At 58.8% G+C, this 922,746-nt stretch carries 781 protein-coding genes, 18 tRNA genes, 3 rRNA genes, 28 pseudogenes and 1 riboswitch (1 of these 831 running past the window's edge); of the genes and pseudogenes, 474 read left to right on the top strand and 356 right to left on the bottom strand.

Annotated elements, in window-relative coordinates:
* From rlmN to ACYZTR_RS06195, 10 genes are all read left to right on the top strand, one after another.
* Positions 1–215: the 3' portion of a dual-specificity RNA methyltransferase RlmN gene (gene rlmN / locus ACYZTR_RS06150; RefSeq protein WP_449644201.1), read on the top strand. Its footprint begins 934 nt before the window's first position; the window shows 215 of its 1,149 coding nt (coding positions 935–1,149); its start codon lies off the left edge, out of view; the stop codon is at positions 213–215.
* Positions 216–227: 12 nt separating this feature from the next.
* Positions 228–986 carry a type IV pilus biogenesis/stability protein PilW gene (gene pilW / locus ACYZTR_RS06155; RefSeq protein WP_461977278.1) on the top strand — a complete coding sequence of 253 codons (759 nt, stop codon included), beginning with the start codon at positions 228–230 and terminating at the stop codon, positions 984–986.
* Complete coding sequence (locus ACYZTR_RS06160) at positions 986–2,017, top strand: RodZ domain-containing protein (RefSeq protein WP_461977280.1); 1,032 nt, start codon at positions 986–988, stop codon at positions 2,015–2,017. Before pilW ends, ACYZTR_RS06160 begins: the two co-directional genes overlap by 1 nt.
* A gap of 3 nt (positions 2,018–2,020) precedes the next feature.
* Positions 2,021–3,130: a flavodoxin-dependent (E)-4-hydroxy-3-methylbut-2-enyl-diphosphate synthase gene (gene ispG / locus ACYZTR_RS06165; protein ID WP_461977282.1), complete on the top strand. Its 1,110-nt coding sequence runs from the start codon at positions 2,021–2,023 to the stop codon at positions 3,128–3,130.
* A 37-nt stretch (positions 3,131–3,167) separates the two neighbouring features.
* Complete coding sequence (gene hisS / locus ACYZTR_RS06170) at positions 3,168–4,457, top strand: histidine--tRNA ligase (RefSeq protein WP_461977284.1); 1,290 nt, start codon at positions 3,168–3,170, stop codon at positions 4,455–4,457.
* Positions 4,458–4,499: 42 nt separating this feature from the next.
* A complete protein-coding gene (locus ACYZTR_RS06175) occupies positions 4,500–5,141 on the top strand; it encodes a tetratricopeptide repeat protein (protein ID WP_282375263.1) in 642 nt (213 codons plus the stop codon).
* Positions 5,134–6,285 carry an outer membrane protein assembly factor BamB gene (gene bamB / locus ACYZTR_RS06180; RefSeq protein ID WP_449644205.1) on the top strand — a complete coding sequence of 384 codons (1,152 nt, stop codon included), beginning with the start codon at positions 5,134–5,136 and terminating at the stop codon, positions 6,283–6,285. Before ACYZTR_RS06175 ends, bamB begins: the two co-directional genes overlap by 8 nt.
* 140 nt (positions 6,286–6,425) lie before the next feature.
* A complete protein-coding gene (gene der / locus ACYZTR_RS06185) occupies positions 6,426–7,895 on the top strand; it encodes a ribosome biogenesis GTPase Der (RefSeq protein ID WP_461977287.1) in 1,470 nt (489 codons plus the stop codon).
* Positions 7,896–8,066: 171 nt separating this feature from the next.
* Positions 8,067–9,215, top strand: a complete 1,149-nt coding sequence (locus ACYZTR_RS06190; protein ID WP_461977289.1) for a pyridoxal phosphate-dependent aminotransferase — start codon at positions 8,067–8,069, stop codon at positions 9,213–9,215.
* Entirely contained in the window at positions 9,203–9,994 is a 792-nt protein-coding gene (locus tag ACYZTR_RS06195; RefSeq protein WP_461977291.1) for an amidohydrolase, read from the top strand. Before ACYZTR_RS06190 ends, ACYZTR_RS06195 begins: the two co-directional genes overlap by 13 nt.
* A gap of 81 nt (positions 9,995–10,075) precedes the next feature.
* Here the strand turns inward: ACYZTR_RS06195 and leuA are convergent, their stop codons facing one another.
* On the bottom strand, positions 10,076–11,755 hold the full coding sequence (gene leuA / locus ACYZTR_RS06200; RefSeq protein WP_461977292.1) for a 2-isopropylmalate synthase: 1,680 nt from the start codon (positions 11,753–11,755) through the stop codon (positions 10,076–10,078).
* 396 nt (positions 11,756–12,151) lie between these two features.
* Here leuA and ACYZTR_RS06205 point away from each other — a divergent pair, with 396 nt between their 5' ends.
* Positions 12,152–12,508 carry a hypothetical protein gene (locus tag ACYZTR_RS06205; RefSeq protein ID WP_461977294.1) on the top strand — a complete coding sequence of 119 codons (357 nt, stop codon included), beginning with the start codon at positions 12,152–12,154 and terminating at the stop codon, positions 12,506–12,508.
* Between the two features lie 136 nt (positions 12,509–12,644).
* Here ACYZTR_RS06205 and ACYZTR_RS06210 read toward each other — a convergent pair whose 3' ends face one another.
* Entirely contained in the window at positions 12,645–13,466 is an 822-nt protein-coding gene (locus ACYZTR_RS06210) for a peptidoglycan DD-metalloendopeptidase family protein (protein WP_461977296.1), read from the bottom strand.
* Between the two features lie 3 nt (positions 13,467–13,469).
* Entirely contained in the window at positions 13,470–14,849 is a 1,380-nt protein-coding gene (xseA, locus tag ACYZTR_RS06215; protein WP_461977298.1) for an exodeoxyribonuclease VII large subunit, read from the bottom strand.
* Between the two features lie 94 nt (positions 14,850–14,943).
* Here xseA and ACYZTR_RS06220 point away from each other — a divergent pair, with 94 nt between their 5' ends.
* From ACYZTR_RS06220 to guaA, 4 genes are all read left to right on the top strand, one after another.
* Positions 14,944–15,711, top strand: a complete 768-nt coding sequence (locus tag ACYZTR_RS06220) for a sulfite exporter TauE/SafE family protein (protein ID WP_461979598.1) — start codon at positions 14,944–14,946, stop codon at positions 15,709–15,711.
* 61 nt (positions 15,712–15,772) lie between these two features.
* The gene (locus ACYZTR_RS06225) at positions 15,773–16,321 is read left to right on the top strand and encodes a sugar ABC transporter ATPase (protein WP_282375273.1); all 549 of its coding nucleotides are present in this window, start codon (positions 15,773–15,775) and stop codon (positions 16,319–16,321) included.
* Between the two features lie 117 nt (positions 16,322–16,438).
* Positions 16,439–17,908 carry an IMP dehydrogenase gene (gene guaB, locus ACYZTR_RS06230; protein ID WP_053123503.1) on the top strand — a complete coding sequence of 490 codons (1,470 nt, stop codon included), beginning with the start codon at positions 16,439–16,441 and terminating at the stop codon, positions 17,906–17,908.
* 99 nt (positions 17,909–18,007) lie between these two features.
* Positions 18,008–19,585: a glutamine-hydrolyzing GMP synthase gene (gene guaA, locus ACYZTR_RS06235; RefSeq protein ID WP_461977300.1), complete on the top strand. Its 1,578-nt coding sequence runs from the start codon at positions 18,008–18,010 to the stop codon at positions 19,583–19,585.
* Between the two features lie 73 nt (positions 19,586–19,658).
* On the opposite strand, the gene ACYZTR_RS06240 is transcribed toward guaA, so the two are convergent.
* Positions 19,659–24,221, bottom strand: a complete 4,563-nt coding sequence (locus ACYZTR_RS06240) for a membrane-targeted effector domain-containing toxin (protein WP_461977301.1) — start codon at positions 24,219–24,221, stop codon at positions 19,659–19,661.
* Positions 24,222–24,320: 99 nt separating this feature from the next.
* A complete protein-coding gene (gene treR, locus ACYZTR_RS06245) occupies positions 24,321–25,025 on the bottom strand; it encodes a trehalose operon repressor (RefSeq protein WP_461977303.1) in 705 nt (234 codons plus the stop codon).
* Positions 25,026–25,261: 236 nt separating this feature from the next.
* Here treR and treP point away from each other — a divergent pair, with 236 nt between their 5' ends.
* The 7 genes from treP (at position 25,262) to tadA (ending at position 34,695) form a co-directional block, all read left to right on the top strand.
* The gene (gene treP / locus ACYZTR_RS06250) at positions 25,262–26,704 is read left to right on the top strand and encodes a PTS system trehalose-specific EIIBC component (protein WP_461977305.1); all 1,443 of its coding nucleotides are present in this window, start codon (positions 25,262–25,264) and stop codon (positions 26,702–26,704) included.
* Positions 26,705–26,738: 34 nt separating this feature from the next.
* On the top strand, positions 26,739–28,385 hold the full coding sequence (treC, locus tag ACYZTR_RS06255) for an alpha,alpha-phosphotrehalase (protein WP_461977307.1): 1,647 nt from the start codon (positions 26,739–26,741) through the stop codon (positions 28,383–28,385).
* Between the two features lie 105 nt (positions 28,386–28,490).
* Positions 28,491–29,714 carry a carbohydrate porin gene (locus tag ACYZTR_RS06260; RefSeq protein ID WP_461977309.1) on the top strand — a complete coding sequence of 408 codons (1,224 nt, stop codon included), beginning with the start codon at positions 28,491–28,493 and terminating at the stop codon, positions 29,712–29,714.
* Between the two features lie 62 nt (positions 29,715–29,776).
* Positions 29,777–32,305, top strand: a complete 2,529-nt coding sequence (ptsP, locus tag ACYZTR_RS06265) for a phosphoenolpyruvate--protein phosphotransferase (RefSeq protein WP_461977311.1) — start codon at positions 29,777–29,779, stop codon at positions 32,303–32,305.
* A 2-nt stretch (positions 32,306–32,307) separates the two neighbouring features.
* Complete coding sequence (locus ACYZTR_RS06270; RefSeq protein WP_461977313.1) at positions 32,308–32,598, top strand: PTS transporter subunit EIIB; 291 nt, start codon at positions 32,308–32,310, stop codon at positions 32,596–32,598.
* Between the two features lie 223 nt (positions 32,599–32,821).
* Entirely contained in the window at positions 32,822–34,198 is a 1,377-nt protein-coding gene (locus tag ACYZTR_RS06275) for a multicopper oxidase family protein (protein ID WP_461977315.1), read from the top strand.
* Positions 34,198–34,695 carry a tRNA adenosine(34) deaminase TadA gene (tadA, locus tag ACYZTR_RS06280; RefSeq protein WP_461977317.1) on the top strand — a complete coding sequence of 166 codons (498 nt, stop codon included), beginning with the start codon at positions 34,198–34,200 and terminating at the stop codon, positions 34,693–34,695. Before ACYZTR_RS06275 ends, tadA begins: the two co-directional genes overlap by 1 nt.
* A gap of 112 nt (positions 34,696–34,807) precedes the next feature.
* Here the strand turns inward: tadA and cmoB are convergent, their stop codons facing one another.
* The 8 genes from cmoB to ACYZTR_RS06320 all read right to left on the bottom strand — a co-directional run bounded on the left by cmoB (position 34,808) and on the right by ACYZTR_RS06320 (position 45,465).
* The gene (cmoB, locus tag ACYZTR_RS06285; protein ID WP_046049261.1) at positions 34,808–35,764 is read right to left on the bottom strand and encodes a tRNA 5-methoxyuridine(34)/uridine 5-oxyacetic acid(34) synthase CmoB; all 957 of its coding nucleotides are present in this window, start codon (positions 35,762–35,764) and stop codon (positions 34,808–34,810) included.
* Complete coding sequence (gene cmoA / locus ACYZTR_RS06290) at positions 35,761–36,540, bottom strand: carboxy-S-adenosyl-L-methionine synthase CmoA (RefSeq protein WP_461977319.1); 780 nt, start codon at positions 36,538–36,540, stop codon at positions 35,761–35,763. The genes cmoB and cmoA overlap by 4 nt, the downstream gene beginning before the upstream one ends.
* A gap of 162 nt (positions 36,541–36,702) precedes the next feature.
* Entirely contained in the window at positions 36,703–37,215 is a 513-nt protein-coding gene (locus ACYZTR_RS06295) for a hypothetical protein (RefSeq protein ID WP_461977321.1), read from the bottom strand.
* A gap of 153 nt (positions 37,216–37,368) precedes the next feature.
* A complete protein-coding gene (locus ACYZTR_RS06300; RefSeq protein ID WP_461977323.1) occupies positions 37,369–38,010 on the bottom strand; it encodes a lysoplasmalogenase in 642 nt (213 codons plus the stop codon).
* A gap of 2 nt (positions 38,011–38,012) precedes the next feature.
* Positions 38,013–38,405, bottom strand: a complete 393-nt coding sequence (locus ACYZTR_RS06305; RefSeq protein ID WP_461977325.1) for a protease inhibitor I42 family protein — start codon at positions 38,403–38,405, stop codon at positions 38,013–38,015.
* Between the two features lie 205 nt (positions 38,406–38,610).
* Complete coding sequence (lon, locus tag ACYZTR_RS06310; protein ID WP_461977327.1) at positions 38,611–41,028, bottom strand: endopeptidase La; 2,418 nt, start codon at positions 41,026–41,028, stop codon at positions 38,611–38,613.
* 552 nt (positions 41,029–41,580) lie between these two features.
* Complete coding sequence (locus tag ACYZTR_RS06315; RefSeq protein ID WP_461977329.1) at positions 41,581–43,992, bottom strand: glucose/quinate/shikimate family membrane-bound PQQ-dependent dehydrogenase; 2,412 nt, start codon at positions 43,990–43,992, stop codon at positions 41,581–41,583.
* A 90-nt stretch (positions 43,993–44,082) separates the two neighbouring features.
* Positions 44,083–45,465, bottom strand: coding sequence for a carbohydrate porin (locus ACYZTR_RS06320; RefSeq protein WP_461977331.1), 1,383 nt, complete (start codon positions 45,463–45,465; stop codon positions 44,083–44,085).
* 284 nt (positions 45,466–45,749) lie between these two features.
* Between ACYZTR_RS06320 and ACYZTR_RS06325 the strand changes: the two genes are divergently transcribed.
* The gene (locus tag ACYZTR_RS06325; protein WP_282375289.1) at positions 45,750–45,980 is read left to right on the top strand and encodes a VF530 family protein; all 231 of its coding nucleotides are present in this window, start codon (positions 45,750–45,752) and stop codon (positions 45,978–45,980) included.
* Positions 45,981–45,982: 2 nt separating this feature from the next.
* Positions 45,983–46,639, top strand: coding sequence for a Pr6Pr family membrane protein (locus ACYZTR_RS06330; protein ID WP_461977333.1), 657 nt, complete (start codon positions 45,983–45,985; stop codon positions 46,637–46,639).
* 15 nt (positions 46,640–46,654) lie between these two features.
* Here the strand turns inward: ACYZTR_RS06330 and ACYZTR_RS06335 are convergent, their stop codons facing one another.
* Both ACYZTR_RS06335 and ACYZTR_RS06340 read right to left on the bottom strand, forming a co-directional pair.
* On the bottom strand, positions 46,655–47,440 hold the full coding sequence (locus ACYZTR_RS06335; protein WP_461977335.1) for a siderophore-interacting protein: 786 nt from the start codon (positions 47,438–47,440) through the stop codon (positions 46,655–46,657).
* The gene (locus tag ACYZTR_RS06340; RefSeq protein ID WP_461977337.1) at positions 47,437–48,012 is read right to left on the bottom strand and encodes a PadR family transcriptional regulator; all 576 of its coding nucleotides are present in this window, start codon (positions 48,010–48,012) and stop codon (positions 47,437–47,439) included. The genes ACYZTR_RS06335 and ACYZTR_RS06340 overlap by 4 nt, the downstream gene beginning before the upstream one ends.
* A 505-nt stretch (positions 48,013–48,517) precedes the next feature.
* Here ACYZTR_RS06340 and ACYZTR_RS06345 point away from each other — a divergent pair.
* From ACYZTR_RS06345 to ACYZTR_RS06365, 5 genes are all read left to right on the top strand, one after another.
* Positions 48,518–48,997, top strand: a complete 480-nt coding sequence (locus ACYZTR_RS06345) for a CS1 type fimbrial major subunit (RefSeq protein WP_461977339.1) — start codon at positions 48,518–48,520, stop codon at positions 48,995–48,997.
* Positions 48,998–49,107: 110 nt separating this feature from the next.
* Complete coding sequence (locus tag ACYZTR_RS06350) at positions 49,108–51,630, top strand: CS1-pili formation C-terminal domain-containing protein (RefSeq protein WP_461977341.1); 2,523 nt, start codon at positions 49,108–49,110, stop codon at positions 51,628–51,630.
* Between the two features lie 2 nt (positions 51,631–51,632).
* Positions 51,633–52,844 carry a hypothetical protein gene (locus ACYZTR_RS06355; RefSeq protein WP_461977343.1) on the top strand — a complete coding sequence of 404 codons (1,212 nt, stop codon included), beginning with the start codon at positions 51,633–51,635 and terminating at the stop codon, positions 52,842–52,844.
* Positions 52,845–52,887: 43 nt separating this feature from the next.
* Positions 52,888–53,631 carry a molecular chaperone gene (locus ACYZTR_RS06360; protein ID WP_461977345.1) on the top strand — a complete coding sequence of 248 codons (744 nt, stop codon included), beginning with the start codon at positions 52,888–52,890 and terminating at the stop codon, positions 53,629–53,631.
* A 195-nt stretch (positions 53,632–53,826) separates the two neighbouring features.
* Positions 53,827–54,327 (top strand): CS1 type fimbrial major subunit, encoded by a 501-nt coding sequence (locus ACYZTR_RS06365; RefSeq protein WP_461977347.1) that lies wholly within the window; start codon positions 53,827–53,829, stop codon positions 54,325–54,327.
* Positions 54,328–54,386: 59 nt separating this feature from the next.
* Here the strand turns inward: ACYZTR_RS06365 and ACYZTR_RS06370 are convergent, their stop codons facing one another.
* The 3 genes from ACYZTR_RS06370 to ACYZTR_RS06380 all read right to left on the bottom strand — a co-directional run bounded on the left by ACYZTR_RS06370 (position 54,387) and on the right by ACYZTR_RS06380 (position 63,447).
* Positions 54,387–59,456: an NEL-type E3 ubiquitin ligase domain-containing protein gene (locus tag ACYZTR_RS06370; protein ID WP_461977349.1), complete on the bottom strand. Its 5,070-nt coding sequence runs from the start codon at positions 59,454–59,456 to the stop codon at positions 54,387–54,389.
* Positions 59,457–59,607: 151 nt separating this feature from the next.
* Positions 59,608–62,727 carry a transglycosylase domain-containing protein gene (locus ACYZTR_RS06375; protein WP_461977351.1) on the bottom strand — a complete coding sequence of 1,040 codons (3,120 nt, stop codon included), beginning with the start codon at positions 62,725–62,727 and terminating at the stop codon, positions 59,608–59,610.
* A 261-nt stretch (positions 62,728–62,988) separates the two neighbouring features.
* The gene (locus ACYZTR_RS06380) at positions 62,989–63,447 is read right to left on the bottom strand and encodes an REP-associated tyrosine transposase (protein ID WP_461977353.1); all 459 of its coding nucleotides are present in this window, start codon (positions 63,445–63,447) and stop codon (positions 62,989–62,991) included.
* 681 nt (positions 63,448–64,128) lie between these two features.
* Between ACYZTR_RS06380 and ACYZTR_RS06385 the strand changes: the two genes are divergently transcribed.
* Complete coding sequence (locus ACYZTR_RS06385; protein ID WP_461977355.1) at positions 64,129–65,550, top strand: amino acid permease; 1,422 nt, start codon at positions 64,129–64,131, stop codon at positions 65,548–65,550.
* A 389-nt stretch (positions 65,551–65,939) separates the two neighbouring features.
* Positions 65,940–67,120 (top strand): IS3 family transposase gene (locus ACYZTR_RS06390; RefSeq protein ID WP_461974588.1). Its coding sequence is split into 2 segments (ribosomal slippage): positions 65,940–66,204 and positions 66,204–67,120, totalling 1,182 coding nucleotides; the frame shifts between segments, so codons are not numbered across the junction.
* A gap of 432 nt (positions 67,121–67,552) precedes the next feature.
* Here the strand turns inward: ACYZTR_RS06390 and ACYZTR_RS06395 are convergent.
* Positions 67,553–68,677 (bottom strand): OpgC family protein, encoded by a 1,125-nt coding sequence (locus ACYZTR_RS06395; protein ID WP_461977357.1) that lies wholly within the window; start codon positions 68,675–68,677, stop codon positions 67,553–67,555.
* Between the two features lie 273 nt (positions 68,678–68,950).
* Here ACYZTR_RS06395 and ACYZTR_RS06400 point away from each other — a divergent pair, with 273 nt between their 5' ends.
* From ACYZTR_RS06400 to ACYZTR_RS06410, 3 genes are read left to right on the top strand one after another with little or no spacing between them, the layout of a single operon-like run.
* Positions 68,951–69,325 (top strand): GtrA family protein, encoded by a 375-nt coding sequence (locus ACYZTR_RS06400; RefSeq protein WP_282375304.1) that lies wholly within the window; start codon positions 68,951–68,953, stop codon positions 69,323–69,325.
* Positions 69,322–70,263, top strand: a complete 942-nt coding sequence (locus tag ACYZTR_RS06405) for a glycosyltransferase family 2 protein (protein ID WP_461977359.1) — start codon at positions 69,322–69,324, stop codon at positions 70,261–70,263. The genes ACYZTR_RS06400 and ACYZTR_RS06405 overlap by 4 nt, the downstream gene beginning before the upstream one ends.
* 1 nt (position 70,264) lies before the next feature.
* Positions 70,265–71,773 carry a glucosyltransferase domain-containing protein gene (locus ACYZTR_RS06410; RefSeq protein ID WP_461977361.1) on the top strand — a complete coding sequence of 503 codons (1,509 nt, stop codon included), beginning with the start codon at positions 70,265–70,267 and terminating at the stop codon, positions 71,771–71,773.
* Positions 71,774–71,780: 7 nt separating this feature from the next.
* On the opposite strand, the pseudogene ACYZTR_RS06415 reads toward ACYZTR_RS06410, so the two are convergent.
* From ACYZTR_RS06415 to ACYZTR_RS06425, 3 genes and pseudogenes are all read right to left on the bottom strand, one after another.
* Positions 71,781–71,957: pseudogene (locus tag ACYZTR_RS06415) on the bottom strand (FMN-binding glutamate synthase family protein); the annotation flags it as partial.
* 149 nt (positions 71,958–72,106) lie between these two features.
* Entirely contained in the window at positions 72,107–73,375 is a 1,269-nt protein-coding gene (locus ACYZTR_RS06420; protein ID WP_461977363.1) for an IS110 family RNA-guided transposase, read from the bottom strand.
* 301 nt (positions 73,376–73,676) lie between these two features.
* Positions 73,677–74,477, bottom strand: coding sequence for a helix-turn-helix transcriptional regulator (locus ACYZTR_RS06425; protein ID WP_461977365.1), 801 nt, complete (start codon positions 74,475–74,477; stop codon positions 73,677–73,679).
* Here ACYZTR_RS06425 and ACYZTR_RS06430 point away from each other — a divergent pair.
* The 3 genes from ACYZTR_RS06430 (at position 74,476) to ACYZTR_RS06440 (ending at position 76,932) form a co-directional block, all read left to right on the top strand.
* Positions 74,476–74,604: a hypothetical protein gene (locus ACYZTR_RS06430; RefSeq protein ID WP_461977367.1), complete on the top strand. Its 129-nt coding sequence runs from the start codon at positions 74,476–74,478 to the stop codon at positions 74,602–74,604. The two genes, ACYZTR_RS06425 and ACYZTR_RS06430, sit on opposite strands and share 2 nt — an antisense overlap.
* Positions 74,601–75,422: a carbon-nitrogen hydrolase family protein gene (locus ACYZTR_RS06435; protein ID WP_461977369.1), complete on the top strand. Its 822-nt coding sequence runs from the start codon at positions 74,601–74,603 to the stop codon at positions 75,420–75,422. The genes ACYZTR_RS06430 and ACYZTR_RS06435 overlap by 4 nt, the downstream gene beginning before the upstream one ends.
* A gap of 184 nt (positions 75,423–75,606) precedes the next feature.
* Complete coding sequence (locus ACYZTR_RS06440; protein ID WP_461977371.1) at positions 75,607–76,932, top strand: APC family permease; 1,326 nt, start codon at positions 75,607–75,609, stop codon at positions 76,930–76,932.
* Here the strand turns inward: ACYZTR_RS06440 and ACYZTR_RS06445 are convergent.
* Genes ACYZTR_RS06445 through ACYZTR_RS06465 form a run of 5 tightly spaced genes read right to left on the bottom strand, consistent with a single transcriptional unit; the run spans position 76,925 to position 85,338 of the window.
* Positions 76,925–78,337: an ATP-binding protein gene (locus tag ACYZTR_RS06445; protein ID WP_461977373.1), complete on the bottom strand. Its 1,413-nt coding sequence runs from the start codon at positions 78,335–78,337 to the stop codon at positions 76,925–76,927. The two genes, ACYZTR_RS06440 and ACYZTR_RS06445, sit on opposite strands and share 8 nt — an antisense overlap.
* Positions 78,334–80,145 carry a DAHL domain-containing protein gene (locus ACYZTR_RS06450; RefSeq protein WP_461977375.1) on the bottom strand — a complete coding sequence of 604 codons (1,812 nt, stop codon included), beginning with the start codon at positions 80,143–80,145 and terminating at the stop codon, positions 78,334–78,336. Before ACYZTR_RS06450 ends, ACYZTR_RS06445 begins: the two co-directional genes overlap by 4 nt.
* The gene (locus ACYZTR_RS06455; protein WP_461977377.1) at positions 80,142–81,101 is read right to left on the bottom strand and encodes a cytochrome-c peroxidase; all 960 of its coding nucleotides are present in this window, start codon (positions 81,099–81,101) and stop codon (positions 80,142–80,144) included. The genes ACYZTR_RS06450 and ACYZTR_RS06455 overlap by 4 nt, the downstream gene beginning before the upstream one ends.
* 44 nt (positions 81,102–81,145) lie before the next feature.
* Complete coding sequence (locus ACYZTR_RS06460) at positions 81,146–83,035, bottom strand: putative bifunctional diguanylate cyclase/phosphodiesterase (RefSeq protein ID WP_461977379.1); 1,890 nt, start codon at positions 83,033–83,035, stop codon at positions 81,146–81,148.
* Positions 83,032–85,338, bottom strand: coding sequence for an EAL domain-containing protein (locus ACYZTR_RS06465; protein WP_461977381.1), 2,307 nt, complete (start codon positions 85,336–85,338; stop codon positions 83,032–83,034). The genes ACYZTR_RS06460 and ACYZTR_RS06465 overlap by 4 nt, the downstream gene beginning before the upstream one ends.
* 260 nt (positions 85,339–85,598) lie before the next feature.
* On the opposite strand from ACYZTR_RS06465, the gene ACYZTR_RS06470 reads away from it, so the two are divergent.
* The 3 genes from ACYZTR_RS06470 to ACYZTR_RS06480 all read left to right on the top strand — a co-directional run bounded on the left by ACYZTR_RS06470 (position 85,599) and on the right by ACYZTR_RS06480 (position 88,126).
* Positions 85,599–86,954, top strand: coding sequence for an HD domain-containing phosphohydrolase (locus tag ACYZTR_RS06470; protein ID WP_461977383.1), 1,356 nt, complete (start codon positions 85,599–85,601; stop codon positions 86,952–86,954).
* A gap of 126 nt (positions 86,955–87,080) precedes the next feature.
* Positions 87,081–87,512: an NUDIX hydrolase gene (locus ACYZTR_RS06475; RefSeq protein WP_461977385.1), complete on the top strand. Its 432-nt coding sequence runs from the start codon at positions 87,081–87,083 to the stop codon at positions 87,510–87,512.
* Positions 87,513–87,619: 107 nt separating this feature from the next.
* Positions 87,620–88,126 carry a GNAT family N-acetyltransferase gene (locus ACYZTR_RS06480; RefSeq protein ID WP_461979600.1) on the top strand — a complete coding sequence of 169 codons (507 nt, stop codon included), beginning with the start codon at positions 87,620–87,622 and terminating at the stop codon, positions 88,124–88,126.
* Positions 88,127–88,159: 33 nt separating this feature from the next.
* Here ACYZTR_RS06480 and metR read toward each other — a convergent pair whose 3' ends face one another.
* Entirely contained in the window at positions 88,160–89,077 is a 918-nt protein-coding gene (metR, locus tag ACYZTR_RS06485; RefSeq protein ID WP_290023492.1) for a transcriptional regulator MetR, read from the bottom strand.
* Positions 89,078–89,184: 107 nt separating this feature from the next.
* On the opposite strand from metR, the gene metE reads away from it, so the two are divergent.
* The 3 genes from metE to ACYZTR_RS06500 all read left to right on the top strand — a co-directional run bounded on the left by metE (position 89,185) and on the right by ACYZTR_RS06500 (position 93,488).
* Positions 89,185–91,497, top strand: coding sequence for a 5-methyltetrahydropteroyltriglutamate--homocysteine S-methyltransferase (gene metE / locus ACYZTR_RS06490; RefSeq protein ID WP_461977387.1), 2,313 nt, complete (start codon positions 89,185–89,187; stop codon positions 91,495–91,497).
* A gap of 216 nt (positions 91,498–91,713) precedes the next feature.
* Positions 91,714–92,733, top strand: a complete 1,020-nt coding sequence (locus tag ACYZTR_RS06495) for an alpha/beta fold hydrolase (protein WP_461977389.1) — start codon at positions 91,714–91,716, stop codon at positions 92,731–92,733.
* 89 nt (positions 92,734–92,822) lie between these two features.
* Positions 92,823–93,488 carry a DsbA family oxidoreductase gene (locus tag ACYZTR_RS06500; RefSeq protein ID WP_461977391.1) on the top strand — a complete coding sequence of 222 codons (666 nt, stop codon included), beginning with the start codon at positions 92,823–92,825 and terminating at the stop codon, positions 93,486–93,488.
* Positions 93,489–93,534: 46 nt separating this feature from the next.
* On the opposite strand, the gene aauR is transcribed toward ACYZTR_RS06500, so the two are convergent.
* From aauR to ACYZTR_RS06570, 14 genes are all read right to left on the bottom strand, one after another.
* Entirely contained in the window at positions 93,535–94,863 is a 1,329-nt protein-coding gene (gene aauR / locus ACYZTR_RS06505) for a two-component response regulator AauR (RefSeq protein WP_461977393.1), read from the bottom strand.
* Positions 94,860–96,761, bottom strand: a complete 1,902-nt coding sequence (gene aauS, locus ACYZTR_RS06510) for a two-component sensor histidine kinase AauS (protein ID WP_461977395.1) — start codon at positions 96,759–96,761, stop codon at positions 94,860–94,862. Before aauS ends, aauR begins: the two co-directional genes overlap by 4 nt.
* Before the next feature lie 164 nt (positions 96,762–96,925).
* Complete coding sequence (locus ACYZTR_RS06515; RefSeq protein ID WP_461977397.1) at positions 96,926–97,660, bottom strand: amino acid ABC transporter ATP-binding protein; 735 nt, start codon at positions 97,658–97,660, stop codon at positions 96,926–96,928.
* Positions 97,657–98,328, bottom strand: a complete 672-nt coding sequence (locus ACYZTR_RS06520; RefSeq protein ID WP_461979602.1) for an amino acid ABC transporter permease — start codon at positions 98,326–98,328, stop codon at positions 97,657–97,659. The genes ACYZTR_RS06515 and ACYZTR_RS06520 overlap by 4 nt, the downstream gene beginning before the upstream one ends.
* A complete protein-coding gene (locus ACYZTR_RS06525) occupies positions 98,328–99,074 on the bottom strand; it encodes an amino acid ABC transporter permease (RefSeq protein ID WP_461977399.1) in 747 nt (248 codons plus the stop codon). The genes ACYZTR_RS06520 and ACYZTR_RS06525 overlap by 1 nt, the downstream gene beginning before the upstream one ends.
* A 191-nt stretch (positions 99,075–99,265) precedes the next feature.
* On the bottom strand, positions 99,266–100,180 hold the full coding sequence (locus ACYZTR_RS06530; RefSeq protein ID WP_461977401.1) for a glutamate/aspartate ABC transporter substrate-binding protein: 915 nt from the start codon (positions 100,178–100,180) through the stop codon (positions 99,266–99,268).
* 266 nt (positions 100,181–100,446) lie between these two features.
* Positions 100,447–101,715: a tryptophan permease gene (gene mtr, locus ACYZTR_RS06535; RefSeq protein WP_461977403.1), complete on the bottom strand. Its 1,269-nt coding sequence runs from the start codon at positions 101,713–101,715 to the stop codon at positions 100,447–100,449.
* Positions 101,716–101,828: 113 nt separating this feature from the next.
* Complete coding sequence (locus tag ACYZTR_RS06540; protein WP_461977405.1) at positions 101,829–103,166, bottom strand: amidase family protein; 1,338 nt, start codon at positions 103,164–103,166, stop codon at positions 101,829–101,831.
* A gap of 44 nt (positions 103,167–103,210) precedes the next feature.
* Positions 103,211–104,920 carry an NAD(P)/FAD-dependent oxidoreductase gene (locus ACYZTR_RS06545; protein WP_461977407.1) on the bottom strand — a complete coding sequence of 570 codons (1,710 nt, stop codon included), beginning with the start codon at positions 104,918–104,920 and terminating at the stop codon, positions 103,211–103,213.
* 17 nt (positions 104,921–104,937) lie between these two features.
* On the bottom strand, positions 104,938–105,423 hold the full coding sequence (locus ACYZTR_RS06550; RefSeq protein ID WP_461977409.1) for an aromatic-ring-hydroxylating dioxygenase subunit beta: 486 nt from the start codon (positions 105,421–105,423) through the stop codon (positions 104,938–104,940).
* A complete protein-coding gene (locus ACYZTR_RS06555) occupies positions 105,401–106,705 on the bottom strand; it encodes a Rieske 2Fe-2S domain-containing protein (protein WP_461977411.1) in 1,305 nt (434 codons plus the stop codon). Before ACYZTR_RS06555 ends, ACYZTR_RS06550 begins: the two co-directional genes overlap by 23 nt.
* A gap of 13 nt (positions 106,706–106,718) precedes the next feature.
* The gene (locus ACYZTR_RS06560; protein ID WP_461977413.1) at positions 106,719–107,666 is read right to left on the bottom strand and encodes a flavin reductase family protein; all 948 of its coding nucleotides are present in this window, start codon (positions 107,664–107,666) and stop codon (positions 106,719–106,721) included.
* Positions 107,667–107,673: 7 nt separating this feature from the next.
* On the bottom strand, positions 107,674–108,084 hold the full coding sequence (locus tag ACYZTR_RS06565) for a DUF4440 domain-containing protein (RefSeq protein ID WP_461977415.1): 411 nt from the start codon (positions 108,082–108,084) through the stop codon (positions 107,674–107,676).
* Positions 108,065–109,432, bottom strand: a complete 1,368-nt coding sequence (locus ACYZTR_RS06570) for an MFS transporter (RefSeq protein ID WP_461977417.1) — start codon at positions 109,430–109,432, stop codon at positions 108,065–108,067. Before ACYZTR_RS06570 ends, ACYZTR_RS06565 begins: the two co-directional genes overlap by 20 nt.
* A gap of 105 nt (positions 109,433–109,537) precedes the next feature.
* On the opposite strand from ACYZTR_RS06570, the gene ACYZTR_RS06575 reads away from it, so the two are divergent.
* Positions 109,538–110,425: a LysR family transcriptional regulator gene (locus ACYZTR_RS06575; RefSeq protein ID WP_461979604.1), complete on the top strand. Its 888-nt coding sequence runs from the start codon at positions 109,538–109,540 to the stop codon at positions 110,423–110,425.
* Between the two features lie 59 nt (positions 110,426–110,484).
* Here the strand turns inward: ACYZTR_RS06575 and glpD are convergent, their stop codons facing one another.
* The 4 genes from glpD to ACYZTR_RS06595 all read right to left on the bottom strand — a co-directional run bounded on the left by glpD (position 110,485) and on the right by ACYZTR_RS06595 (position 115,641).
* Complete coding sequence (gene glpD, locus ACYZTR_RS06580) at positions 110,485–112,023, bottom strand: glycerol-3-phosphate dehydrogenase (RefSeq protein ID WP_461977419.1); 1,539 nt, start codon at positions 112,021–112,023, stop codon at positions 110,485–110,487.
* Positions 112,024–112,356: 333 nt separating this feature from the next.
* Entirely contained in the window at positions 112,357–113,112 is a 756-nt protein-coding gene (locus ACYZTR_RS06585) for a DeoR/GlpR family transcriptional regulator (RefSeq protein ID WP_007916700.1), read from the bottom strand.
* Between the two features lie 95 nt (positions 113,113–113,207).
* Complete coding sequence (glpK, locus tag ACYZTR_RS06590) at positions 113,208–114,713, bottom strand: glycerol kinase GlpK (protein WP_461977421.1); 1,506 nt, start codon at positions 114,711–114,713, stop codon at positions 113,208–113,210.
* A gap of 76 nt (positions 114,714–114,789) precedes the next feature.
* On the bottom strand, positions 114,790–115,641 hold the full coding sequence (locus ACYZTR_RS06595) for an MIP/aquaporin family protein (RefSeq protein WP_461979606.1): 852 nt from the start codon (positions 115,639–115,641) through the stop codon (positions 114,790–114,792).
* Between the two features lie 369 nt (positions 115,642–116,010).
* On the opposite strand from ACYZTR_RS06595, the gene ybaK reads away from it, so the two are divergent.
* Complete coding sequence (gene ybaK / locus ACYZTR_RS06600; RefSeq protein ID WP_461977423.1) at positions 116,011–116,481, top strand: Cys-tRNA(Pro) deacylase; 471 nt, start codon at positions 116,011–116,013, stop codon at positions 116,479–116,481.
* Between the two features lie 15 nt (positions 116,482–116,496).
* Entirely contained in the window at positions 116,497–117,279 is a 783-nt protein-coding gene (locus ACYZTR_RS06605; RefSeq protein ID WP_461977425.1) for a PhzF family phenazine biosynthesis protein, read from the top strand.
* A 129-nt stretch (positions 117,280–117,408) separates the two neighbouring features.
* Here ACYZTR_RS06605 and ACYZTR_RS06610 read toward each other — a convergent pair whose 3' ends face one another.
* Positions 117,409–118,518 (bottom strand): ABC transporter ATP-binding protein, encoded by a 1,110-nt coding sequence (locus ACYZTR_RS06610; RefSeq protein WP_461977427.1) that lies wholly within the window; start codon positions 118,516–118,518, stop codon positions 117,409–117,411.
* Positions 118,515–119,435, bottom strand: coding sequence for an ornithine carbamoyltransferase (argF, locus tag ACYZTR_RS06615; protein ID WP_461979608.1), 921 nt, complete (start codon positions 119,433–119,435; stop codon positions 118,515–118,517). The genes ACYZTR_RS06610 and argF overlap by 4 nt, the downstream gene beginning before the upstream one ends.
* Before the next feature lie 415 nt (positions 119,436–119,850).
* On the opposite strand from argF, the gene ACYZTR_RS06620 reads away from it, so the two are divergent.
* The 3 genes from ACYZTR_RS06620 to grxD all read left to right on the top strand — a co-directional run bounded on the left by ACYZTR_RS06620 (position 119,851) and on the right by grxD (position 122,820).
* Complete coding sequence (locus tag ACYZTR_RS06620) at positions 119,851–120,141, top strand: hypothetical protein (RefSeq protein WP_461977429.1); 291 nt, start codon at positions 119,851–119,853, stop codon at positions 120,139–120,141.
* 134 nt (positions 120,142–120,275) lie between these two features.
* Positions 120,276–122,381, top strand: coding sequence for a molybdopterin oxidoreductase family protein (locus ACYZTR_RS06625; RefSeq protein ID WP_461977430.1), 2,106 nt, complete (start codon positions 120,276–120,278; stop codon positions 122,379–122,381).
* 97 nt (positions 122,382–122,478) lie between these two features.
* Positions 122,479–122,820, top strand: coding sequence for a Grx4 family monothiol glutaredoxin (gene grxD, locus ACYZTR_RS06630; RefSeq protein ID WP_449644277.1), 342 nt, complete (start codon positions 122,479–122,481; stop codon positions 122,818–122,820).
* A gap of 78 nt (positions 122,821–122,898) precedes the next feature.
* On the opposite strand, the gene ACYZTR_RS06635 is transcribed toward grxD, so the two are convergent.
* The 3 genes from ACYZTR_RS06635 to ACYZTR_RS06645 all read right to left on the bottom strand — a co-directional run bounded on the left by ACYZTR_RS06635 (position 122,899) and on the right by ACYZTR_RS06645 (position 125,419).
* Positions 122,899–124,167: an IS110 family RNA-guided transposase gene (locus ACYZTR_RS06635; protein ID WP_461976268.1), complete on the bottom strand. Its 1,269-nt coding sequence runs from the start codon at positions 124,165–124,167 to the stop codon at positions 122,899–122,901.
* A gap of 360 nt (positions 124,168–124,527) precedes the next feature.
* Entirely contained in the window at positions 124,528–125,001 is a 474-nt protein-coding gene (bfr, locus tag ACYZTR_RS06640) for a bacterioferritin (protein WP_461977433.1), read from the bottom strand.
* Positions 125,002–125,200: 199 nt separating this feature from the next.
* A complete protein-coding gene (locus ACYZTR_RS06645; RefSeq protein WP_461977434.1) occupies positions 125,201–125,419 on the bottom strand; it encodes a bacterioferritin-associated ferredoxin in 219 nt (72 codons plus the stop codon).
* Between the two features lie 301 nt (positions 125,420–125,720).
* Between ACYZTR_RS06645 and ACYZTR_RS06650 the strand changes: the two genes are divergently transcribed.
* Entirely contained in the window at positions 125,721–126,323 is a 603-nt protein-coding gene (locus ACYZTR_RS06650; RefSeq protein WP_064679479.1) for a peroxiredoxin, read from the top strand.
* Positions 126,324–126,395: 72 nt separating this feature from the next.
* Here ACYZTR_RS06650 and rnt read toward each other — a convergent pair whose 3' ends face one another.
* On the bottom strand, positions 126,396–127,073 hold the full coding sequence (gene rnt, locus ACYZTR_RS06655; RefSeq protein ID WP_461977436.1) for a ribonuclease T: 678 nt from the start codon (positions 127,071–127,073) through the stop codon (positions 126,396–126,398).
* Positions 127,070–128,116 (bottom strand): dihydroorotase, encoded by a 1,047-nt coding sequence (gene pyrC / locus ACYZTR_RS06660; RefSeq protein ID WP_461977438.1) that lies wholly within the window; start codon positions 128,114–128,116, stop codon positions 127,070–127,072. The genes rnt and pyrC overlap by 4 nt, the downstream gene beginning before the upstream one ends.
* A gap of 159 nt (positions 128,117–128,275) precedes the next feature.
* Here pyrC and ACYZTR_RS06665 point away from each other — a divergent pair, with 159 nt between their 5' ends.
* Both ACYZTR_RS06665 and ACYZTR_RS06670 read left to right on the top strand, forming a co-directional pair.
* Positions 128,276–129,184 carry a flagellar protein MotY gene (locus ACYZTR_RS06665; protein WP_461977440.1) on the top strand — a complete coding sequence of 303 codons (909 nt, stop codon included), beginning with the start codon at positions 128,276–128,278 and terminating at the stop codon, positions 129,182–129,184.
* Positions 129,185–129,313: 129 nt separating this feature from the next.
* A complete protein-coding gene (locus ACYZTR_RS06670; protein WP_461977442.1) occupies positions 129,314–130,531 on the top strand; it encodes an argininosuccinate synthase in 1,218 nt (405 codons plus the stop codon).
* A gap of 182 nt (positions 130,532–130,713) precedes the next feature.
* Here the strand turns inward: ACYZTR_RS06670 and ACYZTR_RS06675 are convergent, their stop codons facing one another.
* Entirely contained in the window at positions 130,714–131,346 is a 633-nt protein-coding gene (locus ACYZTR_RS06675; protein WP_461977444.1) for a hypothetical protein, read from the bottom strand.
* Positions 131,347–131,917: 571 nt separating this feature from the next.
* On the opposite strand from ACYZTR_RS06675, the gene ACYZTR_RS06680 reads away from it, so the two are divergent.
* Positions 131,918–132,544 carry a response regulator gene (locus tag ACYZTR_RS06680; protein ID WP_461977446.1) on the top strand — a complete coding sequence of 209 codons (627 nt, stop codon included), beginning with the start codon at positions 131,918–131,920 and terminating at the stop codon, positions 132,542–132,544.
* Between the two features lie 89 nt (positions 132,545–132,633).
* On the opposite strand, the gene ACYZTR_RS06685 is transcribed toward ACYZTR_RS06680, so the two are convergent.
* From ACYZTR_RS06685 to metG, 8 genes are all read right to left on the bottom strand, one after another.
* Positions 132,634–132,813: a PA3496 family putative envelope integrity protein gene (locus tag ACYZTR_RS06685; RefSeq protein WP_449646064.1), complete on the bottom strand. Its 180-nt coding sequence runs from the start codon at positions 132,811–132,813 to the stop codon at positions 132,634–132,636.
* 106 nt (positions 132,814–132,919) lie between these two features.
* Positions 132,920–133,558, bottom strand: a complete 639-nt coding sequence (gene nth / locus ACYZTR_RS06690) for an endonuclease III (RefSeq protein ID WP_461977448.1) — start codon at positions 133,556–133,558, stop codon at positions 132,920–132,922.
* A 25-nt stretch (positions 133,559–133,583) separates the two neighbouring features.
* Positions 133,584–134,171 (bottom strand): Rnf-Nqr domain containing protein, encoded by a 588-nt coding sequence (locus tag ACYZTR_RS06695; RefSeq protein ID WP_461977450.1) that lies wholly within the window; start codon positions 134,169–134,171, stop codon positions 133,584–133,586.
* Positions 134,164–134,775: an RnfABCDGE type electron transport complex subunit G gene (locus ACYZTR_RS06700; RefSeq protein ID WP_461977452.1), complete on the bottom strand. Its 612-nt coding sequence runs from the start codon at positions 134,773–134,775 to the stop codon at positions 134,164–134,166. The genes ACYZTR_RS06695 and ACYZTR_RS06700 overlap by 8 nt, the downstream gene beginning before the upstream one ends.
* On the bottom strand, positions 134,772–135,764 hold the full coding sequence (locus tag ACYZTR_RS06705) for an RnfABCDGE type electron transport complex subunit D (RefSeq protein WP_461977454.1): 993 nt from the start codon (positions 135,762–135,764) through the stop codon (positions 134,772–134,774). Before ACYZTR_RS06705 ends, ACYZTR_RS06700 begins: the two co-directional genes overlap by 4 nt.
* Positions 135,751–136,761, bottom strand: coding sequence for an electron transport complex subunit RsxB (rsxB, locus tag ACYZTR_RS06710; RefSeq protein ID WP_461977456.1), 1,011 nt, complete (start codon positions 136,759–136,761; stop codon positions 135,751–135,753). Before rsxB ends, ACYZTR_RS06705 begins: the two co-directional genes overlap by 14 nt.
* Complete coding sequence (locus ACYZTR_RS06715) at positions 136,758–137,327, bottom strand: electron transport complex protein RnfA (RefSeq protein ID WP_461977458.1); 570 nt, start codon at positions 137,325–137,327, stop codon at positions 136,758–136,760. The genes rsxB and ACYZTR_RS06715 overlap by 4 nt, the downstream gene beginning before the upstream one ends.
* A 143-nt stretch (positions 137,328–137,470) precedes the next feature.
* Positions 137,471–139,522 (bottom strand): methionine--tRNA ligase, encoded by a 2,052-nt coding sequence (metG, locus tag ACYZTR_RS06720; RefSeq protein ID WP_461977460.1) that lies wholly within the window; start codon positions 139,520–139,522, stop codon positions 137,471–137,473.
* A gap of 365 nt (positions 139,523–139,887) precedes the next feature.
* On the opposite strand from metG, the gene apbC reads away from it, so the two are divergent.
* A complete protein-coding gene (gene apbC / locus ACYZTR_RS06725) occupies positions 139,888–140,982 on the top strand; it encodes an iron-sulfur cluster carrier protein ApbC (protein ID WP_461977462.1) in 1,095 nt (364 codons plus the stop codon).
* Between the two features lie 90 nt (positions 140,983–141,072).
* Here the strand turns inward: apbC and ACYZTR_RS06730 are convergent, their stop codons facing one another.
* Entirely contained in the window at positions 141,073–141,831 is a 759-nt protein-coding gene (locus ACYZTR_RS06730; RefSeq protein WP_461977463.1) for an SDR family oxidoreductase, read from the bottom strand.
* 162 nt (positions 141,832–141,993) lie between these two features.
* Here ACYZTR_RS06730 and ACYZTR_RS06735 point away from each other — a divergent pair, with 162 nt between their 5' ends.
* The 4 genes from ACYZTR_RS06735 to groL all read left to right on the top strand — a co-directional run bounded on the left by ACYZTR_RS06735 (position 141,994) and on the right by groL (position 145,503).
* A complete protein-coding gene (locus tag ACYZTR_RS06735; RefSeq protein WP_461977464.1) occupies positions 141,994–142,725 on the top strand; it encodes a HugZ family pyridoxamine 5'-phosphate oxidase in 732 nt (243 codons plus the stop codon).
* Positions 142,726–142,791: 66 nt separating this feature from the next.
* Positions 142,792–143,268, top strand: a complete 477-nt coding sequence (locus ACYZTR_RS06740) for an FxsA family protein (protein WP_282375384.1) — start codon at positions 142,792–142,794, stop codon at positions 143,266–143,268.
* A 248-nt stretch (positions 143,269–143,516) separates the two neighbouring features.
* The gene (locus ACYZTR_RS06745; protein ID WP_007948593.1) at positions 143,517–143,810 is read left to right on the top strand and encodes a co-chaperone GroES; all 294 of its coding nucleotides are present in this window, start codon (positions 143,517–143,519) and stop codon (positions 143,808–143,810) included.
* Positions 143,811–143,859: 49 nt separating this feature from the next.
* On the top strand, positions 143,860–145,503 hold the full coding sequence (gene groL, locus ACYZTR_RS06750) for a chaperonin GroEL (RefSeq protein ID WP_461977466.1): 1,644 nt from the start codon (positions 143,860–143,862) through the stop codon (positions 145,501–145,503).
* Positions 145,504–145,719: 216 nt separating this feature from the next.
* Here groL and ACYZTR_RS06755 read toward each other — a convergent pair whose 3' ends face one another.
* Entirely contained in the window at positions 145,720–146,463 is a 744-nt protein-coding gene (locus ACYZTR_RS06755; RefSeq protein ID WP_461977468.1) for a phosphatase PAP2 family protein, read from the bottom strand.
* 219 nt (positions 146,464–146,682) lie between these two features.
* Here ACYZTR_RS06755 and colR point away from each other — a divergent pair, with 219 nt between their 5' ends.
* The 5 genes from colR to ACYZTR_RS06780 all read left to right on the top strand — a co-directional run bounded on the left by colR (position 146,683) and on the right by ACYZTR_RS06780 (position 150,418).
* Positions 146,683–147,366 (top strand): two-component system response regulator ColR, encoded by a 684-nt coding sequence (gene colR, locus ACYZTR_RS06760; protein ID WP_461977470.1) that lies wholly within the window; start codon positions 146,683–146,685, stop codon positions 147,364–147,366.
* Positions 147,356–148,639 carry a sensor histidine kinase gene (locus tag ACYZTR_RS06765; RefSeq protein WP_461977472.1) on the top strand — a complete coding sequence of 428 codons (1,284 nt, stop codon included), beginning with the start codon at positions 147,356–147,358 and terminating at the stop codon, positions 148,637–148,639. The genes colR and ACYZTR_RS06765 overlap by 11 nt, the downstream gene beginning before the upstream one ends.
* A 162-nt stretch (positions 148,640–148,801) precedes the next feature.
* Positions 148,802–149,470 (top strand): class I SAM-dependent methyltransferase, encoded by a 669-nt coding sequence (locus tag ACYZTR_RS06770; protein WP_461977474.1) that lies wholly within the window; start codon positions 148,802–148,804, stop codon positions 149,468–149,470.
* Between the two features lie 4 nt (positions 149,471–149,474).
* Positions 149,475–150,188 carry a lipopolysaccharide kinase InaA family protein gene (locus tag ACYZTR_RS06775; RefSeq protein ID WP_461977476.1) on the top strand — a complete coding sequence of 238 codons (714 nt, stop codon included), beginning with the start codon at positions 149,475–149,477 and terminating at the stop codon, positions 150,186–150,188.
* A gap of 2 nt (positions 150,189–150,190) precedes the next feature.
* Positions 150,191–150,418, top strand: coding sequence for a hypothetical protein (locus ACYZTR_RS06780; protein WP_461977478.1), 228 nt, complete (start codon positions 150,191–150,193; stop codon positions 150,416–150,418).
* A gap of 169 nt (positions 150,419–150,587) precedes the next feature.
* On the opposite strand, the gene ACYZTR_RS06785 is transcribed toward ACYZTR_RS06780, so the two are convergent.
* Both ACYZTR_RS06785 and ACYZTR_RS06790 read right to left on the bottom strand, forming a co-directional pair.
* The gene (locus tag ACYZTR_RS06785; RefSeq protein ID WP_461977480.1) at positions 150,588–153,614 is read right to left on the bottom strand and encodes a multidrug efflux RND transporter permease subunit; all 3,027 of its coding nucleotides are present in this window, start codon (positions 153,612–153,614) and stop codon (positions 150,588–150,590) included.
* A gap of 13 nt (positions 153,615–153,627) precedes the next feature.
* Positions 153,628–154,776 (bottom strand): efflux RND transporter periplasmic adaptor subunit, encoded by a 1,149-nt coding sequence (locus ACYZTR_RS06790; RefSeq protein WP_461977482.1) that lies wholly within the window; start codon positions 154,774–154,776, stop codon positions 153,628–153,630.
* 382 nt (positions 154,777–155,158) lie between these two features.
* Here ACYZTR_RS06790 and ACYZTR_RS06795 point away from each other — a divergent pair, with 382 nt between their 5' ends.
* Complete coding sequence (locus tag ACYZTR_RS06795; protein WP_461977484.1) at positions 155,159–156,427, top strand: IS110 family RNA-guided transposase; 1,269 nt, start codon at positions 155,159–155,161, stop codon at positions 156,425–156,427.
* Between the two features lie 101 nt (positions 156,428–156,528).
* Here ACYZTR_RS06795 and ACYZTR_RS06800 read toward each other — a convergent pair whose 3' ends face one another.
* The 5 genes from ACYZTR_RS06800 to ACYZTR_RS06820 form a co-directional block, all read right to left on the bottom strand.
* On the bottom strand, positions 156,529–157,626 hold the full coding sequence (locus ACYZTR_RS06800) for a DUF1513 domain-containing protein (RefSeq protein WP_461977486.1): 1,098 nt from the start codon (positions 157,624–157,626) through the stop codon (positions 156,529–156,531).
* A 14-nt stretch (positions 157,627–157,640) separates the two neighbouring features.
* On the bottom strand, positions 157,641–158,705 hold the full coding sequence (locus tag ACYZTR_RS06805; protein ID WP_461977488.1) for an imelysin family protein: 1,065 nt from the start codon (positions 158,703–158,705) through the stop codon (positions 157,641–157,643).
* A gap of 26 nt (positions 158,706–158,731) precedes the next feature.
* Entirely contained in the window at positions 158,732–160,159 is a 1,428-nt protein-coding gene (locus ACYZTR_RS06810) for a di-heme oxidoreductase family protein (protein WP_461977490.1), read from the bottom strand.
* Positions 160,160–160,411: 252 nt separating this feature from the next.
* Entirely contained in the window at positions 160,412–161,758 is a 1,347-nt protein-coding gene (locus ACYZTR_RS06815; RefSeq protein ID WP_461977492.1) for an imelysin family protein, read from the bottom strand.
* A gap of 162 nt (positions 161,759–161,920) precedes the next feature.
* Positions 161,921–163,972: a putative bifunctional diguanylate cyclase/phosphodiesterase gene (locus ACYZTR_RS06820; protein WP_461977493.1), complete on the bottom strand. Its 2,052-nt coding sequence runs from the start codon at positions 163,970–163,972 to the stop codon at positions 161,921–161,923.
* Positions 163,973–165,067: 1,095 nt separating this feature from the next.
* Between ACYZTR_RS06820 and ACYZTR_RS06825 the strand changes: the two genes are divergently transcribed.
* Positions 165,068–165,334 carry a DUF6124 family protein gene (locus ACYZTR_RS06825; protein ID WP_461969060.1) on the top strand — a complete coding sequence of 89 codons (267 nt, stop codon included), beginning with the start codon at positions 165,068–165,070 and terminating at the stop codon, positions 165,332–165,334.
* Between the two features lie 90 nt (positions 165,335–165,424).
* Here the strand turns inward: ACYZTR_RS06825 and ACYZTR_RS06830 are convergent, their stop codons facing one another.
* The 3 genes from ACYZTR_RS06830 to ACYZTR_RS06840 all read right to left on the bottom strand — a co-directional run bounded on the left by ACYZTR_RS06830 (position 165,425) and on the right by ACYZTR_RS06840 (position 167,205).
* Positions 165,425–166,021 carry a superoxide dismutase gene (locus ACYZTR_RS06830; RefSeq protein WP_149419098.1) on the bottom strand — a complete coding sequence of 199 codons (597 nt, stop codon included), beginning with the start codon at positions 166,019–166,021 and terminating at the stop codon, positions 165,425–165,427.
* A gap of 175 nt (positions 166,022–166,196) precedes the next feature.
* The gene (locus ACYZTR_RS06835) at positions 166,197–166,796 is read right to left on the bottom strand and encodes a LysE/ArgO family amino acid transporter (protein WP_461977495.1); all 600 of its coding nucleotides are present in this window, start codon (positions 166,794–166,796) and stop codon (positions 166,197–166,199) included.
* Between the two features lie 7 nt (positions 166,797–166,803).
* Entirely contained in the window at positions 166,804–167,205 is a 402-nt protein-coding gene (locus tag ACYZTR_RS06840) for an ACT domain-containing protein (protein WP_461977497.1), read from the bottom strand.
* Between the two features lie 96 nt (positions 167,206–167,301).
* Here ACYZTR_RS06840 and ACYZTR_RS06845 point away from each other — a divergent pair, with 96 nt between their 5' ends.
* The 3 genes from ACYZTR_RS06845 (at position 167,302) to ACYZTR_RS06855 (ending at position 170,251) form a co-directional block, all read left to right on the top strand.
* Positions 167,302–168,195 (top strand): LysR family transcriptional regulator ArgP, encoded by an 894-nt coding sequence (locus ACYZTR_RS06845; protein WP_461977499.1) that lies wholly within the window; start codon positions 167,302–167,304, stop codon positions 168,193–168,195.
* Between the two features lie 68 nt (positions 168,196–168,263).
* Entirely contained in the window at positions 168,264–169,256 is a 993-nt protein-coding gene (locus tag ACYZTR_RS06850; protein WP_461977501.1) for an NAD-dependent epimerase/dehydratase family protein, read from the top strand.
* A gap of 119 nt (positions 169,257–169,375) precedes the next feature.
* On the top strand, positions 169,376–170,251 hold the full coding sequence (locus tag ACYZTR_RS06855; RefSeq protein ID WP_461977503.1) for an ATPase: 876 nt from the start codon (positions 169,376–169,378) through the stop codon (positions 170,249–170,251).
* A gap of 150 nt (positions 170,252–170,401) precedes the next feature.
* On the opposite strand, the gene ACYZTR_RS06860 is transcribed toward ACYZTR_RS06855, so the two are convergent.
* A complete protein-coding gene (locus tag ACYZTR_RS06860; RefSeq protein ID WP_461977505.1) occupies positions 170,402–171,808 on the bottom strand; it encodes an MDR family MFS transporter in 1,407 nt (468 codons plus the stop codon).
* 178 nt (positions 171,809–171,986) lie between these two features.
* Here ACYZTR_RS06860 and ACYZTR_RS06865 point away from each other — a divergent pair, with 178 nt between their 5' ends.
* The gene (locus ACYZTR_RS06865; RefSeq protein ID WP_461977507.1) at positions 171,987–172,883 is read left to right on the top strand and encodes a helix-turn-helix domain-containing protein; all 897 of its coding nucleotides are present in this window, start codon (positions 171,987–171,989) and stop codon (positions 172,881–172,883) included.
* Positions 172,884–172,892: 9 nt separating this feature from the next.
* Here ACYZTR_RS06865 and ACYZTR_RS06870 read toward each other — a convergent pair whose 3' ends face one another.
* Both ACYZTR_RS06870 and ACYZTR_RS06875 read right to left on the bottom strand, forming a co-directional pair.
* Positions 172,893–173,069: a hypothetical protein gene (locus ACYZTR_RS06870; RefSeq protein WP_461977509.1), complete on the bottom strand. Its 177-nt coding sequence runs from the start codon at positions 173,067–173,069 to the stop codon at positions 172,893–172,895.
* 218 nt (positions 173,070–173,287) lie between these two features.
* The gene (locus ACYZTR_RS06875) at positions 173,288–174,193 is read right to left on the bottom strand and encodes a LysR family transcriptional regulator (protein ID WP_461977510.1); all 906 of its coding nucleotides are present in this window, start codon (positions 174,191–174,193) and stop codon (positions 173,288–173,290) included.
* A gap of 114 nt (positions 174,194–174,307) precedes the next feature.
* Between ACYZTR_RS06875 and ACYZTR_RS06880 the strand changes: the two genes are divergently transcribed.
* Complete coding sequence (locus ACYZTR_RS06880) at positions 174,308–175,189, top strand: MBL fold metallo-hydrolase (RefSeq protein ID WP_461977512.1); 882 nt, start codon at positions 174,308–174,310, stop codon at positions 175,187–175,189.
* 154 nt (positions 175,190–175,343) lie between these two features.
* Entirely contained in the window at positions 175,344–175,958 is a 615-nt protein-coding gene (locus tag ACYZTR_RS06885) for an NAD(P)-dependent oxidoreductase (RefSeq protein WP_461977514.1), read from the top strand.
* Positions 175,959–176,074: 116 nt separating this feature from the next.
* Here ACYZTR_RS06885 and ACYZTR_RS06890 read toward each other — a convergent pair whose 3' ends face one another.
* Positions 176,075–176,956, bottom strand: a complete 882-nt coding sequence (locus ACYZTR_RS06890) for a LysR substrate-binding domain-containing protein (RefSeq protein ID WP_461977516.1) — start codon at positions 176,954–176,956, stop codon at positions 176,075–176,077.
* A gap of 159 nt (positions 176,957–177,115) precedes the next feature.
* Here ACYZTR_RS06890 and ACYZTR_RS06895 point away from each other — a divergent pair, with 159 nt between their 5' ends.
* The 6 genes from ACYZTR_RS06895 (at position 177,116) to ACYZTR_RS06920 (ending at position 184,547) form a co-directional block, all read left to right on the top strand.
* Entirely contained in the window at positions 177,116–178,753 is a 1,638-nt protein-coding gene (locus ACYZTR_RS06895) for a 5-guanidino-2-oxopentanoate decarboxylase (RefSeq protein ID WP_461977518.1), read from the top strand.
* A gap of 8 nt (positions 178,754–178,761) precedes the next feature.
* On the top strand, positions 178,762–180,210 hold the full coding sequence (locus tag ACYZTR_RS06900; protein WP_461977520.1) for an aldehyde dehydrogenase family protein: 1,449 nt from the start codon (positions 178,762–178,764) through the stop codon (positions 180,208–180,210).
* Between the two features lie 217 nt (positions 180,211–180,427).
* Positions 180,428–181,531 (top strand): extracellular solute-binding protein, encoded by a 1,104-nt coding sequence (locus ACYZTR_RS06905; protein ID WP_282375418.1) that lies wholly within the window; start codon positions 180,428–180,430, stop codon positions 181,529–181,531.
* Positions 181,532–181,724: 193 nt separating this feature from the next.
* Positions 181,725–182,633, top strand: coding sequence for an ABC transporter permease (locus ACYZTR_RS06910; RefSeq protein WP_461977522.1), 909 nt, complete (start codon positions 181,725–181,727; stop codon positions 182,631–182,633).
* Positions 182,630–183,478, top strand: coding sequence for an ABC transporter permease (locus ACYZTR_RS06915; protein ID WP_461977524.1), 849 nt, complete (start codon positions 182,630–182,632; stop codon positions 183,476–183,478). Before ACYZTR_RS06910 ends, ACYZTR_RS06915 begins: the two co-directional genes overlap by 4 nt.
* A 13-nt stretch (positions 183,479–183,491) precedes the next feature.
* Positions 183,492–184,547 (top strand): ABC transporter ATP-binding protein, encoded by a 1,056-nt coding sequence (locus tag ACYZTR_RS06920; RefSeq protein ID WP_461977526.1) that lies wholly within the window; start codon positions 183,492–183,494, stop codon positions 184,545–184,547.
* A 77-nt stretch (positions 184,548–184,624) separates the two neighbouring features.
* On the opposite strand, the gene ACYZTR_RS06925 is transcribed toward ACYZTR_RS06920, so the two are convergent.
* The gene (locus ACYZTR_RS06925; RefSeq protein ID WP_461977528.1) at positions 184,625–185,554 is read right to left on the bottom strand and encodes an AraC family transcriptional regulator; all 930 of its coding nucleotides are present in this window, start codon (positions 185,552–185,554) and stop codon (positions 184,625–184,627) included.
* A gap of 334 nt (positions 185,555–185,888) precedes the next feature.
* Here ACYZTR_RS06925 and ACYZTR_RS06930 point away from each other — a divergent pair, with 334 nt between their 5' ends.
* Together ACYZTR_RS06930 and ACYZTR_RS06935 are read left to right on the top strand one after the other, a co-directional pair.
* The gene (locus ACYZTR_RS06930; RefSeq protein WP_461977530.1) at positions 185,889–186,242 is read left to right on the top strand and encodes a putative quinol monooxygenase; all 354 of its coding nucleotides are present in this window, start codon (positions 185,889–185,891) and stop codon (positions 186,240–186,242) included.
* 41 nt (positions 186,243–186,283) lie between these two features.
* Positions 186,284–186,514, top strand: a complete 231-nt coding sequence (locus tag ACYZTR_RS06935) for a hypothetical protein (protein WP_461977532.1) — start codon at positions 186,284–186,286, stop codon at positions 186,512–186,514.
* On the opposite strand, the gene ACYZTR_RS06940 is transcribed toward ACYZTR_RS06935, so the two are convergent.
* From ACYZTR_RS06940 to ACYZTR_RS06975, 8 genes are all read right to left on the bottom strand, one after another.
* Entirely contained in the window at positions 186,515–187,144 is a 630-nt protein-coding gene (locus ACYZTR_RS06940) for a flavin reductase family protein (protein ID WP_461977534.1), read from the bottom strand.
* Positions 187,145–187,315: 171 nt separating this feature from the next.
* Positions 187,316–188,635 carry an MFS transporter gene (locus ACYZTR_RS06945; protein ID WP_461977536.1) on the bottom strand — a complete coding sequence of 440 codons (1,320 nt, stop codon included), beginning with the start codon at positions 188,633–188,635 and terminating at the stop codon, positions 187,316–187,318.
* A 278-nt stretch (positions 188,636–188,913) separates the two neighbouring features.
* A complete protein-coding gene (locus ACYZTR_RS06950) occupies positions 188,914–190,245 on the bottom strand; it encodes a sigma-54-dependent transcriptional regulator (RefSeq protein ID WP_461977538.1) in 1,332 nt (443 codons plus the stop codon).
* Positions 190,239–192,005, bottom strand: coding sequence for a sensor histidine kinase (locus ACYZTR_RS06955; RefSeq protein WP_461977540.1), 1,767 nt, complete (start codon positions 192,003–192,005; stop codon positions 190,239–190,241). The genes ACYZTR_RS06950 and ACYZTR_RS06955 overlap by 7 nt, the downstream gene beginning before the upstream one ends.
* 76 nt (positions 192,006–192,081) lie before the next feature.
* Positions 192,082–194,886 (bottom strand): RHS repeat-associated core domain-containing protein, encoded by a 2,805-nt coding sequence (locus ACYZTR_RS06960; protein WP_461977542.1) that lies wholly within the window; start codon positions 194,884–194,886, stop codon positions 192,082–192,084.
* Between the two features lie 32 nt (positions 194,887–194,918).
* Positions 194,919–197,684 carry an RHS repeat-associated core domain-containing protein gene (locus ACYZTR_RS06965; RefSeq protein WP_461977544.1) on the bottom strand — a complete coding sequence of 922 codons (2,766 nt, stop codon included), beginning with the start codon at positions 197,682–197,684 and terminating at the stop codon, positions 194,919–194,921.
* A complete protein-coding gene (locus tag ACYZTR_RS06970) occupies positions 197,681–202,225 on the bottom strand; it encodes a SpvB/TcaC N-terminal domain-containing protein (RefSeq protein ID WP_461977546.1) in 4,545 nt (1,514 codons plus the stop codon). The genes ACYZTR_RS06965 and ACYZTR_RS06970 overlap by 4 nt, the downstream gene beginning before the upstream one ends.
* A 231-nt stretch (positions 202,226–202,456) precedes the next feature.
* Positions 202,457–203,980 (bottom strand): fumarate hydratase, encoded by a 1,524-nt coding sequence (locus tag ACYZTR_RS06975; RefSeq protein WP_057960547.1) that lies wholly within the window; start codon positions 203,978–203,980, stop codon positions 202,457–202,459.
* A 450-nt stretch (positions 203,981–204,430) separates the two neighbouring features.
* Between ACYZTR_RS06975 and ACYZTR_RS06980 the strand changes: the two genes are divergently transcribed.
* The 3 genes from ACYZTR_RS06980 to ACYZTR_RS06990 are packed head-to-tail and all read left to right on the top strand — an operon-like array spanning position 204,431 to position 207,242.
* Entirely contained in the window at positions 204,431–205,537 is a 1,107-nt protein-coding gene (locus ACYZTR_RS06980; RefSeq protein WP_461977548.1) for a GGDEF domain-containing protein, read from the top strand.
* Positions 205,530–206,465: an iron-sulfur-binding ferredoxin reductase gene (locus ACYZTR_RS06985; protein ID WP_461977550.1), complete on the top strand. Its 936-nt coding sequence runs from the start codon at positions 205,530–205,532 to the stop codon at positions 206,463–206,465. Before ACYZTR_RS06980 ends, ACYZTR_RS06985 begins: the two co-directional genes overlap by 8 nt.
* A gap of 27 nt (positions 206,466–206,492) precedes the next feature.
* Complete coding sequence (locus tag ACYZTR_RS06990; protein ID WP_461977552.1) at positions 206,493–207,242, top strand: enoyl-CoA hydratase-related protein; 750 nt, start codon at positions 206,493–206,495, stop codon at positions 207,240–207,242.
* Positions 207,243–207,407: 165 nt separating this feature from the next.
* Here the strand turns inward: ACYZTR_RS06990 and pyk are convergent, their stop codons facing one another.
* Positions 207,408–208,859 carry a pyruvate kinase gene (gene pyk / locus ACYZTR_RS06995; RefSeq protein WP_461969113.1) on the bottom strand — a complete coding sequence of 484 codons (1,452 nt, stop codon included), beginning with the start codon at positions 208,857–208,859 and terminating at the stop codon, positions 207,408–207,410.
* 172 nt (positions 208,860–209,031) lie between these two features.
* On the opposite strand from pyk, the gene ACYZTR_RS07000 reads away from it, so the two are divergent.
* Together ACYZTR_RS07000 and ACYZTR_RS07005 are read left to right on the top strand one after the other, a co-directional pair.
* On the top strand, positions 209,032–209,406 hold the full coding sequence (locus ACYZTR_RS07000) for a tetratricopeptide repeat protein (RefSeq protein ID WP_461977554.1): 375 nt from the start codon (positions 209,032–209,034) through the stop codon (positions 209,404–209,406).
* A gap of 264 nt (positions 209,407–209,670) precedes the next feature.
* Positions 209,671–210,030, top strand: coding sequence for a PilZ domain-containing protein (locus tag ACYZTR_RS07005; protein WP_461977556.1), 360 nt, complete (start codon positions 209,671–209,673; stop codon positions 210,028–210,030).
* Between the two features lie 150 nt (positions 210,031–210,180).
* On the opposite strand, the gene ACYZTR_RS07010 is transcribed toward ACYZTR_RS07005, so the two are convergent.
* Entirely contained in the window at positions 210,181–210,555 is a 375-nt protein-coding gene (locus tag ACYZTR_RS07010; RefSeq protein ID WP_461977558.1) for a DUF6124 family protein, read from the bottom strand.
* Between the two features lie 456 nt (positions 210,556–211,011).
* Here ACYZTR_RS07010 and ACYZTR_RS07015 point away from each other — a divergent pair, with 456 nt between their 5' ends.
* The 4 genes from ACYZTR_RS07015 to ACYZTR_RS07030 all read left to right on the top strand — a co-directional run bounded on the left by ACYZTR_RS07015 (position 211,012) and on the right by ACYZTR_RS07030 (position 228,077).
* Complete coding sequence (locus ACYZTR_RS07015; protein ID WP_461977560.1) at positions 211,012–215,016, top strand: Ig-like domain-containing protein; 4,005 nt, start codon at positions 211,012–211,014, stop codon at positions 215,014–215,016.
* Between the two features lie 285 nt (positions 215,017–215,301).
* Positions 215,302–219,918 (top strand): Tc toxin subunit A, encoded by a 4,617-nt coding sequence (locus ACYZTR_RS07020; protein ID WP_461977562.1) that lies wholly within the window; start codon positions 215,302–215,304, stop codon positions 219,916–219,918.
* Positions 219,919–219,967: 49 nt separating this feature from the next.
* The gene (locus ACYZTR_RS07025) at positions 219,968–224,488 is read left to right on the top strand and encodes a Tc toxin subunit A-related protein (protein ID WP_461977564.1); all 4,521 of its coding nucleotides are present in this window, start codon (positions 219,968–219,970) and stop codon (positions 224,486–224,488) included.
* A gap of 13 nt (positions 224,489–224,501) precedes the next feature.
* Positions 224,502–228,077, top strand: coding sequence for a hypothetical protein (locus ACYZTR_RS07030; protein WP_461977565.1), 3,576 nt, complete (start codon positions 224,502–224,504; stop codon positions 228,075–228,077).
* Here the strand turns inward: ACYZTR_RS07030 and ACYZTR_RS07035 are convergent.
* Genes ACYZTR_RS07035 through ACYZTR_RS07060 form a run of 6 tightly spaced genes read right to left on the bottom strand, consistent with a single transcriptional unit; the run spans position 228,074 to position 234,790 of the window.
* A complete protein-coding gene (locus tag ACYZTR_RS07035) occupies positions 228,074–229,405 on the bottom strand; it encodes a DUF58 domain-containing protein (RefSeq protein ID WP_461977567.1) in 1,332 nt (443 codons plus the stop codon). The genes ACYZTR_RS07030 and ACYZTR_RS07035 overlap by 4 nt on opposite strands.
* Positions 229,402–230,403: an AAA family ATPase gene (locus tag ACYZTR_RS07040; protein WP_461977569.1), complete on the bottom strand. Its 1,002-nt coding sequence runs from the start codon at positions 230,401–230,403 to the stop codon at positions 229,402–229,404. Before ACYZTR_RS07040 ends, ACYZTR_RS07035 begins: the two co-directional genes overlap by 4 nt.
* A complete protein-coding gene (locus ACYZTR_RS07045; RefSeq protein ID WP_461977571.1) occupies positions 230,400–231,563 on the bottom strand; it encodes a DUF4350 domain-containing protein in 1,164 nt (387 codons plus the stop codon). Before ACYZTR_RS07045 ends, ACYZTR_RS07040 begins: the two co-directional genes overlap by 4 nt.
* A complete protein-coding gene (locus ACYZTR_RS07050; protein WP_461977572.1) occupies positions 231,560–233,104 on the bottom strand; it encodes a DUF4129 domain-containing protein in 1,545 nt (514 codons plus the stop codon). The genes ACYZTR_RS07045 and ACYZTR_RS07050 overlap by 4 nt, the downstream gene beginning before the upstream one ends.
* Positions 233,091–234,068, bottom strand: a complete 978-nt coding sequence (locus ACYZTR_RS07055) for a stage II sporulation protein M (RefSeq protein ID WP_461977574.1) — start codon at positions 234,066–234,068, stop codon at positions 233,091–233,093. Before ACYZTR_RS07055 ends, ACYZTR_RS07050 begins: the two co-directional genes overlap by 14 nt.
* On the bottom strand, positions 234,065–234,790 hold the full coding sequence (locus tag ACYZTR_RS07060; protein ID WP_461977576.1) for an RDD family protein: 726 nt from the start codon (positions 234,788–234,790) through the stop codon (positions 234,065–234,067). Before ACYZTR_RS07060 ends, ACYZTR_RS07055 begins: the two co-directional genes overlap by 4 nt.
* 183 nt (positions 234,791–234,973) lie before the next feature.
* On the opposite strand from ACYZTR_RS07060, the gene sbcB reads away from it, so the two are divergent.
* The gene (gene sbcB, locus ACYZTR_RS07065) at positions 234,974–236,404 is read left to right on the top strand and encodes an exodeoxyribonuclease I (protein WP_461977578.1); all 1,431 of its coding nucleotides are present in this window, start codon (positions 234,974–234,976) and stop codon (positions 236,402–236,404) included.
* 100 nt (positions 236,405–236,504) lie between these two features.
* On the opposite strand, the gene mvaT is transcribed toward sbcB, so the two are convergent.
* On the bottom strand, positions 236,505–236,882 hold the full coding sequence (mvaT, locus tag ACYZTR_RS07070) for a histone-like nucleoid-structuring protein MvaT (protein ID WP_007933316.1): 378 nt from the start codon (positions 236,880–236,882) through the stop codon (positions 236,505–236,507).
* 336 nt (positions 236,883–237,218) lie between these two features.
* Between mvaT and purU the strand changes: the two genes are divergently transcribed.
* Positions 237,219–238,067, top strand: coding sequence for a formyltetrahydrofolate deformylase (gene purU / locus ACYZTR_RS07075; RefSeq protein WP_461969143.1), 849 nt, complete (start codon positions 237,219–237,221; stop codon positions 238,065–238,067).
* Positions 238,068–238,130: 63 nt separating this feature from the next.
* Positions 238,131–238,307, top strand: a complete 177-nt coding sequence (locus tag ACYZTR_RS07080; RefSeq protein WP_461969145.1) for a hypothetical protein — start codon at positions 238,131–238,133, stop codon at positions 238,305–238,307.
* Here the strand turns inward: ACYZTR_RS07080 and ACYZTR_RS07085 are convergent.
* From ACYZTR_RS07085 to ACYZTR_RS07105, 5 genes and pseudogenes are all read right to left on the bottom strand, one after another.
* Positions 238,294–239,289 (bottom strand): lysylphosphatidylglycerol synthase transmembrane domain-containing protein, encoded by a 996-nt coding sequence (locus tag ACYZTR_RS07085; RefSeq protein ID WP_461977580.1) that lies wholly within the window; start codon positions 239,287–239,289, stop codon positions 238,294–238,296. The two genes, ACYZTR_RS07080 and ACYZTR_RS07085, sit on opposite strands and share 14 nt — an antisense overlap.
* Complete coding sequence (locus tag ACYZTR_RS07090) at positions 239,286–240,062, bottom strand: DUF2334 domain-containing protein (RefSeq protein ID WP_461977582.1); 777 nt, start codon at positions 240,060–240,062, stop codon at positions 239,286–239,288. The genes ACYZTR_RS07085 and ACYZTR_RS07090 overlap by 4 nt, the downstream gene beginning before the upstream one ends.
* Positions 240,055–241,176 (bottom strand): glycosyltransferase family 4 protein, encoded by a 1,122-nt coding sequence (locus tag ACYZTR_RS07095; protein WP_461977584.1) that lies wholly within the window; start codon positions 241,174–241,176, stop codon positions 240,055–240,057. Before ACYZTR_RS07095 ends, ACYZTR_RS07090 begins: the two co-directional genes overlap by 8 nt.
* Positions 241,177–241,313: 137 nt before the next feature.
* Positions 241,314–242,078: a methyl-accepting chemotaxis protein gene (locus ACYZTR_RS07100; protein ID WP_461979610.1), complete on the bottom strand. Its 765-nt coding sequence runs from the start codon at positions 242,076–242,078 to the stop codon at positions 241,314–241,316.
* Positions 242,079–242,171: 93 nt separating this feature from the next.
* Positions 242,172–243,203 (bottom strand): annotated as a pseudogene (locus ACYZTR_RS07105) (HAMP domain-containing protein); the annotation flags it as partial.
* A 188-nt stretch (positions 243,204–243,391) separates the two neighbouring features.
* Here ACYZTR_RS07105 and ACYZTR_RS07110 point away from each other — a divergent pair.
* Complete coding sequence (locus tag ACYZTR_RS07110; RefSeq protein WP_461977586.1) at positions 243,392–244,879, top strand: helicase HerA-like domain-containing protein; 1,488 nt, start codon at positions 243,392–243,394, stop codon at positions 244,877–244,879.
* A 124-nt stretch (positions 244,880–245,003) separates the two neighbouring features.
* Here the strand turns inward: ACYZTR_RS07110 and ACYZTR_RS07115 are convergent, their stop codons facing one another.
* Positions 245,004–245,459 (bottom strand): DUF721 domain-containing protein, encoded by a 456-nt coding sequence (locus ACYZTR_RS07115; protein WP_111451433.1) that lies wholly within the window; start codon positions 245,457–245,459, stop codon positions 245,004–245,006.
* Between the two features lie 307 nt (positions 245,460–245,766).
* Between ACYZTR_RS07115 and secA the strand changes: the two genes are divergently transcribed.
* From secA to ACYZTR_RS07135, 4 genes are all read left to right on the top strand, one after another.
* Positions 245,767–248,502, top strand: a complete 2,736-nt coding sequence (gene secA / locus ACYZTR_RS07120; RefSeq protein ID WP_461977589.1) for a preprotein translocase subunit SecA — start codon at positions 245,767–245,769, stop codon at positions 248,500–248,502.
* 122 nt (positions 248,503–248,624) lie between these two features.
* A complete protein-coding gene (argJ, locus tag ACYZTR_RS07125) occupies positions 248,625–249,842 on the top strand; it encodes a bifunctional glutamate N-acetyltransferase/amino-acid acetyltransferase ArgJ (protein ID WP_461969158.1) in 1,218 nt (405 codons plus the stop codon).
* A gap of 136 nt (positions 249,843–249,978) precedes the next feature.
* The gene (locus tag ACYZTR_RS07130) at positions 249,979–250,611 is read left to right on the top strand and encodes a glutathione S-transferase family protein (protein ID WP_461977591.1); all 633 of its coding nucleotides are present in this window, start codon (positions 249,979–249,981) and stop codon (positions 250,609–250,611) included.
* Positions 250,608–251,552 (top strand): Nudix family hydrolase, encoded by a 945-nt coding sequence (locus tag ACYZTR_RS07135; protein WP_461977593.1) that lies wholly within the window; start codon positions 250,608–250,610, stop codon positions 251,550–251,552. Before ACYZTR_RS07130 ends, ACYZTR_RS07135 begins: the two co-directional genes overlap by 4 nt.
* 133 nt (positions 251,553–251,685) lie before the next feature.
* On the opposite strand, the gene ACYZTR_RS07140 is transcribed toward ACYZTR_RS07135, so the two are convergent.
* Genes ACYZTR_RS07140 through ACYZTR_RS07150 form a run of 3 tightly spaced genes read right to left on the bottom strand, consistent with a single transcriptional unit; the run spans position 251,686 to position 255,266 of the window.
* A complete protein-coding gene (locus ACYZTR_RS07140; protein WP_461977595.1) occupies positions 251,686–252,267 on the bottom strand; it encodes a cob(I)yrinic acid a,c-diamide adenosyltransferase in 582 nt (193 codons plus the stop codon).
* A gap of 2 nt (positions 252,268–252,269) precedes the next feature.
* Entirely contained in the window at positions 252,270–254,303 is a 2,034-nt protein-coding gene (locus tag ACYZTR_RS07145; RefSeq protein WP_461977597.1) for a sensor histidine kinase, read from the bottom strand.
* Between the two features lie 45 nt (positions 254,304–254,348).
* Positions 254,349–255,266 carry a putative 2-dehydropantoate 2-reductase gene (locus ACYZTR_RS07150; RefSeq protein WP_461977599.1) on the bottom strand — a complete coding sequence of 306 codons (918 nt, stop codon included), beginning with the start codon at positions 255,264–255,266 and terminating at the stop codon, positions 254,349–254,351.
* A gap of 141 nt (positions 255,267–255,407) precedes the next feature.
* On the opposite strand from ACYZTR_RS07150, the gene ACYZTR_RS07155 reads away from it, so the two are divergent.
* Positions 255,408–255,893, top strand: a complete 486-nt coding sequence (locus tag ACYZTR_RS07155) for a YajQ family cyclic di-GMP-binding protein (protein WP_461977601.1) — start codon at positions 255,408–255,410, stop codon at positions 255,891–255,893.
* A gap of 138 nt (positions 255,894–256,031) precedes the next feature.
* Entirely contained in the window at positions 256,032–256,874 is an 843-nt protein-coding gene (locus ACYZTR_RS07160; RefSeq protein ID WP_461977603.1) for a mechanosensitive ion channel family protein, read from the top strand.
* 161 nt (positions 256,875–257,035) lie between these two features.
* Here the strand turns inward: ACYZTR_RS07160 and ACYZTR_RS07165 are convergent, their stop codons facing one another.
* Positions 257,036–258,307: an OprD family porin gene (locus tag ACYZTR_RS07165; RefSeq protein WP_461977605.1), complete on the bottom strand. Its 1,272-nt coding sequence runs from the start codon at positions 258,305–258,307 to the stop codon at positions 257,036–257,038.
* Between the two features lie 917 nt (positions 258,308–259,224).
* Between ACYZTR_RS07165 and ACYZTR_RS07170 the strand changes: the two genes are divergently transcribed.
* Together ACYZTR_RS07170 and ACYZTR_RS07175 are read left to right on the top strand one after the other, a co-directional pair.
* Positions 259,225–259,650, top strand: coding sequence for an HIT domain-containing protein (locus ACYZTR_RS07170; protein ID WP_461977607.1), 426 nt, complete (start codon positions 259,225–259,227; stop codon positions 259,648–259,650).
* 3 nt (positions 259,651–259,653) lie between these two features.
* Positions 259,654–259,860 carry a SlyX family protein gene (locus ACYZTR_RS07175; protein WP_461976200.1) on the top strand — a complete coding sequence of 69 codons (207 nt, stop codon included), beginning with the start codon at positions 259,654–259,656 and terminating at the stop codon, positions 259,858–259,860.
* A gap of 60 nt (positions 259,861–259,920) precedes the next feature.
* Here ACYZTR_RS07175 and ACYZTR_RS07180 read toward each other — a convergent pair whose 3' ends face one another.
* Positions 259,921–260,523: a cold-shock protein gene (locus tag ACYZTR_RS07180; protein WP_282375479.1), complete on the bottom strand. Its 603-nt coding sequence runs from the start codon at positions 260,521–260,523 to the stop codon at positions 259,921–259,923.
* Between the two features lie 308 nt (positions 260,524–260,831).
* On the opposite strand from ACYZTR_RS07180, the gene ACYZTR_RS07185 reads away from it, so the two are divergent.
* The 19 genes from ACYZTR_RS07185 (at position 260,832) to nadA (ending at position 275,934) form a co-directional block, all read left to right on the top strand.
* Positions 260,832–261,302 carry a Dps family protein gene (locus tag ACYZTR_RS07185; RefSeq protein ID WP_461977609.1) on the top strand — a complete coding sequence of 157 codons (471 nt, stop codon included), beginning with the start codon at positions 260,832–260,834 and terminating at the stop codon, positions 261,300–261,302.
* 270 nt (positions 261,303–261,572) lie between these two features.
* Complete coding sequence (locus ACYZTR_RS07190; protein WP_461977611.1) at positions 261,573–261,911, top strand: ribbon-helix-helix domain-containing protein; 339 nt, start codon at positions 261,573–261,575, stop codon at positions 261,909–261,911.
* A 136-nt stretch (positions 261,912–262,047) separates the two neighbouring features.
* Positions 262,048–262,269 (top strand): FmdB family zinc ribbon protein, encoded by a 222-nt coding sequence (locus ACYZTR_RS07195; protein WP_010208103.1) that lies wholly within the window; start codon positions 262,048–262,050, stop codon positions 262,267–262,269.
* 121 nt (positions 262,270–262,390) lie between these two features.
* Positions 262,391–264,166 carry an aspartate--tRNA ligase gene (aspS, locus tag ACYZTR_RS07200; RefSeq protein ID WP_461977613.1) on the top strand — a complete coding sequence of 592 codons (1,776 nt, stop codon included), beginning with the start codon at positions 262,391–262,393 and terminating at the stop codon, positions 264,164–264,166.
* A gap of 119 nt (positions 264,167–264,285) precedes the next feature.
* Positions 264,286–265,032 carry a YebC/PmpR family DNA-binding transcriptional regulator gene (locus ACYZTR_RS07205; RefSeq protein ID WP_461977615.1) on the top strand — a complete coding sequence of 249 codons (747 nt, stop codon included), beginning with the start codon at positions 264,286–264,288 and terminating at the stop codon, positions 265,030–265,032.
* Between the two features lie 66 nt (positions 265,033–265,098).
* Positions 265,099–265,623: a crossover junction endodeoxyribonuclease RuvC gene (ruvC, locus tag ACYZTR_RS07210; RefSeq protein WP_008147379.1), complete on the top strand. Its 525-nt coding sequence runs from the start codon at positions 265,099–265,101 to the stop codon at positions 265,621–265,623.
* Between the two features lie 116 nt (positions 265,624–265,739).
* Positions 265,740–266,357, top strand: a complete 618-nt coding sequence (gene ruvA, locus ACYZTR_RS07215; RefSeq protein WP_461977617.1) for a Holliday junction branch migration protein RuvA — start codon at positions 265,740–265,742, stop codon at positions 266,355–266,357.
* Positions 266,358–267,419, top strand: a complete 1,062-nt coding sequence (ruvB, locus tag ACYZTR_RS07220; RefSeq protein ID WP_461977619.1) for a Holliday junction branch migration DNA helicase RuvB — start codon at positions 266,358–266,360, stop codon at positions 267,417–267,419.
* A 127-nt stretch (positions 267,420–267,546) separates the two neighbouring features.
* Entirely contained in the window at positions 267,547–268,014 is a 468-nt protein-coding gene (ybgC, locus tag ACYZTR_RS07225; RefSeq protein WP_131059803.1) for a tol-pal system-associated acyl-CoA thioesterase, read from the top strand.
* The gene (gene tolQ / locus ACYZTR_RS07230; protein WP_017340467.1) at positions 268,004–268,699 is read left to right on the top strand and encodes a protein TolQ; all 696 of its coding nucleotides are present in this window, start codon (positions 268,004–268,006) and stop codon (positions 268,697–268,699) included. The genes ybgC and tolQ overlap by 11 nt, the downstream gene beginning before the upstream one ends.
* Before the next feature lie 23 nt (positions 268,700–268,722).
* Complete coding sequence (gene tolR, locus ACYZTR_RS07235; RefSeq protein WP_161807482.1) at positions 268,723–269,175, top strand: protein TolR; 453 nt, start codon at positions 268,723–268,725, stop codon at positions 269,173–269,175.
* The gene (gene tolA / locus ACYZTR_RS07240) at positions 269,175–270,254 is read left to right on the top strand and encodes a cell envelope integrity protein TolA (protein WP_461977621.1); all 1,080 of its coding nucleotides are present in this window, start codon (positions 269,175–269,177) and stop codon (positions 270,252–270,254) included. The genes tolR and tolA overlap by 1 nt, the downstream gene beginning before the upstream one ends.
* A complete protein-coding gene (gene tolB, locus ACYZTR_RS07245; RefSeq protein ID WP_449644827.1) occupies positions 270,251–271,552 on the top strand; it encodes a Tol-Pal system beta propeller repeat protein TolB in 1,302 nt (433 codons plus the stop codon). The genes tolA and tolB overlap by 4 nt, the downstream gene beginning before the upstream one ends.
* A gap of 52 nt (positions 271,553–271,604) precedes the next feature.
* Positions 271,605–272,102: a peptidoglycan-associated lipoprotein Pal gene (pal, locus tag ACYZTR_RS07250; protein WP_461977623.1), complete on the top strand. Its 498-nt coding sequence runs from the start codon at positions 271,605–271,607 to the stop codon at positions 272,100–272,102.
* Between the two features lie 6 nt (positions 272,103–272,108).
* Positions 272,109–272,954, top strand: coding sequence for a tol-pal system protein YbgF (ybgF, locus tag ACYZTR_RS07255; RefSeq protein WP_461977625.1), 846 nt, complete (start codon positions 272,109–272,111; stop codon positions 272,952–272,954).
* Positions 272,955–273,121: 167 nt separating this feature from the next.
* Positions 273,122–273,769 carry a 7-carboxy-7-deazaguanine synthase QueE gene (gene queE / locus ACYZTR_RS07260; protein WP_282375498.1) on the top strand — a complete coding sequence of 216 codons (648 nt, stop codon included), beginning with the start codon at positions 273,122–273,124 and terminating at the stop codon, positions 273,767–273,769.
* Between the two features lies 1 nt (position 273,770).
* Entirely contained in the window at positions 273,771–274,463 is a 693-nt protein-coding gene (gene queC, locus ACYZTR_RS07265) for a 7-cyano-7-deazaguanine synthase QueC (RefSeq protein ID WP_461969187.1), read from the top strand.
* 63 nt (positions 274,464–274,526) lie between these two features.
* Positions 274,527–274,602, top strand: a tRNA-Lys gene (locus ACYZTR_RS07270).
* A gap of 273 nt (positions 274,603–274,875) precedes the next feature.
* Positions 274,876–275,934: a quinolinate synthase NadA gene (nadA, locus tag ACYZTR_RS07275; RefSeq protein WP_461977627.1), complete on the top strand. Its 1,059-nt coding sequence runs from the start codon at positions 274,876–274,878 to the stop codon at positions 275,932–275,934.
* Between the two features lie 62 nt (positions 275,935–275,996).
* On the opposite strand, the gene ACYZTR_RS07280 is transcribed toward nadA, so the two are convergent.
* The 12 genes from ACYZTR_RS07280 to arcD form a co-directional block, all read right to left on the bottom strand.
* Positions 275,997–276,485, bottom strand: a complete 489-nt coding sequence (locus tag ACYZTR_RS07280; RefSeq protein ID WP_461977629.1) for an RDD family protein — start codon at positions 276,483–276,485, stop codon at positions 275,997–275,999.
* Between the two features lie 96 nt (positions 276,486–276,581).
* Positions 276,582–276,794: a cold-shock protein gene (locus tag ACYZTR_RS07285; RefSeq protein ID WP_461977631.1), complete on the bottom strand. Its 213-nt coding sequence runs from the start codon at positions 276,792–276,794 to the stop codon at positions 276,582–276,584.
* A 390-nt stretch (positions 276,795–277,184) separates the two neighbouring features.
* Positions 277,185–278,309: a glycine cleavage system aminomethyltransferase GcvT gene (gene gcvT / locus ACYZTR_RS07290; RefSeq protein WP_461977633.1), complete on the bottom strand. Its 1,125-nt coding sequence runs from the start codon at positions 278,307–278,309 to the stop codon at positions 277,185–277,187.
* Positions 278,310–278,351: 42 nt separating this feature from the next.
* Positions 278,352–279,728 carry an L-serine ammonia-lyase gene (locus ACYZTR_RS07295; protein ID WP_461977635.1) on the bottom strand — a complete coding sequence of 459 codons (1,377 nt, stop codon included), beginning with the start codon at positions 279,726–279,728 and terminating at the stop codon, positions 278,352–278,354.
* 161 nt (positions 279,729–279,889) lie between these two features.
* Positions 279,890–282,742: an aminomethyl-transferring glycine dehydrogenase gene (gene gcvP / locus ACYZTR_RS07300; RefSeq protein WP_461977637.1), complete on the bottom strand. Its 2,853-nt coding sequence runs from the start codon at positions 282,740–282,742 to the stop codon at positions 279,890–279,892.
* Between the two features lie 11 nt (positions 282,743–282,753).
* Positions 282,754–283,137: a glycine cleavage system protein GcvH gene (gcvH, locus tag ACYZTR_RS07305; protein WP_461977639.1), complete on the bottom strand. Its 384-nt coding sequence runs from the start codon at positions 283,135–283,137 to the stop codon at positions 282,754–282,756.
* Positions 283,138–283,473: 336 nt separating this feature from the next.
* On the bottom strand, positions 283,474–284,982 hold the full coding sequence (locus tag ACYZTR_RS07310) for a sigma-54-dependent transcriptional regulator (protein WP_461977641.1): 1,509 nt from the start codon (positions 284,980–284,982) through the stop codon (positions 283,474–283,476).
* Positions 284,983–285,109: 127 nt separating this feature from the next.
* On the bottom strand, positions 285,110–285,472 hold the full coding sequence (locus ACYZTR_RS07315; protein ID WP_461977643.1) for a DUF5064 family protein: 363 nt from the start codon (positions 285,470–285,472) through the stop codon (positions 285,110–285,112).
* Between the two features lie 12 nt (positions 285,473–285,484).
* Positions 285,485–286,414 (bottom strand): carbamate kinase, encoded by a 930-nt coding sequence (gene arcC / locus ACYZTR_RS07320; RefSeq protein ID WP_461977645.1) that lies wholly within the window; start codon positions 286,412–286,414, stop codon positions 285,485–285,487.
* A 67-nt stretch (positions 286,415–286,481) separates the two neighbouring features.
* Complete coding sequence (locus ACYZTR_RS07325) at positions 286,482–287,492, bottom strand: ornithine carbamoyltransferase (protein WP_461977647.1); 1,011 nt, start codon at positions 287,490–287,492, stop codon at positions 286,482–286,484.
* A gap of 71 nt (positions 287,493–287,563) precedes the next feature.
* The gene (gene arcA / locus ACYZTR_RS07330) at positions 287,564–288,820 is read right to left on the bottom strand and encodes an arginine deiminase (RefSeq protein WP_461977649.1); all 1,257 of its coding nucleotides are present in this window, start codon (positions 288,818–288,820) and stop codon (positions 287,564–287,566) included.
* A 35-nt stretch (positions 288,821–288,855) separates the two neighbouring features.
* The gene (gene arcD, locus ACYZTR_RS07335) at positions 288,856–290,283 is read right to left on the bottom strand and encodes an arginine-ornithine antiporter (RefSeq protein WP_461977651.1); all 1,428 of its coding nucleotides are present in this window, start codon (positions 290,281–290,283) and stop codon (positions 288,856–288,858) included.
* A gap of 437 nt (positions 290,284–290,720) precedes the next feature.
* Between arcD and ACYZTR_RS07340 the strand changes: the two are divergent.
* Together ACYZTR_RS07340 and ACYZTR_RS07345 are read left to right on the top strand one after the other, a co-directional pair.
* Positions 290,721–290,831: pseudogene (locus ACYZTR_RS07340) on the top strand (hypothetical protein); the annotation flags it as partial.
* Positions 290,832–290,920: 89 nt separating this feature from the next.
* Positions 290,921–291,784 carry a DNA-3-methyladenine glycosylase family protein gene (locus ACYZTR_RS07345; RefSeq protein WP_461977653.1) on the top strand — a complete coding sequence of 288 codons (864 nt, stop codon included), beginning with the start codon at positions 290,921–290,923 and terminating at the stop codon, positions 291,782–291,784.
* A gap of 68 nt (positions 291,785–291,852) precedes the next feature.
* On the opposite strand, the gene ACYZTR_RS07350 is transcribed toward ACYZTR_RS07345, so the two are convergent.
* From ACYZTR_RS07350 to gap, 5 genes and pseudogenes are all read right to left on the bottom strand, one after another.
* Positions 291,853–293,184 (bottom strand): CoA transferase, encoded by a 1,332-nt coding sequence (locus tag ACYZTR_RS07350; protein ID WP_461977655.1) that lies wholly within the window; start codon positions 293,182–293,184, stop codon positions 291,853–291,855.
* A 147-nt stretch (positions 293,185–293,331) separates the two neighbouring features.
* Positions 293,332–293,856 (bottom strand): annotated as a pseudogene (locus ACYZTR_RS07355) (methyl-accepting chemotaxis protein); the annotation flags it as partial.
* Positions 293,857–294,189: 333 nt separating this feature from the next.
* Positions 294,190–295,470: pseudogene (locus ACYZTR_RS07360) on the bottom strand (methyl-accepting chemotaxis protein); the annotation flags it as partial.
* Between the two features lie 338 nt (positions 295,471–295,808).
* On the bottom strand, positions 295,809–296,273 hold the full coding sequence (locus ACYZTR_RS07365; protein ID WP_461977657.1) for a methylglyoxal synthase: 465 nt from the start codon (positions 296,271–296,273) through the stop codon (positions 295,809–295,811).
* A gap of 30 nt (positions 296,274–296,303) precedes the next feature.
* The gene (gap, locus tag ACYZTR_RS07370) at positions 296,304–297,305 is read right to left on the bottom strand and encodes a type I glyceraldehyde-3-phosphate dehydrogenase (protein WP_461977659.1); all 1,002 of its coding nucleotides are present in this window, start codon (positions 297,303–297,305) and stop codon (positions 296,304–296,306) included.
* A gap of 220 nt (positions 297,306–297,525) precedes the next feature.
* On the opposite strand from gap, the gene edd reads away from it, so the two are divergent.
* The 11 genes from edd (at position 297,526) to ACYZTR_RS07425 (ending at position 311,075) form a co-directional block, all read left to right on the top strand.
* Complete coding sequence (edd, locus tag ACYZTR_RS07375) at positions 297,526–299,352, top strand: phosphogluconate dehydratase (protein ID WP_282377286.1); 1,827 nt, start codon at positions 297,526–297,528, stop codon at positions 299,350–299,352.
* Entirely contained in the window at positions 299,349–300,302 is a 954-nt protein-coding gene (locus tag ACYZTR_RS07380; RefSeq protein ID WP_461977661.1) for a glucokinase, read from the top strand. The genes edd and ACYZTR_RS07380 overlap by 4 nt, the downstream gene beginning before the upstream one ends.
* Positions 300,303–300,383: 81 nt before the next feature.
* Positions 300,384–301,115, top strand: coding sequence for a response regulator (locus ACYZTR_RS07385; protein ID WP_461977663.1), 732 nt, complete (start codon positions 300,384–300,386; stop codon positions 301,113–301,115).
* A complete protein-coding gene (locus ACYZTR_RS07390; RefSeq protein WP_461977665.1) occupies positions 301,105–302,574 on the top strand; it encodes an ATP-binding protein in 1,470 nt (489 codons plus the stop codon). Before ACYZTR_RS07385 ends, ACYZTR_RS07390 begins: the two co-directional genes overlap by 11 nt.
* A 211-nt stretch (positions 302,575–302,785) precedes the next feature.
* On the top strand, positions 302,786–304,045 hold the full coding sequence (locus ACYZTR_RS07395) for a D-mannose isomerase (protein WP_461977667.1): 1,260 nt from the start codon (positions 302,786–302,788) through the stop codon (positions 304,043–304,045).
* A 117-nt stretch (positions 304,046–304,162) separates the two neighbouring features.
* Entirely contained in the window at positions 304,163–305,470 is a 1,308-nt protein-coding gene (locus tag ACYZTR_RS07400; protein ID WP_461977669.1) for an ABC transporter substrate-binding protein, read from the top strand.
* A 158-nt stretch (positions 305,471–305,628) separates the two neighbouring features.
* Positions 305,629–306,537: a carbohydrate ABC transporter permease gene (locus ACYZTR_RS07405; RefSeq protein ID WP_461977671.1), complete on the top strand. Its 909-nt coding sequence runs from the start codon at positions 305,629–305,631 to the stop codon at positions 306,535–306,537.
* Positions 306,530–307,375, top strand: coding sequence for a carbohydrate ABC transporter permease (locus ACYZTR_RS07410; protein WP_461977673.1), 846 nt, complete (start codon positions 306,530–306,532; stop codon positions 307,373–307,375). The genes ACYZTR_RS07405 and ACYZTR_RS07410 overlap by 8 nt, the downstream gene beginning before the upstream one ends.
* A 3-nt stretch (positions 307,376–307,378) precedes the next feature.
* Entirely contained in the window at positions 307,379–308,539 is a 1,161-nt protein-coding gene (locus tag ACYZTR_RS07415; RefSeq protein WP_461977675.1) for an ABC transporter ATP-binding protein, read from the top strand.
* 226 nt (positions 308,540–308,765) lie between these two features.
* The gene (locus ACYZTR_RS07420) at positions 308,766–310,112 is read left to right on the top strand and encodes a carbohydrate porin (RefSeq protein ID WP_461977677.1); all 1,347 of its coding nucleotides are present in this window, start codon (positions 308,766–308,768) and stop codon (positions 310,110–310,112) included.
* 108 nt (positions 310,113–310,220) lie between these two features.
* Complete coding sequence (locus ACYZTR_RS07425) at positions 310,221–311,075, top strand: D-hexose-6-phosphate mutarotase (RefSeq protein WP_461977679.1); 855 nt, start codon at positions 310,221–310,223, stop codon at positions 311,073–311,075.
* A 112-nt stretch (positions 311,076–311,187) separates the two neighbouring features.
* On the opposite strand, the gene ACYZTR_RS07430 is transcribed toward ACYZTR_RS07425, so the two are convergent.
* Complete coding sequence (locus ACYZTR_RS07430) at positions 311,188–312,048, bottom strand: MurR/RpiR family transcriptional regulator (RefSeq protein WP_177318169.1); 861 nt, start codon at positions 312,046–312,048, stop codon at positions 311,188–311,190.
* A gap of 245 nt (positions 312,049–312,293) precedes the next feature.
* On the opposite strand from ACYZTR_RS07430, the gene zwf reads away from it, so the two are divergent.
* From zwf to ACYZTR_RS07450, 4 genes are all read left to right on the top strand, one after another.
* Positions 312,294–313,763 carry a glucose-6-phosphate dehydrogenase gene (gene zwf / locus ACYZTR_RS07435; protein ID WP_461977681.1) on the top strand — a complete coding sequence of 490 codons (1,470 nt, stop codon included), beginning with the start codon at positions 312,294–312,296 and terminating at the stop codon, positions 313,761–313,763.
* Positions 313,750–314,463 carry a 6-phosphogluconolactonase gene (gene pgl / locus ACYZTR_RS07440; RefSeq protein ID WP_461977683.1) on the top strand — a complete coding sequence of 238 codons (714 nt, stop codon included), beginning with the start codon at positions 313,750–313,752 and terminating at the stop codon, positions 314,461–314,463. Before zwf ends, pgl begins: the two co-directional genes overlap by 14 nt.
* A gap of 17 nt (positions 314,464–314,480) precedes the next feature.
* Positions 314,481–315,146, top strand: coding sequence for a bifunctional 4-hydroxy-2-oxoglutarate aldolase/2-dehydro-3-deoxy-phosphogluconate aldolase (locus tag ACYZTR_RS07445; protein ID WP_461977685.1), 666 nt, complete (start codon positions 314,481–314,483; stop codon positions 315,144–315,146).
* 181 nt (positions 315,147–315,327) lie between these two features.
* On the top strand, positions 315,328–316,053 hold the full coding sequence (locus ACYZTR_RS07450) for an intradiol ring-cleavage dioxygenase (protein ID WP_461977687.1): 726 nt from the start codon (positions 315,328–315,330) through the stop codon (positions 316,051–316,053).
* A 2-nt stretch (positions 316,054–316,055) separates the two neighbouring features.
* Here the strand turns inward: ACYZTR_RS07450 and ACYZTR_RS07455 are convergent, their stop codons facing one another.
* Positions 316,056–317,237: an aminotransferase class V-fold PLP-dependent enzyme gene (locus tag ACYZTR_RS07455; RefSeq protein ID WP_461977689.1), complete on the bottom strand. Its 1,182-nt coding sequence runs from the start codon at positions 317,235–317,237 to the stop codon at positions 316,056–316,058.
* Positions 317,238–317,259: 22 nt separating this feature from the next.
* On the bottom strand, positions 317,260–317,496 hold the full coding sequence (locus tag ACYZTR_RS07460; RefSeq protein ID WP_128870220.1) for a DUF3820 family protein: 237 nt from the start codon (positions 317,494–317,496) through the stop codon (positions 317,260–317,262).
* Positions 317,497–317,699: 203 nt separating this feature from the next.
* On the opposite strand from ACYZTR_RS07460, the gene ACYZTR_RS07465 reads away from it, so the two are divergent.
* The 4 genes from ACYZTR_RS07465 (at position 317,700) to ACYZTR_RS07480 (ending at position 321,380) form a co-directional block, all read left to right on the top strand.
* Positions 317,700–318,167 carry a ferritin-like domain-containing protein gene (locus ACYZTR_RS07465; RefSeq protein ID WP_461977691.1) on the top strand — a complete coding sequence of 156 codons (468 nt, stop codon included), beginning with the start codon at positions 317,700–317,702 and terminating at the stop codon, positions 318,165–318,167.
* A gap of 157 nt (positions 318,168–318,324) precedes the next feature.
* The gene (locus ACYZTR_RS07470; RefSeq protein ID WP_461977693.1) at positions 318,325–320,313 is read left to right on the top strand and encodes an FUSC family protein; all 1,989 of its coding nucleotides are present in this window, start codon (positions 318,325–318,327) and stop codon (positions 320,311–320,313) included.
* Positions 320,300–320,506, top strand: a complete 207-nt coding sequence (locus ACYZTR_RS07475) for a DUF1656 domain-containing protein (RefSeq protein ID WP_094471041.1) — start codon at positions 320,300–320,302, stop codon at positions 320,504–320,506. The genes ACYZTR_RS07470 and ACYZTR_RS07475 overlap by 14 nt, the downstream gene beginning before the upstream one ends.
* 10 nt (positions 320,507–320,516) lie before the next feature.
* Entirely contained in the window at positions 320,517–321,380 is an 864-nt protein-coding gene (locus tag ACYZTR_RS07480; protein ID WP_461977695.1) for an efflux RND transporter periplasmic adaptor subunit, read from the top strand.
* A 124-nt stretch (positions 321,381–321,504) separates the two neighbouring features.
* On the opposite strand, the gene ACYZTR_RS07485 is transcribed toward ACYZTR_RS07480, so the two are convergent.
* The gene (locus ACYZTR_RS07485) at positions 321,505–321,975 is read right to left on the bottom strand and encodes a MaoC family dehydratase (RefSeq protein ID WP_461977697.1); all 471 of its coding nucleotides are present in this window, start codon (positions 321,973–321,975) and stop codon (positions 321,505–321,507) included.
* Positions 321,976–322,016: 41 nt separating this feature from the next.
* Complete coding sequence (locus tag ACYZTR_RS07490; protein ID WP_461977699.1) at positions 322,017–322,961, bottom strand: lysophospholipase; 945 nt, start codon at positions 322,959–322,961, stop codon at positions 322,017–322,019.
* 246 nt (positions 322,962–323,207) lie between these two features.
* Here ACYZTR_RS07490 and fadD2 point away from each other — a divergent pair, with 246 nt between their 5' ends.
* Entirely contained in the window at positions 323,208–324,896 is a 1,689-nt protein-coding gene (gene fadD2, locus ACYZTR_RS07495) for a long-chain-fatty-acid--CoA ligase FadD2 (RefSeq protein WP_461977701.1), read from the top strand.
* Positions 324,897–325,292: 396 nt separating this feature from the next.
* Complete coding sequence (fadD1, locus tag ACYZTR_RS07500) at positions 325,293–326,993, top strand: long-chain-fatty-acid--CoA ligase FadD1 (protein WP_461977703.1); 1,701 nt, start codon at positions 325,293–325,295, stop codon at positions 326,991–326,993.
* Between the two features lie 144 nt (positions 326,994–327,137).
* On the opposite strand, the gene ACYZTR_RS07505 is transcribed toward fadD1, so the two are convergent.
* Positions 327,138–327,515 carry a hypothetical protein gene (locus ACYZTR_RS07505; RefSeq protein WP_282377262.1) on the bottom strand — a complete coding sequence of 126 codons (378 nt, stop codon included), beginning with the start codon at positions 327,513–327,515 and terminating at the stop codon, positions 327,138–327,140.
* A gap of 200 nt (positions 327,516–327,715) precedes the next feature.
* On the opposite strand from ACYZTR_RS07505, the gene ACYZTR_RS07510 reads away from it, so the two are divergent.
* From ACYZTR_RS07510 to def, 3 genes are all read left to right on the top strand, one after another.
* Complete coding sequence (locus ACYZTR_RS07510) at positions 327,716–327,907, top strand: CsbD family protein (RefSeq protein ID WP_461977705.1); 192 nt, start codon at positions 327,716–327,718, stop codon at positions 327,905–327,907.
* 163 nt (positions 327,908–328,070) lie between these two features.
* Positions 328,071–329,027, top strand: coding sequence for a YihY/virulence factor BrkB family protein (locus ACYZTR_RS07515; protein ID WP_461977706.1), 957 nt, complete (start codon positions 328,071–328,073; stop codon positions 329,025–329,027).
* Positions 329,024–329,563 (top strand): peptide deformylase, encoded by a 540-nt coding sequence (gene def, locus ACYZTR_RS07520; protein WP_449643463.1) that lies wholly within the window; start codon positions 329,024–329,026, stop codon positions 329,561–329,563. The genes ACYZTR_RS07515 and def overlap by 4 nt, the downstream gene beginning before the upstream one ends.
* A gap of 12 nt (positions 329,564–329,575) precedes the next feature.
* Here the strand turns inward: def and ACYZTR_RS07525 are convergent, their stop codons facing one another.
* A complete protein-coding gene (locus tag ACYZTR_RS07525; RefSeq protein WP_461977708.1) occupies positions 329,576–329,992 on the bottom strand; it encodes a GNAT family N-acetyltransferase in 417 nt (138 codons plus the stop codon).
* Positions 329,993–330,354: 362 nt separating this feature from the next.
* A pseudogene (locus tag ACYZTR_RS07530) lies at positions 330,355–330,465 on the bottom strand (glutathione transferase GstA); the annotation flags it as partial.
* An 18-nt stretch (positions 330,466–330,483) separates the two neighbouring features.
* Between ACYZTR_RS07530 and ACYZTR_RS07535 the strand changes: the two are divergent.
* From ACYZTR_RS07535 to ACYZTR_RS07545, 3 pseudogenes are all read left to right on the top strand, one after another.
* Positions 330,484–330,819, top strand: a pseudogene (locus tag ACYZTR_RS07535) (LysR family transcriptional regulator substrate-binding protein); the annotation flags it as partial.
* 416 nt (positions 330,820–331,235) lie between these two features.
* Positions 331,236–332,012 (top strand): annotated as a pseudogene (locus ACYZTR_RS07540) (PAS domain-containing protein); the annotation flags it as partial.
* Positions 332,013–332,123: 111 nt separating this feature from the next.
* Positions 332,124–332,555: pseudogene (locus tag ACYZTR_RS07545) on the top strand (methyl-accepting chemotaxis protein); the annotation flags it as partial.
* A 125-nt stretch (positions 332,556–332,680) separates the two neighbouring features.
* On the opposite strand, the gene ACYZTR_RS07550 reads toward ACYZTR_RS07545, so the two are convergent.
* Together ACYZTR_RS07550 and gntR are read right to left on the bottom strand one after the other, a co-directional pair.
* On the bottom strand, positions 332,681–333,313 hold the full coding sequence (locus tag ACYZTR_RS07550) for a glutathione S-transferase family protein (protein ID WP_461977710.1): 633 nt from the start codon (positions 333,311–333,313) through the stop codon (positions 332,681–332,683).
* Between the two features lie 88 nt (positions 333,314–333,401).
* Positions 333,402–334,433 (bottom strand): HTH-type transcriptional regulator GntR, encoded by a 1,032-nt coding sequence (gntR, locus tag ACYZTR_RS07555; RefSeq protein ID WP_461977712.1) that lies wholly within the window; start codon positions 334,431–334,433, stop codon positions 333,402–333,404.
* A gap of 213 nt (positions 334,434–334,646) precedes the next feature.
* On the opposite strand from gntR, the gene ACYZTR_RS07560 reads away from it, so the two are divergent.
* Positions 334,647–335,180 carry a gluconokinase gene (locus ACYZTR_RS07560; RefSeq protein WP_461977714.1) on the top strand — a complete coding sequence of 178 codons (534 nt, stop codon included), beginning with the start codon at positions 334,647–334,649 and terminating at the stop codon, positions 335,178–335,180.
* A gap of 82 nt (positions 335,181–335,262) precedes the next feature.
* On the top strand, positions 335,263–336,615 hold the full coding sequence (locus ACYZTR_RS07565) for a GntP family permease (protein WP_282377250.1): 1,353 nt from the start codon (positions 335,263–335,265) through the stop codon (positions 336,613–336,615).
* 62 nt (positions 336,616–336,677) lie between these two features.
* Here ACYZTR_RS07565 and alaC read toward each other — a convergent pair whose 3' ends face one another.
* Complete coding sequence (alaC, locus tag ACYZTR_RS07570; RefSeq protein ID WP_461977716.1) at positions 336,678–337,895, bottom strand: alanine transaminase; 1,218 nt, start codon at positions 337,893–337,895, stop codon at positions 336,678–336,680.
* Positions 337,896–338,034: 139 nt separating this feature from the next.
* On the opposite strand from alaC, the gene ACYZTR_RS07575 reads away from it, so the two are divergent.
* From ACYZTR_RS07575 to ACYZTR_RS07590, 4 genes are all read left to right on the top strand, one after another.
* Positions 338,035–338,697: a LysE family translocator gene (locus tag ACYZTR_RS07575; RefSeq protein ID WP_461977718.1), complete on the top strand. Its 663-nt coding sequence runs from the start codon at positions 338,035–338,037 to the stop codon at positions 338,695–338,697.
* A gap of 67 nt (positions 338,698–338,764) precedes the next feature.
* Entirely contained in the window at positions 338,765–339,250 is a 486-nt protein-coding gene (locus tag ACYZTR_RS07580) for a GyrI-like domain-containing protein (RefSeq protein WP_461977720.1), read from the top strand.
* Between the two features lie 97 nt (positions 339,251–339,347).
* Positions 339,348–339,857, top strand: coding sequence for a GNAT family N-acetyltransferase (locus tag ACYZTR_RS07585; RefSeq protein WP_461977722.1), 510 nt, complete (start codon positions 339,348–339,350; stop codon positions 339,855–339,857).
* A 77-nt stretch (positions 339,858–339,934) separates the two neighbouring features.
* A complete protein-coding gene (locus tag ACYZTR_RS07590; RefSeq protein ID WP_461979612.1) occupies positions 339,935–340,201 on the top strand; it encodes a type II toxin-antitoxin system Phd/YefM family antitoxin in 267 nt (88 codons plus the stop codon).
* A gap of 489 nt (positions 340,202–340,690) precedes the next feature.
* On the opposite strand, the pseudogene ACYZTR_RS07595 reads toward ACYZTR_RS07590, so the two are convergent.
* Both ACYZTR_RS07595 and ACYZTR_RS07600 read right to left on the bottom strand, forming a co-directional pair.
* Positions 340,691–340,792 (bottom strand): annotated as a pseudogene (locus ACYZTR_RS07595) (pyridoxamine 5'-phosphate oxidase family protein); the annotation flags it as partial.
* Between the two features lie 7 nt (positions 340,793–340,799).
* A complete protein-coding gene (locus ACYZTR_RS07600; RefSeq protein WP_461977724.1) occupies positions 340,800–341,285 on the bottom strand; it encodes a GNAT family N-acetyltransferase in 486 nt (161 codons plus the stop codon).
* A gap of 141 nt (positions 341,286–341,426) precedes the next feature.
* Between ACYZTR_RS07600 and ACYZTR_RS07605 the strand changes: the two genes are divergently transcribed.
* The 3 genes from ACYZTR_RS07605 to ACYZTR_RS07615 all read left to right on the top strand — a co-directional run bounded on the left by ACYZTR_RS07605 (position 341,427) and on the right by ACYZTR_RS07615 (position 343,537).
* Entirely contained in the window at positions 341,427–341,852 is a 426-nt protein-coding gene (locus ACYZTR_RS07605) for a YybH family protein (protein ID WP_449643444.1), read from the top strand.
* Between the two features lie 93 nt (positions 341,853–341,945).
* Entirely contained in the window at positions 341,946–342,302 is a 357-nt protein-coding gene (locus ACYZTR_RS07610) for a YciI family protein (protein WP_449643443.1), read from the top strand.
* Positions 342,302–343,537: an RNA polymerase sigma factor gene (locus tag ACYZTR_RS07615; RefSeq protein WP_461977726.1), complete on the top strand. Its 1,236-nt coding sequence runs from the start codon at positions 342,302–342,304 to the stop codon at positions 343,535–343,537. Before ACYZTR_RS07610 ends, ACYZTR_RS07615 begins: the two co-directional genes overlap by 1 nt.
* A gap of 140 nt (positions 343,538–343,677) precedes the next feature.
* Here ACYZTR_RS07615 and ACYZTR_RS07620 read toward each other — a convergent pair whose 3' ends face one another.
* Positions 343,678–344,532 (bottom strand): LysR family transcriptional regulator, encoded by an 855-nt coding sequence (locus ACYZTR_RS07620; RefSeq protein ID WP_461977728.1) that lies wholly within the window; start codon positions 344,530–344,532, stop codon positions 343,678–343,680.
* A 90-nt stretch (positions 344,533–344,622) separates the two neighbouring features.
* On the opposite strand from ACYZTR_RS07620, the gene ACYZTR_RS07625 reads away from it, so the two are divergent.
* Positions 344,623–345,057 (top strand): multidrug/biocide efflux PACE transporter, encoded by a 435-nt coding sequence (locus tag ACYZTR_RS07625; protein ID WP_461977730.1) that lies wholly within the window; start codon positions 344,623–344,625, stop codon positions 345,055–345,057.
* Between the two features lie 49 nt (positions 345,058–345,106).
* On the opposite strand, the gene ACYZTR_RS07630 is transcribed toward ACYZTR_RS07625, so the two are convergent.
* Positions 345,107–345,865, bottom strand: coding sequence for an SDR family NAD(P)-dependent oxidoreductase (locus ACYZTR_RS07630; RefSeq protein ID WP_461977731.1), 759 nt, complete (start codon positions 345,863–345,865; stop codon positions 345,107–345,109).
* A 121-nt stretch (positions 345,866–345,986) separates the two neighbouring features.
* Between ACYZTR_RS07630 and ACYZTR_RS07635 the strand changes: the two genes are divergently transcribed.
* Complete coding sequence (locus ACYZTR_RS07635) at positions 345,987–346,883, top strand: LysR family transcriptional regulator (protein WP_461977733.1); 897 nt, start codon at positions 345,987–345,989, stop codon at positions 346,881–346,883.
* 2 nt (positions 346,884–346,885) lie between these two features.
* Here the strand turns inward: ACYZTR_RS07635 and ACYZTR_RS07640 are convergent, their stop codons facing one another.
* Together ACYZTR_RS07640 and ACYZTR_RS07645 are read right to left on the bottom strand one after the other, a co-directional pair.
* Positions 346,886–347,080: a hypothetical protein gene (locus tag ACYZTR_RS07640; RefSeq protein ID WP_461979929.1), complete on the bottom strand. Its 195-nt coding sequence runs from the start codon at positions 347,078–347,080 to the stop codon at positions 346,886–346,888.
* A 153-nt stretch (positions 347,081–347,233) separates the two neighbouring features.
* Positions 347,234–348,256, bottom strand: a complete 1,023-nt coding sequence (locus tag ACYZTR_RS07645) for a transporter (protein ID WP_461977735.1) — start codon at positions 348,254–348,256, stop codon at positions 347,234–347,236.
* A 269-nt stretch (positions 348,257–348,525) separates the two neighbouring features.
* On the opposite strand from ACYZTR_RS07645, the gene ACYZTR_RS07650 reads away from it, so the two are divergent.
* Entirely contained in the window at positions 348,526–350,151 is a 1,626-nt protein-coding gene (locus ACYZTR_RS07650) for a methyl-accepting chemotaxis protein (RefSeq protein WP_461977736.1), read from the top strand.
* A 124-nt stretch (positions 350,152–350,275) separates the two neighbouring features.
* Here ACYZTR_RS07650 and ACYZTR_RS07655 read toward each other — a convergent pair whose 3' ends face one another.
* The gene (locus ACYZTR_RS07655) at positions 350,276–350,581 is read right to left on the bottom strand and encodes a PepSY domain-containing protein (protein ID WP_010457288.1); all 306 of its coding nucleotides are present in this window, start codon (positions 350,579–350,581) and stop codon (positions 350,276–350,278) included.
* A 94-nt stretch (positions 350,582–350,675) separates the two neighbouring features.
* A complete protein-coding gene (locus ACYZTR_RS07660; protein WP_461977738.1) occupies positions 350,676–351,803 on the bottom strand; it encodes a glycerophosphodiester phosphodiesterase in 1,128 nt (375 codons plus the stop codon).
* A gap of 233 nt (positions 351,804–352,036) precedes the next feature.
* Between ACYZTR_RS07660 and ACYZTR_RS07665 the strand changes: the two genes are divergently transcribed.
* Positions 352,037–352,363, top strand: coding sequence for a DUF2025 family protein (locus ACYZTR_RS07665; RefSeq protein ID WP_461977740.1), 327 nt, complete (start codon positions 352,037–352,039; stop codon positions 352,361–352,363).
* Positions 352,364–352,491: 128 nt separating this feature from the next.
* On the opposite strand, the gene ACYZTR_RS07670 is transcribed toward ACYZTR_RS07665, so the two are convergent.
* On the bottom strand, positions 352,492–352,815 hold the full coding sequence (locus ACYZTR_RS07670) for an antibiotic biosynthesis monooxygenase family protein (RefSeq protein WP_461977742.1): 324 nt from the start codon (positions 352,813–352,815) through the stop codon (positions 352,492–352,494).
* Positions 352,812–353,519: a CTP synthase C-terminal region-related (seleno)protein gene (locus tag ACYZTR_RS07675; protein WP_461977744.1), complete on the bottom strand. Its 708-nt coding sequence runs from the start codon at positions 353,517–353,519 to the stop codon at positions 352,812–352,814. The genes ACYZTR_RS07670 and ACYZTR_RS07675 overlap by 4 nt, the downstream gene beginning before the upstream one ends.
* A 15-nt stretch (positions 353,520–353,534) precedes the next feature.
* Here ACYZTR_RS07675 and ACYZTR_RS07680 point away from each other — a divergent pair, with 15 nt between their 5' ends.
* On the top strand, positions 353,535–354,476 hold the full coding sequence (locus tag ACYZTR_RS07680; protein WP_461979614.1) for a LysR family transcriptional regulator: 942 nt from the start codon (positions 353,535–353,537) through the stop codon (positions 354,474–354,476).
* A 239-nt stretch (positions 354,477–354,715) separates the two neighbouring features.
* Here the strand turns inward: ACYZTR_RS07680 and ACYZTR_RS07685 are convergent, their stop codons facing one another.
* Positions 354,716–355,324 carry a TetR/AcrR family transcriptional regulator gene (locus ACYZTR_RS07685; RefSeq protein WP_461977746.1) on the bottom strand — a complete coding sequence of 203 codons (609 nt, stop codon included), beginning with the start codon at positions 355,322–355,324 and terminating at the stop codon, positions 354,716–354,718.
* A 213-nt stretch (positions 355,325–355,537) separates the two neighbouring features.
* On the opposite strand from ACYZTR_RS07685, the gene ACYZTR_RS07690 reads away from it, so the two are divergent.
* On the top strand, positions 355,538–356,596 hold the full coding sequence (locus tag ACYZTR_RS07690; protein WP_461977748.1) for an MBL fold metallo-hydrolase: 1,059 nt from the start codon (positions 355,538–355,540) through the stop codon (positions 356,594–356,596).
* Between the two features lie 51 nt (positions 356,597–356,647).
* Here the strand turns inward: ACYZTR_RS07690 and ACYZTR_RS07695 are convergent, their stop codons facing one another.
* Both ACYZTR_RS07695 and ACYZTR_RS07700 read right to left on the bottom strand, forming a co-directional pair.
* The gene (locus ACYZTR_RS07695) at positions 356,648–356,908 is read right to left on the bottom strand and encodes an XRE family transcriptional regulator (RefSeq protein ID WP_461977750.1); all 261 of its coding nucleotides are present in this window, start codon (positions 356,906–356,908) and stop codon (positions 356,648–356,650) included.
* 11 nt (positions 356,909–356,919) lie between these two features.
* The gene (locus ACYZTR_RS07700) at positions 356,920–357,237 is read right to left on the bottom strand and encodes a helix-turn-helix domain-containing protein (RefSeq protein WP_461977752.1); all 318 of its coding nucleotides are present in this window, start codon (positions 357,235–357,237) and stop codon (positions 356,920–356,922) included.
* A 277-nt stretch (positions 357,238–357,514) separates the two neighbouring features.
* On the opposite strand from ACYZTR_RS07700, the gene bglX reads away from it, so the two are divergent.
* Positions 357,515–359,779, top strand: coding sequence for a beta-glucosidase BglX (gene bglX / locus ACYZTR_RS07705; protein ID WP_461977754.1), 2,265 nt, complete (start codon positions 357,515–357,517; stop codon positions 359,777–359,779).
* 199 nt (positions 359,780–359,978) lie between these two features.
* On the opposite strand, the gene ACYZTR_RS07710 is transcribed toward bglX, so the two are convergent.
* A complete protein-coding gene (locus ACYZTR_RS07710; RefSeq protein ID WP_461977756.1) occupies positions 359,979–360,746 on the bottom strand; it encodes an AraC family transcriptional regulator in 768 nt (255 codons plus the stop codon).
* A 111-nt stretch (positions 360,747–360,857) separates the two neighbouring features.
* Between ACYZTR_RS07710 and ACYZTR_RS07715 the strand changes: the two genes are divergently transcribed.
* From ACYZTR_RS07715 to ACYZTR_RS07725, 3 genes are all read left to right on the top strand, one after another.
* Complete coding sequence (locus ACYZTR_RS07715; RefSeq protein WP_461977758.1) at positions 360,858–361,673, top strand: sulfite exporter TauE/SafE family protein; 816 nt, start codon at positions 360,858–360,860, stop codon at positions 361,671–361,673.
* Positions 361,674–361,744: 71 nt separating this feature from the next.
* Positions 361,745–362,113, top strand: coding sequence for a hypothetical protein (locus tag ACYZTR_RS07720; RefSeq protein ID WP_461977760.1), 369 nt, complete (start codon positions 361,745–361,747; stop codon positions 362,111–362,113).
* 37 nt (positions 362,114–362,150) lie between these two features.
* Positions 362,151–362,855, top strand: coding sequence for a DUF6933 domain-containing protein (locus tag ACYZTR_RS07725; RefSeq protein WP_449643426.1), 705 nt, complete (start codon positions 362,151–362,153; stop codon positions 362,853–362,855).
* A 14-nt stretch (positions 362,856–362,869) separates the two neighbouring features.
* On the opposite strand, the gene ACYZTR_RS07730 is transcribed toward ACYZTR_RS07725, so the two are convergent.
* Positions 362,870–363,853: a hypothetical protein gene (locus ACYZTR_RS07730; protein ID WP_461977762.1), complete on the bottom strand. Its 984-nt coding sequence runs from the start codon at positions 363,851–363,853 to the stop codon at positions 362,870–362,872.
* Positions 363,854–364,115: 262 nt separating this feature from the next.
* Here ACYZTR_RS07730 and ACYZTR_RS07735 point away from each other — a divergent pair, with 262 nt between their 5' ends.
* From ACYZTR_RS07735 to istB, 3 genes are all read left to right on the top strand, one after another.
* Complete coding sequence (locus ACYZTR_RS07735) at positions 364,116–364,937, top strand: HNH endonuclease (protein WP_461977764.1); 822 nt, start codon at positions 364,116–364,118, stop codon at positions 364,935–364,937.
* Between the two features lie 208 nt (positions 364,938–365,145).
* Positions 365,146–366,660: an IS21 family transposase gene (gene istA, locus ACYZTR_RS07740; RefSeq protein WP_461977766.1), complete on the top strand. Its 1,515-nt coding sequence runs from the start codon at positions 365,146–365,148 to the stop codon at positions 366,658–366,660.
* 19 nt (positions 366,661–366,679) lie between these two features.
* Positions 366,680–367,435 carry an IS21-like element ISPsy14 family helper ATPase IstB gene (istB, locus tag ACYZTR_RS07745; protein ID WP_461977767.1) on the top strand — a complete coding sequence of 252 codons (756 nt, stop codon included), beginning with the start codon at positions 366,680–366,682 and terminating at the stop codon, positions 367,433–367,435.
* Positions 367,436–367,701: 266 nt separating this feature from the next.
* Here the strand turns inward: istB and ACYZTR_RS07750 are convergent, their stop codons facing one another.
* The 4 genes and pseudogenes from ACYZTR_RS07750 to ACYZTR_RS07765 form a co-directional block, all read right to left on the bottom strand.
* Entirely contained in the window at positions 367,702–368,235 is a 534-nt protein-coding gene (locus ACYZTR_RS07750; protein WP_461977769.1) for a BRO-N domain-containing protein, read from the bottom strand.
* A 412-nt stretch (positions 368,236–368,647) separates the two neighbouring features.
* On the bottom strand, positions 368,648–369,898 hold the full coding sequence (locus ACYZTR_RS07755; protein WP_150657174.1) for a ribonucleotide-diphosphate reductase subunit beta: 1,251 nt from the start codon (positions 369,896–369,898) through the stop codon (positions 368,648–368,650).
* A gap of 530 nt (positions 369,899–370,428) precedes the next feature.
* Positions 370,429–370,623 (bottom strand): annotated as a pseudogene (locus ACYZTR_RS07760) (hypothetical protein); the annotation flags it as partial.
* A gap of 190 nt (positions 370,624–370,813) precedes the next feature.
* Complete coding sequence (locus tag ACYZTR_RS07765; RefSeq protein WP_461977771.1) at positions 370,814–371,077, bottom strand: DUF2790 domain-containing protein; 264 nt, start codon at positions 371,075–371,077, stop codon at positions 370,814–370,816.
* Positions 371,078–371,579: 502 nt separating this feature from the next.
* Between ACYZTR_RS07765 and acs the strand changes: the two genes are divergently transcribed.
* The 7 genes from acs to ACYZTR_RS07800 all read left to right on the top strand — a co-directional run bounded on the left by acs (position 371,580) and on the right by ACYZTR_RS07800 (position 379,511).
* The gene (gene acs, locus ACYZTR_RS07770) at positions 371,580–373,535 is read left to right on the top strand and encodes an acetate--CoA ligase (protein ID WP_461977773.1); all 1,956 of its coding nucleotides are present in this window, start codon (positions 371,580–371,582) and stop codon (positions 373,533–373,535) included.
* Between the two features lie 670 nt (positions 373,536–374,205).
* Positions 374,206–374,979, top strand: coding sequence for an ABC transporter substrate-binding protein (locus tag ACYZTR_RS07775; RefSeq protein ID WP_008154331.1), 774 nt, complete (start codon positions 374,206–374,208; stop codon positions 374,977–374,979).
* 90 nt (positions 374,980–375,069) lie between these two features.
* Positions 375,070–375,759, top strand: a complete 690-nt coding sequence (locus ACYZTR_RS07780) for an ABC transporter permease (protein WP_007943881.1) — start codon at positions 375,070–375,072, stop codon at positions 375,757–375,759.
* Entirely contained in the window at positions 375,756–376,454 is a 699-nt protein-coding gene (locus ACYZTR_RS07785) for an ABC transporter permease (RefSeq protein ID WP_461977776.1), read from the top strand. Before ACYZTR_RS07780 ends, ACYZTR_RS07785 begins: the two co-directional genes overlap by 4 nt.
* 1 nt (position 376,455) lies before the next feature.
* Complete coding sequence (locus ACYZTR_RS07790; protein ID WP_461977778.1) at positions 376,456–377,580, top strand: M14 family metallopeptidase; 1,125 nt, start codon at positions 376,456–376,458, stop codon at positions 377,578–377,580.
* Between the two features lie 27 nt (positions 377,581–377,607).
* On the top strand, positions 377,608–378,372 hold the full coding sequence (locus ACYZTR_RS07795) for an ABC transporter ATP-binding protein (protein WP_008154324.1): 765 nt from the start codon (positions 377,608–377,610) through the stop codon (positions 378,370–378,372).
* A 158-nt stretch (positions 378,373–378,530) separates the two neighbouring features.
* On the top strand, positions 378,531–379,511 hold the full coding sequence (locus tag ACYZTR_RS07800; protein WP_461977780.1) for a GlxA family transcriptional regulator: 981 nt from the start codon (positions 378,531–378,533) through the stop codon (positions 379,509–379,511).
* 17 nt (positions 379,512–379,528) lie between these two features.
* Here the strand turns inward: ACYZTR_RS07800 and ACYZTR_RS07805 are convergent, their stop codons facing one another.
* Positions 379,529–384,244, bottom strand: coding sequence for a dermonecrotic toxin domain-containing protein (locus ACYZTR_RS07805; RefSeq protein ID WP_461977782.1), 4,716 nt, complete (start codon positions 384,242–384,244; stop codon positions 379,529–379,531).
* A gap of 285 nt (positions 384,245–384,529) precedes the next feature.
* Here ACYZTR_RS07805 and ACYZTR_RS07810 point away from each other — a divergent pair, with 285 nt between their 5' ends.
* The 7 genes from ACYZTR_RS07810 (at position 384,530) to astE (ending at position 392,365) form a co-directional block, all read left to right on the top strand.
* Entirely contained in the window at positions 384,530–385,750 is a 1,221-nt protein-coding gene (locus tag ACYZTR_RS07810) for an aspartate aminotransferase family protein (protein ID WP_461977784.1), read from the top strand.
* 198 nt (positions 385,751–385,948) lie between these two features.
* Positions 385,949–386,968 (top strand): arginine/ornithine succinyltransferase subunit alpha, encoded by a 1,020-nt coding sequence (gene aruF / locus ACYZTR_RS07815; RefSeq protein ID WP_461977786.1) that lies wholly within the window; start codon positions 385,949–385,951, stop codon positions 386,966–386,968.
* A gap of 84 nt (positions 386,969–387,052) precedes the next feature.
* Positions 387,053–388,078, top strand: coding sequence for an arginine N-succinyltransferase (gene astA, locus ACYZTR_RS07820; protein WP_461969345.1), 1,026 nt, complete (start codon positions 387,053–387,055; stop codon positions 388,076–388,078).
* Positions 388,075–389,544, top strand: a complete 1,470-nt coding sequence (astD, locus tag ACYZTR_RS07825) for a succinylglutamate-semialdehyde dehydrogenase (RefSeq protein WP_461979616.1) — start codon at positions 388,075–388,077, stop codon at positions 389,542–389,544. The genes astA and astD overlap by 4 nt, the downstream gene beginning before the upstream one ends.
* A gap of 144 nt (positions 389,545–389,688) precedes the next feature.
* Positions 389,689–391,035, top strand: coding sequence for an N-succinylarginine dihydrolase (astB, locus tag ACYZTR_RS07830; RefSeq protein ID WP_461977788.1), 1,347 nt, complete (start codon positions 389,689–389,691; stop codon positions 391,033–391,035).
* A gap of 19 nt (positions 391,036–391,054) precedes the next feature.
* The gene (locus ACYZTR_RS07835) at positions 391,055–391,342 is read left to right on the top strand and encodes a hypothetical protein (protein ID WP_033056735.1); all 288 of its coding nucleotides are present in this window, start codon (positions 391,055–391,057) and stop codon (positions 391,340–391,342) included.
* 12 nt (positions 391,343–391,354) lie between these two features.
* Positions 391,355–392,365: a succinylglutamate desuccinylase gene (gene astE / locus ACYZTR_RS07840; protein ID WP_461977790.1), complete on the top strand. Its 1,011-nt coding sequence runs from the start codon at positions 391,355–391,357 to the stop codon at positions 392,363–392,365.
* Positions 392,366–392,495: 130 nt separating this feature from the next.
* Here the strand turns inward: astE and ACYZTR_RS07845 are convergent, their stop codons facing one another.
* Positions 392,496–393,005, bottom strand: a complete 510-nt coding sequence (locus ACYZTR_RS07845; RefSeq protein ID WP_461977792.1) for a 6,7-dimethyl-8-ribityllumazine synthase — start codon at positions 393,003–393,005, stop codon at positions 392,496–392,498.
* Positions 393,006–393,107: 102 nt separating this feature from the next.
* A riboswitch (FMN riboswitch) is annotated at positions 393,108–393,278 on the bottom strand.
* Between the two features lie 194 nt (positions 393,279–393,472).
* On the opposite strand from ACYZTR_RS07845, the gene ltaE reads away from it, so the two are divergent.
* The 7 genes from ltaE (at position 393,473) to ACYZTR_RS07880 (ending at position 399,432) form a co-directional block, all read left to right on the top strand.
* Positions 393,473–394,477, top strand: coding sequence for a low-specificity L-threonine aldolase (gene ltaE, locus ACYZTR_RS07850; protein ID WP_461977794.1), 1,005 nt, complete (start codon positions 393,473–393,475; stop codon positions 394,475–394,477).
* A gap of 146 nt (positions 394,478–394,623) precedes the next feature.
* On the top strand, positions 394,624–397,242 hold the full coding sequence (alaS, locus tag ACYZTR_RS07855) for an alanine--tRNA ligase (protein WP_461977796.1): 2,619 nt from the start codon (positions 394,624–394,626) through the stop codon (positions 397,240–397,242).
* 91 nt (positions 397,243–397,333) lie between these two features.
* Entirely contained in the window at positions 397,334–398,575 is a 1,242-nt protein-coding gene (locus ACYZTR_RS07860) for an aspartate kinase (RefSeq protein ID WP_461977798.1), read from the top strand.
* A 183-nt stretch (positions 398,576–398,758) separates the two neighbouring features.
* Positions 398,759–398,947: a carbon storage regulator CsrA gene (csrA, locus tag ACYZTR_RS07865; protein ID WP_002554426.1), complete on the top strand. Its 189-nt coding sequence runs from the start codon at positions 398,759–398,761 to the stop codon at positions 398,945–398,947.
* A 62-nt stretch (positions 398,948–399,009) separates the two neighbouring features.
* Positions 399,010–399,100: transfer RNA gene (locus ACYZTR_RS07870), tRNA-Ser, on the top strand.
* Between the two features lie 107 nt (positions 399,101–399,207).
* A tRNA-Arg gene (locus ACYZTR_RS07875) sits at positions 399,208–399,284 on the top strand.
* 71 nt (positions 399,285–399,355) lie between these two features.
* A tRNA-Arg gene (locus ACYZTR_RS07880) sits at positions 399,356–399,432 on the top strand.
* A gap of 19 nt (positions 399,433–399,451) precedes the next feature.
* Here ACYZTR_RS07880 and ACYZTR_RS07885 read toward each other — a convergent pair.
* Positions 399,452–399,970: a cell envelope protein SmpA gene (locus tag ACYZTR_RS07885; RefSeq protein WP_461977800.1), complete on the bottom strand. Its 519-nt coding sequence runs from the start codon at positions 399,968–399,970 to the stop codon at positions 399,452–399,454.
* 319 nt (positions 399,971–400,289) lie between these two features.
* Here ACYZTR_RS07885 and mgtE point away from each other — a divergent pair, with 319 nt between their 5' ends.
* Entirely contained in the window at positions 400,290–401,732 is a 1,443-nt protein-coding gene (mgtE, locus tag ACYZTR_RS07890) for a magnesium transporter (protein WP_461977802.1), read from the top strand.
* A gap of 865 nt (positions 401,733–402,597) precedes the next feature.
* Here mgtE and ACYZTR_RS07895 read toward each other — a convergent pair.
* A complete protein-coding gene (locus tag ACYZTR_RS07895; RefSeq protein ID WP_003178899.1) occupies positions 402,598–402,924 on the bottom strand; it encodes an Arc family DNA-binding protein in 327 nt (108 codons plus the stop codon).
* A 110-nt stretch (positions 402,925–403,034) separates the two neighbouring features.
* Here ACYZTR_RS07895 and ACYZTR_RS07900 point away from each other — a divergent pair, with 110 nt between their 5' ends.
* Positions 403,035–403,190, top strand: a complete 156-nt coding sequence (locus tag ACYZTR_RS07900; RefSeq protein WP_461977806.1) for a hypothetical protein — start codon at positions 403,035–403,037, stop codon at positions 403,188–403,190.
* Positions 403,191–403,310: 120 nt separating this feature from the next.
* Complete coding sequence (phnN, locus tag ACYZTR_RS07905) at positions 403,311–403,883, top strand: phosphonate metabolism protein/1,5-bisphosphokinase (PRPP-forming) PhnN (RefSeq protein WP_461977808.1); 573 nt, start codon at positions 403,311–403,313, stop codon at positions 403,881–403,883.
* Here phnN and ACYZTR_RS07910 read toward each other — a convergent pair.
* Both ACYZTR_RS07910 and ACYZTR_RS07915 read right to left on the bottom strand, forming a co-directional pair.
* A complete protein-coding gene (locus ACYZTR_RS07910; protein WP_074879199.1) occupies positions 403,858–404,037 on the bottom strand; it encodes a PA3371 family protein in 180 nt (59 codons plus the stop codon). The two genes, phnN and ACYZTR_RS07910, sit on opposite strands and share 26 nt — an antisense overlap.
* A 22-nt stretch (positions 404,038–404,059) precedes the next feature.
* Positions 404,060–404,293 carry a hypothetical protein gene (locus tag ACYZTR_RS07915; protein WP_461977810.1) on the bottom strand — a complete coding sequence of 78 codons (234 nt, stop codon included), beginning with the start codon at positions 404,291–404,293 and terminating at the stop codon, positions 404,060–404,062.
* A gap of 292 nt (positions 404,294–404,585) precedes the next feature.
* Here ACYZTR_RS07915 and ACYZTR_RS07920 point away from each other — a divergent pair.
* From ACYZTR_RS07920 to ACYZTR_RS07940, 5 genes are all read left to right on the top strand, one after another.
* Positions 404,586–404,662: transfer RNA gene (locus tag ACYZTR_RS07920), tRNA-Arg, on the top strand.
* A gap of 215 nt (positions 404,663–404,877) precedes the next feature.
* Positions 404,878–406,482 carry a response regulator gene (locus ACYZTR_RS07925; protein ID WP_461977812.1) on the top strand — a complete coding sequence of 535 codons (1,605 nt, stop codon included), beginning with the start codon at positions 404,878–404,880 and terminating at the stop codon, positions 406,480–406,482.
* On the top strand, positions 406,479–407,171 hold the full coding sequence (locus ACYZTR_RS07930) for a sensor histidine kinase (protein WP_461977814.1): 693 nt from the start codon (positions 406,479–406,481) through the stop codon (positions 407,169–407,171). The genes ACYZTR_RS07925 and ACYZTR_RS07930 overlap by 4 nt, the downstream gene beginning before the upstream one ends.
* Before the next feature lie 201 nt (positions 407,172–407,372).
* Positions 407,373–408,614, top strand: a complete 1,242-nt coding sequence (locus tag ACYZTR_RS07935; protein WP_461979618.1) for a glutamine synthetase family protein — start codon at positions 407,373–407,375, stop codon at positions 408,612–408,614.
* Between the two features lie 69 nt (positions 408,615–408,683).
* Positions 408,684–410,084 carry an MFS transporter gene (locus ACYZTR_RS07940; protein WP_461977816.1) on the top strand — a complete coding sequence of 467 codons (1,401 nt, stop codon included), beginning with the start codon at positions 408,684–408,686 and terminating at the stop codon, positions 410,082–410,084.
* Between the two features lie 60 nt (positions 410,085–410,144).
* Here ACYZTR_RS07940 and ACYZTR_RS07945 read toward each other — a convergent pair whose 3' ends face one another.
* The 4 genes from ACYZTR_RS07945 to flgA form a co-directional block, all read right to left on the bottom strand.
* Positions 410,145–410,891 (bottom strand): flagellar brake protein, encoded by a 747-nt coding sequence (locus tag ACYZTR_RS07945; RefSeq protein ID WP_461977818.1) that lies wholly within the window; start codon positions 410,889–410,891, stop codon positions 410,145–410,147.
* 91 nt (positions 410,892–410,982) lie between these two features.
* Entirely contained in the window at positions 410,983–411,450 is a 468-nt protein-coding gene (locus tag ACYZTR_RS07950) for a flagella synthesis protein FlgN (protein WP_461977820.1), read from the bottom strand.
* 48 nt (positions 411,451–411,498) lie between these two features.
* A complete protein-coding gene (gene flgM / locus ACYZTR_RS07955; RefSeq protein WP_461977822.1) occupies positions 411,499–411,825 on the bottom strand; it encodes a flagellar biosynthesis anti-sigma factor FlgM in 327 nt (108 codons plus the stop codon).
* A 180-nt stretch (positions 411,826–412,005) separates the two neighbouring features.
* Positions 412,006–412,767, bottom strand: coding sequence for a flagellar basal body P-ring formation chaperone FlgA (gene flgA, locus ACYZTR_RS07960; RefSeq protein ID WP_461977824.1), 762 nt, complete (start codon positions 412,765–412,767; stop codon positions 412,006–412,008).
* A gap of 80 nt (positions 412,768–412,847) precedes the next feature.
* Between flgA and ACYZTR_RS07965 the strand changes: the two genes are divergently transcribed.
* The 6 genes from ACYZTR_RS07965 to flgE all read left to right on the top strand — a co-directional run bounded on the left by ACYZTR_RS07965 (position 412,848) and on the right by flgE (position 417,833).
* Complete coding sequence (locus ACYZTR_RS07965) at positions 412,848–413,780, top strand: chemotaxis protein CheV (RefSeq protein WP_282375618.1); 933 nt, start codon at positions 412,848–412,850, stop codon at positions 413,778–413,780.
* A gap of 46 nt (positions 413,781–413,826) precedes the next feature.
* Positions 413,827–414,654 carry a protein-glutamate O-methyltransferase CheR gene (gene cheR, locus ACYZTR_RS07970; RefSeq protein WP_461977826.1) on the top strand — a complete coding sequence of 276 codons (828 nt, stop codon included), beginning with the start codon at positions 413,827–413,829 and terminating at the stop codon, positions 414,652–414,654.
* 232 nt (positions 414,655–414,886) lie between these two features.
* On the top strand, positions 414,887–415,294 hold the full coding sequence (flgB, locus tag ACYZTR_RS07975) for a flagellar basal body rod protein FlgB (protein WP_461977828.1): 408 nt from the start codon (positions 414,887–414,889) through the stop codon (positions 415,292–415,294).
* A 3-nt stretch (positions 415,295–415,297) separates the two neighbouring features.
* A complete protein-coding gene (gene flgC / locus ACYZTR_RS07980; protein WP_282375622.1) occupies positions 415,298–415,741 on the top strand; it encodes a flagellar basal body rod protein FlgC in 444 nt (147 codons plus the stop codon).
* Positions 415,742–415,756: 15 nt separating this feature from the next.
* Positions 415,757–416,479: a flagellar hook assembly protein FlgD gene (gene flgD, locus ACYZTR_RS07985; protein ID WP_461977830.1), complete on the top strand. Its 723-nt coding sequence runs from the start codon at positions 415,757–415,759 to the stop codon at positions 416,477–416,479.
* 31 nt (positions 416,480–416,510) lie between these two features.
* Positions 416,511–417,833: a flagellar hook protein FlgE gene (gene flgE, locus ACYZTR_RS07990; protein WP_461977832.1), complete on the top strand. Its 1,323-nt coding sequence runs from the start codon at positions 416,511–416,513 to the stop codon at positions 417,831–417,833.
* Between the two features lie 151 nt (positions 417,834–417,984).
* On the opposite strand, the gene ACYZTR_RS07995 is transcribed toward flgE, so the two are convergent.
* Entirely contained in the window at positions 417,985–420,879 is a 2,895-nt protein-coding gene (locus tag ACYZTR_RS07995) for a ribonucleoside-diphosphate reductase subunit alpha (RefSeq protein ID WP_461977834.1), read from the bottom strand.
* Between the two features lie 163 nt (positions 420,880–421,042).
* On the opposite strand from ACYZTR_RS07995, the gene ACYZTR_RS08000 reads away from it, so the two are divergent.
* The 3 genes from ACYZTR_RS08000 (at position 421,043) to ACYZTR_RS08010 (ending at position 423,934) form a co-directional block, all read left to right on the top strand.
* Positions 421,043–421,282 (top strand): hypothetical protein, encoded by a 240-nt coding sequence (locus ACYZTR_RS08000; RefSeq protein ID WP_461977836.1) that lies wholly within the window; start codon positions 421,043–421,045, stop codon positions 421,280–421,282.
* Between the two features lie 331 nt (positions 421,283–421,613).
* Entirely contained in the window at positions 421,614–422,327 is a 714-nt protein-coding gene (locus ACYZTR_RS08005) for a response regulator (protein ID WP_461977838.1), read from the top strand.
* On the top strand, positions 422,324–423,934 hold the full coding sequence (locus ACYZTR_RS08010) for an ATP-binding protein (RefSeq protein ID WP_461977840.1): 1,611 nt from the start codon (positions 422,324–422,326) through the stop codon (positions 423,932–423,934). Before ACYZTR_RS08005 ends, ACYZTR_RS08010 begins: the two co-directional genes overlap by 4 nt.
* A 125-nt stretch (positions 423,935–424,059) precedes the next feature.
* On the opposite strand, the gene ACYZTR_RS08015 is transcribed toward ACYZTR_RS08010, so the two are convergent.
* Positions 424,060–424,785, bottom strand: a complete 726-nt coding sequence (locus ACYZTR_RS08015) for a 4'-phosphopantetheinyl transferase family protein (protein WP_461977842.1) — start codon at positions 424,783–424,785, stop codon at positions 424,060–424,062.
* Positions 424,786–425,168: 383 nt separating this feature from the next.
* Between ACYZTR_RS08015 and ACYZTR_RS08020 the strand changes: the two genes are divergently transcribed.
* The gene (locus ACYZTR_RS08020) at positions 425,169–425,846 is read left to right on the top strand and encodes a response regulator (protein WP_461977844.1); all 678 of its coding nucleotides are present in this window, start codon (positions 425,169–425,171) and stop codon (positions 425,844–425,846) included.
* Positions 425,843–427,189: an ATP-binding protein gene (locus tag ACYZTR_RS08025; protein ID WP_461977846.1), complete on the top strand. Its 1,347-nt coding sequence runs from the start codon at positions 425,843–425,845 to the stop codon at positions 427,187–427,189. Before ACYZTR_RS08020 ends, ACYZTR_RS08025 begins: the two co-directional genes overlap by 4 nt.
* A gap of 135 nt (positions 427,190–427,324) precedes the next feature.
* Here ACYZTR_RS08025 and ACYZTR_RS08030 read toward each other — a convergent pair whose 3' ends face one another.
* Positions 427,325–428,323 carry an AraC family transcriptional regulator gene (locus tag ACYZTR_RS08030; protein ID WP_461977847.1) on the bottom strand — a complete coding sequence of 333 codons (999 nt, stop codon included), beginning with the start codon at positions 428,321–428,323 and terminating at the stop codon, positions 427,325–427,327.
* Between the two features lie 338 nt (positions 428,324–428,661).
* Between ACYZTR_RS08030 and ACYZTR_RS08035 the strand changes: the two genes are divergently transcribed.
* A complete protein-coding gene (locus ACYZTR_RS08035) occupies positions 428,662–429,996 on the top strand; it encodes a dicarboxylate/amino acid:cation symporter (RefSeq protein ID WP_461977849.1) in 1,335 nt (444 codons plus the stop codon).
* 144 nt (positions 429,997–430,140) lie between these two features.
* Positions 430,141–431,322 carry a CaiB/BaiF CoA transferase family protein gene (locus tag ACYZTR_RS08040; RefSeq protein WP_461977851.1) on the top strand — a complete coding sequence of 394 codons (1,182 nt, stop codon included), beginning with the start codon at positions 430,141–430,143 and terminating at the stop codon, positions 431,320–431,322.
* Between the two features lie 37 nt (positions 431,323–431,359).
* Here ACYZTR_RS08040 and ACYZTR_RS08045 read toward each other — a convergent pair whose 3' ends face one another.
* Together ACYZTR_RS08045 and ACYZTR_RS08050 are read right to left on the bottom strand one after the other, a co-directional pair.
* Positions 431,360–431,854, bottom strand: a complete 495-nt coding sequence (locus ACYZTR_RS08045) for a SprT family zinc-dependent metalloprotease (protein WP_461979620.1) — start codon at positions 431,852–431,854, stop codon at positions 431,360–431,362.
* Positions 431,855–431,996: 142 nt separating this feature from the next.
* The gene (locus ACYZTR_RS08050; RefSeq protein WP_449646217.1) at positions 431,997–432,599 is read right to left on the bottom strand and encodes a Yip1 family protein; all 603 of its coding nucleotides are present in this window, start codon (positions 432,597–432,599) and stop codon (positions 431,997–431,999) included.
* A 278-nt stretch (positions 432,600–432,877) separates the two neighbouring features.
* Here ACYZTR_RS08050 and ttcA point away from each other — a divergent pair, with 278 nt between their 5' ends.
* Both ttcA and ACYZTR_RS08060 read left to right on the top strand, forming a co-directional pair.
* Complete coding sequence (gene ttcA, locus ACYZTR_RS08055) at positions 432,878–433,702, top strand: tRNA 2-thiocytidine(32) synthetase TtcA (RefSeq protein ID WP_461977854.1); 825 nt, start codon at positions 432,878–432,880, stop codon at positions 433,700–433,702.
* A gap of 35 nt (positions 433,703–433,737) precedes the next feature.
* A complete protein-coding gene (locus tag ACYZTR_RS08060) occupies positions 433,738–434,412 on the top strand; it encodes a DNA-3-methyladenine glycosylase I (protein WP_461977856.1) in 675 nt (224 codons plus the stop codon).
* A 105-nt stretch (positions 434,413–434,517) separates the two neighbouring features.
* Here ACYZTR_RS08060 and ACYZTR_RS08065 read toward each other — a convergent pair whose 3' ends face one another.
* The 3 genes from ACYZTR_RS08065 to arsC are packed head-to-tail and all read right to left on the bottom strand — an operon-like array spanning position 434,518 to position 435,891.
* Positions 434,518–434,943, bottom strand: a complete 426-nt coding sequence (locus tag ACYZTR_RS08065) for a DUF2069 domain-containing protein (protein WP_461977858.1) — start codon at positions 434,941–434,943, stop codon at positions 434,518–434,520.
* 1 nt (position 434,944) lies between these two features.
* Positions 434,945–435,541 (bottom strand): NAD(P)H:quinone oxidoreductase, encoded by a 597-nt coding sequence (gene wrbA / locus ACYZTR_RS08070; protein WP_461977859.1) that lies wholly within the window; start codon positions 435,539–435,541, stop codon positions 434,945–434,947.
* Positions 435,538–435,891, bottom strand: a complete 354-nt coding sequence (gene arsC, locus ACYZTR_RS08075) for an arsenate reductase (glutaredoxin) (RefSeq protein ID WP_123369215.1) — start codon at positions 435,889–435,891, stop codon at positions 435,538–435,540. Before arsC ends, wrbA begins: the two co-directional genes overlap by 4 nt.
* Before the next feature lie 115 nt (positions 435,892–436,006).
* Between arsC and ACYZTR_RS08080 the strand changes: the two genes are divergently transcribed.
* Positions 436,007–436,474 (top strand): TlpA disulfide reductase family protein, encoded by a 468-nt coding sequence (locus tag ACYZTR_RS08080; RefSeq protein WP_461977862.1) that lies wholly within the window; start codon positions 436,007–436,009, stop codon positions 436,472–436,474.
* 134 nt (positions 436,475–436,608) lie between these two features.
* Here ACYZTR_RS08080 and ACYZTR_RS08085 read toward each other — a convergent pair whose 3' ends face one another.
* The 4 genes from ACYZTR_RS08085 to ACYZTR_RS08100 form a co-directional block, all read right to left on the bottom strand.
* Positions 436,609–437,013, bottom strand: a complete 405-nt coding sequence (locus ACYZTR_RS08085; protein WP_461977864.1) for an META domain-containing protein — start codon at positions 437,011–437,013, stop codon at positions 436,609–436,611.
* Positions 437,013–437,447, bottom strand: a complete 435-nt coding sequence (locus ACYZTR_RS08090) for a hypothetical protein (protein ID WP_461977866.1) — start codon at positions 437,445–437,447, stop codon at positions 437,013–437,015. The genes ACYZTR_RS08085 and ACYZTR_RS08090 overlap by 1 nt, the downstream gene beginning before the upstream one ends.
* 77 nt (positions 437,448–437,524) lie before the next feature.
* On the bottom strand, positions 437,525–438,517 hold the full coding sequence (locus ACYZTR_RS08095; protein WP_461977868.1) for a 2-hydroxyacid dehydrogenase: 993 nt from the start codon (positions 438,515–438,517) through the stop codon (positions 437,525–437,527).
* A gap of 21 nt (positions 438,518–438,538) precedes the next feature.
* Positions 438,539–441,292 (bottom strand): response regulator, encoded by a 2,754-nt coding sequence (locus ACYZTR_RS08100; protein ID WP_461977870.1) that lies wholly within the window; start codon positions 441,290–441,292, stop codon positions 438,539–438,541.
* Positions 441,293–441,506: 214 nt separating this feature from the next.
* Here ACYZTR_RS08100 and ACYZTR_RS08105 point away from each other — a divergent pair, with 214 nt between their 5' ends.
* The 8 genes from ACYZTR_RS08105 to ACYZTR_RS08140 all read left to right on the top strand — a co-directional run bounded on the left by ACYZTR_RS08105 (position 441,507) and on the right by ACYZTR_RS08140 (position 450,938).
* Complete coding sequence (locus tag ACYZTR_RS08105; protein ID WP_461977872.1) at positions 441,507–442,229, top strand: response regulator transcription factor; 723 nt, start codon at positions 441,507–441,509, stop codon at positions 442,227–442,229.
* A complete protein-coding gene (locus ACYZTR_RS08110; RefSeq protein WP_461977874.1) occupies positions 442,216–443,658 on the top strand; it encodes a histidine kinase sensor domain-containing protein in 1,443 nt (480 codons plus the stop codon). The genes ACYZTR_RS08105 and ACYZTR_RS08110 overlap by 14 nt, the downstream gene beginning before the upstream one ends.
* 116 nt (positions 443,659–443,774) lie before the next feature.
* The gene (locus ACYZTR_RS08115; RefSeq protein ID WP_461977876.1) at positions 443,775–444,797 is read left to right on the top strand and encodes a PDDEXK nuclease domain-containing protein; all 1,023 of its coding nucleotides are present in this window, start codon (positions 443,775–443,777) and stop codon (positions 444,795–444,797) included.
* Between the two features lie 108 nt (positions 444,798–444,905).
* Positions 444,906–445,808, top strand: a complete 903-nt coding sequence (cysM, locus tag ACYZTR_RS08120) for a cysteine synthase CysM (protein ID WP_461977878.1) — start codon at positions 444,906–444,908, stop codon at positions 445,806–445,808.
* A complete protein-coding gene (gene rlmD / locus ACYZTR_RS08125) occupies positions 445,808–447,160 on the top strand; it encodes a 23S rRNA (uracil(1939)-C(5))-methyltransferase RlmD (RefSeq protein WP_461977880.1) in 1,353 nt (450 codons plus the stop codon). The genes cysM and rlmD overlap by 1 nt, the downstream gene beginning before the upstream one ends.
* Positions 447,161–447,284: 124 nt before the next feature.
* On the top strand, positions 447,285–449,528 hold the full coding sequence (gene relA / locus ACYZTR_RS08130) for a GTP diphosphokinase (protein ID WP_461977882.1): 2,244 nt from the start codon (positions 447,285–447,287) through the stop codon (positions 449,526–449,528).
* 5 nt (positions 449,529–449,533) lie between these two features.
* Positions 449,534–450,367, top strand: a complete 834-nt coding sequence (mazG, locus tag ACYZTR_RS08135; protein WP_461979622.1) for a nucleoside triphosphate pyrophosphohydrolase — start codon at positions 449,534–449,536, stop codon at positions 450,365–450,367.
* A 28-nt stretch (positions 450,368–450,395) separates the two neighbouring features.
* Positions 450,396–450,938 (top strand): DUF2058 domain-containing protein, encoded by a 543-nt coding sequence (locus ACYZTR_RS08140; protein WP_461977884.1) that lies wholly within the window; start codon positions 450,396–450,398, stop codon positions 450,936–450,938.
* A gap of 763 nt (positions 450,939–451,701) precedes the next feature.
* Here ACYZTR_RS08140 and ACYZTR_RS08145 read toward each other — a convergent pair.
* The 6 genes from ACYZTR_RS08145 to ACYZTR_RS08170 all read right to left on the bottom strand — a co-directional run bounded on the left by ACYZTR_RS08145 (position 451,702) and on the right by ACYZTR_RS08170 (position 459,121).
* Positions 451,702–451,875 carry a hypothetical protein gene (locus ACYZTR_RS08145; RefSeq protein WP_461977886.1) on the bottom strand — a complete coding sequence of 58 codons (174 nt, stop codon included), beginning with the start codon at positions 451,873–451,875 and terminating at the stop codon, positions 451,702–451,704.
* Positions 451,876–452,170: 295 nt separating this feature from the next.
* Positions 452,171–453,391, bottom strand: coding sequence for a beta-ketoacyl-ACP synthase I (gene fabB / locus ACYZTR_RS08150; protein ID WP_461977888.1), 1,221 nt, complete (start codon positions 453,389–453,391; stop codon positions 452,171–452,173).
* A gap of 11 nt (positions 453,392–453,402) precedes the next feature.
* Positions 453,403–453,918 carry a 3-hydroxyacyl-[acyl-carrier-protein] dehydratase FabA gene (gene fabA, locus ACYZTR_RS08155; RefSeq protein WP_042560484.1) on the bottom strand — a complete coding sequence of 172 codons (516 nt, stop codon included), beginning with the start codon at positions 453,916–453,918 and terminating at the stop codon, positions 453,403–453,405.
* A gap of 247 nt (positions 453,919–454,165) precedes the next feature.
* Positions 454,166–456,067, bottom strand: coding sequence for an ATP-binding protein (locus ACYZTR_RS08160; protein WP_461977890.1), 1,902 nt, complete (start codon positions 456,065–456,067; stop codon positions 454,166–454,168).
* Positions 456,064–456,996, bottom strand: coding sequence for an ABC transporter substrate-binding protein (locus tag ACYZTR_RS08165; protein WP_461977892.1), 933 nt, complete (start codon positions 456,994–456,996; stop codon positions 456,064–456,066). The genes ACYZTR_RS08160 and ACYZTR_RS08165 overlap by 4 nt, the downstream gene beginning before the upstream one ends.
* 1 nt (position 456,997) lies before the next feature.
* Positions 456,998–459,121 (bottom strand): TonB-dependent receptor plug domain-containing protein, encoded by a 2,124-nt coding sequence (locus ACYZTR_RS08170; RefSeq protein WP_461977894.1) that lies wholly within the window; start codon positions 459,119–459,121, stop codon positions 456,998–457,000.
* A gap of 196 nt (positions 459,122–459,317) precedes the next feature.
* On the opposite strand from ACYZTR_RS08170, the gene ACYZTR_RS08175 reads away from it, so the two are divergent.
* The 10 genes from ACYZTR_RS08175 to ACYZTR_RS08220 all read left to right on the top strand — a co-directional run bounded on the left by ACYZTR_RS08175 (position 459,318) and on the right by ACYZTR_RS08220 (position 467,972).
* On the top strand, positions 459,318–460,343 hold the full coding sequence (locus tag ACYZTR_RS08175; protein WP_461977896.1) for an NAD(P)H-dependent glycerol-3-phosphate dehydrogenase: 1,026 nt from the start codon (positions 459,318–459,320) through the stop codon (positions 460,341–460,343).
* Between the two features lie 31 nt (positions 460,344–460,374).
* Entirely contained in the window at positions 460,375–460,722 is a 348-nt protein-coding gene (locus tag ACYZTR_RS08180; RefSeq protein WP_461977898.1) for a DUF4389 domain-containing protein, read from the top strand.
* Positions 460,719–461,171 carry a phosphohistidine phosphatase SixA gene (gene sixA / locus ACYZTR_RS08185; RefSeq protein ID WP_461977900.1) on the top strand — a complete coding sequence of 151 codons (453 nt, stop codon included), beginning with the start codon at positions 460,719–460,721 and terminating at the stop codon, positions 461,169–461,171. Before ACYZTR_RS08180 ends, sixA begins: the two co-directional genes overlap by 4 nt.
* A 210-nt stretch (positions 461,172–461,381) precedes the next feature.
* Positions 461,382–463,049 carry an AMP-binding protein gene (locus ACYZTR_RS08190; RefSeq protein ID WP_461977902.1) on the top strand — a complete coding sequence of 556 codons (1,668 nt, stop codon included), beginning with the start codon at positions 461,382–461,384 and terminating at the stop codon, positions 463,047–463,049.
* A 32-nt stretch (positions 463,050–463,081) separates the two neighbouring features.
* Positions 463,082–463,525 (top strand): hotdog fold thioesterase, encoded by a 444-nt coding sequence (locus ACYZTR_RS08195; RefSeq protein WP_109633914.1) that lies wholly within the window; start codon positions 463,082–463,084, stop codon positions 463,523–463,525.
* Positions 463,526–463,666: 141 nt separating this feature from the next.
* Positions 463,667–464,470: an alpha/beta fold hydrolase gene (locus ACYZTR_RS08200; RefSeq protein ID WP_461977904.1), complete on the top strand. Its 804-nt coding sequence runs from the start codon at positions 463,667–463,669 to the stop codon at positions 464,468–464,470.
* Positions 464,467–465,321: an alpha/beta hydrolase gene (locus ACYZTR_RS08205; RefSeq protein ID WP_461977906.1), complete on the top strand. Its 855-nt coding sequence runs from the start codon at positions 464,467–464,469 to the stop codon at positions 465,319–465,321. The genes ACYZTR_RS08200 and ACYZTR_RS08205 overlap by 4 nt, the downstream gene beginning before the upstream one ends.
* A 50-nt stretch (positions 465,322–465,371) precedes the next feature.
* Positions 465,372–466,031 carry a glutathione S-transferase family protein gene (locus ACYZTR_RS08210; RefSeq protein ID WP_461977908.1) on the top strand — a complete coding sequence of 220 codons (660 nt, stop codon included), beginning with the start codon at positions 465,372–465,374 and terminating at the stop codon, positions 466,029–466,031.
* 8 nt (positions 466,032–466,039) lie between these two features.
* Positions 466,040–466,846, top strand: a complete 807-nt coding sequence (locus ACYZTR_RS08215) for a DUF4892 domain-containing protein (protein WP_461977910.1) — start codon at positions 466,040–466,042, stop codon at positions 466,844–466,846.
* Between the two features lie 70 nt (positions 466,847–466,916).
* Positions 466,917–467,972, top strand: a complete 1,056-nt coding sequence (locus ACYZTR_RS08220) for an AI-2E family transporter (protein WP_461977912.1) — start codon at positions 466,917–466,919, stop codon at positions 467,970–467,972.
* A 130-nt stretch (positions 467,973–468,102) separates the two neighbouring features.
* Here the strand turns inward: ACYZTR_RS08220 and xopAW are convergent, their stop codons facing one another.
* The 3 genes from xopAW to ACYZTR_RS08235 all read right to left on the bottom strand — a co-directional run bounded on the left by xopAW (position 468,103) and on the right by ACYZTR_RS08235 (position 470,628).
* Entirely contained in the window at positions 468,103–468,711 is a 609-nt protein-coding gene (gene xopAW / locus ACYZTR_RS08225) for a XopAW family type III secretion system calcium-binding effector (RefSeq protein ID WP_461977914.1), read from the bottom strand.
* 112 nt (positions 468,712–468,823) lie between these two features.
* Positions 468,824–469,870 carry a sensor histidine kinase gene (locus ACYZTR_RS08230; RefSeq protein ID WP_461977916.1) on the bottom strand — a complete coding sequence of 349 codons (1,047 nt, stop codon included), beginning with the start codon at positions 469,868–469,870 and terminating at the stop codon, positions 468,824–468,826.
* Positions 469,870–470,628: a response regulator gene (locus ACYZTR_RS08235; protein ID WP_461977918.1), complete on the bottom strand. Its 759-nt coding sequence runs from the start codon at positions 470,626–470,628 to the stop codon at positions 469,870–469,872. The genes ACYZTR_RS08230 and ACYZTR_RS08235 overlap by 1 nt, the downstream gene beginning before the upstream one ends.
* 292 nt (positions 470,629–470,920) lie before the next feature.
* Between ACYZTR_RS08235 and pyrF the strand changes: the two genes are divergently transcribed.
* Positions 470,921–471,619 carry an orotidine-5'-phosphate decarboxylase gene (gene pyrF, locus ACYZTR_RS08240; protein WP_008148060.1) on the top strand — a complete coding sequence of 233 codons (699 nt, stop codon included), beginning with the start codon at positions 470,921–470,923 and terminating at the stop codon, positions 471,617–471,619.
* 113 nt (positions 471,620–471,732) lie between these two features.
* On the opposite strand, the gene ACYZTR_RS08245 is transcribed toward pyrF, so the two are convergent.
* Positions 471,733–472,737: an NADP-dependent oxidoreductase gene (locus ACYZTR_RS08245; RefSeq protein ID WP_461977921.1), complete on the bottom strand. Its 1,005-nt coding sequence runs from the start codon at positions 472,735–472,737 to the stop codon at positions 471,733–471,735.
* 236 nt (positions 472,738–472,973) lie between these two features.
* On the opposite strand from ACYZTR_RS08245, the gene ACYZTR_RS08250 reads away from it, so the two are divergent.
* From ACYZTR_RS08250 to ACYZTR_RS08265, 4 genes and pseudogenes are all read left to right on the top strand, one after another.
* The gene (locus tag ACYZTR_RS08250) at positions 472,974–473,735 is read left to right on the top strand and encodes an SDR family oxidoreductase (RefSeq protein WP_461977923.1); all 762 of its coding nucleotides are present in this window, start codon (positions 472,974–472,976) and stop codon (positions 473,733–473,735) included.
* A 184-nt stretch (positions 473,736–473,919) separates the two neighbouring features.
* Entirely contained in the window at positions 473,920–475,311 is a 1,392-nt protein-coding gene (locus tag ACYZTR_RS08255; protein ID WP_461977925.1) for an aminotransferase-like domain-containing protein, read from the top strand.
* 987 nt (positions 475,312–476,298) lie between these two features.
* Positions 476,299–476,523: pseudogene (locus ACYZTR_RS08260) on the top strand (HAMP domain-containing protein); the annotation flags it as partial.
* Positions 476,521–477,384, top strand: coding sequence for a methyl-accepting chemotaxis protein (locus ACYZTR_RS08265; RefSeq protein ID WP_461979624.1), 864 nt, complete (start codon positions 476,521–476,523; stop codon positions 477,382–477,384). The pseudogene ACYZTR_RS08260 and the gene ACYZTR_RS08265, both read left to right, overlap by 3 nt.
* A 487-nt stretch (positions 477,385–477,871) precedes the next feature.
* Here ACYZTR_RS08265 and ACYZTR_RS08270 read toward each other — a convergent pair whose 3' ends face one another.
* On the bottom strand, positions 477,872–478,630 hold the full coding sequence (locus ACYZTR_RS08270) for a hypothetical protein (RefSeq protein WP_461977927.1): 759 nt from the start codon (positions 478,628–478,630) through the stop codon (positions 477,872–477,874).
* 392 nt (positions 478,631–479,022) lie between these two features.
* On the opposite strand from ACYZTR_RS08270, the gene ACYZTR_RS08275 reads away from it, so the two are divergent.
* The 4 genes from ACYZTR_RS08275 to ACYZTR_RS08290 all read left to right on the top strand — a co-directional run bounded on the left by ACYZTR_RS08275 (position 479,023) and on the right by ACYZTR_RS08290 (position 479,436).
* Positions 479,023–479,098, top strand: a tRNA-Glu gene (locus ACYZTR_RS08275).
* A 2-nt stretch (positions 479,099–479,100) separates the two neighbouring features.
* Positions 479,101–479,176 (top strand) — tRNA-Gly (locus tag ACYZTR_RS08280).
* 105 nt (positions 479,177–479,281) lie between these two features.
* Positions 479,282–479,357 (top strand) — tRNA-Glu (locus tag ACYZTR_RS08285).
* 3 nt (positions 479,358–479,360) lie between these two features.
* A tRNA-Gly gene (locus tag ACYZTR_RS08290) sits at positions 479,361–479,436 on the top strand.
* Between the two features lie 150 nt (positions 479,437–479,586).
* On the opposite strand, the gene ACYZTR_RS08295 is transcribed toward ACYZTR_RS08290, so the two are convergent.
* From ACYZTR_RS08295 to ACYZTR_RS08310, 4 genes are all read right to left on the bottom strand, one after another.
* Positions 479,587–481,326, bottom strand: coding sequence for a dipeptidase (locus ACYZTR_RS08295; RefSeq protein ID WP_461977929.1), 1,740 nt, complete (start codon positions 481,324–481,326; stop codon positions 479,587–479,589).
* Between the two features lie 199 nt (positions 481,327–481,525).
* Positions 481,526–482,164, bottom strand: coding sequence for a LysE family translocator (locus tag ACYZTR_RS08300; protein ID WP_461977931.1), 639 nt, complete (start codon positions 482,162–482,164; stop codon positions 481,526–481,528).
* Between the two features lies 1 nt (position 482,165).
* A complete protein-coding gene (locus ACYZTR_RS08305) occupies positions 482,166–482,936 on the bottom strand; it encodes a 2OG-Fe(II) oxygenase (RefSeq protein ID WP_461977932.1) in 771 nt (256 codons plus the stop codon).
* Positions 482,937–483,027: 91 nt separating this feature from the next.
* Complete coding sequence (locus tag ACYZTR_RS08310) at positions 483,028–483,654, bottom strand: alanyl-tRNA editing protein (protein WP_461977934.1); 627 nt, start codon at positions 483,652–483,654, stop codon at positions 483,028–483,030.
* A gap of 90 nt (positions 483,655–483,744) precedes the next feature.
* On the opposite strand from ACYZTR_RS08310, the gene ACYZTR_RS08315 reads away from it, so the two are divergent.
* Positions 483,745–484,743 (top strand): LysR family transcriptional regulator, encoded by a 999-nt coding sequence (locus ACYZTR_RS08315; protein WP_461977936.1) that lies wholly within the window; start codon positions 483,745–483,747, stop codon positions 484,741–484,743.
* Between the two features lie 64 nt (positions 484,744–484,807).
* Here ACYZTR_RS08315 and ACYZTR_RS08320 read toward each other — a convergent pair whose 3' ends face one another.
* Positions 484,808–485,215: a PA2817 family protein gene (locus ACYZTR_RS08320; protein ID WP_007905217.1), complete on the bottom strand. Its 408-nt coding sequence runs from the start codon at positions 485,213–485,215 to the stop codon at positions 484,808–484,810.
* 83 nt (positions 485,216–485,298) lie between these two features.
* Complete coding sequence (locus ACYZTR_RS08325) at positions 485,299–487,746, bottom strand: acyl-CoA dehydrogenase (RefSeq protein WP_461977938.1); 2,448 nt, start codon at positions 487,744–487,746, stop codon at positions 485,299–485,301.
* Positions 487,747–487,994: 248 nt separating this feature from the next.
* Between ACYZTR_RS08325 and ACYZTR_RS08330 the strand changes: the two genes are divergently transcribed.
* The 4 genes from ACYZTR_RS08330 (at position 487,995) to ACYZTR_RS08345 (ending at position 491,163) form a co-directional block, all read left to right on the top strand.
* A complete protein-coding gene (locus ACYZTR_RS08330; protein WP_461977940.1) occupies positions 487,995–488,654 on the top strand; it encodes a transglutaminase-like domain-containing protein in 660 nt (219 codons plus the stop codon).
* A gap of 43 nt (positions 488,655–488,697) precedes the next feature.
* A complete protein-coding gene (locus tag ACYZTR_RS08335; protein WP_461977942.1) occupies positions 488,698–489,321 on the top strand; it encodes a glutathione S-transferase family protein in 624 nt (207 codons plus the stop codon).
* 133 nt (positions 489,322–489,454) lie between these two features.
* Positions 489,455–490,387, top strand: a complete 933-nt coding sequence (locus ACYZTR_RS08340; RefSeq protein WP_461977944.1) for an ABC transporter ATP-binding protein — start codon at positions 489,455–489,457, stop codon at positions 490,385–490,387.
* Positions 490,384–491,163 carry an ABC transporter permease gene (locus tag ACYZTR_RS08345; protein ID WP_449645220.1) on the top strand — a complete coding sequence of 260 codons (780 nt, stop codon included), beginning with the start codon at positions 490,384–490,386 and terminating at the stop codon, positions 491,161–491,163. Before ACYZTR_RS08340 ends, ACYZTR_RS08345 begins: the two co-directional genes overlap by 4 nt.
* 152 nt (positions 491,164–491,315) lie before the next feature.
* Here the strand turns inward: ACYZTR_RS08345 and ACYZTR_RS08350 are convergent, their stop codons facing one another.
* Positions 491,316–491,834 (bottom strand): DUF2062 domain-containing protein, encoded by a 519-nt coding sequence (locus ACYZTR_RS08350; protein WP_461977945.1) that lies wholly within the window; start codon positions 491,832–491,834, stop codon positions 491,316–491,318.
* 135 nt (positions 491,835–491,969) lie between these two features.
* Here ACYZTR_RS08350 and ACYZTR_RS08355 point away from each other — a divergent pair, with 135 nt between their 5' ends.
* The 12 genes from ACYZTR_RS08355 to ACYZTR_RS08410 all read left to right on the top strand — a co-directional run bounded on the left by ACYZTR_RS08355 (position 491,970) and on the right by ACYZTR_RS08410 (position 503,413).
* Positions 491,970–494,192 (top strand): DNA internalization-related competence protein ComEC/Rec2, encoded by a 2,223-nt coding sequence (locus ACYZTR_RS08355; RefSeq protein WP_461977947.1) that lies wholly within the window; start codon positions 491,970–491,972, stop codon positions 494,190–494,192.
* Positions 494,193–494,290: 98 nt separating this feature from the next.
* Positions 494,291–494,926: a MotA/TolQ/ExbB proton channel family protein gene (locus tag ACYZTR_RS08360; protein ID WP_461977949.1), complete on the top strand. Its 636-nt coding sequence runs from the start codon at positions 494,291–494,293 to the stop codon at positions 494,924–494,926.
* Positions 494,923–495,351 carry an ExbD/TolR family protein gene (locus ACYZTR_RS08365; protein WP_461977951.1) on the top strand — a complete coding sequence of 143 codons (429 nt, stop codon included), beginning with the start codon at positions 494,923–494,925 and terminating at the stop codon, positions 495,349–495,351. Before ACYZTR_RS08360 ends, ACYZTR_RS08365 begins: the two co-directional genes overlap by 4 nt.
* The gene (gene lpxK, locus ACYZTR_RS08370; RefSeq protein ID WP_461977953.1) at positions 495,351–496,361 is read left to right on the top strand and encodes a tetraacyldisaccharide 4'-kinase; all 1,011 of its coding nucleotides are present in this window, start codon (positions 495,351–495,353) and stop codon (positions 496,359–496,361) included. Before ACYZTR_RS08365 ends, lpxK begins: the two co-directional genes overlap by 1 nt.
* A gap of 25 nt (positions 496,362–496,386) precedes the next feature.
* A complete protein-coding gene (locus tag ACYZTR_RS08375; protein WP_007945752.1) occupies positions 496,387–496,572 on the top strand; it encodes a Trm112 family protein in 186 nt (61 codons plus the stop codon).
* Positions 496,569–497,333 (top strand): 3-deoxy-manno-octulosonate cytidylyltransferase, encoded by a 765-nt coding sequence (kdsB, locus tag ACYZTR_RS08380; protein WP_461977955.1) that lies wholly within the window; start codon positions 496,569–496,571, stop codon positions 497,331–497,333. Before ACYZTR_RS08375 ends, kdsB begins: the two co-directional genes overlap by 4 nt.
* The gene (locus tag ACYZTR_RS08385) at positions 497,333–497,797 is read left to right on the top strand and encodes a low molecular weight protein-tyrosine-phosphatase (RefSeq protein WP_461977957.1); all 465 of its coding nucleotides are present in this window, start codon (positions 497,333–497,335) and stop codon (positions 497,795–497,797) included. The genes kdsB and ACYZTR_RS08385 overlap by 1 nt, the downstream gene beginning before the upstream one ends.
* Entirely contained in the window at positions 497,794–498,813 is a 1,020-nt protein-coding gene (gene murB, locus ACYZTR_RS08390; RefSeq protein WP_461977959.1) for a UDP-N-acetylmuramate dehydrogenase, read from the top strand. The genes ACYZTR_RS08385 and murB overlap by 4 nt, the downstream gene beginning before the upstream one ends.
* A 244-nt stretch (positions 498,814–499,057) precedes the next feature.
* Positions 499,058–499,528: a (2Fe-2S)-binding protein gene (locus ACYZTR_RS08395; RefSeq protein WP_461977961.1), complete on the top strand. Its 471-nt coding sequence runs from the start codon at positions 499,058–499,060 to the stop codon at positions 499,526–499,528.
* The gene (locus ACYZTR_RS08400) at positions 499,525–501,843 is read left to right on the top strand and encodes a xanthine dehydrogenase family protein molybdopterin-binding subunit (protein ID WP_461977963.1); all 2,319 of its coding nucleotides are present in this window, start codon (positions 499,525–499,527) and stop codon (positions 501,841–501,843) included. Before ACYZTR_RS08395 ends, ACYZTR_RS08400 begins: the two co-directional genes overlap by 4 nt.
* Positions 501,843–502,826, top strand: a complete 984-nt coding sequence (locus ACYZTR_RS08405; RefSeq protein WP_461977965.1) for an XdhC family protein — start codon at positions 501,843–501,845, stop codon at positions 502,824–502,826. Before ACYZTR_RS08400 ends, ACYZTR_RS08405 begins: the two co-directional genes overlap by 1 nt.
* Entirely contained in the window at positions 502,823–503,413 is a 591-nt protein-coding gene (locus ACYZTR_RS08410; RefSeq protein ID WP_461977967.1) for a nucleotidyltransferase family protein, read from the top strand. The genes ACYZTR_RS08405 and ACYZTR_RS08410 overlap by 4 nt, the downstream gene beginning before the upstream one ends.
* Positions 503,414–503,526: 113 nt before the next feature.
* Here the strand turns inward: ACYZTR_RS08410 and rne are convergent, their stop codons facing one another.
* Positions 503,527–506,709 (bottom strand): ribonuclease E, encoded by a 3,183-nt coding sequence (rne, locus tag ACYZTR_RS08415; RefSeq protein ID WP_461977969.1) that lies wholly within the window; start codon positions 506,707–506,709, stop codon positions 503,527–503,529.
* A 700-nt stretch (positions 506,710–507,409) separates the two neighbouring features.
* On the opposite strand from rne, the gene rluC reads away from it, so the two are divergent.
* The 3 genes from rluC to sppA are packed head-to-tail and all read left to right on the top strand — an operon-like array spanning position 507,410 to position 510,035.
* Positions 507,410–508,372 (top strand): 23S rRNA pseudouridine(955/2504/2580) synthase RluC, encoded by a 963-nt coding sequence (gene rluC, locus ACYZTR_RS08420; protein ID WP_461977971.1) that lies wholly within the window; start codon positions 507,410–507,412, stop codon positions 508,370–508,372.
* On the top strand, positions 508,359–509,021 hold the full coding sequence (locus tag ACYZTR_RS08425; protein WP_461977973.1) for an HAD-IA family hydrolase: 663 nt from the start codon (positions 508,359–508,361) through the stop codon (positions 509,019–509,021). The genes rluC and ACYZTR_RS08425 overlap by 14 nt, the downstream gene beginning before the upstream one ends.
* 24 nt (positions 509,022–509,045) lie before the next feature.
* On the top strand, positions 509,046–510,035 hold the full coding sequence (gene sppA, locus ACYZTR_RS08430) for a signal peptide peptidase SppA (protein WP_449645207.1): 990 nt from the start codon (positions 509,046–509,048) through the stop codon (positions 510,033–510,035).
* 48 nt (positions 510,036–510,083) lie between these two features.
* On the opposite strand, the gene ACYZTR_RS08435 is transcribed toward sppA, so the two are convergent.
* Positions 510,084–510,662: a Maf family protein gene (locus ACYZTR_RS08435; RefSeq protein ID WP_461977975.1), complete on the bottom strand. Its 579-nt coding sequence runs from the start codon at positions 510,660–510,662 to the stop codon at positions 510,084–510,086.
* Positions 510,663–510,768: 106 nt separating this feature from the next.
* Between ACYZTR_RS08435 and ACYZTR_RS08440 the strand changes: the two genes are divergently transcribed.
* The 17 genes from ACYZTR_RS08440 (at position 510,769) to ACYZTR_RS08520 (ending at position 524,404) form a co-directional block, all read left to right on the top strand.
* Positions 510,769–511,296 (top strand): YceD family protein, encoded by a 528-nt coding sequence (locus ACYZTR_RS08440; protein ID WP_004371317.1) that lies wholly within the window; start codon positions 510,769–510,771, stop codon positions 511,294–511,296.
* Positions 511,297–511,309: 13 nt separating this feature from the next.
* Positions 511,310–511,492, top strand: coding sequence for a 50S ribosomal protein L32 (gene rpmF, locus ACYZTR_RS08445; RefSeq protein WP_008152339.1), 183 nt, complete (start codon positions 511,310–511,312; stop codon positions 511,490–511,492).
* 4 nt (positions 511,493–511,496) lie between these two features.
* A complete protein-coding gene (plsX, locus tag ACYZTR_RS08450) occupies positions 511,497–512,507 on the top strand; it encodes a phosphate acyltransferase PlsX (protein WP_461977977.1) in 1,011 nt (336 codons plus the stop codon).
* 126 nt (positions 512,508–512,633) lie between these two features.
* On the top strand, positions 512,634–513,572 hold the full coding sequence (gene fabD / locus ACYZTR_RS08455) for an ACP S-malonyltransferase (protein ID WP_461977979.1): 939 nt from the start codon (positions 512,634–512,636) through the stop codon (positions 513,570–513,572).
* Positions 513,573–513,588: 16 nt separating this feature from the next.
* Positions 513,589–514,332, top strand: a complete 744-nt coding sequence (gene fabG / locus ACYZTR_RS08460; RefSeq protein WP_282375706.1) for a 3-oxoacyl-ACP reductase FabG — start codon at positions 513,589–513,591, stop codon at positions 514,330–514,332.
* A gap of 191 nt (positions 514,333–514,523) precedes the next feature.
* Positions 514,524–514,760, top strand: a complete 237-nt coding sequence (acpP, locus tag ACYZTR_RS08465) for an acyl carrier protein (RefSeq protein ID WP_003442511.1) — start codon at positions 514,524–514,526, stop codon at positions 514,758–514,760.
* A gap of 107 nt (positions 514,761–514,867) precedes the next feature.
* Positions 514,868–516,112, top strand: a complete 1,245-nt coding sequence (gene fabF, locus ACYZTR_RS08470) for a beta-ketoacyl-ACP synthase II (RefSeq protein ID WP_282375707.1) — start codon at positions 514,868–514,870, stop codon at positions 516,110–516,112.
* A complete protein-coding gene (gene pabC, locus ACYZTR_RS08475; RefSeq protein ID WP_461977982.1) occupies positions 516,112–516,927 on the top strand; it encodes an aminodeoxychorismate lyase in 816 nt (271 codons plus the stop codon). The genes fabF and pabC overlap by 1 nt, the downstream gene beginning before the upstream one ends.
* Positions 516,928–516,930: 3 nt before the next feature.
* Entirely contained in the window at positions 516,931–518,196 is a 1,266-nt protein-coding gene (gene mltG, locus ACYZTR_RS08480) for an endolytic transglycosylase MltG (protein WP_461977984.1), read from the top strand.
* 19 nt (positions 518,197–518,215) lie between these two features.
* Entirely contained in the window at positions 518,216–518,848 is a 633-nt protein-coding gene (gene tmk, locus ACYZTR_RS08485; RefSeq protein ID WP_461977986.1) for a dTMP kinase, read from the top strand.
* The gene (locus ACYZTR_RS08490) at positions 518,841–519,827 is read left to right on the top strand and encodes a DNA polymerase III subunit delta' (protein ID WP_461977988.1); all 987 of its coding nucleotides are present in this window, start codon (positions 518,841–518,843) and stop codon (positions 519,825–519,827) included. The genes tmk and ACYZTR_RS08490 overlap by 8 nt, the downstream gene beginning before the upstream one ends.
* Before the next feature lie 42 nt (positions 519,828–519,869).
* Positions 519,870–520,226 carry a PilZ domain-containing protein gene (locus tag ACYZTR_RS08495; RefSeq protein WP_461977990.1) on the top strand — a complete coding sequence of 119 codons (357 nt, stop codon included), beginning with the start codon at positions 519,870–519,872 and terminating at the stop codon, positions 520,224–520,226.
* Between the two features lie 14 nt (positions 520,227–520,240).
* Positions 520,241–521,026, top strand: coding sequence for a TatD family hydrolase (locus ACYZTR_RS08500; RefSeq protein WP_461977992.1), 786 nt, complete (start codon positions 520,241–520,243; stop codon positions 521,024–521,026).
* Between the two features lie 342 nt (positions 521,027–521,368).
* Positions 521,369–522,007: a TetR/AcrR family transcriptional regulator gene (locus ACYZTR_RS08505; RefSeq protein ID WP_008152317.1), complete on the top strand. Its 639-nt coding sequence runs from the start codon at positions 521,369–521,371 to the stop codon at positions 522,005–522,007.
* A gap of 142 nt (positions 522,008–522,149) precedes the next feature.
* A complete protein-coding gene (locus ACYZTR_RS08510; RefSeq protein ID WP_461977994.1) occupies positions 522,150–523,118 on the top strand; it encodes a GTP 3',8-cyclase MoaA in 969 nt (322 codons plus the stop codon).
* Between the two features lie 99 nt (positions 523,119–523,217).
* Positions 523,218–523,826, top strand: a complete 609-nt coding sequence (locus ACYZTR_RS08515) for a DUF4823 domain-containing protein (protein ID WP_461977996.1) — start codon at positions 523,218–523,220, stop codon at positions 523,824–523,826.
* Positions 523,827–523,843: 17 nt separating this feature from the next.
* Entirely contained in the window at positions 523,844–524,404 is a 561-nt protein-coding gene (locus ACYZTR_RS08520) for a DUF1285 domain-containing protein (protein WP_461977998.1), read from the top strand.
* Positions 524,405–524,465: 61 nt separating this feature from the next.
* On the opposite strand, the gene ACYZTR_RS08525 is transcribed toward ACYZTR_RS08520, so the two are convergent.
* Complete coding sequence (locus ACYZTR_RS08525) at positions 524,466–525,338, bottom strand: esterase/lipase family protein (protein WP_461978000.1); 873 nt, start codon at positions 525,336–525,338, stop codon at positions 524,466–524,468.
* Positions 525,339–525,549: 211 nt separating this feature from the next.
* Between ACYZTR_RS08525 and ACYZTR_RS08530 the strand changes: the two genes are divergently transcribed.
* The 10 genes from ACYZTR_RS08530 (at position 525,550) to ACYZTR_RS08575 (ending at position 536,444) form a co-directional block, all read left to right on the top strand.
* Positions 525,550–526,266, top strand: a complete 717-nt coding sequence (locus ACYZTR_RS08530; RefSeq protein WP_461978002.1) for a FadR/GntR family transcriptional regulator — start codon at positions 525,550–525,552, stop codon at positions 526,264–526,266.
* Between the two features lie 26 nt (positions 526,267–526,292).
* Entirely contained in the window at positions 526,293–527,168 is an 876-nt protein-coding gene (locus ACYZTR_RS08535; RefSeq protein ID WP_461978004.1) for an SMP-30/gluconolactonase/LRE family protein, read from the top strand.
* Between the two features lie 198 nt (positions 527,169–527,366).
* A complete protein-coding gene (locus ACYZTR_RS08540) occupies positions 527,367–528,185 on the top strand; it encodes an SDR family oxidoreductase (protein ID WP_461978006.1) in 819 nt (272 codons plus the stop codon).
* A 114-nt stretch (positions 528,186–528,299) separates the two neighbouring features.
* The gene (locus ACYZTR_RS08545; RefSeq protein ID WP_461978008.1) at positions 528,300–529,304 is read left to right on the top strand and encodes a substrate-binding domain-containing protein; all 1,005 of its coding nucleotides are present in this window, start codon (positions 528,300–528,302) and stop codon (positions 529,302–529,304) included.
* Between the two features lie 65 nt (positions 529,305–529,369).
* A complete protein-coding gene (araG, locus tag ACYZTR_RS08550) occupies positions 529,370–530,926 on the top strand; it encodes an L-arabinose ABC transporter ATP-binding protein AraG (RefSeq protein WP_461978010.1) in 1,557 nt (518 codons plus the stop codon).
* Between the two features lie 9 nt (positions 530,927–530,935).
* Entirely contained in the window at positions 530,936–531,904 is a 969-nt protein-coding gene (gene araH, locus ACYZTR_RS08555) for an L-arabinose ABC transporter permease AraH (protein ID WP_461978012.1), read from the top strand.
* A gap of 197 nt (positions 531,905–532,101) precedes the next feature.
* Entirely contained in the window at positions 532,102–532,815 is a 714-nt protein-coding gene (locus ACYZTR_RS08560; protein WP_461978014.1) for a GntR family transcriptional regulator, read from the top strand.
* The gene (locus tag ACYZTR_RS08565; RefSeq protein WP_461978016.1) at positions 532,812–533,810 is read left to right on the top strand and encodes an ADP-ribosylglycohydrolase family protein; all 999 of its coding nucleotides are present in this window, start codon (positions 532,812–532,814) and stop codon (positions 533,808–533,810) included. The genes ACYZTR_RS08560 and ACYZTR_RS08565 overlap by 4 nt, the downstream gene beginning before the upstream one ends.
* A 245-nt stretch (positions 533,811–534,055) precedes the next feature.
* Entirely contained in the window at positions 534,056–535,522 is a 1,467-nt protein-coding gene (locus tag ACYZTR_RS08570) for a purine-cytosine permease family protein (protein ID WP_461978019.1), read from the top strand.
* Positions 535,515–536,444 (top strand): PfkB family carbohydrate kinase, encoded by a 930-nt coding sequence (locus ACYZTR_RS08575; protein WP_461978021.1) that lies wholly within the window; start codon positions 535,515–535,517, stop codon positions 536,442–536,444. Before ACYZTR_RS08570 ends, ACYZTR_RS08575 begins: the two co-directional genes overlap by 8 nt.
* Before the next feature lie 73 nt (positions 536,445–536,517).
* Here the strand turns inward: ACYZTR_RS08575 and ACYZTR_RS08580 are convergent, their stop codons facing one another.
* The 4 genes from ACYZTR_RS08580 to ACYZTR_RS08595 form a co-directional block, all read right to left on the bottom strand.
* Positions 536,518–536,772, bottom strand: coding sequence for a hypothetical protein (locus ACYZTR_RS08580; protein WP_282375731.1), 255 nt, complete (start codon positions 536,770–536,772; stop codon positions 536,518–536,520).
* 44 nt (positions 536,773–536,816) lie between these two features.
* A complete protein-coding gene (locus tag ACYZTR_RS08585) occupies positions 536,817–537,155 on the bottom strand; it encodes a hypothetical protein (protein ID WP_461978023.1) in 339 nt (112 codons plus the stop codon).
* Between the two features lie 83 nt (positions 537,156–537,238).
* Positions 537,239–538,444, bottom strand: a complete 1,206-nt coding sequence (locus ACYZTR_RS08590; protein ID WP_461978025.1) for an MFS transporter — start codon at positions 538,442–538,444, stop codon at positions 537,239–537,241.
* A gap of 112 nt (positions 538,445–538,556) precedes the next feature.
* Complete coding sequence (locus ACYZTR_RS08595; protein WP_461978027.1) at positions 538,557–539,210, bottom strand: HD domain-containing protein; 654 nt, start codon at positions 539,208–539,210, stop codon at positions 538,557–538,559.
* A gap of 160 nt (positions 539,211–539,370) precedes the next feature.
* Here ACYZTR_RS08595 and ACYZTR_RS08600 point away from each other — a divergent pair, with 160 nt between their 5' ends.
* From ACYZTR_RS08600 to ACYZTR_RS08615, 4 genes are all read left to right on the top strand, one after another.
* Positions 539,371–539,853: a GNAT family N-acetyltransferase gene (locus tag ACYZTR_RS08600; protein WP_129437409.1), complete on the top strand. Its 483-nt coding sequence runs from the start codon at positions 539,371–539,373 to the stop codon at positions 539,851–539,853.
* A gap of 233 nt (positions 539,854–540,086) precedes the next feature.
* Positions 540,087–540,581 carry a PAAR domain-containing protein gene (locus ACYZTR_RS08605; protein WP_449645185.1) on the top strand — a complete coding sequence of 165 codons (495 nt, stop codon included), beginning with the start codon at positions 540,087–540,089 and terminating at the stop codon, positions 540,579–540,581.
* Between the two features lie 5 nt (positions 540,582–540,586).
* On the top strand, positions 540,587–541,318 hold the full coding sequence (locus ACYZTR_RS08610) for an alpha/beta hydrolase (protein WP_461978030.1): 732 nt from the start codon (positions 540,587–540,589) through the stop codon (positions 541,316–541,318).
* A gap of 6 nt (positions 541,319–541,324) precedes the next feature.
* The gene (locus ACYZTR_RS08615; protein WP_461978032.1) at positions 541,325–541,822 is read left to right on the top strand and encodes a hypothetical protein; all 498 of its coding nucleotides are present in this window, start codon (positions 541,325–541,327) and stop codon (positions 541,820–541,822) included.
* Between the two features lie 136 nt (positions 541,823–541,958).
* On the opposite strand, the gene ACYZTR_RS08620 is transcribed toward ACYZTR_RS08615, so the two are convergent.
* A complete protein-coding gene (locus ACYZTR_RS08620; protein WP_461978034.1) occupies positions 541,959–542,219 on the bottom strand; it encodes a hypothetical protein in 261 nt (86 codons plus the stop codon).
* Between the two features lie 179 nt (positions 542,220–542,398).
* Here ACYZTR_RS08620 and ACYZTR_RS08625 point away from each other — a divergent pair, with 179 nt between their 5' ends.
* The 5 genes from ACYZTR_RS08625 to ACYZTR_RS08645 all read left to right on the top strand — a co-directional run bounded on the left by ACYZTR_RS08625 (position 542,399) and on the right by ACYZTR_RS08645 (position 547,569).
* On the top strand, positions 542,399–543,391 hold the full coding sequence (locus ACYZTR_RS08625) for a 2-dehydro-3-deoxygalactonokinase (RefSeq protein WP_461978036.1): 993 nt from the start codon (positions 542,399–542,401) through the stop codon (positions 543,389–543,391).
* Between the two features lie 19 nt (positions 543,392–543,410).
* Positions 543,411–544,031 carry a 2-dehydro-3-deoxy-6-phosphogalactonate aldolase gene (locus ACYZTR_RS08630; protein ID WP_461978038.1) on the top strand — a complete coding sequence of 207 codons (621 nt, stop codon included), beginning with the start codon at positions 543,411–543,413 and terminating at the stop codon, positions 544,029–544,031.
* 46 nt (positions 544,032–544,077) lie between these two features.
* Positions 544,078–545,226, top strand: a complete 1,149-nt coding sequence (gene dgoD, locus ACYZTR_RS08635; RefSeq protein ID WP_008152275.1) for a galactonate dehydratase — start codon at positions 544,078–544,080, stop codon at positions 545,224–545,226.
* A 168-nt stretch (positions 545,227–545,394) separates the two neighbouring features.
* Positions 545,395–546,705: an MFS transporter gene (locus ACYZTR_RS08640; RefSeq protein ID WP_056745425.1), complete on the top strand. Its 1,311-nt coding sequence runs from the start codon at positions 545,395–545,397 to the stop codon at positions 546,703–546,705.
* 60 nt (positions 546,706–546,765) lie between these two features.
* Complete coding sequence (locus ACYZTR_RS08645; protein WP_008152270.1) at positions 546,766–547,569, top strand: IclR family transcriptional regulator; 804 nt, start codon at positions 546,766–546,768, stop codon at positions 547,567–547,569.
* Here ACYZTR_RS08645 and ACYZTR_RS08650 read toward each other — a convergent pair whose 3' ends face one another.
* Complete coding sequence (locus ACYZTR_RS08650) at positions 547,570–548,622, bottom strand: NAD(P)-dependent alcohol dehydrogenase (RefSeq protein ID WP_461978040.1); 1,053 nt, start codon at positions 548,620–548,622, stop codon at positions 547,570–547,572.
* 190 nt (positions 548,623–548,812) lie between these two features.
* On the opposite strand from ACYZTR_RS08650, the gene ACYZTR_RS08655 reads away from it, so the two are divergent.
* Positions 548,813–549,703, top strand: a complete 891-nt coding sequence (locus tag ACYZTR_RS08655) for an AraC family transcriptional regulator (protein WP_461978042.1) — start codon at positions 548,813–548,815, stop codon at positions 549,701–549,703.
* A 158-nt stretch (positions 549,704–549,861) separates the two neighbouring features.
* Here ACYZTR_RS08655 and ltrA read toward each other — a convergent pair whose 3' ends face one another.
* Together ltrA and ACYZTR_RS08665 are read right to left on the bottom strand one after the other, a co-directional pair.
* Positions 549,862–551,154, bottom strand: a complete 1,293-nt coding sequence (gene ltrA, locus ACYZTR_RS08660; RefSeq protein ID WP_461972436.1) for a group II intron reverse transcriptase/maturase — start codon at positions 551,152–551,154, stop codon at positions 549,862–549,864.
* 498 nt (positions 551,155–551,652) lie between these two features.
* Entirely contained in the window at positions 551,653–553,317 is a 1,665-nt protein-coding gene (locus ACYZTR_RS08665; RefSeq protein ID WP_461978044.1) for an electron transfer flavoprotein-ubiquinone oxidoreductase, read from the bottom strand.
* 547 nt (positions 553,318–553,864) lie between these two features.
* On the opposite strand from ACYZTR_RS08665, the gene ACYZTR_RS08670 reads away from it, so the two are divergent.
* From ACYZTR_RS08670 to ACYZTR_RS08715, 10 genes are all read left to right on the top strand, one after another.
* The gene (locus ACYZTR_RS08670; protein ID WP_461978046.1) at positions 553,865–554,614 is read left to right on the top strand and encodes an electron transfer flavoprotein subunit beta/FixA family protein; all 750 of its coding nucleotides are present in this window, start codon (positions 553,865–553,867) and stop codon (positions 554,612–554,614) included.
* 16 nt (positions 554,615–554,630) lie between these two features.
* Complete coding sequence (locus ACYZTR_RS08675; protein ID WP_461978048.1) at positions 554,631–555,560, top strand: electron transfer flavoprotein subunit alpha/FixB family protein; 930 nt, start codon at positions 554,631–554,633, stop codon at positions 555,558–555,560.
* A 78-nt stretch (positions 555,561–555,638) separates the two neighbouring features.
* Entirely contained in the window at positions 555,639–556,475 is an 837-nt protein-coding gene (locus ACYZTR_RS08680; protein WP_461978050.1) for a substrate-binding periplasmic protein, read from the top strand.
* 9 nt (positions 556,476–556,484) lie between these two features.
* Positions 556,485–556,841 (top strand): DUF4398 domain-containing protein, encoded by a 357-nt coding sequence (locus ACYZTR_RS08685; RefSeq protein WP_461978052.1) that lies wholly within the window; start codon positions 556,485–556,487, stop codon positions 556,839–556,841.
* Positions 556,838–557,650, top strand: a complete 813-nt coding sequence (locus ACYZTR_RS08690) for an OmpA family protein (RefSeq protein ID WP_461978054.1) — start codon at positions 556,838–556,840, stop codon at positions 557,648–557,650. The genes ACYZTR_RS08685 and ACYZTR_RS08690 overlap by 4 nt, the downstream gene beginning before the upstream one ends.
* 202 nt (positions 557,651–557,852) lie before the next feature.
* Entirely contained in the window at positions 557,853–559,292 is a 1,440-nt protein-coding gene (locus ACYZTR_RS08695) for an aminotransferase-like domain-containing protein (protein WP_461969579.1), read from the top strand.
* Between the two features lie 74 nt (positions 559,293–559,366).
* Positions 559,367–559,840 carry a translation initiation factor 2 gene (locus ACYZTR_RS08700; protein WP_461978056.1) on the top strand — a complete coding sequence of 158 codons (474 nt, stop codon included), beginning with the start codon at positions 559,367–559,369 and terminating at the stop codon, positions 559,838–559,840.
* A gap of 165 nt (positions 559,841–560,005) precedes the next feature.
* Positions 560,006–560,260 carry a YkgJ family cysteine cluster protein gene (locus tag ACYZTR_RS08705; protein WP_461978057.1) on the top strand — a complete coding sequence of 85 codons (255 nt, stop codon included), beginning with the start codon at positions 560,006–560,008 and terminating at the stop codon, positions 560,258–560,260.
* 41 nt (positions 560,261–560,301) lie between these two features.
* The gene (locus ACYZTR_RS08710) at positions 560,302–560,907 is read left to right on the top strand and encodes an START domain-containing protein (protein WP_461978059.1); all 606 of its coding nucleotides are present in this window, start codon (positions 560,302–560,304) and stop codon (positions 560,905–560,907) included.
* A 968-nt stretch (positions 560,908–561,875) separates the two neighbouring features.
* Positions 561,876–563,969 (top strand): LTA synthase family protein, encoded by a 2,094-nt coding sequence (locus ACYZTR_RS08715; RefSeq protein WP_461978061.1) that lies wholly within the window; start codon positions 561,876–561,878, stop codon positions 563,967–563,969.
* A gap of 62 nt (positions 563,970–564,031) precedes the next feature.
* Here the strand turns inward: ACYZTR_RS08715 and ACYZTR_RS08720 are convergent, their stop codons facing one another.
* Complete coding sequence (locus ACYZTR_RS08720; RefSeq protein WP_172901242.1) at positions 564,032–564,190, bottom strand: DUF3309 family protein; 159 nt, start codon at positions 564,188–564,190, stop codon at positions 564,032–564,034.
* Here ACYZTR_RS08720 and ACYZTR_RS08725 point away from each other — a divergent pair.
* From ACYZTR_RS08725 to csrA (ACYZTR_RS08740), 4 genes are all read left to right on the top strand, one after another.
* Entirely contained in the window at positions 564,183–564,398 is a 216-nt protein-coding gene (locus ACYZTR_RS08725; RefSeq protein ID WP_461978063.1) for a hypothetical protein, read from the top strand. The genes ACYZTR_RS08720 and ACYZTR_RS08725 overlap by 8 nt on opposite strands.
* A gap of 71 nt (positions 564,399–564,469) precedes the next feature.
* Entirely contained in the window at positions 564,470–565,285 is an 816-nt protein-coding gene (locus tag ACYZTR_RS08730) for an SDR family oxidoreductase (RefSeq protein ID WP_461978065.1), read from the top strand.
* Positions 565,286–565,349: 64 nt separating this feature from the next.
* Positions 565,350–565,682, top strand: a complete 333-nt coding sequence (locus ACYZTR_RS08735) for a YnfA family protein (RefSeq protein WP_461978067.1) — start codon at positions 565,350–565,352, stop codon at positions 565,680–565,682.
* Positions 565,683–565,835: 153 nt separating this feature from the next.
* The gene (gene csrA, locus ACYZTR_RS08740) at positions 565,836–566,021 is read left to right on the top strand and encodes a carbon storage regulator CsrA (protein WP_282481278.1); all 186 of its coding nucleotides are present in this window, start codon (positions 565,836–565,838) and stop codon (positions 566,019–566,021) included.
* A 5-nt stretch (positions 566,022–566,026) separates the two neighbouring features.
* On the opposite strand, the gene ACYZTR_RS08745 is transcribed toward csrA (ACYZTR_RS08740), so the two are convergent.
* The 5 genes from ACYZTR_RS08745 to mnmC form a co-directional block, all read right to left on the bottom strand.
* Positions 566,027–566,254: a YheU family protein gene (locus ACYZTR_RS08745; RefSeq protein ID WP_461978069.1), complete on the bottom strand. Its 228-nt coding sequence runs from the start codon at positions 566,252–566,254 to the stop codon at positions 566,027–566,029.
* A gap of 183 nt (positions 566,255–566,437) precedes the next feature.
* The gene (locus ACYZTR_RS08750) at positions 566,438–567,628 is read right to left on the bottom strand and encodes an osmoprotectant NAGGN system M42 family peptidase (protein WP_461978071.1); all 1,191 of its coding nucleotides are present in this window, start codon (positions 567,626–567,628) and stop codon (positions 566,438–566,440) included.
* 144 nt (positions 567,629–567,772) lie between these two features.
* On the bottom strand, positions 567,773–569,518 hold the full coding sequence (gene ngg / locus ACYZTR_RS08755) for an N-acetylglutaminylglutamine synthetase (RefSeq protein ID WP_461978073.1): 1,746 nt from the start codon (positions 569,516–569,518) through the stop codon (positions 567,773–567,775).
* Positions 569,519–569,521: 3 nt separating this feature from the next.
* Positions 569,522–571,294, bottom strand: coding sequence for an N-acetylglutaminylglutamine amidotransferase (locus tag ACYZTR_RS08760; protein ID WP_461978075.1), 1,773 nt, complete (start codon positions 571,292–571,294; stop codon positions 569,522–569,524).
* Between the two features lie 124 nt (positions 571,295–571,418).
* The gene (mnmC, locus tag ACYZTR_RS08765) at positions 571,419–573,401 is read right to left on the bottom strand and encodes a bifunctional tRNA (5-methylaminomethyl-2-thiouridine)(34)-methyltransferase MnmC2/FAD-dependent 5-carboxymethylaminomethyl-2-thiouridine(34) oxidoreductase MnmC1 (RefSeq protein ID WP_461978077.1); all 1,983 of its coding nucleotides are present in this window, start codon (positions 573,399–573,401) and stop codon (positions 571,419–571,421) included.
* A gap of 184 nt (positions 573,402–573,585) precedes the next feature.
* On the opposite strand from mnmC, the gene pap reads away from it, so the two are divergent.
* Entirely contained in the window at positions 573,586–575,106 is a 1,521-nt protein-coding gene (gene pap, locus ACYZTR_RS08770) for a polyphosphate:AMP phosphotransferase (RefSeq protein WP_461978079.1), read from the top strand.
* Positions 575,107–575,211: 105 nt separating this feature from the next.
* Positions 575,212–576,396, top strand: a complete 1,185-nt coding sequence (locus ACYZTR_RS08775) for a thiolase family protein (RefSeq protein WP_461978081.1) — start codon at positions 575,212–575,214, stop codon at positions 576,394–576,396.
* Positions 576,397–576,519: 123 nt separating this feature from the next.
* On the opposite strand, the gene ACYZTR_RS08780 is transcribed toward ACYZTR_RS08775, so the two are convergent.
* Positions 576,520–576,714 carry a DUF6316 family protein gene (locus ACYZTR_RS08780; protein ID WP_461978084.1) on the bottom strand — a complete coding sequence of 65 codons (195 nt, stop codon included), beginning with the start codon at positions 576,712–576,714 and terminating at the stop codon, positions 576,520–576,522.
* A 211-nt stretch (positions 576,715–576,925) separates the two neighbouring features.
* Between ACYZTR_RS08780 and ACYZTR_RS08785 the strand changes: the two genes are divergently transcribed.
* Positions 576,926–577,879, top strand: coding sequence for a DMT family transporter (locus ACYZTR_RS08785; protein ID WP_461978086.1), 954 nt, complete (start codon positions 576,926–576,928; stop codon positions 577,877–577,879).
* A gap of 42 nt (positions 577,880–577,921) precedes the next feature.
* On the opposite strand, the gene ACYZTR_RS08790 is transcribed toward ACYZTR_RS08785, so the two are convergent.
* The gene (locus ACYZTR_RS08790) at positions 577,922–579,316 is read right to left on the bottom strand and encodes a class II fumarate hydratase (protein ID WP_461979626.1); all 1,395 of its coding nucleotides are present in this window, start codon (positions 579,314–579,316) and stop codon (positions 577,922–577,924) included.
* Positions 579,317–579,508: 192 nt separating this feature from the next.
* On the opposite strand from ACYZTR_RS08790, the gene ACYZTR_RS08795 reads away from it, so the two are divergent.
* The 5 genes from ACYZTR_RS08795 (at position 579,509) to ACYZTR_RS08815 (ending at position 583,861) form a co-directional block, all read left to right on the top strand.
* The gene (locus ACYZTR_RS08795) at positions 579,509–580,033 is read left to right on the top strand and encodes a DUF2059 domain-containing protein (protein WP_109633752.1); all 525 of its coding nucleotides are present in this window, start codon (positions 579,509–579,511) and stop codon (positions 580,031–580,033) included.
* Between the two features lie 12 nt (positions 580,034–580,045).
* Positions 580,046–580,345 (top strand): BolA family protein, encoded by a 300-nt coding sequence (locus tag ACYZTR_RS08800; RefSeq protein WP_008151216.1) that lies wholly within the window; start codon positions 580,046–580,048, stop codon positions 580,343–580,345.
* Between the two features lie 101 nt (positions 580,346–580,446).
* Complete coding sequence (gene trhO, locus ACYZTR_RS08805) at positions 580,447–581,388, top strand: oxygen-dependent tRNA uridine(34) hydroxylase TrhO (RefSeq protein ID WP_461978089.1); 942 nt, start codon at positions 580,447–580,449, stop codon at positions 581,386–581,388.
* Positions 581,389–581,391: 3 nt separating this feature from the next.
* A complete protein-coding gene (locus tag ACYZTR_RS08810; protein ID WP_461978090.1) occupies positions 581,392–582,030 on the top strand; it encodes a DsbA family protein in 639 nt (212 codons plus the stop codon).
* A complete protein-coding gene (locus ACYZTR_RS08815; protein WP_461978092.1) occupies positions 582,023–583,861 on the top strand; it encodes an ABC transporter ATP-binding protein in 1,839 nt (612 codons plus the stop codon). Before ACYZTR_RS08810 ends, ACYZTR_RS08815 begins: the two co-directional genes overlap by 8 nt.
* Here the strand turns inward: ACYZTR_RS08815 and ACYZTR_RS08820 are convergent.
* Complete coding sequence (locus ACYZTR_RS08820; protein WP_461978094.1) at positions 583,842–588,056, bottom strand: hypothetical protein; 4,215 nt, start codon at positions 588,054–588,056, stop codon at positions 583,842–583,844. The two genes, ACYZTR_RS08815 and ACYZTR_RS08820, sit on opposite strands and share 20 nt — an antisense overlap.
* Positions 588,057–588,314: 258 nt before the next feature.
* Here ACYZTR_RS08820 and ACYZTR_RS08825 point away from each other — a divergent pair, with 258 nt between their 5' ends.
* Together ACYZTR_RS08825 and ACYZTR_RS08830 are read left to right on the top strand one after the other, a co-directional pair.
* Positions 588,315–590,774, top strand: coding sequence for an EAL domain-containing protein (locus ACYZTR_RS08825; protein ID WP_461978096.1), 2,460 nt, complete (start codon positions 588,315–588,317; stop codon positions 590,772–590,774).
* A 78-nt stretch (positions 590,775–590,852) separates the two neighbouring features.
* Positions 590,853–591,614: a TenA family transcriptional regulator gene (locus ACYZTR_RS08830; protein WP_461978098.1), complete on the top strand. Its 762-nt coding sequence runs from the start codon at positions 590,853–590,855 to the stop codon at positions 591,612–591,614.
* 82 nt (positions 591,615–591,696) lie between these two features.
* On the opposite strand, the gene sugE is transcribed toward ACYZTR_RS08830, so the two are convergent.
* Together sugE and rdgC are read right to left on the bottom strand one after the other, a co-directional pair.
* A complete protein-coding gene (sugE, locus tag ACYZTR_RS08835; RefSeq protein WP_027922462.1) occupies positions 591,697–592,011 on the bottom strand; it encodes a quaternary ammonium compound efflux SMR transporter SugE in 315 nt (104 codons plus the stop codon).
* Positions 592,012–592,347: 336 nt separating this feature from the next.
* A complete protein-coding gene (gene rdgC / locus ACYZTR_RS08840) occupies positions 592,348–593,268 on the bottom strand; it encodes a recombination-associated protein RdgC (protein WP_461978100.1) in 921 nt (306 codons plus the stop codon).
* Between the two features lie 160 nt (positions 593,269–593,428).
* Between rdgC and ACYZTR_RS08845 the strand changes: the two genes are divergently transcribed.
* From ACYZTR_RS08845 to ACYZTR_RS08860, 4 genes are all read left to right on the top strand, one after another.
* Positions 593,429–593,504: transfer RNA gene (locus tag ACYZTR_RS08845), tRNA-Val, on the top strand.
* 19 nt (positions 593,505–593,523) lie between these two features.
* Positions 593,524–593,600 (top strand) — tRNA-Asp (locus ACYZTR_RS08850).
* Between the two features lie 186 nt (positions 593,601–593,786).
* Positions 593,787–593,862: transfer RNA gene (locus ACYZTR_RS08855), tRNA-Val, on the top strand.
* Positions 593,863–593,880: 18 nt separating this feature from the next.
* Positions 593,881–593,957: transfer RNA gene (locus ACYZTR_RS08860), tRNA-Asp, on the top strand.
* Between the two features lie 141 nt (positions 593,958–594,098).
* Here ACYZTR_RS08860 and ACYZTR_RS08865 read toward each other — a convergent pair.
* The gene (locus ACYZTR_RS08865; protein WP_461978102.1) at positions 594,099–595,232 is read right to left on the bottom strand and encodes a catalase family protein; all 1,134 of its coding nucleotides are present in this window, start codon (positions 595,230–595,232) and stop codon (positions 594,099–594,101) included.
* Positions 595,229–597,037, bottom strand: a complete 1,809-nt coding sequence (locus tag ACYZTR_RS08870) for a di-heme-cytochrome C peroxidase (RefSeq protein ID WP_461978104.1) — start codon at positions 597,035–597,037, stop codon at positions 595,229–595,231. The genes ACYZTR_RS08865 and ACYZTR_RS08870 overlap by 4 nt, the downstream gene beginning before the upstream one ends.
* Before the next feature lie 270 nt (positions 597,038–597,307).
* Between ACYZTR_RS08870 and ACYZTR_RS08875 the strand changes: the two genes are divergently transcribed.
* From ACYZTR_RS08875 to ACYZTR_RS08910, 8 genes are all read left to right on the top strand, one after another.
* On the top strand, positions 597,308–598,024 hold the full coding sequence (locus ACYZTR_RS08875) for an FKBP-type peptidyl-prolyl cis-trans isomerase (protein WP_461978106.1): 717 nt from the start codon (positions 597,308–597,310) through the stop codon (positions 598,022–598,024).
* Between the two features lie 292 nt (positions 598,025–598,316).
* Positions 598,317–598,772 carry a YkvA family protein gene (locus ACYZTR_RS08880; protein WP_461978108.1) on the top strand — a complete coding sequence of 152 codons (456 nt, stop codon included), beginning with the start codon at positions 598,317–598,319 and terminating at the stop codon, positions 598,770–598,772.
* 114 nt (positions 598,773–598,886) lie between these two features.
* Positions 598,887–599,228: a helix-turn-helix domain-containing protein gene (locus ACYZTR_RS08885; protein ID WP_461978110.1), complete on the top strand. Its 342-nt coding sequence runs from the start codon at positions 598,887–598,889 to the stop codon at positions 599,226–599,228.
* Positions 599,225–599,596 (top strand): hypothetical protein, encoded by a 372-nt coding sequence (locus ACYZTR_RS08890; RefSeq protein ID WP_461978112.1) that lies wholly within the window; start codon positions 599,225–599,227, stop codon positions 599,594–599,596. Before ACYZTR_RS08885 ends, ACYZTR_RS08890 begins: the two co-directional genes overlap by 4 nt.
* Positions 599,597–600,004 (top strand): SEL1-like repeat protein, encoded by a 408-nt coding sequence (locus ACYZTR_RS08895; RefSeq protein WP_461978114.1) that lies wholly within the window; start codon positions 599,597–599,599, stop codon positions 600,002–600,004.
* Between the two features lie 240 nt (positions 600,005–600,244).
* Positions 600,245–604,897, top strand: a complete 4,653-nt coding sequence (locus tag ACYZTR_RS08900; protein ID WP_461978116.1) for an RHS repeat-associated core domain-containing protein — start codon at positions 600,245–600,247, stop codon at positions 604,895–604,897.
* Positions 604,894–605,211 (top strand): hypothetical protein, encoded by a 318-nt coding sequence (locus tag ACYZTR_RS08905; protein WP_461978117.1) that lies wholly within the window; start codon positions 604,894–604,896, stop codon positions 605,209–605,211. Before ACYZTR_RS08900 ends, ACYZTR_RS08905 begins: the two co-directional genes overlap by 4 nt.
* A gap of 371 nt (positions 605,212–605,582) precedes the next feature.
* Positions 605,583–605,906 (top strand): hypothetical protein, encoded by a 324-nt coding sequence (locus ACYZTR_RS08910; protein WP_461978119.1) that lies wholly within the window; start codon positions 605,583–605,585, stop codon positions 605,904–605,906.
* Positions 605,907–606,055: 149 nt separating this feature from the next.
* Here the strand turns inward: ACYZTR_RS08910 and ACYZTR_RS08915 are convergent, their stop codons facing one another.
* Together ACYZTR_RS08915 and ACYZTR_RS08920 are read right to left on the bottom strand one after the other, a co-directional pair.
* Positions 606,056–607,846 (bottom strand): bifunctional diguanylate cyclase/phosphodiesterase, encoded by a 1,791-nt coding sequence (locus ACYZTR_RS08915; RefSeq protein ID WP_461978121.1) that lies wholly within the window; start codon positions 607,844–607,846, stop codon positions 606,056–606,058.
* A 149-nt stretch (positions 607,847–607,995) separates the two neighbouring features.
* On the bottom strand, positions 607,996–610,077 hold the full coding sequence (locus ACYZTR_RS08920; RefSeq protein ID WP_461978123.1) for a carboxy terminal-processing peptidase: 2,082 nt from the start codon (positions 610,075–610,077) through the stop codon (positions 607,996–607,998).
* Positions 610,078–610,217: 140 nt separating this feature from the next.
* Between ACYZTR_RS08920 and ACYZTR_RS08925 the strand changes: the two genes are divergently transcribed.
* Positions 610,218–611,180, top strand: a complete 963-nt coding sequence (locus ACYZTR_RS08925) for a zinc-binding dehydrogenase (RefSeq protein WP_461978125.1) — start codon at positions 610,218–610,220, stop codon at positions 611,178–611,180.
* 60 nt (positions 611,181–611,240) lie between these two features.
* Here the strand turns inward: ACYZTR_RS08925 and ACYZTR_RS08930 are convergent, their stop codons facing one another.
* The 6 genes from ACYZTR_RS08930 to ACYZTR_RS08955 form a co-directional block, all read right to left on the bottom strand.
* A complete protein-coding gene (locus tag ACYZTR_RS08930; RefSeq protein WP_461978127.1) occupies positions 611,241–611,894 on the bottom strand; it encodes an HAD family hydrolase in 654 nt (217 codons plus the stop codon).
* A 34-nt stretch (positions 611,895–611,928) separates the two neighbouring features.
* Positions 611,929–612,918, bottom strand: coding sequence for an ABC transporter ATP-binding protein (locus tag ACYZTR_RS08935; protein ID WP_461978129.1), 990 nt, complete (start codon positions 612,916–612,918; stop codon positions 611,929–611,931).
* A complete protein-coding gene (locus ACYZTR_RS08940) occupies positions 612,915–613,715 on the bottom strand; it encodes an ABC transporter permease (protein WP_461978131.1) in 801 nt (266 codons plus the stop codon). Before ACYZTR_RS08940 ends, ACYZTR_RS08935 begins: the two co-directional genes overlap by 4 nt.
* Positions 613,702–614,538, bottom strand: coding sequence for an ABC transporter permease (locus tag ACYZTR_RS08945; protein WP_461979628.1), 837 nt, complete (start codon positions 614,536–614,538; stop codon positions 613,702–613,704). The genes ACYZTR_RS08940 and ACYZTR_RS08945 overlap by 14 nt, the downstream gene beginning before the upstream one ends.
* Positions 614,539–614,543: 5 nt before the next feature.
* Positions 614,544–615,350, bottom strand: coding sequence for an alkaline phosphatase family protein (locus tag ACYZTR_RS08950; protein WP_461978133.1), 807 nt, complete (start codon positions 615,348–615,350; stop codon positions 614,544–614,546).
* A gap of 182 nt (positions 615,351–615,532) precedes the next feature.
* Positions 615,533–616,600, bottom strand: coding sequence for an ABC transporter substrate-binding protein (locus ACYZTR_RS08955; protein WP_461978135.1), 1,068 nt, complete (start codon positions 616,598–616,600; stop codon positions 615,533–615,535).
* Between the two features lie 349 nt (positions 616,601–616,949).
* Here ACYZTR_RS08955 and ACYZTR_RS08960 point away from each other — a divergent pair, with 349 nt between their 5' ends.
* Entirely contained in the window at positions 616,950–617,663 is a 714-nt protein-coding gene (locus tag ACYZTR_RS08960) for a UTRA domain-containing protein (RefSeq protein WP_008145862.1), read from the top strand.
* Positions 617,664–617,700: 37 nt separating this feature from the next.
* On the opposite strand, the gene ACYZTR_RS08965 is transcribed toward ACYZTR_RS08960, so the two are convergent.
* A complete protein-coding gene (locus ACYZTR_RS08965; protein ID WP_461978137.1) occupies positions 617,701–618,468 on the bottom strand; it encodes a DODA-type extradiol aromatic ring-opening family dioxygenase in 768 nt (255 codons plus the stop codon).
* A 103-nt stretch (positions 618,469–618,571) separates the two neighbouring features.
* On the opposite strand from ACYZTR_RS08965, the gene ACYZTR_RS08970 reads away from it, so the two are divergent.
* On the top strand, positions 618,572–619,225 hold the full coding sequence (locus tag ACYZTR_RS08970; protein WP_461978139.1) for a thiopurine S-methyltransferase: 654 nt from the start codon (positions 618,572–618,574) through the stop codon (positions 619,223–619,225).
* A gap of 66 nt (positions 619,226–619,291) precedes the next feature.
* On the opposite strand, the gene htpX is transcribed toward ACYZTR_RS08970, so the two are convergent.
* Positions 619,292–620,179, bottom strand: a complete 888-nt coding sequence (htpX, locus tag ACYZTR_RS08975; protein WP_282380135.1) for a protease HtpX — start codon at positions 620,177–620,179, stop codon at positions 619,292–619,294.
* 316 nt (positions 620,180–620,495) lie between these two features.
* A complete protein-coding gene (locus tag ACYZTR_RS08980; protein ID WP_219095308.1) occupies positions 620,496–621,707 on the bottom strand; it encodes a pyridoxal phosphate-dependent aminotransferase in 1,212 nt (403 codons plus the stop codon).
* A 226-nt stretch (positions 621,708–621,933) separates the two neighbouring features.
* Here ACYZTR_RS08980 and msrB point away from each other — a divergent pair, with 226 nt between their 5' ends.
* The 3 genes from msrB (at position 621,934) to ACYZTR_RS08995 (ending at position 623,377) form a co-directional block, all read left to right on the top strand.
* Positions 621,934–622,329 carry a peptide-methionine (R)-S-oxide reductase MsrB gene (gene msrB, locus ACYZTR_RS08985; RefSeq protein WP_461978141.1) on the top strand — a complete coding sequence of 132 codons (396 nt, stop codon included), beginning with the start codon at positions 621,934–621,936 and terminating at the stop codon, positions 622,327–622,329.
* 104 nt (positions 622,330–622,433) lie between these two features.
* Positions 622,434–622,919, top strand: coding sequence for a glutathione peroxidase (locus ACYZTR_RS08990; RefSeq protein ID WP_461978143.1), 486 nt, complete (start codon positions 622,434–622,436; stop codon positions 622,917–622,919).
* Positions 622,916–623,377: a MarR family winged helix-turn-helix transcriptional regulator gene (locus ACYZTR_RS08995; RefSeq protein WP_461978145.1), complete on the top strand. Its 462-nt coding sequence runs from the start codon at positions 622,916–622,918 to the stop codon at positions 623,375–623,377. Before ACYZTR_RS08990 ends, ACYZTR_RS08995 begins: the two co-directional genes overlap by 4 nt.
* Here ACYZTR_RS08995 and ACYZTR_RS09000 read toward each other — a convergent pair.
* Positions 623,361–625,682 carry a hybrid sensor histidine kinase/response regulator gene (locus ACYZTR_RS09000; protein WP_461978147.1) on the bottom strand — a complete coding sequence of 774 codons (2,322 nt, stop codon included), beginning with the start codon at positions 625,680–625,682 and terminating at the stop codon, positions 623,361–623,363. The two genes, ACYZTR_RS08995 and ACYZTR_RS09000, sit on opposite strands and share 17 nt — an antisense overlap.
* Positions 625,683–625,848: 166 nt before the next feature.
* On the opposite strand from ACYZTR_RS09000, the gene ACYZTR_RS09005 reads away from it, so the two are divergent.
* Positions 625,849–626,739 (top strand): ATP-binding protein, encoded by an 891-nt coding sequence (locus tag ACYZTR_RS09005; protein ID WP_461978149.1) that lies wholly within the window; start codon positions 625,849–625,851, stop codon positions 626,737–626,739.
* Complete coding sequence (locus tag ACYZTR_RS09010) at positions 626,736–627,218, top strand: GAF domain-containing protein (protein WP_461978151.1); 483 nt, start codon at positions 626,736–626,738, stop codon at positions 627,216–627,218. Before ACYZTR_RS09005 ends, ACYZTR_RS09010 begins: the two co-directional genes overlap by 4 nt.
* Here the strand turns inward: ACYZTR_RS09010 and ACYZTR_RS09015 are convergent, their stop codons facing one another.
* The 9 genes from ACYZTR_RS09015 to ACYZTR_RS09055 form a co-directional block, all read right to left on the bottom strand.
* Complete coding sequence (locus ACYZTR_RS09015) at positions 627,219–630,167, bottom strand: HD domain-containing phosphohydrolase (protein ID WP_461978153.1); 2,949 nt, start codon at positions 630,165–630,167, stop codon at positions 627,219–627,221.
* Positions 630,168–630,216: 49 nt separating this feature from the next.
* On the bottom strand, positions 630,217–633,861 hold the full coding sequence (locus tag ACYZTR_RS09020; protein WP_461978155.1) for a transporter substrate-binding domain-containing protein: 3,645 nt from the start codon (positions 633,859–633,861) through the stop codon (positions 630,217–630,219).
* 8 nt (positions 633,862–633,869) lie between these two features.
* Positions 633,870–634,496 (bottom strand): response regulator, encoded by a 627-nt coding sequence (locus tag ACYZTR_RS09025; protein WP_449644135.1) that lies wholly within the window; start codon positions 634,494–634,496, stop codon positions 633,870–633,872.
* Between the two features lie 252 nt (positions 634,497–634,748).
* Positions 634,749–635,141 carry a response regulator gene (locus ACYZTR_RS09030; protein ID WP_461979630.1) on the bottom strand — a complete coding sequence of 131 codons (393 nt, stop codon included), beginning with the start codon at positions 635,139–635,141 and terminating at the stop codon, positions 634,749–634,751.
* 183 nt (positions 635,142–635,324) lie between these two features.
* Positions 635,325–636,653, bottom strand: coding sequence for a deoxyguanosinetriphosphate triphosphohydrolase (locus tag ACYZTR_RS09035; RefSeq protein ID WP_461978157.1), 1,329 nt, complete (start codon positions 636,651–636,653; stop codon positions 635,325–635,327).
* A gap of 68 nt (positions 636,654–636,721) precedes the next feature.
* A complete protein-coding gene (locus ACYZTR_RS09040; RefSeq protein ID WP_461978159.1) occupies positions 636,722–637,885 on the bottom strand; it encodes an EAL domain-containing protein in 1,164 nt (387 codons plus the stop codon).
* Positions 637,886–638,013: 128 nt separating this feature from the next.
* On the bottom strand, positions 638,014–638,355 hold the full coding sequence (locus ACYZTR_RS09045; protein ID WP_461978161.1) for a hypothetical protein: 342 nt from the start codon (positions 638,353–638,355) through the stop codon (positions 638,014–638,016).
* Positions 638,352–638,741, bottom strand: coding sequence for a phage holin family protein (locus ACYZTR_RS09050; RefSeq protein ID WP_461978163.1), 390 nt, complete (start codon positions 638,739–638,741; stop codon positions 638,352–638,354). The genes ACYZTR_RS09045 and ACYZTR_RS09050 overlap by 4 nt, the downstream gene beginning before the upstream one ends.
* A gap of 1 nt (position 638,742) precedes the next feature.
* Complete coding sequence (locus ACYZTR_RS09055) at positions 638,743–639,057, bottom strand: ElaB/YgaM/YqjD family protein (protein WP_282380109.1); 315 nt, start codon at positions 639,055–639,057, stop codon at positions 638,743–638,745.
* A gap of 326 nt (positions 639,058–639,383) precedes the next feature.
* On the opposite strand from ACYZTR_RS09055, the gene ACYZTR_RS09060 reads away from it, so the two are divergent.
* Positions 639,384–640,592, top strand: a complete 1,209-nt coding sequence (locus tag ACYZTR_RS09060) for an ammonium transporter (protein WP_461978166.1) — start codon at positions 639,384–639,386, stop codon at positions 640,590–640,592.
* Here ACYZTR_RS09060 and ACYZTR_RS09065 read toward each other — a convergent pair.
* Positions 640,589–642,301 (bottom strand): cation:proton antiporter, encoded by a 1,713-nt coding sequence (locus tag ACYZTR_RS09065; RefSeq protein ID WP_461978168.1) that lies wholly within the window; start codon positions 642,299–642,301, stop codon positions 640,589–640,591. The genes ACYZTR_RS09060 and ACYZTR_RS09065 overlap by 4 nt on opposite strands.
* Before the next feature lie 212 nt (positions 642,302–642,513).
* Here ACYZTR_RS09065 and ACYZTR_RS09070 point away from each other — a divergent pair, with 212 nt between their 5' ends.
* The 4 genes and pseudogenes from ACYZTR_RS09070 to ACYZTR_RS09085 form a co-directional block, all read left to right on the top strand.
* Positions 642,514–642,750 (top strand): glutaredoxin family protein, encoded by a 237-nt coding sequence (locus ACYZTR_RS09070; RefSeq protein ID WP_461978170.1) that lies wholly within the window; start codon positions 642,514–642,516, stop codon positions 642,748–642,750.
* A 147-nt stretch (positions 642,751–642,897) separates the two neighbouring features.
* Positions 642,898–643,215 (top strand): hypothetical protein, encoded by a 318-nt coding sequence (locus ACYZTR_RS09075; RefSeq protein WP_008145883.1) that lies wholly within the window; start codon positions 642,898–642,900, stop codon positions 643,213–643,215.
* 71 nt (positions 643,216–643,286) lie between these two features.
* Positions 643,287–644,177, top strand: coding sequence for a pseudouridine synthase (locus tag ACYZTR_RS09080; RefSeq protein ID WP_461978172.1), 891 nt, complete (start codon positions 643,287–643,289; stop codon positions 644,175–644,177).
* 203 nt (positions 644,178–644,380) lie between these two features.
* A pseudogene (locus ACYZTR_RS09085) lies at positions 644,381–645,297 on the top strand (IS4 family transposase); the annotation flags it as partial.
* A 52-nt stretch (positions 645,298–645,349) separates the two neighbouring features.
* Here ACYZTR_RS09085 and ACYZTR_RS09090 read toward each other — a convergent pair.
* Entirely contained in the window at positions 645,350–645,571 is a 222-nt protein-coding gene (locus ACYZTR_RS09090) for a YgdI/YgdR family lipoprotein (protein ID WP_461978174.1), read from the bottom strand.
* A gap of 76 nt (positions 645,572–645,647) precedes the next feature.
* The gene (gene mobA / locus ACYZTR_RS09095; protein WP_461978176.1) at positions 645,648–646,250 is read right to left on the bottom strand and encodes a molybdenum cofactor guanylyltransferase MobA; all 603 of its coding nucleotides are present in this window, start codon (positions 646,248–646,250) and stop codon (positions 645,648–645,650) included.
* Between the two features lie 81 nt (positions 646,251–646,331).
* On the opposite strand from mobA, the gene moaB reads away from it, so the two are divergent.
* Complete coding sequence (moaB, locus tag ACYZTR_RS09100) at positions 646,332–646,871, top strand: molybdenum cofactor biosynthesis protein B (protein WP_461978178.1); 540 nt, start codon at positions 646,332–646,334, stop codon at positions 646,869–646,871.
* Positions 646,855–648,081, top strand: coding sequence for a molybdopterin molybdotransferase MoeA (locus tag ACYZTR_RS09105; RefSeq protein WP_461978180.1), 1,227 nt, complete (start codon positions 646,855–646,857; stop codon positions 648,079–648,081). Before moaB ends, ACYZTR_RS09105 begins: the two co-directional genes overlap by 17 nt.
* 64 nt (positions 648,082–648,145) lie before the next feature.
* On the opposite strand, the gene ACYZTR_RS09110 is transcribed toward ACYZTR_RS09105, so the two are convergent.
* Entirely contained in the window at positions 648,146–648,454 is a 309-nt protein-coding gene (locus ACYZTR_RS09110) for a hypothetical protein (protein WP_461969692.1), read from the bottom strand.
* Between the two features lie 228 nt (positions 648,455–648,682).
* Between ACYZTR_RS09110 and yegS the strand changes: the two genes are divergently transcribed.
* Positions 648,683–649,600: a lipid kinase YegS gene (gene yegS, locus ACYZTR_RS09115; RefSeq protein WP_461978182.1), complete on the top strand. Its 918-nt coding sequence runs from the start codon at positions 648,683–648,685 to the stop codon at positions 649,598–649,600.
* Here the strand turns inward: yegS and ACYZTR_RS09120 are convergent.
* The 3 genes from ACYZTR_RS09120 to ACYZTR_RS09130 form a co-directional block, all read right to left on the bottom strand.
* Complete coding sequence (locus ACYZTR_RS09120; protein ID WP_461978184.1) at positions 649,584–650,243, bottom strand: response regulator transcription factor; 660 nt, start codon at positions 650,241–650,243, stop codon at positions 649,584–649,586. The two genes, yegS and ACYZTR_RS09120, sit on opposite strands and share 17 nt — an antisense overlap.
* Entirely contained in the window at positions 650,240–651,133 is an 894-nt protein-coding gene (locus ACYZTR_RS09125) for a sensor histidine kinase (protein WP_461979632.1), read from the bottom strand. The genes ACYZTR_RS09120 and ACYZTR_RS09125 overlap by 4 nt, the downstream gene beginning before the upstream one ends.
* Positions 651,134–651,475: 342 nt before the next feature.
* Positions 651,476–651,946: a hypothetical protein gene (locus tag ACYZTR_RS09130; RefSeq protein ID WP_461978186.1), complete on the bottom strand. Its 471-nt coding sequence runs from the start codon at positions 651,944–651,946 to the stop codon at positions 651,476–651,478.
* A gap of 462 nt (positions 651,947–652,408) precedes the next feature.
* Here ACYZTR_RS09130 and ACYZTR_RS09135 point away from each other — a divergent pair, with 462 nt between their 5' ends.
* Both ACYZTR_RS09135 and ACYZTR_RS09140 read left to right on the top strand, forming a co-directional pair.
* Positions 652,409–653,344, top strand: coding sequence for a chemotaxis protein CheV (locus ACYZTR_RS09135; RefSeq protein ID WP_461978188.1), 936 nt, complete (start codon positions 652,409–652,411; stop codon positions 653,342–653,344).
* A gap of 92 nt (positions 653,345–653,436) precedes the next feature.
* Positions 653,437–654,243, top strand: a complete 807-nt coding sequence (locus ACYZTR_RS09140; RefSeq protein ID WP_461978190.1) for an MOSC domain-containing protein — start codon at positions 653,437–653,439, stop codon at positions 654,241–654,243.
* Positions 654,244–654,317: 74 nt separating this feature from the next.
* On the opposite strand, the gene ppnP is transcribed toward ACYZTR_RS09140, so the two are convergent.
* The 8 genes from ppnP to ACYZTR_RS09180 form a co-directional block, all read right to left on the bottom strand.
* Positions 654,318–654,602, bottom strand: a complete 285-nt coding sequence (gene ppnP / locus ACYZTR_RS09145) for a pyrimidine/purine nucleoside phosphorylase (RefSeq protein WP_307332261.1) — start codon at positions 654,600–654,602, stop codon at positions 654,318–654,320.
* A 69-nt stretch (positions 654,603–654,671) separates the two neighbouring features.
* Positions 654,672–655,214 carry a 3'-5' exonuclease gene (locus ACYZTR_RS09150; RefSeq protein WP_461978192.1) on the bottom strand — a complete coding sequence of 181 codons (543 nt, stop codon included), beginning with the start codon at positions 655,212–655,214 and terminating at the stop codon, positions 654,672–654,674.
* 71 nt (positions 655,215–655,285) lie between these two features.
* Positions 655,286–657,247, bottom strand: a complete 1,962-nt coding sequence (locus ACYZTR_RS09155) for an acetyl/propionyl/methylcrotonyl-CoA carboxylase subunit alpha (RefSeq protein WP_461978194.1) — start codon at positions 657,245–657,247, stop codon at positions 655,286–655,288.
* A 123-nt stretch (positions 657,248–657,370) separates the two neighbouring features.
* Positions 657,371–658,168 carry an enoyl-CoA hydratase/isomerase family protein gene (locus tag ACYZTR_RS09160; RefSeq protein ID WP_461978196.1) on the bottom strand — a complete coding sequence of 266 codons (798 nt, stop codon included), beginning with the start codon at positions 658,166–658,168 and terminating at the stop codon, positions 657,371–657,373.
* Entirely contained in the window at positions 658,165–659,322 is a 1,158-nt protein-coding gene (gene atuD / locus ACYZTR_RS09165) for a citronellyl-CoA dehydrogenase (RefSeq protein ID WP_461978198.1), read from the bottom strand. Before atuD ends, ACYZTR_RS09160 begins: the two co-directional genes overlap by 4 nt.
* Positions 659,323–659,391: 69 nt before the next feature.
* Positions 659,392–661,008, bottom strand: a complete 1,617-nt coding sequence (gene atuC / locus ACYZTR_RS09170) for a geranyl-CoA carboxylase subunit beta (RefSeq protein ID WP_461978200.1) — start codon at positions 661,006–661,008, stop codon at positions 659,392–659,394.
* 3 nt (positions 661,009–661,011) lie between these two features.
* The gene (locus ACYZTR_RS09175) at positions 661,012–661,896 is read right to left on the bottom strand and encodes an SDR family oxidoreductase (protein ID WP_461978201.1); all 885 of its coding nucleotides are present in this window, start codon (positions 661,894–661,896) and stop codon (positions 661,012–661,014) included.
* Positions 661,897–661,908: 12 nt separating this feature from the next.
* Positions 661,909–663,711, bottom strand: a complete 1,803-nt coding sequence (locus ACYZTR_RS09180) for an acyclic terpene utilization AtuA family protein (protein WP_461978203.1) — start codon at positions 663,709–663,711, stop codon at positions 661,909–661,911.
* Positions 663,712–663,889: 178 nt separating this feature from the next.
* Here ACYZTR_RS09180 and ACYZTR_RS09185 point away from each other — a divergent pair, with 178 nt between their 5' ends.
* The 3 genes from ACYZTR_RS09185 to ACYZTR_RS09195 all read left to right on the top strand — a co-directional run bounded on the left by ACYZTR_RS09185 (position 663,890) and on the right by ACYZTR_RS09195 (position 666,516).
* Complete coding sequence (locus ACYZTR_RS09185; protein WP_461978205.1) at positions 663,890–664,516, top strand: TetR/AcrR family transcriptional regulator; 627 nt, start codon at positions 663,890–663,892, stop codon at positions 664,514–664,516.
* A 91-nt stretch (positions 664,517–664,607) separates the two neighbouring features.
* Positions 664,608–665,402, top strand: coding sequence for a substrate-binding periplasmic protein (locus ACYZTR_RS09190; protein ID WP_461978207.1), 795 nt, complete (start codon positions 664,608–664,610; stop codon positions 665,400–665,402).
* A 100-nt stretch (positions 665,403–665,502) separates the two neighbouring features.
* The gene (locus tag ACYZTR_RS09195; RefSeq protein ID WP_461978209.1) at positions 665,503–666,516 is read left to right on the top strand and encodes a GNAT family N-acetyltransferase; all 1,014 of its coding nucleotides are present in this window, start codon (positions 665,503–665,505) and stop codon (positions 666,514–666,516) included.
* Positions 666,517–666,669: 153 nt separating this feature from the next.
* On the opposite strand, the gene ACYZTR_RS09200 is transcribed toward ACYZTR_RS09195, so the two are convergent.
* Positions 666,670–667,218, bottom strand: a complete 549-nt coding sequence (locus tag ACYZTR_RS09200; RefSeq protein ID WP_461978211.1) for an RNA polymerase factor sigma-70 — start codon at positions 667,216–667,218, stop codon at positions 666,670–666,672.
* Positions 667,219–667,588: 370 nt separating this feature from the next.
* On the opposite strand from ACYZTR_RS09200, the gene ACYZTR_RS09205 reads away from it, so the two are divergent.
* Positions 667,589–680,587 (top strand): non-ribosomal peptide synthetase, encoded by a 12,999-nt coding sequence (locus ACYZTR_RS09205; RefSeq protein ID WP_461978213.1) that lies wholly within the window; start codon positions 667,589–667,591, stop codon positions 680,585–680,587.
* A 114-nt stretch (positions 680,588–680,701) separates the two neighbouring features.
* On the opposite strand, the gene dsbG is transcribed toward ACYZTR_RS09205, so the two are convergent.
* The 4 genes from dsbG to ACYZTR_RS09225 all read right to left on the bottom strand — a co-directional run bounded on the left by dsbG (position 680,702) and on the right by ACYZTR_RS09225 (position 685,189).
* Positions 680,702–681,469: a thiol:disulfide interchange protein DsbG gene (dsbG, locus tag ACYZTR_RS09210; RefSeq protein WP_461978215.1), complete on the bottom strand. Its 768-nt coding sequence runs from the start codon at positions 681,467–681,469 to the stop codon at positions 680,702–680,704.
* Positions 681,445–682,311, bottom strand: coding sequence for a prolipoprotein diacylglyceryl transferase family protein (locus ACYZTR_RS09215; protein WP_461978217.1), 867 nt, complete (start codon positions 682,309–682,311; stop codon positions 681,445–681,447). Before ACYZTR_RS09215 ends, dsbG begins: the two co-directional genes overlap by 25 nt.
* Positions 682,311–684,047, bottom strand: a complete 1,737-nt coding sequence (gene dsbD / locus ACYZTR_RS09220; RefSeq protein WP_461978219.1) for a protein-disulfide reductase DsbD — start codon at positions 684,045–684,047, stop codon at positions 682,311–682,313. The genes ACYZTR_RS09215 and dsbD overlap by 1 nt, the downstream gene beginning before the upstream one ends.
* Positions 684,048–684,475: 428 nt before the next feature.
* The gene (locus tag ACYZTR_RS09225; protein ID WP_461978221.1) at positions 684,476–685,189 is read right to left on the bottom strand and encodes a hypothetical protein; all 714 of its coding nucleotides are present in this window, start codon (positions 685,187–685,189) and stop codon (positions 684,476–684,478) included.
* Between the two features lie 275 nt (positions 685,190–685,464).
* On the opposite strand from ACYZTR_RS09225, the gene ACYZTR_RS09230 reads away from it, so the two are divergent.
* From ACYZTR_RS09230 to ACYZTR_RS09250, 5 genes are all read left to right on the top strand, one after another.
* Entirely contained in the window at positions 685,465–686,148 is a 684-nt protein-coding gene (locus ACYZTR_RS09230; protein ID WP_461978223.1) for a response regulator, read from the top strand.
* Positions 686,145–687,470 carry an ATP-binding protein gene (locus ACYZTR_RS09235; RefSeq protein ID WP_461978225.1) on the top strand — a complete coding sequence of 442 codons (1,326 nt, stop codon included), beginning with the start codon at positions 686,145–686,147 and terminating at the stop codon, positions 687,468–687,470. The genes ACYZTR_RS09230 and ACYZTR_RS09235 overlap by 4 nt, the downstream gene beginning before the upstream one ends.
* A gap of 149 nt (positions 687,471–687,619) precedes the next feature.
* Entirely contained in the window at positions 687,620–688,105 is a 486-nt protein-coding gene (locus ACYZTR_RS09240; protein ID WP_461978227.1) for a GNAT family N-acetyltransferase, read from the top strand.
* Between the two features lie 77 nt (positions 688,106–688,182).
* Positions 688,183–689,595, top strand: coding sequence for a diaminobutyrate--2-oxoglutarate transaminase (locus ACYZTR_RS09245; protein ID WP_461978229.1), 1,413 nt, complete (start codon positions 688,183–688,185; stop codon positions 689,593–689,595).
* Between the two features lie 80 nt (positions 689,596–689,675).
* Complete coding sequence (locus tag ACYZTR_RS09250) at positions 689,676–689,903, top strand: MbtH family protein (RefSeq protein WP_461978231.1); 228 nt, start codon at positions 689,676–689,678, stop codon at positions 689,901–689,903.
* 172 nt (positions 689,904–690,075) lie between these two features.
* Here ACYZTR_RS09250 and ACYZTR_RS09255 read toward each other — a convergent pair whose 3' ends face one another.
* From ACYZTR_RS09255 to ACYZTR_RS09290, 8 genes are read right to left on the bottom strand one after another with little or no spacing between them, the layout of a single operon-like run.
* Positions 690,076–690,999, bottom strand: a complete 924-nt coding sequence (locus ACYZTR_RS09255; RefSeq protein ID WP_461978233.1) for a metal ABC transporter substrate-binding protein — start codon at positions 690,997–690,999, stop codon at positions 690,076–690,078.
* Positions 691,000–691,899 carry a metal ABC transporter permease gene (locus ACYZTR_RS09260; RefSeq protein ID WP_461978235.1) on the bottom strand — a complete coding sequence of 300 codons (900 nt, stop codon included), beginning with the start codon at positions 691,897–691,899 and terminating at the stop codon, positions 691,000–691,002. It lies immediately after the preceding gene.
* Positions 691,899–692,777, bottom strand: coding sequence for a metal ABC transporter ATP-binding protein (locus ACYZTR_RS09265; protein WP_461978237.1), 879 nt, complete (start codon positions 692,775–692,777; stop codon positions 691,899–691,901). The genes ACYZTR_RS09260 and ACYZTR_RS09265 overlap by 1 nt, the downstream gene beginning before the upstream one ends.
* Positions 692,774–693,703 (bottom strand): metal ABC transporter substrate-binding protein, encoded by a 930-nt coding sequence (locus ACYZTR_RS09270; RefSeq protein ID WP_461978239.1) that lies wholly within the window; start codon positions 693,701–693,703, stop codon positions 692,774–692,776. Before ACYZTR_RS09270 ends, ACYZTR_RS09265 begins: the two co-directional genes overlap by 4 nt.
* A gap of 35 nt (positions 693,704–693,738) precedes the next feature.
* Entirely contained in the window at positions 693,739–694,311 is a 573-nt protein-coding gene (locus ACYZTR_RS09275) for a DUF6162 family protein (RefSeq protein WP_461978241.1), read from the bottom strand.
* The gene (locus tag ACYZTR_RS09280; RefSeq protein WP_461969743.1) at positions 694,308–694,637 is read right to left on the bottom strand and encodes a hypothetical protein; all 330 of its coding nucleotides are present in this window, start codon (positions 694,635–694,637) and stop codon (positions 694,308–694,310) included. Before ACYZTR_RS09280 ends, ACYZTR_RS09275 begins: the two co-directional genes overlap by 4 nt.
* Complete coding sequence (locus ACYZTR_RS09285; protein WP_461978243.1) at positions 694,634–695,176, bottom strand: thiamine pyrophosphate-binding protein; 543 nt, start codon at positions 695,174–695,176, stop codon at positions 694,634–694,636. The genes ACYZTR_RS09280 and ACYZTR_RS09285 overlap by 4 nt, the downstream gene beginning before the upstream one ends.
* The gene (locus tag ACYZTR_RS09290; protein WP_461978245.1) at positions 695,173–696,372 is read right to left on the bottom strand and encodes a PepSY-associated TM helix domain-containing protein; all 1,200 of its coding nucleotides are present in this window, start codon (positions 696,370–696,372) and stop codon (positions 695,173–695,175) included. The genes ACYZTR_RS09285 and ACYZTR_RS09290 overlap by 4 nt, the downstream gene beginning before the upstream one ends.
* Positions 696,373–696,839: 467 nt before the next feature.
* Between ACYZTR_RS09290 and ACYZTR_RS09295 the strand changes: the two genes are divergently transcribed.
* Positions 696,840–698,108, top strand: a complete 1,269-nt coding sequence (locus ACYZTR_RS09295; RefSeq protein ID WP_461978246.1) for an IS110 family RNA-guided transposase — start codon at positions 696,840–696,842, stop codon at positions 698,106–698,108.
* A 147-nt stretch (positions 698,109–698,255) separates the two neighbouring features.
* On the opposite strand, the gene ACYZTR_RS09300 is transcribed toward ACYZTR_RS09295, so the two are convergent.
* Complete coding sequence (locus ACYZTR_RS09300) at positions 698,256–698,714, bottom strand: VOC family protein (protein ID WP_461978248.1); 459 nt, start codon at positions 698,712–698,714, stop codon at positions 698,256–698,258.
* 128 nt (positions 698,715–698,842) lie between these two features.
* Positions 698,843–699,289, bottom strand: coding sequence for a redox-sensitive transcriptional activator SoxR (gene soxR / locus ACYZTR_RS09305; RefSeq protein ID WP_461978250.1), 447 nt, complete (start codon positions 699,287–699,289; stop codon positions 698,843–698,845).
* A gap of 91 nt (positions 699,290–699,380) precedes the next feature.
* Between soxR and ACYZTR_RS09310 the strand changes: the two genes are divergently transcribed.
* The 5 genes from ACYZTR_RS09310 to ACYZTR_RS09330 all read left to right on the top strand — a co-directional run bounded on the left by ACYZTR_RS09310 (position 699,381) and on the right by ACYZTR_RS09330 (position 704,181).
* Positions 699,381–699,746, top strand: coding sequence for an antibiotic biosynthesis monooxygenase (locus ACYZTR_RS09310; protein ID WP_461969753.1), 366 nt, complete (start codon positions 699,381–699,383; stop codon positions 699,744–699,746).
* Positions 699,747–699,967: 221 nt separating this feature from the next.
* Positions 699,968–700,237 carry a hypothetical protein gene (locus ACYZTR_RS09315; RefSeq protein WP_461978252.1) on the top strand — a complete coding sequence of 90 codons (270 nt, stop codon included), beginning with the start codon at positions 699,968–699,970 and terminating at the stop codon, positions 700,235–700,237.
* Positions 700,238–700,331: 94 nt separating this feature from the next.
* Positions 700,332–700,946 carry a LysE family translocator gene (locus ACYZTR_RS09320; protein ID WP_461978254.1) on the top strand — a complete coding sequence of 205 codons (615 nt, stop codon included), beginning with the start codon at positions 700,332–700,334 and terminating at the stop codon, positions 700,944–700,946.
* A 203-nt stretch (positions 700,947–701,149) separates the two neighbouring features.
* Positions 701,150–702,307 (top strand): cysteine desulfurase family protein, encoded by a 1,158-nt coding sequence (locus tag ACYZTR_RS09325; RefSeq protein WP_461978256.1) that lies wholly within the window; start codon positions 701,150–701,152, stop codon positions 702,305–702,307.
* 65 nt (positions 702,308–702,372) lie between these two features.
* Positions 702,373–704,181, top strand: a complete 1,809-nt coding sequence (locus tag ACYZTR_RS09330; protein ID WP_461978258.1) for an aminopeptidase P family protein — start codon at positions 702,373–702,375, stop codon at positions 704,179–704,181.
* Between the two features lie 54 nt (positions 704,182–704,235).
* On the opposite strand, the gene ACYZTR_RS09335 is transcribed toward ACYZTR_RS09330, so the two are convergent.
* Positions 704,236–704,826, bottom strand: a complete 591-nt coding sequence (locus tag ACYZTR_RS09335; protein ID WP_461978260.1) for a 2-hydroxychromene-2-carboxylate isomerase — start codon at positions 704,824–704,826, stop codon at positions 704,236–704,238.
* A 36-nt stretch (positions 704,827–704,862) separates the two neighbouring features.
* On the bottom strand, positions 704,863–705,591 hold the full coding sequence (locus tag ACYZTR_RS09340) for an SDR family oxidoreductase (protein WP_461978262.1): 729 nt from the start codon (positions 705,589–705,591) through the stop codon (positions 704,863–704,865).
* A gap of 92 nt (positions 705,592–705,683) precedes the next feature.
* Here ACYZTR_RS09340 and ACYZTR_RS09345 point away from each other — a divergent pair, with 92 nt between their 5' ends.
* Positions 705,684–706,244, top strand: a complete 561-nt coding sequence (locus tag ACYZTR_RS09345; protein WP_461978264.1) for a TetR/AcrR family transcriptional regulator — start codon at positions 705,684–705,686, stop codon at positions 706,242–706,244.
* A 15-nt stretch (positions 706,245–706,259) separates the two neighbouring features.
* On the opposite strand, the gene ACYZTR_RS09350 is transcribed toward ACYZTR_RS09345, so the two are convergent.
* Together ACYZTR_RS09350 and rhtA are read right to left on the bottom strand one after the other, a co-directional pair.
* Positions 706,260–706,541: a hypothetical protein gene (locus tag ACYZTR_RS09350; RefSeq protein WP_041069802.1), complete on the bottom strand. Its 282-nt coding sequence runs from the start codon at positions 706,539–706,541 to the stop codon at positions 706,260–706,262.
* A 167-nt stretch (positions 706,542–706,708) separates the two neighbouring features.
* The gene (gene rhtA / locus ACYZTR_RS09355; protein ID WP_461978266.1) at positions 706,709–707,596 is read right to left on the bottom strand and encodes a threonine/homoserine exporter RhtA; all 888 of its coding nucleotides are present in this window, start codon (positions 707,594–707,596) and stop codon (positions 706,709–706,711) included.
* A gap of 660 nt (positions 707,597–708,256) precedes the next feature.
* Here rhtA and ACYZTR_RS09360 point away from each other — a divergent pair.
* From ACYZTR_RS09360 to mrdA, 6 genes are all read left to right on the top strand, one after another.
* Positions 708,257–709,795: ribosomal RNA gene (locus tag ACYZTR_RS09360) — 16S ribosomal RNA — on the top strand.
* Between the two features lie 161 nt (positions 709,796–709,956).
* Positions 709,957–710,033, top strand: a tRNA-Ile gene (locus ACYZTR_RS09365).
* 30 nt (positions 710,034–710,063) lie between these two features.
* A tRNA-Ala gene (locus ACYZTR_RS09370) sits at positions 710,064–710,139 on the top strand.
* A gap of 250 nt (positions 710,140–710,389) precedes the next feature.
* Positions 710,390–713,281 (top strand): 23S ribosomal RNA (locus tag ACYZTR_RS09375).
* 168 nt (positions 713,282–713,449) lie between these two features.
* Positions 713,450–713,565, top strand: a 5S ribosomal RNA gene (rrf, locus tag ACYZTR_RS09380).
* The 16S, 23S and 5S rRNA genes sit together here with 2 tRNA genes alongside, the layout of an rRNA operon.
* Positions 713,566–713,846: 281 nt before the next feature.
* Positions 713,847–715,739: a penicillin-binding protein 2 gene (gene mrdA, locus ACYZTR_RS09385; RefSeq protein ID WP_461978268.1), complete on the top strand. Its 1,893-nt coding sequence runs from the start codon at positions 713,847–713,849 to the stop codon at positions 715,737–715,739.
* A gap of 12 nt (positions 715,740–715,751) precedes the next feature.
* Here mrdA and ACYZTR_RS09390 read toward each other — a convergent pair.
* Positions 715,752–715,957, bottom strand: a pseudogene (locus tag ACYZTR_RS09390) (LysR substrate-binding domain-containing protein); the annotation flags it as partial.
* 412 nt (positions 715,958–716,369) lie between these two features.
* Between ACYZTR_RS09390 and ACYZTR_RS09395 the strand changes: the two are divergent.
* Positions 716,370–716,646 (top strand): annotated as a pseudogene (locus ACYZTR_RS09395) (hypothetical protein); the annotation flags it as partial.
* A 28-nt stretch (positions 716,647–716,674) separates the two neighbouring features.
* Here ACYZTR_RS09395 and ACYZTR_RS09400 read toward each other — a convergent pair.
* On the bottom strand, positions 716,675–717,076 hold the full coding sequence (locus ACYZTR_RS09400) for a lysozyme inhibitor LprI family protein (protein WP_461978270.1): 402 nt from the start codon (positions 717,074–717,076) through the stop codon (positions 716,675–716,677).
* A gap of 60 nt (positions 717,077–717,136) precedes the next feature.
* Positions 717,137–717,400: a GFA family protein gene (locus tag ACYZTR_RS09405; RefSeq protein WP_461978272.1), complete on the bottom strand. Its 264-nt coding sequence runs from the start codon at positions 717,398–717,400 to the stop codon at positions 717,137–717,139.
* Between the two features lie 202 nt (positions 717,401–717,602).
* Between ACYZTR_RS09405 and ACYZTR_RS09410 the strand changes: the two genes are divergently transcribed.
* Complete coding sequence (locus ACYZTR_RS09410; RefSeq protein WP_461978274.1) at positions 717,603–718,091, top strand: SRPBCC family protein; 489 nt, start codon at positions 717,603–717,605, stop codon at positions 718,089–718,091.
* 593 nt (positions 718,092–718,684) lie between these two features.
* Here the strand turns inward: ACYZTR_RS09410 and inhA are convergent.
* Positions 718,685–719,380, bottom strand: a complete 696-nt coding sequence (gene inhA, locus ACYZTR_RS09415; RefSeq protein ID WP_461978276.1) for an isonitrile hydratase — start codon at positions 719,378–719,380, stop codon at positions 718,685–718,687.
* 92 nt (positions 719,381–719,472) lie between these two features.
* Between inhA and ACYZTR_RS09420 the strand changes: the two genes are divergently transcribed.
* Positions 719,473–720,456 (top strand): GlxA family transcriptional regulator, encoded by a 984-nt coding sequence (locus ACYZTR_RS09420; RefSeq protein ID WP_461978278.1) that lies wholly within the window; start codon positions 719,473–719,475, stop codon positions 720,454–720,456.
* Here ACYZTR_RS09420 and ACYZTR_RS09425 read toward each other — a convergent pair.
* The 4 genes from ACYZTR_RS09425 to ACYZTR_RS09440 form a co-directional block, all read right to left on the bottom strand.
* The gene (locus ACYZTR_RS09425; RefSeq protein WP_461978280.1) at positions 720,425–721,327 is read right to left on the bottom strand and encodes an alpha/beta fold hydrolase; all 903 of its coding nucleotides are present in this window, start codon (positions 721,325–721,327) and stop codon (positions 720,425–720,427) included. The genes ACYZTR_RS09420 and ACYZTR_RS09425 overlap by 32 nt on opposite strands.
* A 34-nt stretch (positions 721,328–721,361) precedes the next feature.
* On the bottom strand, positions 721,362–721,751 hold the full coding sequence (locus ACYZTR_RS09430; protein ID WP_461978282.1) for a hypothetical protein: 390 nt from the start codon (positions 721,749–721,751) through the stop codon (positions 721,362–721,364).
* 241 nt (positions 721,752–721,992) lie between these two features.
* Positions 721,993–723,819 carry a glycoside hydrolase family 15 protein gene (locus ACYZTR_RS09435; protein WP_461978284.1) on the bottom strand — a complete coding sequence of 609 codons (1,827 nt, stop codon included), beginning with the start codon at positions 723,817–723,819 and terminating at the stop codon, positions 721,993–721,995.
* Positions 723,812–724,612 carry a glucose 1-dehydrogenase gene (locus tag ACYZTR_RS09440; RefSeq protein WP_461979634.1) on the bottom strand — a complete coding sequence of 267 codons (801 nt, stop codon included), beginning with the start codon at positions 724,610–724,612 and terminating at the stop codon, positions 723,812–723,814. Before ACYZTR_RS09440 ends, ACYZTR_RS09435 begins: the two co-directional genes overlap by 8 nt.
* A gap of 164 nt (positions 724,613–724,776) precedes the next feature.
* Here ACYZTR_RS09440 and ACYZTR_RS09445 point away from each other — a divergent pair, with 164 nt between their 5' ends.
* The 6 genes and pseudogenes from ACYZTR_RS09445 to ACYZTR_RS09470 form a co-directional block, all read left to right on the top strand.
* Positions 724,777–725,949 carry an MFS transporter gene (locus tag ACYZTR_RS09445; protein WP_461978286.1) on the top strand — a complete coding sequence of 391 codons (1,173 nt, stop codon included), beginning with the start codon at positions 724,777–724,779 and terminating at the stop codon, positions 725,947–725,949.
* A gap of 85 nt (positions 725,950–726,034) precedes the next feature.
* On the top strand, positions 726,035–726,769 hold the full coding sequence (locus tag ACYZTR_RS09450) for a thioesterase II family protein (protein WP_461978288.1): 735 nt from the start codon (positions 726,035–726,037) through the stop codon (positions 726,767–726,769).
* A 243-nt stretch (positions 726,770–727,012) separates the two neighbouring features.
* A complete protein-coding gene (locus tag ACYZTR_RS09455) occupies positions 727,013–738,019 on the top strand; it encodes an amino acid adenylation domain-containing protein (protein ID WP_461978290.1) in 11,007 nt (3,668 codons plus the stop codon).
* Positions 738,019–749,781 carry a non-ribosomal peptide synthase/polyketide synthase gene (locus ACYZTR_RS09460; RefSeq protein WP_461978292.1) on the top strand — a complete coding sequence of 3,921 codons (11,763 nt, stop codon included), beginning with the start codon at positions 738,019–738,021 and terminating at the stop codon, positions 749,779–749,781. The genes ACYZTR_RS09455 and ACYZTR_RS09460 overlap by 1 nt, the downstream gene beginning before the upstream one ends.
* A gap of 168 nt (positions 749,782–749,949) precedes the next feature.
* Complete coding sequence (locus ACYZTR_RS09465; RefSeq protein ID WP_461978294.1) at positions 749,950–750,906, top strand: alpha/beta hydrolase; 957 nt, start codon at positions 749,950–749,952, stop codon at positions 750,904–750,906.
* Between the two features lie 168 nt (positions 750,907–751,074).
* Positions 751,075–751,239, top strand: a pseudogene (locus ACYZTR_RS09470) (DUF6124 family protein); the annotation flags it as partial.
* Between the two features lie 186 nt (positions 751,240–751,425).
* Here ACYZTR_RS09470 and ACYZTR_RS09475 read toward each other — a convergent pair.
* From ACYZTR_RS09475 to pvdM, 5 genes are all read right to left on the bottom strand, one after another.
* Complete coding sequence (locus ACYZTR_RS09475; protein ID WP_461978296.1) at positions 751,426–753,903, bottom strand: TonB-dependent siderophore receptor; 2,478 nt, start codon at positions 753,901–753,903, stop codon at positions 751,426–751,428.
* A gap of 133 nt (positions 753,904–754,036) precedes the next feature.
* On the bottom strand, positions 754,037–755,686 hold the full coding sequence (locus ACYZTR_RS09480; RefSeq protein WP_461978298.1) for a cyclic peptide export ABC transporter: 1,650 nt from the start codon (positions 755,684–755,686) through the stop codon (positions 754,037–754,039).
* Positions 755,687–755,913: 227 nt separating this feature from the next.
* Positions 755,914–756,777 carry a dihydropyoverdine dehydrogenase gene (gene pvdO / locus ACYZTR_RS09485; protein WP_461978300.1) on the bottom strand — a complete coding sequence of 288 codons (864 nt, stop codon included), beginning with the start codon at positions 756,775–756,777 and terminating at the stop codon, positions 755,914–755,916.
* 22 nt (positions 756,778–756,799) lie between these two features.
* Positions 756,800–758,080, bottom strand: coding sequence for a pyoverdine-tailoring periplasmic protein PvdN (pvdN, locus tag ACYZTR_RS09490; protein ID WP_461978301.1), 1,281 nt, complete (start codon positions 758,078–758,080; stop codon positions 756,800–756,802).
* 30 nt (positions 758,081–758,110) lie between these two features.
* Complete coding sequence (pvdM, locus tag ACYZTR_RS09495) at positions 758,111–759,460, bottom strand: pyoverdine-tailoring dipeptidase-like protein PvdM (RefSeq protein ID WP_461978303.1); 1,350 nt, start codon at positions 759,458–759,460, stop codon at positions 758,111–758,113.
* A gap of 290 nt (positions 759,461–759,750) precedes the next feature.
* On the opposite strand from pvdM, the gene pvdP reads away from it, so the two are divergent.
* Entirely contained in the window at positions 759,751–761,370 is a 1,620-nt protein-coding gene (pvdP, locus tag ACYZTR_RS09500) for a pyoverdine maturation tyrosinase PvdP (RefSeq protein WP_461978305.1), read from the top strand.
* A 133-nt stretch (positions 761,371–761,503) separates the two neighbouring features.
* On the opposite strand, the gene ACYZTR_RS09505 is transcribed toward pvdP, so the two are convergent.
* The 3 genes from ACYZTR_RS09505 to ACYZTR_RS09515 are packed head-to-tail and all read right to left on the bottom strand — an operon-like array spanning position 761,504 to position 766,052.
* Positions 761,504–762,898: an efflux transporter outer membrane subunit gene (locus ACYZTR_RS09505; protein WP_461978307.1), complete on the bottom strand. Its 1,395-nt coding sequence runs from the start codon at positions 762,896–762,898 to the stop codon at positions 761,504–761,506.
* Positions 762,899–762,905: 7 nt separating this feature from the next.
* Positions 762,906–764,879 (bottom strand): MacB family efflux pump subunit, encoded by a 1,974-nt coding sequence (locus ACYZTR_RS09510; protein ID WP_461978309.1) that lies wholly within the window; start codon positions 764,877–764,879, stop codon positions 762,906–762,908.
* Positions 764,880–766,052, bottom strand: coding sequence for an efflux RND transporter periplasmic adaptor subunit (locus tag ACYZTR_RS09515; protein WP_461978311.1), 1,173 nt, complete (start codon positions 766,050–766,052; stop codon positions 764,880–764,882).
* A 274-nt stretch (positions 766,053–766,326) separates the two neighbouring features.
* Between ACYZTR_RS09515 and ACYZTR_RS09520 the strand changes: the two genes are divergently transcribed.
* The 6 genes and pseudogenes from ACYZTR_RS09520 to ACYZTR_RS09545 all read left to right on the top strand — a co-directional run bounded on the left by ACYZTR_RS09520 (position 766,327) and on the right by ACYZTR_RS09545 (position 774,015).
* Entirely contained in the window at positions 766,327–766,809 is a 483-nt protein-coding gene (locus ACYZTR_RS09520) for a sigma-70 family RNA polymerase sigma factor (RefSeq protein WP_461978313.1), read from the top strand.
* Positions 766,810–766,955: 146 nt separating this feature from the next.
* Positions 766,956–768,293, top strand: a complete 1,338-nt coding sequence (locus tag ACYZTR_RS09525; protein ID WP_461978315.1) for a lysine N(6)-hydroxylase/L-ornithine N(5)-oxygenase family protein — start codon at positions 766,956–766,958, stop codon at positions 768,291–768,293.
* A 386-nt stretch (positions 768,294–768,679) separates the two neighbouring features.
* Positions 768,680–769,530: pseudogene (locus tag ACYZTR_RS09530) on the top strand (hypothetical protein); the annotation flags it as partial.
* A 94-nt stretch (positions 769,531–769,624) separates the two neighbouring features.
* Complete coding sequence (locus ACYZTR_RS09535) at positions 769,625–770,038, top strand: response regulator (RefSeq protein ID WP_461978317.1); 414 nt, start codon at positions 769,625–769,627, stop codon at positions 770,036–770,038.
* A gap of 110 nt (positions 770,039–770,148) precedes the next feature.
* Positions 770,149–770,784 (top strand): response regulator, encoded by a 636-nt coding sequence (locus tag ACYZTR_RS09540; protein WP_461978319.1) that lies wholly within the window; start codon positions 770,149–770,151, stop codon positions 770,782–770,784.
* Positions 770,785–770,796: 12 nt separating this feature from the next.
* Positions 770,797–774,015, top strand: a complete 3,219-nt coding sequence (locus tag ACYZTR_RS09545) for a transporter substrate-binding domain-containing protein (protein WP_461978321.1) — start codon at positions 770,797–770,799, stop codon at positions 774,013–774,015.
* A gap of 103 nt (positions 774,016–774,118) precedes the next feature.
* On the opposite strand, the gene ACYZTR_RS09550 is transcribed toward ACYZTR_RS09545, so the two are convergent.
* Positions 774,119–774,544, bottom strand: a complete 426-nt coding sequence (locus ACYZTR_RS09550) for a hypothetical protein (RefSeq protein WP_461978323.1) — start codon at positions 774,542–774,544, stop codon at positions 774,119–774,121.
* A gap of 384 nt (positions 774,545–774,928) precedes the next feature.
* Positions 774,929–775,693: an AraC family transcriptional regulator gene (locus tag ACYZTR_RS09555; protein ID WP_461978325.1), complete on the bottom strand. Its 765-nt coding sequence runs from the start codon at positions 775,691–775,693 to the stop codon at positions 774,929–774,931.
* A 101-nt stretch (positions 775,694–775,794) separates the two neighbouring features.
* On the opposite strand from ACYZTR_RS09555, the gene ACYZTR_RS09560 reads away from it, so the two are divergent.
* Positions 775,795–776,937, top strand: coding sequence for an MFS transporter (locus ACYZTR_RS09560; protein ID WP_461978327.1), 1,143 nt, complete (start codon positions 775,795–775,797; stop codon positions 776,935–776,937).
* Positions 776,938–777,076: 139 nt separating this feature from the next.
* Here ACYZTR_RS09560 and ACYZTR_RS09565 read toward each other — a convergent pair.
* Positions 777,077–778,149: pseudogene (locus ACYZTR_RS09565) on the bottom strand (aldehyde dehydrogenase family protein).
* A gap of 204 nt (positions 778,150–778,353) precedes the next feature.
* Between ACYZTR_RS09565 and ACYZTR_RS09570 the strand changes: the two are divergent.
* Positions 778,354–778,500 carry a hypothetical protein gene (locus ACYZTR_RS09570; RefSeq protein WP_461978329.1) on the top strand — a complete coding sequence of 49 codons (147 nt, stop codon included), beginning with the start codon at positions 778,354–778,356 and terminating at the stop codon, positions 778,498–778,500.
* Positions 778,497–779,096: a class II aldolase/adducin family protein gene (locus ACYZTR_RS09575; protein WP_461978331.1), complete on the top strand. Its 600-nt coding sequence runs from the start codon at positions 778,497–778,499 to the stop codon at positions 779,094–779,096. Before ACYZTR_RS09570 ends, ACYZTR_RS09575 begins: the two co-directional genes overlap by 4 nt.
* A gap of 2 nt (positions 779,097–779,098) precedes the next feature.
* On the opposite strand, the pseudogene ACYZTR_RS09580 reads toward ACYZTR_RS09575, so the two are convergent.
* A pseudogene (locus tag ACYZTR_RS09580) lies at positions 779,099–779,308 on the bottom strand (helix-turn-helix domain-containing protein); the annotation flags it as partial.
* A gap of 141 nt (positions 779,309–779,449) precedes the next feature.
* Between ACYZTR_RS09580 and ACYZTR_RS09585 the strand changes: the two are divergent.
* Positions 779,450–779,569 (top strand): annotated as a pseudogene (locus tag ACYZTR_RS09585) (LuxR C-terminal-related transcriptional regulator); the annotation flags it as partial.
* A 165-nt stretch (positions 779,570–779,734) separates the two neighbouring features.
* Here ACYZTR_RS09585 and ACYZTR_RS09590 read toward each other — a convergent pair.
* A complete protein-coding gene (locus ACYZTR_RS09590) occupies positions 779,735–780,658 on the bottom strand; it encodes a hypothetical protein (protein WP_461978333.1) in 924 nt (307 codons plus the stop codon).
* 612 nt (positions 780,659–781,270) lie between these two features.
* Here ACYZTR_RS09590 and ACYZTR_RS09595 point away from each other — a divergent pair.
* From ACYZTR_RS09595 to queC (ACYZTR_RS09605), 3 genes are all read left to right on the top strand, one after another.
* Positions 781,271–782,656, top strand: a complete 1,386-nt coding sequence (locus ACYZTR_RS09595) for an IS4 family transposase (RefSeq protein WP_461975037.1) — start codon at positions 781,271–781,273, stop codon at positions 782,654–782,656.
* On the top strand, positions 782,657–783,793 hold the full coding sequence (srmL, locus tag ACYZTR_RS09600; protein ID WP_461978335.1) for a PheS-related mystery ligase SrmL: 1,137 nt from the start codon (positions 782,657–782,659) through the stop codon (positions 783,791–783,793). It abuts the gene before it with no gap.
* A gap of 519 nt (positions 783,794–784,312) precedes the next feature.
* Complete coding sequence (gene queC / locus ACYZTR_RS09605) at positions 784,313–785,002, top strand: 7-cyano-7-deazaguanine synthase QueC (protein ID WP_461978337.1); 690 nt, start codon at positions 784,313–784,315, stop codon at positions 785,000–785,002.
* A 57-nt stretch (positions 785,003–785,059) separates the two neighbouring features.
* Here the strand turns inward: queC (ACYZTR_RS09605) and ACYZTR_RS09610 are convergent, their stop codons facing one another.
* Together ACYZTR_RS09610 and ACYZTR_RS09615 are read right to left on the bottom strand one after the other, a co-directional pair.
* The gene (locus ACYZTR_RS09610) at positions 785,060–785,932 is read right to left on the bottom strand and encodes a queuosine precursor transporter (protein ID WP_461979636.1); all 873 of its coding nucleotides are present in this window, start codon (positions 785,930–785,932) and stop codon (positions 785,060–785,062) included.
* Positions 785,928–786,524, bottom strand: coding sequence for a helix-turn-helix transcriptional regulator (locus ACYZTR_RS09615; protein ID WP_461978339.1), 597 nt, complete (start codon positions 786,522–786,524; stop codon positions 785,928–785,930). Before ACYZTR_RS09615 ends, ACYZTR_RS09610 begins: the two co-directional genes overlap by 5 nt.
* Before the next feature lie 395 nt (positions 786,525–786,919).
* Between ACYZTR_RS09615 and ACYZTR_RS09620 the strand changes: the two genes are divergently transcribed.
* From ACYZTR_RS09620 to ACYZTR_RS09640, 5 genes are all read left to right on the top strand, one after another.
* Positions 786,920–787,306 (top strand): DUF6124 family protein, encoded by a 387-nt coding sequence (locus ACYZTR_RS09620; protein WP_461978341.1) that lies wholly within the window; start codon positions 786,920–786,922, stop codon positions 787,304–787,306.
* A 33-nt stretch (positions 787,307–787,339) separates the two neighbouring features.
* A complete protein-coding gene (locus ACYZTR_RS09625) occupies positions 787,340–787,594 on the top strand; it encodes a hypothetical protein (protein ID WP_461978343.1) in 255 nt (84 codons plus the stop codon).
* Positions 787,595–787,772: 178 nt separating this feature from the next.
* Positions 787,773–788,273 carry a sigma-70 family RNA polymerase sigma factor gene (locus ACYZTR_RS09630; protein WP_461978345.1) on the top strand — a complete coding sequence of 167 codons (501 nt, stop codon included), beginning with the start codon at positions 787,773–787,775 and terminating at the stop codon, positions 788,271–788,273.
* A 40-nt stretch (positions 788,274–788,313) separates the two neighbouring features.
* Complete coding sequence (locus ACYZTR_RS09635; protein ID WP_461978347.1) at positions 788,314–789,297, top strand: FecR family protein; 984 nt, start codon at positions 788,314–788,316, stop codon at positions 789,295–789,297.
* A gap of 97 nt (positions 789,298–789,394) precedes the next feature.
* Complete coding sequence (locus tag ACYZTR_RS09640; protein ID WP_461978349.1) at positions 789,395–791,818, top strand: TonB-dependent siderophore receptor; 2,424 nt, start codon at positions 789,395–789,397, stop codon at positions 791,816–791,818.
* 38 nt (positions 791,819–791,856) lie between these two features.
* On the opposite strand, the gene ACYZTR_RS09645 is transcribed toward ACYZTR_RS09640, so the two are convergent.
* Positions 791,857–793,008, bottom strand: a complete 1,152-nt coding sequence (locus tag ACYZTR_RS09645) for an MFS transporter (RefSeq protein WP_461978351.1) — start codon at positions 793,006–793,008, stop codon at positions 791,857–791,859.
* 105 nt (positions 793,009–793,113) lie between these two features.
* Complete coding sequence (locus ACYZTR_RS09650; RefSeq protein WP_461978353.1) at positions 793,114–794,700, bottom strand: glucan 1,4-alpha-maltotetraohydrolase domain-containing protein; 1,587 nt, start codon at positions 794,698–794,700, stop codon at positions 793,114–793,116.
* 192 nt (positions 794,701–794,892) lie between these two features.
* Between ACYZTR_RS09650 and ACYZTR_RS09655 the strand changes: the two genes are divergently transcribed.
* Positions 794,893–795,885, top strand: a complete 993-nt coding sequence (locus ACYZTR_RS09655) for a diaminopimelate epimerase (protein ID WP_461978355.1) — start codon at positions 794,893–794,895, stop codon at positions 795,883–795,885.
* A 110-nt stretch (positions 795,886–795,995) separates the two neighbouring features.
* Here ACYZTR_RS09655 and codA read toward each other — a convergent pair whose 3' ends face one another.
* The 5 genes and pseudogenes from codA to ACYZTR_RS09680 all read right to left on the bottom strand — a co-directional run bounded on the left by codA (position 795,996) and on the right by ACYZTR_RS09680 (position 800,268).
* Positions 795,996–797,243: a cytosine deaminase gene (codA, locus tag ACYZTR_RS09660; protein WP_046049895.1), complete on the bottom strand. Its 1,248-nt coding sequence runs from the start codon at positions 797,241–797,243 to the stop codon at positions 795,996–795,998.
* 13 nt (positions 797,244–797,256) lie between these two features.
* A pseudogene (locus ACYZTR_RS09665) lies at positions 797,257–797,742 on the bottom strand (SLC5/6 family protein); the annotation flags it as partial.
* Positions 797,743–797,773: 31 nt separating this feature from the next.
* A complete protein-coding gene (locus ACYZTR_RS09670) occupies positions 797,774–798,598 on the bottom strand; it encodes an alpha/beta fold hydrolase (protein ID WP_461978357.1) in 825 nt (274 codons plus the stop codon).
* 140 nt (positions 798,599–798,738) lie between these two features.
* On the bottom strand, positions 798,739–799,095 hold the full coding sequence (gene queD, locus ACYZTR_RS09675) for a 6-carboxytetrahydropterin synthase QueD (RefSeq protein ID WP_008152165.1): 357 nt from the start codon (positions 799,093–799,095) through the stop codon (positions 798,739–798,741).
* Positions 799,096–799,188: 93 nt separating this feature from the next.
* Entirely contained in the window at positions 799,189–800,268 is a 1,080-nt protein-coding gene (locus ACYZTR_RS09680) for a patatin-like phospholipase family protein (protein ID WP_461978359.1), read from the bottom strand.
* Positions 800,269–800,524: 256 nt separating this feature from the next.
* Between ACYZTR_RS09680 and ACYZTR_RS09685 the strand changes: the two genes are divergently transcribed.
* The 4 genes from ACYZTR_RS09685 to ACYZTR_RS09700 are packed head-to-tail and all read left to right on the top strand — an operon-like array spanning position 800,525 to position 803,138.
* Positions 800,525–800,833 (top strand): PepSY domain-containing protein, encoded by a 309-nt coding sequence (locus ACYZTR_RS09685; RefSeq protein ID WP_461978361.1) that lies wholly within the window; start codon positions 800,525–800,527, stop codon positions 800,831–800,833.
* Entirely contained in the window at positions 800,833–801,156 is a 324-nt protein-coding gene (locus ACYZTR_RS09690) for a PepSY domain-containing protein (protein WP_461978363.1), read from the top strand. The genes ACYZTR_RS09685 and ACYZTR_RS09690 overlap by 1 nt, the downstream gene beginning before the upstream one ends.
* A 3-nt stretch (positions 801,157–801,159) precedes the next feature.
* Positions 801,160–801,828 carry a response regulator transcription factor gene (locus ACYZTR_RS09695; RefSeq protein ID WP_461978365.1) on the top strand — a complete coding sequence of 223 codons (669 nt, stop codon included), beginning with the start codon at positions 801,160–801,162 and terminating at the stop codon, positions 801,826–801,828.
* On the top strand, positions 801,825–803,138 hold the full coding sequence (locus ACYZTR_RS09700; protein ID WP_461978367.1) for a sensor histidine kinase: 1,314 nt from the start codon (positions 801,825–801,827) through the stop codon (positions 803,136–803,138). Before ACYZTR_RS09695 ends, ACYZTR_RS09700 begins: the two co-directional genes overlap by 4 nt.
* A 105-nt stretch (positions 803,139–803,243) precedes the next feature.
* Here the strand turns inward: ACYZTR_RS09700 and ACYZTR_RS09705 are convergent, their stop codons facing one another.
* The 3 genes and pseudogenes from ACYZTR_RS09705 to ACYZTR_RS09715 all read right to left on the bottom strand — a co-directional run.
* On the bottom strand, positions 803,244–804,503 hold the full coding sequence (locus tag ACYZTR_RS09705; RefSeq protein WP_461972851.1) for an IS256 family transposase: 1,260 nt from the start codon (positions 804,501–804,503) through the stop codon (positions 803,244–803,246).
* Between the two features lie 139 nt (positions 804,504–804,642).
* Complete coding sequence (locus tag ACYZTR_RS09710; RefSeq protein WP_461979638.1) at positions 804,643–805,398, bottom strand: methyl-accepting chemotaxis protein; 756 nt, start codon at positions 805,396–805,398, stop codon at positions 804,643–804,645.
* A 102-nt stretch (positions 805,399–805,500) separates the two neighbouring features.
* Positions 805,501–806,790 (bottom strand): annotated as a pseudogene (locus ACYZTR_RS09715) (methyl-accepting chemotaxis protein); the annotation flags it as partial.
* A 193-nt stretch (positions 806,791–806,983) separates the two neighbouring features.
* On the opposite strand from ACYZTR_RS09715, the gene ACYZTR_RS09720 reads away from it, so the two are divergent.
* Both ACYZTR_RS09720 and ACYZTR_RS09725 read left to right on the top strand, forming a co-directional pair.
* Positions 806,984–808,300, top strand: coding sequence for a Na+/H+ antiporter family protein (locus tag ACYZTR_RS09720; RefSeq protein ID WP_461979640.1), 1,317 nt, complete (start codon positions 806,984–806,986; stop codon positions 808,298–808,300).
* A gap of 185 nt (positions 808,301–808,485) precedes the next feature.
* Positions 808,486–809,826, top strand: coding sequence for a methyl-accepting chemotaxis protein (locus tag ACYZTR_RS09725; RefSeq protein ID WP_461978370.1), 1,341 nt, complete (start codon positions 808,486–808,488; stop codon positions 809,824–809,826).
* 37 nt (positions 809,827–809,863) lie between these two features.
* Here ACYZTR_RS09725 and ACYZTR_RS09730 read toward each other — a convergent pair whose 3' ends face one another.
* Complete coding sequence (locus tag ACYZTR_RS09730; protein WP_461978372.1) at positions 809,864–810,799, bottom strand: LysR family transcriptional regulator; 936 nt, start codon at positions 810,797–810,799, stop codon at positions 809,864–809,866.
* A 113-nt stretch (positions 810,800–810,912) separates the two neighbouring features.
* On the opposite strand from ACYZTR_RS09730, the gene ACYZTR_RS09735 reads away from it, so the two are divergent.
* The 3 genes from ACYZTR_RS09735 (at position 810,913) to ACYZTR_RS09745 (ending at position 812,099) form a co-directional block, all read left to right on the top strand.
* A complete protein-coding gene (locus tag ACYZTR_RS09735; RefSeq protein WP_461978374.1) occupies positions 810,913–811,407 on the top strand; it encodes a DMT family transporter in 495 nt (164 codons plus the stop codon).
* Positions 811,407–811,862 (top strand): DMT family transporter, encoded by a 456-nt coding sequence (locus ACYZTR_RS09740; RefSeq protein WP_461978376.1) that lies wholly within the window; start codon positions 811,407–811,409, stop codon positions 811,860–811,862. The genes ACYZTR_RS09735 and ACYZTR_RS09740 overlap by 1 nt, the downstream gene beginning before the upstream one ends.
* Before the next feature lie 72 nt (positions 811,863–811,934).
* Entirely contained in the window at positions 811,935–812,099 is a 165-nt protein-coding gene (locus tag ACYZTR_RS09745) for a metallothionein (protein ID WP_140680239.1), read from the top strand.
* A gap of 26 nt (positions 812,100–812,125) precedes the next feature.
* Here ACYZTR_RS09745 and ACYZTR_RS09750 read toward each other — a convergent pair whose 3' ends face one another.
* The 3 genes and pseudogenes from ACYZTR_RS09750 to ACYZTR_RS09760 all read right to left on the bottom strand — a co-directional run.
* Positions 812,126–812,404: a hypothetical protein gene (locus tag ACYZTR_RS09750; protein ID WP_461978379.1), complete on the bottom strand. Its 279-nt coding sequence runs from the start codon at positions 812,402–812,404 to the stop codon at positions 812,126–812,128.
* Positions 812,405–812,442: 38 nt separating this feature from the next.
* Positions 812,443–812,670 carry a DUF6555 family protein gene (locus ACYZTR_RS09755; RefSeq protein ID WP_461978381.1) on the bottom strand — a complete coding sequence of 76 codons (228 nt, stop codon included), beginning with the start codon at positions 812,668–812,670 and terminating at the stop codon, positions 812,443–812,445.
* Between the two features lie 238 nt (positions 812,671–812,908).
* A pseudogene (locus ACYZTR_RS09760) lies at positions 812,909–812,998 on the bottom strand (nucleoside-specific channel-forming protein Tsx); the annotation flags it as partial.
* Positions 812,999–813,083: 85 nt separating this feature from the next.
* Here ACYZTR_RS09760 and selD point away from each other — a divergent pair.
* Together selD and mnmH are read left to right on the top strand one after the other, a co-directional pair.
* Entirely contained in the window at positions 813,084–814,118 is a 1,035-nt protein-coding gene (gene selD / locus ACYZTR_RS09765) for a selenide, water dikinase SelD (protein WP_461978383.1), read from the top strand.
* Positions 814,118–815,215, top strand: coding sequence for a tRNA 2-selenouridine(34) synthase MnmH (gene mnmH, locus ACYZTR_RS09770; RefSeq protein WP_461978385.1), 1,098 nt, complete (start codon positions 814,118–814,120; stop codon positions 815,213–815,215). Before selD ends, mnmH begins: the two co-directional genes overlap by 1 nt.
* Before the next feature lie 50 nt (positions 815,216–815,265).
* On the opposite strand, the gene ACYZTR_RS09775 is transcribed toward mnmH, so the two are convergent.
* Positions 815,266–815,940, bottom strand: a complete 675-nt coding sequence (locus ACYZTR_RS09775; protein WP_461978387.1) for a histidine phosphatase family protein — start codon at positions 815,938–815,940, stop codon at positions 815,266–815,268.
* A 355-nt stretch (positions 815,941–816,295) separates the two neighbouring features.
* On the opposite strand from ACYZTR_RS09775, the gene ACYZTR_RS09780 reads away from it, so the two are divergent.
* Positions 816,296–816,994 (top strand): glutathione binding-like protein, encoded by a 699-nt coding sequence (locus ACYZTR_RS09780; RefSeq protein WP_461978389.1) that lies wholly within the window; start codon positions 816,296–816,298, stop codon positions 816,992–816,994.
* A gap of 33 nt (positions 816,995–817,027) precedes the next feature.
* On the top strand, positions 817,028–817,870 hold the full coding sequence (locus ACYZTR_RS09785) for a PhzF family phenazine biosynthesis protein (RefSeq protein ID WP_461978391.1): 843 nt from the start codon (positions 817,028–817,030) through the stop codon (positions 817,868–817,870).
* 126 nt (positions 817,871–817,996) lie between these two features.
* Here the strand turns inward: ACYZTR_RS09785 and ACYZTR_RS09790 are convergent, their stop codons facing one another.
* Entirely contained in the window at positions 817,997–819,532 is a 1,536-nt protein-coding gene (locus ACYZTR_RS09790; protein ID WP_461978393.1) for an FAD-dependent oxidoreductase, read from the bottom strand.
* Between the two features lie 158 nt (positions 819,533–819,690).
* Here ACYZTR_RS09790 and ACYZTR_RS09795 point away from each other — a divergent pair, with 158 nt between their 5' ends.
* A complete protein-coding gene (locus ACYZTR_RS09795) occupies positions 819,691–820,785 on the top strand; it encodes a DUF1615 domain-containing protein (protein ID WP_461978395.1) in 1,095 nt (364 codons plus the stop codon).
* Positions 820,786–820,958: 173 nt separating this feature from the next.
* Here the strand turns inward: ACYZTR_RS09795 and ACYZTR_RS09800 are convergent, their stop codons facing one another.
* The 3 genes from ACYZTR_RS09800 to ACYZTR_RS09810 form a co-directional block, all read right to left on the bottom strand.
* Positions 820,959–821,678, bottom strand: a complete 720-nt coding sequence (locus tag ACYZTR_RS09800) for an anti-sigma factor (RefSeq protein WP_461978397.1) — start codon at positions 821,676–821,678, stop codon at positions 820,959–820,961.
* Positions 821,675–822,196, bottom strand: coding sequence for a sigma-70 family RNA polymerase sigma factor (locus ACYZTR_RS09805; RefSeq protein WP_461978399.1), 522 nt, complete (start codon positions 822,194–822,196; stop codon positions 821,675–821,677). Before ACYZTR_RS09805 ends, ACYZTR_RS09800 begins: the two co-directional genes overlap by 4 nt.
* 97 nt (positions 822,197–822,293) lie before the next feature.
* Complete coding sequence (locus tag ACYZTR_RS09810; protein ID WP_461978401.1) at positions 822,294–822,815, bottom strand: DUF3455 domain-containing protein; 522 nt, start codon at positions 822,813–822,815, stop codon at positions 822,294–822,296.
* 154 nt (positions 822,816–822,969) lie between these two features.
* On the opposite strand from ACYZTR_RS09810, the gene ACYZTR_RS09815 reads away from it, so the two are divergent.
* Positions 822,970–823,593, top strand: a complete 624-nt coding sequence (locus tag ACYZTR_RS09815; protein WP_461978403.1) for a glutathione S-transferase N-terminal domain-containing protein — start codon at positions 822,970–822,972, stop codon at positions 823,591–823,593.
* 12 nt (positions 823,594–823,605) lie between these two features.
* Here ACYZTR_RS09815 and ACYZTR_RS09820 read toward each other — a convergent pair whose 3' ends face one another.
* Positions 823,606–824,046 carry a CBS domain-containing protein gene (locus tag ACYZTR_RS09820; RefSeq protein ID WP_461978405.1) on the bottom strand — a complete coding sequence of 147 codons (441 nt, stop codon included), beginning with the start codon at positions 824,044–824,046 and terminating at the stop codon, positions 823,606–823,608.
* Between the two features lie 283 nt (positions 824,047–824,329).
* Here ACYZTR_RS09820 and ACYZTR_RS09825 point away from each other — a divergent pair, with 283 nt between their 5' ends.
* Positions 824,330–826,690 carry a DNA polymerase II gene (locus ACYZTR_RS09825; protein ID WP_461978407.1) on the top strand — a complete coding sequence of 787 codons (2,361 nt, stop codon included), beginning with the start codon at positions 824,330–824,332 and terminating at the stop codon, positions 826,688–826,690.
* Here ACYZTR_RS09825 and ACYZTR_RS09830 read toward each other — a convergent pair.
* The 3 genes from ACYZTR_RS09830 to ACYZTR_RS09840 form a co-directional block, all read right to left on the bottom strand.
* Entirely contained in the window at positions 826,655–827,125 is a 471-nt protein-coding gene (locus ACYZTR_RS09830) for a DUF1810 domain-containing protein (protein WP_461978409.1), read from the bottom strand. The genes ACYZTR_RS09825 and ACYZTR_RS09830 overlap by 36 nt on opposite strands.
* A 29-nt stretch (positions 827,126–827,154) precedes the next feature.
* Positions 827,155–827,976, bottom strand: coding sequence for an aldo/keto reductase (locus ACYZTR_RS09835; protein WP_461978411.1), 822 nt, complete (start codon positions 827,974–827,976; stop codon positions 827,155–827,157).
* Positions 827,977–828,087: 111 nt separating this feature from the next.
* Entirely contained in the window at positions 828,088–829,236 is a 1,149-nt protein-coding gene (locus ACYZTR_RS09840; RefSeq protein ID WP_461978413.1) for an aldose epimerase family protein, read from the bottom strand.
* Between the two features lie 239 nt (positions 829,237–829,475).
* Between ACYZTR_RS09840 and ACYZTR_RS09845 the strand changes: the two genes are divergently transcribed.
* From ACYZTR_RS09845 to ACYZTR_RS09865, 5 genes and pseudogenes are all read left to right on the top strand, one after another.
* A complete protein-coding gene (locus ACYZTR_RS09845) occupies positions 829,476–830,225 on the top strand; it encodes a hypothetical protein (protein ID WP_461978415.1) in 750 nt (249 codons plus the stop codon).
* Positions 830,226–830,326: 101 nt separating this feature from the next.
* On the top strand, positions 830,327–831,112 hold the full coding sequence (locus ACYZTR_RS09850) for a sulfite exporter TauE/SafE family protein (protein WP_461978417.1): 786 nt from the start codon (positions 830,327–830,329) through the stop codon (positions 831,110–831,112).
* 184 nt (positions 831,113–831,296) lie between these two features.
* Positions 831,297–831,896, top strand: coding sequence for a biliverdin-producing heme oxygenase (locus ACYZTR_RS09855; protein WP_461978419.1), 600 nt, complete (start codon positions 831,297–831,299; stop codon positions 831,894–831,896).
* A pseudogene (locus ACYZTR_RS09860) lies at positions 831,893–832,237 on the top strand (ATP-binding protein); the annotation flags it as partial. The gene ACYZTR_RS09855 and the pseudogene ACYZTR_RS09860, both read left to right, overlap by 4 nt.
* A 66-nt stretch (positions 832,238–832,303) precedes the next feature.
* Positions 832,304–834,103 (top strand): annotated as a pseudogene (locus tag ACYZTR_RS09865) (ATP-binding protein); the annotation flags it as partial.
* Between the two features lie 20 nt (positions 834,104–834,123).
* Here ACYZTR_RS09865 and ACYZTR_RS09870 read toward each other — a convergent pair.
* Positions 834,124–834,492: a VOC family protein gene (locus ACYZTR_RS09870; protein WP_461978421.1), complete on the bottom strand. Its 369-nt coding sequence runs from the start codon at positions 834,490–834,492 to the stop codon at positions 834,124–834,126.
* A gap of 180 nt (positions 834,493–834,672) precedes the next feature.
* Here ACYZTR_RS09870 and ACYZTR_RS09875 point away from each other — a divergent pair, with 180 nt between their 5' ends.
* On the top strand, positions 834,673–835,245 hold the full coding sequence (locus ACYZTR_RS09875) for a DUF4174 domain-containing protein (protein WP_461978423.1): 573 nt from the start codon (positions 834,673–834,675) through the stop codon (positions 835,243–835,245).
* Between the two features lie 56 nt (positions 835,246–835,301).
* The gene (locus tag ACYZTR_RS09880) at positions 835,302–835,928 is read left to right on the top strand and encodes a DUF6124 family protein (RefSeq protein WP_461978425.1); all 627 of its coding nucleotides are present in this window, start codon (positions 835,302–835,304) and stop codon (positions 835,926–835,928) included.
* 102 nt (positions 835,929–836,030) lie between these two features.
* On the opposite strand, the gene ampC is transcribed toward ACYZTR_RS09880, so the two are convergent.
* The 3 genes from ampC to ACYZTR_RS09895 form a co-directional block, all read right to left on the bottom strand.
* Positions 836,031–837,188 carry a class C beta-lactamase gene (gene ampC, locus ACYZTR_RS09885; RefSeq protein ID WP_461978427.1) on the bottom strand — a complete coding sequence of 386 codons (1,158 nt, stop codon included), beginning with the start codon at positions 837,186–837,188 and terminating at the stop codon, positions 836,031–836,033.
* Positions 837,189–837,303: 115 nt separating this feature from the next.
* Positions 837,304–838,647, bottom strand: a complete 1,344-nt coding sequence (gene gudD, locus ACYZTR_RS09890; RefSeq protein ID WP_461978429.1) for a glucarate dehydratase — start codon at positions 838,645–838,647, stop codon at positions 837,304–837,306.
* 37 nt (positions 838,648–838,684) lie between these two features.
* Positions 838,685–840,031 (bottom strand): MFS transporter, encoded by a 1,347-nt coding sequence (locus ACYZTR_RS09895; protein WP_461978431.1) that lies wholly within the window; start codon positions 840,029–840,031, stop codon positions 838,685–838,687.
* 271 nt (positions 840,032–840,302) lie between these two features.
* Between ACYZTR_RS09895 and ACYZTR_RS09900 the strand changes: the two genes are divergently transcribed.
* Positions 840,303–841,016 carry a FadR/GntR family transcriptional regulator gene (locus tag ACYZTR_RS09900; RefSeq protein ID WP_461978433.1) on the top strand — a complete coding sequence of 238 codons (714 nt, stop codon included), beginning with the start codon at positions 840,303–840,305 and terminating at the stop codon, positions 841,014–841,016.
* A gap of 92 nt (positions 841,017–841,108) precedes the next feature.
* Positions 841,109–841,339: a hypothetical protein gene (locus ACYZTR_RS09905; RefSeq protein WP_461978435.1), complete on the top strand. Its 231-nt coding sequence runs from the start codon at positions 841,109–841,111 to the stop codon at positions 841,337–841,339.
* A gap of 175 nt (positions 841,340–841,514) precedes the next feature.
* Here ACYZTR_RS09905 and trhP read toward each other — a convergent pair whose 3' ends face one another.
* On the bottom strand, positions 841,515–842,840 hold the full coding sequence (gene trhP, locus ACYZTR_RS09910; RefSeq protein ID WP_461978437.1) for a prephenate-dependent tRNA uridine(34) hydroxylase TrhP: 1,326 nt from the start codon (positions 842,838–842,840) through the stop codon (positions 841,515–841,517).
* A gap of 176 nt (positions 842,841–843,016) precedes the next feature.
* Here trhP and ACYZTR_RS09915 point away from each other — a divergent pair, with 176 nt between their 5' ends.
* Positions 843,017–844,078, top strand: coding sequence for an AI-2E family transporter (locus ACYZTR_RS09915; protein ID WP_461978439.1), 1,062 nt, complete (start codon positions 843,017–843,019; stop codon positions 844,076–844,078).
* Here the strand turns inward: ACYZTR_RS09915 and ACYZTR_RS09920 are convergent.
* From ACYZTR_RS09920 to ACYZTR_RS09930, 3 genes are all read right to left on the bottom strand, one after another.
* Positions 844,075–844,257, bottom strand: a complete 183-nt coding sequence (locus ACYZTR_RS09920) for a hypothetical protein (RefSeq protein WP_095128871.1) — start codon at positions 844,255–844,257, stop codon at positions 844,075–844,077. The genes ACYZTR_RS09915 and ACYZTR_RS09920 overlap by 4 nt on opposite strands.
* A gap of 100 nt (positions 844,258–844,357) precedes the next feature.
* On the bottom strand, positions 844,358–844,552 hold the full coding sequence (locus tag ACYZTR_RS09925; RefSeq protein WP_449644003.1) for a hypothetical protein: 195 nt from the start codon (positions 844,550–844,552) through the stop codon (positions 844,358–844,360).
* 234 nt (positions 844,553–844,786) lie between these two features.
* The gene (locus ACYZTR_RS09930) at positions 844,787–845,152 is read right to left on the bottom strand and encodes a hypothetical protein (protein WP_461978443.1); all 366 of its coding nucleotides are present in this window, start codon (positions 845,150–845,152) and stop codon (positions 844,787–844,789) included.
* A 244-nt stretch (positions 845,153–845,396) separates the two neighbouring features.
* Between ACYZTR_RS09930 and ACYZTR_RS09935 the strand changes: the two genes are divergently transcribed.
* Together ACYZTR_RS09935 and ACYZTR_RS09940 are read left to right on the top strand one after the other, a co-directional pair.
* Complete coding sequence (locus ACYZTR_RS09935; protein WP_461978445.1) at positions 845,397–846,251, top strand: shikimate 5-dehydrogenase; 855 nt, start codon at positions 845,397–845,399, stop codon at positions 846,249–846,251.
* A 12-nt stretch (positions 846,252–846,263) separates the two neighbouring features.
* Positions 846,264–846,782: a cupin domain-containing protein gene (locus tag ACYZTR_RS09940; protein ID WP_461978447.1), complete on the top strand. Its 519-nt coding sequence runs from the start codon at positions 846,264–846,266 to the stop codon at positions 846,780–846,782.
* A 6-nt stretch (positions 846,783–846,788) separates the two neighbouring features.
* Here ACYZTR_RS09940 and ACYZTR_RS09945 read toward each other — a convergent pair whose 3' ends face one another.
* Positions 846,789–847,433 (bottom strand): YceH family protein, encoded by a 645-nt coding sequence (locus ACYZTR_RS09945; RefSeq protein ID WP_461978448.1) that lies wholly within the window; start codon positions 847,431–847,433, stop codon positions 846,789–846,791.
* 139 nt (positions 847,434–847,572) lie between these two features.
* Between ACYZTR_RS09945 and ACYZTR_RS09950 the strand changes: the two genes are divergently transcribed.
* A complete protein-coding gene (locus ACYZTR_RS09950; protein ID WP_008148402.1) occupies positions 847,573–848,082 on the top strand; it encodes a DUF1993 domain-containing protein in 510 nt (169 codons plus the stop codon).
* 64 nt (positions 848,083–848,146) lie between these two features.
* Here ACYZTR_RS09950 and sstT read toward each other — a convergent pair whose 3' ends face one another.
* Positions 848,147–849,379: a serine/threonine transporter SstT gene (sstT, locus tag ACYZTR_RS09955; RefSeq protein WP_461978451.1), complete on the bottom strand. Its 1,233-nt coding sequence runs from the start codon at positions 849,377–849,379 to the stop codon at positions 848,147–848,149.
* 280 nt (positions 849,380–849,659) lie between these two features.
* Here sstT and ACYZTR_RS09960 point away from each other — a divergent pair, with 280 nt between their 5' ends.
* Positions 849,660–850,814: an MFS transporter gene (locus ACYZTR_RS09960; RefSeq protein WP_461978453.1), complete on the top strand. Its 1,155-nt coding sequence runs from the start codon at positions 849,660–849,662 to the stop codon at positions 850,812–850,814.
* A 3-nt stretch (positions 850,815–850,817) separates the two neighbouring features.
* On the opposite strand, the gene nhaR is transcribed toward ACYZTR_RS09960, so the two are convergent.
* A complete protein-coding gene (gene nhaR / locus ACYZTR_RS09965; RefSeq protein WP_461978455.1) occupies positions 850,818–851,717 on the bottom strand; it encodes a transcriptional activator NhaR in 900 nt (299 codons plus the stop codon).
* Between the two features lie 135 nt (positions 851,718–851,852).
* Here nhaR and ACYZTR_RS09970 point away from each other — a divergent pair, with 135 nt between their 5' ends.
* Both ACYZTR_RS09970 and ACYZTR_RS09975 read left to right on the top strand, forming a co-directional pair.
* Entirely contained in the window at positions 851,853–852,095 is a 243-nt protein-coding gene (locus ACYZTR_RS09970; RefSeq protein WP_283188639.1) for a hypothetical protein, read from the top strand.
* A gap of 28 nt (positions 852,096–852,123) precedes the next feature.
* The gene (locus tag ACYZTR_RS09975) at positions 852,124–852,873 is read left to right on the top strand and encodes a TerC family protein (protein WP_461978457.1); all 750 of its coding nucleotides are present in this window, start codon (positions 852,124–852,126) and stop codon (positions 852,871–852,873) included.
* A gap of 77 nt (positions 852,874–852,950) precedes the next feature.
* Here ACYZTR_RS09975 and ACYZTR_RS09980 read toward each other — a convergent pair whose 3' ends face one another.
* Positions 852,951–853,121, bottom strand: a complete 171-nt coding sequence (locus ACYZTR_RS09980) for a hypothetical protein (RefSeq protein ID WP_461978459.1) — start codon at positions 853,119–853,121, stop codon at positions 852,951–852,953.
* A gap of 167 nt (positions 853,122–853,288) precedes the next feature.
* Between ACYZTR_RS09980 and ACYZTR_RS09985 the strand changes: the two are divergent.
* The 3 genes and pseudogenes from ACYZTR_RS09985 (at position 853,289) to ACYZTR_RS09995 (ending at position 854,548) form a co-directional block, all read left to right on the top strand.
* Positions 853,289–854,018: pseudogene (locus tag ACYZTR_RS09985) on the top strand (peptidase C39 family protein).
* 91 nt (positions 854,019–854,109) lie between these two features.
* Positions 854,110–854,322 carry a DUF6021 family protein gene (locus ACYZTR_RS09990; RefSeq protein ID WP_461978461.1) on the top strand — a complete coding sequence of 71 codons (213 nt, stop codon included), beginning with the start codon at positions 854,110–854,112 and terminating at the stop codon, positions 854,320–854,322.
* Between the two features lie 10 nt (positions 854,323–854,332).
* Positions 854,333–854,548, top strand: coding sequence for a hypothetical protein (locus ACYZTR_RS09995; protein ID WP_461978463.1), 216 nt, complete (start codon positions 854,333–854,335; stop codon positions 854,546–854,548).
* Positions 854,549–854,602: 54 nt separating this feature from the next.
* Here the strand turns inward: ACYZTR_RS09995 and pbpG are convergent, their stop codons facing one another.
* Both pbpG and folD read right to left on the bottom strand, forming a co-directional pair.
* Positions 854,603–855,541: a D-alanyl-D-alanine endopeptidase gene (gene pbpG, locus ACYZTR_RS10000; RefSeq protein WP_461978465.1), complete on the bottom strand. Its 939-nt coding sequence runs from the start codon at positions 855,539–855,541 to the stop codon at positions 854,603–854,605.
* Positions 855,542–855,776: 235 nt separating this feature from the next.
* Entirely contained in the window at positions 855,777–856,631 is an 855-nt protein-coding gene (gene folD, locus ACYZTR_RS10005) for a bifunctional methylenetetrahydrofolate dehydrogenase/methenyltetrahydrofolate cyclohydrolase FolD (protein WP_461978467.1), read from the bottom strand.
* Positions 856,632–856,910: 279 nt separating this feature from the next.
* Here folD and ACYZTR_RS10010 point away from each other — a divergent pair.
* The 10 genes from ACYZTR_RS10010 to ACYZTR_RS10055 all read left to right on the top strand — a co-directional run bounded on the left by ACYZTR_RS10010 (position 856,911) and on the right by ACYZTR_RS10055 (position 867,229).
* Positions 856,911–856,987, top strand: a tRNA-Arg gene (locus ACYZTR_RS10010).
* Positions 856,988–857,027: 40 nt separating this feature from the next.
* A tRNA-His gene (locus ACYZTR_RS10015) sits at positions 857,028–857,103 on the top strand.
* 54 nt (positions 857,104–857,157) lie between these two features.
* A tRNA-Leu gene (locus ACYZTR_RS10020) sits at positions 857,158–857,242 on the top strand.
* Positions 857,243–857,660: 418 nt separating this feature from the next.
* Positions 857,661–858,971 (top strand): trigger factor, encoded by a 1,311-nt coding sequence (gene tig / locus ACYZTR_RS10025; RefSeq protein WP_461978469.1) that lies wholly within the window; start codon positions 857,661–857,663, stop codon positions 858,969–858,971.
* Positions 858,972–859,064: 93 nt separating this feature from the next.
* Complete coding sequence (gene clpP, locus ACYZTR_RS10030) at positions 859,065–859,700, top strand: ATP-dependent Clp endopeptidase proteolytic subunit ClpP (protein ID WP_461969943.1); 636 nt, start codon at positions 859,065–859,067, stop codon at positions 859,698–859,700.
* Positions 859,701–859,812: 112 nt separating this feature from the next.
* Entirely contained in the window at positions 859,813–861,096 is a 1,284-nt protein-coding gene (clpX, locus tag ACYZTR_RS10035; RefSeq protein ID WP_449646361.1) for an ATP-dependent Clp protease ATP-binding subunit ClpX, read from the top strand.
* 162 nt (positions 861,097–861,258) lie between these two features.
* Positions 861,259–863,655, top strand: a complete 2,397-nt coding sequence (gene lon / locus ACYZTR_RS10040; RefSeq protein ID WP_461978471.1) for an endopeptidase La — start codon at positions 861,259–861,261, stop codon at positions 863,653–863,655.
* A 148-nt stretch (positions 863,656–863,803) separates the two neighbouring features.
* On the top strand, positions 863,804–864,076 hold the full coding sequence (locus ACYZTR_RS10045; protein WP_002552737.1) for an HU family DNA-binding protein: 273 nt from the start codon (positions 863,804–863,806) through the stop codon (positions 864,074–864,076).
* 233 nt (positions 864,077–864,309) lie between these two features.
* The gene (locus tag ACYZTR_RS10050) at positions 864,310–866,181 is read left to right on the top strand and encodes a SurA N-terminal domain-containing protein (RefSeq protein ID WP_461978473.1); all 1,872 of its coding nucleotides are present in this window, start codon (positions 864,310–864,312) and stop codon (positions 866,179–866,181) included.
* A 229-nt stretch (positions 866,182–866,410) separates the two neighbouring features.
* Positions 866,411–867,229, top strand: a complete 819-nt coding sequence (locus ACYZTR_RS10055; RefSeq protein ID WP_461978475.1) for a DUF2242 domain-containing protein — start codon at positions 866,411–866,413, stop codon at positions 867,227–867,229.
* Between the two features lie 348 nt (positions 867,230–867,577).
* Here ACYZTR_RS10055 and ACYZTR_RS10060 read toward each other — a convergent pair whose 3' ends face one another.
* Positions 867,578–868,618, bottom strand: coding sequence for an AraC family transcriptional regulator (locus ACYZTR_RS10060; RefSeq protein WP_461978477.1), 1,041 nt, complete (start codon positions 868,616–868,618; stop codon positions 867,578–867,580).
* 3 nt (positions 868,619–868,621) lie between these two features.
* Positions 868,622–869,752: a nitrilase-related carbon-nitrogen hydrolase gene (locus ACYZTR_RS10065; RefSeq protein ID WP_461978479.1), complete on the bottom strand. Its 1,131-nt coding sequence runs from the start codon at positions 869,750–869,752 to the stop codon at positions 868,622–868,624.
* Positions 869,753–869,960: 208 nt separating this feature from the next.
* Here ACYZTR_RS10065 and ACYZTR_RS10070 point away from each other — a divergent pair, with 208 nt between their 5' ends.
* Both ACYZTR_RS10070 and ACYZTR_RS10075 read left to right on the top strand, forming a co-directional pair.
* Positions 869,961–872,000, top strand: coding sequence for an oxidoreductase (locus tag ACYZTR_RS10070; protein ID WP_461978481.1), 2,040 nt, complete (start codon positions 869,961–869,963; stop codon positions 871,998–872,000).
* Between the two features lie 165 nt (positions 872,001–872,165).
* The gene (locus ACYZTR_RS10075) at positions 872,166–873,083 is read left to right on the top strand and encodes a 1-aminocyclopropane-1-carboxylate deaminase/D-cysteine desulfhydrase (protein ID WP_461978483.1); all 918 of its coding nucleotides are present in this window, start codon (positions 872,166–872,168) and stop codon (positions 873,081–873,083) included.
* Positions 873,084–873,093: 10 nt separating this feature from the next.
* Here ACYZTR_RS10075 and ACYZTR_RS10080 read toward each other — a convergent pair whose 3' ends face one another.
* The 3 genes from ACYZTR_RS10080 to ACYZTR_RS10090 form a co-directional block, all read right to left on the bottom strand.
* The gene (locus tag ACYZTR_RS10080) at positions 873,094–873,642 is read right to left on the bottom strand and encodes a cytochrome b (RefSeq protein WP_461978485.1); all 549 of its coding nucleotides are present in this window, start codon (positions 873,640–873,642) and stop codon (positions 873,094–873,096) included.
* Between the two features lie 185 nt (positions 873,643–873,827).
* The gene (gene phnX / locus ACYZTR_RS10085) at positions 873,828–874,655 is read right to left on the bottom strand and encodes a phosphonoacetaldehyde hydrolase (RefSeq protein WP_461978487.1); all 828 of its coding nucleotides are present in this window, start codon (positions 874,653–874,655) and stop codon (positions 873,828–873,830) included.
* Between the two features lie 45 nt (positions 874,656–874,700).
* Positions 874,701–875,810, bottom strand: coding sequence for a 2-aminoethylphosphonate--pyruvate transaminase (locus ACYZTR_RS10090; RefSeq protein WP_461978489.1), 1,110 nt, complete (start codon positions 875,808–875,810; stop codon positions 874,701–874,703).
* A 109-nt stretch (positions 875,811–875,919) separates the two neighbouring features.
* Here ACYZTR_RS10090 and ACYZTR_RS10095 point away from each other — a divergent pair, with 109 nt between their 5' ends.
* Positions 875,920–876,777 (top strand): LysR substrate-binding domain-containing protein, encoded by an 858-nt coding sequence (locus ACYZTR_RS10095; protein WP_461978491.1) that lies wholly within the window; start codon positions 875,920–875,922, stop codon positions 876,775–876,777.
* Between the two features lie 120 nt (positions 876,778–876,897).
* On the opposite strand, the gene ACYZTR_RS10100 is transcribed toward ACYZTR_RS10095, so the two are convergent.
* Complete coding sequence (locus ACYZTR_RS10100; protein ID WP_461972851.1) at positions 876,898–878,157, bottom strand: IS256 family transposase; 1,260 nt, start codon at positions 878,155–878,157, stop codon at positions 876,898–876,900.
* A gap of 109 nt (positions 878,158–878,266) precedes the next feature.
* A complete protein-coding gene (locus ACYZTR_RS10105; protein WP_461978493.1) occupies positions 878,267–879,142 on the bottom strand; it encodes a LysR family transcriptional regulator in 876 nt (291 codons plus the stop codon).
* Positions 879,143–879,409: 267 nt separating this feature from the next.
* On the opposite strand from ACYZTR_RS10105, the gene ACYZTR_RS10110 reads away from it, so the two are divergent.
* Together ACYZTR_RS10110 and ACYZTR_RS10115 are read left to right on the top strand one after the other, a co-directional pair.
* A complete protein-coding gene (locus ACYZTR_RS10110) occupies positions 879,410–880,735 on the top strand; it encodes an MFS transporter (RefSeq protein WP_461978495.1) in 1,326 nt (441 codons plus the stop codon).
* Between the two features lie 4 nt (positions 880,736–880,739).
* Complete coding sequence (locus ACYZTR_RS10115; RefSeq protein WP_461979642.1) at positions 880,740–882,137, top strand: FAD-dependent oxidoreductase; 1,398 nt, start codon at positions 880,740–880,742, stop codon at positions 882,135–882,137.
* A gap of 3 nt (positions 882,138–882,140) precedes the next feature.
* On the opposite strand, the gene ACYZTR_RS10120 is transcribed toward ACYZTR_RS10115, so the two are convergent.
* Positions 882,141–883,562 carry a type VI secretion system Vgr family protein gene (locus ACYZTR_RS10120; protein WP_461978497.1) on the bottom strand — a complete coding sequence of 474 codons (1,422 nt, stop codon included), beginning with the start codon at positions 883,560–883,562 and terminating at the stop codon, positions 882,141–882,143.
* Positions 883,563–883,793: 231 nt separating this feature from the next.
* On the opposite strand from ACYZTR_RS10120, the gene ACYZTR_RS10125 reads away from it, so the two are divergent.
* Complete coding sequence (locus ACYZTR_RS10125; protein ID WP_461969965.1) at positions 883,794–884,501, top strand: YebC/PmpR family DNA-binding transcriptional regulator; 708 nt, start codon at positions 883,794–883,796, stop codon at positions 884,499–884,501.
* Here ACYZTR_RS10125 and ACYZTR_RS10130 read toward each other — a convergent pair.
* From ACYZTR_RS10130 to ACYZTR_RS10145, 4 genes and pseudogenes are all read right to left on the bottom strand, one after another.
* Positions 884,498–885,886, bottom strand: coding sequence for a leucine-rich repeat-containing protein kinase family protein (locus ACYZTR_RS10130; RefSeq protein ID WP_461978499.1), 1,389 nt, complete (start codon positions 885,884–885,886; stop codon positions 884,498–884,500). The genes ACYZTR_RS10125 and ACYZTR_RS10130 overlap by 4 nt on opposite strands.
* Positions 885,887–885,967: 81 nt before the next feature.
* A pseudogene (locus tag ACYZTR_RS10135) lies at positions 885,968–886,084 on the bottom strand (cell division protein ZapE); the annotation flags it as partial.
* Positions 886,085–886,162: 78 nt separating this feature from the next.
* Positions 886,163–886,915 carry an anti-sigma factor family protein gene (locus ACYZTR_RS10140; protein WP_461978501.1) on the bottom strand — a complete coding sequence of 251 codons (753 nt, stop codon included), beginning with the start codon at positions 886,913–886,915 and terminating at the stop codon, positions 886,163–886,165.
* Positions 886,912–887,418, bottom strand: coding sequence for an RNA polymerase sigma factor (locus tag ACYZTR_RS10145; RefSeq protein WP_461978503.1), 507 nt, complete (start codon positions 887,416–887,418; stop codon positions 886,912–886,914). Before ACYZTR_RS10145 ends, ACYZTR_RS10140 begins: the two co-directional genes overlap by 4 nt.
* A gap of 160 nt (positions 887,419–887,578) precedes the next feature.
* Between ACYZTR_RS10145 and ACYZTR_RS10150 the strand changes: the two genes are divergently transcribed.
* Together ACYZTR_RS10150 and ACYZTR_RS10155 are read left to right on the top strand one after the other, a co-directional pair.
* Positions 887,579–888,667, top strand: a complete 1,089-nt coding sequence (locus tag ACYZTR_RS10150) for a catalase family peroxidase (protein WP_461978505.1) — start codon at positions 887,579–887,581, stop codon at positions 888,665–888,667.
* A complete protein-coding gene (locus ACYZTR_RS10155; RefSeq protein ID WP_461978507.1) occupies positions 888,664–889,209 on the top strand; it encodes a cytochrome b in 546 nt (181 codons plus the stop codon). The genes ACYZTR_RS10150 and ACYZTR_RS10155 overlap by 4 nt, the downstream gene beginning before the upstream one ends.
* Before the next feature lie 57 nt (positions 889,210–889,266).
* On the opposite strand, the gene ACYZTR_RS10160 is transcribed toward ACYZTR_RS10155, so the two are convergent.
* Complete coding sequence (locus ACYZTR_RS10160) at positions 889,267–890,418, bottom strand: M14 family metallopeptidase (RefSeq protein WP_461978509.1); 1,152 nt, start codon at positions 890,416–890,418, stop codon at positions 889,267–889,269.
* Between the two features lie 483 nt (positions 890,419–890,901).
* Positions 890,902–891,243, bottom strand: a complete 342-nt coding sequence (locus ACYZTR_RS10165) for a DUF6124 family protein (RefSeq protein WP_461978511.1) — start codon at positions 891,241–891,243, stop codon at positions 890,902–890,904.
* Between the two features lie 129 nt (positions 891,244–891,372).
* On the opposite strand from ACYZTR_RS10165, the gene ACYZTR_RS10170 reads away from it, so the two are divergent.
* Positions 891,373–892,020, top strand: a complete 648-nt coding sequence (locus tag ACYZTR_RS10170; protein WP_461978513.1) for a LexA family protein — start codon at positions 891,373–891,375, stop codon at positions 892,018–892,020.
* Positions 892,021–892,059: 39 nt separating this feature from the next.
* On the opposite strand, the gene ACYZTR_RS10175 is transcribed toward ACYZTR_RS10170, so the two are convergent.
* The 4 genes from ACYZTR_RS10175 to ACYZTR_RS10190 all read right to left on the bottom strand — a co-directional run bounded on the left by ACYZTR_RS10175 (position 892,060) and on the right by ACYZTR_RS10190 (position 897,724).
* A complete protein-coding gene (locus ACYZTR_RS10175; protein ID WP_461978515.1) occupies positions 892,060–894,009 on the bottom strand; it encodes an acetyl/propionyl/methylcrotonyl-CoA carboxylase subunit alpha in 1,950 nt (649 codons plus the stop codon).
* The gene (locus tag ACYZTR_RS10180; protein WP_461978517.1) at positions 894,009–894,824 is read right to left on the bottom strand and encodes a gamma-carboxygeranoyl-CoA hydratase; all 816 of its coding nucleotides are present in this window, start codon (positions 894,822–894,824) and stop codon (positions 894,009–894,011) included. The genes ACYZTR_RS10175 and ACYZTR_RS10180 overlap by 1 nt, the downstream gene beginning before the upstream one ends.
* 116 nt (positions 894,825–894,940) lie before the next feature.
* Positions 894,941–896,548, bottom strand: coding sequence for a carboxyl transferase domain-containing protein (locus ACYZTR_RS10185; protein ID WP_461978519.1), 1,608 nt, complete (start codon positions 896,546–896,548; stop codon positions 894,941–894,943).
* 12 nt (positions 896,549–896,560) lie between these two features.
* Positions 896,561–897,724 carry an isovaleryl-CoA dehydrogenase gene (locus tag ACYZTR_RS10190; RefSeq protein WP_129436997.1) on the bottom strand — a complete coding sequence of 388 codons (1,164 nt, stop codon included), beginning with the start codon at positions 897,722–897,724 and terminating at the stop codon, positions 896,561–896,563.
* Positions 897,725–897,928: 204 nt separating this feature from the next.
* Here ACYZTR_RS10190 and ACYZTR_RS10195 point away from each other — a divergent pair, with 204 nt between their 5' ends.
* Complete coding sequence (locus tag ACYZTR_RS10195) at positions 897,929–899,626, top strand: AMP-binding protein (protein ID WP_461978521.1); 1,698 nt, start codon at positions 897,929–897,931, stop codon at positions 899,624–899,626.
* A gap of 609 nt (positions 899,627–900,235) precedes the next feature.
* On the opposite strand, the gene ACYZTR_RS10200 is transcribed toward ACYZTR_RS10195, so the two are convergent.
* From ACYZTR_RS10200 to ACYZTR_RS10210, 3 genes are all read right to left on the bottom strand, one after another.
* Positions 900,236–901,135 (bottom strand): hydroxymethylglutaryl-CoA lyase, encoded by a 900-nt coding sequence (locus ACYZTR_RS10200; RefSeq protein WP_461978523.1) that lies wholly within the window; start codon positions 901,133–901,135, stop codon positions 900,236–900,238.
* Positions 901,136–901,199: 64 nt separating this feature from the next.
* Positions 901,200–901,601 carry a MerR family transcriptional regulator gene (locus tag ACYZTR_RS10205; protein WP_282376513.1) on the bottom strand — a complete coding sequence of 134 codons (402 nt, stop codon included), beginning with the start codon at positions 901,599–901,601 and terminating at the stop codon, positions 901,200–901,202.
* A gap of 94 nt (positions 901,602–901,695) precedes the next feature.
* Positions 901,696–902,625, bottom strand: a complete 930-nt coding sequence (locus ACYZTR_RS10210; protein ID WP_008148497.1) for a LysR family transcriptional regulator — start codon at positions 902,623–902,625, stop codon at positions 901,696–901,698.
* Between the two features lie 165 nt (positions 902,626–902,790).
* Here ACYZTR_RS10210 and ACYZTR_RS10215 point away from each other — a divergent pair, with 165 nt between their 5' ends.
* Complete coding sequence (locus tag ACYZTR_RS10215; RefSeq protein WP_461978525.1) at positions 902,791–904,020, top strand: acyl-CoA dehydrogenase; 1,230 nt, start codon at positions 902,791–902,793, stop codon at positions 904,018–904,020.
* Positions 904,021–904,062: 42 nt separating this feature from the next.
* On the opposite strand, the gene ACYZTR_RS10220 is transcribed toward ACYZTR_RS10215, so the two are convergent.
* A complete protein-coding gene (locus tag ACYZTR_RS10220) occupies positions 904,063–904,869 on the bottom strand; it encodes a TatD family hydrolase (protein ID WP_461978527.1) in 807 nt (268 codons plus the stop codon).
* Between the two features lie 235 nt (positions 904,870–905,104).
* On the opposite strand from ACYZTR_RS10220, the gene ACYZTR_RS10225 reads away from it, so the two are divergent.
* From ACYZTR_RS10225 to ACYZTR_RS10235, 3 genes are all read left to right on the top strand, one after another.
* Complete coding sequence (locus tag ACYZTR_RS10225) at positions 905,105–906,526, top strand: MltF family protein (RefSeq protein WP_461978529.1); 1,422 nt, start codon at positions 905,105–905,107, stop codon at positions 906,524–906,526.
* Between the two features lie 105 nt (positions 906,527–906,631).
* Positions 906,632–907,066 (top strand): DoxX family protein, encoded by a 435-nt coding sequence (locus ACYZTR_RS10230; RefSeq protein WP_008057184.1) that lies wholly within the window; start codon positions 906,632–906,634, stop codon positions 907,064–907,066.
* A 246-nt stretch (positions 907,067–907,312) separates the two neighbouring features.
* Positions 907,313–907,621, top strand: a complete 309-nt coding sequence (locus ACYZTR_RS10235; protein WP_461978531.1) for a class I SAM-dependent methyltransferase — start codon at positions 907,313–907,315, stop codon at positions 907,619–907,621.
* Between the two features lie 18 nt (positions 907,622–907,639).
* Here ACYZTR_RS10235 and greB read toward each other — a convergent pair.
* Positions 907,640–907,972: pseudogene (gene greB / locus ACYZTR_RS10240) on the bottom strand (transcription elongation factor GreB); the annotation flags it as partial.
* A gap of 549 nt (positions 907,973–908,521) precedes the next feature.
* Between greB and ACYZTR_RS10245 the strand changes: the two are divergent.
* The 11 genes from ACYZTR_RS10245 to ACYZTR_RS10295 all read left to right on the top strand — a co-directional run bounded on the left by ACYZTR_RS10245 (position 908,522) and on the right by ACYZTR_RS10295 (position 922,727).
* On the top strand, positions 908,522–909,439 hold the full coding sequence (locus tag ACYZTR_RS10245; RefSeq protein ID WP_461978533.1) for an amidohydrolase family protein: 918 nt from the start codon (positions 908,522–908,524) through the stop codon (positions 909,437–909,439).
* Positions 909,440–909,450: 11 nt separating this feature from the next.
* On the top strand, positions 909,451–910,425 hold the full coding sequence (locus tag ACYZTR_RS10250) for an alpha/beta hydrolase family protein (RefSeq protein ID WP_461978535.1): 975 nt from the start codon (positions 909,451–909,453) through the stop codon (positions 910,423–910,425).
* Between the two features lie 266 nt (positions 910,426–910,691).
* Positions 910,692–911,687: a GlxA family transcriptional regulator gene (locus tag ACYZTR_RS10255; RefSeq protein WP_461978537.1), complete on the top strand. Its 996-nt coding sequence runs from the start codon at positions 910,692–910,694 to the stop codon at positions 911,685–911,687.
* A 1,042-nt stretch (positions 911,688–912,729) separates the two neighbouring features.
* Positions 912,730–913,680 carry a GlxA family transcriptional regulator gene (locus ACYZTR_RS10260; protein WP_461978539.1) on the top strand — a complete coding sequence of 317 codons (951 nt, stop codon included), beginning with the start codon at positions 912,730–912,732 and terminating at the stop codon, positions 913,678–913,680.
* A 618-nt stretch (positions 913,681–914,298) separates the two neighbouring features.
* A complete protein-coding gene (locus ACYZTR_RS10265; RefSeq protein WP_461978541.1) occupies positions 914,299–915,897 on the top strand; it encodes a putative bifunctional diguanylate cyclase/phosphodiesterase in 1,599 nt (532 codons plus the stop codon).
* Between the two features lie 81 nt (positions 915,898–915,978).
* Complete coding sequence (locus ACYZTR_RS10270; protein ID WP_461978543.1) at positions 915,979–916,773, top strand: CheR family methyltransferase; 795 nt, start codon at positions 915,979–915,981, stop codon at positions 916,771–916,773.
* Positions 916,774–916,970: 197 nt separating this feature from the next.
* A complete protein-coding gene (locus ACYZTR_RS10275) occupies positions 916,971–917,990 on the top strand; it encodes a chemotaxis protein CheW (protein WP_461978545.1) in 1,020 nt (339 codons plus the stop codon).
* A 1,169-nt stretch (positions 917,991–919,159) separates the two neighbouring features.
* Entirely contained in the window at positions 919,160–919,819 is a 660-nt protein-coding gene (locus ACYZTR_RS10280) for an ABC transporter permease (RefSeq protein ID WP_461979644.1), read from the top strand.
* Positions 919,820–919,878: 59 nt separating this feature from the next.
* Positions 919,879–921,075: an ABC transporter ATP-binding protein gene (locus ACYZTR_RS10285; RefSeq protein WP_461978547.1), complete on the top strand. Its 1,197-nt coding sequence runs from the start codon at positions 919,879–919,881 to the stop codon at positions 921,073–921,075.
* Positions 921,076–921,088: 13 nt separating this feature from the next.
* Complete coding sequence (locus tag ACYZTR_RS10290) at positions 921,089–921,802, top strand: ABC transporter permease (protein ID WP_461979646.1); 714 nt, start codon at positions 921,089–921,091, stop codon at positions 921,800–921,802.
* Between the two features lie 37 nt (positions 921,803–921,839).
* Positions 921,840–922,727, top strand: coding sequence for a glycine betaine ABC transporter substrate-binding protein (locus ACYZTR_RS10295; protein WP_461978549.1), 888 nt, complete (start codon positions 921,840–921,842; stop codon positions 922,725–922,727).
* Positions 922,728–922,746: the final 19 nt, after the last annotated feature.

Raw genomic sequence — 922,746 nt, forward strand, 5'->3', positions numbered from 1 at the left:
CTAGCAACAACGCGATTCGCCGTTTCCAGGATCAGCTTCACCATGCCGGCTTCAATGTCACCGTACGCACCACCCGCGGTGAAGACATCGATGCCGCGTGTGGCCAATTGGTAGGGCAGGTGCTGGATCGCACCCGTCGCAGCGAACGTTATATCGCCGTGCGCGAGTTAAGCGCCGAAAACGATATCGCGCAGAACGCTGCGAACAATAATTAAGAGAGGATCTCTATGTCCCTGCGCTTCGCGCTGCTATTGCTGTTGGCCAGCCTGTGTGCTGGTTGTGTCCTGTCGGGCGATTTCAACCCGATGAAGACCAGCAAGGGCCGCGATGAAGCGCGTGCCGCCTATGTACAGCTGGGCTTGGGCTACTTGCAACAAGGCATGACCGAACGGGCGAAAGTACCGTTGAAGAAAGCGTTGGATCTGAACGACTCGGATCCAGACGCCAATGCTGCGCTGGGTCTGGTGTTTCAAGCCGAGATGGAGCCGGAGCTGGCGGACGAGCATTTTCGCAAGGCGCTGGCTTCGCGCCCCAACGATGCGCGAATCCTGAACAACTACGGAAGTTTCCTTTTCGAAGAGAAACGGTACAAAGAGGCGTATGAGCGCTTTGAACAGGCTGCCGCCGATACCCTGTATCCCGAGCGTTCGCGGGTGTTCGAGAACCTCGGCATGACCGCTTCGAAGCTGGGCCAGCGCGATCTGGCGCAGCAGCAGCTGGAAAAAGCCCTGCGTTTGAATCGCCAGCAGCCACGTGCATTGCTGGAAATGGCTGAGTTGTCCTTCGAAGACAGGCATTATGTGCCCGCGCGTGACTATTACGATCGTTTTAGCCTGCTCACGGAGCAAAATGCACGTAGTCTATTGCTCGGCGTTCGGCTGGCAAAAGTGTTTGAAGATCGCGACAAGGCCGCCAGTTTTGGCCTGCAACTAAAACGACTCTATCCCGGTACGCCGGAATATCAGCAATACCTGTCGGAGCAATGATGAAAGCGGCGCATCCCGAAGTTGTAGCAGCGAATCGCGTTAACCCCGGTGAAACCTTGCGCCAGGCCCGCGAAAGCAATGGCTGGTCGCTGGCTGAAGTGGCCCTCAAGCTCAACCTCACCGTCAATTCCCTGAGCAATCTGGAAGCCGGCGCTTTCGACAAGCTGCCTGGGCATACCTTTGCCCGTGGTTATATTCGCGCGTACGCCAAATTGCTTGGGATGGACCAGACCGTTCTGGTCCAGCAGTTCGACCAATCCACCGGCACCGACTCCCAGGGCAGCAACGTCCATAGCCTGGGGCGTATCGAAGAGCCGGTTCGGGTATCCCACACCATTTTGCGAATTGTCAGCCTGCTGTTGCTGATCGCGGTCATTGGCGGTGGTTTTTTCTGGTGGCAGGATCAAACCTCGCTGCGCACCAAAGACCTGATCAGCCTGAGCCCGGAACACGTTGAAGTCGAAGGCGCTGACGGCACCACCCAGATCCATCCGCTGGACGAGCCGGAAGACCAGGCCGTCGCGCAAGGTCAGGTTGAAGGCGAAACCGCGCTTGCGTTGCCGCAAGCCGAAACTTCGACTGATGCGTCGACCGAAGCTGAAGCAACTGTGCCGACCGCCGCACCGACTGCACCCGCGCCAACACCGGCTGCACCGGCGCACAGCACCGCACCAGTTGTCGCCACTCCGGCAACGCCAGTCCCAGCTATTGCAGCTGTACCGACACAGACTGCAACCGCTTCGGTGACTCCGACCATTCCTGCGCCAGCGGCGGCTGCCCCGATTGCTGGCCAGGGCCAGGTTCAACTGCAATTCACTGCTGATTGCTGGACGCAAGTGAGCGATGGCACCGGCAAGGTATTGTTGAGCGGTCTCAAGCGTAAAGGCGAAAACGTTTCCGTCAGCGGCAAACCACCCTTTTCCGTGCGTCTGGGCTTCGCCCGTGGCGCGCAAGTCAGCTACAACGGGCAGGTGGTTGATATCGCTCCGTTCACCAGTGGCGAGACTGCTCGCCTGAAGTTGGGTCAATAAGTCATGCACGGCGAATCTCCAATCAAACGTCGCGAATCGCGCAAGATCTGGGTCGGTAACGTGCCCGTTGGCGGCGATGCGCCTATCGCTGTGCAGAGCATGACCAACAGCGACACCAATGACGTAGCCGCCACTGTGGCCCAGATCAATCGTCTGGAAGCCGCTGGCGTCGATATCGTGCGCATTTCCGTGCCGGACATGGATGCCGCCGAAGCCTTCGGCAAGATCAAGCAACTGGTCAAGGTGCCACTGGTTGCCGACATTCACTTTGACTACAAGATCGCGCTGCGCGTAGCCGAACTGGGCGTTGACTGCCTGCGGATCAACCCGGGCAATATCGGTCGCGAAGACCGCGTGCGTGCAGTAGTCGATGCCGCCCGTGATCGCGGGATTCCGATTCGCATTGGTGTGAACGCCGGCTCCCTCGAAAAAGACCTGCAAAAGAAATACGGCGAGCCGACCCCGGCTGCACTGGTTGAATCCGCCCTGCGTCACGTCGAGCACCTTGAGCGCCTGAATTTCCAAGACTTCAAGGTCAGCGTCAAAGCCTCCGATGTGTTCATGGCCGTCGCCGCTTACCGTTTGCTGGCCAAGGAAATCGTCCAGCCGCTGCACCTGGGCATCACCGAAGCCGGTGGTTTGCGTTCAGGCACGGTGAAATCCGCCGTGGGCCTCGGTATGCTGCTCGCCGAAGGAATTGGCGATACTATTCGCATCTCGTTGGCGGCCGACCCGGTCGAGGAAGTGAAAGTCGGCTACGACATTCTCAAATCCCTGCACCTGCGTTCCCGTGGCATCAACTTCATCGCCTGCCCAAGCTGCTCGCGGCAGAACTTCGATGTGGTCAAAACCATGAACGAGCTGGAAGGGCGCCTTGAAGACCTGCTGGTGCCGCTGGATGTCGCGGTCATCGGTTGCGTGGTCAACGGGCCGGGCGAAGCCAAGGAAGCCCATATCGGCTTGACCGGCGGCACGCCAAACCTGATTTATATCGACGGCAAGCCGTCGCAGAAACTGTCGAATGACAATCTGGTGGATGAGCTCGAACGCTTGATCCGTCAGAAAGCGGCCGAAAAGGTCGAAGCCGACGCGGCAGTAATCGCCCGCGGCTGAGCCCGACTAAAGAGCCGAACGAATTTAAGGATTTAAAGTGAGTAAGTCTTTGCAAGCCATTCGTGGCATGAACGACATCCTGCCCGAACAGACTCCCCTGTGGCGTCATTTCGAGGGCACTGTCTCGCGTCTGCTGGATAACTACGGTTACAAGCAGATCCGCATGCCCATCGTCGAATTCACCGAGCTGTTCAAACGCTCCATCGGTGAAGTGACCGATATCGTCGAAAAAGAGATGTACACCTTCGACGACCGCAACGGCGATTCCCTGACCCTGCGCCCTGAAGGCACGGCGGCCTGCGTGCGTGCGGTGCTTGAGCACGGCATCACCGGCGGTGGCCAGGTGCAGAAACTCTGGTACATCGGCCCGATGTTCCGTCACGAACGTCCGCAGAAAGGCCGTTATCGCCAGTTCCACCAGATCGGTTGCGAAGTCTTCAACCTGGATGGTCCGGACATCGACGCCGAGCTGATAGTGCTGACCTGGCGCCTGTGGGGCGAGCTGGGCATCCGTGATGCGGTCAAGCTCGAGCTCAATAGCCTGGGCACCGCCGAGTCCCGTGGTCGTTATCGTGAAGCGCTGGTCGAGTTCCTCTCGGCCCGCCTGGACAAGCTGGACGAAGACAGCCAGCGTCGTCTGAAGACCAACCCATTGCGGGTTCTGGATACCAAGAACGCTGACACTCAAGCCGTGCTGGTCGATGCACCGAAAATGGCCGATTACCTCGACGAAGAGTCTCGTGTGCACTTCGAGGGTCTCAAGACTCGCCTGGACACCGCCGGCATTCCTTACGTGATCAACCCGAAGCTGGTACGCGGGCTGGATTACTACAGCAAGACCGTTTTCGAATGGGTCACCGACCAGTTGGGCGCGCAGGGCACCGTGTGTGCCGGCGGTCGTTACGACGGTCTGGTGGAGCAGATGGGCGGCAAGCCGACCCCCGGCGTTGGTTTCGCCATGGGGATCGAGCGCCTGGTGTTGCTGCTTGAAACCCTGGAGCAGATCCCGGAAGAAATTTCCCGTCAGGTCGACGTCTATCTCTGCGCCTTCGGCGAAGCCGCCGAGCTGGCCGGTCTGGCGCTGAGCGAACGTGTTCGTGATCAATTGCCCAACCTGCGCCTGCAAGTCAATGCAGGCGCCGGCAGCTTCAAAAGCCAGTTCAAGAAGGCCGACAAGAGCGGTGCGCTGTACGCGCTGATCCTCGGTGACGACGAAATGGCCCAGCAAGTGGTAGGTTTCAAACCCCTGCGTGGCCAGGGCGAACAACAAAGCATTGCCTGGGATGCGCTTGCTGCACACCTGGCCACCTGCGTCGTGCAGGGTTGAAGCTGTCATAAACAGCCGATTTAGCGATTAAGGAGTATTGGGGTGTCGAGTACCGAAGACGAAAACCTGGCGGATTTGAAGGACTGGTGGACACGCAACGGCAAGCCCCTGGTCACTGGCGGCCTGTTGGCGCTGGTCATCGTGTTCGGCTGGCAGGCTTTTCAAAAGTATCAGAGCAATCAGTCGCAAGGCGCCTCGATGCTCTATCAGCAATTGCTGGAAACCACGCTGACGCCTGACGGCAAGCCTGATGCCGCCCGAGTTTCGGACTTGGCCGGCAAGCTCAACAGCGAGTTCGGCGGCACCGCTTACGCGCAATACGGCAGCCTGTTCGTGGCGAAAGTCGCGGTCGACAGCGGCAAGCTGGATGACGCAGCCATCGAGCTGAAGGCCGTTACCGCCAAACCGGCCAACCCGGCATTGGGCGAAATCGCCCGTCAGCGCCTGGCGCAGGTGCTGGCCGCGCAGAACAAGGCCGATGAAGCCCTGAAACTGCTCGAAGGCGATGCCGACAAAGCATTCCTGGCCACTCGCGAAGAGCTCAAAGGCGATCTGTTGGTGCAATTGGGTCGTACCGACGAAGCGAACACGGCGTATCAAAAAGCCAAGGCGGCACTGTCGGATGAAGCGGCGGTCGGTGGCCTACAAATCAAGCTGGACGACCTGGCCAAAGGGGATGCGTGACGTGATCCGTTGGAAACATGCAGCATTGCTGGCTCTGGCCATTTTGGCCGCGGGTTGCAGCAGCAACAGCAAAAAAGAACTGCCACCGGCCGAGTTGACCGACTTCAAAGAAGAAGTGGTTTTGCAAAAGCAGTGGAGTCGTTCGATCGGTGACGGTCAGGGCAAAACGTACAACATGCTGGTTCCGGCGATCGATGGCGATACCATCTATGCCGCCGACGTCACCGGTGTGGTGATGGCGATGGATCGCAGCAATGGCGACGTCAAATGGAAGAAAGATCTCGAGCTGCCTGTTTCCGGCGCCGTTGGCGTGAGTTACGGTCTGCTCATGATCGGTACGATCAAGGGCGAAATCGTTGCCCTGGACGCCAGCAGCGGTGAAGAGAAATGGCGCGCTCGCGTGTCCAGTGAAGTCCTCGCGCCGCCGGTCAGCAACGGTGACGTGGTGGTGGTTCAGACTCAGGATGACCGTCTGATCGGTCTGGATGCCGCTACCGGCAACCAGCGCTGGTTGTATGACAGCACTCCAGCCGTATTGACCCTGCGCGGTACCAGTGCGCCGATCGTCACCAACCGCCTCGCGGTGGCTGGCCTGTCGACCGGTAAAGTGGTCGCTCTCGATATCTCCAACGGCGTGCCGGTATGGGAACAACGTGTAGCGATTCCACAAGGTCGTTCGGAACTGGAGCGCGTTGTCGATATCGACGGTGGCTTGCTGCTGTCCGGCGGTACGCTGTATGTCGCCAGCTATCAGGGTCGCGTTGCGGCACTGGATCTGGAAAGTGGTCGTCAGCTCTGGCAGCGGGATGCTTCCAGCTATGCCGGTGTCGCCCAGGGTTTTGGCAGCGTTTACGTGAGCCTGTCTTCGGGCACCGTTGAAGGCGTCGACGAACGTTCCACCACAGCTTTGTGGAGCAACGATTCGCTGGCCCGTCGTCAACTGTCGGCTCCGGAAGTGTTCTCCAGCTATGTTGCAGTCGGTGATATGGAAGGCTACCTGCATCTGCTGAGCCAGGTTGACGGTCGTTTCGTCGGCCGCGAGCGCATTGACAGCGACGGCCTGCGTGCCCGTCCGCTGGTAGTGGGTGACACGATTTATCTGTATGGCAACAGCGGCAAACTGGAAGCCCTGACCATTAAGTAAAGCTTTGACTATGCTTGGGGTTAGTTCCCCAAGCGGCCCCGTTCTGCGGGGCTCGCAGCGCTCACAGGCGCTGCCCCGAGCACCAGCCGCTGCCTCGCAGCGGCTTTTGTATTTTCTGAAATAACGAAGTGGAGAGCCGCATGGTTCCCGTAATCGCCCTGGTGGGCCGACCGAACGTCGGCAAGTCCACCTTGTTCAACCGCCTGACCAGGACTCGCGACGCCATCGTCGGCGACTTGTCCGGTCTGACCCGTGATCGCCAATACGGTGAGGCCAAGTGGCAAGGGCGTTCCTACATTCTGGTCGACACCGGCGGTATCTCCGGTGACGAGCACGGTATGGACGAAAAAATGGCCGAGCAGTCGCTGCTGGCCATTGAAGAAGCGGATGTCGTTCTGTTCCTGGTAGATGCCAAGGCTGGTTTTACCGCCGCCGACCAGATGATCGCCGAGCATTTGCGCAAACGTAACAAGCGTTCTTACGTGGTTGCCAACAAGGTCGACAACATCGACCCTGAAATGGCCCGCGCCGAGTTCGCCCCGTTGGGCATGGGCCACGCGATTCCGATCGCCGGTGCCCACGGTCGTGGCATCACCCAGATGCTGGAAATCGCCCTGAGCAACTTCCCGAAAGACGATGACGAGCTAGAAGAAGGCGAGGAAGAGATCGTTGCCGAAGGCGAGGAAGCCAAGCGCATTCCTGGTCCGAGCGAAAAAGACGGGATCAAGATCGCCATCATCGGCCGCCCGAACGTCGGCAAGTCGACGCTGGTCAATCGCATGCTCGGTGAAGACCGGGTAATCGTTTATGACGAGCCCGGCACCACCCGCGACAGTATCTACATCCCGTTCGAGCGTAACGACGAGAAGTACACGCTGATCGACACCGCTGGTGTGCGCAAGCGCGGCAAGATCCACGAAGAAGTCGAAAAATTCTCCGTGGTCAAAACCTTGCAAGCGATCAAAGACGCCAACGTGGTGATCTTTGTGATGGACGCCCGCGAAGGCGTGGTCGACCACGACCTCAACCTGCTGGGCTTCGCCATTGAGTCGGGTCGTGCGCTGGTGATCGCGATCAACAAGTGGGACGGCATGACGCCGAGCGAGCGCGACTTCGTGAAGGTCGAGCTGCAGCGTCGACTGTTCTTCGTTGACTACGCCGACATTCACTTCATCTCGGCCCTGCACGGCACGGGCGTGGGCAACCTCTACGCCTCCGTACAGAACTCGTTCAAGTCTGCGGTCACCCGCTGGCCAACCAACCGCCTGACCACGATTCTGGAAGATGCGGTCGGTGAGCACGCGCCGCCGATGGTCAACAACCGCCGGATCAAGCTGCGTTATGCCCACTTGGGTGGCGCGAACCCGCCGATCATCGTGATTCACGGTAACCAGATCGAGAAGGTGCCGAAGTCTTACGTGCGTTATCTGGAAAACACTTACCGTCGTGTCTTGAAGCTGGTCGGTACGCCGATCCGCATCGAGTTCAAGGGCGGCGAGAACCCGTACGAAGGCAACAAGAACTCGCTCACTGACCGTCAGGTCAACAAGAAGCGTCGCATGATGTCGCACCACAAGAAAGCCGACAAGAAGCGTAGAGACAAGCGCTGATTCAGTGATCGTTCCCACGCTCTGCGTGGGAATGCAGCCTCGGACGCTCTGCGTCCAAGTCGGTGAAGTAGAGAGGGTGCCAGTGGCGCCCTTTTTCATGCCTGTGGTTTGGGCTATTCTCGGACTCTCCCGCGCCGTCGTTAGCGCCGGGTGTAGAGCAGGGAATCACCGATGATCACCAGTAAGCTGCCGAATGTCGGCATCACTATCTTCACTCAGATGTCTCAGCTCGCGGCGCAAACCGGGGCGCTGAATCTGTCCCAGGGTTTTCCCGATTTCGATGCCCCGCAGGCCCTGTGCGATGCGGTCGGGCGGCATATCGCCAATGGCCACAATCAGTATTCGCCGATGACCGGCTTGCCGGCATTGCGTCAGCAAATTGCGGCGAAGATCACCCGCAGCTACGGCGTCAATGTGGATGCCGACCATGAAGTGACGGTCACTCCCGGCGCCACTCAAGCGATCTTCTGTGCGATTCAGGCAATTATCCATAGCGGCGACGAAGTGATCGTGTTCGATCCGTGCTACGACAGCTACGAGCCGTCGGTGGAACTGGCGGGTGGTCGTTGCGTCCATGTGCAACTCGGTTTGAATGACTTTGCCATCGACTTTCAGAAGCTTGCCGAAGCGATTACGCCGCGCACCCGGATGATCGTTCTCAACTCTCCGCACAACCCAAGCGGCGCGCTGATCAGTCGTGCCGAACTGGATCAGATGGCGGCGTTGATTCGCGATCGCGACATCTACATCGTCAGCGACGAAGTCTACGAACATCTGGTCTTCGACGGCGTGCCTCACGTCAGCGTGCTGAATCACGAAGAGCTGTATCAACGCGCCTTCGTCGTCAGTTCTTTCGGCAAGACCTACCACGTCACTGGCTGGAAAACCGGCTACGTGGTCGCGCCGCCGGCCCTCACCGCCGAGCTGCGCAAGGTTCACCAATACGTCAGTTTCTGCGGCGTGACGCCGCTGCAATATGCCTTGGCTGACTACATGGCCGAGCACCCGGAACACGTCGAGGAACTGCCGGCGTTCTATCAGGCCAAGCGCGATCTGTTCTGCGATCTGCTGACGCCGTCGCGCTTCAGCTTCACCCGAGTGGCCGGTACGTATTTCCAATTGGTCGATTACTCGCAGATCCGTCCGGACCTCGACGATGTCGAGATGGCGTTGTGGATGACCCGTGAGCATGGCGTGGCGAGCATCCCGATCTCGGTGTTCTACCAGACACCACCCGAAGGCCAGCGCCTGGTGCGCCTGTGCTTCGCCAAACGTGAGGAGACCCTGCGTGAAGCAGCGGGAAAACTATGCGTGATCTGAGCGCGCTACCCAATCTGAACATTGCACTGATCCAGACCACCCTGGCCTGGCATGATCGTCAGGCCAATCTGGAGCATTTCGAGCAATTGCTGGAACAGGCTCGCGGCGCTGACCTGATCATTCTGCCGGAGATGTTCACCACCGGTTTTTCCATGGAGTCGGAAACGCTCGCCGAGTCGGAAAATGGTCCGACCAGCAAATGGCTGCGGGTTCAGGCAGCGAAACTGAATGCGGTGATCACCGGCAGCGTGATCGTCCAGGCGGCTGACGGCAGCCATCGCAATCGTCTGTTGTGGGCGCGGCCGGACGGGGAGGTGTGGCACTACGACAAGCGCCATCTGTTTCGCATGGCCGGTGAGCACAATCACTACACGCCCGGCGAGCGCCAGGTGCAGTTCGAGCTCAAGGGCTGGCGAGTGCGGCCACTGATTTGCTACGACCTGCGCTTCCCGGTCTGGAGCCGCGACGCTCAGGACACCGACCTGTTGCTGTACACCGCCAATTGGCCGGGTGCACGGCGTCAGCACTGGAACCGTTTGCTGCCAGCGCGGGCGATCGAAAACCTCTGCTACGTGGCGGCGGTGAATCGGATCGGCACTGACGGTAAAGGCTTCGCGTATACCGGTGACAGTCAGGTGTTGGATTTTCAGGGTGAAACATTGCTCAGCGCTGGTGAAGCGGATGGGGTGTTTCAGGTGGTGCTGGATGCTGCAGAGTTGGCGGCTTACCGCACGCGTTTTCCGGCGAATCTGGATGCGGATACCTTTGAGTTCACGTAGCCGATCGTTCCCACGCTCCGCGTGGGAACGATCAAGGCCCCGAGGTTCTCACCCCGGGGCCTTTTGCATTTCAGCGAAGGCTTACGCCGCTTTCGCTTCCGGCTGGCTCAGCGAGCGGTTCAGTGCGCTGAACAGGGCCTTGAAGCTGGCGGTGGTGATGTTTTCATCGATACCGACGCCATGCACTGCACGTTCACCGTTCACGCGCAGTTCAATGTAGGCCGCCGCCTTGGCATTGGTGCCCGCGCCGATCGCGTGTTCGTTGTAGTCCATGATTTCCACCGGAATCGGCAGGCCGGCCACCAGCGCTTCCAGGGCACCGTTGCCCTTGCCACGCCAGTGCAGGTTGGTTTCACCCTGACCTTTGCTGGAGACTTCCACTTCTACGGCGCTATGACCGTTTTCTTCCTGCAGGCGATGGCTGACCAGCGCGTAAGGCGTGTTGGCCTGCAAGTACTCGCTGTGCAGCAACGCGTGGATCTGCTTGGCGGTCATCTCCAGGCCAAGGCGATCGGTTTCACGCTGCACCACCTGGCTGAACTCGATCTGCATGCGACGCGGCAAGCTGATGCCGTATTCCTGTTCCAGCAGGTAGGCGATACCGCCCTTGCCCGACTGGCTGTTGACGCGGATCACCGCCTCGTAGCTGCGGCCGATGTCGGCCGGGTCGATCGGCAAGTACGGCACTTCCCACAGAGCGTCCGGTTTCTGCTGGGCGAAGCCCTTGCGGATGGCGTCCTGGTGGGAGCCGGAGAACGCAGTGTGAACCAGGTCGCCGACGTACGGGTGACGTGGGTGCACTTGGATCTGGTTGCATTCTTCGACGACTTTACGCACGCCGTCGATGTCGGAGAAGTCCAGCTCAGGGTGAATGCCCTGGGTGTAGAGGTTCAATGCCACGGTCACGAGATCGACGTTACCGGTGCGCTCGCCGTTGCCGAACAGGCAGCCTTCGACACGGTCCGCGCCGGCCATCAGGCCCAGTTCGGTGGCGGCAACACCCGTGCCACGGTCGTTGTGGGTGTGCAGGCTGATGATCACGCTGTCACGACGGTTGATGTGACGGCCGAACCATTCGATCTGGTCGGCATAGATGTTCGGGGTCGCGCATTCGACGGTGGCCGGCAGGTTGAGGATCACCTTGTGCTCAGGCGTCGGGTTCCAGACTTCGATCACCGCGTCGCAGACTTCCTTGGCGAATTCCAGTTCGGTGGCGCTGAAGGTTTCTGGCGAGTATTCGAAGGTCCACTCAGTGTTTGGCTGCTGGGCGGCGTATTTGACGAACAGCTTGGCCGCGTTCACGGCGATGGCCTTGACCCCTTCCTTGTCCTGGTTGAAGACAATGCGGCGGAAGGACGGGGAGGTGGCGTTGTACAGGTGAACGATGGCTTTCTTCGCTCCGCGCAGGGATTCGAAGGTGCGCTCGATCAAATCTTCACGGCCCTGGGTCAGCACCTGAATGGTGGTGTCGTCCGGGATGTGGTTGCCTTCAATCAAGGTACGCACGAAGTCGAAGTCGGTTTGCGAAGCCGCCGGGAACGACGCTTCGATTTCTTTTACGCCGACCTGAACCAGGGTTTTCCAGAAACGCAGCTTCTTGACCGCGTCCATTGGCTCGATCAGCGACTGGTTACCGTCACGAAGGTCGGAGCTGCACCAGATCGGCGCGGCGGTAATGGTCTTCGACGGCCAGGTGCGGTCCGGGATGTCGATAGTCGCAAACGCGCGGTATTTCGAAGACGGGTCTTTGAGCATGCTCATCGGGAAATCCTTATTGTGTGGGCCGAAAAAAGGCGGCCTGCCGGTGGATCAAATGTTCTTGGGAAAAGCGTAGGGCGAGGCACCGCAAATTCAGCCCGGCAGTCGTGCACTGACAAGGCACAGGCTGCGGTGCTGGCGAAGCTGGATGAGGGTGTGAGAGGTTTTCATGTCTTCAACCCTAACCGCGAGGGTGAAGGATGGCAAGCGGTCGAAAAAAATTGAGAGGAATACCTGAAAAAGCCAGATTGTCGCGATTTTATTGTTCTGAAAGAGGGCGATTGTTTGGATGTTTGCGCGAGGGTTGAACGATGCGCAATTGAAAGTTGGCGGCCGCAGTTCGGTCGGGGCGGCTATTCTTAAACATTCAACAGGACTACTGACAGGCAGGAGTCGGTGATGAATGAGTCAGATTGGAAGCTTTATAGCGCGTTGCGTCCGTTGGCCCATGAGCGCCTGTGTATCCGCATCATGGAGGAGGTCGAGCGTACGGTGCTGGATAAAAGTCTGGTGCCTTATGAGCGGATAGAAGCCAGCGAAGAAATGCTGAAAGCCGGGCAAAAAGAGCTGTATTGGGCGTTTGGTGTTTTCAGGTTCTCACGACATGAGGCCTGCTCTCACTTGCTCGGGCTGTGTGCCCGAGAGTTGATTACGCCTGAGGAATTGACCGGCTTCTCAGAGGACACCCAAGTCTGGATCAAACACTGTCTGGCGGACCGGGAGGTCCATGGGATTGAAGACCTGGAGGCTGAATAAGCGGCGCCAATGATGCCCTCATCGCGAGCAAGCTCGCTCCCACAGTTGATCGGTGTGAACACAGATCCAGTGTGCGCCGACAATCTAATGTGGGAGTGAGCTTGCTCGCGATGAGGCCAGTAGCCTTGCTCAACGACTAAGGCTGAAATGCACCTATAAAGATGGCTGGATCAACCCGCGCATCATTCAGGCTGACGTTCCAGTGCATGTGCGGCCCGGTCGCGCGCCCGGTGGAACCGACTTTCCCGACCACTCCACCACGGGCCAATGGCTGGCCAACCGTCACGTCGATTTTCGACAGGTGGCAGAACATGCTGATAAAGCCCTGGCCGTGATCGACAAACACCGTGTTGCCGTTGAAGAAGTAGTTCCCGATCAGGATCACTTTGCCAGCGGCTGGCGTCTTGATCGGCGTGCCGGCAGGCACGGCGAAGTCGAGTCCTGCATGCGGATTGCGCTCCTCACCATTAAAGAAGCGGCGCACGCCGAACTTGCTCGACAGCGGCCCGTTGACCGGTTTGTCCAGCAGCAGGTTGCTCGGGGTGTTCGGGCTAAAGGTGCGGTAGGCCTGAATCTGCTCGGCCAGTTCGCCTTCGATGCGCTTGAGATTCTCCGGGTTCGGATTGACCTGCTGCGTATTCTTCAGGGTGATGTGCTGTTCCGGGTATTTCTTGCTGCCGACCGTGAAACTCAGATTACGACCGCCGCTACTGACCTGCTGCGTGCCCGGTTTAACCGTCAGCGGCACGCCAACAATCGCCAGCCAATTGTTCTGTTCCTTGACCACCAACACCGGTTTGCCTTGGTAACTGGCTTTCGGCGCCTGCGCAGCGGCGCCCAGGTCCACTACGGCCACGCCGCCCGGCACCGGTTTGTTCAACAGGCGGGTGATGTAACTGTCGGCGTGGGCGTTGAAGGTCAGGCAGAGCAACAGCAGCGGAGCAAAAAAACGCGGCATGGATCAATCCAGTAAAGAAAGGGTGACAGGTGTCAGGTGATTGTCTTCGACCCGCACTTGCAGTTCGCCGTTGCCGAGTTTGGCTTTCAGGCGCTGACCCGTGTGGGTTTGCTCGGCGCTGCGAATCGCGTTGCCGCGTTCATCCAATAGAATGCTGTAGCCACGGGCAAGGGTTGCAAGAGGGCTGACCACATGCAGCGTCTGCATCTGGCTTTGCAGTTGCAGGCGACGGGATTTCAGAGCTTCGCGCATGGCACGGGGCAGGCGTTCGGCAACGTTGTCGAGGCGCTGACGAAGCATCGCCAGTTGCCGACCGGGATGTTGCCCGGCGAGGCGAGTTTCCAGGCGGATCAGCCGTTCGCGGCGGGTATTGAGGCTGCGTTCGAACGCGCGGCGCATGTGCATGTCCAGGTCATCAAGGCGTTGCGCTTGCTGGCGCAGACGTTCGCCGGGATGACGAAGGCGACGAGACATGCCTTCCAGGCGCAGTCGATCACGCATCAAACGGTCGCGCATGCGCATCACTAGGCGACGATGCAGGCTGTCGACCCGACGGACCAGGTCGCTGGAATCCGGCGCGAGCAGTTCGGCGGCGGCGGAAGGCGTCGGGGCGCGAACGTCGGCCACGAAGTCGCTGATCGACACGTCGGTTTCATGGCCGACGGCGCTGACAATTGGCGTCACGCAAGCATCCACGGCGCGGGCCACGGCTTCTTCGTTGAAGCACCAGAGGTCTTCCAGCGAACCGCCGCCACGGGCCAGGATCAGCGCGTCGAAACCGCGGGCGTCCGCCAGTTTCAGCGCGCGGACAATCTGCGCGGTGGCTTCGCGACCCTGCACGGCAGTGGGGATCAGCGTCAGCTGCACTTGCGGCGCGCGGCGGCGGAATACGCTGATGATGTCGCGGATCACCGCGCCGGTGGGCGAGCTGATGATGCCGATGCGTTGCGGATGCGCCGGCAGCGGTACTTTGCGCTCGGCACTGAACAGGCCTTCGGCGCTGAGTTTTTCCTTCAACGCATCGAAGGCCAAACGCAGCGCACCGTCACCGGCCGGCTCCACGGTATCGAGGATCAACTGATAGTCGCCGCGGCCCTCGAACAGCGAAACCTTGCCGCGGACCTTGACCGCCAGACCATCCTTCAACGCCTGACGCACCCGCGCCGCGTTCTGCCGGAACAGTGCGCAACGCACCTGGGCACCGCTGTCCTTGAGGGTGAAATACACATGACCGGACGCCGGACGGGCGAGGTTGGAGATTTCGCCTTCGACCCAGATGTTGCTGAACACGTCTTCGAGCAACACCCGCGCGCGGCCGTTGAGCTGGCTGACAGTCAGGACTTCACGGTCCAGGCCGAGTCTTGCAAAGGGATCTTTAATCATGGGGCGCAGTTTAAAGGCATTCGACGATCAATCTCCATGAGTCAAAAGAAATCCCCTAGGATTCAGCGCTAGGGATTTGGGAGTGACTGAGGAGATGAGCGTGCTTGAGTTGTTGAACCAATGGCCATTCGGCGCTACGGATTGGCTGATGATCGGGTTGGGCATCGCCCTGGCCTACATCGTGTTCGGTATTGCCGGTTTCGGCACCGCGTTGGTGGCGGGGCCGATTCTGATCCTGTTCATGCCGCTGTCGAAGATCGTGCCGCTGCTGGTGCTGCTGGATTTCGTCGCAGCGTTCGGCAATCTGCTGCCTTCGCGACGGGATGTGGCGAAGCCTGAGTTGTTGCGGCTGCTGCCGTGCATGGCTGTGGGCTGCACGCTAGGGGTTATTTTTCTACTGAATCTGAAATCCGATGTGTTGTTGCTGTTGATGGGGCTGTTTATCAGCACTTACGCGATTTACAGCTTGTGGGTCAAAACCCGGCCGACGCTATTGTCCGCCGGCTGGGCCGTGCCGATGGGCACGGTAGGCGGGATGTTCGGGGCGTTGTTTGGCAGTGGCGGCTTTTTATATGCGATCTATTTGAACAGTCGGTTACCCAAAGAGGCGGCGCGGGCGACCCAGAGTGCGCTGATCAGTTGCAGCACCGTGGTGCGCTTGAGCCTGTTTGCTGTCGCGGGTGTGTATGCCGAGCTACCCTTGTTGGTATTGGCGCTGTGTTTGTTGCCGGCCATGGCGCTGGGGTTGTGGATTGGCCGGCGGTTGACCATGAGATTGTCCCGCGAGGCGTTCGTGCGGCTGGTGACCTGGTTGGTGCTGGCCAGTGGAATTGCCTTGATCGGGCGTTATTTGAGTGCTTGACCTCTGAAGCCGGGTGCTTAAGCTGCCGGACTTCTTTAAAGCGTTCGCAGCAGGCCGCACCATGAATTCGCAAAGCATCATCGTCCCGAAAATCTCCACACTGCCGGTGCACGAACCCCGGGCCCGGGCGGTCGTGCGTTGGCTGGTGCGCAAGAACATCATCAAGGAAGAGCTGACTACCTGCGGCCGCACCGGCAACCGCATGGCTCATGCCATCGGCGACGGTGCCCGCGCTGTAGTACTGCACCCGGAAGCGCTGCCGTTCGGCGAACCGATCAATGGCCTGGAAATCATCACCAAGCGCTGCATCTATACGCCGGCCAAGGGTTTTCTTGAAGAGGCGGGCTGCGCCGAGTGCCGCAAGGAAGTCGGCGAAGCGCTGTTCGACAGCCTGGAAGAGTGGATGCCGGGGCGCACCGATAACTTCACCTGTCCGGAATGCGGGCATGAAGATGACATCAACGGCTTTCTTTTTCTGCAGGAATGCGGGTTTTCCAACCTGGGTTTTATCTTCAACAATTGGGCAGAGGCCGGGTTCAAGCAGAGCTTTATCGACGAGTTTGCCGATTGGCTTGATCAGCCTGTCAGTTGGGTGAAAGTCGAGCTGTAGGAAGCGACAATCCCCGTATATCAGTAATGCTAATAATAGACAGAGTTTTACGTTGAACCCGAGGGGGTGTCTGACTATAATGGCGCGCTTCCATTTTCCCGCTCGGGAGCCCCCGCGATGCTGCGTATCAGCCAAGAAGCTCTGACATTCGACGACATTCTCCTAGTGCCCGGTTATTCCGAGGTGCTTCCTAACGAAGTCAGTCTCAAGACCCGCCTAACCCGTGGCATCGAGCTGAATATTCCTCTGGTTTCTGCCGCCATGGACACCGTCACTGAAGCCCGTCTGGCAATCGCCATGGCTCAGGAAGGTGGCATCGGCATCATCCACAAAAACATGACCATCGAGCAGCAAGCTGCCGAAGTGCGCAAGGTCAAGCGTTACGAAGCCGGCGTGGTCAAGGACCCGATCACCATCGAGGCTGACGCCACGGTTCGTGAACTGTTCGAACTGACCCGCCTGCACAACATTTCCGGCGTTCCCGTGCTGCACGATGGCGACCTGGTCGGTATCGTCACTTCCCGTGACGTGCGCTTCGAAAACCGTCTTGAAGCCACTGTCCGTGAAGTGATGACGCCTAAAGAGCGTCTGGTCACGGTCAAGGAAGGCGCCGACAAGAACGACGTCCGCGAGCTGTTGCACAAAAACCGCATTGAACGCGTGCTGATCGTCGACGACAAATTTGCCCTCAAAGGCATGATGACCGTCAACGACATCGAAAAAGCCAAGGCTTACCCGCTGGCCAGCAAGGACGATCAAGGTCGTCTGCGTGTTGGCGCTGCAGTCGGTACCGGTAAAGACACCGGTGATCGCGTCGCTGCCCTGGTCAATGCCGGCGTTGACGTGGTGGTGGTCGACACCGCTCACGGTCATTCCAAAGGTGTGATCGACCGCGTTCGCTGGGTCAAGCAGAACTTCCCTGAAGTGCAGGTCATCGGCGGCAACATCGCCACCGGCGCTGCCGCCAAGGCTTTGGCCGAAGCAGGCGCCGATGCGGTCAAGGTCGGTATCGGCCCTGGCTCGATCTGCACCACCCGTATCGTTGCCGGTGTCGGTGTCCCGCAAATCAGTGCTATCGCCAACGTTGCCGCTGCCCTTGAAGGCACAGGCGTTCCGTTGATCGCCGACGGCGGCATCCGTTTCTCCGGTGACCTGTCCAAGGCCATCGTTGCCGGTGCTTCCTGCGTGATGATGGGCTCGATGTTCGCCGGTACTGAAGAAGCGCCAGGCGAGATCGAATTGTTCCAGGGTCGTTCGTACAAGGCTTACCGCGGCATGGGTTCGCTGGGCGCCATGTCCCAGGCTCAAGGCTCTTCCGACCGTTACTTCCAGGACTCCTCGGCAGGCGCCGAGAAACTGGTTCCAGAAGGTATTGAAGGGCGTGTTCCTTACAAGGGCACCTTGAGCGCCATCATCCATCAACTGATGGGCGGCCTGCGTTCCTCGATGGGTTACACCGGCAGCGCCGACATCGAAGAAATGCGCACCAAGCCAGAGTTCGTGCGGATCACCGGTGCCGGCATGGCCGAGTCCCACGTTCACGACGTACAAATCACCAAAGAAGCGCCAAACTACCGCGTAGGTTGAGGCTTCAAGCTAAAAGTTAAGTAACCGGGGCTGTTTTATTCAGCCCCGAGTTGTTTCTGAATCACGACTGTTTCTGAATTACTTAGACGAGACTGAATCATGGCCCTCGACATTCACGCTCACCGCATCCTGATCCTCGACTTCGGTTCCCAGTACACCCAGCTGATTGCCCGCCGCGTGCGTGAAATCGGCGTGTACTGCGAACTGCATCCGTTCGACATGGACGACGAAGCGATCCGCGAATTCGCGCCGAAAGGGATCATCCTCGCCGGCGGCCCCGAGTCCGTACACGTCGCCGACAGCCCGCGCGCACCGCAAGCCGTGTTCGACCTGGGTGTGCCGGTCTTCGGTATCTGCTACGGCATGCAGACGATGGCTGAACAGCTGGGTGGCAAGGTTGAAGGTTCCGAGCTGCGTGAGTTCGGTTACGCCCGTGTCGACGTGGTCGGCAAGAGCCGCCTGCTCGACGGCATCGAAGACCACATCGACGCCGACGGCCTGTTCGGCCTTGACGTGTGGATGAGCCACGGTGACAAAGTCACCAAGATGCCGCAGGAATTCCACATCCTGGCCAGCACCCCGAGCTGCCCGATTGCCGGTATGTTCGACGACGCTCGCGGCTACTACGGCGTGCAGTTCCACCCGGAAGTGACTCACACCAAGCAAGGCGGTCGCATCCTGTCGCGCTTCATCCTCGACATCTGCGGCTGCGAAGCCCTGTGGACGCCTTCGAAAATCGCTGAAGACGCCATCGCCAACATTCGCGCCCAGGTCGGTACCGACAACGTATTGCTCGGCCTGTCCGGCGGCGTTGATTCCTCGGTAGTTGCCGCGCTCCTGCACAAAGCCATTGGCGACCAACTGACCTGCGTCTTCGTCGACAACGGCTTGCTGCGTCTGCACGAAGGCGAGCAAGTGATGGCCATGTTCGCCGAGAACATGGGCGTCAAAGTGATCCGCGCCAATGCTGCCGACCAGTTCCTCGATAACCTGGCAGGCGAGTCGGACCCCGAGAAGAAGCGTAAAATCATCGGCCGTACCTTCATCGACGTATTCGATGCCCAGTCCAACAAACTGGACAACATCAAGTACCTCGCGCAAGGCACCATCTACCCGGACGTGATCGAGTCGGCTGGCGCCAAGAGCGGCAAGGCTCACGTGATCAAGTCGCACCACAACGTGGGTGGCCTGCCGGAAGAAATGAACCTCAAGCTGGTTGAACCCCTGCGCGAGCTGTTCAAGGACGAAGTCCGTCGTCTGGGCCTCGAACTCGGCCTGCCGTACGACATGGTTTACCGTCACCCGTTCCCGGGCCCGGGCCTGGGCGTGCGGATCCTCGGTGAAGTGAAGAAGGAATACGCCGACCTGCTGCGTCGCGCCGACCACATCTTCATCGAAGAACTGCGCAAGGCCGACTGGTATCACAAAGTCAGCCAAGCCTTCGTGGTGTTCCAGCCGGTGAAATCGGTTGGCGTCGTTGGCGATGGCCGTCGCTACGCCTGGGTCGTTGCTCTGCGTGCCGTGGAAACCATCGACTTCATGACTGCGCGTTGGGCTCACCTGCCTTACGAACTGCTGGAAACCGTCAGCGGCCGCATCATCAATGAAATCGAAGGCATCTCCCGCGTCACGTACGACGTGTCGAGCAAGCCGCCAGCGACCATTGAGTGGGAATGATCCCACGCAGGCTGTGATGGCTTGAGCTAAAAAAACCGTGTGAATTCGATTTCACACGGTTTTTTTTTGCCGATTACAGCGGCTTCGACCAGCCCGCCAGCCTCATGCCCGTAGTGTCGAGTGCCCGTAACAGTTCTTTGATGCTGCCATAGCGCTTGCCACTCACTGAAACCCACTGCGCACGTTCGAGATAGAACTGGTCTCCATCAGTATTGATGCGGGTGAATACCAGTTCATTGGTGCGACTGCGGTGCACTACATAGGTCGAGAGCGGATCCCGCTTCAGGGTGTACATTCCCGCACGTGACAGCAGTTGCTCGATTTCGGGCATCGTTTGTGACATCCAGGGGACTGCCACTCGCAGCCGCAAGTCGCCCTTTACCGTGGCACTTGCACTGCCCGGAGTGTTTTCGATAAGCATGCTTGCCCCCGGATCGATATCGATACCGGTTACGCTGCCTTCGACAACATCCTCAGTGCGCAGCCCGATGGCTTCCTCCAGTTCGCTGATACCGGCAATCCCCTTGTAGCTGTTGGAGTGGGTGTTGCCCACCAGCGCCACCCACTTGTGAGCACCTCGCACCGCCTGATCGGAACGGATGATGGTTCTAGCGAAGTAGTTCATCATTTTCTGGCGCACCCCGTCGGCAATGGTCTGACCTTGCGTGTCGCGCACCACCAGGCCGTCGATCCGGTAACTCGCCATGGAGTCGAGTGCCTGAACCCGGATGCCGTACTTGCCCGCCTGTTTGACCAGTGCGAGAAACGTGTAGCGGCGAAGGGGATCGCTCATGTGGCCGATGTCGAGATTTTTCAGGTATTTCTCAAGCTCTGCGGATAACACTTGGGTTTCGGCGAAGGTATCCAGATCCGCTTGGTGAAAGTCGGTCAGCAAATGTTCCATGTAAAGCGTTTTCACCTTGTTTCGGGCCAGCAGTTCCATGTTGTTGATCAGGAATTGCTTGCTGCCGATATCGCTATGGCTTTCGCCAATGACCAGTCCCCGCGCATGTTCCAGCGTGGCCTCGATGATTTCTTGCGCCGAGGCATCGGGGGCGAGTTGCGGAATGGGCGGGCGCGGGGGCAGTTCGGGATTGTCGTAAAACCGCACAGCATCCCGATAAAGGCGTTTTCTGCTGGCTTTGAAATCCCGGAAGGGGTCATTTTCCTTGAGGCTGTCGTACTCATCTCGCAGCGCATAGGTTTCATGCCCGTCGGCGCCCGCCTTCAGGGCCGCTCGCTGTGCCGGTGGAACCTCGTAGGGCGAGGCGGGCAGACGTGCCACGGGCGGTATTGTCGGCTCAGGCGTCTTTCCGCCGCCCTTGAGGCCGCTGCGTGGCATGGTTTCCCATTCACCCTGCGCGTTCAGGCGTACGGGGATCGTTCCAGGGAACCGGTTGGGAAACTCGGGATTGATAATGATCCAGTGTCCGTCGCCCCCGACATCACCCTCGAAGCGCACGTAGTACGCGGCGTCGTTCATCATGATGGCAGTGGAAGGTTCTGAGTCGAGTCGGTAAATGCCCTGGTAGTTTCCGGTCTCGCTGACGGGCGTGAGTCCTTCGAGCAGTTCGTTGGCTTGCCAATTGTCCGGCACCGTGGGGCCTTGTGGAGTCTGCGGCAGGGTGGGGGCGAGTTCGTCAGCCAATTCAGACCAGCCCATTGGCCTCATGCCCCTGGCGATCAATCGCTGTTTGAGTGCATTGAGGTTATCCACAGTTATGGACTCGTAGGCAGGCGCCAAAGGGGTATCAAGATTGAGCCTGCCACCGGGTGTCGAGCGGATGACGCTGTCGGCCATTTGATGATTGGCATTGCGATAAACCACCAAAACGCTGCTTCTGTAACGCTGAAAGGTAAACATCCCCGGTTCCGGTAATAGCGATCTCAACTCCTGCGAGGATCTGTAGGCCCACGGGGTTTGCATCTGCACGCGCCAGTCGCCTTTGATCAGCGCCTGGACGCTGTCGGGATCGGTCAATCCTGCCACCTCATCGACGGGCGAGCCCGGATAATCCGCATACTCCACCGCGAGTCCCGGGTCGACGCTGATGGGTTGTGCCTGACCCGGCGTCACGTCGTCGATACGAATGCTCAGCGCGTCAGTCTGTTCGCTGATGCCCCGATAGCCTCTGAAGGTCGTCATGTTTTCCTGATTGACCAAGGCTACCCATTTCGCCGGCCCCTTGAAACTTTCATTGGCGTGGATGACTTCACTGGCGAAAAAACTACGCGCCATCTGGTCATCAGGCGGCCGGGAAAAAGGGTCTCTACCGATGTTGTAGGTCATCGACATATCGATGGCTTGAACCCGGATACGCTGGGCATTGGCGGCTTTTACCAGCGCCAGCAGATTGAATGTGCCATCGGGATCATTGCCCGCTTTGATGTCGAGTTTCTTCAGGTAATTTTCCAGCTCTTCAGGCATTTCGCCGGTTCGTGCGAAGACGTCTAGATCAAGCTGATTAAGGTTTGCCAGTAATTCCTGCAAATACAGTGTCTTCACTCCGCGTTGCGCGAGGGCGGGCATGTTTTCGATCAGGAACTGTTTGCTGCCGATACTCCCGTAGCGTTCGCCGATGATCAGCCCCGGCGTATTCGCGAATGCCGAATCAAGCAGCTCGGCTGGTGTTTCGATCAACTGGGCGGCCGATACCGGCATTCGGGGAGCCGGTGGATGAAGTTCATACCAAGCCCTGGCGTCGCGAACCAGGATTGTGCGAGGTTCTCGGTGAGCCCATTCGAACTCGCGCAACGCGTCTGTTTCGCCACCGCGCAAGTCTGCCCCTCCGAGTGCCAGTTCCCTCATTTCAGAGGCTTCCAGCCCGGGGACATGAACGCCGGGCAATCGCGCCCATTCCTCGACAACAGTTTCAGTTGTCGCACCACCGGCAGCAACAGGCGGTACTTCCATGCCACCCCTCAGACCCAACCTGGGAACGATCTCCCATTTTCCTTCGCTCAACCGTACGGGAATTGACCCTGTGAAGGCATCAGGGTTGGCCGGATCGATGATTGCCCAATGACCACGCCCGTTGGGATCGTTTTCAAAGCGCACGTTATAGGCTGTGTCGTTGAGTTTGATTGCCCTTGAAGAATTGGACGCGAGCCGGTAGGTGCCTTGAAATTTACCCGGATCATGCTCCAGAGCATCTTCGCTGAGTGGCTCATCGATTACCCAGGTCTTGGGCACCTTCGTGCTTGACGGCGTAGTGCGTGGTTGCGCAACCTCGAGGTCGGTCGCCGGGCCAGTCCCTTTGGCCGATTGCGTCGACTCAATCAGGTCGGACATTTCCGCCGCTTCGGCGGCGTCGACCTCGGGGCCGACTTCTGCCAGCGTACCGGGGCCTTTCAGGACGAGCAGGTTGAACAGCAAATCAATGCCACTGAGTACAGCGCCCAAGATGCCGGCCTTGCGCTCTTCGGCAGTTTTTGCATTGACCGCCTGGTCGATGTTCAAGCCCATGTTGGCAACGCTGGCGCCGACCACGGGCAGTGCGATTGGCCAGCCGACGACAGCCATCGGACCGAACACTTTGATGCCGGCGCTGAGGTAACCGATCCAGAGTTTTTTGCGCAGATCGCCATTGGAGGTCAGCGACAGCTCGGCCTCGGCGAACATTGCCTCTTTGGTGGCGTCGCGCATCCAACTGAATGCATCACCCTGAACGACCTGGTTTTTCTGGTTGATCATGTGATGGTCGTACTTGCCCCACGTTCTGACCAACCGATTCATGATATCGGTGAGGTTTTCGGCGATCTTCTGCCGATCGGCCAGGGGGAAGTGGGTCAGGAAAGTCTGACGTGCATCCTCTGTGTTCATCCTTTGAAACATCCAGAAGTGCATGTCTGTGATGGTTTCCAGCACCTGAAAGGCATTGGTTTCGCCGGGCAGGTAAACGATCTGTCGACCTTTGGGGACGACGATCCGCAGAATATTGGTAGCGACGTAGCCATCGATGTCCAGGGCGCGGACGCGCAATTGCGTATCGGGGTGTTCCGATTGCAACTGTTGCAGGCTGATCGGCCAGGTGATCGGCCCCATGACGGCATTTACCGCTAGGTTGAAATCTTCGTCGCTCAGCTGGCGTTTGTCCCGTGCCTGCACGGCGTTAATCAGGAAGTTGCATTTGGCCAACGTGCGGAAGTCGTTGGAACTGTTATTCCAGAATTCGCTCAGTCGCTGGCGATAGAGCGAACTGAAATCGATGCTCCAGAAGTCTTTCAGTACCTCGTTGCCATGCAGGCGCACTTCGTTGGTTTCATCGAAGGTTCCGGCATTCGGGCCGACGCTATAGAAGCCCCCGTACAGGTCGAGCAAATCAGCGTTGTCCTGGTCGGTGGCGCGGAAACGGTGGATCACCAACTGTGTCAGGGTCACGGAGGAGGTCGGCGTGTCATCGACATGCTCCCAACCGGTGAAGGCTTTCGAGCTGCTTTGGGCCGCCGTGAAGCGATGGAAGTACACCCGATCCGGATCGAGGCCGACGATGCCGTATTTTTTCAACAGGTCACTGGCAACTTCGTGGGCCGTGTCTTGCAGACTGGGGCACGTCTGGATAACGGTGGTGGCAATCGCCTTGAGTGCGGCCTTGTCGGCGGCATTGGGCAGTGGACGGGGTTGGGTCGGGCTCATGCTCTCTATCCTTGAGAAATGGGCGTCGAGGATGAGCCGTTCACTCAAGGAATGTGCACTACATAGTTATGCCTATTTGCGATTCAGTACCGTGTAGTGTCACCGCCGGGCCACGTCTGAAAAGTAGAACTTGTCCAGGGTATGCCGCGATTCGGTGAATTCGAACTGGCGGCCATCCTGCAGGAAAGTCTGATTGCTGACTACGATCACATGGCTCTGGCCGTCGAGGTCCAGGTGTTGCTGGTCATCCTTGCTCCGCGGCATCGCTTCGATAGTGCGCTGGGCATAGGCGATTTGCAGTTGCAGGGTCTGCTCGATGAAGGCGTAGATCGAGTGCTCGGCGATGTCTCGGGACAGGCCGGGAATCACGTCGCTGACGAAATGGTTGATGTCCAGGATCACCCGTTTGCCGTCGATCCGCCGCACGCGCTTGATCCGCGTGATCAGGCTGCCTTCTTCAGCCTTGATGTGTTCGAGCAGTGGGACTTCGAGGGGTATCTGGGTGAATTCGACCACCTCGGTGCTGACGTCGTTGCCCAGCCGCGGGTAGGTCTCCTGGAAGCTGACGATGCCGCCCAGCTGGAATTCGATCGGGTTGGTCGACAGTACGAAGGTGCCTTTGCCGTGGACTTTCTGGGCGAAACCGCGCTCCTGCAGTTGCTCGATGGCCTTGCGCACAGTGCCGCGACTGGCCTGATAGCTGTCCATCAGTTCGGTTTCGGAGGGCAATCGTGCACCGCGTTCCAGACGTTCGGTCGTGATGCTGGCAAGCAGATCGCTGTAGATCTGGTTGTATTTACTCATGGGATGGCTCTGTGCCGCGATGTGCTCAAGGGTTGGAACCTTAAGGGCAGGGTAGGGGTTTGTCCATGCGGCTTTGGGTTTCGTCGACTTCAAAGGTAGGAAATGTCGCCGCCGGTCGAGCTCAGGACAAACAAAATCAAACTCGTCTGTACGAGTTGTTGCTTTAACTCGTACAGACGAGTACTTTTCGCTTCGGCGTGCTGCCAATAACAAAAAACTACAGCGGAAGAACAAGCATGAGCCACGACTATCCGAATATCGCCTCCGAGCTGCTGCACAGCCTCGGTGGCAGCGACAACCTCGAGCAGGCCGCGCACTGCGTCACACGGCTGCGCCTGGCCCTCAAGGACCCGAGTCTGGTCAACATCGCCACACTGAAACAGATCGATCTGGTCAAAGGTTCGTTCTTCACCGGCGGCCTGTTCCAGGTCGTTATCGGCCCTGGTGAAGTCGAAAAGGTCTACGCAGAACTGCGCCGTCAAACCGGTCTCGCGGCTTCAACCATCGCCGACGTCAAACAAAAAAGCGCCGACAAGATCAACGCCATGCAGCGTCTGGTGCGGGTGTTTTCTGACGTGTTCATGCCGATCCTGCCGGCGTTGATCATTGCCGGGCTGTTGATGGGCATCAACAACCTGATCGGCGCGAAGGGCATGTTCATAGAGGGCCAGACCCTGCTGGACGCCTACCCGAAACTTGACGGGCTCTGGAGCCTGATCAACCTCATGGCCAACACCTCGTTTGTATTCCTCCCGGCGCTGGTGGGCTGGTCGGCGGCCAAGCGGTTTGGCGGCAGCGAAATCCTCGGCATCGTGCTCGGCTTGATGCTCGTTCACCCCGATCTGCTCAACGCCTGGAACTACGGCAAGGCAGTCGCGGGTCTCGACGGCCAGAGCTTGCCGTACTTCGACATCCTCGGTTTGTTCCAGATCGAAAAGGTCGGTTATCAGGGCCAGATCCTGCCGATCCTGATGGCGGCCTACGTGATGAGCGTCATCGAAAAATGGCTGCGGGCACGGGTGCCGAACGCGGTGCAATTGCTGGTGGTGCCGATCACCACCATCGTCGTCACCGGCGTGTTGGCGCTGGCGGTGATCGGCCCGGTGACCCGGCATCTGGGGATTCTCATCACCGAAGGCGTGGTCATGCTGTTCGACCTCGCGCCGATGGTCGGCGGGGCGATCTTCGGTTTGCTCTATGCACCGTTGGTGATCACCGGCATGCACCACATGTTCCTCGCGGTCGATTTGCAGCTGATCTCCACCCAGGGCGGCACCTTCATCTGGCCGATGATCGTCATGTCCAACCTCGCCCAGGGCAGCGCGGCACTGGCGGTGTTCTACATGACCCGTAATGTGCGGGATAAAAGCATGGCCTCGACCTCGGCGATTTCGGCCTACTTCGGCATCACCGAGCCGGCCATGTTCGGGGTCAACCTGCGCTACAAATTCCCGTTCTACGCGGCCCTGATCGGCTCGGCCCTGGGCTGCATCTTCCTTTCGCTGAACAAGGTCCAGGCCTCGGCCATCGGCGTCGGCGGCTTGCCCGGTTTTATTTCGATCATTCCGCAGTTCATTCCGATGTTCGTGATCGGGATGGTCATTGCCATGGTCGTGCCGTTTGTTCTGACCTGCGGGTTGAGCATGAAGATTGTTCGGCCTGGGTATCGGGTTGCCTGAGGGGCGCCACATCAATTTGTTGAAGGAGTCCGCCATGCAAGACTGGCAACGTTCGGTGATCTACCAGATCTACCCGAAGAGTTTTCACAGCCACGCCGGCAACCCCACGGGTGATTTGCTTGGCGTTGTGGCCAAGCTCGATTACCTGCATTGGTTGGGTGTCGATTGTCTGTGGATCACGCCGTTCCTGCGTTCGCCCCAGCGCGACAACGGTTACGACATCAGCGATTACTACGCCATCGACCCGAGCTACGGGACCATGGCCGATTGCGAGTTGCTGATCGCCGAGGCCGGCAAGCGCGGGATCAAGCTGATGCTCGATATCGTGGTCAACCACACGTCCATTGAGCACACCTGGTTCCAGCAGGCCCGCAGCAGCCTCGACAACCCTTACCGCGATTTCTACATCTGGCGCGATCAGCCGAACAACTGGGAATCCAAGTTCGGCGGTTCGGCCTGGGAGTATGAAGCGCAGACCGGTCAGTATTACCTGCACTTGTTCGACCACACACAGGCCGACCTGAACTGGGACAACCCCAAGGTGCGCGCCGAGGTGTTCAAGATGATGCGCTTCTGGCGCGACAAGGGCGTAGGCGGGTTCCGTCTGGACGTGATCAACCTGATCTCCAAACCGGCGGACTTCCCCGAGGACAACACCGACGGACGACGTTTCTACACCGACGGCCCGAACGTCCACGATTACTTGCAGCAAATGCATCGCGAAGTCTTCGAAGGTCATGACCTGATCAACGTCGGCGAAATGTCTTCCACCCGTCTTGAGCATTGCATCCGTTACTCGCGGCCGGAATCGAAAGAGCTCTCGATGACCTTCAACTTCCATCATCTAAAGGTCGATTACCCGAACCTGCAGAAGTGGATTCGTGCCGATTTCGACTTCCTTGAACTCAAGCGCATCCTTTCCGATTGGCAAACCGGCATGCAGGCCGGTGGTGGCTGGAACGCGCTGTTCTGGTGTAACCACGACCAGCCACGGGTGGTCTCGCGGTTTGGTCATGACGGCGAGCATCGAGTGGTGTCGGCGAAGATGCTCGGTACGGTGCTGCATTTTCTGCAGGGCACGCCGTTCATCTATCAGGGTGAAGAACTGGGCATGACCAATCCGGGGTTCGATCAGATTGATCAGTACCGCGATGTCGAAACCCTGAACATCTTTCGGCTCAAGCGCGAGGCCGGTGTGAGTGACGTCGATAACATGGCGGCGATCATGCAGAAGTCCCGGGACAACGGTCGCACGCCCATGCACTGGAACGCCGAGCCGAATGCCGGCTTCAGTGCGGTCGAGCCATGGATCGGGGTGCCGGCCAACGCGGCGCAAATTAACGTCGCCCATCAACTCGACGACCCAGACTCCGTGTTGCATCACTACCGTCAGTTGATCGCCCTGCGTCGCACTGAGGCGCTGATGTCCGATGGTGTCTATCGGCAGTTGTTGCCGGAGCACACACAAATCTGGGCGTACGTACGTGAGGGCAGTGGCGAACGGTTGCTGGTGTTGAACAACTTCTACGGCACGCCATGCGAATTCATGTTGCCGGATGAAGTGATCAGCGAAGCGATGGCCCAACGTTTGGTCATCAGCAATTACCCGGACTGTCCGGCGCGAAATCGGCAGGTTCTCTTACGGCCCTATGAATCTTTCGTACTGCATATGACCGACTGACCGACTACCAAAAAACACCGACTTAAAAAACACGCAGAACGCTGCGCGGGGGAGTTTTGCGCGCCGATTTTGCCGCTGCACACAATAAAAATAATGGGGTAGCTCTTGAAAACAACAATAAATCGCAGCCTTGCGGCCGCAAGCGTATGCCTGGCGTTGCCACTGTCGGCACAAGCCCTGGAATTCGGAGGGTACTTGCGTAGCGGCGTTGGCACCTCGGTCAACAGCGGTAAACAGCAGTGTTTCCAGTTGCCTGGCGCACAGACGAAATATCGGTTGGGCAACGAATGCGAGCAATACGGGGAGCTGGAGCTGCGACAGGATCTTTACACCCTGGACGACGGTTCGGTACTGAGCGTCGACGGCATGGCCTCGCTGTATAACCAATACGACCGCAGCCTGACGTTCAAGGGTGACAACGGCTCGGTGCGCCTGCCGCAACTGTACGCGCAATGGTCGAACATGCCCGGCCTCAACGGCGGTTCGCTGTGGGCCGGTCGGCGTTACTACAAACGGAACGATATCCATATTTCCGACTTCTATTACTGGAACCAGAGCGCCACGGGTGGTGGTGTCGAGGACGTGCTGATCGGCGATCTGAAATACAGCTACGCCTTCTCGCGCAAGGACAACCTGTACCAGAAGGACTACATCAATCGGCATGACTTCAACGTTGCCGGCTTCAACACCAACCCCGACGGTGCGCTGGAGTTCGGGCTGAGCTACATCGACAAACCCGACAGTCGTGATGCTCACCGCGGCTGGGCGATCACCGCCCAGCATGTGCAGAAAGGTTTTCTGGGCGGCAAGAACAAACTGGCCTTCCAATACGGCGAAGGTCCCGGCACCGGGTTGGGCTATACCGGTAACGTGAAGCTGGACGACAGCAACAAAAGTTACCGGGTAGTGGAGTTCTTCGACTGGCAAGTGACGCCGCGATTTGGCGGGCAAGTCGAGGCGGTTTACCAGAAAGACAGCCGCCTGGACGGCACCGATCAGAACTGGATTTCCCTGGGCGTTCGCCCGGCTTATGCGATCACCGAGCAGTTCAAACTGGTGACCGAACTGGGCCACGATCAGGTTGAGGCCCCAGGTGGGACGCGCAAGCTGAGCAAATTCACTTTCGCCCCGACCTGGTCGCCCAAGGGCCCTGAGTTCTGGGAACGCCCCGAGGTGCGTCTGTATTACACCTATGCGAGCTGGAACGAGGCGGCCAAACGGGCCGCCAATGAACTGGCGGCGGGCTCGGCGTTGTCCGACACCGGCGCCTTCGGCACGGCGCGACACGGTGCGAACGTCGGATTGCAGGTCGAGTACTGGTGGAAATAAGCGATGCTGCCGGAGCCTCGCGCTCCATCGGCACTTCAAAGAACCAAACAGCAGGTGACGTCATGGCCACATCTCAACAATTGCAACTGCTGGCTCCTTTGTCCGGCGTCCTGGTGCCGCTGGATCAGGTGCCGGACCCGGTGTTCTCCAGTCGCGTGATCGGCGACGGTCTGTGCATCGATCCGACCACGCAAACCCTGTGCGCACCGCTGGCCGGGGTTGTCAGCAATGTGCAGGCCAGTGGGCATGCCGTCAGCATCACCGACGACCACGGCGTTCAGGTGTTGATGCACATCGGCCTCGACACCGTGAACCTGGCCGGCCAGGGCTTCACCCGGTTGGTGGAGGAAGGCCAGCGGGTTGAGGCGGGGCAGGCCCTGATCGAGTTCGATGCCGATTTTGTCGCATTGAATGCCCGCAGCCTGCTGACGTTGATGCTGGTGGTCAGCGGTGAGCCGTTCACTTGGCTGACGCCGGAGACGGGTTTGGTAGAAAGTGCTCAGCCGCTACTGAGTTTGAATCCCCTCGAGCAGACAAAGGATGAGCCGGTGCCGGAAGAGGGCGAAGCACTGTTTTCCGAACCGGTGACACTGGCCAACCCGAACGGCTTGCACGCCCGTCCGGCAGCGGTGTTCGCCCAGGCGGCGAAAGGTTTTTCGGCGAGCATTTACCTGCATAAACAGCAGGCGAGTGCTAACGCGAAATCCTTGGTGGCAATCATGGCGTTACAGACGGCTCACGGTGACGTTGTGCAAGTCAGCGCGGCCGGCCCGGACGCTGAAGCGGCGATCAAGGCACTGGCCCAATTGCTGACCGTCGGGTGTGGCGAGACGGGCACCGTGATGGAAAAGGTTGAGATGATTGAAGCGTCATCGCTGAGCGTTTTGCGCGGAGTCTGTGCCTCGGCGGGTTCGGCGTTTGGCCAGGTTATGCAGATTGCCGAGCAGACGCTGGAAGTGAGCGAGTTCGGCGTCGGCTCGCAAGTTGAGCGAAAACATCTGTCTCGGGCCTTGGCCGAAGCGGTGCTGGCCTTGCAGCAGCTGCGCGACAACGCCACCGGGGATGCCCAGGCAGAAATTTTCAAGGCCCACCAGGAACTGCTTGAAGACCCGAGTCTGTTGGATCAAACCGAGGCGCTGATCATCGAAGGCAAAAGTGCCGGGTTCGCCTGGCGCGCAGCAACTGAGTCGACGGCAACCTTGTTCAGAAGCTTGGGCAATGCCTTGCTGGCGGAGCGGGCGGCGGATCTGGCCGATGTCGGCCAGCGGGTGCTCAAGCTGATCCTCGGCGTACAGGATCAGGCGATGGAGCTGCCTGAAGGGGCGATCCTGATCGCCGAACAACTGACGCCGTCACAGACCGCCGGGCTCGATACGCGCAAGGTGCTGGGTTTCGCCACGGTCGGTGGCGGCGCGACCAGCCACGTCGCGATCCTCGCGCGTGCGTTCGGTTTGCCGGCGATCTGCGGGCTGCCCGTTCAGGTGCTGGCGCTGGCCAACGGCACCCAGGTGCTGCTCGACGCCGACAAGGGCGAGCTGCACCTGGACCCGGATGTGGCGGCAATCGAGCAGCTGCAAGCCAACAGTCAGCGTCAGCAGAAGCGCCATCAACATGAGCTGGCGCACGCTGCGCTGGCGGCGTGTACCCGCGATGGACACCACGTTGAAGTGACGGCCAACATCGCCTCGCTGGCTGAAGCGGAGCAGGCCATGGCACTGGGAGGTGCGGGCGTCGGATTATTGCGTTCGGAGTTTCTTTATCTGGATCGCAATTATGCGCCGAGCCATGACGAGCAAACCTCAACCTACAGCGCCATCGCCAGGGCGCTCGGGCCGGCGCGTAATCTGGTGGTGCGCACACTGGATGTCGGCGGCGACAAACCCCTGGCCTACGTGCCGATGGACAGCGAAACCAATCCATTCCTGGGCATGCGCGGGATTCGTTTGTGTCTGGAGCGCCCGCAGTTGTTGCGCGATCAGTTCAAGGCGATCCTGAGCAGCGCCGGTCTGGCCCGTCTGCACATCATGCTGCCCATGGTCACGCAGCTGTCGGAGTTGCGACTGGCCCGGCAGCTGCTTGAGGAAGAGGCGCTGGCATTGGGCCTCACTGAGCTGCCGAAACTGGGGATCATGATCGAAGTGCCGGCGGCGGCATTGATGGCCGACCTGTTTGCGCCCGAAGTGGATTTCTTCTCGATCGGCACCAACGACCTGACCCAATACACGCTGGCCATGGACCGCGATCATCCGCGCCTGGCCAGTCAGGCCGACAGCTTTCATCCGTCGGTGCTGCGATTGATTGCCAGCACTGTGAAGGCTGCCCACGCCCATGGCAAATGGGTCGGTGTGTGCGGCGCCATGGCGTCCGAGACGTTGGCGGTACCGTTGCTGCTGGGGCTTGGCGTGGATGAACTGTCGGTGAGTGTGCCGCTGATTCCGGCGATCAAAGCGGCGGTTCGCGAAGTGGATCTGCTGGATTGCCAGGCCATCGCCCAGCAAGTGCTGGGCCTGGAAAGCGCCCAGCAAGTGCGCGAGGCGTTGCGGCTGTATCACGAGGCGACGGTCGATACTTCACGGGTACTGGAGAACTGAGCATGTTCGAGAAAATGCAGCGGGCGTTCTGGAAAGCGTTGACCCCGGATCTGGTAGCGGATGAGCCGAAGGTGGTTGTTCAGCCTGTTTCTGGCCTGGCCCCGGATGTTGTATCCGCGCTGGGCGGTGTGGATAACCTTAAGTCGCAGCAGCCCGTGGCGCTGACACGGGTGCGGGTGGAATTGCGGGATGTGGGGCGGATGGATCGGCAGGCTTTGAATGTGGCCGGTGTGCCGGGTGTGATGCCGCTGGAGGGTGGCGTGGTCCACTTGATTACCGGCCTGCAGCACTGATCGTTCCCACGCTCTGCGTGGGAATGCATCCTGTGACGCTCTGCGTCACGCCAGCGAAGGGACGCGGAGCGTCCCGGGCGGCATTCCCACGCGGAGCGTGGGAACGATCACCTCTGCTGCGGCCATCCGCCGCGCTGCCCTTACTGTTTCTCAACCGCAGGTGTATCGTATTCGCCTTTTACAGGCCCCGCGCCTGTCGCTGATACGTGAGGTAGTTGAGTTCATGTCCTTTACCCGTCGCCAAATCCTCGGTGGCCTGGCCGGTCTTGTTGTCGTTGGTGTCGGAGCGGGGGGCGCGTCGCGGTACTGGCTGGGCAAGATGGCCGACGCCGATGCGGGCCACGACTATGAGCTGATCGCCGCACCACTGGACGTTGAATTGGTGGCCGGGCACAAGACCGAGGCCTGGGCGTTCGGCCCCTCGGCGCCGGGCACTGAGTTGCGCGTGCGCCAGGGTGAATGGCTGCGGGTGCGTTTTATTAATCACCTGCCGGTCGCCACCACCATTCACTGGCACGGCATCCGCTTGCCGCTGGAAATGGACGGCGTGCCTTACGTGTCGCAGCTTCCGGTATTGCCGGGCGAATATTTCGACTACAAGTTTCGCGTGCCCGACGCTGGAAGCTATTGGTATCACCCGCACGTCAACAGCAGCGAAGAACTCGGTCGCGGTCTGGTCGGTCCGCTGATTGTCGAAGAGCGCGAGCCCACCGGGTTTAACTATGAGAAAACCTTGAGCCTCAAGAGCTGGCACGTCGATGAAGAAGGCGCGTTCGTCGCGTTCAGCATTGCGCGTGAAGCGGCCCGTGGCGGCACGGCGGGGCGCCTGTCGACGATCAACGGGGTTTCGCAAGCGGTGATCGATTTGCCCGCCGGGCAGATCACCCGCGTACGTTTGCTCAACCTAGACAATACGCTGACTTACCGCCTGAACATCCCCGGCGTCGAAGCGCAAATCTACGCGCTGGATGGCAATCCCATTGAGCCACGACCGCTCGGCAAGCAGTACTGGCTCGGCCCGGGCATGCGCATTTGTCTGGCGATCAAGGCTCCGCCGGCCGGAGAAGAGCTGTCCCTGCGCAACGGCCCGGTTCGGTTGGGCACATTGCGCTCGGTGGCGAACACCGATGCACCGACCCAGTGGCCGCCCGCGCTGCCCGCCAATCCGGTGGCAGAGCCGGACCTGGCCAATGCCGAGAAACTCAACTTCAATTTCGAATGGGTAGGCTCGGTGTCGGTGAACGTCGACAACGGCAAGCCACCGAGCCTGTGGCAGATCAACGGCAAGGCCTGGGACATCACGGACAAGACCTGCGCCGACCGCCCGATTGCCAAGCTCGAGAAGGGCAAGAGCTACATTTTCGAGTTGAAGAACATGACTCAATACCAGCACCCGATTCACCTGCACGGCATGAGTTTCAAAGTCATCGCCTCGAACCGGCACAAGGTCATTCCGTACTTCACCGACACTTACCTGTTGGGCAAGAACGAACGCGCGCAAGTGGCGCTGGTGGCGGATAACCCGGGGATCTGGATGTTTCACTGCCATGTGATCGACCACATGGAAACCGGCCTGATGGCCGCCATTGAGGTGGCGTGATGCGTCAGATACGTCCCGCCGCAATCATCGACCGCAGCCGCGATCGCGACTTCATGCGCGAAGCGTTGGCGCTCGCCGCTCAAGGCGCGGCGCTGGGTGAAGTGCCGGTGGGTGCGGTGCTGGTGCAGGACGGTGAAATCATCGGCCGGGGTTTTAATTGCCCGATCAGCGGCAATGACCCGAGTGCTCACGCCGAGATGGTTGCCATCCGAGCTGCCGCGTTGGCGGCCAGCAACTATCGTCTGCCCGGCAGCACGCTCTACGTGACGCTTGAACCGTGCAGCATGTGCGCCGGGCTGATCGTACATTCGCGGATTGCGCGGGTGGTGTATGGGGCGCTGGAGCCAAAGGCCGGGATTGTGCAGAGTCAGGGGCAGTTTTTTACCCAGAGCTTTTTGAATCACCGGGTGCTCTATGAAGGTGGGGTGTTGGCGGAAGAATGTGGGGCGGTGTTGAGCGAGTTCTTCAAGGCCCGTAGAGCCAAACCAGCAGAATAAATACCGACCCCTGTGGGAGCGAGCTTGCTCGCGATGGCGTCCTTTCAGTCAGCGATGATGTTGAATGCTAGTCCGCTATCGCGAGCAAGCTCGCTCCCACAGGGTTTTGAATTTACTTACGGGCGACGATGACGGCGCGCATCGGCGCCGGCAGTCCTTCAACCGTCTTGCTGTGATCTTCTGGATCAAGGAAATCGCTCAGCGACTGATACTTCATCCATTCCGTCCCGCGCTGTTCCTCGACCGTGGTCACGCTCACGTCCACACAGCGAACATCCGTGAACCCGGCGCGGCGCAGCCACAGTTCCAGCGCCGGCACCGACGGCAGGAACCACACGTTACGCATCTGCGCATAACGGTCTTCCGGCACCAGCACTTGCTGCTGATCGCCTTCAATCACCAGCGTCTCCAGCACCAATTCACCGCCCTTGACCAGGCAATCCTTCAGCGCCAGCAAATGCTCGATCGGCGAGCGGCGGTGATAGAACACACCCATGGAAAACACCGTGTCGAAGCCTTCCATGTTCGGCGGCAGGTCTTCGAACGGGAACGGCAGGTGCCAGGCATTGGGTTCGGACAGATAACGCTGTACCGCCTGGAACTGACAGAAGAACAGCCAGTTCGGGTCAACGCCAATCACGCTGTCGGCCCCGGCACCGAGCATGCGCCACATGTAGTAGCCATTGCCGCAGCCGACATCGAGGATGCGTTTGCCCTTCAGATCAAGATGCGGTGCGACCCGCGACCACTTCCAGTCCGAACGCCATTCGGTGTCGACATGCACGCCAAACAAATCGAACGGCCCTTTGCGCCACGGCGACAGGCCCATCAACGCGGTACGCATTTGCGCGCGGGTTTCATCATCGCAATCGGTGTCCAGCGTCAGGCCGTTAAGCAAATCGACTTCGCTGGGCTGAATCTTCGGCAAGGCGTCCAGCGCACTCTGCCAGCGCTCAAGGTCGCCATGACCCTTTTCCATTTTCTTGTCGAGTTGCGCTTGCAGGGTGTTGGCCCAATCGGCCAGCGGCGTGCCGGCCAGACGGCGGGCGAGGGGGGACAGATCAATCATGGCAAGGCAATCAACGAGGCAAAGTTAAGACACTGGAACCACGGCACGACTTTCGAGAACCCGGCGGCCAGCAGGCGCTCGCGGTGTTCTTCGAGGCTGTCGGGCTTCATGACGTTTTCGATGGCGCTGCGCTTCTGGGCGATTTCCAGTTCGCTGTAGCCGTTGGCGCGCTTGAACGCGACGTGCAGGTCGGTGAGCAGCGCGTGTTCTTCGAGGTCGTTGAAGCGCAGCTTCTCCGACAGGATCAGCGCGCCACCGGGCAACAGCGACTGGCGGATACGCGAGAGCAACGCGGTGCGCTGCTCCGGGGCGATGAATTGCAGGGTGAAGTTCAGCGCGACCACCGAGGCTGGCTGGAATTGCAGGGCGAGGATGTCGCCTTCGATCACTTCCACCGGCAGCAACTCCTGGAACATCGAGTCCTGACCGTTGAGGTATTCGCGGCAACGCTCGACCATCGCCGCCGAGTTATCCACAGCGATCACCCGGCAGCCGTCGGTGCGCACGTGTCGGCGCAAGGCTTGAGTCACGGCGCCGAGCGACGAGCCCAGGTCGTAGAGCACGCTGTTGGGCTGGGCGAATTGCGCGGCGAGCACGCCAAGATTTTCAACGATGGTCGGATAACCCGGCACCGAGCGCTTGATCATGTCCGGGAACACCCGCACCACATCCTCGTTAAAGGCGAAGTCAGGCACCTGGGCCAGAGGCTGGGCGAAAAGGCGATCGGGATCTTTGCTCACGGCGGTTCCAGCGGCTTCGGTTGAAAAGGTCGGCATTTTAGCCAAAGTGGCGCGGGGATGCGCGGGTTGTCTGATAAAGCGTGAGGGAGGCAACGCGAGTGCTTCTCTCCAGAGGAAGTCAGGGACAGCGTGTAGTGAGGAAACGTAATAGTGACTGAATGGCTAAACCCTAAAATCGGGGCTTGGCCATTCATTGATTTAAAGTGTTGTTAATGATCGCATCAACACGATAAATGTAGCTTTACCCTCGATCTTTAGCTCTTCGCTATCGGTCGCACCTTTAAAATTAAAGCTGATTTCATAGTGCAGCTTGCTTTCGCTGCTTTCGATTGTCTCTACGCTGAAGGACCCGCTCTTGGCTTTATAAGAGAAAGATGTGGTAAAGCCTGGGATGGTTCCCGTTTCAAAGTACTCTGCTGTGGTAAAGGGGAAGTTTGAATCTGTAACTGGATACGTGCCGGATTTAATATTTTTATCGAATACTAGGTGAAAGCCTTTTTTAGATGTTTTTGAGAGGTCTTCGGCGTTAGCGCGAATGATAAGGGCGATCAACGTGCTGTCAGGGTCGGCTTCGAACTGAGTGTTTTGGCTATGAAAAGACACACGACCAGAAACAGTAGCATTAACTTCAGCGCTGGCGGTGATGAACGGCTCAAGGCCATCGTTTACTTCAAGCAGACCCGAAGCAGAACGTTTATTAAAAATGTTCATAAATTTCTTTCCTTGCGTGAGATAGATGGTTGCGTAGAACCATTCAAATAATAAGTTCGCAGGAATAGGCGTGGCTACTGTCAGACCTGACAGGTTTTTATACTGTTTAGCTATTGTTTATATGTTTTTATGTTTGTGACAAATGATCAGATTTTAATCGGTTGGCATCTTTTTCGAGAACGCCGAAGCCGCAATCCCCCATTGCCCCAGCCAATAGCTGAGGATGATCACGTAAGGGGCGGCATGAAACGGCGCCACAAACCGATTAATGCCAATCACGCTGTCGGAAAACACAAACGCCACCGCGCCCGCCGCTGCCAACAGCGCCGAACGTTTAGGTACATCGGTGCCCAAGCGAGCCAGCGCCCGCCAAAGCATGGCGCTGATGGCCAGGCCGTAGACGATGACCGGGATCAGCAACTGACCCAACCCATTGGAAATCAAGATCCCCAGCAATGCCGCGCCGACGCCCAAAGCGATGATCAGCGGCAACAACGCCAGCCGCCGGCAATCGCTCAAGTAGGCTTTCAGATACGCCAAGTGGGCGACCAAAAACGCCCCAAGGCCAAATACAAACAAATCCCCCGGCCACGCCAGCAACACATCGCCGAGCAGGGAGAAAATCAGTCCTAGGCTGATCCAGCGTCGATACTCGCTGGGCGGTGCGTCGTGCAACCAACCGAGCAGCGCCAATATAGGCAGCGGTTTGACCAGCAGGCAGAGCAGCGTGGCGTGCACGCTCACGCCGTAGAGAAAGGTCACCGCGCCCATCAGCGCCAGAATCAGCCAGCCCACGATCAGTTAACTGAGATGGCGCAGTCGAAGGTTTCCACCGCCGGTTCTTCCGGTGCCCATGGCTGTGAATAGGTCAGGCGCAAACGGCCCGTGCCAGCGGTGAAGGACTGAAAGCGCCAGGTCGAGATGCCGGCGCTGCCGACGATCCCCGCATCTTCTGGGTTGCTGTAAACCTCGGGGCTGAGCGCGCGCAATACGCCACCGGCCGAATCCTGGATTGCCCAGCGGTAACCCGTGGTCGGGTTGCTTGGCAGGGTCAGGATCAGGTTTTGCCCGCTGTGCAGTTTCACCGGGCATTCGCTTTGTTTTTCCACGGTCACGTTCTGTTTCGGTTGCGTGGCGCAAGCGGCCAGCAAGGAGAGGGCGAGGGGGACAAACAGGCGGGTGGGGGACATAAGGTCAGTGGCTCCGGCATTCACGACGAACGGCGAGCATAACTGAAGATGAGACAAATTGTGACAGCAGCGGGGAGTCGTTGTTGTTAGTGCTGACGCCATCGTCGGATCGCCGCCCGGAGCAAGCTCGCTCCCACAGGTTTATCGCAATCCTTGTGGGAGCGAGCTTGCTCGCGATATAGGTGGTGCGGGCGCTACATCACTCTCAGAACAGAATCTTCGCAACATCCGCAAAGCGCTTGGCGAAGTGCACGGTAATCCCTTCTTTCAGATAATCTGGCAACTCTTCAAAGCTTCCACGGTTTGGCTCCGGCAAGATCAATTCGAAAATCTTCTGCCGCCGCGCTGCTATCACCTTTTCACGCACGCCACCAATCGGCAGTACATGCCCGGTCAGCGTCAGTTCACCGGTCATGGCCACGCCTTTTTTCGGCGCCTGGTTGCGTGCGAGCGACAGCAGAGCGCTGGCCATGGTCACGCCAGCGCTCGGGCCGTCTTTCGGGGTGGCGCCTTCCGGTACGTGCAAGTGAACGAAGGCTTCGTCGAAGAACTTCGGATCACCGCCAAATGACTTCAGATTGGAACTGACGTAGCTGTAGGCAATTTCCGCCGACTCTTTCATCACGTCGCCTAATTGCCCGGTGAGTTTAAAGCCTCGGTTGAGTGTGTGAATCCGCGTCGCTTCGATCGGCAGGGTCGCGCCGCCCATGCTGGTCCAGGCCAGCCCCGTGATGACGCCGGTGCCGGACAGTACTTGCTCGTTGCGGAATACCGGATGGCCGAGTGAGGCTTCGAGGTCTTTCGGGCCGATTTTGATCACCGCTTTCGGCTCGTCGATCAATTTCACGACGGCCTTGCGCACCAGTTTGCCCAGCTGTTTTTCAAGCTGCCGCACCCCGGCTTCACGGGCGTAACCATCGATCAAGGCTTTCAACGCGGTGTCGCTGATGGCCAGGCTACCTTTCGATACGCCGGCCTTCTCCAGTTGCTTGGGCCACAGGTGACGCTTGGCGATGGCGATTTTTTCTTCGGTGATGTAACCCGACAGGCGAATCACTTCCATCCGATCCAGCAAAGGGCCGGGAATCGAATCCAAGGTGTTGGCGGTGCAGATGAACAGCACTTTTGACAAGTCCAGACGCAAGTCCAGGTAGTGGTCGAGGAATTCGACGTTCTGTTCCGGGTCGAGGGTTTCCAGCAGCGCCGAGGCCGGGTCGCCCTGGTAGCTCTGGCCCATTTTGTCGATCTCATCGAGCATGATCACCGGGTTCATCACTTCGACGTCTTTCAACGCTTGCACGAGTTTGCCCGGCTGCGCGCCGATGTAGGTGCGGCGGTGGCCCTTGATCTCGGCTTCGTCGCGCATGCCACCGAGGCTGAAGCGGTAGAACGGCCGGCCGAGGGATTCGGCGATGGATTTGCCGACACTGGTTTTACCCACGCCCGGTGGACCGACCAACAGCACAATGGAGCCGCTGATCTCGCCTTTGTAGGCACCGACCGCGAGGAACTCGAGGATGCGGTCCTTGATGTCGTCGAGGCCGGCATGGTGTTTGTCCAACACTTTGCGTGCGTGCTTAAGGTCGAGTTTGTCCTCGCCGAACACGCCCCACGGCACCGATGTCGCCCAGTCGAGGTAGTTGCGGGTGACCGCGTACTCCGGCGAACCGGTCTCGAGGATCGACAGCTTGTTCATTTCCTCTTCGATGCGTTTTTGCGCCTGAGCTGGCAGGACCTTGTCTTCCAGGCGCTGCTCGAATTGCTCGACGTCGGCGCTGCGGTCGTCCTTGGTCAGGCCCAGCTCTTGCTGAATGACTTTGAGTTGTTCCTTGAGGAAGAACTCGCGTTGATGCTCGCCGATCTTACGGTTAACTTCGGCGGAAATTTCTTTTTGCAGGCGCGCGACTTCGACTTCCTTGCGCAGCATCGGCAGCACTTTTTCCATACGCTTGAGCATCGGCACGCAGTCGAGCACTTCTTGCAGATCGTTGCCGGTGGCCGAGGTCAGGGCCGCAGCAAAGTCGGTCAGCGGCGACGGGTCGTTGGGGCTGAATCGGTTGAGGTAATTCTTCAGCTCTTCGCTGTACAGGGGATTGAGCGGCAGCAATTCTTTGATCGCGTTGATCAGCGCCATGCCGTAGGCCTTGACCTCGTCGGTCGGCTCGGTGGGCTGATGCGGGTATTCGACTTCGACCAGGTACGGCGGGCGATGGTGTTTGAGCCAGGTTTTGATTCGTACGCGGGTCAGGCCTTGAGCGACGAATTGCAGTTTGCCGTTTTCGCGACTGGCGTGATGCACCTTGACCAGAGTGCCGTAGAGCGGCAGGACCGAGGTGTCGAAATGACGCGGATCTTCCTGGGGCGTGTCCATGTAGAACAGGGCCAGGGAGTGGTGATCGGATTTGCTCACCAGGTCGAGGGTTTCAGCCCACGGTTCTTCATTGACGATGACCGGCAACACTTGGGCCGGGAAGAACGGGCGGTTGTGGATCGGGATGATGTAGACCTTGTCCGGCAGGTTCTGGCCTGGCAGGGCGAGGTCTTTGCCGGTGGAGTGGTGTTCGGCGTTCTCTGGGTCGGCGTATTCGCTCGGGTCTTCGGGGAATTCTTGCTGGTCGCTCATGGGGCACCTGCGCAATGGGGTATGGGTCTTAGATGGGGCAGGTGGGGGGTGGTTTCAATGGCCTGGGATATTTCTGGGTGTGTGTTCAGGGTTTTGACAGGTGTCTTTGACTTGGCGGCCTTTGGGCCGACCAGGTTCATTTGTTCGGTGTACATATCCATTTCTGCGGTAACGGCGACTGGCGGTTTCGTCCTTACGACGAGGCACTTTTTTCAAACGCCAAAAAAGTACCCAAAAAGGCTCGCCCCGAGCGTCCGGCCCCTCGCTTAGGCTCGGCGTTCCTTCGTTCCGGCATTCATCTGGGGGCATCGCCTCCGGTCGGCTTCGCTTCGACCTCCTCTCGATGTGTTCGACTTCGTCGAACGGCGCTACGCGCCCACCCCCAGATGAACACCTCCACTCAGCCTTCCGAAGGGGCGGGTGGATCAAGATCAAGAGCTGCAGGCGAGCTAACGCTCGGCCTGATGAGTGGTGAGAAGCGGGAAATCAAGCGACCAAAAAAAAGGGCGACTCCCTCACAGGAGTCGCCCTTTCGTTAACCGCCGCTAAACCTTACTCGGACAGTTTGTACGCAATCACATAGTCACCTTGCTTGGTGCCCAGCGAACCGTGACCGCCTGCAACGACGAGCACGTATTGCTTGCCGTCCTTGCCGGTATAGGTCATTGGCGTCGTTTGCGCGCCGGCTGGCAGGCGGCCTTCCCACAGTTGCTTGCCGTTTTTCACGTCGTAGGCGCGCAGGTACTGGTCGAGGGTGCCGCTCAGGAAGCCAACGCCACCGGCGGTGGTAAAGGTGCCGCCCAGGCTTGGCACGCCCATGCTCAGCGGGATCGGAACCGGAGAGCTGTCACGCACGGTGCCGTTTTTGTGCATCCAGATGGTTTTGTGGGTGGTCAGGTCGATCGCGGCCACGTAGCCCCATGCTGGCGCCTGGCAGGGCAGGCCCATGGGCGAAAGCAGTGCTTCGAGGACAACGCCGTACGGCGCGCCTTTGTTTGGCTGCACGCCTTCGGTTTCGCTTTTGCGTGGGCCTTGGGCGGCGATTTCAGCGGCCGGGATCATTTTCGATTTGAACGCCATGTAGCTCGGGTTTACGAAAGCAATCTGACGCACCGGGTCAACCGAGATACCACCCCAGTCGAACACGCCGAAGTTGCCTGGATAAACGATCGAACCTTGCAGCGATGGCGGCGTGAACGGGCCGTCGTAGCGCAGGGATTTGAAGTCGATCCGGCAGATCAGCTGATCAAATGGGGTGACGCCCCACATGTCGCGCTCTTGCAGCGGCGGCGGCATCAGGTTCAGGTCGGATTTCGGTTGGGTCAGCGAGGTGCGATCCCCTTCGACCGCACCTTGCGGTACTGGCACTTCGTTGATCGGCACGATCGCCTGGCCGGTGCTGCGGTCCAGCACGTAGATGCTGCCTTGCTTGGTCGACACGAGTACCGCTGGCTTCACGCCGTCTGCGGTTTTCAGGTCCATCAGGGTTGGCTGGCCGCCGACGTCCATGTCCCACAGGTCGTGGTGGGTGAGCTGGAAGTGCCAGCGCACCTTGCCGGTGCCGATGTCCAGCGCGGTCAGGCCGGCGGCGTGCAGCTCCGATTCAGGCGTGCGAGCGCCACCGAACTGGTCCGGGGTCTGGTTGCCCATCGGCAGGTAGAGCATGCCGAGTTTTTCGTCGACGGCGAACATGGACCACATGTTCGGCGAGTTGCGGGTGTAGACCTTGCCTTCGGCAATCGGCGTGGTGTCGTCCGGGTTGCCGCTGTCCCAGTTCCACACCAGTTTGCCGGTGTGCACGTCGAACGCGCGAATCACGCCGCTTGGCTCGTCGGTGGAAACGTTATCGGTGACGTGGCCGCCAATCACCACCAGGTCCTTGGTGACCGCTGGAGGCGAAGTGGAGTAGTAACCGCCGGCGGTGAAACCACCGATGTTGGCGCGCAGGTCGACCTGGCCTTTATCGCCGAAGTCTTCGCACATCTTGCCGGTGTCGGCGTCGAGGGCGATCAGGCGAGTGTCGGCCGTTGGCAGGAAGATGCGACGGGGGCAAACGCTGCTGACCGGCGCAGGGCTGGCAGTGCCTGTCGGGCTCTGCTCGGACGCGTAAGCGGCGTCATCGTGATACGTCACGCCACGGCAGGTCATGTGCGCCCAACCCTTGAAGTTCGCCGCGTTTTGCGTGGAGAGCTTCGGATCGAAACGCCAGATTTCCTTGCCGGTGTCCGGGTCCAGCGCGATCACCTGGCTGTGCGGCGTGCAGACGTAAAGCATGCCGTTGACTTTCAGCGGGGTGTTTTCCGCAGTGGTTTCACCCGGATCGTTCGGCCCGGGCAGATCGCCAGTGCGATAGGTCCAGGCCGGTACCAGTTTGTTCACGTTCTGCGGCGTGATCTGCGCCAGTGGCGAGTAACGATCGCCATGAGCGCTGCGGCCGTAGGAGTTCCAGTCACCGTCGGGCATCGCCGGGGCGGTGTTGGTCATGCCAGGCACGCTGTCGCGGTCCAGTTGGCCTTTGATTTCACCGGGATTGGTGAATTGGCTGGCCAGCGCAGCAACGGCGGCCAGCACCACGGCCACGCTCAGTGCGCCGGTGCCCATCGGCGCAGGGCCGGTAATCAGCAGCGGACGGCGAAACCACGGCAGCAGCATGACGAGGCCCAGCGCGAACAACATCGCCAGGCGCGGCACCAGTTGCCACCAATCGAGGCCGACTTCCCACAAGGCCCAAACGGTGCTGGCGAACAGCACCAGCGCGTAAAGGCCCAGCGCAGCGCGGCGTGCGAAGATCATCAACACGCCGGTCAGCGCCAGGCCGATACCGGCCAGCAGGTAATACAGCGAGCCGCCGAGCATGCTCAGCTTGATCCCCCCGGCCAGCATGGCCAGGCCCATTAGCAGAAGCAGAATGCCGAGCAAGGTCGGCAGTAGACGGCTTCGACTCAAAGCACCATCAGTGCTCATAGTGTGGTTCTCCGTGACGGTTCAAGTAGTCCCGCGCAAGTTCACTGTAGATGACGATCCTGTGCGGGCAGGGTTCATTAAGAAGCTGGGTTAGAAGGACGATTGCACTTTGATCCCGCCAATCAGCGCGTCATCGACCTTGTCCACGCCACCGGGGTGGCGGATGTATTGCAGGTTCGGGCGCACGGTCAGCCAGTTCGTGACGTGCACGCCGTAATAGAGTTCGGCGCTGTATTCGGTGTCCTGCGGTGGCAGGAAGGACGGGTCGTCGTAGTCGAAGAACGTGCGGGTCTGGTTGGTCGCCTCGGCGTTCTTGCGATAGGCCGGGTTGACGTGGACCCGGGCAAGGGCAAACCCAATGTCGTCTTTGGCGCGGGCATCGAACAAGCCTTTGTAGACGACGCCCGCCTGGACGTAGTTGTCGATGGCGTTGGTCTTTTTGTCGTGCATCGTGCCATTGGCGAACACGCTCAAGCCGCGAGAGTTGTCGCTGGCGCGGCGGGTGATTTGCTGCTGCACACCCAGCCACACACCGTGTTTGCTCGACGCGCTGCGGTACGCCTCGCCGCTCAGGGCTGCCGGCTGGCCGTTGCTGTCCTTGTAGGCATCAGTGGCCTTCGCGTTGCTGTAGTAATAACCGGCACGGTATTCACCCGGCAGGCCATTGAGCTTCGGCGACCAGACTAATTCCACTGGCAGGATCGCGCCCTGAGTGCCGCTGCCGCTGAGCTTGAAGCCATTGTCACGATCGAGGTTCGACGGGTTCTGCTCATAGGCGCCAACCTGCGCGTACAGTTCCGGTGTCAGGTGATATTTGACCCGCATGGCCCACTGGCTGACCGGCCAGTTGTACCAGATGCCACCGACCCAGTTGCCGACCTGCGAACCGCAAAACGCCAGGTTCTGGAAGTCGCACGGGAAGCTGTTGAAGTCTTCGCCCTCGCCGAAACGACCGACCTTGATGTCGAGTTTCTGATCGAAGAATTTCTGCTGATACCACATCTGCGTCAGGCGCCAGGTCTGACCACGGCCCCAGACTTCCTGAGCCGAGGTGAAACCGCCGACCCGCGGGTCGTTGATCCGGTCGTTGCTGATGTTATTGCCGTTGCGCTCGGTGATGGTCAGCTGAAACTCGGCGTCGTCCCAGCCCAGAATCTTCTGCAAGTCCAGATGGGTGCCGAGGCCGAACTGGTCGCTGTAGCGAGCGGTGCGGTCATGGTCGTAACCACCGTGCAGATTGCTGCCCATTTCGCCGGTGTAATCGACTTTGAAGTCGTAGCCTTTTTCCGAAAGTTCGGTGCGCGTGCCGTTCCAGTCGCCGAGCATCCACGGCGACTCGCTATCGAAAGCCGGAGCGGCCTGGGTGCAAGTGGCGAGGCCCAGCGCGGTGAATCCGCCGATCAGGTTCAGGGTTTTTCGACGAGCAATAGCGCTGCAGACAGCGCTGTCTCGTGGAGTTTGAAAATAAGGCATAGGGGAAGTAATTCTGGGTCTTTTTCTGGGAAGTGAACTGAAGCGGCAGTATGTCGCGGGCAGCGGAAGCGTTTCAGCTTGACGGGCGCAAGGATAATGTCCTGTTACAAATAGAGAAAGCGCTTTTAACGAGATGAATTCTTTCGTATTCGGTAACAGTGACGGGAGGCGATCTTTGAGGGTTCACCTACATTTAACGGACAGCACACAGATCGCTTTCCACCAACGAAGCCCTCGGCTAAGGTGCGCGGCTTCTTTACCCTTTCTACGCTTAAAGGCCAGGCATGACCGAACAGAACAACAACCCACTGCACGGCGTGACGCTGGAGCAAATCCTCAACGCGCTGGTTGAACACTACGAATGGTCGGGGCTGGCCGAGCGCATCGACATCCGCTGCTTCAAGAGTGACCCGAGCATCAAGTCGAGCCTGACATTCCTGCGCAAAACCCCGTGGGCACGGGAGAAGGTCGAGCACTTGTACGTGAAGTTGATGCGCACCAAGCGCCCGGTCTGACTATGGTCAACCCACCGACGCCAGGTTCTGCCGCGAGGCGTCGTGTTGTTGCCGTGGCAGCGGTGCTGGGCTGGGCCGGTCTGGCCATTCAGCTGTACCTGATTTTCTACTCACGCTGGACGCTGGCGGCCAGTCTGCTCGGTGGGTTGGTCAGCTTCTTCAGCTATTTCACGGTGCTGACCAATACGCTGGTGGCGACCGTGCTGACCTGTGAACTGACGTCCCGCGATTCGGCAGCGCGACGCTGGTTCTTGCAGTCGTGGGTGAGTAGTGGGATTGCCGTGAGCATCGCCGTGGTCGGCCTGGCATACAACGTGTTGTTGCGCCATTTATGGCATCCGCAAGGCTGGCAATGGCTGGCCGATGAACTGATGCATGACGTCATGCCACTGCTGTTCCTGGCGTATTGGTGGTTCTGTGTGCCGAAAGGCACGTTGCGACTGCGGCATATCGCTGCGTGGGTGATCTATCCACTGGTGTACTTCGCGTATGCGTTATGGCGCGGGCATCTGCTGGCGGTTTATCCCTATCCTTTCATTGATGTCGACAAGCTGGGTTATCCACAGGTGTTCGTGAATGCCGGGGGGGTATTGGTGGGGTTTGTGGTGATTGCCTTGCTATTGATGGGTATTGACCGCCAGCTTGGGCGGCGCCGATAGCGCCGCCAGCACGAATCAATCCTCGTCGCTGTCATCCAGCCGCCAATAACCGACGGCTTTGACGAACTGCTCGTTAAGCCCATGCTCATCCAGCAACACCCGGCGTATCTGCCGCGACACTTTGGATTCGGTCGCCACCCAGGCATACAGATTGCCGCTCGGCACTCGCAACTGTTTTACGGTGGTCAGCAGGTTGTCCTTGCCACCCTCGCGCAGTACCCAGATCACATTGACCTGCGCGGCGCTTTCCAGACGTTGCTGCTCGGTGCCGTTTTCCACTTCGACAATCACCAGTGCCCGACGATTCGCGGCAAGGCCTTCCAGCCGTCGAGCGATGGCGGGCAGGGCGGTTTCGTCGCCGATCAGCAAGTAGCTGTCGAACATGTCCGGCACGATCATCGAGCCGCGTGGCCCGCCGATGTGCAGGAACTGGCCGGGTTTGGCCTGCTCTGCCCACGTCGAGGCAGGTCCGTCGCCGTGCAGTACGAAGTCGATGTCCAGTTCCAGCGTGTTCAGGTCGTAACGGCGCGGGGTGTAGTCACGCATCGCCGGCATCGGCCCGTTGTCTTTGCCGGCACCGAGTACCAGGGTTTCCAAGGCTGCTTGTTCCGCCGCGTTTTGTGGGAAAAGCAGTTTGACGTGGTCGTCCGTTCCGAGGCTGATGAAGCCGGCCAGTTCAGGACCGCCCAGCGTGATGCGGCGCATGCGCGGCGTCAGGTCGACCACCCGCAACACTTGCAGACGACGGCGTTTGATTTCATGCATGACACGGTGAATGGATTGCACGATCACTTCAGTCATTCGGCTTGCTCCGGAACGGGTTGAACGGCAGGGCCATCGACGATGGCTTTGGCGGTGTTGTTGAGCAGGTCGCGCACCCGCCGGATTTCTTCGGGGCTCCAGCGGCCGTGATGCATTTGCAAGGCGTGACGCAAGTTGTGCACAGCCTCGTGGATCTCGGCTGGACGATCATGGCCGCGCAATGAGCGCTTGCTGACCTCGATGCGCATTCGCACGCCGTCCAGCGCAATGGCCTGATCGGTCAACGACAGACGTCCGACGTCGGTGATGCTGTAGCGTTTTTTGCCGCCCTCGGCGTCACCCAGGATCATTTCGCTTTCCTCAAGAAAGGTCAGGGTCGGGTAGATCACGCCGGGGCTGGGGCTGTAGGCGCCGTCGAACATACCTTCGATCTGGCGAATCAGGTCGTAGCCGTGGCAGGGCTGCTCGGCGATCAGCGCCAGCAGCAGCAATTTCAGATCGCCAGGGGCGAAGACACGGGGGCCGCGACCGCCGCGTTCCCGGCCGGGGCGTTTCTCGAAGCCGTCGCGACCGTCGCCGTGCTCGCGGTGGGGGGCATGGGGGTCTCTCATTTTTCTGATCTCTGTCGTGTTTAGATACAACTTAAGATATATCTTAAGGCGTAGACAAGGCTTTTTTTTGGGACTCGTCTTTCAGTCGACGAGTGGCGGGTACCTTCGAACGATGGAGATTTACGGGTATGCCAGGCAAATGCATTTCAAAGGGGGATGGCTCGATAAATTAAAGTCATTGCTCTATTTTTAATTGAGTTTATATTCTAAAAAACTTAAAAGCCCCACGGTTGCTAGTTGGAAATGCTGTATGGTTTTTTAGTCAAAACTGTATGTAGGGCATAACTTACAGTTCCTGTTTTATATTCTAATTTTTTGTTCTTTTTTCTTTCCGGTCATGGAGCGCTTTAACTACGTGTTCATAGGAAGTTGCCTGCTTACATTCCAGAACGAACAGTCGATCATGCCCCGGCGTTGAAAGTCACCACCCATACAACCCTTCACCGGGACGTGTTGTTTGAACTTTCAATGAACCGATCCTCTTCTAGAAAACAGGTACTGAACGATGTTCAAGAAATTCGCTATTGCTGCTCCATTGGCTGTTCTGGCACTGGGCTCCTCCATGGCTTTCGGCGCGGGCGAAGCTCGTCACTCCATCAGCCTCATCGCCCACGTACCCACCAACGGCTTCTACGTTGTGCCGACCGACCCTGACCTGGTCAACAAGGACCAGGACATGAGCTATCTGCCAACCACCGGCAAGATGGGCGAAGTCAACGGCTTCTTCGACGTGCGCAACAACAACGGTTCGGTTTCCGCCAGCCTGGAGAGTCTGCCGAAGCTGATCGCCGGTTCCACCGCGATCGATCTGCAAGTCTCGTTCAACAACAGGGTCCTGACGACGACACCGCAAATGGTCGTGGGTGAGGCCGAATCCGACGTGAATTTCCGCGCACCACTCAATATCAAGGCGTTGGGTACTACCTTCCAGCCGGGCGATTACACCGGTGCCGTGGCAATGATCTTCGACGCTGTCACCCCTTGATCGAACGATCAGGCACTAAGCGCTAACTTTTATAAGTAGCGTTACCCGGCGGACAACCTGAACGGCTTGTCCGCCGGACTCCAACGTGTTCGTAATCAGAGTAAGAGTTCATGTTCCCGATGACACCCATCGCGGCTGCGCTTGCGCTGTTGTTTTGTGCCAGCGCAGTGGCGGCTCCTGTTTCCGCCGGTACGACACCGCGAAGTCTGTTGGCGCAGGCCAAGGGGTTACCAGCAGATTTCGAGGAACATTTTTTTGATGTGCCTCTGGCTGTACGGGTCGAACTCGATCAACAGCCCCTGGGGGAAGCCATGGTGGTGTTGTCCCGTGATGATCGAATCACCCTGCTTGAATTCACCGACACCAGCGAAAACCGCTACGGCCCGGCCGAGCGGGAGAAGTGGGCCAGTTATCTCAAGCCCGGCGTGCCGTTGGGTGCGTGCACCGGTTCCTGCCCGGATCAGGTGCTGGCCGTGCACTACAACCTGGAAAACTCGCTGGTTTCGATCCTCACCGAAAACGCTGAGCGCGACCTGGAGGCCAAGCGTTATTTCGAGCAACCCTTGGGCGGCAGCAGCGGCCTGATGGTGCGCAATCAACTCAATCTCAATGGCGGTCAGCAACAGGATCTGGGCGGACGCTTCGGCCTTGAGGCCAGTGGCAGCCTGGGCAACTGGAGCCAGGCGTTCAACATGCAAATGGCCCGCCTCGGAGGCCCGGACGACAAGCTTTACCACGCGGTGCACGAGCTTTACACCCAGCGCGAGTTGCAAGGCAGTTTCCTGCGCCTGGGCTATTTCACCCCCAATTCCGAAGGGCTGACCCGCCAACCGCGCACGTTTGGCACCAGCCCCGACACGGCAGTCGGCGTCATGTACGGCAGCTCCGACAGCCTGGCGATCAACCATCCCATGCCGAGTGTCTATCCGATCTATGTCACCGCCAATCGCCAAGGCTCGGTGGAGATCTATCGCGATGGCCTGCTGATCAACACTCAGTCAGTGCCCGCCGGTTTGCAGACGCTCGACACCCGGCCGCTGGCAGGCGGGATCTATGAAGTGGAAGTGCGCTTGATCGAGGACGGACAGATCACCACGACCACCCGCGAGTTGGTGTACAAGCCCAACAACTGGCGCAACCTCGACGAGCGCTGGCGCTACAACCTGTTTGCCGGTGAAGAAAGCAAACTGCTCAGCAACTGGGATCAACAGGCGAGCGGCAGTGCGACGGCGGGGGCTTCGGTCAATTACCTGATGCATCCGCGGGTGATTGTCGGCGCGTCGGCGCGGCAGATCCGCGAAAAAATGCAGTTCGGCACGTCCATCGACTGGACGCTGGCCAACCAGATCAGTCTGTACGCCAACGTGTTCCAGACGCAGGATCATGGCACCGGCCTTGATCTGCAAAGCCTCTACAACTATGGCGCCGGCAGCCTGGTCGTCAGCCACAACCGCAGCTGGCTCGACACCACCAATATTTACGACACCCTGCCGGATGGCACCCGAGTCCGGCAACGCAACGTCTTCGTCGGCGCGACCAGCAACTCATCGCTGGCGCTCAATCATCGGATCACCAGCAAAGCCTCAATCAATGCCCGGGTTTCCCACAGCGAGGGCAACACCGAGGGCGTCGGCCTGGACCTGGGCTGGAACCAGCGCACCGTGCTGTTCGGCAGCGATGCCAACTGGCGCTTGTCGTTGTTCGATCGGCCGGGCAGTTTCAGCAGCGGCGATGCGCGCAATCGCGGCGTCGATCTGAGCATCAACCTCGCGCTGGGCACGCCGGGTGAGCAGATTACCGGCAGCATCGGCTCGCGCACCGACCGCGACGGCGGCCGCGACAACAACGCCTCTATCGGCTGGCGCAAGGATTTGAAGGATCACGTGCTGCAGAACGTCTCGGTGACAGCGCTCACCGACACCTATGGCTTGGGCATGACCAGCCTGGCCAACTTGCGCACCGACGCCATCAACGCCGACGGCTTTATCCAGCGTTCGTCTTACAACGGCAACTTCACCGGTGGCCTGAACGTGGACAGCACTCTGGTCATGGGTGGCGAGAAAATGGTGTTGACCAGCCAGCATGAAATGCGCGGCGCCGGGCTGATTGTCGACGTGGAATCGGACATCGATGACATCGCCCTGCGCGCCGACGATTACAGCGGCGGCAGCGCGGCATTGCGGCCGGGGCGCAATTTCATCCCGATCACCGCTTACCAGAACAGCTCGGTGAGTTTCGACTTTGAAGGCAACCACGTGCCGGCCGCTACGATCGAACCGGCGCGCACCCGTTACCACTTGAACAAGGGCGGCGTGGAGTACCGCAAGATCCGCGTGATGAAAACCCTGACCGTGCTCGGTCGACTGGTCGACTCGCAAGGGCAGCCGCTCAAGGGCCACCACGTGATCAACCACGCCAGTCGCGGGGTGACGGAAGTCGATGGCTTCTTCTCGATGGAAATGAACGCCGGCTCGCCGACTCTGGAAGTGCGCCAGGGCAACCAGTTGCTCTGCCAGTTCCGCCTCGATGCGAGCCGTCACCGCAGTGAAAACAACGTGTTGATGATCGGGGATCTACGCTGCACGCCGGACACCCTGGCCGATGTCACGACCACCGAACAGAAGGCGGGTTGAGCATGAAGAAGTCCATAGGCTGGCTGGGATTGTTAGCTGTGCTGAGCATGCCGTCGGCACAGGCGGCAAATCAGGAAATCCGGGCGTTGTTTCAACCGGATCCTGCGCAGCCGAGCAAAAATGTGTTCATCAACAAAACGCCGAATTCCGGGTATTGCGCGAGCTATCCATCGCAGTGCACCGAGAATGGCATGTTCAGCATCCAGATCCCGGTTCGGTTCAATTCCCAGCGCGCCATGAACCGGGGAGAAATTCTCCAGTTGAGGGCGCCGGCCAACTGGCGAAGCCTGACCGTCACCAACGCGGAAACCCAGAAAACGGAAACCGTCGAGGTGCGCATCATTGGTATGGGCTCCGAGTACGTGCTCAGTGACGCTGCCACCGTTTTGACCGGTGTATCAGACAACCTTTTAGCGCATCAGGCTCTTTGGAAGGAAAACAGCTGGGTTAATGCACCGGCGCCCTGTCAATACAGCGGTGTAGGGCTCCTCGTTCCTCACGCGTACCGGTTTTTCTGGAAAACGCCGCAAGAATCACTGTGCACGAAGACCACGCAGTTTCACATTCCGGCAATTTCCTTCAACACCGTCGACATCGCCTATGAACTACGCACACCCTATCCGCTGGGCATGTCGTCCGGGCTGTATACCGGATCGTTGACCTACTCCCTCGGCCCTCAAGCGGATTTTATGTTCGGGTCCTTGATGTACCCGGATGACGCTGCCCTGACGCTGGACTTCGTACTGGACGTCCAGCACACCCTGAAAGTCGACCTGCCGCCAGGCGGCGACAAGGTCTCGCTGGAGCCTGCGGGCGGCTGGCAGCAGTGGATCGACGGTGGTCGCAAGCCCACCAGCATCTTCCGCGACCAGATGTTCTACATCTCCGCCTCGTCGCGTTTCAAGGTGATGATGCAGTGCGCCAGTTCGCCGGGTGGCGACCGCTGCCGGATGTTTGGAGGGGGAAATGTCACTGACGTGAGAACCCTGCTCACACTGCCCGCCGGGATTACCTTCAGCGGCTATCCGGTGGGGGGCTTCGCGCTGCGACACAATGTCTGGAGTGGGCCATTTCAGCCGAGTCAGTATGTAAATCGCCAGGGTGGGTTGCTGCGTTTCGAAATCCCCAGCGATGCGATCCAACGGCTGCTGCAGCCCGGCACGAGTGCCTCGCTTTCCACCGACATCACCATCATCTGGGATTCGGAAGTTTAAGTTTCCAGCGCTGGTCAATTTATTTTTTACAGGATTGAAGACGATGAATCGTGTGTTCTTACTGGGGGCGCTCAGCCTTTTTTGCAGCATTGTGCAGGCCGGGCCGCAGATCAATGTCGGCACTGTGTATGACTATCTGGATGCGGACAAAAGTACTTACCTGAAACGGGTGTTCAACAGCGGTGACAGCACGGCGTTCGTCAAGGTCAATGTGCTGGAAATTGTCTATGACGCCGACGGCACAACCCGGGAAATTCCGGTCGAAACCGCCGCCGATGGCGCCTCGCGCAACGGCGTGATGGCCAGCCCGGCACGGCTGATCGTGCCGGCCCAGGGCATGCAGGGCACTCGGTTGTTGTACATGGGCGAGCGGGATCGCGAACGTTACTTCCGGGTGCGCTTTGTGCCGGTGGTACCTGAGAAGGAAGATGACTTTGTGGTGACCCAGGAAGAGCGCGACGACTACAAAAAGAGCCTGTCGGCCGGGGTTAACCTGATGACCGGGTTCGGCACGATTTTTTTCGTGCGGCCCAAGGACGCCCGCTTCGAGACCGCCGTGAACGAAACCGACAGTCGCTATGACCTGCGCAACAACGGCAACACAGTGGTGATCGTCGATGAATTCAAAAGCTGCTCATTGACTGAGGAAACCGACTGCGGTGCAACCACCAAGCACCATGTGCTGGCCGGCAAGACGTTCGGTTTCGACAAGGAAAAAGACCGCGAATACCGTTTTTTCCTGATTGAAGGCGACAGCAAAAAAACTCTGAAAATCGCCAGCCGCTGAGGATCTGAACACCGCAGTCCCTGTGGGAGCGAGCTTGGTCCGGGCGGCGATCCGACGATAGCGTACCGACATCCAACATTGATGTTGAATGTAATGGCCTCATCGCGAGCAAGCTCGCTCCCACAGAGTTTCGCACCCTTACTGACAGGGACTGACCAACAAGCTGCTTTCCATTCACGCAACAGGTAACGAAACATGATCAAGCAATGTGCTGTCGTCGCGTTGGTGGCGGTCAGCGGGCTAACCAGTTCACTGGCCGAAGCGGCTCGGGAACAGCACACCTTTCAGCTGTTTCTGGAAGTCCCTACCCGTGCGTTTTACATCGTGCCAACCGAGCCCGGCTGGATACATCAGCCCCTGCGACTCGAATGGAACCCAGTCACCTCGGACCTGAGCACCGTGCGCAAGTATTTTGATGTGCGGCATGCATCCAGCGCCATCCAGGCGCGCCTGGAAGACTGGGCCGATCTGTCCAACGGCAGGCCAGGCGAAGAGCTTAATTTACGGGTCCGCTTCAACGGCGTGGATTTGCGGCCCGACGTTGCTCCGCAGGATGTCGTGTCGCAGGCGGACGCCGCAACCGGCGTTCGTGTTTTACTCGAGATCATTCCGCTAAAACCGTGGATGGGTTATCGGCCGGGTGACTACAGTGGCAACGTTCTGTTGATATTCAACGCCAAGACCCCGGGGACATGAATGTCTGCATCATCGGGTACCCCTGACGCACAGGCATCAGGGGTGTTTGCAGTTGAACCTTATGACGAGGTTTTTTGCAGTGCCTCGCGCGTCAGCCGCCTGCTCAGCTGCTTTTCCTGATAGCCAATGTCGTTCAGCAATTGGCCATAAACCTCATCGCTCATCGCTTGATCGACGAACACGCTACTGTCGGCGATATCCAGTTGCCTGGCCAAGTCTTGAAGATGCCGTTTGAGGTTTTGTCTGTGCACCGTCGGCCCTCCCTTGGCGCTGACCCAGGCCTGTTGGCTTTCGCGCAGTTGATCCAGCAGTTCTGTCTTCTGTTCGTACAGCCGGGTGTTGCGCGTAAACTCGTTCGGATACGTATCACGCAGGTATTTTTCCCAGAACGGCAGCTCGATCATGTCGTTGATCAAGCCATCGCCGGCTTCCATCGACATCACCGTATCGAAGGCCGTATTGAGGGTTTTGCCGCTGACGCCGGCTATCGGGCGGAACAACATCGACTCCGACTGCCAGGGTAAACCGAGGCGTTGGGCGAGGCCGGTTTCATAGGCGAGAAATACCTCCACTTCATCAGGATTGCCTTCGCGACTGGAGAAATCAGCGCGCGCGATGTCTTCCACCCGTGCGAGGCGAGCTGCGCCTTTTGCCAGGGTGGCCAAGCTCTTTTCAAGGTCCTCGGTCGACGTCGAAAAGGCATAGGCTTCGGACACCAGCACCTTGATGCCCATGTGGTTGAACACCTGCGCACCGGCATCGGCGCAGGTGGTGGGCGCCGTCGCCATTTCAAACAGGTCCTTGCGCAACCCGGTGTCCAGGTCAATGGCTTCGATCATCCGCCAGACCCGACTGCTGAGCTGGGCACGCCGTTCACCGCCGGCGCGGTAATCGGCGCCGAGTGTCTGTTTCTGGATCAGCTCGAAAAAGCCCTCGGAGCCAGGCTCGCTCATCAGGTCGTGCCAGGCTTCTTCCCTGAAAGTGCCGAGCCCGGATACTTCTTTGCTCCACCATTCGGAGTCGTCCTTCATGGGCCATTGGGCGATCGCGTCCAGGGCCCCCTGGGCATAGGCTTGCTCGGGCGCAAGGCCGACTGAGCGCCGATATTCCTGGAACATAACCTTATTGGTGTCAGAGAGATCCCATTGATGCACGCGGGTACGCGCCACGATCAAGGCATCGTGGGAGCCTGGCACCACGTTCGGGATTTCACTGATCGGGTTTTGCTGCAGATCCAGAAAAAAGCCCCGGGGCCGATGCTTGTTGAATGGCCCGAGCCCGAGGACGCCCTGGGGCCATGTGGTGGCGCCCGTGTTGCTCAAGCACAGCACTTTCAGCCTGGGCATGCGTTCAACGTTCGGCAGCAGGCCCAACGGCGGATTGTCATCGAGCCTGATGGTTTCCATGCGGGTCAGATTTTTCAGGCGCTCGACATCCGCTGCTGTCAACGTGATCTGGTTGTCGATCAGGCGCAGAGTTCGAAGGAAGTGCATCTGGCCGATGCCTTCGGGCAGTTGTTTCAACTCACAGGCCCTGGCACTCAGCTGCCGTAGATGCGGGAAGTCCTTGAGCAGGCCGGAGGCCTTTGCGGAAAAGCGTGTGCGGTCCAGATTCAGGGTGTCGATCTGATCGAGGTACGGTTTGAGATTCGGCAGCTTTTTCCACCACCGCTCAAGGCTGACGGGAAGCAGCTCCACCGACAGGTCCAGCGCATACCCGCCCTCGGCAGTGATACTGCGCTCGCCGAAGACCGTCGCCTGTCGCTGGAAACACTCGATCAGTCGATCGCAAATGTGCAGTCCGCCCTTGTCGCGAAAGGACTGGCTGCCCGGCCCCCAGCCTTCAGGTTGCTGGAATCGCCACTGATTGAGCAGCACCTTGAGATCATCCAGCTCGCGTTCCAGTCGTGTCAGTGTCTGATGCCCTTGTTCTTCCGATCCAAGGGAGCGGACAAAGGTGCGGGTCTCGCGCTGGTTGAAATGCGGATACAAATCCTCGACCCGTTCTGTGAGCGTGGTCGCCGATCTGGACAAGGTCGGGCCACGCAGTAACAGCATGTCTTCGAATACAGGGTGCGTGCGGATCGGCGGCTCGGCCAGCGCGGTACGGCGTTCGACGGGGGTATCGGTCTTGCCCATAACCCATTGCTTCAAAAAATTGCCCTGGCCTGGCCGGTAGCCCAAGTGCGCCTGTTTGTCCGCGGGCAAAGCCTGGAGGACCGCTTCGTAAAAGTCCTGCGCTTCACTGAGTGGGTAGTTGTCGCCGTCCCTGATTTCATACCGGCCCCTTTCATCCCTGATCAGCATGCGCACCGTCGACGCTTGCTGCGAGCCGACACTGCACCGCGGCGGCCCGATGTCTGAGGCATCACGCACCTCGATCCGCAGATCATGGAAGGTGTCGGTATGAATTCTCAGCGCGTTCAACATCAGGTTTTCGGTTTCCGGAACCCACTGCAATGCGTCCTCGAACCCGGCGTAGGCATGGTTCGTTCGTGCCTCGAATGCGGCTTCGCGGGCGCGGCTTTTGATGCTCAACGGCAGTCGATGCTCTTGTGCCATGCGCTCCAGGTCAGCACCTTCGGCATTGCTCAACAGGGTTGTGACCGCACGGGTAGGCAACTCGGGAAAGGCTTCGCGAATCAGCTGAACCCGAGGATCTGCGGTGGCCTGTGCGCCTTGATACAAGTAATTGAAGACTTCTGCATGACGGCGTTGTGCTTCATCAGCCAGGCGATTGCGCAGGGCTTGCACCTGTTCGGTTTTGGCGAATGTCCCTCCGAGCAAAGCCTCGAGCTGCGGGGCATCGAGAAAGTCGACCAGGGTTTGCGCAAACTGCTTGCTCATGATGTGGGACAGGCTGGTGGACAGTGTCTGCTCGCTGGTCGCGGTGGCATTGCCATACTGGCGAAAATGCCCGGTCAGATCGGCATTTTGATAAATCTTCAGTGCTTTGTCCGAAGGCCAGCCGCCAAGGTAAGTCACCAACGGCTCGAACCAGTAAGAGGAGGGATCGAGCGCCTGACCGGTTCGAATCCGTTGAAGGGTTTGGTGAGTAAGCCGCTGGATTTCCAGGCGTTTGAGGCTGTCTTCCAGAAGCGGTGGCGGGGGCATGTGGTCGACGTACATCTTGCGCAACGCGCCGTCTTCAGTGCCGCTGACGAGGCGCGCGTTTTCCAGTTGAGTGTCGTTGAAAGCATCGACACTGTGGCCCAGACGCCGCATCAGTGTCGGCCTTTCCCAGGTCCGCGGGCTCTCCGCTTCGTGGGTCCAGGCGCCGAGACCGTTGTGTTGCAACTCGGGCCTATAGGCATTCGGACGTTGCGGATGGGTGACGCGGTAACCGCCGGTTTGTGCGTCTTTGTGCACGGCGAAATGTTTGTCATCCAGCGGCAGTATTGTTTGCCCTTCGTGGGCATGCAGGCCGAGTTTGTCGGGCCTGGAATCGGTCGCCAAGGTCAGACCTGATAGTTCGTAAGCTTTAAGGTCGGGATGCCACAGCCGTCGTTCACCATTGGGCCGTTTCACCGGTTTCATGCCTTCGACTAGCGGCGACAGTTTCAGGCGAGCGAGGTCGCCGATCTTCGCGCCTGCGGCAAACAGGGCCAGTTGAACGATGTCCGTGACCACGCCGACGACATGCTCGGCGGCTTCAATCTGCAGTCCTTCGGCCAGGTCGACAATACCTTCGATAACGTCGCTGGTGATCTGATACGCGGTGTACACCATCATCAATTCCCCCACGCCGGGGACGAACGGTGTGACGACCAGCAACGCCACATTGAAGATGTCCGAGACTATTTTCTTGAAGTTGTCCCACCAGGCCCAACGTGCATTGCGGTCGGTATCGGCAGTTGACACGGCAATGTGCTGGGCGTCGTTGAGGATTTTGTTCAGTTTTGCCTGGTACAGGTGCTCCCAGAGGTCGCCTCTGATCGGCGTTGCGCTGAACTGCAGATGGACAGCGGTTTTCGGGGTTTCGCGCCAGTTCGGAAGCGGGTCCAGCGGCGTTCTGTAATGCCATTTCACATTGAACAGGCGTTGTTGCAGTTCGCCGAAAAAATGCCCCCGTTGCGTCTGGTCGACGAACCGGCTGAAGTACTGGCGATAGCTCATGCCGGAGGAAGAGATGACGGCATCGTCGCGCAGTTGCCGGGTCAGTTCATTCATGAAAGCGCTGGTCGAGGGGTATTCCTTGAGCGGATGCTCCGGGTCTTGCGGCACGTAAGCAATGACGGGCACGACACCACGATGCTGCTCCAGATCCGGGGCGATCAGCACGATGCCTGTCAGCCGGCTGTCCAGAATGTACAGTTCAGCGAATTGCATCGCCCTGCCGTTGCGCAGCAGATTGCGCTGGCCGTCGAGCATGTTGAGGATCAGGACGCGGGCGCCGAAGTCGATATCTCCGGTCATGACCGCCTGTTGAGCCGCCGCCTTGAAGGCCGCTTTCTCGCTATCTGTGATCCAGCGCTGCAACACATACTGCGCAACGCCATCCCTGGGCCGCAGCTGTTCTTCCAGGTATTGGCTGTAGTGCGCGCCGATGTCCAGTTCGCGGCACAAATTCTGAAACCCGGGGATAGACATCTTGCGTTTGATCGGCAATACGGCGAAGTGCCCACGGGAATCGGGCTGGCTGATGAACTCCGAGTCCGGTTCGCTGGTTTCGCTGGCGGCGAAGTTGTGCAGCGCGGCATCGAGCAGCGATACGGTTCGCGTGACGACCCCGTCGTTCGAATCGATGATGTACCAAGGGTTTTTTTTGGGTAAATAAAGATACAAGTAAGTAGTTCTTACATCGACCTCAACACCGAATTGTTTCTTCAGCGCGTCGGTAAGTAACGGCTCGGCGAACTGGTAAATGTTTTGCAACTTGTCGAGGAAACGGTCGATCTTGTTGCGAGAGGACCAGAGTTCGAGGTTGGCATTTTGCAAGTGCGCGTGATCGCGGTCCGTGGCTGTCTTGATCCATGGCGCAGGCGTCGTTTTTGTTAGGGCCAGCTCTCTGACGCTTCGCAACGGAGTGTTCTTGAATGTGGGGTGAATCCGGCTCTCGATGAACGCGTAATGACGACCTTTATTGTCGGCTTGCGACCGTTCAGACGTACTTCCTTGTAAGTCAGGCATGCTGTTGATAAACCTTGGGCATTAATGGGAGTCATCAGCCTAACGCCCTCGGCTCAAACTAAAAGCCTGAATTACCGCTGTTTTTATAAGCGTTCGTCCCCACAACGCATTGGAATTATCAATGCCGAAAATAATTAATTACCGCCCTTTTTTATCCGCGGCGAGCTACCTCGACCGGCAGGCATTGCGTATGAGTACCCGGTTGCAGATACGGCGTCAGAATCGGCGCCATGCCCTTGAGTACCTGGACCGGCAACGCCGAAGTGAACTTGAAGGCTTCAGCCGTGCGCCCGGGCACGAAAGCGGTCAAGGTGCCGAAATGGGTATCGCCGATGTAGAACACGAAAGTCGCCGTCCGGTTGATGGATTTCGAGCTCAGAATCCGTCCGCCCGAACCGATGGCTTCAATGCGGTTATCCCCGGTCCCGGTTTTGCCGCCCATGGCCAACGGTTTGCCATCCGGCGTGATGAAACTGCCGGAAACACGTTTGGCCGTACCGGCATCCACCACTTGCGACAAGGCTTCGCGCATGGCCGTGGCGACCTCGGAAGGCATCACCCGTTTACCGACATCCGGGTCATTGATCAGTTTGGTTTCGTACGGCGTGTTCGCCGCGAAGTGCAGGCTGTCGATACGCAGGGTCGGCATCCGCACACCGTCATTGAGAATGGTGCCGATCAGCTCCGCCAATGCCGCAGGACGGTCGCCGGAGCTGCCAATGGCGGTGGCCAGCGACGGCACCAAGTGGTCGAACGGATAGCCGACTTTTTGCCAGCGCTGGTGAATGTCGAGGAACGCTTCGATCTCCAGCATGGTGCGAATGCGGCTGTCGCGTGCACCTTTGTGACGGCTTTTGAACAACCAACTGTAGACTTCCTGACGTTCGAAGTGGCTGGCTTTGACGATCTGGCTCCACTTGGCATCCGGGTTGCTCAGCAGGTAGCCCATCAGCCACAGATCCAGTGGGTGAACCTTGGCGATGAAGCCCTGATCCGGCAAGTCGTAGGCGCCGGGGCTGTAATTTTCGTAGAGCCGTTGGAGGCGCTCCTCCGTCAGTTTTTCGGTGAGCTTGGCGCCTTTGAGGTGTGAACGCACGAAGGTGTTGAAGCTTTCCTGACTGGCCTGTGGCAGCAGATAACGATGCACGGCGGCCATGCGAATCGGCGTCGGGCGCATGCTGTCGAGGAAGGTTTCGAGCCGCGCCTGGGTGTCCTTGTTTTTGTACTTCTTCCAGAACTTCAGCAGGAACGACGTGCCTTCGCGGTCGGCAAAAGAGGCCAGGTATTCCTGACGCCGAGGGTCGCGATCGTCCTTGAGTAACTCGGCACTGCTGTTGGGGCCGGAGTAGGTGGTGTAGCGCACCAGGTCACGCATCAGCCGAATGAATGGCAGGTTGATCGATTCGCGCAGGGCATCGCGCAGCGTTGGCAGGCGGCCGTTGTCTTCTTTGCGAAAGTTCACGAATGTGTGTAATCCACCGCCGGTAAAAAAGGCTTCGCCGGGGCTGGCGGAGTATTTGCGGTCCAGCGCGGCACCCAGCATTGCCGGCAGGTTGCGGTCTGTATTCTGGATCAGGTAATCGACGGCCCAGCGGCTCAGGCGATCCTGGTCCGGGACGTCGACTTTCTTCAATTCCGGTACGGTCATCTCAGCGTACTTTTCGTGCAGCTCGGCGATGATTTGCAGATAGGTCGTCAGCACGCGCATTTTCGCGGTGGAGCCCAGTTCCAGCTTGCTGCCTTCATTGATATCAAACGGCTGATCGGTGCTGTCGGTCTGTACTCGCACCCGCGAGCCGTCCGGAGTCAGTTCGAACAGGGTGAAGCTGTAGCGCACTTGCGTGGTGCTGGTGGGGGTGAGCAGGCGTTCGCCCATCAGGCCGATTTGCGTCGCAAAAACCGGGTCGGCCAAATGCTTGAGGTATTCGGTGGCCTGGGTTTGCAGATCGCCTTGCAGCGTACTGGTGGCCGAGAGATCGAGACGATCGAGGTCGTACAGCGGCCGATTGAGCAACCCGCCCAGGCGGCTGCGCGCCACGCTGATGCCCTTGTTGGTTTCGATCGGCTGGAGGGTGGGCTGGGTTTGCCAGTCGCGATAGATCACTTTGCTGGCCAATGCCGCTGCGGCGAGAGGCGCATCGAGCACGCCGTTCTGTGCCAGCAGGCGAATGTGGCTGTCGGTGAGGCCGGCCAGCTCCACGTGACCTTTGGTCAGGTAATGGGAAGGGCGGCGCTGGGCAATCATCAACGAGAGCATTTCACGAAGCGCCAGGCCTTTTTCCGACATGCTTTTCGGATCTGTCGCGTTGCTGGCCAGCCGTTCGTTGGCCTTGTTGAAATCGGCGCCGTACCAGACGCGCAAACCTTCGGCCATGCCATGCACTTCACCGTGGCCCGGTACGGCCGACAGGGGCACGCTGTTGAGGTAATCGCGAACTACGTTCTGCCGGGCTTCGAGGGTCTGCGGTCCGGCCTGATAGGCGCGCACGCTGGCGGAAATCATCTGGCGGATTTTTTCCGCGCCCGACACGGTCAAGCCATCGGGCGAATGCCGGTACTTCTCAAGTTGCGTGGCCAGGGTACTGCCGCCCGCCGACTGGCCTGGCAGGTGCAACAACTTGGCGACCTGGGACCAAGCCGCCATGCCGAACCGTGGCCAATCCACCGCAGGGTTGGCCTGGGGCTGACGCGGGTCGAGCAGAAAGCGGTTTTCGATGAACAGTAAACTGTTGACCACCACGGGAGGGATCGCCGCAAAGCTTGAATAGAGTTGTTGTGGGTATTTGTACTGGTAGAGCGGTGCCGCTCGGCAATCCGTGATCGACAGTCCAGCCTGAATTTTCTCCGCGTAGGGCACGAAAAGGCCCTTGTCGGTGTAGTCCATCAGCTTTTGGGAAAACCGGGTTTGTGACGCAACAACATAATCGCGCTTGATCAGACGCGGCAGGAATTCATTCAGGGAGCTGTAGCCCAGACGCTGATCGAATGGCCCGGCGCCGGGATAACGAATGGCCTCGCTGGGGCCGCGTTGCATGTCATAGGTCAGGGAGGCGGCAAATTGGCTGACTTCCCGGGATTGAAATTTCGAGGTGCGCATTTCCTTGGCGGCAGCCAGACTCAGGACAATCAGAATAATCAGCAACAGCAACCAGAATGCCCCCCAACCGTGCGTCGTACGACTGCGAGGGGGTTTTTCAGGTAAAGGCGCTTCATCCACACGTTCAGTCGGAACCACATTTTTACTCGAATCGGTTTGCCATAAAGCGCCCATAGTCGACTGATCCATTCACGCAGATTGATCGGGCTTGTCTGAAGCTTAGACGGTGGTTGGCGATGATGAAAAAATTGTGAACACACAAATATCGTGGATCCACTTTGACTTGCGGCGAGGGGATTTAGCGGAACGCCGCACCGCCCCGTCCGGCTGCGCAGCAGTCGTCATCCTTCAAGCGAAAGGGCGAGGGTGACTGGTTTGGGGCGGCTGCACCACCCAACGGGGCTGTGCGGCGTTCCGCTAAATCCCCTCGCCACGTTATAACCAACTGGCATCCCAGAGCGGGTAATCACCGATTTTTTCCACCAGTCCTGCACGCAATGGATTGGCAACTATGTATCGAGCGAACGGCAGGAGTTCTTCTCCATCGCGGATTGCTCGGTCGTGGTAGCCGGTTTGCCATAGTGGGCCATGTCGGCCGGTCATTTTGTTCACTGCCTGGGTGCATCGTGCTTTGGTGGCACCGATGACATTCCCTAAATTGCCGTCTTGCAATTGCATCAGCCAATGAAAGTGATCGGGCATGACAACCCAGGCAATCGAATTCACTCGCCCTGAATCGTGCATTCGACGAAGTTCCGCTACAAGTAACCGCCCTAGACGCCAATCAGAAAAGATGGGCTGGCGCTTGTGGATAACTGCGGTGATGAGATAGGCACGACCGTTTTCGGAGTGCCGGCCGAAGCGCAGACGATGTGAATTCGGATGAGTAGGCAATCCATTGCTTCCTTGTTTGATCGTCGGATGACGCTATTAGGCTAAGCGCCGGCGGCCATGATCGGCTCCACAATTGTTGAGTGAATATTCTGATTTCTGTGAAGGATTTAGTGAGGGTGCCTTTGCGGCGAGGGGATTTATTGTGATGAGGGGATTTATTGTGGCGAGGGGATTTATCCCCGTCCGGCTGCGCAGCAGTCGTAAATGCTTCAAATGCGGTCTTTCTGAAAGGGAAGGGGGGCTGGTTTTGGGCGGCTGCGCCACCCAACGGGGATAAATCCCCTCGCCACAACGCCTCCCTCGTCACAGAAATTGGGGAGGCCTGAAAGGGTTGAAGTAGAGCCATCTCCGTGTAAATACTGGTTGGATAGGAACATGACGACGCACCATTACCGTGCAATACTTCGCGCCGTTTCAGTGACGAAAAATCCTACATAAGCCAGGTAATGCCCCTCCGTAAACCGCGCTTTTCCCGAGAGTTCTCGCTGAATGTTGTGGTTTATAGAGTGAAAAGCCCTGTAGGAAGCTTTTTATACTGCACGCCCCGCTGATCTTGCAGGTTTTGTCCTACAAGACGGGTTTGCCCACGAAGCAGGCCCGGTTTCAGGCAAGCAATGGCTTATCGGTCAGTGCTTCGACACTCGGTGGTCATATCCAATAACAAGACGAGGTTGTACCCCTATGCCAGTCGGCAATCACCTGCCCCACGGCGAGACCGCTCAAGGCGGCCCGCTCAAACGCGAACTCGGCGAACGGCATATTCGCCTGATGGCGCTCGGTGCCTGTATCGGCGTCGGCCTGTTCCTCGGTTCGGCCAAGGCCATCGAGATGGCCGGCCCGGCCATCATGCTTTCTTACATCATTGGGGGTCTGGCGATCCTGGTGATCATGCGCGCCCTTGGCGAGATGGCGGTACACAACCCCGTCGCAGGCTCCTTCAGCCGTTATGCTCAAGACTATCTCGGCCCATTGGCGGGCTTCCTGACCGGATGGAACTACTGGTTCCTGTGGCTGGTGACCTGCGTCGCGGAAATCACCGCGGTGGCAGTGTATATGGGCGTCTGGTTCCCCGATGTGCCGCGCTGGATCTGGGCGCTGGCGGCATTGGTCAGCATGGGCTCGATCAACCTGATCGCGGTAAAAGCCTTCGGTGAGTTCGAATTCTGGTTCGCCCTGATCAAGATCGTCACCATCATTGCGATGGTGGTCGGCGGCATCGGCGTGATCGCGTTCGGTTTCGGCAACGACGGCGTGGCGCTGGGGATTTCCAATCTCTGGGCTCACGGGGGCTTCATGCCCAACGGCGTGCAAGGCGTGCTGATGTCCCTGCAAATGGTGATGTTCGCCTACCTCGGTGTCGAAATGATCGGCTTGACCGCCGGTGAAGCGAAGAATCCGCAGAAGACCATTCCCAATGCGATCGGCTCGGTGTTCTGGCGGATTCTGCTGTTTTACGTTGGCGCGCTGTTCGTGATTCTGTCGATCTACCCGTGGAACGAAATCGGCACTCAGGGCAGCCCGTTCGTGATGACCTTCGAGCGCCTGGGCATCAAGACCGCCGCTGGCATCATCAACTTCGTGGTGATCACCGCCGCACTGTCGTCCTGCAACGGCGGCATTTTCAGCACCGGGCGCATGCTTTATAGCCTGGCGCAGAATGGCCAGGCCCCGGCCGGCTTTGCCAAGACCTCGAACAACGGCGTGCCGAGTCGCGCCTTGCTGCTGTCTATCGGCGTGTTGTTGTTGGGCGTATTGCTCAACTACCTGGTGCCTGAGAAAGTCTTCGTCTGGGTGACGGCGATTGCCACCTTCGGCGCGATCTGGACCTGGGTGATGATTCTGCTGGCCCAGCTCAAGTTCCGCAAAGGCCTGAGCGCCAGCGAACGTGCCGGCCTGAAATACAAGATGTGGCTGTACCCGGTCAGCTCGTATCTGGCGCTGGCGTTTTTGGTGCTGGTGGTCGGCCTGATGGCGTACTTCCCGGAAACCCGCGTAGCGCTGTATGTCGGCCCGGCGTTCCTGGTATTGCTGACGGTGTTGTTCTACGTGTTCAAGCTGCAACCGACCAATGTGTCGCAAGGTGCGGTGCGTTCGACTTCGTAAGGCGTAACGCCTGTACATATCCGTTCCTGCGGTCATGGAGGCCCTAGGGTTCCGCCCTTACGGCGGGTCACTTGGAAAAGCCCCAAGTAACCAAGGGCTTTTGCCCCTTTCGTTCGGTGCCTCGCCTAGGCTCGGCATGCCCTCGCTCCGGTCCTGCTCCGTGGGCCCGCCGCCATCGGCCATCCATGGCCGGGGGCGGCTAACCCGGCATCCATGCCGGGTTGCCCACTGCGCAGAACCTCCACTCGGCCTCTCGAGGGGGCGTGCATCGCAAAAACCAAAGCGAGGCGGCCTACCGGCCGGCCTGGCATCAAGTGAATGCATTGCAGTGGTCTAATTCCCCCAGACACCCCGATAGGTGGAAAATACATCTACCGAGGAGTTTTTTAATGACTGACAAACGTAGAATTTTCGACGATAGCTTTAAGCTTGAAGTCGTGAGGATGATCAAGGACAAAGGCCTGACCGTTCCGCAGGTCTGCCTGGACCTCAATCTTGGTGAGACGGCTGTGCGCCGATGGGTGCGTCAGTACGATGCGGAGATACTGGGAGAGACCGGCATCGGTAAGCCATTGACCGCCGAGCAACAACGTATTCGGCAGCTGGAGCAGGAAAACCGCCAGCTCAAGATGGACAATGACATCTTAAAAAAGGCTACAGCCTTCTTTGCCCGCGAGCTGAAGTGACTTATCGGCTGGTCAGACAGTTGCAACAGAAGGCTTACTCGGTAGCGCATGTCTGTCGTGTACTCAACGTCAGTCGATCCGGTTTCTATGAGGCCGGCAAGCGTGCTGCTGCGCCGGCATCTATTTGTCCGGTTACGGTTCAGCTCAGGGCTTCGTTTGAGGAAAGTGGAGGCTGCTTCGGCAGCCGCCCGTTACGCAATGCGTTGCGTGGCAAGGGCATGGCGGTGGGTCTTTATAAAATCCGCCGATTGATGCGTGCCAACGGTCTTCGCTCGGCCTGGAAGCGCAAGTTTGTCCATACCACCGACAGCAACCATGACCTGCCCATTGCCGAAAATGTGCTGAATCGTCAGTTTGACCCCGTGGCGCCGAACAAGGCTTGGGTGGCTGACATTACCTACATCCGGACCCGCAGCGGCTGGTTATACCTGGCGGTGGTGTTGGACTTGTACTCCCGTAAAATCGTCGGTTGGTCCATGGCGCCGAACATGCCGGCGGAGCTGGTGTGCAGCGCGATGCAACTGGCCATCGCTCAGCGTCAACCGCCACCGGGCCTGATCGCTCACTCAGACCGTGGCAGCCAATACGCCAGCGCGAGCTATCGAGCGTTGCTGGCGCGACATAACATGCAGCAAAGCATGAGCCGCAAAGGTAACTGTTGGGATAATGCGGTAATGGAACGCTTCTTCCTCAGCTTGAAAATGGAGCGAGTGTGGCGACGTGACTACGCAAACCACGGCGAAGCAATCCGCGACATTACTGAGTACATCGTTGGGTTTTACAACAACAAACGGCTGCACTCGAAACTAGGCTATTTGCCACCGACCGTTTACGAACGGGTGATGGCATCAAAACCACCTATCGAGGTGTCCGGAATTAGTTGACCACTGCACATTTCCCTGTAGGAGCTGTCGAGCGAAGCGAGGCTGCGATCTTTTGATCTTGCCGTTGCTTCTGCCGTTGCCGTTGCTGGTGCTGTTGCTTTAGCTGTAGATCTGCCGCCCCTTTCCCAGAGGCCGAACGCAGGCGTTGCGCAGGGGGCACCGCGGCAAGGATGCCGCGGTAGCCGCCCCCGGCCATGGATGGCCGATGGCGGCGGGCCCCCGGAGCAATGCCGGAGTGAGGGCATGCCGAGCCTAGGCGAGGCACCGAATGGCGGGGCAGGAGCCCTTGGTTACTTGGGGTTGGGCGGCATTCCGTATTTCCAAGTGACTCGCTGTAAAAGCGAAACCGCTAGCCGCCGTTACCGCACAAACGGATATGTACCCCAACCTTAAGTGAACAGCATTACGGCATTGGCCGGGGCTTGTTGCATTTCAGGCTGCCGCGGTTTGCACTGATCGATTCAACCGTTTGTTGAAGTCCAGCCACGCCCCCAGCAATGCCATTACCCCGGCACCCACCAACGCTGTAAAAACCTGCATGGCAAACGCATCGTCGGTCAGGGCGTTGAGCATGTCCGCCAAGGGCGCCAACAGCACGCCGAGGCAGAAAACTTCCAGTGAGTAGCGCCCCATGCGGCAGCATTGCTGCGCCAGCCAGTTTTGCGTCCAGCCGTTGCCGGGCAAGAGCCTGGCGGTGACATAAGCCAGCGCCAGGAAGTGCAGCAGACGGACCGGCGACAGATCGGTCTTGCTGATCGGGTACAGCAGGGTGTTCAGGCTGGCTGGCATCACGGCATCGTGTATTTCCGGCCAGCGCCAGGAGACCGTAATTACGCCGGTAACCACCACGTACACCGCCGCGCTGACAAACAAGGGCTGGCGCAACAGCGGGCGAGTGTCGGGCAACCGTGGCCGCTGCCCGTGAATCGCCGCAAAGCCGCCGAGGACAAATAACAGTTGCCAGGTGACGGGGTTGAAGTACCACACACCGTCCTTGATTGCCGCAAGGTTCCAGCCAAACTGCGGTGCCAGCAGGTACACCGCCAATGACACCGCTACGACCGCCCACGGCTTGCGCACCAGCAACGGCAGAATCAGTGGCAATCCTGCCAGCAGCACGATGTACAGCGGCAGCGGGTCCATCAGGTTTGGCTTGAAGCGCAGCAGTAACTCATCCGTCAACGCTTGCTGGGGGTTGGTGACGAAGTGATGCAGGCCCATTTCCTCCACCAGATCGCGGGTTTCCACATGGCTGTTGGCGAAGAACACGATGCCCATCAGCATTGCCAGCAGGAAAATGTGGACCACGTAGAGCACCCAGGCGCGGCGCAGAATTTTCACGCAGGCGATCAGGTAACCATCGCGCGCAAGAATTTTGCCATAGGCCAGAACGGCCGCGTAGCCGGCGAGAAACACGAATATTTCTGCGGCGTCGCTGAAACCGACGTTGCGCAGGGTGATTTGGCCAAGGGGGTTGTGAGGCACGTGATCCCAAAAGATGAAGATCAGTGCCAGGCCGCGAAAAAAGTCGATTCGGTGATCGCGCTCAAACGTCATGACGGCGGGCTCGTGAACGGGTGTTGAGATAAGGAGTCGCCGAAAACGCGCAAAGGTTGCGCGCCGCACATCGGCGGCGCGCAGGGTAGGCGTGATTCGCAGGTAATTGCAAAACCGGGGTATTACGGGATGTCTCCTGGCTTGGCGGGTGCCCTAACCGCTGGTCGCACAGAGCCGCTGGTCTGAAAGGTACGCAGACCTGTGATTTCTGACAGTAGACAGGTTCAAAGTTTTATCACAGATTTGTCCAGTGTTCTAAACGGGAGAGTCACCATGAGGCTCTTGTGGAAAGGATTTTCCAGCTACACGGTGGTCGGGGTCGCCAACACGCTGATCCACTGGCAAATCTTTTTCCTGCTCAGTGTGGGGGCTGACCTGAGTCAGGCTGTCAGCAACCTGGCAGCCTTCTGCGTTGCCGCCTCGTTTTCCTTCTACATGAACGCGCTTTATACCTTCGATGCCAAAGCGTCGGTTGGCGGCTATCTTTTGTTTCTGGGGGCCATGGGAGGTTTGAGCCTGGGCGTCGGCCATGCAGGAGACGTGTGGAAACTTCACGGTCTGCTGACGGTGGCCATGTTTTCGGCATTGAGCCTGGTGCTTGGCTTTCTGTTTTCAAAGTACGTGGTCTTTCGCGAGCGTAACGCATGAAAGTCTCGTTGATCGTTCCGGTATTCAATGAAGAACAGGCGATCAGCCTGTTTTATCAGGCAGTGCGTCGCGAGTTGAGGCTTGACCAGGCAGAGGTCGAGATCGTGTTCATCAACGACGGCAGTTCCGACCGCACGGCCGAGGAGGTCAAGGCCCTGGCGCAGGCCGATGATCAGGTATTGCTGATCAACTTCTCGCGCAACTTCGGCAAGGAACCGGCGTTGTTCGCCGGCCTGGAATATGCCACCGGCGATGCGGTGATTCCCATGGACGTGGATTTGCAGGACCCGATCAGCGTCATCCCGCGGTTGATCGACCAATGGCAAAAAGGCGCGGATGTGGTGCTCGCCAAGCGCCGGGATCGCACCGCCGATAGCTACCTGAAACGTCACAGCGCGACGCTGTTCTACCGTGTGCTCAACCGTATCGCTTACACCCGGATCGAAGAAAACGTCGGGGATTTCCGGCTGATGGATCGCAAGGTGGTCGACGTTATACGTGCGCTCCCCGAGCACCAATTGTTCATGAAAGGTGTGCTGTCGTGGGCCGGGTTCACCACCGTGGTCGTGGAATACGAGCGAGCCGGGCGAGTGGCTGGCACCAGCAAGTTCAATGGCTGGAAGCTCTGGAACCTGGCACTGGAAGGCGTGACCTCATTCAGTACGGTGCCGTTGCGCTTATGGACTTACGTCGGTGGCGGTATTTCGATCTTCGCAGTGCTCTACGCGGTGTACATGGTGCTGGACAAGGTTTTCTTCGGCAACAGCGTCCCCGGTTACCCATCGTTGATGACCGCCATTCTGTTTCTCGGCGGCGTACAGCTGATCGGCATCGGCATCCTCGGTGAATACGTCGGCCGAATCTACATCGAAGCCAAGCATCGGCCGCGCTACATCGTCAAAGACGTCGTCGGCGGCAAAGACCGGCTCGGGTTTTAGCATGGGCAGGTTCAGCGACTTTTTCAGCAAGGAACTCGGGCGTCGCCAGGTCTGGCTGTTTTTTCTGTTGGCGACCTTTGTGTATGTCGTTCCGCTCATCCTTGCGGACTATCCGTACATCGATGACAACTGGCGAGCGTTGTCGGCCGGTACGGCTTGGGCGGAGCAGGGACGGTTATTCACCGAGCTGTTCTACAACGCGTTGACCTTCAGCGATGCCGCACCGAACATTTTCCCGTTGCCGCTATTGATCGCCACGCTGGCCATGGCCGCGGCGTTGACGAGCTTGACGTTTCATTACTACCCGCAGCCAACGATGTCCCGCTGCCTGGTGCTGTTGCCGCTCTGGTACAACCCCTTCTTTCTGCAAAACCTGTCTTATCAATACGACGGCCCTGCCATGGCGTTGAGCCTGGTGGCGGTCATCTACGCGATCACCTTTCGTCACCCTTCGCGCATTCTGCAGTGGCTGGTGCCGTCATTCCTGATTGCCTTGGCGATAGGGCTGTATCAGGTGAGCTTCAATGTGTTTCTCGGGTTGTGTTGCCTGGAGGTGCTCAGGGGCGCCAATGACAAACTGGCCTGGCCGCAGTGGTGCGGGTTGATCGGCTGGAAAATCGCTCAGGCCGTCCTGGGCTGCCTGATTTACGCCGTCAGTGCTTATCCGCTCACTCAACACAATCGTACCCTGCTGCTGAACTGGACAGCGGACCCGTTGCTGCAACTGCAGGTCAACATCGCCAGGGTGCTGGAAAAAGTCGTGCTGCTGTTTCACGGCGGATTTGCCTGGGTCTTCGCCGGATTGTTGCTGTGTGCCATTGCCGGCGCGGTTCGCCTGGGGCTTAACGTCGTGGCGCGTCAGGACAGCACAGCGAACAAAATTCTGATCGGCCTGATCTGTGTGCTGGCATTACCGGTAGTGACCTTGCTGGTATCGGGTATGGCGCTGTTTTTCCGGGACTTCAATGAAGGGGCCAGGACGCTGATGGGCTTCGCGGTCCTGTTGGTGCTGTTGTTCTACTTGAGCCATCCGGCGCTGGCACGAATCCACGAACGGCTGCCGCTGTTGCTGGCGGTTCCGCTGTTGGCAATGCTTTCGCTGTCGTATGCCTATGGGCGGGTCCTGACGGTGCAGAAAGCCTTCGCGTCCAGCGCACTTTTTAGTCTTGAACGCGACATCGCGTCGAATCGACAACTGCGCGAAGCCAAGCGCATTTACCTGTCGGTGACCTATTCCGACCACTGGCTGCTGGGGGCGGCGGGCTCGTTCAAGCAGATGCCGGTGTTGCACTATCTGCTGAACATCGACTTTTTCATGCTGGCCGAGAACCTGCCGACAGTGGGCATCACCAACGTGGTGGCGGAGAGAGAGCGACGTAACGCGACCCGGGTGGGTTATCAGGGTTATCCACCGGTGGTGGAGAACCCGTACTACCGGATTTATCTGCTGGGTGATTACGGTTTTATCGTCATGAAAGAGCCGGCCCCGATCAAGGCGCTTCGCTGGTGAAACGCGAATTACGGCGTACGGCGTGAGGGCTTTGCAGCAGATCGAACAGGCCCACGAGGCTCAAGACGCCAGTCACCGCGGTGATCGGCCAGAGCCAGTCGTGTTCCAGGAAGGGCAGGCTGGCGAGGGTAAACATCACACAGACGGCAAAGAAGGCGTAGCGGCTCAGGAGTGACAGGCTCATACGGTTTCCTTGGGTTCGGACTCGGTAGTGTTCAGTGCCATGGAGCGCCTGGCACAAATCACTGTGGGAGCGAGCCTGCTCGCGAAGGCGATTTCACATTCAACATGGATGTTGGCTGACACACCGCTTTCACGCCCTGAGCCTTTCCGTCAACACGGTTTTGCTGTGTCCGGCTCGCTGGTCAACCGTGAGCCGTGCCGGAGCAAGGCTTGTAAATAAACCTTTTCGTCGTACACGGTGCTGGTCTTCCAGCACCGATAAACGATCCGGATCCACTTGAACGCCAGAGCCCTGAGGGCCGCTTGGTAAGAGCTGCCTTTGGCCCTTTGCTGGCGGTAATACGCCTCTGCCCACACCGATTGATTGATGCTGTGTGCAGCCCATTCAACAAAGGTCTGGCGCAAAAAAGTTGCGCATTGATAGCGCCAGTGGACGACTTTTTTCTTGCCACTGCGTTCGGTGACCGGGGCAATCCCGGCATATCGCTGCACAGCACTGGCATCCTTGAAGCGATCACGCTGCTCACCAAAGGCGACCATCAACCGTGGGGCAAGCTGCTGTCCCGCGCCGGGCAAGGCCTTGAAGAGTCGATAGTCGGCCAGGGTGTTGGCAGTTTTTTCGATCTCCCGATCAAAATCTTTGATCGCCGTGATGACCCCTTTCAGTTGCGAGACCAGGGCCAGCACATACAGCGCTGAAGGACTGACCACGCCTGGATCTTCAGTCAACGGCATGGCTTTGGCGATCAATGCCAAACGCTGCTGATTGAGCTCAGCATGGCGAACATTATGCGCGTGAAGGAACTTCAAAACGCTGGCTGGCCGAGCGTGCTTAAGCACTTCAAATGTCGACCAGCGCGCCAAAAACTCACAGAAAACCAGCGTGTCATGGTCATGAAACAGCTCAAGAGCCAACGGGTAATACTGTTTGAGCATGCAGACCAGACGATTGCTGATCTTGACCCGGTCATCGACCAACCCGCGGCGATGTTCGGTCAGGCTGGCGAGCGAACGCATGGCGGAGCTTTGCTGGACCAGTTGAGGAAACCGTTCGGGATGATTCAGCAACAGCTCAAGCGCCCATTGAGCATCCGTTGGATCATCCTTGGCGCCACTGGGGACGAAGGTTTTACGGTGCCGGGCCAAGGTGCTCGGATTGATCGGAAAGATACAAAAAAACTCATATTTTTGCAGAGCCGCTATCAGTGGGCCTTTGTTCAACTCCACGGCGATCGCGATCGGGCCACCGTAACGTTGATGCAGCGACCTGGCCCAGCGATCAATCGACTCGGGCTTGTGGTCGATGACCTCGAAACTCCGCTGAGCCTCTCCAGCTATCTGCAAACAGATGTCGTGCTTGGCGTCTGCCCAATCAATTCCGATATAAGCAGTGAAACTCTGAGACAGGAGCGTTTGCATGGAACACCTCCACAGACGCTAAAGTACATGCAGGGACATGCATGCTTGCGTCCAGCGAAGGCGATATAGAGAGCCGTGTCGGGCTTTCCCTGAGAATTCGTTAGAGGGCGCAAGCGCACCTGTGGACTCGAAGGTGAAAGCGTAATCATCGAGTGCTGCGCGAGCATATTCGTAGCCCGCAGGTGCATGTTCCTTCCTCGCCGACAGCCAACTTCCAGCGAAGTCAGTATGGAAGAGAAAGGAACGGAGTACCTATATCGCGAGCAAGCTCGCTCCCACAGAAAAGCATTCCACTGCACAGTCAGGCATTCTGCGCCTGGAGAAATATCGAAAACAGCTCGGACTGGGACTTGATCCCGAGTTTGCTGTACATGTGTTTCTTATGGACTTTCACGGTTTCGACAGAGATTTCCAGTTTGCGAGCGATTTCTTTACTGGAGCAACCGCTGAGCATCAAGCGCCCGACATCCAGTTCCCGCGCGGTCAATTGCGCGCCTTTGAGTTGTTTCACCGACGCTTCCAGCTGCACTCGCCAGTCGGCTTGCGGCGGTGCTGGCGCGAGGGCCACGACTTCGTTTATTTCGTAGGGCAGACGCTGGCGCAACAGGCCGAGCACCCAGGGCTGGATCAGCGACAGCAAAGCAATCTGCTGGCCGCTGAAACGCTGCTTGCTGCCCAGTGACAGGCACAACGTGCGGTCGCCATCGAGCTGGCAATTGAACTGGATTTCATCGGCCACCACATTCAGACGAAAGTAGCGCTGGTAGTACTCGGTCAGCTCGAAATGCTCCGGCGCCACTTCCGACAGGCGATAGAGCCCGGTGCGCGACTGCTCGCGACAGGCGATGTAGAACGGATCGAGCAGATACAAGCCGCGCAGATAGTCCTGGAACAATTGATCGGGACTGCCGTCCGCGCCCGGGCATTCGGCGAACACTTGCGGGTGCTGATCGGCGCTGAAAAGCAACGCCACCCAGCTGTCGAAGGTCACGTACTGATTCAGCAACCGTACAAGCTGCGTCCAGAAATTGGGCTTGTCCAGGGCGTCGATCAGTTGCCCTACCGAACGGTGCCACGCGATGTCGTCTAACGAGAGTGTCATGCCTCTACCCCTATCGGGTTACCCCAGCGGCGTGATTCCCCGGCCGGTGGCTTGCTGCGCATACTGGCGCACAGACACCGACCGGGCAATCTTTCTGCCAGGCATCAAGAACAAGGAATACCCATGAAAGTCGAACTCGCCCAGCTGGCGGGCCGTGACAACGACACGGCATACAACCTCGAACGCGCTCTGAAGGCGATCGCTGCCTGTGCTGCCGATACGCAGCTGATTGTGTTTCCCGAAACCCACCTGATGGGCTTTCCGTCCCTTGAAGCGTTGGTCGAAACTGCCGAAACGCTGAACGGTCCGACCGTCAGCGCGGTGCTGGCTGCGGCGCGTGAACGCAACATCGCCGTGGTGATCGGCATGGCCGAGACCGACAACGGCCGCTTCTACAACACCACGTTGCTGATTACCCCCGAAGGTATCGCGCTGAAATACCGCAAGACGCACCTGTGGGCGTCGGATCGCGGTGTGTTCGAGGCCGGAGACCGTTACGCCACTTGCGAGTGGAACGGTGTGCGGGTCGGCCTGTTGATTTGCTACGACATCGAATTCCCGGAAACCGCCCGTGCCCTGGCGCAGTTGGGTGCCGAACTGCTGATCGTCACCAACGGCAACATGGACCCGTACGGCCCGACTCACCGCACCGCGATCATGGCCCGCGCCCAGGAAAACCAGGCGTTTGCGCTGATGGTCAACCGGGTAGAAGAGGGCGATGGCGGGTTGGTGTTTGCGGGCGGCAGTGCGTTGGTGGATCCGCTGGGGACTTTGTTGTTCGAGGCTGGACGGGAGGAAGGACAGTTTGCGGTTGAGCTGGACCTGAATCAGCTGACGGCGGCGCGGCAGGATTATCGGTATCTGGATGATCAGCGGCTGCGGTTGCCGGGAGAGATTGTTGAGCATGCTTGTGGATTGCGGGAGTTGCTGATCCCTGCACGTTAACCGTTAACCCGATCGTTCCCACGCTCTGCGTGGGAATGCAGCCCGGGACGCTCCGCGTCCCAAGAGCGGACGCAGAGCGTCCATTGAGGCATTCCCACGCAGAGCGTGGGAACGATCACGCAACACCCGTAATTTTTGCCGAACTCGGCTCTGCATAAATCTAATAAATTCGGAGTAGTCGCTCATGGCTCATTTGCAACGCACCCTGTCATTGGGTTCGGTGGTGCTGTTCGGCATCGCCTACATGACGCCGATCATTGTGCTCGGCACCTTTGGCATCCTCGCTCAATCCACCGCCGGCATGGTCCCGGCCGCTTACCTGGCGGCGCTGGTGGCGATGTTTTTCACCGCCATGAGTTACGGCCGAATGGCCTCTGCGTTTCCTGTCGCCGGTTCGGCCTATAGCTATGTACGCAAAGCGATCAGCCCGAAACTCGGTTTCATCGCTGGTTGGGCTGTGCTGCTCGATTACCTGTTCCTGCCCATGGCGATCTGGCTGATCGGCGCGGCCTACCTTAACTCCGCGTTCCCGGCCGTGCCGCAGTGGATCTGGGTGCTGACGTTCATTGGCATCACCAGTGCGATCAACATCGTCGGCCTGAGGCTGGCCAACGGCATCAACGCGTTACTGATGCTGGTGCAGTTCCTGGTGCTGATCGCCTTCGTTGCGTTGTGCGTCCATTACGTCGGTGGCGATGCGAGCACGCCATTATGGTCGGTCAAACCGTTCTTCAACGGTGACATGCAGATGCCGCTGATCATGAGCGGTGCAGCCATCGCCTGTTATTCATTCCTGGGGTTCGACGCGGTCAGCACCTTGACCGAAGAAACCCGCGACCCGCGCCGCACCATCCCGCGAGCGATCATGTTGATTACCCTGATCGGCGGGTTGATCTTCGTCGGTGTGTCGTACTTCGTGCAGATCGCGCATCCATCGTTCCAGTTCGACAGCGTCGACTCAGCGGCCTATGAAATTGCCCGCAACATCGGTGGTGACCTGTTCGTGTCGATCTTCCTGATCGGTCTGATCGTCGGCCAGTTCGCGTCGGGCCTGTCGGCTCAAGCCAGCGGCTCGCGACTGTTGTTCGCCATGGGCCGTGACGGCGTGCTGCCTAAATCCTTCTTCGGCACCTTGCACGAACGCTTTGGCACACCGGTCAACAGCATCCTGTTGTGCGCCGTGATCGCTTTGCTGGCGCTGAAACTGGATGTCACCACCTCAACCTCGTTCATCAACTTCGGCGCGTTCCTGGCGTTCAGCCTGGTGAACCTGTCAGTGATCTTTCATTACTGGATCGGCGGTGAGAACAAAGGGCTGCGTGAATTCGTGTTGTTCTTGTTATTCCCGTTTATCGGTCTGGTGGCGGATTTGTGGCTCATGATTAGCCTCGATCACCTGGCGATCTATCTGGGCTTGAGCTGGTTGGCGATTGGCGTGGTGTACCTGGCGGTGCTGACCGGCGGCTTCCGTCGCCAGCCACCGGAGATGGATTTCCAGGAGGCTACCTAGGCGGGAACGGTTTGGATTGGTGAATCGGCAACTGGACCCGAAACGTGGTCCCCATGCCCACTTCACTGCGCACCGTAATATCCCCCCGGTGTTTTTTCACGATGCCATAGGACAGGGACAACCCGAGTCCCGTCCCTTGGCCCACCGGTTTGGTGGTGAAGAACGGGTCGAAGATTTTCTGCAGGCAGTCCGGCGCAATGCCGGAGCCGGTGTCTGCAACCTCGATCCACACCGTTTCAGCTTCAAGTCCGGTGCGCAGGGTGAGGGTGCCGCGTTTCGGGCCGATAGCCTGAGAGGCATTGACGATCAGGTTCATGATCACCTGGTTGATTTGTGACGGCAGGCATTCGATGTCGGGCAGCGTCTGGTACTCCTTCACGACATCGGCCTTGTACTTGAGTTCGTTGGCGACAATGTTCAAGGTCGATTCGATGCCCTGTTGCAGATTGGCCCACTGCCACTCCTGATTGGAGTCGACCCGAGAGAAGTCCTTCAGGTCCTTGACGATCTGCCCGACGCGGTTGATGCCGTCTTTGGACTCCTTGATCAGCAGCGGAATGTCGTCACGCAGGAACTCCAGTTCGACACGTTCGCGAAGTTGTTTCAAACGTTCGATCAGCTCACTGGAACAGATCGCCTCTTCCGCATCCCGATAGGCGTCGAGCATTTCCTGCAATTGTTTGAAATAGCCATCCAGGGTGCCAAGGTTGGAGGAAATGAAGCCGATGGGGTTGTTGATTTCATGGGCGACGCCGGCCGCAAGTTGCCCCAATGAGGCAAGTTTTTCCGATTGCACCAGCTGGCTTTCAAGCTGTTTGCGCTCATCGATTTCGCGCTGCAATTCAACGCTGGCCTCTGCGAACTGCCGGGTTCGGCGTTCGACCATTTGCCCTAAATGGTCCATTTGCACACTGGCGCGTTCGGTCATGTCCCATTTGGTCAGCAGGGTGTTGGCCATCTGCTGGACTTCAATATTGTCGAACGGTTTTTTCAGGATCAGCAGCCGGTCATGCGCCTGCAAGCGGTCCAGCAATTCATCCCAGGAATAGTCGGAATAGGCGGTGCACACCACCACCTGCAGGCGCGGATCTGCTTGCCACAAATGTTCGATGGTTTGCGCGCCGTCCCAGCCTTCAGGCATGCGCATGTCGACAAAGGCCAGGGCGTAGGGGCGGTTTTCCTGCAAGGCCCACTTGAGTTTGCCCAGCCCCTCCTGCCCGCCGTAGGCCGAATCCAGTTCGAACAGGGCGCTGGCGGACTTCACTTCGCTGCCGAACAGCGTGGCCTCCATCTCGTCCAGTTCGACGGTCTGCTCCGGCGTGGGCGTGAGAATTTTGCGGAAGTCCACGTGAATGGACGGCGTGTCATCGATCAGCAGAATGCGTCGGTTCGAACGCTCGCTCATGCTTCCACCGGTATGGCTTTCAGCGGGATCTGCAACGTGAACAGCGCGCCCTTGCCCGGTCCGTCGCTTTGGGCGGTGAGGTGGCCGTTCATTTCGATGGCGGCCAGTGCACAGCTGTGCAGGCCGAAGCCGTGACCTTCCTTGCGGGTAGTAAACCCGTGAGCAAAGATCCGCGTCATGTTTTCCTCGGCGATACCTTCGCCGTCATCCTTGACGCTGACTTGCAGGGTTGTGTCATCGACGATTTTGACCCCCAGGGTCATTTGTCGCGGGCGGTTGCTGAGGTCGGACATGGCGTATTTGGCGTTGCTGATCAGGTTGATCAGGATCAGCAGCAACCGGTGTTTGTCGCCCATGACCTGCGGTACATCGCCGTACTCCTTGACCACCATGACGTGGTGCCGGGTCAGCGCACCGGAGTTCATGCGCAGGGCGTCCTCCAGCAATTCGCTGATGTGCAGCGGTTCCATCAGGTTGTTGGCACCCGCGTAGGACTGCTGGGTGGCGACGATGTCTTTGATGTGGTCCACGCTTTTGGTCAGCTGGGCCAGTTCGTCGGTCATGCCTTGTTGTTCAAGGGCAATGGCCTCTACCAGTTGATTCAAGTAGCCGGGCAGCAATTTGCCTTTCGCGTCTTCGGTCAGAAAGGTGCCGAGATCGCCTTGATGCTCGTTGATCAGCTGCATGGCCTTGCCCAGGCCCTGCGCCTTGCTGCCGCGCAGTTTTCGGGTCACCAGGTCGGCCGAAATGTTCACGCTGTTGAGCACGTTGCCGACGTTGTGCAGCACATTGGTGGCGATCTCGGCCATGCCGGCCTGGCGCGCGGTGTCGAGCAGTTCACTCTGGGTATCCCTGAGCTCGCGGGTGCGCTCTTCAACCCGCAGTTCCAGGTCGTCATTGGCGGTTTGCAGGGCTTTGTTGACGCGATTGATCACGGTGAAACTGCGCATCAGGTGAATCGCCAGGTACACCAGCAGCAACACCAGCAGCACCGAAAACAACAGCATGTAGAAGTGATAGCGCTGGTCGACCGCATCGGTCCGCTGCTGATCGGTGTTGAGCAGGTTGGTAATATCGTCCAGGCGTTCGGCCACGGGAACGGCTTCGATGTTTTCCAGCAACCGATTGACCACGGGTTGTTCGCGCAGGATCAGCGCAATGTGGTTGCTCAGAATATCGATCGGGCTGTGGAACGGCTCCGGCAGTCGCAGCTTGTTCACCCCCAGTTTGCTCAGCCCGAGCAGGATGTCGGCGGCCTTGTCGTCGGAGGTGACCTGAGCGAACTCCAGGCTGCTGAGCAGCAAGTCATAGGTGTCGGTGGCGATGTTCTGAAGTTGCAGTTGGTCCTCATCCACCAACCGGGCCAGTTGTTGCTGAATGTCGTCCTCGGCGGTGGGCAGGAACGCCAGCGAGTTGCGCAGCACGGCGTTGTGAGACTTGAACTGCTCCACCAACCGGGTCTTTTCCTGGATGGCGGTCAGGTACGCATCATGGCTGGGGCGCCAGATGGGCGACTCGTTGCGGCCGTGGTTCGACGCCATCGTGTCGAACTGCTCCCACAAGTTCGTCATCTCGGTCAGCGGTGCGACCAACGGATCGTAGTTGTGACTGATGGCGATCCTGGCCTTTAGGATCTCGGTTTCCCATTGCGCGTTCAGTTGTTTGATCCGGCCGATCAAGTCGCGGGATTCGGCGTAGGTCGTCGTCTGATTCGAGCTGGATTTCAGGTACAGGAACAGCAGCACCGAAGCCAGCATCACGGCCACGACGCTAAGCAACGCCAGGTTGCGGCGGTTAGACGTCTTCATAAGGGCTTGCCTCCCCATTCACCGGTCAGGGTCTTGAGGAATTTGATGATCAGGGTCTTGTCGTCGACAGAGGGAATACGACCGAGCTGGAACGTGAACATCACGTCCACCGCCTCTTCGAGGTTTTTAGCCGAACCATCGTGAAAGTACGGCGCGGTCACGGCGACGTTGCGCAAGCTCGGGACCTTGAACACGTTGCGGTCCTCTTCGTCCTTGGTGACCAGATAGCGACCCAGGTCGGCTTCGGTGGGGTTGCCCCGAATCTTGAAGTAGTCACCCATGACCCCGAACTTCTGGAACATGTTGCCGCCGATGTTCACCCCTTGATGGCAAGCGATGCAGCCGTAATCCTTGAAGCGTTGATAACCGTATTTTTCCTCCCGGCTGAGAATGTCGGTATCACCCAGCAGGTATTGGTCGAAGCGCGAGTTGGCGCTGATCAGCGTGCGTTCGTAGGTGGCCAGGGCGTTTTGCACATTGTTCGTGGTCACGCCTTCGGGGTAGGCCTTGCTGAACGAAGTCTGATAGGTCGGGTCAGCGGATAGCACCTCCACCACATGCTCCCAGTTACTGCCCATTTCACTGGGGCTCTGCACCACTCCGTGGATCTGGGTTTCCAGGGTGTCGGCGCGGCCGTTCCAGAATTGCCGGAAATTCAGACTGGAGTTGAATACGCTGGGGGTGTTGATCGTCACTGGAACGCCGTTGAACCCGATGGAAAACGCCTTGTTGTCGGCGCCGCCGTTTTCCAGTCGATGGCAACTGGCGCAGGACAGTGAGTTGTTGACCGACAAGCGTGTCTCGTTGAACAACTGGCGACCGAGCTCAACCCGCAGCGGATTCTGCTGTGGCACCGCCGGCAGTGGTTTGAGTGGTTCATCCAGCGGCGCGGCGCCGGCACTCAGGCATAACCCGAACAGGGGCACCAGCAGCAGACGGTGAAAGGAGGGCGACATCTTATGATTCCTTGGCTTGAGGCCTGTGTGTCGTTGCGCATCGTTCACGTGGCTGCGGATGAAGAGGGCTGCACCGATCCCAGATACCGGACGAACGCTTCCGGCTCCACGGCCTTGCTGAAGTAGTAACCCTGGCCTTCCTCGCATTGATGGGCCTTGAGGAAATCAAGTTGTTCGAGGGTTTCCACCCCTTCGGCAATGATGGTCAGCTTGAGGCTTCGGCCCAGGCTGATGATGGCGCTGACGAGGGCAGCGTCGTTGCTGTCGCTGCTTAAGCCGCGAATGAATGACTGGTCGATTTTCAGCACGTCGATGGGAAAACGCTGCAAGTAACTCAGGCTGGAATAACCGGTACCGAAGTCATCGATGGCCAGGCGCACGCCCATGGCCTTGAGCCGGGTCAGCGCGGTCACTGTGGTATCGACGTTCTGCATCAACACGCCTTCGGTGATTTCCAGCTCCAGCAAGGCTGGGGCCAGACCTGTTTTTTTGAGTGTCATTTCGATGCCGTCGACAAAGTCCCGCTGACGGAAATCAATCGCCGACATATTCACCGACATACAGATTTTCGGCAGCCCTGCGTCTTGCCAGGCGCAGGCTTGTCGACACGCCTCGGCGAGCACCCATTTGCTCAGCGGCACGATCAAACCGCTGTCTTCGGCCACACCGATGAAATCCGATGGGTAGACCAGACCGTGCCCCGGTTTTTGCCAGCGGATCAGCGCCTCGGCACCGACCACCTGGCCGCTGCCCAGGTCCAGTTTGGGTTGGTAATGCAGGACAAATTCGTTGCGCTCCAGCGCCAGGCGAATGCCGGACTCGATGCTTTGCTGATCCCGGGCGCGCTGGTTCATGGCGTCGATAAAAAAACTGTAATCGTTCGGGCCGCTTTCCTTGACGTTGCGCATCGCCGTTTCGGCTTTCTTGATCAGCGAGATGGCATCGAAGCCATCGTCGGGATAAATGCTGATACCCAGGCTGGCGGTCACGCACAGGTCGTGGCCGGCAATGTGCTGAGGCGCGCGGATGGCATTCAAGAGTTTTTCGGCGATGCCCTTGGTCTGCTGAGGGTGGCGGACATCGGCGAGGATCACCACGAACTCATCAGAGCCGTAGCGAAATACCGAATCGGACTCGCGAATAGTCGCCACCAGATTGCGCCCGACCTGTTTGAGCATCTCGTCACCGGCCGGATGGCCCAGGGCGTTGTTGATGCGCTTGAAGCGATCGAGTCCCAGAAACATCACGGCCAGTTGCTTGTCGTGACGCCGGGACAGGGCCAGGGACTGGTTCAGCCGGTCACCGAGCAACGTGCTGTTGGGCAGTTCGGTCAGCACGTCGTACTGCAACAGGTGCGAGACCTTGAGCAATTCGTGGACCCGCGCCTCGATGGTTTTCTCCAGGCTCAGGACCTTCATTGCCGCGTCCTGCGCCATCTGCCATTTCCAGGTCAGGGCACTGGCCATCTGGCGGATTTCCAGGCTGTCGAAGGGTTTTTTCAGCACCAGCAACTGATCACCGAACTCCAGCCGTTCGGCCATGTCTTCCCAGGTGTAATCGGAATAGGCCGTGCACAATGCGATTTGCAGGTGAGGGTCGGCCTTCCACAGTTGTTCGATGGTTTCCAGGCCGTCCCAGCCCGGTGGCATACGCATGTCGGTAAACGCCATGGCATAGGGACGACCTTCGGCCAGTGCAAGTTTGACCCGTTCGAGGGCTTCCTGGCCCTGATACGCCGAGTCGAGCTGGAACGTCAGCCGATCAATCTGCAGCGTACCGAACAGGGCTTCTTCAGCGCTGGCGAGGGTCCGTTCACCTGCGGGCTCTTCATCTTCGATCTCAGGGCCGAGAATCTTGCGAAAATCCTCATGAATCGAGGGCGTGTCGTCGATGATCAGGATGCGCCGGTTGGTCCGCACGAAAGGCGTTTTCATCCTTTGTCCTCCGCTGAGCGTGGCGGGTTGTCCAGAATCTGCCCGATGTCGTGGTTCGGGGGCACGATGCTGCCGGCCTTCAGCAACTCGGCGGCCTGCTGGCTGCTGACCGCTTTGCTGAAGAAGTAACCCTGAGCGTTAATCGGTGAACCGGTGGCCATCAGCGAGCTGCGCTGCTCCTGGGTTTCAACGCCCTCGGCAATGATGCCGATCCCGACTTCACGGGCAAAGTTGATGATGGCGCGCAGGGTGTTCGCGCTGGCCGGATCGCGGGCGGCGGTGTCGATGAAGGCCTGAGCGAGTTTCAGGTGATTGACCTGGTAGGTCTTGAGGTAGTCGAACGAGGAATACTCGGTGCCGAAGTCGTCGATGGCAATCTTCACCCCCAGCTCACGCAGGCGCGGCAGCACATCGTTGTGGGTCCATTTGGTCTGGGCCAGCGTCGCTTCGGTGACGTCAAAGCGCAGGTCCCAGGGGCAGAGTTCCCAGCGCGCGGTGGTGCGCAGCACGTCATAGATCAGCTCGGGACCACTTTTGAGTTGGGCCAGGGACAGCTTGATCGCGATCACCGGCGGTGCCATGCCTTCATCGCGCCATTGGCGCATTTGCTGGCAGGCGTGATCCAGCACCCAGTGACCGAGCGCGACGATGGTGCCGGTCTTCTCCGCGGCGGGCAGGAACGCCGGGCCTTCCAGTAAACCGCGCTCGGGGTGGTTCCAGCTGACCTGAGCTTCCATGCCGAGGATTTTGCCGCTGCTCAAGTCCACTTCCGGCCAGTAATGCAGTTCGAGTTCATCGTGTTCGATAGCCGCTCTCAAGTCGCTGGCGATGGTCATGCGTTCGACCACCTCCTGATTGATCTCCTCGGAGTGGAAGTGGTACTGGTTGCGGCCCTTTTCCTTGGAGCGATACAACGCCATGTCGGCCTGGGTCAGCAGGCAGTCGGCGCTGGTGCTGGCCGGGCCGTAACTGCTGATGCCGATACTGACCGAGACCCGTACGTCATTGCCGGCCAGGGAGTAGGGCAATACCAGCGTATCGCGGACCTTGGCGGCCAGGGCCGCGGATTCGGTCGGGTCGCCGACGTCCTGCTGCAAGATCGCGAACTCGTCACCGCCGAGACGGGCGACCACATCGTTTTCGCGCACACAGGCCTTGATCCGGCGGGCAACCTCTTGCAGCAACAAGTCGCCCACCGGGTGGCCGAGGGTATCGTTGATGCGCTTGAAGTGATCCAGGTCCAGGTAAAACATGGCGAACGGTGCCGCCCCCCGACGAGCAGCGGCGAATGCCTGGTGCAACCGTTCGATCAGCGTCGCACGGTTGGCCAGCCCGGTCAGCCCGTCGGTGCGGGCCAGCAGGGCGATTTTTTCCTCGGCCAGTTTGCGCTCAGTGATGTCGATGATGATGCCTTCGACTTCCAGCAAACGGCCTTCATCGTCGCGCACCGGGATGTAGCGGTTTTCGACCCAGCGCCAGTCACCGTTGCCGGTGCGCATCCGAAACTCGATGGACGCGCCCGCCGCATGACGGTCCAGCACCCGGGCCATGGCGGTGTCGACCTTCCTTTGATCATCGGGATGGATCAGTTCCTGGGCCCAGTTGGCCGAGGCCACCAGGTTCGCGGCGACGTGACCGTACTTGGTGATGTTGTGCGAGATGTACATCAGCGGAAACGATGGCTCGCCCCGCAGCCGATACAGAATGGTCGGGCTGTTCTGCACAATGATGTTGGCATCGGACAGCTCCCGTGTGCGCTCCTCGACCGCCTGTTCCAGCAGCGACATTTTCAGCGCCGCGTCTTCGGTCATTTGCCACTTGGCAGTCAGTGCACTGGCCATCTGGCGGATTTCGATGGCGTCGAAGGGTTTTTTCAGAATCAGCAGGCGATCGCCCAGTTCCAGGCGTTCGTCGATGTCTTCCCAGGAATAGTCGGAGTAGGCGGTGCAAAGCGCCACTTGCAGCTTGGGATCGACCTGCCACAGCCGTTCGATGGTTTCCAGCCCGTCCCAGCCCGGCGGCATGCGCATGTCGATGAAGGCCATTGCGTAGGGCATGTCGTTGGCCAACGCCGTCTCGACCTTGTCCAGGGCTTCGAAGCCCTGAAACGCCGAGTCGAGTACGAAGCTTTGCAGCGATAGCGCCGCAGGGGTGCCGAACAGGGCATTTTCGGCGCTGATCAGGCTGTCGTCTTCAATCGATGGTGGACTGAGGATCTTGGTGAAGTCCGCATGAATCGAGGCGGTGTCGTCGACGATAAGAATCCGTCGGTTGGTCCGTGCCAGCAGCGTATTTAGCGACATACGCCGGTACCGGCAGCAGTGTGGTGCGGTTTATTCATAGGGGGCATCCTTTCCCTGATCACCTGGCCGAACGTACAGATTATGGATCCGAGTCACCTGAGCATAGTCGTCTGTCCAGCACTTCGCGCAACTCAATGAGCTGAATCATTTCCGTTGGAGGGCTGAAAATCATCTAGCCTGTAGGTCAGGCTTCGGCAAATAGAGGATGTTTGCCTCGGGGCCTGCTACAACGATGTGCCCGTTTTACTTGAGGTAACGCCATGGAAGAGCAACTCCCCACGACTTTGTACGATAAACCCAAGGTGCTGCTGGTTGATGACGAGGAATCTATCCTCAATAGCCTGCGTCGCCTGTTACGCGGCCAGCCCTACGAGGTGCTGCTGGCCACCAGCGGTGCCCAGGCGCTGGAGATCATGGAACAACAATCCATCGACCTGGTGATGACCGACGCACGCATGCCCAACATGGACGGCGCCACGCTGCTGGCTCATATCCATCGGCTGTACCCGACGACGACCCGGATTCTGCTCACCGGCTACGCGGACATGCCCACGATCATCAAAGCCATTAACGAAGGGAAGATTCACCGCTACATCAGCAAACCCTGGAATGACGAGGAAATGCTCCTGACCTTGCGCCAGTCCCTGGCGCATCAACATTCCGAGCGCGAACGCCAGCGCCTGGAGCAGTTGACCCGGCGGCAGAACGCCCAGTTGAAGTCGCTCAACATCACCCTGGAAAAACACGTCGCCGCCCGTACCGCCGAACTCCAGCAGACTGCCGACATGCTCGACCTGGCCTACGAAGAGCTCAAGCGCAGCTATGTCACCGGCACCGAGGTGTTCTCGCTGCTGGCCAACTTGCGCCTGCCCCCCGCCAAACAGACCAACCGCCAGATCATCGAACTGGTGCGTGTGTATTGCAGACTCCACGAACTGGACGAGGGCACGAGCCGCGACCTGGCCATGGCCGCGGCGCTCTACAACATCGGCAAGCTGAGCTGGACCGACAGCATGATCACCGCGCCCGCGGACCTGCTGCACCACAATGATCGGGAGCGTTATCGCGGTTATCCCAAGCAGAGCGAATCGCTGTTGATGACCCTCGACCCGATGAAGGACGCCGCTCGTCTGATTCTTCATCATCAGGAGCGCTGGGATGGCAGCGGTTTCCCCGACCGGCTCAAGGGCGAGGCGATTCCGTTCGGTTCGCGCCTTCTGAAACTGGCGGTGGATTTCATCGAGTTGCAGCGCGGACTGATCCTCGAGCGGCTGATGAACAGCGATGAAGCGCTGGTCTACATCCGCAGCTATGCCGGGCGGCTCTACGATCCCGAACTGGTGGAGGATTTCATCCAGGTCTGTGCCGCGTACCTGAGCGATGTCTCGTTGGCCGATCCGATGGTCAAGGTGCTGACCACACGGGAAGTGGCGCCGGGCATGATCCTGGCGCGCAACCTCAATGCCGACAACGGCATGCTGCTGCTCAATGCCGGCAAGGTGTTGAATGGGCCGCTGGTGGAGAAGTTGATCGCCTTCGAAGCCATGGAAGGTGCGAAATACAGCATTTTTGTGAAGGTGCCGGAAGACGAGGGCGCGATTCTCGAGGCGGGATAGTTTTTCCGGACTCTACGCCGCCGCTCCCACAGGAGATCGGCGGATGCTCAACAGATTTTTTCGGCGTGACGACGCACCAACACTCATGTGATCCTTGCGCTTTTTCCTCAAGGCCAAACCCGATCCATGACGCTTTCATCCGCTGCCTCGCCCCGCCTCATCCGCATCGCCGCCGCCCTGTTGATCGGCCCGGACGGTCGCACGCTGTTGGTCCGCAAGCGCGGCACCGAGGCGTTCATGCAGCCGGGGGGCAAGATCGACGCCCATGAGCAACCGGTTCACGCCCTGGCCCGTGAACTGGAAGAAGAATTGGGATTGATCATCGATCCGGCACACGCCACCTATCTTGGGCAATTCTCGGCACCGGCCGCCAACGAGCCGGGTTTTGTCGTCCAGGCCGAACTCTTTCAGCTGACCATCGATTCAGACGTATCGCCTGCGGCGGAGATCGAAGAGGTGCGCTGGATCGACCCGGCCACCGACGGCAATGTCACGCTGGCGCCATTGACACGGGACCTGATCCTGCCGTTTTATCGAGCTTCGTTGACGACCGCCTGAACATTTGCGCAACGCTAATTTTATAAGTGCCAGGACTGCCTATGATTCCGCTTAAAGCCTGTCAGCGCTGGGAGTTGGATGCTTGAACAACGACGGACGGCTTGAACATGTGGATTGAGCGGCTTGATGCCAGTCACGCCCTGGATTATCGGGCGCTGATGCTCGAAGCCTACGACCTGCACCCCCAGGCGTTTACCTCCAGCGTGCGCGAACGCGCGGTGATGCCGCTGAGTTGGTGGGAATCACGCCTGGCCAGCAAGCTGGACGTGGTGTTCGGCGCATTCGAAGACGGTGAGTTGGCAGGCATCGTCGGCCTGGCCTTTGAACCTCGGGAAAAGGCCCGGCACAAGGCGACATTGTTTGGCATGTATGTGTCCGGCAAGGTCCGGCAACGCGGGTTCGGTTTTCACCTGGTGCAGGCCGCCCTGACTGAAGCGCAGTCCCGCCAGAGCCTGCGGTTGATCCAGCTGACCGTCACCGCCGGCAATGAAGCCGCGTTCAACCTGTACCAGCGTTGCGGCTTCATCCAGTTTGGCCTCGAACCTTTGGCGGTGCGGGTGGACGAGGATTACTTCGACAAGATCCATATGTGGCGGGAGATCACTCGACCCTGATCGTTCCCACGCGGAGCGTGAGAACGATCGGTGTTAGCGAACCGCGCTGACACCATCCAATGTCGAGAACGACGTGTCCTTGGCCGTCAGCAAAAAATCGCGCATATACGGCGCATCCAGCATGTCGGCCCGAATCCCGGCGTACAGCGTCGCAAACAAACCCTTCTCGCCCAACCGCTTGGCCTTCACGTAACCCCGTGAGCTGTATTCATGCAGCGCCCAATGGGGCATGCCGCACACACCGCGGCCGCTGGCCACCAATTGCATCATCATCACCGTCAGTTCCGACGTGCGGACCTGAGCCGGTTCGACATCGGCCGGTTCGAGGAAGCGGGTGAAGATGTCCAGCCGATCACGTTCCACTGGGTAGGTGATCAGCGTTTCGGTGAGCAAATCTTCCGGGACGATGTAGGCCTTGCTCGCCAAACGGTGCTGGTTGGCCACCGCAAGCATCGCTTCGTAGGTGAACAACGGCACATAGGTGATCCCGGCCAGTTCCAGTGGATCGGAGGTCACCACCAAATCCAGGTCGCCACGGGCCAGCGCAGGCAGCGGGGCGAAGGAGAACCCCGAGGCCAGGTCCAGTTCGACTTCCGGCCAGGCATCGCGGAACTGGTCGATGGTCGGCATTAGCCACTGAAAGCAGCTGTGACACTCGATCGCCATGTGCAAACGCCCGGCAGTGCCACCGGCCAGCCGCGCGATATCGCGCTCGGCACCCCGCAACAACGGCAGAGTGGCGTCGGCCAGTTGCAGCAGACGCAAACCGGCGCTGGTGAAGCGCACTGGTTTGGTCTTGCGCACGAACAGGGGCATCCCCAGCCGTTCCTCAAGTTCCTTGAACTGATGGGACAGGGCGGACTGAGTCAGGTGCAGGCGGTCGGCCGCATCCACCAGGCTATCGGCTTCGCGCAAGGCGTGCAGGGTCTTCAGGTGACGGATTTCAAGCACTGGTGGCTCCATGAGGAAAACTCGTGATCAACACGAAAAAGTTGAGTTTGTCTCATGTTGGGTTGGCTGTCGACAATAGGGCCATCTTTTACAGGGAGAAATTCATCATGGCTCTGGCCCACACACTTGGTTTCCCGCGCATCGGCGCTGACCGCGAACTGAAAAAAGCCCTCGAATCCTACTGGAAGGGCGATCTGGATCAGGACGCGCTGAAAAGCGTCGGCCGCCAACTGCGCGCCACCCACTGGAAATTGCAGAAAGACGCCGGCATCGACCTGCTGCCCGTGGGCGACTTCGCCTGGTACGACCAGGTCCTGACCCATTCCTTGACCTTCGGTGTGATTCCCGAGCGTTTCGACAGCGCCAAAGATGAACGCGGTCTGCCGACCCTCGACACCCTGTTCGCCATGGCCCGTGGCGCCACGGCTACCTGCTGCGGCGGCGAACACAGCAAAGCGCAATACGCCCAGGAACTGACCAAGTGGTTCGACACCAACTACCACTACCTGGTCCCGGAGTTCACCGCTGACCAGCCGTTCAAACTGAGCTGGGAACAACTGTTCGACGAAGTCGACGAAGCCAAGGCCCTGGGGCACAACGTCAAACCTGTGATCATCGGCCCGCTGACTTACTTGTGGCTGGGCAAGGCCAAAGGCAACGACTTCGACAAGCTCGATCTACTCGAACGCCTGCTGCCGATCTATGGCGAAATCCTCGGTCGCCTCGCCGCCCAAGGTGTGGAGTGGGTGCAGATCGACGAGCCGATCCTGACCCTTGACCTGCCACAGGCCTGGAAAAACGCTTTCGAACGCGCCTATCACATCCTTCAATACTCGCCGCTGAAAAAACTGGTGGCGACCTACTTCAGTGGTCTGGAAGACAACCTCGGCCTGGCGGTCAGCCTGCCGGTGCAAGGCTTGCACATCGATGCGGTGCGGGCGCCGGATCAGCTCGGCCAGGTGCTGGATCGTCTGCCGATTTACAAGATTCTCTCGGTGGGTCTGGTCAACGGCCGCAACGTCTGGCGCTGCGAGCTGGAGCAAGTCCTCGCTCAACTGCAACCAGCCCAGGAACGTTTTGGTGACAACCTGTGGGTCAGCAGTTCCTGCTCGCTGCTGCACAGCCCGGTGGATCTGGAGCGCGAAGACAAACTCGACCCGGAGCTGAAAAGCTGGCTGGCGTTTGCCGTGCAGAAATGCGGTGAAATCGCCGTGCTGCGCGATGCCCTGAACGACCCGCAATCACCCAAAGTGCAAGCCGCCCTCGCCGAAAGCCGTGGGATCCAGGCCAGCCGCGCCCAGTCGCCGCGTATTCACAAAGCTGAGGTGCAGGCGCGCATCAACGCCATCGGCGCGGCGGACAGCCAACGCCATTCGCCGTTTGCCGAACGCATCGAGCAACAACGTGCGCGGTTGAAACTGCCGGCATTCCCGACCACGACCATCGGCTCGTTCCCGCAGACCGGTTCAATTCGTCTGGCGCGGCAAGCGTTCAAGCAAGGCAAACTGTCGGCCAACGACTACACCGACGCCATGCACAGCGAAATCCGCCATGCCGTGCAAGTCCAGGAACGCCTGGGTCTGGACGTGTTGGTGCACGGTGAAGCCGAGCGCAACGACATGGTCGAGTACTTCGCCGAGCAACTGGACGGCTACGTGTTTACCCGTTTCGGCTGGGTTCAGAGCTACGGTTCGCGTTGCGTCAAACCGGCGATCATCTATGGCGACCTGAGCCGCCCGAAGCCGATGACGGTCGACTGGATCACCTACGCGCAGAGCCTGACCGACAAGGTCATGAAGGGCATGCTCACCGGTCCCGTGACCATGCTGATGTGGTCGTTCCCGCGCGAAGACGTCTCGCGCAAAATCCAGGCGCAGCAATTGGCATTGGCCCTGCGTGAAGAAGTGGTCGACCTGGAAGCTGCCGGTATCAAAATCGTGCAGATCGACGAAGCTGCATTCCGCGAAGGCTTGCCGCTGCGCCGGGCGCAATGGCAGGAATACCTCGACTGGGCGGTGGAAGCCTTCCGCTTGAGCGCCTCCGGTGTGCGGGACGAAACCCAGATCCACACCCACATGTGCTACAGCGAGTTCAACGATGTGATCCAGTCCATCGCGGCCATGGACGCCGACGTGATCACCCTCGAGACCTCGCGTTCAAACATGGAGTTGCTGGAGGCTTTCGAAGCGTTCGACTACCCGAACGACATCGGCCCGGGCGTCTACGATATCCACTCGCCACGGGTGCCGGACACGGCCGAGATGGTCAAATTGATGAGCAAAGCGGTGAAGCGGATTCCGGCCGAGCGGTTGTGGGTCAATCCGGATTGCGGGTTGAAGACTCGGGCGTGGCCTGAGACCGAAGCGGCGTTGGTGAACATGGTGGCGGCGGCGCGGCAGTTGCGGGGTCAGTTGGCTTAGCAAATGTAGCGTCTGTTTGATCGTTCCCACGCGCGTGGATGCCTCAATGGACGCGCAGCAATCGCTTCGGCAGGGACGCGGAGCGTGGGGACGATCTTCTGTCCGAATACGACCGTTCAGCACTCTTCATCAAACTGTCACGTAACTGTGGCAGCGCGCTTGAACAAACTTCATCAGACTCGCGCTCTACTGGGGTTCTGTGTTTCGGTGTTTTTCATGCGTGCATTCATTTTTCTGGCCTTGCTGTTATTTGGCCTGCCGTCTTTCGCGGCGTCTCGTTGCGATGTCAATGTTCCAACCGAACATGCCGATCTGGCGCAGGTGAGCCTGGCGTACCAGAGCATTGGCCGTGCGTCCGACCCAGCGTTGTTGCTGGTGATGGGCCTGGGCGGGCAGTTGATTCACTGGCCGGATGAGGTGGTGATCGCGCTGTGTCAGCAGGGGTTTCGGGTGATTCGCTATGACAATCGCGATGTCGGGCTCTCGACCTGGCGGCAAGCGCCGGTCGACGCCAACCTGACGTTCGAAGTGCTGCGCTACAAACTCGGTTTGCCGGTGTCGGCGCCGTACACCCTGACCGATATGGCCGATGATGCCTTTGGCTTGATGGATGCGTTGCACGTCGAGCAATTTCACGTATTGGGCGCGAGCATGGGCGGGATGATCGCCCAGCATATGGCGGCGATGGCGCCGCAGCGTGTGGAAAGTCTCACGTTGATCATGACCAGCTCCGGGGCTGAAGGCTTGCCGGCGCCAAGTGCGGCGTTGGTGCAGTTGTTGTCGCGACGCGGCGCGCCGAATCGCGAAGTGGCGCTGGAACAACAAGCCGATTTGCTGGCGGCGCTGGGCAGCCCGACGGTGAGCGATGATCGGCAGGGGCTGCTGCATCAGGCGGCGCTCTCTTATGACCGTGCGTTCAACCCCGAAGGCGTGAAGCGCCAGATCATGGCGATTCTCGCCGAGCGCAGTCGTGTCGCGCTGCTCAATCAACTGCGGGTACCGACGCTGGTGGTCCACGGCACCGCCGATCCGCTGTTGCCGGTGATGCACGGCGTACATTTGGCGGCCCATATCCGCGGCAGTCAGTTGAAGCTGATTCCGGGGCTGGCGCATCGTTTTCAGGAGGCGTTCAAGGCGCCGCTGCTGGCGGCGGTGTTGCCGTACTTGCAGGCCCACCGCGAAGACACCTCGCATTGGGCGCAGATTGATCCGGTGACGGCACCGAATCTTCTCTAACCCACCGGGAGTGGAACGGCTGCCACCTCGGGCCTCGTCGGGTGTATCGTTCAAACTTTCCGGCGCAATCCAAGCCTGCGAGGTGTGTGATGAGTACCCCCCTGAAAATCGATTTCGTCAGCGACGTGTCCTGCCCCTGGTGCGTTGTCGGCCTCTACGGCCTGACCCGAGCGCTGGATTTGCTGGGCGACGAGGTGCAGGCCGAGATCCGTTTCCAGCCGTTCGAACTGAACCCGAAGATGGGGCCGGATGGACAGAACATCACCGAACACATCACCGAGAAGTACGGCTCGACACCTGAGCAATCGCAGAAGAATCGCGAGATGATCCGCGCGCGTGGCGCCGAGGTCGGATTTGCCTTTCGCACGGACGGCAACAGCCGCATCTACAACACTTTCGATGCTCATCGCTTGCTGTTCTGGGCGGGGCTGGAAGGGCTGCAGTTCAATCTGAAAGAGGCGCTGTTCAAGGCGTACTTCACTGAGGGCGGCAATCCGTCCGATCACGCGCAACTGGCGCAGATCGCTGAAAGCGTGGGGTTGGATTGCTCACGTGCCAAAGCGATTCTGGCGTCGGACGAGTTCGCCAAAGAGGTTCGCGAGGAAGAGCAGTTGTGGCTGTCGCGAGGCGTCAGTTCGGTACCGACAGTGGTGTTCAACGGACAATACGCCGTCACTGGCGGGCAGCCGGTGGACACCTTTGTCGGGGCGATTCGGCAAATCATGAGCGAAACAAAGGGCGGCACCGTGAGCTGACCTGGCCTGAGATCGTTCCCACGCTCCCGCGTGGGAATCAGGTCCATCAGTGGCTCAGCCCGTACTTCTTCACTTTGTCGAACAGCGTGGTCTTGGCCATGCCCAGTTCCAGACTCGCCTGGGTCAGGTTGCCGCCGCTGCGTTGCAAGGCGTCGCTGAGCAGGTTGCGTTCGAAAGCTTCTACCGCTTCGGCGAAGGCCAGGCCCTGATTACTACCGCTGGCGCCGGACTTCTTGAAGGCCGGCAGGCCGAGGGCAAAACGCTCGGCGACATTGCGCAGTTCGCGCACGTTACCCGGCCAGTCGTGGCTCATGAGGTTTGACAGGGTCTGGTTGTCCAGGTCCGGCACCGCGCGGTCGAAGCGCAGGGACGACTGCTGCAGAAAGTGTTCGAATAATTGCAGAATGTCTTCGCGTCGTTCGCGCAGTGGTGGCAGTTCGAGGGTCACCACGTTCAAGCGGTAATACAGGTCGCTGCGAAACTCACCAGCCTTGCTCGATTCATCCAGATCGGACTTGGTCGCCGCGATCACCCGGCAATCCACCGCCACGCTCTGGTTCGAGCCAAGGCGTTCGAGGGTGCGCTCCTGCAACACCCGCAGCAGTTTGATCTGCAAGGAAAGCGGCATACTTTCCACTTCATCGAGGAACAGCGTACCGCCGTCGGCGTGCTCGATCTTGCCGATCCGCCGTTTGCCAGCGCCGGTAAAGGCGTTGGCTTCATGACCGAAGATTTCGCTTTCGAACAGGTTTTCCGGCAGGCCACCGCAGTTCAGCGCGACGAACTGCTGGGTGTGCCGTCGACTGAAGTCATGCAGGCAACGCGCGACCAACTCCTTACCGGTGCCGGTCTCGCCTTCGATCAGCACGTTGGCCGAGGTGTCTGCGACGTTGGCGATCAGTTCCCGCAGGTTCTGCATGGCCGGTGAGCGTCCGATGATCCGGCCTTCGAGGGAATCCCGTTCCGCCAATTGCCGACGCAACGACGAGACTTCGCGCGCGAGGCTGCGTTGCTCCAGCGCACGGCGCGCCACGTCGACCAGGCGTTCGGGGGAGAAGGGTTTCTCCATAAAGTCGTAGGCGCCTTTCTGCATCGCGCCCACGGCCATGGAGATGTCGCCGTGGCCGGTGATCAGTACCACCGGCAGGCTGCGGTCGCGGGCCTTGAGTCGGGTCAGCAATTCCAGGCCGTCGATGCCCGGCAAGCGGATGTCGCTGATGACGATGCCTGCAAAGTTATCGCCGACCCGCTCCAGCGCTTCTTCGGCGCTGCCGACGCCCACGCAGGGAATGTCTTCAAGGGTCAGCGCCTGTTGGCAGCCGAGCAGCACATGGGGGTCGTCTTCGACGATCAGCACACTAAGGTCGTTGTTCATATTGGCTCGGCGTGAGTGGGGCTTACCAACGGTAAACTGAGAACGAAGGTGGTACCACCGCTGGCCGGGTGTTCGACACCCAGATGCCCGCCGGTGGCAGCGGCCAGGCTGGCGGAAAGGGTCAGGCCGAGGCCCAGGCCCTGTTCGCCGGGTTTGGTGGTGAAGAACGGTTCGAACAGATGTTTGCGTGCTTCGGCGTCGATGCCGTGGCCGTTGTCGCGTACACGGAGGCGATATTTGCCGTCGAAGATTTCGCCTTCCAGCCACAACTCCGGCAGCGGCTGTGCCTGCATGGCGTCGAGGGCGTTGCCAATCAGGTTGACCAGAATCTGCTCGAGGCGGGTTTGGTCGATCTGCACCTGAAGATCGGCGAAGTCTCGGTGCAGTTGCAGATGAGCGCTTTCCACGCGACCGCCCAGCAGCTGCAAGGCGGCATCCACTGCTTTGCCAAGACTGGCCTGACCTTTGTCGTCACCGCGACGGGCGAAGGAACGCAGGCTGGCGGTGATCCGGCCCATGCGGTCGATCAGTTCGTTGATGGTCTTGAGGTTGGTGCTGGCAACGTCCAACTGGCCACGCTCAAGGAAACGCACGGTGTTGCCGGACAATGTGCGCAGCGCTGCCAGTGGCTGGTTCAATTCGTGGGCGATGCTGGTGGACATCTGGCCGATGGCCGCGAGTTTTCCGGCCTGCACCAGTTCATCCTGGGCGCGGCGTAGCGTCTCTTCGGCCAGACGCCGTTCGCGGATCTGACCCTTGAGCCGTTCGTTGCTGGCGCGCAGATCGGTGGTGCGTTCGGTAATCCGACGCTCCAGTTGATTGTTGGCTTCCTGCAAGGCTTCCCGGGCGGCGAGGCGCGTGGCGATCACCTTGCGCCGCTCGTTCCAGGCGATCAGCAGGAACGCCACCAGGGCAAACGCCACCGCCACCAGAATCCCTTGATTGATCGCTTCACGCCGCAAATCCTGCAGCGGTGTGAGCAAAGTGAAATTCCACGGGGTATCGCTCAATGGGCGGGTTTGCGAGAGGTAGCTGATGTTCTCTTCGTCGGACACGAGTTCGCTGTTGGCCGGGAACGTCAGTTTTTCCTCGCCTTCTGCCAGTTGTTCCCGGGCGAGCGGTTGCAGTTCGTTCAGCGGGAACCAGTAATACTGAAGACTGCGGGCCAGTTTTTCCTTGGTCTCGTCGCTCAGCGGCACCACTGATTTGAGCCGTCGTGCCGGATCGCTGGAGAGAATAATGATGCCGTTCTCATCGCTGACGAAGGCCTCCAGGCGGGCGCGCTGCCAGCGTTCTTCCATGGCTTCGAGGCGGACTTTGACCACCGCGACGCCGATGATCTTGCCGTGTTCTTCCAGGCCATGAGCCAGGTAGTAACCGGGCTCACCGCTGGTACTGCCGATGCCGTAGAAGCGCCCCGGCTGACCGCGCACGGCGTTTTGGAAGTAGGCGCGAAAGGACAGGTCTTCGCCCAGGTAACTGTCGACATCGCGCCAGTTACTGGTGGCCATGACGCGACCGGTGGTGTCCATCACATAGATAGCCCGACTGCGGCTGCGTCGGTTCAGGCCTTCGAGGTATTCATTGACCGTCTGCCGGTGTTCCTGTGACGGGTCGGCCAACAGCTTCGAAACACTGGATTCAAGTTCCAGCAGGCTGGGCAGGTAGGTGTACTTGCTGATCTCGCTCTCGACGGCGCGGGCGTGCAGTTCGAGCTGACGCTGGCCGTTCTCGCTGAGGCTGCGGATCCCGTAGTGTTCACTGACCCAGAAGCCGATGTAACCCAACCCGATCATCAGGGCGATGACCAGCGGCGGGAGGAGCAGGTGGCGAATCAGACGGGGTTTCACGGCGAGTGATGGCGGCGCGGCGCGATAGAGAGTGGGGTCGCATTTCATCACAGATGCCTTGGGGTCAACCACAACACAAATCTCCAGATCACCGCCGGCCCTTGTGGGAGCTGGCTTGCCTGCGATGGCGGCCGGTCAGTCATTGATGATGTCGACTGACATTCCGCTATCGCAGGCAAGCCAGCTCCCACAGGGGCAGCGGCGCCCGATGCTTAGTGCTGCAGAATCTTGTTAAGGAAGTGCTGTGTACGCTCGGCGCGGTGGCTGATGTCGCCGAAGAAATCCTCTTTCTTGCAGTCTTCGATGATCTTGCCCTGGTCCATGAAGATCACCCGGTCCGCCACTTTACGGGCGAAGCCCATTTCGTGGGTCACGCACATCATGGTCATGCCTTCGTGGGCCAGTTGCACCATCACGTCGAGTACTTCATTGACCATTTCAGGGTCCAGCGCCGAGGTCGGTTCGTCGAACAGCATGACGATCGGGTCCATCGCCAGCGCACGGGCAATCGCCACACGCTGTTGCTGTCCACCGGAGAGCTGGCCCGGGTGCTTGTGGGCGTGGGCGGAGAGGCCGACGCGCTCAAGCAATTGCAAGCCTTTCTTGTTGGCTTCTTCCTTGCTGCGCCCCAACACCTTGATCTGCGCGATGGTCAGGTTTTCGGTGATGGTCAGGTGCGGGAACAGTTCGAAATGCTGGAACACCATGCCGACGCGCGAACGCAGTTTCGGCAGGTCGGTCTTCGGGTCGGCGATGGACGTGCCATCGACCACCACGTCGCCTTTCTGGAACGGTTCCAGGGCATTGACGCATTTGATCAGCGTGGATTTGCCGGAACCGGACGGCCCGCACACCACGATCACTTCGCCTTTTTTGACCTCGGTGCTGCAGTCAGTCAGTACCTGGAAGTCCCCATACCACTTGTTGACGTTCTTGATAGAGATCATACGGCGAACCTTTTTTGCAGACGCTTGACCAGCAGCGAGGCGGCAAAGCTGATTGTGAAGTACGTGAGCCCTGCGAAGATCAGGAACTCATTCGAGCGGCCGATGATGTCGCCACTGGCACGCGAGGCATTGAGGAAGTCCACCAGGCCGACCGCATAGACCAGCGAGGTGTCCTGAAACAGGATGATGCTCTGTTGCAGCAGCAGCGGGGTCATCTTGCGGAACGCTTGCGGCAGGATGATCAAACGCATCATCTGGCCATACGTCATGCCCAGGGCCTGGGCAGCACCCATCTGGCCCTTGGGAATCGACTGCACGCCAGCCCGGACGATTTCGCAGAAGTACGCCGCTTCGAACATCATGAACGCCACGATGCAGGAAGCGAACGCGCCGATCGGGGTGTCTTCGCCGGTGATCCAGCGCAGCACGAACGGCACCGCCAGGTAGAACCAGGTGATGACCAGCAGCAGCGGGATCGAACGGAAGTAGTTAACGTAGGCGCCGGCAATGTTCGACAGCCATTTGCTGTGGGACAGGCGCATCAGTGCCAGGATCGTTCCGAGGATGATCCCGCCGACCACGCCCAGCGCCATCAGTTGCAGGGTCATGACCATGCCGTTCCACAGGCCCGGCAGGGACGGGATGATGCCCGAGAAGTCGAATTCCATCATTTACCCCCTACGGAGATCAGGCCCGGTACGGCCACTTTTTTCTCGACCATGCGCATCAGCAACATCAGGCCCATGTTCAGCGTGAAGTAGATCAGGGTCGCCAGGGTGAAGGCTTCGAACAGGTTGGCGGAGAACTCGGCGGTCTGTTTGGTCTGCGCAAGCAACTCCATCAGACCGATCAGCGAGGCCACGGACGAGTTCTTGAACACGTTCAGGAATTCCGAGGTGAGCGGCGGAATGATGATCCGGTAAGCCTGGGGCAGCAGCACGTTCCAGTAAACTTGCGGCAGCTTGAAACCCATGGCGCGAGCGGCGGCTTCCTGGCCGCGAGGCAACGCCTGGATGCCGGTACGCACTTGTTCGCAAACCCGCGCGGCAGTGAACAGACCCAGGCACACGACGACACTGAGGAAGGCCGAAGTGGTCGGGTTAAGGTCCTGTTTGTACCAGTCCTGCAGGTTTTGAGGCAGTAGATCGGGCACCAGGAAGTACCAGATGAACAGCTGAACCAGCAGCGGCACGTTACGAAAAAGTTCGACGTAGCAGGTCGCAATGCCCGATACGATGCGGTTCGGCACGGTGCGCATGACACCCAGAATCGAGCCCAGCAACAGGGCAATAATCCAGGCCACGACGGCGATGGCGATGGTCCAGCCCAAACCGGAGAGGTACCAGTCGAAATAAATTTCGCTGCCTACGCCGGTGGACTTGAAGAACACGCTCCAGTCCCAGTTGTAATTCATTAGGGTCTCCCCTCAGATCGATCGATGTACAAATGCCCGCCTGGGGGAGCTCCGTTCCCGCCCGACCTTGACGGTCAGGCACACACGAGCGGCTCGACAGCCACCGGTTCGAGTGTTTCCAAAAATGCCAGCAGGGAGTGACAACCCCTGAAAGGGCAGTGGCCCTCTCAGGAGATAAGGTTAGTCAGAAATCAGGACTTCTTGTCGTCAGCCGCTTTATCGGTCGGATTGGCGATCAATTCCTTGATCTTCTCGCTCATCGGGAAGTTCAGGTTCAGGCCTTTAGGCGGGATTGGCTGCATGAACCATTTTTCGTAGATCTTGTTGATCTCGCCCGACTTGTAGGTCGCGACGATTGCGTCGTCCACAGCCTTCTTGAACGGCTCGTCGCCCTTGCGAACCATGCAGCCGTAGATTTCATAGGACTGGGCAGTACCGGTTACCGACCAATCAGCAGGCTTCTTGGCCTTGGCCATTTCACCGGCCAGCAAGGCGTCGTCCATCATGAAAGCAACGGCACGGCCCGATTCCAGCATGTTGAAGGACTCGCCGTGGTCCTTGGCGGAGATCACGTTCATGCCCATCTGCTTGTCGGCGTTCATCGACTTGAGGATACGCTCGGACGTGGTGCCGGCGGTGGTCACGACGTTCTTGCCTTTCAGGTTGTCGAAGTCCTTGTACTCCGAAGCGGTTTTCGACAGCAGGCGAGTACCCACTTCGAAGATGCCAACGGAGAAGTCAACTTGCTGCTGACGTTCGACGTTGTTGGTGGTGGAGCCGCACTCGACGTCCACGGTGCCGTTCTGCACCAGCGGGATACGGGTTTGCGAGGTGACCAGGTTGTATTTGACCTGGAGGTTCGGCAAGTCGAGGTCTTTCTTGATGGCTTCGACGATTTTCATCTGGATATCGTGGGAGTAGCCAACCGGTTTGCCGGAAGCGTCCGCGATATAGGAAAACGGAATGGAAGCGTCACGATGCCCGAGGGTGATAACGCCGGACTCTTTGATCTTCTTCAGGGTGCCGGTGAGTTCGGCGGCGAAAACTGGAGTGCTGATCAGAGCGGCAGCAATGGCTGCGCCCAGGATATGGGGAACGATGCGCATCAAATTTTCCTCGACATTGTTTTTTTTATGGAGCCAGTTCATCGGCCCTTTGTGCTTCGAATGCTTGCCGGCTCCCGAAGGGTTGGCACAGCGGACATTCGTCCAAGAGTGTAGAGCATGACTCGTGCCAGGCCAGGCCTGACAGATCAAATCATTGATTTATAAGGGTATTAAATATTTATGGCGCAGATTTTGACGTTGGCGAATCCGGTTAACCGAATCGACCGACAGGTCTCGTTCGGAAAACCGAATGGTGTTTGGGGCCGCTAACGCCACACCGGCAACAAACCCAGTGAAAACAGGACATGTGAAACTGCACTGATCGCGCCGAAAAACAACACCAGGGCAATCATGGGCTGGCCTCCCCAGACGCGATACCGCGGGCTGCCGAAGCGTTTGCGTGAAGCGCTGGCCAGCAATGCCGGGGTAATGACGGCCCAGAGGGTCGCCGCCAGACCGGCGAAACCGATGGCATGGATAAACCCTTCGGGCCACAACAACCCGCAGAGCATGGGCGGTAGGAAGGTGGTGGCTGCGGTTTTCAGGCGACCTCGCGGGCTGTCGTCAAAACCCAGCACATCGGCCAGATAATCGAACAGCCCCAGAGTCACGCCGAGAAAGGAGCAGGCAACGGCGAAGTTGGAAAAAAGGGTGAGGAATACGTCGATTTTTGCGCTGTTGAGCATTGCCCCCAACGCGCTGATCAGTACGTCGATATTACCGCCACGCTGAGCGATGTCCTTGAACCCATCCCGGGGAATGTTCCCCATGCTGCAAACCATCCAGACGACGTAGAGCCCAAGCGCGATGAGGGTACCGCTGATCAGGCAGGCACGGATACGCTGCGGGTCTTTGCCGAAGTGTTTCATCAGGCTGGGAACATTGCCGTGAAAGCCGAAGGACGTCAGGCAGAAGGGCAGGGTCATTAGCAGGTAAGGGAGGTAGTGGCTATCCGTGGCGTTTCGATTGAGCAGTGTCGCCGGTTGCACATGATCGAGCAGCCCGCCGAAGGTCAGGAAAAACGCGATGATCTTTGCGCCGAATATCACCGTGGTCACCCGGCTCACTGCCGCCGTGCTCAGCCATACGATGAGCGCGACTGTCAGGGTGAAATACAAGCCCCCGGCACGTGCCGACAGATTCAATCCCAATGACTGGGCGCTGTGATGAATGACCGAACTGCTGGCCGAGATGTAGGCGTAGGTCAGCGTGTACAGGACAAAGACGATGCTCAAGCCGTTCAACACATTCCAGTGACGACCCAACAGGTCTTTGGTGATCGTTGAAAAACTGGCGCCCGGACGATAGTTGAGGTTGGCCTCAAGAATCATCAATCCGGAATGCAAGGTACAGAACCAGGCAAACAACAGGACCGCGACGGAGCCATAAAACCACAGGCCGGACATGACGACCGGCAGCGAAAACATGCCGGCGCCGACAATGGTGCCACCGGTCATCATGGCGCCGCCGACCACCGAGGGCGACCGTTCGAGTGCGACGGGGGTAGCGGAAGAGGACGAAGAAGTGCTGCGCATGGCAAGGCCTGCATCTGAATTATTAGAGGGCTGTTCTTTCAGCGGACGGAAAGGTCGGCGTACGAAAGGATCAGCGCCATTCAGCGTTGCTGATGAATGGCGCCGACAGCGCATTAGTGCATGGCCAGCAAGCGTGACAACTGACGGGCTCTCTCCAGCAGCAGGCTGTCCTGCCCGGGTAACGCGTCGAACGAGAGTCCGACCGGCAGCGAGTGTTTTTCCGCTACCGGAACGGTGACACTGGGGGCGGCCAGGTTGCTCGCCGGGTCGGTGTTGCGCACGAACGTTTCGAAGTTGCTTTCTGCTTCGCAATCCGTGAGCAACGGTGCCGTGCAACTGACGGTGGGGTACGCAATTACATCCAGTTGATGGGCATTGAACAGACGGCTGTATTCACGACCCAGCTGCAGTTTGCTCATCAATGCCTGTACATAGTCCGTGTAGGAAATAGCCGGGCTCTCAAGTTGCGCCGTCAGTATTTTCTTGATGCCTGGGTCCTGGATCTGCGCCAGGATGCTCAGGAAACGGTCGCCCCAGCCTTCTTTCATCAAGAAGCGCGGGAAGTCGATAAAGAACTCATAAATCGGCAATGGGAACTGAATGCTCTCGTTGATTTCCCCGATCAACAGGTCATCGACCGGAACCAGCTCCACGCCCCGATCTGCCAGTACCTCGATAGCCGCGAAGCAGTCCCGTCGGACTTTTTCGTCGAGGTCGGCCCAGAGGAATTTTTCCGGTATGCCCACCCGTAGCGGTCTGTTGTTGTCTAGGGCCGCGGGGCGGGTCCCGGTCAGAAGACGGTGGATGAACTGGCAGTCTTGCAGTGTGCGGGTCAGTAGCCCCGGCGTGTCCTTAGTCTGGGAAACGGGCACGATGCCGTCGACCGGGTAACAACCCGTGGTGGGGCGGAACCCGACGATCCCGCAGAACGCTGCGGGTATGCGCACCGAGCCGCCGGTGTCGGTGCCCACGGCGCACGGCACAAGACCGGCGGCGACGGCTGCCGCACAACCACCGCTGCTGCCGCCTGCGCTGTAGCGTTCGTCGGCCGGGTTGACCACGGCGCCGTGGGTTCGGTTGGCCGACGTCACCCCGAACGAAAGTTCATGCATGTTGTTTTTACCAACGACCCTTGCCCCCAGCGCCTTGAAGCGCTCGACAATCCCGGCATCGGACAACGGGTAGTAAGCGGCCAGTCCCGGCGTTCCGGCGGTGGTCGGCATGCCGCTGACATTGATGTTGTCCTTGAAGGAAACGGGAATGCCATACAGGCCTGCCTCTCGGTCGACGCCTGGGGCGCTCTCGAACGCGGCCGGATCGAACGTGATAAAGCTGTTCAGGTGTTGATGATTAAACTGTTTCTCGCGCAGGGATTGGTGCCAGGTGTCCAGACAATGGCGGCCACCGCGAAATCCGCTGACGAGTTCTTCAATTGAAAGCTGGCTATACATAAAACGGGTCTCGGCTATAGAGATGGAGGCTTGCGATGAAGGCATCAGCAATAGCGGTATTGAGCGTGCAGCCCATCCAGCGGATTGTCGACAATCAAGTCGCCACCCAGACTGCTGATCACCGCACAGGCACTATTTAGCGCTGTTTGAATGGCGCCTTCCGCCCAGCCACCGGTGAAAGAGCAGCCGCACCCGGCGAGGTACAACCCCGTGTCCTGTTGTGGATCGAGGGCCGTTTTGAATTGGTAGAACAAGCGCTCCGAGTAGATATCGTCACCCGGAAAATTGAGTTTGAAGGCACCCAGCGAATGCTTGTCGGTCAGCCAGTCATACTCCAGGACGTAGCGCTGGTAGTTACCATTGAGCGGTAGAAGGTGGCTGGCAAACTTTGGTGCGCTCATGGCCAGTTCATCGACAAGACGCAAGCAGCGTTGAACTTTGTCGGTCATTGAAACCATCTTGTGGGAGTCGTCTTCCCAGGTGTAGCTAATCAATACCACACCCCAGGAGTCAGGGTCCTGCGGCGCGTAATCGAGGCAATACACGCCCTTCACCAGGGTGTCCGTCTGGATGTTCTGTGGCAGACCATGTTTCAACCAGAACTTGTCTTTGGTCAGGATGAACAGCTTGGACGAGCCGACCATGTGGGTTTCGTTGATCGCCCGGGCCACATCACGATTCACGAATGCCTGGTTCTGCGTGAGCTTGAGGTTCACTTGCAGCGCCCGGGTGGTGGTCGTGGTAATCACCCGGTCGCAGGCATAGGTTTCGCCATTGCTGCCAGCCAGCAGGATTTCACCGTTATGGCCCTTGTTGATGGATTCGATGCGGGTGCGGCAGATTCGGTCGCGCAGTGGTATGCCGTTGAATGACGTATCGGCAATCAACTCCGACAGCGACGAGATGCCCATAGGCACCAGCCGTTGATTGACTTCGAGGCCATTGACCACCAGCCGCAGAATCTCGGTAAAGGAGGCGCGGTACACCGATTGAAAACCGCCTGAGCCAATCCCCAGCGAACCGAATAGATGGAAGTCTTCGGGTTTACGCCACTGTTGTCCGCCGGGCGGGTTGCTGCCGGTAAAAATCCGCACCATGGCCGAATAGAACGAGCTGTCGCCGAAGCAATCCAGATAGCGCTGCCATTCCGGCTGCACTTGCGCGTAATTGTGTTGCTTCAGTAACTCGGTCAGTAACAACGGTGGCGCCAGGCAGGTGCCGTCATCGAAGATCACGCCTTCTTTCAAAAACGCATTCCAGCCACGATGGACCGTGCTGAAAATGGCCGGCGGCGGCTGCATGGCCGCCCAGTGATGAGTCTCACCGCGGTAGTGGATTTCAGTGTCCACGACGCCAGGGTCAGGAAACGCTTCAGTAGTTTCGATGCCGAACCGGTTCAGGTAGTGAAACAACCCGACCTCGCTGGGAGGAAAGCGCATTGCGCCCATTTCGGCGATGAATTGCGGGTGGTCATCGTCAAAGCGTTGGGTTAGCAAGCGACCGCCCAAGTGCTCCTCGGCGGCCTCGAACAGCGTGACCCGACGGGCGCCGGCACGGAGTAGTTCGTAGGCAGCGACCAGTCCGCTTAACCCGGCGCCGACAATGCCAATGTGTTTGTTGGTCGCTTCAGGTGGCAGGTAACCGATCGCATCACTGGCATTGCGCAAAAACTGGCCGTAGTCATACAACAAATCGACATACGGAAAAGAACAGGGGAATGTGGCTTCGTCGAAGCCGGTACTTATAACGTTCACGTGTGATTCTCGATAAATCAAATAATTAACTGCAGGCTTTCAATCGCTCGGGAGGGATTGAGCAGAAGTACTTTTTTGCCTTTGATTTTCCAGGTGCCTTCGGCGTTAATCAGTTGATGCTCAACGGTGACCGGGTAATGCCATTCGCTGTCCCCGCGGGCTTCGCAATAGAGCATGTTGGTACTGCTCAATGCGCTCAGCTCGTCATCTTCCATTCGGATCAGCGGAGACTGGGCGATATGCAAACTGCGACTTTTTGGCTGTTGCGAGTAGTTGCGCGCGTTGGCCAATCGGTTGATTCGCAACGTGGTCAGAAACCGGTCTTCATACAGCAACGAGGACTCATGAAGGGGGCTGGTCTGTTCTCGTCTCAACGGTATCCAGTAGGTGTATTCGGGGGTCAGCAGTTGTTGCCAGGCACTGAAATCCTGTTGGTCCAACAGCTGGATTTCGCTGGCGATCAACTGTTCGATGGCGTGTTTATTGTTCTGATCGAGTTGCATGGTTATCCCGCATCAAGTGCTGCCAGCTGTTGTAAAAGTTGCGCATCGCCATTTCGCTGGTGCCCGAAACCACGTGGGTCCGCTCATACGATTCGTTCAATTCAAAGAGGCGCGCCACGTTGACCCACTCGTTGGCGTCACTGCGCAATCCCTCCGTCGCCCGCTCGTACATTTCCACATCGTCGTGTGCAACCATCGAGCAGGGGGAATTGATCAGGTTGTTGTATTGGACGGTTCTTTCCAGCAACTGGATGGGGGCCCCCAACAACTCGAAGATCCAAGACTCGACCACCGTCTCCTGGGCGCTGATCGGCTTGATCACCCGCAACGTCTGGATCGGTCCCTTGACCATCAGGTTCGGGAAATAGACGGTGTTGTGTCGGGTGTCTTCGAGAATCTCGCTGGCCTGGCGTTCGCCATAACTCTGGACCATCAGCTCCCAGTAACCCGGAATATCGGCATAGGCTTTATGGATTGAGTTGCTGACGCCGGTATGCCCATGGCCGTTGGGCCAGATGCGAATGCCCATGTTGGCGAAAAACTCGTAGGACGCCATGAACGGTGAAAACAGCTCGACCGCCATGGGCGAAGGGCTGGTCTGGTCGCTGGTTTCCTTCCACAAGCGAATCGCCTCGCCCGCCGAGGACTCGTGGGCAATCATCGGGTGACAGGTGTCGGTCTGGTTATCGACGACCATTTTCCAGTTGCAGCGGTGGCGGTGCAGGAGCGGTTGGCCAACGACGCGCAACTGACCCAGGGGCGAGCGCAACACCATGTTGTCCAGCGTTGATAATGACTCGCCGAAAAACTCGTTGAAGTCGATGCCTTCGGCCTGGAGCCGGACAAACACAAAACCGCGATAATTCTCCACCGCCGCGACGGCTTGCATGCCTTTGTGGGCAGAGCACGCGCTGAGGTCGCACTCGTCGTATTCCTTCTTCACCGGAATACTCAACAGTTCGCCATCGGTCTTGAATGTCCACGCATGGTAAGGGCAGCGGATGAACCGGCCGACATGACCGCGAGGCTCGGCCAGCACTTTCACACCTTTGTGCGGGCAGCGGTTATGCAGAACAACAATCTCGCCATTTTTTTGCCGGACCATCGCCAAGGGTTGCTGTGCAATGTCGGTGGTGAAAAAGTCGCCGGGCTGCGGGATCAGGCTGTCGTGCCCCACATAGCACCAACTGGCGGCGAAGACGTTGTGTTGTTCTTGTTCGAAGAGCTGTTGATCAAGGAAGAGCGATTTGTGCACTTCTCTGCCGTTGAAGTAATTGTCCAAACGGTGTTCCTCGTTAGATCGCCAGCTTCAGGCGTTGGCTTTTAGCCCGCGAGACGCAGGGATAAATCCTTGCGCTACAGGCAGCTTCTTTTTCGCTCATGATGAAATCGCGATGATCGACTTCACCCTCAAGGACCTCTAGCGCGCAGACACCACACTCACCGCGTCGACAGTCGTAGAGCGGGTCAAGACCGGCCGCCTCCAGTGCCTCCAGCAAGGTTTGATCCTGATTGACGTTGACGCTGATACCCGACTCGACGGCGTCAATCACAAAGGCCGACGCATCGACTTCCCGAACCACGTTGAAGATTTCAAAATGGATGCGCTCGCGCGCCAGGCCATTGGCCTCGGCATGGTAAAACACGTCGTTGAGCATCGATTGCGGGCCGCAGACGTAGAGCCGGTCCTGTGGTGCCAGATCCGCCAGCACCTGGCCGATAGAGCGGCGGCCATCGGGCTGACTGGAGAAGTGCAAGTGCAGGCGCTCCTGCAGCAGTGCCTGCATTGGCAAGGCATAGGCCGCGTCGTCGTCGCTCCTGGCGAAATAGTGCAGGTGCGTGCTTCGATTCAATGACGTCAGGTGATGAAGGATCCCGGTCAGTGGCGTAATGCCGATGCCGCCGGCAATCGCAATGTCCCTGCCGACGCCTTCAGTGAGCGGGTAAGTGAACGTATTGAACGGGCCATCGAGCTGCACCGTGTCGTTGACTGTTAGCGAGCGAATACAGCGACTGCTGACTGAGTCGGCCGTGAGCCGGATGGCAAAGACGACGCTGTCTTGCGGCGTCATGCAGTCTGCCAGCTGTACCGCCGAGTAGTGCCGCCATTCATTCAGTTCGGGGATGAACCATTTGAAATGCGCGCCCGCTTCCGGCGCCGCACACCCCGGTGTTTGCGGGCTGACGGTGATTTCTTTGATAGAGGCCGAGAGCATTCGGCAATCAGTGATTGTGTAGTTCATACGAGAATCAGCTTTCCTGGCTTAGCGGCGTTTCATGCAGGTAGATCCATTGGGCGTTGTGGTGATGGATGCCAATGATCGCCACCGAAACCCGTGAGCTTTCGCGCTGGTCGAGGCGATGGGTTTCCTTGTAGCGGATCGCCACGCTGTCGCCTTCTTGCCAGACCGTCTGCAGGTCGCTGATGACGATCTCCAGGCCTGGCTTGGCGCCGACCGCCCCCTTGAACATCTGTTCGACCATCGCCCGGCTGACGATGGCGGCCGAAGTGGTGACCATGGTGAAGTGCTCGGCGAATGCCGACATCAGCGGCTCGAGCGCGGCCTGCCCCTTACCGTTTACATCGGTGAACAGGGTGTGGATCAGCTCGTGCACGTGATGAATGCTGTGGTGCGCCTGTTCAACTATTTTGTTGTGCATGACAGTCCTTTTGAGTGTTCAACTGACTCAGTTGAAAGAGTGGGAGCAGGCCCACCAGCGCGGCGATGGCGAAGGTCACGTGGTAGGCCTGGGTGGTATCGAAATGCTTCAAGAGCAGGTTGAAAACCATCAGGAAGAGGGCGGCGCCGATGCTGAATGACATCTGTCGGTTGATGTTCCAGATGACACTGGCCTTGTGGGTGTCATTGCCCTCAAAGTCCATCAACGACGTGGTTTGTGCTGTGTTGGCACCGATGCCGCCGCCAATTCCCATCAGGCTGTAGGCGATGACAATCACCAGAAGGTCTGAGGGATCGTTCACCAGTAACAGGGTGGCAATGCCGACGCTGTGCAACAACATACCGAGGGCAAACAGCCGCTTTGCGCCCATTCGGTTATAGACCCGGCCACAAATCAGCATCGCGATGAACGCGCCGATGGCGTAGAGAATCATGAACATCCCTGTCAGTCGGGCGCTGAAGTGCAGGGTGTTTTGCAGGAAAAAGATGCTCATCAAATTGACCCCCGTGAACACACCGGGAATCGCGTAGTAAATAAAGATGGAGGTGCTGAGTTTTTTGCTTTTGAGAAGGCTCAGTTCAATGATCGGGTTTTTGCATGTGCGGTAGTGCAGCCCGTACAGCACGACGAAAGCAACGCCGGCCATGACGAAGAGGGCGGCCAACCCTGCCGTAGCGTCGCCGCCATACAACGACATGCCCATCAGCAGGCTGCCGAGTGCCGCGCTGACCAACAACAAGCCCTTGATGTCGGGCCTGGGCAAACTCGTCGGCCGCGCTTCGTTGATCCAGAACCAGGACAACAATGCCGCGATCAGCGAGAACGGGATGTTGCTGTAGAACACCCAGCGCCAGGAACTGCTGTCGACGATGATGCCGCCGATGGTTGGTGAAATGGCGGGCGCTATCAGGGCAACGGCCATGACCAATGTGGATATTTTCGCCCGCTGCGCACCCTTGAACAGGTTGAACGTCAGCGCCTGGCCGACTGGAATCAACAGGCCGCCGCCAATCCCCTGGATAAAGCGCCAGATCACCAGTTCGTTGAAACTGTTGGCCAGCCCGCACATCCACACGGAGCCGGTGAACACGATCATTGAGGCGGTGAGGATTTCCCGGCTGCCAAAACGACCGGCCAGCCAGGTGCTGACCGGGATGATCAGTGTCAGCCCCAGAATGTAAGCGTTAGCCACCCAGGCAACGTCTGAAGTACTAACGTGCAACGCCGCCGATATACTCGGTAATGCGACCGCCGACATAAAGATGTTAATGCAGTCTATAAAAAAGCCGATCAGAAATATCAGTGCAACTTTGTAGCGATAGGTCATGTTGTTTCCCCTTTGCCGCAAAGCATAGGGGCGGTGGACTTGAACTGTCGATACGACTATCCTTGAAACAATGTTTGACAGGATTTAACAGTGAACCATATTGCTATGCACACTCATCTTAATCGGGTCCAGACATTTCTGGCCGTGGTCGATTTTGGTTCTTACACCAAGGCCGCCAATTACCTGAGCATCAGCAAAGCCATGGCTAGTCTGCATGTCAAGGCACTGGAAGACGTGCTGTCAGCGACGTTGTTGATTCGTAATACCCGAAATATATCCCTCACCGAAATCGGTCAGGACTTTTATGAAGAGTTCAAAGGTATTGTCGCGGATATTGATAATGCCTTTGATAATGTATTAAAAGGGCATAATCGGGTTTCCGGTAAACTGCGCTTCAGTTCCACCAGTGAATACGGTGAGGCGTATATTCTGCCGTTGATTCCGCAATTTATAGAGCGCTATCCGGAGATAAAACTCTGTTATAACTTTAACTCGTCACTCAATGATCTGGTGGCGGAAAAGTTAGACCTGGTTATCCGTTTAGGCAACTTGTCGGACTCGGCATTCAAGAGCCGTAAGCTGGCGGATTATGAAATTGTTTTGGTGGCTGCCGAGGCGTTTCTTGCGCGTCACCCGGTGCAAAATCCCCAGGACCTGAATTCGGTGCCGTGGATTGCCAATAGCAACCTGCAGGCACCGACTCAGTGGACGTTGCGTCATCCGCAACTGGGGATTGTAGAGATCAGCGGGATCAATCAGTTTGAATCCAATTCCTCCACGGCCATTCGCTCCATGACGTTGTCGTCCCTTGGGGTCTCGGTGCTGCCCGCGTGGGTGGTCAAGGACGACATTGCCAGCGAGCGGCTGATCCGCCTGTTGCCCGACTATTCGCTGCCCTCGCAGTCCGTCAACGTCGTGTTTCCCAATAACCCGCATTTGCCTCACAAATCGAGGGCGTTCATTGATTTCCTGTTGCTGCATCTGGCGCAATGAGCACCTACAAAAAAGCCCCTGAATCGTGAGATTCAGGGGCTTTTTAATCGGATTTCCGATCAGGCCGCTTCGATCTTGCTGCGGTTCTGTTCGACCTTGTTCAGGTAATCCGCAAGCTTTTCCTGTTCCGCCGGGGTGGTGAACAGCCCCAGCTTGCTGCGGCGCCACAGAATGTCGTGCGCCGTGGTCGCCCACTCTTCGCTGCACAGGTAATCGACTTCGCGGGTGTAGAGACCGCCACCGAGGTGTTCGCCCAGGTCGCTGAGGTTTTGCACGCCCTCAAGCATGCGCCAGGTGCGGCTGCCGTAGGTGGTGGCCCAGCGGCGGGAAATTTCGCTCGGGACCCAGTCGAACTTGTCGCGGATCAGCGAGCTCAGCGCCTGCGGGGTGGTCATGTCTTCGCCGCCCGGCAGGGTTGCGCTGGCGGTCCAGCTTGGCTTGATGTCTTTGAAGTACGGAGTCAGTTGCGCCAGCGCCGACTCGGCCAGTTTGCGGTAGGTGGTCAGCTTGCCGCCGAACACCGACAGCAGCGGCGCTTCTTCACCACTGCCTGACAGCGCCAGGGTGTAGTCGCGGGTGACGGCCGACGGGTTGTCGGATTCGTCGTTGCACAGCGGACGAACACCGGAATAGCTGTGCAGGATATCGTCGCGGCTGATGCGCTTCTTGAAATGGGAGTTGACCACTTTCAGCAGGTAATCAGTTTCACCTTCGGTGATTGCGACTTTCGCCGGGTCGCCGGTGTATTCGCGGTCGGTGGTGCCAATCAGGGTGAAGTGGTTCAGGTACGGAATGGTGAACACAATGCGCTGATCTTCGTTTTGCAGAATGTGTGCGTGCTCACCTTCGTACAGTTTCGGCACGATCAGGTGGCTGCCCTGGATCAGGCGAATGCCGTAAGGCGATTCCATCTTCAGGTCATCCCGAATGAACTTGGCGACCCATGGGCCGGCCGCATTCACCAGCGCCTTGGCGCGGATCGAAAACAGGCTGCCATCGGCTCGCTCCAAGTGCAGGTGCCACAGACCCTTGGTGCGACGGGCGCTGACGCAACGAGTCTGGGTGTGAACGTGGGCGCCTTTTTCGCGGGCGGCCATGGCGTTCAGTACCACAAGACGAGCATCGTCGACCCAGCAATCGGAGTATTCGAAGCCTTTAGTGATTTCGCTTTTCAGCGGACTGTCCGGGCCGAACTTCACGCTTTTCGAACCTTCGAGCTTTTCCCGCTTGCCGAGGTGGTCATAAAGGAACAGGCCGGCGCGGATCATCCAGGCCGGACGCAGGTGTGGGCGGTGCGGCAGCACGAAGCGCATTTGCTTGACGATGTGCGGGGCCTTGGCCAGCAGCACTTCGCGTTCGGCCAAGGCTTCGCGCACCAGACGGAATTCGTAATGTTCGAGGTAGCGCAGGCCACCGTGGATCAGCTTGCTGCTGGCCGACGAGGTGTGGCTGGCCAGGTCATCCTTTTCGCAAAGAAACACCGAAAGACCGCGACCGGCGGCATCCGCTGCGATCCCCACGCCATTGATCCCGCCACCGATGACGGCGATGTCGTAGACCTCAGCGAGAGGGGGCGTAGGCAAGGTAGAAGTGGGCATCGGCTGGCCTCGGGCTTTTATGATTTTCGGTATTGGAATTCGAACATTAATGTTCATTTGCGAAAATGGTAGCCCATAAAGTCGCCCACAGCCAGCTAACTTCGATTGAAAATACTGATCGAAGGGCCGTTAAAGGAAAATTTCCGAACATTTAGAGAGTGCTGGGAGTGCCTCTGTGGCGAGGGAGCTTGCTCCCGCTGGGCTGCGAAGCAGCCCCAAAACCGGCGATCGCGGTATTTCAGGAAAGAACATGTCGTCTGATCTGCGTCTGCTGCGCAGCCGAACGGGAGCAAGCTCCCTCGCCACAAGGGGGCGCGCTATTTTCGAAAGGGTTTAAACCACTTCGAGCCGAATCTTGTGCTGACTCAACAACTGCGCCAACGCAGGCACAGGCTGCTGATCGGTGACCAGGCAATCGATCAGGCTGATCGGCCCCAAACGAATCATGGCGTTGCGCCCGAATTTGCTGGAGTCAGCCGCCAGGATTACCTGTCGGGCATTGGCGATGATTGCCTGGGATACCCGAACTTCCTGATAGTCGAAGTCAAGCAGGCTGCCGTCTTCATCTATACCGCTGATGCCGACCAGGGCGAAATCAACCTTGAACTGGTTAATGAAGTCGACACTGGCCTGACCAACCACACCACCGTCACGCCGCACATTGCCACCGGTCAGCAGAACGTCGAAGTCGTCCTTGGCGCTGAGCATCGAGGCCACGTGGAGGTTGTTGGTGATGATTTTCAGGTGATTGTGATTGAGCAACGCCCGGGCAATCGATTCGGTGGTGGTACCGATATTGATGAACAGCGAGGCGTGATCGGGGATCTGCGCGGCAATGGCTTCGCCGATACGCTGTTTTTCATCGCGCATCTGGTCGGCACGCATGGCGTAGGCGGTGTTTTCGACGCTGGAATCGTAAGCGGCGCCACCATGGTAGCGACGCAACAAATTAGCTTCCGCGAGCTGATTGATATCGCGGCGAATGGTTTGCGGTGTAACGACGAACAGCGTAGCCATTTCCTCGATGCTGACATAGCCGCGTTCGCGGACCAGTTCGAGGATTTGCTGCTGACGGGGAGGCAGATTCATGGGGCTTCCTTTGGGCTGCCGTGCAAAATTTGCCCATGATGCCGCAGGAATCTGCTCCCGACCAGTTACAACCCTATTCGTGTCCCGGGCTTGGCTTATTCAGCGCCCTCGTGCGGTTCCCAATCGCGGGTGCGGCTGACGGCTTTTTTCCAGCCGGCATAGAGTTTTTCCTTCGCGGTTTCGTCCAGGGTCGGCTCGAATTCGCGCTCGATAACAGCCTTGCCGCGCAAGTCATCCAGGCTGCTCCAAAAGCCACATGCCAGACCGGCCAGGTAAGCCGCGCCCAGTGCGGTGGTTTCGCGCATTTGCGGACGCTCGACCCGAGTGCCGAGGATGTCGGCCTGGAACTGCATCAGGAAGTTGTTCGCCACTGCACCGCCATCCACGCGCAGGGACTTGAGGCGTTCGCCGGAGTCCTGTTGCATGGCGTCGAGAACGTCGCGGGTCTGGTAGGCAATCGACTCCAGGGCCGCACGAATAATGTGATCCACACGGACGCCGCGAGTCAGACCGAACAATGCGCCACGGGCATACGGGTCCCAATACGGAGCGCCCAGACCGGTAAAGGCTGGCACGAGGTACACGCCGTTGCTGTCCTTGACCTTGTTGGCAAAGTATTCGGTGTCGTGGGCGTCGTTGATGATCTTCAGTTCGTCACGCAGCCACTGAACGGTAGAACCACCGTTGAATACTGCACCTTCCAGTGCGTAAGCCACTTCACCGCGCGGGCCGCAAGCGATGGTGGTCAACATGCCGTGTTTGGACTTCACAGCTTTGTCGCCGGTGTTCATCAGCAGGAAGCAGCCGGTGCCGTAGGTGTTTTTCGCCTGGCCTGGCTCGACGCACATTTGGCCGAACAGGGCCGCTTGCTGGTCACCGGCGATACCGCCAATGGCAATGCCGCTTTTGGTGTGGCCGTAAATTTCGGACGAGGATTTAACGAGCGGCAGCATCTCGCGCGGAATATCCAGCACCTCCAGCATCTTCGCGTCCCATTCAAGCGTGTGGATGTTGAAGAGCATGGTGCGCGAGGCGTTGGTGTAGTCGGTGACATGCACCTTGCCGCCGGTAAATTTCCAGATCAGCCAGCTGTCGACAGTGCCGAACAGCAGTTCGCCGTTGCGCGCGCGCTCGCGGCTGCCTTCGACGTTGTCGAGGATCCATTTGAGCTTGGTGCCGGAGAAGTAGGGGTCTGTGACCAGGCCCGTGGTGTCGCTGATGTATTGCTCGTGGCCATCGCGCTTGAGTTGCTGGCAGATCTCGGTGCTGCGCCGGCACTGCCAGACGATTGCGTTGTAGATCGGGCGGCCGGTGGTCTTGTCCCAGACCACCGTCGTTTCGCGCTGGTTGGTGATGCCGATGGCGGCGACCTGGTCGTGATGCAGGCCGGCTTGAGCCAGGGCCTCGACCATCACGGCGCTTTGGGTGGCGAAGATCTCCATCGGGTCATGTTCAACCCAACCGGCTTGCGGGTAATGCTGTACGAATTCGCGCTGGGCGGTGCAGACCACGTTCGCGTCACGGTCGAAAATGATCGCGCGGGAGCTGGTCGTACCCTGATCGAGGGCAATGATGTAGTTCTTATTCTGAGTGTCGGTCATGTCGATTGCCTTGGACGAAAAAAGGGAGTGAGGTCCGGCGCGCGCTCTTAATGGGCAGGATCACGCGCCAACGGTATCAAGAAGTTCTTGGTTTGCCGTCAATGGCTGGTGCTGCATCCGTTGTAGCAGGTATGGCGCTGGGCAGATGACGGGCAATCAGCCCGCGATAAGCTGCAGCGCCGAGGCAGGCACCGACAATCGGTGCAAAAATTGGAATCAGGAAATACGGAATATCCCGCCCACCGGTGAAGGAAATTTCACCCCAGCCAGCGAAGAACGTCATCAGTTTAGGACCGAAGTCACGCGCCGGGTTCATCGCAAAACCGGTCAGCGGCCCCATCGAACTGCCAATCACGGCAATCAGCAGGCCGATCAGTAGCGGAGCGAGTGGACCCTTTGGCAAGCCATTGTTGTCGTCGGTCAGGGACATGATTACGCCCATCAGGATGGCGGTGATGATCACTTCAACCAGGAAGGCCTGTGTCGTGGACAAGACCGGGTTGGGGAAGGTGGAGAATACCGATGCCAATTCGAGGCTGGCCTGAGTACCACGAACCATATGGTGGGTTTGTTCGTAATCGAAGAATAAATTGCTGTACAGCGTGTAAACCAACAACGCTCCACAGAAGGCACCCGCTACCTGGGCGAGAATATAGAACGGCAGTTTGCGCTTTTCGAAGTCAGCGAAAATGCTCAGGGCAATACTGACAGCGGGATTGAGGTGAGCCCCGGAAACGCCGGCGGTCAGGTAGATCGCCATGCTCACGCCGATGCCCCAGATGATACTGATTTCCCAAAGGCCGAAGCTGGCGCCCGCGACCTTGAGCGCGGCAACACAACCCGTACCAAAAAAGATCAGCAGCGCAGTGCCCAGAAATTCGGCCATGCATTGGCTCGAGAGCGACGGTTGTTGTAAAGCAGTTGTCATTGAAAACCTCGTTTTTGTTTTTGTTTGGCGCTTTTTCATTAGGGTCAAAGCGCGATTTTCACCGAGGCAGGATCCCCATCCTGTTCTCGGCCTGCTGCTGGGTGCTGTGGTGAGACATTCGTACAGTATTCAGATTCGAAAAAATATAGACAAGAAACGCTGCTGTCAAAGGTCGAAAGTGAACCGTCAGTCACAATCGAACTATTAGTCACGTGAATGACCACATCGTTCACGCCGCAGGCTGAACATGGACGAACGGCGCAAGGCGCCGCCAAGCCTTTGAAATAGAGCCGTAATAGAGCCTTTTATTGATCAATGACCTAAAATTCAGCACAGTATTTTTCTTCTGTCGCCCAGCCTGGAGCTGCCATGACCCCCGCATTGGATTTGTTGAAAAAAGTTCGTGCCGAACATCGTGTGCACAGTTACGAACATGATCCGAAGGCAGCGTCCTACGGGCTGGAGGCCGCGGAGAAACTGGGATTGGCCCCGGCTCAGGTATTCAAGACCTTGCTGGCAGCCAGTGAGAAAGGTGAATTGCTGGTCGCCGTGGTGCCGGTCGTCGGAAGTCTGGACTTGAAGGGCCTGGCTCATGCTGCGGGCGTGAAAAAAGTCGAGATGGCCGATCCTGCCGCTGCGCAACGATCCACCGGTTACCTCTTGGGCGGGATCAGTCCGCTGGGACAGAAAAAGCGCTTGCGCACCTTTATTGATAAATCAGCTCAGCCCTTCACCAGCATTTTTGTCAGCGCGGGGCGACGTGGGCTGGAAGTCGAATTGGCACCCGCGGTGCTGGCCGAACATACCCAGGCGACGTTCGCTGATATCGGCCGCGCCTGACTCAGGGAGAAGGTTATGCAGCTTGAATTTCACCAGGTTGATGCGTTCAGTGATCGGCCCTTCAGTGGCAACCCGGCGATGGTCTATCGCCTCGATGCCTGGCTTGCCGATGAATTGATGCAGAAGATCGCCGCCGAGCACAACCTCGCCGAAACCGCCTTCGTGGTGCGCGAAGGGCAGGGCTGGCGCATCCGCTGGTTTACCCCGACCACCGAAGTGCCGTTGTGCGGTCATGCCACTTTGGCCAGCGCTTACGTTCTGTTTGAAATCTATAAAGAGCCGGTCGAGCGACTGGACTTCGTCTGCAAGTCCGGCCCGCTCAGTGTCAGCCGTGAGGGTGAGCGCTTGTGGCTGGACTTCCCGGCCATCGTGCCGTCGGAAGTGGGCGTGACCCTGGATGTCGAGCGCGCGCTGGGTGTGGAAGCGGTTGATGTGCTGGGGTCGAACGAGTTGTTCGTGGTGCTGGAGTCCGAGCAGGCGGTGCTTGAATGTCAGCCGAACATGGCGGCGCTGGCGAAACTGCCGTGGCCGGGGGCAATTGTCACGGCCAGGGGCAGCAAGCATGACTTTGTGTCTCGCTACTTCGCCCCGGCGACCGGCATCAATGAAGACCCGGTGACCGGCTCGACCCATTGCAGCCTGATTCCGTACTGGTCGAAACGTTTGGGCAAGTCGAGCCTGACGGCTTATCAGTGTTCGGCGCGGGGCGGAGAGTTGTTCTGTCGACTGGAAGCGGATCGGGTGAAAATCGGCGGGACTGCGACGCTCGTTGCGAGCGGTACGTTGATGCTCGGTTAACCGAAACCTACTGTGGGAGCGGGCTTGCTCGCGAAGGCGTAGTTTCAGTCGACATCATCATTGACTGAAACACCGCTTTCGCGAGCAAGTCGGATCGCCGCACCGCCGCTCCCACAGGAGTTGTGTTTATCAGTCAGCAGAGCTGTAGCGGCGCACGCCGGAGTCTATGACCGGAATTTGCGCCGCCGTACTGCCCGACGCCTGAAACAGCACCAAGTGTTCAGCCGCGACACGAATGCCAACCTCCGAACCCACCTGATGATCAGCATGGCTCGGGAAAATCGACTCCAGCTGCGCACCGGTCGGCATCTGCAAGCGATACAAGGTCGAGGCACCCTGGAAAGACTTGCCGACGATCCGCGCTTTCAAACCGTTGTCCGGTGCATAAACGATATCGTCCGGACGCAGCAACACATCCACCGCGCCGCCAACTGGCCAGGTGTAGGCACGATTACCGCGTAACTCACCCAATTCGGTTTGCACCGACTCGGGGCTGCTCAGCTGACCGCGAATGAAATAACCCTGGCCGATGAAACTGGCGACAAACGGCGTCAGCGGTTCGTGATACAGGTTGTAGGGCGTGTCCCACTGCTCCAGACGACCTTCCTTGAAAACCCCCACATGATCGCTCACCGCGAAGGCTTCTTCCTGGTCGTGGGTCACCAGAATCGCGCTGGTGCCACGGGCCTTGAGGATGTCGCGCACCTCATGGCTGAGCTTGCGTCGCAACTCGCCATCAAGGTTGGAGAAAGGTTCGTCGAGCAGCAGCAGTTGCGGTTCCGGTGCCAGGGCGCGCGCCAGTGCGACGCGCTGCTGTTGACCACCGGATAGCTCGTGCGGGAAGCGTTTGCCGAGGTTTTTCAGATTGACCAGCTCCAGCAACTCTTCGGTGACGCGATCCTTCTGCGGATGTTTACGGATCCCGAAGGCGATGTTCTCGGCCACGCTCAAATGCGGAAACAGTGCGTAGTCCTGGAACACCATGCCGATCCGGCGTTTCTCCGGCGCGAGGGTAAACCCGGCGCGGGAAATCGTCTCGCCCGCCAACTGGATTTCACCTTCGTGTACCGGTTCGAAACCGGCAATGGCCCGCAGGGTAGTGGTTTTGCCGCAACCCGAAGAGCCTAGCAGGCAGCCGATGTCGCCGGCATTCAAATGCAGGTTGAGGTTCTGCACGACCCGCTGGCCTTGGTAGCCGCAGGCGAGGTTGCGCAGGTTAAGCAGTAATGGATGGCTCATGCGTGGTGGTACGAAGGCGGGACGAGAAACTCGAGCAGGGCCTTTTGTGCGTGAAGACGGTTTTCGGCTTGATCCCAAGCAACGGAGCGTTTGTCATCGAGCAAGTCGACGCTGATTTCCTCGCCACGGTGGGCCGGCAGGCAGTGCATGAACAGCACGTCTTCAGCGGCCAGGTCGAGCAGGGCGCGGTTGACCTGGAACGGTGCAAACAGCTTCAGGCGTTTGGCGGTTTCCTCTTCCTGGCCCATGGAGGTCCAGACGTCGGTGCTGACCAGGTGGGCGCCGCGTACGGCATCCTTCGGATCGCGGACGATGGTGACCCGATCACCCGCCTTGGCCACGAACTCAGGGTTGGGTTCAAAGCCTTCCGGACAAGCGATGCGCAACTGGAAGTCGAACTGCATCGCCGCTTCTATATAGCTGTTGCACATGTTGTTGCCGTCGCCGATCCAGGCCACGGTTTTACCCTGGATCGAGCCGCGATGTTCAAGGAACGTCTGCATGTCGGCCAGCAATTGGCACGGGTGCAGGTCATCGGACAGGCCGTTGATGACAGGCACGCGGGAGTTGGCGGCGAATTCGGTCAGGGTGCTGTGGGCAAAGGTACGGATCATCACGGCGTCGAGCATGCTCGACATCACGATCGCGCAGTCGCCGATCGGCTCGCCACGGCCCAGTTGCGTGTCACGCGGCGACAGGAAAATCGCCTGGCCACCGAGCTGGATCATGCCGGCTTCGAACGAAATACGGGTGCGGGTCGACGATTTCTCGAAAATCATCCCGAGCACGCGGTTTTTCAAAGGCTCGAACAGTACGCCGCGGTTACGCAGGTCTTTGAGCTCAGTGCCTCGACGGATCACGCTGACCAGCTCTTCGGGCGTGCAATCCATCAGGGAGAGAAAGTGCCTTGCGCTCATCATTGACTACCTTTTTGCAACAGACCGCAGATACTCAAAGCCTTGTTTAACTGAAAAACGGGCGAGACCTGCGGCGTAAGCCGCACGGGGCGACGAAATAGGGGGAGGCGCGATATTGACATTAAATGTCGCGTTTTTCCAATAGGCTACGGTGTTTGGGGATTTCAGAGGGGCTACGGGATAACCGCAGTAGCGCTTTTGAAGCCTGTTTCCTGACAGCAGCCCGTCATTTGTACACTGGGGTCAGGGGGCTTTGCAATCAAACGGGACAGGGATGGCCTGGCAGCGGTCGGTTTCTGATCGGTCTTTCGACGCCTTTGTGCTCAGGATCGATCGATGTGTCTGGTATGAAACATTTGCTTATGCAAGGTGGCAGGTTATAACTAACCCACGAACGACGCAGGAAGCCTTCGGAATGGAATCGAAAGAACAACAGTTAATGGAGTTACTTGGCCTTACGGCTCGCTCACTGACCCATCTCACCGCTTCCATGACCTCGATGTCCTTCGAGTTGATGCGCAGTGAAGACGAAGTGACCAAGGCCGCCGGCCGGCGGATGATTGACCGCATGGCAACCATCAGCGCCGGGCTCGACGAGCACTGGCGATTGATCGGCGAACTCACGGGTGTCCATATCGCTCATGAGCAGATCGAAACCATTCAGGAGATCCAGTTGCAGGCGCCGCCGAGGCTGCCGCCGAACTGATCCCCGGCGGTCATCGGCTGGCCTGATGGTCGCCGATTCACAAGACGAACGTCGCTGGCGCAGTCGTGGGTCAGGCTCCATAGTTTTGTTCCCGCGGCCGATATTGCCCGCCCAGAACAAGACAGAGACTGGCCATGACCAAGACTCTCCATCACCGTGCGTGCCACTTGTGTGAAGCCATCTGCGGCCTGACCATCGAAACCACCGAGGTCGAAGGCGCTGTGCAGATCACTTCGATCAAGGGTGACCCTCAGGATACATTCAGCCGCGGACACATCTGTCCCAAGGCTGTCGCCCTGCAAGATATTCAGAACGATCCGGATCGTTTGCGTCAGCCGATGCGGCGGGTCGGCAGCGAATGGCAACCCATCGAGTGGGAAGATGCCTTCAGCCTTGTCGCCGAACGGCTGGCAGCGATTCAGGAGCGTCACGGGCAGAACGCGGTGGCGGTCTATCAAGGCAACCCCAGCGTGCACAACTATGGGCTGATGACCCACAGCAATTACTTTCTCGGCCTGTTGAAAACCCGCAACCGGTTTTCTGCGACCTCGGTTGACCAATTGCCCCATCACCTGACCAGCCATTTGATGTACGGCCATGGCTTGCTGTTGCCGATCCCGGACATCGATCACACCGATTTCATGCTGATCCTCGGCGGCAATCCGCTGGCTTCCAATGGCAGCATCATGACCGTGCCGGATGTGGAGAAGCGCTTGAAGGCCATTCAAGCGCGCGGCGGCAAAGTGGTGGTGGTTGATCCGCGTCGCAGCGAAACGGCGGCGATTGCCGATCAACATCTGTTTGTGCGCCCGGGTGGCGATGCGGCGTTATTGTTCGGGCTGCTCAACACCTTGTTTGCTGAAGGCCTGACCCGCGACAGTCATTTGCCGGTGGAGGGCCTGGATGAGGTGCGGGAGGCGGTCGCAAGTTTCACCGCCGAGGCCATGAGCCCACTGTGTGCAGTGCCCGCCGAACAGATCCGTCAACTGGCTCGGGACTTTGCGGCAGCGCCGACAGCGGTCTGCTACGGCCGCATGGGGGTCTCGACCCAGGCGTTCGGCACCTTGTGTCATTGGGTTGTGCAGCTGATTAACCTGGTCACCAGTAATCTCGATCGTGTGGGTGGTGCGTTGTGCACCGAACCTGCGGTGGACTTGGTGGCATCCACTTCAGGCGGGCATTTCAATCTGTGGCAGAGCCGGGTGTCCGGGCGTCCCGAATACGCGGGTGAACTGCCGGTGTCGGCACTGGCCGAAGAGATGCTCACCGAAGGGGAAGGGCAGGTCCGTGCGCTGATTACCGTGGCGGGTAACCCGGTACTGTCGACGCCCAATGGCCGCCAGCTCGAACAGGCACTGGACGGTTTGGAGTTCATGGTCAGCATCGACCTGTACATCAATGAAACCACGCGTTATGCCGACCTGATTCTGCCGTCCACATCGGCTCTGGAAAACGATCATTACGACACGACTTTCAATATGTTTGCGGTGCGTAACGTCAGTCGGTTCAACCGCGCGATCCTGGCCAAGCCCGACGGTGCGTTGCATGACTGGGAGATCTTCGTGGGGCTGGCCAGGGCCTTTGCTGCGAAGACTGGCAAAGCATTGAAACCAACCGTCGCTCCGGCGCAGATGATCGATCATGGCTTGCGGATGGGGCTGTATGGCGACGCTTCGACGCAAAAGCTATCGCTGGCGACGTTGTTTGATCATCCTCATGGTGTCGATCTTGGGGCATTGAAATCCAATCTGGCTCCGCGTTTGAAAACGCCTAATCAGCGAGTCCAGGCCGCGCCTGCCGTGATCCTGGCTGACCTCGCCCGCTTTGCGGCGTTGCAAGCACCGGCCGCCGATAAGTTGCTGATGATTGGCCGCCGTCATGTGCGCAGCAACAACTCGTGGATGCACAACTATCACCGCTTGGTGAAGGGCAAGCCGCGCCATCAATTGCTGATGCACCCGGATGACCTGGCCAGTCGTGGGCTCAACGACGGGCAGCGAGTGCGGGTCAGTTCGCGAGTCGGGGCGATCGAAGTTGAAGTGCTCGGCAGTCTCGATATGATGAAAGGCGTGGTCAGCCTTCCTCACGGCTGGGGGCATGCACGGCCGGGTGTGCAGATGACAATTGCCAGTGGCCAGCCGGGCTCCAGCGCCAATGACTTGACCGACGAGTGCCAACTCGATGAGTTGTCGGGCAATGCGGCGTTGAACGGTGTGCCAGTGACCGTGGTGGCGGCTTGATCAAGTCTGTCGGGGAGACCAAGCAGGGGGCTCGGGTTTCCGTTACAATGCGCCACCGTGCCGACCACTGAGTCGGAAAGTTCAGCCGAGGTGCTCCATGGATATCATCGAAACGATTAAAGAGCAGATTGCTAACAACACCATTCTGCTTTACATGAAAGGCTCGCCGAATGCCCCGCAGTGTGGCTTCTCCGCGAAAGCCGCGCAGGCCGTGATGGCGTGTGGCGAAAAGTTTGCTTACGTGGACATCCTGCAAAACCCGGAAATCCGCGCCAACCTGCCAAAGTACGCCAACTGGCCAACCTTCCCGCAACTGTGGGTCGGTGGTGAGCTGGTCGGCGGTAGCGACATCATGACTGAAATGTCGGCTGATGGTTCGCTGCAGAGCACCATCAAGGCTGCTGTCGAAGCTGCTGCTGCCAACAAGACCGAAGCCTGATCCGCTTTTTGTAGGAGCGAGGCTTGCCCGCGAAGGCGTCTTACCTGAAAGACCGCTTTCACGCCCTGAGCCTTTCCGTCAACGCGGTTTTGCTGTGTCCAGCTCGCTGGTCAACGGTGAGCCGTGCCGAAGCAAGGTCTGTAAATAAACGTTTTCGTCGTACACGGTGCTGGTCTTCCAGCACCGATAAACGATCCGGATCCACTTGAACGCCAGAGCCCTGAGGGCTGCTTGGTAAGAGCTGCCTTTGGCCCTTTGCTGGCGGTAATACGCCTCTGCCCACACCGATTGATTGATGCTGTGTGCAGCCCATTCAACAAAGGTCTGGCGCAAAAAAGTTGCGCATTGATAGCGCCAGTGGACGACTTTTTTCTTGCCACTGCGTTCGGTGACCGGGGCAATCCCGGCATATCGCTGCACAGCACTGGCATCCTTGAAGCGATCACGCTGCTCACCAAAGGCGACCATCAACCGTGGGGCAAGCTGCTGCCCCGCGCCGGGCAAGGCCTTGAAGAGTCGGTAGTCGGCCAGGGTGTTGGCAGTTTTTTCGATCTCCCGATCAAAGTCTTTGATCGCCGTGATAACCCCTTTCAGTTGCGAGACCAGGGCCAGCACATACAGCGCTGAAGGACTGACCACGCCTGGATCTTCAGTCAACGGCATGGCTTTGGCGATCAATGCCAAACGCTGCTGATTGAGCTCAGCATGGCGAACATTATGCGCGTGAAGGAACTTCAAAACGCTGGCTGGCCGAGCGTGCTTAAGCACTTCAAATGTCGACCAGCGCGCCAAAAACTCACAGAAAACCAGCGTGTCATGGTCATGAAACAGCTCAAGAGCCAACGGGTAATACTGTTTGAGCATGCAGACCAGACGATTGCTGATCTTGACCCGGTCATCGACCAACCCGCGGCGATGTTCGGTCAGGCTGGCGAGCGAACGCATGGCGGAGCTTTGCTGGACCAGTTGAGGAAACCGTTCGGGATGATTCAGCAACAGCTCAAGCGCCCATTGAGCATCCGTTGGATCATCCTTGGCGCCACTGGGGACGAAGGTTTTACGGTGCCGGGCCAAGGTGCTCGGATTGATCGGAAAGATACAAAAAAACTCATATTTTTGCAGAGCCGCTATCAGTGGGCCTTTGTTCAACTCCACGGCGATCGCGATCGGGCCACCGTAACGTTGATGCAGCGACCTGGCCCAGCGATCAATCGACTCGGGCTTGTGGTCGATGACCTCGAAACTCCGCTGAGCCTCTCCAGCTATCTGCAAACAGATGTCGTGCTTGGCGTCTGCCCAATCAATTCCGATATAAGCAGTGAAACTCTGAGACAGGAGCGTTTGCATGGAACACCTCCACAGACGCTAAAGTACATGCAGGGACATGCATGCTTGCGTCCAGCGAAGGCGATATAGAGAGCCGTGTCGGGCTTTCCCTGAGAATTCGTTAGAGGGCGCAAGCGCACCTGTGGACTCGAAGGTGAAAGCGTAATCATCGAGTGCTGCGCGAGCATATTCGTAGCCCGCAGGTGCATGTTCCTTCCTCGCCGACAGCCAACTTCCAGCGAAGTCAGTATGGAAGAGAAAGGAACGGAGTACCTATATCGCGAGCAAGCTTCGCTCCTGCAAGAGCGAAGGCATAAAAAAGCCCCGCCTCTTTAAAAGAGCGCGGGGCTTTTTATTGTCTCGAGTTTAGCGAGCGCTAACTTACTCTTCGCCCATCTGCGATTGCAGATAGTTCTCAAGACCGACTTTATCGATCAGGCCCAGTTGGGTTTCCAGCCAGTCGATATGTTCTTCTTCGGACTCAAGAATATCTTCAAGCAGTTCACGGCTGCCGAAGTCGCCAACGGTTTCGCATTGAGCGATGGCTACTTTGAGATCCGCGTGACCGGTGCGTTCGATACGCAGGTCGCACTCAAGCATTTCCTGGGTGTGTTCGCCGATCTGCAGCTTGCCCAGGTCCTGGACATTCGGCAGGCCTTCAAGGAACAGGATGCGCTTGATCAGCTTGTCCGCGTGCTTCATCTCGTCGATGGATTCGTGGTACTCATGCTTGCCGAGCTTGTTCAAACCCCAATCTTCATACATGCGTGCATGCAGGAAGTATTGATTGATCGCGACCAGCTCATTGGCAAGGATCTTGTTGAGATGCTGGATGACTGTAATGTCGCCTTTCATGATGGGGTCCTGCCCTGTAGTAGCTGTCTATAAGGCAGAGTTTGAGCCGCGTAATTAAGAGTGTCAAACCTAAGTTATTGAAACTTAAATGAAAATTAATCGGAATAAGAATGTTTGTGTTCCGCGTCTAGAGCGTAAGCAATTGATTTTCAGACATAAAAAAACCGGACAACAAGTCCGGTTCTTTGAAATAGGATATTTACGCGGCAGTAAATTCTACGGGATAGGGAATCGCGGACTGAGCCGATTGCAATTTGGTCAGGGTTTCGCGGACCACTTCCTTGGCAAGGCAAGCACATTTGCCGCATTGGCTAGCTACGCCGGTGGCCTGACGGACTTCTTTGTAGCTGCAGCAACCTTCATAGATTGCATCGCGGATTTGACCGTCGGTGACGCCAGTGCAGAGGCAGACATACATAAGTGAAAACCGTCGCTGGTTGTGACTCAATTGCGAGGGATCTTAATGTTAACGAGAATGATTGTCAAAGTGGTTTCAGAAAGCTTTGGTTGAGGCTGACGAACGGTTTCGCCTCAGCGTCGATCACCAGGAAAATCTGTCGACGGCATTTCCCCTGACAAAAAAGCGTTAAGGACAGGCCAAAAACGCAGTGTATGATGGCCGGTCCTTATGAAGCGGGTTCGTGTCACAGGGCTGTCGTCTGAAGGTGGCAGGCTGATACGAACCCAGTTCTTCACGTTTTTACACCAGGAGATATCCAATGAGCGTACTCGTAGGCAAACAAGCCCCTGACTTCACCGTACCGGCCGTACTCGGTAATGGCGAAATCGTAGACAGCTTCACCCTGTCGTCGGCCATCAAAGGCAAATACGGCCTGGTGTTCTTCTACCCACTGGACTTCACCTTCGTTTGCCCGTCCGAGCTGATCGCTCTGGACAACCGCATGTCTGACTTCAAGGCACGCAACGTTGAAGTGATCGCCGTTTCGATCGACTCGCACTTCACCCATAACGCCTGGCGCAACACCCCGGTCAACAATGGTGGTATCGGCGAAGTTCGCTACACCATGGCTGCCGACCTTAAGCACGAAATCGCCAAGGCCTACGACGTTGAGTCCGAAGGCGGCGTGGCTTTCCGTGGCGCATTCCTGATCGACGACAAAGGCGTTGTCCGCTCGCAGATCATCAACGACCTGCCGCTGGGCCGTAACATTGAAGAGTTGATCCGACTGGTCGACGCTCTGCAATTCCACGAAGAGCACGGCGAAGTTTGCCCTGCCAACTGGAAAAAAGGCGATAAAGGCATGACCGCTTCGACCGAAGGTGTCGCGGCTTACCTGACCGAGAACGCTGCGGCGCTGTAAGGCACGTTTGAGGCATAAAAAACCGGCCGTTGAGGCCGGTTTTTTTATGGGCGGGATAAACCCAACGACGGATCAGTCGTTGTAGTCTTCCCAACCGCCCATTTGTTTCCAGCGATTGACGATCCCGCAGAACAGCTCAGCCGTCTTCTCGGTGTCGTAGCGAGCCGAGTGCGCCTCGCGACCGTCGAAGTCGATATCAGCTGCCTGACAGGCCTTGGCCAGTACCGTTTGGCCGTAAGCCAGACCGGCCAGGGTTGCAGTATCGAAGCTCGAGAACGGATGAAACGGGTTACGTTTCATGTCCAGGCGCGCGACAGCGGCGTTGAGAAAGCCCAGATCGAAGCTGCTGTTGTGCCCGACCAGAATCGCCCGTTTGCAACCGTTGGCTTTAAGCGCCTTGCGGATGCCGCGGAAGATGTCGGTCAGGGCTGCTTCTTCACTCACCGCCATGCGCAGAGGGTGATCGAGTTTGATCCCGGTGAATTCCAGGGCGGCCGCTTCGATGTTCGCGCCTTCAAAAGGCTCTACGCGAAAGAAGTAGGTGTGGTCGGGGTACACAAACCCTTTTTCGTCCATGCCGATGGTGGTGGCGGCAATTTCCAGCAAGGCGTCAGTGGCAGAGTTGAAACCACCGGTTTCAACGTCGACAACGACTGGCAGGTATCCACGGAAGCGGGCAGCCATCGGGTGGCGCGAACCACCTCCGCCGCCTTGACCTTCCTGTTCGTCGTCGAAATGGTCTTCACTCACGCGTGTTCCTCCAGCAGGCGCCAGCGCAGTTTTTCACCGGCGCGCAGCGGGATTACGGTCAGCTCGCCAAATGGCAGGCTGGTTGGGGCGGTCCACTCATCGCGGACCAGGGTGATGCGATCGGTGTTCACCGGCAGGCCGTAGAAACGCGGGCCGTTCAGGCTGGCAAAGGCTTCGAGCTTGTCCAGCGCGTTGCGTTGTTCGAAGGCTTCGGCATACATCTCGATCGCTGCATAAGCGGTGTAGCAACCGGCACAGCCGCATGCTGCTTCCTTGGCGTGCTGGGCATGGGGCGCCGAGTCGGTGCCGAGGAAGAACTTGTCGCTGCCGCTGGTGGCGGCGTCGAGCAGGGCTTCCTGATGGGTGTTGCGCTTGAGGATCGGCAGGCAATAGAAGTGCGGCCGAATCCCGCCCACCAGCATGTGGTTGCGGTTGTACAGCAGGTGATGCGCGGTGATGGTCGCGCCAACATTGGCCGACGCCGCGTTGACGAACTGCACGGCGTCAGCGGTAGTGATGTGTTCGAACACCACTTTGAGCGTCGGGAAACGCTCGACCACACGGCGCAAGTGCTCATCGATGAAGATTTTTTCGCGATCGAAAACGTCGACATCGCCACGGGTGACTTCACCGTGAACCAGCAAGGGCATCCCGACTTCGGCCATGGCCTCGAGTGCAGGGAAAATCTTGTCGATGCTGGTGACACCGGAGTCCGAGTTGGTGGTCGCGCCGGCCGGGTACAGCTTGGCGGCGTGAATGAAACCGCTGGCCTTGGCCTCGCGAATTTCTTCGGGCTGTGTGCGGTCGGTCAGGTACAGCACCATCAACGGTTCGAAGCGACTGCCGGCCGGGCGTGCAGCGAGAATCCGCTGGCGATAGCCGTCGGCTTCAGCGGCGTTACGCACCGGAGGTACCAGGTTGGGCATGATGATGGCGCGACCAAAGGTGCGCGCGACATCCGCAACGGTATTGGTCAACACGGCACCATCGCGAAGATGAATATGCCAGTCGTCGGGACGCAGCAGGGTCAGGCGGTCGGACATGAGGGGATTCCAGGCGGGTCAAACTGAGGGGAATGCTACCGGAAAAGACTCTTCCAGGCACTCGCTATCAAGTTTTGCAGCAAGCTTCCGATATCCAACAGGTATGCCGTAAACATGTGTGTGTCGGTCTTTTTGTTGTAGAAGCCAGTGGAGCCACCCGTGCGCCAGCGTTATTTAGCCTTGCTTAGCGTATTTGCCAGCCTTCCCGCGATGGCGCTCACTTTCCAGACCCGTCTGGAGAGTATCGAGTGGACGGTCGAAGGAGACCCGTTCGAGTGCCGCCTGACTCAGCCGATCACCGATTTTGGTTCCGGTGAATTCGTGCGCCGCGCCGGCGAGCAAGCGACGTTTCGTCTGAAGGCCTACAACGCGATAATCGGCGGCGGTTCGGCCACCTTGCTGGCGGCGGCTGCTCCCTGGCAGCCGGGGCGTGGCGACATAAATCTCGGTTCTGTGCGAATCGGCAGCGGCAATGTGCTGTTTAACAGTTCGCAACAACAGGCCGGGCGTTTAATCAGCGGCTTGATGGATGGCCGCAGTCCGGTTGTTCGACATTACTCTGGCGATGGCCGGGTGTCGGAAGTGCGTCTGTTGCCGGTCAAGTTCAGCAAGGCCTTTAACGACTATCAAGGCTGCGTGGCAAAACTGCTGCCGAAGAATTTCGAGCAGGTCAAACAATCGCAGATCGGCTTCCCCGGCGAAGGCATCGATCTCGACGCGCAGGCCAAGACTCAATTGCAAGTGATGCTGGAATTCATGAAGGCCGACCCGACGGTCAACCATATCGAACTCGATGGCCACTCCGACAACAGCGGCAACCGCCTGACCAACCGTGATCTGTCGCGGCGTCGGGCCCTGGCGGTGATGGAGTTCTTCAAGGCCAATGGCATTCAGGAATCGCAGATCACCGTGCGCTTTCACGGCGAGCGTTATCCCTTGGCACCCAATAGCAATTCCTCCAACCGGGCGAAGAACCGTCGGGTCAATGTGCACCTCGCGCGGGTTGCGCCCACCGAAAAGCCGGCCCCTCAGACCACTGCATCAGCGAGCCCCGCGTCGACCTCCTGAACCCGCTGTTATCGTCGCCCACTCGACATAATCTGTCGCTTCGTCGTCATAAGCTGTCGCGCCTCTGTAAATTATTCTGCATGACCGGTAGACTTGACGGCTTTCCGTAGAACCCCGTGGAGTGATGGCATGGCGGACGTAAACAAGGTCGTTCTGGCGTATTCCGGCGGCCTGGACACTTCGGTGATCCTCAAGTGGCTGCAGGATACTTATAACTGTGAAGTCGTGACCTTCACCGCTGACCTGGGTCAGGGCGAAGAGGTCGAACCTGCACGCGCCAAGGCACAAGCCATGGGCGTGAAAGAGATCTACATCGACGACTTGCGCGAAGAATTCGTGCGCGATTTCGTTTTCCCGATGTTCCGCGCCAACACCGTTTACGAAGGCGAGTACCTACTGGGTACTTCCATCGCTCGTCCGTTGATCGCCAAGCGCCTGATCGAAATCGCCAACGAAACCGGCGCAGACGCCATTTCCCACGGCGCCACCGGCAAGGGCAACGACCAGGTTCGTTTCGAACTGGGCGCCTACGCCTTGAAGCCCGGCGTGAAAGTGATCGCTCCGTGGCGCGAATGGGACCTGCTCTCGCGTGAAAAGCTGATGGATTATGCTGAAAAGCACAACATCCCGATCGAGCGTCACGGCAAGAAGAAATCCCCGTACTCGATGGATGCCAACTTGCTGCACATCTCCTATGAAGGCGGCGTGTTGGAAGACACCTGGACCGAGCACGAAGAAGACATGTGGAAATGGACTGTCTCCCCGGAGAACGCTCCTGACAAGGCGCAGTACCTGGAACTGACCTACCGCAATGGCGACATCGTCGAACTGGACGGCGTCGAAATGACCCCGGCCACCGTGCTGGCGACCCTGAACCGTATCGGTGGCGAACACGGTATTGGCCGTCTCGACATCGTCGAGAACCGCTACGTTGGCATGAAGTCCCGTGGCTGCTACGAAACCCCTGGCGGCACCATCATGCTGCGCGCTCACCGTGCGATCGAATCGATCACTCTGGACCGCGAAGTGGCTCACCTTAAAGACGAGCTGATGCCTAAATACGCCAGCTTGATCTACACCGGTTACTGGTGGAGCCCTGAGCGTCTGATGCTGCAACAGATGATCGACGCGTCCCAGGCCCACGTGAACGGTGTTGTGCGCCTGAAGCTGTACAAGGGCAACGTGATCGTCACCGGTCGCAAGTCCGACGAATCGTTGTTCGACGCCAACATCGCGACCTTCGAAGAAGATGGCGGCGCCTACAACCAGGCCGACGCGGCGGGCTTCATCAAGCTCAACGCTTTGCGCATGCGTATTGCGGCGAACAAAGGCCGGAAGCTTTTCTGAGATGCTGGAAGCCGTAGTGGAACGACGGTGGTGAAACGACAGTAATAGAGTTGTGGCCTTGTCGATGACAAGGCCACACATCTGAATAGGGGGGATTTCCTACTGGACTTCGTTTTAACAGCGTTCTTTTTGTTTCTGTAACACCTTCCTGTTGTTTCCTCTCTCTGAAAGCTCTTCAAGCGTTACCTGCTGCGTGTCAGGTAAAAAGAGTGATCAAGCATCGTCAAGCCACGTGAATTTAAATTGTAAGCAATGCAGAGCGTTGGGCTGTTGCGGTTCTTTGTCTGTTTTAAATGCTTGATGGCGCTTTCCTTCAGTAATGCCTCCGAATCGATACAGGTGAGAAACACGATCACTTGCGCAGGGCTTCCCTGTGGGTGCAAATTTTTCTCAATCCAGGCGCCAAACTCCATTTTTTTGTTCAACCACCGCGCATCCACGATGTGCAGATTTTTTAGCGGCTCGGTCAGGCACACGTGCTGTAGCGCCGCGAGACTTGTCTGAATACCGATCCGGGCGGGTGGGTCCTTCAGGTTATCGGGCCGCTGACCGCGATCAGCGTTGGCCATCACTTCTATAAAGTGCTTTCCTTTACCAAAATCGGAGGGCGCGTACAGCGACCGGTAGTTGAAGTTGAGTGTGGCGAAGAAAAGAAAAATCAAATAAAAGGGAAAACTGATCAGGAACCAGACATAGAGCTCCCGCTCCGTATTGTCGAGAAAGGGCAGTGAGACGGCGGCCGATGTTTCAGAAATGGCGGCAAATATGGCAATAACTGTCATAGGGTTGATGATTTTTTTCTTTGGTTTGTTCATGTTTTCTACTCATGGAAGTATTGTCTTTTCTCGAATGGTTAATATTTTTGGTTTTGGAGTTTAATAACTAGGTTATTGTTTTTTTGTGGGTGGGTGCTCCTTTTAAAAGTTGGATTTCAATGGGTGATAGTAACGGCATTGAGTGAGGGCGGGTATATCTGTTTGTGATGTTTTGTTTGCGATGGAATCAATGTATTTTTGAAGTGTTGCAGGGTGTGATCGTTTTAATCCTTGATGTGCAGTGTTTGTGGTATCGGTTTTTAGATGGAAAACATCAGATACTTTTAAGCGTAGCTCAATAGTGGGTGCTCGTTGGATCGCTTGCGACGGAGGCGGTAATTTGGTTTTTTGGTAGTAAATCGAAACAAAAAAACTGCGGAAAGTATAAATTATTTCAGGTTGATAAAATTTCAGGTTCCGGTATTTGGGGATATTTTGTAAGACGAATCCCTAATGTCTGTAGGGAATGTCTCTCGGTGTAGGTGGCCGCGGGGGGCGGCATGCCATGGGTGAAACGACTAGGCTATTGTGCGGGCTCTAAAAATTCGAACAGCGAAAATTGGACTTGCCCATGAATAAAGTGCTGATCGTGGATGATCACCCCGTCATTCGTCTTGCGGTACGAATGCTAATGGAGCGTCATGGCTACGAAGTCATTGCAGAGACAGATAACGGCGTGGATGCGTTGCAACTTGCCCGTGAGCATATGCCGGATATTGTCATCCTGGATATTGGAATACCGAAACTTGATGGGCTGGAAGTCATCGCGCGTTTAACATCGACAGCAATGCCCATTAAAGTACTGATACTGACGTCCCAGGCACCTGGGCATTTTTCCATGCGTTGCATGCAATCGGGTGCCGCCGGGTATGTCTGCAAACAACAGGATCTCACCGAATTACTCAGTGCAATAAAGGCAGTCTTGTCAGGCTACAGTTACTTTCCGAATCAAGCCTTGCATACCGTACGTTCCAGTTTGGGGAACGCCAGTGAGGCCGATATGGTGGATCGTCTGTCGGGACGGGAAATGATGGTCTTGCAACAGTTGGCCCGAGGCAAGACCAACAAGGAGATTGCCGATGGAATGTTCCTCAGTAATAAGACTGTCAGTACTTACAAGACCCGCCTGTTGTTGAAACTCAATGCTCGCTCCCTGGTCGACCTGATCGAATTGGCTCAACGCAATGGTTTGGTGTGATTGCCTCAACGTTTGACGAGGCGCGATGAGCGGGGGCATCAGGGGTTGGCACTTAGTAAAAAGCCTCCGTTTCGGGAGGCTTTTAGGTGTCATGGATCAAAATCGTAATCGGCCAATTGCTTTTGCAGTCGGCGCTCCTCCAACAGATTGTCGATGGTACGGCGTTTGCTCAGGTTGGTCTTCGCCACTTCAACCACCGGCTCAGCGTCATCAGCCTCAACGGGGGTGAAGTCGTCTTCTACGTCCAATTGCTCTTTGCCAGTGCTCATAGTGTTACTCCAGGCTAAGACTGCCTTTGGCGCTCCTTATATCGATAATCTCTCGGCGGGTAAAAAAGATTTTTTCAATCGATAAATCAAAAAACCTAATAGCGCCTCAATCGTCCGAAGTCTTTTGCTTGTATTCGCACAAGTCTTCGATCCGGCAACTGCCACAGCGAGGCTTGCGGGCCAGGCAAACGTAGCGTCCGTGGAGGATCAGCCAGTGATGGGAATCGAGCAGATATTCCTTTGGCACGAACTTCATCAGTTTTTTCTCAACCTCGACCACATTTTTACCTGGAGCAATGCCGGTACGATTGCTGACCCGGAAAATATGCGTGTCAACCGCCATGGTCAGCTGACGGAATGCGGTATTGAGCACCACGTTGGCGGTCTTGCGGCCGACGCCAGGTAACGCTTCCAGCTCCTCACGGGTTTGCGGCACTTCGCCTCCATGACGTTCCACCAGCAAGCGACAGGTCTCGATCACGTTTTTCGCTTTGCTGTTGAACAGGCCGATAGTCTTGATGTATTCCGACAGTCCCTCGACACCCATGGCATAAATCGCCGCCGGCGTATTGGCCACCGGATAGAGTTTGGCAGTGGCTTTGTTCACGCCGACATCGGTCGACTGAGCCGAGAGAATCACAGAGATCAGCAATTCGAACGGCGAGGAATAAGCCAGTTCGGTCTTTGGTTCCGGGTTGTCTTCGTGTAATCGGCGGAAAATTTCCAGACGTTTTGCGGCATTCATGGGCAGTGCGTTTCCTCGAAGGCGGTCAGTGTGAGGGCGTCGAGCGGGTCCAGGCCTGACGTGCGGCGATCAGCAGTCCCAGCAGAATGAATCCGCCTGGGGCCAGGGTGGCCAGGCGCATGCCACCGTCGGCGGTCAGTACCCAACCTTGCCAGTCCACTTGCGCAGTGCCAGCCAGCCATGGCAGATGGATGCCGAGTGTGCCGTTGCCGATGAGTTCGCGCAGCAAGCCAAGGCCTGCCATCAACGCGCCGAACAGGCCACACAGACGCAGGCGATCACGCCAGGTGCGCTGGAAAAAACCGGTGTTTTCCAGCACGACGCATTGCAAGGCGATCAACCCTGCATAAAACCCCACATGGTGGTGCCATTGCAGCGACCAGAGTTGCGCGACGACTTCCGCGCAGCTGGTCAGCGTGGCTGCCAGCAGGACGGCGGCTAACCGGTGCGTCGCCGGGAGAAGTCGGGATCGCAAGGCGCCTATGCACACACCAAAGGCATTGATCACTACGATAAACATCAGCCACAAGCCCAAAGCGGACACCAGTGAATCCGTGGCGCCGATCAGCGGCGCGAGCATCAGCGAGTTCTGCAGAGACGATGACTTATTCATGGGGGCTGCTCCCGATCAGCTGTTGCCGGCGTTCATCGAAGTAGCGCAACGCGTCATGGATGGCGTTGATGACCGCTCTCGAAGTAATGGTCGCCCCCGCCAATTGATCGAATTGCCCCTGATCCTTTTTCAAGGCCCAGCCAGCATCGGCGGGTTCGGATCGAGATTTACCGACAAACACCTGAAACCAGGCATTAGGCCAGTCGGCAATCTTGCCACCCAGCCCCGGGGTTTCTGATTGCTTGAGCGTTTTGACGCCCAGCAACTTGCCGTTTGCGTCGATGGCGATCAGCAATTCGATGGCGCCCTCATAGCCTATGGTCTGGCTGCGCAGCAAGACGGCGCTGGGTTGGCCAGTCTTGGTCGCCAGATAGCCACCCAGCAGTGTGCTGCTGGCCAATCCAGTGTTTTCGAGGGCGAGCGGCTGTTCCAGCGGCTGATTGTCGTAGCGCTCGGCGGAAAGCAGATCCAACAGGTTACGGCTGTCGATCAAGTGCTGTTCGGCCGCAATGCGCGGCGCGCTGATGTGCTGGACCAGATACGTCACGCCAATCCCCAGGCTTGCCAGTAACAGCAGGACCACAGCGCTCGATACTCGGCTCATGGCGCACCCCGCTCCTGTCTGAAGGCGACAAACCGCTCCAGCGCAGGCACACAGAGGTTCATCAACAGCACGGCAAAGGCTACGCCGTCCGGATAACCACCCCAGGTGCGAATCAGGTACGTCAGCAGCCCGACGCCCACGCCGAAAAGCAGTCGCGCGCCGGGGCTTTTTGCGCCAGACACCGGTTCCGTGACGATGAAGAATGCGCCCAGCATGCTCGCGCCAGTGAGCAGATGAAACAGCGGCGAGCCATGGGAGTCGGAGCCTGAGCCGTTCCAGCACAGCAGGCTGATGACGAACAGACTGGCGAGCATGCCGACCGGCGCATGCCAGCTGAACACCCGTCGTTGCAGCAGAAACGCGCCGCCCGCCAAAAAGGCCAGGTTGACCCATTCCATGCCTCGGCCGCCGAAGTGACCGAACGCCGGGTTAGCGACAAACAGTTCGTCCATGGTCAGGCTTTTGTTGATCCGCAGGCTGTCCAGCGCCGTCGCTTGGACCCAGGCATCCGGCGTCTGGCTGAGGCTGAGCCCAAACACCTGCTGCAAGCCGCCGAGCAGGTCCAGCCCATGGGATGACGGCCATTGGGTCATCTGTTGGGGAAAGCTCACCATCACGAGGGCGAAACCGAGCATTGCCGGGTTGAATGGGTTATTTCCTACGCCGCCATACAGGTGTTTGCCGAACACCATCGCGAACGCCGCGGCACAGACCGCCAGCCACCACGGGCAATAAGGCGGCAAGGCCAGTGCCAACAGCGTTGCGCTGACCAGTGCGCTGCCGTCGGTCAAGGTCGACTTGAGCGGTCGCTTGCGCAGTTGCAGCACGGCCGCTTCAACGGCCAATGCGGTTATGCCCGACAGAATCAGGTTGATCAACACCCCCCAGCCATACAGCCAGAACAACATCAGCATCCCTGGCAGGGTGGCCAGCAATACCAGCTTCATGGCCTGCTGAAGGCGCTCGTCGACCGATTCAAGGGGCGACATAGGCATCCACCTGACGCTCGGCTTCATTGACCGCGAGTTCCAGTGTTTCGATTTGCTCGGCGGGGGCTTCGCTGGCGTGGGCTTTCTTGAGTTCGGCGCGGCGCATGGCTAACTGGATCTTTGCCCGATTAAGCGGCGCATTTTTCGCCGGAGCAACGGGCGCCGGGGCTGGCGGTGCAGTGCTTTCCAGTGTCGCCAACGCCTGTTCGGCAGCCTCGAACTGCTGTTGCAGGAGGATCAGTTGCGACTGCTGCTCGAAGGTTGGCGGATGCCCGAACGCCTTGAGTGATTTGTTCAGTTGCGCCCGACTCATCGCCAGTTCGATCTTGGCCTTTTTCAACGCCGCATCCGCATTGGCTGCCTTCTGTGCGCGGACTCGCTCTAGAGCGGCCTGAACCGGGTCGAGTGTCGCCACCTCACTGTGCTGGACGGTGCGCTGGGCTCGGGCCTGACGTTCGGCGATTTTCAGTTCTTCTTCACGACGCAGGCGAGCGTTGCGTTGTTCGAATCGACGCCGTGCGTGATCGCGCTTGGCCGTCCGGGCGCGTTGTTCCTCAAGGCTGAATGCCAGGCCGCCGACAATCGGTAGCACCGTGGCCAGCGGCAACGGCCGCATCTCGATGCAATCCACCGGGCAGGGCACCACGCACAGATCGCAACCGGTGCATTCATCGACGATCACCGTGTGCATTAATTTCGCCGCACCGACAATGGCATCCACCGGGCAGGCCTGGATGCACTTGGTGCAGCCGATACACTCCGCTTCACGAATGTAGGCGATCTGCGCCGGTGCCGAGCCGCGACTGACGTCCAGTTCCAGTATCGGCACTTTCAACAGCTCGGCCAGGGCCGCGATGGTTTCGCTGCCGCCTGGCGGGCACTTGTTGATCAGCTCGCCGCTGGCAATGCCTTCGGCGTACGGTTTGCATCCGGGGTGGCCGCACTTGCCGCATTGGGTTTGCGGCAAGAGGGCGTCGATGCGTTGAATCAGACTCATGTTTTGATCAGTCCACTGAATCCGAGAAAAGCCACTGCGATCAGCCCGGCGCCGATCAACTCGATCGGCAGGCCACGAAAGGGCAGGGGGATATCATTATCGAGTGTGCGTTGGCGCAAGTCGCTGAACAGGCTCAGTACCAGCCAGAAACCCAGCCCGGCACCCAGGCTCAGGGCCATGGCGTGGAAGAGTCCTTTGTCGTCTTGAGCGTTGAGCAGCGTCAGGCCGAGTACGCCGGCGTTGCCCAGCAGCAGGGGCCAGAGTCCATCGAACGCAAGCTTTGGAAGTGACCGAGAAAGCACTTTCAGCAGCGGGCCTATCAGCAAAACGCTTAAAGGCAGGAATACGAAAAGGCGCAGCGACGTCAGCTCCAGCGGGATCAGCAGCCAACGGTAGGCCAAGTAGCCCAGCGTGCCGACGATCAGCATCAAGCAAGACGTCGCGAGCCCCAACGCGTGGACCTGCCGATGCTCGTTGCCCAACAGCGGATCGGCGCCCAGCGGCCAGTGCAACACGAGGTTGTTGATCAGGGCTGCACTGATAAGCGTAAGAACAATTTCGGTCATGATCGTGCCGGCAAGAACGGGGCTTTTTAACAGAGCGATCTAAAAAGCTTAGGCATTATCCGGCAAGGACGGAGGGTGGGCCAGACATGAAAAATCCCACAGTCGCGCCAGGCACGACTGTGGGATCGATTTACTGCACAACCTTACTTGATGCGCTGACCTGGCTTGGCGCCGCTGTCAGGGCTGAGCAGGTAGATTTCTTCACCCCCAGGACCGGCAGCCATCACCATGCCTTCGGAGATGCCGAACTTCATTTTCCGTGGCTTGAGGTTGGCGATCATCATGGTCAGACGACCATTGAGCTTGGACGGATCCGGGTAGGCACTCTTGATCCCGGAGAACACGTTGCGTTGCTCGTCACCGATGTCCAGGGTCAGGCGCAGCAGTTTGTCAGCACCTTCCACGTGTTCGGCCTTGAGGATCAGGGCGACGCGCAGGTCGACAGCGGCAAAGGCATCGAACTCGATCTCTGGCGACAGCGGATCCTTGGCCAGTTCGCCATTGCCGACAGGCGCAGTTTCACCGGTGTCGGTCTGGCTCGCGGTCAGGTCCTCTTTCGAAGCGTCGCTCATGGCTTGCACTTTCACCGGGTCGATACGGGTCATCAACGGTTTGAACTCGTTCAGCTGATGGTTACTGAGCAAGGTGGCGTGGTCGTCCCAGGTCAGCGGCGCGACGTTCAGGAACGCCTCGGCGTCGGCGGCCAGCAACGGCAACACCGGCTTGAGGAAGATCACCAGTTGGCGGAACAGGTTCACGCCCAAGGCGCAGATGGCCTGGACTTCGTCCTGCTTGCCTTCTTGTTTATTCAGCGACCACGGCGCCTTGTCGGCGATCCAGGCGTTGGCACGGTCGGCCAGACCCATGATCTCGCGCATGGCACGGGCGAAGTCGCGAGCCTCGTAGGCGTCGCAGATGCTCGGCGCTGCGGCCAGGAACGCTTCAGTCAGTTCCGGCGCGGCATTACCCGCCACCAGCACACCGGCGTTGCCTTTATGGATGAAACCGGCGCAACGGCTGGCGATGTTGACGACTTTACCGACCAGGTCGGAGTTGACCTTCTGCACGAAGTCTTCGAGGTTCAGGTCGAGGTCGTCGACGCCACGGCTCAGCTTGGCCGCGTAGTAGTAGCGCAGGTATTCCGGCGACAGATGGTCCAGATAGGTTCGGGCCTTGATGAAGGTGCCGCGGGATTTGGACATTTTCTGACCGTTGACGGTCAGGTAGCCGTGGACGTTGATGCCGGTCGGTTTACGGAAACCGGCGCCTTCGAGCATGGCTGGCCAGAACAGCGCGTGGAAGTTGACGATGTCCTTGCCGATGAAGTGGTACAGCTCGGCGGTGGAATCCTTGCCCCAGAACGCGTCGAAGTCCAGGTCCGGACGACGGGCGCAGAGGTTCTTGAAGCTGGCCATGTAGCCGATTGGCGCGTCCAGCCAGACGTAGAAGTATTTGCCTGGCTCGTCGGGGATTTCGAAACCGAAGTACGGCGCATCGCGGGAGATGTCCCACTGTTGCAGGCCGGCATCCAGCCATTCGGCGATCTTGTTCGCCACGGCCTCTTGCAGGGTGCCGCTGCGGGTCCAGGCTTGCAGCATTTCCTGAAAGTCCGGCAGCTTGAAGAAGAAGTGCTGGGAATCCTTGAGCACCGGGGTGGCGCCGGAGATCGCCGACTTCGGATCCTTCAGATCAGTCGGCGCGTAGGTCGCACCGCATTTTTCGCAGTTGTCGCCGTACTGGTCTTCGGTACCGCATTTCGGGCAGGTGCCCTTGATGAAGCGGTCGGCCAGGAACATTTTCTTTTCCGGGTCGAAGTACTGAGTGATCGAGCGCTGGGCAATGTGCCCGGCGTCGCGCAGCTTCAGGTAGATCTGGCTCGACAGCTCACGGTTTTCTTCGGCGTGAGTGGAGTGGAAGTTATCGAAGTCCACCAAGAACTCGGCAAAGTCGGCGCTGTGTTCAGCCTGGACGTTGGCGATCAGTTGTTCCGGGGTGATGCCCTCCTTTTCCGCGCGCAGCATGATGGCCGAACCGTGGGCGTCGTCGGCGCAGACATAAATGCATTGATTGCCGCGGTGCTTCTGGAAGCGCACCCACATATCGGTCTGGATGTATTCCAGCATGTGGCCAAGATGGATCGAACCATTGGCATAGGGCAGGGCGCTGGTGACGAGGATCTTGCGTGGCTCGGACATGGGGCTCGGCTACTTGATGAAACGGAGGTCGGCCACTATAAAGCGCCGGCGCATATTTTTCACCCCGTGACCTGAAGGCTTATTGTTGCAAAAGAGCTTTTTGTGGCGAAGGGATCTTGTGGTGAGGAAATTCTGTGGCGAGGGGATTTATCCCCGTTCGGCTGCGCAGCAGTCGTAAACCATCGCACACAATGTGCCTGGTACTACTATGTAGTCGGATTTCGGGGCGGCTTCGCCACCCAACGGGGATAAATCCCCTCGCCACAGGTATGCGTGCGCTGCAAATAATCGTCAGACATGCCGCCTTGCACATAGAACGGTTAGGATACCCGCCTGATTTTCCAGTCTTGCTATCGGAGTTGCCCATGAGCGTCGTCAATCGCGCAGCGGTGGAAGCCGTCCTTCGCCAATACACCGACCCTTACCTGAACCAGGACCCGGTCAGCGCCGGGTGCGTGCGCGGCATCGACATTCAGGGTGATCGCGTCAGCGTCCAGCTGGAGCTGGGTTACGCCGCCGGTCTGTTCAAGAGTGGCTGGGCGCAATTGCTGCAAATGGCCATTGAAGGGCTGGACGGCGTGACCATCGCCCGCGTCGAGATCACCAGTGTCATTGCCGCGCACAAGGCTCAAGCGCAGATCCCGGGGCTGGCCAACGTCAAGAACGTGGTGGCCGTGGCGTCCGGCAAGGGCGGTGTGGGCAAATCAACCACCGCCGCCAACCTGGCCTTGGCCTTGGCCCGTGAAGGCGCCAAGGTCGGGATTCTCGACGCAGACATTTACGGACCGAGCCAAGGCATCATGTTCGGCATCCCCGAAGGCACTCGACCCAAGGTCAAGGATCAGAAGTGGTTTATTCCGATCAAGTCCCACGGCGTCGAAGTCATGTCCATGGCGTTCCTGACCGACGACAACACGCCGATGGTCTGGCGCGGGCCGATGGTTTCCGGTGCCTTATTGCAACTCGTCACTCAAACCGCCTGGGGCGACCTCGATTACCTGGTCATCGACATGCCACCAGGCACCGGCGACATTCAGCTGACCCTGGCACAGAAAGTCCCGGTGGCCGGCGCGGTGATCGTTACCACGCCGCAAGACCTGGCATTGCTGGACGCGCGCAAAGGCGTGGAGATGTTCCGCAAGGTCAACATCCCGGTGCTGGGCGTGGTGGAAAACATGGCCGTGCACATCTGCTCCAATTGCGGACATGCCGAGCATCTTTTTGGTGAGGGCGGTGGTGTGAAACTGGCCAACCAGTACGGCGTCGAGCTGCTGGCTTCCTTGCCGCTGTCGATGATCATCCGCGAGCAGGCCGATGGCGGCAAGCCAACGGTAATCGCCGAGCCTGACAGCCAGATTGCGATGGTTTACCAGGAACTGGCCCGCCATGTCGGCGCACGGATCGTGTTGCAGGAAGCGGCGACACCGGCCATGCCGACTATCACGATCAGCGACGATTAAACCGCTTTTGTAGCCAGGCTTGCCGGCGAAGGCGTCTTCAAGGTCGCTTTCGCCGGCAAGCCTGGCTCCTGCAAGGGCCGTGGTGTGGCTTTAGATCCGCAACCCGCCATCCATCTCCAGAATCCGACCGGTGTAGTAGTCGTTCTCGAAAATGTAGGCCGCCGAATGGGCGATCTCTTCAGTCTTGCCCATGCGCTTGAGCGGAATCGCGGACGTTATCTTCTCCAGCGCCTCAGGCCTCATGCCCAGCGTCATCTCGGTTTCGATAAAACCCGGTGCAATGCCCGCCACACGAATACCGTAGCGTGCCAGTTCCTTGGCCCAGGTCACGGTCGCCGCAGCGACACCCGCCTTGGCGGCGGAGTAGTTGGTCTGACCGACGTTGCCAGCGCGGGAGATCGACGAGATATTGATGATCGTGCCGCTGTTTTTCAGCTCGACCATTTTGGCCGCGACTTCACGGGTGCACAGGAATACGCCGGTCAGATTGACGTCGATGACCGCCTGCCACTGGGCCAGGCTCATCTTGGTCATCTCGCCGTCCTTGACCTTGATCAGCAGGCCATCGCGCAGAATCCCGGCGTTGTTGATCAGGCCATGGATCGCGCCGAAGTCTTCGGCCACCTGGGCGACCATGTGGGTCACTTGCTCTTCATTGGCGACATTGCACAGATAAGCGCGAGCATCGATGCCTTTTGCCTTGCAAGCGGCGACAGTGTCGTCGAGTTTTTCCTGGTTCAGGTCCACCAGCGCCAGCTTCGCTCCTTTAGCGGCGAAATACTCAGCCATGGAACGGCCTAAACCCTGGCAACCGCCAGTGATAATGATTACTTTGTCAGTGAGTTGCATTCGCATGCCCCAATAGCAGGTCAGAGGAGTGGTTTCCTTCTAGAGGGCCTCTCGATCTGCACCTGGCCTGGTTGCACATGAGAACTGCCCCGATGGCGTACTGGAACTTATCCCCAGGCGCCTGTCCGTTTTTTTGACGGTTTCTATTTAAGGAGTCATAAATTGAGCGTTGAAGCGGCCAAGAATGCCCGAGAATTGCTTCTCAAGGAATACCGTGGAGTGCTCTCGACACACTCCAAGGCGATGCCTGGTTTCCCGTTTGGCTCCGTGGTTCCGTACTGCCTGGACGAGCAGGGCTGGCCGCTGATCCTTATAAGTCGTATCGCCCAGCACACGCATAACCTGCAGAAAGACCCGAAATGCTCTCTGTTTGTGGGCGAGCGCGGAGCCGAAGACGTGCAAGCCGTTGGTCGCCTGACGTACCTGGCCGAAGCGGAAAAGCTCGAGGACGAGGCCGCCATCGATGCAGCAGCCGAGCGCTACTACCGCTATTTCCCTGATTCGCAGAGCTACCACAAGGCCCATGATTTCGATTTCTTGGTGCTCAAACCGGTACGTCACCGTTACATCGGCGGCTTCGGCGCGATTCACTGGGTCGATCAGTTGACCCTGGCCAACCCGTTCGCCGCAAAGGCCGAAGCGAGCATGGTCGAACACATGAATGCCGATCACGCCAAAGCCATCGCCCACTACGTCGAGCTGGCAGGCCTGCCGAAAACCGAGCCGGCGCAATTGGCGGGTATCGACACCGAAGGCATGCACCTGCGCATCGGTCAGGGCGTCTACTGGCTGCCGTTTCAAGCGCCGTGTAATACGCCGACACAAGTGCGCGAAGCCTTGGTTTTCCTGGCTCACGCCGAACATTGGCCGAAAAATGAAGTGGCCGACGCTTGAATTCACGAAACGGCGACGTCATCTAGGGAAGACTGGCAAGGCATTCTTGCGTTGAGGAACCATTTGATGCGCCCTTTTTTATTGCTCTTTGTACTGTTTCCGGTGTTGGAGCTGTTCGTATTCGTCAAGGTGAGCGGGGCGATCGGGTTTTTCCCGGCCCTGCTGCTGGTGATTCTCGGCTCGATGCTCGGCGTGTTCGTGCTGCGTATCGCCGGTCTGGCCACTGCACTGCGTGCCCGTGAAAGCCTGAACCGCGGCGAGCTGCCGGCCCAGACCATGCTTGAAGGTTTGATGCTGGCGCTGGCGGGTGGTCTGTTGATCCTGCCGGGCTTCGTCACCGACGTGCTGGGTCTGATCATGTTGCTGCCGATCTCTCGTCGGCTGTTGGCCAACAAAATGCGCCAGCGTGCCGAAGAGCAAGCGATCCGTCAGCGTGCATTCGCCGATGACCTTCAGCCACGTGGCGGTCCTGTCCCGCGCGAGCCGTTGGGCCGTGAGCCCAACGTGATTGAAGGCGAGTTCGAGCACCGCGATAACAAGTAATCCGCTACACCGGCACGGCACCTTCGGGTGCCGTGTTCGTTTGTGGGGCAGCAACATGAAAAAATTTGCTTACTCGCCCTTGTAATAAGCTGATGCGCCCTTATGTAACGGTCACCGCAAGGTTTCTGGCAATTACGCCAGACAGACTTCCGCGGTTCGCTCGTCGAATCGCACCCGGCACCGCCGGATTTGTTAAACCCGCCGGGATTACACCGGCCGATGAAAACCACAATTAGGAGAGATCGACAATGAAGCTTCGTCCTCTGCATGACCGCGTCGTCGTCCGTCGCAGCGAAGAAGAAAAGAAAACCGCTGGCGGTATCGTCCTGCCAGGTTCGGCTGCTGAAAAGCCAAACCAGGGTGAAGTCCTCGCTGTAGGCCCAGGCAAAGTACTGGACAACGGTGAAGTGCGTGCGCTGTCCGTGAAAGTGGGTGACAAGGTTGTGTTCGGCCCGTACTCCGGCAGCAACACTGTGAAAGTCGACGGCGAAGACCTGCTGGTAATTGGCGAAAGCGAAATCCTCGCTGTTGTCGAAGGCTGATTCCCCGCTCATTTTCCCGTTACTACAAAGTATTTAAGGAATATCGATCATGGCTGCTAAAGAAGTTAAATTCGGCGATTCCGCCCGCAAGAAAATGCTCGCCGGTGTCAACGTCCTGGCTGACGCAGTAAAAGCGACCCTGGGCCCTAAAGGCCGTAACGTGATCATCGAGAAGAGCTTCGGCGCTCCGACCATCACCAAGGACGGCGTGTCCGTTGCCAAAGAAATCGAGCTGAAAGATCGCTTCGAAAACATGGGCGCGCAGCTGGTCAAAGACGTTGCCTCCCGTGCCAACGATGACGCAGGCGACGGCACCACCACCGCTACCGTTCTGGCTCAATCGATCGTCAACGAAGGCCTGAAAGCCGTCGCTGCCGGCATGAACCCGATGGACCTGAAGCGCGGTATCGACAAAGCGACCATCGCCATCGTCAAAGAGCTGAAAGCCCTGTCCAAGCCTTGCGCTGACACCAAGGCCATCGCTCAGGTCGGCACCATCTCGGCCAACTCCGACAACTCCATCGGCGACATCATTGCCGAAGCCATGGAAAAAGTCGGTAAAGAAGGCGTGATCACCGTTGAAGAAGGCTCGGGCCTGGAAAACGAACTGTCGGTTGTTGAAGGCATGCAGTTCGACCGTGGTTACCTGTCCCCGTACTTCGTCAACAAGCCAGAGACCATGACTGCCGAGCTCGACGGTCCGCTGATCCTGCTGGTCGACAAGAAAATCTCGAACATCCGTGAGCTGCTGCCAGTACTGGAAGCTGTTGCCAAAGCCGGTCGTCCACTGTTGATCGTGAGCGAAGACGTTGAAGGCGAAGCCTTGGCGACTCTGGTTGTGAACAACATGCGCGGTATCGTCAAAGTGGTTGCCGTCAAGGCTCCAGGCTTTGGTGACCGTCGCAAGGCCATGCTGCAGGACATCGCTGTCCTGACCGGCGGTACCGTTATCTCCGAAGAGATCGGTCTGAGCCTGGAAAGCGCTACCCTGGAACACCTGGGTAATGCCAAGCGTGTAGCCGTAACCAAGGAAAACACCACCGTCATCGACGGCGCAGGCGTTGAAGCTGATATCCAGGCTCGCGTTCTGCAGATTCGCCAGCAAGTGGCTGACACTTCGTCCGACTACGACCGTGAAAAACTGCAAGAGCGTCTGGCCAAGCTGTCCGGCGGCGTTGCAGTGATCAAGGTTGGCGCGGGTTCCGAAGTTGAAATGAAAGAGAAGAAAGCCCGCGTTGAAGACGCCCTGCACGCAACCCGTGCAGCCGTTGAAGAAGGCGTGGTACCTGGCGGTGGCGTAGCGCTGATTCGCGCTCTGCAAGCCATCAGCGAACTGAAAGGCGACAACGCTGATCAGAACGTTGGTATTGCTGTACTGCGTCGCGCTATCGAATCGCCACTGCGTCAGATCGTTGCCAACTCCGGCGACGAGCCAAGCGTAGTCGTCGACAAGGTCAAGCAAGGTTCGGGTAACTTCGGTTACAACGCTGCTACCGGCGAATACGGCGACATGATCGAAATGGGCATCCTCGACCCTACCAAAGTGACTCGCTCTGCTCTGCAGGCTGCGGCGTCCATTGGTGGCTTGATGCTGACCACCGAAGCCATGATCGCTGATGCTCCGGACGACAAACAAGCTGGCGGCGGCATGCCAGACATGGGCGGTATGGGCGGCATGGGCGGCATGATGTAAGCCAGCCTTACCCAGTACGAGCTTACCCCTATAAAAAAGCCCCGCCTGCGATAAGCAGGCGGGGTTTTTTATTGCCTTCGATTGACCTGGATATTGAAATTGCACCGGACCACTGTGGGAGCGAGCTTGCTCGCGATAGCGGTATAACCGTCACCATCAATAGTGAATGTTATGGCCTCATCGCGAGCAAGCTCGCTCCCACATTAGTTTTGTATTTCAGGTGTTGACTGGTGATGCTTTAGCCACTCGCTCAGCCTTGGAAACCGGGCGATAAAGGATGTAGTAATACGACCCCAGACAAATCAGCCAGCAGAAAATCGCCGTCCACACATTGTGCGAAAAGAAGTGCGCGCCTTGCATCATCCGGCTGATGGAAAACACCGTGCCCAACGCGAAAGCGAACACAAACGCCTTGCGTGCCAGACGCGGACGACGGTCACGCAGGACAAAGAACAGCGCAAACAGTGTGAAACCGGTCGCCGCATGACCGCCGGGCCAGCAACGGCCAGGTTTATCGGTGTGCGGGCGAGGGCTGAGCAGTTCGCTATAGGTTTCGTGACCGCCGAACTGCTCAAGGCTCCATGGGCATTGAACGGCCGTCACCGCTTTGACTGGCGTGACAAAGGAGGTTGCCAGAGCGAGAGACAACACCAGGCAGCCCAGTTCCCGTTTGACCGGTTTGAGCCTGTCCATGAAAAAGGAGGCGATGAAACCGAAGATGGCCAACACCGAGAAGGCGATGACCACTTGCTTGGCACGGTCATGCAGGATGTTTTCGAGGAAGTCACTGTGCCTCCCGATGAAGTCACCCGCGACCGGGTCATACAACAGCTTGGCAAGGCCCATGTCCAGGGAGGTCAGTTCGAGCAGCACCAGAATGATCGCCGCGATGGCGGGAACACCCAGGCACACCCAGAAATTAAGGGGGCGGGAGGCGGGGCGGACAGCAGTCGAAACCATGGCAGTTCCTTGGGAAGTGAAATGTTCTGAAAAGCGCAGCCGCGCGGAGTTTGAGCCTGATTCTGTCGCCAGCGTGTGAATCGATAGTGAAAAAGTCGTTAAAGTCACCCCGGTTTTATGGGGTGGATTTACAACTTCACGCAGCCCTGGCCCTCAGCCACACTTGGCCTTAAGCTGCGCGGGCCAAGACGGCCGTTACTGTGTACGGAGGAGGTACCCATGCGAATTCTATTGGTTGAAGACAACCGCGATATCCTGGCTAATCTGGCCGATTACCTGGGGCTCAAAGGCTATACCGTGGATTGCGCGCAGGACGGTTTGTCAGGCTTGCACCTGGCGGCCACCGAGCATTACGACCTGATCGTGCTCGACATCATGTTACCGGGCATCGACGGCTACACCCTGTGCAAACGCCTGCGCGAAGACGCGCGCCTAGACACACCGGTGATCATGCTCACCGCTCGCGATCAACTGGACGACCGGCTGCAAGGCTTCAAGTCCGGCGCCGATGACTACCTGATCAAACCCTTTGCCCTGTCTGAGTTGGCGGCGCGCATCGAGGCGGTCATGCGTCGCGCCCAAGGTGGCGGCCGCCGCACTTTGCAGGTCGGTGATCTGAACTATGACCTCGATACCCTGGAAGTGACGCGAGAAGGACGTCTACTGAAACTCAACCCGGTGGGCCTGAAGTTGCTGGCCGTATTGATGCAGAAAAGTCCTCACGTACTGCGCCGCGAAATTCTCGAAGAGGCGCTGTGGGGTGATGACTGCCCGGACAGCGACAGCCTGCGCAGCCACGTCCATCAATTGCGCCAGGTGATCGACAAGCCGTTCGCCAAACCGTTGCTGCAAACCGTGCACGGTGTGGGTTATCGCTTGGCCGAGGGCCGTGATGGAGTTTAAACAGAGCCTTGCTCAACGGATCATCATCGCCTTTGCACTGATGAGCGCACTGGTCGCGGGAGCCTTTGCCATGGGCATTGTGGCGACCGTGCACCTGGTGGAAGAAAAATTGATTTCGGCGGGGCTGGGTGGCGATTTACAACGTCTGTTGCTGATGGACAGCGTGTCGGACTGGAGTCACCGTCCCGAGCCGGACCAAATGTTCTATTTCAGCGGCGGCCCGGGCGACTTCGAACTCCCCAAGGACCTGCGGCACCTGGACCCGGGCTTTCACGAAGTGTTTCGCGAGCAGCTGTCGTATCACGCGATGGTCGAAGTCGTCGACGGCCGGCACTACGTGCTGTTGCAGGATCAGAGCGATTTCGAAGAGCGTGAACGGGTGCTGTTTGCCGTGGTGCTGGTGGGCTTCGTCCTGAGTCTGGCGTTGGCGGTGTTTCTTGGCTGGGTACTGGCGCGCAAAGTGATGGCGCCCGTGGTGCGACTGGCCCGCCAGGTCCGTCACCGTGATCAATTATTGGGACTGGCGCCACCGCTGGCGCCGGATTACGCCGCCGATGAAGTGGGCGAGTTGGCCGTGGCCTTCGATGCCACCCTCGGGCGCTTGCGCCAGGCGTTGACCCGCGAACGGTTGTTCACCAGCGACGTCAGTCACGAACTGCGCACGCCATTGATGGTGCTGGCCAGCTCCTGCGAGCTGCTGCTGGAAAACCCCGGCCTCGATCAGCGTGGACGTGCTCAGGTCGAGCGAATCGCCCGCGCCTGTGAAGAGATGCGCGAACTGGTGCAAACCTTCCTGATGTTGGCCCGCGCACAGCGTGAAGACGCCGGCATGTCGCCCCAGCAGACCCTGAGCCAGGTAGCCGATGGACTGCTCCATCTGTGGCGCGAGCCGATCGAGGCCAAGGGGCTGGCGCTGATCTTTGAGCCGGGCAATCCGGCAAACACCTGCTACAACGCAACCCTGCTGCACGCGGTCATGGGCAACCTGCTGCGTAACGCGCTGCATTACACCGAGCACGGGTTCATCCGCCTGACCCTGACGGCCACGGGATTCATCGTCGAGGACAGCGGCGTGGGCATTCCAGAGGAAAAACGCGAGGCGATGTTCGAGCCCTTCGTGCGGGGCAATGAGAAACGCGGCGAGGGTCTGGGGCTAGGGCTATCGCTGGTGCAGCGGATCTGTGAAAACCAGGGTTGGAACGTCAGCCTGACGAACATGGAACCCAATGGGTGTCGTTTTCAGGTGGAGTTGCATTTGTCGGATGTGAAATGATCGACCTATTGCACCGCAGTAGCCCGAAGCAATCATTATCGTCCTGTAAAGCCTCGAAATAATTCGAGGTTTTACATAACATTTTTTTCACAAAGGCATCACCTGACGCTGACACGGCGCTACCTATAGTAGATGCCATCAACGGCTCAGGAGACCTTGTTGATGGACGGTCCGATCAAACTTGATTTTTCCGAAAAATACGACGATCAACACGCTCAACGATACTTGCGCAAGCATAAGGATGGCCTTGCCCGCCGTCTGTCCCACTGGCGTGACGAGCAACTAGCGCGCAAAGCGCTGGCACGGGTCGGTGAGCCGGGTCTGGTCCTCGATTTGCCCTGTGGTGCTGGACGTTTCTGGCCATTGCTGGCGGAAAAAACCAATCGTGCCATCATCGGGGCTGACAACTCCGAGTCCATGCTGAAGATTGCCATGCAGGCGCAACCTGCCGATGTGGTGAAACGGGTACAACCCTTGCACACTTCTGCATTCGACATTGCCTTACCTGACAACGCCGTCGACAGCATTTTCTGCATGCGTTTGCTCCATCACATCGGTGAAGCCGAGCATCGACTGACTATTTTGCGTGAGTTCGAGCGCGTCACCCGCGACAGCGTGATCCTTTCTTTGTGGGTGGACGGCAATTTCAAAGCGTGGAAACGCAAGCGCGCCGAGAAAACCCGTGGGCAGCAAGGTTACCAAAATCGATTTGTGTTACCGGCGGCTACGGTTGAAAAGGAATTCGAGCAGGTGGGTTTCCGTATCGAGGAACAACTGGACTTTTTACCGCTCTATGCCATGTGGCGGGTCTACGTATTACGCAAGAGGTAACAGAATGGCAGTGCAATGTGCAGCAGAAACGGACGTCACTCCTCAGGACCGCTTCGACTATTTCTGGAATCAGCGCGGTGAATGGGTAGAAGAACCCAACGTCCGTCGCGGAGGAGAAAGCGGCGTGCAGCGCGTCGTGAGCAGCAATGGACAGCTGCTTTACGTTAAACGTCAGACCGGGCATATCTATCGCAGCTGGCTGCACCCGTTCGGTCGGCCGACGGTGTTGCGCGAGCGCGATGCGCTCACTCGCATGCAGCTGCTCGACGTTGGTGTTCCGGAGATCGTTTTCTGCGGTGCTCAGCGCGATCCTGTACACAAATGGCGCGCATTGCTGGTGACCAAGTCGCTGGACGGATTTGAGGAAATCGAGCATTGGTACGCTGGCGGCGGTCGCGAGCGTCACGGTGAGGCTGTGCAGGATCGAGTGTTGAAGGATCTGGCCGAGAATCTGGCCCGGATGCACAAGGGTCGCTGGCAGCATAGCTGCCTCTACGACAAGCACGTATTCGTGCGCGTCACCGGCGAAGGCGAGGCTGCCAAAGTCGAAGTGGCGTTGATCGATCTGGAGAAATGCCGGCAGCGTTTGACCGCCCGTCGCGCAGCGGTCCATGACATGAAGCAACTGCGTCGCCACTCGTCATTCAGCACGACGGACTGGCAGAAACTCGTCTATTTTTATGAGACGGCGTTTGGCAGCGCTATCAAAGGTTTATAGCAATGAAACTCGAAATTGCACGAGGTGGGTTTTTGATAGGAGCCTTGGCAGTTGCTTCACTGGCGGTGGCGGCATGGGAGCAGCCCCGCACGCAAGTCCTCAGTTCAGTGAATGGCGACGCGCACTGTCCGTTGCCACGCGTTGCCAAGGCATCCGTGGCATCCCAACCCGATCATGATTTATTGCTGTTCATGTTCGGACTTTCTCAAGGATTGAGGCCGCAAAGTTGAACAGATTGAAGCCAAAATAAAAGGCCTCGCCCAACGCGAGGCCTTTTTTATGTCCTTGAAGACTTGCACATCTCAATGTGGGAGCGAGCTTGCTCGCGATAGCGGTGTGTCAGTCACCTCCATGATGACTGTGCAGCCGTCATCGCGAGCAAGCTCGCTCCCACAGGTTCTAGGGTTTGTCGGGTTTGGCCAGCACCGTGTAAACACATGGCAACACGAACAACGTAAACAACGTCCCGATCGACATCCCCGTGGCGATCACCGTGCCGATGTCGAACCGGCTGACGGCACCCGCCCCCGTGGCGATGATCAACGGCACCATACCGAACACCATCGCCGCAGTGGTCATCAACACCGGACGCAGACGAATCGCCGCCGCTTCCTCCACGGCTTCTCGCGGCGTCAGGCCTTTGTCCTTGCGTAACTGATTGGCGAATTCGACGATCAGGATGCCGTGCTTGCTGATCAGCCCGATCAACGTCACCAGGCCGACCTGGGTGTAGATGTTCATGCTCGACCAGCCCAGGAACAGCGGGATCAACGCGCCACAAATCGATAGCGGCACGGTCACCAGAATCACCAGCGGATCGCGAAAGCTTTCGAATTGGGCGGCCAGGACCAGGAAAATGATCGCCAGTGCCAGGGCGAAGGTGACCCACAGCGCACTGCCCTCCTGGACGTATTGCCGTGATGCGCCGGCATAGTCGAAGGCATAACCCACCGGTGCCTCTTCCCGAGCGATCTGGCGCACGGTGTCGATGGCTTCACCCATGCTGACCAGCGGCACACCGGACAGGATGCCCGAATTGAGTTGCTGGAACTGGTTCAACTGCCGTGGACGCGCCCGGTCGGTCACCGTGATCAGGGTCGACAGGGCCAGCAATTCACCTTGGGTGTTCTTGACATAATAATTGTTCAGCCAGTCGGGGTTATCCCGGAAAGGCCGTTCGACCTGAGCGATGACTTTGTAGCTGCGACCTTCAATGGTGAAACGGTTGATCTCCGCCTCACCCAGCAACGTCGCAAGTGTCCCGCCAAGATCCTGCATGGAAACACCCATCTGTGCGGCCTTGGCGCGATCGATATCCACCACCACTTCGGGCTTGTCGAACGCCAGGTCGAGGTCGACGAAGGCGAACTTGCCGGATTCCATTGCCCGCTTTTTCACCCGGTCGGCCACTTGCAGCAGTGACTCGTAATCGTTGGCGGAACTGATGACGAACTGAAACGGCAGCCCCTCGCCGGTGCCGGGCAGGGAGGGCAGGTTGAAGCCGAAAATCTGCAGCCCGGAAATGCTCTCCAGTTTGCGCTGGACCTCGGGCAGGATTTCCATCTGAGTGCGGCTGCGTTCGTTCCACGGTTTGAGCAGGAAGCCGCCGATGCCCGATTGCACGCCGTTGAAACCGTTGATCTGGAACGACGAGTAGTACTCGTGAAACGTCTTGAAGATCGTGACGAACTCGTCGGTGTAGGTGCTCAGATAGTCGAGGTTGGCCGGTTGCGGGGCGTTGGCAATCATGAAAATAATACCCTGGTCCTCGTCGGGCGCCAGTTCCGACTTGGTGAATTTGAGCAGCACCGGAATCAGGCACAGCACGATCACCGCGAACACCAGCACCACCGGCCGGGTGTTCAGGGTTGCGTGCAGCATGCTTTGGTAACGGCGCTTGAGGCCTTCGAATATCAGGTCCAGTCGATGGGCCAGGCCGCTGGGATTTTCGTCATGACGCAGCAAGAAGGCGCACATCATCGGCGACAGAGTCAGGGCGACGATGCCGGAGATCACCACCGCCCCGGCCAGGGTCAGGGCGAACTCCTTGAACAGTGCTCCCGTCAGCCCCGTCAGGAAGCCGATCGGCGCATAGACCGCCGCCAGGGTGATGGTCATCGAGACCACCGGCATGGCGATTTCCCGGGCGCCTTCGATGGCCGCATCCAGCGGCGTCTTGCCTTCTTCGATGTGCCGGTGGATGTTTTCCACCACGACGATGGCGTCGTCCACCACCAGGCCGATGGCCAATACCATCGCCAGCAACGTCAGCAGGTTGATCGAGTAGCCCATCATCTGCATGAAGAACATCACGCCGATCATCGACAGCGGGATGGTGACCACCGGGATCACCACCGAACGCAGCGCGCCGAGGAACAGGAATACCACCACGATGACGATCAGCACCGCTTCGAACAATGTTTTGATCACCTCGTTGATCGATGCCTGGATGAACAGCGTGGCGTCGTAGGCGATTTCACCTTTGAGGTTCGGCGGCAGTTGGGCTTCCAGGTCCGGCATGATCTTGCGCACTTCCTTGATCACGTCCAGCGGGTTGGCGCCAGGCGTGGCCTTGATGCCGATGTACACCGAAGGTGTACCGCCGAAAGAACTGATCGAGTCGTAGTTTTCCGCGCCCATTTCCACTCGCGCAACATCGCTGAGCAGCACGCGACTGTCGCCCTCGACCTTGAGCGGGATCGCGGCGAAGGCTTCAGCGGATTTGAGCTCGGTGTTGGCGTTGATGCTGGTGACGACGTACTCGCCTTTCACTTCGCCGGCGGCGGAGAGGAAGTTGTACTTGCGCACCGCATCGGTCACGTCGATGGCACTCAGGCCGAAACCGGCCAGTTTTACCGGGTCCAGCCACAGGCGCATGGCGAACACCTGGTTGCCGAGAATCTCGGCTTCGGCCATGCCCGGCAGGGTCGCCAGTTTCGGCTGGATGACTCGCGACAGGTAGTCGGTAATCTGCGGGTTGCTCAGCTCCTTGCTGAAGAAGCTGATGTACATCAGTGCCGAGGCGTCGGCGGCTTCCTTGCTCAGTACCGGGTCTTCGGCGTCCTGGGGCAGCTGGTTTTTCACCTCGTTGGCCTTGGCCAGCAATTCGGTGAACAAGCGGTCGCTGTTGGCGCCAATGCGCGCGTAGATCGAGATCACCGAGAAGTTCTGGCGACTGACCGACGTCATGTAGTCGATACCCTCGGCGCTGGCCAGACTCTGCTGCATCGGTTGGGTGATGTAGCCCTGGATGGTCTCGGCGTTGGCCCCGGGGTAAGCGGTGGTGACCGTGATCAGGGCGTTTTCCATTTGCGGATATTGGCGCAGCGGCAACTTGCTCCAGGCCTGGAAGCCCAGCAGCACAATCAACAGGCTGACCACGGTGGCGAGCACCGGGCGGCGGATGAACGGGTCGGTAAAAGCCATGGGGATTCCTTGATCAGTCAACGCGAGGCTGACTGCTCTTCTCGGCTAGTGTCTTGTCGTCGCTGATCGCGATATGTGCGCCATTGTCCAGTTTGATCTGGCCGGCCGTGACCACTTTCTCACCGTTCTGCACCCCTTTGGTAATCATCACCAGGCCATCGCGGCGCTCGCCGGTTTCAATGAAACGCCGTTCGGCGATCAGAATGGGCTCGCCCTTATCGTCCTTTGCGACGCTGCCGTCTTCGGCTTTTTTCTGCGCAACGACATACAGCGAATTGCCGTACAGCGTGTAGGTGATCGCGCTTTCCGGCACGACAATGCGCGGCTGCGGGTCGGGCAACAACACTTGCAGGCTGGCGAACATTCCCGGCAACAGTTTGCCGTCGGGGTTGGCCAGGGTTGCGCGGACCTGAACGTTGCGTGTGCTGTTTTCGACTTTCGGGTTGATTGCACTGAGGGTCCCGGGGAAGTTCTGCGCCGGGTAGGCCGAGACAATGATCTGCACCGGTTGGCCGATGGCGATCTTCGGCACCGACTGCTCGGGCACGAAGAAGTCGACGTAGAGACTGCTGAGGTCTTGCAGGGTGGCGATCATGGTGCCGCTGGCCACGTAGTCACCGACGTCCACCTGACGAATGCCGATGGTTCCGCTGAACGGCGCGACGATGCGTTTTTTCTCGAGCGCAGCCTTGAGCTGATTGACCGTGGCCTTGTTCTTTTTGAAGACCGCCGAGAGTCGGTCGAATTCGCCTTTGGAGATCGCCTGGCTGCCCACGAGCTGGCTGCCACGGTTGTAATCCACCTGGGCCAGCCCGAGGTCGGCCTGAGCGGTTTCCAGCAGGGCGGTTTCCACGGCGCTGTCGAGCTGGACGATCGGCTGACCGGTCTTGACCTTCTGCCCCGACTGGAATTGCACATCGGTGACGGTGCCGGCGATCTCCAGGCTCAAGTCGACGCCTTGCAGCGCCTTGAGGGTGCCGACGGTCGGCAGGCGGGCTTGCCACGGCCGTTCGGTGGCGGTGGCCACAGCGACACTGATCGGCGGTTTCGGCGCAGCGAAGCCCTGAATCATCGTGTAAATGGAGAAGGCTTTGTAACCGGCCAGGACCAGTACGATCAGCAGAACAACACCCAACATGATCAGCATGCGGCGACGCAGCATATTTCCACTTCCTTGGAGAAAATCAGGTGAGACAGTCGGGCACATTACTCCGAGTGGGAGGGGGATTCCAACTGGCAGTTATTACAGACTGACGCAAACCCTGTAGGAGCGAAGCTTGCTCGCGATATAGGTACTCCGTTCCTTTCTCTTCCATACTGACTTCGCTGGAAGTTGGCTGTCGGCGAGGAAGGAACATGCACCTGCGGGCTACGAATATGCTCGCGCAGCACTCGATGATTACGCTTTCACCTTCGAGTCCACAGGTGCGCTTGCGCCCTCTAACGAATTCTCAGGGAAAGCCCGACACGGCTCTCTATATCGCCTTCGCTGGACGCAAGCATGCATGTCCCTGCATGTACTTTAGCGCCTGTTGAGGTGTTCCATGCAAACGCTCCTGTCTCAGAGTTTCACTGCTTATATCGGAATTGATTGGGCAGACGCCAAGCACGACATCTGTTTGCAGATAGCTGGAGAGGCTCAGCGCAGTTTCGAGGTCATCGACCACGAGCCCGAGTCGATTGATCGCTGGGCCAGGTCGCTGCATCAACGTTACGGTGGCCCGATCGCGATCGCCGTGGAGTTGAACAAAGGCCCACTGATAGCGGCTCTGCAAAAATATGAGTTTTTTTGTATCTTTCCGATCAATCCGAGCACCTTGGCCCGGCACCGTAAAACCTTCGTCCCCAGTGGCGCCAAGGATGATCCAACGGATGCTCAATGGGCGCTTGAGCTGTTGCTGAATCATCCCGAACGGTTTCCTCAACTGGTCCAGCAAAGCTCCGCCATGCGTTCGCTCGCCAGCCTGACCGAACATCGCCGCGGGTTGGTCGATGACCGGGTCAAGATCAGCAATCGTCTGGTCTGCATGCTCAAACAGTATTACCCGTTGGCTCTTGAGCTGTTTCATGACCATGACACGCTGGTTTTCTGTGAGTTTTTGGCGCGCTGGTCGACATTTGAAGTGCTTAAGCACGCTCGGCCAGCCAGCGTTTTGAAGTTCCTTCACGCGCATAATGTTCGCCATGCTGAGCTCAATCAGCAGCGTTTGGCATTGATCGCCAAAGCCATGCCGTTGACTGAAGATCCAGGCGTGGTCAGTCCTTCAGCGCTGTATGTGCTGGCCCTGGTCTCGCAACTGAAAGGGGTCATCACGGCGATCAAAGATTTTGATCGGGAGATCGAAAAAACTGCCAACACCCTGGCCGACTATCGACTCTTCAAGGCCTTGCCCGGCGCGGGACAGCAGCTTGCCCCACGGTTGATGGTCGCCTTTGGTGAGCAGCGTGATCGCTTCAAGGATGCCAGTGCTGTGCAGCGATATGCCGGGATTGCCCCGGTCACCGAACGCAGTGGCAAGAAAAAAGTCGTCCACTGGCGCTATCAATGCGCAACTTTTTTGCGCCAGACCTTTGTTGAATGGGCTGCACACAGCATCAATCAATCGGTGTGGGCAGAGGCGTATTACCGCCAGCAAAGGGCCAAAGGCAGCTCTTACCAAGCGGCCCTCAGGGCTCTGGCGTTCAAGTGGATCCGGATCGTTTATCGGTGCTGGAAGACCAGCACCGTGTACGACGAAAAGGTTTATTTACAAGCCTTGCTCCGGCACGGCTCACGGTTGACCAGCGAGCCGGACACAGCAAAACCGTGTTGACGGAAAGGCTCAGGGCGTGAAAGCGGTGTGTCAGCCAACTAATGTACTGACTGATACTCCGCTTTCGCGAGCAAGCTCTGCTCCTACAAGGGAGGATGAAGTCAGATCAGATGAAGGTGGTTGTCCCAGAGCCCTGCGGGAAGCTCCAGTGGTTTTGCAACCAAATCTGTCTGGCGGCAATCGTAGTACCGGCATCGGCCCTGTCCCGAGGTCACGACAAAGCCATCAGCCACCGCACCGACCCCGGCGCAATCGGGAAGCGGCGCGTCCAGGCGCACTTCACCGCTGTCCAGGTCCCAGATGAAAAAGCGGTTGCCCCTTGGCGCGGTCAACGCGACCAGGCGCAGTTCGCTGTGCACAGCGACGCTGGCGGTGTAATGCCCCATGGCCTGCAACTGATGCTCAGGCACCGCAAAGGCCACGAATGGCTGGCCGGGCCGCTTGATCGCCAGCAGCTCCGAAGACTCGTGAGACGGCCCCATGAACTGCTGGCCGGCGACGATGGTGCCGTCGCTGGCAACCCCCAAATGACGCACGCTGTTCATCTGCTGGGCGAGGGTTTCCTTGCTCAGCAGGGTGCCGTCGCGTTGCATCAGGACCAGGCTCGGTTCCATGGCGTTGAGGTTCATTTCGACGCGGCTTTCGGCCTCGGTGCGAATGCCGCCGTTGGCGACCACCAGGGTTTCACCATCGGGCATCCACGACACCTGATGCGGGCCGACGCCGTGGGTGGGGATCTCGCCGCTGTGGATAAGTCGCTCGCCTTCGAACTTATACACACCCAGCAAGCCACGACCCGGATCAGAGGTGTCGTTTTCGGTGGCGTACAGCCAGTCGCCGCTCTTGTGAATCACCGCGTGACCGTAGAAGTGCCGGTTCGGCCGTGAGACCACGGTTTGCAGCAGCGTGCCGTCGCGCAGGTCGATCAGGTAACTCTCGGTACCAGGACGACGGGCGACGAACAGCGCAATCGGCAGCGTCGGGTGGTTGATGATGTCGTGACAACGCTGGCCGACCTGGGTGGCAAACACCCGGGTGCCGTCCAGCCGGTATCCGACAGCGTAATGTTTGCCGTCGGTATCGTCCCGCGCCGAGAGCAGCAGCGGGCTTTTGTCTTTCTGCTTGAATAGCGTCCAGCCGCCGAGTGTCACCGCACCCAGCAGCAAACTACCTAACGTCAGAGCCTGGCGTCGCAGCATGGAACTTGCCCTCATCAGTCACCGTCGTTGGCGTTGAAGCCCAGTTGGATGCCCAGCGCCTTGGCCAGTTCGCCTTCGTGCAGGCGGTGGACGACGTTGAGGCTGTCGTAGATATCGTTGAGTTGCTGGCGACCGGCGTCATTGCCGAGCATTTCGGTCAGCGAACGCTGGTTGCTGGCGAACAGTTTCAGGGACGCGGCGTAAGCGGCGTCGATCTTGTCGGCCAAGGGTTTTTGCTCGCTCGGCAACAGACCGCGCAGGCCTTTGTTGTCGACACCAACCCAGACGGTTTGCGCTGCAGTCAGGCTGGCTTCCAGACCTTGCAGCGAAGACTTGCTGCGCCAGGCATCGGCCTGGAACGGCTGAGGAATGCCCTTGCTCTGACGGCCCATCGGCGTGCCGAGCTTTTTCTTCAGCGAGTCCAGCGCGGTGACTTGCACGCGCAGCAGGTCTGCGATCGCTTCGTGGGAGTCGGCGTAGCGCTGGTTGGGGAATTTGCTCATCTGCGCGAGCATGCCGTCGTTGGTGTTCCAGCGCGACAGGATCTCTTCGGCCAGTTGTTTCTGACGTTCACCGATGGCGCTCAGCAGCGGGCAGTACTTGGCTTTCTGGGTGGCATCGGCCATGTCGATCTTGCTGTCGAACAGGATGTATTCGTAGGCCGACAGGCCCTGAACCACAACGCTGGACTTGGTCAGGGCGGCGGCATCGATCTGCGGCTGCGCGGTGACCAGTTGCTCGACCTGACGGCCCACGAGGTTTTTCTTGTCCGGCCAGAACTGCACCTGCCACGAACGGTTGCCCTCGGCCAGCGGGCCGATCAGCAGCGGTTGCAGCTCGGCCCAGGCTTTCTGCGCATGCAGGAAGTCGGCACGGGCGGTGTCGAGGTTTTCCTTGCCTTCGCAGAAGGCCAAGGCGCTGACCGCCAGTTGACGGTCGGCTTCTACCCAGCGGCTGTAGGTCGGCAGGATCACTTGCTTGGCGATGGCTGCCGAGGTAACGGCCTGTGGATCCTGAGGTGAACAGGCGCCCAAGGCTAGCGCGGCAAGGCTGGTGAACAACAATTTGGGACGGAACATGTCGGGCTCCCGCAATGGAATACGTATTAAAGGGAATTCAAAAACGCCAGCAACGCAGCGCGCTGCTCGGCATTGAAAGACAAAACCTGTTGCTGCGCCGCTTTGGCTTCACCGCCATGCCAGAGCACGGCTTCGAGCAGATTGCGGGCGCGGCCATCGTGCAAAAACTGGGTGTGGCCACTGACCGCCTGCGTCAAGCCGATGCCCCACAACGGCGGGGTGCGCCAGTCGCGGCCGCTGGCCTGGAATTCGGTACGGTTGTCGGCCAGACCGTCGCCCATGTCGTGCAGCAACAGATCGCTGTAGGGGCGAATCACTTGATCGGCCAGTTCAGGTTCGGCGGCGTTGGCGGCAGTGGTGTATTTCGGGGTATGACAGGACTGGCACCCGGCCTGGAAAAACAGATTCTTGCCGGCCAGCACACCGGGCGCGCCAACATCGCGGCGGGCCGGTACGGCGAGATTACGGCTGTAGAACAACACCAGACGCAGGATGTTATCGCTGACTTCCGGCTCGCCATCCGGGCCATTGCCATTGCGCGCCTGCTTGCAAGCGGCTTGCGTGTCGGTGCAATCATCAACGGGTCTGAGGCTTGTGGTGAGGCCCATGTCACCGGAAAACGCGTGAACGTTCTGTTGATTGAGGTTCGGTTGTCCGGCCTTCCAGCCAAATCGCCCGAGGACGGTTTTCTGCTGCGTGTCATCCCAGACCCGGTTCGGGCGTCCGGCGATGCCGTTTTTGTCTTTTGCCTGAGCTTGTGCATTGGCCAGGATCGCCTCGTCGGGGATCGCTTCCAGCAGACCCAGGCCAATCATCGGCGGTGCGACACGCGCCGAGAAACGGGTATCAGGGTGCATCGGACCGTAGCCGAGTTGGGTGATCTGTAACGTCGGCTTGCGCAACTCGACTTCGGTGCCGTCCTTGAAACGAATCGGAACGGGCGTGTAGTTGACACGCACTTTGCCTTCCGGGACGACACCGGGCACGGCCATGTCCTGGAATTGTCCGCCGTAGACCGGCTCCGGGACGACACCGAGTTGCTCAATGACGTTGGCATACGCCGGCGCATCGGGAATCGACAGGCGCACCAGCATCGACACGGCGTTCTGCGCATCAGGCGTGGGCGGATGACCGCGGCCGTCCTTGATGTGGCAGTTCTGGCAGGCGTTGGTGTTGAACAATGGGCCGAGGCCATCCCTGGCGGTGGTGGTCGACGGGGCGATCACCCAGGGACTGCGGAAAAAGCTGTTGCCGACGCTGAAGTCCACGCGCCGTGACGGCGGCAGGTTGGCGGACGGCAGGGAGAATGAGTTCTGATCGGTCTTGCGCACGGTCGCGCTGCCACCGGACCGGGCTTCACCGGGTTCGGCTTGGGTAAAGCGCGGGGCATCATCGCAGGCACTCAGGCCCAGGGCCAGCAGCAGTGCGGACAAGCGAAGAGGCAGCGAGGGCATCAGACATCCTGCAAGACGAGCAAAACAAGGGCGCAAAGTCTAACAGGGCAGAGGAGTTTGAATAAGAGGAATTATCGTTTGGTTGATGTGGGGCAACTGATCGTTCCCACGCTCTGCGTGGGAATGCAGTCCGTGACGCTCTTTCGTCACATCAAAAGCCGAACGCGGAGCGTCCGTTGAGGCATTCCCACGCAGAGCGTGGGAACGATCGGCGACCCGAAGGTCGCCTCTTAGTCACTCAGACAGCGTTGATCAGAACTCGTGATCAGCGTTGTCCGGGTTCAGGTCGCTGATGCCCAGTTTGCCAGCGGCGGCTTCGATCGAACCGGTCTGCTTGACCAGGGAAGCGATAGCGTCGCGCACGATCTGGTTGCCAGCAGTGTTGCCGGCAGCGATCAGTTGGTCGTAGTGCTCACCCTTGTTGGCGTGATCGACGATAACCTGCATCTTCGCTTCGGTCGCAGCCAGGTCGGCTTTCAGCGCGGTGTCGGCAGCCGAGTCAGCCTTGGCTACCAGGGACGACAGGCTGGCGCCGGTCATTTTGGTGCCGTCGACGCGGGTGTACTCGCCCAGGTACACATTACGAATGCCTTTGGCATCGTAGAACTGCGAGTTGTGGGTGTTGTCGCTGAAGCAGTCGTGTTCGTCTTCCGGGGAGTTGGCCTCCAGGGAAACTTTCATGCGCTCGCCCGCCAGTTCGCCCAGGGACAGGCTGCCCATGCCGAACAGCATTTTGCGCAGGCCGCTTTCGGCAGGCTCGGCTTCCAGGGTGGCGCGGTAGTTGTCGGCCACGTTCGGCTTCCAGTTACCGACCATTTCTTCCAGGTCGCTGACCAACAGTTGGGTCACGGACTTCAGGTAGGCGCGACGACGATCGTTATGACCGCCGGTTGCGCCTTTACCTTCCAGGTAGTCGGAAGCTGGGCGGTTGCCGGCGCCAGGGCCGGTGCCGTTCAGGTCCTGGCCCCAAAGCAGGAATTCGATGGCGTGGTAGCCGGTGGCAACGTTGGCCTCGGAACCACCCAGCTCGTTCAGACTGGCGAGTTTTGCCGGGGTGATGTCTTTCACGTCGACCTTGTCTTCGCCGACCTGAACCTGGGTGTTGGCGATGATATTGGCCGTGGCGCCCGGGTTACCCAGTGCGTGCTCGTAGGATTTGTCGACGTAGTCGATCAGGCCTTCGTCCAGTGGCCAGGCGTTCAACTGACCTTCCCAGTCGTCGATGATGGTGTTGCCGAAGCGGAACACTTCGCTCTGCAGGTAAGGCACGCGGGCAGCGACCCAGGCAGCCTTGGCAGCTTTCAGGGTGTCGGCATTCGGCTTGGCGAGGAAGGCGTCGATGGCGGTTTGCAGGGTCTTCGCGGTGGATTCGGCATCGCTGTAAACGGCGAAGACGATGTCGGCGTAATGCGCGACAACGGCTTTGGCGGCTGCTTCGTCGACTTTACCGGCAGCGGCAGGTGCGGCGGCCGGGGCTGAGGTGCTGGCCGCCGGAGTCGGCGCCTGCGCAGCGACAGCTTTGTCTTTGCCTTCGCCACAACCGGCGAGGGAAATAGCGATGGCCAACAGACTGGCGGTAGCCAGAGGCATACGAATCATGGCGAACATCCTGCTTCGAGAGGGGGTGGAATGGCGCAGCAAGCGCGCAAAGCTGCGACATAATGCAAATCTTTCGCATTATGTGTAAAGGGTTGTGCTTGGAAATATTTCTTATTCACGAAACGGTTGCGCTGGATCAACAGCCCACACGCAACCGATCTTTCAGAGGATGGCCGCGTTACTGCGCTGAGCCTGTTTCAGATATGCGCTCAATTCCCGCGCCGGCAGCGGCTTGCTGTAGAAATAGCCCTGACCTTCGTGACAGCCTTCGGAGATGATGTAGGCCTCTTGCTCGGCGGTTTCCACGCCTTCGGCAATCACCTGCATGCCCAGGCTCTTGCCCAATTGGATGATGGCCCGAACGATGGTCGCATCGTCGTCGTCATCGAGCAGGTCCTGAACGAAGCTCTTGTCGATCTTGATCTTGTCCAGCGGCAGGCTTTTCAGATAGCTCAATGATGAGTAACCGGTGCCGAAGTCGTCGATCGCGATCAGCGCACCGGAGCGGCGCAGGCTCAGCAGGTGCTGGGCAGCCGTGCTGATGTCTTCCATCAGCCCGGTTTCGGTGACTTCAAGTTCCAGGCTGCGGGGCGGCAGGCGGTACATCTGCAGCAGGTTGTTGACCACCCGTGGCAACTCGGCGTGGTGCAGCTGCACCGTGGACAGGTTCACCGCCATGCGCAGGTCGACGAAACCCTGGTCATGCCAGTCGCGCAATTGCTTGCACGCCTGATCCAGCACCCATTCACCGATGGCGATGATGGTGCCGTTCTGCTCGGCCAGAGGGATGAACAAGTCTGGCGGAACCAGCCCGTGCTCGGGATGTTGCCAGCGAATCAGCGCCTCGACACCCACCACCCGGTGATCGCGATAGCTGATCTGCGGCTGGTAGACGAGGTAGAACTGGCCACGGGCCAAGGCGTCGCGCAGGTCTTTTTCCAGCTCGCGACGGCGACGCATCTCGGTGTCGACGCTGGCGATATAGAACTGATAACGGTTGCGTGAGCGAGTCTTGGCCAGGGTCATGGTCTGCTCGGCTTTTTGCAGCAGTTTTTCGGTGCTGTCACCGTCCTCGGGGAACAGGGTGATGCCGATGGTGGCGCGCAGGCGAATCTCTTGATGATCGAGGGCGAACGCCGCTTCCAGGTCATCGAGAATGCTTTGGGCCAGTTCGGCCGCTTCGTAGGGTTGTTCGATATCGGCCTGAACCAGGGCGAACTGGTCGCCGCCAAGGCGGGCGAGGGCGCCGAGGCGTCCGCTGTGAGCTCGCAGGCGATCAGCGAGGGCCAGCAGCAGTTGGTCACCGGTCTGGTAGCTGAATTGTTCGTTGATGCCCTTGAAGTCGTCCAGGCCGACCACCAATACCGCGACCCGACGTTGCAACTTGCCGGCGTCTACCAGGATTTTGTCCAGTTGCTGCTGCAATTGCTGGCGGTTCGGCAGACCGGTGAGGAAGTCGTACTGGGCCATGCGAAGCAGGCTGTTTTCCGCTTCGTGGCGCAAATGGGTGTTGCGCTCGATGGACGCGAGCAACTGGTTGGCGGTGTTGATCCAGATCCCCAGTTCGTTCTTTTCATGCCCCTTGAGCAGCGGGATTTTGTGTTCGCTGGGGCGATCCGGATTGATTTCCGTGAGGTGCTCGATGATTCGCGACAGCGGTTTGGTCAGCAGCCAGTGATAGACCAGGTACAACACCAGCCCCATGGCCAGGGCGCGCAACACGCCGGAGATGAAGATGATCACCGAATTGACGATGAAACCCTGGCCGTAGGTGGCGGTGTCGAGCGTAATACTCAGGTCTCCGTAATACTCGCTGTAAGGGCCGCGACCCACCAGTTGGGTGGTGAAGGTGCGTTCCTTGCCGAGGATCAGGTCGGTCAGCCAGCGACTGCCGGAATGCTGCAACTCGCGAGACTTTTGCGCGAGCATGGTTTCGTTGGGATGGCCAATGGAAGCCTTGCGGACAGCGTCGTCTTGAAACAGGCCTTCGATAACCTGCATACCCATTTCGCGGTCCAGGCTGTAGACGGCCTGTGTCGAGGGGTCGCGGAACATGTCGAGGATGCGTTGGGCATCGCTGGCCACGGCCTGGTGTGTTTTATAGGCATCGAAAACGATCTGCGCGCAGCTCAAGACCACGCCGACGATCAATGCCGACAGGAGCACGACCCGGAGCAACTTCACCGACAAGCTGTTCTTGAGTTCCAGCTTCAAAGAGTCATTCCTTGTTCCGTGCGGGTAGCGTCAAGTTGCCATGAGTATTGGCAATCCGGTGATGCCAGTCAAAGGGACAATCAATCACATAGGGTTTTGCCTGTAGCTTGGCCGAAATGCTGTCGTTTGAAGTATTTGCGCTAGTTGTACTGTGTCGGTTGTTGAGTCCTTCAACTTGAGGGGGATGTGGACATATTTTCCGTTTGGTTGATGTTAGACGGCTGTGGCGTTGGGGCAAGGGGCTTAACGCTGGTTTCATCGTGGGAAATTGCCCTGGTTTCTGCGGATGCACCTTGAGCGGTTGTAGGAGCTGAGCTTGCTCGCTATGGCGGCCTGATAGCCGACCTGTATTTTGTTGACTGCGTACATATCCATTCCTGCGGTAACGGCCACTAATGGTTTCGCCCTTACGGCAACTCCCTTTGGCAAACGCCCCAAAGGAAGCAAAGGTCTCGCCCCGAGCGTCCGGCCCCTCGCTAGGGCTCGGCGTTCCCTCGCTCCGGTATTCATCCGGGGACACTGCCCTCCGGTCTGCTTCGCGACGACCTACATGCAGCGTGTTCGACGGCGTCGAACGGCGCTGCGCGCCAATCCCCGGATGAACACCTCCACTCAGCCTCCCGAAGGGGCGGGTGGATCAAGATCAAGAGCGGCAGGCGAGCTAACGCTGGGCCTGTCGAGTGGTGAGAAGCGAAAGGTTTACCCGATTGATCGTTCCCACGCTCCCGCGTGGGAATGCCGCCAGGGACGCTCCGCGTTCCGCTTTTACATGTTTAAACACATGCGAAAACACCAGACCTTTCCCACACAGTTTTCAGGTTGCCTGTCGGACGCGGGGTCAATAACCTTTTGGCTGTCGCTGAAAATCAGCGATCGGGAGTGAGATCCCCGACTAAGCAATTGGAAACCAGCGCTAGGCCCTCCATAATTGCCGCCAGCTCCAGGCTGTCAGCAATTGTTTTATGGCGGCTGTGTGCGGGCGGACTTCGGTCCGGCCGGGTTCCTTTTGCCGGTGATCTCACCCTGCACATAGCTGCCACCTCTTCTTCGAGTGAGATCGGGAATCGATGGCTCCAAACTCAAAAGGAAATGTAAGTGGATAAGTTAATCCCCGATCCCCCCTTCAACACCACCAAACCCTACAGTCCCAACACTATGTTCATGATCGTCCCGGACATGGATACCGAATCCCTCCTGGCCCACGCCTGTGAGTCATTGGCTTCAGCCAACGTCATGGCCAGTGATCTCGCCACCTACCTGACCGGCTCCCAGCGCAGTACGGCGCTGGCCATCGCGCAGATCGTCATGTTGGCGGACTTGGCCGTTAATCGGGCGTTGGATATCGTCGACCCGCAGCAATAGGCGTTCCGATGAAGACGGCCTGACAGGCAACACATTTCCAGCGCCCAAAAAAAACCCGGCAAAAGCCGGGTTTTTTGACTGGCGTCGATCTTAAGCGGTGAAGGTTTTACCTTCGAACTGCTCAGCCACGAATTTCCAGTTGACCAGGTTCCAGAACGCTTCGACGTATTTTGGACGAAGGTTGCGGTAGTCGATGTAGTAAGCGTGTTCCCAGACGTCGCAGGTCAGCAGCGGGGTGTCGCCGCTGGTCAGCGGGTTGCCGGCGCCGATGGTGCTGGCCAGGGCCAGGGAGCCGTCAGCCTTTTTCACCAGCCAGCCCCAACCGGAACCGAAGGTGCCGATGGAGGTTTTGCTGAATTCTTCTTTGAACTTGTCGAACGAACCGAAGGAAGCATTGATGGCTTCAGCCAGCGCGCCGGTTGGTTGACCACCGGCGTTTGGCGCCAGGCAGTTCCAGTAGAAAGTGTGGTTCCAGACCTGAGCGGCGTTATTGAAGATGCCACCCGAGGAAGATTTGACGATTTCTTCCAGAGTCTTGCCTTCGAACTCGGTGCCTGGCACCAGGTTGTTCAGGTTCACGACGTAGGTGTTGTGGTGCTTGTCGTGGTGGTATTCCAGAGTTTCCTTGGAAATGTGCGGCTGCAGGGCATCGTGTGCGTAAGGCAGCGGCGGCAATTCGAAAGCCATGATGATTCTCCTAATCAGGTCGGTTGCGGTGAGCGCAAGGCCGATCACGGGCGGCCAGACAAGCGCCGGGGAGTTTGTACTCTTTGCGGCGCCGGGTTCGGATCATAGCACCGGGGGTGCGGCATAACCACGCAACAACTGTGTGGAATAGAGGTTCCAGAGCCTTTTGGAATAATCAGCCAGCGATTAATTGAAAGGCCACTGCAAACATCATTACCGCTACCAACAGATCGAGAATCCGCCAGGTGCTTGGCCGGGCCAGCCATGGTGCCAACCATGCGGCGCCTAGTGCCAAGGTGAAAAACCACAACAACGACGCACTCGCGGCTCCCACCACATAAGCGCCGGGCTCTGTTTGTTGTGCGCCGAGGGAGCCGATCAGCAGCACCGTATCCAAATAAACGTGCGGGTTGAGCAAGGTCACGGCCAGAGCGCTGAGCATCACCGCGCGCAGCGAACGCACGGTCTGGTTTTCACCTTGTTGCAGGCTCTGTTTCGAGCAGGCCCGACGCAACGCCAGGCTGCCATACCAAATCAGAAACGCCGCGCCACCCCAACGGGCGACTGCCAGCAACGTCGGGTTCTGCGCCAGCACCGTCGCCAGGCCGAATACCCCGGCGGCCACCAGCAAGGCATCGCAGATCACACAGAGTGCCGCCACGGGCAGGTGATGTTCGCGCCTAAGGCTCTGAGCCAACACAAACGCATTCTGAGTACCGATCGCCATGATCAGCCCCGCGGCCACCAACAGGCCGTTCACATAACTTTGCCACATAAGATGTTTACTCCGCGTTGGCCGCCAGGTCCCGCAACACGTGCAGGGCGCGTTCGGCATCGGCCTGGCCGACGAATAAATGGTCGTGGTAATAGCCGGCAATCACATTGCAACTGATGCCGGCCTGGCCCAATGCCGTGGCGAACGCGGCGGTCAGCCCGACGGCTTCGAGGGCCGAGTGCACGTTCAAGGTGATCCAGGCCGCGACGTAGTCGAAGCTGAAGCCGGCCTGTTCGGCGTGGGAACGTTCCAGAATCACGGTCAGACCTTCCTGCTCGCGAAAGCTGCCGACAATTTCAAGGCCTGCTGGCAACTTGCCGTCGCGCAGGGTGCAGAACACGTATTCGCCGACGTTAAGTTGCGGGCTCATGCTGCGCAGCAGGGTTGCCAATGACGTTTCGCCAGCCATGTCGATGATCCTTGTTGAAGAGTTCTTGCTGGCCATTCTCCGGTGCAACGCTGTATAAGAAAAACCAATCATGCTGATCGCTCATTAGGAAAACTGATGTTCGACTATAAATTGCTGTCTGCCTTGGCTGCGGTGGTTGAGCAGGCCGGTTTCGAACGTGCTGCGCAGGTGTTGGGGTTGTCCCAGTCGGCGATCTCTCAACGCATCAAATTGCTCGAGGCGCGGGTCGGTCAACCGGTGCTGGTGCGGGTTACACCGCCGGCGCCCACCGAAATCGGCCGACGACTGCTCAACCATGTGCAGCAGGTGCGTTTGCTTGAACGGGACTTGCAAACCCTGGTGCCGGCACTCGACGAAGAAGGCTTGCCCGAACGCCTGCGCATCGCTTTGAATGCCGACAGCCTCGCCACCTGGTGGGCCGTGGCGGTTGCGGATTTTTGCGCGCAGCAGCATCTGCTGCTTGATCTGGTGGTCGAAGACCAGACCGTCGGCCTCAAACGCATGCGCGCCGGTGAAGTTGCGGCGTGCGTCTGCGCCAGTGAGCGACCGGTGGCTGGCGCGCGAAGCGTTTTGCTGGGGGCCATGCGCTACCGTGCGTTGGCCAGTCCGGCGTTCATTGCCCGGCATTTTCCTGAAGGCGTGCGCGCTGATCAGTTGTCGAAAACACCGGCCCTAGTATTTGGCCCGGACGATTTCCTACAGCATCGCTACCTCGCGTCCCTCGGCGTAGATGGCGGATTCGAACACCATCTATGCCCCTCGTCCGAAGGCTTCATCCGTCTCATCGAAGCGGGACTCGGTTGGGGCCTGGTGCCTGAACTGCAGGTGCGCGAGCAACTGGAGCGCGGCGTATTGGTGGAGCTTTTGCCAGATAAGCCGATCGATGTGCCGCTGTACTGGCATCATTGGCGCAATGGCGGTCAGTTGCTGGGGTTACTGACTGATCAGTTGGTGCGCTCAACAAAGCAATGGCTGGTGCCGTTGGACTGATGGGCAGCGTCAAGTCCTCACGCCCTACGCAATATGCAAAACGCAAAACGAAATATTCGGAGCAATTCATGAAGATTCTGGTCACCGGCGCAAGCGGCTTCATCGGCGGGCGCTTTGCGCGTTTCGCCCTGGAGCAAGGCCTGGACGTGCGGGTCAACGGTCGCCGGGCCGAAAGTGTGGAGCATCTGGTGCGCCGTGGCGCCGAGTTCATTCAGGGAGATTTGAGCGACCCGGAACTGGCGCGCGACCTGTGTTCAGACGTCGAAGCCGTGGTGCATTGCGCCGGCGCGGTCGGCTTGTGGGGGCGTTATCAGGACTTTCATCAAGGCAACGTGCAGGTCACGGAAAACGTGGTCGAGGCCTGTCTGAAACAGCGGGTTCGGCGACTGGTGCACGTGTCGTCGCCGTCGATTTACTTTGATGGTCGCGATCACCTGGGCCTGACCGAAGAACAGGTGCCCAAGCGCTTCAAGCATCCCTACGCCGCCACCAAATACCTGGCCGAGCAAAAGGTCTTCGGCGCCCAGGAGTTCGGCCTCGAAACCCTGGCCCTGCGCCCGCGTTTTGTGACGGGAGCCGGCGACATGAGCATCTTCCCGAGATTGCTGAAAATGCAGCGCAAGGGACGGCTTGCCATTATCGGCAACGGCCTGAACAAGGTCGATTTCACCAGCGTGCAGAACCTCAATGAAGCGTTGCTCAGCAGTTTGCTGGCCAGCGGTTCGGCCTTGGGCAAGGCCTACAACATCAGCAACGGCACGCCGGTTCCGCTGTGGGACGTGGTCAATTACGTGATGCGCAAGATGGAAGTCCCACAGGTCACCCGCTACCGTTCCTACGGTTTGGCCTACACCGTGGCGGCGCTTAACGAGGGGGTGTGCAAGGTGTGGCCGGGTCGTCCCGAACCGACTCTGTCGCGCCTGGGCATGCAGGTCATGAACAAAAATTTCACCCTGGACATCAGCCGCGCCCAGCATTATCTGGACTACGATCCCAAAGTCAGTCTCTGGACCGCCCTTGATGAATTCTGCGGCTGGTGGAAGGCTCAGGACATTCGCTGACACTCAAGCACCCACCGCAACACTGAACCGAGTTCGCAGATGACGGTCAATCGAAGCGGCAGTGGGGGGTTATACTGCGCCGCATCAAGCCATCACCGCGTTCCACAAAGGTTGACTCAATGTCCATGCGTAACGATGCCAACGACGACTTCGACGATGTACCGAGCCTGCGTGCCAAAAGCCGCGACGACGATGATTTTCCGACCAGCGCTCGCACCTCCGTACATTCGCGGACCGCGCCAGTAGTCAAAGTCAAAAGCGCGAGTACCGGTCCGCTGTGGGCATTGGTGGGTGCCTTGTTCTTTGCTTTTGCAGGTCTTGCCTGGTGGAGCTTTCAGCAGCTCTCGCTGATGGAACAGCAATTGGTGGCGACCCAGGAAAGTTTCGCGCGTATCAGTGAGGATGCGGCGGGGCGCTTGCAGGACATTTCCGGCAAGGTTGTAGCCAGCCAGACCAACGTCAGCAGCGACAGCGAAGCCTTGAAGCTGCAAATCAAGCAGCTGGAAAGCAAACTCCAGGATCAGAGCAAACAACAGCAAGGCGTTGCCGGCCAGACTTCGGAGCTGGACAAGCGCCTGGCGCAGATGACCGCTCAGACCACCGAGCTGGACAAACGCTTGGCGCAGATGACTGCTCAGACCACTGAGCAACAGACCGCCACCATTCAATTGCAGGCTCAGGTCAAAGTCTTGAACAGCGATGTAGCCGTGCTGAAAAGCGCCCCGGCGGACACAGACAAATTCGACGCACAGCTGAAAAGCCTCGGCGCCGACATCGTCGCGCTGAAGAAGCAAGGCAACCCGAGCGCTGCCATCGAGCGTCTGGAGCAGGAAGTCATTGTGCTCAAAAGCGAACAGGACAATCGCCCGGCGCCTGCCCAAGGGGCGACCAACACCGCCGAATTCGACGCCTTCCGTGGCCAGGTCACCCGCAACATCAACACCCTTCAAGCGCAGATCCAGAATCTGCAGCAGCAGCTCCGCGCAAGGCAGTGAGCCTTCAACCGGCGTGTGTAGCAGCTGTTGATCGTTCCCACGCTCTGCGTGGGAATGCCTCAATGGACGCTCTGCGTCCGCTTCGGCAGGGACGCGGAGCGTCCCGGGCTGCATTCCCACGCAGAGCGTGGGAACGATCGGTATCAGCGATCAGCGAACCTTATCTTCGCGTCCACGCAACACCCTGTTAGGCATCGTAATCGCTGCCGCCAGCCCCAGCAGCGACACCGCCGCGCTGACCATCAGCAAATGCCGGAAGGTCAGCAGCAGTTCGGCGCGCAAGGCGTTCTGCGCATCCCCCGGCGCAGCGTTCAAGCCGTCGAGCAGCACATTCCCCGAACTGCCCTCGGCAAGCATCGAAGAGCCTGCCAGACGGGCGAAACTTGAGTATTGCAACAACGCCAGCAGCAGTGCTGACATCAACGCCACACCCACCGCGCCGCCCAGGGAACGGAACAGGTTGGTGGTGCTGGTGGCGACGCCGATATCCCGCTGTTCCACCGAGTTCTGCGTTCCGACCAGGGAAGTCGGGAATTGCATGCCGCTGGCGATCCCGCTGAGCAACATAAACAGACTACTGAGCACAACCGCTTGGGGAGGACTGAACGCCATACCGAGAATCGCGATCGGCATGAGCAGGGCGCCGGTCAGGATCATTGGTTTGTAGCGCCCGGTCACTGAGGTACGGCGGCCGGCGAAATAGGCGCCGATCGGCAAACCTATCGCCAGCGGCAACAGGTGTAACGCAGCGCTATCGGCCCCGGCGCCGGTAACGCTCTGAAAGCGCAGCGGCATCAGCACAATCAGCGAGATCGCCTGGAAACTGGTGAAAAAAATCGTGCACCAGCACAGAATCGCATCGCGGTTGGCGAACAAATGCATCGGCAACAACGGCTCCCGCGCCCGGCGTTCATGCCACACAAACAGCCCCAGCACCCACACCGCGCAACCGAGCAGGCCCAACACGTGTGCGCTGTGCCACGAATGGCCCTGACCGACCTGGGTGATGCCCAGCAACAAGGCGGTCAAACCGATGATCATCAGCAATATGCCTAGGTAATCGATGATCGGTTTGCGTTGTGGCACTGGCAAACCCACCAACGTTCGGTTGGCCACCAGCCAGGCACCGAGGCCCAATGGAAGATTGATCAAAAACACCCAGCGCCATGACAGGTATTCGGTCATGTAACCGCCGAGCACCGGGCCGGCCACGCTGGCCACGGCGTACATGCTGCTGAAATAGCCTTGATAGCGGCCACGTTCCCGGGGTGGAACGATGTCGCCGATGATCGCCTGGCTGACCGAAATCATCCCGCCAGCGCCGATGCCTTGAACGATCCGCGCCAGCACCAGTTGCTCCATGCTCTGGGCCATGCCGCAGAAAAATGAAGCAATCGTGAACAACCCCATGCCGAACAGCATCAACGTGCGACGACCGTACAGATCGCCCAGTTTGCCGTAGATCGGCACGGCCACCGTCATCGCCACCATGTAGCCGGAAATCACCCAGGAGGGGCCAGCGCCGATGATGGCGATTTGAGTTTTCAGCGTTTTCATTGTTTTAAGGACTCGCAAGCGCCACGCGACCAAGGCCGGTGAATTATTTTTATGGATCGAGTGCTTGCATTTTTCCCCCGCGAGTCTGTCAATTGGAGGGGAAAACTGAGCCGATACCTGTACATTCTGCCAATCGGTGCGATTATCGCCCGCCTACCCCGAGGCCTGGATTGAAGTGATGAACAAGCCTGACCTACCTTCGATTCCAGTGTTCAAGCTCTACGGTGAAAGCCTGGATTGGCCGACCCCGGACTTGCTGCACTGTGAAACTATCTCCAAACGCAGCCGCGAACATCAATGGGAAATCAAACCCCACCGCCACGCCGATTTGTGGCAGTTGCTCTTCGTATTCAAAGGTCAGGCAGAGCTTGAAATCGAAGGCAAACGTACGCAACTGACCGAGCCGGCGATCCTGGTTTTGCCGCCGTTATCGGTGCATGGCTATCGGTTTTCCGAGGACGTCGAAGGGTTTGTGGTGACCCTGGCTGCGCCGCTGGTCGCCCATCTTCAGGCGCAACTGGGCAATGCTGTGAACGCCCTGGCGCAGGCCGAAAGTTATCCGGCGGGCAAGGAAGGCGAATACCTCAACAGCCTGTTTTCAGCGCTGCAAGGCGAATACACCGGCCACCAACCGGCTCGCGAAATGCTCATGCATTCGCTGGTCAGCGTGATCATGGTGTGGGTCAGCCGCCAGGTGATTTCCCGCCGCAACGCCAGCCAGCGTCCGCAGCGTGCCCGGGAATACCTCAACGGTTTTATCCAACTGGTGGAAGAGACCTATCGCCAACACGTCAAGGTCGAGGACCTGGCCCACCGGCTGGGGATTTCCGTGTCCCACCTCAACGGCACCTGCCGTGAGCTGGCGGGACAACCGGCGTTGCAGATCATGCACGAGCGTCAGTTGCTGGAGGCCAAGCGCTTGCTGACCTACACCAGCATGACCATTTATGAGATGTCCGACGTGTTGGGGTTCTCTGATCCGACCAACTTCACGCGCCTGTTCCGACGTCGAGTGGGGATCTCGCCCAAGGCATTTCGCGACCGTTTAAAGGCCGATCAGGACAACGAAGCCTGATCCCCTTCGTCACTTGAGGGCGTTGAGGGTCGCGTTGTGGGGAATGCAGCGCTCTAAGTTGCAGCTCGCGTATTCACGGGGCATTTGCCGCAACTGCTCGACGCGCCAGGCTGCGGTGCCATACAGCGCGAGTGTGGCCGCGCAGGTGATGAAAATGGCGAGGTATCTTCTTGTTTTGATGTTCATGGCGTTGACCTCTGAACGAATACCCTTCGGTACTACTTTCAGCATAGGTCAGCGACAGTGGGTTGCCAGCGATGCTGGCTTTTGCATGTAACGCGTTATTCGGGACGATGATGCCCCCTTGTGGGAGCGAGCTTGCTCGCGATAGCGGTTGATCATTCAATAATGATGTTGACTGACCCACCGCTATCGCGAGCAAGCTCGCTCCCACATGGGTCTCCTTAAAGTCCGATATCCCACGCCGGCTCTTCCGGAAATCTGAGCACCAGAAAATCCAGCATGCTGCGCAGTGTCGCCGGCATGTGTTTGCGTGAGGCATACACCGCGTAAACATTCATTTGCCGAGGTTCGGCGTGGGGCAGCAGGCGAATCAGTTCGCCGCTGTGGATATGCACGCCGGCCTGATAACTGGGCAGCATCGCCACCCCGGCGCCGGCCATCGCCGCGCGCAACAGCGTGCTGGCTTCGTTGGCGCTGATGTTGCCCTGTACCGGCACTGACACCTGCTCACCGTCCTCCTCGAAATGCCAGAGGCTTTTGCCGAAGTAGGAGTGGGTCAGGCAATTGTGCTGGCTTAGGTCCTCGACCCGCCGTGGCGTCGGGTGCTCGAGCAGATAAGCGGGGGAGGCGCAGATCACTGAGCGGCAGACCGTCAGCCGCCGCGCAATCAGGTTCGGGTCCAGGTCGTTGCTGGTGCGAATCGCCAAATCAATGCGCTCATCCACCAGGTTCACTGTGCGATCGAGCATCTGCAGGTCGATGCTGACGCCGGGGTAATATTTGACGTAAGCGGTCATGGCATCCGCCAGTTGTGCCTGACCGAACGACGTGCTGACGCTGATCCGCAGCAGGCCGCGCGGCGCATCGTCCGGCTCGCTGACGGCGGCTTGCATGTCCGTGGACAGGTCGAGCATCTGCCGACAACGGGGCAGGATTTCACTGCCGGCGGCTGTCAGGCTCAATTTGCGCGTAGTGCGGTGCATCAGGCGAGCGCCGACCCAATCCTCCAGCTCCGCCAGATAGCGCGAAACCACTGGCCGTGACAGGTCCAGATGATCGGCGGCGGCCGACTGGCTGCCGAGATCGACCACCGTGACAAACACCCGCATTGCTTGTAGACGATCCATGATTTGACCACTTTTAGAAACAAACTATGTTCCAGCATCGCATTTTTTGTACTGAGTAACGCAACTAAGCTCTGTCCCATCGCCAAGCATGGCATTCGGACAACGGAGCAACAGATGATCGGCTTCACTTCGCTTAAACGTATTTTGCTGGCCACCGCCACCCTCGGTTTCGCCGCCCACGCAGCGGCAGCATCGACCCTGACCCTGGATGTCTACAATCCGGGCGACAAGGCGATCTTCCCGGTGACCTCGGTGTTGGTCAGCGGCGAGAAAGACGCGATTTTGGTGGACGCACAATTTGGCAAATCCCAGGCCGAACACGTGGTCGAAAAAATCCGCGCCAGCGGCAAGCAACTGACCACCATCTACATCAGCCACGGCGACCCGGATTACTACTTCGGCCTCGACACCCTGACCGCCGCATTCCCCAAAGCCAAAGTGCTCGCCTCGCAGCCGACCGTGGATCACATCAAAAAAACCGTCGACGGCAAACTGGCGTTCTGGGGCCCGAAAATGGGCACCGACGTACCGGCCAAAACCATCGTGCCGGATGTACTCAAGGGCGACAGCCTGATGCTCGAAGGGCAGAAACTGCAGGTGGTGGGTCTTGACGGCAAGCAACCGGATCGCACCTTTGTCTGGATTCCTTCGCTCAAGGCCGTGGTCGGTGGCGTCGTCGTCGCAGAAAACATTCACGTGTGGATGGCCGACACCCAGACGCCGCAGTCCCATGCCGATTGGCTGACGACGCTGCACGCCATCGAAAACTTGAAGCCGACAACCCTCGTGCCGGGTCATTACCTGGGTGAGAGCGCCCGTTCGGTGGCCGCTGTGCAGTTCACCGCCGATTACATCAAGGCTTTCGACGAAGAAACCGCCAAGGCCAAAAACGCTGCCGCGCTGATCGCCGCGATGAAAAAACGCTACCCGACACTGGGTGAAGAAAGCTCCCTGGAACTGAGCGCCAAAGTCGCCAAGGGCGAGATGAAGTGGTAACCCGATTCACCCACTCTGATCGTTCCCACGCTCTGCGTGGGAATGCCTCAACGGACGCTCCGCGTTCGGCTCTTGATGGAACGCGGAGCGTCCCGGGCTGCATCCCTACGCAGAGCGTGGGAACGATCAATACCCAAGCCAACTGGAGAACGTCATGAGCAAGATCGCAATCATTGGTGCCACCGGTCGTGCCGGCAGCCAACTGCTGGAAGAAGCCCTGCGTCGTGGTCACAGCGTTACGGCCATCGCCCGCGACACCTCGAAGATCGGCCAGCGTGCCGGTGTGGTCAGCAAAAATGTCGATGCGCTCGACGCCGAAGCCTTGCAAGCGGCAGTCGCTGGCCATGACGTGGTGATCAGCGCCGCGCACTTCACGACGCTTCCTGCCAGCGCCGTTGTCGGTCCGGTGAAAAAGGCCGGCGTGAAACGTCTGCTGGTGGTGGGCGGTGCCGGTTCGCTGTTGCTGCCGGACGGAACCCGCGTCATCGATAGCGACGGATTTGCGCAGGCGTACAAGGCAGAGGCGGGTGCAGGCGCTTTGTTTCTTGAAAACCTGCGTCAGGAAAAGGAGCTGGACTGGACCTTCCTGTCGCCGTCGGCGGAGTTTGTCGAGGGGGAGCGTACGGGGACGTTTCGGGTTGGTAAGGATGATTTGTTGGTGAGCAGTGCAGGGCGGAGCTGGATTACATTCGCCGATTATGCGATTGCGATGCTGGAAGAAGTGGAAGGGCCGAAGCATTCTCGGCAGCGGTTTGCAGTCGGGTATTGAGTTCACTGATCGTTCCCACGCTCTGCGTGGGAATGCCTCAACGGACGCTCCGCGTTCGGTTGTTGATGGGGCGCGGAGCGTCCCGGGATGCTTTCCCACGCGGAGCGTGGGAACGATCAGCGGAAACTAGCCTGCTCCACCAGCCACCTCATAAGTTCCTTCAGTTTCGGCGAAGGCCCGGGTTTCTCGGGGAAAACCAGGTAATACGCCAGCCCCGTCTTCACCTTCAAGTCAAACGGCATGACCAGCCGCCCGGCACTCAAATCATCACCAATCAACGACCAGTCCCCGATCGCCACGCCGGTCCCTTGGGACGCCATCGACATCGCCAGATCCAGTGTTTCGAAATGCTGACCCTTGCCGACATTGCTCAGGCGAATATCAGCCGTTGCCAGCCAGGCTTTCCAGTCTCGTTCATCCCGGGTCGGGTGCAGCAGCATGTGCTGCTCCAGATCCTCCGGCGTCAGCAGCGGCACCGGACCGTCGAGCAACGGCTTGGAACAGACCGGCGTCAGCTGTTCATCAAACAGGTGTTGGGACACCAATGAACTGTCCGGCGGTGCGCCGTACATCACCGCGGCATCGAACTGCTCGCGATGAAAATCCACGCCGTGTTTGACCGTGGTGGTCAGTTCCACCGGCACGTCCGGGCGCTCCCTTTGCCACTGCACCAGCCGCGGCAACAACCAGCGCATGACACACGTCGGGGCTTTGAGTTGCAGAGTTTCGCGCTTCTCGCCGATCTGCTCCACTGCCTCGTCGATCAAGCCGAAAATCTGCTGCACCCGTGGCAGCCATTCCCGTCCTTCGGCAGTCAGGTCAAGGCCCCGGGCCTGGCGGATGAACAGTTCATAACCCAGATGTTCTTCCAGCCCGGCGATCTGCCGACTCACCGCACCTTGGGTGATGTACAGCTGTTCGGCAGCCCGGGTGAAGTTGCAGCACTGCGCGGTGATCAGAAAAGTGTGCAGCGCCGGCAGGGGGGGCAGTCGTTTCATTGGGATCCAAGGTATGACGTGAGGACATGGCTAGTATGACTTTTTATCCATTGTTGCGGCTACGTGTCGCCCGTTCCAATGAGGCCATCCCTGGACCTGCCCACGCATCATAAACACTGCGCAGGCCCGGCGTCTCAAACGAACAAGAAGGGCAAAGACATGGCGACGTGCGGCGAAGTATTGGTCAAGCTACTCGAAGATTACGGGGTCGAGCAGGTGTTCGGCATTCCCGGGGTTCACACCGTGGAGCTGTACCGCGGGCTGGCCCGTTCGAGCATCAACCACGTCACCCCGCGTCACGAACAGGGCGCCGGCTTCATGGCCGACGGTTACGCTCGCACCAGCGGCAAGCCGGGTGTGTGCTTCATCATCACCGGCCCTGGCATGACCAACATCACCACTGCCATGGGCCAGGCCTACGCCGACTCAATCCCGATGCTGGTGATCTCCAGCGTGCAGTCGCGTAGCCAGTTGGGCGGCGGTCGCGGCAAGCTCCACGAGCTGCCGAACCAGAGCGCATTGGTCGGCGGTGTGGCGGCGTTCTCTCACACCTTGATGTCGGCGGCTGAATTGCCAGGCGTATTGGCCCGTGCTTTTGCCCTGTTCCAGGCCGGTCGTCCGCGCCCGGTGCACATTGAAATTCCGTTGGACGTACTGGTCGAAGAAGCCGATGACCTGCTCAGCAGTCTTCCGGTGAACATCGACCGCGCCGGTGCATCGCCGAGCGCCATCAGCCGCATGACCGCGCTGCTGGCCGGTGCCAAGCGCCCTCTGATTCTCGCCGGTGGCGGCGCCATCGATGCCGCCGCCGAGTTGACTGAGCTGGCCGAACTGCTGGACGCACCGGTGGCGCTGACCATCAACGCCAAAGGCATGCTCGAATCCAACCATCCGTTGCTGATCGGCTCGACCCAGAGCCTGGTCGCCACTCGCGCTCTGGTGGCCGAGGCCGACGTGGTATTGGCGATCGGCACCGAGCTGGCCGAGACCGATTACGACGTCACCTTCGCCGGCGGTTTTGAGATTCCTGGCGTGCTGCTGCGTGTGGACATCGACCCAGACCAGACCGTGCGCAATTACCCGCCGAAGGTCGCGTTGGTGGCCGACTCGCGCAACGCCGCCCAGGCCTTGCTGAGTGCGCTGGCGCACAAGTCGCTCGCCGAGCGCCGTAACGATTGGGGCCAAGTGCGTGCCGCACGCTTGCGCGACGAACTGGCCGCCACCTGGGATGCTCCGACCCTGGCCCAGACCCGCTTCCTGGAAACCGTTCTGCACGAATTGCCGGACGCGGTATTCGTCGGCGATTCGACCCAACCGGTGTACACCGGCAACCTGACGTTCAACCCGGAACGTCCGCGTCGCTGGTTCAACTCGTCCACCGGTTACGGCACCCTCGGTTATGCCTTGCCGGCAGCGATCGGCGCCTGGCTCGGCGGCAGCGTGGAAGCTGGCGTGCGTCCTCCGGTTGTTTGTTTGATCGGCGATGGCGGCCTGCAATTTACCCTGCCGGAACTGGCCAGCGCCGTTGAAGCACGCACCCCGGTGATCGTCCTGCTGTGGAATAACCAGGGCTACGAAGAGATCAAGAAATACATGGTCAACCGCGCCATCGAGCCGGTTGGCGTGGACATCTACACCCCGGACTTCATCGGTGTCGCCAAGGCGCTGGGCTGTGCAGCTGAAGCCATCAACGGTGTCGAACAACTGCGCAACGCACTGCGCGCCGCCGCCGATCGCCAGGGTCCGACCCTGATTGAAATCGATCAGACCCAGTGGATGAAGGCGGTGTCGAAATGACTCTCCGCATGACTTTTCCAACGGCACTGGACGGCCTGTTCATCGATGGCCAGTGGTCGGCCGGCACCGAACATTTACGCGTGATCAACCCGGCGACCGAAGCCCTGTTGACCACCGTTAAAGGTGGCGATGAGCGGGCCGTCGATCAAGCCGTCACTGCCGCGACCAACGCTTTCAAGGCATGGGCGAAAACCACCGGCGCCGAGCGCGGCGCGATCCTGCGCCGAATCGCTGCGGGCGTGCAGGCCGGTCGCGAACAGTTGATGCACTTGCAGTCGAGCAACAACGGCAAACCACTGTTCGAAGCGGCCATCGACGTCGATGACGTGATCGCCACGTTCGACTATTACGCAGGTTTAGCCGAAGGTCTCGATGCCAGGCAGGACAGCAATGTCGAGCTGCCAACCGACGATTTCAGCGCTCGTGTGCGCCGCGAACCTTGCGGCGTGGTGGGCCTGATCGTGCCGTGGAACTTCCCGATGGTCACCACCGCCTGGAAACTCGCCCCGGCCCTGGCCGCGGGTTGCTGCGTGGTGCTCAAGCCTTCCGAAGTGACGCCGCTGCCAGAACTGGAACTGGCAGCGATCATCGCCGAGGCCGGCCTGCCCAAGGGCGTGTTCAACCTGGTCTGCGGCACTGGCCTGGCCGTCGGCGCGCCGTTGTCGGCCGACCCGCGTATCGCCAAGATTTCCTTCACTGGCAGCAACGCCGTCGGCGTGCAGGTCATGCAACGCGCGGCGGAAACCGTCAAAGGCGTGAGCCTGGAACTGGGCGGTAAATCCTCGCTGTTGGTGCTCAAAGAGGCCGACATCGAACTGGCCGTGGAAGTGGCCTGTGGCGGTGGTTTCTTCAATGCCGGGCAGATGTGTTCCGCCACCAGCCGTGTGCTGGTCGCTGATGAACTGGCCGATGAATTCCTCATCCGGTTGAAGGCCCGCGCCGAAGCCATTCGCGTGGCCGACCCGTTCGACCCGAACGTGGAAATGGGCGCACTGGTCAATCAGGCGCAGTACCAGCGTGTGCTCGGGCACATCGATCGCGGTTTGAGTGCTGGCGCCAAGCTGATGTGCGGCGGCAATCGTCCGGCAGACCTGCCGCGCGGGTATTTTTTGCAGCCGACGATTTTCATCGACGTGCCCCTCGACAGTGCGCTGTGGTGTGAAGAGATCTTCGGGCCAGTGATCTGCGTGCGCAGCTTTGCCTCCGAAGCCGAGGCGATTGCCCTGGCCAACGACACCCAGTTCGGTCTGGTGGCCAGCGTCGTCACTCGCGACGCTGAAGCTGCAGATCGGGTCGCCAACGCTTTGCAGGCGGGGCTTGTGTGGATCAACGCGCCGCAGGTGATCTTCCCGCAGACCGCCTGGGGTGGCTACAAACAGAGCAGCATTGGCCGCGAGTTGGGGCCGTGGGGCTTGCAGGCTTTTCAGGAAATAAAACACGTGATTCGGGCAGTCTAACGGCTCGAAATCGGTCAGTGCATGCCTTTTGATGAGGCATGCACTGACGTCATGGCTTCAATGAATTTTTATCGATAGTCAGGTGTTTTGCACGACCTCAGGATGAACCCGTCGGTGCCGCTCTTGCCCTTTGAAACCGGGGCTTTAAGCAGATCCGACCGCGCGGATGCAACGGTTGTGACCAACCTCATACTTACAAAAACAAAGGGAGTCCTTCATGGGCGAGCATGATCTGAACAGACGTCAATTCATTAAAACCGTAGGCGTGGCGTCGGTAGCTGCGGCGGCCATGAGCATGCCCTTCATCCGGGCCAACGCCAGTGACACGCGCTTCCAGGGCAAGACCCTGCGTTTGCTGACCTGGTCCGATGACACGGGCCTTGCGGCACTGCGCAATATCGCGGCAACCTTCGAGGACAAGTACGGCTGCAAGGTCATCGCTGACCGCACTGGCAGCACCTCGGAAATGGTCGCCAAACTCAAGGCCGCGGGTGATCGTCCGCAGTACGACATCATCACCCTGGCCGGCGTCGGCGCCGAAGGTCTGGCCGCGGCCAACCTGCTGGAAAAACCCGACCTCAACCGCATCCCCAACCTGGTCGATGTACCGGAGAAATATCGCACCGGCGCCAATGGCCACGGCATCGGTTACCTGCTCTGGTGCAACAGTCTGGTCTACAGCACCCGCACCGTTAAAGAAGCGCCGGACAGCTACGCCGCCCTGTGGGACGCCGACCTGTCGCCGAACATCTTCCTGCCGCCGCCGAACTGGACCGAGGCCATGGACCTGATCATCATCGCCGCCAAACTGGCCGGTGGTGACGAACACAACATCGAACCGGGCTTCAAGAAACTCGCCGAGCTCAAGGACCGTGTAGTGACCTTGGGTGAAAACCCGAACCAGATCGCCGAACTGTTCCGCACCGGTTCCCTGGACATGGGTGGCTTGTACGCACCGGCGTTTTTCCCGAAACAGATCCGCGATCCAGCCTACGGTCTGGGCGCCACCTTCGGCATGAAGGAAGGTTTCTACACCGACTTGATGCTCTCGGTCATGCCGAAGAATCGTCCGGGCGACACCGACCTGGTCTACGCCTTCATCAACCACTCTCTGGACCCACTGGTGCAGGGCAAGATGGCTGAGGACATCTACAACGGTCCGGTCAACGCCAAGGCGATCATCTCCGCCGAAGCGCGCAAGAGCCCGTACATCCTCACGCCGGAGCAGATTGCCGAGAAGGCGATCATGCACGACAACGCCTTCCTGGCCTCCGTGCATGACCAATGGATTCGTCGTTACACGGAAATCTTTTCTTCCTGATCGAGTGACGAACACAGGATCTTCAACCACTGAAGATCCCCTGTGGGAGCGAGCTTGCTCGCGATTGCTGACTGTCATTCAACATTGATATTGACTGATACACCGCTATCGCGAGCAAGCTCGCTCCCACAGGGGCCGAAGTGATTTCAAGTCTTGTGTTTGCCAGCTGCTTTCCATTGACGAGACCTTTGCTATGGAACACCAACCTCTGACCCATCCGGTAAGCGTGGCTCCATCGCGCGCCAATCGGGGTGTTTCGCCGACGACGCGTGCCTGGTTTTTCCTCTCGCCGTCGATGTTGTTTCTGGGCGTATTGATCGCCGCCAGCCTCCTGGTCCTGCGCATGAGCGTCGGCACCAAGGGCGCGGAATGGACCGGGTTCAGCCTGGCCAGTTACGCCCAATTGCTGGAACCCTATTACCTCAAGTCCTTGCTGCTGACCCTGCGCCTGGCGCTGATCAGCGCGGTGATCGCGGTGGTGCTGGCGATTCCGGTGGCCTACACCATGTCGCGCCTGACTTCACCCTTCGTGCGACGGATCTTTCTCGCGGCGGTGCTGCTGCCCTTGCTGGTCAACCTGCTGCTGCAAAGCTACGGCTGGCTGGTAATTCTGGGACCGGGCGGGATGCTCAACCAGGCGCTGATGGGCCTGGGCCTGATCAAGCGACCGATCATGTTTCTGTACAACCAGAACGGCGTACTGATGGGCCTGGTACAAACCGCGTTCCCGTTGGCCGTGCTGCCGATTGCCAGCGCCATGCGCGGCGTCGCCCGTACCTACGAAGAAGCCGCCGCCACGTTGGGCGCCAGCCGTTTGCAGGTGTTCCGCCAAGTGGTGCTGCCGATGAGTATGCCGGGGATCATCACTGGCGCGACGTTGGTGTTCGCTTACAACGCCAGCAGCTTCGTGGTGCCTTTGCTGCTCGGTGGCCGTCGCGTGCCGATGTTGGCCGTGATGGTCCATGACCAGATCGCCCCGCTGATGAACTGGCCCGCCGCGTCTGCTGCCGGTGTGGTGTTGATTGTCACCACGCTCGCGATCATGACCTTGTCCGAATACATCACTGGCCGTCGTCGGCGCATGCTGGAGGCTTCGCAATGAGCTCTGTGATCAAGAAACGTTATGGGCTGCTGCCGGGCGAGACCGGCAAGTTTGCCGGCATCCTGTCGGGCTTCATCCTGCTGCTGGCGGTGTTGCCGATCCTGACCATGATCGTGATGTCGTTCAGCGGGGCGTCGAACCTCGACTTCCCGCCGAGCAGCTACAGCCTGCAATGGTACAAGGCTGCCTGGAACACCTTCGTGTCGCCGGATTCCAGCGACGTGCTGAGCCTCGGCAAGGCCATGACCACCAGCCTGATGGTCGCGTGCCTGACCATGGTGTTTGCGACAATTGTCGCGGTGCCGGCGGCTTATGCCCTGACCCGTTGTGAGTTCCGCGGCAAAGCCGTGGCGCTGCAACTGATGTCGTTGCCGTTGGTGTTTCCAATGGTGGTGTTGGGGCTGGCGTTGCTGCTGGTGTTCGACAGCCTGCCCTTCCAGATGACCACCTCGCGGCTGGTGATTGCTCACGTGATCCTGGCGTTACCGTTCGTGGTGAAAAACTGCACGGCGGCGATGCTGTCCATCGGCAGTGAAGTCGAAGAGGCCGCGCGGATGCTTGGCGCTTCACCGACCCGGGCGATTGTCGATGTGGTGGTGCCGCTGATGAAGTCGGGGATTCTGGCGGGCATGCTGCTGGCGTTCATCGTTTCGTTCAACGAATTCACCGTGACCTATTTCCTCTACACCATCGACGTCATGACCGTGCCGATCTGGATGTACAGCCGCACCGTGTCTTCACTCGACCCCACCGTTTTCTCGTTTGCCGTGCTGATCGTGCTGATCGACTTCGTCCTGATCTGGGCGTTGGAGAAGCTGGTCGGTGAGGGCGGCGTTTCCTTTTGATTTGAGGTGCAACATGACTGGTCTGATTCTGGAAAACGTCGAGAAACACTACGGCTCGGCCTGCGCGGTAAAAGAGGTAAACCTGCATTTGCCCGAGGGCAAACTGGTGTGTTTTCTCGGCCCTTCGGGCTGCGGCAAGACCACTCTGCTGCGAATGATTGCAGGGCTCGAAACCCTGAGTGGCGGCGAGATTCGCCTGGACGGTGAAGACATCGGCCACACCCCGGCGCATCAACGTAATTTCGGCATGGTGTTTCAATCGCTGGCGCTGTTTCCGCACATGACGGTGGGGGAGAACATCGCCTATCCGCTGAAACTGCGTGGCGTCAGCAAGGCCGATCAGCAGGCGCGAGTGGTGGAGTTGCTGCAACTGATTCAGTTGCAGGAAATGATCGACCGTCCGGTGTCGAAACTCTCCGGCGGTCAACGCCAGCGCGTGGCGATTGCCCGGGCAATTGCCAATCACCCGAAAATTCTGCTGCTCGACGAGCCGCTGTCGGCGCTGGACGCCAAGCTGCGCGAGTCGATGCAGGTGGAAATCCGTCAGCTGCAACAACGCTTGAACATCACCACCATCCTGGTGACCCACGACCAGCGTGAAGCCATGACCATGGCCGATATCGTCGTGGTGCTGGGTGAGCATCGGGTGCAGCAAGTGGGCACGCCGATTGAAATCTATCGGCACCCGGCCAATGAATTCGTCGCGGACTTTATCGGCTCAGGGAACATCTTCCCGGCCACGGCGCTGGGCAATGGGAAGATTGGGTTGCCGGGTGGCGATGCGCTGGAAGTGCCGATCTGTACCAGCATTGTGGTGGGGGAGAAAGTCAAAATGCTGATTCGCCCTGAGGATCTGCAACTGTCGCATCCGCAGGCGACGGCGGGGAATCGGTTGCTCGGTAAGGTGACGTTCGTGCGTGATATTGGCGCGACGATTGAAACCACCGTTGAGTGTTCCGGGGTGTCGTTTACGGCGTTGAGCACGCCGTGTCAGGGGTTTGGGTTGAGCATTGGCAATCCGGTGTCGGTGACGTTGCCGGCTGAGGCTTGTCGAGTGCTCAGCGCCTGATGTAAGAGGTGGGTTGATTTCACTGGCCTCTTCGCGAGCAAGTCGAAGAGGCCATTAGCCTCACCGCAAAAATCAGATCAAACCGTCAACCGCAACCGCGCCAAATCCCGGAGCGGCGGCGCGCCAAACAACCGGCTGTACTCCCGGCTGAATTGCGAAGGGCTTTCATACCCCACCCGATACCCCGCCGCCGAAGCCTCCAACCCTTCCGCCAGCATCAACCGCCGCGCTTCTTGCAGGCGCAGTTGTTTCTGATACTGCAACGGACTCATCGCCGTCATCGCCTTGAACCGGTGATGCAGCGTCGACACGCTCAAGTTCACTTCCTTCGCCAGATCATCGATGCGCAGCGGCTGTTCATAGTTGCCGTTGAGCCACTTGATCGCCTGGCTGATGCGGTGGCTCTGGCTGTTGGCGATGGCGATTTCATACAGCCGATGCCCCTGTTTGCTGCGCAACAACCGATAGAGGATCTCCCGACGAATCAGCGGCGCGAGCATGGCGATGTCTTTCGGGGTCTCCAGCAACCGGGCCAGACGCAGCACGGCGTCGAGCATGGCGGTGTCGATTTGTTCGACATACAGGCCGCGGCCGGTGGGGCGGGTCGGGACGCCCAAGGGACCGGCGTCGGCAATCAGCGCGGTGATTTCCGTTGGGTCGATGTCCAGCCGCACGGCGAGGATCGGTTCCTCGGGCGAGACGTTCAGCACACGCCCGCTCAGGGGCATCGAGACCGACACCACCAGGTAATTCAGCGGGTCGTAATTGAAGTATTCATCCGCCAGCCTGACCTCTTTGCGCCCCTGAGCCATGATGCACAAGGCCGGTTGGGCAAGTACGGGGGCGAAGTGATGAGATTGGCTATGGCGCGACATGAACAGCGAGCCGACCGCAGTGGCATAAGCGCCATCTTCCTGGGTGTTGCGGCGGATGATGGCGGCCAGTTCCGTGCGCTGTTTCTCCATGTCGGCGTCCAGCGGGGCTTGAAAATGATCGAGCGACGACATGCTGGGCATCCTCGGTGAAGCGTTGGTAATGAGCTGAGCTTAAGTTTGTGCAAGGAACGGCGGTAGACACATCCTGCCAAAAGTTTGCCTGATTCTGCACGGGGTTGAAGCATGGCGCTGCCATGGCCGCTCATGGTCGGGGAAACTTGCTTGAAAGTCGTGTTTCAGTCCTGTGACAGTATTTACACGTTGTTACAGGTGCGGGATGCCGCCTCGCAGGATTGTGCAACAAGCCGGCAGGAATCGACTAACGATGCGGCGCTCTGGCGCTTAACCTTGGATCCTGTCGCGGCCCGTCCCACGGCTGCCACTCGAGTACCTGGGAGGGTTAAACATGTCTACGCATATCCCCGTCAGTCATATGGCCTTTGTCCGTGCCCGCGCCGGGCGTTCAGCGGAGCTCGGTGCGCGCCTCAGCGCTTTGATCGAGCCGTCTCGCAGCGCACCGGGTTGCTTGAGCTTTGCCCTGCAGCATTCGCATTGCGATCCCGAGTTGTGGCTGGTGTCCGGTTTCTGGGTCAATCAACAGGCCATGACCGCTTACTTCAGCACCCCGGCCATGGATATTTTTGCCGAGCTGGTCCAAGAGTTGGTGGTCAACAGCCTGGATTTCCATACCTTCAAGGACGTGTCGGCCGACCAGGCGCTGGGTCAGTCCCAGTCGTGGGTACACAAAATGGCGGGTTGAGGGTTTAATGGCTCAACTCTCAATTAGCCAGGATCCGCGCCATGGCACGCAAAGCCTTTGAAACCTTCGAAGCCGTATCTGCCGTAGTACCTCGTGAAGGCGGTTATTACGCCGCAATCGCCACCAAAGCCATCGGTGGGTCGGGTGCGCCGCGCTTTCATAAGCTGCTCGAAGAGCAAACCTTCAAAACTGCCCGCGATGCCGATGAAGCCGCCGCGCTGGAGCTGACACGCCTCAAAGGCGTCGGCGAAGACGGCGACCTGATCTGGTAATTACCTTTTCGCCCCCGGCCGATACATCTTGAACAACGCCTCTGGCCCCAGCTGGAAATAATCCGCTGGCCCGCCGCCGCGCAGAATCGGTTCTGCCGCGGCGGTGTCGTACACGCCATCTTTCAATAGCCACTTGGCGATATGCACGGCGACCACTTCGCCGAGAATCAGCCAGCTCGGCACCACATCGCCGTCCGCCCGCTGCAACTGAATGATCTGCGTGACCTTGCACTCGAAGGACACCGGGCTTTCAGCAACCCGTGGCACCTGAATGATTTTCGACGCTGCCGGCGTCAGCCCGGACAGTTCGAACTCATTGACCTCAGGCGCGACCATGGCACAGCTCTGGTTCATTTGCTCGGCCAGCGGACGGGTCGCCAGGTTCCAGGCAAACTCGCCGGTCTGTTCGATGTTGTTCAGGCTGTCTTTGCGCCCGACACTGGAAAAGCCAATGATCGGTGGAATGTAGTTGAACGCGTTGAAGAAGCTGTAAGGCGCCAGGTTCAAGCGGCCATTGGCATCCTGAGAGGAAATCCAGCCAATGGGACGCGGGCCGACGATGGCGTTGAACGGGTCATGCGGCAAGCCGTGGCCGTTGGCGGGTTCGTAGAAGTGGATGTCGTCGGGCATGGCGTAAATTCCTGGGATTTTCGGGAGACGGACATGGTGCAAGGACGAGCGGATAATTTCCAGCGATGCGGTTCAAACGTGGGAGCGAGCAGGCTCGCTCCCACAGGTGTCGGGGCAATGAAAAGGGGCAGACCCGTTAAGGTCTGCCCCTTTTTTATTGCGCGGATTGACTCAGTCCGTCTCGATCCGCGAATGCTTGCGGGTGTCTTTCATGGTCACGTAGACCACCAACGACACGGCGATGCACGCAGTGACATACCAGTAGTACCCAGTTTCCATGCCGATGCTCTTGAACCACAGCGCGATGTATTCGGCGGTGCCGCCGAAGATCGACACGGTCAGCGCATACGGCAAACCAACGCCCAGTGCACGAATCTCGGTCGGGAACAGTTCGGCTTTGACCACCGCGTTGATCGAGGTGTAGCCGCTGACGATGATCAGCGCCGCCATGATCAGGAAGAACGCGCCCCACCACGTCTGGATGGTGTGCAGGGTGGTCAGGATCGGCACGGTGAACAGCGTTCCGAGAACACCGAAGGCAATCAGGATTGGCCGGCGACCGACTTTATCCGAGAGCCCGCCAATGATCGGTTGCAGGCACATGAACAGGAACAGCGTCGCCGCCGAAATAGTGGTGGAGTCGGAGATGCTCATGCCGACGGTGTTCACCAGGTATTTCTGCATGTACGTGGTGTAGGTGTAGAACGCCAGCGTACCGCCCATGGTCAGGCCAACCACGGTCATCAGTTCCTTCGGATGACGCATCAAGGTGCGCATCGCGCTTTCCTTGGCCTTCTCTTTCCTGGTGAACGACTCGGTTTCTTCCATGCCGCGACGCAGGTAGAGCGCGACCACGGCACACAGCGCGCCGATGGCGAACGGGATACGCCAGCCCCAGGCGTACAGCTCTTCGGTGGTCAGGGTTTGTTGCAGCACGATCAACACTGCCAGGGCGATGAGCTGACCGGAAATCAGGGTCACGTACTGGAAGCTGGAGTAGAAGCCGCGACGTTCCTTGGTCGCCATCTCGCTGAGGTACGTCGCCGAGGTGCCGTACTCGCCACCGACCGACAGGCCTTGCAGCAAACGGGCGAATATCAGCAGGATCGGTGCGCCGATGCCAATGGTTTCATAACCCGGGCTCAGGGCGATCAGCAGCGAGCCGAAACACATCAGGTACACCGAAGCCATCAGCGCTTTCTTGCGACCGGCGCGGTCCGCGTAGAGGCCCATCAGCCAGCCACCGATCGGGCGCATCAGGAAGCCCACGGCGAAGATCGCAGCAGTGTTCAGCAGTTGCGCGGTGGTGTCGCCTTTGGGGAAAAAGGCTTTGGCGAAGTACAGGGAGAACGCGGCGTAGACGTACCAGTCGTACCACTCGACCATGTTGCCGACAGAGCCGCTGAAGATCGATTTGATGCGACTGGCAGTGGTTCTTTCTTTGGCAGACGAAGCTGTCGACCCAAGAGGCAGGGTTTGTGAGTTATCCATGACGGATCCTTCATTTAATTGTTTTTGTGGAGCGCGTTGAAACGCAGCCTGCTTGGGCTATAGCAGGAGCTGTGCCATATCGAAGAGGGCCGGTTTAGAGGGGGGGTGAAGCTCAAGTGAGCGGAAATCCGCTTATGGTGCGTAGGGTGACAAGCGGATTTTCGCCGAACCTGATCGTTCCCACGCTCTGCGTGGGAATGCAGCCCGGGACGCTCTGCGTCCCAAAAGCCGAACGCGGAGCGTCCGTTAAGGCATTCCTTTGCTGCGCGTGGGAACGATCATTCGCCGAGGAACATCTCGCGATTAAGCCCATGCCGCTGCATCTTTTCGTTAAAGGTCCGGCGCGGCAGTTGCAGCTCCTCCAACACCGCTTTCACATCGCCTTTATGCCGAGTCAACGCCGCGCGTAAACAATGCGATTCAAACGCTTCCTGCTGCGCCGCCAGCGACTGCCCGGGATCAATTCCCATCGGTTCCGGCTCGCCCAGTCCCAACACCTGACGTTCGGCAACGTTCGCCAGTTCGCGCACATTCCCCGGCCAGTCGTGGCTCAGCAGATGGCTCAACTGCGGACCACTCAGCGGTGGAAAGCTGCGCCCCAAACGCTCGGCTGCGTTCTGCGCAAACGACTCGAACAACAACGGAATGTCTTCCCGCCGCTCGCGCAACGGCGGCAGCCGCAACTCGGCCACGTTCAACCGGTAGGCCAGATCCTCGCGAAAGCGTCCGGCCCGGGCTTCGTCCAGCAAGTCGGGTTTGGTCGCGGCGATGATTCGCAAATCCACGCGGATGCTTTGATTCGAGCCCAACCGCTCCAGTTTCTGCTCCTGCAACACCCGCAACAATTTCACCTGCTGGGCCAGCGGCATGCTTTCGATCTCATCGAGAAACAGCGTGCCGCCATCGGCGTATTCGAGCTTGCCGATGCGTTTGCCCGACGCGCCGGTGAACGCGCCGCTCTCATGGCCAAACAACTCGGCCTCGAACAGCTGCTCAGGAATTGCCGCGCAATTGAGTGCCACAAACGGTTTGTCGGCGCGTGGCCCGAAATCATGCAGGCAACGGGCAACCAGCTCCTTGCCGCTGCCGGTTTCACCGCGAATCAACACATTGACCGGCAGCGTCGCCAGGTCCAGCACTTGCCGGCGCAGCGTCTGCAAACCACGGGACACGCCCAGCAGCGTCGCATCGAGTTTGGCGCGGTTGTCCGCCTGCTCGTGCAAGGCGCGGTTTTCCAGCACCAGCCGACGCTTGTCCAGCGCGCGGCGCAGACTGCCGAGCAGGGTTTCGGGGCTGAAGGGTTTTTCGAGGAAGTCATAGGCGCCATCGCGCATGGCGTCGACCGCCATCGGCACATCGCCGTGACCGGTCAGTAGAATCACCGGCAAGTCGGCATCGCGGCGCTGAACCTCGGCCAGCAGTTCCAGGCCGGTCATGCCGGGCATGCGCACGTCGCTGAGGATCACGCCGGGGAAATGCTTGGGCAGTTGCGCCAGGCATTCATCGGCGCGGCTGAACAACTGCACCTCGAACCCCGACAGGCTCAGCCATTGTTCGACGGCGCTGCGAATACTGCTTTCGTCGTCGACCACCATCACTGAATTCAGCATGAACCAGGCGCCTCCAGGTCGATGGGTAACGTCACGGTGAACACCGCGCCGTTTGCATGATTGTCGGCGCTCAGGCGTCCACCCGATTCATGAACGATGGCAAAGGATACGGCCAGCCCGAGGCCCAGGCCATCACCCACCGGTTTGGTGGTGAAGAACGGATCAAACACGTTCGCCAAGTGCTCTTCGGCAATGCCGCCACCGTTGTCGGCGACGGTCAGGCGCCAGAGTTGATCGTCGGCTTCTAGACGGATTTCCAGGCGTTTGCAGAGTTTGTCCTGCATGGCGTCCAGGGCATTGCGCAGCAAATTGATCAGCACCTGTTCCAGACGAATCGCGTCGCCACGCACCCACGCCGGGCGCGTCAGGTGCAGCACCGTGCTGACCTGTTCATCGCGCAACCGTGTGTCGAGCAGTTGCAACGATTGGTCGACCACTGCCGCCAAGTCCAGGCGTTCGCGTAAACCGCTGGGGCTTTTGCGGGCGAAGGTTTTCAGGTGACCGGTGAGGGCGGCCATGCGCGTCAGCATGTCATCCACCGGCCTGAGCGCCTTGTAGGCGTCGTCGACCCGGCCGTGATCGAGCAACAGCCTCAGAGTAGCAAGCTGCATACGCTGGGCGGTCAACGGTTGGTTGATTTCATGGGCCAGCGCGGCAGACATCTGGCCGAGTGCGGCGAGTTTGGCCGATTGCACCAGACCGTCTTGAGCGGTGCGCAGGTCGCGAGTGCGTTCTTCCACCAGTTGTTCGAGCTCTTCGCGACTGCGCTGGCGCAGCTTGGCCAAACGCCAGCGCTGATTGAGAAACAGCAACAGAAACACCACCGCCAGCCACAGCCCGGCAGCGGCGAGCCCGGCGTTGCGACTGTCTTCGAACGCGACTTGCGGGCGGCGCAGCAGATGCAACGTCCAGCCTTCAGTGCTCAGCGGCAGTGATTCCCACAGGTAATTCGCGGTCCCGTCAGGACCCACGACCCGCGTCAGATCACTGTTGTAGTCGAAGCGCCGAACCGATTGATACTCGAGCGGTGTCAGCGGTTGTTTGTCGTATTGGCGGGTAGCCTTGAGTTCGGCGTGATCGCTGTCACCCAGCGGCTTCAACAAGCGATAGCGCCAGCCCGGCTGGTTGGCGATGAAGATAATCCCGCGCGCATCACTGACCAGCAGGGTGTCGCTGCCCTGACGCCACTCGCGCTCCAGTTCCGGAAACTCGAGTTTCACCACCATCGCGCCGAGGAACTGCCCGTTGTCATCGGTGACCGCGCTGGACAGGAAGTATCCGGGAATCCCGCTCGTCACGCCCACCGCGTAAAAGCGCCCGGTGCCCTGGGTGCGGGTCTGGCTGAAGTAGGGGCGAAAGCCGTAATTGTGGCCGACATAACTGCTGGGCAAACGCCAGTTGCTCGCCGCCACGGCAAGGCCGGTGTGATCGAGCAGTTCCAGGGTCGAGGATTTGGCTGCACCGTTGATTTTTTCCAGTTTCAGATTAAGCGCCGCTTGCTGTTCGGCGTCGACAGGGCCGGCCAGCGCCGAACGCAACTGCGGATCGAGCGCCAGCACGGCGGGCAGGGCGCGGTAGCGGTCGATCAGGGTGTGCAGGGACGTTGCGTACAGCGCCAATTGTTGATTGGCACGGGCAGCGTCTTCCACCAGGGCCTGACGCTCGGCGTGACGGATGGCCAGGGTTGCGGCGAGGGCCGTACCGGCAGTGATCAGCAGGCTAAAGAGCACCAGCCGTAAGGAGCGTGAGGTCGCGAACATGCTATGGCAAATATAGGTAATCGGGCGGGCACGATAGCATGGGTCAGAACGGGTTTGAGAGCTTGTGCAGTAAGGGTTACACCGCAGTGAATTTTTTGGACTTTGAATAAAGCACGGTTCTCAGATCGTTCAGTATATTCACCCGTTTTTTACTTTTCTCTCCGATCCGTTCCATGTTGTAGCCGAGCACTTCCTGGCGATTATATTCCTTGGCCATATTCAGTAACCGGGTTGTTCCCCGTTCTACTGTTTCAATCAGGCTGATGATGTTGCTATCGAGCGCGTTGAACTGGTCTTCGCTCAGATCTTTTCCCCCGTCGTTTACTTCTTGGAATATGTCTTTGACTTTGAAAACGGTCCCCAAGGCAGTGCCTGCGTAAGGCACTTTTTTCAATCCAAAGGTCGCAGCTTCTTTAGCCAGGTTTTCTCTTCCTTCTTTGTTGGTAGGCAGCCACTTGGACGCCTTGTCGGCGAGATAACGATCCGAACTTTCCGAATTGATTTTGGCTAAAACCTTCGTTGGGTTCAGGAGGTTTGATTGCAGACTGACCGACGAGCTCATTCCGGATTTTTTGCCAACGTATTCCGTCGCCAGGCTAACTACCTTGCCGGTGGCCAAGCCTACTGCTGCTCCAATCACCATGCCAGGAGGGCCTGCAGGTGTGCCTAGCAGCGCGCCGACACCCATGCTGGCAGCGATGGATACACCTTGTCCCGCCAGGAAAAACCCCGTTCGATGGGCCGCGGATTTGCCATGCTCTGCGGCTGATCGATGATTGAGGACTTGCTGCTCGGTGTCACGTACACCTAGCGAGATCGCATCGAGTAGTTCCAGGTGTCTCCATATCTTCAGATCAAATGTGCCGCGTGGATCACCATTGGCGAACGAAGCCTTGATTTGTTCGGGGATCGCGAACGGCACCCTGATGCCACCCTGATGATCAACATAGCTCAGCGGATTGTTCCCCACAAACACATACAGATTCAGCCCGTCCACATCTCCAGCGGGATCGGCGCTGATCCAGCGTTGCAACCACGGTGCGTAATACCGCGCGCCGTAGAAGTACAACCCGCTGACATCCATCTCCTTGCCCGAGTAACGGATGAACGTGTAAGCCACTTCGATCTGCGAACGCACCGCCATCCACGCCGTAGCGCCGAACGGGTAATAACCTTCGTGGCTGATCATCTGCGCCTGTTGATCGAGCTCCATCACGCAGGAACCCAAGTGGTCGTCCAGTGTGTAGCGCAATTGATCGTTGTCGATACCGGCCGGTTTACCCGTCACCCAATGCAGACAACGGGCGCTGCCGAAGCCGCCGGCGAGGGTGATGACGTGAAGTTCTTCGCCGTTGTCACGAGTGCGGATTTCCAGCCCCGGCAGATAGCGCACTTCGTGGAAATGGCTGGTCGCCGACGTGTGGGTTTCTTGGCGTTTGAAGACCCGTGCACCCTGGCTGTAGCGGTAATGCTCTGCGTCATCAGGGTCGCTGCCGCCGCGATCGATCAATGTCACCGATGCCAGTTGATCGCGAGCGTTCCACTGCATGCCTTGCCCCGGCTGCAACGCCTGAAGGTTGCCGTGGGGGTCGAACAATCTGTCGAATTGCGGGTCGGGATCGCCTTCGGTCCAGCGCACGCCGCGATTGCTGACCGGATCGATGACCATTTGGCGAGTATGGTTGGCGCCTTCGCGCGCATGGCGAAGCTCGATCAGGTTGCCGCCGTGATCGTATCTGTAGGTTTGCGTATAGTTGCGCCGGTCGTTGGGGTCGGTCGGCTGTGGCAGGCCCGGAACGTCCGAGGGTGGGGCATCGTCGTAGCCGCTGGCGGTGTGCAGCCGGTACAGCGAGTCATAAGTAAATTCGCGGTGGCCATCGACCCGCTGGTTGGCGAAAAACGTCGGTGTGAAGACGTGGTCGAGAATGCGGGTGATGTTGCCTACCCGGTCGTAGAAATATTCGAAGTTTTGCAGCGCCGGCTCGGCGGTTTTTTGCGCTCGCTGCGTGGACAGGCGCCCATCGGCCGGATCGTAGGTCCAGGTGCTGAACACGTCATTGCCGGCGCGTTGCTCGGTGATCTGACCAGTGGCGTTGTACTGCGCGTGTTTCAGAACTGGCTGCCAGTTCAAGCTTCCTTTTATCCGCAGCTGAACCTGCTTGAGCTGCCCGGCAATGTCGTAACGCAATTGCTGCAGGTGATCACCGACATCGGTCTGGCTCAACACCGTGCCGAGCGGGCTGTAAATTCGGCTGCTGCGGTAGGGCTCGCCCTCAAGGGTTCGGGTTTCGCGCAGTGGTTGCCCCAGCAGGCTGTAGCTGTCGAGCCACAAGGTGCCGGAGCGGTCGAGCTGTTCGGTCAGCTGGCCGCGCAGGTTGTGGGCGGGATCGGCCGAGGCGTCCGCATAGATAAAGGTTTCGACGTTTGGCTGGCCGTTTTCCTCGATGGCAATCGGGCGTAACTGAGGGTCGTAGGTGGTGCGCCAATGACTGCCGCGTTGGTCCCAACGCTGAAGCGCTTCCCCGGCCGGCCCCGGCAGGCTCAGGCGCCAGCCGGCATCGACGCTGTCGACTTTCAAGGGTACGCCGCCCAACCCGTAAACGGTGGCGAGGTTGGGTTTGGGCGCGCTGGCGAACAGGCGCGGATCCCATTGCTCGGCCAATCGACCGGCAGCGTCATGCAACTGGCGATTGACGAGGCCCTCCACAGCACCGCCATCGACCTCGCGCAAATAATCCACTTGCCGGACGGGCAAACCGCGACTGTCGTTGACGAACAGTGTCGGCGTATGGTGGTGCAGGGACGCAACACCGCGCAGTAGCCTGCCGTTATTGTCATTGGCGCTGACATCAAAAGAGCGCACCTGCCTGGAGCCAGTCATAGCAATTCCCTTCAACCCTGTTTCGCTCGAAGTCAGGCCGCTCTTTTGGTGGTTTTTTCTGCCACATGTCGACCGTATCGTTTTAGCGTCAATTGTGTACGCTTAATGTCATTTATCGCGCGCTCTTTGAAAGGTGAAAGGTTCGCCTGGCGGACCGTGCTTGCCTTGTCGGTGCCCACGCGTCTTAGTACAAGATCCCCCAGATAAAATTGGTCTTGGTCATAAAACTCTTTGATGCCCAGTTCGGCAAAATCCGCATTGATCTGTGCCGCTACGCCCACAGTCGCTTCGCGCAACTCCTCAAGCGTCGACTCGATTTCATGCAGCTCTATCGGGAACAGCCCTTCCTCAGCCCGGCTCGCGTCTTCGGCCACTTTCGCCATGGCAAAGGCTTCCCCGACTCCTGGGATGTAGGCCCCGACCGTTCTGGATACCAGTGCAATCGAGTTAGCCATTAATTCATCACCCGTCGCAGGGCGAAACAGATTCCCCTCGGAGTTTCCCGCCAGGCCTAATCCTGTCCGTTCTTTAAGCGTGTCGGCGCTGAACGCGGAAGGATCCGGCACGATGGGCGTGTCGAGTTTCAAGTGGCTCATCAGTTGGGCATACAAGCCGGTACTTTTATCGGCGACTCTGTTGCCTAGAATCATGCCGAACACGCCGCCCGATAAATGTGGATTGGCGTCGGTGAATTCGGGAATGGCCCCGCCAGCGGCGCCTGCGCCATGGAATGACGTGTACCAGCCGGTAGCGCCGTTGCCAATTTGATAGACAAGGTTTTTTAGAATGTTCAACCGGAATGCAGTCGGACGGGAAAGATCAGCGAGCTGTTTGCCCAGGGTGTTCATCTCATGATGGACGCTGGATAGAAACTGGAAACCGCTGACAATTCTATTCTTCAATTCGCTGGGTGTTCTTTGTTTGCCTTGATCATCGAAATAGCTCAGCGGATTGTTCCCGACAAACATATAGAGATTCAGCCCGTCCACCGGGCCTGCCGGGTCCGCACTGATCCAGCGTTGCAACCACGGCGCGTAGTACCGGGCGCCGTAGTAATACAAGCCGCTGACATCCATCTCCTTGCCCGAATAGCGCACAGTCTTGTAACTGACCTCCAACGCCGAACGCGCCGCCATCCAAGCGGTGGCGCCGAACGGGTAATAACCTTCGTGGCTGATCATCTGCGCCTGTTGATCGAGCTCCATCACGCAGGAACCCAAGTGGTCGTCCAGGGTGTAGCGCAATTGATCGTTGTCGATACCGGCCGGTTTACCCGTCACCCAATGCAGACAACGGGCGCTGCCGAAGCCGCCGGCGAGGGTGATGACGTGCAGTTCTTCGCCGTTGTCGCAGGTGCGGATTTCCAGTCCTGGCAGATAGCGCACTTCGTGGAAATGGCTGGTCGTCGACGTGTGAGTTTCTTGGCGTTTGAAGACCCGTGCACCCTGGCTGTAGCGGTAATGCTCTGCGTCATCAGGGTCGCTACCGCCGCGATCGACCCATGTCACCGATGCCAGTTGATCGCGAGCGTTCCACTGCATGCCTTGCCCCGGCTGCAAGGCCTGGAGGTTGCCGTGGGGGTCGAACAATCTGTCGAATTGCGGGTCGGGATCGCCTTCGGTCCAGCGCACGCCACGGTTGCTGACCGGGTCGATGAACATCTGGCGGGTATGGTTGGCGCCTTCGCGCACATGGCTGAGTTTGATCAGATTACCGCCGTGATCGTACTGGTAAGTCTGGGTGTAGTTGCGCCGGTCGTTGGGGTCAGTCGGCTGTGGCAGGCCCGGAACGTCCGAGGGTGGGGCATCGTCGTAGCCGCTGGCGGTGTGCAGTCGGTACAGCGAGTCATAAGTAAATTCGCGGTGGCCATCGACCCGCTGGTTGGCGAAAAACGTCGGTGTGAAGACGTGGTCGAGAATGCGGGTGATGTTGCCTACCCGGTCGTAGAAATATTCGAAGTTTTGCAGCGCCGGCTCGGCGGTGTTTTGCGCTCGCTGCGTGGACAGGCGCCCATCGGCCGGATCGTAGGTCCAGGTGCTGAACACGTCATTGCCGGCGCGTTGCTCGGTGATCTGACCAGTGGCGTTGTACTGCGCGTGTTTCAGAACTGGCTGCCAGTTCAAGCTTCCTTTTATCCGCAGCTGAACCTGCTTGAGCTGCCCGGCAATGTCGTAACGCAATTGCTGCAGGTGATCACCGACATCGGTCTGGCTCAACACCGTGCCGAGCGGGCTGTAAATTCGGCTGCTGCGGTAGGGCTCGCCCTCAAGGGTTCGGGTTTCGCGCAGTGGTTGCCCCAGCAGGCTGTAGCTGTCGAGCCACAAGGTGCCGGAGCGGTCGAGCTGTTCGGTCAGCTGGCCGCGCAGGTTGTGGGCGGGATCGGCCGAGGCGTCCGCATAGATAAAGGTTTCGACGTTTGGCTGGCCGTTTTCCTCGATGGCAATCGGGCGTAACTGAAGGTCATAGGTAGTGCGCCAATGACTGCCGCGTTGGTCCCAACGCTGAAGCGCTTCCCCGGCCACGCCAGGCAGGGTCAAACGCCAACCGGTATCGACGGAGTCGACTTTGAACGGCTCACCGCAAAGGCGGTAGACCGTGGTCAGGTTGGGGATGAACCCGAACAATCGCGGGTCCGATTGCTCGAGCAGGCGCCCGGCGGCGTCGTAGTGCTGGCGAGTGATCAGGGTTTCCAGCGGCCCGCCGATGACCTTGCGCAAGTACTCGGCCTGGCGGATCGGTAAGCCGCGACTATCAATGGCCGTCACATTCGGGGTGCGCCAATGAACCGTCGTTGTCATTGTTTGCCTGCCTTTAGCTCACCTTCAGGCGGAGCAACGTAGGTGTCATTAAAGTCCAGGCTAGTGGTGTACCAGGGATGAATGATTTCAAGCGCGACATCCCCTCGGGCGTTGATGACTTTGTTCGGGCGACCGAGCACGTCGTAAAAGTTCTGATCGTGATGGCCGAACTCACGGAAGGAATGGTCATTGATATAGCGGTGCCCATTGGCGAAGTACGGGCGAAACACTCGCACGGGCAACCCCTTGTTGTTGTATTCCACACGTTCGCTGACGCGCCAGCGCGGATCGGCATGCGCAACCTTTGGTTCGCCGTTTTCAATCACCAGCTCTCCGTTTTCCACGACAAAAGCAGGGCCGGGTTCGACTAATTGTTTGATCTGCAATGGCCGGCCAAAACCATCCACGAAGGCTTTAACGATCTGGATTTGCTGCAGATCATCGTCGTGGTACCGGTCGGCGGTAAGGACAACACTGTGCACTGGTTCGCGGGGAACGGTGTCGATCAGATCGAGCAGCGCCTGTTCAGGTCCGCTCAGGGATTTAAGCCGGGACAGGCGATGACGGGCGCTGGCGCGAACGTGCAGGCTAGGTAGCACGTCACCTTGTGCGATCCACGTGTTGAGCCAGTCAGGTGTCTGCCTGACGGAAACGGGAAGTTCACCCATCCAGCTGAACAGGTCTTTGCGCAATACACTGGCCGCATGTTGCAGGGCGCCTTTCGGATCGTCGATCGCCGGGTCAGGACGATGGTCCTCAGGGCGTACGTGTTCGTCGAGGGGGCGAAAACCGGCCTGTTTGCCGTCTTCGGTTCCATAAAAACTGATGGCCAGTGGTTGTCCGGACGGCTCGTAAAGGGCTTCCTCGACATTGTCATTGGCGTCGATGCTGCGCATGAGTTGCAGCGAGTGATAGTCATATTCGAAACGGGCTTCACACCCATCCGGCTGCTTGATGCTTTTCGGCAGCAGGCAATAGGCATCGTAACGGGCGGTCGTGATGCCGTAACTGGGCGTTTCGTTGTACTCAATCACTTTGAAAAAATTATCGAGTTCGCCGTACTTGGCATAACCATACCGGGACGACCATAGATTTCTCTCCTCGTCCTCCTCCTTGTCTGCCACCTCGTCTACCCCCAGCACCAAGGGCATGGGCAAGTAGCCGATTCTTTCCAGCTCGTCCCGAATAATAAGCGACGGCACTGTGTCGTAGGCTTCCAGTGCGGTCTTGTCCAGTTGTGCAATCTCCAGCGGTGCCCGCAGTGCCTCGAAATCGGCCTTGCCATCGGCAAGCAATGTTCGATCGTCAGTCTTGAGGTAGCGATTGACCGACTGCGTGGTCAGTAGCCTCTGAGCGACCCATTCGGGCGAGGCGTATAGATCGATAAACCGTTCATAGGAGATATCTGCAGGAGTAAGTCCTGCGGGTGCCGCCCCCTTGGGCAAGACCATTGCATTGCCACGTTGCTGATAGGGAAGGCCCAGTTGCCAGCCTTGCAGGTCTTCCTTCAAGTGAATGAACGTGGTTCGTGACTCGCTCAGGTAGTAGGACTGTTGGGCCGGGTCGTGAGCATCCGTCCACCATTTCTTTTCATCAACCTCATCGAACGGCGGTTCGTCATCATCCGGGTTTCTGCGTCGTGCGTAGCTGACCGTAATGGCATGCACAGGCAAACCGAACTCGTCATGACCCAACGTGATTTCATGCCGGCACAGAGGGTCATTCTGGAAGCGTTCGTACTGATAGCTGATCTTTTCCAGCGGCAAGGGCAGCATGATCGGGTAAGTGTCATGGTCGCCCTTTTTGCGCAGCTCGCGGACCTTGTAACGACTTTCCTCCACAGCGAAAGGCACCGCCGTGGCCAGGTCATCGTCGGCGGCGTAGGTCTCCACGCGCAGCACAGAACCGGCGAGGGCGCGGGCGATTTCGTGGGCGGTGGCTTCGTCGGCGGGCGCAACGGGATCATCAAAATGGTCGTTGCGGTGATACTGGCAAAACAACGTGGGCTTCAATGCAAGGGCATCGGGATCACGATTGAAGTAGCCATCGCCTGGCAGATCGATCAGCCGCCCGGTATGGAACCAGGTGCAGACCAGCGCCGGGGCGGTAAAACCGATGTCGTCTGCAGCACGTGCGCCGGTTTCGCTGTCGGTCTGGCGCAGCAGCCCAAAGCCGCGAAACTCGCGGTTCCGGCCATCGTAATAACCCTGAAAATACTGGAAACACTGACTCAGGCGGTTACCGGTGATTTCATCGAGCTGGTTTTGTTGTTTGACCACAGGCACGGGGAACGGCAGGTAGCACACTGGGTTGGTCGCTGGTTTTTCATCCAGCCATTCCTGCGCGGAACTGCGATACATCACCTGCGTACTGCAACCCATGTTGTTGTTGCTGGCCACCAGCATGTAAGGCTTGGCGCTGACGAAATCGTAGCGCCAGTGCCGCGGCGCCATGTGCGGCACGGTCAAGATCAGGCTCGCGCAACCCAGGCCTTGCAGGTCGGCAAGGGTGACCTGGCACAGGTTGTCGTAACGGATGTCGTCAGGCCAAGGGACTGTAACCGGGGTTTGCTCCAGACCATTGCCGCCGTGATTGAAATAGATCTCGAAACCGTCGGACTTCAGATAAATCAGTGCCGGTGCGCCGGAGCCGTCCAGGTCGGCGATGCGCACGCGTGCCACGTCGAATGTTGCGTAGTCGAAGGGCAGGGCACTCATGACAAAACCCTTGCCGAACCGGCCTTGACCGAGGTTCGGCCAGCATTTGATTTCGTCGTGCCGGAGGCGGCACAGCTCGGTCATGTCGCTGCCCAGCAAGTTGCTCAGCATCACCAGTTCGCTGCGTGAGTTGCTGAACAGCGGCAGGCGGTCGGTGTCCGGTTTGTGCTCCACGTCCTGAGCCTGGGCGAAACCGTCCTCCCGCCGATTGGCGTACAGGCGCACGCTTCGCGGGCCGATCAGCGCCATCGAACTGAGCCCATCGCCCATCAAGTCGCCAGACTGTGAAAGCGTGTGGAAGAACTCCACCGGGAACGCCGAAAAGGGAATGAACCCTGACCAGCTGCGATCGGGATTGAGGGTGTGGAAACCGCTCACGCCGGGTGAGGCGAGGATCCAGTCGAGCCGGCCGTCGCCGGTCAGATCGGTCAGCGCCTGATAGGTCGGTTGATAGCGATCGGCCACGGGGATGCGGGTCAGTTCTGTCCATGGGCCATAGTGGATGTCATCGGCCTCCGTCAGCGAGCGCAAGGGTTCGCGGTAATACCAGCTCCGGTCGTAACGACAGATAAATCCGGGCACGCCGTCACCAAACAGATCGACGCATTGGTGGTGCACGCCGTCCTCGATGCCGGGCATGTTTTCGAAGGGGAAGAACGGGCTCGACTGCTGATTGAGTTCGAAGCCTGAGTAGTCGAACTCCACCGGCGGCATGTTTTCCACGGCGCCGCTGGCGTCGTACGCCTGATAGTGCGCCGCCACCAGTTGGGTGTATTCCAGGGGGGTCGTTTGGTATTGCAGCAGCAATCGCCGAACGAGGACCGGTTTTGGGCCCAGCTTCTCTGGGAAATGATGAAACATCAGCACTTGATGGCACAGGCGTCGGGTCCCCAGTTCAAAACCATAGCTGTAGCTGTGGAAGGGGTCGCTGCGCAGTTGCCACTCACCATAACCCTCGCTGGGTTCATCGAACGGCGCCCCGTACAGTGGTTTCTCTTCCAGATCGAGCGTGCGTTCGCCGTAGTCGAACACCAGGTGGAAATGCCAGTCCAGGCTCGCCGGGTTTTCCACGGTCCAGGCATACAAGTCTGTGCTGGCCCGGGCATTGCCGTAACACACCCGGTGCAGGTGACGCTGGGCACGATAGTCGTGCGAGTCATCCGGGTTGTGAGCTTGATCTTCGGGCTTGTAGTCGAAACAGATATGTTCGCCATGGGGGTTCATGCTTTCGAGCAGCAACCACACACCAATACGCGGCGGCGCGTCAGGGTCGTCCGGGTCGACCGGTTCGGCACGGCGCGAAGCATCAGACTTGCCATAGACGTGAAGACTGCCATTGGCCCCGTGCACCAGCCAAAAGGACGGGCTTTCTTTCGGTTGCCAACGCTCGATCAGATCGAACGAACTCTCGACCCGTGGCCAGTAGCGCACCACGCGGTGCTCGCCAATATCGAGCTCGCGGTATTGGGTCTCGATTCTGGAGGTTGGCTTGCCCTCGTCATCCAGTTCGGGCATCAACTCCTCGCCGGCGGGGCCAACCATGATGTCGACGTCGAGGTAATTGGGCACCCCCTTGCTGGTCTGGCGCGTGATGGCACTGGCGCCCAAACGCCAGCCAATACCGAACGGACCGTTACCGGCCTGGCTGTCATAGCTCAGCGCCAGTGCGGGATCGAAACCGCGCCCTCCTGAAAGCGGTAGCGGCAACTCGAACGAGGCACTGCCCGTCACGCCGACCGATCCCCAGCTTTTGCCAATCGTGGCAATGGCAGCACTCTTGGCGATGGAGGGCTCAGTGATGCTCAGGGAGGCTTGATCTTCCATGGGTCTGATCCTGTTTCAGCTTTGCGTCCGCCTGTTGCAACGGTATCGCGTGATGGAGCAAAGCTAACAAGATCAGCAGGCCACGTGACCTGTCAGATATGACAGGTAAGGTCCGTATTTTTAGAACGAATGACGTGGGAAAGTCTGCCTTATATAGCGAATAGTAAAAGGGACACAAAAAAACGGCCGGGCATCTGAGAGATGACCCGGCCGTGGTGGCAGGTTGAGCGCTTACTGCACTTCCACCGCCAGGCTTTCACTGATCTTTTTCTGCCAGATGGCAGGACCGGTGATGTGGACCGACTCGCCCTTGCTATCAACCGCAACGGTCACCGGCATGTCTTTCACGTCGAACTCGTAGATCGCTTCCATACCCAATTCGGCGAACGCCACCACGCGGGATTTCTTGATGGCTTGCGCCACCAGATAAGCCGCGCCGCCGACCGCCATCAGGTAAACGGCTTTGTGGTCCTTGATCGCTTCGATCGCAGTAGGGCCGCGTTCGGATTTGCCGATCATGCCCAGCAGGCCGGTTTGCTCGAGGATCTGACGGGTGAACTTGTCCATCCGCGTGGCCGTCGTCGGACCGGCAGGGCCGACCACTTCTTCGCGCACCGGATCAACCGGGCCGACGTAGTAGATGAAGCGACCTTTCAGGTCCACCGGCAGGGTTTCACCCTTGTTCAGCATCTCGACCATGCGCTTGTGTGCAGCATCGCGACCGGTGAGCATCTTGCCGTTGAGCAGGACGGTTTCGCCCGGCTTCCAGCTCTGCACGTCTTCAGGCGTCAGGGTGTCGAGGTTGACGCGACGGGCCGACGGACCGGCTTCCCAAACGATTTCCGGGTAGGCGTCCAGCGGTGGCGCTTCAAGGGATGCCGGGCCGGAACCGTCGAGCACGAAGTGCGCGTGACGGGTGGCGGCGCAGTTCGGGATCATGCACACCGGCAACGAAGCGGCGTGAGTCGGGTAATCCATGATCTTCACGTCGAGCACGGTGGTCAGACCGCCCAGGCCCTGGGCGCCAATGCCCAGTTGGTTGACCTTCTCGAACAGCTCCAGACGCATCTCTTCGATACGGTTGGACGGGCCGCGCTTTTTCAGCTCGTGGATGTCGATGGATTCCATCAACACTTCCTTGGCCATCACCGCGGCTTTTTCGGCGGTGCCGCCGATGCCGATGCCGAGCATGCCCGGTGGGCACCAGCCGGCGCCCATGGTCGGAACGGTCTTGAGCACCCAGTCGACGATCGAGTCGGACGGGTTGAGCATGGCCATTTTCGACTTGTTCTCGGAACCGCCGCCCTTGGCCGCCACGTCCACTTCCACGGTGTTACCCGGGACGATGGAGTAGTGGATCACGGCCGGGGTGTTGTCCTTGGTGTTTTTACGAGCGCCCGCCGGATCGGCGAGGATCGAGGCACGCAGAACGTTTTCCGGCAGGTTGTAAGCCCGGCGCACGCCTTCGTTGATCATGTCGTCCAGGCCCATGGTGGCGCCATCCCAACGTACGTCCATGCCCACGCGTACGAACACGGTGACGATGCCGGTGTCCTGGCAGATCGGACGGTGGCCGGTGGCGCACATGCGCGAGTTGATCAGGATCTGCGCCATCGAATCGCGAGCGGCCGGCGATTCTTCACGCAGGTAGGCCTCGTGCATCGCCTGGATGAAATCCACGGGGTGGTAATAGGAAATGAACTGCAGGGCGTCGGCAACGCTCTGAATCAGGTCGTCTTGCTTGATCACGGTCATGAGTCGCGCTCCTCTAAAAGACGGGAACATTCAATAAGGTGCTTGCAGCTTGGGTGCATCGGTCGGTTGCAAGCACCTTTCAAGGCACGCCGGGGCTGCTGGCGCGACGCTAAAAAGGCGCGGCAGTATACCGCGCCTCGGTGGCGGGCACACCCGCCGGTAGTCAATCTCGTGGCGAGGGGATTTATCTGTGGCGAGGGGATTTATCCCCGTTCGACTGCGAAGCAGTCGCCCACCCGACACCCGCGGTATACCTGACGCACCGAGGTGCAGCTTCGGGGCGGCTTCGCCACCCTACGGGGATAAATCCCCTCGCCACAGGTCATGGTTTTGACGCCAGTTTTCCGCTCTGAAAATTGAATGGTCATTTATCAGGCACGCCACTACAGTGGCATTCGGTCTGTAGAGTAGGACACTCAAGCAGCCTTCTTTCGCACGGTGAGTCAACGATTGACCCATAACGCCATCCAGCGCTTGTTACTCAAACGCTTTGCCCTCGCAGCCGGCACCTACACCCTGGCTTTATTGCTGCTGTGGCTGGCGTTTTTCACGGGCCATTACGATCAACCCTTGGCCAACGTGGCCATCGGCAGTGCGCTGGTGGTCATTAGCCAGGCAGCGTTGTTCGCGCTGTTTTACAGCGGTTGCAACCTGCGTTTTTCCGACCCCAGCCTGACCGAAGTGCAGGTGTTGCTGGGGCTGGGTTGGCAAACCTGGCTGATCGCCCATCTGGATGAAGCACGCGGCGCGTTCCTGGTGTTCTACGTGCTGATTCTGCTGTTCGGGTTGTTTCATCTTTCGCGCCTGGCCTTTCTCCGGTGCGCGCTGTTGGTGTTCGCAAGTTTCAGCGCCATCACGCTGTGGGAGGGCTACCAGTTCCAGTTACCCGACCCGGCGTTGGCCGCGTTGCAGGTGTGCGTGCTGCTCATCGTGTTGGTCTGGCTGGAGCTTTATGCCCGTTACGTCCAGGCCTCCCGTCAACGCATGCGTCAACGCCGATTTGCCTTACAGGCGCATCAGGACACCCTGCGCGGGATGATGCGCCAGCTCGAAGACCTGGTGGCCACCGACGAACTGACCGGGCTATTCAATCGCCGGCATTTCCTGCGCCTGGCCTCCCGTGAACTGAAAGCCATGGACGCCGATGTCGTGCATGGCCTGGCGCTGATCGACCTCGACCATTTCAAACGGATCAACGATGTCCACGGTCATGCCGCTGGTGATCAGGTGCTGCAAGCCTTTGCCGCCGTGGCCACCGCTTGCTTGCGTGAGGGTGATGTTCTAGCGCGTTACGGCGGTGAAGAATTCGTCTTACTGCTGCCTGATTGCAACGCCGAACGCCTGACCTCTTGTTGCGAGCGGCTACGCATCGCGTTCACGGATGTCGAACTGGTCGGCCTCAACGTCAGCCATATCAGTTTGTCGGCGGGCATGACGTTGCTGGAACTGGGCGACGATCTCGACAATGCCTTGCAGCGCGCCGATCAGGCGCTCTATCGCGCCAAGCGTGACGGTCGTAATCGTTGTGCGGCGGCGTGGGAGAACGTCGATGCCTGAGTTACGGGTCGGCGAACGCCAATGGTCGGTGGCGGCGGGCAGCAATTTGCTCGACGCCTTGAATCAGAACGGCGTGTCTGTGCCCTACAGCTGTCGCGCCGGCAGTTGCCATGCCTGTCTGGTGCAATGTGTACAAGGGCTGCCGAGTGACAGCCGACCCGATGCCCTGAGCGCAGACCAACGTCAGCAAGGCTGGCGCCTGGCGTGCCAGTGTCAGGTGGTCGAGGACTTGCAGGTGCACACCTTCGATCCGCAACAGGACGGTCGCCCGGCCGAGGTGGCGGCTGTCGATTGGTTGAGCACCAGCGTGTTGCGTTTGCGCCTGACCCCCGAGCGTCCTTTACGCTACAGCGCCGGGCAGCATTTGGTGTTGTGGGCGGGCAACGTGGCGCGCCCGTACTCGTTGGCCAGCCTGCCGGAAGAAGACCGGTTTCTGGAGTTCCATCTCGAGTGTCGCCAGTCGGGGGAATTCAGTGATGCTGCCCGTCAATTCAAGATCGGCGACTCGATCCGTCTAGGCGAGTTGCGCGGCGGGGCATTGCATTACGACCTGGACTGGAACGCCCGACCGCTTTGGCTGATGGCCGCCGGTACCGGCTTGGGCCCGTTGTTCGGCGTCTTGCGTGAAGCGTTGCGTCAGGATCACCAAGGCGCCATTCGTGTCATCCACCTGGCCCATGATGCCGAGGAACATTACCTCGCCAAACCCCTGCAAGCCATGGCTGCCAGCCGCCCGAACCTGAGTATCGAGCTGTGGACCCCGGCCGAGTTGCCAGAGGCTTTGGCGCAACTGCGGCTTGTTTCCCGGCAAACCCTGGCCTTACTCTGCGGGGCCCCTGACAGCGTCGACGCCTTTGCCCGGCGCCTGTACCTGGCGGGACTGCCGCGCAACCAACTGCTGGCGGACGTCTTTGTTCTCCGTGGTTGAACGCTGATTTTCGATGCGAGACCCTCCATGACCGATGCCATCCAATTTGAACGCGAACGCGGCCTGCTGACCCTGCGGCTCAACCGCCCCGACAAGAAAAACGCCCTGACCCGCGCCATGTACAGCCACTTGGCCGAAGCGCTGAAACAGGCCGATACCGACCCTGAAATCAATGCAGTGCTGATCACTGGCAGCAGCGAATGCTTCACCGCCGGCAACGATATTGCCGACTTCCTGCAACAACCACCGAGCAACCTCGACAGCCCGGTGTTTCAGTTCATGCTCACCCTGCTCGAATGCCGCAAACCGGTGATCGCCGCTGTGGCCGGTGCCGCGGTGGGAATAGGCACGACGATGTTGCTGCATTGTGATCTGGTGTATGTCAGTCGCGATGCGCGCCTTCGCATGCCTTTCGTCAATCTTGGATTGTGCCCTGAGTTCGGTTCCAGCTTGATCCTGCCGCGTTTGCTCGGGCATGCCAAAGCCGCCGAGTTGTTGCTGCTCGGTGAAGGTTTTAGTGGTGAGCAGGCTGCGCAGTGGGGGATTGCGACTGAAGCGTTGGGCAGTGGCGAAGCGGCGCTGGCCAAGGCGCGGGAGATGGCACTGCGTTTCGAATCGCTGTCGCCGGAAGCGGTGCGCATCAGCAAGCAATTGATGAAAGCCCCGGACCGCGAGCAGCTGCGCAAGGCAATAGAAGAAGAGGGCGCATTGTTCACTCAACGGCTGCGCTCGCCGGAAGCGATTGCGGCGTTGTCGGGGTTTATCAACAAACACTAGCCGATCGTTCCCACGCTCCGCGTGGGAATGCCTCAACGGACGCTCCGCGTCCGCTTTTGGGACGCGGAGCGTCCCGGGCTGCATTCCCACGCAGAGCGTGGGAACGATCACCAAAAAGCCCCGCCATTCACATGGCGGGGCTTTCGTTTTTCAGCGGTCGATCACTCAGACCATCGGGTCGCCAACGTGCAGGATTTTCATCCCGTTGGTGCCGCCGATGGTGTGGTAGCTGTCGCCTTTGGTCAGGATGACCCAGTCGCCTTTCTCCACAACGCCCAATTTAAGCAACTCGTCGATCGCGGCCTGGCTGACTTGTTCAGGTGGCAGCGAAGCCGGGTCGAACGGTACGGTGTAGACGCCACGGAACATGGCCGCGCGGGCCTGGGTTTCGCGGTGCGGGGAGAACGCGTAGATCGGGATGGAAGAGCGGATGCGCGACATGATCAACGGCGTGTAGCCACTCTCAGTCAGCGCGATGATCGCCTTCACGCCCGGGAAGTGGTTGGCGGTGTACATGGCCGCCAGCGCGATGCTCTGGTCGCAGCTTTCGAAGACCTTGCCGATGCGGTGGCTGGAGGTCTTGCTGGTCGGGTGCTTTTCAGCGCCGATGCAGATGCGCGCCATGGCTTGCACCGCTTCCAGCGGGTACAAACCAGCGGCACTTTCCGCCGAGAGCATCACGGCGTCGGTGTAGTCGAGCACGGCGTTGGCCACGTCGGACACTTCGGCGCGGGTCGGCATCGGGTTCTGGATCATCGACTCCATCATCTGGGTCGCGACGATCACAGCCTTGTTGTGGCGGCGTGCGTGCAGAATGATTTTCTTCTGAATGCCCACCAGTTCGGCGTCGCCGATTTCCACACCCAGGTCACCACGAGCCACCATGACGGCGTCGGATGCATTGATCAGCGCGTCGAGGGTTTCGTCGTCGGCCACGGCTTCGGCGCGTTCGATCTTCGCCACCAGCCAGGCAGTACCGCCGGCCTCGTCGCGCAGTTGACGGGCGTATTCCATGTCGGCGGCGTCACGCGGGAAGGACACCGCGAGGTAATCGACTTCCATCTCGGCAGCGAGCTTGATGTCGGCCTTGTCTTTTTCAGTCAGGGCCGGTGCGGTCAGGCCGCCCCCGCGACGGTTGATGCCTTTATGGTCGGACAGCGGGCCGCCGATCAGTACAGTGCAATTCAGCTCGGTGGCATTGGCGGTATCAACGCGCATGACCACGCGGCCGTCGTCGAGCAGCAGCTCGTCGCCTACGCCGCAGTCCTTGACCAGGTCCGGGTAGTCGATACCGACGACGGTCTGGGTGCCTTCGGTCAGAGGATGGCTGGTGGAGAAGGTGAATTGATCACCGATCTTCAGCTCGATCTTCTTGTTGGCGAATTTGGCGATACGGATTTTCGGACCTTGCAGGTCACCCAGCAGGGCGACGAAGCGGCCGTGCTTGGCAGCGAGTTCACGCACCAGCTTCGCGCGAGCCTTGTGCTCGTCGGGGGTGCCGTGGGAGAAGTTCAGGCGGGCGACGTCCAGGCCAGCCAGAATCAGCTGTTCGAGAACTTCCGGCGAGTTACTGGCCGGGCCAAGGGTAGCGACGATTTTGGTGCGACGGACGGACATGCATAGACTCCTGAGTTCAAGCGCTGAGTGAGGCTACTATGGTCCGAAGTTGTAGTCATTGTTCGTTTGCACTACTTATTCGTTTGTTTATTGAACCGAATACTTTTGGTTACCGGCAGCCTGAAGATTTTCGCCAACGGGTCGATACAAAGCTCAAGACAGGAGAACCCCCATGCGATTCGTGCTCATAGCCGTCCTTTTCCTCAGCGTCACGGGCTGCACCCGTTGGTCGATGAACCATCATTTGAATAACGCCTACAGCGCCTATGACCGCGGCAACTGTGAGCAAGTGACGCTCGAATTGTCAAAAGTCGAACGCGCCAGCCGCGCGCGGCCTTATGTGTGGCCGGAAGTGTCGATGCTGCGCGGGTTGTGTCTGGAGCGTCAGAAGCTGTTTGTCGATGCGGCTCAAACCTACCAGTTCATCATGGCGTCTTACCCGCAAAGCGAGTACGCCTACCGCGCCCGCGCCCGCCTGGAAACCTTGCAGTCACTGGGCCACTATCCGCTGCGCAGTGCGGCGGTCGTGCGCCCGACCCGGTTCTGATTAACGGGGCATTCAATGGCTGGCTCACCAGCGCTGGTGAGCTATAGTCGAATAGGTCGGTTTAGAGCCTTGTCTCTACATCGACGTAACACCTGTGATCGGCAGGAGTAAGCGGCAGCGGTTTTTGTGGACTGTCGCACCGGGATCGGGGAGAGCGCGCCTTTGTCTATGCCTTTCTGTAAGAAATAGAAGCAGAAATAGAAGCAGGCCCGTTCCGAAGCATTAGTGCGGCCCTGCTTAAGGGCCTTGCTGGGCCAATTGCGCATGTTCACTGACCGCCGGATCGAGCGGCATCAATTGCCGTATTTTCTAAGAGTGTTCAACAGCGTCACCGACAAACCCATCGGTTTTCTGGGCAACGTGTCCGAAGACGGGCTGATGCTGATCAGTCAGTTGCCGATGATGATCGGCGCCGATTTCGATTTGCGCCTGAAAATCCCCGCCAGCGATGGCTGCATGCAGGTCATTGATCTTCAGGCGTGTTGCCTGTGGTGCCATGAAGACACGACCCCTCACCACTATGACGCCGGGTTCAGCCTGCAACGGGCACCGACGGAGTATGGGCAATTGGTGAGTGCGCTGAAGCAGTACTTCAGTTTTCAGCCGTTGCCTGCTTCGGCCTGAAATTCTGCGGCGCCGTTGCAATCGCCATCGCGAGCAAGCTCGCTCCCACAGTGGTTAGCGTTGTTCACAAAAAAAGTGTGTTCACCGCAGAAACCTGTGGGAGCGAGCTTGCTCGCGATGGCGTCAGTCCAGACGACCGAGATCTAAAGTCTAAGCCGTAGCAATCGCCTGCTCGTTCTCCAGCGACTTCTCCACCAGCAACAGCCCCAACTCACTCAACTGATAAATCGCCATCGCCAGGTGACGCGGTTTGTCGTCCAGGCTTTCGGCCAAATCCAACAGCAGAATGCTGACCGACGAAAAGGTTTCGTAGGTCTGGATGGCAATGGCTTCGGGGTTGGCATCGGGGGCGACGGTGAACATGTTCATGGCACGGTCCTGGGATGAGCGCAGCGGTTTGATGTCGGGTTTGAGGTAATGGTCCAGCGCCTTGTTGGCGGCGGCGTGGAGTTTTTTTGAATCGAGGGTGGCGTAGGGGGAAACCGCGTCGGTTTCGGGGGGTGGATTTGGTGTTGGTTTGATCATTGCCTAACTTCCTTCAAGTTGGGCCATCACCGTTCGCGACTAAACGAAAGGCGGCAGCTGTAAGCAGGTTAGTCGACCGGGGAAGTAAGGCTTTTTCCGGCGCGCCCGGAGGCGCCCTGCTCACAGCCACCATCGAGTGCGGGGATAGGGAATACCCGACTGGATGATGCGTTTGCAAACCTTACCCTGCCCCGGGCGACTAAACCCGATCGCTGATTGGCAGCGACGCGGATCAAGTTACGGGGCAACGCCAAGGCGCACAAGCCGGCGGATTCTGGCGGATGTGTAGTCCGTTGCGCAAGGCGTTCTAGTCACTCGATCGCGCCATGGAATCGACGGATACCGTTCGTCCGGACTGTCACATCTGACAGGTGCTGGATTCGGCGAACTGGCATTCAATGATTTCAAAGAATGTTTACAACTAATTGTCTGATCGTGAAAGTCACGGAGCTAATCATGGCCAAAAAATATGACACCGAAGATAAACTGAGCGGCGACTCCGCCGAAGAAAGGGAAGGTGCCGGCATCGTTGAAAACACGCCTGAAAGAGTTGAACAGCCAGACGTGACTAATGTGGATTCAACGCTGAACTTGCATCCCAAGGCTCTCATTGTCCCAAAACCTGATCACATAATTACTTGCAAGCGTGGGGCCGTGATCGTAGGCGAAATGTTCTCGGCGAGTGATGTCGAACTGCACTTTTATGACAAAAATAGTAATAAATATAAAGAGCTGTTTGTGAAAAATGGGAATGGGCAGTTCAGTTACACCACGGATTTCGACATGCCAGAAGGCCGAAACGCAATCCATTACAGGGGTTGGTCTATAGGTAATCCAGCACTTTGGTTCGACTCTGGGTGGTTTGTAGCCATAGATCCGGTAACTATTAATCCACCCGGAGGAAATTTCTATTCCCCTTACCCGACCATCACAGGCCGGGCGAAAGCAGGCGCTACGGTGAACGTCTGGATTCACAAGGGAGCGGCGATTAGTGGCACGACTACCGTGTCCAGTACTGGGAATTGGTCGTTAAATATGACGACTGCGTTATCGGATGGACAGCATCAAATTACGGCTAAACAATCTTATAGTGGTTCGCTCGGCGAGATGTGGTCCTCAGTTATTAGTATTTCGGTTGTACAAGGTTCCCCTCTTATTTATTCACCCGTAAACAATACTGTAATAAACGTTTCAAAACCTTCCGTTTCCGGGAGGGGCACGCCCGGTAAATCAATTAAGCTTCATGAAGCTGCATCCAGTGCCCCTGATTATGGTTCAGTGCAAGTCCCGACCAACGGGCAGTGGACTCTGACGCTGACCAGAGACTTGCCGGAAGGTAGGTTCACCATGGTAGCCAAGCAGGTTTCTAGTAATGGCGCCGTAGAGTCGAGCCCCACAGTTACCGTCACCGTAAAAACAAAACCTTTGACCCCTGTGATTACCGCCCCCCCAGCAAACTCAGTACAAAACTCGCCATTTACGCTCTCCGGGACAGGTGGAGAGGCGGGGGCTATTATCAAGGTTTTTCGGGATTTGACAGAGGTAGAGGTCGGTCGAAGTACACCGTTGGCGGGTTCTACTTGGTCTGCGCCCATTACATTGCAGCCTGGGCTGATGTCTATTGCTGCTTCACAGACCCTCGGCGGGAAGGAATCACTGCGCAGTCCTCCTCGCACGTTCAAAATTCCACCACCTGCATTAACAGCCTTTAGTGCCGCTGATACCGCAACCGCGGTGACTTTTTCCGGCGCCGGTTACGGCGGTGCCACGGTCGAGATCAGCAAAGTCAGCGGGCCCGGGACGACGGTGCCGCTTCCCGCACCGGTGACCGCCGGCAAGTGGCAAACAACGGCGACATTGCTCCCGGGCATCTACATTTTTAATGCCAGACAGAGTATCTCCGACGGCGGCAGTGGGCGTATTGACTCGATTTGGTCTCCTAATCAAACCGTCAATGTCCCCACCCCGCCGCCCACCGGTATGTCAGCCGTGGTCAATGGTCAGAAGGGAACCTTCTCCGGGAGAGGACGGCAGTGGGGGACGGCTATAGTCGCGATCGAAATTCGCCACAAAGCGGCCCTTCTGCCAGGTGTGCCACACGTGGACGTGCAGGCCAATCTCAACTGGACAGTCACCGCCACGGCGGATCATGCGCCCGGTACTTACGTCCTCACCGCGCGGCAATGGGTGAACAATCAGTGGTCAGCCGACAGTGCCACGTTTTCCATGATCGTGGCTTCCCCGGCTCCCGTATTTACCAAGCCCACGAACGGAGCAATCACCGGGCAACTTCCGCAAATCTCGGGGTCCGCCTGGGCAAATTCCGCAATCGCTTTGAAAATCTCCGGCAAACCCGATGTGCAGCTGACGGCTACCGGAGGCACGTTTATCCTGAACGCCGCCGAAAACTGGGCACCGCGCACGTATACGCTCCAGGCAACGGCGGTGTTCGGCGGCCAGACCTCTTCCGTCGGGAGTCGAACCTTTACCGTCAAACCCCCAAAACCGATAGTTTCCACGCTACCTGGCGCCGAGGTCGGGCTAGTAGCGATCATCGAGGGCCAGGGTTGGGAAGGTTGCTGGGTCTTTATTTATTCGGCTACCCATTTGGAGTTGGCAGTCACACAGGTGGGTGCAGACAAGCAGTGGACGGCGGAGCTGGCGGAGCGCCAACCTGGCGACCTGACCTTTTACGCCAAGCAGAAGGAGACGGGCAGCAGCCTCAACGTGTCGGACAACACGGCGAACATCACCGTCAAGGTTCGCCTGGCACCGCCGGTGATCCTGGTGCCTGCAGAAAACGGCAGGCCGGCGCGTGAATCGGTGTTCAGTGGCAGCGCTGACCCATTGTCTGCCGTTGAGCTGTATCACGAAGGTGAGACGCTACCCTTTTTGAAAGATATCCGTGTGAATGAGGACGGCAAGTGGGAGGCGAATGTAACGTTGCCGGCCGGAGGGCCGATCACCGTGATCGCCAAGGTTCGCAAGGGACTTGTACTGAGTGCACCGTTCCCGCGGATTGTCACGGTGGTGCCGGCACCGCCGGTGATTGATACGCCTTCGGGTGGTGAGCTGGTTGGCCGCAGGTTGAGGATTTCCGGGTTCGGTTATCCAGGGGATAAGGTACGGATCGACAGGCGAGGAAATTACAGCAACATCGGCAATGTAGACGTGACAGAAAACGGCACCTGGTATGCAGACATTGCTCACGGTAGTACGGAGACCGTCGGTATCAGCGTTCTTGCACAATTAGGTTCTCTTGATTCGCTCTATTCACCAACAATCACCATGGCCGTCCTCGTAGGGCCCCCCGAAATCACCGATCCCCAGGCCGAAGATTGGGTCGGTCTGCGGCCGCTGTACAGTGGCCGTGCCGCACCGGGCGCCAGTATTACCGTTGCATCGTCGTTCAATGCTGACGATGTGCTGGCCCCTTCGACAGAGGCCGATGCCCTCGGACTATGGGCGGTGACGGGTAACAAGGATCTTCCCGTCGGCGAGGCAAGGGTGCAGGTGTGCCAGACCCTTGAGGGCAGAAGATCGGAGTGGGTGCTGAGCGGGCGGTTCATGGTTGAGCGCATGGCTGCCGGGGTCGAAATTCCTCCCATTGACTTCCCAATGGTGGGGCAAGAGGTTGGGCGGTATCCGATGTTTTCGGGTACGGGAGTGCCTGGGGCTGAAGTGACCATCATCACCGCTTTCAATGCAGGGGATGTGTTGGGCACTGCATTGATCGATCGCCACGGTAAGTGGGCATTGCGGTCAGAAAAAGAGCTGCCGGTGGCGCAAACTCTTTACAGCTATTCGGTGCGACAGTGTCGCGACAATGTCTGCTCGGTGTGGTCGCCGCCGGGTCTCACGATCAAGGTGATCCAGGTGCCAGCCGGGTTTACCCCTCCCAATATTGAGCTGCCGGACGATGATGAGGCGCAAGTGCTCGAACGGCGACCGATGTTCGCCGGCACGGGTATGCCTGGTGCAGAGGTCAAGGTCCATAAAGCTCAGGCCGCTACTGTTTATGCCACTGCAAGAGTGGATGCAGAAGGCAAATGGTCGGCTCGCTGCGAAGTGGAACTGCCCGTTTTGGATGTCCCTCATGTGCTCCAGGCCCAGCAGACCATGGATGGGCAGGACTCGACTTTTATGGGGACTGTGAGGCGGTTCAAGGTCGCCGGAAAAATAGCACCCCCGGTTTTTGTCAGCCCTTCCGAAGGGGCTCATGTGCCCATTAACGCGGTAATCCGAGGCACAGCAATGCCGGGGGCGGAAATACGGCTTTACCAGTCAGGAAATCCCAACAAGATAGTGGGCGCAGGAATCACCGATGAACAGGGGCACTGGGTGCTGGTGACAGGGCCACTTCCGGTGGGGGCATACCAAGTGACGGGTAAAGGGTTTAAAGGTGAGTTAGTGTCCGGCTGGATGGCGGCGCGTAAGTTCACAGTGTTCGAAGCAGGCTGACATCAGTCCGAATCTCCGGCCCTCCTACGAGGGCCATTTTTTTATCCCGCTTATCCAATCCAACGTACCTGAAATTCCGACCAGCGGTCGCAAAACCTGTCAGATATGACAGTAGATCCACCCGGCTCTTCGAGCGTTAAATCAACCAAACGATTGCAGCGCCACCCCGCTAACGGAATCTGGCACCTTTTTCTTGCCTGAAGGGAACACACAGCAATGAATGCATCTGATAGGCGTCCGGTTCACCAGTTAATCAGGGTTGTGTTGGGCGAGGAGCGGATCGGTGTGAACTCGCCTCTGCTTGCCTTCATCGAGGAAAATCCCAGCGTATTCGAGTTGATCAAACTGCGGCCTGCCCAATTGCAGGGGTTGGGCTTGAGCCGCGAGGAAGCCCGCGTACTTCTGGCCCGTGGCAACGCACTCGCTGTGCACATCGCGCGATTTTTCCGTGAGCGTATTGCGCGCGGGGCCATGACGCGACCTGACGAAAAAGCGTTGGCGTCGTTGCCCTCCTACCTGGATCTGTTCAACCCGGATGTCTATGCCAGCGCCCCGGCAGGCAGCATCGAAAACACCGCTTCGACCACCGCCTACCTGGTCGCGTTGCGCGAATGGGTGCGCGACGCGATCGTGGATCAAGCTGACCCAACCACCGCGTTGCCACTGGATCTGCGTCGGCCGGATGTGGACATGCTGGTGATCAATGAAATGGCTGTCAGCCGGCAAGAATCCCGTCTGGAAATTCTCAACTCGGTACTCGAAGCGCAGATCAGCAAGAAACTCGGTATCAGCGACGTCAAGGCCTACTTGCGCACCTGTCGCTTCCATAACGGTCTGCCCTACGACCATGACTGGGAAAGCATCACGCATGTGGCGGGCAAGGCCGTCAAGGATGGTGTGCTGGGTGACGTGGTACGCCGGGTCGACCTGGACTATCCCTATTTCAAGAACCCGGGTGCCCGAGGGCAACGCGCCGATGCAGCCCAGCAACTGAGCAGTGGAATCGGGCCTCTGCAGTTGTCGTTGTTGCTGGAAAGTCCGTATTTTCCGCTCAATGCTCAGCAGGCCAAAGCGCCGCTCTCAAGAGTGAACCCACGGACCCGGCTGATCGACCCGACCCCTCAGGTGTCCGTCGAAAATTTCTACCGGCAAAATTTCGGCCAGGAGGCGGTGGAGTTGGCCAGCCTTCGCTGGCTGCGGATTTTCAGTCAGGCGACCCGGCTTGACCCGCGTGGGGTCGATGCCTTGCTGGGACATGGGCCTTTCACACCCGCGCTGTCTGCCAATGCGCCTACATTCGGGCACCCTGACGATCCGAAAACAGGTGTTGATTCGGGCGCCATCTATATCCATGGCGGCGAGGCGCCTGCGATTGATTTGATCCGGGACGCCATAGGGAAGCAGTTTCAGTTGTACCACGTGGGCGAGAGCGGTTCGGGGCTTCTGGCCCATCGTATGGACCGCATCAATCGCAAGTGCCGCCTCGATCGCATGCTGAAGCTGCCAAGCCATCAGGTTGATCAGTTGCTCATCGCCGCAATGCGTGCCGAGGGTCGCGCCACAGGGGAGAAATTGACCTGGATTACCACCAACACCCTGCGCTGCCTGGGGGTGTTCAAAGAGCTCAATACCCGCTATGGCTGCGAAGCCGAAGAATTCGCGGCACTCGTCGATGTGTTGTCGGTGTACGGCCAGGACGGGCAGCCGTCGCAATTCGATCGTGTCTACAACGTGCAGGCGCTCTACGACGAGCCTTTGCGTATCGATGACGTCGAGTTTGCGATTACGCCGCGTGACAAGGCCGAGCAGCAGACGGTGCATCAGATTTGCAATGCGCTGGATATCAACTTCGAGACGTATCGGTTCCTGGCCATCGTCATCGCGAGGGCGTTTGGCTTTACCACGCACCTGTCTCGCAGCCTGAAGGTCTTTACCAGTTTCTGGCGGCTGGTACGCCTGGCTCGAATGTTCAAATTGTCGCCCATCGAGGCAACGGCATTACTGCAAACCCTGAGTGATGGCGAAGGCCTCGTTTCCCGGTTGGCCGGCGAGCCGATCGTATTGAGTAATGGCCTGGAAGATGGTGCCGATGCACTCAGCACCATTCGGGGCTTGATGGAGTGCGCGATCTGGTCCAAGGACTATGATTTGCCGGCGTTCTGGTTGGTGCAAAACGTCAATCCTGTTTATGTTCCAACTGTCTGGACCCAGGGGCAGGAACAGTTCCTGAGGCAGTTGCGCAATCAGGTGTTGCCGGTTCTCCTGGACCAGGCCACGTTACTGGAAGAAGGCGCCCCGCTGCGGGACAAAAATCAGGCGCTGATTGACTGGTTGCAGCGTCTGGAAAACCTGGTGGATGAAAACGGGTTGGTGGTCGGACGGTATGACGAAACCGAGCAACAGTATCTGGACCGTGCCGACGCTGCGATCAGGGCGGTCGTCGACGACGTCACCGAGAATGATGAAGCGCTGCGTGAGCGTGTGCGCGGCATCATCAGGTCGATCCTGTTGCGTTGCCGGGACGAACAGCGGACGGTCGTCGAGGAAGGCATCGCAGTTTATCTGAAACTCGATTCGTTGCTGGCAGCGCAGGTCATGCGTTGGTCAAAGGGCCACACCTACGACTTTTTGCACAAGGCCATGTCACTGATCGGCGTCAAGTCACCTCTGGCCGCGTTGCAGACTGACGCCGATCCATTCCTGACAATGCTCGCAGAGCTTGAGCGGCGCGGGCGGATTGCCGACAAGCTGGGTCTGAGCCCGCAGATGCTCGGCACACTTCTGACGGGCGAGCAGTACCTGTGGTTCAGCCTCAGGGATCGTTTTGAGATTTCCATACAGACGGTGTACTACTTGACGTTTTACAGCCGAATGATCAGTCGCACAGGGCAGCCTGAGGAGAAGGTGCTGGACTACCTGCGTCAGGTCAATCAACTGCCCGACGACATGAGTGAGGACGGACTGCGGCTGGCCCGCGATGCGGCCGCCGACAAGTTGGCGACGTATTTTGGTTGCGGGATCAAGCATGTGCTCGAATGCGTCGAACACATCAGCCTGCAAACCGCAGACGACCCCTCGCCGACCTGGCCGATCCTGAGCAATCTGAACCATTTTGATTTGCTGCTGCACACCTTGGAGCTCGCCAGCAACGGGATGGATGCCACCGCTGCGTTTTCCATGGGGACCCTTTATCCGCTCGACAGCGAAAGCAACTATGCCAGCGCCGCGCGCAACGCACTGGAAAGTCTTGCCAGATTCGTTTCGCTGACCACCGTGCCGGATTCGGCAGAGGTCGGCCAGAGCGTGTCCACGCGTTGCGTCGTGGACAACCCGAGACTGATTGCGAACCTGACGCAAGAGGTCGCGGAGTTCGAATGCACCCTGCTTGATTTCTATGAACAACCGCTCAAAGGCGTTTATATCAACTGGGTCACCGATATCGGCGCGATCCTCACACCTTCGACCCGCACCGATGAGCACGGGCGGGCTTGGGCTCTGTTGCAGGCGGGTGGGCGAGTGGGTACCGCGCATGTTTCATTCAGTCTGCCGTTGTATGAACCCGTCTATGCACCCTCGGTGGTGATCGACTGCGATGAGGCGACGTTGTATTTCGGTATTCCGTTCATGTCGCCGCTGCCTGAGCATCCAATTTTGGCTGGGTATCAGGCAGAGCAAGAGGTGTCTGCCCGGATGCTTGACCGGTACGGCAATCCGGGTGCTCTGCGAAAAGTGGAGTGGTTTACGACAAACGGTGAAATCCGGCCAAGCGAAACGTTTACCGATAAAGACGGTTACACCCGAGTGTGGGTTTCCAGCCTGTCACCAGGTAAGGCCGAAATTGCGGTGGCCGATGAACGCGGGGCCCAGGTCTGGTTCAACGGCGCTATCGAGTTTGCCGATAAACCACGAATTATTGATCAGCCATTCGCCGTCAGTGTGGCGGTGACCGGCCAACCCCTGACGGTACGCTGCCGGGTCGTTGGGCTTGACGGTGCGCCCGTCGCAGACCAGACGGTTACATGGTGGACCAGTGCTGATTCTGCAAAAATCCCCAAACCCAGCGATGAAAACGGACATTCCGACTTCTCGGTGGCCGCTCCTGCGCTCGGCGACCTGACGTTCTTCGCGCAACTGGACACTGATCCGGTTGTTGAATTGACGGTATGGGTCGCTAAGGACGCCGTCATCCAGAACGCGTCCACAGACAAGCACTTCCCAATCGTGGGTGGCCGGCCGACGCTGTTGTGGGTCGACGTGAAAGAGTTAAATGATCCGCAGGCGAAACCGCTGGCCAATTACCCGGTGCAGTGGGAGCTCACGTCGCAGTCATCCAGCGGTACGGTTCAGCAGACGCCCATTTCAACGGATGCGCAAGGGCGCTCGGTCTTTGCGTTCGAGCCGCTGACAGAGGGAAGTTACCTGTTGACCGCGGCATTGACGCACCACGCGGGCCAGACCAGAACTTTCACGCTGACGGTACTTGAAGCCTTTGAATGGCAGGTCACCCTGGTGACCAATCCCGGTGAGGCCGATGAGGCCAGAGATCCGATCAACCCCCGCAAGGACAAGCTCAATCTGCTCAGAAACGGTAAATACCGGCTTGAATTCCTGCCGGCCAAACCAGAGCCGCTAGCGGGTAGTGCCGGTGCGTTGGGATGGAGTTCCGAATACACCACCACCGCACTGCAAATGCTGTTCAGCCCGCCCTTGGCCACGCGCACCGACTTCGAGTCTGGCCAGCCATGGACGGTGAATATCGGCATCGGCGACGTCAGGAACGGCAATTTCCAATTGCATCTGCACTGTGACCTGCTGAGTGAAGTGCTGGTGCTCGAAGGCAGCTTGAACAAGCGGCCGCCCGTACTGCGTGAGCCCGGAAAACCTCGTCATCGAATTATCTGAGCCGCACCGCAGGCCGGTCGGAACATCGCACAGCATAGGGGTCAATCACATGGAACGGCTGCAGATCAACGAGCTTACAGAACGATACACCGCGGCGATGGTGGATGCCGTCTTGGGTCAGAGGCTTTGGCAGGGGCCCACCTCTCTGTTCAACCCGGACGAGCTGAGTGAATACCTGATGCTCGACACCCAGGACAGTGCGCAACTTGAAGCGACGTGGGTTTCTTCAACCGTTCGCTGCCTGCAGCAGCATATCCAGTCGGTCTATAGCGGCATGGAACCGGGGTACGAAAGCAGTTATTTCGAGTCGCAGGATGTTGATTACTGGTACCAGATACTCAGTCATTACAGCACCTGGTCGGCCAACGTGATGCTCAAGGACCAGGCGGAAAATTACATCGTCCCGTCGCTTCGCCTGAAAAAAACGGCACTGTTCCGATCGCTGGAAAGCAGCTTGAATCAGATGCGGCTGAGTACCGATTCGGTGCAGAGAGCCTTGATGGAGTACGTCCAGGCCTTCCAGCGCATCTGTGATCTGGATGTGATCAGTGGCTACATCGACGGCGCTGACAAGCAAAACGCGCGTTATTGTCTGATCGGCCAAGAGCGCACGCCACCGTTCGCTTACCACTGGCGTGACGTCAAGGTTGCGGTTGACAACAAAAGCGAAAGAATCAATCCGACGGCGTGGAGTGAATGGCAAAAAATCGATATAGGCACCGCTGACAAGGTGGTGGATATTCGTCCTGTGTATTGGGGCGGGCGCCTGATGCTCATCTGGTGTGAGTGGCGTGAGCGCCAGGTTGACAGTAACGGCGTGGTGCAGATGGCCTGGTCGCTGGAGATCAAGGCCTCCACCAGCTCTTTGAACCAGCAATGGTCCCCCCCGGTTTCGCTGCATCAACGATATTGCGATTACGACGTTTCCAACGGACGCTTGACGGCAGTATCACTTGGCGGCGGTGATCCACGCGATGACTTGCTGGCGGTCTGTTACACCAACCGCCAATCCCTGGACGCACAGCCTGCGATTCAGGAAATAGAAATTCTTGAAACCCGCGATGCGCTGTTCCGCAAGGTTCCTGATCCCGCGGCGACCGTGCTGGAAATGGCTTTTGCCCGGTTCAGGAATGCCAGCAGCCTACAGCAGAAAGTGGGGCCGGAGGACTACTCGCCCGTCACCATGACATCCGCCCCGGTTGTAATAGGGTCGATCAATGCACATCTGCTGTTTGATGCCATCTATATCTACGAAATCGTCAACGGCAATACTTTTGAAGTTCTCAGAGTGCGAGGGCGTTGCACCGCGGTGCGCGAGACCGGTCGTTCGATCAGACGGGTTTCGATCGGGTGGAGGACGGTGAGCCCCGCGAACACCTTCGACATCAAAATTGTCGATGCCGGCGAGAAACGGCTACGGTTCAGCATGACCACGCAAAAAAAGCCGACTCAGAACCATGTGGTGCAATTGCGCGAAAAGCTGGGCGGTGGCGACAAGGATCAAAAAATTGACCTTTACACATTTAAACCGGATGACTTCGAGCAAGAAATTTTAGCCGATGGCGTCTGGGTAGCGGAGGCGGTCGCCACGCTGTCTGACACCTCATCAGGCTGGCTGTTGGGCAGAACACTGGACGAGGTTCGGGCGGGTGCCGGCTTCACAATGACCGGTGATGTGGGGGACGCCGCCCTGAATGAGGAGAATCAAGTCGTTCCCTTTATTCAATATGCCTCGGTGCCTTTTCAGCTCAAATTGGGCGGCCGAACCGACCTAGATCCACTCGACTGGTTGTCGACCGGCCCGCTGGACGGACAGTACGCAACGCCTTGGTTGGTGTATCGCCGAGAGGCTCCGTCCGTTGGTGTAACTGCTTTTCCCATCAATGAAGAGATTAAATTCGAATTCGGTTCGCAGGGCGCCGACGGGCGAAATTTGTTTGCGGTAACGCTCACTCGCAGACCGCGGCAGTACACGACGCCGTCCATTGACAAAACCAGCACGCAGGGCGCGCAATTTTTGAGTTTCAACAATCCAGCGCAGGCACTCAAGCATGTGAGGGTGAATTCGACCTTCGGCCCGGTATTGATCAGCCGCGCCGCTGTTTCGGTCGATGCCTTGCTGGCCTGGGAGACTCAGCACATTGACGAGCCACAGCGACCGGACGGCACCATTGAGAAAAACGGGCCATTCGATGGTTGCAACGGGTTGTATTTCTGGGAGATGTTTTTTCATACACCAGACTTGGTGGGGTCTCGCCTGACGTCGGAAGGCCGCTACCGCGAAGCCCAAAGCTGGTATGGCTACGTATTCGATCCGCTGGCACGGGTAACTCCTAAACCAGGGCCGGAAGTTGCCGCCGATCCTGAACTCATTCCAGCCCCGGCCTACTGGCGCTGCCGCCCTTTGGGCAATGAGCTTGACCCCGCCTACGAAATTGAAGCACCGACAGATCCGGACGCGATCGGTTATTCCGCACCGGTTCACCTGAAAATTGCCCTGTTTCTGCGTTACGTGGATAACCTGGTTGCCTGGGGTGACAGTCAGTATCGGCGTCTGGACTACGACAGCATGGTCGCCGCCAGGCTTAATTACAGCAGAGCGTTGACGCTGATGGGCCGGGAGTTCACTGCCCGGACTGCCACGACCTGGCAACCCCAAAACCTCAAAGATCTTTTAACAGGCATCCGTGGGCGCGACGAGCTCAAGGCGTTTGAAAACCGTTTTGAGTTGCGGCTTGCCGACATACCTGCTGGCATGGTGGCAAAACCACGTTTCGATCTGCTCGGCTCCGGCGTGTTCTTGCCGGGCATCAATGAACGCCCCGAAGCCTTGCGTGCGTTACTCAAGTCGCGGCTTGAGAACTTGCGCCAGAATCGCTCGATTGACGGCCAGCCCCTGTCGATCCCGATATTCAGCCAGCCCCTTGATCCACTGAACCTGCTGCGAGCTCAGGGCAATGCCAATCCAGGCGAGGCACGTAACCCGGGTGGTCAGGTGCAAGTGGTCCCCTACAAATGGCAAACCGTCAACAGCCTTGCGTTCCAGGGCGTGGAGTTTTTGATCCAGCAAGAAGACCAACTGCGGTCCTGGCTGGAGCAGCGTGACCGAGGCGCGCTTGAGGAGTTGCAACAGGGGCACATGATCGAGCTGGTTGACTACGCCAGATCTGTGCATGCGGCGGAAATTGCCCAGTTGGAGGCAACGGCGACATCGTTGAGACACAGCGAAAGCATGCTCAGGGCCCGGGTCGAACATTATCAGGGACTGATTGACGAAGGCGTGTCGCAGGTCGAATACGACGTTTTGGAAAAGTCCAAACTGGCCCGGCAAATCAGCTTGATAGTCGGCCCGTCTCGGCTTGTAGGTGCTGCACTTGACGCCACGCTCCTGAATATTGCCGGGGTCGCCGCGGGCGGCTATCACTGGGGTGCACTAGCCTACGCTGTCGCCGACAATGTCCAAATGCTGTCCGACTGCCTGATGCGCGAAGCCGACGAGGCTAGCATCAACGAGCAGTATCGGCGGCGAGAACAAGAGTGGGCTTTTGTTCTTGACCAGTCGAAAGCCGAGTCACGGGTATTGAGCGCGCAGATCCTCGCCCAGCAACACGCTATCAGTTCCGCCCAGGCCAGCCTGCTTCAGGTGGAAGCAGCCAACACCCAAGCGTTAGCCGTGTATGCGTTCTACAAGAACCGCACCACCGGTCAGGACCTGAGTAACTGGGTGATCGGGCAGGTGAAGACCCTGATCTACCAGGCTTATGATCTGGTCGCCGGCCTGTGCCTGTGCGCCGAGACTTGTTGGCAGTATGAAATGGGTGATTTCCAGTCACGGTTTGTTCGCCCGGATGTCTGGATGGATACCTATCACGGACTGACGACCGGTTACTCCTTGAAACTGGATCTGATGAAGATGGCTGCCGCACGCCTGAAGCGTGACGAGCGCCGACTTGAGCTGGTGAAGACGATTTCCCTGCGCGCGCTGTGCGGCGACAAATGGCAAGCGTCCATCGAGAAAGGGCAACTGGATTTCTCGTTGAACGAACGGCTCTTCAACGAAGACTACCCGGGTCATTACTGCCGACAGGTCAAGCGAGTGGCGCTGTCTTTTCCCGGGCTGTTGGGCCCCTATGAAAATGTGCGTGCGGTACTGGTTCAAACCAGCAGCGCCACAACTCTTCAACCGAATATAGCTGCCGTCAAATACCTGCATGCTGACTCCACCGGTACGGTGCCTGATTCAGGGGTGCTGGTGCAGAACCTGCGGCCTTACCAGCAAGTGGCATTGTCCCTGGGGCTGGATGACAGCGGTACCACCGGTCCGCTGGAGGATGACCGTTATCAAAGCTTTGAAGGTACCGGGGCTCATGCGAAATACGTTCTGACATTTCCCCGTCCTGGGCAGGCAGCGCAAAGACGCCTTTTGGATTCATTGACGGACATCATCCTGACGCTGACGTACAAAGCCAGGGACGCAGGTCCCGAATTTGCCGCTGATATAGAAGCACTGCTTACAGGCGGCCGCGAAATGGCTACCACACCCGACATCACGAACCATGCGACTCGTTAGGGATGACACAGCCATGAACAGAAAGATGCTTCGCCGTAACGATAACTTCATCTTCAACGGTGACTTCCTGGAGAGCCTGACGCCCAGCTGGACGATCAGTGACAGAACTAAAGTCGTACGAAGCACTGGGCTTTGGCACGATGAGAAAGTCTGGTTTATGGAGGCCGTTAATGAGGGGGAGGGCTCGCAGGAGATAATCCTGGCCGTGCTTCCTCGTCCCACGCCAGAGCGTGCTGTTTACAGACTTTCGTTCATGTATGAAGTGTACGGCGGCAAAAATGCCAAAGTGAGGATCAAGCCATCGCTGAGCGATACGGTGGAAATACCGCTCGTATCCTCCAGAGCCGAACGTGGGCAGCCACCTGCACCTGACGTACTCCTTGATCTTCATCTTGTGCTTTTCTCGGAGGAGATCGCACTCGACCCGAAAGAAGACAAGGTCACAGTGACCTTCGTCAGTGCAAGCAAATTTCCGGAGGATTGGGGTGGGACGCGCATTGCGTTTGTTGCTGTGCAGTTGGAGCTGGAACCTCTGGAACTGCACACCATCACAATTGACGGCGAGCCGATGCCGGCCAGCGAGCCATTGCGCCTGTGCGCTGGAGCGAATGGCGTCAATGCCCATGCCATCACGTTCAACGCGGCCGCGAACAGCGTCTGGCGAGAAACCAGGGCGTCCTTGCAGGTGAGTAACGGCAATGATGACCCGACGGATATGCTCCGTGCCCTACCGCCTTGGGATTCGGAGCAGCTTATCGAATCGAACTGGAAAATCAGCTGTGCGCCGCTGGAAATGGATACGGATATCCCGCACAACCTGAGCCTGCTCAGTCAATACACCGCTGAGCGTTATGAGATCCCCGCTGTCTCGGGCCATTTCCGGCTCGATGTCATCGCTGTTGAGGAAGTCGCTTTTTACCCGGTGATCGACCTCGCGCAAAGCGTGACACTGTGTGTTCGCGTGGAGTCGCACTACATGAAGCTGCCACTCGCCAATCGCGAGGTGATCTGGACGCTGAAAGACGGTTTAGTCGACGTCGAAGTGGGCCGGTCGTTCTCGGACGCCGAGGGTGAGACTTGCCTGGAATGGACTCCCACCATGGCGGGTAACTGGGAACTCACCGCCTCGGTCGACAGCTACTACAGCAAACAGGACGCCCGTTTTGTGTTTCCAGTGCGGGCACTGCAAAGCGATCCGTGGCTGGGCGCGACATTCAAGTTGGATGATTGGGCGGATGATCCGGTGTGGGGGGAGGAAACCGGCTACCCATGTCGCGGCGCTACTCATAAAGTGACGGTGACATTTCCGGCCGGCCACCCACTGGACGGTACCGACCTGGCCTTGCACTGGAGCGGCGACGATACGCCCGAGGGGCTGGGCGTGGGGATCGCCCCGGCGCTGGAAAGCTTGAACCCGCTCGAGGGATCAGGCCTGACGTGGTACATGGCGTGTGAAAACCGCAGAGACAGCCAATTCAACCTCAGCGTCAGATGTTCAAAACTGCTTGAAACCTCGCCACTGCAGGTGATGGCGCTGGCGCACAATTGGCTGGCCATCGTCGATAGCAGGCAATCCACGAAGTTTCCTGTCGTGAAGGGCTTTCCCGTCAGGTTAGCGATTCAGATCCGATCTGAGGTGCCCGATGTGGGAACACTGCCGGACATCGAGGTCAAGTGGCACGTCGAGTTGGAGGAAGTAACGTTAAGTACCGGGGAGGACGGCTGGTCTGAGTTCCAGTTCAGTCCGGATCAGGAAGGGGACTTCAGCACCGAAGCCAAGGTAAGCAGTCCTTATGATCGTAACGAATTGGTGAAACGCTTCACGCTCAAGGTCCTGGGTGAGAATCCATGGCAGCAATTGGCAATCGTCACGCTGGCGGACAGACCCCCCTTGCCGATCGGACTTGTCTGCTTTCGTGATAATGAAGAAGCAGAGCTGCGGGTCGTTTCCATTGATGATGCTTTGGTGGACGAGGGCATCTGGCTATCGATAGAAGGCGACGAGGGCGCAGACCTGGCCCTGGTGTCCGACCCTCCCCTGGAGGAAGCACGCACAATGCCTGTCGACGGCTTGACGTGGAGGCTCAAATCGAACGCTTTGGCCAGCGCGCGCTTCACGTTGTCTATCCACCATAAAGAGCTGTCTACGCTTGAGCTGGCGGGGCTTTTGCTTTCCAGAGCGCTAGAGGGAGAAGGTACGTTGCAGTTGGACGGACAGGAGCTGGCCATATCGAGCAGCATCTACCCCTGCCTGGGCGCTGAGCACACACTAAAGTTCATTCCAAAATCCTTCAGCCCGTTGACCGGGCTGCACCTTTCAGCCAAAAACACAGGCGAAGCCCTAGGTATGAAACTCACGCCGGAAGCCGCGCGTGACCTGATCTCGGCGGGCTTGCAATGGGATCTTGATTGCCGCACCAGTCCTGCACCAGGGGCAACGGCGCTCGCACTGGATTTGGGTCAACTCCCGCTGGAGTACCCTTTGCGGCCTCTGTTGTTGGGGCACAACCGCATTGAGATCGTCGATGTCCGTGAGGCCACTTTTGATCCGCAGGTAGGTGAATCCGTCCTGCTGGAACTAAAAGTTCAGTCGTTTTACACCAAACGTCCCGTGAAGGATGTCCGTGTAAGTTTCCAGTACGGGGACATTGCCGAAGAGCAGCCGACAGAGGAAACAGGCTGGGCGCGCTTTCGCTTTTTTCCGACTGAATCGGGCGATGCGCAGGTGATCGCCAAGGTCCCAAGTATCTACGATGGACCCGATGCGTTTCCGACTCACACATTCAACGTCAAGGTACTGCCCGTCAGACCGGGTTCAACTCAGATAGCTCAGGAGGGAGCACCCATGCTTGATCATCAGGATTCGACCCGTGATCAATTCGTGATTACCAAGGTTCGCGAGGCCAGTTTCGATCCGCAAGTAGGCGAAACTGTCTGGTTGGGTCTGGAGGCTCGCACGTCCGGTGTTCGCGTCGCTGCGTCCGGGATAACAGTGCATTTTCGTGTAGGGGAGCAGCAGGTAAGCGTGTTGACCAACAGCGAGGGCTGGGCGGATTTCGCCTATAAGGCTGAACACGCGAGCGATGTCAAAGTCACTGCCACGCTGGAACTGGAAGGTGCTGGCGGTCAGATGGGCCCATCGCATACCTTTGATGTCACCACACTTGCGGCCGGTGTCTGGGATGCCGCGCAAATCGGGCTGAACAGTTCACTTCCAGAGCAATGGGGTGTTCAGGTTTTGTTTCCCCGAACCTCCCGGACCGAGACTGTCAAGTTGAGTGTCGATGCAAGCAGTCCGTTGCTGGGTCGCGATATTTCACTCGGGCTCAACGGCTATTCCAAACCCAGTGAGCTTGGGGTCACACTGACGCCTGCTTTGGGTGTTGCCCGCCCCCTGACGGCGGCAGGGTTGAGTTGGACATTAAAAGGCACGCCCGGCGGTGCATGCACTCTTTTCCTGAATGCGTCGCGCATACTCAAGCGATCGCCATACAATCCGGTGTCTTTGGGGGCGACTGCTATTCCCGCATTAGGGAACGGAGGGGAAAGGCCTGTCGAGCCGTCGGATGGGGGCCCGACTGCGGTTTAGAGCGCGCCGGCCTTTTTCCAGTTCAAATACCGCATCACCAGCGTGCTGCCGAGCTGCTGAGGTTGGGCTTCAAGTAACGCAACACCTTGGGCTCTCACCTGCTCATGGTGTTGCGCGCTTGCATTCAAATAATTCACCGCCGCGCAGTAAGACAGTGCTTCGTCAAAAGTTTGCACCCGACGCTGGCGTATCTCGTCGAGTTTGTTTTCCCGAAGGCTGGCCACCAACACCCGATGCTGCTGACTCAGCCGTTTGACCGCGGCTAGTAATTCTTCATCATACTCATCCCGCAAATTGGTCACCAGCACCACCAACGCCCGGCGTTTTTGCCGAACCAGCAATTGGCTGACGGCGGCCTGATAATCGGCAGGGTGCCGGGTGCTATCGAGGTCGTAAACCGTATTGAGCAGCACGTTGAGCTGGCCGGTACCTTTGACCGGCGCCAGGTAGCGCGGTTGATCGCTGGCGAACGTACTCAGCCCCACGGCATCGCCCTGACGTAAAGCGACGTAACTGAGCAACAAACAAGCGTTCAGCGCGTGATCGAAATGCGACAGCTCATCATCCTGACTGCGCATGCGTCGGCCGCAATCGAGCATGAAGATGATCTGCTGGTCACGTTCGTCTTCGTATTCCCGGGCGATGGGGGTGCGATGGCGAGCCGTGGCTTTCCAGTCGATCTGGCGCAGGCTGTCGCCCTCGCGAAACTCGCGCAGCTGATGGAATTCCTGACCCTGGCCCCGTCGTTGGCGCTGGCGTACGCCGAGCTGGCTCAGCCAGTTGTCCACCGCCAACAGCTGGCCGCCGTAGAGCCGGGCGAAGTCGGGGTAGACGCGGGTGTTGTCGGTGACGTTGAGCAGGCGTTTGTCCGACCACAATCCCATCGGACTCGGCAGGCTGATTTCGCAATGTTCGAAGATGAAGTGCCCACGTTTGAGCGGGCGCAGGCGATAGCCGATCCGGCTGTGTTGGCCGGGTTGCAGTTCGACTGACAACGGCAGGTTTTCAAAGCTCAGCCCCTGCGGTACGTGATCGAAGATCTGAATGTGCAACGGCTGGTGGAAATCATGCTCGACCTCCAGTTGTACTTCGCCCCAACGACCGAGCGCCAGGCTGCCGGGCATCTGCCGTTTTACGCGAGGCGAGGGCAGGCGCTTGAGGCGCACGGCATCCAGTGTCGCCAAAACCAGCAGCGCCAGCAGCAATCCCCAGTTGATCGACGACAGACTGGTGGGGACTTCAACGTCCAATGCCCGCAAAGTGCCCAGCACAATGCCGATGGCCAGCAGGATCGCCGGCCAGATCAATAGCAGGCGCGAAGGTTTCACAGACGCGGCGCCGGGACTTGATCGAGTAGTTGCTTGAGCACCTGATCGACGTCCAGCTCTTCGATGTCCAGCTCCGGCGCAATGCGCACACGATGGCGCAGCACGGCCAATGCGCAGCCTTTGATGTCATCCGGAATCACGAACTCGCCACCGCGCAACAAGGCCCGGGCTCGGGCACAACGCACCAGTGCGATTGAAGCGCGTGGCCCGGCGCCGAGGGTCAATCCCGGCCAGGTCCGAGTGGTGCGGGCCAGGCGTACGGCGTAATCGAGTACCTGATCGTCCATCGGCAGATCGCTGGCAATGCGTTGCAAGGCCAGCACGTCTTTGGCTTGCAACACGGTGCGCAGCGGTTGCACGTCGAGCATGTCGGCGCGGGTCGAGCGGCTGACCTGGCGGACCATGTTCAATTCTTGCTCGGCGTCGGGGTAATCCATGCGCACCTTGAGCATGAAGCGATCGAGCTCGGCTTCGGGCAGTGGATAAGTGCCTTCCTGCTCGATGGGGTTTTGCGTGGCGAGCACCATGAACGGTTGCACGATGGGCAGGGCGCGCCCTTCGAGGGTGACTTGGCGTTCCTGCATGGCTTCGAGCAGCGCCGCCTGGGTTTTCGCCGGGGCGCGGTTGATCTCGTCGGCCAGCAGCAGGTTGGTGAACAGCGGACCTTTGCGCAGTTTGAATTGCTCGGTTTGCAAGTCGTAGACCGCGTGCCCGGTGACGTCGCTGGGCATCAGGTCGGGGGTGAACTGGATGCGTGCGAACTCGCCACCGAAGCAGCGGGCGAGGGCACGCACCAACAAAGTTTTACCCAACCCCGGCACGCCTTCGAGCAGCACATGGCCGCCAGCGATCAGGGCGGTGAGGACGTCGTCGATCACCGTGTTTTGGCCGATCACGGCTTTCTGCAACTCGGTTCGCACCGCCTGGGCCAGTTGGCTGGCGCGCTGACGTTGTTGCGCGGCGTGGCTCGGTGCGCTGGGCTCGATCTGTTGACTCATAAGGCGTTCCTCAAGGTTTGCAGGTGGGCGACCTGGCGGCTGAATTCAGCGCTGGACAGCTGCGGTTTCGGTCGCGGGCTCATGGCCTGGCTGATAGCGCGTGTGGGTTGGCCGGTCAGGCGTGCGAGCACCAGCCATTGCTCGGCAACGTTCAATTGTTCGTATCCGGGATGACGGCGCCGCACACGACGCAGGATGTCGTGTTGCAAGGCGTGCAGCAGGTGCTGCTGCCCGTTGCGGCGCAACATGAAATCGGCGCTGGCGCGCAGGTGTTCCTGAAGTTGCCGGCGACCTTTCGGAGCAGGATCCAGCAGCGGACCATTGCGCACCCCGACATGCCAGAGCGCAAGACCGATCAGGGCGATGAGGGCGACCAACGCCTGAGGGAAATTTCGTACCAGCAAGGTCAGCAGACTGTCGTGATCAGTGTTGAACAGCAAGGTCACGCTTGTGTCGGCGGTCAGGTACCAGAGCAGCCAGGCGTTGTCGTATTGGTCGATGGCCGGGGTTTTCCACAGGTCGGCGTCAGTGACCACGGTGATCGAACCGAGCCCGTGGTTCAGCTGCATCATGTGCGTGGCCTTGCCACTGTTGGCCCAGGCTTGCACGAGATTTTTCGGGTCTTCGAGATGGAACGCGGTATCGAAGCTGGCGTAGGCCGGTGCGTCTTCGTCTTCCAGATACAGCTTGGTCAGTTTGGGGTAAGGGTCGTCGCTATTATTGGGCGGCGGGTCCTTGAGGTCTTTGCTCAGCGACTGGTGCAACTGCACTCGGTCGAGCAGCAGGTCATTGCTCTGGCCGGTCTTTTCATCCCAAAGCGACTGGGCGACAAACAACAGACGCCCACCGGCCCGGGTCCAGTTCATCACTTGATCAATCTGGCGCGGCGTCATGGTGTAGCGGTCTGCGAGCAATAACAGACTGTGTTGATGCGGATCGAGGGTAGGCAGAATGTCGAGGCTGTTGGCGTGGCTGATGGTCAGGCCCTGTTTGCGCAGGAAATGCGCTGCGGCCAAATAGGGATTGGCTTGGGCTTCGGGGGACGGGCCGTGATCGATTTCTGCCGGATAGGGCGTGGCCTTCAGGTACAGATAGACACTCAACGCGCCCACCAGCACGCTGATGAACACGCCGGCCGAATACCACAACCGCCGGTTCAACGAGGCGCTCCCGGGCCGAACAATGTTCGCCAGGCGTCACAGAGTTCCTGTTGCAAATGCGCAGGTGGCAGGCGATGCCCGTAGGCCATGTTCTGCCAATGCCCGGTCAGGGTTCTGCTGAAGGCCAGCAAGGCCGGTTGATGCAGTTGCTCGACGCGTTGCAGCACCTCGCCTTCAGTATCGGCGGGTTTCAGCGCCATGTTGTGGTCGTGCAACAAGTGACTGAGCAGGGCGCGATAGAGCAACCCGAGGGCAGCGCGTGGGTTGGTTTGCCAGAGACTTTCGGCGCTGGCAGCGATGTCCGCGGGCAGGGTTTCGCGATTCAGGTCCAGACCGAAAGCTTGCTGCGGCAATGGGCGTGCGACTCTACGGTTTAACGCCGGCCGACGGCTGACGAACGCCTGCAACCAGTCGCGGTAACGCCAGATCAGCAAGCCGATGGCACCCATCACGGCGCCCCACAGCAGCACTTCAATCAAAGTGGCGAGAAAGCCGAAACGCTGGCTGTCGAGCAGACTGGCCAGAGCCTTCAGCCATTCAGGTATTTTCCCGTCATCCGGTGTTTGGGTGTCGGGTGTGTCTTCGCCAAACCGGTAGCGGGTCACCGTTTCCTTGTTCTTGAACGGGGGCTGGTCGAGAATTTTCTTGATGCTGTCTTTGGACGCCTGGCTGGTCAGCGGCTGATCCAGCAGGCGTGGGCTTTCCGGCGTGATCACCGGCTCGTCGGCCCAGACGTTGGGTGCGGCCGGCACCAGCAGTATCGCGGCCAGCAGCAGAGTGACCGCCGTGGTGTTGAGGCGTTGGCGCAATCGGCGGAACACCAGTTCGATGTCCCAGGCTTCCAGGATCGTGCGCCGATTCAGATAAAGGCTGAAGCCGCAGGCCACATAGATCGGTTCCCAGACAATCAGCACCAGCACGTAAAAGGCATTGGTCAGGTGTTCCAGCCATCGCCAGTCCTGTGTGGCGGCGGTGATCAAGGTCTGCCAGCTCCAGTCGAGTTCGACCTGTTGTGGCAAGAACATATAGAACAACACCATCAGGCCAATCCACAGCGCACTTTCCAGATGCACGCCGATGATGGTCAGCCACTGCGCCGCGCCAGCGTTGCGCTGTAGCAACACCCGCAAACGCTGTTGTCGTGCCTGACCACTCAGGCCTTCAAGTTGCACCACCGGCATCACAAAACTGCGGCTCAGGCTCAGCCGTCGCCAGGTCAGGCTGGCCAGCAGTTGTGGCATGAGCAGGCGCGGCCATTGGCGCAGCGCTTGTTTCAATGTGGGCGTTTCACCGAACATTACTTTGGAAAGGATGTACAGCGGCAGTCGCTCGAACGCCGGTTTCAGCCACCAGAAGATGAACACCGCGAGGGAGGGCGAATCCCACAGAAACAAGGTGAGCAGCGCGAAGATCGGCAAGGTGATGATGGCCCAACTGGTCATCAGCAATCGTCGATGGCGCTGGCTGAGCAGCACGCCCAGGTCCATGGCTTCCCAGGTGGTCCGCGGGCGGATCACGACCGTGGCGTCAGTCAGGCGCATGGCGGGTTCGTCCGGCAAACAGCAGATAAGTCGCCACCAACAACCAAAGCGCCGCGCCGACCAGATATTTGGTCATTGGCGCCGGTGCGGTCATCGACGACCAGTAGGCTTCGATAAACGCGGCAATCAGCAGAAACAGCATGACGCCGCAGATCAGCAACACGCTCTTGCGCGCCGCCAATCGCAACGCTTCGGCGCGGGGCAGGCGCCCCGGCGCGATCAATGCCCAGCCCAGTTGCAGGCCGGCGGCACCGGCCAGCGCAATGGCGCTCAGTTCGAAGGCGCCGTGACCGATCACGAACGACCAGAAGGTTTGCCCGTAGCCGATGTGCGTCAGGTGCCCGGCCACGGCGCCAATCATCAAGCCGTTGAAGAACAGGAAAAACGCGCTGCCCAGTCCAAACAGCAAACCACTGGCGAAGGTCTGAAAGGCGATGCCAATGTTGTGCATGATGTAGTAACCGAACATCACCCAGTCTTCACTGGCCGCCCGTTCCGCCGAACGCCCCAGGTGACCGGCGTCGGGGTCGTACATACCTTGCATCTCGCTGACCTGCTCAGCCGGGATCAGGTTGTAGACCAGGTCAGGGAACAGATACACCAGCAGCGCGAAGCCGATCAGGCTGCCAAAAAACATCAGGCTGGCGGCGAGTACAAAGCGCCATTGTTCGCGCACCAGGCGCGGGAAGTCGGCAAGGATAAAGCTCAGTATGTTGGCGCCCAGTCGGCTGCGATGCCGATAAAGCTGTTGATGCCCTCGCAGCACGTGTTGCTGCAAGGAGTCGATCAGGAAACTGCTGTAGCCGCGTTCCTGAGCCAGTGCCAACTGGTGGCAGAGCCGTCGATAGTCTTTCGGGAAACTGGCGATCCGTTGGGTTTCCTTGCCTCGCTCCAGCTGTTCGAGCATCAGGGAAAACTGCTCCCATTCGGCCTTGTGGCGATTTTCGAAAAGACTTTGCTTCATGCGGGCCCCAACAAGCCGTGGGCGATGCCATTGAGTTCCGCCACGGCGTGTGGCGCGGAGACCTGCAACGGTTGGGCAAGGATCGACGCGAGTTCGTTCGTCCGCGCTTCGGAGAGTTCGCCCTGGCGTTCGGCAAACCCGAGAATGGCGCGTTGTTCGAGCAGCGTCAGGGCAAAGGCCGGGCGCCGAGGCTGGACGTCGGGCAATTGCGGTCGGGTCAACGGCTGTTCGCGGTAGATCACCAGCGTGCCAGCGGCCAGGTCGCCGAGGCGTTTGAAGGTGGGGTGTTGCAGGCAACTGATGGCGCCTAGGAAGTAGCCGAAGGGCAACAGGTCGACGAATCGCAACAGGTTGCGCAACAGCGAAGCGGACCATCCGATCGGCGTGCCGTCGTCCTGCACCACCCGCAGGCCCATCCATTGCTTGCCTGGCGAACGCCCTTGATTGAGCACTTCGAACAGCACCATGTACCACCAGCTCACCACGAACAGCAGAATCGAGCCGAGCCCTGCACCGAGTTTTCCGAGGAACGCCAGGACAATGAACAGCAGGCCGACGATCAACCCGCGCAGCCCAAGGTCGATGGCGAATGCCAGCGCACGAACCATCAACCCGGCCGGGCGCAGTGGCAAGTCGATACCTTCCGGCGTTTCGACTTGATACCGCGTATCCAGTGGCGCGGACAGCGTCGCTTTCCTTGGCAGTGCGGTGGTCTCGAGCATGGGCAACCTTAATGTGGCCTGTTCGGGATTCGATGTCCGGCCGATGCTAGCAGCCTCTCGGGGGAAAACGACATATCTATGTATTGCACGGTGCGTGGTCAGAGGTGATTGAATGACGAGATTACTGGCCGGGGCGGGATGTGAACGCCTAGACTTCGCCGATCTTCAGTTCAGGAATAGCCCGTGACCTCTATCTTCTGGTACGACTATGAAACCACTGGCATCAACCCCCGTTGCGACCGCCCGCTACAAATGGCGGGGATTCGCACTGACTTCGATCTCAATGAAATAGACGAGCCGGTCAACCTTTACTGCCAGCCCAGTGAAGACATCCTGCCCCATCCTGCGGCCTGCGCGATCACGGGGATTACGCCCGGTCGACTGGCCGAACAGGGTCTGAGCGAAGCCGATTTCATGACCCGGGTGCATGCCCAACTCGCTGCGCCCGGCACGTGTGGGGCGGGGTACAACACGTTGCGTTTCGACGACGAGATGACCCGTTACAGCCTGTACCGAAACTTTTTTGACCCTTACGCGCGCGAGTGGCAGGGCGGTAATAGCCGCTGGGACCTGATTGATGTGGTGCGTGCAGCGTATGCCTTGCGCCCCGATGGCATCGTTTGGCCAAAGGACGACGAGGGGCGGGTGACGCTCAAACTCGAACGCCTGACCGCCGCCAATGGCATTGATCACGGCAATGCTCACGAAGCGCTGTCGGACGTTCGCGCCACCATCGCCTTGGCGCGTCTGATCCGGGAAAAACAGCCGAAGTTGTATGACTGGTTGTTTCAGTTGCGCGGTAAACAAAAGGTGATGGATCAGATTCGGCTGTTGCAGCCAATGGTGCACATCTCCGGGCGATTCTCGGCGGCGCGCAGTTATGTCGGTGTGGTGCTGCCCTTGGCCTGGCATCCGCGCAACAAGAACGCTTTGATTGTCTGTGACCTGCACCTGGACCCTCAGGGTTTGCTCGATCTTGATGCCGACACCTTGCGTCAACGGCTGTATACCCGCCGCGATGACTTGGCCGAGGGCGAGTTGCCGGTGCCGCTCAAACTTATCCACATCAACAAATGCCCGGTGGTGGCGCCGTTGTCGGTACTTCGTTCTGAAGACCAGCAACGTTTGGGGCTGGATATGTCGCTCTACCAAGAGCGTGCGCTGCGGCTAAATGACGCACAAAAAGTTTGGCGAGATAAAGTTCAGGCGATTTATGCCAGCGAAGACTTCACCTCGAGCCAAGACCCCGAGCAACAGTTATACGATGGTTTTATCGGTGATCGGGATCGGCGTCTATGTGAGCAAGTCAGGTCTGCCGACCCCGCTCAATTAGCGCAACAACAATGGCCTTTCGATGATGAACGCTTGCCTGAATTATTGTTTCGATATCGCGCCCGCAACTTCCCCGATACGTTGAGTTTCGAAGAGCAAGAGCGTTGGCGAATATTCTGTCAGCAACGTTTGTCAGCACCCGAATGGGGGGCGCCAAATACGCTGGACACTTTTGTAGAGGCCGCAGCCCAATGGAACACTAGTGCTACATCGATTCAGCGGGAGGTGCTGAATGAATGGCAGAATTATGTTCAGGGATTGCGCAAACGATTGAATCTTTGAAAACGAATATGTCCGGGGCTGAATGCCGGGCATAAAAAAAACGCCAGCATCAGCTGGCGTTCTTTTTTGTCGCGGATGAGTCTGCGACAAACTCTGCCGCTTAGCCCAGCAGGGTAGCCCAGCCTTCAACCACGTCACCGCCCCACTTGGCTTTCCACTCTTTCAGCGTTTTGTGGTTGCCACCTTTGGTTTCGATGACTTCGCCGTTGTGCGGGTTTTTGTATTGCTTAACTTTGCGAGCACGCTTGGTGCCAGTAGTTTTTACTGCGCCGCCGCGTGGCGCCTTGGTTTTGGACTCTGGATCCAACAACGCGATGATGTCACGCAGAGACTTGGAGTATTCGCCCATCAGGGTGCGCAGTTTGCCTTCGAATTCCAGCTCGGTTTGCAGTTTGTCGTCTTGGGACAGGTTCTTCAAACGGGCTTGCAGCTCTTTGATAGCTTCTTCGGTGGCGCGATATTCGTTGATCAAGGACATGAGGACTACCTTATGTTGGGGCGCTGGATGGCAGGTGACAGTGCGGCAATAATAGTCAGGGTGTTTCACCAAGTAAACATTAACCGTAGTTTTATTTAAATGAGTTACGGTAAATAGGGCATAAATTGCAGGTGTAGTTAAATAGTGTGATGCCGTCATCACAGATATTCACAATTGTGCACTTGAAGATGGGCAACAGGAACACCATCGCGCGGGTAGGGTGCTGCCAGAACCTCTGTGCCCACCGTCGTGCCGGGCAAGACGTCATCAATACTGCAGTTTTGCTGCGTAATCGCTAGAATGGCCGCCTTTGCGAAGTTCTGGAGTTTGACCCTCATGCGCACTTTTCGGCTGGTGATTGCTTGCCCGGACCGCGTCGGCATCGTTGCTAAAGTCAGTAACTTTCTGGCGTCACATAACGGCTGGATCACTGAAGCGAGCCATCACTCGGACAATCTCAGTGGCTGGTTCTTCATGCGTCACGAAATTCGTGCCGATTCGCTGCCCTTCGGTATCGATGCCTTTCGCGAAGCGTTTGCACCGATTGCCGAAGAGTTCTCGATGAACTGGCGCATCACTGATACCGAGCAGAAAAAGCGCGTGGTACTGATGGCCAGTCGCGAGTCTCACTGCCTCGCCGACTTGTTGCACCGCTGGCACAGTGATGAGCTGGATTGCGAAATTTCCTGCGTAATTTCCAACCATGACGATTTGCGCAGCATGGTCGAGTGGCACGGGATTCCCTATTACCACGTACCGGTCAATCCGCAGGATAAAGAGCCAGCCTTCGCCGAAGTATCGCGCCTGGTCAAACAGCACGATGCCGAAGTGATCGTACTTGCCCGTTACATGCAAATCCTGCCGCCCGAGTTGTGCAGCGAATACGCTCACAAGGTCATCAACATTCATCACAGCTTCCTGCCGTCGTTCGTGGGTGCCAAGCCGTATCACCAGGCATCGATGCGGGGCGTGAAGTTGATCGGCGCTACTTGCCACTACGTCACCGAAGAGCTGGATGCCGGTCCGATCATCGAACAGGACGTCGTTCGCGTCAGCCACAGCGACAGCATCGACGACATGGTGCGTTTCGGTCGGGACGTCGAGAAGATGGTGCTGGCCCGTGGTCTGCGTTATCACCTGGAAGATCGGGTGCTGGTGCACGGCAACAAAACCGTCGTGTTCTGACAGCCTGCTGCAGATCGTTCCTACGCAGAATGGGAACGATCTGGGTAAATAGAGGACATGGCCATGGCCGATCCACTGGATAAAGCCACTTCCAGGGCACCCGCCACGTTGGGTGAGGGCTGTCTGAGTCGCTACGACCCGGATGACATGAACCCCGAAGACGGCACGGAGTTTCCCGGTGCTGCCGAGTTGTGGGAACAGTTGCAGCAAGAACCCGACGACAAGCCTACGCCTGCTTGAATTTCATCAACTTCTTCAGCAGCGGCCGCCCGAGCATCAGCAAAAACACCGGGCCACCCACCACCAGATAGAAGTAATAGGTCACCGCCCGCCAGATCAGAATCGCCGCCGCCGCGGTGGATTTTCCCACCATCGGCGCCAGCAGTGCCGCCGAAGTCAACTCTGCCGCTCCGGCACCGCCCGGTAACAGGCTGAACTGTCCCGCACTCAGCGAAAGCATCTGGATCAGAAAACTCCAGGCCCACTGCAAATCCGCCCCTAGTCCGCGCAACGCCAGATACAGCACGCTATAACGCAGGAGCCAATGCAAGCAGGTCAGGGCAAACACCGTGATCAACGTCTGAAAGGGCAATTTCAGCGTGTCAGCAAAGGCCGCGAGGAAGTGTAGGAGTTTTCGCGCCCAGCGCAGGCGCGTGGTGGCTTTGACATTGAGGCGAGCGAGCAACCGACCGCTCAGGCGAATCAGCATTCGATGGTAGCGGGCAACCACCACACAACTGAACAACCCGCCGAACATTGAAATGGCGCTGACGGTCAGCAGCCATTCCATGCGTTGGCTGAGGTGCTGGAATAACGCATAGATCAGGATCCCGCTCAGCGCGCAGAGAAAAAACAGTAAATCGCTCAGCTGATCCATGGCAAACACGGCGCTGCCTCTGGCCGGACGCACGCCGTTGCGCGCCAGCAGCGCCATGATGGTCAGCGGACCACCGCTGCCACCGGGTGTGGCGCAATAGGCGAATTCGGCGGCCATCACCACCCCGAGACTTTTGAACGGGCCCACTTTGTTGCGCTGATCCCCTAGCAACAGACGCAAGCGCATCGTGTTCAGCACCCAGCACAGCAGGATCATGCCGAACATGATCAGCAGCCATCTCAGCGGAAAGCTTTGCAGTCGATACCAGGTTTCGTTACCGCCCAGCAGCGACGGAATCAGCACCGCAGCAAGCAGCGCGACGAGCAGCAGAATCCCGCGACTCATGCGGCGCGACCCATACGATCGCTTTGCAGCGCCAGCCAGCGTGACTTGGTCATCGGCACACGACCCTCATCGAGCAAGCGCTTGAGGGTTTGCAGCCAGTAAGTGCGCGAGAACTCATGGCGCATATCGACCGGGTGCAGGCCGAGACGAATCATCGGTGCGTGCCGCCAGCGTTGTTCGCGTTGATGGCTGACGAGTTTCGACACCCCCCGGCGCCAGGCACTGCGCGCACTCCAGACCAGGCCTGGAGCATCAACGGCGGTGAAGTCCGGCAGACGATACAGGTGCTGCGGATCGCTGGTGTAACTGAGGGGTAACTGGCGCAAGGCCTGGCGCGTCCCTTCGCTCATCAGCCAGGCCGGGGCGACGAAACCCTCCAGCGGCCAGTTATAACGGTGGAACACTTCGATGCCGGCGCGCAGGCGGGCAAGAGCGGCTTCTTGAGACAGGCTGTAAAACTCGCCTTCGTGGGTGTAAATCCGGCGCATGAACCAGTCTCGTGGCGTAGTGGGAGTGGGCTCTTCATCGCAATGAAAGTACCCGTGCAATGCCAGTTCGTCACCTCGGGCGATACGACGGGTGAGCAAACGTCGAAACCCCGGATGCTCCACCAGATCGTTGTGCTTGTGCAAATTCGGCACGACCAGCCAGGTCATCGGCACCTCGCCCAGGGCGTCGACAGCTTCGACAAAGGGTTGGTAATCGGCCCAGGTTTGCGGTGCGACGTCGTGCAGGACGAGTATCAGGCTGGGCGGGTTCATGGGCTCAACCATTGGCGGTCAGCGGCAAGTGGCTGCCAAGTACGGCGCGATAATGCCCCAGCAGGCTGTTGACCACCGTGTCCCAAGAGTAATGCCGCTCGACATGGCTGCGGGCTTGTTTGCCCAACACGACGCTGCCCGAGCTGAACAGTTCGCGAACGGCGTCGGCCATCGCCAATGGATTATTCGGCGGGCAGAGCAGGCCGCATTGCTCGGTGATGATTTCCTGAAAGGCCCCGGCCGCCACGGCCACCACCGGAATGCCACTGGCCATGGCTTCAAGAATCACCAGGCCGAAGGTTTCCTGATCGCCGGCATGCAGCAGCGCATCGGCGCTGGCCATCAATTGCGCCACCTGTGCTGCCGGACAGAACCCATCTACCACGGTGACGTTGTCGGGCACTGCGGCCGGCATCGACGAACCGACCAGCAGCAGGTGATAGCGTCGGCCCAGGCATTTCATGCAGTCGAGCAGCACCGGCAGGTTTTTTTCCTTGGCGCCGCGCCCGGCGAAGATCAGCAAATGAGTGTTTTCATCGATGCCCAATTCGGCCCGCAGACCCGGGTCCCGGGCATTGGGATGGAAGGTGTGCAAGTCGACGCCCAGCGGTTGAACGAAAACGTTTTTCACCCCCAGCGCAATCAGTTTGTCAGCCATGACCTGGCTTGGCGCCAGAACCCGATCGAAGTTGCCATAAAGCTTGCTGACATAGGCTTCGACGTTGGTTGTGACCCAGTTGCCCATGCGATTACTGACCAGCAGCGGCAGGTCCGAGTGATAAAAACCGATCACAGGAACATCGAGTTGCCGCCGAGCGTCGAGGGCCGCCCATGCGGTGAGATAGGGATCGCCGACCTCGATCAGGTCGGGCTGTAAATCCTGCAGAACATTGCGCCAGGGTGCGAGACGGAGGGGGAAGCGATAACCCTTGCCGAAGGGCAGGGCGGGGGCCGGAACCGTGTAAATACCATCCTGTTTGCTTAAATAAGCCCCAGGGATCAGCAGACTGTGGCGAATGCCCGGCTTGATGCCCAGGCGACGGTGTTTTGCATCCAGATAAGTGCGCACGCCACCGCTGGCAGGGGCGTAGAACATGGTTATGTCAGCGATATGCACGATGAACATCCCTCCGGTCCGTTGTTCTCCCTTGGTTGACCTTTATGAAGGATAGATGTTCGGTTGGGGTTTTGTGGCGAAGCCAAGGGCTTTGGACAGTCGTGTGGCGAGGGAGCAAGCTCCCTCGCCACAGTGTCCGTGAAACGTCAGATACGGAAACTGCCCACCAACTGCTTCAACCGCGCCGCTTGCTGCTCAAGATCCGAACACGCCCGCAACGTCGACTGCAGGTTTTCCACCCCTTCCTGATTCAGTGTATTGATCTCGGTAATGTCGACGTTGATCGATTCAACCACGGCAGTCTGTTCCTCGGTCGCTGTCGCCACCGACTGATTCATCCCGTCAATCTCGCCAATACGCAACGTCACGCTGTTCAAACGCTCACCGGCCAGGTTGGCGATTTCGACGCTGTCCTGACTGTGGCGTTGGCTCTCGCTCATGGTGCTGACGGATTCGCGGGCGCCGATTTGCAACTCCTCAATCATGGTCTGCACCTGCTGCGCCGATTCCTGAGTGCGGTGCGCCAGGTTACGAACCTCGTCTGCAACCACCGCAAAACCGCGACCGGCTTCACCGGCACGCGCCGCTTCGATGGCTGCGTTGAGCGCCAGCAGGTTGGTTTGCTGGGAGATGCTGGTGATCACTTCGAGAATCTGCCCGATGTTCACGGTTTTGCTGTTCAGCGATTCAATGTTGGTGCTCGAGGCGCTGAGCATGCTCGACAGCTGATTCATCGCGGCAATGCTGCGGTCCACCACTTGCTGGCCGTCTTCGGCGAGGCTGCGGGCATCGCTGGCTTGACTCGATGCTTGCGCTGCGTTACGGGCGATTTCCTGAGCGGCGGCGCCGAGCTGGTTGATCGCCGCGGCCACGCTGCTGGTGCGCGAAGCCTGTTGGTCGGAGTTGAACATCGACGAGTTCGAAGCCGCCACTACACGCAACGCCACCTCGTTGACTTGCCCGGTGGCCGACGATACTTCGCGGATCGACCCGTGAATGCGCTCCACGAAACGATTGAACGCGGTGCCGAGGACACCGAATTCGTCGTTGTTCTGGATGGTCAGGCGTTTGGTCAGGTCGCCTTCGCCGTCGGCGATGTCTGCCATGGCACGAGTCATCACATGCAGCGGCTGGATCAGGATGCGGATCAGCATGCCCAGCAGGGCGATGATGATGGCCACGGCAATGACCGTCGCAACGACCGCCGAGGCGCGGAATTCGCTGAGCATCGAGAAGGCTTTGTCTTTATCCACCGACAGACCGATGTACCAGTTGACCGATGGCAGGCCTTTGATGGGGGTGAAGGTGACAATGCGGGGCTTGCCATCGACGTCCACTTCACTGAAGTCGCTGCTGATGCGCGGGGTATTTTTCGGGTACGCCTCGCTCAGAGACTTCATCACCATGGCTTTGTCCGGGTGGACCAGAATCTTGCCGTCGGCGCTCACCAGAAAGGCGTAACCCATGCCGTCGAAGTCGCGGGCGCTGAGGGTGTCGATCAAAGTTTGCAGGCTCAGGTCGCCGCCCACCACACCCACGCTTTGTCCGGCCTTTTTCGAGGCGGTGGCGATCGAGATGATGGTCTGACCGGTGGCCGCGTCGATGTAGGGTTCGGTCAGGGTTGCGGTGCTGCTGCTTTCGGCGCCTTTGTACCAAGGGCGAACCCGTGGGTCGAAGCCATCGGGCATCTTCGCATCCGGGCGGATGGTGAAGTGGCCAGTGGCGTCGCCCAGGTAGGACGCCATGAAGGTCGACGTCAGGGCTTTCTGCTCAAGCAGGCTGGAAACGGTGGCCTGCTCGGGGTTGATGGCGATGTTCTGGGCGAGGTTATCGATCAGCAGGATACGACCGGCCAGCCAGGTCTGGATGTTGTTGGCGGTGACGTCTCCCATCTCGTTGAGGTAGTTATCCAGATCTGCGCGAATGGCGTTGCGCTGCAAATAGTCGATGTACAGCGTGAACGAGGCGAAGGCGGCAATGACGATGAGGGCGGCGGCAAGCAGGATTTTATGGCTGAAGCGCAGATTTTTGTTCATGGATAGGGGTGTCCGCTAAGGTCTTATTGTTCGGGGCGTGCTGCTGTTAATGCGCGCAAAATGGGCGCGCAATGGAGCGATTCGATAACTCCTGCTCTCCATGAGGAATGTCGGACCTTGCTTTCAGTTGGGTCTCTCGCTTATTTCTATCGGCCGTAAAGGATTAAAGATTAACCATGGGTGACCAAATGCCTGACTCATTGCAACTCGTTATCGGTGCCGATCTCGCCGGGCAACCCATTGCCCAGGCCATGCGTCTGGCGAACCGTCATGGTTTGGTCGCGGGCGCCACCGGGACGGGCAAAACCGTCACCTTGCAACGTATGGCCGAAGCCTTCAGCGATGCCGGCGTGGCGGTGTTTGCCGCCGATATCAAGGGTGACCTGTGCGGTCTGGGCGCCGCCGGCAATCCTCAAGGCAAAATCGCCGAGCGGATTGCCGGAATGCCCTGGCTGAACCACACACCTCAAGCGTATCCGGTGACCCTGTGGGACATTCACGGTCAGTCCGGCCATCCACTGCGTACAACCTTGAGCGAAATGGGGCCATTGTTGTTGGGCAGCCTGCTGGAGCTGACCGACAGTCAACAGTCGACGCTGTATGCCGCGTTCAAGGTGGCGGATCGTGAAGGGCTGTTGCTGCTGGACCTCAAGGATCTGAAGGCACTGCTCAATCACCTGCGTGACAACCCCGAATTGCTCGGTGACGACGCCGCGTTGATGACCACCGGTTCCAGCCAGGCGCTGTTGCGGCGTCTGGCGACCCTGGAACAGCAGGGCGCAGAAGCGCTGTTCGGCGAGCCGGCGCTGCAACTCGAAGACATTCTGCAGCCGACCGCCGATGGCCGCGGGCGCATTCACTTGCTCGATGCCAGCCGTCTGGTGCACGAAGCGCCGAAGGTCTACGCGACGTTCCTGTTGTGGCTACTGGCCGAACTGTTCGAGCAATTGCCAGAGCGCGGCGATTCGGACAAACCCCTGCTGGCGCTGTTTTTTGATGAAGCACATTTATTGTTCGCGGGTACGCCAAAGGCGTTGCAGGATCGCCTTGAGCAGGTGGTGCGACTGATTCGCTCGAAAGGCGTTGGCGTGTATTTCGTCACCCAATCGCCGGGCGACTTGCCGGATGACGTGCTGGCTCAGCTCGGTCTGCGCATTCAGCATGGCTTGCGCGCGTTCACCGCCAAGGAGCAGAAATCCCTGCGAGCGGTGGCCGAGGGCTTCCGGCCGAACCCGGCGTTCGATGCCTTGTCGGTGCTGACCGAGCTTGGGATTGGCGAGGCGCTGGTGGGCACTTTGCAGGACAAGGGCACGCCGGAGAGGGTTCAGCGGGTGTTGGTTGCGCCGCCGCAATCGCGGATCGGGCCACTGAGCGAGGCGGAACGCACGGTGCTGATTGCAAGTTCGCCGTTCAAGGGGCGGTATGACAAACCGATCGATCGTGAATCGGCCTATGAAGTGCTGATGGGACGCAAAGGGTTGGCGCCAGAGCCTGAGGCTGTTCCGGAAAAACCGGCAGTCGAAGAGCCAAGCTTCACCGACAAGGCTGGGGAGTTCCTCGGTACGGCGGCGGGGCAGGCACTGAAATCAGCGATGCGACAGGCGGCCAATCAATTGGGCCGACAGTTGGTACGCGGGTTGATGGGCTCGTTGCTCGGTGGCAGCAAACGCCGCTGAATAAATCTTAAGCGGGCACAGTCAATGTGGGAGCGAGCTTGCTCGCGATAGCGGCGGACCAGTCAACATCTCTGCTGATCGTAAACCGCTATAGCGAGCAAGCTCGCTCCCACATGGGTCTAGGTCATGCCTTGGGTTTGGCGTGCGCCGCCAATCGTTCCAGAGCCGCCCGCAAATTCGGATCGCTGATCCCATCGGCCGTGGCCTGAATGGTCGCGCCTGCGTCGGTGGACAAGCTGATGGTATGGCCAGCCGCCCCTTGCTGAACAGTCGGTGGCTGAACCTTGAACAGAATCCGCGTCAAACTGGCAAATTCATCGAACATCTGCAATTGCCGTTGCAGACGCTTTTGTTGATAACGCAGGCGGGTTGCCCAATGACCGTCGGTCACTATCAGCAACAAACTGCCTTCGCGCCACGACGCCACATGGCAATGCTCGCGGGCGGCGGGCTGTAATTGGCTTTCCAGCAGACGTTGTAAATGACCCAGGCGTTGAGCGTGGCCGAAGATGGCTTTCAACGGTTTGGCTTCGCGAAGCAGAACGGCGGGTGCTCTGGCCGTAAGAGGGCGAAATGCCATGATCAGACACCTGAAGTAACAGAGCCGCCATGGTAGCAGAAAGCACCCCCTGCACCCGATCCATTGCTTTGCGAGCGCTTTACCCATTAAATCAACAAGTAACTTGTGCCGTGAATGGCTTGAAGTTCAGCAAAAAGCCCTTATTTTAAGTGAGCCCCGTCACAGCGCTGTGCCAGCATCGTGGAATAACGCCACTTTCCTCACCATCGTTTCCGGGTAGAATGCTCGTTCGCATGCGGCCATGAGGGCTGCACGGGCGACTCACGGGGCCGCCCTCCATCCCTTTAGTGTGGAAGATCCTGCCGATATGTTTGCGCCTTTGTTAAAGAAACTTTTTGGAAGCAAGAACGAGCGTGAAGTCAAACGCATGCTCAAGACGGTGCAACTCGTCAATGCCTTCGAAGAGCAAATGGTGGCCCTTTCGGACGATCAATTGCGTGCCAAGACAGATGAGTTCAAGGCCCGCATCGCCAAAGGGGAAACCCTCGACAAGCTGCTGCCAGAAGCCTTTGCGGTCGCCCGCGAAGCCGGTAAGCGCGTCATGGGTATGCGCCACTTCGATGTCCAGCTGATCGGCGGCATGACCTTGCATGAAGGCATGATCGCGGAAATGCGCACCGGTGAAGGCAAGACCTTGGTGGCAACACTGGGCGTTTACCTCAACGCGCTGTCCGGCAAGGGCGTGCACGTTGTGACGGTGAACGACTACCTGGCCCGTCGTGACGCCAACTGGATGCGTCCGCTCTACGAATTCCTCGGGATGACGGTCGGCGTGGTGACGCCGTTCCAGCCGCCGGAAGAGAAGCGTGCGGCCTATGCTGCCGACATCACCTACGGCACCAACAACGAATATGGTTTCGACTACCTGCGCGACAACATGGCGTTCAGCATGGAAGAAAAATTCCAGCGCGAACTCAATTTTGCCGTGATCGACGAAGTCGACTCCATCCTCATCGACGAAGCCCGTACCCCGCTGATCATTTCCGGTCAGGCCGAGGACAGCTCCAAGCTGTACATCGAGATCAACAAACTGATCCCGCAGCTGGAATTGCACATCGAAGAAGTGGAAGGCGAAGTCACCAAGGCCGGCCACTACACCGTCGACGAGAAGACCCGTCAGGTCGAGCTCAACGAAGCCGGTCACCAGTTCATCGAAGACATGCTGACCCGCGTTGGCCTGCTGGCTGAAGGCGAGAGCCTGTACTCTTCGCATAACCTGGGCCTGCTGACCCACGTTTATGCCGGTCTGCGTGCGCACAAGCTGTTCAATCGCAACGTCGAATACATCGTGCAGGACGGCCAGGTCGTTCTGGTAGACGAACACACCGGTCGTACCATGCCGGGTCGCCGTCTGTCCGAAGGCCTGCACCAGGCTATCGAAGCCAAGGAAAACCTGAACATTCAGGCCGAAAGCCAGACGCTGGCCTCGACCACGTTCCAGAACTACTTCCGTCTGTACAACAAGCTGTCCGGCATGACCGGTACCGCTGACACCGAAGCGTTCGAATTCCACCAGATCTACGGTCTGTCGGTGATGGTGATCCCGCCGAACAAACCGCTGGCGCGTAAGGACTACAACGACCTGGTGTTCCTGACCGCCGAAGAGAAATACGCGGCGATCATCACCGACATCAAGGAATGCATGACCCAGGGCCGTCCGGTGCTGGTGGGTACTGCAACCATCGAAACTTCCGAGCACATGTCCAGTCTGCTCGAGAAGGAAGGCATCGAACACAAGGTCCTCAACGCCAAGTTCCACGAAAAAGAAGCCGAGATCATTGCCCAGGCCGGTCGCCCCGGCGCACTGACCATCGCCACCAACATGGCCGGTCGTGGTACCGACATTCTGTTGGGCGGTAACTGGGAAGTGGAAGTGGCAACCCTGGAAGACCCGACCCCTGAGCAGATTGCCCAGATCAAGGCCGACTGGCAGAAACGTCACCAGCAAGTGCTCGAGTCGGGCGGTTTGCAGGTGATTGCTTCCGAGCGTCACGAATCGCGCCGTATCGACAACCAGCTGCGTGGTCGTGCCGGTCGTCAGGGTGATGCCGGTTCCAGCCGTTTCTACCTGTCGCTGGAAGACAGCCTGATGCGCATCTTCGCCTCTGATCGGGTGAAGAACTTCATGAAGGCCCTGGGCATGCAGCCAGGTGAAGCGATCGAGCACCGCATGGTGACCAACGCCATCGAGAAAGCTCAGCGCAAAGTTGAAGGCCGCAACTTCGACATTCGTAAGCAACTGCTCGAGTTCGACGACGTCAACAACGAACAACGTAAAGTGATCTATCACATGCGTAACAGTTTGTTGGCCGCCGACAACATCGGCGAAACCATCGCCGACTTCCGTCAGGACGTGCTCAACGCCACCGTCAGCGCACACATTCCACCGCAATCGCTGCCTGAGCAGTGGGACGTGGCCGGTCTGGAAGCGGCGTTGCAGAGCGACTTCGGTGTGGCGTTGCCGATCCAGAAATGGCTCGACGAAGACGATCACCTGTACGAAGAAACCCTGCGCGAGAAGCTCATGACCGAGCTGCTGGCCGCGTACAACGAAAAAGAAGAGCAGGCGAGCGCCGAAGCGCTGCGCACCTTCGAGAAGCAAATCGTTCTGCGTGTGCTCGACGACCTGTGGAAAGATCACCTGTCGACCATGGATCACCTGCGTCACGGCATCCACTTGCGTGGTTATGCACAGAAGAACCCGAAGCAAGAATACAAGCGCGAGTCCTTCACGCTGTTCTCCGAGCTGCTGGATTCGATCAAGCGCGACTCGATCCGTGTGCTGTCCCACGTCCAGGTTCGCCGCGAAGATCCGATCGAAGAAGAGCAACGCCTGCGTCAGGAAGCCGAAGCACTGGCGGCGCGCATGCAGTTCCAGCACGACGAAGCACCGGGTCTTGAGCAACCGGAACTGCTGGGTGAAGAGGTCGATGTCGCCCTTGCCACCGCTCCGGTACGCAACGAACAGAAGCTGGGCCGTAACGAGCTTTGCTATTGCGGTTCGGGCAAGAAGTTCAAGCATTGCCACGGGCAGATCCAGTAAAACCCGTTTCATACGCTGAAATACCCGCGCCGCGACCGGCTAATGCCGTCGCGGCGTTTTGCCATTTAAACCACCGTTCTTCCTGAAAGCGGTGCTGACATCATTTATTAAGGAGCGCATTCATGGCTGTTGGTCTTGGTCCTTTGCCAACGTTGCACCCGGTTGCCGGTTTTGAACTCGGTATCGCCTCGGCTGGCATCAAGCGCCCAGGGCGCAAGGATGTCGTGGTCATGCGCTGTGCCGAAGGTTCCACGGTCGCTGGCGTGTTTACCCTGAACGCCTTTTGCGCCGCTCCCGTGATCCTGGCCAAGCAGCGTGTTCAAGGTCCGGTGCGTTACTTGCTGACCAATACCGGCAATGCCAACGCCGGCACTGGCGAACCGGGCCTTGCCGCTGCCGAGCGCACGTGCGCCAAACTGGCTGAGCTGACCGGCGTCGACGCCAGCCTGGTGCTGCCGTACTCCACCGGTGTCATCGGCGAGCCGCTGCCGGTCGAGAAAATCGAAGGCGCGTTGCAAGCGGCTATCGACGACCTGTCGGTCAACAACTGGGAAGCTGCCGCCACCGGCATCATGACCACCGATACCCTGCCCAAAGGTGCCAGCCGCCAGTTCCAGCATGACGGCGTGACCATCACCGTCACCGGTATCAGCAAAGGGGCGGGCATGATCCGCCCGAACATGGCGACCATGCTCGGCTACATCGCCACCGACGCCAAAGTCGCCCGCGACGTGCTGCAAAACCTGCTGCTGGACGGTGCCAACAAGTCGTTCAACCGCATCACCATCGACGGCGACACCTCGACCAACGACTGCTGCATGCTGATCGCCACCGGTCAGGCGGCACTGCCGGAAATCACTGCAGCCAGCGGAGATTTGTTCGCCAAGCTGAAACAGGCCGTGTTCGAAGTCTGCATGGACGTGGCCCAGGCCATCGTTCGTGACGGCGAAGGCGCGACCAAGTTTGTGACCGTTGAAGTCAACGGCGGCGGCAATCACCAGGAATGCCTGGACGTCGGTTACACCGTGGCTCACTCGCCGCTGATCAAAACCGCACTGTTCGCCTCCGACCCGAACTGGGGCCGCATTCTGGCTGCCGTGGGCCGTGCCGGCGTGCCGAATCTGGACGTAAGCAAAATTGACGTGTTCCTCGGTGAAGTGTGCATCGCCAGCCGTGGCGCTCGCGCATCGACCTATACCGAAGCCCAGGGCGCGGCCGTGATGCAGCAGGAAGAAATCACGATCCGTATCGAACTGGGACGCGGCGATTGCAGCGAAACCATCTGGACCACCGACCTGTCCCACGAATACGTGAAGATCAACGCCGAATACCGTACTTAAGACCGAGTCGCTCCAATCGCGAGCAAGCTCGCTCCCACAGGACCTGCGCTAACCCTGTGGGAGCGAGCTTGCTCGCGAGACGGTCTGTCAGTTACTGCATAGACTGGCTTATTCCCTCCATCAAAAGGTCCCGAACATGAGCCTCCACCTGATCATCGGCGACAAACTGCTTTCCTCCTGGTCCCTGCGCGGCGCGTTGGCCCTCGACCTGGCCGGCGCCCCTTACACCGAAGAACTGATCAAGTTGAACCAGCCGGATACGCGTGAGCGCCTGCTCAAGCACTCGCCAACCGCGAAAGTCCCGTTGCTGAAAACCGAACACGGCACCATCGCCGACTCCCTGGCGATTGCCGAGTATCTGGCAGAGCAGTTTCCCGACGCCGATCTCTGGCCCAAAGACATCGCCGCCCGTGCCCAGGCGCGTTCGGCCTGCGCGCAGATGCACAGCGGTTTCTTCGCCATGCGCGGCAACATGCCGTTCGACCTGAGCCACGACGCTGCACTGTCACCGACGCCGACTGACGTCCAGGCCGACATTGAGCGCATGTTGGCGTTGTGGGCCGAGTGCCGCGCCGCCGCCACCGAAACCGGTCCGTTCCTGTTTGGTGGCGCGACCCTGGCCGATGCCTTCTTCGCACCGATCGCCGTGCGCCTGCGCACCTATCAGGTGAGGCTGCCCGCAGCGGACGCGGCCTACGTTGAAACCATCTACCAATGGCCAGCCTTCAAGGCTTGGCAGAAGACGGGTCTGGAGGAAGTCGAGCGGTGAAACGAGTCCACGTAGCGGCCGCTGTTATCCGTGATAGCAGTGGCAAGATCCTCATCGCCCGCCGCGCCGACACCCAGCACCAGGGCGGCCTGTGGGAATTTCCAGGTGGCAAGGTCGAGGCAGACGAATCCGTCGAAACCGCCTTGGCTCGCGAGCTTCATGAAGAGTTGGGCATCGTGGTCAACGCAGCTCGCCCGCTGATCAAGGTCCGGCACGACTACCCGGACAAGCAAGTGTTGCTGGACGTTTGGGAAGTCTCGTCCTTTACCGGCGATCCGCACGGCGCCGAAGGTCAGCCGTTGGAATGGGTCGCGCCCCGCGATCTGCTGAACTACGAGTTCCCGGCGGCCAACCAGCCGATTGTCGCGGCTGCGCGGTTACCCGCGCAGTATTTGATAACCCCGGAAGACCTGGAAACCCCGGCCTTGCTGCGCGGTATTCAAAAAGCCATCGCTGGCGGCATCAAGCTGATCCAGCTGCGGGCACCCAACGGCTACGATCCTAAGTACCGCGATCTGGCGGTGGACGCGGCGGGGCTGTGTGCCGGCAAGGCGCAGTTGATGATCAAGGGGCCGTTCGAGTGGCTGGGAGATTTCCCGTCCGCCGGTTGGCACATCACCTCCGCGCAACTGCGCAAGTACGCGGCGGCTGGCCGCCCGTTACCGGCGTCGCGCTGGTTGGCGGCGTCCTGCCATAACGCGCAAGAGCTGGCGTTGGCCGAGCAGATGGGGGTGGACTTTGTGACCCTGTCGCCGGTGCAGCCGACCCTGACTCATCCGGGGGCTCAGCCGTTGGGCTGGGAACAGGCCTCGGCATTGATCGAAGGTTTCAGCAAACCGGTGTTCTTGCTCGGTGGTGTTGGTCCGGCGCAGCTTCAGAAATCCTGGGAAGCCGGGGCGCAGGGTGTAGCGGGGATTCGCGCGTTTTGGCCTGAGGCCTGATTCTGCGTGAGGCTAACGGCCCCTTCGCGGGCAAGCCTCGCTCCTACAGGTTTTGTGTCGTTCACAAATTTTGCGAACACTTTAAACCTGTAGGAGCGAGGCTTGCCCGCGAAGGCGTCTTTGGAGACGTCGATTAAACCTCTGGTTTCGTCGCCGGCTGCCACAAAATCTCGGCAATCCCCTGGCGCTTGGCAATCAACCGCGCCACCACGAACAACAGATCCGACAGCCGATTGATGTACGCCAACCCAACCCCGGCCAACGGTTCCACCGCATTCAAATGCTGACACCGCCGCTCCGCACTGCGCGCCAGGCTTCGGCATACATGGGCCTGGGCAATCAATGCCGAACCACCCGGCAAGATGAAATTCTCCAGCGGCCCCAACTCTTCATTCCACACATCGATCGCGGTTTCCAGACGTTCGATTTCTGCCGCGTTCAGCGCCTGATACACCGGCATCGCCAACTCGCCACCCAGATCAAACAACCGATGCTGGCAGGGCGCCAATACGTCGATCACTTCGTTCAAACCCGGATACTCGCCACTTTCCGCCGCCAACCCGGCCAGTAGCACACCCACCTGGCTGTTCAGCGAATCGACCTCGCCTATGGCTTCGATGCGCGGATGGTCCTTGGGTACGCGGCGGCCGTCGCCCAGCCCGGTTTCGCCTTTGTCGCCGGTGCGGGTGTAAATCTTCGACAAGCGAAAGCCCATGGTTACCTCGATAGTTGATTGAGTTCTTGAGAGACGAGCGGTGTGCCAGCCAAGGGCAGGCGCAACGTGAAACACGTGCCTTGGCCCGGGGTCGATTGCACTTCCATCTGACCCTTGTGGTTGTTGGTAATGATGAAATACGAGACCGACAGGCCAAGGCCGGTGCCCTGACCGATTTCCTTGGTGGTGAAGAACGGCTCGAAGGTGCGTTTGCGCACGCTTTCACTCATGCCGATACCGTTGTCCTCAACCTGGATTTCCGCCCAGGGCGGATTCAGTTTGGTACGCAGAATGATGCGTCCCGGCTCGCGGTCGTCCTCACGTTGGTGAATCGCCTGAGCGGCGTTTTTCAGCAGATTGAGCAGCACTTGCTCCAGTTCGTTCGCGGTTCCGGGAACCGGCCCTAATGCTGGATCGAACTGGCGAATGATCGCCTGCCCTTTGAAGTCGAAACCGATCGCCAGGTCGAAGTCGTTGCCGGCGATTTCCACCGCCTGATCGATCAGTGCCGGCAGGTCACACGGGGCCATTTGCCGGGTACTGCGACGGCTGAAGCTGAGCATATGGGTGACGATCTTCGCCGCTCGGGCGCCCGCCTGTTGGATGCCATCGAGCAACTGCGGCACTTCGCGCGCTTGCAGGTACTGGTTGACTGTCGAAAGTGCGATGCCGACTTGCTCGGCCTGTTCGAGGTTCTTCGGGAGATCGGGGGACAGACGTCGGCGGATGTTTTGCACGTTGTGCAGGATCGCGCCCAATGGATTGTTGATCTCGTGGGCCATGCCCGCGGCGAGGCCACCGACCGAGAGCATTTTTTCCGACTGCACCATCATTTCTTCCAAGGACAGGCGCTGAGTGATGTCGTCAATCCGGATCACCACACCGCGCCCGGCACCCCCCATCAGCGGATAGAAGGTCAGCGCGTAGTGCTTGGGCTCTTCGTCCTTGAGCCAAGTGACACGCTCGATCTTGGCCACCGTGTGTTGCTCGACGGTTTGCTTGAGCTGTGGCAGAAACGGCTTGAGCGGTTCGAAGGCGAGGAAGATCGGCTGGTTCAGCGCTTCGTCGAGGCGTGTGCCAGACAGGGCGCTGGCCTCCTGATTCCATTGGGTGACATAGAGCTGTTCGTCGAGGGCGATCAGCGCCGACGGCATGGAGTCGATGATGCTGTTGAGGTAGTTCTGGAAACCGGTGAGTTTCTTCTCGATCTTGCTGCGCACCTGGACTTCGAGTTCCAGTTTGCGATTGGTATGGCGGGTTTCTTCGGCCAGGCCCTGGGCCTGGTCATAAGCGGCCTGGGAATCGTCCCGGGCCCGTTTGAGTTGCTGCTCACGGGCTTCGATCCGCGAGAGCATGGTGTTGAACGCCTCGGCGAGGCTGCCGATTTCGTCGTGATTGCCACGAGAAGCGCGCAGGGCGTAGTTCTCTTCGCGGGTCACTTGCCGGGACAACTCTTCGAGCTGGTGGATCGGCCGGGTAATCAGGCGTTTGATCTGCCGGGCAATCACCAGCCACAGCAACACACTGAAGATCAGAATCCCGAGACTGGCGGTGAGGGTGCCGGTATAGAACGCCATCGGCAGTTCGCTGCTGGCGACCAGTAACAGGTGGCCAGGCGCAGTGCCGGGGCGGGGCAGGGTGATCAGTTGATTGCTGCGAAATTCGGTGGCTTGCCAGGATTCGATGTGCCGGTAACGCTCTGGCAGTTTCAGCTGGTCGCCATGCAACTGCGCCAGACGTTCCCCTTTGCCGTCATAAAGGGCCGCCGAGCGCAGCGGGGAATAGCTGTTGAGTTCATTGAGCAGGCGTTGGGCGCTTTGCGGTGACTGCAACGCTTCCGACACCAGGCTGGGGTTGGACACCAGTCGGCCAATAGTCTGCAAGGCCTGAGGTGCCATGCTTTCCTGGGAGATGTAGTACGCGGCGCTGATAAAGGTCAGGTTGGCGACCAGCAAGACGGTGGTCAACAGCACCAGCAGGGCAGCCAGCAATTTCTGGCCGACCGGAAGGTTTTCAAGGCGCTGGCGCAATGGCATCGGGTTCGTCGCTGAAAAGGAACAAGTGGCCAGCGTAGCCGCTGCTCAGTCGCTGGGCAATCCAAGGCTGTGCAGATGGGTGATCAACCTTGACTCAAGCTGATTGAGGTGCGGCAGGTTCAACTGATGCCTCGCGGCGACTTTGCAGGCATGACCCAATAGATAGCTGATCTCGGTCCGGCGCTGGTTCGCGACGTCCTGGTACATCGAAGAGTAATTGGCGGCGGTCGCGTGAATCACCCGTTCGACTTCCTGTTGAAGGTCCTCGGCCGCTGCTGGCTGACCACACCGCTCAAGTAACTCGGTCAGTTCGACGCAGAGGGTAGCAACTTCGCATTGGTGCTCCTGTAATCCGCCATTGCGGCAATCGTGCAGCACGGTCAGCGGATTGATTGCACAGTTGAGCGCCAGTTTTCGCCACAGCCTGGTCAGAATGTCGGTGCTCCACTCGTGGGGAATCCCGGCGGCGCTCACGTCATCCAGCCAGATCGGCGCCACGGGATGCCCGGCATCCCCTAGCCAGGTGTAACCGTGGCCGGCAAACACCACGCGCCAGTCGCCATCGCGGAAGGCGCCTTCGGTGCTCGACGCGCTAATGCAGCGTGCCTGCGGCACCTGCGCAGCGACGGCGTCCTGGCTGCCAAGACCGTTCTGCAACAGAATCAACTCGGCGCCGGGGGCGAGGCGAGGCGCCAGTTGGGCCACGGCCTTCTCGGCGTCGTAGGCTTTGCAGGCCACCAGCAGGCGGTTGATCGGTTCACGGCTGTCAGGTGTCTCGGCGGGCACCGGATAACACCGCACTTCATCGTGTTCGACCAGCGTCAGCCCGCCCGCCGCCTCATACGCTTGCAAGCGCGCAGCGTCCCGCACGATTAGCCTGACCGGCACATTTGCCCGCGCCAGACGCGTGGCCCATAAGGTGCCGAGGCTGCCGGCGCCCAGAACATGCCAGGTGGTGGACATCAGCTTTTTGCTCTGTTTATCGCGCGCATGGGAGGCTCGCAGTGAATGATGGGAAAGACCCGTTATAATCAGCGCGGATTTTAACCGCAAGCCAGGTGTGCTCCATCGTGATCGAGCATGCCCTTTTATTGGAGAGATTACATGCCGTCGTTCGACGTGGTATCCGAACTGGACAAACACGAAGTCACCAACGCGGTCGAGAACGCCGTCAAGGAACTCGATCGTCGTTATGACCTGAAAGGCAAAGGCAGCTTCGAGTTCAAGGAAAAGGACCTGACCGTCAGCCTGACCGCAGAAGCCGATTTCCAGCTCGAAGCGATGATTGAGATCCTCAAGCTGGCCCTGGTCAAGCGCAAAATCGACGTGCAGTGCCTTGAAGTCAAGGATGCCTATGCGTCGGGCAAACTGATGAAGCAGGAAGCGGTCCTCAAGGAAGGCATCGACAAAGAGATGGCGAAGAAAATCGTCGCTCATGTCAAAGACGCCAAGCTCAAGGTTCAGGCTGCCATTCAGGGTGAGCAAGTGCGCATTACCGGCAAGAAGCGTGACGACTTGCAGGAAGCTATTGCGGCCTTGCGGGCCAAGGAATTCGGGATGCCGCTGCAGTTCAACAACTTCCGCGACTGACCTTTGAAGCGGGAACCTCTCGGCGTTTTCGGCGTCCGAGGCCCAAGCAACGGCAGAAACGATCGAGCCTATAAGGTTCGATCTTTCTGCCGCTTATATTTTCGCGTGCCGGGTAGCCGGAAATCAGGAGAAAGTAGAATGGATTTGAATACTGAAGTAGACAACCTGGTCAAGGCGTCTCAAGCCTGGCTTCCGATGATCATGGAATACGGCAGCCGCGTGCTGCTGGCAATCCTCACCCTGGCCATCGGCTGGTGGCTGATCAGCAAAGTAGCGCAAAAGCTTGGCGGGTTGCTGGCGCTGCGTAACGCCGACCTCGCGCTGCAAGGGTTCATTAGCAGTCTGGCGAACATTATTCTCAAGGTGCTACTGATTGTCAGCGTAGCGTCGATGATTGGTGTTGAAACCACCTCGTTCGTCGCGGCCATCGGTGCGGCGGGTCTGGCCATCGGTCTGGCCTTGCAGGGCAGCCTGGCGAACTTCGCTGGCGGCGTGCTGATTCTGTTGTTCCGCCCGTTCCGCATTGGTGACTGGATCGAAGCCCAAGGTGTTGCCGGCACTGTCGACAGCATCCAGATCTTCCACACCGTGCTGCGTACCGGCGATAACAAAACCATCATCGTGCCGAACGGCAACCTGTCGAACGGCATCATCACCAACACTAACCGTCAACCGACGCGCAAAGTTGTGTTTGATGTGGGAGTTAGTTACGAAGCGGACCTGCAGAAGGCCCGTGAAGTATTGCTGGAACTGGCCAAGGACCCGCGTGTATTGGCAGATCCGGCACCAGAAGCGGTAATTTCCACGCTGGGTGATAGTTCGATCACTGTTTCCCTGCGGGTGTGGGTGAAGACGGCTGACTATTGGAATGTGATGTTCATGTTTAACGAACAATCGCGTGATCGCTTGAAGAATGCCGGTATTGATATTCCGTTTCCGCAGCGAGTTATCCGTATGCTCCACGAAGGAGCTGCGCAATAATGCTTCTTGGCGGTTTGGTCATCTTTTTATTGTTAGGTTGCTATGCAACTAAATGGCGAATAAGCCTTTAGGGAGCCGGATACAAAAAAACCGCTCACCTGGATCAGGTGAGCGGTTTTTTGTTATTGCAGATTTGAAGCTATCGAACTACCGCTGAGAAATTACAAGATGCTCAGTGGGTATTCGACGATGAAGCGGAAGTCGTTGTTGTCGTTGCCGTTGATGGCGTTGTAAGAGGAGTTCGTACGGTAGATCGCGCTACGCAGGCGGAAAGACAGGTCTTTGGCTGGACCGCTTTGCATAACGTACTTGGTTTCGAAGTCGAACTCGTGTTCTTTACCTTCTTCGGCGCCAGTGGTGATGTTGTCACCCCGGACGTAACGAGTCATGAAGCTCAGGCCAGGAACGCCATAGCTTTTCATGTTCAGGTCGTAGCGAGCCTGCCAGGAACGTTCATCTTGGCCGTTGAAGTCTGAGTATTGGATGGAGTTGGCGAGGAAGATAGTGCCGCCGCCGTCAACGCCGTAAACATAACCTGTGTCACCGGTAGAGCGCTGGTGAGCCACGGTGAACTTGTGAGCGCCGATGCTATAGGCAGCTGCGAGGGACCAGATGCGGTTGTCAACATCGCCGCTCAGCTCTTGACCCTGGCTCTTGGAGCGATAGCCGTTGAAGTCGAAGTTCAGGGACTGATCTTCGTTGATCGGCAGGGTGTAGTTGGCGTTGACGTATTGCTTTTTGAAGTAGTCATCTACATCGGAAGCAGCCACGCCAGCTACAAAATTATCAGTGAACTGGTAGGTAGCGCCGGCAATGTTGGCACTGGTCAGGCCTGGGTTGTGCGGTCCGTTGATGCTGTCTCGGCCCGTGCCAGTCTGGGAACTCAGAGCGGTGAAACGACCGGCGCTCAACTCCAGCCCTTTGATTTCTTTACTGGTTATGATGGTGCCGGTAGCAACTTCTGGCATTAGGCGGCTGTCGTCTGTGGAGAAGACAGGGCTGGCAACGTATTGGTTACCATATTTCAGGACAGTGTCGGACAGACGGAACTTAACTGCACCGCCAGCCTTGGATTGGGTGTCTTCTGGCCGGCCTTCACTATCACGACCGAACATGCCATTACCGGTGCGGCCGCGGCCACTGTCCAGTTTGACTATGCTATTGACCAAGGCATCCACGCCGAAGCCTACGGTGCCCTGAGTGAAGCCCGACTCGTACTTGGTACGTACGCCGAGGCCAGTCTCTTCGCGATAACTTTGCGAAGTGCTAGGGTTGTTTTTGAAATCACGGTTCATGTACAGCATACGGCTATGAACATTCAGGCTCTGATCTTCAAAAAAGCCCTTGGATTCCTCTTGAGAGGACGCCATTGCGAACTGCGAAGTACTGGCCGAAACAGCCAGTGCGATCATGCTCCACTTCATCACGCGCATCGTGATTTGCTCCTTTGGTTTTTAGAAGAGTACTGCCGTCCCACCTGATTTATTATCTGGGCGGCTCTTTCTTTATTGTGTCGGCGCAAACTTATATCACGCCGACCATGTTGGCGATACTTGCGCATCTAACCTTTCAGCTTCTTTACGACCCTGTCGCAAACGGCTTGGTAGATGTCGCAAATTTACAGCCCCCGACGCAAGCGGACTGACAACTTTTAGCGTTGTTTTCCAGGGCTTGAGCATCGGTAAAAAGAGTCCCTGGTGAAACGCTTGAATCTCCATAGGGCAACCCTGCCACTGTTTTTATTTGCCTTAAGGCTTCCACTTCCAGCGGACGCTTTAGAGGCGATGTGGGTGTGAATGCAACAAACGTGCACAAATCAGAATCCTGCTGTTTTTTTTTCTGAAAGCCTGTTCGTCGCTGTAAAAACCTCATAAAACCGGGGTGTTCAAGCACGTTTGTTCGGGCTTGACGCCATGGTTTGCATCGTGTTGCACCCTTGTGGCCGACTGCGTGACAACCCAAAATGTTACCGGTTCACCCCACCAGTGAGTAAATGGCGGATACCTGACCGATTCAGCGTAGACGCAATGTGCGGTTTTGGGGCAAAAAATTTTACTCGCTGTACTGAATTCATACAGTGCGCCCGCTTGCCAAACTCGAACGCCTTATTGTTTATCAGTCATTTGGGCGTTTTTTGTGTGGCTGCTGGTTCTGTAATGGTGCGTCCTGAGCGAAAACGACTCGTGTCGGGGCGCGCGCCCGGTCGTTTGTAGGTCCTGAGGTGGCTTCGACAAGGGTTCGTCGTGAAGCGTGTGGCGTTCGCAGGTATGCTGCCGTCCTGTCGCTTGGTGCGCCGTCTCTCGGGATGGGCGCTAAGCTGAAAAATGATGACCAGGCGGGAGTGCGCGCAGTGTTCGCTTTAGATCCACGACTTCAACAAGACACGTTACCGATCGGGGATTTCCCACTCTGCCGGTTGCTGCTGTCCAATGATTCGAGCTACCCCTGGTTCATTCTGGTGCCACGTCGCGAGGATATCAGTGAGATATTTCAGTTGGGTGTCGCAGATCAACAGCAGCTGTGGCAGGAAACGACCGCACTGGCGCACATGCTCAAGGACTCGTTCGACGCGGACAAGTTGAATGTCGCGGCCTTGGGTAACGTCGTCAGTCAGTTGCACATGCATGTGATTGTGCGCAAGCGTGAGGACGCCGCCTGGCCGGCTCCGGTCTGGGGTAAACACCCAGCCAAGCCTTATAGCGCAGAGCAGATCGCGGCGATTCGCGAACGGTTGCGTCTGGTTTTAACCGATGATTTCACGTTTCTGGAGGGTTGAATCATGAGCCTGGAAGATCGCGTTACCGATCTGGAGAGTCAGTTGGCGTTTCAGGATGACACTATCCAGGCATTGAGTGATGTGCTGGCGACGCAGCAGCGTGCAGTTGAGCGTCTGCAATTGCAAATGGCGGCATTGCTCAAGCGGCAAGAAGAAATGGCTGGCCAGTTCGAGACGTTTGAAGAAGACGCGCCACCGCCGCATTACTAAATGACATGTAATAAAAAACCGCGAACAGCCAGGCTGTTCGCGGTTTTTTTTAGCCTTGAATCAGCGGCGCGGCAGTGCGGCGATCACATCTTCGGCTTGCAGGCCTTTGTCACGATTCATGACGGAGAACTCCACGCGCTGGCCTTCGACCAGGACACGATGACCTTCGCCACGAATGGCCCGGAAATGCACGAAAATATCGTCGCCGGAATCACGGGAAATAAAGCCGAAGCCTTTGGAGGTGTTGAACCACTTGACGGTGCCGGTATCACGGTTGGTCATGTCATAGCTTGGCGAGGCGGCGGCCGGTGAAGATTTGTAGAAGCTGATGGCCAAGTGCAGAAGAACGGCAATCAGTGCAGCAACCAGGCTGAACAGAACGGCAGGTTGACCGGCAATGACAGGCATCGGCGCGATCAGCGTCAGGGTTTGCAGGACGACGGTCAGAACCAGCAGGGCGCTGACAAGGTTTTGCAGTTGATGACGCGGGCCTTTGTTCCAGTAGGGGATAACCGGAGCGAGGGTGAGGTTGAGCAGGCCGAAAAAGGCCAGGTACAGCGCATCGGGTTGTTGCAGGTAAGGTACGGCTTCGGATCGCAGGCTAGGGATGAAGGACAACAGCAAGGCTGCTGCGCCCATTAGCAGGTGGACAATTTTCAACATTTTGAGTAACTCACGTTAAGACGGATCACAAGGAAGAGCTGATTGAGCACGGTTCGCTTCAGAACAATAAGAGGCGTTGGACACGTACCCGGTACCAGCCTATGCGCGGCCCCCGGAAAATAGGCGGTAGCGACACACTGCCTATTTAACAGCAAAGCCTGCGGCTACTCAAATCAGGCAGTCCAGCGGTGCACTGATGGTCGATTTGTCGCAGGCAACCGGATAATCCGGGGCTGCGAGCTGCCGGCAGGCTTGCTAGAGTGGTCCTGCACCTGTTGGATGAATTTCATCACCTTTAGGGGAAACGCATGGCAATCGATATTGGAATCAGTGAAGAGGATCGCAAGTCCATCGTCGACGGACTTTCGCGTCTGCTGTCGGACACTTATGTACTTTATTTGAAAACCCATAACTTCCATTGGAATGTCACCGGGCCGATGTTTCGGACCCTGCACTTGATGTTCGAGGAGCAATATAACGAGTTGGCCCTGGCCGTCGATTTGATCGCCGAGCGAATTCGCGCTCTCGGATTTCCTGCCCCGGGTGCCTACTCTATTTATGCGCGCCTTTCTTCTATCAAGGAGGAGGTGGGTGTGCCCAGTGCCGAAGACATGATCCAGCAACTGGTCGAAGGTCAGGAGGCGGTCACGCGTACTGCACGCGGGATATTCCCACTGCTCGACAAAGTCAGTGACGAGCCAACGGCTGACCTGCTGACCCAGCGCATGCAAGTCCACGAAAAAACCGCGTGGATGCTGCGCGCCCTGCTGGACCAGTAACACTGTCGGTGCGCGGATGGCGCCCATGAGGTGTTGTTCGCGCCCTGTCGTCTCGTCACTTTAAATGCCTTTCTGTTGAATGATATTGCGCCCAAGCGTGTGGGAATTTGTCTGGAGTAGGACGGTCTCCATGATCGCCCTTCAGCTGTTGGCTTATCCTACGTTGATGGTCAAAAAGTCATCTGGATATAACTTTGTGCCTGCGCTTTTATAGAGAAACAGCTTGTTGCTCTTATAAAAAAGCAAGGATGACAAAGGAGTGTCAACGATATGGTTTACGAAGGCAGGCGAAGCGAGGGGATGGGCGGCCCAGTCAAAGGTGTAAGGATTGATCCATTTGTCAGCGAATTTGATATGGGCCTGGCCCAGCCTTTATCCCGGTCAGTGCGGCTGAATGGCTTTGCAACCTGTTTGCGGCTTGAACAGGTCTACTGGGATATTTTGGGTGACATGGCCAAGGTCAACTGCTGTACGGTCAGTGCGCTGTTGTCCCATGTGGACCGCGAGGTGCATTTGCGTCACGGCGGGGTCAAGAACTTCACCGGGCTGGTGCGGGTTGTGTGCGTTGTGCATAGCCTGAAGGAAGGCGGCTGCGTCGCCATGCCTTAGCCACCGCGGTGGAATGGGCAGAGTGTCGGTCTGAGCAGTCTTACGGCTGCACAGGCTGCATTTAATGGATATAATCCCGCTCTTTGCCGCAAAACCCAGTGTATGCGGTAGCAATCTGATCGCCGAGACAACCCCCATGCCGATGTACGACTATCAATGTGCTTCCTGTGGTCATCAGTTGGAAGCCATTCAAAAGATCAGCGCAGCACCGCTGGTCGACTGCCCTGCGTGCCAGGCGCCAGAGCTTAAGAAGATGCTGTCCATGCCGGGCTTCCGCCTCAGCGGCAGCGGCTGGTACGAAACCGATTTCAAGACCGGTTCCAAGAAGAATCTGGCCGGCGGCGACAAAGCTGACTAGGGTCTTGAACCTGAGTTGAACGACACGTGCGAGCTCTTGCATCATCTGGCGCCTTTCTCAAGGGCGGGCTGCTGCAGGATCTCCAACCGAATTTCGAATTACGAGAAGTGAAACCACTACCATGATGCGCAGCCATTATTGCGGCCAACTGAACGAAAGCCTGGAAGGCCAGGAAATTACCCTTTGCGGATGGGTCCACCGTCGTCGTGACCACGGTGGGGTGATTTTCCTCGATATCCGTGATCGTGATGGTCTGGCCCAAGTGGTATTCGACCCGGACCGCGCTGAAACCTTCGCCGCCGCCGATCGCGTGCGCAGCGAGTATGTGGTCAAGGTGACCGGCAAGGTACGCCTGCGTCCGGCCGGTGCCGGCAACGCCAACATGGCGTCGGGCATGATCGAAGTGCTGGGCTACGAGCTGGAAGTATTGAACGAAGCGGAAACCCCGCCGTTCCCGCTCAATGAGTTCTCCGACGTCGGCGAAGAAACCCGCCTGCGTTATCGCTTCATCGACCTGCGTCGTCCGGAAATGCTCGAGAAGCTGCGTCTGCGTTCGCGCATGACCACCAGCATCCGTCGTTACCTGGACGAGAACGGTTTCCTCGACGTCGAGACGCCGATTCTGACCCGCGCCACCCCGGAAGGTGCTCGCGATTACCTGGTGCCGAGCCGTACCCACGCCGGTTCCTTCTTCGCCTTGCCGCAATCGCCGCAGCTGTTCAAGCAACTGCTGATGGTGGCCGGCTTCGATCGCTACTACCAGATCGCCAAGTGCTTTCGCGACGAAGACCTGCGTGCCGACCGTCAACCTGAATTCACTCAGATCGACATCGAAACCAGCTTCCTCGATGAAAAAGACATCATTGGCATCACCGAAGGCATGATCCGCAACCTGTTCAAGGAAGTGCTGGATCTGGAATTCGGTGAATTCCCGCACATGACCTTCGAAGAAGCCATGCGCCGTTACGGTTCCGACAAGCCGGACCTGCGTAACCCGCTGGAACTGGTGGACGTTGCCGACCAGCTGAAAGAAGTCGACTTCAAGGTGTTCAGCGGCCCGGCCAACGACCCGAAATGCCGCATTGCCGCCTTGCGCGTTCCTGGCGGGGCGAGCATGCCGCGCAAGCAGATCGACGACTACACCAAGTTCGTCGGCATCTACGGTGCAAAGGGCCTGGCGTACATCAAAGTCAATGAGCGCGCGAAGGGCGTCGAGGGGCTGCAATCGCCTATTGTCAAAAATATCCCTGAAGCCGCGCTGAACACGATCCTTGATCGCGTCGGTGCAGTCGATGGCGACATCGTGTTCTTCGGTGCCGACAAAGCCAAGATCGTCAGCGAAGCCCTGGGCGCGCTGCGGATCAAGGTCGGAAACGATCTGAACCTGCTGACCTGCGAGTGGGCGCCGATGTGGGTTGTCGACTTCCCGATGTTCGAAGAGAACGACGACGGCAGCTTCACCGCCTTGCACCACCCGTTCACCGCGCCGAAATGCACCCCGCAAGAACTGGAAGCCAACCCGGCGACCGCTTTGTCCCGTGCCTACGACATGGTGCTGAACGGCACCGAGCTGGGTGGCGGTTCGATCCGTATCCACCGCAAGGAAATGCAACAGTCGGTGTTCCGTCTGCTGGGTATCAGCGAAGCGGAACAGGAAGAGAAGTTCGGCTTCCTGCTCGATGCCCTGAAATACGGCGCGCCGCCGCACGGTGGCCTGGCCTTCGGTCTGGACCGTCTGGTGATGCTGATGACCGGCGCCCAGTCGATCCGTGAAGTGATCGCCTTCCCGAAAACCCAGAGCGCCGCTTGCGTCATGACTCAGGCACCGGGTGTTGTAGATGCCAAGGCATTGCGCGAACTGCACATTCGTCTGCGCGAAACGCCTAAGGCGGAGTAAGGCTGACCGTAAAGGCGCATCCTTGCGGGATGCGCCTTTTCTTTAGGTCGAGATTTTTTGTTGCTGGCCGGCGCTCAGCGTTTGGCGGGCAATGTTTCAAAGAGAATTCGGAGCGAGTTATGGCGGGTCATTCCAAGTGGGCGAACATCAAGCACCGCAAAGAACGTCAGGATGCCAAGAAGGGCAAGATTTTCACCAAGTGGATTCGTGAGCTGACCGTTGCTGCCCGTCAGGGCGGTAGTGATCCGGGTTCTAACCCGCGTTTGCGTCTGGCGCTGGACAAGGCCCTTGGCGCGAACATGAGTCGCGACATCATTGATCGCGCGGTTGCCCGCGGTGCCGGCGCTGCCGACACCGACGACATGGTCGAACTGACCTACGAAGGTTACGGCCCGGGTGGTGTCGCGGTGATGGTCGAGTGCATGACCGACAACCGCAATCGCACCGCAGCCGCTGTTCGCCATGCGTTCAGCAAGTGCGGCGGCAACCTCGGCACCGACGGTTCGGTGGCTTATCTGTTCGAGCGCAAGGGGCACATTTCCTTCGCGCCAGGTGCTGATGAAGACGCGCTGATGGAAGCGGCGATGGAAGCCGATGCCGATGACGTGGTGACCCACGAAGACGGTTCCATCGACGTGTTCACCTCGTTCGCTGGTTTCTACTCGGTGCGAAACGCCTTGGAGGCAGCCGGTTTCAAGGGCGATGACGCGGAAATCGTGATGCTGCCGACCACCAGTGCCGAGCTCGATCTGGAAGGCGCCGAGAAGGTTCTCAAGCTGATCGACATGCTTGAAGACCTGGATGACGTGCAGAACGTTTACGCCAACGCGGACATTCCTGAGTCGGTGGCTGCGCAGCTCGGTTAAGGGCGACTAAGATTCAATGTTATTCACTGTATTGAAAATAGTGCTTTTACTTAACCCGCAGGCGTTATGACTTTAATCCTTGGTATCGACCCCGGTTCGCGCATTACCGGTTATGGCGTGGTACGCGATACCGGGCGTGGCTGCGTGTATGTGGCGTCGGGCTGCATTCGCACAGGTTCCGGCGAGCTGCATGAACGCCTGCAAATCGTCTATCGCGGCGTACGCGAAGTTATCCAGACCTACGGCCCGGTGACCATGGGCATCGAAAAGGTCTTCATGGCGCGCAACGCCGACTCTGCGCTGAAGCTTGGCCAGGCCCGCGGCGCCGCTATCGTTGCCGGCGCGGAAGAAAGCCTGGAAATCGCTGAGTACACCGCGACCCAGGTCAAGCAGGCGGTGACCGGAACCGGCGCGGCGAATAAAGAACAGGTGCAGATGATGGTCATGCACATGCTGAAGTTGACCAGCAAGCCGCAAATCGATGCCTCGGACGCCTTGGCCATTGCCATTTGCCATGCTCACACCCGTTCCAGCCTGTTGCCCCATGGTCTGGGCACGGCACGCAGTCGTGGCGGGCGCCTGCGTCTCTGATAGCATCAGCAATCATTTTTTATGGAATGAAGGTTTTGCGCCTGTGTCGTCGGCGCAAAACCCTTGCTCTGTCAGTCGCCAGCTGCTGAGCTGGCCAACGCTCAAGGATCTGAAACGTGATTGGACGCTTGCGCGGCACACTGGCTGAGAAACAGCCGCCGCACCTGATTCTGGATGTAAACGGTCTGGGTTATGAGCTGGAAGTACCCATGACCACGTTGTATCGCTTGCCGTCGGTCGGTGAACCGCTGACCTTGCACACCCATTTGGTCGTACGCGAAGACGCGCAGTTACTCTACGGCTTCTTCGGCAAGCGCGAGCGAGACTTTTTCCGCGAGTTGATCCGTCTCAATGGTGTGGGACCGAAATTGGCCCTGGCCCTGATGTCGAGCCTGGAAGTCGATGAACTGGTCCGCTGCGTGCAGTCCCAGGACACCTCGGCACTGACCAAGGTGCCGGGCGTGGGCAAGAAGACTGCCGAGCGTTTGCTGGTGGAACTCAAGGATCGCTTCAAGGCGTGGGAAACTGTGCCGGCGATGTTTACCCTGGTGCCCAATCAGCCGGGTGGGCCAGATGCGCCGGCTCCAGTCGCCACCGCCGAAAATGACGCCGTCAGCGCGCTGATCTCCCTGGGCTACAAGCCGCAGGAGGCCAGCAAGGCGATTTCTGCGATCAAGGAGAAAGGTTTGAGCAGTGAAGACATGATTCGTCGTGCCCTGAAGGGAATGATCTAAGTGATTGAAGCTGATCGTCTGATTACCGCCACGCCTGGCCCTCGTGACCGCGAGGAAGTCCAGGACCGGGCGATTCGTCCTGTCAGCCTGGCCGAGTACATTGGCCAGCCGACCGTTCGCGAGCAAATGGAGTTGTTCATCCAGGCGGCCCGCGGGCGCAATGAATCCCTGGACCATACGCTGATTTTCGGCCCGCCGGGCCTGGGCAAAACCACCCTGGCCAACATCATCGCCCAGGAAATGGGCGTGTCGATCAAGAGCACCTCGGGCCCTGTGCTTGAACGCCCGGGTGATCTGGCGGCGCTGTTGACCAATCTTGAGCCACACGACGTGCTATTCATCGACGAAATTCATCGGCTCTCGCCGATCGTCGAAGAAGTGCTGTACCCGGCCATGGAAGATTTCCAGCTCGACATCATGATCGGCGAAGGGCCGGCCGCGCGCTCGATCAAGCTTGATCTGCCGCCGTTCACCTTGGTCGGCGCGACGACGCGGGCCGGGATGTTGACCAATCCGCTGCGCGACCGTTTCGGGATCGTCCAGCGCCTGGAGTTCTACAACACCGCTGACCTGGCAACGATTGTCAGTCGTTCGGCGAATATCCTCGGCTTGCCGCTGGACCCGGAAGGCGCCTTCGAAATCGCCCGCCGTGCCCGTGGTACGCCGCGAATTGCCAACCGTTTGCTGCGCCGGGTTCGGGATTTTGCCGAAGTTCGCGCCAAGGGCCACATCACCAAGCCAATCGCCGACCTGGCCTTGAACCTACTGGATGTCGACGAACGTGGCTTCGATCATCAGGATCGACGCTTGTTGTTGACCATGATCGAGAAGTTCGATGGCGGGCCGGTCGGGGTCGACAGCCTCGCCGCCGCCATCAGTGAAGAACGCCACACCATTGAAGACGTGCTGGAGCCGTACCTGATCCAGCAGGGCTACATCATGCGTACGCCGCGGGGGCGGGTGGTGACCCGGCATGCGTACCTGCACTTCGGTTTAAACATTCCGACACGTATGGGCGAGATGCCCGTGGTAGACGAGTTCCTCGATGCCGGGGACGATTAATAACCTTTGCGCGCTGATTTATTCGGAGTTTGTGCGGTCCTAGGACCGCAGTTTCGCCAGAAAGCCGTGAATCAATGAAAAACAGTTGCCTGGCCGGATTGGCAACCTGAGGAGTAAGCACTAGAGTATGCGCGCGCAAAACGGGCTTGAGCCTTTCGCACTTCGTTGTCGCGTTTATTACGAGGACACCGATGCGGGCGGCATCGTGTATTACGTTAATTACCTCAAGTTTATGGAACGGGCTCGAACCGAGCGGCTCCGGGAGCTGGGCTTTGCCCAATCGGCGCTTGCAGGGGAGGACCTGTTGTTCGTCGTGCATTCCAGCGAAGCGCGTTACCACGCGCCGGCGCGACTGGACGACGAGCTGCTGGTAAGCGCTGAAGTAATCGAATTGAACCGTGTCAGCCTGCGCTTCAAACAGCAGGTCAGGCGAGCCACGGATAATGTGCTGCTCTGCGAAGGGCAGTTTTTGGTGGCCTGTGTGCGCACTAACAGTTTGAAACCCCGGGCCATTCCCGAAGCTCTACGTGCGGCCTTTGCCGACGTGAGCGGCGCGGGTACACACTCAAAGCAGGAGATAAAGCGTGGAAGCTAACGTCGTCGACCATTCCTCCATGTGGAGCCTGGTCAGCAATGCCAGTATCGTGGTGCAACTGGTAATGCTGATCCTGGTAGCCGCATCGGTGACCTCATGGATCATGATCTTTCAGCGCAGCAACCTGCTGCGCGCTGGTCGACGTGCCCTGGAGAGCTTTGAAGAGCGCTTCTGGTCGGGTATCGACCTGTCCAAACTCTACCGTCAGGCCGGCAGCAACCCTGATCCGGATTCGGGCGTCGAGCAGATCTTCCGTGCCGGTTTCAAGGAATTCTCCCGTCTGCGCCAGCAGCCAGGTGTTGACCCGGAAGCGGTCATGGAAGGCGTAGCTCGTGCCATGCGCGTCGCCATTTCCCGCGAAGAAGAAAAGCTCGAGCAGAGCCTGCCATTCCTCGCCACCGTCGGTTCCGTCAGCCCGTACATCGGTCTGTTCGGTACGGTCTGGGGCATCATGAACTCCTTCCGTGGTCTGGCCACTGCCCAGCAAGCGACCTTGGCCACCGTGGCGCCAGGTATTGCCGAGGCACTGATTGCTACCGCAATCGGCTTGTTTGCCGCTATCCCGGCCGTTATCGCTTACAACCGTTTCGCCGCTCGCAGCGAAACGCTGATCAGCCGCTACTACACCTTCGCCGATGAATTCCAGGCGATCCTGCACCGCAAAGTGCACACCAGCGAAGAATAAGCAGGTAATTTCCAATGGCTTTAATCGCTCGAGCTCGCAAAAAGCGCAAGCCGGTTGCCGAGATGAACGTGGTGCCTTACATCGACGTGATGCTGGTACTGCTGGTCATCTTCATGGTGACCGCACCGATGCTCAATCAGGGCGTGAAAGTTGATCTGCCCAAGGTTTCCAGCGAAGCCTTGCCGCAGGACAACAACACTCAGGTCCTGACCATTTCGATCAAGGCTGACAAGACCTATTACTGGAACCTTGGCAGCGAAGTCGACACTGAAAAGCAGCAGGACAAGGCAATGACCTTGCCGCAGATGACTGACGCCGTGACCAAGATCATTCGCGCCGGTACTGAAGGCGGCAAGCGTACCCAAGTGTTCATCCGCGGCGACAAGACCGTTGATTACGGTTCCGTCATGGGCGCCATGGGCGGGTTGCAGAAAGCCGGGGTCGGTAACGTTGGCTTGATTACCGAGGCACCCTGATGCAGCAAATGCGAGAGCCGTCCGCCTCGGAAAGCTACTTCTGGCCTAGTGTCCTGGCGATTGTCTTGCACGTGCTGGTGTTCGGCATGCTGTTCGTCAGTTTTGCCTTCACACCAGAACTCCCGCCGGCCAAGCCGATTGTCCAGGCGACCCTGTATCAACTGAAATCGAAAAGCCAGGCGACCACCCAGACCAATCAGAAGATTGCGGGTGAGGCGAAGAAATCTGCCGCGCGTCAGACCGAAGTCGAACAGATGGAACAGAAAAAGATCGAACAGGAAGCGATCAAAGCCGCGGAACAAAAGAAGGAAGATGCGGCTCAAAAAGCCGAAGAATCCAAGAAGGCCGACGAGACGAAGAAAGCGGACGAGGCAAAAAAGGCTGATGAAGCCAAGAAAGCCGATGAAGCGAAGAAGACCGCCGAAGCCAAAAAGGTCGAAGAGAAACAATTGGCTGATATAGCCAAGAAGAAGTCTGAAGAAGAAGCCAAGAAAGCGGCTGAGGAAGAGGCCAAGAAAGCGGCCGCTGAAGAAGCGAAGAAAAAGATCGTCGAAGACGCGAAGAAGAAAGCCGCGGAAGACGCCAAGAAAAAATCTGAAGCTGAAGACGCGAAGAAGAAAGTCGCCGAAGACGCGAAGAAGAAAGCTGCTGCCGATGCTGCGAAGAAAAAATCGCAGGAAGCGGCACGTAAATCCGCCGAAGACAAAAAGGCTCAGGCCTTGGCAGATTTGCTTTCCGACACGCCGGAGCGTCAGCAGGCCTTGGCGGATGAGCAGGGTGACGAAGTCGCCGGCAGTTTCGATGATCTGATCCGTGCTCGTGCAGCGGAAGGTTGGGCTCGTCCACCTTCGGCCCGCAAAGGCATGACAGTCGTGTTGCAAATCGGCATGTTGCCGGACGGTACGTTGACTTCGGTCAGCGTCGGCAAGTCCAGTGGCGATGGTCCATTTGACGCTTCTGCTGTAGCAGCGGTGAAGAATATTGGACGTTTGACAGAAATGCAGGGAATGAAGCCGAGCGATTTCGCTCCGTATCGTTCATTCAAGATGACATTCACACCTGAGGATCTAGCCTTGTGAGAAACCTTCTTCGAGGAATGCTTGTCGTTATCTGCTGCCTGGCAGGGATAGCGGCAGCAGATGAAAAAAACATTCTGGTCACCAGCGGCAGTGATCGGGCCACCCCGATTGCAGTCGTTCCGTTCGGCAACCAGGGCGGCAGCGTGCTGCCGGACGATATGGCCGAAATCATCGGTAACGACCTGCGTAACTCGGGTTACTACTCGCCGATTCCAAAGCAGAACATGATCAGCCAGCCAAGCCAGGCCAGCGAAATCATCTTCCGTGACTTCAAGGCGCTGGGTGCCCAGTACGTCATGGTTGGCAGCATTGCTCCTGCGGGCGGTCGCTTGCAGGTCCAATACGCACTGTTCAACGTCGCCACCGAGCAGCAAGTGCTGACCGGCAGCGTGTCGGGCAGCGTCGATCAACTGCGCGACATGTCGCACTACATCGCGGACCAGTCGTTCGAAAAACTGACCGGTATCAAAGGTGCGTTCTCGACTCGTCTGTTGTACGTGACAGCCGAGCGTTTTTCCGAGAAGAACACTCGCTACACGCTGCAACGTTCGGACTATGACGGTGCCCGCGCTGTGACCCTGCTGCAATCGCGCGAGCCGATCCTGTCGCCGCGTTTCGCACCGGACGGCAAGCGCATCGCTTATGTCTCGTTCGAGCAGAAGCGTCCGCGTATTTTCATGCAGAACATCGACACCGGTCGCCGTGAGCAGATCACCAACTTCGAAGGCCTGAATGGTGCGCCAGCATGGTCGCCGGATGGTCAGCGTCTGGCGTTCGTGCTGTCGAAAGACGGTAACCCTGACATCTATGTGATGAGCCTGGGTTCGCGTCAGATCACGCGTGTTACCAACGGTCCTGGCATCAACACTGAACCGTTCTGGGGTAAGGATGGTTCGACCATCTACTTCACCTCGGACCGTGGCGGCAAGCCTCAGATCTATAAAACCAGCGTCGGTGGTGGCGGTGCGGAGCGTGTGACCTTTATCGGTAACTACAACGCCAACCCCAAGCTTTCGGCTGACGAAAAGACCCTGGTAATGATTCACCGCCAGGAAGGTTTCACTAATTTCAAGGTGGCGGCCCAGGATTTGCAGCGCGGAAGCGTAAAAATCCTCACTGATAGCACTCTGGACGAGTCGCCTACTGTTGCGCCCAACGGCACCATGGTAATCTACGCCACCCGCCAGCAGGGCCGGGGAGTCTTGATGCTCGTGTCCATTAATGGACGCGTAAGGCTCCCGCTTCCTACCGCACAAGGCGAAGTCAGAGAACCTTCCTGGTCCCCTTACCTGAACTGACGCGGCGCTACACGTTGTACTTAACACACTGGGGTTCATTAGGAGTTTCACGATGGAAATGCTGAAGTTTGGTAAATTTGCTGCGCTGGCTCTGGCCATGGCTGTAGCTGTAGGTTGCTCGTCCAAAGGCGGCGACAACGCCGGTGAAGGCGCTGTAGATCCAAACGCTGGTTACGGCGCTAACACTGGTGCAGTTGACGGCTCCCTGAGCGAAGAAGCTGCTCTGCGCGCAATCACCACCTTCTACTTCGAATACGACAGCTCGGACCTGAAGCCAGAAGCCATGCGCTCCCTGGACATTCACGCCAAAGACCTGAAAGCAAACGGCGCTCGCGTTGTTCTGGAAGGCAACACCGACGAACGTGGTACTCGTGAGTACAACATGGCACTGGGCGAGCGTCGTGCGAAAGCCGTTCAGCGTTACCTGGTACTGCAAGGTGTTTCCCCAGCTCAGCTGGAACTGGTTTCCTACGGCGAAGAGCGTGCAGTTGCTACCGGCAACGACGAGCAGTCCTGGTCTCAAAACCGTCGCGTCGAACTGCGTAAGTAATTCGTCATGCGAACGTGCCGTCGTGCTGTAACTGTTTTGGCTCTCAGCCTCGCACCGCTTGCGGTGTGGGCTGCGGTTCCTGTAGTCGATAATGACTCCGGCTATAACAATAGCGGGACTAGTTATCCGCCTGCGGGTTACGGTACGAACGGCGCCTATGCCGGGGGAGGGGTTGCGGCCCCTGTCTCGGCACAGGGCGAGCTGTTCAACCAACTGCAATCGATGCAGGAGCAGATCTCGCGCCAACAAGGCATCATCGAAGTTCTGCAAAATGATGTAGCGCGCATGAAGCAAGAGAGTCTGGAGCGATATCAGGATCTTGATCGGCGCATAGGAACCGGCGTTGCACCAGCCGCGACTCCTGAAAATTCTTCCACCGGTGGTAGTTTGAACGCCCCCGGTGCAGCAGCAGGCGCGGGAGCGGCAGCAGGAACGGCAGCCGCTCAAGCACCTGCCGCGGGTAGCGAGCCGGCTGATCCAGCGAAGGAAAAACTGTATTACGATGCAGCCTTCGACCTGATCAAAGCCAAGGATTTCGACAAGGCCAGCCAAGCGTTTGCCGCATTCCTGCGCAAGTACCCGAACAGCCAGTACGCGGGTAATGCTCAGTACTGGTTGGGCGAAGTGAATTTGGCCAAAGGCGATCTGCAAGGTGCAGGTCAGGCATTTGCCAAGGTTTCGCAGCTGTACCCCAAGCATCCAAAAGTGCCTGATTCGCTGTACAAGCTGGCTGATGTAGAGCGCCGCCTCGGTCACGCCGACAAGGTCAAAGGCATTCTGCAACAGGTCGTGTCGCAATACCCGGGCACTTCCGCCGCTCAGCTGGCCCAGCGTGATCTGCAAAAAATGTAAGGGCTGCTTGACCCGTTTTGAAGAAACCCGCGCTTGTCGCGGGTTTTTTCGTTAGAATTCACGCCCTTTTTATGAAACACGCTTTTTGGGATCTGCGCGGTGGCGGGGTTCCTTGAAGTGCCTGACGGAGGCGGACAGCCTGTTTAGCTGTTATGCCCGTGGCGACTATGCAAGACACATTGAGAATCACCGAAGTTTTCTACTCGTTGCAGGGTGAAACGCGGACTGCGGGGCTGCCCACTGTTTTTGTGCGCCTGACCGGTTGCCCGTTGCGTTGCCAATACTGCGACAGCGCCTACGCATTCACGGGCGGCACCCTTCGCCCGCTCGATGACATCCTCGAGCAAGTGGCCGGTTTTCGTCCGCGCTACGTCTGTGTCACGGGCGGCGAGCCCCTGGCGCAACCCAACGCCATCCCATTGCTCAAGCAGTTGTGTGACGCCGGTTACGAGGTCTCGCTGGAAACCAGCGGTGCCCTGGATATCTCGGCGGTCGATCCACGGGTCAGTCGCGTCGTCGATCTGAAAACCCCGGGTTCGAAAGAAGCGCATCGCAACCGCTACGAGAACATCGAACTGCTCACGCGCAACGATCAGGTGAAGTTTGTCATCTGCTCGCGGGAAGACTACGACTGGGCTGTGTCCAAGCTGATTCAGTACGGTCTGGATCAGCGTGCCGGCGAAGTCCTGTTCTCGCCAAGTCACCATGACCTGAACGCGCGGGACCTGGCTGACTGGGTGGTGGCGGACAACCTGCCAGTGCGACTGCAATTGCAGTTGCATAAATATCTTTGGAATGACGAGCCGGGGCGCTGAAATGACTGAACAACTGAACACTGTGGAAAAACGTGCGGTCATCCTGTTGTCCGGCGGCCTGGACTCGGCGACCGTCGTGGCGATGGCCCGTGCTGAAGGCTACAGCTGCTACACCATGAGCTTCGATTACGGTCAGCGCCATCGCGCTGAACTGCATGCCGCCGAGCGCGTTGCTCGTGACTTGGGTGTGGTCGAGCACAAGGTGATCGGCTTGAACCTGAACGGCATCGGCGGTTCGGCGTTGACCGACAGTTCCATCGACGTACCTGAGGCGCCGAGCGAAGGCATTCCGGTGACTTACGTTCCTGCTCGCAATACGGTGTTTCTGTCCCTCGCGTTGGGCTGGGCTGAAGTGCTCGGCGCGCGTGACATCTTTATTGGTGTGAACGCGGTGGATTACTCCGGTTACCCGGATTGCCGTCCCGAGTTCGTCGAAGCGTTCGAGCGCATGGCCAATCTGGCGACGAAGGCCGGTGTAGAAGGCAATGGCTTCCGTATCCAGGCGCCACTGCAGAACCTGAGCAAGGCGCAGATCGTCCAGGCAGGCGTGAAGCTGGGCGTCGATTACGGGCTGACTGTTTCCTGCTATCAGGCCGACGATAACGGCCATGCGTGCGGTAAATGCGACAGTTGCCGACTGCGTGCAGAAGGCTTTGCGGCGGCCGGAATCAGCGACCCAACACCTTATTTTTGATTTATTTCAAATTAGGTGTTGAATAGTCCTTAAAAATCAGTATTATACGCGCCACCACACAGCGGGTCGTTAGCTCAGTTGGTAGAGCAGTTGGCTTTTAACCAATTGGTCGTAGGTTCGAATCCCACACGACCCACCATTTTTTGTAGCAGTTTTAAAAGTCTGGAAGGCCCACGCAAGTGAGGATTTCCGGATTTTTTTTTGCCCGCGATTTGAGCTCGCATCGAAGCGGGGCTGCACCGCGTGACGCAGGTCAGAATCATCTTTTGCATCCACGGGATTTTCTGTAGCCTTGCGCAGCTTCAACGTTGTCCGTGCCTGATGATACTCACTTTCCCGGCGGTACCCTGAAGGGTCCGGAGCCGGGTGTATACTCGACTTTCGCGCGAAAGCGCCTGCAGGTCTTGCGAACATGACGCAGATTTCCGAACGCCTTCTGGTTCAAGCCCACCTCGACGCCAAGCAGCCCAAGCCGCTGACTGTCGAGGAGGAAGCTCATTACCGTGCCGCCATCGCTGCCGAGCTCAAGGCTCAGGACGCGGTGCTGGTTGCTCACTTCTATTGCGATCCGGTGATTCAGGCCCTGGCCGAAGAAACCGGTGGTTGCGTTTCCGACTCACTGGAGATGGCCCGCTTCGGTAGCGCTCACCCGGCCAAGACTGTGGTAGTCGCCGGTGTGAAGTTCATGGGCGAGACCGCCAAAATCCTCAACCCTGAAAAACGCATCCTGATGCCGACCCTGGAAGCGACCTGCTCGCTGGACCTGGGTTGCCCGGTGGACGAGTTCTCGGCGTTCTGTGATCAGCACCCGGAGCGCACCGTGGTGGTGTATGCCAACACGTCGGCGGCGGTCAAAGCCCGGGCGGATTGGGTGGTGACTTCAAGCTGCGCGCTGGAGATCGTAGAAAGCCTGATGGATAACGGCGAAACCATTATTTGGGGCCCGGACAAACACCTGGGCACCTACATCCAGCGCCAGACCGGCGCGGACATGCTGCTGTGGGACGGTGCCTGCATCGTTCACGAAGAGTTCAAGTCCAAACAGCTCGAAGACATGAAGGCGCTGTACCCGGACGCAGCGATTCTGGTGCATCCCGAGTCGCCGACTTCGGTGATCGAACTGGCGGATGCCGTCGGTTCCACCAGTCAGTTGATTGCTGCGGCGCAGAGCCTGCCGAACAAGACGCTCATCGTCGCCACCGACCGCGGCATCTTCTACAAGATGCAGCAGCTGTGCCCGGACAAGGTCTTCATCGAAGCACCAACGGCCGGTAACGGCGCAGCGTGCCGCAGCTGCGCACATTGCCCGTGGATGGCGATGAACACCCTTGAGCGCCTGCTGAAGAGCTTGAAGGAGGGGGCGAATGAGATCCTTGTCGATCCGGCGTTGATCCCGCAGGCGATTCGGCCGCTCAAGCGCATGCTCGACTTTACCCAGGCTGCACGGATGAAGTTGGTCGGCAACGCATAAGAATTCGCAAAAAACTGTGGGAGCGGCCTGCTCGCTCCCACAATGATTTTTGTTTGCCGAAACTATTTAGTTTTCTTCGGAATCCGTACCAGCTGGGTATCGGAGTAGATGTCATGCCAGCTGCGTTTGTGCTTATCAAACAGCGGCCAGAGAAACCCTAGGCCCACACACAGCCAAGACGCGATCGACACCACAAAGCGCAGCAACGCCTGCCACAGGCTGATGGATGAACCGTCGGCATTTTGCACGCGTATGCACCAGACCTGCATGCCCAGGGTCTGGCCGGACCAGGTCCAGAACTTGGCGAAGAAGCCGAACAGCACAAACAGCAGCACCGTCGACAGCAATGGATCTCCATCCAGCACACCGGCTTCGGTCAACGCGCGCATTTTGTCTTCGCCGATGATCGCCATCTGGATCATCTTGTAGAGCCCGCTGGTGACGATCAACAAAGCAATGCACAGCAGAAAGTCATAGAACATCGCTGCCAGACGACGACCCAAGCCAGCGGCAGGAAATTCGCCCTGGGGTTTCAGCAGGTGTTTCGACATGGCAGGGCTCTCGGCGGAAAAAGAAGCCATTTTACGGATTTACGCGCACAAAAAAGCCCCTGATGTCAGCATCAGGGGCTTTTTCGTTACAGAAGATTAGGCTTCTGCTTGTACTTCGTCAGCCTGCATGCCTTTCTGGCCTTGCACCGCGACGAACGTCACTTTTTGGCCTTCTTTCAGGGTCTTGAAGCCGTTGCCCTGAATAGCGCGGAAATGCACGAACAGATCCGGACCGCTTTCTGGAGTGATAAAACCAAACCCTTTCTCGTCGTTAAACCACTTGACGGTACCGCTCTGACGTGTGGACATTTCTTATTCCTTTAACGCAAAAATTAATGACAGCCTCCTTCTTGTGAAAGAGTACTGGGGCTGGTTGCAGGAGAGTAAGAAGACGTCGAACGGGATGTAGCTAACTTGTAGGCTACTGCCCAGGTCACGATCCCAAGCGACCCATGCAAACACAGTGAACAAACTCTACGCCAACTTCGGGAGAAAAAACAAGCCCTGTGGAGGGCCCGTATTTGCTCGCGTTGGTGGCGTTCATCAGCCAACTAGTGTTGGCTTATGCGATAGCGGTGTTCAATTGTCTTCGTTCGTTATAAGGCAAGTTCGTAATCGAAGATATGCACTGTTTTATGGCGGTTGCGTTACACATTAGTGCACTGTTAACGCAACCCCGTTACTTATAGAAACAGTCAATCAACCTCGGTAGTAGCGTTGTGGAACAAATGGCATTTTGCTTATAAGCAAAGGCACCTTTTTCCCACGAACAATCGCCCAAACGGGTGTGTCGGTAGCAATGTAAGCGCTGTCGAGGTAACCCATGGCCAGAGGGCCGCCTAGGGTCGGGCCGAAGCCGCCACTGCACACTGCACCAATGATGTCGCCTGCTTCATTGACGACTTCTGCACCTTCGCGCACCGGCGTGCGTTCCTGAGGCAGAAGGCCAACACGCTTGCGGCTGACACCGGCTTGTTGCTGTCCGAACACGGTTTCAGCACCAGGGAAACCGCCAGCCCGGGCGCCATCAGCGCGCCGCGGCTTGGAAATGGCCCACAGCAGGCTAGCTTCGATCGGCGTGGTGTCGGTGTTCATGTCGTGGCCGTAGAGGCACAGGCCGGCTTCCAGGCGCAGGGAGTCGCGAGCGCCAAGGCCGATGGCCGCCACTTCCGGCTCGGCCAGCAGAGCGCGAGCCAGGGCTTCAGCGTTGGCGGCGGGTACGGAGATTTCAAAACCGTCTTCACCGGTGTAGCCCGAACGGCTGACAAAGCAGTCCACGCCCAGCAGCTTCACGCGGGCGAACTGCATGAAGGTCATCTTCGCCACTTCAGGTGCCAGGCGCGCGAGCACGGTGACGGCGGCCGGACCTTGCAGCGCCAGCAACGCACGTTCTTCGAACAACGGCTCGATGGTGCACTGGTCGCCAATATGCTTGCGCAGATGCGCGAGGTCCTGATCTTTGCAGGCGGCGTTGACCACCAGGAACAGCTCGTCGTTACCCAGATTGGCGACCATCAGATCGTCAAGGATGCCGCCGGTCTCGTTGGTGAACATCGCATAGCGCTGCATGCCCGTCGGCAGGTCGATGATGTCGACCGGCACCAGGGTTTCCAGGGCCTTGGCGGCATTGGCGCCGGTCAGGCGGATCTGGCCCATGTGCGAGACATCGAACAGCCCGGCCTGATCACGGGTGTGCTGGTGTTCTTTCATCACGCCCAGCGGGTATTGCACCGGCATGTCATAGCCGGCAAACGGCACCATGCGGGCGCCGAGTTCGATGTGCAGTGCGTGCAATGGGGTTTTCAACAGTTGTTCGGTGGACATATTCAGCTCCTGAAAAAGTGTGCAGATGCAGATGAGCGCGCATCAGCACTCGATAATGTTGACCGCCAAACCACCACGGGCGGTTTCCTTGTATTTGCTTTTCATATCGGCGCCGGTCTGGCGCATGGTGCGGATGACCTTGTCGAGGGAGACGAAGTGCTGGCCGTCGCCGCGCAAGGCCATGCGCACCGCATTGATGGCTTTTACCGAGCCCATGGCGTTACGCTCGATGCAAGGCACTTGCACCAGCCCGCCGATCGGGTCGCAGGTCAGGCCGAGGTTGTGTTCCATGCCAATTTCAGCGGCGTTTTCCACCTGCTGCACGGTGCCACCGAGGACTTCGCACAGGGCGCCGGCGGCCATGGAGCACGCCACGCCAACTTCACCCTGACAGCCGACTTCAGCACCGGAGATCGAGGCGTTTTCTTTATAGAGAATGCCGATCGCGGCCGCGGTCAGCAGAAAGCGTACGACACCGTCTTCGTTGGCGCCGGGGATGAAGCGCATGTAGTAATGCAAAACAGCGGGGACGATCCCTGCCGCACCGTTTGTAGGCGCAGTCACCACGCGCCCGCCGTTGGCGTTTTCTTCGTTGACCGCCAGTGCATAGAGGTTGACCCAGTCCAGCACCGACAGCGGATCGCGCAGGGACGATTCCGGGTTCTTGCACAGTTGCGCATGCAGCGCGGCTGCCCGCCGTTTGACCTTCAAACCACCGGGCAAAATGCCTTCGTTACGACAACCGGCGGCGACGCAGTCCTGCATCACTTGCCAGATATTCAACAGACCGGCGCGGGTTTCCGCTTCCGGGCGCCAGGCACTTTCGTTGGTCAGCATCACCTGGCTGATGGACAAGCCATAGGTAGCGCAATGACCGAGCAGGTCCTTGGCGCTTTTGAACGGGAAGGTCAGTGGCGTGGCGTCTTCGACAATTCGGTCGGCGCCGGCGGCGTCTTCATCGACCACGAATCCGCCGCCGACCGAATAGTACTCGCGGCTGCGGACCTGCAGGCCGGCGGCATCGAACGCGCGAAAGATCATGCCGTTGGGGTGATAGGCCAACGGTTTGCGGATCATCGCCAGGTGCAGTTTTTCATTGAATTCGATGGCGTGCTCACCGAGCAGGTTCAGACGACCGCTGCTGCGGATCTCTTGCAGGCGGGCGGCGACGGTTTCGGTGTTTACGGTGTCAGGGTGTTCGCCTTCCAGGCCCAGCAACACAGCCTTGTCGCTGCCATGGCCTTTACCGGTGGCGCCGAGTGATCCGTAGAGCTCGACTTTGACGCAGGTGGTCGCCGCCAGCAGCTCTTCACGGCGCAAGCCTTCGGCGAAACGCGCAGCAGCACGCATCGGGCCGACGGTGTGCGAGCTGGAGGGGCCGATGCCAATCTTGAACAGGTCGAACACGCTTAACGACATGGTTGTTCTCCGGTTTCTTGTTATGAGGAGCACCGCGACCCCGTAGGAGCGAGGCTTGCCCGCGAAGCTTTTAGCAACCTTGATGGCCTCTTCGCGGGCAAGCCTCGCTCCTACAGGTTTTGTGGTGTCCTTGTGGGGGCAGGCGAACCCCCCCCTATGGTTTAAGCGTAGCTTTCGATCGACGGGCAGGCGCAGACCAGGTTGCGATCGCCAAACACGTTGTCGACCCGACCGACCGGTGGCCAGTACTTGCCTTCGATCAGCGATGCAACCGGATACACCGCTTGCTCACGGCTGTACGGATGCGTCCACTCGCCGACCAGTTCCGCCGCGGTGTGCGGGGCGTTTTTCAGCGGGTTGTCGTCCTTGTCCAGCGTGCCGTTTTCCACCGCCCGGATTTCTTCGCGGATGCGGATCATGGCGTCGCAGAAGCGGTCCAGTTCTTCCTTGGATTCGCTTTCGGTCGGCTCGATCATCAGCGTGCCGGCCACCGGGAACGACATGGTCGGGGCGTGGAAACCGAAGTCGATCAGGCGCTTGGCGACGTCATCGACGCTGATGCCGCTGCTGTCCTTGAGCGGACGCAGGTCGAGGATGCATTCGTGCGCCACCAGGCTGTTGCTGCCGGTGTACAGCACGGGATAGTGCTCTTCGAGACGCCGGGAAATGTAGTTGGCATTGAGGATCGCCAGTTGCGACGCGCGTTTCAGACCGGCGCCGCCCATCATCCGAATGTACATCCAGGTGATTGGCAAAATGCTCGCGCTGCCGAACGGTGCGGCGCACACCGCGCCTTCCTTGCGCTCCATCTGCGCGTGACCCGGCAGGAACGGGGTCAGGTGTGACTTGACGCCAATCGGGCCGACACCCGGGCCGCCGCCACCGTGGGGGATGCAGAAGGTTTTGTGCAGGTTCAGGTGCGAGACGTCGCCGCCGAACTTGCCCGGCGCGCACAGACCGACCATTGCATTCATGTTGGCGCCGTCGATGTACACCTGGCCGCCGTTGTCATGAATGATGCCGCAGATGTCGCGGATGCCTTCTTCGAACACGCCGTGGGTCGACGGGTAGGTGATCATCAATGCCGCGAGATGCTCGCGGTGCTCGATGGCCTTGGCGCGCAGGTCTTCGATGTCGACGTTGCCGCGCGCATCGCAAGCGGTCACGACCACGCGCATGCCGGCCATGTTGGCGGTGGCCGGGTTGGTGCCGTGGGCGGACGAGGGGATCAGGCAGATGTCGCGACGGTCTTCGCCACGGCTCTGGTGATAGGCGCGAATGGCCAAGAGGCCGGCGTACTCGCCTTGCGAACCGGCGTTCGGTTGCAGCGAGATCGCGTCGTAACCGGTGGCGGCGCAGAGCATCGCTTCCAGTTCATCGGTCAGTTGCTGGTAACCGGCGCTTTGCTCGGCCGGGGCGAACGGGTGCAGGGCGCCGAATTCAGCCCAGGTCACCGGGATCATTTCGCTGGCGGCATTGAGTTTCATGGTGCAGGAACCCAGCGGGATCATGGTGCGATCCAGCGCCAGGTCCTTGTCGGCGAGCTTGCGCAGGTAGCGCATCAGCTCGGTTTCCGAGTGATAGCGGTTGAACACCGGGTGGCTGAGGATCGGCGATTGGCGCAGCAGGGCGGCCGGGATCATGCTTTCAACATTCGCAGCCAATGCAGCGAAATCCGGCAAAGTTTTGCCGTCGGCCAGCAGGGCCCACAGGGTTTCGACGTCGGCCTGGTGGGTGGTTTCGTCGAGGGACAGGCCCAGACGTTCAGTATCGACGACGCGCAGGTTGATCTGCTGAGCACGCGCCTGGTCGTGCAACTTGGCGGTGTTAGCGCCGGTCTTGATCGTCAGCGTGTCGAAGAAGCTTGTTTGCTCGACGCTCAGACCCAAAGCGCTCAAGCCTTGGGCCAGAATCGCGGTCAGGTGATGCACGCGGTTGGCGATCTGCGCCAGGCCTTTCGGGCCGTGGTACACGGCGTACATGCTGGCGATGTTGGCCAACAAAACCTGGGCAGTGCAGATATTGCTGGTGGCTTTCTCGCGGCGGATATGTTGCTCGCGGGTCTGCATCGCCAGGCGCAGCGCCGGCTTGCCGAAACGGTCCACGGAGACGCCGACCAGACGGCCCGGCATGTCGCGTTTGAACGCATCCTTGGTGGAGAAATACGCGGCATGCGGGCCACCGAAGCCCAGCGGCACGCCGAAGCGTTGCGCACTGCCGATGGCCACGTCGGCACCGAACTCGCCCGGCGGGGTCAGCACGGTCAGGGCCAGCAAGTCAGCGGCGACCGCAACCAGTGCGTTGGCAGCGTGGAAGCGTTCGGTCAGTTCGCGGTAATCGAAGACGTCACCGTTGCTCGCCGGGTATTGCAGCAGGGCGCCGAAAAACGGCGTCACGTCGCTCAGTTCGCGCTCGTCGCCGACCACCACGTCGATGCCCAGCGGTTCGGCACGGGTGCGCAGCACGTCGAGGGTTTGTGGGTGGCAATGCACCGAAGCGAAGAACGCGTGGCTGCCCTTGTTCTTGCTCAGGCGTTTGCAGAAGGTCATCGCTTCGGCAGCGGCGGTGGCTTCGTCCAGCAGGGAAGCGTTGGCGATCGGCAGGCCACTGAGGTCGCTGATCAGGGTCTGGAAGTTCAGCAGTGCTTCGAGACGGCCCTGGGAAATTTCCGGTTGGTACGGGGTGTAAGCGGTGTACCACGCCGGGTTTTCCAGCAGGTTGCGCAGGATCGGCGACGGCGTGTGAGTGCCGTAGTAACCCTGGCCGATGTAGGTCTTGAACAGCTGATTTTTGCTGGCGATGGATTTGATCAACGCCAGCGCATCGGCTTCGCTCAGACCGTCTTCCAGGCCGAGCACGCTGGTGCCTTTGATGCTGTCCGGAATGACGCTGGCGCTCAGGGCTTCCAGGGAGTCAAAACCGAGGCTGTTGAGCATGGCTTGTTCGTCGCCGGCACGCGGGCCGATGTGGCGCGCGATGAATTCGTTGGCTGTCGTTAGGTTTACTTGAGTCATGTCAGCGCTCCTCAGGCTTCGGCGTTGGCTTTGATCAGACGGTCGTAAGCGTCTTGATCCAGCAGTTGGGCGACAGCCGAGGCATCGCTTGGTTGAAAGCGGAAGAACCAGCCTTCGCCCAGCGGATCTTCGTTGACCCGTTCAGGGCTGCTGTCCAGCGCCGGGTTCACTTCCAGCACTTCACCGTCCAACGGCATGTACACGCCGCTGGCGGCTTTTACCGATTCCACGGTGGCGGCTTCAGCGCCTTTGTCGTAGGACTGCAGCTCAGGCAGTTGTACGAAAACCACGTCGCCCAAGGCGTTCTGTGCGAAAGCGGTGATGCCGACTGTGACGGTGCCGTCAGCTTCGGTACGCAGCCATTCGTGATCTTCAGTAAAACGCAACTCGCTCATGGAAACTCCTAAGGGGGCCAGACTCGTCTGGTGGACGCGATTGAATGCTGGGCAAAACCCTGCTTTATGAGTGGATACTAAGCAAAATTGCGGCCAATGTTTTTTTATCGTTATAAATCAATTGATTATGTGTTTTTTCACAACGACCGACCATTATGACTGTAGCGAAATCGCTACACTCATAAGCAAAGAAAAAAGCTCAAGTGGATCAAAGCCTTGCACAGTGGTGATCGGGAGAAGGTGTAGCGATTTCGTTCCGCTGTAGCGCTTTCAGTACAGATGGAGGTCGCTTTTAAACAGGTTCGAAACGCTTCAAACATCAGACCGAATATGGCTTTACGGCTTGTTGGGAATCCCGTATTTGCGCAACCGATGGGCAATCGCCGTGTGTGAGGTTTGTAGGCGGCTGGCCAGTTGGCGGGTCGAGGGGTAGCTGACGTAGAGTTTTTCCAGCAGGGTTTTTTCGAACGCTTCCATCGCCTGTTCGAGGCTGTCGACGTCGCTGTCGCTCTGGCGTGCCACGGAAGTGCCAGCGATGTCCAGGTCGCCGATGTCCACCAGGCTGCTTTCGCAAATCGCCGCCGCGCGGAAAATCACGTTCTGCAGTTGCCGCACGTTGCCCGGCCAGCGATTGCCCAGCAGCGCCGGGTAGGTGCCCGGTGCCAGACGACACACCGGCCGCTGAATCTGCGCACAGGCCTGCTGCATGAAATAGCGGGCCAGCAGCAGGATGTCCTGGCCGCGTTCGCGCAGCGGCGGGACTTCGACGTTGAGGACGTTGAGGCGATAGAACAGGTCTTCGCGGAACGTGCCTTCGCTGACCATTTTTTCCAGATCGCGGTGCGTGGCGCTGAGGATCCGCACATTGACCTTGACCTCACGATCCCCGCCCACTCGCCGGAAGCTGCCGTCATTCAGAAAGCGCAGCAATTTCGCTTGCAAGTACGGCGACATTTCGCCGATCTCATCGAGAAACACCGTGCCCTGGTTCGCCAGTTCCATCAGCCCCGGCTTGCCGCCCCGTTGCGCGCCGGTAAAAGCGCCAGGGGCGTAGCCGAACAGCTCGCTTTCGGCGAGGTTTTCCGGCAACGCTGCGCAGTTCAGCGCCAGGAATGGCGAGCTGTGCCGCGCGCTGATGGCGTGGCAGGCGCGGGCCACGAGTTCTTTGCCAGTACCGGTTTCGCCCTGAATCAATAAGGGTGCATCAAGCGCCGCCACGCGCTGGGCGCGGGCCTTGAGGGTGCGAATCGCCGGAGACTCGCCGAGCAGTGCATCAAACCCTTCGGCATGGTCGTGGTGCAGCGCCGAGAGTCGTTCGCCAATGCGGTTCGGTTGATACAGGGTCAGCAGGGCACCGGCATCAGTGATCGGCGTGGCGTCCAGCAACAAGGTCTGACCGTTGACGGTGATCTCGCGCAGTGGCAAACGGAAGCCGTGTTCCATCAGGGCGTCGAGCAGCGCCGGGTCGGCAAACAGCTCTGCCACGCTTTCACCGGCCGGTTCGCGACCGTACAACGCAATCAATGCCGGGTTCGCCAGCAATACCTTGCCGTCGCTGTCCAGCGCCAGTACCGGGTCGGTCATGGCCGCGAGCAACGCGTCGAGCTGCAAATGCCGGCGCTGACCGGGAAGGATGTCGACCACGGTCATTGCCTGTACGCCGCGCACGCTGAGCAGCGCTCCGCGCAGCTCTTCAAGCACTTCCGGACTCAGGGTCGGGGCGTCGATGTAGACGTTGGGCGGGACCATTTCCACCGCATCCAGATTGAGATTGCGCCCACCGAGCAAGGCCAGGACTTCCTGGGTAATGCCGACGCGGTCGATGAAGCTGACGTGGATACGCATGGGGCGGTTTTCAATCTGACGTGCGGAGGGTGGCAAGTATGCCTTGGAGCAGGGTGGTTGGTGAAATCGAGTGATGGAAGCACCACCTGCAGGAGCCAGCAATCCGGCTCCTACAGAGGGGAGTGAGTTATTCCAGGTGTTCGGGTTTGACCGGATCGCCGGATTTAATGTCCAGTTGCACCCGCACGTCTTCGAACATCGCATCGTAGTATTTGTGCATGGAACCGATGTTGCTGTGCACCTTGGGAAGGCCGTACTTCTCGGCGATTTTCGTCACGTTGCTGGCGAAGTTATAGGCCTGATCCTTGGGCAGGAAGAAAGACTCCTTCAAATCACTACCCTCGATGCTGCCGTGCATCGTGAACAGCATCCCTTTGCCTTCTTTGGGATCCTGAGTCACTTCATAGTCGATACACAGGTCGTAGCTGACATCATCCTTGTTCAGCGCGTGGCGCTCGATGTGCAAGTGACCGGGCTCGAACGTTGCCATTGACGTCTCTCCTTATAAATAAGTTATGCCAGGTGTCGCCGTGCTGATCCGCGTGCCGGCCTTGCCCTGGACGATCGCTTCGATGTCCGAGAGTGAACCGATCACCGCGACTTTTCCAGTGTGGCGCGCGAACTCGCAGGCGGCTTGAACCTTCGGCCCCATGGAGCCGGCGGCGAAGCCGAGTTTTTCCATATCGTCCGGGTGAGCCTGGGCGATGGCTTTCTGGGTCGGTTTGCCGAAGTCGATGAAGGCCGCGCTGACGTCGGTGGCGATCACCAGCAGATCGCTCTCAAGCTGTTCGGCCAGCAGCGCCGAGCACAGGTCTTTGTCGATCACCGCTTCCACGCCTTGCAGCTTGCCGTGGGCGCCATACACCGTCGGGATGCCGCCACCGCCGGCGCAAATCACGATGCTGCCTTTTTCCAGCAGCCACTTGATCGGGCGGATTTCGAAGATGCGTTTCGGTCTCGGGCTGGCCACTACGCGGCGGAATTTGTCGCCGTCCGGGGCGATTGCCCAGCCTTTCTCGGCGGCGAGTTTTTCCGCTTCGGCTTTGGCGTAGACCGGGCCGATGGGTTTGGTCGGATTCTGGAACGCCGGGTCATTGGCGTCGACTTCGACCTGGGTCAGGAGTGTGGCGAAGGGCACTTCGAAGTCCAGCAGATTGCCCAGTTCCTGTTCGATGATGTAGCCGATCATGCCTTCAGTTTCGGCACCGAGCACGTCCAGCGGGTAAGGCGAAACTGAAGTGTAGGCCGCGGCTTGCAGCGACAGCAGGCCAACCTGAGGGCCATTACCGTGGGCGATCACCAGTTCATTGCCGGCATAAATTTTGGCGATTTGTTCTGTGGCGATCCGGATGTTGGCCCGCTGGTTGCCCGCGGTCATCGGTTCACCACGGCGGAGCAGGGCGTTACCGCCCAGAGCAACGACGATACGCATAATGCAGTCCTTCTAAACAGAGAATTGCGGATGACCCGGCTCCTACAGGAGGACGCCGGGTGAGCCTTTAGATATCCGCCAACGCCGACACCAGGATCGCCTTGATGGTGTGCATGCGGTTTTCCGCTTGCTCGAAGGCGATGTTGGCCGGCGATTCGAAGACTTCTTCAGTCACTTCGACGCCATTGGCCAGGTGCGGATACCGCGCGGCGATGTCCTTGCCGACCTTGGTTTCGCTGTTGTGGAACGCCGGCAGACAGTGCATGAACTTCACTCGCGGATTACCCGAGGCTTTCATCATTTTCGCGTTGACCTGGTACGGCAGCAGTTGCTCGATGCGCTCGTCCCACGCTTCCACCGGTTCGCCCATCGACACCCAGATATCGGTGTGGATGAAGTCCACGCCCTTGACCGCTTCTTTCGGGTCTTCGGTGATGGTGATGCGTGCGCCGCTGTCTTCGGCGAAGACTTTGCACTGATCGATAAAATCCTGATGCGGCCACAGCGCTTTCGGTGCGGCGATGCGCACGTCCATGCCGAGTTTGGCGCCAATCATCAGCAGCGAATTGCCCATGTTGTAGCGGGCGTCACCGAGGTAGGCGTAGCTGATGTCATGCAGCGGTTTGTCACTGTGTTCGCGCATGGTCAGGACGTCGGCGATCATTTGCGTCGGGTGGAATTCAGCGGTCAGGCCGTTGAACACCGGCACGCCGGCGAACTTGGCCAGCTCTTCGACGATTTCCTGTTCGAAGCCACGGTACTCGATGGCATCGAACATCCGCCCGAGCACGCGGGCGGTGTCTTTCATGCTTTCTTTGTGGCCAATCTGCGACGACACCGGGTCGATGTAGGTGACGTGGGCACCCTGGTCATGGGCCGCCACTTCGAAGGCGCAACGGGTGCGGGTCGAGGTTTTTTCGAAGATCAGCGCGATGTTCTTGCCTTGCAGGTGTGGACGCTCGGTGCCGGTGTACTTGGCGCGTTTGAGGTCGCGGGACAGGTCCAGCAGGTAATGCAACTCGCGGGTGGTGTGGTGCATCAGCGAGAGCAGGCTGCGGTTGCGCATATTGAAAGCCATGATGTGGATCTCCTTGGGTTTCGGTTATCCGTCTGCTTCACGCTTCATAGGCGCGAAGCAGGGCACCAGAATTAATAGTCGATAGGGTCGCGAATGATCGGGCAGGTCATGCAGTGGCCGCCGCCACGCCCGCGCCCGAGTTCGCCGGCGCTGATGGTGATGACTTCCACGCCGGCCTTGCGTAGCAGGGTGTTGGTGTAGGTGTTGCGGTCATAACCGATCACCACGCCGGGCTCCACGGCGACCACGTTGTTGCCGTCATCCCACTGCTCGCGTTCGGCGGCGAAGCTGTTGCCGCCAGTTTCGACGACACGCAGGGCCTTGAGGTTGAGCGCTGCGGCCACGGTTTCAAGGAAGTTGGTTTTCTCCCGTTGGATATCGATGCCGTGCGGCTTGCTTTCGTCAGGGCGCAGGGTGAAGGGGACGATCTGGTTGACCACTTCCGGGAAGATGGTGACCAGGTCGCGGTCGCAGAAGCTGAACACGGTGTCCAGGTGCATCGCCGCGCGGGATTTCGGCAGACCGGCAACGATTACCCGCTCCACAGCTTTGTTTTTGAACAGGTTGCGTGCCAGCTGACCGATGGCCTGGTGGGACGAGCGCTCCCCCATGCCGATCAACACGACGCCATTGCCAATCGGCATTACGTCGCCGCCTTCCAGTGTGGCGGCACCGTGTTCTTGGTCGGGGTCGCCGTACCAGATCTGGAAATCCGCGTTGGTGAACTCGGGGTGGAATTTATAGATGGCGCTGGCCAGCAAGGTTTCCTGGCGTCGCGCCGGCCAGTACATCGGGTTGAGCGTCACGCCGCCGTAGATCCAGCAGGTGGTGTCGCGGGTGAACTGGGTGTTGGGCAGCGGCGGCAGGATGAAGCTGGCGTGGCCGAGGAAGTCGCGGAACATCTCGATGGTCTTGCCTCCGAAGCTGCTCGGCAGGTCATCGGCCGACACGCCACCAATCAGGGATTCAGCGATCTTGCGCGGTTCCAGGCTGCGCAGCCACGAACCGACTTCATGGATCAGACCAAGGCCGACCGAATTGGCCGTGACCTTGCGTTCCAGAATCCAGTCCAGTGCTTCAGGGATCGCGACAATGTCGGTCAGCAAGTTGTGCATTTCCAGCACGTCGATATTGCGTTCGCGCATTTTGGTGACGAAATCGAAATGGTCCCGCTTGGCTTGGGCGACCCACAGCACATCATCGAAAAGCAGTTCGTCGCAGTTGTTCGGGGTCAGCCGCTGGTGGGCCAGGCCGGGGGAGCAAACCATGACTTTGCGCAGTTTGCCGGCTTCGGAATGTACGCCGTACTTAACTTTTTCCGTGGTCATTACAGAGATCCTCCAGATGACAAATAAGTCGGGTGTTACAGAGTCAGGAAGCCGTCATACAGCCCGTAAGCCGCCACCAGGGCGCCCGCGACGACTGCGGCGAAAATCAGCTTCTCGACGTTGGTGAAAACCGGTTTGTTGACTTCAAGCTTGGCCTTGGCGAACAGGATCGCGCCGGGGGCATAGAGCAGGGCCGAAAGCAGCAGGTATTTGACCCCGCCGGCATAGATCAGCCAGACCGCGTAGATCAACGCGACGGCGCCGATGAACAGGTCCTTGCTGCGCTCGGCGGCAGCGTTTTCATAGCTCTCGCCGCGTACCGCCAGCAGCAGTGCATACGCCGCCGACCACAGGTAGGGCACCAGAATCATCGAGGTGGCGAGGTAGATCAGCGACAGGTAAGTGCTGGCCGAAAACAGCGTGATGATCAGGAACAGCTGCACCATCGCGTTGGTCAGCCACAGGGCGTTGACCGGTACATGGTTGGCGTTTTCCTTGCGCAGGAAGGCCGGCATGGTGTGGTCCTTGGCGGCGGCGAACATGATCTCCGCACACAGCAACACCCACGACAGCAACGCACCGAGCAGGGAAATGATCAGGCCAACGCTGATCAGCACTGCGCCCCAATGACCGACTACGTGTTCGAGCACCGCGGCCATCGACGGGTTCTGCAGTCTGGCCAATTCCGGTTGAGTCATGATGCCCAACGACAGCACGTTCACCAGCACCAGGAACAGCAGCACGGTGATGAAGCCGATCACGGTGGCTTTACCGACGTCGCTGCGTTTTTCCGCCCGGGCCGAAAAAATGCTCGCACCTTCGATGCCGATGAACACCCAGACGGTGACCAGCATCATGTTGCGCACCTGGTTCATCACGCTGCCCAGGTCCGGGGTCTTCACGCCCCAGATGTCGGCGGTAAAGATGTCCAGTTTGAACGCGAAAACAGCGATAAGAACGAACAACAGCAGCGGCACGATTTTGGCGACGGTGGTCACCAAGTTGATGAACGCCGCTTCCTTGATCCCGCGCAGCACCAGAAAGTGCACGGCCCAGAGCAACACCGAGGCGCCGATCACGGCGGCAACGGTATTGCCCTCGCCAAAAATCGGGAAGAAATAACCGAGGGTGCTGAACAGCAGAACGAAGTACCCCACGTTGCCCAACCAGGCACTGATCCAGTAACCCCAGGCGGACGAGAAACCCATGTAGTCACCGAAACCGGCTTTGGCATAGGCGTAAACACCACCGTCCAGATCAGGCTTTCGATTGGCCAGGGTCTGGAAGACGAAGGCCAGTGTCAGCATGCCGACGGCGGTGATGGCCCAACCGATCAGCACGGCGCCGACGTCGGCACTCGCGGCCATGTTCTGGGGCAAAGAAAAGATCCCGCCACCAATCATTGAGCCGACAACCAAGGCAACCAGTGCGCCGAGTTTCAGTTTTTCGGGGGATTCAGACATTGCATGACTCCAATGCAGGAGAAGAGAGACAACAGAATAATTCTGTTAGTTATTCACTCAGCTGACATAGATCAATGCATGGGTACATTCCGTTGTTAATGAAAGACTTATGAACGTTTACTGCGCATAACGGTATTGCTGGAAAAGCCCTATCCAGAGGCCTCGTTCAGATCGAACAGATATAACGGATATCGCTTGGAGTTTTTGAAGCTAGTTCGTTTCTGCAGTTTTGCAAATTTTCTCATTTGCGCGTAGTTGAGCGTTGAATTGTTAGGTGTAACACATAAAACTGCTATTGATAACGTGAGTGATAGAAGCACTGGCTATAAATAGAATGACGCCAATGGTCATTAATCAATTAACGTTATTACCGTTTGACTATTTAGTTAAAGTTATCCCTCGCCACAGGTTCAGTGCAGGAAAAAAGGAGACGCGGGATGTCGCAACCGACGCAAAAACTTCGACTGAGCGCGCTGATCGCTCTGGTAGTGGGGTTGATGATTGGTGGCGGGATCTTTTCTTTGCCGCAGAACATGGCCGCCCGAGCGTTGCTGTATGCACCGGGGGTGGTTCTGTTCACCAAGGCCAAACACGAAGGTCTGACGGCCTACGGCGTGTACAGCGGATTGCTGTCGCTGTGAGGTTGTTGCTGGAGTACCAGCCGCCCTTTGACTGGCCGGCGATGCTGGGGTTTTTGTCGGCGCGGTCGGTGGCCGGGATGGAGACAGTGGTCGATGGCGTGTATTCGCGCAGCATCGGGTTGAACGGCGTCCAGGGTGCGTTTTCGATCAGGCCCGGGGCGGGTCATGCGTTGGACGTGATGCTGGATTTTCCTGATCCGGCGGCGGTGCTGGAGATTGTTTCGCGGCTGCGGCGGATGTTTAATCTGGATGCGGATTTGTTGACGATCCATCGGCAGCTGACCACTGATCCGTTGATGGCGCGATTGATTGCCGAGCGGCCGGGGTTGCGCGTTCCGGGGGCGTGGGACGGTCTGGAACTGGCGATTCGTGCGGTGCTGGGTCAGCAGATTAGGGTGAGCGCGGCGATCAAATTGGCGGGGAAAATGGTGGCGCACTATGGGCTGCCTTTAGCGCTTGATGTGCCCGGAGTCACTCATGTGTTCCCCGAGGCATTTGTTTTGGCTAAAGCGGATTTGGCGACGCTGGGCCTGCCGAAAAGCCGTGGCCGGACATTGTCGGGGGTCGCTCAGGCATTGCTCGATGATCCTTTGCTGTTTGAGCCGGGCCGGGAAGGCAATGTGTCGCGGTTGCTGGCGCTGCACGGGATCGGTGACTGGACGGCGCAGTACATTGCGTTAAGGCAGTTGCGGGAAATGGATGCGTTTCCCAGTGGGGATGTGGGGTTGATCAATGCGCTGGCGGTGGTCGAAGGTGAGCGGGTGACGGCTCGGGAGTTGTTGGTGCGGGCTGAGGCATGGCGGCCTTATCGAGGGTATGCGGCGCAGCTGCTTTGGACTTCATTGAGTCGGCCAGACTGAGCTGATCCGATATTTTTGCTGACTATTCGGGCCTCTACGCGGGCAAGCCCGCGAAGGCGTCCGAAAAGTCACCACCACTGTGCGCGATAGGAACCCAATTCCCCAGCAGGAAGTGCCCACTGCAACGGAGTCCCGGTGATTTTCAGTGGCACATGAAGCCGATGCGCCGGTCCCCAGGGCGTCTGCTCGACCAGCATCCCTTGATCATTTACATCTTCCGCCCGCAACGGTTCTTCCGTTCCGGCACCCCGTTCAATCAACAACTTCGCAGTCCGCGCCAGCGACAACCGGGCCGATCCCCCACGCCCCAGCAACGTGATCGCCGCAGCCGCCATCAAATACCCGGTCGCATGATCAAGCGCCTGCACCGGCAACGGCGTCGGCGTGTCCGCGTTCTTCCATCGCCTGCCGGCTTCGGCAATCCCGCTGCTCATCTGCACCAGGCTGTCGAAGCCGCGACGGCTCTGCCATGGACCGCTCCAGCCGTAGGCGTTCAGGCAGACGTCGATCAGGCCAGGCGCGAGTTTCTGGCGTTCGACAACGCCGTAACCCAAGCGCTCCAGCGCATCGGCGCGGTAGCCGTGGAGCAGAATGTCGGCGTCCTTGAGCAGGCTTTCGAACACCGCGCGATCAGCCTTGTCGTGCAGATCCAAGCGCGCGCAACGTTTGCCCAGGGTGACTTCCGGCACCACGCCCGGTTCATTCCAGGTCGGTGGGTCGATACGCAAAACGGCGGCGCCAAGGCCTGCCAGAAAGCGGCTGGCAATCGGGCCGGCGAGCACTCGGGTTAAATCCAGTACCTTGATCCCGGCCAGCGGTTGCGCCACCGAGCCTTGCCATGGTTTCGCGTTCTGGCGGCTGTTGTCAGCAAACTGAATCAGCGGCTCGGCGTTCACGGCCTGGCCTTGGGGATGCGCCTGCCATTGCGCCCAGCTACGCATCTCGGCGGCGCAGCCACCGGCATCGACCACGGCCTGCTCCAGATCACTTTTGGCCCATTGAGCAACCTTGCTCGCCATCGCTGCACGGTCGGCACAGGCGCCGAGCACTTTTTCGGCAGCGGCGTGGTGGTGGGGCGCGTTGGTGTGCAGGCGGATCCAGCCATCCTTTGTGGCGTAGTCACCGGCGACCGGGTCCCAGAGCGGCGGGATGCTCCAGCCTACCGGGCGGATCGAAGTGGCGAACCAGAAGGAGGCCAGGCGGCGGTCGACCTCAAGGGTGGGTAAGCGACCGGTGTGTTGCTGGAGCCATTCGCTGACAGCCTGGCCGGCAGCGGCAATGCTGGCGCACGCCAGGTCGGTGACGGCAAACGCCGAGGGCAGGGCGCCGCTCGAGGTGAGCTTGAACTGGGTATGAGGCAAGCTGAGTGCGGCTTGAATGGACGTGAGTAAATCAGTCATCGAAGGCCCTCCGGAACGAGAGCTCGATCATAGTTGATAGATCGTTCCCACGCCCCGCGTGGTAATGCCTCACCCAACGCTCCGCGTCCGCTTTGGGGACGCAGAGCGTCCCTGGCTGCATTCCCACGCAGAGCGCGGGAACGATCATTACACCCGGAACTGATCCATCAACTTCATTTGGTGATTGGTCAACGCGTTAAGCTGGCTGCTGATCTGTGCTGACTCGGTAGCCTGCCCGGTCAGGGTTTCGGTGACGGTGCGGATCGCCGAGACGTTGCGATTGACCTCTTCGGCCACGGCGCTTTGCTGTTCGGCGGCGCTGGCGATTTGCAGGTTCATGTCGCTGATGACCGTCACTGCGTCGCTGATTTTGCTCAAGGCCTGCACCGCTTGCTGGATCTGCCCGGCGTTGCTGTGGGCCTGGTTCTGGCTCGAATGCATGGTGGCAACCACGCCGCGGGTGCCGGTCTGGATGCGTTCGATGACGATGCGAATTTCTTCCACTGAATCCTGGGTGCGTTTGGCCAGGTTGCGCACTTCATCGGCCACCACCGCAAAGCCGCGACCGCTTTCGCCGGCACGGGCTGCTTCAATCGCCGCGTTGAGGGCCAGCAGGTTGGTTTGTTCGGCGATGCTGCGGATCACTTCGAGCACCGAGCCGATCTGCTCGCTGTTGACCGCCAGCGCTTCGACTTCGGTCACTGCTTTGCTGACTTCGTCGGCCAGCAGGTTGATGTCGCGGGTGCTGCGCTCGATGATCGACATGCCATCGCGAGCCGATTGATCCGCGCCTTTAGCCGCGTTGGCCGCGTTCGACGCACTGTTGGCGACGTCGTGGGCGGTGGCGCTCATCTCGTTGGACGCGGTGGCCACCTGGTCGATTTCGCGGAACTGCACCTGCATGCCTTCGCTGGTCTGGCGGGCGATTTCCGAAGACTGGTCGGCGGTGCCACGCGCATCAGTGATGCTTAGTTTGATCTGCGCGATAGTCGGTTGCAGCTTGTCGAGGAAACGGTTGAACCAGCTGACCAGTTCGCCCAGTTCGTCTTTCTTGCTGTAGTGCAGGCGTTGAGTCAGGTCACCGTCGCCGCTGGCAATCGCCTTGAGCATCTCGGCCACGCTGTTGATCGGCCGGGTCACGCCGGAAGCCGTGAGCCAGATCAGCAACAGTCCGACCAGGCCGGCAATCACCGCCACCAACACCGCTTTGAGGATGCCGCTTTGCTGGGCGTCATCGAGTACGGCTTGCAACTTTACCGAGTCGGCCAGCAGCACTTGTTTCGGCAGGTCGATCACCACGCCCCAGGCTTTGGACTCGGCAATCGGACTGACCGGGTACACCGCGCGAATCAGGTCGCCCTGTTCGAGGATCTTCGGCGTGCCACCGCTGAGCAGTTGCAGGACGTCCTTGCCGTCTGCGCCCAGGGTGTCACCGATGCTTTTGCCGACCTTGCTCGCGTCGACACTGTAACCGGCGAGCACGCCGCTGCCGGAGACGATCAGCATGTGCCCCGCGCTGTTGAACAGATCACGCTGGGAGTCGACAGTCGCCGCTTGCAGCGCGTCGAGGGCAATGTCCACACCGACCACGCCGATGGATTTGCCATCCACCAACAGCGGTACGGAAATGCTGGTCATCAGCATTTCCTTGCCGCCGACGGTATCGGCATAGGGGTCGAGCAGGCAGGTACGCTTGCTGTCGCGAGGGCAGGTGTACCAGCTGTTGTAGGGCGTACCGCTGACGCTCAAGGTGGTTTTGGTCATGTCGTCTTCGACCATGATCGTGTTGATCCCGGCACCGCCGGCACGGCTCCAGTAGCTGGCGAAACGACCGGTTTCGTTGGACTGGCGAGCCGCATCGTTGGCGAACTCGCTGTCCTTGCCGTCCAACCCGTTGGGTTCGAACGCCAGCCAGATCCCCAGCACTTTGCTGTTGCGCTCGAAGGCGGTTTTCAGGCTCTGGTTCAACTCTTCACGCAGGGCGCCAGCTTCAAGGGAGCGCTTGCTCGCCATGTTGCGCAAGTCCGTGATCTGATCGGCCAGGGCGGTCACCACCAGCAGGCTTTCGCCAAAGGTTTTCTGCACCTGCACCGCTTGCTCGGCGGCCTTGGCCTGGAGCAGGTTCTGCACACTGGCGGTGAGCATCTTGCTGCTGGAGGCGCTGACCAGTTCATCGTTCTGATCGGTCTGGTAGATGTTCATGCCGACGATCAAGACGACCACGCCAAGCAGGCACAGACCGGACAGCAGGACGATTTTCAGGCGGATGGAGACAGAGTCGAACATAGGACGAACTCGCGAATGAATGAGGTGTTGGCTGTGAGTCGGGATCGACCCGGTTCGCCAAGTCCATTCAGCGCCATGCCATGCTCATCGGCGGAGGCGGAGGTTGCATGAGCGCAAATCAGACGAACGGTAATAGGTGACCGTTTGCGCAGGAAAATGCCCTGAAAGGGACAGAAATTCAGGAGATTGTCGGCAGCGATTCCGGCCGCGCGGCGGGGTGAGGCATGAGGCTCGATCGGCGAGTCATCCTGCAGGAGCAAGCGCCCACAGAAGGGCGCATTTAGCCAGTCCAGTTCCGGGATGCTGGCGTAAGCCTGTTCCAGCACCACGGTGAAGCTTTAGGCGCGACCCAGCAGATAGGTCGCGTAATCGGGGATCCGATGTTCGTGCGCCTGCTCCATCAACGGGCTGCTGAGCAGGTAGTCGGCGCTGCATTCGTTGCACGCAACCGGAATGTTCCAGACCGCCGCGACTCGCAATAAGGCCTTGATGTCCGGGTCGTGCGGCTGTGGTTCGAACGGGTCCCAGAAGAACACCAGCATGTCGACCCGCTGCTCGGCGATTCGCGCACCGAGTTGCTGGTCGCCGCCCAATGGGCCGCTGATCATGCTCTCCACAGGCAAATCCAGGCGTTGTTGCAACAACAACCCGGTGGTGCCGGTGGCGACCAGTTCATGCTGTGCGAGCCTGTCTTTCTGCTGCTCGGCCCAGTCCAGCAAAAACACCTTGCAGTGGTCATGGGCGACCAAGGCAATACGCTTGCGCGCTGCCATGGTCTTTTGCGTAAAGCTGATACCGATCATCGGTTGCTGCTCCTGCTTTTTCACGGCGGGTTATTCAGCGTTGCACAGCGCCAGGCAGTTATCGAGCATGCGGTTGGAGAAGCCCCATTCGTTGTCGTACCAGGCCAGCACCTTGAGTAGCTTGCCGCTGGACTTGGTGTGGTTGGCGTCGAAGATCGACGACAGCGGGTTGTGGTTGAAGTCGCTGGAGACCAGCGGCAGGGTGTTGTAACCGAGAATCTTCGAGTGCTGGCTGGCTTCTCTCAGCAGCGCATTCACTTCATCGGCCGACGCTTCGCGCTTAAGCTGCACGGTCAGGTCCACCAGCGACACATTGATCACTGGAACACGCACCGCCATGCCGGTCAGTTTGCCCGCCAGCTCCGGCAACACCAAACCGACCGCTTCAGCGGCGCCGGTCTTGCTCGGGATCATGTTCTGGGTGGCCGAACGGGCGCGGTACGGGTCGGTGTGGTAGACGTCGGTCAGGTTCTGGTCGTTGGTGTAGGCGTGGATAGTGGTCATCAAACCGCTTTCGATGCCCAGCTCGCGGTGCAGCACCTGGGCCACCGGCGCCAGGCAGTTGGTGGTGCACGATGCGTTGGAAATAATCTGATGCGATTGGCGCAGAATGTCGTGGTTAACGCCATACACCACGGTGGCGTCGGCACCTTTGGCCGGGGCCGAGATGATCACTTTGCGTGCGCCGGCCGTAATATGCGCGGCGGCTTTGGCTCGGTCGGTGAACAAACCGGTGCATTCGAACACGACATCAATTTTTTCCGCGGCCCAGGGCAGTTCGGCCGGGTTACGAATGGCGCTGACAGAAATACGGTCGCCGTTGACGGTCAGGCTTTCCAGATCATGCTGAATATCGGCGTCGAATGTGCCGTGAACAGTGTCGTACTTGAGCAGATGAGCGTTGATCGAGCTGTCGCCCAAGTCATTGATGGCAACGATCTGCAGATCCTGACGATAACCTTGGGTATACAGTGCGCGTAGGACGTTACGGCCAATTCGGCCAAAACCATTGATTGCGATTCGAAGAGTCATTTAACAGGGCCGCCGTCGATTTGTTGTTGGAATTACAAGATTATTCGCATAAAAATAGAAAACAAGCCTTTTTAATGGCAATATTTTGTTCAATCTACAACGAGTGACCTGAATCAACTGGTCCGACCGAACAAGAAAACCGTCTGTCATCCCATCAACAACGGCTCTTGCTCAACATAGACAATCAGGTCGCCACATCCGTTAGCCTGGAGTTCTACACATGCATCCCCGCGTCCTTGAGGTCACCGAACGGCTTATCGCCCGCAGCCGCGCCACGCGTGAGGCTTACCTTGCACTGATTCGTGGTGCTGCCAGCGACGGTCCTATGCGTGGCAAGCTGCAGTGCGCCAACTTCGCCCACGGCGTAGCCGGGTGCGGCACCGACGACAAGAACAGTCTGCGAATGATGAACTCCGCGAACATCGCGATTGTTTCGTCCTATAACGACATGCTCTCGGCGCATCAGCCGTACGAAGTCTTTCCTGAACAGATCAAAAAAGCCCTGCGTGAAATCGGCTCTGTCGGCCAGTTCGCCGGTGGTACCCCGGCCATGTGCGATGGCGTGACCCAAGGCGAGCCGGGCATGGAACTGAGCCTGCCGAGCCGCGAAGTCATTGCGCTGTCCACCGCCGTGGCGCTGTCCCACAACATGTTCGACGGTGCGCTGATGCTCGGCATCTGCGACAAGATCGTGCCGGGCCTGATGATGGGCGCGCTGCGCTTCGGTCACTTGCCGACGATCTTCGTGCCGGGCGGGCCGATGGTCTCGGGCATTTCCAACAAGCAGAAAGCCGACGTTCGCCAGCGCTACGCCGAGGGCAAGGCCAGCCGCGAAGAGCTGCTGGAATCGGAGATGAAGTCCTACCACAGCCCGGGTACCTGCACTTTTTACGGCACCGCCAACACCAACCAGTTGCTGATGGAAGTCATGGGGCTGCACTTGCCGGGCGCCTCTTTCGTCAACCCGAACACGCCGTTGCGCGATGCCCTGACCCGCGAAGCGGCGCATCAGGTCACCCGTCTGACCAAGCAGAGCGGCGACTTCATGCCGATCGGCGAAATCGTCGACGAACGTTCGCTGGTCAACTCCATCGTGGCCCTGCACGCCACTGGCGGCTCGACCAACCACACGCTGCACATGCCGGCCATCGCCATGGCGGCGGGCATTCAATTGACCTGGCAGGACATGGCCGACCTCTCCGAGGTGGTGCCGACCCTGAGCCACGTCTACCCGAACGGCAAAGCCGACATCAACCACTTCCAGGCCGCGGGCGGTATGTCGTTCCTGATCCGCGAACTGCTGGAAGCCGGCTTGCTCCACGAAAACGTCAACACGGTTCTGGGCCATGGCCTGAGCCGCTACACCATGGAACCGTTCCTCGAAAATGGCGAACTGGTCTGGCGCGAAGGCCCGATCGACAGCCTCGACGAAACCATCTTGCGTCCGGTCGCTCGCGCCTTCTCGCCAGAGGGCGGTTTGCGGGTCATGGAAGGCAACCTCGGTCGCGGTGTGATGAAAGTTTCCGCCGTGGCGCTGGAAAACCAGATCGTCGAAGCACCGGCCATGGTGTTCCAGGATCAGCAGGATCTTGCCGATGCGTTCAAGGCCGGTTTGTTGGAAAAGGATTTTGTCGCCGTGATGCGCTTCCAGGGCCCGCGCTCCAACGGCATGCCGGAGCTGCACAAGATGACGCCGTTCCTCGGCGTGCTGCAGGATCGCGGCTTCAAAGTGGCGCTGGTGACGGACGGGCGCATGTCCGGCGCGTCGGGGAAAATCCCGGCGGCGATTCACGTCAGCCCCGAAGCGTATGTGGGCGGCGCTTTGGCGCGAGTCCAAGAGGGCGATATCATCCGCGTCGATGGCGTCAAAGGCACTCTGGAGCTTAAGGTGGACGCCGAAGAATTCGCGGCGCGCGAACCTGCCAAGGGCCTGTTGGGCAATAACATCGGCAGCGGTCGCGAGCTGTTTGGTTTCATGCGCATGGCCTTCAGCTCGGCGGAGCAAGGCGCCAGCGCCTTTACTTCTGCCCTGGAGACGCTTAATTGAAACTGGCGTTGGTCGGTGACATCGGTGGGACCAACGCACGTTTCGCGTTGTGGAAAAACCAGCAGCTGGAATCGATCCAGGTGCTGGCGACGGCCGCTCACGCCAGCCCGGAAGAGGCCATTGCCCTCTACCTGAGCGGGCTTGGCCTGGCGCCGGGTTCGATCGGTTCGGTGTGCCTGTCGGTGGCCGGACCGGTGAGTGGCGATGAGTTCAAGTTCACCAACAATCACTGGCGACTCAGCCGCAAGGGTTTCTGCAGGACCTTGCAAGTGGATCAATTGTTGCTGGTCAACGACTTCTCGGCCATGGCGCTGGGCATGACCCGTTTGCAGCCGGACGAGTTTCGGGTGGTCTGCGAAGGGACGCCGGAGCCGTTGCGGCCGGCGGTGGTGATCGGTCCCGGCACGGGCCTGGGCGTTGGCACGTTGCTGGATCTGGGCGAAGGTCGTTTCGCCGCATTGCCGGGGGAGGGTGGTCATGTCGATTTGCCGTTGAGCAGCCCACGTGAAACTCAGTTGTGGCAGCACATCTTCAATGAGATCGGCCATGTCAGTGCTGAAACGGCGTTGAGCGGCAGCGGTTTGCCTCGGGTTTACCGGGCGATTTGTGCGGTGGACGGTCATGAACCCGTGCTGGATTCCCCCGAGTCGATTACCGCTGCCGGTCTGGCCGGCGATCCGATTGCCCTGGAAGTGCTTGAGCAGTTCTGCTGCTGGCTGGGTCGTGTGGCCGGCAACAACGTGCTGACCACGGGCGGACGCGGTGGCGTGTACATCGTGGGTGGGGTGATTCCGCGGTTTGCCGATTTCTTCATCGAAAGCGGCTTTGCCCGGTGCTTTGCCGACAAGGGCTGCATGAGCGATTACTTCAAAGGCATCCCGGTGTGGCTGGTGACAGCGCCGTATTCCGGCCTTGTTGGCGCGGGTGTGGCACTCGATCAGTCACTGTAACGATCGTCCCCACGCAGAGCGTGGGAACGATCAGTTCATCAGGCATAATCCGCCCAATTCAAACAACAAGGACGCCTTCCTGTGAGCTCAGTCAACAAGTCGATTTTGTTGGTCGATGACGATCAAGAGATACGCGAGTTGCTGGACACCTACCTGACCCGCGCCGGTTTCCAGGTTCGCACCACGCCCGACGGTGCAGGCTTTCGTCAGGCGATGAACGAGGCACCGAGCGATCTGGTGATTCTCGATGTGATGCTCCCGGATGAAGACGGCTTCAGCCTCTGCCGCTGGATTCGCCAGCACCCGCGTCAGGCGCAGGTACCGATCATCATGCTCACGGCCAGTTCCGACGAGGCCGACCGCGTCATCGGTCTGGAATTGGGGGCGGACGACTACCTCGGCAAACCGTTTAGCCCGCGCGAATTGCAGGCGCGCATCAAAGCCTTGTTGCGCCGCGCACAGTTCGGTCAGGAGCGTTCAGGCGGTGAAGTATTGGCCTTCGATGACTGGCGCCTGGACATGGTCAGTCATCGACTGTTCCACATCGACGGCGAAGAAGTGATTCTCTCCGGCGCCGATTTCGCGCTGCTGAAACTGTTTCTTGATCACCCCCAGGAAATTCTCGACCGCGACACCATCGGCAACGCCACCCGTGGCCGCGATTTGATGCCGCTGGATCGCATCGTCGACATGGCGGTCAGCCGTCTGCGCCAGCGCCTGCGCGACACCGAAAAACCGCCGCGACTGATCCGTACCGTGCGCGGCAGCGGCTACCAACTGGCCGCCAATGTGGTTGCCAGCGATGGCCACTGAGTTTTTCCGCAAAATCGCCGCACGAATTCCCATGCCGCGCTCGCTGCTTGGGCGGATGCTGTTGCTGACGCTGTTGGCGGTGTTGTTCGCCCAGACGTTGTCGAGCGTGATCTGGGTTTCGCAACTGCGCGCCACCCAGCTTGAAGGCCTGGTCACCAGCGCCCGTAGCCTCGCTCATTCGATGACGGCCAGCGTCAGTTACTTCCGTTCTTTGCCGGTAGCGTTTCGGCCATTGGTGCTCGACCAGTTGCGCAGCATGGGCGGCACCCGTTTCGTGGTGACGCTCAACGACAAACCCTTGGGCATGGAAGTGCTGCCGATCACCCCGCGCAAGGAAGCGGTGCTCAAAGCGGTGGACGAAGTGCTGCGTCAGTCACTGGGCCATGACACGGATATCTCGGTGACGTTCGTCAGCCCCGATGACCTGCGGATCTTCAACGGCGGCCTGAAACTCGATGAATTGCCGCGCTCCTGGGCGCATTACGCGCTGACCCTGGAACCGGTGAACCCACCGGTATTGGTCACGCAAATCCAGATGGCACCGGGCGAGTGGCTGTACATCGCCTCGCTGTTGCCCGAGCCCTACACCAGTCTTGAAGAACAAGGCCTGCCGGCGCAGCAAGTCTGGTTCATCGTGCTCACCAGCGGCTTCTTGCTGTTGTTCATCGGTCTGCTGGTGCACTGGCAGAGCCGGCCGCTCAAGCGTTTGGCGCGGGCGGCACGGGACATGTCCCTCGGCGCGGAAGTCGAGCCAGTGGCCGAGGGAGGCGGCAGTGAAGTGGTCGAGGTTGGCCGCGCCTTCAACGCCATGCGCGAACGCATCAGCCGCTACCTGACCGAGCGCAGCCAGTTGTTCAGTGCGATTTCCCATGACTTGCGCACGCCGATTACCCGGTTGCGGCTGCGGGTTGAATTGCTCGAAGACGAAAAACTGCAAGCCAAGTTCGGTCGCGATCTGGATGAGCTGGAGCTGCTGGTCAAAGGCGCGCTGCAATGCGTGAAAGACACTGACATCCACGAAAACATTGAGCCGGTGGACCTCAACCATGTGCTCGACTGTCTGGTTGAGCCGTACCTGGCGCCCAACGGCAATGGTCGCGTCACTCAGCAGGGGCGTGCGCTGGCGGCGTATCCCGGTAAGCCTTTGGCGCTCAAACGTTGCATCGGCAACCTGATCGACAATGCCTTGAAGTATGGGCAGAAAGCGCATTTGCACATTGATGACGACCAGAGTGCGTTCATCCTGCATGTGGACGATGAGGGGCCAGGCGTGCCGGAACAGCGGATGGAACAGGTGTTCGAACCGCACTTTCGCCTGGCCGGGCAGCAGCAGGGTTATGGGTTGGGGTTGGGGATTGCGCGAAATATTGCGCATAGCCATGGGGGTGAGGTCAGCCTGCAGAATTTGCGTGAGGGCGGGTTGCGGGTGACGTTGCAGTTGCCTCGGTCGGTGGATTGACACCGACCCTGTGGCGAGGGAGCTTGCTCCCGATGGGGCGCGAAGCGGCCCCAAAAGAAGGACCGCTGCGCAGTCCAGCGGGAGCAAGCTCCTCGCCACAGAATCTGGGCAAATGTCACAACCCGGTGACATAACTCGCCCCCTTCGTTACAAGCCCGCCTCCCCCCGTTGTTTAGACTGCCTACAGTCATAACAACAAAAAAGGTACCCCATGGACACCTTCCAACCTGCTTTCAGCAGTTGGCTGAACGCACCTGCCCATCAACAATGGCTCGCCGCTGAAGGCCTGCGCCTGCTGGCGTTTGCCAAGGCTTCAATGCTTCCCGAAGGCTTCGGCAATCTCGATGAAAAGGGCCACCTCCCGGACAACGCTCAAGCCGAAACCATGAACACTGCGCGCATGACCCACAGCTTTGCCATGGCCCAAATACAGGGCTTGCCGGGTTTTGCCGAGTGGGTGGATCACGGTGTCAAAGCCCTTAGCGGCCCGTTGCGCGATGCCGATCACGGGGGCTGGTTCGCCGCCGCGCATCATCGCGACGGCGACACCGGCAAAGCTGCTTACCTGCATGCCTTCGTAGCCTTGGCCGCCAGTTCCGCTGTGGTCGCCCGGCGTCCCGGCGCACAAGCTTTGCTCGATGACGCGATCAACGTCATCGACACGCATTTCTGGAGCGAGGAGGAAGGCGCGATGCGCGAATCCTTCAACCGCGATTTCAGCTGCGAGGAGGCCTATCGCGGCGCCAACAGCAACATGCACGCCACCGAAGCCTTCCTTGCGCTGGCGGATGTTACCGACGACAACCGCTGGCTGGCTCGCGCCCAGCGCATCGTTGAGCGGGTGATCCACGGCCACGCCGCCGCCAACGACTACTTGGTGGTCGAGCATTTCGACCGCGACTGGCAGCCGCTTCGCGACTACAACCACGACAACCCGGCCGACGGTTTTCGCCCTTACGGCACCACGCCGGGTCACGGTTTCGAATGGGCGCGGCTGTTGCTGCACCTCGAAGCGGCGCGGGTTAAGGCCGGGATGCTCACGCCGGGCTGGCTGGCCACTGACGCGCAAAAACTCTTCGATCACAACTGCCGTCACGGCTGGGATGTCGACGGGGCGCCTGGGATTGTCTACACCCTCGACTGGGACAATCGCGCCGTGGTCCGCCATCGTTTGCACTGGACTCATTGCGAAGCCAGTGCCGCCGCCAGCGCTCTGCTAAAACGCACTGGCGACGAACAGTACGAACACTGGTACCGACTGTTCTGGGAATTTTGTGACAGTCATTTCATCGACCGATGTGATGGCAGCTGGCACCACGAACTCGATCCGCAGAATCGCCCGAGCGCCGATATCTGGGCCGGTAAGCCTGATCTCTATCACGCCTGGCAAGCCGTATTGATCCCGCGACTGCCTCTGGCACCCAGTATGGCGACTGCCCTGGCACAGTTATCCCAGAGCGCTCCTGTGTAACCATGCGGTGACATTCGAACGTCCCTTCGTTACCTGCGAAGGGACAACTCCTGTTTAAAATCCTATGTAGCGCAAGCACCAGACTTGCATGCATAACAACAAGAAAGGTACTACTAGATGAACGCGATTTCTCGCCTCGCTACTGTCATTTCTCTCGCCTCACTGCTTCCCCTGTCTGCATTCCCGCTGAGTGCGCTTGCCGCCGATTCCAAAGGTTCGGTGGAAGTCGTTCACTGGTGGACCTCTGGTGGTGAAAAAGCAGCAGTCGATGTGCTCAAGGCTCAAGTCGAAAAAGACGGCTTCACCTGGAAGGACGGCGCAGTCGCCGGCGGTGGCGGTTCCACGGCCATGACCGTACTCAAAAGCCGCGCCGTCGCCGGTAACCCGCCGGGCGTTGCACAGATCAAAGGTCCAGACATCCAGGAGTGGGGCAGCACTGGTCTGCTCAGCACCGATACCCTGAAAGATGTTGCCAAGTCCGAAGGCTGGGATGGCCTGCTGTCGAAGAAAGTCTCCGACACCGTCAAGTACGAAGGTGACTATGTCGCCGTGCCGGTGAACATTCACCGCGTCAACTGGCTGTGGATCAACCCGGAAGTCTTCAAGAAAGCCGGGATCGAAAAAGCCCCTACCACCCTCGAAGAATTCTATGCCGCCGGCGACAAGCTCAAGGCCGCCGGCTTCATCGCGCTCGCCCACGGTGGCCAGCCGTGGCAGGACAGCACCGTGTTTGAAGACGTGGTGCTCTCGGTCATGGGCGCCGACGGTTACAAAAAAGCTCTGGTAGACCTGGATCAGAAAACCCTCTCGGGCCCTGAGATGACCAAGTCGTTCACCGAGCTGAAAAAAATCACTGGCTACATGGACCCGAACCGCGCCGGTCGTGACTGGAACATCGCGGCCGCCGACGTCATCAACGGCAAGGCCGGTATGCAGATGATGGGCGACTGGGCGAAAAGTGAATGGACCGCGGCCAAGAAGGTAGCGGGCCAGGACTACCAATGCGTGCCGTTCCCGGGCACCGAAAAGGCCTTCACCTACAACATCGATTCGCTGGCCGTGTTTAAGCTCAAGGCTGATCGAAAGGGTGACATCGCCGCTCAGCAAGACCTGGCCAAGGTCGCCCTGGGTAAAGACTTCCAGAAAGTCTTCAGCATCAACAAAGGCTCGATTCCGGTGCGTACCGACATGCTTAGCGACATGAGCGGTCTGGGCTTCGATTCTTGCGCTCAAACGGCGGCCAAGGACTTCCTGGCTGATGAGAAGACGGGCGGCCTGCAACCGAGCATGGCGCACAACATGGCCACTTCCCTGGCCGTGCAGGGCGCGATCTTCGACGTGGTCACCAACTTCATGAACGACAAGGATGCTGACCCGGCCAAGGCCAGCGCCCAACTGGCATCGGCCGTCAAAGCCGCCCAGTAATCCCTGACACTGTGTGACCCCATGTGGGCGCGAGCCTGCTCGCGAAGGCGGTCTGACATTCAACAAAGATGTCGACTGATACATCGCCTTCACGAGCAGGCTCGCTCCCACAAGGGATCAGCGTGCGGATTTTATTTCTCTTCACCTGGATTATCCCGATGAGCTCTGTGGCGGTTTTCAGCAAAGCCTCACCGTTCGATGCGCTGCAACGCTGGTTACCCAAGTTGGTACTCGCGCCGAGCATGCTGATCGTGTTGGTTGGTTTCTACGGTTACATCCTCTGGACATTCGTACTGTCCTTCACCAATTCCAGCTTCATGCCGAGCTACAAATGGGTCGGCCTGCAGCAATACATCCGCCTGATGGACAACGACCGCTGGTGGGTCGCGAGCAAAAACCTCGCGGTCTTTGGCGGCATGTTCATCGGCATCAGCCTTGTATTAGGTGTGTTCCTCGCGGTACTGCTGGACCAGCGCATTCGCAAGGAAGGCTTCATCCGCACCGTTTACCTGTACCCGATGGCGCTGTCGATGATCGTCACCGGTACCGCGTGGAAATGGCTGCTCAACCCGGGCCTGGGCCTGGACAAAATGCTGCGTGACTGGGGTTGGGAAGGCTTCCGCCTCGACTGGCTGGTGGATCAGGATCGCGTGGTGTATTGCCTGGTGATCGCCGCTGTGTGGCAAGCCTCCGGGTTTGTGATGGCGATGTTCCTGGCGGGCCTGCGTGGTGTCGATCAATCGATCATCCGTGCCGCGCAAGTCGACGGCGCGAGCCTGCCGACCATCTATATGAAGATCGTTCTGCCGAGCTTGCGCCCGGTGTTTTTCAGCGCCTTTATGATCCTTGCGCACATCGCGATCAAGAGCTTCGACCTGGTGGCGGCGATGACGGCGGGCGGTCCCGGTTATTCGTCCGACCTGCCGGCGATGTTCATGTACTCCTTCACTTTCAGCCGTGGCCAGATGGGCATTGGTTCGGCCAGCGCCATGATGATGCTCGGCGCGATCCTGGCGATTCTGGTGCCGTACCTGTACTCCGAATTGCGAGGCAAGCGCCATGAGTAATCAACGTGGCAAACCGGCCTTGAGCTTCAGCCGCATCGCCATCTACGCCACCTTGCTGCTGGCCGCCGCGATCTACCTGATCCCGTTGGTGGTGATGCTGCTGACCAGCTTCAAATCACCGGAAGACATCCGCACCGGCAACCTGCTGAGCTGGCCGCAAGTGATTGACGGCATCGGCTGGATCAAGGCCTGGGACAGCGTGGGCAGCTACTTCTGGAACTCGGTGAAAATCACCGTGCCGGCGGTTTTGATCTCCACCTTCATCGGTGCAATGAATGGCTACGTGCTGTCGATGTGGCGTTTCCGCGGTTCGCAACTGTTCTTCGGCCTGCTGCTGTTCGGCTGCTTCCTGCCGTTCCAGACCGTGCTGCTGCCAGCCTCGTTTACCCTCGGCAAGATCGGCCTGGCGAACACCACCACGGGCCTGGTGCTGGTGCACGTGGTCTACGGCCTGGCGTTCACCACGCTGTTCTTCCGCAACTACTACGTGAGCATTCCGGATGCGCTGGTCAAGGCTGCACGCCTTGATGGCGCAGGCTTCTTCACGATTTTCTGGAAGATCCTGCTACCGATGTCGATCCCGATCGTGATGGTCTGCCTGATCTGGCAGTTCACCCAAATCTGGAATGACTTCCTGTTCGGCGTGGTCTTCGCCAGTGGCGATGCCCAGCCGATTACCGTGGCCCTGAACAACCTGGTCAACACCAGCACCGGGGCCAAGGAATACAACGTAGATATGGCCGCCGCGATGATCGCCGGGCTGCCGACACTGCTGGTCTACATATTCGCTGGCAAGTATTTCCTGCGTGGGCTGACGTCCGGCGCGGTCAAGGGGTAGAACATGGCAACTCTCGAATTACGCAACGTCAACAAGACCTACGGCGCCGGTTTGCCGGACACCCTGAAAAACATCGAACTGAAGATCAATGATGGTGAGTTCCTGATCCTCGTCGGCCCGTCGGGCTGCGGCAAATCCACGTTGATGAACTGCATCGCCGGTCTGGAAAACATCAGCGGCGGCGCAATCCTGGTGGACGACGCTGACATCAGCGGCATGAGTCCGAAAGATCGCGACATTGCCATGGTGTTCCAGTCCTATGCGCTGTACCCGACCATGAGCGTGCGGGACAACATCGCGTTCGGCCTGAAGATTCGCAAAATGCCGGCCGCCGAAATCGACGAAGAAGTCGCTCGCGTGGCCAAGCTGTTGCAGATCGAACATCTGCTCAGCCGCAAACCCGGCCAGCTCTCCGGTGGTCAGCAACAGCGCGTGGCCATGGGGCGTGCCCTGGCGCGGCGGCCGAAGATTTACCTGTTCGACGAACCGCTGTCCAACCTCGACGCCAAGCTGCGCGTCGAGATGCGCACCGAAATGAAACTGATGCACCAGCGCCTGAAAACCACCACGGTTTACGTGACCCACGACCAGATCGAAGCCATGACCCTGGGCGACAAGGTTGCGGTGATGAAGGACGGGATCATTCAGCAGTTCGGTACGCCAAAAGACATCTACAACAACCCGGCCAACCTGTTCGTGGCGAGTTTCATCGGTTCGCCGCCGATGAACTTCATCCCGCTGCGTTTGCAGCGCAAGGACGGTCGTCTGGTGGCGCTGCTCGACAGCGGACAGGCGCGATGCGAATTGCCTTTGGGCATGCAAGACGCCGGTCTTGAAGACCGCGAAGTGATCCTCGGCATGCGCCCGGAGCAGATCGTGCTGGCGGGCAACGAGCAGAACGGTTTGCCGACCATTCGCGCCGAAGTCCAGGTCACCGAACCGACCGGTCCCGACACCCTGGTGTTCGTCAATATCAACGACACGAAAGTCTGCTGCCGTCTGGCGCCGGACGTCGCGCCGGGTGTGGGCGAGACCCTGACCCTGCAATTTGACCCATCGAAAGTGCTGCTGTTCGATGCCAAGACCGGTGAACGCCTGGGGGTGGCCGGTCAGTCTGAAACCAAGGCCCACAGTGCCAATGTCGCCCAATTCAAAGGCCGCTGAAGATCAAATGTGGAAGCGAGCTTTGTGGCGAGGGGATTTATCCCCGTTGGACTGCGCAGCGGTCCCATTTTTTTAGGGCCGCTTCGCAGTCCAACGGGGATAAATCCCCTCGCCACAAAGCTCGCTCCCACTGGGGGAATCCGTGATGCGCGGCCTGTCGTGCGTCGCAATCGATGTAACCGCGTTAGATAAAAACAATTAATAACAATAAAACGAGGATGTAGGGATGAAGAAGAAGAACAACGCTCAGCTTATCTGCCAGTTGTCAGCCATTGCGGCAATGATGCTGGCCGGTAGTGTGCACGCGGCTGACGCGTTCAGCGCCGATTCGGAATGGATGACCGGTGATTGGGGTGGCGAGCGGACCCAGCTGATCGAGCAGGGTATCGACATCAAGATGGACTATGTCGGTGAAGTGGGCGGCAACCTCCACGGCGGCTACAACAACGACAAGACGGCGCGTTACGCCGACCAGTTTGGTCTGGGCGTGGCGCTGGACCTGCAAAAGCTGTGGGGCTGGGATAACACCCAGGCCAAGATCCAGCTCACCAACCGTAACGGTGAAAACATCTCCAATGACCGTGTCGGCGATCCGCGTGCCGGCACCTTGAGTTCCTCCCAGGAAGTCTACGGCCGTGGCCATATGGTCCGTCTGACGCAACTGTGGGTCAAACACCAGTTCCTCGACGGCAAACTGGACGTCAAAGCCGGTTACTTCGGCGAAGGCGAAGACTTCAACACCTTCCCTTGCGAGTTCCAGAACCTGGCATTCTGCGGTTCCCAAGTGGGTAACTGGGCGACCAATATCTGGTACAACTGGCCGGTCAGCCAGGCCGCGATCCGCGTGAAGTACAACATCTCGCCTGAGTTCTATGCGCAGATCGGCGCGTACAATCAGAACCCGTCGCAACTGGAGCACGGTAACGGCTTCAAACTCAGCGGCAGTGGTACCAAAGGCACCGTTTTGCCGGTCGAACTGGTCTGGTTGCCTAACCCTAACAACCTGCCGGGTGAATACCGTGTCGGTTACTACAAAAGCACGGCCAATGCTGATGACGTCCGTAAGGATGCCGACGGCAATGATGCAGCAACCAGCGGTAACGCCTATCGCAGCCACGATAGCAAGCACGGTTACTGGTTCGTGGCGCAGCAACAACTCACCAGCCATAACGGTGACGCGTCCCGCGGTCTGAACATTGCCGCCAACGCGACTTTCCACGACAAGGACACCAACTTCGTCGACAACTACCAGTCGCTGATGTTTGTGTACAAGGGCCCGTTCGATGCACGTCCAAAAGATGACGTCGGTATTGGTTTTGCCCGTATTCATGTCAACGATGACGTGAAGAAAAACGCCGAGCTGGTTAACGCCTCCAATGGTGTCACCGAATACGAGGACCCACTGTTCTCGCCGCTGCGTACCACCGAGTACAACTACGAGATCAACTACGGCTTCCACGTTACCAACTGGCTAACCGTGCGTCCCAACCTGCAATACATTACTCATCCAGGCGGTGTTGATGAAGTCGACGACGCGCTGGTCGCCGGCCTGAAAATTCAGTCGGTGTTCTAACGCTGTTGCGATAAGCTCCTCTCTATGTGCGCATTTTTGCGGACAGCCCAGGCTGTCCGCTTTTTTTTTGGGGCTGCGCCCCCCGAGTGAATTTCAGGACCGTGGCACATGCATGAGCATCCGCTACAACGCTTCTTCAAATCCTTGCGCGAACGTCCGGTGTTTGCGTGGGAGCGCTATCAGAAGCGCGACGTGCTGGTGATCGACCATCCGCTGTGTCAGGCGGTGTTCAGTCGGCAAGGTGCGCAGTTGCTGCACTTTCAGCCCACGGGGCAGAAGCCCTGGTTGTGGTGCGCGGCGAAGTGGCCGCAAGTCGGTGCGATTCGTGGCGGCGTGCCGGTGTGCTGGCCGTGGTATGGCCGTCATCCAAGCGAAAACGCTTGGCCTTCTCATGGTTGGGCACGGCTGATCGACTGGAAGCTTCTGGACAGCAGCACGGATGACGATGGCGTTCGCCTGCACTGGCAACTTCAGTTGTGCGACTGGCAAGTGGACCTGCACGCGCACTTGGGTGAGCGCATGGATTTACGCCTGAGTACCGAGCATCAGGACAGCCTGCCGTGCCAATTAAGTCAGGCGTTGCACGCCTATTGGCGTATTGGCGACGTCGGCGAGGTAGCGCTGTCTGGACTCGATGGAGCGCAGGGTTACGACCAGTTGAACCGTCAGGTTTGCCAGCAGGAAGGTGAGTTGCGACTAGAGGGGGGCTGTCAGCGCGTGTTTCAGCATGACGGCGAATTGCAGCTCAAGGACCATGCCTGGCAGCGAGAATTGTGCATCGATACCGGTGATGATGCGGACACGGTGGTCTGGCATCCGGGCTCGCGGCCGTTGCTGGGGGTGAGCTGGAATGAGATGTCGGAGTTTGTGTGTGTGGAGGCGGCGAGCGGTGGGACGGACAGCCTGAGTTTGGCACCGGGGGAGAGGGCGCATTTGAGTTTGCAGGCGCGAGTGGGTACCTAGTGATCGTTCCCACGCTCCGCGTGGGAATGCAGCCCGTGACGCTCCGCGTCACTGGACGCGGAGCGTCCCTAGAGGCATTCCCACGCGGAGCGTGGGAACGATCGGCGTGGGGTCAGTTGAACTCATCCCCAATCGGATACCGACTGGCATTCAAGCTTTCCTTGATCTTGCGCAAATGCGGCTGGAAATCCACGCCCCGACGCAAGGTCATGCCGGTCGCCAGCACATCTAGCACGGTCAGCTGAATGATCCGCGACGTCATCGGCATATAGATGTCGGTGTCTTCCGGCAGTGGAATGTTCAGGCTCAACGTACTGGCCTTGGCCAGTGGCGACCCCTCGGCCGTCAGACCCAGCACCGAAGCACCGTTCTCCCGGGCAATACGCGCCACTTCCACCAGTTCGCGGGTGCGGCCGGTGTAGGAAATGATCACGAATAACTCGCCGGTATGCGCCACCGACGCAATCATGCGCTGCATCAGCACGTCGGCATGGGCGGTGACGGCCAAATTGAAGCGGAAGAACTTGTGCTGCGCATCCAGCGCCACTGGGGCCGAGGCGCCGAGGCCGAAGAAGTGGATCTGTCGGGCCTGGATCAACAAGTCGACGGCGCGGCTGATCAGGTTCGGGTCAAGCGCCTGCAACGCACTGTCCAACGAGGCGATGGCGCTGCCGAAAATCTTCTTGGTATACGCTTCCGGATTGTCGTCGGCCTCAACCGCCCGGCTGACATACGCCGCGCCGCTGGCCAGGCTCTGGGCCAACTGAAGCTTGAGTTCCGGGTAGCCGCTGACACCGAACGAACGGCAGAATCGGTTGACCGTCGGCTCGCTGACCTTTGAGGCCTGGGCGAGGGCGGCGATGCTGAATCGGGTGGCCTGCTGTGGGTTGAGCAGGATCACCTCGGCGACTTTGCGTTCTGCCTTGTTCAGGTCTTCAAGGCGATTCTGGATCTGTTCCAGTAAATTTCGCACGCGGTCCATATGGGGTTCCTTGGTTCACCTACGAAAAGGAGCTTTGCTATGCAAATAAGCGTTCGGCTATGCAAATTGGGACTTTGATCGGGCCCCAAACGGTGGCCTATCCTACTGATGGCTCCGACCGACCACCACTCGGAATCAGTATTTTGCGAAAATGTTGTGGTTATTACTACATTTTCCCTTGAGTGATGCCTTGAAAAAAGGTATTTGTAGCTTAACTTGATAAAAGAACCAACATCATGCCTTCGATTACGGTTGAACCGTGCACCTTTGCCTTGTTCGGCGCCCTCGGCGATCTGGCCCTGCGCAAGCTGTTTCCTGCCCTTTATCAACTCGATGGCGCAGGCCTCTTGCACGAGGACACGCGAATTATCGCGCTGGCCCGTGAACCTGGCAGCGAGCAGCAGCATTTGGCGTTCATCGCTTGCGAGCTGCGCCGATACGTCAGTGACAAAGAGCTGGACGAAGCCGTGGTCGAACGCTTTCTGGCCCGCCTGAGTTACCTGCATGTCGACTTCCTCAAGGCTGACGATTACGTCGCCCTGGCCGAAATGGCTGGCAGTGCTCAACGGGTGATTGCCTACTTCGCGACACCGGCAGCCGTTTACGGCGCGATCTGCGAGAACCTGTCGAAGGTCGGTTTGACCGAGAACACCCGCGTGGTGCTGGAAAAACCCATTGGTTCGGACCTGGAATCCTCGCGCAAGGTCAACGATGCCGTGGCGCAGTTCTTCCCGGAGAACCGCACCTACCGCATCGACCACTACCTGGGCAAAGAAACCGTCCAGAACCTGATCGCCCTGCGTTTCGCCAACAGCCTGTTCGAAACCCAGTGGAACCAGAATTACATCTCCCACGTGGAAATCACCGTGGCCGAGAAGGTCGGGATCGAAGGTCGCTGGGGTTACTTCGACAAGGCCGGTCAGCTGCGGGACATGATTCAGAATCACCTCCTGCAACTGCTCTGCCTGATCGCCATGGACCCGCCGGCCGACCTGTCCGCCGACAGCATCCGTGATGAGAAAGTCAAAGTGCTCAAGGCGCTGGCGCCGATCAGCCCGGAAGGCCTGACCACTCAGGTCGTGCGCGGTCAGTACATCGCCGGTTACAGCGAAGGCAAATCGGTTCCCGGTTACCTGGAAGAGCCTAACTCCAACACCCAAAGCGACACCGAAACCTTCGTTGCGCTGCGTGCCGATATCCGCAACTGGCGTTGGGCCGGCGTGCCGTTTTACCTGCGTACCGGCAAGCGCATGCCGCAGAAGCTGTCGCAGATCGTCATCCACTTCAAGGAACCGTCCCACTACATCTTCGCTCCCGAGCAGCGCCTGCAAATCAGCAACAAGCTGATTATCCGCCTGCAACCGGACGAAGGCATTTCCTTGCGCGTGATGACCAAAGAACAAGGCCTGGACAAGGGCATGCAGCTGCGCAGCGGTCCGTTGCAGCTGAATTTTTCCGACACTTATCGCAGCGCACGGATTCCCGATGCCTACGAGCGGTTGTTGCTGGAAGTGATGCGCGGCAATCAGAACCTGTTTGTCCGTAAAGATGAAATCGAAGCCGCGTGGAAGTGGTGTGACCAGTTGATCGCCGGGTGGAAAAAATCTGGTGATGCGCCCAAGCCGTACGCGGCTGGGTCCTGGGGACCGATGAGCTCCATTGCTCTGATCACGCGGGATGGGAGGTCGTGGTATGGCGATATCTAATTTGCAACTGCCTCAGGGCGTCAGCGCCCATGAGTTCAAGAGCCCGGTGCTGCTGGCCGATGGTTTGGCGCTGAATGTGGCCAAGCAACTGAGTGACGGCATTGACGCTCGCGGCACCGCGACGCTGGTGGTGTCCGGTGGACGCAGCCCGGTGGCGTTTTTCCAGAACCTGGCCAAGCAGAAACTGGACTGGTCCAAGGTGGTTGTGACCCTGGCCGACGAGCGCTGGGTGCCGGTCGAGCACGGTGACAGCAATGCCGGTCTGCTCAAGCGCTATCTGCTGCAAGGTCCTGCGGCCAAGGCTCAGTTTCTGAGCCTGTACAGCGCCACCGCGAACCTTGAGCTGGCAGCCGAGCAGGCCGACCGTTTGCTCGCCGAGTTGCCGCCGATCGACGTGCTGATACTCGGCATGGGCGATGACGGTCACACGGCCTCGTTGTTTCCCAACAGTCCAAACCTGATCGATGCCTTGAAAGCCGACGGCACACGTCATTGCTACCCGATGCTGGCGCCGACCGTGCCGCATCAGCGCCTGACCATGAGTCGCGCGCTTCTGGCCTCGGCCAAGTACACCGTTCTATCGATTTCCGGTCAGTCCAAGCTGACCACCTTGAGTGCCGCATTGGCCGGTGACGATGTCGCCGCCATGCCGATTCGCGCGTTTCTGCAACCTACGTTAGAGATTTACTGGTGCCCATGAGCCAAGGATCAGCCGCTATGACAAACCCATCCCCGACCGTTTCCATGGAGGACAAAGTTGCCCTGATCGACAGCCTCTGCGCCAAAGCGCGGATTCTGCCGGTGATCACCATTGCTCGCGAGCAGGACATCCTGCCGCTGGCCGACGCCCTCGCGGCCGGTGGCCTGACCGCCCTGGAAGTGACCCTGCGTTCACAGTTCGGCCTCAAGGCTATCCAGATGCTGCGCGAGCAACGCCCGGAGCTGGTGACCGGCGCCGGTACTGTGCTCGATCGCAACATGCTGGCGGCTGCCGAAGCGGCCGGTTCGCAGTTCATCGTCACGCCAGGCATCACCCGTGACCTGCTGGAAGCCAGCGTCGGCAGCCCGATTCCGCTGTTGCCGGGCATCAGCAACGCCTCCGGCATCATGGAAGGTTATGGCCTGGGGTATCGCCGCTTCAAACTGTTCCCGGCGGAAGTCAGCGGCGGTGTCGCGGCTATCAAAGCCCTGGGCGGCCCGTTCGGCGAAGTAAAATTCTGCCCGACTGGCGGCGTCAGCCCAGCCAACATCAAGAGCTACATGGCGTTGAAAAACGTGATGTGCGTGGGCGGTAGCTGGATGCTTGATCCTGAGTGGATCAAGAACGGCGACTGGGCCCGCATTCAGGAATGCACCGCCGAGGCATTGGCGTTGCTGGACTGATCAGCTTTACCAAACACTTCGTTGTGTGTTCTACGTCTTTACGGTGCGCTTGGTCGGCGCACCGTTTTTTTTTGCCTGATGAAAACCTCGCGCCTACAAAAAGATCATGCGATACATAGTTACCGCACATCGAGCCTGGCCCCGTCATAACCTGCGTTCATCTTATGGAAGAGAGAACGTTATGGACGACAACACCTCGGTTACACCCTCGACACCGGTTTACCCACTGACACCTGAACAGATAGCCGGCCCGTATTTTCGAAATCCGAAATTGATCAGGCGAAACATCAGCGAAGGCATGGATGGCATCCCTTTGGTGCTGCGACTGACGATTGTCGATGCGATGACCGGTCAGCCGGTCACGGGCGCGGTGGTCGATCTCTGGCATTGCAATGCGCGAGGCGCATATTCGGGCTGGAGCAAGATTGATCCAGACAAGAAGGTCGATGTCGGAGCCATTGGCGCGATCTCGCGCACCGACGACGATACCTATCTGCGCGGCGGGCAATTCACGGACAAGAAGGGCATCGTGCGGTTTACCACGATCTATCCTGGATTCTATGCCGGCCGGGCCCTGCACATTCATGTCGCGGTGCGCATCACGGCCGGTAACAACTATCTGGAAGAGCGCCATGTCGCCTGGGTTGGTCAGCTTTACTTCCCGGAGGTCGCGTCGAGGTCGGTACTCAACGCCAGGGAGTACAGTGGCCGGACAGTTTCGGCGCTGACCAACGATGAAGACTTTCACTATAAAAACCGTGGAGGCGAGGCCTCAACCTTAAACATCCATACCCTCGGTCGAGACTCGAATGAAGACGGCTTTTTCGGGCACATGACCATCGCCGTCGACACGTTTACGGTTTCATCGCAGATCAAAGCGGAGGACTTCGACAGGTACACCGTGTGACGTCAGCGCAGCTCGTTCAGCGCCTTGCTCAGCGCGTCGATATCCGTGGCGGTGGTGGTGAGCCCCGGCGTGATGCGAATGCACGGACCACTCGCGGCACCCCTGCGCGCCACGGTAAACAGGTTGTAGTCCTTGAGCAGGCGCTCGACCATCGCCTGTTGATCGTCATGTCGGGTAAAGCGCATCGAAGTGATGCCGCAATACAGTCGCGGGTCGTCTGGGGTCATGACTTCGATCCCCGGCAGTTCGCGCACCGCGCTCACCCACCGGTTGCGCAGGTAGTTGAGCCGTGCGCCCTTGGCGGCGGAACCGCCCATGGCCCGATGTTCCTCGAACACCAGCGGCAGGGTCAGCAGCGCCGGGATGTTGGGTGTGCTGTACGGGGTGCGGGCGCGAATGTCGGTGATCGGGAAATGCATCTCGCCCATGTCCGGGTCGATATCGGCCAGGCGCTCGGGGGCGATGTAAATGAAGCCCAGGGTCAGCGGCGCACCGATCCATTTGTGCAGGGTGTAGCCAGCAAAGGCGATGCCCAGTTCATCGAGATTGAATTCGAACTGGCCGAGTGCATGGGCACCGTCGAGGATCACGTCGATGCCATGCTCTTTGGCGGCCGCAGCGATCGCCCGCACTGGCATGACCAACCCGGTGCGATGGGTAACGTGGGTCAGGGCCATCAGTTTGAGCTTTGGATAACTCGCAAAGGCTTCGCGGTAAGTGGCCAGCAAACTGTCGAAACTGGCGGGGTGCGGGTGCTCGATCTCGATCACCTCGACGCCGCGATTACGCGCCAGCCAGCGCATGGCCCCTTTGACCGTGTCGTATTCCAGATCACACATCAGCACTTGATCGCCCGGTGTCAGACGGTTGTAGTTGCGGATCAGCGATTGCAGACCGTCCGAAGCGTTGCGGGTGAGGGCGACGGCTTCCTCGGGTACGGCCACCAGCTCGGCGAGCTGTTTGCGAATCTCCAGGCTTTCGCCCTGCTCGAAGCGTTGACGCACGTGCACCGAGTTGCTGCGATTGATGAGTTCGATGTTGCGCTGATACTCCTCGACCACCGTGCGCGACATACGCCCGAAGTAACCGTTTTCCAGGTTGATGGGCCCCGGTTCAACCGCGTAGCGGTCGGCAAAGGTCTTCCAGAATTGTTCATCACGGGCGCGGCGGGTGTTATCGGGCATGGACTACTCGGTCTGGGGAGAATCAGTGGCGCGGGGCAGGTTTGCCATGTTTGGCGCGTAGCGGCTCGAGCAACTCCGACAAGCCGTTGTGATCGATTTCCTGCATCAAGGCCAGCAAGCCGCCGAGTTCGCCATGGGGGAAACCTTCACGAGCGAACCAGTTCAGGTATTGGCCGGGGAGGTCGGCAATGATCCGGCCCTTGTATTTGCCGAAGGGCATTTCACGGGTGACCAGCAGTTCGAGCTTTTCAGGGTTCATCAATCAGTCGTCTTGATTCAAACAGTCTGGAAAATACAGGCATTCTGCATGGAGGCCAAATGACAGATCATGCAAATAAAGCGGATACAGATTTTGTGTTAAACAATAACTAGTTGAAATATAAGGGATAAGTTGTCAATTCAAAGCTGGCATGCAGGGTGCAATACCTATTGCATCTTCCATCAACCCGTGAGGAATTGAAAATGACCGACATGAATAAAGAAGCCATCTCTGTACTCAACGACCTGATTGAAACCAGTAAAGACGGTCAGGAAGGGTTCAAGACGTGCGCTGAAGACATCAAACACCCGGAACTCAAAGCCATTTTCGTACAGCGCTCGGCTGACTGCGCCAAGGCTGCTTCTGAATTACAGGCCGCTGTACGTTCCATGGGTGGCGATGCGGAAACCTCCACCAGTGTCAGCGGTGACCTGCACCGTCGCTGGGTCGACGTGAAAGCGATGTTCACCGGCAAGGATGAAGAAGCCGTGCTGAACGAAGCTGAACGGGGTGAGGACCATGCACTGAAGGCTTACAAAGAAGCCATCGAAAAAATCAACAAACACAACCTGGTGGGCATTCGTGACCTGGTTGAGCGTCAGTACCACGGCGTGCAACGCAACCACGATCAGGTAAAAGCCCTGCGTAACCAGGCGCGCGCTCGCTCGTAAGCGTTCGTTGTCTGTCAAAAACGCCAGCCAGTCTGGCGTTTTTTTGTGTCCTGGAATTAGCACTGGACGGATGATAGTTAGCTAGCTAATAATTTGTTTTTCAAGTGACTGAACCGAACCCGACTATCGTTAAATCGTCTTTTCAAGAGTGTTTTACGTGCCTATCACTTTGCAGGCTTTGTTTGCGCCTGACCGCCGCGCTTTACAGTTCGCGATCAAAACCTTGATCGGCGGCGGCCTGGCGCTGTGGCTGGCATTGCGCTGGGGCCTGGAGCAACCGGCCTGGGCCTTGATGACGGCGTTCATCGTCGCCCAGCCGTTGTCCGGAATGGTGGTACAGAAGGGCCTGGCGCGATTGCTGGGTACGTTGGTCGGGACGATCATGTCAGTGGTGTTCATGGGGTTGTTCGCCCAGACGCCTTGGCTGTTTTTGTTGGCATTGGCGTTATGGCTGGGGCTGTGTACGGCGAGTTCGACCCTGCTGCGCAGTGCCTGGTCCTATTCATTCGTGCTGGCGGGTTATACGGTGGCGATCATCGCGTTGCCGGCCATCACCCACCCTCTGACCGTGTTCGATCAGGCCGTGGCTCGCTGCACGGAAATCTGCCTGGGCATACTTTGCGCCACCGCCGCCAGTGCGCTGCTGTGGCCGATGCGGGTCGAACGGCAACTGGCGGATCAGGCGCGGGCGGCGTGGCAAAGCGGTATGAACGCCGCGCGAGCGACCCTGGCCGGTGATGGTCAGGCGCGTAAAGGCTTGCTGGAAATCCTTGGGAAAATCGTCGCCGTCGATGCCCAGCGCGAGCATGCCTGGTTTGAAGGAGGCCTGGGGCGGCAACGAGCACGCGCGATCAGCGGCTTGAGCCAAAAGCTGTTGATGCTGCTGCGCATCGCCCGTTCGGCGCGCCGTCAATGGAAGCTATTGGAGCCCCAGGAAGCCGAGCAACTGTTGCCTTGGATGACCGAGGCCCAAGAGGCGCTCAACAACCCGGATACCGCGACGCTGCAAGCGCTGCGTCCGAGGTTGCTCGACGCTTCCCACGCCCCGCACATCAGCTGCGCACAGAGCTACTGCCTGGCCCGTTTCACCTTGTTGCTCGATACCGCCATGGCGGCCGGCGCCGCGTTGAACGCCGTTGAGGAGGGCAAGGAAACGGTCGACCCGCCACGAACCCTGACACCGCACCGCGACCTGTCATTGGCGCTGGTGTTTGGTGCCCGCAGTGCGTTGGCGTTTCTGGTGGTCTCGTGCTTCTGGTTGGCGACCGCCTGGCCCGCTGCCTCCGGCGCGCTGCTGTTGACGTGCGTGGTGTGTAGTCTGTTCGCCAGCCGTGAGAACGGCGCTCAGATCGGCATGAGTTTTATGCGCGGGATCTTCCTGGCGATCCCGGCCGCGTTTATCGTCGGGCAGATTCTGCTGCCGCAATGGAGTGGTTTTGCATTGCTTTGCATGGGCATGGGCGTGCCGTTGTTCCTCGGCGCGCTGGGCATGGCCAAACCGCAGATCGGTGCGACGGCGACCTCATTTTGTCTGCACTTCATCGTGCTGGTCTCGCCGCTCAATGCGATGAAATTCGATGTCGCGACGTTCTTCAACAGCGCGCAATCCATCGTGGTCGGTGTTGGCGCCGCCGTGCTGGCGTTTCATTTGTTGATCCTGCGCAACCCGGCGTGGCACGGTCGACGCCTGCTGGCGGCGACCCTCCACGATCTGGTGCGTCTGACCCGGCGTAATCTGCGCGGTGCCGAAAGCTGGTTTGGCGGGCGCATGGCCGACCGCTTGCTGCAACTGGCGCGGCACTATCCCGAGTTGCCGGAACCGGCGCGCAGCCGCTGGGACGATGGCTTGCTCGGCCTGGATATCGGCGACGAATTGCTGCATTTGCGTTTGAGCCTGGCGGTGGCGCAGCTGCCGGTCAGGGCGCCTCAGCGGCGTTATCTCGAACAGCTGGAAAAAGTCCTCGAGCAAGGCCCGGCTGGCAAGCGCGCCGAGGCGTTGGCTCCACCGAGTGAAGAATTCTTGAAGACTTTGTATGCGTTGCCCCCCAGCGATGCGGTGAAACTCGCCCAAGGCGCGGTGCTGCAATTGCAAAGCAGCTGGCGTGCCTGGTGCCATCAACAGGAGCAAAGCCATGGGCTTGCGTGAGTGGTCGGTGGGCGGCGTGTTGCTCAGTCCGTTTCTGATTTATGTGCTGCTGGCGCTGCTCGTGACCGCAGCCTTGCGCATGCTCTTGCGCTTGACGCCGGTAGGCCGTTGGATCTGGCACGAAGCATTGTTTGATTGCGCCCTGTACGTCTGTGTATTGACCCTGATCACCGTCGTCCTCGGACCTTTATAAGGAGTTGAAAATGCGTACACCCGTACGTGTCGCCGTAACCTTGTGCCTGGTGGTGGTGGCGATTTTTGCCGGCATCCATTTGTGGCAGTACTACATGCTCACCCCATGGACCCGGGACGCACGGATTCGCGCCGACGTGGTGGTGATCGCCCCGGACGTCTCGGGTTGGGTGCGTGAGCTCAAGGCTTTTGATAACCAGCCGGTCAAGGCCGGCGATTTGTTGCTGAGCATCGACCGCGATCGTTTCGAAGCCGCGCTGGAGAAATCTCAAGCGGTGGTACAGACACGCCAGCAGCAGCTCAATCTGCGTGAACGCGAAGCCAGTCGCCGTGCCAGTCTTGGGCCGCAAGCGATCAGTGCCGAACTGCGCGAGAACGCGCAAATCAACGCCGGCATCGCCCGTGGTGAACTGCGTGAAGCTCAGGCCGAAGCCAAGGTCGCCGAACTCAACCTCGCCCGCAGTCAGGTTCACGCGCCCCGCAGTGGCCACATCACCAACCTGCGCCTCGCTGAAGGCAACTACGTGAATGCCGGGCAACCGGTGATGGCGTTGATCGACGATTCGACTTTTTATGTGCAGGCGTATTTCGAGGAGACCAAACTGCCGCGGATTCGCGTCGGCGATCCGGTGAAGGTCTGGTTGATGAGCGCGGGCGACGCGTTGCAAGGGCATGTCGACAGCATCAGTCGCGGGATTACTGATCGCAACACCACGCCGGATGGGCAGTTGTTGGCGGAGGTGGAACCGACGTTTAACTGGGTCAGGTTGGCACAGCGAATTCCGGTCAGAATCAAGATTGATAAGTTGCCGGAGGGGATTAATTTGAGTTCGGGGATGACGGCGAGTGTGCAGGTGCAGGAGGGTAACCGCTGATCGTTCCCACGCTCTGCGTGGGAATGCATCCCGGGACGCTCCGCGTCCCATCAACAGCCGAACGCGGAGCGTCCGTTGAGGCATTCCTTTGCTGCGCGTGGGAACGATCAGGTCCCCCAATCAATCAGCCGATGCTGATCGCAGGCAGGGTCGGCAACGACACAGTCTGCTGCTTACGCGGCGCCAGAATCTCCGCCTCACCATCCACCACCAACTCATCACGCTGGTTAAACACACGTGTGGCAATCCGCACCCGAAACTTCGGCAGCTTCTCGAGAATCTCCAGACGCACGGTCAGTGTGTCGCCAATTTTCACCGGCTTCTGAAAGCTCATCTGCTGACCGATATAAATAGTCCCCGGCCCAGGCAATTCGCAGGCTACGGCAGCGCTGATCAGCGCACCGCTGAACATTCCGTGAGCGATGCGCTCCTTGAACATGGTGCCGGCGGCAAATTCAGCGTCCAGGTGCACCGGGTTGTGATCGCCGGACATCGCGGCGAACAATTGAATGTCGCGCTCTTCGACCGTCTTGCTGTAGCTGGCGGTCTGGCCGACTTCAAGGGCTTCGTAAGGGGTGTTGGTAACCTGGGTCATCTGTCTCAATTCCTGTGACGAATAAAAAATCCACAAAAAAACTATTCCGATCTGGGTGGCCGGCGATGGCTCAGCGCTTGGGCGATCCAGTTCAACACGTCATTGATCACTTCATCGCGGTTGCTCTCGTTGAACAGTTCATGCCGTGCCTGCGGGTAAATTGTCAGTTGCAGGCTCTGGCTGCCAGCCCTGCGTAGCGCATGGGCCAGATCTTTCAGACGTTTGCCTTCGCTCACCGGATCACATTCACCGCCAATGACCAGCAACGGCAGGCCCGGATCAATCTGAGCGAGATTGGACGCTTTGCTGATTTGCTGCAACCCACCGAGCAAATCGATCCATAGCTGATTGGTGCAGCGAAAACCACAGAGCGGGTCGCTGGCGTACAGATCGACCTCCGCCGGGTCGCGACTGAGCCAGTCGAACCGCGTGCGCACCGGTTTGAATTTTTTGTTGAACGAGCCGAACGACAGCCATTCGATCAGCACGCTGCGCCCCTTCGGGCCTTGGCGCAATCGTTCTACCCGCGCAATCTGCCGCGCCGCGCGATAGAGCGCCACCGGTTGGAAGTTCGAACCGCTGAGAACGGCCCCGTGCAGGCTGGCGCTGTGATGCAGCAGATAGGCCTGGGCGATGTAGCTGCCCATGCTGTGGCCGAGCAGTACGATCGGCACGCCGGGATGTTGTTGGCCGATGTGCTGATTGAGGCAAGCCAAGTCACCCACCACTTTGCCCCAGCCATCGTTGTCGGCGAAATGGCCGAGTGTCCCGTTTTCGGCAGTTTTGCCATGTCCACGCTGATCCGGTGCATAGACGCCGTAACCCTGAGCACAGAGTTTTTCTGCCAGACGGGCGTAGCGACCACTGTGTTCCGCCATGCCGTGGGCCAACAGGATCACTGCCTTGAGTGGCGCTGTTGGCAGCCACTGGTTAACGAAGAGGCGGCTGCGGTCACTCGCGGTCAGCCAAAAAGTGTCGTGGATCATGGCGATTCCTTTGCATAGGGCTGCATGTGGCATGGACGTCGTTGCATTGTATAGCGCATCCATAGCGTGCCGTCTGATCAGGCCACGCCGCTGCAGCAAGATTCACGCGGTCAATGACGCCCGTTGGCATATTTGCCAGATTCGCCAGAGCTGCTAGTGTCCGTGAAGCCCCGCTTTTTCGCTCTTTGTTTGGAAGAAGGACAGAAAAGCGGCCCCGGATAGGTTCAGGTAAAGAGGACAAGAACAATGCAACCTGATTTCTGGAATGACAAACGCCCCGCCGGCGTGCCCCTGGACATCGACCAAGGGGCCTATAAGTCGGTGATCGAGGTGTTCGAGCGCTCCTGCAAGAAATTTGCAGACCGCCCGGCATTCAGCAACATGGGCGTCACCCTGACCTACGCCGAACTGGAACGCTACAGCGCAGCGTTCGCCGGTTACCTGCAAGCCCACACCGACCTGGTGCCGGGGGATCGCATCGCGGTGCAGATGCCCAACGTCCTGCATTACCCGATTGCCGTGTTCGGTGCCTTGCGCGCCGGGCTGATCGTGGTCAACACCAACCCGCTGTACACCGCGCGGGAGATGCGTCATCAGTTCAAGGACTCCGGCGCCCGGGCGCTGGTCTACCTGAACATGTTCGGGCAGAAAGTCCAGGAGGTGCTGCAGGGCACCGACATCCAGTACCTGATCGAAGCGAAGATGGGTGACCTGATGCCCGCCGCCAAGGGTTGGCTGGTCAATACCCTGGTGAGCAAGGTCAAGAAGATGGTCCCGGCGTATTCCTTGCCGCAGGCGATTTCCTTCAAGAGCGCGCTGAGTCTGGGTCGAGGCCTGGGGATCAAGCCGCTGAATGCCGGCCTCGGCGACATCGCCGTGCTGCAATACACCGGCGGCACCACCGGGCTGGCCAAGGGCGCGATGCTGACTCACGGCAACCTGGTGGCGAACATGCAGCAGGTGCGGGCGTGCCTGGAGCAGTCGGGCCGTGACGGGCAGCCGCTGTTGCGCGAAGGGCAGGAGGTGATGGTCGCGCCGCTGCCGCTGTACCACATCTATGCGTTCACCGCGAATTGCATGTGCATGATGGTTTCTGGCAACCACAACGTGCTGATCACCAATCCGCGGGACATCAAGGGTTTCATCAAGGAACTGAAAAACTGGCGGTTCTCGGCATTGCTTGGGCTCAACACGCTGTTCGTCGCGTTGATGGACCATCCGGACTTCAAGACTCTGGATTTCTCCAGCCTCAAACTCACCAACTCCGGCGGCACCGCATTGGTCAAGGCCACCGCCGAGCGCTGGGAACAGCTCACCGGTTGCCGCATCACCGAAGGGTACGGCCTGACCGAAACCTCGCCGGTGGCCTGCACCAACCCATACGGCGACAAGTCGCGCCTCGGAACAGTCGGCCTGCCGGTGCCGGGCACCACGCTGAAGGTCATCAACGATGAAGGCGTCGAGCAACCCTTGGGCGAGCGCGGCGAACTGTGCATCAAGGGCCCACAGATCATGAAGGGTTACTGGCAGAAGCCCGAAGCCACCGCGGAAGTGCTGGATGCCGAGGGCTGGTTCAAATCCGGTGACATCGCGGTGATCGACCCGGACGGTTTTGTGCGCATCGTCGATCGCAAGAAAGACATGATCATCGTCTCGGGTTTCAACGTGTACCCGAACGAGATCGAAGACGTGGTGATGGCTCACCCGAAAGTCGCCAACTGCGCGGTGATCGGTGTGCCGGATGAGCGTTCGGGGGAAGCGGTGAAGCTGTTTGTGGTGGCCCGTGAATCGGGTGTCAGCCTTGAAGAGCTGAAGGCGTACTGCAAGGAGAACTTCACGGCGTACAAAGTACCCAAGCACATCGTCTTGCGTGAGTCGTTGCCGATGACGCCGGTGGGCAAGATCTTGCGGCGGGAGTTGCGGGATATCGCTTGAGGTGAATGGCCGCGCTTCGCACGTTCGCGGGCAAGCCACGCTCCCACAAGTTTTGGTGTCGTTCACAAATCTGGTGAACGCCCCGGACCCTGTAGGAGCGAGCGGTGCGGCGATCCGACTTGCCCGCGAAGCTTTTAAGGGGTGGAGGGCCCAAAATACGGGGCTTTCAAGCCTGTATAGAATTTTTGCTCTAAAATGACCGCTTGCTGTTCTCGAGTCACAAAAGTGACTATAGAGGCCGCTTTTGGCTCTAGTCGGCCCTTGGCAAAGCTGCTACTCTCGGCGCGCTTTGTGACTTCTAGGCCTGTTAAAAAGCCAGACTCACCAACAAACACACACCAATAATAATCGCATCAAATGCGGTGATGAATTCGCGTTGCTGAGGAGTGGGCTTCCATGATCGAAGACTTTTGGAAGGATAAGTACCCTGCCGGGATTGCTGCCGACATCAATCCGGACGAGTATCCGAATATTCAGGCGGTGTTGAAGCAGTCCTGCCAACGCTTCGCCGACAAACCGGCATTCAGTAACCTGGGCAAGACAATCACCTACGGTGAACTGTACGAATTGTCCGGTGCCTTTGCCGCTTACCTGCAACAGCATACCGACTTGCAGCCAGGCGATCGAATCGCCGTGCAGCTGCCCAACGTGTTGCAGTACCCGGTCGCCGTCTTCGGTGCCATCCGCGCCGGGCTGATCGTGGTCAACACCAACCCGCTGTACACCGCGCGGGAAATGGAACACCAATTCAACGACTCCGGTGCCAAAGCCCTGGTCTGCCTGGCCAACATGGCGCACCTGGCGCAGACCGTCGTGCCGAAAACCGGCGTCAAGCACGTGATCGTCACCGAAGTGGCCGACCTGCTGCCGCCGCTCAAGCGTCTGCTGGTCAACAGCGTCATCAAGTATGTGAAGAAGATGGTTCCGGCGTATCACTTGCCCAAGGCCATCAAGTTCAACGACGTGCTGAGCAAGGGCCATGGCCAGCCAGTGGCTGAAGCCAACCCGGCCAGCAGCGACGTTGCCGTGCTGCAATACACCGGCGGCACCACCGGCGTGGCCAAGGGCGCGATGCTGACCCACCGCAACCTGGTGGCGAACATGCTGCAGTGCAAGGCGCTGATGGGTTCCAACCTTCATGAAGGCTGCGAGATTCTGATCACGCCGCTGCCGCTGTACCACATCTATGCCTTCACCTTTCATTGCATGGCGATGATGCTGATCGGTAACCACAACGTACTGATCAGCAACCCGCGCGATTTGACGGCGATGGTCAAGGAACTGTCGAAGTGGAAGTTCAGCGGTTTTGTCGGGCTCAATACGTTGTTCGTGGCCCTGTGCAATAACGAAGGCTTCCGCAAGCTGGACTTCTCGGCGCTGAAAGTCACCCTGTCCGGTGGCATGGCCCTGCAACTGGCCGCCGCCGAACGCTGGAAAGCGGTCACCGGGTGCGCCATCTGCGAAGGTTACGGCATGACCGAAACCAGCCCGGTGGCCACCGTCAATCCGATCCAGAACATCCAGATCGGCACCATCGGTATTCCGGTTCCGTCGACCCTGTGCAAAATCATCGACGATGCCGGCGTTGAACAGCCGTTGGGCGCAATCGGCGAGCTGTGTGTGAAAGGTCCGCAAGTCATGAAGGGCTACTGGCAGCGTCAGGACGCCACCGACGAAATGCTCGACAGCGAAGGCTGGTTGAAGACCGGTGACATCGCTCTGATCCAGCCGGATGGCTACCTGCGCATTGTCGATCGCAAGAAAGACATGATCCTGGTGTCCGGTTTCAACGTGTACCCCAATGAACTGGAAGACGTGCTGGCGACCCTGCCGGGCGTGCTGCAATGCGCAGCCATCGGCGTGCCGGACGAGAAGTCGGGCGAGGCGATCAAGCTCTTCATCGTTGCCAAACCGGGCGTGACTCTGACCAAGGAACAGGTGATGGAGCACATGCGCGCCAACGTCACCGGTTACAAGGTTCCGCGCTCCGTGGAGTTCCGCGATGCGCTGCCGACCACCAACGTCGGCAAGATCCTGCGCCGCGAGTTGCGCGACGAAGAATTGAAGAAGCTCGGCGTCAAGAAGGTAGGCGCGTAATACACAAGAAGCCCCGCAGATGCGGGGCTTCTTGTTTATAGCTGATCGTTCCCACGCTCTGCGTGGGAATGCCGCCCGGGACGCTCCGCGTCCACGCAGAGCGTCCCGGGATGCGTAACCACGCAGCGCGTGGGAACGATCTCTTTACAGGCGGAACTGCGCGAAGTTTACGTTGGTACCCGCCGGGCGCATGTCCTGGAGGTACGAGTCCTTGTCGGCGCTCAGTTCCAGGCTCAAAGCGGCTTTACGCTTGCCTTCGTTGCGCACCACCAGTCCTTCGAGCTTCTCGCGCAGGAACACCGTCGGCACTTTCAGGTGCAGCAATTCGTCGGTGTCCGGCGTGTGCATCAGCAGGTGAACCCATTCGTACTGACCAACGGCCAGTCGCGCAACCGGAATATCGAACCACCAGATGTTGCGGTTTCGGTTCAATTCGGTGAAATGGCAGTTATTGACGCCAAGCACAGCACCGCCAAGTTCCTGATTTCTGCGGGCAATGGCCTGCTTTTTATCGAGTTTCATAACATTCCTACGGGATTGGATCTTCAGCGCCATGGCCTGAATACGTTGCGCATTCTCGTGGGTTGGTCGGCAAACATAAAGCCCAACCTGCACTGAACGATGAAATGTTGCGGTGAAAATAAATGAAACTCCGCGCAAAAGCCTCCGGTCAATCTTTGTGTAACAACTTTCCCCGTTGAATTGTTCACAGGAGAAACACCATGAGCAGCACTGGCGATAAAGTAAAAGGCATGGCCAACGAAGCCGCCGGCAACGTCAAGCAAGGCGTCGGCAAGGCCACCGGTAGCGACAAAATGCGCACCGAAGGTGTCGTGCAGGAAAAGAAAGGCGAAGCCCAGCAAGCGGTCGGCAAAGCTAAGGATGCAGTCAAGAAAGGCATCGACAAGGCGTGATCCGGCCTGTAACGAGCGTAAGAAACGGCCATCCGCGGATGGCCGTTTTTGTATCAGTCTGAACTTGAACAAGATCAAAATCGCCAAGTAGGCTACTTTGATGTAGAAAACGGCCCCTGAGTCGCCACGACTTCAACCAAATTTGCGGCGAAAGGAGACGCTAATGTTTTTTCCTCACATGAAAGGTTTGCGCCTGCACCGTGTCATGGTGCGCACGGTCACCGAGTTCGTCGACGACGAGATGTCGACTTATGCCTCGGCGCTGGCCTATCAGATGCTGTTCTCACTATTCCCCTTCATTCTGTTCCTCATTGCCCTGATCGGTTTCCTGCACCTGCCGGACTTCTTCTCCTGGCTGCGCCTGCAGTCAGAACTGGTGTTGCCACCCCAGGCGTTGGAACAGGTCAACCCGGTCATCGACCAGCTCCAGCAATCCAAAGGTGGCTTGCTGTCGGTCGGTATCGTGATTGCCCTGTGGACCGCGTCCGCCGGTGTGCGGCTGATGATGAGCGCGATGAACGCCGCCTACGACGTGGTCGAAGGTCGCCCGGCGTGGAAACGTTTCCCACTGTCGATTTTCTACACCATCGGCATCGCCGGCATGCTGCTGATCGCCGCTGCGCTGATGGTGCTCGGGCCGCAGGTGATGGGCTGGATCGCTTCGCAAGTCGGCCTCGAAGACTTCATCGTGACGCTCTGGACCATCGTGCGCTGGCCGGTGGTCGTGATTCTGTTGATGATGGCGGTGGCGCTGATTTATTACGTCATGCCCGATGTCAAACAAGAGTTTCGCTTCATCACGCCGGGTTCGGTGCTGGCGGTGGTGGTGTGGATCATCGCGTCACTGGGCTTCGGTCTGTACGTCAAGGAATTCGCTAATTACAACGCTATGTATGGCAGTATCGGTGCGATCATCGTGCTGTTGCTGTACTTCTACATTTCCGCCGCGGTGCTGTTGCTGGGCGCCGAGATGAATGCCGTGATCGAACACATGTCGACCGAGGGCAAGAATGATGGCGAAAAAGTCCCCGGCGAGCACGACCACGAACCCAAACAACACGTGTCGGGACTGGGTCGGGATCACTCGATCAAGCCGACCCCTGACGAAGTCATCAAATGATCCGTGAAATTCTGAAAATGGGCGACGAGCGCCTGTTGCGCATTGCCCCGCCGGTGCCTGCCGAAATGTTCGACAGCCCCGAGCTGTGGCAACTGATCGACGACATGTTCCAGACCATGGAAAGCGTCGGTGGCGTGGGTCTGGCTGCACCGCAGATCGGCGTCGATCTGCAACTGGTGATCTTCGGTTTCGAGCACAGCGAGCGCTATCCGGATGCCGAGGCCGTGCCGCAGACGATTCTGATCAATCCGTTGATTACGCCGTTGAGCCCGACGCTGGAAGAGGGTTTCGAAGGCTGCCTGTCGGTGCCCGGCTTGCGCGGCGCGGTGGATCGCTATCAGCACATTCGTTACGAAGGTTTTGATCCCAAGGGGCAGTCGATCATGCGCATCGCCTCAGGGTTTCATGCGCGGGTAGTGCAGCATGAATGCGATCACCTGATCGGCCGGTTATACCCGTCGCGCATCGGTGACTTCAGCAAGTTCGGGTTTACCGACGTGATGTTTCCGGACCTCGATCCTGCAGCAGACGACTGACACACCCGTGAATCATCCAGACGGTTCCATACCCATGGCGATCATCGGCTTGCTGCGTGCGTAACGGCTCAAGCGTTCGGCCATGGAGTAGGGCAGTGGCGGGTCGAAGGTAAAACCACGACGTTCATAAAACCCGCGCAGGTTCGGATGACAAAACAGCCACACGGGGCCTTCAAGATCCTTGAGCGCCTCGGCGATCAACGCCGCAGCGATGCCCTGTTCACGGCAGGCTGGATCGACAAACAAACCCGTTAGCCAATGCCCGTCCGCCACCGGTCGCAAGCACAGTGCACCAATGATCTCGTCGCGCCTGGCCACCCAGAGTTGAGCGTCGCGAACCGCTTTCATCGACGATTGGTGAGCGCGGTAAAACTTGTTCATCAAGGGCCATAAAGGCTCGGCGAGCAAGGTGTATTGGGTGTTGGGCATGGTCTTCGACTGTCGGTGCGCAAAGCGCACGATTATAAAAGAACGCGCACGCAACGATAGGTGTATACCTGATCTCACATCCCGTATGACTGGAGTACGTATCATGGCCAAAGGCATGGATTCAAAAAAAGCAGCAAAAAAGAAACCGGCAAAAACCGCCGATGAAAAACGCGCCGACAAGAAGGCCAAGAAGGTGGATGTGTTCGGTCATTGATCCCGTGACAAGGGAGCCCAGCCCTCGGGCTCCCGCTGCTTCTAACGAATAACCCAATAATCTGCAAGAAAACCTGCGCCATTACCTCGATGCCGCGCACCGTTCAGAGATCGAAACATGCAGGTGTGGAAGGGCCTTCACGCAGGCCTTACTCCAACTCAGCGGCCAACGCTGTTTTCACCGCAGACCGCTGATCAACCCGCGCCTGAAACCGCGCCAACGCCGACCACTGATTCAAATCAATGGCAAACAGCTGAGCCATTGCGGTTCTCCGAATGAAGAAGGGGTCTCCCTGGCAGAGTTGGCGGAGCAACCTTTTATACTGGCCACGGGCGGTTGTTCGACCAACGCTCGCAGCCTGGCCACCGACGCCGGGTTGCAACTGCTGGATGTGCGCGCCGAGGTGCGTGAATGGAGCAGTGCGTTCACCCTCGTGCGGGAAAACATCGGCGTGACGCTGGTGCCGGAGATGACGCTGCCGAGCCATCGCCAAGGGCTGCGCGTGGTGCCGGTCAAACCGCGTATCGATCGCGAATTTGCTTTGGTGGTCCCTGCGAACAAGCCACCCTCGGCGGCGGTGCAGGCGCTGATGAGTCTGCTTGTCGGGAAATGACTCAAACCGACGCTGAATCGATTTTGTTCTCGATACTGGCCGACTAGTGGCCTTGCTTACCTGCCTCGCCTGTCTATGCTGACTCGTGACTAACTATGTCGACCACGATGTGAAGGCTGTCAAACACGTTAAAGGCGTGCGCAACCCAAGGCACCGACACCGAACAACATGGAGCTGTCCGGTCAATGGAGCGATTTATCAGAACGTTAGGGCTGGCTCGATCCCAGGCTATCAAGAGAAGGATGTCTTGATAAGAGCGTCGCTGCATGGACTCTCCAATTAAACATCATTGATCACCTGACCAAGTCCTTCCGGTGGAGGGATGCGTGTGCCTGTTCCTTGGAACTTAGTGGTGGAGCCGTTGAAAGACCAAAGAACTTCATCAAACAAAAGACCGCGCTGAAGGTGATACGACCATGTTTAATCGACGTCACAAGACTGACCTGCTGGAAATCGAACGATTCAGTTGCGCGCTGACCGAGGCTAACGCGAAGTTGGCCGCGATCAGCCGCTCGATGGCGATGATTGAGTTCACCCCCGAAGGCGTCATACTCGATGCCAACGACAACTTTTGCAGCGCCATGGGTTACAGCGCCGAAGAAGTGCGCGGAAAGCATCACCGGATATTCTGCGAAGAAGCGTTTTATCGAAGCGATGCCTATGCCAAGTTGTGGCGTGACCTTGCCCGTGGCGAACCGGTGAGCGGGACCTTCTTGCGCTTGAACAAGAGCGGCAAGGAGATCTGGCTCGAAGCCAGCTATATGCCAGTGTTCGGCCCTGATCGTCAGGTCCGGAGTGTGATCAAAGTCGCCACTGATATCTCAGCCAGGGTGGACAAGGAACACGAAAGCGAGAGCATGCTCGCGGCGATCGGTCTTTCCATGGCCGTGATCGAATTCACCCCGGATGGCAACGTCATCTCGGCCAACGAAAACTTCTTGAAAACGATGCAATACTCGCTCAACGAAGTGGTTGGCCAGCACCACAGTCTGTTTTGCCATCGTGCTGAAGCCGAATCGCAAGCCTACAAAGCATTCTGGGCTTCACTCAATCGCGGCGAATATCACTCGCACCGTTTCGAGCGCAAAAATAAGCAGGGTCATACGGTTTTCCTGGAAGCCTCCTACAACCCGCTGTTTGACACCAAGGGTCGATTGTACAAAGTGGTCAAGTTCGCCAGCGACATTACCGATCAGGTGACCACCCTGCAAACCGCCGCGGACTCGGCCCACAGTACCTCGGTTCAAAACGACGCCTGTGCGCAGAAAGGTTCTCAGGTGGTACAGCAAACGGTGCAGATCATCCAGGACATTTCCAAAGACTTGAACGAAGCGGCGCTGAGCATTGATGCCGTCAGCAAACAGTCCGACATCATCGGCACCATCGTTCAGACCATTCGCGGAATTGCCGATCAGACCAACCTGCTGGCGCTCAACGCAGCGATCGAAGCAGCCCGCGCCGGGGAGCACGGGCGCGGGTTCGCGGTAGTCGCCGATGAAGTTCGCAGCCTTGCGGCACGAACGAGCCAGGCAACGCTGGAGATCGTTGAAGTGGTGCGCAAGAACCATGATTTGTCATTGAGTGCGGTGTCGAGCATGCAGTCGAGTTTGAGTCGAACCGGTCTAGGGGTGGAACTGGCGAACGAGGCGGGAGCAGTGATTCTGGAGATTCAACAAGGATCGCGGCATGTGGTGGATGCGATCAGTCAGTTCAACTCGACCTTGCAGATAAGTTGATCGCGGCAAATTGAAAAGGGTTCCTCGAAGGGACCCTTTTTTATTGATCCCCGCACTTTTAGAGCGAAGCGAGGAACTGGCCGACCACACCCGCATGGATGTGGGTCGGGTAGCGCGGGAGCCGCTCAAGGCAGGCCATTGCAGCCGTGTTTGAGGAATCCCGGGCGTTGTGCCAGTCGTTGAAAATACTCGTCGATGGCGGGGTAGTCGGGACGCTCCAGCGGTGTCATCAACCAGCGGTTGACCGACAGCCCGATGACGATGTCCGCCAGCGTGAAGTGTGGCCCGGCGACATACGCTTTGGTGGTGGCGAGCTGATGTTCGAGGATGCCCATTTTCTGGTTCCAGCCGCGTACGCCGGTGGCAATGTGATGCAGGTCCTGAAATTCCGGATCTTTGCGCACCAAGGCTGTGAATGCGTAAGACCAGGAGGTATTGAGTTCGGTGGCTTGCCAATCCATCCACTGCTCCACCCGAGCGCGTGCCGCCGGTTCGTGCGGTAACAGTTCGGTGTTGTGGTGTTTGCCGGCCAGATAGCGGCAGATGGTATTGGACTCCCACAGCACGCCCGCGTCGTCGATGATCACCGGCACCTGAGCATTGGGATTGAGCCTGAGAAACTCCGGCGTGTGGGTCGACGCATAACCGCCGCCCCAGTCCTCCCGTTCGTAGGCAACACCCAGTTCCTCACAGGTCCACAAGACTTTTCTGACGTTGATTGACGAGGCTTTACCCAGGATCTTCAGTGAATGTTCCATTGAGCTACTCCTTCAGCGGGTTGCTACGGATATTCAATAGTGTGCCCCGCAAGGACTGACGGCAAGAATGGGAACGATCAGTGTTGCATCAGGTACTCTCGCGCACCTTCAACTCAAACCCCATGTCCTGCACCGGTTTCGCCACCGTGTTGCCGGCCATCAAGGTCAGCATCTGCTCCGCTGCGCGCCGGCCAATCGCCTCGCGCGGAGTGCTGATGCTGCTCAGGCGCGGGACCATGTGGGCCGAGGCTGGCAGGTCGTTGAAGCCGAGGATCGCCACTTGTTCGGGGATTTTGATCCCGCAACGCATGGCTTCGAGCAGTGCGCCCTGGGCCAGGTCGTCGTTGCCGAAGAAGATGGCATCGACATCGGGATGACTGGCGAGCAGTTGCAGGAACAGTTCGCCACCGAGGCCGACGGAGGAGGCACGAGGCGTCAGTACTTCCAGAGCCGGGTCGTACAACACGGCCTTTTGCAGGGCTTTGCGGAAACCTTCGCCGCGCAGCAACGTGCGTTGATCCAGTTGCGCACCGATGTAGGCCAGGCGTTTACGACCGCGTGACAGCAAATGCTCGGCCGCTGTCTCGCCGGCAGCGAGTTGCGAAAACCCCACGCAATTGAGCCCGGCTGCACTGTCCAGTTCCATCATGTACACGCAGGGAATGTTGCTGGCCTCGATCATCCGGCGCGAACTTTCGGTGCGGTCGAAACCGGTCAGCAGCAAACCGCGCGGCTGATACGCCATGTAATTGCGCAGCAGGTTTTCTTCTTCGTCTCGGGAGTAGTGGAAGTTGCCGATCAGCACTTCGAAGCCTTTGGGGCGCAAAACCTGATGAATGGCTTCCAACGTGTCGATGAACAATAAATTGGACAGCGACGGCACCAACACCACCACCGAATGGCTCTGGGCCGAGGCTAGCGCGCGAGCGGCAGGGTTGACCACGTAGTTGAGTTCAAGCGCCGCTTTCTGGACTTTTTCCACCAGTTCGGTGGCCACGGTACTGACCCCGCGCAGGGCGCGAGAGGCGGTGATCGGGCTGACACCGGCCAGGCGTGCGACTTCATTCAAAGTGGGGCGGCCAGTTGTGCGCGTATTTTTATCGTTTTTAGGGGAGATCATCAGACGGCTTGCCAAACAAAATTCGAGGCACTAAGGTAGCGCTGTCTCGACGCAGCTGCAAATGCGTGAACGGGGTTTGCCTGATCCCCGTTTTTTGGCGTTGGAAACGAACAGGCTGCAACTCACAAAAATGACAAGAAGGCGTCGGCAACTTCTGCTTTTTCTAGTGTCCTAACTGGCAAAGGTAGCGCTGTCTGCGCGCTGAGGTGTTACATGAATCATCCCATCACCGCCCTGGTCATCATGGGCGTTGCCGGTTGCGGCAAGACTTGCGTCAGCGAGGCCTTGTGCCAACTCAGCGGCGCGACCGCCATTGAAGGCGACACTTTCCACCCTGCCGCCAATATCGAAAAGATGAGCGCGGGTATCCCCTTGAACGACGACGACCGTGCTGGCTGGCTCGACAGCCTGTGCGAGGAACTGCGCCTCATTGACGCAAAGGGCCAACGCCCGGTGTTGACTTGCTCGGCCCTCAAACACAGTTACCGCGAAGTGTTGCGCAGTGCCTTGCCTGGCCTGGGCTTCGTATTTCTTGAATTGACGCCTGAAGTCGCCGCCGAGCGTGTGACTCATCGGCCCGGCCACTTCATGCCATCGACCCTGATCGACAGTCAGTTCGCCACACTTGAATCGCCCGTTGGTGAGCCCCTGACCCTGGCTCTGGACGCTTCGAACTACAGCGTCGAGCAACTGGCGAAGCAAGCTCATGTCTGGTGGCAGGCTCATGGCCTGAAACACGCCGTATGAGTTTTGCCCGAAGAGATAGCGCTGTCCTGATGGCTCGCGAATTACCCGCTTTAATAACAACAACAACCAGGAGACACCCCTAATGTTTGGCATGTCCCACGAGACGTTTCTGCTGCTAGACGCAGTGGTCACGGTGATCGGGCTTATCGTCCTGATCACCAAGTTCAAGTTTCACCCCTTTATTGCCTTGATCATCGCCGCAGCCTTTCTCGGACTGACTTCCGGCATGCCAATCGGCACCATCATCAAGGCGTTCCAGGACGGCTTCGGTGGGGTGCTCGGTTTCGTCGGGATCATCCTGGCGCTGGGCACCATGCTCGGCAAAATGATGGCCGAGTCGGGTGGGGCGGATCAGATTGCCCAGACCCTGATTCGTGCATTCGGCAAGGACAAGGTGCAGTGGGCGATGATGTTCGCCGCGTTCCTGGTTGGCATTCCGCTGTTCTTCGAAATCGGCTTCGTGCTGCTGATCCCGCTGGTGTTCATCGTTGCCCGGCGTACCGGCGTGTCGATCATCAAGATCGGTATCCCGTTGCTGGCCGGTCTTTCGGCCGTGCATGGCCTGGTTCCGCCGCACCCGGGTCCGTTGCTGGCCATCGGCGTGTTCGGTGCCGACATCGGTAAAACCATTCTTTACGGCCTGATCGTTGCGCTGCCGACGGCCATTATTGCCGGCCCGATCTACGGCACCTTCATTGCCAAATACATCCCCGGCCATCCGAATCAGGAACTGGTGGATCAACTGGCGCGTGATAACGATTCTGCCGATCTCCCGAGCTTCGCCATCACCTTGATCACCGTGCTGTCGCCGGTTTTCCTGATGTTGCTCAAGACCTTTGCCGATGTGGTGCTGCCGGACGGCAACTTTTTCCGCACCTTCATGGACCTGATCGGTCACCCGATTTCGGCACTCCTGCTGGCGTTGCTGTTGTCGCTGTACACCTTCGGCTACAAGCAGGGCGTAGGTTCCAGCCAGATTCTCAAATGGCTGGACGCGAGCCTCGCGCCAACCGCCGCAATCATCCTGATCATCGGTGCCGGTGGTGGCTTCAAGCAGATGCTGGTGACCAGCGGTGTGGGTAATGTCATCGGCAACATGGCGGTGGAAGCGCAGATCTCGCCAATCCTTCTGGCGTGGCTGGTGGCGGCGGTGATCCGTATCGCGACCGGTTCAGCCACCGTGGCGACCATTACCGGCGCCGGCATTGTGGTGCCGGTGGTGGGGATGATTCCGGGTGTGAACCGTGAGCTGCTGGTACTGGCGACCGGTGCCGGTTCGCTGATCCTGTCTCACGTCAACGACGCAGGTTTCTGGCTGGTGAAGCAGTACTTCAACATGACCGTGGCGGAAACCTTCAAGACCTGGACCGCGATGGAAACCATCCTCTCCATCGTTGCGCTGGGCTTTATCCTGCTGTTGTCGCTGTTCGTTTAAAGCACATTCGGCAGACACGAAAAAACCGCAGCGATGCGGTTTTTTTGTGGGTGATCAATGTGTCAGGCGTTAGATTTGCTGACTAGCCCATCCGCCCGAAACATCCCGCGAATCCCGCGTACGGCCTGACGAATCCGGTCCTGGTTTTCGATCAGCGCGAAGCGCACGTGATCATCCCCATACTCCCCAAACCCTACCCCCGGCGAGACGCAAACCTTGGCTTCAGCCAGCAGTTTCTTGGCGAAATCCAGGGAGCCCAAGTGCGCATAAGCCTCGGGAATCTTCGCCCAGACATACATCGACGCTTTCGGATTCTCGACCATCCAGCCCAGTTCATGCAGGCCTTTGACCAGCACGTTGCGACGCTGCCGATACTGCTCGGCGATGTCTTTGACGCACTGCTGATCGCCTTCCAGCGCCGCAATGGCCGCGACTTGCAGCGGGGTGAACGTGCCGTAGTCGTGATAACTCTTGATCCGCGCCAGGGCGTTGACCAGTTCGGCATTACCGACCATGAAACCGATGCGCCAGCCCGCCATGTTGTAGCTTTTGGACAGGGTGAAAAACTCCACTGCGATGTCCTTGGCGCCCGGCACTTGCATGATCGACGGTGCTTTCCAGCCGTCGTAGACGATGTCGGCGTAAGCCAGGTCGTGAACCACCAACACGTCGTACTGTTTGGCGAGGGCGATCACTCGCTCGAAGAAATCCAGCTCCACGCATTGAGCAGTGGGATTCGACGGGAAGCCGAGGATCATCATTTTCGGTTTTGGAATCGAGCCGCGAATGGCGCTTTCCAGTTCCGCGAAAAAGTCCACGCCCGGAATCAACGGCACCGAACGCACCTGGGCGCCGGCAATCACTGCGCCGTAGATGTGAATCGGGTAGCTGGGGTTCGGCACCAGCACGGTGTCGCCCTGGTCGAGGGTGGCCAGCATCAAATGCGCCAGGCCTTCCTTGGAACCGATGGTCACGATGGCTTCGCTTTCCGGGTCGATGTCGACCTCGTAGCGATCCTTGTACCAATTGGCAATCGCCCGGCGCAGACGCGGAATGCCCTTGGACGTCGAGTAGCCGTGGGTGTCTTCGCGCTGGGCGACGGTGACGAGTTTTTCGACAATGTGCGGCGGTGTCGGGCCGTCAGGGTTGCCCATGCTGAAGTCGATGATGTCTTCGCCGCGACGACGGGCGGCCATCTTCAGCTCGGCAGTGATGTTGAATACGTAAGGGGGAAGTCGATCTATGCGCGCAAAGCGGCGCGGCGAACCTGGGTTGGCCATTGTTGCCTCGGATAACGTGAGCGCCCGGAACCGTCCGAGCGACGCTGGTCACTGCGGTGACCTGTGGCGGAATGTAAGGGCTGATGTGGCAAACTGTCCAGCGACTATGTAAACAAATTTGTCCAAAGGGAATCGGTTGATGGAATTTACCAGTGGCTTCTTGCTGAGCCTTTCGCTGTGCCTGGACATCGGCGTGGCCAATATCGCGATGATCACGTTGGCGATGCAGCGCGGCTATTTTCAAGGCTTTGCGCTGGGTTTGGGGACGTGTGTCGGCGACCTGATCTACGCCGTGCTGGCCTTGGCCGGGATGACCGTTTTGCTGCAATACGAAACCGTGCGTTGGGTGCTGTGGATTGGCGGTTCAGCGTTGCTGGTGTATTTCGCGGCGAAGATGATCTACTCGGCAATTCACCATGAGGCGGTGCTGGCGCAGTCCGCGGAGGTGGGGCAGAACTCCCATCGTCGGGAGTTTTTCCGCGGGATATTCCTGGCCATGTCGTCACCCAGCGCCATCCTCTGGTTCGCGGCGGTGGGCGGCACGCTGATCGCTCGTTCCGGCGGCGGTGATGCCCTCAGCTCGGCGCTGTTTCTCGGTGGATTTCTCTGCGCCGGGGTGCTCTGGTGCGTCACTTTGTGCTTCGCCGCGAGCCATGGCGGCAAGTTGCTGGGTGACAAACTGTTGCGTTACTCCTATATGGCATCGGCGGCGATCTTCTGTTACTTCGCGGTCTACGTGATCCTATCGGGTTATAACGAGTTCGTCGGCGCGGGTCCCGTCGAACAATTGCACGCCCTGTAATTGGGCGAATCGGGTTTGGCTTCTATACTCCCAGCCGAACCCACTTTTTTGTTCCAGGAGTTGAGTCATGGATGAGCAAGCAGACATCAAACTGGCCGAGCCACGCTTTGAGAGCGGGCATTTTCTGCTCATTGCCGGGCTTGGCGGACGATTTACCGCAGACACCACTAAAGGCATTCCCGATCTCTGGGAGAAATTCATTCCTGAGATTGGCAAAATTCCCGGTCAAAAAAGCGAAGTGACCTACGGCATCTGCTGCAATCCGGATGGCAAGGGCGGCTTCGAATACATTGCCGGCGTCGAGATCGACAAACTTGACGACCTGCCGGAGAAGTACCGTTGGGTCGAGGTCCAGCCTCAGCGCTACGCGGTGTTCGAGCACAATGGGTCGTTGGAAAACTTGCCGCAGACCTTTCAATACATCTGGGAAACCTGGCTGCCGCAGTCTGGTAAAGAAGCGGCGGACGCCCCGGAGTTCGAGCGCTACAGCGAAGACTTCAACCCGACGCTCAACACCGGCGTGCTGGAGATATGGCTGCCGCTCAAGGCGTAATGACTGCATCGGGAGGTGGATCGGCGATTCGCCTCTCGATGTCGTGGTGGCGCTGATTTATGATCCCCAGCCTTCCCCTCGCTGGTTCCGAGTCGCCATGAACACCGTCATCCGCCACGTCACTCCCGCTGACCTGGATCGCTGCTACGCCATCGAAACCGTTGCCTACGAAGGCGACGAAGCCGCCACCCGCGAAAAAATCGCCACCCGCATCGCCACCTGGCCCGAGGGTTTCATCGTCGCCGAAGTCGACGGCGTTGTAGCCGGTTTCATCAATTCCGGTGCGGCTTATCAGGTGGAAATGTCGGACGAGGCGTTCAAGGAACTGATTGGCCACGACCCTGCCGGCCCTCACGTGGTGATCATGTCGGTGGTGGTGCACCCGGATTATCAGGGGCAGGGGCTGGCGAGACGGTTGATGGGCGAATTCATCGAGCGGATGCGCGCGTTGGGCAAAACCAGCATCAACCTGATGTGCAAGGAGCGGCACATTCCGCTCTATGCCGGGTTTGGGTTTGCCTATATCAAGCCTTCCGCTTCCGATCATGGCGGAATGGCTTGGCATGAGATGGTATTAGAGCTGGGACAAGAGCAAATGAGTTCTTGAGATAAGTTTTTAATGGCCTAAATTCAGACCTTGTTGCGTTGGCCATCCTGTTCGGGTGGTGAGCAGAGGAATGAATGATGCGAGTTGAAACTATCAGTTTTGTTAAAAAGAATGCGGCAGCGCTGGATCTTTCCGAGCCGATGCTCGTCACCCAGAATGGTGTTCCGGCTTATGTGATCGAATCCTACGAGGCGCGTAAGCGGCGAGATGAAGCAATCGCGCTGATCAAGCTTCTTTCGTTCTCCTCTCGCGACAAGGAGCAGGGAAAGCTGATTTCTGGCGACACATTGCTGGCCAGGCTGGCGCAGCGGCGCCAATTGCAGCAAGACGATAACGATGCCTGAGGCCTTCAGGGTAGAGTTTGCGACCGCTGCGGAGCATGGGGTTATTTCGCTCGAGCACTATCTGACGCAGCAATGCGGCCTCAAAAAAGCGGCGGAGATGGTCGATCAACTGGTGATGCAGATCGTTACGGCGCTGAGCAGTCAGGCCATGTTTATGGTGTTTGTCAGGAAGCGGCGTCTCTTGGGGTCACCCAATTTCGTGAGTACTTGCCCATCGGGCAGTGGGTTTTGTATGAGGTGTCCCGAGTGAAAACCTCGTAGTGGTCGCTTTGGTAATCGGCCAGCGTCACAGTATCGAGAAGCAATTGCTCGACTACTGTCTTCTCCTCTGACAGCTAGTCAAATCACAACAGGGTTGCCTAAAGGCAACCCTTTTTCGTGTTTGATCAGTAGAGACTGCCATGCACCCTGGCCGGCGCTTCCCGGTCATACGTCTCGGCATCGAACTGCCCATCATTCAGGCGCTTATGAAACGCGCCGGTTGTCGGCCATCGCCTGATAGTCCTCGTTCAGAAAGGGAATCTGCTTGCGCACGGCGCGGTCGTGGGGTTGGCCGTAGATCGATTCCAGTGCTTCGATGCTGTCGAGCATAACTACCTCAGAAAATCAGACTCATGCGCCGTTCATAACCGATCCGGCCCCTGTACGCCTCGCCGCTGTCGACCCAGCCGAATTTCGCATAGAGCGCGATGGCTGCCTCGTTGTCCGCGTCCACCGAGAGCTCCAGCGCTTTGATCTCAGGAAACGCCTGCCGAGCCACGTCGGGCAGGGCTTGCAGGCAGGCTTTTCCATACCCTTTGCCCTGAGCGCGGTGATCGACTTGCAAGGCATGCAAGGTCGCGCTGTGTTCGTCGGCCCACGCCGGCAATACAGGCGGGCGCTTGAGCAGCAGAAAGGCCACGGGGATTTCCTCGGCCAGCAGGGCAAATCCTTTTACGCCGGGGCCGGGTTTGGACAGCAAGGTGTGCAATGCACCGTGGATGTCGCCGGAGAACTTGATTTGTTCTTTGTGAACTTCAATGGCCTCGACCTGCTGGCGCTGGCGCGCGTTCAGACTTTCGTAAGGCACGAGTCGGGCTGTCACTGGAGTGTCCTTTTTCCAACATAAATGAGTTCCGAATTCTAACGAGTTTGCGTTCCTGGATTATTTTTATTTCGGCTGTCGATTTGGCTTTTCGCCAGACGACTAAGGGTGTCTTCACCACAAAAACCACGGAAAACCACCATGAACGCTACACACGAGATCCAGACCCTGATCGACACCTATCGTCAGGCGGTCATTGCCAAGGATGTCGAGAAACTCATGCCCCTGTATGCCGACGACATCGTCTCCTACGACGCGGTCAAGGCCCTGCAATTTCGGGGCAAAGCGGCCTACCGCGCGCATTGGCAGGAGTGCATGGAAATGTGCCAGGGCGCGCATAAGTTTGACTTCGACCAAATGAACATCGTGGCGGATGAGCACATCGCCTTCGCCCATTGGCTGGCCCATTGCGGCGGCACTAACGAGAAGGGCGAAACCCAGGCCTGCTGGATGCGCGTGACCGCCTGCTATCGGCGCGACGATGGGCAATGGCGCATTGTCCACGAACACTGGTCGGCCCCGTTCGACATGATGAGCGGCACCGCGCTGTTCAACCTGGAACCGTGAGCGTCGGACTGATTTGTCGGGCTGATCGTCGGGAAACAGCGCTAAACCCTCAATCAGCAGCCATAGTTGATCAGTTCGATTAGGGAGTGCCACATGAAATATCTATGCTTGGTCTACAGCAATGAGCTCGAGTTGCACTCGCTGCCCGACAGCCCGAAAGACGCGGAGTGCATGGCCTATGCCGAGTCGATCCAGGGCAGCGGCCGAATGGTCGCCGCCGAGGCGCTGGAGTCGGTGCAGACCGCGACCACCGTGCGCATGCGCAACGGGAAAATGTCGATCACCGACGGCCCGTTCGCCGAAACCAAGGAGCAGTTGGCCGGCTTCTACCTGATCGATGCCAAGGACCTCAATGAAGCCATCCAGGTCGCCGGCAACATCCCGGCGGCCCGGGTTGGCTGTGTCGAGGTGCGTCCCGTTCGCCAGTTGACCGAAGGCATGCCCGACTGATGCCTGGCGAGTCGGTACGCGCGCAGGTCGAGCAGGTTTACCGCAAAGACTCGCGGCGGATTCTGGCGACCCTGATTCGGTTGCTCGGCGATTTCGACCTTGCCGAAGAGGCCTTGCACGAAGCGTTTTTCATCGCGGTCGAGCGCTGGCAGCGTGACGGGGTGCCGGACAATCCACGTACCTGGCTTGTGTCCACGGGGCGCTTCAAGGCCATTGATGTGTTGCGTCGGCGCGCACGCTTCATCGCGTCGCAACCGATGTTGATCGCTCAACTGGAGGCGCTGGAGCAGGCCGACTGGAGTGACGAAGACGTGGAAGACGATCGCCTGCGCCTGATCTTCACCTGTTGCCACCCGGCACTTGCGGCGGACGCGCAGGTGCCGTTGACGCTGAGGGAAGTCTGCGACCTGACCACGGAGGAAATCGCCCGGGCCTTTCTGTCTGCGCCAGCGACCATCGCCCAGCGCATCGTGCGCGCCAAGGCCAAAATCCGTGACGCGAAAATTCCTTATCAGGTGCCGACCCTGGCGGAATTGCCCGAGCGCCTGGACAGCGTGCTGCGGGTGATTTACCTGGTGTTCAACGAAGGCTATTCCGCGTCAGTCGGCGCCGTACTGACCCGTGAGGATTTGACCCGCGAAGCGATTCGGCTCGGTCGTTTGTTGATGGAACTGCTGCCCGAATCCGAGGTGATGGGGCTGCTGGCGCTGATGTTGCTGCATGAGTCCCGACGTCCGGCACGGACATCATCGAGCGGGGAGTTGATCGTGCTGGATGAGCAGGATCGTACATTGTGGGACGCCGGGATGATTGCTGAAGGTTGCGCACTGGTGGAGCGGGCGCTGACGACCCGGCGTTTCGGGCCTTATTGCCTGCAAGCGGCGATTGCGGCGGTGCATGCCGAAGCGCCCACGGCAGCGCAAACGGACTGGCTGGAGATTGTGGGGCTGTATGACGTGCTGTTGCGGGCGGTGCCTTCGCCGGTGATTGAATTGAACCGTGCGGCGGCGATTTCCAAACGGGATGGGCCGTTGGCGGGGCTGACGTTGGTTGATGGGATTCTGGCGCGGGGTGATTTGCAGGATTATCACTTGGCGCACTCGGCGCGGGCGGAGTTTTGTCGGCAGTTGGGGCGTGTCGAAGAGGCGAGGGCTGCTTATGTGCGGGCGCTTGAACTGACACAGCAGGTGCCGGAGCGGCGGTTTATCGAGGCCCGGTTGCGGGAGTTGAAGTGATGATCGTTCCCACGCTCCGCGTGGGAATGCATCCTGTGACGCTCTGCGCCACGCTCGCGAAGGGACGCGGAGCGTCCCGGGCGGCATTCCCACGCAGAGCGTGGGAACGATCATAGGCGGCGATAAGGGCCGAAGGACCTTCACTCCAACATCTTGCCAAGCAACCAACTGCCCGCCGGCCCCGGCGGATGCAGCCGCGACCACAGTGCATCGACGAACACCGGTTTCGGCCAGCCGCGCACGTCCAGTTCCTCCAGCGTCCCTGCACCAAACCGCTCCACCAGCCACCGGGGCAACGGCGCCCAGCCGAATCCGCCCTGGGCCATTTCCAGCAGCATCAGATAACTCGGCGCCGACCAGACGCGTCCCTTCGCACGGCTTTCATACGGATTGACGATCGTCGCCAGACGCAGTTCCCGGTGTTGTTGCAACACGTCTTGATCGATGTGGCTCAGCGCCGCCAACGGATGCTCCCGAGACACGAACAGGGCAATTTCCGTCCGTTCCTCCACGGTCGAACTGACCAGGTCCGGCGGGTAACTGTCTTGTTTTTCGGCGAAGGCGACATGCGCTCGACCGCGTTGCACCAGCGCCACCAGGTCATCGCATTCGGCGATCAGGCATTCGAGTTCCAAGTCCGGATAACGCTGCTCGAAAGCGCTGAGCGCCGCTTCGAATCGGTCGGACTGATACGTGTCGGAAATCGCTACGGTCAGCTTCGGCTCGACCCCTTGAGACAGTTGGCTGGCGGTCATTTCCAGTCGGCTGATGGCGGCCAGAATTTCCTCGGCCCGTCGCAGCATTACGTGCCCGGCCGGGGTCAGGCTTGGCTTGCGGCTGCTGCGGTCGAAGAGGGTCAGGTTCAGATCGATTTCAAGGCTCGCCACCGCAGCGCTGATGGTCGACTGACTGCGGCCCAGTTTCCGTGCTGCGGCAGAAAACGAACCTTGAGTCGCCGCTTGCACAAACGCCTGCAACACTTCTTGAGACGCCATGAGCTATCGCCTTCATCGATGGTTATTGGTTATGAAGTATCGACGTGAGGCTGGATCATGGCAACCACAGTCACTCAGGAGACTCTAGTCATGAACGTCAACAAATCCATCACTGAACGTATTTTCCAGGCCATCGGTTTCGAAGTACTGGCTATCTTGATCTGTACGCCACTGCTGGCATGGATCATGGACAAACCGGTGCTTGAGATGGGCGTCGTCACTCTGGTCATCGCCGCCCTGGCCCTGGCGTGGAACGTGGTCTTCAACGGCCTGTTCGACCGAGTGCTCAAACGCTTTGCCATCGTGCACAACGCCTGGGTGCGTGTGGCCCATGCGCTGCTGTTTGAAGGCGGTCTGGTTGCGGTCGGTGTGCCACTGATCGCCTGGTGGCTGAACATCAGCCTGTGGCAAGCGTTCCTGCTGGACATCGGTGTGTTGCTGTTTTTTCTGCCGTACACCTACGTCTACCACTGGACGTATGACGTGGTGCGGGAGCGGGTTCTGATGCCTCGCGCCGTTCGTTGAGCGCGGTTATTTTTGTGGCGAGGGGACTGCCCTCGCCTCAGGTTTCAGGTTACAAAAACATTCCGCCCGACGCTTCAATGCGCTGGCCGTTGATCCACTGACTACCCGGTGCCAGCAGCAGCGCAATGGCGGCGCCGATGTCGTCCGGCTGACCGACGCGACCCAGCGCGGTATTGCCGGCCACGTAGCTGTTCACGTCGCTGTTATCGCGCACCGTGCCGCCGCCGAAATCGGTTTCGATCGCGCCAGGCGCCAGGGTGTTCACGGAAATACCGCGCGCACCGAGTTCCTTGGCCTGATAACGCGTCAGCACTTCCATCGCGCCTTTCATCGCCGCGTAAGCGCCGTAGCCCGGCAAGCTGAAGCGGGTCAGACCGCTGGAAACGTTGAGGATGCGGCCACCGTCAGCCATCAATGGCAGCAGGTTCTGGGTGAGGAAAAACGGCCCTTTCAGATGAATGTTCATCAGCAAATCGAACTGGGCGACGGTGGTGTCAACGAAGTTCGCGGTCAGGCCAATGCCGGCGTTGTTGATCAAAAAGTCAAAGTGCTCGCGTTCAAAACGGCTGCGCAACACGTCGGCAACTTGGATTGCGAAGTCTGCGAAGCCTTCACTCTGGCCAACGTCGAGTTGCAGCATGGCGGCGCGACCGCCGAGGCTTTCGATCTGCGCGACCAGTGCGTGTGCCTCATCGGCCTTACTGTTGTAGGTGCCGATGACGTCGATACCTTGGGCTGCCAACTGCAGGGCTGCGTTTTTGCCAAGGCCGCGGCTGGCGCCAGTGATCAATGCGATTTTACGGTTCATGGGACTTGCTCCAGAGCAGTGAGTGATGATGTGGAGGAAGTTTATTTATCCGCCCTACAATGATAAACAGACTGAAATCGGAATCACTGGTCGGTTAATCCGAACAATAGAAGGTCGGCCCATGAACAAACTGGAACTGCTGCGCACCTTCGTTCGTGTCAGCGAGATGTCGAGTTTTACCCTCGCCGGTGAAAGCCTGGGGCTGCCGAGGTCCACCGTCTCCGAGCACGTCCGGGCCCTCGAACTGCTGGTAGGCACGCGTTTGCTGCAACGCACCACGCGCAAGGTTCAGGCGACTCAGGACGGCCTGGTGTTGTACGAGCGCAGCAAGGACTTGCTGTCGCACATGGACGAAATCGAAGGGCTGTTTCGCCAGGACGAGGCATCGCTCGTTGGGCGGATTCGCATCGACATGCCGAACATTCTGGCTCGTCAGGTGGTGATGCCGCGCCTGCCCGAGTTCATGGCTCAGCACCCCAATCTCGAGCTGGAAATCAGCAGCACCGACCGCCGAGTCGATTTGCTCAGCGAAGGGTTTGATTGCGTGGTGCGAGTCGGTGCGCAGCCGGATCAATCGGTGGTCGCTCGCCACGTGTGCGATTTTGCAATGGTCAACTGCGCCAGCCCCGCGTATCTGCAGCGTTATGGCGTGCCTGAACGTCTCGAAGACTTGGCGCAGCATCGGCTGGTCCATTACGTCGGCGTACTGGGTTCACGGTCAGAGGGTTTTGTGTACGAGCAAGAGGGCACGTTGCAACGAGTGCCGATGGCGGGCAGCGTCACGGTCAACAGCACCGATTGTTACGAGTCGGCGTGTCTGGGCGGCTTTGGTTTGATTCAGGCGCCGCTGATGGGCATGCAGCCCCACCTGCTCAGTGGCGAGTTGGTGGCGGTGCTGGCGCCATTCAATGCGCCCTCCATGGAGGTCTCGCTGCTCTATGCCCGGCAACGGCATTTGCCGTTGCGGGTCAGGGCCTTCATGGATTGGTTAGGGCAGGTGATCCAGTCAACCACCTGACCTTAGGACAGCTGGGTGAACAACCAATACAAACTGCCCGACAACAGAATTGCTGCCGGGCTGTAAGACGTGAACAACAGTCCACTGCCCAGCACCGCGAAGAAAATCACGGTGGTCAACAGGCTGGGTTTCTTGTCGAGATGCGGTTTGGCACTACTGGCAGGCGCTTGGGCGGCGGGGAAGGAAGGAGTCGCCATGACGGACAATCCTGAGGAGGGAGGAATGTCGCCCATGATCGTTCCCACGCTCTGCGTGGGAATGCATCCATTGACGCTCTGCGTCAACGCTGGACGTAGAGCGTCCGGGGCAGCATTCCCACGCGGAGCGTGGGAATGATCAATGGGGGCGGCTCAATAATCCTGGCGCTTACGAAACGCCCAACGCCCGGCGATCACGGTAAACGTCGCGACCAATGCCACCAGAATCCAGAACCCCTCCGGATCACCGGAAAGCGGCACGCCACCGACGTTCATGCCAAAGAACCCGGCGATGATGTTGATCGGCAGCGCCAGCACCGTCACCACGGTCAGGGTGAACAGTGTGCGGTTGCTCTGTTCGTTGAGGTTGGCGGCGATTTCTTCCTGCAACAGTTTGATCCGTTCGCCCAGCGCTGTGAGGTCGTTGATGATCAGCGCGAACTCCTCGGTGGACTTGCGCAGCTCCTTGACGTCTTCCTTCTGCAACCACTGCGGTGGGCGATTGAGCAGGCGCAGCAACGAGCCCGGTTCCAGCGCCAACAAGCGTTGCAGGCGCACCAGCACCCGACGGTTGGCACCCAGCTCAGCCCGGTTGGTCGACAACCTTGAGGACAGCAACTCATCTTCGATCTGATCGACGCTGAGGCTGGTCTTGCGCACGATCTGGGTCAGCACTTCGCCCTGATCGCGCAGCAAGTGCACCAGCAATTCCAGCGGCGAGCGAAAGCACTCACCGGCCTTCACCGACGAGCGCAACTTGTCTACCGAGTGCAGCGGTTGCAGGCGTGCGCTGATGATCAGCCGACTGCGGGCGCAGACCCACAGCGTCGAGACATCCGAGGAAACCATGCTGCTGAGGTTGAACACCACGTCGTTGACCACCGCCAGCAACGCCGAATCCACATGCTCGATGCGCGTCGAACGTGAGCCCTCATGCAGCGCTTCGAAAAACTCGTCCGGCAATTCCAGATGGCTCTTCATCCAGCGCTCGCAGGCGGCGTGGGCGAGGTTCAGGTGCAACCAGAGAAATTCGTCGCTGTCGCCGGGCTGTTGCAGGCATTGCAACGCCTTGGCCGAATCGATCTCCCGGCCGCGCGCACCGGGGCGAAAACTGAAACCGTACAGCAGACCGAACAGGTCCGGGTCGCGATGGCTTTGGTCGATGCTGTGGTTCATGAGGGCTCGCAAGGGGAGGCGCCTGACGCGGGTTTCACAGGTTCACTTGAACCGCATCATTGCAAGGGTTTTTGACCGTTTTGTGACAGTCTCTTGGCGCTGAAAATTCACTCTACCGGCGGTCGGAAGCGTTAAAGAAAGGCTCTGGCACGCCGATGATGTTGATGTTGAAATTCGCGGTGCGGTCTTGGGCCAGCGTCGCTGACAGGGATGTCCGGACACCTTGCACGCCTGCCGGGCGTGCCTTATCCCTGTCATGAGATCACTCGATGTTTTTGCAAAAATCCCTGAGAGCACAAATCCTTGCCTTGTTGAGCGGCAGCCTGTTGGCCATGTTGCTGATCGCCCTGGCCTGCTTTCACTTTCTGTCCAGCGGTGTTCAGAACTACGCGAATCTGATCGAAGGCCCGCTGCACACTTCGCAATTGATCGATGAAGCCAACCTGCAATTCAAGGTTCAGGTTCAGGAGTGGAAAAACGTTCTGCTGCGCGGCAAGCAGCCTGCGGACCTGGACAAATACTGGAAGCAATTCGAGGAGCGTCAGCGCGATGTGCAGGGCATCCTCGGTGAATTGGCCGGGCAAAAGGGCATTGACCCGCAACTCAAAACTCGCATCGAACGCCTGCGGGACGAACATCGCCTGTTGGGTACGGCTTATCAAAAAGGTCGTGACGCCTATGTGGCGGCAGGTGCCGACCCAACGGCTGGCGACACGGCGGTCAAAGGTGTGGACCGTGCCACCAGCGATCAGATGAGCGAGTTGGTCAGCGAAATGCGCAAGCAGGGTGTCGAGCAATCGAAGCTGATCAGCGCCGACGCCGATCGCACCGTGTTGCTGGGGACCATTGTGATGCTCGCCTCGGGTCTGCTGATCGGCCTGTTGAGCCTGTGGCTGGTCAACCGCAACCTGGTGGAACCGATTCGCAAATTGATCGAGTACGTGGCGCAACTCAGCCAGGGCAAGTTTGCCGAACGCGTGGCCAGCAGCCGACAGGATGAGTTGGGCAAGTTGGCGGTAGCGGCCAACACCCTGCGCGATTTCCTCGCCGAAACCTTCAGCCGTTTGCAGCGCAGTGCCTCGGATCTGGACAGCGCCAGCGGTGAACTGAATTCCATCGCCACCCTGATGGCCAGCGGCACCAACGAGCAGTTCAACCGTACTGATCAGGTGGCCACGGCGATGAACGAAATGTCCGCCACCGCGCAAGAAGTCGCGCGTCACGCCGCCGATGCCGCACGTGCAGCCGACGATGCCGACCAGTCCGCTCAGCAGGGCGAAAAAGTCATGCAGGGCACCATTCACACCATCACCCAAATGCGTGGCGAAATCGCCAACACCGCCATGGTCATCCGTCGTCTGGAAACCGACAGCGGGCGCATCGGCAAGGTATTGGAAGTGATTCGCGGCATCGCCGAGCAGACCAATCTGCTGGCGCTCAACGCAGCCATCGAAGCGGCCCGTGCCGGCGAAGCAGGGCGCGGTTTCGCCGTGGTGGCCGATGAAGTGCGCAGCCTGGCCCAGCGCACGGCGGCGTCGATCATCGAAATCAACCAGATCATCCAAACCGTGCAAACCGGTGCGGTGGATGCGGCCCAGGCCATTGAAAGCGGTCAGTCGCGCAGTGAAGAAAGCGTCGAGCAAGTGACCCAGGCCGGCGCCATGCTGGAGCGCATCACCCATGCGGTGGAAGCCATCCGCGACATGAACCGCCAGATCGCTACCGCCGCCGAAGAGCAGACCTCGGTGGCCGAAGACATCTCGCGCAACCTGACCGAAATCACCAGCATCGCCAGTACCAACCTGGACAACGTGCAGCGCACCGAAGCGGCCAGCCACAACCTGCATGGGTTGTCGGGGCAGTTGAATGAAGTGACGGCGCGTTTAAGCGCGTAACGGGAAAGGCTGTGTATTTACCGAGTCGGTCACAGTCGAGCACGGCGATGAACGACTTGATTGTCTGAATCGACATGCAAAAAAGCCGCACGATCCGAAGAGCATACGGCTTGGTGTTTATGCATCAGGTGTCTTGTTTGTCGCTCAGTACTTTGCCGGTGGTTGCATCGAAGTCCACGTCAAATTCTTTGCCGTCAGCGGTTTTCAGTTCCACTTCGTACTCATAGTTATTGAAGTGGTTGTCCAAGTCCGTGTCGGTGATGGTCGCACCCGGGTGCAATTTCAATGCGGCCTGGTTCATCTCTTCCAAAGGCTTGATCTTGCCGCTCTTGACCAGCTCAGGGATCTGGTCGACGCGAACATCAGCCTGGGCCAGGCCAGCGGTGAGGGTCAGGGCAGCAGCGGTGAACAGGGCAGTCAGGGTTTTCATGAGGTTCTATCCTTGGGTGTTCTGTTTAAGTGGGATCAGGTTAGCTTGCGCAACTTAATTCACCCTTAATTCCTTCGGGAGCTTCTCGGCTTGTTCAATAACCGTTGTTCTGCAACAACTGCGCAACACTGCCAGCCGCCGGGCGTTTGTAGAACTTGAGCAGTTCGCTGGCGCGGTTGGTGAAGATGCCGTCGACGCCGGCGTCCATGACTTTCTGGTAATCCACGGCATCGTCGATGGAGTAGACGTGCACCAGCAAACCTTGGTCGTGGGTGTACTGGTTCATCCACGGTTGCACCAGGTCCGAGTAGCTCTGATCGCCACCCTTGGTCAGCGCCGCAGAAGGGCCGGTGCCGATCGCGCCCTGGGCTTTTGCGTACTCGACCCATTGCTGGAATTCGGCTTTGTCTTTCGGTTGTTGTTTGGCGTAATAGATGGCTTTGTCTTTGTCGCCGGATTCAGCAAACGTCACCTTGGATTTCGGCTCGATGCTGCCTTCGCCGACCCACAGCAGGAGGATTTTCGGCACTTTCGGCATTTCCTTCTCGAGCAGTTCGAGGCTGCTCTTCTCGAAAGTTTGCAGCACAACTTTGCCTTTGCCTTGGCCAACCGCCAGATTGCTCTTCGCCAGTTTCGAACCGGCCGGGCTCAGCCAGCCGCGATCGTGGAGTTTCTCCTTGAGGTCGCGCTCAATGCCGGGAAATTGCTTCGGCTCTTTGGTTTCGATGTACAGGCCCGGCTTGTGCAGCGGGTTGCCTTGGGCGATATCGATGATTTCATCGAGGGTCAGGATTTTCAGGCCGGCGTACGAAGGACGGGCGCGATCCGGGTAGGCGGTGTTGAACCAGCTGCCGGCATCGAGGGTTTTCAGCTCGGCGAGGGTGAACTCGTTGGCCGGGCGGTCCTTGCGCTCAGGGAATTTGCTGGCGACGTCGGTGGTGCGTTGCAGGTTGTCGTCGTGCAGGGCGAAGAGCACGCCATCCTTGCTGCGTTGCACGTCCATTTCCAGGTAGTCGGCACCCAGATCACGGGCCAGTTTGTAGGCGGCGGCGGTGGATTCCGGTGCATCGAAAGACGCGCCACGGTGGGCGATCACTGCCGGATGCGGGATGCCCGTGCGGGTTGCCAGTGCAGTGGGGCTTGGCTCGCTGGCGGCCTGTGCCTGGCCGAGGCCCAGCATCAGACTCAGCAACAGGGCGCTCTTGGTGAAGGTAGCAGGCATGGTCGAGGTCCTTTCGCAGATTTACAAAGACGTCTCTTTTAACAACTGAGCGCCGCTTGCGCTATCGCCAGGCCGACATAAACGTGTTTAAAGCTGATTTTTTCCGCGCTTTTGTGCGGTTCTTTGCAGTACTCTTGGCCCCGGCAATTTCCCCGGCAGAGGGAAATCCATTCGCTTGCCCTGCGTGTAAACCATCGATCACCGGTCCATTACGACCTTTTGTGAGGTTTATCATGCGCATCACTTCCGAGCTCATCTGCCAGGCCGCCGACCAACTCAAAGGCTTCGTCGGCCTCAATCGCAAGACTGGCCACTACATCGTTCGTTTCAGCGAAGACTCGTTCGGTATGGACGTGGCGGATGACGGCATTATTCCTACCAGTGAATTCGTCTGGGCCTCGGGTTTCGGGCAGGCCATGACGCTCAAGCGTGAGTTGATTCAGTTGTTGCTGGATCAGAATATCGATGACCGGATCAACATCACCGAACCGTTGCGGGTGTATATGAATCGGCGGGAAGTGCCGGAGATTTCGGCGGTTCGCAGTCTGGTGCAGAGCTGAGTTTTGTGGTGGCTGTGCGGGCCTCTTCGCGAGCAAGCCCGCTCCCACATTATTTGATCTCTGTTCGACGCAGATTCAGTGTGGGAGCGGGCTTGCTCGCGAAGACGGCCTGAAGAACGCCGCAGCATTTACTGCTTGAACGCATACGCCCGCTCAACCTTGCACACCCGCGTATGACACGCCGAATACCACGTCGACCGTCCACGCTCGCGAATTTCACTGTGCTCGGGATGATGTTTCCACGCCAGAATCGCCGCTTCGCTGGCCCAGTAGGACACTGTAATCCCGAGTCCATCTTCACCCCGAGCCGATTCCACACCCAGGAAACCGGGTTGCTCACGGGCCAGTTCGACCATGCGCCTGGCGGCCTGCTCGTAACCGTGATCACCCTCGGAGCGCAGGGAGGTAAAAATCACTGCGTAGTAAGGCGCTGGCGGCGTCTTGGCGATCATGATTTCTGCCTTTTGCAGGCCGCGATCAATGCAAGGACCAGCGGCGGCAGCTTGCCCTTGAGCGCTGCGCGTTCAGGTTGGAACAGCGTTGCGACGAAGAACGGATGCCCGCGCAACTCCACCGCCCGCAAGTCGCCCGAAGAATCGTGTCCAACGGCGCACAGCTGTTGGGTCAACAACTCATGTTCAAACGCTGGATTAACGCCGTAGCGGCAGCGATATCCTTCGACAACCTCAGCGCTTTCGTACGCTTCGGCGATCAACGAGCCTTCAACCAGATGAATGCTGTCGACCGCTTCCACCAGCGAACAGGTCAGTGGCGTGAGCAGCGCTCGCGCCGCATCGGGCGATGTCTCGCCATGTTCGGCATCGTCCCAGCCCAGAACATGTCGGGCGTATTCGAGTACGGCGTGTTGAAACCCGCCACAGGTGCCCAGAAATGGTCGCTGCTGTTCACGGGCAAAACGAATCGCCCGCAACGCACCGTCCCCATCGCGGTAAGGGCTGGCGGGCACGCACCAGAAACCGTCGAAGTCAGCCAACGGCGTATCGGCGCTGATGTGGTCGGTGGCCAACCACTGGAATTGCACGTCTCTGTGTGCGTGTTCGGCGGCCATACCGAGGGCGACGGGAATGGCTTGGTGAGCGGTGACGTGCGGGTCGTAATCGCCGATCAGGGCGATGCGAATTGGGCGGGTTTCCATGTGTGCGCTCCACGCTTGTTGATTCCTGGCTCCCACTATAGATTGGCGTTCACGCACTCAATATTGGCGTTATCGCAATTGATCAATGCACCGATGCACTATCGACTGGATTACCCCGACCTGTCCCTGATCCTCGCGCTGGTACGCGGCGGCTCTCTGGCGCGGGCGTCGATGCTGTTGAAAGTCGACGTCTCGACGGTGTTTCGCGCCGTGCGCCGACTGGAAGCCGCGCTGGGCCAGCAATTGTTCGAAAAGAGCCGCGCCGGCTACTTGCCCACCACCTTGGCGCAGACCCTGGCCGAGCAGGCTGAGCGGGCCGAACAAGCGCTGGAGGCGGCGCGCATTGGCGTGGAGCAGGGCGGTGAAGTCATCAGCGGCACCGTGCGCCTGACCTGCACCGATTCAGTCCTGCAAGGTTTGCTGTTGCCGGCGTTGGCGCGGTTCATGCCGTCCTACCCGGCGCTGACCATCGAATTGAGTACCTCCAACGACTTCGCCAACCTCAGCCGCCGGGATGCGGATATCGCCTTGCGCCTGACCTGCACACCGCCCGAGCACTTGGTTGGCCGGCGATTGGCCCAGGTGTCGTATCGAGTCTGTGCCAGCGCGGCGTACCTGAAATCGGTCAATTGCGAAGACCTGGCCTCGCTGACCTGGATCGCCACGGACGACTTCCTGCCCGATCACCCCACCGTCGCGTGGCGCCGTCAGCAGTTGCCCGGCGTCAGGCCGGGTTATCGCTGCAACAGCATGTTGTCGGTGACTGAGCTGGTGCGGGCCGGGCTCGGTGTCGCGGCATTGCCGGACTTCCTCATCGGTGACGGGCTGCAACCGTTGAGCGAGCCGCTACACGGTTACGACACAGCGCTCTGGTTGCTGACCCGCCCGGACTGCCGCGCCTTGCGTTCGGTGGTGACGTTGTTCGATGAGTTGGGGCGGGCGTTGAAATTGTCTTGATGGGCATCAGGCCTTGGGCTGATCCTTGCCGACGAAGTGCTGATGCATTTCCGAGGTCAGGCTTTCGATGCGTTAGGTGAGGGCCTTGGTGGTGGTCATGATGCTCTCTGCATGGCGCTGGGACTGAGGCTCACTTATAGCCCCAGCGCCAGTTTCATTCTGAAACACATTGCGGTGTTTTATTCAGAGCGACCTGGGAACGGTAAATCGGCAGACCTTGTCATTTATTGCAACTCGATTCAGTGCTGATAACAGGCCAGGAACATGTCCAGCGCCGACTCGACAACAGTGCTCTGCATTTCGGCTGACAGGCCGGGCAAACCCATGGAAATCTGCGGCCAGAAAGCAAAAGATTTGAGCATTCCCTGAATCTGTTTCGCGGCGAATTCGGGGGCGACCGGTTTCAAACGCCCATCGGCCTGGGCGGAGCGGATCCACACGGTCAGGCCTTCTTCAAGTTCGCCCATTCGGGCAACCATGTTCTGCGCGCGCTCGGGGGAATGGATCGTTGCGGCGATGGCCACTCGCGCCAGGTCGAGAAAACTGTCATCGCCCAGCGTCTGCATTTTCGCCATTAGCATCAGGCGCATCTGCTCGCGCAGCGGCAGGTCAGGGCGGTAGGGCGTTTTCTGTTCTTCCCTCACCCGCGCCCACAATTGATTGAGGATTTCGGCGAACAACTCTTCCTTGCTGGGGAAATGGTTGTACACCGTGCGCTTCGACACGCCGGCGGTAGCCGCGATCTTGTCCATGCTGGTGATGTCGAAACCGTTGGCACGGAATTCGGCAATCGCGGCTTGAATGATGGCGTCGCGTTTTCGGTCGGTGAGGCGCTGTGGAGCTGTCATAAGTACGCTTCGGCAGGAATAAGTGAGAATTACACTTGGCAGTTTACTTGTGATCGGCTTTGATACAACCTTGAAACTACACTGTGCAGTGTAATGTTTTGTTAATCATGCGCAGTGAATATTAGAATCTGCGGCTGATGCGTGCGTGCCTTGGCCATTTATCGTCCCAAACGGAAATCGCGAATTGTGCGGTTTTTATGGAGTCATTCAGTCATGGCCACATCAACTTCCCCATCGGATAACGCCTCTACGCCTGAAGCTTCCCGTCAGGTAGAAGGGCTCTATCGAAACCATGCGCAGGTTAAGCGCGAAGGCTTTCGCAAAACCCTGCGCATCATGTGGAGCATGATCTTCCACAAACCGCGTAACACCCGCCCGACCGCACCCGTCCCGGTGCAAACCCTGACTCAGGTAGCGTTGATCGCCGCACCTAACCACAGCGTTTACCGACTCGGTCATTCCACCGTACTGCTGAAACTGCGGGATAAATTCTGGATCACCGACCCGGTCTTCGCCGAACGCGCCTCGCCGGTGCAATGGGCCGGCCCCAAGCGCTTCCACCAGCCGCCGATCTGCCTCGAAGCGTTGCCGCCTATCGAAGCCGTGATCCTGTCCCACGATCACTACGACCACCTCGATTATCAAGCCGTGCTCAAACTGGCGGACAAGGCCAAGTACTTTCTGACGCCGCTGGGCGTGGGCGACACCTTGATCAAGTGGGGCGTCGACGCCAGCAAAGTGCGCCAACTGGACTGGTGGCAGGGCACAGAAGTTGACGGCATCCAGTTCATCGCCACGCCATCGCAACACTTTTCCGGTCGCGGTCTGTTCGATGGCAACAGCACATTGTGGGCCTCGTGGGTGATGATCGACGGCGACACGCGGGTCTTCTTCAGCGGCGACAGCGGCTACTTCGACGGCTTCAAACGCATCGGCGAACAGTATGGCCCATTCGACCTGACGCTCATGGAAACCGGTGCCTACAACGTCGAGTGGCCGCATGTTCACATGCAGCCGGAGCAAACCCTGCAAGCGCACATCGACCTCAAAGGTCGCTGGTTATTGCCGATTCACAACGGCACCTTCGATTTGTCGATGCACGCCTGGTACGAGCCCTTCGACCGCATTCTGGCGTTGGCCTGGGAGCGCAATGTGTCGATCACCACACCGCAAATGGGCGAGGCGTTCAACGTCATGTATCCGCAGCGTGGTAGTGCTTGGTGGGCGGGGTTGGAAAATGAAGGCGATCAGGTCGCGGCTCAGAACGCTTGATGATGTGTTGCCGGGCCGACTCACGTGAGCGGCCCGAGTTTCACCACTCAACTACCTGCGTTCATCCTCTAGCAGGTTTAGATATTCCGAGATCTTTGCCACGGTCAAATCGCGAAATTCTCCACGGAGCATTTCATTCAACTCCTCCTGAGACAGCCCGAGCTTTTGCGCCGCCTCCGTCTTACTCAGCCGACCGGTTTCGAGGAGTATGCCAATCTTCATAACGTACTCAGATTTTGCCCGCCTCTGACCCGCATCGGGATAGCTCGGCGCCTCATAAACACAGCTGTCGCTTCCATCGACTTCACTCATTCGCTGACACCTCACTCAACCATCGCATAATCCCCACGCCCCACCGGATTCGGCGTAGACCCTTTCACATTCATCCCTCTCCCCGGCGCGAACCCCGGGAAGAACACCAACCCCTCTGATTCAAACCGGTAAGCCAACGCAAGCCGGGTCACATCCCGCACATCACGCTCCGCCTCGAAACGCTGAATAGCGTCAACCGAAACCCCGGATTCCCGAGACAGCTCCTCCACACTCCAACCCAGCATCGCTCGGGCCTGAGCGCAATGCGCGGCGGTAAATTGGAAAAGGGCGATACGTTCCAAGGTGATTTTCATCGCAAGAGAGGCCATGGTGTTCTCCGGGCTCGAAAGTGTTGATCCAAAATATACTGTGTTTTTGTACAGTTGTTTTGAGCCCGGATCAAACGCATTTTTTGATCGGTTCTATTCTTTCTCTCAGGCAGGAGCGTCGGAGCGACTACGCTATTTCTATGCGGGATCCTGAAAGCCCAGCGGCTTTCAGCCCCCGTCAGCAGCAATGTTTGAACGTCAGCTTTCTGATTTTCAACACAAGGAAAGGTGGCGTTTCAAAGGCAAGCAGGTGATATGCGTCACAGGGAAGGCAATCATGAAAAGATTACGTCTGCTGTGTGCCCTGATCGGTTTTACGAGTCTGCCGGCCCTGGCCGATATGGAATCGTCAAACAAAGATGTCTTTGTCACCCACCTGATAAATCAGATGACGCAGGAGGAAAAGATCGGCCAACTGCGGCTGATCGCTATTGATGAAAAGATGACTCCCGAAAGGATGCGCCAAGAGATCACCGCCGGGCGAATCGGGGGTACGTACGGCTCTGTGAGCCGTTACGTAAACCGACCCATGCAGGACGCGGCTCAACAAAGCCGCCTGAAAATACCGATGTTTTTTGGCTGGGACGTGATACACGGCCATCGGACCATTTTTCCCATTGGCCTGGCGCTGGCCTCCAGCTGGGATATGGACGCCATTGAGTTGAGCGGTCGAACGGCGGCGAAAGAAGCCAGTGCGGACGGTATCGATTTGACCTTTGCTCCGATGATAGATATCGCCCGTGATCCTCGCTGGGGGCGCACGTCCGAAGGCTTCGGCGAAGACACCTATCTGGTTTCGCGCATCGCTAAAGTGATGGTTCAGGCCTACCAGGGCAAAAGCCTGAGTGCACCCGACAGCATCATGGCCAGCGCCAAACACTTCGCGTTGTATGGTGCTGTCGAAGGTGGACGCGACTACAACAGCGTCGACATGGGCCTGGCCAGAATGCACCAGGACTACCTGCCACCTTATCGTTCGGCGATTGAGGGTGGCGCGGGAGCAATGATGGTGGCGCTTAACTCGATAAATGGCGTGCCAGCCGCTTCCAATGCATGGTTGATGCAAGACCTGCTTCGCAAAGCATGGGGCTTCAAGGGGCTGGTCATCAGCGACCACAATGGGATAAACGATCTGGTTCAACATGGTGTTGCGAAGAATCACCGCGAAGCGGCCAGGCTCGCGATCAGGGCCGGTGTTGATATGAGCATGAACGACTTCTCCTATGGTCCGGAGCTACCCGGGCTGCTTGAGTCTGGCGCTGTTTCCCAGAGCAATATCGATAACGCAGTGCGGGAAGTCCTGGGGGCCAAGTATGACATGGGGCTGTTCGAAGACCCTTACCGGCGCATCGGCGTTGCCAGTGAAGACCCCGCTGATAACAATGCCGAAAACCGTCTGCACAGAGCGCCGGCCCGTGAAGTGGCACGCAAGACATTGGTGCTGCTGAAGAATGAAAACGGGCTCTTGCCGCTAAAAAAAGAGGGTGTGATCGCGCTCATAGGCCCGTTGGCAAAAAGTACCGTCGACATCATGGGCAGTTGGTCCGCAAGCGGCGTGCCCTCGCAATCGGTGACGATCTACGACGGGCTGAAAAGCGCTATGGACAAGGGCTCGCTGATCTATGCCCGAGGCGTCAATCTCACGGAGGATCAAGAGGTTATCAAATACCTGGGAGCGTCCGAAATCGAGAACGACGCTCGTCCGGCAGCAGAAATGATTGACGAAGCGGTCAAGGCTGCACAACAAGCCGATGTTGTGATTGCAGTAGTGGGTGAGCCCCGCAGTATGTCTCATGAAGCGGCCAGTCGAACCAGCCTCGATCTGCCAGGACGCCAGAGTGAATTGATTACCGCCCTGAAAGCCACCGGCAAGCCGCTGGTACTGGTATTGATGAACGGTCGGCCACTTTCCATCGGCAAGGAGCAGAAGCAGGCCGATGCAATTCTGGAAACCTGGTACAGCGGCTCTGAGGGAGGCAACGCCGTTGCCGATGTCTTGTTCGGTGACTACAACCCCTCCGGCAAATTACCCATCACCTTTCCACGCTCCGTGGGGCAGATCCCCAATTACTACAGCCATTTGAACACCGGCCGCCCCTACCTGCCGGGTGGGCCTCGCAACTACACGTCTCAATATTTCGATCAATCCCATGGTCCGCTTTATCCCTTCGGCTATGGGCTGAGTTATACCGATTTCAGCCTGACCGACATGGCCCTGTCTTCGACCACACTGAACAAGACCGACAAGCTCGTCGCCAGCGTCATGGTGAAGAATATCGGCCAGCGCGACGGCGAAACAGTGGTTCAGCTGTATATCCGCGATGTCGTTGGCTCCCTCAGCCGTCCGGTCAAAGAACTGAAGAACTTTAAAAAAATCATGCTCAAGGCCGGAGAAGAGACAGCGGTCCACTTCAGCATTGATGAGAACGACTTGAAGTTCTTCAACGCTCAGTTGGAATACGCCGCCGAGCCGGGCGAGTTCCAGGTGCAGATCGGTCTGGATTCTCAGGATGTGAAGGCGCAGAGTTTTGAGTTGCTGTAAGAATATGGCAGTGGCTAAGACCGATCAGTAAAGAAAATGAAGTGCCAAGCGCAGTACCAGTACCTGTGGGAGCGTGGCTTGCCCGCGAAGAACGATGACGCGTAATACCTGAAAAACCGCGGTGCATTCTTCGCGGGCAAGCCACGCTCCCACAGGTTCTGCACTAGGCGCGTGATTGGCTTTAGTGGTCGCGAGGTCGCTATTTCGCCCCCTCCAACCAGACGGACGGTGCCTGCCCCAGCACACGACGAAACATCGTCGAGAACGCCGCCGGGCTGTCATAGCCAAAATCCAGGGCAATGCGCGTTACCGGTTCGCCCACCACCAGCCGCGCCAGAGCCAGCACCACGCAGGCCCGCTGCCGCCATTGGCTGAAACTCAGGCCAGTTTGTTGGCGGAACAAGCGATTGAAAGTACGCAGGCTTATATGCAACTGATCGGCCCATTGCTGGGGCGACTGATGAGCGTCGGGTTGCTGCACAAAGCCCTGGCACAACGCGAGCAGCCGCGCATCGACGGGCAGCGGAATGTGCAACGGCAGGTGAGTGCTGCGCCCAAGTTCATGCAGCAGCAAGCCGATCAACGTACCGTCGCGCCCGCGCTCGTCATACTCCAGCGGGATTTCCACCGCCTCCATCAGCAAATGCCGCATCAACGGCGAAACGCTGATCACCTGGCAGCGATCCCCCAGATCCACCACCGCCGGTTCGATATACACACTGCGCGTGCTCACCCCCAGCATCAGCACTTCATGCGCCACCCCCGGCGGAATCCACACCGCCCGCTGCGGCGGCACCACCCAGTTGCCGTCATGCGTGCTGACCTGCATTACCCCGGTGGCGCCGTACAGCAATTGCGCCCGCCGATGCGTATGACGAGGCAACGAATGGCCGTGGGAATAATCCGTACCGATGGCCACCACCGGCCGTGGCGTGTGGTCCAGCAGATCAATCGAAACATTGCGCATCGAACAGCCCCAGCGGTTGGCGTAAGCGCAAACATTATTGGCTGACTTGCTGAAGCAGGCCAAGGCGCATCGTTCTATCGTCGACCGATCTCAACCAAAGGACGACACGCAATGCTCTATCTCCTGCTGGCACTCTTCGGCTGCATGACCGGCATCACCGCGGTGCTGTTCGGTTTCGGTGGCGGCTTCGTCGTCGTGCCATTGCTGTACCGCATGCTCATGGCCAGTCACGGCACAGACAACCCCGTCGGCCAATCGGCAATGCACATTGCTGTGGCTACCTCGACCTGCGTCATGATCGTCAACGCAACGATCGCCACCGGAAGACACCGCCGCGCCGGTAACCTCATTCGCCATTACCTGTGGCCGTGGGGCGGGTTTATAAGCGTGGGCGCGGTAGTCGGCGCCGTAGCGGCGATGTGGGCAAGTGGCGAGGTGATTCGCTATGCGTTCATCGCTTACCTGGGCGTGACCATTGCGGATTGCCTGTTACGACGCGGCTTTCTTACAGCGTCCGACACCGCAATCCCACGACGATTGGGAAAGGCAGAAGTGTCTGGCGGTGGTGTAGGAATCGGCGCTATCGCTACCTTTCTCGGCGTAGGCGGCAGCGTCATGACCGTGCCGATGTTGCGGCGTTGTGGGTTGAGCATGTCCCAGGCGACGTCCATGGCCAATCCGCTAAGTTTGCCCGTGGCGCTGGCCGGGACGCTGACTTACATGGCCATGGCCGGTTTCACCGAGTTTGATCTGGGGCCGTGGTTTATCGGTTATGTGGATGTGCTGGCGTTTGCGGTTTTGACGGTGGGATCGCTGGTGGGGATTCGGCTGGCCACGCCTTGGATTGGGCGGATACCGGATCGAATCCATGCGCGGGTGTATATTGGTTTGCTAGTTCTGGTGATGCTGAGCATGTGCGCCACGTAGGGTTGGAATCGTTAGCTTTAGTCGCAAGAATACGTCTTCGCATTGTTCAAGATTTCACTCGGGAGAATGTCATGTCGATCCTCGAAAGCGACTGGAAGAAATTCAAGGAACTGCGCAAGATTGCGCTCGATCGATTTTGCCAAGGCGTTCTTGCCGATGCAAAAGCCATTACCCTGCACGGGGCGCTGTCTGCTCACGCTCGATATGGAATGCTCTATGGCTTGATCCATGATCGGAACAAGGACATGGCCCGAGCCTTTGACCATCACAGCCAATCCCGCTCCAGTGCTCTCACCGCTTTAAGGTTGTTTGTCATGCATGACTTGCTGACCGACGCAGAGTTATCAGTGCTCAGTGAAGATGCGCTGGGCTACATCTCGGATGTCATTCGCCAGCCCTACGAGCTTGAATGGGTTGAAGAGATCGTGCGGCAGGACTGAAAACGGTTATCACCAGCCCTTTATAAGAGAACGATGGATGTGGATCTTCAATTGCACCGAAGCGGCAAGTCACTTCTTCAGCCGCGTGCACAAGGGTAAAAAAATCAGCCCGGTGGCCAAACCGCCATCGTCCGTCATTGAAGATGATGTGCCTGATGAGTCAGCCGAACAGTGGCTGGTTCACGCCGTCACTGTTCAACGCAAGCATGTGTTGTACGTCATTCACGTAAAAACTCGTTATTGCATGATTTTTGCGGACGCGAAAAAAGCGGACATCGAAGGTTTCCTTCAACGTTTTTCCGAGCGCTGGATAAACGGCGTGATTCAGCATGCGGGGCAACACGACATACTTCGTTGGTTCAACGACGAACTGATAGCGGAGCGATTCCAAGAGAGTTGTCGCGAGTACGTGTTTTACAAACGCGGACATCGCGGTGCGCAGAAACACATCAATGACATCGCCTGGGTGTTTGAGGGATGTGCTGCCGAACGAGGTTCTTTACCCCCTGACGAGTTCTCGGCAGGCCGCTTCGATACCGACATGAACAACTACCCGAGAGGCGGTAAAGCACACAAGGATTACTTCTACCCGGATGAGGAAATGATCGTTCACTGGTTAAGCCGTTACAGCGGCCTTGATGAGCTTGGCATTCAAGCAGCCCGTAAGCGGCACAAGGAAGCGAAACGGGAGATTCGGGAGGTCGTAAGGCAGCTTCAGCAAGCGCATGAGCCGTTGCAGTAAAGCTGTGGAACAGACTACTTACTCTCTAACCCTGGTGCATCCCGAACAATAAAGTGATCCAGGTTCTCGATATTCGCACTGAACACCCCGAACGTCTTCTCGGGGTTTTTCTTGCTCGGTACCTGCTTCAGTTCCGGCGTCACGCCGTAGAAAAAGCAATACAACTCTTTCCCGCTCTCACTGGCGTGTTTGATCTCTTCCAGAAACGCCTTGCGCTTGCGGTAGTTGTCGATCAGCTTTTTGCTCAGGTAAACGTTGACCGAGTAAGGCTTCTTCTTCGCCTCGTCCGGTTGCTTGAACCAGACCTTTTGTTCGAAGTCGATGCGAAAGCTCTGCGTGTAATCCTTGATCTCCTTGATCTTGCCCCAGTAAATCAGCCCCTTGTTGTCCTGCAGATATTCGATCTTCTTGAAGAACGACCCGTACGGCGCCGTGTGCTCGCCAATCTTCAGCGGCATGCGCTTGAGCAGATCCTTGTCCTCGAAGTTCGACACAAAACACTCCACCGGGTGGGCGAAGACACTGGTCTTGTCTGGCGCCGACTCGCTACTCGGGTGTTCGACATTACTGGCCGCTGAAGAGGGTTTCGGAACGTCCCGCATGACATCCTCCGCCACTGCTGGGCTCAACGGCTTGCGCACATACTCACGCCGAGTCAGCAACAACTCCGACGGGAAATGCTCCTCGCGACTGTCATCCGTTTCCGCGTCGTCCACACCCGAAGCCTGCGCCTTGAGACTGACATAAGGGCAATCCGCAACATGGCGGGTGCTGGGCGTGTTCTTGAAGTGCGGTGTACGAACGTAATTCACATTCTTGGCGTTGAACGTCGTCAACACATTCGCCGCATCGAACGCGAAACGGCAGGCATCGTTGGGGCACTGGAAGTGTTCCTTGGCGGAATCGAACTCCATCGTCTCGTCGAAATTCAAATCGCGCACGTCATAGATCGACAGCTTGTCGTCGAGGCTGAGGCAGTAGGCGAGGTCGAATTTCATGGTGGGCTCGGGACCGTGAGAGAAGAGTGGCGTATTAATAGCGGGAGGTGCGTGATGGTGCACCTGTTAATTCTCATCATGGTCGCGCCAACATCTTCATTTTCGGACAACGTCATAGCCTTGTGAGGAATGCAGGCACGACACATTTATCAACGCTGATCTCGAAGTTTTGTTTCGAATTAGCTGTGAGGGCGTTCCGTCAATCGTGTAGGAGTTTTCGTTAAATTTGGTAGTCTTCATCCTCTGATAAGAGGATGAGTGGATGCCAGCTGTCATTGCCGAAAATGATGAATCGAAGTGGGCCGATGAAACAGGAGTCTGTTACCACTTCCCGAAGCAGTACCGATCGATTCTTACCGAAGGAACGGCGGTGCTGTATTACAAAGGGAAGATGACAAACAAGGCTTTTTCGAATCAGCGTCTGAGTACCAACCCCCATTATTTTGGTGTTGCTCGAATAGGAAAGGTACATGCGGATGAGAACAGCACGCAGGGTGATTTGTTCGCTGTTATTGAGGGCTACAGGCCTTTTGAGTCTGCAGTTCCAATCAAGCTTGACGGTGAATACCTCGAGCAGATTCCTGTAAAACTGAAGAGTAATTATTGGCGTAATGGGGTCCGGATAATTGACCAGACGGTGTTTGACGGCATCTGCTCTCATGCGGTGCTGAAGTCGGAGCAGATCGACGACTTCAGTCCAATCGATATTGCACATGAGTTTGAGACGAGAGTTATTGGGACTGAAGGGAAAAAAATCACCTATTACGGTGTGAGGTATGAGCGCTGTCCAAAGCTTAGGCGTCAGGCAATCGCTATTCATGGGCTTCGATGCAAAGCCTGTGATTTCGACTTTGAGACAGCGTATGGCGCGCATGCAAAAGGTTTTATCCATGTACACCACGTGAAGCCCATTTCCGAATTTGACGAGGTCCAGGTTGTCGATCCCGCGACTGACTTGATCCCACTCTGTGCAAATTGCCACGCTGTTGTTCATAGGAAGCCCGAACAGTTACTGAGCGTTGAGCAACTGAAAGGCCTTCTCAATGGTCGTTGGGTTTTCGACGATTTAATCAAAGTTAGCTAGGTGGTGTAAAAGGAGGCTTGCAGCGAAATTTATGGGGATTCACTTGTGATTGCGGATTCCACGAGCATCCGGCCACCCATTCCATGAACATCTGGCCACCGATTCCACGATGATCCGGCCACCCAAAAGGCAGGCAGCAACGCAGGATTAATTCACTACCATCGACCTCTTTTATCGAAGCAGAGAGGTCGTCGTGGAGCGGTTATCCATGCGTAAAATTAAGGAAGTGCTACGTCTCAAGTTCGAGGTTGGCCTGTCTGCTCGCCAGATCGCGGTCAGCTTGCAAGTGGGGCGCGCAACCATCGGTGATTACCTCAATCGCTTTGCTGCCAGCGGGCTGACTTGGCCGTTCGCAGCGAGCGATGCGCAGTTGCAGCAGTGTCTTTACCCACCACCACCCGACCTCCCCAGCGATCAACGGCCGATGCCTGATTGGGCTCATGTCCACGCTGAATTACGCCACCCCGGCGTAACCCTGGCTTTGCTCTGGCAAGAGTATCGACTCAGCCACCCGCAAGGCTTCCAGTACAGCTGGTTCTGCGAGCACTACCGCCTCTGGGCCGCCAAGGTCGACGTGGTCATGCGCCAGGAACACCGTGCCGGCGAAAAGCTGTTTGTCGATTATGCCGGCCAGACCGTGCCGGTCATTGATCGGCGAACCGGCGAGATCCGCCAGACCCAGATCTTCGTCGCCGTCCTCGGCGCGTCCAGCTACAGCTTCGCCGAGGCCACCTGGTCGCAGAAACAGCCCGACTGGCTGGGCTCGCACGTGCGCTGCTTCGCCTTTCTCGGAGGTACATCGCAGATCCTGGTACCGGATAATCTGCGCAGCGGCGTTACCAAAGCGCATCGTTACGAGCCCGACATCAACCCCAGTTATCGCGACCTCGCCGAGCATTACGGCGTGGCCGTGTTGCCTGCCAGATCTCGCAAGCCTCGGGACAAAGCCAAGGTCGAAGTCGGCGTGCAAGTGGTCGAGCGCTGGATCCTGGCGGTGCTGCGCAACCGCCAGTTCTTCTCGCTGGGCGAACTCAACACAGCAATCGGACTGCTGCTGGATCGCCTCAACCAGAAGCCCTTCAAGAAGCTGCCCGGCTCACGCCGGTCAGCCTTCGAGACCATCGACCAGCCCGCGCTGCAACCGCTGCCGGAACATCCGTATGTCTACGCCGAATGGAAAAAGGTGCGGGTACACATCGACTACCACGTCGAGGTCGATGGCCACTACTACTCGGTGCCGTACCAGCTGGTGAAGCACCAACTCGAAGTACGCCTGACCGCGCAGACCGTCGAGTGCTTCCACGCCAACCAGCGTGTGGCCAGCCACCTGCGCTCGCCACACAAAGGCCGCCACACCACCCAAACCGAACACATGCCCAAGAGCCACCGCGAACACGCTGAGTGGACGCCCCAGCGACTGATCCGCTGGGCAGAGCAGACGGGCCCGAATACGGCCGGCGTCATCGCCTACATCCTCGAACGCCGAATTCATCCGCAGCACGGCTTCCGCGCCTGCCTGGGCATCCTGCGCCTGAGCAAACAGCACGGCGAAGAGCGGCTGGAAGCCGCTTGCCAGCGTGCGCTGGCACTGGGCGCGTGCAGTTACAAAAGCCTCGAGTCGATCCTGCGTCGAGGGCTGGAACGGCTGCCGCTGGCCCAGCAAAACCTGCCGTTACTGCCCGAGGAACACATCAATCTGCGCGGCCCCGGTTACTACCACTGACTGAAAAAGGAGCACGAGCATGCTGCCCAACCCAACGCTCGACAAGCTGCAAACCCTGCGACTGCACGGCATGATCAAGGCGCTCGACGAGCAACACGCAACGCCCGACATCAACGATCTCAGCTTCAACGAACGCCTCGGCCTGATGGTCGACCGCGAGCTAACAGAGCGTGAGAACGCACGCCTGACGACTCGCCTCAAAACCGCACGACTACGCCATAACGCCTGCCTGGAAGACATCGACTACCGCAGCCCGCGCGGCCTGGACAAGGCCCTGATCCTGCAACTGGGCAGCGGTCAGTGGCTGCGCGACGGCCTGAACCTGATCATCGGCGGCCCGACTGGCGTAGGCAAAACATGGCTCGCCTGCGCTCTGGCCCACAAGGCCTGTCGGGATGGCTACAGCGTGCGCTACCTGCGCCTGCCGCGCTTGATGGAAGAGCTGGGCCTGGCCCACGGCGACGGCCGCTTCGCGAAATTGATGGCGGGTTATGCCAAGACCGACTTGCTGATCCTGGACGACTGGGGCCTGGCGCCGTTTACCGCTGCGCAACGGCGCGACATGCTGGAGCTGCTGGACGACCGCTACGGCAGCCGCTCGACGCTGGTCACCAGCCAGATGCCGGTGGACAAATGGCATGCGCTGATCGGCGATCCGACCTTGGGCGATGCGATCCTCGACCGGCTGGTGCACAACGCTTATCGAATCGAACTGAAGGGCGAATCGATGCGCAGACGCGCAACGAAATTGACGGCGGCAGGGACTTCAGACTAACAATGCAAACCTGCGTCGCTGCGCTCCGACTGCCCGGCCGGATGACCGTGGAATAGGTGGCCGGATGTTGGTGGGCTGAGTGGCCGGATGGCGTGGAATGCGCATGTGATACGACCGAAGCCTCCAGTTCCAGATCACTCCAAATTTGGATATCCATACAATTGCCGAGGGTTGAAACCCTCGGACGATACTGAGTGGTCATGAAGGCTGTCTACGAATAGCTCCGGATTTCGCAAGCGATCCTATGAACCCAGCACCTAAAGCACCTAACCCATAGAATGCTTCGACGACTGAAACACCTGCACGAACCTCCGCCACCAAGGCTTAACCGTCGTCACTCTTCGTTGCGGCTGATCGTGCAACAGATACGGCATGTCCCGCAGCCTAATCCAACCTTCATCCTGCCAATGCAGCAGACTCATCGACATCTCCGGCCAATCCAACAAGCTCAACATTGGCCGATCCGAGTTTTCCGACTGCTCCGCATCGCGCAAGGCCGGCACCACCTGATGGGTTAACCACTCACGCAACAACCGATTCCCCGGAACGTAGTGATACACCAACAACGCATACACACCAGACTCACTGAGCAACAACTGTTTTTCCGGTTGCCGGAAATACTCAATCCACAAAACTCGGCGCTGATCCTTATCTAACTTGTTGACCATGCGATCACTCAGATGGACCCCCATCAAACGACCGATATCTCGGGCGCAGAACCATGGCTGATTTTCGAGTAGAAGGGCATGCAGAGCGAGGTTGTGGCGAGGGAAGACTGTCATAGAAAAAGTATCAAGCATGACCGACCTCCGAAATTAGGAGAGTGCGGAGCAGGTTGTATTCAGGCATATCCATGACCTCTACGTTTAGATTTTGGAGGGCCTGACCCCAACGTAGAGTGGATGTAAGAAATCCCAACGAGCAAAGTCATCTCATTCAAACCACAAGTCACCAATGGGGGACTCGCGGATTATGATAGGCCAAGCTTTCTACGTTGGGCGTTTCTTAGGCACCTGCAAAATAGCTTAGAGGTGCTTGTGGAAGGCTTCAATGCAGAAGCGGCTGTAAGTGTTGTAGGAGATTTAGTGCTGTGACGTAGGGGCGTAAAAGGACTACTCATCGCCCATAAAAAAGCCCCGATCAGATCGGGGCTTTTGCTTTTTCGATTTGTCGATTCAGATTGCAATCGTCAAATCGCGGCGAGCTCGGGAATCAATCCCAGCTCAACGCCCCACCCGTCTGATACTCAATAACTCTCGTCTCAAAGAAATTCTTCTCTTTCTTCAAGTCCATAATCTCGCTCATCCAAGGGAACGGGTTAGTCGTCCCCGGATACTCTTCTTTCAACCCAATCTGCGACAAACGACGGTTAGCGATGAACTTGAGGTAGTCCTCCATCATCGCCGCGTTCATGCCAAGCACGCCACGAGGCATAGTATCCCGAGCGTATTCAATCTCCAGCTGAGTCCCCTGCAGAATCATCTGGCTCGCTTCTTCCTTCATCTCAGCATCCCACAAATGCGGGTTTTCGATTTTGATCTGGTTGATCACGTCGATGCCGAAGTTCAGGTGCATGGATTCGTCGCGCAGGATGTATTGGAACTGCTCGGCGACGCCGGTCATTTTGTTGCGGCGGCCCATGGAGAGGATCTGGGTGAAGCCGCAGTAGAAGAAGATGCCTTCCAGAACGCAGTAATAGGCGATCAGGTTGCGCAGCAACTCTTTGTCGGTGTCGACGGTGCCGGTTTCGAACTTCGGGTCGGAGATCGAACGGGTGTATTTCAGGCCCCAGGTGGCTTTTTTCGCGACCGATGGGATCTCGTGGTACATGTTGAAGATCTCGCCTTCATCCATGGCCAACGATTCGATGCAGTACTGGTAGGCGTGGGTGTGGATCGCCTCTTCGAACGCCTGGCGCAGGATGTACTGGCGGCATTCCGGGTTGGTGATCAGGCGGTACACGGCCAGCACCAGGTTGTTGGCAACCAGGGAATCGGCGGTGGAGAAGAAGCCGAGGTTGCGCATGACAATGCGGCGCTCGTCGTCGGTCAGGCCTTCCGGGTCTTTCCAGAGGGCGATGTCGGCGGTCATGTTGACTTCTTGCGGCATCCAGTGGTTTGCGCAACCGTCCAGGTACTTCTGCCAGGCCCAGTCGTACTTGAACGGGACGAGCTGGTTGAGGTCGGCGCGGCAGTTGATCATGCGCTTTTCGTCTACCGCAACACGGGCGGAGGCGCCTTCGAGTTCGGCGAGGCCTTCGGCGATGTCGAGGTTGTCCAGGGCAGCTTTGGCACGGGCGATGGCGGCGGAGTCGGACGCGGTTACAGCGCGGGCTTCTTGAGCAGCGACACCGCCAGCGGTGTCGAGGCGGTCCATGTTGGCTTCAGTGGCGTGGCCGGCGTTGGCGCCTTTTACCACGGTTTCGCCGCTGTCTTCTTTGTCGAATTCGTCCCAGCTCAGCATGACGTGTCGTCTCCTGCGTGAGGGCCAGATGCCCGTGTGAAAACTGATAGGTGGTTTTTCACACGACCGTACTGGCCGCGTTGGATCTAAAGGAAATCGTTTTTTGCAGCAGTACAACGCAGGCAATAAACAGAATTTTGTACGGGTGTTCTGAGGCCACTGACGGGCGCGGAAAATGTGAACAGCTTCTGCGTGGGCTTCAGACTGGCTTGTTTCCCCTGTAAGGGAATATTGCAGGCCCGATTTACGCCGCATTATAGGGAAATTTTCGGTCGCGTGGTGCGACGAAGTGGCACTGAGAAGGGGAGGTAGGGGGCGTTTTTAGGCCGGAGTGAGGGTTTACAGGGCTTTGGCTGGATGTCGCGAGTGAAGATTTTTTTTCATAAATTTTGGCTAGTCATTTTTTTGTTCAAAAAACAGCCAAAAAGTCGCGTTTTTCACTATATGTTGTGTTTTAAGTCGTTTTTCGACGGCTCCAGACACAACTAAGCCCGACCGAAGTCGGGCTGTGAAGTCACGCTTGATGATCAGCTGAGGCGAGCGGCACCCACGTGATCTGCGCCATCGGAGGCGAGAGACGCAGAGCCGGTACGGTCGTAACCGTCAGAAGCGACAGCCGTTTGCGTGGTGTATGCACCCGAGCCAGTGCGGTCGTAGCCGTCAGCGGCGAAGGTGTTAGCGGCCAGGACAGAGAGGGTCAGGGCGACGATCAATTTGGTTTTCATGGTAGTGGCTCCAGGTTCGTTGGCGTTTTGTGCCTTAGGTGTGGAATTCATACTACGCCAGATAATTTGATTAAAAAATCGCAAATAAGCGCTTAAAACAATCGTATAAATCGATATGTAAGGTTCGGCGCTTCATCTGCCTTAAACAGCGGGCGGGTGGGTCGAACCTTGGGGGTGTGGGAGCGGGTGATTAGCCTTTAGAGCAGCCGTTACCCATGAGGCTGTAGCGCAGAATGTGGCGTTGACCTTTGGAATCTTCGTATTCCATTTTCGCCGGAACAACTTCGCAGACGTTCGGGATTTCGCTCATGGATATAATTTTGGCGATGTCCAGATGAGTGGAGTAAGTGTATTCCTCGATGGCGGGTTGTTGCTGCGCGACATCAGTCGGGACCTCGTCTGCCATGGCGGTTGCGCACAGGCTGCTGAGGGCCAGAACTAATAAAGCTTTCATTTCAAATTTACCTTTTAGAGGTCGAGTGGGGTCACGCAACCTTTTTGGGGTTGCGTGTGGAACTTAAGTACTGGTTTTGGATTAACTGCCTTCGTGGGGGCTGCAACTGGGTTAATCACGTTGCCTTGTTGGCGAGGCTGATTTTAGGCGGGGGCGGTACATTCATATAGGCGTGCTTTTGATAAACACTATTGGCATATCCTGTAACAATCCCCGAAAAGCGACCTTTGTCTCGCTGATGAAGCCAATGATCGTTCCCACGCTCCAGCGTGGGAATGCCTCAAGGGACGCTCCGCGTCCAGTGACGCGGAGCGTCACGGGCTGCATTCCCACGCAGAGCGTGGGAACGATCAAGCCCCTGAAATCACCGCCCTTGAGCGCCTTGACGAGGTATAGCCACATTTTGTAGGGGCTTGTTACTACCATCGTCGAATGGTTCTATAGGCCCAGCCCGGCTACAACTGGGTCATACAAAAACAACTATTCCACCGAGGTAAGAAAGATGAGTGCGGCTTCTCTGTATCCCGTTCGTCCCGAGGTTGCGGCCAACACGTTGACTGATGAAGCGACCTACAAGGCCATGTACCAGCAGTCCGTCGTCAACCCGGACGGCTTCTGGCGCGACCAAGCCAAACGCCTCGACTGGATCAAGCCTTTCACCACGGTGAAACAGACTTCCTTCGACGATCACCATGTCGACATCAAATGGTTCGCCGACGGCACCCTGAACGTTTCCTACAATTGCCTCGACCGTCATCTGGCCGAGCGCGGTGATCAAATCGCGATTATTTGGGAAGGGGATGACCCTGCCGAAAGCCGCAACATCACCTACCGCGAGCTGCATGAAGAAGTCTGCAAGTTCGCCAACGCCCTGCGCGGCCAGGATGTGCATCGCGGCGACGTGGTGACTATCTATATGCCGATGATCCCCGAAGCCGTGGTCGCCATGCTGGCGTGTACCCGGATCGGCGCGATTCATTCGGTAGTGTTCGGTGGTTTCTCGCCGGAAGCCCTGGCCGGCCGGATTATCGACTGCAAATCCAAAGTAGTGATCACTGCCGACGAAGGTATTCGTGCCGGCAAGAAGATCCCGCTCAAGTCCAACGTCGACGACGCGCTGACCAACCCGGAAACCAGCAGCATTCAGAAAGTCATTGTGTGCAAGCGCACCGGTGGCGACATCAAGTGGAACCAGCATCGCGACATCTGGTACGAAGACCTGATGAAAGTGGCGGGCACTGTGTGCGCGCCGAAAGAAATGGGTGCTGAAGAAGCGCTGTTCATCCTTTATACCTCCGGTTCGACCGGTAAGCCGAAGGGCGTGCAGCACACCACCGGCGGTTACTTGTTGTACGCGGCGATGACCCACGAGCGCGTTTTCGACTACCGTCCGGGCGAAGTCTATTGGTGCACCGCCGACGTCGGTTGGGTCACTGGCCACACCTATATCGTCTATGGCCCCCTGGCCAACGGCGCGACCACCTTGCTGTTCGAAGGCGTGCCGAACTACCCGGACATCACCCGGGTGGCGAAAATCGTCGACAAGCATAAGGTCAACATTCTCTACACCGCCCCTACCGCAATCCGCGCGATGATGGCGTCGGGCAAGGCAGCCGTTGAAGGCGCCGATGGCAGCAGCTTGCGTTTGTTGGGTTCGGTCGGTGAGCCGATCAACCCTGAAGCGTGGGACTGGTACTACAAGAACGTCGGTCAGTCCCGTTGCCCGATCGTCGACACGTGGTGGCAGACCGAAACTGGCGCGACCCTGATGAGCCCGCTGCCGGGTGCGCACGCGCTCAAGCCGGGTTCTGCGGCACGTCCGTTCTTCGGCGTGGTGCCAGCGTTGGTGGATAACCTGGGTAACATCATCGAAGGCGTTGCCGAGGGCAACCTGGTGATTCTCGATTCTTGGCCAGGCCAGGCGCGCACGCTGTATGGCGACCATGACCGCTTCGTCGATACCTACTTCAAGACCTTCCGTGGCATGTATTTCACCGGTGACGGTGCGCGTCGTGACGAAGACGGTTACTACTGGATCACCGGCCGCGTGGATGACGTGCTCAACGTGTCCGGTCACCGCATGGGCACCGCCGAAATCGAAAGCGCGATGGTCGCCCACCCGAAAGTCGCCGAAGCGGCGGTGGTCGGTGTGCCGCACGACATCAAAGGGCAGGGCATCTATGTCTATGTCACGTTGATCGGCGGCGAAGAACCAAGCGAGCAACTGCGCCTGGAACTGAAAAACTGGGTACGTAAAGAGATCGGTCCGATTGCCTCGCCGGATGTCATCCAGTGGGCACCGGGTTTGCCGAAAACGCGTTCGGGCAAAATCATGCGCCGGATTCTGCGCAAGATTGCTACGGCTGAATACGATGGGTTGGGGGATATCTCCACCTTGGCGGATCCGGGCGTGGTGCAGCATTTGATTGATGAACACAAGATCATGAACGTCGCTTAACCCGCCGTTCCTGAGTCATCGAAGCCCCGCCCGGCATTGCGCCTGGTGGGGTTTTTTTCGTTCTGATCGTTCCCATGCTCTGCGTGGGAATGCCGCCATGGACGCTCCGCGTCCGCCGTGAACGCTGTGACGCAGAGCGTCACGGGATGCATTCCCACGCGGAGCGTGGGAACGATCAACAGTGAGCCAATAATTATCGGCTTCACCTGTAGGCGATTTCCCACTGTTACCCGCCACTCTTCAAGTAACTGAATGTGTAACCGTTCGCTCCCATACGGGGCATTGGGAAACGCAAAGCCCCATCATCAGGCCTCTCCAACCGCCATAAAAAATAAGACCCAACGCTACGCTTGCCGGATTAGAAGGGTTTGCCAATAATAGGCCCGTAATTTGCAACATAGATCGGTTTACTGTCTTTTGCTCTCGCATGAATTTGCAGGGCTGTCAACGCGCCCAAACGGCTTTCTCGGTGCTTCTGTAATTAGTTGTCGCATTGAAGAAATATCGGCTTCGGGCCTGTCGTTAGAATGCCGATCACTCGCTCGTTGTTGCTCGCGTTGAAAAAAGCACGCGATTCCTACGACGCAGCATCGCTTTGCGGTTTTACTCACTCGCATATTGGGCTGTCGCTCACTCTGCCGTTTTAGCCCTTTACCGATGGAGTCCCAAGATGAAGAAACTCGTGCTACTTGGCGCCCTGGCACTGTCCGTGCTGTCCCTGCCGACTTTCGCCGATGAAAAGCCTCTGAAAATTGGTATCGAAGCGGCTTACCCTCCGTTCGCTTCCAAAGCGCCGGACGGCAGCATCGTTGGTTTCGACTACGACATCGGCAACGCTCTGTGCGAAGAGATGAAGGTCAAGTGCGTTTGGGTCGAGCAAGAGTTCGACGGTCTGATCCCGGCACTCAAAGTGCGCAAGATCGACGCGATCCTGTCGTCCATGTCGATCACTGAAGACCGCAAGAAGTCCGTGGACTTCACCAACAAGTACTACAACACCCCGGCTCGCCTGGTCATGAAGGCCGGCACTCCAGTCAGCGACAGCCTGGCTGAGCTCAAGGGCAAAAACATCGGTGTGCAACGTGGTTCGATCCACGAGCGTTTCGCCCGTGAAGTCCTGGCCCCACTGGGTGCCGAGATCAAGCCTTACGGCTCGCAGAACGAAATTTATCTCGACGTCGCTGCCGGCCGCCTCGACGGCACCGTGGCAGACGCTACGCTGCTGGATGACGGTTTCCTGAAAACCGACGCCGGCAAAGGTTTCGCCTTCGTTGGCCCGGCCTTCACCGACGTCAAATACTTCGGTGACGGCGTGGGTATCGCGGTTCGCAAGGGTGACGCGCTGAAAGACAAGATCAACACCGCGATCACTGCCATTCGCGAGAACGGCAAGTACAAGCAAATCCAGGACAAGTACTTCGCCTTCGATATCTACGGCAAGTAACAGTCCCGGCGACAAGTCCGAAATGGCGCAAGCAACAGGAACTCTGAGGTTTGCGCCATTTTTTCATCTCAACTTTCGAGGACCTGAATCATGTTGAAAGGCTACGGGGCTGTCATCCTCGATGGCGCATGGCTGACGCTTCAACTCGCCTTGTCGTCCATGGTCTTGGCCATTGTTTTGGGTCTGATCGGCGTTGCGCTGCGTCTGTCCCCAATTCGCTGGCTGGCCTGGCTGGGCGACCTGTATTCCACGGTGATCCGCGGGATTCCCGATCTGGTGCTGATCCTGCTGATTTTCTACGGCGGTCAGGACCTGCTCAATCGTGTCGCGCCGCTGCTCGGTTTTGACGACTACATCGACCTGAACCCGTTGGCCGCTGGTATCGGCACCCTGGGCTTCATCTTCGGTGCGTACCTGTCGGAAACCTTCCGTGGCGCCTTCATGGCCATCCCGAAAGGTCAGGCAGAAGCCGGCATGGCGTACGGCATGAGCAGTTTTCAGGTGTTCTTCCGGGTGTTGGTGCCGCAGATGATTCGCCTGGCGATTCCGGGTTTCACCAACAATTGGCTGGTACTGACCAAGGCCACCGCGCTGATTTCGGTGGTGGGTCTGCAAGACATGATGTTCAAGGCCAAGCAGGCGGCGGATGCTACCCGCGAGCCTTTCACCTTCTTCCTCGCAGTGGCGGCGATGTACCTGGTGATCACCAGTGTCTCGTTGCTGGCATTGCGTCACCTTGAGAAGCGCTACTCGGTAGGCGTAAGGGCAGCTGATCTATGATCTTCGACTACAACGTCATTTGGGAGGCCTTGCCGCTGTACTTCGGCGGTTTGCTGACCACCCTGAAATTGCTCGGGCTGTCGCTGTTTTTTGGCCTGCTGTGCGCCTTGCCGCTGGGTTTGATGCGCGTCTCCAAGAATACAGTCGTCAACATGACGGCCTGGCTCTTCACCTACGTGATCCGCGGCACGCCGATGCTGGTGCAGCTGTTTTTGATCTACTACGGTCTGGCGCAGTTCGAAGCAGTGCGTGAAAGTGTCTTTTGGCCGTGGCTGTCCAGCGCGACGTTCTGTGCGTGCCTGGCCTTTGCGATCAACACCAGCGCCTACACCGCGGAAATCATCGCCGGCAGCCTGCGGGCTACACCGAACGGCGAGATCGAAGCCGCCAAGGCGATGGGCATGTCGCGCTACAAAATGTACCAGCGCATCCTGCTGCCGTCGGCCCTGCGCCGGGCGCTGCCGCAGTACAGCAACGAAGTGATCATGATGCTGCAGACCACCAGTCTGGCGTCCATCGTGACCCTGATCGACATCACCGGTGCCGCGCGCACCGTCAATGCTCAGTTCTACTTGCCGTTCGAGGCGTACATCACCGCTGGTGTGTTCTACCTGTGCCTGACCTTCATTCTGGTGAAGCTGTTCAAACTGGCCGAGCGCCGCTGGCTGGGCTATCTGGCCCCGCGGAAGCACTGATATGGAACGCATCGATCATGCATTGCCGTGGAACCACCTGGGCAGCGAACGCCAGATTTCGGTGTTCTGTTTCGGTAATAGGGAGCGCAGTGGCGGGCGCAAGGCTTACATCCAGGCCAGCCTCCACGCCGATGAATTGCCGGGCATGCGCACGGCCTGGGAGCTGAAAAAGCGCCTGACCGAACTTGAAGCTCAAGGCTTGCTCAACGGCGTGATTGAACTGGTGCCAGTGGCCAATCCACTGGGCCTCGGTCAACTGCTTCAGGGTAATCATCAAGGGCGTTTCGAAGCGGGCAGCGGCAAGAATTTCAACCGGGATTTCGTCGAGCTGAGCGAGCCAGTGGCCGCTGCGCTGGAAGGGAGTCTGGGCGATGATCCGCACGCCAACATTCGCTTGATCCGTCAGGCTATGAGCGACGCATTGGCGGCATTGCCGCCGGCTGCGAGTCAGTTGCAAGGCATGCAGCGCATCTTGCTCAGCCATGCCTGCACCGCTGATGTCGTGCTGGATCTGCACTGCGATTGCGAAGCGGCGCTGCACATGTACGCCTTGCCGCAGCACTGGCCGCAGTGGCGTTCGCTCGCCGCGCACCTGAATGTGAAAGTAGGTCTGCTGGCGGAAGATTCCGGCGGCAGCTCCTTTGATGAAGCCTGTTCGCTGCCGTGGTTGCGTCTGTCGCGTCAGTTTCCTGATGCGCAGATTCCCCTGGCCTGCCTGGCGACGACCATAGAGCTGGGTGGTCAGGCCGATACCGGTCGCGCCGAAGCCTGTGCTTACGCCGAAGGCATTCTCGCATTCCTCGCCGAACAGGGTTTGATCAGAGGTGAATGGCCAAAACCTGCGCAAGACGCTTGCGAAGGCCTGCCATTCGAAGGCACCGAATTGCTGTTCGCGCCGCACCCTGGCGTGATCAGTTATTTGCGTAAACCCGGTGAATGGATCGAAGCCGGCGACGAGATTTTCGAAGTGATCGATCCGTTATCGGATCGGGTCAGCACAGTGTGTGCTGGTACGTCCGGGGTGCTGTTTGCCATTGAACGGCTGCGTTATGCCCAACCCGGTATCTGGCTGGCCAAGGTGGCGGGGCGCGAAGCGCTGCGTCACGGGCGCTTGCTCAACGACTGACTGACTGTTTTTGTGAGAACCGACCGCATGTACAAACTTGAAGTCCAAGACCTGCATAAACGCTATGGCAGTCACGAAGTGCTCAAGGGCGTGTCCCTGAAAGCGGCGGCTGGCGATGTGATCAGCATCATCGGCTCCAGTGGCTCCGGCAAAAGTACTTTCCTGCGCTGCATCAATCTGCTGGAGCAGCCACACGCGGGCAAGATTCTGCTCAACAACGAAGAGTTGAAGCTGGTCGCCAACAAGGACGGCGCGCTGAAGGCGGCCGACCCGAAACAGCTGCAACGCATGCGTTCGCGCCTGTCGATGGTGTTCCAGCATTTCAACCTGTGGTCGCACATGACCGCGCTGGAAAACATCATGGAAGCGCCGGTCCACGTACTCGGCATGTCGAAGGCCGAAGCCCGCGAAAAGGCCGAGCACTACCTGAACAAGGTCGGCGTGGCTCATCGTAAAGATGCTTACCCGGGCCACATGTCCGGCGGCGAACAACAGCGTGTCGCGATTGCCCGTGCGCTGGCGATGGAGCCTGAGGTGATGCTGTTTGACGAACCGACTTCGGCGCTCGACCCGGAACTGGTCGGCGACGTGCTGAAAGTCATGCAGGCCCTGGCGCTGGAAGGCCGGACCATGGTGGTGGTCACGCACGAAATGGGCTTCGCCCGTGAAGTGTCGAACCAGCTGGTGTTCCTGCACAAAGGCGTCGTCGAAGAAAGCGGCAACCCGCGTGAGGTGCTGGTCAATCCACAGTCTGAACGCTTGCAACAATTCCTCTCGGGCAGCCTGAAATAATCAGGACTGCCGTTGTGCACAGGGATAGTGCATGCTTCCCAATTTAGAGGCTGGCCCCGATCCCCTGTGGGAGCTGTGTTGGTTTTGAGATTTACGTTCATTTACGGGCTAGCATTGGCCCATGCCTTCATTACTGTTTTCGTTTCGGATTGCCCGCCATGACTGCCCATCGAATTGGTTTCCTGATTTGGCCCAGCACTAAAGCACTGACGCTTGCGCTGGCTGAGGAGGCCTTGCGTGTTGCCCAGCGTGTGCATCCGGACGTTGTCTACGAACTGTCGTTTTTGCAGGTCGAACCGCCGACCGAAGGTGCCTGGCAATTGCCGGGTGAACCGTGGGCCGGCAAGCTCGAAAACTTCCAGAAACTGTTCCTGCTCGCCGACGAGCCACCGACCTCACTCGCGCCGGCGCTCAGCAGTTCGCTGAAACAACTGGTGCGTGCTGGCTGTGTGATCGGTGGTTTGTCTGCCGGTGTTTACCCGTTGGCTCAACTGGGTTTGCTCGACGGTTATCGCGCTGCCGTGCATTGGCGCTGGCAGGACGATTTCACCGAACGTTTCCCGAAAGTCATCGCCACCAGTCATCTGTTCGACTGGGATCGCGACCGTCTGACTGCGTGCGGCGGCCTTTCGGTACTCGACCTGTTGTTGGCGGTGCTGGCCCGTGATCACGGCGCCGAACTGGCGGGTGCGGTATCCGAAGAACTGGTGGTCGAGCGCATCCGCGAAGGCGGCGAGCGCCAGCGTATTCCGTTACAGAACCGCTTGGGCTCCAGTCATCCGAAGCTCACGCAAGCCGTGTTGCTGATGGAAGCCAACATCGAAGAGCCGCTGACCACCGACGAAATCGCCCAACATGTGTGTGTGTCCCGTCGGCAGCTGGAGCGGATTTTCAAGCAATACCTCAACCGCGTGCCGAGCCAGTATTACCTGGAATTGCGCCTGAACAAGGCCCGGCAGATGTTGATGCAAACCAGCAAGTCGATCATCCAGATCGGCCTGTCGTGTGGCTTCTCCTCGGGGCCGCACTTCTCCAGCGCCTACCGCAACTTCTTCGGCGCCACGCCGCGGGAAGATCGCAACCAGCGGCGCAGCAGCAGCCCGTTCGAGTTGTCGTCGGTGCCGTCCGAGCGCGGGTGATTCCTCACAAGCGCGCCTTACTCGTCGACTTCGGACCCCTGCGAAGACGATATCTGCATTTCGCCGCGATTGATCACGTCTTCCACGCCGAAATCCACCCCCGTATTCTGGTAGTAGTCGATCAGTCGTAGCAGGGCTTGCTCGGTAAACGGATTGCCTCGAAGGCTAATGTTTTCCGCCACGTCCACCGGTAATTCCATGATGTCACTCGGCACGTCGGTGATTGCGTTGGCGCTCAGGTCTGCCCAATCCAGCTCGGTGAACTTCAGCAAGCCGTTGGGTATGTCGCTGATTCCGGTGTCATGCAACAGGACTGTAGCGAGGTCCGGCATCTGGCTCAGATCAGGTGTCTGACCCAGCGGGTTGGAGCTCAAGTTGAGGTAGTCGAGGTGCTCCATTCCTGCCAACGCGTTTGCCGACTCCGCAGACAAACTGATGCGGCAATCGTGCAGCATCAGCGAACGCAAGCGGCCCATCGTGAACACGGCGTCAGGGATGCCGCCCAGGTCACACTCGCGCAGCCGCAGACTTTTCAGATTGGGGAACGACTTCAGGAATTGTCCAATGCGCGTCACGCCGTCGGAACTTTCCAGTTCCAGCGCCGACACATGCTTGAAGTCAGCATTGAGGGTGGGAAGTTCCCCATTGATCCGCGGGCTGATGATCAGTTCGAAGGTTGGCTCAAGTGCATCACCGAAATCATCCTGGTCCGTCTCAATACGCCAGCATCGCTCCAGTAACTGTTTGAATTCGTCACGGTTGGCGTGCTCGATAAGCCGTTGCTGTTCACTGAACGGTTCACCGGTTTGTGGGTGCAGAGGCGGCAAGTCGGCTGTCCATGCAGCCAGATCGATGCTCAGCTGGGCGAGCTCCGCTTCCAGCCTTGTCAGCTCTACTCGGCCGTCTGCCAATGTGCCCGGCAGCTCGTACACATAGCCGCTCGCCTCTTCGTCTTCCAGGCTTGGAAAAAGCGCCCTGGCTCGCGCTATATCTGCATCGGGTGCGTAAACGCCCAGATCGTAGGAGGTCTCGAAGTACTGCTGCTTGATCTGTTCCCGTGCCTGGTCGCTGAGCGGATTCTGCGAAAGGTGCACGCCGCGTTGCTCATACACCGGGCTGTCGAACAATCCGGGAGGCAACTCACTGATGTTGTTGTTCATCAACATGAGGGTGTTGAGCCTGGCGTGTTGCAAGGTACTGGTGGGTATTTCCGTCAGCCCGGTATCGCTCAGATCCAGATGAACGAGGTCAGGCATTGATTCAACACTGGGTACGCCTTCCACCGGATTTCGGTAGAGATCCAGCATGACCATTTTTTTCATTGAGGACAGTTTTGACCAAGCGACGGCATCGAAATTGATTCCGCAATCGCTGAGGATCAATGTTTCCAGATTCACCATTTGCCCGATGGCGTCGGGAAGCGTACCCAGGGTAAAACGGCGTAATTCCAATCGGCGAAGACCGGTGAAGTGCTGCAAAAAGCCGGGTACCCCATGCACGGCATGACTGCCGTCGAGGACAAGCGACGACACGTGGCTGAAATCGGCCGTCAGGTTCGGCAGGTCGCCCGGGATCGCCTCACCGAATCGCAGCGCATATCGCTCGGTGCCGTCCGGTGCATTGATCTCCCGCTCGGACTGCCGTCGCCAGCTGCGCTGGATTTCCTGGGCCAGCAACCGCCGATTGTGTTGCACAGCCTGTTGCTCCAGATCGCTCAGCGGGAGCCCGGTTTCACGGTGGACGGTGGGGGCGTCACTTGTCCAGCGCTGAAGATCCCCATGCAGTACGTGGAGTTCACTGGCCAGGCGTGACAGCTCCATGCGAGGGCCGTCGGGGTGACGTTGTAGCTGGGAGACGACGGAGCGCAGCTGTTCCTGAGTCAGGCTGGGATAAACTTCGCGAACCCTGTCATCAAGCGTTGGTGTAGATCGGTTGCTGCGACTGTAACCCTGTGTGCCACCGGGCAGGCGCATGGTCGTCGGGTCATAGAAGGGTTTTCGACGCGGGTTTTTTGCGAACAGCGTGCGCAACTGCGGTCTATTCACCGCGTGTTCGGCAATGCGTTGCTTGAGCACTTGGCTGCCTTCGGTGCCAAGACCCAGCGCAGCACGCTCGGCCTCCGGCAACGCCTGCAGGAGGGCGTGATAAAAATCGCCGGGTTGCTCATGGTCTTCATGGGTCTGATAAGTGCCGTCGTCTGCCCGAACCAATGTTCTGACGATCGGCGCATCGGGCTGGCCAATGCTGTCGCGCAGTGAGCCGTCATAAGAAAAATCCCTGACTTCGATGCGCAGACCCGCAGGCCAGCCGGGCAACGATTCAAGGCTATGCAACGCCAATCGATGAGTGTCCGTCGTTTCCATGTCCTCCAGATAAAACCCTTCATAGGCTCTGGCCACACGGACGGCCTCCATGGCTTTGACTGCCACATCCTTGAGGCGTTGAGGGATTCGACCGTTGTGCAATTGCATGAGCTCGGTGCCGGATGCGTTGCTCGCCAGTTCTTGTGCAATATCAGTCGGTAGTCCCTGAATTTCGCCAAGCAGTAGCTGGACCTGACGATCATCGGTTTTTTCAAGTTCACGGTAGCGAGATTCGAACAGCGACAGGCGATGGTTCAGTGCCTGATAGCGTTCGGGATGGTCACTATCGGCCTGATCGATCAACGCCTGAATATCACGATCGATTTTGAAGCGCTTGATCGTGTCGGTCAGCAGTGAAGGCGCGCGATGGTTCTCGACGTGAATCTCGCGCACTACATTGTCGTGGAAGCCACTGATGCGCAGGACTTGTTCGCGCTCGGCAGTGCTGAACGACTCGACGCTGTGGCCGAGGCGGCGCATCACGGTTTCCCGGTCCCACGTCAAGGGCTGGTCCAGCGCGGTCTGCCAGGCGCCATGATCGTTGTGACGCAAGGGTGGCTGATACGCATCGGTCCGGTGCGGATGCTGGATTTGAAACCGGCCAGTCTCGCTATCCGGTAGTACGCCATAGAGCTTGTCTTCGAGGCGCAGCAGCGCTTTGCTCTCATGCTGATACAGGCCTAGCTGATTGGGTTTGGCTTCGGTTGGCAACGTGACTGATTGCTCGTAAGGCGCGAGATCCGGCTTCCAGTACCGGGTTCGGCCCCCGGCAGTTTTGACGGGCTGGAGCGGCGAAATCAGCGCTAATGCTTCGCGAGACAACAAGCGGTTGAACACACCGGCAGCCATGGCGCCGCCCACCGCAAATGTTCCAAGCTGAGTCACCGTCTCAACGATGCTCATCAACTGCCCGAAAGCTTCGGTTTTCAGACGCTCTGCCCAGTCGACAATGCCTTCGAAAGTGTCGTCCAGTACCTGGTAGGCCATGTAGGTCAGCATCAACTCACCCATCAAAGGAACAAATGGCAGGGCAATGAACGATGCCACTTCAAGAATCGCGGTGGCGATTTTGCTGAAGGCGTCCCATAACACCCATCGCGCGGTTCGATCAGCGCTGGCGGTGGAGACGGCAAGGATTCGCGCATCATTGAGGATCTTGTTCATTTGCTGTTGATACAGGTGAGTCCACAGGCCGGTTTTGATCGGGCTCACCGAAAACTGCAATTTGGGCTCGTTGACTGGTGTGTCTCGCCAGCTGGGCAGGGAATCGCCGTGCTTGCGCTCATGCCAGGTAACGGTGCTGAGACGCCGGTTGAGATCGGCGAAAAAGTAAGGTCTTTCTTGATGACCGACGAATCGGCTGAAGAACGCCTGGTAAGCGGGGGAGCGCAGCTTGCGGGTCAGCTCTGTCAAGAATGCCTGTGCGTCAGGGTACTGTTTGAGCGGGTGCTGCGGGTCGTCGGGAATATAAACGATGATCCGCCTTGCTTGCCGTGAGCGTTCAAGTCTGGGCGCAAAAATGACGATGCCAGTCAACAATGAAGACATCATCGTCAGGTAATGACACTCCATTGGCTGGCCATCCAGCCGCATACCCGTGCGGCCTTGCGCGATACCGAGAATCGAACGGTAAGCGTCGATCGGCAAGTCTTCACGAATGTGAGCCAGTTGCAAGGCTGTTTGCAGGGCAGCTTTGTGCGTCTTGATGACCTTCGATTTCACCATCGCGCCGGCCACGGGATTGGTCACCCCCAGATTATCGTTGAGGTATGCCTCGTACTGACCACCGATATCCAGTTCTCGGCATAACCGGGTAAAGCTCTGTATAGAAAGTTGGCGTTTAATCGCTGGCAACGTCTTGAAGTGACCGGTGGGTGAGGGCTCGGTGATAAACGTCGAAGCGGGCTCGTAAGCGTCCGGCTCGGTTTCTGAAGCCTGAAAATTGTGCAGGGCTGCATCGAGCAGCGATACCGTCCAGGTGCGCGCGGCGCCGGATTTGATCGGGAACCACGGGATGTTCTGAGGAGTGTACAGACGCAGGAAAGTGGTCTTGACGTCCAGGTCGAGGCCGAAGCGGGTTCTCAATGCGTCGCTCAGAAGCGGTTCGGCGAAGTCCCGGGGGTTTTTCAGTTTATTCAGCATCGCCTCCAGGCGATTGCGCAGGGTCAAGTGTTCCCCGCTGGCCAATTTCAGCGATTGATGTTGCTGACGGGTTGCAGTGGTATGCCAGTCAGGGAGTTCCAGCGAGGCGCTCTTTAGCGCGCTGAGCGTCACAGGCGATGCTTTCAATACCCAATCGGGCAGATTTCTGAACGCATGGTGATAGTGCGCGTCCGGATGAGCGGCAAGCTCAAATTCGTGGTGATTCATCGCTAGTCCTTTAGCGTTTGCATGGAGCCCAAGGAAAACAGACGAAGAAGGGCTGCGTGCGGTACATATTTACCGCACCGGTTTACAAGCCTGCCTATAACCTGTGCCGGCAGTTTAAACTGCGCCTTTGCGACGCTATATGTCGCATTGCCGTAAACCCGGCTGAAACCGGGGTTTGCGCTATAAGAAGTTGTCGCTTGGCGGCAAGGCCGGGCTGAAGACTGTCCTTACAATCCTCACCAAGCTCGCCAGTTTCAGGCGAGTGTTCCTCATCAGGAGACTCCGATGTCCGTTGAGCACGCTGCGGTACAACGCGCCGATTTCGACCAGGTAATGGTTCCCAACTACGCGCCTGCCGCTTTCATCCCTGTGCGTGGTGCCGGTTCCCGCGTCTGGGACCAGTCTGGCCGCGAGCTGATCGACTTCGCCGGCGGGATTGCCGTTAACGTATTGGGCCATGCGCACCCGGCGCTGGTCAGTGCCTTGACCGAGCAGGCGAACAAGCTGTGGCACGTCTCGAACGTCTTCACCAATGAGCCGGCCTTGCGCCTGGCGCATAAGCTGATCGACGCTACATTTGCCGAGCGCGCGTTCTTCTGCAACTCCGGCGCCGAAGCCAACGAGGCCGCCTTCAAGCTGGCCCGTCGTGTCGGTTTTGATCGTTTCGGCAGCGAGAAGTACGAAATCATCGCCGCGCTCAACAGCTTCCACGGCCGTACGCTGTTCACCGTGAACGTCGGTGGTCAGTCGAAGTATTCCGATGGCTTCGGTCCGAAGATCACCGGTATCACCCACGTGCCATACAACGATCTGGCCGCGCTGAAAGCCGCCATCTCCGACAAGACTTGCGCTGTGGTCCTGGAACCCATCCAGGGCGAGAGCGGCGTCATCCCGGCTGAGCTCGAGTACCTGCAAGGTGCCCGCGAACTCTGCACCGAGCACAACGCGCTGCTGATTTTCGACGAAGTGCAAACCGGTATGGGCCGCAGCGGCAAGCTGTTCGCCTATCAGCAGTACGGCGTGACGCCGGACATCCTGACCAGCGCGAAGAGCCTGGGCGGTGGTTTCCCGATCGCGGCGATGCTGACCACCGAAGACCTGGCCAAACACCTGGTCGTCGGCACCCACGGCACCACGTATGGCGGCAACCCGCTGGCGTGCGCTGTCGCTGAAGCCGTGATCGACGTCGTTAATACCCCTGAAGTGCTGGCCGGCGTCAACGCCAAGCACGACAAGTTCAAGGCTCGCCTGGAACAGATCGGTGAGAAGTACGGCCTGTTCACTCAGGTCCGTGGCATGGGCCTGTTGATTGGTTGCGTGCTGAATGATGCCTGGAAAGGCAAGGCCAAGGACATCTTCAACGCCGCTGAAAAAGAAGGCCTGATGATTCTGCAAGCCGGCCCCGACGTGGTTCGTTTCGCGCCTAGCCTGGTGGTTGAAGACGCTGATATCGATGCCGGTCTGGACCGTTTCGAACGCGCTGCGGCCAAACTGACTCAAGCCTGATAGACCGTCGACGCCTGACATTTCAGGCGTCGAACCCATTTTTATGCCGGACCCGCTCTCTGTAGGAGCGAAGCTTGCTCGCGAAGGGGTCGTGTCAGCCACCGTCATCAACGGCTGACACCGCCTTCGCGAGCAAGCTTCGCTCCTACAAGGGTTCGGCTTATTTCCCCCAAAAGAGTTTTGAAAAGGAGTGACACCATGCTGGTGATGCGCCCCGCGCAAATGGCTGATCTGGGCGAGGTACAGCGTCTGGCTGCGGACAGCCCGATTGGTGTCACTTCCTTGCCGGATGACGTTGAACGCCTGAGCGACAAGATCGCAGCAAGCGAAGCCTCGTTCGCCGCCGAAGTCAGCTTCAACGGTGAAGAGAGCTATTTCTTCGTCCTCGAAGACACCGCCACCGGCAAACTGGTGGGCTGTTCGGCCATCGTTGCGTCGGCCGGTTATTCCGAGCCGTTCTACAGTTTTCGTAATGAAACCTTTGTGCACGCCTCTCGCGAGCTGAAGATTCATAACAAGATTCACGTGCTCTCCCAGTGCCACGACCTGACCGGCAACAGCTTGCTGACCAGTTTTTACGTGCTGCCGGAACTGGTGGGTTCTGCCTGGTCGGAGCTCAATTCCCGTGGTCGCTTGCTGTTTGTGGCCAGCCATCCTGAGCGTTTTGCCGATTCCGTGGTGACCGAGATCGTCGGCTACAGCGACGAAAATGGCGATTCGCCGTTCTGGGATGCCATTGGCCGTAATTTCTTCGACCTCAACTACGCCGCTGCAGAGCGTCTGTGCGGTCTGAAGAGCCGGACGTTCCTGGCGGAATTAATGCCGCATTATCCGATCTACGTGCCGCTGCTGCCGGATACCGCTCAAGAAGCGATGGGCCAGGTGCACCCACGAGCGCAGATCACCTTCGACATCCTGATGCGCGAAGGCTTCGAGACCGATCACTACATCGACATTTTCGACGGCGGTCCGACCCTGCACGCCCGTGTCTCGGGGATCCGTTCGATCGCCCAGAGCCGTGTGGTCCCGGTGAAAATCGGTGAGCCGGTCAAAGGCGCCGGTCGTCAATACCTGGTGGCCAACGCGCAGTTGCAGGATTACCGCGCGGTATTGCTCGAGCTCGATTACGCGCCGGGCAAACCCGTGACCCTGGATCTTGAAGCGGCCGAAGCCCTGGGCGTCGGTGAAGGTGCCAGCGTGCGCCTGGTGGCGGTTTGACGACTGCTGCCACGCCTGGAAAAGAATGCTTAGAAAGCAGCGAAGTTTCACGGGTGGCGCAAGCGGCCCGTTTGAGGAGATAGCATGATCGTTCGTCCCGTACGCAGCAGCGATTTACCCGCTCTGATCGACCTGGCCCGCAGCACCGGCACCGGCCTGACCACGTTGCCGGCCAACGAAGAACGTCTGGCCCATCGGGTCGGCTGGGCCGAGAAGACCTTTCGCGGCGAAGCCGGGCGCGGTGATGCGGACTACCTGTTCGTACTCGAAGACGATGACGGTCGCGTGGTGGGCATTTCTGCCATCGCTGGCGCCGTTGGCCTGCGTGAGCCTTGGTACAACTTCCGGGTTGGCCTGACCGTCAGCGCTTCCCAGGAACTGAACATCTACCGCGAAATCCCGACGCTGTTCCTGGCCAACGACCTGACCGGTAACTCCGAGCTGTGCTCGCTGTTCCTGCACGCCGACTACCGCACCGGCCTCAACGGTCGCATGCTGGCCAAGGCGCGGATGCTGTTCATCGCCGAGTTCCCGCAGCTGTTCGGTAACAAAATCATTGCCGAGATGCGCGGCATGTCTGACGAAGCCGGGCGTTCGCCGTTCTGGGAAAGCCTGGGCCGACACTTCTTCAAGATGGAATTCAGCCAGGCCGATTACCTGACCGGTGTAGGCAACAAGGCGTTTATCGCCGAATTGATGCCGAAATTTCCGTTGTACACCTGCTTCCTGTCGCCGGATGCGCGCAACGTGATCGGCCAGGTTCATCCGGACACCGAGCCGGCCCTGGCCATGCTCAAGAGCGAAGGCTTCAGCTATCAGGGCTACGTCGACATCTTCGACGCCGGTCCTGCGGTGGAGTGCGAAACCGGCAAGATCCGCGCAATTCGCGACAGCCAGGCGCTGGTGCTGGCCATCGGCACGCCGGGTGACGACGCCACACCGTTCCTCATTCATAACCGCAAACGCGATGACTGCCGGATCACTGCTGCGCCTGCACGTTTCGCCGCCGGCACGCTGGTGGTCGATCCGCTGACTGCCAAACGTCTTCAACTCAACGCCGGCGATCAAGTGCGCGCCGTTCCGTTGTCCGCTGCCAGGGAGTCGAAATAATGAATTCGCTATACATCGCAGGTGAATGGCTGGCCGGCCAGGGTGAAGCCTTCCAGTCGCTGAATCCGGTGAGTCAGCAAGTACTGTGGACTGGCGAGGGCGCTACTGCCGCTCAGGTTGAATCGGCCGTGCAAGCTGCGCGCCAGGCATTCCCGGGCTGGGCCCGGCGTACCCTGGAAGAACGCATTACAGTGCTGGAGGCGTTTGCCGCCGCGTTGAAAAATCACGCTGATGAACTGGCCCGCACCATTGGTGAGGAAACCGGCAAACCCCTGTGGGAAGCGGCGACCGAAGTCACCAGCATGGTCAACAAAATAGCGATCTCTGTGCAGAGCTACCGCGAACGTACCGGCGAGAAGAGCGGCCCATTGGGCGACGCCACCGCCGTGCTGCGCCACAAGCCACACGGTGTGGTTGCGGTGTTCGGGCCTTACAACTTCCCTGGCCATTTGCCGAACGGTCACATCGTGCCGGCGCTGCTGGCCGGTAACAGTGTGCTGTTCAAACCAAGCGAACTGACGCCGAAAGTCGCCGAGCTGACCGTCAAGTGCTGGATCGAAGCCGGTCTGCCGGCAGGCGTGTTGAACCTGCTGCAAGGCGCTCGCGAGACCGGTATCGCCCTGGCGGCGAACCCGGGCATCGACGGTTTGTTCTTCACCGGTTCCAGCCGCACCGGCAATCACCTGCACCAGCAGTTTGCCGGTCGTCCGGACAAGATCCTCGCGCTGGAAATGGGCGGTAACAACCCGCTGGTCGTTGATCAGGTCGCAGACCTCGATGCTGCCGTTTACACCATCATCCAGTCGGCGTTCATTTCTGCCGGTCAGCGTTGCACCTGTGCCCGCCGCTTGCTGGTGCCGCAGGGCGCCTGGGGCGACACACTGCTGGCGCGTCTGGTGGCGGTCAGCTCGACGATTGAAGTCGGCGCGTTTGATCAGCAACCGGCACCGTTCATGGGCTCGGTGATTTCCCTTGGTGCTGCGAAAGCCCTGATGGATGCGCAGGAGCATCTGCTGGGCAACGGCGCCGTGGCGCTGCTGGAAATGACTCAACCACACGCTCAAGCCGCCTTGCTGACCCCAGGCATTCTGGACGTGACGGCCGTGGCTGATCGTCCTGATGAAGAGCTGTTCGGCCCGCTGCTGCAAGTGATCCGCTACGCTGATTTTGAAGCGGCGATCGCTGAAGCCAACGACACCGACTATGGCTTGGCGGCCGGTCTGCTGTCGGATTCCGAAGCACGTTATCAGCAGTTCTGGCTGGAAAGCCGTGCTGGCATCGTCAACTGGAACAAGCAGCTGACCGGTGCGGCAAGCAGCGCGCCATTCGGTGGTGTCGGCGCCTCGGGCAACCACCGCGCCAGCGCCTACTACGCGGCAGATTACTGCGCGTACCCGGTGGCTTCGCTGGAAACGCCGAACCTGACCTTGCCAACCGCACTAACCCCTGGCGTGCGCATGTCGTAAGACCGCTTTCGCGGGCAAGCCTCGCTCCTACGGGATTGTGCAAAACCTGTAGGAGCGAGGCTTGCCCGCGATGGCCGCAACCCGGTCGCACTGAACAGTTAGTTACTGAAGCCTATAACAACAGATTCTCGTGGAGCCTCGCTGATGAAATCCTATGAAGTCAATTTTGACGGTCTAGTGGGGCCGACCCATAACTACGGCGGCCTGTCCTACGGTAATGTCGCGTCCCAAAGCAACAGCCAGCAGTCTTCGAACCCGAAGGAAGCCGCGCTGCAAGGCCTGGCGAAAATGAAATCGCTGATGGAAATGGGCTTTCAGCAGGGCGTGCTGGCACCACAGGAACGCCCGGACATGGCAGCCCTGCGTCGCTTGGGTTTCAGCGGCACCGACGCTCAGGTGATCGAGCAAGCTGCCAAAGAAGCCATGCCGCTGCTGGTTGCCAGTTGCTCGGCATCGAGCATGTGGGTGGCCAACGCCGCCACTGTCAGCCCGAGTGCCGACACTGCCGACGGTCGCGTGCATTTCACCGCCGCCAACCTCAATTGCAAATACCACCGCAGCATCGAACACCCGACCACCAGTCGCGTGCTGGGGGCTATGTTCGCTGACCAGAAGCACTTCGCACACCACGCCGCATTGCCAGCCGTGGCGCAGTTCGGGGACGAAGGTGCAGCCAACCACACCCGTTTCTGCCGTGAGTACGGCGAAGCAGGCGTCGAGTTCTTCGTGTTCGGTCGCAGCGCGTTCGACACCCGTTACCCGGCACCGCAGAAATACCCGGCCCGCCAGACCCTCGAAGCCTCCCAGGCGGTTGCCCGCCTGCACGGCTTGAGCGATGACGGCGTGGTCTACGCCCAGCAGAACCCTTCGGTGATCGATCAGGGCGTGTTCCACAACGATGTGATCGCGGTGGGTAATGGCGAGGTGCTGTTCTATCACGAGGATGCGTTCCTCGACACCGAGCAGATGCTCGCTGAATTGCAAAGCAAACTCGCCAAAGTCGGTGGGAAATTTCAGTCGATCTGCGTACCTCGTTCCGCGGTAACCGTGGAAGACGCCGTTCGTTCCTACCTGTTCAATAGCCAACTGCTGTCGCGTCCTGACGGCTCGATGCTGTTGATCGTGCCGGAAGAATGCCGTGGCAACGCGCGTGTCTGGCAGTACCTGCAAGGTTTGACCAGCTCCGGCGGGCTGATTCGCGAAGTGAAAGTGTTCGATTTGAAGCAGAGCATGCAGAACGGCGGTGGCCCGGCTTGCCTGCGACTGCGCGTCGCGCTCAACGAAACCGAACTGGCGGCCGTCAACCCAGGGGTTATCATGACGGCACCGTTGTACGGCACGCTGACCGAATGGGTCGACAAGCACTACCGCGACCGCATGACCGAAAACGATCTCGCGGACCCGCAATTGCTGCTTGAGTGCCGGACGGCACTGGATGAACTGACGCAAATCCTTAAACTGGGCGCGGTTTATCCCTTCCAGATCAATTGAACGTCGAGAGCGAAAAAAAATGAGCGATACCCTGCAGCTGATCCTTGAAGACACCGACGGCACGCAACTGGAAACTTCCTGCACCCGCGTCGCGGTCATGTGGCAAGGCAAAGAGCTGTGGATTCAGCAAGACGGCCGCGGCCAACTGCTGATCGGCGTGGACGTCGAAGAAGGTGACGCTGAATACGCAAACCTGCTGCTGCGCCCATTGGCGACTAATCTGGTAAGTCTGCAACTGGAAATGGAACCGGCTGAGGTCGGTGACGAAGACCACGTGCACGGCCCGGATTGCGCACACGACCACTAAGGAAACCGCTCTATGCTCGCCCTCGGCAAACTGCTTGAACTGACCCTCGCCGGCCGCGAACCGGCGGAGAAGACTCAACTGACTGTCGAAGGCGTACGCATGCGCTGGTTGAGCGAAGGTGCGCTGGAAGTCCGGCCACCGCAAGCGAGCGACCAAGGTCTGGACCTGCTGCTATCGGCCGGCATCCACGGCAACGAAACAGCGCCGATCGAATTGCTCGATCGCCTGTTGCATGACATCGCCCGCGGCGACTTGAAACCGCGCGCACGTATTCTGTTCCTGTTCGGCAACCCGGAAGCGATTCGCAAAGGCGAGCGTTTCATCGAGCAGGACGTCAACCGGCTGTTCAACGGCCGTCACGAACAAACCAGCGGCTCCGAAGCCCTGCGCGCTTGTGAACTGGAGCGACTGGCGGCGAGCTTCTTCAGCTTGCCGGACCGTAATCGTCTGCACTACGACCTGCACACGGCCATTCGCGGTTCGAAAATCGAGCAGTTCGCACTGTATCCCTGGAAAGAAGGCCGTCAGCATTCACGCCTGGAACTGGCGCGGCTGCGCGCTGCCGGCATGGAAGCGGTGCTGCTGCAGAACAAGCCGTCCATCGTCTTCAGCTCCTATACCTACGACAAGCTCGGTGCCGAGTCCTTTACCCTCGAGCTGGGTAAGGCGCGGCCCTTCGGGCAGAACGACGGGGTCAACGTCGATCTGCTGGAAACCCGCCTCAAACAGATTATCGAAGGCAGCGAGCCGGCCCAGACCGAAGAGGCGCTGGACGGTTTGCAGCTGTTTAGTGTGGCGCGAGAAATCATCAAGCACAGCGATAGCTTCCGCCTGAACCTGCCAGTGGACATCGAGAACTTTTCGGAGCTGGAAGTGGGTTATCTGCTGGCCGAAGACATCGCCCAAACCCGGTGGATCATTGAGGAAGAGGGTGCCCGGATCATCTTCCCGAACCCCAAGGTCAAGAACGGCCTGCGCGCCGGCATCCTGATTGTGCCGACCACCGACGAAAACCTCGCCTGACAAACACCGCAGCCTCAACATCAAACCCATGTGGGAGCGAGCTTGCTCGCGATAGCGGTGTATCAGTCAACACAGTCGTCGACTGACAGTCCGTCATCGCGAGCAAGCTCGCTCCCACAGGTTTTGCTGTTTAGACGGCTACCGCACGAGGCTCATTACGACGCAATGCACGCATCTTGTGCAGTGTATCCGCACACGTCTTCGCCGCTTCCTGGCCTTTATGCACGAAATGCTCGAAGAAGAATTTCTGATGTTCTTCGCCGGCATGGAAGTGGTGCGGGGTCAGGACTACCGAGAACACCGGCACTTCGGTTTCCAGTTGAACTTGCATCAGGCCGCTGATTACCGACTGGGCGACGAATTCGTGGCGGTAGATCCCGCCGTCGACCACCAGGCCTGCCGCGACGATGCCGGCATAACGACCGGACTTGGCCAGCAGCTTGGCGTGCAGCGGAATTTCAAAGGCGCCGCCGACTTCGAAGAAGTCGATCTCCGACTCCTGATAACCCTGAGCAATCATTTCGGCCACAAAGCCCTTACGGCTCTGATCGACGATTTCTTTGTGCCAGCAGGCCTGGATGAACGCAACGCGCTCGCCCTGATGGTTTTTGCTTTTGCTATCGATTGCGGTGGGTTGCATGTTCTGACTCCTGTTTATGTAAAAAACAGGGCATATGAATCGAAAGGGATTTAAGGGTACGCACGCTCGCACGAATTCCTGCGGACGGCCCTTTGGCGCCAATCCCGTTCTCTCTTCATCCGGACTATGACCGTCGGCCCCGGGATCACACCGGGTCTGCTGACCTTGCCGCCATCACAGCCATTGCCGTGCCTGTCGCCAAGCGCTCGCGGGCTATGCGCATTGCGCGCAATTACCGCCGGTGGGGAGTTGCACCCCGCCCTGAGAACGTTTTGCCGCCAGATTGTTAGGCGGCGAAGCTTTTTTAACACATATTTCTCACCTATGCATTGCTGCTATCTGATGATTGCTATCGACTTTTTCGTCAGTTCAAAAACCTTTTCCTACTCAAGGGTTGATTATTCGTCGGCGTGACCGCAGTAATTCCTTACTGAAAGGGATTTCCCCTGCTTACCGAGGCCAGATTCATGAGCGTTATCGATCTTCGCAGCGACACCGTCACCCAACCGACCGCAGGGATGCTCGACGCGATGGCCGCAGCAGCCACCGGTGATGACGTTTACGGTGAAGATCCGACGGTCAATCGTCTCGAAGCCGAGCTTGCAGATCAGTTGGGTTTTGCGGCGGCGCTGTTCGTTCCGACGGGCACCATGAGCAATCTGCTGGGCTTGATGGCCCATTGCGAACGCGGTGACGAGTACATCGTCGGCCAGCAGGCTCACACTTATAAGTATGAAGGCGGCGGTGCAGCGGTGCTCGGTTCGATCCAGCCGCAGCCACTGGAGGTGCAGGCGGATGGTTCGCTGGACCTGGCGCACGTCGCGGCCGCGATCAAACCGGATGACTTTCACTTCGCCCGCACCCGTCTGCTGGCACTGGAAAACACCATGCAGGGCAAAGTCCTGCCGTTGGAATATCTGGCCCGGGCCCGCAGTTTCACCCGTGAGCACGGGCTGGCGTTGCACCTTGACGGCGCGCGGCTGTACAACGCGGCGGTCAAGCTGGGTATCGATGCCCGAGAGATCACTCAGTATTTCGATTCCGTCTCGGTCTGCCTGTCCAAGGGCCTGGGCGCGCCGATCGGTTCGGTGCTGTGTGGTTCGGCCGAGTTGATCGGCAAGGCGCGGCGTCTGCGCAAGATGGTCGGCGGCGGTATGCGCCAGGCCGGAATTCTGGCGGCGGCAGGTTTATACGCGCTGGATAATAATGTTCAGCGTCTGGCCGACGACCACGCCAATGCCCAATTGATGGCCGAAGGCCTGCGAGCCGCGGGTTACGAGGTCGAGCCGGTGCAGACCAACATGGTTTACGTGGCGATGGGCGACAAGGCCGAAGCCATCAAGACCTTTGCCGCCGAGCGGGGCATCAAACTCAGCGCTGCCGGCCGCCTGCGCATGGTCACGCACATGGACGTCAACCGCGCTCAAATCGAGCAGGTCGTCGCGACATTCGTCGACTTTTCTCGCAACTGACCGAGTTAGCGGACCAATTGACTGTTTGTAACGTACAAACACACTGTACCTGGTCACTAACGCCGATATAATGCGGCCCTTTGCCGTCGCTTCGTCTGTTGACGTTTCGCACAGGCCTTTGGCCGCAGCCTCCGTGGAAGAACCTAATGAAAAGCGCAGAAATCCGTGAAGCCTTCCTTCGCTTCTTCGAAGAGCAAGGGCACACCCGTGTAGCCTCCAGCTCTTTGATTCCGGGCAACGACCCAACCCTGCTGTTCACTAACGCGGGGATGAACCAGTTCAAGGACTGCTTCCTGGGCCAGGAAAAGCGCGCGTACACCCGTGCGACAAGCAGCCAGAAATGCGTGCGTGCCGGTGGCAAGAACAGTGACTTGGAAAACGTCGGTTATACCGCTCGTCACCACACGTTTTTTGAAATGCTGGGTAACTTCAGCTTCGGCGATTATTTCAAGCACGACGCGATCACCTACGCCTGGACCTTCCTGACCGGTGTCCTGAAACTGCCCAAGGAAAAACTGTGGGTAACGGTCTATGCCTCGGATGACGAGGCCTATGACATCTGGACCCAAGAAATCGGTGTGCCAGCCGAGCGCATGATTCGCATCGGCGACAACAAGGGCGCGCCGTACGCGTCTGACAACTTCTGGACCATGGGCGATACCGGCCCGTGCGGCCCTTGCACCGAGATTTTCTACGATCACGGCGACCACATCTGGGGCGGCCCACCGGGTTCGCCAGAAGAAGATGGCGACCGTTACATCGAGATCTGGAACAACGTGTTCATGCAGTTCAACCGTACCGCCGACGGCGTGTTGCACCCGCTGCCAGCGCCGTCGGTAGACACCGGCATGGGCCTGGAGCGGATCAGTGCGGTGATGCAGCATGTTCACTCCAACTATGAAATCGATCTGTTCAAGAACCTGCTGAGCGCTTCGGCCAAGGCGATTGGCTGCAGCAACGATGACCAGTCTTCGCTCAAGGTTGTCTCCGACCACATCCGTTCGTGCGGTTTCCTGATTGCCGACGGCGTATTGCCATCCAACGAAGGCCGCGGCTATGTACTGCGCCGGATCATTCGTCGCGCTTGCCGTCACGGTAACAAGCTGGGCGCGACCGGTAGCTTCTTCTACAAGATCGTCGCGGCGCTGGTTGCCGAGATGGGCGAAGCCTTCCCGGAACTCAAGCAGCAACAGGCCAATATCGAGCGCGTGCTCAAGGCCGAAGAAGAGCAGTTCTCCAAGACCCTGGAGCACGGCCTGAAGATTCTCGAGCAGGATCTGCTGGAACTTAAAGGCACCGTGGTGCCGGGCGACGTGGTGTTCAAGCTGTATGACACCTACGGTTTTCCGATGGACTTGACCGCTGACATCGCTCGCGAACGCAACCTGACGGTCGACGAAGCCGGCTTCGAGCGCGAAATGGAAGCCCAGCGTGTGCGGGCGCGTTCGGCCAGCTCGTTCGGCCTGGACTACAACACGCTGGTCAAAGTTGACGTGGCGACCGAGTTCACCGGCTACAAGGCCACCATTGGTTCGGCCAAAATTGTCGCTATCTATAAAGAAGGCCGGTCGGTCGACGTATTAAGTGAAGGCGAAGAGGGCGTGATTGTTCTCAATCAGACGCCTTTCTATGCTGAGTCTGGCGGCCAGATCGGCGATTGCGGCTATCTGCAAGTCGGCAGCAGCCGTTTCGACGTGCGCGATACCACCAAAACGGGTGGCGCCTTCTTGCATCACGGCGTGCTGGCGTCGGGCAGCCTGACCATCGGTGCGCCGGTAGAGACGCATGTTGATGCTGAAGTGCGTCACGCGACTTCGTTGAACCACTCGGCGACTCACTTGCTGCACGCGGCATTGCGTCAGGTGCTGGGCGAGCACGTTCAGCAGAAAGGCTCGTTGGTCGACAGTCAGCGCCTGCGCTTTGACTTCAGCCACTTCGAAGCCATCAAACCTGAGCAGTTGAAGGCGCTGGAAGACATCGTCAACGCCGAGATTCGCAGGAACTCCGAAGTTGAAACCGAAGAAACCGATATCGAAACCGCCAAGCAGAAGGGCGCCATGGCGCTGTTCGGCGAGAAGTACGGCGACAATGTGCGCGTGCTGAGCATGGGCGGCGATTTCTCCGTCGAGCTGTGCGGTGGTATCCACGCCAGCCGTACCGGCGACATCGGTCTGCTGAAAATCATCAGCGAAGGCGGTGTGGCTTCCGGCGTGCGTCGTATCGAAGCGGTCACCGGCGCCGCGGCGCTGGCATACTTGAACGCTGCTGAAGAACAACTCAAGGAAGCGGCCAACCTGGTCAAGGGTAGCCGCGACAACCTGATCGACAAGCTGTCGGCTGTGCTGGAGCGCAACCGTCTGCTGGAGAAGCAACTCGAGCAGTTGCAGGCCAAGGCTGCCAGCGCGGCGGGCGACGATCTGTCGGCTTGCGCCCTGGACGTCAAAGGCGTGAAAGTGCTGGCCGTGCGTCTGGACGGTCAGGACGGCAAGGCGCTGCTGGCGCTGGTCGATCAACTGAAAAACAAACTCGGCCGCGCAGTGATCCTGCTCGGCAGTGTCCATGAGGAAAAGGTCGTTCTGGTTGCAGGCGTAACCAAAGACCTGACTGGCCAACTCAAAGCCGGTGATTTGATGAAGCAAGCCGCTGCGGCAGTGGGCGGGAAGGGCGGTGGTCGTCCAGACATGGCGCAGGGCGGTGGTGTAGACGCTGGCGCACTGGATGCGGCATTGGCCCTGACTGTTCCATTTGTAGAGCAGGGTTTATAAGGCAGTGTGTCCGGCCCGCAGTCTAGTGGCGGGCCTTATCGCTGTTTGAGTGATTATTTGGGCGCCCTTCATGGGCAGAGGCGGCTTTGAAATGGCTTTGATCGTACAGAAATTTGGAGGCACCTCGGTCGGCACTGTCGAGAGAATCGAGCAGGTCGCCGACAAGGTTAAGAAATTCCGCGAGGCCGGCGATGACCTGGTGGTTGTGCTGTCTGCAATGAGCGGTGAAACCAACCGTCTGATCGATCTGGCCAAGCAAATCAGTGGCGACGGCCAACCGGTTCCTCGTGAGCTGGATGTGATCGTCTCCACCGGTGAGCAGGTGACGATTGCGCTGTTGGCCATGGCGCTGATCAAGCGCGGCGTGCCAGCGGTGTCTTACACAGGCAGTCAGGTGCGGATTCTGACGGACAGCGCTCACAACAAAGCGCGTATCTTGCAGATTGATGAACAGAAGATTCGCGGTGACCTGAAGGCCGGTCGTGTGGTCGTTGTTGCCGGTTTCCAGGGCGTCGACGAACACGGCAACATCACCACCCTCGGTCGTGGCGGTTCCGACACCACCGGTGTGGCACTGGCGGCAGCCTTGAAGGCTGACGAATGCCAGATCTACACCGATGTCGACGGCGTCTACACCACCGACCCGCGTGTGGTGTCCGTGGCTCAGCGCCTGGACAAGATTACCTTCGAAGAGATGCTGGAAATGGCCAGCCTCGGTTCCAAGGTGTTGCAGATCCGTGCGGTGGAATTCGCCGGTAAGTACAACGTTCCGCTGCGCGTACTGCACAGCTTCAAGGAGGGTCCGGGCACCCTCATTACTATTGATGAAGAGGAAACCATGGAACAGCCGATCATTTCCGGCATCGCTTTCAACCGCGATGAAGCCAAGCTGACCATCCGTGGCGTGCCAGACACCCCGGGCGTTGCATTCAAGATTCTCGGCCCGATCAGCGGCGCGAACATCGAAGTCGACATGATCGTGCAGAACGTTGCGCACGATAACACCACCGACTTCACCTTCACCGTGCACCGCAATGACTTCCAGGCAGCGCAAACCGTGCTGGAAAACACCGCTCGCGAGATCGGTGCCCGTGAAGTCGTTGGTGATATCAAGATAGCCAAGGTGTCGATCGTCGGTGTCGGCATGCGTTCCCACGCAGGCGTGGCCAGCCGCATGTTCGAATCCCTGGCCAAGGAAAGCATCAACATCCAGATGATCTCGACCTCGGAGATCAAAGTCTCCGTAGTGATCGAAGAGAAGTATCTGGAACTGGCTGTGCGCGCTCTGCACACGGCTTTCGAACTGGACGCGCCGGCCCGTCAGGGCGAGTGATGCGTTTGCAAGGGCGCGGCCTGACCGCGCCCTTTGTTTTTTTGAATGGTGCGACCCGAAGCTGTTCTTTTGCTCGCGCTAGTCAATACTCAGGCATGTAGGGCTGCGATCGCTCCGGTTGTAGGTCGAGTGCCTTTTTTTGCAGACTGTTGTCCCTGAAATGAAATGCGTGAGGAGAAAGGTATGCTGATTCTGACTCGTCGGTGCGCAGAAAGCCTGATTATTGGTGATGGCGAAATCACCGTGACCGTGCTCGGCGTCAAAGGAAATCAAGTGCGCATCGGTGTCAACGCCCCGAAAGAGGTTGCTGTCCACCGTGAGGAAATTTACCTGCGTATAAAGAAAGAGAAGGACGAAGAACCAAGCCATTAATTTTTATCGTTTTTTATGTTTGCAAACGGGGAAGAAGCTGGTTAACATACGCCCCGTGTTGCGGAGAGCTGGCCGAGTGGCCGAAGGCGCTCCCCTGCTAAGGGAGTACACCTCAAAAGGGTGTCGGGGGTTCGAATCCCCCGTTCTCCGCCATTATTTGCGTAGTACGTTGTAATCTGGTTTCTTCGGTAAGTTGTTGAAATTACTAGAAAAAGCGCTTTACAAAAAGATTCAACGGCCTATAATGCGCGGCAACAAATGCACTCGTAGCTCAGCTGGATAGAGTACTCGGCTACGAACCGAGCGGTCACAGGTTCGAATCCTGTCGAGTGCACCATTTAAGAGTTGTTTGCAGCAATGTGAATGACTTGGCTTCAACCAGTTGTGATCTGGTATAAAAACACAAATGCACTCGTAGCTCAGCTGGATAGAGTACTCGGCTACGAACCGAGCGGTCACAGGTTCGAATCCTGTCGAGTGCACCAAACACCAAAAAGCCTGCGTTTAACGCGGGCTTTTTGCCGTCTGGGATTTGGCTTTTCCTTTGGTGCATCCTTTCTCATCGAACTCGACGTGTGCGCTACGACCTCGCTTGGTGTCGTAACGGTAGCTCGTCGCTGAATTACGAATACTGATCTTGTCTGGCTTGCCAAGGGCGCTCTCGACGTCCTGTTGACTCATGCCGGCGACAACCCGCTGATTGATGATGGCTTCGCGGCGTTCCCTGGCGCTGATCAGGTTTCCACATTTGTCCTCGGTCCGGCCGACGACAGTCGGATCTCTCCTTTTTATTTTCATGCCTGATGTTTCACGAATCTCGGCTTCCGGCATAAGAGCAGTCGTGCTGCCTGGCGTGAAGGTGCGCACATCCTGAAGCGAAAGGCTGTCTCCGGCCGCACAGCTCAACGTAGTGAAGGTAATGCGCCCGTTGGCCGCTTCGCAGCGGTGAACGGTCGTGGCCAGCGCCCAGGGCGAGGGGCAGAGCAGGGCGATCAATAAAAAATAATGTGCATTCGATGGCATTAAACGTCCTCCATGACGGTCCATCTCAAGGGTAGTCGCTACATTTTTTGGCTGTGGTGTGTTTTTTTTCAGGATGAGTCGTCGCAATTTGACGACTCAGGACAGCGCTCAAGTTTGTCTTGCAAGCGCTTGTTTCAGCCACGATTTTTTAACGATTAAAACCGTCGGGCGGTGTATCATTGCGCCCGTCAGCCCCGCCGGGGCTTGTGGAATACCTCCATGGACTTACCCAGTAGTGACTCAGTATCCCGTTTTTCCAATCATGAATTGACTGATTGATCCTTCCGGCGTGCCCCGCTGCTGGGAGTGGAGTTCGCCTATGTCTGAAGTTGAAGTAAAGAAAACGCAGGAAAGCTTGCAGGACCGCCTCGCTCAAGTTGTTGAGCTGCTGCAGCGTCAGCGGGTGGTCGAAGACCTGACTCATCGCCAGGAAGGTCCGCATCACGACCGGGTCGAAAACCTGGTTCACCGGCAAAACCTCGTCGAGTTGCAACGCAAGCTCGATGATTTGCACTCCGCCGACGTCGCCTACATCCTTGAAGCCTTGCCGCTGGACGATCGTCTGATGCTCTGGCAATTGGTCAAGGCCGATCGCGACGGCGACATTCTGCTCGAAGTATCCGATTCGGTTCGTGAAACGCTGATCGCCGACATGGACGATCACGAGCTCCTGGCTGCGGCCAAGGACATGGACGCCGATGAACTTGCTGACCTGGCCTCCGAGCTGCCGCGAGACGTCGTTCACGAGCTGATGGAAACCCTCGATGGTCAACAGCGTGAGCGCGTACGCTCTGCGTTGTCCTACGATGAGGAACAGGTCGGTGCGCTGATGGACTTCGAGATGGTGACGATCCGTGAGGACGTCAGTCTCGAAGTGGTTTTGCGTTACCTGCGCCGCCTCAAGGAGCTGCCGGGCCACACGGACAAATTGTTCGTGGTCGATTACGACGGTGTCCTCAAGGGCGTGTTGCCAATCAAGCGTTTGCTGGTAAACGACCCGGAAAAACAGGTTTCTGAAGTCATGGCCAGCGACCCGGTGAGTTTTCACCCGGACGAAGACGCCTATGACGCTGCTCAGGCGTTCGAACGTTACGACTTGATCTCGGCGCCTGTGGTCGACAAGAACGGCAAGTTGATCGGCCGTCTGACCATTGATGAAATGGTCGACCTGATTCGTGAAGAGAGCGAAAACGAAGTTCTCAACATGGCGGGTCTGCGCGAAGAAGAAGATATTTTTGCATCAGTCTGGAAATCCCTGCGTAACCGTTGGGCCTGGTTGGCCGTGAACCTGATCACCGCGTTTATCGCATCCAGGGTGATCGGTCTTTTCGAAGGCTCCATCGAGAAACTGGTGGCGCTGGCGGCATTGATGCCGATCGTGGCCGGTATCGGTGGCAACTCGGGTAACCAGACGATCACCATGATTGTTCGGGCCATGGCGCTGGATCAGGTCAGCACCGGCAATACTTCGCGCCTGATGCGCAAGGAATTGGCGGTAGGTCTGATCAATGGCCTGGTCTGGGGCGGTGTGATCGGCGTGGTCGCCTACCTGCTGTATGGCAGTTGGTCTCTGGGTGTGGTGATGACGGCCGCCATGACGCTTAACCTGTTGCTGGCGGCACTGGCGGGCGTGTTGATTCCCATGACCCTGGCGCGGCTGGGGCGCGATCCGGCGATGGGCGCCAGTGTGATGATCACCGCCATGACGGACAGTGGCGGATTCTTCATCTTTCTCGGGCTGGCGACAATCTTCCTGCTCTGACGTGCTGACGTTAAAAACCCGCCAATCGGCTTAATGCTGTTCACTTAGGCTCGGGGCTTCAGGCGGACCTACACATTGGTGGTGGGGGCTGATTGGGGGCTTTGATTTGGGGTATATCCGTCATTTAGGTGATGGCTGAGGGCGGTTTCGCTTTTACAGCGAGTCACTTGGAGAAGCCCCAAGTAACCAAGGGCTCCTGCCCCTGACGTTCGGTGCCTCGCTCAGGCTCGGCATGCCCTCGCTCCGGTCCTGCTCCGTGGGCCCGCCGCCATCGGCCATCCATGGCCGGGGGCGGCTAACCCGGCATCCATGCCGGGTTGCCCACTGCGCAGAACCTCCACTCGGCCTCTCGAGGGGGCGGGTACCGCAAAAACCAAAGCGAGGCGGCCTACCGGCCGGCCTGGCTTCAAGTGAACGCATTTCCCTATAGGAGCCGTGAGCGAAGCGAGGCTGTGATCTTTTGATCTTGCCGTTGCTGTTGCTTTACTTTGGCTTCAGATCTGCCGCCCCTTTTCCCAGAGGCCGAACGCAGGCGTTGCGCAGGGGGCACCGCGGCAAGGATGCCGCGGTAGCCGCCCCCGGCCATGGATGGCCGATGGCGGCGGGCCCCCGGAGCAATGCCGGAGTGAGGGCATGCCGAGCCTAAGCGAGGCACCGAATGGCGGGGCAAAGCGCTTTGGTTACTTTCGCGCTTTTCGAAAGTGACTCGCTGTAAAAGCGAAACCGCCAGCAGCCGTGACCGCAGAAACGGATATGTACCCCAACCTTAAATGAACAGCATTACGCCAATCAGCGAGTTTTTTTATGCCCGAATTTCAGGCAAAAAAAAGCCAGCGATTAAGCTGGCTTGAGTGTTCGGAATGAATCAGGAAGCGTCTGCGGCCATTTCGGCATCATGCGCAATCAGCGAAACAAGAGCGTTCTGCTGACGGTGGGAGAGTTGGCGGAAGCGTTGCAGCAGTTCACGTTCGTGCAATGACAGCTCCGGGCTGTCCAGGCGCATGCTCAATTCTTCGCCCAGCGCGCCTTCCTGAATAAGGCTCTGCTCAAGGCGCGCGATGATTTCGGAGTTCATGCTGCGATGATGATTGCGAGCCACCTCGGCAATGCGTTCACGCATTCCGTCTGGCAGACGTACGACGAACTTGTCAGCCGTACGGCTGGAATAAATTGCCTGTTTCAATGGGCGCATATATTTAACCGGTTAGTTCAGGGGAGCGGTTCTCGGGATTGGCCGCAGGATGTCTGTTAGGACAAGCGCTCTGGCCAAATGTTCAACCTGAATTGATAGGGGCTCGCATCATGCCTCAAAGCAGCCAGTTCATTGGCGTCAATTCTGTGACAAATATTGAACTGGATAAAGGCTTTATGCCAGCACCGATTATCAGAAATGCGGACTGGTTTGAAAAGATTGCTCTGGTCCGTTTGACTGATCGCATCCTCTTGGCCGACAGGTGATGTCCGAAGACGCCTGAAGGTGCATGCTGTGCGGATTCGATCAGTGTTCCCTATTTGTACAGGATAGTGGCAAATGGCCGATTTACTAGGGGCAGGCGTGCAGTGGGAGGCTATTTCAGGATGGATGGCAGGCTGATCTACTTGATGGGGCCTTCTGGGTCCGGCAAAGACAGTCTCATCGAAGCCGCTCGAGAACCTTTGCAGATGCTCAATTGTGATGTGGTGCGTCGGTTCATCACGCGGTCGGCCGAATCAGTGGGTGAGGATGCGATCGGGGTTTCCCGGGAAGCGTTCGAGCGACACAGATTCGAGGGCGATTTCGCGCTGTGCTGGAACGCCAATGGCTTGGATTACGGTATTCCGATCGAAATAGATCAATGGCTCAATGACGGTCGACATGTCCTCGTCAACGGCTCCCGCGGCCATCTGGCTGAGGCGCTGCACCGATATCCAACCCTGTTGCCGGTTCTGTTGACGGTCAAGAATAAAGTCCTGCGAGAACGATTGCTGCGCCGTGGTCGCGAGAGTCTTGCGGAGATTGAAGCGAGGCTCCATCGCAATGGGTTATTCACGGCAGCGGGTTCAGTTGGTGGCACTCAGCTCCATCGACTCGACAATTCAGGCGAACTGGCCACCACAGTTGCCAATCTGCTGAACCTGTTGAGGGTTAACGCAGTACCGGATCGAACTTGATCTTGCGCCCGGCAATCAGTGCCAGCACAAATAGCGCACCGAATACGCCGCAGGCGATCAGGGGCAAGGTAACGACCGTGTCCTGGACCACTGATAGATGAAGAATGCCGCTCAGTAAGGCGAGGATGAAAAATCCAGCGGCTGATTTGGACATGCGGTGCTCCTGATGGGGTCATTCAAAATACCAAACGTTCGGAAGACTGAGCTGGCAGCAGGATGCCTTCCAGGCTCACCTCTTGGCTGACAAAGCTGCGCGCATCGCTCATAACCGCCAATTGAGGCGTCTTTTGCATTTGAAGGTAATGAGGCACGCGTTGGGCAACTGGCTCAGCACCGCTCTCGGGGACAAATGGAAAGCCCAACAGAATCGCCAGGGCGATCGCGTTCGAGAGTAAAAGGGCGCTGTTCATGAGGCTGGCCTCCGTTGTTCTGTGAGCACAGCTCAAGCAGCCCGCATGCCAAGAGTCTAGCGGCAATTAAACGCTTTAAAAGCAATGTATTAAGTTATTTGTGCGAGGTGTTTGCATTGCATTTTGCAATGATCACTTTTTACGCTGATGCAATTTGCACGGTAAACAAAGCTACGCCTCGGCAAGGCGTGTGCCTACACTTAAAAAGCCAACGGACGACATGACAAACGCAGGCCTGCCCGTTAACATGCACGCCGTCCATCGCAACGCGTTTTCTTCGTGGTCGACCAGTGTCTCAGTAGCTCAATTGGATAGAGCATCCCCCTCCTAAGGGGAAGGCTGGCAGTTCGAACCTGCCCTGGGACACCATATATTTGAAGCCCCACTCAGAGTGATCTGGTGGGGCTTTTTTGTGCACAAATAAATGCAGCGCCCTTTCTTCAAGAGAACTGTTGATCCGGCCGATAACCCAAATGGTCACTTCAGACTCGCACGAAATCGTTTGATAACGGTGGCCTCCGGCTATCATCAGCGCGCCCGAAAATGCCCTCGGTTCATCCTCTTCAATTGCCTGGAAATCTTCGATGCTGTCGTACCACCAAAAGCGTTTTTTGATCGTCGATGATTTCTCGGATTTCCGCAGTTCCGTCAGGTCCATGCTGCGCGAGCTGGGCGTCAAGGATGTCGACACCGCCGACACCGGTGAACAGGCGCTGCGTATGTGTTCGCAGAAGGCCTACGATTTCATCCTGCAGGACTTTCACTTGGGGGATGGCAAGAAGAACGGTCAGCAGGTGCTTGAAGACCTGATGATCGAGAAGCTGATCAGTCATGAAGCCGTGTTCGTCATGGTCACCGCCGAGACCAGTCAGGCAATGGTGCTCAGTGCGTTGGAACACGAACCCGATGCGTACCTGACGAAACCGTTCAACCGTTCCGGCCTGGCTCAACGTCTGGAGCGGCTGGAGCAACGCAAGACGTTGCTCAAGCCGATCCTGCAAGCCCTTGACCGGGGCAAGCCGGTTGAAGTGCTCAATGCCTGCATCGCCTTGTGCAAGCAAGACATCCGCTACTCGCCGTTGTGCCTGCGCTATCGCGCCGATGCCCTGCGCGACCTGAATCAGAACGAGGCGCTGGAGCGTCTCTACGACAGCATCATTGCTGATCGGCCTTTGCCGTGGGCGTTTGCTGGTCTGGGCAAATTGCTGTTCAAGCGCGGCCAGGTCGTTCAGGCCAAGGGCGTCTACGAAAAAGCCCTGAAAGTGTTCCCGATGATGCCGGCGCTCTATGACGGCATGGCCGATGTGTTGGTCGCTGAAGGAGACTCCAAGGCTGCCCAGAACGTATTGGAGGAGGCGATTCGACTGTCGCCGCTGGCGGTGCGTCGGCAAGCGCTGCTGGGCAAGTTGGCGATGGCCAATGAAGATTTTGACACCGCCTCCAAAGCCTATCGTCAGGCCGTTGCGCAGGGCGCGCAGTCACGTTTCAAGGATGCGGAGAGCAACCTGGGCCTGGCCCACGCCTTGATCAGCAAAGGTAGCGAAAAAGGCCTGGATACCCGGACCCGCCTGGAAATCAATACGACGCTGAGTGCGGTGGCCAAGGAAAACCCTACCGATCCAGGTCTGCAGATTCGTGCGCGGCTGATGAAAGCCACCAGCCTGCTGCTTAACGATGCCGAAACCGCCGAGAAGCTCACCGAGCAGGCAATGATGCGCCTCGATGGCATGGAGCAGTTCATGAGTGCCGAAGCGGCGCTGCTGGTGGCCAAGCAACTGCAGATGCTTGGGCAGGCCAGCGCCGGTGCCTCGATGCTGAAAAACTGCGCGGAAATCTACGGCGACGACCCGGCGGTGATGAAGGGGATCGCCAAGCTGACCGACGATCCGAGCATTCTCAATTCCGGCAACGCCGCTGCCGACCTCAACCGTCAGGGCGTGCGGGTATACAAGACCGGCAACCTGGTGGACGCGCGGCAGGTGTTCCGCAAAGCCCTGGCGATGCAGCCGAAAAACATCAGTATCGCGCTGAACATGGCGCAGTCGCTGCTGCACGGCACCGACACCAGTGTGCCTTCGGCGGAGCTGGAGGAATGTCGGGCCTGCCTGAAAATGGTCGGCCTGATGCCTGACACCGATGCGCGTTATTCCCGTTATCAGAAGCTGCGAAGCAAGGCGTTTGGCGAATGAACGACAGCGAACAGGCACTCGATTTTTCCACGGTGATTGCCTCCACCGTGCACGACATGAAGAACTCCCTGGCCATGCTGATGCAGGCCCACAGCCAATGGTTGGCGCGCTTGCCGGATCCGCAGCAGCACACCCCGGAGCAGGGCGTGATCGAATTCGAGTTCGCGCATCTCAATGGCATGCTGGTGCAGTTGCTGGGGCTGTATAAACTCGGCGTCAACCAGATGCCGTTGCAACCGGCCTACCATGAGCTGGATGATTTCATCGAAGCGCAACTGGCGGCGCATCAAGACGTGTTCGCCAGTCGCGGCATTATGGCGACCTATGAAGTGGACCCGTTGAGCCCGCTGGGCTTCTTCGACCGGGAGCTGATTGCGTCGGTGCTGGCCAATAGCATCAACAACGCCATTCGTTACGCCCGCCACGCGGTGTTGATCAGCGTCAGCGATGAAGCCGGGCAATGGGTGCTGACCGTCAACGACGATGGTGAGGGTTATCCACCCGAGATGATCGAGCGTCAGGCCGATTACGTGCAGGGCATCAACCACAGCAGCGGAAGCACTGGCCTGGGCCTGTACTTTGCAGGGCGGATTGCCGCACTTCATCAGCGCAATGGCGTGGGCGGACGCACCGACATCAGTAATGGCGGCCCGTTGGGTGGCGCAGTGTTCAACCTCTATCTGCCCTGACCGGTTCTTTTTGTTGGCCGCTGCTTGATATTCCGAACAGGTGGAGCCTATTTTGTACGCGTCGCCGTTCGCGGCTTGCATAACAAAAAGGATTGCGTCATGACAACCGATGGCCATTGTTCACTCGCGGAGCGATTGACGGGCATTGATGAGATTGAATGTGTCACGCCGGACTTGAATGGCGTACCCCGTGGCAAGGTAATGACCGCCGAAGGCTTTCTCGAAGGGCGGCGTTTGCAGATGGCGCGGGGGGTGCTGCTGCAATGCATCATGGGCGGATATCCGCCAGCGCGCTTTTACGGCAGCGATGATGGTGACCTGGCGCTGGTGCCCGATCCCGCACAGATCCATCGCTTGCCCTGGAGCACACAGCCGCGAGCCTTGGCCATTTGCGATGCGGATGAGCTGACCGGCGAAAGCTCGTCTCTGTCCACCCGTGGTCAACTCAAGGCCGTAATCGCGCGTTATGCGGCCCTCGGCCTGGCGCCGGTAGTGGCGACCGAGCTGGAATTCTTTGTCTTTGCGCCTAACACCGACCCTACTCAACCGTTCCAGCCGCCACTGGGTCTGGACGGTCGTCGCGAAGACGGTCTTTCGGCGTTCAGTGTCAGTTCCAATAACGGCTTGCGGCCGTTCTTCAGTGAAGTCTACGCATGCATGGCGGCCCTGGGTTTGCCGCGCGATACCTTCATGCATGAAATGGGCGTCAGCCAGTTTGAGATCAACCTGCTGCACGGCGACCCGCTGCTGTTGGCCGACCAGACTTTCCTGTTCAAGCATCTGCTTAAAGAAGTCGCGCTCAAGCATGGCCTGACCGTGGTCTGCATGGCCAAGCCGCTGGCGCACACGCCGGGCAGTTCGATGCATATTCACCAGAGCATTGTCGAGATCGGCAGCGGGCGTAACGTGTTCAGTGACAAGGCCGGTGAGCCGACCGCGACCTTCCGTCATTTCATCGCGGGTCAGCAGGCCGGCATGGCGGATTTCACGGCGCTGTTCGCGCCGAACGTGAACTCTTATCAGCGCTTGTGTCATCCCTTCGCATCGCCGAATAATGCCTGCTGGTCCCACGACAACCGTGCGGCCGGATTGCGTATTCCGGCCAGTTCACCCGCCGCTCGTCGGGTCGAGAACCGCTTGCCGGGGGCCGATGCAAATCCGTACCTGGCGATCGCCGCCAGTCTCGCCGCAGGGTTGTATGGCATTGAACACACACTGGAGCCGAGCGAGGCGATCCAGGGCGAATTTGAAGTGCCGGATAATCTATCGTTGCCGTGTACCTTGCATGCCGCTATTGAGCGTCTGAAACGTAGTCAATTGGCGAAGGAACTGTTTGGCAAGGAGTTCATCGAAGGCTACGTCGCTTCGAAGACTATGGAGTTGACCAGCTTCTTTGATGAAATTACTCCCTGGGAGCGCCGTGTCCTGGCTGCTCAGGCCTGACGTTCCATCGTCTTCGGGCTACTTTTCGGGTAGCCCGATTCTCACTGCAAGGAGCCGCTCGGAACGCCGATGCGCCAAATCTGGAAACCCTTTCGAGCGCTTTATTTTGCCTCGCTGATGATGTTGATCGGCTCTGGCTTGTTGAGTACTTACCTGGCCTTGCGCCTGGCCGCCGACCGCGTCGACAGCCTGTGGGTCGGTGCGTTGATGGCGGCCAACTATTTCGGCCTGGTGCTGGGTGGCAAGATCGGCCATCGGCTGATTGCCCGAGTCGGGCATATTCGAGCCTATTCAGCCTGCGCCGGGATTGTCGGCGCGGCGGTGCTGGGCCATGGCCTGGTGGACTGGTTGCCTGCCTGGATCTTCCTGCGGGTCATCGTCGGCCTCGGGATGATGTGCCAGTACATGGTCATCGAAAGCTGGCTCAATGAGCAGGCCGAAGCCAAGCAACGTGGCATCGTTTTCAGCGGCTACATGATCGCCTCGTACCTGGGGCTGGTGTTGGGTCAACTGATCCTGGTCATGCACCCGTCGCTGGGCTTGGAACTGTTGATGTTGGTCGCTCTATGCTTTGCCCTGTGTCTGGTGCCGGTGGCCCTGACCCAGCGGATTCACCCGGCGGCGTTGCACCCCGCGCCGATGGAGCCGCGATTTTTTATCAAGCGCGTGCCGCAATCGTTGAGCACGGTGCTTGGGGCAGGGCTGATCGTCGGTTCGTTCTACGGCCTTGCGCCGCTGTACGCCTCGCAGCAAGGCTTGTCCACGGAGCAGGTCGGTCTGTTCATGGGTAGCTGCATTTTCGCCGGTCTGGTGGTGCAGTGGCCGCTGGGTTGGCTGTCCGATCGTTATGACCGGGCACTGTTGATCCGTTGTTTTGCATTTAGCCTGGCGCTGGCTGCATTGCCACTGGCGATCATCAAGCAAGTGCCGCTGGAGGTGCTGTTTATAGCCGGGTTTTTCTGTTCGTTGGTGCAGTTCTGCCTGTATCCACTGGCAGTGGCGTTTTCCAACGACCACGTCGAGGGTGACCGGCGGGTGTCCCTGACGGCGATGTTGCTGGTGACCTACGGTGTGGGCGCGAGCATCGGGCCGTTGGTGGCCGGGGTACTGATGAAAATGTTCGGCAGCCACATGCTCTATGCTTTCTTCAGTTTTTTCGCGCTGGTGCTGGTGTGGCGGATTCGCCCGAAAGCGGTAACCAACCTGCATCAGGTGGACGATGCACCGCTGCATCACGTCGCCATGCCGGACAGCATGTCGAGTTCGCCACTGGTGGCTTGCCTTGACCCGCGTGTCGATGAGCAGGTGGTGCAGGAGCAGATGCACAACCCGATCAACCCGGAGCCGGAGCCGGAACCCGAGCCCGAGCCGGAACCGGAACCGGAACCCGAGCCGGACACCGAAACGGAACCACCTCCAGAAGACCCTGACGCAGAGCGCGAGCAAAGTTTCACCGAGGCCAGGCCTTAAAATGCATAAAAAAACGGGCAGTCACCGCAGTGACTGCCCGTTTGCTATTGATGCGTCGTCTTACATGTCGTCTTTGTCGAAGCGCCGTGCTTCGCGCTGAAGCTGATAGACGAACCGCTCGACTTGCCGCTGCACCAGCCCGCTCATGTTGTGAAAGCGTACGCCGGCGAAGGTGATGGAGATCCTTTCTTCGAAGTGCAGGTAACGCAACTCGACCGGTGCCGTCATGTTGCCAAAGGGCAGGGCGGCGATGAAGCGGTCGTAGACCTGACCCAGTTGCAGGCTGCCCGTGATGTCGCCTTCGAAGCGCAACTTGCAGCCGGTGGCCGAGATGTCCAGGAGCTTGCCACTGATTGGCGACTTGAGTTTTTCACCACCCAGATCGACGTTGACCAGTTGCGCCAGCTTCAATGCGGCGCGGAATGCATTACGGCGCTGATGGTAAACCACCTCGCAGGGCAGTGCGCCACGGTAGCAGCGACCGCCACCGGATTCGTCGATGGTCAACGGGCCGTTGCTTTCCCAGGCAATACGCACGCCGTCGTGAAAGCCTTCGACCTTGAACGGTTCGCCGGCCAGCAGGAAACGTTCACCGTCGCGGGGAATCATTTCGTCCAGGGCCATCATGTTGCTGTCACGGTCAACGTCCACCAGATAACTCTGGAAGCGCTGGCTGCGCTCATGGAACGTGATGATCAGCGGATCATGGCTGTCTTGCAGCTGACGCAGGTTGCCGGAGATCTCCAGGGGCGTGGTGAGCACCTTGGGTGGCTGCGGAGCATCTTCCGCGCTTAAGGCATTGAACACGGTTCATCAATCTCCAGACAAAATATGACTACGGCTGGCCAGCATTTTGCCAGCATGTTTCGCGTCTTGATAGTGCTGCTTTTCGGCTGGCTCAAGCCTGACTGAGCGCGCGCGGCTTCGCAAGCATGGAGGTTGATCCGCGTGCATCATAGAGCGCTGGCGGCTCGCCGCCGTTGAGGATTTTCAGCTGATTGGCCGTCGCGGCCTGTTGCACTAGAATCGACTGGCCATTCTTGATGTTGGCCGCCTGGCACTGCGCCAGAAGATCGGTCAGCACATCGCTCTGCTCCAGTAACTGATCGCCAATGCTCGAATGGCTGGCGAGTTGCTCCAGGCCGTTGCGGTTGGTCGGCAGATTGAGGCTGGCGAGGATTTCACTGCGCTTGCGGCCATGCTGATCGAGCAAAATGATCAATGCCTGCTTCTGCGCCAGAATCTCTTCGAGCAGTGGCATGTCACGACCGTGCAAGGCGAGGGACTCGGTTTGCAGTAACTCCAGCAAGTGCTGTGCTGGGGCGAAATCGTCGGTGATCAGTTGCAGTAAATTAGTGTCGTGCATGGCTGGCCTTGGGTTTTAAGCGTCCAAAAGCCTGGCGCAGGCCTTGGCCTAGCGCTGGGCTTCGAAGTTGAGCAGTTTGCTGGCTACACGGTTGCTGTCGACTTTGTAGCTGCCATCGGCAATCGCTGCTTTCAACTCGGCCACGCGGGCGTTGTCGACGGCAGGCTGATCGCGCAGCTTGTCAGTGACCTTCTGCAACTGTTGAGCCTCATTGCTGAGATGTACCGATTCCCCGCTTTTGACGGTACTGGCCTGTTCGGCCGGGGTATTCAGCGTCGCGGATTTGCCGGTTTCGGCGGTTTCCTTCGCGGTGCTGGTACGTGTACTGCCGGTAAGTGACGAGGAACTGTTCAATCGGCTGAAATCGATGACCATGATAAAAAAACCTCTGGGTATTTGGACGCTTGCCATGTTTTCGGCCATACCCGGAAAAACTTTAGGCCCAGTTATCAATGAGCTTGCGCGCGTCAGCGCTTGCCCTGCATGGGGCACAGTTTAGGGAACAGTCGAGCAGCGCGCCACATCTTCACCCGCAGAGAGCTCGTGAAAAAATTTCTACATGGACACTTCCACCTGGCCGGGCGCGATAACTTGCGCCTTGATCACCCGCTGGGAATTGAGGTTTTTCACCCGAATCTGTTCGCGCAAGCCGCCGTTGGACAGCGCTTCACCCGGCATGCGCACGCTGAGCGTACCGCTGCGGGCGGTAATCACCACTTGATCGCCCTTGCTGATGACTTCTGCCTGTTCCATGTGCACCAGGGTCATGACCTGATCGGCGACCATTGGTCGGGTAAGTTTCTGCCCGATCGCCTGGTCGACAGAAGTCAGGTAACCCTGGTTGATCAGGCTGATGTCGCGCTCGCGCAAGGTCACATCGTCGGGCTCGACGATTCCGGCGCGTCGCAGCGGGCGGGTGGTGGTCACAATGTCGCGAAAAAGGCGCACTTGAGCAGGTACGAACACCGTCCAGGGCGACGCGCCCTCGCAGCGAACCTTGACGGTAACGCGGCCCAGCGGCTTGGCCGGACTCTCCAGAGTGGCTGTCAATTCCTTGTCGCACATAGGCATGCGCAGGCGTGGATCGAGCTGGTTGACCTGGATTTCGTAGCGGCCTTGCGTTTGACTGGTCGCCAGATAGTCTTCTACGGTGAATTCAAGAAAGCCTTGGGTGACGCCGATAAGCATGTCAGGCAAGGTAACCGCGTCAGCAAGGGCAGGGCTGCCAGCGTTGAACAGGCAAACGGCCGACATCGCGCACATTAATGTGCGGGCATTTGATGTCAGGCGTCGGAAAAATGTCGGTTCTGTGTTCATAAGAGTTAAAAAGCAAGCGCCGTGCCGTTTAGTGATGAATGCGCGTCGCAACACTTAAGCGTTGGTGTAGGAGTCTGTGCATGGCTGGTGTAATGGATGCGGTAAACCAGCGCACGCAACTGGTAGGGCAGAATCGCCTTGAGCTGTTGTTGTTCCGTCTTGACGGCCAGCAGCTGTATGGGATCAACGTGTTCAAGGTTCGGGAGGTGCTGCAATGCCCCAAACTGACGCTGATGCCAAAATCCAGTCCTGTCGTGTGCGGTGTGGCAAGTATTCGGGGGGCGACCATTCCGATTCTTGATCTGGCGATGGCGACCGGTTCCGGTGCGCTGAAAGATCAAAGCAATCCCTTCGTGATTATCACGGAGTACAACACCAAGACTCAGGGTTTCCTGGTGCGATCGGTAGAACGCATCGTCAACATGAATTGGGAGGAGATTCATCCGCCACCCAAGGGCACGGGACGCGACCATTACCTGACGGCTGTGACTCGGGTCGACAATCAGTTAGTCGAAATCATCGACGTCGAGAAAGTGCTGGCAGAAGTGGCGCCGACGCCGGAAGCGATTTCCGTCGGCGTGGTGGATGTCGAAACCCAGCACAAGGCGCTTTCCTTGCGAGTACTGACGGTCGATGACTCATCGGTGGCGCGCAAGCAGGTGACCCGTTGCCTGCAGACGGTCGGTGTCGAAGTGGTGGCGTTGAACGACGGTCGGCAAGCGCTGGATTACCTGCGCAAGCTGGTCGACGAGGGCAAGAAGCCGGAAGAAGAGTTCCTGATGATGATTTCCGACATCGAGATGCCGGAGATGGACGGGTACACCCTTACGGCCGAGATCCGCAGCGACCCTCGCATGCAAAAGCTTCACATCATCCTGCATACTTCGTTGTCGGGTGTATTCAATCAGGCGATGGTCAAGAAGGTCGGTGCCGATGACTTCCTTGCCAAATTCCGTCCTGATGACCTGGCATCCCGGGTAGTCAACCGGATCAAAGCAGCAGACATCAGCTAGGGGCCTTTTGCCCCTGGCAGTTAACACGATTTAAGAGGCGGTATCTTTGTCTACGGGTAATTTGGATTTCGAACAGTTCCGGGTCTTCCTGGAAAAAGCCTGTGGCATTTTGCTCGGTGAAAACAAGCAATACCTGGTCTCGAGCCGTCTCAACAAACTGATGGAACTGCAAGGCATCAAGTCCCTGGGTGAGCTGGTCCAGCGCATCCAGACCCAGCCGCGCAGCGGTTTGCGCGAGATGGTGGTGGATGCCATGACTACCAACGAAACCCTGTGGTTTCGTGACACCTATCCGTTTGAAGTCTTGAAGAACAAGGTGCTGCCCGCCGCGATCAAGGCCGCCCCTGGCCAGCGTCTGCGGATCTGGTCGGCGGCGTGTTCGTCGGGTCAGGAACCGTATTCGCTGTCGATGTCGATCGATGAGTTCGAGCGCGTAAACATGGGCCAGTTGAAGATGGGCGTGCAAATCGTTGCCACCGACCTGTCCGGCACCATGCTGACCAACTGCAAGACCGGCGAGTACGACAGCCTGGCCATCGGCCGTGGTCTGTCGCCCGAGCGTCTTCAGCGTTACTTCGACCCGAAAGGGCCGGGGCGCTGGGCGATCAAGGCGCCGATCAAGAGCCGGGTGGAGTTTCGCTCGTTCAACCTGCTGGACAGCTACGCGAGCCTCGGCAAGTTCGATATCGTGTTCTGCCGCAACGTGCTGATCTACTTCTCCGCCGAGGTGAAGAAGGACATCCTGTTGCGCATCCACAGCACGTTGAAGCCTGGCGGTTATCTGTTTCTCGGTGCTTCCGAGGCGCTGAACGGTTTGCCGGACCATTACCAGATGGTCCAGTGCAGCCCGGGGATCATTTACCAGGCAAAGTGATTCGTTGACGGTATAAAAAAACGGGAGTCCTCAGGGGCTCCCGTTTTTTTTGCCTGCGTATTTTGGAGGCGAGCGGCAGAAAAGCGGCAGGCGGCGGAAATCGGTTGCCGCTTTTCTGGCATTGCCACGTTGCCATTGCCCGCAAAGCCCCGGTTTACAGCCTTTTTTTTATTGGCACGACGCTTGCTATGTCCATAGTACGAACAATCAGGTCACCCGAAGGTTTCCCGACATGAGCATCAGCTTCGATAAAGCGCTCGGTATCCACGAACAAGCCCTGGGCTACCGCGCTCAGCGTGCCGAAGTCCTGGCCAACAACATCGCCAACGCCGACACCCCGAACTACAAGGCTCGGGATCTGGACTTCTCGAAAGTGCTCGCCGAGCAGAACGAGAAAACCAAAAGCGGTTCTTTCGCCTTGAACATGACCAATAACCGTCATATCGAAGCCGAAGGCCTGGGCAATGGCGGCGAGTCGCTGCTGTATCGCACGCCGATGCAACCGTCGATCGACCAGAACACCGTGGACGCCCAGCTTGAGCAGTCGAACTACGCGGAAAACGCCGTCGGCTTCCAGGCCAGCTTCACCCTGCTCAACAGCAAATTCAAAGGGCTGGTATCAGCCCTGCGCGGAGAGTAAGCCATGTCTCTATCCAGTGTTTTCAACATTGCCGGTAGCGGCATGAGTGCCCAGACCACTCGCTTGAACACCGTCGCCAGTAACATCGCCAACGCCGAGACCGTCTCCTCGAGCATCGACCAGACCTACCGTGCACGGCACCCGGTATTTGCCACCATGTTCCAGGGCGGTCAGAGCGGCGGCAGCGATTCGCTGTTCCAGAGCCAGGACGCGGCCGGTCAAGGCGTGCAAGTGCTTGGCGTGGTCGAAGACCAGAGCAACCTTGAGGCGCGCTACGAGCCGAACCATCCGGCGGCCGACGGCAAGGGCTACGTCTACTACCCAAATGTCAACGTGGTGGAAGAAATGGCCGACATGATTTCCGCGAGCCGCTCGTTCCAGACCAACGCCGAAATGATGAACACCGCCAAAACCATGATGCAGAAGGTCCTGACCCTCGGTCAGTAATAAGGGGCGACTCAGATGAGTGTTACCGATACCACCAGTAGTTTGAGCCTCAACGACATCCTGGCCAATTCCTCGATCAAGACCAACACCAGCGCCGATGGCCTGGCGTCCGCGACTAACAGCGCCACCGGCAAGAAGGCCCTGGGCAAGGACGCTTTTCTGCAGTTGCTGGTAACCCAGCTGAAAAACCAGAACCCGCTCGAACCGCAGGACAACGGTGAGTTCGTGGCTCAGTTGGCGCAGTTCAGTAGCCTGGAAGGGATCACTACGCTCAACACCACCGTGAGCAACATTGCCGCCAGCAACAGCTCGTCGCAGGCGTTGCAAGCCTCGTCGCTGGTGGGGCGCTCGGTCATCGCACCGGGAAGCAAAGCCGTGGTCGATACCTCGAAGTCGTTTAGCGGTGAGGTTGTGCTCCCGGCGTCGGTGGCGGGAGTTACGGTGAAGATCACGGACGCGGAGGGAAAGCTTATTCGCACCATCGATCAAGGGGCTCAGGCAGCCGGCAATTCCAGCTTCATCTGGGACGGCAAGGACTCTGCGGGTAACACCCTGACGTCGGGCACTTACTCCTTCGCGGCATCGACGACCATCGATAGCCAGGCGGTATCGCTGATCACCAACCTGCCAGCAACGGTCAACAGCGTGACCATCAGCCAGACCGGCGGTGAGTTGATGCTCAATCTGGCCGGGCTGGGCAGCATCGCCCTGTCCAAAGTTAAAACCATTGGTATGTAGAGCCGACTAACACGGCATAAAGGAGTGGAATATGTCTTTCAATATCGGCCTTAGCGGTCTCTATGCAGCCAACAAACAACTGGACGTGACCGGTAACAACATCGCCAACGTCGCGACCACCGGTTTCAAATCGTCCCGTGCAGAATTCGAAGACGTCTACTCGGCGTCCAAGCTGGGTTCCGGCAGCAAGACCACCGGTAACGGTGTGCGTCTGGCCAACGTTTCCCAGCAGTTCACCCAGGGCGATATCAGCAACACCGGTAACGTGCTGGACATGGGCATCAACGGCTCCGGCTTCTTCGTACTGAACAACAGCGGTTCGCTGTCCTACACCCGTGCCGGCACGTTCAAGGTCGACAAGGACGGTTACGTCACCAACACCGACGGCACTTCGCGTCTACAAGGCTACGGTGTGGATGCCAATGGCAAGATCCAGAACGGTGTGTTGACCGACCTGCGCATCGACACCTCCAACCTGGCGCCAAAATCCACCAGCACTGTGTCGTCGACCATCAACCTGAATTCCTCGGCTCCGGTGATCGACCAGCTTGTTGCCACCAACAAGTTCGACCCGACCAAGTCGGAAACCTTCACCAAGCAGTTCAGCACCCCGATTTTCGACAGTCAGGGTAACCAGCACACCATGGATCAATACATGGTCAAGACTGGGGCCAACACGTGGGATACCTACACCCTGATCGATGGTCGCAACCCGGATGGCAGCAACCCTGCTGTTGCCGCTACCGCTCCGGTTCCTTCGACCATGACGTTCGACACGTCAGGCAAGCTGGTGTCGGTAACTACTCCGGCCACGCCGATACCGATCGTCAGCCCTGACCTGAAGATCACCGGCTGGATTCCGGGCACTGTGACCGCCGGCGTCTGGACAGCCAACGGCGCTGCCGCCAACCCGGCGGGCGTGACCATCGCGATGACCAACACCACGCAGTTCAACGCTGATACCGCGCGTTCGATTCCTGCGCAGAACGGTTACGCCACTGGCCAGATCACCAACCTGACCATCGACGGTAGCGGTGTGTTGCTGGCTAACTTCAGCAACAACCAGACCAAGCCTATCGGCCAGATCTCCCTCGCCAGCTTCACCAACGAGCAAGGCCTGCAGCCTGTCGGCGGTACCAGCTGGAAAGAAACCTACGCGTCAGGGATCCCGGGCTACGATGCGCCGGAAACCGGCACCCTGGGTTCGGTCGCCTCCAACTCCCTGGAAGAGTCCAACGTCAACCTGACCAATGAACTGGTCGACCTGATCAAGGCGCAAAGCAACTACCAGGCGAACGCCAAAACCATCTCTACCCAAAGCACCATCATGCAGACCATCATTCAGATGACCTGATGCGGGTGGGTTGATAGCGCGGCACAAAGAGCCCCTCGAAAGAGGGGCTTTTTGTGGGCGAGATCAAAGGTGAGGCAAAAGAAAACCCCCGACAAACCAGAGGCCTGTCGGGGGTTTCGAGTAAGCGCCTCGCGGCGCCTACCGGCTCAGCTTATTGGCAAGCTTCGCAATCCGGCTCGTCGATGGCGCAAGCCTTCGGTACTGGAGCAGGACCGGCAGGCGCTGCCAGGACCGAATCTTCACCGTGGTTGCCACCGCTGGAAACAGCGTTCAGCTTGCCGGTGTTGATGGTCGACTTCTCGGTGCTGGTCGCGGCCAGGGCACGGAGGTAGTAAGTGGTTTTCAGGCCACGGTACCAAGCCATGCGGTAAGTCACGTCCAGCTTCTTGCCCGAAGCGCCGGCGATGTACAGGTTCAGGGACTGAGCCTGGTCGATCCACTTCTGACGGCGGCTGGCCGCGTCAACGATCCACTTGGTGTCCACTTCGAAGGCAGTCGCGTAGAGCTCTTTGAGTTCTTGCGGGATGCGCTCGATTTGCTGAACCGAACCGTCGTAGTACTTCAGGTCGTTGATCATGACCGAGTCCCACAGACCGCGAGCCTTCAGGTCGCGAACCAGGTACGGGTTGATCACGGTGAATTCGCCCGACAGGTTCGATTTCACGTAGAGGTTCTGGTAGGTCGGTTCGATCGACTGCGAGACGCCAGTGATGTTGGCGATGGTCGCGGTCGGTGCGATGGCCATGATGTTGGAGTTACGAATGCCTTTCTGAACACGGGCGCGAACCGGTGCCCAGTCCAGGGATTCGTTCAGGTCAACGTCGATGTACTTCTGGCCACGTTGCTCGATCAGGATCTGTTGCGAATCCAGCGGCAGGATGCCTTTGGACCACAGCGAACCCTGGAACGTCTCGTAAGCGCCGCGCTCGTCGGCCAGGTCGCAGGAAGCCTGGATCGCGTAGTAGCTGACCGCTTCCATCGACTTGTCGGCGAACTCGACGGCAGCGTCGGAACCGTAAGGAATGTGCTGCAGGTACAAAGCATCCTGGAAGCCCATGATGCCCAGACCGACCGGACGGTGCTTGAAGTTGGAGTTCTTCGCTTGTGGCACCGAGTAGTAGTTGATGTCGATAACGTTATCGAGCATGCGAACGGCGGTGTTCACGGTGCGTTCCAGCTTGGCGGTGTCGAGCTTGCCGTTGGTGATGTGGTTCGGCAGGTTGATTGAGCCCAGGTTGCAAACGGCGATCTCGTCCTTGTTGGTGTTCAAGGTGATCTCGGTGCACAGGTTCGAGCTGTGAACCACGCCGACGTGCTGCTGCGGGCTGCGCAGGTTGCACGGGTCTTTGAAGGTCAGCCATGGGTGGCCGGTTTCAAACAGCATGGACAGCATTTTGCGCCACAGGTCTTTGGCCTGGATGGTCTTGAACAGCTTGATCTTGCCTGGGTACTGGGACAGGGCTTCGTAGTACTCGTAACGCTCTTCGAAGGCCTTGCCGGTCAGGTCGTGCAGATCCGGAACTTCGGACGGCGAGAACAGGGTCCACGGGCCGTCATCGAAGACGCGCTTCATGAACAGGTCAGGGATCCAGTTGGCGGTGTTCATATCGTGGGTACGACGACGATCATCACCGGTGTTCTTGCGCAGCTCGATGAACTCTTCGATGTCCATGTGCCAGGTTTCCAGGTAGGCACAGACAGCGCCTTTGCGCTTGCCACCCTGGTTAACGGCTACCGCGGTGTCGTTCACCACTTTCAGGAACGGAACAACGCCCTGGGATTTGCCGTTGGTGCCCTTGATGTACGAACCGAGCGCACGAACCGGCGTCCAGTCGTTGCCCAGGCCGCCTGCGAATTTGGACAACATGGCGTTGTCGTGGATCGCGTGGTAGATGCCCGAAAGGTCATCCGGCACGGTGGTCAGGTAGCAGCTCGACAGCTGTGGACGCAGGGTGCCGGCGTTGAACAGGGTCGGCGTCGACGACATGTAGTCGAAGGACGACAACAGGTTGTAGAACTCGATCGCACGGTCTTCTTTGTTCTTCTCTTCGATCGCCAGGCCCATGGCCACACGCATGAAGAAGATTTGCGGCAGTTCGAAGCGGATACCGTCCTTGTGGATGAAGTAACGGTCGTACAGGGTTTGCAGGCCCAGGTACGTGAACTGCTGATCGCGCTCGTGGTTGATCGCCTTGCCGAGTTTTTCCAGGTCAAAGGTAGCGAGGACCGGGTTCAGCAATTCGAATTGGATACCCTTGGCGATGTACGAAGGCAGGGCCTTGGCGTACAGATCGACCATTTCGTGGTGAGTGGCGCTTTCAGCGACTTCCAGGAAGCTCAGGCCTTCGGCGCGCAGGGTGTCCATCAGCAGGCGAGCGGTCACGAACGAGTAGTTCGGCTCACGCTCAACCAGCGTACGGGCGGTCATCACCAACGCGGTGTTGACGTCGGTCAGGGCCACGCCGTCGTACAGGTTTTTCAGGGTTTCGCGCTGGATCAGGTCGCCATCGACTTCTGCAAGGCCTTCGCACGCTTCGGTGACGATGGTGTTCAGGCGGCCCATGTCCAGAGGCGCAAAGGTGCCGTCGGCGCGGGTGATGCGGATCGACGGGTGAGCGTTGACCGCGTCCTCGGCCGGCGCGTGGGCGGCGCGTTCTTTCGAACGACCGTCACGGTAGATCACGTAGTCGCGCGCCACTTTCTGCTCGCCGGCACGCATCAGGGCCAGTTCGACCTGGTCCTGGATTTCTTCGATGTGGATCGTGCCGCCTGATGGCATGCGACGCTTGAAGGTTGCGGTGACTTGTTCGGTCAGACGGGCAACGGTGTCGTGGATTCGCGACGAAGCGGCAGCGGTGCCGCCCTCAACTGCGAGAAACGCTTTGGTGATGGCGACGGTAATCTTGTCATCGGTGTAAGGAACGACAGTGCCGTTACGCTTGATCACGCGCAGCTGGCCAGGCGCGGTGGCGGACAGATCCGAAGTCGAATCAGCGGCCTGCGGCAAGGTGCCCTGCGGGTTCTCGCGAGTTGTGTCGGTTTGCATGGGTGTCTCCACATTCTCTATGTTTGTTTGGGCACCATCACGGTGCCCACCGTTCCGTCCTGAAGCACTACAACCGGCGAGTGCCGGGCATACCAACTTCGGGACAGATCAGGAAGGGGCAATTGGGGCGCCGCTTCCATGCCGAAGTCTTTGGTCCCAGGCCTTGAACCTGAAACCGGGATCCTTTTGGGTGACAGTAATTGACTGCAACACCCGTACCGTTAACGCCGATTTCGGCTCAAAAACAGTAGCCATCCGCACGCGCGGTTTGGTCTTTCAAAAATTCGTTGGGTTCAACCGGAAAGAGGCAATGAAAGCGCTTGAAATTGGTGTCGGGTTTGTGTTTGGTTTTTTACGCAAAACCCTACATGTAGGGTTTTTTTCGCGCCGGGCTACAAGATAATGCGTTTTGGGGGGGGATTGCAACGTACTACCTGTGGATAAACCTGTGCGTAAATTGTGTGTGAAAGGTGGAACGAGCGTGTAGGCCGCGACGTAGCTGGAGCGGACTGTTTTTCACTGATTTTCACTGATTGAAAACGGCCCGTTGGATTTTTAAGGGCGCGAACCCTATCACAAAAAACCGGGTTGTCCGAACGCATTTACCGGCTTGTGTTCTCGGCGAGCGACGTTTATACAATCGGCCAGTGCGTACGCATTCTTATCCTCCCCAATCATTACAAAAAGACGGGCGGATCCTTCCTTATTAGTGTTGTTGGCAAGCAGAGGTCACCGTGGAACAAGAAGCCTGGCAGGTATTGATTGTCGAGGACGACCAGCGTCTGGCTGAACTGACCCGCGATTACCTGGAAGCCAATGGCCTGCGCGTATCGATCGAGGGCAATGGCGCCTTGGCCGCGGCACGGATCATCAAGGAAAAACCGGACCTGGTGATCCTCGACCTGATGTTGCCGGGCGAGGATGGCCTGAGCATCTGCCGCAAGGTCCGCGACAAGTTTGACGGCCCGATCCTGATGCTTACCGCCCGCACCGACGACACCGACCAGATTCTTGGCCTCGACCTGGGCGCCGACGACTACGTGTGCAAACCGGTTCGCCCACGACTGCTGCTGGCGCGTATCCAGGCCTTGTTGCGACGCAGTGAAGCCCCTGAAGTGGCGCCGGAAAAACAACGGCGGCTGCAGTTTGGCCCTTTGGTGGTGGACAACGCGTTGCGCGAGGCCTGGCTGAACGACAACGGCATCGAACTGACCAGCGCCGAGTTCGATCTGCTCTGGCTGCTGGTGGCCAACGCCGGGCGCATCCTGTCCCGGGAAGAGATTTTCACCGCGCTGCGCGGCATTGGCTATGACGGCCAGGACCGTTCCATCGACGTGCGCATCTCGCGCATCCGCCCCAAGATCGGCGATGACCCGGAGCATCCGCGGCTGATCAAGACCATCCGCAGTAAAGGTTATCTGTTCGTTCCGGAAGCCTGCACGCTGTGAACTCGATCTTCCTGCGTATTTACGGTGGCATGTGCGCGGCGCTGATTCTGGTGGCGGTACTTGGCGTGCTGGCCTTGCACTTGCTCAACCAGGTGCGCGGCGAGCAGTACCGCGAACGCCTGGCCCACGGCACGTTCTCGCTGATGGCCGACAACCTGAACCCGATGAACGAGACCGAGCGCCACCGTGCCTTGCGGGTGTGGGAGCGTTTGCTCGGGATTCCGTTGGCACTGAAGACCTTTGCCCAGACCGACCTCGACCTCACCCAGCGCACCCGCGTGCTGCGCGGTCAGGCGCTGGTGGAACAGACCGGCCCGCATGCGGCGAAGGTTTACCGGTTGGTCAGCGACAAGCAACAGTTGGTGCTGACGGGGGAGGTCCAGCAGATCAGCGAGCAACTGGCCCGGGCGACTATTTACCTGCTGGCCGATGAACTGGTGCGTTACCCGGTGGCCGAGCAACCCGAGCGCCTGGCGCAGTTGAAGCGTGATAAAGGGTTTGGTTTCGACTTGCGGCTGGTGACGGTCGAGCAGGCGGACATGGACGAGGACCAGAGTCGCCGGGTGTCCGAGGGCGACACGGTGATGGCGCTGGGCAAGGGCGGCGACTCGATCCGGGTGTTTGCCGGCATGGTCGGTACACCGTGGGTGCTGGAAATCGGTCCGTTGTATCAGATGAATCCTTATCCGCCGGAGTGGCTGGTGTTGATCGCCGCCCTTGGGTTGAGCCTGATCGGTTTGATCGTCTATCTGCTGGTGCGGCAACTTGAGCGCCGTTTGCGTGGCCTGGAAGCGGCCGCTACGCGCATTGCCAAAGGCAGCCTGGAAACCCGCGTTCCGGCGCGCGGCGCGGACTCGGTGGGACGGCTGGCCTCGGCGTTCAACGGGATGGCCGAGCACTTGCAGCAGTTGCTGGCGATCCAGCGTGAGTTGGTGCGCGCCGTGTCTCACGAGTTGCGCACTCCCGTGGCGCGACTGCGTTTTGGTCTGGAAATGATCGGCACGGCCACCACGCCGCAGGCGTTGGAAAAATACTGTGAAGGCATGGACCACGACATCGAGGACCTCGATAAGCTGGTGGACGAGATGCTCACTTACGCGCGGCTGGAGCAGGGCTCACCGGCGCTGAATTTTCAGCGGATCGATCTGGATGCGTTGGTCAATCAGGTGATCGAAGAACTGGCGCCGTTACGCGCCGACGTCACGGTGCAGCGCGGCTTGTGCCTGTCCGCCGCTGACAACGACGACGCGTGGGTCGAGGCCGAGCCGCGTTACCTGCACCGGGCGTTGCAGAACCTGGTGAGCAATGCCATGCGCCACGCTCAATCACGGGTGACCGTCAGCTATCAGGTGGGGCAGCAGCGCTGTCGGGTCGATGTCGAGGATGACGGGCCGGGCGTGCCGGAAATGGCCTGGGAGAAGATTTTCACGCCGTTCCTGCGTCTCGATGACAGCCGCACCCGCGCCTCGGGCGGGCATGGGTTGGGGTTGTCGATCGTGCGGCGAATCATCCATTGGCATGATGGCCGGGCGTTGATCAGCAAGAGCAAAAGCCTGGGCGGGGCGTGTTTCAGCTTGAGCTGGCCGAGGAATCAGGAGAAGCGTTGAGACTTTTGTTGTCTGTGAGGGCCTCATCGCGAGCAAGCTCGCTCCCACAGGGATTTGTGGAGTTGCATAGATCCCTGTGGGAGCGAGCTTGCTCGCGATGAGACCCTCCCAAACACTGAGGATCCTCAGGCCTTGATACTGACCAGACTCAACAACTGCCCATCCATGATCCCGAACTGCGCATCCAGCTCAGTGCCGTTGCGCCACTCGCTGGACAGATCCGTCAGCAACCGCAGCCGAACTTCACCGCTCTCGGTCCACTCCAGCACTTCGGCGTGCTCGAAATAGAAGCGCTGCTGAACAATCGGATAAAGCGCCTTGAACAGGCTTTCCTTCACCGAAAACGTCAGGGTCACCAGCATCGCCAGCTGATCGCGACGGCCGGCCGTCATGCGTTGCAACTCAGGTGGGGTGAGGATTTCCCCGGACAGGCGTTCGGCCCGTTCAGGGTTGAGCAGGTTTTCCAGGTCCATCCCCAAGCCGCGCCAGTGGGCTTTCTTCGCGACAATCGCCGCGGCCCGGCCGGTGCTGTGGGTGATCGAGCCCGTGATGTGCGTCGGCCACACCGGCGCCCGGTCTTCACCAATGGCCGGGACAAAACTCAAGCCTTCCAATTGTTGCAACGCCGCCCGAGCGCACACCCGCCCGGCGAGGAACTCAGCCTGACGCTTGGCGACCGAACGCTGGATGGTGGCCGGCGGCTCGATGGCGCTGCGCTGGAAATCATCGCTGGCCAGTTGCGAGGTATCGAAGCGAGTGCTCAACAGCACCGTATCAGCCAGCGCAAACGGCAGCGGCCAATGGGCATCGAGTGAGGTGCAGCAGACGGGTAGGGCGGGGGCGCGATTCATGTTGGCATTTTGCCGGGTTGCCTTTGTGCTGGGTAGCCCCACACTGATCGTACAACAGCTTGGTCGATTTGATTCAGCTCAGATTCAGAGTGCGTTCAGGGTGAGTTCAGGGCTGGTTGAGTAACCTTGCCCGTACCTAAAAAGCATGCAACGCATGAGGAAATTCCCTAATGACTGGCTTTAAGAACCTGCTTCTGGCGTTTACCGTCCTGAGCGCGAGTACACACAATGGCATTAAACTCCGTCAGGAAGACCTCATGGGCCGCTACGATCGGTCCTGCCACAACCAGTCGCCGTGTTAGCCATCGTGAAGTGCGTGCCTCTGGGTGATGCCTTTGAGTAAGTTGTGCCTCTGGAGATGTTGATTTGCCCGGGAGAGCGTTATGAAACTGCTGGTCGTCGAAGATGAAGCGCTGTTGCGCCATCACCTGCAAACCCGCCTGACGGATAGCGGTCACGTGGTCGAGTCCGTGGCCAATGCCGAGGAGGCGCTGTACCAGACCGAGCACTTCAACCATGACCTGGCGGTGATCGACCTCGGCTTGCCGGGCATGGGCGGGCTCGACCTGATCCGTCAGCTGCGCTCGTGCGGCAAGACCTTCCCGATCCTGATCCTCACCGCGCGCGGCAACTGGCAGGACAAGGTCAAAGGCCTCGCCGCCGGCGCCGACGATTACGTGGTCAAGCCGTTCCAGTTCGAAGAACTCGACGCGCGCCTGAATGCCTTGCTGCGCCGCTCCAGCGGTTTCACTCAGTCGACCATCGTCGCCGGGCCATTGCTGCTAGACCTCAACCGCAAACAGGCGTCCCTCGATGAACAACCGCTGGCGCTGACCGCGTATGAGTATCGAATCCTCGAGTACCTGATGCGTCATCACCAGCAAGTGGTGGCCAAGGACCGTTTGATGGAACAGCTCTACCCTGACGATGACGAGCGCGATCCGAACGTGATCGAAGTGCTGGTCGGTCGTCTGCGCCGCAAACTTGAAGGCCCGGCCGGCTTCAAACCGATCGATACCGTGCGTGGCCTCGGCTACCTGTTCAATGAGCGCTGCACTTGATTCGTTCCCTTCGTGTCCGCTTGATGCTCGCCGCCACCCTCCTGGCGGTGCTGTTTATGCTGGCGTTGCTGCCAGCCATGCAGGGCGCGTTCAGCCTGGCGTTGCAGGATTCGATCGAGCAGCGCCTGGCGTCGGACGTCACCACGCTGATCTCCGCCGCCCGGGTGGAAAACAACCGTTTGCAGATGCCGGCGCAGTTGCCCGATGAGCGCTTTAACCTCACTGACAGCCGTTTGCTCGGCTACATCTATGACCGCGAAGGGCACCAGGTCTGGCGTTCGAAGGGCACCCAGCAAGAAAACATCAATTACAAACCGCGTTACGACGGACGCGGTAGTGAGTTTGCGAGGATCAGCGAAGCCAACGGCCAGGAGTTCTTCGCCTATGACGTCGAGGTCAAACTGCTGGGCGGCAAGAGCGCGGCGTTCAGCATTGTCGCGCTGCAACCGGTGCGCGAATACGAAGACACCCTCGAAGGTCTGCGGGAAAACCTGTATCTGGGCTTCGGCGCGGCCTTGCTGGTGTTGCTCGCGTTGCTGTGGATTGGTCTGACCTGGGGTTTGCAGGCATTGCGCCGGCTCAGTCAGGAACTGGACGAAATCGAGAGCGGCACCCGCGAAAGCCTCAGCGAACAACACCCGCGCGAACTGCTGCGCCTGACCGGCTCCCTCAACCGCTTGCTGCACAGCGAGCGCGAACAACGCAGCCGATATCGCGATTCCCTCGACGACCTGGCCCACAGCTTGAAAACCCCGCTGGCCGTGTTGCAAGGCGTCAGCGAAGACATGGCCCAGCGCCCGGCAAATCGCAGTCAAGCCTGGGTGCTGCAAACCCAGATTGAACGCATGAGCCAGCAGATCAGCTATCAGTTGCAACGGGCCAGCCTGCGCAAAAGCGGTCTGGTGCGCCACCAGGTGCGCCTGCGCCCCGTGCTGCAAAGCCTCTGCGACACCCTGGACAAGGTCTACCGCGACAAGCGCGTGCGAGTCGCTTTCGATTTGCCGGAACAGTGTTATGTGCCGATCGAGCAGGGCGCGTTGCTGGAAATGATGGGCAACCTGCTGGAAAACGCCTATCGCCTGTGCCTGGGTGAAGTGCGCATCAGCGTGCGTGAAAGCCTTGGCGGGGTTGAGTTATGCGTCGAGGATGATGGACCGGGCGTGCCACCGGATCAGCGGGCGCGGATTCTGCAAAGGGGCGAACGGCTGGACCGGCAGTATCCGGGGCAGGGGATTGGGTTGGCGGTGGTCAAGGACATCATCGAGAGCTACAGCGCGAAGCTGACGCTGGGGGATTCGCCGATGGGCGGGGCGGCGTTTCGGATTCATTTTCCGCTGGCTTAGTGGCTGGCTTGATCACCGATCGTTCCCACGCTCCGCGTGGGAATGCAGCCCGGGACGCTCCGCGTCCCCTCTACAGCCGAACGCGGAGCGTCCGTTGAGGCATTCCTTTGCTGCGCGTGGGAACGATCAGTGGCTCTAGTTTTCTTGGGCGCGGTAAGCCCCCGGCGTCAACCCGGTCCACTTCTTGAACGCCCGATGAAACGCCGAAGGCTCGGAAAACCCTAGCTGCTCGGCAATCTGTTGCAACGACAAATCCGCCCGCCCCAAGTGATAAATCGCAATGTCCCTTCGCAGCTGATCCTTCAATTCCTGAAAACTCGACCCTTCTTCCCGCAAATGCCGACGCAAGGTCTGCGGGCTGATGTGCAGGTGCGCGGCCACCGCTTCCAGGTCCGGCCAGCGTGAACTGTCGCGGCTGAGCAACCGGCGCAACTGACTGCTCAAATTGTCGCCATCGTCCGGGCGTGACAACAGGTCGGCGGGGGAGCGTTCGAGGAAATGTTTGAGTGTCCGTTCGTCCTGCAACAGCGGCATGTTCAGGTAACGACTGTGGAACAGCAGGCTGCTCTGCGCGGCGGAAAACTCCAATGGGCAGGAAAACAGCAAATCGTATTCGGCGCCGTGGGCGGGCCTTGGGTAGCTGAACGTCGCCTGCTCCAGCCGAATGCGCTGGCCGATCAGCCAGCTGCCGAGGCGATGCCACACCATCAACTGGCTCTCGGTGAGGAAATGGTCCGGGTCCTGGAATTTTGAATCATCCAGGCTGAGGCGGATCATTTCGTCTTCGCGGGTCAGGGTCAGACGTGGCCCCTCGGGGAACAGGTTATAAAACAATAAGCCGCGATGGAGTGCTTTTTCCAGGTTACGGCAGTGAATCACCGCATGGCACATCATCGCGAAGCTGCCGGTTTTACTCGGTGCTGGCCCGAAGCCCAGGTATTCGTCGTCCAGTGCCAGCCACAACCCCTGAATCAACCGGGTGAACTGCTCAGGCGCGATGCGCGCACGGGGTTCATCGAGCAATTCGGGGCTGATCCCGAGTTGCTGCAAGAGGTTCGAATAGTCGTAACCCAGCCTTCGCGCACCACCGAGGGCGGCACGGGCGAAATGACTGGCGATGGTGCGCTCGCGCATAGAAGGCAGATCCGTCCATTGAACGGCGGATGGTAGCCGTGGGGCCGACGATGAACAAGGCGGATATCCGCCAAATTGTAGGACGTGATTTCGCCGAAGGGCGGAAATCCGCCATACCGATGTAACCGAGCAGTGACCCAGAAAAACCTGTAACCCTTGATGTCAAAAGGCTTGCAGACTTTTTGACGAAGGTGGCACGGGCCTTGCGATACAACCAGCAGATGCCTGCCGTTGCGCAGCTCGACAAAACAAATCCCTCCAGTGCAGGAGGGTTCGCAAATGAGGTGTCGTTGATAACAGATGGATGTTGTCGCGGGACGCTCTTGAGGAACTTTGCAATGACGACTCGTCAGCCACTGTACAAATCCCTGTATTTCCAGGTGATCGTTGCTATTGCCATCGGCATCCTGCTCGGTCACTTCTACCCGCAGACCGGTGTGGCCCTCAAGCCGCTGGGTGACGGGTTCATCAAACTGATCAAAATGATCATCGCACCGATCATCTTTTGCACCGTCGTCAGCGGTATCGCGGGCATGCAGAACATGAAATCGGTCGGCAAGACCGGCGGTTACGCGCTGCTGTACTTCGAAATCGTTTCGACCATCGCATTGCTGGTCGGTCTGGTGGTGGTCAACATTGTCCAGCCGGGTGCTGGCATGCACATCGACGTCACCACGCTGGATGCCTCCAAGGTCGCTCAGTATGTAGCCGCCGGTGCGGATCAAAGCGTCGTTGGCTTCCTGCTGAACGTGATCCCGTCCACCATCGTCGGCGCGTTCGCCACGGGCGACATCCTGCAAGTGCTGATGTTCTCGGTGATCTTCGGTTTCGCCCTGCATCGCCTGGGTGCCTACGGCAAGCCGATCCTGGACTTCATCGATCGCTTCGCCCACGTGATGTTCAACATCATCAACATGATCATGAAACTCGCGCCAATCGGTGCCTTCGGTGCCATGGCGTTCACCATCGGTGCCTACGGTGTTGGCTCGCTGGTGCAACTGGGTCAATTGATGGCGTGCTTCTACATCACTTGCCTGTTGTTCGTTCTGGTGGTGCTGGGCGGTATCGCTCGCGCTCACGGCTTCAGCGTGCTGAAAGTGATTCGATACATCCGTGAAGAGCTGTTGATCGTGCTGGGTACGTCTTCTTCGGAATCAGTACTGCCACGCATGCTGATCAAAATGGAGCGTCTGGGCGCACAGAAATCCGTTGTGGGTCTGGTGATCCCGACCGGTTACTCGTTCAACCTCGACGGTACGGCGATCTACCTGACCATGGCGGCGGTGTTCATTGCTCAGGCAACCGACACCCAAATGGATATCACTCACCAGATCACTCTGCTGGTGGTGTTGTTGCTGTCCTCCAAAGGTGCTGCCGGTGTGACCGGTAGTGGCTTCATCGTGTTGGCTGCCACCCTGTCCGCGGTGGGTCACCTGCCGGTTGCCGGCCTGGCGCTGATCCTCGGTATCGACCGCTTCATGTCCGAAGCCCGTGCCCTGACCAACCTGGTCGGGAACGCTGTTGCCACTCTGGTGGTGGCCAAGTGGGTCAAGGAGCTGGACACCGACGTGATGCACGCCGAGCTGGCTTCCGGCGGTCGCGGTATCTCCGACGAGCGTGAAGAAGACGACCTGGGTGTGGCTGAAGGGCCAACCCCAATCAACGTCAAATAAGACGGCTGCACTGAAAAAACCCGCTTCGGCGGGTTTTTTCATGCCTGCGATTTGAGCACAACGGTCACTGCGCCTGACGCATAAGGTGATTGCTGCAATGCCAACGGCTGCCTAGTCTGAGGGCATCGTTTACGGAGATCACCCATGCTCGGTCCACTGGCATCCCTCAAGGTTCTGGATTTTTCGACACTGTTGCCGGGGCCGTTCGCCTCACTGTTGTTGGCGGACATGGGCGCCGAGGTGCTGCGCATCGAATCACCAACGCGCATGGACCTGCTGCGGGTTCTGCCGCCCCATGATCAGGGTGTTTCCGCCAGTCACGCCTACCTCAATCGCAACAAACGCAGCCTGGCGCTGGACCTCAAGGAACCTGAGGCGCTGGAGGTGATCAAGCAGTTGCTGCAAAACTTCGACATCGTGCTGGAGCAGTTCCGCCCCGGTGTGATGGAGCGTTTGGGCCTGGGTTATGACGCCTTGAAAGCGATCAATCCGAAACTGATCTACGTGTCGATCACCGGTTACGGCCAGACCGGTCCCTACAAGGACCGCGCCGGCCACGACATCAACTACCTGGCGCTGGCCGGGCTGACGAGCTACACCGGCCGTGCCGACAGCGGACCGCTGCCGTTGGGTATGCAAGTGGCGGATATCGCCGGTGGCTCGTTGCACGGGGTGATCGGGCTGCTGGCGGCGGTCATCGCCCGGCAGCAAACCGGGTTGGGGCAACATCTGGATGTGAGCATGACCGACTGCGCGTTCAGCTTGAACGCCATGGCCGGCGCCGGGTATCTGGCCTGTGGTGAGGAGCCGGGGAGGGAGGGTCAGATGCTCAATGGCGGCAGTTTCTACGACTATTACCGTTCGCGCGATGGGCGTTGGTTGTCGGTGGGTAGTCTGGAGCCGGCGTTCATGCAGCAACTGTGTACGGCGCTGGGACGGCCGGAACTGGCAGCCCAGGGCCTGTCACCCAAACCCGCCGAGCAACAGGCGCTGAAGAATGCGTTGAAGGTTGAATTCGAGAAACATGACTTTGCCGAGTTGTGCGCGCTGTTTGCCGGCGTCGATGCGTGTGTGGAGCCGGTGTTGAGTGTGGGCGAAGCGGTGCGGCATCCGCAGTTTAAGGCGCGGGAACTGGTGACTGAAGTGCCGCGCGGGGATGGGACGAGTCAGGCGCAGATGGCCTGTCCGTTAAAGTTTTCAGACGGGTTGCCTGAGCCGCGGCACATCGGTGCAGCGCTGGGGCAGCATACGGATCAGGTGTTGGGGGAGTTGGGGTATAGCGCTGAGCGCATCGATGAATTGCGCCGTGCCAAGGTCGTGACATAGATCGTTCCCACGCAGGAGCGTGGGAACGATCATGCGGTCACTCGACACGCATCTCCCCGCTGAACACCAACGTGCTCCGACACCGCCGACACAAGTACCGCCGCCCCTGGCTTACCAAGCCATGGCGCTGAGCTGAAAACGGGAAATCGCTGTCCGCGCACGGGCATTTGTAGATGTAGCGAGTCATCCTGCGACGTTTGACGTCGTAGGTGTGGCAGCGATTGGGCGGCAGTTCGTACACGCCGCGCATGATCAGTTGCCACTCTTCACCGTGGGGCGCAATGCGGTCGCCGAACAGTTGATGGGCGATCAGGTGCGCGACCTCGTGGGCCACGGTTTGCTTGAGGAAGTCCTCGGTGTTTTCCCGGTACAGCTGCGGATTGAAGCGCAGCAGGTTCTCGTGCAAATGCGCGACACCGGCTTTTTGCCCGCGCAGCTTGAGGCTTACCACGGGGCGTTTGAAAGGTCGTTTGAAAAAGGATTCAGCGAGTTGGTAACAGTCTTCGACGCGGGTATTGAGTTGCTCGGGCATGCTTGATGGATCTCCAGAGACGTCGAGTATGCCGCAACCCTCGGGACTTGCGAATCGCTCAGGCGCCGAATGGTCGTCGCTCATTAGAAGGCCGCCTTGCGGCGGCCTGTGTTGGCAGATCTAGTTTTTGGGTGATGTGTAGCTAATTTGTATAGACCGGCCCCACGCCGAGTCCCCAGACAATCACCGTGAACGCCATGATGGCCACCAGCACCACCAGGCCTACGGCGAGCACCGAACTTGAAAACAGGAATCCCTCGTCTGATGGGATGTTCATGAAAGTAGGTAGCCCCACATACAGCAGGTACACCGTGTAGCAGATGGCCGCGGTGCCGACGACCATCCCAAGCCACATGTGTGGGTACAGCGCCGCCAGACCGCCAATAAACAGCGGTGTCGCGGTGTAGGTCGCAAAGGCAACGCAGCGTGCCAGGCTCGGGTTGGCGTCATAGGTGCGAGCCATCCAGTGGATGAATGCGCCCATTACTGCCACACCGCCGAGCATCGCCAGGTACGACATGACCGTCATCCATAACGCGCTCTCCACCGTCAGCATCACCGGCGCTCGACTGCCGATGACCCAGCCGACCTGAGTGGTGCCGATAAACGCCGACACTGCGGGGATCGCCGCCAGAATCAGGGTGTGGGTGAGATACATGTGGCTGATGCTTTCCTCCTGGTCGCCACGGATCTCTTTCCATTCTTGGTCAGGGTGGGTGAAGAGCCCCACTACGTGATGGATCATGCCAGTCACTCCTCTTGTTTTACCGTCGCCCCCCAGTGGAGCGCCTACGGGCCAAAGTGGCCGAGTAAGGAAAGGTCCGGAAATGCGTGTGACCTTATGTCGCAGTATAGAAAGGTCTTAACGGCGCAGGTTGCAGCGTGTTAGAGCAAATTGCACTGTAAATACGCCTGTTAATCGCCGCAGGGTCTGTCACCACCATCCCCTAGGGGGGCACTTCGCCCTTGATGAGTTTTTGCGTAAAATGCCGACCTTTCGTCACACCTCACGGATTTCGCGTCATGGGCACTCTTACGGTCAACCAGAACAAACTGCAAAAGCGCCTTCGCCGCCAGACTGGTGAGGCTGTTGCCGATTTCAACATGATTGAAGACGGCGACAAGGTCATGGTCTGCCTGTCCGGTGGCAAGGACAGCTACACCCTGCTCGACGTGCTGATGCACTTGCAGAAGGTCGCTCCGATCAAGTTCGACATCGTGGCCGTGAACATGGACCAGAAGCAGCCGGGCTTCCCTGAGTACGTGCTGCCGGCCTACCTTAATGCGCTGGGCATCGAGTACCACATCGTCGAAAAAGACACTTATTCGGTGGTCAAGGAGCTGATCCCGGAAGGCAAGACCACCTGTTCGCTGTGCTCGCGCCTGCGTCGCGGCACGCTCTACACCTTTGCCGACGAAATCGGCGCGACCAAAATGGCCCTCGGTCATCACCGCGACGACATCGTCGAGACTTTTTTCCTGAACATGTTCTTCAATGGTTCGCTCAAAGCCATGCCGCCGAAGCTGCGCGCCGATGATGGCCGCAACGTGGTGATCCGCCCGCTGGCCTACTGCAACGAAAAAGACATCCAGGCCTACTCGGACTTCAAGCAATTCCCGATCATCCCGTGCAACCTTTGTGGTTCTCAGGAAAACCTGCAACGGCAGGTGGTCAAGGACATGCTTCAGGAGTGGGAGCGCAAAACGCCAGGCCGCACCGAAAGCATTTTCCGCAGCTTGCAGAACGTGATCCCGTCACAACTGGCGGACCGCAACCTGTTCGACTTCACCAGCCTCAAGATCGACGAAACTGCTGCTTCGCGGTTCGTCAACGTGATCAATCTTTAACCACCCACAGGTCATTTCATTCCTCAGGAGAGGGCATGCGCGATTACAAGTGGCTGCACGAATACTGTCTGAACCGCTTCGGTTCAGCGGCTGAACTGGAAGCCCATCTGCCCGTTCCGAAAACCCCGGCGCAATTGCGCAAGATCAGCGACGACCGCTACCTCTCGACCATGGCGCTGCGCGTATTCCGCGCCGGGCTCAAGCACAGTTTGGTGGACGCCAAATGGCCGACGTTCGAAGAGGTGTTCTTCAGGTTTGACCCGGAAAAAGTCGTGTTGATGAGTGCCGAACACCTGGAGCGACTGATGCAGGACGCGCGGATCATTCGCCATCTGGGCAAGCTCAAGAGCGTGCCGCGCAATGCGCAGTTCATCCTGGATGTGGCGCATGAGAAGGGCAGCTTCGGCGCGTTGATCGCCGATTGGCCGGTCACGGATATCGTTGGGTTGTGGACCTACCTGAAAAAGCGCGGTCATCAATTGGGCGGGTTGTCGGCACCGCGATTCCTGCGGATGGTCGGTAAGGATACGTTTGTGCCGAGCTACGACGTGGTCGCGGCGTTGAATGCGCAGAAGATTGTCGACAAGGTACCGACCAGTCTGCGGGATCTGGCCACGGTGCAGGGCGTGTTCAATCAGTGGCATGAACAGAGTGGCGGGCGGCCGATGAGCCAGATTTCGATGATGCTCGCGTACACAGTGAATCATTGACGAAGATGATCGTTCCCACGCTCTGCGTGGGAATGCCGCCCGGGACGCTCCGCGTCACTTGATGCATTCCCACGCAGAGCGTGGGAACGATCACTGTGGGGGCCGTCAGGCGGCGGAGGTTTCGCCTTCACCCGCCAACTTGCGGTTCAACTGAAACCGCCACCGCACATACAGCAGCGCCGAGCAGAACACCGCCAGGCTCGCGCCCATCTCCAGCAAACCAAACAACTGCCGGTTCGGGTCATACGCCGCCAGTGCGCCCTTGATGAAATACAGGTTCACCACAAAACACATCCATGAATGCCCGCGCGCGCTGCCGACAATCATCCCCGGTGCCAGCAACAGCAGCGGCACCAGTTCGATCAGCAGAATCACCCACGGCCTTGCGCCGTGCAGGTCGGCGACCACCAGGTAGTAGGCGCAGAGCAGCCCCACCAGACTGAAAAAGCACAGCAGGCTGATGACGCGCATCGCTCGGACCCTGGGTTCGAGCCATTCGATGGAGGGCAAAATCTTCGGCTTCTTGGCCACGTTAGCGCTCCAGTTTCTGTGCGGTCTTGGCCAAGCGCAGGCCTAGGGCCCGGCATAGCGCGACTTCATGCTCATTCAAACCGAGTTTGCCATCGGCCCCGGCGTGATGGCTGGCGCCGTAAGGCGTGCCGCCGCCACGGGTTTCCAGCAAGGCCGATTCGCTGTACGGCAGGCCGGTGATCAGCATGCCGTGGTGCAGCAATGGCAGCATCATCGACAGCAGCGTGGTTTCCTGGCCACCGTGCAGGCTCGCGGTGGAGGTGAAAACCCCGGCCGGTTTGCCCACCAAAGCGCCGGTCAGCCACAGGTTGCTGGTGCCGTCGAGGAAATATTTGAGCGGCGCGGCCATGTTGCCGAACCGGGTCGGACTGCCCATGGCCAGGCCTGCGCAGTTCTTCAGGTCGTCGAGGCTGGCGTACAGCGCGCCTTCGTCCGGAATGTCCGGCGACACCGCTTCGCACTCGGTGGAAATCGGCGGCACCGTGCGCAGGCGCGCTTCCATCCCGGATTGCTCGACGCCCCGGGCAATCTGCCGGGCCATTTCATTGGTCGAGCCGCTGCGGCTGTAATACAGAACCAGAATGTACGGCGCACTCACGGCAGCAACTCCAGCACATTCTCCGGCGGCCGGCCGATGATGGCTTTGTCGCCGACTTCCAGAATCGGGCGCTCCATGAGTTTCGGGTTAGCGGCGATGGCGGCAATCAATTGCGCCTCGCTGAGGCTGCTGTCGGCCAGGTTGAGGGTTTTGTACTCGTCCTCACCGGTACGCAGCAGTTGCCGGGCGCTGATGCCCAGCTTGGTCAGCAGGCTCTGGATTTGCGCGGCATCCAGCGGAGTGTCCAGGTAGCGGACCACCGTCGGGGTCAGGCCACGGGCTTCGAGCAGTTCGAGCGCACCGCGGGATTTCGAGCAGCGCGGATTGTGATAAAGCGTCAGATCGGTCATGTGCGGTTCGCATCTTGCGTAAGGTGACGGCTATTCTAACTGTGCAGCGCGTAATCCAGAACCTTGGGAGGCGATGGGTCGCAGGCGCATTCAATTTTTGAACAAGGATCACGACATGACTAGGCGACTGGCAGCGGCATTGGCGATCATCGGCACGTTGATGCTGGGGGGCTGCGGTAACGACTATGGCATCGACCAGAACGGCCAGAAAGTCGCCGCCGAACGTTTGGACAAACAATGGCTGGTGCTCAATTACTGGGCTGAATGGTGCGGGCCGTGCCGAACCGAGATCCCGGAATTGAACACCTTGGCCGATCAACTCAAGGACAAGAAAATTGGGGTTTTCGGGGTCAACTTCGACAACGTGCAGGGCGAAGAGCTGAAAAGCGCCAGCGAGAAACTGGGGATCAAGTTCACCGTGCTGGCTGCGGATCCGGCGGAGCTTTTTGAATTGCCGCGCAGTGAGGCGTTGCCGGTGACTTACATCATCGATAACAAAGGCAAGGTAAGGGAACAGCTGATGGGTGAGCAGACGGCGGCGGGGGTGATGGCTAAGCTGGAGGCGTTGCAGGCGACGAACTGACCGTGATGATCGTACGCTGATCGTTCCCACGCTCCGCGTGGGAATGCATCAAGTGACGCTCTGCGTCACAAAGGACGCGGAGCGTCCCGGGCGGCATTCCCACGCGGAGCGTGGGAACGATCGGTGCGGGAGGATCAACCCTCTTCAAGCCACCAACGCAACGGCTTCCCTTGCGCCGGCCAAAAGCGCATCTGCGCGATCGGCGAGACGTCCCAGCGCTGAACGTTTTCCAGCGCCTGGAGGAAACGCTTTTCCTGCTCCATCAGCGCCGGCGCACACAGTTTGCGGGTGCTGCCGACTTTGCCGAAGCTGAGCGTGTCGCCTTCCAGGGTGTACGGCGCGAACCAGTGGTTGCAGCCGCCGTTGCCATAGGCGCGACCGTCTTCACCGAGGGTGACGGTCAGGTGGCTGTAGTCCATCAACGGACGTTCGCCGATCCACTCCAGAATGTAGCTGCGGTTCTGTTGCAATTGAACCGGCTCGGCGGCGCAGCCCAGCAGGCTGGCGCCAACCATCGCGGTCAGAGCAAGGCGTTTCATCACGCGGGCTCCTGGCATTTCGGGCACCGGTGCTTCTCGGCGACGGTGGTCCAGCCCAACTCGGCGATCCGTGCAGTGGCCGCCGGCTTTTCAGCCTTGTTGCCCAGCTTGGCGTCGACCGCGAACTCAAAGCTCAGCTCTTTGGCGCAGCTGTCGCAGTTGACTTTCCAGGTGTGGATCGCCAGTTCGCCGAACACCGGACCACTGGCCACCGCGACCCATTGGCCAGGCGGGTTGATCAGGTGGCGAACCGTTTCGACGGTCAGGCGCATGGACAAGTCCTTGGCACCCTTGAGGGTCACTACCAACACGTCGTTATTACGAATCGAGCCGCCGTTGCCGGTGACTTGATAACGCCCCGGCACAAGGGCGCGGCATTCGGTGAGGGTGTGTTGCGGGTTCATCAGGCTGTAGCGGAAATCGTGTTCGACCATGGGTCCTCCAAATATGCGCGGCATGCTAGCACGGACATCAGCGCAGCATGGCGCGGGCATGTGACCTTCGATCTGGTTCAGTCACCCTTTACCAGATTCACTGGCGCGCCCGCCGTCCAGGCGGCGATGTTCTGCAGGGTGGTCGCAGCAATCGCGCCCAGCGCTTCGCGAGTCAGGAAGGCCTGGTGAGCGGTGACGATCACGTTCGGAAAGGTCAGCAGCCGCGCCAGCACATCGTCCTGCAGCGGCAGGTCGGAACGGTCCTCGAAGAACAGCTGCGCCTCCTCTTCATACACATCCAGCCCCAAATAACCCAGTTGACCGTCCTTCAACGCGTCGATCAGTGCCGGTGTGTCCACCAGACCGCCGCGTCCGGTGTTGATCAGCATCGCGCCGGGCTGCATGTGCGCCAGCGACTCGCGGTTGATCAAGTGTTTGCTCTGCTCGTTGAGCGGGCAGTGCAGGCTGATGATCTGCGACGCTGCCAGCAGTTGCGGCAGGCTCAGGTAACGGGCTCCGAGGGCTTCGACTTGCGGGTTGGGGAAGGGGTCGTAGGCCAGCAATTGGCAGCCAAAGCCGTTCATGATTTTCGCGAAGGTCGCGCCGATCTGTCCGGTGCCGACTACGCCGACGGTCTTGCCCACCAGGTCGAAGCCAGTCAGCCCGTGCAGGCTGAAATCCCCTTCGCGCGTGCGGTTGTAGGCGCGGTGCAGGCGTCGGTTGAGCGCCAGGATCAGCGCCACTGCATGTTCCGCCACCGCGTGGGGCGAGTAGGCCGGGACGCGCACAATCGACAATCCCAGAAGCTTCGCCACCGCCAGGTCGACATGGTTGTAACCGGCCGAGCGCAGGGCGATCAGGCGTGTGCCGCCCGCGGCCAGGCGTTCAAGCACCGGTGCGCTGAGGTCATCGTTAATGAAGGCGCAGACCACCTCGTGATACTCCGCCAACGCCACCGTATCGAGGCTCAGTCGCGCTGATTGAAAGTGCAACTCGATATCGGCGGGTAGCTCGGCACTGAGAAAACTGTCGCGGTCGTAGGTCTGGCTGCTGAAAAGAATCGTGCGCATGCGGCCCTCCTGGAATGTGCATCAGGCATTTATACGGGCATGGGCGGCCAGGCGATTGATGGCCCGGTCGAGCTCGTCCAGCGCGCTGGGGGCTTTCGGGTCCTGTTGCTTGAGCAGCGTTTCGCTGCGCTGGCAGGCGGCGCGCAGTTGCGGGACTCCGCAATAACGCGTTGCGCCATGCAGGCGATGGACTCGCTCGATCAGGGCGTTCTGGTCGTTGTTTTCCCGGGCAAAGCGAATCGCTTCGCGGTCGGCTTCCAGCGACGCCAGCAGCATCGCCAGCATGTCCGCTGCCAGATCAGCCTTGCCGGCGGCCAGGCGCAAACCTTCCTCGTGATCGAGCACCTGCAACTCATGACCGCCGCCGTGGCTGTCGCTGGCGCGCTCCGGCCCATGATTGCGCAGCGCCAGGCCGGTCCACTTCAGCACCACTTGGGCCAGTTGCCGTTCGCTGATCGGTTTGGTCAGGTAGTCGTCCATACCGCTTTGCAGCAGCGCGCGTTTTTCGTTGGCCATGGCGTGGGCGGTGAGGGCAACGATCGGCAGCGGCGTGCAATGCCGTTCATTTTCCCACTGGCGAATCGCTTCGGTGCTTTGACGCCCGTCCATGCCGGGCATCTGAACGTCCATCAGCACCAGATCGAAGGTTTCGGTCTGCACCGCTTTGACTGCTGCGTAACCACTTTCCACCGCGAGTACTTTGGCGCCCATGTCTTCGAGCAGGGTTTGCACCAGTAACAGGTTGGCCGGGTTGTCGTCGACGCAAAGCACCTTTGGCGCACGGCTGGACACCGGTCCGCCGGGTTCGCTGCGCTGTTGACGCGGGTTGACCAGGTCGGACAAGGCCCGCCGCAGCTTGCGGGTGCAGGCCGGCTTGGCCTGGAGCTGGCTGTGCGGGTTGGGCACCGAGAGGTGGAACAGCGTCTGTTCGGTGGTCGGGCACAATACCAGCACTTTGCAGCCCAAGTGTTCGAGGTCCCAGATGTGCTGGTTGAGGCGCTCCGGTGGCATGTCATTGCTGGTAATGCCGAGCACCGCCAGGTCGATCGCCTGATCGGTCTGATGTGCGCTGGTCACGCCATTGGCCAGGCTTTCCAGGGTCTTGAACGGGGTGACTTCGAGGCCGCAGTCTTCCAGTTGATGTTGCAACGCCTGACGGGCCAGTTCGTGGTTTTCCAGTACCGCCACCCGGCGGCCGAGCAACGGCGGACCGGGCAGGTCTTCGGCGTCGTCGCGGGTTTTGGGCAGGCTCAGGCTGATCCAGAATTCCGAGCCTTCGCCAGGCGTACTGTCGACACCGATTTCGCCACCCATTTGTTCGATCAGCCGTTTGGAAATCACCAACCCCAGACCGGTGCCGCCCGGTTGCCGGGACAGCGAATTGTCGGCCTGGCTGAAGGCCTGGAACAAGGCGCGCACGTCCTGGTTCGACAGCCCGATGCCGGTGTCCTGAATGCTGATGCGCAGTTGCACGCTGTCTTCATGCTCTTCTTCGAGCATGGCCCGGGCGACGATGGTGCCTTCGCGGGTGAACTTGATCGCGTTGCTGACAAGGTTGGTGAGGATCTGCTTGAGCCGCAGCGGATCACCCACCAGCGACAACGGCGTATCGCGATAAACCAGGCTCACCAGTTCCAGCTGCTTGGCGTGTGCGGCCGGGGCGAGGATGGTCAGCGTGTCCTGGAGCAGGTCGCGCAAGTTAAACGGAATATTGTCGAGCACCAGTTTGCCGGCCTCGATTTTCGAGAAGTCGAGAATTTCGTTGATGATCCCCAACAGGCTGTCGGCGGATTTTTCGATGGTGCCCAGATAGTCGAGCTGGCGCGGGGTCAGCTCGCTTTTTTGCAGCAGGTGCGTGAAGCCGAGAATGCCGTTGAGCGGCGTGCGGATTTCATGGCTCATGTTGGCCAGGAACTCGGATTTGATCCGGCTCGCTTCAAGGGCTTCCTTGCGCGCCAGGTCCAGTTCGATGTTCTGGATCTCGATGGTTTCCAGGTTCTGGCGCACGTCTTCGGTGGCCTGGTCGATGCTGTGCTGCAATTCTTCCTGCGCATTCTGCAGGGTGCCGGCCATGCGGTTGATGCCGGACGCCAGTGCATCCAGCTCCTGGCTGCCGAGGGGCGGCAGACGGGTTTCCAGATGACCGTCCTTGAGTTGCGCCACCGCTTGCTTGATCTGGCTCAGCGGCTGATTGATGGTCCGGCCCATGCGCAACGCCAGCAGCGCCGCACCGGCCAGGCCCGCGCCGATCAACAGCAGGCTGGCAAACAGGCTGCGGTAACCGCGCAGCAGCATCCCGTTGTGGGACAGTTCGAGCTCGACCCAGCCCAGCAGGCGGTCGGCTTCATCGGGAATCACGTCACCGGCCAGATTGCGGTGCTTGCCGAACACTGGCAGCAAGTAACGTGTAGCGTCATTGCCGCTGCGGCGCAGCATCTGCGAACTGTTGCCGACCGGTGCCTGATTGAGCATGGTCGGCCCGGCGTGGGCCAACAGGGTACGGTCGGGCGCGAGGAACGAAACGGTGCGCACGTCTGTTTGTTCGAGGGATTGGGTGGCAATGCGTTCCAGCAGGTCGGTGTTCTTTTGGCCCATGGCCGGGGCCACCAGGGGCGCCAGTTGTTCGGCGATCATCTCGCCACGCTGCATGAGCTGGGTTTGCAGGTCCGATTGCTGCATCCAGGTGAAATAGCCGCCCAGAACCAACGCCATCAGGCTGGTCGGCAACAGGGTCAGCAATAGCACGCGGCCTTTAATTCCCAGTTTCTTGAGCACGCATCTCTCCTGCATCCAGCTATTTAATGACCTGCACGTGCGTCCGGCACGCGCCACTTGCGCAGTGTAGCGATTTGCAGGCGGGCAATCCTCGTAAAATTGATGTCGGCATTCGTCGGCCGGATCGCCACTTTTACGTCATGGGCAAAGCTTGGGTTGCCCACAGCGAGGCAATCTTGAATAATCGCCAACTGAGAATTATTTGCAGATACACATGACTCCCATCTCTGTTGGCCAGCCCCGAATTCTTTCCATCGAAGACGACCTCGTGCTCGGTGCTTATGTTCACGAGCACCTGGGACGTTGCGGTTTTCAGGTGACCTGGTGCCAGAACGGTCAGGAAGGTTTGGCCATCGCCCGCCAGCAAGCCTTCGATGTGGTGCTGATGGATATTCTGCTACCGGGCCTGGACGGGCTGAACGTACTGACACAGTTGCGCCAGAGCCATGCCACCCCGGTGGTGCTGATGTCGGCGCTCGGTGCCGAGGCAGATCGCATCAGTGGCTTTCGCCTGGGCGCCGATGATTACCTGCCCAAACCCTTCAGCATGGTTGAGTTGCGGGTGCGCATCGAAGCGATCCTGCGGCGGGTCGCGCTCGACCGCCGGCCAGCGCCGGCACCGATTGCTGCTTCGGCGGGCAGCCTGCGTTTCGACGATGAACGCTGTGATGTCTTTTATGGTGAATACGTTGCCGGCCTGACCCGCAGCGAGTACCGGTTGCTGGAAACGCTGAACCGCAGCGGCGATGAAGTCCTGAGCAAAGCCTTCCTTTATCAGCATGTCTTGCAGCGAGGTTATGCGTCCCATGACCGCAGCCTCGACATGCACATCAGCCAGATCCGTCGCAAGCTCAAGGCCATCGGTTACACCGAGCGAGAAGTGCGCACGGTCTGGGGCAAGGGTTACGTATTGAGTGCTGTCGATGAAATGGTCTGACTTGCCAGGCAGGCATTCGCTGTTCTGGAAACTGGCCTGTTTGTTGGTGGCGTTCTGTCTGCTGATGATCTGGCTCAGTTGGTCCTGGGGCCGCTACATGGAACAGAAAAACCTGTTCCTGTCCGACGAGGCCCGGGGCACGCTGACCCGCTACGCCGCCGAGGCCGAGCAGGCGTGGAGTAGGCACCAGAGTGCAGACGTCGATGCCTGGTTGCAAAGTGTCGGCCATCGCGAGTCGACGTGGTTCGGTGTGATTGGCGGCGATTTGCAGTCATTGAGCAGTTACCCGCTGACGGAAAAAGAAATCCAGCGCCTGACTTTTTTACGCGGCCTGGATTGGCCGATGAGTCGCCATACCAAAGGCCTGCCGTGGCTGCGCGTGCCTTTTCCCAACGATCCGTCCGCCGGCAGTCTGGTGATCGAGCTGCCCCAGCGTTTTATGCCCGGTCGCTACCGGGTGTTCTGGCGGGTGATCACCAACGGCGTGATTCCCGGGCTGTTCACCTTACTGGTGTGCGTCGGTCTGTATCGGTTGCTGGTCGTGCCGTTGAACAGTCTGCGCGAACAGGCCAATGCCTGGCGTGCCGACCAGCTGAGCGTGCGCCTGTCGAGCCAAACCACCAACCGCTCGGATGAGTTGGGTGAACTGGGGCGGGCCTTCGATCACATGTCCGAGCGCCTGCAAAGCACGGTGGCCCTGCAACAACAACTGCTGCGCGACCTGTCCCACGAATTGCGCACGCCACTGAGTCGCCTGCGGGTGGCCAGCGAAAGCGAGCAGGGGTTGACGCATTTGCGCGAACGCATTGGCCGAGAGGTCGATGGCATGCAACGGCTGGTGGAGGACACTCTGCAACTGGCCTGGCTGGACACCGAACGCGCCCCATTGCCCGACGAAGCCATCCAGATCCAGGCGTTGTGGGAGATGCTCACGGAAAATGCCTGCTATGAAAGTGGCTGGCCGGCGAGCCAGTTGCAGTGTGCGGTGGATGCGTCCTGCTGGGTGCGCGGCAATCTCAATACATTGGCCCAGGCGCTGGAAAACATCCTGCGCAATGCCATTCGTCATTCACCGCCGGGCGGCGTTGTGCGTCTGGGAGGGCAGCGCGATGGCGCATTCTGGCATGTGTGGCTGGAGGATCAGGGCGGTGGAGTGGCTGAGGCGGATCTTGAGCGGATCTTCTGTCCGTTTATTCGGCTCGATGGCTCGCGGCCGGGGGATGGTGGGTTCGGGTTGGGGTTGAGCATTGCGAGGAATGCGGTGAACCGTCAGGGTGGGGAGCTTTGGGCTGAGAACACCGGGGCGGGGTTGCGATTGAATATGCGGTTGGTGGCTGGGATTGGTGGCGCCAGTGCTGACGCCATCGCGAGCAAGCTCGCTCCGGGCGGCGTTCCGACGATGACTCCCTCTCAGTCACCCTCGCGCTGAATCTGCCGGAGCGTTCCTGTGTTTTTGTACGACATTTCCTAAAGGGTTTTGCAGGCACCTTGAAGCTATTTTGACGGTTTAGACTCTCGTTTTTACTCGTCCTCAAGGAGTCGGGCATGAATGCACCCAGCGTTCCCTGCAGCACAACCGAAGACCGTTTCAATGAAGTGCTCGCGCTGATTCATGGTGCCAAGCAGCAGGCCATTCAGGTGGTGAATACTCAACTGATCGAGCTGTATTGGCAGGTTGATGGTTACATCAGCCGCAAGCTGGAAAAAGCTGAATGGGGCGATTCCGTGGTCAGCCAATTGGCTGAGCATCTGGCTCTTACTCAGCCTGGGTTGCGCGGGTTTACTCGTCCCAATCTGTTCCGCATGCGTCAGTTCTACGAGACATACCGGGGCGACGAGAAAGTCTCACCGCTGGTGAGACAAATACCCTGGACTCATAATCTGGTCATCTTCAGCCAAGGCAAACTCCCGGAAGAGCGGGAGTTTTACCTGCGTATGGCGATTCAGGAGAAGTGGTCGAAGCGTGAATTGGAACGTCAGCTCAAGGCTGCATTGTTCGAGCGTAGCGTGACCCAACCGGCAAAAGTCTCAGCAGTGCTGAAACAAACTCACCCGGCAGCGCTTGAGATATTCCGCGACGCCTACATGGTCGAGTTTTTAGATCTGCCCGGCGGCCATGCCGAAACCGATCTGCATAAAGGGCTGCTGGCGCGGCTCAAGGAATTTCTGATCGAGCTGGGCCGCGACTTCTGCTTTGTCGGCTCCGAATACCCGCTGCAAGTCGGCGGGCGTGATTACGCCCTGGATCTGTTGTTCTTCCACCGTGGGCTCAACTGCCTGGTGGCCATTGAGCTCAAGGTCGGTCGTTTTGAGCCAGAGTATTTGGGCAAGCTGGGCTTCTATCTGGAAGCGCTGGATCGCGATGAACGTAACCCCCACGAAAACCAGGCCATTGGTGTATTACTCTGTGCCAGCAAGGATGACGAAGTGGTCGAGTACGCCCTTAACCGCAGCCTGTCGCCAGCGTTGATCGCTGAATACCACGTCCAGCTACCGGACAAACAGCTGTTGCAAGCCAAATTGCATGAGTTCTATGCATTGAATATCGCACAAGGGGAGGAGTGCTGATCCAGTCCTTTATTCCCATAAACCATAAGCACCGCACTTTGCGTGATATGGCCTGCCGACGTTTGCCGGTATGATAGGCGCCCCCGCAGTCTGGATTGCGAATACGCCATGACCTTGCAGTACCCAACCATCGCCGATTGCGTCGGCAACACCCCGCTGGTCCGTTTGCAGCGCCTGCCTGGCGCCACCAGCAATACCCTTTTGCTCAAGCTCGAAGGGAATAACCCGGCGGGTTCGGTCAAGGACCGACCGGCGTTGTCGATGATCACTCACGCCGAGTTGCGTGGGCAGATCCACGTCGGCGATACGTTGATCGAAGCGACCTCGGGTAACACCGGGATCGCCCTGGCGATGGCCGCCGCGATCAAGGGTTACAAGATGATCCTGATCATGCCGGACAACTCCAGCGCCGAACGTAAAGCCGCCATGACGGCTTATGGCGCCGAGCTGATTCTGGTCACTCAGGAAGAGGGCATGGAAGGCGCCCGCGACCTCGCCCAGCGAATGGAAGCTGAAGGCCGCGGCAAGGTGCTGGATCAGTTCGCCAACGGCGACAACCCCGAAGCGCACTACACCACCACAGGCCCGGAAATCTGGCATCAGACCGAAGGGACTATCACGCACTTCGTCAGTTCGATGGGCACCACTGGCACCATCATGGGTGTCTCGCGCTACTTGAAAGAGCAGAACGAAAGCGTGCAGATCATCGGTCTGCAACCGATGGAAGGCTCGGCGATCCCGGGCATCCGTCGCTGGCCGCAGGAATACCTGCCGAAGATCTACCAGGCCGAGCGCGTGGACCGGATCGTCGACATGGCGCAAAGCGAAGCCGAAGACGTGACCCGTCGCCTGGCCCGCGAAGAAGGCATCTTCTGCGGCGTGTCCTCGGGCGGTGCCGTGGCAGCCATGCTGCGCCTGTCCCAAGAAGTTGAAAACGCGGTGATCGTCGCGATCATCTGCGACCGTGGCGACCGTTACTTGTCGACCGGCATTTTCGACGCGCCCAACTGATGGCCAAGCAAGAGAGAGGCCTGCGCTTCCAGCCCACGGGCGGCAGCAAGGCCCCGCAAATCCCGACGGGTAAAAAGCAGCGCTTGAGCATCGAGCGCCTGGCCAATGACGGTCGCGGTATCGCTTTTTTTGAAGGTCGCACCTGGTTCGTCATCGGCGCTTTGGCCGGTGAAGAAGTCGAAGCGCGCGTATTGGGCGCCCACGGCAAAGTGGTCGAGGCGCGTACCGAACGCGTCTTCCAGGCCAGCGAACTGCGCCGCCCGGCACCGTGTCCGCATGCCGGTCGCTGTGGAGGCTGCAGCGTGCAGCATCTGCCGCACCACGAACAACTCGCCCTGAAACAGCGCATGCTCGCCGAGCAATTATCGAAGGTCGCCGGTGTCGAACCTCAAGAGTGGGCAGCGCCGTTGAGCGGTCCGGAATTCGGTTACCGTCGTCGCGCCCGAGTGGCGGTGCGCTGGGACATGAAAGCGAAAAAACTCGAAGTCGGTTTCCGCGCGGCTGGCAGTCAGGACATCGTTGCGATCAACGAATGCACAGTGCTGGTACAGCCCTTGCAACCGATCATGACCCGCTTGCCGGAAATGTTGCGGCGCTTGAGCAAACCTCAGGCGCTGGGGCATGTGGAATTGTTTGCTGGATCAACGTTGGCCGTTTTGCTGCGGCACATGGCGCCGCTGTCCGACGCCGACATGACGATCCTCAAGGATTTCTGCGCCTTCCATGAAGCCCAGCTGTGGCTGCACGGTGACGGCGAACCGCAACCAGTCGAGGCTGGCCAGGCGTTGGGTTATCGACTTGAACAGTGGGACTTGAGCCTGGCCTGGCGGCCGGGGGATTTCATTCAGGTCAACGCCGGGGTCAACGAAGCGATGGTCGCCCAGGCGCTGGACTGGCTCAAGCCTGCGTCGGATGAGCGGGTTCTGGATCTGTTTTGTGGTTTGGGTAACTTTGCACTGCCGCTGGCCAAGGCCGTTCGTGAAGTGGTGGCGGTGGAAGGTGTGCAAGCGATGGTCGAGCGGGCAGCTGCAAACGCCGCTAGCAATAATCTGAATAACGTAAAGTTTTTTCAGGCCGATTTATCCCAGCCTTTGACCGATGCCGAATGGGCGCGCGAAGGCTTTTGTGCGGTACTCTTGGACCCACCGCGTGACGGTGCTTTGGAGGTTGTGCGCAAGCTATCCTCCTTGGGCGCCAAACGGTTGGTGTATGTATCGTGCAACCCGGCAACGCTGGCGCGCGATACGGTCGAATTGATCAAGCAGGGCTACCGGTTAAAACGTGCCGGGATTCTCGATATGTTTCCTCAGACGGCACATGTCGAGGCCATGGCGTTATTTGAAGCGAGCTAGGACGGCTCGTCTGGTCCGACTGGCCCGCCCGTGCCGCGCTCGCATTTGCCCCGCGAGCGTTCACGGGTAACGAAAGGTCAGCGATTTGACGCATTGAATCTGCGTCGTAGGGAAGGTAAGCAAGATGGTACAGGTGAGAGCACACCAGCCGATCAACACCGACGGCAGTATCAATCTCGAGGCTTGGCTCGATCACGCGGTCAGTGTCGATCCGGCACTGGATCGCGAAGCCTTGAAGGAAGCGTGCGAGTTCGCTCGTGCGTCTGAACAACAGGCCAATGCGGCGAAAAATCTATGGTCCGAAGGGACCTCGAGTTTCCGCACGGGCCTTGAGATCGCCGAAATTCTCGCCGACCTCAAGCTCGATCAGGATTCGTTGGTTGCCGCGATCCTGTATCGCGGCGTGCGCGAAGGCCAGATTGAGTTGCCGGCGATCAGCCAGCGGTTCGGTCCGGTGGTCGCCAAACTCATCGACGGCGTGTTGCGCATGGCGGCGATCAGTGCCAGCCTCAGCCCCCGTCAATCCCTGGTGCTGGGCACTCAGGGCCAGGTCGAAAACCTGCGCAAGATGCTGGTCGCCATGGTCGACGACGTTCGCGTTGCGCTGATCAAACTGGCCGAACGCACCTGCGCGATCCGGGCGGTGAAAACCGCCGATGACGAGAAACGTAACCGCGTCGCCCGCGAAGTCTTCGATATCTACGCGCCTTTGGCTCACCGTCTCGGTATCGGTCACATCAAGTGGGAACTGGAGGACTTGTCCTTCCGTTACCTTGAGCCCGATCAGTACAAGCAGATCGCCAAGTTGCTCCACGAGCGGCGTCTGGATCGCGAGCGCTTCATCGCCGACGTGATGAGCCAGTTGAAGAATGAGCTGACCGCCACCGGCGTTGATGCCGACATCAGCGGCCGCGCCAAACACATCTATTCGATCTGGCGCAAAATGCAGCGCAAGGGTCTGGAATTCAGCCAGATCTACGACGTGCGTGCCGTTCGCGTGCTGGTGCCGGAAATGCGCGACTGCTACACCGCGCTCGGTATCGTCCACACCCTGTGGCGGCACATCCCGAAAGAATTCGACGACTACATCGCCAACCCCAAAGAGAACGGCTACCGCTCGTTGCACACTGCGGTGATCGGCCCCGAGGGCAAGGTGCTGGAAGTGCAAATCCGCACCCACGCCATGCACGAAGAAGCCGAGCTGGGCGTTTGCGCGCACTGGCGCTACAAAGGCACTGACGTCAAATCCGGTTCCAACCACTACGAAGAGAAAATTTCCTGGCTGCGTCAGGTCCTCGAGTGGCATGAAGAGCTAGGTGACATCGGCGGCCTGGCAGAACAGCTGCGGGTCGATATCGAGCCGGACCGGGTCTACATCTTTACCCCGGACGGTCACGCCATCGACTTGCCGAAGGGCTCGACGCCGCTGGACTTCGCCTACCGCGTGCACACCGAAATCGGTCACAACTGCCGCGGCGCCAAGATCAACGGGCGCATCGTGCCGCTCAACTACAGCCTGCAAACGGGTGAGCAGGTCGAAATCATCACCAGCAAGCACGGCACTCCGAGCCGCGACTGGCTGAACTCGAACCTGGGTTACATCACCACCTCGCGGGCACGGGCGAAGATCGTTCACTGGTTCAAATTGCAGGCGCGCGATCAGAACGTCGCGGCTGGTAAAACCTTGCTCGAGCGCGAACTCAATCGCCTCGGTCTGCCAGCGGTGGATTTCGACAAGCTGGCCGAAAAGGCCAACATGAAAATCGCCGAGGACATGTTCGCGGCCCTCGGTGCCGGCGATTTGCGCCTGGCGCAACTGGTCAATCTGGCGCAGCAACTGGTCGAGCCGGAGCGCGGCAACGAGCAACTGGAACTGATCCCGCGCAAGGCCACCGGCTACAAACCGGGCAAGCGCGGCGATATCCAGATCCAGGGCGTCGGCAACCTGATGACCCAGATGGCCGGCTGCTGCCAGCCGCTGCCGGGGGATGCGATCGTCGGTTACATCACCCAGGGCCGTGGCGTGAGCATTCACCGTCAGGACTGCGCCTCGGTGCTGCAACTGGGCGGGCGCGAGCCTGAGCGGATCATTCAGGTCAGCTGGGGCCCGGTGCCGGTGCTCACCTATCCGGTGGACATCATCATCCGTGCCTACGACCGGTCCGGTTTGCTGCGTGACGTCTCGCAAGTGCTGCTCAACGAACGGATCAACGTGCTGGCGGTGAACACCCGCTCGAACAAAGAGGACAACACCGCGTTGATGTCCCTGACCATCGAGATTCCGGGGCTGGATGCACTGGGACGGTTGCTGGGGCGGATTTCCCAGTTGCCGAACATCATCGAAACCCGCCGTAACCGGACGCCATGAAACCGATGTACAGCCTTGAAGACTTGCTGCACCTGATGAGCCGTCTGCGCGACCCGCAGTTTGGCTGCCCGTGGGACATCAAGCAAACGTACGAAACCATCGTCCCGCACACCCTCGAAGAAGCTTACGAAGTCGCCGACGCCATCGAGCGCGGTGACTTTGATCATTTGCAGGGTGAGTTGGGGGATTTGCTGTTCCAAGTGGTTTATTACAGCCAACTGGCGCGGGAAGAAGGGCGCTTCGAATTTGCAGGCGTCATCGACAGCATCACCCGCAAGTTGATCCGCCGTCATCCTCACGTCTTCCCCACCGGTGATTTGTACGCGCCGCTGGATGTCCCGCGGTTGACTGAAGCGCAGGTCAAGCAACGCTGGGAAGAGATCAAGGCTGAAGAACGCGCCGAGAAATCATCTGCGCCTGAACAACTGTCCTTGCTCGACGACGTACCCGCCGCATTGCCGGCGCTGTCACGTTCCGCGAAGTTACAGAAGCGTGCAGGGCAGGTCGGTTTCGACTGGCCGGACGCCTTGCCGGTACTGGATAAAGTCCGCGAAGAGCTTGATGAAGTGCTCGAAGCCATGGCCGACAATGACTCGGCAGCGATTGCCGATGAAGTCGGTGATCTGTTGTTTTCCGTGGTCAATCTGGCGCGTCATCTCAAGGTCGATCCGGAAACTGCACTGCGTGGTGCCAACAGCAAGTTCGAAAGACGCTTCCGTTTTATCGAACAGGCATTGCGCGATACCCGCCGTCCCATAGAAGATTGCACCCTCGAAGAGTTGGACGCCTTGTGGGGCGAAGCCAAACGTCAGGAAAAGAATTTGCCCAGCTGCGGTTGAGCAGTTGCCTAAGTGAGTAATAAGCACCATGAGCATTTCCCTTCGCGACCAGTTGCTCAAAGCAGGGCTGGTCAACCAGAAGCAGGCCAAACAGGTCGGCAAAGAGAAGCAGAAGCAGCAGCGTCTGGCCCATAAAGGTCAGATCGAACTCGATGACTCCCAGCAGCGTGCCGCCCAGGAAGCCATGGCCGAGAAGGTCAAGCGCGACCAGGAGCTGAACCGTCAGCAGCAGGAGAAGGCAGAAGCCAAGGCCCGCGCCGCCCAGGTCAAGCAATTGATCGAAGTCTCGCGTCTGCCGAAGCTGACGACCGAGGATTACTACAACTTCGTCGACGATAAGAAGGTCAAGCGGATCTCCGTTAACACGCTGATGCGCAACCAGCTCAGTAATGGTTTCCTGGCGATCGTGCACCACGCCGGCGGTTACGAAGTGATCCCCCGTGAGGCGGCCCTGAAGATCCAGGAGCGCGATCCGCAGCGGATCGCGCAGCTGAATGTCAAGACCGAAGAAGTTGCTGCCGAAGACGATCCGTACGCGGCCTATCAGATCCCTGACGATTTGATGTGGTAAATCGTTAAAGGCTGCAACAACGACGTGCTGTTCACTTAGTCTCGGGGCTTCAGGCGGACTACACATTGGTGGTGGGTGCTGATCGGGGGCTTTGATTGGGTGTATATCCGTCATTTAGGTGATGGCTGAGGGCGGTTTCGCTTTTACAGCGAGTCACTTGGAAATACGGAATGCCGCCCAACCCCAAGTAACCAAGGGCTCTTGCCCCTTTCGCTCGGTGCCTCGCCCAGGCTCGGCATGCCCTCGCTCCGGTCCTGCTCCGTGGGCCCGCCGCCATCGGCCATCCATGGCCGGGGGCGGCTAACCCGGCATCCATGCCGGGTTGCCCACTGCGCAGAACCTGCGCTCGGCCTCTCGAGGGGGCGTGCACCGCAAACGCCAACGCGAGGCGGCCTACCGGCCGGCCTGGCTTCAAGTGAACGCATTTCCCTGTAGGAGCTGTCGAGCGAAGCGAGGCTGCGATCTTTTGATCTTTTGATCTTTTGATCTTTTGATCTTTTGATCTTGCCGTTGCTGTTGCTTTGCTTTGGCTTCAGATCTGCTGCCCCTTTCCCAGAGGCCGAACGCAGGCGTTGCGCAGGGGGCACCGCGGCAAGGATGCCGCGGTAGCCGCCCCCGGCCATGGATGGCCGATGGCGGCGGGCCCCCGGAGCAATGCCGGAGTGAGGGCATGCCGAGCCTGGGCGAGGCACCGAATGGCGGGGCAAAGCGCTTTGGTTACTTTCGCGCTTTTCGAAAGTGACTCGCTGTAAAAGCGAAACCGCTAGCCGCCGTTACCGCAGAAACGGATATGTACCCCAACCTTAAGTGAACAAGTCTCGGAGTGGAACATCCCCACCAGCATGTCCTGTTGGTGCACGTCCCAGATCCGGATACCGGCGGCTACGCCTTCATGGGACATATGTGAATCGTCGCGTTCAGTTACTTTTACAGTCATCTGCTAGCTCCAATCTCTGTTATCTGCAGCAAGGCGTGTGCAGGACTCTGTTATATGTTTGGTTAGCTGGCTAAGTAAACGACTGAGTTTGGTAACGGATTTTTGCAAAAACGGAGAAAGTCCTGCAGTCCGCCAAAAACGCGACATTCGGTCGCAGGGCCAGGCTTGCCGGCGAAGGCGTCCTTGGGTGCGCCTTCGCCGGCAAGCCTGGCTCCTACAAAAGCAAAAGCAAAGGCATAAAAAAAACGCCCCGAACCAGTCGGGGCGTTTTTATGTGCAGTGAAGCGGCGGGGTATTACTTACCCTGCCAGCGCTTCAGTACCAGCGTGGCGTTGGTGCCACCGAAACCGAAGCTGTTGCTCATCACAGTGTTGATGGTGGCGTCTTCGCGAGTCTTGGTCAGAATCGGCATGTCAGCCACTTCCGGGTCCAGTTCGTCGATGTTGGCGGAACCCGCCATGAAGTTGCCTTCCATCATCAGCATGCAGTAGATCGCTTCGTGAACGCCGGCGGCGCCCAGGGAGTGACCCGACAAGCTCTTGGTGGAGCTGATGGCCGGAGCCTTGTCGCCGAACACTTCACGCACACCTTTCATCTCCGCGACGTCGCCGACCGGAGTCGAAGTGCCGTGGGTGTTCAGGTAGTCGATCGGAGCGTCAACGGTGGACATGGCCATCTGCATGCAGCGGATGGCGCCTTCGCCGCTTGGGGCAACCATGTCGTAGCCGTCGGAGGTCGCGCCGTAGCCAACGATTTCCGCGTAGATCTTCGCGCCGCGGGCCAGAGCGTGTTCCAGCTCTTCGACCACGACCATGCCGCCACCGCCGGCGATGACGAAACCGTCACGCTTGGCGTCGTAGGCACGGGAAGCTTTTTCCGGGGTTTCGTTGTACTGGCTGGACAGTGCACCCATGGCGTCGAACAGGAACGATTGGCTCCAGTGTTCTTCTTCACCGCCGCCGGCGAACACGATGTCCTGCTTGCCCATCTGGATCTGTTCCATGGCGGAACCGATGCAGTGAGCACTGGTCGCACAGGCAGAAGCAATGGAGTAATTCAGGCCTTTGATCTTGAACGGGGTGGCCAGGCAAGCGGAAACGGTGCTGCTCATGGTCCGCGTCACGCGGTACGGGCCAACGCGTTTCACGCCTTTCTCGCGCAGGATGTCCAGCGCTTCCATCTGGTTCAGCGTGGAGGCGCCACCGGAACCGGCGATCAGGCCGGTACGCGGGTTGGAGACTTGCTCATCGGTCAGACCGGAGTCGGCGATGGCGTCTTTCATGGCCAGGTAGGCGTAAGCCGCCGCGTGGCCGACGAAGCGAAAGATCTTGCGATCGATCAGCTCTTCGAGGGGAAGGTCAATGGAGCCGGAAACCTGGCTGCGCAGTCCCATTTCCTTGTATTCCGGGTTGAACCGGATGCCAGGGCGGCTTGCACGCAGGTTAGCGGAGACGGTCTCTTTGTCATTGCCCAGGCACGATACGATGCCCAGACCAGTGATAACGACGCGGCGCATGCGGATAACCCTTAGAAGTTTTCAGTGGAGGTGAAAACGCCGACCCGAAGGCCTTCGGCGGTGTAGATTTCGCGGCCGTCGACGCTGACCGAACCATCGGCGATGGCCAGGTTCAGCTTGCCCTTCAACACGCGTTTGATCTGAATGTTATAGGTCACTTTCTTGGCAGTCGGCAGGACTTGACCGAAGAATTTTACTTCGCCCGAACCCAGCGCACGGCCACGGCCCGGCAAACCTTGCCAGCCGAGGAAGAAACCGACCAGTTGCCACATGGCGTCGAGGCCCAGGCAGCCTGGCATCACCGGATCACCTTCGAAGTGGCAGGCGAAGAACCACAGGTCCGGAGTGATATCCAGCTCGGCGACCAATTCACCTTTGCCGTACTTGCCACCCTCTTCGCTGATATGGGTGATGCGATCCACCATCAGCATGTTGGGGGCGGGCAGTTGCGCGTTACCTGGACCGAACAGCTCACCGCGACTGCAGCGCAGCAGGTCTTCCCGAGTAAAGGCGTTTTGTTTGGTCATGCGAGCTCCTCAATAATCCCATGCGGCAGGTGGGGCAAATCTTCCCGGCCGATCGAAGCGTTCATGCCTCGAGTCAGCAGCCTACTCATAGACTATTGCGTTGTGGTGAAAGTCACAGCACCAAGGACATGAATGTACACTTGTGCACTGAAATTTTTATTCAAGCCCCTTTTCGGGCCTGTTCGGGTGCCTAAGACTGCCGCACTTTCGCCTTTCACGCCAGTCGCAGATAGCCGAAAGGCCTGCACTACTGCACCCAGCGCTGCAGAATTTGCTGCAGATCAGTGCGTTTGAAGGGCTTGGCCAGGTAATCGTTCATTCCCGCCGATAAACAGGCTTCACGGTCGCCCTGCAAGGCGTTGGCGGTCAGGGCAATGATCGGCAAGTCAGCGCAGCCGGGCAACTGGCGAATCTGTCGGGTGGCTTCATAGCCATCAATGATGGGTAGTCGGCAGTCCATCAGAATGGCTTCGAAAATCAGACTCTCGGCACTGCGCACCGCCTGCGCGCCATCGGTGGCGACGCTGACAGTAAAGCCCAGACTGCGCAACATTGCTTCGATGACCGTCTGGTTGACCGGATTGTCTTCCACCAGCAACACGTTGCGCCCTTCGCCATCACCGTTGCCAGTCAGTGTGCGCGGCGCCAATACCGGCAGCGTCTGTTTATAGAGTGCCAGCGGAATTTCCAGGGTGAACACCGAGCCGCGACCTTCCTCACTCTGGGCGCGCAACGTGCCGCCCATGCGTTCCGCCAGGGTGCGAGCAATCGGCAGGCCCAGCCCGGTGCCACCGTAACGCCTCGAGATAGAACTGTCGGCCTGCTGGAAGGCGTTGAACATCAATTCCAGGCTTTCGGCCGAAATACCAATCCCGCTGTCGCGCACGGTGCAGGTGAACCACAGCAGTTCGTGATCCAGCGACTGCCATTGCGGTTCGATGCTGACACGGCCTCGTTCGGTGAATTTCAGCGCATTGCCGACCAGGTTGACCAGGATCTGCCGGATGCGCGTCGGGTCGCCCTGCACCTGCAACGCGCGCATGTCCTCGGGGATCTGTAGCGTCAGGGTTAACCCGCGTTGCAGGGCGCTGTGCGTGAACGACTGGGCGCAACTGCCGATCAGGTCCGCGAGGTTGAACGCAATGTGCTCAAGCTCCAGTTCCGACCGCTCGATGCGCGAGAAATCGAGAATGTCGTTGATGACTTTGAGCAGGTGTTCGGTGGACTCCGAGGCGAGCGCCGCGTATTCGACCTGCTCCTCGGTCATCGCGGTGGTTTCCAGCAGTTGCAGCATGCCCAGCACGCCATTCATCGGCGTGCGCAGTTCGTGGCTCATCATCGCGAGGAAATCGGACTTGGCGTTGTTGGCCTTTTCCGCTTCCTCGCGCGTCTGGATCAACTGCGCCATCGCTTGATGCTGTTCGCGGCTGGCTTGTTCGAGGCCGTCGGCAAGGTTGTTGATGTGTTGCGACAACGCGCCCAGTTCGGTGTCGTCGACAATCGGCAGCGGCGTCTTGTAGTCGCCGTCCTGAATCGCCTTGACCGCGTTGCCGATGTCGCGGATCGGTTGCGAGAGGCTGCCGGCCAGTCGTCGGGCGACCAAAAAAGTAAATAGCAGGGCGACCAGCGCCAGAATCCCGGCCTTGAACAGGATTTCCTGTTGACGCTGGCTGAAGGCGTCATTGGACAGGCCGACGATCACTCGCCCCAGGTAATCCTCGGCGGGGGCCGTGTTGGCGACTTTGCTGCCCTGGAGGAAATCATTGTGCAGCGGGATTCGTTGCAGCCGCACCGGGGCTTGAAACACTTCAACCTGGTGCGAGCGGTTGTGGGTTTCCGACGGTTGCTCGACATACACCAGAATCCGGTTGGCGCTGTCCTGGACCTCCAGAAAGCGCACATTGGGCATGGCCAGGGTGGCCTTGAGCAAACTGTCGAGCACCTCGTTGTTGCCCGAGATCACCCCGTATTCGGTGGCCGGAGCCAGTTGGTTGGCAATCAGCTGCCCGGTGTGGTTGAGCTCCTGACGCAGGTCCTGAATCCGCACGAAGGTGAAGAAGCTGATCAACAGCAACGTCAGCAACAGGGCAGGGCCAAGACTGATGATTTGTGTGCGGGTGTTGATGTCCCAACGGCGACGGAAGGTCATGGGCGGTGTTCTCCTTCGGCCAACTGTGTTGCGACAGAGGCTTCATTCATCTGTTCAATTCCTAATGAACGAGCCACTTGTGGGTTACTTAAGACTTTGAAACGTTGCGGGTAGTGAGTGCGTGGCCATGTGGCCGGTGGCCGGTCGAGCAATTCGTCGAGTATCGCCAGCCAATCGCCCTGATCGCTGTAGGTGCTGGCCAGGCTTCCCGCCCTGACAAACCCGGCGTTAGGACCGATCAGCGCCAGTTGCCGTGCATAGCTGCTGAGCAACAGGTTCTTCGCGGTTTTCGGATTGTACAAATCGGGATCATCAAGGCCCAGTAACACGTCGCTGTTTTTCAGCAAGGTTTGCAGCGGCCGGTTGTCGCTGGTGTTATCCCAACGCTCGGTGACCACCTCAAGGCCCAGGTCGTGGGCGGCCTGATGCAACTCTTTCAAGAGGAATTCGCTGTGGCTGTCGAAGAGCACACCGACCCGTTTGGCCTGAGGCAAAAGCAGTTGGGTCAGGCGCAATTGTCGGTCCAGGGGCGGATCGCTCCAGAGCAGGCTGAGGCGCGGGGGCAGGGTGGCGCCCAGATGCTGACGGGCTTGCAGGCGGCTGATGCGCAGCACCAGCGTCGCCGGACCTTTGGCGTCTTGCAGGCGCCAGTCGAGGCTTGGCAGGTCGAGCAGAATCAAAAGGGTGCTGGCAGGCAGTTTGCCCGGCGCCGGCAGACTGGCCAGTGGCTGAAAGCGCACGTTATCGGCCGGCCGCACTTCACTCAGGGCCTGGGTGAAGGATTGCATGCCCGGGCTGTCCTCGACGCCGGTCAGCAAAATATCCGCGGCGGTGGCCTCCAAGGGGCTCAGCAGGCCGGCAAACACCAGGCACAACCCGGCCAGCAGGCGGCCAAGGATTGGCGTCTTCGGTGACGGGCGATGCAGCATCTTAGAACGCCAGCTCCGCGCTGATGTAAAGCACGCGGCGCTCGTCGTAGTTATTGTCGACGAAGGTCGTGGGGTGGCTGTCGAGGCGTTGCTGGAGCACACCCGCCAATTCCAGGCTGGCCTTGCCCAGGCCGATGCGTTTGGCGATGCGTGTGTCGACCCGTTCAAAGCGATAGCCGTTCAGGGCATCGTCACCATAGTAGAAGAGCGCGCTGTTCCAGCCATGGCCCCAGTTGCGCAGCCAACCGGCGGAACCGCTGTTTCGGGCCGTCTGTTGCGCATCCTGCGGATTGCTCGTCTCGGCGTCGACGTAGGCATACGTCAGGCGCAGGCGGTCGGCGCTGCTGATTCGCCAGTCGAGCTGAGTTTCGGTCCCGGAGAAGCGCGAGCTGTTTGAGTTGCTGGCAATGTACTGATTGTTGCGCAGCGGTTCGCTGATCATCCCGGTGATTTCGTCGTAGAACAGCTTCACATCGACTGCCAGTCCCCACTCGGCAAAATAGCCGTTGTAGCCCAGTTCCCGAGAGCGCATGTGCTCCTGTTCGAGGTCGCCGGGGCCGCGGGTCTTGACAAAATAACGGGCACTGGACTGGCCATAGGCACTGGGCCGCAGGTTTGTTACCCGATAACTCCAGTTGACGTTGTTCTCGAACATGTCCGGCGAGCGGATGGCTTCCGAGTACACCGCCCGCAGGCCATGGCGCGGATTGATCAGGTAATTGACCGCCATCCGCGGGGTGAGCGAACTGCCGATCAAGTGCGTGTCTTCGAACATCGCCCCGCCCTGCAGCAACCAATGCTCGGTGGCGCGCCACTCGAGTTGGCCGAACGCGCGCCAGGTGGTGTCGTCGAGGGTGCCATTGAAGTAAGTTTCGGAATCTGCCCGGTCGTAACGATAATTTATGCCGCTGACCCACCGCAGACTATCGGACAGACTGAGGGTGTCCTGCACTTCGAGGTCGTAGCGCGACTCCCGGGCGCTTTGGTCGATGTCACCGCAGAGGGTTTGTCGGGCGCCGTTTCGCCATTGGTCCAGCACTTGATTGGCCAGTGCACGTTGGGCCGGGTCACCGGCTGGCGCGCCGGGGCCGGTGTAGCGCTCCATGTTGCGCGCCAGGCGTTCGGTGTAATTGGGGTTGAGCTGCCAGAGCTCGGTCAACTGCGGGCTGAACGAAACCTCGGCATCGCAGGCACGCCAGGTTTGCTGACGATCCCAGTGTTGCGCCGAGCCCTGGATGTAAAGGCTGTGATCGGGATCGATGTCGAGGTTCCAGCGCAGCGAGCCAGCGTAGTCCTTGGCGATGACGTCGGAATTGTTCCCGGCAGCGGTAATCCCCGAGAAGACCGGGCGGTAGGTATACGGCCGCTGGTTGGTCCCGTCCTTGGCATTCAATTGCCAGTCGATGCTCTGGTTTTCATTGAGCGTCTGGCTGACCGCGAGGTTGAAGCGATTCAAGTGGCGGCTGTCGCGGTAATCGGCGCCGTTACGGTTCGAGTCGAAGCCGTCGTCTTGTTGACCGGACAGTGACAGGCGCAGGTCGCCGCCGTCCCAGCCCACACCCTGGCTGGCGTAAAAGTCGTCGATGCCGCGCTGTCCACGGGTGACTTTCAGCCGCGTGCCGTGGCTGTCGGCAGGATTGCGCGTGATGATGTTGACGACCGCCATCAGCGCATTGGCGCCATAGCTGACCGTGTTCGGGCCGCGGAAAACTTCGATGCGTTCGATGTCTTCCATGGCCACCGGAATGTCACTCCAGTCCACTGTGGCCAGGCCTGCGCGGTACACCGAGCGGCCATCGATCAACACTTGCAGGCGTCGCGCTTCGGTCGCGTTGGTGCCGTGATAATTCACCGTCGCCTGGTTACCACTGATGTTGCCGACCATCATCCCCGGCACCAGTCGCAGCAACTCGCTGATGTCACGGGCACCACTGGCGTTGATCAGTTCGCTGTCGATCACCGTCATGCTTCCCGGCACTGCGGCCGGCGATTGCTTAAGCCGCGTCGCGGTCAGCACTTGCGGCAGCGGCTCGCTGTCCAGAAACAAGTCGTCGGCGAGCAATGGCGAGCTGAAGATCAGCGCCAGTACCAGCGGCGAGCGAGGTGATGGGGAACCAGATGACACAACACATCCTTGATAGCGAACAATTGGCGCGCATGTTAACCGAGCGCAATGACTTTTCCAGTCACGTTGTGGGCATTTTCGTCGGTTTTCTTGGTCTTCTTCCTACAAGTGCCGGTAATTGATACGGGGACTGGCCGCCACTGGGCCGCTCCGTATAATGCCGTCATCGCCACTGCTATGGATTAACGGATTGCATATGACTGAACAGCGCCCAATTGCGGTCCTGGGAGGCGGAAGTTTTGGTACCGCCGTGGCTAATCTGCTGGCCGAGAACGGGCATCAGGTGCGGCAGTGGATGCGAGACCCTGAACAGGCCGAGGCCATTCGAGTCAATCGCGAGAACCCGCGTTACCTCAAAGGCATCAAGATTCTTCCGGCCGTCGAACCTGTCACGGACCTGCTGGCCACTCTGGAAGCTTGCGACCTGTGCTTTGTCGCGTTGCCGTCCAGCGCACTGCGCTCGGTGCTGGCTCCTCACGCCGCACGTTTGAGCGGCAAGTTGCTGGTGAGCCTGACCAAAGGCATCGAAGCCCACACTTTCAAACTGATGAGCGAAATCCTCGAAGAGATCGCCCCGCAAGCGCGCATCGGTGTGCTGTCCGGGCCGAACCTGGCGCGTGAAATCGCCGAACACGCGCTGACCGCCACAGTGGTCGCCAGCGAAGACGAAGAGCTTTGCCAGCGAGTTCAGGAAGCGCTGCATGGCCGGACCTTTCGTGTGTACGCCAGCGCCGACCGCTTCGGCGTAGAGTTGGGCGGCGCGTTGAAAAACGTCTACGCGATCATTGCCGGCATGGCCGTGGCGCTGGGCATGGGCGAAAACACCAAAAGCATGCTGATCACCCGGGCGTTGGCGGAAATGACCCGCTTTGCGGTGAATCAGGGCGCCAACCCGATGACCTTCCTCGGTCTGGCGGGCGTCGGCGATCTGATCGTCACCTGCTCGTCGCCGAAAAGCCGTAACTACCAGGTCGGGTTCGCCCTCGGCCAGGGTTTGAGTCTGGAAGATGCAGTAACGCGCCTGGGCGAAGTGGCCGAAGGGGTGAACACCCTCAAGGTGCTCAAGGCCAAGTCCCAGGAGGTGGGCGTGTATATGCCGCTGGTCGCCGGGCTCCATGCCATCCTGTTCGAAGGGCGCACGCTGGAGCAGGTGATCGGTCTATTGATGCGTGCAGAACCGAAAACCGACGTCGATTTCATTTCCACCAGTGGTTTCAACTGAGCACTCAATTGACAAGGGCAGGGAGCGAGACATGAACGATCCGAAAGAAGAAGCCAAGTACGAATCCATCCTGCTGCGTGTGGTGTGGATGATTGTCTACGTGCTGGTCTGGCAAGTGGCGCAATTCATCCTTGGCGCCGTGGTGCTGGTGCAGTTGATCTATCGTTTGATCTATGGCGCCCCAAGCGCCAGCCTGATGAATTTCGGCGACAGCCTGAGCCAGTTTCTGGCGCAGATCGGTCGTTTCGGCAGTTTCCACAGCGACCAGAAACCCTGGCCGTTCGCCGACTGGCCGACGCCGCGTACACCGGAAGGTGAAGCGCCGCACGCTGTGGCGCCAGCCCCGCATCCGGTACGAGATGAGGAACCGAAACTATGAAACTCTGGGTATTGCGTCATGGTGAAGCTGAACCACACGGCAAACGTCCCGATTCCGAGCGGGCACTGACGGCCCACGGTCGTGAAGAAGTGCTGCGCACTGCCGCCGAGTTGATCGGCCAGCCGCTTTCCGCGATCTATGCCAGTCCTTTCCTGCGAGCGCAGGAAACCGCGATGCTGGTACGTGAAGCGCTGGGTTTCCAACCGGAGATTCGCACCGTCGAGTGGCTGACCCCCGACAACCGCCCGCAAGCGGTGGCGGAGCAGTTGGTGTCTGTCGATCACGCGTTGCTGGTCAGTCATAACCCGCTGGTGGGCAACCTGTTGGGTTACCTTCAGCACGGTCATGTGCAGGACCCGGAAGCGGTCCCCACCGCCGGCCTTGCCGAGCTTGAAGGCGAAGGGCCGTTGGCCGGAGCGATGAAGCTCAACGGCATAAAACACCCCTGATCCCGCTTTTGTGGGAGCGTGGCTTGCCCGCGATGGCATCGACTTGGCCTGCCTGATGCACCGCAACGCCTGCATCGCGGGCAAGTCGAATCGTCGCACCGCCGCTCCCACAGGGTCTGCGGTGCTGCCGATTTCTGTATGAAATAGTCAACCGAGCAACTGCTTGGTTGACTACGCTTGCTCCAGACCAAAAATAAAGGAGCGAGTCGCATGTCTGCTGCTTTTCGTTTGCCGCTGGACGTTTTCTACGAGCGTGAAGCGCGCCATCCCCGCCAGCGCTTTTTGGTCCAGCCCACGGGCGGCGGGCAAGTCGAGACGCTGACCTGGGAAGACGTCGGGCATCAGGCCCGTTGCGCCGCACACTGGCTGCGCGCGCGCGAACTGCCACAAGGCAGCCACATCGCCCTGATCTCGAAAAACTGCGCGCACTGGATCATCGCCGACCTGGCGATCTGGATGGCCGGCCATGTGTCGGTGCCGCTCTACCCAAACCTCACCGCCGAGACCGTGGCTCAGGTTCTTGAGCATTCGGAAGCGGCGCTGGTGTTCATCGGTAAACTCGATGACTGGCCAGGCATGTCTCGCGGCGTCAGCGCTGATCTGCCGACGATCAGCCTGCCGTTGCATCCGCCCGGCACGTTCGATTTCAGCTGGGCCGACCTGCAAAAGAGCTCACCGATCCAGGACGATCCCAAGCCGTCCGCCGACCAGTTGGCGACCATCATTTACACCTCCGGCACCACCGGCATGCCCAAAGGCGTGATGCATAGCTTCGCCAATCTGGGGTTTGCCACCACGCGCGGCACGCAGTTGTTCGGCCTGAATGAGTCGGATCGGCTGCTGTCCTACCTGCCGCTGTGCCATGTCGCCGAGCGGATGTTCGTTGAGCTGGCGTCGATCTACACCGGGCAAACGGTATTTTTTGCCGAGAGCCTGGACACCTTCCTCGCCGATTTGCGCCGTGCACGACCGACCGCGCTGTTTGGCGTGCCGAGGATCTGGACCAAATTCCAGATGGGCGTGTACAGCAAGATCCCGGCAAAGCGTCTCGACTTCCTGCTCGGTCTGCCGATCATCGGCCAGCGGATAGGGCACAAAGTCCTCGTCGGGCTCGGGCTGGATGCCTTGCGCATCGCCTTGTCCGGCGCCGCGCCAGTGCCGCAGACCTTGCTGTTGTGGTACCGCAAACTGGGCCTGGATGTGCTGGAGGTCTACGGCATGACCGAAAGCTGCGGCTATTCCCACGTTTGCCTGCCGGGCCAGAACAAACCCGGCTGGATCGGCAAGCCATGCCCAGAAGTTGAGGTGCGGATCGCCGAGTCGGGCGAGGTTATGGTGCGCAGTGGTGCGACCATGCTCGGGTATTTCAAAGAGCCTGAGAAAACCGCGGAAACCATCACCGAGGACGGCTTCCTGCGCACCGGTGACAAGGGCGAGGAAGACGCCGAAGGTAACCTGCGCCTGACCGGGCGCCTGAAAGAGATTTTCAAGACCAGCAAAGGCAAATACGTCGCCCCGGCGCCGATCGAAAATCGGCTGGCGGTGCATTCGCGCATCGAGCAGGTGTGCGTGGTGGGCGATGGCTTGAGTGCGCCGCTGGGATTGTGCGTGCTCTCGGCGGTCGGTCAGCAGGACGCCAGCGGACCGGCGAGGGCGGGCCTGCATTCAAGCCTGGAAAAACTCTTGGAGGAGGTCAACGGAGTCCTCGACAAACATGAGCGCTTGCATCGATTGGTGGTGGTCAAGGACAGTTGGGCGGTGGAAAACGGCTTCCTGACGCCGACCCTGAAGATCAAACGCAACGTGATCGAAGCCGCGTACGGTGCCCGGTTCGAAGAATGGAGCGAGCGCAGTGAAGCGGTGCTGTGGCAGGATTGAGCCACGAATAAAACCAACAAAGGAAAGCAACGATGAGTCTGTGGCGCACCACTCCCAACGTCGAGCAGTTGAACGCAATCCAGAAAAACACCATTGGCGAAGTGCTGGATATTCGCTTTGAAGCCTTCGACGAAGAGTCCCTGACCGCGAGCATGGTCATCGACCACCGCACTCACCAGCCTTACGGTTTGCTGCACGGAGGCGCCTCGGTGGTGCTGGCCGAAACCGTCGGCTCGATGGCCAGTTACCTGTGCATCGATGCCAGCAAGTTTTACTGCGTAGGCCTGGAAATCAACGCTAACCATTTGCGCGGGCTGCGCAGTGGGCGGGTCACGGCGGTGGCCAAGCCGATTCACATTGGCCGCACGACGCATGTCTGGGATATCCGTTTGACCAGCGATGAGGGCAAGGCGAGTTGTGTGTCGCGGTTGACCATGGCGGTGGTGCCGTTGGGTGAGAATCCGCCCGCCCGCTGAAACGCAATAGAACTTCATCAGAATTGAGTTTTGCGACATGTCCCTGACCGGACTGTCATCATTCCTGGCACTTACAGTCATTGCTGTAGGCCCCAGTCTTACGGACAATCAACCCCTGTTCTAACTCACGGATCGACCGGTATGTCGCAGCAGATATTTTTCGCCCACGCCAACGGTTTCCCCTCGGGCACCTACGGCAAGTTGTTCGCGGCGCTGGCGCCCGAGTATCAGGTGACGCATCTGGAACAGCACGCCCACGACCCGCGTTTTCCGGCGGACGACAACTGGTACAACCTGGTGGACGAGCTGATTCATCACCTCAAGCAGCAACCGGAACCGGTATGGGGCGTCGGCCACTCCTTCGGTGGCGTGCTGCACCTGCACGCGGCGTTGCGCTGCCCCGAGCTCTATCGCGGCGTGGTGATGCTCGATTCGCCGGTGCTGACCCGTGCCGATCAATGGGTGATCCGTGCGGCCAAACGCTTTGGTTTCATCGACCGCCTGACTCCGGCCGGCCGTACGTTGGGGCGGCGCGAAGAGTTCGCCGATCTGGAAGCGGCTCGGCTGTATTTCGCTGGCAAAACCCTGTTCCGTGGCTTCGATCCGGAATGCTTCGACGCCTACCTGCAACACGGCTTGCACAAAGTGGGCGACACGCTGCGTTTGCGCTTCGACCCGGCCACGGAAATCAGCATCTACCGCGGCGTGCCGCACACCAGCCCCGGCCGCGCACGTCAGCTGAAAGTGCCGCTGGCCGTCGTTCGAGGGCACAAGAGCCGCGTGGTGATGCGTCATCACGCCAGTTCCGTCGGACGCATGCCGTTGGGCGAATCCTTGACCCTGCCCGGCGGTCACATGTTTCCCCTTGAGCGTCCCCAGGACACGGCCACGCTGCTGAAAAATCTGTTCAGCCGCTGGGAAGGGCGCCGCCAGGATTGCGCATGAGCAACGTCGTTGAGGAAGTCCGCCTTAGCCTGCCGCACATAGAGCTGGCAGCGCACCTGTTCGGCCCCGAAGACGGCATGCCGGTGATTGCTTTGCATGGCTGGCTGGACAATGCCAACAGCTTTGCCCGACTGGCGCCGAAGCTCAAAGGCTTGCGCATCGTTGCGCTGGACATGGCCGGTCACGGTCATTCCGGGCATCGTCCGACCGGTGCCGGGTACGCGCTGTGGGACTACGCCCATGACGTGCTGCAAGTCGCCGAACAACTGGGCTGGAAACGCTTCGCGCTGCTGGGGCATTCCATGGGCGCGATTGTTTCGCTAGTGCTGGCCGGTTCGTTGCCGGAGCGAGTGACCCATCTGGCGTTGATCGACGGCATCATTCCTCCTACAGACAAAGGCGAAAACGCTGCCGAGCGGCTGGGCATGGCCCTGCAAGCGCAGCTGAATTTGCGGGAGAAGCGCAAACCGGTCTACAACACGCTCGACCGGGCCATCGAGGCGCGCATGAAAGGCTTGGTTGCGGTCAGTCGCGAAGCCGCGGAGCTACTGGCTCAACGTGGATTGATGCCGGTGCCGGGTGGTTATACCTGGCGCACCGATAACCGCCTCACGTTACCGTCGCCGCTGCGTCTGACCACCGAACAGGCGATGGCCTTCGTCCAGCGGGTCAGTTGTCCTGCAAAACTGGTGGTGGCTGCCGACGGCATGCTCGCCAAACATCCCGAGTTGCTGGAGCGTCTACCCTTTAGCCGTGAACAGCTGCCTGGCGGCCATCATTTGCACCTGAATGACGAACCCGGCGCCGACCTTGTCGCAGACTGTTTCAATCGGTTTTTCGCCGCTCCTTGACTTGCGCCGGGCAACTGTCGAGGCTGGGCGGGTTGAAATGGGAGACAACCATGATAGATCTCTACACCGCTGCGACCCCGAATGGCCACAAGGTCTCTATCGTGCTCGAGGAACTCGGCCTGCCCTACACGGTGCACGCGCTGAGTTTCGACAAAAAGGAACAGAAGTCCGCGGACTTCCTCAAGATCAATCCCAATGGCCGGATTCCGGCGATTGTCGACCGCGCCAACGGCGATTTTGCCGTGTTCGAATCCGGCGCCATTCTGATATACCTCGCTGAGCTGAGCGGCAAACTGCTGTCCAAAGACCCTAAGGGGCGCTCGGTCGTGTTGCAATGGTTGATGTTCCAGATGGGTGGGATCGGCCCGATGCAAGGCCAGGCCAACGTGTTTTTCCGTTATTTCCCGGAGAGACTCCAAGGCGCCATCGACCGCTATCAACATGAAACCCGTCGCCTCTATGAAGTGCTCGACACGCGTCTGCAAGCCGTAGAGTTCCTTGCGGGCGCGTACAGCATTGCCGACATCGCTACTTTTCCGTGGGTTCGTGGCCACGAGTGGTCCGGTGTCGCGGTGGACGGCTTGCCAGCCTTGCAGCGCTGGATGGCGACCATGGAGGCGCGTCCGGCGGTGCAACGTGGTTTGCTGGTTCCCGAGCGCATCGATGATGCCAGTGTCGTCAAAGGTGCCCAGGCCATGCTGATCCGATGAGTCTATCCATGCGTTCACTCAGTCTGCTGGCGCTGTGTTGTTTCAGTCCCGTATTGTTTGCCGCCGATGTTCCGGGCAGTCAGGACCTGCTGATCGTGCCGCGTATGGCCGATGCCCAGATCGTCGACTATCGTCCGGTCGTCGAACTTGAGCGGATCTATCCACTGGGTTCAATCCGCAAAATCAGCGGCCAGTTACGTTTCGACGGTCAGGTCAGCGCTCGGGGGCAAACCACTTCGGTGACCTACGAGTTGCCACCGGAGCACTCTTCTACCGACGCCTTCACCGCCGCTCGTGAAGCCCTGCAGAAACAGGGCGCCGAGCTGCTGTTCTGGTGCCAGGCGCGTGATTGCGGCGAAAGCAGCCTGTGGGCCAATGAAGTCTTCAGCAACGCCAAGCTCTATGGCGCTGATGATCAGCAGGCGTATCTGCTGTTGCGTCTGGCGGCGCCACAAGACAACACGCTGGTAGCGCTTTACAGCATCACGCGCGGCAATCGCAAAGCCTATCTGCATGTCGAACAGTTCGACGCCGCTGCGCCGCTGGGCGATTTGCTGCCGACGTCTGCAACCTTGCTTCGGGAGCTCAAAAGCACCGGTGAGCTCGATTTTCCCAAACTGACCGGCGAGCCTGACGATACCTGGCTGCGCCTGATCTCCCGTGGATTGAATCTGGACACCACGTTGCGGGTCAGTGTTTCCGGGCCAAAGGCCGAAGCCTGGCGGCAGGCACTGACCGGGCAGGGTGTGCGTACCGCCAGGATGGAAGCCGGCAGCGTCGAGGGCGCAGGCTTGCACATCGAACTGTTGCGATAAGCTTTATCGGGTGAACGTGCAAGCCGCGTTCGCTTAATCTTTTGCTGACTGTTTTTTTTTTGAGATTTAGATGATCAATAACGATCGGCTGTTGGTGCAGATCCTGCTCCTGGTGCTGTTTGGCGCGAGCTTCTGGGTGATGGCGCCATTCTGGTCGGCGCTGTTCTGGGGTGCGGTGCTGGCGTTTGCCAGTTGGCCGCTGATGCGTTTGCTGACGCGTTGGCTCAATGGTCGCGAGTCGCTGGCGGCGGCATTGCTGACGCTGGGCTGGATGTTGCTGGTGGCGGTGCCGTTGGTGTGGCTGGGGTTCAACCTCGCGGACCATGTGCGCGATGCCACGGCGTTCGTCAAGGATGTGCAAGTCGATGGGCTGCCGCAAGCGCCGACCTGGCTGGGCAGTGTGCCCTTGGTGGGTGAGCGGCTGGTGGGGATCTGGAACAGCATCGATCAGCAGGGCGCGGCGATGATGCTGGCGGTCAAACCTTATCTGGGCCAGGTCGGCAATTGGTTGCTGGCGCGCAGTGCGCAAATTGGTGGCGGGATTCTCGAGCTGACGTTGAGTATCGTTTTCGTGTTCTTTTTCTACCGTGACGGGCCGCGTCTGGCGTCGTTTGTCCATGGCTTGCTGGAACGGCTGATTGGTGACCGTGCCGGGTATTACATTGAATTGGTGGCGGGCACGGTTCAGCGGGTGGTGAACGGTGTGATCGGTACGGCAGCAGCCCAGGCGGTTCTGGCGTTGATCGGGTTCTTGATTGCCGGGGTTCCCGGGGCGCTGGTGTTGGGGATTGTTACATTTTTGCTGAGCCTGATTCCGATGGGACCGCCACTGGTGTGGATTCCGGCCACGGCGTGGTTGGCCTGGAAGGGTGAGTACGGGATGGCGGTGTTTCTCGGGATTTGGGGGGCGTTCATCATCAGTGGCGTCGACAACGTGCTCAAACCGTACCTGATCAGCCGGGGCGGCAATTTGCCGTTGGTGATTGTCCTGCTCGGGGTGTTTGGCGGGTTGATTGCCTTTGGGTTTATTGGCTTGTTCATCGGCCCGACATTGTTGGCAGTGGCCTACAGCTTGCTGACCGACTGGAGCAAGAGTCAGGCTCGGGTTGAGGATCGGCGCCCTTGATCGTTCCCACGCACTGCGTGGGAATGCCGCATGGGACGCTCCGCGTCCGCTTCGGGATGTGACGCAGAGCGTCACGGGATGCATTCCCACGCAGAGCGTGGGAACGATCAGGGCCTCTTCGCGGCAGGACTTAAGTGGCCACGTTCAGGTATTTGCCCACGGTCGCCACGTTGTCGAGCGAGTACTGCTTGCTCAGGTTAGCGATCATTTTGTTCAGGGCTTCGGTCACGTTCGACTGATCGGTGGAGCTGTCCGTGTTTCTCTCGCGGCCGGCTTGCAACGCCACTTTCAACTCATCGCTGCTGTCGTCGCTATCCAGCATTTTGAGCAACGCGGCGCTGGTGTCGGTGCTGGTCGATGACGTGCTGCTGGTCTGCAACGCGCTGCTCAGTTCGGTGGCGCTGACACTGCCGTCGCTGTCTGCATCGAGCTGGCTGAACAGTTCTTCGCTGGAGACTTGTTGAGGAGGCGGCGGAGGGGCCATCGCGGCCATTTCTTCACTGCTCAGGCTGGCGCTGTCGTCGCTGTCCAGGTCGGCGAAATTCTTGCTCAGACTGACCAGCAGACCGTCGTCGGTTTCCTGCGACAGGGCGCTCTTGAGTTCGTCCTGATCCACTGCGCCGTCGCTGTTGCTGTCGAGTTTGGCGAGCAGTTCTTTCTGAAATTGTTGACTGCGGGCGGTGTTGGTCGTGCTGTTGGTGCCGGTATAGCTCGTATAACTGCTGACGCTGGCGATCATTGCGCTCACTCCTCGGAATGGATAACCGGTGGGTGTACCGGCTTATGCAGCCTCAAGGGGCAAGTTGTCGTGGGTATGTGGGGTTTGTACCGAACGGTACACAGAGCGGCAATCAGGCTCGGGGCAGGCGAATCACTGCGGTCAAACCACCACCGGGCGTTTCTTCCAGGCTCAACTGACCGCCCAGCCGTTCAGCCGCCTCGCGGGCAATCGTCATGCCCAGCCCGACGCCACCGGAGTTGCGGTTGCGCGAACCTTCCAGACGAAAGAACGGCTCAAACACCGCTTCATGTTTATCCGCCGCGATACCCGGCCCATGGTCGATGACCCGGATCACCAAAGTTTCGCGAGTGTCTTGGAGCGTAATCACTGCCTGCCCGGCATAACGCAGGGCATTGTCCAGCAAGTTGTTGATGCACGAGCGCAAAGCCATCGGCTGCACTTGCAACGGTGCGCAGTGGCCGCTGGTGAGAACATCGGCGCCCTGGTCCTGGGCGTTTTCACTCAGGGATTCGACCAGCGCCTGCACATCCATCCATTGCGCCGATTCGCTGGTGCGCTGTTCGTGCAGGTAAGTGAGGGTGGCGTCGAGCATGCTGATCATGTCGTCCAGATCCTGACGCATCTGGCCTTGCAGTTTGTGGTCTTCGATCTGCTCCAGCCGCAACTTGAGCCGCGACAGCGGCGTGCGCAGGTCGTGGGAGACGGCGCCAAGCATCCGCGAGCGCTGCTGCACTTGTTCACGAATGCGTTGCTGCATCTTGTTGAACGTGTGCGCCGCTTGCCGTGCTTCCCGTGGGCCGGATTCATCCAGAGGCGGGCTGTCGAGGTTTTCGCTCAGCCGTTCGGCAGCATCGCTCAGTCGCTGGATCGGCCGGCTCAACAGTTTGGCGCCGTACCACGCGGCGATGATCAGCGAGACCAGTTGAAAGGTCAGTGGCACCAAAGGGCCGCCGAACCACGGTCGCGGTGGCCGATTTTCGAAGCGCGGGTCCCTCGGCGGGCGCTGTGCGTCGACGTTTTCGGAAAACCCCGGCGGTGGGGGCGGCGGCGGGCCGTAATAGTGAAACCAGAAAAACGCCAACAGGTGCGCCAGGATGATCGCCACCAGCAGCATGCCAAACAGGCGGCCGAATAGCGTATCGAAGCGTGCACGCATCAGCCGATATCTCTGGCGTCGAACAGATAACCCTCACCGCGAACGGTTTTGATCAGCTGCGGCGCTTTCGGATCATCACCGAGTTTCTGGCGCAGGCGCGAGACCAGCAGATCGATACTGCGATCAAAGGCTTCGATCGAGCGACCGCGAGCGGCGTCCAGCAGTTGTTCGCGGCTGAGTACCCGACGCGGACGCTCGATGAACACCCAAAGCAAACGGAACTCGGCGTTGGACAGCGGCACCACCAGGCCATCAGCGGCGATCAACTGACGCAGCACGCTGTTCAGGCGCCAGTTGTCGAAACGGATGTTGGCGCGCTGTTCAGTGCGATCGTCACGCACTCGGCGCAGGATGGTCTGGATGCGCGCCACCAATTCTCGCGGTTCGAACGGCTTGGCCATGTAGTCGTCGGCGCCCAGTTCCAGGCCGATGATCCGGTCGGTCGGTTCGCAGCGGGCAGTGAGCATCAGGATCGGGATGTCCGATTCGGCGCGTAGCCAACGGCACAGCGACAAACCGTCTTCGCCGGGCAGCATCAGGTCGAGCACCACCACGTCGAAATGTTCCACTTGCAGCGCCAGGCGCATCGCGGTGCCATCGGTGACGCCGCTGGCGTGAATGTTGAACCGGGCCAGGTAGTCGATCATCAGTTCGCGGATCGGGACGTCATCGTCGACGATCAGGGCGCGAATGCTCCAGCGTTTGTCGCCGCCGAGCGCTTTTTGATCATCGTTCACAGGTGCGTGGAGGTAGTGCATGCGTGCGTTCTTCTGCCAAGTAGGCTGCCAACCACAAAGATGGGCTGCGAGTAGTGGTTTCAGCATAGGCGTCCGACCCGGAGGCGGGAAGTGCTGTAAGGACGTGTTGCGGCTGCCGAAGGTAACGTTGAAGGGTGTTGCAGGCGTGTCATGTGTGTATCTGACTCGACACAATTGACGCAAGGGCTAGTCTTGCTTGAGCCGCCTCGACGAATTACCGATCATCGGGTCCCGCAGAGGCGCTGGTTCCGCTACAATGCGCGCCGATTTCGACCTGCCTGAGAGCCCACTCATGTCCGCCTGCCAGACTCCTATCATCGTCGCCCTGGATTTCCCCACCCGTGACGCCGCACTGAAGCTGGCCGATCAGTTGGACCCGAAACTGTGCCGGGTCAAAGTCGGTAAAGAACTGTTCACCAGCTGCGCTTCGGAAATCGTTGGCACCCTGCGTGACAAGGGTTTCGAAGTGTTCCTGGACCTCAAGTTCCATGACATCCCGAACACCACCGCCATGGCCGTCAAGGCGGCTGCGGAAATGGGCGTGTGGATGGTCAATGTGCACTGCTCCGGTGGTTTGCGCATGATGGCCGCGTGCCGCGAAGTGCTCGACCAGCGCACCGGTCCGAAACCGCTGCTGATCGGCGTGACCGTGCTGACCAGCATGGAGCGTGAGGATCTGGCGGGTATCGGTCTGGATATCGAGCCGCAGGAGCAAGTGTTGCGTCTGGCAGCGTTGGCGGAAAAAGCCGGGATGGATGGTCTGGTTTGCTCGGCTCTGGAAGCCCAGGCCCTGAAATCGGCACACCCGTCGCTGCAACTGGTGACCCCGGGGATTCGTCCGGCGGGCAGCGCCCAGGACGATCAGCGCCGCATTCTGACGCCGCGTCAGGCGCTGGATGCCGGTTCCGATTATCTGGTGATCGGCCGTCCGATCAGCCAGGCAGCGGATCCGGCCAAGGCGTTGGCCGCCGTAGTTGCCGAACTGGCTTAAGCAGCGCCTCCAAAACCATTCGCGGGCAAGCCTCGCTCCTACAAGTCATGGGTCGTGCACGGATTATGCGACCGACCCATGACTTGTAGGAGCGAGGCTTGCCCGCGAAGCTTTTAAACCTTCAACACCAACTTCCCGAAATTCTCGCCGCTGAACAACTTCATCAGCGTCTCCGGGAACGTCTCCAGTCCTTCAACAATATCTTCCTTGCTCTTGAGCTGCCCCTTGGCCATCCAGCCGGCCATTTCTTGCCCAGCGGCGGCGAACTGTGCGGCGTAGTCCATTACCACAAAGCCTTCCATCCGCGCGCGGTTGACCAGCAGCGCCAGGTAGTTGGCCGGGCCTTTGACCGCTTCCTTGTTGTTGTACTGGCTGATGGCGCCACAGATCACCACCCGCGCCTTCATGTTCAGACGGCTCAACACCGCATCGAGGATATCGCCGCCGACGTTATCGAAATACACGTCCACGCCTTTCGGGCATTCACGCTTGAGGCCGGCGTGGACGTCTTCGTTTTTGTAATCGATGGCACCGTCAAAACCCAGTTCGTCGATCAGGAACTGGCATTTGTCCGCACCCCCGGCAATACCGACTACGCGGCAACCTTTGATCTTGGCGATCTGCCCGGCAATGCTGCCCACGGCCCCCGCAGCACCTGACAACACTACGGTGTCACCTGCCTTTGGCGCGCCGACATCGAGCAGGGCGAAATAAGCGGTCATCCCGGTCATGCCCAGCGCCGACAAATAACGCGGCAGAGGCGCCAGTTTCGGATCGACCTTGTAGAAACCTCGTGGCTCGCCGAGGAAATAATCCTGCACACCCAGGGCACCGTTGACGTAGTCCCCGACCGCAAAGCCGGGATTATTCGAGGCAACGACTTTGCCTACACCCAATGCGCGCATCACTTCGCCGATACCGACGGGTGGAATGTAGGACTTGCCCTCGTTCATCCAGCCACGCATGGCCGGGTCCAGGGACAGGTATTCGTTTTTGACCAGTATCTGACCCGCTGCCGGTTCGCCGACCGGTACTTCTTGATAGGTGAAGGTCTCACGGGTCGCCGCGCCCACCGGACGTTTGGCAAGCAGGAACTGGCGATTGGTCTGGGTAGTCATGACAGGCACTCAAGATGAATGAAGACTTGTTGATAGACCTTCATGATCGATGCCGCAAGTTTGGCTGATGCGGCGAATGCACATCGATCCAGTGCAGTGATAGTCGGGCGGGCGGTTTTATCACTGTTACTCATGGGCGCCCAACCGGCCTTCTGATAGTGCTGCCGTGCCGCAGGCCCTTGTGGCTAGATTGAGAACACGCGATCCCCCCGCATCTTCTCTTCGAGGACATAACAATGAGCATGACGTTTTCTGGCCAGGTTGCCGTTGTGACGGGCGCCGCCAATGGTATTGGCCGCGCGACCGCCCAGGCGTTCGCCGCTGAAGGCTTGAAAGTGGTGGTGGCCGACCTGGACGCGGCAGGTGGTGAGGGCACGGTGGCGCTGATTCGTACCGCTGGCGGTGAAGCCACCTTCGTGCGCTGCAACGTCACGCTGGAAAGCGATGTAAAAAATCTAATGGACGAGGTGATCAGTACCTACGGCCGTCTCGACTATGCCTTCAACAACGCCGGCATCGAGATCGAGAAAGGCAAGCTGGCCGAAGGCACGGTCGATGAGTTCGACGCGATCATGGGCGTCAACGTCAAAGGCGTCTGGTTGTGCATGAAGTACCAGTTGCCATTGCTGCTGGCCCAAGGCGGCGGTGCAATCGTCAACACCGCTTCGGTAGCCGGCCTTGGGGCTGCGCCGAAGATGAGCATTTACGCGGCGTCGAAACACGCGGTGATTGGCCTGACCAAGTCGGCGGCCATCGAATACGCCAAGAAAAAGATTCGGGTGAACGCGGTGTGTCCGGCCGTGATCGACACCGACATGTTCCGCCGTGCCTATGAAGCCGACCCGAAGAAAGGTGAGTTCGCCAATGCCATGCACCCGGTCGGGCGCATCGGCAAGGTCGAGGAAATTGCCAGTGCGGTGCTGTACCTGTGCAGCGATGGCGCAGCGTTCACCACGGGGCATTCACTGGCGGTGGACGGTGGCGTGACAGCGTTCTGAAACCAGGCACTGCAACGTAGGAAAAAACCCGCATTTGTGCGGGTTTTTTTTCGGTTCCTTAAAGGGGGCGGACAATGTGTTTCAAATGGTTAGAAACGAGGGTTTTGGCGGCGTTGTCGCACAGCTCATCGACCGCTCCTGTGATTAACTGTTTCCCGCAAAACGGACAGGAGTTTGCTTGCTCATGGAGTTGAGAATCGATCGACGGGCATTGGTGCCGGTCGTACAGCAAATCGTCGACGCGCTAGCCTGCTGGCTTCGCCGTGGCGAGGTGCCGCCGGGGACGCGTTTGCCTTCCGTTCGGCAAATCGCCCGGATCAATTTGCTTAGTCAGTCCTGCGTCTTTGAAGCCTGTGAGCGTCTGGTGGCTCAAGGGGTGCTGGCGTCGCGTCATGGCGCCGGTTTCATTGTCGCCATTCCAGCACTGGCCACTCAGGTGCAACAGGATTGCCCCTGGTTCGAGGGGGCAGAAGTGAAGCAGGGCGACACCTCGGGCGAGCTCAAATTGGGTTGTGGTGGACTGCCCGAGAGCTGGCGCGAAACTGACGACCTTAGCTACGCGATCTGTCAGGTCAGCCGCACCGACATGGCTGGCTTGTTCAACTACAGCACGCCGCTGGGACTGCCAGCCTTGCGCCAGCAGATCCACAAACGCCTGAAGCAGCTGGATATTGTGGTTGAGGAAAGCCGGATCCTGACAACGGCGGGTGCCAGTCAGGGGCTTGACCTGATTGTGCGGACCTTGTTCAAGCCAGGTGATTGCGTGGTGGTAGAGAATCCCGGTTATTCCTTGCTGTTCGATCTGCTCAGGCTGCACGGTGTGAGCATGATCGAGGTGCCGCGAACCCCGCGCGGGCCGGACATTGAAGCGCTTGAGGCGCTGCTGGTGAAGGACCGACCTCGCGGGATATTCATCAATAGCTTCTATCACAATCCGACGGGCAGCAGCTTGGCGCCGGCGGTGGCGCAGCGGGTTCTGCAACTGGCCAAAACCTATGGCCTTCTGGTGATCGAAGACGACGTCTATGCGGATTTGCACAGCGGCCTCGGTACGCGGCTCGCTGCGCTCGATATTGATGACAACGTGATCTACGTCGGCAGCTATTCCAAAACCGTCAGCAGTTCGTTGCGGGTCGGTTTTGTCGTGGCCGGCGCCGGGGTTATTTCGCGTCTGGCCGAGGTCAAGATGATCAGCAGCATGGGTGCTTCACGGTTTTGCGAGTCGGTGCTGGCAAGCCTGTTGGCCAATGGTGCCTACCGCAAATTGGTACAGCGCCAGCGCCAGCGTTTGAGCAATGACAGGGAGGCGGCGTTGCAAGTGCTTGAAGACGCCGAGTGGGAGGTCTTTGGCAAGCCGGTCGGAGGCCTGTTCATTTGGGCGCGATCGCGTATGTCCGACTACGCTCAGGTGCGGACTCAGGCACAGCGCTTCGGTGTTCTGTTGTCTTCTGCGACGGCATTCAGTCCCACCGGAGAGGCCAATGACTGGCAGCGCATCAATGTGGCCTATGCCTGTGATCCGCGAGCCCGGGCATTTTTTCGAGCCACCGCTCTGGATCGACCTCAAGCGTTCTGAAAACGACGTGAGCGTAGCTTTTTGCCATTATTCAGACGCCAGAGACTTGTGTTGATACAGGCCCGTTGCGAATCTGCGTCAACAGACTATGTCAGGGGACTAAGTGCAATGATTTCGGCCGTGCAAGGACGTTTTGCCAACCTCGGTATGGCGAAAAAACTGGGTGTCGGGTTTGTACTGGTGCTGCTGTTGACAGCCTTGGTGGCGGCCATCGGCGTATGGTCCCTGCAAACCATCAGCCAGCGCTTCGACGGGCTCAAACAAATGTCGTCGCTCAACAGCGGTTTGCTCAAGGTGAGACTGCTCGAGCAGGAATACGCCTTGCACGGTAACCCCAAAACCGCCGATGCCTTGCGCGAGGGCGTTGACGGCCTGATCGCCCTGGCGACCCAACTGAAAGAGGCCTCTGCGGCCAACGTCCCGGTGATGAATGACGTCGAGCAGTCCTTGGGGGCTTATCGCAAGGCCTTTGACGAGTTCGTCTCGCTCAGCCAGGCCAAGGACCTGGCGCTGGAGATGGCCAGTTGGTCGGTGTCCAGCGTGGCCAATAACCTCGACGTGCTGCAGGCCGGGTTGGCCGATGACGGCGCTTATACGTTGAAGGAATCCGAAGGTAAGGACGGTGGACAGTTCATCGAACAAGCCAATCAGGTCAGCCAGGTGTCGCGGTTGATGTTGCAAGCGATGAACGAAGCACGTGTGCGCCTGGACCTGAGCCGCAAGGGCGACGACAGCGCGGGGCAGGGCAAGATTGAACAGGCTGACCAGGCACTGACCCAGGCCGAGCAACTGAAAACCACGGTCAAGGATGAGGGATACCAAACTGTCCTCAATGAAGTGGTCGGGCACATTGGTGGATTCAGCGAAAAGCTCGCCGAGTACACCGGCCTGCTGGCGCAAGAAAAGATCGTCTATCAACAGTTGCACCAGCGCGCTGCGCAGGTGGTGGAACGAGTGGATCAAGCCTATGTCGCCGAAGACCAGTCGATGCAGACGGAGCTGAAAAAGAACTCGCTATTAATCATCGGTTCCTCTGCGCTGGCGCTGTTGGTCGGGCTGATTGCGGCCTGGGTGATTACCCGGTTGATCGTGGCACCACTGCGCAGTGTGATCCGTGTTGCTCAACAGATTGCCTCTGGCGATTTGAGTGCGACGGTTGAGGTGACCCGTCGTGACGAGATCGGGCAGTTGATGCAGGCCATGCAACAGATGGGTGCCGGGCTGAGCAGTATTGTCAGCGGTTTGCAGACGGGCATCGAGCAGTTGGCCAGTTCAGCGCAGTCGCTGTCGGCGGTGACTGAGCAGACCAATCTTGAAGTCAGCAGCCAGAAGGAAGAAACCGAACAGGTCGCTACCGCGATGAATCAAATGACCGCCACCGTGCATGACGTTGCGCGGAACGCGGAGGAGGCGGCTCAGGCGGCTCAGACGGCGGATGGCAAGGTTGAAAGTGGCCAGCAGGTGGTGCGCCGGAGTATGGCGCGGATCGAGCAGTTGGCGGATTCAGCGACCTCGGCCAGTTCGAGTATCGAAAGCTTGAGTGCGGAAATTCAGAACATCGGTACGGTGCTGAGCGTCATCAAGAGTGTGGCCGAGCAGACCAATCTGTTGGCCCTCAACGCCGCCATTGAAGCGGCTCGAGCCGGCGAGCAGGGCCGGGGCTTTGCGGTGGTGGCCGATGAAGTGCGGGCACTGGCCAAGCGCACTCAGCAATCGACCGAGGAGATCGAGCGACTGGTGAGTGCCTTGCGCTCGGCGGCTCAATCTTCTGTTCAGCAGATTCAGAACAGTGGCGAGTTGGTGAAGCTGGCGGTGAGTGATGCGTTGCAGACTGAGAGCGCGCTGGGGAGTATTGCGGCGGCAGTGTCTTTGATTCAGCAGATGAATCAGCAGATTGCCGCGGCTGCCGAGGAGCAGAGTTCAGTGGCTGAGGAGATTAATCGCAGTGTCACGAGTATTCGGGCCAGCGCGGATCAGTCTTCGTTGGCGATGCAGGGGAATGCGGCTTCCAGTATTGAGTTGGCGCAGTTGGGGGTTGAGTTGAAGGGGATGGTGGGGCACTTTCGGCTCTGATTTTTGATGAGTACATATCCGTTGCTGCGGTAACGGCCGCTGGCGGTTTCGCCCTTACGGCAACTCACTTTTTTTTCAAACGCCAAAAAAAAGTAAGCAAAAAAAGGCTCGCCCCGAGCGTCCGGCCCCTCGCTAAGGCTCGGCGTTCCTTCGCTCCGGTATTCATCTGGGGGCATCGCCTCCGGTTGGCTTCGCTTCAACCTCCTCTCGATGTGTTCGACTGCGTCGAACGGCGCTACGCGCCTGCCCCCCAGATGAACACCTCCACTCAGCCTCCCGATGGGGCGGGTGGATCAAGATCAAGAGCTGCAGGCGAGCTAACGCTCGGCCTGTTGAGTGGTGGAGGGCGGCGGATTTACGCCGCTCCATGGTGGGAGCCGGGCTTGCCCGCGATGACGGCCTGATGGCTGACCTAACTTCCTGGGTGTACGCCAAACTCAACGCAAAAAAAAGCCACCTGTTTAGGTGGCTTTTCTGCTTTCTCTGATCAGTCGTAGATTGCTTTTTTCTTCCAGTCCGCATCGGCCTCGACGTCTTTGAGGCCTTCGGTCAGTTGGTTCATATCGCCTTCTACCGGGGCGATGTTGTCCATGACTTGGGCGTTGGCGCGAGCCAGGAGTTTTTCCAGGTATTCCAGCTGTTCGGCGTAGACCTGGGGTTCTTGTTGTTTGCGCAGGTATTGCACGCCGCGTTCGAACGCCAGGCGGGCCTGGCCGGGCTGGTTCTGTTGCAGGGCGTGCTGGCCGAGGTTGTTGAAGAATTCGATGTGCAGCAGGACGAGGATGTGGCGAACTTCGCGGATCCAGCGTTTGGCTTCGTTGGTGGGCAGGAAGCCGTCCTGTGCAGCACGGGTGATTTGGCCGTGCAAGGCTTCGAGCAGGAAGCGTACGTCCTTGGCTTTGGCTTCGGTCTGGATCGGTGCCGGCGGGTTGTTGACCGGGATCGATTCGCCCTGGCCAACCAAGGCGCTCAATTCGTCAATGCGAGCCTTGAGGTTGGAGCTGGTTTTTTCCAGATGGAGCAGGCGTTGGCAGACGTTCAGTTCCAGACGGGTCAACAGCAGCTTGAGTGCCGGTGTCATCAACTGGCCGGGAAAGGTCTCGGTGATTTCGCCGCAACGACGCAGACGATCGTTGAGCTCAACCTTGGTGCGGGCCTTTTCCAGCTTATTGTTTTCCACCACATGGTTCATGTAGCCAATGGCGATCAATAGTGCGATCCCGGCTACGACTAGCAGGGTGATCATGAGTGGTGTCACCGGTAAGACCTCTTTTTGGGGTTCGCGTGCGAGTGTAGTGGCTTGGCATTGGCACGCATAGCGCCGCTCAGCGAGTTGAATCGGCTACTGCACTGCCTGTATCGGCCGCGTTCCTGCTTATATAAGAAACAGCGTGCGAGGTGCACATTGCCATCATCTTGGCGTGGGTGGACTATAACGTCTTGGTGGATGTCAGAATATAGGCGTCAAACGCCGGGCGACGGAAAAGCCGGATTAGTGTCTCAAAGCAGGGCGAAGTCATTGATTTAAATAAATTTATATCTGGGGGTTGACGACCCCTCAATCCATCCATAGAATGCGCGCCACTTACAGCGTAAAGCACACAGCGAAACGCGGTAGGCAGTGAATGTTGTACGCGTGTCCCCTTCGTCTAGTGGCCTAGGACACCGCCCTTTCACGGCGGTAACAGGGGTTCGAGTCCCCTAGGGGACGCCAATGCGGGAATAGCTCAGTTGGTAGAGCACGACCTTGCCAAGGTCGGGGTCGCGAGTTCGAGTCTCGTTTCCCGCTCCAATTTTAAACAGTGTTGCTTTCGAGCAGGGCTGAGTGAAACCAGAACCGACATCTTCGGGTGCGGATTTGGGCACTGAAATACACACCATGTGTTTCAGTTAGCGTGTCCCCTTCGTCTAGTGGCCTAGGACACCGCCCTTTCACGGCGGTAACAGGGGTTCGAGTCCCCTAGGGGACGCCATTTGCGGGAATAGCTCAGTTGGTAGAGCACGACCTTGCCAAGGTCGGGGTCGCGAGTTCGAGTCTCGTTTCCCGCTCCATATTTAACGAAAACGCCGCTCAGCAATGAGCGGCGTTTTTGTTTGTGCGTCATCCATAAAAAAGGACCTTAAGGTCCTTTTTTTGTTGTTATTGGGATCAAGACGATCAAAACGTCGGACCCGCGCCTGAACAGCGGGTCCGAAAGAGAATCAGAGTGTCGGCACCTGTCCGATGCGCCCCATCATCTCGGTCACGATCTGCAGGTCCAACAGGAACTGGTCGACGGTCTTGAACTCGTTGTCGGTGTGGCCGGTGTACTTGACCTCGGGCCTGGCCAGACCGAATTGCACGCCATTGGGCAGCTCATGGACCGAGGTGGCGCCGGCAGAAGTGCCGTATTTGTGTTCCATGCCAAGGTTTTCGCTGGTCACGGCCAGCAGGGCCTTGACCCATTCACCTTCAGGGTTGCGGTACATCGGCTCGGCGATCGAGTAGTCGAAGGCCGGCGCAACGTGGGTCTTCTTGCTCCAGGCGCCAAGCTTATCGGCGATTTCGGACTTGAGCGCTTCGGGAGACTTGCCCTTCGGCACCCGCAGGTTGACCGCGAGCTTGAAGGCTTTCTCATTCATCCCGACATAGGTCAGGGACGCGGTCAGCGGTCCCATGAAGGCATCCGAAAAACCGACCCCTAGTTTGCCACCCAGGTAATCCAGCCCCCAGTTGTCGGCGGCGTAACGGGCGGCGTCGGTAATGTGGTTGTGCTTGAGTGCGACTTTACCGTCGAGGCTGTTGATGAAGACCAGCATCCTGGCCACCGGGTTGATGCCGGACTCGGGTTCGGAGGAGTGGGCGGAAACGCCGGTGACCGTCAGCTTGACGTCCTTGCCATCGACCTTGGCGGTTACGTCGAAGTTACCGCCATTGCGCTTGGCATAATCGCTACCTGCCTTCTGCAGGCTGGCGGCCAATTCGGCAGGCTTGTCGCTCAACAGGGTGGCGACTGAAGTCGATGGAATCTGGTTGGTGGCCATGCCGCCGGACATTGAGATGATCTCGGCGCCCTTGCCGTCTGCCTTACGCTTGGTAAAGCTCGCCATGACGGTGCCGTAGCCTTTTTCGGCAATCACCACCGGGTAGCCGCCATCCAGCGCCAGGTTGTAGTTAGGTGTCGGGTTGTGTTCGAAGTAGTAAGGAATGGCGTCGCCAGTGGTTTCTTCGGTGGTATCCACCAGCAGCTTGAAATTGCGCGCCAGCGGCAGCTTCTCTTCCTTGATCACCTTCATGGCGTACAGCGCCACGACGATGCCGTTTTTGTCATCTTCGGTGCCCCGGCCATACATGCGGTCGCCGATCAGGGTGACCTTGAAAGGATCGAGGTGGGTGCCGTCTTTTAACACCCAGTTCTCCGGCGTCACCGGCACCACATCCGCGTGAGCATGGATGCCCACGACTTCATCGCCGCTGCCTTCGAGGGATATTTCATAGACGCGGTTGTCGATGTTGCGGAAGTTCAGGTTGAACGACTTCGCCAGGTCTTTGATCTTGTCGGCGATCTTCAGGAATTCCGGATTGTCGTGCTGAGCGACACCTTCCTTGCGAAAGGTTGGGATCTCTACCAGTTCGCGCAGCGATTCGAGGGCCTGCTTGCCGTACTTAACGCGCGTGTAGAGGCCCAGCAGGCGATGGATTTCGTTCTGCTGTTCAGCGGAAAGCGGCTTGTTGTCGAGGAAGGCGCTGACGGCGGGGCCAAGGTTGTCGGTTTTGGCGATCTCGCTCTTGGCCAGGCTTCCCAGAAACTGGTTGAAATCGGTGACGGATGCATCATTGAAGGTTTTGAGGATGATCGCGCTCTGCTGCGGTGTGATGTTGGCTTGCGCTGGCAGGGTGACGGACGAAAAGCTGGCCAGAATCAGGGTCGACGCGGCCAGGTGCTTGAGTGAAAAATCCATTGCGAGGGGCATTCCTTTGCAGGCAGTGAGTAGGAAATGTCTGATCGATCAGTCAGACAGCTTCGCAAACTAACACCACGAGCGAACGAAAGGGGAGCCCCTGAAGTGGGATGCCTCGCACAGAAATGCAAAAGCGGCGCACAAACGCAAAAGACCGGATGAGTCGTCGACTGATCCGGCCTTTTGTCTGGGCGTGTTTTTACATCGACAGTACCAAGCGTCCTGCGAACAGGATCAGAATCACGCCCATGCTGCGCTCAAACCAGTGCCCCAAGCGCATGAACAGCAGGCGGACCTTGCTGCTCGAGAAAAACAGCGCGACGACCACAAACCACAACGCATTCACGCCGCACATCCACAACCCGTACAGGGCCTGAATTTCCAGCGGTGTACTGGCGCTGATGATCGTGGTGAAAATCGCCAGAAAAAACAGCGTGGCCTTGGGGTTGGTGGCGTTGGTCAGAAAGCCGGTGGAGAACGCTCTGAGCAACGATTGCTCGCCCGGCGGCTCGTCGGTTGCCTTGTCACCTTCCAGCGTCGATTTGGGTTTGCTGCGGACCAGGCTGATGCCTAGGTAGAAAATGTAGGCACCGCCCACCACCTTGGCCACCGTCAATAGCCAGGGCGTTGTGTGCATCAACGCGCCGACCCCGAGCAGGGTGTAAAGCACATGCACCGAAATCCCCGCACCGATGCCCAGCGCCGTGCAAATCCCGACCAATCGACCGAAGCGCACGCTCTGACGGATGGTCACTGCGAAGTCCGGTCCGGGTGCGACCACGGCCAGAAAGTGGATAGTTGCCAGCGCCAGAAACTCGCCCAGGTAATTCGAAAGCATCTCAACTCCAGAAAGTAAGGGGTGAAGCATTGCCGCGATAGCCGACAAAGAACGAAAGGCTCAAGCGCGGATCGGCCACACCCGGTGTCACTGAGTGCATGCAGCGCGAATTGAACATGATGAAATCACCGGGTTCGGGAAGGATCTCCAGTGCCGGAGTGCCGAGCAGAGCCGGATCGATGCCGTAACTGTCGCCACGCATTTCGTCGAACTGATCCGCAGAAATGTCGTGGTCCCACATCTGCAGTGCCCCCCCCTCGGTGGGCATGTTCAGGTAAACATTGCAGGCGAACTGCGCTTCCAGGCTTCTGGCCTGGTAACTGTCTGGAGCGTCCTTGGCGAAAATATCGTGGTGGGCCAGAAAGCAGATCCCGGGTTTCACCACCCGGGACAACCCGACATACATCTTGCGGCCGTAGAGATTTTCCAGGTGCGCCCCCGCCGGCCAGGACTCATCGAGCATGCAGCGCAGGGTGTCGACGGGGGACGAATAGGGCGCACACCGGTTGCGCAATTCCGCAATGTTGCGGGTGGCGCGTTCGAAATAATCTTCAATCAGCAGCGGCTGGTTTTCCGCTTCATAAAACGCCATGCCGATACGGCCGATGCTCGGCGCATTGATATAGCCTTCGAAGCCAGGGGCGAGGATCTTGTCGCCAATCTGAATCGCCAGCGGCTTGGGCAACAAGCCTTTGACGCGGATGGCGAGGACTTCTTCATTGGCCAGTTTATTTATACACGTCTCATCGAGACGCTCGACGTCAAGCATCATGTCTTAGGTCCATCTATCAGATAGTCAACAGAACCCGCGACCGCAGGTTCCCCCGTCTCAGGCGATGACGAGAGCGGCATCGCCCATGTGCTCAATCCACGCTGTAGTGGACTGACAGCGTTCCTTTCTTCTGCGAAAGGGACGCGATCGTGACCGTGCCCAAATCCTTCAGGCTACGGACATGGGTGCCGCCGCAACCGTAGGCGGGCAGTTCACCGAAACCGATTTCCCGGGCGCCATCGCGAAGGGACGTCAGACGCGGCAGGTCATGGGCGATCCACTGCTCAATGCCGTGCTGAATGGTTTGGGCATCAACGTCCTGTGCTGAATCCGCCGGTTTGAACTGCACACGTCCTTCGCCCGGCCAGTGATGAGCCTTGATCGGCATCCAGCCCATGGCCTGGACGAAGTGGCCGATCAGATGGCCGGCAGAATGCATGCGGGTATTTAACTGGCGGCGTTGTTCGTCGACCCGAATCTGAGTCATGCCGAGTTTTATCGGGTGGTCGACGAAATGGATGATCCGGTCCGGATCCTGAACCACGCGCAGCACCCGACTTTCACCGATCCAGCCGGTGTCAAAGGGCTGTCCGCCGCCTTGGGGGTGAAACAATGTGGCGCGCAGCACCACGGCAAATTCGTTCTCGTGGGGCGTGCAATCCAGGACTTCCACATTAGCCTTGAGGTCATCACTATGGAAAAAGAGGCGAAGCGTCATATTCCATGCCCTATTAACAATTCTATTTTTTATTATATGAAGCGTGGAATTGCGTGATAATCCGTTCAAACATCAAAGGACTGTTGCGTTGTGAGCATAAATCTTCCACTGCCGCTGCTCGGTGAAATGGCGATTTTCGTCAAGGTTGTCGAGACCGGCAGCTTCTCCGAGGCAGCTCGCCAGTTGGGTGCTTCACCCTCGGCGGTCAGTCGCAGCATTTCGCGTCTGGAGAAGGCGCTCGCCACTCGTTTGCTGCAACGAACCACGCGCAAGTTGCGCTTGAGCGACGGTGGCGAAGAGGTGTTCAAGCGTTGCCAGGAGATGGTCAGCGCGGCCAAGTCGGTGATGGAAATCAGCGGTCAGTTCACCCAGGAGGCTGAAGGGGTGGTGCGAGTCAGCGTTCCCAAAGCCGTGGGGCGATTCGTGATTCACCCGCATATGCCGGAATTTCTGCGCCGTTATCCCAAAGTGGATGTGGAGTTGTTGCTTGAAGACCGCCAGGTAGATTTGATCGACGACAATGTTGATCTGGCGATTCGTATTACTGATCGACCACCCGCTGGGCTGGTAGGGCGGCAATTGCTGACCATCGATCATTTGCTCTGTGCAACGCCGCAATACCTGGCTGAACACGGCACACCAACTCATCCTCACGACTTGCTCAACCACAGCTGCATCTACCTGGGCGAAACCCCGAGCGATGCGCGCTGGAAATTCAAGAAAGGCACCAAGGCTGTAACCGTTGGTGTACGCGGACGTTATGCGGCCAATCACACCGGCGTACGGTTGGGTGCGGTGTTGCAGCACATCGGGATTGGCAGCCTGCCGTATTTCACCGCGCGTTATGCGCTGGAGCAGGGGCTTATAGTGCAAGTGCTACCCGACTGGACCTTTCTGGCGTCCTACCACGGCGGTGCCTGGCTGCTGCATTCGCCAACCCGTTATCTGCCCCCGAAGTTACGGGTGCTGATTGACTATCTGGTGGAGTGCCTGGAAAAGGAACCCACCCTGAGCAAGCCAGGCAAATTGAGTGATCCGGGCAAGGTCGCGGCGGAGTATGAGTTGCCGGAGAGTGATGGGTTGCTCTGAAGCGAAGATCAAAAAAAGGCCCGCCTGGTCAACCATGCGGGCCTTTTGCATTTCTGACCGTGGATCAGTGCTTGCTGTCCTGGTTCGACATCGCCAGCAGCTGTTTTTCCTGGTTCCAGTCAAACGGTTCGTCGTTTTGTTCGGCTTCGAAACGACGTTCTTCCAGCGCCTGGTACAAGTCGATTTCATCGTCGGGCATGTAATGCAGGCAGTCACCGGCGAAGTACCACAGCAGATCGCGCGGGACCAGGTGGGCGATTTGCGGATAGCGGGTGATCACCTGGCACAGAATGTCCTGGCCCAGGTATTGGCTTTCGATCGGGTCGACCGGCAGCAACGCACGCAGTTCGTCGAAGCGCTCCAGGAACAAGGCATGGCTTTCTTCGGGAACTTGTTCGGCCTCACCTACGGCGACCAGGATGCTACGCAAGTGGTCAAGCAAGACGAGATGGTCGGCAACGACATTGGACACGAGATAAGTCCTCAAGAGCAAAACGGGCGCAGGAGTATAAAGCCCCTGCGCCCGTTTTTACATGGTGGAGAGTACAACATGGATCAGCGGACCTTTCCGTCTGCCAGCGCCAGCTCATCTTTGTCGAAATCATCGACATCGATCACCTTGCGCCGCGCCGCTTCGGCGTCACGCAGGGTCTGTGCTTCCACCGGCTGCAACACACCTGCCTCCAGTGCCGCATCGATAGCGTGCTCCCCGGCGACCGGTTTGACCTGACCGCTTTTGAGCGCCACATGCAGCTTTTTCTGCAACGGCTGCGCTGCGTTCAACAGGTTGCAGGCGTGTTGAAGAGCACCGACGGCGTCTTCGGCCGATTGCGGACGGTAGCAACCGCCCAGCAACTCTTCGAGGGTCGGATCGCCCTTGGCCCGGCCGATCACCGCAGCCACTTCGGCACCGAGTTTATCCGACGGCCCTTTGTGACGACGACCAAACGGGAACACGATCACTCGCAGCAGGCAACCCAGCACCTTGTTCGGGAAGTTGCTCAGCAGTTCATCCAGTGCGCGTTCCGACTGACCCAGGCTTTCTTCCATGGCCCAAGTAAACAGCGGCGCCATGTGCTCCGGTGAATCGAGGTCGTGGTAACGCTTTAGCGCGGCGGAGGCGAGGTACATGTTGCTGAGTACATCCCCTAGACGCGCCGACAGGCGTTCACGACGTTTCAGTTCGCCGCCCAGCAACATCATGCTCAGGTCAGCCAGCATGGCGAACGCGGCAGCCTGACGGTTGAGCGCACGGAAATAACCCTGGCTGAGCTTGTCTCCCGGAGCGTGTTCGAAGTGACCGAAGCCGAGGTTCAGCACCAGCGTGCTGGCAGCATTGCTCACGGCAAAACCGATGTGCTTGAGTAGCAAACCGTCGAATTCTATGAGTGCCTGATCCTTGTCTTCACGGCCGGCGAGGGCCATTTCTTTCAGTACGAAGGGATGGCAGCGAATAGCTCCCTGGCCGAAGATCATCAGGTTGCGCGAGAGAATGTTCGCGCCTTCCACGGTGATGAAAATCGGTGCGCCATTCCAGCTGCGACCGAGGTAGTTGTTCGGCCCCATGATGATTGCCTTGCCACCATGAACATCCATGGCGTGACTGATGCACTCGCGGCCGCGTTCAGTGAGGTGGTACTTGAGAATCGCCGACAGCACCGACGGTTTCTCGCCGAGGTCCACCGCGTTGGCGGTCAGCATCCGCGCGGCATCCATCATCCAGGCGTTGCCGCCGATGCGCGCCAACGCTTCCTGGATCCCTTCAAATGCCGACAGAGGAACATTGAATTGCTCACGGATCTGAGCGTACTGGCCGGTTACCAGACTGGTGAACTTGGCGGCGCCGGTGCCGACCGCAGGCAGGGAAATCGAACGCCCCACCGACAGGCAGTTCATCAGCATCATCCAGCCTTTGCCGAGCATTTCCTGGCCGCCGATGAGGAAATCGAGTGGTACGAATACATCTTTGCCGGAGTTCGGGCCGTTCATGAATGCAGCGCCCAACGGCAGATGGCGGCGACCGATTTCAACCCCGGCGGTATCAGTTGGGATCAACGCCAGACTGATGCCCAAGTCCTCCTCCTCACCCAGCAGGTGATCCGGGTCGTAGGCCTTGAAGGCCAGGCCGAGGAGGGTGGCGACCGGGCCCAGCGTGATGTAACGCTTTTCCCAGTTCAGGCGCAGGCCCAAGGTTTCCTTGCCTTCCCATTGACCTTTGCAGATCACCCCGGTGTCGGGCATGGCGCCGGCATCAGAGCCGGCCAGTGGACCGGTCAATGCGAAACACGGGATGTCATCGCCGCGCGCCAGTCGTGGCAGGTAATGGTTGCGTTGTTCGTCGGTGCCGTAATGCAGCAGCAGTTCGGCCGGGCCGAGGGAATTGGGGACCATCACGGTGGACGCGAGGTCGCCGCTGCGGGTCGCCAGTTTCATCGCCACCTGGGAGTGGGCATAGGCGGAGAAACCCTTGCCGCCAAACTCCTTGGGAATGATCAGGGCGAAGAAGCCGTTTTCCTTGATGTGGGTCCAGGCTTCGGCCGGCAGGTCCATGGTTTGACCGATCTGCCAGTCGCTGACCATGGCGCAGAGTTCTTCGGTCGGGCCGTCGATAAAGGCCTGTTCCTCGTCGCTCAGCTGCGCTTTTGGATAGGACAGCAGTGTGTTCCAGTCCGGGCGACCGCTGAACAGTTCGCCGTCCCACCACACGGTGCCGGCATCGATCGCATCGCGTTCGGTTTCCGACATCGGCGGCAGGGTTTTCTGGAACCAGCTGAACAGCGGCGCACTGAAATATTTACGGCGCAGGTCGGGGAGCAACAAGGGCGCTGCGACAGCCGCGATCAACACCCAGAGAACCAGCAGCAACCAGCCGGGCGCGCGGCTGAAAGCGCCCATCGCCACCACGTAAACGGCAACGACGCACAGGGCGGGCAATGGGGCGATACGACGGTGGGCTAAATACGCAATCCCGACAACCAGAACCAGTATCCACAACAGCAGCATATTTAATCCTCCATGAAACCAGGGTAAACCAACCTTCAGAGCTTAGACGGCATCCGCAAAACAGGGTGGTCAGAGCGATGTGATTGAAATCGTGGGAAACCTTCGATGAGTTTTGTAGGACTCGTTGGCGCCGGGCCGCGCAAATCGTTCGTTGGGCGGGCGGCAAAGCGTCCATGTTTGGCCGAAACGTCGTTATCTCTGTGCTGAAGCTGTCGCTAGACTCGTGGCTTCCCCAGGAGATTGTTCTCATGCACGAGTATCTGAGTTCCGGCCGCTTCATCGATAGTGACCACCCGTCGGTGGTGGAGTTCGCCGAAAAACATCGCGGCGCCAGTCGTGACCCGCTCGAGCAGGCGATCAATCTCTATTACGCCGTGCGCGAGGCCGTGCGTTACAACCCTTACACCTTCAGTCGCGACCCAGACACCTTGCGCGGCAGTTATGCGTTGGCAGCGGGGGAGAGTTATTGCGTGCCCAAAGCCACGCTCCTGGCCGGATGCGCCCGGCATTGCGCGATCCCTGCGCGTATCGGTCTGGCAGACGTGCGCAATCATTTGTCGACGCCGCGGTTGCTCGAGTTGCTCAAGAGCGATGTGTTCGCCATGCACGGCTATACGGAGCTGTACCTGAACGGTCGCTGGGTCAAAGCCACGCCAGCGTTCAATCAAGGCTTGTGCGAACTGTTCAATGTCGCACCACTGGAATTCGACGGAATCAACGACAGCGTATTCCATCCGTTCAATCGCGACGGCGAGCAGTTGATGGAGTACCTGGTCGACCACGGCCCGTTCACCGACGTGCCTGAAGCATTCTTTTTCGAGCACTTGGAGAAGTGTTATCCGCATCTGTTCAGCGACACACTGCCAGTGTTGCTGGGTGACATGCCGAGCGATTTGAGTCGCGCCTGATCCGGCGTATGCTGCCTGCGCGTTCATCCATAAAGAGGCGGTCATGCTGAAGATCTGGGGTCGGAAAAACTCATCGAATGTCAGAAAACCTTTGTGGGCCGCCGAGGAGCTGGGCCTGGCTTATGAAGCTATCGATGCGGGCGGCGCCTTTGGTGTAGTGGATACGCTGGAGTACCGCGCGATGAACCCCAATGGCCGGGTGCCGGTGATTCAGGACGACGGTTTCGTGTTGTGGGAATCCAATGCCATCGTGCGTTACCTGATGGCTCGGCATGCCAACGGCACGGCCTGGTATCCGGAAGACCATCAGGCGCGGGCGTGCGCCGACAAATGGATGGACTGGACCACTTCAAGCTTTGCCGGGCCGTTCCGCACTGTGTTTTGGGGTGTATTGCGCACGCCGAAAGAACAGCAGGATTGGCCAGCCATCAACGCTGCGATCAAGGCGTGCGATGGCTTGCTGTCGATGGCCGACCAGGCGCTCGCGACTCAACCATACCTGTCGGGCGATGAGATCGGCATGGGCGACATTCCTTTGGGCAGTTTCATTTATGCCTGGTTCGAGATGCCGATCGAGCGCGCGCCGCAGCCTCATCTGCAAGCCTGGTATGCACGCCTGAAACAGCGTCCGGCGTATCAGAAAGCGGTGATGACCGCGTTGACTTAATACTCACTATCGACACACTTGACTGTACTTGTGTGGCAGCGACAAGCACCATTGCGCTCACGCGCCGCGGTTGTATTCGTCGCCGCCCGCCCTTATTTGTCTCTTTCTTCCCTTCATGGTGCGTAAATCCGATATGAGTTCCGCTCTGTCCATCCGGCAGCTAACCAAAACCTACGGCAACGGTTTCCAGGCCCTGAGTGGTATCGATCTGGACGTCGCCGAAGGTGACTTTTTCGCCTTGCTCGGCCCGAATGGCGCTGGCAAATCCACAACCATCGGCATTCTCTCGACCCTGGTGAACAAGACCAGCGGGACGGTGAATATCTTTGGTCACGACCTGGACAAGAATCCTGCGCAGCTCAAGCGCTCCATCGGCGTGGTGCCCCAGGAATTCAACTTCAACCAGTTCGAAAAGACCTTCGACATCGTCGTGACTCAGGCCGGTTACTACGGCATCCCGCCGAAAATCGCCAAGGAACGCGCCGAGCAATACCTGACCCAACTGGGTCTGTGGGACAAGCGCGATACGCCATCGCGTTCACTGTCCGGCGGCATGAAGCGTCGACTGATGATCGCTCGTGCGCTGGTTCACGAACCGCGCCTGCTGATCCTCGACGAACCGACGGCGGGTGTGGACATCGAACTGCGACGTTCGATGTGGACCTTCCTCACCGAGCTGAACAAGAAAGGCATCACCATCATCCTCACCACCCACTACCTGGAAGAGGCTGAGCAGTTGTGCCGCAACATCGGCATCATCGACCACGGCACGATCGTCGAGAACACCAGCATGAAACAGTTGCTCGGCCAACTGCATGTGGAAACGTTCCTGCTAGACATCCAAAACACGCTGCAAACCGCGCCGCAGTTGCTCGGTTATCCGACCAAGCTGCTCGACAGCCACACCCTTGAAGTTCAGGTCGACAAGGCCATGGGCATCACCGCGCTGTTCACCCAGTTGGCGCAACAGAACATCGAAGTGCTGAGCCTGCGTAACAAAACCAATCGCCTCGAGGAGTTGTTCGTGTCCCTGGTGGAGAAAAATCTGTCGAAGGTGGCGGTATGAGTTCCGAGCTGCAACCCAACCTCGTTGCCCTCAATACCATCGTTTACCGAGAGGTCAAACGCTTTACCCGGATCTGGCCGCAGACGCTGCTGCCGCCGGCAATCACCATGGTTCTGTACTTCGTGATCTTCGGCAATCTGATCGGTCGGCAGATCGGTGACATGGGTGGTTTCACCTACATGGAGTACATCGTGCCGGGGCTGATCATGATGTCGGTGATCACCAACTCTTACGGCAACGTGGTATCAAGCTTTTTCGGCAGCAAGTTCCAGCGTTCGATCGAAGAATTGATGGTGTCGCCGGTATCACCGCATACGATTCTGATCGGCTACACCCTGGGCGGCGTGCTGCGCGGCTTGATGGTCGGGGTCATTGTGACCCTGCTGTCGCTGTTCTTCACCGATTTGCAGGTGCATCACCTGGGCGTGACCATTCTGGTGGTGGTGCTGACAGCGACGATTTTCTCGCTGCTGGGCTTTATCAACGCCGTGTTTGCGCGCAACTTCGATGACATCTCGATCATCCCGACGTTTGTGCTGACACCGCTGACGTACCTGGGCGGGGTGTTTTACTCGATCTCCTTGCTGCCACCGTTCTGGCAGACCGTGTCCCTGGCCAACCCGGTGCTGCACATGGTCAACGCGTTCCGTTACGGCATTCTTGGCGTTTCGGACATCAGGATCAGCGTGGCGATCACCTTCATGCTGGTGGCGACCATCGTGTTGTATATCGGTTGCGCACGGCTACTGGTCAGCGGTCGCGGGATGCGTACCTAGGGAAGACCGAGTCGCCTTCTTCGCGAGCAGGCTCGCTCCCACACTGGATCTATGCCGTAACGAAGAACCCCTGTGGGAGCGAGCCTGCTCGCGAAGGCGTCAACCCAGGCGCCACAAAAAACGGCCTCCAAAAAATGGAGGCCGTTTTGCGTTTACTGCATCCGCTTTTTCTTGCGCCGCCGCCACTGCCGCCCAACCCACCAGCGCCAGTACATCATGGTCAGGCAATAGGCGAGGGCACCCAGTACCAGCCCCATCACCACTGAACCGAGCAAAAACGGCTGCCACAGGGAGGAGAGTTCGCCGCTGATCCATTCCCAGGTCAGTTCATCCGGCAGATGGCGTGCAGGGACGTCCATCAACCAGGCACCGGTCTGGTAGGTGCAGAAGAACACAGCAGGCATGGTGATCGGGTTGGTCAGCCAGACCAGACTGACGGCAATCGGCATGTTGCCCCGGACCATGATTGCCAGTATGGCGGCGACCAGCATCTGCAACGGTATTGGCAGGAATGCCGCGAACAGACCAACAGCCATGGCCCGTGCGACGGAATGGCGGTTGAGGTGCCAGAGGTTCGGGTCATGCAGCAGCGTGCCGAGAAAGCGTAAGGATTTGTGTTCCCTGATGCTGGTCGGGTCTGGCATGTAACGTTTGAACAAGCGCCGGGGCATAAGGCTTCTCGGTCGGTTAAGGCGGCAAGTATGTCTGGATTCTATGAACCGCCCATTCAGACTTTGTGACAATTAATAACGATGCCTGTGCGGTTAGCCGTCTATGCCTAGAAGAGAACTCTCAAGGACGGGCGTATGCGCACAGGGATGATGGCGCTGGCATTGGGTCTGTTGATCCTGCGTTTTTTACCGGTATTACCGCCGGTCTGGTTTTGGATGTTGCTGCCGGTAATCGGTTTGATGGTGCTGCCGTTTCGCAGCTATCCACTGGCATTTTTGCTGTTCGGCTTCAGTTGGGCGTGCGCGCAGGCGCAGTGGGCACTGGATGATCGGCTGCCGATGAGCCTCGATGGTGAAACTCGTTGGGTTGAAGGGCGGGTGGTGGGATTGCCCCAGAACAATGAGGCAGTCGTGCGTTTCGAATTGGCGGACGCCCGGTCTCGACACGGTAAATTGCCGCAACTGATACGCCTGGCCTGGTATGACGGACCGCCGGTGCATAGCGGCGAACGATGGCGACTGGCAATCAAGTTGAAGCGTCCTGCCGGGTTGCTCAATCCCCATGCCTTCGATTACGACGCCTGGCTGCTGGCGCAACACATCGGCGCAACCGGGACGGTAAAGGATGGTGAGCGGCTGATGGAAACCCAGTGGGCCTGGCGCGACGGCATTCGCCAGCGTTTGCAGTCCGTGGATGCCCAGGGGCGAACCGGTGCGCTGACGGCGTTGGTGCTGGGGGATGGCGCCGGACTGAGTCGCGAAGACTGGCAGGTGCTGCAAGACACTGGCACTGTCCATCTGTTGGTGATTTCCGGCCAGCACATCGGCTTGTTGGCAGGGCTGGTGTATCTGCTGATCGCCGGGTTGGCCCGTTATGGCCTGTGGCCCAAACGCTTGCCTTGGCTGCCGTGGGCCTGTGGACTGGCGTTCGCGGCTGCTCTCGGTTATGGGCTGCTGGCCGGTTTCGAGGTGCCGGTGCGGCGGGCCTGCGTGATGATCGGCCTGGTGCTGTTGTGGCGGCTGCGATTTCGCCACCTCGGTGCCTGGTGGCCATTGTTGTTGGCGCTCAATGGCGTTTTGTTGCTTGACCCGCTGGCGAGCCTGCAACCGGGGTTCTGGTTGTCATTTGCAGCGGTGGCGGTGTTGATTTTCACCTTTGGTGGTCGGTTGGGCCCATGGCGTTGGTGGCAAGCGTGGACCCGCGCCCAATGGCTGATCGCGATCGGTCTGTGCCCATTGCTGCTGGTGCTCGGGTTGCCGATCAGCCTCAGCGGGCCAGTGGCCAATTTGCTGGCGGTGCCGTGGATCAGTCTGGTCGTGCTGCCTCCGGCGTTGTTGGGTACGTTGTTTTTACCCCTTCCTTATGTGGGCGAAGGGCTGCTGTGGTTGGCAGGCGGTTTGATCGACCTTTTGTTCAAGGGCTTGGCGCTGATCGCCGGGTACTTGCCCGCGTGGGTGCCGGTGGCGATTCCGTTGTGGATATGGGCCCTCGGCGCACTGGGTGCCGTTCTACTATTAATGCCTCGAGGTGTGCCGTTTCGCGCGTTGGGCTGGCCGATGCTGCTGTTGCTGGTTTTTCCGCCCCGGCAAATCTTGCCTGAAGGCATCGCCGAAGTCTGGCAGCTGGATGTCGGCCAAGGTCTGGCAATCCTGGTGCGCACCCGTCATCACACGCTGTTGTATGACACCGGGCCACGTTTCGGCGATTTCGACCTGGGCGAACGGGTGGTCCTGCCTTCGTTGCGCAAACTGGGCGTGAACGGACTCGATCTGATGCTGATCAGCCATGCCGACGCCGATCATGCTGGCGGCGCCCGGGCCGTTGCCAATGGCTTGCCGGTGAAGCGAGTCGTCAGTGGCGATCCCCTGGCGCTGCCTGCCGAGTTGCAGGCAGACGGTTGCGAGAGCGGCAAGCAATGGGTCTGGGACGATGTGAGGTTCCAGCTCTGGCAGTGGTCTTCAGCCAACGACAGCAATCAAAAATCCTGCGTCCTGCAGATAGAAGCCAACGGTGAGCGAATGTTGCTGACCGGTGATATAGACGCCGCAGCCGAGCGAGCCCTGCTCGACAGTCCGCTGGCCGTACCTACGGACTGGCTGCAAGCGCCGCATCACGGCAGCCGCAGTTCATCTTCAATGACGCTGCTCAACGGGCTGCAACCCAAAGCGGTATTGATCTCCCGCGGCCAGGGCAATTCATTCGGTCATCCCCATCCCACGGTCATGGCGCGCTATCAAAAGCGCGGGATGTTGATCTATGACAGCGCCGAACAGGGCGCCATCCGTCTGCAACTGGGACGCTTCAAACCGCCGTGGACGATGCGTCAAGAACAGCGTTTCTGGCGCTCTGCGCAATAACCCAGAGTTATTAAAGCCCGACCGGATGCGACATCACGGTCTTCGGTGCGCTCACCCCTTATGTTAGAGTGGCGCACTTTTTCGAGGGGACTGTCACTGTGTGGGAATTGGTCAAATCCGGCGGCTGGATGATGATACCGATCATACTGAGCTCCATCGCGGCAATGGCGATCGTCGCCGAACGCCTCTGGACCCTGCGAGCCAGCCGTGTGACCCCGGAGCATTTGCTCGGGCAGGTCTGGGTCTGGATCAAGGACAAACAACTCAATAAAGACAAACTCAAGGAGCTGCGCGCCAACTCGCCGTTGGGCGAGATCCTGGCTGCCGGTCTAGCCAACTCCAGGCATGGTCGCGAGATCATGAAAGAGTGCATTGAAGAGGCTGCCGCGCGGGTCATCCACGAGCTCGAACGCTACATCAATGCGCTGGGCACCATCGCCGCCATGGCCCCGTTGCTGGGGCTGTTGGGGACGGTATTGGGCATGATCGATATCTTCAGCGCGTTCATGGGCTCGGGCATGGCCTCCAACGCCGCCGTATTGGCCGGTGGTATCTCCAAGGCGCTGATAACCACGGCAGCAGGCCTGATGGTCGGTATCCCGGCGGTATTCTTCCACCGTTTCCTGCAACGCCGGATCGACGAACTGGTGGTGGGCATGGAGCAGGAAGCGATCAAACTGGTTGAGGTGGTACAGGGTGACCGTGATGTTGACCTGAATGGGGGCAAAGCGTGAAATTCCGCCGCAAGCAACGGGAGAATGTAGACATCAACCTCGCGTCGCTGATCGACGTGGTGTTTATCCTGCTGCTGTTTTTCGTTGTCACCACCACGTTTACCCGTGAAACCCAGTTGCGTGTTGAGCTGCCGGAAGCGGTCAGCGGTTCGCCTGCCGAAGACCAGCAAGTCAAACAGCTGGACGTTGCCATCAGTGCCGAAGGCGCGTTCTCGGTGAATAATCAGGTATTGCCCAAGAACGACCTGGCGACCCTGATGGAAGCGCTGCAGAAAGAATCCAGTGGCGACACCAGCCTGCCGCTGTCCATCAGCGCTGATGGCAAGACTCCGCATCAGTCTGTTATCACCGCCATGGACGCCGCCGGTAAACTTGGTTTCAGTCACTTGCGCATGACCACTGTCGAGGCGGCACCCGCGCCCTGATGGCCATGTCCGATCGCTTGCTCACCGCGTGGTACGAAGGTCATCCGGCGCTGAAGTTGTTACAGCCGCTGGAGTGGCTGTATCGGCGCGTGGTGATGAACAAGCGCAAACGCTTCCTGGCGGGTGAAGGGGGGATCTATCAGCCGCCGGTGCCGCTGATCGTGGTCGGCAACATCACTGTTGGCGGCACCGGCAAGACGCCACTGATTCTGTGGATGATCCAGCACTGCCAGCTCAGCGGTCTGCGGGTCGGTGTGGTCAGCCGCGGGTACGGCGCCAAACCGCCGCAACTGCCGTGGCGGGTTGAGGCGGATCAAAGCGCCGAGATCGCGGGAGACGAGCCGCTGTTGATCGTCCAGCGCACCGGCGTGCCATTGATGATCGACCCAGATCGCAGCCGTGCCGTCAAAGCGTTGCTGGCGAGTGAGCCGCTGGACCTGATCCTGTCCGACGACGGCATGCAGCATTACCGGCTGGCCCGCGACCTGGAACTGGTACTGATCGACGCCGCCCGAGGCTTGGGCAACAAACGTTGCCTGCCGGCCGGCCCCTTGCGTGAACCGGTCGAACGCCTGCAAAGCGTCGACGCCGTGTTGTACAACGGCGCCGCCGGGGATCGCGAAGACGGTTTTGCCTTCCAGCTTCAACCCTCCGAACTGGTCAATCTGCACAGCGGCGAGCGGCGTCCCCTCGACCACTTTCCCGCTGGCCAGGCGCTGCACGCCGTGGCCGGGATCGGCAATCCACAGCGTTTCTTCACGACCCTCGAAACGCTACACTGGCAGCCAGTCCCGCATGCGTTTGCCGACCACGCCGACTACAGCGCGCAGGCCTTGAGTTTCACACCGTCATTGCCGTTGGTGATGACCGAAAAGGACGCGGTGAAGTGCCGTGCCTTCGCCGCCGCCGATTGGTGGTACCTGGCGGTCGATGCTGCGCCATCGCCGGCCTTCGTGGCCTGGTTCGATACGCAGCTGATGCGCCTGTTGCCGGCTCGTCTTTTGCCTTAAATCCGTTTTTATCCAGGGAATGCTCATGGACACCAAATTGCTCGATATCCTCGCTTGCCCGGTCTGCAAAGGCCCGCTCAAGCTCAGTGCCGACAAAACCGAGCTGATCAGCAAGGGCGCAGGTCTCGCTTACCCGATTCGCGACGGCATCCCGGTGATGCTCGAAACCGAAGCCCGCACCCTGACCACCGACGAGCGTCTGGACAAATGACCACAGCCTTTACCGTTGTCATTCCATCGCGTTACGCCTCCACCCGCTTGCCGGGCAAGCCGCTGCTGCTGATCGCCGGCAAGCCGATGATCCAGCACGTCTGGGAGCAGGCGAGCAAAAGCAGTGCCGAGCGTGTTGTGGTCGCCACTGACGACGCGCGCATCGTTGAGGTGTGCAATGCGTTTGGTGCTGAAGTGGTGCTGACCCGCGAAGATCACAATTCCGGTACTGATCGTCTGGCTGAAGTCGCCGCGAAACTGGGCCTGGCACCGGACGCCATTGTGGTCAACGTTCAGGGCGACGAACCGTTGATCCCGCCGAGCGTGATCGATCAGGTGGCTGCCAACCTGGCCGCTCACACCGAGGCGCGCATGGCCACGTTGGCCGAGCCGATCGAAGACGTCGAAACCCTGTTCAACCCCAACGTGGTCAAGGTTGTCAGCGACCTCAATGGCCTGGCGCTGACCTTCAGTCGTGCCACGTTGCCGTGGGCCCGGGACGCGTTTGCCAAAAGCCGCGAGCAATTACCGGAAGGCGTGCCGTATCGTCGCCACATCGGCATTTATGCCTACCGCGCCGGTTTCCTGCATGACTTCGTCAGTTGGGGCCCGTGCTGGCTGGAAAACACCGAATCCCTGGAACAGCTGCGTGCCCTGTGGCACGGCGTGCGGATCCACGTCGCCGATGCGCTGATCGCACCGCCCACGGGCGTCGACACCGTTGAAGACCTCGAGCGCGTTCGTCGCCTGCTGGAGGCCTGATGCGGGTTTTGTTCGTCTGCCTGGGCAACATCTGCCGTTCACCCACGGCGGAAGGTGTGCTACGACACAAACTGCGCGAAGCGGGGCTGGCCAATCAAATCGAAGTCGCCTCCGCCGGCACCGGTGACTGGCATGTCGGCAAGGCCCCGGACAAGCGCAGCCAGGCTGCGGCGAAACTGCGCGGGTATGACCTGTCCGTTCAGCGCGCCCAGCAAGTGACCCGTGCGGATTTCGCCACCTACGACCTGATTCTGGCGATGGACAACAGCAACCTGCGCAACCTCAAGGCCCTGCAACCGGCCAAGGGCAAGGCCGAGCTGGATCTGTTCCTGGGTCGCTATCAGTCGGAAATCGATGAAGTGCCGGATCCGTATTACGACGGCGACCATGGCTTTGAGCAGGTGCTGGACCTGATCGAGCGCGCCAGTGATTTGCTGGTGATCGAATTGAAGGGACGGTTATGAGTTTGCAGGTACAAGCCCAGGTTTCGCTCAAACCGTTCAACAGTTTTGGTGTCGACGTTCAAGCCCGATTATTTGCCGAAGCCCAAAGCGATGCCGACGTGCGTGAAGCCCTGGCCTATGCGGCGGAACATGACGTTCCTTTATTGGTGATCGGCGGGGGCAGCAACCTGCTGCTGACGGCCGATATCCAGTCGCTGGTGCTGCGCATGGCCACGCGCGGGATTCGCATCCTGAGTGATGACGGCAGCAAGGTCGTTATAGAAGCCGAGGCGGGCGAGCCTTGGCATCCGTTCGTGCAACACACGCTGGCGCAGGGTTTGTCCGGTCTGGAAAACCTCAGTCTGATCCCTGGCACCGTCGGTGCGGCACCGATGCAGAACATCGGCGCCTATGGCGTGGAAATCAAGGATGTTTTTGCCGGCCTGACGGCTTTGGATCGCAAGAGCGGCGAACTGCGGGACTTCACCCTGGAAGAATGCAACTTCGCCTACCGCGACAGCCTGTTCAAACAGGAACCGGGGCGCTGGTTGATCTTGCGGGTACGATTCATCCTGGACCGCGCCGCGCACCTGCATCTGGAGTATGGCCCGGTTCGTCAGCGCCTGACTGAGCAAGGCATCGATCACCCGACCGCCACCGACGTCAGCCAGGCGATTTGCAGTATCCGCAACGAAAAGCTCCCGGACCCCGCGGTGCTCGGTAATGCCGGCAGCTTTTTCAAAAATCCGTTGGTGCCCGTCGCGCTAGTCGCACAACTCAAGGCGCAATTCCCGGACCTGGTGGCCTACGCGCAACCCAACGGACAAATGAAATTGGCGGCGGGCTGGCTGATCGAACGGGCCGGCTGGAAAGGTTTCCGTGACGCCGATGCCGGCGTGCATAAACTGCAGGCGTTGGTGCTGGTCAACTACGGCAACGCAACCGGTCTGCAATTGCTGAACCTGGCGCAACGCATCCAGAAAGACATCTCGGAACGTTTCCATGTCGACCTGGAAATGGAGCCCAATCGGTATTGAGGCTAAGCTTTCAAGACTGATTTCAAAGCCCTGCACACGTTCAACTGTGCAGGGCTTTTTTGTTAATGCTGAGTTAACTTAGCCACCTAACGATGCAAACGTTTGCTCCACCAAAGGCCCGATGCAGACGCTGTCGTCCGCATAAGAGAGCCTCATTAGCCTGAGCCGATCTGCGTGAAGCCAACCGCCAACCCTTGGCGGCAGATTGCTCGACCCCATAACCAATAACTATGCGGGCGTGCCCATGATTACCCTGAAGCTTAATGGTCAAGACCATCAACTCGATGTCACCGAGGACATGCCGCTGCTCTGGGCGATCCGCGACGTGGCCGGTTACAACGGCACCAAATTTGGCTGCGGCATGGGCCTGTGCGGCGCCTGCACCCTTCATATCGAAGGCGCTCCAGCGCGCAGTTGCATCACACCGATCGGTTCGGTCATTGGCCAGAACGTCACCACCATCGATAACCTGCACGCCGACCCGGTCGGGCAAATCGTTCAGCAAGCCTGGCTCGACACCGCCGTGGCCCAGTGCGGTTTCTGCCAAGGTGGGCAGATCATGTCCGCCACGGCGCTACTCAAGACCAACCCCAACCCCAGCGACGAACAGATCGAAGAGGCGATGGTCGGCAATATTTGCCGCTGCGGCACTTACAACCGCATCAAAACCGCCATCCGCCAGGCATCCACTCACTTGAAGGAGGCCAAGGCATGAGCCAGTTACCGAATGATTTTGCGCTGAGCAACCTCAGTCGCCGTGGCTTCCTCAAAGGCGCCAGTGCGACCAGTGCGCTGGTGCTGGCCGCGAGTTGGGGCTGGCAGGATGTTTTCGCTGAAGAAGAGAAGAAATTCGGCGCCGACGGCATGCCCCACGGCTGGATCGATGATCCGAAGGTGTACATCAGCATCGCCGCTGACGGCAGGGTGACCGTGGTCTGCAACCGTTCGGAAATGGGCCAGGGTGTGCGCACCAGCCTGACGATGGTGGTGGCCGATGAGCTGGATGCGGACTGGGCGATGATGCAGGTGCAGCAGGCGCCGGGCGACGAAGTGCGCTTCGGCAACCAGGACACCGATGGTTCGCGCAGCATGCGCCACTGGTACGAGCCGATGCGTCGCTGCGGTGCTGCCGCAAGGACCATGCTCGAACAAGCGGCTGCCGAACAGTGGAAAGTGCCGGTCAGCGAATGCCATGCACAGTTGCATAAAGTCATCCATAAACCGACCGGTCGTGAGCTGGGTTACGGTGCCCTGGCCGCCGCTGCCGGTGCGCTGGCAGTGCCGGCGCGTGACAGCCTGCGGCTCAAGCAGCCGTCGGAATTTCGCTACATCGGCAAGGAAGGGTCCAAGGCTATCGACGGTGCCGACATCGTCAATGGCCGCGCCATTTACGGTGCAGACGTACACATCGACGGCATGCTCTACGCCACCATAGCGCGCCCAGCGGTGTACGGCGGCAAGGTCAAGTCCGTCGACTCCAGCGCCGCGATGAAAGTCCCGGGCGTGATCAAAGTCATCCAGATCGAAGATCGTCCGCTGCCATTGGAGTTTCAACCGCTCGGCGGCGTGGCCGTGGTGGCCAGCAACACCTGGGCCGCGATCAAAGGCCGCGAGGCGCTGAAAATCGAGTGGGATGATGGCCCTCATGCCAGTTACGACTCGATTGCCTACCGCAAGGAACTGGAAGCCGCGTCCCTCAAAACCGGCAAAGTGGTGCGCAATACCGGCAACATCGACGAGGCCATGGGCAGCGCCGACAGCACGCTCGAAGCGTCCTATTACCTGCCGCACCTGACGCAAGCGCCTATGGAACCGATGGTCGCCATCGCCCGCTTCAAGGACGGTGTGTGCGAAGCCTGGGCCCCAAGCCAGGCCCCCCAAGTTGCCCGCGAACGCATTGGCGAACGCCTTGGCATTGCGTTCGATAACGTCAGCTTTAACGTCACCTTGCTGGGCGGCGGTTTCGGTCGTAAATCCAAACCGGACTTCATCATCGAAGCTGCGATCCTTGCCAAGGAATTCCCCGGCAAGGCTGTGCGGGTGCAATGGACGCGTGAAGACGACATCCACTGTTCCTACTTCCACACGGTGTCGGCCGAATACCTGAAGGCCGGCCTGAACAAGGACGGTCTGCCGTCCGGCTGGTTGCACCGCACCGTGGCGCCGAGCATCACCGCGCTGTTTGCGCCGGGCATGAACCACGAGGCGGCCTTCGAACTGGGCATGGGCTTTACCAACATGGCTTACGCGATCCCCAACGTGCGCCTGGAAAACCCGGAAGCGGCGATTCACACGCGAGTTGGCTGGTATCGCTCGGTGTCGAACATTCCTCACGGTTTTGCGATTCAGAGCTTTGTCGATGAACTGGCGCACAAGGCCGGCCAGGATCCGCTCAAGTACCAGATCAAATTGCTCGGCCCGGACCGGCAGATCGATCCGCGCACCTTGAGTGAAGAGTGGAACTACGGCGAATCGCCCGAGCGCTATCCGATCGACACTGCACGTCTGCGCACGGTGTTGGAAACTGCTGCCAAAGCCGCCGGTTGGGGGCGTGAAATGCCCAAGGGCCGAGGCTTGGGCCTGGCGGTGCATTACAGCTTCGTCACCTATGTGGCCGCGGTGCTCGATGTTGAAGTCAAAGACGACGGCACGCTGATCGTGCACAAGGCCGATATCGCCGTGGATTGCGGTCCGCAGATCAACCCCGAGCGGATTCGTGCGCAGTTCGAAGGCGCCTGCGTCATGGGCCTGGGCAACGCGGTGCTGGGGGAAATCAGTTTCAAGGACGGCAAGGTTCAGCAGGACAACTTCCACATGTACGAAGTGGCGCGCATGTCTCTGGCACCCAAGGAAGTTGCGGTTCATCTGGTCACACCACCGGGCGTAGTGCCGTTAGGCGGCGTCGGTGAACCGGGCGTGCCGCCGATTGCGCCAGCGTTGTGTAACGCAATTTTTGCCGCCACGGGCAAGCGCATCCGCGACCTGCCGGTTCGCTATCAGCTGCAAGGTTGGCAGAAGGCGCAGGCCTGATGGACAGCGTCGATCTGAATGTCCTGCGCAGCGTGCTGGAATGGCGCCGCGCCGGTCAGCGAGTAGTGTTGTACAGCGTGGTCCAGACCTGGGGCACCGCGCCTCGGGCGCCTGGCGCCATGCTGGCCTTGCGTGAAGACGGTGTGGTGATTGGCTCGGTGTCCGGCGGATGTGTCGAAGACGATTTGATTGCCCGGCTGCACGACGGTCGTATTTCAGCCGTTGGGCCGCCGGTGCAGTTGATCACTTACGGCGTCACCCGTGAGGAGGCGGCACGCTTCGGTTTGCCGTGCGGCGGCACCTTGCGCCTGACCGAGGAGCGAGTCGGCGACCCAGCTTGGGTCGCCGAGTTGCTGGCGCGTTGTGAGGCGCATGAAATCGTTGCGCGAGCGCTGAATATCGAGACCGGTGAAGTGGTTTTGCAACCGGCCAACAAGGCTGATGTGCTGGCGTTTGACGGGCAGACCTTGCGCGCCATCTACGGCCCGCGTTGGCGCTTGTTGCTGATCGGCGCCGGGCAACTGTCCCGTTATGTCGCCGAGATGGCGCGGCTGCTGGATTTTGAAGTGCTGATCTGCGACCCACGCACCGAGTTCGTTTACGGCTGGGAAGAGCAACACGGGCGATTTGTCTCGGGCATGCCCGATGAAGCGGTGCTCACCATTCAAACCGACGAGCGCACGGCAATCGTCGCACTGACCCACGATCCTCGACTGGATGACATGGCATTGCTCACGGCCCTGGACTCCCAGGCGTTTTATGTCGGTGCGCTGGGCTCGCGGGTCAACAGCTTGAAGCGCCGGGAGAACCTGGCTCAGCTAGGCTTGTCACAGCAGGCCATCGAGCGGTTGCATGGCCCGATCGGTTTGCACATTGGCAGCCACACACCGGCGGAAATCGCCTTGTCGCTACTGGCCGAAATCGTGGCGATCAAGAACGGCGTCGAACTGAAGCAGCAGAAGCTGTTGCAGGAGGTCGTATGAGTGAACCTATCGGCGTCATCGTGTTGGCAGCGGGGCAGGGCAGTCGGTTTCGACAGATGGCGGGGGCTGACAAGGACAAGCTGGTGGCGGATTGTACGGGGCGCGATGGGGCTGTTCGTTCAGTAATAGAGCAAGTGCTGGTGAATTTGCCGGCCTCCCTTGAGAAGCGCGTCCTGGTCACCACCGACGATCGACCGCCAGTGATCCGCATGGCCAAGGCTTTTGGCTGCGAGATTGTGCTGATCAAGTCGACGGGGATGGGTGACAGCATCGCGGCCGGGGTGGCGGCGTGCCCACAGCTCAGTGGCTGGCTGATTGTGCTGGGGGATATGCCGTTCATCCTTGCGTCGAGTATTGAGCGTGTGGTGGCGGGGATTGCTGATGACGCCGTCAGTGTTCCGGTGTATGGGGGTGAGCACGGGCATCCGGTGGGATTTGGGCGCAGCTTTGGTCCGGCGTTGATGGCATTGACCGGTGATCGTGGGGCCAAGGCGTTGTTTGCGTCGGCGAGGGTAGTCGAGGTGGCGGGGGACGATCCAGGGGTGTTGTGGGATGTGGATGTGCCAGAGAAGTTGCTCTTCAAATAAGCGCAAATCCAATGTGGGAGCGAGCTCGCTCCCACCGGGAATCGGTGTGATGTCACGGGTATAAAAAAGCCCCGCCTGGATCACCAGGCGGGGCTTTTTAGTGGCCGATGGAATCAGACGAGGGGTTTAGGCTCGTGTTCTTTTTCCAGGGCTTGTTCGTGTTGCTCGACGGCTTCCTGTACGGAGCGCGGCGCTTCTTCGATGACCGACTCAGCAGCAGGAGCAGCTTCGACCACTTCAGCAACAACCGGTGCAGGCTCGACAGCGACAACCGCTTCAACGGGTGCAGCAGCGGCAGTCAGTTCGGCTTCCTTCTGCAGACGCTCGGCTTCACGCTGGCGACGACGCACTTCACGCGGGTCATTCGGCGCACGGCCACTTGGCGTCAGCGCGCTGACAGGGGCGGCTTCGACTTCCGGTGCAGCCACTTCGGCAACAACCGGCGCTTCAACTACCGGGGCGGGCTCGGCAGCAGCAACCACTGGCTCGGACACCATGGCCTCAGCTTCTGGCGCTTCTGGCGCTTCGGCGGCGGCTGGCTCGGCAACCCAGTTGAACGCGGTTTGCTCTTCGCGAACTTCACGGACAGCTTCGGTCACTGTTTCGGTTGATGTTTCAACAACCGGTTCTGCGGCAACCACTGGCTCAGCGGCAGCTTCAAATACAGGCTGTGCTTCACGAACCGGGGCCACTTCGATTTCCGGAGCAGCGGTGGATTCGACCGGAGTCGTTGCTTCAACCACTGGCGCTTCCACTGGAGCAGTTTCCTGGGTGGCAGCAGTAGCGCGTTCGGCTTGCTCGTTAGCCTGTGCTTCGGCTGGGGCGCTGATCACGGTGCTGGCAACGGCTGCGGTAACAGCCAGGCCGGCGGCCAGATCGGCAGCGCTTGGCGCTTCGTCGGTTTCGGCAGCTTCGTTACCTTCGGCGGACTCGGATTCTTCCGAACCTTCGATCACATTACCGTTGGCATCGCGCTGACGCTCACGACGGTTGCTGCGACGACGCTGGCCACGGGAGCGGCGGCGTGGACGATCGCCTTCGGCGTTGTCCTGACCGTCTTCCTGCAGTTGCTCTTCGCTGGTAATCAGCTCTTCTTCAGTTACTGCGGCAGCGGCTTGTTCGGCACGTGGCTGACGTTCTTCACGCGGTGGGCGTGGAGCACGTTCTTCACGTGGCTGGCGAGCTGGACGCTCTTCAGCGGTAGCAGCGGCGACCGGAGCGCCATCCAGAGGCTCGCGCAGTTCACGAACCGGACGCTCTTCACGATCGCCACGTGGCTTGCGATCTTCGCGCGGAGCGCGCGGTGCACGTTCTTCACCGCGCGGTGCACGTTCTTCACGAGGGGCGCGTGGAGCGCGTTCTTCGCGGGCTACTGTTGGAACTGCTGGAGTTTCTTCGCGTGGTTCACGTGGTGCGCGTTCTTCACGCGGTGCACGTTCCTCACGAGGCTTGCGTTCTTCATCGCGGCGACCGTTACGGTTGCGGCTCTGTTGACGACCATTGCGACGCTCTTCGTTGCGGGCCGGACGCTCGGCGGTTGGTTTTTCAACCACAACCGGAGCAGCAGGCTCTTCCTTGGTCGCAAACAGGCTGACCAGCGACTTCACCAGGCCTTTGAACAGGCTTGGCTCTGGCACGGCGACCGGTGCTGCAACAGGTGCGGCAGCGACGACTTCGGCTGGAACCGGAGCGTTGGCGCGGGCCGGTGCAGTCTTGACCGCGGCTTCCTGGCGAACCAGGGTGCGGGTTGCAGCGGCAGGCTGGACTTCTTCGACGTCGGCAGCGGCAGCAGCGATTTCGTAGCTGGACTGATTGATGCTGGCTTCCGGGCTGTCATCGCGCAGACGCTGAACTTCGAAGTGCGGCGTTTCGAGGTGATCGTTCGGCAGTATGACGATGCGGGCACGGGTGCGCAGTTCGATCTTGGTGATCGAGTTGCGTTTTTCGTTGAGCAGGAACGCAGCCACCGGGATCGGCACTTGTGCGCGAACTTCGGCGGTGCGGTCTTTCAGGGCTTCTTCTTCGATCAGGCGCAGGATCGCCAGCGACAGCGATTCAACGTCACGGATGATGCCGGTGCCGTTACAACGCGGGCACACGATGCCGCTGCTTTCGCCCAGCGATGGACGCAGGCGCTGACGGGACATTTCCAGCAGGCCGAAGCGCGAGATGCGACCGACTTGCACGCGAGCGCGGTCGGCTTCCAGGCATTCGCGGACTTTCTCTTCCACGGCGCGCTGGTTCTTGGCAGGGGTCATGTCGATGAAGTCGATGACGATCAGGCCGCCGATGTCGCGCAAGCGCAACTGACGGGCGATTTCTTCGGCGGCTTCAAGGTTGGTCTGCAGGGCGGTTTCTTCGATGTCGCTGCCTTTGGTGGCGCGCGCCGAGTTGATGTCGATGGACACCAGGGCTTCGGTCGGATCGATAACGATGGAGCCGCCGGAAGGCAGTTCAACGACGCGCTGGAAGGCGGTCTCGATCTGGCTTTCGATCTGGAAACGGTTGAACAGCGGAACGCTGTCTTCATACAGCTTGATCTTGCTGGCGTACTGCGGCATCACTTGGCGGATGAAGGTCAGGGCTTCGTCCTGGGCTTCAACGCTGTCGATCAGCACTTCGCCGATGTCCTGGCGCAGGTAATCGCGGATGGCGCGGATGATCACGTTGCTTTCCTGGTAGATCAGGAACGGCGCGGAACGATCCAGCGAGGCTTCTTTGATGGCGGTCCAGAGTTGCAGCAGGTAATCGAGGTCCCACTGCATTTCTTCGCTGCTGCGGCCCAGGCCGGCAGTGCGAACGATCAGCCCCATGTCGGCTGGCGCAACCAGGCCGTTCAGGGCTTCACGCAGTTCGTTGCGCTCTTCACCTTCGATGCGACGGGAGATACCGCCGGCACGCGGGTTGTTCGGCATCAGCACCAGGTAACGACCGGCCAGGCTGATGAAGGTGGTCAGGGCGGCGCCCTTGTTGCCACGTTCTTCTTTTTCGACCTGAACGATGACTTCCTGGCCTTCGCTCAGGACGTCCTTGATGTTGACGCGGCCTTCGGGGGCTTTCTTGAAGTATTCGCGGGAGATTTCTTTGAGGGGCAGGAAGCCGTGGCGCTCAGAGCCGAAATCGACAAAGGCAGCCTCAAGGCTTGGTTCGATGCGAGTAATCCGGCCTTTATAGATGTTGGCCTTTTTCTGCTCGCGGGCACCGGATTCGATGTCCAGGTCGTAGAGGCGCTGGCCATCTACCAGTGCAACACGCAACTCTTCGGGTTGGGTTGCGTTAATCAGCATTCTTTTCATGTAGTACCGTCGGTTTCCGGGCTGCCGGAAACGGCGTTCGGCACACACGACTTCTCATGGTCGGTGTCAGGTGCGTCAGGAGTGGTTGGACACTCCAGTGTCTAGCGAACTCCGGCCAATTGGGCCGGCGTCGCGACGTACGCGTCCTGCTTGCTGTGGCTACTTAAGCACTCAGTCAGGAGGAGGAATCAACCAGCGGCTGTGGACGAGATGAAGCGTCTTGATAAAGCCTATTGCTACACAGTCCAGCGGTTGTGCATCTCCACCCTACACGTATCCCTGATAATTCGGGTGCTGCCGCGCGCAGAATCCGCAGCGGGTTGGCATTTACCGTGAGCTCCGAAAGGGGAGGTCACGCATCATGGCTAATTTAGGCGTTGTTTCCGAAGCGTTCGCTCGGGGTCGTTCGTAGCTGACTGCACTTTGTGAACTGGCCGTGAATATTTGCTCGCAAGGCGAGTGAAAACTCTGCTTTGCGGCATGCTTCAGGCCTCATGTCACCTGCGCTCGTTACAACTGCAAACTCTACCGTTTCGTAGCGAAAGCCCCGTAGGACGGCCTCTCGTCCTCGTGAATTGCGTTGGTCAGGGCCGGTTTTTGACCGTTAGTCCGCTGTCCAGGCCACTTTTGGCGGCGTTCGCGACTATAGCAGCAATGATTAAGTGCTTCAATTCCATAAAAAATTGTTATCATCCGCGCTATGACGACTACTGCCCCTTCGACCCCAGCCGTACAACTGCTGGAGGTCTCGCCGGAATATGCCGGCCAACGTATTGATAACTTCCTTCTCGCTCGGCTCAAAGGCGTGCCCAAGACCTTGATTTACCGCATTTTGCGCAAGGGTGAAGTGCGGGTGAACAAAGGTCGTATCAAGCCCGAATACAAGCTGCAGGCGGGCGATATCGTGCGCGTGCCGCCGGTTCGCGTGCCTGAGCGAGACGAGCCGGTACCGCTGGCCCAAGGCCTGCTGCTGCGCCTCGAAGCCTCGATTGTCTTCGAGGACAAGGCGCTGATCGTGATCAACAAGCCTTGTGGTATCGCGGTTCATGGCGGCAGCGGCCTGACTTACGGGGTGATCGAAGCCTTTCGTCAATTGCGTCCGGATTGCAAGGAGCTCGAGCTGGTTCACCGTCTCGACCGTGACACCTCCGGGCTGCTGATGATCGCCAAGAAGCGCAGCATGCTGCGTCACTTGCACACGGCATTGCGCGGTGATGGCGTTGATAAGCGCTATATGGCGCTGGTTCGCGGTAACTGGGCGGCCTCGATCAAGCAAGTTCGTGCGTCACTCGGCAAGAGCAATCTGCGCTCCGGTGAGCGCATGGTCGAGGTCGACGAGGAGGAGGGCAAGGAGTCTGTGACCGTGTTCAAGGTCCTGCGTCGTTTCGGCGATTTTGCCACCCTGATCGAAGCCAAACCGATCACCGGCCGGACTCACCAGATCCGCGTCCATACCCTGCACGCCGGTCATTGCATCGCTGGTGATACAAAGTACGGCGATGAAGGTTTCAGTAAAGAAATTCGTGACCTGGGCGGCAAGCGCCTGTTTCTGCACGCCTACATGCTGACCGTGCCGCTGCCCGATGGCGGTGAGCTGAAATTGCAGGCGCCGGTGGATGAGATGTGGGCTAAAACCGTGGAGCGCTTGAGTGCACCCCTCTGATTACAAACTGCTGATTTTCGACTGGGACGGCACATTGGCTGATTCCATTGGTCGGATAGTCGAGGCCATGCATGTCGCGTCCGAGCGCTCCGGATTTCAGTTGTGTGATGATTTTGCCGTCAAGGGCATCATCGGTCTGGGCTTGCCGGAAGCGATTCGTACCTTGTACCCGGAAATTGGCGATGGCGAGCTGATCGCTTTTCGCGAGCACTACGCCGCTCACTACATTGCATCAGAAGCTGTGCCTTCGCCGTTGTTCGAAGGCGTTGTCGAGTCGATGGAGGCGTTTCGTGCCGAGGGTTATCACTTGGCGGTCGCAACCGGCAAGGCTCGTCGCGGGCTGGATCGGGTGCTGAAGTCTTACGGCTGGGAAGATTACTTCAACATCACCCGCGCCGCCGACGAAACCGCCAGCAAGCCCCACCCGCTGATGCTGGAGCAGATCCTCGCCCATTGCGAGGTTCGCCCGGAGCAAGCGCTAATGGTCGGCGATTCGTCCTTTGACTTGCAGATGGCACGCAACGCCGGCATGGACTCCGTGGCAGTCAGCTATGGCGCTCAATCGATCGAGGCGTTGAAGCTGTTCGAACCGCGGCTGGCCATTGATCGTTTTTCAGAATTGCATGCCTGGCTGAGTCAGCGGGCTTAATACGTTTTTGCTGGGGTAGAAGTCATGACCGACGAATGGAAGGCGCCCGCCAAGGCGAGCGCAGAGAGCGGTGACGAGAAAAGCTGGAAGCTGCTGGAAAAGACCCTGCTGGCCGGCGTGCAGGAGCAGCGCCGGTCCCGTCGCTGGGGAATTTTCTTCAAGTTACTGACCTTTGTGTACCTGTTGGGTGCGCTGGTCCTGTTCACGCCGTTGATGGACATGGAGAAAGCCGCCACTCGCAGTGCCCATTACACCGCGTTGATCAACGTGACCGGCGTGATCGCCGACAAGGAGCCTGCCAGCGCAGACAACATCGTCGGCAGTCTGCGTGCAGCCTTCGAGGATGAGAAGGTCAAGGGTGTGATCCTGCGGATCAACAGCCCGGGCGGCAGTCCGGTGCAGTCGGGTTATGTGTATGACGAAATTGTCCGTCTGCGTGGCTTGCACCCGGATATCAAGGTGTACGCGGTGATCTCGGACCTTGGGGCTTCCGGTGCTTACTACATCGCCAGTGCGGCCGATCAGATTTACGCCGACAAGGCGAGTCTGGTCGGTTCCATTGGTGTGACAGCGGCCGGTTACGGCTTTGTCGGCACCATGGAGAAGCTCGGTGTCGAGCGTCGGACTTACACGTCGGGCGAGCACAAATCGTTCCTCGATCCGTTCCAGCCGCAAAAGCCTGAGGAGACTCGGTTCTGGCAGGGCGTGCTGGATACGACACACCAGCAGTTCATCAATAGCGTGAAAAAGGGCCGTGGCGACCGTCTCAAGGACAAAGAGCATCCGGAGCTGTTCTCCGGGTTGGTCTGGAACGGGGAGCAGGCGTTGCCGCTGGGCCTGATCGATGGTCTGGGGAGTGCCAGTTCGGTGGCGCGTGACGTGATCGGCGAGAAAGAACTGGTGGATTTCACCGTTCAGGAATCGCCGTTCGATCGCTTCTCGAAAAAGCTCGGTGCCAGCGTGGCTGAGCATCTGGCGATGTGGATGGGCTTCCAGGGGCCTTCGTTGCGCTGATTCTTCTGGCTGCATGAAAAACCGACCTTCGTGGTCGGTTTTTTTCATTCAGGGGATTTGCACGCCTTCGGCCAGCAGCATGTCGACCAGGCGAATCAATGGCAGGCCTATCAGGCTGGTGGCGTCAGGGCCTTCGGTGCTTTGAAACAGGCTCACCCCTAAACCTTCGGCTTTGAAGCTGCCAGCGCAGTCGTAGGGCTGTTCGGCGTGCAGGTAGCGTTCGATGCGCGATGGGTCGAGTGTGCGCATGTGTACGGTGAAGGGCACACAGTCGACCTGGCAGACGCCGGTCTGGCTGTTAAGCAGCGCGAGGCCGGTGAGGAAGGTCACGCGGGTGCCACTTGCAGCCAGCAGTTGCTCGCGGGCCTTTTCGAAGGTGTGCGGTTTGCCGATGAGCCGGTCGCCGAGCACCGCGACCTGGTCGGAGCCGATGATCAGATGAGTGGGGTGGCTGCCGGCCAATGCGCGTGCTTTTTCCTCGGCGAGGCGCTTGACCAGCTCGACGGCGGACTCGTCCGGGCGATGGCTTTCGTCGATATTCGGCGAGCTGCAGGTAAACGGTAGCTGCAAGCGGGTCAGCAATTCCCGGCGATAAACCGAGCTTGAAGCGAGTAATAAAGGCAGCATGCGCATCTCCAGAAGACAGGCGCGAATTCTAGCGGAGGCTTGCAAGTGACGGACAGGGCTGAATTTCCTTTGACATGGCTGGGTGCATCCCTATAATGCTGCGCCTATGTTGAATGACCCGATTCCACCTCACGTTGACCCGCGCAAATTGGCTGATCGTGGCACCACCCTTCAAGGTGAACTGCTGCTGGCCGATTTGGAGAGACTCTGCGACCCGCTTTCCGACACTGTCGGTACGGTGCAGGCTAAATTCGTTTTTGAACGAGATGAACGTAAGTCTGTGGTAATCCACAGCTTTATCGACACCGAAGTCAAAATGGTTTGCCAGCGTTGTCTTGAGCTGGTCACCCTGCCGATCCATAGCGAATGCAGTTATGCTGTGGTGAAGGAGGGTGCGAATACCCAGTCGTTGCCGAAAGGTTATGACGTGCTGGAACTGGGCGAAGATCCATTGGATCTGCAGTCACTGATCGAGGAGGAGCTTCTGCTCGCCTTGCCCATTGTGCCTGCTCATCATCCGGAAGAATGCCAGCAGCCGGCGGGTCTCGATGAGCCCGAACCGAGCGAGGACGAGGTAACGCGGTCCAACCCGTTCAGTGTATTGGCGCAGTTAAAGCGTGACCCAAACGTTTAGGAGTTAATCAATTATGGCTGTTCAGCAGAACAAAAAATCCCGCTCTGCCCGTGACATGCGTCGTTCGCACGACGCCCTGACGGCAAGCACTCTGTCTGTAGAAAAAACCACCGGTGAAATTCACCTGCGTCACCACGTATCGCCAGAAGGCGTATACCGTGGCCGTAAAGTGATCGACAAGGGCGCTGACGAGTAATCACTTGTCTGCTCAAGTCATCGCGATTGACGCAATGGGCGGGGACTTCGGTCCCCGCAGCATTGTTCAGGCCAGCCTTGCTTGCCTGTCTGCTACGCCCTCGCTGCACCTGACCCTCGTCGGTCAACCCTCTCTTCTTGAAGAATTACTCTCTGGCCAATCGGCTGTGGACCGCTCGCGCCTGTCGATTGTGGCGGCGTCCGAAGTCATCACCATGGACGAAAAGCCTGCCCAGGCCTTGCGCGGCAAGCCCGATTCGTCGATGCGTGTGGCGCTGGAGTTGCTGCGAGACGGCAAGGTCCAGGCCTGTGTCAGCGCCGGCAATACCGGCGCGCTGATGGCGTTGTCGCGGTTTGTGCTCAAGACCTTGCCGGGCATTGATCGGCCGGCAATGGTTGCGGCAATTCCGACACAGAAGGGTTACTGCCAGTTGCTCGACCTGGGCGCCAATGTCGATTGCAGCGCCGAGCATCTGTTGCAGTTCGCCGTGATGGGGTCGGTGGCGGCGCAAGCCCTGGGTATCGTTCGTCCGCGAGTGGCGCTGCTGAACATCGGTACTGAAGACATCAAGGGCAATCAGCAGGTCAAGCTGGCGGCCACGTTGTTGCAGCGCGCTCGCGGCATCAATTACATCGGTTTTGTCGAAGGTGACGGTGTGTACCGTGGCGAGGCGGATGTGGTGGTGTGTGACGGTTTTGTCGGCAATATCCTGCTCAAATCCAGCGAAGGCCTGGCGACTATGATTGCCGGGCGCATCGAAGCCTTGTTCAAGAGAAACCTCGCGTCGAAAGTGGTCGGCGTTTTGGCATTACCACTGATGAAGCGTCTGCAAGCCGATCTGGCGCCTGCGCGACACAACGGCGCAAGCTTCCTGGGTTTGCAGGGGATTGTGGTCAAAAGTCATGGTTCTGCGGGGGTTCAGGGCTTCCAGAGTGCGATTCAGCGCGCCTTGATCGAGATCCAGGAAAACCTGCCGGAACGCATTCATGGTCGTCTGGGGGATTTGTTGCTTTAGGCGTTTTCGTCGGACAATGCTTAAATGTGACCGCTCAGTTCAATTTGCCATCCAACTGTCAGTTTCTTGCGTTCCCCCAAACGGGACGTCAATTCTCCGACGACAAGATCATTAGGGGCTTGTTACATGTCTGCTTCCCTCGCATTCGTCTTTCCGGGACAGGGTTCGCAGTCCCTCGGCATGCTGGCCGAGTTGGGCGCGCAACATCCGGTTGTCCTCGACACATTCAAAGAAGCTTCCGATGCTCTGGGTTACGACCTGTGGGCACTGACCCAGCAAGGGCCGGAAGAGCAACTCAATCAAACCGATAAAACCCAACCGGCCATTCTGACCGCCTCGATTGCCTTGTGGCGTCTGTGGCTGGCTGAAGGCGGCGCGCGTCCGGCTTATGTTGCCGGTCACAGCCTGGGCGAATACAGCGCTTTGGTCGCTGCGGGCAGTCTGAGCCTGGGCGACGCGGTGAAGTTGGTTGAACGCCGTGGTCAGTTGATGCAGGAAGCCGTTCCGGCCGGGCAAGGTGGCATGGCCGCCATACTCGGCCTGGACGATGCTGATGTGCTGGCAGCCTGTGCCGAAGCGGCGCAAGGCGAAGTGGTCAGTGCGGTCAACTTCAACTCCCCTGGCCAAGTGGTCATCGCCGGTGCCAAGGCCGCGGTCGAGCGCGCCATCGAAGGCTGCAAGGCCCGTGGTGCCAAACGCGCCATGCCATTGCCGGTCAGCGTGCCGTCCCATTGCGAACTGATGCGTCCAGCGGCCGAGCGTTTCGCCGAGTCGATTGCAGCGATCGACTGGCAGGTGCCGCAGATCCCGGTGGTTCAGAACGTCAGCGCCAATGTGCCGGCCGATCTGGAAACCCTCAAGCGCGATCTGCTTGAGCAGCTTTACAAGCCTGTACGCTGGGTCGAATCGGTTCAGGCACTGGCCGCCAAGGGTGCTACCCAGTTGGTCGAATGCGGCCCTGGCAAAGTACTCGCCGGTCTGAACAAGCGTTGCGCCGAAGGCGTGTGGACATCCAACCTCAATACCCCCGACGCCTTCGCTGCCGCCCGCGCAGCGCTGGCCTGAATCAGGAGAAGCCTGCATGAGTCTGCAAGGTAAAGTTGCATTGGTCACCGGCGCGAGCCGCGGTATCGGCCAGGCTATCGCCCTGGAATTGGGTCGTCAGGGGGCCATCGTTATCGGCACCGCGACATCTGCCTCGGGTGCCGAGCGCATTGCCGCTACCCTGAAGGAAAACGGTATTCAAGGCACTGGCCTGGAACTCAATGTCACCAGCGACGAATCTGTCGCGGCAGTGCTGGCGAGCATCACTTCGCAGTTCGGTGCGCCGGCGATCCTGGTCAATAATGCCGGCATCACCCGCGATAATCTGATGATGCGCATGAAAGATGACGAATGGCATGACGTCGTCGATACCAATCTGAACAGTCTGTTCCGCCTGTCCAAGGGCGTTTTGCGCGGCATGACCAAAGCCCGTTGGGGACGAATTATCAGTATTGGCTCGGTTGTGGGTGCCATGGGCAACGCAGGCCAAGTAAACTACGCAGCCGCCAAGGCCGGTCTGGAAGGTTTCAGCCGTGCACTGGCGCGTGAAGTCGGTTCGCGTTCGATTACGGTAAACTCGGTGGCTCCTGGTTTCATCGACACCGATATGACCCGCGAATTGCCCGAGGCACAGCGTGAAGCCTTGCAGACGCAGATTCCGCTGGGCCGTCTGGGACAAGCTCAAGAGATCGCGTCTGTGGTCGCTTTTCTTGCATCCGACGGTGCGGCTTACGTTACTGGGGCTACAATCCCGGTGAACGGCGGGATGTACATGAGTTAAATGTGACGGGTTGCTTCAAAAAAATGTCATACGAGCTGTCTAAAATCCGTTATAAAGCTGCAATCTATTTATAGGCAGAGGGCCACCAGGTTTGAGGAGTGAAGCTTTCAGTTGAAAAACTGAAAAGTCTTTCTATACACTTACCCACTGGCCAGCTGCCTGAATTTGTCCATTAGGAGTGAAAACAAGGTATGAGCACCATCGAAGAGCGCGTCAAGAAAATCGTTGCTGAGCAACTGGGCGTTAAAGAAGAAGAAGTGGTCAACACTGCTTCCTTCGTTGAAGACCTGGGTGCCGACTCCCTTGACACCGTTGAGCTGGTGATGGCTCTGGAAGAGGAATTCGAGACCGAAATCCCTGACGAAGAAGCTGAGAAGATCACTACTGTACAAGCCGCAATCGATTACGTTACTAACCACCAGGCTTAATAGCTTGTAATCGTTGCTTGCTGTCATGGAAAAACCGCACTGCCTCATGGCGTGCGGTTTTTTCTTTAGGCCTGATGCAAAGTCGTCATTTGAAAAAGGAGAGTGCTGTGTCGCGTAGACGCGTCGTAGTCACCGGTATGGGTATGTTGTCGCCACTGGGCACGGATGTGCCGAGCAGTTGGCAGGGCATTCTGGCTGGCCGCAGTGGCATCGGTCTGATCGAACACACCGACCTTTCTGCCTATTCCACCCGTTTTGGCGGCTCGGTAAAGGGCTTCAATGTCGAGGAATACCTGTCGGTCAAGGAAGCTCGCAAGCTCGATCTGTTCATTCAATACGGTCTGGCCGCAGGTTTTCAGGCCGTTCGTAACGCCGGTCTGGAAGTCACCGACGCCAACCGTGAGCGCATCGGCGTGGCCATGGGGTCGGGTATTGGCGGACTGACCAATATCGAAGAAACCAGCCGCACGCTACATGATTCCGGCCCACGACGGATTTCTCCGTTTTTCGTGCCTGGCTCGATCATCAATATGATTTCCGGTTTCCTGTCCATCCACCTGGGTGCACAGGGACCTAACTACGCCATCGCCACTGCGTGTACCACCGGTACGCACTGCATTGGCATGGCGGCCCGCAACATCATGTACGACGAAGCCGACGTGATGATTGCCGGCGGTGCCGAGATGGCGGCTTGCGGTCTGGGTATGGGCGGCTTCGGAGCTTCCCGCGCACTGTCGACCCGCAACGACGAGCCGACCCGCGCCAGCCGACCATGGGACAAGGGCCGTGATGGCTTCGTGCTGTCCGACGGCGCCGGCGCTCTGGTTCTGGAAGAACTGGAACACGCCAAGGCCCGCGGCGCGACGATCTACGCCGAGCTGATCGGCTTTGGCACCAGTGGCGATGCCTACCACATGACTTCGCCACCGGCTGATGGTGCAGGTGCTGCGCGTTGCATCACCAATGCCTTGCGCGATGCCAAGATCAATGGCGATCAGGTTCAGTACGTAAACGCTCACGGCACCTCGACATCCGCGGGCGACCTTGCCGAAGCCTGTGCGATCAAGTCGGTGTTCGGCGATCACGCTTACAAGCTGGCGGTCAGTTCGACCAAGTCCATGACCGGGCACCTGTTGGGCGCGGCGGGCGCAGTCGAGGCGATCTTCAGTGTGCTGGCGATCAACAGTCAGGTGGCGCCGCCGACCATCAACCTTGATGAGCCGGACGAAGGTTGCGACCTCGATTTCGTACCGCATACTGCGCGCAATATGAATATCGATGTGGTGCTGTCCAACTCCTTCGGGTTTGGCGGTACCAACGGCTCGCTGGTGTTCCGCCGGTTCGCTGACTGATGGACAGTTGGGTCGACGGTCAGCCGGCTGACGCTTTGTCGCTGAAAGATCGCGGCCTGGCTTACGGTGATGGTCTGTTCGAGACCATTGCTGTGCGTAATGGCACGCCAGTGCTGCTGGATCGGCATCTGGTGCGTTTGATCAAAGGTTGCCAGCGGTTGGCAATTAATCTCGACCATGCGGCTGTGTGCACTGAGTTACTGACCTATGCCCAAGTGTTGGGCGAAGGCGTGGTGAAGCTCATCGTCACGCGTGGCGAAAGCGCACGCGGTTATGCGCCCGATCCTTCGGCTCAGGCGCGCCGCATTATGCTGGGCAACCCTCCTGCGGTTTATCCTGCTGCCAACGCGGAGCAGGGCGTTCGCCTGTTCCCCTGTGCGACGCGGCTTTCCAAACAGCCTCTGCTCGCCGGACTCAAACACCTGAACCGTCTTGAGCAGGTCATCGCCCGTTCCGAATGGCAAGACACCGATCATGCCGAAGGCTTGATGCTCGACCAGGCCGGGCGAGTCATCGAAGGCGTGTTCAGCAATCTGTTCCTGGTGCGCGATGGTGTACTGATCACGGCCGAACTCAAACGCTGTGGCGTGGCCGGCGTGATGCGTGCCGAATTATTGTTTCAAGCCGAGTCATTGGGAATCCCCACCCAAATCACCGACATCACCCTCGATCAACTGCAATGGGCTGATGAAGTCTTTGTTTGCAACAGCGTGTATGGCGTTTGGCCTGTGTGCGCCTATGCAGCACTGAGCTGGCCGGTTGGTCCGCTCACCCGTAAACTCCAAACTATTGCCCGCGCGCTACTGGATGCTTGATACGTGAGACGTAAATTCTTGCTGCTGCTGGAAACCGGATTGGTTCTGGCGGGGCTGTGTCTGGGGGCTTCGGCCTGGAAAATCCATTCGGCGCTGGAACAGCCGCTGAACATCACCCAGGAAGTACTGCTTGAAGTGCCAAAAGGCACGACACCCACCCGTACCTTATATCGACTCGAAGCCGACGGCGTCATCAAGGATGCTTTTTGGCTTCGCGTGTATTGGCGCTTCAATCTCGCCAAACAACCGCTGCACAAGGGCGAATACCGCCTGCAGCCCGGCATGACTGTCGAGGGCTTGATCGACCTGTGGAAACGCGGGGAAATGGTTCAGTACAGCCTGACCCTGGTCGAAGGCTGGAATTTCCATCAGGTCCGTGCGGCACTGGCCAAGGATGAAAAACTCGAGCAGACCTTGAACGGTTTGAGCGATAGCGAGGTGATGGACAAGCTCGGACACACCGGGATCTTTCCCGAAGGACGATTCTTCCCCGACACCTACCGCTTCGTGCGTGGCATGACTGACGTCGAGCTGCTGAAGAAAGCCTACGACCGCCTGGACGAAGTCCTCGCCAAGGAGTGGGGCCAGCGCTCGGCTGAGGTGCCGTACACCGAACCCTATCAGGCGCTGATCATGGCCTCGCTGGTGGAAAAGGAAACCGGTGTGCCGCAGGAGCGCGGGCAAATCGCTGGCGTGTTTGTGCGGCGCATGGAAATAGGCATGTTGTTGCAGACCGATCCGACCGTGATCTACGGCCTCGGTGATCGTTACAACGGCAAATTGACTCGCGCCCATCTAAAAGAAGCGACCCCGTACAACACCTACATGATTTCGGGCCTGCCGCCGACTCCGATCGCCATGGTCGGCCGCGAAGCGATTCATGCAGCGCTGAATCCGGTGGCTGGCAATAGCCTGTATTTCGTGGCTCGTGGTGATGGCAGTCACGTGTTCTCAAATGATCTGGACGCGCACAATAACGCTGTGCGTGAGTTCCAGCTCAAACGCCGCGCCGACTACCGCTCCAGCCCCGCGTCGACCACGGGGCCAGAGGCGACGGATGAGCAGGCGCCGATTCCGGCCGCATCGCCCGATACCGCCCCCGAGGATCTGCCGCAAGTGCCGCCGCAAGAGCCTGCTCAAGCGGCGCCACCCGAGCCGCAAGCGCCTGCCCAGGAGCCGTCACAGGCGCCGGCGCAAGAACCCGTTCAAGAACCTGCTGCTGCACCTGTGCCCGATCCGGATGCGACCGCGCCGCAAAGCCCGCAATGACTCTGACTAAGGACTGCCTGTGACTGGCTTGTTTATTACTCTGGAAGGCCCGGAAGGCGCCGGCAAGAGCACCAATCGCGAGTACCTGGCCGAGCGCCTGCGCGCCGCTGGGATCGAGGTCGTGCTGACCCGCGAACCCGGCGGCACGCCGTTGGCCGAGCGAATCCGCGAAGTGCTGCTGACGCCGGTTGACGAAGTCATGAACCCGGACACTGAGTTGCTGTTGGTGTTCGCTGCGCGAGCCCAGCATCTGGCCGAAGTGATTCACCCTGCACTGGCCCGCGGCGCGGTTGTCTTGTGTGATCGCTTCACCGATTCGACTTACGCCTATCAAGGGGGCGGGCGCGGCCTGTCGCTGGAGCGCATCGCGACCCTGGAAACCTTCGTCCAGGGCGATCTGCGCCCGGACCTGACGTTGATTTTCGATCTGCCGGTCGAAGTGGGCCTGGCCCGCGCCAGCGCTCGCGGTCGTCTGGATCGTTTCGAGCTCGAAGGCCGAACCTTTTTTGATGCGGTGCGCAGTGCTTTCCTCAAGCGTGCTGACGCGGATCCTGCGCGTTATGTCCTGGTCGACGCCGCGCAGCCGCTGGCGCAGGTTCAGCAGTCACTGGATGCCTTGCTGCCGCGTCTGCTGGAGTTGACTCGTGGCTGAAGCCTATCCGTGGCAGGACAGTCTCTGGCAGCAGTTGGCCGGTCGCAAGCAACATGCTCACGCCTATCTGCTGCATGGCCCGGCGGGGATCGGCAAGCGAGCGCTGGCCGAGCGCTTGATGGCCAGTTTGCTGTGCCAGCGTCCATCCGCCCAGGATGCTTGCGGCGAATGCAAATCCTGTCTGTTGCTGAAGGCCGGCAGTCACCCCGACAACTACATTCTGGAGCCGGAAGAAGCCGATAAGGCGATCAAGGTCGATCAGGTTCGTGATCTGGTCAGTTTCGTGGTCCAGACCGCGCAGATGGGCGGCCGCAAAGTGATACTGATCGAGCCGGCCGAGTCGATGAACATCAACGCCGCCAACGCCCTGCTCAAAAGCCTTGAAGAACCTTCCGGCGATACTGTTTTGCTGTTGGTCAGCCACCAGACCAGTCGTCTGTTGCCCACGATCAAGAGCCGCTGCGTGCAGCAGGCCTGTCCACTGCCGAGCGAAGCCATGAGTCTTGCGTGGCTGGCGAAGGCGTTGCCGGACTGCTCGGAAGATGAGCGCATCGAGTTGCTGACCCTGGCTGCCGGTTCGCCACTGGCCGCCGTCAACTTGCAGGCCCAGGGCGTGCGCGAGCAGCGCGCGCTGGTGGTCGATGGCGTGAAGAAGTTGCTCAAGCAGCAACAGTCGCCAACACAATTGGCCGAAGGCTGGAATGCGATTCCGCTGTTGCTGCTGTTCGACTGGTTCTGCGATTGGTCGAGCCTGATCCTGCGCTATCAGCTGACTCAGGATGAAGAAGGGTTGGGACTGACGGACATGCGCAAGGTGATTCAGTACCTGGCGCAGAAAGCCGGCCAGGACAAAGTCCTGAATATCCAGGACTGGATCCTCGCCCAGCGCCAGAAAGTGATGAGCAAAGCCAACCTCAATCGCGTGCTGTTGCTGGAGGCACTGTTGGTGCAATGGGCGGGTTTGCCTACCCAGAGGTGACCGTCTGGGCCTAGACTCTCAGCATCAGCAGTGGAGGTCAGCATGAATGAAGCCGTCAATCCGGGGCCGCGCAACGGCATTTTGTCCCTGACGATCAAGGACAAGTCTGTGCTTTACGCGGCCTACATGCCGTTCATCCAAAACGGTGGCCTGTTTATCCCGACCAACAAGAGCTACAAGTTGGGCGATGAGGTATTCATGCTGCTGAACCTGATGGATGAACCGGAAAAGATACCGGTCGCCGGCAAGGTCACCTGGATCACTCCCAAGGGTGCACAGGGCAACCGGGCCGCAGGAGTCGGCGTGCAATTCAACGACGGTGACAACACTGCGCGCAGTCGAATCGAAACCCATCTGGCCGGAGCCCTGAAGTCCGACCGTCCCACTCATACGATGTAAGTTGCAGCCCTTTTATGCTCGTAGATTCCCATTGCCACCTTGATCGACTCGACCTCGCCGCCCACGACGGCTCGCTGGATGCTGCACTGGATGCGGCCCGTCAGCGCGGGGTAGGGCATTTTCTGTGTATCGGCGTCAGCGTCAAGAACGCCGCGGACGTCAAAGCCCTGGCTGAGCGTTATGACGACGTCGACTGTTCGGTCGGCGTACATCCGCTGGATGTGCAGCCGAATGCTGCGCCGGCGCTGGATTGGCTGTTGCACGAGCTCAACCACCCGCGTGTGGTGGCGATTGGTGAAACCGGTCTGGATTATCACTACGAGCCAGAAGCGGCAGAGTTGCAGCAGGCGTCATTTCGACTGCACCTGCAAGCGGCGCAGCAGACCGGCAAGCCGGTGATCATCCACACCCGTGGCGCCCGCGCCGATACGTTGAATCTGCTGCGCGAAGCCGCGCTGCCCCAAGCGGGCGTTCTGCACTGCTTCACCGAAGACTGGGACATGGCCAAAGCGGCGCTGGACATGGGGTATTACATTTCCTTGTCCGGAATTGTCACTTTCCGCAATGCCGACGCTCTGCGTGACGTGGCCAGTAAAGTGCCGGCTGACCGACTGCTGGTGGAAACCGACTCGCCCTACCTGGCGCCGATTCCTCATCGCGGCAAACCGAACCTGCCGCAGTACGTGCGCGACGTAGCGGAATTTTTGGCAATGTTGCGAGGTGAGCCCTACGAGCGTTTTGCCGAGCAAACCACCGAAAACTTCAAGCGGCTTTTTCCGCTGGCGCATGTGAAAGGTTAAATCGCAGGCAAAAAAAACCCGGGTTCTGGGGGGTGAATCCGGGTTAAGACCATTAGGAGTAAAACAAAGGCACGCGGTCCGTTGGTACCTATATCGGCGTGACACTTGGGGGAGATGCCCCGCCGACATTTGAAGTATTGATCAGTATTGCGCCGAGTCCAGTTTACCGACGCCGGTTTTTAAACAAATTTGGAATACGTGCGCTTCGGTTGAGTTCTCATCAATCTGCAAAGCTGCCGGAATTCATCAAGAAACACATATATGGTCGGATGATCCGTGCATTTTTGCGCAAGTTAGGCATAATACGCGGCTTCGAATTTTGACCCCTACAGACCTTTTCTTATGCATAAAGAACCTCGTAAGGTCCGTGAGTTTCGTCGCCGCGAGCAAGAAATTCTCGATACCGCGCTCAAGCTGTTCCTCGATCAAGGTGAAGACAGTGTCACCGTCGAGATGATTGCTGATGCCGTCGGTATCGGCAAAGGCACGATCTACAAGCACTTCAAATCCAAGGCTGAAATCTATCTGCGCCTGATGCTTGATTACGAGCGCGATTTGAACGAGCTGTTGCATTCGGCCGATGTCGACAAGGACAAGGAAGCCCTGTCCCGCGCCTACTTCGAATTCCGCATGCGCGACCCGCAACGCTATCGGTTGTTCGATCGCCTGGAAGAAAAGGTGGTCAAGGGCAATCAGGTTCCGGAGATGGTCGAGGAGCTGCACAAGATTCGCGCCTCGAACTTCGAACGCCTGACTCTGCTGATCAAGGGTCGGATCAGCGAAGGCAAGCTCGAAGACGTGCCGCCATACTTCCATTACTGCGCGTCCTGGGCGCTGGTGCACGGCGCTGTGGCGCTGTATCACTCGCCGTTCTGGAGCAATGTGCTGGAAGATCAGGAAGGCTTCTTCCAGTTTCTGATGGATATCGGCGTGCGCATGGGCAACAAGCGCAAGCGCGATACCGACACCCCGAGCAGCTGAGTCCATACAGTTCGCCTTATCGCGCCATGATATTCACACCATGGCGCAGTACCGCAGGAATATACTCAGGCTTAGGTATTGCTAAAACTTGATTTGTGAGTCAAGTTTTAGCGGTCCGAATATTCTTTCGCCGGAGTGATCCATGATCGTTGACCGTCAAGGCAGGCGTTTTCGCAATTTGCGAATCAGTCTGACTTCAGCCTGTAATTACGCTTGTACCTACTGCGTGCCCAACGGCAAGCGTTTGGTGGCTGCGCAGGATGAATTGTCGGCCGAGGCCATGGCGCGTGGCGTGGCGTATCTGATCGAGGCCGCAGGCATCGAGCGTTTGCGCATCACCGGTGGCGAACCGCTGGTCAGCCCCAAACTCGAAGCCTTCATGACCGCCGTCGGGCAGATGGGCCTGGCGGACATCAGCCTGACTACCAACGGTCAGTTGCTGGCGAAAAAACTGCCACTGCTGGTCGACGCCGGCATTCGTCGCATTAACGTTTCCCTCGATACCCTGGATGCCAGCGCGTTTCGCAGCATTGCCCGTGGCGGCGATCTGGCGACTGTGCTCGACGGTATGGATCAGGCCAGCGCAGCCGGCCTGAAGATCAAGGTCAATATGGTGCCACTGCGTGGGCAAAACCTCGATCAAGTGATGCCACTACTCGATTACTGTCTGGAGCGCGGCTATGAGCTTCGCTTCATCGAGCTGATGCGCATGGGTCACCTGGCCAGCGACTCGAATGCTTTCCTGCAACAGTTCGTGAGCCTTCAGCAGTTGCTGAGCCTGATCGGTGAGCGCCACGATTATCTTCAGGCCGATGCGCCAGTCGACGCCACAGCCGTGCGCTACGAGATCCCGGGGCAAGGCCACTTCGGTGTGATCGCCAACGAAAGCGTGCCGTTCTGCCGCACTTGCTCGCGGCTGCGTCTGTCGTCCACGGGATGGCTGCATGGCTGCCTGTCGTCGAGCAACCGCCACTATGTCGGCGATCTGCTGGACAAACCCCGTCATCAAGCGTTGCCCGCCTTGCAACGACTCTTGGTGAAAGCCTTGGGTGATAAACAGGAAGTGGCATTTTCTGGTGGCGCGACCGTGATGAAAATCATCGGCGGTTGATCCTCCCTCATCGCGAGGCGCTGATGTTCCCGAGCTGGCGCGGAAGCTGCATCCCATGGCCATTCGCCGGTTTTCCGTCACCGGCCTCTGGAGGGTAGGATGCGTAGCCTGGTTTTGCTGCTGGCCGTTTTGGCGCTTGGTGGCTGCATGAATGTCAGCGATCTGGCTGAAGGGACTCGCTACCACATGAGCGATGCGGGGCTGCTCGACCATAGCGACAGTCGTCGTGTGAATAACCTGCGCATTCAACCGGACTCTTTCGTGTATATCGCCCAAGGCGCCTTTGTGCCGCCAGGCAGTGCTGTCTACCCACGACCTAACGTGATAGCCGAAGTCGCCTTCAATGGTTTTGTCGAATACTTCCCTATGGTTCGCCGCGCCCGTGCCCCGCAAGGCCTTGATCAAGCCATGGGCGAAGCCCGTGCCGCCGGTGCCCATTACCTGCTCTATACCCGGTTCGCCAGGTCCGACGACCGTATCGGCAACTCGGACGAGTGGCTGGATCAGGAGGCCCTGGATCGCCTCGGTATCGACGGCGGCGTGATTCAGATCATGTTGATCGAGACCAGCACCCAGTATTTGATTGATACTGCACGCATCAAGAGTCGTGGCGGTTTACTGACGTTCCACGACAAAAAGCCAGAGGACCTGATGGGCCCGCCGCTGGAACAATATGCGCGCAGCCTGCTGGGGCTCCGCGACCAGTAATTGAAAAGGAGAACGCCATGAGTGGCCCGCAAAAAGCCAACGATCTGTTGGGGCAAATCCCCAAAACCAAAGGCTTGCCGCCAGTCCACCTGTGGAACCCCGACTTTTGCGGCGACATCGACATGCGTATCGCCCGTGACGGCACCTGGTATTACCTGGGCACGCCGATCGGGCGCAAGCCGATGGTCAAGCTGTTCTCCACCATCATTCGCCGCGATGGTGACGATTACTTCCTCATCACCCCGGTCGAGAAAGTTGGCATCAAGGTCGACGATGCGCCTTTCGTGGCGATTGCCGTGGATGTTGAAGGCGAAGGTGAAACCCAGCTCCTGCGCTTCACCACCAATGTTGATGAGACCGCCGAGGCTGGTGCCGAACACCCCGTGCGCGTAGTGATCGACCCGGTAACGCAGGAGCCTGCGCCCTACGTGCATGTGCGTACCAACCTTGAAGCCCTGATCCACCGCAACGTGTTCTACCAACTGGTGGAACTGGCCGTCACCCGCGAGATCGACGGGCAACGCTGGCTAGGCGTATGGAGCGGTGGCGAGTTCTTCCCCATCGGGCTTGAGCCGTAACTCGCTGAGTTGCTGTGTTCTGGAAAACGGCCCGCTATTAAGCGGGCCGCTGTCATTGGGCTTACAAACCCTTGCTCTTGAGCCGAGCGGCATGGTCAAGGTAGAGCTTCACCGGGTTGACATTCCAGCTGTCGACCCCTGCAATCTGATTGACTGCGTCAAAATGGTCCATCGGGTAATCCGAGCGAATCACTTTCCCCAGGTGCGAACTGTATTGACCGACCAGCCCGTCGTTGGCGTTTTTCTCTTTGTAAAATAGCTTCGACAGCACGATACAGTTCAAGTGGGACGGATCGAGGGGTTGCAGGCTTTGAAAGTTTTGTACGATCCCGCTCCAAGAGTAGTAATACACACCGTTTTCAATTTCGTTGCCTTCCCCACCCCAATGTTCCGGTATCCCTTGCGGGTACTTGAGATTGAAAGCGGCTAATCCTGCGCTGGTCAGGGATTCGAAAGCCGCTTGAGCGTCCTGAGGGTTTTGCGGATGACCGCTGATCAACGAAATGAAGGTGCCAACTGCTTTGAACAGGGCTAAAACGAGCGCTTCGGGCAACTCTCCAGGCGTCAGCGCCTTATGCAATTGGTCGGCAATCTCGGAGCCATGATTGGGGCAGCTGACGGAAGTGACTGATGCGACCTTTTCCGGGTGTAGCGCCGCTACATAGCGTGCGGCCAGTGGACCTTGGCTGTGCCCGATCAGATTGACCTTGGCGGCTCCCGTTTCCTGCAAAATACGGGTGATGTGTTCGAGCAGTTTTTTACCGCGCTCCTCGTTACCGTTAACGGCTGGAATGTTGACGGCAAACACCTTGGCGCCTGCATGTTCCAAGGCTTCTTTGATCTCGAAGAAGTAGGGATAGCCGGCAATTTTATCGAAGCCAAAAAGGCCGTGGACTAAAATAATCGGGTATTGCGTAGACGCATCCATGTTCATGCTTATACCTGTCGATAGCTGACTTTAGTGGTACAGATGCTATTGACTGCTTGATCTGTCGTGGCTAACCGTAGGTCACAATAGGGGTTCGTTCAAATTGATCGCCTGGACGCCGTCAAACAGAAAAATTCAAATTGACACCCAATCGTATGATGATTAGCGTGGACACCCATCGCGAACGGCTTAGTGCCGTCCTTGCCTCGAGGTGTCCATGTCCAGCAGTTTTCATGCGTCGACGGTCGATTGGCTGGGTTGCTGGATCGCCACGGGGCAGGTCAAACCGGGTGAGACGCTCAAGGTTGAAGCCGACTTGGGCGAGCAGCTCGGTGTCAGCCGCACCGTTATTCGTGAAGCCATAAAAACCCTGGTCGCCAAAGGCATGCTCGAAGTCGGGCCAAAGGTCGGCACGCGGGTGTTGCCGGTGCGACGCTGGAACCTCTTCGATCCGCAAGTCGTAGGCTGGCTGTCGCGCAGCGGCTTGCCGGAAAACTTCGTCGACGACTTGCTCGACCTGCGCCGCACCATCGAACCGATGGCCGTGCGCTGGGCGTGCGAGCGCGCTACCGTCGAGCAGGTTCAAGCCATCCTTCAGGCTTACAACGCATTGGAGAGGGCAGTGGACAGCGGCGTCGATTACAACCGTGCCGACCAGTTCTTCCATGAGTGCATCCTCGCCGCCAGCCACAATCAATTCATCGAACAAATGGTCCCGGCCCTCGGCGCGCTGCTCGCGGTGTCTTTCGAGGTGTCCGCCGCCGACCCGGACGAACTGCGCCGCACGCTACCGGTTCACAAAGACATGGCCGAAGCCATCGCCGCTCGGGATGCCGCGCGGGGTGTCTGGGCCTGCATGACCCTGATCGATAACGCCGACCTGGCCATCAAGCGCTTCTACCCGCAAGTCATGGCCGACAAGAAGGCCAGCTGACAACCATAAAAAAAACAGGAGGTTTCATGACGTGGACTGCGGTTACCGAACACCGGGCGAGACTGGGCGAAGGCCCGTTCTGGGACGCGCCGACCCAGGCGCTGTACTGGGTTGATATCGCCGGTCAGCAGGCGCTGCGGCTGATTGGTGCCAACGTGCAGATCTGGCAGATGCCCGAGCACGTGTCTGCCTTCATCCCCTGCGAAAGCGGCGATGCATTGGTGACGTTGAACAGCGGCGTGTATCGACTCGATCTGGATTCCCCCGGCCTGGAGCCACGACTGACCTTGCTTTGCGTGGCCGATCCGCAACCCGGCAATCGCGCTAATGAAGCCCGTTGCGATGCTCAGGGCCGGCTCTGGCTCGGCACCATGCAGAACAACATCGGCGAGCAGGGTGAAGACGTGCCCATCGTGCGGCGTTCCGGTGGCCTGTTTCGCATCGATCGCGATGCACGGGTCACGCCGTTGCTTCGAGGGCTGGGCATCCCTAACACGTTGCTGTGGAGCGAAGATGCAACCACCGTGTATTTCGCCGACAGCCTCGACAGCACGCTCTACCAGCATTTCATCCGCACCGACGGCAACCTCGACCCGGCCCAGGTCTGGTTCGGGCCCCATGAGCGTGGCGGCCCTGATGGCTCGGCGATGGATGCCGAGGGTTGTATCTGGAACGCGCGTTGGGACGGCAGTTGCCTGCTCAGACTGACCCCGGACGGGCAGATTGATCGCGTGGTCGAACTGCCGGTCAGCCGCCCCACCAGTTGCGTATTCGGTGGCGAAGAGCTGAAAACCCTCTACATCACCAGCGCCGCGAGCCCGCTCAACCATCCGTTGGACGGCGCCTTGCTATCGATTCGAGTTGATGTGCCCGGAAAAACGTGTACTCGTTTTGCTGGATGAATCCCAAAATATGGGATGTAAAATTATATATTGAGATTATCTGGCGGTCGGGTTTATAGTCGGCCCCATCAGTGACACGCACTCACACTTAAAAAAACAAAATAGGTGAAGTGATGCAGCGATTTTCTAGAAAGCCTTTTGACCGGACATCGACAGATGCCCGGTTTTTGTCGTGCCTTCGAAAAGGAGTCTTGATCCATGGCTGAACCTCTTTCCTTGCCATCGGTGCCCGAGCCGCCGCAGGGTGAGCGACTGAAAAACAAGGTCGTACTGCTGACCGGTGCCGCTCAGGGTATCGGCGAGGCGATTGTTGCGACGTTCGCGTCTCAGCAGGCCAAGCTGATCATCAGCGATATCCAGGGTGAGAAAGTCGAAAAGGTCGCGGCCCACTGGCGGGACAAAGGCTTTGATGTTCAGGCGATCAAGGCCGACGTATCGCGTCAGCAGGACCTGCACGCCATGGCCACACTGGCGATCGAGCTTCACGGGCGGATCGACGTGCTGGTCAATTGCGCTGGGGTCAATGTATTCCGCGATCCGCTAGAAATGACCGAAGAAGACTGGCATCGCTGCTTCGCCATCGACCTGGACGGCGCGTGGTACGGCTGCAAGGCTGTATTGCCGCAGATGATCGAACAGGGCATCGGCAGCATCATCAACATCGCCTCGACCCATTCCACTCACATCATTCCCGGCTGCTTCCCGTACCCGGTGGCCAAACACGGCTTGCTCGGCCTGACCCGAGCCCTGGGCATCGAATATGCGCCGAAGGGCATTCGCGTCAACGCCATCGCGCCGGGCTACATCGAGACCCAACTGAACGTTGATTACTGGAACGGTTTTGCCGACCCGCATGCCGAGCGTCAGCGCGCCTTCGATCTGCATCCGCCACGGCGCATCGGGCAGCCGGTCGAAGTGGCCATGACGGCCGTTTTCCTGGCCAGCGATGAAGCGCCGTTCATCAATGCCTCGTGCATCACCATCGATGGTGGTCGCTCGGTCATGTATCACGACTGAAAAACCCGGGTTTGAGACGCGGAACTACGCCTGAAATCCAATCATCATACGATATGACTATTTGCTGCACCGGCTTTCAAAATAACGCTCAAAAAAATAACAAGGAGTCAGCTTATGAATCGTCGTCGTGGGATCCGTTCCCTGTGCTGTGCCGCTTTGGCGGTCACCGCGGTCAGCCTGAGCAGTTCGTTGCTGGCGGCCGAGGAAGTGAAGATCGGTTTTCTGGTCAAACAGGCGGAAGAACCCTGGTTCCAGACCGAGTGGGCGTTCGCCGAAAAGGCCGGGAAAGAGAAGGGCTTCACCGTCATCAAGATCGCCGTGCCGGACGGTGAGAAAACCCTCTCGGCAATCGACAGCCTCGCCGCCAACGGTGCCAAGGGTTTTGTGATCTGCCCGCCAGACGTATCCCTCGGACCCGCGATCATGGCCAAAGCCAAGCTCAACGGTTTAAAAGTCATCGCCGTCGATGACCGCTTCGTCGACGCCAGTGGCAAGTTCATGGAAGACGTTCCGTACCTCGGCATGGCAGCGTACGAAGTCGGCCAGAAGCAGGGTGCGGCAATGGCCACCGAAGCGAAAAAACGCGGTTGGGACTGGAAAGACACCTATGCGGTGATCAATACCTTCAATGAACTCGACACCGGCAAAAAGCGCACCGACGGTTCGGTCAAAGCCCTGGAAGACGCCGGGATGCCGAAAGACCACATTCTGTTCTCGGCCCTGAAAACCCTCGACGTACCCGGCAGCATGGACGCCACCAATTCGGCATTGGTGAAACTGCCAAGCGGCGCGAAAAACCTGATCATCGGCGGCATGAACGACAACACCGTGCTGGGCGGCGTGCGCGCCACCGAAAGCGCCGGTTTTGCCGCGGCCAATGTGATCGGCATCGGCATCAACGGCACCGACGCCATCGGCGAATTGAAGAAGGCCAACAGCGGCTTCTTCGGCTCGATGCTGCCGAGCCCGCACATCGAGGGCTACAACACCGCGAGCATGATGTTCGAGTGGGTCACCACCGGTAAGGAGCCACCGAAATACACCGCGATGGACGACGTAACGCTGATCACGCGCGAGAACTTCAAGCAGGAACTGGAAAAGATCGGCCTCTGGAACTGAGGCTCGGTTGATTTCATTGGCAGCCCTGGTGACGGGGCTTGCCTGATCTGTGTGATGAGGTGGTTATGGCGCAAACAAAAATACAACAACACAGCGGCTGTTCTTTTAGTGGCAGTGGCAGCTTGCGCTTCAACGGGATCGGCAAGACCTTTCCCGGGGTGAAGGCGCTGGATGGCATCAGTTTCGTCGCCCACCCGGGGCAAGTTCACGCCTTGATGGGCGAGAACGGCGCCGGCAAATCCACGCTGCTGAAAATCCTCGGCGGTGCTTACATCCCGAGCAGCGGCGACCTGCAGATCGGCGAGCAGACGATGACCTTCAAATCCACCGCCGACAGCATCGGCAGTGGCGTCGCAGTGATCCATCAAGAGTTGCACCTCGTCCCGGAAATGACCGTGGCAGAGAACCTGTTCCTCGGTCATCTGCCGGCCAGTTTCGGCCTGATCAATCGCGGCGTATTGCGGCAACAGGCATTGGCCTGCCTCAAAGGCCTGGCCGATGAAATCGATCCGCAGGAGAAAGTAGGGCGCCTGTCCCTCGGTCAGCGGCAACTGGTGGAAATCGCCAAGGCTTTGTCCCGTGGTGCGCATGTGATTGCGTTTGACGAACCGACCAGCAGCCTGTCGGCACGGGAAATCGATCGGTTGATGGCAATCATCGGTCGCCTGCGCGATGAAGGCAAAGTGGTGCTTTACGTCTCCCATCGCATGGAAGAAGTGTTCCGCATCTGCAACGCGGTGACGGTGTTCAAGGACGGTCGCTTTGTGCGCACGTTCGAGGACATGAGCGAACTGACTCACGATCAGTTGGTGACCTGCATGGTCGGTCGCGACATTCAGGACATCTACGATTACCGCCACCGTCAACGTGGCGCGGTGGCGCTCAAGGTCGACGGTTTGCTGGGGCCGGGTTTGCGTGAGCCGGTGAGTTTCGAGGTGCACAAAGGCGAGATTCTCGGGTTGTTCGGCTTGGTCGGCGCCGGTCGTACCGAGCTGTTCCGAATGCTCAGCGGCCTTGAGCGCAACACCGCCGGACGCCTGGAATTGCGCGGTCATGAACTGAAGTTGCGTTCACCCCGCGATGCGATTGCCGCCGGGATTCTACTGTGCCCCGAGGACCGCAAGAAGGAGGGCATCCTGCCGCTCGCCAGCGTCGCCGAGAACATCAACATCAGCGCTCGCGGCGCTCATTCCACCTTCGGCTGCCTGTTGCGCGGTCTGTGGGAGAAGGGCAACGCCGACAAGCAGATCAAAGCGCTGAAAGTGAAAACGCCCAACGCGGCACAGAAAATCATGTACCTGTCTGGCGGCAATCAGCAGAAGGCGATTCTCGGTCGCTGGCTGTCGATGCCAATGAAAGTCCTGTTGCTCGACGAACCGACTCGCGGTATCGACATCGGCGCCAAAGCCGAGATTTACCAGATCATCCACAATCTGGCTGCCAGCGGCATCGCGGTGATTGTGGTGTCCAGCGACCTGATGGAAGTGATGGGTATTTCCGACCGCATCCTGGTGCTCTGCGAAGGCGCAATGCGCGGCGAACTTTCCCGCGCAGAGGCCAATGAATCCAACTTGTTGCAACTGGCTTTGCCGCGCCAACGCGCTGACGGCGTGGCGAACTGAGAGGTGACTATGACAATTCAAAACAACGCTTTGCCCACCCAGCGCAAACCTCTGGACCTGCGGCGCTTTCTCGATGACTGGGTGATGCTGCTGGCGGCCGTCGGGATCTTCGTACTCTGCACCTTGCTGATCGACAACTTCCTCTCGCCGCTGAACATGCGCGGCCTGGGCCTGGCGATTTCCACGACGGGGATTGCCGCTTGCACCATGTTGTATTGCCTGGCGTCCGGGCACTTCGATTTGTCGGTGGGTTCGGTGATTGCCTGTGCCGGCGTGGTCGCCGCGGTGGTGATGCGCGACACTGACAGCGTGTTTCTCGGTGTTGTTGCGGCGCTGTGCATGGGGCTGATTGTCGGGTTGATCAACGGCATCGTGATCGCCAAGCTGCGGGTCAATGCGTTGATTACCACGCTGGCGACCATGCAGATCGTTCGCGGCCTGGCTTACATCTTCGCCAACGGCAAAGCGGTGGGCGTGTCGCAAGAGCAGTTTTTCGTCTTCGGTAACGGCCAGTTGTTGGGTGTGCCGGTGCCGATTCTGATTACCATCGTTTGCTTCCTGTTTTTTGGCTGGTTGCTGAACTACACCACGTACGGGCGCAACACCATGGCCATTGGCGGTAACCAGGAAGCGGCGCTGTTGGCCGGGGTGAACGTTGACCGGACCAAGATCATCATCTTCGCCGTGCACGGAGTGATCGGGGCGTTGGCCGGGGTGATTCTGGCGTCACGCATGACGTCCGGTCAGCCGATGATTGGTCAGGGTTTTGAGCTGACGGTGATTTCTGCCTGCGTGTTGGGCGGGGTGTCGTTGAGTGGCGGGATCGGCATGATTCGGCATGTGATTGCCGGGGTGCTGATTCTGGCGATTATTGAGAACGCGATGAACCTGAAGAACATCGATACGTTTTACCAGTATGTGATTCGCGGTTCGATCCTATTGCTGGCTGTCGTCATTGACCGGTTAAAACAACGCTAAACCCCCGCTAACCTGATCGTTCCCACGCTCTGCGTGGGAATGCCTCATCGGACGCTCCGCGTTCGGCTTTTGGGGACGCAGAGCGTCCCGGGCCTGCATTCCCATGCGGAGCGTGGGAACGATCAGCGTAAGTTTACCCGTCACCTCCCCAAAATATCCCTTGCCCGCCCAACCCTGTTTCGGTTATCACTCTGTACATGATTAGACAGGTACGATTTGACAAGAAACAACGGGTGGTCGACGAACTCATCCGGCGCATCGAAGGCGGCCTCATAGAGGACGGCTTTCTGTTGCCGGGTGAGCATCAGTTGGCTCAAGAATTCAAAGTCAGCCGCGGCACGCTGCGCGAAGCCCTGGCCGAGTTGAAACGGCGCAACTACATCGCAACCCAAAGCGGGGTGGGCTCCATCGTCACCTTCGACGGTGTCGTGCTCGATCAGCGCAGCGGCTGGGCGCAGGCCCTGGCCGACAGCGGGGCGCTAATCAACACCGAAGTGCTGCGGCTGGAGGCGGTCACCCGTCCTGACCTGTTGCCGCGTTTCGGCACTGACCAATTCATCACCCTCGACCGGCGCCGCCGTACCAACGAAGGCAAGCTGGTCTCCCTCGAACGCTCATTGATGCCTGCCACCGGAGGCCTGGAAAGCCTGCCGCGAGTGGGCCTGATCGATAACTCCCTGACCATCACCCTGGCCGCCTATGGCTACATCGGCGAACGCGGAGATCAATGGATCGGCGCCGAACCTTTGAACGCCGAAGACGCCGAACTGCTCAGTCGTCCTGTCGGCACGGTTTTCCTCAAGGCCTTGCGCACCACCTACGACCGTCGAAACCGCTTCATGGAGCAGGTCGAAAGTTTGCTCGACCCGGTGCACTTTCGCCTGCACCTGCAATTTGGAACCTCGCAATGACCGCGCTCAACCGTGCCTTGGGTGCGTTCTATGGACTGGCCCTGGGCGATGCGCTGGGCATGCCGACCCAATCCCTGAGTCGCGCCGAGATCAAGACGCGCTTCGGCGAAATTACTGGCTTGGAAGACGCCGGCCCGGATCAACCGATCGCCGCGAACATGCCCAAAGGCTCGATCACCGATGACACTGAACAGGCGATTCTGGTCGGCCAATTGCTGGTTGAAGGCGAGGGCCGGATCGAACCGGCGATGCTCGCCCAGCGGCTGATCGAATGGGAAACCGCGATGCAGGCCAAGGGCTCGCAAGACTTGCTCGGCCCTTCGACCAAACGTGCTATCGAAATGATTCTCGCCGGCCACTCGCCAGAAGAAGCGGGACGCTACGGCACCACCAATGGCGCGGCGATGCGCATCACGCCGGTGGGGATCGCGACGGACGTCGCCGATCCGCAGCGTTTCGTCAACGCTGTCGTGCAGGCTTGCCAGGTCACCCACAACACCACGTTGGGCATTTCCAGCGCGGCGGCGGTGGCGGCGGTGGTCTCGGCCGGTATCAACGGCATGGACCTGGGCGAGGCGTTGAACCTCGGCCAGCAAATCGCTCATCAAGCTGAAAGCCACGGTTACTGGGTGGCTGGCGGACGCATCGCCTCGCGCATCAGCTGGGCGCGGACCCTCAGTGTCGACAGCGACAAGGCATTGCTGGCGGACTTGATGTACGACGTCATTGGCACTTCAGTGGCTTCGCAGGAATCGGTGGTGGTCTCGTTTGCCCTGGCCCAGCAAGTGGCCATTGGCGAAATGAACGCTTTCGAAGCGCTGTGCATGGCCGCAAGCCTTGGCGGCGACACTGACACCATCGCGGCGATTCTCGGCGCCATGCTCGGGGCCTGCTTGGGCCTTGAGAGTTGGCCGGTCGAGATGATCGACACGGTCAAAGCCGTGAATGCATTGGAGCTGGAGCCTTTGGTGCAAGGGCTTTTGGCTTTGCGTTGACTGGACTGGCCTCTTCGCGAGCAAGTCGGATCGCCGCACCGCCGCTCCCACATTAGTTATGTGCCATGCACAGTATTTGTGAGCGCTGCAGATCAAAGGTGGTGGGCTTGCTCGCGAAGGCCGCGCCGCCTAAATGAATTTTTTACACGCAATGGATCGCACTGACTTGGCCAGGACAGCCGGGATGTCGTTTTGTCTTCCGTCATTGCCCACAACCACAACAAAGGCAACAGGAGCATTTTCACATGAGTTCATCGAACGCCGGGCAAAGCGCCGGGCAACTGGAAACCCGTGGCATCGAGCCGGTGCCGGAAGCGGAGTGCAACGGTCATCCGTTGCAACTGTTCTGGGTCTGGTTCGCGGCCAACATTTCTATCCTTGGCCTGCCGCTGGGTGCGACCCTCGTAGCCTTTCGCGGGCTGGCGATCTGGCAGGCGATCATTGTCGCGATCCTGGGTGCCGCCGGTTCGTTCGCGGTGGTCGGGATCATCTCCATTGCCGGTCGCCGTGGTCGCGCACCGAGCCTGACGTTGTCGCGAGCGATCTTCGGTGTGCGCGGCAACATCGGGCCGACCCTGGTTTCGCTGATGTCGCGTCTGGGCTGGGAAACCGTCAACACCACCACCGCAGCGTTCGTGCTGTTGTCGCTGTGCTCGATTCTGTTCGGCTCGCCGGTAGAAGCCAAAGGCGCACCGCTGCTGACCCTGGTGTTCATCGCGATTTTTGTGTTGCTGACGTTGTCGGTCTCCGGCCTCGGTCACGCCACGTTGCTGGTGATCCAGAAGTGGGCGACTTACGTGTTCGGTGCGCTGAACATTCTGGTCGGCGGTTTCCTTTGCGCCACCATCGACTGGAGTGCGGTGTTCAACGCAACGCCCGCGCCGTTGAGTGCGATGATCATCGGCGTCGGCACCATGGCCGCGGGTACTGGGATTGGTTGGGCCAACGCGGGTGCCGACATGTCGCGCTATCAGCATCGCAGCGTCAAAGCCGTGCGCCTGGTGGCGTCGGCGGCGTTCGGTGCGGGGATTCCGCTGGTACTGCTGATCACCCTCGGCGGCCTGCTGTCGGTGGGCAACAATGACCTGGCCTCGGCCACTGACCCGATCATTGCAATCCGCGACATGCTGCCGACCTGGATGGCCGTGCCGTACCTGATCACCGCGTTCGGTGGGTTGCTGCTGTCGAACAACCTCTCGGTGTACTCCGCCGGTTTGACCACGTTGACCCTCGGCCTGAAGGTCAAACGCGTCTACGCGGTGGTGGTCGATATCGTCGCGATCTTCGCCGGTTCGATTTATTTCATGCTGATCGCCGACAGTTTCTACGGCCCGTTCATTACCTTCATTTCGCTGCTGGCGGTGCCGATCACTGCGTGGGTCGCGATCTTCGTCGTCGACCTGATTCACCGTCATTACTACAGCCCCAAAGACCTGCTGGACGTCAGCCCGAGCAGTGCCTACTGGTACAACGGCGGTATTGAGTGGCGCGCCTTCGGTGCGTGGGCGGTGGCGATCGTATTGGGCTTCAGCTTCACCACCATTGGCACGACCGAACAAACTGTCTGGTTCCGCGGCTTCCTGTCCGACTCCTGGCTGGGCCATAACGGCCTCGGCTGGATCGTGACGTTCCTGATGGCCGGCGGGATTTATTGGGTACTCGGCGGGGCCAAGGATCGTCGTGCCGCGATGACCGAGAACGCTCATGCATAGGTTGCTGCACACCGGCCAGGTCATCATCGACCTGGTCATGGCCGTGGATAAACTGCCTCATTCGGGCGGCGATGTACTGGCGCAGTCCGCCAGTTTCGAGGCCGGCGGCGGCTTTAACGTGATGGCCGCCGCCCAGCGCAATGGCTTGCCGGTGGTTTACCTCGGCCGTCATGGCACCGGACGTTTCGGCGACCTTGCCCGCGAAGCGATGAACGCTGAAGGCATTCGGATCGGCATCACTCACCGCGCTGAGCGGGATACGGGATTGTGCGTCGCGGTCACCGAAGCGTCAGCCGAGCGCAGTTTCATTTCCTATATCGGTGCCGAAGGTGAGCTGACTGCCGAGGATTTGGCGAGCGTGCCGGCCGAGGCGGGTGACTATGTCTACGTCAGCGGCTACAGCCTGCTGCAGGGCGGCAAAGCCCAGGCACTGGTGGATTGGATTTTGGATTTACCGAGCGCGATCAACGTGGTGTTCGATCCGGGTCCGCTGGTGGATTCGCCGGATGAGCCGTTGATGCAAGCCTTGCTGGCACGCATCGATCTGTGGACCAGCAACAGTGTCGAGGCGTTGAAGTTTACCGCTACGTCGGACATTGCCGAGGCCTTGAACCGGTTGGCAGATCATCTGCCGGTCGACGCTTTGATGGTGGTTCGTGACGGCCCTCAAGGATGCTGGATCAACCAGCGTGGAGACCGCCAGCATGTGCCGGGTTTCAAGGTTGAGGCGGTAGACAGCAATGGTGCGGGGGATGCGCATGCCGGGGTATTTGTGGCCGGGTTGGCGCAAGGATTGTCGGCGGTTGAAGCGGCGCGGCGGGCTAATGCGGCGGCGGCGTTGGCGGTGACTCGATGGGGGCCGGCGACTTCACCGGGGAGTACCGAGGTGGATGCGCTAATTAGCCAGACTTTCGCTGCCTGATCGCGATGGGGCCTTAAAATTCGAGTCTGTCAAACGGTCGCAGCCGCGCACGACTGCGACCTGATTAGTCTTGCTAAACGTCCAGCTTACGCGCCGCCTCAACCCCTGCGGAACTGAGTTTGATCGGCAAGCTCAACGAATGCTCACCCGCTTCGTTGCAGGTCACATGCCCATGTTGAATCAGCCCGCGATCCTGCAGCGTGGCGAGGGTGCTGGCCACGACTTTTTCCCCCCGGTAATTGTCCAGGACCTCTTTGCCCAAGCCGCTTGGATGGGCATGCAGCAGACGGGTCAGGATTTCTTTCTCAAGGTTTTTATCGACGTTCATGGTTACCTCTTCCTGGATGTGGATAGGTCGCTCGCGTCGGCGAACTATTGGCTGGCACCGCCTTCTGAGCCCGAACCACCGGTGGTGGTTTTCGAGCCGACGCCGGTGTCGGCGTTATCAGGTGTCTGGGTGTCTGGCCTGTTCATTCCGCCTTGACGGCCCGCGTCGTTGCCCTGGGTCCGTGGGTCGGTGCCCGTAGACGGAGGCAGGCTGCTGTCGACGCCCGTGCCATTGGTGTTGATGCCGGGTGCGCTTTGGATGGCTGGGGATTTGGGTTTTTCGACCGGATCGGTCGGGCCAGTACCCGTGGCGGTGGTTGCGGCAAACGTGGCGCAGGACAACAGGGTGGTGAGAGCGAGGGCGGTCAATTTGGACATCATCATGGTGTGTCTCCATTTAATTAGAGTCCCTACTTGATGTTGGTCCGCCCACGATTTGGATTGGTGCCTGATGAACGACGAACGGTCTAGGCCTGCTGCAAGGCTTTGCTGGTACAGGCGCGGCGCCAGACCAGCCGGCCGACGCTGATCAGCCAGTTCAGCAGGGCCACTGCCAGCACCGTGAGCAGCAGCGTCGACATCCCTTGTTCGACGATGATTTTCCCGGCCAGCAGCGGAAAGCCGAACACGCCGATGAAGTAGGACAGGCTGAACAGCAGCAAGGATTGCGCGGTGGTGCCGTTTGGCGTCTCGTTGGCCGCCAGGCCGTTAATCACCGAATAGGTCAGCCCGTAACCGACTCCGAGCATCACTGCCGCCAGCACGTAGCTGAACCCGTCGTCGACGACGAAACCGAACATCAGGATCGAGCCCATCATCAGGCCCGACAGCAGGCAGGACGCCCAGAATGGGTCGCGCTTGACCACGAAGCTGGCGATCAGCATTCGGCTGCTGATCGCTGCGCTCATGAAACCGAGGAAGAACAGTGAATAGTCGAGTGAACGCGCCGCCGCGTAGCTGGTTTGAAAACTCGACAGACCGCCGAACACGCAACCACCGAGGCCCACCATGATGATCGGGAACACCGCTTTGGACGACAGCACTTGCGCCGCTGCCCGCCAGGAGATTCTTGACACCGCTGCCGAGTGGGCGGGCGCCTTCTTGAGCTGCGAATCCAATCGCCAGAACAGCAACACGCCCAACAGGCTGGCCAGCGCCGCCAGGTAAAACGCCGCGGTGATCGGATACCCGAGGGCGCTCGCGGCGCGACCCAGTAATGGACCGCTGCCGATCCCGGTCATCATGCTGCCCGACAGCAGCGCAAAGTATTTTGCACGCTGGGCAGGCGTTACCAGACTCGCCACGATGATCGGCCCCAAGGTGTAGAACACGCCCCAACCCAGCCCCAGCAAGAGTCCGAAAAACAACAGCAGATTGCCGAAACCTGGTGTCAGGGCGAAGCCCAGGCTGGCGGCCACCAGCAAGACGCCGAACAGGGCAATTGATCGTGCCGCACCGAGTAGATCGGACAAGTGTCCGGAGGCGATGACCGCGACAAAGGTGCTGAGCATCGCTGCCGAAATCACACTGCCGGCATCGTGCTCGTTGCCGCCGCGGGAACCGATCAACAGCGACAACAAAAATGTCGAGCCGTAGGACAGCGACAGCAAATAGCTGGCGAGGCAAAACAGGCCGAACAACCTGCTGGAGACTGGGGGTGTTGCGCTAGACATGACGCGGTTCCTTGACCCGATAGAAGAGAGCTTCATCTATCTATCACGCAACGCGTGGATGTTAGGTCTGAGGTTATCGATTTCAGGGTTAGTGTTGGCCGGAGTAAGGTCTTCAGCAGGCACCGATTTCTTCCTTGAACAACACCATGAATCCCTTCAACCGTTCGTGGCGAATCTGCGCCAGACGCTGGCCGGTGGTCGTCTGGAATCCGTCCGCCAGGTGCAGCAGTTTGGTCTGGAAATGGTCGAGGCAAAAACGTTTGTCATCGTATTCCCGCTCCTTCGCTTCAGGATCCTGTGGATCATACAAAGCGCTACCCATACGTCCGGCGATGTAAAAGGTTCGCGCGACACCGAGCATGCCAAGGGAGTCGAGGCGGTCGGCGTCCTGCATGATTTTTGCTTCGAGCGTGGTCGGCGCGATGTTGGCGGAAAAACTGTGCGCTTCGATGGCATGGGCAACAGCGTTGACTGTTTCGCTTGGCCAAGCCATGTCCGCCAACACTATCGATGCCTTCTCGGCGGCCAGCCGCGACGCCTGAGAACGCAGCGGCGAGTTCTTCTCTACCGCCACGCAATCGTGCAAAAGCACCGCCGCGAGCAGCACTTCAAGATCGCCACCTTCCTCAGCATGGAGTGTTCGCACGTTGTGCCAGACACGCTGCAAGTGCGACAGATCATGAGCACCGTCCTCTGAGGGTTCCAGCGCGTGGGGTAGCAGTTGCGTAGCGTGGAGTTGCAGTGGCGCGAAAGCATCAGTGTTCATAAACATCCTGTTAAGTGAAAACGTCTTTTGCAGCGACAGCCCTGTAGCAGGCTTCGCCAGCTGCTACACATGCTCCATGGATCAGCTTTGAATTTCCAGTGTGACGAGCGCCGCTCGCCGACTTAGTATGGCGTTTTCCACTTTTGACGAAGGCACGTCCATGACGATCGAGATTCGCCCGGCGACCCCGAGCGATGCACCGCAAATCCTCGGGTTCATCACCGAACTGGCCGACTACGAACGTGCCCGCCACGAAGTCATCGCCAGTGTCGCCGACATCGAGCGCAGCCTGTTCAGCGAAGGCGCCACCGCCCACGGCCTGATCTGCCTGCGCGACGGCTCGCCGATCGGCTTCGCGGTGTTCTTCTTCAGTTATTCCACGTGGCTGGGCAGCAACTGCCTGTACCTCGAAGACCTCTACATCACCCCTGAGCAGCGTGGTGGCGGTGCCGGCAAAACCTTATTGCGCCATCTGGCGAAAATCGCCTGCGCCAATGATTGCGGTCGATTTGAGTGGAGCGTGCTGGACTGGAACAAACCAGCGATCGAGTTCTACAAGTCGTTGGGCGCGCAGCCGCAGGAAGAGTGGGTTCGGTATCGGATGGATGGGGCGGTGTTGCGGGAGTTTGCCGAGGGGCGGTGATGCACATATTGCCAAACGCCGAATCCAGTTGTCGCCACCGGTCTAGTCCGGCATCCTGTGCGCCTTTGCGCGCTCACGGATGACACCTGCAATGCCTATGGCATCTTCATCTCTCGACATTCGTCACGATCGCCATCGACTGTCCGATTTGGTTGAACGCTGTTGGTGCATTTCTTTTGCACCCTAGATGTTTGCCACCATCGCTTTAAAACTCAAAAGCAAGGAGCTTTGACTTGAGTGGAAAACCTGCTGCGCGCGTTACCGACCCTACGTCGTGCCCGTTACCCGGACATGGCACCAATCCGATTGTTTCTGGATCGCCAGATGTTTTCTTCGATGGTCTGGCCGCTGCTCGCATGACGGACAAATCTGCCTGTGGCAGCCCAATTACCGGTGCTGTTTCGGGTACGGTATTCATCAATGGTCTCAACGCTGCAACCCTCGATAGCACGGGCGGGCACGGCAATGTAGTCATCGGCGGTTCCGGGACCGTTATCATCGGACAAAGCGGAGGCGGAGCAGCCTTTAGTGGGTTGCTTCCGATGCCGGTGCATTTCACCGACAGATTACAAGTGGTGAATGACGCGACCGGTGAGCCGATTCCTTATCACCCGTACACCATTCAGCGTGGTGACGGCAGCGAAGAGCATGGCGTTACGGATGCGTCCGGTTTTACTCACACCGTCAGTTCTCATTTGGCCGAGACCATTAAATTGTTTGTGGAGTGATTGGCATGGCTGGTGAAGCTGCGGCGGTGAAACAAGCGTTGCCTAAAAGAGAAGTAAAAACCCATACATTGACCTGTAAAACGGACCAGTCTGTTAAACAGGCACCTGTTACTTTGCGAGACTTGGTTATATTTTTTATTGGTGGTGCGGGCGATCAGGAAAGTTATTACGGTACAGGACCCAATAATAATATTGATTATGTGCGCCGGGTTTCTGTTGATGACGCAAAGCAGTTGGAGATTTTGAAGCGCTGTCCGTCGTGGGCGCTCAGTTATAATTCGTTTATTAGTAATGATGATCTTGAACGCAATGTGTTGAGCCGAATACCTAATTGCTCCACCGCGATTTACATCGTTGGCCACAGTCTCGGTGGTTGGAATGGTGCCCACCTTTCCAGTGTGCTGACAGACAAAGGCTTCAAAGTAAAAATGCTGATTACACTGGATCCAGTAGGTGAAGGGAAAATCGTCTACGGCATCTCAAGTATCTATAGACGGGAGCCAATACCCAAGGCTGACTTCTGGGTTAATATTCGGGCTGCAGCGGTCGACTGGAATGTGTCGGATCTGGTCGCGGACTTTGGTGAACAGTGGCAAGTAACACAGGGACCTAATGTCATGGGGCGGGTGGACGTCAACCATGCCGATGCCGACAGGATGTTTGTACAGACATTGCCTGGTGGCAAGTCTGCTCGGAAAATATTCAACGAGTCGATTTTGAGCTACTTTAGGGAGTGACTCTGGATGCATAAGTTTTTTTTGTTTTTAACACTCTTGATGAGTGCATCTTGTTCTCTCAATCATGGAAGACCTATCGCAACGCTTGAGTACTCCATTGTAAAGGAACTTCGTAATACTGGGCTTTACCAGATTTATTTCACTTCCGATGTGGAGCTTCTTCAGTTATTCAAGTCGCGAATAGGTGAGGGGCTTGTCTGTTCTTTAGAAGATGATCTGGATTTTACCGAAGCACACCATATAAAGCGTTCCGGTTTTGGCTTGGTAGGAAAAGTGATTGAGCCGGCGCCATTGCTCTATCGAGCGAATGTCATTTTTAGTGAGTCAGAAAGCGGAAAAGGAGGAGAGAATTATTTGGAAGGAGAGGCCCTGATTCCGCTATTGAAGAAACGTGATTTTATTTCGTGCGTGTTTCGAGTTCATACCACCACGTACAATACGTACTTCTCCAAGGTCATGCACGTGCCGACCGCGGAACTGTTGAAGGCTATTTCTAAACAGTAAAACAAGCCTAGGTGATGCGAGGTTGTTTGCCGGGAAAAAGCAGCCTCTCACTCAGTCACTGGCTTCCCAATTACTGTTGATCAATCCGTCGAGGACTTGTCGAACGGTAATCTTGAAAGCCCCGGCCTTCCCTTCGTCACACGCCGCTTTCCACGCTGTATAACCCTGACTGAAGTCCGGAATAACTGATCATCCGAAAGCCATCAACCCTGATGTAAACGACCTTGCCCAGTTTCGGATAATTTTCGATTTTCAGGATCGTCAGCGTTGATGCGTCCTCGCCCGGCCGATTTTTGTAAGCCCAGATATCGCCTGCTTGCAATTCTTTCGATGCGCTGAATGCGGCGGCGGACCAGAGTGCACTGCAGAGCAGTAGCGCCTTTAATGCAATCTTCATTTTTCTTCCTTGAAAGCTGGGGGTCGTTCCGATGGACCGATGTTTAAAGCGTTGGCAGAGAAAATCTTGTCATGCTTATAGATCCCATAATATGGGAGTGATATTTATATATTGAGATTTAAACGCGTCCGGGTTTATAGTCCGCTCACTCACTGCCAATAAACAAAACAGGTGAATCGATGCTGGCGCAATTGATCGCGCTCGATTGGGGTACAACCTCATTACGTGCTTACAAACTCGCCGCGGGTGGCCAGGTGCTCGAACAGCGGTCGCTGTCGTCGGGGATCATGCAGCTGCCCAAAACGCCGCGAATGATTGCGGGTCAGGCATGCACCGACGGTTTTGAGCTGGCGTTCGATGAGGCCTGCGGTGACTGGCTCGACGCTCAGCCCGAGTTGCCGGTGATTGCTTGCGGCATGGTCGGCAGCGCCCAAGGCTGGCGTGAAGCGGCTTACTGCGATACGCCGGCGAACGTTGCCAATCTCGGAACTTCCCTACAAACGGTTCGCAGTCTTCGCGGTGTCGATGTGCACATCGTGCCGGGCGTGATTCAGCGTTCTCGCTTTCCAAACGTGATGCGTGGCGAAGAAACCCAGGTGCTTGGCGTTCTGCACAATCTGCCGGACGAGGCGGGCAACGATCTGTTGATCGGCCTGCCGGGCAGTCACTCGAAATGGGTGGAAGTGGCCGACGGCTGCATCGTGCATTTCGATACCTTCATGACCGGCGAAGTCTTCGCCGTGCTCAGCGAACACAGCATTCTGGGGCGCACGCAGCAAAAGGGCGCGTCCTTCGATAGCCAAGCCTTTGATCGTGGTGTGCAGGTGGCCTTGTCGGCGGATGGCGAGATCGGGCCGTTGTCGACAGTGTTCAGTGCCCGCAGCCTCGGATTGACGGGCGAACTCAGCGCTACCGCCCAACCGGATTACTTGTCCGGTCTGTTGATCGGCCATGAACTGTCAGCGTTGGCGAGTGTTCAGCGACGCCGACGCAACAGCGTTCATCTGCCTTCGATCATCCTCATCGGTAATGCCCAACTCTGTGCCCGCTACAGCCGAGCCCTCGACGCCTGCGGTTTTACCCGGGTGACCCTGGCCGAACAAGCCACCGAACGCGGCTTGTGGCAACTGGCGGTTGCCGCCGCATTGATCAAACCCAATCCATCCCGTTAAAACTGACTGGAGGTCTGACATGCTCAAGCAAGCATTGGCGCAAAACGGTCTGATCGCTATTTTGCGTGGCCTGCGCCCGCAAGAAGCGGAAGCGATCGGCGAAGTCCTTTACGCCGCTGGATTTCGCGTCATCGAAGTGCCGCTTAATTCCCCTGAACCGTACGAAAGCATCCGCATCCTGCGCAGTACCTTGCCCGCCGATTGCCTGATCGGCGCGGGCACGGTGTTGACGCCGGAACAGGTCGAGCAAGTGAAAGCAGCGGGGGGCCAAGTGATCGTCATGCCTCACGGCGATGCCAAGGTGTTGCGTGCGGCGAAGGCGGCGGGGTTGTACCTGTCGCCGGGTGTGGCGACGCCGACCGAAGCCTTTGCCGCACTGGCCGAAGGGGCGGACGTGCTGAAGATGTTCCCGGCCGAGCAGATGGGCCCGGCAGTCGTCAAAGCCTGGCTTGCGGTGCTGCCTGCGGGAACGATTCTGGCACCGGTCGGCGGGATCACGCCGGACAACATGCAGGTGTTTATCGACGCTGGCGTCAAAGGCTTCGGACTGGGTTCCGGGTTGTTCAAACCAGGCATGACGCCTGAGGAAGTGGCCGTAAACGCCAAGGCGTATGTCGCTGCATGGAACGCTCTGCGTTGAGACTTTTTGGCGCCGAGCGCGCTGCACCTAATAAGAGAGAGACGAGATGAAAATCACCAAACTGACCACCTTCATCGTTCCGCCACGCTGGTGCTTCCTCAAAGTCGAAACCGATGAGGGCGTAACCGGCTGGGGTGAACCCGTGGTCGAAGGCCGCGCGCACACGGTTGCCGCCGCCGTTGAAGAATTGTCCGACTACCTGATCGGCAAAGACCCACGCAACATTGAAGACATTTGGACCGTGCTCTACCGCGGCGGCTTCTACCGGGGCGGCGCCATCCACATGAGCGCGTTGGCCGGTATCGATCAGGCGCTGTGGGACATCAAGGGCAAGGCCTTGGGTGTATCGGTCAGCGATCTGCTCGGAGGTCAGGTGCGCGACAAGATTCGTGTGTATTCGTGGATCGGCGGCGACCGCCCGGCGGACACCGCTCGCGCTGCGAAAGAGGCCGTCGAACGTGGTTTCACTGCGGTGAAAATGAACGGCACCGAAGAACTGCAATTCCTCGATTCCTTCGAGAAAGTCGACCTGGCCCTGGCCAACGTCGCCGCCGTGCGTGACGCGGTAGGCCCGAACGTCGGCATCGGCGTGGACTTCCATGGCCGGGTGCACAAGCCCATGGCCAAGGTGCTGATGAAAGAACTCGATCCGTACAAACTGATGTTCATCGAAGAGCCGGTGCTCAGCGAAAACTACGAAGCGCTGAAGGAACTCGCTCCGCTGACCAGCACCCCGATTGCCTTGGGTGAGCGGTTGTTTTCGCGTTGGGATTTCAAGCGCGTGCTCAGCGAAGGCTATGTCGACATCATTCAGCCGGATGCTTCCCACGCCGGCGGTATCACCGAAACCCGCAAGATCGCCAACATGGCCGAAGCCTATGACGTGGCGCTGGCGCTGCATTGCCCGTTGGGCCCGATTGCGTTGGCGGCGTGCCTGCAACTGGACGCGGTTTGCTACAACGCGTTTATCCAGGAGCAGAGCCTGGGCATCCACTACAACGAGAGCAACGACCTGCTGGATTACGTCAAGGATCCACGGGTGTTCGACTACGACAAAGGTTTCGTGAAGATCCCGAATGGCCCGGGCTTGGGGATTGAGATCAACGAGGAATACGTCATCGAACGCGCGGCGGTCGGCCACCGCTGGCGCAACCCGATCTGGCGCCATGCCGATGGCAGCTTTGCCGAGTGGTGATGCTCGCACGGTGATCGTTCCCACGCTCTGCGTGGGAAAGCCTCACCGGACGCTCTGCGTCCGCTCTTGGGACGCGGAGCGTCCCTGGCTGCATTCCCACGCGGACGGTTCGACGCCTCGACGTGGGAACGATCACGACCTCAATAAACATAAGAAGAGGCACTCCCCATGCAACCGCAAACCCTCACCGGGCAGGCGTCGTTGGTGACGCCCAGCCGCAAGCGTTTTTTCATCATGGTGCTGCTGTTTATCACCGTGGTGATCAACTACCTGGACCGCAGCAACCTGTCCATCGCCGCTCCGGCGCTGACCAGCGAGCTGGGCATCGATCCGATTCATGTCGGTCTGATTTTCTCCGCATTCGGCTGGACTTACGCCGCCATGCAAATCCCCGGCGGCTGGCTGGTGGATCGCGTCCCGCCGCGGATTCTCTATAGCGTTGCGCTGCTGTTATGGTCGATCGCCACCGTCATGCTTGGCTTCGCGGCCAGCTTCATCGCACTGTTCGTGTTGCGTATGGCGGTCGGCGCACTGGAAGCACCGGCGTACCCGATCAACAGCCGTGTGGTCACCACCTGGTTTCCCGAGCGCGAGCGCGCTACGGCGATCGGTTTCTACACTTCCGGGCAATTCGTCGGTCTGGCGTTCCTGACGCCGGTATTGGCCTGGCTGCAGCACCAATATGGTTGGCACATGGTGTTTGTCAGCACCGGTGCGGTGGGCATTCTCTGGGCCGTGATCTGGTACGCGGTGTACCGCGAGCCACGGGATTTCAAAGGCGCCAATGACGCCGAAATCGACCTGATCCGCGAGGGCGGCGGGTTGGTGGATATCCAGGCTGAACAAGCCAAAGTCAAAGCCAAATTCAGCTGGATCGACCTCGGCATCGTGCTGACCAAACGCAAATTGTGGGGTATCTACCTCGGCCAGTTTTGCCTCAACTCGACGTTATGGTTTTTTCTGACGTGGTTCCCGACCTACCTGGTGAAATATCGCGGCATGGACTTCATCAAGTCCGGCCTGTTGGCGTCGCTGCCGTTTCTCGCGGCCTTCGTCGGTGTGCTGTGTTCGGGGTTCTTTTCCGACTGGCTGATCCGCCGCGGTTACACAGTGGGTTTCGCCCGCAAGTTGCCGATCATTGGCGGCCTGCTGATTTCCACCTCGATCATCGGCGCCAACTTCGTCGAGTCGACACCGCTGGTGATTGCCTTCCTCGCGTTGGCGTTCTTCGGTAACGGGCTGGCTTCGATCACCTGGTCGCTGGTTTCAACACTGGCTCCGGCGCGATTGCTGGGATTGACCGGCGGGGTGTTTAACTTCATCGGCAACCTGTCGGCGATTACCACGCCGATCGTCATCGGTTTCCTCGCCACCGGTGATTCGTTTGCCCCGGCGATCACCTACATCTCGGTTCTGGCGTTGATTGGTGCGCTTTCCTACATCTTGCTGGTAGGCAAGGTCGAGCGTATCAAGTTGTAGTCGCAGCCGTCGGGCGACCATAATGCCGCCCGTTCACTCGCTCAACGGTAAAGGCTGGATATGCAGGAAGACGCCCCAAAAATCGCCAAGGACGCCGCACCGACCGGCACCCAGACACTGCTTCGTGGTTTGGGTGTGGTTCAGGCCGTGGCCAGTGGTGCTCGCGATCTCAAGGAAATCGCCCGGCTGATCGGCACCACACGCAGCACCACCCATCGTCTGGCCAGTTGCCTGGTGGACGAGCGTTACCTGCGCGTGGTGCCGCAAGTCGGTTATCTGTTGGGGCCGAAGCTGATCGAACTGGGTTTCCAGGCGCGCGAAGAGCTGCCGTTGGTGACCCTGGCCGGTCCGTATCTGGATGAGTTGTCGGCGTTGACGGGTGACACCATTCATCTGGCGATTCGTGAAGGCGACGAGGTGCTGTACCTGCACAAGAATCCGGGGCGCAACGGCCCGGAAATGCGTTCGCGGGTCGGCCATCGCATGCCGTTGGCGCGGACCGGGATCGGCAAGGCGCTGATGCTTGATGACACGCAGGAAGAATGGCAGCGGCTGTACGAAGTCAGCTTGCCGGCGGGTGGGAAAAATCAATTCTGGCCGCAGCACCCGGAGCAGTCCTGGGAGCAGTTTCAGCAGCGCATGGTCGAGTATGTGGCGGGCGGATATGCCTTCGATCTGGAAGACAATGAACCGTCGATCCGTTGCGTGGCGGCGCCGATCCGCGATGCCAGCAAACGCATCGTCGCCGGCATCAGCATCGCCAGCACCGTGCCGTATATGCCGCTGGAGAAAATGGCCGAGCTGATTCCCCTGATCAAAGGGGTCACAGCCCGGCTGTCGGCGGAGCTTGGCGCTAAGGTCTGATTAAACCTTCAGTGTCGCCATGTCGATGACGAAGCGGTACTTCACGTCCCCGGCGATCATGCGGGTGTAAGCCTCGTTGATCTGGCGGATGTCGAGCATTTCGATGTCGCAGGTGATGTCGTGCTCGGCGCAGAAATCCAGCACCTCTTGGGTTTCGGCGATGCCACCGATCAGCGAGCCGGCCAATACGCGACGGCTCATCACCAGTTTGCCAGCGTGGACCGGTGGATCTACCGGTTCGATCAGCCCGACCAGAATGTGCACGCCGTCGAAACGCAGCGTATCGAGGTAGGGATTGAGATCGTGCTGCACTGGAATGGTGTCCAGCAGGAAGTCGAAATGGCCGGCCGCAGCCTTCATCTGATCGGCATCGGTGGACACGATTACGTGGTCGGCACCCTGACGACGACCTTCTTCAGCCTTGCTCGCTGAGCGAGTGAACAGCGTCACTTGCGCGCCCATCGCCTTGGCGAACTTGATGCCCATGTGGCCGAGGCCGCCCATGCCGAGAATCCCGACCTTATCGCCCGCCTTCACGCCGTAGTGCTTGAGCGGCGAGTAGGTGGTGATGCCGGCGCAGAGGATCGGCGCGGCGCTGGCCGGGTCGAGTTTTTCCGGGATGCGCACGACGAAGTGCTCGCTGACCACGATGCAGTCGGAATAACCGCCCATGGTGTTGCTGCCATCAACCCGGTCCGGGGTGGCGTACGTCATGGTCGGACCTTCGAGGCAGTATTGCTCCAGGTTCGACTGGCAGGCTTCGCAGCTGCGGCAGGAGTCAACCATGCAGCCGACGCCAACCAGATCGCCGACTTTGTGCTGGGTGACGTTCGCACCAATCGCGGTAACTTTGCCTACGATCTCGTGGCCGGGCATCAGCGGGTAGACGGCAATGCCCCACTCGTTGCGTGCCTGATGGATGTCGGAATGGCAGACGCCGCAGTAGAGAATATTGATCGCAACGTCGTCGGCCCGTGGGCTGCGGCGCTCGAACTTCACGGGAGCGAGAGGGGTGGTGGCCGACTGGGCGGCGTATCCGATGGCGGTGTACATGATGAACCTCGCAAAAGCTGTGACAGGTGAGGTGGCACATTCTGGGCGCCGCCTCTGTCACCGGCCATGGCGATTCCTCCGGGTGTCATGCCTAATCCTCCGGCATCAGCCTTCAATGGGTCGCATTGGCGATCAGACCTGCGATGATGCTGTCATCCCTTTTTCCGCGACTTTTTTGTGAAGAGCTCTCATGTTGTTGACCCGACATCTCGATGCCAATGCCACGCTGGTTTCGCTGATTGAGCCACTGGCGATCCGCGACGGTTTCGTACCGACAGCGTTACCGGGGGTGCAGGTTTTGCGGGCCAGTTGCGATGTGGCCCGTGGTCCGCAGATTTACGAACCGAGCCTGGTCATCATCGCCCAAGGCAGCAAACTGGCATACCTGGGGCCGCGTACCCTGGAATATGGTGCCGGGCATTATCTGATTCAGGCATTGCCGGTACCTTTTGAGTGCGAAACTTTTTCGGCGCCGGATGGGCCAATGCTCGGGATTTCCATCTCCATTGACCGGGTGCTGCTCGGCGAGTTGGTGTTGGCCATGGGGCTGGCGCCGGGGCGTAATATTCCTGCGCAGACACCCGAGTCGATGACCTCGGCTGTGCTCGATAATGACATGCGCGGTTGTGTAGAGCGGCTGTTGCGCTGTCTGCACGATCCGCTGGAATGCCAGATCATGGGGCCGGCCCGATTGCGTGAGTTGTTGTTCGTTGCCTTGCGCGGGCCGCAGGCTGATGTGTTGCGCGCGCTGGTCGAACAGCAGGGCCAATTCGCTCGGGTCGCAGCCTCGCTCAGCCATCTGCATGCGCATTACACCGAGCCGTTGAACGTCGAGACCCTGGCCAGTTGCGCGAACATGAGCGCGTCGACGTTTCATGAGCATTTCAAGCGCAGCACCTTGTTGTCGCCGGTGCAGTATTTGAAGCGTTTGCGCTTGCTCAAGGCCCAGCAGTTGTTGCTCGCCGAAGGTTTGGGGGTGGCGCAGGTGGCGCATCGGGTGGGGTATCAGAGTACGTCGCAGTTCAGTCGCGAGTACAAGCGCTACTTCGAGCGCAATCCCGGTGATGAGCGCGCTACTTGATCCACCGTTGACCCCTTGTCGGAGCGAGCTGGCTCCCACAGGGGAATGGCGTCAGCCGAAGAATGGCGGCATCGGCATAGGGGGCGGCCTTCATAGGCCGCTCCCCTGCCACACCACCCGGCATGCGGGTCCGCACCGGGCGGTTCGAGAGATTGAGGTTATGAGAGTCGCACCAGTCCCAGCCTGTCGAACCATGCCACATCCAACACTCGATTCAGCTCAAATCGGCTGTTACGCCACCAGCTACACGAGTTGGCCGCCACTTTCCGGGCCGTTTGACTGCTGGCTCCCAGCACCCTCAGTTCGCGGTAGATCGTCGGTCCACGCCGCCATTGCTTAAGCTGGATCGCTCGCAGTCGGTGTCGTATCCATTCATCAAGCTCTCGCCAGATTTTCGGTGTTTGTGACAACCCAAAGTAAGTTTTCCAGCCCAAGAGATAAGGGCGTAGATTTTCGACGACTTGTCGCAGACTGCGGCCACCTGAGCGACGGGTGAGTTCGCGTATCCGTTGCTTGAACTGCTTGCGCGCTTTGACCGCCACAGCTCTTTTGACGCCTTGGGGCGACGCCCAAAAGGCATATCCAAGAAACTTGCGACCAAACGCACTCGCCACCGCACTCTTGCTCTCGTTGACACTCAAGTGCAGCTTTTCATACAGACGCTTCAGCAAAGCCATTACCCGCTGCCCAGCCCTGCGGCTGCGAACATACACATTCGCATCGTCGGCATAGCGTACGAAGCAATGACCTCGACGTTCAAGCTCCCGATCCACTTCGTCCAGCAGCACATTCGCCAGCAACGGCGACAGCGGGCCGCCTTGCGGCGCCCCGCAACGGCTTTTCTCGACCACGCCATTGATCAGCGTTCCCGCATCCAGATACGCCCGAATCAGCCGGATAACCGCCCGATCCGCAATCCGCTTGCGTAAACGATCCATCAGAATGTCGTGGTCGACCCGGTCGAAGAACTTCTCCAGATCAACATCCACCACCACTCTGCGCCCCGAAGACACATGGCGCTGAGCCGCCAAAACGGCGTCCTGCGCGCAGCGTCCCGGGCGAAAGCCGTAGCTGTGTTCACTGAAAGTCGGGTCGAGTAGTGGCTGCAAGACTTGCAGCAACGCTTGTTGGATCAAACGGTCGGTGACCGTCGGAATTCCCAACTCGCGCTGACCACCGTCGGGTTTGGGAATGACCACGCGGCGTACCGGACTGGGCCGGTAGATGCCGGATAGAAGCTGTTCACGAATCGCCGCCCACTGAGTCAGCAGATGTTCGGCCGTCTGTTGAATATCCAGACCGTCGACCCCCGCTGCACCTTTGTTGGCTTTGACCCGCTTCCACGCCCGCTTCAGGTTTTCTCTCGCAAAGGCCCGATCCAACAGCCCTTGCCCTGCGTTGTCGGATTCATCTTGCGGGCGATTGACCTCGTCGCTGATGGGGCTTCTCACGGTTTCACCGCTCCCGTCCTCACATCCGCCCCGCGTTTGGCAGGCATCTGACTTCCGGTCGTTCGCATCAACATGGCCTATAACGCTTTCTCTCGTTCGGCCCTTCGTCAAAAAAAAAGACTACTACGGCCTCTGCTGACTTCTCGCTCCGGCTGGCGCCGTCGCCCTTTCAGGCACAAGGCAAGATCTCCCCAGGTAAGAACGCAATCCTTCCCCGCACAACCGCCGGATTTACGCTGCCTGACCCTTGACCACAAGAGCTTCGCGGTTTGCTGCCCGCTCGCCCTGATCGGCATCGCCTTATATCCGGTTCTTGTCCATCGGCTCACGGTTTCGATTCACGCTTCCTCCCCACACTCGGTCACCCTCATGCAGTTGCGCTTCACTTCGTTCGCTGTGGTCAGCTTACGGCGGGACTTTCACCCACAAGATTGCGCCCATGCTGGGCGCACAACAAAAAGGCCCCCATTCGGGAGCCTTGATGTTCAGCCGTTCGACTTACATGTTCGGATAAGTCGGCCCGCCAGAGCCTTCCGGCGCCACCCAGGTGATGTTCTGTGCAGGGTCCTTGATGTCGCAGGTCTTGCAGTGAACGCAGTTCTGGGCGTTGATCTGGAAGCGCTTCTCGCCGTCTTCCTTGGTCACCACTTCGTACACGCCGGCCGGGCAGTAACGCTGAGCAGGCTCATCGTACAGCGGCAGGTTCTTGGCGATCGGGATGCTCGGGTCGGTCAGCTTCAGGTGGCACGGCTGTTCTTCTTCATGGTTGGTACCGGAGATGAACACCGAGCTGAGTTTGTCGAAGCTGATCTTGCCGTCCGGTTTCGGGTAGTCGATTTTCTTGCAATCGGCCGCCAGTTTCAGGCAAGCGTAATCCGGCTTGTTATCGTGCAGGGTGAACGGCAGTTTGCCGCCGAAGATGTTCTGGTCGAGCCAGTTGAAACCGCCGCCGACGATGGCGCCGAACTTGTGGATCGCCGGGCCGAAGTTGCGGCTGGCGAACAGTTCGTCGTGGAGCCAGCTCTTCCTGAATGCGTCGACGTAAGTGGTCAGCTCTTCGGTGCCGTCTTTTTCAGCAAATAGCGCCTCGGCCACGGATTCGGCGGCGAGCATGCCAGACTTCATCGCGGTGTGGCTGCCTTTGATCTTGGCGAAGTTCAGGGTGCCGAGGTCGCAACCGATCAGCGCGCCGCCCTTGAAGACCATTTTCGGCAGCGAGTTCAAGCCGCCCTTGCAGATGGCGCGAGCACCGTAGCTGATGCGCTTGCCGCCTTCCAGGTACTGCTTGAGCACCGGGTGATGCTTGAGGCGCTGGAACTCGTCGAACGGCGACAAGTAGGTGTTGCTGTAGGACAGGTCGACGATCAGACCGACTACGACCTGGTTGTTTTCCAGGTGATAGAGGAACGAGCCGCCGGTGTTCTCGGTGCCCATGATCTCCAGCGGCCAGCCGGCGGTGTGGACTACCAGGCCTGGCTGGTGCTTGGCCGGATCGACTTCCCAGATTTCTTTCAGGCCGATGCCGTAGTGCTGGGCGTCGGCATCGCTGTCGAGGTTGAAGCGCTTGATCAGCTGCTTGCCGATATGGCCGCGGCAACCTTCGGCGAACAGCGTGTACTTGCCACGCAGTTCCATGCCCGGGGTGTACAGGCCTTCTTTCGGATGGCCTTCGCGGTCAACGCCCAGATCACCCGTGATGATCCCGCGAACCACGCCGTTCTCGTCGAACAGTGCTTCCTGGGCGGCGAAGCCTGGGTAGATTTCTACGCCCAGATTCTCGGCCTGCTGGGCCAGCCAGCGGCACAGGTTGCCCAGGGAGATGATGTAGTTGCCTTCGTTGTGCATGGTCTTGGGCACAAAGAAGTCAGGGATTTTTTGCGCGCTGTCGGCGTTCTTGAGAACGAAGATGTCATCGCGCTTGACCGGCGTGTTCAGCGGGGCGCCGAGTTCTTTCCAGTCCGGGAACAATTCGTTCAGGGCGCGGGGTTCGAAGATCGCGCCGGAGAGAATGTGAGCACCGACTTCGGAGCCTTTTTCGACCACGCAGACGCTGATTTCCTTACCGGCTTCGGCGGCCTTCTGCTTCAATCGGCAGGCGGCGGAAAGACCCGCGGGGCCGGCACCGACGATGACCACGTCGAATTCCATGTATTCGCGTTCCACAGGTTATCTCCTACTCAAGGCTCAACAGTTTTTTTTCTAATTGGAGGTTTGGTGTCGCATCCATGAATTCCTGCGCAATGCAGGAAGAGGACAATCGATGAGCCACCTTTCTCTTAAGGTGGCGCATTATATCTACACCACTCCTAGCGTCCAATACAAACGTTTGTTTGAATCGGCTCAAAGCCAGAGAAATCAAAGTCACGCGGCTTATGACTGGCCATTTTGCCGTATTGACCGGAATAGGCGTTCCGGTCAATATACGGTCGGTTTTGCGCTCGCCGTAGGCTGACTGTTGGTTTCAAGAGCACCTCTAAAGACAGGGCGATGGCAGTACAGGGTGATGCGCCGTGCAAGTTTGCTGCGCAGTTTACACGCCGCGATATTGAATGACTTGTCGGTCATTACTGACGAACGGTCATTTGCATCGTGAGCGCTTGTCACTTGACACCGTTGCCAGCGTTTTTAGAGGTGCCCTTGCGCCGATGAGCATCAAACCGCCAGGTTCGCCTAGGCGACTTTCTTTTCACCGGAGAGTAACGAGGAATCCATGAAGGTTCTTGTAGCTGTCAAACGCGTTGTGGATTACAACGTCAAGGTTCGCGTCAAGGCGGACAATTCCGGCGTCGACCTCGCCAACGTCAAGATGTCGATGAACCCGTTCTGCGAAATCGCAGTGGAAGAAGCCGTACGCCTGAAAGAGAAAGGTGTTGCGACTGAAATCGTCGTCGTCTCCATCGGCCCGTCCACCGCTCAAGAGCAACTGCGCACCGCGCTGGCTCTGGGTGCCGACCGCGCCATCCTCGTCGAATCCGCCGAAGATCTGACCTCCCTGGCCGTTGCCAAACTGTTGAAAGCCGTTGTCGACAAGGAACAGCCTCAGCTGGTGATCCTTGGCAAACAAGCCATCGACAGCGACAACAACCAGACTGGCCAGATGCTCGCAGCATTGAGCGGCTACGGTCAGGGCACGTTCGCGTCTAAAGTCGAAATCAGCGGCGACAGCGTTGCCGTGACTCGCGAAGTCGACGGCGGCGCGCAGACGGTTTCCCTGAAACTGCCGGCCATCGTCACCACCGACCTGCGTTTGAACGAGCCGCGCTATGCGTCCCTGCCAAACATCATGAAAGCCAAGAAGAAGCCTCTCGAAGTGCTGACTCCGGACGCTTTGGGCGTTTCCACCGCCTCCACCAACAAGACCGTGAAAGTCGAAGCGCCAGCTGCACGCAGCGCGGGTATCAAGGTCAAGTCGGTGGCTGAACTGGTCGAGAAACTGAAAAACGAAGCGAAGGTGCTTTGAATTGGGGAGCCGAATCATGACTATCTTGGTAATCGCTGAACACGACAACAAAGTAGTGGCCCCAGCCACCCTGAACACCGTGGCTGCCGCTGCGAAAATCGGTGGCGACGTCCACGTACTGGTCGCTGGCCAGAACGTTGGCGCTGTGGCTGAAGCTGCTGCGAAAATCGCTGGCGTGGCTAAAGTGCTGGTGGCCGATAACGCCGCCTACGCTCACCAACTGCCGGAAAACGTTGCGCCGCTGGTAGCAGAGTTGGGCAAGGGCTACAGCCACATCCTGGCTGCCGCTACCTCCAACGGCAAAAACATCCTGCCGCGCGTTGCCGCTCAGCTGGACGTTGACCAGATCTCCGAGATCATCTCGGTCGAAAGCGCTGACACTTTCAAGCGCCCGATCTACGCCGGTAACGCCATAGCGACCGTTCAGTCGAACGCTGCGGTCAAAGTGATCACCGTTCGCGCCACCGGTTTCGACCCGGTTTCTGCTGAAGGTGGTTCGGCGGCTGTTGAAGCGGTTGCGGCTGCACACGACGCGGGCACTTCCAGCTTCGTCGGCGAAGAACTGGCCAAGTCCGATCGTCCGGAACTGACCGCTGCCAAGATCGTCGTTTCCGGCGGTCGTGGCATGCAGAACGGCGACAACTTCAAACACCTGTACGCCCTGGCCGACAAGCTGGGCGCTGCCGTCGGTGCTTCCCGCGCCGCGGTCGACGCAGGTTTTGTACCCAACGACATGCAGGTCGGTCAGACCGGCAAGATCGTTGCGCCACAGCTGTACATCGCCGTCGGTATCTCCGGCGCGATCCAGCACCTGGCCGGCATGAAGGACTCCAAAGTGATCGTTGCGATCAACAAGGACGAAGAAGCGCCGATCTTCCAGGTGGCCGATTACGGCCTGGTGGCGGACCTGTTCGAAGCCATCCCTGAGTTTGAGAAGCTGGTCTAATCCAGCGGCCTGACTTATAAAGAGCCCGACCTTTTGGTCGGGCTTTTTTGTTCCGGATTAGAGTGGGAGAGTGTCGCTATGGATCTGCGCCGCGTGGGTGGCTGGTCATTACTGCTGGGTCTGACAATGTTGCCGATGTTGTCCAATGCTGCCGGCAAGTGCGAACGCCTGGTGGTGACCGGCAGCCCGGATGCGCCACCGTACCTGTGGCAAGACCCGCAAAACCCCAAGCACCTGATCGGCGCCAGTGCTGACCTGTTGCAGCAAGTGGCGGGGGAGCTGGGGATCAAGGTCGACCTGCTTTACGCCGGCAAACGTTCCCAGGCCCTGGACGAAGTGCGCACTGGGCGCATGGACATGCTGGCGGATGCGTCATTGACGGTCAGTGAACTGCAGTCCCTGGATTACATTCATCCTCCGTTACTGGAAAACGATTACCTGGTCTGGACCCGCAAAGACTCGACGCTGGTCTACAACGAAGCGCAGGATCTTCACGGTCATCCCGGTGCTTTGTCGGAAAAATCTCGTATGACCCCCGCATTCGGTACTTTCGCCGAGCAGCAATTGACCCTCGCCCGTACGCCCAACTTGACCCAGGCCTTTCAGAAATTGCTGCTGGGCGAGGTGGAATTTGTCCTTGCCGGACGCTACTCGGGCATGGCTACTGCGCAGACACTTAACCTGTCCAACGACCTGATCGCCCGTCCACAACCGATCGACAAACCCGGCCTGTTCCTCGCGGTTTCCCACCACTCAGCCTGCAACGATCCGTGGTTGCGCGGACAGCTGGCCAAAAAGATGACAGAATTGCCCGCATCCGGACTGACGGAAGCCGTGCTGCAACGCAATATCGAGCGCTGGAAGGCGCAACAGCAGCAATCGCCGCAACAACCCGTCAGTACCCCAAAACAGTAGGGATTTTTAGTGAGTATTCGACCTCTTTTCGCTGCCCTGGCCGTTCTGGCTCTGGCGGGTTGTGCAGCCGATCCGGCGCCGAATGAACAAATTCGCCTGACCGAACAGGCGCTCGTACAAGCCAAAGCCGTGGGCGCCACCGCCACCGATGTGCCGGAACTGAAGCTGGCCGAAGACAAGTTCGCCCGTGCCCAAGGCGACATGACCGATCAGTCCTACAAACATGCGCGCATGCGGGCAGAGCAGGCTGAGCTGGACGCGCGTCTGGCCGAAGCCCGGGTCCTGACCCTCAAGAGCGAGGAGCAGTTGAACGTGCTCAATACCCGCATCACTCGCCTGCGCAAGCAACTGGGGGATGCCCAATGAGCCTCAAGACCAAAGCGCTCGGCGGTTTGATCCTGGCAGGCTGCGTAAGTCTCTATGGATGTGCCGGTCAGCACAGCGAGGCCGTGTTGCAGCAAGCCAGTACTGACTTCCAGAAGGTCAAGGAAGACTCCAACGTGCTGCGTATTGCGCCCAAGGACGTGATTCGCGCGGGGGAGTCGCTGGCCCGCGCCGATCGTCTGACCAGCTACTGGGGCAGTGGATCGGACGTGCGGCATTACGCTTACCTGAGTGAGCGCTACAGCGAAATCGCGCGTGAACACACCAATCAGGTGCTCAACGAAGAACGTGCAGCGAAACTCGAACTGGAGCGTCAGCGCCTGCAACTGGCCCTGCGCGAATCCAAATTGCTCAGCGTGCAGCAGCAGGGCAAATGGCTCGAAGAACAGATTGTCGCGCTGGCGACCACCCAGACCGACCGCGGCCTGGTGATGACCTTGGGCGATGTGCTGTTCGATACGGGCGAAGCAGAGTTGAAAAGCTCGGCGAACCGCGTGGTGCTAAAGATTGTGCAGTTCCTGCAGCTCAACCCCAAGCGTGTGGTGCGCATCGAAGGCTACGCCGACAGTACCGGTGGCAAGCAGGAAAACCTCAAGCTGTCTCGCGACCGTGCGCAATCGGTCGCGAACGTGCTGATGGATCTGGGCATCGACGACAAACGCATACAGGTCGAAGGGTATGGCGATGAATACCCGGTGGACGTGAACGCCTCCGAACGGGGCCGGGCACAGAACCGTCGGGTAGAAATTGTGTTCTCCGACGTAAAAGGCCAGCTCGGCGCCGCCCGCTAAGGGCTGCGTCACTGGGGAACCCGGCCCTGCCAGTCAGCGCCGGGTTTTTTTGTGCCTGCCAATGGGTTTGCAAAGCAGTACAGTTTTTGCTGACACTGCACTGTATGGTCGACTATTGTGGCAACTGTCCCAGTACACTTCTAAACTGTTCCGGTATTGTTTCACACAAGAATAAAATGCCCGTGAAATCGAGTGCTGCGTCATGACCAATCTTTTGCTCTACCAACGTATTGCTCAGCAACTGGCCGAAGACATCCGCCGTGGCGTCTATCAACCGGGGGAGCGCGTGCCTTCGGTGCGCAAGATGAGCTCGCAGCTCAACGTCAGCCATGCGACGGTGTTGCAGGCTTACGCCAACCTCGAGGATCAGGGGCTGATCCGCGCCCGGCCGCAGTCGGGTTACTACGTGCACCAGACCCCGGCCCTGACCGCGCCGACACCGGACATCGCCCGGGTCGAACGTCCCGGTCTGGTCACTCGCAGCAGCATCATTCAACAAGTCCTGGTCGAATCCCGCCGCGAGGGTGTTTTTCCCTTGGGTGCGGCAGTGCCGAGCGTCGATTACCTGCCGGTCCGCGCCTTGCACCAGCAATTGGCCAAGGTCACCCGTTTCCATAGCCCGCGTGCCTTCAGCTACATGTTCAGCCCCGGCTTCGAGCCATTGCGCCGTCAGGTTGCGATTCGCATGCGCGATGCCGGCGTAGTGGTCGATCCGTCGGAAGTGGTGATTACCCACGGCTGCGTCGATGCGTTGCAGATGTCACTGCGGGTACTGACCCGGCCGGGCGACCTGATCGCCGCCGAGTCACCGACTTATTACGGTTTGCTGCAACTGGCCGACCTGCTGGGCCTCAAAGTCATCGAGATTCCGAGCGACCCGGCGACCGGCATGAGCCTCGAAGCCCTGCAATTGGCAGCCAATCAGTGGTCGATCAAGGCGCTTGTGCTCACCACTCGTTTGAGCAATCCGCTGGGCGGCACCATGCCCGAAGAGCGGCAGAAACAGCTGCTGCGCCTAGCCTCAGATTTCGACATCCAGATCGTCGAGGACGATATCTACGGCGAGTTGATGTTCGAGCAGGGTCGCACCAAGTCGCTTAAAGCCTACGATCGGCTGGACCGGGTGATCTACTGCTCAAGTTTCTCCAAAACCCTGTCCCCGGGCGTGCGCATCGGCTGGATGATTGCCGGCAAGTACCAGCAGGAAATCCAGCGTTTGCAGACGTTCAGTACTCATTCGGCTTGCAGCGTCACACAAATGGGCATTGCGGCCTATCTGGAGAATGGTGGTTACGACCGGCATTTGCGCTACATCCGTCAGGAGTACCGCAAGAACCTCAGTGCTTTCCAGCTGGCCGTGCAGCAATATTTCCCGGAAGGCACGCAGATGACCCGGCCTACCGGCGGCTTCATTCTTTGGGTCAGTCTGCCGGGGCGGGTCAACACTCAGGAGCTGCACGTTCGTGCGTTGCAGCAGGGCATCAGTATCGCGCCGGGGCTGATTTTCAGTAACACCGAGCAGTTCAATCACTGCATTCGGCTGAACTGCGGCACACCCTGGAACCGTGAAGCCGAGCGTGCATTGATGACCCTGGGCATGCTGGCCACCCAGCTCTGCCAGGAGATGACCGGCGGCCTGTGATATTCCCGTCCGTGCTTGTCATGTTGCCTGCAACAGGCGAGCATATAGCCTCCTGCCGTTGCGCCGTTGGGTCCATGAAATCGATTTTCCCCGCCGTCTGGCTTTCGATCTGCCTGCTGATGACCTTCCAGGCCGAAGGCGTCATGGCGGCTTCCGTTCAGGAAAAGCCGGCAGCCAGCGCCACATCGAAAAAACCGGCTCCCGGCAAAAAAAACGCGCCGGTCAAAAAGAAAGCGGCTCCGGTGAAAAAACGACCGCCGATGGCCTCCAAGTCCAAACCCGCCAGTGAGGTCGTGAAAACCAAGCTTCCTTCGGCTGATCTGGATTTGAGCCTGCCCGAGGACATGGCCGAGGAGCTGAAACCGATCGGTACGGTAGCGTTGCCACGGCACAATGCAGTATTGCCACAAATGTTCGGTGACAAGGCCGGCAGCACTCCGTTTCAGCTCAATGGAAGGCTGATCAGCAACGAAATGCAGTTGCAACTGCGCAACGAAGAGCGCTATGAAGTCGAAGGCGCAGCCCTGGAATTCGAGTTCAAACGATAATTTCTTCCCATCGGTGACCCGCTGGCCAGACGCTTTGTCGGAGACTGGTCAGTCATGCTCGTTTGAGCGAAAAAACCCGGGTCCAGGCAATTTTAAACAAGCGTTTTAGCGGTTACTCTGTGCCACGTCCATTAACACATCGCCCGTCGCGAGGAGCTCGTCGTCATGAAATGCCGTGAAGGCTGTGGCGCCTGTTGCATTGCCCCTTCCATCAGTTCACCGATCCCCGGCATGCCCAATGGCAAAGCAGCCGGAGAACGTTGCATACAACTCTCTGCCGAAAACCTGTGCAGTGTTTTCGGCAATTCCGAACGACCAGCGGTTTGCTCAGCGTTCGAAGCCGACGTCGAAGTCTGCGGAAGCAGCAGTGACGAAGCGATCAAATTGCTGGGTTGGTGGGAGCAAATGACGGCTGCGTGATGTGTACAACGAACGGAACTTCAACAATAAGGAATAAGATTATGGGTTCGCTGCATCGTATGGCTGTGCTGTGTGGTTTGACGGTAATGCTCGCCACCACGGCTGCTCAGGCCGAAGACTGGAAAGTCGCCAAGGAACAGGACGGCATCAAGATCTCCTTGAGCGAGGTGGCCGGCTCCGATTACAAGGCCTACCGTGGCGTCACACTGATGAAGACCACCATGGCCAAACTGCGTGCATTGCAGGAAGATGTGCCAGGCACCTGCGTCTGGATTCACGAATGCAAAACCCAGAAGCTGCTCAAGCACGAAGGCGATCAGAGCTGGACCTACACTCAATTCAATACCCCTTGGCCGGTCACCGCGCGTGATTCGGTGCTGCATGTGACCACCGTCGAGGGTGCCGATGGCAGTCTGACCCGTAAGCTCGAAGGTGTGCCGAAGTACATTCCTGAGGAAAAAGGCTTTGTGCGGGTGACCAAGGTCGACGGTTTCTGGAAGTTCGCGCCCAAGGGCGATCAGATCGAGGTGACCTATCAGGTGCACACCGAGCCGGGCGGTAGCATACCGTCGATGGTCGCCAACAAGTTTGTGGTCGATGCGCCGTTCAATACCTTGAAAGCCCTGAAAGAACGCGCCGAGAAGTAATCGATTCGCTCTTTTGATAAAGCGCCCTGGCTGGTTCGGGGCGTTTTCTATTTGGTTTGACGGCTTGCTTGATCGGGGTACATATCCGTTTCTGCGGTAATGGCGACTAGCGGTTTCGCTTTTACAGCGAGTCACTTGGAATAGCCCCAAGTAACCAAGGGCTCTTGCCCCTTTCGTTCGGTGCCTCGCCTAGGCTCGGCATGCCCTCGCTCCGGTCCTGCTCCGTGGGCGCGCCGCCATCGGCCATCCATGGCCGGGGGCGGCTAACCCGGCATCCATGCCGGGTTGCCCACTGCGCAGAACCTCCGCCTCTCGAGGGGGCGGATACCGCAAAAGCAAGAGCGAGGCGGCCTACCGGCCGGCCTGGCTTCAAGTGAACGCATTTTCCTGTAGGAGCTGTCGAGCGAAGCGAGGCTGCGATCTTTTGATCTTGCCGTTGCTGTTGCTTAGCTTTGGCTTCAGATCTGCCGCCCCTTTCCCAGAGGCCGAACGCAGGCGTTGCGCAGGGGGCACCGCGGCATGGATGCCGAGGTAGCCGCCCCCGGCCATGGATGGCCGATGGCGGCGGGCCCCCGGAGCAATGCCGGAGTGAGGGCATGCCGAGCCTAAGCGAGGCACCGAATGGCGGGGCAAAAGCGTTTGGTTACTTGGGGCTTTTCCAAGTGACTCGCTGTAAGAGCGAAACTACCAGTCGCCGTTACCGAAGAAACGGATATGCCCCCAAACTAACGGGCATCAGGAGCTAGGGGCTTTATTTTGTTTCCGGACATGCGTTGCACGAAATTTTCACAAAGTCTCAAAGACAATTCGACCGCGCCAAACATGCCGGGCAGTAAACAATGGCAATGCCGCGGATGATCGTGCAACATTTGCGCACCGCGCAAGCCCCGGGGCCGAGTACTGGCCAACAGAGGGCAAGGCGCCGCTGTATTTTTGAAACTTCAACTTCCAATGGGTCCTAAAACGACATGGCAAACCCGGACGCCCTGAGTCAGCAGCGAGCTTCTAGTCGCCTGCTGCAACCGACCGTCAAATCGCATCTGGCCTACACGCTGCTGTGTGCCCTGGTCATGATGGTCATGTTCAGCCTGCTGCGCGTTGCGCTGCTGGTTTACAACAGCTCGATGATCCTCGATACCCCGGCTTCGACCTTCCTCGAAGCGTTCGCCAACGGCCTGCGTTTCGACCTGCGTCTGGTGGTCTACCTCAGCATTCCGCTGGTGCTGGCACTGTTCAGCGCCCGGGCCATGGCGGCTCGCGGGTTCTTCCGTTTCTGGCTGACCATTGCCTCGAGCATCGCGCTGTTCCTCGGCCTGATGGAGATGGACTTCTACCGCGAGTTCCACCAGCGCCTCAACGGCCTGGTCTTCCAGTATGTGAAGGAAGATCCGAAAACCGTAATGAGCATGCTCTGGTACGGTTTCCCGGTGGTTCGCTACCTGCTGGCCTGGGCCGTGGGCACGTTGATCCTGACCTTGGCGTTCAAGGGCGCCGACCGCGCCACCCGTCCTCGTGGTCCATTCAGCGGCGGCAGCATCGGCACGCGCCAGATCGCCCCGTGGTATTCACGCATCGCGGTGTTCGTCGTCTGCCTGCTGGTCTGCGTGGTGGCCGCTCGTGGCACGTTGCGTCAAGGCCCGCCGATGCGTTGGGGGGACGTCTACACCACCGACTCGAACTTCGCCAACCAGTTGGGCCTCAACGGCACATTGTCGTTGGTCGCAGCGGCCAAGAGCCGGATGTCCGAAGATCGCGACAACATCTGGAAGGCCACCCTGCCACAGCCTGAAGCGCAGAAAATTGTGCGTGACATGCTGGTGATGGCGGACGACAAACTGGTGGATGCCGCAACCGCAGCAGTGCGTCGCGATTACACGCCGCCGGCCGACAAGACCCTGCCGATCAAGAACGTCGTCGTGATCCTGATGGAAAGCATGGCCGGTCACTCGGTGGGTGCCTTGGGCGCACCGGGCAACATCACGCCGTACCTCGACAAACTGTCGAAGGAAGGCCTGATGTTCGACCGCTTTTTCTCCAACGGAACTCATACCCACCAGGGTATGTTCGCCACCATGGCGTGCTTCCCGAATCTGCCGGGTTTCGAATACCTGATGCAGACGCCGGAAGGCAGCCACAAGTTGTCCGGCCTCCCGCAATTGCTCAGTGCCCGTGACTATGGCGACGTGTATGTTTATAACGGCGACTTCGCCTGGGATAACCAGTCGGGTTTCTTCAGCAGTCAGGGCATGACCAACTTCATTGGTCGTAACGACTTCGTGAATCCGGTGTTCTCCGATCCGACCTGGGGCGTGTCCGACCAGGACATGTTCGACCGCGGTCTGGTAGAGCTCAAGGCGCGGGAAAACGGCAAGCCGTTCTATGCGTTGCTGCAAACCCTGTCCAACCACACGCCATACGCCTTGCCGACACCATTGCCAGTGGAGCGCGTGACTGATCGCGGTAGCCTGAACGAGCATTTGACTGCCATGCGCTATGCGGACTGGGCGCTGGGCCAGTTCTTTGAAAAGGCCCGCAAGGAGCCGTATTTCAAGGAAACCCTGTTTGTGATTGTCGGCGACCATGGTTTTGGCAACGAGCGTCAGATCACCGAAATGGACCTGGGCCGCTTCAACGTGCCGATGCTGATGATCGCACCGGGCATCCAGGAGAAGTTCGGCCAGCGTGACCACACCGTGGGCACTCAGATCGACATTGTGCCGACCATCATGGGTCGTATTGGTGGCGAAGTGCGTCATCAGTGCTGGGGGCGTGACCTGCTTAACCTGCCTGAAGGCGACACCGGTTTTGGCGTGATCAAGCCGTCGGGTAGCGAGCAGACCACCGCCATCATCACGGCCGATCAGATCCTGGTGCTGCCGAAAGAAAAGGAAATGGCGCCGAAGATGTACCAGTACGAACTGGGCGCGACACCTCACGCCGAGATCGTTGCGGATGCGCCGCGTACCGCTGAGCTGAAGCTCAAGCTCGAAGCGTTTCTGCAAACGGCGACCAAGAGCCTGATCGACAATACCGCCGGTGTGGTTGACGGCAAGCCGGACTAAGTCTTGATGCAATAAAAAAAGAGGCCCTTGAAAAGGGCCTCTTTTTTTTGCCGGTTAAACCTTTATATCTTGCCGAGCAACAGCAGGATCAACAGCACCACCAACACGACGCCGATGATACCCGACGGGCCATAACCCCAACTTCTGGAGTGCGGGAACACTGGTAAACCACCAATCAGCAAGAGGATCAGGATTACGATAAGAATTGTGCCCATGTCTATTTCCTTGTTGGAAGTGTTCTGGAATACCTGGCGTTTAACTGTCAGCCGGGATGCTATAAAACCAGGCTGCTTACAAAATCCGACTGTCGCTCATGAAAGAAAATTCCAAGTTTTTTTAATGTTTTTCGAAGAAAGGCTTATTTCGTTTTTTATTACTCTAGTTGGTTCAGACGCTCCCGCGGTTTGCTCGGGCCATTCAGCAATCTGATGAAGCGTGGGTCGGGCATAGTCCTTCGCTACACTCGATGCATCTTCCCCGGAACTACAAGGCTGTTTGCTATGCAAAATCGCATGATGATCACTGGCGCGGGCTCGGGCTTAGGTCGCGAAATCGCGCTGCGCTGGGCGCGTGAAGGCTGGCAGCTGGCCTTGTCGGATGTCAGCGAGCCCGGTCTGCAGGAAACACTGAATTTAGTTCGCGAAGCTGGCGGCGACGGTTTTATCCAGCGTTGCGATGTGCGTGATTACAGCCAGCTGACCGCCTTCGCTCAATCCTGCGAGGAGAAGCTCGGTGGCATCGACGTCATCGTCAACAATGCTGGCGTTGCCTCGGGCGGGTTCTTCAATGAGCTGTCCCTGGAGGACTGGGACTGGCAGATCGCGATCAACCTGATGGGCGTGGTCAAAGGCTGCAAGGCCTTCCTGCCGCTGCTGGAAAAAAGCAAAGGCAAGATCATCAACATCGCGTCGATGGCAGCCCTGATGCAAGGCCCGGCCATGAGCAACTACAACGTCGCCAAGGCTGGCGTGGTGGCGTTGTCCGAAAGCCTGCTGATCGAACTGGCGCAGCAGGAAGTGGGCGTGCATGTCGTCTGCCCGTCGTTCTTCCAGACCAACCTGCTGGACTCCTTCCGTGGCCCGACGCCGGCGATGAAAGCCCAGGTCGGCAAGTTGCTGGAAAGCTCGCCGATCACCGCTGCCGACATTGCCGACTACATCTATCAGCACGTTGCCGCTGGCGAGTTCATGATTCTGCCACACGAGCAGGGCCGCATGGCCTGGGCGCTCAAGCAGAAGAACCCGCAACTGCTCTACGACGAAATGACCGTCATGGCCGACAAAATGCGCGCCAAGGCCAAACAATCCGCAGGCTGAGCTTGCCCGTGCACTACACCGTCGTTAGGGTGGCCGCAATCGGTCATCCTCGTGAGACGTTTGCATGCTCAATTACCTGTGGTTTTTCCTTGCCGCGCTGTTTGAAATCGCCGGGTGCTTTGCCTTCTGGATGTGGCTGCGCCAAGGCAAAAGCGCCTGGTGGGTCGTTCCGGCTCTGCTCAGCCTGACCTTGTTCGCGCTGCTGCTGACCCGCATCGAAGCGACCTACGCCGGTCGCGCCTACGCCGCCTACGGTGGTATCTACATCATCGCGTCGATTGGTTGGCTGGCGGTGGTCGAGCGGATTCGTCCACTGGGCTCGGACTGGATCGGTGTGGCGCTGTGTGTGATCGGGGCGAGCATCATCCTTTTCGGGCCGCGTTTCTCCGCCTCCTGAAGGATCGGTCCTTCAATCAATCGATTTGTCAGACGTTTCCTTAGGAAGCGTTCGTCCTGCGCTGTAGGGTGGGACTGATTGTCTGCCAGCGCATTGAAGAGCTGCTGCACGCGAGGCATCTTCAGGGTCCGATAACCCTGAAGGATGAATGTCATGCTTGTACTCAGTCGCGTTGTGGGCGAATTGATTTCCATCGGTGACGACATTTCCGTGCGCATTGTCGCGGTCAACGGCAACACTGTGCGCTTCGGTGTCGAAGCGCCGCAGAACGTCAGCGTGCACCGGGCGGAGGTCTACGACCGCATCCAGGCCAAACGGGCAAAAAACAAAGGGCGCTGAAGGCCTCAGTCGAACAGGTGCTTGGGCACATCATGCTTGAGCATCAACTGGCATTGCTCGCTGTCCGGATCGAAGACAATCAGCGCCTGGCCCTTGGTCAATGCCTGGCGAACCCGCAGAACACGGGTTTGCAGCGGTGTGTCATCACCGTTGTCCGTACCGTCACGGGTTACGAAATCCTCGATCAGACGGGTGAGGGTGTCGACTTCAAGTTGGTCGTGGGGAATCAGCATGGGCACCTCGGCTAAACAATGGCGCGATGCTACGGTGAATGATTGGATGCGGCTAGTCCGGACCTGATGTATGGCCTGACCTGGCCCCATCGCGAGCAGGCTCGCTCCCACAGGGGAATACGGTCACCTGTGGGAGCGAGCCTGCTCGCGATGGCAATTTTTCAGGCGATGAAAATGCAAGGGTCAACTATCAGACCGCTGCCCCACCAGACTGTCCACCGACGGCACCCGCGTATCGCTTTCCATCTGCGTGTCATGTTCGATCTGATGGCTGAAGCGGTCCAGCGACCCTTTCGCGGGCTGAGCATCGCTGGCGAATACTGGCGGGCTGAGGATGTAGGCGCCGAGCAGGCGGCTGAGGGCGGCAAGGCTGTCGATGTGGGTGCGTTCGTAGCCGTGAGTGGCGTCGCAGCCGAAGGCGAGCAGGGCGGTGCGAATGTCGTGCCCGGCGGTGACCGCCGAATGGGCATCGCTGAAGTAGTAGCGGAACAGGTCGCGGCGCACTGGCAACTCGTTGTCACTGGCCAGGCGCAGCAGATGCCGTGACAGGTGATAGTCATAAGGTCCGCCGGAATCCTGCATCGCCACGCTGACCGCGTGTTCGCTGGAGTGTTGGCCCGGCGCAACCGGGGCAATGTCGATGCCGACGAATTCGCTGACGTCCCAAGGTAATGCCGCCGCGGCGCCGCTGCCGGTTTCCTCGGTAATGGTGAACAGCGGATGGCAATCGATCGTCAGCTCTTCGCCGCTGTCGACGATCGCTTTCAACGCCGCCAACAAGGCTGCAACACCGGCCTTGTCGTCGAGATGTCGAGCGCTGATGTGGCCGCTTTCGGTGAACTCCGGCAATGGGTCGAAGGCGACAAAGTCACCGACGCTGATCCCCAGAGAGTCGCAATCGGCACGGGTGGCGCAATAAGCATCCAGGCGCAGTTCGATGTGATCCCAACTGATCGGCATTTCATCCACGGCGGTATTGAACGCATGCCCGGAAGCCATCAGCGGCAGCACGCTGCCACGGATCACGCCGTTGTCGGTAAACAGGCTGACCCGGCTGCCCTCGGCAAAACGGCTGGACCAGCAACCGACGGGGGCCAGGGTCAGACGACCGTTGTCCTTGATCGCGCGAACCGCCGCGCCAATGGTGTCGAGGTGGGCGGAGACCGCACGGTCGGGGCTGTTCTTCTTGCCCTTGAGAGTGGCGCGGATGGTGCCGCGGCGAGTCATCTCAAAGGGAATTCCCAGCTCTTCAAGCCGCTCGGCGACATAACGCACGATGGTGTCGGTGAACCCGGTCGGGCTGGGAATGGCGAGCATTTCCAGCAGGACTTTTTGCAGGTAGATCAGATCCGGTTCGGGAATTTTGCTGGTCATGGAAACTCCTGATGAGTAAATAGTTGATCGTTCCCACGCTCTGCGTAGGAATGCCTCACTGGACGCTCCGCGTCCGCTTTTGGGACGCAGAGCGTCCCTGGCTGCATTCCCACGCAGAGCGTGGGAACGATCGTGAGGGGAGCGTTAGGCCGCCGGCTGACTATGCGCAAATAACAAATCCACAAACCGTTCGGCCGTCGGCTGCGGTTCATGGTTGGCCAGTCCGGCGCGCTCATTGGCTTCGATAAATACATAGTCCGGTTGATCGGCGGCGGGCACCATCAGGTCGAGCCCGACCATTGGAATATCCAGCGCCCGCGCCGCGCGCACTGCCGCGTCCACCAGGGTCGGATGCAGGATCGCCGTGACATCCTCGAGAATGCCGCCGGTATGAAGATTCGCTGTACGTCGTACGAACAAATGCTCACCGGCCGGCAGAATACTGCTGTAGGCATAACCCGCCGCGTGCAAGGTGCGCTCTGTCTCATGGTCCAGCGGGATTTTGCTTTCACCGCTGGTCGCCGCCTGACGACGCCGGCTCTGGGCTTCGATCAGCTCACCGATGGAATGCTGACCATCGCCCACCACTTCTGCCGGTCGGCGAATGGCCGCGGCGACCACCTCAAAACCGATCACCAGAATCCGCAAATCGAGGCCTTCGTGGAAGCTCTCCAGCAGCACGCGACTGTCGAACTGGCGGGCGGATTCGATGGCTTGCAGGACCTCTTCGATGGTGCGCAGATCCACCGCGACGCCTTGGCCCTGTTCGCCATCCAGTGGTTTGACCACCACGCGTTCGTGCTCGTCGAGAAAGGCCAGATTGTCATCGGCGTTGCCGGCCAGTTGTTGCGATGGCAGGTTCAGCCCGGCATTTTTCAAGACCTTGTGGGTCAGGCTCTTGTCCTGACACAACGTCATGCTGATGGCACTGGTCAGATCGCTCAGTGACTCACGGCAACGAACACGCCGACTGCCATGCACCAAGGTGAACAGACCGGCCTCGGCGTCATCGACCTGTACTTCGATGCCGCGCCGATGGGCTTCATCTACGATGATCCGCGCATACGGGTTGAATTCGGCTTCGGGACCGGGGCCCAGAAACAACGACTGATTGATCCCGTTCTTGCGCTTGATGGCAAAGGTCGACAGGTTTCGAAACCCCAACTTGGCGTAAAGACTTTTCGCCTGGCGGTTGTCATGCAGCACTGACAAGTCCAGGTAACTCAGCCCACGGCTCATGAAGTGCTCGATCAAATGCCGCACCAGTACTTCGCCGACACCCGGTCGCGAGCAGTGCGGATCAACTGCCAGGCACCACAAGCTACTGCCGTTCTCTGGATCGTTGAACGCCTTGTGATGATTGAGGCCCATGACACTGCCGATGATTGCGCCGCTGTCTTCGTCTTCGGCCAGCCAATACACCGGGCCGCCCAGATGACGTGGGGTCAGCAGGTGGGTGTCGATCGGCAGCATGCCCCGCACTTGGTACAGCTGATTGATCGCCAGCCAATCCATATCGCTTTGTGCACGACGAATGCGAAAGCCGCGAAACACCCGAGTGGACTGGCGGTAATCGCTGAACCACAGACGCAAGGTGTCGGACGGGTCGAGAAACAACTGGGCCGGCTCCAGCCCCAGCACTTGCTGGGGCGCAGCCACATACAAGGCGATGTCGCGTTCGCCGGCCTGCTCGTTGAGCAACTCTTGGGCCAGGCTCGCCGCATCGGGGAAGGTGTGGCCGATCAGCAACCGGCCCCAGCCGCAATGCACGGCTATCGGTGCGGCGCCCAATTCGCTGCCGTCCTCGGCCAGACGCGCCTGCAAGCGTTCGTACGAGGGCGCCTGACCGCGCAACAAGCGTTGGCTGTAGGCCGTGGCGTGGGGTTTCATCGATCAGATTCCTTGTTCACTGAGCCACAGGTTCAGCGCCGCCAATTGCCACAGCTTGGAGCCGCGCAATGGGGTCAACTGGCCTTGGGGATCGGTTAGCAGGCGGTCGAGCATCTCTGGCTGGAACAGGCCGCGATCCTGGCTCGGATCAAGCAGCAATTCGCGCACCCAGTTCAGCGTTTCGCCCTGCAAATGCTTCAGACCAGGGACCGGGAAGTAGCCTTTTTTGCGATCGATCACTTCACTCGGAATGACCCGTCGCGCGGCTTCTTTCAAGACTTGCTTGCCGCCGTCCGGCAGTTTGAATTTGCCCGGCACGCGCGCCGACAGTTCCACCAGGCGGTAGTCGAGAAACGGCGTGCGCGCTTCCAGGCCCCAGGCCATGGTCATGTTGTCGACGCGTTTGACCGGGTCGTCCACCAGCATGATCGTGCTGTCCAGACGCAGGGCCTTGTCCACTGCCGCATCGGCGCCAGGCTGTGCGAAATGTTCTTTGACGAAGTCACCGGCCGCGTCGTTGGCCGTCAGCCATTTCGGCTGCACAGTGGCGGCGTAATCGTCGTAGCTGCGGTCGAAAAACGCATCGCGATAGGCCGCGTACGGATCGGCGGCACCGTCGACTTGTGGATACCAGTGATAACCGGCGAACAACTCGTCGGCACCCTGGCCGCTTTGCACCACCTTGCAATGCTTGGCCACTTCACGGGACAGCAGATAAAAAGCAATGCAGTCATGACTGACCATCGGTTCGCTCATGGCGCGGAAAGCCGCAGGCAGTTGCTCGATGATCTCTTTTTCGTCAATGCGCAGTTGGTGGTGCTGCGTGCCGTAGTGCTTGGCGATCAGGTCCGAATACTGGAACTCGTCGCCGCGCTCGCCGCCGGCATCCTGGAAACCGATGGAAAAGGTCGACAGGTTTTCAACACCGACTTCACGCAACAGACCGACCAGCATGCTCGAATCGACCCCGCCCGAAAGCAGCACACCCACATCGACCGCCGCACGTTGACGGATCGCCACCGCGTCACGGGTGCTGTCGAGTACGCGGTCACGCCAGTCTTCGAGTGTCAGATTCATCTCGTCGGCGTGTGGGCCGTAGGGCAGGGTCCACCAGGTTTTCTGCTCGGTGGTGCCGTCCGCTTCGATGCGCATCCAGGTCGCTGGTGGCAGTTTTTCGATGCCGGCCAGCAAGGTGCGCGGCGCCGGGACCACCGCGTGGAAATTCAGGTAATGATTGAGTGCCACCGGATCGAGGATCGGGTTGATGTCGCCGCCCTTGAGCAGCGCCGGCAACGCCGAGGCAAAGCGCAGGCGGTGACCGGTGCGAGACAGGTACAGCGGCTTCACGCCGAGACGGTCGCGGGCGATGAACAGGCGTTGAGCGTCGCGCTCCCAGATGGCGAAGGCGAACATGCCGTTGAGCTTGGGCAGCAAGGCTTCGCCCCAAGCGTGATAGCCCTTGAGCAGCACTTCGGTGTCACCACCGGAATAGAAGGCATACCCGAGGCTTTCGAGCTCGGTGCGCAGTTCCGGGAAGTTGTAGATCGCGCCGTTGAAGGCCAGGGACAAGCCCAATTGATTGTCGATCATCGGCTGCGCCGAGCCGTCCGACAGGTCCATGATTTTCAGGCGACGATGGCCTAGGGCAATCGGCCCTTGGCTATGAAAGCCCCACGCGTCAGGACCGCGAGGCGCCAGGTGATGGGTGATTCGTTCAACGGCCGCGAGGTCCGCAGGTTGATGATCAAAGCGTAACTCGCCAGCTAATCCACACATAAAGTCCTTACCGGTTTTTCCGTTGGGGAGGGTCAATCGATACCGCGCCAAAAACGGCGGGTACTCAGAAACTGACCCGGCTGAATCCCCGGAGTTTTAGACCGATAAGTTATAAGGCGAGCCGTCAGACTTTTCCGCGGATCAATTGGCGCACAGCAAAACGGTTGGGATGACAGGCCTCGGCGACCGCCCTGGGCAGGGGCAGAGGTTCGTTCTCGATCCACGCTGCGAGCAATTCACCCGACAGTGGCGCAGTGATCAGGCCGCGAGAACCGTGGCCACTGTTAACGTAAAAACCCGCAAGCCACGGGCAGGGAGTTTCCGGTACTTGCCGTGCGTCCTTGCTCAGTACGGCGTAGGCGTCGGCGAACGCTTCTTGCTCGGCCAACGGGCCGACGATCGGCAGGTAATCCGGGCTGGTGCAGCGAAATGCGGCGCGTCCTTCTAGCTGCTGCGGGTCCAGTTCTTGAGCATGCAGTCGAGTGGTCAGGTCCGGGGAGATTTCCTCGAGCAAGGCCAGGTTGCCGAGGTGTTCGGCGAGGGTCGGGGTCAGGTCATCACTCTTGAAATCGAAGCTGGCGCCGAGCGTGTGTTCGCCCAGTCGAGCCGGCGCGACATAGCCTTCGGCGCAGACGACGGTGGCCAGGCTCTGGCTTTCAGGTGTTTGTGCCAGTCGGGTGATCTGGCCACGAATGCGTTTGAGGGGCAGTTCGGCGCTCTGCGCAAAACGCTTGATCTCGGCGGCGCCGGCCAGGATCACCACGGGGGCACTGGCCAGCAAATCATCCCCGTCCCAGGCCTGCCACTGATCATCAACCTTGCGCAGTTCCAGTACATTGCGATGGGGCAGCCACTGGATGTTCGCCGAGGACGCTTGCCAGTGGCACAACGCGGGCGGATGAACCCAGCCGCCTTCCGGGAAGAATAATCCGCCGTGCTCAAGGGCGATGCCGGCCTGGGCCTCGGCTTGCGGTATATCGAGCAAGCGCACCAGATCAGGCGCAAAGGCTGAAGCCAATTGCGCCTGACGTTCCGCTTCCTTGGCGTTGAAGGCCAGTTGCAAGACCCCGCAATCGTCCCAGTCGACGCCCCGTTGCAAATGTTCCAGCAAGCGCCGGGTGTGACCGAAACCACTGACAATCAACTGCGACAACGCCGTGCCGTGGGCCGAAAGCTTGAGGTACAGCACGCCCTGAGGATTGCCCGAGGCTTCCTGCGCCAGCGCATTGTGACGCTCCAGCAGACTCACTTGCCAGCCCCGCGCAGCCAGGCTGGCGGCGCTGGCGCAACCGGCCAGGCCGGCACCGATCACCAGGGCTCGACGTTCGCCGGTAGGCGGCGTCGGCCGCGCAAACCATGGTTTGGCCGCGGCGGGCGCTGGGACTTCTTCAGGCCAGCCGAGAAACACGCCGCGCAGGATTTCCCATTTGTGACCAATGCCGGGCGTTCGCTTCATTTTGAAGCCTGCCGCATTCAGCAATCGGCGCACCCAACCGGTGCTGGTAAACGTACTGATGGTCGAACCGGGCGCCGCCAGCCGGGCGAGTTCGGCAAACAGTTCGGCGGTCCACATGTCGGGGTTTTTCGCCGGGGCGAAACCGTCGAGAAACCAGGCATCAATCTGCGCGTCCAGTTGCGGCAATTGTTCCAATGCATCGCCGATCAAAAGGGTCAACGTCACGCGGCCGTTATCCAGCACCAGGCGCTGGAAGCCTTGATGGATCGCCACGTACTGCGCGAGTAACTGATCGGCAAACGGCTTGAGCTCCGGCCATAGCGCGAGCGCCCGTTGCAGATCCGGTGCACTCAACGGGTACTTTTCGACACTGACAAAATGCAACCGCGCACCGGCCACCGCATGCTGCTCGAACAACTGCCAGGCGCACAGAAAATTCAACCCGGTACCGAAACCGGTCTCGCCAATCACCAGTCGACCGCCGGCCGGCAACGCAGCGAAACGCTCACGCAAAGCGTTCTGTTCGAGGAATACGTAGCGGGTTTCGTCCAACCCCGACAGATCGGAAAAATACACATCGTTGAACACCCGCGAGCGCGGGAGCCCTTGGTCGTCCCAGTCGAGCTGGGCGTGGGGCAATACAGGTTTCATGGCAGGCTCGGCAACGGCAAGGCGGCCATTCTAGCCGATCGCCGGGGCGGTGCTTGATCCATGGCAAGTGCCAGGCTGGGTGTGTCAGGGACAATCCCCACAAAAGCCTGAACCACAGGGAATTTTCTCTGCTGACTATCGGCCCAATCCGCTAGTCTTGCTCAATCCTGGAAGGAGCCGTCCCATGTTCGAATCCGCCGAAATCGGTCACGCCATCGACAAAGACACCTACGACGCCGAAGTGCCGGCCCTGCGTGAAGCCTTGCTCGAAGCGCAGTTCGAACTTCACCAGCAACGCCGCTTTCCGGTGATCGTTTTGATTAATGGCATCGAAGGCGCTGGCAAGGGCGAGACGGTCAAGTTGCTTAATGAATGGATGGACCCACGCCTGATCGAGGTTCGCACCTTCGATCAACAGACCGACGAAGAGCTGGCGCGACCACCGGCCTGGCGCTACTGGCGGATGCTCCCGGCCACGGGCCGCATGGGGATCTTCTTCGGTAATTGGTACAGCCAGATGCTGCAAGGCCGGGTTCATGGCTTGTTCAACGATCCCAGACTCGATCAAAGCATCAACGCCGCCGAGCGGCTGGAGAAGATGCTGTGCGACGAAGGCGCGCTGATCTTCAAGTTCTGGTTCCATCTTTCCAAGAAACAAATGAAGGCACGCCTCAAGGCGCTGGCCGATGACCCGCTGCACAGCTGGCGCATCAGTCCGCTGGACTGGCAACAATCCGAAACGTACGACACATTCGTGAAATATGGCGAACGCATACTGCGCCGCACCAGCCGTGACTATGCGCCGTGGCATGTGATCGCCGGGATGGACCCGCGTTATCGGAGTCTGGTGGTGGGCAAAATTTTGCTCGAGGGTCTGCAAAGCGCTCTGAAACGTCCGAAAATTCACCCGGAAAAAGTCAGCGCCGCGCCAGTGTCCCCCAGCGTCGATCAGGTAAACCTGCTCGACAGCCTCGACTTGACCCTGCGCCTGGACAAGGACGATTACGAAGAACAGCTGATCACCGAGCAGGCGCGGTTTTCCGGGCTGATGCGCGACAAACGCATGCGTCGGCACGCCTTGATCGCGGTGTTTGAAGGCAACGATGCGGCGGGCAAAGGCGGTGCGATTCGCCGGGTAGCCGCTGCGCTGGACCCGCGTCAGTACAGCATCGTGCCGATCGCCGCGCCCACCGAAGAGGAACGGGCGCACCCGTATCTCTGGCGCTTCTGGCGACATTTACCGGCGCGAGGCAAATTCACTGTGTTCGACCGCTCCTGGTATGGCCGGGTGCTGGTGGAGCGCATCGAAGGCTTTTGCAGCGCGGCCGACTGGTTGCGCGCCTACAGTGAGATCAACGATTTCGAAGAGCAGATCGCCGATGCCGGGGTAATCGTGGTCAAGTTCTGGCTGGCTATCGACAAACAGACGCAACTGGAACGATTCGAAGAGCGCGAACAGATCCCCTTCAAACGCTTCAAGATCACCGAAGACGACTGGCGCAACCGCGATAAGTGGGAGGCCTACAGGGCTGCTGTCGGGGACATGGTCGACCGTACCAGCACCGAGATCTCGCCCTGGACTTTGGTGGAAGCCAATGACAAGCGCTGGGCGCGGGTCAAAGTCCTGCGCACCATCAACCATGCGCTGGAAGAAGCGTTCGAAAAGTCCGACAAACACGCCAGGAAAGCCAAAAAGAACAAATAGCGAACCGATGGTTACGCATACACGGGGTGAATGATTGTCGCAGTCGGTAATTGGGTGGGCTTATGCTCGGTCCACTCTCAACTGACAACAACAATGAGGTATGCCATGCGTGAAGTGGTGATCGTCGACAGCGTGCGGACCGGCCTGGCCAAATCCTTTCGCGGCAAGTTCAACATGACCCGTCCGGACGACATGGCGGCGCATTGTGTCGACGCATTGTTGGCGCGCACGGGCATCGACCCGGCCAGCGTCGAGGATTGCATCGTCGGTGCCGGCTCCAACGAAGGCGGCCAAGGGTTCAACATCGGTCGCAACGTCGCGGTGCTGTCGCGCCTGGGTACGGGCACTGCCGGTATGACACTCAACCGTTTTTGCGCTTCGGGCTTGCAGGCGATCGCCATCGCCGCCAACCAGATCGCTTCGGGTTGCAGCGACATCATCGTCGCCGGAGGCGTTGAGTCCATCAGCCTGACCATGAAAAGCGTCAACACCGACAACCTGATCAATCCGCTGCTTAAAGAGCAGGTGCCAGGCATTTATTTCCCAATGGGGCAGACGGCCGAAATCGTTGCACGTCGTTATAACGTCAGCCGCGAAGAACAGGACCTGTACGCGCTGCAAAGTCAGCAACGTACCGCTCAGGCTCAGGGCGCTGGAGCGTTTGACGATGAAATCGTGCCGATGGCGGTGAAGTATCGCGTTGAAGACAAGGCCACCGGTCAGGTCCAGATCCTTGACGGCATTGTCGATCGCGACGACTGCAATCGCCCAGGCACCACCCTGGAAAGCTTGGCGGGATTGAAGCCGGTGTTTGCCGAAGACGGTTCGGTGACGGCGGGCAATTCTTCTCAGCTGTCCGATGGCGCGTCGATGACGCTGGTCATGAGCCTGGAGAAAGCCCTGGAATTGGGGTTAAAGCCGAAGGCGTTTTTCCGTGGTTTCACCGTGGCCGGGTGCGAGCCGGATGAAATGGGCATCGGCCCGGTGTTTTCGGTGCCGAAGTTGCTCAAGGCCAAGGGTTTGCAGGTTGCCGACATTGATCTGTGGGAACTTAACGAAGCCTTCGCGTCCCAGTGCCTGTACAGCCGCAATCGGCTGGAGATCGATAACGACAAGTACAACGTCAATGGCGGTTCGATTTCCATCGGTCATCCGTTCGGCATGACCGGTTCGCGTCAGGTTGGGCATATCGTGCGTGAATTGCAGCGGCGTAATCTGCGTTACGGCATCGTCACCATGTGTGTGGGGGGCGGGATGGGGGCGACCGGGTTGTTTGAGGCGGTGCGTTAAACTCGGAGGGTTCGTGTTCCCTGATTAACCTATATCGCGAGCAGGCTCGCTCCCACACTCGATCTATGTCACACACGAGATCCCTGTGGGAGCGAGCCTGCTCGCGAATGGAGGCGCCGCGGTCTATAGGCTCATACGCAAAAGCAGCATCCGCTCGATGTAAGCCTGAATCTCCCGCGCCGCCTTCTCCGGGTTTTCAAACGGCCCCTCCAGGGTGTTTTCCCGGGTGCTGAAATACAACTCCCCATTCACACGACACACCCGGTCGCAGCGAAAGTGCGTGGCGGGGGCAATGTCCTGGGCGCGTTTGCCGTACATGGCGATCTCCTGAGTGATGTTCCTGCTAACGAATTCAATGAGCTTATGCATGAACCATTTGCAACGCCTGGCGAGCCGATCGACGGCATAGCGCCAATTTAATGGTGCGACCTGCACAGTTTCATTCGCGGCCAACGGCGAACTGTCCCTGTGTGCCGAACGGCGCTAAGCCTAGAATGACCTTTCTTGCCACTTGGCTTCGGGGTTCGCCATGCACATTTCATCAGGTCGCTGGGTTTACGGTCTGTTCCTGGCCTTGGTGACCGCGTTGCTGTGGGGAATCCTGCCGATCAAACTCAAGCAAGTGCTGCTGGTGATGGACCCGGTGACGGTGACCTGGTTTCGCTTGATCGTGTCCGGCGGGTGCCTGTTCATTTACCTGGCGGCGACCAGGCGCCTGCCGAATCGCAAAGTGCTCGGGCCGCGCGGAGGCTGGTTGGTGTTGATGGCGGTGCTCGGCCTGGTGGGCAACTACGTGCTGTACTTGATGGGCCTGAACCTGCTCAGCCCCGGCACCGCGCAACTGGTGGTGCAGATGGGGCCGATCATGTTGTTGATCGCCAGTCTGTTTGTGTTCAAGGAACGGTTCAGCGTGGGGCAGGGGATTGGCCTGCTGGTGCTGTTGATGGGCTTCGCATTGTTTTTCAATCAGCGGCTGGCCGAGTTGCTGACCTCGCTGACCGATTACACCGCCGGTGTGCTGTTGGTGCTGTTGGCGTCCACGGTCTGGACCTTCTACGCCCTAGGCCAGAAGCAATTGCTCACGGTGTGGAATTCGTTGCAGGTGATGATGGTGATTTACCTGTTCTGCGCGCTGTTGCTGACGCCGTGGGTGCATCCGCTGGAAGCGCTGCAACTGAGTCCGCTGCAAGGCTGGCTACTGCTGGCGTGCTGCATGAATACTTTGATCGCCTATGGCGCGTTTGCCGAGGCACTGGCCCATTGGGAGGCATCGCGGGTCAGTGCGACGCTGGCGATTACGCCGTTGGTGACCTTCGTTGCGGTGGCCGTGGCGGCGTGGTTGTGGCCGGAGTATGTGCATGCCGAGACAATCAATGGTCTGGGTTATGGCGGGGCGGTGCTGGTGGTGCTTGGGTCGGCGTTAGTGGCGCTGGGGCCGTCGTTGATTGCGGGGCTCAAGGCGCGGCGGATGCGGATGGCCTGAGTTGATCGTTCCCACAGAGTGGGAACGATCGGGGCAGGGGATTTAACCCTTGGCACCCGCCTCCAACATATTCTCCGGCCGCACCCAGGCATCAAACTCTTCATCTGTCAGATACCCAAGCTGCAACGCCGCCTCACGCAAGGTCAGCCCTTCTGCGTAAGCCTTTTTGGCGATCTCCGCCGATTTGTCATAACCAATGTGCGGATTCAGTGCCGTCACCAGCATCAACCCACGCTCCAGGTGTTCAGCCATTTTCTCTGCATCCGGTTCAAGACCAGCAATGCAATGCTGTTGGAAGTTGCTGCAGCCATCGCCCAACAGGCGGATCGATTGCAGCAGATTGTGGATGATCACCGGTTTGAACACGTTCAATTGCAAATGGCCCTGACTTGCTGCAAAACCAATGGCGACGTCGTTGCCCAAGACCTGACAAGCCAGCATCGATAGCGCTTCGCACTGAGTCGGATTGACCTTGCCTGGCATGATCGAGCTGCCCGGTTCGTTGGCTGGCAGTTTCACTTCGGCAAAGCCTGCTCGCGGTCCGGAGCCCAGCAGGCGCAGGTCGTTGGCGATTTTCATCAGGGTCACGGCAAGGGTTTTCAACGCGCCGGACAGTGTCGTCAGCGGTTCATGGCCAGCCAGGGCGGCGAACTTATTCGGTGCGGTGACGAACGGCAGGCCGGACAGGGCGGCCAGCTCGGCCGCGATAGCTTCGCCGAAACCATGGGGCGAATTCAGCCCAGTGCCGACCGCGGTGCCACCCTGGGCCAGTTCACACACGGGCGGCAGTGCGCTGCGGATCGCCCGCTCGGCGTAATCCAGTTGCGCGATGAACGCCGAGAGTTCCTGACCGAAGGTAATCGGCGTCGCGTCCATCATGTGGGTCCGGCCGGTCTTGACCAGTTTCATATACCGCGCGGACAGCTCGGCCAATCCGCCCGACAGTTCGCTGATCGCCGGCAGCAAGTGCTGCTGAACTGCCTGGACGGCGGCGATGTGCATGGCGGTGGGGAAGCAGTCGTTGGAGCTTTGAGAGCGATTGACGTGGTCGTTAGGGTGAACCGGTGATTTGCCGCCGCGAGGGTTACCGGCCAGTTCATTGGCGCGTCCGGCGATCACTTCGTTGACGTTCATGTTGCTCTGGGTGCCGCTGCCGGTCTGCCAGACCACCAGCGGAAACTGGTCGTCGTGGCTGCCGTCGAGTACTTCGTCGGCGGCCTGTTCAATCAGCCGGGCGATGTCGGCGGGCAGGTCACCGTTGCGGTCATTGACCCGCGCCGCGGCTTTCTTGATCAGTGCCAAGGCATGCAGCACCGCCAGCGGCATACGTTCGTTGCCGATGGCGAAATTAATCAGCGAGCGTTGCGTCTGAGCGCCCCAGTAGGCTTCATCCGGGACTTCCACCTGGCCAAGGCTGTCGGTTTCGATACGGCTCATCATGCACACTCCTGTAAGTCTGATAGCGCAGTTTAGGCCGTGATCGCCGGCTGTGGTTCCATCAGTCTGGAATTTGACCGTTCAACCCCTCTAAATCAAGCCCGACAAGGCTTGGGGTTGAGCGACACACTTTTTTAGGCGCAGAATGGTCGCCCTTGGGGTTTTACCTCGCCTGCTAGAAAAGGAAACTCGATGACTCGTCTTCGTGCCATCTGTACCGCGGTTGCACTGGTTTGCGCCAGCGGCCCTGTTTTTGCCGATACCGCCAGCCACAACGCCAGTGCCGAGGCTTTCCTGACCCTGGCGCACGCTGACAAATTGGGCACTCCGGTGTACATGCAAGTGCAGCAAATGTTCGCTCAGCGCTTTGAACAGACCAAAGCCCCCGAGTCGAAAAAAGCCCTGCTGGAAACTTACCAGGCCAAAGCCAACGCCGCGCTGGACCAAGCCATTGGCTGGAACAAGCTGAAGCCGGACATGGTCAAGCTCTACACCACCAACTTCAGCGAATCCGAGCTGAAAGACCTGGTCGCGTTCTACAAATCGCCACTGGGCAAGAAAGTCCTGGAAAAAATGCCGCAGCTGACTCAGCAATCGGCCCAGATGACTCAAGCCAAGCTGGAAAGCGCAGTGCCTGTAGTCAACAAACTGTTGGCTGACATGACGGCCGAGCTGGAGCCTAAAGGCGCCGCCGCTCCAGCCAAGAAAAAGCCTTAAGCGGAGTTCGGTATGACCATGCAACAACGCATCGAATCGACGCTGGGCCTGTTGCAGCCACAGCATCTGCAAGTGCTGGATGAAAGCCACATGCACAGCCGTGGGTTGCAGACCCACTTCAAGGCCGTGGTGGTCAGCCAGCAGTTCGAAGGGCTCAACCGGGTCAAGCGTCACCAAAAAGTCTACGGCACGCTCGGCGAGCTGATGGGCGAGTTCCATGCGTTGGCGCTGCATACCTACACGCCAGAAGAATGGGCACAGATCGACGCGGCTCCGGCCTCGCCGACCTGTGCCGGCGGTAGCAAGCACTGAACAGCTGTTTTTGCTAGAATCCGCAACGCGCCGCTCACCCGGCGCGTTTTTTTTCGCATCCGGTTCACCCCTTACGAGGGTAGCCACCTGGAGAATCACCCATGACACAACAGATTGTCGTGGCGGCACTGTATAAGTTCGTCACTCTGGAAGATTACGTCGCCCTGCGCGAGCCATTGCTGCAAGCGATGGTCGACAACGGCATCAAAGGCACACTGCTGATCGCTGAAGAAGGCATCAACGGCACCGTGTCTGGCAGCCGCGAAGGCATCGACGGGCTGATGGCCTGGCTCAAGAACGACCCACGCATGGACGACATCGACCACAAAGAGTCGTACTGCGACGACCAGCCGTTCTATCGCACCAAAGTCAAACTCAAGAAAGAAATCGTCACCCTCGGCGTTGAAGGCGTGGACCCGAACAGAAAGGTCGGCACCTACGTCGATCCAGAGAACTGGAACGCCCTGATCAGCGATCCTGAAGTGCTGTTGATCGACACTCGTAACGACTACGAAGTCTCGATCGGCACCTTTGAAGGTGCCATCGACCCGAAGACCACCAGCTTTCGCGAATTCCCCGACTACATCAAAGCCCACTTCGACCCGGCCGTGCACAAGAAAGTCGCGATGTTCTGCACCGGCGGCATTCGTTGTGAAAAGGCCTCTAGCTACATGCTCAGCCAGGGCTTCGACGAGGTTTATCACCTCAAGGGCGGTATTCTGAAGTACCTCGAAGCGGTGCCGCAGGAAGAAACCAAATGGCAGGGCGACTGCTTCGTGTTCGATAACCGCGTGACCGTTCGTCACGACCTCAGCGAAGGTGACTACGATCAATGTCATGCCTGTCGTACACCGGTCAGCATCGAGGACCGCGCGTCCGAGCACTATGTGGCCGGCATCAGTTGCCCGCATTGCTGGGATAAGCTGAGCGAGAAGACCCGTCGCAGTGCCATCGACCGGCAAAAGCAGATCGAGTTGGCCAAGGCGCGCAACCTGCCTCACCCGATCGGCTACAACTACAAGCAAACTCCTTCCGAGGCTTGAACCATGTCTGCGCAACGCCTGCTCTATGTGATGGACCCGATGTGTTCCTGGTGCTGGGGCTTTGCGCCAGTCGCCAATGCGCTGGTCGAGCAGGCGCAAGTCGCGGGGGTGGACGTGCATCTGGTGGTAGGCGGTTTGCGTACCGGCAGCGGCGCGGCGCTGGAGCCGACCACCCGACGCTACATCCTTGAGCATTGGCAGGCGGTCACTGAGGCTACTGGCCAACCGTTCAAGCTGGAAGGCGCATTGCCCGACGGGTTTGTCTACGACACCGAACCTGCCTGTCGGGCGCTAGTCACTGCGCGCAGCCTGGCGCCGGATTGCGCGTGGAAACTGCTCGGGCTGATTCAGCACGCGTTTTACGCCGAAGGTCGCGACGTCACCCACGCCAGTGTTCTGGTGGAACTGGCGGAGCAAGCCGGTCTGCCGCGCATCGAGTTCGCCGCTACGTTTGACCGTGCCGATCAACACGCCGCGACGGCTGGCGATTTCACCTGGGTCCAGGACCTGGGCATTGCCGGTTTCCCTACATTACTGGCTGAGCGAGACGGTCAATTGGCGCTGTTGACCAATGGCTATCAGCCTCTCAGCGTATTGTCTCCGTTGCTCGGCCGCTGGCTGGAGCGCGCTGCCTGTGCTTGATCTGCCTGACGACGCCCCAACCGCTACACGTGTCGACCGTCTGAGCTGGGTGGAAATCCGCCGCCTGGCGCTGCATCACAAGAAATCCCTGTGGATTGCCAACGGCGTGGCGGTGCTGGCAACCCTGTGCAGCGTGCCGATCCCCTTGCTCTTGCCGTTGCTGGTCGACGAAGTGCTGCTGGGCCACGGCGACACCGCGCTGAAGATCATGAACCACGCGTTGCCCGAAAACTGGCAGAAAGCCGCGGGTTACATCGGCCTTATGTTGCTGGTGACGCTGGGTCTGCGTTGCGCCGCTTTGCTGTTCAACGTCGTACAGGCGCGGTTGTTTGCGGCGCTGGCCAAGGACATCGTGTACCGCATTCGCCTGCGGCTGATCGATCGGCTCAAGCGTATTTCGCTGAGTGAATATGAAAGCCTGGGCAGCGGCACGGTCACTACCCACCTGGTAACCGACCTGGACACGCTGGACAAATTCGTTGGCGAAACCCTCAGTCGTTTCCTCGTGGCCATGCTGACCCTGGTCGGCACCGCCTCCATCCTGATGTGGATGCACTGGAAGCTGGCGTTGCTGATCCTGCTGTTCAACCCGTTGGTGATCTACGCCACGGTGCAGTTGGGCAAGCGGGTCAAGCACCTGAAGAAACTCGAGAACGACAGCACCTCGCGTTTCACCCAGGCACTCACCGAAACCCTCGATTCCATTCAGGAAGTACGCGCCGGCAATCGTCAGGGCTTTTTCCTCGGGCGCCTGGGTCAACGCGCCCGGGAAGTACGCGATTACGCGGTGATCTCGCAGTGGAAAACCGATGCCTCGAACCGTGCCAGCGGCTTGCTGTTCCAATTCGGCATCGATATTTTTCGTGCGGCGGCGATGCTCACCGTGCTGTTTTCCGACCTGTCCATCGGCCAGATGCTCGCGGTGTTCAGCTACCTGTGGTTCATGATCGGACCGGTGGAACAACTGCTGAATCTGCAATACGCCTACTACGCCGCTGGCGGTGCGCTGTCGCGGATCAACGAGTTACTGGCCCGGGCCGATGAGCCTGAATACCCGGGCGGCGTCGACCCGTTCAACGGTCGCGAGACCGTGGGCATCGAAGTCCAGGGTTTGAGTTTCGGTTACGGCGACGAGCTGGTGTTGAACCAGATGAACCTGTCGATCGCTCCCGGTGAGAAAGTCGCGATCGTCGGTGCCAGCGGCGGTGGCAAAAGTACGCTGGTGCAGTTGCTGCTGGGCTTGTACACGCCGCTCGCCGGGACGATCCGTTTTGGCGGCTCGACCCAGCAGGAAATCGGTCTGGAAACCGTTCGGGAAAATGTCGCCGTGGTCCTGCAACACCCGGCACTGTTCAACGAAACCGTCCGCGCCAACCTGACCATGGGGCGTGAGCGCAGCGACGAAGCTTGCTGGCAAGCGCTGGAAATCGCGCAACTGCACCAGACCGTTCGAGAGCTGCCCAACGGCCTGGACAGTATCGTCGGCCGTTCCGGTGTGCGCTTGTCCGGCGGCCAGCGTCAACGTCTGGCGATTGCGCGGATGGTGCTGGCCGACCCTAAAGTGGTGATCCTCGACGAGGCCACCTCAGCGCTGGATGCCGCCACCGAATACAACCTGCACCAGGCGCTGGCGCGGTTCTTGAGCAACCGCACCACATTGATCATTGCGCACCGATTGTCGGCCGTGAAGCAGGCCGACCGGGTGCTGGTGTTCGACGGCGGGCAAATTGCCGAGGATGGCGACCATCAGCAACTGATTGCCGATGGTGGGTTGTACGCCAAGCTTTATGGGCACTTGCAGCAATTGCAGGTCAGCCCCAAAGCACCTTGAGCGCGTTGTCTGCGCCATCGTGACCGAACTCTTTCAGCACCACTGAACACGACTCACAAGGGCGCATCGTCGTCGCCACGTCGACGGAGCGGATCTGCGACAAATCGGGATATTTCTTACGAATCGCAGCGATCAGCTTGCTTTCGCTGTCCAGCGAAGTCGGTCTGATCGTCTGTGCCGGTTTATAGGTGTTGATGTCCTTGATCGTCAGGGGAACGGCCAATATCTTGCCCTCGGAAGTGACCTCAAGGGACGTTCTGGGGTAAGCCTGATCGAAATCAATGTTGAAGTACGTCGTATCACCCATACGGACCTGATTGCCGCCCAGATGCTGGAACAACGGCAAGCGGGTGGTGGTGCGCTGGGCTCCGGAAACACTGACGTAGACCTCCCGACTCCCCGAAACGGTCGTCACGTCGGCGAAGGCGATGTTTCTGGCATTGAGCGCACGTTCGCGCAGGGGCAACAGCCGTTGCAGTTTCTGCATCGCTCTGTCGATCCGCAACGCGGCGGCGGCATTGGCGGGATTGCTGGTCGGCGACTGGAACAGCGTATCGAAGATAGTGGCCGTTCTTTCCCGGAAGGCTTGCGGCGCTCCGGTGCTGCGTGTCCAGGAACTCGCTCCTTCCGGTAATCGGGTGACGATCATTCGTGTCGAGTTGTCGAACATCAACGCCTCACCCGGGCTGGTGTCCACTCTCAGCCAGTTCATATTGTCGGGCGGCGTCGTCGTGACGCCGAGGGGGATGGCGATGTCATCCATGGTTTTCATGGCGCGTTCAACGGCCTCGACCCCGTGAATGCGCGCGACGTTGTTGGCATTCAGCGAGCCGGTGTAGACCACTATCAGTTCGTTTTTCAGTTCGTCGCCAAGGGTATCGGCTTTTTTGAGGGGCAGCAGGCCGTCGTACAGACTCTGCCCCACGCCGCGTTCGGCCACGTAAAAGTCTCCCGCGTTGAGGCGTGTAAATACATAGTGTTTCGAGCCATCCCTGGACGGGCAGATAATCGCGCCCACCTGAAAAGTATCGTCAAGACCCTGCTCCGGCACATTGACTTTGACGCGCGCATAAATGCCCTTGCGAAATTCGATGGTCGCGGTGAGGTGATCGCGTTTGACAAAGGAGGCCGCTTTCATGGGGGCGCGGCCGCCGGCCGGGGTGTAAATCGTGTCACCGAACCAGAGCGCCCAGCCTTTGGCTTCGTCGAATCGCTCGGCGGGAAGCGGAGGGGCCGCCGGCGGCCTCGTAACGAAACTCGTGGTGCATACCGCTCCAGGAGCGCGACGCACTCGGCATGGAAGCGCCGTGTATCCGACCTCCACAAGGTCAGCGCGGCGTAACGTGTTTTCGTGCAGTCTATAGGGCACGTCATCAAGCAGTAGCGTTGTCCGGCCATCAACTTCGAGCAGTTCTCGCGCCCGGACGTTTTCCGGCAGTTCGACGAGTACGTGATCGCCGCTGGTTTCCAGGCTCCGGTAATGAGATCGACCTCGTATCAATTCATCGTTGTTCAATACCGGCCCGTAAGGTCTGGACGCTATCGGGTCCAGCAGACGGTAGTGGGGTTCAGCACCCGTGCGAATCTGGCGCACAGGCAAATCATCGACCCCATTGAGCGTGACCAAATCATCCGTGGCGGCCAGCGGCCTCCATCGTCCAGCGTCCTGAACGTCGGGCAGGCTGCGCAGCACGTCATACCGGGCGGCATTGCCGATCAGCATCTTGGACCTGAAGATGCCGGACCTGCCTAATTTGATGATGGCTTTACGCAGTGGATGCACCAGTTGCGGAAGCCCATCAAGGGGCAAAAGTGCTCGTAGGCTGGATGTCAGCAAACGCTTTGTCAGCGTTCCAAACGTGTTCAGACGAGCGAAAACCGTCAACTGGCCTCCGGCTTTCAATAACGCCACGGAGCCGGAAGCAAACTTGCCGACGGGCTGCACGAACGCAACCAGGTCAGCAAATACGCCGAACACACCGTTGATGATTCGGTGGCGGTCCCCGGACGCCAGGTCTTCGATGCTGTTCCAGAACGGAACGAAAATTTTCACGAGGTCGAGGGTTTTTTTATCTTTCGCTTCTTTGAATTCGATTGCGGTTTGCCCGTTAGCGGCCTTTCTGAGCGCTTTGGGGTCAACATACAGAAGCTCGGTCGCGATCAGGTGGCTGATGGCTTTCGTTCGCTCGGACGACAATGTGATGGGAGTGTTCTGTGCGCTTGAAGTCTCGGAGGCTATGGCCGGTAGCGTGTTCCCCAGCTTTTCGATGATGGCCTGGCAAGACGCGTTGTCCTTCGGGACGGTGCCCGATGAGTGAGTGTCCCAGTCAAATGGCAGGTCTTTATGGCGAATCACTGAAACCTTGACGGTTGCGGATCTGCTGACTTTCCATTCCTCGGTGGTTCTTCGGCCGCCGATCAACCCCGATGACAGCGCTTCAAGACGCCGTATGACTCCTGCGCGAGGCAACAGCTCGTAAGTGACGGTTTGCTGCTCATGAGCGGCCCGTAGTATCAAACCGTTGCGGGCTCTGAGCGGCAGGATCATTTCTGCGGTTTCATTCTGTGCTTCGACACTCGTTGTCTTTTTTCTCAAGCTGTAAATTTTGATCTCACCCGACTCCAGTATCCGACGGTCAACCCTGGGCAGCGAAGCGAGCAGGCTGTTGATCAGCGTTTCATAAGCCGCTTGGGTCAATTGCAGGTACTGTTTAAAGGCGCTATCAAAGAGCGCCTTGATATCTGGCAGCTTTTTGTGGGGAGACAGGACGAAAATAGAGTTGGGCAGCTTCCATGGGGGCGAGACTCTTATCGTCTGATCTTCCAGCAGCTGTATTTTCTGCGAGGTAACGGTGCGGCCGTCACTCTCGGTAATCGTCCAGACTTTCTTATTGTCGAATTGGCCCGAGGCGTAAACATCAACGAAGCTGTAATAGTCATACTCCTTGCCTCTGAGCACGGGCGTGTCGCGAAAACCATTCGGGTCGAGAAAGATTTTCCAGGCAAGTTTTTTTCCGTCGGAACTGAAGCTGCCTTTGCCAAAGATGCGTTCCACCTGCGCTTTCGCCATATCGAGCCGGCTTGGGGGGGGCTGATCAAGTTGCAGGACGGCTTTCGTCAGTTCGTCCGTGTGCCGGTCGAGGCAGCGCAGCGCGTGTTCAATCTCGTCATCCGAATAATTCCCATCGTCACGATGAGCTACTTCACCCTGGGTGATCGCCCAGGCAAGGGCCGGATCAATCCTTGTCAGGGTAAGGAGTTCCAGTTGTTCGGGCGACGCCTCCCTGGAGGTCTCGATCGGCAGATTGACCAACTGCTGGAATGTCATCTGGTCCAACGCTTGCGCATCTGTCGCCTGAATAAGGTTCACGCCGTTGACAAAATTCACCCAAACGACAGAACCGCAGTATCGAAGCGTGGGAGGAATGTCTCTGACGCGAAATTCGCTCGGAAATCGGGGCAGAAACAACCGAGACATGATGACGGCTTCTTTTTCCGAGGCTGCCCGTGCGGACTTGATCAGATGGACCACAAATTCGGACTGGATGGTCTGATAGCTTTTTCCCTGGATCGAGGCGGTCCGCAAGTCGTAACCGGCTACGCAGACGGGGGATTCACTGTCGGGCCGGTTCAGCCAAAGCTGTAAGGCCCGGGCGGTCAATTGGGTGCGTAGGGTGGGTGATGTTTCCTCACCCTGATTGCCTCCGTACCAACCAATGGCCTTTAAAAGTGAACGGCCCAGCGTTTCGGCTTCGGCGGTTTGTAGAATCCTCTGTAAAAAAACAGTGGGTGTTGCCTTGATCTGCTCGATAGTCTGCGACGAAAGAACATGTCCGGCGAGATAACTAAAGGGTGAGGAGTTTTTTTCCGGTAAAAAATCCTGGACGGCAAGGATCACTTCTTCCCGGATGATCCGGTCGTGCAGTGCATGCACATCCACGCGGTCGGGATTGGCGGACACTCGTTTGACACTTTCGAACAGCGCCAGGTCTTGTGGAGTCGGGCCTCGCCTCAACTGTAAAAGGTCATTGCCACTCTCGAGCTTTAAAGCGGCCGCCGCCCGCCATTCTTCCAGCTCGTTTACCGATAAGCCCAAAGGGTTGCTATGTCGACGTTCGGCCGGCGAGGCGTCGTATTGCGCCATTTGACCTTGAGGTTGTTGTGATGCGGTTATTTCAGGGGGAATGGAAGTCATATCAATGGGCGTCCTCAGTTATGAAAGACACCAGTCTTGAGCACCTGAAGCTGCTTGTGGCGGTACATAGTTATTACGGATCGCGGTTTTTGCACTCCAAGCGTCGGGCTGTCCTCCAGTGCGCGTTGCCTGCGCCGCTATGCCGATTGAAATTGCCGGACGCGATCTGTCCGCTTGCCGGAAGCGAAAACCCCCCCTAGTCTAGCGGTAGCGATTTCGTCCGGAAGACGATCAAGCAGTGCTAATGCAAGGGACCTCATGAATCAAACGCGGACTCTCGGAACGCCACGGTTGTTGGGCATCGTTTGGCCATTCATCGCCGTTGTGCTGTTTCAGGCCCTGCTGGGCGGTGTCAGCCTGTACGTTCTGTCGGCGGTGCGCGGCTACGTGGCGGGTGAAAGCCTTTGGTCCAAGGGCCAGAAAGATGCCATCTATTACCTCAATCTCTACGCCGACAGTCGCGACGAAAGCATTTTTCTTAAATACCAGAACGCCATTGCTGTGCCCCAAGGGGGCCACGAGTTGCGCGTGGCGCTGGACCATCAGCCGCCGAATATCGAGGCGGCACGAAGGGCGATTCTCAAGGGGGGCAACCACCCGGACGACATCTCCAGCCTGATCTGGCTGTACCTCAACTTCCGGCACTTCAGTTACCTCGAGAAAGCCATCGACCTCTGGACGGTGGGCGACGCGTACCTGGTGCGTCTTGATGATGTTGCACGGGAAATGCACCAGCTCATCACTGTCAATCAGGCCTCCGAGAGCGATATCAAGCGTTGGAAGGATCAGATTTTCGCCATCAACGATGAAGTGACGCCGGCGGCGAAGGCCTTCAGCGATGCCTTGGGCGAAGGCTCGCGGGTGATTCTGCGTCTGCTGCTGGTGACGAACCTCGCCACCGCGCTGGGCTTGATTGCATTGGCCCTGATGCGCACGCACAAACTGCTCAAACAGCGCCATGCGTTCGCCGACGCACTGCAGTTGGAGAAAGAACGGGCGCAAATCACCCTGCAATCAATTGGCGATGGCGTGATCACCACGGATGTCGAAGGCGCGATCGCCTACATGAACCCGGCCGCCGAGGCGTTGACGCACTGGAAGGCGGAACAGGCGACGGGGTTGCCGCTGGCCGCGCTGTTCGATCTGCTGGACGAGAACGCTCAGGCTGATGGCTTTACGCTGATCGAGCACATTTTGAGCGGACAGCTCAGCGGTGGCAGCGAACACTCCAAATTGATCCAGCGTTTGGATGGCAGCACGGTGTCGGTCACCCTGGTGGGTGCGCCGATCCGCAACGCTGGCAAGGTCAGCGGCACGGTGCTGGTACTGCACGACATGACCCAGGAGCGGCAGTACATTGCGAATTTGTCCTGGCAGGCGACCCATGACGCCTTGACCGGGCTCGCCAATCGCCGCGAGTTCGAGTATCGCCTGGAACAGGCGTTGCACAACCTGACGCGGCAGTCGGGGCGCCATGCGCTGATGTTCCTCGATCTGGATCAGTTCAAATTGGTCAACGATACTTGCGGCCATGCGGCGGGTGACGAGTTACTGCGGCACATCTGCGCCCTGTTGCAATCCGGTTTGCGCGAAGGCGATACCCTGGCCCGGCTGGGTGGCGACGAGTTTGGCATCCTGCTGGAGAACTGCGCTCCGGAAGCCGCGGAGAAGATCGCCGAGGGCTTGCGTCAGACGGTGCAGAACCTGCACTTCGTCTGGAAAGGCCGACCGTTCGTGACCACGGTGAGCATCGGGCTGGTTTTCGTCGCCCAGCATCCGACCACCCTTGAAGCCTCGCTGCGCGCTGCCGACATGGCCTGCTACATGGCCAAGGAAAAGGGGCGCAATCGGGTTCAGGTCTATCACGCCGACGATTCGGAACTGTCCCTGCGCTTCGGCGAGATGGCTTGGGTGCAGCGCTTGCACATGGCGCTGGAAGACAACCGCTTCTGTCTGTATGCCCAGGAAATTGCACCCCTGGGTCATATCGAAAAGGGCGGCGGACATATCGAAATTCTGTTGCGCCTGCATGACGAAGCCGGGCGCATGATTCTGCCCGATAGTTTTATTCCGGCTGCCGAACGTTATGGACTGATGACATCCCTTGACCGCTGGGTTGTGCAGAACGTATTCAAGATCATTGCCCAATGCATTGCCGAAAAGCACAAAGGGCCGTTAGCCATGTGTGCGATTAATCTGTCAGGTACAACTATCGGAGACGACGCGTTTCTGGACTTCCTGCGTGAACAGTTTGTTACTTACTCCATACCGCCTGAAATGATTTGTTTTGAAATCACTGAAACCAGTGCAATTTCCAATCTTGGAAGTGCAATTAGATTTATTAATGAACTCAAAGGTTTAGGCTGCCATTTCTCGTTGGATGACTTCTGCGCCGGAATGTCCTCATTCGCCTACTTGAAACATTTACCTGTAGACTTCCTGAAGATCGACGGGAGTTTCGTAAAGGATATGCTGGACGACCCGATTAACCGCGCCATGGTCGAAGTGATCAATCACATCGGTCATGTCATGGGTAAGCGTACGATTGCCGAGTTTGTTGAAACACCCCAGATCGAGCAGGCACTGCTGGAGATCGGGGTGGATTACGCTCAAGGGTATGTTATTGAACGCCCGCATCCGTTTACCTGCGACAGTTTACAAAGTCGTCCTGCCCGGCCTCAGCCTTTGTTGTTCAAGGCACCTGGCACGTTCCGTTGAAATCTCTTGCTGATCCTTATAATCACAATCAAAAGGAGCTCGACAGTGATCGACACATTCAACCGAACCGGACCACTCATGGAAGCTGCAAGTTACCCCGTCTGGGCTCAGCGCCTGATCCAGGATTGCAGCGAGAGCAAACGCCGGGTTGTCGAACACGAACTGTATCAGCGTCTGCGTGACAACAAGCTCAGCGCAAAGACCATGCGCCAGTACCTGATTGGTGGCTGGCCAGTGGTCGAACAGTTCGCGTTATATATGGCACAGAACCTCACCAAGACCCGCTTTTCCCGCCACCCGGGCGAAGACATGGCGCGTCGCTGGCTGATGCGCAACATTCGCGTCGAATTGAACCATGCCGATTACTGGGTGCACTGGAGCCGTGCTCACGGTGTCAGCCTGGAAGATCTGCAAGCGCAACAGGTTGCCCCTGAACTTCACGCCTTGAGCCACTGGTGTTGGCACACCAGTTCGGCGGATTCGCTGATCGTTGCCATTGCCGCCACCAACTACGCCATTGAAGGTGCGACCGGGGAGTGGTCGGCGCTGGTCTGTTCCAATGGCGTCTACGCGGCATCGTTCCCGGAGGAAGATCGCAAGCGGGCCATGAAGTGGTTGAAGATGCATGCCCAGTACGACGATGCCCATCCGTGGGAAGCACTGGAAATCATCTGCACGCTGGCGGGCATGAACCCAAGCAACTCCCTGCAGGAGGAATTGCGTCAGGCAGTTTGCAAGAGCTACGACTACATGTTCCTGTTCCTGGAGCGTTGCATGCAGCTTGAGCATGCGGAAAAGGCCCCGGTCGCGCGTGAGCGTAGGGTGCTGGCCGAAAGCTGATCCGTTATCACTGTACTGAAAAAGCCCGCTCCCCCTGTCCGTATCGACAGGGGGCGGGCTTTTTAGTGACACCTGCAAATGACTAGGCGCTGACCTTCAGGCCAACCAGCCCGGCTATGATCAGCGCCACACTGGCCAGCCGGAACAGCGCCATGGACTCGCCAAACAGAATGATCCCGGCGATCACTGTTCCGACTGCACCCACACCCGTCCAGATCGCATAGGCCGTGCCCAGCGGCAATTCCTTCATGGCAAGACCCAGCAAGCCAAGGCTGATGGCCATGGCGGCCACGGTCAATGCGGTGGGGAGAGGGCGGCTGAAGCCATCGGTGTATTTCAGGCCGACGGCCCAGCCAACTTCGAACAGGCCGGCGAAAAAAAGAATGATCCAGGACATGAGAGACCTCCATCGATTGGCGGGGTCGTCCCCAGATTAATGACTCGATCGAGCCGCGAGGTCGTCCTCGCGTTGCTCAATAGAGTGCCCATCATTAACCCAGGGATCAAGTTTTCGGATCAGTCGACAGTACCCAGTAAGCGAAGTTATTGCCGACAAAGCGACTCAATGCAGCGAGTGCACGCATGGCCTGAACCTAATTATTAAGCAGCACCACAAAAACCATAGATGTGGGAGCGAGCTTGCTCGCGATGTGGGACTTAGATTCAACGAAGATGTTGACTGACAGTCCGCTATCGCGAGCAAGCTCTCTCCCACAGTAGAGATCACAAGGCTTTAGATCCCTTGCGGAGTCTCCTCGCCGCCCAGCGCTTCAACCAGCGCCGGCAGGTAGTCGCCGAAGGTCAGCATCATCAGGGTGAAGCTGGCGTCCAGTTGGCCGAGGGCTTCTTCGCCACCGTCCTGTTCGGCCTGGTCTTGCAGCAGGTCTTCGAACTTCAGGCGCTTGACCACCATCTTGTCGTCAAGAACGAAAGACAGCTTGTCTTGCCAGGCCAGCGACAGCTGAGTGACCACTTTGCCGGTGCTCAGGTGCAGCTGAATTTCTTCGCTGGTCAGGTCCTGACGCTTGCAACGCACGATGCCGCCGTCTTCGTGGGTGTCGCGCAGTTCGCACTCGTCCAGTACGAAGAAGTCGTCCGCAGCTTTCTGGGTGGTGACCCATTCAGTCATGGTCGCCGTAGGGGACATCTTCACGGTCAGCGGACGCACCGGCAGCGAGCCAATGACTTCACGCAAGGTGGACAACAGGTCTTCGGCACGTTTCGGACTGGCCGAATTGACCAGGATCAGGCCCTGTTTCGGCGCGATGGCAGCGAAAGTCGACGAACGACGAATAAAGGCGCGCGGCAGGAAGGCCTGGATGATTTCATCCTTGATCTGGTCGCGTTCCTTTTTGTAGACCTTGCGCATTTGTTCCGCTTCGATCTCTTCGACCTTTTCCTTCACGGCGTCACGCACGACGCTACCCGGCAGAATGCGTTCTTCTTTGCGCGTGGCGATCAGCAGGAAGTCGCCGCTGATGTGCACCAGCGGAGCATCTTCGCCCTTGCCGAACGGCGCGACGAAACCGTAGGTGGTCAACTCCTGGCTTGCACAGGGACGCGCCAGTTTGGTGGCCAGTGCAGTTTCCAACGCCTCGGCATCAAAAGGCAGATCTTGGGTCAGGCGATAGATAAGCAGGTTTTTGAACCACATGGGGCGAGTCTCTCCTTTATGCAAAGGGGGGCATTATTCTCTTCGCCGCGCCATAGGCCAACCCTTCTCTAAGCCTTTGGAAGGCCTGAAAAAATTATTATAGAAAGTGCTTGCCACAGGTGAAGTCGCTCCGTAGAATGCGCGCCACACCGAAAGTGAAGGGTGATTAGCTCAGCTGGGAGAGCGTCTGCCTTACAAGCAGAATGTCGGCGGTTCGATCCCGTCATCACCCACCATTCGCTTTTAGTGTTACGCGCAGCGGTAGTTCAGTCGGTTAGAATACCGGCCTGTCACGCCGGGGGTCGCGGGTTCGAGTCCCGTCCGCTGCGCCATATTCGGTAACCTGGAACGCTGAACGCCAGGTCACCACGGAAAAGCCCGCTAACGCGGGTTTTTTTCTGTCCGTAGTTCCTGCAGGGCGTATCGTTTACGGGTTTCAGATTTTTTTAATAAATTTATTAATTAAATCAACATGTTATGAAAATCTGTGGCACAATGCGCCCCGCAACGAAGGTAAAGGGTGATTAGCTCAGCTGGGAGAGCGTCTGCCTTACAAGCAGAATGTCGGCGGTTCGATCCCGTCATCACCCACCACTACTTTCAATGTTACGCGCAGCGGTAGTTCAGTCGGTTAGAATACCGGCCTGTCACGCCGGGGGTCGCGGGTTCGAGTCCCGTCCGCTGCGCCATATTCGGTAACCTGGAACGCTGAACGCCAGGTCACTACAGAAAGCCCGCTTAATGCGGGCTTTTTGCTGTCTGGGGTTTGGCTTCTGCCGGGGCTGCACTGAGAAAGCGACCTTGGGATCGCTATTTGTCGTTCTGCCTTCTTATTGTTCGGCGTTGCGGCTGTGTCGGTAGTCGCTCACGGCTTCATACACGGCTTTGCGCAACCGGTTGATGCCGCCAATGGGGCGATGAGCCTCAAGGCCAAACCACGGGTTGAACGACAGGTTATCGCATTGCACGTTCAGCGCAGGCGTATCGAAGTCCTGGGCAGGTACTTTGATCCGCGCCACGGTCTCGAACAGTGCATCGCTTTGCTGCCACTCAATGCTCGTGTCTTCGATCGGCATGTACTTGGCCGGGTCCTGGCGTTGTATCTGCAACACGAAACAGGCCGCCATCCGGTCGGCCGACAATTGCTGGTTCAGCGCATTGCGCAGGAAGTTCGGTAACTTTTGGTTTTGCGCGGGCAGGGTGTAGGTCGGGCAGCTTGCCAGATCGGGCGTGACGCGAAACTTGGCATTGGCTTCGCCGAATTTGTAGGGCGAGACCGAAAAGTAAGTCGTTTGGGTCGGACTTTCCGGGGCGGGTGACAGTGTCGCCAGCGCGATAAACAGGTGGCGAACCTGCCAGGTCCGTGGGTCCCAACCCGGGAAGAACGCCCCCAGCTTCTTGCCGTCAGCCTGTGCGGCTACATTCTGACGGTACTCGGCGACATCGCTGACGAAGAAGTTTGGATGGCTGAACATTACGAAGTCCTGTTCGCCACGACTTTGTTGATCGTTCAGCAGTTGTTTGTCGGGCACGTCGAGCAACTTGATTGCCATACCCCGTGCATCGCGAATACTGTCGAACTGCGGGTACGCATTGCCGTTGGACAGCCGCATCGTCGCTTGCCAGGTTTTCCCGGGTTCGCTGAACACACCCTGACGCAGCTCATCCGCCAGATTCGGCAGCACCTGAACCTCGGCCTTCACGCAGCCGTGGGCCTTGGCATGGGCGTCGCGCAGGTAGCGGGTGCTTTCACGGTGTTGATCGACGATGCGCACGGCAGTCTGGATGATGTCTTGGCTCATCGCTGATTCGCCCTCTGGAATCAGTTCTTCAGCCGAAACCGGGCCACTGTGTTGCCAGGCGAACCACGCCGTGGCCAGCGCCCAACCGAGCAATCCAAGGCCCAGCAAGCACAACAGGGTTTTGCCGAGAAAGGCGCCAAGACGCATCCAGAGCCTTTTCATGGCAATTGCGCCTCCAACGGCCCGCCCAACACTTTCAGGTACTCCAGCAATGCCCAGCGTTCTTCCGGTTGCAGCCAGCGGCCGATAACGCCGTTGCCGCGCTTGCCTGCGCGGAACTCGTGGCCACTGTTGTGATTGCCGGTGATGCGTGTCTCGAACAAAAATCCATCGGTGAAAGCCTCGGTGCGATAGCCGAGGTGCCTCGGGTCGTACTCGAAAGTGCCTTTGTAGAAGGTGGTTGCGCGTTCATCCTGAGGCGAGAGCAATTGATAAAGGCTCGGTACCGAACCATTATGCAGAAATGGCGCGGTCGCCCAGACGCCTGCCAAGGGTCGCGCCTTGTAGGCCCGCATTTCGCGCACGCCAATCGGCAGGCCGAAGCCATCCATGTCCGGTCGACCGGCCGTAGGAATGTTTGCTTCGCGGTAGGCACGATTTCCGACGAAAGCGGTGACATAGGCCAACCCTTTAGCCGATGAGAGCTTGCTCAAATCCAGCGATTCGGAGGGTGTCGGCTGCAATTGCACATCCAGCTGCGCCAGTTCCACCGGATCCCATTGCAAGGCCGTCAGGTCGAAGCGATGATCGGCGATGTTATTGGCGGCGCCTGGGTCTGTGCCAATGAACTCCACGGGCAGCATTTTCAAATGTTGCACCCAGCGTCCGTTGCTCTGGACCGATCGAGGCACATGGCAGCCAGCGCAATTCTCGGTAAACAGCTCGCGACCTTTGGTGGCCATGGGTTTGTCGACAGCGCCGAGCAGCTCTTCAGGCCACGCCGGTGGTTTGAGCCGTTGCAGGGTTTGTTCGATCAGGTGCAGATCACGCAATCGGACACTGGACGGATAACGAGCGTCACCTTTAAGCGGTTGGCCGTTAGCGTCGAAGAAATTCAGCGTGGCGCCTACGCCCAGGGCCTCACCGATGTTGCGGGCCATCGGTTGCTGAGCCGAACCGTTCCACTGCACCCAGTCGAAGGTCCACATGTCCCACAGTTGTGGATAGTCGACCGGAGCGTTGGCCACGCGGTAGTTGGTTGGGGAAATCGCATCGCCGAAACTGGCGTTGGCAATGCGACCGAAAGCGTCGGTGCGGCCGGGGCCTTCTTCGGTCGGGTAGAGCCCGCGATGGGTGTCGTTCCAGGCCACCTTCAAGAAGGTGTCGAGAGAGATTTTGAAGTCTTTGCGCAGCTGTTGATGCCGGGCATCGTAGTCCTGGCCCAACACGTTGCGTGCGAAACGTTCGAATTTCCACGGGTTGTAGTAAGTCGACGTCAGACTGGCCACCAGCGCTTGCCCGAAACTGCCACCGCGCAACGTAGGAACGCTGGATGGCAACACGTGCTGCGCCGAACCACCATCGATACGCACGGCCTGGCCGTTAAAACGCAGTTCGCCGGTATGGCAGGCAGCGCAGGTGATGTCCAGAAACTCGTCCTGGCTTCCAGGGTTCTGATGACGGGCAAAACCCACGGGCAAATTGCCGGGGTTGTTCGGCGTGGGTCTTTGGCTGGGGTTGATCAGGAAACCGAAGCGCGCGAGGTATTCGGGAGCGGCGAATCGCTGTTGCGAGAACGGCAATTCGAGGGCCTTGAACCAGTTATAACGCAAGCCTTTGACCTGAGTGCCCTGAGGTGTGAAGTAGTAAATCTCGCGGTCGGCGGCGCTCCATTGCTCCAGGTAGTGCACCTGCTGCACGGGTGACCAAGCCGGCAGTTTCGGGTTGGCGACGTAGTACAGAACCATGGCGAGGCCCAGCCCAAGCAGCACTGAGAGCAGAACCAGTAAACGGAAGAAGAGACGCAAGATAAACATCCTTGTCAATTTATAACTCCCTTATGCCTCAACACCCGAGGTGCGGCAAGTGGCCATTACGCCAGATGCTGTGGTATCCGTTACCCGTTTCTATGAGCGCAAGATGACAGAAGCTTCATCATCCCATTTCCCGAAATGCGTTAAAACACCTGAACTTATCAGAAGTATCCTGCTCTCATGCCGGTAGCCATTGGTCGTGGCCGCCTGATAAGCTCGCGGCTTTATTCGATTGCCCTTTAGGCGCATGAACAAGGAAATAGCATGAAACAGCATCGGTTGGCGGCGGCGGTGGCCCTGGTTAGCCTGGTACTTGCGGGTTGTGATTCGCAGACCAGCGTAGAGCTGAAAACCCCGGCGCAAAAAGCTTCCTACGGGATTGGCTTGAACATGGGCAAAAGCCTGGCTCAGGAAGGCATGGATGACCTGGACTCCAAAGCCGTAGCCCAAGGCATCGAAGATGCCGTCGGCAAGAAAGAACAGAAGCTGAAGGATGACGAACTGGTCGAAGCCTTCGCAGCACTGCAGAAGCGTGCTGAAGAGCGTATGGCCAAAATGAGCGAAGAGTCGGCAGCCGCCGGCAAGAAATTCCTCGAAGACAACGCCAAGAAAGCCGGTGTAACCACCACTGCTTCGGGCCTGCAGTATGAAGTGGTCAAGAAAGCCGAGGGCGCACAGCCTAAGCCGACCGACGTAGTGACCGTTCACTACACCGGCACTCTGACCAACGGCACCGTTTTCGACAGCTCCGTCGAGCGTGGCAGCCCGATCGATCTGCCGGTCAGCGGTGTGATTCCGGGTTGGGTCGAAGGCCTGCAACTGATGCACGTTGGCGAGAAGTACAAACTGTACATCCCAAGCGAACTGGCTTACGGCGCCCAAAGCCCAAGCCCGGCGATTCCAGCCAATTCGGTGCTGGTATTCGACTTGGAACTGCTGGCGATCAAGGATCCAGCAAAACAAGACGCAGCAGCCAAGTAACCGGCGTCTGCTCTAAAAACAACGCCTCGCTATGCGAGGCGTTGTTGCATCTGGCGTTCAGCGAAGGTAAACAAAGCGAACGGATGCTGTAGGCTGGAGTCATAGCCATTGAGGACGCCTGTGCTAGCCGCGCCAGAGCGCCAAGTCAATGAAATCTTGGGTTTTTTTATGTGAGTAAAAAACGCCCGATCTGAGTTAAGCCCTTATGTAACGGGGCTTTCAGCCTTGAAAAGCAGCTCTGTTCACAAGGTTATCCACAATTTGTGTGGATAACATTTCAGTGGGAGGAATGATGAAAACGCCTTGGAATTTCGCTCGTTTCCTGCCTCTGGCCGGACGGCTGCTCGCACGTGGACGTTTGCCGACCTTGCTCTTCGCGGTGGCCAGCAAAGGTGCCGGCCAAGGAAACCGGCTGGGCAAACTCAAGGATGATCTACGCTTGTTGCAAGCACTCTGCCTGGCTTATTGGCGCGGTGAGTATCGGGCCATCAGTCCCAAAGCCCTGATATCAGTCGTGGCAGGCCTGATGTACTTCCTCAGTCCGTTGGATGCGATTCCAGACTTCATTCCGGTGTTCGGCATGCTCGATGACATCGCGGTGCTGGCTTGGTTGATGAAAGTCCTCGACGACGAACTCAACGCCTTTCGCGCCTGGCGCAATCGTCAGCTGCCGGAGAAGCTCGCAGTGGTCGAGCGCCTGCCCGATACGCCGGAACAACTTCAGCTTCAAGCGCCTAAAAAAAACTGAGTTGATTCAGTCTCATCCACAGATTGATACCCCCCGCGACCTTGGCCGCTGTTAGGATTACACTTCTAGGGAAAAGTGCCGACTCGCTAAGTGTTGTTGTCCTACGGGGTAGTCATGGATATTCAGATAATTACACGCGAAGGCGAGCCCGAATATGCGGTTCTGCCGTGGGCTCAGTATCAGGCTCTACTGAAAGCAGCAGGCATCAACGAACAACCGCCGCAGGTCGCCCCAGAGCGTCGCGCGGCAACACCTGACCAGATTCTTCCGGGTCTGGATCAACTACGCAGTTTGCGCGAAGGGAAGGGCATCGCCATCGAGGCGCTCGCCCGCACGGTAGGCATCAGCCCGTCTTATCTGGCCTTGATCGAAAGTGGCGAGCGTCAACCCGACGCTGCGATTCGCCGCAGCCTGGCCTGGGAATTGACGGTGCCTGGGTGGAGGGATGAATCGTGAGCGTACGCATCAGTCGTCAACATTGGGACGGGTTGCTGGGTGAACTGGATCAGGCGCGCCGTCAGCGCCATCTTCTGACATACCGGGCGTTGCTCGAACGTTTGCAACTGCCCATGCCGGCCATGCAAACCCTGACCGCTGCCCTTGAACATCTGGCCGCGCTGGACGCCAAGGCCGAGCAGCCATTGCGCAGTTCGCTGGTGATCAGCCAGGGTGCCAGCCGCTTGCCGCGCACCGGTTTCTTTGAATGTGTCGAGCGTCTGGGGCGTTTCTCCGGTCCTTCCGATGGCATCGCCGCAGCGTCCTGGCATGCTTCGGAAGTGGTGCGGGTGTTCGAGTACGAATACCCCGAGTCGGCGGAGGCCTGAGTGTTTCTGCGACTCAAGGCGAAGGCCAGTTACTGGCTGGCGCGTAGGCTGTTTCACTGGTCGTGGTTTGTGCGTCAGCCGCGTGGCTGGAGCTGGCTCGAAGGCCAGTTCGCCCGTATGGCCAACCTGGGTGACGTTGGCGCGCAAAGCTTCTATGGCCACATCCTGACCTTTCGCGGCGTTGGCCTTGGGGCTCGTGAGGAAGGCGTTCGATTGCTGCGCCTGGCGGCATTGGCGGGGGATGGCAAAGCGGCGTATCAGGTGGGCGTGATCAGTTTGGCGGGGACGCCGAGCAAGGCACCGGATCCGGTTGAAGCTGCGCGGTTTTGGGGAATCGCTGCCAAGGCTGGGCATCCGTTGGCTGAACTTAAATTGCAAGAGTTGGCGTCTCGCGGATCTGCGCAATAACCCCCATCGTTGTCTGATTAACAAACTTGGCGTGAGGGAAACCTTCCGCCACGTTTGCGTTTCTGCCTGCTTGTCATTCGGTGATGGTTAATTAGGGATTTGCCCTACATCCATATCCTACTTTCCTGACTTCTTTCTTGATTGATCCCCCGCACAGTCTCGCGCGCTCCATTTTCTGCGCGAGGGATTGCTCATGTTTCACCCAGTTTTTCACTCCACTTCATGCCGTTCGGTGAGTTGATGGAGCACATCGCCCATATCGAGCAGGAACTCGACGGTTTTCCGGACACCCTGTCCCTCTACCGCGAACAACTTAAGCGTTGGTTTAACCAATCGGCGGATAAGGCCAGCCGTGTCGCTGATTTGCCTTCGCTGATGGGCATGGAACGGCTCATAAAACTTGGTAATACCACCACTGCGGTGAGCAGTGGCGATGAGGACTTTTTCTCAAGCGTTGCGCAGTGCCCTGCCAATCGGATTCTGCAGATCGAGAGCAAGTTTGAATCGGTCTATGACATTCCGTTGGGGAATATTCAGGTTGATGTGATTGCTGTTGAGGGTGGCGAGAGTACGCCTGTCACGCTCGGTGAAAACGGCAAGGGGCAGTTCGAAGGCACTCCCGGCAAGTTCTATCGCGTTCATGTCCAGGATGAAGTCACCCCGACTCAGATCGATGATCTTTTCTCCTCTTACGACGGCCTGACCAAAGAGCTGGAAGGTTGGCTGCGCAAGGATTGGGAGGGGTTCAAACCGCAGTGGTCGCAGTCGACTTTTGCTGCGACGGGTAACGGAATGCTCGCTGGGAGCTGGGCGGCGATCGTGGGCGTGTGGGACAGCATCAGCCTGCTTTCGGACATTCTCCAGGATCCCCGAAAGTTCGGTGAGCGCTTGGGTAGCGGTGCCGACAAGCTGGCCGAACTGGCGGAGAAATTTCCGGCAACGATGGCAAAGGTCCAGCTGCTGGCCAGTGATGAAGCGGCCCTCTGTCTGTTGCTGCGCACGGCCAGCCTTTGGTTGGAGATGCTGCCTCCCAGCGAAATCACCCGCAAAACTGCCGAAGCGATTTCAACCGTGGTGGTGCAGCTACTCATCGATATTCTGATCGGGGTTGTTCTGACTTTTGCGGGTGCAGGCGCAGGCATTGCCTATTTGAGTATGCGCCTTGCCAACTACGGCGCCCGGATCGTCGACGCTGTAGTGGGTTTCGTCAAAGCGATCTTCAACATCATCAACAGCTTCATTACCTACGTTGATCGCTACAAAAAAGTTGCCGCGCGCGGTGTGGCAGCGGGTCTGAAAAATGGTCGCATGCAACTACGCTGGAATGGCCGCAAGAACACCACACTGAAAAAAGACGAACACCACGATGACGTCCCGGATCAAGCGAAAAACCCCAACGGCGACAGCGCCGATTCCGCCGATAAAACCGCCACTAACAAATGCCCGGTGTCGATGGTCACCGGCGAAGAACTGCTGACCCTGACCGACGGTGCGCTGGACGGCATCCTGCCGTTCGCCTTCACTCGGCTCTATCGCACCAGCGCTGCCGACATCGACGGAGGCCTCGGCTACGGCTGGAGTCACAGCCTCGCCCATCGACTGGAAATCGACGGCGACCACGTCATCTGGATCGACCACGAAAACCGTCGCACTTCCTACCCGCTGCCGAACCGCGAACGCCCGGCGATCCACAACAGCCTGTCGCGCGCGGCGATTTATCTCGGCGATCAACCCGAAGAACTGATCCTCGCCCAGGCCGGTGATGACACGCGGTTCTATCACTTTCAAAACGGCCGACTGACAGCCATCAGCGACGCTTACGACAACCGCCTGCGCATCACCCGCGACCGCCAGGACCGGATCAAACGTCTCGACAACGGCGCCGGCCGCGCCTTGCTGTTGCGCTATGACCGCAGCCATTTGGTCGCCGTCGACTATCAGGTTTTTGTCCCGGCCCAGACCCTCGACGAAGCTTGGCACACCGAACTAACACTGGTCAGTTACTGCTACGACGAATGCGCTCAGCTCATCGAAGCGACCAACGCTGCCGGCGAAAGCGAGCGTTACGACTACGACGATCAGCACGTCATCCTGCAGCGGCAGTTGGCCGGTGGGGCGAGTTTCTTCTGGGCGTGGGAAAGGTCCGGCAAGGCGGCCCGATGCATCCGCCACTGGGCCTCGTTTTCGCAGATGGACGCGCGGTATGTCTGGGATGACCAGGGCAGTGTCACCGTTCAGAACATCGACGGCAGCGAAGAGGTTTACGTCCACGACGATCGGGCGCGGCTGGTACGCAAGGTTGAACTGGATGGTGGCGAACACCTCAAGGCCTACGACGACCAGGGGCGGTTGATCGCCGAGCAGGACCCGCTCGGCGCCGTCACCGAATACCGCTACGACGAAGTCGGACGCCTTGTAGCGCTGATTCCGCCAGAAGACGAGCCGACGGCCTACGAGTATCGCAACGGTTTCCTGCACGCGCGCTATCGCGGCAAAGCGGTCTGGAAATATCAGCGCAATGCTCAGGGCGATGTCACCGAAGCGACCGATCCCGACGGGCATGTCAGCCACTATCACTACGACGAAAAAGGCCAGCTGCTGTCGATCCGTTACCCGGACAACAGTCGGCATGTCCTCGTCTGGAGCGCCTTGGGGCAACTGCTCGAAGAGACCTTGCCGGGCGGTGGCCAGCGGCGGTTTTCCTACGATAAGATGGGGCGGCAGCTTACCCGGCAGGATGAACACGGCGCCGTCACCCAGTACCAATGGGATGCCGTCGGCCGACTGATTCAGACGACGCTGCCTACCGGTGCCAGTCGCGCGTTCAGCTACAACGCCTACGGCAAGATCACCGCCGAGCGTGATGAGCTGGGACGCGTCACCCGTTACGAATACGTTGACGATCTGCACCTGGTCAGCCGCCGTATCAACGCCGACGGCACCCAGCTGAAGTATCGCTACGACAACGCACAGCTGTTGCTGACGGAAATCGAAAACGAATCCGGCGAAAAGTATCAGCTGGACTACACGGCCAACGGCCTGATCCGACAGGAAAGCGGATTCGACGGCCAGCGCACGGCGTACACCTACGACCTCAACGGCCATCTGCTGGAGAAAACCGAGTTCGGTGATGACGGCTCGCGGTTGGTCACGGCTTATGAGCGGGACTCGGCAGGGCGATTGCTGGTCAAAACCCTGCCCGACGGCATCAAGGTTCAATACCGTTATGACAGCCTCGGTCGTCTGATCAGCGTCGACGACGGCCACGACCATCCGCTGGAGTTCGAGTACGACCAGCAAGACCGGCTGATCACCGAGCATCAGGGTTGGGGCACCCTGCGTTATGGCTACGACGCCTGTGGCCAACTCAATCGCCTGCGCCTGCCGGACGGCAGCAAACTCGATTACCACCACGCCAAGGGTGGCGCGCTGACCGCTATCGACCTTAACGGTGCGCGACTCACCACTCACCAATTCGCCTTCGATCGCGAACAAAATCGCCAGCAAGGCTTGCTGCTCAGCGAATACGCCTACGACGATCAGGGCCGACTGAAGGCTCACGCCGTCAGCCAACAGCAACAAGCGCTGTATCGCCGCGACTATGCCTATAGCGCCAACGGCAATCTCGACAGCATCGCCGACACCCGCCACGGCCAGCGTAGCTACCAATACGACCCACTAAACCGCCTGACCCGCGTCCGCCACACCCGCGACGACCCAGCGGAAAGCTTCGCCCACGACCCGGCCGGCAACCTGCTGATGCAGGACCGCCCCGGCGCTGCGACCGTCAAAGGCAATCGCCTGCTCATGCAAGGCGACCGCCACTACGACTACGACGCCTTCGGCAACCTGATCCGCGAACGCCGCGGCACCGCGCAAAAACTCGTCACCGAATACCGCTACGACTGCCAACACCGCTTGATCGGCGTCACGACCCCGGACGGTCATTGCTCAAGCTACCGCTACGACGCCTTCGGCCGCCGCATCGCCAAAACCGTCGACGGCCACACCACCGAGTTCTTCTGGCAAGGCGACCACCTCGTCGCCGAAAGCAGCCGCGAGCATTACCGAAGCTACGTCTATGAACCGGGCAGCTTCCGCCCACTGGCCATGCTCGACGGCAAAGGCCCGCGCCAGGCTTGCCCGTTTTACTACCAACTCGATCACCTCGGTACACCGCAGGAACTGACCGATTACAGCGGCGAGATCGTCTGGTCGGCGAAGTACAGCGCCTACGGCAAGGTCACTCGCCTGGCGTTTGGCGGGGGCGAGCAGTTCGAACAGCCGTTGCGGTTTCAAGGGCAATACTTTGATGCCGAGAGCGGCCTGCACTACAACCGGCATCGGTACTATGATCCGGAGGTGGGGCGGTACCTGACGCCGGACCCGATCAAGTTGGCGGGTGGGCTGAACCCGTATCAGTACACGCCGAACCCGACGGGGTGGATTGATCCGTTGGGGTTGAGCGGGAATTGTCCGCAGTCGGGTAAGCCTGGGTGTGAGGTGCCGGATGATACTTCTGGCGCTAAGGTTGATGAGGGTGAGCCGGCGCTACCAAACGCTTACACTCACTTTCCAAAGGATCCAAATGAGCTTACGAAGGCGCTAGGTGTAGAGCCAAAAATTTCGCAGACAAAACATGGAAGCCAAAGAATGGAGTGGCGACCTAATGCCGATACAAGCATCAGATTTGAAAGTCATCCTGGAGATGCGGGCCCCTTCAATGCGAGGCATCATGGTGAGCACTATCACCTTGAGCTTAAACCTAGTCACTTAAGTTGGAGTCAGGCGGATAAGAAAAAGGCTGTAGTAAAGGTCAAGCCTGACGGTTATCAGCTTGGTCACGGAACCGGCTTCACTGCCGGTGAAAAACATCCAGGTCCTTCAAAATGACAAAATTTCCGGTTTCAGACGGCACCATTGAAAAAATAACGTGCGAGCGCGAAAGCCTGTGCATAGAGCTCCTGGATTGGCAGGAGGAACTTTGGAAAATTACTTTTGAAGACGTTTTAGGGTTCAAATCTGTTGGAGCGGTAGGTACGGAGCTGTCAGAGATGTTTGTGGAGAGTGCCACATCTCTGTCACAGGAATTGGTCTTAATCAATGCCTCGGAAGTCGGGATTAATTATTGCTTCGCTTCTGCTCGCGACAATAGTGTTGTTTTGACGATAGTGGCTAGTGGTTATGTGGCTGAAAAAATTACCTGAGCATATGGACCGGATTGACGTGGCCGCTGCTGAGGTGCGAAATTTCCGGGCAAGGTCGTCGGAAGTTTCCTTCAAGTTGTAGCGGTTTCCATGAACTGGTGCTGAATGAGTTCAATCGATAGCCTTTGCTGGTCATTGAAATTCAGTGATGGGGTGTAGGAACCCGGTATTAGCATCGGTAACGCATTAGCGTTCGAAACCTGATTTGCGGCCGCCAATGTGCGTACGTAAGATCAGTTGCGGCGGCTGTGCGCGGGCACGCTTCGGCGTGGTCGAGTTTCCGATGCTCGGTATTCCTACCCCGCGTATAGCTGCCACCCAAGCCTGTAGGAAGGCTTTTGGCAGTTCCTATTTTCATCGGAAGGTCTCAAATGCCAACACTTCACCCCGGTCCACCCTACAAAAAACCAACTCCCCACCCCGAAAACCGCTTCATGGCGCTCACCAGCAACTGCGACGACATGCCCACACTGTTCGTTGATACCCAAGCGCCGCTTGATGTTTTGTATGACGCTGCCAGCTACCGAATCCGCGCTGTCACTCAAGTGATGGAGAACCTGTCCATGCGTGGTTCGATTGAGTGTCAGTCCTTCATTCTCAGTGACTTTGCCTTGCTCTGCGCCATTCCGTTGCGGGATGGGTGTGATGTGCTGGACGTGCTTGGCCGGCGGTTGCGGGCGCGGCCTTCGGAGTAGCACCGCAGAATGATCGTTCCCACGCTCTGCGTGGAAATGCAGCCCGTGACGCTCTGCGTCACATCAGTGCCAGGCTGGACACCAGCGGTGGGGCTGTAACGCGGAGCGTCCTTGGAGGCATTTCCACGCAGAGCGTGGGAACGATCAGATCACCGATGCCCGGCAACCAACGCTTCCTCAGCTTCTGGCACCGCCAAGCTATCAATCACATGCACGCTATACCCCGGCACATTCTTCGCGTGGTGTTTGGCTTGCGAGGCCATCTCCGCCAATTGACTTGCATCGAGTTGTCCACAGGCCTGTGGATGTAAATGCACCACGCCGATCGACAATGACAGCAACGCAAACTCCTGACGCACACCCTGACGGTTTGGGGCGATGAAGCAGCCGGCTTCCAAGTGTTCGCTACGGTAGAAACGTCTGCATTGGCTTTGGAAGTCGTCCAGCAACTGGTTCAAACGCTTGCGCCAGTCTTCCGGGCCGAGTACCAGCAGGAAGTCATCGCCGCCAATATGCCCGACGAAGTCTCGGGAAGGGTCGACGCGATCATTCAGGCATTGCGCCAGGCACAGTAGGACTTCGTCCCCACGGCCGTAGCCGTAGATGTCGTTGAAGGGTTTGAAACTGTCGATGTCCACGTAGCAGATCACCGATTCCCGTTGCTGTTGCAGCAGCCGTGTCAGGCATTGCTGGATCGGCACGTTTCCCGGCAGCAGGGTCAGCGGGTTGGCGTAGCGGGCTTGCTGGATTTTCAGTTCGGTAATCAGTTTGAGCACATCGATTACCCGGCCCAACCCCAGATAACCGCCATTGAGGGTGATGATAAAGTCTTCTTCGATGCGCTGCCGCGCGCGGCTGGTGATCAGGCGACTCACTTGTTGCAACGACTGGCTCATCTCAACGGCGAGAAAGTCGTCGTTCATCAAGCGGCTGATCGGCTTGCGGGCGAACAGGTCGGTGGCAAAGGGCTTCAGCAACGCGTCCGAGAGCGAATGCCGATGGACGATGCCGCAAGGGTGGCCTTGCTCGTCGAGCACCGCCAGTGAGTTCAGGTTGGCTTGGCGGCGGAAGGCTTCCAGCACCGTGGCGGTCGGGGTGTCGCGGGCCACAGCCGCTTGATCGTTGAGCAGTGCGCTGAGGTCGCTGCCTTCGTCATTCAGCGCCACGGCGGCGCTGTCATGTTTTGGCATCATTGCTCGGGCATCCCGAGGCGGTTGTTCTTGAGGTCGACAGAGCAGATAACCCTGAACCAGGTCGACGCCCATCTCGGTCAATACCGCAAGTTCTTCCGGCAGCTCGATGCCTTCGGCGATCACTTGCGCCCGCGACGCCTTGGCGATTTGCAGGATAGAGCCAACGAATTCGCGCTTGAGGGCGTCCTGGTGAATGCCATCGATGAAGTGTCGATCAATCTTCACGTAGTCCGGACGCAATTCGGACCAGAGCCGCAAGCTCGAGTAGCCTGCACCCAGATCATCCAGAGCAATGGAAAACCCCATCGCTCGATAGTGATGCAGCGCGGTTTGCAGCAGCTCGAAATCGTCGGTCGGGGTCTGTTCAGTCAGTTCGATCACCACCTGACTCGGCGGTATGCCGAAATCCTGCAGCAGTTGCAGGGTGCGACCGGGTTGGTGAGCGGCTTCGAGCAAGGATTCCGGGGAAACGTTGAGGAAAAGTTTGCCGGGCAGTTGTTGTTCGTTGAAGCGGCGGCAAGCGCTTTGACGGCAAGCGATCTCCAGTTCGCTCAGGCGGCCAGCTTGCCGGGCGACGGCGAACAGTGCGATGGGGGAGTGCAGCGGACTGTTGGAGGGGCCGCGACTGAGTGCTTCGTAACCGAGAATGCGTCGCTCAGAGAGGCAAATGATCGGCTGGAACAGGCTGTGCAAACCGCTTTGAGCCAGTATGGTACTCAAGGCACTCAGCTGTTCGGTAGTGGTCATGGCGATCTCTGGCGATAAAAAAAGGACTAGGAGCACGCTCTTGGTTTAAAGAGGGCTCCCAGTCCTGTATTTCACGACAGAATGATGACTGTTTGATGACGCTCCGGGGAGCGCCAGCATTAAATTGCCATCATCTTGCTAGTAACCGCTTAGTGCTTGGCTACCGCTGTGTTGAGTTTCAGGTAGTCCAACAGAATCCGTCCGGTTTCGCTCAGATAAGCATCGTCTTCTGGTTTAGTTTTGTCTGGCTCGGCCGCGATCGCGTCTTCGTCTTCTTTCTTCAGCTCTTTGAGCGGTTCTTCACCCTTGGCCTTGCGACGGATATTTTCCATGGCAAGTTGCTTGGCTTCGATATCGGCGTGTTGTGCACGACGATCAGCTTCATTGAGGCTGACGGTTTTTTCTGCCATCAGTTTCTGCGCCAGGGCCAGCTTGTCGCGAATGAACACGAACTCCGCGTCTTTGGCCGAGCGTACCTCATGCTCGGATTTAAGCTGCGAGATGTATGGCTTGAACGGGTCGACCGCAGGCTTGATGGCCGCACGGATGGTGTCCCACGGCATGGCTTCAGGCAGTGCGCTTTCGCCGATTTCCTTGGTGTCGATGATCGACGGGTAATTGATGTCCGGCAGTACGCCCTGATGCTGGGTGCTCTGGCCGGAAACCCGGTAGAACTTGGCCAGGGTCAGTTTCAGTTCGCCATGGTTCAGCGGCTGAATGGTCTGCACGGTGCCTTTACCGAAGGTCTGGCCACCAATGATCAATGCCCGGTGGTAGTCCTGCATGGCGCCTGCAAAAATCTCCGAAGCCGAGGCGGACAAGCGGTTGACCAGCAACGCCATCGGGCCTTTGTAGAACGCACCCGGGTTTTCATCTTCCAGCACATCGACCCGGCCATCGGCATTACGCACGAGAACGGTCGGACCTTTGTCGATGAACAGACTGGTCAGCTCGGTGGCTTCCTGCAGGGAACCACCGCCGTTGTTGCGCAGGTCGATGACTACGCCGTCAACTTTGTCTTTCTGCAACTCGGTCAGCAGTTTCTTGACGTCGCGAGTGGTGCTCTTGTAGTTCGGATCGCCAGCACGGAAGGCCTTGAAATCCAGGTAGAAGGCCGGGATCTCGATGACGCCGAGCTTGTAGTCCTTGCCGTCTTGTTTCAGGTTGAGGACCGACTTCTTCACAGCCTGGTCTTCAAGCTTCACTGCTTCGCGGGTGATCGGGACGATCTTGGTGGTCTGGTCGTTCGGCGCGTTGCTGGCCGGGATCACTTCCAGGCGCACCACGGTGCCTTTCGGCCCACGGATCAGCTTGACCACTTCGTCCAGACGCCAGCCGACTACATCGACCATTTCTTTGTTGCCCTGGGCAACGCCGATGATCTTGTCAGCCGGTGCGACTTGCTTGGTCTTGTCGGCCGGGCCTGCCGGCACCAGACGCACGACTTTCACCTGGTCGTTGTCGCTCTGCAATACGGCGCCGATGCCCTCTAGGGACAGGCTCATGTTGATGTCGAAGTTCTCCGCGTTATCCGGCGACAGATAGTTGGTGTGCGGGTCGTAGGACATGGCGAAGGTATTGATGTACGCCTGGAAGATGTCTTCCGGACGGGTCTGGTCCAGGCGCGACAATTGGTTCTTGTAACGCTTGGTCAGGGTTTCCTGAATCTGCTTGGGCTCTTTGCCGGCAATCCTCATTCGCAGCACTTCGTCCTTGACGCGTTTGCGCCACAGGTCGTCGAGTTCTGCTGTGGACTTGAGCCAAGGGGCGTCCTTGCGATCGATCAGCAAGGTTTCCTTGGTCGTGAAGTCGATCTTGTCGACGCCTTTGTTCAGCTCGGCAAGGGCGAAGTCCAGACGCGCTTTGACGCGGTCCAGGTAGCGCTTGTAGATGGTGAACCCGGCGTTCAGGTCGCCGCTTTTGAGGAAGTCGTCAAACTGGGTTTTCCATTTGTCGAATTCGGCAATGTCGCTGGCCATGAAGTAGCTGCGCGACGGATCCAGCAGCTTGAGGTAGCTGTCATAGATGATCACCGAGCGCGCGTCATCGAGCGGCGGTTTGCTGTAGTGGTGGCGCTTTAGCAACTCGACGACATTCAGGCTGGCGATCACTTCGTCACGATCAGGCTGAAGCTTGTCCCAGCTATTGGCTGCAAACGAATTGGTCGACATCGGCAACAGGCCGATACCAATGAACATGGCTAGGGCGGTGCTGGGGAAAAAATGCTTCATGCTGATTCGACGCGGGGACAATTGATCACGCATATTAGGCCGTCTTTGAAGTCGCCGGTTCCACAAAGGGCCGGTCAAAAAATGCAAGAAAGCCCGGCGCTACAGCTACGGGCTCAGTCCAGACTCACTATGGAGGCACTGTGAAAGCATTGCAAGGCGTTGAAGGTCAAGTGGAGTGGGTGGAAGAACCCAGTCCTACATGCGATGTAGGACAAGTTCGGATTCGAGTGGCGGCTGCGGGTCTCAATCGCGCCGATTTGTTACAGAAGGCGGGTCTTTATCCGCCACCGCCGGGAGCCAGTCAGGTACTGGGTCTTGAGTGTTCGGGGGTGATCAGCGAGGTGGGGCCGGGCTCGTCCTGGCAGGTCGGGGACCGAGTCTGCGCCTTGCTGGCCGGGGGCGGGATGGCCGAGGAGGTAGTTGTCGACGGACGGCATGTGTTGCCGGTTCCCGAAGGTTTGTCTCTGGCTGAGGCAGCAGCGTTGCCGGAAGTGTATGCGACCGTTTGGCTGAATTTGTTTCAATTGGCTGCGCTCAAGCCGGGTGAGAAAGTTCTCCTGCACGCCGGAGCAAGTGGAATCGGTTCAGCTGCCATTCAACTGTGCAAGGCGTTTGGTAACCCGTGCTGGGTCAGCGTCGGTTCCGCCGAACGTTTGGCTTACTGCGAAGCGCTGGGCGCGCAAGGCGGGGTAGTGCGCACCGAGGATCTGGACAGCTTGAACGATCTGGGGCCGTTCGATGTGATCCTTGATCCGGTCGGCGGTCAATACGCGACGTTGAATCTGAAACTGCTGGCCCGCGACGGCCGTTGGGTGTTGATCGGTCTGATGGGCGGACGTGAGGCGAAGCTGGATCTGGCGCTGGTGCTGGCCAAGCGCGTGCAATTGCTGGGTTCGACCTTGCGCAGTCGCGACGATCAATTCAAGGCGGATTTGTTCAGTGATCTGAGCCAGCATGTCTGGCCGCTGATTGCCGAAGGGCGTTTGAGTCCGCAACTGGCCAAGACTTTCCCGATCAAGGATGCAGAGGCGGCGTTTGCTGAGTTGGCGACCAATAAGGTGACGGGGAAGTTAGTCTTGGTGATCGACCCAAGCCTGACCTGATTTTCGGCTGACTTAGATCGTTCCCACGCAGAGCGTGGGAACGATCAGTGGGAAGGGGGATTATTTCCAGAGATGGATCGGCCAGCCTGCTTTTTCTGCGTGCTCCAGCAACACTGGATCCGGATTCACTACGTGTGGGAAATCCACCTTCAGCAGCAGCGGCAAATCGTTGCGTGAATCCGAATAGAAACTCGCGCCCTCAAGGTTTTCCTCCTCCGCATCCAGCCATTCCAGCAGCCGCGTGATCTTGCCTTCGCGGTAGGTCAGCGTGCCGACGGTGTGGCCGCTATAAACCCCATGCAACACTTCCAGCTCGATGCCGAGTATCTCGTCGATGCCCAATCGGTCGGCAATAGGCCTGACCAGGTGTGTGCCCGACGCCGAAATCACCAATATCCGGTCGCCGGCCTTGCGATGGGCTGCAATCGTTTTGGTGGCGTCACTGAAAATGATCGGCTCGATGAAGTCTTCCACCCAAGGCCCGACCAAATGGTCGACCTCTTGCGGTGTGCGCCCGATCATCGGCTCCAGGCTGAAGGTCATGTACTCCTCCATCCGCAGCTTGCCGTGGCTGTAGGCGTCCATCAGTTCGTTGTTCTGACGCATGAACGACTCGGGATCGACCCAACCCAAGCGGCCCATTTGCTCGCTCCAAAGGGTGGCGCAGTCACCGTGGATCAGGGTTTCGTCCAAATCAAAAATTGCCAGGGCCATCAGTGCGGTTCTCTCTTCAACATCAGCAAAGGCATCAGGCTACCTCACAGAGGGCCGTCGGATCGATGGAAAGCGCCAGACGCTGACCATCGGGATGCAGATCGGCCGCCGAGCGGTTCAGCACATCCACCACCAGTTCCACGCCCCGGGCTTCAACCCGGTAGCGAATCACGTTGCCCAACAGGCTGTGGCTGCGGACTTGCGCGTCGAGTTCGCCGTTCAGGCTCAGCTCGATGGCTTCCGGACGAATCGCAATGCGGTGGGTAATGGGTCGCTGCAGCAGTTTTGTGGCGCTGTCGGCGTCCAGCAGGTTGTAGTTGCCGATGAAACCTGCGGCAAAGAAATCGATGGGTGCGGTGTAAAGGGTCTGCGCGTCGCCGCTCTGTACGATTTTTCCCTGATTCATCAAGAAAATCCGGTCGGACATCGTCAGGGCTTCTTCCTGATCGTGAGTGACGAAGATCGTGGTCAAGCCGAGCTCACGCTGGATCTGACGGATCTGTTCGCGCAAGTGCTTGCGAATCCGCGCATCGAGGGCCGACAGCGGTTCATCCAGCAACAACAGACGTGGCCGGGTCACCAACGATCGGGCGAGGGCGACTCGCTGGCATTGGCCGCCGGACAGTTGATGTGGATAGCGTGCGGCGAAATCGTTGAGTTCCACCAGTTTCAGCACTTCGCCAAGACGCTTATGGCTGTCGTCGGCGTTGACCTTCTGCATGCGTAAACCAAAAGCGACGTTCTGCTCCACGGTCATGTTCGGGAACAGCGCATAGCTCTGAAACACCATGCCGATCCCGCGTTTCTGCGGGCTCAACGGCACGAGGTCGGCGCCATCGAGCAGGATCTTGCCACCGTCCACCGAGGTCAGCCCTGCGATGCAACGCAGCAGCGTCGACTTGCCGCAACCGGACGGGCCGAGGAGGGTGACGAACTCACCCTTCTGGATTTCGCAGTTGATGTCGCTGAACACCGTAGTCCCCCCGTAATTCTTTTGAAGATGTTGGACGCTGACATAGCTCATTCGCTTTTGTCCTTGTTCAAGATATTGGCCGCCCAGGTCAGAACCAGCACAAAGAAGAAGTAGGAAATCACCAGCGCACTGGTGAAGTGGCCGCTGCTGTTGCGCATGTTGTTGAGGTAGACCTGCAGGGTTTCGTAGCGGGTGCCGACGAGGATGTTGGCGAACACGAACTCACCAAACAGAAACGAAAACGACAGCAATAACGCCACCATCAGGCCCTTGCGCAGGTTCGGCAACACCACCAGGAATGCGGCTTGCCAGGTGCTGGCGCCGAGCAGTTGGGCGGCGTCCATCAGGTCGCGCAGGTTGATCGCTTGCAGGTTGTTGGTGATCGCCCGGTACATGAACGGGAGCGCGATGGTGAAGTAGCAGCCAATCAGAATCCACGGCGTACCGACCATCGCAAACGGCCCGGAACCATAGAGCTGCAACAGCCCCACCGACGACACTACCGGCGGCACCGCGAAGGGCAGCAGGATCAGGATGTTCATCAACGCATCAAGTTTGGGGAAGTGGTAATGCACCACGAACAGCAGCGGCAGGATCAGCACTACCGACAGAATCAACGCGCCGACGCAGACCAGCAGCGATTGCCCGAACGCATTGAGAAAGCGCGGATCGCTCCACAGCTGGATGTACCACTTGAACGTAAAGCCGCTGGGCAGAATGGTCGCCGACCAACTGCTGGCGATCGAGTAGATCAGCGTCCCGAACAGCGGCAACAGCAGGATGGCAAACAGCAAGTACACCACCACCCGGTGATAGACACCGACGGCGCCCAGTTCAGCGCGAGACATGGTAGCTCCTCTTCAACAGCAGCTGATGCACGATGGTCACCAGCGTCATCAACGCCACCAGCACCACAGCCAGGGCACTGGCCAGGTTCGGGTCCAGGGAAATGTCGCCGGAGACCATCGCTGCGATGCGGATTGGTAACACGTTGAAGTTGCCGGTAGTCAGGGCGTACACCGTGGCGTACGCACCCAGGGCGTTGGCCAGCAGGATCACGAAGGTGCCAAGCAGCGCCGGTGTCAGCACTGGCAAACCGATGTGGCGCCAGAACTGCCAGCCGTTGGCACCGAGCAATTGGGCGGACTCACGCCAGTCTTCACGCAGGGCGTCGAAGGCCGGGTAGAGCAGCAACACGCCCAATGGAATCTGGAAGTAGGTGTAGAGAAGGATCAGCCCTGTTTTCGAATACAGGTTGAAATCCTGAATGATCCCGGCCTGTTTAAGCATGATGGTGATACTGCCGTTGAACCCCAGCAAAATGATGAACGCGAAGGCCAGGGGTACGCCGGAGAAGTTGCTGGTCATGTTGGCGAAGGCGTTGACGAAGTTGCGCAGTTTCGAGTCGACCCGGCGCAAGGAGTAGGCGCCGAGTACGGCGATGATGATGCCGAACACGCTGGACCAGAAACTGATCTCGAGGCTGTACTGGATCGCTTGCAAATAGAACTTCGAATTGAAGATCTTGGTGAAGTTTGCCAGGCCCCAGCCGAACTCTTCCGATTGCAGGCTGTTGATCATCACCCAGACGAGGGGGGCGATCTCGAACACGATAAAGAACAGTGCGAAAGGCACCAGGCACAAGGCTGCCAGCCATTTGCCGCGCGTCATGGCGTTCACTTGAGCAATTCCCGGCATACAGGTTTGTCGTGGGTCACACCCAGCAATTCGCAGACGGTGCCGCATATTTCAGTCTGTTTCGGTGCGGCATCGGCGTTGAAACTGAAGGCATCGCCTAGGACGAACAGCGGCACTTCGCGTTCTTCCGGCAGCAGGCCGTTGTGGGAACGGTCGTTGTTCATCCCGTGGTCGGCGGTCACCAGCACCTGGTAACCGGCGTCGAGCCAGGTTTGCAGGTAGTCGGCCAGAATAATGTCCGCCGAGCGGGCGCTGTTGCGGTATTGCGGGGTGTCGAGACCGTGCTTGTGCCCGGCGTCGTCGATGTTCATGGGGTGGACCAGTAAAAAATTCGGCGCATGACGCAGGCGCAGATTTTCGGCGTCGGCGAACAGGTGCGAGTCCGGGTAGTGATCGTTCCAGTAGAAATGACCGTGCTGTATCGGCAGGTCGGGGTTGTCGGTGTGACGATCCCGTGCGGCAACGAAGGGCGAATTGTTATACAGCTCGCTGACCCAGTGATAGGCCGCGGCGGCGGTTGTAAGGCCGGCATCACGGGCGTAGTGATAGAGGCTGCGCTGGTTGGACAGGCGCGAGACGTTGTTGTGGACGATGCCGCTCTCGATGGGCGGGACGCCGGTGAGGATGCATTCGTAAAGCGGTCGGGACAGGGCCGGCAGTTCGCACTCCAGCTTGTAGAGCGACGCGCGTCCTGCGCCAACATAAGCCTGGAGGTGCCCCATGGCGTGGCGCGCGACTTCGTAATTGAGGCCGTCGAGCACGACAAGGATGACGTTGTGCTTCATAGGGCGGAACTCCGCGAAACAGGAATCAGAGGGCTCGGATTCAACTCAATCCACTGTGGGAGCGAGCTTGCTCGCGATAGCGGACTGTCCTTCAACAGAGATGTTGACTGACTTTCCGCCCTCGCGAGCAAGCTCGCTCCCACAGGGATCTCCATTAGCCCGCCAAATGGCGGGCTACAGGGTTATTGCATATTGACGATGACTTCTTCGTTCCACTTCTGCGGCAGCGCCTTGGAGGTCTTTTCCCACGCATCCGCGTCTTTGATCGGCGTGACCTTTTTGTACTGCTCGTTAGGTAGCAGTTGGGCCATGACGTCATCCGGCAATTTGACGTGCTCGGCGCGGATCGGACGGGCGTTGCCGCGTGCCAGGTTGATTTGACCGGCATCGCTGAAGATGTATTCGCGGGTCAGCTTGGCGGCGTTCGGGTTTTTCGCGTATTTGTTGATGATGGTGGTGTAACCGGAAATCACCGAGCCATCGGATGGAATCAGCACCACGTAATCATCCGGATTCGCCATCTTGGCCTTGTAGCTCAGGCCGTTGAAGTCCCAGACCACGCCGACTTCGATTTCACCCTTTTCCATCGTGGCGATGGTCGGGTTGGCCATGGACAGGCGTCCTTGTTTGGCAATATCTGCGAACAACAACAGCGCTGGTTGCAGGTTCTTTTCGTCGCCACCGTTGGCCAGTGCTGCGGCCAGTACACCGTTGGCGGCCTGGGCGGCGGTGCTCACGTCACCGATGGAAACCTTGTATTTACCGGTTTTCAGATCAGCCCACTTGGTCGGAGCTTCGGAACCGTGCAGCAGCTTTTTGTTGACGATAAACGCGATGGTGCCGGTATAGGCTAACGCCCAGTTGCCGTCCTTGTCCTTGGCCCAATCTGGAATCTGATCCCAAGTAGAGGGTTTGTAAGGTTGCACCACATCTTGCTTGACCGCGATCGGGCCGAAGGCTGCACCGACGTCACCGATGTCAGCCGTGGCGTTGCCTTTTTCAGCTTTGAACTTGGCGATTTCCTGGGCCGAGCTCATGTCGGTGTCGATATGCTTCAAACCGTAGTTCTTGGCCAGGTCATCCCAGGTGCCTTTCCAATTCGCCCAGTTATCGGGCATGCCGACGCTGTTGACCTCACCTTCCGCTTTCGCAGCGGCTTCCAGAGTTTTCAAGTCGGTGTCAGCGGCCATGGCGGCGGTGCACATGGCGATAGTCGAGCCTAACAGTGATGCCAGGAAAAGCTTTTTCATCCGAAGCTCCTTTGGGCGTTTTCAACGCTGCGATTGCGGTTGTGTTGGTCTAGGTCAGCAATACCTGAGCCAATTTAGGCCGGTTGGATGACATTTTGATGTCGACGACCGGTCTACCTTTATGTTCTGCGATGGAATGCTCAGGCTCCGGGGTAAGCGTAGACCATGGCTAAAGAGCTGATATGAAAGGACTTGGCCATGAAATTGCAGGTGTCTGGATCAACCGTTCGGCAGCTTTGTCATCTGTCAGTCATAAGCAGAGCCTAGGCTTGCAGGGAGTTGATGGGAGCTGATTGAGTCTCGGTTCCGCTCCGAAACAGTGCTGGTCTAGTCCAGATAGGTAACGTTGATGCGCATCGAGACAACCAAAGCGGTGACAGCGATCGGGCAGGTGCTGCAGGAACAGCTTGACCATGGCCTGTTGGCGCCCGGGAGCAAGTTACCGGCCGAGCGTAAACTCAGTGAGTTGTTCGGTACCACGCGAATCACCGTGCGTGAAGCGTTGTTGCAGTTGGAAGCCCAGGGGCAGATTTATCGGGAGGAGCGCCGTGGCTGGTTCGTGTCGCCACCGCGCCTGGCGTATAACCTGATGCAGCGCAGTCATTTTCACGCGATGGTCAGTGCACAAGGACGGGTGCCGTCCACCGAGGTGATTTCAGCGCGGTTGCAACCGGCGTCGGCGGCGGTCTGTGCCTGGTTGCAGTTGCCGGCGTTGTCGAGCGTGATTCAGATTTGCCGGGCGCGGCGGATTGATGAACGGCTGGTGTTGTACGTGGAGCACTATTTGAATCCGCAGTTTTTCCCGGGGATTTTGGATTTCGATTTGAATCAGTCGATTACCGAGCTGTACGCGCGGCATTACGATTTGCACTATGGGCGGGTGCGTTTCGAGATTGTGCCGACGGCGTTGTCGGTGGATGCGGCGGCTGCTTTACGGGTGTCGGTGGGGAGTCCGGGGTTGCGCATCGCTCGGGTCAATTACGATCAGCATGAGCGGTTGATCGATTGTGATCTGGAGTTTTGGCGGCATGATGCAATTCATGTCGGGGTTGATGTGGTCTGAGCCTGGCCGCCACAGGCTGAGCGCTTGTACTGCGACATTATCCGAAGCGGTAAATGTCCATGCCCAAGGCCCCCATGGTGAATCCCTTGTGAGCCACGCTGAAGGTTCCTCCGGCGCCACGGGCAAAATACAAAGGCAGCAAATGTTCATCACTGGGATGGTTGCGCACGGCATTCGGTGCTTGCTGACGGTAGTCGTGCAACGCGGTTTCGTCGTTGGCAGCGAGTTTTTCGATCATCCAGTCACGAAATGCCTGGGCCCAGGGTTCGACGCTTTCCGGGCCTGCGTGCCAGTCCAGTTCGCGCAGGTTGTGGGTGATGCTGCCGGAACCGATCAACAGCACGCCGTGTTCGCGCAGACTGGCCAGCGCATGGCCGACGCGGGTTTGCAGGGATGGGCCGCCACGGGTGGGCAGCGAGACTTGCACCACGGGGATATCGGCGTGTGGATACATCAACGACAAGGGCACCCAGACCCCATGGTCGAACGGCCGTTCGGCGACGATGCGTGCGGGCAGGCCATCGCTCTTCAGCAGTTCGACAACCTCTGCGGCCAAATGTGGATCGCCGGGCGCCGGGTATTGCACGTCGAATAATGCCTGTGGAAATCCGCCGAAGTCATGCCAGGTTTCAGGCTGGGGATTGCCGCTGACGAGCAAATCACTGCTTTCCCAGTGCGCGGAAACAATGATGATGGCCTTGGGTTTCGGTAATTCTGCGGCCAGGCGAGCGAGGACGGGCCCGCTGGCGCCCGGTTCCAGTGCCAACATGGGCGAGCCATGGGATATGTACAGGCTGGGGAACATGAATGAGCTCCTGAGGCGTAAGATGGCATCATCTTCAGTCAGATCATTGATCCAAATCTAATATAAGTTTTAGGGTCTTTTGATCGAATTTTCGGGATTAATTATGCAGCCGGAGTTTTGGCACAAGCGGTGGACGTCGAATCAGATCGGCTTTCACCTGCCGGAAGTAAATCCATATCTGCAACGATACTGGCCGCAGTTGGGCCTGGAAGAGGGCGCGCGCGTACTGGTGCCGTTATGTGGGAAAAGCCTGGATTTGCTGTGGCTGGCGAAATGCGGTCACGAGGTGTTGGGAGTCGAGTTGTCGGAAAAAGCGGTAGAAGACTTTTTCCACGAGCATCAATTTGATCCAGACGTCAGCGACCAAGGCCCCTTCACTGTCTATCGGGCGGGCTCGATCGAGATTTGGTGTGGTGATTTCTTCGCGTTGACTGCCGGTGATGTCGCCGATTGCAGTGCGCTGTACGACCGCGCTGCGTTGATCGCCTTGCCGCCAACAATGCGTGAGCAATACGCCGAGCATCTGAAGCGGATTTTGCCGAAGGATTCGCTGGGGCTGCTGATTACCCTGGATTACGATCAGTCGCAAATGGCTGGGCCGCCATTTGCAGTGTTGGATGACGAAGTGCAACGGTTGTTCGTGGCTTCGTGGGAGTTGAAGATTCTGGAGGACCAGGACGTTCTGGGCGAGAGCTGGAAGTTCCTGGAAAGCGGTGTTACGCGGCTTGAAGAGCGGGTGTATCGCCTGATGAGTTGATGGAACAGCAAGGCACAAAAAAGGGGCGATCATCAGATCGCCCCTTTTTTTGTCACCGCAGGACTGTCAGCCCCGACGACGCAATGCGTCGATGCGCTCTTCCAGCGGCGGGTGGCTCATGAACATGCGGGCGAACCCTTGTTTGATGCCACCGTTAATGCCGAAAGCATTCAAGGTGTCCGGCATGTGCACTGGCAGCCCTTGCTCCGCACGCAGGCGCTGCAGGGCGCCAATCATCGCGTTGGTGCCCGCCAGGCGTGCACCGGCTTCGTCGGCACGGAACTCACGTTTGCGCGAGAACCACATGACGATGGAGCTGGCCAGAATGCCCAGGACCAGTTCGGCGAAGATGGTCGCCACGTAGTAGGCAATGCCCTGGCCTTCTTCGTTTTTGAAGATCACCTTGTCGACAAAGTTACCGATGATCCGCGCAAAGAACATCACGAAGGTGTTCACCACGCCCTGGATCAGGGCCAGGGTGACCATGTCGCCATTGGCCACGTGGCCAATTTCGTGGGCCAGAACAGCTTTCACTTCATCCGGCGAGAAACGCTCGAGCAGGCCCTGGCTGACCGCGACCAATGCGTCGTTCTTGTTCCAGCCGGTGGCAAACGCGTTCGCCTCGTAGGCCGGGAAAATGCCGACTTCGGGCATCTTGATCCCGGCTTCCCGGGACAATTGCTCGACGGTTTGCAGCAGCCATTGCTCGTGACGTGTGCGCGGCTGGCTGATGATTTGGGTGCTGGTGCTCATCTTCGCCATCCACTTGGAGATGAACAGCGAGAACAGCGAACCCGCGAAACCAAAGACCGCACAGAAAATCAGCAGCTGATTGAGGTTGAGATCAACCCCGTTGGCCGCCATGAACCCGTTAAAGCCGAAAAGGCTCAGGGTGATGCTGGCAATCAGCACGACCGCCAGGTTAGTGGCCAAAAACAGCAGGATGCGCATCATGGTTGTAGAAATCTCCTCATGCTAAAGATGTAGCGTACTGCGGGGTATATAAGGTGCTGACCCGGGCTATTCAACCGGGTGACTATTTCAAACTGTGTCCTACGGCAAAAGTCTAGCTGCTTGAAGGGCATTTCCGACGTCGATAGGGGAAGGGTTTGTCAGTCATTTCGCGTCGCAGGCCCCGTCGTTGTTAGACGTGAGCGCGCAACGAGTCATCAGTCAGCGATTGAAGAAGCGATGTTCGGCAGGGCGCAAAGATATGTTGCTGAATCAATCACCGTGCGACTTGCGCAAGCGTCGCACGGTGACAGGCCGCTTACTGGCGATAGGATTTGAGGAAGTTGCCAATACGTCCGATGGCCATGTCCAGCTCGTCCACACGCGGCAGGGTCACCACACGGAAGTGGTCCGGCCATGGCCAGTTGAAGGCGGTGCCTTGAACCACCAGCAGCTTCTCCGACAGCAGCAGGTCGAGCACGAATTTCTCGTCGTTATGGATCGGGCAGACTTTTGGGTCGATCCGTGGGAATGCATACAGCGCGCCCATTGGCTTGACGCAGCTTACGCCGGGAATGTCGTTGAGCAGTTCCCAGGTACGGTTGCGCTGCTCCAGCAGCCGACCTTGGGGTAATACCAGATCATTGATGCTCTGATAACCGCCAAGGGCTGTCTGGATAGCGTGCTGGCTCGGCACGTTGGCACACAGGCGCATGTTCGCCAGCATGTCGATGCCTTCGATGTAGCTCTGGGCGTGGTGTTTCGGGCCGGAAATGGCGATCCAGCCGGAACGGAAGCCAGCCACGCGATAAGACTTGGACAGACCGTTGAATGTCAGGCACAGCAGATCTGGCGCCAGAGAGGCCGTGCAGATGTGCACGGCATCGTCGTACAGAATCTTGTCGTAGATCTCGTCGGAAAAAACCACCAGGTTGTGCTGACGGGCCAGTTCCAGCATGCCCAGCAGGACTTCTTTCGAATACACCGCGCCGGTCGGGTTGTTCGGGTTGATGATCACCAGTGCTTTGGTGTTCGGGGTGATCTTGGCCTTGATGTCGGCCAGATCCGGCCACCAGTTGGCCTGCTCGTCGCACAGGTAATGCACCGGGTTGCCGCCCGACAGGCTCACCGCGGCGGTCCACAGCGGATAATCCGGGGCCGGCACCAGCACTTCGTCGCCGTTGTTGAGCAGGGCCTGCATCGACATCACGATCAGCTCGGAAACGCCGTTGCCTAAATAGATGTCTTCAATGCCGACGCCTTCCACCTGCTTTTGCTGGTAGTACTGCATGACGGCCTTGCGAGCGCTGAACAGACCCTTGGAGTCGCTGTAGCCCTGAGCGGTCGGCAGGTTGCGGATCACGTCCTGGAGGATTTCATCCGGCGCTTCGAAACCAAAAGGCGCCGGGTTGCCGATGTTCAGCTTGAGGATGCGATGGCCTTCCTCTTCCAGGCGTTTGGCGTGCTTGAGCACTGGGCCGCGAATGTCGTAGCAGACGTTGGCGAGCTTGTTCGATTTGCTGACCTGCATGGCGATGTGTTCCCGAAAATGAACGATCCAGGCGGCGTATGAACAACCGTGCTGGGAATCCTGCGTATTCACACAGGCCTGACGCCTTGAGAGGCAGCACCCATAAATCCGTTTGAATGCGCGTGGTCTGGCTGCCAGACTGGCGTATGACGAGGCGCAATCATACGTGCCGCCCGATCCGTGGAAAAGGTACAGATCGGGCTTTTTCAGCTGCTGAGGTGTGATGATGAAAAAGTTGGAAAAAACCCTGGAAGAATGGCAAGCGATGCTTGATCCGGAGCAGTACAACGTTTGCCGCCTCAAAGGCACCGAACGACCTTTCTCCGGCAAATACAACGACAGCAAGGTTGTCGGTGTGTACCACTGCATCTGCTGCAACGAGCCACTGTTCGACTCCAAGACCAAATTCGACTCCGGCTGTGGCTGGCCGAGCTTCTACGCGCCGATCGGCGACAGCGCCATGGTCGAGATCCGTGACGTCAGCCACGGCATGATCCGCACCGAAGTGGTCTGCGGCAAATGCGATGCACACCTGGGGCACGTGTTCCCGGACGGTCCGCCGCCGACTGGCCTGCGTTATTGCATCAACTCGGTGTGCCTGGACCTGGTGCCCCGCGGGTAATAAGCCAGAGGGCGATCCGATGATCGCCTTTCGGATATTTAAATTGCACACAATTAAATTGCTCGCTATGTTTGCCTCATCTTCCCTCATTTAGAGTCCGAATCATGAGCGACAATCTGCTGAGCATCCCTTGCACCACCATCAAGGGTGAGCAAAAGACCCTGGCGGATTTCGCCGGCAAAGCGGTGCTGGTGGTCAACACGGCGAGCAAATGCGGCTTCACCCCGCAGTACAAAGGCCTTGAAGAGTTGTGGCAGACCTACAAGGATCAAGGGCTGGTGGTGCTGGGCTTTCCGTGCAATCAGTTCGGCAAGCAGGAGCCGGGCAACGAAGGGGCGATTTCCGAGTTCTGCGAGTTGAACTTCGGCGTCAGTTTTCCGCTGTTCAAAAAGATTGAAGTCAATGGCGCCGGTGCCCATCCGCTGTTCGTTCAACTGAAAAAGCGCGCGCCGGGTGTGCTGGGTTCCCAGGGCATCAAGTGGAATTTCACCAAGTTTCTGATCGGCCAAGACGCCAAGCTGGTCAAGCGCTTCGCCCCCGCGACCAAACCGCAGGACCTGAGCCGCGAGATCGAAGCCCTGCTCAAATGAACACCTTGTCAGTCGATTCCCTGAAGCTCGACAGCCAACTGTGCTTCAAACTGTACGCCGCTTCCCGGGCGGTGATCCGCGCCTACAAGCCGATGCTCGATCAGCTCGGCCTGACCTACCCGCAATACCTGGCGATGCTGGTGTTGTGGGAATGGCAGGAAGCAGCCCCTGAGCAGCCGACGGTCAAGGCGTTGGGCGAACGCCTGGCGCTGGATTCCGGCACGCTGACTCCGTTGCTCAAGCGTCTTGAGCAACTGCAACTGGTTCAGCGTCAACGCTCGGCGCGGGATGAGCGTGAAGTGCACTTGAGCCTGTCGCCGACCGGCAAGGCTTTGCGCAAACAGGTCGGGCCGCTCAAGGCCCGTCTGCTGTGCGACAGCGGTGTGGATCTGGATCGCTTGAATGATCTGCGCGATGGCCTTGATCTCTTGTTGGGGCAAATCAAAGCACTGTCGTAGTAGGGATCCACAAGTCCAGCAGGGCAGCCAACTCTTCCCGGCGGAAGGGTTTTGCCAGGTAATCGCTCATGCCCGCCGCACGACAGCGTTCGCGCTCTTCAGACATGGCGTTGGCGGTCAGGGCGACGATGGGCAGCTGTGGCCAGCGCCCGCTGCGACGGATTTGCCGACTGGCCTCGTAGCCGTCCATCACCGGCATGTTGCAGTCCATCAGCACCAGATCGAATTCGCTCTGCTCAAGCTGATCCATCGCCTCGCCACCGTGACCGGCGACGATCACTTCGCATCCGAGTTTACCGAGCATCCCCTTGGCCACTAATTGGTTGACCGGATTGTCCTCCACCAGCAGCACGCGTCCACGTCGTTGTGGGGAGAGGGTGTTGAGCCGGGCATCGTTGATCGTGTTGAGTTCCGGCTGCAGGACTCGTCGCAGCGTCTGGTACAGCGCGTTGCGCGCCAGAGGCCGCGCCTGTTGCTGCAAGGGGGCGAGGGCGAGGGCTTCTTCGCTGGGCATGAAACTGCCGTAAGCGGTGACCAGCAGAATGGGGGCAGTACACGAGGGACGCAGGCCAAACAGGCATTCGGGGCAATCGGTAATCAGTACATCAGGGTTCAGACCCTGCAACGAGTCATCGATGGAACGCTGCTGATAGTCGAGTCCCCAGCCGGGCAACACACTGTTCAACAGTTCTGCCAGACCGCTGCTCGCGGCGGTAATTGCGATGACCTTGCCCTGTAAAGAGGCCGGAGGCAGGGCGCGGGTGTGGCTGGGCAGCGGCAGATCCGCGCAGAACTGGCTGCCGAAGCCTGCTTCCGAGCTGATGGTGAGGCGCCCTTGCATGACTTCGCAAAGGTTGTAAGTCAGCGCCAGGCCCAACCCAGTCCCGCCGAATTGCCGGGTAATGCCGGCACCCGCCTGGGTGAAGGGCTGGAATATCTTGACCTGGGCGTCCTGGGCGATACCGATGCCGGTGTCGCAGACTTCGATTCTGACGCCGTCCTCGAATGTCGAGAGGCGCACATCGACCCGGCCGAAACGGGTGAATTTGAGGGCGTTGGACAACAGGTTGCTGACGATCTGTCGGACCCGGGTCGGATCCCCGAGCACCAGCGCCGGAAAATGCGGATCGATCAGGCAGCTCAGTTCGACGCTCGGCGCGGCGTTCTGTGACAGCAGGTTGGCGGTGTCCTCGATCAGCGAGCCGAGGTCGAACGGAATATGTTCGAGCTCAAGTTGGCCGGCATCGAACTTCGACAGATCGAGAATATCGTTGAGCAGTTCCACCAGTACTTTGCCCGAGTCATGGGCGATGGACAGCTGTTGCTGCTGCTCGGCATTGAGTGGACCGTCCAGGGAAAGCGCGATCATCCCCAGCAGGCCGTTGAGCGGCGTGCGGATCTCGTGGCTCATGTTGGCCAGGAACACCGAGCGCGCGTCGGCCATGCCCAGGGCGGTGCTGCGGGCGACTTCCAGCTCCTGATTGGATTGGCTGAGCCGAGTGTTGATCGCCTTGAGTTCCGCTGTGCGGGCCGAGACGATGTTCTCCAATTGCCCGAGGTAGTCGGTCAGGCGGTTTTCGGCGTTGCGTCGCTGCTGGATTTCGGTGGCGATGTTTTCGAACTGTTGATTGGCAACCTTGACCAGTACACCGATTTCATCGTTTTCATGGCTCGTCGGACATTCCATCGACGTCGGCTCCGCGCTGCGCGGGTCGCGACTACTGAGTTCGCGGATGACACGCACCAACGGCTTGGTCAGCATCACATAGAACAGCGCCAGCAGGATGCCGGTCAGCAGCAGGCTGCGGGCGAAGCCATTGAGCAGTGTCACCTCGGCCCGGCGCAGGAACCGGTTGCCGAATGAATAGGTGTCGACGTCAAGACGCAGGATGCCGAGGGATTCGGTCGGCAAGTGATCCAGGTAGAGACGGTCTTCGAACTGCCGGTTGGCGCCGAACAGGAAGTCGCTGATCACCCGATAGCCGCTTTGCACGCCTGGGCGTTTGACGTTGGCCAGCACGGTATTGTTGTTGTCGATCAATTGCGCGCCGATGATTGCCGGCGAGCGCAACAGGCCCAGGGTCAATTCCTGAGCGAGTTCGGCGTCGATGTTGTAGGCGATGCGGGACGCGGGGTTATGGCTGATTTCCAGTAAAGACAGGATTTCGCGGTTGATGGAGGCGTCTTCACTGGCATAATCGATGCCTATTTGCAGCAGACTGAGCAGCGTGCCCAGAATGAAACCGACCAGCACAGTAAGCCTGGCTTGCTTGTAGGACAGCCTGTTGGTGAACTTGATATCCATGGGGTGTTGAACCACTTCCGTTTCCCTTCGCTGCTCAAGCTTAGTCGATCATGCATGGATACCGATGTTCTCGCGAGCCCTTGTGCAAAGGGATGAGCCGGACACCGAGCGCTGTGTTTCGTCGTTGTATCGCCATCATTACTGTGAACGTGCCCGAGGAGAAGACGTGGATTCCCGATTAAATGCTTTTCTTGAACGCGCCGATGCCGTTTTGGCCCGTATCGAACCGCTGCTGCCCGCACCTCGGCAAGTCATCGACTGGAACCACTGCCTGGCTGCACGCTGGCAGCGCGAGGGGCGCAGTGGTTTTATGCTGCCGCTGCAAGTCAGCCTCGACATGCGTTTGTCCGACCTGATCGGCGTCGACCGGCAACTGGAGCAACTGGGGCGAAATACTCAACAGTTCCTCGACGGCATGCCGGCAAACCATGCGTTGCTCTGGGGCTCGCGCGGCACCGGTAAATCGTCGCTGGTTCGCGCCTTGCTGGCGGAACACGCCAAGGCGGGATTGCGGCTGATCGAGATCGAACGCGATCACCTGGCAGACTTGCCGCGAGTGGTCGAACAAATCGCCAGGCTGCCCCAGCGTTTCGTGCTGTTCTGCGATGACCTGTCGTTCGAATCGGGTGAGGGTGACTATCGGGTGCTCAAGAGCGTGCTCGACGGCTCTCTCGAACAGGCGCCGGATAACGTTTTGCTGTACGCCACTTCCAACCGTCGCCATCTGGTACCGGAAAAGCAAAGCGATAACGAAAACTGGAAAAGGGTCGACGGCGAACTCCATCCCAGCGAGGCGGTGGAAGACAAGATTGCGCTGTCGGACCGTTTCGGATTATGGCTGTCGTTCTACCCGTTTACCCAGGAACACTTCCTCAACGTCGTCGAACACTGGATCGGTCAACTGGCCGACAAGGCGGGCCTCAAGTGGCAACGAGACGAGGAATTGGAGATCCTCGCGGTGCGCTGGGCCACGGGCCGGGGTAATCGCAACGGACGTTGCGCGTATCAATTTGCCCGCTACTGGGTCGGGCTGAAGCTGTTGGAGCACAAGGCATGATCGATTTACAGCAAAGCGGCCAAGGCCTCGAAGGCTACGGCATGCTGTGGGCGCAATTGGAGTCATTGCTGGCGGACGAGCGGGATTTCATCGCTAACGCCGCGCAGTTCTCGGCGTTCCTGTACAACCAACTCGATGACCTGAACTGGGCTGGGTTCTACCTCAATCGCAACGAAGAACTGGTACTCGGCCCTTTTCAAGGGCAGATCGCCTGCGTGCGGATTCCATTCGGTCGGGGCGTGTGCGGGGCTGCGGCGGCGACCTTGCAGACCCAGTTGGTCGAGGACGTGCACGCGTTCCCCGGACACATCGCTTGCGACAGCGCGTCGAACAGCGAACTGGTGGTGCCACTCGTCAAGGACGGTCGATTGATTGGCGTGCTGGACCTCGACAGCCCGAATCTGGCGCGTTTTACCGCTGAAGATCAGGCCGGTATCGAGCAATTGGCGGCGATTTTCCTGCGCCTGACCGACTGCTGATCATGCCCTCAAGCCTGCCTTGACCAGCAGGCTCGACGGGTCAACCGCATCGATTTGTTGGGGATCGAGGAATCGATCGGCGTACTGCAAATAGATTTGTGCGTTGATGAACAGCCCGAACAACTCAGGATCGATGTGGGCGTCCCGGCACATGGTAGCCATGATGCCCAGCGCTTCGCTCAACGACTTGGCTTTCTTGTAGGGGCGATCGGCGGCGGTCAGTGCTTCGAAAATATCGGCAATCGCCATCATCCGAGCCGGCAGGCTCATTTCTTCACGCTTCAATTGTTTGGGATAGCCGGTGCCGTCCATTTTTTCATGATGGCCGCCGGCGATCTCCGCGACGTTGTTGAGGTGGCCTGGGAAGGGCAGGTGGCTGAGCATCAGAATCGTCTGCACCATGTGATGATTGATGATGTAACGCTCCTCGTGGGTCAGGGTGCCTCGGGCAATGCTCAGGTTGTAGAGCTCACCCCGGTTGTACTTGTAGCGCGGTACATCGAGTTTGAACCCCCAGGGATTATCATCCGGAATCAGTTCGGCTTCGGGTCGTTCGAACAGGTGCTCGGGTTTGTCCGCCAGCAATGGTTCGCTGACCGGCAATGCCGGTGCCGGGGTTCGCACCTGGCGCCGGTTCTCCTCCCAGGAAACGCCCAGCCGGTCATCCAGTGTTCGGGTCCAGGTGCGCTGGGCCATGCTGTGCAGGCGTTGCAGGTCGGACTCGGCCATCGCCTCGCCACCCAGGTTGCAGCGGGCAATGAACGCGAAGTCATCGTCCAACCCCGCCAGAGTGGCATTGCGCAGTTCGGCCAGGTATTGCTCGTCACCGCCCAGGGCCATGGCTTGCCAATAGTTGATCCAGACATCGCGCTTGAGCACTTCGAAACGGGTACGGATTTCGTGGATGCGGTCGTTAAGCGTTTCCAGCTTCGTGGCTTTATCGACCACGTATTCCGGAGTGGTGACCTTGCCGCAATCGTGTAGCCAGGCCGCGATGTGCAGCGCTTCCCATTCATCGTCGGTGGGATGATAGCCACTGAAGGCCGGGTCCTGGCTGGCCGCAGCGGCTTGGGCGAGCATCAGGGTCAGCGCCGGCACTCGCTGGCAGTGACCGCCGGTGTAGGGGCTTTTGGCGTCAATCGCACCGGCCAGCAGTTGAATGAAGGCGTCCAGTAGTTGTTTTTGTCTGGCTTGCAGACGCTGACTTTCAATACTCACGGCGGCCGCGCCGGATACGGCCTGGAGGAACGCGATGCGGTCTGGACGAAGTTTTTCCAGATCGCTCTGGTTGCCGGTATCGGCCAACAGCAGGATCAGCAGGCCCACGGTTTCGTTATGACGATTGTGCAGTCGAATACCGATCAGATGAACGCGGGGGCACTCCAGTGCAAGCAGCACCTTTTGCAAATCCCCGGCCTGTTCGAAACCAAGCGTGGTGACGACGTTGTCGGCATCCGCCAGCTGCAGAAGCCATGCAGGGCTTTGCGGAGCCTGGAGTTCGTGTCCTTGAAGATCAAACGACGGCAACGCCTGTGAGATGCCATTGATGACCAGACCCTGCGGCTCCATGTGATCGCCATCACTTTCGCGCAGGTAGATCAGACCGGCCTGGGCCTGGCCGATTTTCACCGTTTCAAACAACACGCGTTCCAGCAAGGGGGCAAAACGGACCTCGGCGCTCAGGCTTTCGGTGATCTGGAAAAAACTCGCCAAGGTATCTTTCATGCGCGTCATCGACACGCTCAGTTGGTCGACTTCGAGCACGGGAGAGCGACGTGAGGGCGGAAAGTTGAAGTCGAAACTGCGAACCGCATCGGCCTCCCGCACCAGCGCGCGCAGGGGTTTAACCAGAATCCGAGAGGTCAGCCAGCCCAGCGGCAGGCACAGCAACAGCGTCGCAAGGGTAATCAGCGCGCCTTGCCAGCGCATGCGGTAGGCATCGACGAGCAATTCATCTTCCGGCACCAGCAGCGCCAGTTGCAGTCCCTGGGGGCCACCCTCCTGCATGCTGCTGCGGGCAACGATCCATTGACGACCGGCGACACCCAGGCGGTTACCTTCGGGGGGATTGTTGAGCAGCGCGCCGAGGCTGGGGCTCAGGTCGGCGGCTTTGATCAGGCGGGCAGTCTGATCGTCGATGATCAGTTTGCTGCTGTCGGGATAAGCAATGGCATTGCCTTCGGCATCGATCAGCACGATTTCGGTGCTGGGGGTCACCACATGATTGGCCAGGGTCGCGGAGAGTTCCGCCAGGGTCAGATCGGCGCCCATGACGGCTTGTTCGCCGCTGCGCCGGGCCAGGGTGGTGCCGACATCGTGGGTGGAGAAAAAAATGTAGGGTTCGGTGGTGATCTGATCCCTGTCGCTGCGGGCGTTGGCATACCAGGCGCGGGTTCTCGGATCGTAGGTTTCGTCGGGATTGTCCTGGCGACTGATGAGGGTCAGATCTTGATCGAAAAACAGTGATTGGGAGCGGACCTTTCCGTTGTTGCCGGTTCGCTCAATGCTCCACACCTGATAAGCCGCAGTGTCCGGGGCATTGAGAAGCGTTTTCAGACCGGAGGTTCGCAAGGGCCGAACCATGAAGAAATCACCATTGCCGTAGCCCAGATACAGCGAGGCCAGGTTGGGGTTGTCCTTGAGTGACTGGCTGAAGGGTTTGAACAACGCCAGGCGTTGCTCCAAGTCAGGTGCCTGCGTCGCCCGGTAATCTGCCAACAGGCTCAGCAGGTGACGAATCGGCTCATAGGTGGTGTGCAGGTCAAGGCGAACGTCCTGCTCGATGCGGTTGAAGAGCTTTTCACTACTGGAAAGAATGATCTGCGTGGTTTGCCGGTAGTTGAAAATGCCCAGCACCACTCCAGTCAGCATCAACAGGAGAGTGAACATCACGCTGATATGGACGTGCAGGGGAAACCGCCGTTGATCCGGGCGCAGTGGGCTGGGCATTGCAGGTCTCTCCATGATGGTTAACACACTGCTCAGCGTCCAAGCATAGTTAAGGCTCTGCCATTCTGCTGTTGTCGTTTCGGCCAATCTGTTGCTGCAAGGCTTGCTCCAGTTCGAGCATGGCGCGCTCGATAGTCTTGCTGCAATCGGCCACCTCGTCGTGATGGAACATTTCATGGCAGGCCTTTTCCAGCGCCTCGCAGCTGTCGATCACTCGGGAGGCCTGGACGATTCGGGCGGCGCCCTTGATTTTGTGGGCGACGTCGAGAAATGACTGTGGGTCTTTGGATAGGGACAGGGCCAGCAATTCTTGTCGGTCCAAACGGTTGCTGTTCAACAGTTCGGCCAACAATCGCTGGTCCAATAGCGGATTTCCACCCGTCAAAAGACGCAGCCCTTGCAGGCTGAACGCCGGATTGCGGACGGTCGGCCTGATGCCTTCAACCCACTGACTCAAGGCTGTCAGGGTGAGGGGCTTGAACAGGCAGTCGTCCATCCCGGCTTGTTTGCAGCGTTGTATTTCTTCGGGTTGCGCGTTGGCGGTAAAACCCAGAACGGTACAGGGCGGGCGTTGCGTTTGTTGTTCCTGTCGGCGAATGGCGCGGGCCAGTTCGTATCCATTCATGATCGGCATGTTGCAATCGACAATCACCAGATCGAACGGCTCTGCTTTCCACGCCTCGTATCCCGCTTCGCCATCCGCCTGGACGCTGAATCGATGCCCCAGAAACTCCAGTTGCTGGCACATGAGCAAGCGATTGGCCGGGTGATCGTCGACCACCAGAACGTTCAAGGGGGTCGCCGTGGTGTGTATGTGCGCTTCAACAGTCTCCGGCACCTGCTCAAATGGCAGTGTTGCCAGGTGCAATGAAACCTCGACTTGGGTGCCCACACCTGACTGGCTGCTCAATCGCAGGCTGCCACCCATCATCTCGCACAGGCTGCGGCTGATCACCAGACCCAGTCCTGCGCCACCTCTGTCTGATTGTGCGCAGTTATCGGCTTGAGCGAAGGGTTCGAATAAGCGCTGCTGATCCTGTTCGCTGATGCCTGTGCCACTGTCCTGAACGTGCAACAGCATCTGAACCCGCTCGGGTTCGGCGGTGGGCTGCAGGTCGACGATGACCCTGACCTGGCCCTGCTCCGTAAATTTGATGGCGTTGCTGACCAGGTTGGACAGCACCTGCTTGAAGCGCATCGGGTCCAACAGGACATCAAACTCTGGAGTGGCAGGGCGGAATTCCAGCAGCAGGTGGAGATTTTTCTGGCGCGCCAGTCCATCGAAGACCCGCACGACCGAGGTCACGATTTCACTTGGATTGACGCGTTCAGGGCTCAGGCTAAGACGCCCGGATTCGATCCGTGCAATGTCGAGAATGTCCCCGATGAGTTCCAGCAGATCCTTCGCCGAGTTGTACGCCACATCGATGGCGGGGCGATCGGGGTGCTCATGATCGATACGCTTGAGCGTCAGTTCGAGCATGCCGATGACCGCATTCATCGGGGTGCGGATCTCATGGCTCATGGTCGCCAGAAACGTGCTTTTGGCCCGGTTGGCTTCATCGGCGCGCTCTTTCGCGCAGCGCAGCTCATCGAACAGTTGCCGCCGTTCGCTGATGTCGATCCAGCCGCCGATGATGCCTTGCACTTCACCGCTCGAATCACGGTAGGGAAGAATCCAGTGGTAAATCGTCAGCCTGCGGCCGCCGATGTGCAACGCGCGGTCGAGAATCAGCGGTATGCCCTCGGCCACGACACGCTGGTAATCGGCCTGATATTCCCGGGCTTCGAACGCATTGCTCATGTTGCCCTGCATGACGCTTTTGCCGATGACGTCTTCACGTTCCGCACAGAAGGCTTCCAGGTAACTGTCGTTGCAGCTTTGCAGTAGCCCTTGGCGATCGCGTACGTAGATGGGATGAGGCGTACCGTTGACCAGCGATCGCATGAATTCGAGTTGATCGTTCAACGCGCGCTCGGCCGCCTGACGCTGCTTTATCTGGCGACGCATGTAAGCGTTCCAGGCAAAAGAAATCAGCAGCAGCACCCCGGAACCGATAATGATTTGGTAGAACAGTCGGTGATAGAGGCGCCAGGTACTTTGCGAGGACGCCGAATAGCCACGCCAGCGGCTGTTGATGATGCCCAGCTCTTGCGGCGCAATGCTCAGCAGTGCCTTGTTGAGGATGGAATTCAGTTCTTTGGCATCTCGGCCTGTGGCCAGAGAGAACGCGGCCTGGCGGGTACCGATGGTGGTACTGATTTGAAGTGTGTGCTCGAAGAGCCGCGATGAGATGAAGTAGTTGGCAATCACCAGTGAGTTCACCGCGCCGTCTGCCTTGCCCTCGGCCAGCCACTCCACGGCGCTGAACGCGTCTGGTGTTTCAATCAGCTTGATCCGTGGAAACTCGCTGCGCAGGTAATCCACCAGGGGATTGCCTTGGGCGATGGCCAGGTGTTTGTCTTGCAACTGCGCAAGGCTTGTCGGGCTGTCGGCGGCTTTGCGAGTCAGCAGGACAAAGGAGTTTTGCAAATAGGGGCGGGTGAAGTTCAACGTCGTTTCACGTTGTGCGCTGGGGAGCAAGGCGGCGATCAAGTCGGCTTTTTTGTTCCTGATCTGCTCGACCATCTCGTCATCACTGCGGCTGCGATGGACGTCGAAACGCAACCCGGTGCGCAATCTGATCAGCTCGAGCAAGTCCGCGGTAACCCCGCGAAAGTTGTTATTACTGTCGAAAAACGTCAGCGGCGCAAAGGCCTCATTGACCACTACGCGGACTACCGGATGTTGTGCCAGCCAGCGTTCTTCGTTGTGGGTGAGCTGCAGTTTTTGATCGGTGAGAAGAATGTCACTGCCGGCACTCCAGCGTTTGGCGATGTTATCGCGTTCGCTGGTGGGGATCGCCCTGAGCATTGCGTTGATGACCCCGAGCAATTGCGGGTTGTCCTTGCGCACGGCAAAGCTGAAACCGTGGGCTTCGTGTTTGCCGAAGTTGGCCATGCGGATGTTGTTCAGATAGCCCTTGTTGATCATGTAATGGGTGGAAATAGTGTCACCCAGAAAAACATCAGCCTGGTCGAAGGCCACTGCATTGATCGCATTCTGGTAGGACGGAAAGGACGTGATGATCGCCCTCGGATACATTGCCTTGACCTCTTCCAGCGGCAAATAGTGATACACCATGCTCAGCCGTAGACCGGCCAGGCCATCGGCCAAGGATCTGGTTTCTCCTTCGCGTGTCACCAGAACCGGCTGGTCTACGGCGTAGGGTGTGGAAAGTACAATGTCGGCGTTATGCGCTTCGAATCCATTGGCGCTACCCAGCAAGTCGACCTTGCCGTTTTCGAGTGCTTCGATTGCGGCCTCCCGGGACGCAAAGCGCAGAACCTTGATTGGCAAACCGGTTGATGTACCCAGAATGCCCGCGTAATCGGCGGTATAACCTTCGTAGTCGTGACCACTGGTGGTCAGGTCGAAAGGGGGGTAGTCCGGGGCTGACGTGCCAAGGATCAGTTCCCGTTTATTCTTGATCCATTGTCGTTGTGATTTATCCAGTTGGACTTCCTGGTGTCCGGGCATTGAGCGACTGAGCAGGGTGTAGTTCTCGCTGACGGTCTGCGCAGCGAGCACTGAGGTGCTCAGGCATAAACCGGCGGCCATCAGTGTCAGATAATCCTTTATACGACTGGGCATCCCGTCTCTCACACTAGCGCGTTACGTTTGGCCATATCGATGAGTTCAACCAAGGATTTGGCTTTAAGTTTTTGCATGAGGCGTTTTTTATAAGTGCTGACAGTTTTGTTGCTCAGAAACATACCTTTGGCAATTTCCTTGTTGGTGCGGCCTTGGGCAAAGAGTTGCAATACCATCAGTTCTCGGTCATTGACTGACTTGAACAGTTCCAGGTCTGCAAAGCGCGCGTCATCACTGCGAACAGGATTCAAGGCCTGACTTGGAAAATAGTTGTAACCTGACAATACGGCTTTTATAGCACTGACCAGTTCACTCAAATCCTCCTGTTTGCACACATAGCCTGATGCGCCGGATTGCATGCAACGAATACCAAAAAGAGTCGGGCACTGTGCTGTTAACACCAATGTTTTGAGACGGGTACTCATTGCGTTGAATCGGGCGAGAACTTCCAGCCCATCCAGTTTGGGAATGCTGATGTCGAGAATGACCAGGTCGGGCGTGCATTCGCGAACCATCTGCATGGCATCGACGCCATTGTCAGTTTCGCCGACGACTTTGTAACCTTCATGTTCAAGCAACATTCTGACGGCAAGGCGGATGACCGGGTGATCGTCGACAATAAAAACGGAGTTCATAATCAAATCCCATACGAGCTCAAATAAAGCGCGCACATTAGCTCAGATGGTTGAGGTGACGCATGAACTGACGGACCTGTAGCGGCAATATAGGATGATTCCTACAGATGAAGAAGAATAGGACTACGTATCAACTGGATTTTTTATGAAGAAGGGCGAAGTTTGTTGAGCGTTAGTCGAGGTGGTAGAAGTATTGATTTGCACGTTTGAATTGTGTTTGTGCTGGGTTTTAGTACCGTTGGAGTGCGCTTTTTACAGTGAGGCCAGGGTCAATAATTTTCTAAACTCTGATTGTTTTAGCGGTTTGATCAAATAACCCAACAAGGGCAGCCCGTGTTCGTTGGCCATTTTTTTAAGTTCGCCCAGTTCAGCGGAGGTCAGGCTACTTAACAGAATTGCCTGTCTAATCATCCCCCGGTGGCTGGCAAAGTTGACCAGATCGAGCCCGCAGAGGTCGGGCAGACATTGATCGCATAAAAGAATATCAAATGGTTGCACAGCCTTTAACATTTGTTGCAGCGCGCCATCGGCACTGTCGGTGGTGGTCAGTTGGGTGAAACCATAACTCTCAAGCAAGTATTGAGTCGCCTTGAGTTGAAAGGGGTGATCTTCCACCAGCAAGATGCGCAGATCGTCTTTGAGCATTGGATTATTCACGCTTCTTCTGTCGAACCGAGGGAAGCGGGATTATTTCGCGAGGTTACTGAATAATCGATCAGTTAGCTCAGCACATGTTGTAGGGGGATTCGACGAACGTTGAGTGCACTTGGGTTTTTGAGCGGTAAATCAACCATTGCAGGCGGCGTAATGGCTGATTCACCGGTCTTATCAGTGGCTCGAGCGACCCGTCATCTCCAGCGCCATTTCGCTCGCATAGCTGTCGGTCATACCGGCGATGAAGTCAATCATCCGTAGAAACGAAGTGTGCAATGGGCCGTGAGGATCGGGTGCATTGTTGCCCAACAGGTCGAGGATGCGGCGACTCTTGAAGGACGGCGTTTGACCGTTATGCTGTTCCAGTGCCGCGCCGCAGAAGGCGTTGAGCAGGATCTCCAGCGTGGTGTATGCACCGATTTCATGCAGGGTCTTGCGCTTGTCCTGGAAGATTTTTTTGCGCGCCATGTCCTTGGCATTCAGTACGCAACGCTTGGCAGGACCGTGCATGTGCTCCACCAGATCACCAGGCAGCGTGCCGGCCAGCAACGCGTCCTGTTGCTCGACAAAGGCGCGGGCTGCGGCGTTGGTCAGGTGTTCAATGGCTTTGCCTCGCAGGATCGCCAGTTTGCGCCGACGCGAATCCTGTGGACCGAGCTGGCGATAGGTTTCCGGCAGATCGTCACCCACAAGGTCCAGCAACAGGGACTCGACTTCGGCGTACTCCAGCAACTCCATCTCCAGACCATCTTCCAGATCGATGAGCGCGTAGCAGATGTCATCGGCAGCCTCCATCAGATACACGAGCGGATGGCGCGCCCAGCGCTGTTCCTCGAGTTGCGGCAGACCGAGCTTGTGGGCGATCTGTTCCAGTAGCGGCAATTCGCTCTGATAGCAGCCGAATTTGTGCTTCTTGTAGCCCAGCGAATCGGCGTGTTTTGCCGTCCACGGGTATTTCAGATAAGTACCCAAAGTCGCGTAGGTCAGTCGGGTGCCGCCGTCGAACTGGTGATATTCCAGCTGGGTGAGTACCCGAAAGCCCTGGGCATTGCCTTCGAAGTTGAGGAAGTCATTGCGTTCGACTTCGCTCATTGCATCCAGCCAGCCACGGCCGGCGGCTTGCTGGAACCAGTGGCGGATCGCGTCTTCGCCGGAGTGACCGAAGGGCGGATTGCCGATGTCATGGGCCAGGCAAGCCGATTGCACCACCATCCCCAGGTCGCTGGGCTCGCACCAGTCGGGCAGGGCGCTGCGGATGGTTTCGCCAACGCGCATGCCCAGCGAGCGGCCGACGCAGCTGACTTCCAGCGAGTGGGTCAGGCGCGTGTGGATATGATCGTTGCTGGTGACTGGATGGACCTGGGTCTTACGCCCGAGACGGCGGAATGCCCCCGAGAAAATGATGCGGTCGTGGTCTTTGTGGAAAGGGCTGCGGCCGAGTTCTTCCGGGCTGTGCAGAGGCTTTCCGAGGCGTTCGCGGGTAAGCAGGGTTTGCCAATCCAAGGCTGGTTCTCTCCGTCAGGTGACTGAGCCGCTAGCTTCCCGTTTCGCACCGGTGTCTGCAAGTGGAACTACAGCCCGACGGCATCAATATCGATGAGCAGCAGTCGCTCGCCGTTATCGAAAAATTGCCCGGCGGTGAGGCAGTACTGGTTACTGGTGGCATCGCGGTAAGTGTTGGAAAGCGTCAGCCTGCGCTCATCCCAACCCTCTGCCAGCAGGTGATAGAAATAGGGACGCCATGACCAGTTGTGGCCCAGGTAACGGTTGTCAGCCTCCCAGCCGTTATTGCGCCACTCAAGATTGGGTGTCAGCTGCGTGCCGTGGCGGTCGCATTGATAAAAGCGCAACAGCCAGGGGAATGCATCCAGTTGTGGCAAGGCGCTGAGCGGTGCACGCGCCTGAGCCCATTCTTGCAGGATCGCCATCAGCTCGCTGAGTTGCTGGCGCATGATCATCAGGCGGCCGCGTTCAGCCAGTTTCTGCTGAACATAGCGCTGACGCAGTTGAGCGAAGCGCTCGACAAAGGCGTCGGTGACAAAGAAGTCGGCTTGCGCCCGGGCGAACAGAAAACCCTGCACATAGCGCGAACCGCACTCAAGGGCAAAATTGAGTTGAGCTTCGGTTTCCACCCCTTCGGCGATGATCCAGCAACCGGTTTTCTCCGCCATTTGTGCCAGCGCCTTGACCACGTCGCTGCTCGGCCCACCCAGCGCAGCGGCCTGGAACAAGCGCATGTCGAGCTTGAGAATGTCCGGTTGCAACGCAAGTACGCGATCGAGCTGAGAGTCACCGGCGCCGAAATCATCGATGGCGATCCGCGCGCCTGCTTGCCGGTAACGCGCTACCACTTCGGCCAGGCGCTGGATGTCGCCACCGAGTTCGGTGATCTCGAAGACGATTCGCTGCGCGTCGACGTTGTGCCTGCTCAATTGCTTGAGGCTCGGCAACGGCTGGTCTGGCCGCAAACGGTTGATCCAGCGCGGGGAGATGTTCAGGCTCAGAAACCAATCCGATGGCGCTTCATGCAGACGGCTCAGTGCGTTATCGCGGATCTGGCGATCCAACCGACGCAGCGCGATAGCGGGCGTTCGCGGGTCAGCGAACAGCGGCCCCACCGAGGCCAGTTGGCCGTTAGCGTGGCGCAATCGGCCGAGTGCCTCGACGCCAGCGATACGGCCGGTGGCGGTATCGATGAACGGCTGAAAGCAGGCGAGCGGTTGCCCGTCGATCACGAGGCCTCCTTAGTAAGGTCTTGTTCTTGGGATTAATCCTGGTTACCGGGTAGGCATGCAGGATTGAACCCCTCGATAGAGAGGTTCATCCCGGTGGTATTGCAAGAATGCAGCCAGATAGCGGCTGATCAATGTTTGCGCGAAGAGCCTTGCATGACCAACTTGATCAATGGCCCCAGCGTGGTGCCCAGGCGAACCAGTCGAGTCAGGCTGCTGACGCCGCCGCTCTTGGCGCCCTTGCCAGTCAAGAAGCCCAGCAAGGTGACGGCTGCCATGCCCCAGAGTGGGGCGTGCTTGATGCCGAAACCATCGTGCAGGTTTTGCGTCATTCCGCGCACGCGCTGCAAGGGTTGCAGCAATGCCCGGGATTCGTGGCGGATTTCCTGACGATGCATTTCCATGCGCAGGCGGATCAGCGCCTTGCGCATTTCTGTGCGCGAGCTGTTGTGAGGCAGTTCAGGCAGGTTCATGGCAGCAGGCGCTCCCGATCGTTGGCCAACTCTTCCAGAGTGCCGTGGAAGGGTGAGGACTCATCGAAAATCGCCGCTCTCAAGCGCATTCCGCAGAAGATGCAGGCAAGGGTGTAGAACACGCAAAGTGCGATGATAGCGGGCAGGCGATAGGTATCCCAAAACAGGATCATCACCAGCGTCGACAACCCCACCAGTAACAGCAAGGCAAAGACCAGCGCCAGGCCTGCAAACAGCAACAGGCTTACAGTGCGCGCTTTTTGTTCCTGCAATTCGATGCCGAACAGTTCGACATGGCTGTGCAGCAATCCAAGAAAAGCGGCACCCAGGCGCCGCGGTGAGGAGCTTGTGCCCGTCGCGGACGAGCCGGATTCGCCGATCGCCATATCAGCGCCGCGTTGCCAGCAAACCAATCAGAAAACCTACGCCAGCCGCGATGCCGACCGATTGCCATGGGTTTGCCTGAACGTAATCTTCGGTGGCGGTGACGGCTGCCTGGCCGCGTTCGCGCAGGGAATCTTCGGTCAATTTCAAGGTTTCCCGGGCACGCAACAGACTGTCGTGGATCTGCTCGCGCAACTCATCGGCCTGATCGCCGGCCAGGGATGCGGTGTGTTCCAGCAACCGTTCGGTGTCGCTGACCAGTGTCTGAAAATCGTTCATCAGGATCTCTTGAGCAGTCTTTGCCTTGATGCTGGCCATTGGTGGATCTCCGTAAGTGGCGTCTGTTGCTTTCGAGTATGAGCCTTGCGTGAAGGTTCAGTACAAATGACTGGTACAACTTTTGCTACGTCGTGGTGCATCTGCCTGCGCCGTTGCGCTGTTGCCGGGCATGATTTCAGGAAAACCTTCACTCTAACAATCAAAACTCGCGCAAGACGTCCGGGTCTTGATTTGCCTTCATGAATTTTGTGCGCCAAAGCGGTTCGCCGCGATCGGCTCCTTGATTCCGGCAAGTCGCAACTTGGTGCATGAATTGTCTGCGCGAACTGCTTTGGTGCTTTTTTCAGCCGTAAGGTCTGCCAACCATGGAAAATCTGCAAAGCGCTGTGGACAGTCTGGTCCATAGCTCCAATACGTTGTTCATTCTGATCGGCGCGGTCATGGTGCTGGCGATGCACGCCGGTTTCGCCTTTCTCGAAGTCGGCACGGTTCGACAAAAGAACCAGGTCAACGCCTTGTCGAAGATCCTCAGCGATTTCGCCATTTCGACCCTGGCCTACTTCTTTATAGGCTATTGGATTTCCTATGGGGTGACCTTCATGCAGCCGGCGGCTGTGATCAATGCTGATCATGGCTATGGACTGGTGAAGTTTTTCTTTCTGCTGACCTTTGCTGCGGCGATACCCGCGATCATTTCCGGGGGGATCGCCGAGCGTGCCCGGTTCGGCCCTCAGTTGTGCGCAACGGCATTGATCGTAGCGTTCATCTACCCCTTCTTCGAGGGGATGATCTGGAACGGCAACTTTGGCCTGCAAGCCTGGTTGCTGGAACGCTTTGGCGCCAGCTTCCATGACTTCGCCGGCTCGGTCGTGGTCCACGCCATGGGCGGTTGGCTGGCCCTGGCAGCGGTGTTGTTGCTCGGGCCACGTCAAGGGCGGTATCGCGATGGGAAATTGGTGGCGTTCGCGCCGTCGAGTATTCCGTTTCTGGCGTTGGGTTCGTGGATTCTGATCGTCGGCTGGTTCGGTTTCAACGTGATGAGCGCGCAAACCCTGCAAGGTGTCAGCGGGCTGGTGGCGGTGAATTCGCTGATGGCCATGGTCGGTGGAACCGTGGCGGCGCTGATCGTCGGGCGTAATGACCCAGGCTTTCTGCATAACGGTCCGCTGGCCGGATTGGTGGCGATCTGCGCCGGTTCCGATCTGATGCACCCGGTGGGTGCGCTGGTGACTGGCGCCATCGCCGGCACATTGTTTGTCTGGTGCTTTACCGCTGCACAAGGCAAATGGCATATCGACGATGTGCTGGGCGTCTGGCCGTTGCATGGTTTGTGTGGTGTATGGGGCGGGATCGCCTGCGGTATCTTCGGCCAGAGCGCATTGGGTGGTCTGGGTGGCGTGAGTCTGATCAGTCAGTTGATCGGCACCGCGCTCGGTGTGGTCGTGGCGCTGGCCGGTGGTTTTGCGGTGTATGGCGTGATCAAGGCGTTCCATGGTCTGCGCCTGAGTCAGGAAGAAGAGTATTACGGTGCGGACTTGTCGGTGCACAAGATTGGCGCCGTGAGCCAGGACTAGTTCTCTTCATCGTCAGCACCGGGATAAAACCCGTGCAGCAGGCGATAGCGGTCATGCCGCACCTGATCGACCCGGTCCTGCACTTGCTGGCCGGGCAAGCCGAGCATGATCAGCGCATGAGAGGCGAGCATCAGGCTGGACTCCAGCAACTCGGGCACGACTTCGCTGGCACCGGCCGCTTTCAACTCGGCCAACTGACTGTCATCGCGGGTGCGCACCAGGATCGGCACCGTCGGGTTGAAGCGGCGTGCCTCCTTGAGTATCAGCAGGGCGATGTCGGGTTTGTCGACGGCAACCACCAACAGCCTTGCGCGCTCCAGCCCTACGGCAACCAGCAGTTCGCCGCGACGGGAGTCGCCATAATGCACACAGCTTTCAACGACGGCTGCTTCCTGGACTCGCACCGGATCACTGTCCAGCGCAATGTAGGGTTGATGCTCATGGCGTAAAAAACGGCCGATGGACTGGCCGACGCGACCGTAGCCACATATCACGACATGGCGGTGTAACCCGGCATTGAGCGCGCTGATTTCTTCAAGTTTCGCTTCTTCGTTGGGTTTGCGGTGCACGTGTGTGGCGATACGAGGCGCGGCGCGCAGCAGCAACGGCGTGACCAGCATCGAACAGAAGGTCGCCGCCAGCAGTAGGCCGCCGAGGTCGGCGGGCATCAGTTTGTTCAGCTGCATCTGTGCCATCAGCGCGAAGCAGAACTCGCCGCCCTGGGCCAATGCCAAGCCGCTGCGCCAGGCGGTTTCACCATCGCTGCCGCGCCATTTGACCAGCAGCGCAACGACGCTGCCCTTGATCAGCAACAATCCCAGGGTCAGGCCGAGGATCAGTAAGCCGTGGCTGGCGAACAACTGCAAGTCGATCAACATGCCGATACTGACGAAGAACACCCCGAGCAGGATGTCGCGGAACGGGCGGATGTCGGCCTCGATCTGATGCCGGTAGTGGCTTTCCCCCAGCAGCATGCCGGCGAGAAACGCACCCAGGGCAGGGGAGAGACCGAGCAGGTGAGTCAGCCACGCTGTCAGCAGCACAATGACCAGCGCCAGGAGCACGAACAGTTCCGCGGAACGGGCCGCCGCCACTTCATGGAACAGCCGCGGCAGCACCCAGCGACTGGCCAGCAGCAGGCCGACGAACAATACGACGGTTTTCCCCAGCGTCACTGGCAGCGCCCAATACCAGGCCTGATCGCTGCTGCCAGCGAACACTGGCACCAGGGTCAGCAGCAATACAGCCACGATGTCCTGGAACAGCAACACGGCGATGGCATTCTGGCCGTGGCTGCTGAAAATCTCGCCAAGACTGCCCAGCTCTTTACTGACAATGGCGGTGGAAGACAGCGACAGGCCGGCGCCGAGTAACAGCGCAGGCGTGATGGGCATGCCGAGCAATATCAGCAAACCGCCCAACAGCGTTCCCGAGCACAACACCTGCAGACTGCCAAGCCCGAACACCACTCGGCGCAATGCGAGCATTTTTGACAGGGAAAACTCCAGCCCGAGGGAGAACAGCAGGAACACTACGCCCAACTCTGCGAGGTCTGGTAACTCTTCGCTTTCATTTATCCAGTCGAGCGCCGTCGGCCCGATCATCAGTCCCACGCACAGGTAGCCCAACACCGGTGGTAAGCGCAGGCGCTGGAACAGTGCAATCACCACCAGGGAGGAGGCGAGGATGATCAACAGGTTGGCGAACACAAAAAACTCCGGTGATGGACGCTGGCCACTCAAGCGTAGAGGCAAAAAAAACCGCGAGCATGTCGCAAGTGATGTTCAGGCCGATTGATGTGCGTCAGGGAGTTGCCGAAATCTCTTGAAACCCGGCTTTGGTCCAGACGTCCGGATCACTGGCTCGACTGCTTTTCATGGCGGGCCTAGAATGAACGCCTACTTTGCCGGGTCTTATGGTCATGCCTCCTGAATGTCAGCTGTTCGGCACCCTTGGGTGTCATCTCTGTGAAGTGGCTGAAGCCATGCTGATGGAATTTGTCGAAAACGGTCTGCTGGTGGAACTGGTGGACATTGCTGCCGATGAAACATGGTTCGAAGCCTACAGTCTGCGTATTCCGGTATTACGGCGGGCCGATACTGGTGCTGAGCTGGACTGGCCGTTTAGTGCCGATCAGGTAGTGGCGTTCCTCAGTTAAGCGGTTTTTGCGGTGACGGTGTTCCCGCCTGTCGAACTTGCGATTGATCCCCTTGGCTTTACCGGTGCTGTTCGGATACTGTATGCGCATACAGTTATCCGTAATGCCTGCCTTGCGTAGGCAGTCCGGGCGTGAGAGGGATGAATCGTGGTCAATGTCGAACAATTGAAGAACAGCGTGAACCGGATGTCGGCGGACGTGGTACGCGAGGCTGTCCTCGAATTGCGTCTGGATGGCCTGGTGACAGAAGGAAAAACCCCCTTCAACAAATTGCATTTCAATACCTGTTTCGCTGAAATCGAAGCCTTGTTCCAGCGCGCGGGCTATCACCGGCAACTGGATGTCGTGGGTTATCAGGGGTTGTTGTACGCGCTTTATGATCCCGGTCGCTGGGAAGCGGTCGATGTGTTGCGCTGGCTCAAGGAATTCACCGAAGCGGCAGCGCGCACGCAGATACCGGCTTGAAGATTCTCTTCTAGGTTCGTTCCGGCCGCTGTTGGATAATGCCGCCCTGTATTGAGGGTTAGAGCTTTCGTATGTCCACTTCATCTTTTTCTGCCGCACACAACCAGGCCAGCACGCTCTACTTGCCGCCTGGCCCGTGGCAGACCGTACTCGATTGTCTGTGCGAACACTTCAGTGCCATCGGCCGTGAACAATGGCTGGACAGAATCGCCCGCGGTCGTGTGCTTGATGGGCATGGCATGCCAATCGCCCTGGACTTACCTTACAAGGAAGGCCTGCGGATTCACTATTTTCGCGAAGTGCCGGACGAAAAGCCGATCCCGGTGGTTGAGTCGATTCTGTACGCGGATGAGCATCTGGTAGTGGCGGACAAGCCGCATTTTCTGCCAGTGACTCCGGCGGGTGAATACGTGGAGCAGACCCTGTTGCGACGGTTGATCCGTCGACTCGATAACCCGCACCTGGTGCCTTTGCATCGCATTGACCGGCACACGGCGGGGCTGGTGCTGTTTTCCGCCAACCCTCAGAGCCGCTCGGCGTATCAGTCGTTGTTTCCTACGCGGCAGATCGAAAAGCGCTACGAGGCAATTGCCCGAGCGTTGCCTGAACGCTCTTTTCCATTGGTCCATAAGAGCCGGCTCATCGATGGCGAGCCTTTCTTCCGCATGCAGGAAGGTCCTGGCGTCAGTAATACCGAGACGGCAGTCGAGGTCAGGGAGAAAAACGGTGACCTCTGGCGTTATGCGCTTTACCCGGTAACGGGCAAGAAACATCAGTTGCGGGTGCACATGACTGCCTTGGGCGCCAGTATCTGCAACGACCCGTTTTATCCGCAGGTACTCAAGGATGTTGAGGATGACTACGCCAATCCTTTGAAACTGCTCGCTCAGGGGCTACGGTTTGTGGATCCGGTCACCGGCCAGGAAAGAGTATTCGAAAGTACCATCACCCTGCAGTGGTGATCGCGAGTTCAGCAAATCTGCTGATCTTCAGCCACGAAAAAGCCCGCATAAAGCGCAATGCTGTTCACTTAAGGATTGTTGACTAATCCTCAGGCAGCAGGAAAATCCGGAATCTGATAAGGATTCCGGATTTTTTATGTCTGTTGCTCAGGATTTAAGCGCTGTTCTGGACTTCGCTGAACAGCCACTCTCACGCCTTGAGGTTCCGAACAGCGGAAACGCCACCATTGCGGGAACACTTTGGCTCAGGAAACACCTCCTCTGATCGCCAGACTCCGTACCCGGTGCTGCGTCTTGTTGCGTTGATGAACGCCCGTTCTCACATCATCGCCAATGCTGCCATCAGCCCCTACCGTAAGGGGGAAATCCCACTGGCCAGGGACTTTGTAGAGAGCATACCCAGCCACTCGGTGACACTACTGGACAAAGGTTTTTTCAGCGCAGATTTGTTGTTGAGTATTCAAAACGTTGAGGAAAACAGGCATTGGATGATCCCGGAACGCAAGGGGACGGTTCGAACGGAGGTTGAACATTATGGCGATGGCGATTATCTGGTGCAGATGAAGGTCTCGCCGCAGGCGCGTAAAAAGAATCCGGTTTTACCTGAGTACTGGCAGGTACGGGCCGTTACCTACGAGGTCGAAGGAAAAGAAAAGACCGTCTTCACCTCACTGCCGGCTTCACACTTCAGCGCCGAAAAGGTCGCGACCCTTTATCACGAGCGGTGGGAAATCGAGTTGGGTTTCAGGGATATCAAAAGCTCGAGCAAGACAATGCCTTGACCCTGCGCAGCAAGACCGTGGATCTGGTGTATCAAGAGTTGTGGGGACTGTTACTGGCTTACAACGTGGTACGTCGGGAAGCCAGTCAGGCTGCTGTTGCTCACAAGCGAGCGCCGAGCGAAGTGAGTTTCAAATTTGCCTGTCGGCACATCGCCAGCCATCTGGTGGTCATGGCTGGAGCAGTGTCGCCGTCACACACACCAAGACGTCTGGAGGACCTTCGCGGCAGCATCGGTGTGCTTTTCATAACAAAACGCCCCAGACCGGCAAGGCCTAGGGCGGTGAAGATGTCAAAAACCCGGTATCCAGTTAACCGCAAGGCTGCTCCGCTTAAGTGAACAGCATTGCGCATAAAGCGGGCTTTTCCATATCCGGTTGTCACCGCAAAAATTACAGCTCTTTAACGGTACGAACCTGATCCTTGTTGATGCGGGTCTGCTTGCCATCCAGTTGTTCGAATTCGTAGAAACCCGAATCCTTATCGAAATTTGGCGCGTCGACAGCCTGGATTTCTCGACCGTCATTCAAGGTGATCACTGTAGGCGATGCGCAACCGGCGAGGGTAGCGAGGCCCAGTGCGAGCATGAAAGTGGCGAGGGTCCGTTGAGTCATGAGTGTGTCTCCGAATATGAATTCTTTTGGTTACTGAGCTTGAGACGTGTACAGCGCGCGCAAGTTCCTTCTCCTGTCAGTCTGACACAGTGATGTGGGCACTTAATAGTTCTGGTGTGTTGAGGTTGGCCAGGCGGGGGTCTTTGTCGGGGCATTGCAGGGCAGTAGCGCCCAGTTTGCGCATGAGGCGACCCGGGCTGCGTTCGCCGTCGTTCCAGGCAATGTCGAAATCTGCCAAGAGTGCCACAGGGATAATGCACAGCAAGGGTTCCCAGTGTTCGCCATGGCGCAGCATCAGCGGTTGGTCCGGGTGCTGGCTGGCGGTTTCGCGCATGCTATTGAGCAGCGCGGCATCGATGCGCGGTACGTCACAAGGCAGCACCAGCAGATGCGCATGGCGGGCGACCTTCAAGCCTGCGCGAATTCCGGCCAGGGGGCCTGGAAAGTCGCCTTCTTCGTCATGAACCAGCTGGTCGGCGTAGGGCCCGTACTTTTCCAGGTTTCTGTTGCAGGAGATGATCAGGTCATCGCTCAGCGAGCGGGTCTTGCGGTGCAAGTGGGCAATCAGTGGCTCGCCGTGCCATTCCAGTAACCCTTTGTCCTGACCGCCCATGCGTTGGCCACGTCCTCCTGCCAGGAGCAGAATGGAACAGGGCGGCAAAAGTGTCTTTGAGGTCATGGCAGGTCTCCATGCGGGCGGCGAAAAAATGAGGCGCTGTGATATAACACCGGGCTGTTTCTCCTACAACTGGATGAGCCTATGACAGCCAAGGCTGATGTACCTTTTGCGCCGCTCAACATCGCGGTGCTGACGGTCAGCGATACCCGTACCCTGGAAACCGATACCTCAGGCCAGGTCTTCGTCGACCGGTTGAGTGCCGCTGGTCATAACCTTGCGGCCCGTATTCTGCTCAAAGATGACCTCTACAAAATTCGTGCGCAAGTCGCCAACTGGATTGCCGACGATGTCGTGCAGGTCGTGCTAATCACTGGCGGTACTGGTTTCACTGGACGCGACAGCACTCCGGAAGCGGTGAGTTGCCTGCTGGACAAACAGGTCGACGGTTTTGGTGAGCTGTTCAGGCAGATATCGGTGGCGGATATCGGTACCTCTACTGTTCAGTCCCGTGCCCTGGCCGGCTTGGCCAATGGCACGCTAGTCTGCTGTTTGCCGGGTTCGACCAATGCCGTGCGTACCGGTTGGGATGCCATTCTTGCCGAGCAGCTCGATTCGCGGCACCGCCCGTGCAATTTCGTCGCTCATCTCAAACAGGCGGCACCCTGTGAATCCCGCGGGTAAGCCAGGAAAGACGGGTAGTCTACTGGCTGTCGAGGTGGCACTGGCACGCTTGCTGGCAATGGCTGAAGGCTCACCGGTTCGTGAGCGTGAACGCTTGCCATTGGCGCAGGTCGAGGGCCGCGTGCTGGCCGATGATTTGGTCTCGACGCTTGATCTACCACCTTGGCCCAATAGTGCCATGGACGGTTATGCCTTGCGCACGGCTGACTGGACTGGAGAGCCGCTGGTGGTCAGCCAGAAGATTTTTGCCGGACAGGCTCCGGAGCCCTTGAAACCCGGCACCTGTGCACGAATCTTCACCGGTGCGCCAGTTCCAGCAGGTGCTGATTGCGTCGAGATGCAGGAGAACACCGAGGTTCAGGCGGATGAGCGAGTCCGTTTCACCGAAACCATGTCCTCAGGACAAAACATCCGCCCTCAAGGCCAGGAATCCACTGTAGGTGAATTGATTCTGCCAGCCGGCACGCGCCTAGGGTCGATCGAACAGGGGCTGGCTGCATCGCTGGGATGTGCAGAGCTGGACGTGATACGCAAGGTTCGTGTCGCTGTTCTGTCCACCGGGGATGAACTGATTGAACCGGGTCAGCCTCTGGGGCCGGGACAGATCTACAACAGCAATCGTGTGTTGCTTTGCAGTTGGTTGCACCGCTTGGGCTGTGAGGTGATCGATGCTGGTATTCTTCCGGATGATTTAGCAACCACTCGCGCTCGCCTTGGTGAATTGAAGGATGTCGACCTGATTCTGTCGACCGGTGGTGTATCGGTGGGAGAGGCGGACTTTCTGGGCATTGCCTTGCGTGAAGAGGGCGAGTTGACGTTGTGGAAACTCGCCATCAAACCAGGCAAACCGCTGACATTCGGGCATTTTCGCGGCGTACCTGTGATTGGTTTGCCCGGCAATCCCGCCTCGACCCTGGTGACCTTTGCTTTGTTGGCAAGGCCCTATCTCTTGCGTCGACAGGGCGTAAAAGAGGTTGAGCCCCTGAAGTTCCAGGTGCCGGCAGGGTTTGCCTGGCCCAAAGCAGGCAATCGACGCGAGTACTTGCGTGGACGTCTGGAGAATGGCCGGGCAATCATCTACAAGAATCAGAGTTCTGGTGTACTGCGTAGCGCCGCCTGGGCCGATGGTCTGGTTGAGGTGCTGGAGGATCGCACGCTGATCGAAGGTGACTGCGTTAGCTTTATCCCGCTGAGCGAAGTCCTGAGCTGATTCCGGCCGCAGGCTTGCCGCAAACCCGGTTGATCGAACCGGGTTTTGCGTTCATGGCTAACCCTCAATGAGCCAGGAGTGTCACGACCTGGTCAAAACGGCTATTGGCTATCCAGGCCAGAAGCCCGATGACTACGGTCGTTCCGCCAGCCGAATAGGCAAGCCTGTGTTTGATGGATTTGACGTCACTACGGACTTCATCCATGTCTCGTCGGATGTATTTGAGATGTGTCTCCAATTCAACGACGCGAGGTTCCATATCAACTTCTCCAGTGGGTTTAGCGCTGACTTTGAATTCAGCTTGATGATTGGCGCGTTTTTCTGCGAGCGGTACGACCGGAATGACCGGTGACCTGATTTCATGGCTTTGCATGGCACGTCCCTGTGTGTTTCCTGCTGATGTTTGATAACCGCAGACGCCAAGGTGTACCAATCGCACTTGCCGGTCAATTGAGCCGATTCCTCAGGTTTTGTAAGAAAAAGTCCCGCCTTGTAGGACGCCATGCGGCTAGTCGTCAAATAATTCAAATTTTTTCGACTTTTATGTGGCGCGACGAGGTCAACATCTCCCATACGGAATTCAATCTTGGGAGTGACAGCAATGAGCGAACGCAAGGCACTGTTGATTCTGCATGGCAAACAAGCGCTCAACGAGGAGGTTCGTTCTGCCGTGGAGGGCAAGCGCCAACAGGGTTGGGAGCTAGCCGTTCGAGTGACCTGGGAGGCCGGCGACGCACAGCGGCTGGTGGATGAAGCGCTGGCGGCAGGCTACCTGCAGATCATCGCCGGCGGCGGTGATGGCACCTTGCGTGATATTGCCGAGGCCATGGCGGCGCATACGACGCAGGCCAGCCTGATACTGATGCCCTTGGGGACCGCCAATGATTTTGCTCGTGCCGCCGGCGTGCCTCTGGAGCCCGATCAGGCGCTGGATCTTCTTGACACTGCGCCGAGCGCCATTGATCTGGGAGAGGTCGGCGGGCAGGTGTTCCTGAATATGGCCACGGGCGGTTTTGGCAGTCAGGTCACTGCAAACACCTCGGAGGACTTGAAAAAAATCCTCGGGGGCGCGGCCTACCTGTTCACCGGCTTATCGCGATTCAGTGAATTGCACGCGGCCTATGGCGAGTTGCAGGGTCCTGATTTTCAGTGGAGTGGCGAGCTGTTGGCATTGGGCATCGGCAATGGCCGACAGGCCGGCGGCGGACACGTGTTGTGCCCGGAAGCGCTGGCGGACGATGGCCTGCTGGACATCAGTATTCTGCCTGCTCCGCAGGAAGTCGTCGGGACTTTGAAAAGCCTGCTGACCGATGGCTTCGGCATCGACAATATGTTTGTACGAGTCCGATTGCCCTGGGTCGAAATCAAGGTTGCGGAAGGCCTTTATATCAACCTCGATGGCGAGCCTCTGGAAGGCGACAACTTGCGTTTCTCGGCACGTCCGGCGGCACTGCGCGTACATTTGCCTGAAAACTCGCCGCTGCTGGGGTCATCGCAATTGATCAATCATCCAGGCTGATGATCTGCTCGCGAACGGCGAACAGCACCAGGCCCGCTACATCGTAGATCTGCAAGCGCTTCATGATCTGTGAGCGATGAGTTTCGACCGTCTTGATACTGAGACCCAGGCCGTTGGCGATCTCCCGGGTGGATTTTCCGCGAACGATCAGCCGAAGGATTTCCAGCTGACGCGCTGTCAGGTTGTGGGAGTCAGCAGGTTCCGGCTGGTGTTTCTGAGATCGGGTCAGCGCCTGGTTAATGACGGTGTGGGCGATGGCCGGGCTCAGGTAGCGTTCGTTGTTGCGCAAGGCTTCCAGGGCATGTTCGAGCTCGGTGGCCGTGGTGTCCTTGAGTAGGTAGCCATGCGCGCCGGATTCCAGTGCCTGCATGATGAGTGCAGGATCGGTGTGCATCGACAGGATTAGCACCTTGCTCTGCGGGCGTACTCGCTTGAGTCGCTGCAAGGCTTCAAGGCCGCTGGTTTCCTTCATGGAAATATCCAGCAGGACGATGTCCGGGGACAGCTTCTCGACCATATCGAGCAACTGCGAGCCATCATTGGCCTCACCGATTACCGCGTAGCCTGGAATATCCAGCACCAGAGCGCGCACGCCTGCCCTGATAAGCGAGTGGTCATCCACCAAAAGTAAGTTACAAGTCAATGCATAACCTTATTCGAACTGGCCCGTTCGAGCGCACGAGGCGCCCAGGGAAAGAGAGCTTCGATTTGAGTGCCTTTGCCCGGCTCGCTGGTAACGCTCAGTGTGCCGCCGAGCTGATCGATCCGTTCCGACATCCCCGCCATTCCGCGTTGCCCTTCACGACCCGGATCCGTAGAGGGTGCGAAACCCAGACCATCGTCGCTGATCGACAGCGCCAGTCCCTGAGGCAGACGTTGCAGGCGGACCAACAGATTTTTCGCGTCGGCATGGCGCAGTATATTGGTGACCGCTTCCTGGGTTATTCGAAAGGCGGCCAGCGCCATTTCTTCCGGTATACCGGTTAAGCGCTGATGGCATTCCAGGCTCCAGTGCACCGACGTGTTGGCCAGTGTCTTGAGTAAATGCGCGCGCAGGCTGGCTTCCAGCCCGAGACTGGTCAGCTGCCTGGGATTGAGAATGGCCGATACATCCCGAACTTTGGTGAGGGTTTCTTCCAGCGTGTCGCAGAGCACCGAACATTGGCCCTGAAGTTCTTTGGGCATTCGGCGCTTGAGCCAGTCACTTTGAAGTTTTGCCGCGGTCAGCAACTGGCCGATGTCGTCATGCAGTTCTCGACTGAGCCGGTGACGTTCGTTTTCTTGAACCTCCAACAGCCGGTCGGCCAACTCTTGAGGTTGAAACTTTATCGATTTGCGCGAAAGGCAATGCTCCACCCAGACGCAGGTCAGCGCCGCAACATTGAGCACCAGCAGGCTCAGCGGCAGGCGAGTGGACAGACTGTAAATCAGCAGGCTGCCAATCGCCGAGCAGGTACACAACATAAGCATGACGAGGCGCGCGTTTTTTCGGGAGGGTGGCCATAGGGTGATTGACTTGAGGCTGGCGTACATAGCGGATGGAGCCAATGGATGTTCGCTGCGGGAAGACCGGTCATTACGGATGACGGTCTCTGTCTGGAGTCAATGTGCCATTAATTGACGTCAACTAATGGGCGGCATAGTACCACTTAAGATACCGTTGGTCGCGTTTGGTATATAGGTCTGAAGGGTCAGGAAATACGAAGTTATGGACGGCGGTTCCATAATGGAAAAAGTTGTGCGGCCGGAATTGTTTATTGGGTTCGAGTTGTCGTTAACGGGTATGGAATATTCAATTGCGACATGACGTCGCTAACGTTAGAGAGGCAGTCACGGCAATAAAAAATCGGAGCGCGGCAGAGTGCTCCGATACATTCAGGCTTGCCGTCCTGAAAAGGAGACGAGTGCGAACGGTTTGGAATGAGCGGGTGGATGAAACTGACTGTGTCCGACCTGGCAAGCGAAGGCCTCGATCAGAGAGGTCTGTTCACTGTCATCGAGGCTGAGTTGGCCGGTGTTCTGATCGATAAGCTCGAGTTGCCAGGCGATTAACGTCAAGCAGTCTTTCAGCGCACCCAACGCCTGCTCGTGCAAGTCCACGTGATTCTGGGCGTGGCTCAGCAAGCCATGAATGTGCAACGAAAACTCAGAAACGGCTGCCAGAGCGAGCGCATCAGCCTTCTTGGCCAGTTTGAGCAGGGTGCTAAGCATGCAGTCGATGGCGTCCATGTCATTGCTGATCAGTTGCAAATGACTCAGGCATTCCTCGGTTTTGTCCAGGAGCGTCTCAGCTTCGACGAGAAACTCAGCGTGCTGCTGAGCCCATTCTTTACGATCGTTCGGCATGTTTAACTCCACAACGTCATGTCAAATGAGGGAATGTCGTGTGTGTCGACGAGGACGGTCAGACTACCGGCATTGCCGTGCCATCGTGAGATCGCGCTCCGGCCTGTCTGGCTGCAGGCTAGGGAACTCGATAGGGTGGATGGCCACTTACCTGCGATCGCACACAAAAGCCTGACTCCGTTCATGCAATGAGAATGGCGTCACATTAATGGCTATTGGATATTGCGAATATCAGGTTGCGCCTGATTGCTACTAGGGGAATCCCTTACACAGAGGAACCAACCGAACGAAACGAGGTCTCGCGGGAGGGGATGAAGCAGATGAAATCACGTGACCAGTAAAGCATGATGTTAATGTGACATCAATGTTCGATCGTGGCATTTTACAGGGGGGTCAAGGTCCGGCAAAAACAGCCGATAACCCCCTTTAGTGAATTCATCAGAACAAGCCCAGGAGTTATTGATGGCCGGCATTCTCGACACGGTAGACCAACGCACGCAACTGGTGGGTGAGAATCGCCTGGAAATCCTCATGTTCCGGCTGGCCGGACGGCAATTGTTCGCGATCAACGTCTTCAAAGTGCAGGAAGTGCTGCAACTGCCGAAGCTGACCCTGATGCCCCAGCGTCATCCGTTTGTCTGCGGTGTGGTTAATCTGCGTGGCCAGACCCTGCCAGTGATCGACCTGTCCCAGGCGATCGGCATGCGTCCGCTGGTGCCAAGCCCTACCAGCACGATCATCGTCACCGAGTACAACCGTTCGGTGCAGGCGTTCCTGGTCGGCGGCGTGGACCGCATCGTCAACATGAACTGGGAAGCCATTCTGCCGCCGCCGGCCAGCGCTGGTCGTCAACATTACTTGACCGCAATCAGCAAGGTCGACGACCAGTTGGTGGAAATCATCGACGTCGAAAAAGTCCTGGCGGAAATTGTCCCGTACAACGCGAAGGTATCGCGCGAAAAACTCGACGATCCGGTTCTGGAACGTGCCCGTGGCCGTGAAGTGCTGCTGGTGGACGACTCTAATGTGGCACTCTCGCAACTGCGTGACACCTTGGGTCAGCTGGGCGTGAAGATGCACATTGCCAGCGATGGCTTAAAGGCACTGAACATGCTCAAGGCCTGGGCCGATACCGGTGTGAACATGACCGACAAACTGCTGATGATCTTCACCGACGCGGAAATGCCGGAAATGGACGGCTATCGCCTGACGACGGAAATCCGCAACGACCCGCGTCTGCGTGGCCTTTACGTGGTGCTGCATACCTCGTTGTCCGGTAGCTTCAACGACTCGATGGTCAAGAAAGTCGGCTGCGACAACTTCCTCTCCAAATTCCAGCCGGACAAACTCGTCGATGTGGTGCGCGAGCGCCTGATGCTCGATGAAGTGCCGGCCTGACACCCCCCACAGAGGCTGGCCTGAAGTCAGCCTTTGATTCGGCGACCAAGCTCGTATAGGGTGGCTTTTTTTTGCCCACCAGGGAGCTGGCCATGCTGCGTCTGAGCGCGCTTTATCGTTATCCGTTGAAATCCGGCAAGGGCGAGGCCCTGCAGCAGGTCAGCCTCGACAAGCTGGGCCTGGACGGGGATCGACGATGGATGCTGGTGGACGAGGCCAGCGGCCGTTTCCTGACCCAGCGCGTAGTGGGGCAGATGAGTCAATTGTCGGCGCTGTGGAATGCCGTAGGTGGCTTGACCCTCAGTGCTCCGGGGCGCTCAGCGATCGATATTGCCTTGCCGGCCAGCGACGCTGAACTGCGGGGCGTGACGATCTTTAGAGACAGTTTGCGAGTGCCCGATGGCGGCGATGAGGCGGGTGCTTGGGTCAGTGAATTCATTGGTAAACCTACTCGCCTTGTACAAGTACCCCTTGATCGCGCGCGAACCACTCAGGCCGGTTACGGCAAGGACGACGATCAGGTGGCTTTCGCCGATGGCTTTCCGCTGTTGCTGATCGGACAGGCATCCCTTGAGGACTTGTCGCAAAAGGTCGGGCGTACGCTGGAAATGCTGCGCTTTCGGCCCAACCTGGTGATTGAGGGCAGCGAGGCGTATGCCGAAGATGGCTGGAAGCGCATCCGCATTGGCGATGTCGAGTTCCGCGTGGTCAAGTCGTGCTCACGCTGCATTTTGACCACCATCGACCCGCAAACCGGCGAGCGCAGTGAAGATCGCGAACCGCTGGCGACCCTGCAGAGATACCGCTCGCAGGAAGACGGCGCAATGTTCGGCCAGAACCTGGTCAATGACGGCAATGGCCCACTCGAAGTGGGCATGCCGGTTACGGTCCTGGAATAAACGACCCTGAATGATAAATGCCCGTGTCCAAGGACACGGGCATTTTTTTGTCGCTGTAAAAAAAACTAGGGGGTTTAGCCACGGTATTCGCACAGGTAAGCCGTGTCGACGGCCACTTTCAACTGGAACTTGCAGTTGGCGGGTACGTTGAACTGGCTGCCGGCGGCGAAGGTTTCCCAGTCGCTGCTGTCCGGCAGTTTGACGGTCAGGGCGCCGGTCACCACGTGCATGATTTCACGCTGACTGGTGCCGAATTCGTATTCGCCCGGTGCCATGACGCCGATGGTCGCAGGACCTTCAGCGGTGCCAAAGGCGATCGACTTGACGGTGCCGTCGAAGTACTCGTTGACTTTAAACATGGGCGATTCCTCGAAAAGGGCTAAAAAGGGCTGGCCAGTATGCACAAGGCCCTTGGCGCCGTCACCTCTCTAGACGGGGAGAACCAGTGGTAACAGACGCGCTGTATTGCGCGCGTCTTCCAGCGCCCGGTGTTGTTGCCCGGTAAACTGCATGCCCGCAAGTTGCAGAGCGCCATTGAGCCCCAGCGGGCGTTCCAGCCGACGAGCCTTGGCAAAGCGCTGCTTGAGGTTCATATGCGGCACTCGGCTCAGGGCGCTGTCGAGTTGCAGTTTCTGCCATTCCTGAAGCAGCTGTTTGCGATCGTAATCGCCCCAACTGGCCCAGCCTTCGAGGCCCGAGTGATGTTGACCGAGCCAGCGTTCGAACGACGCCCAGACCTCGCTCAGCGGCTCGGCGGCATCGATGTTGGCCTGGGTGATGTGGGTCAGTTCCCGGCAAAACGGCGTCAGCAACGGTCGACGCGTCGGGCGCACGAAGCACTGAAAGCTATCCAGTTCTCGACCTTTTCGGTCCACCAGGGTGGCACCGATTTCGATGATTTCCATTTCAGTTACTGGCCAACCACCTTCATCGGTGGTGGCTTCGAGATCAATGACCAGCCAGTGAGGCATCGCAGGGTTCCTGGTATCCGCGTCCTGATAGGGCTTGAGCGTAGCCAAAGCCAGCGGATCCGCCTAGCGGCTTATTCGACCTCCAACAAAATCTGACGATTTTTCACCTGATCACCGACCCTGACCTGCAAGCGTTTGAGCACGCCGTCGATGCCCGACTTGAGCGGATGTTCCATTTTCATGGCCTCCAGCACGACCAACAACTGGCCTTTAATGACCGGACTGCCCTCAGTGACCAGCACGTCGACGATCGCCCCGTCCATCGGAGCTTTAAGGGTGCCGGTGCTGACGCTGACCTGGCTGCTGACCAAGGCCTGGGTCCGATCCACCAGCCGTAAACTGCCGGGCCGGGTGAACAGCCAGAGTTGTCCGGCCTCAAGACGGTAGGCATGGCGTCGCCGGATACCGTTGATTTCCAGGCTGGCCCAGCGTCCATCGCACTGGATGATCGATAATTCAACGTTTTGCCCCGCGACTTGAATCCGATACGGTTCGCCCGGCTCAGCGTTCAATTCCACTGACCAATCCTGATCATCAAGGCCGATTCGATAGTGCAACGGCACGCTGGCGTTGTTGCGCCAACCGGCCAGTGGCGCGGGATAAACCTGCGCCGAGGCCTGATAGAACAACGCTGCGGCGATTGCCAGTTGTTCGGCGTCGGGTGCACGGGGATGCAGGCAAGCATGCTCGGTAAAATACGTCGGGATGAACCCGGTGCTGAACTCGCCACGGATGAACTGCGGGTGTTCGAGCAGACTGGCGAGCAAGCGCTGATTGCTTTGCACGCCGAGCAGCACGCTGTCCTGTACCGCCCGCAGCAACTTGCGCCGGGCTTCTTCGCGGGTGGCACCGTGGGCAATGATCTTGCCCAGCATCGGGTCATAGAACGGGCTGACGTTCTGGCCTTCGATCAGACCGTGGTCGATTCGTATGTCGTCCTGCAACGCTGGCTCCCACGCGGCAATGCGACCGGCTTGTGGCAGAAAACCGTGCGCCGGATCTTCGGCGTACAAACGGACTTCCATGGCATGCCCGTTGAGTTGTACGTGTTCCTGACGCAGCGGCAGCAGCAGCCCTTCAGCGACGCGTAACTGCCAGGCCACCAGATCGAGGCCGGTGATCAATTCAGTCACCGGGTGTTCCACCTGGAGTCGGGTGTTCATCTCCAGAAAGTAAAACTGCCCGCGCGCATCCAGCAGAAACTCGACGGTGCCAGCGCCGACGTAATTCACCGCGCGACCGGCCTTGAGCGCCGCTTCACCCATGGCTTGACGCAATTGGGCGGTCATCACCGGGCAGGGGGCTTCCTCGATGACTTTCTGGTGGCGGCGCTGGATCGAACAATCGCGCTCGCCGAGGTAGATCAGGTTGCCGTGCTGGTCGCCGAACAGTTGAACCTCGACGTGGCGCGGATCAACCAACGCCTGCTCAAGGATCAGCTCGTCACTGCCAAACCCGTGCAGCGCTTCGGAGCGGGCAGTGCGCAACTGTTCCAGCAAGTCATTGGCCTCGTGCACCAGGCGCATGCCCCGCCCGCCACCGCCGGCACTGGCCTTGATCATCAGCGGATAGCCAATCATTTCGGCTTCGCGGCTCAGGGTGGCGTCGTTTTGATCGGCGCCCTGATAGCCTTTGATGCACGGCACACCGGCTTTGATCATGGCGAGTTTCGACAATCGCTTGCTGCCCATCAGTTCGATGGCTTCGGGGCTGGGGCCGATGAAGGTGATGCCGGCATCCCGGCAGGCGAGGGCGAACCCGGCGTTTTCCGAGAGGAAACCGTAGCCGGGATGGATCGCGTCGGCACCGGTGCGCCGGGCAGCGTCGAGCATTGCCGGGATGCTCAGATAGGACTGCTGCGCCGGGGCCGGGCCGATGTTCACCGCTTCGTCGGCCATCTGCACATGCAGGGCATCGGCATCGGCATCGCTGAACACCGCGACCGTGCGATAGCCCAGGGCCTGGGCGGTGCGCTGGAGGCGGCAGGCGATTTCACCGCGGTTGGCGATCAGGATTTTGCTGAATCCGGGCATGGGGTTTTCCCTTTTGTTTTGCGGTAGACGTGATGGCCTCTTCGCGAGCAGGCTCGTTCCCACATTTGGAATGCAATCCCCTGTGGGAGCGAGCTTGCTCCGGGCGGCGTTCCGACGATGCTTTTAAGGCGCCCAGCCCGGTTTACGCTTTTGTACAAAAGCCATGGTCCCTTCAATACCTTCATCCCCGGTCACCGCCTCGCTGAACCACTCGGCCGCTTCATCCAGCAACGCATTCGACGGCTGCCCGGCACTCGCCAGCAACAGTTTTTTGGTCCGCGCATTGGCCTCCGGCGCGCAGCACAGCACATGGGCCAATACTTCATCGAGACGCTCGGCCAGGGCTTGCGCGTCATGCTCGACAAAATGCACCAGGCCGATCCGCTTGGCCTGGGTACCATCGAACCGCGCCGCTGTCAGCGCGAGGCGGCGAGCCTGGGTCAGGCCGATGCGCTGGACCACGAACGGCGCGATCTGCGCTGGCAGCAGACCAAGGCTGGTTTCCGGCAGACCGAATTGCGCCTGGTGATCGGCCAAGGCGACGTCGCTGACGCAGGCCAGACCAAAACCACCGCCGAGCACCGCGCCTTGCAGCACCGTAATCACCACTTGCGGCGCGTGCTGTACCTCTTGCAGCAGCGCACCGAACGCTCGATTCAAGTCGCGATAGGCGCTCGGCCCCTGAGCGCGTGCATTGGCCATGTCCTTGATGTCGCCCCCGGCGCAGAAATGCCCGCCGGCACCGCCGACTACCAGCGCGCGAATGGCGCGGTCGTCACGCACTGCGGCCAGCACGGCACGCAGTTCTGCGACCATCTCCAAGCTCATGGCGTTGCGGCATTGCGGGCGATTGAGGGTGATGTGCAGGACACCGTTATGCGGTTCCAGCAGCAACGTCTGGCAAACCGGCAGGGTGCTCATTTCTTTTTCCCCGGCAGGATACCCATGAGTTTGCAGATGATCCCCAGCATGATTTCGTCGGCACCGCCGCCGATCGACACCAGCCGCACATCGCGATAAGCGCGGGCCACCGGGTTGTCCCACATGAAGCCCATGCCGCCCCAGTATTGGAGGCAGCTGTCGCTGACTTCGCGGCCCAACCGTCCGGCCTTTAGTTTGGCCATGGACGCCAGACGGGTGACGTCCTGGCCTTTAATGTATTGCTCGGTGGCCTGATAGACCAGCGCCCTCAGGCATTCGATTTCGGTTTGCAGTTCGGCCAGTCGGAAGTGGATGACCTGGTTGTCGATCAGCGCATTGCCGAAGGTTTTGCGCTCCTTGCAGTACTCGATGGTGCTGTCGATGCAGTACTCCAGGCCCTTGATCATGTTCGCCGCGCCAAACAGCCGTTCCTCCTGGAACTGCAGCATCTGCATCATGAACCCCGCGCCTTCATGGCCGATGCGGTTGCGTTGCGGCACCCGCACGTTATCGAAAAACACCTGAGCGGTTTCCGAGCTGCGCATGCCGAGCTTGTCCAGGTGCGAGCTGAGACTGATGCCCGGCGTGTTCATCGGCACCATGATCAGCGACTTGTTGATGTGCGGTTTGTCGTCCGAGGTGTTGGCCAGCAGGCAGATGAAATCCGCGCTCGGCGAGTTGGTGATCCACATCTTGCTGCCGTTGATCACGTAGTCGTCGCCGTCCTTGCGGGCGGTGGTTTTTAAACCGGCCACGTCGGAACCGGCGCCCACTTCGGAAACACCGATGCAGCCGACCTGCTCGCCAGTGATGGCCGGGCGGAGAAACTCTTCGCGCAGTTCATCGGAGCCAAAACGCGCCAGCGCCGGGGTGCACATGTCGGTCTGCACGCCGATGGACATCGGAATCCCGCCGCAATGAATGGTGCCGAACGCTTCGGCAGCGACGATTGAGTAGCTGTAGTCCAGCCCCATGCCACCGAACTTTTCCGGTTTGGAAATTCCCAGCAGACCGAGGTCGCCGGCCTTGCGAAAGATCTCGTGGATCGGAAAGCGTCCAGCCTTTTCCCATTCCTCGACGTGTGGATTGATCTCGTGATCGACGAATTGGTGGACGGTGCGGCGCAGTGCTTCGTGTTCCTGGGTGAAGATCATTTTTATTGTTCTCCTGAATGATCGTTCCCACGCTCTGCGTGGGAATGCAGCCTTAGACGCTCTGCGTCATCAAAAACGGGCGACACCAAAACTGTTGGATTGCAGCGGCCGCACGTCGGCTTCATGGCAGATATCCAGCAAGTACCCAAGCAAGGTCCGAGTATCGCGAGGATCGATCAACCCGTCATCCCACAGGCTGGCACTGCCATACAGCGCGGTGGACTGGCTGTCGAGTTTCTGCGCGGTGACCTGTTCCAGCAGGTCGAGCATTTTCGGGTCGGGCACCAGGCCGTCCTTGGCCTGTTTGGCCTCGGTGACGATCCGCAGCACTTTACCGGCCTGGGCGCCGCCCATCACCGCCGTGCGGCTGTTGGGCCAGGCGAAGATGAAGCGCGGGTCGAGGCCGCGGCCACACATCGCATAGTTGCCGGCGCCGTAGGAGCCGCCGACGACGATGGTCAGTTTAGGCACACGGGCGTTGGCCACCGCTTGAATCATTTTCGCGCCGTGTTTGATCACGCCTTGCTGCTCCGACTCGGTGCCAACCATGAACCCGGTGGTGTTGTGGAAAAACAGCAGCGGCGTCTGGCTCTGGTCGCAGAGCTGAATGAACTGCGCCGCCTTGCTCGCACCCTTGGGGGTGATCGGCCCGTTGTTGCCGATAAACCCGCAGGCGCGGCCTTGAATCCGCAAATGGCCGCAGACAGTTTGCTGATCGAACTCGCCCTTGAATTCGAGAAAATTCGAGCCGTCGGCAATCCGCGCGATGATCTCGCGCGCGTCGTAAGGTTTTTTCGTGTCGTCAGGAATCAACCCGAGCACTTCGTCGATGGGGTAGAGCGGTTCTTCCCAGTGCCGCGCAGGCGTTAAAGGTAACCGGGCATTCCACGGCAGCAGGCTGACAATCTCGCGCACCTGCCGCACGCCATCGGCATCGCTCTCGGCAAGGTATTCAGCGGTGCCGGCGATTTGCGCGTGCATCTCGGCGCCGCCCAGTGCTTCATCGGTGGCGACTTCGCCGGTGGCAGCCTTGAGCAGCGGCGGGCCGGCAAGAAACAGCTTGGCCTTGCCACGCACCACCACGACGTAATCCGAGAGCCCTGGCTGATAAGCGCCGCCGGCCGTGGCCGAACCATGAACCACCGTGATTTGCGGCAACCCCATGGCTGACATCCGCGCCTGATTGGCAAAGCTGCGGGCACCTTCGACGAAAATCTCCGCCGCGTAATTGAGGTTCGCGCCGCCGCTTTCGGCCAGGGTAATGACCGGCAGTTTGTTCTCCATGGCGATCTGTTGCAGGCGCAGGGATTTTTTCAAACCACTGGGGGAAATGGTCCCGCCCTTGATCGCACTGTTGTTCGCCACCACCAGAACCCGAACGCCGGACACGTAACCGATCCCTGCGATCAATCCGCCGCCAGCCGAACTGCCGTCCTTGTCGTCATGCAGTTTATAGCCGGCCAGGCTGGCCAGTTCGAGGAACGGAGCGCCAGGGTCCAGCAGTAGATTCAGGCGTTCGCGGGGCAGCAATTGGCCGCGTTTGTCGAACCTGGGTTTGGCTTCGGCAGCCTTGTCCAACAGGTTCTGTTCGAGCTGGCGGACGTGCTCGATGCCGACCAGCATCGCCGCTCGGTTGAGCGCGAACTGCTCGCTGAGCGGGTCCACTAGCGACTGAATCACCGGCATGACTTATTCCTTGTCCTTGAGCACGTCTGGTCTGAGCACGTCTGGTAAGTACGCGCGGTGGAAGCCGTTATAGGATTCGCTGTTCTGCACCTTGTGGATTGGCCACGCTCTCCCGCCCAGGCTGGCGGCGCCGTCGATGCGCAAGGTGCTGCCGCTGACAAACGCCGCTGCCGGGCTGAGCAGGAAAACGATCGCCGCGCTGACCTCCGATTCGGTGCCGATGCGTTTGAGCGGCACGTGCTCGCTCAACGTCGGGATCACCGCTTTGAATGCGCCTTCGTAAGTGTCCATGCCGCTGGACGCGATCCAGCCCGGCGCCACGGCATTGACCCGCACCCCGGCATAACCCCATTCGAACGCGGCGGTCTTGGTGAGGTTGTCCATGCCCGAACGCGCTGCACCCGAGTGCCCCATGCCGGGCATGCCGCCCCACATGTCGGCGAGCATATTGACGATGGCGCCGCCGTGCATGCTCATGGACTGGTTGAACACTTCCCGGGCCATCAGGAAGCCGCCCATCAGGTTGGTGCGCAACACTGTTTCGAAACCTTTTTGATTGATCGACGCCAACGGTGCCGGGTACTGCCCGCCGGCATTGTTGACCAGACCGTGAATCGGTCCGTGCTTGCGGATCAACTCACTGACCACATGCTTGACCGCTTCTTCCTCACGAATATCGCAGGCCATCCAATCCGCCTTGCCGCCATCTTCGGCAATCTCGGCGGCGACGTTTTTCAGCTTGTCGACCTTGCGCCCGAGCAGCAGCACATGGGCGCCGAGGGCCGCCAGTTCGTGAGCGGTGCAACGGCCGATACCGCTGCCGCCTCCGGTGACGATGATGGTTTGGCCTGCAAACAAATCGGCTTTGAAAATCGAATCGTAAGCCATGGCGACAGTCCTCTAACTGACTCGGTCGGCGATGCGCTGAGGCACCGGTATCTGGATTTCCAGCAGTTGCTGGGCGAAGGCTTTGCCTTGCGGATCGATCCGCAGGCTGGCCACGCCACCGCCTCCAAGGGCGTTCTCCAGCAGAAAATTAAGGCTGTGGGTGCCCGGCAGGTACCAGCGTTCGACACGGCCGTGGATCGGGTCGAGGACATGACTCATCCAGTCGACGATCACTTCTGGCGTCAAGGCCTCGGCTATCCACGGCAGGTACTCCGGCTCGCGAGCCATTACGCCGATGTTGCTGTGGTTGCCCTTGTCACCGGAGCGTGCCACGGCGAGTTTGACCAGGGCCACGCTGGCATCGGCCCGGTCTGAGGGTTTGGGGGGGGCGCACGCCACGGGCAGGTCGGCGGTGTCGAGTACATCAACGGCGGGCAGGGCGCATGGGTGGCGCTGGCCCTTGAGATCAATTTCCAGCGTGCAGGCGGTTTTGTCGATAAGGAACGAGAACAGCCGGATCAGCGGATACACCGTCGGCCGTCCACCGACAATCCCGGTCAGTCCGGGCGCCATGCCGGTGGCGGCCTGGGCAATTTCCCGGGAGAACACCATCAACGCCTGTTTACCCGGATGGCGCACCGCAAGTTTGATCACCACTTCGCGGCTGTCATGGCGCTGACCGTGGGGGCCGTAAGTGGCTTCGCTGCCGAGCAGTTCGATGTTCACTTCGCTGTAGGGTGGCCAGCCACGCTGGCTAAAGATTTCCGATGTCTTGTTGATGATGGCTGCGCTGACTCGACGCGCCTTGTCGACCGCATCGATCCCCGCGATCAGGCAACTGGCGGTGCAGCGGAAACCGTCCGGGTAAGTCGCGCTGACCTTGTACTGATCGGTCGGCGGCAAGCCTGTTGCGCCGTGCACTTGAACCGCATTTTTGCCTTGTTGCACGAGTTTGACTTCAGTGAAATCGCAGACCACGTCTGGCAGGAGATAGGCCTGCGGGTCGCCGATTTCATACAGCATCTGTTCGCCGACTGTCAGCGGTGTGACCAGTCCCCCGGAGCCTTCGGGTTTGCTGACGATGAACTGGCTGTCGGCGCTGACTTCGACGATGGGGAAGCCGATGTGTTCGTAGTCGGGCACCTCGCGCCAATCGGTGAAGTTGCCGCCGGTGCACTGGGCGCCACATTCGATGATGTGGCCGGCCAATGCGGCCTGGGCGAGTTTGTCGTAGTCGTGCCAGGACCAATCGAATTCATGCACCAATGCAGCGCTGACCACCGCGCTGTCGACCACACGCCCGGTGATCACAATGTCGGCGCCCAGACGCAGGGCTTCGACGATGCCCGGTGCGCCGAGGTAGGCGTTGGTCGAGACGCACATCGGCGGCAGGGACGCGCCGCTGAACATTTCATGGATACCGCTGCTGCTCAGCTGTTTGAACTGCGGCTGCAGGTCATCGCCCAGCAGCACGGCGATTTTCAACGCCACCCCGGCCTTGTCGCAGGCAGCGGACAGGGCGGCGGCGCAGGCCTGTGGATTGACTCCGCCGGCGTTACTGATGACGCGGATTTTCTGTCCGGCGAGTTGACCCAGCAGCGGGCTCAGGACTTCGATGAAGTCGCTGGCGTAACCAGCCTGAGGATCTTTCATCCGCGCGCCGGCCATGATCGACATCGTAATCTCGGCCAGATAATCGAAGACCAGATAGTCCAGGCGCCCACCTTCCACCAGTTGCGCGGCAGCGGTCGAGGTGTCGCCCCAGAAGGCGCTGGCGCACCCGATGCGAATTGTTTTAGGCCCAGTAAACTCCATAGCCACCTCCGACAGACGTGCACCGAGACTACCAAGCAAGCGCTTGGTTTGTAAACGCCTTAACTATCTTCTTCCCGAGCGCTTGCTAGGTTGCCCTCGCCAGCTTAAATTGCCCGCGCAACCCCGCTGTTTTAGCGGTGATTGGCGTATTTGATTGATCGACTGTAGGAGAGAACGGGTGGACGAGCAAAAAGCCCTGAGGGTGATGCGCGAATTGGTCGACAACGGCCAATTGACCGACCCGGACAGCGCCCGCGGCAAATTGCTGCAAGTGGCGGCTCACCTGTTCCGCAACAAAGGTTTTGAACGCACCACCGTGCGCGATCTGGCCGGCGCCGTGGGCATTCAGTCAGGCAGTATTTTTCATCACTTCAAAAGCAAGGACGAGATCCTGCGGGCGGTGATGGAGGAAACCATTCGCTACAACACCGCGTTAATGCGAGCAGCCCTGGCAGAAGCCGGCAGTGTGCGCGAGCGAGTGCTGGCGCTGATTCGTTGTGAATTGCAGTCGATCATGGGCGGCAGCGGCGAGGCCATGGCGGTGTTGGTCTATGAATGGCGTTCGCTGTCCGAAGACGGACAGGTGCAGGTGCTGGCGCTGCGCGACATTTATGAAGACCTCTGGCTACAGGTGCTGGGCGAGGCCAAGGACGCCGGTTTTATTCGCGGGGACGTGTTCATCACCCGCCGCTTTCTGACGGGTGCATTGTCCTGGACCACCACCTGGTTTCGCGCCGGCGGCAGCATGAATCTCGATCAATTGGCCGATGAGGCATTGATTCTGGTGCTGGAAGAGAAACAATAGCTTTCCAAGTCAGAAGGAAACTGGCTAAGTGGCCGAAACCACCTAGCTTGAATGGATTGATGCGTATTTTCTCGGGGAGTAGGTTGTTTTGATGTCTTCTCCAATTCGGACGGCTTCGCGGCTTTTGCTGGCGACGCTTGCGGTGTCATGCGCGGTTCCGTCCCAGGCAGCACAGCTGGTGCGGGTCGGTGCCGCACATTTTCCTCCTTATACCGTGCGCCCGGAGTCCGGTGCCGACACCGGTCTGCTGCCGCAACTGGTCGAAGCCTTGAACCAGTTGCAAACCGATTACCAGTTCGTGCTGGTGCCCACTTCCATTCCCCGGCGTTTCGGTGATTTCAAACAAGGTCGGGTGGACTTGGCGATCTTCGAGAACCCGGATTGGGGCTGGAAGGACATTCCTCACACCACCGTCGACATGGGTCTGGAAGACGCCGAGATTTTTGTCGCGCAGCGCGAACCTGATCGTCGGGAGAGTTACTTTGCCGACCTCACCGGCAAGCGTCTGGCGCTGTTCAGTGGCTATCACTACGAATTCGCCAACTTCAATGCCGATCCAAAATTCCTCGCGCAGAACTACAACGCCACGCTGACGTATTCCCATGACAGTAACCTGTTGATGGTGCTGCGCGGGCGTGCCGCCGTTGCCTTGGTGACACGCTCGTACCTGAGCGAGTACCTGCTGCGCAACAAGGAAGTCGCTGATCAATTGCTGGTGTCCCAGCGTATCGATCAGGTTTATCACCACTACGCCATCCTCCGTCCGGCCGCACCCATCAGCGGCGTGGCGTTCGGCAAGTTGCTGCAAGGGTTGCGGGACAATGGCCAGATGCTGAAGATTTTCGACCCCTACAAGATCGCCGTGCTGGCGGTCCCGGGTAACTGAGATCGCGCCACAGGTCGCGTATTTGCCGACTTCTCTTAAATTTCCCGCACTGGCTCACGTCACATCGTTGAACTGTCGACGATTAACGTGAGCCCCACCCATGTCCAATCTGAATGACCTGACGGCCCTGGCCTTGCCGACAGGAAGCCGTCTTGTCGCTGATGAAACCGAAAGCCGCCTGTGCCTCAGCCTTGAAGGGCAGCCGCTGATCGAGTTGCGCCTGACTCGCGCGCCCGAGTTGCAGGTGCAGGTCGAGGCACGCTTCGACCGCCCTGACGGTCAGGCATTCTGGGCGGCGTGTTATTGGCTGTTTGCTCGTGACACGGCCTGCCAGCGCTTGACCTGGCAACTCGATGTAGCCCCTACCGAAGCATTGCTCAGGGGGTTGCTGATCCCAACCGACATCGTCGGCCAGTATCGCTGTGAGCGAACACTGTTCTGGCAATTGCCTCAGCCTTGGCTGGGGGTGTCGCTGACATCGAGTTATCCTCAGCAAATGATCATCAGTGGCGGCAAGCGTCATCCGCTGCGCCCGATGAAACCTCGCGGTGAAGTCTATCGGCGTTTTGATGCGCGCCTCGGAGCCTGGATTTCCCTGCGCACAGTGGACATCGACCTGGACCTGGCGCGTTTCAATCGTTGGCAGAATAGCCCGCGAGTGGCGAGGTTCTGGCAGGAGGAGGGTAGCCTCGAGCAGCATCGCGAGTACCTGAGCAAACTTGAAACCGATCCCCACACCCTGACGCTGATCGGTTGTTTCGATGATCAGCCGTTCGCTTACTTTGAAGCCTATTGGGCCAAAGAAGATCGCATCGCGCCGTTCTATGACGCCGACGATTACGACCGTGGTATTCACATGCTGGTGGGTGAAGAAAATCACCGTGGCCCGCACAAGGTGGCGAGCTGGTTATCGGCGTTGACGCATTACCTGTTTCTCGACGACCCACGCACTCAGCGAGTGGTCGCCGAGCCTCGCGCCGATAACGCGAAGATGATCGGGCATATGCAGAACCAGGGTTTTCACTGCGAGAAAGCGTTCGATTTCCCGCACAAGCGCGCGGCGCTGATGGTGCTGGGACGTGAGCGGTTTTTTGATCGGTGTGCGTTGGCGTGATGTGTAAGGCTCAAGACCTGCTTCGGTCTTGAGTCAGCATTCGCGAGCAGGCTCGCTCCCACAGTTGATCTCTGGTGTTCACAAATTTTTGTTCACAGGAGATTCAATGTGGGAGCGAGCCTGCTCGCGAAAGGGGCGACGCAAATTTCAGACTTAGCGACGAGCAAAGGTATCCACACGACTGCCTGACACCTTGCGGCAGTGCACCAGCGCATCACGAATCATGAAGTTCACCAGGGTCGGCGAGACGCCAAGCTCCTTGGCGATGTCCTTTTGGGGCACGCCGTGCAGGCGATACATCTCGAAGGCGTAGCGGGTGCGGGTGGGCAGCTCGGTCAGCGCATCGGCGATGTGTTCCAGGGTCGAGAAATTGATGTGCGAAGTTTCCGGCGACGCGCCCTGAATCACCACGTTAAGGCCTTCCTCTTCGGGGCCCGAATACTTCTGCTCCAACGCCTGTTTGCGGTAGTGATCGATCGCCAGGTTGCGCACGATCTGGAACAGGTAACTGAGCTGAGCCTTGAACGAAGACGTGATCTGCGGCGCTGATTGCAGCCGGAAGAACGCATCCTGCACCACGTCTTCAGCACGCGACCGGCAGCCGGTAATGCGGGCTGCAATCTTGACCAGAATCAGTCGATTGTCGACGAATGCCTGAAGTAGCGGTGAATCGCACCTGCCTGTGGACATTTGTTCCGTCATGGAAATCACCTTGCTGCCAATAGGTTAGTGGGACGGCAAGCGGGGCTGAGTCGTCCTACACATCGAGCGACAAATTATTCTGAATGATAATGATTGTCAAATGAGAAATAGAGCTAATGCCCGGCAAAGGTGCGGAGTGAGAACTGCGACACGTTGACACGCCCGGCCCTGTTGGCGTTCAAGCCTTTCGACTAATTATTTCAAGACGTCAACCGTTCTCATTGGTGAAGGATTCCGGGTAGCACCTGCGACCAAAACAGCATTCCCAAGCCTCGCGCGGTCGGCGAAGACCGTGTCCTGCACGCCCTCGAAGGGGCGTGACGTCAGAAAACCGATTTCACTTGCAAGCCGAATTCAGGCAGGAAACCCCATGACCGACGCGTTCGAACTCCCCAGCACACTGGTCCAAGCCCTTCAGCGCCGAGCGGCCTTGACGCCGGACCGGGTGGCCTTGCGTTTTCTCGCCGAAACCCAGGATCAGGCTGTGGTGCTCAGTTATCGCGAGCTGGATCAGCGGGCGCGGACCATTGCTGGCGCGTTGCAGGCCGAGGCGGCGTTTGGCGATCGCGCGGTGCTGTTGTTTCCCAGCGGCCCGGATTACGTCGCGGCGTTCTTCGGATGCCTGTACGCCGGTGTGATCGCGGTGCCGGCCTATCCGCCGGAGTCGGCTCGTCGTCATCATCAGGAGCGTCTGCTGTCGATCATTAGCGATGCCGAACCGCGTCTGTTGCTGACCAGCGCCGGCCTGCGCGATGCGTTGCAGCCAATAGAGGGTGCGCCGCCGTTGCTGTGCGTCGACACCCTCGACAGCGCCCTGGCCGAACGTTGGGTGGCGCCGAACCTTGCAGACGACCACATTGCGTTCCTGCAATACACTTCCGGCTCCACCTCGTTGCCTAAAGGGGTGCAAGTCAGCCACAGCAATCTGGTGGCCAATGAACTGCTGATTCGCCACGGCTTCGGCATTGATCTGAATCCTGACGACGTGATCGTCAGCTGGTTGCCGCTGTACCACGACATGGGCCTGATTGGCGGTCTGTTGCAGCCGATTTTCAGCGGCGTGCCGTGCGTGTTGATGTCGCCGGCGTATTTCCTCGGCCGGCCGTTGCGCTGGCTGGAAGCGATCAGCGAGTACGGCGGCACCATCAGTGGTGGGCCGGATTTTGCCTATCGACTGTGCAGTGAGCGGGTCAGTGAATCGGCCCTGGAGCACCTCGACCTGAGCGGCTGGCGCGTGGCGTATTCCGGCTCCGAGCCGATTCGCCTCGATACGCTGGAACGTTTCGCCGAGAAGTTCGCGGTCTGCGGTTTCACCCAAGACAGTTTCATGGCGTCCTACGGGTTGGCCGAAGCGACGCTGTTCGTGGCCGGCAGCCCTCGCGGTCAGGGCATTGGAAACCTGCGCGTGGACGATAAAGCGTTGTCGCAGAACCGTGCGGAGCCGGGCGAAGGCAGCCCGATCATGGGTTGCGGTATCAGTCAGCCGGAGCACGCGGTGCTGATTGTCGATCCGATTGCGCTCAACGAGCTGGCTGACAACACGGTCGGCGAAGTCTGGGCCGCCGGGCCAAGCATCGCCCGCGGCTACTGGCGCAACCCCGAAGCCTCCGCCAAGACGTTCGTTCAGCGCGCCGGCCGTACCTGGCTGCGTACCGGCGACCTGGGCTTTATGCGCAACGGTGAACTGTTTATCACTGGGCGCCTGAAAGACATGTTGATCGTGCGTGGTCACAACCTTTATCCGCAGGACATCGAGCAAACCATCGAACGCGAAGTGGAGGTGGTGCGCAAAGGGCGGGTCGCCGCTTTCGCCGTCTACATCGAGGGGCAGGAAGGCATCGGCATCGCGGCGGAAGTCAGCCGCAGCGTGCAGAAAATCCTGCCGCCCGACGCCCTGATCAAAGCCATCCGCCAAGCCGTGGCCGAGGCGTATCAGGAAGCGCCGAGCGTGGTGGTGCTGCTCAATCCGGGCGCGCTGCCGAAGACCTCGAGCGGCAAACTGCAACGCTCGGTATGCCGCAATCGCCTGGCGGACGGCAGCCTCGACAGCTATGCGCTGTTCCCGCGGGCAGACGTCGAAGGTAAATCTGCAACTGAATCAGGTTCTGAACTGCAAACCTTGATCGGCCAGATCTGGTGCGAGCAACTGAGCGTCAAACAGGTCAGCGCCGACGATCACTTCTTCCTGCTGGGCGGCAACTCCATCGCTGCCACTCAGGTGGTCGCGCGTCTGCGCGAAGCACTCGCTCTGGCGCTGAACCTGCGGCTGCTGTTCGAAGCGCCGACCCTAGGCGCATTTGCCGCCGCGGTCGCTCAGCAACAGCAGGATGGTGGCCCCGCCCACGGCTCGATCACCCCGCTGTCGCGCACAGAAGCCATGCCGCAATCCCTGGCGCAAAACCGCCTGTGGATTACCTGGCAGCTCGACCCGCAGAGCAGCGCCTACACCATTCCCGGCGCCTTGCGCTTGCGCGGCGAGCTGGATGAAGACGCCTTGCGCGCCAGTTTCAAGCAGTTGATCGAGCGTCACGAATCCCTGCGCACGCGGTTCTTCGAGCGTGACGGTGTGGCGCTGCACCAGGTCGATGCAGCGAGCGAATTCAACCTGCAACTCATCGATATCAGCGACCTGCCGGTTGCCGAGCGTGAAGTCCGTGCGCAGCAAATCCGTGAGGACGAAGCCCGTACTCCATTCGATCTGGAAAAAGGCCCGCTGCTGTGGGTGACCCTGGTGCGCCTCGATGAAGAGGACCATCAACTGTTGGTGACGATGCACCACATCATCGCCGACGGTTGGTCGCTGAACGTGCTGATCGACGAGTTTTCGCGCCTGTATGCCGCAGCGTCCCAAGGACAATCAGCGACGCTCGCGGCATTGCCCACGCACTACGCTGACTACGGCGGCTGGCAGCGCCAATGGCTGGCACAAGGGGAGGGCGAGCGTCAGCTGGCTTACTGGAAAGCGCAATTGGGCGATGAGCATCCAACCCTGAGCCTGGCCACCGACCATCCACGCTCGGCGCAACACACTCACAGTGCTGCCCGCCATTGCGTGAAGCTGGGCGCGACCCTGAGCGAAGCCATTCGCCAGACCGCCCAGGCCCATGAATCCACCTCGTTCATGCTGTTGCTCGCGGCGTTCCAGAGCCTGCTGCACCGCTACAGCGGCCAGCGCGACATCCGCATCGGCGTGCCGAACGCCAACCGTCCGCGCCTGGAAACCCAAGGGTTGATCGGCTTCTTCATCAACACCCAGGTACTGCGCGCCGAATTGGATTCGCAGCTGCCATTTGTGGAGTTGCTGGCGCAAACCCGTCAGGCCGCGTTGGGCGCACAAGCGCATCAGGACCTGCCGTTCGAACAATTGCTCGAAGCCTTCCCGCAAGCCCGCGAACAAGGTTTGTTCCAGGTCATGTTCAACCACCAGCAGCGGGATTTGAGTGCACTGCGTCGCTTGCCTGGGTTGCTGGCCGAAGAGCTGCCGTGGCACAGCCGCGAAGCCAAGTTCGACCTGCAGTTGCACAGCGAGGAAGACCGTAATGGTCGCCTCAGTCTGTCCTTCGATTACGCCAGCGAATTGTTCGACGTGGCGACTATCGAGCGTCTGGCCGAGCACTTCAGCAACCTGCTGCGAGCCATCTGCGAGCAACCGAAAACCACCATCGGCGACCTGCAACTGCTGAACCCGTCCGAGCTCGATCAGCAAACTTTGTGGAGCGCCGCACCGTGTACGCCGGCCAGCCAGTGGCTGCCGGAATTGCTCAATGAGCAGGCTCGCCTGACCCCTGAGCGCACCGCCCTGATGTGGGACGGTGGCGCCATGGACTTCGCCGAACTGCACACCCAATCCAACCGCCTGGCCCATTACCTGCGCGACAAAGGCGTCGGTCCGGACGTCTGCGTGGGCATCGCTGCCGAGCGTTCGCCGCAGTTGCTGATCGGCCTGCTGGCGATCATCAAGGCCGGTGGCGCCTACGTGCCACTGGATCCGGATTACCCGGCCGAACGCCTGGCCTACATGCTCAGCGACAGCGGCGTCGAATTGCTGCTGACCCAAACCGAGCTGCTTGATCGCCTGCCGGCCGACGATGGCGTCAGCGTGATCGCCATGGACGCCTTGCATCTGGAGAGCTGGCCGAGCCACGCACCGGGCCTGCACTTGCACGGCGACAACCTGGCGTACGTGATTTACACCTCCGGTTCCACCGGCCAGCCGAAGGGCGTCGGCAACACCCACGTCGCCCTCGCCGAGCGGTTGCAATGGATGCAGAACACCTATCGCCTGAACGAAACTGACGTGTTGATGCAAAAGGCCCCGATCAGTTTTGACGTGTCGGTGTGGGAATGCTTCTGGCCATTGATTACCGGTTGCCGTCTGCTGCTCGCCGGGCCGGGCGAACATCGCGATCCGCACCGCATCGCGCAGCTTGTCCAACAGTTCGGCGTGACCACGCTGCACTTCGTGCCGCCGCTGTTGGCGTTGTTCATTGACGAACCGCTGACCGCCGAGTGCACCAGCCTGCGTCGGGTGTTCTCCGGTGGCGAAGCCTTGCCCGCCGAACTGCGCAACCGCGTGCTGGAACAACTGCCCGCCGTGCAATTGCACAACCGCTACGGCCCGACCGAAACCGCGATCAACGTCACTCATTGGCACTGCACAACGGCCGATGGCGAGCGCTCGCCGATTGGTCGTCCGCTGGGCAATGTGCTGTGTCGCGTGCTCGATGAGGCACTCAATCCCGTTCCGGCCGGTGTGCCGGGCGAGCTGTGCATCAGTGGCATCGGTTTGGCGCGCGGCTATTTGGGGCGTCCGGGCCTGACCGCCGAACGCTTCGTCGTCGATCCGCTGGGCGAGCAGGGCGCGCGTTTGTACCGCACCGGTGACCGTGCCCGCTGGACCGCCGACGGCGTGATTGAATACCTCGGCCGTCTCGATCAGCAGGTCAAACTGCGCGGCTTGCGCGTTGAGCCGCAAGAAATCGAAGCACGTCTGCTGGCTCAGGACGGCGTCGCTCAAACCGTGGTGCTGGTGCGCGAAACGGCGGCCGGCGCACAGTTGATCGGTTACTACACCGCCACTGTAACCAGCGAAACCGAAGACGCTCAAACCGCCCGCCTGAAAGCCGCGCTGGCGTCTGAACTGCCGGAATACATGGTTCCGGCGCGGCTGATGCGACTGGACGAAATGCCCTTGAGCCCCAGCGGAAAACTCGACCTTCGCGCGTTGCCGGAACCGCATTGGCAAGTGCGCGAACACGTCGAACCGGTCACCGCGCTGGAACAACGCATCGCCGGTATCTGGCGTGAAGTATTAGGACGGGTGCAAATCGGTCTGCGTGACGATTTCTTCGCCCTCGGCGGTCACTCGCTGCTGGCCACGCAAATCATTTCCCGCACCCGTCAGGCCTGCGACGTCGAGTTGCCGCTGCGCGCGCTGTTCGAAAACAGTGAGCTGGGTGGGTTTGCCGAACAGGTTCGCTTGATTCAGGCCAGTGGCAACACCAATCAGCAGCCGTCGATCGAGAAAGTCGACCGCAGCCAGCCGATACCGCTGTCTTATTCCCAGCAGCGCATGTGGTTCCTCTGGCAGATGGAGCCGGACAGCCCGGCCTACAACGTCGGCGGCATGGCGCGGCTGCGCGGGGTGCTTGATGTCGGGCGCTTTGAAGCCGCGCTGCAAGCATTGATCATGCGTCACGAGACCTTGCGCACCACGTTCCCGAGCATCGACGGCGTGGCCCAGCAACGGGTTCACCCGCAAACCGGGATGCGCATGGACTGGAAGGACTTCTGCGCGCTCGACGTTGATAGCCGCGAACAGCGCGTCCAGCAACTGGCCGACGACGAGGCGCATAAACCTTTCGATCTGGAAACCGGACCCCTGTTGCGCGCCTGCATGATCAAGACCGCTGAGCAGGAACACTCCCTGGTGCTGACCCTGCACCACATTGTCACCGAAGGCTGGGCGATGGACATCTTCGCTCGGGAACTGAGTGCACTCTACGAAGCCTTTGTCGATGACCGCGAATCGCCGCTGCAATCGCTGCCGGTGCACTACCTGGATTACAGCGTCTGGCAGCGACAGTGGCTGGAGTCCGGCGAACGTCAGCGTCAACTTGATTACTGGACCACGCAACTGGGTCGCGAACATCCGTTGCTGGAATTACCCGCCGACCGTCCACGTCCGCCCGTGCAAAGTCATCAAGGCGAGCTGTTCCGTTTCGACCTGAGCGATGATCTTGCCGCACGGGTTCGCGCCTTCAACGCGCAAAACGGTCTGACCCTGTTCATGACCATGACCGCCGCGCTGGCCGTGCTGCTTTACCGCTACAGCGGCCAGACCGACCTGCGCATCGGCGCGCCGGTGGCCAACCGGATTCGTCCGGAAAGCGAAGGGCTGATCGGTGCGTTCCTCAACACCCAGGTGCTGCGTTGCCAGCTCGACGGACAAATGTCCGTGGGTGAGTTGTTCGAGCAGGTTCGCCACACCGTGATCGAAGGTCAGTCCCATCAAGACTTGCCGTTCGATCACTTGGTGGAAGCCTTGCAGCCACCGCGTAGCGCGGCTTACAACCCGTTGTTCCAGGTGATGTGCAACGTTCAGCGCTGGGAGTTCCAGCAGAGCCGCACACTGGCCGGCATGACCGTCGAGTACCTGGCCAACGATGCGCGAGCGACCAAGTTCGACCTCAACCTGGAAGTCACCGACCTCGACCATCGCCTCGGTTGCTGCCTGACCTACAGCACTGATCTGTTCGATGAACCGCGCATTGCGCGGATGGCCGGGCATTGGCGCAACCTGCTGGAAGCGCTGCTGGCCGATCCGCAACAGCGCCTCAGTGAGCTGCCGTTGCTGGAAGCTGCCGAACAGCAACACCTGCTCGACAGCCTCGGCGTCGAGCCGGGTGAACATCGACTCGATCAGTGCATTCAGCACCTGTTCAGCGAGCAGGCCCTGGCCCGCAAAGACGCGCCAGCCCTGACCTTCGCCGGGCAAACCCTGAGCTACACCGAACTCGACAGTCGCGCCAATCGCCTGGCCTGGATGCTCCGCGAGCGTGGCGTTGGGCCGCAGGTACGTGTCGGTCTGGCGCTTGAGCGGTCACTGGATATGGTCGTCGGCCTGCTGGCGATCCTCAAGGCTGGCGGCGCCTACGTGCCGCTGGACCCGGAATACCCGCTGGATCGTTTGCACTACATGATCGAAGACAGCGGCATCGGTTTGCTGCTCAGCGATGCGGCGATGTTCGACGCGCTTGGCGAACTGCCGCCAACCGTGGCTCGTGGGTGCCTCGAAGAGGACGCCGCCACACTGGCCAATTACCCGGCCACCGAGCTGCCGTTTATCAGCCTGCCACAACACCAGGCGTACCTGATTTACACCTCGGGCTCTACCGGCAAACCAAAAGGCGTGGTGGTGTCCCACGGTGAAATCGCCATGCACTGCCACGCCGTGATTGAGCGCTTCGGCATGCGCCCGGACGATTGCGAGCTGCATTTCTATTCGATCAACTTCGACGCCGCGACTGAGCGTCTACTGGTGCCGTTGTTGAGTGGGGCGCAAGTCGTTCTGCGTGCGCAAGGCCAGTGGGACGCGGAAGAAATCTGCGGTCTGATTCGCCGTCACAACATCAACATCCTCGGCTTCACCCCAAGTTACGGCAGCCAGTTGGCGCAGTGGCTGGCGACTCAAGGCGAGACATTACCGGTGCGGATGTGCATCACCGGCGGTGAAGCCTTGACCGGCGAACACTTGACGCGAATTCGCGCAGCGTTCAAGCCGAGTCTGTTTTTCAACGCTTACGGCCCGACCGAAACCGTGGTCATGCCGCTGGCCAGTCTCGCGCCCGAGCAGCTTGAAGAGGGAATGGGCAGTGTGCCGATCGGCAGCGTGATTGGCGCTCGCGTGGCTTACATTCTCGACGCCGATCTGGCGTTGGTGCCGCAAGGCGCGACGGGCGAATTGTACGTCGGCGGTGCCGGGCTGGCGCAGGGTTATCACCAGCGTCCGGGCATGACGGCCGAGCGGTTTGTCGCCGATCCTTTTGCCGCCAATGGCGGGCGTCTGTACCGCACCGGTGATCGGGTGCGCCAGCGCGCCGATGGTCTGGTGGAGTACCTCGGGCGCGTTGACCATCAAGTGAAAATTCGTGGTTTCCGCATTGAGCTGGGTGAGATCGAAACCCGTCTGCTGGAGCATGAATCCGTGCGTGAGGCCGTGGTTTTGACCCTTGATGCACCGAGCGGAAAACAACTCGTTGGCTACCTTGTGACCGACGTTGCCGAGCAGGACGAAACCCAACAAGCCTCACTTCGCGAAGCCCTGAAAAATCACCTCAAATCCCAGTTGCCGGATTACATGGTGCCGACGCACTTGATCTTGCTGGCTCGCTGGCCGCTGACCGCCAACGGCAAACTCGACCGCCGCGCACTGCCGGCACCGGATCCGGCGCTGAACCGTCAGCACTACGTGGCGCCGAGCAATGAGCTTGAACTGACGCTGGCCGCGATCTGGTGCGAAGTGCTGAACGTTCTACAGGTCGGCCTCAACGACAACTTCTTCGAACTGGGCGGCGACTCGATTCTGTCGATTCAGGTGGTCAGTCGTGCGCGGCAGCAGGGCATTCACTTCAGCCCGCGTGACCTGTTCCAGCACCAGACGGTACAGACCCTGGCCTCCGTGGCGACCCGCACTGAGCAGGTCACGGCCGAGCAAGGTTTGCTGATCGGCGAATCACGGTTGACGCCGATCCAGCACTGGTTCTTCGACACCGATATCCCTCAGCGCCAACACTGGAACCAGGCATTGCTGCTGGAACCTACCGTGGCATTGGAGCCACATCACCTCGAGCAAGCATTGCTGGCGGTGATCGAACAGCACGACGCCTTGCGTTTGCGTTTCACCGAAGTCGCAGGTCAATGGCAGGCCGAGCACCAAGCGGTTTCCGAGGCACCGGTGGTGTGGCAAGTGCGCGTTGCGTCCATGGACAAATGCGCGGCACTGTTCGCCGATGCCCAGCGCAGCCTCGATCTCGAAGCGGGGCCGCTGATGCGGGCGCTGCTGGTCGACGGTCCCGAGGGCCAACAGCGGCTGTTCATTGCCATTCACCACCTGGTGGTGGACGGCGTTTCGTGGCGGGTGCTGCTGGACGATCTGCAAACGGTGTATCGCCAACTGGACGCGGGGCAGTCGGCAAAACTGCCGGCGAAAACCAGTGCCTTCAAGGACTGGGCCACACGTTTGCAAGCGTATGCCGGCAGCGAATCCCTGCGTGAAGAACTGAGTTGGTGGCAGTCTCAACTGGCCGGTCAAAGTGTCGAGTTGCCGTGTGATCGACCCGAGGGTGGCCGGCAGAATCGTCATGCACAAACCGTCAGTGTGCGCCTCGACAGCGAACGCACCCGACAATTGTTGCAGCAAGCGCCGAGTGCCTATCGCACCCAGGTCAACGACTTGTTGTTGACTGCATTGGCCCGCGTGCTGTGCCGTTGGAGCGGTCACGCGTCGGCGTTGATTCAACTCGAAGGCCATGGCCGTGAAGCGCTGTTCGACGAAATCGACCTGACGCGCACCGTCGGCTGGTTCACCAGCGCTTATCCGCTGCGGCTGATGCCGCTGAACATTGAAGAAGCCGCCGGGCAGGGCGCCTCGATCAAGGCGATCAAGGAACAACTGCGTGCGGTGCCGCACAAAGGTCTGGGTTATGGCGTGTTGCGTTATCTCGCCGATGACTCGATCCGTCAGAGCATGGCGGCCTTGCCGGTGGCGCCGATCACCTTCAATTACCTCGGTCAGTTCGACCAGAGCTTCGGCGCGGACGCCTTGTTCCTGCCTCTCGATGAAGCGGTCGGCGCGGCCCATGATCCTCGCGCGCCGCTGCCCAATGAGCTGAGCATCGACAGTCAGGTCTATGGTGGTGAGCTGGTACTGCGTTGGACCTTTAGCGCCGAACGCCACGATCCGCGGACCATCACCGATCTGGCTGACGCTTACCTCGGCGAATTGCAGAGCCTGATCGAACATTGCCTGGTCGACGATGCGGGCGGCCTGACGCCGTCTGACTTCCCGTTGGCGAAACTGACCCAACCGCAACTCGACGCGCTGCCCATCCCGGCCGCCGTCATCGAAGATGTCTACCCGCTGACGCCGATGCAGGAAGGCATGCTGCTGCACACCTTGCTGGAACCGGGCACCGGCCTCTATTACATGCAGGATCGCTACCGCATCAACAGCGAGCTCGACCCGCAGCGTTTCACCCAGGCCTGGCAAGCGGTGATCGCCCGTCACGAAGCCCTGCGCGCATCGTTCTGCTGGAACGTCGGCGAAGACATGCTGCAAGTTATCCACAAGCCAGGCAGCACGCCGATCGAGTACCTGGACTGGACCGCAATCGCCGACGCCGAGCAGGAGCCGACGTTGCAGGCACTTCTCAAAAGCGAGCGTGAGGCCGGGTTCGATCTGCTCAATCAGGCACCGTTCCACTTGCGACTGATCCGAGTTGGCGCGGCGCGTTACTGGTTCTTGATGAGCAACCACCACATCCTCATCGATGCCTGGTGCCGTTCGCTGCTGATGAACGATTTCTTCGAAATCTACACCGCACTGGGCGAAGGTCGAGACGCGCAGCTGGCCGTGCCACCGCGCTATCGCGACTACATCGGCTGGCTGCAGCGCCAGAGCCTGGCCGAGGCGCGGCAGTGGTGGAAAACCAACCTGCAAGGCTTCGAACGGACCACGCCGATTCCGAGCGACCGGCCGTTCCTGCGTGAACATGCCGGTGAAAGCGGCGGCATGATCGTCGGCGATCGCTATACAAGGCTGGATGCCCGTGACGGTGCGCAACTGCGCGAACTGGCCCAGGCGCATCAACTGACCATCAACACATTTGCTCAAGCGGCGTGGGCGCTGGTGCTGCAACGTTTGAGCGGTGATCGCGACGTGCTGTTCGGCGTCACGGTGGCTGGTCGTCCGGTGGCAATGCCAGCGATGCAGCGCACCGTCGGGCTGTTCATCAACAGCATCGCGCTGCGGGTGAAAATGCCCGAAGACGATCAGCGCTGCAGCGTTCGCCAATGGCTCAGTGGCTTGCTCGACTGCAACATGCAGCTGCGCGAGTACGAATACCTGCCGCTGGTGAGCATTCAGGAAAACAGCGAACTGCCCAAGGGCCAGCCGTTGTTTGACAGCCTGTTCGTGTTCGAAAACGCCCCGGTGGAAGTCTCGGTGCTGGACCGTGCGCAGAGCCTCAACGCGACGTCTGATTCGGGTCGAACCCACACCAACTTCCCGCTGACGGCGGTCTGCTATCCGGGCGATGACCTGGGCTTGCACCTGTCTTACGACCAGCGTTACTTCGATGAATCGACCGTCGAACGCATGCTCGGCGAGTTCAAGCGGTTGCTGCTGGCGCTGGTCGAAGGTTTCCATGGCGACATGGCTGACTTGCCGCTGCTGGGGCCCGAAGAGCAGGACTTCCTGATCCATGGCTGCAATCAGAGTGAACACGACTATCCGCTGGAGCAGAGCTACGTCGCGTTGTTCGAAGTTCAGGTCGCGCAACATCCACAACGGATTGCCGCGAGTTGCCTCGACAAGTTGCACAGCTACGTTGAGCTGAACCAGCGCAGTAACCGTCTCGGCCATGCGCTGATTGCGGCAGGCGTCGGGCTGGATCAACCGGTGGCATTGCTGGCTGAACGTAACCTTGATCTGCTGGGCATGATCATCGGCAGCTTCAAGGCGGGCGCCGGTTACTTGCCGCTGGACCCGGGCCTGCCGAGTCAGCGTCTGAGCCGGATCATTGACCTGAGCCGCACGCCGTTGCTGGTTTGCACCGAGGCCTGTCGTGAACACGCTGTCGCGCTACTGGAACAGTTCAGTGGCGCCAATCGGCCGAAGTTGCTGGTGTGGGAAGAGGTGCAGGCGAGCGATGTTTCGGTGGTCAATCCGGGTGTCTACAGTGGTCCGGACAACCTCGCTTACGTGATCTATACCTCGGGTTCCACCGGTCTGCCGAAGGGCGTGATGGTCGAGCAGCGCGGCATGCTCAACAACCAGTTGAGCAAGGTGCCGTACCTGAACCTGAGCGCCGCCGATGTGATTGCTCAGACCGCCTCGCAAAGTTTCGACATTTCGGTCTGGCAGTTCCTCGCCGCACCGCTGTTCGGCGCTCGGGTGGACATCGTGCCGAACACCATCGCCCATGATCCGCAAGGGTTGCTGGCGCATGTGTCGACCCAGGGCATCACCGTGCTGGAAAGCGTGCCATCGCTGATTCAGGGCATGCTCGCCCAGGAACGCATGAGCCTCGACGGCCTGCGCTGGATGCTGCCGACCGGTGAGGCAATGCCGCCGGAACTGGCACGTCAATGGCTGTTGCGCTACCCGCAGATCGGGCTGGTCAACGCCTATGGCCCGGCGGAATGCTCGGATGACGTGGCGTTCTTCCGCGTCGACATGGCGTCGACTCGCGGCAGTTACCTGCCGATCGGTACGCCGACCGACAACAACCGTTTGTACCTGCTCGACGGCGCGCTGGAACTGGTGCCGTGGGGTGCAGTGGGCGAGCTGTGCGTCGCCGGTACTGGCGTCGGCCGCGGCTACGTCAGTGATCCGTTGCGCACCGCTCAAGTGTTTGTGCCGAACCCGTTTGGCGCGCCGGGTGATCGTCTGTATCGCACCGGAGATCTGGCCCGTCGTCGCAGTGACGGCGTGCTGGAATACGTTGGGCGTATCGACCATCAAGTGAAGATCCGCGGCTACCGCATCGAACTGGGTGAAATCGAGGCGCGTCTGCATGAGCAGCCGCAAGTCCGCGAAGCGGCGGTGGGTGTGCAGGAAGGGGTCAACGGCAAGCATCTGGTCGGCTATTTGGTAGCGACTGATGCTTTGATCAATCCAACCGAGCGACTGGAACGCATCAAGCAACGCCTGCGCACTGAACTGCCGGAATACATGGTGCCGCTGCATTGGTTGTGGCTCGACCGGATGCCGCTCAATGCCAACGGCAAACTGGATCGCAAGGCCTTGCCGGCGCTGGAAATCGGCCAGTTGCAGTGCCAGGACTATCAGGCACCACGCAATGAACTGGAGCAAATCTTGGCTGATATCTGGGCCGAAGTGCTAAAGGTCGAGAAGGTGGGGGGGCGTGACAACTTCTTCGAGCTGGGCGGGCATTCGCTGCTGGCGACGCAGATCGCTTCGCGGGTGCAGAAAGCCCTGCAACGTGATGTGCCGCTGCGGGCGATGTTCGAATGCAGCACGGTGGAAGAACTGGCCGAGTACATCGAAGGGCTGGCGGCGAGCGACACCACCGAGGAGAAGGTTGATCGGTTGAATGATCTGATGGCGGAGTTGGAAGGGCTTTGATTCTCTAGCGATTGTGAAGGCCCCTTCGCGAGCAGGCAGGCTCGCTCCCACATCTAGTCCTGCAAACACAGGTCCATTGTGGGAGCGAGCCTGCTCGCGAAGGGTCCGGTGAGGTCACTTAGGCCCGAGAATCTTCACCAACTTGTCCGGCGAAGGCGCGCCTTGCTGCTGTTGCAACTCGCCCTTGTCGTCCATGTAGAAAATCGCCGGGGTGGCCTGCAGCTCCAATTCTTCCATCAACTGCATGTTGGCCGCCAGTTTCGCCTGAATCGCCGGAGGTACGTTCTTCAGGGCTTTTAGCGAGCTGTTCTTGCCGGACTTCTCATGGTCTTCAAGCGCTTTCTGTGGATCCTTGGCGGCCAGCAGCGCAGCCGATTTGCCCGGGCTGTCTTCGCGGATGATGCCGACCATGATGTGCCGCAGCTGCACCTTGCCAGCCTTGACCCATGGCCGCGCCTGCTCCCAGAACATGTTGCAGTAAGGGCAATTCGGATCGCTGAACAAGTACACGACCCGCGGCGCATCTTTCTTCCCGTCAGCGATCCAGTTGCTGGTTTCCATTTTCCCCCAGACTTCCTTGGCCATCGGTGCGTAAACCAGCTTCTGCAGCGGCGCGCTGCTCAGGTCGTTGCCGTCGGCGTCGTACAAATTGCCGAGCAACACATGCTTGCCATCCGGAGTCAGATACAGCGCGATGCCGCGGCTCTGGTACTGCGCCGCATAACCCCGCAGACCGTCGGGTGCGTCGAATTGGCCAACGATTTTCGCGCCCTTGGCTTCGATTTTCTTGATCGCTTCGGGCAGCTCTTCAGCCTGGACCGACGGCAAGTGCAGCAGGGCGGCGCCCAGGGTCAATGTCAGCAGGTGGCGGAGGCGGGGCATGGCAGTTTCCTTGAAGAGGTGGCCGGTGCGGCAGGATTCGGGGTGTCGAAGTTTTCCAGGGCGCGAGCCAGGCTGGCGTCCGACAGCTCACCCAGATGGCTGCCCAGCAGGCGACCGTCGGGACTATAGAACAGCGTAGTCGGCAACGCCATGGAGCCGACGGCCTGGCCCAAACGGCCACTGCCGTCGAACAGCACGTTGGACAGGCTCAGGCCCTGGGTTTCCAGGTAAGTACTGACGCTTTGCATGCTTTCAGCCTGGTTGACGAACAGGAAGGTCAGGTCCGGGCGGTGTTGCTGGGCGTTTTCCAGCACGGGCATTTCCCGGCGGCACGGCGGACACCAGGTGGCCCAGAGATTGATCACCAACGGGCCGCCCTTGTAGTCGGCCAATTGCACGGTTTCACCGGCGGCATTGCGCAGGGTAATGTCCGGCAGGCGTGTGCCTTGTTCGTAAATCGTCAGGGAGAAAGTCGCCAGCAGCCAGAACGCCAGGCCACTGGCCACGCCAAAGCCCAAGGGGCGGCGCAAGCCCGGGCGACGCCAGCCTCGATACAACGCGACGAGCAGCAGCACGATCACACCGGGCCAGGCGAGAAAGCCGCCGTCGCGCAGGTCGATGATCTGCCACGGATCGTTGCGGTACTGCGCCCAGTAGGCGATCACGAAGCTGATCCGGGCGGCCAGCATGCCCAGCAGGAACAGGCTGAACAGCACCGACTCCGGGTTCTCGCCGCCGCGCTTGGCCACTCGCCAGCCGACGAAGGTCGCCAGCGCCAGGGCACTGATCAGCAGCAGGTGATTAAGCGCGATGGCAAAAGTGCCGAGGGTCAAGGTCAGCATTAACGGGCGTCTCGGGTGGTGGACCAGCGTTGCAGGAAGGTGTCGGCATTGACCTCACCGGTGATGCGCTGGCTGCGACGCTCGATGCCGTCGGCACCGATCCACAGCAAGCTCGGTGGCCCCGGCACTTTATAACGGCCGAGCAGTTCGCGGCTGGCGGCATTGTCAGCGGTGACGTCCAGGCGTAGCAAGCGCACATCTTTCAAGGCTTCCAGTACGTGGGGTTTGCCGAATACCTGTTTTTCCATGACCTTGCACGACACGCACCAGTCGGCATAGTAGTCCAGCAGCACCCACTGGCCTTGAGCCCGTGCCGCGTCGAGTTCTCGTTGCAGTGCGGCGGGGTCCTTGAGGGTGGTGAAAGCGTCGTGGCCGACAGGGTTTGCCGCACGGCTCGAGTTCGAAGTGCTGTAGACCTGCAATGGCTTGAACAGATCGTCACTGCCTCCGGCGGCACCCAGCAGCAGCAGGCTGCCCCACAAACCCAGTAACAATGAGCTGGCACCGAACACATGAGCGGTCCGTCCGAAACCTGCGGATTGGCGCCAGGCGCTGTAGGCCGCGATCACCAGCAAGGCGCCGCACAAGCCGACCCACAGGGATTCATCCAGCACCGGGCGCAGCATCAGCAGGGCAGTGGCGAGGAACAGGAAGCCGAACACTCCCTTGAGCAGGTTCATCCAGGCGCCGGGTTTGGGCAGGAAGCGATTGCCGACGGTCACCAGCAACAGCAGCGGCACACCGATGCCGACGCCCATGGCGAACAGAATCAGTCCGCCATGCAGCGCATTGCCACTTTGAGCGATGTAGAGCAAGGCGCCCGCCAATGGCGCGGTCATGCACGGACCCACCAGCAAACCGGACAAGGCCCCCAACACACCAGCGCCCAACAGGCTGCCGCCGCGCTGATTACGCGAGACATGTTCCAGGCGATCACGCACAGCCACCGGCAGTTGCAACTCGAAGAAGCCGAACATCGGCAACGCCAGCAACACAAACACCGCTGCGAAACTGCCCAGCAACCAAGGGTTTTGCAACAACGCCTGCAGATTCGCCCCGAGCAGCGCGGCCAGCACGCCCATCGCCGCATACACCAGCGCCATGCTCACGACGTAGCTGGTCGCCAAGGCGAAACCGCGCTTGGGCGTGGCGCCACTGCCGACGATCAAACCCGCCAGAATCGGCAGCATCGGCAACGAGCAAGGCGTGAAGGCCAACAACAGCCCCAGACCAAAGAACACCAGCAAGCTCCAGCCCAGCGCTCGTTGTTGCAGGTCGCTGGCCAAGGCTTGATCCGGCGCTCCATTTGTCGCAGCGGAAGTCGATTTACCGCCCAGATCCACGACCTGGGATTGCGGCGGATAACACAAGCCGGCATCGGCACAGCCCTGGAAGCCCACCTTGATCTGACCTGTGGCGCCTGCCGGGATCTTCAGTTCCAGGCCTTGGCGATAGACCTGCTGTTCGCCGAAGAACTCATCGCTGTGCGCTTCGCCGTCAGGCAATACGGGCTTTTGCTCCGCGGGCAAGCCATCGAATTTCAGGCGTTGCTGGTAGAGGTAATAGCCGTCGGCGATCTGCCAATAAAGCTGGGTTTCACCGGAATCCAGGCGTTCAGAGGTGAAGATGAACGCCTTGCCGACGGGAAGAAAGTCGGATTTGGTCGCGAAGGGATCAGTCCCTGCCTGGGCCAAACCCGAGATCAGGAGAACAAAAAATAGAAACAGTCGACGCATGGGTAAGCCTTGTCCCTGTGCAAGTGAGGTGCACAATGGGCGGCGTCGATTAACCGATGATTAACCATGCTCTGGCTTTAAGGTTGAGAGCGCGAGACCCGATTTAAAAAAAAGGGCGAGCCTCGGCGGTTGCAATGTGCTCGGATTGATTTTGTCGCCTCGTGTCCGAAGCGTTTTCAGGGATTTGAAAGGTGATGTGTTCGTTATTGATCAAGAGAAATATAGAAATGGCGGTCAGCTGCTCGATCATTTTGCGCTGCCCGCCAATCAATGGTGATGAAGCTCGTCAGTTTATTTTATTGGGTGATGTATTGGGTGCTGTTTATATGGCTCTTACGTGAGTATTTATCGGTTGAGTTTTGAGGGGTGAGTGTCAATCCGTCCAAGAGTATGGTCTTGTATTTGTGCTTCTTTGAACATTACCGGCGTTAAGGTTTTTGTAAGTTCGGCCAAGTTTCGTTGTTGACCTTGAAGGGGGCACTCGTCAGGTGGTTTTGCTGGATGTTGTATTTTAAGTATTCGTTATTGGTCAAGAAAATATAGTAGTAGCTGTCTCCAAACGTTGCATGGATTTTTACGGCTGTGATGATTCGGTCGGTGTAAGGTGTCAAGCCTGGCCATGAAGTTTCATCAATGGGGTGCGTTGCAATCTGCTGGGTTTTCCAGTCGAAGTCCAAGCCTTCTCCATTATCTAGGATGAATCTGAACATTGTTTTATTTTTTTTAAATAAACCCGTTCCTTCCCACCAGGTTCCTGCAACTATGCGGTTGAAATAGGGTAGTAGTGGGGCCCACTGTGAACCTTTAATGGTGCGCATTCCTCTGTTGGAATCGGCATCCTGATCGTACTCACAGAACATTGGCGTTTCACCGTCGTAATAAAATAGCCAAAGGATGTCGGCGTCGAGCTCAATTTTGTTTTCTGTAATGATGTTGGAGGTGTGGAAGCCGAAGCGCAGCTTGCTCAAGTGCTGGTGTAGCACGCCCCAATTCTCGCGTGTGTAGTATTTTGGATAGCCGTAGTCTACTTCGTTGTAAGAATTGTCGAACCGGCTATATTTTTTTGTGTCTTTGAAAAAGAAATAGCACTTGTCTCTGTCGGAGCGCCAGTCGACGGCGACAAAATTTTCCATTGGTTTCATTTTTTGCACCTTTGATATCGGTTTGTTTTTGGTTGGTAGTTGAGATTATAACGTGTGTTATATTCTGCGGAAGTATCGATATATATAAGTTTGTTTCCAGGTTGATTAAGGTTGGTTGTGTTGTTGGGGGACTGTATAAACACGTCTGCAGATGCCCGTATACCTGTTTTATGAAAGGCTCGACCGGTCACGTGGGCTTCTCTTCGCCCCTTGTCCCCGACATAATCACGACTTAATCCCAGCCTGCTTCAATCGCACTATTTGTGGAGCTCCCCATGCACGTACTGGTTTGCGAAGACGATGAGTTGATCGCCAGCGGCATCGTCGCCGGCCTGACCGCCCAGGGCCTGACCGTAGAGCACGTTGCCACGGCTTCCTCTGCCCGGGCGATGCTCAAGGTCGCCGAGTTCGATGTGATGGTGCTCGACCTCGGTCTGCCCGATGAAGACGGTTTGAAGCTGCTGCAGCAGTTGCGACACGGCGGTCTGGAAATCCCGGTGTTGATCCTCACCGCCCGGGATTCAGTCACCGACCGCGTCGATGGCTTGCAAGCCGGTGCCGACGATTACTTGCTCAAGCCTTTCGACCTGCGCGAACTCGCCGCGCGTCTGCATACGTTGTTGCGACGGGTGGCGGGGCGCAGCGTCAACCTGATCGAGCACGGCCGTTTGACGTACGACCCGAGCAGCCGCGAAACCATGCTGGGCGGCCAGCCGGTGGACCTTTCCCGTCGCGAGCAGTCGCTGCTGCAGGCCTTGCTGCATAACCGGGGTCGGGTGCTGTCCACCGAGCAACTCAAAGACAGCGTCTACGGTTTCAACGATGAGCTGGAAAGCAACGCCCTCAATGTGCATATCCATCACCTGCGGCGCAAACTCGGCAATGGCATTGTCGAGACCGTGCGCGGCCTGGGCTATCGACTGGGGCCGGCCGATGGCGGAGAGGAATTGAAAAAGTGATGAGCCTGCGATTGCGCCTGAGCCTGACACTCGGCGCCGCTTTTGCGCTGATCTGGGCCCTGGCTGCGGCCTGGATGCTCAGCGACCTGCGCAACCAAATGATGTTTTCCCTCGACCAGCGACTGGTGGCGTCGGCACGCATGGTCGCCGGCCTGATGGAGCAAATGCCGGCGTTGCCGAGCAAGGGTGAGGGCACTCATTTCAGCGCAGAACAATTGAACATCCCCGGTGGCATGGCCTGTCAGGTCAGTTCGTTGCGTGGCGAAATCCTCGCCCGCAGTCATACCGATCCGCAACAAACCCTGGAAGCCGAGAAAATGGGCTTCCACGATCAGATGATCGACGGCGCGCCGTGGCGCAGTTTCACCTTGGCCCGCGGCGATCTGCGCATCACCACCGCCGATCGGCAGATCGAGCGTGAAGCGCTGAACCTGTCGATCCTGCTGGCGGCTTCGGTGCCGGTGGGCGTGGCCTTGCTCGGTTGCCTGTGCCTCTTGTGGCTGGGTATTGGCCAGGGGCTGGCGCCACTCAACCGCATGCGCGATGCGTTGATGCGCCGCAGCGCCGATTCCCTGGAACCGCTGCAGATCCAGCCGCTGCCCAGCGAACTGCAACCGTTGCTGGACACCCAGAATCAGCTGTTCCAACGGATCGGCAAGACCATCGAACGGGAACGCCGTCTGACCGGTGACGCCGCCCACGAGTTACGCAGCCCGTTGACGGCGATCAAGACCCACCTGCAAGTGGCGCGCATGACCGATGGCGCGGCCCGGGATCAATCCCTGGCCCGGGCCGAAGAGGGTGCCGATCGCCTGCACCGCACCCTTGAACAATTGCTGCTGCTGGCGCGGGTCGAGGGCAGTCTGTCGTTCGATGATGGTGTGCAATGCAGCGCCGAGCAGGTGGCGAAACTGGCGATTCAGGACGCCGCCAGCGGTGATCGTCAGCGGATCAAGTTTCAGGTGCCGCCGAAGATCTCTCACGCCCCGGTGCAAATGCCCGCCGTGCTGTCGATTGCCGCGCTGCGCAACCTGCTGGACAACGCGCTGCGTCATACCCCGGGCGACGGCGCGGTGGAGCTCAGTCTGGTAACCACCGGCAACCGCGTGCAGTTTGTGGTTCGCGACCATGGGCCCGGCATTGCCGAAGACGATCTGCAACACCTGACCCAACGCTTCTGGCGCCATGGCCAGAGCACCGGCTGCGGTCTCGGTCTGGCGATTGTCCAGGCGATTGTCCAGCGCTGCGGCTGCACCCTGCATTTCGACAGCCGGCCGGATGGGCTGCGGGTTGAGTTGACCATGCCGTTGCAACCCATCTGATACCCCCCCAATCCCCTGTGGGAGCGCGCTCGCTCCAACAGGGGTTCTATGTCGCACATCAAATGTAACTCCTCTCCATTGGCATTCGAGCCGTCACCGGCGCTATCGTCCCCGGCAGCTTTGACTCAATGGATTGAGGTAACAGCGCCATGGATGCACCCATACACATCTGCAAGGCAACCCCCGCCGACGCCGGCATCATTAGCCGGATCGTCGAGCGCTCCATTCGCGTGGGTTGCGCGCTCGACCATCGCAACGATCCGCTAACCGTCGCCACCTGGACCCACAACAAGACCATCGAACACGTGCAGCCCTGGCTGACCGACCAGCGGTTGTACCTGAACATCGCCCTGTTGCAGGACAAACCGGTCGGGGTCGCCATGGCCGCGATCAGTGGCAAGGTCGCGTTCTGTTACGTGCAGCCGGAATGGTTTCGTCGCGGGGCCGGGCAAGCGCTGGTGCACGACCTCGAAGGCTGGTTGTTCGGTCAGGGTTTGCGCCAGGCACGACTCAATAGCACCCGTACCAGTGAAGCGTTTTACCGTCATCTGGGTTACCAGCCTTGCGCTGGAACCTTCGCGGTGGCGGGGCTCCATGCCATTCCCATGCACAAAGCGCTGACACCCCCTTCATAGAAAGCTGATCGAGGGTCTAAATCCTCGGCGCCCTGATGCGTTTCCAGAACAGGAAAACCTTATTGAGGGGTCGAGAGATGTCAGTCGCTACCAGCCATATGGAAGATCAGTCGGCCCGGATCACTCCGGCGCCGGCCGAGACGCTTTATCAGTTCAACGAATCGCCGTTGCTGGCCCGTCAGAACCAGCAGGAATCGAATGCCCGCAGCTATCCGCGACGTATTCCCCTGGCTCTTAAACGTGCCCAAGGCATTTATGTCGAAGACGTCGAAGGCCGTAGCTTTATCGATTGCCTGGCCGGTGCCGGCACGCTCGCGCTGGGGCACAACCATTCGGTGGTGATCGAAGCGATCCAGCAAGTGCTGACCGATGAACTGCCCCTGCACACCCTCGACCTGACCACCCCGGTCAAGGATCAGTTCGTTCAGGACCTGTTCGGTTTGCTGCCGCCGGCATTGGCCGCTGAAGCCAAGATCCAGTTCTGCGGCCCGACCGGCACCGACGCAGTGGAAGCCGCGCTGAAATTGGTGCGCACCGCCACCGGACGCAGCACCGTGCTGTCGTTCCAGGGCGGTTATCACGGCATGAGCCAGGGCGCGCTGAGCCTGATGGGCAGTCTGGGGCCGAAAAAGCCCTTGGGCGCCTTGCTCAGCAATGGCGTGCAGTTCATGCCGTATCCCTACGACTACCGCTGCCCGTTCGGGCTCGGCGGCGCGCAAGGGGTGAAGGTCAACCTGAGCTACCTGGAAAACCTGCTGAACGATCCCGAGGCGGGTGTGCAATTGCCGGCGGCAGTGATCGTTGAAGCGGTGCAGGGCGAGGGCGGGGTGATCCCGGCCGATCTCGACTGGTTGCGCGGCCTGCGGCGAATTACCGAAAAGGCCGGCGTGGCCCTGATCGTCGATGAAATCCAGAGCGGATTTGCCCGCACCGGCAAGATGTTCGCCTTCGAACACGCCGGGATCATTCCCGACGTGGTGGTCATGTCCAAAGCCATCGGCGGCAGTTTGCCGCTGGCCGTGGTGGTCTATCGTGACTGGCTCGACACCTGGCTGCCGGGCGCCCATGCCGGGACCTTCCGCGGCAATCAGATGGCCATGGCCGCCGGTTCTGCGGTGATGCGTTACCTGACCGAACACAAGGTCTGCGAGCACGCCGCCGTCATGGGCGAACGCTTGAGCGAACACCTGCGGATCCTGCAACGGGACTTCCCGCAACTGGGTGACATTCGCGGGCGCGGCTTGATGCTTGGCGTTGAACTGGTCGATCCGACGGGTGCGCCGGATGCATTGGGTCATCCGCCGATTTTCGGTCGTCTGGCGCCGCTGGTGCAGCGTGAATGCCTCAAGCGCGGCTTGATTCTTGAATTGGGCGGCCGTCATGGCGGCGTGGTGCGGTTCCTGCCGCCGCTGGTGATCACTGCGGGGGAAATCGATCGGGTGGCCGAGATTTTCGGCAGGGCCATGGCCGCTGCCACCGCCAGCCTCTAAATTTTTCAGCCTCTGGCACGTTCCTTCTACATACGGCTGCGCACGCAGTGCAGCCCACCCTACAGCGATGGAGAAACACCATGACTTCAGTATTCGACCGCGAGGACATCCTCTTTCAGGTCGTGGTCAACCACGAAGAGCAATACTCGATCTGGCCCGACTACAAAGCCGTGCCTGCAGGCTGGCGCACCGTGGGCAAGAGCGGCCTGAAAAAGCAATGCCTGGCCTACATCGAAGAAACCTGGACCGACATGCGTCCTCTGAGCCTGCGTCAGAAGATGGACGAGCAGGCGGCCGTGGCTCACTAAAGTTTTCGCGCAAAGAGAAGCCCACTGGACCGGAAAGGTCAGCGGGCTTTTTTGGGTCTGGAATTGATCGTTCCCACGCTGCGTGGGAATGCCTCAACGGGCGCTCCGCGTCCGCTTTGGGACGCAGAGCGTCCCGGGCTGCATTACCACGCAGAGCGTGGGAACGATCATCTTAGGTCGCGGGCTTACCGCTCAATCCCGTGATCACCAAATCCACATTCCCTTCCAGCTCGGCCACCGGATCCGCCGCGTCCACACTCAACACCACCAACCGGCTACCCGCTTCGGCAATCACCGCTTTCAGCGCATCCGACGGCTGTCGGTGGTGCAACACCACCGCCACGTCATTGTCCTTGAGCGTCGCGCCCAATTGCTTGAGCGCTTCAGGTGTCCACTCGGTATCCGGCCGTGCGTCGAGGCCGATCAGCTCTAGGTTGAGGCTGCCAATCAGATAGCCAAAGTGATCGCTCAGGCTCATCACACTGAGGTTGTCGGCACTGGTCAGCCGCGCTTCGCTGTCGGCGCTGAACGTGAGCAAGCGCTGTTTAAGCGCCGCCAGGTTGGCCTCGATTGTCGGCTTGGCCTCGGGCGCCAGACGCACCAGGTCCGCCGCCATCACGTCCGCCATCCGCCCCATGTTGTTACTGGAAAACCATGGCTGACTGTTCAACCCGTCGACTTTGTTGCCAGGTTGCACGGCGATGCCGGGCAGGGCGCCATCCACCGGGCGCGCGGCGTCGACCTCAACGATACGGATGTTGCTGCGCCGCGAGATCGGGTACAGCGGGTCATCCGCCCACAGCGAGCGCAGGCCGATCACCGCATCGGCATCGGTCGCCAGTTTGGCCAGCGCCGGAGCGCCACGACCTGTGAAGTACGCGGTCTGACGGCTGCCAGGCAGGTTGGCCGGTGCGGCACGTTCAAGGTTGACGTCGGTGCCTTTGAGCAAGACTTCGCCCAGACCGTAAGTGATCGGCAAGGAGGCCAATACACGCAGCGGTTTGGCGCTGTCAGCCGCTATGGATGTATTGACCAGCCCACACAGGGGCAATGTGAAGGTCAATGCCAGGGTCAGTTGACGCAGAGAAAAAGACATTTATCCGAGATTCCCTTTCAGGCTTGGGACGACGCCACGGGCAATGGCGGCGAGAGCGAAGGCGATGCCGGCCACCAGAATGATCGCGGCGCCGGACGGGATAGGCAGGTCGAACACAATCGGCGCAAGGATCCCACACAGCGTACTGACCGTGGCGATCAGCACCGAGCACCAGAAAAACCCCTTGAGCGACTGGCTGAGCAAACGCGCCGCCGCCGCTGGAATCACCAACAGTGCGCCGACCAGAATCGCGCCGATGACTTTCACCGCCGCCACGGTGATCAACGTCACCAGAATCACGAACAGGTAATCCAGAGTCTTCACCGCCACACCGCGAACCGCCGCCAGTTGCGGGTTGAAACTGACCAGCATGATGCGGTTGTACAGCGGCAAGGCCAGCGCCATGACCAGCGAACCGACGATGGCCAACACCAACAGGTCATTGCCGTTCACCGTCAGCACCGAACCGAACAGCACGTTTTCAAGGATGTGTACGTTGATCTTGCCCGCCAGAATCAGCAGCAGACTGGCGCCCAATGCCAACGACACCGACAGGAACACACCGATCAGCGTATCTGGCGCCAACCCCGTGCGATTGCGCAGGTAATTCAGCAAGATGCCAAACAGCAAACAGTAGCCGAACAGGCTGCCGTAAGGCCCGGTGTAAGGCTCGCCCAGCAGAATGCCGATGGCCACGCCGGTCAGTGCCGCATGGCCCACCGCTTCGGAGAAAAACGCGAACCGCTTGACCACCACCAACGTGCCCAATCCACCCAGTACCGGGCCGATCAGCAAGCCGGCGAGCAGCGCGTTGACCACAAATCCGTAGGCCAACGCCTCGGGCAGGTAACCCGACGAGGCCCAGCCCTGAACCATCAAACGAAAGGCTTCGTAACTCATCAGGCCGCGCTCCGTGGATGGGTCGAAAACAGCGTCAGCAATCGCTCCGGCGTCAGTGCCTGTTTCGGCGTGGTATCGAACAGCACCCGGCGATTGAGCCCGGTGACGCGATCCGCCAACCGTCCAACCGCTTCCAGATCATGTTCGATCCACAGCACGGTGATCCCGCTCTGGCGCCAGTCGCCGAGCAGCTGTTCGAACATTTGAATGCCGGCCTCATCGAGCGCCGACATCGGTTCGTCGAGCACCAGCAACTGCGGCGCCGGAATCAGACCCTGAGCCAGCAATACTCGTTGCCGTTCACCACCAGACAACGCGCCCATGCGCCGCTTGCGTTTGTCCTCCATGCCGACCCGTTCCAGGGCTTCGCCAATAGCGGCGGCGTAGTGTTTGCTCAAGCCGAGGAACGCCGGACGGCGCTGACACATGGCCGCCATGAAATCATCGACGGTCATCGGCAAGCCCCGATCGAATTCCAGGGCTTGAGGCACGTAGCCGATGGTCCCCGGCGTGCCGGGCCATTGCAGGCTCAGACGACCCTGATGCGGCATCTGCCCGAGCAGGGTCTTGATCAGCGAGCTTTTGCCGCCACCGTTGGGGCCGACCAGCGCATGCACGCTGCCGGGCTGGACCTGGAACGTGACATTGTCGAGGATTGTCGTGCGGCCCAGCGTCAGGCTGACCTCCTCAAAATCGAGGGTTGGCCCCGAAACCTGTGGGAGCGACGGTGCGACGATTCGACTTGCTCGCGATTGCGGTGTGTCATTTAGCGATGATGTTGACTGGCCGGACGCCTTCGCGAGCAAGCTCGCTCCCACAGGGGATTCGGTGTCAGTTGGGGTGGGGTTTTGTGCGCTGATGGTTTCTTTAGCGGTCATTGGCCGGACTCCTGAATCGCCCGGACCACGGTGTTGAGGTTGCCGGTCATTTCCTTTTCGTACTTGTCGGCGGTGTATTCGCCATAGGAAATGTGCGACAGCGGATACAGCTTCACCCCGGATTCACGCTGGATGGTCTCGACGTAGGTGGACGGGAAATCCATCTCCGAGAAGATCACCTTCACGTCCAGCTCCCGCAGTTGATCGATGGTCTTTTTCAGCTGGCTCGGGCTCGGTTCGATGCCGTGGGCCGGTTCGACCACAGCGGTCACTTCCAGGCCAAACTCGCGCAGCAAATAGTCGTACGCCGCGTGGACAGTGGCCACTCGCAGTTCGGCGTTCGGCGCCTGGGTCAGTTTCGCCAGGGCATCGGCGCGCATCTGCCGCAGGCGTTTACCGTAGGCGCGGGCGTTCTGGGTGTAGGTCTTGGCGTTAGCCGGGTCGAGCTTGCCCAGTTCCCGGGCGATGTTGTTGACCTGGGCAATCGAGGCGCTGATCGACAGGAACGTGTGCGGGTTTACGACCTTGCCGGCGCCGCCAGCAGCCGTGCCGGTGGCAGCCAAAAGCGGCACGTTTTCGTTGGCTTCGATCACCGGAACGTTCGGTGTTTCGCTGGCGGCGATCATGCGGTCGGCGAAGTCGTCATGGCCGACACCGTTGAGCACGATCACGTCCAGCCCGCTGATGCGCTTGATGTCTTCGGCGCGCGGCTCGTAGGCATGCGGGTTGAAACCGGCCGGAATCAGCGGTACCACCTCGGCCTTGTCACCGACGATGTTCGCCACGTAGCTGTAATAAGGGTGCAGGGTGATGCCGATGCGCAGGCGCTTGGCCTCGTCAGCATGGGCCATGGGTGTCAGCAGACAGACAAACAGGCCGATCAGCAGCAGGCGCAAAAGCGGACGGCGTTGAGATGAAATAGGCATGGGAAAGCGGTCTTCTCTCGGGTGAAGGCGAGGGTTCAGTGCCGGTGCTGGCGGGTCACGCCGGCATCGAATTGCGCGACGATCTGCTGCCAGCCGGCGCTTTCGAGCGCGGCGTCAGTGAGCTCGGTCGGGGCAGTGAGGGCGTTGCCGCGGTTGAGCCAGACGTCCGGCGCATCGTCGTCAGCGGTCAAGCGCATCAAAAACGAACCCGCCACGGTGGGCGTCTGGCTCTGGCCGAAGTAAGCCTTGGCGTCGAGCAATTGCCAGGCATGAGCGCCGCGGCTGACGGAACTGGCGTCCTGGGCGAACGGCGCAAAACCTTCATCGGCAAGGGCTGCGGGGGCGGGGAGCGCCTGCTGCTCCCGACGCAGCAGGTGAATTTCGTCGAGCGTCACCCGCAGGTCGGCGTAGATGCCTTGCTCGGACGCGCTCAAGTCACGGCGGGCATCCAGTTGATGGCTGCCTACGCTGCTGACTTCCAGAGACTCACCGCGCCAGGCGACCACCGAGCCGGCAACCGCCAGGATCATCAGGCACAACAGCAACACATAGAGGGTTTCATGGCCGGCACCGGCCGGGCGAACGACGTGGGTGGTTGGCGTACTCATGGGGCTTCGATGTCCGCTTGGTCGATCTCAACGACGTGACCAGGACCTGCGTCGAACAGCACGTAGAACTCGGCGCCGGGCTTATTGAAGGTCAGGGTGGAATCGGCACCGAGCTTGCCGGGCACCAGGATGGTTTCGTCGTAGCCGATCACGTCCAGGGTCACGCCCGGCGCGCCGCTGCCGTCGGAGAAACCGCCGGTGCATTTGATCTGCTCGGCGTCGATGGCTTTGCATTCGCACATCGGGTTGTGGGCCAGGGCGCTAGCGCTGAAACCGGCGCACAGCACCAGCAGCACGGCGCTGAGAGGACGTATAACGTTGATCATGGTTTGCCTCCTTGTTGGTTCAGCCAGGCGAGGGTGGCCGGGGATGCCTGGCTCAGGGGGATCGACGCTTGATGCATCGCGCCATCCCAGCCTTCCATGGTGATCCACAGCTCGGCGTCGGCTTTGGTCTTCTCGGGGATCGGCAGCATCGCGCCCATGCGATACGGCGTGCCGAAGAAAATCACCCCGGCCGCGCGCAGGCTGCGTGGTTTACCAATGCGCAGGTAAGTGGCCTTGATCTGGTCGCGACAGCGGTCGCACAGCGCCGCGTTGAAGTTCTTCATGTAGCCGGCCGGGCCATCGAGCGTCGGCGCTTCGTTACGCAACTCGGCCAGTTGCAGGCTCCAGGGACCCACCTGAACCTCGCCGATTTCCCGCTCACCCAAACCGGTGTCACCACGAAACAGCGCCGCGTCGGCGAAGTATTTGGGCATGAACCCGAGCGGCACCAGCAACAGCAGGACGTTGATATGGAAGCGCCATTTGTGCCAGAAACGACTCAGTTTCGACCCCGGTTTTTCCGCAGCGAACAGGCTCATTGGCTGATCTCCGTGGTTTCACCGCGGAAGGCCGCAGCGGTCTGACTGCGTGGGCGTTTATGGCTGCGCTTGAGGGCGTTGGCCGTGGCCAGGGCGGTGCGCTTGGTCCAGATCAACAGGCCGCTGAGGACCATCATGCTGAGGATCAGGCCGAAGAAGAACCAGATCAGTTTGATCCAGATGCCGCCGAAATCGCCGGTGTGCAGCGGACGCATGGATTCGGTCACCCACTCCAGGCCGGAGCGGTTCGACAACAAGCGAGTGGCGGCGATGTCGCCGGTATACGGGTTGATGTCGGCCGTCTGGAACATCAGCGGATACCAACTGCGTCCACCCACCGAGAGGTAGCTATAGGCATTGGCGGGCAGGCTGACGAAGCTGTCTTCCAGGCCGGGAATACGTTCCTTGGCTTCGCGAATGGCCGTCTCCAGACTGATCATCGGCGCAGGCGAACCGTCGGCTGTCAGCGGGACACTGTCACGCGGAACCACGGCAGCCACTGGTGCGGTGGAAATCGAAATCTGGTTATCGAACATGAATGCTTGAATCAGGAACCAGGTGCTGGTGACGGAAATTACCGCGATGAACCAGATCGACCAGATGCCGCTGAGGCGATGAACGTCGCCCCAGAAAATCCGCGCGCCGTGACGAATGCGCAAAGTCGGGCGGAAGAAACCTTTCCAGAAGCGCTTGTAGACCACCAGCCCGGTGACCAACGAAGCCAGCAGCGGCAAGCTCAGGAACGACACCAGGTACCAGCCCCAGCTGTAGCCATTGGTAAACGGCACCAGCCACCAGCCATGCAGTGCGCGGGTAAATGCCTTGAAATTGAACGGCGGGGCAGTGCCCTGAATGACGCCGCTGTAGGGATTGACGTAAACCGTCACGGAGCGACCGTCGGGGTAGCTGACGTCTACGTCGAGGGCGAAGTGCGATTCGTCGGGCCGACTGATGGCCTCGACCAGGGTGTTGGGCTCAGCCTTCTTGATGGCGGCGATGATCTGGTCATAGCTGAGCAGCGGTGCATCGTCCGAGGGTTGGCTGGCGCGCATTTGCGGGTTGGCCAGCCAGACGATTTCCTGACTGACCACCGCCAGGGTGCCGGTCACACAGACGATCAGCACGAAAAACCAGATCGGCAGCGCCAGCCAGCTATGGACCAGAAACCAGAGTTTTGAACGGGATTTCTTCGACATGATTAAAGGTCTTGTTTCGATGAGAGGGCCGCCGCTAAGAGCTTCCTAGCGATGAGGTCCATGAAAGGCCAGGCCGTGGCTTTTGCCTACGCGGGCCTACTGCATCTAAATAAGACGGATGAGCATCGGAAATCCCGAACGGGGATGTGAAAGAAAATGTTTCGTGTTCCTTTGTGCACATAACCCTGTGGGAGCGAGCCTGCTCGCGATATAGGTAGTCCGTTCCTTTCTCTTCCATACTGATATTCGCTGGAAGTCGGTTGTCGGCGAGGAAGGAACATGCACCTGCGGGCTACGAATATGCTCGCGCAGCACTCGATGATTACGCTTTCACCTTCGAGTCCACAGGTGCGCTTGCGCCCTCTAACGAATTCTCAGGGAAAGCCCGACACGGCTCTCTATATCGCCTTCGCTGGACGCAAGCATGCATGTCCCTGCATGTACTTTAGCGCCTGTTGAGGTGTTCCATGCAAACGCTCCTGTCTCAGAGTTTCACTGCTTATATCGGAATTGATTGGGCAGACGCCAAGCACGACATCTGTTTGCAGATAGCTGGAGAGGCTCAGCGCAGTTTCGAGGTCATCGACCACGAGCCCGAGTCGATTGATCGCTGGGCCAGGTCGCTGCATCAACGTTACGGTGGCCCGATCGCGATCGCCGTGGAGTTGAACAAAGGCCCACTGATAGCGGCTCTGCAAAAATATGAGTTTTTTTGTATCTTTCCGATCAATCCGAGCACCTTGGCCCGGCACCGTAAAACCTTCGTCCCCAGTGGCGCCAAGGATGATCCAACGGATGCTCAATGGGCGCTTGAGCTGTTGCTGAATCATCCCGAACGGTTTCCTCAACTGGTCCAGCAAAGCTCCGCCATGCGTTCGCTCGCCAGCCTGACCGAACATCGCCGCGGGTTGGTCGATGACCGGGTCAAGATCAGCAATCGTCTGGTCTGCATGCTCAAACAGTATTACCCGTTGGCTCTTGAGCTGTTTCATGACCATGACACGCTGGTTTTCTGTGAGTTTTTGGCGCGCTGGTCGACATTTGAAGTGCTTAAGCACGCTCGGCCAGCCAGCGTTTTGAAGTTCCTTCACGCGCATAATGTTCGCCATGCTGAGCTCAATCAGCGGCGTTTGGCATTGATCGCCAAAGCCATGCCGTTGACTGAAGATCCAGGCGTGGTCAGTCCTTCAGCGCTGTATGTGCTGGCCCTGGTCTCGCAACTGAAAGGGGTCATCACGGCGATCAAAGATTTTGATCGGGAGATCGAAAAAACTGCCAACACCCTGGCCGACTATCGACTCTTCAAGGCCTTGCCCGGCGCGGGACAGCAGCTTGCCCCACGGTTGATGGTCGCCTTTGGTGAGCAGCGTGATCGCTTCAAGGATGCCAGTGCGGTGCAGCGATATGCCGGGATTGCCCCGGTCACCGAACGCAGTGGCAAGAAAAAAGTCGTCCACTGGCGCTATCAATGCGCAACTTTTTTGCGCCAGACCTTTGTTGAATGGGCTGCCCACAGCATCAATCAATCGGTGTGGGCAGAGGCGTATTATCGCCAGCAAAGGGCCAAAGGCAGCTCTTACCAAGCAGCCCTCAGGGCCCTGGCGTTCAAGTGGATCCGGATCGTTTATCGGTGCTGGAAGAGCAGCACCGTGTACGACGAAAACGTTTATTTACAGACCTTGCTTCGGCACGGCTCACCGTTGACCAGCGAGCTGGACACAGCAAAACCGCGTTGACGGAAAGGCTCAGGGCGTGAAAGCGGTCTGTCAGTCACATCACTGCTGGATGTGCCTAAGCCTTCGCGAGCAAGCCCGCTCCCACAGGTTTTTTATTCACTAGAGGTCGCGGTGTTGTGTCGATCCAACACGCCACAAATGTGGTGGTTAACCTTGGCTGAACATCTCCTTCGCCCGCTGCTCAATCTGCTCCTGCGTCAGATCTTCCTTGCGCGTGGCCAGAAACCACAGATGTCCATAGGGATCCTTCAAGGTCCCCGAGCGGTCGCCATAAAACTGATCCTTGACCTCGGACACCACCGTGCCACCGGCGGCAATCGCCTGTTTATAAGACGTGTCCACATCGTTCACATACAGGTGCAGGCCCACGGACGGCGACGTGTCCGGATTGCTCAAAGGGCCCTGATTGCAAGGCGTGCCGAGCATGATCGGGCAATCGCCGATGCGCAGTTCGGCATGGCCGATGCCGCCATCGGGCATGGACAGGCGCATGACTTCGGTGGCGCCAAAGGCTTTCTTGTAGAAATCGATGGCTTCCGCCGCTTTTTCAATGCCCAGATAGGGGGTGATGCTGTGATAACCCTCGGGAATAGGTTTGACGCTCATGATGGTTCTCCCTGTTCTTGTCGTGAGTGAAAAGGTGTTCCTTCGCCGATTTCCGGTCGACTAACTATAGGTCAGCGTTTTTCGCTCGACCGAACCCCCGACGAGCAGTAATCACTGTTCAGTTATCATTAAAGCAGCTGCGCCCCGGGCCCATGCTCCCCAAGTACATCGCCAAAATTACGCAACGGACACGCCTCCATCGATAGACATCCACACCCAATGCAGCCATTAAGCCGGTCCCGCAGCAGCACGAGCTGATTGATCCGCTCATCCAGATCCCGACTCCATTGCGCCGACAACACCTTCCAGTCCGCCGCCGTCGGCGCCCGGTTGTCCGGCAACGATTTCAATGCCTCACCAATCTCCGCCAGTGGAATGCCCAATCGCTGAGCTACTTTGATCAACGCCACCCGCCGCAACACTTCCCGTGGATAACGCCGCTGGTTGCCTTGATTGCGATTGCTTTTGATCAAACCCTTGGACTCGTAAAAGTGCAGCGCCGTGACCGCGACGCCGCTGCGCGCAGCCACTTGGCCGACGGTGAGTTCTTTATGTAGATTTTCCGAGGTGATCATAAAAATGCCCCTTGACCTCAAGTTAACTCGAGGTTTTACCCTGCAGGCCTTCGGATCGCAAGATCCGGCTTACAGGTGAGTGGGACTATTCATGCAAGCGTCAGAGAAAAATCGCAGCTTCACCCAATTGATCGAATTCGAGATCGAACCCCATCAACAGCCCGCGCTGGTGTCGGCGCTGTCGAAGCAGACCGAGCGTCTGGCTCAGGACTTCATAGGGTTTCTGAGCGCCAGCATCCAGGCCAGCGACGATGGCCGGCGAGTGCTCAACTACCTGCAATGGCAAACACGAGAGGCGGGAGAAGCCGCGTTTCAAAGCTTTGAAAGCGGCGAGCAGGATTTCTGGCAGCTGATCCGCGCCCATCAGGCAAAAACCGTGACCTTCGGCTCGTTCCAGGTGCTGCACAGCCTGGAACGCAGCCACGACAACGCGCTGCATTGCAATCTGGTGGGTTAGATCGACAGCTGCATGACGCGCTCGCCCTGGAGGTTTTCCATGGGCGGCGCTTGTTCGCCGCCAGCTCGCCAATTTATAGATAATTTTGGACTACAAAATGGTTTGCCTGTGCGGCGTTAGCTAAAGTCGATAGCCACTATCGAGAGCGTTGATTTCTGCTGATCGGATGCCCGGCGTAGCCTGTGTTCATTGCCCAGAACCCAGTTGCCAGGACGCCAACCATGAAACCTCTAATCGCCACTTTCTTGCTGCTTGCAGTCTCCGTTCTCGCCGGATGTGCCAGCCATGTTTCCCCGGAATTACGGCCGTACACCGCTGAAGAAACCAAGGAACTGGCACTTGAGGACTTGAATCGTCGCGGTCTGTCTTTCGAGGAGTACCACGCGAAGAAAGCCGAATTGCTCGGCCAACCGCAGAAATCGTTCAGTTTCGACAAGCAAGGCGAAATGAACGCTGAACGTGCTTTACAGCTTCACGGACGTCCTAGCTGAAACTGTACGGGTCGAAGTTTTACGTAACTGTCCATGGGTTTCCCTCAAGGCGTGCGATAGGGTCAACACCTGACTGACCTGATGGATCGCTGCCATGACGCTCTCGCTCGATTTGCTGCTGGGCTTCGCCCTGTTTGCGCTTGTCACCTCGATTACTCCCGGCCCCAACAACACAATGTTGCTGGCATCGGGTGTGAACTTCGGCTTTCACCGCACCATCCCCCACATGCTTGGTATCACCTGTGGCTTCTTCGTGCTCGTGGTGGCGGTAGGTTTCGGCTTGGGCGCAGTGTTTCAAACCTATCCTTTGCTCTACAGCGTTCTGCGTTACGTCGGCGCGGCGTATTTGTTGTATCTGGCGTGGAAAATCGTCCATTCAGGACCGGTTTCTGAGAGTGAAAAGGGCGAGAGTAAACCGATCAGCTATTTGGGCGCCGCAGCGTTTCAGTGGGTCAACCCCAAGGCCTGGATCATGGCCATCGGTGCCATCAGCACCTACACGCCAATGCAGGGCTACTTCACCAACGTGATTGTGATTGCGGCAGTGTTCGCCTTGATCAACCTGCCGAGCGTCGGTGTCTGGGCAGGTTGCGGCACGTTGTTGCGCAACGTGCTGAAGGATCGCCGCTGGTTGCGGCTGTTCAACTGTGGCATGGCCTTGCTGCTGGTGGCTTCGCTGTATCCGTTGTTGCTCGAAAGCGTTGACTGACGCATTGCTTCAACCGGTTGCCCGATGCCTGTTAAGCTCGACTTCAGGAGTGTTCCTACGCACTTTTAAATGAAGTTGTTCTTCTTTAACGGCCTCCGATCAGGTATTTCTAACGCTCTGAACGATGGGCGCAGCTCACGAGGCTGCGTTTGACGTTTCAGTGACGAGCTTCCTGATCCCGGAACACGCTCTGCGAGTCTTCTATGAATAAACGTCCGTTGTATTTCGACTACGCCGCCACCACGCCGGTGGATGAGCGAGTCATCAAGGTGATGGTCGAGTGTCTGGGTTTTACCGGCAATTTCGGCAATCCGGCGTCCAGCTCCCATGCGTTCGGGCAACAGGCCCGGCAATCGGTCGAACAGGCGCGGCGCCAGGTCGCCGAACTGGTCGGCGCCCAGGCGCAACAGATCGTCTGGACCTCCGGCGCCACCGAATCGAACAACCTTGCCCTCAAGGGCGTGGCCCAGGCCCGCGGCGTTTCTGGCGGCCACATCATCACCAGCCAGATCGAACACAAAGCGATTCTCGACACGGCGAAGCAGTTGCAGGACGCCGGTGTTGCGGTGACTTATCTGGTGCCTGACGCCGAGGGTTTGATTACCCCGCAAGCGGTCAGCGAAGCGATGCGCGAAGACACCTTTCTGGTGTCGCTGATGCTGGTCAACAACGAGCTTGGCACCCTCAACGACATCCCGGCCATTGGTCAGGTAGTGCGTGATCGCGATGCGTTGTTCCATGTCGACGCGGCCCAGGGTGCGGGCAAAGTGGCGATCGATCTGGCCGATTGGCCGGTGGATCTGATGTCGTTTTCCGCCCACAAACTCTATGGCCCCAAAGGCATCGGCGCGTTGTATGTCGGGCCTCGCGCGCAACAGCGCTTGCAAGCGCAGATCCACGGCGGTGGTCACGAGGGCGGTTTGCGTTCCGGCACCCTGGCGACTCACCAGATCGCCGCCATGGGTGTGGCCTTTGCGTTGGCGGCGGCCTCGTTCGATGAAGAGAAGGCCACAATTGTGCATCTGCGTGAACGCTTGCTTGAGCACCTGCTGAGCATTCCCGGGGTTCGGCTCAATGGCAGCCCGACCCAACGCATTCCCCATACCCTGAGCCTGACCTTCAACGAAGGCGAGTTCAACGCTGCGGCGCTGAGCCATTCGATTGCGTTTTCCGCGACCTCGGCCTGCAACTCCGCCAGCAATGCTCCCTCCCATGTGCTGCTGGCCCTGGGGCATGACGCCCGCTCGGCGAGTCGCACCATTCGCTTGAGTCTCGGCCGGTTCACTACCGAGCAGGACATCGACCAAGCGGTACACCTGATTCAAGCGGCCTGCGCCAGTGCTCCGGCATTCTGGCAATAAGGTCTGGAAGTGCCGGCGTTGATCGGCACTCAACAATAATGATGAAGTGATTTGCAGGAGACACGATGAGTACGCAGCCTTCGATCAATGGATCGGTGCCCCAACGCCTGGCGCAAACCCGCGAACTGATGAGCCGGGAGGGCATTCACGCTCTGCTGGTGCCGTCGGCCGACCCGCATCTTTCGGAATACCTGCCGGGTTACTGGCAAGGACGGCAATGGTTGTCGGGGTTCCATGGCTCGGTCGGCACGCTGATTGTTACGCCGGACTTTGCCGGTGTCTGGGCCGACAGCCGTTATTGGGAACAAGCGACCAAGGAACTCAAGGGCAGCGGTATCGAACTGGTCAAGCTGCAACCGGGTCAACCCGGTCCGCTGGACTGGCTGGCAGAGCAAATACCTGAAGGCGGCGTCGTCGCGGTAGATGGTGCAGTGATGGCCGTGGCATCGGCGCGTACGTTGGGCGGCAAGCTCAAAGAACGCGGCGCACGTCTGCGAACCGACATCGACTTGTTGAGCGGAGTCTGGAGCGACCGTCCGACGCTGCCGACTGAACCGATCTATCAACACCTGCCGCCTCAGGCGACTGTCAGCCGCGGCGAGAAACTGGCCAAGCTGCGTGAGGTTTTAAAAGATCGCGGTGCCGACTGGCATTTCATCGCCACCCTCGATGACATCGCCTGGCTGTTCAACTTGCGCGGCGGCGACGTGTCGTTCAATCCGGTGTTTGTCTCTTTCGCCTTGATCAGCCAGCAGCAGGCAACCCTGTTCGTGGCGCTGAGCAAAGTCGATGCCGAGCTGCGCGCAGTCCTTGAACAGGACGGCGTAACCCTGCGCGACTACAGCGAAGTGGCCGCCGCCTTGCGCGCCGTACCGAGCGGGGCAAGTCTGCAAGTCGATCCGGCGCGCGTCACCGCCGGCTTGCTGGATAACCTGGATAGCGGCGTGAAGCTGGTCGAAGGCCTGAACCCGACGACGTTGGCCAAATCGCAAAAAAGCCTGGCCGATGCCGAGCACATTCGTCAGGCCATGGAGCAGGACGGCGCGGCGCTATGCGAGTTCTTCACCTGGCTGGACACGGCGTTGGGTCGTGAGCGCATCACCGAATTGACCATCGACGAACACCTGACGGCGGCGCGTACCCGACGTCCGGGATATGTATCGCTGAGCTTCAACACCATTGCCGCATTCAACGCCAATGGCGCGATGCCGCACTACCACGCCACCGAAGAAGAACACGCGGTGATCGAAGGCGATGGTCTGTTGTTGATCGACTCCGGCGGCCAGTACCTGGGCGGCACCACCGATATCACTCGGATGGTGCCGGTCGGTACGCCGACCGATGAGCAGAAGCGCGATTGCACGCGGGTGCTCAAAGGCGTGATTGCGCTGTCCCGTGCGCAATTCCCGAAAGGCATTCTGTCGCCGTTGCTGGACTCCATTGCCCGCGCGCCAATCTGGGCTGAAAGCGTGGATTACGGTCATGGCACCGGTCATGGCGTCGGCTACTTCCTCAACGTGCACGAGGGCCCGCAGGTCATCGCCTACCAAGCCGCCGCCGCGCCACAAACTGCAATGCAGCCGGGCATGATTACCTCCATCGAGCCGGGCACTTACCGTCCGGGACGCTGGGGTGTGCGGATCGAGAACCTGGTGTTGAACCGCGAGGCGGGCACAAGTGAGTTCGGTGAGTTCCTGAAGTTTGAAACCCTGACTTTGTGCCCAATCGACACTCGCTGCCTGGAGCCGTCGCTGCTGACGGATGACGAAAAACAGTGGTTCAACGCCTACCACGCCGAGGTGCGTCAGCGCTTGAGCCCTTTGCTCGACGGTGCAGCCCTTGCGTGGTTGAACACCCGCACTGCGGCTATTTGATCGGTTGGAGTGCAGGCGCTTCATAGAGCGCCTGGCTCATGTGGTCGTCGAGTTTTAACTCAGGGCTTCAATGACGAAGTCCAGGCGATCCTGACCGAAGAACAGCTGATTATCGACAAACATGCTCGGGGCACCAAATACGCCTCGTTGCACGGCTGTCTCTGTGTTGTCCTTGAGAGTGGCTTTGACTTCCTCATCAGCAGTCAGGGCCAGCACCTCATTTGGATCGAAACCGTTCTGTGTCAGAACTGTCGCGACAGTCGCCGGATCAACAAGGTCGCGGCCTTCAACCCAAAGGGCGTGAAACAGGCAATCGATGAACGCCTGAAAGCGTTCGGGATGGCGTAACTGCATGCCGGTGATGGCGCGCATCAGCATCAAGGTGTTGATAGGAAAGTGCGGATTGAACTTCAGCGGCACGCCGTAGCGCTTTGCATAGCGATCCAGGTCCTGAAACATGTACCGGCCCTTGGCCGGGATGGTTGCCGGAGACGCGTTTCCGGTGGCTTTGAAGACTCCGCCCAGCAACATCGGCTTGTAGATCAGCTGGCTGTCGGTCTGCTCGCAGATCTTCGGCAGTTGGGTATAAGCCAGGTAGGTGGCGGGGCTGCCGAGGTCGAAATAGAACTCCACGGTTTTGCTCATGGTCGATGCGCTCTGCTTATTATTTTAGGGGTGGGTTTACCAACGTTCGTTCCAGGGACGCAGGTCCAGCTCGAAGGTCCATGCGTCACGGGGCTGGCTGTGCAGGTACCAATAGTTCTCGGCGATGTGCTCAGGATTGAGAATGCCGTCCTGGTCCTTGGTCGCGTACTTCTCGGGGAAACTCTCGCGGATAAAATCGGTATCGATGGCACCGTCGACTACGACGTGGGCGACGTGAATGTTCATTGGCCCCAGTTCTCGAGCCATGCTTTGCGCCAGGGCGCGAATCCCGTGCTTGGCGCCGGCAAAAGCCGCAAACCCTGCTGCTCCACGCATGCCTGCGGTGGCACCGGTGAACAAGATAGTGCCGCGTTGGCGCTTGGCCATGCGCTTGGCCACTTCACGAGCGTTGAGAAAACCTGAGAAGCAGGCCATTTCCCAGATCTTGAAATATTTGCGCGCGGTTTCTTCGAGAATGCTGCAAGGCACATTGGCGCCAATGTTGAAAACGAACGCTTCGATTGGGCCAATCTGGCTTTCGATCTGCTCGACCAACGCAATCACGTCCTCTTCCTTGCGCGCATCACAGGCAAAACCGTGGGCTTCGCCGCCATCGGCGTTGATGGCATCCACCAGCGGCTGGAGTTTGTCCGCGCTGCGGCGGGTGACACAAGCCACAAATCCTTCCTGCGCAAAGCGTTTTGCAATGGCTCCGCCTGTGGCATCCCCTGCGCCTACAACCAGTACGACCTTTTTGTTATTCATGGGTAGATCCCTTCGCTAAACGATCGTTAACTAAACGAACGTTATGCTACGATTCGGCAGGCGTCAAGGCGATCAATCCTGAGGGCAAGGCAATGCGTTACTCGACCAATCACAAACTGGAAACCAAAGAGAAACTACTTGAAAGCAGTGCGGTGTCGGCCAAGAAGTCAGGTTTTTCAACGGTGGGTGTCGACGGTTTGATGAAGGCGATCGGCTTGAGTGGCGGGGCTTTCTACAGCCACTTTTCTTCAAAGGATGAACTGTTCGCCTCAATCGTCGAGCGTGAGCTGTGCCAAAGCCTGGAGCGTTTAGGGGCGGACCAGAATCGTGACAAGCTCGAGCGCTGCCTGAAACACTACCTAAGCATGGCCCATGTCGAGCACCCGGAATCCGGTTGTGCTTTGCCGGCATTGGGGGCTGAGATTGCCCGCTCAGACGTGATGATTCGTCAGCAGGCGGAGAGCTGGATTTGTCGGCTTCAGGAGAGTTGGGCGCGAGTTCTGGAAAGCGACAGCCTGGCATGGGCGATTCTGTCGCAATGTATTGGTGCGTTGGTCGTGGCACGGATGCTGGCCACTCCAGACATTCAGCGCGCGGTGCTGAAGTCCAGTTACGATGAGATTGGCCGCCAGATTGCAGGTCCACGAACCTGACAAGGCGGTATCAACCTATTTGCAGATGACAATCATGCTGCGGCTGGTATAGCCGGCAGGGTTGAGGCCGAACGGGTAGTCGCCTGGTTCCTCCACGGCGTCCCCTGATTTGGCGATGACCTTGTAACCTTTGGGTGCGCACGAGTTGGCTGCGCTGGTGTAGCACTTGTCCCAGGATGACGAGAGTCCGGAACAGTTGATATGCAGCCCTTTCTTGCCGTGTTTTACCTGGGTTTTCGATGTCGCCGCGCAGCCCGCAACCGCAAGTACGGCGATCAGTATCAAAATTCGTTTCATTGCTGTCCTTATAGCGTCCCGGATCTTTGCGCCCGGGTCTGGCTGCATTCGCTTTCACTTGAAGCGTTCTGATATCCCTATCTGAAAAATCCATGTCTGACACTGGGTTACGGGCCTAAACATGGCCTAATTGCGCGGCAAATACCAGGCCCTCGTCAAATCCTGTCTCAATCTGCAACGACCGCAGGCTTTGCCGCACTCCCCATCGTCATGGTTGCGCCTATGGACGCCAGAATGATGCACATGATGGCCATCCATTGTGACAGTGAGAGGTACTCATGGAGAAACAACAGGCCTGACAGTGCGCCGAACGCAGGTTCAATGCTCATCAACGTGCCGAAGGTCCGGGTTGGGATTCGGGTGAGGGCGATCATCTCCAGCGTATAGGGCACGGCGGTGGACAGAATGGCGATAGCGATGGCCACGGGGATCAGTGAGGGAGTGAGCAGCGCCGCGCCAGCGTGGACGATGCCGATAGGGGCTACAAAAAGTGCCGCAATCATCACTCCCAATGCTGCGGTCTGCACGCCATTGTCGGCGCCGGCCTTTTGGCCGAACAGAATGTACAGCGCCCAGCAGACACCTGCGGCCAATGCATAACCGGCGCCTACCAGATCGATTCCTGCGGTCGTTTCTCCCGTAGGTATTAACAGCAGTAAACCGATGGAGGCCAGGGCGATCCACAAAAAGTCGATCGCGCGACGTGACGCAAAGATGGCCACCGCCAGTGGGCCGGTGAATTCCAGTGCAACCGCGATCCCCAGGGGAACGGTTTGCAACGACATATAGAAGAGGAAATTCATGCCGCCTAACGCCATCCCGTAGACGATGACGGTGCGTAGGGATTTTGCGGTGAGCTTCGCGCGCCAGGGGCGCAGTATCAGCATCATGATCACGCTGGCGAAGATCAGTCGCAGGGTGGTGGTCCCTTGCGCGCCGATAATGGGGAACATACTTTTAGCAAGGGAGGCTCCCGACTGGATCGATGCCATGGCTATCAATAGCAGGCCAACCGAAAACAGAGTCGAGGCAAAGCTGCGGGGCTGGTCTTTCATTGCGTGGCATCGTCCGAAGTAGAAAGCGCGAGTGTTGTTGGGCAATATACTGCGCATTCATTGCGGGCGCGTCTATATATAGCAGCGATTTTGAACATCCTTATAGAAAAGCGTAATTAGGTGTTGACGGCAGATTCTGGACGTCTATAATTCGCCCCACTTCCGGCGCAGTCGAAACGGAAAACTCCTTGGTAAACAAAGAGTTACGCAGTTTTCGACAGCGAGTTGCTTCAGTTCATCGAAGCCCAGAAGGAGTTGAAAGAGCGGGGTTGTTTGGCTCTTTTAACGGTTCGATCTTCTCGGTCGAAAGCGGTGTAAAAGAGGTGTTGACAGCAGCGAGTAACGCTGTAGAATTCGCCTCCCGCTAACGAGAGATCGAAAGCGCAAGTGGTTGAAGTTGCAGAGGAAACTTTGAAAACTTCTTAAAATAACCGCTTGACAGTAACAGAGGCTGCTGTAGAATTCGCGCCTCGGTTGAGACGAAAGATCTTAACCAACCGCTCTTTAACAACTGAATCAAGCAATTCGTGTGGGTGCTTGTGGAGTCAGACTGATAGTCAACAAGATTATCAGCATCACAAGTTACTCCGCGAGAAATCAAAGATGTAACCAACGATTGCTGAGCCAAGTTTAGGGTTTCTTAAAAACCCAAAGATGTTTGAACTGAAGAGTTTGATCATGGCTCAGATTGAACGCTGGCGGCAGGCCTAACACATGCAAGTCGAGCGGCAGCACGGGTACTTGTACCTGGTGGCGAGCGGCGGACGGGTGAGTAATGCCTAGGAATCTGCCTGGTAGTGGGGGATAACGCTCGGAAACGGACGCTAATACCGCATACGTCCTACGGGAGAAAGCAGGGGACCTTCGGGCCTTGCGCTATCAGATGAGCCTAGGTCGGATTAGCTAGTTGGTGAGGTAATGGCTCACCAAGGCGACGATCCGTAACTGGTCTGAGAGGATGATCAGTCACACTGGAACTGAGACACGGTCCAGACTCCTACGGGAGGCAGCAGTGGGGAATATTGGACAATGGGCGAAAGCCTGATCCAGCCATGCCGCGTGTGTGAAGAAGGTCTTCGGATTGTAAAGCACTTTAAGTTGGGAGGAAGGGCATTTACCTAATACGTAAGTGTTTTGACGTTACCGACAGAATAAGCACCGGCTAACTCTGTGCCAGCAGCCGCGGTAATACAGAGGGTGCAAGCGTTAATCGGAATTACTGGGCGTAAAGCGCGCGTAGGTGGTTCGTTAAGTTGGATGTGAAATCCCCGGGCTCAACCTGGGAACTGCATTCAAAACTGTCGAGCTAGAGTATGGTAGAGGGTGGTGGAATTTCCTGTGTAGCGGTGAAATGCGTAGATATAGGAAGGAACACCAGTGGCGAAGGCGACCACCTGGACTGATACTGACACTGAGGTGCGAAAGCGTGGGGAGCAAACAGGATTAGATACCCTGGTAGTCCACGCCGTAAACGATGTCAACTAGCCGTTGGGAGCCTTGAGCTCTTAGTGGCGCAGCTAACGCATTAAGTTGACCGCCTGGGGAGTACGGCCGCAAGGTTAAAACTCAAATGAATTGACGGGGGCCCGCACAAGCGGTGGAGCATGTGGTTTAATTCGAAGCAACGCGAAGAACCTTACCAGGCCTTGACATCCAATGAATCTGCTAGAGATAGCGGAGTGCCTTCGGGAACATTGAGACAGGTGCTGCATGGCTGTCGTCAGCTCGTGTCGTGAGATGTTGGGTTAAGTCCCGTAACGAGCGCAACCCTTGTCCTTAGTTACCAGCACGTGATGGTGGGCACTCTAAGGAGACTGCCGGTGACAAACCGGAGGAAGGTGGGGATGACGTCAAGTCATCATGGCCCTTACGGCCTGGGCTACACACGTGCTACAATGGTCGGTACAGAGGGTTGCCAAGCCGCGAGGTGGAGCTAATCCCAGAAAACCGATCGTAGTCCGGATCGCAGTCTGCAACTCGACTGCGTGAAGTCGGAATCGCTAGTAATCGCGAATCAGAATGTCGCGGTGAATACGTTCCCGGGCCTTGTACACACCGCCCGTCACACCATGGGAGTGGGTTGCACCAGAAGTAGCTAGTCTAACCTTCGGGAGGACGGTTACCACGGTGTGATTCATGACTGGGGTGAAGTCGTAACAAGGTAGCCGTAGGGGAACCTGCGGCTGGATCACCTCCTTAATCGACGACATCAGCTGCTCCATAAGTTCCCACACGAATTGCTTGATTCATTGAAGAAGACGATAAGAAGCAGCCCTAAGGGGTTGTAGCTTGGTTGGTTAGAGCGCACCCGATGCTCGGTGGTAGAGAGCGGGGTGAGGTCGGCCTTATAGCTCGAAATTGGGTCTGTAGCTCAGTTGGTTAGAGCGCACCCCTGATAAGGGTGAGGTCGGCAGTTCGAATCTGCCCAGACCCACCAATTTTGTGTGGGAAACGCCTGTAGAAATACGGGGCCATAGCTCAGCTGGGAGAGCGCCTGCCTTGCACGCAGGAGGTCAACGGTTCGATCCCGTTTGGCTCCACCACTAACTGCTTCTGTTGTTGAAAGCTTAGAAATGAGCATTCCATCGTGACGATGGTGAATGTTGATTTCTAGTCTTTGGCTAGATCGTTCTTTAAAAATTTGGGTATGTGATAGAAAGATAGACTGGGCAACACTTTCACTGGTGTTGTTACAGGCTAAGGTAAAATTTGTGAGTTGCTCTTAATGAGTAAGAATGCGAATTTTCGGCGAATGTCGTCTTCACAGTATAACCAGATTGCTTGGGGTTATATGGTCAAGTGAAGAAGCGCATACGGTGGATGCCTTGGCAGTCAGAGGCGATGAAAGACGTGGTAGCCTGCGAAAAGCTTCGGGGAGTCGGCAAACAGACTTTGATCCGGAGATGTCTGAATGGGGGAACCCAGCCATCATAAGATGGTTATCTTAAGCTGAATACATAGGCTTAAGAGGCGAACCAGGGGAACTGAAACATCTAAGTACCCTGAGGAAAAGAAATCAACCGAGATTCCCTTAGTAGTGGCGAGCGAACGGGGACTAGCCCTTAAGTGGCTTTGAGATTAGCGGAACGTTCTGGAAAGTACGGCCATAGTGGGTGATAGCCCTGTACGCGAAAATCTCTTAGTCATGAAATCGAGTAGGACGGAGCACGAGAAACTTTGTCTGAATATGGGGGGACCATCCTCCAAGGCTAAATACTACTGACTGACCGATAGTGAACTAGTACCGTGAGGGAAAGGCGAAAAGAACCCCGGAGAGGGGAGTGAAATAGATCCTGAAACCGTATGCGTACAAGCAGTGGGAGCCCACTTTGTTGGGTGACTGCGTACCTTTTGTATAATGGGTCAGCGACTTATTTTCAGTGGCGAGCTTAACCGAATAGGGGAGGCGTAGCGAAAGCGAGTCTTAATAGGGCGTCTAGTCGCTGGGAATAGACCCGAAACCGGGCGATCTATCCATGGGCAGGTTGAAGGTTGGGTAACACTAACTGGAGGACCGAACCGACTACCGTTGAAAAGTTAGCGGATGACCTGTGGATCGGAGTGAAAGGCTAATCAAGCTCGGAGATAGCTGGTTCTCCTCGAAAGCTATTTAGGTAGCGCCTCATGTATCACTGTAGGGGGTAGAGCACTGTTTCGGCTAGGGGGTCATCCCGACTTACCAAACCGATGCAAACTCCGAATACCTACAAGTGCCGAGCATGGGAGACACACGGCGGGTGCTAACGTCCGTCGTGAAAAGGGAAACAACCCAGACCGTCAGCTAAGGTCCCAAAGTTATGGTTAAGTGGGAAACGATGTGGGAAGGCTTAGACAGCTAGGAGGTTGGCTTAGAAGCAGCCACCCTTTAAAGAAAGCGTAATAGCTCACTAGTCGAGTCGGCCTGCGCGGAAGATGTAACGGGGCTCAAACCATACACCGAAGCTACGGGTATCACTTAGGTGATGCGGTAGAGGAGCGTTCTGTAAGCCTGTGAAGGTGAGTTGAGAAGCTTGCTGGAGGTATCAGAAGTGCGAATGCTGACATGAGTAACGACAATGGGTGTGAAAAACACCCACGCCGAAAGACCAAGGTTTCCTGCGCAACGTTAATCGACGCAGGGTTAGTCGGTCCCTAAGGCGAGGCTGAAAAGCGTAGTCGATGGAAAACAGGTTAATATTCCTGTACTTCTGGTTATTGCGATGGAGGGACGGAGAAGGCTAGGCCAGCTTGGCGTTGGTTGTCCAAGTTTAAGGTGGTAGGCTGAGATCTTAGGTAAATCCGGGATCTTAAGGCCGAGAGCTGATGACGAGTTACCCTTTGGGTGACGAAGTGGTTGATGCCATGCTTCCAAGAAAAGCTTCTAAGCTTCAGGTAACCAGGAACCGTACCCCAAACCGACACAGGTGGTTGGGTAGAGAATACCAAGGCGCTTGAGAGAACTCGGGTGAAGGAACTAGGCAAAATGGCACCGTAACTTCGGGAGAAGGTGCGCCGGTGAGGGTGAAGCATTTACTGCGTAAGCCCATGCCGGTCGAAGATACCAGGCCGCTGCGACTGTTTATTAAAAACACAGCACTCTGCAAACACGAAAGTGGACGTATAGGGTGTGACGCCTGCCCGGTGCCGGAAGGTTAATTGATGGGGTTAGCTAACGCGAAGCTCTTGATCGAAGCCCCGGTAAACGGCGGCCGTAACTATAACGGTCCTAAGGTAGCGAAATTCCTTGTCGGGTAAGTTCCGACCTGCACGAATGGCGTAACGATGGCGGCGCTGTCTCCACCCGAGACTCAGTGAAATTGAAATCGCTGTGAAGATGCAGTGTATCCGCGGCTAGACGGAAAGACCCCGTGAACCTTTACTATAGCTTTGCACTGGACTTTGAATTTGCTTGTGTAGGATAGGTGGGAGGCTTTGAAGCGTGGACGCCAGTTCGCGTGGAGCCAACCTTGAAATACCACCCTGGCAACTTTGAGGTTCTAACTCAGGTCCGTTATCCGGATCGAGGACAGTGTATGGTGGGTAGTTTGACTGGGGCGGTCTCCTCCTAAAGAGTAACGGAGGAGTACGAAGGTGCGCTCAGACCGGTCGGAAATCGGTCGTAGAGTATAAAGGCAAAAGCGCGCTTGACTGCGAGACAGACACGTCGAGCAGGTACGAAAGTAGGTCTTAGTGATCCGGTGGTTCTGTATGGAAGGGCCATCGCTCAACGGATAAAAGGTACTCCGGGGATAACAGGCTGATACCGCCCAAGAGTTCATATCGACGGCGGTGTTTGGCACCTCGATGTCGGCTCATCACATCCTGGGGCTGAAGCCGGTCCCAAGGGTATGGCTGTTCGCCATTTAAAGTGGTACGCGAGCTGGGTTTAGAACGTCGTGAGACAGTTCGGTCCCTATCTGCCGTGGACGTTTGAGATTTGAGAGGGGCTGCTCCTAGTACGAGAGGACCGGAGTGGACGAACCTCTGGTGTTCCGGTTGTCACGCCAGTGGCATTGCCGGGTAGCTATGTTCGGAATAGATAACCGCTGAAAGCATCTAAGCGGGAAACTAGCCTCAAGATGAGATCTCACTGGGACCTTGAGTCCCCTGAAGGGCCGTCGAAGACTACGACGTTGATAGGTTGGGTGTGTAAGCGCTGTGAGGCGTTGAGCTAACCAATACTAATTGCCCGTGAGGCTTGACCATATAACACCCAAGCAATTTGCAGGCTTCGAGCTGAAAAGCGAAAGAGCACCAGATTGCGGTGTGTGAAGACGACACAGTCGAAAATTCGCAATGCAACACACAAATCTATCACTTACCCATTCGCTGGAGCGTGAACCTGCAAAGGCCCACGACCTGGCTACCGAATTTCTTGACGACCATAGAGCATTGGAACCACCTGATCCCATCCCGAACTCAGCAGTGAAACGATGCATCGCCGATGGTAGTGTGGGGTTTCCCCATGTGAGAGTAGGTCATCGTCAAGATTAAATTCCGAAACCCCTATCTGCGTATGCAGGTAGGGGTTTTGTTTTGTCCGCGGGAAAGTGGCGCGACGAAATCGGGATAGTCGATAGGCTATCCTTGGTTCCAGCAGCATCGTTAGTGAAACTTCGGCAGAACGTATTCAGCTTTCAAGGACAACCGTTAGAGGAAATCGCACTAAAGTGACCGCACGGTTTTTGGTATGGTGCAGCTCGTTTTTTAACGGACTGATTTCAAGCCTACGGATCGGCGCCCCCTTTACAGTCAAAGAGCTGCTGCAGAAATGCCCCAACCGATACCGATCAAGGACCACGAAAAAGAGACGCGCCTGGTCAACAAAAGACTGATGGCTTGCGCCCTTTTCGTTGTCGCCATTACCTGCGCGCTGGTCGTGCGCATGTATGTCCTGCAAGTGGTCGAATTTGACTATCACTCGACGATCTCCGAAAACAACCGCGTCCATGTCCTGCCGATCACCCCAACCCGCGGGCTGATCTACGACCGCAACGGTGTGGTTCTGGCGGATAACCGACCCAGCTTCAACCTGACCATCACCCGCGAGCGCGCCTCTGATGTCGAAGAAGAACTGGATGAGGTGGTCAACCTCCTGCACTTGCCGACAGAAGATCGAACGCTGTTCGACAAGGCAATGAAGCAGGCCCGGCATCCATTTGTGGCGGTCACCTTGTTCTACGAGCTCAGCGAAGAACAAATCGCCGTGTTGGCGGTCAACGAGTTTCGTCTACCGGGGGTCGAGGTAGAGCCACAATTCGTTCGCCACTACCCGATGGGCGCGCACTTTGCGCATTCGATTGGCTACGTCGGCCGCATCAACGAGAAAGAATCCAAAGCCCTGGACACGGTGGAATACCGTGGCACTCAATCCATCGGCAAGACCGGCATCGAAAAATTCTACGAGTCGCAGTTGCACGGCCAAGTGGGTTACGAAGAAGTCGAAACCAACGCTCAGGGCCGGGTCCTGCGAGTGCTTAAGCACACCGATCCGATCCCCGGTAAAAACATCGTACTGAGCCTCGACGTCAAACTGCAGGAAGCCGCCGAGGAAGCCCTGGGCGATCGTCGCGGTTCGGTGGTCGCTCTCGATCCGTCGACCGGCGAAGTGCTCGCGATGGTCAGCAAGCCAAGCTTCGACCCAAACCTGTTCGTTACCGGGATCAGCTTCAAGGAATACGCAGCGCTGCACGACTCCATCGACCGGCCGCTGTTCAACCGCGTACTGCGCGGCCTCTACGCACCGGGTTCGACCATCAAGCCGGAAGTGGCCATTGCCGGCCTCGACGCTGGCGTCGTTACCCCACAGACCCGCGTCTTCGACCCTGGTTACTACCAATTGCCGGACTTCGATCACAAGTACCGAAACTGGAACCACAGCGGCGACGGCTGGGTAGACATGGACGCGGCGATCATGCGCTCCAACGACACCTACTTCTACGACCTGGCCCACAAGCTGGGCATCGACCGACTGCATGACTACATGGCCATGTTCGGCCTCGGCGAGAAGGTCTCGCTGGACATGTTCGAAGAGTCTGCCGGTTTGATGCCGTCGCAAGCCTGGAAGCGCGCCACGCGCCGTCAGGCATGGTTCCCGGGTGAGACCGTGATTCTCGGTATCGGCCAGGGTTACATGCAGGTCACACCGCTGCAGCTCGCCCAGGCTACTGCGCTGATCGCCAACAAAGGTATCTGGAATCGCCCGCACCTGGCCAAAACCGTGGACGGTGTTGCGCCCGTGGATGAGCACCCGATGCCAAACATCCTGTTGAAAGACCCGCGTGATTGGGGGCAGGTCAACCATGGCATGCAAATGGTGATGCACGACGCGCGCGGGATTGCCCGGGCGGCAGCGGCGGGGGCTCAATACCGCATCGCCGGCAAGAGTGGTACCGCGCAAGTGGTGGCGATCAAGCAGGGCGAGCGCTACAACCGAGCGAAAACCTTGGAGCGTAACCGCGACAACGCCTTGTTCGTCGGTTTCGCCCCGGCCGAACACCCGAAGATTGTCATCTCGGTGATGATCGAAAACGGCGAGGCCGGCGGTCGAGTCGCTGGACCTGTAGTGCGGCAGATCATGGATGCCTGGTTACTCGATCAAGACGGCCACCTGAAGCCGCAATACGCTACACCGAGCAAAGTGCCGGGCGACCCTCACGTCTAAGCGGTAAAGGCTTCACAGCACAGGCTCACGAATACTGAGCATGTGCTGGAAGCTTTCCAGGAACACTGTTTCTGCCGGAGTCATCTTCTGCTCGCGGTTCCACAGCAGTTGAATATCGAAATCGACCACTCCCTCTTCCAGCGGCAAACGCCAGAGCAAACCTTGCTCCACATCCCGCATACCAAGTGAACCGGTAAACAACCAATACCAAACTGTGCCCAGTCGGGAAATATCCCCGTAGATATCTGCCGCAATGCGCAGGACTTCTTTTTCCGGTTTCGGTCAGATCAAGTCGTCGCCCGCTACGGGCAATCAACAGGGTGAATTTCACCGTCGACCTGCGTCATCACCGCGACGAAGCCATTGAGGCGATGGAGCAGCAGGTCCGCGTGCGACTTCTGCTTAACGCCGTACTCGCCCGCGCGGGCATTGCCTATTAAGGAACAGTGCTGCGAACACAAAACCTGTGGCGAGGGGATTTATCCCCGCTGGGCTGCGCAGCGGCCCTAAAACCTGAGCCTGCATTTCTTCCTGCATAACGCGTCAACTGATTTTGCGACTGCTTCGCAGCCGAACGGGCGGTGCGGCGGTCCGCTAAATCCCCTCGCCACAACTGACAGGTATAAACCCATGCGCAGTTTTTTCCACCCCGAACAATCGCTTCACCATCCGCGCAGTTGCTACTCCCGTGGGCAGATGCGCACGCCGCAGGAAGTGCCCGAGCGCTCAGCGGTTGGTGCAGGCGTCTCGTTCATTGGGCTTTACGGTTGAGCAACCGACAGCCTCGCTTGTTGGCGAGCCGGCCGCTTACGCCTTGTGTCGTCCACCGGGGCACCATGCCCGGGCAGAAGCGGCGGGCGGTTTCTGTTATGTGAACCATGTTACGGTGCTCCGGGCGGCGATCCGACGAAGAGGCCCTCACAGGCACCCAAGTATCAAGCCCCAGGCACCGGACAACCCAAATCCCCCTCCTGGCACTTCAAGTAATTCTTGAAAGTCTCAACCCGCGCCTTGGTCAATTCAGTAACACAGTTGCTGTAGATCAGCGGATACGCACTCCCGCCTTTCACCCCGGCACTCGAGAACTTGCACTCGGCATCGCGAAACGCAATCCACGAACGCTGCGCCCCGATCAGCAGCTTTTTGCTTTCGGGGTTGCTCTTCAAACGCGCGTTGATCTGCTGGTAAAGCGCATTCAACTCCTGATCCGTCGCCTTGTGCTGCTGTGCCGCGCATTGATTCATCGTGGCCTGATCGGTGGCATTGTCGCAGTCCACTGCATAAGCAGCGGTGGTGAACAGCAGAGGTGTCAGTGCCAGAAGAAAGCGTCGGTGCATGGGGATTCTCGCTGTGACGTGGAAAGTTGAGGTGCAGTGTAGCGCGACGCATTGGCCTGGCTATGCCTGCCATTCAAGGTGATTTTCGATCGACTCGTAGTTGAGCCACGGCACGTCATGTGACGTCCAGGTATGCGCTTGAGGCGTCATTTTCGGGTCATCATCCAGTGTCGCCACACGAACAATCACGTGGGGCTGGGCCAAGCGCTCAGCCATCAAATGTGAGCCGCAGACCGAACGGAAATGCCGAAGCTTGCCCGGCGACGATTCATAGCTGCTCAGATGGTCCTGACCTTTGGTCCAGCGATGTTTCCCCGAGAGCATGAGTGAGTGTGGGGCTAATATTCTTGTCTGTTTTGCAAACGTTACCAGCTTCAGCCCGCTGACTCTTGTCTTCAAACCGGTGCTCAGGGGCAGAAATGCAGCCGAGTATTTCGTACAGGGTTGATTGCGATACCCGATTGATACAACTTTAGGGTTGGTCTTGTGGTCTTACAGGCCTACTGTTCAGTACAGGAGGTGACTTATGAACCCAGCATCAGATCGCATTGAAAGGAAGATCCTGCTTAAAACGCCGCGTTCGCAGGTCTGGCGCGTGCTGGCCAATGCCGAAGCCTTCGGGCAGTGGTTTGGCGTGGCGCTGGAAGGCAAGCGTTTTGTCGCCGGTGAATGGACCCAGGGGCAGATTACGTACCCGGGTTATGAGCACTTGCTGTGGAATGTGCTGGTGGAGCGGGTCGAGCCGGAACGGGTATTTTCGTTTCGCTGGCACCCGTATGCCGTGGCGCCGGAAGTCGATTACTCCCAGGAGCCGACCACTCTGGTGAAATTCGAGCTCGAAGACATGGATGAAGGCACGTTGCTCAAGGTCACCGAGTCCGGTTTCGATCACATTCCTCAGACGCGCCGGCTCAAGGCGTTTCGCATGGACAGCCGCGGTTGGGATGAACAGATGAACAACATCGAAGAGTTTCTCAAAGTCAGTGCCAAGGAACACGAGCGCCAGGAAGAGTGATGGCTGCATGTTCGAACCTTGGCTGAAACGCTGGGCGCTGGTGCTGGTGCTGCCGAAGGTCAGCTGCAGGCCGCTAAACTCGCGGCATCACTGCTTGATGCCTGACCTGTCTAAGGGTTTTCGGAAGGGCTGCTATAGCGAATGTCTTACACGCGATGGTAGCTATGTCGTCTATTGCACATTGGATCCGAAGCGTAATCTAGCCTCATCAACCGAAGCACAGGAAGTGCTCGGGATCACGGATGATCGGCCATCAGCAAGGAACGCTATCGACAGGGAGTCGACATGGTCTTGGGAAAAACCCGCTTCGGCGGGTTTTTTTTCGTCTGTTGAAATCTGCTTCTAGACCCGAGTGGTCAAAGGCTTACACCCGCTGACGGGTATGTCGTCTTTTGATGCGTCACCGATGTGTTTAATCTCGATCTATCAACTGAGTCGCAGGATGCACTCAGGATCACGGATGATCGACCATAGGCCCGGATGGCTGCTGACAGGATGTCGCAATGGTCTTGAGAAACCCGCTTAGGCGGGTTTTTTTGTGGGCAATGGAAAGTCCTCGATGCAGCCGGGCGCTGGCAGCACCGAGGAACGAATCAACGTACTGACGCCCAATCAAGTTTCGCCGCAACACGCTCGGTAATTTCCGAGCGCAATTTCAACGATCCGGCAGCACGTTTGCGGGCTTCCTCCAGCACGCTGACTGGAGCCGTCTCAGGGCTGCCCGAAGCAAACGGCGGCGCCGGGGCGTATTCGAGCTGCAACTGCACCAGCTCTGCCGTGTCCTTATCGAACAACTCCGCGGCCAGCGTCAGGGCAAAATCGATGCCCGCCGTGATCCCTCCACCGGTCAGCAGATTGCCGTCGCGCACCACTCGATCCTTCACCGGGATCGCTCCCAAAGGCGCCAGCAACTGGTGATAGGCCCAGTGAGTGGTGGCGCGCTTGCCTTTCAACAGACCCGCCGCGCCGAGCACCAGCGCGCCGGTGCAGACCGACGTGATGTAACGCGCATTGGCGGCCTGAGCCTTGATGAAGGTCAGTGTCTCTTCATCCTCCATCAACGGCCCGACGCCGCTGCCGCCGGGAATGCAGATCACATCCAGCGGCGGGCAATCGTCGAAGGTCGAAGTCGGTTTCAGCACCAGGCCCGTGCTCGCGGTGACTGGCATCAGGTCCTTCCAGACCAAATGCACCTTCACGTCCGGCAGCGAGGCCAGTACGTCGTATGGGCCGGTGAGGTCCAGTTGCTGAAGCTGTGGAAACAACAGAAAACCGATCTGCAACGTCATGGCATTTTTCTCATGAAGTGGGGGTAGACGCCTTAACTTTAGGCTCGTAGGATTTGGCGTATACGCCAATAGCCCCACGAATTACGCCAATCATGCCAAAAACCATTCACGTACTCGCCTTTGCCAGTGTGCAATTGCTCGACGTCACCGGGCCGTTGCAGGTGTTCGCCTCGGCCAATGACATTGCTCGTCAGAAAGGCTTGCCGCCGCCTTACGCGCCGACGGTGATTGCCAGCGGCGGCGGGGCGGTCATGTCGTCGGCGGGGCTGGCGCTGCTCGCCGAACCGTTGCCCGAGGGGGGGAGCGATACGTTGATCATTGCCGGTGGCTGGGGCGTTTACGACGCGGCGCAAGACCCACCGTTGGTGGCGTGGGTGCGTGAGCATGCGACGGGGTGTCGGCGGGTGTCGTCGGTGTGCACCGGGGCATTTTTGCTGGCGGCCAGCGGCTGGCTCGATGGCCGCCGGGTGGTCACTCACTGGACGCGTTGCGAGCAGTTGGCGCAAAAGCATCCGCGGCTGCAGGTTGAACCTAATCCGATTTTCATTAATGACGGCCCGGTCTGGACCTCGGCCGGGGTCACCGCCGGCATCGACCTTGCGCTGGCAATGGTTGAAGAAGATCTTGGCCGCACGATGGCCCTGGAGATCGCCCGGCAACTGGTGGTGTTCCTGAAACGGCCCGGCGGCCAGTCGCAGTTCAGCGTGACCCTCTCTTTGCAAAAGGAAGGTAATCGTTTCGACGAACTTCACGCCTGGATCAGTGAAAACCTCACCAAGGATTTGGGTATCCCGACCTTGGCCCTGCAGGCGGGCATGAGCGAACGCAGTTTCGTGCGCCACTACCGCGCCGACACCGGCCAGACGCCAGCGCGGGCCATCGAACTGATTCGGGTCGAGACCGCCAGACGTTTGCTCAGCGACACCGGTGTGCCGATCAAACGGCTGGCGGTGCAATGTGGGTTCGGTAGCGAAGAGACGCTTCGGCGCAGTTTTCTGCGGGCCATGGGCGTGACCCCGCAGGCCTATCGCGAGCGTTTCAGCGTCAGCCCTCCAGCAGATCCAGTAACGCTCTGAGCGTTGCCTCGGGCGCTTCTTCGGGAATGTTATGCCCGACGCCCGCCAGCACTCGTCGCTCATAACGCCCGGTGAAATGGGCGATGTCTTCGTCTATCTCCGGTGCCGGTCCGACGCCATCGTCAGCACCGCACAGGGAAATCGTCGGTACGCTGATCGGCGGCTGTCGGGTCAGCGCTTCTTCGATCCACTCCAGCGCAGGGTCGCCGGCCGCGTACATGAACCGATGGCGGTAGGAGTGAATCACCACCTCGACGAAATCCGGATTATCGAAGGCCGGGGCGCTTAACGGATACAACTCAGGGCCTTTGGTCCAGGTGGGTGACCACAACGTCCAGAGCAATTCGCACAAGGCTCGGCGATTTTTCGTCAGGCCTTCGACCCCGCGTGGCGTGTGGAAGTAGTACTGATACCAGAGGCGGTGCTCAGTTTCCGGGGCCGACGGTTCGGTGGAGTGGGGAATGTCCTGAAGGTTGTAACCGTCGCCGGTCACCAGGCAACGAACCCGCTCAGGCCATAGCGCCGCTACGATGCACGCCGCCCGACCGCCCCAGTCGTAGCCGCACAGGGCGGCTTGTTGAATGGCGAGGGCGTCCATCAAATCCAGCAAATCCTGGGCGAGCGCGGCTTGTTGTCCGGAGCGCAAGGTGTCGGGGTTGTTGAAACGGGTCGCGCCGTAACCGCGCAGGTACGGGACGATGACGCGGTAGCCATTCGCTGCGAGGGCTGGGGCGATTTCGTCGTAGGCGCGGGGGGAGTAGGGGAAGCCGTGGAGGAGGATGACGGCTTCGCCGCTGGTAGGGCCGTGTTCTTCGTAGGCGAGAGATAAAGCTGGAGTTTGGGTGAAGTGGATCAGCGCTTCAGTGTTCATTCGACACTCCAGAGAGGTTGTTCTTACCGATTTCCTAGACTTCGATTTCCGCCACCTGATTAAAGTACTTCGACCGATCCGGCGTAAACGTCACCACCATTTTGGTCCGCGAACAGGTCAACGCTCGTTCTTCACTCAGATCGATATCCAGATCTTCCCCGCGCAACCCCTGCCACTGAGCGAGGTACTTGAGGGATCCGTATTTTTCGAGTTTCTTCAGGCTACGGCTGACACCACCTTTCCAGCCCAGCACCGGCAGTTCGCCGGCAAGGCATCGTTGGGCGAGTTCGGGGAAGCGGTCGGCGCGTTGGCGGCCGATCTCCCAGCATTTGATCAGGCCTTTGTCGTGGGCTTCCCACAATTCGTCGCGGTTCAGACCGGACCTGAGTGGGGTGTCAATGCTGCGGTGGATGCGCTGGGTCATTCTGGTTCCTTGAATTCGGGTTTTGTTGGACAGCTCCGCTGTACCCGTTGACGGTGGATGGTAGGGGCGGATGTTACGGCTGGCAACAAACGTTTTCGGGCTGTTGGAATGGGTGGTTTCGGATGATTGGACAGGTTTGTTTAATTGTTGTAGGGGGGCTGGACTGCACTGGCCACTGGTTTCGCGGGTAGGCAGTCAGTCTTGTGTATGGCTGATGGCCCGCGAAGGAGGTGACTCGGTCTCAAGGCTGCCAGTAATTCTTCTCCCCACTCAATTTCCGATTCAGAAAACTGGCCGCACTAATCAGCGCCAGGTGCGTCAGCGCTTGCGGCGTATTCCCCAGGTGCCGCGCATGGCTGTCGAACTCTTCGGCGTACAGCCCCAGCGGGTTGGCGTACCTCAGCAACTGTTCAAATTCCAGATGCGCCTTTTCCACCTGACCGGCGCGGGCCAGGCATTCGACGTACCAGAACGAGCACGCGGCGAACGCGCCTTCGGTGCCGCAGAGGCCGTCGATCTGGCTGTCTTCGTTGTGGTAGCGGTAGACCATGCCGTCGCGCACCAGGGTTTTCTGGATGGCTTCAAGGGTCGCGAGCCAGCGCGGGTCTTTGGCGCTGACAAAGCGCACCAGCGGCATCAGCAGCATTGAGCCATCAAGCGCGGTGCCGCCGATGTGCTGGACAAAGTGCCCGCGTTCTTCGTTCCAGAAGTTTTCCCAGATGTCAGCGTAGATCGCCTGTCGGGTCTGATCCCAGCGGGCGAACGGGGCGGGCAGCGAGCGTTTGGAGGCGAGGCGAATGGCCCTGTCCAAGGCGACCCAGCACATCAGTCGCGAGTGCAGGAAGTGATGTTGTTCGCCGCGCATTTCCCAAATGCCGACGTCCTTTTGCTCCCAGGTTTCGCAGACTTGATCGACCACTTGCACAGCGTGTTTCCAGCCTTCATGGGAAATGGCGTCGCCGTATTTGTTGACCAGGTACACCGCGTCCATCAGCTCGCCGAAGATATCGAGCTGGACCTGTTCGTAAGCCTGATTGCCGATGCGCACCGGTGTCGCACCGCCATGGCCGGACAGGTGCGAAAGTTCGGATTCCGGCAGTTCCTGACGGCCATCGATGGCGTAGAGAATGTTGAGTTTCATCGATTTGCCGTGGCAATCACTGACTCTGCCACGTAGCCAGCGCATGTAATCGTTGGCTTCGTGAACGAAACCCAGGCGCATGAACGCGTAAACCGTGAACGAGGCGTCGCGGATCCACGTGTAGCGGTAGTCCCAGTTGCGCTCGCCGCCAGGCGTTTCCGGCAGGCCGAAGGTCGCGGCGGCGAGGATTGCGCCATGTCTGCGCGAGGTCAGCAGCTTCAGCGCCAGGGCCGAACGATTGACCATTTCCCGCCAGCGACCGCGGTAGTTGGACTGGCCGATCCAGTCGCGCCAGAACTTCAGCGTGCGTTCCATGCACAGCGCTGCGGCGCCTTCCTGGAAGCGCGGATCGTCGATGCCGCCGAGCAGGAACTCGGCGCTCTGGTCCTGTTCGAGGGTAAATTCGGCGACCGCCGCATGGCCGTCGATACGTAAAACCTGGTCTGAAGACAGGCGCAGGGACGGCTGATCGGCGGCCTCGAAGGTCACGTCCCCTTCATCCATGCGCGCACGGGTCTTGGCGCGAGCGTAGTCATGACGCACGGCGCAGCGCATGTGGAACGTTGCCTGGCCACTGACCACGCGAACCTGGCGCATCAGCACCGAGGTGTCATCTTCGCTGTCGCCAATGGGCAGCAGGTCGGTGACTTCGACGACTGCGCGGTCGCTGAGCCATCGGGTTTGCAGCACATTGGTGTCGGGCAGGTAAATCTGTTCGCGGCGAGCGTCGGGTAAATCCGGGGACAGTTGGAAAATCCCGGCCTCAGGCGTGTCCAGCAGCGAACAGAAGATCGACGGGCTATCGAATTCGGGCCAGCAGAAAAAATCCACGCTGCCCTTGTCGTTGACCAGTGCCGCGCTGCGCATGTCGCCGATGATGCCATGGGCATCGATAGCGCTTTGTGTTTCGGGATGATGATCAGCCATTGCCGCGAAACTCCGGATAAAGGCTCATGCCGCCGTCGATGAACAGGGTGGTACCGACGATGTAGTCAGAAGCATCGGAGGCGAGGAAGACCACCGCGTTGGCGATGTCCTCGACATCGCCAACGCGGCCATAAGGAATGAGTTTGAGCAGTTCCTGCTCGTGCTCGCCTTCGGTGGCGGCGCGATTGATCGCCGTGCGAATGGCTCCCGGCGCGATGCCGTTGATGCGAATCCGCTGGTGGCTGACTTCCTGGGCGAGGGTTTGCATCAGCATGTCCACGCCGCCCTTGGACGCGGCGTAATTGACGCGACCGGCCCAGGGAATGCGCTGGTGCACCGAACCCATGTGGATGATCTTGCCAGCGGCCCGCGAGACGCCATCGCGAATGCCTTGTTGGTTGAAAATTCGCAGGGCGGCGCGGGCGCAGAGGAACTGGCCGGTGAGGTTGACGCCGATCACCTGGTTCCAGTCGTCGAGGCTCATGTCCACGGCCGGTGCGTCTTTCTGCAGGCCTGAGTTGGCGACCAGAATGTCCAGAAAACCGAAGGCTTCGAGGGTTTGTGCGAATAACCGTTCGACGTCTGCTTCTTTGGAAACGTCGGCACCGATGGCGATGGCCCGCCCGCCTTCACCATTGATCTGCCGGGCCAGCTCCTCGGCGGGGGCGGCCTGGGAATTGTAGTTGATCACCACGGCGGCACCGGCGGCGGCCAGGGCCTTGGCGGCGGCTGCGCCGATGCCGGAACTGGCACCGGTGACCAGGGCGACTTGTTGGTCGAGAGAAATCTGCATGAACGTCAGCGCCTTGAATTGAGGGCCTAAATAGCTGACTGGTTTGAGCGGTAGAGAGTTCATTTGGTGACTGCGCTGGCCCCTTCACATTCAACCAACAATTGGCTGCTTTCCTCTCGCTCAGCGTTTATGGCAACTTGCAGGCCCTTGCTGAGACCCGAACCATGGCAAACCCCTACCGCGAACTATTCAACGCCCCTGGCAGCAGCGCTTTTGTGCTGGCCGGCATGATCGCGCGCATGCCGATTTCCATGACCGGCATCGGCCTGATCACCATGCTCTCGCAATTGCAGGGCGGTTATGGATTGGCCGGTGCGGTGGCGGCGACGTTTGCCCTGGCCACGGCGTTTTGTGCACCGCTGGTGTCGCGGCTGGTGGACCGTTTCGGGCAGCGCCGGATCTTGCCGGTATCGGCGCTGATCGGTGGCGGGGCGTTGTTGCTGGTGTTGCTTTGCACTCGCTTGCAGGCGCCGCAGTGGACATTGTTTTTTTTCGCAGCGCTGGCTGGTTGCATGCCGAGCATGTCGGCGATGGTGCGGGCGCGCTGGACCGAGGTGTATCGCGGCCAGCCAGAATTGCAAACCGCCTATGCGCTGGAGTCGGTGCTGGACGAAGTCTGCTTTATTGTCGGGCCGCCACTGTCGGTGGGGTTGTGCGTGATGGCGTTCCCCGAAGCCGGGCCGTTGGCGGCGTTACTGATGCTGGCGATCGGAGTCACGGCGTTTGTGCTGCAACGTGACACCGAGCCGGCGATTCATCCTCATGAAGAACATCATCAAGGTTCGATCATTCGTTCTGGCGAGATTCAGTTGCTGATGCTGTTGATGGTCGCGATGGGCACCATCGTCGGTGTGGTGGATGTGGTCAGCGTGGCGTTCGCCCAGCAGCAGGGCCAGCCGGCGGCGGCGAGCATTGTGTTGTCGGTGTATGCCATCGGTTCATGCCTGGCGGGATTGGCGTTCGGGGCGTTGCGCTCGAAAGTGCCGCTGCCGCGACTGTTTCTTTACGGCGGCGTGGCGACGGCGGTGACCACGTTGCCGTTGCTGTTGGCGACGAACATTCTCGGGCTGTCGCTGGCGGTGTTCGTCGCCGGGTTGTTCTTTGCGCCGACGCTGATTGTGGCGATGGCGTTGGTGGAGCGCATCGTGCCGCCGGCCAAACTCACCGAAGGCCTGACCTGGCTGGTGACCGGGTTGAGCATTGGCGTGGCGATCGGCGCAGGCAGTTCCGGGTGGCTGGTGGATGCGTTCGGGGCGCGTAGCGGGTTCTGGGTGGCGATTGTTGCTGGCGCCGTGGTCCTCGGTTCCGCAGTCCAAAGCTTGCGCCACTTGAAATGAAGAACAAATGTGGGAGAGGCGGTACGACTAATTCCTCTCGGCGCTCATCCGTTCTCTTATCAGACAACTTTTCGAGGTAAGCCCGGTGACCCAGCTGACATTGCTCTGCCTGCCCTATTCGGGTGCGAGCGCCATGGTCTACAGCCGCTGGCGACGCAAACTGCCGGAGTGGCTCAAGCTGCAACCCGTGGAGCTTCCGGGGCGTGGCGCCCGGTTTGGCGAACCCTTGCACACCGACATGCGGCGCCTGGCGCTGCAACTTGCGCAGGAACAAAAAGCCACGCTCAAGACGCCGTACGCGTTGTTCGGTCATAGCCTTGGCGCGTTGCTGGCCTGTGAGATGGCCCATGCGTTTCGCTCGCTTGGCTGCGCGGAACCGGTGGCGCTGTTCGCCTCAGGCACCGCCGCACCGACCCTGCGTGCCGACTACGATCGCGGTTTCGCCGAGCCCAAAACCGATGCCGAATTGATCGAGCAATTGCGCACCCTCAACGGCACCAGCGAGGAAGTGTTGGCCAACGAAGAGCTGATGAGCCTGACGCTGCCAGTGCTGCGCGCGGACTTTCTATTGTGCGGCCGTTTCGAACCGCAACAACGTCCATTGCTCACGTGCCCGATCCATGTGCTCGGCGGCAAGGCCGACCGCGCCACCACCGAGCAGCTGATCGGCTGGAGCAAGGAAACCCGCGGCAGTTTCTCGGTGGACATGCTCGCTGGCGGTCATTTCTTCATCCATGAGCACGAGGCCAAGGTGTTGCGGGTGATCAAGGATCAGCTGGAAGTTCATCATCGGCGGCATGTCATGGCCGCCAGCGCCTGACGCAATACCTGTGGGAGCGGGCTTGCTCGCGAGTACGGTAGGTCAGCCAACATCAATGTTGAATGATGAACCGCATTCGCGAGCAAGCCCGCTCCCACAATTTGATTTACAGCAACCCCACTTTCCTCGTCATATCCCTCGCTTTCTGATGCTTGTTCTCATTCGCTAATTTTTCCGGTGTGCATTCGTTTTATAGGGACGACGTGCCTTTGTGCTTCCTGCCAACGATCCGGATGCTAAGAAATGAATGCTGAAGACTCCTTGAAACTTGCTCGCCGGTTTATCGGGTTGCCCCTGGAAAAGCGCCAGATGTTCCTTGCAGCCTTGCACAAGGAAGGCGTTGATTTCGCCCGGTTTCCCATTCCTGCCGGCGTTGAAGCCGACGATCGCCAGGCGGTGTCATACGCCCAGCAGCGCATGTGGTTTCTTTGGCAGCTGGACCCGCAAAGCGGCGCCTACAACCTGCCCGGCGCGGTGCGTCTGACCGGGCTGCTGAATCTGTCAGCGCTGGAGCAAGCCTTCGCCAGCCTGGTGGCGCGCCACGAAACCCTGCGCACGGTGTTCCAGCGTCAGGCCGACGGCAACCTGCTGCAAGTGCCGGCCAGTGCGCCGCTGGTGATCGATCAGGTGGATTTCAGCGTTTTACCGGCGATTGAGCGCGAGCAGGCAGTGGTTCGCGCGGCCGAGCAGCAATCAGTGTTGCCGTTCGATCTGTCGACTGGCCCGCTGCTGCGCGTCACCTTGCTCAAACTCGCCGAGCAGGAACACGTCCTGCTGCTGACCCTGCACCACATCGTTTCCGACGGCTGGTCGATGAACGTGCTGATTGACGAGTTCATCCGCTGCTACGACGCCTTCGAGGCAGACGCGCAACCGCAACTCACGCCATTGCCGATCCAGTACAGCGACTACGCGTTGTGGCAGCGGCGTTGGCTGGAGGCCGGCGAGCAGGCGCGTCAACTCGACTACTGGCAGGCACAACTGGGCGATGAGCACCCGGTGCTGGAACTGCCCACCGATCATCCGCGTCCGGCCATGCCGAGCTATCGCGGCACCCGCTACGAATTCGTGATCGACGCGCCACTGGCAGAGCAACTGCGGGCCACCGCGCAGAAGCACAACATCACCCTGTTCATGCTGTTGCTCGGCGCGTTCAACGCGCTGCTGCATCGCTACACCGGGCAGACCGACATCCGCGTCGGCGTGCCAATCGCCAACCGTAACCGCGCTGAAATCGAAGGGCTGATCGGCTTCTTCGTCAACACCCAGGTGCTGCGCACCCAGCTCGACGGCCAAACCCGGGTCGCCGATTTGCTGCGCGCCATCAAGGAAACCGCCCTCGGTGCTCAGGCCCATCAGGACTTGCCGTTTGAGCGTTTGGTCGAGGCGCTGAAACTGGAACGCAGCCTCAGCCACACGCCGCTGTTCCAGGTGATGTACAACCACCAGCCGCAGGTTGCGGACATTTCCACCGTCAGCACCGCGTCCGGTCTGGCGCTGGGCGTGATCGAGTGGGAAGGGCGCACCACCCAGTTCGACCTGACCCTCGACACTTACGACCTCAACACCAATGAGAAGCGCGGCAAGCTGCACGCCGCGCTGACCTATGCCAACGATCTGTTCGACGCTGCGACCATCGCGCGTATGGCGCAGCACTGGACCCATTTGCTGCACGGCATGGTCAGTGATTCGCAACAACGCATCAGTGATTTACCGCTGCTTGAGCGCGCGGAATATCAGCGCATCGTGCATGACTGGAATCGCGCTGACGAGGGCTTCGCCCAGGACCTGTGCATTCATGAGTTGATCGCCCGGCAAGCCGCCGCGAGCCCGGAGGCATTGGCGGTGACCTTCGGCATGAAGCAGCTGACTTACGCCGAGCTCGACACTCGGGCCAATCGTATGGCCCACAAGTTGATCGAGCTGGGCGTAGGCCCGGACATCCGGGTTGGCGTGGCGATGCCGCGTTCCGAAAATTTGCTGGTAGCGTTGCTGGCCGTGCTCAAGACCGGTGGCGCCTACGTGCCGCTGGACCCGGATTACCCCGCCGAACGCGTTGCCTACATGCTTGAAGACAGCCGCGCCCTGGTGCTGCTGACGGAACAGGCTGTCGCCGCGACATTGACCGTCGCGGCCGACACCCAAGTCCTGCTGATGGAGGGTATGGAGTGTGCCGATTACCCAAGCAGCGCGCCGGTGACCCGCGTCACGCCGGATAACCTCGCCTACGTCATTTACACCTCCGGTTCCACCGGCAAACCCAAAGGCGTGGCCATCGCCCATCGCAACGTGCTGGCGCTGATCGACTGGTCGACATCGGTTTACAGCCGTGAGGACATTCAAGGTGTGCTGGCCTCGACGTCAGTGTGCTTCGACCTGTCGGTGTGGGAGCTGTTTGTCACGTTGGCCAACGGCGGTTCGGTGATCATCGCCCGCAATGCCCTGGAATTGCCGCAACTGCCGGCCCGGGATCAGGTGCGCCTGATCAACACCGTGCCGTCGGCGATCAATGCGTTGCAACGCGACGGGCAGATCCCGCCGAGCGTGCGCATCATCAACCTCGCCGGCGAGCCACTGAAGCAGAGCCTGGCGGACGCGTTGTATCAGCAGCCGACCGTCGAACACGTCTACGATTTGTACGGCCCGTCGGAAGACACCACTTACTCAACCTGGACCCGTCGCGAGGCCGGTGGCCGCGCAAATATCGGCCGACCACTCAAGCACACCGCCAGCTACTTGCTGGACGCCGACCTGCAACCGGTACCTCAAGGCGTGTCCGCCGAGCTGTACCTGGCCGGTGCCGGCATCACCCGCGGTTACCTGGCGCGACCGGGCATGACCGCCGAAAAGTATGTGCCAAACCCGTTTTCCAGCAACGGCGAGCGCCTGTACCGCACCGGCGACCTGACCCGTTATCAGGCCGACGGCACGCTGCAATACGTCGGTCGCATCGACCATCAGGTCAAGGTTCGCGGTTTCCGAATCGAACTCGGCGAAATCGAAGCCCGGCTGTTGCAGCAGGACGCCGTGTGTGAGTCGGCGGTGCTGGCGCAGGACGGCGTCAACGGTCAGCAACTGGTCGCCTACATCGTGCCGACCGATCTGGCGTTGCTGGGCGATATCGACGCTCAAGCGACCCTGCGTGAAACCCTGAAAGCTGCACTGCGCCAACATTTGCCGGACTACATGGTCCCGGCGTTTCTGCTGTTCCTCGAACAGCTGCCGCTGACCCCCAACGGCAAACTCGACCGCAAGGCTTTGCCGGCGATTGACGGCTCCGAGCAACAACGCGAACACGTCGCGCCGCGCACTGCGATGGAAAAATCCCTCGCGGCGATTTGGCAGGCCGTGCTGGCCATCGACAACGTCGGTCTTGAAGATAACTTCTTCGAACTGGGCGGCGACTCCATCGTTTCCATGCAAGTGGTCAGCCGTGCGCGTCAGGCCGGGATCGTGTTGAGCCCCAAAGATCTGTTCCAGCACCAGACCGTCCGCAGCCTGTCCCAGGCCGCCCGCAGCGGCGAGCAACAATTGATCGAACAAGGCCCGGCGGCTGGCGCGGTGGGGTTGGCGCCGGTGCAACAGTGGTTCTTCGACCAAGCCATTCCTGAGCGTCAGCACTGGAACCAGTCGCTGCTGCTGATGCCGCGTGAGGCGTTGAGCGAGGAGGCGCTGGAGCGTGCTTTAGAGCAATTGCTGACTCATCACGACAGTGTGCGTCTGCGTTACGAACAGACCGAAAACGGCTGGCAGCAAACCTATTGCGCACCAACCACTGAGTCGGTGTTGTGGCTGCGACAGGCGCAATCGGTCGAAGCACTCAACGCCCTGTGCGACGAAGCCCAGCGCAGTCTCGATCTGCAGAACGGCCCGTTGTTGCGCGCACTGCTGGTGGCGATGGCCGACGGCTCGCAACGTTTGCTGCTGGTCATTCATCACTTGGTGGTGGACGGTGTTTCCTGGCGCGTGCTGCTGGAAGATCTTCAGCAGTTCTACAGCGGCAGCCCTGTTTCGTTGGCGAAAACCAGCACCTATCAACGCTGGGTCGCCCGTCTGCAAGATCATCTTCCAGCCTTTGAAAACAGTCTCGGTCACTGGCAGGCGTCACTGCGTGACGCGCCGAACGATCTGCCGTGCGAGCGCCCAGCCGGCGCGCTGGAAAACCGCTTCGAGCAGAAATTCGAACTCAAACTCGACGCCGAGCAAACCCGCAAACTGCTGCAACAGGCCCCGGCGGCCTATCGCACGCAGGTCAACGACCTGTTGCTGACTGCCCTGGCGCGAACGGTTTGCCGCTGGAGCGGGCAGGGCAGCACGCTGATCCAGCTCGAAGGCCATGGCCGCGAAGACCTGTTCGAGGACATCGACCTGACCCGCACCGTCGGCTGGTTCACCAGCCTGTTCCCGGTCAACCTGATGCCGTCCAGCGCTCTCGGCGCGTCGATCAAAACCATTAAAGAACAACTGCGCGCGGTGCCGGACAAAGGTCTCGGCTATGGCGTATTGCGTTACCTCGGCACCCCGGCGATGCGCGCTGAACTGGCGGCGTTGCCGCAACCGCGCATCACCTTCAACTACCTGGGGCAGTTCGATCGTCAGTTCGACGACGGCGCGATGTTCGTGCCGTCCACCGAAGGTAACGGATTGGCTCAGGACCCCAGGGCGCCATTGGGCAACTGGCTGACGGTCGAAGGCCAGGTCTACGGCGGCGAGTTGTCGCTGAGCTGGGGCTTCAGCCGTGAGATGTTCGACAGCGCAACCATCCAGCGTCTGGTGGACGATTACGCACTGGAACTCAACGCGCTGATCGAGCATTGCTGCACGCTTGAGGTAACCCAGGCCACACCGTCGGACTTCCCATTGTCGCGCATCAGTCAGGTGCAACTCGATGCATTGCCGGTCGCCATCTCGACCCTCGAAGACCTTTATCCACTGTCGCCGATGCAGCAGGGCATGCTGTTCCACACGTTGTACGAACCCGAAGTCGGCGCCTACATCAGTCAGCTGTGCCTGGACATCCAGGGCCTCGATCCAGTGCGATTCGCTCAGGCCTGGCAAACCGCGCTGGAGCGTCACGACATTTTGCGCAGCAGTTTCCACTGGCAGGGTCTCGACACCGCGCATCAGGCGATTGTCCGCCAGGTGGCGCTGCCGTTCGAAGTGCTTGAAGCGACCGACACCGATGCGCTCGCGGACGCCGAACGCACCCAGGGTTTCGAGTTGGGCAGCGCACCGCTGTTCCGTTTGAAGCTGGTCCGCACGGGCGTCAATGACTGGCACCTGATCTACACCAGCCATCATATTTTGATGGACGGCTGGAGCAACGCGCAGTTGCTCGCCGAAGTGATCCAGCACTACGCCGCCGGGCAGTCGCTGCCGGCGCCGATCGGACAATACCGCGATTATCTGGGGTGGTTGCAGCAGCAATCCGCCGTCGCTGGCGAGCAGTTCTGGAGAACCGCATTGTCACCGCTGCAAGCACCCACGCTGCTGGCCGAAGCGTTGCGGCCGCCGGTCGGTGCCGAAGGCAGCGAGGAGTATCGCGTAGCACTCGACAGCCGCGCGACCCAGCGTCTGGCCGAGTTTGCCCGTCAGCAGAAAGTCACCCTCAACACCTTGCTGCAAGCGGCCTGGAGCCTGTTGCTGCTACGCTACACCGGCCAGGACTGCGTGGTCTTCGGTGCCACGGTAGCCGGTCGATCCGCGCCGCTGCCGGGGATCGAAGAGCAGCTCGGGCTGTTCATCAACACGCTGCCGCTGGTGTGCACGATGAAGCCGGACTTGACCGTCAGCCAATGGTTGAGCGAGCTGCAAGGGCTGAACCTGGCCATGCGCGAGTTTGAGCATGTGCCGCTTTACGACATTCAGGGCTGGGCGGGGCAGCAGGGTTCGGCGCTGTTCGACAGCCTGCTGGTGTTCGAAAACTTCCCGGTGGCCGAAGCGCTGAAACAGGGCGCGCCGGCCGGGCTGTCGTTCGGCAATCTGCACAACCACGAGCGCACGCACTATCCGCTGACGCTGGGCATCGAACTGGGCGAAAGCCTAAGCCTGGACTTCAGCTACGACACGACGCGGTTCAGTGCCGCTCAGGTCGCTGAGTTGTCGGCCAATCTGCAGCACCTGCTGGCGCAATGGGTGGCGCTGCCGGACGCGGCACTCGGCGCGCTGGAGTTACTCGATGAGGCCGGAAAAAATGCGGTGCTCGCTGTCAGCCAACCGGTTGCAGTTGAGTTATCCACAACACTTTTGGTGCACGAACAAATCGCGGCTCAGGCCGCCGCTACCCCAGACGCGATGGCGTTGCAGGTGGGCGGTCAGTCGTTGAGCTACGGCCAGTTGAATGTCCAGGCTAACCGTCTGGCCCATCGCCTGATCGATAACAGTGTCGGTCCAGGCTCGCGAGTCGGTCTGGCGCTGCGTCGCGGTCCGCAACTGATCGTCAGCCTGCTGGCGGTGCTCAAAGCCGGCGCGGCCTATGTGCCTTTGGACCCGAAATACCCGACCGAACGCCTGGCGTACATGATCGATGACAGCCGTCTCAACGTGCTGCTGTGCGAGTCCGGTCTGCTGGAAGATGTGCCCGGCGTGCGACGTCTCAGCCTTGAAGACAGCACCGACTACCCCGACAGCAATCCGCCAAACCATGCGGTCGCCGGCGATCTGGCCTACATCATCTACACCTCCGGTTCCACCGGCCAACCCAAAGGCGTGGCCATCGCCCATGCCGCGCTGCGCGAGTTCTGCCAGACCGCCGCCGACTATTCGGTGCTGTCGGCGTCCGACCGCGTGTTGCAGTTCGCGACCTTCAGCTTCGATGGCTTCGTCGAGCAGTGCTACCCGGCGCTGTGCGTCGGCGCGGCGTTGATCATGCGTGGCGATGACGTGTGGGATGCCGGCCGACTCGCCGCCGAAATCGTCCAGCAGGGTGTGACCGTGGCGGACTTGCCGGCCGCTTACTGGTACTTGCTGGCCCGCGAATGTGCGAGCGGTGTGGTGCGCAACCTGGGTGATTTGCGCCAGGTTCACGTTGGCGGTGAAGCCATGTCGGTCGAAGGTCTGCGCTTGTGGCACCAGGCCGATTTAAGCCATGTGCGTTTGCTCAACACCTACGGCCCGACCGAGGCGACGGTGGTGTCCAGCGTTCATGAATGCCGACTGATCGATGCCAGCGACGCGTTTGGCATCCCGATCGGTCGAGCCATCGCGGGTCGAGCGCTGTACGTGCTGGACTCAGCCGGTCAATTGTTGCCAAACGGTGGTGTCGGCGAACTGTGCATCGGCGCCCCGGCCTGTCTCGCTCAAAGCTACTTTGACCGCCCGGCGCTGACCGCCGAACGTTTCCTGCCGGACCCGTTTGCCCGTGAGCCGGGTGCGCGTTTGTACCGCAGCGGTGACCTGGCGCGTTACAACGCTGAAGGGAATCTGGAATACGTCGGCCGCATTGACCATCAAGTGAAAATTCGCGGTTTCCGCATTGAAATGGGAGAGATCGAAGCGTGCCTGCAAGCACGGGATCAGGTGCGCGAAGCGGCCGTGATCGCTCAGGACGGCACGCAACTGGTGGCGTACATCGTGGCCAGCGACGACACACTTATCCACAGCGCTGCGGCGTCTCAGGCTGACTATGTGGATGCACTCAAGGCCGTTCTGCGTCAGACGTTGCCGGAATACATGGTGCCTAGCCACCTGATCCTGCTGGCCCAATTGCCGCTTAACAGCAACGGCAAGCTCGACCGCAAAGCCTTGCCGCGTGCTGAAGCTGCCGATGCTCAACGTGAATTCGTGGCGCCGACCGAGGGCCTTGAAGCGCAACTGGCGTTGATCTGGCAAGCGGTGTTGCAGGTCGAGCGCGTGGGCCGCGACGACAACTTCTTCGGGTTGGGCGGGCACTCGTTGCGGGTGCTTCAAGTGATCTCCCGTGTGCGTCAGCAACTGCAGCTAGAACTGTCCGTGAGCAGCCTGTTCTCTGCCGCCAATCTGGGGGAATTTGCCGAGCGTGCCGCACTGGCGAACACCAGCGGCCAACCGGTCCTGCAACGTGCAACGGCCGATCAGCCGCAGATCCTTTCGTACGCCCAACAGCGCCAATGGATTCTCTGGCAACTGGATCCACAGAGCTCGGCCTACAACATTCCCGCTGCGCTGCGCCTCAAAGGCTCGCTGAACCGCGACGCCCTGCGCGAAGCCTTTGCGCAATTGCAGGCCCGTCACCAAACCCTGCGCACGACCTTTGAACAGGATGGTCAACAGACACGTCCGGTGCTGCACGATAACCTGGCGCTGCAACTGGATGAACGCACACTCGATCAGTCCTCGATCGACAGTGCCGTCGCCGAAGAAATCGCCCGGCCGTTCGACCTGCGCAACGGTCCGCTGTGGCGCGTGTTGCTGCTGCAAGTGAACACCGACGAACACGTGCTGGTGCTGACCGTGCACCACATCGCCGCCGATGGCTGGTCGATGCAGGTCATGGTCGATGAGTTCAGCGCGCTGTATCAGGCCGCCGTCGAAGGGCATGCGGCAAACCTATCCAGTCTGCCGGTGAACTACAGCGACTACGCCCGTTGGCAGCGCGATTGGCTGGAGGCCGGCGAGGGCGCACGCCAACTGACGTGGTGGAGCGAGCAACTGGCGGGCAGCCAGGCACCGCTTGAGTTGCCAAGTGAACTGACCCGTCCGGCCCGTCGCACTGAGCGCGGTGCCAGCCTGGCACTGAACGTTGATCGCGAGTTGCTCGCGGGTTTGCGTCAACGCGCCCAGGAACAACAGGTGACGTTGTTCATGCTGTTGCTGGCGAGTTTCCAGACTTTGCTGCATCGCCAGAGCGGGCAGTCGAGCATCAGCGTCGGCGTGCCGAGCGGCGGTCGTTCGCGCCTCGAAACCGAAGGCCTGATCGGCTTCTTCATCAACACCCAAGTGCTGCGTGCCGAGATCGACGGGCAGCAGACGTTCAGCACCTTGCTGCAACAGGTTAAACAGGTAGCACTTGGCGCGCAGGCCAATCAGGACGTGCCGTTCGAGCAGCTGGTCGACGCCCTGCAGCCCGACCGCAGCCTCAATCACAGCCCATTGTTCCAGGTGCTCTACAACCATCAACAGCAGTTGGGCGCGAGCGTCGAGCGCAACCTCGCCGACTTGCAGGTCGAGCGTCTGCACTGGCAGCAATACACCACGCAATTCGATCTGGTGCTCGACACTCAAGAGCAGGGCGAAGCGCTGGATGCCAGCCTGACCTACGCCACGGATGTGTACGATGAGGCGTCGATGAACCGCCTCGCCGAGCAGTGGCTGAACCTGCTGCGAGCGGTGGTCGCGGATCCGCAGCAGCGGGTGGCGCAACTGCCAATAATTGACCGTTTGCAACGGGATGCTTTGGTGCAGCACTGGAACCCAACGTTCCAGGCGCAACCGCTATCGCCAACCTTGCACCACGTGTTCGAAGCCCAGGCTGCCGAGCGGCCGAACGCAATCGCCCTGGTCTACGAAGGCGAGCAACTGACCTACGCCGCGCTCAATGCCCAGGCCAATCGACTGGCGCGCAAACTGCGCGAGCAGGGCGTCGGTCCAGAGGTGCGGGTCGGCATTGCCACCGAGCGGGCGATGCCGCTGGTGGTTGGCTTGCTGGCGATTCTCAAGGCCGGCGGTGCCTACGTGCCGCTCGACCCGCACTACCCGGCCGAGCGCTTGAGCTACATGATCGAAGACAGCAGCATCACGCTGCTGCTGACCCAGCAACACCTGATCAACGGTTTGCCGTCCCGCGACGGTGTGCAGGTGTTGAGCCTGGAGTCGTTGCAACTGGACGACTACAGCACCGACAACTTGCCAGCGCTGGCGTCCGCGGAAAACCTCGCCTACGTGATCTACACCTCCGGCTCCACCGGCCGGCCAAAAGGCGCTTTGCTCAGCCATGGCAACGTCGGGCGCTTGCTCACCGCCACCGCTGACGCGTTCAATTTCGGCCCGGACGATGTCTGGACGCTGTTCCATTCCTACGCCTTCGACTTCTCGGTGTGGGAGCTGTTTGGTTCGCTGTGCACCGGCGGGCGTCTGGTGATCGTGCCGTATTACATCAGCCGCGAGCCGCAAGCGTTTCACCGCTTGCTCTGTGATGAGGGCGTGACGGTGTTGAACCAGACGCCGACCGCGTTCCGTCAACTGTTGCCGATCGCCTGCGCCAGCGAGCGAAACCTGGCGTTGCGTCAGGTGATTTTCGGCGGCGAAGCCCTGGAAGTCGCGAGCCTGCGCCCATGGTTCGAACGCTTCGGCGACCGTCAGCCAACCTTGGTCAACATGTACGGCATCACCGAAACCACGGTGCACGTGACCTACCGCGCCATCCGTTTGGCCGACCTCGATGGCAAGGCCCAAAGCCCGATTGGCCTGCCGATTCGCGACCTGCGCTGGTACTTGCTCGACAGCCAGTTGCAACCGGTGCCGGTGGGTGTGGCGGGCGAGCTGTACATCGCCGGCGCCGGTCTGGCGCGCGGTTATCACGGTCGTTTCGGCCTGACGGCCGAGCGCTTTGTGCCGAGCCCGTTCGAGGCTTCGCAGCGCCTCTATCGCAGCGGCGACCTGGCGCGTCAGCGTGCCGACGGCAGCATTGATTACCTCGGGCGGATTGACCAGCAAGTGAAGATCCGAGGCTTGCGCATTGAACTCGGGGAAATCGAAGCTGCATTGCTGGCCCAACCGGGCGTGCGCCAAGCGGTACTGAGCGTGCATGCAGGCGACGGCGGCCCGCAGCTGTGCGCCTACGTGGTCGCCGAACAAACCCCGCACGACCCGATCGCCTGGCGCGACAACTTGCGCGCCGCGCTCAAAGTGGATCTGCCGGATTACATGGTGCCGAGCCACTGGTTGCTGCTCGATGCCTTGCCGCTGACCGGTAACGGCAAGCTCGACCGCAAGGCCTTGCCGGTGCCGGATGCCGAGGAATGGCAGCGACCTTTCGAGGCCCCCGAAGGCGATCTCGAACGGCAACTGGCAGACATCTGGGCCAGCGTGCTGGGCGTGGCGCACATTGGTCGGCGCGACAACTTCTTTGAATTGGGCGGGCATTCGCTGCTCGCCGCCCAGGCCAGTGCCCGTGTGGAACTGGAACTGGGCATCGAGCTGCCGCTGCGCGCGCTGTTCGAATCCACCGACCTGCAGGCTTATGCCGCCATGGCCGGGCAACACGCCCCGGCTGACAACGATGCACGTCTTGATGCGCTTGAGTCGTTTCTCGACGAGATGGAGATCAACTGATGGAACACACGACTGCCCAGCGTATCGCCACTCGCTTCGCCGGCCTGCCTGCTGACAAGCGCCGCGAGTTTCTGCAACGCATGCAAGAGCAGGGCGTGAGCTTCGGGCAACTGCCGATTCCGCCGGCTGCCGAGCCGCAAACGACCTTTGAACTGTCGTACGCGCAGCAGCGCCAATGGTTCCTCTGGCAGCTTGATCCGCAGAGCTCGGCGTACAACATTCCGGCCGCATTGCGTTTGCACGGGCCACTAAATGTCGCGGCGTTGCAGCAGAGTTTCGACGTACTGCTGGAGCGGCATCAGAGCCTGCGCAGCCGTTTCGTCGAAGACGACGGTCGGGTGGTGCAGACACTGGCCGAGTTCACGTCGCTGCCGATCGCACAGATCGACCTGCGCGCCGAACCTCAGGAACAGCGCCTCGATCTGGCGATGAAAAGCGTCGAGCAGGAGATTGCCCGGCCGTTCGATCTTCAGCACGGTCCGCTGTTGCGGGTCAGCCTGTTGCAACTGGAGGCCGAAGACCATGTGCTGTTGTTGACCCTGCACCACATCGTCACCGATGGCTGGTCGATGGGCGTGTTGGTGGATGAATTTTCCCGACTCTACGCCGCGTATGGCCAAGGGCAGAACGCTGCGCTGGAAGCGCTGCCGATTCAGTATTCCGACTACGCGATGTGGCAACGCCGCTGGATGGAAGCGGGCGAGCTGGAACGTCAACTCAACTGGTGGCGTGAAACGCTGGGCAGCGAACAACCGCTGCTGGAATTGCCGACTGACCGCCCGCGTCCGGCGCAACCGAGTCAGCGCGGTGCGCGTCTGGATTTCGCCCTCGACGCGACCCTGGCCAGCGGCCTGATGAGCCTAGCCAAACAACGCGGCGTCACGCCGTTCATGCTGTTGCTGGCGAGCTTCCAGGCTTTGCTCTATCGCTACAGTGGTCAGTCCGATTTGCGCGTTGGCGTGCCGATTGCCAACCGTAACCGTGCGCAAACCCGTGGCTTGATCGGTTTCTTCGTCAACACTCAAGTGATGCGCGCAGAGCTCGATGGACGGCTGCCGTTCAGCCAGTTACTCGACCAGACCCGTGCCGCTTCGCTGGATGCCCAGGCTTATCAAGACTTGCCGTTCGAGCGGCTGGTGCAGGCACTGCAAGGTGAACGCAGCGTCAGCCACAGTCCGCTGTTCCAGGTGATGTTCAACCACCAGCAAGCCAAACCGGCGGCGGTCAGCGGCTTGCTCGCCGGCCTGCGCGTCGAAGCACTGAACGCGACGGCGCACACCACGCAATTCGACCTGCAACTGGACACTCAGGAAAAGGGCGACAAGCTGTTCGCCAGCCTGACGTATGCCACCGATCTGTTCGACGCCGAGCGCATCGAGCATTTAGCGCGTCATTGGAGGAATTTGTTGGCTGGTGTGCTGGCGAATCCGCAATGCCCGCTCGCCGAGTTGCCACTGCTGGATGCCGACGAGCGTCTGCGCATTCTTGATGACCTCAACGACACCGCGCAGAACTATCCGGGTGAAGTCTGCGTGCAGCGGCATTTCGAAGCGCGCGTGGCTGAAGACGGTGAAGCGACGGCGCTGGTGCTCCAGGGCCAGCGCCTGAGTTACGCCGAACTGAACCGGCGCGCCAACCGTTTGGCCCATCACTTGCGCGCCCAAGGTATCGGCCCGGAAGTGCTGGTGGGGATTGCCTGCGACCGCTCGTTTGAGATGGTCGTCGGCCTGCTGGCGATCCTCAAGGCCGGTGGCGCTTATGTGCCACTGGACCCGGAGTACCCGCTCGATCGTCTGAGCTACATGATCGAGGACAGCGGCATTTCGCTGTTGCTGACCCAGGAACATTTGCTGGCGCAACTGCCGACCCCGGACAACGTGCGCACCCTGTGCCTGCACGTCGAGGCCGATTGGCTGAGCGATCTACCGGGCACTGACCTGAGCAACCTCGCTGTCGCGGAAAACCTCGCCTATGTGATTTACACCTCCGGTTCCACCGGCAGACCCAAAGGCGCGGGCAACCGCCATGTAGCGCTGCATAACCGTCTGGAGTGGATGCAGGAAGCCTACAACCTGTTGCCGAGCGACCGCGTGCTGCAAAAAACGCCGTTCAGTTTCGACGTGTCGGTGTGGGAGTTTTTCTGGCCGCTGATGAAGGGCGCCACCCTGGTGATCGCCGCGCCGGGCGAGCATCGCGATCCGCAACGCCTCGCCGCGTTGATCGTCGAGCAGGCGATCACCACGCTGCACTTTGTGCCGTCGATGCTCTCGGCCTTCATCGATGCCGACGAGGCGTTGGCCTGCACCTCGCTGCAACGGATCATCTGCAGTGGCGAAGCGCTGCCGATGGAACTGCAACGCCAGACCCTGCGCAGCCTGCCGCAAGCCAATCTCTGCAACCTGTATGGCCCGACCGAAGCAGCCATCGACGTGACCCATTGGACCTGCGTGGAAGAGGGCCGCGACAGCGTGCCGATCGGCCGCCCGATTGCCAACCTGCGCACCTGCATCCTCGACAGCGAACTGCAGCCGTTGCCACTCGGTGCGGTGGGCGAGTTGTACCTCGGCGGCGTCGGCCTCGCCCGCGGTTACCATCGCCGTGGCGCGCTGACCGCTGAGCGCTTTGTGGTCGACCCGTTCGGCAGCGGCGAGCGTCTGTACCGCACCGGTGACCTGGCGCGTTATCGCGCTGACGGCGCCATCGACTACTGCGGGCGCATCGACCATCAAGTGAAGATTCGCGGTTTGCGCATCGAACTGGGCGAAATCGAAGCGCGTCTGCAAGAGCATGCCGACGTTCAGGAAGCCGTGGTGTTGGCCCTCGACGGACCGAGCGGCAAGCAATTGGTCGCGTACATCGTGCCGCAGGATCGCGCATTGGTCAGCGTCGATGCAGAGCAACAAGGCGCGTGGCGCGAAACCCTGAAAAGCCATTTGCTTGCCAGCCTGCCGGATTACATGGTGCCGGCGCAGACCGTGCTGATCGAGCAGATGCCGCTGAGTCCCAACGGCAAGCTCGACCGTAAACGCCTGCCGGCGCCGACTGCGCAAGTCAGCCAGCGTGCGTTCGAAGCGCCACGCAGCGAACATGAGCAGGTGCTGGCGCAGATCTGGCAAGACGTGTTGGGCGTGGAGCAAGTCGGGCGTCAGGACAACTTCTTCGAACTGGGCGGCGACTCGATCATTTCGATTCAGGTGGTCAGCCGCGCTCGTCGGGCCGGTCTGAGCTTGCAGCCGCGTGACCTGTTCCAGCAGCAAACCTTGCAAGCGTTGGCCGCTGTGGTCAAAGAGCAGGCGGCACCGCTGGCGCAACAAGGGCCGGTGGACGGTGTGCAAAAACTCACGCCGATTCAGCGCTGGTTCTTCGACGAACCGATCCCGCAACGCGCTCACTGGAACCAGGCGGTGCTGCTGGTGCCGCGCGAAACCCTCGAATTGCCCCGCTTGCATGCCGCGCTGCAACGCCTGCTCAAGCAGCACGATGCGCTGCGTTTGCGCTTCAGTCAGGTCGACGGCCAATGGTCGGCGCGCTATGTCGGGGCCGACAGCTGCGAGGTCATCGACATGCTCTGGACCGCCCGCGTGGCCAGTGATGCATCGCTGGAAGCGGTGTGCGATGAAGCGCAACGCAGCCTTAGTTTGCAAGACGGTCCGCTGTTGCGCGTGGCGTTGATCGCCCAGGTCGATGGCTCGCAGCGTTTGCTGCTGGTGATCCATCACCTGGCGGTGGACGGTGTGTCCTGGCGGGTGTTGCTGGAAGATTTGCAGGCCGCTTACCAAGGGCAAGACTTGCCGCCGAAGACCAGCGCCTTCCAGGCCTGGGCCGATAAGCTCGACGCGTATGCGCGCTCCGATGCCGCCGCCAGTGAGCTGGGCTGGTGGCAAGCGCAACTGAGCGTCGCGAATGATTCGTTGCCAGCGGCAAATACCGGGGCCAGTCAGGCCGGGCATCTTCGCCAGGGCGTCAGCATCGGTCTGGACCGCGAACAGACCCGCCAGTTGTTGCAACAGGCGCCAGCGATCTACCGCACGCAGGTCAACGACCTGCTGCTGACCGCGCTGGCCCGAACCCTCAGCCGCTGGACCGGCCAGGCCTCGGCGTTGATTCAGCTCGAAGGCCATGGCCGCGAAGCGCTGTTCGACGACATCGACCTGACCCGCACCGTTGGCTGGTTCTCCAGCCTGTTCCCGGTTCGCCTGACGCCGACCGTCGACCTTGCGGGTTCGATCAAGGCGATCAAGCAACAACTGCGCGAAATCCCCGGCAAAGGCATGGGCTACGGCCTGTTGCGTTACATGGGCGATGCCGCGACCCAAGCGGCGTTGGCCGCGCTGCCGCAAGCGCGCGTGACGTTCAACTATCTCGGTCAGTTCGACCAGAGCTTCGCCGAAGACGCACTGTTCTCCCCGGCTCGCGAATCCAGTGGCGCCGCGCAATCGGCTGACGCGCCGTTGCCAAACTGGCTGTCGGTGGACGGTCAGGTGTATGGCGGTGAACTGAAACTCGACTGGACCTTCAGCCGCGAATGCTTTGACCCGCTTGAGATCGAAGCGCTGGCCGCGCAATTCCGCAGCGAGTTGCTGGCGCTGATCGCCCATTGCCTGAGCGATGGCGCAGGCGGCGTGACCCCGGCGGACTTCCCGTTGGCGCGCCTGACCCAGGCGCAACTCGACGGCCTGCCGGTGCCGCCAGCGCAGATCGAGGACCTGTATCCGCTGTCGCCGATGCAGGCCGGTTTGCTGTTCCATAGCGTGTACGAATCCGATTCCGGCGCGTACGTGAACCAGCTCAGCGTCGAAGCTCGCGGGCTCGACGCCGAGCGTTTGGGCCGCGCCTGGCAAGCGGTGCTCGACACCCATCCAATTCTGCGCAGCAGCTTCCATTTTCCCGACGGTTTCGAAGCGCCGGTGCAACTGGTGCATCGTCATCTGCAATTGCCGCTGACCTGCCTCGATTGGCGCGCCCGCATCGATCAGGCCGACGCGCTGGCACAACTGATCGACAGTGAGCGCCTGCAACTCGATTCGACCCAGGCGCCGTTGATGCGTTTGACCTTGGTGCGTCTGGACAATGAGCGTCAGCAACTGATCTACACCCACCATCACCTGTTGCTCGATGGCTGGAGTCATTCGCTGCTGTTGAGTGAAGTCTTGCAGCGTTATGCCGGGCAGGAAGTGCAGGCACCGACCGGACGCTTCGCCGACTACATCGGCTGGTTGCAACGTCAGGATGCCCACGCCGACGAGCTCTTCTGGCGCGAGCAACTGGCGACCCTCGACAACCCGACCCTGCTGGCGCAGAGCCTGGCGCATGTCGACCTCAAACAGCAGGCGACGTCAGCGTTCGCCGACCATCGCCAGACCTTCGATGTCGCCACGAGCAAGCGCTTCAGCGAGTTTGCCCGTCAGCAAAAAGTCACGCTCAACACCTTGGTCCAAGGTGCCTGGGCACTCTTGCTGCAACGCTACAGCGGTCAACGCAGCGTGGTGTTCGGCGCCACGGTGGCGGGGCGTCCAGTGGACTTGCCGGGTGCCGAAAGCCAGCTCGGCCTGTTCATCAATACCTTGCCGGTGATCAGCACGCCGGACGCGGTCGAAAGCGTCGGCCAGTGGCTGAACCGCTTGCAGGCGCAAAACCTGGAACTGCGAGAGCATGAATTCACCGCCCTCGGCGATATTCAGCGTTGGGCCGGGCGTGCCGGTGAACCGTTGTTCGACAGCCTGTTGGTGTTCGAAAACTTCCCGGTCGCCGAAGCGTTGCAACAGGGTGCGCCGGCCGGTCTGAGTTTCTCGATCCCGCAGAACCATGAACGCACCAACTTCCCGCTGACGCTGGCGGCCACCGCCGAAAGTCAGCTCAGCCTGAACTGGAGCTACCAGTGCGCGCACTTCAGCAGCGAAGCGATTGCCCGCATGAGCGAGCATCTGGCCGCGCTGCTGGCGGCGATGGTTGCCGCGCCACACGCTGCATTGAGTGAGCTGGACCTGCTGGCCGCGCCAGAGCGAGCACAGCAGTTGGTGGAGTGGAATCCAGCGTTCACCGCGACGGAAAACCCGCTCTGCGTGCATCAGTTGATCGAGGCTCAGGCCGTCATCCGGCCGGACGCCACCGCGCTGATCTTCAATGACCTGGAATTGAGCTTCGACCAACTCAACCGTCGCGCCAACCAATTGGCCCATCGTCTGCGCGCACTGGGCATCGGCCCGGAAGTGCGGGTTGGCCTGGCGATGCAACGAACGCCTGCGATGATCATTGGCCTGCTGGCGATTCTCAAGGCCGGCGGAGCCTACGTGCCGCTGGACCCGGCATACCCGGCCGAGCGCCTGCGCTATCTGATGGAAGACAGCGGCATTTCGCTGCTGATCAGCCAATCGTGGCTGCGAGAAAAACTGCCCTTGCCGCAAGGCCTGTCGGTGCTGGAAATCGACCGCGAACCGCTGGCGTTCATGGCCGACACCAACCCGGTCAACCTGACCTGCGGCGAAAACCTCGCGTACCTGATTTACACCTCAGGCTCCACCGGGCGGCCAAAAGGCGTCAGCGTGGCCCACGGTCCGTTGGCCATGCATTGCCTGTCGATCGGCGAGTTGTATGGCATGACCCCGGACGACCGCGAGTTGCAATTCGCCTCGATCAGTTTTGACGGCGCTCACGAACGTTGGCTGACACCGCTGGTGTTCGGTTCGGCGGTGATGCCGCGCGACGACGAGTTGTGGAGCGTGGAGCGCACCTGCGCCGAGATCGAAAAGCACGGCATCACCATCGCCTGCTTCACCCCAAGTTACCTGCTGCAGATCGCCGATTTCATGGGCGAAGCGGGGCGTGATCTGCCGATCCGTTCCTACACCCCGTGCGGGGAAGGCATGGCCAAGCACGCGTTCGATGAAGTCCAGCAGGTGCTGCAACCGAAGCGCCTGATCAACGGCTACGGCCCGACCGAAACGGTGATCACGCCGCTGATCTGGCTGGCGTATCCCGATACTGAATTCGCCTCGGCGTTCATGCCGATTGGCCGGCCGGTCGGTAACCGCAGCGCCTATATTCTGGATGGCGGCTTGCAGCCGGTGCCGGTTGGCGTCGCGGGCGAGCTGTACCTGGGCGGCGAGGGTGTCGCACGTGGTTATCATCAACGTCCGGACCTGACCGCTGAACGCTTCGTGCCGGATCCGTTCGTGCCGGGCGCCCGTTTGTACCGCAGTGGCGACCTCGCGCGGTTCCGTGCCGATGGCGTTGTTGAATACCTCGGCCGCATCGACCAGCAAGTGAAGATTCGCGGGTTCCGTATCGAACTCGGCGAAATCGAAGCCTGCCTGCTTGAACACGAAGGTGTGCGTGAAGCGTTCGTGATCGATCGCGAAGGCCCGGTGAGCCGCCAGTTGGTCGGTTACGTGGTGCCGCGCGATCCGCTCGCCGATGAACAGGATTTGCGTGAAGCACTGACGGTGCACCTGCGCAGCCGTCTGCCGGCGCACATGCTGCCGGCGCACTTGATGTGCCTGGCCGCGTTGCCACTGACGCCAAACGGCAAGCTTGACCGTCAGGGCCTGCCGGCGCCCGAAGCGTCGCGTCAGAACCACGATCAAGTGGCCGCTGCGTCGCCGGCCGAAGTGTTGCTGGTGGAGATCTGGCAAGCGCTGTTAGGGCTGGACTCGGTGGGCGTCACCGAGAACTTCTTCGAACTGGGCGGTGACTCGATCATTTCCCTGCAAGCGGTGAGTCGTGCCGGGCAACGCGGGCTGGTGTTCAGTCCGAAGCAACTGTTCGAGCAGCAGACGATTCGGGCTCTGGCCGCCGTCGCCAGCAGCCGTGAAGCGGCGTTGATCGAAGCGCCGACAGTCGAGGCTTTTTCGCTGGTGCCGCACATCGATGTGGCCGCCCGCGAGGGTCTGCAAGATCTGTATCCGCTGTCGCCGATGCAGCAAGGCATGCTGTTCCATTGCCTTGATTCGCCGGAGCTGAACCCTTACGTCAACCAGTTGAGCGTGGCAGTGGACGGCTTGCAGGTGCCGCGTTTCCGCGCGGCCTGGCAGACGCTGGTCGAACGTCATGAAGTGCTGCGCGCGGCGTTCCGCTGGCGCGATGGTCTGGCCGATCCGCTGCAAGCGGTGCTCGCCGACGTTGAGTTGCCGATCGAAGAGTTCGACTGGCGCGACCGCACCGACACCGAACAAGCGTTGAGTGAACTGGCGGCGGCGGAACAGGCCAAGGGCTTCGACCTGAGTTGCCCGCCGTTGATGCGTTTCATCCTGGTGCGTCTGGGCGATGACCGTTACCAGATGATCTGGATTTACCATCACCTGCTGCTGGACGGCTGGAGTGCCTCGCGGCTGTTAGGCGACATGTTGCGCCTGTACCACCACGACAGTCTGCCGACCCTGACTGGTCGATACGCTGACTACATTGCCTGGCTGCAACGTCAGGACGGTGCGCAGGCAGAAGGTTTCTGGCGTGAGCGCCTGGCGTTGCTCGAAGCGCCGACCATTCTGGCCAAGGCATCGGGTGCCGCGGGTGTAGGTCATGGCGTGATGTACAGCAACCTCGATGCCGAGGCGACGCGCAAACTGCACAGCTTCGCCAAGCGTCAGCGCGTGACCCTCAACACGCTGGTGCAAGGTGCCTGGCTCTTGTTGCTGCAACGTCACAGCGGCCAACGCAGCGTCGCGTTCGGTGCCACGGTGGCGGGGCGTCCGACGGGACTTGCCGGTGCGCAGGACATGCTCGGCCTGTTCATCAACACGTTGCCGGTGATCCAGACCCTCGATCCGCAGCAGCCGTTGGGCGAGTGGTTGCGCGCGTTGCAAGATTACAACCTGATGGTCCGCGACTACGAGCACACGCCGTTGTCGGACATTCAGCGCTGGGCTGGGCAGGGTGGCCAGGGCTTGTTCGACAGCATCATCGTGTTTGAAAACCATCCGGTGGATCGGGCCTTGAAAGGGGGCGAGGAAGGTGAGCTGCGCTTTGCCGACGTCGGCAGCGGCGGGGTGACCAACTTTCCGATGGACTTGATGGTCAGCGCCAACGAGGAAGGCCTGGAGGTCGAATACCTGTTCCTGCGTGATCGCTTCAGCGAACTGGAAGTGCAGCGGATTCGTGCGCAGCTCGAAGGGTTGCTGCGTGCGTTGCCTGAGGATGCCACGCGGTTGCTTGGCAACATTGGCTTGCCCGAATCGCTGATCAGTCTGCCGCAGGTGTCCGTCGACAACGCCGATTTGCTGCACGCCTTCAATCAACATGTGCGCATTCATCCGCAGAAAATCGCCCTGATCTGCGAGGATCGGGAAGTCGGTTATGCCGAACTTGAGGCGCAGGCCAATGGGTTGGCGCAGCAATTGATCGGCCGCGGTATTGGCCCGGAAAGTCTGGTGGCGGTGGCGTTGCCGCGTTCCGAGCGCACCATCGTCGCGTTCCTCGCGGTGCTCAAGGCCGGGGCGGCTTATCTGCCGCTTGACCTGGCCTACCCGGCCGAGCGACTGGCCTACATGCTCAGCGATTCGGCCGCCAGTCTGCTGCTCTGCGACAGCGACTTGGGTGAACGGTTGACGCTGGCTGATAGCCCGCCGCGCTTGTTGCTCGATCAACTGTCCATTTCCGGTAGCACCGAATGCCCGGTTTCCCAACCGCTGCCGGGGCACTTGGCGTATCTGATTTACACCTCCGGTTCCACCGGCCAGCCCAAAGGCGTGGCGGTAGCGCGTGGACCGATTGCCCGGCATTGCCGCGGCATCATCGAGCTCTACGAACTGGCACCGCGCAGCCGTGAGTTGCACTTCATGTCGTTCGCTTTTGACGGCGCTCAGGAGCGTTGGCTGAGTGTGCTGTTGGCCGGTGGCAGTCTGGTGATCCGCGATGACAGTGTGTGGACGCCGGAGCAAACCCTGGACGTGCTGCAGCGTCACGGCGTCACCGTGGCCTGCTTCCCGCCGGCGTATCTGCAACAGATGGCCGAAGTGGCCGAACGCCTGGGCAATCCACCAACGGTCGAAGTGTATTGTTTTGGCGGTGATGCGGTGCCGGAGGCCAGTTTCGAACAGGTCAAACGGGCTCTGCGTCCGCAGCGTCTGGTCAACGGTTATGGCCCGACCGAAACCGTGGTCACGCCGCTGCTGTGGCGTGCCGAGGTCAGCGAAACCTGCGACGCGGCCTATGCGCCTATTGGTCGTGGTGTGGCCGGACGTGGGCTCTATGTACTCGACGCCGACCTCAATCCGTTGCCGGTCGGTGTCAGCGGCGAGTTGTACTTGGGTGGCGAATGCCTGGCGCGCGGTTATCACCAGCGTCCCGGCATGAGCGCCGAGCGTTTCATCCCCGATCCGTTCGAGGCCGGCGGCCGCATGTACCGCACCGGCGATCTGGTGCGCCAGCGCGAGTGCGGGTTGATCGACTATTTGGGGCGGCTTGACCAGCAAGTGAAGATCCGTGGTTTCCGCATCGAACTGGGCGAAATCGAAGCCCGTCTGCGCGCCTGCGCCGGGGTGCAGGATGCCGCCGTGGGGGTGCACGAAACGCCGACTGGCAAGCAATTGGTCGGTTACGTGGTGGCTGCCGGCGCTGTAGGCCTTGATCGCCGCTTGAAGGCTGAACTGCAAGCGCAGCTGCCGGACTACATGGTGCCGGCGCGAATCATAGTGCTGGAACGCTTCCCGCTGTCGGCCAACGGCAAGCTCGACCGTCGCGCACTGCCTATGCCGGAATGGGCGCTCGGTGGTTATCGCGCACCGCGCAATGCGCTGGAAACGGCATTGACGGCGATCTGGCAAGAGGTACTCGGCGTGCCGCAAGTGGGCATCGACGACAACTTCTTCGAACTGGGCGGCGACTCGTTGCAGGTGCTCAAAGTCATCTCGCGGGTGCGCAGTCAGCCGCAGCTGGGCTTCGAATTGAAGCTGCGGGATTTGATGCAGAAACCCTGCATCGCCGAACTCGGTGGCTATCAGGCTGCCGAGCCGGCCAAGGCGCCGGACCCGTTGCTGGCGCTGAATGCGCGAATCCCCAACGTGCCGGCGCTGTTCTGCCTGCACGCCGGTTTTGGCACGGTGTTCGACTACGAACCGCTGGCTCGCCGACTGGAAGGACGGCGCACGGTGTACGGCCTGCAATGCCGCATGCTGCTCGACCCGCACTGGCAGGACGAGTCGCTTCTGGCGATGGCTCAAGCCTACGCGCAACGGATTCTTGGTCAGCAGGCCAAGGGGCCGTATTACTTGCTGGGCTGGTCCTTGGGCGGCGCGTTGACGCAACTGGTCGCTCACGAACTGGAAACCCAGGGTGAAACGGTGGTGTTTGCCGGGCTGGTCGACAGTTACGTGGCCGGCACTGCAGAAGCGGGGGACTGGCGCGAGGACCTGGGAGGCTTCCTGACGTTTGTGCTGGGCCTGCCGGCGGGTGAGGCTCAGTCACTGATTGCGCTGAAAGCCGCTGGCGTGAATGAGCGCGAGGGTGCAATCGCGGTGATTGAGGCGGCCATGCACGGTTCCAATGGTCACGCCGCGTTGGGTGCGGGAGAACTCACGCAGATCTTCGCCACCGGTTCACGGCTCAAGCAATTGGCGCTGGCGCATCGGCAACTGCCGGCGATTCAGGTGACGGCGCATCGCTGGTGGGTGGCCGAGCGCGACGACGAACGTCGAGTGTTCGAGGCTCAGGTTGGTAGCCACGGCATTGATCGTTTGTTGGCAGGCGGGCACTACGAGTTGCTGCGCGGTGACGAGTTGCTCGATGAGCTTGAAGACCTGTTGGAGCGCCGCATGGTCACTGCATAAAAACAATTGTGGCGAGGGAGCTTGCTCCCGCTGGAGTGCGCAGCAGTCCCTCTTTTTGGGGCCGCTTCGCAGCCCAGCGGGAGCAAGCTCCCTCGCCACAGGGTTCTCGCTGGTTTCAAGATTGTGTCTTGCCCGGTTATTTACCTATTTGTGTGAAGGATTCGTCCCATGGCTGTTTTGCCAGAACTTGAAGCATTTTTAGAACTCGCCGAGTTCGGCCGGATGACCGGCAAAAGTCGTGCGATGCATGAACTGTCGCCGCAACAGGCGCGGATCGATTTTGAAGCGTCCTCCGGGTTTCTCGATGTGCCGCTGGACAGCGTTTCCTGCGAAGACTTCAGGATTGCTGCGCGTGACGACCACAGCCTGTCGGCAAGGGTGTATCGCGATGGGCACGCTGTCGACGGGTTGCAGCCGGTGGTGTTGTATTTCCATGGCGGCGGGTATGTGGTCGGCAGCCTCGATTCCCATGATGCGCTGTGCCGGCGATTGGCGGCACAGGGTGGTTTTGCGTTGTTGACGGTGGATTATCGCCTGGCGCCGGAATGGCGTTTCCCGACGCCGGTGCAGGATGCCTGCGATGCGGGTAACTGGCTGGTTCGCGAAGGCGCGGCGCATGGCTTGGACGCGACGCGGGTGACCGTGGCCGGTGACAGCGTGGGTGCGACGCTGGCGACGGTGTTGTCGATCATGGCCGTGTGTGAACCTCAAGAGCTGGCATTGAAGCCGAAGGCACAAGTGCTGGTTTACCCGGTGACGGATGCCACGACGAAACGAGCGTCGCATCGGGATTTCGCCGAGGGTTATTTGCTGGAGACGCCGACGCTGGACTGGTTCTACGGGCATTACGCGCGCACGCCAGAGGATCTGGCGGATTGGCGTTGTTCGCCGTTGCTGGCGGCGGATCTGTCCGGTGTGGCGCCGGCGTTGGTGTATTTGGCCGGGCATGATCCGTTGCATGACGAAGGGTTGGCGTACGCCGATTTGTTACGTGCTGCGGGGAATGAGGTGACGTTGTTGGAGCAGCCGGGCATGACCCATGACTTTTTGCGCATGGGTGGGTTGTTGAGCGAGGTGGAAGGGGTTCACGCGGAAGTGGCGAGGTGGGTTCGTTCGCGGCTGTGATCTGAAGTCTGGCTCAGATCGTTAAACGTCGTTTGATCGGAGGGTGTCAGTTTTTTTGTGTGCCGGCCGGTAACTTGGTTCCCGTCACTGATTGTCAGTGATCGGGTTTAGTAGCCCGCAGTCCCCACCCTCGGTTGTATAAGCGTCATTCAGTCAGGTTCACCTGCACTTCATGCGTGCGAATCGCTGGCCTCGGCCAATGTCATGGCCATGGACCTGGCGGACCATATGGATGGGCCGAGTCGCAACCCGCTGCTGGGTATTGCGCAAGTCATCATGCTGGGCGAGCTGGCGGTGAACCGGGCGCTGGATAGACTCGATCAACCTGAATAGTTGACACCTGATCGTTCCGACGCGCTGCGTGGGAATGCCGCCAGGGACGCTCCGCGTTCCGCTTCTGAAGGTGACGCAGAGCGTCACGGGATGCATTCCCACGCGGAGCGTGGGAACGATCATGGAGTAGCCATAAAAAATGCCCGTATCTCACGATGCGGGCATTTTTCATTTCAGCTCAGCGACTCAGAAATCATACTTCGCAGTGAGCTGCAGGTTGCGTGGCTCGCCGTAGAACGTGGTGCCGAAGTTGCCCAGGCCCGACATGTACTTCTTATCAAAGACGTTGTAGGCATTGGCGGTGAAGCTCAGGTGTTCGTCGTACTGATAACGGGTCATCAGGTCCACGAGGGTGTAGCCACCTTGCTTGAGCAGGGTGCTGCCGCCCTCGCCACCGCCCACGTTGGGGCTGTAGCTCTGGCCGTAAAAAGCGCTCTGCCAGCTGATGCCGCCACCGACGGTGACCTGGTCCAGTGCGCCGGGCAGACGGTAGGTGGTGAACGTACGCACCACGTGCTCCGGTTTGCTGGAGGCCAGCGGGAAACCGAAGATGCGTTGTTCGTCCTTGTCACGGGTGCGGGCGTAGGTGTAGCCGGCAGACACGTTCCAGTCCTGAGCCAGTTCGCCGGCCAGTTCCAGTTCCACACCATTGGTGGTGGCGCCATCGGTGGCTTTGAAAACTCCATCGCCGGTGACCTCATTGGTGCCGACCGATTGAGCGACGTTATCCTGCTCAATGCGGAAGAATGCCAGGCTGGCGTTCAGCTTTCCTTCGAAGTAGGCCGCTTTCAGGCCGGTTTCGTAGCTGTCGCCTTCGACCGGTGCCAGGGTCGCACCGTTGATGTCCTTGTTGATCTGAGGCTGGTAGATCTTGGTGTAGCTGGCGTAGACCGAGTACACATCGTTCAGGTCATAGACCACACCGGCGTAAGGCGTGACGACGCCATGCTCCTTGTAGCTGGCGTGAGTGTCGCTCAGGGTACCGCCCGGATAGTAGGAGTAATCTTCGTTGTACTTGAAGGTGCTCAGACGGCTGCCGAGGATGAACGACAGGTCGTCGGTCGGACGCAGGCGCGTGGCCAGGTAAAGTCCGTTCTGGCTCTGGGTGCGTTCGTATTTGCCGTTTTTCGGGAATTCCTGTTTCGGCAGGCTACCGTTCCAGTCATAGATGCTGCCCGGCACCAGTTCGAAAGCGCTGGTGTCGTAGGTCGAGCCGGTCTGGCGTGAGTGGGACGCCATGAAGCCGGCCACCAGTTCGTGCTCGCGACCGCCCAGGGAGAACGGTCCGGAGACGTTCACGTCAGCCGTGTTCTGCACGCGATGGCCTTCCCAGCGACCCCAGTAAAGGAAATTACCTTCGCCAGTGGCGCGGTCCGCGGAACCACCGCTGGCCGAGGCCAGTTGGGTATCGTGATCGGTGGTTTTCTGGTCGAAGCTGGCCTTGAATTTCCAGTCATTGGCCAGCGCTTGTTCCAACGACGAGAAGTAGGTGACGCTGTCGAAATCACGACGGCTCCAGTCGGCACCCGGGTTGAAACTGCGGGAGAAATCGGTGCGGCTGCCATCGGTGAAGTACGGTGCGTTACCGGTCCAGGAACTGCCGCGCGGCGTTGCACTGGACTTGTCGACGCCAAAAGTCAGCAGGGTGTCGTCCGTCAGGTCGGCTTCAAGGATGCCGTAGTAGATGTCTTTTTTCTGGCTGTAGTGATCGATGTACGAATCTTTGTCCTGGTAGGCGCCCACAAAGCGGCCGCGCACGCTGCCGGAATCGTTCAGCGAACCGGAGATGTCGCCTTCGGTGCGGTAGTTGTCCCAGGAACCCGCGGTGGCGCTGACCGACGCCTTGAATTCCTTGGTCGGCTTCTTGCGCACCAGGTTGACGGTGGCGGACGGGTCGCCCGAGCCGGTCATCAGGCCGGTAGCACCTTTGATGACTTCGACGCGATCGAGGCTGGCCGCGTCGTCGCTGTTGTTCGGGTTTTCACCGTACACACCGTCGTAAGGCTGGTTGACGCCATCGTACTGAAAGTTGGTGATGGCAAAGCCACGGGCGGAAAACTCGGTTCGGTCACTGTCGTACTTCTGTGTCGTAACGCCGGGGGTGTTGCGCAACGCGTCGGCGACGCTGGTGACGCCGCGATCATCCATTTGCTGACGCGTCACCACGGTTACCGATTGCGGCGTTTCACGCAGGGTCAGCGGCAGCTTGGTCGCGGTGGTGGTCGCGCCGGTGGTGTAGGAACCGGTGTCTTCGGTGGTCAGGCCCAGGGCCTGGCCGGAAATGGTGGTCGCGCCCAGTTGCAGGCTCGAGGAACCGCCGGACACCAGGGTGACGCTGTTGCCGTTGATCTGGAACGAGATGCCGGTGCCTTGCAGCATGGACTTCAGGGCGTCGGACGGTTCCAGCGAACCGGACACCGCGCGGGACTTGATACCTGCAACCTGGTCCGGGCTGTAGAGGATCTGCAGATTGGTCTGCATGCCCAGCTCGGTCAGCGCGTTGGAAAGCGATTGACCTGCAATGTTCACTTTCACAGGTGCAGCATTGGCCATCGAGCTCCCCAGCAAGGTGGCGGTCAGCAGTACGCTAGTGAACAGGGTGCGATGCAAAGTCGGGCGCTGTACGGCCAGCGCGAGAGGTGTGCGGCATGGTTGAGGTCGCATGACTTACCTGAGCTCCTGAAAAAGTGTTGTGCAGAGTTTTTTTAATGGGAATGATTATTAGACGCAGCGCGAGCGTGAAACCGGAAAGAAATCGGAAAATAAATTTTGTAAGGCGGTTGCAGGAGCCAGGTTGTCAGGCGGGGGCCAGCTCGGTGACGACCCGTCCGCTTTCCATGCGCACCAGTTGGTCCGCCACGTCGAAGTAACGGTCATCGTGGGAGATCACTATGATGGTCTTGCCCAGGCGTTTGAGGTCCGGCAGCAACTCGGTGTAAAAAATCCGGCGGAAGGTCGGGTCTTGGTCGGCCGCCCATTCATCGAACACCAGCACCGGACGTTCCTCCAGCCAGGCATTGACCAGGGCCAGGCGTTTGCGCTGGCCGGTGGAAAGGTCGGTGGTGGTGAAGCTACCGTCCTTGACGCTGACCTTGTGCGCGATCTCCAGCCGCTGCAGGTATTTGTTGGCGTCTTCGGGGATGTGCTGATCGCCCTGGACCACATCATCGAACAGGTAGTAGTCGGCGAAGATGGTGGTGAACAACTGGCGATAGTCATCGCGGTTCTGCGCGTCGATCGCCTCGCCGTTGACGCGGATTTCGCCCTGTTGCGGTGTGTACAGGCCCAGCAGCAGCTTGATCAGCGTGGTCTTGCCGCAACCGTTCTCGCCGACAATAAAGGTGATGTCGCCTTGCTTGATTGTCAGGTTCACCGGCCCGAGCTGGAACGGAGCGGCACCTTCAGCAGCCGGGAAGCTGAAGCGCACATCGGCCAGTTTCAGTTCGTGCACCGCTTGCTTGACGTTGCCTTTATCGCTCAGCAGCAGATGAGGTTCCGGGGTGGAAAACTGCTCCGAGAGTTCGGCGATGCGGCGGAAGGCGATCTGCGCGCGGCTGACGATCGGCAAGGTGCTGATCAAATGCTCCAGCGGACCTTTCATGTACAGCAGCACCAGCACGAAGCCGCTCATCACGGTTTTATCGGCACTCGGCCAAAAGGTTTGCAGGGCCAGGGCCAGGCCGATCACCACGAAGAACAGCATCGAGCCGAAGGTCTTGGCGATGACGAATGTATTGATCGAGCGCACCTGGGTGTTGCAGATAAATTCAGCCGTGGCCTTGATGCCCGAGACGAACATGCGCTGGCGGCGTGGGCGGTGGATGCGCAGTTCCTTGGCACCTTCGGCAATCGCGTTGTAGTGCTTTTGCAATTCATCTTCGGCCTCACGAGCGGCCATGAAACCCTGCACGCCTTTGCTCTGGGCGTAGGCCTGAATAGCGGTGCCGATCAGAATCGCGGCGACCATGATCAGGAACATCGGCCACGACAGAATGGCCAGGTAGCCCATGCAGCCCAGGGTCACGGTGACGGAAATGGCCAGCGGCGCGAAGGCGAAAGCGAAGTCGCTGATGGTGTCGACGTCGTGGGTCAGCACCGGAATCAACCGGTGGCTGCGATAGCGCTCGATCTGTTCGATCGGTGCCGAGAGAACCTTTTCACCCAACTGTTTACGCAGCTTGGCGATGATGTGCTGGCCTACATAGTTGGTGCCGATGTCCGAACAGATCGAACTGGCCAGTGCCAGCAGGCACAGGCCGGCGAACAATGCGACCACGCCTTGGGTCAGGCCGGTTTGCGAATGCAGGGCGTTGTTGATGGTCGCCAGCAATACCGTGACGCTCAGGCCGCCGACCATGCCCAGGAAAATGGACGCGGCGACGATGAGCCGAAAGGGTTTCAACAGGGCGAACAATTCGCCGATGGCGCCACGGGTAGGCTGGGTCATGGAAGACAGTTCCTTGGGTCGTAAAGGCAGATACCCAGTAGAACGTCTGGTCGGAGGCTTAATTTACAAGGTCGCCGACTGGTGGCGGGGGCGACATAGGTTGATCGTTCCCCACGCGCAGCAAAGGAATGCATCCCGTGACGCTCTGCGTCACATTCACCAGCGGAACGCGGAGCGTCCCTGGTGGCATTCCCACGCGGAGCGTGGGAACGATCAAAATCAAACGCCTAAAGATCACGCACGATACGGAAACCCATCCAGTCGCCGCGCTCTTGCGGGTACTGGCTGTTGCGGTTGCCGGAGCGCGAGAACACCGGCGCCTCACCCCAGTCGTTGCCGCGAATCCGCACGGCTTCGCACTTGGGTTCGACCCAGGCGCTGCCATCGGTGGGGGCTCCGACGTAATCAGGGTGTTCGCAGTCTTCGACCCATTCGTAGACGTTGCCGTGCATGTCGTACAGGCCGAAGGCGTTCGGCGGGTAGCTGCCCACAGGCGAGCTGTAGCTGTAACCGTCCGCCGGGCCATAGGTGTTGGCGTGCTTGGCGATGCTGTATTCCTTGCCTTCATCGAACGGGAAGGGGAACGGCCCTTTGCTGCCGCCACGTGCGGCATATTCGCGTTGGGCTTCGCTGACCATGCGGTACGTCTGCCCGGTCTTTTTCGACAGCCAGGCGACGTAGTTCTTCACGTCATCGAAGTTCATGCACACCGCCGGTTGACGCGGGCTCTGCGGATAACGCGGCTTGCTGGCGATGCACTCGCGACCCGGCCGGGTGTCGCCATTGGCGATGGTCACGCCACTTTCGCGTACGTAGCTGTCCCATTCACCCGCGGTGATCTGGAAGCGGCTCATGGCGAACGGTTTGGCGAAGGTCACCTCGTGCATCGGACTTTCATCAGGCTCGCGCCCGACTTCGTCATCGGGGGTGCCCATGGTGAAGGTGCCAGCCGGCAGCACGACCATTTCCGGGCAGTCCCGGCAGTCCTTGAACACTTTGCCCGGTTGCGCGGGCGCGGCGGCCTGGGCGGCGGTCGGCAGCAGTCCTGTGAGGAGGGCAGTCAGCGTCAGAGTCAGCAGATCACGGTTCATGAATCATCTCGATTAAAGGAAATCACAGGCTTTTGCTCAACACGGCCATGAATCGGTCGATATCGTTTTCGGTGTTGAGCAGGCCGGGAGCAATGCGGATCACCGGGCCAACATCGCGGTCCACCGAGTCGCAGACCACACGGTTCTCCATCAGCTGTGCGGCGACTTTTTCGCAGTCCCGGTCCTTGATCCGGAAGAAGGTAAAACCGGCCGACAGGTCCGGATTTTTTGGCGTGACCAGTTCGGCTTGTGGATGCTCCAGCAAACGGTTTTTTGCATAGGTATTGAGCGCGTGGATGCGCGCCTGGACCTCGGCCTTGCCCAGGTCCAGGTGCAGCTTGAAGGCTTCGTCCAGCGCCCAGCGATGCTCAAAGCTGTGATAGCCGCCGGGGGTCATGATGGTCGAGAAGGTGGTGGCTTCGGAGAACGTCGGGATGGTCGGTGTCACGTCCTTGAACTCGGTCGAACGCGCGCAGATGATCCCGGTGCCGCGCGGGCCGAACATCCATTTGTGCGTACCGGCAATGAAGAAATCGCAGTGCATGTCGGGGAAGTCGAGGTCCTCGACGCCGAAGCCATGGACGCCGTCGACCACATACAGGATGCGGTCCTTGTCCTCGCGGTTGCGGTTCTGTTCGTCCACCAGTTTGCCGATCTCGCCGATCGGCAGTTTCACGCCGCTGCCCGATTGCACCCACGTCATGCCGAGCACGCGGGTTTCGGGGCGAATGCCTTTGGCGATCGATCCCAGCACTTCATCCACGGAAATACTGTGACTGTTCTCGAACAACTTGAGCTTGCGAACCTTGACCCCGTCCTTTTGCTGGCGGTACCCCAGCGCATAGTTCGTCGCGTAATGTTCGTGCTCGCTGGTGAGGATCTCCTGGTCGGGGCGCACATGAATGCCGCCGTAAATCAGCGACAGGCCTTCAGTGGTGCTGCCCGTGAGGGCAATTTGCTCGGGCTTGGCCTTGAGGTAGCGACTGGCCCATACGCGAACTGCTTGCTCGCGCTTTTCGGTTTCCCCCAGGTCCCAGTCCATGGCCCGACCGGGATTACGGTCGAGGTTGGCGCGGTGCCTGTCGATGGCTTCACGCACGGGTCTTGGGTGTGAGGTCACCAGAAAATTGGCGAAGTGCAGGTAATCCGGGTCCTGATTGAACATCTGGCGTAGTTGCGCCCATTTATCCTTCGGCAGCGGCGCCGGATTGGCGGCCAGCGCAGGCAGGTTCACGGCTGCGCCCAAGGGCAGGCCGGCCGCGAGAATACCGGCCTGTTTGAGGAATGAACGACGGTTGGTCATGAGCTCGATTCGCTTTTGCAAAAGGGGGGATCAGTTCTTGGCGACAGGCTTGGACGATTTTTGCACCTGGTCCCAGACCCGCAGGAAATTGCCGCCCCAGAGCTTGGCGATATCGGCTTCGCCGTAGCCGCGACTGATCAGCTCGGCCGTTACGTTGCGGGCCTCACTGACGTCTTTCCAGCCGTCCAGGCCGCCGCCGTCGTTGAAGTCGGAACTAATGCCGACGTGGTCGATGCCGATTTTTTTCACCGCGTAGTCGATCGCGTCGCCGTAGTCCTTGAGGTTTGCCTTGGGCTCCTCGTCGACGATGGCGTAGAGCTGGCTGGCGTATTCGCCGAAGCGTTGTTCGGACCAGACGGTGATCACCGGATCCCCCGGCATCAGCGCCATCTCCAGGCCTTGCAACGGTTGCAGGTCGAAGCGTGCGCGCAGGGCGTTGAGTTTGTCCTGGGTGGCCTGGCTGAGTGGGCGGATGTAGGTCGGGAAACCGACAATCTGCACCACGCCGCCGCTGTTCTTGATCAGCTGCATTTCCTGGTCGCTGAGGTTGCGCGGGATGTCCACCAGCCCGCGTGGCGCCGAGTGGGAAGCGACCATCGGTGCACGGCTCAGTTGGGCAACTTGCTCCAGTGACTTGGTCGACATTTGCGAAACATCGATGATCACGCCGAGGTCGTTCAGACGATGCACGGCCTGCTTACCGATCTCCGAGAGGCCACCGAGGGCGTCGCGGGAATCGTTGAAAAACGGCAACGGCCGGGACGAGTCAGCCCAGGGGTTGTTGCCCACGTAACTGAAGCCGAACATGCGCATGCCCCGGGCCGCCCATTTGTCCAGGGCGTTCAGGTCGTTGCCCAGCGGATAGGCGTTGAGCATGCTCATGAAAATCGCGAACTTGCCTTCGCCGTGCAGGCGGCGGAAATCGTCGGGGGTGTAGGCGATGGCGACCTGATTGGGGAAGTCACGAACCAGGGTGCTGATGATTTTGTAGCGGGTTTCCTGTTCGAACCGTGCTTCGTCGACGAAGCCGGCGGTTGGGCGGTGCGGCGCGTTTTCGCCGTTCCAGATTTCCGGCCAGCCGAAGATTGTCAGGGCCGCACCGGACAGACGTCCGCGTGCGGACTTGACCAGGTCGAATTGCCCGGTGCCGTCCTTGTCGGCTTCATTGCCGGCGGTACCGAAGTCCAGCGGGACGGTGACGTGGCTGTCGAAGGAAAGGATTCGCTCGTGCAACTCATCGGCCTGTTTCATCACCTTGGCCGGGTAACCGGGATTGTCCTTGAACCCGTAATCCCAGGCCGCAAAGCCTGCACCGGCGCTGATCGCCAGGGCCAGCGGCAGGCCGATGTAAAGAGCCTTTTTCGAACGTGGTTTTGTCATTGCCGTCTCAGTCAGGTTCGCCGTTGGGGGGCAGCGCAGGGGCCTTTGCTATCTGGGAAGAACGAGTGACCTGCCAAGGAATTTAGTGTTTTTAGTGATCGTTCCCACGCGCAGCAAAGGAATGCAGCCCGGGACGCTCCGCGTCCCTTCAAGAGCCGAACGCGGAGCGTCCGTTGAGGCGTTCCCACGCAGAGCGTGGGAACGATCTTTCGGGGGCATCATAAATTTTTGGAGGCAACAAACGTTCTAGCTTGGATAAAGCCTGCTTCATGGCTGACACGGGTAGGGCAATGACGATTTCTCGACGATGGTTCATGGCAGGCCTGGCGCTGACCGGCGCCGCCGTGCCTGCGGCTTTTTATGGGCATCGTGAATGGACGAAACCGGATCCGACGATCACCCCCGGCGAAGCTTCGTTCGATGTCGCGGATGTCGCCGGCCAGCACCTGGCGAACACCCTTCGCGGTGTCTGGCAGATTCGCTTCGAAGGCCGTGATGCCGGCATCGAAGGCCTGCCACGGGACGGGCTGGAAGTGTTTCTCGATGTCGGTCACAAAGGTCGCGGCCTGAGCGGGTGCCTCGACACCGCCGAACGTTTGCGTTCGAGCGAAGCGCCGCGTTATCGGGTGCTCGGCGACCTGGCCGGCGCCAACCCGGCGCAATTGAGCTGGCGACTGCTCAGCGCCAGCGGCACAGCGGACTATGAATTCAGCATGGCGCTGGACGAAGTCTGGGCCGGTTTCGGCAATGCCGGCAGCGGCACCCTCAGTGGCCGGGTGTTGAACCTCGATCGTCCGCTGATGATGACCGCGCAGGACAATCGCTTCATTGCCGTCAAGCGCGTGTTCCCCGAAGCCCGCGAGCGAACCGGTCTCAACCCGACGCTGCTGGCCTGGCTGATTTCGCCCGAGCATCGACTGTTTCATCAGCTCTGGCATGCCTCCCGGGACAAATGGCACACGCTGTCCGAAGACAAGCGCGCAGCCCTGCGCGGCATTGGCTGGCAGCCTGGCCCGCGCGACAAGGAGCGTGATGCCCGTGGCAAGCGCAAGGATCGCAACGGCTCAGGTGTGGATTTCTTCTACATGCACCGGCACATGCTCGGCAAGGCGCGCTCCCTGCAGGACTTGCCGTCCTGGTCGCATTTCCCCTTGCCGCATCCAGAATTGGTGCGCGATCGCATCGGCTTCGCCAATTATTTCGACAACCACGACGGCACCGCGCTGCCGCCGACCTGGCTGGCCAACGACGATGCCGAGTACTCGCAATGGGTCAGTGACATCAAGACCGCCGAGACCTATCACAGCAATTTCCAGGTCTGGGAGTCGCAGTACCGCGATCCGCGTTATCTGTCGACATTGACCCTGGGTCAGTTCGGTTCAGAGGTGGAACTAGGGTTGCACGATTGGCTGCACATGCGTTGGGCCTCGGTGCCGCGTGATCCGTCCAACGGTCAGCCGGTGCCGTTTGCCCGGGATCCGGCGGACTTTTCCGCGCGCTGGTATGCACCGGAAAACGACTTCCTCGGCGACCCGTTTTCGTCCCATGTGAACCCGGTGTTCTGGCATTTCCATGGCTGGATCGATGATCGACTGGAAGACTGGTTCCGCGCGCATGAGCGTTTTCATCCGGGGGAGGTCAGTCGGCTGGAGGTGAATGGCGTGCCTTGGTTTGCGCCGGGACGCTGGGTCGAGATCGACGACCCGTGGCTCGGCCCGAGCACTCATGGTTGCAGTACCACGCCAGGGTTGCAGACCGGCAAGTCGGTTGAGATGGACCCGGAAACCCTGAAGCTGGCGTTGCGGATTACCTTTGGGAATGACGAGAAGAAATTGGCGGATTTGTTCCGCAAAGTACCGCAGCGGCCTTGGTATGCAAGGCATTTGAAGGCCAAGCCGGTCGTCACATGATCGTTCCCACGCTCTGCGTGGGAATGCAGCCCGGGACGCTCCGCGTCCCATCAAGAGCCGAACGCGGAGCGTCCGTTGAGGCATTCCCACGCAGAGCGTGGGAATGATCAAGCGGCTGAATAGACACCGCCAATTACAGAGTCTGCCACCCGCCACCCAACGCCTTGTACAACGCAATACTCGCCTGCAACCGCGCCAACCGCAGCTGCACATTCAAATCCTGCGCCGCATACAGCGTGCGCTGCGTCTCCAGCACCGTCAGCAAATCCTCGGCACCAGCCTGATAGCGGCTTTGCGCAATGTTGAATGCCGTCTGCGCCTGGTTCAGTTCTTCACTTTGCCACTGCCGCTGTTCGTCCAATCCGCGAATGCTGTTGAGGGCTTTTTCCACATCGGCGAAGCCATTGATGATCGCCCCGCGATACGTCTCCAGCAGTTCTTCCTGGCGGGCCGTGGCCTTGTCGCGCTCGGCACTCAGGCGAGCATTGTTGAAGACCGGCGCGAGCAGTCCGGCGGTGAGGTTGTAGAAGGGGTTGCGCAGAATGTCGGCGGCGCGATCGGCACCGGAGCCGATGTCTGCGCTCAGGGTCACAGCCGGCAGCATGGCGGCGCGGGCGACGGTGACGTCGGCCTGTGCGGCGGCCAGTTGTGCTTCGGCGCGGGCGATGTCCGGCCGACGGCTGATCAGTTCACTGGGCACACCGGCAGCGATGGTTGGCCATGACAGTTGATCAAAGCGTTCCTGGCCCAAAGACAATTCCTGTAGCGGCCGACCGAGCAGGGCGGCAAGACTGATCTTCGCGTCCTGAGCCTGTTGCTGCACCCGCGGCAATTGCCGTTGTTGCGCCGCCACCAGGCTCTTCTGCTGCGCCAACTCCAGCGCCGTCGCGGAGCCTGAGTCAAAACGCGTCTGCACCCGTTTCAACACGTTCTGAGCGTTCGCCAGGTTCAGCTCGGCGATACGACTTTGCTCACGCAGCGACAAGGTCTGCGCGTAGGTATTGGCGACACCACTGAGCAGCGTCAATTCCACGGTCGCCTGATCGAACTCACTCGCCTGCAAACCGAATTGCGCGCTTTCACGGGAAGCGCTTTGACCGCCCCAGAAATCGATTTCGTAACTGGCGCTGAGGCTGGCGTTGAAGTAATCGACGGCCTTGTTGTCGCTGTCGGCATCGAGCTGGCTGTAGCCGTTGCCTCGTAGCAGTTTTTGCCGATTGGCGTTCAGGGCGGCCTTGACCTCGGGTAGCAGCGAACCTCCGGCAACGACCGTTTCAGCCTGCGCCTGGCGCACCCGGGCGATGGCAGCGGCCAAATCGTAGCTGCCGACCCGCGCCTGTTCGATCAGTTGATCCAACTGCGGGCTGCCGAATTGCGCCCACCATTGCAGGTTGCTGCGGGTGGCGCTTTGCATGTGTGGTGATTGCCAGGAGGCGGGCGGCTGGAGGCCGCTGTCCGGGCGTTGCGCAGGGCTGCCGCAGGCGCTTAGCAGCAGGCAGAGGGTCAGCAAACTCAGTTGCGGCTTCATGGAGAGATCATTCACTGGTAAGGGCCTTGACCGGGTCGAGTCGAGCAGCTTTGCGGGCCGGCATGAAGCCGAAGACAACACCGGTGACCAAGGCGCAGCCGAAGGCGCCGAGCACCGCTATCAAGGAGAACGCGACAGCGACTTCACTGAGGATCAGCGCACCGCCGACGATCAGCGCCAGGGCGATCCCGGCGAGCCCGCCCACCACCGAAAGCATCATCGCTTCGGTGAGGAACTGGCGCAGGATGTCGCGTTGACGCGCGCCGGTGGCCATGCGGATACCGATTTCACGTGTCCGTTCGCGCACGGTCATGAGCATGATGTTCATCACGCCGATGCCGCCCACCAGCAACGAAATCGCGGCAATCGAACCGAGCATCAGCGACAGCGTATTTTGCGTGCGTGCCTCGGCCTGAATCATGGCGGCGTTGTTGGTCAGTTCGAAATCTCTTTTGCCGTTGTGCAGTCGCAGCATCAATTGCTCAATGGCTTTTTCGGTCTCCTTGACCTTGCGCGCATCGGCGGCGGCGATGGCCACGTATTCGGGATTGTGGGTGCCGAACAGCCGCACACTCGCAGCGGAATAGGGGATGGCGATGCGGTCGTCGCTGTCGGAGTCGCCGGAGCTGGCGCCTTTTTCAGCCAGTACGCCGACCACCTGGAATGGCACGTTTTCAATCAGGATGTACTGGCCGATCGGGTTGGCGACGTCCTTGAGCAACTGGGTGCGCACCTTGTGGCCAATCACCGCGACCGCCGCCGCGTTGCGTTCATCTTCTTGGGTGAAATAGCTGCCCTCTACCACCGGCCAGTTGAAAATCGCCGGGAAATGGGTGTCGTTACCGCCGACGTAACTCAAGTGGTCGAGGTTGCCAAAACGCACCCCGGCCTCTTGGCCATTGACCGGCATGATCCGCATCACCTGCGGCAAACTCGCCACCGCTGCGACGTCATCCAGGGACACGATGCCCAGCGGCGTACGCGGGTTTGGCGACGAGCCGCTGAGGTAAATGATGTTGGAACCGAACGCGCCCATTTGCGCCATCACCTGGCGCTTGCTGCCTTCACCCACCGCCAGCATCACCACCACCGACGCGACGCCGATGATGATCCCGAGCAGCGTCAGCGCGGTGCGAAAGCGGTTGATCCACATCACCCGCCACGCGGCTTGCACAGCATCGACCCATTCGCCTTTCCAGGCCCCGGTGGCTTCGGCGCCTTCGGTGAGGCGCTTGCGCAGGTCCACCGCTTGCAGCGCGCCGGGAGTGGCCGACGCCTGTACTTCGGGGTTGTCCCGGGCGCTGTCGCTGATGATCAGCCCGTCGCAAATTTCGATGATGCGTTTGGCCCGGGCCGCCACTTCGCGGTCGTGGGTGATGAGGATCACCACGTGGCCCTGGCTCGCCAGTTCGTCGAGCAGGGTCATGACCTCGGCGCCGCTGTGGCTGTCGAGGGCGCCGGTGGGTTCGTCGGCGAGGATGATGTGACCGCCGTTCATCAAGGCACGAGCGATAGAAACCCGTTGCTGCTGACCGCCGGAAAGTTGGTGCGCACGGTTGCCGGTGCGCGAGGCCAGGCCGAGACGGTCGAGCAGGGCGGCAGCGCGGGCGTGGCGTTCGGCGGCCGGCAAGCCTGCGTAGATGGCCGGCATCTCGACGTTTTCCTGGGCCGAACCGGACGGGATCAGGTGATAACCCTGAAAGACAAAACCAAAGGCTGCGCGGCGCAGCCAGGCCAGTTCGTCGCTGTCGAGTGCGGCGACGTTTTCCCCGGCGAAGCGGTATTCGCCCGAGGTCGGACGGTCGAGGCAGCCGAGGATGTTCATCAGCGTCGACTTGCCGGAGCCGGATGCACCGACGATCGCTACGAACTCCCCGGCATGGATCGACAGGTCGATGCCGCGCAACACGTGAACTTCAGGTGAGTCGCCGCCGCCGTAGGCTTTGCGGATGTCTTGCAGGTCAATCAGGGGCGTCTGCATTCAGCCGCCACTCCCGTCGGCCGGGCCGATCAACAGGTGATCGCCTTCCTGCAAGCCGTCGAGGATCTGCACTCGCAGGCGATCGCTGATGCCGGTGCGTATGTCGCGCTGCTCGATGCGGCCATTTTTGGCGACGACTTGTGCCGTCTGATTGTCCGTTCCAGTGCCGGCTTGAAGAGCAGAGACGGGCGCCGTGAGGACGTTTTTCGCCTGCTTGGCGACGAAGAACACTTGAGTGGTCATTTCCGCCATCAGCGCGTTGTCGGCGTTGTCGACGTCAAGCAAAACGGTGTACAGCACCACGCGAGCGCTGCCGCTTTTGCTCGAACTGGCGGGGCTGCCGCCGCCCTGGCTGGTCTGGTCCAGCGGATTGGGCGGTACCGGCAAAATCTGCCGCACGGTGCTGTTCCAGCGACGGTTGCCGCCGCTGAGCGTGGTGAACCAGGCCGTCATGCCCGGTTTGACGTGACCGATGTCCGCTTCCGACACCTCGGCCCAGACGGTCATCGGCGACAGCTTGGCGATGCGCAGAATCAGGGGCGTCTGCTGCTGGGCGTTGAGGGTCTGGCCTTCACGGGCGTCGAGTGCAACGACGGTTCCGCTCATGGGCGCATAGATTCGGGTGTAACCCAATTCCGCCTGATCGCTGCGCAGACTGGCCAGGGCTTGGCGGATTTGCGCCTGGAACATGTCGATACGGGCCTGGGTGGCGCGCAGTTCGGCCTGGGCGGTCTGCACATCTTCTTCACGGGTGGCGCCACCGGCCTTGAGGTTCTGCTGACGCTGGAATTTCTGCCGGGCGAGGTCGTGCTGCGCTCGTTGCTCCTGCAGCTGTGCCTTTAGGTTTTCGATGGAGAAACGCCCCGCATCGAGTTTGGCCTGCTGCGTGGACGGATCGATTTCCACCAGCAACTGGCCTTCCTTCACCCCATCGCCGACTTCCACGTGGATCTTGTGGATCTGCCCGGACGCCTGGGCACCGACGTCGACATAGCGTCGAGGTTGCAGAGTGCCCAGCGCGGTGACGCTGCTTTCGATGTCGGCGCGGGTGACCTGAACGGTGGCGAACTGGTCCCGCCCAGGCGGGATGATCTGCCAGGCGGCGACGGCGATAACGGGGATCAGACAAAGTGCTACAAGCAGGGCGGGTCGGGTCTGTCGGGGACGTTTCATGCAGGGTTCCGGCCAATGAATATCGGCCCGTCGTTCAAAACCGTTGAATAGGGACGGGGAGCTGTCCTGTAAACGAGGAAAGTGGCAGGAAATTTAGGCGACGACGCTCCCACAGTTCAAGACTATTTGTCGGGCAAGGCGAAGCAATACTTTAAATCTATATGAGAATTACTATAAATTACGCACCTCGAACTGCCACTATCGTGCCACTGCCTATTTCGGCGGTCGCCGATCTGGCTCAAGGACAGAAACCGCACCCCTGCGGCCGGGAGTCATGTTGGAAAACTACTATCGCGAGCTGGTGTGCTTTTTGAACGCCAAGCTGGGCAACCGTCAGGTGGCCGAAGATGTGGTGCATGACGCTTATCTGCGGGTATTGGAGCGTTCCAGCGACACGCCAATCGAGCAACCTCGGGCGTTTCTGTACCGCACCGCACTCAACCTGGTGATCGACGACCATCGGCGCAATGCCCTGCGTCAGGTCGAATCCCTGGAAGTGCTCGACAACGAAGAACGCTACTTCACGCCATCTCCCCATCACAGCCTCGATCACGGCCAACGGCTGGAGATGCTCCAGCGTGCATTGGCGCAATTGCCCCGGTTGTGCCGCGAGAGTTTTCTACTGCGCAAGATCGATGGCTTGTCGCACCCGGAGATCGCCGAACACCTGGGCATCTCCCGGGCGCTGGTGGAGAAACACATCGTCAATGCGATGAAGCATTGCCGGGTGCGGATGCTGCAATGGGACGCCCATTGATCTTTTCTGCTTCTTCAAAATTGCGTTAAATTTTGTTTCATTGTCCTCGTTCCCTTCAACAGACGACTTGCTGTCCTGCTCAAGGCCGGTCAGGTCACTTAGGCTTATTCCCCGCGGTTGAGGGGTTCATCCAGAGGACACTGGAAATGACACAGGCAATTGCATCGCCCATCGTTCACGACCTGATCGGCGTCGGCTTCGGCCCTTCGAACCTGGCGCTGGCCATCGCTCTGCAAGAGCGCGGGCCGAGTCAGGGCGAGCTGGATGTTCTGTTTCTCGACAAGCAGGCCGACTACCGCTGGCACGGCAACACCCTGGTGACCCAGAGCGAGTTGCAGATCTCCTTCCTCAAGGACCTGGTGACCCTGCGCAATCCGACCAGCCCTTACTCGTTCGTCAATTACCTCAAGCACCACGGCCGTCTGGTGGACTTCATCAACCTGGGCACCTTTTATCCGTGCCGCATGGAGTACAACGATTACCTGCGCTGGGTCGCCGGGCAATTTGCCGAACAGAGCCGCTACGGCGAAGAAGTGCTGACCATCGAGCCGGTGCTGCACAACCATCAGGTCGAAGCACTGCGGGTGATCGCGCGCGATACCCAAGGTCTTCAGCACGTTCGCACCACCCGTTCGGTGGTGGTCAGCGCTGGCGGCACTCCGCGTATCCCGGAGGCGTTCAAGGCACTCAAGGGTGACTGCCGAGTTTTCCATCACTCCCAGTACCTGGCGCAGATGGCCAAGCAACCGTGCGTGAAGAACCAGCCGATGAGCATCGCGATTATCGGCGGCGGGCAGAGCGCGGCGGAAGCCTTTATCGATCTGAACGACAGCTTCCCGTCGGTGCAGGTGGACATGATCCTGCGTGGCTCGGCCCTGAAGCCGGCGGACGATAGCCCCTTCGTCAACGAAGTGTTCTCGCCGGGGTTCACTGACCTGGTGTTCCAGCAGGCGAGCAGCGAGCGCGAGCGACTGGTCAACGAGTACCACAACACCAACTATTCGGTGGTGGACATCGACCTGATCGAACGTATCTACGGCATCTTCTATCGTCAGAAAGTCTCGGGCATCGCGCGCCATGCGTTCCGCACCCTGACCACGATCGAAAAAGCCACCGCCACCGAGCGCGGTATCGAGTTGGCAGTACGCAACAACGCCACGGGTGAAGTCACGGTCCGTCATTACGACGCCGTGGTGCTGGCCACCGGTTATGAGCGCCAGATGCACCGCAAACTGCTGGCGCCGCTGGAGCAATACCTGGGTGATTTCGAAGTCGATCGCAACTACAAACTGATCACTGACGAGCGCTGCAAGGCTGGCATTTATATGCAGGGCTTCTGCCAGGCCAGCCACGGCTTGAGCGATACCTTGCTGTCGATCCTGCCGATCCGCGCCGATGAGATTGCCGGCTCTTTGTATGACCATGGCAAAAACCGTGGGCACAGCCGTTCGGTGGTGGATTTGTTGTTGGCGACTGCCAGCTGACTCTCACTCCGATCGTTCCCACGCTCTGCGTGGGGATGCCTCAAGGGACGCTCCGCGTTCCAGCTCTCGAAAGGGACGCGGAGCGTCCCGGGCTGCGTTCCCACGCAGAGCGTGGGAACGATCTGCGCAACAATACTGAACCTTTCCTGAAGAACCTCGCGATTCCCCTACTGCACGCCTTTGCATCGTTTACTCTCCAGAAATCGGGGCGGAAGCTTCGCGCGTTTTCAATCAATAGCGGAGACCCACAGTGGGTACTTGTTCGAGTGACAGTAGTCGGCCGGTTTCGATAACCGGCACCTTCCCGGCAAGATAACGCGCCACTTTTTTGTGCCGTTGTCTCGCCGAAAAGCGAGCAGCGCCATCCCCATCACGGCCAGCTCCGGATGGCGCCGCTGGTGTTGTTCATCAATCGCTTCACCAAGGGCGACTGGACCGAAGCGCTGCTGTTCGCGCTGTCGATTGCCGTGGGCCTGACTCCGGAAATGCTGCCGATGATCGTCACCTCGACCCTGGCCAAAGGCGCGGTGTTCCTGTTGCGCAAAAAAGTCATCGTCAAATCATTCGCACCTACCGATCTGCAAGGGAGCGGTGGAAGAAGTGCTGGCGGTGTGCACGCGGGTGCGCCACGGCGAGGTCGATGAAGCACTGAGTGATGAACCGTTGGCGCGGATTCGTCAGGTCACTGCCACGTTCAATGCCGAGGGCTTGCGGGTGGTGGCGGTTGCCGCGCGGCCGATGCTTGAAGGGCGCGATACGTACAGCCTGGCCGATGAACAGGCGCTGACGCTGATCGGTTACGTGGCCTTCCTCGATCCACCCAAAGAAAGCACCGCGCCTGCCCTCAAGGCATTGGCTGCTCACGGTGCGGCGGTGAAAGTACTGACGGGCGACAACGAATGGGTGACCGCGAAAATTTGCCGCGAAGTCTGCCTGGAGCAGCAAGGCCTGCTGATGGGCAACGACATCGAACGCATGAGCGACGCTGAACTGGCGGTGGCGGTGGCGACCACCAATGTCTTCGCCAAACTGACGCCGTCGCACAAGGAACGCATCGTCCGATTGCTCAAGGGTGGCCGTGGGTGTCTTCCTGCCGATGGGACCGTTGGCGCATTACTTCAAATTGCAGGCGTTGCCGTCGCTGTACTTTGTGTTCTTGCCGGTGATTTTGCTGGCGTACATGGCACTGACCCAGGCAGTGAAAGGCTTCTGCATTCGCCGGTTTGGCTGGCAGTAAAGCGTGCACATTTAGGAAAGGTCCTACAGAAAACGCGACAGGTCTTCCGTAGCCTTGCGCCCTCACGAATCCGACACCCTCCAGGGGGCCTCTGTTGTCGAACAAAGCCTTACGTATCCTGATCGCCGACGATCTGCATTTTCACCGCATGAAGGTTGAGCGACTGTTCAATCAACTCGATTACCACCGGATAGCACCCGTGCACAGCCTGGAAGAGCTATTGACCCTGGTCGAATACGGTTGCGAGCCATTTGATCTGGTGGTCATCAATGCATCGCTGGCGGGTGGAGTGTTGAACCTGTTTGATTTTTTTCTCGATAACCCACAGGTTCATCACGCCTTGATCTACGACGGCCAGCAGGCGCAGTTGCCGCCCATTCCTGCTTGCGTTCAACAGCCCGTTCAGGTGAGCCATGCAACGTTGCCTGATCTGGCGTCGATCCAGCGGCTGATCGCGGTCATCGATCCTTATCTACCGTTCGTCGGCACTGTCATTTCTGTCAGGTAGTTGCATCCGGATTTCCATGCAAAAGTCTTTGCGCAGCCGGTGCGTTTAACCGGGCCGGGCTCATGGGCATTGATCTCTCAATCGTCGTGTTTTTTGCACAGGAAGTTGCCATGAAGTCAGTGCCGTCAGTACTGGTTGGAGACGATCATCCGGTGGTCCGTGCCGCGGTCAAAATGGTATTGAAAGAAGAAGGCTTCAAACAAATATACGAAGCGTCCAGCGGTAACGAGGTTTTATCGATTGTCCGGGAGCATTCACCCGATCTGGTGGTGCTGGATCTGGTGATGCCCGGTGGTGACGGGTTGGATGTGCTGGCGCGGATCCAGGCCAGCAAGGTGCCGTGCCGAGTACTGGTCTTCACGTCGCAGGAACCGATGTTTTATCAGGATCGTTGCATGCGCGCCGGTGCCGCGGCCTATGTCGCCAAGACCAATACTTTGCAGCATTTGCACAAAGCGGTTCATGCCGTGATGGCCGGTTATACCTATTTTGCCCAGCTACCCTGCGCGTCGGTGTCGCTGAACACGTTGCAACTCAGCGAAAAACAGATGATCGACACACTCTCCGACCGTGAACTGGCCATCTTTCAGCATCTGGCCCGAGGCACGAGCAACAAGGAGATCGCCGCCATCATGCACCTGAGTCACAAGACCGTCAGTACCTACAAGACCCGATTGATTGAAAAACTGAACGTGGAAGCATCGGTGCACCTGAGGGATTTTGCCAAGCGTAATCATCTGATCTGAGTGAGCCTGATCATGCGCAATTGTTTGTGGGCTCTGTTGCTGTTCTGTGTACTGGGAGCACCGGTTACGGAGGCTGACGAGCCACAGCGTTTGCATTTGCTGGGGCGTTCCTCGGTGGAGGGCTATCAGGTCCAACTGAATGAAAAGGACTGGCAGTGGCTGCGCGACAAGCGAGTCTTGCGCCTCGGGGTGTCGGGGCCGGACTATCCGCCGTTCGAGATCACGCGCAACGTTGATGAGCTGGAAGGCATCACCGCAGACTATGCCGCGCTGGTGGCGCAACTGCTGTACGTCAAAATCGAGGTGCTTCGTTACCGCACACGCGAAGCGGCCATGAATGCGCTCAAACACGATGATCTGGACCTGCTCGGCACGTCCAACAACTTCGAGGCGGCCGATCCCGAGCTGACCCGTTCCAGTGCTTATGCCGAAGATCAGCCCATTCTGGTGAGCCGAGTGGACGAGCAAATGCCCGTCGATCTGGCGGGTAAACGCATCGCCATGGTCGATGACTATCTGCCGTCGCAGACCGTCGAAGCCTTCTATCCCGAGGCCCGCCTGCAACGTTATGCCTCGGTGGTCGATGCGCTTGGGGCGGTGGCGTATGGGCAGGATGACGTGTACCTCGGTGACCTCATCAGCACCCATTACCTGGTCAACTACAACAACCTCAGTAACGTTCACCTGGTGGGGCCGTCCGGCCTCGACGCTAACCCCTTCGGTTTCGCATTGGCTGGGGGCAATGTGCGTTTGAAAAGCATTGTCGACAAGGCCCTGGCGGCGATCCCCATGGATCAACGCTCGGCCATTGAGCATCGCTGGAGCGCGGGCAAGGCCAAAATGATGGGTCAGCAGCGCGTGAGTCTGAGCGCGAGTGAAAAGCGCTGGCTGGATCAGCACCCGACGGTGAATGTCGGCGTGGTCGAGGATTTTGCGCCGTTGACGTTTTACGACGCCGAGGGGCGATTCAGCGGGTTGACGGCGCAATTGCTGACGCTGATCAGCCAGCGCAGCGGCTTGCACTTCAACGTGCTGCGGGGGCATTCATTGGACCAGCAAATCCAGCGACTCAGGGCTGGCGAGATCGACGTGTTACCCGCCCTCATCCCCACAACCGAAGGCGTCGCCGAGCTGCGTTTTACCAGCCCTTACGTGACGAATCCGTACACGTTGGTCAGTGCAATCAGCCCCGGTAGTCCAAGGACGCTGGACGATCTGGCCGGCAAACGCCTGGCGATTTACCACAGCCATCCGATGCGCTCGTTCATTCAGGCAAAGGCGCCGGGTGTGCGGATGGTGGATGTCGAAAACCCGGCCCAAGGTCTGGAGTTGGTCATGAAGGGGCAAGCCGATGCCGCGCTCAGTTCGTTGTTCATGACCCGTTACCTGATTGCCCGGTATTACCGCGAGCATCTGCGCATCAGCAGTACGGTGGGCGATGAACCGGCGCGCATCGCCCTGGCCATCGGCCGTGATGCGCCGCAGTTGCAGTCGATTCTGAACAAGGCGTTGCTGAGCATTGCGCCCCAGGAGATGGACGAACTGGTGGCCCGCTGGAGCAATGATGTGGTGGTCGATGACAGCTATTGGCTGCGTCATCGCCAAGGCATTCTCCAGGCGTTTGCCGCTGCGGGTGCCTTGCTGTTGCTCGCACTGGCCTGGATTGCCTGGCAGCGTCGGCAGATCCGTCAGCGCCAACAACTGCTCGGGCAAGTGCAAGACGCCAAGAACGCTGCCGACGATGCCAATCGCGCGAAAACCACGTTTTTGGCGACCATGAGCCATGAAATCCGCACGCCGATGAATGCCCTGATCGGCATGCTCGAATTGGCGCTGAAGCGAGCGGAGGAGGGCGTCACTGACCGTTCTGCCATAGAGGTGGCGTCCGAAGCCGCGCAGCAATTGCTGGCGTTGATCGGCGACATCCTGGACATCGCCCGCATTGAATCCGGGCATTTGTCGTTGACCCCTGAGCGGGCCAATCTGCGGACACTGGTGGAGTCGGTGTGTCGGGTTTTTGAGGGGCTGGCACGGCAGAAGAATGTGCAGTGGCGGGTCGAATTGGGCGAGCACAGCGACCGGGACGTGTTGGTCGACCCCACACGCCTCAAGCAGGTGCTGTCCAATCTGCTGAGCAATGCGATCAAGTTCACCCGTGAAGGTGAGGTGAGCCTGATGCTGCAAGTGGACCCGGGGTTGCCGGGGCATCTGGCGATCTGCGTGCGCATTGAGGACAGCGGCATCGGTATCAGTCTGGTCGATCAACAGCGATTGTTCAGCCCGTTCGTGCAGGCCGGCAACAGCCAGCAGTCCGGCCGTAACGGGTCCGGCCTGGGGCTGGTCATCAGCCGTTCTCTGTGCGAAATGATGGGCGGCCGATTGCAGCTCGTCAGCGTCCTCGGACTGGGCACGCAGATTGAAGTCAGCCTTGATCTGATCGCGTTGCAACCGTTGTTGCCCCGCGAGTGGGTGGATAGCGATTTGCAGGTGTTGACCCGGCCGCTGACGATTCTGGTGGTCGACGATTACCCGGCCAATCGATTGTTGCTCTCACGCCAGCTGAGCTATCTGGGGCATCGTGTGCTGGAGGTGGAGAACGGCGAGCGCGGTCTTGCGCAGTGGCGCGAACATGAGCCCGATTTGGTCATCACCGACTGCAATATGCCAGTGGTCAGCGGTTATGAGCTGGCAGGTGCGATACGCGATGAAGAGCGTGCCCATGGATTACCGCCGACGCTGATTCTGGGGTTTACCGCCAATGCACAACCCGAGGAGAAGGTCCGCTGCCTGGAGGCGGGCATGGATGACTGCTTGTTCAAACCCATCCGGCTGGCGGATTTGCGTGCCTGGTTGGCGACTCGATTTGTGAGTGAGCCGCCAGCGCTGGTTAAAGAACAATTAACGTCCGAGATCGACTTGAGCGGCCTGGAGCTATACGTCGGTGACGACCGGACGCTGATCAATCAATTGTTGCGCGAACTGGCCGTGACCAACCTCTACGATCGCGATGATCTGCTTGCAGCGCACGTCAGTGGCAATTGCCACCGCCTGCAGGACCTGGCGCACCGTATCAAAGGTGGTGCGCGCATGGTCCGTGCAAAACGTTTGATCGAGTGCTGCGAACATCTTGAGCGTGCCTGCGCCGAGGGGCGCGCGACGGTGATCGACGATGCCGTCGATCAACTGCAGCACGCCATGGCACGCCTGGATCAGAGCCTCAAGCGAGACTGACGCTTAATCCCAGTGTGGCGCGATGCCTTCGGGGCTGGTCAGTCGATGGCCGCGATCAAGACCCGCGATCAGCACAAGGCTCAGAGGTTGACTCAAGAAGCGCCTAAGGTTGTGCAGAAGAAGGGATTTTTGCAGTGGCTGCGCAAGCAAGCGTAGGGACTTGAAGGTCTAGGGCGCGGGTGCAATCGAGTGAGCCGCCAGCAGGCGCCTGGCGAATAAGCTGTTCGCTGACCAACGTACGATCATGGCTGTTCCAGTAATCGAACGGCGCATGTTGCCAAACCATGCCAACGGGGCCGGCGATCAACAGCAAGGCTAGGTAAGCCAGGGTTTGTCGGCGACTCAGCGGTTTTTTGTGCGCCGACTGTTGCGCTGCGAATCGGGCGCGGCCATGTGCCTGAATCTGGTATAGCAGAAAGGCTTCGCGCACCTGTTCCGGCATTTTCCACAACAAGGACTCCAGGTGCCAGCGCGATTCGGAATTCGGTGAAGTGGCCGGTGGCAAAGGCATTTCGGATGAGGACGACATGGGCAGGAGGTACTCGTTTCCGGCATCCTGGCCGCGCTATCAAGAATGAGTCGCATTCTAGTGGTGTCGGTGCAGTGATGGCAATTGCCCATGTGGATTATTTTCAAGCCCGCCCATTGGCATTCAACGCCTGGAACCGCCTGGCGGTAGGCTTCCGCAAAATGCCTCAGGAGTAACACTAACGGGTCAATGAGCATCCGCACTCGGCGCTGCCGGTGGTTGCACCTTGCGCATCAAGGGCACCATCGCCGTGGCGAGGCTAAAGCAAACCATGATATGCCCGAGAGCACGTCGGCATGAATGATCACCCGTTGGTTTCAAGGCTGGGCATGCGGGTTATGGAGAAATAGTGGCAAATGATTTCTGCTGCCGGTCGTCAGGTGCTTACTTGAGCCAATGGCCAGGGGTGATGCCGGTCATGTCCTTAAAGAAGGCGATGAACGCGCTGTCACTGGCAAACCCCAGGTCGAAGGCGCTGTAGCCAATGTTCCGCCCGGTGGCGAGCAGTTCGATGGCGCGCATCAGCCGCCATTGCTGGCGCCATTGCTGATAGCCCATGCCGGTTTCACGCTGGAAGATTCGCCCGATGGTTCGGCCGCTGGCGCCGATCTGTTGCTCCAGGGCTTGAAGTTCCGGTGGCAGTTGCTCGAGCGTCGCGAGCAGCGGCGCCAGGCGTTTGTCCCAGGGCAATGGCAGTAGCATCGGTTGCTGCACGGCGTCGCGGATTTCGCTCAGGCACAGACCCAACAGATGAATGAATTTACCCTGCTGCCAATCGGTGTCGAAGTCGGCGACGGCTATCGGTTCCAACACCGCCCGCAGCAACGGGCTGACTTCAATCACACAGACCTGTTGCGGCAGGCCAGCGCACAACGACGGTGTCAGGTAAATCGAGCGATAGTCGACGCTCTGCTGCATCACCGCGCGGTGGGCAACCCCAGGTGGAATCCACGCGGCGCGAGAGGGGGGCAGCAGGCACAACTGCTGTGCAAGGGTAATGCGCGTGCAGCCCTGACGGGTGAACAGCAACTGTCCGCGTTCATGCTGATGCAGTCCGGAATCGTGATCACCCAAGATTGCGGCGATGCCGATGACCGACGCCGGGTAGCTATCGGGATCGAATTGCGTGTGGGCATCGAGCCAGGCCATGGATTGTCCGATTTCAACGATTAATTGGCAGGGTTTGGATAATACGCCAGTCACGGCATCTTAAGCTGCTCGCCAGTTTTTCCTGGACGAGTGAAGTTGAGATGAATTCCAAAAGCCTGTTGGTATTGGCGATTGCCTTGCTGATGTTTCCGCAGATCGCCCAAACCCTTTACAGCCCGGCGCTGGCGGATATCGGCCAGGCCTTTGCCGTCGGGCCGCAAGAGGCGGCGCAAACCCTGTCGGTGTTTTTTCTGGCTTTCGCCTTCGGCGTAGTGGTGTGGGGGCGGATGTGCGACCGCATCGGCCGTCGTCCCTCGATGCTCGCCGGGCTGGCGTTGTATGCCGGCGCCTCAGTGCTGGCGATGAGTGCCAGCTCTTTCAATGCGCTTTTAATGGCCCAAGCGCTGGCAGCTTTTGGCGGTGCGGTGGGTTCGGTTGTGACGCAAACCGTGCTGCGCGACCGCTTCAAGGGGGCGGAACTGGCGCAGGTGTTTTCGATGATGGGCATCGCGCTGGCGGCAAGCCCGGCGATTGGCCTGTTCACCGGGGCCAGCCTGGTGCAAGGCTTCGGCTATCGCGGCGTGTTGGGATGCCTGTTGCTGGTGTCCTCGGCGTTATGGCTGTGGTGCCTGCGAACCTTACCGGAAACCCGACCGCAGAATGTCACGACACCCGCTTTGTTCGAGACGCTGTGGAGAATGCTGCACGACCGCGATATCTGGCGTTCCACGCTTCTGGTGGCGTTATTCAATATTGCCCTGTTCAGCTATTACAGCCTCGGTCCCTTCATGTTTCAGCGATTGGATTTGAGTGCGCAGTTGTTCGGTTACAGCGGGATAATCCTGGCCTTGGGCTCCGGCCTTGGCGCCTGGCTCAACAAACGCCTGCTGCATCGAGGGCTCAATGGTTTGCAGTTGATCCGGCTGGCGGCAATTTTGGCATGGGTGGGAGGTGTCGGCGTTTGGCTGATGCAGGGCAGCGGTCTGTTCGTAATGCCGATGCTGCTGGTGGTGCTGGCGTTTGGCATGGCGATCCCGAATATCCTCGGTTCGGCACTGGTCAATTATGGCGATCGGCTGGGCACGGCTGGCGCGTTGTTTGGTTTGTTCTACTACTTGTTAATTGGCGGTGGGCTGATGCTGGCAGCCTGGGGGCAGGCATTGGGTGAGACGTTGGTGCTGTGCGGCGTATTGACGTTGCTGTTGGCGGGTTCAGGCAGCAAACGTTGGCCGCCGTCCAGCTAAGAGAAATGTCGCCTGACACACCGCTATCGCGAGCAAGCTGTATCTTGCGCAGGATTCCGGTTCCGCTGCCTGAGCCAGCAACGGCAGGCTGAGGGACGCAAGCATCAAAAGGGCTTTCATGGGATCAACGTCCTAAACGTTAAGCATCAACACCAAACCAGTTCAGCGGCGCCGGTTCGGTGTTGAAGTAAATGTGCTTGAGTTCGGTGAACTCATCCAGCCCGGCCCGCGACAGTTCGCGGCCGATGCCGCTGGACTTGTAGCCACCCCACGGCGCTTGTGGAAACGCCGCGTTGTAGTCATTGATCCACACGGTGCCGACCCGCAGGCGTTTAGCCATGCGGTAAGCCTTGCCGAAGTCTGGGGTCCAGACCCCGGCGGCCAGACCATAAGGTGTGTCATTGGCCAGTCGTAGCGCCTGGGCTTCGCCGCTGAAACGCTCGGCGGTGATCACCGGACCGAAAATTTCTTCCCGGGCGATTTGCATGTCGGCCGTGACGTTGCCCAGCAAGGTGGGCCGCAGCCAGAAGCCGCGCACAAACTGCTCGGGAATCGTCCCGCCGGCTAGCAAGGTCGCGCCTTGTTCGACGGCACCGGCAATCATCGTGAGGATCTGATCGCGCTGGCCTGCAGAAATCAGCGGACCCATTTGTGTAAGCGGGTCGAGGCCATCGCCCAGACAGATGTTCAGAATCCGTTGCTGCAAGGCTTCGACAAATCGATCGTCAATCCCGTCCTCCACCAGCAACCGGGAACCGGCGGAACAGATTTGCCCGGCATTGAAAAACACCGCGTTCAGCGCCTGGTCCAGCGCCACTTCAAAGTCGGCATCGGCGAACACGATGTTCGGTTTCTTGCCGCCCAGTTCCAGCGCCACGCGTTTGAAATTGCCGGTGGCCGCACGCATCACCTTGCCGCCGGCACCCGCGCCACCGTCAGCGACACCAGGTCCACTTCATCGCTGGCTGCGAGCAATTCACTTACGTCACCCGGACCGCAGAGCAGGTTGAACACGCCGGCCGGAAGGTCTGCTTCGCCGAGTAATTCGGTCAAGCGATGGGCCGTCATCGGCGTCAGGCTGCTGGGTTTGAACACGACGGTGTTGCCAGCGGCCAGGGCCGGAGCGATCTTCCATACCGCTTGCAGCAGCGGGTAACGCGCCGCCTGTGGCGCCTGCCAACTACCTGCGATGAACAAGGGAATCTGCGGCATTTGCGTCTCCAGCCAAGTGGGTCGTGGTGCTGACTATGGCGGCGTCGGCAACGCAGCGATTGATCAAACGCGGCATAACCACACCGTTTTTCCACGGCGGCCAAACCGCGGGATAACGGCAGTCAATGTCGTTTCCTGTCAAGTGCGCGCCAGGCGTCTCTCTACACTGCCAAGCATCCGCTTAAACGAACTGTGAGGGACGCGATGAGTCAACCCGTCGAGCAACTGAGAATCCACCTGACCTGCGCCTTTCGCTGGGCGGCGCGGTTGAACCTGCATGAGTCCATCGCCAATCACTTCAGCGTGGCGGTGTCGGGTGTCGGGTGTCGGGTGACGGGCGGGAGTTTTTGATTAATCCGTACGGCAAGCATTTCTCACGAATTAAGGCCAGCGACCTGCTGCTGGTGAATGCCGATGACCCCGCGAGTCTGGATCGTCCGGACGCGCCGGACATCACCGCATGGGCCTTGCACAGCGCCTTGCATCGCAACCAGCCGCCCGCCCGTTGCATCCTCCACACGCATTCCAGATATGCGATGGCGCTGGCCTGCCTGACGGATTCGCGGCTGCCGCCGATAGAGCAGAACGCCATGCGGTTTTTTGAGCTGATGGCCATCGACGACGGATTCGATGGCATGGGCTTGGGAGACGAAGCCGAGCGCGTCAGCCATGTGCTGGGAGACAAACCGATTTTGTTGATGGGCAACCATGGCCTGCTGGTCGCAGCGCCGACCATCGCCCAGGCGTTCGATGATCTGTACTACTTCGAACGGGCCTGCGAGACCTACATCACAGCGCTTTCAACCGGCCGCGAGTTGCGCATCGCCAGTGATGAAATCGCCCGCAAGACCTGTCGACAATGGCTCGATTGCCCAGGCTTCGCCGACAAACATTTCAACGCGCTGATGGGCATTCTTCACGAGGAAGAAGCGGGTTATCGGCTATGAATTCAATCCGCCTCGGCCGGCCGGTGCTCCTTGCGCAACGGCGGACGCATCACCGGGGCGGTCCAGACCTGGCTGCGGTCCTCGCTGGGTGGGCAACCGAAACGGGCGCGGTAGGTGCGGGAAAAGTGCTCCAGCGAGCCAAACCCTGAACACGCCGCCACTTGCGCCACGCTCAAGCGAGTTTGCTGAAGCAGGCTATGGGCCTTGGCCAGCCACGAAGCCATGCACGATGCGGCGATGTTGAACTTCGGGCTGTACTTCGGAAAAGTGGTGGATACAGCTGAGGAGTTGTTGGCGCCCTTGACGATAGAGGGGCGAAACGCCCGCTAGTGTCAGCGTCCGTGATGTCAACGGCCAGCCAGATGAGCATCTCGCCTGAGACGGTACGCATGCACCGCAAGAATCTCTATTTGAAGCTGAATGTCGGTTCACAGTCGGAGTTGTTTGCCCTGTTTATTGAGTGGTTGCGCTAGCACTGGCATCAAAAGATCGCAGCTTGCGGCAGCTCCTACTGGGGGATGCAGATCCATGTAGGAACTGTCGCAGGCGTCTTTGCGACAGGTGCTGTGGAACAGGCGTATTAACCAACCGCGGTCCGATTGCTCTGTGCTATCAGTAAGTAGTTACCAATGTAACTGCTAGTGTATTGGGCTTACGCTCACGGTTGGGCTAAGGAAGTCTATGTGATAGCCGGAAGATCCATCACCAATAGCTAAATGAACCCCACTGATACCTTCATTCATCTGTGAGTTGATTTTGTAGTCAATACTTGACGCGATAGCCTCGTTTACCCCGATAGCGAACTCGGTCAGCTTAAGTCCGCGAGAACCAGCTGCAAGATCCAAAAGTTTTATATGTTCCTCGTTTTTTACTTTCAGTGAGGTGATGATGTTGTCTTCAACTGATAAGAATGCGCCTTCTTCCGATATGCGATCACTTAGCCATTTTAGTGAGGTTTTCAATCCTTCTGGCAATGTCGGGTTAGGTTTTCTCAGTACGGTCAGTATTCCTGCGATTTTCAAAGTTCCGCTAAAAGAAAACGGGCACGATTCGTGTGGGTTCATATGTGCATAATGAACTTCAAAAAATTCTGCCACGGACTGAACAAAGTCGTGTTCTATGTCTTCGGCAAGTAGTGCGTATGGCTGGGCGTGAGGGAAAATAGTGACCCGTGCATCAGCGTCATTACCAGACAGGAAAAAGGATTCATTTGAATTGAGCATGTTCAACACGGATCGCTGTGTGCATAAGGCATGTTCAAAATTACTGCTCAGCAAGAGCTCCAGGCTGTAGAGTGCACTAGCTAAGGAAGGCTCGAACACTTGCGTTGCGCAAAAAACGCTTTTTTTATTTTTTGTGTTTTTTGCGATATCAAACGTCAATTTTGCAGCGTCATTGCTAAAGGAAAAAATAATACTATTTTTTGGTAGTTTCTCAATCTCAGAAATATTTGCCGTATTGAAACCTAGGTGCGCACATTTTCTGAGGAAGTCTTCTGAATCCGAAATTATTGATAACTCCCCCTGACCAAAGAGCGTCGATATCATTTTTGATGGCGGCATAAAATCCTCCTCTTTATTTCCAATGAGCGGCAAGAAAGTTCTTGTCGCTCATTGGTATTATTTACTCTCCAGTGTGAGCCCAAGCCAGAGGTGCCCAACCAAAATTATCCGGGCCAGAAGTGATTCGGTTGAGTTTTTCTTTGATGACATTTTTCTTTTTCATCTGATCTTCCTTTTTCATTTTGTTGGTTTGTGCTCCCTGAAATGCTTGGGAGTGGACTAATTAATACAGGGTTTTTTGATGTATTAAATGATCTGTTAGGAGTTTTTTAGAAAAATTTGACTGTTGGAGTACTCGTAAAGCTCTATAGATTATTTGTGTAGGGCGTATCTGTAATCTTGTTCTGAAAATTTAATATTTTCCTTTTTTTTGGTTGTGGCTGATGACCTGATGTCGTTAGGTTTATTTATGGGTTTTGTTTTTGAAAACAAATGTTCAACTGTTAATAGAGGGTTATATAGTGCATGCATCAAAGAAATACCTGACAGATACGAATGGCACTTACTTAGCTGCTAACCACTTGAGCTGAAAGCAAAAAATGAAGAGGGGCTGGTCTTGGTCTACGGTGATAGTTGCGAACACACCCCGACGAACCAAGGACACAGCCCCAAATGAATCGTAGACGTGAAATTCTCCAGCATCAACAGCAACGTTTTCATCGACACGCTTCGGACTGTGATGCCTATGCGTTTTTCAATCTCCTCACGTCTCCCGAGCTCTTACAGCGCGTCGAGTCTGCACTGCCGGAATATCGGGAGCGTCTGTTTCCGCCGACTGAAACGCTGTCCATGTTTCTGGCTCAAGCAATGAGTGCCGACCGTTCCTGCCAGAACGCCGTCAACGACTTGTCGATTAAACGGTCATGTGGCGGCATGAAGCCCAGTAGCACTCGCACGGGCGCCTACTGCAAAGCCAGAAAACGCCTACCTGTGGAAATGGTTTCTACGCTGGTCAGGCACACCGGTGCTTCGATAAGTGATAACGCACCCTCGTCGTGGCGCTGGATGGGACGGCCTGTACGGTTGGTGGACGGCACGACGGTCAGCATGCCCGACACTGCGGCCAATCAGGGTGCCTATCCGCAGTCACGCGGCCAGAAAGTCGGTCTTGGTTTTCCCCTGTGTCGCGTGGTTGGCATCGTTTGCCTTTCCAGCGGCGCCGTCTTGGATGCCGCCCTTGGGCGCTTCCGAGGCAAAGGCGGCGATGAGCAAACGCTGCTCAGATCAATGCTCGACACGCTGAAAACAGGCGACATTTTATTGGGCGACGCTTACTACGCTACCTACTTCTTGCTGTGTGAGTTGCAACGAAGAGGTGTCGATGGCGTGTTCGAACAATACGGTGCTCGACGGCGCAGCACGGACTTTCGCCTAGGGCAAAGTCTGGGTTCGGAAGATCACCTGATCGAATTGAAAAAGCCTGCAAGAAGACCGCCGTGGATGAGTCAAACGCATTACGAACAGGCGCCTGAAAGACTGACAGTGCGAGAGCTGAAGGCGGGTGGAAAGACTTTGGTCACCACGTTGCATTGCCCGAAGCAGACACCCAAAACAGCTCTCAAATCGCTGTACAAGGGTCGATGGCATGTCGAGTTGGATCTGCGCAATCTCAAAGCTACGCTAGGACTTGGAAAGTTAAGCTGCAAAACCCCAGGCATGGCAGTCAAGGAGTTATGGGTCTATCTGTTGGCACACAATCTGATCCGAATGCTCATGGCGCAATCGGCTCTGTTAGCGGATTGCTTGCCTCGCGAACTGAGCTTCAAACACAGCCTTCAGCTATGGCTGGCTTTGCGACAATATGGCAGCCCCGAAGACGAGGATGGCCTGTCGAGTTTATTGATGTTGATTGCTCAGAGGCGCGTCGGGAATCGGCCTGGTCGTATCGAACCGCGAGCCATAAAACGAAGACCTCAAGCCTACCCCTTACTGACCAAACCGCGTCGGTCAGCAAGGGCAGATGTCAGGAAAAATGGGCACGCAAAACATGTTAAGTAAGTGCCATTCCTGACAGATACGTCTGTCCATCAAGCCCTACTACTGGTTGATCTTACCGAGGCAAGCGCACCCGATCACGCCGTCCGACTATTGCTAAATGAAGTTCTTCAGGAGCTTGCTGAAAAAGGCTGGCCCCAAGCGCAACTTCAGACCGGACCACGAATTGTGTCCGCTGAACAAAATTACGGTTTGCTGGGTTATGACCCAGCAGAAGTCACTCTTGGGAGTGAACACACCCGTTGGGTCGATGAGTGTTCCCTTTTGCGTACACAAACCACCAGTCAAATTCCGGCGGCACTTCAGCGTGCAGCTCATGTGCGGCAACCGGGGGAGACGATATTGCTGGCCGCGCCAGGTATCACTTTTCGTCGAGATAGTCGGGATCGTTGGCATTGCGCAGAACCACATCAAATGGATATCTGGGTGCTGGGTGATCCGGAACTGTCGACGCATGACCACTTGTTGCGTCTGGTCAGCGATATCCTCAAATCAGCCGTTCCTGACAAGCGTTGGGTCTACAGCGATAGTCCGCATCACTACACGCAGGGCGGAATAGAAGTGAATGTGTTGAATGACGGCGCTGGGGTCGAGGTGCTGGAGTGCGGCCGTATTGCTCCGTCTTTGTTAGAGCGCTTGAAGATTGATCCGCAGCGTCATGGAGGGCTGGCGCTCGGGATGGGGTTGGATCGACTGACCATGCTGCGCAAGGGGATTCCGGATATTCGCTTGCTACGTGATCAGAACGTACGAGTACAGGCGCAGATGCATGATTTGAATCCCTGGAGCGCTGTATCACGTTTGCCTTCGATTGCTCGTGATATTTCGTTGGCGGTAACGCCAGGGTTAAGTGAGGAAGTGTTGACCGAGAGGATGTTACAAGCTGCTGGCGACAACTCTGACTGGATCGAGGAGATGCAGGTCAAGGGACGTTGGGGATTCTCGGATTTACCTGTGCAGGCAATTGAACGCCTCGGACTGCTGCCGGGCCAGGAAAATGTGCTTCTGCGCGTTGTACTGCGTGATTGTTCGCGATCAATCACTACCCACGAGGCGAACGCCTTGTATGCGAACATTCAGTCAGCGTTGCATGAAGGTGCGCCGGGGGCGGGTTACAGAATGGATCTTCCAACGGCTTGAAACCGCCATTGTCGAACGGGCCAAGTAACCACTGAGGCACCGTGTAATCGTTCATCGCGAGCAAGCTCTCTTCCACGCTAGATCTCCAGTGAACACAAATTCTGTGTACGACGCTGATCAAATGTGTGAGCGAGCTTGCTCCGGGCGGCGATCCGACGATAGCGGCAGGTCAGTCAGCATCAACGTTGAGTGATCAATTGCTTTCGTCGGATCGCCGCCCGGAGCAAGCTCGCTTGTATGTTTAGACTTGAAGGGGTGGGCGGGACCGATGGATTGCGACCAGTTGATGAGAGAAACCATCAAGCGTCGGGCAGTCCTGTGAGGCGCAGTGTGCAATCTCTTTACCGAGCAAGCACACGCGTTCTCCTCCACTGTTGACGCTCGGGAATCCGCAAAGAACTGACTCAAACGGAAATCGGAGACGGTGATTTCGGAAACCTCCCACACCCAGAGTTTGAGCTTCCCGGTAGGGTCAACGGTCCCGGCACCCTGCCGAGACACCCCAAGGAAGAACGAACCATGACCAGCAAGGCCGTTATCGTTTTCAGCGGCGGACAAGACTCAACCACCTGCTTGATCCATGCATTGCCGATGTACGATGAAATTCATTGCATTACGTTTGATTATGGCCAGCGCCATCGTGCGGAAATCGAGGTGGCGCAACAACTTTCAAAGCAGCTTGGCGTGAAGGTGCATAAAGTATTGGACACTTCATTGTTAAGCGAACTGGCCATTAGCAGCTTGACGAGGGACAACATTCCAATTGCAAGGAGTACGGGGGGCGGCGTACCTGATACGTTCGTGCCCGGCAGAAATATTCTGTTTTTAACCCTGGCTTCTATTTATGCCTATCAAGTGGGCGCTGAAGCTGTCATCACAGGTGTAGGTGAAACAGAGAGTTCTGGCTACCCGGATTGTGGCGATGAGTTTGTTAAGGTGTTGAACAGCGCTATTCACTTGGGCATGGACTATGAGATACGAATCGAGACGCCGCTTATGCGGTTGAATAAGGCAGAGACTTGGGCCTTGGCCGATTACCATAAGCAGCTGGATTTGATTCGTTACCATACATTGACTTGCTACAACGGGATAACAGGGAGTGGATGCGGCGACTGCGATGCTTGTAGTCTTCGTTCAAAAGGATTGAGTGAATTTCTGGAAAATAGAGCGAAAATTTTAGATAGTCTAAAAATAAAAATGGAATTATAGAGAGATATTGTATTGCTGGGAGGGTGCGCATTTGTAGTAGGCGCACTCTCCCAGGATTTAGACGGTTTTGGCTCTTGCTATATATCTTTTGAACAATGACCTTGCTCCGTAAGCGGGTAGGATATTGAAAACGGCGAAACACATTTTTATGGCTATTTGGACATAAATTATCTTAAGGATATCGCTGTTTTGCATGGTTCCATAAAATGCAATAAAACAGAAAATGAAACTGTCTATTATTACCGCAAAAAAAGTGCTGAAAAAAACTCTCAAGAATAGAAACCTTGAGTTCGTAAGCTTTTTTATTCTGCACAGAAGATAAGAATTGACGTATTCAGAAAAAAGGAAAGAAATACAGGACGCTATCAACGCAGATGACACATGTGTAATTACCTCACTGTAAGGTCCGTCGAGCTTCCAACCAGTTAAGCCTGGAAGGTAGCTGGTGGTACTCAGTAAAACGATAATAAATGCATTACTAGCAAAGGCGAACAGTATGGCTCGCCTCGCGAGTCTCAGTCCGTAAGATTCATTCAATATGTCAACTACTAAAAAAGTTAGTGGGTATAGAAAAACACCCGGCGTAACAACGATGTCAAAAAATTCTATGTATACCAGTTTCGTTGCGGCAACATTTGTAAATATATACAGTGCGAAAAGAAGCAAATTGAGGGCAACGTAAGTCATCCACGATCGTTCGTTTCGATCATTTATTTCGTATTTGGTTAACGCAGTGCCTCCAGAGTAATATTTTCGATATATGTCCTTGATTTCCATCTTGCTTAGGTTGTCGATTATTTCGCTTCTTAAAACTTCGGCAATTTTTATTTTTATAATTTTTCCTGTGGAAATCACCATAATAACGACGAGGTTTTTATTTTTCTCAAAACCCAACAATTTGTATCTGCTGTTTTCGGCTTCGGTTTTAATTGCCACTAAATCTTTCCTCGATTACTGCTCCAATAATGTAGGTCGTGTCAGTGTCAAAGCCATCGCTGGTAATACGTAGTTTTCTTGTTGTTTTGTCGTACGCCAGTTTGTCTCCCGCTCCACTCGGCAATCCCCTCTTAACTATCAAAATATCTCCTGGTTCGTTCATTCCACTAATTTCATTCTCCAGAAGCACGGCTATTAAATTGCAGGCCGTGCCGAAGTAATAGGTCAGCGGGTGCGTGATGGCCAACTCGCCAATTCTTTTGTCCAGACTTTCAATCAGTAAACTCTCTTTAATAACCGGGACTGCTGCGGGATTCATATTCCCTTGTGGTGAGACACTACTCTCTATTATTTCTTTCTCTTCAAAATCTACTGTCTCTATCTCCTTGTAAGAGACGCCAAAAAAATCCGATATTTTTCGAATGGTAGATTGTTGTACATGGACAACCCGTCCTTCCAAAATGTTATAGATTGTCGTTCTGGTCAAACCGCTGGCATTGCACAAGGAGAGCCTAGTCTCCCCACGGCTCTTTATCAGGTACTTGATGTTGTTTTTTAATTTTTCCGTTCTGTCTTTCTTGTGCATTAAATATTTACCATTTGCTTGTCGTTGCAATAGATCGCACGTATGAAAGTGATTCGCTTTGAATGCAGCATCCTACACGCCTAGCCCCTGGACAAAAAAGATAATTTTTCACGCAGATTAAACAACTGTGGAATATTTTCTATTGCCGCGATTGGATTCTGACATTGTATGTAAGATGCTGCCTACTCGATTAATAGAAGTTTCTTACAGTAACTAGGAAGACCCGAAAAACATTAATTAGGTGAGAATCATTTAATTACACAGATGTTCATTTATTTGATTAATTAAATAGAATTTTCTGGTAATAAATATACCAGTCCGCCCTGCATAGCCGTCACCCAATCCTGGTTGAAGGCAAGAGACGGGCGCTTCCTACCCTTGCAAGGAGCTCTATTATGAAAAAATCCGCCACCCAATCCGCGGAATCACCAAACGATTCCACCAACGACACCGTCGATTCATCCAATCCCACCAAAGTCACCGAACAACTCGTCAGCGTGCCCCTGCGCAAGCACACACGTCCCGAGTCTGCCAGCTATTTCTTCGCCGTCGTTCCGGATGTCGACATGGAATCCCTGCTCTGTCACGCCTCTGAAACCCTCGCTTCCCTCAGCGTCATGGCCACCGATCTCGCCCGTGAACTGGAAGGCCCTCGTCGCCATGTCATTGTGGGTATTCAGCAACTGTCCGCGCTGGGCGAATTGCTGGTCAATCGAGCGCTGGACAACCTGGAACCACTTCGGGGATCGTCTGAAGTTCGTCCAACTGCCAGCGCTGAATAATCGTGTGCCTTTGCCCAATGGAGGTTTTTCGTCATGGATCGATACATGCCTGTTACTGGCGTCGACTGCAACGTCCCATCATTGCTGATTGACACTGAAGCACCACTGGACGTGTTGCATGAAACCGCGGCCTATCGCATTCGTACTGCAACGCAACTGCTGGAGAGCTTTGCGTTTGGCGAGGGTGTCCACAGTGAGCTGGCGCGGGTGTTGGTGACGTCACTGCGCGATGGCTGTGATTTGATGGATGTCGTCGGACGACGACTGCAGGTGCACGTTTCAACGTAGAAAAAGGGCGCCTTTGGGCGTATGCCGATCAGTTAAGGCGTAAGACGATCTGTAGTAGAGATCGTGTTACGGGTTAACTGATCGGCTCCGACGGCTGGTTACTACGGGTCGTTAATCCCATTGCTTCCAGTTAATAGGAAGCATTACTATTCACGCCCCGTCTTCACAGCACATCGCAATGACCCGCAAGCTGCCCCCCAGACACGGCTTTTTCGAGCACTACGAAGAGTTGGTCGGGACCTGGACCCGGCGCCTGAGAAATCGTCAGCAGGCCGAGGACCTGGCCCACGACACCTTTGTGAGGGTGCTTGAGTCCGATTCGGCGACGGTGCAACAGCCTCGGGCGTATTTGCACCAGACCGCGCGCAATATCGCGGTGGATGGTTATCGGCGTGAGGATCGGCGGGGCGCGATGGAGTCGGAGGCGATCGATCACAGTGTGTCGTCGTCCGGCGACCCGGAGCATTTCATGCATGCGATCCAGTTGGCTGACTCCATCGAACGGGCGCTCACCGAGCTGCCGATCAATTGCCGCAAGGTGTTTGTCTGGCAGAAGATTGAAGGCCTGACCCAGGCCGAAATCGCCGAACGCCTGGGGCTGTCCAAGAACATGGTGGAAAAGTATATGATCCGCACGCTGCGCCATCTGCGCGACCGCCTTGACGGATTGCAGCCATGATCGGCCGTGCCTTCTCCTCCCCAGCCAAACAGGAATTTCCATGATGGATACTCGTGATTGTGCGTGCGGGCAAACAACGGTTCGCGACGATGCGGCGCGCTGGTTTGTGCGTTTGCAGGAACCTGCGATGAATGTCGAAGAGTCTCGGTATTTCGAAGCCTGGCTGGACGAACACCCTCAGCATCGCGACGAATTCCAGTTACTGCAGGGCGTGTGGACGGCGGCTGATTTGCTGCCGGCGGCGCGCCTGCAGGCCTTGTGTGAAACCGTGCCGGCGCGCAGCAAGCGCCGCCCGCTGATGCGTTATGCGGTAGCCGCCAGTGTGTTGGCCGTCGCGCTCGGTTTGGGGCTGTTCAGTGGTTTGAATCATCCGACGATCTACACCGCCGAATTTTCTACAGCCTTGGGCGAACGACGTCATGTGGCGTTGCCGGACGGTTCGGTGATCGACCTGAACAGCCGCAGCCGTGTTCAGGTGCGCTATGAAAACGACCGTCGCAGCATCGAGCTGACCCAGGGCGAAGCGATGTTCAGCGTCGAGCACGACACCCGGCGGCCCTTCGTGGTCGAGGCGGGCAGCGGCAAGGTCACGGTCACCGGCACCCGTTTTGATGTGCGCCGCGACACCGCCCAAACCCGGGTCGCGGTGGAGCAGGGCACCGTCAGGGTTCAGGGCCGCACAGCGCTGGACAGCGATTTCATCAGCCTGACTGCCGGCCTCGGCACGCACATCGATGCACAAGGCAACGTCGCTGCCGCCTACGCGGTCAATCCTGCCGAGCTGACCGCCTGGCGCAGCGGCAAACTGGTGTTCAACAACGCCAGACTTAGCGACGTCGCCGAGGAAGTCTCGCGCTATCGGGAGAAACCGCTCACCGTCGGCAACGACAACGTGGGCAATCTGCGCCTGACCAGCGTGTTCAAATCCGACAACACCGACGCCTTGCTCAAGGCCTTGCCGAACATTCTGCCGGTGGCCGTGCGCATCCTCGATGACGGCAGTCAGGAAATAATTTCAAAATAAATTCAGGTTTTTTTTGAGTTCATCGTCTTCTTGTCCAACTGCAACTGGTTTGCATTAACAGACGCACACTCTTGCGATCCACAGGACTCCGTTCGACGTGAAAAAAACCACCGCTAAAAACAACCAATCCCCTTGGTTGCGCCTCGTTCTCGCCCTGGCCGTCAGCACGGCGCTGCCCCAGGCCTTTGCCGCCGACGCGATTCACATTCCGGCGCAACCCCTGGGTCAGGCCCTGAGTCAACTGGGCCAGCAAACCTCGCTGCAGGTGTTCTTCAGTCCTGAGCTGGTCGCCGGCAAACAGGCCCCGGCGGTGGACGGTAACCTCTCGCCAGAAGACGCGCTGCGTCAGCTGCTGCAAGGCAGCGGTCTGCAATACCAGATCGACGAAGGTTCGGTCACATTGATGCCAGCACCCACTTCTGCTGCAAACGGCCCGCTGGAACTGGGCGTGACTGACATCAAAGTGGTCGGCGACTGGCTCGGTGACGCCGATGCTGCCGTGGTGCAGAACCACCCCGGCGCGCGTACGGTGATTCGCCGCGAGGCGATGGTCGAGCAGGGCGCGATGAACGTCGGCGACGTGTTGAAGCGCGTGCCCGGTGTGCAAGTGCAAGAGGCCAACGGCACCGGCGGCAGCGACATTTCCTTGAACGTCGGCGTGCGTGGCCTGACTTCGCGCCTGTCGCCACGCTCCACCGTGCTGATCGACGGCGTACCGGCAGCGTTCGCCCCTTACGGCCAGCCGCAGTTGTCCATGGCACCGATTTCCTCCGGCAACCTCGACAGCATCGACGTGGTTCGCGGCGCCGGTTCCGTGCGTTACGGGCCGCAGAACGTCGGTGGCGTGATCAACTTCGTCACTCGCGCGATTCCGGAAAAAGCCACCGGTGAAATCGGCTCCACCCTGGAAACCTCCCAGCACGGTGGCTGGAAGCACATCGATACGGCGTTTCTTGGCGGCACCGCAGACAACGGCATCGGTATGGCGCTGTTGTACTCAGGCGTGAACGGCAACGGTTACCGTGAGCGCAACAACGGCAACGACATCGACGACGTGATCCTCAAGACCCACTGGGCACCCACCGATGTGGACGATTTCAGCCTCAATTTTCACTACTACGACGCCAGCGCCGACATGCCCGGCGGCCTGACCCAGGCGCAGTACGACGCCGATCCGTTTCAGTCCGATCGCAACAACGACAACTTCAGCGGACGCCGCAAGGACGTCTCGTTCAAGTGGGCACGGCAGATCGACGACCGCACTCAGGCCGAAGTGCTGACTTACTATTCCGACAGCTTCCGTGGCAGCAACATCGCCGCTCGCGATCAGAAAACCCTCGGCTCGTTCCCGCGTACTTACTACACCTTCGGGATTGAACCGCGGGTGTCCCGTGTGTTTGATGTCGGCCCGACTACCCAGGAAGTCAGTGTCGGTTATCGCTACCTCAAGGAAGGCATGCACGAAGAGGCGAGCCGCCTGGCGCTGGTCAACAACGAGCCGGTCGCGACCAGGAGCTCGGACGGCCATGTCTATCAGGACCGCACCGGCGGCACTGAAGCCAACTCAGTGTATGTCGATAACAAAATCGACGTCGGTAACTGGACCATCACCCCCGGCATCCGCTTTGAACACATCAGCACCGACTGGCACGATCGCCCGGTGCTCGACACCGCCGGCAGACCCGTGCTGGAAAAGAACCGCAGCATCGAAAGCAACGAGCCGCTGCCGGCCTTGAGCGTGATGTATCACGTGTCGGAAGAATGGAAGCTGTTCGCCAACTACGAAACCTCGTTTGGCAGCCTGCAGTATTTCCAGCTCGGCCAGGGTGGCACGGGTGACGAACCAGCCAATGGCCTGGAACCGGAGAAGGCCAAGACCTACGAGGTCGGCACGCGCTACAACAATGAAGTGTGGGGCGGGGAAGTGACGCTGTTCTACATCGACTTCGATAAAGAATTGCAGTACATCAGCAACGATGCGGGCTGGACCAACCTCGGCGCGACCACGCACCAGGGCCTTGAAGCCTCGGTGCACTACGACATGGCGGCACTGGACCCACGGCTCGACGGCCTGACCGCCAACGCCGGCTTCACCTACACGCGCGCCGTTTATGAAGGCGAGATCCCAGGCTTCAAGGGCCGTGACCTGCCGTTCTATTCGCGTCAAGTGGCGACTGCCGGCCTGCGTTACGACATCAACCGCTGGACCTACAACCTCGATGCCTTTGCCCAGTCCAAGCAGCGCTCGCCGGGCGTGGCGGTGAACGCTGATGGCAGTTTCAGCGGCAACTACATCACCGAAGGCTCCGCGGACGGCCAGTACGGCGACATCCCGGGCTACGTCACCTGGAACGTGCGCGGCGGCTATGACTTCGGCGCGACGCTTTCGAACCTGAAAGTCGGCGCCGGGGTGAAGAACGTTTTCGACAAGCAGTACTTCACCCGCTCCAGCGACAACAACTCGGGGATGTACGTCGGCGCACCGCGCACGTTTTTTGTGCAGGCCAGCGTCGGGTTTTGATAGACCTGTGGCGAGGGGGCTTGCCCCCTCGCCACAATTCAGACTTTCAACACCTTCCCGCCAATGGCCACCGCCACCAACAACACCGCCATCAAACCAAAGGCAAAACTCAAACTGCTGCCATGGGCGATAAACCCGATCAACGCAGGCCCCGCAAGAATTCCGGCATACCCCAGCGTGGTAATGGCCGGCACGGCGATGCTTTCTGGCATCACCGTCTGTTTGCCCACCGCGGTGTACAGCACCGGCACAATGTTCGAGCAGCCAACCCCCAACAATGCATAACCCACCAGCGCCGCTTCCCAACTCGGTGCGAAGGTCGCCACAAACAGGCCCGCCGCGGCCGTCAACCCACCGAACACAATCACCCGCGTAGCGCCGAGGCGACGCACGATCACATCACCGGTCAAGCGTCCGACGGTCATGGTCAACGCAAACGCTGCATAACCCAGCCCCGCATACGCTGTGTCGATTCCCCGTTCCTGCGCCAGAAACACCGCGCTCCAGTCGAGCGCCGCGCCTTCGGCGAGGAACACGATGAAACACATCCCGCCGATGAACAGCACGATGCCATGGGGAACGGCAAACGCCGGCCCCGAACTTTCGCTGCCGTAGGGCAACAGGTGCGGCGCAGCCTTGAACAGGGCGATCAGCAGCATCACGATCACCACCAACGTCGCCCCCAGCGGTGAAACTCCGAAGCCGAGCAGGGCACTGACACCCGCCGCACCGACAATCCCGCCGAGGCTGAACAGCCCATGAAAACCCGACATCATGGTCTTGCCGCTGGCCCGTTCGACGATCACCGCTTGCAGGTTCACCGTTGAATCCACCGTGCCAAGGCCCGCGCCGAACATGAACAACGCGGCAATCAACGCCGGAATCGTCGACACCGTCGCTAACAGCGGCAGGGCCGCACAGATCAGCAACACCCCGGCGCTCACCACCCGGCGACAGCCGAAACGCGTGGCCAGCATCCCCGCCATCGGCATCGCCAGAATCGACCCCACCCCCAGGCACAACAGCAGCAAACCGAGCGTCCCTTCATCCAGCCCGGCCCGAGCCTTGGCGTAGGGCACCAGTGGCGCCCACGCAGCGATGCCGAAACCTGCAATGAAAAAGGCGATGCGCGTGGACATTTGCTCCAGGCGTCCGGGGATGACGGGCGCAGGCGTGTTGAGGGCAGTCATGAAAAATCCTTGGCGTTGCGGGTTGCTGACAATGGCAGAGGAGCATCCTTGCATATCAGACAGCGTGTCGCGACCCTGAAGGTTTCTCAATCGTCAATCCCAAGGTTAAAACGCCCCTCCCGTTATCCTGCCCATCTCGCTGGTCAAACTCACGTTGGGACCCGGCTGCCAGCGCACGCCGCCAGACGGATCATCGCTGCGCACGATGCATTTCCATTCGATGTCTTGTTTCGCCGGCAAGTCGATGGAACCGCTCCAGTGGTTTTCATTGAGCTGGTAAGTCAATGCAATGGCATGGCCAGGATCCCATGCCCCCAGTTCAAGAGACGAGCCCACGGCATAAACCTTCTGGCCGGGATAGGTCGTGGCGTAGTCGCAGGTGAAGTGAACACTGACGGGTGGGTGTTCGGGGCCCGTGCTCCAGACGCGGATTTTGCCGTCATCCCAGGCCAATGCCGGTTGAGTCAGCCCCGGGGGCAGTTTTGTGAGGTCAGAATCCAGGGCAATCACCAGGCTTTTGCGCGCGCCTGTCGTCGTCGCGACCAGCCCGGAATACTGAGTCTGGAAACGGATCGGTGAGTCGGCCTTGATGCCGGCGTCCTTGCGGATTTTGATTAACTGACGGATCAGGTCTCCGCGCGGCCAGTCATACATGTCCGGCCAATACACGGAGGGTATGCCCGGGCTGCTAAGGATGTAGGCATAAGCTTGATTGCGCCGCTCTTCGGGCAAAGGCCAGTGATGTTGTCCCTGATACCGCCCAGGTGAGTAGCCGGTGTCATGGTTGTCGACGAACGTGACGGCAATTCTGCGCCAGTCTGGATTCGGGTTTGCGTTCAAGCCGTCTCGCCACTCGGCGATAGAGCCGTTTTGCATGCGCTCCTTGAGGGCGAAGTCGAACACGGTGCAGCGTGAACGATCGGACCAATCCTTGAGTGCGTCCTGCCAGCTGGCGTTGTAGCCCCGATCACCCTCGGCATATTCCTTGGGACCTTTCCACATTTCACCGACACAAAACTGCTGATTACCAAAAGTGTTCATCCAACGATTAACGTTCTCCGGTGCATAACCTCTGACAAAATCGAAGCGCAGACCCTGGGCGCCGTAATGGTCGCGCAGGTTGATGAATTCGGCATTGAAGGTTTCGAACACGCGCGGATTGTCGGTGTTCAGATCGGCGTTGCCCTCAAGGAAAGCGTCGCCTTTATCGCAGGGGTCACAATCGTGACGCCATTCGTTTCGGCCTCTGAGGAACAGCGGTTCGGGGTTATCTTTGTCGTCCATGTGGTTGGGCACGACGTCGTAGACCACCTTTACGCCTGCGCCATTCAACGCCTTGGCGGCTTGCTTGAGTTGCTCTTCGCTGCCGTAATCGCCGTTTTTGTTGAAAGAGCGCCAGAAGTAACCCTCGCCACCGCCGGAAGTGCCCTGGCGGCTGTTCTCCCAGCTTGAAATGTCTCGCCAGGGCGGCGGCATCCAGATGGCGGTGAACCCGTCCCGTCCGATCTGACCGGCCGTACCCTCCAGTACCGCATACCATTTCTTCGGGGTGTTGCGACTGGAGTTCCAGTGAAAGCCTTGCAACAGGATGTCTTCCCCGGAGCCATTGCGAACGGCGCCGTTTTGACCGGCGATGACCACGCCGCCCAACGCCAGGGCAATCAGCAGGGGCAACAGGAACGTCCTTTTCATGATCGTCACCAAACGATAGAGGCGAGGTTCTACTGTGGGGCGAGTTGGATGGGCTGTCTGCTGTCACAACTGACAGGTTGCAGTAATTGTTTTGCGATAAGAAGCGGGGGTTAAATAACCGGATTGTTTGCGGTCTTCTTCCGGGAGCCCCTAGAGTACAGGTTCTTTTCTGGCTGATTTCAGGACCTATCCATGACGCCGTTCTACGATGCTCGAGGCAATATCTACGCGGTTGTAGCGCCCGAGGCCGTGCGCCGCGTGGGTATCGATTTACCTGAGCGGGCCGATCTGGCAGCGCAACCCCGCGAGGCATGGGCACTGTCGGCCATCGAGGCGTTCTGCGGCTGGGCGCCTGGTACACAACCGTCCGGCAGCAAGGACCATCGCTGCGATGGCTTGCTGGTCGGTCCGTTTCAAGCGGTGCCACCCTTCGACCTGCTGATCGTCAACACTGACGGTACCCTGGCTGAGCGCAGCGGCAATGGGCTGACGATTTTCTCTCAGGCCCTGAGCGAGCAAGGGCTGCTGCCGAGCGAGGACGCTTGTTTGCTCAGGGTTCATCACGACAAGGCTGATGCGGTTTCGCCGGTGGAAACATCGGTGAAGCCAGCGCAGGTCGATGACGTGCAGGGGTTCTGGCTGGATCTCGGGCAACCGTCGTTCGGGCCGGAGGCGGTGGGTGCCCGAGGGGTTGCGAAGGAGCTGCTGAACGGTCGCGAGGTCAGCCATGTGCTGGCGTTGTCATCACTTGATCGCGCATGGTCTCGAAGCCAGTTCGTGCGCATTGGCAATCCACATTGTGTAACGCTTTTAGAAAACGCCAATGCATTGCCGAGCAATGAGCAGATGCGCGAGCCGGGGTTGTCCCAAGGGCTGACGCGTATCGCTTACGCCAGGCCGACCGGGGCAGGTGAGCCGTGTCCTGCTGGAGTGAATCTGCAATGGGCGATGCTTGAGTCTGAAGGGCGAGTCGTCGCGCGGGTATTCGAGCGCGGAGAAGGGCCGACGGCGTCGTCGGGCACCAGCGCCAGTGCGGTGGCTTGCGCCGCATGGCGGGTGGGTTGGGTCAGTGCCGGGGAAGTGAAGGTGGAGATGCCCGGCGGCACGGCGCCGATTTTATTGGAAGAACAAGACGGCGAGTTGAGTCGGGTCAGGTTGTTCGGCACAGCTTGGTTGATGAGTTGATCATTCGATTGCCTTCGCGAGCAGGCTCGCTCCCACATTGGCTGTGTCGTTCACAAATTTCCTGTGGGAGCGAGCCTGCTCGCGAAGGCGTCAGCCCAGTCAGCCAAAATTCAGTGCTGATCACCAAAAAACTCCACCACTGGCATCTGCCGCTTCATCAACACCTTGCCATCACGCACCGAATACAGCGGCAGGCCCTGGCTGCGGATCACCTCGTAATCGCTGTCCGCCGACAGAATCAGCAAGTTCGCCGGCCGCCCGCGTTCCAGTCCATACCGATCACCGAGGTTCATGGCCTTGGCGCTGTTGTCGGTGACCAGGTCCAGCGCGCTTTGCAGGTTGCGGTAACCGAGCATGTGGCAGATGTGCAGGCCAGCTTCGAGCACCCGCAAGATGTTGCCGTTGCCCAGCGGATACCACGGGTCGACGATCGAATCCTGGCCGAAACACACGTTCATCCCCGCTTCCAGCAGCTCATTCACTCGGGTCACGCCACGGCGTTTCGGGAAGTTGTCGAAGCGCCCTTGCAGGTGAATGCTTTCGGTGGGGCAGGAGACAAAACTGATCCCCGAATGCCCGAGCAGGCGAAACAGTTTGGCGCAGTAAGCATTGTCGTAAGAGCCCATGGCCGTGGTGTGGCTGGCGGTGACCCGCGAGCCCATGTCGCGGCTGCGGGCTTCTTCGGCCAGCACCTCCAGAAAACGTGAGTGCGGGTCGTCGGTTTCATCGCAATGCACGTCCACCAGGCAACCGGTGCGCTCGGCCAGGTCCATCAGGAATTTCACGGAGCTCACACCTTGATCGCGGGTGTACTCGAAATGCGGAATGCCACCGACCACATCGGCGCCCATGCGGATCGCTTCTTCCATTAACTCGCGACCGTTGCGGTATGACTCGATGCCTTCCTGCGGGAACGCAACGATCTGCATATCGATCAGGTGTCGGCTTTCCTCGCGTACTTCGAGCATCGCCTTCAGCGCAGTGAGCTGCGGGTCGGTGACGTCGACGTGGGTGCGTACGTGCTGGATACCGTGGGCGGCGAGGGTCTGGATGGTTTTCTTGGCGCGGGTTTTGGTGTCTTCCTCGGTGATCGTCACCTTGCGCTCGCCCCAGCACTCGATACCTTCGAACAGCGTGCCGCTCATGTTCCAGCGCGGCTCGCCGGCAGTGAGCGTAGCGTCGAGATGGATGTGCGGTTCGACGAAGGGCGGCACCACCAGGTTGCCGCCGGCGTCCAGATCATCGGGGCCCAGGGTGGGCGCTTCGGTCTGTCGGGCGATGTTGCTGATCAGGCCGTTTTCCAGGTGCAGCTCATGCAGGCCATCTTGGTTGCGCAGGCGGGCGTTGATGATGTGCATCAGGCGAATCCTTTTATAGATCTTGTAATGGTGCGTTGGCAGTACGGGCACCCAGCACGCCGGTCAGTAACACATACGTTAGCGCGGCAGCGGCGATCCCTACCAGCGGCGCGACCCATGGCGAGCTGAACGCGGCGACGGTGCCGACCGCGTAGGCGCCCAGGCCGGACCCATTGAACGCCGGCAACCGGGCATCGGCCAGACGCGGATATTGACCGCGATAGCGGTAGAAAAAATCCGCCATGATCACGCCGCCAATCGGCGGAATCACGGTGCCCAGCAGAATCAGGTAGGGCACCAGCAGGTCGTACATGCCCAGTAGCGCCAGCAACGTGCCAATCACCGCACCAGCCAGGGTCACGGTTTTGCGACGGCCGGTGCGCAGCAGGTTGCATCCGGCGACAGCGAAGTTGTAGAGGGTGTTGTCCTGGGTGCTCCAGATATTGAGCAGCAACATCGCCATCGCGGCCATGGCGAAGCCTTGCAACAGCAACACTTCCGTTCCCACCAGAGCGTGGGAACGATCAACATCAACAGGCCGAAGGTAGAAACCGCAGCAGCGCCGCGACTATCGCTTCCGGTGCGTCTTCCTGAACCAAATGCCCGGCATTGGGAATGAGGTGAAATTGCGATCCTGGAATCATTTGATGCAACGCCCGCCCACGCTCGATGGGAATCCACTGATCGTCTTCCCCCCAAAGAATCTGCACCGGGCAGCGAATCGTCGGGTACAACCCTTCGGCCTCACGGGTATAACGCTCATCCATCTGCGCGATCTGCCGATAGAACGCCGCTTGCCCCGGATCGCCCAGCCACGGCTGCACGTAAGGCGCGAGTTCGTCGTCCAGGATTGCGCGCTTGATCGCCCCGCGAATATAGGTGGGTACGATTGCCTGGTGAATGTCATCAGGCAGGCCACTGAACGCCGCCTCATGCTGACGCACATGCTGCACAAACGGCGAACCCCAGGGCGTCAGCGCCACAGGATCAATCAACGTCAGGCTGCGGTAGTCCTTGCCATTCAGCAGGTGAGCACGCAGGGCGGTGGCGCCGCCGAAGTCGTGAGCGACGACGTCTGGTCGCCCAAGCCCCCAGTGATCCAGCAAGTGAGCTAACAGGTCGTTTTGCACACCCAGCGACACATCGCCCTCGATTTTCTCCGATTGCCCATAGCCCAGCAGGTCGAAGTAATGCACCCGGTGCGTGGCGATGAAGTGCGGCGCAATCCGGTGCCACACATAAGAAGAGAAGGGCGTGCCATGCACGAACACCAACGGCGGGCCGTCGCCACGTACGGCGTAGCGAACGGAGTGCCTGTTGAAGCGATAGGTCTGAGCCAGCGGCCAGTCAGTCATGCGCGTGTCCTCTTGGCATTTGGGAACCAGGTAGCATAAGCATAAAAAAACCACCTCTGAAGGTGGCTTTATGTAGCAACTGACGAAACGCATTTTCCTGTGGAGCAATCGAGCTCCCACAGGTGATTGAGCAGCCGGGCTTACTCGCCGTGATAGATGCAGCCACTGGTGCACGTCTCGTGGATACGAATCGCGCTGAGCTCCGGCAGCAGAGGCTTCAATTCTTTCCAGATGAATTTGGCCAGGACTTCACTGGTCGGGTTTTCCAGGCCGGGAATGTCGTTCAGGTAGTTGTGGTCCAGACGCTCGTAGAGTGGCTTGAAGATCGCCTTGATTTCCGAGAAATCGCGGATCCAGCCCGTGTGCGGATCGAGGTCGCCGCTAAGGTGAATCGCCACTTTGAACGAGTGACCGTGCAAGCGGCCGCACTTGTGGCCTTCCGGCACGTGGGGCAAGCGGTGGGCGGATTCGAAGGTAAATTCTTTGAAGATTTCCAAGGGGTTTGAGCTCTGTCAGGTGGCGATCGCCGCAGCGATTTGGGCAGGCGGCGAGTTTAACAGTTTGCGTTTGGCATTGCGGGAAAACACTGACTAAAGGGTCAGCAAGCGCTCCCCGAGGCGACCGCTGGCGGCCAGTTCGAGGAATTCGTCACCGAGTCTGCGGCTTTCATCCATCGTTGCACGCCAGTATTTCTGCCGGCTCGGTGCATCGCCCATGAAGCGCTTGAAGTCGTTACGGTCCGGGAGTTTGCCGTAGGGCAGGCGTGCCAGGTATTCCTTCGACGGTGACAGCAACAGGACATCCTGCAAACGCGCCGGACAAGCGCGGCGCCAGGGCAGGGTCTTGTCGAACCAGCCGGGGATGACCCGGTCGGTGAAATGCGGATAGAGCACGATGTCGTTGCCGCTGTAGGGCAGGTCGAGGTGATAGTCCAGCAGACCGCCATCGCGAAATGTCCCCATACCTGCGCCCGGCAGGTCACGCACGCCTTCCATCACCATCGGGATCGAGCCCGAGGCGAGCAAGGCCTGGCGCAGGTTGCCGGCCTCCAGCGCAACGAAGCGCGAGGGGAAATCGTTCAGTGCATTGACCGGCGGCGCCCGGCGCGGATCGTGGATGATCAGCCGTTCGAAATGCCGCGACAACCGCGCGCGCCCCCGCAGGTTGTCGGCGATCACTGATGACAGGCCCAGCCCCAGTCGGCCGCGATGATCATCCGCCAACAGGCCGTGGCTTTTGACCACCATGATGTTCAGTCGGTAATGAGCGTTGTCCAGAATCGAGGCGTCGCGGCCGTCGAGCAGGTCATCGAGCATGCGCCGGGAGCTCTGGCTGATCTGCGCCATGGTCACGCCCTTGGCGAAGTTTTGCTCGGTGTAGAGGTGACCGAGGCGGCGGATGCCTTCGGCGGCATCCGGTAGACAAGCGCTGGCGAAGCGCCAGGAACCCACCGACGCACCGATCAGCGAACGTTCCCGGGGCGCCGCCGGCAGCCATTCACCGAACAACGCCAGGTCCAGACCTTGTATCCCCAACGCCTTGGGACCACCGGCGGCACCTGGCAGTGTGCCGACATCGGCGGCGCTCAAACCGCTTTCACGGATGCGCGCAAAGGCGCGAGGGCCGGCCTTGAGGGTCAGGGACGGGAACTTGATGTGGATGGCGGTCATACCGGTCTCGAATGCAGGCAAGCGTGGGATTATAAACAGGTCAGCCAACGCCACAAATCCACTGTGGGAGCGAGCTTGCTCGCGATTGCGGTGTATCAGGCGATAAAGATGTCGACTGACATGACGCCATCGCGAGCAAGCTCGCTCCCACAGGTTTTGTGTTGTCATATCCAATGATGGCAATTCAGTTTCAGTTAAGTTCAGATCGCTAAGGTGGCTCCCGTAGGCAACACACAAAAAAATACGGAGACACCCCATGAAAACCCTGACTGCCCTGTTCACCGCGTCCATCATCGGCATGAGCGCCAGCATCGCTCACGCTCGCGACCTCGGCCCCGACGAAGCCCTGAGACTGCGCGACGCTGGTACCATTGTGTCCTTCGAGAAGCTCAACGCGACGGCATTGGCCAAACACCCCGGCGCCAAAATCAGCGAAACCGAGCTCGAAGAAGAGTACGGCAAGTACATCTACCAGGTGGAACTGCGCGACCCGCAGGGCCTTGAGTGGGACCTGGAATTGGACGCTGTCAGCGGGCAGGTTCTCAAGGATCAACAGGACACGTAATGAAGGTGTTTTCTTTTTCACATCGGTGCGCGAGCGGTCGAATGGCTTTGGCGCTTCTGGCTTTTTGCTCGGTGGTCATGGCCCGCGACCTGGATCAGGACGAGGCCCTGCGCCTGCGCCAACAAGGTGTGATCCTGCCGCTGGAGCAGCTCTTGCAGCAAGCGCTGGACCTCTATCCCGGGGCCAAGCTGCTGGAAGCCGAGCTTGAGGAAAAGCAAGACGTCTACATTTACGAGGTCGAGTTGCTGACCACCGAAGGCGTGGTCCGCGAACTGGACCTCGACGCCACCACCGGCCAGTTACTGAAAGACAAGGAAGATTGATCGATGCGTTTGCTTCTGGTGGAAGACCATGTGCCGCTGGCCGACGAATTGATGGCCGGCCTCAATCGGCAGGGGTACGCCGTGGACTGGCTGGCCGACGGTCGCGATGCGGTGTATCAGGGCAGCAGCGAGCCTTATGACCTGATCATCCTCGACCTCGGCCTGCCGGGTTTGCCAGGGCTCGACGTGCTGACCCAATGGCGGGCCGGTGGCCTGGCCACGCCAGTGCTGATCCTCACCGCCCGTGATTCCTGGGCCGAACGGATCGAAGGCCTCAAGGCTGGCGCTGACGATTACCTGACCAAACCCTTCCACCCCGAAGAGCTGCACTTGCGGGTCCAGGCGCTGTTGCGCCGCTCCCATGGCCATGCCAACCAGCCGACACTCAAGGCTGCCGGACTGCATCTGAACGAAGGCCGTCAATGCGTGACCCGCGACGGTGCCGACATTCAGCTCACCGCCGCTGAATTCCGTCTGCTGCGTTATTTCATGCTGCACCCCGAACAGATCCTTTCCAAAAGCCACCTCGCCGAACACCTCTACGACGGTGAAAACGAGCGTGACTCCAACGTGCTCGAAGTCCACGTCAACCACCTGCGGCGCAAACTCGGGCGCAGCGTCATTGAAACTCGTCGCGGCCAGGGTTACCTGTTCGGCGGGCAAGCCCAGTGAGGTCGATCCAGCGCCGCTTGAGTCTGGGTCTGATCAGCGTGATGGTGATCGTCGGCCTGGTGCTGGCGCAGACCAGCCTGTGGCTGTTCGAAATGGGTTTGCACCGCTACCTCGAAGCCGGGTTGCGCAACGACAGCGAAAACCTGCTGGTGGCACTGGTGCGTGGCCCGCAGGGGTTGCAGCTGGATGAGCGGCACCTGTCGCCGGCCTATCAGCGACCATTTTCCGGGCATTATTTCCGCATCGACTTTGCCGACAGCCATTGGCGCTCCCGTTCGCTATGGGATCAGGACATGCCGCGCCTCGACCATGCCGGCCTGCACAGCAACCTGCAATTGGGGCCAGAAGGGCAGCAATTGCTGGTGCTGCGTTCGGACTATCGACGGCTCGGCCAATCAATTTCGATCAGCGTGGCCCAGGATTACACGCCGGTACGCGAGAGCTTCCTGCGTATGCAACAGGTGGGTCTCGGTCTGGGATTGGCGGGGTTGCTGCTGATTTTGCTGCTGCAACGGATCACCGTGCGCCGCGCCTTGCGCCCGCTGGAAAAGGCTCGTGAGCAGATCGCCCAGTTGCAGCAGGGCCAGCGCTCGCAACTCGATGATCAGGTGCCGGTAGAGCTTGAACCGCTGGTGGCGCAGATCAACCATTTGCTCGCTCACACCGAAGACAGCCTCAAGCGCTCGCGCAATGCGCTGGGCAACCTCGGCCACGCCTTGAAAACCCCGCTGGCGGTGTTGTTGAGCCTGGCCTCAAGCGAGAAGCTCGACGCTCATCCGCAGCTGCGCAAGGTGATTCAGACGCAGCTTGAGCAAGTGCAGCAGCGCCTCAATCGAGAACTCAATCGCGCACGGTTATCCGGCGATGCGCTGCCTGGGGCGTTGTTTGATTGCGATGCGCAATTGCCGGGGTTGTTGGCGACGTTAAACATGATCCATGGTGAGCATCTTGAGCTCAGCTACCGTGCACCGGCCGGTTTGCAACTGCCGTGGGACCGTGAGGATTTGCTCGAACTGCTCGGTAACCTGCTGGACAACGCCTGCAAGTGGGCGGACGCCGAGGTTCGGTTGAGCGTGGTCGAGAAGGCCGAAGGGTTTGAGCTAAGCGTGGAAGATGATGGGCCGGGGATTCCCGAACACCAGCGCGATCAGGTGTTCCGCCGGGGGACTCGGCTTGACGAACAGACGGATGGGCATGGGTTGGGGTTGGGGATTGTGCGCGATATCGTTGATACGTGGGGCGGGGATTTGAGGTTGGAGGAAAGTGAGTGGGGTGGGTTGAAGGTGATGATCGCGTTGCCCAAGCGCTGATCTCCTTCCGACCGATCGTTCCCACGCTCCGCGTGGGAATGCATGAGAGTGTCAGTTTTTTTGTGTGCGGGCCGATAACGGCCTGCCGTCAGGCAGACCTTCATTTCAATAGCTCGGCCTGCTGAATCGATCTCCGTACAAAATCGCAAATTGATTCATGGCGCTCTTCCAATCGTGGGCCGCAGTGCCCCAATTGGCGGTGATATTTTGCAGTGCAAGCCAAATCAATTTCGTCGCAGCTTCGTCAGTTGGAAAGTGGCCTCTTGTCTTGATGATCTTGCGCAACTGAGCATTGATACTCTCGATGGCGTTGGTGGTGTAGATCACTTTTCGTATGGCTGGCGGGAAAACGAAAAATGGGATGACTCGGTCCCAAGCGCGTCTCCAGGCCGCAGCTACCGTTGGATATTGCTTGCCCCAAGGTCCAGCCTCGAACGCCTCTAGAGCTTGCTCGGCAACTTCAGCGTTGAGCGCTTGATAGATCGGCTTCAGCGCTTTGGCCAGCTCACGCCGCTTGTCCCAAGCCGCGTAATCAAGGCTGTTGCGGATCAAGTGGACGATACAAGTCTGTAACGTCGTCTCAGGGAACACCGCACTCAAGGCTTCTGGCATCCCTTTCAAGCCATCAGTTACCGCGATCAAAACGTCTTCGACGCCTCGGGTCTTGAGGTCATTGAAAACCTTCATCCAGAACTTGGCGCCCTCGGTAGTTTCAATCCAGATGCCCAAAATATCTCGGGTACCGTCCGGTAATACGCCCAGGGCCAAGTAGATTGCCTTGTTGCGAACCACCCCCTCGTCACGGATTTTGACCCGCAGCGCATCGAAGAAAATGACCGGATACATGGGTTCAAGTGGGCGTTGCTGCCAAGTACTGACTTCTTCCAGAACAGCGTCGGTGACTGAGCTGATGAAGTCAGGGGAGACGTCTGTCCCGTATTGCTCCGAGAGGAATGCACGAATCTCGCGAACGGTCATGCCGCGGGCATACATGGCAATGATTTTGTCATCGAAGCCTGTAAAACGGCGTTCGTGCTTGGGGATCAGGATCGGAGCAAAGCTGCCATCCCGGTCTCTGGGGATGTCCAGGCGCAACGGGCCGTCATCGGTGAGCACGGTTTTGCCGCTTTTGCCGTTGCGCTGGTTACTCGAATCCTCAGGACGCTCCGCGCCCTGAGGGTAGCCCAGGTGGTGCCCCAACTCCGCACCAAGCACCCGCTCGATCAGCGCTTTTTTGAACGCCATCGAGGCGTCCTGAATGGCTTCTGCACTCATCGGGCCGTTTACGAACTGATCAATCAGCTCTTTTGGAATGGCTGGAAGGTCTCGCGTGGCCTCACGGGCCGGTTTTTTCTTAGTCGGCATACATGCACCTCTTCAACATGATATGCCCGAACACAAAATTTATGACACTCCCGAATGCATCCCGTGACGCTCTGCGTCACATCCCAAAACGGAACGCGGAGCGTCCCTGGCGGCATTCCCACGCGGAGCGAACGATCATTTACACCCTGAACTGATCCATCAAACTCTGCTGCTGATTCGCCAGGCTATTGAGCGACTGACTCACCCGCGCCGACTCATTGGCCTGCTCCGACAGCGACTCCGTCACATCCCGAATGGTTGCCACGTTGTTGTTGATCTCCTCAGCCACCGCACTTTGCTCCTCTGCGGCACTGGCAATCTGCAAGTTCATGTCGCTGATCACCGTCACTGCCTCACCAATCTGTCGCAGCGCCGTCACCGCCTGGCCCACCTGTTCGACACTGCCCTGAGCCTGACGATGGCTGTTGTTCATCGAACCGACCACATCCTGAGTGCCGCTCTGCAGCTGCTCGATCACCAGACGGGTTTCTTCGACAGACTCCTGGGTCCGGCGTGCGAGGTTGCGCACTTCATCGGCCACTACGGCAAAACCGCGTCCGGCGTCACCGGCACGAGCGGCCTCGATGGCGGCGTTAAGCGCCAGCAGGTTGGTCTGTTCGGCGATGGCCCGAATCACTTCCAGCACCGAACCGATCTTCTCGCTGTTGGCCGCCAGGCCTTCGACTTGAACCATCGCCGCGCTCATGTCGGCGGCGAGGTTGTCGATGCTGGTGGTGGTGCGGTCGATCACGGTCAAACCGCGACGGGTTGCCTGATCCGCATCCCGCGCCGCCTGTGCCGCTTGCGCTGCACTGCGAGCGACGTCTTGAGCGGTGGCGCTCATTTCGTGGGACGCGGTAGCGACCTGATCCACCTGACGGTATTGCTGCTCCATGCCGGCGCTGGTCTGCGTGGCGATGGCGGACGATTGATCCGCCGTGCTGCGGGCGTCCTGCACCGAGCGTTTGACCTCGGCGATGATCGGTTGCAGCTTGTCGAGGAAGCGGTTGAACCAGCCGGCCAGTTGGCCGAGTTCGTCCTGCTTGTCGTAGGCCAGGCGGCGGGTCAGATCGCCTTCGCCGCTGGCAATGTCTTCGAGCATGTGTGCCACACCAAGGATCGGTTTGGTCACGCTGCGGGCCATCAGCCACACCAGCAACAGGCCAATCAACGCGGCCAGCACACCTAGGCCGAGTTCGATCAGGGTGCCGGCGGTGTTGCTGTCATCGAGTTGTTTTTTCAGCGCTTCGGCCGGGCCGACCAGGACTTTCTCCGGCACCTCGAGCAATACGCCCCAGGCCTTGCCACCGGGAATTGGCTGGAACGGCGACAGCACTTTGAGCTGTTGATTATTGTGCAGGCTTTCGGTCTTGCTACTGGCGGCGAGCAGGCGGACCAGCTCGGCACCGTTGGTTTTGTCCACGGTATCCAGGCGCTGGCTGAGCTTGCTGGCGTCCGGGCTGTAGCCGGCCAGCAAACCGACCGGGCTGATGATGCTGACGTTGGTCTGGCCGTCATAGAGCTTCTTGCTCGCGCCTTGGCTGATGGCTTGCAGGCTGTTGAGGTTGATGTCCACCGACAGCGAAGCGATGACTTTACCGTTGACCATCAGCGGGAAAACGATGCTGGTCATCAGCACATTCTGGCCATCGATCACGTAGAAGTAGGGTTCGATCACGCAGGGCTTGAGGGTCGTGCGCGGGCAGGTAAACCAAGCGTTGGCCGGCTCGCCGCTGGGGCCAGTGCGGGTGTCGGCCATGTCGCTTTCGGGCAGCGCCATGGACGTTACCTTGCCCGGTGTCGGTTGCGACCAATAAAGGGCGAAGCGGCCCTTGTCGTTGCTGCCCAGCTGCGCTTGACCGGCAAACAGATCGTCCTTGCCATCCAGCGCATTGGCTTCGAACACCAGCGACAGACCGAGCAGTTCCGGGTTGGCTTGCAGGGCCGACTTGACCTGACGAGTCAGGTCTTCACGCAGGTCAAAGGCATCGAGGAAGCGCTTCTCGGCCTGGTCGCGCAGGAACAGCACCTGACGCGAAAAGCCGTGGCCATATTGATAGGCGTCCATGAACTGCTGGCGAATCCCCAGCGCCTGGTTTTCACCCTGGGATTCGATCCGGGCCTGGGCGGCTTCGGTGAGCATCTCCATGCTCGAGGCTTTCACCAGTGCGGAGCTGTGCTCCATGCGATACAGCGAAAGACCCACCAGCAGGGTCACGATTGCCGCCAGGCAAAGCCCAGCCAGCAGGGTGATTTTCCATTGAATGGAAAGTTGTCTGAGCGACATGGAGACGTCCTTTATTCGATATATATCTGAGGCTTTGCACTGTAGCGGCAACAAATCGGCTTTCTTGAGGCTTGCAGCTTGCGGCGGCTTCCTTCAAAGTGCGCGCCCTCTAATAAAACCCTCTCTTTAATCCGCTGGCGGCTCTTTGCAGACTGCCGGCCGGGCTCATTCCGTTTGCCTTGAGGTAACGATGATTAATGCTGTAATTGCCGCAGTCGGCGTCATGCTGATCCTCAGCCTGTCCCGCGTGCACGTAGTAATCGCGCTGATCGTAGGCGCGCTGGTGGGTGGTTTGACCGGTGGCCTGGGCATCGACGCGACACTGAAAGCCTTCAACAGCGGCCTCGGTGGCGGCGCGACGGTCGCGTTGTCCTACGCGTTGCTCGGCGCTTTTGCCGTGGCCATTGCCAAGTCCGGCCTGGCTCATGCCCTGGCAGACAAAGCCTTGCTGATGGTCGACCGCCAGCACGCCAGCGGTGGCCGCCAGGTCAAATGGCTGTTGATCGGTTTGCTGTGGGTGGTGGCCATCGCGTCCCAGAACATCTTGCCGATACATATCGCCTTTATTCCGTTGCTGGTACCGCCACTGTTGTATGTCCTGACCAAGCTGCAGCTGGACCGCCGGCTGATTGCCTGCGTCATAACGTTCGGTTTGATTACGCCGTACATGTTCCTGCCCGTGGGTTTCGGCAACATCTTCCTTAATGAAATCCTGCTGGCCAACGTCGCCCGTAGCGGCGTGGACATCAGCGGCATCAACGTCACCCATGCCATGGGTATTCCGGCATTGGGCATGGTCGTCGGGCTCGCGGCAGCGTTCGTCAGCTATCGCAAGAAGCGCGTCTACGATCTGGAAAAGATCGAGCAAGTCGAACAGGTGGCGGTGCAGTACAACCCGCTGAGCCTGATGGTCGCCGGTCTGGCCATCGCGGTGGCGTTCATCATTCAGCTGCTGCTGGACTCGATGATCATCGGCGCGCTGATGGGTTTCCTGATCTTCTCGGTCTCGGGCATTGTGAAGTGGCGCGACACCGATGATCTGTTTACCGAAGGCATGAAGATGATGGCGATGATCGGCTTCATCATGATCGCCGCGTCCGGGTTTGGTGAAGTGATTAAAGCCACCGGGCAAGTGCAAACGCTGGTCGAAACCTCGGCTTCATGGATCGGCCACAGCAAAGCCATTGGCGCGTTGCTGATGTTGTTGGTGGGCCTGTTAGTGACCATGGGCATCGGCTCGTCGTTTTCCACCGTACCGATTCTGGCGGTGATTTTCGTGCCGTTGTGCGTGCAGCTGGGCTTCAGCCCGTTGGCGATCGTTAGCATCGTCGGCACTGCCGGCGCCTTGGGTGACGCCGGTTCGCCAGCCTCAGACTCGACCCTCGGCCCGACTTCCGGTCTGAACATCGACGGCCAGCATCACCACATCTGGGACACCGTGGTGCCGACCTTCCTGCACTACAACATTCCGTTGCTGGTGTTTGGTTGGGTGGCCGCGATGGTGTTGTAAACCTGCTCTCGTACTGAGCATTCCCACGCTCTGCGTGGGAATGCAGCCCGGGACGCTCCGCGTCCCAACAGCGTGACGCAGAGCGTCACAGGAGGCATTACCACGCAGAGCGTGGGAACGATCAATGGTCCTGTCACCGCATTCAACTTTTGATCCGGCATGCCGTTAAAGCCTTTAACCACGCCATGAGCCTGAAGGCTAAAGTCCTGTCCCTTGCCGTCCTCCCGGTGTTGCTCTTTGCGCTGGTCATCAGCCTGACCACGCTGTTCATTCTGCAGGAGCAGGCCCGCAAGGAAGTCGAGGAAACTCGCCAGCGCCTGCTCAGCGATGCCAAGGCGACGCTGCAAAGCTACGTCGCCGTGGCCATGACCACGATCAAACCGCTCTACGATGCGGCCGCCCCCGGTGATGACGCAGCGCGGGCCCAGGTGGTCAAGCTGCTGTCGAGCATCACTTACGGCAAGGACGGTTACTTCTTCGGCTACGACTCCAACACCGTTCGTCTGTTCAAGGCCAGCAGCCCTGAAGGCGTGGGCCAGAGCTTCAAGGACAACCGCGATCCGAACGGCGTCTACGTCAATCGCGACCTGGTGAAAGTTGCCAAGGACGGAACCCACGACCTGCAATACAGCTCGCCGCTGTCCGGCAACACCCAAGTGCTGGTGCCTAAACTCAGCTACACCGAATACCTGCCGAAGTGGGACATGGCCGTCGGTACTTCGGTGAACCTTGACGGCATCGAAGCGCAAGTCGCGCTGGTTGAGGCCAAGGTTCAGGAGCGCATGCAAGGCGTGGTGCTGAGCATCGTCGGGATTGCTGTGGTGGTGCTGTTGGTGATCGCCGCCGCCGGGCTGCTGCTGGCCAACACCATCCTGCGTCCGCTGAACCTGATGAAAGCCAACCTTGATGACATCGCGGCGGGCGAGGGCGACTTGACGCGTCGCCTGACCATCACCAGCCAGGACGAACTCGGCGAACTGGCCGGCTCGTTCAACCGCTTCGTCGACAAAATCCACGGCCTGGTGCGCCAGATCACCGAAATGACCTCGCAACTGACCGGGCTGGTGAATCAGGTCTCCGACCAGGCGCAGCGTTCGGATCAGGCGATGGAACGTCAGCGTCACGAGACCGATCAGGTCGCCACAGCGATCAACCAAATGTCGGCGGCGGCCCAGGAAGTGGCGAAGAGTGCGCAAAACGCGGCGGTGGCTGCCCAGCAGACCGACGAAGAAGGCCAGGCGGCCAAGCGCGTGGTAGCCGGCAGCATCGTGAAGATTCATGCGTTGGTCGACGACATTCGCAGCAGCGGCGTGTCTCTCGATAGCCTGCAAAAAGACGTGTCGTCGATTGTTAGCGTGCTTGGGGTGATCCGTTCGATTGCCGAACAGACCAACCGCAGCGTGCATCAGATCGCCGTGGCCGTGGACAGCGTTGCCGATGAAACCCAACTCGGCGCCCAGACCTCCCGCAGCCTTGCTGACCTTGGTCAGCGCCTGGGCAAACTGGTCGGGCAGTTCCGCATTTGATTGCACCGGTACACAGGAATTGTAGTGCCGACAGACATTACGGCCTGTCCCAATACGGTACGGCCCCAAAACACTCGACGTAGAAATCGATCACCGTCCGCACCTTCACCGACAACCGGCGGCTGCCGGGCCAGAGCACGGCAATCTGCTGCGGCTCAAGGCTGTTGGACACCTGATACGCCCCGAGCACCGGCACCAGCGTGCCGTTGCGCACCGCTTCACCAATCAGCCACGACGGAAACATCACCAACCCCAAGCCTTGTTCGGCGGCTTGAGTCAGGGTGTCGGCGTGGTTGCCGGTGATCGGCCCCTTCACCGAGTAGGGCGTCCAGTCCTGCTGATCCTTGCGGAAAAACCAGCGTTGCTGACCGGTCACGCCTTTGTAGGCCAGGCATTGATGCGCTGCCAGTTCTTCGGGATGTTGCGGTGTGCCGTGACGTTGTAAATAGGCCGGGCTCGCGGCGACTTGAAAACGATGGGGCGCCAAAATGCGCGCCTGCATGCTCGAATCGTGCAGCGGGCCGATGCGAAACAGCAGGTCGGCGCCTTCCTGCAGCGGGTCGACGTAGCTGTCGGTCTGCTGGATATCCAGGTGCAGTTTCGGGTAGCGCTCGCAGAGCTGCCCCAGCCAGGGCGTCAGATGCCGTTGGCCAAACACCACGGGCGCATTGATCCGCACCAGGCCGCTCGGTTCGCTTTGCTGTTCCTGCAGGGCCTGTTCGGCCTCTTCAAGTTGCACCAGCACCAGCCGCGCGTGATGACCGAGCATGCGCCCGGCTTCGGTGGGCGAGACGGCGCGGGTGTGGCGGTAGAGCAATTGCTGGCTCAGGGCGTGTTCCATCAACTGGATTTGTCGCGAAATCGAAGACGGTGCCAAGCCTTCGCGGCGGGCGACTTCAGAAAAACTGCCGTGGTCGAGCACGGCGACAAACAGTCGAAGTGCCTTGAATCCCAGTTCATTGAGGCCGTGCATGGCGAATCCTGCTGTGCGAGTTGCGCAAAAGTGTTGTCATGATACTCCCATTTATCGCAAAGGCTCGCCAGCCGATAATGCCCGCCATTGTTTACTTCAGGCAGGTTTTCTCTATGCACACTTCTTCAATCGACGACGTTGGCGTTGTCGCCTCGTCGAGCACCCGGCCAGGGTTGCGGCTGTTGCTGCTGCCGCTGGTGATTCTGGCTGGCATGGGCCTTTCCGTGGAGGCCGGTTTGCTCGGGCCGCTCGGGGTTCAGGTCGGGCATTTGTGGGCGACCTTGAGCATCTTCGGTGTGGGCTCGGCGATTCTGTTTTTGCTGTTGCTGTTCAGCGGTCCGCAACAGGGCCCCGCCTTGAATGAGCTGCCTCGCTGGCAATTGATCGGTGGTTTCCTGGGGCCGATGTACGTGGTCGTGCTGACCTTGGCCACGCCGCACATCGGCATTGCCATGACGATGATCGCAATCCTCTCCGGGCAGGTCGGCAAAAGCGTGTTGATCGACCATTTCGGCTGGTTCGGCGCCACCCGCAAAAAGGTCAACGGTGAGCGTTGGCTGGCCTTGCTGCTGATTGTCGCGGCACTTGTTCTGATCGCGCGGGGTTGATGATGAATTTGATTATTTTGTTGGCGGTGGTCGTGGCCGCCGGTGCGGTGTTGAGTGTCCAGGCGGCGATCAATGGGCGGCTGGGCGAAACGGTCGGCGTGTTGCGCAGCAGTTTGCTCACGTTTGTGGTGGGCGCGGTGGTCACCGGGCTGCTGATCGTGTTTTTCGAACCGGCCCATGCCGTGAGTTTGCTGGACGTGCCGAAATGGCAGCTCAGCGGTGCGTTGTTCGGGGTGGTGTACATGATGGTGATGGTCGGCGCGGTGCCAAGGGTCGGCACGGCAGTGGCGACGGTGGCGGTGATCGTCGGGCAACTGGGCATGGGGATGTTGATCGATAATTTCGGCTGGCTGGGCAATCCGGCGATCGAGTTGTCGAGTAGCCGGATGCTGGCGATGGTGTGTCTGGGGCTGGCGTTGGTGTTCATGTATCGCAGCAGTACGCGGCAGGCCTGACGCAAGCTCCTACACTGGTTATACGGACCGCATTCGCGGCAACCGGACGACCACAACCATGGAGTCAGACACATGATCAGCAGTGACAGTAAATGCGACTGCCCCAAATGTTCGTGCAAGCTGGGCGAACATCCGATCGCGCGCCACGGCAAGCACTATTGCTGCGAAGCCTGCGCCAAGCACCACGAACATGGCGAAGAATGTGCCAGCAAGGGCTGTAAGTGCGCCAAGGGCTGACCTCAGCCACGCACAGAATGTGGGGCCTATTCGGGCTCCACTTCCAGTCTCAGGCTTTGATCTTCCAGCCGCTCGGTATGGCGGATGATGCCATTGAGTCGTCGTCCATCCACCCTCACCAACACCGTTTTTGCCTGTTCCAGATCTTGCGGTATAGGTGACTGGATGCGCAGTGCGAAGCGGGTCGGGTCATGCTCGACTTGTTCAAGGCCGACCTGACACTCGGCGCTTTTGGTGATTCGACCGAACAGCGTATCGAGGCCGTAGTCGATGTGTGCCGTGCTGGTGAGTTGTGTTGATTTCATGCGCCGATCCCTCCAAATGTCCAAAGCCGCGCCATCCGTTAATTCGTCGACCGCCACTTGACGTTTTCCACGCCGAATTTTTCAGCCATCGGCTTGCTGGTTTTTTGCACCTTCTCTCGGCCGAAGCGAGGGATTCGTCCGACCCCCGCGTCGCAACTCGCCCAATGCCAAGCCTCCGCGTTATCCATCTTGTCCAGGCGGATGATGAAAGACTTGGGTGCGCCATGAAGGGTGTATTCAATGACGAAAAGTTTTGCGTTGTTCATAGAGCCCGTATTCCTCCCTGTGGTAATACAAGGATCGTTTGGGTTGCGGAAAATTCACTCGGATTGTCAGACGGATGCCGCCAGTAGCGACGAGACGGGTGGCTCGTTACCCTGCATTCTCTGAAACCCCCAATGATTGCTGCCCATGGCCCTTGCCGCGCCCCCAGACCTGAGTGACACCGATGTGCCTGGAAAGACGCGTCATTGCAAGCATAAAACCACCCGGTTCAAACAAACCTTAGAACTGATAGCCAACGCCGGCGTAGTAACCCCAGCCGTCGGAACGGGCGCGGAAGTTACCGTCGCCAAAATTCAATTCGCTGCCATCCCCTTTTGGTCAAGGATTCGCGGGGCCTCGGGGAGATGACGTTGATGTAGACTCCTCGGCATTGACTTCACGAGGTATGCCCCACATGAGCGAACCGATTCGTCTGACCCAGTACAGCCACGGCGCAGGTTGCGGCTGCAAGATTTCTCCCCAGGTGCTGGAGGTGATTCTGGCCGGCAGCGGGGCGCAGAACCTTGACCCGAATCTGTGGGTCGGCAACGCCTCGCGCGATGACGCGGCGGTGTATGCCATCGATGAAGAACGCGGCGTGGTGTCGACCACCGACTTCTTTATGCCGATCGTCGACGACCCGTTCGATTTCGGCCGCATCGCCGCCACCAATGCCATCAGCGACATCTACGCCATGGGTGGCGATCCATTGATGGCGATTGCGATCCTTGGCTGGCCGGTCAACGTACTGGCGCCGGAGATTGCCCGGGAAGTAATTCGCGGCGGGCGTTCGGTCTGCGATGAAGCGGGGATCCCGCTGGCCGGTGGGCATTCCATCGACGCGCCGGAACCGATATTCGGCCTCGCCGTGACCGGTTTGGTGCAAAAGCGCCACATGAAGCGCAACGACACCGCCACCGTCGGTTGCCTGCTCTACCTCACCAAGCCTTTGGGCATCGGCATCCTCACCACCGCCGAGAAGAAGGGCAAGTTACGCCATGCCGACATCGGCCTGGCCCGCGACTGGATGTGCACCCTGAACAAACCCGGCAGCCGCTTCGGCAAACTCGAGTGCGTCACCGCGATGACCGACGTCACCGGTTTTGGTCTGTTGGGCCATTTGGTGGAAATGGCCGACGGCAGTAACGTAACCGCTCGCATCGAGTACGACCGGGTGCCGCGTTTGCCGGGTGTCGAGTATTACCTCGACCAAGGCTGCGTGCCGGGCGGGACGCTGCGTAATTTCGACAGCTACGCCAGCAAGCTGGGGCGTCTTCAGGAAATGCACAAACGCGTGCTCTGCGATCCGCAGACCAGCGGTGGCCTGCTGGTTGCGGTCACCCCGGAAGGTAACGAACACTTCCTCAAAGTGGCTGCCGAACTGGGCCTGACGCTTGAGCCGATCGGTGAACTGATCGAGCGACAGACCAACGCGGTTGAGGTGGTTTAATGTCTATGGACTCCACCGATTACCGCGACATCTTCCTCAACGACCGGCCGATGATGGATGCCCGCGCGCCGGTCGAATTTCTAAAAGGTTCGTTTCCAGGTGTGGTCAATCTGCCGTTGATGAATGACCACGAGCGGCACCGGGTTGGCACTTGCTACAAGCAGCACGGTCAGCAAGCCGCCATCACGCTGGGGCACCAGTTGGTGTCCGGTGAGATAAAAACCGCTCGCATCCAGGCCTGGGCCGATTTTGCCCGGGCGCATCCTGATGGATATTTGTATTGTTTTCGCGGTGGTTTGCGTTCGCAGATCGTTCAGCAATGGCTCAAGGACGAGGCGGGCATCGACTATCCGCGAGTCGCTGGCGGTTACAAGGCTATGCGCACCTTCTTGCTCGACACGGTCGATCAGGCGCTTGCCCAGTGTGATTTTGTCTTGCTGGGCGGCATGACCGGCACTGGCAAAACCGAAGTGCTCACGCAGTTGAGCAACGGGCTGGACCTTGAAGGTCACGCCAATCACCGCGGCTCCAGTTTCGGTAAACGCGCCACCGGCCAACCCTGCAACATCGATTTTGAAAACCGCTTGGCGGTGGACGTGCTGAAGAAGCGTGCCCATGGCATCGGGCAGTTTGTGCTGGAAGACGAGAGTCGCATGGTCGGCAGTTGCGCCTTGCCGCTGCCGCTCTTTCAGGGCATGCAACAGTTTCCGATGGTCTGGCTTGAAGACAGCCTGGAAGGGCGGGTCGAACGGATCCTGCGCGATTACGTGGTGGACTTGTGTGCCGAGTTCATCGGCGTGCATGGCGATGAAGGATTTGCATTGTTTTCCGAGCGCCTGCTGGAGAGCCTGAACAATGTCCAGAAACGTCTGGGCGGTGAACGCCATCGGCGGATGTTGGTTTTGATGGAAGACGCGCTGGCGGCGCAGGCGAGCAGTGGGGCAGTGGACCTGCATCGGGGCTGGATCGAAGGGTTGCTTCGCGAGTATTACGACCCGATGTATGCGTTTCAGCGGGAGAAGAAGGGGGGGCGCATTGAGTTTGCCGGAGAGCTGGATGCCGTGCTCGAATACTTGCGAGAACGCAGCAGCCAATAGGCTGAGGGGTTAAAGCACCGCCGGCCCGATCAACCCGCTGCAGCCGACACTTACGTCGGACAGGTCTCGCGCCCGTTATCCAGGCCTTGCTTGTAGGCGTGGCTCTGCACGCTGGCCTTGCCGTTGTGCCAGGTCAGGGTGAGCACGTACACCGAGTCGTAGTCGCTGGACTCCCAGTCATCGGTGATGTTCTGTTTCTTGCCGACGGCTTCTCCAGCGACCTTGTTGATCAGCTCGGGCAGGTAGCCGTGGGACCAGGCGGTGTAGATGACCGAGTTGTGATACTTGTCGTGAAGCAACTCATCCGCCAGGTCGCTGGTGTCGTTGGCCGAGAAATTGATGTTCACCGGCAAGCCGAGTTTGATCGCGCTGGGGCTGATGGTCATCAGGGGGCGGATGTAGCTGTAGGAATTGTTCAGTTCGCCTTCCTCGACATTGCGTGTCGGGTTGGCGGCAAACACGTAATTGGCCTTGCCGAATTTTTCCGGCAGCAAGGTGGCCAGGTCGATGGCGCGATTCAGACCCTGGCAGTTGAGCTGGCCGAGGCCGCCTTCGGGTTTTTCCGCGTGACGCAGGAATACCAGCGTCTGGGTGCCGTCTGCCGGTTGAGCACGGCTTTCGCGGGACTCAAGGAACAGGAACAGCGCGCTGGCCGCCACCAGGGAGGGCAGGACGACATACGCGAGATGTTTGAAGCGATTGACGAGTTTCAAAAGGTTCATCATTTGAATAGGTGATCTTCAGCGCATTCGGTTAAGGCTGACAAACCTTTACACCGCGAAATTCCTGCGTCGGGTGTTTTCCATGTCGTTAAGTCGGTCGGTTTCAAAGGGGCGGTGCTCAGAGTCCTGTGTTACCCAATTGGTTCGATTCCGGCGGTACCGATAACCTTGAACGGGTGGGCGCTTAGGTTATCGACAGGATGTTGCGAATTTATGGACACGTTACACGTAGTGGAGCAGAAGCAGGCTGCAATCTTTTGATCATGTTCATCAGCGATATCAATTACGCCAAAAGGTCGCCGTTCTTCGGCCGCTCACATTATGATCGTCACTCTCAATTTTCTCGTGGATCCTTCCCATGACCGATTTGTCCGCGTTCCCGATTACCCAAAAATGGCCGGCGCAATATTCCGAGTGGATCCAGCTTTACTCCTTGCCAACACCCAACGGCGTCAAGGTCTCGATCATGCTCGAAGAGATCGGACTGCCCTATGAACCGCATCGGGTGGGCTTCGATACCAATGAACAGATGTCCCGCGAATTTCTTTCGCTGAACCCCAACAACAAGATCCCGGCGATCCTCGATCCCCACGGTCCGGGGGACCAACCCTTGGCGCTGTTCGAATCCGGGGCGATTCTGATCTACCTGGCCGACAAGAGCGGGCAATTGTTGGCCCAGGAATCGGCAGCGCGTTACGAAACCATTCAGTGGCTGATGTTTCAGATGGGCGGCATCGGACCGATGTTCGGTCAGCTCGGGTTTTTCAACAAATTTGCCGGCAAGGACTACGAGGACAAACGTCCGCGCGACCGCTACGTTGATGAAAGCAAACGCCTGCTCAATGTCCTCGATAACCGCCTGGAAGGTCGCGACTGGATCATGGGCGAGCGTTACACCATCGCGGACATCGCGACCTTCCCCTGGGTGCGCAACCTGATTGGCTTCTATGAGGCAGGAGAGCTGGTGGGCATCAAGGACTTCCCGAACGTCACGCGGGTGCTGGAGCGCTTCCTGGCGCGGCCGGCGGTGATGCGCGGGCTGGAAATCCCCAAGTAATACACGTCGATTTGATCAAGACCAAGGCAGGCCATGCACTCATTCGATTTCAAGCAAGTAGATGTCTTCAGCCGCGTTGCACTCAAGGGCAATCCGCTGGCGGTAGTGTTCGGCGCCGATGAGCTCAGCGATGAGCGCATGGCGGCGTTTGCCAGCTGGACCAACCTCAGTGAAACCACATTCATACTCGAGCCGCGCGACCCCCGCGCCGACTACCGGGTACGGATCTTTACCACCCTGAACGAATTGCCATTCGCCGGACATCCGACACTGGGCACCTGCCATGCCTGGCTTGAGGCCGGTGGCGTGCCCAAGGGCGAAGACATCATTCAGGAGTGCGGGGTGGGGCTGGTGCGGGTTCGTCGACAGGGCACGGAGCTGGCCTTTCTCGCGCCGCCTCTGATCAAAACCGGGCCGGTGGACGCCGACTTGAAGGAGCGTGTGCGGTCAGGGCTCGGGCTGGAGCAGGGCGCGATTATCAGGGCCCAGTGGGTCGATAACGGCGCCGGCTGGCTGGCGGTGATGGTCGAGGATCGCCAGCAGGTGCTGGACCTGCAACCGGATCATTCGCAAATGCTTGGCCTGGCCGTCGGTGTCATCGCGCCCTGGCATCCCGAGCGCGATGGCGATGGTGCACAGTTCGAAGTGCGGGCGTTTATCTCCGGCGACGGCATGCCGGAAGACCCCGCTACCGGCAGCCTGAACGCCGGGATTGCCCAATGGCTGCTCAGCGAAGGACTGGCGCCGTCTTCCTATGTGGTCAGCCAGGGCCTGACGATGGGCCGCGCCGGGTGCATTCAGGTCGAGCAAGTGGGCGACGAGATCTGGATCGGCGGCGCGGTGGTGACCTGCATCAGCGGAACCCTGACGCTTTAAGAGGCAAGCAGCTGCCGAACCTGCGAGGCTGCATTCGGTTAGGGCCGCATTCGGGCGAAGCGGTCGTAAAACCTGCAACCGTGTTCTTTGATCGTTCCCACCAGAGCGTGGGAACGATCACCGACATCAGCGAGCGCCGAAAAACGGTCGAATCCCGTGATCGCGCAAGTAGCGCTCGATCACCTTGGGATCGGCAGAGTTGTCGGCAATCGCCACGTACGTATCCGGCCGCAACAGATAAAACCCGTTACGCCCCAGGCCAGCCGCTTCAAACGCCGGCCGCCAGTCAAACACATGCAACGGCAAATGATGTTCGTGGCACCAGGCGATCATTTCGTCGCTGGTGTCGCCATACACATGCACCTGCCAGGTGGGACACTTCAGTGATTCGAAATTGTCCCCCTCACCGTCGTGAGCCCAGGGCAGGCGGTCGCCACCGTGAACATGACCGGCAGCGCCCGTGCTCAAAGGCATCCCGCGATAGTTCAGGGTGATCTGCGACACCGTCCGAAACAGGAACTCGCGGGATGCCTCAAACGATGCCATTTTCGGAAGCACGAATGGCGCCAGGCGCGTGCGCAGCAAATCGGCCATGCGCCCTTCGGCCGTGGCGACACTGAACACCCGATCGGTGGTGGCGACCAGTTTGCGGGCAAACGCGATGCGCTCGGTTTCATAACTGTCGAGCAGTTTTACCTCAGCGCCGCCGCTCAACACCGCCGCGAGTTTCCAGGCGAGGTTGATGGCATCGCCAATTCCGGTGTTCATGCCCTGGCCACCGGCGGGGCTGTGGACGTGGGCGGCGTCACCCAATAAAAACGCGCGCCCGGTGCGAAAGTGATCCGCCACCCGATGATGCACGCGGTACGTCGAGAACCAGTTCACCTGTTCGATCTGCACCTTCAAATGTTCGATGGCCTGGCTGCTGACGTCTTCAAACTGGAGGGTTTCGGCATGATCGGCGCGCTCGCCGCGTACGGTGCCGATCAGGCGGGCGCGGCCTGTACCGGCCAAGGGAAACACCGCGAGAAAATCCGCTTCATCGAGATCTACGTGCAGTTCGCCGTTGAACGTCGGCCCGCTGGCCTGCACGTCGGCGACGTAGAAAATCTGCTGGTAGGTGCCACCCGGGAAACCGGTGTCCAGGGCCTTGCGCACAATCGACCGGGCGCCGTCACAACCCGCCAGATAGCAGGCCTGACAGGTTTCCTGCTGACCATCGGGCAGGCGCAGATGGGCAGTGATGCCGTCGCCGGTTTCCTCGAAACCTTCCAGTTCGGTGTTGCGCTCCACCTTGATGTCAAAGGCTTCGAGGCGGTCTATCAGCAACCGCTCGTGCTCATCCTGAGGAAAGATTTCGAGGAACGCGTAGGGCGTCAGGCCTTCGCCGATGTGGGTCAGCGGCAAGCGTGCCACGGGTTCGCCCTTGACCCAGAAGTTCGCCGCGCCCACTCGATGACCGTTCTGCACAATGGCAGTGCTGAGGTCGAGCTGGCGATACAGCTCCAGCGTCCGCGCCTGGACGGCCAGCGCCCGCGAAGTGGTGCCGGGTGCAGACGTCTTGTCGAGGATCCGCACTTGCACGCCAAGTTTGCTCAGCCACAGCGCCAGCACCAGCCCGGTCGGGCCGGCGCCGATGATCAGTACGTCGCTACGGTTCATGAGCCTGTCCTCCTCGGGTTGTGGCTCAAGTATGGTTCAGCCCGGGCGTGAGGTCAGGCAGGCTGCCCAACGGAACAGGGGGCGGCAGCCACAGTCATAGCCTGCGCCATACAATTGGTCGTATGGTTAACCCGGCTCAACGGATTTGATGGAGCAACATGCAAGCCAATCGATTGATGATGAGTGTCGCCGCGCTGCTGGTTCTGGCCGGTTGCGGCTCTCAGCGAACGCAGGAATTACCGGCGCGCAAGCCCGCGGAGGTCAAGGCCGAGATCGTGCGCCTGCTGCCGGCCAAAGCCACTGATCGCCAAGGCTGGGCCACCGATATTTACGCAGCATTTGCTGCTCAGAACATTTATCCATCCACCCAAAATCTGTGCTCGGTACTGGCGGTCACCGAGCAGGAATCGACCTTTCAGGTTGACCCACCCGTGCCGGGCCTGGGCAAAATCGCCCGCGAGGAGATCGACCGCCGTGCCGACAAAGTCCACATTCCCGGCCTGCTGGTGAGCGGTGCGCTGCAGGTGAGTTCATCCAACGGCAAAAGCTACAGCGACCGCCTCAATGCGGCGCGCAGCGAAAAAGAGCTCAGCGCGATTTTCGATGATTTCATCGGCATGGTGCCCATGGGCCGAACGCTGTTCGGTGGCTTCAACCCGGTGCACACCGGTGGGCCGATGCAGGTCAGCATCGATTTCGCCGAGCAACAGGCGAAGGCGTATCCGTACCCGGTGAACGGTTCGATCCGGCATGAAGTGTTCAGTCGCCGCGGCGGCATGTATTTCGGTATCGCCCACTTGCTCGGTTATCCGGTGAGCTACAAACAACCGCTGTATCGCTTCGCCGATTTCAATGCCGGTTGGTACGCCAGTCGCAATGCCGGTTTTCAGAACGCGGTGAGTCGCGCTTCGGGCATACCGCTGGCGCTGGATGGGGACCTGGTCCGCTACGATTCGATCATGCCTGGCACCACGGAATTGGCGGTGCGCACCCTCGGCAAGCAACTGGACATGCGCAATCCGACCATTCGGGACCAATTGGAGGAGGGCAAAAACGTCGAGTTCGAGGACACCCAGCTCTATGCGCGGGTTTTCGCTTTGGCCGAGGCGGCGGAAGGTCGGCCATTACCGCGTGCGGTGTTGCCCGGGATCGTGCTGCAAAGCCCGAAAATCACCCGCAAACTCACCACGGCGTGGTTCGCCAAACGGGTCGATGAACGCTATCAGCGATGTATGGCACGTGCGGGCAAGTGACCGACCGCAACAAACAAGCGTAAAAAAAACCGGCTGATGAGGCCGGGTTTTTCATTGAGTACTGCGGTAAAACCATTCATTTATGCAGCGCCTATCAACAAGGCGCCAGTCGTGCTCAGGTGTTTGCCGCCGGAACCTGGGGCGGGGGGATCGCGGCACTTGGGTGATCGCCGTCAGATCACTTTCACCGCTCGGCCGATGAACTGAATCGGCCCCGTAGGTTTGCCGGTCGGCGAGCCATTGGGGTTTTCCAGGGTCAGCTCGAACAGCTGGTCGGGTTGCAGTGGCGGCAACTTGTCCAGCGGCACCGAGAGCATCTGCCCCGGTTTGACCAAGCCCAGGGACACCGGCCCTTGCCAGCCTTCAGCCTTGGTCCAGAACTCCAGTGCCTTGTCGGCCGGAATTTGCGCCACGCCCAGTGGGATCAACTGGATTTCCCTTGGATTGCTGGCCTGAATCACCCAACCCGGCGCTTTGTCCTGAGGGGCGACCAGTACCACCAGATAGGTCGGTTTGACCGTGGTTTGCGTCATCATCAAGGCGCCGAGCAGCAAGGTCGCCGCCAGCCCCGCCCCCGCGAGTCCGCGCCACAGCGGCAGCAGGTTCCACCAGGATGACGACGCAACCGCCGCCCCTGCTGGTTGTCGGTTCAAGGCATGCACACTGCGCTCGATGCGCTGCCACAGGTGTGGCGAGGGTGCCAGGGGTTCGGCGAAGTCAGTCAGGTCGAGCAAGCGGCGCTCCCAGGTGTCGACCGCCGTGCGCAGTTCGACATCGTCGCGCAGGCGCTGTTGCACCTCGGTACGTCGCTGCGCCGGGAGCGTGCCCAGCACATATTCGCTGGCCAGCTCGTTGAGTTCTTCCGGCGTTTCATTCGCAGGTCTGGTGGTCATCCCATGCACTCCCGCAATGCCGTCAGGCTCCGTTTGATCCAGGCTTTGACGGTGCCCAGCGGGGTGCCAAGTTTGTGTGATATTTCAGCGTGGGAATAACCGTCGACGTAGGCGTGCAGAATGCAGCTGCGCCGCGCAGGTTCCAGTCGTTCCAGACACAGATGAATGCGTGACGAGTGGACCTGAGCATCGAAGGTTTCAGCGTTATCCTGCATGTCGATCTCGCCCTGAACCTCGCGGCTGTTGTCACGGATGGAATTGAGCGCCAGATGCCGGGTCACGCTAAACATCCAGCCTCGCGCCGAACCCCGCGCCGGGTCGAACCGCGCGGCGCCGACCCAGATCTTGAGGAACGCATCGTGGACAATATCCTCGGCCAGCGCAGTGTCGCGCACCAGGCGTTTGGCAACTCCCAGCAGGCGCGAACTCTCCTGCACATACAAATCCTGCAAGGCCTGACGCTCGCCGCGAGCGCAGGCAGCCAGATGGGCTTCGTAATCGAAAAGAGGTTGGGGCAAGGACACAGTGCTCAGCCGTCAAAGTGGGCAATAGCCCCGGACCAGAGGACCGGGGCATGTGCAGAGCAGCGTAGACCAATTTCCCGCAGGACTGGTTTCAGTTGGCCGCCCAGAAAATATAGTCCGCCTGATACTTCACCGTTTCCTGCTTGCCCTTGTTGGCGGCCGTGCACTCGGCGCTTGGGGCCACGCCACCCTTGAGGGCTACGCGCTGGATGTAACTCACGTCGCTCATCGCGCCTTTGCCCTCGGCCGGGTTGGCCTTGACCAATTGGTAGGGGAGATTGCCCGGGCTCGACGGTGCGACGGCCAGTTGGGTGCCGGTGACTTTCGAGCCATCTTTCGCCTGCCAGGTAGCGGGGGGGCCGAAGTAGGTGCCGATCTGTTTGCCGCTGCGATCATTGAGCACCGCTTTGGGCCCGACAAAAAACCATTCGGTCTGGCCGGCTGCATTGGGCTTGTCACGGCATTCGTAAGTGATCTCGCCGACCCCGGTGGTTTCCATGGCGACCTTGTGCCCCTCCGGCACCTTTATGTTGTCGGGCAGACCCGTCTGGGCATAGGCTGCAGGTATGGCAGCGAGTAAACCGGCAAGGCAAATCAGGTGTTTGGCGTTCATGAATTTCTCTCCGAAAATGAGTAACCCGCTCGGCAGCATCAGGGCTGCTACAGGTACTACCCATCGGAAAGCAATTTGGATGCAGTGGGTAAAAGAAATTTTCTAACATTGCCAGAGTCAGCTGCTACCAAGAGACAATCGCAAGGAGGTGTTTATGTACCAGCTCTACGGACACAAGAATTCTGGAGCTGCGGCGATAGAAGCCGCCCTTGAGCTCTGCGAGATTGCTTATCGCTTCATCGACGTTGAATCGTTCCCGGAGGCGGCCAAAGCCCTGGAGAAACTCAACCCGCTCAAGCAGATTCCGACACTGCAACTGCCCGACGGCAGCATTCTCACCGAGAGCGCGGCGATTCTGATTCATCTGGGGCTCACGTTTCCCGAGTCGAACCTGCTGCCAAAAAACGCCGCCGCGCGGGATCAGGCGATTCGCGGCCTGGTGTACATCGTCAGTAATTGCTATGCCGCCATCGGTATCATCGACTACCCGGAGCGCTGGTTGGCCGAGGCGGATGAACCGTCCAGGCAAAATCTCATGGCCGGCACCCGCGCGCGACTGCACTGGAGTTGGGAGGTGTTTGCCGATCAGTTTTCCCGCGATTTGTACCTGGACGATGAAACGCCGGGGGCGCTGGATGTGCTGGCGGCAGTGGTTTCCAGGTGGGCGGGCAGTCGGGAACATTTACGCAGTGCAAGGCCTGGGTTTTTCGCCTGGCTGGGACGCATCGACCGGCACCCGACACTGGCACCGGTCTTCGCGCGGCATTGGCCAGCCTGAAAAGGTCTGCTCTTATTCGCCGCGGATGTACTGTTCCAACTGACGAATCAGTTCAGCCTGTTCGGCGATGGCCTCCTTGACCAGGTCGCCGATCGACAGCAAGCCGATCAATGTGCCGTTTTCCACCACCGGCAAGTGGCGCAGGCGTTTGTCGGACATGATGCCCATGCAGGTTTCGACGGTTTGATGGGTGTCCACGGTGATGACCGGCGAGACCATGATGTCTTCGACCGGCGTACCGACGGAGGAGCGGCCCTTGAGCACGAGTTTGCGCGCATAGTCACGCTCGCTGATGATGCCGACGACCTCGCCATCCTTCACGACCGGCAATGCGCCGACGTTTTTCGCGGCCATGACCATCAACGCTTCCAGCACCATTTGATGCGGCGCAATGATGTGGACTTCATGATTCTGTTCAGCCTTTAACTTCAGCAGTTGGGCGACGGTTTTCATGGTGGATTCTCAGGTGTTGTCGTTGTCCTTGAAGAATCGTAGACCCGGGCGCTGAGAGCAAGGGAGAAAGCGGCAGATAACGCGCAAAAAACGCCATTCAGTGGTTTTTCTTCGGTAAACCTCGCGCGCCAGATCGATAAACGCCCGCAATCTCAAGCGCCTCCCCTGAGGGGAGGGCTAGGGTGAGGGGTCGATCCAAAGGCTGCCAAATCCATAAGCCTCCACGCTATCCATCCGATCCCGCGTAGAATTGCGCCTTGAATCAAATCTAGAGGTTGCAGTGGTGGATTTACAGCAGGGCTTCGTCCTGACCCGGCATTGGCGCGATACCCCGGCCGGTACGGAAGTCGAGTTCTGGCTGGCGACCGATGCCGGTCCCCAGCGGATCCGCCTGCCTCATCAACCGTCGGTGGCGTTCATCCCCGTGGCGCAGCGAGAGCAGGCCGAAGTGCTGCTGCGCGGCGAAAAGAACGTCGAACTGCGGCCGTTGACGTTGCTGGATTTCGAGCACCGTCCGGTGCTTGGCTTGTATTGCCTGCAGCACGGTCAGCTGATGCGCCTGGAAACCGCGCTGCGCAAGGCCGGGGTCGACATGTTCGAAGCCGACGTGCGTCCGCCGGAACGCTACATGATGGAGCGTTTCATCACCGCGCCGGTCCGGTTCAGTGGCACGCCGAGTACCGAGGGCCTGCTGCTCGATGCGCAGATGAAACCTGATCCCGACTACCGCCCAAGCCTCAGGCTGGTCTCCCTGGACATCGAAACCACCGCTCAGGGCGAGTTGTATTCCATTGCCCTGGAAGGCTGTGGTGAGCGCCAGGTCTACATGCTCGGCCCGCCCAACGGTGATGACAGCGAAGTGGATTTCCAACTCGAGTACTGCGACTCCCGAACGCTGTTGCTGAAAAAACTCAACGAGTGGTTCGCCCGCCATGACCCCGACGCGATCATCGGCTGGAACGTCGTGCAATTCGACCTGCGCGTACTCCACGAACACGCCCGGCGCCTGGCGGTGCCGCTGAAACTGGGGCGTGGTGGAGAGGAAATGCAGTGGCGCGAACACGGCAGTCGCAACCATTACTTCGCCTCGGCTGCCGGCCGGCTGATCATCGATGGCATCGAGTCCCTGCGCTCGGCGACCTGGAGTTTCCCCTCGTTCAGCCTGGAAAACGTCGCGCAAACCCTGCTCGGCGAGGGCAAGTCGATCGACAACCCGTACCAGCGCATGGACGAAATCAACCGCATGTTCGCCGAGGACAAACCGGCCCTGGCCAAGTACAACCTCAAGGACTGCGAGCTGGTGACGCGGATTTTCGCCAAGACCGAGTTGCTGACCTTCCTGCTGGAACGGGCTAGCGTCACCGGATTGCCGGCAGACCGCAGCGGCGGCTCGGTGGCGGCGTTTACGCACCTTTACATGCCGCTGATGCACCGCCAGGGTTTCGTTGCGCCGAACCTTGGGAACAAGCCTGCGCAGGCCAGCCCCGGCGGTTTTGTCATGGATTCGCAACCGGGTCTGTACGAGTCGGTGCTGGTGCTCGATTACAAAAGCCTCTATCCCTCGATCATCCGTACCTTCCTCATCGACCCGGTGGGTTTGATCGAGGGGCTTGAACATCCCGATGACAGCGAGTCGGTGCCGGGTTTTCGCGGTGCGCGGTTTTCAAGAACCCGGCATTGCCTGCCCGCCATCGTCGCCCGGGTCGCCGAAGGTCGCGAAACCGCCAAGCGCGAACACAATGCGCCGCTGTCCCAGGCCCTGAAGATCATCATGAACGCCTTTTACGGCGTGCTCGGTTCCAGCGGCTGCCGTTTCTTCGATACACGCCTGGCGTCATCCATCACGCTGCGCGGCCACGAGATCATGCTGCGTACTCGACAGCTGATCGAAGCCCAGGGCCACACAGTGATTTACGGCGACACTGACTCGACCTTCGTCTGGCTGCGCCGCGCCCATGGTCAGGAAGAAGCCGCGCAGATTGGCCGCGCGCTGGTGGATCACGTCAACCAGTGGTGGCGCGAGCATGTGCAGCAGGAATACGGTCTGGACAGTGCGCTGGAGTTACAGTTCGAAACCCACTACAAGCGCTTTCTGATGCCGACCATTCGCGGTGCCGAGGAGGGCAGCAAAAAGCGCTATGCCGGGCTTGTGACCCGCGCCGATGGCACCGACGAAATGATCTACAAAGGCCTGGAAACCGTGCGCACCGACTGGTCACCGCTGGCCCGACAATTTCAGCAGGAGCTGTACCTGCGCATCTTCAATCGCAAACGCTATCAGGATTATGTACGCGACTACGTGCGCAAGACGTTGGCGGGAGAATTCGACGACCGCCTGATCTACCGCAAGCGCCTGCGCCGCACCCTAGATGACTATCAGCGTAACGTGCCGCCCCACGTGCGGGCCGCGCGGATTGCCGATGATTACAACGATCAGCAGGGTCGCCCGCGGCAATATCAGAACGGTGGCTGGATTAGTTACGTGATTACTGTCGCCGGGCCCGAACCGCTGGAAATTCGCAGCGCGCCCATCGACTACGACCACTATGTCACCCGGCAGCTGCAACCGGTAGCGGACGCGATTCTGCCGTTCGTGGACGACGACTTTTCAACCTTGATTGGTGGGCAGTTGGGCCTGTTTTGAATCCAGCAGCAACAACGTCCAGTCATCCAGGATGCCGTGGAAGTACTGGTCCAATGCTTGATGAAAGTCGCTGTTAGCGCCGGCCACCTGGGCGAACAGCGTCATGGAAGAGTGAAACTTGAGATCGTCGGGGTGGCCGAATATGCCGGCAATCGAGCTCTTTTCAATGTTCAGCACCCATTGCGTGCAGGTGCGCAACCGTGAACCCAGCAGCGGATGATTCAGGTACGCCGCCGCTTCCTCTATGGAGCGAATGGCAAAGTGGCGGGACATATCGCTGTCGCCCAACCCTGTGAATTGCGGAAAGATGAACCACATCCAGTGACTGCGCTTGTGACCGGCGTTCAGCTCGGTCTGGACCCGTTTGAACACAGGGTCCTGTGCCTGAATAAAGCGTTGCAAATTAAAGGAATCGAGCTGATCGGTGCTTCTCATGCCGAAGCCCTCTGACAGACTGCAATGGCTCAGACCATGGCCAACCGCTGTTTGCGTTGTGGCGCACGAAATGCCTTGTCCAGCGCCTCCAGATCCCCAGCTTCGAGCCGTAATTGCGCGGCTTGCGCATTGAGTTGCACATGCTCAGGCTTGACCGCTTTGGGGATGGCGATCACACCTTCCTGTCGCAGAATCCATGCCAGCGACACTTGGGCAGGCGTCACCCCGTGGCGGGCGGCAACCTGCTTGAGGGTTGAATTGACCAGCATATGCCCACCCTGGCCAATCGGACAGTAGGCCATGACTGGCAGGTTTTGCTGCTGGCACCAGGGCAGCAAGTCGAACTCGATGCCGCGTTCCTCCAGGTTGTAGAGCACCTGATTGGTAGCACAGGCCGGTGAGGCCAGTTCTTCCAGGTCATCGACATCGAAATTGGAGACGCCCCAGCGACCAATCTTGCCTTCTTCGCGCAAGCGTTCGAAGGCCTCGGCCGTTTCTTCGAGGGGATACTGGCCGCGCCAGTGCAGCAGGTAGAGATCAATGTAATCGGTATCCAGCCGCCGCAGACTGCGCTCGCACGCTTGGGGGATGCCCTTGCGGCTGGCGTTGTGCGGGTAAACCTTGCTGACGAGAAAAACGTCGTCACGCCTGCCGGCGATAGCTTCACCGACCACTTTCTCAGCACCGCCCTCGCCATACATTTCAGCGGTGTCGATCAGGGTCATGCCCAAGTCGATGCCCAGGCGCAATGCAGCCACTTCTTGGGTGTGTCGGGAACGATCCTCGCCCAGGCACCAGGTGCCTTGGCCGATGACCGGTACATTGACGCCGGCCAATTCGAGGGTCCGCATTCAAACCTCCTTTCTGGATTTCGATCGATACTTCAGTGGGCAGCAGAATAGCCCGGTGGTTCCGTCGAACTCCAGAAAGGCGGTAACAGCAAATGCGTCGGCGGCGCAGGTTTAATGGGCAGAAAATTTCAGGACAGTGCTCTGGGTGTAGGTCTTGCCGGGGTCCAGTCGCGTGGACGGGAAGGTCGGCTGATTCGGTGAGTCCGGATAATGCTGGGTCTCCAGCGTGAACGCCCCCCAGTGCGGATAGACCTTGCCAGCCTTGCCCTTGACCGAGCCATCGAGGAAGTTGCTGGTGTAGAACTGCACCCCGGGCTCGGTGGTGTAGAGCTGCATTCGACGGCCGGATTGTGGATCGCTGACTTCGGCGGCGAGTTGGCCCACATCACCCATGGCGTTGAGCACCCAGTTGAAATCGAAGCCACCCTGTTTCGGTTCGGCAAACTTCAGCTGCGGGTGATCGGCTTTTATGTGCTTGCCAATGGCGGTCGGTTGGGTGAAATCCATCGGTGTGCCGGCCACCGGGGCCAGTTCACCGGTAGGGATCAGCTTTCCAGTGACCGGCGTGTAATGGCTGGCGTGCAAGGTGGCGAGCTGTTTCAGCACATCACCGTTACCGGCACCGGCCAGGTTGAAATAGCTGTGATTGGTCAGGTTCAACACCGTGGGTTTATCGCTGGAAGCTTTGTACTCGATGCGCAATTCGTTGTGCTCGTTGAGGCGGTAGGTGACCTCGGTTTTCAGGTTGCCGGGGAAGCCCATTTCACCGTCCGCCGACAGATACGTCAGGGTCACGCCCACCGAATCCTTGCCGGTGTTGGGTTGAGCTTTCCAGACGTGTTTGTCAAAACCCTGAGGGCCGCCGTGCAGCGAATTGGAACCATCGTTAAGCGGCACCTGATAGCGCTTGCCATCCAGCTCGAAAGCACCGTTGGCCAGACGATTGCCGAAGCGCCCGATGGTCGCACCGAAATACGCGGTGCCGCTCTGATAGCCCTGTACGTCATCGAAACCGAGCACCACATCCTCGAACTTGCCGTTTCTGTCCGGCACTTTCAGCGACTGCAGGATGCCACCGTAGGTAATAACCGTGGCAGTCACGCCATGGCTGTTGCGCAAGATGTATTGCTCGACAGGTGTGCCGTCATTGGTTTTGCCGAAGGCTTTGTGTTCACTGGACAGGCCCGCAGCCTGAGCGGAAAGGGTGGCGATCATCAGGGACAGTCCGAGGGCGCAGAGTGAGTGTCGGGATTGAAGCATGGTTGACTTTCCTTTTTTTTGTTTTTGGCAAAGTAGTAATACTAATAATTGAGTTTTAACGCGATCAAGGAAGAATTTATAGTTTATGTACGCGCTGCTGCACTTATAAAGTTTGACTAATGTAGCGACTGCCAACGCTTACGGACCGTCGGCACTGCACTTTTTCAGCATTCATGGCTCTATCCTTGGCCAGCCTGCGGCGATCCCCACCGCCGGCCCATGCCCAAGTTCAAGAACCCATGGCTCGAGTTTTACCCCTCACCACCACGCCAATCCGCCGCCATTGCCTGCTGTTGGTCTGCTTGTCGATGCTCGCAGCCTCCGGGTGCAGTCAGCAGCAGGGCAGCGACATCATCAGCCAGTTCCGCGAAGGCAAACCCCAGGAATTCCTCCAGACCAGCGTCGACCGCATGGCGACCCTGGCGATGCGTGACAACCTCGACAGCCTCTATCTGCTGATGAGCAAGCTTTACCTGCGCAACCCGGACGAGCTGAAAAAATCCGGCTTCCTCGATGCCCGCACCGCTGGCAAGCAAGTGCGCATGGCCATCGAACAGCAACAGCCGCTGCCGACCCTGGGCGGCAAAAAAGACCTGGCAGCGTTGAGTTATGCCATGAGCCCGGAATTTCTCGGCGATCGGGTTGGCGCTTTCATCTATGCCATCGGCAGCATGCTCGTCACTGCCCACGGTAATCGGCTCGAGTTCTACATGACGGATGCGATCAACCCGACGTTCGTCAGCAACGCTGCCCGCAACATCGAGAAAGCCACCTGGATACTCAGCCAGCGGCAAAACAAGCACGGCGAGCCTTTGCTGTTCTCCAACGAAATTTCAGAGGAGGGCAGCAACCTGAGTTTTGCCGTGGAGTTCGGCAAGATCGTTGCGCGGCTGGACCTGCTGACGCAGTTGCTGGACGAACGCTACCGCCGGATAGGTTTGAATTACGCGCAGAGTTTGTTGTTTTTGAATTTCTTGCCCGTGCAGTAAACAGGAAGTGCATAAAGATAGATCGCATCGATATAAGTGGTTATAAGAAAAATCGCTATGCTGCGGGCCAGATTTTTTATGCGTTTTTTGTGGGCGTGTTAATGGAATTCGGTAATTTCGGTTTAGTCGTAGCAGGTCTGGTCGTCGGCTTTATTGTCGGGATGACTGGCGTGGGTGGCGGTTCGTTGATGACCCCCATTCTGTTGTGGTTCGGCGTCAATCCAGCCACCGCAGTGGGCACGGATTTGCTGTACGCGGCGATTACCAAGTCCAGTGGTGTGCTGGTTCATAGAAAGAACAAGAACATCGACTGGGCAATTACCGGTTGGTTGACCCTCGGCAGTGTGCCGGCGGTGGCACTGACGCTGTGGTTCCTGAGCACCCTGCAGGCATCACCCGAGGCGATGAACGCTGTGATCAAACAGGCGTTGGGCTTTGTCCTGTTTGCCACGGCGCTGGCGATTTTCTTCAAGAAACGCCTGCTCGATTTCGCCCACAAACGCGCTGGCGGTCATTACAACCCCAGCGGCAACCGCTTGAATGCGCTGACCGTGATCACCGGCCTGGTCCTCGGCACCATGGTTGCCCTGACCTCCATCGGCGCTGGCGCCCTAGGCACTGTCGCGTTGTTCATTCTTTATCCGCTGCTGCCGACCCGCCGCCTGGTGGGCACGGAAATCGCCCACGCCGTACCGCTGACCCTGGTTGCAGGCCTTGGCCATGCGAGCATGGGCAACATGGATTGGCATGTGCTGGGTTACTTGCTGGTCGGTTCGCTGCCGGGGATTTACCTGGGCAGCCACCTGACTGGCCGCATCTCCGATGAAGTGCTGCGTCCTTGCCTCGCCACGATGCTGGTGCTAATCGGTTACAAACTGGCCTTTTAGGCCGCACAGGTTCAAGAAACAAACCACCTCCTGCACCGTATAGGTGCTACGGTTCAAAGCCCGCCTTCATTTACCCGTAAATGACCTGTTGGCGTTTCTCCGTGATCGACAAGAGGTGGCACGTGTACACGCTAATCGCTGAATATCAGAGCCACGAAGCCGGGTATTGCTTCGACACACTGTCGTGACCACCCTACCCAAAAGCCTGCCGCTGATTCTCAGTGAGCTGCGCACCGCGACGACACGGCAGCATCAAGTGCTGGAAAAACGCATCCCGTTTTTCACCGCCGATTTATTGCTCTACACCCGCCTGATCAAGGCTTACTACGGTTTTTATCGGCCGCTGGAAAACCTGCTGTGCCAGATGGCGATGACCATTCCCGATCTGGACTGGCTGATCCGTAGCAAAACTCCGTCGCTTGAAGGCGATCTGTATGCCTTGGGTCTGGACGCTGGCGCCATTGATGCCATCCCCCTCTGCCAGTTTTCCTTTCAGCCCCGCTCCATGGCCGATGTGCTGGGTGTGTTGTACGTCCTTGAAGGGGCGACGCTGGGCGGGCAATCGCTGCGCAACGGCCTGTACTCGCGCCTCGGTGTCGATGAACACACGGGCGGCCGCTTTTTTGCGGTGTACGGCACGTCGACCTTGCTGATGTGGCGCGGTTTCCTGGCGTGCCTGTATGAGGTGTGTGATCCCGTTGAACGGGCGGCGTCGGTGACCGCGGCCCAAGCGACGTTCGAGGCCTTCGAAGGTTGGCTCGAGCACTGCGAAGTATTGATATGAATCGCCTCACTGATGAGCAACTCGACGCTGCGCTCGCCGAGTGCGCCCGCGAAGCGATCAGGATTCCGGGGTCGATCCAGCCCCATGGCGTTCTGCTGGCCCTGAGTGAGCCTGAGTTGATCATCCAGCAGATCAGCCGCAATTGCGCGTCATTGCTTGGGCAGACGGCGGCGGCTTTATTGCAGCAACCGTTGACGATGCTGTCGGGTGCAACGGCGGCAGAGCAGGTTCGCCAGGCGCTGTTGTTGAATGATCTGGAGGATGTCAATCCGTTGGTGCTGGAGATGGGGGCGCAGCGGTTCAACGGATCGCTCAACCGACATGACGACGTGATTATTCTTGAACTGGAGCCGTTGCACGACGCTGCGCCGGACAACACCGGCATGCTGCTTCGGGCCTTGCGGCGGATGCAGGCAGCCAGCACGCTGGACGACTTGTACACCGTCAGTGTCGATGAAATCCGCCGCCTGACCGGCTTCGACCGGGTGATGATTTATCGCTTCCAACCGGCGGGGCATGGGCAAGTCATCAGCGAGGCGCTGGGCGGAGTTCTGCCCGGTTACCTGGGGCAATGTTTCCCCGCCTCGGACATTCCCCCGCAGGCGCGCGAGCTGTATCGCTTGAACTGGATTCGGGTGATCCCGGATGCGCGCTATGTGCCGGTACCGATTCTTCCGGTGTTGCGCCCTGACACCGGACAGCCGCTGGACCTGGGGTTTGCGGTCCTGCGCAGCGTGTCGCCGGTGCACTGCCAATACCTGGAAAACATGGGCGTGCGGGCCTCCATGAGCCTGTCTTTGCTTGCGAGCGATCAGCTTTGGGGGCTGATCACGTGTGCCCATCCTGAACCGCTGCTGGTGAGCCATTCGGTGCGCACGATGTGCGCCGCGATCGCCCAGTTGCTCAGCGTGCAGATCACGGCACTGCACACCCGGGACGAACAGGCCCAACGTGAACAGAAATCCCGGCTAATCAATGAACTGACCGCAGCGATGCGCCTGGCTGACAACGATGTGCTGGAGGGGCTGCTCAACCACCCGCAGCCATTACAAGCCCTGACCGGGGCCAGTGGCGTCGCCGTATTGATCGAAGACCGCTTGCAGCTGTTCGGTGAGTGCCCGACGGTTGAGCAGGTACGAGCCCTTTACCTGTGGGTGCGCGAGCAATGCCTGGAAAGCGGCGAGCCGCTGTTGACCGACCACCTGCAAGGCCTGCACGGTGCCAGCGCCCTTTACAGTGACGTGGCCAGCGGTCTGCTGGCGTTCGTGCTGCCCAAACCGGTGGACAACGGCATCCTGTGGTTCCGCCCGCAACTGCGCTCCAGCATGAAGTGGAGCGGCAATCCTGATGAGCATTTCAGTGGCGGAGACGACAACCGTTTGCAACCGCGTACTTCCTTTGCGCTGTGGGAACAGCAAGTGGAGGGCCGGGCGCGCGAATGGAGCGCGGCGGATGCTTATGCGGTCAGTGAGCTACGCCGCAATGCCATCGAAAACGACCTCGCCCGTCAGGTGCTCCGCGAGCATGAAGCGGTTCGCGAGCGTGATGAGTTAGTGGCAGTGGTGTCCCATGACCTGCGCAATCCGATGACCATTATCATCATGCAATGCGGAATGATGCAGCGCCTGGTCGCCAAGGACGAAGGCAAGCATACCGTGCGCCTGAGCGCGGCCTTGGGCACCATGGAGGATGCCACCGCAAGGATGAACACCCTGATTGCCGATTTGCTGGACAAGTCGAAACTCGATGCAGGCAAGTACCCACTCGAGTGCAAGCCGCTAGATGTGGTCAATCTGCTTGAAGAGACCTGTGGGTTGCTGGTGACCCTCACGTCTCACAAAAACATCGAACTCAACTGCAGCAGTTCTGAAGGCTTGAGCATCGACGCCGATCCCCAGCGGTTGTTCCAGGTGCTGTCGAACCTGTTGGGCAATGCGATTAAATTCACCCCGTCGGGCGGACGTATTGACCTCAGCGCCCGCCAGGTAGACGGCAAGGTGCTGATCTCGGTGCGCGACAACGGCGGCGGTATCCACGCCGTGCATTTGCCGCACATCTTCGAGCGCTACTGGTCGGTTCGTGACGGTAATCCCAACGGCAGTGGCCTGGGGTTGTACATCTGCCGCAGCATCGTGCAGGCGCATGGCGGAGAGCTTTGGGCCGAGAGCGAACCAGGGATTGGCAGCGTGTTTACCTTTTCCATTCCGGCGTTGGCGGCTGACGCGGCCTAGGGCCGGGTCATGATCTCCAGCAGATGCCCGTCCGGGTCATCGAAGTAAACCCGCCGGCCACTGCCGTAATCGTTGATCTCGTTCGGTCGCTGCTTGCCAGGGTCGGCCCACCAGGGTTGCTTTCGTGCTTGCAGGCGGGCGAAGGCCGCATCGAAATCGTCGTCACCGATCAAAAACGCGTAGTGCTGGGAGGCAATCGGCGGGTCATTGTCGTAGAAGTCCAGCGACACACCGTTGTCGAACGTGACGATCAGCATCGGGCCGAAGGGCTCGGGGCTGGGTAGACCGAGGATTTCTGCCAGGTAGCTTGCCGATATCTGCTTGTCGCGGCACCAGACAATGGTGTGGTTTAGCTGAGCGCTCATGCAGAGGTCCTCACGGCGGATCAGGGCGTTGTTGTTGAACTATGAGATTAGCTCAGCCTGTTGCGCAATGACCGCCCTGGCCTAAGCTTTGGGCAAGGCTAGACACAATTGCGGTGCGTCACCCGGAACGAACGCCGCGATGCGCAATCATTAGAGCGTGGATATCAAAAGGAGATGCGCATGCTCATCAGGTCATTGACCCTGACTACCCTGCTGGCTTTCGCCGGCCCCTTGTTCGCCGCCGATGGCGACACACCTCTGGATATGGACAAGGGCAGGGCGCGGCCACTGATTGTTATTGCTTCCAGCACGGTTGATCCGGTGTGGGTGGGTCTGAAAAAGTCGCTGGCGGATCCGGCCAACAAGGAGGGTGTCGCCCAACGCAATATCAGGGTGTACACCGTGCTGAACATGTTCGGTCAGCTCGACGGCAAGGATCTCGGCCAACAGGACACCATGGCACTGATCCGCTCGCTGAAACTCGGTGCGGGGGCGCTGCCCAAGGTTATCCTGGTGGGCAAGGACGGCGAAAAGAAATTCGAGAGTTCGGGGGATGAATCAAAATCGGTCGATTTGAAGAAAATTTTCGAGACCATCGACGCGTTGCCAGTGACCGAGAAAGAAGCAGCAGCGCCGACGGTCGCGACGCCCGTTGTAGCCGAACCGGCCGCTAAGGGTGCCAAAGGCGCAAAACCGGGCAAACCGGCCAAACCCGCCAAACCCGCCAAGCCCCCTGAAATGCCGGACGATTAAACGCCGACTTTTGTAGCAGCTGGCGCAGCCTGCGCCAGCTGCTACAACAATGAAAAATGGGCGACCTCTGGAGGTCGCCCATTTTTTTTGCTCGGCTGTTGCAAAAAAAAACGGGTGTTCCAGGGCGAGATGTATTGGCTTCTATTGGTCTCGGAAATTTCCTGCAAGTCCTGTCGGACTTTATGAACTGGTTTCTGTCAGAGCGCACCGCTAGCCTTCGTCAGCCACCGCAAAATCGCGGTCGGACGTGGGAGTCCGCGACACTGAGGGATCCAGGGACGAAAAACACCGATGGCACAAAAGGAGCCTCGTCTGTGAAAAAATTCAGCCAGAATCAACCGCAAACCCTAACCGACGCCGATCATCTCGGTCCCGCGAAGCTGTGTGAAACCGCAAAAGACGCAGTCATTCGAAGTCCCAGGCGTACCGCCACGACCCAGCAGATCTTCACTGTTGCCCCCGGTGTCGACATGCTAGCCCTGCTAAATCAGGCCTGTGAGACCCTTGCCTCCCTGAATGTCCTGATTGCGGATTTTACCGGCAAACTGGAAGGCTCGAACCGCAATGTGCTGCTGTCGATTCAGCAATTGGCGTCGGTCGCCGAGTTGTTGGTGAATCAGGCACGGGAAAATCTTGATCCGAGAAGCGATGCGCCTGACGCTCAGCCGCCGACTCGGCATTAAGCTGACGCATTAACGACAATGGGCGACCTAAAAGGGCGCCCATTTTTATTACTGACATTGACACCCGCGCGACAGGCAAATGATTGTCTCCAGAGGACTACTCTATTTGAGTAGTGCGCTCAATATTTTGTGTGCGATCTTGATTCGCTCAGGGATCGGGTAGTTTTTGTTGGCCAGGATTACGATGCCGATGTCTTTCGACGGAACGTACGCCACGTAAGCACCGAAGCCGCTTGTTGAACCGGTTTTGTTGATCAGCACGCTTTTCGGTTGAGGTTGCGGCGGGGTCAGCCACTGAACTTCGTGAGCCTCCATCGCCATCTGCGTCGAGTTACCCGCCAGCAACGTATCGAGGGTGACCGGGTAGTTGTAGAACTCCCAACCCAACCCCTGAGTCATCTCGCCCACCTTGTAGTAACCGGTATGTGTCATGGCAATTGCCCGCTGCAGCGGATCTTCAAGGCTGGCCGGTTTCATGTTCGCTTCAACATAACGAATCAGGTCCGCGGCGCTGGTTTTCACGCCATAAGCCTCGGATTCCAGTGCCCCCGGCCCAACCCGCACAGGCTTGTCATCCTTGTTGTAACCCTGAGCGTAAAGCCCCATTTGAGTCTGCGGCACCTTGAGGTAGGTGTGCTTCAGCCCGAGTTCCGGCAGCAGGGACTTTTCCATCAGCTCATCAAATGCCTGGCCCATGCTTTTGGCCGCCAGATAACCGAACAACCCCAGGCTCGGGTTCGAATACTGCCGATGGGTGCCGGCGGCATAAGTCGGTTTCCACTGTTTGAAATAGCCGAGCATCTTGTCCGGTGCATCGGCATCGTCGGGGAATTGCAGCGGCAGGCCGCCAGCACTGTAGGTGCCCAGTTGCAGTACGCTGATGTTATCGAACGCGCTACCACGCAGTTCCGGCAGAACGCTGCTGGCCTTGTCGGACAGGGACAGTTTGCCGGTGGCCTGAGCGTAGGCGGCGAGGGTAGCGGTGAAGGTTTTGCTCACCGAACCGATCTCGAACAGGGTGTCTTTGGTGACGGCTTTGCCGTCTTCCTTCGAGGCCACGCCGTAGTTAAAGTAATGCGATTGGCCGTTGACGGTGATGGCCACAGCTATTCCGGGAACGGACTGGGCTTGCATGACCGGTCGTATCGCGGCATTTACCACCGTCTCGATTTGATCCTGTGCGACGCATTGACCGGTGGCGAGCACCGCCACGCAAACGGCGAGAGTCTTCAGCCTATCCATGTTGGTTTTGTCCGTCATTGATTCGATTGCGTGCCATTTTAGGGTGTTAAACGCTACGCTCCGAGCGGTTTTTATACCCGGCCGCCCATAGACGGGCCGGGCTGATTGTTAATAGGCCAGGCGCGCCGCTGAATTAGCGCACAAGGCACGGCCGCTTGTTATCGAATTTCCATCCCGGCATCAGAAACTGCATCGCCACGCTGTCATCCCGTGCGCCCAATCCCATACCTTTGTACAGTTCATGGGCCTTGGCCAACTGATCCATGTCCAGTTCGACGCCCAGCCCGGGTTTCTTCGGCACCTGCACGCAGCCGCCGACGATTTGCAGTGGCGCTTTGGTCAGGCGCTGACCGTCCTGCCAGATCCAGTGGGTGTCGATGGCGGTGATTTCACCCGGTGCGGCCGCCGCGACGTGGGTGAACATAGCCAGGGAAATATCGAAGTGGTTGTTGGAATGCGAGCCCCAGGTCAGGCCCCATTCATGGCACATCTGCGCCACGCGGACCGAGCCCTGCATCGTCCAGAAGTGCGGGTCGGCCAGCGGAATGTCCACTGATTGCAACTGGATCGCGTGGCCCATTTCCCGCCAGTCGGTGGCGATCATGTTGGTGGCGGTTTTCAGGCCCGTGGCACGACGGAATTCAGCCATGACTTCCCGGCCTGAATAACCGTTCTCCGCGCCGCACGGGTCTTCGGCGTAAGCCAGCACCTGATGCTGATCCCGGCACAGGCGAATGGCTTCTTTGAGTGACCACGCGCCATTCGGATCAAGGGTGATGCGCGCGTCGGGGAAGCGTTCGGCCAGGGCGGTGACGGCTTCGATTTCTTCATCGCCACTGAGCACGCCACCCTTGAGTTTGAAGTCCTTGAACCCGTATCGGGCGTGAGCGGCTTCGGCCAGGCGGACCACGGCGTCGGCGGTCATGGCCTTTTCGTGACGCACGCGGAACCAATCGTTGTCGGCGTCCGGTTCGCTGCGGTAGGCCAGATCGGTTTCGTTGCGATCACCGACATAAAACAGATAACCCAGCATCTTCACTTCATCGCGCTGCTGACCTTCCCCGAGCAGGGCGGCCACCGGCACTTCCAGGTGCTGACCCAAGAGATCAAGCAGCGCCGCTTCAAGGCCCGTGACGGCGTGGATAGTGATGCGCAAATCGAACGTCTGTAGCCCGCGACCGCCGGCATCGCGATCAGCGAAAGTCTGGCGCACCTGATTGAGGATCTTCTGATAAGTGCCGATCGGGCTGCCGACCACCAGGCTGCGCGCGTCTTCGAGGGTCTGGCGAATGCGCTCGCCACCCGGTACTTCGCCGACCCCAGTGTGACCGGCGTTGTCCTTGAGGATCACGATGTTGCGGGTGAAAAACGGCCCATGTGCGCCGCTCAGATTGAGCAACATACCATCGTGGCCGGCCACCGGAACAATCTGCATGCTGGTGATGATTGGGGCTTTTGCGGTTTCTTGTGCGTTCATTTTCTTGTCCTTTAACACCGTGCTCTTGAATGAGTGTTCAGCCGTGGTTGGGCGCTGGTTTGCCCAGAGCAATAGCCGGTGCGGTTTTCGGTTTATTGCGTGCGGCGAAGACGATGATCGCGGCAATGATCGAGGTCGCAGCCAGGCCGTACAGCCCGCCCTGAATCGAGCCGGTGCGTTCTTCCAGCAGACCGAACGTGGTCGGTGCGACGAAGCCGCCGAGGTTGCCCACCGAGTTGATCAGTGCGATCACACCTGCAGCGATCCGTGCATCCAGATAGGCCTGGGGAATCGGCCAGAACAACGACGACGCCGATTTGAAACCCAACGCAGCAAAGCAGATCGCAACGAATGCGAAGATCGGCCCGCCGGTGGTGGACATGAACATCCCGGCCGCCGCGATCAGCAGGGCAGCGGCGACCCAGGCTTGTTGATGCTTCCATTTGGCCGACAGCGAAGCGAAGGCGTACATGCCGACGATCGACAGCAACCACGGGATCGAGTTGAACAGCCCGACCTGAATGTCGCTCAGGTCGCCCATCTTTTTGATGATGCTCGGCAGCCAGAAGGTCGCGGCGTAGATGGTCAATTGGATGAAGAAGTAGATCAGGCAGAACAGGATGATCTGGCGATCCTTGAGCAGTGTGCTTAAGGAAGGTTTAATCGGCGTCGCGGCTTCGCGGGCCAGTTGTTCGTCGTCGATGGCCTTGACCAGCGCGTCCTGTTCTTCACGGCTCAGCCATTTCGCGTCGTGGGGTTTGGAGTCCAGCCAGAACCAGACGAACACGCACAGCCCGACTGAGAACATCCCTTCAATGAAGTACATCCATTGCCAGCCGTGCATGCCGAATCCGCTGATCTGAAGCAGCAGCCCGGACAGCGGACCCGAGATCAGCGAAGCGATGGCCGAGCCGCTGAGGAAGATGGCAATTGCCTTGCCGCGCTCCACGCCAGGCAACCAGCGGGTGAAGTAATAAATCACTCCGGGGAAGAAGCCGGCTTCGGCCACGCCCAGCAAGAATCGCAGAATGTAGAAGTGGGTTTCGTTCTGGATGAACGCCATGCAAGCGGCAACCAGGCCCCAGGTCAGCATGATGCGTGTCAGCCAGATTCGTGCGCCGACTTTTTGCAGGAGGATGTTGGAGGGGACTTCAAACAGCGCGTAACCGATGAAGAACAGCCCGGCGCCGAGGCCGTAGGCGGCGGCGCCGATGCCCAGGTCATGTTCCATGTGGGCACGGACGAAGCCGATGTTCACGCGGTCGATGTAGTTGACGATGAACATGATTACGAACAGCGGCAAGACATGGCGTTTCACTTTCGAGATGGCGGACTTCAGAACCGATTCGGCGCCATCGTTCATCCCGGATATGGATGTATTCACTGCGTTATCTCCCACTGATTATTGTTATGCGGGGTGTGGCAATGTTGATAGACATCATACAACTACATTTTTTCTTCCTGCAAGCGTCGTTGTTCAACAAAATAGCGCTTTATAAAAGGTTTATTCTTCTTATTGTGGTTTTATGGCGCCTGTTTGTTGGCCGTAATGCCGTAATTTTTGTATGTCGTCATACAAGTGACTGGCGTTTTTACTGAGATTCCCGTCCAGCGCAGTGCTACGATTCCGGTAGCCCTGCTTTCGGATGATCGCCATGCAAGAAGACCTCGACGCGCCTGCGCGCAAGCGACCCCACAACCTGGCCCATGACCTGGTCGCCAAACTGACCCAGAGCATCCTGCTCGGCCAAATGCTGCCCGGGGACAAGCTGCCGTCCGAGAACACGATTGTTCAGGAGCATGGGGTCAGTCGCACGGTGGTGCGCGAGGCGATCTCGAAGCTGCAGGCGTCCGGGTTGGTGGAGACCCGGCACGGTATTGGCACCTTTGTTATTGAACGAGCACCGGAGCAGGGGCTTCGGTTGAACGTTGATACTGCCCTGGGGGTGCGCAGCATTCTGGAGTTGCGCATTGGCCTGGAAACCCAGGCCGCCGCACTGGCTGCAAGCCGTCGCACGGATCATCAATTGGCGCAGATGCGCGAAGCGCTGGACGACTACCAAAGCCTGCTGGCCAACAACGACAGCTGCGTCGAAGCCGACAAGCGCTTCCATCTGCTGATCGCCGAAGCCACCGGCAACGTGTGCTTCACCGAAATCATGCAGCACCTGGGCAGCGCCATGATCCCGCGAACCCGCGTCAATGCCGCCGAGCGCGGTGCAGTGGACTTGAGCAGACTCGGGCAACTGGCCAACCTTGAGCACGAGGCGATTCTCAACGCCATCAAACGCCAGGATCCGGATGCAGCGCGGGCGGCCATGTGGCTGCACCTGACCAACAGTCGCGACCGGTTTTCGGCAGATCGCTGACAGCCGTTTGTCTACTCGATAGCACCTCATCCGCGGCCCTGCTTCCAACAAGTACGGCCCAGATTTGCTGGACCTCATCAGTGAGGTGCGTCATGGCTAACGATTCGATGTTCCAGGGTGGAACGCCCAATACCGACCCTGCCAAACCCATGCCCGGCACCGACGAGCCAACCCTGGATCATGACGCGCCTCCCGGCATGGACCCTTCACGGGACCCGGCTGGGACTGACGAAGATCGACCTGAAGACTGGATGGACCCTGATGCGGCCGAGGACGTTCCTCCGGCAGATGAGCCAACACCGCTATCCGATGACAGGCGATAAACCGAACCCGGCCAGCGCGCCGGGTTTTTATGCCGTGCAGTTCAACCGCGTCATCGTTCATCGCCGGCAAGCCCGCTTGTGTCTTGCGCAGGATTTAGACTGAGGATGAGAATAGTGATCGCCACAGACCTTGTGGGAGCTGGCTTGAACGGGTCCAGTAATTTTGCACATGAATCTAAACTGTGCCCACATCCCGCATCAACAACCCAAACCCCAAATCCACCGTCTCCGGAATCGGCAGATACACCGTGTGCCCATCCCCAGGCGCCACCTCTATCGGTTCGCCTTTGACGTTTTGCAGTTGATGCAAGTCGAACTGGAAGTTGCCCTTGGGCGTCATCAGTTCCATGTGATCGCCCAGGCCAAATCGATTCTTCACCTTGATTTCCGCCATCCGGTCACGCCGCTCACCGGTCAGCTCGCCGACAAACTGCTGCCGCTCCGACACCGAACTGCCGTGCTGGTAGTTCTGGTATTCGTCATGCACATGCCGCCGCAGAAAACCTTCGGTGTAGCCGCGCTGAGCGAGGGATTCCAGATCCGTCATCAGGCTGCGGTCGAACTCGCGACCGGCCACCGCGTCGTCGATCGCCCGGCGATAAACCTGAGTGGTCCGCGCGCAATAAAAGTGGGATTTGGTCCGGCCCTCGATTTTCAATGAGTGCACGCCCATCTGCATCAGGCGCTCGACGTGCTGCACCGCGCGCAGATCCTTGGCATTCATGATGTAAGTGCCGTGTTCGTCTTCAAAGGCCGGCATCAGTTCGTCGGGCCGGTTGGCTTCCTGCAACAGGAACACTTGATCGGTCGGGGCGCCGATGCCCAAGGTCGGTTCAGGCTGGACGGTCTGCACGATCTCGCCCAGCTGATTTTCCGTGGCCTGCTGCGCCGAATACTTCCAGCGACAGGCATTGGTACAGCTGCCCTGATTGGCGTCGCGTTTGTTCATATAGCCCGACAACAGGCAGCGCCCGGAATAGGCCATGCACAAGGCGCCGTGGACAAAAACCTCCAGCTCCATCGCCGGGACCTGCTCGCGGATTTCGGCGATTTCTTCCAGGGACAGTTCCCGCGACAAGATGATCCGGCTCAAGCCTTGTTGCTGCCAGAACTCGACACTGGCCCAGTTCACCGTGTTGGCCTGCACCGACAAGTGGATCGGCATCTGCGGGAAATGCCGACGGACCAGCATGATCAGACCCGGGTCGGACATGATCAGCGCGTCCGGTGCCATGGCAATCACCGGCGCCAGGTCTTTGAGGAAGGTTTTCAGTTTGGCGTTGTGCGGGGCGATGTTGACTACCACATAAAAACGCTTGCCCTGAGCTTGGGCCTCGTGAATGCCGAGGGCGAGATTGGCGTGATCGAATTCGTTGTTGCGCACCCGCAGGCTGTAACGCGGCTGACCGGCGTACACCGCATCGGCGCCATAGGCGAAGGCATAACGCATGTTTTTAAGGGTGCCCGCGGGGGCGAGCAGTTCCGGGGGGAGCAGGGTCATGGCAGTGTCGGTCACAAAAGCCGCCGAGAATAAGCGGCTTGCCCCAAAGATTCATTGATCTGGATCTATGCTTGATGAACAAACGGATGGCACTCGCGCGAACCGTGGCGGACTAAGCATCAGGACGGCTCTTCAGTACTGGAGCCTGCGCCCCCGCGGACTGACATGGATCGGACATGAACGAAAAGACACTGCAAAACAAATCACTGGTGATTTTACTGGGACTGGTCACCGCCGCTTTCATCTGGATTTTGCTTCCGTTTTACGGTGCGGTGTTCTGGGCGGTCATCCTCGGCATCCTCTTCGCGCCCCTGCAGCGTCGACTGCAACTGAAGTTCGGTTGGGAGCGCAACTTGACGTCGCTGCTCACCCTGAGCATATGCGTGGTGATCGCGATCCTGCCGGTGATCATCCTCAGTATCTTGCTGGTTCAAGAAGGGGCCGCGCTGTACAAGAGCATCGAAAGCGGCGAACTGGACATCGCCGGGTATGTGACGCGTTTCAAACACAGCCTGCCGCCGTACTTTCAGCACGTGCTCGATCGGGCCGGGGTTGGCGAGCTGGACGGGTTTCGGGAGAAAATCATCAAGAGTGCAGTGACGGGCAATGAGTTCATCGCCAACAAAGCCTTCAGTTTTGGTCAGGGTACGTTCGAATTCGTGATGGGGTTTTTCATCATGCTGTACCTGCTGTTCTTCTTTCTGCGGGACGGCGCCGAACTGGCGCGAAAAGTTCGTGCTGCTGTGCCGCTGCAGGAGCACCAGAAACGTCGCTTGCAACTCAAGTTCAATCGCGTGGTGCGGGCGACAGTGAAGGGCAACCTGCTGGTGGCAATCACGCAAGGCGCGTTGGGCGGTTTGATTTTTTGGTTTCTGGACGTTCCGAGCGCGTTGCTTTGGGCGGTATTGATGGCGTTTCTATCCCTGTTGCCAGCGGTGGGGGCGGGGATCGTCTGGGCACCGGTGGCGGCGTTTTTCCTGTTCGCCGGGGCGATCTGGCAGGGCGTGGTGCTGGGGCTGTTCGGGATTTTTGTGATCGGGCTGGTGGATAACGTGCTGCGACCGATCTTGGTGGGCAAGGATACAAAGATGCCGGACTATCTGATCCTCATCTCGACCCTTGGCGGTCTGGCGGTCTTCGGTCTCAATGGCTTTGTGATCGGGCCGCTGATCGCTGCGCTGTTTATGTCGAGCTGGTCAATCTTCATTGAAACCAAGCCGCGGGTGCAGCTGCCTTAAGCGCTGAGTTGACCTTGGCCGATACGTTGCGACAATGCCTGGGCGGCCGGCAGCGAGGTGAGCGGGCCGCTGATCGGTTCGCCGTCCTGCACCAGATACCAACAGGCGAGCAATCCTAGCTCTCTGAGCGGTGCGGGAACGGCGCTGCCGATAACGGACATGATCTGAACCTGGGACATATGTACCTCCATCAATCTGTGGAGCTACCTTACGGACCGGACACTTGAACGGACAATCAACGCTTTCGATAGTCGTCATTGACGCCAATGAGTTGTTGGTTCAGTCGACCACCAGATCCAGCATATGAACCACTTCCTGCTCGTTGAGCAGGCCTTTTCGCACCAGGTTTTCTGCCAGCAGCGAAAGAAACTTGGCGCTGCGATGGCCTTCCAGGTGCTTGAGTTCGGTCAGTGTGTTGTACACCTTGCTGGAAGTGCACAAGCCGACAATACGATGCGGGTTTTGCGTGGGCATGAGGTCGTCCTTGTTTTTATCAACCTGTTGTTAACGGACAGATCCAAGAGTGCGGACCTGACGTGACATAAATATGACCGTTTTCCCCAAAGAGGGGGAAGGGTGGCAAGTCAATCTTGCCAACTTGAACCGCAAAGACTGTCCCGACAGCGACCTTGGCGAGATTTATCCAGACCTCTACCGACGGACGGTCACAAAAAAGGCCCCGCTGTTGAGGCGGGGCCTATGATTCTGTTACCAGCGGTCATAACCGTGGGGGTGGCCGTAGTAACCACGCGGTGGACCGTAGTAACCACGTGGCGGACCATAGTAAACCGGTGGCGGGCCGTAATAGACCGGTTGTTGCACGTAGACCGGGGCCGGCTGGTAATAAACCGGTGGAGGTTGTTGTACGTAAACCGGCTGAGGCTGAGCGTAAACTGGTTGCTGCACATAGACCGGGCGGTTGCTGTTGATGATGGCCGAACCGACGATGGCCGAGCCGATGATCGCGCCAAACACTGCCGGACCTTGCCAACCGTGACCGCCGCCAGCTTCTGCCTGCCCTGCGATAGCGAAAGCACCGATCAGCAAGGCCACTGTGGGGATTTTACGGATCATGATAATTCCTCGGTTCTTCGACCCAGCGCTTGCGTCTGCAATAGACCTAAGGATTGTCGCGGGGATACTTCTGAGACAGCGTTTTTTTGAAAATCAGCACAGCCGTGGGGTAAATTTTGTGTAAGGTCTGTACTAGCCTCTTTACGGTCCAGTGAAGCCGCGCGCAGACACGCCGTTATGATCGATCAGACCCGATGGAATGGCTGATCCCGTCCATCTGAAAGTGCTATTGAAGGAGATATTCATGCAGATGAACCCCAACAGAGACACCCAGCTGTGCATGTCGCTTTCCGGGCGCCCCGGCAATTTTGGCCTGCGGTTTCACAATCATCTGTATGAGCAACTGGACTTGAATTTTTACTACAAGGCCTTCAGCAGCCAGGATCTGCCAGGCGCCGTTGGCGGCATTCGCGCCTTGGGGATTCGTGGTTGCGGCGTGTCGATGCCGTTCAAGGAGGCGTGCATTGCGCTGGTCGACGAACTGGACCCCTCCGCTGCGGCCATTCAATCGATCAACACCATCGTCAACACTGACGGCCATCTCAAGGCTTACAACACCGACTACATCGCGATCGCCCAGTTGCTTGACACCCACCAGGTGCCGAACGAATCGACCTTTGCCCTGCGCGGCAGCGGCGGCATGGCCAAGGCTGTGGCCAGTGCCTTGCGCGATGGTGGCTACAAGAATGGCCTGATCGTTGCCCGGAACGAGCGTGCCGGACGTGCGTTAGCCGAATCGCTGGGCTATCAATGGCAGGCGGAGCTGGGCTCGAAGCGGCCGCAGATGCTGATCAACGTCACACCGATTGGCATGTCCGGCGGCCCCGAGGTCGATCAGCTGGCGTTCGATGCTGACACCATCGCTGCTGCCGAGACTGTCTTCGATGTAGTGGCAGTCCCCTCGGAAACACCGTTGATTGTGCGCGGTCGTGCTGAAGGCAAGCGGGTGATCACCGGGCTGGAAGTGATCGCGATCCAGGCGTTGGAGCAGTTCGTGCTGTACACCGGCGTGCGGCCGACCGATGTGCAGTTTCACAACGCCGTGGAATTTGCCCGCACTAGCCTTGGCTATCCTGCTGCCCAGCAAGCGAAACCGTGACTGAGGTTGTTCATGCATCCCGCCATTCTTAATCTGGATCAAGCCGAACTTGAGGCGCTGCCCGAAGCGTTTGCCCCTACAGGAGACACCGCCGACCGCTATCAGCAGCGGCAGGCGCGCATTGGCCAGCAACTCGGCGCGCAGAAGCTGGGTTATCGCCTGTACGCGCTGGAGCCGGGGATGCGTGGCAGCCCGTTTCACAGTCACCGGGTCAACGAAGAGATGTTTTACATCGTGGCCGGGGAAGGGGAGATTCGCTTGGGTGCCGAACGCTTTCCCGTTCGCGCCGGGGATGTCATTGCCTGCCCGCCGGGCGGCCCTGAAACCGCACACCAGATCATCAACACCAGCAGCGGTGAGCTGCGCTACCTGGCGGTCAGCACCCAGCAATCACCCGAGATTTGCGAGTACCCGGATTCCGGCAAGTACGCGGTGATGGACGACTTCAAGGTCGACGCCGAAGGCAATGCCTCGGGCTTCGTCGCCGTCGCCAGGTCGGCTGACGGTGTGGATTATTGGGACGGCGAGTAGCGCAGGTTATTCGAGGCGGGCCAGACGCTCTTCCAGCGCTGCAATCCGCGCCTCAAGTTCTTCGATCCGCTCAAGCGATACGCCACCTGTGCCACGTTCGACCGGGTTCTGCCGTGCCGCCAGAATCACTTCGATGTCAGCCGGGTCGCCCAAGGCGTGCATGTAGCGGTCTTCACGCTGACCGGCCTGGCGCGGAATCAACAGCGCCAGACCTCGAGCAATCAAGCGTTCCAGTTGATGCACGACCTGTTCGGCATCTTCGAAGTCATGCATGCGGCCGCTGCGGGTCAGCAGTTCATTGACCGTTTGGGGGCCGCGCAGGAACAGCAGCCCAGCAAGAATGACCTGCGCCGGCACCAGTTCCAGCGCCTTGTCGACTTTATGTTCCCAGCGATCGGCACGACTGCCCATCACCAGTTTGGTAAAACCGCGTCCTTCGAGGGCGCGCAGACTCTGGCCGACCTGACCCTGGGTAAGGTTCATCACCGGCTCGCGGCTGGTTTTCTGGTTGCAGGCAATCATCAGCGCATTGAGGGTCAGTGGATAGGTTTCCGGGCTGGTGGCCTGTTTTTCGATCAACGAACCCAGAATGCGGATTTCGGTGCTGTTGAGTCGCGGCTCGTCGAAGGTCGTTTCTTGCTCAGTGCTCATCGCGCTTTTCCCTATGCAGTCGAAGCATGCAGTCGAAGCCGCCTAGCGTAATCCTTGCAGGATAAAAGACAAGCCGCAGGAGGGGCGGGGATGGCTATAATCGGCCCACGTTTCCCTCCTGTCACAACACGAGACTGCCATGACTATTTCCCTGTACGCCGCTTCCGTCCCGGTTTTCAAACAAATGCTCAACGCCCTGAGCGACGTTTTGAACAAGGCCGAAGCCCACGCCACCGCCAAGAACATCGACCCAAACGCTTTCTTGCAAGCCCGTCTGTACCCGGACATGTTTCCGCTGGTACGTCAGGTGCAGATCGCCGTTGATTTCGCCAAGGGCGTTTCCGCGCGTCTGGCCGAAGTTGAACTGCCGAAATACGACGACACCGAAACCACCTTTGCCGAGCTGCAAGCGCTGATCGCCAAGGTGCTGGCCTTCATCGGCGAGATCAAACCAGAACAGATCGACGGCAAGGAAGGCATCGAGATCATCACCCGTCAGGGCACGCCGAAAGAGAAGCGCTTCACCGGCCAGGCCTACCTGCTGAGCTACGGCCTGCCGCAATTCTTCTTCCACGTCACCACCACCTACGCACTGCTGCGTCACAACGGTGTGGAAGTGGGCAAGCGCGATTACATGGGCGCGTTCTAAACCGCCCAGGTACAAAAAAGCCCGCCAAGGTGTGAACCCTGACGGGCTTTTTTGTGCGCGAGTTTTACGCCATACGCTCGACTTTTTCTTCTTCACCCAGGCACGCCGCCGCCGTGAACAATACGTCGGTGGAGGAGTTCAGCGCGGTTTCCGCCGAGTCCTGCAACACACCGATGATGAAACCGACCGCCACCACTTGCATGGCGATTTCACTTGGAATGCCAAACAGGCTGCACGCCAGTGGAATCAACAGCAACGAGCCGCCAGCCACACCCGAAGCGCCACAGGCACAAATCGCTGCGACGACGCTCAGCAGGATGGCCGTCGGAATGTCGACGGCGATGCCCAGCGTATGCACGGCTGCCAGGGTCAGCACGGTAATGGTGATCGCCGCGCCGGCCATGTTGATGGTCGCGCCCAATGGGATCGACACCGAATAAGTGTCTTCGTGAAGGCCCAGGCGCTTGCTCAATGCCAGATTGACCGGAATGTTCGCCGCCGAACTGCGGGTGAAAAACGCGGTGATGCCACTTTCCCGCAGGCACATCAGCACCAACGGATAAGGGTTGCGACGCAGTTTCCAGAACACGATCACCGGGTTCATCACCAGTGCAACGAACAGCATGCAGCCCAGCAGCACCGCCAGCAGATGCACGTAGCCGATCAAGGCGCCGAAACCGGATGTGGCGAGGGTCGAAGCTACCAGGCCGAAGATCCCCAATGGGGCGAAGCGGATCACCAAACGCACGATCAAGGTCACGCCATTGGACAGATCACCGAGCACTTCGCGCGTCGTGTCACCGGCATGGCGAATCGCAACGCCCATGCCGATCGCCCACGCCAGAATGCCGATGAAGTTGGCATTCATCAGCGCGCTGACCGGGTTGTCGACCACGCTCAGCAGCAGACTTTGCAGCACTTCACTGATACCGCCCGGCGCGGTGACTGCAACGTCGTGAGTCGCCAATACCAGGCTAGACGGGAACAACGTACTGGCGACAACGGCCACCACCGCCGCCGCAAAAGTCCCCAGCAGATACAGAAACAGAATCGGCCGGATGTGGGTTTCCTGGCCGTGCTTATGGTTGGCGATCGACGCCATGACCAGCACGAACACCAGAATCGGCGCGACCGCCTTCAGTGCCGATACGAAGACTTTGCCGATAAACGCAGTGGACTTCGCCACTTCCGGCGCAACCAGCGCCAAGGCAATCCCGGCGATCAGGCCGATGACTATCTGCGTAACCAGGCTCAAGCGTTTCAAGCGTTGCAATAACGAAGGGGATGAAACAGTCATAAAACGACATCTCTAATTTTATTAGGTGCGGGGTGTCGCGACATCGAGGCCACCAAACGGCTGATGAACAGGGTGTACGAATCGCAGGGCGCGGACTTTATCACAGCGTCGTCTTTATCCTTCAGACCTGTGACGATCTGCCGCCAGCCGGTTCAACGCGATATGCAGGTTCGTGCAACCACGTTCAGAAGCACTCTGTTAAGATTGCGCATCCTCATTTTCATGTTATGCCAGTGGGCCTTCGGGCTATCGCTGGTGTCGTCGTTTTCTGGAGTTCTGCATGTTGTTGCCCATCCTTCTGTTGTCCGCTGCCGGTTTCACGGTGCTGACCACGGAATTCATCATCGTCGGCCTGTTGCCGGCCATCGCTCGAGACCTTGACGTCAGCGTCCCCCAGGCGGGTTTGCTGGTGACCTTGTTCGCCTTCACGGTCGCCGCATTTGGGCCGTTCCTGACCGCGTATTTCGCCCGGTTCGAGCGCCGCAAGTTGTTCATCTCGGTACTGATCATGTTTGGCCTGGCCAACACGCTCGCGGCGTTTGCGCCGAACATTTGGGTAATGGCCATTGCCCGGTTGATTCCGGCGCTGGGCTTGCCGGTGTTCTGGGCGCTGGCCAGTGAGACGGCGGTGGGCATTGTCGGCCCGGACTATGCCGGCCGCGCCATCGCCAAGATCGGTTTCGGCATTGTCTGCGCCACGGTGTTCGGCATCCCGGTGGGCACACTGATCTCTGATGCATTTGGCTGGCGCAGTGCCTTTGGCATTCTGGCGGTGATCGCGTTTGCCAAGGCGTTGCTGCTGTTTATCTACCTGCCGAAAACCAATCTGCATCAGCAGCAAGTGAGTTTCCGCTCGCAATTAAAGATCCTGCGCAGTCCGCTGATGTTGGGGCATGTGCTGCTGTCGATCCTGGTGTTCAGCGGCATGTTCACCGCTTACACCTACCTGGCGGACATTCTTGAGCGCTTGGCCGGTTTCAACGGCACTGTGGTCGGTTGGTGCCTGATGGGCTTCGGCGCGGTCGGGTTGATCGGCAACTCACTGGGCGGCCGCGCGGTGGATCGTCATCCGTTGATCGCCTCGATGATGTTCTGCGCGTTCATGATCGCCGGCATGGTGGCGCTGGTGCCGAACATTCATTCGCCGCTGGGCCTGGCAGCGGCGATGGGAATCTGGGGCGTGACTCAGGCGGCGTTGTTCCTGGTCAGTCATGTGCGTTTGATGAAGGCGGCGCCCGAAGCGCCGGCCTTTGCTGCGTCGCTGAACATCGCCGGGGCCAACTTGGGAATCGGCTTGGGCGCGATGGTGGGCGGGCGAGTGATCGACAGCGTTGGCCTGGGTGGCCTAGGTTTTGCGGCCGCCGGTTTTATCCTGGTCTCGATCCTCTTGGCAATCGCGCTGATGACCTTCAAACCCCGCGAAGTCTGCGCCTGACACTCAAAGCTCGGTAAACAGCTCGCGTCGGGCACCTTCGGTAATGGCCACAATGCCGGGGTGCTTGACCTTGCGTTCCACCGAAATGGCGTAGAACGACTCGGTCACCGCGTCGGTCTGGCCAATCAACTCCACGCCGTATTGGCGCTTCACTTCATCGGCAATCACGCTGGGGCCGATGAAAATCCCGCTGCCGGATTGACCGAAAGCCTGCATCAAGGCGCTGTCGTCGAACTCGCCGACGATGCGCGGCTGGATCTGCTGCTCGGCAAACCAGCGCTGCAAGCGACTGCGCACCACGGTCTCTGGCCCAGGAATCAATAGGGGGGCGCCGTGCAGGCTGTGGGGGAAGTCCTGACCGTAGCGCGCCGCCAATTCAGCGGTGGCAAAGAAGCTGATCCCGCATTCCCCGAGTTTCTGGCTGTAGCCCTTGATGTCCAGGTGCGATGGCATCGGGCTGTCGGAGATGACCAGATCCAGGCGCTGGATCGCCAGGTCGGCGAGCAGGCGTTCGAGTTTGTCTTCACGACAGGTGATGCGCAGCGGCTCACTCAATTCCATGGTTGGCGCAATCAGCCGATAGACGATGGATTTGGGTACCACGTCGGCCACACCCACCCGAAACAGAATCTGCTGCTCATTGGGCTGCGCTCGCAACATCAACTCCAGTTCACCTCCCAGTTGAAACATTTGCTCGGCGTAGGGCAGGGTCTGACGGCCAGCTTCCGTCAGCTCAAGCTGTCGGCCGACCCGGCGAAACAGCTCGATGCCATAGGTTTGTTCGAGCAGGGAAATCTGCCCGCTGATGGTCTGTGGCGTCAGGTTCAGCTGCTCGCAGGCGCGCACGATGCTGCCGGTTTTGGCCACTACCCAGAAGTAATGCAATTGTCGATAATTGAGCATGTCGATCTACAGTTCGTTAAAACCGAAGTATAACCGCTAAAAATACGAATTTTCCTGAAGTGTTTGCCTCCCTAGAATGCCTCGCTATCAACGGGCCATCGTTTCGGTCCGGTTTGTTCTATCGAGGAAAGCATCATGAAGCTTAAAACCACGGCACTGCTGATTACGTCTTTACTGGTATTGGCCGGTTGTGACCAGGCCGAGAAAAGCGCTCAGCAACTGATGGGCAAGGCTGCCGAAACTGCCAAGCAGGCGATCGATGACACCCACAAAGCCGCCGAGCAAGCAATCAGCGACGCCACCGGCGGTCTGATCAGCAAGAAAGAATCATCAAACGAAGATAAAGACAAAACCGAATCTTCGTCCCAGGAAATCTAAACCGTCTTAAAAGAGTCAGGACTGACCCATGGAATACCTTGTAGAACTAGCCGCCAGCCCCACCGCGTGGGTCGCCCTGGCGACGTTGATCGTCATGGAAATCGTGCTCGGCATCGATAACCTGATCTTCATCTCGATCTTGACCAACAAACTGCCCGAGCAGCATCGGCAGAAGGCGCGGCGCATCGGCATCGGCATGGCGCTGATCCTGCGACTGGCGCTGTTGAGTACCATCGCGTTCATCGTCCAGTTGACTGAGCCTGTGATCGACATTCTCGGCCATGCGTTCTCCTGGAAAGACATGATCCTGATCGCCGGTGGCTTGTTCCTGTTGTGGAAGGCGACCACCGAGATCCATCACAGCATGGACCCGGCACCGGATGATCCGAAATCGGCTACTTCGGCCGTGACGCTTGGCTTCGCTGCCGCCATCGGTCAGATCCTGCTCCTGGACATGGTGTTCTCCATCGACAGCATCATTACCGCTGTCGGCATGACCGAGCATCTGCCGATTATGATCATCGCAGTGGTGGTGTCTGTGCTGGTGATGTTGCTGGCGGCTGATCCTTTGGCCAAGTTCATCAACGACAACCCTACGGTGGTGATGCTGGCGCTGGGCTTCCTGATCATGATCGGCATGACGCTGATCGCCGAAGGCTTCGGCGCCCACGTACCGAAAGGCTACGTCTACGCGGCCATGGCGTTCTCGGCGACGATCGAGGGTTTGAACATGATGTCGCGGCGGTCAAAGCAAAAGCGTGTAGCTACTGAAGCTTAACGGGCGATAAATGAAACGGCCGCCTGCGCTCGAAAGAGGGCAGGCGGCCGTTTTTTTTGCTGTAAAAAAAGTGCCAGTCAGTGCGCGCTGGCGTGGTGTGCAGTAGCTTCATCCGTTTTCACCACCGGCGCCGATTGAGCAGGGTGGTGATGGTGCCGACGGGTAATTCGCAGGACTCCCCATAACATGGCGGCGGCAACGGCCAGCCAGCCAGAAATCAACATCACAATGGTCATTGCCAGGCTCATCAGTGCCTCCTCTTTGCCCTGCTGCGGGCACACACTCTTTGCAAATGACAGTCTAGTCGCTGCTGTGTTTCAAGCTATTGACCAAAGGGCGGCTGTCACCAATCAGTTCGCTCTATCGAATGCAATCATCTGCCGGTTAAGGCTATACCGCCGCCGCTCGGCGTCCTATGATCGACGCCCAAGCCGGGAGCGCGAATGCCTGGCGTCTAAATCCAGAGAGTGATGATGGTGCGGGTATTTTCTCGAATTCGATCTTTAGTGCTGGTCATTGGCTGCGTTGCAGGTCTGGCCGGCTGCGCGGGGAGTGTGGCGCCTGAAGTCAAGCGCCTGCCGGAGCGTGTCGAGCTCAGTGGCACGTTCTACCGTGGCGTGGCGAATCAAAGCGGGCCGCAAGTGCTGGCCAGCCTGTTGTCCCAGCAAGGCATTGTGATTACCCCGGGTTTGCTCGAAAAGCCGTTGCATTTACCGGGTGCCGAAGCCCAATTGCAGCAGAACATGCAGAACCTTGCCCGAGAGTACGGCATGATCGTCTATCCCCTCGACAGCAATCTGCCAGCGTTGTTGACCCAGGTCGCGGCTGGATATCCGGTGATGGTGCGCTTTACTGAAGGCTCGGCGTTCTGGGCTGAACCCCGTTACGCCATTCTTGCCGGGTACAACCGCCAAAAGCGCACCGTGCTGCTGCGCTCGGGCATGAATCGTCGGGAGTTGATGGGTTTCGGTTCGTTTGAATCGGCGCTCAAGGATGCCGGTGGCTGGGCCGTGCTGATTCAGAAGCCAAATCAGCTGCCGGCCAATGTCGATCAACAGCGATGGCTCAAGGCTGCGAGCGATCTTGCCCAGGCAGGTCAGGAGCAAGCGGCAGCCAGGGCGAAAAAAGCGCTGAGCGCGCAATAAGTCCGTTCGTCATCTGTCGGGCACCCCTGCACGTTGCCGACTTCTAAGGTATAGGGCCCGGATTTCTACGGGCTGTGACCAGGAGGCGCCCATGGCACATTCCAATACCCCCGTCGGCCCGCACTCGTCCGAGCATTCGTCGGGCGATGAGTTGGGGTTCGATCCCGACTCACCGGACCTCGCCGATCCTCAGGTCGACCCCATCGGACCCGCCAAGGCCCCCAGGGATGTGAAGCCGGGCGACAATCCCAAGGCGCCTGTGAAGCCTTACGATCCACTCGCCGATCTGAAACCTGAGCCTTAGTGAGGTGCGTATGTCTACCGATTCGAGTTTCAACGACAAACGTCCGGACAGCGTTCCAACCACCCCTGAAAACGACATCGATCCCGTGTTGGATCCGGACAGTCCTTTAAGGGATCCTCTGGCCAGACCTGTGGTAGTGCCGACGGAGCATCCACAGGGCTGGAAAAACCCGAGTGCCGGGGACGGCATTCCGGGCGACGATCAGATGCCGCTGCCCAATGATTAACGCAAGTTAAAAAAAAGCCCCGAATATCCGGGGCTTTCTTCTGCTGTCGCTTATTTACTTCGACGCTTCTACTACGCCGCTCTGACGATGTTTGAGGTTCTTGTCGGATTTATACTGCAGGGCTACAGACGGCACGTTCGTGCCCTTGCCGGTTTCCACCCAGCTGCGAATACGGCTGGCATCGGCAAAGTGTGTGTACTTGCCGAAAGCATCAAGAATCACCAGCGCAACCTGGCGATTACCCATACTGGTGACCAGCACCAGGCAGTGACCGGCCTCATTGGTGAACCCGGTTTTCGTCAGTTTGATGTCCCAGTTCGGCTTTCTGACCAGATGGTCGGTATTGCGGAAACCCAGGCTGTAATTGGGTTTGCGGAACGAGACGGTTTTTTCCTTGGTCGTGCTCAGCTCAGTCAATAGTGGATACTTGTGCGCGGCGACCAACAGTTTGCTCAGGTCGCGGGCGGTGGACACATTGCGAGGGGAGAGACCGGTCGGTTCGACGAAGTGGGTGCTGGTCATGCCCAGTGCCTTGGCTTTGGCATTCATCGCTGCAATGAACGCGACATAGCCGCCACGGTAGTGATGGGCAAGGCTCGCGGCAGCGCGGTTTTCCGAGGACATCAGGGCAATCAGCAGCATTTCCCGGCGCGGCAGTTCGCTTTTGAGTTTGACTCGGGAAAACACGCCTTTCATTTCCGGCGTGTCGCTGATGTTGATGGACAGGTATTCGTCCATGTTCTGATTGGCTTCGACGACGATCAGGCCAGCCATCAGTTTGCTGACGGAAGCGATCGGCACTACCACGTCAGGGTTGCTGGCATAGATGACTTTGTTGGTCTGCATATCCAGCAGCAATGCGCTGCTGGAAGCGATCTTGAGTTGTGAGGTGTCGCGGGGCGCCGAGATGGTTTCGGCGGCGTGGGCCATTGGCGTGATGAACGTCCCTGTAAGTGCAAATAATAGGCTCAGGATGGAAAGACGGATTTTCACGCTGGCAGACTCATTAGGTGTGGATTAGCCGTTCTGTAACGGGTTTTTTCTTCAAACCGACGCATTTTAGGAGTATGGCTGAAGAACTGTCGATGGTTGTTCGAAGATCAGGTGAAAGGCCTTGAAAACCTGCGCTAAACGGGGGTTTCCGTCGAGTGGTAGAGGTTTTTGGTCAGGCAAAAAGAACCCCGCCATTGGCGAGGTTCTTTTTTACCGCAGCTGTAAGAACAGTGAATCAACTGTGCAGGGTTTCGGCTGCATACAGTGTATTTTCAAGCAGGCAGGCACGAGTCATCGGACCCACACCACCCGGGACTGGAGTGATCCAGCCGGCGCGGGGCAGGGCGGTTTCGTAGATCACGTCACCGACCAGTTTGCCGTCTTCCTGGCGGTTGATGCCGACGTCGATCACGATCGCGCCTTCCTTGATCCATTCCCCCTTGACCAGCCCCGGCTTGCCGGCGGCGACCACCACCAAGTCGGCACGGCCGACATGGCCCGCCAGATCCTTGGTGAAACGGTGAGTGACAGTCACGGTACAGCCGGCCAGCAGCAATTCCATCGCCATCGGGCGGCCAACAATGTTGGAGGCCCCGACAACCACGGCGTCCATCCCGTAAAGATCGACACCAGTGCTTTCCAGCAACGTCATGATGCCTTTAGGGGTGCACGGACGCAGCAGCGGAATGCGCTGGGCCAGGCGGCCGACGTTATAAGGGTGGAAACCGTCGACGTCTTTGTCTGGACGAATGCGCTCCAGCAATTTGGAGGCGTCCAGGTGTTCAGGTAATGGAAGCTGAAGCAGAACGCCATCAATCACCGGATCGTCGTTCAAACGATCAATCAGATCAGTCAGCGCTTCTTGAGTGGTTTCGGAAGGCAGGTCATAGGCTTGAGAAATGAAGCCGACCTCTTCACAGTCTTTACGCTTGTGCGAGACATAAACCTGAGAGGCAGGATCGCTGCCGACCAGGATCACCGCGAGGCCGGGCGTGCGCAGGCCTTGCTGGCGACGCTCATTGACGCGTTTGGCGATCTGCTGGCGCAGGCTGGCGGCGATCGATTTGCCGTCGATTAGTTGTGCAGTCATTGCGCGTGATTAACCATCGAGAGGGGAAAAAAAGAGAACGCATTCTCGCATGTCATGAGGTAAGGGCAAAGGCGCTTGGTCTGCAAATTCCCCTAACCCCTTTAATTAAATGAATTTTTTTTAAAAAAGAGTTGACGACCTTCAGGGTCACCTATAACATTCGTCGCACTTGTCGGGCACAGCCTAGCACTGGTTATGAAGGTCGAGCAGGGTTGATGTTTAATTCGGTGAGACTGAAAGCACTTAGTTTGTAATCGTCCAAGAATACAGATTAACAAGGCGCCCGTAGCTCAGCTGGATAGAGCATCCGCCTTCTAAGCGGATGGTCGCAGGTTCGAGTCCTGCCGGGTGCGCCATTAGGCAGCTTTGGCACAAGTAACGCAACATGGCAATATGGTGGGCGTAGCTCAGTTGGTAGAGCACGGGATTGTGACTCCCGTTGTCGAGGGTTCGATCCCCTTCGTCCACCCCATATTTAGAAAGGCGCCAGATTAACAGTCTGGCGCCTTTGCTTTAAAAGCTTGATGCGGATGTGGTGGAATTGGTAGACACACTGGATTTAGGTTCCAGCGCCGCAAGGTGTGAGAGTTCGAGTCTCTCCGTCCGCACCATTACAAGTAGCTATTTAATAGCAGAAAACGGCGCAGCACCTGAAAAGGGCTGCGCCGTTTTTGTTTTAGAAATCTGAATTTTCAAAACGACCGCAGGTTCTGGGTTGAGAGGGCAGGTCGGGTCGTCGGATTTGTTTCTCGATGATGCTGATTCGTCCGTTGATCCCCTCGGGGGTCGACTGTCAGGGATGGATTGCCGGTGTTTCTATATATAGAAGGATTGGTGCAGAGCCCTGGCATGATTGGTTGTATTTGCTAACAGGGCGAGGCACAACCGTTTGTCCCCGCCTATAAATTGCCTGCTGCTTTTTTACCCGTTTTCAGTAGGGTGACTTCTTGAGTTTGACCCACTAGAATGCATGCCCTTGATTCTGGGGTCGGAAACGGCCGGCTAACGTCTGTGCAACGAGGAATATCCATGCAAGTTTCTGTTGAAAATACTTCTGCTCTTGAGCGCCGCATGAGCATCACCGTGCCGGCGGAGCGCATCGAGACTCAGGTCAACAAGCGTCTGCAGCAGACTGCCCAAAAGGCCAAGATTGCTGGCTTCCGTCCAGGCAAAGTGCCAATGAGTGAAATCAAGCGCCGTTTTGGTGCTGATGCACGTCAAGAAGCCGTTGGCGACGTGATCCAGTCCTCTTTTTACGAAGCTGTCGTTGAGCAGAAGCTGAACCCGGCGGGTGCTCCTTCGATCGAACCTAAGTCGATGGAAGCCGGCAAAGATCTGGAATACGTCGCCATCTTCGAGGTGTTCCCTGAGTTCACCGTTGCCGGTTTCGAAGGTATCACTGTCGAGCGTCTGAGCGCTGACGTGGCTGATGCCGATCTGGACAAAATGCTGGAAGTCCTGCGCAAGCAGAACACCCGTTTCGAAGCCGCCGATCGCGCTGCTCAAAACGAAGACCAGCTGAACATCGATTTCGTTGGCAAGGTTGACGGCGAAGTGTTCGCTGGCGGTTCCGCCAAAGGTACTCAGCTGGTTCTGGGTTCCGGCCGCATGATCCCTGGTTTTGAAGACGGTCTGGTTGGCGCTGAAGCCGGCGAAGAGCGCGTTCTGAACCTGACCTTCCCAGAGGACTATCAGAACCTCGACCTGGCCGGCAAAACCGCCGAGTTCACCGTTACCGTGAACACTGTTTCCGAGCCGAAACTGCCAGAGCTGACCGAAGAATTCTTCGCTCAATTCGGTATCAAGGAAACGGGTCTGGAAGGCTTCCGCACCGAAGTTCGCAAGAACATGGAGCGTGAACTGCGTCAGGCGATCAAATCCAAAGTAAAGAATCAGGTAATGGACGGTCTGCTGGCCACCAACCCGATCGAAGTGCCTAAGGCTCTGCTGTCGAACGAAGTTGACCGTCTGCGCGTGCAGGCTGTTCAGCAGTTTGGCGGCAACATCAAGCCTGACCAGCTGCCGGCCGAGCTGTTTGAAGAACAAGCCAAGCGCCGCGTTGTCCTGGGTCTGATCGTGGCTGAAGTGGTCAAGCAATTCGACCTCAAGCCTGACGAAGCCCGCGTTCGTGAAATGATTCAGGAAATGGCTTCGGCTTACCAAGAGCCTGAGCAGGTTGTGTCTTGGTACTACAAGAACGACCAGCAACTGAACGAAGTTCGTTCGGTTGTGCTGGAAGAGCAAGTTGTGGATACTGTTCTGCAGAAAGCTAGCGTGACCGACAAATCGGTCTCTTACGAAGAAGCGGTCAAGCCGGTAGAAGCTCCACAAGCCGACTGATCGTTTTTGCGGTAAGAAGTACACACCATAAGCCAGCCTTCGTGCTGGCTTATGCGTATTCAAGACATAACTATTTGGGAGTGACTGCAGAGCATGTTCCGTAATTCGTATATTCAGCAGAACTCTGATATCCAGGCCGCAGGCGGCCTGGTCCCGATGGTTGTCGAGCAGTCCGCTCGTGGCGAGCGCGCCTACGACATTTACTCGCGCCTTCTCAAGGAGCGAGTGATCTTTCTGGTTGGCCCGGTAGAGGACTACATGGCCAACCTGATCTGTGCGCAACTGCTGTTCCTTGAAGCGGAAAACCCGGACAAGGACATCCATCTCTATATCAACTCCCCGGGCGGTTCGGTGACAGCGGGCATGTCGATCTACGACACCATGCAGTTCATCAAACCCAACGTGTCGACCACCTGTATCGGCCAGGCGTGCAGCATGGGCGCTTTTCTACTGACAGCCGGTGCTCCTGGCAAGCGTTTCTGCTTGCCGAACTCACGCGTGATGATTCACCAGCCACTGGGTGGTTTCCAGGGGCAGGCGTCGGATATCGAAATCCATGCCAAGGAAATCCTCTTCATTCGTGAGCGTCTCAACACGCTGATGGCCAAGCATAGCGGGCACACTCTCGAAGAGATCGAGCGTGATACCAACCGCGACAACTTCATGAGTGCAGAAGCCGCACGCGAGTACGGGTTGATCGATGAAGTGATCACCCAGCGCCCCGCTTAAAATAAGCAGCTCAAAATAGGGGTGGTCGGCTGCTCCGATCACCAGCGGGCTTGAAAAAGCCCGCAATAGCCTTCATCTTGTGTTGCAAGCCTATCGGATTTGGATCGAACGAATGACTGACACCCGCAACGGCGAGGACAACGGCAAGCTGCTCTATTGCTCCTTCTGTGGCAAAAGCCAGCATGAAGTGCGTAAGTTGATTGCCGGCCCCTCGGTCTTTATTTGCGACGAGTGCGTCGACCTGTGCAATGACATCATCCGTGAGGAGGTGCAGGAAGCCCAGGCCGAAAGCAGCGCGCATAAATTGCCTTCGCCTAAAGAAATCAGCGGCATCCTTGATCAGTATGTGATTGGTCAGGAGCGTGCGAAAAAGGTTCTGGCCGTAGCGGTATACAACCACTACAAGCGTCTGAACCAGCGCGACAAGAAAAGTGACGACGTCGAACTCGGCAAGAGCAACATCCTGCTGATCGGCCCGACAGGCTCGGGTAAAACCCTGCTTGCCGAAACATTGGCTCGCTTGCTGAACGTTCCGTTCACCATCGCCGACGCAACCACCCTCACCGAGGCGGGTTACGTGGGTGAAGATGTCGAGAACATCATTCAGAAGCTGCTGCAGAAGTGCGATTACGACGTAGAAAAAGCCCAGATGGGCATTGTCTACATCGATGAGATCGACAAGATCTCGCGCAAGTCTGACAACCCGTCGATCACTCGGGACGTTTCCGGTGAAGGCGTGCAGCAGGCCTTGCTCAAGTTGATCGAAGGCACTGTCGCTTCCGTTCCGCCTCAAGGTGGTCGCAAGCATCCGCAGCAGGAATTCCTTCAGGTTGACACCCGTAACATCCTGTTTATCTGCGGCGGCGCATTCTCCGGTTTGGAAAAGGTTATTCAAAACCGTTCCACCAAGGGCGGCATCGGTTTCAACGCGGAAGTACGCAGCAAGGAAGAAGGCAAGAAGGTGGGTGAGTCCCTGCGTGAAGTCGAGCCTGACGATCTGGTCAAGTTCGGTCTGATCCCGGAGTTCGTCGGTCGTCTGCCGGTACTTGCCACGCTGGACGAGCTTGATGAGGCTGCGTTGATGCAGATTCTCACCGAGCCGAAAAATGCGCTGACCAAACAGTATGCCAAGCTGTTCGAGATGGAAGGTGTGGACCTGGAATTCCGGGCCGACGCTTTGAAATCGGTCGCCAAACGTGCTCTGGAACGCAAAACCGGTGCTCGTGGACTGCGTTCGATTCTCGAAGGTGTATTGCTCGACACTATGTATGAAATCCCCTCGCAGTCCGAGGTGAGTAAAGTAGTGATCGACGAAAGCGTTATAGAAGGCAAGTCCAAGCCACTGTATATCTACGAAAACAGTGAGCCGGCTGCCAAGGCAGTGCCTGACGCTTAAGCGTCAGGCAGCTGGTACAAAGAAGGGGCCTTCGGGCCCCTTTTCTTTTAAAGCGTTTTTAACACCCTCTTTGCGCTTGTTTTTTTTCAAAGCAGCCCCCATCTTGGTTTTAAGTTTACTTCCATCTGTTTACGGCCTTATGGCCGCCGTAGAGGCGAAATCATGAAGACAACCATCGAATTGCCTCTCCTGCCATTGCGTGATGTCGTGGTTTATCCGCACATGGTTATCCCGCTGTTCGTGGGGCGCGAGAAATCCATCGAAGCCCTCGAAGCAGCGATGACGGGCGACAAGCAGATCCTTCTGCTGGCTCAGAGAAACCCTGCTGACGACGATCCCGGTGAAGACGCACTTTATCGCGTGGGTACCGTTGCTACCGTTCTGCAGTTGCTCAAGCTGCCTGACGGCACGGTCAAGGTTTTAGTCGAAGGCGAGCAGCGGGGCGCGGTTGAGCGTTTCAGCGAAGTGGACGGCCACTGCCGTGCCGACGTCTCATTGATCGACGAAGTCGACGCGCCGGAGCGCGAGTCGGAAGTGTTCGTCCGCAGCCTGCTGGCTCAGTTCGAACAATATGTGCAGTTGGGCAAGAAAGTCCCGGCTGAAGTCCTGTCGTCGCTCAACAGCATCGACGAACCAGGTCGCCTGGTCGACACCATGGCCGCGCACATGGCCCTGAAGATCGAGCAGAAGCAGGAAATCCTCGAAATTATCGATTTGTCGGCCCGGGTCGAGCACGTTCTGGCGTTGCTGGATGCTGAGATCGATCTGCTGCAAGTCGAAAAACGCATTCGCGGTCGCGTTAAGAAACAAATGGAGCGCAGTCAGCGCGAGTACTACCTGAATGAGCAGATGAAGGCCATTCAGAAAGAGCTTGGCGACAGCGACGAAGGCCACAACGAAATCGAAGAGCTGAAAAAGCGTATCGATGCCGCTGGTCTGCCCAAAGATGCCTTGGCCAAAGCCCAGGGTGAATTGAACAAATTGAAACAAATGTCGCCAATGTCTGCGGAAGCGACCGTGGTCCGCTCGTATATTGACTGGCTGGTTCAGGTGCCGTGGAAGGCGCAGAGCAAAGTGCGCCTGGATCTCGCGCGCGCAGAAGACATTCTCGATGCAGACCACTATGGTCTGGAAGAAGTCAAAGAACGGATTCTCGAATACCTTGCCGTGCAAAAACGCGTGAAGAAAATTCGTGGCCCGGTGTTGTGCCTGGTCGGTCCTCCGGGTGTGGGTAAAACCTCGCTGGCGGAGTCGATCGCTCACGCCACCAACCGAAAATTCGTGCGTATGGCCCTCGGCGGCGTACGCGATGAAGCGGAAATTCGCGGTCATCGCCGTACTTATATCGGTTCGATGCCAGGAAGATTGATTCAAAAGATGACAAAAGTGGGCGTCCGTAACCCGCTGTTCCTGCTTGATGAAATCGACAAAATGGGCAGTGACATGCGTGGCGATCCGGCGTCGGCGTTGCTGGAAGTGCTCGACCCTGAGCAAAACCATAACTTCAACGATCACTATTTGGAAGTCGACTACGACCTGTCCGATGTGATGTTCCTTTGCACCTCGAACTCCATGAACATTCCACCAGCCCTGCTGGACCGGATGGAAGTGATCCGTCTGCCGGGTTACACCGAAGACGAGAAGATCAACATTGCTGTCAAATACCTTTCGCCAAAGCAGATTACTGCCAACGGCTTGAAAAAAGGCGAGCTGGAATTCGACGCCGAAGCGATCCGCGACATCATCCGCTACTACACCCGTGAAGCCGGTGTACGGGGGCTGGAGCGCCAGATTGCCAAGGTTTGCCGCAAGACGGTCAAAGAGCATTCACTGGAAAAACGCTTCTCGGTGAAGGTCACGGCCGAGATGCTGGAACACTTCCTGGGCGTGCGCAAATTCCGTTACGGTCTGGCCGAATCGCAGGATCAGATCGGTCAGGTTACCGGGCTGGCGTGGACTCAGGTGGGTGGTGAGTTGCTGACCATCGAAGCGGCCGTCGTGCCGGGTAAAGGCCAGTTAATCAAAACCGGCTCTTTGGGTGACGTGATGGTCGAATCGATCACTGCGGCCCTGACCGTTGTCCGCAGTCGCGCGAAGAGCCTGGGGATTCCCCTGGACTTCCACGAGAAGCGCGACACGCACATCCACATGCCGGAAGGGGCGACTCCGAAGGACGGCCCTAGCGCCGGTGTAGGCATGTGCACGGCTCTGGTGTCGGCTTTGACCGGGATTCCTGTACGCGCGGACGTTGCCATGACTGGCGAAATTACGTTGCGTGGTCAGGTACTGGCGATTGGTGGTCTGAAAGAAAAACTGCTCGCTGCTCACCGTGGCGGAATCAAGACCGTGATCATTCCGGAAGAGAATGTGCGCGATCTGAAGGAAATTCCTGACAATATCAAGCAAGATCTACAGATTAAACCGGTTAAATGGATTGACGAGGTCCTGCAAATTGCGCTGCAATACGCGCCGGAGCCGCTGCCTGATGTGGTTCCCGAGATAGTTGCAAAGGATGAAAAACGCGAGTCTGACTCTAAGGAAAGAATTAGCACGCATTAGTACGCATTTGCCTGGGGGGCTTCCTTGACAGCTTTTTAGAGCCCTTGTTATAAAGCGGCTCTTAAGTGTCTGTAGGCCATTCAGCACTCGTTTTTGCTTTCACCAAAAAACTTAGAATCATACTCAAATAGATATAAGGGGACTTAGAGTGAACAAGTCGGAACTGATTGATGCTATCGCTGCATCCGCTGATATCCCGAAAGCTGCTGCTGGCCGTGCGCTGGACGCTGTAATCGAATCCGTCACTGGCGCTCTCAAGGCTGGCGACTCTGTCGTTCTGGTTGGTTTCGGTACTTTCTCCGTCACCGATCGTCCAGCTCGCATTGGTCGTAACCCACAGACCGGTAAGACGCTGGAAATCGCAGCCGCTAAAAAACCAGGTTTCAAAGCCGGTAAAGCACTGAAAGAAGCTGTCAACTAAGTTCGATTCAGGTTTTTGCCTATCCGGGTCGGGGTCATGCCTGACCTGGCAGCGGAGCGGTAGTCCGGTCGGCGAGTCGCCGATCCGAGACGCCGAGGCTCGCAAGTTCGAGTCATCGGTCCGCTCCGCCAGTTACGAGAAGGCGCATCCTCGGATGCGCCTTTCTTCTATCCGGATTCTACCCACGCTCCACGGTTGCCTAATTTTGAAGTTCAACCGTTTCTGGGGGACGCATGCTGCAGAATATCAGGGACAATTCACAAGGCTGGATTGCCAAGACCATTATCGGGATCATCGTTGTATTGATGGCGTTCACCGGTATCGAGGCCATTTTCCAGGCGACGACCACCAGCCAGGACGCGGCCAAGGTCAATGGTGAAGAAATCAGCCAGAACGAGCTGAGCCAGGCGGTCGATATGCAACGCCGTCAGCTCATGCAACAGCTGGGCAAGGATTTCGATGCTTCATTGCTCGACGAAAAAATGCTGCGCGAATCCGCCCTCAAAGGCTTGATCGATCGCAAGCTGCTGCTGCAAGGTGCAGAAGATTCGAAATTTGCCTTTTCCGAAGCTGCTTTGGACCAAGTGATCCTGCAAACGCCTGAATTCCAGGTCGATGGCAAGTTCAGCGCTGAGCGTTTCGACCAGGTGATTCGTCAACTCGGCTACAGCCGCATGCAATTCCGCCAGATGCTGGCTCAGGAAATGCTGATCGGTCAGCTGCGCGCTGGTCTGGCGGGTAGCGGTTTCGTCACCGATGCACAGGTTCTGGCATTCGCCCGTCTGGAAAAACAGACCCGCGATTTCGCTTCCTTGAACGTCAAGGTTGACCCGGCGGCTGTGAAGCTGACCGACGATGAAGTCAAAGCCTACTACGACGAACACGCCAAGGAATTCATGACGCAGGATCAGGTGGTCATCGATTACCTCGAGTTGAAGAAGGCTTCCTTCTTTGATCAGGTCAGCGTCAAGGACGAAGACCTGCAAGCGGCGTATCAGAAAGAAACCGCGAACCTGTCCGAACAACGCCGGGCCGCGCACATTCTGATCGAAGTGAACGACAAGGTGACCGAAGCGCAAGCCAGGGCCAAGATCGACGAGATCCAGGCGCGTCTGGCAAAAGGCGAGAAGTTCGAGGCTTTGGCCAAGGAGTTCTCGCAGGATCCTGGTTCGGCAAACATCGGTGGTGACCTCGGCTATGCAGGTCCTGGTGTCTACGATCCAGCCTTCGAAACAGCGCTGTATGCGTTGGCCAAGGATCAGGTTTCGGCGCCGGTTCGCACCGACTTCGGCTTTCACCTGATCAAGCTGTTGGGCGTGGAAGCACCTGAAGTGCCGACGTTAGCCAGTTTGAAAGACAAGCTGACCCGTGAGCTGAAAACCCAGCAGGTCGAACAGCGTTTCGTCGAGGCGACCAAGCAACTGGAAGACTCGTCGTTCGAAGCCTCCGATCTGGCTCAGCCGGCGCAGGACCTGAAGCTGACCGTTCACACGTCCAAGCCGTTCGGTCGTGAAGGTGGCGAAGGTGTTGCGGCCAACCGTGCCGTGGTCACTGCTGCGTTTAGCCCTGAAGTGCTGAATGAGGGTGCCAACAGCACCGCCATCGAACTCGATCCTGAAACTGTGATCGTGCTGCGTGCCAAGGAGCACCTGAAACCTGCGCAACTGCCTCTCGAAAGCGTTGCTGCCGGCATTCGCGTGCAATTGGCCAAGGAGCACGCCAGTGCTGCCGCCAAGACCAAGGCTGAAGAGCTGATTGTCAGCCTGCGCGATGGCAAGATACCGCTGGACAAGGCGATCGACGGCCAGAACTGGAAAATAATCCAGTCAGCCACTCGTGGCCAGGAAGGGGCTGACCCAACCGTGTTGCAAGCGCTGTTCCGCATGCCGAAGCCGGCTGCGAAGGACAAGCCGACCTTCAGTAGCGTGACCCTGGTCGACGGTAGCCTGGTGATCGTGCGTCTGAACGCCGTGAACGAAGCCGCTGCGCCGACTGAAGAGGAGAAGGCTCAATACCGTCGCTTCCTCGCCTCACGCATTGGCCAGCAAGACTTTGCGGCTTACCGCAAACTGCTGGAAAGCGAGGCTGAGATCAAGCGCTTCTGATGCCTGACTGAGCTTGTCGCGACACAAAGCCCCCAGCCGAAAGGCTGGGGTTTTTTATGCGCGAAACAAAAGCAGGGCGGGTTACCCGTCGCCTGAGTATTTACCATGCGACTTTTTCCTGTAAATGACAGTCAGTAGACTTGTAACTGTTTTAAGACATTAATCGATACTCCGCTAAGCATCGATCTGTTGCACAATACGCCCCGAACCGTTTTCCTCAGGATGTTCAATGTTTAAATCATTTCCCATACGTGTTGCTGGGCTGGCGTTGTTGCTGGCCGTTGCTGCCGGCTGCTCGTCGAAGAAAGCCCCAATCTATGAGCATGAGAATTTCGACGACTCCGGAACGTTTTCGCGCAGCTACCCGGTGACTGATGCGCAGACGTGCGAAGCCGCCCGTCGGGCGTTGCTCAGTCAGGGCTACATCATCACCAGCGCCGACCCGAAACTGGTCAGCGGACACAAAAGTTTCCAGCAGACCGGCGAGAGCCACTTGGAGATCAGCTTCAGTGTGGTCTGTGCCGATGATGGCAGTGAGGGGCTCCACGCGACCATGTTCGCCAACGCCCTGCAGGACCGTTATGCGCTGAAGAAGACCAACAACTCCGCCAGCGTTGGTGTGGGCGTGCTGGGTTCGGTGTCGATGCCGATTGGCTCGTCCGACGACTCGATGGTCAAGGTTGCCAGCGAAACCGTATCGTCGCCCAAGTTCTACGAGCGTTTCTTCACCCTGGTCGAGTTGTTCCTGCCGCCGGAAGCGAAAAAGGCCGCGCACATCAAGGAGAAGCCGAAACCTGATCTTGGCGTGCCTGAAGCCAAGGCCGCACCGGCTCCGTTGGCACCGCCTGCGGCAGAACCTGCGTCGGCACCTGCCGAAGCTGCTCCAGCAGCCTCTGAGCCGGTTGCACCGCCGCCCGAAACCGCTCCGATCGCTCCGACCGAGAACTCCGAACCGGCACCGGCCACGGAAACAGTCACTCCGCCACCGGAATCAAGCCTGCCTCCACCCACCGAGCCTATTTCGGCCAATCCTGCTTCAGGCCAGTAATCGGATTCTGGCGCTGCGGGATCGGGTCAAACGACATCGATTGCGCAGCGACTTCAAGTTTGATCCACGTCAACTCAGACCATCGTCCTACGGCCTGTATCGAAAAAATCCTGTGATAAATTCCTGACGGCCTGCTACGTTTTATTAAGTAGTCGCTGAGCGGCTTGCCTGCGTCATTTTTCTTTCACGTGGGCACTTTATGCTCGGGGTTCTGGACATTATTCAGGTGTTTTTTTCAACGAGTTGTGGGGGATTAAAATGGACGATTATCAAGAAGAACTGCTCGAGTATCAGGCGTTTGAACTGGATCCGCTGGAACCCGCCGAAGACGCTACTGAGCTGTAAGCGTCAAGCGGATTGGCGATGACTGCGGCGAAACTCGCCGGGTGTCTGGCCGCTCCAGCGTTTGAAGGCCCGTTGAAACGCTTCGGCTGAGGCAAAGCCCAGCAGGTAGGCGATTTCTCCGAACGCCAGTTCGGTATCGCGGATGTAGGTCATGGCCAGGTCGCGACGTGTGTCGTTGAGAATCGCGCGAAATTGCGTGCCTTCCTCGGCAAGTTTGCGGCGCAAGGTCCAAGTTGGCAGCTTCAGGCGTGCCGCCACTTCTTCCAGGTCGGGTTCCCGGCCACCATTGAGTAACGGCCCCAGCAACTGAGTGATACGTTCACGCAGGCTGCGGGTGCGTGTCAGTTGCTCCAGTTCCCGTTCACACAGTTGCAGCAGGTGTCGCCAAGTGCTTGGGCAATGTTGCGGGTTACGCTGTGCGAGGCTGGCAAGGCTCAAGCGCAGTTGATTGTGCTCGCCGCCAAACTGGATCGGGCAGTCACCCAGCACCTCATAAGCCGTGCGGTAATCCGGTTCATCAAACTCGATCTCGATGCGTTCGGCCCGCAACGGGGCAGGGCTTATGCTGGACAATTGCTGCAACCAGCCAGCGATGATCGAATCCACCACGAAGCGGTTGTAGGCGTTGTAAGGGCTGATGGAATAGAACCGCAGCCAGGCGCCTTGAGCGTCTTCGTGAAAGCTCGATTGACCGCGATAGTTGGAGCCATATAAGGCTTCGAAGCGAATCAGGCAGCGCGCGGCTTCTCGCACCGTTGGCGCCTGGGCGGCGGTGACCCCGGCCAAGCCGGCTTGGCTCAGGCGACTGAGCTGGCCCATGCGCAAACCAAGTGCCGGGTTGTCGGTCAGTTGAATGGCGCTGTGGCCCAGACGCATGTAGCGCGGGATCGAGAGCCGGGCGCCTGCTTCGCTCAGGCGAGCCGCGTCGAGGCCGTATTGTTCGAGCAGCGTCTGAGGGTCTACACCGTGGCTGCGCACGGCGTCGGTCAGGCTATGAACAAAGCCCACCGACAGATCGCCGAGCCGCATCGGCAACGGTTTCATGGGTTACAACCAGAGGTTCAGCAAACGCGCGCCACGGGCATTGCCGTCGGCGAACTGCTGCCCGTTGCTGCTGAGAAAACTTTGACCGGCGCTGCCCTGATCCCAGAACTGACCGCGCAGGAACACGCTTATGCCGGCGATTGACTGGCTGCTGGGTGGTTGAGTGATGAGTGTCAGGCGATGCCAGGCCTGGCCTTCACTGAGCTCCCCGGCCTTGAGACTGACGGAGCCAGGCGTCAACAGCCCCTTGTAGCCACGCCACGGTTTGTCCCAGGTGCCGCGCCCGATCACAAACGCCGGGACCGCGACGAACTGCGCCCCCTGGCTGTCGAGCTTGCGGTAATTGTCCGGGTACCAGCTGTCGCTGCCGATCAGAACACCCAAGCGTCCGGCCGGGGTGTCGACGACGTTGAGCGTATGCTCGCCGTTGGCCGCGATGACTTCATGCTCATCGAAAATCGGATGCATCTGACGCTGGGGCTGGCCGATCGGCAGGCCATCGGCGCCGAACACCACGGTGCTGTTGTACAACGCGCCGCGGCCGATTTTCAGGGTGCCGTCGATGACGCTAGGCTCGGGCAGCACGATGGAGCCCGCCACCAGGGTCACGTGGAATTCTTTCGCCAGACCACCAAACAGCGCCTGGTAGTCCTTGGCCATGCCTTTGGCCTTCATGCGCAGGTGTGCGTCGTCCAGACGGCTGTCGCCCTTGGCACTGATTAGCGCGCGGAGGAACTTCAAGGGATTGCTCACCGCCAGCCAGTTCATGGCTTCCTTGAGCGTGGTGGCCTGGTACAGCTCATCTTTCTCGCCGCTGACCATCAACCAGGTGCCGACATGTTCGGGCAGTACAACGATGGTTTTTTCATTCAGGAGACCCTGGTCCTGGGCCTTCTGCAAATAGGCCGCCAGCTTGCGGTGCAAGCGCTCGGAGCTTTGGTAGTCGGTGGGAAACAGCTCGGGCTGGATCCCCAGCAAGTTGCCGCGATCAGCAGGTGTGCCTTGGTCGACCGCAAGATTGATCCGCAGGTCCGACAGGTAATGACCCGCCGGACGGTCCGCGGCCCACATGGCGTAGGTCGTGAGGGCGGCGATCAACGCCATGGAAAAGGTCAGGTACAGAAGTTTGCGCATGGGGAAACAGTCAACGGCCGTGCAGGGTTCGCGACTAGGGTAGGGCGCATGCCGGCACTTGCCAAGGGGCTGCTGCGCATTTGGATCAATAAGTTGTCAGTTTGGGTCATTGAGCGACAGTGCTGCGACTCTTAGTCTGTCCAACATGACTGACGGGGGCCGTAGAGCCCCTGCACTTTTTCCGTGATCGCTCGATGTGGAGTTACCGATGGCCGCCGCTCATTACCCGCACCTGCTGGCCCCGCTGGACCTGGGTTTTACCACGCTGCGCAACCGTACCCTGATGGGTTCGATGCACACCGGTCTTGAGGAAAAGCCCGGCGGTTTCGAGCGCATGGCGGCGTACTTCGCCGAACGTGCCCGTGGCGGCGTTGGCCTGATGGTCACCGGTGGTATTGGCCCGAACGATGAGGGCGGCGTGTACTCCGGCGCGGCCAAACTGACCACTGAGGCGGAAGCGCTTAAGCACCAGATCGTCACCCGCGCGGTGCACGAGGCGGGCGGCAAGATCTGCATGCAGATTCTTCACGCCGGTCGTTATGCCTATAGCCCGAAACAAGTCGCGCCGAGCGCCATTCAGGCGCCGATCAACCCGTTCAAGCCAAAAGAGTTGGACGAAGAAGGCATCGAGAAACAGATCAGCGATTTCGTCACCTGTTCGACCCTGGCGCAACAGGCCGAGTACGACGGCGTCGAGATCATGGGCTCCGAAGGTTATTTCATTAACCAGTTCCTCGCCGCCCACACCAACCACCGAACTGACCGCTGGGGTGGCAGCTATGAAAACCGTATGCGCCTGCCGGTGGAAATCGTCCGTCGGGTGCGTGAAGCGGTAGGCCCGAATTTCATTATTATCTTCCGCCTGTCGATGCTCGATTTGGTGGAAGGCGGCAGCAGTTGGGAAGAAATCGTCCAGCTGGCCAAGGCCGTCGAACAGGCCGGTGCCACGATCATCAACACCGGCATCGGCTGGCACGAAGCACGGATCCCGACCATCGCCACCAAAGTGCCGCGCGGCGCGTTCAGCAAAGTCACGGCCAAGCTGCGTGGCTCGGTGAGCATTCCGCTGATCACCACCAACCGCATCAACACCCCGGAAGTCGCCGAGCAGATTCTGGCCGAAGGCGATGCCGACATGGTCTCCATGGCGCGGCCGTTCCTCGCCGACCCGGACTTCGTCAACAAGGCAGCGGCCGGCCGTGGCGATGAAATCAACACCTGCATCGGTTGCAACCAGGCGTGCCTGGATCACACCTTCGGCGGCAAGTTGACCAGTTGCCTGGTGAACCCGCGCGCCTGCCATGAAACCGAACTCAATTACCTGCCAGTGCAACATATCAAGAAAATCGCTGTGGTCGGTGCCGGTCCTGCGGGTTTGTCCGCGGCTACCGTGGCCGCCGAGCGCGGGCATCAGGTGACGCTGTTTGATTCGGCCAGCGAAATTGGCGGCCAGTTCAACATCGCCAAGCGCGTGCCAGGCAAGGAAGAGTTCTTTGAAACCCTGCGCTACTTCAGCCGCAAACTGCAAACCACTAACGTCGAGCTGTGCCTGAACACCCGCGTTGATGTGGCAAAACTGGTCGAGGGCGGTTTCGACGAGATCATCCTGGCTACCGGTATTGCCCCAAGAACTCCGGCGATTCCAGGCGTCGAGAACGCCAAGGTGTTGAGCTACCTGGACGTGATCCTCGAGCGCAAACCGGTGGGCAAGCGCGTCGCGGTGATCGGCGCCGGTGGTATCGGATTCGATGTGTCGGAGTTCCTGGTTCACCAAGGCGTGGCCACCAGTCTGAATCGCGAGGCGTTCTGGAAGGAGTGGGGCATCGATACGCAGCTGCAAGCGCGCGGCGGTGTCGCCGGCATCAAGGCTCAACCCCATGCACCGGCTCGTGAAGTGTTCCTGCTGCAACGCAAGAAATCCAAGGTCGGCGACGGCCTGGGCAAGACCACCGGCTGGATTCACCGCACGGGGCTTAAGAACAAGCAGGTGCAGATGCTCAACAGCGTCGAGTACCTGAAGATCGACGACGAAGGTTTGCACATCCGCATCGGCGAAACCGGCGAGCCGCAAGTGCTGCCGGTGGACAATATCGTGATCTGCGCCGGGCAGGACCCGCTGCGCGAATTGCAGGAGGGTCTGGTGGCGGCCGGGCAGAACGTGCATTTGATTGGCGGCGCGGATGTGGCGGCGGAATTGGATGCGAAGCGGGCGATCAACCAGGGTTCGCGTCTGGCTGCTGAACTCTGACGTGGATCGTTCCCACGCGCCGCGAAGGAATGCCTCAATGGACGCTCCGCGTCCGCTTTAGGGACGCGGAGCGCCCCGGGCTGCATTCCCACGCAGAGCGTGGGAACGATCATCATCTCGACAACGGCTGTTAAGATGCCGGCTCTTCAACCAGAGCCGGCATCGATGCTTCTCCCTCCGAACAACTGGCTACCCCAAGCTCCGCTCGAACCCCTTCATCTCGGCTGGCTGACCAATGCCGGCATCGAAGCCGCGATCCTGCGTCTGGACCAGATCGATCCACTGATCAGCGGCAACAAGTGGTTCAAACTCATCGAGCACCTGAAATCCGCTGACCAGATCGGTGCCAAAGGCATCATCAGTCTCGGCGGTGCCCACTCCAATCATCTGCATGCACTGGCCGCCGCGGGCAAACGTTTCGGTTTCACCACCGTTGGCCTGCTGCGTGGACATCCACAAGAAACGCCGACGGCGAAGGACTTGCAGGCGTTCGGTATGCAGCTGCAATGGCTGGGTTATGGCGGTTATCGAGCGCGGCACGAGCCGGGTTTCTGGCAACCCTGGCAGGCGCAGTATCCCGATCTGCATCCGGTGCCGGAAGGTGGCGGCGGTTTGCAGGGAGCAAAGGGCTGCATGCAGCTGAGGACAATGGTCATTGAGCAGATGAACGGTCTGGGCTGGAACGACTACGACGGCTGGTGGCTGGCCTGCGGAACGGGCACGACCCTGGCCGGTCTGGTGCTGGCCGAGGCGGGCGAACACCCGGTGTATGGCGCGTTGACCGTGCCCGACGATCATGGGGTTGCGCAGCAGGTCGAATCGATTGTGCGGGAGGCGGGTTTACAGGATCGCGCTTATGAATTGTTCGACGCCAGCCGCGGTGGCTTCGCCAAAGTCGATCCGCTGTTACTCGAATTCATCGATCAGACCGAACAGGCCTGCGGCATTCCCCTCGAACCGCTGTACACCGGCAAAGCACTGTTGGCGCTCAAGCAGCACGTCGAAGCGGGAAAGTTTGCTCGTGGGACACGCTTGATCTTCATCCACACCGGCGGTTTGCAGGGCCGCCGGGGTTTCCAGTGAGCGGCCGAATTTAGCCGCGCTTGGGCATCATCCGCAGCAAGGTGTTATCGCGCACCACATAGTGGTGATAAATCCCTGCCAAGGCATGCAGGCCGATCAGCCAATAGCCGATAGTGCCGCCGAGTTCGTGCCAGCCCTGGATCTGCTTGGCCAACGCCTTGTCTTGCGCGATCAGCAACGGCAGGTCAAAGCCGTAGAACATCACTTGATGGCCTTTGGCGCTGGTGACCAGCCAGCCCAGAATCGGCATGGCGATCATAAAAATGTACAGCGCCCAGTGCATCAATTTGGCCAGCACGGTCTGCCACTGAGGCGAGGCCGGGAAGATTTGCGGTGCCGGGCCCTGGCTGCGAGCAAACAGCCGCAGCCAGACCAATACAAATACCGTCAAACCCAGCATAAAGTGCGATTCGGTGATCAGCGTCCGGCCGCCACTGCCTTTTGGAAAGATCCCGCGAAATTCGATACAGGCGTAAACCAGCGCCAGCAGGACCAGCATCAACCAATGCAGCGCGACCGATACGGTGCTGTAGCGTGAGTCGGAATTCTTCCAGGGCATACGGTGTTCCTCACAGGTCAGGTCGAGCCACCGTTCTTGTTCGACGGTGTGCGTTAACTGTAATCCGCTTTGGTGGATTTGCCTGTGGCTATTTGGGCGTTCAATGCTCTAGATCAGGAGGTTGGCCACAAAAAAGCGCCAGTTCCGTTAAGGACTGGCGCTTTTTTATGAGGCGATAGGTGCAATCAGTGGGTTTGCGGCATCTCGCCGTTGGCCAGGCGCTTATTGATATCAGCGATCACTTCCGGCAAATCGGTGATGGTGTCGATCATGTAGTGCGGCCGCGAGCCTTCGAACATTGCATGGATGCGTTTACGTTCGCTGGCCAGTTTGTCGCTGCCCAAGGCCTGATAACCTTCGTAGTCCAGGCCCAGCGCGTTGCCCGAACAGATCAGCGCCACGGTCCACATGCCGGCACGGCGACCTTCGAGAATGCCCGGCACGGTGTCGTCGATCTTCACGCAGGCCGCGACATCATCGATGCCCAGGGCAATCACGTTGGCCAGCGCCTGGGCCGGCCATGGACGGCCGTTGGGCACTTCGTCAGTGGCGACCACGTGGTCGGCAACGTAACCGTTGGTGGCGGCCAGTTCGACAACCTTGTCCATGACCTGTTTCGGGTAACCGGAGCATGAACCGATCTTGATCCCTTGCTGGCGCAGGTTGGCGATGGTGTCCAGCGCGCCGGGAATCAGCGCCGAATGCTCGGCGATTTTCTCGATTTGCAGTGGCATGAAGCGTTTGTAGATGGCAGTGACGTCGTCATCGGTCGGCGTACGGCCGAACACCGCGCGATAACGTTCGGCCACTTCTGGTTGATCGCACAGGGTGCGGATGTGGTCCCACTTGCCCATGCCCATCGGCCCGCGGGCTTCTTCAATCGAGACCTGGACGTCGAACTCGGCGAAAGCTTCGACAAAGATCTGCGTGGGTGCGAAGGAGCCAAAGTCGACCACGGTTCCGGCCCAGTCGAGGATGGCGGCTTGCAGTTTGGTTGGGTTTGCGTAGTTCATGTCTCAAATCCTGTATTGGGGAATGAAGAGCCGTGTCGTCGTGAATCAAATTTCTAAAACTTCCATCTCGCGCAACACTTCAGCTACCGCCGCCACGGCCGCGTGCATCTCGGCCTGGTTGACGTGGCCGATGCAGCCGACGCGGAAGGTTTCGACCTGGGTCAATTTGCCGGGGTAGAGGACGAAGCCCTTGGCCTTGACGCGTTCGTAGAATTCCTTGAACTGGTAGCGTGGATCTTTCGGTGCATGAAAGGTGACGATGATCGGCGCCTGAATGGCGGCGGGCAGGAAGCTGCGCAGTCCGAGCCTGGCCATGTCATCGAGTAGCACCTGGCAGTTGTTGGCGTAGCGCTGATGCCGGGCGGGCAAACCACCTTCTTCGTTGTATTGCAGCAGGGCTTCGTGCAGCGCGGCGACCACATGGGTCGGCGGGGTGAAGCGCCATTGGCCGGTCTTGGCCATGTAGGTGTGCTGGTCAAAAAGGTCCATCGCCAGCGAGTGCGAGTTGCCGGCGGCATTCGCCAGCGCTTCTTTGTGAGCGAAGACGAAACCCATTCCCGGCACGCCTTCCAGGCATTTGCCCGAGGCGGCGACCAGCGCGTCGAACGGCACCTGTTGCGCGTCGATCGGCAGGGCACCAAAGGAGCTCATGGCGTCGATGATCAGGCGTTTGCCGTGTTGCGCGATGACGTGGGCGATGTCCGGTAGCGGGTTGAGGATGCCGGTGCTGGTTTCGCAGTGAATCAGCGCGACGTGGGTGATGCTGGCGTCGGCGCGCAGCAGGCGGTCGACGTCGGCGGCGGTGGTCGGTTCGTCTTCGGCAGTTTCAAAGGTGCTGAAGGAGCGGCCGAGCACTTCGCAGATTTTCGCCAGGCGTTTGCCGTAGGCGCCGTTGATCAGCACCAGCACGTTGCCATCGCGTGGCACCAGCGTGCCGATCGCCGCTTCGACCGCGAACGTGCCGCTGCCTTGCAGGGGCACGCAGTGGTGGCTGTCGCCGCCGTTGATGATTGCCAGCAGTTGTTCGCAGAGGCTGGCGGTCAGTTGATTGAAGCGATCATCCCATGAGCCCCAGTCGACCATCATCGCCTGACGGGTGCGGGCCGATGTGGTCAATGGGCCGGGGGTGAGCAGGATGGGCTCGGCAGTACTCATTCTCGTGTCCTCGCAATCGACGGGATGAAGCTACGGGGCTTAAATTGCAATTTGTCGTGCTATCAATCAAATTGTTTATTGTTATGCCAGCCATCAGTGAGGGTTATTCATGAACCTGTTTCAGCTCCGCGCATTCGACGCCGTGGCCCGTGAGGGCAGCTTCACACGGGCCGCTGCGCGATTGTTCATCAGCCAACCGGCGGTCACCGGCCACATCAAGGCGCTGGAGGAGCACTACCAGATCACCTTGTTGCGGCGCACGGCACGACGAGTGGAATTGACGGAGGAGGGCACCAAACTGGCCGCGATCACCCGGGCGATGTTTGGTCTGGCCGAAGAAGCGCAGGTGATGCTGGAAGCGAACCGGCAGTTGCTGACCGGGCGTTTGGAGGTGGCGGCGGATGGGCCGCACATGGTCATGCCGATGCTCGCCAGCCTGCGCGCGCGCTATCCCGGAATTACCGTGAACCTGCGGCTGGGCAATGCTCAGGAAACCCTGGCGGCGTTGTTGTCGGAGCATGCCGACGTGGCGGTGTTGACCGAGGTCGAACCGCGCAAGGGTTTGCATTTGCAAGGCTTAAGCGAGTCACGAATTTGTGCGTTGGTGCCTGAGGGGCATCCGTGGGCGCAGATGTCGAAGGGCGTGCCGCTTAAGGCGCTGGATCAAGTGATTATGGTGTTGCGCGAGCCGAGCTCGATCACCCGGCGCACTTTCGACGAAGCCTGCGCGACGGCGTTGGTCAATCCACGGGTGTTGCTGGAGCTGGACAGTCGCGAGGCGGTGACCGAAGCCGTCGCCGCAGAATTGGGGGTTGGCGTGGTGTCGTCGGTGGAAGTCAGCCACGACCCGAGGGTGGTGGCGGTGCCGATTATTGGCGAAGGATTGCTCAATCGGCACATGATTGGCTGCATGGAACGGCGTCGGGATTTGCGCTTGATCCAGGCGTTTTTCGAGTTGGCGCCCTAGGAGGGTGATCGTTCCCACGCAGAGTGGGAACGCCTCAACGGACGCTCTGCGTCCGCTTTGAGAGTGTCAGTTTTTTTGTGTGCGGGCCGATAACGGCCTGCCGTCAGGCAGACCTTCATTTCAATAGCTCGGCCTGCTGAATCGATCTCCGTACAAAATCGCAAATTGATTCATGGCGCTCTTCCAATCGTGGGCCGCAGTGCCCCAATTGGCGGTGATATTTTGCAGTGCAAGCCAAATCAATTTCGTCGCAGCTTCGTCAGTTGGAAAGTGGCCTCTTGTCTTGATGATCTTGCGCAACTGAGCATTGATACTCTCGATGGCGTTGGTGGTGTAGATCACTTTTCGTATGGCTGGCGGGAAAACGAAAAATGGGATGACTCGGTCCCAAGCGCGTCTCCAGGCCGCAGCTACCGTTGGATATTGCTTGCCCCAAGGTCCAGCCTCGAACGCCTCTAGAGCTTGCTCGGCAACTTCAGCGTTGAGCGCTTGATAGATCGGCTTCAGCGCTTTGGCCAGCTCACGCCGCTTGTCCCAAGCCGCGTAATCAAGGCTGTTGCGGATCAAGTGGACGATACAAGTCTGTAACGTCGTCTCAGGGAACACCGCACTCAAGGCTTCTGGCATCCCTTTCAAGCCATCAGTTACCGCGATCAAAACGTCTTCGACGCCTCGGGTCTTGAGGTCATTGAAAACCTTCATCCAGAACTTGGCGCCCTCGGTAGTTTCAATCCAGATGCCCAAAATATCTCGGGTACCGTCCGGTAATACGCCCAGGGCCAAGTAGATTGCCTTGTTGCGAACCACCCCCTCGTCACGGATTTTGACCCGCAGCGCATCGAAGAAAATGACCGGATACATGGGTTCAAGTGGGCGTTGCTGCCAAGTACTGACTTCTTCCAGAACAGCGTCGGTGACTGAGCTGATGAAGTCAGGGGAGACGTCTGTCCCGTATTGCTCCGAGAGGAATGCACGAATCTCGCGAACGGTCATGCCGCGGGCATACATGGCAATGATTTTGTCATCGAAGCCTGTAAAACGGCGTTCGTGCTTGGGGATCAGGATCGGAGCAAAGCTGCCATCCCGGTCTCTGGGGATGTCCAGGCGCAACGGGCCGTCATCGGTGAGCACGGTTTTGCCGCTTTTGCCGTTGCGCTGGTTACTCGAATCCTCAGGACGCTCCGCGCCCTGAGGGTAGCCCAGGTGGTGCCCCAACTCCGCACCAAGCACCCGCTCGATCAGCGCTTTTTTGAACGCCATCGAGGCGTCCTGAATGGCTTCTGCACTCATCGGGCCGTTTACGAACTGATCAATCAGCTCTTTTGGAATGGCTGGAAGGTCTCGCGTGGCCTCACGGGCCGGTTTTTTCTTAGTCGGCATACATGCACCTCTTCAACATGTTATGCCCGAACACAAAATTTATGACACTCCCTCCGCTTTGGGACGCGGAGCGTCCCGGGCTGCATTCCCACGCAGAGCGTGGGAACGATCATTGGGGCAAACTCTCGCGAACCATCTCCAGAAACGTCGCCACCACCCGCCGCGAACTCTGCTCGCGCAAGCACACCAGCGTCTCGGTCAGCCGTCGTTTGCAATCGGTAATCGGCAACGCGCAAACCCTCGAATCCGCACCGAACTCGGCAGCCGATACCACGCCGACACCAATCCCCACGACCACTGCTTCACGCGCTGCTTCCCGACCTTCAACCTGAATCGCCGGGCGGACACGAAATCCGGCCCGAGCCATTTCTTCTTCCAGCGTCTGGCGCGTCACCGAGCCGATTTCCCGCAGCACCAAAGGCGTGTCGTCCAGGTCCGCGAGGCAAATCGATTCACGGTCGGCCCATGGATGATGGCGGGAAACGAACGCCACCATCGGATCATTGCGCAGCGGCAACGAAATCAATCGTTCGTCACTGACTTCACGCCCCAACAACGCCAGATCGGCCTGGTAGTTGAACAACCGAAACAGCGATTCATCGGTGTTACCGGTTTCGATTTTCACGCTGATGCCGGGATAGCGTTCGCAAAACCGGGCGATCTGCGGCAGCACGTGCACCGGCGCATCGACGGCGAGAATCAGGCTGCCGGTCTGCAATGCCTGAGATTCCTGAAGCAACTCTTGAGCCTCGGCCTCGATGACGAACAGCCGCTGAGTAATGCTCAACAAGCGCTCGCCCAGATCGGTCAGGCGCACCGAGCGTTTGTTGCGGTGGAACAGCAGCACACCGAAACGCTCTTCGAGTTTGCGCACTTGGTCGGAAATTGCCGGTTGGGTGAGAAATAGCCGCGCGGCGGCTTTGGTAAAGCTTCCGTGGACGGCCACGGCGTGGAAGGCTTTGAGCTGGGCGTGGGAAACCGACATCGAACCTCCAGTAACAATCTGAGCTTATATTGGAAATACGATAAATCGATTTCACTTATTAATCAGTAATTGTTTTTATCGGCCTCAGCCCCGGTGACTGGTGAGTCAAACAGCGTCGGCGGCCATGAGCCTGTGCGTGCAACAGCAGGACTCATCTGACCGAGATCGCCTCAGGGAAGCAGCGATATCGAAGTGCTCAACAATAAAAAAACAGGCGTTATTTCTCAATTTCTGCCGGCACACTCACACCCTGAGGTCAGAACCACAATGAACAAGCACATCGGCACCCTCAAACGTTGGCGCGTGCAGATCTTCGCGATCACCTGGCTCGCTTACGCCGCGTTCTATTTCACCCGCAAAGCGTTTTCCGTGGCAAAACTGGGGATCGCCGAAGACCCCACCTTCATGCTCGACAAAATGGCCATGGCCAACCTCGACGCCATCTACCTGACCGCTTACGCCATCGGGCAATTCACCTGGGGCATCCTGGCCGACCGCTTTGGCCCGAGGGTCGTGGTGTTTGGCGGGTTGCTGATTTCAGCGGCGGCAGCCTTGGTGATGGGCAGTTTCGCAACGTTGCCAATCTTCGCCACTTGTATGCTGATTCAAGGGTTCGCGCAGTCCACCGGCTGGTCCGGGCTGTGCAAGAACCTCGGCAGTTTCTTTCCCGCCGAGCAGCGCGGGCGGGTGCTGGGCTTGTGGAGTTCCTGCTACGCCTTTGGTGGTCTGGTGGCGTCGCCGTTTGCTGGCTGGTGGGCGTACACGCTGATCGGCACTTGGCATGCGGCGTTCATTTCCAGTGCGGCGGTGGTTGGGCTGGTGGCCGTGCTGTTTTTTATTTTTCAGCGCAACAAACCCGAAGACGTTGGCTTGCCGGCGGTGGAACCAGCGCCGCAACTGACGGCGGAAGAGGCCGACGCGCAAAGCAAGATCAGCATGCTGGAACCATTCAAAGAAATTCTGCGCAACCGGACCGTGCTGGTTCTGGGCCTCGCGTACTTTCTGCTGAAACCGGCGCGCTACGCGATTCTGCTCTGGGGGCCGGTGATCGTCTTCGAGCAGATGCCCTCGGTGGGCAAGGTCGGCGCGGCAATCATTCCGACCGCGTTTGAACTGGCCGGGTTGCTCGGGCCGATTCTGCTGGGTCTGGCCTCGGACAAACTGTTCGGCGCCCGACGCATGCCGGCGTGTGTGCTCAGCCTGTTGGCGCTGACCGTGACCCTGGCATTGTTCATGGGCGCCCTGCATACCGGCAGCGTGATGCTGGTGGTGGCGCTGCTGTTCGTCATGGGCCTGACCCTGTACGGACCGGACTCGATGATCAGCGGCGCGGCAGCCATCGATTTCGGCACCGCCAAGGCCGGCGCAACCTCGGCCGGCTTCGTCAACGGCTGCGGCTCGGTCGGGGCGATTCTCGGCGGGTTGCTGCCGGGCTACTTCGACTCGGTCACCGTGTTCATCGTCTTCGCCGGTTGCGCGTTGTTTTCAGCGCTGGTGCTGATCCCCTATTGGAACAGTCGCCCGGCGGGCCTGGGTGCAGAAAGTGCATTCGTGCCTAACCGGCCGATGAGCGTCAAACCCCTGCGTACCTGAGGAAATACCGATGAGACCTTTCTGGCTGGAACAGGCGCTGGCGGCCGAGTCCTGCGCGCCGTGCGAACCCTTGGCGGGCGACACCCGCGCCGACGTCTGCATTGTCGGTGGTGGTTACACCGGGCTGTGGACCGCGATCATGCTCAAGGAACAGAACCCCGAACTGGATGTGCTGCTGATCGAGGCCGATATCTGCGGCGCCGGCGCCAGTGGTCGAAACGGTGGTTGTGCACTGTCGTGGTCGGCCAAGTACTTCACGCTCGAAAGGTTGTTCGGCGTCGAAGAAGCGGTGCGATTGGTCAAGGAGTCGGAGCGCAGCATCCATGCAATCGGCACCTTCTGCGAGCAGTACGCGGTGGACGCTGATTACCGCCTCGACGGGACGCTCTACACCGCCACCAACCGTGCCCAATGCGGCTCGACCGATGCGGTGATCGCGGCGCTGGAGCGCAATGGCATCAACTCCTTCACTCAGCGACCGGTTGCGGATGTACAACGCATGGCCGGTTCCGGCAAACACCTGGAAGGCTGGTTCTCTCCGGCGGCGGCAAGCGTGCAGCCGGGCAAACTGGTGCGCGGCTTGCGCCGGGTCGCCTTGCAACTCGGTGTGAGGATTCATGAGCACACCGCCATGACCGGACTGGAAGAGGGCCGACCTGTGGGCATTCAAACCCCGAACGGCACCCTTCGCGCGGATCGCGTGGTGCTGGCGATGAACGCCTGGATGGCCCGGGCGTTTCCACAGTTCGAGCGCAGTGTGGCGATCGTTTCCAGCGACATGCTGATCACCGAACCGCGCCCCGACCTGCTCGACGAGATCGGTTTGACCAGCGGCGTCACCGTGCTCGATTCGCGGATTTTCGTGCACTACTACCACAACACCCCGGACGGCCGAATCATGCTCGGCAAGGGCGGCAATACCTTTGCTTACGGCGGGCGAATGTTGCCGGTGTTCGATCAGCCGTCGCCCTATGCCGGTTTATTGCGGCACAGCCTGAGCGAGTTCTTTCCGGCGTTTGCCGAGGTCAAGGTCGAGGCGACCTGGAACGGTCCGTCTGATCGCTCGGTCACCGGTTTGCCGTTCTTCGGCCAGATGAGTGCCAGCGGCAATGTATTTTATGGTTTCGGATACTCTGGCAGCGGGGTAGGCCCGTGTCATATGGGCGGGCAGATTCTCGCCTCGATGGTCCAGGGACTGGACAACGCGTGGACCCGTTCGCCGCTAGTCAACGGCCCCTTGGGTTTCTTTCCACCAGAGCCGATTCGTTACCTCGGCTCACTGATGGTACGCAACGCTATCCGCCGCAAGGAGCGCGCCGAGGATCACGGGTGCCGACCACGGCACCTGGACGTGCGTCTGGCGAAGTTCGCGGCGGCGGCAGGCAAGGCCGACAAGGGCTGAGTGTCAGGGGGCGAGGTCCGAGCGATTGACCAGCCAATCGAGCAGCAAGTGGCTATCGCCGCGTGGCTCGGGGGCAGGCCGAGTGCGCGGGTGATGGCCCATACCGACGCACAGCACCGGCCGGTCCGGGTCGCTGTCGAGAAAACTGATGAGTACATCACTGCCGGCCCTTGGCAGTCTGGACGGGTCAATCCGACCGTCCGGCGCTGCGAGGGCCACGGGTAGCCAGATACCGGCAGATTCATCCGGTTCCGGTACCGTTGTTTGCCACAGCCTGACCTGTATTCGTCCTCGCGCATCCATCACAGCGGGCTGTCCGGCAGGGCCAAGCACCCGCGCCGGCTGATAACCCGGGATGCTCGGCCTCGTCTGTTTGAGCGCCGGCCTGAAGACCGTTGACCAGGGAATGGCGGTGAACTGATTGCGGTAATGGCGGACAGTCACGGATTTGTCGGCGGCAAGAATCGAAGGCTGTTGCCCCTGATGTCGGGTTTCGGTGAGCAGCCATTGATCGTTGAAACTCGACAGTGGATGCGCTGACACTTGGACAATCCGTGCGCTGCGCAATGCGCTGTGGTTGCTTTGGCCGTGGATTTGCACGTGCTGGCAACGCAGACGCTCCAGTTGTCGTCGGCTCTGATGTTCGCGATGGCGGTGTTCTGGAGCGGGAAGGGCCATCACCGGCAATGGTCGGGTGAAAGCGTGGTTGGCCGCTCCCTCGTCGGCGATCTGCGAGCCACGGTTTCTGGCCTCCAGTCGCGAGGACGAGGGCGGCGAGTCATGGCGCTGGAACAACTCACTGATCACCGGTAAGTCACTTTCGTCGGGCACGTCGCCCTGGAACGGCGTAAGGACTGGTTCCTGGGGGAAACTCAGGCTGTCATCGGCGAGGACCAGCACATGCCCGTCGCGCTGATGTTCAAAGTGATAGTGAATGCCTTCTTCTTCGCACAGCCTTTGCAGTAATGTCAGATCGCTCTCCTCGTACTGAATGCAAAAAGGCCGGGGAGGGTAATGCCCGGTCAATTCGAAGCGATAGCTCCCCTCGGGCACAGCATGTTTCTCCAATAGGTGGCGCAGGATCATCGGTACGCTGAGGCGATGAAAGACGCGCCGTGAACGCTGCCGGTCAAGCATCTGAAGGTAGGGCACCAGCACCAGTTTGTAGCCGATCCGGTGTGGGCCGCGATGCTCGCGACTGGCACTGTGAAGTACGCCGTGAATACCCTGGCCATCCATCAGGCTGAGGAAAACCGGTTGTTGCAGCAATCGATCGGGGGTCATGGCCGGCGCCAGGCCGATCACTTCGATGTCGAATCGATAGGGCTGGTTGAGGGCTTCTCGGCCACTGAACTGCAGCACCTGCAAACTCAAATCGCCGTCGAGGAGTGTCAGGGTGAAGGGACTTTCCTTGTCGTTGTGCATCGAACGCGCTTCTGCCATGGGATAAGGGCGCAGAGGGTACGAAACCACAGCCCTTTGTGGTCACCGCAAATCGAAGTTTCAGAAACGCCCTACAACTGCCGGTGAAGATGTCGATTCAACATGCGGGTGAACAGGGTGGATTTTTTGGTCGATTGCCAACTTTAGGCCGTATAAACTTGCGCAAAGCGTCGGCCAATAGATGTCTCGGCGCCACAGATAAGAGAGTGAGTAATGGGCGCACAGTGGAAGGTTAAACACAAAGAAGCGGCGTCTAACGCCAAGGGCAAGATCTTCGGCAAACTGGTGAAGGAAATCACCATTGCTGCCCGTAACGGTGCCGATGTCGCTACCAACGCGCACCTGCGTCTGGTGGTCGAACAGGCGAAAAAGGCTTCGATGCCCCGCGAGACCCTGGAACGCGCGATCAAGAAAGGCTCCGGCCAGCTCGGCGAAACCGTGCAATACCATCGCGTGACTTATGAAGGCTTCGCACCGCATCAGGTGCCGCTGATCGTCGAATGCGTGACCGACAACATTAATCGCACCGTCGCTGAAATCCGCGTCGCGTTCCGCAAAGGCCAATTGGGCGCTTCCGGCTCGGTGACTTGGGACTTCAACCATGTGGGCATGATCGAGGCCTCGCCGGACAGCCCTGATGCCGATCCGGAAATGGCCGCCATCGAAGCCGGCGCCCAGGATTTCGAACCGGGCGAAGAAGAGGGCACGACCCTGTTCCTGACCGAGCCTGCGGACCTGGATTCGGTACAGAAAGCCCTGCCCGAGCAAGGTTTCACCGTGCTGTCGGCCAAGTTGGGTTATCAGCCGAAAAACCCGGTCAGCGGTCTGAGTGATGAGCAGATGGTTGAAGTCGAAGCCTTCCTCGAAGGCCTCGATAACCATGATGACGTGCAGGACATGTTTGTCGGGTTGGCGGGTTAAACCGCTTCGAGCGTGTGATGACGTGTGGCGAGGCCCCTCGCCACAGGTTTGTACTGGCTTCTAGTGGTTGAGGCAAATACCGCCAGCGCCTGAATAATCTCGCTGAACCCAGGTCGCGTCAGCACCTGCGGCTGACAGCAGCGCTGCTGCAATTGCTCCAGCTGCGCACGACCTTCATCGCTCAACCCCGAGTCGATCCGCTCCAACAATTCCCCCAGCAAAATACCAAACGCCCGCACCTCGATCCGTTGCAGCGCACGGCTTTCAAGGCTGTCCGAGGTGGCATGGAAAGACGCCGCGCCAAAATCCCCCAGCAGGCAATCACCGTGCTCATTCCACAGAATGTTGTGGCCGTAGAGGTCGCCGTGGGTGATGCCATGTTGATGCAAATGTTCGGCCGCCGAGGCGATGCCAGAGGCGATGCGCAATGCCACGCCGACACTGAACCGGGTGTCGTTGGCGTAAACGTCGCGGGTACATGACGCCAGGCTCGGCAGCCCGGACAGATTGCGATAGCTCGGATCGATCAGATGCATCACCAGCCCGGCCTGGGCTTCTGGATGCCCGACGACTCGCCCTTCAATCCGGATCAAATTGGAGTGACAACCTGCGGTGATGCAGGCGTTCATTTCGTGCAATGGCGAGCCATCGCTGGTCATTTCGCCTTTGTAGAGTTTGACGGCGACCTGTGCGGCCGGTTGGCCCGGTCGATCCCAAATAGCCCGATGGATCACTCCCGACGCGCCTTCGCCCAGTTGCTGCTCCAGACGCAGTTCGGACCAGGGAATGTGGGGCGTGGCTTCGAGGGCGGCCGCATCGGCTTCGGTCTCCAGCGGGTTACCGGCGTACGCCAGCCAGGTCAGACTCGGCAGGGACAGCAGCCACTCGGGCAACTCGGTCAACCGGTTGGCGGCGATGCGGATCAGTTCGAGCCGATGGCAATGACGCAAGCTTTCGGGCAAGCGCTGCAAGCGATTGCCGGCGAGCATGAGTTTTTGCAGGTGCGGGCGTTCACCCAGCTCGGTGGGGAGCTCATTGATGCAGTTATCGGTCAGGATCAGCCAGCGCAACAACGGTGGCAGGGCGGCGCCTGGCACGCGTTCGATGCGGTTGGCCTTGAAGCCGACCATCGTCAGTGCGGCGCATTGGCCCAGGCAGTCGGGCAGTTCGGTGAACAGATTGTCCGAGCAAAACAGCACGCGCAAGCGGGTCAGGCGGTGCAAGTCGTCCGGCAGGCTACTCAAGGCATTGCCACTGAGGTTAAGGACTTCCAGCGAGTCCGCCAGGTCGAAGATTTCTCGCGGAAACTCCGTCAGGCCGCCGGTGAGGTCCAGGCGGGTGATGCCCGACAGTTGGCCGGCGCGCAGTTGGGCAAGGGTATCCATGAACAGATTCACTATTGATCGAGAGGAAGGCGCGGAGGCCAGAGAAAGGGCGACATGATAACGGCAAAGGCAGGAGGCGTGTCAGGCCGGATCCCTGACTTCGACCAACTGCCCCAACCGGCCGCGCGTGCGCGCCAGATCGATGGCAGCGCCGCACAGGCTTTCGCGCAAAGACTGCTGGCCGAGCAAAATCAGGTGCGCGCTGTGACCGACGGATGCAGCCGATGCCTTGCCGGAAAAGCGGCGCAGCATAGGCCAGCGTGATGTCGACCACGGTCAGAACTGCGCCGTCTGCCTGAGCATCTGCGCCGCCGGCGTATCAGTCGGGCTGACCATCGCATAGTTGTACCCGCCCCCCGACCAGTACTCGGCCTGCAACTCGCCATCGCTGCGACTGCCTCTGGGCAACAGGTAGTTTTTCGGTCCCGGTGGGCGGACGTAGAAGCTGACTTTATGGCCGCTTTGATCCTCGTAGACCACCATCGCCGCCGGCCCTTGCTCGGTGCTGAGCAAGCGCCCGCTGACCGGTTTGAAACCGGCGCCAGAGAGGTCAGGCAAGCGATTGGCCTGAGTGAAATAGCGGTCGAGCCAACCCTGCATGTCACCGTCCTCGCTGACTTTGTAGTCGGCCGGCAGGATGCCTTGCTGGGCAATCAGACGATAGGCCTGCAGGGCATCGGTCATTGGCAGTGGAGCACTGACGAGCGTCATCTCGCGCGCCTGCCAACCGCTGAACCCGCCGACGCTGACCGCGATCAGCAACACGGCGGCGCTGGCCAGGTGACGGCGCGATTGTCGTTTGAGGCGTTGGCGAATCAGCGCTGGGTCGAGGTCCGGGTTGGCCGGTTGCTGCAGGGCGCCGCTCAATGCCGCGCGCAATTGCTGAGCGTCTTGCTGCCAGGTACGCACTTGGGCAGCCACGTCAGGGTTGCTGGCCAGAAAATTCTCCACCAGACGTCGGTCGGCATCGCTGAGTTGATGGTCGACGTAGGCGTGCAGGTCACGCTCGCTTGGGGGCATGCTGATCATTTGAATCTCCGCAGAGAAGGGCGGGTGATTTCGCCGTCGCTGAGCTGGCGCAATGCCTGGCGGGCACGGGACAGGCGGGACATCACGGTGCCGGTGGGGACGTCGAGAATCTCGGCGACCTCTTTATAACTCAAGCCTTCCACAGACACCCAGAGCAGTAACGCGCGTTGTTCGGTGGTGAGCTGGTCGAAGGCTTGCAGCGTCGATTGGGCGATCACGGTCCGCTCCACCGATGGCTGTGTATCGTCACGCCCGGTAAAGAATTCGAGCATCCGCGCATAACGCCGGGAGCGCCGGTGAGCATCGAGAAACTGGCGATAAAGAATCGAAAACAGCCAAGCGCGCAAGTCGCCCTCGGGGCGTTTGTCGCCCCAACTCGACAACGCTCGCTCAAGGCAAGACTGCACCAGGTCGTCGGCGCTGCTGGGATTGCGCGTCAGCGACACGGCAAACCGGCGCAATCTGGGAATGATTTCTCTCAGTTGTTCGTCGATATCGTTCATGAAGTTCTGACTAGTCACTACGCTTGAGTGTCTAGGAAGACGCCCGGCAGTCGAGGTTATTCCACGCCTGAAAAAATAAATACCGCGCGATGGAATAAACCGCCGTGGGGTTCGTCTGCTTGATCCTTCTCATTTGTGGCCGATGGCCCAGGAGTCTTTCATGGTAGATCGCTCATCACCGCCAACCCGGCCACCCTTGAGTGCCGCGAGCCTGGTATTCCGTCTGGCTGGCATTGCCGTGGTGGTCGCTGCAGTGGCCGCGGCATTTGCCTACGTCAACGGCACCTTTGACCCACAGCGCCTGACGCCGAAAAAGCTGATCAATGTGCTGCAGACCAACAACGGGGTGCACCCGGGCTTCCGGCGTAATCATTCCAAAGGCGTGTGCGTCATTGGGCATTTCGAGAGCAGCGGCGAGGCGCGCAGTTATTCCAGTGCTCAAGTGTTTAATGAAGCGAGGACCCCGGTGGTCGGGCGTTTCGCATTACCGGCCGGCAATCCCTATGCGCCGGACAACAGCGTGCCGATCCGCAGCCTGGCGTTGCGATTCACCCAGGCCAACGGCCAGCAGTGGCGCACCGGGATGAACAGCATGCCGGTGTTCCCGGTGGGTACGCCCGAGGCGTTCTACCAGTTTCAACAAGCCCAGTCGCCGGACCCGGCCACCGGCAAGCCGAATCCTGCTGCCGTGCCAGCGTTCTTTGGTTCGCATCCGGAAGCTGCACCGTTCCTGGCCTGGATCAAAACCGCCAAGCCGTCAGCCAGTTACGTGACGGAAACCTACAACAGCGTCAATGCGTTTTACCTGGTGAACGCTGCGGGACAACGGCAGGCGGTGCGCTGGAGCATGGTGCCGGTGGCTCAGGATGCGGCGGGTGCTTCGGCGCCTGAAGGGGGTGATTTCCTCGAGAAAGACCTGGTTCAGCGTATTTCCGCAGGGCCGCTGCGTTGGCAACTGAACATCACGCTGGCCGACCCCGGTGATCCGGTCAACGACGCGAGCAAGGCCTGGCCCGAGGGTCGCAAGGTGTTGAACGCCGGCACCTTGGTGCTCGAAAGCACTCAGCCGCAACTCAATGGCGAATGCCGTGACATCAACTACGACCCGCTGGTACTGCCCGCCGGTATCGAAGGTTCCGACGACCCGTTGCTCGCTGCTCGTTCAGCGGGGTACGCGACTTCCTACTTGCGTCGTACCAGCGAAGTCAGCCAGTTGCCCTCTGCTAATAAACAGGAGTCTCGTCAATGAGCGCTCAACCGAACCACTTCGCGCCTTTAGCGCGACTGCTGCATTGGCTGATGGCGCTGATGATCATTGCCATGCTGTTTATCGGCGCAGGCATGGCCGCTTCAGTGTCCGAGCGTCATGAGTGGCTGATTCATCTGCACAGACCCTTGGGCGTTGCGATTCTGCTGCTGGTGATCGTGCGTCTGGGCGTGCGTTTTTCCACTCAACAGCCACCGCTGCCGGCAGACCTGCCGGGTTGGCAAGTGCTGGCGGCCAAGGCTTCACATTTTTTGTTGTACGTCTTGATGCTGGTCCTGCCGCTGCTGGGCTGGGCGATGATGTCGGCGGCGGGGGATCCGGTGATGCTAAGCAGCTCGTTGCAGTTGCCATCGATCCTGCCCGCGAATGCCCAAGTGTTTGCGTTCCTGCGCAAGGCTCACGGGTATCTGGCGTATTTGCTGTTCTTGACGGTGCTGCTGCATTTGGCGGCGGCGTTGTTTCACGGCTGGGTGCGTCGCGATGAGGTGCTGGTCAGCATGTTGCGGGGGAAGGATCCCAGCTAACCCTCTGTAGCAGCTGCCGAACGCAAGCCTTCGGCAGCTGCTACATCGATCGGGCAATCAGCGCAGGGTGTTGACCATGTCCGCGACGGTGGTCAGCACATCCTTGCCCAACTGCTTCGAGCGCTTGCCGGACCAGCCGGTTTCAGTGTTCGGATGGTCGTCGTGGTCTTTGAACGGCATTTCCAGGGTCAGCGACAGGCAGTCGAATTTCTCGCCGACGCTGTTGCACGCCAGGGTCATGTTGGCTTTGCCCGGCTCGTCGCGGGTGTAGCCGTGCTTGGTCTGGAAGTCCTTGGTCAGGTGCTTTAGATGGCTGCGGAAATGCTCTTCGAGTTTTTCGATCCGCGGCGTGTAGCCCGGGTTGCCTTCGCAACCGGCGGTGAATACGTAGGGGATTTCTTCATCGCCGTGGATGTCGAGGAACAGGTCCACGCCGTACTTTTCCATTTGCTGCTGAACGAACAGCACTTCCGGGCTGACTTCCTGGCTGGCGCTCTGCCAGGCGCGGTTCAGGTCCTGGCCCATGGCGTTGGTGCGCAGGTGACCGTGGAAAGCGCCGTCCGGATTCATGTTCGGCACCAGGTACAAGTCGGCGCTAGCCAGTAATTTACTCAGTACAGGATCGTCGTGCTTTTCCAGACGTTCAATCACGCCTTCCATGAACCACTCGGCCATGTGTTCGCCGGGGTGTTGCTGGGCAATGATCCAGACCTTGCGTTGACCTTCGGCGCCCGTGCCTTTACGCAGCAGATGGATATCCCGACCTTCGACGCTCTTGCCGGTGGCCAGCAGTTCGGTGCCGGCCTTGGACAGCGCCTGCTCGATCAACCAGTCATGGCGACCGCGGCTGTAGGGTTCGAAGTAAGCAAACCAGGCGTGGGTGGCGGTGGCTTCAAGGCTGAAGCGCAAGCAGTCACCTTCGAATATGGTCGGCACCCGGAACCAGTTGACGTGGTCGTAGGACGCTACCGCCTGATAACCGTCCCAGGCTTTGTTGTACGAGGACTTGCTGGCATTGTTCAGACGAAACCAGTGTTCCTGACCGACGTGCAGACCACTGGCCTTGAAGTGGAACCACTGAAAGTGCTGGCTGCGGGTGTCTGGCTTGATGGCCAGCAGGGCTTGCAACGGATTGCTGATATCCAGCACTTCAATGTTGCCACTGTCGAAGTTGGCACTGATGTCGAAAGAGGATTTAGCCACGGCCATAGTCAATTCCTGATTATGATTTTCATGGCTGCTACTTTACACGCTGGGAAGGGAAAAACCGGGGGAAATTCTGAGGTGAAGCGAGGGGGCGTCCTCCTTGACGCCGACGCAGCTTAGAGACTGGGCGATTGATTCTCAAGTGCTATTTTTTATTAGTTTGGGCCAATGATGTCGGGCTTCTCTTGCCAACGGATACTCTTTTGATATCATCCGCGCCATCGAGTTTGCAGCACCTAAAGACTTCATTAGCCTGAAGCAAAAGCCAGAATAACTGGCAAAAAAAGACCCGGCAAAAAGCCGGGTCAAAAACCGTGATTAGCCTGATGAGGAGAGAGTCCAGGAGACCGACCTCAGGTCACTTGGACAATCAACTGATCTCGCGATCAGCTGCAAGCAATAATAATCATTCTCGTTTGCAAGTCAAATGTTTTTATCTGCACGATTGGAAAATTCTTTCCCGTCCTCCTCGACAGTATCCTCGTCTCACTCATTCTGATCGCCCTCCAGGGATCGATCGACCATTGCCTTGGCCATGTCGATCATGTGTACCGCCGAAAACGCCAGGTCGCGGTTTGTGCCGTGCAGATTGTTGGCTGATTCGTAGGCGGTGGCGGCGGCACAACGCAACAGATCCGAAGCATGGAGCAGTGCCTCTTCGCAGCTGATGTTGCGGTTCACGTCAAAGAAACGTGCTTCCACCGCTTCCTCTGAAACAGCTGGTTTCAAGTAATAGTCCAACGCGCGTTGTGCGGCGGCAGAGCCTTTGGGCGAAGTGAGGCTGGTGTCGATTTGCATGTCTGGCAGGTCGTTGCAGGGGATGGACATGGCGATGGCGAGCTCCGTGATAGATTCAGATCCGTGACCCCATCCTAGTACGTACTGTATTTGTGACGAGAGTTTAAATACTACAATTTGTGTTTTGATGGCCGGAGTCCCCCACGTATCGTGCCGCACATGGATAAATGGATTGAATTGGTCAAGGCCAAGATGAGTGAACTCAAAGTCACTCAAGAGATACTCGCCGAACGTCTCGGGATGTCCCAGGGCGGCGTGGGTCACTGGCTGAACAAACGCCGTCAGCCGAGCATCGAAGACATGAACCGTGTCTTGCGGGCGCTCGGGATGGATTTTCTGGAAGTGGCGATGGTGATCCGGGAGCCTTTAATCGGACAGGACGACGAAATTTCCCTGACGCAAAAGTACAACCCGTATTTCCGCTACCCGGTCAGCGACTGGCGGGCGCCTAACGAGGTGCGCGACGGTGAGCTGTCGGTGTACGGCAAGCCACGTTTCGAACTGACCGATTACCACGCCCAGGGCGCGGCATTCTGGCTGGTGGTGGTCGGCGATGCGATGACTGCCCCCAGCGGTATCAGCATCGCCGAGGGCATGATGGTTCTGGTGGACCCGGCCATTGTGCCGGAGCCCGGAAAACTGGTGATCGCCCAATGGCCCGACAGCGCCGAGGCGACCTTTCGCAAGCTGATCGAAGAGGGCGGGCAGCGTTACCTGGTCCCGCTCAATCCGACGTATCCGAAAGCCCTTCACACCGAAGAGTGCCGAATTATCGGTGTGGTGGTTCAGGCAACAGCCAGGTTCTAATCAGATCGGTCCTCGCAAGACGTAGGACCGATCTTCATTTCACGCTTCTTCCAATTCAACCAACGCACTGCCTTCACTGACCATCTCGCCTTCCTGGCAATACAGGGCCTTGATCACCCCGGCGTGTGGCGCACGAATGCTGTGCTCCATCTTCATCGCTTCCAGCACCACCAGTTGCGCCCCGGCTTCGACCGTTTGTCCGGCTTCCACCAGTACCCGCACGATGCTGCCATTCATGGGCGCGGTCAGCCCGCCCTGATGGCTGTGACTGGCCTCGACGGCACTGATCGGGTCGTAGGACTCGATGCGGCGCAATTCACCTTCCCATTGCAGATACAGGCTATCGCCACGGCGGATTGCCCGATGCTGGCGGCGCAGGCCGTTGTGCTCGGTCAACAGTTGTTCGCCCTTGAGATGTGCCGAGCAGGTGTCGCCCAAAGTCAGCGCCCGGTCTTGTCCTTCGCAGCTCAAATGCAACGTGATTTCTTTCGGCAGTCCGGCACGGAAACCATTGTTGTTGGCCCAAGGCGAACTCGGGTCATCGGCACGCGGGGAGCTCGGCTGGCTCTGGGCAAACGCCTGGGCGGCGGCCCGCCAGAACTCGTCACTGAGGTCCGAGGCCGCTGGCAGCAGTTCTTCCTGATAACGTGGAATGAACCCGGTATCCAGTTCGGCAGCAGCGAACGCCGGATGGCCGACTATCCGGCGCAGGAAGTTGATGTTGGTCTTGAGCCCGCCAATGGCAAACTCATCGAGCATGCTCAACAGCCGCAGTCGCGCCTGTTCACGATCCTCGCCCCAGGCAATCAGTTTGCCGAGCATCGGGTCGTAGAACGGCGAGATCTCGTCGCCTTCTTCGACACCACTGTCCACCCGCCGTCCCGGACCCTCCGCGGATTCGCGATACAGCTCCAGTCGGCCGGTAGCCGGCAAGAAATCATTGCCCGGGTCTTCGGCATACAGGCGCACTTCGATGGCATGACCGATCAGCGGAACCTCGGCTTGAGTCATCGGCAGCGCTTCGCCGCGGGCCACACGAATCTGCCAGGCCACCAGATCGAGGCCGGTGATGGCTTCGGTGACCGGGTGTTCTACTTGCAGACGAGTGTTCATCTCCATAAAGAAGAACTCACCGCGCGCATCCAGCAAAAACTCCACGGTGCCCGCGCCCACATAACCGATGGCCTGTGCCGAACGCACGGCCGCTTCGCCCATGGCGCGACGCAGTTCCGGGCTCAAACCTGGCGCGGGTGCTTCTTCAACGACTTTTTGGTGCCGACGCTGAATCGAGCAGTCCCGTTCGTTGAGGTACAGGCAGTTGCCATGTTGGTCGGCGAAGACCTGGATTTCCACGTGGCGCGGTTTGAGCAGGTACTTCTCCACCAGCATCCGCGAATCGCCGAACGACGATTGTGCTTCACGCTGAGCCGAGGCCAGGGCTTCGGCCAATTGACTGACGTCCTCGACCACTTTCATACCTTTGCCGCCGCCCCCCGCGGTGGCCTTGAGCAGCACCGGATAACCGATGTGTTCGCAAGCGTCGCGGAAGGTGTCGAGGTCCTGCGCCTCGCCGTGATAACCGGGCACCAGCGGCACGCCGGCGGTTTCCATCAAGGCTTTGGCGGCGGATTTGCTGCCCATCGCGTCGATGGCCGAGGCGGGCGGGCCGAGGAAGATCAGGCCCGCTTCTTCGATGGCGCGGGCGAACCCGGCGTTTTCGGACAGAAAGCCATAACCCGGATGAATCGCCTGAGCGCCGCTGGCCTTGGCGGCGGCGATCAGTTTGTCGATTTGCAGGTAACTGTCAGCGGCTTTGCTGCCACCGAGGTCGACGCGGATATCCGCTTCGCGGCTGTGTCGGGCTTCACGGTCAGTGGCGCTGTGAACGGCCACGGTGGTCAGGCCCAAGGCCTTCGCGGTACGCATTACCCGGCAAGCGATTTCGCCGCGGTTGGCCACCAGCAGGGTGGTGAGAACAGGTGCGCTCATCAACGCGACTCCTTGGTGGTGGTTGCGGCTTGCCAGCTCGGCGGACGTTTTTGCAGAAAGGCCCGCAGGCCCTCCTGGCCTTCGGGGCTGACGCGGATGCGGGCGATGGCGTTTTCGGTGTAGCGCCGCAGCGCCGGGGTCAGCGCGCCGTGGCCGACTTCACGCAGCAAGTCCTTGCTGGCACGCATGGCGGCCGGGCTGTTGAGCAGCAGGTTGTCGATCCATTGCTCGACGTTCAGTTCCAGCTCAGCGATCGGATAACTCTCCGACAACAAGCCGATTTCCCGCGCTCGTTGTCCGCCGAAACGCTCGGCGGTCAGCGCGTAGCGCCGTGCCGCGCGTTCGCCGATGGCTTGCACCACGAACGGACTGATTACCGCCGGCGCCAGGCCGATACGCACTTCCGACAGGCAGAACTGCGCGTCATCGGCACCGATGGCCATGTCGCAGCAACTGATCAGGCCCAACGCGCCACCGAATGCAGCGCCTTGCACCACCGCCAGCGTCGGGACTTTGAGCTTGGCGAGGTTGTACATCAACTCCGCCAGTTCCCGGGCGTCGTCGAGGTTGGTGTGGTAATCGAGTTCGGCCGACTGCTGCATCCAGGCCAGGTCTGCGCCGGCGCTGAAATGTTTGCCGCGTCCACGCACCAGCAGAAACCGCAGGCTGGCGTCGCTCGACACCTTGTCCAGGGCAAGGATCAGTTCGCGGATCATTTCGGCGTTGAAGGCGTTGTTCTTTTCTTCACGGCTGAGCCACAGGGTGGCGAAGCCACGTGGGTCGGTCAGCAGGTCGAGGGTGTTGAAGTCGCTCATATTTTGTCCGTCTCCACAACTCATGTGGGAGCGGGCTTGCTCGCGAAGGGTTCACCGCGGTTGTTCTGATGCACCGCGTTATCGTTCTTCGCGAGCAAGCCCGCTCCCACAGAAAATCACATCCGGAACACGCCGAAGCGGCTCGGTTCGATTGGCGCGTTCAGCGACGCGGACATGGCCAGGGCCAGCACGTCGCGGGTTTGCGCCGGGTCGATGACGCCGTCGTCCCACAACCGGGCGCTGGAGTAGTAGGGATGACCCTGTTCTTCATACTGGTCGAGGATCGGTTGCTTGATCTCGGCTTCCTGCTCGGCACTGAAACTGTGGCCACTGCGCTCGGCCTGCTCGCGTTTAACCTGCACCAAGACACCCGCGGCTTGCTCGGCGCCCATCACACCGATCCGCGCATTCGGCCACATCCACAGGAAACGCGGATCGTAAGCCCGGCCGCACATGCCGTAGTTCCCGGCACCGAAACTGCCGCCGATGATCACAGTGAATTTCGGCACCTTGGCGCACGCCACGGCGGTCACCAGTTTGGCGCCGTGCTTGGCGATGCCGCCGGCCTCGTATTTCTGGCCGACCATGAAACCGGTGATGTTTTGCAGGAACAGCAGCGCAATGCCGCGCTGACAGGCCAGCTCGATGAAGTGCGCGCCTTTCTGCGCGGCTTCGGCGAAGAGGATGCCGTTGTTGGCGAGGATCGCGATCGGGTAACCGTGCAAGTAGGCAAAACCGCAAACCAATGTAGTTCCGAACAGCGCCTTGAATTCGTCGAACACGGAACCGTCCACCAGTCGCGCGATCACTTCGCGCACGTCGAACGGCTGCTTGGCGTCGGCCGAGACCACGCCGTACAACTCGTCGCTGTTGTAGAGCGGGGCGATGGGTGTGCGCTGTTGCACTTCGCCGAGCTTGCGCCAGTTGAGGTTAGCGATACTGCGCCGCGCAATGGCCAGGGCGTGTTCATCGCTCTCGGCGTAATGATCGGCCACCCCGGAAATCTTGCAGTGCACATCGGCCCCGCCAAGGTCTTCGGCGCTGACCACTTCACCGGTCGCGGCTTTCACCAGCGGTGGGCCGGCGAGGAAAATGGTTGCCTGTTCGCGGACCATGATCGCTTCGTCCGCCATGGCCGGCACGTACGCGCCACCAGCGGTGCAGGAACCCATGACCACCGCGATTTGCGGGATGCCCATGGCGCTCATGTTGGCCTGGTTGAAGAAGATTCTTCCGAAGTGCTCGCGGTCCGGGAACACTTCATCCTGACGCGGCAGGTTGGCGCCGCCGGAGTCCACCAGGTAGATGCACGGCAAACGGTTCTGCTGGGCGATGGTCTGCGCGCGCAGGTGTTTTTTCACGGTCAGCGGGTAATACGAACCGCCTTTCACGGTGGCATCGTTGGCGACGATCATGCATTCGACGCCTTCCACACGGCCGATCCCGGCAATCACGCCAGCGGCCGGCACGTCTTCGCCGTACACCTCGTAGGCCGCCAATTGACTGATCTCAAGAAACGGCGAACCTGGATCGAGCAAGCGATTGATCCGCTCACGGGGCAGCAGTTTGCCCCGCGAGGTGTGGCGTTCTTGAGCCTTCGGGCCGCCACCTTGCTGCACTTGCACGAGCAGGGTGTGCAGGGCGTCGACCTGTTTGAGCATTGCCGCGCTGTTGGCCGCGAACTCCGCCGAACGGGGGTTGAGCTGGGTATGCAGAATAGCCATGGGCAGCTCCGTTTAGCGGGTTTCGTTGAACAGTTCGCGACCGATCAGCATGCGACGGATCTCACTGGTGCCGGCGCCGATTTCGTACAGCTTTGCGTCACGCAGCAGACGCCCGGCCGGGAATTCGTTGATGTAGCCGTTGCCACCGAGAATCTGAATCGCATCGAGGGCCATTTGTGTGGCGCGTTCGGCGCTATAAAGGATCACACCGGCGGCATCCTTGCGGGTGGTTTCGCCGCGTTCGCACGCTTGCGCTACCGCATAGAGATAGGCGCGGCTGGCGTTGAGTTGGGTGTACATGTCGGCGACCTTGCCCTGGATCAGCTGGAATTCACCGATGCTTTGGCCGAACTGCTTGCGGTCGTGGATGTACGGAACGATGAGGTCCATGCAGGCCTGCATGATCCCGGTCGGGCCGCCGGACAGAACAACGCGTTCGTAATCGAGGCCGCTCATCAGCACCTTCACGCCGCCATTGAGCACGCCGAGGATGTTTTCTTCCGGCACTTCGACGTCATCGAAGAACAGCTCGCAGGTGTTTGAACCGCGCATGCCGAGCTTGTCGAATTTGTTGCTGCGGCTGAAGCCTTTGGAATCACGTTCAACGATGAACGCGGTGATGCCGTGAGGGCCTTTTTCCAGGTCAGTCTTGGCGTAGATCACGTAGGTGTTGGCGTCAGGGCCGTTGGTGATCCAGGTTTTGCTGCCGTTGAGGACGTAGTGATCGCCCCGTTTGTCGGCACGCAGTTTCATCGACACCACGTCAGAGCCGGCATTGGGTTCGCTCATGGCCAGGGCGCCAATGTGCTCGCCGCTGATCAGCTTCGGCAGGTATTTGGTTTTCTGCTCGTGATTGCCGTTGCGGTTGATCTGGTTGACGCAGAGGTTGGAATGCGCGCCATAGGACAGGGCGACCGAGGCCGAACCACGGCTGATTTCTTCCATGATCACCACGTGGGCCAGGTAACCCAGGCCAGCACCGCCGTATTCTTCCGGCACGGTGACGCCCAGCAGGCCCATGTCACCGAATTTACGCCACAGGTCGGCGGGGAAGAGGTTGTCGATGTCGATCTGAGCGGCGCGTGGTGCGATCTCTTTGGCGACGAAGGACTGAACCTGATCACGCAGCATGTCGATGGTTTCACCGAGGGCAAAGTTCAGGGATGGGTAGCTCATGGGTCACCTTTTGGCTTTTTTGTAGGGTAGGGAGGGCAGTGATTTGGCTCTCACCTTTACGTTAACGTAAGCCTGTGAGGAATGGCTGTCAATCACCCTTTACGTTAACGTCAACTTGAGCGAGAGTAGAGCCAGTTCTGAATGATCGGGGCTGGTCATAAGCCTCGTTCCAACAACCCACTAATAAAGATAATAGGGGTCGTCATGGATCAACGCAGTGCAAGCCCGCAGCGCAGCTATACCCGTGGTTCCCAGGACAAAGCCTTGCTGGCGATGACCATCGGCCAGGCGTTCGATAACACCGTCGCGCAGTATCCGACGGGGGAGGCGCTCGTCGTACGCCATCAACAGTTGCGCTACACCTGGCAGCAACTGGCCCAAGCCGTGGACCTGCATGCCAAAGCGCTGTTGGCGCTGGGTTTGCAGACCGGTGATCGTCTGGGTATCTGGGCACCGAACTGCGCCCAGTGGTGCTTCAGCCAGTTCGCCAGCGCGAAAATCGGCGTGATTCTGGTCAACATCAACCCGGCCTATCGCAGTTCCGAACTGGAATACGTGTTGAAGCAATCCGGTTGCCAATGGCTGGTTTGCGCAGGCGCCTTCAAGACCTCCGACTATCACGGGATGCTGCAAGGCCTCATTCCCGAGCTGGCTGAGCAATCTATCGGAAAGTTGCAAAGCGAACGACTGCCAGAGCTGCGTGGTGTCATCAGTCTAGATGCACGGCCGCCATCGGGTTTCCTGCCATGGTCGCAATTGACCGATCTCGCGGCGAGCGTGTCGGCAGAGCAGTTGAGCGAACGTCAGGACAGCCTGCATTTCGACCAAGCGGTAAACATCCAGTACACCTCTGGCACCACCGGTTTCCCCAAGGGCGCGACCCTCAGTCACTACAACATTCTCAACAACGGTTACAGGGTCGGCGAAAGCCTCGGGTTGACCGCGAGTGACCGCCTGGTCATCCCGGTGCCGTTGTATCACTGCTTTGGCATGGTCATGGGCAACCTCGGTTGCATGACCCACGGCAGCACCATGATTTACCCCAACGATGCCTTCGATCCGCTGCTGACCCTGACCACTGTCGCCGAAGAAAAGGCCACTGCACTCTACGGTGTGCCGACCATGTTTATCGCCATGCTCGATCAGCCCCAACGTGCTGAATTCGATCTGTCGAGCCTGCGTACCGGGATCATGGCCGGGGCGACTTGTCCGATCGAGGTGATGCGCCGGGTCATCAGTGACATGCACATGAACGAAGTGCAGATTGCCTACGGCATGACGGAAACAAGTCCGGTGTCGTTGCAGACCGGTCCGTCAGACGAACTGCAATTGCGCGTCACCACCGTCGGCCGCACCCAGGCGCAACTGGAAAGCAAGATCATCGACGAGGCGGGCAACCTGGTGTCGCGGGGCACAATCGGTGAACTGTGCACGCGCGGTTACAGCGTGATGCTCGGTTACTGGAACGACCCGCAAGGCACCGCGGAAGCGATCGACCAGGCCGGCTGGATGCACACCGGTGATCTGGCGAGCATGAACGACGAAGGCTACGTGTGCATTGCCGGGCGTAACAAGGACATGATCATCCGCGGCGGTGAGAACATTTACCCACGGGAACTGGAAGAATTCTTCTTTACCCACCCGGCAGTAGCCGATGTGCAGGTGATCGGGATTCCGTGCTCGCGTTATGGCGAAGAGATTGTCGCGTGGATCAAATTCCATCCGGGCCACAGCGCCACCGAGCAGGAGCTGCAAGCCTGGTGCAAGGAACGCATCGCGCACTTCAAGACACCGCGTTACTTCAAATTCGTGGAGGAGTTTCCGATGACGGTGACCGGGAAAATTCAGAAATTTCGAATGCGCGAGATCAGTATCGAGGAGCTGAAGAACAATAACATCTGACGATAATCCCCTGTGAGAAGCGAACTCGCTCCCACAGGGGATGGCGCTGGAAATTACAAACGCCAGAAAGCACAAAGGGGAGCCGAAGCTCCCCTTTAATTTTGTCGTTGCGCATGCTCTATTTTTATTATTGAGGGGCGGTCTGTTTTTGTTTTTAGAAACCGTGACCCTTTACCGCTGTTTTTGTCGATCCCCATCCGGGATCAAGAGCAAACGTATTTTTTTGAGCGCTGATCTACTTTTTCGCTAAGCGATCCAACCAGTTCGGGAGCTACCTGATGGTAGTTTTATTGTTCTCTGCCCGGTTGCGGGTTACTCCGAAAAGTACCCTGAAAAGCACATCCTCTCCAAAAAAATCTGTTAGCTGCGTCTCTGCCGTGTTGTTTTTGTTATGTCAGAGTCGTTACGTCTTATTTTTATTGGGTTTGCCGCTTTTTTTGTTCTTGTTATGCAATAGAGATAGCAGAAGCCGTGCCAACTTTTTAAAAGTCTTTAAAATCAACCGCTTGAGATTATGTAGGATTTTTCGTTCAGTCAAAGCACGACAATTTGTTTCCGTGTTACTCGCTTTCGCCCACGTTCCAGAGGCTGCGGTAACACCCCGAGGCCTCACTGTGCGCTGCGAGCCTTGGCCACGCGCGAACCGGTCGGACGTCCCAGCACCGTGCAAATCTGCTGGCCGGCCAGAATCAAGGCGTCCAGGTCGATACCGGTCTCGATGCCCAGGCCGTTGAGCAGGTAAACCACGTCTTCGGTGGCAACGTTACCGCTGGCGCCCTTGGCGTATGGGCAGCCGCCGAGGCCGGCGATGGAGCTGTCGAATACCGAGATGCCTTCCAGCAGACTGGCGTAGATGTTGGCCATGGCTTGGCCATAAGTGTCGTGGAAGTGCCCGGCCAGTTTTTCACGGGGTACGTCGGCCGACACCACGTCGAACATCTTGCGGGTCGCGCCAGCGGTGCCGGTGCCAATGGTGTCGCCCAGCGAAACTTCATAGCAGCCCATCGCATAGAGCTCGCGGGCGACCCGAGCGACTTGCGCAGGCGCAACATTACCTTCGTAAGGGCAGCCCAGCACACAGGACACGTAACCGCGCACGCTGACACCGTGTTGCCTGGCGGCGTCCATGATCGGCACGAAGCGCTCCAGGCTTTCACTGATCGAGCAATTGATGTTGCGTTGGGAAAACGCTTCCGACGCAGCGGCGAACACCGCAACTTCCTTGACCCCGGCCGCAATGGCGTCTTCAAACCCGCGCAGGTTGGGGGCGAGTGCACCATAGATCACGCCAGGCTTGCGCTGGATTTGCGCGAAGACTTCAGCAGAGCCGGCCATCTGCGGTACCCATTTGGGCGAGACGAAACTGCCGACTTCTATATAGCCGAGACCGGCAGCGGTCAGCGCGTCGACCAGTTGCACCTTGTCCGCAACGCTGATGGGTTGAGCTTCGTTTTGCAGACCGTCGCGTGGGCCGACTTCGACCAGGCGTACGTGAGTGGGGAGAGACATAAGAATTCACCTGTCAGTAAGGGATCGTTCACACGCTCTGCGTGGGAACGATCATTTCGTACGATTACTGAACCACTTCCTGGCTCTTGATGGTCTGTTCCAATGCCTGGGTGCAACGCTCCTGCGCGGTGTCCAGTTCCAGCTTCATCTGTTCGATGTCGAGCATCTGCTGCTCCAGCTGTTCACGACGTTCGGCGATTTTGGTCAGCATGGTTTGCAGCTGTTTCTGATTGCCACCCGTGGGATCGTAGAGTTCGATCAGCTCGCGGCATTCGGCCAGGGAGAAACCAATGCGCTTGCCCCGCAGGATCAGCTTCAGGCTGACCTTGTCGCGGGGCGAGTAGATGCGTTCCTGACCGCGTCGCTCGGGGCTGAGCAGGCCTTGCTCTTCATAAAAGCGGATGGCTCGAGTGGTGATGTCGAGCTCGCGGGCGAGGTCGGAAATGCTATAGGTCTGGCTGCTCATGGAAGCGCTCGAAAAAGGTCATGGCGCTAAGCTAAAGGCAGGTTGACGTTTACGTCAAGCATCGCGCCCTGATCCTTCGTCTATCAGGTGATTCCTACACCTTATCGAGTTTCTTCTCATGTGCTGTCACCTGCTGGCACAACTCGATCATCTGCTCGCGCATCCAGCGGTTGGCCGGGTCCTGATCAGTGCTTTCATGCCAATAGAGGTGAGTTTCCACCGGCGGCACATCGTTGACCGGCAGGTTCACCGAGTACAGGTCATGGCGACGGGCGAAGCGTTCCGGCACGGTCATGACCATGTCGGTCTGCTGCAGCACTTGGGACGCCATCAGGTAGTGCTGGGAACGCAGGGCAATTTTGCGCTGAATGCCCATTTTGCCCAGGGCCAGGTCGACATGGCCCAGACCACTGCGGCGGCTGGAAATGTGAATGTGAGTCAGCGACAGGTAATCATCGAGGGTGAACTTCTCTTTGCCCGCCAGCGGATGGCCTTTGCGCATGGCGCACACGTAACGGTCTTCCATCAACTTGACATGGCGCACTTGCGGGTCAGTGTTGAGCGGCGCATCGACGGCGAAATCGAGACGCCCGGCCGCCAGTTCCTTGGTGGTTTCGCGGCGCTTGGACAGAAAGCTTTCGATGATCACCGTCGGCGCCAGGCGCCGCAGGCGCTGGAACAGTGGCGGCAGGATCACCGCTTCGGTGAGGTCGGTCATGCTGATGCGATAGGTCTTGACCGCCTGCAACGGGTTGAAAATGCGGCTTTCCTGCACCGACACCCGCAGCAAGGAGAGGGCGTTACGCACCGGCCCGATAATGTTCTGGGCCATCGGCGTCGGGACCATGCCCTGAGCGGTGCGCACGAACAACGGGTCATTGAAGGTCTCGCGCAGACGGGCCAGAGCGTTCGAGACCGCCGGTTGAGTAATGCCGACAATCTGCCCGGCGCGGGTCAGGTTGGCTTCGGTGTAGATCGCGTCGAAGACGATGAAAAGGTTGAGGTCGACCTTGCTCAGATTCATTGCGCTGCACTCTTATTGTTGGGCTCTCGATCAGCCGATCATATATCGGTGATGAATGTTAATACACGCCGAGAATAGGCTAGGTAAATTTTCGTAGCTGTTCTAGCATCGATTGCATGACCTGAACAACTCATCAAAACCCTCAGTTAAAAGGTAGAGCTGCCCATGGATTTCGCTTATTCGCCCAAGGTGCAAGAACTGCGTGAGCGCGTGACCGCGTTCATGGACACCTACGTTTATCCCGCCGAAGCGGTGTTCGAGCGTCAGGTCGCCGAGGGCGATCGCTGGCAGCCGACTGCAATCATGGAGGAGCTCAAACTCAAGGCTAAGGCTGAAGGCCTGTGGAATTTGTTTCTCCCTGAGTCCGAACTCGGCGCCGGCCTGAGCAACCTCGAATACGCGCCGTTGGCGGAAATCATGGGCCGCTCGCTGCTGGGCCCCGAGCCGTTCAACTGCTCCGCGCCAGACACGGGCAACATGGAAGTGTTGGTGCGCTACGCCAACGAAGAACAGAAGCAACGCTGGCTCGAACCGCTGCTGCGCGGCGAGATCCGCTCGGCGTTCGCCATGACTGAACCGGACGTGGCCTCGTCCGACGCCACCAACATGGCCGCCCGCGCCGTGCGTGATGGCGACGAATGGGTGATCAACGGCAAAAAATGGTGGACCTCAGGCGCCTGCGATCCACGCTGCAAGATTCTGATCTTCATGGGCCTGAGCGATCCTGACGCGCCGCGCCATGCGCAGCACTCGATGATTCTGGTACCGGTGGATGCCCCAGGCGTGAAGATCGTCCGTCCGCTACCGGTGTTCGGTTACGACGACGCACCTCACGGCCACGCCGAAGTGCTGTTCGAAAACGTCCGGGTGCCGTACGAAAACGTCTTGTTGGGCGAAGGACGCGGTTTTGAAATCGCTCAGGGTCGCCTTGGCCCGGGCCGGATTCACCACTGCATGCGTTCGATCGGCATGGCCGAGCGTGCACTGGAACTGATGTGCAAACGTTCCGTGAGCCGTACCGCGTTCGGTAAACCCTTGGCACGTCTGGGCGGCAACATCGACAAGATCGCCGACTCGCGGATGGAGATCGACATGGCACGGCTGCTGACCTTGAAAGCGGCGTACATGATGGACACCGTCGGCAACAAGGTGGCGAAGAGCGAAATCGCTCAGATCAAGGTTGTCGCACCGAACGTGGCCTTGCGGGTTATCGACCGGGCGATCCAGATCCATGGCGGGGCAGGGGTTTCCAACGATTTCCCGCTGGCCTACATGTATGCGATGCAACGCACTTTGCGCTTGGCCGACGGCCCGGACGAAGTGCACCGCGCGGCGATCGGCAAGTTCGAGATCGGCAAATACGTGCCCAAAGAGATGATGCGCAGCAGTCACTGATAATGTGGGAGCGAGCTTGCTCGCTCCCACAGGTTCGGTTCGTCAGTCGACCATTGGCAAACCGTAGAATGCTCGCGCACACGCCGTGCTGTGAGCGGCCAGATCTTCCTCGCTCTCCCCACGATGCAACGCCACTTCCCGCAACACTTCGGTCAGATACGCCGGTTCGTTGCGACCATTCTTCGGCTTGGGGCGCAAGCTGCGCGGCAACAGATACGGCGCATCGCTCTCCAGCATTAGCCGTCCCCGCTTGATCTCTTTCACCAGCGGATGCAGATGCGTGCCTCGGCGCTCGTCGCAGATCCAGCCGGTGATGCCGATGTGTAAATCCAGATCAAGGTAGCTGAACAGCGCCTTCTTTTCGCCAGTGAAACAATGCACCACGGCGGCCGGCAACTGATCACGGTAATCACGCAGGATTTCCAGCAAGCGCTGACTGGCGTCGCGCTCGTGGAGGAACACCGGCAATTGCAGCTCGACCGCCATCGCCAGATGCTCCTCGAGGGTTTTTTCCTGCTGCGGGCGCGGCGAGAAATCACGATTGAAATCCAGTCCGCATTCACCCACCGCCACGACGTTCGGCTCCTTGAGCAAACTGCGCAGACGCTGGGCGCTGTCGGCGTTCCAGTCGCTGGCGCAGTGAGGGTGAATGCCGGCGGTGGCGAACAGCCGTTGAGCCGTTTTGTCCAGTTGCTGGCACAGCTCCAGAGCCTGCTCGCTGCCCTCGACACTGGTGCCGGTGAGCACCAATTGGCAGATCCCGGCAGCGTAGGCGCGGTCGAGTACAGCCTGGTGTTTGTCGGCAAAACTGGGGTTGGTCAGGTTGACGCCGATATCGATGAGTTGCATGGTGCTACCTCGGACCAAAGGCCGGAAAGCATATCAGAGCTGTAGATTTATAAGAAAAGCCAAGAACTACAATGAGTTGTAGCTGTCTCTTGATGCCGCGAGACAGGTCGGGATGGCCAGAGTGCCATCACTGTGCCAGTCTTTCGCACTTTGCCAGCGCTCAAGGCGCTCTGTTTCTGTCGTTCGATTTCATGAAAATTCTTGAGATCGGCCCAGTATTCTTTCTGGAGAGTGGATGACACGTCCCTCGATTTTGCTACTGCTGTGTTGTTCGTTGCTGCTGCCGATGCCGGCGGTTGCGCGTCTGGCCGGGCCGCTGCAAGCCGTGCCTTCGAGCAAAGTGCGCGACTTGGCGGAAATCCGCAGCAGTCGTGTGCTGCGGGTGTTGGTCAACCAGAGCCGTAACAGCTCCGGCGAAGTTCAGGGCCAGGCCATCGGTGTTGAATACCACCGTTTGCGCGCCTTCGAGCAATACCTCAACGGTCACGCCCGTGACGGTCAGGAAATTACCCTCAAGATCATTCCCAAAGCCAAGGATCAACTGATCGGCGCTTTGCAGCGCGGCGAGGGTGATCTGGTCGCACCGGGAGAGCTGCTTGACCTGCAACCGGGTCACGCGGTCAGCACCAGTGCACCGATTGCCAGCAACATCCCGTTGGTCCTGGTGGGGATCAAAGGCGAGCGACGTTACACCCGTCTCGAACAACTCTCCGGCAAAACCCTGGCGTTGCCCACCGGCAGTGCCGCCGGGGACGCGGTCAGTCAGATCAATCAAAAGCTCGCGCTGCACAAGCTGCCGCCGGTGAAAATCGAGTGGGTCGATCCCAGTCTGGCGGTCGAGGACGTGCTGGAGATGGTCCAAGGCGGAATCTTTCACCTGACGATCGTCGAACAACCCATTGCCGAGCGCTGGGGCAAGATCCTGCCCAAATTGCGTTTCGATCGGCAGGTGCTCATCAGTGAACCGGGCGAAGAGTTCTGGTTCGTGCGCCGCGACGCTTCAATGTTGCGCGCGAGCATTGATCGCTTCCTGCCCGGTTACAAAAAGCCATCGGATCAGGATGCCGCGTTCCTGCGGATCTATCGACGCCTGTATCAAGTGCATTATCCATTGGCCAAGGCTGATCGGCAGCGCCTCGAAAAACTTCGACCGGTGCTGCAGAAGCACGCCGAAGCCCAAGGCATGGACTGGCTGAATCTGGCGGCACTGGCGTTCAAGGAGTCGGCCCTGCAGCCCAATGCCCGCAGTGGCAGCGGCCCTACCGGCCTGATGCAGATCACCCCGTCCGCAGCCCAGCGGGTGGGGGTCAACAATATTCAGGATCTCGACGCCAATGTGCAGGCCGGGGCCAAGTACTTGGCGATGATCCGCCGCAAGTTCTTTGCCAGCCCCAAACTTAACGAACGCGAGCGCATGGCGTTCGTGCTGGCGGCCTACAACATGGGGCCGGAGCGGGTGCAGGGCATGCGCGCCGAGGCTCGGCGGCGCGGTTTGAATCCCAACCAGTGGTTCTTCCAGGTCGAGCGCATTGCCATGGAGCAGGTGGGAATGGGGGCTGTCAGCTATGTTAATAGCGTGAACAAGTATTACCTGGCGTTCGATCGGGAGCGGGAGTCGTTGGAGCCCGAGGGGCAGAAAGTTGCCTTACGTAAATAATCGAATAAACTGATTGTTATGGTGCGGTTTTTGCGCTTTCCACATGAGATTTACTGATTAATATAGCGGCCAACCAACACACACACTCACAATGGATGACACAGCATGAGCTCACTGATCAACAAGGTACTGTTTACCCGCGCTGGCTACGGCCTGACCGTTCTGCGGATCTTCGTCGGCATCATCTTCGCTGCCCACGGCTCGCAGAAACTTTTCGGGGCGTTCGGTGGTTACGGTCTGGCCGGAACCGCGCAGTACATGGAGAGCATCGGTCTGGCGCCGGGCTACCTGATGGCGACGCTGGCGGGTGGTACCGAGTTCTTCGCGGGTCTGGCCTTGATCATCGGCTTGTTGGTTCGCCCGGCAGCACTGGGTCTGACTTTCCTCTCGCTGGTCGCCATTTTTACAGTGCACATCAGCAACGGTCTGTTCATGGCCAACAACGGTTATGAATTCGCCCTGGCCCTGCTCGGCGGCAGCATCGCGGTGCTGATCGAAGGCGCCGGCAAGCTCTCGGCTGACCGCGCCATCGCTGGCTGACCGCTCTGGCTCAACGAAAAGGCTCGCATTGCGAGCCTTTTTTGTTGTGCGTCATTCTTGACACTGTCTGGTCAGCTTCTCTAGGATGCTGCCCATGCGCCGATTTAAACAGCTACTTGCGGGGCGCCAGGTGACTCATTCAGTTGCCGATAGAAGCTTGATTCAGGCTTCGAAATACCGCTAAAGCGCTGGTTCGGTGTTGCCTCTCACCTGCCATGCAGACTTTTGAGGCAGAGACACGACACGATGAGTGCATTAAGCCCCGTTGTACGCCCCGCGCCGATCACGGCACATCTCACCCAGCGCAATCCAAAAATCCTGCTTGGCGGCAAACATCAGCCGACACTCTTGCGTTATCTCGATGGCTGGCCACGTCGTACCGGTGGGCCTGCTGCCTTCCTGATCCAGTTTGTCGAAGACGGTGAATCGCTGGCTCGATTTGCCAGCGACAGTTTCGATCTGGCGGTGATTCAATCGCCCAGACTCGAGGACGCCCCCGAAGTGATCAAACAACTGACTCGCGTGGCCCGGCAGGGGCTGATTACCCGCGGTTGAGGTTTAGAGCGCTGCGGCTCAAAGATAGTCGATCGCCACGATATACACGCACTGCTCGCCGGTCGGTGTCTGGACCCGAACTTCCGCGTCCAGCGCCTTGCCGATCAGGGCGCGAGCCAGCGGTGAGTCGATACTGATCAGGCCCTGCTTCAGGTCCAGTTCATCCGGCCCGACGATGCGATAGCGCGACTCTTTGCCGTCCTCGTCTTCGATCGTCACCCAGGCGCCGAAATAGACCTTGTTCGGATCGCTGGGCTTCTCACTGACGACCTTGAGCGCTTCCAGCCGTTTAGTGAGAAAGCGCACGCGGCTGTCGATCTCGCGCAGCATCTTTTTGCCGTAGGTGTATTGGCAAGCGAGCAAACCAAGAGTGCGGCTTGGAGGGAGAGAAGCGTGTTTGCGGTGAAGCTTCTAATCAAGTACATCAACGCAAACGAAAATAGGTTTAGGGACACAGGAAATCTGTTGTCTGCCTTCGCCCAATCTGTCGAACACGTAACTGGGAGCCGATCGGTACCGTGCTGTTGAACCTGAATCGAGAGCAACAGGTTGAGAAAAGAGCGGCATAGACGGTTGACGCGACAACTACCTTGAAAAACGCGGCCTTCGGGCGTCCAGGGCACGACGAATAACGGAAAATACCATCCCAATCTGAGGGGCGATCCCTTTAGATTGCACATCTTCACGCGACGGATCACTTACGCTCGCCTGATGCCAACTGCTGGCGATCCCTCGAAAAGCCCTTGAGCATTATGCTAGAAACAGCGTTCTCGCCTTGAGAAGCGACTGTGCTCACGAAATCGCACACGGCGAAATTTTGATACTACACGTCGAGTTAACGGGAGCGACAAAGCGGCAATGACGATTATTGTTTTCACACAAAAGCAGGAAACAATGATCATGAAGCCTTCGACCAAAAGAATTGACAGTCACGTTCATTTTTACACCTCGGAAGATCTTGATCGGGTGGCTGGGTCGTTACCCTATACGTTGCCTGAGCCGCATCCTCTTACAGCTTATTTGGATAAACTCATCGATGGCGGAATTGCCCCGACGATCATTAACAATGTTCATCTAAGTATCCTGCCGGACTCAGAGAATGTTTTTGCTTCATTTGACGAACTCGCGAGACTCAAAGCGGCCAATCCTTTGCGTTATGGGGATGTCAGACTGGTTGGGACGATCAAGGCGGAACCCGATTACGCCTCAAAAGAACGTCTCGCGCACCCGCAGGTCGTTGGTGCCAGAATCGTGCTGCACGATGCAAGGCCTGAGACGGTTTCCGATACGCGCTTCAGTGATGAGCAATGGTCAGCGTTTTACGCGCGTTTGCTGCCGCACCAGCATCTGCACATATATGCGAAAGAAGCAGAGACCAATTTGCGCGTACTGCGGCAGATCCCTTGCGACGTGCGAGTCATCATCGATCATCTAGGCAGCTGTCACAGCGAGCGTGGTGCCGTAGAGCCTGCTTACCTTGCGCTGCTCGCTGAAGCGGGACGACGAGGCAACGTGTGGTTCAAGGGCCCGGGTTATCGCACCTCCGTCCGGCCCGAGGAGACCGCTCGTTTCGTTGTGCAGATTGTTCGCGCAGTCGGAGCAGACAAAATTCTGCTAGAAGCCACCGATGCACCTCATGTTGGAACTTGCAACAACAGTGTGCGGTATTCCGACATTTTTGATTTGCCAAAAACGTTTAGTTTTGTTGACTCCGTTGCACATCAAGTTTCTACCGAAACCAAAATTCCTGTTAGTCGACTGCTCCGTGGAGCCGCCGATCAATTGGTAAATTCATATATGCCCACTGTCCCACTTTGAGATATTTAGCGATGACAAACATTACAACAAAAGAAATCAAATTTTACGTAAATTACGGAGGTGAAGTTCTCCCTCTCAACGGTACTGTCTTTGAACCGGAAGAAATCGACGCGGCGTCTCGCAAACTTCCACCCGTCGTCTTCAACTCCGGTTTTACGGGCGGCGTATCAATGTACGGTCAGCTCTTCGGTCGCGCCCTCGCAGCTCGGGGTTACCGAGTAATGACTTACGATGTTGCCGGTTTTTTCAACAACAAACAGATCCGTAATACCCTCCAAGCCGGCGATATCGTCATCACCAATGTCAGTCTAGAAGACCAGAAAGACGAAGTACTTGGTGCCGTACAATGGGTGCGGGACAATTTTGGCGAGATGCCTGTGGTCGCGTCCTGGGCGATGGGAGCGGTGGCAAGCCTAGGCGCAGTGGCTGAGCTTGCCGCTGCAGGCATTGAGCAGATCAGGTTTTGGGTGCCGATGAGCTATACCAACATCCGCCAGCTGCAAACCTTACGTGCAGACAAGCAGGCCGCCGACGCAGCGATTCTGCACCTCCCGGATGAAGCGCCTATCTCGCCATTCGACACCGGCACTGCAGCGACTGCGCTGGGATATTACCCTCTTGACCCTGAGACTCAGGCATATGTTGATCAGCAGCTGGGCGGTTATACCGAAGCCGGCGGCGCTGACCGTTGGCCTGGCTGCACCCACGTGACAGCCAAGTCCTATAAATCGTATGTGGCATATGACCCGGAGCAGTCCATTGAAGGCGCTAAAGGTTTTCCGCCGGCCCTGATTATCCACGGCGCCGAGAACACCCTGCATATGCCTTCAGAGTCCGAGCGTCTGCACCGGCACTATCCAGGTGATGCGGGCCCGAGTGCGCTGATCATTCCGCATATGCAACATGGTCAGCAGAATCAAGCCGAAAACCCTGTGTTCGAGTCTATGATTCAAAGCATGGACGAGGCCATTCGCGCGCGCGGTTAATTCGCACGCGATTATCCTGTAAGACCTCTTAAGGGGTCTTACAGCGATCTCAAGCGTCGTGGCGCATATCCTGACGACCTTTCCCGGTCAGTCCCCCCGTTTCGTGAATGTTGGCCCGAATAGTTGGGTTCGTTCGCTGTCTGAAAAATTCTATCTGGCTGTCTGCGCGACCAAGTCCTAACGTAGCGCGTCTAAAGCCATTCCTTCAGGTAGGCTTAAGCTGTGTTAACTCAACGGCTGGAACCAGCCCTAACAAGGATCTGGCAATGACATCTCCCAGTGAATCGGCGACTTCTGTAAAAAGTCATATTACCAAGCGAATTGGGCTGCTCATTTTTCCTCAGTTTTCGATGATGGCGCTGGCAGGAGCAAGCGAGCCGTTACGGGCCGCCAATCGACTTTCTGGCAAAACGCTGTATGAGTGGAGCCTTCTCACTGAATCTGGCGGGCCGGTCAACTCCAGTAGTGGTTTCGAGATCCAAACCATACCGATTGATCAAGCGCCCGATCTTGATCGCGTGTTTGTACTGGCGGGTTTGGAGATCCAACATCAGAAACCACCAAAAATGCTGCGCTTTTTACAACGCGCAGCGGCTCGGGGGAAAACCATTGGCGCGCTGAGTACCGGTACTTTCATACTTGCACGTGCTGGATTACTGGAAGGGAAGCGGTGCACTTTACATTGGGAGTCCATCGGTCAATTTTCCGAAGAGTTTCCCACTATCGAGGTCACCAAGGAGCTGTACGTCAACCACGGAAACCGGTGGACATGTGCAGGCGGGACGGCGGCAATTGATCTCATGCTGGCACAAATTGCCTTTGATTTTGGCAATCAGCTCGCTGCCAGCATCGCCGAGCAATTTTTGCACACAAGAATAAGAGCCCCTGAAGAACTTCAGCGCATGTCAATTCAGTGGCGATTTGGGATTCATGATAAACGCCTGACCGCTGCCATTGCTTTCATGGATGATAATCTGGAGAAACCCGTAGGCATCGAGGAAATCGCAGATCGGTGCAATTTGTCGCATCGTCAATTGGAGCGATTGTGGCACCAGTATTTTGGGATACCCCCGAAGAAATTTTATCTTGAGCTCAGATTAAATGAAGCACGTCGATTGCTTCGTGAAAGTAATCTCTCCATTGCGTCCATCGCCTATAGCTGCGGTTTCGTCTCATCGTCGCATCTGGGTGCCGCTTATCGCCAGATGTGGGAATGCACGCCCAGCGAAGAGCGGCGGAAATTTGATGAAGCCCATTCCTAATAGCAATCACTGATCGCGTTGGCAGCTATGTGTTAGTCCCTAAACGCGTCTACAAGGCAACCCTCCACCAAACCTTTTAGCAAGCTAATGTTATGTCCGACAACAGCCTGGCATTGAAATTTTGGTGATGCTGTATCTTCGATTTTTTGACCTCGTTTGATGACGCATACTGCGGGTTCTTACGTCGATTTCACGACAGAACTCATCGACGTGAAGGCTCAATCTTCGGGCGTGACATAATTAAAGTTGGAAAGAAAGGCTGTTCATGCGGTCTAGTCAGTTTTTGAACTACAACGGTTTGAGTCGCTGGCACGAATCTCCAGTCAGTTGCTGACACCTATCTCATATGAATATCAGGTTGGTATAACTTCATTCGCTACGGGTGTCAAACCATGAAGCGCCTTTGGATTTCTTACTAGGATGTCATGGCGTAGCACTTCGTCTGGCGGCCATACGGCCAACATATTCAGGAGGTCCATAGAGTGCGCCTCGATGTGGGCCGGCGTTGGGGTATAGCTACGGGGCACTTGCTCGGGAAACAAGCGCTCATCTAGACATACGTGTGCATGGCAATCCGCAGCGCCGGCTGGCAAAGCAAAGATAGGTGGCCGAGGCTTCGGATCTGCCGCCGCGCAACAGATGCTCTCAGTAGATTGGGCACTCTTCATTATTAAATCTATCTCGCGGTTCTACAGGTAAAAACCGGTTCAGAAGTTAGGCTATGATCTCGGCTTGAGCGAAGTTTTTCGACAGCCATTGTACGATACATGCGGAATACATCTAGAACTTCAAATTGTCATTTAGTATTCAGCCGGTCCGGCGTACCGCAGGATATGTAAGAATTAGGTAGCGGGCACGCAACAAGCGCTCTTCTTCTACTTATGAAGGTAGTCTTCGGCACAGTGGTGGATCTGCAGCGGGGTGCGTACGAAGCTATTGTATCGAGGGATTCAGTAGTAATGCCATATGACATTGGGTCGGCATATGATGCGTGAGCTCGGATATCATAAAAGCAACAAAAGCGACTTCAGAGAACCTATTTATGACAGCTGCAATTCGAACCTTCGGTTTTATGCTGTTCCCGGGGTTTTCCATGCTCTCTTTTGCCGCGGCGATTGAACCATTGCGCATCGCCAATCGTATGAGCGGGAAAACTCTCTATCGTTGGGAGTTGTTGACCCGCGACGATACTCGAGTGCTTGCCAGCAATTATCTACCATTTTCTCCCACCTTAGATTTGCGTCATGCCGACACGCTCGATGCATTATTCCTTGTGGCGGGAATCGCCACAGATCAATTCGATTCTGAGGACATGCGCACATGGTTACACCAGCATAATGATGGTCAACGCCTCATCGGGTCGATATCAACCGGTAGCCTGTTGTTGGCCCGGGCCGGCTTGCTTGATCGCAGGCGTTGTACTATTCACTGGGAAAACCACCAAAGTCTTCTGGAAGAACACACAGATGCTATTGTTACCGGCAAATTATTTGAAGAGGACGGTCGTATCTGGACTTGTTCCGGAGGAGTCGCTGGTGTAGATATGATGCTGCACTTGATTCGCCATCAACATGATCAGTCGTTGATGCACCAGGTCGCCGAGCAATGTGTACATTCCAGTATTCGCAATTCCCATGACAACCAACGAATGTCAATTGAGAGCCGGCTGAACATTCACAATCCAAAACTGATAAGCGCCATCATGCTGATGCAGAATCATCTTGAAGGCGTGTTGGCCTGCGAGGATATTGCGCGGTTGGTGGGATTGTCATATCGTCAGATGCAACGGCTTTTCGGCGAGCAGTTGCAGATGACACCTTCGCAGTACTACCTCAAGCTACGCTTAGAACGAGCCCGCGAATTGCTGACCAGTTCTTCGTTACCCATTCTGGAAGTCGCCTTGGCGTGTGGCTTTTCTACTACTTCGCATTTTGCCCGGTGCCACCGAGAAATGTTCGGGGTTACGCCTCGGCAACTGCGCAAGGACCGTTAGCTGACGTACCGTTTTAACGCATGGCTCGATCAGCTGGATGTTGTGATTTTTTGTCATAAATCGGCCAGAAAACGTCGGTTTTGTGGCATTCAAGTCGCTGAAGAGTCTATAGGATCATTTCAGAGCGACCTCTTCGCTACAATAATAAAAGGAGCACAGGCTTGGATTGGCTACGTTATTTCATTGAAAACCTGCCTTCGACTGGCTCCTGTGTAGCACATTGGGAAATGTGCTCTGGCACTAGAAGCAAGTTGGCCACGACCGAATCGTCCCTCCATATTGACACGGCACAAAATCAACTCTTTCCACATACGGTAATATACCCGCAACGAACTACGTGCTCGCTTCGTCATTCGCGCTGCTCAGTGTGATGTCCAAACATGTGAAGTAACAAAGTTAATACGGGATGGCACTCTGAGTGTCATGGATCAACACAAACTCACTTAAGTTTTCTTAATAAGTATCTGCTTGTCTTACGCATACAATACGTGGTCGATGCAAATATGGATGTACTAACCATGGCCATCATTAAGCACGTAAGCAGGATTCGCGGTATTAGTTAACCACACATCGCGCAAGCGTATAAAAATAAAAGGTGCGGTGAAAAATGAAAAATAGGTGCGTGATCGTAAAAAATTGTGTGATGAGTGCTTTTTTTTACTGGTCGGATTTATGAGCCTAGACTTGCTAGAGAGCGTAATAACTGACTCGCATGGCGTTTATTTGTTTGCATTGGAGTCTGTTTATATAGCTGGTTTTAAGGGTGCAGTAAATATAATTACATTCTATCCAAAGCCGTTACTGGCAACAGCAGTTGCTTTTTTATCAGTGATTAATTCTTGCATGTTTTTTTGGTTTTTTTGTAGGTCGAGATCTGCTTGTAAGTTGAATTTTGACTCAAGTCAAGATGAGCTTACGGGGCTGCCTAATCGAAATGTTCTCGAAAAGTGTTTGGCGGAGGCCTGTAAACTTTCAATAAGAGATAAGAGAAACTTGGCGATTTTGTTTGTTGATCTTGACGAATTCAAACCTATCAACGATTCATTGGGCCATCTTTTTGGCGACCAAGTTCTTCTTGAAGTTGCACGAAGAATGCAGCGCGCCCTACGCCCCGGTGATACTGTGGTTCGGATGGGAGGAGATGAATTTATCGTAATATTGCCGAGCTTGACTTGCGAAGAGGAAGTCATACCTGTCATCGAGGGAATATTGTCTGAAATGTCTAGGGTTTACACTTTAGAGAAAGTAAATTTGCACCTAAGCGCAAGTATTGGAGTCGCGCTGAGTGACGGTAAAATTGATAAACCGATGCGGCTCATACAACAAGCAGATCTCGCTATGTATAAGGCTAAACAAGAAGGACGTAACAACTATCAATGGTTCAAAAGCGACTTGGATAAGGATGCCTCGGATCGCATGACTTTGCGTAGCGAGATCCAACAAGCGGTCATGGGGCTCGAGTTTGAATTATATTACCAACCACAATTTGATTGTGGTAATGGACAAGTTGTAGGGGTTGAGGCCCTTATACGTTGGAGGCATGCTCAGCATGGTTACATCTCGCCTGATAAATTTATCCCTGTTGCTGAAAGTACCGGTCAAATTATCGCAATAAGTGAATGGGTATTGGAAGCGGCTTGTAAGCATGCTCGTATTTTAAAAGATGCCGGTTTTAATAATGTGGTTACGGCAATTAATATTTCGCCTGTCTTATTTCAAAGGTGCGACTTGTACGCGATGGTTGAATCCGCACTGCTAAGACACGGGATAAGTGGCAGGCAAATAGAGCTGGAAATTACAGAAAGTGTAATGTTGCACTCTCCTGATAGGGTTATCGAGATCCTACATGATCTTAAACGACTTGAAGTGAGCTTGGCAGTTGACGATTTTGGGACGGGCTACTCTTGCCTGAGCTATCTGAAGCTGCTTCCAATAAATAAAATAAAGATTGATCGCTCTTTTATTTCTGACGTTGTTGAAAATCCTCGTGACGCTGCGATCACGAAGGGGATAATTGCGATTGCTCAGCATCTGAGTTTTAAAGTCACCGCTGAAGGTGTTGAAACTGAAGCTCAAGTAGCATTCCTAAATGACAATTGTTGTGACGAACTGCAAGGATATTATTTTGCAAGGCCAATGCCGTTTTCTGAACTTGTAGAAATGTTGAAGGCCGCTCCAATGGCTGGCAAGATGTTTCGCCAAAAAAGAATTGGTTAGTGCTGCTCGGATACAAATATTTTCTTTGTGTTATTCACCAAAAGCAGGATTTCACTTTTAACACTTTAAGGAATAGTTGTCTTGACTGTAGCGCTGTTGGAAGATCATGATTTTAAGAAGATACAATCTTGGTTGCTTCGTAAAAGAGGAGTTCATCTACCAGCCACCAAAAAAACATGGGTTGCTGCCAGACTGTTTCGGAGATTGAAGTACTATCGTTTCACTTGTTATGGCGATTATTTACGAATGTTAAGAAGTGCAGAGTACGATGAAGAGTCGCAGTTCGCGTTAGATTTATTAAGTAATAGAGATACTTGTTTTTTTCGCGAATATCAGCAATTTGTATTTTTACGGGAAAAAATTCTTCCCGGTGTAAATACGCGCCAGCTGGTAAGAGTCTGGAGCGCGGCCTGCTCGACTGGTGAAGAATCGTTCAGTCTGGCAATGACGTTAGCAGAGGGGCTATTAGGTCTTCCTTGGGAAATAATTGGATCGGATATTAGTACACATGCGTTAACAATCGCTCGCGAGGGCTGCTATTCGCTTACCCACGCCCGCACAATTCCGAAGGAAATAATGGCAGGTCACTGTGAAATGCGGGGGGGGGACTTTCGTGTTGATCCGGACTTATGCAAGCGTGTGAATTTTATGCGAATTGATCTTACTGCTCCTCTGCCCGATATCGGTGAATTTGACGTCATTTTTTTACGTAATGTCATGATGCATTTTGACCAAGAGACTAAACGCCAAGTGGTCTCACAAATGCTACGCGTGCTGAAGCCTGGTGGTTATTTTGTTATCAGCAGTTCAGAGAGCCTTAGAGGCATCACTGCTGAATTACAGCTAGTAGCGACGTCGATTTACAAAAAGCACTGAGCAAGGTGAAAGAAAAAACGTAGTGCCACGGGCTTCCATCGCCTAGCCGCAATCTCCAAGATACATTTCCGCAGCCAGTGATGCGCTGGATCAGCATCCACTCGGGGCGAAACAACGGTTTGCCCATAATAAATTTGGGGTGACTATTTTTTATTTAATCCCTGCTTGCTATTTTCATCTATCAACATGGTTATCGAATGAATTTAACTGCGAATATACAGATTGCTTTGGTATTGATCGGATTAGTGGTGTTAGGTGCCGGGATGCTGTTTGTCACCGTGCGATTTTATGTTCGTAAATTTCGCCAGTCTAAGGACTTACCTGTCGGGTGTAAAAATAGCGCAATTGCGACGCCAGACATTAATATATTTGAAGTGCTGCAGTCTGTGCGTAGTAACCTGCAGAATTCTAAAAAGCTTCTACATCAGATGAAGCTGATAAATATCAATGATGCGTCAGCTCGTTCGGTATTGCCGCGCGCGCTAAGCTTCGATAAAAATGCCAATGTGAGTTTGCCTATCAATCTCGTCGGGGGATGCGGCGCAGCCGAACATGCTCATCTGAAAAAAACTGGAGATACCGCTAGCCCGGTAGATACGGAAATTCTGGAACAACGTATTGAAAAAATCGCAAGAGAGGTGTGTGGATTGGACGAGGCACTTCAACGACTGCAGATAGAAAGGCAGAATATAAGTCTTACTGCTCCTTCAGTTAAGATGGAGCATATATCATGTTCACCGTTACTACTTCGCCAATACCTTCCTTTTTTTCTAGGAAAAGAGCTGTTTGCAGTAAGTTTGAGTGCGGTCCAGGAGATTTTGCAGGCTAGAAAGCTTGTTATTGAACTGGGCGCTTCAGGAAGAGTCCGCAACGCAATCAATTTACGTGGCTCAGTGATCCCAGTGATCGATCTGAATAAATATTTCGGCGGCGAGGTAACCAATATTTCTCGGAATACCCTCGTCATCATCCTCCTGCTGAGCTATGAGGGGAATCAACATAGGGTTGGAATTAAGGTAGAGGGTGTTAGCAAAATATTAAAGGTTGACCCTGAAGAGATCGAACAAGAGCTCGATAAAACCACGGATATTCGCAATCGCTTTACGATCGGGCATTTTAAGACACAACATTCTTCGATCACATTGCTCGATATCACTCAATGGTTCGCGTTGAAAAAAATACCTAACCTGGACCACCGGAGTGCGTCACAAGAATGAGGCCTTTCGGCGAACCTGTCGTGTTGTTGTGTATTAGCGAATGGCATCCATACGTTCGCGGCCTTCGCATAGAGATCAGATATTTCAGAGTCAGAGATTACCTTCAGCGATCTCAGCCTACCGGTAATGTTAGGACTGCACTTATCGTTCAAGAGGGTAGCGGCAATCGGTGCCGTATCAACCGTACCTCTGAACAAAAACCCCAGTGCTGCGCAGTCATATATGCATCGACAAAAGCGAAGTTCTAGGGCAAGAGATAGGTGGCGTTTTGTGCATCAACATGGTGCGTACGGTGCGTCTTCCGCCATGGGTGAAAGTGGACTAGGCTCAAGATCACCCCCTCTCCAGAGCCTCGGCAATCATGGAGATCAAATCGCAATCGGTTATGGCGGCAGACGGAAACTGCCTCGGTGTAGGTTCCTATCATCGCACCGCGACGGGCGTTGATTCATACCCCCAAGATCGGCGTAGTCGCCATGGCACTGCCAGCTTGCGCGCACCTTTCGGGAAGCTCCTTTATGCTGCTGATGATCGCCATGCGACCGTCGACTTGAGAGATCAACACCAATGCGGTCGGCGCTTCCGGCCTGGCGTCAAAGACCTGATTAGATCCGGGAGAGCCCACTTAGATCCGCAGGCAGTTTCGGCCTGGATGACCGCACCACCATTGACGATCGCTCGACGATTCGCATGGGCGAAACCGCATTCGACTGGGCGGGGGTACGTAGCGAATGGATTTCCCTCAGTGGCGCATCTTGACATGGCACTTTGCGAGGACCCCATCGGGCCATCGGCGAAAAAATCCAATCCTTTTTTTCGGTCCGAACATCCCTCGAACGAAGCCTTTTTCAATATCTCGGCAGTGAATCCGAAGGGAGGTATTGCTGCTCGACGGTTTGGGGGTGTTTTCTCTATCAGCGACGGCGGGTCAGCTCAAATTGAACATCCTGGCGGCCCACGGACAATTGGGTGGGGGCGGGGCGTCATTGGATCCACGAACTCCCCGGTTTTACAGGGCTAAAATGCAGCTGTGTCGGATTAATTTCGTTAGATGTCGGTATTGTCTCGTTGCAGCTTACGGCGACCGGATATTTTGAATGACCAATACGACGTTGGTCGCGTTTCAGAAGCGGCCATCCAGCCTTAATAACAATTCAAGAGGAGCGGCTTTGGAAACGTTGGTTTTTATCTTCGACAACATCGGAGTGATTGGCAAACTCTCCATCGAACACATCTCTCTGGTGGGTTTGGCGGTGGGCCTTGCAATCATTACCGGAGTACCAATCGGTATTGCGATTACGTTAAACGAGCGAATTGCCGGTTTCGTGCTATATACCGCATCTATCATCATTACTATCCCTTCTATCGCGCTGTTTGGGCTAATGATTCCACTGCTCTCAAAAATTGGTCAGGGTATTGGATATCTTCCAGCGGTCATTGCGGTACTTTTGTATTCGCAGTTGCCAATTATTCGAAACACCTACACCGCGATTAACAATGTTGATCCTAATCTTCGTGAGGCCGCGAGGGGGGTTGGCATGACCCCATTTCAGAGACTCCGATTGGTCGAAATTCCCTTGGCACTTCCGATCATTATGGCCGGCGTTAGAACCGCGGTCGTAATGAACATAGGTGTGATGGCAATCGCGGCTTATATCGGCGCTGGGGGACTCGGGACGCTGATCAGTCGCGGTATTTCGCAAACAGATTCAAGACAGTTGATTGCCGGCGCCCTGGCAGTCAGCGTGCTAGCGGTGCTGGCCGACTATGCACTGCTCTGTATACAACGGAAGCTCACCCCTAAAGGGGTAAGCCAAGCCCCTGGGTAAATCAGAGCACGATTAACACAAGACTAGGCAATTTGCCACACAGGACAGAGAGAATAAAGATGATAAAGCTCGAGCACCTGACCAAGATTTTCGATACGCCGGAAGGCAAGGTAATTGCTGCCGACCATATCGAGATGGAGGTACCGAAAGGTGAAATCTGCGTGCTGCTGGGGCCGTCTGGATGCGGTAAAACCACCACACTGAAAATGATCAACCGCATTGTTCCAGCGAGTTCTGGGCGGGTATTTATCAATGGCGAGGATACTTCTGGCCTTGATACGATCACGCTACGGAGAAATATTGGTTACGTCATTCAGCAAATTGGTCTATTCCCCAATATGACAATTGAGGAAAACATTTGCGTTGTGCCGAAATTGTTGGGATGGGATAAGACTCGCTATCTTGCAAGGGCAGCAGAGTTGCTCGATCTGGTTGCACTTGATCCTCGAACTTTTTTGAAGCGATATCCTAAAGAGCTTTCCGGCGGCCAGCAGCAACGAGTAGGTGTAATCCGGGCTTTGGCAGCGGATCCTCCCGTGATGTTGATGGACGAGCCCTTCGGTGCTATCGATCCGATTAACCGGGAAATAATCCAAGATGAGTTCTTGAAAATGCAACAGGAACTCAAAAAGACAGTGCTGTTCGTCAGTCATGATATAGACGAAGCGGTAAAGATGGCTGACAAAATTGCTATTTTTAATGCCGGTAAGCTAGTGCAATTCAGCTCGCCTGATAACACGTTGGCGAACCCTGCCAATAAGTTTGTCGAAGATTTCGTCGGTACAGATCGAACGCTTAAACGTCTGCGTTTGGTTAAAGTGAAACAGGTAATGAATGCTGCAGGTCCTACGGTTTCTCCGGGTGATGATCTCAAGCATGCGCTTAAACTTATGATAGACCTTGGTCATAACGCAATTACCATGGTTGATAAAAGTAATCGCCCAATTGGCTGCGTATATCGCTCGGTAGCGGAGGCCAAACGTGGAACCTGTGGTGACAATCACTATCCCTTGCGTGCAGTCGTTAATATCAACAATGACTTGAGATCTGTGGCTTCAGTCATGTTCCGATGTGATACCACCTGGATGCCATGTGTCGATGATACCGGCGTGTTTTGCGGAGAAATATCTCAACAGGCGATTATCCAGTGTCTGGATGCTACCTCTCGTGATGAGAAAGTTTGCAGCGTATCTAACGTGCATCTCCATCCCACCACCCTTGAAAATTTCAACCCTCAAGGTGCGTATCGTGGCTAAATCAAAAATACTAATGTTCTTAGTGTTAGCGCTGGTGGGTATGTCAATTTGGGGAGTCATTGGTCTCGACTCAAAAGTTGGCGAAATTGTGTTGAAGTATCATGAAGATATCATCTACCTAAGTCAGCAGCACATGATACTTGCGGCCGTTTCCGGCGGCATGGCTATTGCGATCGGCGTGCCGCTGGGAATTTGGCTTAGTCGCCCCAGTCGGCGCAGATTGGCCGAAGGGATCATGCAGATACTGAATATTGGCACGACTGTCCCTACCTTGGCAGTGCTGGCCCTATCGATGAGTTTTTTGGGACTGGGAGCTAAGCCTGCACTCTTTGCTCTTTGCATTGCATCCCTATTGCCCATTGTACGCAATACGTATGTTGGTCTCTTGGATGTGCCCAACTATCTGAAAGAAGCCGCCAATGGCATGGGCATGACCCCCGCACAAATATTGTTCAGGGTGGAAGTTCCTAATGCACTGTTTGTCATCTTTGCAGGTATCCGCACAGCACTGACCATCAACGTTGGTACGGTGCCTTTAGCCTTCTTGATTGGAGGTGGCGGATTGGGAGAATTGATTTTCACCGGCATTGATCTCGACGAAGTGTCGATGGTTCTCGCTGGCGCTATCCCAACAGCGATTTTGGCTGTTTTGGTAGATATAAGTATTGGAGGAGTTGCTTTCATGATGATACCAAAAGGTGTTAATCCCTTGCGGACCGCTCGCTGATCACAGTATAAAAACATACACAACGAGGCTTTTAGCAATGAAAATAAGAACAGTTCTAAAGTCCATATCCGCACTCTTGCTTGTATCCGTTGCGCTGCATGCGCAAGCTGGAAAGGTGGTTGTCGGCGGCAAAAACTTCACTGAACAACAGATCATGGCGTCGATGACCAGTCAGTACCTTCAATCCAAAGGATTAGAAGTGGATGAACGATCGGGCATGGGGTCCGGTGTCTTGCGGGCAGCACAAGAAAATGGCCAAGTTGATGTTTATTGGGAGTACACCGGTACATCCCTAATAACATTCAATAAAGTCCAAGATCGGCTCAGTCCTGAAGAAGGCTACCGTAAGGTGAAGGAACTCGACGCGGCCAAGGGTTTGGTTTGGTTGCCACCATCCAAAGCGAATAATACCTATGCACTCGCGATGCGCCGTAGTGATGCAGAGTCCAAAGGTATCAAAACCCTAAGCGATCTGGCAAAAGCAGTTCAGGGGGGTTCAGAGCTTCTCCTGGCGTGCAATGCCGAGTTCGCAGAGCGCTCAGATGGCCTTACGCCTTTGCAAAAGGAATATGGATTTAAGTTCCAGCGGTCACAAGTTAAGCGCATGGACTCTGGCCTGACCTATCAGGCGTTGAAAGAAGGGCATGTAAATGTGGCCTTGGTCTTCGCCACTGATGGCCGAGTCCCAGCATTTGACTTGGTTGTTCTTCAAGATGATCGCAAGTTCTTTCCGGACTACGCACTCACTCCAGTAGTTCGTGCTGAGACCTTGAAAACTACGCCCGAATTGGAAAAACTTTTGAATGACTTGTCCAGTCGTCTTGACGACCAAGTTATGTCCAAATTAAATGCGCAGGTAGATGTATCGAAACAAACGATTGAGACTGTCGCGAAGGAATTTCTGCAATCCCAAGGTCTAATTTAGCCCGCGGTTGACTGAGTTC

It is taken from the genome of Pseudomonas sp. Hz4 (assembly GCF_054898165.1).

Excerpts from the sequence above, each read along its gene's own strand:
- pilW (WP_461977278.1), top strand. The coding sequence starts at position 228 with ATGTCCCTGCGCTTCGCGCTGCTATTGCTGTTGGCCAGCCTGTGTGCT.
- ACYZTR_RS06160 (WP_461977280.1), top strand. The coding sequence starts at position 986 with ATGAAAGCGGCGCATCCCGAAGTTGTAGCAGCGAATCGCGTTAACCCC.
- ispG (WP_461977282.1), top strand. The coding sequence starts at position 2,021 with ATGCACGGCGAATCTCCAATCAAACGTCGCGAATCGCGCAAGATCTGG.
- bamB (WP_449644205.1), top strand. The coding sequence starts at position 5,134 with ATGCGTGACGTGATCCGTTGGAAACATGCAGCATTGCTGGCTCTGGCC.
- der (WP_461977287.1), top strand. The coding sequence starts at position 6,426 with ATGGTTCCCGTAATCGCCCTGGTGGGCCGACCGAACGTCGGCAAGTCC.
- ACYZTR_RS06190 (WP_461977289.1), top strand. The coding sequence starts at position 8,067 with ATGATCACCAGTAAGCTGCCGAATGTCGGCATCACTATCTTCACTCAG.
- ACYZTR_RS06195 (WP_461977291.1), top strand. The coding sequence starts at position 9,203 with ATGCGTGATCTGAGCGCGCTACCCAATCTGAACATTGCACTGATCCAG.
- leuA (WP_461977292.1), bottom strand. The coding sequence starts at position 11,755 with ATGAGCATGCTCAAAGACCCGTCTTCGAAATACCGCGCGTTTGCGACT.
- ACYZTR_RS06205 (WP_461977294.1), top strand. The coding sequence starts at position 12,152 with ATGAATGAGTCAGATTGGAAGCTTTATAGCGCGTTGCGTCCGTTGGCC.
- ACYZTR_RS06210 (WP_461977296.1), bottom strand. The coding sequence starts at position 13,466 with ATGCCGCGTTTTTTTGCTCCGCTGCTGTTGCTCTGCCTGACCTTCAAC.
- xseA (WP_461977298.1), bottom strand. The coding sequence starts at position 14,849 with ATGATTAAAGATCCCTTTGCAAGACTCGGCCTGGACCGTGAAGTCCTG.
- ACYZTR_RS06220 (WP_461979598.1), top strand. The coding sequence starts at position 14,944 with ATGAGCGTGCTTGAGTTGTTGAACCAATGGCCATTCGGCGCTACGGAT.
- ACYZTR_RS06225 (WP_282375273.1), top strand. The coding sequence starts at position 15,773 with ATGAATTCGCAAAGCATCATCGTCCCGAAAATCTCCACACTGCCGGTG.
- guaB (WP_053123503.1), top strand. The coding sequence starts at position 16,439 with ATGCTGCGTATCAGCCAAGAAGCTCTGACATTCGACGACATTCTCCTA.
- guaA (WP_461977300.1), top strand. The coding sequence starts at position 18,008 with ATGGCCCTCGACATTCACGCTCACCGCATCCTGATCCTCGACTTCGGT.
- ACYZTR_RS06240 (WP_461977301.1), bottom strand. The coding sequence starts at position 24,221 with ATGAGCCCGACCCAACCCCGTCCACTGCCCAATGCCGCCGACAAGGCC.
- treR (WP_461977303.1), bottom strand. The coding sequence starts at position 25,025 with ATGAGTAAATACAACCAGATCTACAGCGATCTGCTTGCCAGCATCACG.
- treP (WP_461977305.1), top strand. The coding sequence starts at position 25,262 with ATGAGCCACGACTATCCGAATATCGCCTCCGAGCTGCTGCACAGCCTC.
- treC (WP_461977307.1), top strand. The coding sequence starts at position 26,739 with ATGCAAGACTGGCAACGTTCGGTGATCTACCAGATCTACCCGAAGAGT.
- ptsP (WP_461977311.1), top strand. The coding sequence starts at position 29,777 with ATGGCCACATCTCAACAATTGCAACTGCTGGCTCCTTTGTCCGGCGTC.
- ACYZTR_RS06270 (WP_461977313.1), top strand. The coding sequence starts at position 32,308 with ATGTTCGAGAAAATGCAGCGGGCGTTCTGGAAAGCGTTGACCCCGGAT.
- ACYZTR_RS06275 (WP_461977315.1), top strand. The coding sequence starts at position 32,822 with ATGTCCTTTACCCGTCGCCAAATCCTCGGTGGCCTGGCCGGTCTTGTT.
- tadA (WP_461977317.1), top strand. The coding sequence starts at position 34,198 with ATGCGTCAGATACGTCCCGCCGCAATCATCGACCGCAGCCGCGATCGC.
- cmoB (WP_046049261.1), bottom strand. The coding sequence starts at position 35,764 with ATGATTGATCTGTCCCCCCTCGCCCGCCGTCTGGCCGGCACGCCGCTG.
- cmoA (WP_461977319.1), bottom strand. The coding sequence starts at position 36,540 with ATGCCGACCTTTTCAACCGAAGCCGCTGGAACCGCCGTGAGCAAAGAT.
- ACYZTR_RS06295 (WP_461977321.1), bottom strand. The coding sequence starts at position 37,215 with ATGAACATTTTTAATAAACGTTCTGCTTCGGGTCTGCTTGAAGTAAAC.
- ACYZTR_RS06305 (WP_461977325.1), bottom strand. The coding sequence starts at position 38,405 with ATGTCCCCCACCCGCCTGTTTGTCCCCCTCGCCCTCTCCTTGCTGGCC.
- lon (WP_461977327.1), bottom strand. The coding sequence starts at position 41,028 with ATGAGCGACCAGCAAGAATTCCCCGAAGACCCGAGCGAATACGCCGAC.
- ACYZTR_RS06315 (WP_461977329.1), bottom strand. The coding sequence starts at position 43,992 with ATGAGCACTGATGGTGCTTTGAGTCGAAGCCGTCTACTGCCGACCTTG.
- ACYZTR_RS06320 (WP_461977331.1), bottom strand. The coding sequence starts at position 45,465 with ATGCCTTATTTTCAAACTCCACGAGACAGCGCTGTCTGCAGCGCTATT.
- ACYZTR_RS06325 (WP_282375289.1), top strand. The coding sequence starts at position 45,750 with ATGACCGAACAGAACAACAACCCACTGCACGGCGTGACGCTGGAGCAA.
- ACYZTR_RS06330 (WP_461977333.1), top strand. The coding sequence starts at position 45,983 with ATGGTCAACCCACCGACGCCAGGTTCTGCCGCGAGGCGTCGTGTTGTT.
- ACYZTR_RS06335 (WP_461977335.1), bottom strand. The coding sequence starts at position 47,440 with ATGACTGAAGTGATCGTGCAATCCATTCACCGTGTCATGCATGAAATC.
- ACYZTR_RS06340 (WP_461977337.1), bottom strand. The coding sequence starts at position 48,012 with ATGAGAGACCCCCATGCCCCCCACCGCGAGCACGGCGACGGTCGCGAC.
- ACYZTR_RS06345 (WP_461977339.1), top strand. The coding sequence starts at position 48,518 with ATGTTCAAGAAATTCGCTATTGCTGCTCCATTGGCTGTTCTGGCACTG.
- ACYZTR_RS06350 (WP_461977341.1), top strand. The coding sequence starts at position 49,108 with ATGTTCCCGATGACACCCATCGCGGCTGCGCTTGCGCTGTTGTTTTGT.
- ACYZTR_RS06355 (WP_461977343.1), top strand. The coding sequence starts at position 51,633 with ATGAAGAAGTCCATAGGCTGGCTGGGATTGTTAGCTGTGCTGAGCATG.
- ACYZTR_RS06360 (WP_461977345.1), top strand. The coding sequence starts at position 52,888 with ATGAATCGTGTGTTCTTACTGGGGGCGCTCAGCCTTTTTTGCAGCATT.
- ACYZTR_RS06365 (WP_461977347.1), top strand. The coding sequence starts at position 53,827 with ATGATCAAGCAATGTGCTGTCGTCGCGTTGGTGGCGGTCAGCGGGCTA.
- ACYZTR_RS06370 (WP_461977349.1), bottom strand. The coding sequence starts at position 59,456 with ATGCCTGACTTACAAGGAAGTACGTCTGAACGGTCGCAAGCCGACAAT.
- ACYZTR_RS06375 (WP_461977351.1), bottom strand. The coding sequence starts at position 62,727 with ATGGGCGCTTTATGGCAAACCGATTCGAGTAAAAATGTGGTTCCGACT.
- ACYZTR_RS06385 (WP_461977355.1), top strand. The coding sequence starts at position 64,129 with ATGCCAGTCGGCAATCACCTGCCCCACGGCGAGACCGCTCAAGGCGGC.
- ACYZTR_RS06395 (WP_461977357.1), bottom strand. The coding sequence starts at position 68,677 with ATGACGTTTGAGCGCGATCACCGAATCGACTTTTTTCGCGGCCTGGCA.
- ACYZTR_RS06400 (WP_282375304.1), top strand. The coding sequence starts at position 68,951 with ATGAGGCTCTTGTGGAAAGGATTTTCCAGCTACACGGTGGTCGGGGTC.
- ACYZTR_RS06405 (WP_461977359.1), top strand. The coding sequence starts at position 69,322 with ATGAAAGTCTCGTTGATCGTTCCGGTATTCAATGAAGAACAGGCGATC.
- ACYZTR_RS06410 (WP_461977361.1), top strand. The coding sequence starts at position 70,265 with ATGGGCAGGTTCAGCGACTTTTTCAGCAAGGAACTCGGGCGTCGCCAG.
- ACYZTR_RS06420 (WP_461977363.1), bottom strand. The coding sequence starts at position 73,375 with ATGCAAACGCTCCTGTCTCAGAGTTTCACTGCTTATATCGGAATTGAT.
- ACYZTR_RS06430 (WP_461977367.1), top strand. The coding sequence starts at position 74,476 with ATGCCTCTACCCCTATCGGGTTACCCCAGCGGCGTGATTCCCCGGCCG.
- ACYZTR_RS06425 (WP_461977365.1), bottom strand. The coding sequence starts at position 74,477 with ATGACACTCTCGTTAGACGACATCGCGTGGCACCGTTCGGTAGGGCAA.
- ACYZTR_RS06435 (WP_461977369.1), top strand. The coding sequence starts at position 74,601 with ATGAAAGTCGAACTCGCCCAGCTGGCGGGCCGTGACAACGACACGGCA.
- ACYZTR_RS06440 (WP_461977371.1), top strand. The coding sequence starts at position 75,607 with ATGGCTCATTTGCAACGCACCCTGTCATTGGGTTCGGTGGTGCTGTTC.
- ACYZTR_RS06445 (WP_461977373.1), bottom strand. The coding sequence starts at position 78,337 with ATGAGCGAGCGTTCGAACCGACGCATTCTGCTGATCGATGACACGCCG.
- ACYZTR_RS06450 (WP_461977375.1), bottom strand. The coding sequence starts at position 80,145 with ATGAAGACGTCTAACCGCCGCAACCTGGCGTTGCTTAGCGTCGTGGCC.
- ACYZTR_RS06455 (WP_461977377.1), bottom strand. The coding sequence starts at position 81,101 with ATGTCGCCCTCCTTTCACCGTCTGCTGCTGGTGCCCCTGTTCGGGTTA.
- ACYZTR_RS06460 (WP_461977379.1), bottom strand. The coding sequence starts at position 83,035 with ATGAAAACGCCTTTCGTGCGGACCAACCGGCGCATCCTGATCATCGAC.
- ACYZTR_RS06465 (WP_461977381.1), bottom strand. The coding sequence starts at position 85,338 with ATGTCGCTAAATACGCTGCTGGCACGGACCAACCGACGGATTCTTATC.
- ACYZTR_RS06470 (WP_461977383.1), top strand. The coding sequence starts at position 85,599 with ATGGAAGAGCAACTCCCCACGACTTTGTACGATAAACCCAAGGTGCTG.
- ACYZTR_RS06475 (WP_461977385.1), top strand. The coding sequence starts at position 87,081 with ATGACGCTTTCATCCGCTGCCTCGCCCCGCCTCATCCGCATCGCCGCC.
- ACYZTR_RS06480 (WP_461979600.1), top strand. The coding sequence starts at position 87,620 with ATGTGGATTGAGCGGCTTGATGCCAGTCACGCCCTGGATTATCGGGCG.
- metE (WP_461977387.1), top strand. The coding sequence starts at position 89,185 with ATGGCTCTGGCCCACACACTTGGTTTCCCGCGCATCGGCGCTGACCGC.
- ACYZTR_RS06495 (WP_461977389.1), top strand. The coding sequence starts at position 91,714 with ATGCGTGCATTCATTTTTCTGGCCTTGCTGTTATTTGGCCTGCCGTCT.
- ACYZTR_RS06500 (WP_461977391.1), top strand. The coding sequence starts at position 92,823 with ATGAGTACCCCCCTGAAAATCGATTTCGTCAGCGACGTGTCCTGCCCC.
- aauR (WP_461977393.1), bottom strand. The coding sequence starts at position 94,863 with ATGAACAACGACCTTAGTGTGCTGATCGTCGAAGACGACCCCCATGTG.
- aauS (WP_461977395.1), bottom strand. The coding sequence starts at position 96,761 with ATGAAATGCGACCCCACTCTCTATCGCGCCGCGCCGCCATCACTCGCC.
- ACYZTR_RS06515 (WP_461977397.1), bottom strand. The coding sequence starts at position 97,660 with ATGATCTCTATCAAGAACGTCAACAAGTGGTATGGGGACTTCCAGGTA.
- ACYZTR_RS06520 (WP_461979602.1), bottom strand. The coding sequence starts at position 98,328 with ATGGAATTCGACTTCTCGGGCATCATCCCGTCCCTGCCGGGCCTGTGG.
- ACYZTR_RS06525 (WP_461977399.1), bottom strand. The coding sequence starts at position 99,074 with ATGAATTACAACTGGGACTGGAGCGTGTTCTTCAAGTCCACCGGCGTA.
- ACYZTR_RS06530 (WP_461977401.1), bottom strand. The coding sequence starts at position 100,180 with ATGCGCATCGTTCCCCATATCCTGGGCGCAGCCATTGCTGCCGCTCTG.
- mtr (WP_461977403.1), bottom strand. The coding sequence starts at position 101,715 with ATGCGCAGCACTTCTTCGTCCTCTTCCGCTACCCCCGTCGCACTCGAA.
- ACYZTR_RS06540 (WP_461977405.1), bottom strand. The coding sequence starts at position 103,166 with ATGTATAGCCAGCTTTCAATTGAAGAACTCGTCAGCGGATTTCGCGGT.
- ACYZTR_RS06550 (WP_461977409.1), bottom strand. The coding sequence starts at position 105,423 with ATGCAACTCGATCAGAACAATAAACACGCCATCGAACAGTTGATCGCC.
- ACYZTR_RS06560 (WP_461977413.1), bottom strand. The coding sequence starts at position 107,666 with ATGAACTACACAATCACTGATTGCCGAATGCTCTCGGCCTCTATCAAA.
- ACYZTR_RS06565 (WP_461977415.1), bottom strand. The coding sequence starts at position 108,084 with ATGCACAACAAAATAGTTGAACAGGCGCACCACAGCATTCATCACGTG.
- ACYZTR_RS06570 (WP_461977417.1), bottom strand. The coding sequence starts at position 109,432 with ATGACCTATCGCTACAAAGTTGCACTGATATTTCTGATCGGCTTTTTT.
- ACYZTR_RS06575 (WP_461979604.1), top strand. The coding sequence starts at position 109,538 with ATGCACACTCATCTTAATCGGGTCCAGACATTTCTGGCCGTGGTCGAT.
- glpD (WP_461977419.1), bottom strand. The coding sequence starts at position 112,023 with ATGCCCACTTCTACCTTGCCTACGCCCCCTCTCGCTGAGGTCTACGAC.
- ACYZTR_RS06585 (WP_007916700.1), bottom strand. The coding sequence starts at position 113,112 with ATGAATCTGCCTCCCCGTCAGCAGCAAATCCTCGAACTGGTCCGCGAA.
- glpK (WP_461977421.1), bottom strand. The coding sequence starts at position 114,713 with ATGACCGACACTCAGAATAAGAACTACATCATTGCCCTCGATCAGGGT.
- ACYZTR_RS06595 (WP_461979606.1), bottom strand. The coding sequence starts at position 115,641 with ATGACAACTGCTTTACAACAACCGTCGCTCTCGAGCCAATGCATGGCC.
- ybaK (WP_461977423.1), top strand. The coding sequence starts at position 116,011 with ATGACCCCCGCATTGGATTTGTTGAAAAAAGTTCGTGCCGAACATCGT.
- ACYZTR_RS06605 (WP_461977425.1), top strand. The coding sequence starts at position 116,497 with ATGCAGCTTGAATTTCACCAGGTTGATGCGTTCAGTGATCGGCCCTTC.
- ACYZTR_RS06610 (WP_461977427.1), bottom strand. The coding sequence starts at position 118,518 with ATGAGCCATCCATTACTGCTTAACCTGCGCAACCTCGCCTGCGGCTAC.
- argF (WP_461979608.1), bottom strand. The coding sequence starts at position 119,435 with ATGAGCGCAAGGCACTTTCTCTCCCTGATGGATTGCACGCCCGAAGAG.
- ACYZTR_RS06620 (WP_461977429.1), top strand. The coding sequence starts at position 119,851 with ATGGAATCGAAAGAACAACAGTTAATGGAGTTACTTGGCCTTACGGCT.
- ACYZTR_RS06625 (WP_461977430.1), top strand. The coding sequence starts at position 120,276 with ATGACCAAGACTCTCCATCACCGTGCGTGCCACTTGTGTGAAGCCATC.
- grxD (WP_449644277.1), top strand. The coding sequence starts at position 122,479 with ATGGATATCATCGAAACGATTAAAGAGCAGATTGCTAACAACACCATT.
- ACYZTR_RS06635 (WP_461976268.1), bottom strand. The coding sequence starts at position 124,167 with ATGCAAACGCTCCTGTCTCAGAGTTTCACTGCTTATATCGGAATTGAT.
- bfr (WP_461977433.1), bottom strand. The coding sequence starts at position 125,001 with ATGAAAGGCGACATTACAGTCATCCAGCATCTCAACAAGATCCTTGCC.
- ACYZTR_RS06645 (WP_461977434.1), bottom strand. The coding sequence starts at position 125,419 with ATGTATGTCTGCCTCTGCACTGGCGTCACCGACGGTCAAATCCGCGAT.
- ACYZTR_RS06650 (WP_064679479.1), top strand. The coding sequence starts at position 125,721 with ATGAGCGTACTCGTAGGCAAACAAGCCCCTGACTTCACCGTACCGGCC.
- pyrC (WP_461977438.1), bottom strand. The coding sequence starts at position 128,116 with ATGTCCGACCGCCTGACCCTGCTGCGTCCCGACGACTGGCATATTCAT.
- ACYZTR_RS06670 (WP_461977442.1), top strand. The coding sequence starts at position 129,314 with ATGGCGGACGTAAACAAGGTCGTTCTGGCGTATTCCGGCGGCCTGGAC.
- ACYZTR_RS06675 (WP_461977444.1), bottom strand. The coding sequence starts at position 131,346 with ATGAACAAACCAAAGAAAAAAATCATCAACCCTATGACAGTTATTGCC.
- ACYZTR_RS06680 (WP_461977446.1), top strand. The coding sequence starts at position 131,918 with ATGAATAAAGTGCTGATCGTGGATGATCACCCCGTCATTCGTCTTGCG.
- ACYZTR_RS06685 (WP_449646064.1), bottom strand. The coding sequence starts at position 132,813 with ATGAGCACTGGCAAAGAGCAATTGGACGTAGAAGACGACTTCACCCCC.
- nth (WP_461977448.1), bottom strand. The coding sequence starts at position 133,558 with ATGAATGCCGCAAAACGTCTGGAAATTTTCCGCCGATTACACGAAGAC.
- ACYZTR_RS06695 (WP_461977450.1), bottom strand. The coding sequence starts at position 134,171 with ATGAATAAGTCATCGTCTCTGCAGAACTCGCTGATGCTCGCGCCGCTG.
- ACYZTR_RS06700 (WP_461977452.1), bottom strand. The coding sequence starts at position 134,775 with ATGAGCCGAGTATCGAGCGCTGTGGTCCTGCTGTTACTGGCAAGCCTG.
- ACYZTR_RS06705 (WP_461977454.1), bottom strand. The coding sequence starts at position 135,764 with ATGTCGCCCCTTGAATCGGTCGACGAGCGCCTTCAGCAGGCCATGAAG.
- rsxB (WP_461977456.1), bottom strand. The coding sequence starts at position 136,761 with ATGAGTCTGATTCAACGCATCGACGCCCTCTTGCCGCAAACCCAATGC.
- ACYZTR_RS06715 (WP_461977458.1), bottom strand. The coding sequence starts at position 137,327 with ATGACCGAAATTGTTCTTACGCTTATCAGTGCAGCCCTGATCAACAAC.
- metG (WP_461977460.1), bottom strand. The coding sequence starts at position 139,522 with ATGTCCGAGCCACGCAAGATCCTCGTCACCAGCGCCCTGCCCTATGCC.
- apbC (WP_461977462.1), top strand. The coding sequence starts at position 139,888 with ATGAGCGTCGTCAATCGCGCAGCGGTGGAAGCCGTCCTTCGCCAATAC.
- ACYZTR_RS06730 (WP_461977463.1), bottom strand. The coding sequence starts at position 141,831 with ATGCAACTCACTGACAAAGTAATCATTATCACTGGCGGTTGCCAGGGT.
- ACYZTR_RS06740 (WP_282375384.1), top strand. The coding sequence starts at position 142,792 with ATGCGCCCTTTTTTATTGCTCTTTGTACTGTTTCCGGTGTTGGAGCTG.
- ACYZTR_RS06745 (WP_007948593.1), top strand. The coding sequence starts at position 143,517 with ATGAAGCTTCGTCCTCTGCATGACCGCGTCGTCGTCCGTCGCAGCGAA.
- groL (WP_461977466.1), top strand. The coding sequence starts at position 143,860 with ATGGCTGCTAAAGAAGTTAAATTCGGCGATTCCGCCCGCAAGAAAATG.
- ACYZTR_RS06755 (WP_461977468.1), bottom strand. The coding sequence starts at position 146,463 with ATGGTTTCGACTGCTGTCCGCCCCGCCTCCCGCCCCCTTAATTTCTGG.
- colR (WP_461977470.1), top strand. The coding sequence starts at position 146,683 with ATGCGAATTCTATTGGTTGAAGACAACCGCGATATCCTGGCTAATCTG.
- ACYZTR_RS06765 (WP_461977472.1), top strand. The coding sequence starts at position 147,356 with ATGGAGTTTAAACAGAGCCTTGCTCAACGGATCATCATCGCCTTTGCA.
- ACYZTR_RS06770 (WP_461977474.1), top strand. The coding sequence starts at position 148,802 with ATGGACGGTCCGATCAAACTTGATTTTTCCGAAAAATACGACGATCAA.
- ACYZTR_RS06775 (WP_461977476.1), top strand. The coding sequence starts at position 149,475 with ATGGCAGTGCAATGTGCAGCAGAAACGGACGTCACTCCTCAGGACCGC.
- ACYZTR_RS06780 (WP_461977478.1), top strand. The coding sequence starts at position 150,191 with ATGAAACTCGAAATTGCACGAGGTGGGTTTTTGATAGGAGCCTTGGCA.
- ACYZTR_RS06785 (WP_461977480.1), bottom strand. The coding sequence starts at position 153,614 with ATGGCTTTTACCGACCCGTTCATCCGCCGCCCGGTGCTCGCCACCGTG.
- ACYZTR_RS06790 (WP_461977482.1), bottom strand. The coding sequence starts at position 154,776 with ATGCTGCGTCGCCGCATGCTGATCATGTTGGGTGTTGTTCTGCTGATC.
- ACYZTR_RS06795 (WP_461977484.1), top strand. The coding sequence starts at position 155,159 with ATGCAAACGCTCCTGTCTCAGAGTTTCACTGCTTATATCGGAATTGAT.
- ACYZTR_RS06800 (WP_461977486.1), bottom strand. The coding sequence starts at position 157,626 with ATGCTGCGACGCCAGGCTCTGACGTTAGGTAGTTTGCTGCTGGGTGCG.
- ACYZTR_RS06805 (WP_461977488.1), bottom strand. The coding sequence starts at position 158,705 with ATGTTCCGTCCCAAATTGTTGTTCACCAGCCTTGCCGCGCTAGCCTTG.
- ACYZTR_RS06810 (WP_461977490.1), bottom strand. The coding sequence starts at position 160,159 with ATGCCCTCGCTGCCTCTTCGCTTGTCCGCACTGCTGCTGGCCCTGGGC.
- ACYZTR_RS06815 (WP_461977492.1), bottom strand. The coding sequence starts at position 161,758 with ATGATTCGTATGCCTCTGGCTACCGCCAGTCTGTTGGCCATCGCTATT.
- ACYZTR_RS06830 (WP_149419098.1), bottom strand. The coding sequence starts at position 166,021 with ATGGCTTTCGAATTGCCGCCGCTGCCTTACGCACACGATGCCCTGCAG.
- ACYZTR_RS06835 (WP_461977495.1), bottom strand. The coding sequence starts at position 166,796 with ATGTGGCAAAGTTATGTGAACGGCCTGTTGGTGGCCGCGGGGCTGATC.
- ACYZTR_RS06840 (WP_461977497.1), bottom strand. The coding sequence starts at position 167,205 with ATGGCTGGCGAAACGTCATTGGCAACCCTGCTGCGCAGCATGAGCCCG.
- ACYZTR_RS06845 (WP_461977499.1), top strand. The coding sequence starts at position 167,302 with ATGTTCGACTATAAATTGCTGTCTGCCTTGGCTGCGGTGGTTGAGCAG.
- ACYZTR_RS06850 (WP_461977501.1), top strand. The coding sequence starts at position 168,264 with ATGAAGATTCTGGTCACCGGCGCAAGCGGCTTCATCGGCGGGCGCTTT.
- ACYZTR_RS06855 (WP_461977503.1), top strand. The coding sequence starts at position 169,376 with ATGTCCATGCGTAACGATGCCAACGACGACTTCGACGATGTACCGAGC.
- ACYZTR_RS06860 (WP_461977505.1), bottom strand. The coding sequence starts at position 171,808 with ATGAAAACGCTGAAAACTCAAATCGCCATCATCGGCGCTGGCCCCTCC.
- ACYZTR_RS06865 (WP_461977507.1), top strand. The coding sequence starts at position 171,987 with ATGAACAAGCCTGACCTACCTTCGATTCCAGTGTTCAAGCTCTACGGT.
- ACYZTR_RS06870 (WP_461977509.1), bottom strand. The coding sequence starts at position 173,069 with ATGAACATCAAAACAAGAAGATACCTCGCCATTTTCATCACCTGCGCG.
- ACYZTR_RS06875 (WP_461977510.1), bottom strand. The coding sequence starts at position 174,193 with ATGGATCGTCTACAAGCAATGCGGGTGTTTGTCACGGTGGTCGATCTC.
- ACYZTR_RS06880 (WP_461977512.1), top strand. The coding sequence starts at position 174,308 with ATGATCGGCTTCACTTCGCTTAAACGTATTTTGCTGGCCACCGCCACC.
- ACYZTR_RS06885 (WP_461977514.1), top strand. The coding sequence starts at position 175,344 with ATGAGCAAGATCGCAATCATTGGTGCCACCGGTCGTGCCGGCAGCCAA.
- ACYZTR_RS06890 (WP_461977516.1), bottom strand. The coding sequence starts at position 176,956 with ATGAAACGACTGCCCCCCCTGCCGGCGCTGCACACTTTTCTGATCACC.
- ACYZTR_RS06895 (WP_461977518.1), top strand. The coding sequence starts at position 177,116 with ATGGCGACGTGCGGCGAAGTATTGGTCAAGCTACTCGAAGATTACGGG.
- ACYZTR_RS06900 (WP_461977520.1), top strand. The coding sequence starts at position 178,762 with ATGACTTTTCCAACGGCACTGGACGGCCTGTTCATCGATGGCCAGTGG.
- ACYZTR_RS06905 (WP_282375418.1), top strand. The coding sequence starts at position 180,428 with ATGGGCGAGCATGATCTGAACAGACGTCAATTCATTAAAACCGTAGGC.
- ACYZTR_RS06910 (WP_461977522.1), top strand. The coding sequence starts at position 181,725 with ATGGAACACCAACCTCTGACCCATCCGGTAAGCGTGGCTCCATCGCGC.
- ACYZTR_RS06915 (WP_461977524.1), top strand. The coding sequence starts at position 182,630 with ATGAGCTCTGTGATCAAGAAACGTTATGGGCTGCTGCCGGGCGAGACC.
- ACYZTR_RS06920 (WP_461977526.1), top strand. The coding sequence starts at position 183,492 with ATGACTGGTCTGATTCTGGAAAACGTCGAGAAACACTACGGCTCGGCC.
- ACYZTR_RS06925 (WP_461977528.1), bottom strand. The coding sequence starts at position 185,554 with ATGTCGTCGCTCGATCATTTTCAAGCCCCGCTGGACGCCGACATGGAG.
- ACYZTR_RS06930 (WP_461977530.1), top strand. The coding sequence starts at position 185,889 with ATGTCTACGCATATCCCCGTCAGTCATATGGCCTTTGTCCGTGCCCGC.
- ACYZTR_RS06935 (WP_461977532.1), top strand. The coding sequence starts at position 186,284 with ATGGCACGCAAAGCCTTTGAAACCTTCGAAGCCGTATCTGCCGTAGTA.
- ACYZTR_RS06940 (WP_461977534.1), bottom strand. The coding sequence starts at position 187,144 with ATGCCCGACGACATCCACTTCTACGAACCCGCCAACGGCCACGGCTTG.
- ACYZTR_RS06945 (WP_461977536.1), bottom strand. The coding sequence starts at position 188,635 with ATGGATAACTCACAAACCCTGCCTCTTGGGTCGACAGCTTCGTCTGCC.
- ACYZTR_RS06950 (WP_461977538.1), bottom strand. The coding sequence starts at position 190,245 with ATGCTGAATTCAGTGATGGTGGTCGACGACGAAAGCAGTATTCGCAGC.
- ACYZTR_RS06955 (WP_461977540.1), bottom strand. The coding sequence starts at position 192,005 with ATGTTCGCGACCTCACGCTCCTTACGGCTGGTGCTCTTTAGCCTGCTG.
- ACYZTR_RS06960 (WP_461977542.1), bottom strand. The coding sequence starts at position 194,886 with ATGACTGGCTCCAGGCAGGTGCGCTCTTTTGATGTCAGCGCCAATGAC.
- ACYZTR_RS06965 (WP_461977544.1), bottom strand. The coding sequence starts at position 197,684 with ATGACAACGACGGTTCATTGGCGCACCCCGAATGTGACGGCCATTGAT.
- ACYZTR_RS06970 (WP_461977546.1), bottom strand. The coding sequence starts at position 202,225 with ATGGAAGATCAAGCCTCCCTGAGCATCACTGAGCCCTCCATCGCCAAG.
- ACYZTR_RS06975 (WP_057960547.1), bottom strand. The coding sequence starts at position 203,980 with ATGACCGTGATCAAGCAAGACGACCTGATTCAGAGCGTTGCCGACGCC.
- ACYZTR_RS06985 (WP_461977550.1), top strand. The coding sequence starts at position 205,530 with ATGCCTGAGTTACGGGTCGGCGAACGCCAATGGTCGGTGGCGGCGGGC.
- ACYZTR_RS06990 (WP_461977552.1), top strand. The coding sequence starts at position 206,493 with ATGACCGATGCCATCCAATTTGAACGCGAACGCGGCCTGCTGACCCTG.
- pyk (WP_461969113.1), bottom strand. The coding sequence starts at position 208,859 with ATGTCCGTCCGTCGCACCAAAATCGTCGCTACCCTTGGCCCGGCCAGT.
- ACYZTR_RS07000 (WP_461977554.1), top strand. The coding sequence starts at position 209,032 with ATGCGATTCGTGCTCATAGCCGTCCTTTTCCTCAGCGTCACGGGCTGC.
- ACYZTR_RS07005 (WP_461977556.1), top strand. The coding sequence starts at position 209,671 with ATGTTCACTGACCGCCGGATCGAGCGGCATCAATTGCCGTATTTTCTA.
- ACYZTR_RS07010 (WP_461977558.1), bottom strand. The coding sequence starts at position 210,555 with ATGATCAAACCAACACCAAATCCACCCCCCGAAACCGACGCGGTTTCC.
- ACYZTR_RS07015 (WP_461977560.1), top strand. The coding sequence starts at position 211,012 with ATGGCCAAAAAATATGACACCGAAGATAAACTGAGCGGCGACTCCGCC.
- ACYZTR_RS07025 (WP_461977564.1), top strand. The coding sequence starts at position 219,968 with ATGGAACGGCTGCAGATCAACGAGCTTACAGAACGATACACCGCGGCG.
- ACYZTR_RS07030 (WP_461977565.1), top strand. The coding sequence starts at position 224,502 with ATGAACAGAAAGATGCTTCGCCGTAACGATAACTTCATCTTCAACGGT.
- ACYZTR_RS07040 (WP_461977569.1), bottom strand. The coding sequence starts at position 230,403 with ATGAGTCAACAGATCGAGCCCAGCGCACCGAGCCACGCCGCGCAACAA.
- ACYZTR_RS07050 (WP_461977572.1), bottom strand. The coding sequence starts at position 233,104 with ATGCGCCTGACTGACGCCACGGTCGTGATCCGCCCGCGGACCACCTGG.
- ACYZTR_RS07055 (WP_461977574.1), bottom strand. The coding sequence starts at position 234,068 with ATGAAGCAAAGTCTTTTCGAAAATCGCCACAAGGCCGAATGGGAGCAG.
- ACYZTR_RS07060 (WP_461977576.1), bottom strand. The coding sequence starts at position 234,790 with ATGCTCGAGACCACCGCACTGCCAAGGAAAGCGACGCTGTCCGCGCCA.
- mvaT (WP_007933316.1), bottom strand. The coding sequence starts at position 236,882 with ATGTCCTTGATCAACGAATATCGCGCCACCGAAGAAGCTATCAAAGAG.
- purU (WP_461969143.1), top strand. The coding sequence starts at position 237,219 with ATGCGCACTTTTCGGCTGGTGATTGCTTGCCCGGACCGCGTCGGCATC.
- ACYZTR_RS07080 (WP_461969145.1), top strand. The coding sequence starts at position 238,131 with ATGGCCGATCCACTGGATAAAGCCACTTCCAGGGCACCCGCCACGTTG.
- ACYZTR_RS07085 (WP_461977580.1), bottom strand. The coding sequence starts at position 239,289 with ATGAGTCGCGGGATTCTGCTGCTCGTCGCGCTGCTTGCTGCGGTGCTG.
- ACYZTR_RS07090 (WP_461977582.1), bottom strand. The coding sequence starts at position 240,062 with ATGGTTGAGCCCATGAACCCGCCCAGCCTGATACTCGTCCTGCACGAC.
- ACYZTR_RS07095 (WP_461977584.1), bottom strand. The coding sequence starts at position 241,176 with ATGTTCATCGTGCATATCGCTGACATAACCATGTTCTACGCCCCTGCC.
- ACYZTR_RS07100 (WP_461979610.1), bottom strand. The coding sequence starts at position 242,078 with ATGTTCAACTCCGACCAACAGGCTTCGCGCACCAGCAGCGTGGCCGCG.
- ACYZTR_RS07110 (WP_461977586.1), top strand. The coding sequence starts at position 243,392 with ATGCCTGACTCATTGCAACTCGTTATCGGTGCCGATCTCGCCGGGCAA.
- ACYZTR_RS07115 (WP_111451433.1), bottom strand. The coding sequence starts at position 245,459 with ATGGCATTTCGCCCTCTTACGGCCAGAGCACCCGCCGTTCTGCTTCGC.
- secA (WP_461977589.1), top strand. The coding sequence starts at position 245,767 with ATGTTTGCGCCTTTGTTAAAGAAACTTTTTGGAAGCAAGAACGAGCGT.
- argJ (WP_461969158.1), top strand. The coding sequence starts at position 248,625 with ATGGCTGTTGGTCTTGGTCCTTTGCCAACGTTGCACCCGGTTGCCGGT.
- ACYZTR_RS07130 (WP_461977591.1), top strand. The coding sequence starts at position 249,979 with ATGAGCCTCCACCTGATCATCGGCGACAAACTGCTTTCCTCCTGGTCC.
- ACYZTR_RS07140 (WP_461977595.1), bottom strand. The coding sequence starts at position 252,267 with ATGGGCTTTCGCTTGTCGAAGATTTACACCCGCACCGGCGACAAAGGC.
- ACYZTR_RS07145 (WP_461977597.1), bottom strand. The coding sequence starts at position 254,303 with ATGCCATTGCGCCAGCGCCTTGAAAACCTTCCGGTCGGCCAGAAATTG.
- ACYZTR_RS07150 (WP_461977599.1), bottom strand. The coding sequence starts at position 255,266 with ATGTCCACCACCTGGCATGTTCTGGGCGCCGGCAGCCTCGGCACCTTA.
- ACYZTR_RS07155 (WP_461977601.1), top strand. The coding sequence starts at position 255,408 with ATGCCGTCGTTCGACGTGGTATCCGAACTGGACAAACACGAAGTCACC.
- ACYZTR_RS07160 (WP_461977603.1), top strand. The coding sequence starts at position 256,032 with ATGGATTTGAATACTGAAGTAGACAACCTGGTCAAGGCGTCTCAAGCC.
- ACYZTR_RS07165 (WP_461977605.1), bottom strand. The coding sequence starts at position 258,307 with ATGCGCGTGATGAAGTGGAGCATGATCGCACTGGCTGTTTCGGCCAGT.
- ACYZTR_RS07175 (WP_461976200.1), top strand. The coding sequence starts at position 259,654 with ATGAGCCTGGAAGATCGCGTTACCGATCTGGAGAGTCAGTTGGCGTTT.
- ACYZTR_RS07180 (WP_282375479.1), bottom strand. The coding sequence starts at position 260,523 with ATGTTGAAAATTGTCCACCTGCTAATGGGCGCAGCAGCCTTGCTGTTG.
- ACYZTR_RS07185 (WP_461977609.1), top strand. The coding sequence starts at position 260,832 with ATGGCAATCGATATTGGAATCAGTGAAGAGGATCGCAAGTCCATCGTC.
- ACYZTR_RS07190 (WP_461977611.1), top strand. The coding sequence starts at position 261,573 with ATGGTTTACGAAGGCAGGCGAAGCGAGGGGATGGGCGGCCCAGTCAAA.
- ACYZTR_RS07195 (WP_010208103.1), top strand. The coding sequence starts at position 262,048 with ATGCCGATGTACGACTATCAATGTGCTTCCTGTGGTCATCAGTTGGAA.
- aspS (WP_461977613.1), top strand. The coding sequence starts at position 262,391 with ATGATGCGCAGCCATTATTGCGGCCAACTGAACGAAAGCCTGGAAGGC.
- ACYZTR_RS07205 (WP_461977615.1), top strand. The coding sequence starts at position 264,286 with ATGGCGGGTCATTCCAAGTGGGCGAACATCAAGCACCGCAAAGAACGT.
- ruvC (WP_008147379.1), top strand. The coding sequence starts at position 265,099 with ATGACTTTAATCCTTGGTATCGACCCCGGTTCGCGCATTACCGGTTAT.
- ybgC (WP_131059803.1), top strand. The coding sequence starts at position 267,547 with ATGCGCGCGCAAAACGGGCTTGAGCCTTTCGCACTTCGTTGTCGCGTT.
- tolA (WP_461977621.1), top strand. The coding sequence starts at position 269,175 with ATGCAGCAAATGCGAGAGCCGTCCGCCTCGGAAAGCTACTTCTGGCCT.
- pal (WP_461977623.1), top strand. The coding sequence starts at position 271,605 with ATGGAAATGCTGAAGTTTGGTAAATTTGCTGCGCTGGCTCTGGCCATG.
- ybgF (WP_461977625.1), top strand. The coding sequence starts at position 272,109 with ATGCGAACGTGCCGTCGTGCTGTAACTGTTTTGGCTCTCAGCCTCGCA.
- queE (WP_282375498.1), top strand. The coding sequence starts at position 273,122 with ATGCAAGACACATTGAGAATCACCGAAGTTTTCTACTCGTTGCAGGGT.
- queC (WP_461969187.1), top strand. The coding sequence starts at position 273,771 with ATGACTGAACAACTGAACACTGTGGAAAAACGTGCGGTCATCCTGTTG.
- nadA (WP_461977627.1), top strand. The coding sequence starts at position 274,876 with ATGACGCAGATTTCCGAACGCCTTCTGGTTCAAGCCCACCTCGACGCC.
- ACYZTR_RS07280 (WP_461977629.1), bottom strand. The coding sequence starts at position 276,485 with ATGTCGAAACACCTGCTGAAACCCCAGGGCGAATTTCCTGCCGCTGGC.
- ACYZTR_RS07285 (WP_461977631.1), bottom strand. The coding sequence starts at position 276,794 with ATGTCCACACGTCAGAGCGGTACCGTCAAGTGGTTTAACGACGAGAAA.
- gcvT (WP_461977633.1), bottom strand. The coding sequence starts at position 278,309 with ATGTCCACCGAACAACTGTTGAAAACCCCATTGCACGCACTGCACATC.
- ACYZTR_RS07295 (WP_461977635.1), bottom strand. The coding sequence starts at position 279,728 with ATGTCGTTAAGCGTGTTCGACCTGTTCAAGATTGGCATCGGCCCCTCC.
- gcvP (WP_461977637.1), bottom strand. The coding sequence starts at position 282,742 with ATGACTCAAGTAAACCTAACGACAGCCAACGAATTCATCGCGCGCCAC.
- gcvH (WP_461977639.1), bottom strand. The coding sequence starts at position 283,137 with ATGAGCGAGTTGCGTTTTACTGAAGATCACGAATGGCTGCGTACCGAA.
- ACYZTR_RS07310 (WP_461977641.1), bottom strand. The coding sequence starts at position 284,982 with ATGCGTATCCACGTCAGCTTCATCGACCGCGTCGGCATTACCCAGGAA.
- ACYZTR_RS07315 (WP_461977643.1), bottom strand. The coding sequence starts at position 285,472 with ATGGCAACGTTCGAGCCCGGTCACTTGCACATCGAGCGCCACGCGCTG.
- arcC (WP_461977645.1), bottom strand. The coding sequence starts at position 286,414 with ATGCGTATCGTCGTTGCTCTGGGCGGTAACGCCCTGCTCCGCCGTGGT.
- ACYZTR_RS07325 (WP_461977647.1), bottom strand. The coding sequence starts at position 287,492 with ATGGCTTTCAATATGCGCAACCGCAGCCTGCTCTCGCTGATGCACCAC.
- arcA (WP_461977649.1), bottom strand. The coding sequence starts at position 288,820 with ATGACCACGGAAAAAGTTAAGTACGGCGTACATTCCGAAGCCGGCAAA.
- arcD (WP_461977651.1), bottom strand. The coding sequence starts at position 290,283 with ATGTCTGAATCCCCCGAAAAACTGAAACTCGGCGCACTGGTTGCCTTG.
- ACYZTR_RS07350 (WP_461977655.1), bottom strand. The coding sequence starts at position 293,184 with ATGACTGATTTACTCACGTCCATTCAAGCCGCACTCAGCTTGCCTCAT.
- ACYZTR_RS07365 (WP_461977657.1), bottom strand. The coding sequence starts at position 296,273 with ATGATCGGTATCAGCTTTACGCAAAAGACCATGGCAGCGCGCAAGCGT.
- gap (WP_461977659.1), bottom strand. The coding sequence starts at position 297,305 with ATGACTCTTCGAATCGCAATCAATGGTTTTGGCCGAATTGGCCGTAAC.
- edd (WP_282377286.1), top strand. The coding sequence starts at position 297,526 with ATGCATCCCCGCGTCCTTGAGGTCACCGAACGGCTTATCGCCCGCAGC.
- ACYZTR_RS07390 (WP_461977665.1), top strand. The coding sequence starts at position 301,105 with ATGGCCACTGAGTTTTTCCGCAAAATCGCCGCACGAATTCCCATGCCG.
- ACYZTR_RS07395 (WP_461977667.1), top strand. The coding sequence starts at position 302,786 with ATGGACACCTTCCAACCTGCTTTCAGCAGTTGGCTGAACGCACCTGCC.
- ACYZTR_RS07400 (WP_461977669.1), top strand. The coding sequence starts at position 304,163 with ATGAACGCGATTTCTCGCCTCGCTACTGTCATTTCTCTCGCCTCACTG.
- ACYZTR_RS07405 (WP_461977671.1), top strand. The coding sequence starts at position 305,629 with ATGAGCTCTGTGGCGGTTTTCAGCAAAGCCTCACCGTTCGATGCGCTG.
- ACYZTR_RS07410 (WP_461977673.1), top strand. The coding sequence starts at position 306,530 with ATGAGTAATCAACGTGGCAAACCGGCCTTGAGCTTCAGCCGCATCGCC.
- ACYZTR_RS07415 (WP_461977675.1), top strand. The coding sequence starts at position 307,379 with ATGGCAACTCTCGAATTACGCAACGTCAACAAGACCTACGGCGCCGGT.
- ACYZTR_RS07420 (WP_461977677.1), top strand. The coding sequence starts at position 308,766 with ATGAAGAAGAAGAACAACGCTCAGCTTATCTGCCAGTTGTCAGCCATT.
- ACYZTR_RS07425 (WP_461977679.1), top strand. The coding sequence starts at position 310,221 with ATGCATGAGCATCCGCTACAACGCTTCTTCAAATCCTTGCGCGAACGT.
- zwf (WP_461977681.1), top strand. The coding sequence starts at position 312,294 with ATGCCTTCGATTACGGTTGAACCGTGCACCTTTGCCTTGTTCGGCGCC.
- pgl (WP_461977683.1), top strand. The coding sequence starts at position 313,750 with ATGGCGATATCTAATTTGCAACTGCCTCAGGGCGTCAGCGCCCATGAG.
- ACYZTR_RS07445 (WP_461977685.1), top strand. The coding sequence starts at position 314,481 with ATGACAAACCCATCCCCGACCGTTTCCATGGAGGACAAAGTTGCCCTG.
- ACYZTR_RS07450 (WP_461977687.1), top strand. The coding sequence starts at position 315,328 with ATGGACGACAACACCTCGGTTACACCCTCGACACCGGTTTACCCACTG.
- ACYZTR_RS07455 (WP_461977689.1), bottom strand. The coding sequence starts at position 317,237 with ATGCCCGATAACACCCGCCGCGCCCGTGATGAACAATTCTGGAAGACC.
- ACYZTR_RS07460 (WP_128870220.1), bottom strand. The coding sequence starts at position 317,496 with ATGAACCCTGAAAAGCTCGAACTGCTGGTCACCCGTGAAATGCCCTTC.
- ACYZTR_RS07465 (WP_461977691.1), top strand. The coding sequence starts at position 317,700 with ATGACCGACATGAATAAAGAAGCCATCTCTGTACTCAACGACCTGATT.
- ACYZTR_RS07475 (WP_094471041.1), top strand. The coding sequence starts at position 320,300 with ATGGGCTTGCGTGAGTGGTCGGTGGGCGGCGTGTTGCTCAGTCCGTTT.
- ACYZTR_RS07480 (WP_461977695.1), top strand. The coding sequence starts at position 320,517 with ATGCGTACACCCGTACGTGTCGCCGTAACCTTGTGCCTGGTGGTGGTG.
- ACYZTR_RS07485 (WP_461977697.1), bottom strand. The coding sequence starts at position 321,975 with ATGACCCAGGTTACCAACACCCCTTACGAAGCCCTTGAAGTCGGCCAG.
- ACYZTR_RS07490 (WP_461977699.1), bottom strand. The coding sequence starts at position 322,961 with ATGATCCACGACACTTTTTGGCTGACCGCGAGTGACCGCAGCCGCCTC.
- fadD2 (WP_461977701.1), top strand. The coding sequence starts at position 323,208 with ATGCAACCTGATTTCTGGAATGACAAACGCCCCGCCGGCGTGCCCCTG.
- fadD1 (WP_461977703.1), top strand. The coding sequence starts at position 325,293 with ATGATCGAAGACTTTTGGAAGGATAAGTACCCTGCCGGGATTGCTGCC.
- ACYZTR_RS07505 (WP_282377262.1), bottom strand. The coding sequence starts at position 327,515 with ATGAAACTCGATAAAAAGCAGGCCATTGCCCGCAGAAATCAGGAACTT.
- ACYZTR_RS07510 (WP_461977705.1), top strand. The coding sequence starts at position 327,716 with ATGAGCAGCACTGGCGATAAAGTAAAAGGCATGGCCAACGAAGCCGCC.
- ACYZTR_RS07515 (WP_461977706.1), top strand. The coding sequence starts at position 328,071 with ATGTTTTTTCCTCACATGAAAGGTTTGCGCCTGCACCGTGTCATGGTG.
- def (WP_449643463.1), top strand. The coding sequence starts at position 329,024 with ATGATCCGTGAAATTCTGAAAATGGGCGACGAGCGCCTGTTGCGCATT.
- ACYZTR_RS07525 (WP_461977708.1), bottom strand. The coding sequence starts at position 329,992 with ATGCCCAACACCCAATACACCTTGCTCGCCGAGCCTTTATGGCCCTTG.
- ACYZTR_RS07550 (WP_461977710.1), bottom strand. The coding sequence starts at position 333,313 with ATGGAACATTCACTGAAGATCCTGGGTAAAGCCTCGTCAATCAACGTC.
- gntR (WP_461977712.1), bottom strand. The coding sequence starts at position 334,433 with ATGATCTCCCCTAAAAACGATAAAAATACGCGCACAACTGGCCGCCCC.
- ACYZTR_RS07560 (WP_461977714.1), top strand. The coding sequence starts at position 334,647 with ATGAATCATCCCATCACCGCCCTGGTCATCATGGGCGTTGCCGGTTGC.
- ACYZTR_RS07565 (WP_282377250.1), top strand. The coding sequence starts at position 335,263 with ATGTTTGGCATGTCCCACGAGACGTTTCTGCTGCTAGACGCAGTGGTC.
- alaC (WP_461977716.1), bottom strand. The coding sequence starts at position 337,895 with ATGGCCAACCCAGGTTCGCCGCGCCGCTTTGCGCGCATAGATCGACTT.
- ACYZTR_RS07575 (WP_461977718.1), top strand. The coding sequence starts at position 338,035 with ATGGAATTTACCAGTGGCTTCTTGCTGAGCCTTTCGCTGTGCCTGGAC.
- ACYZTR_RS07580 (WP_461977720.1), top strand. The coding sequence starts at position 338,765 with ATGGATGAGCAAGCAGACATCAAACTGGCCGAGCCACGCTTTGAGAGC.
- ACYZTR_RS07585 (WP_461977722.1), top strand. The coding sequence starts at position 339,348 with ATGAACACCGTCATCCGCCACGTCACTCCCGCTGACCTGGATCGCTGC.
- ACYZTR_RS07590 (WP_461979612.1), top strand. The coding sequence starts at position 339,935 with ATGCGAGTTGAAACTATCAGTTTTGTTAAAAAGAATGCGGCAGCGCTG.
- ACYZTR_RS07605 (WP_449643444.1), top strand. The coding sequence starts at position 341,427 with ATGAACGCTACACACGAGATCCAGACCCTGATCGACACCTATCGTCAG.
- ACYZTR_RS07610 (WP_449643443.1), top strand. The coding sequence starts at position 341,946 with ATGAAATATCTATGCTTGGTCTACAGCAATGAGCTCGAGTTGCACTCG.
- ACYZTR_RS07615 (WP_461977726.1), top strand. The coding sequence starts at position 342,302 with ATGCCTGGCGAGTCGGTACGCGCGCAGGTCGAGCAGGTTTACCGCAAA.
- ACYZTR_RS07620 (WP_461977728.1), bottom strand. The coding sequence starts at position 344,532 with ATGGCGTCTCAAGAAGTGTTGCAGGCGTTTGTGCAAGCGGCGACTCAA.
- ACYZTR_RS07625 (WP_461977730.1), top strand. The coding sequence starts at position 344,623 with ATGAACGTCAACAAATCCATCACTGAACGTATTTTCCAGGCCATCGGT.
- ACYZTR_RS07630 (WP_461977731.1), bottom strand. The coding sequence starts at position 345,865 with ATGAACCGTAAAATCGCATTGATCACTGGCGCCAGCCGCGGCCTTGGC.
- ACYZTR_RS07635 (WP_461977733.1), top strand. The coding sequence starts at position 345,987 with ATGAACAAACTGGAACTGCTGCGCACCTTCGTTCGTGTCAGCGAGATG.
- ACYZTR_RS07640 (WP_461979929.1), bottom strand. The coding sequence starts at position 347,080 with ATGGCGACTCCTTCCTTCCCCGCCGCCCAAGCGCCTGCCAGTAGTGCC.
- ACYZTR_RS07645 (WP_461977735.1), bottom strand. The coding sequence starts at position 348,256 with ATGAACCACAGCATCGACCAAAGCCATCGCGACCCGGACCTGTTCGGT.
- ACYZTR_RS07650 (WP_461977736.1), top strand. The coding sequence starts at position 348,526 with ATGTTTTTGCAAAAATCCCTGAGAGCACAAATCCTTGCCTTGTTGAGC.
- ACYZTR_RS07655 (WP_010457288.1), bottom strand. The coding sequence starts at position 350,581 with ATGAAAACCCTGACTGCCCTGTTCACCGCTGCTGCCCTGACCCTCACC.
- ACYZTR_RS07660 (WP_461977738.1), bottom strand. The coding sequence starts at position 351,803 with ATGCCTGCTACCTTCACCAAGAGCGCCCTGTTGCTGAGTCTGATGCTG.
- ACYZTR_RS07665 (WP_461977740.1), top strand. The coding sequence starts at position 352,037 with ATGCGCATCACTTCCGAGCTCATCTGCCAGGCCGCCGACCAACTCAAA.
- ACYZTR_RS07670 (WP_461977742.1), bottom strand. The coding sequence starts at position 352,815 with ATGATCGCCAAGACGCCGCCAGCGCCTTACTACGCAGTGATTTTTACC.
- ACYZTR_RS07675 (WP_461977744.1), bottom strand. The coding sequence starts at position 353,519 with ATGGAAACCCGCCCAATTCGCATCGCCCTGATCGGCGATTACGACCCG.
- ACYZTR_RS07685 (WP_461977746.1), bottom strand. The coding sequence starts at position 355,324 with ATGACAGCTCCACAGCGCCTCACCGACCGAAAACGCGACGCCATCATT.
- ACYZTR_RS07690 (WP_461977748.1), top strand. The coding sequence starts at position 355,538 with ATGGCCACATCAACTTCCCCATCGGATAACGCCTCTACGCCTGAAGCT.
- ACYZTR_RS07695 (WP_461977750.1), bottom strand. The coding sequence starts at position 356,908 with ATGAGTGAAGTCGATGGAAGCGACAGCTGTGTTTATGAGGCGCCGAGC.
- ACYZTR_RS07700 (WP_461977752.1), bottom strand. The coding sequence starts at position 357,237 with ATGGCCTCTCTTGCGATGAAAATCACCTTGGAACGTATCGCCCTTTTC.
- bglX (WP_461977754.1), top strand. The coding sequence starts at position 357,515 with ATGAAAAGATTACGTCTGCTGTGTGCCCTGATCGGTTTTACGAGTCTG.
- ACYZTR_RS07710 (WP_461977756.1), bottom strand. The coding sequence starts at position 360,746 with ATGCGCAATGTTTCGATTGATCTGCTGGACCACACGCCACGGCCGGTG.
- ACYZTR_RS07715 (WP_461977758.1), top strand. The coding sequence starts at position 360,858 with ATGCTCTATCTCCTGCTGGCACTCTTCGGCTGCATGACCGGCATCACC.
- ACYZTR_RS07720 (WP_461977760.1), top strand. The coding sequence starts at position 361,745 with ATGTCGATCCTCGAAAGCGACTGGAAGAAATTCAAGGAACTGCGCAAG.
- ACYZTR_RS07725 (WP_449643426.1), top strand. The coding sequence starts at position 362,151 with ATGTGGATCTTCAATTGCACCGAAGCGGCAAGTCACTTCTTCAGCCGC.
- ACYZTR_RS07730 (WP_461977762.1), bottom strand. The coding sequence starts at position 363,853 with ATGAAATTCGACCTCGCCTACTGCCTCAGCCTCGACGACAAGCTGTCG.
- ACYZTR_RS07735 (WP_461977764.1), top strand. The coding sequence starts at position 364,116 with ATGCCAGCTGTCATTGCCGAAAATGATGAATCGAAGTGGGCCGATGAA.
- istA (WP_461977766.1), top strand. The coding sequence starts at position 365,146 with ATGCGTAAAATTAAGGAAGTGCTACGTCTCAAGTTCGAGGTTGGCCTG.
- istB (WP_461977767.1), top strand. The coding sequence starts at position 366,680 with ATGCTGCCCAACCCAACGCTCGACAAGCTGCAAACCCTGCGACTGCAC.
- ACYZTR_RS07750 (WP_461977769.1), bottom strand. The coding sequence starts at position 368,235 with ATGCTTGATACTTTTTCTATGACAGTCTTCCCTCGCCACAACCTCGCT.
- ACYZTR_RS07755 (WP_150657174.1), bottom strand. The coding sequence starts at position 369,898 with ATGCTGAGCTGGGACGAATTCGACAAAGAAGACAGCGGCGAAACCGTG.
- ACYZTR_RS07765 (WP_461977771.1), bottom strand. The coding sequence starts at position 371,077 with ATGAAAGCTTTATTAGTTCTGGCCCTCAGCAGCCTGTGCGCAACCGCC.
- acs (WP_461977773.1), top strand. The coding sequence starts at position 371,580 with ATGAGTGCGGCTTCTCTGTATCCCGTTCGTCCCGAGGTTGCGGCCAAC.
- ACYZTR_RS07775 (WP_008154331.1), top strand. The coding sequence starts at position 374,206 with ATGAAGAAACTCGTGCTACTTGGCGCCCTGGCACTGTCCGTGCTGTCC.
- ACYZTR_RS07780 (WP_007943881.1), top strand. The coding sequence starts at position 375,070 with ATGTTGAAAGGCTACGGGGCTGTCATCCTCGATGGCGCATGGCTGACG.
- ACYZTR_RS07785 (WP_461977776.1), top strand. The coding sequence starts at position 375,756 with ATGATCTTCGACTACAACGTCATTTGGGAGGCCTTGCCGCTGTACTTC.
- ACYZTR_RS07790 (WP_461977778.1), top strand. The coding sequence starts at position 376,456 with ATGGAACGCATCGATCATGCATTGCCGTGGAACCACCTGGGCAGCGAA.
- ACYZTR_RS07795 (WP_008154324.1), top strand. The coding sequence starts at position 377,608 with ATGTACAAACTTGAAGTCCAAGACCTGCATAAACGCTATGGCAGTCAC.
- ACYZTR_RS07800 (WP_461977780.1), top strand. The coding sequence starts at position 378,531 with ATGACTGCCCATCGAATTGGTTTCCTGATTTGGCCCAGCACTAAAGCA.
- ACYZTR_RS07805 (WP_461977782.1), bottom strand. The coding sequence starts at position 384,244 with ATGAATCACCACGAATTTGAGCTTGCCGCTCATCCGGACGCGCACTAT.
- ACYZTR_RS07810 (WP_461977784.1), top strand. The coding sequence starts at position 384,530 with ATGTCCGTTGAGCACGCTGCGGTACAACGCGCCGATTTCGACCAGGTA.
- aruF (WP_461977786.1), top strand. The coding sequence starts at position 385,949 with ATGCTGGTGATGCGCCCCGCGCAAATGGCTGATCTGGGCGAGGTACAG.
- astA (WP_461969345.1), top strand. The coding sequence starts at position 387,053 with ATGATCGTTCGTCCCGTACGCAGCAGCGATTTACCCGCTCTGATCGAC.
- astB (WP_461977788.1), top strand. The coding sequence starts at position 389,689 with ATGAAATCCTATGAAGTCAATTTTGACGGTCTAGTGGGGCCGACCCAT.
- ACYZTR_RS07835 (WP_033056735.1), top strand. The coding sequence starts at position 391,055 with ATGAGCGATACCCTGCAGCTGATCCTTGAAGACACCGACGGCACGCAA.
- astE (WP_461977790.1), top strand. The coding sequence starts at position 391,355 with ATGCTCGCCCTCGGCAAACTGCTTGAACTGACCCTCGCCGGCCGCGAA.
- ACYZTR_RS07845 (WP_461977792.1), bottom strand. The coding sequence starts at position 393,005 with ATGCAACCCACCGCAATCGATAGCAAAAGCAAAAACCATCAGGGCGAG.
- ltaE (WP_461977794.1), top strand. The coding sequence starts at position 393,473 with ATGAGCGTTATCGATCTTCGCAGCGACACCGTCACCCAACCGACCGCA.
- alaS (WP_461977796.1), top strand. The coding sequence starts at position 394,624 with ATGAAAAGCGCAGAAATCCGTGAAGCCTTCCTTCGCTTCTTCGAAGAG.
- ACYZTR_RS07860 (WP_461977798.1), top strand. The coding sequence starts at position 397,334 with ATGGCTTTGATCGTACAGAAATTTGGAGGCACCTCGGTCGGCACTGTC.
- csrA (WP_002554426.1), top strand. The coding sequence starts at position 398,759 with ATGCTGATTCTGACTCGTCGGTGCGCAGAAAGCCTGATTATTGGTGAT.
- ACYZTR_RS07885 (WP_461977800.1), bottom strand. The coding sequence starts at position 399,970 with ATGCCATCGAATGCACATTATTTTTTATTGATCGCCCTGCTCTGCCCC.
- mgtE (WP_461977802.1), top strand. The coding sequence starts at position 400,290 with ATGTCTGAAGTTGAAGTAAAGAAAACGCAGGAAAGCTTGCAGGACCGC.
- ACYZTR_RS07895 (WP_003178899.1), bottom strand. The coding sequence starts at position 402,924 with ATGCGCCCATTGAAACAGGCAATTTATTCCAGCCGTACGGCTGACAAG.
- ACYZTR_RS07900 (WP_461977806.1), top strand. The coding sequence starts at position 403,035 with ATGCCTCAAAGCAGCCAGTTCATTGGCGTCAATTCTGTGACAAATATT.
- phnN (WP_461977808.1), top strand. The coding sequence starts at position 403,311 with ATGGATGGCAGGCTGATCTACTTGATGGGGCCTTCTGGGTCCGGCAAA.
- ACYZTR_RS07910 (WP_074879199.1), bottom strand. The coding sequence starts at position 404,037 with ATGTCCAAATCAGCCGCTGGATTTTTCATCCTCGCCTTACTGAGCGGC.
- ACYZTR_RS07915 (WP_461977810.1), bottom strand. The coding sequence starts at position 404,293 with ATGAACAGCGCCCTTTTACTCTCGAACGCGATCGCCCTGGCGATTCTG.
- ACYZTR_RS07925 (WP_461977812.1), top strand. The coding sequence starts at position 404,878 with ATGCTGTCGTACCACCAAAAGCGTTTTTTGATCGTCGATGATTTCTCG.
- ACYZTR_RS07930 (WP_461977814.1), top strand. The coding sequence starts at position 406,479 with ATGAACGACAGCGAACAGGCACTCGATTTTTCCACGGTGATTGCCTCC.
- ACYZTR_RS07935 (WP_461979618.1), top strand. The coding sequence starts at position 407,373 with ATGACCGCCGAAGGCTTTCTCGAAGGGCGGCGTTTGCAGATGGCGCGG.
- ACYZTR_RS07940 (WP_461977816.1), top strand. The coding sequence starts at position 408,684 with ATGCGCCAAATCTGGAAACCCTTTCGAGCGCTTTATTTTGCCTCGCTG.
- ACYZTR_RS07950 (WP_461977820.1), bottom strand. The coding sequence starts at position 411,450 with ATGCACGACACTAATTTACTGCAACTGATCACCGACGATTTCGCCCCA.
- flgM (WP_461977822.1), bottom strand. The coding sequence starts at position 411,825 with ATGGTCATCGATTTCAGCCGATTGAACAGTTCCTCGTCACTTACCGGC.
- flgA (WP_461977824.1), bottom strand. The coding sequence starts at position 412,767 with ATGAACACAGAACCGACATTTTTCCGACGCCTGACATCAAATGCCCGC.
- ACYZTR_RS07965 (WP_282375618.1), top strand. The coding sequence starts at position 412,848 with ATGGCTGGTGTAATGGATGCGGTAAACCAGCGCACGCAACTGGTAGGG.
- flgB (WP_461977828.1), top strand. The coding sequence starts at position 414,887 with ATGAGCATCAGCTTCGATAAAGCGCTCGGTATCCACGAACAAGCCCTG.
- flgC (WP_282375622.1), top strand. The coding sequence starts at position 415,298 with ATGTCTCTATCCAGTGTTTTCAACATTGCCGGTAGCGGCATGAGTGCC.
- flgD (WP_461977830.1), top strand. The coding sequence starts at position 415,757 with ATGAGTGTTACCGATACCACCAGTAGTTTGAGCCTCAACGACATCCTG.
- flgE (WP_461977832.1), top strand. The coding sequence starts at position 416,511 with ATGTCTTTCAATATCGGCCTTAGCGGTCTCTATGCAGCCAACAAACAA.
- ACYZTR_RS07995 (WP_461977834.1), bottom strand. The coding sequence starts at position 420,879 with ATGCAAACCGACACAACTCGCGAGAACCCGCAGGGCACCTTGCCGCAG.
- ACYZTR_RS08015 (WP_461977842.1), bottom strand. The coding sequence starts at position 424,785 with ATGAATCGCGCCCCCGCCCTACCCGTCTGCTGCACCTCACTCGATGCC.
- ACYZTR_RS08020 (WP_461977844.1), top strand. The coding sequence starts at position 425,169 with ATGAAACTGCTGGTCGTCGAAGATGAAGCGCTGTTGCGCCATCACCTG.
- ACYZTR_RS08030 (WP_461977847.1), bottom strand. The coding sequence starts at position 428,323 with ATGCGCGAGCGCACCATCGCCAGTCATTTCGCCCGTGCCGCCCTCGGT.
- ACYZTR_RS08035 (WP_461977849.1), top strand. The coding sequence starts at position 428,662 with ATGACGACTCGTCAGCCACTGTACAAATCCCTGTATTTCCAGGTGATC.
- ACYZTR_RS08040 (WP_461977851.1), top strand. The coding sequence starts at position 430,141 with ATGCTCGGTCCACTGGCATCCCTCAAGGTTCTGGATTTTTCGACACTG.
- ACYZTR_RS08045 (WP_461979620.1), bottom strand. The coding sequence starts at position 431,854 with ATGCCCGAGCAACTCAATACCCGCGTCGAAGACTGTTACCAACTCGCT.
- ACYZTR_RS08050 (WP_449646217.1), bottom strand. The coding sequence starts at position 432,599 with ATGATCCATCACGTAGTGGGGCTCTTCACCCACCCTGACCAAGAATGG.
- ttcA (WP_461977854.1), top strand. The coding sequence starts at position 432,878 with ATGGGCACTCTTACGGTCAACCAGAACAAACTGCAAAAGCGCCTTCGC.
- ACYZTR_RS08060 (WP_461977856.1), top strand. The coding sequence starts at position 433,738 with ATGCGCGATTACAAGTGGCTGCACGAATACTGTCTGAACCGCTTCGGT.
- arsC (WP_123369215.1), bottom strand. The coding sequence starts at position 435,891 with ATGACCGATCTGACGCTTTATCACAATCCGCGCTGCTCGAAATCCCGC.
- ACYZTR_RS08080 (WP_461977862.1), top strand. The coding sequence starts at position 436,007 with ATGACTAGGCGACTGGCAGCGGCATTGGCGATCATCGGCACGTTGATG.
- ACYZTR_RS08085 (WP_461977864.1), bottom strand. The coding sequence starts at position 437,013 with ATGAAACGCCTTGCTCTGACCGCGATGGTTGGCGCCAGCCTGCTGGGC.
- ACYZTR_RS08090 (WP_461977866.1), bottom strand. The coding sequence starts at position 437,447 with ATGGTCGAACACGATTTCCGCTACAGCCTGATGAACCCGCAACACACC.
- ACYZTR_RS08095 (WP_461977868.1), bottom strand. The coding sequence starts at position 438,517 with ATGCGCACGATTCTTTTCAGCAGCCAGACCTACGACCGCGACAGTTTT.
- ACYZTR_RS08105 (WP_461977872.1), top strand. The coding sequence starts at position 441,507 with ATGACTCCCATCTCTGTTGGCCAGCCCCGAATTCTTTCCATCGAAGAC.
- ACYZTR_RS08110 (WP_461977874.1), top strand. The coding sequence starts at position 442,216 with ATGAAATGGTCTGACTTGCCAGGCAGGCATTCGCTGTTCTGGAAACTG.
- ACYZTR_RS08115 (WP_461977876.1), top strand. The coding sequence starts at position 443,775 with ATGAATGCACCCAGCGTTCCCTGCAGCACAACCGAAGACCGTTTCAAT.
- cysM (WP_461977878.1), top strand. The coding sequence starts at position 444,906 with ATGACCTTGCAGTACCCAACCATCGCCGATTGCGTCGGCAACACCCCG.
- rlmD (WP_461977880.1), top strand. The coding sequence starts at position 445,808 with ATGGCCAAGCAAGAGAGAGGCCTGCGCTTCCAGCCCACGGGCGGCAGC.
- relA (WP_461977882.1), top strand. The coding sequence starts at position 447,285 with ATGGTACAGGTGAGAGCACACCAGCCGATCAACACCGACGGCAGTATC.
- mazG (WP_461979622.1), top strand. The coding sequence starts at position 449,534 with ATGTACAGCCTTGAAGACTTGCTGCACCTGATGAGCCGTCTGCGCGAC.
- ACYZTR_RS08140 (WP_461977884.1), top strand. The coding sequence starts at position 450,396 with ATGAGCATTTCCCTTCGCGACCAGTTGCTCAAAGCAGGGCTGGTCAAC.
- ACYZTR_RS08145 (WP_461977886.1), bottom strand. The coding sequence starts at position 451,875 with ATGACTGTAAAAGTAACTGAACGCGACGATTCACATATGTCCCATGAA.
- fabB (WP_461977888.1), bottom strand. The coding sequence starts at position 453,391 with ATGCGCCGCGTCGTTATCACTGGTCTGGGCATCGTATCGTGCCTGGGC.
- fabA (WP_042560484.1), bottom strand. The coding sequence starts at position 453,918 with ATGACCAAACAAAACGCCTTTACTCGGGAAGACCTGCTGCGCTGCAGT.
- ACYZTR_RS08160 (WP_461977890.1), bottom strand. The coding sequence starts at position 456,067 with ATGACCTTCCGTCGCCGTTGGGACATCAACACCCGCACACAAATCATC.
- ACYZTR_RS08165 (WP_461977892.1), bottom strand. The coding sequence starts at position 456,996 with ATGCTGCATCGCCCGTCACCGAAGACGCCAATCCTTGGCCGCCTGCTG.
- ACYZTR_RS08175 (WP_461977896.1), top strand. The coding sequence starts at position 459,318 with ATGACTGAACAGCGCCCAATTGCGGTCCTGGGAGGCGGAAGTTTTGGT.
- ACYZTR_RS08180 (WP_461977898.1), top strand. The coding sequence starts at position 460,375 with ATGAACGATCCGAAAGAAGAAGCCAAGTACGAATCCATCCTGCTGCGT.
- sixA (WP_461977900.1), top strand. The coding sequence starts at position 460,719 with ATGAAACTCTGGGTATTGCGTCATGGTGAAGCTGAACCACACGGCAAA.
- ACYZTR_RS08190 (WP_461977902.1), top strand. The coding sequence starts at position 461,382 with ATGTCTGCTGCTTTTCGTTTGCCGCTGGACGTTTTCTACGAGCGTGAA.
- ACYZTR_RS08195 (WP_109633914.1), top strand. The coding sequence starts at position 463,082 with ATGAGTCTGTGGCGCACCACTCCCAACGTCGAGCAGTTGAACGCAATC.
- ACYZTR_RS08200 (WP_461977904.1), top strand. The coding sequence starts at position 463,667 with ATGTCGCAGCAGATATTTTTCGCCCACGCCAACGGTTTCCCCTCGGGC.
- ACYZTR_RS08205 (WP_461977906.1), top strand. The coding sequence starts at position 464,467 with ATGAGCAACGTCGTTGAGGAAGTCCGCCTTAGCCTGCCGCACATAGAG.
- ACYZTR_RS08210 (WP_461977908.1), top strand. The coding sequence starts at position 465,372 with ATGATAGATCTCTACACCGCTGCGACCCCGAATGGCCACAAGGTCTCT.
- ACYZTR_RS08215 (WP_461977910.1), top strand. The coding sequence starts at position 466,040 with ATGCGTTCACTCAGTCTGCTGGCGCTGTGTTGTTTCAGTCCCGTATTG.
- ACYZTR_RS08220 (WP_461977912.1), top strand. The coding sequence starts at position 466,917 with ATGATCAATAACGATCGGCTGTTGGTGCAGATCCTGCTCCTGGTGCTG.
- xopAW (WP_461977914.1), bottom strand. The coding sequence starts at position 468,711 with ATGATCGCCAGCGTCAGCAGTTATACGAGCTATACCGGCACCAACAGC.
- ACYZTR_RS08230 (WP_461977916.1), bottom strand. The coding sequence starts at position 469,870 with ATGCGTGCACGCTTCGATACGCTATTCGGCCGCCTGTTTGGCATGCTG.
- ACYZTR_RS08235 (WP_461977918.1), bottom strand. The coding sequence starts at position 470,628 with ATGCACTACCTCCACGCACCTGTGAACGATGATCAAAAAGCGCTCGGC.
- pyrF (WP_008148060.1), top strand. The coding sequence starts at position 470,921 with ATGTCCGCCTGCCAGACTCCTATCATCGTCGCCCTGGATTTCCCCACC.
- ACYZTR_RS08245 (WP_461977921.1), bottom strand. The coding sequence starts at position 472,737 with ATGACTACCCAGACCAATCGCCAGTTCCTGCTTGCCAAACGTCCGGTG.
- ACYZTR_RS08250 (WP_461977923.1), top strand. The coding sequence starts at position 472,974 with ATGAGCATGACGTTTTCTGGCCAGGTTGCCGTTGTGACGGGCGCCGCC.
- ACYZTR_RS08255 (WP_461977925.1), top strand. The coding sequence starts at position 473,920 with ATGGAGTTGAGAATCGATCGACGGGCATTGGTGCCGGTCGTACAGCAA.
- ACYZTR_RS08265 (WP_461979624.1), top strand. The coding sequence starts at position 476,521 with ATGGGTGCCGGGCTGAGCAGTATTGTCAGCGGTTTGCAGACGGGCATC.
- ACYZTR_RS08270 (WP_461977927.1), bottom strand. The coding sequence starts at position 478,630 with ATGATCACCCTGCTAGTCGTAGCCGGGATCGCACTATTGATCGCCATT.
- ACYZTR_RS08295 (WP_461977929.1), bottom strand. The coding sequence starts at position 481,326 with ATGGATTTTTCACTCAAGCACCTGGCCGCGTCGACCCTGATTCTGGCC.
- ACYZTR_RS08300 (WP_461977931.1), bottom strand. The coding sequence starts at position 482,164 with ATGCTTTCGAATTACCTGGGCGAGTTTCTGGCGCTGGCAACTATCCAC.
- ACYZTR_RS08305 (WP_461977932.1), bottom strand. The coding sequence starts at position 482,936 with ATGATGCTTGACGTCGAGCGTCTCGATGAGACGTGTATAAATAAACTG.
- ACYZTR_RS08310 (WP_461977934.1), bottom strand. The coding sequence starts at position 483,654 with ATGACGCTTCGCCTCTTTTTCCATAGTGATGACCTCAAGGCTAATGTG.
- ACYZTR_RS08325 (WP_461977938.1), bottom strand. The coding sequence starts at position 487,746 with ATGCTGCTGTTGTGGATACTGGTTCTGGTTGTCGGGATTGCGTATTTA.
- ACYZTR_RS08330 (WP_461977940.1), top strand. The coding sequence starts at position 487,995 with ATGCACGAGTATCTGAGTTCCGGCCGCTTCATCGATAGTGACCACCCG.
- ACYZTR_RS08335 (WP_461977942.1), top strand. The coding sequence starts at position 488,698 with ATGCTGAAGATCTGGGGTCGGAAAAACTCATCGAATGTCAGAAAACCT.
- ACYZTR_RS08340 (WP_461977944.1), top strand. The coding sequence starts at position 489,455 with ATGAGTTCCGCTCTGTCCATCCGGCAGCTAACCAAAACCTACGGCAAC.
- ACYZTR_RS08345 (WP_449645220.1), top strand. The coding sequence starts at position 490,384 with ATGAGTTCCGAGCTGCAACCCAACCTCGTTGCCCTCAATACCATCGTT.
- ACYZTR_RS08350 (WP_461977945.1), bottom strand. The coding sequence starts at position 491,834 with ATGCCCCGGCGCTTGTTCAAACGTTACATGCCAGACCCGACCAGCATC.
- ACYZTR_RS08355 (WP_461977947.1), top strand. The coding sequence starts at position 491,970 with ATGCGCACAGGGATGATGGCGCTGGCATTGGGTCTGTTGATCCTGCGT.
- lpxK (WP_461977953.1), top strand. The coding sequence starts at position 495,351 with ATGGCCATGTCCGATCGCTTGCTCACCGCGTGGTACGAAGGTCATCCG.
- ACYZTR_RS08375 (WP_007945752.1), top strand. The coding sequence starts at position 496,387 with ATGGACACCAAATTGCTCGATATCCTCGCTTGCCCGGTCTGCAAAGGC.
- kdsB (WP_461977955.1), top strand. The coding sequence starts at position 496,569 with ATGACCACAGCCTTTACCGTTGTCATTCCATCGCGTTACGCCTCCACC.
- ACYZTR_RS08385 (WP_461977957.1), top strand. The coding sequence starts at position 497,333 with ATGCGGGTTTTGTTCGTCTGCCTGGGCAACATCTGCCGTTCACCCACG.
- murB (WP_461977959.1), top strand. The coding sequence starts at position 497,794 with ATGAGTTTGCAGGTACAAGCCCAGGTTTCGCTCAAACCGTTCAACAGT.
- ACYZTR_RS08395 (WP_461977961.1), top strand. The coding sequence starts at position 499,058 with ATGATTACCCTGAAGCTTAATGGTCAAGACCATCAACTCGATGTCACC.
- ACYZTR_RS08400 (WP_461977963.1), top strand. The coding sequence starts at position 499,525 with ATGAGCCAGTTACCGAATGATTTTGCGCTGAGCAACCTCAGTCGCCGT.
- ACYZTR_RS08405 (WP_461977965.1), top strand. The coding sequence starts at position 501,843 with ATGGACAGCGTCGATCTGAATGTCCTGCGCAGCGTGCTGGAATGGCGC.
- ACYZTR_RS08410 (WP_461977967.1), top strand. The coding sequence starts at position 502,823 with ATGAGTGAACCTATCGGCGTCATCGTGTTGGCAGCGGGGCAGGGCAGT.
- rne (WP_461977969.1), bottom strand. The coding sequence starts at position 506,709 with ATGAAAAGAATGCTGATTAACGCAACCCAACCCGAAGAGTTGCGTGTT.
- rluC (WP_461977971.1), top strand. The coding sequence starts at position 507,410 with ATGACGACTACTGCCCCTTCGACCCCAGCCGTACAACTGCTGGAGGTC.
- sppA (WP_449645207.1), top strand. The coding sequence starts at position 509,046 with ATGACCGACGAATGGAAGGCGCCCGCCAAGGCGAGCGCAGAGAGCGGT.
- ACYZTR_RS08435 (WP_461977975.1), bottom strand. The coding sequence starts at position 510,662 with ATGCTGCCTTTATTACTCGCTTCAAGCTCGGTTTATCGCCGGGAATTG.
- ACYZTR_RS08440 (WP_004371317.1), top strand. The coding sequence starts at position 510,769 with ATGTTGAATGACCCGATTCCACCTCACGTTGACCCGCGCAAATTGGCT.
- rpmF (WP_008152339.1), top strand. The coding sequence starts at position 511,310 with ATGGCTGTTCAGCAGAACAAAAAATCCCGCTCTGCCCGTGACATGCGT.
- fabD (WP_461977979.1), top strand. The coding sequence starts at position 512,634 with ATGTCTGCTTCCCTCGCATTCGTCTTTCCGGGACAGGGTTCGCAGTCC.
- fabG (WP_282375706.1), top strand. The coding sequence starts at position 513,589 with ATGAGTCTGCAAGGTAAAGTTGCATTGGTCACCGGCGCGAGCCGCGGT.
- acpP (WP_003442511.1), top strand. The coding sequence starts at position 514,524 with ATGAGCACCATCGAAGAGCGCGTCAAGAAAATCGTTGCTGAGCAACTG.
- pabC (WP_461977982.1), top strand. The coding sequence starts at position 516,112 with ATGGACAGTTGGGTCGACGGTCAGCCGGCTGACGCTTTGTCGCTGAAA.
- ACYZTR_RS08495 (WP_461977990.1), top strand. The coding sequence starts at position 519,870 with ATGAATGAAGCCGTCAATCCGGGGCCGCGCAACGGCATTTTGTCCCTG.
- ACYZTR_RS08500 (WP_461977992.1), top strand. The coding sequence starts at position 520,241 with ATGCTCGTAGATTCCCATTGCCACCTTGATCGACTCGACCTCGCCGCC.
- ACYZTR_RS08505 (WP_008152317.1), top strand. The coding sequence starts at position 521,369 with ATGCATAAAGAACCTCGTAAGGTCCGTGAGTTTCGTCGCCGCGAGCAA.
- ACYZTR_RS08510 (WP_461977994.1), top strand. The coding sequence starts at position 522,150 with ATGATCGTTGACCGTCAAGGCAGGCGTTTTCGCAATTTGCGAATCAGT.
- ACYZTR_RS08515 (WP_461977996.1), top strand. The coding sequence starts at position 523,218 with ATGCGTAGCCTGGTTTTGCTGCTGGCCGTTTTGGCGCTTGGTGGCTGC.
- ACYZTR_RS08520 (WP_461977998.1), top strand. The coding sequence starts at position 523,844 with ATGAGTGGCCCGCAAAAAGCCAACGATCTGTTGGGGCAAATCCCCAAA.
- ACYZTR_RS08525 (WP_461978000.1), bottom strand. The coding sequence starts at position 525,338 with ATGAACATGGATGCGTCTACGCAATACCCGATTATTTTAGTCCACGGC.
- ACYZTR_RS08530 (WP_461978002.1), top strand. The coding sequence starts at position 525,550 with ATGTCCAGCAGTTTTCATGCGTCGACGGTCGATTGGCTGGGTTGCTGG.
- ACYZTR_RS08535 (WP_461978004.1), top strand. The coding sequence starts at position 526,293 with ATGACGTGGACTGCGGTTACCGAACACCGGGCGAGACTGGGCGAAGGC.
- ACYZTR_RS08540 (WP_461978006.1), top strand. The coding sequence starts at position 527,367 with ATGGCTGAACCTCTTTCCTTGCCATCGGTGCCCGAGCCGCCGCAGGGT.
- ACYZTR_RS08545 (WP_461978008.1), top strand. The coding sequence starts at position 528,300 with ATGAATCGTCGTCGTGGGATCCGTTCCCTGTGCTGTGCCGCTTTGGCG.
- araG (WP_461978010.1), top strand. The coding sequence starts at position 529,370 with ATGGCGCAAACAAAAATACAACAACACAGCGGCTGTTCTTTTAGTGGC.
- araH (WP_461978012.1), top strand. The coding sequence starts at position 530,936 with ATGACAATTCAAAACAACGCTTTGCCCACCCAGCGCAAACCTCTGGAC.
- ACYZTR_RS08560 (WP_461978014.1), top strand. The coding sequence starts at position 532,102 with ATGATTAGACAGGTACGATTTGACAAGAAACAACGGGTGGTCGACGAA.
- ACYZTR_RS08565 (WP_461978016.1), top strand. The coding sequence starts at position 532,812 with ATGACCGCGCTCAACCGTGCCTTGGGTGCGTTCTATGGACTGGCCCTG.
- ACYZTR_RS08570 (WP_461978019.1), top strand. The coding sequence starts at position 534,056 with ATGAGTTCATCGAACGCCGGGCAAAGCGCCGGGCAACTGGAAACCCGT.
- ACYZTR_RS08575 (WP_461978021.1), top strand. The coding sequence starts at position 535,515 with ATGCATAGGTTGCTGCACACCGGCCAGGTCATCATCGACCTGGTCATG.
- ACYZTR_RS08580 (WP_282375731.1), bottom strand. The coding sequence starts at position 536,772 with ATGAACGTCGATAAAAACCTTGAGAAAGAAATCCTGACCCGTCTGCTG.
- ACYZTR_RS08585 (WP_461978023.1), bottom strand. The coding sequence starts at position 537,155 with ATGATGATGTCCAAATTGACCGCCCTCGCTCTCACCACCCTGTTGTCC.
- ACYZTR_RS08590 (WP_461978025.1), bottom strand. The coding sequence starts at position 538,444 with ATGTCTAGCGCAACACCCCCAGTCTCCAGCAGGTTGTTCGGCCTGTTT.
- ACYZTR_RS08595 (WP_461978027.1), bottom strand. The coding sequence starts at position 539,210 with ATGAACACTGATGCTTTCGCGCCACTGCAACTCCACGCTACGCAACTG.
- ACYZTR_RS08600 (WP_129437409.1), top strand. The coding sequence starts at position 539,371 with ATGACGATCGAGATTCGCCCGGCGACCCCGAGCGATGCACCGCAAATC.
- ACYZTR_RS08610 (WP_461978030.1), top strand. The coding sequence starts at position 540,587 with ATGGCTGGTGAAGCTGCGGCGGTGAAACAAGCGTTGCCTAAAAGAGAA.
- ACYZTR_RS08615 (WP_461978032.1), top strand. The coding sequence starts at position 541,325 with ATGCATAAGTTTTTTTTGTTTTTAACACTCTTGATGAGTGCATCTTGT.
- ACYZTR_RS08620 (WP_461978034.1), bottom strand. The coding sequence starts at position 542,219 with ATGAAGATTGCATTAAAGGCGCTACTGCTCTGCAGTGCACTCTGGTCC.
- ACYZTR_RS08625 (WP_461978036.1), top strand. The coding sequence starts at position 542,399 with ATGCTGGCGCAATTGATCGCGCTCGATTGGGGTACAACCTCATTACGT.
- ACYZTR_RS08630 (WP_461978038.1), top strand. The coding sequence starts at position 543,411 with ATGCTCAAGCAAGCATTGGCGCAAAACGGTCTGATCGCTATTTTGCGT.
- dgoD (WP_008152275.1), top strand. The coding sequence starts at position 544,078 with ATGAAAATCACCAAACTGACCACCTTCATCGTTCCGCCACGCTGGTGC.
- ACYZTR_RS08640 (WP_056745425.1), top strand. The coding sequence starts at position 545,395 with ATGCAACCGCAAACCCTCACCGGGCAGGCGTCGTTGGTGACGCCCAGC.
- ACYZTR_RS08645 (WP_008152270.1), top strand. The coding sequence starts at position 546,766 with ATGCAGGAAGACGCCCCAAAAATCGCCAAGGACGCCGCACCGACCGGC.
- ACYZTR_RS08650 (WP_461978040.1), bottom strand. The coding sequence starts at position 548,622 with ATGTACACCGCCATCGGATACGCCGCCCAGTCGGCCACCACCCCTCTC.
- ACYZTR_RS08655 (WP_461978042.1), top strand. The coding sequence starts at position 548,813 with ATGTTGTTGACCCGACATCTCGATGCCAATGCCACGCTGGTTTCGCTG.
- ACYZTR_RS08670 (WP_461978046.1), top strand. The coding sequence starts at position 553,865 with ATGAAGGTTCTTGTAGCTGTCAAACGCGTTGTGGATTACAACGTCAAG.
- ACYZTR_RS08675 (WP_461978048.1), top strand. The coding sequence starts at position 554,631 with ATGACTATCTTGGTAATCGCTGAACACGACAACAAAGTAGTGGCCCCA.
- ACYZTR_RS08680 (WP_461978050.1), top strand. The coding sequence starts at position 555,639 with ATGGATCTGCGCCGCGTGGGTGGCTGGTCATTACTGCTGGGTCTGACA.
- ACYZTR_RS08690 (WP_461978054.1), top strand. The coding sequence starts at position 556,838 with ATGAGCCTCAAGACCAAAGCGCTCGGCGGTTTGATCCTGGCAGGCTGC.
- ACYZTR_RS08695 (WP_461969579.1), top strand. The coding sequence starts at position 557,853 with ATGACCAATCTTTTGCTCTACCAACGTATTGCTCAGCAACTGGCCGAA.
- ACYZTR_RS08700 (WP_461978056.1), top strand. The coding sequence starts at position 559,367 with ATGAAATCGATTTTCCCCGCCGTCTGGCTTTCGATCTGCCTGCTGATG.
- ACYZTR_RS08705 (WP_461978057.1), top strand. The coding sequence starts at position 560,006 with ATGAAATGCCGTGAAGGCTGTGGCGCCTGTTGCATTGCCCCTTCCATC.
- ACYZTR_RS08710 (WP_461978059.1), top strand. The coding sequence starts at position 560,302 with ATGGGTTCGCTGCATCGTATGGCTGTGCTGTGTGGTTTGACGGTAATG.
- ACYZTR_RS08715 (WP_461978061.1), top strand. The coding sequence starts at position 561,876 with ATGGCAAACCCGGACGCCCTGAGTCAGCAGCGAGCTTCTAGTCGCCTG.
- ACYZTR_RS08725 (WP_461978063.1), top strand. The coding sequence starts at position 564,183 with ATGTCTATTTCCTTGTTGGAAGTGTTCTGGAATACCTGGCGTTTAACT.
- ACYZTR_RS08730 (WP_461978065.1), top strand. The coding sequence starts at position 564,470 with ATGCAAAATCGCATGATGATCACTGGCGCGGGCTCGGGCTTAGGTCGC.
- ACYZTR_RS08735 (WP_461978067.1), top strand. The coding sequence starts at position 565,350 with ATGCTCAATTACCTGTGGTTTTTCCTTGCCGCGCTGTTTGAAATCGCC.
- csrA (WP_282481278.1), top strand. The coding sequence starts at position 565,836 with ATGCTTGTACTCAGTCGCGTTGTGGGCGAATTGATTTCCATCGGTGAC.
- ACYZTR_RS08745 (WP_461978069.1), bottom strand. The coding sequence starts at position 566,254 with ATGCTGATTCCCCACGACCAACTTGAAGTCGACACCCTCACCCGTCTG.
- ACYZTR_RS08750 (WP_461978071.1), bottom strand. The coding sequence starts at position 567,628 with ATGACCAGCAAAATTCCCGAACCGGATCTGATCTACCTGCAAAAAGTC.
- ngg (WP_461978073.1), bottom strand. The coding sequence starts at position 569,518 with ATGAAACCCCACGCCACGGCCTACAGCCAACGCTTGTTGCGCGGTCAG.
- ACYZTR_RS08760 (WP_461978075.1), bottom strand. The coding sequence starts at position 571,294 with ATGTGTGGATTAGCTGGCGAGTTACGCTTTGATCATCAACCTGCGGAC.
- mnmC (WP_461978077.1), bottom strand. The coding sequence starts at position 573,401 with ATGAAACCTGTATTGCCCCACGCCCAGCTCGACTGGGACGACCAAGGG.
- pap (WP_461978079.1), top strand. The coding sequence starts at position 573,586 with ATGTTCGAATCCGCCGAAATCGGTCACGCCATCGACAAAGACACCTAC.
- ACYZTR_RS08775 (WP_461978081.1), top strand. The coding sequence starts at position 575,212 with ATGCGTGAAGTGGTGATCGTCGACAGCGTGCGGACCGGCCTGGCCAAA.
- ACYZTR_RS08780 (WP_461978084.1), bottom strand. The coding sequence starts at position 576,714 with ATGTACGGCAAACGCGCCCAGGACATTGCCCCCGCCACGCACTTTCGC.
- ACYZTR_RS08785 (WP_461978086.1), top strand. The coding sequence starts at position 576,926 with ATGCACATTTCATCAGGTCGCTGGGTTTACGGTCTGTTCCTGGCCTTG.
- ACYZTR_RS08790 (WP_461979626.1), bottom strand. The coding sequence starts at position 579,316 with ATGAGCCGTATCGAAACCGACAGCCTTGGCCAGGTGGAAGTCCCGGAT.
- ACYZTR_RS08795 (WP_109633752.1), top strand. The coding sequence starts at position 579,509 with ATGACTCGTCTTCGTGCCATCTGTACCGCGGTTGCACTGGTTTGCGCC.
- ACYZTR_RS08800 (WP_008151216.1), top strand. The coding sequence starts at position 580,046 with ATGACCATGCAACAACGCATCGAATCGACGCTGGGCCTGTTGCAGCCA.
- trhO (WP_461978089.1), top strand. The coding sequence starts at position 580,447 with ATGACACAACAGATTGTCGTGGCGGCACTGTATAAGTTCGTCACTCTG.
- ACYZTR_RS08810 (WP_461978090.1), top strand. The coding sequence starts at position 581,392 with ATGTCTGCGCAACGCCTGCTCTATGTGATGGACCCGATGTGTTCCTGG.
- ACYZTR_RS08820 (WP_461978094.1), bottom strand. The coding sequence starts at position 588,056 with ATGACTTCCATTCCCCCTGAAATAACCGCATCACAACAACCTCAAGGT.
- ACYZTR_RS08825 (WP_461978096.1), top strand. The coding sequence starts at position 588,315 with ATGAATCAAACGCGGACTCTCGGAACGCCACGGTTGTTGGGCATCGTT.
- ACYZTR_RS08830 (WP_461978098.1), top strand. The coding sequence starts at position 590,853 with ATGGAAGCTGCAAGTTACCCCGTCTGGGCTCAGCGCCTGATCCAGGAT.
- sugE (WP_027922462.1), bottom strand. The coding sequence starts at position 592,011 with ATGTCCTGGATCATTCTTTTTTTCGCCGGCCTGTTCGAAGTTGGCTGG.
- rdgC (WP_461978100.1), bottom strand. The coding sequence starts at position 593,268 with ATGTGGTTCAAAAACCTGCTTATCTATCGCCTGACCCAAGATCTGCCT.
- ACYZTR_RS08865 (WP_461978102.1), bottom strand. The coding sequence starts at position 595,232 with ATGAAAAGGCTCTGGATGCGTCTTGGCGCCTTTCTCGGCAAAACCCTG.
- ACYZTR_RS08875 (WP_461978106.1), top strand. The coding sequence starts at position 597,308 with ATGAAACAGCATCGGTTGGCGGCGGCGGTGGCCCTGGTTAGCCTGGTA.
- ACYZTR_RS08880 (WP_461978108.1), top strand. The coding sequence starts at position 598,317 with ATGAAAACGCCTTGGAATTTCGCTCGTTTCCTGCCTCTGGCCGGACGG.
- ACYZTR_RS08885 (WP_461978110.1), top strand. The coding sequence starts at position 598,887 with ATGGATATTCAGATAATTACACGCGAAGGCGAGCCCGAATATGCGGTT.
- ACYZTR_RS08900 (WP_461978116.1), top strand. The coding sequence starts at position 600,245 with ATGGAGCACATCGCCCATATCGAGCAGGAACTCGACGGTTTTCCGGAC.
- ACYZTR_RS08905 (WP_461978117.1), top strand. The coding sequence starts at position 604,894 with ATGACAAAATTTCCGGTTTCAGACGGCACCATTGAAAAAATAACGTGC.
- ACYZTR_RS08910 (WP_461978119.1), top strand. The coding sequence starts at position 605,583 with ATGCCAACACTTCACCCCGGTCCACCCTACAAAAAACCAACTCCCCAC.
- ACYZTR_RS08915 (WP_461978121.1), bottom strand. The coding sequence starts at position 607,846 with ATGACCACTACCGAACAGCTGAGTGCCTTGAGTACCATACTGGCTCAA.
- ACYZTR_RS08920 (WP_461978123.1), bottom strand. The coding sequence starts at position 610,077 with ATGAAGCATTTTTTCCCCAGCACCGCCCTAGCCATGTTCATTGGTATC.
- ACYZTR_RS08930 (WP_461978127.1), bottom strand. The coding sequence starts at position 611,894 with ATGGCCCTGGCAATTTTTGATTTGGACGAAACCCTGATCCACGGTGAC.
- ACYZTR_RS08935 (WP_461978129.1), bottom strand. The coding sequence starts at position 612,918 with ATGAGCTATGTCAGCGTCCAACATCTTCAAAAGAATTACGGGGGGACT.
- ACYZTR_RS08940 (WP_461978131.1), bottom strand. The coding sequence starts at position 613,715 with ATGTCTCGCGCTGAACTGGGCGCCGTCGGTGTCTATCACCGGGTGGTG.
- ACYZTR_RS08945 (WP_461979628.1), bottom strand. The coding sequence starts at position 614,538 with ATGACGCGCGGCAAATGGCTGGCAGCCTTGTGCCTGGTGCCTTTCGCA.
- ACYZTR_RS08950 (WP_461978133.1), bottom strand. The coding sequence starts at position 615,350 with ATGAAGCACAACGTCATCCTTGTCGTGCTCGACGGCCTCAATTACGAA.
- ACYZTR_RS08955 (WP_461978135.1), bottom strand. The coding sequence starts at position 616,600 with ATGAAAAAGCTTTTCCTGGCATCACTGTTAGGCTCGACTATCGCCATG.
- ACYZTR_RS08960 (WP_008145862.1), top strand. The coding sequence starts at position 616,950 with ATGCGCATCGAGACAACCAAAGCGGTGACAGCGATCGGGCAGGTGCTG.
- ACYZTR_RS08965 (WP_461978137.1), bottom strand. The coding sequence starts at position 618,468 with ATGTTCCCCAGCCTGTACATATCCCATGGCTCGCCCATGTTGGCACTG.
- ACYZTR_RS08970 (WP_461978139.1), top strand. The coding sequence starts at position 618,572 with ATGCAGCCGGAGTTTTGGCACAAGCGGTGGACGTCGAATCAGATCGGC.
- htpX (WP_282380135.1), bottom strand. The coding sequence starts at position 620,179 with ATGATGCGCATCCTGCTGTTTTTGGCCACTAACCTGGCGGTCGTGCTG.
- ACYZTR_RS08980 (WP_219095308.1), bottom strand. The coding sequence starts at position 621,707 with ATGCAGGTCAGCAAATCGAACAAGCTCGCCAACGTCTGCTACGACATT.
- msrB (WP_461978141.1), top strand. The coding sequence starts at position 621,934 with ATGAAAAAGTTGGAAAAAACCCTGGAAGAATGGCAAGCGATGCTTGAT.
- ACYZTR_RS08990 (WP_461978143.1), top strand. The coding sequence starts at position 622,434 with ATGAGCGACAATCTGCTGAGCATCCCTTGCACCACCATCAAGGGTGAG.
- ACYZTR_RS08995 (WP_461978145.1), top strand. The coding sequence starts at position 622,916 with ATGAACACCTTGTCAGTCGATTCCCTGAAGCTCGACAGCCAACTGTGC.
- ACYZTR_RS09000 (WP_461978147.1), bottom strand. The coding sequence starts at position 625,682 with ATGGATATCAAGTTCACCAACAGGCTGTCCTACAAGCAAGCCAGGCTT.
- ACYZTR_RS09010 (WP_461978151.1), top strand. The coding sequence starts at position 626,736 with ATGATCGATTTACAGCAAAGCGGCCAAGGCCTCGAAGGCTACGGCATG.
- ACYZTR_RS09015 (WP_461978153.1), bottom strand. The coding sequence starts at position 630,167 with ATGCCCAGCCCACTGCGCCCGGATCAACGGCGGTTTCCCCTGCACGTC.
- ACYZTR_RS09020 (WP_461978155.1), bottom strand. The coding sequence starts at position 633,861 with ATGCCCAGTCGTATAAAGGATTATCTGACACTGATGGCCGCCGGTTTA.
- ACYZTR_RS09025 (WP_449644135.1), bottom strand. The coding sequence starts at position 634,496 with ATGAACTCCGTTTTTATTGTCGACGATCACCCGGTCATCCGCCTTGCC.
- ACYZTR_RS09030 (WP_461979630.1), bottom strand. The coding sequence starts at position 635,141 with ATGCTCAAAGACGATCTGCGCATCTTGCTGGTGGAAGATCACCCCTTT.
- ACYZTR_RS09045 (WP_461978161.1), bottom strand. The coding sequence starts at position 638,355 with ATGAACCTGCCTGAACTGCCTCACAACAGCTCGCGCACAGAAATGCGC.
- ACYZTR_RS09050 (WP_461978163.1), bottom strand. The coding sequence starts at position 638,741 with ATGGCGATCGGCGAATCCGGCTCGTCCGCGACGGGCACAAGCTCCTCA.
- ACYZTR_RS09055 (WP_282380109.1), bottom strand. The coding sequence starts at position 639,057 with ATGGCCAGCATCAAGGCAAAGACTGCTCAAGAGATCCTGATGAACGAT.
- ACYZTR_RS09060 (WP_461978166.1), top strand. The coding sequence starts at position 639,384 with ATGGAAAATCTGCAAAGCGCTGTGGACAGTCTGGTCCATAGCTCCAAT.
- ACYZTR_RS09070 (WP_461978170.1), top strand. The coding sequence starts at position 642,514 with ATGCCTCCTGAATGTCAGCTGTTCGGCACCCTTGGGTGTCATCTCTGT.
- ACYZTR_RS09080 (WP_461978172.1), top strand. The coding sequence starts at position 643,287 with ATGTCCACTTCATCTTTTTCTGCCGCACACAACCAGGCCAGCACGCTC.
- ACYZTR_RS09090 (WP_461978174.1), bottom strand. The coding sequence starts at position 645,571 with ATGACTCAACGGACCCTCGCCACTTTCATGCTCGCACTGGGCCTCGCT.
- mobA (WP_461978176.1), bottom strand. The coding sequence starts at position 646,250 with ATGACCTCAAAGACACTTTTGCCGCCCTGTTCCATTCTGCTCCTGGCA.
- moaB (WP_461978178.1), top strand. The coding sequence starts at position 646,332 with ATGACAGCCAAGGCTGATGTACCTTTTGCGCCGCTCAACATCGCGGTG.
- ACYZTR_RS09110 (WP_461969692.1), bottom strand. The coding sequence starts at position 648,454 with ATGCAAAGCCATGAAATCAGGTCACCGGTCATTCCGGTCGTACCGCTC.
- yegS (WP_461978182.1), top strand. The coding sequence starts at position 648,683 with ATGAGCGAACGCAAGGCACTGTTGATTCTGCATGGCAAACAAGCGCTC.
- ACYZTR_RS09125 (WP_461979632.1), bottom strand. The coding sequence starts at position 651,133 with ATGTACGCCAGCCTCAAGTCAATCACCCTATGGCCACCCTCCCGAAAA.
- ACYZTR_RS09130 (WP_461978186.1), bottom strand. The coding sequence starts at position 651,946 with ATGCCGAACGATCGTAAAGAATGGGCTCAGCAGCACGCTGAGTTTCTC.
- ACYZTR_RS09135 (WP_461978188.1), top strand. The coding sequence starts at position 652,409 with ATGGCCGGCATTCTCGACACGGTAGACCAACGCACGCAACTGGTGGGT.
- ACYZTR_RS09140 (WP_461978190.1), top strand. The coding sequence starts at position 653,437 with ATGCTGCGTCTGAGCGCGCTTTATCGTTATCCGTTGAAATCCGGCAAG.
- ppnP (WP_307332261.1), bottom strand. The coding sequence starts at position 654,602 with ATGTTTAAAGTCAACGAGTACTTCGACGGCACCGTCAAGTCGATCGCC.
- ACYZTR_RS09150 (WP_461978192.1), bottom strand. The coding sequence starts at position 655,214 with ATGCCTCACTGGCTGGTCATTGATCTCGAAGCCACCACCGATGAAGGT.
- ACYZTR_RS09155 (WP_461978194.1), bottom strand. The coding sequence starts at position 657,247 with ATGCCCGGATTCAGCAAAATCCTGATCGCCAACCGCGGTGAAATCGCC.
- ACYZTR_RS09160 (WP_461978196.1), bottom strand. The coding sequence starts at position 658,168 with ATGAGCACCCTGCCGGTTTGCCAGACGTTGCTGCTGGAACCGCATAAC.
- atuD (WP_461978198.1), bottom strand. The coding sequence starts at position 659,322 with ATGATCTTCACCCAGGAACACGAAGCACTGCGCCGCACCGTCCACCAA.
- atuC (WP_461978200.1), bottom strand. The coding sequence starts at position 661,008 with ATGCCGGTGATTCAGTCGCTAGTGGACCCGCTCAGCGAGCAGTTCGCG.
- ACYZTR_RS09175 (WP_461978201.1), bottom strand. The coding sequence starts at position 661,896 with ATGGCTTACGATTCGATTTTCAAAGCCGATTTGTTTGCAGGCCAAACC.
- ACYZTR_RS09180 (WP_461978203.1), bottom strand. The coding sequence starts at position 663,711 with ATGGAGTTTACTGGGCCTAAAACAATTCGCATCGGGTGCGCCAGCGCC.
- ACYZTR_RS09190 (WP_461978207.1), top strand. The coding sequence starts at position 664,608 with ATGTCTTCTCCAATTCGGACGGCTTCGCGGCTTTTGCTGGCGACGCTT.
- ACYZTR_RS09195 (WP_461978209.1), top strand. The coding sequence starts at position 665,503 with ATGTCCAATCTGAATGACCTGACGGCCCTGGCCTTGCCGACAGGAAGC.
- ACYZTR_RS09200 (WP_461978211.1), bottom strand. The coding sequence starts at position 667,218 with ATGACGGAACAAATGTCCACAGGCAGGTGCGATTCACCGCTACTTCAG.
- ACYZTR_RS09205 (WP_461978213.1), top strand. The coding sequence starts at position 667,589 with ATGACCGACGCGTTCGAACTCCCCAGCACACTGGTCCAAGCCCTTCAG.
- dsbG (WP_461978215.1), bottom strand. The coding sequence starts at position 681,469 with ATGCCCCGCCTCCGCCACCTGCTGACATTGACCCTGGGCGCCGCCCTG.
- ACYZTR_RS09215 (WP_461978217.1), bottom strand. The coding sequence starts at position 682,311 with ATGCTGACCTTGACCCTCGGCACTTTTGCCATCGCGCTTAATCACCTG.
- dsbD (WP_461978219.1), bottom strand. The coding sequence starts at position 684,047 with ATGCGTCGACTGTTTCTATTTTTTGTTCTCCTGATCTCGGGTTTGGCC.
- ACYZTR_RS09225 (WP_461978221.1), bottom strand. The coding sequence starts at position 685,189 with ATGAAACCAATGGAAAATTTTGTCGCCGTCGACTGGCGCTCCGACAGA.
- ACYZTR_RS09230 (WP_461978223.1), top strand. The coding sequence starts at position 685,465 with ATGCACGTACTGGTTTGCGAAGACGATGAGTTGATCGCCAGCGGCATC.
- ACYZTR_RS09240 (WP_461978227.1), top strand. The coding sequence starts at position 687,620 with ATGGATGCACCCATACACATCTGCAAGGCAACCCCCGCCGACGCCGGC.
- ACYZTR_RS09245 (WP_461978229.1), top strand. The coding sequence starts at position 688,183 with ATGTCAGTCGCTACCAGCCATATGGAAGATCAGTCGGCCCGGATCACT.
- ACYZTR_RS09250 (WP_461978231.1), top strand. The coding sequence starts at position 689,676 with ATGACTTCAGTATTCGACCGCGAGGACATCCTCTTTCAGGTCGTGGTC.
- ACYZTR_RS09255 (WP_461978233.1), bottom strand. The coding sequence starts at position 690,999 with ATGTCTTTTTCTCTGCGTCAACTGACCCTGGCATTGACCTTCACATTG.
- ACYZTR_RS09260 (WP_461978235.1), bottom strand. The coding sequence starts at position 691,899 with ATGAGTTACGAAGCCTTTCGTTTGATGGTTCAGGGCTGGGCCTCGTCG.
- ACYZTR_RS09265 (WP_461978237.1), bottom strand. The coding sequence starts at position 692,777 with ATGACCGCTAAAGAAACCATCAGCGCACAAAACCCCACCCCAACTGAC.
- ACYZTR_RS09270 (WP_461978239.1), bottom strand. The coding sequence starts at position 693,703 with ATGCCTATTTCATCTCAACGCCGTCCGCTTTTGCGCCTGCTGCTGATC.
- ACYZTR_RS09275 (WP_461978241.1), bottom strand. The coding sequence starts at position 694,311 with ATGAGTACGCCAACCACCCACGTCGTTCGCCCGGCCGGTGCCGGCCAT.
- ACYZTR_RS09280 (WP_461969743.1), bottom strand. The coding sequence starts at position 694,637 with ATGATCAACGTTATACGTCCTCTCAGCGCCGTGCTGCTGGTGCTGTGC.
- ACYZTR_RS09285 (WP_461978243.1), bottom strand. The coding sequence starts at position 695,176 with ATGAGCCTGTTCGCTGCGGAAAAACCGGGGTCGAAACTGAGTCGTTTC.
- ACYZTR_RS09290 (WP_461978245.1), bottom strand. The coding sequence starts at position 696,372 with ATGTCGAAGAAATCCCGTTCAAAACTCTGGTTTCTGGTCCATAGCTGG.
- ACYZTR_RS09295 (WP_461978246.1), top strand. The coding sequence starts at position 696,840 with ATGCAAACGCTCCTGTCTCAGAGTTTCACTGCTTATATCGGAATTGAT.
- ACYZTR_RS09300 (WP_461978248.1), bottom strand. The coding sequence starts at position 698,714 with ATGAGCGTCAAACCTATTCCCGAGGGTTATCACAGCATCACCCCCTAT.
- soxR (WP_461978250.1), bottom strand. The coding sequence starts at position 699,289 with ATGATCACCTCGGAAAATCTACATAAAGAACTCACCGTCGGCCAAGTG.
- ACYZTR_RS09310 (WP_461969753.1), top strand. The coding sequence starts at position 699,381 with ATGCAAGCGTCAGAGAAAAATCGCAGCTTCACCCAATTGATCGAATTC.
- ACYZTR_RS09315 (WP_461978252.1), top strand. The coding sequence starts at position 699,968 with ATGAAACCTCTAATCGCCACTTTCTTGCTGCTTGCAGTCTCCGTTCTC.
- ACYZTR_RS09320 (WP_461978254.1), top strand. The coding sequence starts at position 700,332 with ATGACGCTCTCGCTCGATTTGCTGCTGGGCTTCGCCCTGTTTGCGCTT.
- ACYZTR_RS09325 (WP_461978256.1), top strand. The coding sequence starts at position 701,150 with ATGAATAAACGTCCGTTGTATTTCGACTACGCCGCCACCACGCCGGTG.
- ACYZTR_RS09330 (WP_461978258.1), top strand. The coding sequence starts at position 702,373 with ATGAGTACGCAGCCTTCGATCAATGGATCGGTGCCCCAACGCCTGGCG.
- ACYZTR_RS09335 (WP_461978260.1), bottom strand. The coding sequence starts at position 704,826 with ATGAGCAAAACCGTGGAGTTCTATTTCGACCTCGGCAGCCCCGCCACC.
- ACYZTR_RS09340 (WP_461978262.1), bottom strand. The coding sequence starts at position 705,591 with ATGAATAACAAAAAGGTCGTACTGGTTGTAGGCGCAGGGGATGCCACA.
- ACYZTR_RS09345 (WP_461978264.1), top strand. The coding sequence starts at position 705,684 with ATGCGTTACTCGACCAATCACAAACTGGAAACCAAAGAGAAACTACTT.
- ACYZTR_RS09350 (WP_041069802.1), bottom strand. The coding sequence starts at position 706,541 with ATGAAACGAATTTTGATACTGATCGCCGTACTTGCGGTTGCGGGCTGC.
- rhtA (WP_461978266.1), bottom strand. The coding sequence starts at position 707,596 with ATGAAAGACCAGCCCCGCAGCTTTGCCTCGACTCTGTTTTCGGTTGGC.
- mrdA (WP_461978268.1), top strand. The coding sequence starts at position 713,847 with ATGCCCCAACCGATACCGATCAAGGACCACGAAAAAGAGACGCGCCTG.
- ACYZTR_RS09400 (WP_461978270.1), bottom strand. The coding sequence starts at position 717,076 with ATGCACCGACGCTTTCTTCTGGCACTGACACCTCTGCTGTTCACCACC.
- ACYZTR_RS09405 (WP_461978272.1), bottom strand. The coding sequence starts at position 717,400 with ATGCTCTCGGGGAAACATCGCTGGACCAAAGGTCAGGACCATCTGAGC.
- ACYZTR_RS09410 (WP_461978274.1), top strand. The coding sequence starts at position 717,603 with ATGAACCCAGCATCAGATCGCATTGAAAGGAAGATCCTGCTTAAAACG.
- inhA (WP_461978276.1), bottom strand. The coding sequence starts at position 719,380 with ATGACGTTGCAGATCGGTTTTCTGTTGTTTCCACAGCTTCAGCAACTG.
- ACYZTR_RS09420 (WP_461978278.1), top strand. The coding sequence starts at position 719,473 with ATGCCAAAAACCATTCACGTACTCGCCTTTGCCAGTGTGCAATTGCTC.
- ACYZTR_RS09425 (WP_461978280.1), bottom strand. The coding sequence starts at position 721,327 with ATGAACACTGAAGCGCTGATCCACTTCACCCAAACTCCAGCTTTATCT.
- ACYZTR_RS09430 (WP_461978282.1), bottom strand. The coding sequence starts at position 721,751 with ATGACCCAGCGCATCCACCGCAGCATTGACACCCCACTCAGGTCCGGT.
- ACYZTR_RS09435 (WP_461978284.1), bottom strand. The coding sequence starts at position 723,819 with ATGGCTGATCATCATCCCGAAACACAAAGCGCTATCGATGCCCATGGC.
- ACYZTR_RS09440 (WP_461979634.1), bottom strand. The coding sequence starts at position 724,612 with ATGCAGATTTCTCTCGACCAACAAGTCGCCCTGGTCACCGGTGCCAGT.
- ACYZTR_RS09445 (WP_461978286.1), top strand. The coding sequence starts at position 724,777 with ATGGCAAACCCCTACCGCGAACTATTCAACGCCCCTGGCAGCAGCGCT.
- ACYZTR_RS09455 (WP_461978290.1), top strand. The coding sequence starts at position 727,013 with ATGAATGCTGAAGACTCCTTGAAACTTGCTCGCCGGTTTATCGGGTTG.
- ACYZTR_RS09460 (WP_461978292.1), top strand. The coding sequence starts at position 738,019 with ATGGAACACACGACTGCCCAGCGTATCGCCACTCGCTTCGCCGGCCTG.
- ACYZTR_RS09465 (WP_461978294.1), top strand. The coding sequence starts at position 749,950 with ATGGCTGTTTTGCCAGAACTTGAAGCATTTTTAGAACTCGCCGAGTTC.
- ACYZTR_RS09475 (WP_461978296.1), bottom strand. The coding sequence starts at position 753,903 with ATGCGACCTCAACCATGCCGCACACCTCTCGCGCTGGCCGTACAGCGC.
- ACYZTR_RS09480 (WP_461978298.1), bottom strand. The coding sequence starts at position 755,686 with ATGACCCAGCCTACCCGTGGCGCCATCGGCGAATTGTTCGCCCTGTTG.
- pvdO (WP_461978300.1), bottom strand. The coding sequence starts at position 756,777 with ATGAACCGTGATCTGCTGACTCTGACGCTGACTGCCCTCCTCACAGGA.
- pvdN (WP_461978301.1), bottom strand. The coding sequence starts at position 758,080 with ATGACCAACCGTCGTTCATTCCTCAAACAGGCCGGTATTCTCGCGGCC.
- pvdM (WP_461978303.1), bottom strand. The coding sequence starts at position 759,460 with ATGACAAAACCACGTTCGAAAAAGGCTCTTTACATCGGCCTGCCGCTG.
- pvdP (WP_461978305.1), top strand. The coding sequence starts at position 759,751 with ATGACGATTTCTCGACGATGGTTCATGGCAGGCCTGGCGCTGACCGGC.
- ACYZTR_RS09505 (WP_461978307.1), bottom strand. The coding sequence starts at position 762,898 with ATGAAGCCGCAACTGAGTTTGCTGACCCTCTGCCTGCTGCTAAGCGCC.
- ACYZTR_RS09510 (WP_461978309.1), bottom strand. The coding sequence starts at position 764,879 with ATGCAGACGCCCCTGATTGACCTGCAAGACATCCGCAAAGCCTACGGC.
- ACYZTR_RS09515 (WP_461978311.1), bottom strand. The coding sequence starts at position 766,052 with ATGAAACGTCCCCGACAGACCCGACCCGCCCTGCTTGTAGCACTTTGT.
- ACYZTR_RS09520 (WP_461978313.1), top strand. The coding sequence starts at position 766,327 with ATGTTGGAAAACTACTATCGCGAGCTGGTGTGCTTTTTGAACGCCAAG.
- ACYZTR_RS09525 (WP_461978315.1), top strand. The coding sequence starts at position 766,956 with ATGACACAGGCAATTGCATCGCCCATCGTTCACGACCTGATCGGCGTC.
- ACYZTR_RS09540 (WP_461978319.1), top strand. The coding sequence starts at position 770,149 with ATGAAGTCAGTGCCGTCAGTACTGGTTGGAGACGATCATCCGGTGGTC.
- ACYZTR_RS09545 (WP_461978321.1), top strand. The coding sequence starts at position 770,797 with ATGCGCAATTGTTTGTGGGCTCTGTTGCTGTTCTGTGTACTGGGAGCA.
- ACYZTR_RS09550 (WP_461978323.1), bottom strand. The coding sequence starts at position 774,544 with ATGTCGTCCTCATCCGAAATGCCTTTGCCACCGGCCACTTCACCGAAT.
- ACYZTR_RS09555 (WP_461978325.1), bottom strand. The coding sequence starts at position 775,693 with ATGGCCTGGCTCGATGCCCACACGCAATTCGATCCCGATAGCTACCCG.
- ACYZTR_RS09560 (WP_461978327.1), top strand. The coding sequence starts at position 775,795 with ATGAATTCCAAAAGCCTGTTGGTATTGGCGATTGCCTTGCTGATGTTT.
- ACYZTR_RS09570 (WP_461978329.1), top strand. The coding sequence starts at position 778,354 with ATGAGTCAACCCGTCGAGCAACTGAGAATCCACCTGACCTGCGCCTTT.
- ACYZTR_RS09590 (WP_461978333.1), bottom strand. The coding sequence starts at position 780,658 with ATGCCGCCATCAAAAATGATATCGACGCTCTTTGGTCAGGGGGAGTTA.
- ACYZTR_RS09595 (WP_461975037.1), top strand. The coding sequence starts at position 781,271 with ATGAATCGTAGACGTGAAATTCTCCAGCATCAACAGCAACGTTTTCAT.
- queC (WP_461978337.1), top strand. The coding sequence starts at position 784,313 with ATGACCAGCAAGGCCGTTATCGTTTTCAGCGGCGGACAAGACTCAACC.
- ACYZTR_RS09615 (WP_461978339.1), bottom strand. The coding sequence starts at position 786,524 with ATGCACAAGAAAGACAGAACGGAAAAATTAAAAAACAACATCAAGTAC.
- ACYZTR_RS09620 (WP_461978341.1), top strand. The coding sequence starts at position 786,920 with ATGAAAAAATCCGCCACCCAATCCGCGGAATCACCAAACGATTCCACC.
- ACYZTR_RS09625 (WP_461978343.1), top strand. The coding sequence starts at position 787,340 with ATGGATCGATACATGCCTGTTACTGGCGTCGACTGCAACGTCCCATCA.
- ACYZTR_RS09630 (WP_461978345.1), top strand. The coding sequence starts at position 787,773 with ATGACCCGCAAGCTGCCCCCCAGACACGGCTTTTTCGAGCACTACGAA.
- ACYZTR_RS09635 (WP_461978347.1), top strand. The coding sequence starts at position 788,314 with ATGATGGATACTCGTGATTGTGCGTGCGGGCAAACAACGGTTCGCGAC.
- ACYZTR_RS09645 (WP_461978351.1), bottom strand. The coding sequence starts at position 793,008 with ATGACTGCCCTCAACACGCCTGCGCCCGTCATCCCCGGACGCCTGGAG.
- ACYZTR_RS09650 (WP_461978353.1), bottom strand. The coding sequence starts at position 794,700 with ATGAAAAGGACGTTCCTGTTGCCCCTGCTGATTGCCCTGGCGTTGGGC.
- ACYZTR_RS09655 (WP_461978355.1), top strand. The coding sequence starts at position 794,893 with ATGACGCCGTTCTACGATGCTCGAGGCAATATCTACGCGGTTGTAGCG.
- codA (WP_046049895.1), bottom strand. The coding sequence starts at position 797,243 with ATGCACATCATCAACGCCCGCCTGCGCAACCAAGATGGCCTGCATGAG.
- ACYZTR_RS09670 (WP_461978357.1), bottom strand. The coding sequence starts at position 798,598 with ATGACTGACTGGCCGCTGGCTCAGACCTATCGCTTCAACAGGCACTCC.
- ACYZTR_RS09680 (WP_461978359.1), bottom strand. The coding sequence starts at position 800,268 with ATGACCGCCATCCACATCAAGTTCCCGTCCCTGACCCTCAAGGCCGGC.
- ACYZTR_RS09685 (WP_461978361.1), top strand. The coding sequence starts at position 800,525 with ATGAAAACCCTGACTGCCCTGTTCACCGCGTCCATCATCGGCATGAGC.
- ACYZTR_RS09690 (WP_461978363.1), top strand. The coding sequence starts at position 800,833 with ATGAAGGTGTTTTCTTTTTCACATCGGTGCGCGAGCGGTCGAATGGCT.
- ACYZTR_RS09695 (WP_461978365.1), top strand. The coding sequence starts at position 801,160 with ATGCGTTTGCTTCTGGTGGAAGACCATGTGCCGCTGGCCGACGAATTG.
- ACYZTR_RS09705 (WP_461972851.1), bottom strand. The coding sequence starts at position 804,503 with ATGCCGACTAAGAAAAAACCGGCCCGTGAGGCCACGCGAGACCTTCCA.
- ACYZTR_RS09710 (WP_461979638.1), bottom strand. The coding sequence starts at position 805,398 with ATGGAGCAGCAATACCGTCAGGTGGATCAGGTCGCTACCGCGTCCCAC.
- ACYZTR_RS09725 (WP_461978370.1), top strand. The coding sequence starts at position 808,486 with ATGAGCCTGAAGGCTAAAGTCCTGTCCCTTGCCGTCCTCCCGGTGTTG.
- ACYZTR_RS09730 (WP_461978372.1), bottom strand. The coding sequence starts at position 810,799 with ATGCACGGCCTCAATGAACTGGGATTCAAGGCACTTCGACTGTTTGTC.
- ACYZTR_RS09735 (WP_461978374.1), top strand. The coding sequence starts at position 810,913 with ATGCACACTTCTTCAATCGACGACGTTGGCGTTGTCGCCTCGTCGAGC.
- ACYZTR_RS09740 (WP_461978376.1), top strand. The coding sequence starts at position 811,407 with ATGATGAATTTGATTATTTTGTTGGCGGTGGTCGTGGCCGCCGGTGCG.
- ACYZTR_RS09745 (WP_140680239.1), top strand. The coding sequence starts at position 811,935 with ATGATCAGCAGTGACAGTAAATGCGACTGCCCCAAATGTTCGTGCAAG.
- ACYZTR_RS09750 (WP_461978379.1), bottom strand. The coding sequence starts at position 812,404 with ATGAAATCAACACAACTCACCAGCACGGCACACATCGACTACGGCCTC.
- ACYZTR_RS09755 (WP_461978381.1), bottom strand. The coding sequence starts at position 812,670 with ATGAACAACGCAAAACTTTTCGTCATTGAATACACCCTTCATGGCGCA.
- selD (WP_461978383.1), top strand. The coding sequence starts at position 813,084 with ATGAGCGAACCGATTCGTCTGACCCAGTACAGCCACGGCGCAGGTTGC.
- mnmH (WP_461978385.1), top strand. The coding sequence starts at position 814,118 with ATGTCTATGGACTCCACCGATTACCGCGACATCTTCCTCAACGACCGG.
- ACYZTR_RS09775 (WP_461978387.1), bottom strand. The coding sequence starts at position 815,940 with ATGATGAACCTTTTGAAACTCGTCAATCGCTTCAAACATCTCGCGTAT.
- ACYZTR_RS09780 (WP_461978389.1), top strand. The coding sequence starts at position 816,296 with ATGACCGATTTGTCCGCGTTCCCGATTACCCAAAAATGGCCGGCGCAA.
- ACYZTR_RS09785 (WP_461978391.1), top strand. The coding sequence starts at position 817,028 with ATGCACTCATTCGATTTCAAGCAAGTAGATGTCTTCAGCCGCGTTGCA.
- ACYZTR_RS09790 (WP_461978393.1), bottom strand. The coding sequence starts at position 819,532 with ATGAACCGTAGCGACGTACTGATCATCGGCGCCGGCCCGACCGGGCTG.
- ACYZTR_RS09795 (WP_461978395.1), top strand. The coding sequence starts at position 819,691 with ATGCAAGCCAATCGATTGATGATGAGTGTCGCCGCGCTGCTGGTTCTG.
- ACYZTR_RS09800 (WP_461978397.1), bottom strand. The coding sequence starts at position 821,678 with ATGACCACCAGACCTGCGAATGAAACGCCGGAAGAACTCAACGAGCTG.
- ACYZTR_RS09810 (WP_461978401.1), bottom strand. The coding sequence starts at position 822,815 with ATGAACGCCAAACACCTGATTTGCCTTGCCGGTTTACTCGCTGCCATA.
- ACYZTR_RS09815 (WP_461978403.1), top strand. The coding sequence starts at position 822,970 with ATGTACCAGCTCTACGGACACAAGAATTCTGGAGCTGCGGCGATAGAA.
- ACYZTR_RS09820 (WP_461978405.1), bottom strand. The coding sequence starts at position 824,046 with ATGAAAACCGTCGCCCAACTGCTGAAGTTAAAGGCTGAACAGAATCAT.
- ACYZTR_RS09830 (WP_461978409.1), bottom strand. The coding sequence starts at position 827,125 with ATGAGAAGCACCGATCAGCTCGATTCCTTTAATTTGCAACGCTTTATT.
- ACYZTR_RS09835 (WP_461978411.1), bottom strand. The coding sequence starts at position 827,976 with ATGCGGACCCTCGAATTGGCCGGCGTCAATGTACCGGTCATCGGCCAA.
- ACYZTR_RS09840 (WP_461978413.1), bottom strand. The coding sequence starts at position 829,236 with ATGCTTCAATCCCGACACTCACTCTGCGCCCTCGGACTGTCCCTGATG.
- ACYZTR_RS09845 (WP_461978415.1), top strand. The coding sequence starts at position 829,476 with ATGGCTCGAGTTTTACCCCTCACCACCACGCCAATCCGCCGCCATTGC.
- ACYZTR_RS09850 (WP_461978417.1), top strand. The coding sequence starts at position 830,327 with ATGGAATTCGGTAATTTCGGTTTAGTCGTAGCAGGTCTGGTCGTCGGC.
- ACYZTR_RS09870 (WP_461978421.1), bottom strand. The coding sequence starts at position 834,492 with ATGAGCGCTCAGCTAAACCACACCATTGTCTGGTGCCGCGACAAGCAG.
- ACYZTR_RS09875 (WP_461978423.1), top strand. The coding sequence starts at position 834,673 with ATGCTCATCAGGTCATTGACCCTGACTACCCTGCTGGCTTTCGCCGGC.
- ACYZTR_RS09880 (WP_461978425.1), top strand. The coding sequence starts at position 835,302 with ATGGGCGACCTCTGGAGGTCGCCCATTTTTTTTGCTCGGCTGTTGCAA.
- ampC (WP_461978427.1), bottom strand. The coding sequence starts at position 837,188 with ATGACGGACAAAACCAACATGGATAGGCTGAAGACTCTCGCCGTTTGC.
- gudD (WP_461978429.1), bottom strand. The coding sequence starts at position 838,647 with ATGAACGCACAAGAAACCGCAAAAGCCCCAATCATCACCAGCATGCAG.
- ACYZTR_RS09900 (WP_461978433.1), top strand. The coding sequence starts at position 840,303 with ATGCAAGAAGACCTCGACGCGCCTGCGCGCAAGCGACCCCACAACCTG.
- ACYZTR_RS09905 (WP_461978435.1), top strand. The coding sequence starts at position 841,109 with ATGGCTAACGATTCGATGTTCCAGGGTGGAACGCCCAATACCGACCCT.
- trhP (WP_461978437.1), bottom strand. The coding sequence starts at position 842,840 with ATGACCCTGCTCCCCCCGGAACTGCTCGCCCCCGCGGGCACCCTTAAA.
- ACYZTR_RS09915 (WP_461978439.1), top strand. The coding sequence starts at position 843,017 with ATGAACGAAAAGACACTGCAAAACAAATCACTGGTGATTTTACTGGGA.
- ACYZTR_RS09920 (WP_095128871.1), bottom strand. The coding sequence starts at position 844,257 with ATGTCCCAGGTTCAGATCATGTCCGTTATCGGCAGCGCCGTTCCCGCA.
- ACYZTR_RS09925 (WP_449644003.1), bottom strand. The coding sequence starts at position 844,552 with ATGCCCACGCAAAACCCGCATCGTATTGTCGGCTTGTGCACTTCCAGC.
- ACYZTR_RS09930 (WP_461978443.1), bottom strand. The coding sequence starts at position 845,152 with ATGATCCGTAAAATCCCCACAGTGGCCTTGCTGATCGGTGCTTTCGCT.
- ACYZTR_RS09935 (WP_461978445.1), top strand. The coding sequence starts at position 845,397 with ATGCAGATGAACCCCAACAGAGACACCCAGCTGTGCATGTCGCTTTCC.
- ACYZTR_RS09940 (WP_461978447.1), top strand. The coding sequence starts at position 846,264 with ATGCATCCCGCCATTCTTAATCTGGATCAAGCCGAACTTGAGGCGCTG.
- ACYZTR_RS09945 (WP_461978448.1), bottom strand. The coding sequence starts at position 847,433 with ATGAGCACTGAGCAAGAAACGACCTTCGACGAGCCGCGACTCAACAGC.
- ACYZTR_RS09950 (WP_008148402.1), top strand. The coding sequence starts at position 847,573 with ATGACTATTTCCCTGTACGCCGCTTCCGTCCCGGTTTTCAAACAAATG.
- sstT (WP_461978451.1), bottom strand. The coding sequence starts at position 849,379 with ATGACTGTTTCATCCCCTTCGTTATTGCAACGCTTGAAACGCTTGAGC.
- ACYZTR_RS09960 (WP_461978453.1), top strand. The coding sequence starts at position 849,660 with ATGTTGTTGCCCATCCTTCTGTTGTCCGCTGCCGGTTTCACGGTGCTG.
- nhaR (WP_461978455.1), bottom strand. The coding sequence starts at position 851,717 with ATGCTCAATTATCGACAATTGCATTACTTCTGGGTAGTGGCCAAAACC.
- ACYZTR_RS09970 (WP_283188639.1), top strand. The coding sequence starts at position 851,853 with ATGAAGCTTAAAACCACGGCACTGCTGATTACGTCTTTACTGGTATTG.
- ACYZTR_RS09975 (WP_461978457.1), top strand. The coding sequence starts at position 852,124 with ATGGAATACCTTGTAGAACTAGCCGCCAGCCCCACCGCGTGGGTCGCC.
- ACYZTR_RS09980 (WP_461978459.1), bottom strand. The coding sequence starts at position 853,121 with ATGAGCCTGGCAATGACCATTGTGATGTTGATTTCTGGCTGGCTGGCC.
- ACYZTR_RS09990 (WP_461978461.1), top strand. The coding sequence starts at position 854,110 with ATGGCACATTCCAATACCCCCGTCGGCCCGCACTCGTCCGAGCATTCG.
- ACYZTR_RS09995 (WP_461978463.1), top strand. The coding sequence starts at position 854,333 with ATGTCTACCGATTCGAGTTTCAACGACAAACGTCCGGACAGCGTTCCA.
- folD (WP_461978467.1), bottom strand. The coding sequence starts at position 856,631 with ATGACTGCACAACTAATCGACGGCAAATCGATCGCCGCCAGCCTGCGC.
- tig (WP_461978469.1), top strand. The coding sequence starts at position 857,661 with ATGCAAGTTTCTGTTGAAAATACTTCTGCTCTTGAGCGCCGCATGAGC.
- clpP (WP_461969943.1), top strand. The coding sequence starts at position 859,065 with ATGTTCCGTAATTCGTATATTCAGCAGAACTCTGATATCCAGGCCGCA.
- clpX (WP_449646361.1), top strand. The coding sequence starts at position 859,813 with ATGACTGACACCCGCAACGGCGAGGACAACGGCAAGCTGCTCTATTGC.
- lon (WP_461978471.1), top strand. The coding sequence starts at position 861,259 with ATGAAGACAACCATCGAATTGCCTCTCCTGCCATTGCGTGATGTCGTG.
- ACYZTR_RS10050 (WP_461978473.1), top strand. The coding sequence starts at position 864,310 with ATGCTGCAGAATATCAGGGACAATTCACAAGGCTGGATTGCCAAGACC.
- ACYZTR_RS10055 (WP_461978475.1), top strand. The coding sequence starts at position 866,411 with ATGTTTAAATCATTTCCCATACGTGTTGCTGGGCTGGCGTTGTTGCTG.
- ACYZTR_RS10060 (WP_461978477.1), bottom strand. The coding sequence starts at position 868,618 with ATGAAACCGTTGCCGATGCGGCTCGGCGATCTGTCGGTGGGCTTTGTT.
- ACYZTR_RS10065 (WP_461978479.1), bottom strand. The coding sequence starts at position 869,752 with ATGCGCAAACTTCTGTACCTGACCTTTTCCATGGCGTTGATCGCCGCC.
- ACYZTR_RS10070 (WP_461978481.1), top strand. The coding sequence starts at position 869,961 with ATGGCCGCCGCTCATTACCCGCACCTGCTGGCCCCGCTGGACCTGGGT.
- ACYZTR_RS10075 (WP_461978483.1), top strand. The coding sequence starts at position 872,166 with ATGCTTCTCCCTCCGAACAACTGGCTACCCCAAGCTCCGCTCGAACCC.
- ACYZTR_RS10080 (WP_461978485.1), bottom strand. The coding sequence starts at position 873,642 with ATGCCCTGGAAGAATTCCGACTCACGCTACAGCACCGTATCGGTCGCG.
- phnX (WP_461978487.1), bottom strand. The coding sequence starts at position 874,655 with ATGAACTACGCAAACCCAACCAAACTGCAAGCCGCCATCCTCGACTGG.
- ACYZTR_RS10090 (WP_461978489.1), bottom strand. The coding sequence starts at position 875,810 with ATGAGTACTGCCGAGCCCATCCTGCTCACCCCCGGCCCATTGACCACA.
- ACYZTR_RS10095 (WP_461978491.1), top strand. The coding sequence starts at position 875,920 with ATGAACCTGTTTCAGCTCCGCGCATTCGACGCCGTGGCCCGTGAGGGC.
- ACYZTR_RS10100 (WP_461972851.1), bottom strand. The coding sequence starts at position 878,157 with ATGCCGACTAAGAAAAAACCGGCCCGTGAGGCCACGCGAGACCTTCCA.
- ACYZTR_RS10105 (WP_461978493.1), bottom strand. The coding sequence starts at position 879,142 with ATGTCGGTTTCCCACGCCCAGCTCAAAGCCTTCCACGCCGTGGCCGTC.
- ACYZTR_RS10110 (WP_461978495.1), top strand. The coding sequence starts at position 879,410 with ATGAACAAGCACATCGGCACCCTCAAACGTTGGCGCGTGCAGATCTTC.
- ACYZTR_RS10120 (WP_461978497.1), bottom strand. The coding sequence starts at position 883,562 with ATGCACAACGACAAGGAAAGTCCCTTCACCCTGACACTCCTCGACGGC.
- ACYZTR_RS10125 (WP_461969965.1), top strand. The coding sequence starts at position 883,794 with ATGGGCGCACAGTGGAAGGTTAAACACAAAGAAGCGGCGTCTAACGCC.
- ACYZTR_RS10130 (WP_461978499.1), bottom strand. The coding sequence starts at position 885,886 with ATGGATACCCTTGCCCAACTGCGCGCCGGCCAACTGTCGGGCATCACC.
- ACYZTR_RS10140 (WP_461978501.1), bottom strand. The coding sequence starts at position 886,915 with ATGATCAGCATGCCCCCAAGCGAGCGTGACCTGCACGCCTACGTCGAC.
- ACYZTR_RS10145 (WP_461978503.1), bottom strand. The coding sequence starts at position 887,418 with ATGAACGATATCGACGAACAACTGAGAGAAATCATTCCCAGATTGCGC.
- ACYZTR_RS10150 (WP_461978505.1), top strand. The coding sequence starts at position 887,579 with ATGGTAGATCGCTCATCACCGCCAACCCGGCCACCCTTGAGTGCCGCG.
- ACYZTR_RS10155 (WP_461978507.1), top strand. The coding sequence starts at position 888,664 with ATGAGCGCTCAACCGAACCACTTCGCGCCTTTAGCGCGACTGCTGCAT.
- ACYZTR_RS10160 (WP_461978509.1), bottom strand. The coding sequence starts at position 890,418 with ATGGCCGTGGCTAAATCCTCTTTCGACATCAGTGCCAACTTCGACAGT.
- ACYZTR_RS10165 (WP_461978511.1), bottom strand. The coding sequence starts at position 891,243 with ATGTCCATCCCCTGCAACGACCTGCCAGACATGCAAATCGACACCAGC.
- ACYZTR_RS10170 (WP_461978513.1), top strand. The coding sequence starts at position 891,373 with ATGGATAAATGGATTGAATTGGTCAAGGCCAAGATGAGTGAACTCAAA.
- ACYZTR_RS10175 (WP_461978515.1), bottom strand. The coding sequence starts at position 894,009 with ATGAGCGCACCTGTTCTCACCACCCTGCTGGTGGCCAACCGCGGCGAA.
- ACYZTR_RS10180 (WP_461978517.1), bottom strand. The coding sequence starts at position 894,824 with ATGAGCGACTTCAACACCCTCGACCTGCTGACCGACCCACGTGGCTTC.
- ACYZTR_RS10185 (WP_461978519.1), bottom strand. The coding sequence starts at position 896,548 with ATGGCTATTCTGCATACCCAGCTCAACCCCCGTTCGGCGGAGTTCGCG.
- ACYZTR_RS10190 (WP_129436997.1), bottom strand. The coding sequence starts at position 897,724 with ATGAGCTACCCATCCCTGAACTTTGCCCTCGGTGAAACCATCGACATG.
- ACYZTR_RS10195 (WP_461978521.1), top strand. The coding sequence starts at position 897,929 with ATGGATCAACGCAGTGCAAGCCCGCAGCGCAGCTATACCCGTGGTTCC.
- ACYZTR_RS10200 (WP_461978523.1), bottom strand. The coding sequence starts at position 901,135 with ATGTCTCTCCCCACTCACGTACGCCTGGTCGAAGTCGGCCCACGCGAC.
- ACYZTR_RS10205 (WP_282376513.1), bottom strand. The coding sequence starts at position 901,601 with ATGAGCAGCCAGACCTATAGCATTTCCGACCTCGCCCGCGAGCTCGAC.
- ACYZTR_RS10210 (WP_008148497.1), bottom strand. The coding sequence starts at position 902,625 with ATGAATCTGAGCAAGGTCGACCTCAACCTTTTCATCGTCTTCGACGCG.
- ACYZTR_RS10215 (WP_461978525.1), top strand. The coding sequence starts at position 902,791 with ATGGATTTCGCTTATTCGCCCAAGGTGCAAGAACTGCGTGAGCGCGTG.
- ACYZTR_RS10220 (WP_461978527.1), bottom strand. The coding sequence starts at position 904,869 with ATGCAACTCATCGATATCGGCGTCAACCTGACCAACCCCAGTTTTGCC.
- ACYZTR_RS10225 (WP_461978529.1), top strand. The coding sequence starts at position 905,105 with ATGACACGTCCCTCGATTTTGCTACTGCTGTGTTGTTCGTTGCTGCTG.
- ACYZTR_RS10230 (WP_008057184.1), top strand. The coding sequence starts at position 906,632 with ATGAGCTCACTGATCAACAAGGTACTGTTTACCCGCGCTGGCTACGGC.
- ACYZTR_RS10235 (WP_461978531.1), top strand. The coding sequence starts at position 907,313 with ATGAGTGCATTAAGCCCCGTTGTACGCCCCGCGCCGATCACGGCACAT.
- ACYZTR_RS10245 (WP_461978533.1), top strand. The coding sequence starts at position 908,522 with ATGAAGCCTTCGACCAAAAGAATTGACAGTCACGTTCATTTTTACACC.
- ACYZTR_RS10250 (WP_461978535.1), top strand. The coding sequence starts at position 909,451 with ATGACAAACATTACAACAAAAGAAATCAAATTTTACGTAAATTACGGA.
- ACYZTR_RS10255 (WP_461978537.1), top strand. The coding sequence starts at position 910,692 with ATGACATCTCCCAGTGAATCGGCGACTTCTGTAAAAAGTCATATTACC.
- ACYZTR_RS10260 (WP_461978539.1), top strand. The coding sequence starts at position 912,730 with ATGACAGCTGCAATTCGAACCTTCGGTTTTATGCTGTTCCCGGGGTTT.
- ACYZTR_RS10275 (WP_461978545.1), top strand. The coding sequence starts at position 916,971 with ATGAATTTAACTGCGAATATACAGATTGCTTTGGTATTGATCGGATTA.
- ACYZTR_RS10285 (WP_461978547.1), top strand. The coding sequence starts at position 919,879 with ATGATAAAGCTCGAGCACCTGACCAAGATTTTCGATACGCCGGAAGGC.
- ACYZTR_RS10290 (WP_461979646.1), top strand. The coding sequence starts at position 921,089 with ATGTTCTTAGTGTTAGCGCTGGTGGGTATGTCAATTTGGGGAGTCATT.
- ACYZTR_RS10295 (WP_461978549.1), top strand. The coding sequence starts at position 921,840 with ATGAAAATAAGAACAGTTCTAAAGTCCATATCCGCACTCTTGCTTGTA.